The organism is Mycobacterium sp. HUMS_12744610 (assembly GCF_041206865.1).
Taxonomy (GTDB): Bacteria; Actinomycetota; Actinomycetes; order Mycobacteriales; family Mycobacteriaceae; genus Mycobacterium; species Mycobacterium servetii.
On the sequence record NZ_JBGEDP010000001.1, the window covers coordinates 2,170,094 to 3,092,839 of the forward strand.

Annotated in this window: 791 protein-coding genes, 3 tRNA genes, 1 other RNA gene, 110 pseudogenes and 4 riboswitches (2 of these 909 only partly in view); of the genes and pseudogenes, 496 read left to right on the forward strand and 409 right to left on the reverse strand. The window is 68.7% G+C overall.

Annotated features, from left to right (window positions below):
• The 8 genes from AB8998_RS10680 to AB8998_RS10715 form a co-directional block, all read left to right on the forward strand.
• Nucleotides 1-1,025, forward strand: the 3' portion of a protein-coding gene (locus tag AB8998_RS10680) for a glutamate-5-semialdehyde dehydrogenase (protein ID WP_369737928.1). The gene continues 235 nt to the left of window position 1, outside the view; 1,025 of the gene's 1,260 nt are visible here — the last part of the coding sequence; the start codon falls outside the window, past its left edge; it ends in the stop codon at nt 1,023-1,025.
• Between the two features lie 33 nt (nt 1,026-1,058).
• Nucleotides 1,059-1,946: an AAA family ATPase gene (locus AB8998_RS10685; protein ID WP_369737929.1), complete on the forward strand. Its 888-nt coding sequence runs from the start codon at nt 1,059-1,061 to the stop codon at nt 1,944-1,946.
• A gap of 13 nt (nt 1,947-1,959) precedes the next feature.
• Entirely contained in the window at nt 1,960-3,405 is a 1,446-nt protein-coding gene (locus tag AB8998_RS10690; RefSeq protein WP_369737930.1) for a vWA domain-containing protein, read from the forward strand.
• Nucleotides 3,406-3,505: 100 nt separating this feature from the next.
• A complete protein-coding gene (gene nadD, locus AB8998_RS10695; protein WP_369741513.1) occupies nt 3,506-4,132 on the forward strand; it encodes a nicotinate-nucleotide adenylyltransferase in 627 nt (208 codons plus the stop codon).
• Nucleotides 4,129-4,509 (forward strand): ribosome silencing factor, encoded by a 381-nt coding sequence (rsfS, locus tag AB8998_RS10700; RefSeq protein ID WP_369737932.1) that lies wholly within the window; start codon nt 4,129-4,131, stop codon nt 4,507-4,509. The genes nadD and rsfS overlap by 4 nt, the downstream gene beginning before the upstream one ends.
• Nucleotides 4,506-5,180, forward strand: coding sequence for a glucosyl-3-phosphoglycerate phosphatase (gene gpgP / locus AB8998_RS10705; protein ID WP_369737933.1), 675 nt, complete (start codon nt 4,506-4,508; stop codon nt 5,178-5,180). The genes rsfS and gpgP overlap by 4 nt, the downstream gene beginning before the upstream one ends.
• Nucleotides 5,170-5,919 carry a diglucosylglycerate octanoyltransferase gene (gene octT, locus AB8998_RS10710; protein WP_369737934.1) on the forward strand — a complete coding sequence of 250 codons (750 nt, stop codon included), beginning with the start codon at nt 5,170-5,172 and terminating at the stop codon, nt 5,917-5,919. Before gpgP ends, octT begins: the two co-directional genes overlap by 11 nt.
• A 55-nt stretch (nt 5,920-5,974) precedes the next feature.
• On the forward strand, nt 5,975-6,805 hold the full coding sequence (locus AB8998_RS10715) for a DegV family protein (RefSeq protein ID WP_369737935.1): 831 nt from the start codon (nt 5,975-5,977) through the stop codon (nt 6,803-6,805).
• A 12-nt stretch (nt 6,806-6,817) separates the two neighbouring features.
• Here AB8998_RS10715 and AB8998_RS10720 read toward each other — a convergent pair whose 3' ends face one another.
• The 7 genes from AB8998_RS10720 to AB8998_RS10750 all read right to left on the reverse strand — a co-directional run bounded on the left by AB8998_RS10720 (nt 6,818) and on the right by AB8998_RS10750 (nt 18,956).
• Nucleotides 6,818-9,703 carry an MMPL/RND family transporter gene (locus tag AB8998_RS10720; protein ID WP_369737937.1) on the reverse strand — a complete coding sequence of 962 codons (2,886 nt, stop codon included), beginning with the start codon at nt 9,701-9,703 and terminating at the stop codon, nt 6,818-6,820.
• Nucleotides 9,700-10,143 carry an MmpS family transport accessory protein gene (locus AB8998_RS10725; RefSeq protein WP_369737938.1) on the reverse strand — a complete coding sequence of 148 codons (444 nt, stop codon included), beginning with the start codon at nt 10,141-10,143 and terminating at the stop codon, nt 9,700-9,702. Before AB8998_RS10725 ends, AB8998_RS10720 begins: the two co-directional genes overlap by 4 nt.
• A gap of 171 nt (nt 10,144-10,314) precedes the next feature.
• Nucleotides 10,315-11,364 carry an NAD(P)H-dependent amine dehydrogenase family protein gene (locus tag AB8998_RS10730; RefSeq protein WP_369737940.1) on the reverse strand — a complete coding sequence of 350 codons (1,050 nt, stop codon included), beginning with the start codon at nt 11,362-11,364 and terminating at the stop codon, nt 10,315-10,317.
• Between the two features lie 93 nt (nt 11,365-11,457).
• Complete coding sequence (locus AB8998_RS10735) at nt 11,458-13,203, reverse strand: AMP-binding protein (RefSeq protein WP_369737941.1); 1,746 nt, start codon at nt 13,201-13,203, stop codon at nt 11,458-11,460.
• A gap of 40 nt (nt 13,204-13,243) precedes the next feature.
• Nucleotides 13,244-14,386 (reverse strand): acyltransferase PE, encoded by a 1,143-nt coding sequence (pe, locus tag AB8998_RS10740; protein ID WP_369737942.1) that lies wholly within the window; start codon nt 14,384-14,386, stop codon nt 13,244-13,246.
• 40 nt (nt 14,387-14,426) lie between these two features.
• Nucleotides 14,427-17,417, reverse strand: coding sequence for an MMPL/RND family transporter (locus AB8998_RS10745; RefSeq protein WP_369737944.1), 2,991 nt, complete (start codon nt 17,415-17,417; stop codon nt 14,427-14,429).
• Between the two features lie 117 nt (nt 17,418-17,534).
• Nucleotides 17,535-18,956 (reverse strand): condensation domain-containing protein, encoded by a 1,422-nt coding sequence (locus tag AB8998_RS10750; protein ID WP_369741514.1) that lies wholly within the window; start codon nt 18,954-18,956, stop codon nt 17,535-17,537.
• 460 nt (nt 18,957-19,416) lie between these two features.
• Here AB8998_RS10750 and AB8998_RS10755 point away from each other — a divergent pair.
• Nucleotides 19,417-30,548 (forward strand): annotated as a pseudogene (locus tag AB8998_RS10755) (SDR family NAD(P)-dependent oxidoreductase).
• A 12-nt stretch (nt 30,549-30,560) separates the two neighbouring features.
• On the opposite strand, the pseudogene AB8998_RS10760 reads toward AB8998_RS10755, so the two are convergent.
• The 3 genes and pseudogenes from AB8998_RS10760 to AB8998_RS10770 form a co-directional block, all read right to left on the reverse strand.
• A pseudogene (locus tag AB8998_RS10760) lies at nt 30,561-31,003 on the reverse strand (PPOX class F420-dependent oxidoreductase).
• Nucleotides 31,004-31,007: 4 nt separating this feature from the next.
• Nucleotides 31,008-32,126: an acyl-CoA dehydrogenase family protein gene (locus AB8998_RS10765; protein WP_369737946.1), complete on the reverse strand. Its 1,119-nt coding sequence runs from the start codon at nt 32,124-32,126 to the stop codon at nt 31,008-31,010.
• Between the two features lie 24 nt (nt 32,127-32,150).
• Nucleotides 32,151-33,311 carry an acyl-CoA dehydrogenase family protein gene (locus tag AB8998_RS10770; protein WP_369737947.1) on the reverse strand — a complete coding sequence of 387 codons (1,161 nt, stop codon included), beginning with the start codon at nt 33,309-33,311 and terminating at the stop codon, nt 32,151-32,153.
• 191 nt (nt 33,312-33,502) lie between these two features.
• On the opposite strand from AB8998_RS10770, the gene AB8998_RS10775 reads away from it, so the two are divergent.
• The 3 genes from AB8998_RS10775 to holA are packed head-to-tail and all read left to right on the forward strand — an operon-like array spanning nt 33,503 to nt 36,898.
• Nucleotides 33,503-34,330 (forward strand): ComEA family DNA-binding protein, encoded by an 828-nt coding sequence (locus AB8998_RS10775; RefSeq protein ID WP_369737948.1) that lies wholly within the window; start codon nt 33,503-33,505, stop codon nt 34,328-34,330.
• 16 nt (nt 34,331-34,346) lie between these two features.
• Nucleotides 34,347-35,942, forward strand: coding sequence for a ComEC/Rec2 family competence protein (locus AB8998_RS10780; protein ID WP_369737949.1), 1,596 nt, complete (start codon nt 34,347-34,349; stop codon nt 35,940-35,942).
• Between the two features lie 14 nt (nt 35,943-35,956).
• Complete coding sequence (gene holA / locus AB8998_RS10785; protein ID WP_369741515.1) at nt 35,957-36,898, forward strand: DNA polymerase III subunit delta; 942 nt, start codon at nt 35,957-35,959, stop codon at nt 36,896-36,898.
• 46 nt (nt 36,899-36,944) lie between these two features.
• Here the strand turns inward: holA and rpsT are convergent, their stop codons facing one another.
• Nucleotides 36,945-37,205 (reverse strand): 30S ribosomal protein S20, encoded by a 261-nt coding sequence (gene rpsT / locus AB8998_RS10790; protein WP_369737950.1) that lies wholly within the window; start codon nt 37,203-37,205, stop codon nt 36,945-36,947.
• A gap of 151 nt (nt 37,206-37,356) precedes the next feature.
• On the opposite strand from rpsT, the gene AB8998_RS10795 reads away from it, so the two are divergent.
• From AB8998_RS10795 to AB8998_RS10805, 3 genes are read left to right on the forward strand one after another with little or no spacing between them, the layout of a single operon-like run.
• Nucleotides 37,357-38,997, forward strand: a complete 1,641-nt coding sequence (locus AB8998_RS10795; protein ID WP_369737952.1) for a circularly permuted type 2 ATP-grasp protein — start codon at nt 37,357-37,359, stop codon at nt 38,995-38,997.
• Nucleotides 38,997-39,974, forward strand: coding sequence for an alpha-E domain-containing protein (locus tag AB8998_RS10800; RefSeq protein WP_369737953.1), 978 nt, complete (start codon nt 38,997-38,999; stop codon nt 39,972-39,974). Before AB8998_RS10795 ends, AB8998_RS10800 begins: the two co-directional genes overlap by 1 nt.
• The gene (locus AB8998_RS10805) at nt 39,974-40,813 is read left to right on the forward strand and encodes a transglutaminase family protein (protein ID WP_369737955.1); all 840 of its coding nucleotides are present in this window, start codon (nt 39,974-39,976) and stop codon (nt 40,811-40,813) included. The genes AB8998_RS10800 and AB8998_RS10805 overlap by 1 nt, the downstream gene beginning before the upstream one ends.
• Before the next feature lie 28 nt (nt 40,814-40,841).
• Here the strand turns inward: AB8998_RS10805 and AB8998_RS10810 are convergent, their stop codons facing one another.
• On the reverse strand, nt 40,842-41,684 hold the full coding sequence (locus tag AB8998_RS10810) for a ribonuclease Z (protein ID WP_369737957.1): 843 nt from the start codon (nt 41,682-41,684) through the stop codon (nt 40,842-40,844).
• Nucleotides 41,685-41,815: 131 nt separating this feature from the next.
• On the opposite strand from AB8998_RS10810, the gene AB8998_RS10815 reads away from it, so the two are divergent.
• Nucleotides 41,816-42,244: a CBS domain-containing protein gene (locus AB8998_RS10815; protein WP_369737959.1), complete on the forward strand. Its 429-nt coding sequence runs from the start codon at nt 41,816-41,818 to the stop codon at nt 42,242-42,244.
• Nucleotides 42,245-42,281: 37 nt separating this feature from the next.
• Here AB8998_RS10815 and AB8998_RS10820 read toward each other — a convergent pair whose 3' ends face one another.
• Nucleotides 42,282-42,881 (reverse strand): type II toxin-antitoxin system PemK/MazF family toxin, encoded by a 600-nt coding sequence (locus AB8998_RS10820; RefSeq protein WP_369737961.1) that lies wholly within the window; start codon nt 42,879-42,881, stop codon nt 42,282-42,284.
• A 129-nt stretch (nt 42,882-43,010) separates the two neighbouring features.
• On the opposite strand from AB8998_RS10820, the gene lepA reads away from it, so the two are divergent.
• Nucleotides 43,011-44,867, forward strand: a complete 1,857-nt coding sequence (gene lepA, locus AB8998_RS10825; RefSeq protein ID WP_369741516.1) for a translation elongation factor 4 — start codon at nt 43,011-43,013, stop codon at nt 44,865-44,867.
• Between the two features lie 30 nt (nt 44,868-44,897).
• Here lepA and AB8998_RS10830 read toward each other — a convergent pair whose 3' ends face one another.
• Nucleotides 44,898-45,482 (reverse strand): metallopeptidase, encoded by a 585-nt coding sequence (locus AB8998_RS10830; RefSeq protein ID WP_369737963.1) that lies wholly within the window; start codon nt 45,480-45,482, stop codon nt 44,898-44,900.
• Nucleotides 45,483-45,529: 47 nt separating this feature from the next.
• Complete coding sequence (locus tag AB8998_RS10835; RefSeq protein WP_369737964.1) at nt 45,530-47,581, reverse strand: glycoside hydrolase family 15 protein; 2,052 nt, start codon at nt 47,579-47,581, stop codon at nt 45,530-45,532.
• Nucleotides 47,582-47,649: 68 nt separating this feature from the next.
• Here AB8998_RS10835 and AB8998_RS10840 point away from each other — a divergent pair.
• Nucleotides 47,650-48,577: pseudogene (locus tag AB8998_RS10840) on the forward strand (IS5 family transposase).
• A gap of 33 nt (nt 48,578-48,610) precedes the next feature.
• On the opposite strand, the pseudogene AB8998_RS10845 reads toward AB8998_RS10840, so the two are convergent.
• Nucleotides 48,611-49,615 (reverse strand): annotated as a pseudogene (locus tag AB8998_RS10845) (FAD-dependent oxidoreductase).
• A gap of 57 nt (nt 49,616-49,672) precedes the next feature.
• On the opposite strand from AB8998_RS10845, the gene AB8998_RS10850 reads away from it, so the two are divergent.
• Both AB8998_RS10850 and AB8998_RS10855 read left to right on the forward strand, forming a co-directional pair.
• The gene (locus tag AB8998_RS10850; RefSeq protein ID WP_369737965.1) at nt 49,673-49,867 is read left to right on the forward strand and encodes a hypothetical protein; all 195 of its coding nucleotides are present in this window, start codon (nt 49,673-49,675) and stop codon (nt 49,865-49,867) included.
• Nucleotides 49,868-50,120: 253 nt separating this feature from the next.
• Nucleotides 50,121-51,158, forward strand: a complete 1,038-nt coding sequence (locus AB8998_RS10855) for a sulfate ABC transporter substrate-binding protein (RefSeq protein WP_369737967.1) — start codon at nt 50,121-50,123, stop codon at nt 51,156-51,158.
• A 108-nt stretch (nt 51,159-51,266) separates the two neighbouring features.
• On the opposite strand, the gene AB8998_RS10860 is transcribed toward AB8998_RS10855, so the two are convergent.
• Nucleotides 51,267-52,013 carry a phosphoadenylyl-sulfate reductase gene (locus AB8998_RS10860; RefSeq protein ID WP_369737969.1) on the reverse strand — a complete coding sequence of 249 codons (747 nt, stop codon included), beginning with the start codon at nt 52,011-52,013 and terminating at the stop codon, nt 51,267-51,269.
• Between the two features lie 330 nt (nt 52,014-52,343).
• A complete protein-coding gene (locus AB8998_RS10865; RefSeq protein ID WP_369737971.1) occupies nt 52,344-52,466 on the reverse strand; it encodes an Ms4527A family Cys-rich leader peptide in 123 nt (40 codons plus the stop codon).
• Here AB8998_RS10865 and AB8998_RS10870 point away from each other — a divergent pair.
• The 3 genes from AB8998_RS10870 to hemW are packed head-to-tail and all read left to right on the forward strand — an operon-like array spanning nt 52,447 to nt 54,853.
• Nucleotides 52,447-53,193, forward strand: a complete 747-nt coding sequence (locus tag AB8998_RS10870) for a hypothetical protein (protein ID WP_369737972.1) — start codon at nt 52,447-52,449, stop codon at nt 53,191-53,193. The two genes, AB8998_RS10865 and AB8998_RS10870, sit on opposite strands and share 20 nt — an antisense overlap.
• A complete protein-coding gene (locus AB8998_RS10875) occupies nt 53,190-53,624 on the forward strand; it encodes a transglycosylase family protein (protein WP_369737974.1) in 435 nt (144 codons plus the stop codon). Before AB8998_RS10870 ends, AB8998_RS10875 begins: the two co-directional genes overlap by 4 nt.
• Before the next feature lie 56 nt (nt 53,625-53,680).
• On the forward strand, nt 53,681-54,853 hold the full coding sequence (gene hemW / locus AB8998_RS10880) for a radical SAM family heme chaperone HemW (RefSeq protein ID WP_369737976.1): 1,173 nt from the start codon (nt 53,681-53,683) through the stop codon (nt 54,851-54,853).
• 3 nt (nt 54,854-54,856) lie between these two features.
• On the opposite strand, the gene AB8998_RS10885 is transcribed toward hemW, so the two are convergent.
• A complete protein-coding gene (locus tag AB8998_RS10885) occupies nt 54,857-56,098 on the reverse strand; it encodes a sodium-dependent bicarbonate transport family permease (protein ID WP_369737977.1) in 1,242 nt (413 codons plus the stop codon).
• A 387-nt stretch (nt 56,099-56,485) separates the two neighbouring features.
• On the opposite strand from AB8998_RS10885, the gene AB8998_RS10890 reads away from it, so the two are divergent.
• Nucleotides 56,486-57,838, forward strand: a complete 1,353-nt coding sequence (locus AB8998_RS10890; RefSeq protein ID WP_369737978.1) for a salicylate synthase — start codon at nt 56,486-56,488, stop codon at nt 57,836-57,838.
• 147 nt (nt 57,839-57,985) lie between these two features.
• A complete protein-coding gene (locus tag AB8998_RS10895) occupies nt 57,986-59,002 on the forward strand; it encodes an acyl-ACP desaturase (RefSeq protein WP_369737980.1) in 1,017 nt (338 codons plus the stop codon).
• Here AB8998_RS10895 and AB8998_RS10900 read toward each other — a convergent pair.
• The 8 genes and pseudogenes from AB8998_RS10900 to AB8998_RS10935 all read right to left on the reverse strand — a co-directional run.
• Nucleotides 58,999-59,265 carry a MerR family transcriptional regulator gene (locus AB8998_RS10900; protein WP_369737981.1) on the reverse strand — a complete coding sequence of 89 codons (267 nt, stop codon included), beginning with the start codon at nt 59,263-59,265 and terminating at the stop codon, nt 58,999-59,001. The genes AB8998_RS10895 and AB8998_RS10900 overlap by 4 nt on opposite strands.
• Nucleotides 59,266-59,291: 26 nt before the next feature.
• Nucleotides 59,292-59,788, reverse strand: a pseudogene (locus AB8998_RS10905) (transposase); the annotation flags it as partial.
• Between the two features lie 208 nt (nt 59,789-59,996).
• Nucleotides 59,997-61,463, reverse strand: a complete 1,467-nt coding sequence (locus tag AB8998_RS10910; protein ID WP_369737982.1) for an aldehyde dehydrogenase — start codon at nt 61,461-61,463, stop codon at nt 59,997-59,999.
• A 44-nt stretch (nt 61,464-61,507) separates the two neighbouring features.
• Nucleotides 61,508-62,605 carry an NAD(P)-dependent alcohol dehydrogenase gene (locus AB8998_RS10915; protein ID WP_369737983.1) on the reverse strand — a complete coding sequence of 366 codons (1,098 nt, stop codon included), beginning with the start codon at nt 62,603-62,605 and terminating at the stop codon, nt 61,508-61,510.
• A gap of 80 nt (nt 62,606-62,685) precedes the next feature.
• Nucleotides 62,686-64,350: a sigma-54-dependent Fis family transcriptional regulator gene (locus AB8998_RS10920; RefSeq protein WP_369737984.1), complete on the reverse strand. Its 1,665-nt coding sequence runs from the start codon at nt 64,348-64,350 to the stop codon at nt 62,686-62,688.
• 312 nt (nt 64,351-64,662) lie between these two features.
• A protein-coding gene (locus tag AB8998_RS10925; RefSeq protein ID WP_369737985.1) for an IS3 family transposase occupies nt 64,663-66,098 on the reverse strand; the annotation gives its coding sequence in 2 pieces (ribosomal slippage) (nt 64,663-65,738 and nt 65,738-66,098; 1,437 coding nt in all).
• 319 nt (nt 66,099-66,417) lie between these two features.
• Nucleotides 66,418-67,818 carry an IS1380 family transposase gene (locus tag AB8998_RS10930; RefSeq protein WP_369736302.1) on the reverse strand — a complete coding sequence of 467 codons (1,401 nt, stop codon included), beginning with the start codon at nt 67,816-67,818 and terminating at the stop codon, nt 66,418-66,420.
• Nucleotides 67,819-68,289: 471 nt separating this feature from the next.
• Nucleotides 68,290-68,487: pseudogene (locus tag AB8998_RS10935) on the reverse strand (DUF222 domain-containing protein); the annotation flags it as partial.
• On the opposite strand from AB8998_RS10935, the pseudogene AB8998_RS10940 reads away from it, so the two are divergent.
• A pseudogene (locus AB8998_RS10940) lies at nt 68,454-68,874 on the forward strand (SAM-dependent methyltransferase); the annotation flags it as partial. The pseudogenes AB8998_RS10935 and AB8998_RS10940 overlap by 34 nt on opposite strands.
• A gap of 4 nt (nt 68,875-68,878) precedes the next feature.
• On the opposite strand, the gene AB8998_RS10945 reads toward AB8998_RS10940, so the two are convergent.
• The 4 genes from AB8998_RS10945 to AB8998_RS10960 all read right to left on the reverse strand — a co-directional run bounded on the left by AB8998_RS10945 (nt 68,879) and on the right by AB8998_RS10960 (nt 73,864).
• Nucleotides 68,879-69,973: an NADH:flavin oxidoreductase gene (locus tag AB8998_RS10945; protein WP_369737987.1), complete on the reverse strand. Its 1,095-nt coding sequence runs from the start codon at nt 69,971-69,973 to the stop codon at nt 68,879-68,881.
• 29 nt (nt 69,974-70,002) lie between these two features.
• Nucleotides 70,003-72,861 (reverse strand): MMPL/RND family transporter, encoded by a 2,859-nt coding sequence (locus AB8998_RS10950; protein ID WP_369737989.1) that lies wholly within the window; start codon nt 72,859-72,861, stop codon nt 70,003-70,005.
• Entirely contained in the window at nt 72,858-73,256 is a 399-nt protein-coding gene (locus AB8998_RS10955; RefSeq protein ID WP_369741517.1) for an MmpS family transport accessory protein, read from the reverse strand. The genes AB8998_RS10950 and AB8998_RS10955 overlap by 4 nt, the downstream gene beginning before the upstream one ends.
• 191 nt (nt 73,257-73,447) lie before the next feature.
• Nucleotides 73,448-73,864 carry a hypothetical protein gene (locus AB8998_RS10960; protein ID WP_369737991.1) on the reverse strand — a complete coding sequence of 139 codons (417 nt, stop codon included), beginning with the start codon at nt 73,862-73,864 and terminating at the stop codon, nt 73,448-73,450.
• A gap of 139 nt (nt 73,865-74,003) precedes the next feature.
• On the opposite strand from AB8998_RS10960, the gene AB8998_RS10965 reads away from it, so the two are divergent.
• Nucleotides 74,004-75,443 carry an FAD-binding oxidoreductase gene (locus AB8998_RS10965; RefSeq protein WP_369737992.1) on the forward strand — a complete coding sequence of 480 codons (1,440 nt, stop codon included), beginning with the start codon at nt 74,004-74,006 and terminating at the stop codon, nt 75,441-75,443.
• A 9-nt stretch (nt 75,444-75,452) separates the two neighbouring features.
• Here the strand turns inward: AB8998_RS10965 and AB8998_RS10970 are convergent, their stop codons facing one another.
• Nucleotides 75,453-77,141, reverse strand: a complete 1,689-nt coding sequence (locus AB8998_RS10970; RefSeq protein WP_369737994.1) for a (2,3-dihydroxybenzoyl)adenylate synthase — start codon at nt 77,139-77,141, stop codon at nt 75,453-75,455.
• 53 nt (nt 77,142-77,194) lie between these two features.
• Here AB8998_RS10970 and mbtG point away from each other — a divergent pair, with 53 nt between their 5' ends.
• Together mbtG and AB8998_RS10980 are read left to right on the forward strand one after the other, a co-directional pair.
• Complete coding sequence (gene mbtG / locus AB8998_RS10975; protein ID WP_369737995.1) at nt 77,195-78,475, forward strand: NADPH-dependent L-lysine N(6)-monooxygenase MbtG; 1,281 nt, start codon at nt 77,195-77,197, stop codon at nt 78,473-78,475.
• Entirely contained in the window at nt 78,456-78,671 is a 216-nt protein-coding gene (locus AB8998_RS10980; protein ID WP_369737996.1) for an MbtH family protein, read from the forward strand. Before mbtG ends, AB8998_RS10980 begins: the two co-directional genes overlap by 20 nt.
• Here AB8998_RS10980 and nbtC read toward each other — a convergent pair.
• From nbtC to AB8998_RS10995, 3 genes are read right to left on the reverse strand one after another with little or no spacing between them, the layout of a single operon-like run.
• Nucleotides 78,668-81,739, reverse strand: a complete 3,072-nt coding sequence (gene nbtC, locus AB8998_RS10985; RefSeq protein ID WP_369737998.1) for a nocobactin polyketide synthase NbtC — start codon at nt 81,737-81,739, stop codon at nt 78,668-78,670. The two genes, AB8998_RS10980 and nbtC, sit on opposite strands and share 4 nt — an antisense overlap.
• On the reverse strand, nt 81,736-83,031 hold the full coding sequence (locus tag AB8998_RS10990; protein ID WP_369737999.1) for a beta-ketoacyl [acyl carrier protein] synthase domain-containing protein: 1,296 nt from the start codon (nt 83,029-83,031) through the stop codon (nt 81,736-81,738). The genes nbtC and AB8998_RS10990 overlap by 4 nt, the downstream gene beginning before the upstream one ends.
• On the reverse strand, nt 83,028-83,783 hold the full coding sequence (locus AB8998_RS10995; RefSeq protein ID WP_369738000.1) for a thioesterase II family protein: 756 nt from the start codon (nt 83,781-83,783) through the stop codon (nt 83,028-83,030). The genes AB8998_RS10990 and AB8998_RS10995 overlap by 4 nt, the downstream gene beginning before the upstream one ends.
• Before the next feature lie 160 nt (nt 83,784-83,943).
• On the opposite strand from AB8998_RS10995, the gene AB8998_RS11000 reads away from it, so the two are divergent.
• The 6 genes from AB8998_RS11000 (at nt 83,944) to AB8998_RS11025 (ending at nt 99,215) form a co-directional block, all read left to right on the forward strand.
• On the forward strand, nt 83,944-84,894 hold the full coding sequence (locus tag AB8998_RS11000; protein WP_369738001.1) for a methionyl-tRNA formyltransferase: 951 nt from the start codon (nt 83,944-83,946) through the stop codon (nt 84,892-84,894).
• 11 nt (nt 84,895-84,905) lie between these two features.
• A complete protein-coding gene (locus AB8998_RS11005; protein WP_369738003.1) occupies nt 84,906-89,912 on the forward strand; it encodes an amino acid adenylation domain-containing protein in 5,007 nt (1,668 codons plus the stop codon).
• 1 nt (nt 89,913) lies between these two features.
• Complete coding sequence (locus tag AB8998_RS11010; protein WP_420492638.1) at nt 89,914-94,473, forward strand: amino acid adenylation domain-containing protein; 4,560 nt, start codon at nt 89,914-89,916, stop codon at nt 94,471-94,473.
• 19 nt (nt 94,474-94,492) lie between these two features.
• Entirely contained in the window at nt 94,493-97,981 is a 3,489-nt protein-coding gene (locus AB8998_RS11015; protein WP_369741518.1) for a non-ribosomal peptide synthetase, read from the forward strand.
• A gap of 161 nt (nt 97,982-98,142) precedes the next feature.
• Nucleotides 98,143-98,667 carry an MTB12 family secreted protein gene (locus AB8998_RS11020; protein ID WP_369738005.1) on the forward strand — a complete coding sequence of 175 codons (525 nt, stop codon included), beginning with the start codon at nt 98,143-98,145 and terminating at the stop codon, nt 98,665-98,667.
• 32 nt (nt 98,668-98,699) lie between these two features.
• Nucleotides 98,700-99,215 carry an MTB12 family secreted protein gene (locus tag AB8998_RS11025; protein WP_369738006.1) on the forward strand — a complete coding sequence of 172 codons (516 nt, stop codon included), beginning with the start codon at nt 98,700-98,702 and terminating at the stop codon, nt 99,213-99,215.
• Here AB8998_RS11025 and AB8998_RS11030 read toward each other — a convergent pair.
• Nucleotides 99,212-99,591, reverse strand: a pseudogene (locus AB8998_RS11030) (sigma-70 family RNA polymerase sigma factor family protein); the annotation flags it as partial. The gene AB8998_RS11025 and the pseudogene AB8998_RS11030 overlap by 4 nt on opposite strands.
• Between AB8998_RS11030 and AB8998_RS11035 the strand changes: the two are divergent.
• Nucleotides 99,490-99,747, forward strand: a complete 258-nt coding sequence (locus tag AB8998_RS11035) for a hypothetical protein (protein WP_369741828.1) — start codon at nt 99,490-99,492, stop codon at nt 99,745-99,747. The pseudogene AB8998_RS11030 and the gene AB8998_RS11035 overlap by 102 nt on opposite strands.
• A gap of 134 nt (nt 99,748-99,881) precedes the next feature.
• Here AB8998_RS11035 and AB8998_RS11040 read toward each other — a convergent pair whose 3' ends face one another.
• Nucleotides 99,882-100,181 (reverse strand): type II toxin-antitoxin system VapB family antitoxin, encoded by a 300-nt coding sequence (locus tag AB8998_RS11040; RefSeq protein WP_144953935.1) that lies wholly within the window; start codon nt 100,179-100,181, stop codon nt 99,882-99,884.
• 176 nt (nt 100,182-100,357) lie between these two features.
• On the opposite strand from AB8998_RS11040, the gene hrcA reads away from it, so the two are divergent.
• The 5 genes from hrcA to ybeY all read left to right on the forward strand — a co-directional run bounded on the left by hrcA (nt 100,358) and on the right by ybeY (nt 105,157).
• Entirely contained in the window at nt 100,358-101,389 is a 1,032-nt protein-coding gene (gene hrcA / locus AB8998_RS11045) for a heat-inducible transcriptional repressor HrcA (protein ID WP_369738008.1), read from the forward strand.
• 67 nt (nt 101,390-101,456) lie between these two features.
• Entirely contained in the window at nt 101,457-102,611 is a 1,155-nt protein-coding gene (gene dnaJ / locus AB8998_RS11050; RefSeq protein WP_369738010.1) for a molecular chaperone DnaJ, read from the forward strand.
• Between the two features lie 25 nt (nt 102,612-102,636).
• A complete protein-coding gene (locus AB8998_RS11055) occupies nt 102,637-103,422 on the forward strand; it encodes a 16S rRNA (uracil(1498)-N(3))-methyltransferase (protein WP_369738011.1) in 786 nt (261 codons plus the stop codon).
• A 133-nt stretch (nt 103,423-103,555) separates the two neighbouring features.
• Complete coding sequence (locus AB8998_RS11060) at nt 103,556-104,605, forward strand: PhoH family protein (RefSeq protein ID WP_369738012.1); 1,050 nt, start codon at nt 103,556-103,558, stop codon at nt 104,603-104,605.
• Nucleotides 104,606-104,623: 18 nt separating this feature from the next.
• Nucleotides 104,624-105,157, forward strand: a complete 534-nt coding sequence (gene ybeY, locus AB8998_RS11065) for an rRNA maturation RNase YbeY (protein ID WP_369738014.1) — start codon at nt 104,624-104,626, stop codon at nt 105,155-105,157.
• Between the two features lie 16 nt (nt 105,158-105,173).
• Here the strand turns inward: ybeY and AB8998_RS11070 are convergent, their stop codons facing one another.
• Nucleotides 105,174-106,337, reverse strand: coding sequence for a cytochrome P450 (locus AB8998_RS11070; RefSeq protein ID WP_369738015.1), 1,164 nt, complete (start codon nt 106,335-106,337; stop codon nt 105,174-105,176).
• Between the two features lie 220 nt (nt 106,338-106,557).
• Here AB8998_RS11070 and AB8998_RS11075 point away from each other — a divergent pair, with 220 nt between their 5' ends.
• Both AB8998_RS11075 and era read left to right on the forward strand, forming a co-directional pair.
• A complete protein-coding gene (locus AB8998_RS11075; RefSeq protein WP_369738016.1) occupies nt 106,558-107,865 on the forward strand; it encodes a hemolysin family protein in 1,308 nt (435 codons plus the stop codon).
• Nucleotides 107,866-107,946: 81 nt separating this feature from the next.
• Nucleotides 107,947-108,846, forward strand: a complete 900-nt coding sequence (era, locus tag AB8998_RS11080; protein ID WP_369738018.1) for a GTPase Era — start codon at nt 107,947-107,949, stop codon at nt 108,844-108,846.
• A 71-nt stretch (nt 108,847-108,917) separates the two neighbouring features.
• On the opposite strand, the gene AB8998_RS11085 is transcribed toward era, so the two are convergent.
• Nucleotides 108,918-110,390 carry an amidase gene (locus tag AB8998_RS11085; RefSeq protein WP_369738019.1) on the reverse strand — a complete coding sequence of 491 codons (1,473 nt, stop codon included), beginning with the start codon at nt 110,388-110,390 and terminating at the stop codon, nt 108,918-108,920.
• A gap of 61 nt (nt 110,391-110,451) precedes the next feature.
• Here AB8998_RS11085 and recO point away from each other — a divergent pair, with 61 nt between their 5' ends.
• Genes recO through AB8998_RS11100 form a run of 3 tightly spaced genes read left to right on the forward strand, consistent with a single transcriptional unit; the run spans nt 110,452 to nt 112,563 of the window.
• Nucleotides 110,452-111,249, forward strand: a complete 798-nt coding sequence (gene recO, locus AB8998_RS11090; RefSeq protein ID WP_369738021.1) for a DNA repair protein RecO — start codon at nt 110,452-110,454, stop codon at nt 111,247-111,249.
• Nucleotides 111,242-112,135 carry a decaprenyl diphosphate synthase gene (locus AB8998_RS11095; RefSeq protein ID WP_369738023.1) on the forward strand — a complete coding sequence of 298 codons (894 nt, stop codon included), beginning with the start codon at nt 111,242-111,244 and terminating at the stop codon, nt 112,133-112,135. The genes recO and AB8998_RS11095 overlap by 8 nt, the downstream gene beginning before the upstream one ends.
• On the forward strand, nt 112,135-112,563 hold the full coding sequence (locus tag AB8998_RS11100) for a hypothetical protein (protein WP_369738024.1): 429 nt from the start codon (nt 112,135-112,137) through the stop codon (nt 112,561-112,563). The genes AB8998_RS11095 and AB8998_RS11100 overlap by 1 nt, the downstream gene beginning before the upstream one ends.
• 5 nt (nt 112,564-112,568) lie before the next feature.
• On the opposite strand, the gene AB8998_RS11105 is transcribed toward AB8998_RS11100, so the two are convergent.
• Nucleotides 112,569-112,961 carry a Fur family transcriptional regulator gene (locus AB8998_RS11105; RefSeq protein WP_369738025.1) on the reverse strand — a complete coding sequence of 131 codons (393 nt, stop codon included), beginning with the start codon at nt 112,959-112,961 and terminating at the stop codon, nt 112,569-112,571.
• Nucleotides 112,958-113,374: an ArsR/SmtB family transcription factor gene (locus tag AB8998_RS11110; protein ID WP_369738027.1), complete on the reverse strand. Its 417-nt coding sequence runs from the start codon at nt 113,372-113,374 to the stop codon at nt 112,958-112,960. The genes AB8998_RS11105 and AB8998_RS11110 overlap by 4 nt, the downstream gene beginning before the upstream one ends.
• A 163-nt stretch (nt 113,375-113,537) precedes the next feature.
• Here AB8998_RS11110 and AB8998_RS11115 point away from each other — a divergent pair, with 163 nt between their 5' ends.
• Nucleotides 113,538-114,956, forward strand: coding sequence for a glycine--tRNA ligase (locus AB8998_RS11115; protein ID WP_369741519.1), 1,419 nt, complete (start codon nt 113,538-113,540; stop codon nt 114,954-114,956).
• Here AB8998_RS11115 and AB8998_RS11120 read toward each other — a convergent pair.
• Nucleotides 114,953-116,356 (reverse strand): annotated as a pseudogene (locus tag AB8998_RS11120) (IS1380 family transposase); the annotation flags it as partial. The gene AB8998_RS11115 and the pseudogene AB8998_RS11120 overlap by 4 nt on opposite strands.
• A 161-nt stretch (nt 116,357-116,517) precedes the next feature.
• Here AB8998_RS11120 and AB8998_RS11125 point away from each other — a divergent pair.
• The 11 genes and pseudogenes from AB8998_RS11125 (at nt 116,518) to AB8998_RS11175 (ending at nt 123,272) form a co-directional block, all read left to right on the forward strand.
• Nucleotides 116,518-117,696: a PPE family protein gene (locus AB8998_RS11125; protein WP_369741520.1), complete on the forward strand. Its 1,179-nt coding sequence runs from the start codon at nt 116,518-116,520 to the stop codon at nt 117,694-117,696.
• A gap of 85 nt (nt 117,697-117,781) precedes the next feature.
• Nucleotides 117,782-118,036: a WXG100 family type VII secretion target gene (locus tag AB8998_RS11130; protein ID WP_369738029.1), complete on the forward strand. Its 255-nt coding sequence runs from the start codon at nt 117,782-117,784 to the stop codon at nt 118,034-118,036.
• 12 nt (nt 118,037-118,048) lie between these two features.
• Nucleotides 118,049-118,894 (forward strand): annotated as a pseudogene (locus AB8998_RS11135) (transposase); the annotation flags it as partial.
• The gene (locus AB8998_RS11140; RefSeq protein WP_369738030.1) at nt 118,891-119,502 is read left to right on the forward strand and encodes a transposase; all 612 of its coding nucleotides are present in this window, start codon (nt 118,891-118,893) and stop codon (nt 119,500-119,502) included. The pseudogene AB8998_RS11135 and the gene AB8998_RS11140, both read left to right, overlap by 4 nt.
• A 26-nt stretch (nt 119,503-119,528) precedes the next feature.
• Nucleotides 119,529-119,813 carry a WXG100 family type VII secretion target gene (locus tag AB8998_RS11145; protein ID WP_066914022.1) on the forward strand — a complete coding sequence of 95 codons (285 nt, stop codon included), beginning with the start codon at nt 119,529-119,531 and terminating at the stop codon, nt 119,811-119,813.
• A gap of 242 nt (nt 119,814-120,055) precedes the next feature.
• Nucleotides 120,056-121,264 carry a PPE family protein gene (locus AB8998_RS11150; protein WP_369741521.1) on the forward strand — a complete coding sequence of 403 codons (1,209 nt, stop codon included), beginning with the start codon at nt 120,056-120,058 and terminating at the stop codon, nt 121,262-121,264.
• Nucleotides 121,265-121,351: 87 nt separating this feature from the next.
• Nucleotides 121,352-121,648 carry a WXG100 family type VII secretion target gene (locus AB8998_RS11155; RefSeq protein WP_369738032.1) on the forward strand — a complete coding sequence of 99 codons (297 nt, stop codon included), beginning with the start codon at nt 121,352-121,354 and terminating at the stop codon, nt 121,646-121,648.
• A 28-nt stretch (nt 121,649-121,676) separates the two neighbouring features.
• On the forward strand, nt 121,677-121,961 hold the full coding sequence (locus tag AB8998_RS11160) for a WXG100 family type VII secretion target (protein WP_369738033.1): 285 nt from the start codon (nt 121,677-121,679) through the stop codon (nt 121,959-121,961).
• Nucleotides 121,962-122,202: 241 nt separating this feature from the next.
• Entirely contained in the window at nt 122,203-122,535 is a 333-nt protein-coding gene (locus AB8998_RS11165; RefSeq protein ID WP_369738035.1) for a hypothetical protein, read from the forward strand.
• Between the two features lie 121 nt (nt 122,536-122,656).
• Nucleotides 122,657-122,953: a WXG100 family type VII secretion target gene (locus tag AB8998_RS11170; protein WP_369738037.1), complete on the forward strand. Its 297-nt coding sequence runs from the start codon at nt 122,657-122,659 to the stop codon at nt 122,951-122,953.
• Nucleotides 122,954-122,987: 34 nt separating this feature from the next.
• Nucleotides 122,988-123,272 carry a WXG100 family type VII secretion target gene (locus tag AB8998_RS11175; protein WP_066914022.1) on the forward strand — a complete coding sequence of 95 codons (285 nt, stop codon included), beginning with the start codon at nt 122,988-122,990 and terminating at the stop codon, nt 123,270-123,272.
• 128 nt (nt 123,273-123,400) lie between these two features.
• On the opposite strand, the gene AB8998_RS11180 is transcribed toward AB8998_RS11175, so the two are convergent.
• Nucleotides 123,401-125,401, reverse strand: coding sequence for a TPM domain-containing protein (locus AB8998_RS11180; protein WP_369738039.1), 2,001 nt, complete (start codon nt 125,399-125,401; stop codon nt 123,401-123,403).
• An 82-nt stretch (nt 125,402-125,483) separates the two neighbouring features.
• Between AB8998_RS11180 and AB8998_RS11185 the strand changes: the two genes are divergently transcribed.
• From AB8998_RS11185 to dnaG, 3 genes are read left to right on the forward strand one after another with little or no spacing between them, the layout of a single operon-like run.
• Nucleotides 125,484-126,749 (forward strand): deoxyguanosinetriphosphate triphosphohydrolase, encoded by a 1,266-nt coding sequence (locus tag AB8998_RS11185; protein ID WP_369738041.1) that lies wholly within the window; start codon nt 125,484-125,486, stop codon nt 126,747-126,749.
• Nucleotides 126,750-126,788: 39 nt separating this feature from the next.
• Entirely contained in the window at nt 126,789-127,406 is a 618-nt protein-coding gene (gene sodC / locus AB8998_RS11190; protein WP_369738042.1) for a superoxide dismutase[Cu-Zn], read from the forward strand.
• 42 nt (nt 127,407-127,448) lie between these two features.
• On the forward strand, nt 127,449-129,401 hold the full coding sequence (dnaG, locus tag AB8998_RS11195) for a DNA primase (RefSeq protein WP_369738043.1): 1,953 nt from the start codon (nt 127,449-127,451) through the stop codon (nt 129,399-129,401).
• Here dnaG and AB8998_RS11200 read toward each other — a convergent pair.
• Nucleotides 129,376-129,642 carry a hypothetical protein gene (locus AB8998_RS11200; protein WP_369738044.1) on the reverse strand — a complete coding sequence of 89 codons (267 nt, stop codon included), beginning with the start codon at nt 129,640-129,642 and terminating at the stop codon, nt 129,376-129,378. The genes dnaG and AB8998_RS11200 overlap by 26 nt on opposite strands.
• 127 nt (nt 129,643-129,769) lie before the next feature.
• On the opposite strand from AB8998_RS11200, the gene AB8998_RS11205 reads away from it, so the two are divergent.
• Nucleotides 129,770-129,842: transfer RNA gene (locus AB8998_RS11205), tRNA-Asn, on the forward strand.
• Nucleotides 129,843-129,854: 12 nt separating this feature from the next.
• On the opposite strand, the gene AB8998_RS11210 is transcribed toward AB8998_RS11205, so the two are convergent.
• The 7 genes and pseudogenes from AB8998_RS11210 to AB8998_RS11240 all read right to left on the reverse strand — a co-directional run.
• On the reverse strand, nt 129,855-131,501 hold the full coding sequence (locus AB8998_RS11210; protein WP_369738045.1) for an NAD-dependent malic enzyme: 1,647 nt from the start codon (nt 131,499-131,501) through the stop codon (nt 129,855-129,857).
• Nucleotides 131,502-131,548: 47 nt separating this feature from the next.
• Entirely contained in the window at nt 131,549-132,232 is a 684-nt protein-coding gene (gene cysE / locus AB8998_RS11215; protein ID WP_369738046.1) for a serine O-acetyltransferase, read from the reverse strand.
• A gap of 2 nt (nt 132,233-132,234) precedes the next feature.
• Entirely contained in the window at nt 132,235-133,167 is a 933-nt protein-coding gene (gene cysK, locus AB8998_RS11220; RefSeq protein WP_369738047.1) for a cysteine synthase A, read from the reverse strand.
• Between the two features lie 401 nt (nt 133,168-133,568).
• The gene (locus AB8998_RS11225) at nt 133,569-133,880 is read right to left on the reverse strand and encodes a hypothetical protein (RefSeq protein ID WP_369738048.1); all 312 of its coding nucleotides are present in this window, start codon (nt 133,878-133,880) and stop codon (nt 133,569-133,571) included.
• A 119-nt stretch (nt 133,881-133,999) separates the two neighbouring features.
• On the reverse strand, nt 134,000-136,672 hold the full coding sequence (locus tag AB8998_RS11230; protein WP_369741522.1) for a bifunctional nitrate reductase/sulfite reductase flavoprotein subunit alpha: 2,673 nt from the start codon (nt 136,670-136,672) through the stop codon (nt 134,000-134,002).
• A 66-nt stretch (nt 136,673-136,738) separates the two neighbouring features.
• A pseudogene (locus tag AB8998_RS11235) lies at nt 136,739-137,959 on the reverse strand (molybdopterin-dependent oxidoreductase); the annotation flags it as partial.
• A gap of 81 nt (nt 137,960-138,040) precedes the next feature.
• Nucleotides 138,041-138,277 (reverse strand): annotated as a pseudogene (locus tag AB8998_RS11240) (hypothetical protein); the annotation flags it as partial.
• Between the two features lie 217 nt (nt 138,278-138,494).
• Here AB8998_RS11240 and AB8998_RS11245 point away from each other — a divergent pair.
• Both AB8998_RS11245 and AB8998_RS11250 read left to right on the forward strand, forming a co-directional pair.
• Nucleotides 138,495-138,977 (forward strand): LppP/LprE family lipoprotein, encoded by a 483-nt coding sequence (locus tag AB8998_RS11245; protein ID WP_369738049.1) that lies wholly within the window; start codon nt 138,495-138,497, stop codon nt 138,975-138,977.
• A gap of 371 nt (nt 138,978-139,348) precedes the next feature.
• On the forward strand, nt 139,349-140,803 hold the full coding sequence (locus tag AB8998_RS11250; protein WP_369738050.1) for an MFS transporter: 1,455 nt from the start codon (nt 139,349-139,351) through the stop codon (nt 140,801-140,803).
• A gap of 1 nt (nt 140,804) precedes the next feature.
• Here the strand turns inward: AB8998_RS11250 and AB8998_RS11255 are convergent, their stop codons facing one another.
• From AB8998_RS11255 to AB8998_RS11265, 3 genes are all read right to left on the reverse strand, one after another.
• Entirely contained in the window at nt 140,805-142,757 is a 1,953-nt protein-coding gene (locus tag AB8998_RS11255; protein ID WP_369738051.1) for an acyl-CoA dehydrogenase family protein, read from the reverse strand.
• A 64-nt stretch (nt 142,758-142,821) separates the two neighbouring features.
• Nucleotides 142,822-145,281, reverse strand: coding sequence for an ATP-binding cassette domain-containing protein (locus AB8998_RS11260; protein WP_369738052.1), 2,460 nt, complete (start codon nt 145,279-145,281; stop codon nt 142,822-142,824).
• A gap of 127 nt (nt 145,282-145,408) precedes the next feature.
• Nucleotides 145,409-145,912, reverse strand: a complete 504-nt coding sequence (locus AB8998_RS11265) for a MarR family winged helix-turn-helix transcriptional regulator (RefSeq protein WP_369738053.1) — start codon at nt 145,910-145,912, stop codon at nt 145,409-145,411.
• Nucleotides 145,913-146,030: 118 nt separating this feature from the next.
• Between AB8998_RS11265 and AB8998_RS11270 the strand changes: the two genes are divergently transcribed.
• Genes AB8998_RS11270 through AB8998_RS11285 form a run of 4 tightly spaced genes read left to right on the forward strand, consistent with a single transcriptional unit; the run spans nt 146,031 to nt 151,218 of the window.
• Nucleotides 146,031-148,070, forward strand: a complete 2,040-nt coding sequence (locus tag AB8998_RS11270) for an ATP-binding cassette domain-containing protein (RefSeq protein WP_369738054.1) — start codon at nt 146,031-146,033, stop codon at nt 148,068-148,070.
• A complete protein-coding gene (locus AB8998_RS11275; protein WP_369738055.1) occupies nt 148,067-148,918 on the forward strand; it encodes a CbiQ family ECF transporter T component in 852 nt (283 codons plus the stop codon). The genes AB8998_RS11270 and AB8998_RS11275 overlap by 4 nt, the downstream gene beginning before the upstream one ends.
• A gap of 49 nt (nt 148,919-148,967) precedes the next feature.
• A complete protein-coding gene (locus AB8998_RS11280; RefSeq protein ID WP_369738056.1) occupies nt 148,968-149,420 on the forward strand; it encodes an SRPBCC family protein in 453 nt (150 codons plus the stop codon).
• Complete coding sequence (locus tag AB8998_RS11285) at nt 149,413-151,218, forward strand: sulfatase-like hydrolase/transferase (protein ID WP_369738057.1); 1,806 nt, start codon at nt 149,413-149,415, stop codon at nt 151,216-151,218. The genes AB8998_RS11280 and AB8998_RS11285 overlap by 8 nt, the downstream gene beginning before the upstream one ends.
• Nucleotides 151,219-151,246: 28 nt before the next feature.
• On the opposite strand, the gene AB8998_RS11290 is transcribed toward AB8998_RS11285, so the two are convergent.
• From AB8998_RS11290 to AB8998_RS11300, 3 genes are all read right to left on the reverse strand, one after another.
• The gene (locus AB8998_RS11290) at nt 151,247-151,948 is read right to left on the reverse strand and encodes a hypothetical protein (RefSeq protein WP_369738058.1); all 702 of its coding nucleotides are present in this window, start codon (nt 151,946-151,948) and stop codon (nt 151,247-151,249) included.
• 26 nt (nt 151,949-151,974) lie between these two features.
• Entirely contained in the window at nt 151,975-153,117 is a 1,143-nt protein-coding gene (locus tag AB8998_RS11295; RefSeq protein ID WP_369738059.1) for a zinc ribbon domain-containing protein, read from the reverse strand.
• A gap of 428 nt (nt 153,118-153,545) precedes the next feature.
• Nucleotides 153,546-153,992, reverse strand: a complete 447-nt coding sequence (locus tag AB8998_RS11300; protein WP_369738060.1) for an Rv2324 family transcriptional regulator — start codon at nt 153,990-153,992, stop codon at nt 153,546-153,548.
• A 130-nt stretch (nt 153,993-154,122) separates the two neighbouring features.
• On the opposite strand from AB8998_RS11300, the gene ddaH reads away from it, so the two are divergent.
• The 4 genes and pseudogenes from ddaH to AB8998_RS11320 all read left to right on the forward strand — a co-directional run.
• Complete coding sequence (ddaH, locus tag AB8998_RS11305; RefSeq protein ID WP_369738061.1) at nt 154,123-155,010, forward strand: dimethylargininase; 888 nt, start codon at nt 154,123-154,125, stop codon at nt 155,008-155,010.
• Complete coding sequence (gene rocD, locus AB8998_RS11310) at nt 155,007-156,257, forward strand: ornithine--oxo-acid transaminase (RefSeq protein ID WP_369738062.1); 1,251 nt, start codon at nt 155,007-155,009, stop codon at nt 156,255-156,257. Before ddaH ends, rocD begins: the two co-directional genes overlap by 4 nt.
• Before the next feature lie 28 nt (nt 156,258-156,285).
• A pseudogene (locus tag AB8998_RS11315) lies at nt 156,286-156,636 on the forward strand (amino acid permease); the annotation flags it as partial.
• Nucleotides 156,624-157,017, forward strand: a pseudogene (locus AB8998_RS11320) (universal stress protein); the annotation flags it as partial. The pseudogenes AB8998_RS11315 and AB8998_RS11320, both read left to right, overlap by 13 nt.
• 1 nt (nt 157,018) lies before the next feature.
• Here AB8998_RS11320 and AB8998_RS11325 read toward each other — a convergent pair.
• From AB8998_RS11325 to AB8998_RS11335, 3 genes are read right to left on the reverse strand one after another with little or no spacing between them, the layout of a single operon-like run.
• Entirely contained in the window at nt 157,019-158,359 is a 1,341-nt protein-coding gene (locus AB8998_RS11325; RefSeq protein WP_369738063.1) for an ABC transporter substrate-binding protein, read from the reverse strand.
• On the reverse strand, nt 158,356-159,180 hold the full coding sequence (locus AB8998_RS11330; protein ID WP_369738064.1) for a carbohydrate ABC transporter permease: 825 nt from the start codon (nt 159,178-159,180) through the stop codon (nt 158,356-158,358). Before AB8998_RS11330 ends, AB8998_RS11325 begins: the two co-directional genes overlap by 4 nt.
• Complete coding sequence (locus tag AB8998_RS11335) at nt 159,167-160,039, reverse strand: carbohydrate ABC transporter permease (RefSeq protein WP_369738065.1); 873 nt, start codon at nt 160,037-160,039, stop codon at nt 159,167-159,169. Before AB8998_RS11335 ends, AB8998_RS11330 begins: the two co-directional genes overlap by 14 nt.
• Before the next feature lie 60 nt (nt 160,040-160,099).
• Here AB8998_RS11335 and AB8998_RS11340 point away from each other — a divergent pair, with 60 nt between their 5' ends.
• From AB8998_RS11340 to AB8998_RS11365, 6 genes are all read left to right on the forward strand, one after another.
• Nucleotides 160,100-161,617, forward strand: a complete 1,518-nt coding sequence (locus tag AB8998_RS11340) for a TldD/PmbA family protein (RefSeq protein ID WP_369738066.1) — start codon at nt 160,100-160,102, stop codon at nt 161,615-161,617.
• Between the two features lie 48 nt (nt 161,618-161,665).
• Nucleotides 161,666-163,039 (forward strand): metallopeptidase TldD-related protein, encoded by a 1,374-nt coding sequence (locus AB8998_RS11345; protein WP_369738067.1) that lies wholly within the window; start codon nt 161,666-161,668, stop codon nt 163,037-163,039.
• Between the two features lie 40 nt (nt 163,040-163,079).
• Entirely contained in the window at nt 163,080-163,946 is an 867-nt protein-coding gene (locus tag AB8998_RS11350; protein WP_369738068.1) for a carboxymuconolactone decarboxylase family protein, read from the forward strand.
• A 411-nt stretch (nt 163,947-164,357) separates the two neighbouring features.
• Nucleotides 164,358-164,789, forward strand: coding sequence for a DUF732 domain-containing protein (locus tag AB8998_RS11355; protein WP_369738069.1), 432 nt, complete (start codon nt 164,358-164,360; stop codon nt 164,787-164,789).
• 1,283 nt (nt 164,790-166,072) lie between these two features.
• Nucleotides 166,073-166,876: a transglutaminase-like domain-containing protein gene (locus AB8998_RS11360; RefSeq protein WP_369738070.1), complete on the forward strand. Its 804-nt coding sequence runs from the start codon at nt 166,073-166,075 to the stop codon at nt 166,874-166,876.
• A gap of 168 nt (nt 166,877-167,044) precedes the next feature.
• On the forward strand, nt 167,045-167,515 hold the full coding sequence (locus tag AB8998_RS11365) for a DUF5994 family protein (RefSeq protein WP_369738071.1): 471 nt from the start codon (nt 167,045-167,047) through the stop codon (nt 167,513-167,515).
• A gap of 62 nt (nt 167,516-167,577) precedes the next feature.
• Here AB8998_RS11365 and AB8998_RS11370 read toward each other — a convergent pair whose 3' ends face one another.
• The 3 genes from AB8998_RS11370 to AB8998_RS11380 form a co-directional block, all read right to left on the reverse strand.
• Nucleotides 167,578-168,630, reverse strand: a complete 1,053-nt coding sequence (locus tag AB8998_RS11370; RefSeq protein WP_369738072.1) for a glycosyltransferase — start codon at nt 168,628-168,630, stop codon at nt 167,578-167,580.
• Complete coding sequence (locus AB8998_RS11375; protein ID WP_369738073.1) at nt 168,627-169,775, reverse strand: glycosyltransferase; 1,149 nt, start codon at nt 169,773-169,775, stop codon at nt 168,627-168,629. Before AB8998_RS11375 ends, AB8998_RS11370 begins: the two co-directional genes overlap by 4 nt.
• 504 nt (nt 169,776-170,279) lie before the next feature.
• Entirely contained in the window at nt 170,280-170,570 is a 291-nt protein-coding gene (locus tag AB8998_RS11380; protein WP_369738074.1) for a hypothetical protein, read from the reverse strand.
• 559 nt (nt 170,571-171,129) lie between these two features.
• On the opposite strand from AB8998_RS11380, the gene AB8998_RS11385 reads away from it, so the two are divergent.
• The 4 genes and pseudogenes from AB8998_RS11385 to AB8998_RS11400 all read left to right on the forward strand — a co-directional run bounded on the left by AB8998_RS11385 (nt 171,130) and on the right by AB8998_RS11400 (nt 174,583).
• The gene (locus AB8998_RS11385) at nt 171,130-172,764 is read left to right on the forward strand and encodes a fatty acyl-AMP ligase (protein ID WP_369738075.1); all 1,635 of its coding nucleotides are present in this window, start codon (nt 171,130-171,132) and stop codon (nt 172,762-172,764) included.
• 180 nt (nt 172,765-172,944) lie between these two features.
• Nucleotides 172,945-174,134: pseudogene (locus AB8998_RS11390) on the forward strand (IS3 family transposase).
• A 160-nt stretch (nt 174,135-174,294) separates the two neighbouring features.
• Nucleotides 174,295-174,504, forward strand: a pseudogene (locus AB8998_RS11395) (site-specific integrase); the annotation flags it as partial.
• Nucleotides 174,505-174,509: 5 nt separating this feature from the next.
• Nucleotides 174,510-174,583: transfer RNA gene (locus AB8998_RS11400), tRNA-Ile, on the forward strand.
• 197 nt (nt 174,584-174,780) lie between these two features.
• Here the strand turns inward: AB8998_RS11400 and AB8998_RS11405 are convergent.
• The 5 genes from AB8998_RS11405 to AB8998_RS11425 form a co-directional block, all read right to left on the reverse strand.
• Entirely contained in the window at nt 174,781-174,951 is a 171-nt protein-coding gene (locus AB8998_RS11405; protein ID WP_369738076.1) for a hypothetical protein, read from the reverse strand.
• Nucleotides 174,952-175,033: 82 nt separating this feature from the next.
• Nucleotides 175,034-175,429, reverse strand: a complete 396-nt coding sequence (locus AB8998_RS11410) for a hypothetical protein (protein ID WP_369738077.1) — start codon at nt 175,427-175,429, stop codon at nt 175,034-175,036.
• Nucleotides 175,413-176,096, reverse strand: a complete 684-nt coding sequence (locus AB8998_RS11415; RefSeq protein ID WP_369738078.1) for a nucleotidyltransferase domain-containing protein — start codon at nt 176,094-176,096, stop codon at nt 175,413-175,415. The genes AB8998_RS11410 and AB8998_RS11415 overlap by 17 nt, the downstream gene beginning before the upstream one ends.
• Nucleotides 176,097-176,278: 182 nt before the next feature.
• Entirely contained in the window at nt 176,279-176,578 is a 300-nt protein-coding gene (locus tag AB8998_RS11420) for a type II toxin-antitoxin system PemK/MazF family toxin (protein WP_369741523.1), read from the reverse strand.
• An 8-nt stretch (nt 176,579-176,586) separates the two neighbouring features.
• Nucleotides 176,587-176,892 carry a hypothetical protein gene (locus tag AB8998_RS11425; RefSeq protein ID WP_369738079.1) on the reverse strand — a complete coding sequence of 102 codons (306 nt, stop codon included), beginning with the start codon at nt 176,890-176,892 and terminating at the stop codon, nt 176,587-176,589.
• Nucleotides 176,893-177,615: 723 nt separating this feature from the next.
• Here AB8998_RS11425 and AB8998_RS11430 point away from each other — a divergent pair.
• The 4 genes from AB8998_RS11430 (at nt 177,616) to AB8998_RS11445 (ending at nt 180,968) form a co-directional block, all read left to right on the forward strand.
• Complete coding sequence (locus AB8998_RS11430; RefSeq protein ID WP_369738080.1) at nt 177,616-178,713, forward strand: cytochrome P450; 1,098 nt, start codon at nt 177,616-177,618, stop codon at nt 178,711-178,713.
• 215 nt (nt 178,714-178,928) lie between these two features.
• Entirely contained in the window at nt 178,929-179,252 is a 324-nt protein-coding gene (locus AB8998_RS11435; protein WP_369738081.1) for a hypothetical protein, read from the forward strand.
• 381 nt (nt 179,253-179,633) lie between these two features.
• On the forward strand, nt 179,634-179,960 hold the full coding sequence (locus tag AB8998_RS11440; RefSeq protein WP_369738082.1) for a hypothetical protein: 327 nt from the start codon (nt 179,634-179,636) through the stop codon (nt 179,958-179,960).
• Nucleotides 179,961-180,152: 192 nt separating this feature from the next.
• On the forward strand, nt 180,153-180,968 hold the full coding sequence (locus tag AB8998_RS11445) for an SDR family NAD(P)-dependent oxidoreductase (protein WP_369738083.1): 816 nt from the start codon (nt 180,153-180,155) through the stop codon (nt 180,966-180,968).
• A 67-nt stretch (nt 180,969-181,035) separates the two neighbouring features.
• Here AB8998_RS11445 and AB8998_RS31685 read toward each other — a convergent pair whose 3' ends face one another.
• A complete protein-coding gene (locus AB8998_RS31685; protein ID WP_369741524.1) occupies nt 181,036-182,580 on the reverse strand; it encodes an alkaline phosphatase family protein in 1,545 nt (514 codons plus the stop codon).
• 3 nt (nt 182,581-182,583) lie between these two features.
• Nucleotides 182,584-185,145 (reverse strand): annotated as a pseudogene (locus AB8998_RS31690) (PE family protein); the annotation flags it as partial.
• A gap of 257 nt (nt 185,146-185,402) precedes the next feature.
• Here AB8998_RS31690 and AB8998_RS11460 point away from each other — a divergent pair.
• The 4 genes and pseudogenes from AB8998_RS11460 (at nt 185,403) to AB8998_RS11475 (ending at nt 189,851) form a co-directional block, all read left to right on the forward strand.
• Entirely contained in the window at nt 185,403-186,662 is a 1,260-nt protein-coding gene (locus tag AB8998_RS11460; RefSeq protein ID WP_369738084.1) for an ISL3 family transposase, read from the forward strand.
• Nucleotides 186,663-186,712: 50 nt separating this feature from the next.
• Nucleotides 186,713-187,607 (forward strand): annotated as a pseudogene (locus AB8998_RS11465) (TPM domain-containing protein).
• A gap of 79 nt (nt 187,608-187,686) precedes the next feature.
• Nucleotides 187,687-188,475 carry an SDR family oxidoreductase gene (locus AB8998_RS11470; protein WP_369738085.1) on the forward strand — a complete coding sequence of 263 codons (789 nt, stop codon included), beginning with the start codon at nt 187,687-187,689 and terminating at the stop codon, nt 188,473-188,475.
• 305 nt (nt 188,476-188,780) lie between these two features.
• Nucleotides 188,781-189,851, forward strand: coding sequence for a phosphotransferase (locus AB8998_RS11475; RefSeq protein ID WP_369738086.1), 1,071 nt, complete (start codon nt 188,781-188,783; stop codon nt 189,849-189,851).
• 204 nt (nt 189,852-190,055) lie between these two features.
• Here AB8998_RS11475 and AB8998_RS11480 read toward each other — a convergent pair.
• Nucleotides 190,056-190,232: pseudogene (locus AB8998_RS11480) on the reverse strand (SDR family NAD(P)-dependent oxidoreductase); the annotation flags it as partial.
• Nucleotides 190,233-190,597: 365 nt separating this feature from the next.
• Between AB8998_RS11480 and AB8998_RS11485 the strand changes: the two are divergent.
• The 6 genes and pseudogenes from AB8998_RS11485 to AB8998_RS11510 all read left to right on the forward strand — a co-directional run bounded on the left by AB8998_RS11485 (nt 190,598) and on the right by AB8998_RS11510 (nt 195,472).
• Nucleotides 190,598-192,475 carry a PE domain-containing protein gene (locus tag AB8998_RS11485; RefSeq protein WP_369738087.1) on the forward strand — a complete coding sequence of 626 codons (1,878 nt, stop codon included), beginning with the start codon at nt 190,598-190,600 and terminating at the stop codon, nt 192,473-192,475.
• Between the two features lie 227 nt (nt 192,476-192,702).
• Nucleotides 192,703-192,963, forward strand: coding sequence for a hypothetical protein (locus AB8998_RS11490; protein ID WP_369738088.1), 261 nt, complete (start codon nt 192,703-192,705; stop codon nt 192,961-192,963).
• A gap of 71 nt (nt 192,964-193,034) precedes the next feature.
• Nucleotides 193,035-193,988, forward strand: coding sequence for a lytic transglycosylase domain-containing protein (locus tag AB8998_RS11495; protein ID WP_369738089.1), 954 nt, complete (start codon nt 193,035-193,037; stop codon nt 193,986-193,988).
• Nucleotides 193,989-194,108: 120 nt separating this feature from the next.
• Nucleotides 194,109-194,513 (forward strand): DUF732 domain-containing protein, encoded by a 405-nt coding sequence (locus tag AB8998_RS11500; protein WP_369738090.1) that lies wholly within the window; start codon nt 194,109-194,111, stop codon nt 194,511-194,513.
• Between the two features lie 205 nt (nt 194,514-194,718).
• Nucleotides 194,719-194,943 (forward strand): annotated as a pseudogene (locus tag AB8998_RS11505) (alpha/beta fold hydrolase); the annotation flags it as partial.
• 310 nt (nt 194,944-195,253) lie between these two features.
• Nucleotides 195,254-195,472 (forward strand): alpha/beta fold hydrolase, encoded by a 219-nt coding sequence (locus AB8998_RS11510; RefSeq protein ID WP_369741829.1) that lies wholly within the window; start codon nt 195,254-195,256, stop codon nt 195,470-195,472.
• 21 nt (nt 195,473-195,493) lie between these two features.
• Here AB8998_RS11510 and AB8998_RS11515 read toward each other — a convergent pair whose 3' ends face one another.
• Nucleotides 195,494-195,700 (reverse strand): hypothetical protein, encoded by a 207-nt coding sequence (locus tag AB8998_RS11515; RefSeq protein ID WP_369738091.1) that lies wholly within the window; start codon nt 195,698-195,700, stop codon nt 195,494-195,496.
• Between the two features lie 747 nt (nt 195,701-196,447).
• Between AB8998_RS11515 and AB8998_RS11520 the strand changes: the two genes are divergently transcribed.
• The 3 genes from AB8998_RS11520 (at nt 196,448) to AB8998_RS11530 (ending at nt 198,465) form a co-directional block, all read left to right on the forward strand.
• On the forward strand, nt 196,448-196,750 hold the full coding sequence (locus tag AB8998_RS11520; protein WP_369738092.1) for a hypothetical protein: 303 nt from the start codon (nt 196,448-196,450) through the stop codon (nt 196,748-196,750).
• A gap of 150 nt (nt 196,751-196,900) precedes the next feature.
• Entirely contained in the window at nt 196,901-197,833 is a 933-nt protein-coding gene (locus AB8998_RS11525) for an SAM-dependent methyltransferase (RefSeq protein WP_369738093.1), read from the forward strand.
• A complete protein-coding gene (locus tag AB8998_RS11530; protein WP_369738094.1) occupies nt 197,830-198,465 on the forward strand; it encodes a class I SAM-dependent methyltransferase in 636 nt (211 codons plus the stop codon). Before AB8998_RS11525 ends, AB8998_RS11530 begins: the two co-directional genes overlap by 4 nt.
• 18 nt (nt 198,466-198,483) lie before the next feature.
• Here the strand turns inward: AB8998_RS11530 and AB8998_RS11535 are convergent, their stop codons facing one another.
• Nucleotides 198,484-198,816, reverse strand: a complete 333-nt coding sequence (locus AB8998_RS11535) for a hypothetical protein (RefSeq protein WP_369738095.1) — start codon at nt 198,814-198,816, stop codon at nt 198,484-198,486.
• Between the two features lie 477 nt (nt 198,817-199,293).
• Here AB8998_RS11535 and AB8998_RS11540 point away from each other — a divergent pair, with 477 nt between their 5' ends.
• The 3 genes from AB8998_RS11540 (at nt 199,294) to AB8998_RS11550 (ending at nt 202,544) form a co-directional block, all read left to right on the forward strand.
• Nucleotides 199,294-200,007 carry a VIT1/CCC1 transporter family protein gene (locus AB8998_RS11540; RefSeq protein WP_369738096.1) on the forward strand — a complete coding sequence of 238 codons (714 nt, stop codon included), beginning with the start codon at nt 199,294-199,296 and terminating at the stop codon, nt 200,005-200,007.
• Nucleotides 200,008-200,259: 252 nt separating this feature from the next.
• The gene (locus tag AB8998_RS11545) at nt 200,260-201,003 is read left to right on the forward strand and encodes a thioesterase family protein (protein ID WP_369741525.1); all 744 of its coding nucleotides are present in this window, start codon (nt 200,260-200,262) and stop codon (nt 201,001-201,003) included.
• Nucleotides 201,000-202,544 carry a class I adenylate-forming enzyme family protein gene (locus AB8998_RS11550; RefSeq protein ID WP_369738097.1) on the forward strand — a complete coding sequence of 515 codons (1,545 nt, stop codon included), beginning with the start codon at nt 201,000-201,002 and terminating at the stop codon, nt 202,542-202,544. The genes AB8998_RS11545 and AB8998_RS11550 overlap by 4 nt, the downstream gene beginning before the upstream one ends.
• A 10-nt stretch (nt 202,545-202,554) precedes the next feature.
• Here the strand turns inward: AB8998_RS11550 and AB8998_RS11555 are convergent, their stop codons facing one another.
• Nucleotides 202,555-203,172, reverse strand: coding sequence for a TIGR03085 family metal-binding protein (locus tag AB8998_RS11555; RefSeq protein ID WP_369738098.1), 618 nt, complete (start codon nt 203,170-203,172; stop codon nt 202,555-202,557).
• A 139-nt stretch (nt 203,173-203,311) separates the two neighbouring features.
• On the opposite strand from AB8998_RS11555, the gene htpG reads away from it, so the two are divergent.
• From htpG to AB8998_RS11575, 4 genes are all read left to right on the forward strand, one after another.
• Nucleotides 203,312-205,249, forward strand: coding sequence for a molecular chaperone HtpG (gene htpG / locus AB8998_RS11560; protein WP_369738099.1), 1,938 nt, complete (start codon nt 203,312-203,314; stop codon nt 205,247-205,249).
• A gap of 69 nt (nt 205,250-205,318) precedes the next feature.
• Nucleotides 205,319-205,534 (forward strand): hypothetical protein, encoded by a 216-nt coding sequence (locus AB8998_RS11565; RefSeq protein WP_369738100.1) that lies wholly within the window; start codon nt 205,319-205,321, stop codon nt 205,532-205,534.
• Between the two features lie 166 nt (nt 205,535-205,700).
• Nucleotides 205,701-205,892 carry a long chain fatty acid-CoA synthetase Faa4p gene (locus AB8998_RS11570; protein WP_369741527.1) on the forward strand — a complete coding sequence of 64 codons (192 nt, stop codon included), beginning with the start codon at nt 205,701-205,703 and terminating at the stop codon, nt 205,890-205,892.
• Between the two features lie 163 nt (nt 205,893-206,055).
• Complete coding sequence (locus AB8998_RS11575) at nt 206,056-206,403, forward strand: DUF732 domain-containing protein (protein WP_369738101.1); 348 nt, start codon at nt 206,056-206,058, stop codon at nt 206,401-206,403.
• A 45-nt stretch (nt 206,404-206,448) separates the two neighbouring features.
• Here AB8998_RS11575 and AB8998_RS11580 read toward each other — a convergent pair whose 3' ends face one another.
• From AB8998_RS11580 to phnC, 4 genes are read right to left on the reverse strand one after another with little or no spacing between them, the layout of a single operon-like run.
• Nucleotides 206,449-207,459 (reverse strand): phosphonate dehydrogenase, encoded by a 1,011-nt coding sequence (locus tag AB8998_RS11580; protein ID WP_369738102.1) that lies wholly within the window; start codon nt 207,457-207,459, stop codon nt 206,449-206,451.
• Nucleotides 207,456-208,253, reverse strand: coding sequence for a phosphonate ABC transporter, permease protein PhnE (gene phnE, locus AB8998_RS11585; protein ID WP_369738103.1), 798 nt, complete (start codon nt 208,251-208,253; stop codon nt 207,456-207,458). Before phnE ends, AB8998_RS11580 begins: the two co-directional genes overlap by 4 nt.
• Entirely contained in the window at nt 208,250-209,131 is an 882-nt protein-coding gene (gene phnD / locus AB8998_RS11590) for a phosphate/phosphite/phosphonate ABC transporter substrate-binding protein (RefSeq protein WP_369738104.1), read from the reverse strand. The genes phnE and phnD overlap by 4 nt, the downstream gene beginning before the upstream one ends.
• On the reverse strand, nt 209,128-209,898 hold the full coding sequence (gene phnC, locus AB8998_RS11595; RefSeq protein ID WP_369738105.1) for a phosphonate ABC transporter ATP-binding protein: 771 nt from the start codon (nt 209,896-209,898) through the stop codon (nt 209,128-209,130). The genes phnD and phnC overlap by 4 nt, the downstream gene beginning before the upstream one ends.
• Nucleotides 209,899-210,035: 137 nt before the next feature.
• On the opposite strand from phnC, the gene AB8998_RS11600 reads away from it, so the two are divergent.
• On the forward strand, nt 210,036-211,049 hold the full coding sequence (locus tag AB8998_RS11600; RefSeq protein ID WP_369738106.1) for a TIGR03617 family F420-dependent LLM class oxidoreductase: 1,014 nt from the start codon (nt 210,036-210,038) through the stop codon (nt 211,047-211,049).
• On the opposite strand, the gene AB8998_RS11605 is transcribed toward AB8998_RS11600, so the two are convergent.
• From AB8998_RS11605 to AB8998_RS11620, 4 genes and pseudogenes are all read right to left on the reverse strand, one after another.
• Nucleotides 211,016-211,912 carry a DMT family transporter gene (locus AB8998_RS11605; protein WP_369738107.1) on the reverse strand — a complete coding sequence of 299 codons (897 nt, stop codon included), beginning with the start codon at nt 211,910-211,912 and terminating at the stop codon, nt 211,016-211,018. The two genes, AB8998_RS11600 and AB8998_RS11605, sit on opposite strands and share 34 nt — an antisense overlap.
• Before the next feature lie 97 nt (nt 211,913-212,009).
• Nucleotides 212,010-212,399, reverse strand: a complete 390-nt coding sequence (locus AB8998_RS11610) for a DoxX family protein (RefSeq protein WP_369738108.1) — start codon at nt 212,397-212,399, stop codon at nt 212,010-212,012.
• 27 nt (nt 212,400-212,426) lie between these two features.
• A pseudogene (locus AB8998_RS11615) lies at nt 212,427-212,831 on the reverse strand (alcohol dehydrogenase); the annotation flags it as partial.
• A complete protein-coding gene (locus AB8998_RS11620) occupies nt 212,755-212,994 on the reverse strand; it encodes an alcohol dehydrogenase catalytic domain-containing protein (RefSeq protein WP_369738109.1) in 240 nt (79 codons plus the stop codon). The pseudogene AB8998_RS11615 and the gene AB8998_RS11620, both read right to left, overlap by 77 nt.
• Nucleotides 212,995-213,092: 98 nt before the next feature.
• Here AB8998_RS11620 and AB8998_RS11625 point away from each other — a divergent pair, with 98 nt between their 5' ends.
• Nucleotides 213,093-214,268, forward strand: a complete 1,176-nt coding sequence (locus AB8998_RS11625) for a thiolase family protein (RefSeq protein WP_369738110.1) — start codon at nt 213,093-213,095, stop codon at nt 214,266-214,268.
• Between the two features lie 88 nt (nt 214,269-214,356).
• On the opposite strand, the gene AB8998_RS11630 is transcribed toward AB8998_RS11625, so the two are convergent.
• Nucleotides 214,357-214,908 carry a hypothetical protein gene (locus AB8998_RS11630; protein WP_369741528.1) on the reverse strand — a complete coding sequence of 184 codons (552 nt, stop codon included), beginning with the start codon at nt 214,906-214,908 and terminating at the stop codon, nt 214,357-214,359.
• A gap of 182 nt (nt 214,909-215,090) precedes the next feature.
• Between AB8998_RS11630 and AB8998_RS11635 the strand changes: the two genes are divergently transcribed.
• Entirely contained in the window at nt 215,091-215,819 is a 729-nt protein-coding gene (locus tag AB8998_RS11635; RefSeq protein ID WP_369738111.1) for a 3'(2'),5'-bisphosphate nucleotidase CysQ, read from the forward strand.
• Nucleotides 215,820-215,959: 140 nt separating this feature from the next.
• Here the strand turns inward: AB8998_RS11635 and AB8998_RS11640 are convergent, their stop codons facing one another.
• Entirely contained in the window at nt 215,960-216,865 is a 906-nt protein-coding gene (locus tag AB8998_RS11640) for a haloalkane dehalogenase (RefSeq protein WP_369738112.1), read from the reverse strand.
• A 216-nt stretch (nt 216,866-217,081) separates the two neighbouring features.
• Between AB8998_RS11640 and AB8998_RS11645 the strand changes: the two genes are divergently transcribed.
• Nucleotides 217,082-217,900: a tyrosine-protein phosphatase gene (locus AB8998_RS11645; RefSeq protein ID WP_369738113.1), complete on the forward strand. Its 819-nt coding sequence runs from the start codon at nt 217,082-217,084 to the stop codon at nt 217,898-217,900.
• Nucleotides 217,901-217,905: 5 nt separating this feature from the next.
• Here AB8998_RS11645 and AB8998_RS11650 read toward each other — a convergent pair.
• Nucleotides 217,906-218,472 (reverse strand): annotated as a pseudogene (locus AB8998_RS11650) (aminotransferase class I/II-fold pyridoxal phosphate-dependent enzyme); the annotation flags it as partial.
• Entirely contained in the window at nt 218,454-219,083 is a 630-nt protein-coding gene (locus tag AB8998_RS11655) for a S8 family serine peptidase (RefSeq protein ID WP_369741529.1), read from the reverse strand. The pseudogene AB8998_RS11650 and the gene AB8998_RS11655, both read right to left, overlap by 19 nt.
• 33 nt (nt 219,084-219,116) lie before the next feature.
• Here AB8998_RS11655 and AB8998_RS31695 point away from each other — a divergent pair.
• Nucleotides 219,117-219,381 (forward strand): annotated as a pseudogene (locus tag AB8998_RS31695) (transposase); the annotation flags it as partial.
• Between the two features lie 160 nt (nt 219,382-219,541).
• Here the strand turns inward: AB8998_RS31695 and arsM are convergent.
• Complete coding sequence (gene arsM, locus AB8998_RS11665) at nt 219,542-220,330, reverse strand: arsenite methyltransferase (protein WP_369738115.1); 789 nt, start codon at nt 220,328-220,330, stop codon at nt 219,542-219,544.
• An 86-nt stretch (nt 220,331-220,416) separates the two neighbouring features.
• On the opposite strand from arsM, the gene AB8998_RS11670 reads away from it, so the two are divergent.
• The 3 genes and pseudogenes from AB8998_RS11670 (at nt 220,417) to AB8998_RS11680 (ending at nt 222,762) form a co-directional block, all read left to right on the forward strand.
• On the forward strand, nt 220,417-220,800 hold the full coding sequence (locus AB8998_RS11670; RefSeq protein WP_369738116.1) for an ArsR/SmtB family transcription factor: 384 nt from the start codon (nt 220,417-220,419) through the stop codon (nt 220,798-220,800).
• A gap of 261 nt (nt 220,801-221,061) precedes the next feature.
• Nucleotides 221,062-221,454, forward strand: a complete 393-nt coding sequence (gene arsD, locus AB8998_RS11675; protein WP_369738117.1) for an arsenite efflux transporter metallochaperone ArsD — start codon at nt 221,062-221,064, stop codon at nt 221,452-221,454.
• 13 nt (nt 221,455-221,467) lie between these two features.
• Nucleotides 221,468-222,762: pseudogene (locus tag AB8998_RS11680) on the forward strand (cytochrome P450).
• Here the strand turns inward: AB8998_RS11680 and AB8998_RS11685 are convergent.
• From AB8998_RS11685 to AB8998_RS11715, 7 genes are all read right to left on the reverse strand, one after another.
• Nucleotides 222,759-223,748, reverse strand: coding sequence for an alpha/beta fold hydrolase (locus AB8998_RS11685; protein WP_369738118.1), 990 nt, complete (start codon nt 223,746-223,748; stop codon nt 222,759-222,761). The pseudogene AB8998_RS11680 and the gene AB8998_RS11685 overlap by 4 nt on opposite strands.
• 53 nt (nt 223,749-223,801) lie before the next feature.
• Nucleotides 223,802-224,299 (reverse strand): lipoprotein LpqH, encoded by a 498-nt coding sequence (locus AB8998_RS11690; RefSeq protein ID WP_369738119.1) that lies wholly within the window; start codon nt 224,297-224,299, stop codon nt 223,802-223,804.
• Between the two features lie 100 nt (nt 224,300-224,399).
• Nucleotides 224,400-225,131, reverse strand: coding sequence for a hypothetical protein (locus tag AB8998_RS11695; RefSeq protein ID WP_369738120.1), 732 nt, complete (start codon nt 225,129-225,131; stop codon nt 224,400-224,402).
• Entirely contained in the window at nt 225,128-225,994 is an 867-nt protein-coding gene (locus tag AB8998_RS11700; RefSeq protein ID WP_369738121.1) for a TIGR03619 family F420-dependent LLM class oxidoreductase, read from the reverse strand. The genes AB8998_RS11695 and AB8998_RS11700 overlap by 4 nt, the downstream gene beginning before the upstream one ends.
• Nucleotides 225,991-226,773, reverse strand: a complete 783-nt coding sequence (locus AB8998_RS11705; protein WP_369738122.1) for an SDR family NAD(P)-dependent oxidoreductase — start codon at nt 226,771-226,773, stop codon at nt 225,991-225,993. Before AB8998_RS11705 ends, AB8998_RS11700 begins: the two co-directional genes overlap by 4 nt.
• Nucleotides 226,757-226,900, reverse strand: coding sequence for a hypothetical protein (locus AB8998_RS11710; RefSeq protein ID WP_369738123.1), 144 nt, complete (start codon nt 226,898-226,900; stop codon nt 226,757-226,759). Before AB8998_RS11710 ends, AB8998_RS11705 begins: the two co-directional genes overlap by 17 nt.
• 25 nt (nt 226,901-226,925) lie before the next feature.
• Nucleotides 226,926-227,774 carry a sulfurtransferase gene (locus tag AB8998_RS11715; RefSeq protein ID WP_369738124.1) on the reverse strand — a complete coding sequence of 283 codons (849 nt, stop codon included), beginning with the start codon at nt 227,772-227,774 and terminating at the stop codon, nt 226,926-226,928.
• A 114-nt stretch (nt 227,775-227,888) separates the two neighbouring features.
• Between AB8998_RS11715 and AB8998_RS11720 the strand changes: the two genes are divergently transcribed.
• The 4 genes from AB8998_RS11720 to AB8998_RS11735 all read left to right on the forward strand — a co-directional run bounded on the left by AB8998_RS11720 (nt 227,889) and on the right by AB8998_RS11735 (nt 229,669).
• Complete coding sequence (locus tag AB8998_RS11720; protein ID WP_369738125.1) at nt 227,889-228,329, forward strand: hypothetical protein; 441 nt, start codon at nt 227,889-227,891, stop codon at nt 228,327-228,329.
• Complete coding sequence (locus AB8998_RS11725) at nt 228,313-229,017, forward strand: TetR/AcrR family transcriptional regulator (RefSeq protein ID WP_369738126.1); 705 nt, start codon at nt 228,313-228,315, stop codon at nt 229,015-229,017. Before AB8998_RS11720 ends, AB8998_RS11725 begins: the two co-directional genes overlap by 17 nt.
• Before the next feature lie 20 nt (nt 229,018-229,037).
• The gene (locus AB8998_RS11730; protein ID WP_369738127.1) at nt 229,038-229,190 is read left to right on the forward strand and encodes a hypothetical protein; all 153 of its coding nucleotides are present in this window, start codon (nt 229,038-229,040) and stop codon (nt 229,188-229,190) included.
• Nucleotides 229,191-229,291: 101 nt separating this feature from the next.
• Entirely contained in the window at nt 229,292-229,669 is a 378-nt protein-coding gene (locus tag AB8998_RS11735; protein WP_369738128.1) for a hypothetical protein, read from the forward strand.
• Here AB8998_RS11735 and AB8998_RS11740 read toward each other — a convergent pair.
• Nucleotides 229,635-230,759, reverse strand: coding sequence for an IS630 family transposase (locus AB8998_RS11740; RefSeq protein ID WP_369738129.1), 1,125 nt, complete (start codon nt 230,757-230,759; stop codon nt 229,635-229,637). The genes AB8998_RS11735 and AB8998_RS11740 overlap by 35 nt on opposite strands.
• A gap of 94 nt (nt 230,760-230,853) precedes the next feature.
• Here AB8998_RS11740 and AB8998_RS11745 point away from each other — a divergent pair, with 94 nt between their 5' ends.
• The 5 genes from AB8998_RS11745 to AB8998_RS11765 all read left to right on the forward strand — a co-directional run bounded on the left by AB8998_RS11745 (nt 230,854) and on the right by AB8998_RS11765 (nt 233,563).
• Nucleotides 230,854-231,198 carry a helix-turn-helix domain-containing protein gene (locus AB8998_RS11745; RefSeq protein WP_369738130.1) on the forward strand — a complete coding sequence of 115 codons (345 nt, stop codon included), beginning with the start codon at nt 230,854-230,856 and terminating at the stop codon, nt 231,196-231,198.
• Nucleotides 231,199-231,224: 26 nt separating this feature from the next.
• Complete coding sequence (locus AB8998_RS11750; RefSeq protein WP_369738131.1) at nt 231,225-232,274, forward strand: transposase; 1,050 nt, start codon at nt 231,225-231,227, stop codon at nt 232,272-232,274.
• A 171-nt stretch (nt 232,275-232,445) separates the two neighbouring features.
• Entirely contained in the window at nt 232,446-232,793 is a 348-nt protein-coding gene (locus AB8998_RS11755; protein WP_369736315.1) for a hypothetical protein, read from the forward strand.
• 137 nt (nt 232,794-232,930) lie between these two features.
• The gene (locus tag AB8998_RS11760) at nt 232,931-233,410 is read left to right on the forward strand and encodes an MPT63 family protein (RefSeq protein WP_369738132.1); all 480 of its coding nucleotides are present in this window, start codon (nt 232,931-232,933) and stop codon (nt 233,408-233,410) included.
• A 15-nt stretch (nt 233,411-233,425) separates the two neighbouring features.
• The gene (locus AB8998_RS11765) at nt 233,426-233,563 is read left to right on the forward strand and encodes a hypothetical protein (RefSeq protein ID WP_369738133.1); all 138 of its coding nucleotides are present in this window, start codon (nt 233,426-233,428) and stop codon (nt 233,561-233,563) included.
• 199 nt (nt 233,564-233,762) lie between these two features.
• On the opposite strand, the gene AB8998_RS11770 is transcribed toward AB8998_RS11765, so the two are convergent.
• From AB8998_RS11770 to AB8998_RS11795, 6 genes and pseudogenes are all read right to left on the reverse strand, one after another.
• On the reverse strand, nt 233,763-234,908 hold the full coding sequence (locus AB8998_RS11770; protein WP_369738134.1) for a glycosyltransferase: 1,146 nt from the start codon (nt 234,906-234,908) through the stop codon (nt 233,763-233,765).
• 94 nt (nt 234,909-235,002) lie between these two features.
• On the reverse strand, nt 235,003-235,767 hold the full coding sequence (gene budA / locus AB8998_RS11775; protein WP_369738135.1) for an acetolactate decarboxylase: 765 nt from the start codon (nt 235,765-235,767) through the stop codon (nt 235,003-235,005).
• Between the two features lie 40 nt (nt 235,768-235,807).
• A complete protein-coding gene (locus AB8998_RS11780; protein ID WP_369738136.1) occupies nt 235,808-236,200 on the reverse strand; it encodes a thiamine pyrophosphate-dependent enzyme in 393 nt (130 codons plus the stop codon).
• Complete coding sequence (alsS, locus tag AB8998_RS11785; RefSeq protein WP_369738137.1) at nt 236,092-237,495, reverse strand: acetolactate synthase AlsS; 1,404 nt, start codon at nt 237,493-237,495, stop codon at nt 236,092-236,094. The genes AB8998_RS11780 and alsS overlap by 109 nt, the downstream gene beginning before the upstream one ends.
• A gap of 42 nt (nt 237,496-237,537) precedes the next feature.
• Nucleotides 237,538-238,503, reverse strand: a pseudogene (locus AB8998_RS11790) (AAA family ATPase).
• A 35-nt stretch (nt 238,504-238,538) separates the two neighbouring features.
• A complete protein-coding gene (locus AB8998_RS11795; protein ID WP_369738138.1) occupies nt 238,539-240,128 on the reverse strand; it encodes a Na+/H+ antiporter in 1,590 nt (529 codons plus the stop codon).
• 221 nt (nt 240,129-240,349) lie between these two features.
• Here AB8998_RS11795 and AB8998_RS11800 point away from each other — a divergent pair, with 221 nt between their 5' ends.
• Nucleotides 240,350-240,805: a protease inhibitor I42 family protein gene (locus AB8998_RS11800; RefSeq protein ID WP_369738139.1), complete on the forward strand. Its 456-nt coding sequence runs from the start codon at nt 240,350-240,352 to the stop codon at nt 240,803-240,805.
• A gap of 28 nt (nt 240,806-240,833) precedes the next feature.
• Here AB8998_RS11800 and AB8998_RS11805 read toward each other — a convergent pair whose 3' ends face one another.
• The 7 genes and pseudogenes from AB8998_RS11805 to AB8998_RS11835 form a co-directional block, all read right to left on the reverse strand.
• On the reverse strand, nt 240,834-242,108 hold the full coding sequence (locus AB8998_RS11805) for an alpha/beta hydrolase fold domain-containing protein (RefSeq protein ID WP_369738140.1): 1,275 nt from the start codon (nt 242,106-242,108) through the stop codon (nt 240,834-240,836).
• 59 nt (nt 242,109-242,167) lie between these two features.
• The gene (locus tag AB8998_RS11810) at nt 242,168-243,271 is read right to left on the reverse strand and encodes a PPE family protein (protein ID WP_369738141.1); all 1,104 of its coding nucleotides are present in this window, start codon (nt 243,269-243,271) and stop codon (nt 242,168-242,170) included.
• Between the two features lie 42 nt (nt 243,272-243,313).
• On the reverse strand, nt 243,314-244,129 hold the full coding sequence (locus AB8998_RS11815) for a PPE family protein, SVP subgroup (protein WP_369738142.1): 816 nt from the start codon (nt 244,127-244,129) through the stop codon (nt 243,314-243,316).
• A 42-nt stretch (nt 244,130-244,171) separates the two neighbouring features.
• Nucleotides 244,172-245,103 (reverse strand): annotated as a pseudogene (locus AB8998_RS11820) (IS3 family transposase).
• A complete protein-coding gene (locus AB8998_RS11825) occupies nt 245,100-245,369 on the reverse strand; it encodes a transposase (protein WP_369738143.1) in 270 nt (89 codons plus the stop codon). The pseudogene AB8998_RS11820 and the gene AB8998_RS11825 overlap by 4 nt, the downstream one beginning before the upstream one ends.
• A gap of 333 nt (nt 245,370-245,702) precedes the next feature.
• Nucleotides 245,703-246,029, reverse strand: a complete 327-nt coding sequence (fdxA, locus tag AB8998_RS11830; RefSeq protein WP_369738144.1) for a ferredoxin — start codon at nt 246,027-246,029, stop codon at nt 245,703-245,705.
• Between the two features lie 32 nt (nt 246,030-246,061).
• Entirely contained in the window at nt 246,062-247,474 is a 1,413-nt protein-coding gene (locus AB8998_RS11835) for an FAD-dependent oxidoreductase (RefSeq protein WP_369738145.1), read from the reverse strand.
• Between the two features lie 80 nt (nt 247,475-247,554).
• On the opposite strand from AB8998_RS11835, the gene AB8998_RS11840 reads away from it, so the two are divergent.
• On the forward strand, nt 247,555-248,499 hold the full coding sequence (locus AB8998_RS11840; protein ID WP_369738146.1) for a LysR family transcriptional regulator: 945 nt from the start codon (nt 247,555-247,557) through the stop codon (nt 248,497-248,499).
• A 16-nt stretch (nt 248,500-248,515) separates the two neighbouring features.
• On the opposite strand, the gene AB8998_RS11845 is transcribed toward AB8998_RS11840, so the two are convergent.
• Genes AB8998_RS11845 through AB8998_RS11855 form a run of 3 tightly spaced genes read right to left on the reverse strand, consistent with a single transcriptional unit; the run spans nt 248,516 to nt 251,684 of the window.
• Nucleotides 248,516-249,232, reverse strand: a complete 717-nt coding sequence (locus AB8998_RS11845; RefSeq protein WP_369738147.1) for a sirohydrochlorin chelatase — start codon at nt 249,230-249,232, stop codon at nt 248,516-248,518.
• Nucleotides 249,229-249,972 carry a phosphoadenylyl-sulfate reductase gene (locus AB8998_RS11850; protein ID WP_369738148.1) on the reverse strand — a complete coding sequence of 248 codons (744 nt, stop codon included), beginning with the start codon at nt 249,970-249,972 and terminating at the stop codon, nt 249,229-249,231. The genes AB8998_RS11845 and AB8998_RS11850 overlap by 4 nt, the downstream gene beginning before the upstream one ends.
• A gap of 44 nt (nt 249,973-250,016) precedes the next feature.
• The gene (locus AB8998_RS11855; protein WP_369738149.1) at nt 250,017-251,684 is read right to left on the reverse strand and encodes a nitrite/sulfite reductase; all 1,668 of its coding nucleotides are present in this window, start codon (nt 251,682-251,684) and stop codon (nt 250,017-250,019) included.
• Nucleotides 251,685-252,172: 488 nt separating this feature from the next.
• Here AB8998_RS11855 and trxB point away from each other — a divergent pair, with 488 nt between their 5' ends.
• The 3 genes and pseudogenes from trxB (at nt 252,173) to AB8998_RS11870 (ending at nt 254,514) form a co-directional block, all read left to right on the forward strand.
• Nucleotides 252,173-253,177, forward strand: a complete 1,005-nt coding sequence (trxB, locus tag AB8998_RS11860) for a thioredoxin-disulfide reductase (RefSeq protein ID WP_369738150.1) — start codon at nt 252,173-252,175, stop codon at nt 253,175-253,177.
• The gene (gene trxA, locus AB8998_RS11865) at nt 253,170-253,499 is read left to right on the forward strand and encodes a thioredoxin (RefSeq protein ID WP_369738151.1); all 330 of its coding nucleotides are present in this window, start codon (nt 253,170-253,172) and stop codon (nt 253,497-253,499) included. Before trxB ends, trxA begins: the two co-directional genes overlap by 8 nt.
• 428 nt (nt 253,500-253,927) lie before the next feature.
• Nucleotides 253,928-254,514 (forward strand): annotated as a pseudogene (locus AB8998_RS11870) (TIGR03085 family metal-binding protein).
• 153 nt (nt 254,515-254,667) lie between these two features.
• Here the strand turns inward: AB8998_RS11870 and AB8998_RS11875 are convergent.
• The 4 genes from AB8998_RS11875 to AB8998_RS11890 all read right to left on the reverse strand — a co-directional run bounded on the left by AB8998_RS11875 (nt 254,668) and on the right by AB8998_RS11890 (nt 257,216).
• Nucleotides 254,668-256,041, reverse strand: a complete 1,374-nt coding sequence (locus tag AB8998_RS11875; RefSeq protein WP_369738152.1) for an FAD-binding oxidoreductase — start codon at nt 256,039-256,041, stop codon at nt 254,668-254,670.
• A 97-nt stretch (nt 256,042-256,138) separates the two neighbouring features.
• A complete protein-coding gene (locus AB8998_RS11880) occupies nt 256,139-256,600 on the reverse strand; it encodes an SDR family NAD(P)-dependent oxidoreductase (protein WP_369738153.1) in 462 nt (153 codons plus the stop codon).
• Nucleotides 256,601-256,623: 23 nt separating this feature from the next.
• Nucleotides 256,624-256,794, reverse strand: coding sequence for a hypothetical protein (locus tag AB8998_RS11885; RefSeq protein ID WP_369738154.1), 171 nt, complete (start codon nt 256,792-256,794; stop codon nt 256,624-256,626).
• Complete coding sequence (locus AB8998_RS11890; RefSeq protein ID WP_369738155.1) at nt 256,770-257,216, reverse strand: DUF1707 domain-containing protein; 447 nt, start codon at nt 257,214-257,216, stop codon at nt 256,770-256,772. Before AB8998_RS11890 ends, AB8998_RS11885 begins: the two co-directional genes overlap by 25 nt.
• 65 nt (nt 257,217-257,281) lie before the next feature.
• Between AB8998_RS11890 and AB8998_RS11895 the strand changes: the two genes are divergently transcribed.
• Nucleotides 257,282-257,878 carry a TetR/AcrR family transcriptional regulator gene (locus tag AB8998_RS11895; RefSeq protein ID WP_369738156.1) on the forward strand — a complete coding sequence of 199 codons (597 nt, stop codon included), beginning with the start codon at nt 257,282-257,284 and terminating at the stop codon, nt 257,876-257,878.
• Nucleotides 257,879-257,935: 57 nt separating this feature from the next.
• Nucleotides 257,936-258,751: a lysophospholipid acyltransferase family protein gene (locus AB8998_RS11900; protein ID WP_369738157.1), complete on the forward strand. Its 816-nt coding sequence runs from the start codon at nt 257,936-257,938 to the stop codon at nt 258,749-258,751.
• Here AB8998_RS11900 and AB8998_RS11905 read toward each other — a convergent pair.
• The gene (locus AB8998_RS11905; protein ID WP_369738158.1) at nt 258,730-259,995 is read right to left on the reverse strand and encodes a cytochrome P450; all 1,266 of its coding nucleotides are present in this window, start codon (nt 259,993-259,995) and stop codon (nt 258,730-258,732) included. The two genes, AB8998_RS11900 and AB8998_RS11905, sit on opposite strands and share 22 nt — an antisense overlap.
• Nucleotides 259,996-260,103: 108 nt before the next feature.
• The gene (locus AB8998_RS11910) at nt 260,104-260,697 is read right to left on the reverse strand and encodes a class I SAM-dependent methyltransferase (protein WP_369738159.1); all 594 of its coding nucleotides are present in this window, start codon (nt 260,695-260,697) and stop codon (nt 260,104-260,106) included.
• Between the two features lie 239 nt (nt 260,698-260,936).
• Between AB8998_RS11910 and AB8998_RS11915 the strand changes: the two genes are divergently transcribed.
• The 5 genes from AB8998_RS11915 (at nt 260,937) to AB8998_RS11935 (ending at nt 264,418) form a co-directional block, all read left to right on the forward strand.
• Nucleotides 260,937-261,389, forward strand: a complete 453-nt coding sequence (locus AB8998_RS11915) for a VOC family protein (protein WP_369738160.1) — start codon at nt 260,937-260,939, stop codon at nt 261,387-261,389.
• Between the two features lie 89 nt (nt 261,390-261,478).
• Complete coding sequence (locus AB8998_RS11920) at nt 261,479-261,757, forward strand: hypothetical protein (protein ID WP_369738161.1); 279 nt, start codon at nt 261,479-261,481, stop codon at nt 261,755-261,757.
• 63 nt (nt 261,758-261,820) lie between these two features.
• Nucleotides 261,821-262,090, forward strand: coding sequence for a type II toxin-antitoxin system Phd/YefM family antitoxin (locus tag AB8998_RS11925; RefSeq protein ID WP_369738162.1), 270 nt, complete (start codon nt 261,821-261,823; stop codon nt 262,088-262,090).
• Nucleotides 262,087-262,497 (forward strand): type II toxin-antitoxin system VapC family toxin, encoded by a 411-nt coding sequence (locus AB8998_RS11930; protein WP_369738163.1) that lies wholly within the window; start codon nt 262,087-262,089, stop codon nt 262,495-262,497. The genes AB8998_RS11925 and AB8998_RS11930 overlap by 4 nt, the downstream gene beginning before the upstream one ends.
• Before the next feature lie 136 nt (nt 262,498-262,633).
• Nucleotides 262,634-264,418 (forward strand): IS1634 family transposase, encoded by a 1,785-nt coding sequence (locus tag AB8998_RS11935; RefSeq protein WP_369737806.1) that lies wholly within the window; start codon nt 262,634-262,636, stop codon nt 264,416-264,418.
• A 124-nt stretch (nt 264,419-264,542) separates the two neighbouring features.
• Here AB8998_RS11935 and ilvA read toward each other — a convergent pair whose 3' ends face one another.
• From ilvA to AB8998_RS11950, 3 genes are all read right to left on the reverse strand, one after another.
• On the reverse strand, nt 264,543-265,793 hold the full coding sequence (ilvA, locus tag AB8998_RS11940; protein ID WP_369738164.1) for a threonine ammonia-lyase: 1,251 nt from the start codon (nt 265,791-265,793) through the stop codon (nt 264,543-264,545).
• A complete protein-coding gene (locus AB8998_RS11945; RefSeq protein ID WP_369738165.1) occupies nt 265,790-266,725 on the reverse strand; it encodes an alpha/beta fold hydrolase in 936 nt (311 codons plus the stop codon). Before AB8998_RS11945 ends, ilvA begins: the two co-directional genes overlap by 4 nt.
• A 198-nt stretch (nt 266,726-266,923) precedes the next feature.
• On the reverse strand, nt 266,924-270,169 hold the full coding sequence (locus AB8998_RS11950; RefSeq protein WP_369738166.1) for an SNF2-related protein: 3,246 nt from the start codon (nt 270,167-270,169) through the stop codon (nt 266,924-266,926).
• A gap of 220 nt (nt 270,170-270,389) precedes the next feature.
• Between AB8998_RS11950 and AB8998_RS11955 the strand changes: the two genes are divergently transcribed.
• The 5 genes from AB8998_RS11955 (at nt 270,390) to AB8998_RS11975 (ending at nt 272,818) form a co-directional block, all read left to right on the forward strand.
• The gene (locus AB8998_RS11955) at nt 270,390-271,379 is read left to right on the forward strand and encodes a hypothetical protein (protein WP_369738167.1); all 990 of its coding nucleotides are present in this window, start codon (nt 270,390-270,392) and stop codon (nt 271,377-271,379) included.
• Between the two features lie 53 nt (nt 271,380-271,432).
• Complete coding sequence (locus AB8998_RS11960) at nt 271,433-271,660, forward strand: antitoxin (RefSeq protein ID WP_369741530.1); 228 nt, start codon at nt 271,433-271,435, stop codon at nt 271,658-271,660.
• Nucleotides 271,657-272,058, forward strand: a complete 402-nt coding sequence (locus AB8998_RS11965) for a TA system VapC family ribonuclease toxin (protein WP_369738168.1) — start codon at nt 271,657-271,659, stop codon at nt 272,056-272,058. Before AB8998_RS11960 ends, AB8998_RS11965 begins: the two co-directional genes overlap by 4 nt.
• Before the next feature lie 80 nt (nt 272,059-272,138).
• Complete coding sequence (locus AB8998_RS11970) at nt 272,139-272,423, forward strand: type II toxin-antitoxin system VapB family antitoxin (RefSeq protein ID WP_369738169.1); 285 nt, start codon at nt 272,139-272,141, stop codon at nt 272,421-272,423.
• The gene (locus AB8998_RS11975; protein WP_369738170.1) at nt 272,420-272,818 is read left to right on the forward strand and encodes a type II toxin-antitoxin system VapC family toxin; all 399 of its coding nucleotides are present in this window, start codon (nt 272,420-272,422) and stop codon (nt 272,816-272,818) included. The genes AB8998_RS11970 and AB8998_RS11975 overlap by 4 nt, the downstream gene beginning before the upstream one ends.
• 73 nt (nt 272,819-272,891) lie before the next feature.
• Here AB8998_RS11975 and AB8998_RS11980 read toward each other — a convergent pair whose 3' ends face one another.
• The 4 genes from AB8998_RS11980 to AB8998_RS11995 form a co-directional block, all read right to left on the reverse strand.
• A complete protein-coding gene (locus AB8998_RS11980) occupies nt 272,892-274,262 on the reverse strand; it encodes a flavin monoamine oxidase family protein (protein ID WP_369738171.1) in 1,371 nt (456 codons plus the stop codon).
• A 76-nt stretch (nt 274,263-274,338) separates the two neighbouring features.
• Entirely contained in the window at nt 274,339-274,920 is a 582-nt protein-coding gene (locus AB8998_RS11985) for a hypothetical protein (RefSeq protein ID WP_369738172.1), read from the reverse strand.
• Nucleotides 274,921-275,040: 120 nt separating this feature from the next.
• Nucleotides 275,041-276,147, reverse strand: a complete 1,107-nt coding sequence (locus tag AB8998_RS11990) for a plasmid pRiA4b ORF-3 family protein (protein WP_369738173.1) — start codon at nt 276,145-276,147, stop codon at nt 275,041-275,043.
• Nucleotides 276,144-276,647 carry an SEC-C metal-binding domain-containing protein gene (locus AB8998_RS11995; RefSeq protein ID WP_369741531.1) on the reverse strand — a complete coding sequence of 168 codons (504 nt, stop codon included), beginning with the start codon at nt 276,645-276,647 and terminating at the stop codon, nt 276,144-276,146. The genes AB8998_RS11990 and AB8998_RS11995 overlap by 4 nt, the downstream gene beginning before the upstream one ends.
• Nucleotides 276,648-277,826: 1,179 nt before the next feature.
• Between AB8998_RS11995 and AB8998_RS12000 the strand changes: the two are divergent.
• The 6 genes and pseudogenes from AB8998_RS12000 to AB8998_RS12025 all read left to right on the forward strand — a co-directional run.
• Nucleotides 277,827-278,405, forward strand: a pseudogene (locus tag AB8998_RS12000) (ISL3 family transposase); the annotation flags it as partial.
• 25 nt (nt 278,406-278,430) lie between these two features.
• The gene (locus AB8998_RS12005; protein ID WP_369738175.1) at nt 278,431-283,872 is read left to right on the forward strand and encodes a DUF3320 domain-containing protein; all 5,442 of its coding nucleotides are present in this window, start codon (nt 278,431-278,433) and stop codon (nt 283,870-283,872) included.
• 148 nt (nt 283,873-284,020) lie between these two features.
• On the forward strand, nt 284,021-284,320 hold the full coding sequence (locus AB8998_RS12010) for a hypothetical protein (protein WP_369738176.1): 300 nt from the start codon (nt 284,021-284,023) through the stop codon (nt 284,318-284,320).
• A 2-nt stretch (nt 284,321-284,322) separates the two neighbouring features.
• Nucleotides 284,323-285,377 (forward strand): annotated as a pseudogene (locus AB8998_RS12015) (hypothetical protein).
• Nucleotides 285,361-285,855, forward strand: a complete 495-nt coding sequence (locus tag AB8998_RS12020; protein ID WP_369738177.1) for a hypothetical protein — start codon at nt 285,361-285,363, stop codon at nt 285,853-285,855. Before AB8998_RS12015 ends, AB8998_RS12020 begins: the two are co-directional and overlap by 17 nt.
• Before the next feature lie 248 nt (nt 285,856-286,103).
• A complete protein-coding gene (locus AB8998_RS12025) occupies nt 286,104-286,430 on the forward strand; it encodes a nucleoside triphosphate pyrophosphohydrolase (protein ID WP_369738178.1) in 327 nt (108 codons plus the stop codon).
• Nucleotides 286,431-286,441: 11 nt separating this feature from the next.
• Here AB8998_RS12025 and AB8998_RS12030 read toward each other — a convergent pair whose 3' ends face one another.
• Nucleotides 286,442-287,977 carry a serine/threonine-protein kinase gene (locus AB8998_RS12030; RefSeq protein WP_369738179.1) on the reverse strand — a complete coding sequence of 512 codons (1,536 nt, stop codon included), beginning with the start codon at nt 287,975-287,977 and terminating at the stop codon, nt 286,442-286,444.
• A 102-nt stretch (nt 287,978-288,079) separates the two neighbouring features.
• Complete coding sequence (locus AB8998_RS12035; RefSeq protein ID WP_369738180.1) at nt 288,080-289,051, reverse strand: hypothetical protein; 972 nt, start codon at nt 289,049-289,051, stop codon at nt 288,080-288,082.
• Between the two features lie 99 nt (nt 289,052-289,150).
• Between AB8998_RS12035 and AB8998_RS12040 the strand changes: the two are divergent.
• A pseudogene (locus AB8998_RS12040) lies at nt 289,151-290,157 on the forward strand (NADP-dependent oxidoreductase).
• On the opposite strand, the gene AB8998_RS12045 reads toward AB8998_RS12040, so the two are convergent.
• Both AB8998_RS12045 and AB8998_RS12050 read right to left on the reverse strand, forming a co-directional pair.
• Nucleotides 290,147-291,304 carry a serine hydrolase domain-containing protein gene (locus AB8998_RS12045; RefSeq protein ID WP_369741532.1) on the reverse strand — a complete coding sequence of 386 codons (1,158 nt, stop codon included), beginning with the start codon at nt 291,302-291,304 and terminating at the stop codon, nt 290,147-290,149. The pseudogene AB8998_RS12040 and the gene AB8998_RS12045 overlap by 11 nt on opposite strands.
• Before the next feature lie 23 nt (nt 291,305-291,327).
• The gene (locus tag AB8998_RS12050) at nt 291,328-292,788 is read right to left on the reverse strand and encodes a biotin carboxylase (protein WP_369738181.1); all 1,461 of its coding nucleotides are present in this window, start codon (nt 292,786-292,788) and stop codon (nt 291,328-291,330) included.
• A 186-nt stretch (nt 292,789-292,974) separates the two neighbouring features.
• On the opposite strand from AB8998_RS12050, the pseudogene AB8998_RS12055 reads away from it, so the two are divergent.
• Nucleotides 292,975-293,731 (forward strand): annotated as a pseudogene (locus AB8998_RS12055) (SCO6745 family protein).
• Nucleotides 293,732-293,782: 51 nt separating this feature from the next.
• Here AB8998_RS12055 and AB8998_RS12060 read toward each other — a convergent pair.
• Entirely contained in the window at nt 293,783-294,061 is a 279-nt protein-coding gene (locus AB8998_RS12060; protein ID WP_369738182.1) for a type II toxin-antitoxin system RelE family toxin, read from the reverse strand.
• Nucleotides 294,058-294,315: a type II toxin-antitoxin system Phd/YefM family antitoxin gene (locus AB8998_RS12065; RefSeq protein WP_369738183.1), complete on the reverse strand. Its 258-nt coding sequence runs from the start codon at nt 294,313-294,315 to the stop codon at nt 294,058-294,060. The genes AB8998_RS12060 and AB8998_RS12065 overlap by 4 nt, the downstream gene beginning before the upstream one ends.
• Before the next feature lie 199 nt (nt 294,316-294,514).
• Here AB8998_RS12065 and AB8998_RS12070 point away from each other — a divergent pair, with 199 nt between their 5' ends.
• Together AB8998_RS12070 and AB8998_RS12075 are read left to right on the forward strand one after the other, a co-directional pair.
• Entirely contained in the window at nt 294,515-295,117 is a 603-nt protein-coding gene (locus AB8998_RS12070; RefSeq protein WP_369738184.1) for an SMP-30/gluconolactonase/LRE family protein, read from the forward strand.
• A complete protein-coding gene (locus tag AB8998_RS12075) occupies nt 295,114-295,509 on the forward strand; it encodes a type II toxin-antitoxin system VapC family toxin (protein WP_369738185.1) in 396 nt (131 codons plus the stop codon). Before AB8998_RS12070 ends, AB8998_RS12075 begins: the two co-directional genes overlap by 4 nt.
• Nucleotides 295,510-295,678: 169 nt before the next feature.
• On the opposite strand, the gene AB8998_RS12080 is transcribed toward AB8998_RS12075, so the two are convergent.
• A complete protein-coding gene (locus AB8998_RS12080; protein WP_369738186.1) occupies nt 295,679-296,575 on the reverse strand; it encodes an NAD(P)-dependent oxidoreductase in 897 nt (298 codons plus the stop codon).
• An 8-nt stretch (nt 296,576-296,583) separates the two neighbouring features.
• Here AB8998_RS12080 and AB8998_RS12085 point away from each other — a divergent pair, with 8 nt between their 5' ends.
• Nucleotides 296,584-297,054 (forward strand): hypothetical protein, encoded by a 471-nt coding sequence (locus tag AB8998_RS12085; protein WP_369738187.1) that lies wholly within the window; start codon nt 296,584-296,586, stop codon nt 297,052-297,054.
• On the opposite strand, the pseudogene AB8998_RS12090 reads toward AB8998_RS12085, so the two are convergent.
• A pseudogene (locus AB8998_RS12090) lies at nt 297,032-297,349 on the reverse strand (hypothetical protein); the annotation flags it as partial. The gene AB8998_RS12085 and the pseudogene AB8998_RS12090 sit on opposite strands and share 23 nt — an antisense overlap.
• 106 nt (nt 297,350-297,455) lie before the next feature.
• Between AB8998_RS12090 and AB8998_RS12095 the strand changes: the two are divergent.
• Nucleotides 297,456-297,638: pseudogene (locus tag AB8998_RS12095) on the forward strand (TetR/AcrR family transcriptional regulator); the annotation flags it as partial.
• A gap of 129 nt (nt 297,639-297,767) precedes the next feature.
• On the opposite strand, the gene AB8998_RS12100 reads toward AB8998_RS12095, so the two are convergent.
• Complete coding sequence (locus AB8998_RS12100) at nt 297,768-298,523, reverse strand: cutinase family protein (RefSeq protein WP_369738188.1); 756 nt, start codon at nt 298,521-298,523, stop codon at nt 297,768-297,770.
• A gap of 224 nt (nt 298,524-298,747) precedes the next feature.
• Nucleotides 298,748-298,990: a hypothetical protein gene (locus AB8998_RS12105; protein ID WP_369738189.1), complete on the reverse strand. Its 243-nt coding sequence runs from the start codon at nt 298,988-298,990 to the stop codon at nt 298,748-298,750.
• 158 nt (nt 298,991-299,148) lie between these two features.
• Between AB8998_RS12105 and AB8998_RS12110 the strand changes: the two genes are divergently transcribed.
• Together AB8998_RS12110 and AB8998_RS12115 are read left to right on the forward strand one after the other, a co-directional pair.
• Nucleotides 299,149-299,475, forward strand: a complete 327-nt coding sequence (locus tag AB8998_RS12110) for a hypothetical protein (RefSeq protein WP_369738190.1) — start codon at nt 299,149-299,151, stop codon at nt 299,473-299,475.
• An 88-nt stretch (nt 299,476-299,563) separates the two neighbouring features.
• The gene (locus AB8998_RS12115; RefSeq protein WP_369741533.1) at nt 299,564-300,262 is read left to right on the forward strand and encodes an Rv3717 family N-acetylmuramoyl-L-alanine amidase; all 699 of its coding nucleotides are present in this window, start codon (nt 299,564-299,566) and stop codon (nt 300,260-300,262) included.
• Between the two features lie 24 nt (nt 300,263-300,286).
• On the opposite strand, the gene AB8998_RS12120 is transcribed toward AB8998_RS12115, so the two are convergent.
• Nucleotides 300,287-301,183: an alpha/beta fold hydrolase gene (locus tag AB8998_RS12120; RefSeq protein WP_369738191.1), complete on the reverse strand. Its 897-nt coding sequence runs from the start codon at nt 301,181-301,183 to the stop codon at nt 300,287-300,289.
• 125 nt (nt 301,184-301,308) lie between these two features.
• Nucleotides 301,309-302,346, reverse strand: coding sequence for an aliphatic amidase (locus AB8998_RS12125; protein WP_369738192.1), 1,038 nt, complete (start codon nt 302,344-302,346; stop codon nt 301,309-301,311).
• 351 nt (nt 302,347-302,697) lie between these two features.
• Between AB8998_RS12125 and AB8998_RS12130 the strand changes: the two genes are divergently transcribed.
• A complete protein-coding gene (locus AB8998_RS12130; RefSeq protein WP_369738193.1) occupies nt 302,698-303,501 on the forward strand; it encodes a potassium channel family protein in 804 nt (267 codons plus the stop codon).
• Here the strand turns inward: AB8998_RS12130 and AB8998_RS12135 are convergent.
• Together AB8998_RS12135 and AB8998_RS12140 are read right to left on the reverse strand one after the other, a co-directional pair.
• Nucleotides 303,464-303,790: a DUF202 domain-containing protein gene (locus AB8998_RS12135; protein WP_369738194.1), complete on the reverse strand. Its 327-nt coding sequence runs from the start codon at nt 303,788-303,790 to the stop codon at nt 303,464-303,466. The two genes, AB8998_RS12130 and AB8998_RS12135, sit on opposite strands and share 38 nt — an antisense overlap.
• A complete protein-coding gene (locus tag AB8998_RS12140) occupies nt 303,787-304,152 on the reverse strand; it encodes a YidH family protein (RefSeq protein WP_369738195.1) in 366 nt (121 codons plus the stop codon). The genes AB8998_RS12135 and AB8998_RS12140 overlap by 4 nt, the downstream gene beginning before the upstream one ends.
• Between AB8998_RS12140 and AB8998_RS12145 the strand changes: the two are divergent.
• Nucleotides 304,144-304,861: pseudogene (locus AB8998_RS12145) on the forward strand (haloacid dehalogenase type II). The gene AB8998_RS12140 and the pseudogene AB8998_RS12145 sit on opposite strands and share 9 nt — an antisense overlap.
• 4 nt (nt 304,862-304,865) lie before the next feature.
• On the opposite strand, the gene AB8998_RS12150 reads toward AB8998_RS12145, so the two are convergent.
• The 8 genes and pseudogenes from AB8998_RS12150 to AB8998_RS12185 all read right to left on the reverse strand — a co-directional run bounded on the left by AB8998_RS12150 (nt 304,866) and on the right by AB8998_RS12185 (nt 312,556).
• A complete protein-coding gene (locus AB8998_RS12150) occupies nt 304,866-305,414 on the reverse strand; it encodes an ester cyclase (protein ID WP_369738196.1) in 549 nt (182 codons plus the stop codon).
• A 35-nt stretch (nt 305,415-305,449) separates the two neighbouring features.
• Nucleotides 305,450-306,313 carry a TauD/TfdA dioxygenase family protein gene (locus AB8998_RS12155; RefSeq protein ID WP_369738197.1) on the reverse strand — a complete coding sequence of 288 codons (864 nt, stop codon included), beginning with the start codon at nt 306,311-306,313 and terminating at the stop codon, nt 305,450-305,452.
• A gap of 29 nt (nt 306,314-306,342) precedes the next feature.
• The gene (locus tag AB8998_RS12160) at nt 306,343-307,638 is read right to left on the reverse strand and encodes a cytochrome P450 (RefSeq protein WP_369738198.1); all 1,296 of its coding nucleotides are present in this window, start codon (nt 307,636-307,638) and stop codon (nt 306,343-306,345) included.
• 329 nt (nt 307,639-307,967) lie between these two features.
• Nucleotides 307,968-308,630: pseudogene (locus AB8998_RS12165) on the reverse strand (transposase); the annotation flags it as partial.
• Nucleotides 308,631-308,681: 51 nt separating this feature from the next.
• Nucleotides 308,682-309,917, reverse strand: coding sequence for an IS256 family transposase (locus AB8998_RS12170; protein ID WP_369741377.1), 1,236 nt, complete (start codon nt 309,915-309,917; stop codon nt 308,682-308,684).
• A gap of 127 nt (nt 309,918-310,044) precedes the next feature.
• A pseudogene (locus AB8998_RS12175) lies at nt 310,045-310,920 on the reverse strand (IS1380 family transposase); the annotation flags it as partial.
• Between the two features lie 98 nt (nt 310,921-311,018).
• Complete coding sequence (locus tag AB8998_RS12180) at nt 311,019-311,351, reverse strand: MmpS family transport accessory protein (protein ID WP_369738200.1); 333 nt, start codon at nt 311,349-311,351, stop codon at nt 311,019-311,021.
• 17 nt (nt 311,352-311,368) lie between these two features.
• Entirely contained in the window at nt 311,369-312,556 is a 1,188-nt protein-coding gene (locus tag AB8998_RS12185) for an MFS transporter (protein WP_369738201.1), read from the reverse strand.
• 80 nt (nt 312,557-312,636) lie between these two features.
• Here AB8998_RS12185 and AB8998_RS12190 point away from each other — a divergent pair, with 80 nt between their 5' ends.
• Nucleotides 312,637-313,710: an NAD(P)H-dependent amine dehydrogenase family protein gene (locus tag AB8998_RS12190; RefSeq protein ID WP_369738202.1), complete on the forward strand. Its 1,074-nt coding sequence runs from the start codon at nt 312,637-312,639 to the stop codon at nt 313,708-313,710.
• A pseudogene (locus tag AB8998_RS12195) lies at nt 313,593-314,303 on the forward strand (hypothetical protein); the annotation flags it as partial. The gene AB8998_RS12190 and the pseudogene AB8998_RS12195, both read left to right, overlap by 118 nt.
• A 106-nt stretch (nt 314,304-314,409) precedes the next feature.
• On the opposite strand, the gene AB8998_RS12200 reads toward AB8998_RS12195, so the two are convergent.
• A complete protein-coding gene (locus AB8998_RS12200) occupies nt 314,410-314,757 on the reverse strand; it encodes a hypothetical protein (RefSeq protein WP_369738203.1) in 348 nt (115 codons plus the stop codon).
• 317 nt (nt 314,758-315,074) lie between these two features.
• On the opposite strand from AB8998_RS12200, the gene AB8998_RS12205 reads away from it, so the two are divergent.
• Nucleotides 315,075-316,301: an IS110 family RNA-guided transposase gene (locus AB8998_RS12205; protein ID WP_475582079.1), complete on the forward strand. Its 1,227-nt coding sequence runs from the start codon at nt 315,075-315,077 to the stop codon at nt 316,299-316,301.
• Nucleotides 316,302-316,425: 124 nt separating this feature from the next.
• On the opposite strand, the gene AB8998_RS12210 is transcribed toward AB8998_RS12205, so the two are convergent.
• The 3 genes from AB8998_RS12210 to AB8998_RS12220 form a co-directional block, all read right to left on the reverse strand.
• Nucleotides 316,426-317,379, reverse strand: coding sequence for an SDR family oxidoreductase (locus AB8998_RS12210; protein ID WP_369738205.1), 954 nt, complete (start codon nt 317,377-317,379; stop codon nt 316,426-316,428).
• A gap of 98 nt (nt 317,380-317,477) precedes the next feature.
• Nucleotides 317,478-318,101: an MBL fold metallo-hydrolase gene (locus tag AB8998_RS12215; protein WP_369738206.1), complete on the reverse strand. Its 624-nt coding sequence runs from the start codon at nt 318,099-318,101 to the stop codon at nt 317,478-317,480.
• Complete coding sequence (locus tag AB8998_RS12220) at nt 318,101-319,186, reverse strand: S-(hydroxymethyl)mycothiol dehydrogenase (protein WP_369738207.1); 1,086 nt, start codon at nt 319,184-319,186, stop codon at nt 318,101-318,103. The genes AB8998_RS12215 and AB8998_RS12220 overlap by 1 nt, the downstream gene beginning before the upstream one ends.
• Before the next feature lie 69 nt (nt 319,187-319,255).
• On the opposite strand from AB8998_RS12220, the gene AB8998_RS12225 reads away from it, so the two are divergent.
• The 3 genes from AB8998_RS12225 (at nt 319,256) to AB8998_RS12235 (ending at nt 321,820) form a co-directional block, all read left to right on the forward strand.
• Nucleotides 319,256-320,338, forward strand: coding sequence for a class I SAM-dependent methyltransferase (locus AB8998_RS12225; RefSeq protein WP_369738208.1), 1,083 nt, complete (start codon nt 319,256-319,258; stop codon nt 320,336-320,338).
• Nucleotides 320,338-321,165 carry a serine hydrolase domain-containing protein gene (locus AB8998_RS12230; RefSeq protein ID WP_369738209.1) on the forward strand — a complete coding sequence of 276 codons (828 nt, stop codon included), beginning with the start codon at nt 320,338-320,340 and terminating at the stop codon, nt 321,163-321,165. Before AB8998_RS12225 ends, AB8998_RS12230 begins: the two co-directional genes overlap by 1 nt.
• Before the next feature lie 142 nt (nt 321,166-321,307).
• Nucleotides 321,308-321,820 (forward strand): DUF3145 domain-containing protein, encoded by a 513-nt coding sequence (locus tag AB8998_RS12235; protein ID WP_369738210.1) that lies wholly within the window; start codon nt 321,308-321,310, stop codon nt 321,818-321,820.
• Here the strand turns inward: AB8998_RS12235 and AB8998_RS12240 are convergent.
• Together AB8998_RS12240 and AB8998_RS12245 are read right to left on the reverse strand one after the other, a co-directional pair.
• Nucleotides 321,801-322,724, reverse strand: a complete 924-nt coding sequence (locus AB8998_RS12240) for a diacylglycerol kinase (RefSeq protein ID WP_369738211.1) — start codon at nt 322,722-322,724, stop codon at nt 321,801-321,803. The genes AB8998_RS12235 and AB8998_RS12240 overlap by 20 nt on opposite strands.
• Nucleotides 322,721-324,301, reverse strand: coding sequence for an FAD-binding oxidoreductase (locus AB8998_RS12245; RefSeq protein ID WP_369741535.1), 1,581 nt, complete (start codon nt 324,299-324,301; stop codon nt 322,721-322,723). Before AB8998_RS12245 ends, AB8998_RS12240 begins: the two co-directional genes overlap by 4 nt.
• 47 nt (nt 324,302-324,348) lie before the next feature.
• Between AB8998_RS12245 and AB8998_RS12250 the strand changes: the two genes are divergently transcribed.
• From AB8998_RS12250 to AB8998_RS12265, 4 genes are all read left to right on the forward strand, one after another.
• Nucleotides 324,349-324,918 (forward strand): TetR/AcrR family transcriptional regulator, encoded by a 570-nt coding sequence (locus AB8998_RS12250; RefSeq protein WP_369738212.1) that lies wholly within the window; start codon nt 324,349-324,351, stop codon nt 324,916-324,918.
• Nucleotides 324,906-326,438, forward strand: a complete 1,533-nt coding sequence (locus AB8998_RS12255) for a glycerol-3-phosphate dehydrogenase/oxidase (protein WP_369741536.1) — start codon at nt 324,906-324,908, stop codon at nt 326,436-326,438. The genes AB8998_RS12250 and AB8998_RS12255 overlap by 13 nt, the downstream gene beginning before the upstream one ends.
• Nucleotides 326,432-327,103 (forward strand): hypothetical protein, encoded by a 672-nt coding sequence (locus tag AB8998_RS12260; RefSeq protein WP_369738213.1) that lies wholly within the window; start codon nt 326,432-326,434, stop codon nt 327,101-327,103. Before AB8998_RS12255 ends, AB8998_RS12260 begins: the two co-directional genes overlap by 7 nt.
• 139 nt (nt 327,104-327,242) lie before the next feature.
• Complete coding sequence (locus tag AB8998_RS12265) at nt 327,243-329,768, forward strand: cellulase family glycosylhydrolase (RefSeq protein ID WP_369738214.1); 2,526 nt, start codon at nt 327,243-327,245, stop codon at nt 329,766-329,768.
• A 61-nt stretch (nt 329,769-329,829) separates the two neighbouring features.
• Here AB8998_RS12265 and AB8998_RS12270 read toward each other — a convergent pair.
• From AB8998_RS12270 to aceE, 8 genes and pseudogenes are all read right to left on the reverse strand, one after another.
• Nucleotides 329,830-330,717, reverse strand: a pseudogene (locus AB8998_RS12270) (hypothetical protein).
• Nucleotides 330,718-330,801: 84 nt separating this feature from the next.
• Nucleotides 330,802-332,223, reverse strand: a complete 1,422-nt coding sequence (locus AB8998_RS12275) for an acyl-CoA carboxylase subunit beta (protein WP_369738215.1) — start codon at nt 332,221-332,223, stop codon at nt 330,802-330,804.
• A gap of 36 nt (nt 332,224-332,259) precedes the next feature.
• Nucleotides 332,260-333,516 (reverse strand): 3-oxoacyl-ACP synthase KasB, encoded by a 1,257-nt coding sequence (gene kasB / locus AB8998_RS12280; protein WP_369738216.1) that lies wholly within the window; start codon nt 333,514-333,516, stop codon nt 332,260-332,262.
• An 83-nt stretch (nt 333,517-333,599) separates the two neighbouring features.
• Nucleotides 333,600-334,850, reverse strand: a complete 1,251-nt coding sequence (gene kasA / locus AB8998_RS12285) for a 3-oxoacyl-ACP synthase KasA (protein ID WP_369738217.1) — start codon at nt 334,848-334,850, stop codon at nt 333,600-333,602.
• Complete coding sequence (gene acpM, locus AB8998_RS12290) at nt 334,847-335,194, reverse strand: meromycolate extension acyl carrier protein AcpM (protein WP_369741537.1); 348 nt, start codon at nt 335,192-335,194, stop codon at nt 334,847-334,849. Before acpM ends, kasA begins: the two co-directional genes overlap by 4 nt.
• Nucleotides 335,195-335,280: 86 nt before the next feature.
• Nucleotides 335,281-336,188 (reverse strand): annotated as a pseudogene (locus tag AB8998_RS12295) (ACP S-malonyltransferase).
• A 158-nt stretch (nt 336,189-336,346) separates the two neighbouring features.
• Entirely contained in the window at nt 336,347-337,672 is a 1,326-nt protein-coding gene (locus AB8998_RS12300; RefSeq protein WP_369738218.1) for a PucR family transcriptional regulator, read from the reverse strand.
• Nucleotides 337,673-337,723: 51 nt separating this feature from the next.
• The gene (gene aceE / locus AB8998_RS12305; protein WP_369738219.1) at nt 337,724-340,513 is read right to left on the reverse strand and encodes a pyruvate dehydrogenase (acetyl-transferring), homodimeric type; all 2,790 of its coding nucleotides are present in this window, start codon (nt 340,511-340,513) and stop codon (nt 337,724-337,726) included.
• A 185-nt stretch (nt 340,514-340,698) separates the two neighbouring features.
• On the opposite strand from aceE, the gene AB8998_RS12310 reads away from it, so the two are divergent.
• From AB8998_RS12310 to AB8998_RS12345, 8 genes are all read left to right on the forward strand, one after another.
• Complete coding sequence (locus tag AB8998_RS12310) at nt 340,699-341,301, forward strand: hypothetical protein (RefSeq protein ID WP_369738220.1); 603 nt, start codon at nt 340,699-340,701, stop codon at nt 341,299-341,301.
• Between the two features lie 126 nt (nt 341,302-341,427).
• Nucleotides 341,428-341,838: a DUF3052 domain-containing protein gene (locus AB8998_RS12315; RefSeq protein ID WP_369738221.1), complete on the forward strand. Its 411-nt coding sequence runs from the start codon at nt 341,428-341,430 to the stop codon at nt 341,836-341,838.
• The gene (locus AB8998_RS12320; protein ID WP_369738222.1) at nt 341,838-342,299 is read left to right on the forward strand and encodes a peroxiredoxin; all 462 of its coding nucleotides are present in this window, start codon (nt 341,838-341,840) and stop codon (nt 342,297-342,299) included. Before AB8998_RS12315 ends, AB8998_RS12320 begins: the two co-directional genes overlap by 1 nt.
• A 117-nt stretch (nt 342,300-342,416) precedes the next feature.
• Nucleotides 342,417-342,491 (forward strand) — tRNA-Val (locus AB8998_RS12325).
• Between the two features lie 821 nt (nt 342,492-343,312).
• Nucleotides 343,313-344,431 (forward strand): epoxide hydrolase family protein, encoded by a 1,119-nt coding sequence (locus tag AB8998_RS12330; protein ID WP_369741538.1) that lies wholly within the window; start codon nt 343,313-343,315, stop codon nt 344,429-344,431.
• A gap of 142 nt (nt 344,432-344,573) precedes the next feature.
• Nucleotides 344,574-344,732, forward strand: coding sequence for a hypothetical protein (locus AB8998_RS12335; RefSeq protein WP_369738223.1), 159 nt, complete (start codon nt 344,574-344,576; stop codon nt 344,730-344,732).
• Nucleotides 344,729-345,166, forward strand: a complete 438-nt coding sequence (locus tag AB8998_RS12340) for a type II toxin-antitoxin system VapC family toxin (RefSeq protein ID WP_369738224.1) — start codon at nt 344,729-344,731, stop codon at nt 345,164-345,166. Before AB8998_RS12335 ends, AB8998_RS12340 begins: the two co-directional genes overlap by 4 nt.
• A gap of 19 nt (nt 345,167-345,185) precedes the next feature.
• Entirely contained in the window at nt 345,186-346,124 is a 939-nt protein-coding gene (locus AB8998_RS12345; protein WP_369741539.1) for a cobalamin biosynthesis protein, read from the forward strand.
• Here AB8998_RS12345 and AB8998_RS12350 read toward each other — a convergent pair.
• Genes AB8998_RS12350 through AB8998_RS12360 form a run of 3 tightly spaced genes read right to left on the reverse strand, consistent with a single transcriptional unit; the run spans nt 346,106 to nt 348,085 of the window.
• Entirely contained in the window at nt 346,106-346,948 is an 843-nt protein-coding gene (locus AB8998_RS12350; protein WP_369738225.1) for an SURF1 family cytochrome oxidase biogenesis protein, read from the reverse strand. The two genes, AB8998_RS12345 and AB8998_RS12350, sit on opposite strands and share 19 nt — an antisense overlap.
• On the reverse strand, nt 346,948-347,445 hold the full coding sequence (locus AB8998_RS12355; protein WP_369738226.1) for a low molecular weight protein-tyrosine-phosphatase: 498 nt from the start codon (nt 347,443-347,445) through the stop codon (nt 346,948-346,950). The genes AB8998_RS12350 and AB8998_RS12355 overlap by 1 nt, the downstream gene beginning before the upstream one ends.
• Nucleotides 347,438-348,085: an HAD-IA family hydrolase gene (locus AB8998_RS12360; protein WP_369741540.1), complete on the reverse strand. Its 648-nt coding sequence runs from the start codon at nt 348,083-348,085 to the stop codon at nt 347,438-347,440. Before AB8998_RS12360 ends, AB8998_RS12355 begins: the two co-directional genes overlap by 8 nt.
• A 36-nt stretch (nt 348,086-348,121) precedes the next feature.
• Between AB8998_RS12360 and cobC the strand changes: the two genes are divergently transcribed.
• The 4 genes from cobC to AB8998_RS12380 are packed head-to-tail and all read left to right on the forward strand — an operon-like array spanning nt 348,122 to nt 352,192.
• On the forward strand, nt 348,122-349,204 hold the full coding sequence (gene cobC, locus AB8998_RS12365; protein WP_369738227.1) for an Rv2231c family histidinol phosphate aminotransferase CobC: 1,083 nt from the start codon (nt 348,122-348,124) through the stop codon (nt 349,202-349,204).
• The gene (locus AB8998_RS12370; protein ID WP_369738228.1) at nt 349,201-350,349 is read left to right on the forward strand and encodes a Nif3-like dinuclear metal center hexameric protein; all 1,149 of its coding nucleotides are present in this window, start codon (nt 349,201-349,203) and stop codon (nt 350,347-350,349) included. Before cobC ends, AB8998_RS12370 begins: the two co-directional genes overlap by 4 nt.
• On the forward strand, nt 350,346-351,083 hold the full coding sequence (locus AB8998_RS12375; RefSeq protein WP_369738229.1) for a zinc ribbon domain-containing protein: 738 nt from the start codon (nt 350,346-350,348) through the stop codon (nt 351,081-351,083). Before AB8998_RS12370 ends, AB8998_RS12375 begins: the two co-directional genes overlap by 4 nt.
• Nucleotides 351,080-352,192, forward strand: a complete 1,113-nt coding sequence (locus AB8998_RS12380; RefSeq protein WP_369738230.1) for a bifunctional RNase H/acid phosphatase — start codon at nt 351,080-351,082, stop codon at nt 352,190-352,192. Before AB8998_RS12375 ends, AB8998_RS12380 begins: the two co-directional genes overlap by 4 nt.
• On the opposite strand, the gene AB8998_RS12385 is transcribed toward AB8998_RS12380, so the two are convergent.
• The 3 genes from AB8998_RS12385 to AB8998_RS12395 all read right to left on the reverse strand — a co-directional run bounded on the left by AB8998_RS12385 (nt 352,193) and on the right by AB8998_RS12395 (nt 353,653).
• On the reverse strand, nt 352,193-352,423 hold the full coding sequence (locus tag AB8998_RS12385) for a hypothetical protein (RefSeq protein WP_369738231.1): 231 nt from the start codon (nt 352,421-352,423) through the stop codon (nt 352,193-352,195). It abuts the gene before it with no gap.
• 235 nt (nt 352,424-352,658) lie between these two features.
• Nucleotides 352,659-353,000 carry a hypothetical protein gene (locus tag AB8998_RS12390; RefSeq protein WP_369738232.1) on the reverse strand — a complete coding sequence of 114 codons (342 nt, stop codon included), beginning with the start codon at nt 352,998-353,000 and terminating at the stop codon, nt 352,659-352,661.
• Between the two features lie 245 nt (nt 353,001-353,245).
• Nucleotides 353,246-353,653: a pyridoxamine 5'-phosphate oxidase family protein gene (locus AB8998_RS12395; RefSeq protein WP_369738233.1), complete on the reverse strand. Its 408-nt coding sequence runs from the start codon at nt 353,651-353,653 to the stop codon at nt 353,246-353,248.
• A 68-nt stretch (nt 353,654-353,721) separates the two neighbouring features.
• Here AB8998_RS12395 and AB8998_RS12400 point away from each other — a divergent pair, with 68 nt between their 5' ends.
• Entirely contained in the window at nt 353,722-353,931 is a 210-nt protein-coding gene (locus AB8998_RS12400; RefSeq protein ID WP_369738234.1) for an antitoxin, read from the forward strand.
• Nucleotides 353,924-354,022: pseudogene (locus AB8998_RS12405) on the forward strand (toxin); the annotation flags it as partial. The gene AB8998_RS12400 and the pseudogene AB8998_RS12405, both read left to right, overlap by 8 nt.
• Nucleotides 354,023-354,053: 31 nt before the next feature.
• Here the strand turns inward: AB8998_RS12405 and AB8998_RS12410 are convergent.
• Complete coding sequence (locus AB8998_RS12410; RefSeq protein ID WP_369741830.1) at nt 354,054-354,182, reverse strand: hypothetical protein; 129 nt, start codon at nt 354,180-354,182, stop codon at nt 354,054-354,056.
• An 89-nt stretch (nt 354,183-354,271) separates the two neighbouring features.
• On the opposite strand from AB8998_RS12410, the pseudogene AB8998_RS12415 reads away from it, so the two are divergent.
• Nucleotides 354,272-354,544: pseudogene (locus AB8998_RS12415) on the forward strand (alcohol dehydrogenase catalytic domain-containing protein); the annotation flags it as partial.
• Here AB8998_RS12415 and AB8998_RS12420 read toward each other — a convergent pair.
• From AB8998_RS12420 to AB8998_RS12435, 4 genes are all read right to left on the reverse strand, one after another.
• Nucleotides 354,505-354,660, reverse strand: a complete 156-nt coding sequence (locus tag AB8998_RS12420) for a hypothetical protein (RefSeq protein WP_369741831.1) — start codon at nt 354,658-354,660, stop codon at nt 354,505-354,507. The pseudogene AB8998_RS12415 and the gene AB8998_RS12420 sit on opposite strands and share 40 nt — an antisense overlap.
• A gap of 141 nt (nt 354,661-354,801) precedes the next feature.
• Nucleotides 354,802-355,191 carry a hypothetical protein gene (locus AB8998_RS12425; protein WP_369741832.1) on the reverse strand — a complete coding sequence of 130 codons (390 nt, stop codon included), beginning with the start codon at nt 355,189-355,191 and terminating at the stop codon, nt 354,802-354,804.
• A 77-nt stretch (nt 355,192-355,268) separates the two neighbouring features.
• A complete protein-coding gene (locus AB8998_RS12430) occupies nt 355,269-355,445 on the reverse strand; it encodes a ferredoxin (protein ID WP_369738235.1) in 177 nt (58 codons plus the stop codon).
• Nucleotides 355,446-355,485: 40 nt separating this feature from the next.
• On the reverse strand, nt 355,486-355,977 hold the full coding sequence (locus tag AB8998_RS12435) for a cytochrome P450 family protein (protein WP_369738236.1): 492 nt from the start codon (nt 355,975-355,977) through the stop codon (nt 355,486-355,488).
• A gap of 164 nt (nt 355,978-356,141) precedes the next feature.
• Between AB8998_RS12435 and AB8998_RS12440 the strand changes: the two genes are divergently transcribed.
• Together AB8998_RS12440 and rnpB are read left to right on the forward strand one after the other, a co-directional pair.
• Nucleotides 356,142-356,780 carry a class I SAM-dependent methyltransferase gene (locus AB8998_RS12440; RefSeq protein WP_369738237.1) on the forward strand — a complete coding sequence of 213 codons (639 nt, stop codon included), beginning with the start codon at nt 356,142-356,144 and terminating at the stop codon, nt 356,778-356,780.
• Nucleotides 356,781-356,839: 59 nt separating this feature from the next.
• Nucleotides 356,840-357,243: RNase P RNA component class A (gene rnpB / locus AB8998_RS12445), an RNA gene on the forward strand.
• A 14-nt stretch (nt 357,244-357,257) separates the two neighbouring features.
• On the opposite strand, the gene AB8998_RS12450 is transcribed toward rnpB, so the two are convergent.
• The 3 genes from AB8998_RS12450 to panB form a co-directional block, all read right to left on the reverse strand.
• Nucleotides 357,258-358,787: a CYTH and CHAD domain-containing protein gene (locus AB8998_RS12450; protein WP_369738238.1), complete on the reverse strand. Its 1,530-nt coding sequence runs from the start codon at nt 358,785-358,787 to the stop codon at nt 357,258-357,260.
• Nucleotides 358,788-358,915: 128 nt separating this feature from the next.
• The gene (locus AB8998_RS12455) at nt 358,916-360,127 is read right to left on the reverse strand and encodes a glycoside hydrolase 5 family protein (protein ID WP_369738239.1); all 1,212 of its coding nucleotides are present in this window, start codon (nt 360,125-360,127) and stop codon (nt 358,916-358,918) included.
• Nucleotides 360,128-360,331: 204 nt separating this feature from the next.
• Nucleotides 360,332-361,177: a 3-methyl-2-oxobutanoate hydroxymethyltransferase gene (gene panB / locus AB8998_RS12460; protein ID WP_369738240.1), complete on the reverse strand. Its 846-nt coding sequence runs from the start codon at nt 361,175-361,177 to the stop codon at nt 360,332-360,334.
• Between the two features lie 148 nt (nt 361,178-361,325).
• Here panB and AB8998_RS12465 point away from each other — a divergent pair, with 148 nt between their 5' ends.
• From AB8998_RS12465 to AB8998_RS12495, 7 genes are all read left to right on the forward strand, one after another.
• Nucleotides 361,326-362,738: a WS/DGAT/MGAT family O-acyltransferase gene (locus tag AB8998_RS12465; protein ID WP_369738241.1), complete on the forward strand. Its 1,413-nt coding sequence runs from the start codon at nt 361,326-361,328 to the stop codon at nt 362,736-362,738.
• 31 nt (nt 362,739-362,769) lie between these two features.
• Entirely contained in the window at nt 362,770-364,332 is a 1,563-nt protein-coding gene (locus AB8998_RS12470) for an alpha/beta hydrolase (RefSeq protein ID WP_369738242.1), read from the forward strand.
• A gap of 131 nt (nt 364,333-364,463) precedes the next feature.
• Nucleotides 364,464-366,035, forward strand: coding sequence for an alpha/beta hydrolase (locus AB8998_RS12475; protein WP_369738243.1), 1,572 nt, complete (start codon nt 364,464-364,466; stop codon nt 366,033-366,035).
• Nucleotides 366,036-366,135: 100 nt separating this feature from the next.
• Nucleotides 366,136-367,476, forward strand: a complete 1,341-nt coding sequence (glnA, locus tag AB8998_RS12480) for a type I glutamate--ammonia ligase (protein ID WP_369738244.1) — start codon at nt 366,136-366,138, stop codon at nt 367,474-367,476.
• Between the two features lie 39 nt (nt 367,477-367,515).
• Nucleotides 367,516-370,524 carry a bifunctional [glutamine synthetase] adenylyltransferase/[glutamine synthetase]-adenylyl-L-tyrosine phosphorylase gene (locus AB8998_RS12485; RefSeq protein ID WP_369738245.1) on the forward strand — a complete coding sequence of 1,003 codons (3,009 nt, stop codon included), beginning with the start codon at nt 367,516-367,518 and terminating at the stop codon, nt 370,522-370,524.
• Entirely contained in the window at nt 370,521-371,168 is a 648-nt protein-coding gene (locus AB8998_RS12490) for a PaaI family thioesterase (RefSeq protein WP_369738246.1), read from the forward strand. The genes AB8998_RS12485 and AB8998_RS12490 overlap by 4 nt, the downstream gene beginning before the upstream one ends.
• Nucleotides 371,165-372,025 carry a TIGR03619 family F420-dependent LLM class oxidoreductase gene (locus AB8998_RS12495; RefSeq protein ID WP_369738247.1) on the forward strand — a complete coding sequence of 287 codons (861 nt, stop codon included), beginning with the start codon at nt 371,165-371,167 and terminating at the stop codon, nt 372,023-372,025. The genes AB8998_RS12490 and AB8998_RS12495 overlap by 4 nt, the downstream gene beginning before the upstream one ends.
• A 120-nt stretch (nt 372,026-372,145) precedes the next feature.
• On the opposite strand, the gene AB8998_RS12500 is transcribed toward AB8998_RS12495, so the two are convergent.
• The 3 genes from AB8998_RS12500 to glnA (AB8998_RS12510) all read right to left on the reverse strand — a co-directional run bounded on the left by AB8998_RS12500 (nt 372,146) and on the right by glnA (AB8998_RS12510) (nt 374,456).
• A complete protein-coding gene (locus AB8998_RS12500) occupies nt 372,146-372,640 on the reverse strand; it encodes an Rv2253 family sensor-like surface protein (RefSeq protein WP_369738248.1) in 495 nt (164 codons plus the stop codon).
• 1 nt (nt 372,641) lies between these two features.
• Nucleotides 372,642-372,866, reverse strand: coding sequence for a hypothetical protein (locus tag AB8998_RS12505; protein ID WP_369738249.1), 225 nt, complete (start codon nt 372,864-372,866; stop codon nt 372,642-372,644).
• Between the two features lie 153 nt (nt 372,867-373,019).
• Nucleotides 373,020-374,456 (reverse strand): type I glutamate--ammonia ligase, encoded by a 1,437-nt coding sequence (gene glnA / locus AB8998_RS12510; protein WP_369738250.1) that lies wholly within the window; start codon nt 374,454-374,456, stop codon nt 373,020-373,022.
• A gap of 243 nt (nt 374,457-374,699) precedes the next feature.
• On the opposite strand from glnA (AB8998_RS12510), the gene AB8998_RS12515 reads away from it, so the two are divergent.
• Complete coding sequence (locus AB8998_RS12515; RefSeq protein WP_369738251.1) at nt 374,700-375,122, forward strand: RDD family protein; 423 nt, start codon at nt 374,700-374,702, stop codon at nt 375,120-375,122.
• Nucleotides 375,123-375,150: 28 nt separating this feature from the next.
• Here the strand turns inward: AB8998_RS12515 and AB8998_RS12520 are convergent, their stop codons facing one another.
• The 5 genes and pseudogenes from AB8998_RS12520 to sucB form a co-directional block, all read right to left on the reverse strand.
• A complete protein-coding gene (locus tag AB8998_RS12520) occupies nt 375,151-375,903 on the reverse strand; it encodes a DUF4191 domain-containing protein (protein WP_369738252.1) in 753 nt (250 codons plus the stop codon).
• A gap of 25 nt (nt 375,904-375,928) precedes the next feature.
• A pseudogene (gene lipA, locus AB8998_RS12525) lies at nt 375,929-376,872 on the reverse strand (lipoyl synthase).
• The gene (gene lipB / locus AB8998_RS12530; protein ID WP_369741541.1) at nt 376,869-377,567 is read right to left on the reverse strand and encodes a lipoyl(octanoyl) transferase LipB; all 699 of its coding nucleotides are present in this window, start codon (nt 377,565-377,567) and stop codon (nt 376,869-376,871) included. Before lipB ends, lipA begins: the two are co-directional and overlap by 4 nt.
• A gap of 47 nt (nt 377,568-377,614) precedes the next feature.
• The gene (locus AB8998_RS12535; protein ID WP_369738253.1) at nt 377,615-378,538 is read right to left on the reverse strand and encodes a TIGR01777 family oxidoreductase; all 924 of its coding nucleotides are present in this window, start codon (nt 378,536-378,538) and stop codon (nt 377,615-377,617) included.
• Nucleotides 378,539-378,542: 4 nt separating this feature from the next.
• Nucleotides 378,543-380,288, reverse strand: a complete 1,746-nt coding sequence (gene sucB, locus AB8998_RS12540) for a 2-oxoglutarate dehydrogenase, E2 component, dihydrolipoamide succinyltransferase (protein ID WP_369738254.1) — start codon at nt 380,286-380,288, stop codon at nt 378,543-378,545.
• A 249-nt stretch (nt 380,289-380,537) separates the two neighbouring features.
• Between sucB and AB8998_RS12545 the strand changes: the two genes are divergently transcribed.
• The gene (locus AB8998_RS12545) at nt 380,538-382,310 is read left to right on the forward strand and encodes an SDR family oxidoreductase (RefSeq protein WP_369738255.1); all 1,773 of its coding nucleotides are present in this window, start codon (nt 380,538-380,540) and stop codon (nt 382,308-382,310) included.
• Between the two features lie 35 nt (nt 382,311-382,345).
• Here AB8998_RS12545 and AB8998_RS12550 read toward each other — a convergent pair whose 3' ends face one another.
• From AB8998_RS12550 to AB8998_RS12560, 3 genes are all read right to left on the reverse strand, one after another.
• Nucleotides 382,346-383,023 carry an SHOCT domain-containing protein gene (locus tag AB8998_RS12550; protein ID WP_369738256.1) on the reverse strand — a complete coding sequence of 226 codons (678 nt, stop codon included), beginning with the start codon at nt 383,021-383,023 and terminating at the stop codon, nt 382,346-382,348.
• A complete protein-coding gene (locus AB8998_RS12555) occupies nt 382,989-383,690 on the reverse strand; it encodes a PPE family protein (protein ID WP_369738257.1) in 702 nt (233 codons plus the stop codon). Before AB8998_RS12555 ends, AB8998_RS12550 begins: the two co-directional genes overlap by 35 nt.
• A 220-nt stretch (nt 383,691-383,910) precedes the next feature.
• Nucleotides 383,911-384,270, reverse strand: coding sequence for an aminopeptidase (locus AB8998_RS12560; protein ID WP_369738258.1), 360 nt, complete (start codon nt 384,268-384,270; stop codon nt 383,911-383,913).
• A 151-nt stretch (nt 384,271-384,421) separates the two neighbouring features.
• On the opposite strand from AB8998_RS12560, the pseudogene AB8998_RS12565 reads away from it, so the two are divergent.
• A pseudogene (locus AB8998_RS12565) lies at nt 384,422-384,502 on the forward strand (SRPBCC family protein); the annotation flags it as partial.
• Nucleotides 384,503-384,582: 80 nt separating this feature from the next.
• Nucleotides 384,583-384,696 (forward strand): annotated as a pseudogene (locus AB8998_RS12570) (hypothetical protein); the annotation flags it as partial.
• Between the two features lie 83 nt (nt 384,697-384,779).
• Here AB8998_RS12570 and AB8998_RS12575 read toward each other — a convergent pair.
• Complete coding sequence (locus tag AB8998_RS12575; protein WP_369738259.1) at nt 384,780-386,327, reverse strand: leucyl aminopeptidase; 1,548 nt, start codon at nt 386,325-386,327, stop codon at nt 384,780-384,782.
• Between the two features lie 83 nt (nt 386,328-386,410).
• Between AB8998_RS12575 and gcvT the strand changes: the two genes are divergently transcribed.
• Nucleotides 386,411-387,514, forward strand: a complete 1,104-nt coding sequence (gene gcvT, locus AB8998_RS12580; RefSeq protein ID WP_369738260.1) for a glycine cleavage system aminomethyltransferase GcvT — start codon at nt 386,411-386,413, stop codon at nt 387,512-387,514.
• Nucleotides 387,515-387,585: 71 nt separating this feature from the next.
• Nucleotides 387,586-388,692: a branched-chain amino acid aminotransferase gene (locus tag AB8998_RS12585; RefSeq protein ID WP_369738261.1), complete on the forward strand. Its 1,107-nt coding sequence runs from the start codon at nt 387,586-387,588 to the stop codon at nt 388,690-388,692.
• A 13-nt stretch (nt 388,693-388,705) separates the two neighbouring features.
• Here the strand turns inward: AB8998_RS12585 and AB8998_RS12590 are convergent, their stop codons facing one another.
• Genes AB8998_RS12590 through AB8998_RS12605 form a run of 4 tightly spaced genes read right to left on the reverse strand, consistent with a single transcriptional unit; the run spans nt 388,706 to nt 391,754 of the window.
• A complete protein-coding gene (locus AB8998_RS12590) occupies nt 388,706-389,443 on the reverse strand; it encodes an adenosylcobinamide-GDP ribazoletransferase (protein ID WP_369738262.1) in 738 nt (245 codons plus the stop codon).
• On the reverse strand, nt 389,440-390,486 hold the full coding sequence (cobT, locus tag AB8998_RS12595; protein WP_369738263.1) for a nicotinate-nucleotide--dimethylbenzimidazole phosphoribosyltransferase: 1,047 nt from the start codon (nt 390,484-390,486) through the stop codon (nt 389,440-389,442). Before cobT ends, AB8998_RS12590 begins: the two co-directional genes overlap by 4 nt.
• Nucleotides 390,486-391,046, reverse strand: coding sequence for a bifunctional adenosylcobinamide kinase/adenosylcobinamide-phosphate guanylyltransferase (locus AB8998_RS12600; RefSeq protein WP_369738264.1), 561 nt, complete (start codon nt 391,044-391,046; stop codon nt 390,486-390,488). The genes cobT and AB8998_RS12600 overlap by 1 nt, the downstream gene beginning before the upstream one ends.
• Before the next feature lie 27 nt (nt 391,047-391,073).
• On the reverse strand, nt 391,074-391,754 hold the full coding sequence (locus AB8998_RS12605) for a DUF3043 domain-containing protein (protein WP_369738265.1): 681 nt from the start codon (nt 391,752-391,754) through the stop codon (nt 391,074-391,076).
• Nucleotides 391,755-391,947: 193 nt separating this feature from the next.
• Here AB8998_RS12605 and AB8998_RS12610 point away from each other — a divergent pair, with 193 nt between their 5' ends.
• On the forward strand, nt 391,948-393,024 hold the full coding sequence (locus AB8998_RS12610) for a glycerate kinase family protein (protein ID WP_369741542.1): 1,077 nt from the start codon (nt 391,948-391,950) through the stop codon (nt 393,022-393,024).
• Between the two features lie 79 nt (nt 393,025-393,103).
• Nucleotides 393,104-393,460: an iron-sulfur cluster assembly accessory protein gene (locus AB8998_RS12615; protein ID WP_369738266.1), complete on the forward strand. Its 357-nt coding sequence runs from the start codon at nt 393,104-393,106 to the stop codon at nt 393,458-393,460.
• Between the two features lie 40 nt (nt 393,461-393,500).
• On the opposite strand, the gene AB8998_RS12620 is transcribed toward AB8998_RS12615, so the two are convergent.
• Nucleotides 393,501-394,172 carry an Rv0361 family membrane protein gene (locus AB8998_RS12620; protein WP_369738267.1) on the reverse strand — a complete coding sequence of 224 codons (672 nt, stop codon included), beginning with the start codon at nt 394,170-394,172 and terminating at the stop codon, nt 393,501-393,503.
• Nucleotides 394,173-394,375: 203 nt separating this feature from the next.
• Here AB8998_RS12620 and AB8998_RS12625 point away from each other — a divergent pair, with 203 nt between their 5' ends.
• Complete coding sequence (locus tag AB8998_RS12625; protein WP_369738268.1) at nt 394,376-395,350, forward strand: carbohydrate kinase family protein; 975 nt, start codon at nt 394,376-394,378, stop codon at nt 395,348-395,350.
• A gap of 15 nt (nt 395,351-395,365) precedes the next feature.
• Here the strand turns inward: AB8998_RS12625 and asnB are convergent, their stop codons facing one another.
• Nucleotides 395,366-397,318: an asparagine synthase (glutamine-hydrolyzing) gene (gene asnB / locus AB8998_RS12630; RefSeq protein ID WP_369738269.1), complete on the reverse strand. Its 1,953-nt coding sequence runs from the start codon at nt 397,316-397,318 to the stop codon at nt 395,366-395,368.
• 168 nt (nt 397,319-397,486) lie between these two features.
• Between asnB and ctaC the strand changes: the two genes are divergently transcribed.
• The 4 genes from ctaC to AB8998_RS12650 all read left to right on the forward strand — a co-directional run bounded on the left by ctaC (nt 397,487) and on the right by AB8998_RS12650 (nt 400,774).
• A complete protein-coding gene (ctaC, locus tag AB8998_RS12635; protein ID WP_369738270.1) occupies nt 397,487-398,596 on the forward strand; it encodes an aa3-type cytochrome oxidase subunit II in 1,110 nt (369 codons plus the stop codon).
• Between the two features lie 13 nt (nt 398,597-398,609).
• Nucleotides 398,610-399,029: a cytochrome c oxidase subunit 4 gene (locus tag AB8998_RS12640; RefSeq protein WP_369738271.1), complete on the forward strand. Its 420-nt coding sequence runs from the start codon at nt 398,610-398,612 to the stop codon at nt 399,027-399,029.
• Nucleotides 399,030-399,209: 180 nt separating this feature from the next.
• On the forward strand, nt 399,210-400,121 hold the full coding sequence (locus AB8998_RS12645) for an MmpS family transport accessory protein (RefSeq protein ID WP_369738272.1): 912 nt from the start codon (nt 399,210-399,212) through the stop codon (nt 400,119-400,121).
• Nucleotides 400,121-400,774 carry a DUF2561 family protein gene (locus AB8998_RS12650; protein ID WP_369738273.1) on the forward strand — a complete coding sequence of 218 codons (654 nt, stop codon included), beginning with the start codon at nt 400,121-400,123 and terminating at the stop codon, nt 400,772-400,774. The genes AB8998_RS12645 and AB8998_RS12650 overlap by 1 nt, the downstream gene beginning before the upstream one ends.
• 200 nt (nt 400,775-400,974) lie before the next feature.
• Here AB8998_RS12650 and AB8998_RS12655 read toward each other — a convergent pair whose 3' ends face one another.
• The 3 genes from AB8998_RS12655 to AB8998_RS12665 all read right to left on the reverse strand — a co-directional run bounded on the left by AB8998_RS12655 (nt 400,975) and on the right by AB8998_RS12665 (nt 402,645).
• Nucleotides 400,975-401,310, reverse strand: coding sequence for a Tn3 family transposase (locus tag AB8998_RS12655; protein ID WP_369738274.1), 336 nt, complete (start codon nt 401,308-401,310; stop codon nt 400,975-400,977).
• Nucleotides 401,311-401,539: 229 nt separating this feature from the next.
• Nucleotides 401,540-402,283: an ATP-binding protein gene (locus AB8998_RS12660; protein WP_369738275.1), complete on the reverse strand. Its 744-nt coding sequence runs from the start codon at nt 402,281-402,283 to the stop codon at nt 401,540-401,542.
• Entirely contained in the window at nt 402,280-402,645 is a 366-nt protein-coding gene (locus AB8998_RS12665) for a hypothetical protein (protein WP_369738276.1), read from the reverse strand. The genes AB8998_RS12660 and AB8998_RS12665 overlap by 4 nt, the downstream gene beginning before the upstream one ends.
• Nucleotides 402,646-402,902: 257 nt before the next feature.
• On the opposite strand from AB8998_RS12665, the gene AB8998_RS12670 reads away from it, so the two are divergent.
• The 7 genes and pseudogenes from AB8998_RS12670 to AB8998_RS12700 all read left to right on the forward strand — a co-directional run bounded on the left by AB8998_RS12670 (nt 402,903) and on the right by AB8998_RS12700 (nt 408,719).
• Entirely contained in the window at nt 402,903-403,538 is a 636-nt protein-coding gene (locus AB8998_RS12670) for a helix-turn-helix domain-containing protein (RefSeq protein ID WP_369738277.1), read from the forward strand.
• Between the two features lie 72 nt (nt 403,539-403,610).
• Nucleotides 403,611-403,952 (forward strand): helix-turn-helix domain-containing protein, encoded by a 342-nt coding sequence (locus tag AB8998_RS12675; RefSeq protein WP_369738278.1) that lies wholly within the window; start codon nt 403,611-403,613, stop codon nt 403,950-403,952.
• Nucleotides 403,953-403,974: 22 nt separating this feature from the next.
• Nucleotides 403,975-404,439: pseudogene (locus AB8998_RS12680) on the forward strand (transposase); the annotation flags it as partial.
• A gap of 129 nt (nt 404,440-404,568) precedes the next feature.
• Nucleotides 404,569-405,804: an IS256 family transposase gene (locus AB8998_RS12685; protein WP_369741377.1), complete on the forward strand. Its 1,236-nt coding sequence runs from the start codon at nt 404,569-404,571 to the stop codon at nt 405,802-405,804.
• A 1-nt stretch (nt 405,805) separates the two neighbouring features.
• The gene (locus AB8998_RS12690) at nt 405,806-406,636 is read left to right on the forward strand and encodes an IS256 family transposase (protein WP_420492654.1); all 831 of its coding nucleotides are present in this window, start codon (nt 405,806-405,808) and stop codon (nt 406,634-406,636) included.
• A gap of 75 nt (nt 406,637-406,711) precedes the next feature.
• Nucleotides 406,712-407,833, forward strand: coding sequence for a DDE-type integrase/transposase/recombinase (locus AB8998_RS12695; RefSeq protein ID WP_369738280.1), 1,122 nt, complete (start codon nt 406,712-406,714; stop codon nt 407,831-407,833).
• A gap of 55 nt (nt 407,834-407,888) precedes the next feature.
• Nucleotides 407,889-408,719 carry an ExeA family protein gene (locus tag AB8998_RS12700; protein WP_369738281.1) on the forward strand — a complete coding sequence of 277 codons (831 nt, stop codon included), beginning with the start codon at nt 407,889-407,891 and terminating at the stop codon, nt 408,717-408,719.
• Between the two features lie 107 nt (nt 408,720-408,826).
• On the opposite strand, the gene AB8998_RS12705 is transcribed toward AB8998_RS12700, so the two are convergent.
• Complete coding sequence (locus tag AB8998_RS12705) at nt 408,827-409,219, reverse strand: Mu transposase domain-containing protein (protein ID WP_369738282.1); 393 nt, start codon at nt 409,217-409,219, stop codon at nt 408,827-408,829.
• A 22-nt stretch (nt 409,220-409,241) separates the two neighbouring features.
• A complete protein-coding gene (locus tag AB8998_RS12710) occupies nt 409,242-409,505 on the reverse strand; it encodes a hypothetical protein (RefSeq protein WP_369738283.1) in 264 nt (87 codons plus the stop codon).
• A gap of 37 nt (nt 409,506-409,542) precedes the next feature.
• On the opposite strand from AB8998_RS12710, the gene AB8998_RS12715 reads away from it, so the two are divergent.
• Both AB8998_RS12715 and AB8998_RS12720 read left to right on the forward strand, forming a co-directional pair.
• Nucleotides 409,543-409,887, forward strand: a complete 345-nt coding sequence (locus tag AB8998_RS12715) for a helix-turn-helix domain-containing protein (RefSeq protein WP_369738284.1) — start codon at nt 409,543-409,545, stop codon at nt 409,885-409,887.
• Between the two features lie 26 nt (nt 409,888-409,913).
• Nucleotides 409,914-410,963: a transposase gene (locus AB8998_RS12720; RefSeq protein ID WP_369738131.1), complete on the forward strand. Its 1,050-nt coding sequence runs from the start codon at nt 409,914-409,916 to the stop codon at nt 410,961-410,963.
• A gap of 14 nt (nt 410,964-410,977) precedes the next feature.
• Here the strand turns inward: AB8998_RS12720 and AB8998_RS12725 are convergent, their stop codons facing one another.
• The 8 genes and pseudogenes from AB8998_RS12725 to ctaE all read right to left on the reverse strand — a co-directional run bounded on the left by AB8998_RS12725 (nt 410,978) and on the right by ctaE (nt 419,839).
• A complete protein-coding gene (locus AB8998_RS12725; protein ID WP_369738285.1) occupies nt 410,978-411,541 on the reverse strand; it encodes a helix-turn-helix domain-containing protein in 564 nt (187 codons plus the stop codon).
• 139 nt (nt 411,542-411,680) lie between these two features.
• The gene (locus AB8998_RS12730) at nt 411,681-412,499 is read right to left on the reverse strand and encodes a cyclase family protein (RefSeq protein WP_369738286.1); all 819 of its coding nucleotides are present in this window, start codon (nt 412,497-412,499) and stop codon (nt 411,681-411,683) included.
• A gap of 27 nt (nt 412,500-412,526) precedes the next feature.
• Nucleotides 412,527-413,454, reverse strand: a pseudogene (locus AB8998_RS12735) (IS5 family transposase).
• Between the two features lie 215 nt (nt 413,455-413,669).
• A pseudogene (locus AB8998_RS12740) lies at nt 413,670-414,904 on the reverse strand (IS256 family transposase).
• 579 nt (nt 414,905-415,483) lie between these two features.
• Nucleotides 415,484-417,172: a cytochrome bc1 complex cytochrome b subunit gene (qcrB, locus tag AB8998_RS12745; RefSeq protein WP_369738287.1), complete on the reverse strand. Its 1,689-nt coding sequence runs from the start codon at nt 417,170-417,172 to the stop codon at nt 415,484-415,486.
• Nucleotides 417,169-418,344 (reverse strand): cytochrome bc1 complex Rieske iron-sulfur subunit, encoded by a 1,176-nt coding sequence (gene qcrA / locus AB8998_RS12750; RefSeq protein WP_369738288.1) that lies wholly within the window; start codon nt 418,342-418,344, stop codon nt 417,169-417,171. The genes qcrB and qcrA overlap by 4 nt, the downstream gene beginning before the upstream one ends.
• Nucleotides 418,341-419,231 carry a cytochrome bc1 complex diheme cytochrome c subunit gene (qcrC, locus tag AB8998_RS12755; protein WP_369738289.1) on the reverse strand — a complete coding sequence of 297 codons (891 nt, stop codon included), beginning with the start codon at nt 419,229-419,231 and terminating at the stop codon, nt 418,341-418,343. The genes qcrA and qcrC overlap by 4 nt, the downstream gene beginning before the upstream one ends.
• Nucleotides 419,228-419,839 (reverse strand): aa3-type cytochrome oxidase subunit III, encoded by a 612-nt coding sequence (gene ctaE / locus AB8998_RS12760; protein WP_369738290.1) that lies wholly within the window; start codon nt 419,837-419,839, stop codon nt 419,228-419,230. The genes qcrC and ctaE overlap by 4 nt, the downstream gene beginning before the upstream one ends.
• Nucleotides 419,840-419,990: 151 nt before the next feature.
• Here ctaE and trpD point away from each other — a divergent pair, with 151 nt between their 5' ends.
• Nucleotides 419,991-421,070: an anthranilate phosphoribosyltransferase gene (trpD, locus tag AB8998_RS12765; RefSeq protein WP_369738291.1), complete on the forward strand. Its 1,080-nt coding sequence runs from the start codon at nt 419,991-419,993 to the stop codon at nt 421,068-421,070.
• Here the strand turns inward: trpD and AB8998_RS12770 are convergent.
• Nucleotides 421,008-422,837 (reverse strand): annotated as a pseudogene (locus AB8998_RS12770) (DEDD exonuclease domain-containing protein); the annotation flags it as partial. The gene trpD and the pseudogene AB8998_RS12770 sit on opposite strands and share 63 nt — an antisense overlap.
• 155 nt (nt 422,838-422,992) lie before the next feature.
• Between AB8998_RS12770 and AB8998_RS12775 the strand changes: the two are divergent.
• The 4 genes from AB8998_RS12775 to pimB all read left to right on the forward strand — a co-directional run bounded on the left by AB8998_RS12775 (nt 422,993) and on the right by pimB (nt 426,631).
• On the forward strand, nt 422,993-423,247 hold the full coding sequence (locus AB8998_RS12775) for a hypothetical protein (RefSeq protein WP_369741543.1): 255 nt from the start codon (nt 422,993-422,995) through the stop codon (nt 423,245-423,247).
• Between the two features lie 187 nt (nt 423,248-423,434).
• The gene (ripC, locus tag AB8998_RS12780) at nt 423,435-424,586 is read left to right on the forward strand and encodes a peptidoglycan hydrolase RipC (protein ID WP_369738292.1); all 1,152 of its coding nucleotides are present in this window, start codon (nt 423,435-423,437) and stop codon (nt 424,584-424,586) included.
• 49 nt (nt 424,587-424,635) lie between these two features.
• Nucleotides 424,636-425,448 carry a DUF4157 domain-containing protein gene (locus AB8998_RS12785; protein WP_369741544.1) on the forward strand — a complete coding sequence of 271 codons (813 nt, stop codon included), beginning with the start codon at nt 424,636-424,638 and terminating at the stop codon, nt 425,446-425,448.
• Between the two features lie 40 nt (nt 425,449-425,488).
• Nucleotides 425,489-426,631, forward strand: a complete 1,143-nt coding sequence (gene pimB, locus AB8998_RS12790) for a GDP-mannose-dependent alpha-(1-6)-phosphatidylinositol monomannoside mannosyltransferase (RefSeq protein WP_369738293.1) — start codon at nt 425,489-425,491, stop codon at nt 426,629-426,631.
• A gap of 13 nt (nt 426,632-426,644) precedes the next feature.
• Here the strand turns inward: pimB and AB8998_RS12795 are convergent, their stop codons facing one another.
• Entirely contained in the window at nt 426,645-426,992 is a 348-nt protein-coding gene (locus AB8998_RS12795; protein WP_369736315.1) for a hypothetical protein, read from the reverse strand.
• 143 nt (nt 426,993-427,135) lie between these two features.
• On the opposite strand from AB8998_RS12795, the gene AB8998_RS12800 reads away from it, so the two are divergent.
• Together AB8998_RS12800 and AB8998_RS12805 are read left to right on the forward strand one after the other, a co-directional pair.
• A complete protein-coding gene (locus AB8998_RS12800; protein WP_369736917.1) occupies nt 427,136-428,368 on the forward strand; it encodes an ISL3 family transposase in 1,233 nt (410 codons plus the stop codon).
• Between the two features lie 144 nt (nt 428,369-428,512).
• The gene (locus AB8998_RS12805; protein WP_369738294.1) at nt 428,513-428,821 is read left to right on the forward strand and encodes a helix-turn-helix domain-containing protein; all 309 of its coding nucleotides are present in this window, start codon (nt 428,513-428,515) and stop codon (nt 428,819-428,821) included.
• A 126-nt stretch (nt 428,822-428,947) separates the two neighbouring features.
• Here the strand turns inward: AB8998_RS12805 and AB8998_RS12810 are convergent.
• Nucleotides 428,948-429,745 (reverse strand): annotated as a pseudogene (locus AB8998_RS12810) (transposase); the annotation flags it as partial.
• Between the two features lie 127 nt (nt 429,746-429,872).
• Here AB8998_RS12810 and AB8998_RS12815 point away from each other — a divergent pair.
• A pseudogene (locus AB8998_RS12815) lies at nt 429,873-430,901 on the forward strand (IS256 family transposase); the annotation flags it as partial.
• 55 nt (nt 430,902-430,956) lie between these two features.
• On the opposite strand, the gene AB8998_RS12820 reads toward AB8998_RS12815, so the two are convergent.
• Complete coding sequence (locus AB8998_RS12820) at nt 430,957-432,192, reverse strand: IS256 family transposase (protein WP_369741377.1); 1,236 nt, start codon at nt 432,190-432,192, stop codon at nt 430,957-430,959.
• 129 nt (nt 432,193-432,321) lie between these two features.
• Between AB8998_RS12820 and AB8998_RS12825 the strand changes: the two are divergent.
• A pseudogene (locus AB8998_RS12825) lies at nt 432,322-432,534 on the forward strand (transposase); the annotation flags it as partial.
• A 54-nt stretch (nt 432,535-432,588) separates the two neighbouring features.
• Here AB8998_RS12825 and AB8998_RS31580 read toward each other — a convergent pair.
• Nucleotides 432,589-433,481 (reverse strand): annotated as a pseudogene (locus AB8998_RS31580) (transposase); the annotation flags it as partial.
• An 88-nt stretch (nt 433,482-433,569) separates the two neighbouring features.
• Between AB8998_RS31580 and AB8998_RS12840 the strand changes: the two are divergent.
• Nucleotides 433,570-434,331 (forward strand): IS630 family transposase, encoded by a 762-nt coding sequence (locus AB8998_RS12840; RefSeq protein WP_369741545.1) that lies wholly within the window; start codon nt 433,570-433,572, stop codon nt 434,329-434,331.
• A 32-nt stretch (nt 434,332-434,363) separates the two neighbouring features.
• Here the strand turns inward: AB8998_RS12840 and AB8998_RS12845 are convergent, their stop codons facing one another.
• Nucleotides 434,364-436,166 (reverse strand): AMP-dependent synthetase/ligase, encoded by a 1,803-nt coding sequence (locus AB8998_RS12845; RefSeq protein ID WP_369738298.1) that lies wholly within the window; start codon nt 436,164-436,166, stop codon nt 434,364-434,366.
• 129 nt (nt 436,167-436,295) lie between these two features.
• On the opposite strand from AB8998_RS12845, the gene AB8998_RS12850 reads away from it, so the two are divergent.
• The 5 genes from AB8998_RS12850 (at nt 436,296) to AB8998_RS12870 (ending at nt 439,694) form a co-directional block, all read left to right on the forward strand.
• The gene (locus AB8998_RS12850) at nt 436,296-436,694 is read left to right on the forward strand and encodes a polyketide cyclase / dehydrase and lipid transport (protein WP_369738299.1); all 399 of its coding nucleotides are present in this window, start codon (nt 436,296-436,298) and stop codon (nt 436,692-436,694) included.
• A gap of 96 nt (nt 436,695-436,790) precedes the next feature.
• Nucleotides 436,791-437,228, forward strand: a complete 438-nt coding sequence (locus AB8998_RS12855; protein ID WP_369738300.1) for an SRPBCC family protein — start codon at nt 436,791-436,793, stop codon at nt 437,226-437,228.
• Entirely contained in the window at nt 437,221-438,480 is a 1,260-nt protein-coding gene (locus tag AB8998_RS12860) for an ArsA family ATPase (protein WP_369741546.1), read from the forward strand. Before AB8998_RS12855 ends, AB8998_RS12860 begins: the two co-directional genes overlap by 8 nt.
• Nucleotides 438,477-438,881, forward strand: coding sequence for a hypothetical protein (locus AB8998_RS12865; RefSeq protein WP_369738301.1), 405 nt, complete (start codon nt 438,477-438,479; stop codon nt 438,879-438,881). The genes AB8998_RS12860 and AB8998_RS12865 overlap by 4 nt, the downstream gene beginning before the upstream one ends.
• An 84-nt stretch (nt 438,882-438,965) precedes the next feature.
• Nucleotides 438,966-439,694: a lysophospholipid acyltransferase family protein gene (locus tag AB8998_RS12870; protein ID WP_369738302.1), complete on the forward strand. Its 729-nt coding sequence runs from the start codon at nt 438,966-438,968 to the stop codon at nt 439,692-439,694.
• Here the strand turns inward: AB8998_RS12870 and AB8998_RS12875 are convergent.
• Complete coding sequence (locus AB8998_RS12875) at nt 439,691-440,986, reverse strand: glycosyltransferase 87 family protein (RefSeq protein ID WP_369738303.1); 1,296 nt, start codon at nt 440,984-440,986, stop codon at nt 439,691-439,693. The genes AB8998_RS12870 and AB8998_RS12875 overlap by 4 nt on opposite strands.
• Before the next feature lie 117 nt (nt 440,987-441,103).
• On the opposite strand from AB8998_RS12875, the gene AB8998_RS12880 reads away from it, so the two are divergent.
• From AB8998_RS12880 to AB8998_RS12890, 3 genes and pseudogenes are all read left to right on the forward strand, one after another.
• A complete protein-coding gene (locus AB8998_RS12880) occupies nt 441,104-441,970 on the forward strand; it encodes a hypothetical protein (RefSeq protein WP_369741547.1) in 867 nt (288 codons plus the stop codon).
• Between the two features lie 32 nt (nt 441,971-442,002).
• Nucleotides 442,003-442,511, forward strand: a pseudogene (locus AB8998_RS12885) (polyadenylate-specific 3'-exoribonuclease AS); the annotation flags it as partial.
• A gap of 63 nt (nt 442,512-442,574) precedes the next feature.
• The gene (locus AB8998_RS12890) at nt 442,575-443,963 is read left to right on the forward strand and encodes a class II 3-deoxy-7-phosphoheptulonate synthase (RefSeq protein ID WP_369741548.1); all 1,389 of its coding nucleotides are present in this window, start codon (nt 442,575-442,577) and stop codon (nt 443,961-443,963) included.
• 82 nt (nt 443,964-444,045) lie between these two features.
• Here AB8998_RS12890 and AB8998_RS12895 read toward each other — a convergent pair whose 3' ends face one another.
• A complete protein-coding gene (locus tag AB8998_RS12895) occupies nt 444,046-445,242 on the reverse strand; it encodes a protein kinase domain-containing protein (protein ID WP_369741549.1) in 1,197 nt (398 codons plus the stop codon).
• A 103-nt stretch (nt 445,243-445,345) separates the two neighbouring features.
• Here AB8998_RS12895 and AB8998_RS12900 point away from each other — a divergent pair, with 103 nt between their 5' ends.
• Complete coding sequence (locus tag AB8998_RS12900; RefSeq protein WP_369738304.1) at nt 445,346-445,750, forward strand: Rv2175c family DNA-binding protein; 405 nt, start codon at nt 445,346-445,348, stop codon at nt 445,748-445,750.
• Here AB8998_RS12900 and AB8998_RS12905 read toward each other — a convergent pair.
• Entirely contained in the window at nt 445,737-447,296 is a 1,560-nt protein-coding gene (locus tag AB8998_RS12905) for an alpha-(1->6)-mannopyranosyltransferase A (RefSeq protein ID WP_369738305.1), read from the reverse strand. The genes AB8998_RS12900 and AB8998_RS12905 overlap by 14 nt on opposite strands.
• A 4-nt stretch (nt 447,297-447,300) precedes the next feature.
• Nucleotides 447,301-448,350, reverse strand: a complete 1,050-nt coding sequence (gene idsA2, locus AB8998_RS12910) for a bifunctional (2E,6E)-farnesyl/geranyl diphosphate synthase (protein WP_369741550.1) — start codon at nt 448,348-448,350, stop codon at nt 447,301-447,303.
• A 265-nt stretch (nt 448,351-448,615) separates the two neighbouring features.
• On the opposite strand from idsA2, the gene AB8998_RS12915 reads away from it, so the two are divergent.
• Nucleotides 448,616-449,512, forward strand: coding sequence for a mycobacterial-type methylenetetrahydrofolate reductase (locus AB8998_RS12915; RefSeq protein ID WP_369741551.1), 897 nt, complete (start codon nt 448,616-448,618; stop codon nt 449,510-449,512).
• Here the strand turns inward: AB8998_RS12915 and lppM are convergent.
• Entirely contained in the window at nt 449,509-450,153 is a 645-nt protein-coding gene (gene lppM, locus AB8998_RS12920; RefSeq protein ID WP_369741552.1) for a lipoprotein LppM, read from the reverse strand. The two genes, AB8998_RS12915 and lppM, sit on opposite strands and share 4 nt — an antisense overlap.
• Before the next feature lie 179 nt (nt 450,154-450,332).
• Nucleotides 450,333-450,941, reverse strand: coding sequence for a GNAT family N-acetyltransferase (locus AB8998_RS12925; protein ID WP_369738306.1), 609 nt, complete (start codon nt 450,939-450,941; stop codon nt 450,333-450,335).
• A 320-nt stretch (nt 450,942-451,261) separates the two neighbouring features.
• Here AB8998_RS12925 and AB8998_RS12930 point away from each other — a divergent pair, with 320 nt between their 5' ends.
• From AB8998_RS12930 to AB8998_RS13040, 23 genes and pseudogenes are all read left to right on the forward strand, one after another.
• Nucleotides 451,262-451,666: a DUF3040 domain-containing protein gene (locus tag AB8998_RS12930; protein ID WP_369738307.1), complete on the forward strand. Its 405-nt coding sequence runs from the start codon at nt 451,262-451,264 to the stop codon at nt 451,664-451,666.
• A gap of 369 nt (nt 451,667-452,035) precedes the next feature.
• Nucleotides 452,036-452,467 carry a division/cell wall cluster transcriptional repressor MraZ gene (gene mraZ, locus AB8998_RS12935; protein ID WP_144950524.1) on the forward strand — a complete coding sequence of 144 codons (432 nt, stop codon included), beginning with the start codon at nt 452,036-452,038 and terminating at the stop codon, nt 452,465-452,467.
• Nucleotides 452,442-453,620 (forward strand): 16S rRNA (cytosine(1402)-N(4))-methyltransferase RsmH, encoded by a 1,179-nt coding sequence (gene rsmH, locus AB8998_RS12940; RefSeq protein ID WP_369738308.1) that lies wholly within the window; start codon nt 452,442-452,444, stop codon nt 453,618-453,620. The genes mraZ and rsmH overlap by 26 nt, the downstream gene beginning before the upstream one ends.
• Complete coding sequence (gene ftsL / locus AB8998_RS12945; RefSeq protein WP_369738309.1) at nt 453,617-454,807, forward strand: cell division protein FtsL; 1,191 nt, start codon at nt 453,617-453,619, stop codon at nt 454,805-454,807. The genes rsmH and ftsL overlap by 4 nt, the downstream gene beginning before the upstream one ends.
• Entirely contained in the window at nt 454,804-456,873 is a 2,070-nt protein-coding gene (locus AB8998_RS12950) for a peptidoglycan D,D-transpeptidase FtsI family protein (protein WP_369738310.1), read from the forward strand. Before ftsL ends, AB8998_RS12950 begins: the two co-directional genes overlap by 4 nt.
• Before the next feature lie 208 nt (nt 456,874-457,081).
• Nucleotides 457,082-458,617, forward strand: coding sequence for a UDP-N-acetylmuramoyl-L-alanyl-D-glutamate--2,6-diaminopimelate ligase (locus AB8998_RS12955; RefSeq protein ID WP_369738311.1), 1,536 nt, complete (start codon nt 457,082-457,084; stop codon nt 458,615-458,617).
• Nucleotides 458,614-460,149: a UDP-N-acetylmuramoyl-tripeptide--D-alanyl-D-alanine ligase gene (locus AB8998_RS12960; protein ID WP_369738312.1), complete on the forward strand. Its 1,536-nt coding sequence runs from the start codon at nt 458,614-458,616 to the stop codon at nt 460,147-460,149. Before AB8998_RS12955 ends, AB8998_RS12960 begins: the two co-directional genes overlap by 4 nt.
• Nucleotides 460,146-461,225: a phospho-N-acetylmuramoyl-pentapeptide-transferase gene (gene mraY, locus AB8998_RS12965; RefSeq protein ID WP_369738313.1), complete on the forward strand. Its 1,080-nt coding sequence runs from the start codon at nt 460,146-460,148 to the stop codon at nt 461,223-461,225. The genes AB8998_RS12960 and mraY overlap by 4 nt, the downstream gene beginning before the upstream one ends.
• Nucleotides 461,225-462,694, forward strand: a complete 1,470-nt coding sequence (gene murD, locus AB8998_RS12970; RefSeq protein WP_369738314.1) for a UDP-N-acetylmuramoyl-L-alanine--D-glutamate ligase — start codon at nt 461,225-461,227, stop codon at nt 462,692-462,694. Before mraY ends, murD begins: the two co-directional genes overlap by 1 nt.
• A gap of 6 nt (nt 462,695-462,700) precedes the next feature.
• Nucleotides 462,701-464,296, forward strand: a complete 1,596-nt coding sequence (gene ftsW / locus AB8998_RS12975; protein ID WP_369738315.1) for a putative lipid II flippase FtsW — start codon at nt 462,701-462,703, stop codon at nt 464,294-464,296.
• Nucleotides 464,293-465,482: pseudogene (gene murG, locus AB8998_RS12980) on the forward strand (undecaprenyldiphospho-muramoylpentapeptide beta-N-acetylglucosaminyltransferase); the annotation flags it as partial. The gene ftsW and the pseudogene murG, both read left to right, overlap by 4 nt.
• Nucleotides 465,483-466,951, forward strand: a pseudogene (gene murC, locus AB8998_RS12985) (UDP-N-acetylmuramate--L-alanine ligase).
• Nucleotides 466,948-467,970, forward strand: coding sequence for a cell division protein FtsQ (ftsQ, locus tag AB8998_RS12990; RefSeq protein ID WP_369738316.1), 1,023 nt, complete (start codon nt 466,948-466,950; stop codon nt 467,968-467,970). The pseudogene murC and the gene ftsQ overlap by 4 nt, the downstream one beginning before the upstream one ends.
• A 222-nt stretch (nt 467,971-468,192) precedes the next feature.
• Nucleotides 468,193-469,362: a cell division protein FtsZ gene (ftsZ, locus tag AB8998_RS12995; protein ID WP_369741553.1), complete on the forward strand. Its 1,170-nt coding sequence runs from the start codon at nt 468,193-468,195 to the stop codon at nt 469,360-469,362.
• Between the two features lie 88 nt (nt 469,363-469,450).
• Complete coding sequence (gene pgeF / locus AB8998_RS13000; protein WP_369738317.1) at nt 469,451-470,158, forward strand: peptidoglycan editing factor PgeF; 708 nt, start codon at nt 469,451-469,453, stop codon at nt 470,156-470,158.
• A 17-nt stretch (nt 470,159-470,175) separates the two neighbouring features.
• On the forward strand, nt 470,176-470,937 hold the full coding sequence (locus AB8998_RS13005; protein WP_369741554.1) for a YggS family pyridoxal phosphate-dependent enzyme: 762 nt from the start codon (nt 470,176-470,178) through the stop codon (nt 470,935-470,937).
• A gap of 77 nt (nt 470,938-471,014) precedes the next feature.
• Nucleotides 471,015-471,686: a cell division protein SepF gene (locus AB8998_RS13010; protein WP_369738318.1), complete on the forward strand. Its 672-nt coding sequence runs from the start codon at nt 471,015-471,017 to the stop codon at nt 471,684-471,686.
• Between the two features lie 152 nt (nt 471,687-471,838).
• Nucleotides 471,839-472,129, forward strand: a complete 291-nt coding sequence (locus AB8998_RS13015) for a YggT family protein (protein WP_067900480.1) — start codon at nt 471,839-471,841, stop codon at nt 472,127-472,129.
• Between the two features lie 250 nt (nt 472,130-472,379).
• Nucleotides 472,380-473,189 carry a DivIVA-like cell division protein Wag31 gene (gene wag31, locus AB8998_RS13020; RefSeq protein ID WP_369738319.1) on the forward strand — a complete coding sequence of 270 codons (810 nt, stop codon included), beginning with the start codon at nt 472,380-472,382 and terminating at the stop codon, nt 473,187-473,189.
• 72 nt (nt 473,190-473,261) lie between these two features.
• Nucleotides 473,262-473,624: a hypothetical protein gene (locus tag AB8998_RS13025; RefSeq protein ID WP_369738320.1), complete on the forward strand. Its 363-nt coding sequence runs from the start codon at nt 473,262-473,264 to the stop codon at nt 473,622-473,624.
• An 84-nt stretch (nt 473,625-473,708) separates the two neighbouring features.
• The gene (locus AB8998_RS13030; protein ID WP_369738321.1) at nt 473,709-473,840 is read left to right on the forward strand and encodes a hypothetical protein; all 132 of its coding nucleotides are present in this window, start codon (nt 473,709-473,711) and stop codon (nt 473,838-473,840) included.
• 81 nt (nt 473,841-473,921) lie between these two features.
• On the forward strand, nt 473,922-476,492 hold the full coding sequence (locus AB8998_RS13035; protein WP_369738322.1) for a SpoIIE family protein phosphatase: 2,571 nt from the start codon (nt 473,922-473,924) through the stop codon (nt 476,490-476,492).
• A complete protein-coding gene (locus AB8998_RS13040; protein WP_369738323.1) occupies nt 476,492-476,818 on the forward strand; it encodes an STAS domain-containing protein in 327 nt (108 codons plus the stop codon). The genes AB8998_RS13035 and AB8998_RS13040 overlap by 1 nt, the downstream gene beginning before the upstream one ends.
• 95 nt (nt 476,819-476,913) lie before the next feature.
• On the opposite strand, the gene AB8998_RS13045 is transcribed toward AB8998_RS13040, so the two are convergent.
• Both AB8998_RS13045 and sigC read right to left on the reverse strand, forming a co-directional pair.
• Nucleotides 476,914-477,417, reverse strand: a complete 504-nt coding sequence (locus tag AB8998_RS13045) for a hypothetical protein (protein WP_369738324.1) — start codon at nt 477,415-477,417, stop codon at nt 476,914-476,916.
• 50 nt (nt 477,418-477,467) lie between these two features.
• Nucleotides 477,468-478,034, reverse strand: coding sequence for an RNA polymerase sigma factor SigC (sigC, locus tag AB8998_RS13050; RefSeq protein WP_369738325.1), 567 nt, complete (start codon nt 478,032-478,034; stop codon nt 477,468-477,470).
• Between the two features lie 183 nt (nt 478,035-478,217).
• On the opposite strand from sigC, the gene AB8998_RS13055 reads away from it, so the two are divergent.
• A complete protein-coding gene (locus tag AB8998_RS13055; RefSeq protein ID WP_369738326.1) occupies nt 478,218-480,503 on the forward strand; it encodes a heavy metal translocating P-type ATPase in 2,286 nt (761 codons plus the stop codon).
• Here AB8998_RS13055 and AB8998_RS13060 read toward each other — a convergent pair.
• The 3 genes from AB8998_RS13060 to AB8998_RS13070 all read right to left on the reverse strand — a co-directional run bounded on the left by AB8998_RS13060 (nt 480,475) and on the right by AB8998_RS13070 (nt 483,970).
• A complete protein-coding gene (locus AB8998_RS13060) occupies nt 480,475-482,436 on the reverse strand; it encodes a cytochrome c oxidase assembly protein (protein ID WP_369738327.1) in 1,962 nt (653 codons plus the stop codon). The two genes, AB8998_RS13055 and AB8998_RS13060, sit on opposite strands and share 29 nt — an antisense overlap.
• A 103-nt stretch (nt 482,437-482,539) precedes the next feature.
• Nucleotides 482,540-483,241 carry a zf-HC2 domain-containing protein gene (locus tag AB8998_RS13065; protein WP_369738328.1) on the reverse strand — a complete coding sequence of 234 codons (702 nt, stop codon included), beginning with the start codon at nt 483,239-483,241 and terminating at the stop codon, nt 482,540-482,542.
• Between the two features lie 66 nt (nt 483,242-483,307).
• Nucleotides 483,308-483,970 (reverse strand): TetR/AcrR family transcriptional regulator, encoded by a 663-nt coding sequence (locus AB8998_RS13070; RefSeq protein ID WP_369738329.1) that lies wholly within the window; start codon nt 483,968-483,970, stop codon nt 483,308-483,310.
• Between the two features lie 106 nt (nt 483,971-484,076).
• Here AB8998_RS13070 and AB8998_RS13075 point away from each other — a divergent pair, with 106 nt between their 5' ends.
• The 5 genes from AB8998_RS13075 to AB8998_RS13095 are packed head-to-tail and all read left to right on the forward strand — an operon-like array spanning nt 484,077 to nt 489,211.
• A complete protein-coding gene (locus AB8998_RS13075; RefSeq protein WP_369738330.1) occupies nt 484,077-485,222 on the forward strand; it encodes a VOC family protein in 1,146 nt (381 codons plus the stop codon).
• Nucleotides 485,219-486,157, forward strand: a complete 939-nt coding sequence (locus AB8998_RS13080; RefSeq protein ID WP_369738331.1) for a fumarylacetoacetate hydrolase family protein — start codon at nt 485,219-485,221, stop codon at nt 486,155-486,157. Before AB8998_RS13075 ends, AB8998_RS13080 begins: the two co-directional genes overlap by 4 nt.
• Nucleotides 486,154-487,689 carry a bifunctional 3-(3-hydroxy-phenyl)propionate/3-hydroxycinnamic acid hydroxylase MhpA gene (mhpA, locus tag AB8998_RS13085; protein ID WP_369738332.1) on the forward strand — a complete coding sequence of 512 codons (1,536 nt, stop codon included), beginning with the start codon at nt 486,154-486,156 and terminating at the stop codon, nt 487,687-487,689. Before AB8998_RS13080 ends, mhpA begins: the two co-directional genes overlap by 4 nt.
• Nucleotides 487,682-488,869: a cytochrome P450 gene (locus AB8998_RS13090; RefSeq protein WP_369738333.1), complete on the forward strand. Its 1,188-nt coding sequence runs from the start codon at nt 487,682-487,684 to the stop codon at nt 488,867-488,869. The genes mhpA and AB8998_RS13090 overlap by 8 nt, the downstream gene beginning before the upstream one ends.
• 60 nt (nt 488,870-488,929) lie before the next feature.
• The gene (locus AB8998_RS13095; RefSeq protein WP_369738334.1) at nt 488,930-489,211 is read left to right on the forward strand and encodes a hypothetical protein; all 282 of its coding nucleotides are present in this window, start codon (nt 488,930-488,932) and stop codon (nt 489,209-489,211) included.
• Between the two features lie 70 nt (nt 489,212-489,281).
• Here the strand turns inward: AB8998_RS13095 and AB8998_RS13100 are convergent, their stop codons facing one another.
• The gene (locus tag AB8998_RS13100) at nt 489,282-490,157 is read right to left on the reverse strand and encodes a patatin-like phospholipase family protein (protein ID WP_369738335.1); all 876 of its coding nucleotides are present in this window, start codon (nt 490,155-490,157) and stop codon (nt 489,282-489,284) included.
• A gap of 522 nt (nt 490,158-490,679) precedes the next feature.
• The gene (locus tag AB8998_RS13105) at nt 490,680-491,912 is read right to left on the reverse strand and encodes an ISL3 family transposase (RefSeq protein ID WP_369736917.1); all 1,233 of its coding nucleotides are present in this window, start codon (nt 491,910-491,912) and stop codon (nt 490,680-490,682) included.
• Between the two features lie 180 nt (nt 491,913-492,092).
• Between AB8998_RS13105 and AB8998_RS13110 the strand changes: the two genes are divergently transcribed.
• The 4 genes from AB8998_RS13110 (at nt 492,093) to AB8998_RS13125 (ending at nt 498,402) form a co-directional block, all read left to right on the forward strand.
• A complete protein-coding gene (locus AB8998_RS13110; protein ID WP_369738336.1) occupies nt 492,093-492,941 on the forward strand; it encodes a slipin family protein in 849 nt (282 codons plus the stop codon).
• 202 nt (nt 492,942-493,143) lie between these two features.
• Complete coding sequence (locus tag AB8998_RS13115) at nt 493,144-495,747, forward strand: plasma-membrane proton-efflux P-type ATPase (RefSeq protein WP_369738337.1); 2,604 nt, start codon at nt 493,144-493,146, stop codon at nt 495,745-495,747.
• 308 nt (nt 495,748-496,055) lie between these two features.
• Entirely contained in the window at nt 496,056-497,303 is a 1,248-nt protein-coding gene (locus tag AB8998_RS13120) for an IS256 family transposase (RefSeq protein ID WP_369736437.1), read from the forward strand.
• Nucleotides 497,304-497,496: 193 nt separating this feature from the next.
• Complete coding sequence (locus AB8998_RS13125) at nt 497,497-498,402, forward strand: PPK2 family polyphosphate kinase (RefSeq protein WP_369738338.1); 906 nt, start codon at nt 497,497-497,499, stop codon at nt 498,400-498,402.
• Between the two features lie 446 nt (nt 498,403-498,848).
• On the opposite strand, the gene gad is transcribed toward AB8998_RS13125, so the two are convergent.
• The 3 genes and pseudogenes from gad to AB8998_RS13140 all read right to left on the reverse strand — a co-directional run.
• Nucleotides 498,849-500,231 (reverse strand): glutamate decarboxylase, encoded by a 1,383-nt coding sequence (gene gad / locus AB8998_RS13130; protein WP_369738339.1) that lies wholly within the window; start codon nt 500,229-500,231, stop codon nt 498,849-498,851.
• 105 nt (nt 500,232-500,336) lie between these two features.
• A pseudogene (locus AB8998_RS13135) lies at nt 500,337-500,474 on the reverse strand (hypothetical protein); the annotation flags it as partial.
• Nucleotides 500,475-500,595: 121 nt separating this feature from the next.
• Nucleotides 500,596-501,673, reverse strand: a pseudogene (locus tag AB8998_RS13140) (GAF domain-containing sensor histidine kinase); the annotation flags it as partial.
• Nucleotides 501,674-502,579: 906 nt separating this feature from the next.
• Between AB8998_RS13140 and AB8998_RS13145 the strand changes: the two are divergent.
• A complete protein-coding gene (locus AB8998_RS13145; RefSeq protein ID WP_369738340.1) occupies nt 502,580-503,383 on the forward strand; it encodes an ANTAR domain-containing protein in 804 nt (267 codons plus the stop codon).
• A 193-nt stretch (nt 503,384-503,576) separates the two neighbouring features.
• Nucleotides 503,577-504,194, forward strand: coding sequence for a hypothetical protein (locus AB8998_RS13150; RefSeq protein WP_369738341.1), 618 nt, complete (start codon nt 503,577-503,579; stop codon nt 504,192-504,194).
• Nucleotides 504,195-504,858: 664 nt separating this feature from the next.
• Here AB8998_RS13150 and AB8998_RS13155 read toward each other — a convergent pair.
• From AB8998_RS13155 to AB8998_RS13165, 3 genes and pseudogenes are all read right to left on the reverse strand, one after another.
• A complete protein-coding gene (locus tag AB8998_RS13155) occupies nt 504,859-506,259 on the reverse strand; it encodes an IS1380 family transposase (RefSeq protein ID WP_369736302.1) in 1,401 nt (466 codons plus the stop codon).
• Between the two features lie 124 nt (nt 506,260-506,383).
• Nucleotides 506,384-506,695 (reverse strand): annotated as a pseudogene (locus AB8998_RS13160) (hypothetical protein); the annotation flags it as partial.
• Between the two features lie 587 nt (nt 506,696-507,282).
• Nucleotides 507,283-508,718 (reverse strand): IS3 family transposase gene (locus tag AB8998_RS13165; protein WP_369737985.1). Its coding sequence is split into 2 segments (ribosomal slippage): nt 507,283-508,358 and nt 508,358-508,718, totalling 1,437 coding nucleotides; the frame shifts between segments, so codons are not numbered across the junction.
• Nucleotides 508,719-508,962: 244 nt separating this feature from the next.
• Here AB8998_RS13165 and AB8998_RS13170 point away from each other — a divergent pair.
• The 5 genes from AB8998_RS13170 (at nt 508,963) to AB8998_RS13190 (ending at nt 514,061) form a co-directional block, all read left to right on the forward strand.
• Nucleotides 508,963-510,219 carry an ISL3 family transposase gene (locus tag AB8998_RS13170; RefSeq protein WP_369736942.1) on the forward strand — a complete coding sequence of 419 codons (1,257 nt, stop codon included), beginning with the start codon at nt 508,963-508,965 and terminating at the stop codon, nt 510,217-510,219.
• Nucleotides 510,220-510,407: 188 nt separating this feature from the next.
• Nucleotides 510,408-510,587 carry a DUF6131 family protein gene (locus AB8998_RS13175; RefSeq protein ID WP_369738342.1) on the forward strand — a complete coding sequence of 60 codons (180 nt, stop codon included), beginning with the start codon at nt 510,408-510,410 and terminating at the stop codon, nt 510,585-510,587.
• A 385-nt stretch (nt 510,588-510,972) separates the two neighbouring features.
• The gene (locus tag AB8998_RS13180; RefSeq protein WP_369741555.1) at nt 510,973-512,283 is read left to right on the forward strand and encodes a fatty acid desaturase family protein; all 1,311 of its coding nucleotides are present in this window, start codon (nt 510,973-510,975) and stop codon (nt 512,281-512,283) included.
• Nucleotides 512,284-512,389: 106 nt separating this feature from the next.
• Entirely contained in the window at nt 512,390-513,259 is an 870-nt protein-coding gene (locus AB8998_RS13185; RefSeq protein ID WP_369738343.1) for an alpha/beta fold hydrolase, read from the forward strand.
• Between the two features lie 181 nt (nt 513,260-513,440).
• A complete protein-coding gene (locus AB8998_RS13190; RefSeq protein WP_369738344.1) occupies nt 513,441-514,061 on the forward strand; it encodes an STAS domain-containing protein in 621 nt (206 codons plus the stop codon).
• A gap of 235 nt (nt 514,062-514,296) precedes the next feature.
• Here AB8998_RS13190 and AB8998_RS13195 read toward each other — a convergent pair.
• Both AB8998_RS13195 and AB8998_RS13200 read right to left on the reverse strand, forming a co-directional pair.
• Nucleotides 514,297-515,224, reverse strand: a pseudogene (locus AB8998_RS13195) (IS5 family transposase).
• A gap of 46 nt (nt 515,225-515,270) precedes the next feature.
• Nucleotides 515,271-516,884 carry an AMP-binding protein gene (locus tag AB8998_RS13200; protein WP_369738345.1) on the reverse strand — a complete coding sequence of 538 codons (1,614 nt, stop codon included), beginning with the start codon at nt 516,882-516,884 and terminating at the stop codon, nt 515,271-515,273.
• Between the two features lie 280 nt (nt 516,885-517,164).
• Between AB8998_RS13200 and AB8998_RS13205 the strand changes: the two genes are divergently transcribed.
• From AB8998_RS13205 to AB8998_RS13220, 4 genes are read left to right on the forward strand one after another with little or no spacing between them, the layout of a single operon-like run.
• Nucleotides 517,165-518,202, forward strand: coding sequence for a tyrosine-type recombinase/integrase (locus tag AB8998_RS13205; protein ID WP_369741376.1), 1,038 nt, complete (start codon nt 517,165-517,167; stop codon nt 518,200-518,202).
• Complete coding sequence (locus AB8998_RS13210) at nt 518,202-518,534, forward strand: helix-turn-helix domain-containing protein (protein WP_369736420.1); 333 nt, start codon at nt 518,202-518,204, stop codon at nt 518,532-518,534. Before AB8998_RS13205 ends, AB8998_RS13210 begins: the two co-directional genes overlap by 1 nt.
• A gap of 3 nt (nt 518,535-518,537) precedes the next feature.
• Nucleotides 518,538-520,967, forward strand: a complete 2,430-nt coding sequence (locus AB8998_RS13215; protein ID WP_369736419.1) for a hypothetical protein — start codon at nt 518,538-518,540, stop codon at nt 520,965-520,967.
• Nucleotides 520,968-520,972: 5 nt separating this feature from the next.
• Complete coding sequence (locus AB8998_RS13220; RefSeq protein WP_369741375.1) at nt 520,973-522,559, forward strand: flavin-containing monooxygenase; 1,587 nt, start codon at nt 520,973-520,975, stop codon at nt 522,557-522,559.
• 63 nt (nt 522,560-522,622) lie between these two features.
• On the opposite strand, the pseudogene AB8998_RS13225 reads toward AB8998_RS13220, so the two are convergent.
• Nucleotides 522,623-523,942: pseudogene (locus AB8998_RS13225) on the reverse strand (acyl-CoA synthetase); the annotation flags it as partial.
• A 496-nt stretch (nt 523,943-524,438) separates the two neighbouring features.
• Between AB8998_RS13225 and AB8998_RS13230 the strand changes: the two are divergent.
• Nucleotides 524,439-524,831 carry a hypothetical protein gene (locus AB8998_RS13230; protein ID WP_369738346.1) on the forward strand — a complete coding sequence of 131 codons (393 nt, stop codon included), beginning with the start codon at nt 524,439-524,441 and terminating at the stop codon, nt 524,829-524,831.
• Nucleotides 524,832-524,921: 90 nt separating this feature from the next.
• Here AB8998_RS13230 and AB8998_RS13235 read toward each other — a convergent pair whose 3' ends face one another.
• The 6 genes from AB8998_RS13235 to AB8998_RS13260 form a co-directional block, all read right to left on the reverse strand.
• Nucleotides 524,922-525,641, reverse strand: coding sequence for a VldE C-terminal domain-containing protein (locus tag AB8998_RS13235; RefSeq protein ID WP_369738347.1), 720 nt, complete (start codon nt 525,639-525,641; stop codon nt 524,922-524,924).
• Nucleotides 525,642-525,704: 63 nt separating this feature from the next.
• On the reverse strand, nt 525,705-525,872 hold the full coding sequence (locus AB8998_RS13240; RefSeq protein WP_369738348.1) for a hypothetical protein: 168 nt from the start codon (nt 525,870-525,872) through the stop codon (nt 525,705-525,707).
• A 90-nt stretch (nt 525,873-525,962) separates the two neighbouring features.
• The gene (locus AB8998_RS13245; RefSeq protein WP_369738349.1) at nt 525,963-526,376 is read right to left on the reverse strand and encodes a DUF6632 domain-containing protein; all 414 of its coding nucleotides are present in this window, start codon (nt 526,374-526,376) and stop codon (nt 525,963-525,965) included.
• A gap of 59 nt (nt 526,377-526,435) precedes the next feature.
• Complete coding sequence (locus tag AB8998_RS13250; RefSeq protein ID WP_369738350.1) at nt 526,436-527,401, reverse strand: TIGR03564 family F420-dependent LLM class oxidoreductase; 966 nt, start codon at nt 527,399-527,401, stop codon at nt 526,436-526,438.
• 12 nt (nt 527,402-527,413) lie between these two features.
• Nucleotides 527,414-528,157, reverse strand: coding sequence for a hypothetical protein (locus AB8998_RS13255; protein WP_369738351.1), 744 nt, complete (start codon nt 528,155-528,157; stop codon nt 527,414-527,416).
• A 12-nt stretch (nt 528,158-528,169) separates the two neighbouring features.
• Nucleotides 528,170-529,075, reverse strand: a complete 906-nt coding sequence (locus AB8998_RS13260; RefSeq protein WP_369738352.1) for an NAD-dependent epimerase/dehydratase family protein — start codon at nt 529,073-529,075, stop codon at nt 528,170-528,172.
• 57 nt (nt 529,076-529,132) lie between these two features.
• Here AB8998_RS13260 and AB8998_RS13265 point away from each other — a divergent pair.
• Nucleotides 529,133-529,434 (forward strand): annotated as a pseudogene (locus AB8998_RS13265) (acyl-CoA dehydrogenase family protein); the annotation flags it as partial.
• A gap of 199 nt (nt 529,435-529,633) precedes the next feature.
• Here the strand turns inward: AB8998_RS13265 and AB8998_RS13270 are convergent.
• Entirely contained in the window at nt 529,634-531,079 is a 1,446-nt protein-coding gene (locus AB8998_RS13270; protein WP_369738353.1) for an aldehyde dehydrogenase, read from the reverse strand.
• A gap of 138 nt (nt 531,080-531,217) precedes the next feature.
• On the opposite strand from AB8998_RS13270, the gene AB8998_RS13275 reads away from it, so the two are divergent.
• The 10 genes from AB8998_RS13275 to AB8998_RS13320 all read left to right on the forward strand — a co-directional run bounded on the left by AB8998_RS13275 (nt 531,218) and on the right by AB8998_RS13320 (nt 540,346).
• Entirely contained in the window at nt 531,218-532,498 is a 1,281-nt protein-coding gene (locus AB8998_RS13275; protein ID WP_369738354.1) for an aromatic ring-hydroxylating oxygenase subunit alpha, read from the forward strand.
• Complete coding sequence (locus AB8998_RS13280; protein WP_369738355.1) at nt 532,495-532,824, forward strand: hypothetical protein; 330 nt, start codon at nt 532,495-532,497, stop codon at nt 532,822-532,824. The genes AB8998_RS13275 and AB8998_RS13280 overlap by 4 nt, the downstream gene beginning before the upstream one ends.
• Nucleotides 532,821-534,113: a metal-dependent hydrolase family protein gene (locus AB8998_RS13285; RefSeq protein WP_369738356.1), complete on the forward strand. Its 1,293-nt coding sequence runs from the start codon at nt 532,821-532,823 to the stop codon at nt 534,111-534,113. The genes AB8998_RS13280 and AB8998_RS13285 overlap by 4 nt, the downstream gene beginning before the upstream one ends.
• Nucleotides 534,097-534,549 (forward strand): MarR family winged helix-turn-helix transcriptional regulator, encoded by a 453-nt coding sequence (locus tag AB8998_RS13290; protein WP_369738357.1) that lies wholly within the window; start codon nt 534,097-534,099, stop codon nt 534,547-534,549. Before AB8998_RS13285 ends, AB8998_RS13290 begins: the two co-directional genes overlap by 17 nt.
• Nucleotides 534,550-534,622: 73 nt before the next feature.
• Nucleotides 534,623-535,372: an SDR family NAD(P)-dependent oxidoreductase gene (locus AB8998_RS13295; RefSeq protein WP_369738358.1), complete on the forward strand. Its 750-nt coding sequence runs from the start codon at nt 534,623-534,625 to the stop codon at nt 535,370-535,372.
• Between the two features lie 13 nt (nt 535,373-535,385).
• Complete coding sequence (locus AB8998_RS13300; RefSeq protein WP_369738359.1) at nt 535,386-536,657, forward strand: aromatic ring-hydroxylating oxygenase subunit alpha; 1,272 nt, start codon at nt 535,386-535,388, stop codon at nt 536,655-536,657.
• Between the two features lie 2 nt (nt 536,658-536,659).
• The gene (locus AB8998_RS13305) at nt 536,660-536,995 is read left to right on the forward strand and encodes a hypothetical protein (RefSeq protein WP_369738360.1); all 336 of its coding nucleotides are present in this window, start codon (nt 536,660-536,662) and stop codon (nt 536,993-536,995) included.
• 17 nt (nt 536,996-537,012) lie between these two features.
• Nucleotides 537,013-537,861 (forward strand): TauD/TfdA dioxygenase family protein, encoded by an 849-nt coding sequence (locus tag AB8998_RS13310; RefSeq protein WP_369738361.1) that lies wholly within the window; start codon nt 537,013-537,015, stop codon nt 537,859-537,861.
• Nucleotides 537,862-537,916: 55 nt separating this feature from the next.
• The gene (locus AB8998_RS13315; RefSeq protein ID WP_369738362.1) at nt 537,917-538,699 is read left to right on the forward strand and encodes an SDR family oxidoreductase; all 783 of its coding nucleotides are present in this window, start codon (nt 537,917-537,919) and stop codon (nt 538,697-538,699) included.
• A 78-nt stretch (nt 538,700-538,777) separates the two neighbouring features.
• Entirely contained in the window at nt 538,778-540,346 is a 1,569-nt protein-coding gene (locus AB8998_RS13320) for a Na+/H+ antiporter (protein ID WP_369738363.1), read from the forward strand.
• An 18-nt stretch (nt 540,347-540,364) separates the two neighbouring features.
• On the opposite strand, the gene AB8998_RS13325 is transcribed toward AB8998_RS13320, so the two are convergent.
• Nucleotides 540,365-540,718, reverse strand: coding sequence for a DUF732 domain-containing protein (locus tag AB8998_RS13325; RefSeq protein ID WP_369738364.1), 354 nt, complete (start codon nt 540,716-540,718; stop codon nt 540,365-540,367).
• A 205-nt stretch (nt 540,719-540,923) separates the two neighbouring features.
• On the opposite strand from AB8998_RS13325, the gene AB8998_RS13330 reads away from it, so the two are divergent.
• The 3 genes from AB8998_RS13330 to AB8998_RS13340 all read left to right on the forward strand — a co-directional run bounded on the left by AB8998_RS13330 (nt 540,924) and on the right by AB8998_RS13340 (nt 545,666).
• A complete protein-coding gene (locus AB8998_RS13330; RefSeq protein ID WP_369738365.1) occupies nt 540,924-542,438 on the forward strand; it encodes an MFS transporter in 1,515 nt (504 codons plus the stop codon).
• 8 nt (nt 542,439-542,446) lie between these two features.
• Entirely contained in the window at nt 542,447-543,334 is an 888-nt protein-coding gene (locus AB8998_RS13335; protein WP_369738366.1) for an SCO6745 family protein, read from the forward strand.
• Nucleotides 543,335-543,479: 145 nt separating this feature from the next.
• Nucleotides 543,480-545,666: a glutamine synthetase III family protein gene (locus tag AB8998_RS13340; protein WP_369738367.1), complete on the forward strand. Its 2,187-nt coding sequence runs from the start codon at nt 543,480-543,482 to the stop codon at nt 545,664-545,666.
• Nucleotides 545,667-545,668: 2 nt separating this feature from the next.
• On the opposite strand, the gene AB8998_RS13345 is transcribed toward AB8998_RS13340, so the two are convergent.
• From AB8998_RS13345 to AB8998_RS13375, 7 genes are all read right to left on the reverse strand, one after another.
• Nucleotides 545,669-545,962 carry a hypothetical protein gene (locus tag AB8998_RS13345; RefSeq protein ID WP_369741556.1) on the reverse strand — a complete coding sequence of 98 codons (294 nt, stop codon included), beginning with the start codon at nt 545,960-545,962 and terminating at the stop codon, nt 545,669-545,671.
• 189 nt (nt 545,963-546,151) lie between these two features.
• A complete protein-coding gene (locus AB8998_RS13350; protein WP_369738368.1) occupies nt 546,152-546,859 on the reverse strand; it encodes a pyrimidine reductase family protein in 708 nt (235 codons plus the stop codon).
• Nucleotides 546,860-546,862: 3 nt separating this feature from the next.
• Nucleotides 546,863-547,303 (reverse strand): flavin reductase family protein, encoded by a 441-nt coding sequence (locus AB8998_RS13355; RefSeq protein ID WP_475582080.1) that lies wholly within the window; start codon nt 547,301-547,303, stop codon nt 546,863-546,865.
• A gap of 135 nt (nt 547,304-547,438) precedes the next feature.
• Nucleotides 547,439-548,563 (reverse strand): FAD-dependent oxidoreductase, encoded by a 1,125-nt coding sequence (locus tag AB8998_RS13360; protein WP_369738370.1) that lies wholly within the window; start codon nt 548,561-548,563, stop codon nt 547,439-547,441.
• Nucleotides 548,560-549,444, reverse strand: coding sequence for a DUF1295 domain-containing protein (locus AB8998_RS13365; RefSeq protein WP_369738371.1), 885 nt, complete (start codon nt 549,442-549,444; stop codon nt 548,560-548,562). The genes AB8998_RS13360 and AB8998_RS13365 overlap by 4 nt, the downstream gene beginning before the upstream one ends.
• Before the next feature lie 135 nt (nt 549,445-549,579).
• Entirely contained in the window at nt 549,580-550,413 is an 834-nt protein-coding gene (locus AB8998_RS13370; protein WP_369738372.1) for a mycofactocin-coupled SDR family oxidoreductase, read from the reverse strand.
• 2 nt (nt 550,414-550,415) lie between these two features.
• The gene (locus AB8998_RS13375; protein WP_369738373.1) at nt 550,416-550,913 is read right to left on the reverse strand and encodes an SDR family NAD(P)-dependent oxidoreductase; all 498 of its coding nucleotides are present in this window, start codon (nt 550,911-550,913) and stop codon (nt 550,416-550,418) included.
• An 87-nt stretch (nt 550,914-551,000) separates the two neighbouring features.
• Between AB8998_RS13375 and AB8998_RS13380 the strand changes: the two genes are divergently transcribed.
• The 8 genes and pseudogenes from AB8998_RS13380 to AB8998_RS13415 all read left to right on the forward strand — a co-directional run bounded on the left by AB8998_RS13380 (nt 551,001) and on the right by AB8998_RS13415 (nt 556,645).
• Nucleotides 551,001-551,444, forward strand: coding sequence for a nuclear transport factor 2 family protein (locus AB8998_RS13380; RefSeq protein WP_369738374.1), 444 nt, complete (start codon nt 551,001-551,003; stop codon nt 551,442-551,444).
• A gap of 4 nt (nt 551,445-551,448) precedes the next feature.
• Complete coding sequence (locus tag AB8998_RS13385; RefSeq protein WP_369738375.1) at nt 551,449-552,618, forward strand: sulfotransferase family protein; 1,170 nt, start codon at nt 551,449-551,451, stop codon at nt 552,616-552,618.
• A 10-nt stretch (nt 552,619-552,628) separates the two neighbouring features.
• Nucleotides 552,629-553,873 (forward strand): hypothetical protein, encoded by a 1,245-nt coding sequence (locus tag AB8998_RS13390; RefSeq protein ID WP_369738376.1) that lies wholly within the window; start codon nt 552,629-552,631, stop codon nt 553,871-553,873.
• Nucleotides 553,874-553,875: 2 nt separating this feature from the next.
• Nucleotides 553,876-554,706: an oxidoreductase gene (locus AB8998_RS13395; protein ID WP_369738377.1), complete on the forward strand. Its 831-nt coding sequence runs from the start codon at nt 553,876-553,878 to the stop codon at nt 554,704-554,706.
• Nucleotides 554,664-555,377, forward strand: a pseudogene (locus AB8998_RS13400) (hypothetical protein). The gene AB8998_RS13395 and the pseudogene AB8998_RS13400 overlap by 43 nt, the downstream one beginning before the upstream one ends.
• A gap of 144 nt (nt 555,378-555,521) precedes the next feature.
• Nucleotides 555,522-555,716 carry a hypothetical protein gene (locus AB8998_RS13405; protein ID WP_369741833.1) on the forward strand — a complete coding sequence of 65 codons (195 nt, stop codon included), beginning with the start codon at nt 555,522-555,524 and terminating at the stop codon, nt 555,714-555,716.
• 11 nt (nt 555,717-555,727) lie between these two features.
• Nucleotides 555,728-555,886, forward strand: a pseudogene (locus AB8998_RS13410) (ANTAR domain-containing protein); the annotation flags it as partial.
• Nucleotides 555,887-555,967: 81 nt separating this feature from the next.
• Nucleotides 555,968-556,645 (forward strand): PadR family transcriptional regulator, encoded by a 678-nt coding sequence (locus tag AB8998_RS13415; protein WP_369738378.1) that lies wholly within the window; start codon nt 555,968-555,970, stop codon nt 556,643-556,645.
• A gap of 106 nt (nt 556,646-556,751) precedes the next feature.
• On the opposite strand, the gene AB8998_RS13420 is transcribed toward AB8998_RS13415, so the two are convergent.
• Nucleotides 556,752-558,455 carry a 3-ketosteroid-delta-1-dehydrogenase gene (locus AB8998_RS13420; protein WP_369741557.1) on the reverse strand — a complete coding sequence of 568 codons (1,704 nt, stop codon included), beginning with the start codon at nt 558,453-558,455 and terminating at the stop codon, nt 556,752-556,754.
• Nucleotides 558,456-558,557: 102 nt separating this feature from the next.
• On the opposite strand from AB8998_RS13420, the gene AB8998_RS13425 reads away from it, so the two are divergent.
• From AB8998_RS13425 to AB8998_RS13435, 3 genes are read left to right on the forward strand one after another with little or no spacing between them, the layout of a single operon-like run.
• Nucleotides 558,558-559,700: a 3-ketosteroid-9-alpha-monooxygenase, oxygenase component gene (locus AB8998_RS13425; protein ID WP_369741558.1), complete on the forward strand. Its 1,143-nt coding sequence runs from the start codon at nt 558,558-558,560 to the stop codon at nt 559,698-559,700.
• A gap of 50 nt (nt 559,701-559,750) precedes the next feature.
• On the forward strand, nt 559,751-559,984 hold the full coding sequence (locus AB8998_RS13430) for a ferredoxin (protein ID WP_369738379.1): 234 nt from the start codon (nt 559,751-559,753) through the stop codon (nt 559,982-559,984).
• A gap of 20 nt (nt 559,985-560,004) precedes the next feature.
• Nucleotides 560,005-561,000 (forward strand): NAD-dependent epimerase/dehydratase family protein, encoded by a 996-nt coding sequence (locus tag AB8998_RS13435; protein ID WP_369738380.1) that lies wholly within the window; start codon nt 560,005-560,007, stop codon nt 560,998-561,000.
• Between the two features lie 98 nt (nt 561,001-561,098).
• Here AB8998_RS13435 and AB8998_RS13440 read toward each other — a convergent pair whose 3' ends face one another.
• From AB8998_RS13440 to AB8998_RS13500, 13 genes and pseudogenes are all read right to left on the reverse strand, one after another.
• A complete protein-coding gene (locus tag AB8998_RS13440; protein ID WP_369738381.1) occupies nt 561,099-561,881 on the reverse strand; it encodes an SDR family NAD(P)-dependent oxidoreductase in 783 nt (260 codons plus the stop codon).
• 17 nt (nt 561,882-561,898) lie between these two features.
• Nucleotides 561,899-562,974: pseudogene (locus tag AB8998_RS13445) on the reverse strand (hypothetical protein).
• 45 nt (nt 562,975-563,019) lie between these two features.
• Complete coding sequence (locus tag AB8998_RS13450; protein WP_369741559.1) at nt 563,020-563,937, reverse strand: alpha/beta hydrolase; 918 nt, start codon at nt 563,935-563,937, stop codon at nt 563,020-563,022.
• A 67-nt stretch (nt 563,938-564,004) separates the two neighbouring features.
• On the reverse strand, nt 564,005-564,886 hold the full coding sequence (locus AB8998_RS13455; RefSeq protein ID WP_369738382.1) for an SDR family NAD(P)-dependent oxidoreductase: 882 nt from the start codon (nt 564,884-564,886) through the stop codon (nt 564,005-564,007).
• Nucleotides 564,883-565,362 (reverse strand): nuclear transport factor 2 family protein, encoded by a 480-nt coding sequence (locus AB8998_RS13460; RefSeq protein ID WP_369738383.1) that lies wholly within the window; start codon nt 565,360-565,362, stop codon nt 564,883-564,885. Before AB8998_RS13460 ends, AB8998_RS13455 begins: the two co-directional genes overlap by 4 nt.
• Before the next feature lie 70 nt (nt 565,363-565,432).
• Complete coding sequence (locus AB8998_RS13465) at nt 565,433-566,458, reverse strand: acyl-CoA dehydrogenase family protein (protein WP_369738384.1); 1,026 nt, start codon at nt 566,456-566,458, stop codon at nt 565,433-565,435.
• A complete protein-coding gene (locus AB8998_RS13470; RefSeq protein WP_369738385.1) occupies nt 566,455-567,594 on the reverse strand; it encodes an acyl-CoA dehydrogenase family protein in 1,140 nt (379 codons plus the stop codon). Before AB8998_RS13470 ends, AB8998_RS13465 begins: the two co-directional genes overlap by 4 nt.
• Nucleotides 567,594-568,370 (reverse strand): crotonase/enoyl-CoA hydratase family protein, encoded by a 777-nt coding sequence (locus AB8998_RS13475; protein WP_369738386.1) that lies wholly within the window; start codon nt 568,368-568,370, stop codon nt 567,594-567,596. Before AB8998_RS13475 ends, AB8998_RS13470 begins: the two co-directional genes overlap by 1 nt.
• A complete protein-coding gene (locus AB8998_RS13480) occupies nt 568,367-569,785 on the reverse strand; it encodes an aldehyde dehydrogenase family protein (protein WP_369738387.1) in 1,419 nt (472 codons plus the stop codon). Before AB8998_RS13480 ends, AB8998_RS13475 begins: the two co-directional genes overlap by 4 nt.
• Before the next feature lie 16 nt (nt 569,786-569,801).
• Complete coding sequence (locus AB8998_RS13485) at nt 569,802-570,908, reverse strand: zinc-binding dehydrogenase (RefSeq protein ID WP_369738388.1); 1,107 nt, start codon at nt 570,906-570,908, stop codon at nt 569,802-569,804.
• Nucleotides 570,909-571,018: 110 nt separating this feature from the next.
• Nucleotides 571,019-572,068, reverse strand: a complete 1,050-nt coding sequence (locus AB8998_RS13490; RefSeq protein ID WP_369738131.1) for a transposase — start codon at nt 572,066-572,068, stop codon at nt 571,019-571,021.
• 26 nt (nt 572,069-572,094) lie between these two features.
• The gene (locus tag AB8998_RS13495) at nt 572,095-572,439 is read right to left on the reverse strand and encodes a helix-turn-helix domain-containing protein (RefSeq protein WP_369738284.1); all 345 of its coding nucleotides are present in this window, start codon (nt 572,437-572,439) and stop codon (nt 572,095-572,097) included.
• A gap of 195 nt (nt 572,440-572,634) precedes the next feature.
• On the reverse strand, nt 572,635-573,252 hold the full coding sequence (locus tag AB8998_RS13500) for a TetR/AcrR family transcriptional regulator (RefSeq protein WP_369738389.1): 618 nt from the start codon (nt 573,250-573,252) through the stop codon (nt 572,635-572,637).
• A 273-nt stretch (nt 573,253-573,525) separates the two neighbouring features.
• On the opposite strand from AB8998_RS13500, the gene AB8998_RS13505 reads away from it, so the two are divergent.
• The gene (locus tag AB8998_RS13505) at nt 573,526-574,422 is read left to right on the forward strand and encodes a hypothetical protein (RefSeq protein ID WP_369741560.1); all 897 of its coding nucleotides are present in this window, start codon (nt 573,526-573,528) and stop codon (nt 574,420-574,422) included.
• A 16-nt stretch (nt 574,423-574,438) separates the two neighbouring features.
• Here the strand turns inward: AB8998_RS13505 and AB8998_RS13510 are convergent, their stop codons facing one another.
• On the reverse strand, nt 574,439-576,013 hold the full coding sequence (locus AB8998_RS13510) for an acyl-CoA synthetase (RefSeq protein ID WP_369738390.1): 1,575 nt from the start codon (nt 576,011-576,013) through the stop codon (nt 574,439-574,441).
• 102 nt (nt 576,014-576,115) lie between these two features.
• On the opposite strand from AB8998_RS13510, the gene AB8998_RS13515 reads away from it, so the two are divergent.
• Entirely contained in the window at nt 576,116-578,044 is a 1,929-nt protein-coding gene (locus AB8998_RS13515; protein WP_369738391.1) for a flavin-containing monooxygenase, read from the forward strand.
• A complete protein-coding gene (locus tag AB8998_RS13520; protein WP_369738392.1) occupies nt 578,041-578,928 on the forward strand; it encodes an SDR family NAD(P)-dependent oxidoreductase in 888 nt (295 codons plus the stop codon). The genes AB8998_RS13515 and AB8998_RS13520 overlap by 4 nt, the downstream gene beginning before the upstream one ends.
• Here AB8998_RS13520 and AB8998_RS13525 read toward each other — a convergent pair.
• The gene (locus AB8998_RS13525) at nt 578,925-579,551 is read right to left on the reverse strand and encodes a Dabb family protein (protein ID WP_369738393.1); all 627 of its coding nucleotides are present in this window, start codon (nt 579,549-579,551) and stop codon (nt 578,925-578,927) included. The genes AB8998_RS13520 and AB8998_RS13525 overlap by 4 nt on opposite strands.
• Nucleotides 579,544-579,900 carry a hypothetical protein gene (locus AB8998_RS13530; protein WP_369738394.1) on the reverse strand — a complete coding sequence of 119 codons (357 nt, stop codon included), beginning with the start codon at nt 579,898-579,900 and terminating at the stop codon, nt 579,544-579,546. The genes AB8998_RS13525 and AB8998_RS13530 overlap by 8 nt, the downstream gene beginning before the upstream one ends.
• A 99-nt stretch (nt 579,901-579,999) precedes the next feature.
• On the opposite strand from AB8998_RS13530, the gene AB8998_RS13535 reads away from it, so the two are divergent.
• Nucleotides 580,000-581,238: an NADH:flavin oxidoreductase gene (locus AB8998_RS13535; protein WP_369738395.1), complete on the forward strand. Its 1,239-nt coding sequence runs from the start codon at nt 580,000-580,002 to the stop codon at nt 581,236-581,238.
• Here AB8998_RS13535 and AB8998_RS13540 read toward each other — a convergent pair.
• Together AB8998_RS13540 and AB8998_RS13545 are read right to left on the reverse strand one after the other, a co-directional pair.
• Nucleotides 581,215-582,138, reverse strand: coding sequence for an alpha/beta hydrolase (locus AB8998_RS13540; protein ID WP_369738396.1), 924 nt, complete (start codon nt 582,136-582,138; stop codon nt 581,215-581,217). The two genes, AB8998_RS13535 and AB8998_RS13540, sit on opposite strands and share 24 nt — an antisense overlap.
• Nucleotides 582,135-582,983 carry an IclR family transcriptional regulator gene (locus tag AB8998_RS13545; RefSeq protein WP_369738397.1) on the reverse strand — a complete coding sequence of 283 codons (849 nt, stop codon included), beginning with the start codon at nt 582,981-582,983 and terminating at the stop codon, nt 582,135-582,137. Before AB8998_RS13545 ends, AB8998_RS13540 begins: the two co-directional genes overlap by 4 nt.
• A gap of 143 nt (nt 582,984-583,126) precedes the next feature.
• Between AB8998_RS13545 and AB8998_RS13550 the strand changes: the two are divergent.
• A pseudogene (locus AB8998_RS13550) lies at nt 583,127-583,690 on the forward strand (substrate-binding domain-containing protein); the annotation flags it as partial.
• Between the two features lie 7 nt (nt 583,691-583,697).
• Here the strand turns inward: AB8998_RS13550 and AB8998_RS13555 are convergent.
• The 7 genes and pseudogenes from AB8998_RS13555 to AB8998_RS13585 form a co-directional block, all read right to left on the reverse strand.
• Nucleotides 583,698-584,144: a nuclear transport factor 2 family protein gene (locus AB8998_RS13555; protein ID WP_369738398.1), complete on the reverse strand. Its 447-nt coding sequence runs from the start codon at nt 584,142-584,144 to the stop codon at nt 583,698-583,700.
• 16 nt (nt 584,145-584,160) lie between these two features.
• Nucleotides 584,161-585,626, reverse strand: a pseudogene (locus tag AB8998_RS13560) (FAD-dependent oxidoreductase).
• A complete protein-coding gene (gene bphC / locus AB8998_RS13565) occupies nt 585,623-586,531 on the reverse strand; it encodes a biphenyl-2,3-diol 1,2-dioxygenase (RefSeq protein ID WP_369738399.1) in 909 nt (302 codons plus the stop codon). The pseudogene AB8998_RS13560 and the gene bphC overlap by 4 nt, the downstream one beginning before the upstream one ends.
• Nucleotides 586,532-586,544: 13 nt before the next feature.
• Nucleotides 586,545-587,729, reverse strand: coding sequence for an acyl-CoA dehydrogenase family protein (locus tag AB8998_RS13570; RefSeq protein WP_369738400.1), 1,185 nt, complete (start codon nt 587,727-587,729; stop codon nt 586,545-586,547).
• 412 nt (nt 587,730-588,141) lie between these two features.
• Complete coding sequence (locus AB8998_RS13575) at nt 588,142-589,005, reverse strand: SDR family oxidoreductase (protein ID WP_369738401.1); 864 nt, start codon at nt 589,003-589,005, stop codon at nt 588,142-588,144.
• Between the two features lie 11 nt (nt 589,006-589,016).
• On the reverse strand, nt 589,017-589,817 hold the full coding sequence (locus AB8998_RS13580) for a mycofactocin-coupled SDR family oxidoreductase (RefSeq protein ID WP_369738402.1): 801 nt from the start codon (nt 589,815-589,817) through the stop codon (nt 589,017-589,019).
• A complete protein-coding gene (locus AB8998_RS13585; protein ID WP_369738403.1) occupies nt 589,817-591,442 on the reverse strand; it encodes a flavin-containing monooxygenase in 1,626 nt (541 codons plus the stop codon). The genes AB8998_RS13580 and AB8998_RS13585 overlap by 1 nt, the downstream gene beginning before the upstream one ends.
• Nucleotides 591,443-591,572: 130 nt before the next feature.
• Here AB8998_RS13585 and AB8998_RS13590 point away from each other — a divergent pair, with 130 nt between their 5' ends.
• The 5 genes and pseudogenes from AB8998_RS13590 (at nt 591,573) to AB8998_RS13610 (ending at nt 594,254) form a co-directional block, all read left to right on the forward strand.
• Entirely contained in the window at nt 591,573-591,890 is a 318-nt protein-coding gene (locus tag AB8998_RS13590; RefSeq protein ID WP_369738404.1) for a 2Fe-2S iron-sulfur cluster-binding protein, read from the forward strand.
• Nucleotides 591,891-591,896: 6 nt separating this feature from the next.
• Complete coding sequence (locus AB8998_RS13595; RefSeq protein WP_369738405.1) at nt 591,897-592,730, forward strand: mycofactocin-coupled SDR family oxidoreductase; 834 nt, start codon at nt 591,897-591,899, stop codon at nt 592,728-592,730.
• An 8-nt stretch (nt 592,731-592,738) separates the two neighbouring features.
• Nucleotides 592,739-592,906 (forward strand): annotated as a pseudogene (locus tag AB8998_RS13600) (SDR family NAD(P)-dependent oxidoreductase); the annotation flags it as partial.
• Between the two features lie 80 nt (nt 592,907-592,986).
• Nucleotides 592,987-593,490, forward strand: a complete 504-nt coding sequence (locus AB8998_RS13605; RefSeq protein ID WP_369738406.1) for a nuclear transport factor 2 family protein — start codon at nt 592,987-592,989, stop codon at nt 593,488-593,490.
• Between the two features lie 14 nt (nt 593,491-593,504).
• Nucleotides 593,505-594,254 carry a hypothetical protein gene (locus AB8998_RS13610; protein WP_369741561.1) on the forward strand — a complete coding sequence of 250 codons (750 nt, stop codon included), beginning with the start codon at nt 593,505-593,507 and terminating at the stop codon, nt 594,252-594,254.
• Between the two features lie 406 nt (nt 594,255-594,660).
• Here AB8998_RS13610 and dmpG read toward each other — a convergent pair whose 3' ends face one another.
• The 5 genes from dmpG to AB8998_RS13635 all read right to left on the reverse strand — a co-directional run bounded on the left by dmpG (nt 594,661) and on the right by AB8998_RS13635 (nt 598,915).
• Nucleotides 594,661-595,722 carry a 4-hydroxy-2-oxovalerate aldolase gene (gene dmpG, locus AB8998_RS13615; protein ID WP_369738407.1) on the reverse strand — a complete coding sequence of 354 codons (1,062 nt, stop codon included), beginning with the start codon at nt 595,720-595,722 and terminating at the stop codon, nt 594,661-594,663.
• A complete protein-coding gene (locus AB8998_RS13620; protein ID WP_369738408.1) occupies nt 595,719-596,660 on the reverse strand; it encodes an acetaldehyde dehydrogenase (acetylating) in 942 nt (313 codons plus the stop codon). Before AB8998_RS13620 ends, dmpG begins: the two co-directional genes overlap by 4 nt.
• 11 nt (nt 596,661-596,671) lie before the next feature.
• Nucleotides 596,672-597,457 carry a 2-keto-4-pentenoate hydratase gene (locus AB8998_RS13625; protein ID WP_369738409.1) on the reverse strand — a complete coding sequence of 262 codons (786 nt, stop codon included), beginning with the start codon at nt 597,455-597,457 and terminating at the stop codon, nt 596,672-596,674.
• Nucleotides 597,450-598,343 carry an enoyl-CoA hydratase gene (locus AB8998_RS13630; RefSeq protein WP_369738410.1) on the reverse strand — a complete coding sequence of 298 codons (894 nt, stop codon included), beginning with the start codon at nt 598,341-598,343 and terminating at the stop codon, nt 597,450-597,452. The genes AB8998_RS13625 and AB8998_RS13630 overlap by 8 nt, the downstream gene beginning before the upstream one ends.
• A 125-nt stretch (nt 598,344-598,468) precedes the next feature.
• Nucleotides 598,469-598,915, reverse strand: coding sequence for a hypothetical protein (locus tag AB8998_RS13635; protein WP_369738411.1), 447 nt, complete (start codon nt 598,913-598,915; stop codon nt 598,469-598,471).
• Nucleotides 598,916-599,279: 364 nt separating this feature from the next.
• On the opposite strand from AB8998_RS13635, the gene AB8998_RS13640 reads away from it, so the two are divergent.
• The 13 genes from AB8998_RS13640 (at nt 599,280) to AB8998_RS13700 (ending at nt 611,222) form a co-directional block, all read left to right on the forward strand.
• The gene (locus AB8998_RS13640) at nt 599,280-599,996 is read left to right on the forward strand and encodes an MlaE family ABC transporter permease (RefSeq protein WP_369741562.1); all 717 of its coding nucleotides are present in this window, start codon (nt 599,280-599,282) and stop codon (nt 599,994-599,996) included.
• A gap of 7 nt (nt 599,997-600,003) precedes the next feature.
• Entirely contained in the window at nt 600,004-600,849 is an 846-nt protein-coding gene (locus AB8998_RS13645) for an ABC transporter permease (protein WP_369738412.1), read from the forward strand.
• 10 nt (nt 600,850-600,859) lie between these two features.
• Nucleotides 600,860-602,047, forward strand: a complete 1,188-nt coding sequence (locus tag AB8998_RS13650; RefSeq protein WP_369738413.1) for an MCE family protein — start codon at nt 600,860-600,862, stop codon at nt 602,045-602,047.
• Nucleotides 602,044-603,069, forward strand: coding sequence for an MCE family protein (locus tag AB8998_RS13655; protein ID WP_369738414.1), 1,026 nt, complete (start codon nt 602,044-602,046; stop codon nt 603,067-603,069). The genes AB8998_RS13650 and AB8998_RS13655 overlap by 4 nt, the downstream gene beginning before the upstream one ends.
• Nucleotides 603,069-604,148 (forward strand): MCE family protein, encoded by a 1,080-nt coding sequence (locus AB8998_RS13660; protein ID WP_369738415.1) that lies wholly within the window; start codon nt 603,069-603,071, stop codon nt 604,146-604,148. Before AB8998_RS13655 ends, AB8998_RS13660 begins: the two co-directional genes overlap by 1 nt.
• Nucleotides 604,148-605,629: an MCE family protein gene (locus AB8998_RS13665; protein ID WP_369738416.1), complete on the forward strand. Its 1,482-nt coding sequence runs from the start codon at nt 604,148-604,150 to the stop codon at nt 605,627-605,629. Before AB8998_RS13660 ends, AB8998_RS13665 begins: the two co-directional genes overlap by 1 nt.
• Nucleotides 605,626-606,873, forward strand: coding sequence for an MCE family protein (locus tag AB8998_RS13670; RefSeq protein WP_369738417.1), 1,248 nt, complete (start codon nt 605,626-605,628; stop codon nt 606,871-606,873). The genes AB8998_RS13665 and AB8998_RS13670 overlap by 4 nt, the downstream gene beginning before the upstream one ends.
• Nucleotides 606,873-608,390: an MCE family protein gene (locus AB8998_RS13675; protein ID WP_369738418.1), complete on the forward strand. Its 1,518-nt coding sequence runs from the start codon at nt 606,873-606,875 to the stop codon at nt 608,388-608,390. The genes AB8998_RS13670 and AB8998_RS13675 overlap by 1 nt, the downstream gene beginning before the upstream one ends.
• Nucleotides 608,387-608,908 (forward strand): Rv2253/PknI dimerization domain-containing protein, encoded by a 522-nt coding sequence (locus AB8998_RS13680; RefSeq protein ID WP_369738419.1) that lies wholly within the window; start codon nt 608,387-608,389, stop codon nt 608,906-608,908. The genes AB8998_RS13675 and AB8998_RS13680 overlap by 4 nt, the downstream gene beginning before the upstream one ends.
• Nucleotides 608,909-608,968: 60 nt before the next feature.
• Nucleotides 608,969-609,316 carry a hypothetical protein gene (locus AB8998_RS13685; protein ID WP_369738420.1) on the forward strand — a complete coding sequence of 116 codons (348 nt, stop codon included), beginning with the start codon at nt 608,969-608,971 and terminating at the stop codon, nt 609,314-609,316.
• Complete coding sequence (locus AB8998_RS13690) at nt 609,303-609,620, forward strand: hypothetical protein (RefSeq protein ID WP_369738421.1); 318 nt, start codon at nt 609,303-609,305, stop codon at nt 609,618-609,620. The genes AB8998_RS13685 and AB8998_RS13690 overlap by 14 nt, the downstream gene beginning before the upstream one ends.
• Before the next feature lie 103 nt (nt 609,621-609,723).
• Nucleotides 609,724-610,599: a hypothetical protein gene (locus tag AB8998_RS13695; protein ID WP_369738422.1), complete on the forward strand. Its 876-nt coding sequence runs from the start codon at nt 609,724-609,726 to the stop codon at nt 610,597-610,599.
• On the forward strand, nt 610,596-611,222 hold the full coding sequence (locus AB8998_RS13700; protein ID WP_369738423.1) for a twin-arginine translocation pathway signal: 627 nt from the start codon (nt 610,596-610,598) through the stop codon (nt 611,220-611,222). The genes AB8998_RS13695 and AB8998_RS13700 overlap by 4 nt, the downstream gene beginning before the upstream one ends.
• 27 nt (nt 611,223-611,249) lie before the next feature.
• Here AB8998_RS13700 and AB8998_RS13705 read toward each other — a convergent pair.
• The 6 genes and pseudogenes from AB8998_RS13705 to AB8998_RS13730 all read right to left on the reverse strand — a co-directional run.
• Nucleotides 611,250-611,465: pseudogene (locus tag AB8998_RS13705) on the reverse strand (2-isopropylmalate synthase); the annotation flags it as partial.
• A 123-nt stretch (nt 611,466-611,588) separates the two neighbouring features.
• The gene (locus AB8998_RS13710; protein ID WP_369741563.1) at nt 611,589-612,470 is read right to left on the reverse strand and encodes an alpha/beta fold hydrolase; all 882 of its coding nucleotides are present in this window, start codon (nt 612,468-612,470) and stop codon (nt 611,589-611,591) included.
• Nucleotides 612,471-612,543: 73 nt separating this feature from the next.
• A complete protein-coding gene (locus AB8998_RS13715) occupies nt 612,544-612,990 on the reverse strand; it encodes a nuclear transport factor 2 family protein (RefSeq protein ID WP_369738424.1) in 447 nt (148 codons plus the stop codon).
• Nucleotides 612,991-613,045: 55 nt separating this feature from the next.
• Complete coding sequence (locus AB8998_RS13720; RefSeq protein WP_369738425.1) at nt 613,046-613,225, reverse strand: hypothetical protein; 180 nt, start codon at nt 613,223-613,225, stop codon at nt 613,046-613,048.
• A 385-nt stretch (nt 613,226-613,610) separates the two neighbouring features.
• Nucleotides 613,611-614,132: an OsmC family protein gene (locus tag AB8998_RS13725; RefSeq protein ID WP_369741564.1), complete on the reverse strand. Its 522-nt coding sequence runs from the start codon at nt 614,130-614,132 to the stop codon at nt 613,611-613,613.
• Nucleotides 614,118-614,612: pseudogene (locus AB8998_RS13730) on the reverse strand (DinB family protein); the annotation flags it as partial. The gene AB8998_RS13725 and the pseudogene AB8998_RS13730, both read right to left, overlap by 15 nt.
• A gap of 123 nt (nt 614,613-614,735) precedes the next feature.
• On the opposite strand from AB8998_RS13730, the pseudogene AB8998_RS13735 reads away from it, so the two are divergent.
• The 4 genes and pseudogenes from AB8998_RS13735 to AB8998_RS13750 all read left to right on the forward strand — a co-directional run bounded on the left by AB8998_RS13735 (nt 614,736) and on the right by AB8998_RS13750 (nt 619,581).
• A pseudogene (locus AB8998_RS13735) lies at nt 614,736-616,467 on the forward strand (molybdopterin dinucleotide binding domain-containing protein).
• Nucleotides 616,468-616,545: 78 nt separating this feature from the next.
• Complete coding sequence (locus AB8998_RS13740; protein ID WP_369738426.1) at nt 616,546-617,973, forward strand: DUF7159 family protein; 1,428 nt, start codon at nt 616,546-616,548, stop codon at nt 617,971-617,973.
• Nucleotides 617,974-618,122: 149 nt separating this feature from the next.
• On the forward strand, nt 618,123-619,148 hold the full coding sequence (locus tag AB8998_RS13745) for a type III polyketide synthase (protein ID WP_369738427.1): 1,026 nt from the start codon (nt 618,123-618,125) through the stop codon (nt 619,146-619,148).
• Nucleotides 619,149-619,159: 11 nt separating this feature from the next.
• A pseudogene (locus tag AB8998_RS13750) lies at nt 619,160-619,581 on the forward strand (isoprenylcysteine carboxylmethyltransferase family protein).
• Here AB8998_RS13750 and AB8998_RS13755 read toward each other — a convergent pair.
• Nucleotides 619,578-620,432 (reverse strand): SDR family NAD(P)-dependent oxidoreductase, encoded by an 855-nt coding sequence (locus tag AB8998_RS13755; RefSeq protein WP_369738428.1) that lies wholly within the window; start codon nt 620,430-620,432, stop codon nt 619,578-619,580. The pseudogene AB8998_RS13750 and the gene AB8998_RS13755 sit on opposite strands and share 4 nt — an antisense overlap.
• Nucleotides 620,433-620,675: 243 nt before the next feature.
• On the opposite strand from AB8998_RS13755, the gene AB8998_RS13760 reads away from it, so the two are divergent.
• A complete protein-coding gene (locus AB8998_RS13760) occupies nt 620,676-622,076 on the forward strand; it encodes an IS1380 family transposase (RefSeq protein WP_369736302.1) in 1,401 nt (466 codons plus the stop codon).
• 227 nt (nt 622,077-622,303) lie between these two features.
• Entirely contained in the window at nt 622,304-623,341 is a 1,038-nt protein-coding gene (locus AB8998_RS13765) for an alpha/beta hydrolase (RefSeq protein ID WP_369741565.1), read from the forward strand.
• A 64-nt stretch (nt 623,342-623,405) separates the two neighbouring features.
• On the opposite strand, the gene AB8998_RS13770 is transcribed toward AB8998_RS13765, so the two are convergent.
• Nucleotides 623,406-623,606, reverse strand: a complete 201-nt coding sequence (locus AB8998_RS13770; protein ID WP_369738429.1) for a hypothetical protein — start codon at nt 623,604-623,606, stop codon at nt 623,406-623,408.
• Between the two features lie 87 nt (nt 623,607-623,693).
• On the opposite strand from AB8998_RS13770, the gene AB8998_RS13775 reads away from it, so the two are divergent.
• Entirely contained in the window at nt 623,694-626,366 is a 2,673-nt protein-coding gene (locus AB8998_RS13775) for an FHA domain-containing protein (protein WP_369738430.1), read from the forward strand.
• Nucleotides 626,367-626,401: 35 nt separating this feature from the next.
• Here AB8998_RS13775 and AB8998_RS13780 read toward each other — a convergent pair whose 3' ends face one another.
• Complete coding sequence (locus tag AB8998_RS13780; protein WP_369738431.1) at nt 626,402-626,566, reverse strand: hypothetical protein; 165 nt, start codon at nt 626,564-626,566, stop codon at nt 626,402-626,404.
• Between the two features lie 441 nt (nt 626,567-627,007).
• Between AB8998_RS13780 and AB8998_RS13785 the strand changes: the two genes are divergently transcribed.
• From AB8998_RS13785 to fadD1, 8 genes are read left to right on the forward strand one after another with little or no spacing between them, the layout of a single operon-like run.
• Nucleotides 627,008-628,198, forward strand: a complete 1,191-nt coding sequence (locus AB8998_RS13785) for an acyl-CoA dehydrogenase family protein (RefSeq protein WP_369738432.1) — start codon at nt 627,008-627,010, stop codon at nt 628,196-628,198.
• A gap of 3 nt (nt 628,199-628,201) precedes the next feature.
• A complete protein-coding gene (locus AB8998_RS13790; RefSeq protein ID WP_369738433.1) occupies nt 628,202-629,317 on the forward strand; it encodes an acyl-CoA dehydrogenase family protein in 1,116 nt (371 codons plus the stop codon).
• Nucleotides 629,307-629,807: a MaoC family dehydratase gene (locus tag AB8998_RS13795; protein ID WP_369738434.1), complete on the forward strand. Its 501-nt coding sequence runs from the start codon at nt 629,307-629,309 to the stop codon at nt 629,805-629,807. The genes AB8998_RS13790 and AB8998_RS13795 overlap by 11 nt, the downstream gene beginning before the upstream one ends.
• 7 nt (nt 629,808-629,814) lie before the next feature.
• On the forward strand, nt 629,815-630,258 hold the full coding sequence (locus AB8998_RS13800) for a MaoC/PaaZ C-terminal domain-containing protein (protein ID WP_369738435.1): 444 nt from the start codon (nt 629,815-629,817) through the stop codon (nt 630,256-630,258).
• Nucleotides 630,255-631,457, forward strand: coding sequence for a thiolase family protein (locus AB8998_RS13805; RefSeq protein ID WP_369738436.1), 1,203 nt, complete (start codon nt 630,255-630,257; stop codon nt 631,455-631,457). Before AB8998_RS13800 ends, AB8998_RS13805 begins: the two co-directional genes overlap by 4 nt.
• A gap of 8 nt (nt 631,458-631,465) precedes the next feature.
• A complete protein-coding gene (locus tag AB8998_RS13810; protein WP_369741566.1) occupies nt 631,466-631,879 on the forward strand; it encodes a Zn-ribbon domain-containing OB-fold protein in 414 nt (137 codons plus the stop codon).
• Entirely contained in the window at nt 631,876-632,859 is a 984-nt protein-coding gene (locus tag AB8998_RS13815) for an alpha/beta hydrolase (protein ID WP_369738437.1), read from the forward strand. The genes AB8998_RS13810 and AB8998_RS13815 overlap by 4 nt, the downstream gene beginning before the upstream one ends.
• A 4-nt stretch (nt 632,860-632,863) precedes the next feature.
• Nucleotides 632,864-634,462 (forward strand): fatty-acid--CoA ligase FadD1, encoded by a 1,599-nt coding sequence (fadD1, locus tag AB8998_RS13820; RefSeq protein WP_369738438.1) that lies wholly within the window; start codon nt 632,864-632,866, stop codon nt 634,460-634,462.
• 1 nt (nt 634,463) lies between these two features.
• On the opposite strand, the gene AB8998_RS13825 is transcribed toward fadD1, so the two are convergent.
• The gene (locus AB8998_RS13825) at nt 634,464-635,324 is read right to left on the reverse strand and encodes a DMT family protein (RefSeq protein WP_369738439.1); all 861 of its coding nucleotides are present in this window, start codon (nt 635,322-635,324) and stop codon (nt 634,464-634,466) included.
• Nucleotides 635,325-635,900: 576 nt separating this feature from the next.
• Here AB8998_RS13825 and AB8998_RS13830 point away from each other — a divergent pair.
• The 18 genes and pseudogenes from AB8998_RS13830 (at nt 635,901) to AB8998_RS13915 (ending at nt 656,718) form a co-directional block, all read left to right on the forward strand.
• Nucleotides 635,901-637,175: a molybdopterin-dependent oxidoreductase gene (locus AB8998_RS13830; protein WP_369741567.1), complete on the forward strand. Its 1,275-nt coding sequence runs from the start codon at nt 635,901-635,903 to the stop codon at nt 637,173-637,175.
• Nucleotides 637,168-637,362: pseudogene (locus tag AB8998_RS13835) on the forward strand (hypothetical protein); the annotation flags it as partial. The gene AB8998_RS13830 and the pseudogene AB8998_RS13835, both read left to right, overlap by 8 nt.
• A gap of 696 nt (nt 637,363-638,058) precedes the next feature.
• A complete protein-coding gene (locus AB8998_RS13840) occupies nt 638,059-639,669 on the forward strand; it encodes a class I adenylate-forming enzyme family protein (RefSeq protein ID WP_369738440.1) in 1,611 nt (536 codons plus the stop codon).
• Entirely contained in the window at nt 639,656-640,429 is a 774-nt protein-coding gene (locus tag AB8998_RS13845) for a class II aldolase/adducin family protein (protein WP_369741568.1), read from the forward strand. The genes AB8998_RS13840 and AB8998_RS13845 overlap by 14 nt, the downstream gene beginning before the upstream one ends.
• Before the next feature lie 92 nt (nt 640,430-640,521).
• Nucleotides 640,522-641,790, forward strand: coding sequence for an amidohydrolase family protein (locus AB8998_RS13850; protein WP_369738441.1), 1,269 nt, complete (start codon nt 640,522-640,524; stop codon nt 641,788-641,790).
• Nucleotides 641,791-641,957: 167 nt separating this feature from the next.
• Complete coding sequence (locus AB8998_RS13855; RefSeq protein ID WP_369738442.1) at nt 641,958-642,290, forward strand: ArsR/SmtB family transcription factor; 333 nt, start codon at nt 641,958-641,960, stop codon at nt 642,288-642,290.
• 4 nt (nt 642,291-642,294) lie between these two features.
• On the forward strand, nt 642,295-642,774 hold the full coding sequence (locus AB8998_RS13860; RefSeq protein ID WP_369738443.1) for an NADH-quinone oxidoreductase subunit B family protein: 480 nt from the start codon (nt 642,295-642,297) through the stop codon (nt 642,772-642,774).
• A pseudogene (locus AB8998_RS13865) lies at nt 642,774-644,746 on the forward strand (proton-conducting transporter transmembrane domain-containing protein). Before AB8998_RS13860 ends, AB8998_RS13865 begins: the two are co-directional and overlap by 1 nt.
• A 5-nt stretch (nt 644,747-644,751) precedes the next feature.
• Nucleotides 644,752-645,702, forward strand: coding sequence for a respiratory chain complex I subunit 1 family protein (locus AB8998_RS13870; protein ID WP_369738444.1), 951 nt, complete (start codon nt 644,752-644,754; stop codon nt 645,700-645,702).
• 10 nt (nt 645,703-645,712) lie between these two features.
• On the forward strand, nt 645,713-646,375 hold the full coding sequence (locus AB8998_RS13875; protein ID WP_369738445.1) for a hypothetical protein: 663 nt from the start codon (nt 645,713-645,715) through the stop codon (nt 646,373-646,375).
• Nucleotides 646,375-647,840: pseudogene (locus tag AB8998_RS13880) on the forward strand (proton-conducting transporter transmembrane domain-containing protein). The gene AB8998_RS13875 and the pseudogene AB8998_RS13880 overlap by 1 nt, the downstream one beginning before the upstream one ends.
• Nucleotides 647,837-649,315, forward strand: a complete 1,479-nt coding sequence (locus tag AB8998_RS13885; protein ID WP_369738446.1) for a hydrogenase large subunit — start codon at nt 647,837-647,839, stop codon at nt 649,313-649,315. The pseudogene AB8998_RS13880 and the gene AB8998_RS13885 overlap by 4 nt, the downstream one beginning before the upstream one ends.
• Nucleotides 649,316-649,407: 92 nt before the next feature.
• Nucleotides 649,408-649,770: an ArsR/SmtB family transcription factor gene (locus AB8998_RS13890; RefSeq protein WP_369738447.1), complete on the forward strand. Its 363-nt coding sequence runs from the start codon at nt 649,408-649,410 to the stop codon at nt 649,768-649,770.
• 191 nt (nt 649,771-649,961) lie between these two features.
• A complete protein-coding gene (locus AB8998_RS13895; protein WP_369738448.1) occupies nt 649,962-650,762 on the forward strand; it encodes a hypothetical protein in 801 nt (266 codons plus the stop codon).
• Nucleotides 650,763-650,785: 23 nt separating this feature from the next.
• Nucleotides 650,786-652,642, forward strand: a complete 1,857-nt coding sequence (locus AB8998_RS13900) for a phosphoenolpyruvate carboxykinase (GTP) (RefSeq protein ID WP_369738449.1) — start codon at nt 650,786-650,788, stop codon at nt 652,640-652,642.
• A 194-nt stretch (nt 652,643-652,836) separates the two neighbouring features.
• Entirely contained in the window at nt 652,837-654,441 is a 1,605-nt protein-coding gene (locus AB8998_RS13905) for an arylsulfatase (RefSeq protein ID WP_369738450.1), read from the forward strand.
• Nucleotides 654,442-654,491: 50 nt separating this feature from the next.
• Entirely contained in the window at nt 654,492-655,727 is a 1,236-nt protein-coding gene (locus tag AB8998_RS13910) for an FAD-dependent oxidoreductase (protein WP_369738451.1), read from the forward strand.
• Nucleotides 655,720-656,718, forward strand: a complete 999-nt coding sequence (locus tag AB8998_RS13915; RefSeq protein WP_369738452.1) for a Gfo/Idh/MocA family protein — start codon at nt 655,720-655,722, stop codon at nt 656,716-656,718. The genes AB8998_RS13910 and AB8998_RS13915 overlap by 8 nt, the downstream gene beginning before the upstream one ends.
• Nucleotides 656,719-656,721: 3 nt before the next feature.
• Here AB8998_RS13915 and AB8998_RS13920 read toward each other — a convergent pair whose 3' ends face one another.
• A complete protein-coding gene (locus AB8998_RS13920) occupies nt 656,722-657,063 on the reverse strand; it encodes a hypothetical protein (protein ID WP_369738453.1) in 342 nt (113 codons plus the stop codon).
• Nucleotides 657,064-657,373: 310 nt separating this feature from the next.
• Here AB8998_RS13920 and AB8998_RS13925 point away from each other — a divergent pair.
• The 11 genes and pseudogenes from AB8998_RS13925 (at nt 657,374) to AB8998_RS13975 (ending at nt 669,095) form a co-directional block, all read left to right on the forward strand.
• Nucleotides 657,374-658,059 (forward strand): annotated as a pseudogene (locus tag AB8998_RS13925) (TetR/AcrR family transcriptional regulator).
• 223 nt (nt 658,060-658,282) lie between these two features.
• Nucleotides 658,283-659,488, forward strand: coding sequence for a cytochrome P450 (locus AB8998_RS13930; RefSeq protein WP_369738454.1), 1,206 nt, complete (start codon nt 658,283-658,285; stop codon nt 659,486-659,488).
• On the forward strand, nt 659,485-660,321 hold the full coding sequence (locus AB8998_RS13935; RefSeq protein WP_369738455.1) for a mycofactocin-coupled SDR family oxidoreductase: 837 nt from the start codon (nt 659,485-659,487) through the stop codon (nt 660,319-660,321). Before AB8998_RS13930 ends, AB8998_RS13935 begins: the two co-directional genes overlap by 4 nt.
• 24 nt (nt 660,322-660,345) lie before the next feature.
• Nucleotides 660,346-661,314, forward strand: a complete 969-nt coding sequence (locus AB8998_RS13940; protein ID WP_369738456.1) for an enoyl-CoA hydratase/isomerase family protein — start codon at nt 660,346-660,348, stop codon at nt 661,312-661,314.
• 19 nt (nt 661,315-661,333) lie between these two features.
• Entirely contained in the window at nt 661,334-663,679 is a 2,346-nt protein-coding gene (locus AB8998_RS13945; protein WP_369738457.1) for a CaiB/BaiF CoA transferase family protein, read from the forward strand.
• The gene (locus AB8998_RS13950; protein ID WP_369738458.1) at nt 663,676-664,440 is read left to right on the forward strand and encodes an SDR family NAD(P)-dependent oxidoreductase; all 765 of its coding nucleotides are present in this window, start codon (nt 663,676-663,678) and stop codon (nt 664,438-664,440) included. Before AB8998_RS13945 ends, AB8998_RS13950 begins: the two co-directional genes overlap by 4 nt.
• Nucleotides 664,437-665,759, forward strand: a complete 1,323-nt coding sequence (locus AB8998_RS13955) for a hypothetical protein (RefSeq protein ID WP_369738459.1) — start codon at nt 664,437-664,439, stop codon at nt 665,757-665,759. Before AB8998_RS13950 ends, AB8998_RS13955 begins: the two co-directional genes overlap by 4 nt.
• Nucleotides 665,760-665,784: 25 nt before the next feature.
• Nucleotides 665,785-666,210, forward strand: a complete 426-nt coding sequence (locus AB8998_RS13960) for a DUF4189 domain-containing protein (protein ID WP_369738460.1) — start codon at nt 665,785-665,787, stop codon at nt 666,208-666,210.
• A 150-nt stretch (nt 666,211-666,360) separates the two neighbouring features.
• Nucleotides 666,361-666,705 (forward strand): helix-turn-helix domain-containing protein, encoded by a 345-nt coding sequence (locus AB8998_RS13965; RefSeq protein WP_369738284.1) that lies wholly within the window; start codon nt 666,361-666,363, stop codon nt 666,703-666,705.
• Nucleotides 666,706-666,731: 26 nt separating this feature from the next.
• On the forward strand, nt 666,732-667,781 hold the full coding sequence (locus AB8998_RS13970) for a transposase (RefSeq protein ID WP_369738131.1): 1,050 nt from the start codon (nt 666,732-666,734) through the stop codon (nt 667,779-667,781).
• A 67-nt stretch (nt 667,782-667,848) separates the two neighbouring features.
• Nucleotides 667,849-669,095, forward strand: a pseudogene (locus tag AB8998_RS13975) (IS3 family transposase).
• 317 nt (nt 669,096-669,412) lie between these two features.
• On the opposite strand, the pseudogene AB8998_RS13980 reads toward AB8998_RS13975, so the two are convergent.
• A pseudogene (locus tag AB8998_RS13980) lies at nt 669,413-670,522 on the reverse strand (HNH endonuclease signature motif containing protein); the annotation flags it as partial.
• 46 nt (nt 670,523-670,568) lie between these two features.
• Here AB8998_RS13980 and AB8998_RS13985 point away from each other — a divergent pair.
• A pseudogene (locus AB8998_RS13985) lies at nt 670,569-671,496 on the forward strand (IS5 family transposase).
• Here AB8998_RS13985 and AB8998_RS13990 read toward each other — a convergent pair.
• From AB8998_RS13990 to AB8998_RS14020, 7 genes and pseudogenes are all read right to left on the reverse strand, one after another.
• Nucleotides 671,434-671,787: a DUF222 domain-containing protein gene (locus AB8998_RS13990; RefSeq protein WP_369738461.1), complete on the reverse strand. Its 354-nt coding sequence runs from the start codon at nt 671,785-671,787 to the stop codon at nt 671,434-671,436. The pseudogene AB8998_RS13985 and the gene AB8998_RS13990 sit on opposite strands and share 63 nt — an antisense overlap.
• Before the next feature lie 75 nt (nt 671,788-671,862).
• Nucleotides 671,863-672,972, reverse strand: coding sequence for a M24 family metallopeptidase (locus AB8998_RS13995; protein WP_369738462.1), 1,110 nt, complete (start codon nt 672,970-672,972; stop codon nt 671,863-671,865).
• Complete coding sequence (locus AB8998_RS14000) at nt 672,962-674,197, reverse strand: M24 family metallopeptidase (protein ID WP_369738463.1); 1,236 nt, start codon at nt 674,195-674,197, stop codon at nt 672,962-672,964. Before AB8998_RS14000 ends, AB8998_RS13995 begins: the two co-directional genes overlap by 11 nt.
• Nucleotides 674,194-675,360, reverse strand: a pseudogene (locus AB8998_RS14005) (amidohydrolase family protein). Before AB8998_RS14005 ends, AB8998_RS14000 begins: the two are co-directional and overlap by 4 nt.
• A gap of 18 nt (nt 675,361-675,378) precedes the next feature.
• The gene (locus AB8998_RS14010) at nt 675,379-676,323 is read right to left on the reverse strand and encodes an SDR family oxidoreductase (protein ID WP_369741569.1); all 945 of its coding nucleotides are present in this window, start codon (nt 676,321-676,323) and stop codon (nt 675,379-675,381) included.
• A 13-nt stretch (nt 676,324-676,336) separates the two neighbouring features.
• Nucleotides 676,337-677,566: a cytochrome P450 gene (locus AB8998_RS14015; protein ID WP_369738464.1), complete on the reverse strand. Its 1,230-nt coding sequence runs from the start codon at nt 677,564-677,566 to the stop codon at nt 676,337-676,339.
• A 39-nt stretch (nt 677,567-677,605) separates the two neighbouring features.
• Nucleotides 677,606-678,283 carry a TetR/AcrR family transcriptional regulator gene (locus AB8998_RS14020; protein ID WP_369741570.1) on the reverse strand — a complete coding sequence of 226 codons (678 nt, stop codon included), beginning with the start codon at nt 678,281-678,283 and terminating at the stop codon, nt 677,606-677,608.
• Between the two features lie 156 nt (nt 678,284-678,439).
• On the opposite strand from AB8998_RS14020, the gene AB8998_RS14025 reads away from it, so the two are divergent.
• Both AB8998_RS14025 and AB8998_RS14030 read left to right on the forward strand, forming a co-directional pair.
• Complete coding sequence (locus AB8998_RS14025) at nt 678,440-678,916, forward strand: nitroreductase family deazaflavin-dependent oxidoreductase (protein WP_369738465.1); 477 nt, start codon at nt 678,440-678,442, stop codon at nt 678,914-678,916.
• Nucleotides 678,917-679,019: 103 nt separating this feature from the next.
• Complete coding sequence (locus AB8998_RS14030) at nt 679,020-680,132, forward strand: sulfite oxidase (protein WP_369738466.1); 1,113 nt, start codon at nt 679,020-679,022, stop codon at nt 680,130-680,132.
• A gap of 27 nt (nt 680,133-680,159) precedes the next feature.
• On the opposite strand, the gene AB8998_RS14035 is transcribed toward AB8998_RS14030, so the two are convergent.
• From AB8998_RS14035 to AB8998_RS14050, 4 genes are all read right to left on the reverse strand, one after another.
• Nucleotides 680,160-681,008 (reverse strand): DUF4344 domain-containing metallopeptidase, encoded by an 849-nt coding sequence (locus tag AB8998_RS14035; protein ID WP_369738467.1) that lies wholly within the window; start codon nt 681,006-681,008, stop codon nt 680,160-680,162.
• Nucleotides 681,009-681,179: 171 nt separating this feature from the next.
• On the reverse strand, nt 681,180-681,671 hold the full coding sequence (locus AB8998_RS14040) for a DUF2231 domain-containing protein (RefSeq protein WP_369738468.1): 492 nt from the start codon (nt 681,669-681,671) through the stop codon (nt 681,180-681,182).
• Between the two features lie 120 nt (nt 681,672-681,791).
• Nucleotides 681,792-682,412, reverse strand: a complete 621-nt coding sequence (locus AB8998_RS14045) for a hypothetical protein (protein ID WP_369738469.1) — start codon at nt 682,410-682,412, stop codon at nt 681,792-681,794.
• Nucleotides 682,413-682,540: 128 nt separating this feature from the next.
• Nucleotides 682,541-683,350 (reverse strand): SigB/SigF/SigG family RNA polymerase sigma factor, encoded by an 810-nt coding sequence (locus tag AB8998_RS14050; RefSeq protein ID WP_369738470.1) that lies wholly within the window; start codon nt 683,348-683,350, stop codon nt 682,541-682,543.
• 717 nt (nt 683,351-684,067) lie between these two features.
• On the opposite strand from AB8998_RS14050, the gene AB8998_RS14055 reads away from it, so the two are divergent.
• Nucleotides 684,068-684,946, forward strand: coding sequence for an SDR family NAD(P)-dependent oxidoreductase (locus AB8998_RS14055; RefSeq protein ID WP_369738471.1), 879 nt, complete (start codon nt 684,068-684,070; stop codon nt 684,944-684,946).
• Here the strand turns inward: AB8998_RS14055 and AB8998_RS14060 are convergent.
• Both AB8998_RS14060 and AB8998_RS14065 read right to left on the reverse strand, forming a co-directional pair.
• On the reverse strand, nt 684,941-685,348 hold the full coding sequence (locus AB8998_RS14060; RefSeq protein ID WP_369741571.1) for a hypothetical protein: 408 nt from the start codon (nt 685,346-685,348) through the stop codon (nt 684,941-684,943). The genes AB8998_RS14055 and AB8998_RS14060 overlap by 6 nt on opposite strands.
• A gap of 148 nt (nt 685,349-685,496) precedes the next feature.
• On the reverse strand, nt 685,497-686,168 hold the full coding sequence (locus AB8998_RS14065) for a TetR/AcrR family transcriptional regulator (protein ID WP_369738472.1): 672 nt from the start codon (nt 686,166-686,168) through the stop codon (nt 685,497-685,499).
• A 242-nt stretch (nt 686,169-686,410) separates the two neighbouring features.
• Here AB8998_RS14065 and AB8998_RS14070 point away from each other — a divergent pair, with 242 nt between their 5' ends.
• Nucleotides 686,411-688,186, forward strand: a complete 1,776-nt coding sequence (locus AB8998_RS14070; RefSeq protein ID WP_369738473.1) for an N-acyl-D-amino-acid deacylase family protein — start codon at nt 686,411-686,413, stop codon at nt 688,184-688,186.
• An 88-nt stretch (nt 688,187-688,274) separates the two neighbouring features.
• Here the strand turns inward: AB8998_RS14070 and AB8998_RS14075 are convergent, their stop codons facing one another.
• Entirely contained in the window at nt 688,275-688,862 is a 588-nt protein-coding gene (locus AB8998_RS14075) for a TetR/AcrR family transcriptional regulator (RefSeq protein ID WP_369738474.1), read from the reverse strand.
• 73 nt (nt 688,863-688,935) lie between these two features.
• Here AB8998_RS14075 and AB8998_RS14080 point away from each other — a divergent pair, with 73 nt between their 5' ends.
• On the forward strand, nt 688,936-689,481 hold the full coding sequence (locus AB8998_RS14080; RefSeq protein ID WP_369738475.1) for a class I SAM-dependent methyltransferase: 546 nt from the start codon (nt 688,936-688,938) through the stop codon (nt 689,479-689,481).
• Between the two features lie 13 nt (nt 689,482-689,494).
• On the opposite strand, the pseudogene AB8998_RS14085 reads toward AB8998_RS14080, so the two are convergent.
• Nucleotides 689,495-690,097, reverse strand: a pseudogene (locus tag AB8998_RS14085) (PPE family protein, SVP subgroup); the annotation flags it as partial.
• Nucleotides 690,098-690,114: 17 nt separating this feature from the next.
• A pseudogene (locus tag AB8998_RS31585) lies at nt 690,115-690,240 on the reverse strand (PPE domain-containing protein); the annotation flags it as partial.
• Between the two features lie 138 nt (nt 690,241-690,378).
• On the opposite strand from AB8998_RS31585, the gene AB8998_RS14095 reads away from it, so the two are divergent.
• Both AB8998_RS14095 and AB8998_RS14100 read left to right on the forward strand, forming a co-directional pair.
• The gene (locus AB8998_RS14095; protein ID WP_369738284.1) at nt 690,379-690,723 is read left to right on the forward strand and encodes a helix-turn-helix domain-containing protein; all 345 of its coding nucleotides are present in this window, start codon (nt 690,379-690,381) and stop codon (nt 690,721-690,723) included.
• 26 nt (nt 690,724-690,749) lie between these two features.
• Nucleotides 690,750-691,799: a transposase gene (locus AB8998_RS14100; RefSeq protein ID WP_369738131.1), complete on the forward strand. Its 1,050-nt coding sequence runs from the start codon at nt 690,750-690,752 to the stop codon at nt 691,797-691,799.
• Nucleotides 691,800-691,943: 144 nt separating this feature from the next.
• Here AB8998_RS14100 and AB8998_RS14105 read toward each other — a convergent pair whose 3' ends face one another.
• The 3 genes and pseudogenes from AB8998_RS14105 to AB8998_RS14115 all read right to left on the reverse strand — a co-directional run bounded on the left by AB8998_RS14105 (nt 691,944) and on the right by AB8998_RS14115 (nt 695,799).
• Complete coding sequence (locus AB8998_RS14105; protein WP_369738476.1) at nt 691,944-693,623, reverse strand: transposase; 1,680 nt, start codon at nt 693,621-693,623, stop codon at nt 691,944-691,946.
• 190 nt (nt 693,624-693,813) lie between these two features.
• Nucleotides 693,814-695,068 (reverse strand): annotated as a pseudogene (locus AB8998_RS14110) (PPE family protein).
• Between the two features lie 344 nt (nt 695,069-695,412).
• Entirely contained in the window at nt 695,413-695,799 is a 387-nt protein-coding gene (locus AB8998_RS14115; RefSeq protein WP_369738477.1) for a thioredoxin family protein, read from the reverse strand.
• A 145-nt stretch (nt 695,800-695,944) separates the two neighbouring features.
• Between AB8998_RS14115 and AB8998_RS14120 the strand changes: the two genes are divergently transcribed.
• The 5 genes from AB8998_RS14120 (at nt 695,945) to AB8998_RS14140 (ending at nt 699,106) form a co-directional block, all read left to right on the forward strand.
• Entirely contained in the window at nt 695,945-696,214 is a 270-nt protein-coding gene (locus AB8998_RS14120; protein WP_369741572.1) for a metal-sensitive transcriptional regulator, read from the forward strand.
• A gap of 82 nt (nt 696,215-696,296) precedes the next feature.
• Complete coding sequence (locus AB8998_RS14125; RefSeq protein WP_369738478.1) at nt 696,297-696,719, forward strand: DUF302 domain-containing protein; 423 nt, start codon at nt 696,297-696,299, stop codon at nt 696,717-696,719.
• A 34-nt stretch (nt 696,720-696,753) separates the two neighbouring features.
• Nucleotides 696,754-697,113, forward strand: a complete 360-nt coding sequence (locus AB8998_RS14130) for a carboxymuconolactone decarboxylase family protein (RefSeq protein ID WP_369738479.1) — start codon at nt 696,754-696,756, stop codon at nt 697,111-697,113.
• 123 nt (nt 697,114-697,236) lie between these two features.
• Nucleotides 697,237-698,601, forward strand: a complete 1,365-nt coding sequence (locus AB8998_RS14135; protein WP_369738480.1) for a wax ester/triacylglycerol synthase domain-containing protein — start codon at nt 697,237-697,239, stop codon at nt 698,599-698,601.
• A gap of 217 nt (nt 698,602-698,818) precedes the next feature.
• Nucleotides 698,819-699,106, forward strand: a complete 288-nt coding sequence (locus AB8998_RS14140) for an ANTAR domain-containing protein (protein ID WP_369738481.1) — start codon at nt 698,819-698,821, stop codon at nt 699,104-699,106.
• A 115-nt stretch (nt 699,107-699,221) separates the two neighbouring features.
• On the opposite strand, the pseudogene AB8998_RS14145 reads toward AB8998_RS14140, so the two are convergent.
• Both AB8998_RS14145 and AB8998_RS14150 read right to left on the reverse strand, forming a co-directional pair.
• Nucleotides 699,222-699,347 (reverse strand): annotated as a pseudogene (locus tag AB8998_RS14145) (YnfA family protein); the annotation flags it as partial.
• Nucleotides 699,348-699,590: 243 nt separating this feature from the next.
• Nucleotides 699,591-700,316: pseudogene (locus AB8998_RS14150) on the reverse strand (IclR family transcriptional regulator).
• A gap of 110 nt (nt 700,317-700,426) precedes the next feature.
• Between AB8998_RS14150 and AB8998_RS14155 the strand changes: the two are divergent.
• Nucleotides 700,427-701,297, forward strand: a pseudogene (locus AB8998_RS14155) (cytochrome P450).
• A gap of 2 nt (nt 701,298-701,299) precedes the next feature.
• Here the strand turns inward: AB8998_RS14155 and AB8998_RS14160 are convergent.
• Nucleotides 701,300-701,755: a DUF6941 family protein gene (locus AB8998_RS14160; RefSeq protein WP_369738482.1), complete on the reverse strand. Its 456-nt coding sequence runs from the start codon at nt 701,753-701,755 to the stop codon at nt 701,300-701,302.
• A 359-nt stretch (nt 701,756-702,114) separates the two neighbouring features.
• Between AB8998_RS14160 and AB8998_RS14165 the strand changes: the two genes are divergently transcribed.
• Nucleotides 702,115-702,672 carry a hypothetical protein gene (locus AB8998_RS14165; protein ID WP_369738483.1) on the forward strand — a complete coding sequence of 186 codons (558 nt, stop codon included), beginning with the start codon at nt 702,115-702,117 and terminating at the stop codon, nt 702,670-702,672.
• A 79-nt stretch (nt 702,673-702,751) separates the two neighbouring features.
• Nucleotides 702,752-703,180 (forward strand): type II toxin-antitoxin system Rv0910 family toxin, encoded by a 429-nt coding sequence (locus AB8998_RS14170; protein ID WP_369738484.1) that lies wholly within the window; start codon nt 702,752-702,754, stop codon nt 703,178-703,180.
• Nucleotides 703,181-703,190: 10 nt separating this feature from the next.
• On the opposite strand, the pseudogene AB8998_RS14175 reads toward AB8998_RS14170, so the two are convergent.
• From AB8998_RS14175 to malQ, 4 genes and pseudogenes are all read right to left on the reverse strand, one after another.
• Nucleotides 703,191-703,478 (reverse strand): annotated as a pseudogene (locus AB8998_RS14175) (hypothetical protein); the annotation flags it as partial.
• Between the two features lie 100 nt (nt 703,479-703,578).
• The gene (locus AB8998_RS14180) at nt 703,579-704,049 is read right to left on the reverse strand and encodes a nuclear transport factor 2 family protein (protein WP_369738485.1); all 471 of its coding nucleotides are present in this window, start codon (nt 704,047-704,049) and stop codon (nt 703,579-703,581) included.
• A 16-nt stretch (nt 704,050-704,065) separates the two neighbouring features.
• Nucleotides 704,066-704,947, reverse strand: a complete 882-nt coding sequence (locus AB8998_RS14185; protein ID WP_369738486.1) for an LLM class F420-dependent oxidoreductase — start codon at nt 704,945-704,947, stop codon at nt 704,066-704,068.
• Between the two features lie 24 nt (nt 704,948-704,971).
• The gene (malQ, locus tag AB8998_RS14190; RefSeq protein ID WP_369738487.1) at nt 704,972-707,125 is read right to left on the reverse strand and encodes a 4-alpha-glucanotransferase; all 2,154 of its coding nucleotides are present in this window, start codon (nt 707,123-707,125) and stop codon (nt 704,972-704,974) included.
• A gap of 389 nt (nt 707,126-707,514) precedes the next feature.
• Between malQ and eccB the strand changes: the two genes are divergently transcribed.
• Together eccB and eccCa are read left to right on the forward strand one after the other, a co-directional pair.
• Nucleotides 707,515-709,044: a type VII secretion protein EccB gene (gene eccB, locus AB8998_RS14195; RefSeq protein ID WP_369738488.1), complete on the forward strand. Its 1,530-nt coding sequence runs from the start codon at nt 707,515-707,517 to the stop codon at nt 709,042-709,044.
• Entirely contained in the window at nt 709,041-713,201 is a 4,161-nt protein-coding gene (gene eccCa, locus AB8998_RS14200) for a type VII secretion protein EccCa (RefSeq protein WP_369738489.1), read from the forward strand. The genes eccB and eccCa overlap by 4 nt, the downstream gene beginning before the upstream one ends.
• A 43-nt stretch (nt 713,202-713,244) precedes the next feature.
• Here the strand turns inward: eccCa and AB8998_RS14205 are convergent, their stop codons facing one another.
• From AB8998_RS14205 to AB8998_RS14215, 3 genes are all read right to left on the reverse strand, one after another.
• A complete protein-coding gene (locus AB8998_RS14205; RefSeq protein ID WP_369738490.1) occupies nt 713,245-714,420 on the reverse strand; it encodes a cytochrome P450 in 1,176 nt (391 codons plus the stop codon).
• An 85-nt stretch (nt 714,421-714,505) separates the two neighbouring features.
• Nucleotides 714,506-715,666 (reverse strand): cytochrome P450, encoded by a 1,161-nt coding sequence (locus tag AB8998_RS14210; protein WP_369738491.1) that lies wholly within the window; start codon nt 715,664-715,666, stop codon nt 714,506-714,508.
• A gap of 4 nt (nt 715,667-715,670) precedes the next feature.
• A complete protein-coding gene (locus tag AB8998_RS14215; RefSeq protein ID WP_369738492.1) occupies nt 715,671-716,822 on the reverse strand; it encodes a cytochrome P450 in 1,152 nt (383 codons plus the stop codon).
• Between the two features lie 218 nt (nt 716,823-717,040).
• Between AB8998_RS14215 and AB8998_RS14220 the strand changes: the two genes are divergently transcribed.
• The 21 genes and pseudogenes from AB8998_RS14220 to AB8998_RS14320 all read left to right on the forward strand — a co-directional run bounded on the left by AB8998_RS14220 (nt 717,041) and on the right by AB8998_RS14320 (nt 740,992).
• Complete coding sequence (locus AB8998_RS14220) at nt 717,041-717,235, forward strand: ferredoxin (protein ID WP_369738493.1); 195 nt, start codon at nt 717,041-717,043, stop codon at nt 717,233-717,235.
• Nucleotides 717,236-717,693: 458 nt separating this feature from the next.
• Entirely contained in the window at nt 717,694-718,941 is a 1,248-nt protein-coding gene (locus AB8998_RS14225) for a PPE family protein (protein WP_369738494.1), read from the forward strand.
• Nucleotides 718,942-719,016: 75 nt separating this feature from the next.
• Entirely contained in the window at nt 719,017-719,316 is a 300-nt protein-coding gene (locus tag AB8998_RS14230) for a PE family protein (RefSeq protein WP_369738495.1), read from the forward strand.
• A gap of 15 nt (nt 719,317-719,331) precedes the next feature.
• On the forward strand, nt 719,332-720,582 hold the full coding sequence (locus AB8998_RS14235) for a PPE family protein (protein WP_369741573.1): 1,251 nt from the start codon (nt 719,332-719,334) through the stop codon (nt 720,580-720,582).
• A 1,284-nt stretch (nt 720,583-721,866) separates the two neighbouring features.
• The gene (locus AB8998_RS14240) at nt 721,867-722,166 is read left to right on the forward strand and encodes a PE family protein (RefSeq protein WP_144947327.1); all 300 of its coding nucleotides are present in this window, start codon (nt 721,867-721,869) and stop codon (nt 722,164-722,166) included.
• 284 nt (nt 722,167-722,450) lie between these two features.
• Complete coding sequence (locus tag AB8998_RS14245; protein WP_144947330.1) at nt 722,451-722,747, forward strand: WXG100 family type VII secretion target; 297 nt, start codon at nt 722,451-722,453, stop codon at nt 722,745-722,747.
• A gap of 50 nt (nt 722,748-722,797) precedes the next feature.
• Nucleotides 722,798-723,082, forward strand: a complete 285-nt coding sequence (locus tag AB8998_RS14250) for a WXG100 family type VII secretion target (protein WP_369738496.1) — start codon at nt 722,798-722,800, stop codon at nt 723,080-723,082.
• Between the two features lie 87 nt (nt 723,083-723,169).
• Nucleotides 723,170-724,072 (forward strand): ESX secretion-associated protein EspG, encoded by a 903-nt coding sequence (locus tag AB8998_RS14255; RefSeq protein WP_369738497.1) that lies wholly within the window; start codon nt 723,170-723,172, stop codon nt 724,070-724,072.
• A gap of 268 nt (nt 724,073-724,340) precedes the next feature.
• Nucleotides 724,341-725,852 (forward strand): type VII secretion integral membrane protein EccD, encoded by a 1,512-nt coding sequence (gene eccD, locus AB8998_RS14260; protein WP_369738498.1) that lies wholly within the window; start codon nt 724,341-724,343, stop codon nt 725,850-725,852.
• Nucleotides 725,830-727,644 carry a type VII secretion-associated serine protease mycosin gene (gene mycP, locus AB8998_RS14265; RefSeq protein WP_369738499.1) on the forward strand — a complete coding sequence of 605 codons (1,815 nt, stop codon included), beginning with the start codon at nt 725,830-725,832 and terminating at the stop codon, nt 727,642-727,644. Before eccD ends, mycP begins: the two co-directional genes overlap by 23 nt.
• A gap of 13 nt (nt 727,645-727,657) precedes the next feature.
• Nucleotides 727,658-728,863 carry a type VII secretion protein EccE gene (gene eccE, locus AB8998_RS14270; RefSeq protein ID WP_369738500.1) on the forward strand — a complete coding sequence of 402 codons (1,206 nt, stop codon included), beginning with the start codon at nt 727,658-727,660 and terminating at the stop codon, nt 728,861-728,863.
• The gene (eccA, locus tag AB8998_RS14275) at nt 728,860-730,692 is read left to right on the forward strand and encodes a type VII secretion AAA-ATPase EccA (RefSeq protein ID WP_369738501.1); all 1,833 of its coding nucleotides are present in this window, start codon (nt 728,860-728,862) and stop codon (nt 730,690-730,692) included. Before eccE ends, eccA begins: the two co-directional genes overlap by 4 nt.
• 366 nt (nt 730,693-731,058) lie before the next feature.
• Nucleotides 731,059-731,230, forward strand: a riboswitch (M-box (ykoK) riboswitch).
• Nucleotides 731,231-731,637: 407 nt separating this feature from the next.
• A complete protein-coding gene (locus AB8998_RS14280) occupies nt 731,638-731,937 on the forward strand; it encodes a PE family protein (RefSeq protein ID WP_369738502.1) in 300 nt (99 codons plus the stop codon).
• Nucleotides 731,938-731,955: 18 nt separating this feature from the next.
• The gene (locus AB8998_RS14285) at nt 731,956-733,131 is read left to right on the forward strand and encodes a PPE family protein (RefSeq protein WP_369738503.1); all 1,176 of its coding nucleotides are present in this window, start codon (nt 731,956-731,958) and stop codon (nt 733,129-733,131) included.
• A 36-nt stretch (nt 733,132-733,167) separates the two neighbouring features.
• Nucleotides 733,168-734,379: a PPE family protein gene (locus AB8998_RS14290; protein ID WP_369738504.1), complete on the forward strand. Its 1,212-nt coding sequence runs from the start codon at nt 733,168-733,170 to the stop codon at nt 734,377-734,379.
• 119 nt (nt 734,380-734,498) lie between these two features.
• Nucleotides 734,499-734,840 carry a DUF732 domain-containing protein gene (locus tag AB8998_RS14295; protein ID WP_369738505.1) on the forward strand — a complete coding sequence of 114 codons (342 nt, stop codon included), beginning with the start codon at nt 734,499-734,501 and terminating at the stop codon, nt 734,838-734,840.
• A 1,588-nt stretch (nt 734,841-736,428) separates the two neighbouring features.
• Entirely contained in the window at nt 736,429-737,688 is a 1,260-nt protein-coding gene (locus AB8998_RS14300; protein WP_369738506.1) for a PPE family protein, read from the forward strand.
• A gap of 58 nt (nt 737,689-737,746) precedes the next feature.
• Nucleotides 737,747-739,149, forward strand: a pseudogene (locus AB8998_RS14305) (PPE family protein).
• A 252-nt stretch (nt 739,150-739,401) separates the two neighbouring features.
• Nucleotides 739,402-739,722 carry a DUF732 domain-containing protein gene (locus tag AB8998_RS14310; RefSeq protein ID WP_369738507.1) on the forward strand — a complete coding sequence of 107 codons (321 nt, stop codon included), beginning with the start codon at nt 739,402-739,404 and terminating at the stop codon, nt 739,720-739,722.
• A 20-nt stretch (nt 739,723-739,742) separates the two neighbouring features.
• Entirely contained in the window at nt 739,743-740,063 is a 321-nt protein-coding gene (locus AB8998_RS14315; protein WP_369738508.1) for a DUF732 domain-containing protein, read from the forward strand.
• Nucleotides 740,064-740,281: 218 nt separating this feature from the next.
• The gene (locus AB8998_RS14320) at nt 740,282-740,992 is read left to right on the forward strand and encodes an MgtC/SapB family protein (protein WP_369738509.1); all 711 of its coding nucleotides are present in this window, start codon (nt 740,282-740,284) and stop codon (nt 740,990-740,992) included.
• 11 nt (nt 740,993-741,003) lie between these two features.
• Here AB8998_RS14320 and AB8998_RS14325 read toward each other — a convergent pair.
• Nucleotides 741,004-742,193: pseudogene (locus AB8998_RS14325) on the reverse strand (NAD(P)/FAD-dependent oxidoreductase).
• A gap of 177 nt (nt 742,194-742,370) precedes the next feature.
• Between AB8998_RS14325 and AB8998_RS14330 the strand changes: the two are divergent.
• Together AB8998_RS14330 and AB8998_RS14335 are read left to right on the forward strand one after the other, a co-directional pair.
• Nucleotides 742,371-743,312, forward strand: coding sequence for a sterol desaturase family protein (locus AB8998_RS14330; protein ID WP_369738510.1), 942 nt, complete (start codon nt 742,371-742,373; stop codon nt 743,310-743,312).
• Nucleotides 743,313-743,409: 97 nt separating this feature from the next.
• On the forward strand, nt 743,410-744,084 hold the full coding sequence (locus AB8998_RS14335; RefSeq protein WP_369738511.1) for an Rv1815 family serine proteinase: 675 nt from the start codon (nt 743,410-743,412) through the stop codon (nt 744,082-744,084).
• Here AB8998_RS14335 and AB8998_RS14340 read toward each other — a convergent pair whose 3' ends face one another.
• Nucleotides 744,085-744,540 carry a nitroreductase/quinone reductase family protein gene (locus tag AB8998_RS14340; protein WP_369738512.1) on the reverse strand — a complete coding sequence of 152 codons (456 nt, stop codon included), beginning with the start codon at nt 744,538-744,540 and terminating at the stop codon, nt 744,085-744,087. It abuts the gene before it with no gap.
• Between the two features lie 107 nt (nt 744,541-744,647).
• On the opposite strand from AB8998_RS14340, the gene AB8998_RS14345 reads away from it, so the two are divergent.
• The 4 genes and pseudogenes from AB8998_RS14345 (at nt 744,648) to AB8998_RS14360 (ending at nt 747,574) form a co-directional block, all read left to right on the forward strand.
• Nucleotides 744,648-745,331 carry a TetR/AcrR family transcriptional regulator gene (locus AB8998_RS14345; protein ID WP_369738513.1) on the forward strand — a complete coding sequence of 228 codons (684 nt, stop codon included), beginning with the start codon at nt 744,648-744,650 and terminating at the stop codon, nt 745,329-745,331.
• Between the two features lie 137 nt (nt 745,332-745,468).
• Entirely contained in the window at nt 745,469-745,969 is a 501-nt protein-coding gene (locus AB8998_RS14350) for a VOC family protein (RefSeq protein WP_369738514.1), read from the forward strand.
• A gap of 15 nt (nt 745,970-745,984) precedes the next feature.
• Nucleotides 745,985-746,058 (forward strand): annotated as a pseudogene (locus tag AB8998_RS14355) (hypothetical protein); the annotation flags it as partial.
• Nucleotides 746,059-746,071: 13 nt separating this feature from the next.
• Entirely contained in the window at nt 746,072-747,574 is a 1,503-nt protein-coding gene (locus tag AB8998_RS14360; RefSeq protein WP_369738515.1) for an FAD-binding protein, read from the forward strand.
• A 149-nt stretch (nt 747,575-747,723) separates the two neighbouring features.
• On the opposite strand, the gene AB8998_RS14365 is transcribed toward AB8998_RS14360, so the two are convergent.
• Nucleotides 747,724-749,643 carry a vitamin B12 ABC transporter pemease/ATP-binding protein BacA gene (locus AB8998_RS14365; protein ID WP_369738516.1) on the reverse strand — a complete coding sequence of 640 codons (1,920 nt, stop codon included), beginning with the start codon at nt 749,641-749,643 and terminating at the stop codon, nt 747,724-747,726.
• A gap of 47 nt (nt 749,644-749,690) precedes the next feature.
• On the opposite strand from AB8998_RS14365, the gene AB8998_RS14370 reads away from it, so the two are divergent.
• From AB8998_RS14370 to gcvP, 14 genes and pseudogenes are all read left to right on the forward strand, one after another.
• Nucleotides 749,691-751,343, forward strand: coding sequence for an acetolactate synthase (locus tag AB8998_RS14370; protein WP_369738517.1), 1,653 nt, complete (start codon nt 749,691-749,693; stop codon nt 751,341-751,343).
• Between the two features lie 151 nt (nt 751,344-751,494).
• Nucleotides 751,495-751,584, forward strand: a pseudogene (locus AB8998_RS14375) (hypothetical protein); the annotation flags it as partial.
• A gap of 25 nt (nt 751,585-751,609) precedes the next feature.
• Nucleotides 751,610-752,464, forward strand: a complete 855-nt coding sequence (locus tag AB8998_RS14380) for a DUF2254 family protein (RefSeq protein ID WP_369738518.1) — start codon at nt 751,610-751,612, stop codon at nt 752,462-752,464.
• Nucleotides 752,465-752,525: 61 nt separating this feature from the next.
• Nucleotides 752,526-754,850 carry an accessory Sec system translocase SecA2 gene (gene secA2 / locus AB8998_RS14385; protein ID WP_369738519.1) on the forward strand — a complete coding sequence of 775 codons (2,325 nt, stop codon included), beginning with the start codon at nt 752,526-752,528 and terminating at the stop codon, nt 754,848-754,850.
• A gap of 61 nt (nt 754,851-754,911) precedes the next feature.
• On the forward strand, nt 754,912-755,547 hold the full coding sequence (locus AB8998_RS14390) for a CDP-alcohol phosphatidyltransferase family protein (RefSeq protein WP_369738520.1): 636 nt from the start codon (nt 754,912-754,914) through the stop codon (nt 755,545-755,547).
• Nucleotides 755,534-756,460, forward strand: coding sequence for a DUF881 domain-containing protein (locus tag AB8998_RS14395; RefSeq protein WP_369738521.1), 927 nt, complete (start codon nt 755,534-755,536; stop codon nt 756,458-756,460). The genes AB8998_RS14390 and AB8998_RS14395 overlap by 14 nt, the downstream gene beginning before the upstream one ends.
• A 13-nt stretch (nt 756,461-756,473) precedes the next feature.
• Nucleotides 756,474-756,806 carry a small basic family protein gene (locus AB8998_RS14400; RefSeq protein WP_369738522.1) on the forward strand — a complete coding sequence of 111 codons (333 nt, stop codon included), beginning with the start codon at nt 756,474-756,476 and terminating at the stop codon, nt 756,804-756,806.
• A gap of 169 nt (nt 756,807-756,975) precedes the next feature.
• Nucleotides 756,976-757,818 carry a DUF881 domain-containing protein gene (locus tag AB8998_RS14405; protein ID WP_369741574.1) on the forward strand — a complete coding sequence of 281 codons (843 nt, stop codon included), beginning with the start codon at nt 756,976-756,978 and terminating at the stop codon, nt 757,816-757,818.
• A gap of 22 nt (nt 757,819-757,840) precedes the next feature.
• The gene (gene gcvH, locus AB8998_RS14410; protein ID WP_369738523.1) at nt 757,841-758,236 is read left to right on the forward strand and encodes a glycine cleavage system protein GcvH; all 396 of its coding nucleotides are present in this window, start codon (nt 757,841-757,843) and stop codon (nt 758,234-758,236) included.
• A 320-nt stretch (nt 758,237-758,556) separates the two neighbouring features.
• Nucleotides 758,557-759,042, forward strand: a complete 486-nt coding sequence (garA, locus tag AB8998_RS14415; protein ID WP_369738524.1) for a glycogen accumulation regulator GarA — start codon at nt 758,557-758,559, stop codon at nt 759,040-759,042.
• Complete coding sequence (gene ftsR, locus AB8998_RS14420; protein WP_369738525.1) at nt 759,042-759,782, forward strand: transcriptional regulator FtsR; 741 nt, start codon at nt 759,042-759,044, stop codon at nt 759,780-759,782. Before garA ends, ftsR begins: the two co-directional genes overlap by 1 nt.
• Before the next feature lie 91 nt (nt 759,783-759,873).
• Nucleotides 759,874-760,368 carry a bifunctional nuclease family protein gene (locus AB8998_RS14425; protein ID WP_369738526.1) on the forward strand — a complete coding sequence of 165 codons (495 nt, stop codon included), beginning with the start codon at nt 759,874-759,876 and terminating at the stop codon, nt 760,366-760,368.
• A 285-nt stretch (nt 760,369-760,653) separates the two neighbouring features.
• Entirely contained in the window at nt 760,654-761,277 is a 624-nt protein-coding gene (locus tag AB8998_RS14430; protein ID WP_369738527.1) for a MerR family transcriptional regulator, read from the forward strand.
• Nucleotides 761,278-761,391: 114 nt separating this feature from the next.
• Nucleotides 761,392-761,489, forward strand: a riboswitch (glycine riboswitch).
• Nucleotides 761,490-761,608, forward strand: a riboswitch (glycine riboswitch).
• Between the two features lie 60 nt (nt 761,609-761,668).
• Nucleotides 761,669-764,494 carry an aminomethyl-transferring glycine dehydrogenase gene (gcvP, locus tag AB8998_RS14435; RefSeq protein ID WP_369738528.1) on the forward strand — a complete coding sequence of 942 codons (2,826 nt, stop codon included), beginning with the start codon at nt 761,669-761,671 and terminating at the stop codon, nt 764,492-764,494.
• 18 nt (nt 764,495-764,512) lie between these two features.
• Here the strand turns inward: gcvP and AB8998_RS14440 are convergent, their stop codons facing one another.
• From AB8998_RS14440 to AB8998_RS14475, 8 genes are all read right to left on the reverse strand, one after another.
• Nucleotides 764,513-766,588 (reverse strand): substrate-binding domain-containing protein, encoded by a 2,076-nt coding sequence (locus AB8998_RS14440; protein WP_369738529.1) that lies wholly within the window; start codon nt 766,586-766,588, stop codon nt 764,513-764,515.
• An 85-nt stretch (nt 766,589-766,673) separates the two neighbouring features.
• The gene (locus AB8998_RS14445) at nt 766,674-768,860 is read right to left on the reverse strand and encodes a malate synthase G (protein WP_369738530.1); all 2,187 of its coding nucleotides are present in this window, start codon (nt 768,858-768,860) and stop codon (nt 766,674-766,676) included.
• 312 nt (nt 768,861-769,172) lie between these two features.
• Entirely contained in the window at nt 769,173-770,201 is a 1,029-nt protein-coding gene (locus AB8998_RS14450; protein WP_369741575.1) for a hemolysin family protein, read from the reverse strand.
• A gap of 8 nt (nt 770,202-770,209) precedes the next feature.
• Entirely contained in the window at nt 770,210-771,568 is a 1,359-nt protein-coding gene (locus AB8998_RS14455) for a hemolysin family protein (protein ID WP_369738531.1), read from the reverse strand.
• Nucleotides 771,569-771,762: 194 nt separating this feature from the next.
• Entirely contained in the window at nt 771,763-773,199 is a 1,437-nt protein-coding gene (locus AB8998_RS14460) for a GuaB1 family IMP dehydrogenase-related protein (RefSeq protein ID WP_369738532.1), read from the reverse strand.
• A gap of 44 nt (nt 773,200-773,243) precedes the next feature.
• Nucleotides 773,244-774,707, reverse strand: coding sequence for an NADP-dependent phosphogluconate dehydrogenase (gndA, locus tag AB8998_RS14465; RefSeq protein WP_369738533.1), 1,464 nt, complete (start codon nt 774,705-774,707; stop codon nt 773,244-773,246).
• Between the two features lie 105 nt (nt 774,708-774,812).
• Nucleotides 774,813-775,763 (reverse strand): M56 family metallopeptidase, encoded by a 951-nt coding sequence (locus tag AB8998_RS14470; RefSeq protein WP_369738534.1) that lies wholly within the window; start codon nt 775,761-775,763, stop codon nt 774,813-774,815.
• A gap of 14 nt (nt 775,764-775,777) precedes the next feature.
• The gene (locus AB8998_RS14475) at nt 775,778-776,194 is read right to left on the reverse strand and encodes a BlaI/MecI/CopY family transcriptional regulator (protein WP_369738535.1); all 417 of its coding nucleotides are present in this window, start codon (nt 776,192-776,194) and stop codon (nt 775,778-775,780) included.
• Nucleotides 776,195-776,510: 316 nt separating this feature from the next.
• On the opposite strand from AB8998_RS14475, the gene AB8998_RS14480 reads away from it, so the two are divergent.
• From AB8998_RS14480 to AB8998_RS14510, 7 genes are all read left to right on the forward strand, one after another.
• Nucleotides 776,511-776,924: a PaaI family thioesterase gene (locus AB8998_RS14480; protein ID WP_369738536.1), complete on the forward strand. Its 414-nt coding sequence runs from the start codon at nt 776,511-776,513 to the stop codon at nt 776,922-776,924.
• A gap of 57 nt (nt 776,925-776,981) precedes the next feature.
• A complete protein-coding gene (locus tag AB8998_RS14485) occupies nt 776,982-777,284 on the forward strand; it encodes an urease subunit gamma (protein ID WP_369738537.1) in 303 nt (100 codons plus the stop codon).
• Nucleotides 777,281-777,592 carry an urease subunit beta gene (locus AB8998_RS14490; protein WP_369738538.1) on the forward strand — a complete coding sequence of 104 codons (312 nt, stop codon included), beginning with the start codon at nt 777,281-777,283 and terminating at the stop codon, nt 777,590-777,592. The genes AB8998_RS14485 and AB8998_RS14490 overlap by 4 nt, the downstream gene beginning before the upstream one ends.
• Nucleotides 777,592-779,325: an urease subunit alpha gene (locus AB8998_RS14495; protein WP_369738539.1), complete on the forward strand. Its 1,734-nt coding sequence runs from the start codon at nt 777,592-777,594 to the stop codon at nt 779,323-779,325. Before AB8998_RS14490 ends, AB8998_RS14495 begins: the two co-directional genes overlap by 1 nt.
• 345 nt (nt 779,326-779,670) lie before the next feature.
• Nucleotides 779,671-780,306 carry an urease accessory protein UreF gene (locus AB8998_RS14500; RefSeq protein WP_369738540.1) on the forward strand — a complete coding sequence of 212 codons (636 nt, stop codon included), beginning with the start codon at nt 779,671-779,673 and terminating at the stop codon, nt 780,304-780,306.
• Between the two features lie 10 nt (nt 780,307-780,316).
• Nucleotides 780,317-781,000, forward strand: coding sequence for an urease accessory protein UreG (gene ureG / locus AB8998_RS14505; RefSeq protein ID WP_369738541.1), 684 nt, complete (start codon nt 780,317-780,319; stop codon nt 780,998-781,000).
• Nucleotides 781,000-781,647 (forward strand): urease accessory protein UreD, encoded by a 648-nt coding sequence (locus tag AB8998_RS14510; protein ID WP_369738542.1) that lies wholly within the window; start codon nt 781,000-781,002, stop codon nt 781,645-781,647. The genes ureG and AB8998_RS14510 overlap by 1 nt, the downstream gene beginning before the upstream one ends.
• A gap of 26 nt (nt 781,648-781,673) precedes the next feature.
• Here the strand turns inward: AB8998_RS14510 and AB8998_RS14515 are convergent, their stop codons facing one another.
• The 8 genes and pseudogenes from AB8998_RS14515 to AB8998_RS14550 form a co-directional block, all read right to left on the reverse strand.
• The gene (locus AB8998_RS14515; RefSeq protein WP_369738543.1) at nt 781,674-782,390 is read right to left on the reverse strand and encodes an amino acid permease; all 717 of its coding nucleotides are present in this window, start codon (nt 782,388-782,390) and stop codon (nt 781,674-781,676) included.
• A gap of 64 nt (nt 782,391-782,454) precedes the next feature.
• A pseudogene (locus tag AB8998_RS14520) lies at nt 782,455-783,060 on the reverse strand (amino acid permease); the annotation flags it as partial.
• Between the two features lie 234 nt (nt 783,061-783,294).
• Nucleotides 783,295-784,671 (reverse strand): PPE family protein, encoded by a 1,377-nt coding sequence (locus tag AB8998_RS14525; RefSeq protein ID WP_475582081.1) that lies wholly within the window; start codon nt 784,669-784,671, stop codon nt 783,295-783,297.
• 50 nt (nt 784,672-784,721) lie between these two features.
• A complete protein-coding gene (locus tag AB8998_RS14530; RefSeq protein ID WP_369738545.1) occupies nt 784,722-786,122 on the reverse strand; it encodes a PPE family protein in 1,401 nt (466 codons plus the stop codon).
• Nucleotides 786,123-786,923: 801 nt separating this feature from the next.
• Nucleotides 786,924-788,087 (reverse strand): agmatinase family protein, encoded by a 1,164-nt coding sequence (locus tag AB8998_RS14535; RefSeq protein ID WP_369738546.1) that lies wholly within the window; start codon nt 788,085-788,087, stop codon nt 786,924-786,926.
• 115 nt (nt 788,088-788,202) lie between these two features.
• A riboswitch (guanidine-III (ykkC-III) riboswitch) is annotated at nt 788,203-788,266 on the reverse strand.
• Between the two features lie 144 nt (nt 788,267-788,410).
• Nucleotides 788,411-789,799 carry an NAD(P)/FAD-dependent oxidoreductase gene (locus AB8998_RS14540; RefSeq protein ID WP_369738547.1) on the reverse strand — a complete coding sequence of 463 codons (1,389 nt, stop codon included), beginning with the start codon at nt 789,797-789,799 and terminating at the stop codon, nt 788,411-788,413.
• Between the two features lie 185 nt (nt 789,800-789,984).
• The gene (locus AB8998_RS14545) at nt 789,985-790,902 is read right to left on the reverse strand and encodes an LLM class F420-dependent oxidoreductase (protein WP_369738548.1); all 918 of its coding nucleotides are present in this window, start codon (nt 790,900-790,902) and stop codon (nt 789,985-789,987) included.
• Nucleotides 790,903-790,966: 64 nt separating this feature from the next.
• On the reverse strand, nt 790,967-791,644 hold the full coding sequence (locus tag AB8998_RS14550) for an SDR family oxidoreductase (RefSeq protein WP_369741576.1): 678 nt from the start codon (nt 791,642-791,644) through the stop codon (nt 790,967-790,969).
• A gap of 167 nt (nt 791,645-791,811) precedes the next feature.
• Here AB8998_RS14550 and modA point away from each other — a divergent pair, with 167 nt between their 5' ends.
• The 8 genes and pseudogenes from modA (at nt 791,812) to AB8998_RS14590 (ending at nt 798,174) form a co-directional block, all read left to right on the forward strand.
• The gene (gene modA, locus AB8998_RS14555; protein WP_369738549.1) at nt 791,812-792,579 is read left to right on the forward strand and encodes a molybdate ABC transporter substrate-binding protein; all 768 of its coding nucleotides are present in this window, start codon (nt 791,812-791,814) and stop codon (nt 792,577-792,579) included.
• Between the two features lie 8 nt (nt 792,580-792,587).
• Nucleotides 792,588-793,182 (forward strand): annotated as a pseudogene (locus AB8998_RS14560) (ABC transporter permease subunit).
• 145 nt (nt 793,183-793,327) lie between these two features.
• Entirely contained in the window at nt 793,328-794,782 is a 1,455-nt protein-coding gene (locus tag AB8998_RS14565) for an NAD(P)/FAD-dependent oxidoreductase (protein WP_369738550.1), read from the forward strand.
• Nucleotides 794,783-794,802: 20 nt separating this feature from the next.
• Nucleotides 794,803-794,979, forward strand: coding sequence for a hypothetical protein (locus AB8998_RS14570; protein ID WP_369738551.1), 177 nt, complete (start codon nt 794,803-794,805; stop codon nt 794,977-794,979).
• Nucleotides 794,980-795,031: 52 nt separating this feature from the next.
• Nucleotides 795,032-795,500 (forward strand): annotated as a pseudogene (locus AB8998_RS14575) (TOBE domain-containing protein); the annotation flags it as partial.
• 117 nt (nt 795,501-795,617) lie between these two features.
• Nucleotides 795,618-796,655 (forward strand): alanine and proline-rich secreted protein Apa, encoded by a 1,038-nt coding sequence (locus tag AB8998_RS14580; protein WP_369738552.1) that lies wholly within the window; start codon nt 795,618-795,620, stop codon nt 796,653-796,655.
• Between the two features lie 135 nt (nt 796,656-796,790).
• Nucleotides 796,791-797,098: pseudogene (locus AB8998_RS14585) on the forward strand (GlsB/YeaQ/YmgE family stress response membrane protein).
• A 47-nt stretch (nt 797,099-797,145) separates the two neighbouring features.
• On the forward strand, nt 797,146-798,174 hold the full coding sequence (locus tag AB8998_RS14590) for a zinc-binding alcohol dehydrogenase family protein (protein ID WP_369738553.1): 1,029 nt from the start codon (nt 797,146-797,148) through the stop codon (nt 798,172-798,174).
• A 5-nt stretch (nt 798,175-798,179) separates the two neighbouring features.
• On the opposite strand, the gene AB8998_RS14595 is transcribed toward AB8998_RS14590, so the two are convergent.
• Both AB8998_RS14595 and AB8998_RS14600 read right to left on the reverse strand, forming a co-directional pair.
• A complete protein-coding gene (locus AB8998_RS14595; RefSeq protein WP_369738554.1) occupies nt 798,180-798,941 on the reverse strand; it encodes a CPBP family intramembrane glutamic endopeptidase in 762 nt (253 codons plus the stop codon).
• A 55-nt stretch (nt 798,942-798,996) separates the two neighbouring features.
• A complete protein-coding gene (locus AB8998_RS14600; RefSeq protein ID WP_369738555.1) occupies nt 798,997-800,034 on the reverse strand; it encodes an AraC family transcriptional regulator in 1,038 nt (345 codons plus the stop codon).
• A gap of 73 nt (nt 800,035-800,107) precedes the next feature.
• Between AB8998_RS14600 and AB8998_RS14605 the strand changes: the two genes are divergently transcribed.
• Complete coding sequence (locus AB8998_RS14605) at nt 800,108-801,421, forward strand: cytochrome P450 (protein WP_369738556.1); 1,314 nt, start codon at nt 800,108-800,110, stop codon at nt 801,419-801,421.
• On the opposite strand, the gene AB8998_RS14610 is transcribed toward AB8998_RS14605, so the two are convergent.
• The 5 genes from AB8998_RS14610 to AB8998_RS14630 all read right to left on the reverse strand — a co-directional run bounded on the left by AB8998_RS14610 (nt 801,422) and on the right by AB8998_RS14630 (nt 807,498).
• A complete protein-coding gene (locus AB8998_RS14610; RefSeq protein ID WP_369738557.1) occupies nt 801,422-803,812 on the reverse strand; it encodes a phosphoketolase family protein in 2,391 nt (796 codons plus the stop codon).
• Between the two features lie 34 nt (nt 803,813-803,846).
• Nucleotides 803,847-804,695, reverse strand: a complete 849-nt coding sequence (locus tag AB8998_RS14615; protein WP_369738558.1) for an SDR family oxidoreductase — start codon at nt 804,693-804,695, stop codon at nt 803,847-803,849.
• Between the two features lie 42 nt (nt 804,696-804,737).
• On the reverse strand, nt 804,738-806,000 hold the full coding sequence (locus tag AB8998_RS14620; protein WP_369738559.1) for an NAD(P)/FAD-dependent oxidoreductase: 1,263 nt from the start codon (nt 805,998-806,000) through the stop codon (nt 804,738-804,740).
• A gap of 4 nt (nt 806,001-806,004) precedes the next feature.
• Nucleotides 806,005-806,499, reverse strand: coding sequence for a DUF427 domain-containing protein (locus AB8998_RS14625; RefSeq protein ID WP_369738560.1), 495 nt, complete (start codon nt 806,497-806,499; stop codon nt 806,005-806,007).
• 84 nt (nt 806,500-806,583) lie between these two features.
• Nucleotides 806,584-807,498 carry an undecaprenyl-diphosphate phosphatase gene (locus AB8998_RS14630; RefSeq protein ID WP_369738561.1) on the reverse strand — a complete coding sequence of 305 codons (915 nt, stop codon included), beginning with the start codon at nt 807,496-807,498 and terminating at the stop codon, nt 806,584-806,586.
• A 157-nt stretch (nt 807,499-807,655) separates the two neighbouring features.
• Between AB8998_RS14630 and AB8998_RS14635 the strand changes: the two genes are divergently transcribed.
• The 3 genes from AB8998_RS14635 to AB8998_RS14645 all read left to right on the forward strand — a co-directional run bounded on the left by AB8998_RS14635 (nt 807,656) and on the right by AB8998_RS14645 (nt 813,835).
• Nucleotides 807,656-810,055, forward strand: a complete 2,400-nt coding sequence (locus AB8998_RS14635) for a CoA transferase (protein ID WP_369738562.1) — start codon at nt 807,656-807,658, stop codon at nt 810,053-810,055.
• 52 nt (nt 810,056-810,107) lie between these two features.
• The gene (locus tag AB8998_RS14640; protein WP_369738563.1) at nt 810,108-811,592 is read left to right on the forward strand and encodes an acetyl-CoA acetyltransferase; all 1,485 of its coding nucleotides are present in this window, start codon (nt 810,108-810,110) and stop codon (nt 811,590-811,592) included.
• Nucleotides 811,593-811,699: 107 nt separating this feature from the next.
• Nucleotides 811,700-813,835 (forward strand): NAD-dependent epimerase/dehydratase family protein, encoded by a 2,136-nt coding sequence (locus AB8998_RS14645; RefSeq protein ID WP_369738564.1) that lies wholly within the window; start codon nt 811,700-811,702, stop codon nt 813,833-813,835.
• Between the two features lie 10 nt (nt 813,836-813,845).
• Here the strand turns inward: AB8998_RS14645 and AB8998_RS14650 are convergent, their stop codons facing one another.
• From AB8998_RS14650 to lon, 5 genes and pseudogenes are all read right to left on the reverse strand, one after another.
• Nucleotides 813,846-814,571, reverse strand: a complete 726-nt coding sequence (locus tag AB8998_RS14650) for a DUF72 domain-containing protein (RefSeq protein ID WP_369738565.1) — start codon at nt 814,569-814,571, stop codon at nt 813,846-813,848.
• A gap of 7 nt (nt 814,572-814,578) precedes the next feature.
• Nucleotides 814,579-815,214: an HhH-GDP family DNA glycosylase gene (locus AB8998_RS14655; protein WP_369738566.1), complete on the reverse strand. Its 636-nt coding sequence runs from the start codon at nt 815,212-815,214 to the stop codon at nt 814,579-814,581.
• Between the two features lie 42 nt (nt 815,215-815,256).
• A pseudogene (locus AB8998_RS14660) lies at nt 815,257-815,582 on the reverse strand (TfoX/Sxy family protein).
• 10 nt (nt 815,583-815,592) lie between these two features.
• On the reverse strand, nt 815,593-815,997 hold the full coding sequence (locus AB8998_RS14665; protein ID WP_369738567.1) for a nitroreductase family deazaflavin-dependent oxidoreductase: 405 nt from the start codon (nt 815,995-815,997) through the stop codon (nt 815,593-815,595).
• A gap of 14 nt (nt 815,998-816,011) precedes the next feature.
• Nucleotides 816,012-818,333 carry an endopeptidase La gene (gene lon / locus AB8998_RS14670; protein WP_369741577.1) on the reverse strand — a complete coding sequence of 774 codons (2,322 nt, stop codon included), beginning with the start codon at nt 818,331-818,333 and terminating at the stop codon, nt 816,012-816,014.
• A 151-nt stretch (nt 818,334-818,484) separates the two neighbouring features.
• Between lon and AB8998_RS14675 the strand changes: the two genes are divergently transcribed.
• Nucleotides 818,485-819,615, forward strand: a complete 1,131-nt coding sequence (locus AB8998_RS14675) for a phytanoyl-CoA dioxygenase family protein (protein WP_369738568.1) — start codon at nt 818,485-818,487, stop codon at nt 819,613-819,615.
• A 3-nt stretch (nt 819,616-819,618) separates the two neighbouring features.
• On the opposite strand, the gene AB8998_RS14680 is transcribed toward AB8998_RS14675, so the two are convergent.
• Entirely contained in the window at nt 819,619-820,857 is a 1,239-nt protein-coding gene (locus AB8998_RS14680) for an alpha-hydroxy acid oxidase (protein ID WP_369738569.1), read from the reverse strand.
• Between the two features lie 72 nt (nt 820,858-820,929).
• Between AB8998_RS14680 and AB8998_RS14685 the strand changes: the two genes are divergently transcribed.
• Together AB8998_RS14685 and AB8998_RS14690 are read left to right on the forward strand one after the other, a co-directional pair.
• Nucleotides 820,930-821,508 (forward strand): TIGR03086 family metal-binding protein, encoded by a 579-nt coding sequence (locus AB8998_RS14685; RefSeq protein WP_369738570.1) that lies wholly within the window; start codon nt 820,930-820,932, stop codon nt 821,506-821,508.
• Nucleotides 821,509-821,527: 19 nt separating this feature from the next.
• The gene (locus AB8998_RS14690; RefSeq protein WP_369738571.1) at nt 821,528-821,965 is read left to right on the forward strand and encodes a DUF1810 domain-containing protein; all 438 of its coding nucleotides are present in this window, start codon (nt 821,528-821,530) and stop codon (nt 821,963-821,965) included.
• Here the strand turns inward: AB8998_RS14690 and AB8998_RS14695 are convergent.
• From AB8998_RS14695 to AB8998_RS14705, 3 genes are read right to left on the reverse strand one after another with little or no spacing between them, the layout of a single operon-like run.
• The gene (locus tag AB8998_RS14695; protein ID WP_369738572.1) at nt 821,962-823,272 is read right to left on the reverse strand and encodes an alpha-amylase family protein; all 1,311 of its coding nucleotides are present in this window, start codon (nt 823,270-823,272) and stop codon (nt 821,962-821,964) included. The genes AB8998_RS14690 and AB8998_RS14695 overlap by 4 nt on opposite strands.
• A 10-nt stretch (nt 823,273-823,282) precedes the next feature.
• Nucleotides 823,283-823,819, reverse strand: coding sequence for an alkyl hydroperoxide reductase (locus AB8998_RS14700; RefSeq protein ID WP_369738573.1), 537 nt, complete (start codon nt 823,817-823,819; stop codon nt 823,283-823,285).
• Between the two features lie 44 nt (nt 823,820-823,863).
• Nucleotides 823,864-824,451: a peroxiredoxin gene (locus tag AB8998_RS14705; RefSeq protein WP_369738574.1), complete on the reverse strand. Its 588-nt coding sequence runs from the start codon at nt 824,449-824,451 to the stop codon at nt 823,864-823,866.
• 108 nt (nt 824,452-824,559) lie between these two features.
• On the opposite strand from AB8998_RS14705, the gene AB8998_RS14710 reads away from it, so the two are divergent.
• The 4 genes from AB8998_RS14710 to AB8998_RS14725 are packed head-to-tail and all read left to right on the forward strand — an operon-like array spanning nt 824,560 to nt 827,465.
• Nucleotides 824,560-825,510 carry a hydrogen peroxide-inducible genes activator gene (locus tag AB8998_RS14710; RefSeq protein ID WP_369738575.1) on the forward strand — a complete coding sequence of 317 codons (951 nt, stop codon included), beginning with the start codon at nt 824,560-824,562 and terminating at the stop codon, nt 825,508-825,510.
• A 24-nt stretch (nt 825,511-825,534) separates the two neighbouring features.
• Nucleotides 825,535-826,236 (forward strand): hypothetical protein, encoded by a 702-nt coding sequence (locus tag AB8998_RS14715; RefSeq protein ID WP_369738576.1) that lies wholly within the window; start codon nt 825,535-825,537, stop codon nt 826,234-826,236.
• A gap of 9 nt (nt 826,237-826,245) precedes the next feature.
• The gene (locus AB8998_RS14720) at nt 826,246-826,689 is read left to right on the forward strand and encodes a TIGR03618 family F420-dependent PPOX class oxidoreductase (RefSeq protein ID WP_369738577.1); all 444 of its coding nucleotides are present in this window, start codon (nt 826,246-826,248) and stop codon (nt 826,687-826,689) included.
• Between the two features lie 23 nt (nt 826,690-826,712).
• Nucleotides 826,713-827,465, forward strand: coding sequence for an enoyl-CoA hydratase/isomerase family protein (locus AB8998_RS14725; protein ID WP_369738578.1), 753 nt, complete (start codon nt 826,713-826,715; stop codon nt 827,463-827,465).
• Here AB8998_RS14725 and AB8998_RS14730 read toward each other — a convergent pair.
• Nucleotides 827,462-827,671, reverse strand: coding sequence for a (2Fe-2S)-binding protein (locus tag AB8998_RS14730; protein WP_369738579.1), 210 nt, complete (start codon nt 827,669-827,671; stop codon nt 827,462-827,464). The two genes, AB8998_RS14725 and AB8998_RS14730, sit on opposite strands and share 4 nt — an antisense overlap.
• A gap of 364 nt (nt 827,672-828,035) precedes the next feature.
• Here AB8998_RS14730 and bfr point away from each other — a divergent pair, with 364 nt between their 5' ends.
• The 5 genes and pseudogenes from bfr (at nt 828,036) to AB8998_RS14755 (ending at nt 832,522) form a co-directional block, all read left to right on the forward strand.
• The gene (gene bfr / locus AB8998_RS14735) at nt 828,036-828,533 is read left to right on the forward strand and encodes a bacterioferritin (protein ID WP_369738580.1); all 498 of its coding nucleotides are present in this window, start codon (nt 828,036-828,038) and stop codon (nt 828,531-828,533) included.
• 86 nt (nt 828,534-828,619) lie between these two features.
• Entirely contained in the window at nt 828,620-829,114 is a 495-nt protein-coding gene (locus tag AB8998_RS14740) for a carboxymuconolactone decarboxylase family protein (protein WP_369738581.1), read from the forward strand.
• A gap of 38 nt (nt 829,115-829,152) precedes the next feature.
• Nucleotides 829,153-830,034 carry a TIGR03854 family LLM class F420-dependent oxidoreductase gene (locus AB8998_RS14745; RefSeq protein ID WP_369738582.1) on the forward strand — a complete coding sequence of 294 codons (882 nt, stop codon included), beginning with the start codon at nt 829,153-829,155 and terminating at the stop codon, nt 830,032-830,034.
• Between the two features lie 30 nt (nt 830,035-830,064).
• A pseudogene (locus tag AB8998_RS14750) lies at nt 830,065-831,416 on the forward strand (type I glutamate--ammonia ligase).
• Nucleotides 831,413-832,522 carry an amidohydrolase family protein gene (locus AB8998_RS14755; protein WP_369738583.1) on the forward strand — a complete coding sequence of 370 codons (1,110 nt, stop codon included), beginning with the start codon at nt 831,413-831,415 and terminating at the stop codon, nt 832,520-832,522. The pseudogene AB8998_RS14750 and the gene AB8998_RS14755 overlap by 4 nt, the downstream one beginning before the upstream one ends.
• Here the strand turns inward: AB8998_RS14755 and AB8998_RS14760 are convergent.
• Nucleotides 832,519-833,247 carry a class I SAM-dependent methyltransferase gene (locus AB8998_RS14760; RefSeq protein ID WP_369738584.1) on the reverse strand — a complete coding sequence of 243 codons (729 nt, stop codon included), beginning with the start codon at nt 833,245-833,247 and terminating at the stop codon, nt 832,519-832,521. The two genes, AB8998_RS14755 and AB8998_RS14760, sit on opposite strands and share 4 nt — an antisense overlap.
• A 338-nt stretch (nt 833,248-833,585) precedes the next feature.
• On the opposite strand from AB8998_RS14760, the gene AB8998_RS14765 reads away from it, so the two are divergent.
• The 4 genes from AB8998_RS14765 (at nt 833,586) to AB8998_RS14780 (ending at nt 837,192) form a co-directional block, all read left to right on the forward strand.
• Nucleotides 833,586-833,867, forward strand: a complete 282-nt coding sequence (locus tag AB8998_RS14765; protein WP_369738585.1) for a DUF732 domain-containing protein — start codon at nt 833,586-833,588, stop codon at nt 833,865-833,867.
• A gap of 360 nt (nt 833,868-834,227) precedes the next feature.
• Nucleotides 834,228-834,863: a helix-turn-helix domain-containing protein gene (locus tag AB8998_RS14770; RefSeq protein WP_369738277.1), complete on the forward strand. Its 636-nt coding sequence runs from the start codon at nt 834,228-834,230 to the stop codon at nt 834,861-834,863.
• A gap of 72 nt (nt 834,864-834,935) precedes the next feature.
• Entirely contained in the window at nt 834,936-836,306 is a 1,371-nt protein-coding gene (locus tag AB8998_RS14775; protein WP_369738586.1) for a DDE-type integrase/transposase/recombinase, read from the forward strand.
• Between the two features lie 55 nt (nt 836,307-836,361).
• A complete protein-coding gene (locus AB8998_RS14780) occupies nt 836,362-837,192 on the forward strand; it encodes an ExeA family protein (protein WP_369738587.1) in 831 nt (276 codons plus the stop codon).
• A gap of 157 nt (nt 837,193-837,349) precedes the next feature.
• On the opposite strand, the gene AB8998_RS14785 is transcribed toward AB8998_RS14780, so the two are convergent.
• The 11 genes from AB8998_RS14785 to AB8998_RS14835 form a co-directional block, all read right to left on the reverse strand.
• Nucleotides 837,350-837,736 carry an SRPBCC family protein gene (locus AB8998_RS14785; protein WP_369738588.1) on the reverse strand — a complete coding sequence of 129 codons (387 nt, stop codon included), beginning with the start codon at nt 837,734-837,736 and terminating at the stop codon, nt 837,350-837,352.
• A 455-nt stretch (nt 837,737-838,191) separates the two neighbouring features.
• Nucleotides 838,192-839,340: a GmrSD restriction endonuclease domain-containing protein gene (locus AB8998_RS14790; protein WP_369738589.1), complete on the reverse strand. Its 1,149-nt coding sequence runs from the start codon at nt 839,338-839,340 to the stop codon at nt 838,192-838,194.
• A gap of 258 nt (nt 839,341-839,598) precedes the next feature.
• Nucleotides 839,599-839,793, reverse strand: a complete 195-nt coding sequence (locus AB8998_RS14795) for an excalibur calcium-binding domain-containing protein (protein WP_369741578.1) — start codon at nt 839,791-839,793, stop codon at nt 839,599-839,601.
• Between the two features lie 199 nt (nt 839,794-839,992).
• Nucleotides 839,993-840,445 (reverse strand): nuclear transport factor 2 family protein, encoded by a 453-nt coding sequence (locus tag AB8998_RS14800; protein ID WP_369741579.1) that lies wholly within the window; start codon nt 840,443-840,445, stop codon nt 839,993-839,995.
• A gap of 45 nt (nt 840,446-840,490) precedes the next feature.
• Nucleotides 840,491-841,822 carry a cytochrome P450 gene (locus tag AB8998_RS14805; RefSeq protein ID WP_369738590.1) on the reverse strand — a complete coding sequence of 444 codons (1,332 nt, stop codon included), beginning with the start codon at nt 841,820-841,822 and terminating at the stop codon, nt 840,491-840,493.
• A 110-nt stretch (nt 841,823-841,932) separates the two neighbouring features.
• Nucleotides 841,933-843,579 (reverse strand): group II intron reverse transcriptase/maturase, encoded by a 1,647-nt coding sequence (ltrA, locus tag AB8998_RS14810; protein WP_369736766.1) that lies wholly within the window; start codon nt 843,577-843,579, stop codon nt 841,933-841,935.
• A 262-nt stretch (nt 843,580-843,841) separates the two neighbouring features.
• Complete coding sequence (locus AB8998_RS14815) at nt 843,842-844,258, reverse strand: lipoprotein LpqH (RefSeq protein WP_369738591.1); 417 nt, start codon at nt 844,256-844,258, stop codon at nt 843,842-843,844.
• 13 nt (nt 844,259-844,271) lie between these two features.
• Nucleotides 844,272-845,108: an SDR family oxidoreductase gene (locus tag AB8998_RS14820; RefSeq protein ID WP_369738592.1), complete on the reverse strand. Its 837-nt coding sequence runs from the start codon at nt 845,106-845,108 to the stop codon at nt 844,272-844,274.
• A 1-nt stretch (nt 845,109) separates the two neighbouring features.
• Nucleotides 845,110-845,583 (reverse strand): SRPBCC family protein, encoded by a 474-nt coding sequence (locus AB8998_RS14825; protein ID WP_369741580.1) that lies wholly within the window; start codon nt 845,581-845,583, stop codon nt 845,110-845,112.
• 42 nt (nt 845,584-845,625) lie between these two features.
• Nucleotides 845,626-846,078, reverse strand: a complete 453-nt coding sequence (gene rpfC / locus AB8998_RS14830; protein ID WP_369738593.1) for a resuscitation-promoting factor RpfC — start codon at nt 846,076-846,078, stop codon at nt 845,626-845,628.
• Nucleotides 846,079-846,171: 93 nt separating this feature from the next.
• Entirely contained in the window at nt 846,172-846,747 is a 576-nt protein-coding gene (locus AB8998_RS14835; RefSeq protein ID WP_369738594.1) for a chorismate mutase, read from the reverse strand.
• A 159-nt stretch (nt 846,748-846,906) separates the two neighbouring features.
• Here AB8998_RS14835 and AB8998_RS14840 point away from each other — a divergent pair, with 159 nt between their 5' ends.
• A complete protein-coding gene (locus AB8998_RS14840) occupies nt 846,907-847,440 on the forward strand; it encodes a hypothetical protein (protein WP_369738595.1) in 534 nt (177 codons plus the stop codon).
• Between the two features lie 80 nt (nt 847,441-847,520).
• On the opposite strand, the gene ag85B is transcribed toward AB8998_RS14840, so the two are convergent.
• A complete protein-coding gene (gene ag85B, locus AB8998_RS14845; protein WP_369738596.1) occupies nt 847,521-848,513 on the reverse strand; it encodes a diacylglycerol acyltransferase/mycolyltransferase Ag85B in 993 nt (330 codons plus the stop codon).
• A gap of 575 nt (nt 848,514-849,088) precedes the next feature.
• On the opposite strand from ag85B, the gene AB8998_RS14850 reads away from it, so the two are divergent.
• A complete protein-coding gene (locus tag AB8998_RS14850; RefSeq protein WP_369738597.1) occupies nt 849,089-850,219 on the forward strand; it encodes a DUF7159 family protein in 1,131 nt (376 codons plus the stop codon).
• 7 nt (nt 850,220-850,226) lie between these two features.
• Here the strand turns inward: AB8998_RS14850 and AB8998_RS14855 are convergent, their stop codons facing one another.
• The 4 genes from AB8998_RS14855 to AB8998_RS14875 form a co-directional block, all read right to left on the reverse strand.
• Complete coding sequence (locus tag AB8998_RS14855) at nt 850,227-850,472, reverse strand: hypothetical protein (RefSeq protein ID WP_369738598.1); 246 nt, start codon at nt 850,470-850,472, stop codon at nt 850,227-850,229.
• A 245-nt stretch (nt 850,473-850,717) separates the two neighbouring features.
• Entirely contained in the window at nt 850,718-851,266 is a 549-nt protein-coding gene (locus AB8998_RS14865) for a YceI family protein (RefSeq protein WP_369738599.1), read from the reverse strand.
• 14 nt (nt 851,267-851,280) lie between these two features.
• Nucleotides 851,281-852,294 (reverse strand): alcohol dehydrogenase, encoded by a 1,014-nt coding sequence (locus AB8998_RS14870; RefSeq protein ID WP_369738600.1) that lies wholly within the window; start codon nt 852,292-852,294, stop codon nt 851,281-851,283.
• Nucleotides 852,295-852,303: 9 nt separating this feature from the next.
• Nucleotides 852,304-853,590, reverse strand: coding sequence for a cytochrome P450 (locus AB8998_RS14875; RefSeq protein WP_369738601.1), 1,287 nt, complete (start codon nt 853,588-853,590; stop codon nt 852,304-852,306).
• A gap of 292 nt (nt 853,591-853,882) precedes the next feature.
• Here AB8998_RS14875 and AB8998_RS14880 point away from each other — a divergent pair, with 292 nt between their 5' ends.
• From AB8998_RS14880 to AB8998_RS14890, 3 genes and pseudogenes are all read left to right on the forward strand, one after another.
• Entirely contained in the window at nt 853,883-854,287 is a 405-nt protein-coding gene (locus AB8998_RS14880) for a hypothetical protein (protein WP_369738602.1), read from the forward strand.
• A gap of 38 nt (nt 854,288-854,325) precedes the next feature.
• Nucleotides 854,326-854,547: pseudogene (locus tag AB8998_RS14885) on the forward strand (hypothetical protein).
• Between the two features lie 37 nt (nt 854,548-854,584).
• A complete protein-coding gene (locus AB8998_RS14890; protein WP_369738603.1) occupies nt 854,585-854,809 on the forward strand; it encodes an Rv1893 family protein in 225 nt (74 codons plus the stop codon).
• Between the two features lie 88 nt (nt 854,810-854,897).
• Here AB8998_RS14890 and AB8998_RS14895 read toward each other — a convergent pair whose 3' ends face one another.
• Nucleotides 854,898-856,028: a nitronate monooxygenase gene (locus AB8998_RS14895; RefSeq protein WP_369738604.1), complete on the reverse strand. Its 1,131-nt coding sequence runs from the start codon at nt 856,026-856,028 to the stop codon at nt 854,898-854,900.
• A gap of 240 nt (nt 856,029-856,268) precedes the next feature.
• On the opposite strand from AB8998_RS14895, the gene AB8998_RS14900 reads away from it, so the two are divergent.
• From AB8998_RS14900 to AB8998_RS14910, 3 genes and pseudogenes are all read left to right on the forward strand, one after another.
• Nucleotides 856,269-857,927, forward strand: coding sequence for a PE family protein (locus AB8998_RS14900; protein WP_369738605.1), 1,659 nt, complete (start codon nt 856,269-856,271; stop codon nt 857,925-857,927).
• A 134-nt stretch (nt 857,928-858,061) separates the two neighbouring features.
• A complete protein-coding gene (locus tag AB8998_RS14905) occupies nt 858,062-860,017 on the forward strand; it encodes a flavin-containing monooxygenase (protein WP_369738606.1) in 1,956 nt (651 codons plus the stop codon).
• A pseudogene (locus AB8998_RS14910) lies at nt 860,005-861,162 on the forward strand (zinc-binding dehydrogenase); the annotation flags it as partial. The gene AB8998_RS14905 and the pseudogene AB8998_RS14910, both read left to right, overlap by 13 nt.
• A 6-nt stretch (nt 861,163-861,168) precedes the next feature.
• Here the strand turns inward: AB8998_RS14910 and AB8998_RS14915 are convergent.
• Nucleotides 861,169-861,963 (reverse strand): annotated as a pseudogene (locus AB8998_RS14915) (class I SAM-dependent methyltransferase); the annotation flags it as partial.
• 40 nt (nt 861,964-862,003) lie between these two features.
• Nucleotides 862,004-862,435, reverse strand: a complete 432-nt coding sequence (gene dtd / locus AB8998_RS14920; protein ID WP_369738607.1) for a D-aminoacyl-tRNA deacylase — start codon at nt 862,433-862,435, stop codon at nt 862,004-862,006.
• 40 nt (nt 862,436-862,475) lie between these two features.
• Here dtd and AB8998_RS14925 point away from each other — a divergent pair, with 40 nt between their 5' ends.
• On the forward strand, nt 862,476-862,781 hold the full coding sequence (locus AB8998_RS14925; RefSeq protein WP_369738608.1) for an MTH1187 family thiamine-binding protein: 306 nt from the start codon (nt 862,476-862,478) through the stop codon (nt 862,779-862,781).
• Here AB8998_RS14925 and AB8998_RS14930 read toward each other — a convergent pair.
• Nucleotides 862,780-863,067, reverse strand: a pseudogene (locus AB8998_RS14930) (macro domain-containing protein); the annotation flags it as partial. The gene AB8998_RS14925 and the pseudogene AB8998_RS14930 sit on opposite strands and share 2 nt — an antisense overlap.
• A 130-nt stretch (nt 863,068-863,197) precedes the next feature.
• Here AB8998_RS14930 and AB8998_RS14935 point away from each other — a divergent pair.
• Entirely contained in the window at nt 863,198-863,371 is a 174-nt protein-coding gene (locus AB8998_RS14935) for a hypothetical protein (protein ID WP_369738609.1), read from the forward strand.
• Nucleotides 863,372-863,437: 66 nt separating this feature from the next.
• Nucleotides 863,438-864,706: a competence/damage-inducible protein A gene (locus AB8998_RS14940; protein WP_475582072.1), complete on the forward strand. Its 1,269-nt coding sequence runs from the start codon at nt 863,438-863,440 to the stop codon at nt 864,704-864,706.
• Here AB8998_RS14940 and AB8998_RS14945 read toward each other — a convergent pair whose 3' ends face one another.
• A complete protein-coding gene (locus AB8998_RS14945; RefSeq protein WP_369738611.1) occupies nt 864,707-866,011 on the reverse strand; it encodes an MFS transporter in 1,305 nt (434 codons plus the stop codon).
• A gap of 33 nt (nt 866,012-866,044) precedes the next feature.
• Here AB8998_RS14945 and AB8998_RS14950 point away from each other — a divergent pair.
• Together AB8998_RS14950 and AB8998_RS14955 are read left to right on the forward strand one after the other, a co-directional pair.
• A pseudogene (locus AB8998_RS14950) lies at nt 866,045-867,046 on the forward strand (amidohydrolase family protein).
• Nucleotides 867,047-867,074: 28 nt separating this feature from the next.
• Nucleotides 867,075-867,475, forward strand: a pseudogene (locus AB8998_RS14955) (phage holin family protein).
• A gap of 153 nt (nt 867,476-867,628) precedes the next feature.
• Here the strand turns inward: AB8998_RS14955 and AB8998_RS14960 are convergent.
• From AB8998_RS14960 to AB8998_RS14980, 5 genes and pseudogenes are all read right to left on the reverse strand, one after another.
• Nucleotides 867,629-867,919: pseudogene (locus AB8998_RS14960) on the reverse strand (enoyl-CoA hydratase/isomerase family protein); the annotation flags it as partial.
• A gap of 236 nt (nt 867,920-868,155) precedes the next feature.
• Nucleotides 868,156-869,127 (reverse strand): FAD-dependent oxidoreductase, encoded by a 972-nt coding sequence (locus tag AB8998_RS14965; protein WP_369741581.1) that lies wholly within the window; start codon nt 869,125-869,127, stop codon nt 868,156-868,158.
• A 13-nt stretch (nt 869,128-869,140) separates the two neighbouring features.
• Nucleotides 869,141-869,590, reverse strand: coding sequence for a hypothetical protein (locus AB8998_RS14970; protein WP_369738612.1), 450 nt, complete (start codon nt 869,588-869,590; stop codon nt 869,141-869,143).
• A 47-nt stretch (nt 869,591-869,637) separates the two neighbouring features.
• Nucleotides 869,638-870,105, reverse strand: a complete 468-nt coding sequence (locus tag AB8998_RS14975) for a DUF4262 domain-containing protein (RefSeq protein WP_369738613.1) — start codon at nt 870,103-870,105, stop codon at nt 869,638-869,640.
• Nucleotides 870,106-870,223: 118 nt separating this feature from the next.
• Nucleotides 870,224-870,875, reverse strand: a pseudogene (locus AB8998_RS14980) (peroxidase family protein); the annotation flags it as partial.
• Nucleotides 870,876-870,956: 81 nt separating this feature from the next.
• On the opposite strand from AB8998_RS14980, the gene AB8998_RS14985 reads away from it, so the two are divergent.
• Nucleotides 870,957-872,101, forward strand: a protein-coding gene (locus AB8998_RS14985; RefSeq protein ID WP_369738614.1) for an IS3 family transposase whose coding sequence is annotated in 2 segments (ribosomal slippage) — nt 870,957-871,224 and nt 871,224-872,101 — 1,146 coding nt in all. Because the reading frame shifts where the segments join, the coding sequence is not laid out codon by codon here.
• Nucleotides 872,102-872,140: 39 nt separating this feature from the next.
• Here the strand turns inward: AB8998_RS14985 and AB8998_RS14990 are convergent.
• A pseudogene (locus AB8998_RS14990) lies at nt 872,141-873,382 on the reverse strand (peroxidase family protein); the annotation flags it as partial.
• An 89-nt stretch (nt 873,383-873,471) separates the two neighbouring features.
• Nucleotides 873,472-873,897, reverse strand: a pseudogene (locus AB8998_RS14995) (Fur family transcriptional regulator); the annotation flags it as partial.
• Nucleotides 873,898-874,023: 126 nt separating this feature from the next.
• Between AB8998_RS14995 and AB8998_RS15000 the strand changes: the two are divergent.
• Nucleotides 874,024-875,424, forward strand: a complete 1,401-nt coding sequence (locus AB8998_RS15000; protein WP_369736302.1) for an IS1380 family transposase — start codon at nt 874,024-874,026, stop codon at nt 875,422-875,424.
• Between the two features lie 973 nt (nt 875,425-876,397).
• Here the strand turns inward: AB8998_RS15000 and AB8998_RS15005 are convergent.
• The 3 genes and pseudogenes from AB8998_RS15005 to AB8998_RS15015 all read right to left on the reverse strand — a co-directional run bounded on the left by AB8998_RS15005 (nt 876,398) and on the right by AB8998_RS15015 (nt 878,639).
• A complete protein-coding gene (locus AB8998_RS15005) occupies nt 876,398-876,925 on the reverse strand; it encodes a nitroreductase family protein (protein ID WP_369741582.1) in 528 nt (175 codons plus the stop codon).
• Between the two features lie 55 nt (nt 876,926-876,980).
• Nucleotides 876,981-877,961 (reverse strand): NAD(P)H-dependent flavin oxidoreductase, encoded by a 981-nt coding sequence (locus AB8998_RS15010; RefSeq protein ID WP_369738615.1) that lies wholly within the window; start codon nt 877,959-877,961, stop codon nt 876,981-876,983.
• A gap of 77 nt (nt 877,962-878,038) precedes the next feature.
• Nucleotides 878,039-878,639 (reverse strand): annotated as a pseudogene (locus tag AB8998_RS15015) (TetR/AcrR family transcriptional regulator).
• Nucleotides 878,640-878,656: 17 nt separating this feature from the next.
• Here AB8998_RS15015 and AB8998_RS15020 point away from each other — a divergent pair.
• Nucleotides 878,657-879,654, forward strand: a pseudogene (locus AB8998_RS15020) (phytoene desaturase family protein); the annotation flags it as partial.
• A gap of 15 nt (nt 879,655-879,669) precedes the next feature.
• Here AB8998_RS15020 and AB8998_RS15025 read toward each other — a convergent pair.
• Both AB8998_RS15025 and AB8998_RS15030 read right to left on the reverse strand, forming a co-directional pair.
• Complete coding sequence (locus AB8998_RS15025) at nt 879,670-880,275, reverse strand: YbhB/YbcL family Raf kinase inhibitor-like protein (protein ID WP_369738616.1); 606 nt, start codon at nt 880,273-880,275, stop codon at nt 879,670-879,672.
• 65 nt (nt 880,276-880,340) lie between these two features.
• Entirely contained in the window at nt 880,341-880,787 is a 447-nt protein-coding gene (locus AB8998_RS15030; protein WP_369738617.1) for an SRPBCC family protein, read from the reverse strand.
• Nucleotides 880,788-880,848: 61 nt separating this feature from the next.
• Between AB8998_RS15030 and AB8998_RS15035 the strand changes: the two genes are divergently transcribed.
• Together AB8998_RS15035 and aceA are read left to right on the forward strand one after the other, a co-directional pair.
• Nucleotides 880,849-881,568 carry an MBL fold metallo-hydrolase gene (locus AB8998_RS15035; protein ID WP_369738618.1) on the forward strand — a complete coding sequence of 240 codons (720 nt, stop codon included), beginning with the start codon at nt 880,849-880,851 and terminating at the stop codon, nt 881,566-881,568.
• A 221-nt stretch (nt 881,569-881,789) separates the two neighbouring features.
• Nucleotides 881,790-884,078, forward strand: coding sequence for an isocitrate lyase ICL2 (gene aceA / locus AB8998_RS15040; protein ID WP_369738619.1), 2,289 nt, complete (start codon nt 881,790-881,792; stop codon nt 884,076-884,078).
• 116 nt (nt 884,079-884,194) lie between these two features.
• On the opposite strand, the gene AB8998_RS15045 is transcribed toward aceA, so the two are convergent.
• Nucleotides 884,195-886,987 (reverse strand): PPE family protein, encoded by a 2,793-nt coding sequence (locus AB8998_RS15045; protein ID WP_369738620.1) that lies wholly within the window; start codon nt 886,985-886,987, stop codon nt 884,195-884,197.
• Nucleotides 886,988-887,466: 479 nt separating this feature from the next.
• On the opposite strand from AB8998_RS15045, the gene AB8998_RS15050 reads away from it, so the two are divergent.
• Complete coding sequence (locus AB8998_RS15050; protein ID WP_369738621.1) at nt 887,467-887,808, forward strand: hypothetical protein; 342 nt, start codon at nt 887,467-887,469, stop codon at nt 887,806-887,808.
• Between the two features lie 179 nt (nt 887,809-887,987).
• Nucleotides 887,988-889,151: an LLM class flavin-dependent oxidoreductase gene (locus AB8998_RS15055; protein WP_369738622.1), complete on the forward strand. Its 1,164-nt coding sequence runs from the start codon at nt 887,988-887,990 to the stop codon at nt 889,149-889,151.
• Here AB8998_RS15055 and AB8998_RS15060 read toward each other — a convergent pair.
• Nucleotides 889,138-890,727, reverse strand: coding sequence for an FAD-dependent monooxygenase (locus tag AB8998_RS15060; RefSeq protein ID WP_369738623.1), 1,590 nt, complete (start codon nt 890,725-890,727; stop codon nt 889,138-889,140). The two genes, AB8998_RS15055 and AB8998_RS15060, sit on opposite strands and share 14 nt — an antisense overlap.
• Before the next feature lie 86 nt (nt 890,728-890,813).
• Nucleotides 890,814-891,269, reverse strand: coding sequence for an SRPBCC family protein (locus tag AB8998_RS15065; RefSeq protein ID WP_369738624.1), 456 nt, complete (start codon nt 891,267-891,269; stop codon nt 890,814-890,816).
• 140 nt (nt 891,270-891,409) lie between these two features.
• On the opposite strand from AB8998_RS15065, the gene AB8998_RS15070 reads away from it, so the two are divergent.
• Nucleotides 891,410-893,251: a fatty acyl-AMP ligase gene (locus AB8998_RS15070; protein ID WP_369738625.1), complete on the forward strand. Its 1,842-nt coding sequence runs from the start codon at nt 891,410-891,412 to the stop codon at nt 893,249-893,251.
• Nucleotides 893,252-893,379: 128 nt separating this feature from the next.
• On the opposite strand, the gene AB8998_RS15075 is transcribed toward AB8998_RS15070, so the two are convergent.
• Together AB8998_RS15075 and AB8998_RS15080 are read right to left on the reverse strand one after the other, a co-directional pair.
• Nucleotides 893,380-896,244 carry an MMPL/RND family transporter gene (locus tag AB8998_RS15075; protein WP_369738626.1) on the reverse strand — a complete coding sequence of 955 codons (2,865 nt, stop codon included), beginning with the start codon at nt 896,242-896,244 and terminating at the stop codon, nt 893,380-893,382.
• The gene (locus AB8998_RS15080) at nt 896,241-896,666 is read right to left on the reverse strand and encodes an MmpS family transport accessory protein (RefSeq protein ID WP_369738627.1); all 426 of its coding nucleotides are present in this window, start codon (nt 896,664-896,666) and stop codon (nt 896,241-896,243) included. Before AB8998_RS15080 ends, AB8998_RS15075 begins: the two co-directional genes overlap by 4 nt.
• A 385-nt stretch (nt 896,667-897,051) precedes the next feature.
• Here AB8998_RS15080 and AB8998_RS15085 point away from each other — a divergent pair, with 385 nt between their 5' ends.
• Nucleotides 897,052-897,846, forward strand: a complete 795-nt coding sequence (locus AB8998_RS15085; protein ID WP_369738628.1) for a helix-turn-helix transcriptional regulator — start codon at nt 897,052-897,054, stop codon at nt 897,844-897,846.
• A 456-nt stretch (nt 897,847-898,302) separates the two neighbouring features.
• Here the strand turns inward: AB8998_RS15085 and AB8998_RS15090 are convergent, their stop codons facing one another.
• Nucleotides 898,303-899,154, reverse strand: a complete 852-nt coding sequence (locus AB8998_RS15090; RefSeq protein WP_369741583.1) for a bile acid:sodium symporter family protein — start codon at nt 899,152-899,154, stop codon at nt 898,303-898,305.
• Nucleotides 899,155-899,269: 115 nt separating this feature from the next.
• Here AB8998_RS15090 and AB8998_RS15095 point away from each other — a divergent pair, with 115 nt between their 5' ends.
• Complete coding sequence (locus AB8998_RS15095; RefSeq protein ID WP_369738629.1) at nt 899,270-899,941, forward strand: hypothetical protein; 672 nt, start codon at nt 899,270-899,272, stop codon at nt 899,939-899,941.
• 102 nt (nt 899,942-900,043) lie between these two features.
• On the forward strand, nt 900,044-900,412 hold the full coding sequence (locus AB8998_RS15100) for a SpoIIAA family protein (RefSeq protein WP_369738630.1): 369 nt from the start codon (nt 900,044-900,046) through the stop codon (nt 900,410-900,412).
• A gap of 7 nt (nt 900,413-900,419) precedes the next feature.
• On the opposite strand, the gene AB8998_RS15105 is transcribed toward AB8998_RS15100, so the two are convergent.
• On the reverse strand, nt 900,420-901,184 hold the full coding sequence (locus tag AB8998_RS15105; RefSeq protein ID WP_369738631.1) for an SDR family oxidoreductase: 765 nt from the start codon (nt 901,182-901,184) through the stop codon (nt 900,420-900,422).
• Nucleotides 901,185-901,242: 58 nt separating this feature from the next.
• Here AB8998_RS15105 and AB8998_RS15110 point away from each other — a divergent pair, with 58 nt between their 5' ends.
• Together AB8998_RS15110 and tpx are read left to right on the forward strand one after the other, a co-directional pair.
• The gene (locus AB8998_RS15110; RefSeq protein WP_369738632.1) at nt 901,243-901,719 is read left to right on the forward strand and encodes a nuclear transport factor 2 family protein; all 477 of its coding nucleotides are present in this window, start codon (nt 901,243-901,245) and stop codon (nt 901,717-901,719) included.
• Nucleotides 901,720-901,781: 62 nt separating this feature from the next.
• A complete protein-coding gene (gene tpx / locus AB8998_RS15115; protein ID WP_369738633.1) occupies nt 901,782-902,276 on the forward strand; it encodes a thiol peroxidase in 495 nt (164 codons plus the stop codon).
• Between the two features lie 24 nt (nt 902,277-902,300).
• On the opposite strand, the gene AB8998_RS15120 is transcribed toward tpx, so the two are convergent.
• Together AB8998_RS15120 and AB8998_RS15125 are read right to left on the reverse strand one after the other, a co-directional pair.
• Nucleotides 902,301-903,242, reverse strand: coding sequence for an NAD(P)H-dependent flavin oxidoreductase (locus AB8998_RS15120; protein ID WP_369738634.1), 942 nt, complete (start codon nt 903,240-903,242; stop codon nt 902,301-902,303).
• Complete coding sequence (locus AB8998_RS15125) at nt 903,239-903,628, reverse strand: NYN domain-containing protein (RefSeq protein WP_369738635.1); 390 nt, start codon at nt 903,626-903,628, stop codon at nt 903,239-903,241. The genes AB8998_RS15120 and AB8998_RS15125 overlap by 4 nt, the downstream gene beginning before the upstream one ends.
• 143 nt (nt 903,629-903,771) lie before the next feature.
• Between AB8998_RS15125 and AB8998_RS15130 the strand changes: the two genes are divergently transcribed.
• Nucleotides 903,772-904,953: an acyl-CoA dehydrogenase family protein gene (locus AB8998_RS15130; RefSeq protein WP_369738636.1), complete on the forward strand. Its 1,182-nt coding sequence runs from the start codon at nt 903,772-903,774 to the stop codon at nt 904,951-904,953.
• Nucleotides 904,954-905,050: 97 nt separating this feature from the next.
• On the opposite strand, the gene AB8998_RS15135 is transcribed toward AB8998_RS15130, so the two are convergent.
• Both AB8998_RS15135 and AB8998_RS15140 read right to left on the reverse strand, forming a co-directional pair.
• Complete coding sequence (locus tag AB8998_RS15135) at nt 905,051-906,814, reverse strand: oleate hydratase (protein WP_369741584.1); 1,764 nt, start codon at nt 906,812-906,814, stop codon at nt 905,051-905,053.
• Between the two features lie 20 nt (nt 906,815-906,834).
• Complete coding sequence (locus tag AB8998_RS15140) at nt 906,835-907,692, reverse strand: 3-hydroxyacyl-CoA dehydrogenase (protein WP_369738637.1); 858 nt, start codon at nt 907,690-907,692, stop codon at nt 906,835-906,837.
• Between the two features lie 444 nt (nt 907,693-908,136).
• On the opposite strand from AB8998_RS15140, the gene AB8998_RS15145 reads away from it, so the two are divergent.
• Both AB8998_RS15145 and AB8998_RS15150 read left to right on the forward strand, forming a co-directional pair.
• Nucleotides 908,137-909,411, forward strand: a complete 1,275-nt coding sequence (locus AB8998_RS15145; protein WP_369738638.1) for an NAD(P)/FAD-dependent oxidoreductase — start codon at nt 908,137-908,139, stop codon at nt 909,409-909,411.
• A 99-nt stretch (nt 909,412-909,510) separates the two neighbouring features.
• The gene (locus tag AB8998_RS15150) at nt 909,511-910,890 is read left to right on the forward strand and encodes a dihydrolipoyl dehydrogenase (protein ID WP_369738639.1); all 1,380 of its coding nucleotides are present in this window, start codon (nt 909,511-909,513) and stop codon (nt 910,888-910,890) included.
• Nucleotides 910,891-911,103: 213 nt separating this feature from the next.
• Here the strand turns inward: AB8998_RS15150 and AB8998_RS15155 are convergent, their stop codons facing one another.
• Nucleotides 911,104-911,709, reverse strand: coding sequence for a PE family protein (locus tag AB8998_RS15155; RefSeq protein ID WP_369738640.1), 606 nt, complete (start codon nt 911,707-911,709; stop codon nt 911,104-911,106).
• 375 nt (nt 911,710-912,084) lie between these two features.
• Here AB8998_RS15155 and AB8998_RS15160 point away from each other — a divergent pair.
• Nucleotides 912,085-912,576 (forward strand): annotated as a pseudogene (locus tag AB8998_RS15160) (beta-ketoacyl synthase N-terminal-like domain-containing protein); the annotation flags it as partial.
• A gap of 268 nt (nt 912,577-912,844) precedes the next feature.
• Here the strand turns inward: AB8998_RS15160 and AB8998_RS15165 are convergent.
• Nucleotides 912,845-914,630: pseudogene (locus AB8998_RS15165) on the reverse strand (IS1634 family transposase).
• Between the two features lie 190 nt (nt 914,631-914,820).
• Between AB8998_RS15165 and AB8998_RS15170 the strand changes: the two are divergent.
• On the forward strand, nt 914,821-915,738 hold the full coding sequence (locus tag AB8998_RS15170) for a universal stress protein (RefSeq protein ID WP_369738641.1): 918 nt from the start codon (nt 914,821-914,823) through the stop codon (nt 915,736-915,738).
• A gap of 86 nt (nt 915,739-915,824) precedes the next feature.
• Here the strand turns inward: AB8998_RS15170 and AB8998_RS15175 are convergent, their stop codons facing one another.
• The 4 genes from AB8998_RS15175 to AB8998_RS15190 all read right to left on the reverse strand — a co-directional run bounded on the left by AB8998_RS15175 (nt 915,825) and on the right by AB8998_RS15190 (nt 917,567).
• The gene (locus AB8998_RS15175) at nt 915,825-915,971 is read right to left on the reverse strand and encodes a hypothetical protein (RefSeq protein ID WP_369738642.1); all 147 of its coding nucleotides are present in this window, start codon (nt 915,969-915,971) and stop codon (nt 915,825-915,827) included.
• 222 nt (nt 915,972-916,193) lie between these two features.
• Nucleotides 916,194-916,358 (reverse strand): hypothetical protein, encoded by a 165-nt coding sequence (locus tag AB8998_RS15180; protein ID WP_369738643.1) that lies wholly within the window; start codon nt 916,356-916,358, stop codon nt 916,194-916,196.
• Between the two features lie 142 nt (nt 916,359-916,500).
• A complete protein-coding gene (locus AB8998_RS15185) occupies nt 916,501-917,190 on the reverse strand; it encodes a hypothetical protein (protein WP_369738644.1) in 690 nt (229 codons plus the stop codon).
• 68 nt (nt 917,191-917,258) lie between these two features.
• Complete coding sequence (locus AB8998_RS15190) at nt 917,259-917,567, reverse strand: hypothetical protein (protein ID WP_369738645.1); 309 nt, start codon at nt 917,565-917,567, stop codon at nt 917,259-917,261.
• A 184-nt stretch (nt 917,568-917,751) separates the two neighbouring features.
• Between AB8998_RS15190 and AB8998_RS15195 the strand changes: the two genes are divergently transcribed.
• Nucleotides 917,752-918,654, forward strand: coding sequence for an NAD-dependent epimerase/dehydratase family protein (locus AB8998_RS15195; protein WP_369738646.1), 903 nt, complete (start codon nt 917,752-917,754; stop codon nt 918,652-918,654).
• A 37-nt stretch (nt 918,655-918,691) separates the two neighbouring features.
• On the opposite strand, the gene AB8998_RS15200 is transcribed toward AB8998_RS15195, so the two are convergent.
• Complete coding sequence (locus AB8998_RS15200) at nt 918,692-919,999, reverse strand: hydroxyacid-oxoacid transhydrogenase (protein ID WP_369738647.1); 1,308 nt, start codon at nt 919,997-919,999, stop codon at nt 918,692-918,694.
• 173 nt (nt 920,000-920,172) lie between these two features.
• Between AB8998_RS15200 and AB8998_RS15205 the strand changes: the two genes are divergently transcribed.
• On the forward strand, nt 920,173-921,627 hold the full coding sequence (locus AB8998_RS15205; protein WP_369738648.1) for an aldehyde dehydrogenase family protein: 1,455 nt from the start codon (nt 920,173-920,175) through the stop codon (nt 921,625-921,627).
• Between the two features lie 6 nt (nt 921,628-921,633).
• Here AB8998_RS15205 and AB8998_RS15210 read toward each other — a convergent pair whose 3' ends face one another.
• On the reverse strand, nt 921,634-922,746 hold the 3' portion of the coding sequence (locus AB8998_RS15210; RefSeq protein ID WP_369738649.1) for an amino acid permease. Its footprint extends 315 nt past the window's final position; 1,113 of the gene's 1,428 nt are visible here — the last part of the coding sequence; its start codon lies beyond the right edge, outside the window; it ends in the stop codon at nt 921,634-921,636.

Consider the following 922,746-nt stretch of genomic DNA (forward strand, 5'->3'; position numbering starts at 1 on the left):
TGGCGCTGGACGCCAAGCGCGTCGAGGCGATCGCCGCGGGCCTGCGTCAGGTCGCGGGGTTGCCCGACCCGGTCGGTGAGGTGCTGCGCGGCTACACCTTGCCCAACGGCCTGCAGCTGCGCCAGCAGCGGGTGCCGCTGGGCGTCATCGGCATGATCTACGAGGGCCGGCCCAACGTCACCGTCGACGCCTTCGGCCTGGCGCTCAAGTCCGGCAACGCCGTGCTGCTGCGCGGGAGTTCGTCGGCGGCCAGGTCCAACCAGGCGCTCGTCGACGTGTTGCGCGCTTCGCTGCTCGGCGAGGACCTGCCCGCCGACGCCGTCCAGCTGCTTCCGGCCACCGACCGGTCGACGGTCACGCACCTGATCCAGGCCCGCGGCCTGGTCGACGTGGTGATCCCGCGCGGGGGCGCCAGCCTGATCGACGCGGTGGTCCGCGACGCGCAGGTACCCACCATCGAGACCGGCGTCGGCAACTGCCACGTCTACGTGCACGAGGGTGCCGACCTGGACGTGGCGGAACGAATCCTGCTGAACTCCAAGACCCGGCGGCCCAGTGTGTGCAACGCCGCGGAGACGCTGCTGGTGGACGCGGCGATCGCCGCCGACGCGGTGCCCAGGTTGGTGGCCGCGCTGCAGGACGCGGGGGTGACCGTGCACGGCGGCCTGACCGAAGGGGCGGGCGAGGAGAATCTGCGCCGCGAATACCTGTCGATGGACATCGCGCTGGCCGTGGTCGACGGCGTCGACGCCGCCATCGCCCACATCAACGAGTACGGCACCGGACACACCGAGGCCATCGTCACCACCAACATGGCCGCGGCACAACGATTTACCGATGGAGTTGACGCGGCCGCCGTAATGGTCAACGCCTCGACGGCGTTCACCGACGGCGAGCAGTTCGGTTTCGGTGCCGAGATCGGGATCTCCACCCAGAAGCTGCATGCCCGGGGACCGATGGGGCTGCCGGAGTTGACCTCGACCAAGTGGATCGCGTGGGGGGACGGCCAGATCCGCCCAGCCTGACCTGTCGCCAAAGTGCTTGAGGAGAATGCGATTGTGAGCGTGCCCGCCCGGCCCAAGCCGCTGTTCGCCGACATCGAAGACGTCTCGCGACGGCTGGCCGAGACCGGCTACCTGCCCGACACCGCCACCGCGACGGCGGTTTTCCTGGCCGACCGGCTCGGCAAGCCGCTGCTGGTGGAGGGGCCGGCCGGTGTCGGTAAGACCGAACTGGCGCGTGCGGTCGCGCAGGCCACCGGGTCGGGGCTGGTCCGCCTGCAGTGTTACGAGGGGGTCGACGAGGCCCGCGCGCTCTACGAGTGGAACCACGCCAAGCAGATCCTGCGAATTCAAACGAGCAACGCTGCCGGACAGGGGGACTGGGATCAGACCAGGGACGATGTGTTCAGCGAGGAGTTCCTGCTGTCCCGTCCGCTGCTGACCGCCATCCGGCGCACCGACCCGACGGTGCTGCTGATCGACGAGACCGACAAGGCCGACATCGAGATCGAGGGCCTGCTGCTCGAGGTGCTGTCCGACTTCGCGGTGACGGTCCCGGAATTGGGCACCATCACCGCCGAGCGGGCCCCGTTCGTCGTGCTGACGTCCAACGCCACCCGCGAGCTCTCGGAGGCTCTCAAGCGCCGCTGCCTGTTCCTGCACATCGACTTTCCCAGCCCCGACCTGGAACGGCGCATCTTGTTGTCGCGGGTCCCCGAGCTGCCCCAGCACCTTGCCGAGGAGCTGGTGCGCATCATCGGCGTGCTGCGCGGCATGCAGCTCAAGAAGCTGCCGTCGATCGCCGAGACGATCGACTGGGGCCGCACGCTGCTCGCGCTGGGCCTGGACACCATCGACGACGCCGTCGTCGCCCAGACGCTCGGGGTGGTCCTCAAACACCAGTCCGACCAGCAGCGCGCGAGCGGGGAGCTGAGGCTCAACTGATGAGGCTGCACTGATGGCCGCCCGCCGCATCCGGCCCGCCCGGCCGCTCGCCCCGCACGGGCTGCCCGGCCACCTGGTGGGGTTCGTGGAAGCCCTTCGCGGGGCAGGCATTGCGGTGGGGCCCTCAGAGACGGTCGATGCCGGCCGGGTGATGGCCACCCTCGGGCTGGGCGACCGGGAGGTGCTGCGCGAGGGCATCGCCTGCGCCGTGCTGCGCCGGCCCGACCATCGCGAGACCTACGACGCCATGTTCGACCTGTGGTTCCCGGCGGCGCTGGGCGCGCGCGCGGTGGCCCTGACGACCGACGACGAGGCGGCGGACGACAATTCACTGCCGCCCGACGACGTCGACGCGATGCGTCAGATGCTGCTGGACCTGCTCGCCGAGAACCCCGATCTCGCCGACATGGACCAGCGTCTGGTCTCGATGATCGCGCGCATCGTCGAGGCCTACGGCAAGTACAGCTCCAGCCGCGGCCCGTCGTTCTCGTCGTACCAGGCGCTCAAGGCGATGGCACTCGACGAGCTGGAAGGCAAGCTGCTGGCGGGCCTGCTCGCCCCCTACGGCGACGAGCCCACGCCCACCCAGGAGCAGATCGCCAAAGCCCTTGCCGCGCAGCGTATATCACAACTACGTAAGCTGGTCGACGCCGAGACCAAGCGGCGCACCGCCGAGCAGCTGGGCCGCGACCATGTCCAGATGTACGGCATTCCACAGCTTTCGGAGAACGTCGAGTTCCTGCGCGCCTCCGGGGAGCAGCTGCGCCAGATGCGGGGTGTGGTCGCGCCGCTGGCCCGCACCCTCGCGACCCGGCTGGCGGCCCGCCGGCGCCGGACCCGGGCCGGGACGATCGATCTGCGCAAGACGCTGCGCAGGTCGATGTCGACCGGGGGCGTCCCGATCGATGTGGTGCTGGCCAAGCCCCGCCCGGCGCGTCCGGAACTGGTTGTGTTGTGCGATGTCTCGGGCTCGGTTGCCGGATTCAGCCATTTCACGCTGCTGCTGGTGCACGCGTTGCGTCAACAGTTCTCGCGGGTGCGCGTGTTCGCCTTCATCGACACCACCGACGAGGTGACGCACATGTTCGGGCCCGAGGCCGACCTGGCGGTGGCCATCCAGCGGATCACCCGGGAGGCCGGCGTCTACAGCCGCGACGGCCATTCCGACTACGGCAACGCGTTCGTGTCGTTCGTGCAGGCCTTCCCCAACGCGCTCTCCCCGCGCAGTTCCCTGCTGGTGCTCGGTGACGGGCGCACCAACTACCGCGACCCGGCGATCGACGTGCTGTCCGACATGGTGACCGCCAGCCGCCACGCGCACTGGCTCAACCCCGAGCCCAGGCACCTGTGGGGCAGCGGCGACTCCGCGGTGCCGCGCTACCAAGAGGTGGTCACGATGCACGAGTGCCGGTCCGCCAAGCAACTGGCCGCGGTGATCGACCAGCTGCTGCCCGTGTGAGTGCCGGGCTCGCGGATGACCCACGCGGTCACCGCCGACAAATCGGCCTCCCGCATCGCCTCAAGTAAGCTGGCAAACCGTGCAAAAGCTGCTTCGCAGGCTGGGGGTGATGGGTGGGACGTTCGATCCCATCCATTACGGCCACCTGGTCGCCGCCAGCGAGGTCGCCGACCTGTTCGACCTCGACGAAGTGGTGTTCGTGCCCAGCGGGCAGCCCTGGCAGAAGGGCCGGCCGGTGTCGGCCGCCGAGGACCGCTACCTGATGACCGTGATCGCGACCGCGTCCAATCCCCAGTTCTCGGTGAGCCGGGTCGACATCGACCGCGCCGGGCCCACCTACACCAGGGACACCCTGCGCGACCTGCACGCGCTCAACCCGGACGCCCGGCTGTACTTCATCACCGGCGCCGACGCGCTGGCTTCCATCCTGTCGTGGCGCGGCTGGGAGGAGGCCTTCGACCTGGCGCACTTCGTCGGCGTCAGCCGCCCCGGCTACGAACTGCAGGGTGAGCACATCACCGGTGTGCTGGGCGAGCTGGCCGCCGACGCGCTCACCCTCGTGGAGATCCCGGCGCTGGCGATCTCGTCGACCGATTGCCGCCGCCGTGCCGAGGAGTCGCGCCCCCTGTGGTACCTGATGCCCGACGGCGTCGTGCAGTACGTGTCCAAGCGCCGGCTCTACTGCAAAAACGAACAGGCCGGACTGGTTACGGGGAACGACACATGAGCGCCACGCAGGAAGCCATCGACATGGCGACGGTGGCCGCCGGTGCGGCCGCCGCCAAACTCGCCGACGACGTCATCGTGATCGACGTCTCCGGCCAGCTGGTCATCACGGACTGCTTCGTCATCGCGTCGGCGTCCAACGAGCGGCAGGTCAACGCCATCGTCGACGAGGTCGAGGAGAAGATGCGCCGGGCCGGCTACAAGCCCGCGCGCCGCGAGGGCACCCGGGAAGGCCGCTGGACGCTGCTGGACTACCGCGACATCGTCGTGCACATCCAGCATCAGGACGACCGCGACTACTACGCCCTGGACCGCCTGTGGGGCGACTGCCCGGTGGTGCCGGTGGACCTGTCGGCGGAATCGGCGGATCCGCTATGAGAATTCGTCGCCTGGTGATGTTGCGGCACGGCCAGACCGCCTACAACCTCGGCAGCCGGATGCAGGGCCAGCTGGACACCGAGCTCAGTGAGCTGGGCCGGGCGCAGGCGATCGCCGCGGCCGAGGCGCTGGGCAAGCAGCAGCCGCTGCTGATCGTCTCCTCGGACCTGCGCCGCGCCTACGACACCGCGGTGACGCTGGGGGAGCGGGCCGGCGTGGACGTGCGGGTCGACGAGCGGCTGCGCGAAACCCATCTCGGCGACTGGCAGGGCTTGACGCACACCCAGATCGACGCCGAGGCCCCGGGAGCCCGGCTGGCGTGGCGCGAAGACGCCACGTGGGCACCGCACGGTGGGGAGAGCCGGGTGGACGTGGCCTCGCGCAGCCTGCCGGTGGTCGCCGAGCTGGTCGCCGGCAACCCGGAGTGGGGCGACCCCGACCAGCCGGATCGACCGGTGGTGTTCGTCGCCCACGGTGGGCTGATCGCCGCGCTGTCGGCCGCGCTGCTCAAGCTGCCGGTCGGCAACTGGCCGGTCCTGGGCGGCATGGGCAACGCGAGCTGGGTGCAACTGTCCGGCCACTCCCGCGGCGAAGGCGACGGGTTCGACGGCATCGGCTGGCGCCTGGACGTCTGGAACGCGTCGGCGCAGGTGTTCGGCGATGTCCTCTGAGGCGCGTCCCACCCTGCTGGTGTTCGCCGACTCCCTGGCCTACTACGGGCCCACCGGGGGACTGCCCGCCGACGACCCGCGGATCTGGCCCAATCTCGTTGCCGCACAGCTAGGCTGGGACCTGGAGCTGATCGGTCGCATCGGCTGGACCTGCCGGGACGTCTGGTGGGCGGCGACCCAGGACCCGCGCGCCTGGGCGGCGCTACCCAGGGCGGGCGCGGTGGTCTTCGCGACCGGCGGGATGGATTCGCTGCCCTCGGTGCTGCCGACGGCGTTGCGCGAGCTGATCCGCTACGTGCGCCCGTCGTGGCTGCGGCGCTGGGTACGCGACGGGTACGGCTGGGTACAGCCGCGGCTCTCGCCGGTGGCCAGGCCCGCGCTGCCCCCGCGCCTGAGCGCCGACTATCTCGAACAGACCCGTGCCGCAATCGATTTCAACCGCCCGGGCATCCCGATCGTGGCATCCCTGCCGTCGGTGCACATCGCCGAGACCTACGGGAAGGCGCACCACGGCCGTCCCGGCACGGTGGCGGCGATCACCGAATGGGCGCAGCGCCACGACGTTCCGCTGGTGGACCTCAAAGCCGCTGTGGCCGAACAGATCATGAGCGGCCGAGGCAACCCCGACGGCATCCACTGGAACTTCGAGGCCCACCAGGCGGTCGCCGAGCTGATGCTCAAGGCGCTGGCCGAAGCCTTGCAAAAGGCTCAAGTGGCGGCCGAGAAGCCGTGTGACTGACCGTGACCCGCGCCGACGACGATGCAGAGCGCAGCGATGAGAAGGAGCGGCGCTGATGACTGTCGTGGTGGTGACCGATGCGTCGTCGCGGCTGCCGGCCGACCTGTGCGAGAAGTGGGCGATCCGCGTGGTCCCGCTGCACATCCTGCTCGACGGCGCCGACCTGCGTGAGGGCGTCGACGAGATCCCCGAGGACCTCCACAAGCGTCACGCCACCACCGCGGCGGCGACGCCGGCCGAACTCGACGCCGCCTACCGGCAGGCGTTGACCGACAGCGGCGGCGACGGCGTGGTGGCGGTGCACATCTCCTCGGGCCTGTCGGGAACCTGTGCCGCCGCGCAACGCACGGCGGCCGAACTGGGCCCGGCCGTGCGGGTCGTCGACTCGAGGTCGGCCGCGATGGGCACCGGCTTCGTCGCGCTGGCCGCCGCGCGGGCCGCGGCCGCGGGCGGCGATCTGGAGGCCGTCGCCGGCGCCGCCGGCGCGGCGGTGTCCCGCGGCCACGCCTACATCGTGGTCCACCGCCTGGACAACCTGCGCCGCAGCGGACGGATCGGCGGGGCCAAGGCGTGGTTGGGCACCGCGCTGGCGCTCAAGCCGGTGCTGCGCATCGAGGACGGGAAACTCGTTCTGGCCCAACGGGTGCGCACGGTCAACAACGCAACTGCGGCGATGATCGACCGGGTCTGCGAGATCGTGGGGGAGGACTCCGCCGAGTTGGCGGTGCACCACGTCGCCAACCCCGACGGCGCCGACCGGGTCGCCGCCGCGCTGGCCGCGCGGCTACCGGCGTGCCGGCCCGCGACCGTGACCCCGCTGGGGCCGGTGCTGGGATTGCACGTCGGCGCGGGAGCCGTCGCGGTGTGCGTGCAGCTGTCCGGGTAGTGCCGCGGGCAATCAGCGGTGCGCCGGCACCGGTATCGGCGAGGTGTCGGCCTCCTTGGCCACCGGCTGCTGCCGGCGCCCGTAGTCGCCGCGGGGGTGGACCACCTGCGGCCACCAGAACCAGCGCCCCAGCATGGTGGCGATGGACGGCATCAGCAGCGTGCGCACGACCAGGGTGTCGAGCAGCAGACCGATGCAGACCGTGGAGCCGAACTGCCCCAGCACGGTCAGCTCGCTGCCCAGCATGGCCGCCATGGTGAAGGCGAACACCAGACCCGCGGACGTCACCACCGTGCCGGTGCCGGCCATGGACCGGATGATCCCGGTCTTGAGGCCGGCGTGGATCTCCTCCTTGAAACGGGAGACCAGCAGCAGGTTGTAGTCGGACCCGACGGCCAGCAGGATGATGACCGACAGCGCCATCACGATCCAGTGGATCTTGAAACCGAACAGGTCCTGCCAGATGAGCACGGACAACCCGAACGACGCCGCGATCGAGCTGCCCGCGGTGCTCACGATGACCAGAGCCGCCACCACGCTGCGGGTCAGCAGCAGCATGATCATGAAGATCAGCGTCAACGCCGAGATCACCGCGATCATCAGGTCGTACTTGGCGCCGTCATGCATGTCCTTGAAGGTCGCCGCCGTACCGCCCAGGAACACCTTGGCGTTCGACAGCGACGACTGCTTGAGCGCCTCCTGGGCGGCCAGGCGCTCGGAGTCGACCCGTGAGATCCCTTCCGGGGTCATCGGATCGCCCTGATGGGTGATGAAGAAACGCGTGGACTTGCCGTCGGGGGAGAAGAACATCTTGATGCCGCGGATGAACTCCGGGTTCGAGAACGCCTCGGGCGGAAGGTAGAAGAAGTCGTCGTTCTTGGACTTGTCGAAGCTTTGCCCCATGACGATCGCGGTGTCGTTCATCGCGTCCATCTGGTCGAGCATGGCCTCGAAGGTGCTGTGCATCGTCAGGGTCAGCTCGCGGGTGGTTTTCATGCTGTTGATCTGCGGCGGCAAGATCGCGGCCAACTGGTGCGTGAGCACGTCCAGGGTTCTTGTGTCTTTTGACAGGGAATGGATGGTCTCGGCAAGCTTGTCCGTGTCGTCCAAGGCGTCGAAAATGGAGCGGGTCGACCAGCATATCGGGATGTCGAAGCAGTGTTTCTCCCACCACAAGTAGCTGCGGACCGGCCGCCAGAAGTCGTCGAAATCCGCTAGGTGATCCCGCAGCTCATCAGTGATGTTCGCCATTTTTTCGGTGAGATTCGCCATGTCGTGAGCATTGTCGGCCATCTGTTTCGTGAGGTCATACATCTGCTCCAGATAATTTATGGTGATCTGCTGCTCATCCGCCATCTTGAGGATGTCGGCCATGCGCTGCCTGAGGAAGTCCATGTTCTGCATGGTCGTCTGGCCCTGGACGCTGTTCTGGAACGGGATCGAGCTGTGCTGGATGGGGATGCCCAGGGGCCGGGTGATGTCCTGGACCATGGCGATGCCGTGGGTGCGGATGAGGTTTCTGGCGACCTTGTCCAGCACCAGCATGTCGGCCGGGTTGCGCATGTCGTGGTCGGCTTCGACCATCAGCATGTCAGGGTTCATCCGGGCCTGGGAGAAATGCCGGTCCGCCGCCGCGTATCCGAGGTTGGCGGGCGCCGATCCGGGCAGGTAGTAGCGGTCGTTGTAGCTGGTGACGTAGCCGGGTAGGCCCAGCATGCCGATGAGCACGACGGTGGCGCTGACCGCGAAGATCGGCAGCGGCCAGCGCACCACCGCGGTGCCGACGCGGCGCCACAGCCGGCCCTTGGCCGCCTGCTTGGGTTCGAACAGGCCAAAGCGGCTGCCCACGAAGATCACCGCCGGGCCCAGCGTCAGGCCAGCCAGCACCACGACCAGCATCCCGATCGCCACGGGCGCGCCCATGGTGCTGAACCAGGGCAGCCGGGCGAAGCTGAGGCAGTAGGTGGCGCCGGCGATGGTCAGGCCCGACCCGAGCACGACGGGCGCCACCCCGTGGAACGTGGTGTAGTAGGCGGTTTCCCGGTCCTCGCCGGCCGCCCGCGCTTCCTGGTAGCGCCCGACCAGGAAGATGCCGTAGTCGGTGGCCGCGGCGATCGCCAGCATCGTCAGGATGTTGGCGGCGAACGTGGTCAGCCCGAACGCGTTGACGTAGCCCAGCGCGGCGACCACCTGACGCGAGCACGCCAGCCCGACGAAGGTCATGAACAGCTGGATCACGGTGGTGACGATCGAGCGGTACACCAGCAGCAGCATGACCGCGATCGCGCCCAGGGTGAACAGCGTGATCTTGGCCAGGCTGGAGTTACCGATGACGTGCATGTCGTCGGAGAGCGCCGCGGGCCCGGTGACATAGGCCTTCACCCCCGGCGGTGCCGGGGTGTTGTTGACCGCCTTGCGCACGGCCTCGACGGAATCGTTGGCCAGCGTCGTGCCCTGGTCGCCTGCGATGTTGATCATCACGTAGGAGGCCTTGGCGTCGGCGCTCTGCGCCCCCGCCGCGGTGAACCGGTCACCCCAGAAATCCTGGATGTGCTGGACGTGCTCGTGGTCTCCGCGCAGCTTGCGGACGATCTCGTCGTAGTAGCGGTGGGCGGCGTCGTCGAGCGGCCGCTGGCCTTCGAGCACGACCATCACCGTGCTGTTGGAGTCGAACTCCTGGAAGTTGTGGCCGAGCCGCATCATGGCCTTCATCGACGGCGCGTCTAGCGGAGCCATCGGCGCCGAGTGCGCCTCCCCGACGACTTCCAGCGTCGGGATCGCGACGTTGAGCAGGACCGTCACCGCCACCCAGCCCAGGATGATGGGCACCGCGAAGATGCGGATGAGGTGCGGGATGTACGGGCGGTGGCCGCGCCGGGCGGCGCTCGGGGCGGTCATGCGGACTTCACCAGGCAAAACGCCTGCGCGTTGACGCCGTTGAATTCGTGTTGCTCGCGCAGCTGGCCGTCGACGGTGATCCGGCAGCCGATCCGGTCGGCGTCAGTCTGGGCCATGATGTTGGCGCTGACCGCGGGCAGGGTCGTGGACAGGGTGTACGACCACGGCAACGGCGCCCCGTTGACCTGGTGGGTGTTGGCGTCGGCGTCCCAGTAGTTGATGTTGGCGGTCGACCCGGGCGGCCCGGTGATCTCATAGGTGACGACCTTGGGATTGAACTGCACGATCTCGATGCCCGCGCCGGCATTGGCGTTGAGGTCCTGCGAACCGAAGATCCTGTGCAGTCGCGACACCACCAGTCCCGAGGCGCTCAGGACGACCACCAGCACGAAGGGTATCCACGCTTGCTTGAGATGGCCACCGATGGAAACCGCTCTCATGTCACCGCCTTCCACTCACTGCTGCGCGTGTCCGCCGTCCTGCCGGATCGGAACGCTCGACACCGTCGACGACCAGCCAAATCATCAGAACATTTGCTCAGCTAAGTATCGTAAACCTTAATGCACGGAACCGTTCCTCCGGGCCCGTTTGGTGTGGCGAACGGCATAGCTTCAGCGAGCCACCCGGCCGGTGACCGGCGGCAGGTCGGCCAGCGTCGCGATGCCGGGGCGCGCCGCCACCACCGCCGGGACCGCGTTGGTCACCGGCATCGCGGTGTAGATCATGCCCAGGCCCATGAACCCGGGCTCGGTCCAGTCCTTGGGCGGCAGGCAGTGCAGCACGGTGCGCATGTTGGGCAACCCGAACACCTGGATGACGTGGCCGTTCTCGAGCGGCTTGGGCGGCGCCACGTGGTTGCCCATGGTCCAGTTGAAGCCGACGCTGACGACGTTGCGATCGCCCTGCCAGCCGCGGTGGTACCCGTAGACGCCGCCGACCGTTCCCGCCGGGATCTTCATGAAGCCCAGATCGGAGTCGTCGGTGGCCGCGGTGAACGTGACGTCGAAGGTCATCCTGTCCAGCTTCGCCCCGATCGCGTCGGCCATCATCGCCGCCGATTCGGCGAACACCTCGCTCTCCCGCCGCACGCTCTCGGCCAGGCCCGGGGTGTCGGGATCCTGGGAGAAGCCCATCGCCGTCTGGGTCTCCGCCGACTCGTAGGTCGAGCAGTCCACCGACTCGGTGATCCGGATCTCGTCGACCCACTCGCAGGAGGCGGACAGCACCATGCCGACCATGTTCGTCATCCCGGGGTGCGCCCCGCTGCCGAAGATCGTCGACTGCCCCCGCTCGCAGGCGTCCAGGATGCGTTGGCGGTCCTGCGGGGTCTGCTTGCCCCCGGTGATCCAGGCCGCGCTGGTGCACACGTTGACACCCGATTCCAGCAGCCGCACCAGTTCGTCGACGCTGGGCCACAACGGGTTGTAGCAGCACGCGTCGGCGTCCAGGGCCAGCAGTGCGTCGATGTCGTCGGTCGCGCGCACACCGGTCGGTTCGGGCCAGCCGGCCAGGTCGGCGGCGTCGACGCCGACCTTGTCCGCCCCGTGCGCGTACACCCCGACCAGTTCCATGTCGGGCCGGCCGATGACGGCGTGCAGTGAGCGGCGCCCGATGTTCCCGGTGGTCCACTGGATGACGCGAAGGGGACGGTTTGTGCTCACGGGGGCTCCTTTGCCGGTGCGATTCGACTCATTATGTGCAACCGGTCACCGTGCCCGCGGGCGGGGCGGCCCCCACCGCCGCCTGGTTGCTCCTCAGGCGTCCAACCGGGTGAATCGACCCTCGCGGTACTGCTCGACGCAGGCGGCCCGCCGGATCTTGCCGCTGGTCGTGGTGGGTATCGACCCGGGCGACACCAGAACGAGGTCGCCGACGCTCAAGCCGTGCGCGTTGGATATCGCCGACGTGACGTCGCTTCTGACGCGGGCGAGCCGGTGCAGCGCCGCCTCGTCGGAGTCGCCCCTCTTCTTGAGTTCGATCACGGTGACCAGCTCCTCGGTGCCGTTCACCGGAACCGATATCGCCGCGACCCGGCCCCCGGTGAGCTCCTGGGCCGTGGCCTCGATGTCCTCGGGGTAGTGGTTCCGCCCGCGGATGATCAGCAAGTCCTTGATGCGCCCGACGATGAACAGCTCACCGGAGAAGACGAAACCCAGGTCGCCGGTTCGCAGCCACGGGCCGCCCGGCGTGCCCGGCGACGGGTCCACCAGCGTCGCGCCGAAGCAGCGCTGCTCCTCCGGCGGCTTGCGCCAGTAGCCCTCGGCGACGTTGGGGCCGTGTAGCCAGATCTCGCCGACCACGTCGGGCGGGCACTCCCGGCCCGTGTCGGCGTCGACGATCCGCAGCGTCGGGGAGTGCGGCACTTTGTATTTGACCAGCGCCGTGCCGGTCCGGGCCGCACCTGGCCGGACGCGGCCGGCGGACAGCTCATCGGCATCGAAGCGCACCGCGCTCGACGACTCGCTCCAGGTGCCGGCCGTCACGAAGACGGTCGCCTCCGCCAAGCCGTAGGAGGGGCGCACCATGTGGTCTTGAAAGCCGAAGTGGGCGAACCGGTCGACGAAGCGCTGCAAGGTGGCCGGCTCGACACGTTCGGCGCCGCTGATGATGCCCAGCACGCCGGAGAGCTCGAGCCCGGCGAGGTCGCCGTCGCCGGTTTTGCGGGCGGCCAGGTCGTAGGCGAAGTTCGGCGCCGCCGAAAACGCGTGCGGACTCGTGGCCAGGGATCGCACCCACCTCGCGGGCCGTTCCAGGAACGAGACCGGGCTCGCCAGCTCGCCGCGATAGCCGCCCAGGATCGGTGCGCAGACGCCCAGCACCAAACCCATGTCGTGGTAGAAGGGCAGCCACGACACGATGGTGAGATCCGGCGGGGCTTTGATGTTGGACTCCGTGAAAAAGCTCCGCATCAGCTGCTCGAAGTTCACCTGGAGGTTGCGGTGCGAGATCATCACGCCGGTCGGCAGCCGGGTGGAGCCCGAGCTGTACTGCAGATACGCGACGCTGGGCAAAGCTGTTGCCGGAAGGGATGTTCCGCCATCGGCATCCAGATTCAGCGAATCGATTTCGACGATCTTCGGCACGGCCTCCAGGCGTGCCCGATCGACATATTCGGTGATGTCCTCCGCGACCGCGGACGTCGTGAGGACAACCGCGGGCGACGTGTCGGTGAGGACCGCGCTCACCCGCTCATGGGTCGAGCCGCGGTGCGGCAACGGGAGCGGAACCGCGATCAGGCCGGCCTGCATGGCTCCCAGGAACGCCGCGATGTAGTCGAGGGACTGCGGAGCCAGGATCACCGCCCTGTCCCCGGCCGAGCCGTGCAGGCTGAGCTCGCGCGCCAAATTCATTGTCCGGCGGGACAACTGCGACCACGTGAGGCTCTCGGGAACGCCCGCCCAGTCGTCGTCGCAATCGGTGAACGTAAAGGCGACGTCGTCGGGCCGCAGGCTGGCACGGCCGTGCAGCATCGAGAGAATGGAAGACTGGGGCTGCGTCACATCACGTCCGTGCCGATTTCTCCGAGGCGGCGCATCGGAGTCAGTGGTCGGCCTGTCCCGCGCCATGGGACAACACGGACAAGGCACCGGCGAGGATCTGCGAGAACGGGTCGGCCCCGCCGCCGAAGGTGGCCTGGTTGGCCGGCGCGGTGACCTCCGCGGGGTCGAAGCCGTGCAGCGGGTCCACCTGAACCGGGGCGGTCGACGGGTCGTCGTTGCGCGCGTAGCCCGCATTGACCCGGGGCGTCAGGATCGCGTCGAGCTTGTTGAGCGTGTCCTCCGAAATCCCGATGTAGGCCAGGGGCATGACCAGCGGAAGGTGCTTCTCCGGGACCATGACCGTCGTGATCTTCGCGCCCCTGGAGTTGACCGTGGTCCTGATGTTCTGCGGCGGCACCATGCCCGGGTTCGTGAAGGCCACCGCGGTGTGACCCGTGGCCAGGCCCATGACGGTGTTGGCGAGGGCGAACATGTTGTCCGGCCGGTCCGGGAAGTCCGCGATGGAGTCGTACGCGGCCACGAACTTGTCGGTGTCGTATTGGCTCTGGTACGGGGGCGGCATGGTGTAGTCGAGCGCGGGGACGACGCTGCCGACGGGGAACATGGCGGACAGGAAACTCTGACCGAAGGCGTGCCGCCCGATCGGGTCGCCGAATGTGGCGAAGTTCAGGGTGTCCGGCGGCGGAGCGGCCGGGTCGTCGGCCAGTCGAGCCTGCGCGCCGTCGACCACGAACCCGCCCTCGGACAAGCCGATCGCGGTGCCGGGCCGACCCGACTTGATCGCCCCGACGAGATTGTCTATTCCCACGTCGACCGACTCGCCGACGCTGGGCCCGTCCAGGCCCAGGCCCGGGAAGTTCTCATCGAGCTTGCCGATGCCCGGGAACAGTCGCCCCAGCACGTGGCCCTGCACCTGCCCCGCCGGGTAGCCGATGATTTCGCGCTGCTGGCCGGGGAACCATTGGGCGCCCTCCTGGCGGATGTACTCGTCGTAGGGGATGCCCAGAACGTGAGCGCCCCCGAGCGCGTACGCGGTCTGGTCGCCCGGTGCCCCCGGTGTCGGCGGCCCGCCGATGGGCGTGTCATCGGCCGACGCGGTGGGGGCCGAGGCGGTGGGGACGCCGAAACATGCTGTGGCGCTGACGGTTACCAGCGCGGCGACTCCCGCGACCAGTTTCTTCATCCCTACCCCTGACCCCTCGGATCCTCTAGTTTCACACACATCAAGTTCGCGCGCTAACCCGGTTGCGCCTCGGCGCGCCCGCCCGTGACGGCCACCAGTTCGCCTGACCGACCAGCGCGGCGATGGCGGGCACCGTGATGGTGCGAACCAGGAAGGTGTCGAGCAGGATTCCCACACCCATCACGAAGCCGCCCTGGACCACGGTGCCGATGCTGGAGAACAGCAGGCCGCCCATCGAGGCGGCGAAGATCAGACCCGCCGCGGTGATCACACCGCCCGTCGAACTGAGGGTCCGGATGATGCCGTACCGCACGCTGTGCGGAGATCCGTCACGCATCCGCGAGACCAGCAGCATGTTGTAATCGGCTCCCACCGAGACCAGCACGACGAACGCCAGCGGCGGCACGCTCCAATGCAGATGCTGGCCGAGCAGGAACTGAAACACCAGCACGCCGACACCCACCGCCGACAAGTACGAAACGACCACGGAAGCAACCAGATACAGCGGCGCCACGATCGCACGCAGCAGCACGATCAACGTCAACAGCACCACGAGCAGGGTCACCGCGATGATGAACCGGATGTCGTGTTCGTAGTAGTCGCGCGTGTCTTTCAGGCCGACGGTGAAACCCGCCATCGACACCGTGGCGTCGGCCAGGGCGGTGTTCGGCTGGGCTCCCCGCGCCGTGGCGATGATCGCGTTGACCTGGTCCATGGCCTCGTTGCTGAACGGGTTCAGCTTGGTTTGCACCAGGTACCGCACCGAGTGGCCGTCCGGCGAGATGAACACCTTGGCGGCCTTCTGGAATTCCTGCAGGTGCAGCAGCTGCGAGGGGATGTTGAACCCGGCCATCGCCGGTTGTGCCGCGTCTTGCTTCAGCGACAACAGAAAATCCGCCGATTCGCTGAGCCCCGCCCCGAGGCGCTTGACCTGGTCGACGAGTTGAGCCACCGCGTCGGCCACCTGGCGGCTCCCGCCGGCGAATCGATCGGCGCCGCTTTGCAGGCTGTTCAGGTTCGCCTGCAGGCCGCCGGGTTGGTCCATCCCCATCGACTTCAGCACGGCGGCCAGCTTCGCCAGCGCCTGACGCAGGCGGTCGGTGGACGCTTTGAGGGCCCGCTTGTCCGGATACTCCTGCAGTTGGTGGGACAGGTCGTTGATCGCGTCGAGGTCCGCCTGATCGCGCCCCCCGGTCAGTTGCTCCAAGGTCGCGCGGGTGTCGCTGCACGACAGGTCGGCGTCGCAGACCGGGTTGCCCTGCAGCGCCGCCAGCACCGGGCTCATCCACCCGAACATGTTCTTGGCGGCGGAGAAGTTCCAGCCCATCGCGTTGCTGAGCGAGTTCACGTGGTCGACGAGTTGGGCCGCGATGTCGACCTCTTTGACGAGTGTGTCGCCGCTGTACTGGTTCTTCGCCGAGGAGAAGGCATTCTCCAGCTCGTGCACGCCGGCGGCGAGCTGGTCGACCTGGCCGCGCACGTGACTGAGGTTGTCGGCCAGCGTGCCGGCTCCCTCCACCAGGCGGTTCAGGTCGCCGGTGTGGTCGCTGATCAGGGTGGACCCGCTGGCCAGCAGGGTTCCGATGGCGCCCGCCTGATAGGTGGCCCGGAACTGTTCGGGCACGTTTCCGGTGGGACGGGTGATGCCGCTGACCGCGGCGACGTTCGGCAGCTGGCTGACCCGGTGCGCCATCTGTTCCAGGTCGGCGAGGGCCCGGGGCGTGCGGAGGTCGTGCGGCGACTGGACGAGGATGTACTCCGGGATGGACTGGTTGACGGGGAAGTGGCGATCCAGCGCGGCGTACCCGAGGGAACTCGGAGCGGAAGCCCGCAGGGCCTTGCGATCGTCGTAGTTGTAGCGGACGAAGGTGGCGCAGCTGGCCAGGATGGCCAGCACCAGCAGGCTGGCGACCAGATGTACCGCCGGCCGGCGCACGATGCGGATGCCCGAACGCCGCCAGAACGGGGCGGTCAGTTCGCGCCGCGGCTTGACCCAGCCGCGCGGACCGGCGATCACCATGATCGCCGGCAGCAACGTCATCGCGGCCAGGTATGCCACGCCGATCCCGATCGCCGCCGAGAACCCGACCGTCTTGAACACCCCCATCCGCGCGAAGCTGATGAGGAGGAAGGTGATTCCCACGGTGCTGGCGGATGCGGTGATCACCTTTCCGATCGAGGTCATCGCCTTCTTGACCGCCTGATCGAAATCCGCGCCGGATCGCCGGTAGTCGTGATACCGGCTGATGAGAAACACCGCGTAGTCGGTTCCGGCGCCGGCCATGATCGCGCTCAGGAACACGATGGACTGGTTCGAGACGCCCGAGCCGGTCAGTTGCGAATAGCCGGCCACCAACGCCTGCGCGATCACCAGCGACAACCCGATCGTCGCCAACGGCAGCAGCATCGTGATCGCGCTGCGGTAGACCATCAGCAGGACGATGAGCACCAGGACGGCGATCGCCAACTCGATGGGGAGCCGGTCCCGATCGCCCGCGACCGTGAGGTCGGCGACGGTTGCCGCTGGGCCGGTGAGGTGTGCCGTCAGGGGCGTGCCGGAGACGGTGTGCGCGACGATGTCGCCGATCCGTTGGAAAGCGGCATAGGACCGCGGAGTGCCCAGTTCCCCCGCCACGCCGACCGGCAGCACCCAGGCTTTGTGGTCGTTGCTGGTGAGGACCGGACGTAGGGGCGGCGTGCTGACGAAATCCTGCAGCATCAGGACATCCCGCGGGTCCTGGCGCAGCGCGTCCACCAGTTTGCGGTAGGCGGCTTCGTCGGCGGGGCCGAGCCCCTTGTCGTCAGTCAGGACGACCAGCAGCAGGTCGTCCGAGCCCGATTCGTGAAACGCCTCGGTCATCTTCTTGGCGGCGACGTTCGACGGTGCATCGTTGGGCAGAATGGTGAGCGGATGCTTCTGGGCCATCTCGTTGAGCGACGGCAGTGCCAGCGGCAGGGCGGCCGCGATCGCGAGCCAGATCCCGATCACCGCCCAGGGCCACCGCACCACGAAATCCGCTAGCCGTCGCATGTCGTCCTCAACCCCGGCCGGCGCTCGCCGGCGACCCGCGCCAACGCTCTCCCGGCCGCCGTCGGATCGCGCAGTTCCGCGATCCGAGCCGGATGAGCGCCAACGAAGTACTCCGAGCTAGGCAACGCGCCCCCAGTGCCCGCGGCCGGCGACCCGCGTGCACACGGACTTCATCGCTTCGAGATAGCGGGTGACTGATTTCTCGGCCACCGGGTTGTCGGGATACATGATCGCCATCGCCGTGCCCGCCCCGTAGCGAAATATGTAAATGGTCAGCTGGTAGGAGAACCGGCTGTCGGAGTAGATCCCGATGTTGTTCGCATAACCCAGGTCGGCTGCCGCGAGCACGGCGTTGAGCGGCGCCGCGCCGCCGTGCAAGAAGTTCGTCACCGGGAAGTTCGGCTGTGGCCAGCTCAGCCACGGCGCCAGTTCCAATACCCGGTAGTACGGCACCTTCGCCAGGTGCTGGCCCGAATCGAAAGACGCCTGCGCCGCCCAGGCGGCATCGCTGAAAGAGGCCGCGGCTATCGGCACGGTGATCGGCACCAGGCCGGTGAACCAGCCCTGCGTCATGAAGTTGTCCGTGGTTCTGCGTGTATCCCTGGGGGTGAGGCCGTAGTAGGTCAGAGCACCGGTGAACTCGTGCTCCACCAGGGCGATGCACGCGAACAAGCCGCCGACGAACCGCGCGCCGACCGCCGTGCAGGCCGATTCGAACCGCTCCGTCTGCTCCGCGTCCATCAGCAGTTCGGAGACCATGTCGCTGCCGCCGGGCTCCAGCGGGTTACCCAGTGGCAGCGGGAACTCGGGAAAGCTACCGTTGTTGTTCTCGGCGAAGTCGATCCACGCGCGTACCTGAGGCGAATCCACGGTCAGCGTCGACGTGTACTGGCGCTCGCGGGCGCAGAACTCGTCGAAGCTGCCCGCATCGGGAAGCGCCAGGCCTTCGGCGCCTTCGCTCAACGCCGTATACATCCCATTGGCCTCGAGCATCGTCGTGCCGATCAGGGTCGCATCGCCGTGGACGTGGTCCATGGCGGCGAAGAAAGTGAAACGGTCTTCGCTCTGCACGATCCCGAAGGTCCAGCAGCCCCACTCCAGCGGATTCGGGATGCCCACGAGATGGGCGCGTATTTCGTCGACCGTCATCGTGCCGTGGTCGATCGGCACGAACTCGATGTCCGCAGGGTCGTTGATGGCGTGCCTTACGAACTTTCCGTCACCGATGTGGTCGAACCAGCTCCGGAACGTGTCATGCCGACGCAGGTAGGCGTTGAGGGCGCGGTCCATGGCCGCGACATCACACCGGCCGGGCACGTCGCAGGTGCCGATGATCTGCCGCGAGAAGCCCAGGCCCGCGACCGTACGCTCGTGATAATTGCGAAGATGCTGGCCCTGCATGTAGCTGACCGGCACGGAGCTGACCGGGGCCTGCCGGGCCTTTTCGGCAGCCGCGGTGGTCGGGTGCCAGGAAATGACCGTGCCTGGAGTCGGCCTCCAATCGTCGAGTGAGCCGATCGTTATTTGCCCGATTTGCAATACGTTCTCCCCGGTTTTCCACGTTTTCCAAGGCGGCAGCCGGGCCGCGCTGGTCGCGAGACCAAGATAGCCCTTGCGGCAACCACCGTCGGTGATATGGGCAGATGCCCCCGCCACGGCCGGCCGGGTTCGGCGGGCGGTGGTGGTTCTGGTTGTACGGCACCGCCCGACGCGGAGGGCCCGGCGCGCGGCCGTGCCCGAATGATACCGGCGCGATGCGGCACGCGAAGCACGCATGCTTGGCATACTTGCCGCGGAGGTGATTCGGCTGCGCGATCCGGCGGGCATGTGTACATTGCCCACGATGGTGTCGGGGGGCCAATTCGGCGGAGTTCCGCCAGGTCCGGTCTAGGGTGGGCGCAGTGAGCAGCTCGGAACCCATGTGGAAACAACCACGGTTCCGGCGCCGCAAGCGCCGGCGCGCATCGGAGCTCCGGATCGAGATAGTTAGGACAACCGCATGACATCCGCCGAAAATCCGAGCACGCGAACATCGGGTTTTGCGATCGTCGGCTACGCGGCCCGCTTTCCCGGTGCCGCGGATGCGAACGAATTCTGGCAGGTGCTGGCCGAAGGCCGGGATGCGGTATCCGAGGTGCCCTCCGACCGGTGGGATGTCGACGAGTTCTTCGACCCCGATCCCGATGCCCCCGGCAAGATTGCGACCCGCCGGGCGGGTTTTGTTGACGACGTGACGGGGTTCGACGCTCCGTTTTTCGGGATGTCGGCGCGCGAGGTCAGGCTGCTGGACCCGCAGCACCGACTCCTGCTGGAGACGGCCTGGCGTGCGGTGGAGCATGCGGGTATCGCACCAACTGCGTTGGCGGACACCAACACCGGCGTGTTCGTCGGCTTGGCCACCCATGACTACCTGGGGATGGCCTCCGGCGAGCTGACTTACCCCGAGATCGAGGCCTACATGGCAATCGGGACCTCGAATGCCGCGGCAGCGGGCAGGATCAGCCATCGGCTGGGGCTACAGGGCCCGTCGGTGGCCGTCGACACGGCGTGCAGCTCGTCGTTGGTGGCGATCCATCAGGCGTGCCAGGCGCTGCTGCTGGGGGACTGCGACCTCGCGCTGGCCGGCGGCGCGAATGTCCTGCTCACCCCGGCGACCATGATCACCTTTTCCCGCGCGCACATGCTCGCGCCCGACGGCCGGTGCAAGACCTTCGACGCGTCCGCCGACGGGTACGTGCGCGGCGAGGGGTGCGGTGTCATCGTCGTCAAGCGGCTCGAAGACGCGGTCCGTGACGGCGACCGGATCCGGGCCGTGATCCGGGGTAGCGCGATCAACCAGGACGGCGCATCGGGTGGTTTGACGGTGCCGAACGGCATTGCGCAGCAACGGGTTATCGCCCAAGCGCTGCGGCGGGCCGGCATCGCGCCCGGGGACGTGGGATACCTGGAGGCGCACGGCACCGGGACGTCGCTCGGTGATCCGATCGAGGCCCAGGCCGCGGGCGCCGTGTTCGGCGAGGGGCGCGACGCCGACCGGCCGCTGTTGATCGGGTCCGTGAAGACGAACATCGGCCACCTGGAGGCGGCCGCGGGGATCGCCGGCGTCATCAAGGTCATCCTGTCGCTCGAGCACGAGGTGTTGCCGGCGCACCTGCACTTCCGCAATCCGTCGCCGCACATCCCCTGGGACCGGCTGGCGCTGCAGGTCGTGCGGGAGGCCACTCCCTGGGAACGCGATGGTCGGCCCCGCATCGCCGGGGTCAGCTCGTTCGGGTTCGCCGGGACCAACGCGCACGTCGTCCTCGAAGAGGCCCCGGTGGCACCCGATCAGGCCGGTCGGCTCGCGATCGCACCGGGTCCGGTCGAGCGGCCCGGGAATCGACGCTTCAGCGTGCTCCCGCTCTCGGCGCGCACGCCGGCCGCGCTGGTGCAGCTGGCCGACCACTACCGCAGCTGGTTGAGCGCGCACCCGGAGGTCACGCTGGCCGATCTCTGCTTTACCGCGGGAACGGGGCGAGCGCACTTCGAGCACCGGGCCGCGCTGGTGGTCGATTCGACCGAATCCGCCGGTGAGCTGCTCGGTGCGCTCGCGGACGATCGCCCCGCGCCGGGCCTGGTGCGCGGTGTTTCGGACAGGACGCCGAAGACGGCATGGCTGTTCACCGGTCAGGGCAGCCAGTACACCGGCATGGCCAAGGAGCTGTTCGAGACCGAGCCGGTGTTCGCCGAGACGATGACCCGCTGCGCGGAGGCGATCGCCGGCGTGCTCGAAAAGCCGCTGCTGGAAGTCATTTTCGATCCGGAGAGCGAAGACACCCTGCGGCTGACCACCTACGCCCAGCCCGCGTTGTTCGCGGTGGAGATGGGCCTGGCCCGGCTCTGGCAGTCCTGGGGGTTCGAACCCGACGTGGTACTGGGCCACAGCGTGGGCCAGTACTCGGCCGCGTGTGTCGCGGGCGTATTCGGCCTCGAGGACGGGGCGCTGCTGATGGCCGAGCGCGGCCGGCTGTTTGGCAGCCTGCCCGCCGGCGGGCGCATGGTCGCGATCTTCGCCGGCCCCGAGCGCGTGGAGAGCCTCACCGACGAGTACCCGAGCCTGTCGGTGGCCGCCTACAACGGTGCCAACACGGTGCTGTCGGGACCCGCACAGGATCTGGACCGGGTGGTCGCCGGGCTGGCGGCCGACGGGGTCCGGTGTGAGTGGCTGGACACCAGCCACGCGTTCCACTCGGCGCTGCTGGACCCGATCCTCGACGAGTTCGAGGCCTATGCGAACCGGTTCGAATACCGGGCACCCGAACAGATCCTGGTGTGCAACCGCACGGGCGCCGCGCTCGGCCGGAGCGTGAGGATCGACGGCGCCTATTGGCGTCGCCACGCGCGTCAGCCCGTGCAATTCGCCAACAGCGTGCGCACCCTCGCCGAGTTGGGCTGCAAAGTGTTGCTGGAAGTCGGACCGCAACCGGTGCTCACCGCCGCGGCGCTGCGAGCATGGCCCGACCCGGCCACCGCGCCGCGCGCGATCGCGTCGCTGCGGAAGAACACCGCCGACCACCGTCAGATCACCGAGGCGTTCGCCGAGGCATACGTCCTGGGACACCTGCCCGACTTCGGCACGCTCATCGGACCGGCGCGCAAGCTCGATCTGCCCACCTACCCCTTCCAGCATCGCGAGTACTGGTACCGGGACAATCGGGAACGCCCCCACCAGCAACAGCGCATCGCCGCCAGCAGCCAGGCGGTCCGGCTTCTCGAAGCGGATCAGATCGAGGAACTGGCCGCGCTCCTGGACGGCGCGAGGGGCAACCAGCAGACCGTGGACGTGCTGACCAAGCTTGCCGCGCAACACAACCGGCAGCGTGCGACCCGGTCGATCGCGGATGAGCGCTACGAGATCCGGTGGGAGAAATGCACCGCCGCCGTGTCCGGTGCGGAAGCCGGCGACGCACCGTACTGGCTTCTCATCGGCGACGACGCCGACGTGGTTGTGCCGTTGGTCGACGCGCTGACCGCGCGTGGACACCGGCATCGGATGCTGGGGCTGCCGGCGTCCGACGCGGACGAGGAGGAACTCGGCAACGCGTTGCGCGCCGCCGCCGCGGACGAGCCGGCGCTGCGCATCCTGCATGTCTCGGCCCTCGACTCCGGCACCGGGCCGACGACGCTGTCGCTGTCGGACATGCAGCACCGGGTCCTGGGCGGGACCCGGCGGCTCTTCCGCGCCGCGGTCGCCGCCGAACTGCGCGCACCCATCTGGTTGGTGACCCGCAACGCCCAGCGGGCCATCGACGCCGACACCGTGTCACCGGACCAGAGTTGCCTGTGGGGGTTCGGCCGTGCCGCCGCGCTGGAGCATCCGCAGGTGTGGGGCGGACTGGCGGACCTGGCCGAAGGGACCGCCGCGCCGACGACCGCAGAATGGTCGGCGTTGATCGACCAGGTCGCGGCGGCCCCGCGCGGCTCGTCCGGGCGGGAAGACCAGGTCGCGCTGCGTGAACAGGCGGTCTATGTGCCGCGGCTGGTTCGCCAGCTTCGGCAACCGAGCGGCGCACCGCCGGAATTACGTTCTGACGCAACGTATCTGGTGACCGGCGGGCTGGGCGCGATCGGGCTGGAGATTGCCGCCTATCTCGCCGCGAACGGCGCCCGGCACCTCGCGCTGACCAGCCGGCGCGCACCCGGCGACGCCGCACAACGGCGCGTCGACGCGATCCGCGAAAAGCACGGCTGCGAGGTCATGGTCGTCGCGGCCGACGTCGCGAACGCCGACGACGTCGCGCGCCTGCTGGCCACCGTGCAGGCCGAGTTGCCGCCGCTGGCCGGCATCGTGCACGCCGCGGGCGAGATCGGCACCACCCCGCTGCGCACCCTCGACGATGCAGAAGTCGACCGGGTATTCGCCGGGAAGGTCTGGGGTGCTTGGCATTTGAGCGAAGCTACCGCGGACCTGCAGTTGGACTTCTTCCTCAGCACCTCCTCGATCGCCTCGGTGTGGGGCAGCTTCGGCCAGACCGCCTACGGCGCGGCCAACGCCTTCCTCGACGGGCTGGCCTGGCGGCTGCGCGGGCGGGGGGCATCAGCGTCAATTTCGGCCCCTGGTCCGCCGGCATGGCCGACGAGGAGGCTCGCACGCGACTGGCGCAGCGCGGGGTGCGGACATTGTCGGCCGCCGACGCGCTGGCGGGTATGGCCGACGTCATGGCGGCTTCCGGCGCGCCGGGGGAGGCGCCGGGTCCCGCGCAAGGGGTGGTGGCCCGGATCGACTGGGCCCGCTTCCTGCCGCTGTACCAGCAAGCCGGGAGGCGGTCGCTCCTCGCGGAACTGGAGCGTGAGGTGCCCACCCAGGTGACGGGGGCGTCCGCAACTCCTTCCGGGAAGACCCGGTTGGTCGAGCAGCTCACCCACGCTCCGGTACAGCGGCGCAGGAAGATGCTCGTGGATTACCTGCGCGAGGCGGTGGCGGAGGTGACGCGCGTCGATGCCGCCGCAATCCGTGAGGACGCCGGATTCTTCGACCTCGGCATGGATTCCCTGATGGCCATCGAATTGCGGCAACGCATCGAGCAAGGCGTCGGCAAGGAGATCCCCGCAACCCTGGCGATGGACTACCCACGTCTGTCCGACGTGGCGGATTACCTGCTCGGCGACGTGCTCGGGCTCGACGACCAGGCATCGGCTGGTTCGGGGGCCGGTTCGCGGCGCCCGCAGGCGTCGGCAGTGACGACACGCACCGACGAGCCGATCGCGATCGTCGCGGTGTCGTGCCGTTTCCCCGGTGCGCCCGACCCGGAAGCATTCTGGGAGCTGCTGTCCGGCGGTGTCGATGCGATCCGGGAGGTCCCGGAAGACCGGTTCGACATCGACGAGTTCTACGATCCCGACCCGGAGGCGCCGGGCAAGATCTACAGCCGTTTCGGCGGATTCCTCGACACCATCGACGGATTCGACCCGGAATTCTTCGGTATCTCCCCGCGCGAGGCGGTCTGGATCGAACCGCAACAGCGGCTGATGCTCGAAACCGTGTGGGAGGGCATCGAACGGGCGGGGTACGCGCCGTCCGCGCTGCGCGGCAGCCGAACCGGCATCTTCGTCGGGGTCGGCGCCAACGAGTATTCGCATCTGCTGTCCGCGGAGTCGGTCGAAAAGCTCGAGCCCTACTTCATCACCGGCAATGCGCTCAATGCCGTCTCGGGCCGCGTCGCCTTCGCGCTCGGCCTGGAAGGGCCGGCGGTCGCGGTCGATACCGCCTGCAGCTCGTCGTTGGTGGCCGTCCATCAGGCCTGCCAGGCGTTGCACTCCGGCGACTGCGATCTGGCGGTGGCCGGCGGGGTGAACGTGTTGCTGAGCCCGGTGACCGTCATCGCGGCCTCGCGCGCCAGGATGCTTTCCCCGGTGGGGCGGTGCAAGACCTTCGACGCCTCCGCCGACGGCTACGTGCGTAGCGAGGGCTGCGGGGTCCTGGTGCTCAAGAGGCTGAGCGATGCGGTGCGCGACGGCGATCGGGTCTGCGCGGTCATCCCGAGCAGCGCGGTCAATCAGGATGGCGCCTCCAGTGGGTTGACGGTGCCCAACGGGCTTGCCCAGCAACGACTTATCACCACGGCGCTGGCTCGCGCGGGTTTCGCCGGCGGGGACGTCGACTACCTCGAGGCGCACGGGACGGGAACCGCGCTGGGCGATCCGATCGAGGTGCAGGCGGCCGGGGCCGTCTACGGTGCCGCCCGGGAGCCGGACCGGCCGTTGCTGATCGGATCGGTGAAGACCAACATCGGCCACCTCGAGGCGGCGTCCGGGGTCGCCGGTCTGATCAAGGCCGTGTTGTCCCTGCAGCACGAGATGCTGCCCAAGAGCCTGCACTTCCAGACACCGTCGCCGCACATTCCCTGGAACTCGCTGCCGGTGCAGGTCGTCGACGAGCCGATGCCGTGGCAGGCGAACGGCAGGCTGCGGCGCGCCGGCATCAGTTCCTTCGGGTTCACCGGGACGAACGCACACGTGCTGATCGAGGAGGCACCGCCACAATCGGCGACCGCCGACGAGTACTCGACGGGGGATCGCGCCCTCGACGTCACCGCGGTGGCGGAGGTGGACGCTGCAGACGAGCCGGTCGAGGTGCTGCCGCTGTCCGCGCGGTCGCCGCAGGGTCTGATCGATCTGGCACAGCGATACGGGGAGTGGTTGAACGCCCACCCGAAGGTCGACATCGCCGACGTGTGCTTCACCGCGGCGGTCGGGCGTTCGCATTTCGAACACCGCGCCGCGCTGGTCGTCGATTCGGTTGCGGGCGCCCGCGATCTGCTGGCCGAGTTGGCCGAGAACCGGATGCGGCCCGGAGTGGTGCGCGGCGAGTGCACGGACGCCCCGACGACGGCCTGGTTCTTCACCGGGCAGGGTAGTCAATACCCCGGGATGGCGCGCGAGTTGTACGACGCCGAGCCGGTTTTCGCCGACACGGTGCGACGCTGCGCGGACGCGGTCGACGGGATGCTGCCGCGCCCGCTGCTCGAGGTGTTGTTCGCTAGCGACCCCGAAGCCGGAGAAGCGCTGCGGCACACGTCGTTTGCGCAGCCCGCGCTGTTCGCGGTCGAGATGGGGCTGGCCCGCCTGTGGCAGTCGTGGGGCGTCGAGCCCGACGTGGTCCTGGGGCACAGCGTCGGCCAGTACGCGGCGGCGTGTGTGGCCGGCGTGTTCGGCCTCGAGGACGGCGTACGGCTGATGGCCGAGCGTGGCCGGTTGTTCGGCAGCCTGCCCGACGGCGGGCGAATGGTGGCCGTGTTCGCCGACGCCAAATACGTCGAGGGGTTCGCCAACGAATTTCCCCGGGTCTCGGTCGCCGCTTACAACGGCCCCAACACGGTGCTGTCGGGTTCCGGCGAAGACCTGGAAGAGATCTTCGGCAGGTGTGGCAACGACGGGGCCCGGTGCACCTGGCTGGAAACCAGCCACGCCTTCCATTCGGAGTTGCTGGAGCCGGTGCTCGATGAATTCGAGTCGTACGCGGCGCGGTTGGAGTTCGCCGTGCCGACGTTGCCGCTGGTGTGCAACCGCACCGGCGCCGTGCTCACGCCCGACACCCCGCTGGACGCCCAGTATTGGCGGCGCCATTCCCGCCAGCCCGTGCAGTTCGCAGAAAGCGTGCGCACCGTGGCGGCGCTGGGCTGCTCGGTGTTGATGGAGATCGGTCCGCAGCCGGTTCTGACGGGGGCCGCGGTGCAGGTCTGGCCGGAGCACCTGGCCGCCCCGCGTGCGGTCGTTTCCCTGCGCAAGGGCGTCGGCGACCGGCGCCAGATCGCCGAGGCGCTGGCCGCGGCCTACGTCAGCGGCCATCGGCCCAGTTTCGCGGCGCCGCATCGCCAACCCCGCCGCAAACTCGAGCTGCCCACCTACCCGTTCCAGCGCCGCCGCTTCTGGCCCAAGGCGTCCGGGATCGCGGGCCTCGAGGGACACGGCGGTGCGGTGTCCGGAATCCTCGGTAGCGCAAAAGATCTCGCTTCCGGCGACTCCGTGTACACCAGTCGGCTGTCGGTCAAGTCGCAGCCGTGGCTGTCCGATCACGTCATCTACGGCACCGTCGTCGTCCCGGGGGCCACCTATGCGGCGATGGCCCTGGCCGCCGTCGGGCCGCCAGGGCGGGTGCAGGACGTCTTCTTCTACGAGCCGATCATCCTGCCCGAGAAGGCTTCTCGCGAGGTGCAGTTGACTCTGCATCCGCTGGAGGACGGTGCCGGCTGGAGCTTCCGGGTGCACAGCCGCCCCTACGGTGTCAGCGATGCCGAATGGTCGCTGAACGCCGACGGCACCGTCGTCAACGGCGCCGCCCCTGTCGAGGAGGAGCCGGCATCCGACGCCGCGGAACCCATCGACACGGCCACCGAGCGGATGGAGCGCATGCGTCCGCAGCAGCTGTTCGAGACCTTCGCCGACATGGAGCTGGCCTGGGGGCCGAACTGGTCCGGTTCCCTGAAGTCGTTGTGGCTGGGCGAGGGCGAAGCGATCGGTGACGTCACCGTCGGCGAGGAACTCGCCGAACATCTCGGTACCGAGCCCATGCACCCGGTGCTGCTCGACCTGTGCACCGGCGTCGCCTTCCCGGCGTTCCCGGCGCTGCTCGCGGCCGAGGCAGGGGTGAACGATCTCTTCCTGCCGTTGCGGTACGGGCAAGTCGAACTGCTGGAGAAGATGCCCCGGCGGTTCTACTGCCGCGCGAAGTGGCACACCAGCGCCCTCGACAGCGAAACCCAGGTCTTCGATCTCGACTTCGTCGACCGGGATGGCCGCCGCCTCGGCGGCATCCGCGAGTTCACCGTCAAACGCGCTCCCCGGGAGGCGTTGCTGCGGGGACTCGGTGGCGACGCCACCCGGCTGCTCTACACCCTGGGCTGGCACGAGGTGCCGCCCCCGCCGCCGAGCGGTGACACGGCGAGCATGGCCGGCACCTGGCTGGTCGCCGGGTTCAACGAACTGGCGGCCGAGCTGCCGGGCTGCATCGCGTTCGACCGGGTGACCGATCCGGAGCCGTTGGGGCAGCTGTTGGCGCAGGCCCGCGAGCGCGGGATGCCGTTCTCGGGCATCGTCTGGCGCAGCGCGGTCCCGGGTGCGGCCGAGTCGGCGGGCGAGTCGGCCGCGCGGCTGGAAACCGAGATCGCCCAGCTGCTCGGCGCCGTGCACACGTTGCAGGCCGCCGATGACTCGGGCGCGGTGAGACTGCCCGGTGGCCTGTGGATCATCACAGAACGGGCCGTGGCCACCGAATCCGGCGAACCGGTCGACCCCGTGCAGGCGGCGCTGTGGGGACTCGGCCGCACCGTCGCCAACGAGGAACCGGCCCTGCACTGCAGGCTGGTCGACCACGACGGATCAAAGGACGCGGTGCGCTCGCTGGTCGGTCTTCTCGGCACACCGGTCGAGGAGCCCGAACTGGCACTGCGCCAAGGCAAGTTCCTGGCCCCGCGGCTCCTGCAGTGGTCGCGCAGCGGCCACCTCACGGTGCCGCGCGCGGCCGATTACGCGCTGGCCCCCACCGAGCGCGGCGCGATCGACAACTTGCGCCTGACCGAGACCGAAGTGCCGCCGCCGGGCGACGGCTACGTGCAGGTCCGGGTGGAGGCCGCCGGCCTGAACTTCCGGGATGTGCTCAACGTGTTGGGCCTCTACCCCGGCGACCCGGGCCCGATCGGCGGGGATTTCGCCGGCGTCGTCACCCAATTGGGTGACGGTGTCACCGGGCTCGAGGTCGGCCAGCGCGTCTATGGCTTCATGCAGGGCGCGTTCGCCAGCCGGTTCAATGTGCCGGCCCAGTTGCTGGCGCCGATCCCCGCGCGCGTGAGCGCGGTGGACGCGGCGACCATCCCCGCTGCAGCGCTCACCGCGCGGCTGGCGTTCGACTGGGCACAGCTCAAGCCCGGCGACCGGGTGCTCATCCACGCCGCCAGCGGTGGTGTCGGATTGGCCGCGATCCAGATGGCGCAGCAGCACGGCGCGACCGTCTTCGCCACCGCGAGCACCTACAAGCGCGCGACACTGCGCGAGCTGGGTGTGCAGCACGTCTACGACTCGCGCAGTACGGATTTCGCCGACCAGATCCTCGCCGACACCGACGGTGCCGGCGTGGACGTGGTGCTCAACAGCCTGACCAACGAGGGGTTCGTCGAGGCGACCGTGCGGGCCACCGCCCAGAACGGCCGATTCGCCGAGATCGCCAAGCGCGACATCTGGACGCGCGAGCAGATGGCGGCGGCCCGGCCCGACATCGCCTACGAGATCGTCGCGCTCGACACGGTCACCTTCCAGGAGCCCGAGCGCATCCGCGGCCTGCTGCGCGAGGTGTCGGACGGGCTGGCCCGCGGCGAGTGGACGCCACTGCCCGCCGAGATCTATCCGCTGACCGAGGCCAAGACGGCGTTCCGCCGGATGCAGCAGGCCCGGCACATCGGCAAGATCGTGCTGCAGATGCCCAACCGGCTTCAGCCGCGGGGCGATCGGAGCTATCTGGTCACCGGTGGACTCGGTGCGATCGGGTTGCACCTGGCGGCCTATCTGGCCCAACTCGGTGCGGGAGACATCGTCTTGACGAGCCGGCGTGCCCCCGACGCGGACGCGCAACGGACCATCGGGGAGATCGTCGAGCGCTACCGGTGCCGCATCCACACCTTCGCGGCCGATGTCGGCGACGAATCCGAGGTCGTCAAACTGGTGGAGCGGATCCGGGCGGAGCTGCCGCCGCTTGCGGGTGTGGCGCATCTGGCGGGCGTCCTCGACGACGCCCTGTTGTCCCAACAGAGTGTCGAACGGTTCCGGACCACGTTGGCGCCCAAGGCGTTCGGAGCCTCGTACCTGCACCGCGCGACGAAGGACGACGATCTCGACTTCTTCATCGTGTCCTCGTCGGTGTCCAGCTTGCTGGGTTCACCCGGTCAGGCCAACTACTCGACGGCCAATGCGTGGCTCGACGGGCTGGTCGCCCGGCGGAAGGCGCGTGGCCTGCCGGCGACCGGGGTCAACTTCGGCCCCTGGGCGCAGGGCGGCATGGCCTCCTCGGAGGCCGCGCGCGCCAATATCGGCGCGCAGGGCCTGGTTTCGCTGGATCCCTCGGCCGCGCTCAACGCGCTCGCCGAGGCCGTCGCCAACGGAACGGGGCAGGCAACCGTCATCAAGGCCAACTGGCAGCGTGTCGCGAAGGTGCTGGGCAGTTCCCGTCCCCCGATTCTCGACCTCGTGTTGCCCAGCGCCGTCGGGGAGACGACCGGCGACAGTGAGCTGCTCCGGCAGCTGCAGGAGATACCGGCGGCCCGGCGCGCCGGCTTCATCACCGAGTTCCTGCAGCGCGAGGTGCAGGGCTTCCTGCGGCTCGCGCAACCACCGGCCGCCACCAGCAGGTTCCTGGACCTCGGTACGGATTCTCTGATGGCGGTCGAACTTCGCAACCGGTTGCACAGCCAGTTCGGCGGCGCGTTCACGATCAACGCCACCGCCGTGTTCGACTACCCGACGATCGGGGGCCTCGCCGAGTATCTCGCCGGACAGCTGCCCGAGGCGGCGGGCGAGGCGGAACCCGTCGCGGCGGACGAGCAGGATTCGGAGCCCGCGGCGGAGCCGGGACCCGAAGCCGTCGGAGGACCCGAGCCGAGTTGATTCCCCGCGGGTTCAGTCGGCGATGTCGAACGCCGAGTTGACCTTGGTCGGGCGCACCCGCACCACCAGTTCGCCCGGCACGGCGTTGCGGCGGCCGAACTCGGCGGCGCGCTCAGCGCCCATGTAGCGGGCGCTGATCCGCGTCGCGGTGTCCAGCAGGTCCTGCGGGTCCTCGCTCACTGACGCTTCTTTTTTGCGGCCCTGGACGCTGTTACGAACGAATAGGGCGGGTGGGGGTCGTCCACGCAGATCACCACCCGCGGATCACGGTGCAGTGACCGGCCTTTGGCCGTGTCACGGCCGGTGTTGAACACCACCTGGTCGTCGTCGACGATGATCCACACCGGTGCCACCAGCGGCCGCCCGTCGGCGGCGAGGTAGCCGAGCATGCCGGTGCGGGTGCCGGCCGAGAGGAACTCGACGACTTTCTCGGAGAGTTCGCTACGCCCGGCCATGTCGCTAGAGCCGGGCCAGGTCGTACTCGCCGAGGTGGTCGATCAGGTTGTGCAGGTGGTCGCCCGAGGTGCCCAGGGTGTGCTCGATCGCGGTGAGCCGCGCCGCATAGTGGGCTATCGGGTATTCCGCGGTCACGCCGATGCCGCCGTGCATCTGGATCGACTCCTGCGCGACGTGCCGGCCCGAGCGGCCGATCTGCAGTTTGGCCCGCGAGGCGATGACCGGGTCGAGGTTGCCGTCCGCGATCGACATGGCGGCGTACAGGCTCATGCTGCGGGCCAGTTCCAGCGAGACGTACATGTCGGCGGCGCGCTGGGTCAGCGCCTGGAACTTGCTGAGCGTGACGCCGAACTGCTTGCGGGTCGTGAGGTAGTCGGTGGTCAGCCGCAGCGCTTCGTCCATCGCGCCGACCGCCTCGGCGCACAACCCCGACTGGATGCGGATGACGGCGTCACGGATGGCGCCCGACGCGTCGGCTGCTTCGCCCAGGGGTGCGGCGGGCGCCGAATCGAGGTCGAGCTGCGCGCCGCGCTGTCCGTCGAAGGTGCGATAGGGGTGACGGGTCACCGAGGTGTTTTCCGAGGCCGCGTCGACCAGGAACAGCCCGGTGCCACCGTCCGGCAGCGCGGCGCTGACCACCAAGGTCTCGGCGCAGTCGCCGGCGAGCACCGGATTCTTCCGGCCGCTGAGTGTCCACGAACCACCTTGCCGCTCAGCCTTGGTGCTCACGCCGGCCGACGGTGTGCGGTGACCCGGCTCGAGATGGGCGAAGGCGAGCAACCGTTGTCCGGCGGCGACGTCGTCGAGCAGTTGCCGCTGCTCCTGGCTGCCCAGCGCGGCGATCAGCGCGCCGGGCCCCAGCGCGGCGTGCAGGACCGGTTCCGGGGCGAGCCGGCGCCCGATTTCGTTGAGCACCACCATGACCTCGATCTGGCCGGCCTCCTCGGGATCGAACCCGAGGCCGAGGATCCCGGTGTCGGCCAGCTGACTCCAGACCTCGCGGCTCCAGCCGAGATCGGTGCCGACGACCTTGTTGCGGCTTTCCGGGTCATAGGTGCGCGCCAGCAGGTCGCGGGTGGTGTCGCGGAGCAGTGACTGCTCGTCGCTCAGTTGAAAGTCCATGGTTGCCTCACAATCCCAAAACGTTCACAGGCCGAGAATGGTGGATGCGATGATGTTGCGCTGCACTTCGCTGCTGCCGCCGTAGATCGACGTCTTGCGGTAGTTGAGGTAGTGCGGCGCACTGCCTTGGGCCCAGGACGGCGAGGCAATGTCTTCCCCGTTGGCCGGCAGCGCGTCGGCCCCGGCCACCTCGACGAGCAATTCGGTGGCCAGTTGCTGCAACTGGCTGCCGCGCAGCTTGAGCACCGACGACGCCGGGTTGGGCTTGCCGCCGGAGGAGTCCGACACCACCCGCGCCTGCGTGAGTTCCAGTGCGAGCACCTCGTTTTCGGCCTCTGCCAGCCGGGCCGCGAACAGCGGGTCATCGAGCACCCCCGTTTCCGCGGCGCATTTCTTCACCTCGGCGAGGCGCACTTTGGTGCGCCCGACTCCGGCGATGCCGGTGCGCTCGTTGCCGAGCAGGAATTTCGCGTAGGTCCAGCCCTGGTTCTCTTCTCCGACAAGCTGGTTGGCCGGAACGCGGACGTCTTCGAAGAAGACCTCGTTGATCTCCTGGCCGCCGTCGATGGTCTTGATCGGCCGCAGGGTGATGCCCGGGCTCTTCATGTCGAAGAGCAGGAACGAGATACCGGCCTGGCGTTTGGGAGCCTGCGGGTCGGTCCGCACCAGGCAGAAGATCCAGTCCGCGTACTGGCCGAGAGTCGTCCAGGTCTTCTGGCCGTTGACGACGTAGCTGTCGCCGTCCCGGACCGCGGTCGTGCGCAGCGACGCCAGGTCCGAACCGGCCTCGGGCTCGGAGAAACCCTGGCACCACCAGATGTCGAGGCTGGCCGTCGGCGGCAGAAACCGCTTCTTGATCTCCTCGGAACCGAATTCGGCGATCACCGGGCCCACCATCTTGGTGTTGAAGTTGAGCGGCTCCGGGACGCTCGCCAACTGCATCTCGTCGGCCCAGATCTGGTGCTGGGTGGGAGTCCAGTCCTTGCCGCCCCACTCGACCGGCCAGTTCGGCACCGCCAGACCGTGCTCGTGCAGGATCTTGTGGCTGGTCACGATGTCCTCGCGGCGGGCCGACGCCGCGCCCGCACGCCCCCGCTCACGCAACTCCTGCGGGATCTTCGTCGTGTAGAACGTGCGAAGTTCGTCGCGGAACGCGGCTTCCTCCGGTGTCAGCGCCAATTGCATGGCGGCCTCCTGTCGTTTCGGGAACGCGGCGACCCGCTGCCAGGGAGTTTCCGGTTCGCGGGGGTCGCTCGGCTTACATCTTGACCCATCCGTCGGGGGCGTTGTACACAGCCTCGGGTTAATCCACAGACGGGGCCGCCGACGCCGTTGTGCGCGGCCGTCGCGGCGGCCGGCGCGCCTACTTTCGGCGCATGCGCACAGATCTTCCCGCCGAGCGACTGCACCGACGACTCGCCGCCGACCCCTCCGCCGATTCCGGGGACGGGGCCGACGAGGACCAGAGTTCGCTGCTACCGCGGTGGCTTCCCGAGGCGTCGCCGGGTCCGAGCTGGGTGGCCAGGGTGCGTGCCGATCCGGGCAGGGCCGGTGCTATCGCGTTGGCGGTCGTGGCGGCGCTGGCCGTGCTGGTCACCGTGTTCACGTTGGTGCGCGACCGGCCCGCACCGGTGATGTCGGCCAAGCTTCCCCCGGTGGAGAAGGCGTCGTCGGCAAGTCCCCGTTCGTCGGCAAGCCCGGGCGCCGGCGGGCCGGCCGACGGTGACCACCCGGTGGTGGTCAGCGTGGTCGGGCTGGTGCACACCCCCGGCTTGGTCACCCTGGCACCGGGCGCGCGTATCGCCGACGCGCTGCAGGCCGCCGGTGGTGCGGTGGCGGGCGCCGACACGATCGGGCTGAACATGGCCCGCCCGCTCGGCGACGGCGAACAGATCGTGGTCGGGCTCGCGCCGGCGCCGGGTCGGCCGGCGGCGCTGGGCAGCTCGGTGGCCTCCGGCCCGGCCCCGGCCCCGGCCACGGGGGCGCCGGCATCGGGGCCGGCGAAGCCGGGTCAGGTGCTCGACCTCAACGCCGCAACCGTGGAACAGCTGGACACCCTCCCGGGGGTCGGGCCGATCACCGCCGCCGCGATCGTGGCCTGGCGGCAGGCCAACGGCAAGTTCACCAGCGTCGACCAGCTCGCCGACGTCGACGGCATCGGCCCGGCACGGCTGGAGAAGCTGCGTGCCCTCGTCCGCGTCTGAGGTACGCGGGCCCGGATTGCCCACCCCCGGCGGCACGGCGCCGGCGCGGTTCGACGTCCGCCTGGTGCCGGCCGCGCTTACCGGTTGGGTGGTGACCGCCGCGGGGATCGTGTGGCCGGTGGGGCGGGCGCTGGCGTGGTGCGGCGTCGTGCTGCTGGCGGCCTCGGGCGCGTTGGCTTGCTACGCGGCGGGCCGTTCCGGCGCGCATCCGCGGCTGCGGGCGTTCAGCACCGGACTGCTCGCCGTCGCGGTCGTGGGCACCGGATTCGGCTTCGCGATCGCCCTGCGCTGCGACGCGCTGGCGCGCCATCCGATTGCCGCCGCGTTCGGGACGGCCGCCCCGGTGACGGTCACCCCCACCGAGAGCCCGGTGCCGCTCGGGAGTGCACGGCTGATGTTCCGTGCCGACCTCGTGCGCGTGCGGGCCGACGACATGTCGGGCCGCGTGGTCGTTTTCGCCCGGACCTCCGAGTTCGGTGAGGTAATGGTGGGCCAACCGGTGCGGTTCACCGCCCGCATCGGCCGGCCGGGCCGCCACGACTTGACCGTCGCCGTGCTCAACGCCTCGGGCCGGCCGACCGTGGGCACCGCCGGTGCGGTGCAGCGGGCGGCTCACACCGTGCGAATGCGCTTCGCCGCCGCCGCCCGCGACGCGCTGCCCGCCGCCCAGGGGGCGATGCTGCCTGCCCTTGTCCTCGGCGACACCTCGGCGGTGACCGCCGAGATCGGCCGCCAATTCCGGGCGGCGGGAATGACGCATCTGACGGCGGTGTCCGGGGCCAACGTCACCATCGTGTGCGCGGCGGTGCTGTTCTCGGCGCGGCTGCTCGGGCCACGCGCGGCCGTCACGCTTGCCGCGGTGGCGCTGGTCGCGTTCGTCATCGTCGTGCAGCCGACGGCGAGTGTGCTGCGGGCGGCGGTGATGGGGGCGATCACGTTGGCGGGCATGCTGTCGTCGCGCCGGCGGCAGGCGGTCCCGGCCCTGGCTGCCACGGTGCTGGTGCTGGTGGCTCTCGCTCCCCAGCTGGCGGTCGACGTCGGGTTCGCGCTGTCGGTGCTGGCGACCGCCGCGCTGGTGGTGATCGCGCCGGCCTGGTCGCGGCGCCTGGTCGCCGGAGGCTGGCCCCGGCCGGCGGCGGACGCGTTCGCCGTCGCCTGGGCCGCCCACGCGGTGACGGCCCCGCTGGTGGCCGGGATCTCGGGCCGGGTCAGCCTGGTGGCCGCCGCGGCCAACCTCGTGGTGGCCCCGGTGATCGCCCCGATCACCGTGCTGGGCACCGCCGGGGCCGTGCTCGACCCGCTGTGGCCGGCCGGTGCGCGGCTGCTGATCCGGTTCACCGGACCCGAGCTGTGGTGGGTCCTGGGTGTCGCGCGGTGGGCGGCCGCGGTGCCCGCGGCCACCGTGCCCGTGCCGGCCGGCGCGGCGGGGGTGCTGGTGGTCGGCGGTGCCACGGCGATGCTGGCGGTCTCGGTCGTGCTGCTGGGGAAGCGGCGCCGCTTTCGCGTGGCGGCCGGATACGCCGGCGGGCTTCTCGTGCTGTGCCTGCTGGCCTGGTCGCTGTCGGGACTGGTCGGTCGCTGGTCACAATCCCGTGACACCATCGTGGGGTGAGCGAGGTTTCGGCGTTGCACCTGGTCCTGGGAGAAGAGGATCTGCTGGTCGAGCGGGCCGTGGCCGACGTGCTGCGGGCGGCGCGCAAATGGGCGGGCACGAACGACGTTCCGGTCAACCGGATGCGGGCCGGCGAGGTCAGTACCTACGAGCTCGCCGAGCTGCTGAGCCCGTCCCTGTTCGCCGACGAGCGCATCGTCGTGCTCGAGGCCGCCGCCGAAGCGGGCAAGGAAGCGGTCGGGGTGATCGCCTCGGCGGCCGCCGACCTCCCGCCGGGCACCGTGCTGGTGGTGGTGCATTCCGGCGGGGGGCGCGCCAAGGCGCTGGCCAAGGACCTGCAGTCGCTCGGTGCCGAGGTGCATCCGTGCGCGCGGATCACCAAGGCCGCCGAACGCGTCGACTTCGTCCGCAAGGAGTTCCGTGCCTTGCGCGCCAAGGTCGACGAACGTACGGTGACCGCGCTGCTGGACGCGGTCGGCTCCGATCTCCGCGAACTGGCCTCGGCCTGCTCGCAGCTGGTCGCCGACACCGGCGGGGCCGTCGACGCCGCCGCGGTGCGGCGCTACCACAGCGGCAAGGCCGAGGTGAAGGGCTTCGACATCGCCGACAAGGCCGTGGCCGGGGACGTCGCGGGCGCCGCCGAGGCGCTGCGGTGGGCGATGATGCGGGGTGAGCCGCTGGTGGTGCTCGCCGACGCGCTGGCCGAAGCCGTGCATGCGATCGGCCGGGTCGGGCCGCTGTCGGGCGATCCCTACCGTTTGGCGGCGGAGCTGGGGATGCCGCCCTGGCGGGTGCAGAAGGCACAGAAACAGGCTCGGCGCTGGTCGCGAGACTCGGTGGCCACCGCGATGAAGGTGGTGGCGGCGCTCAACGCCGACGTGAAGGGGGCCGCCGCGGACGCTGACTACGCGCTGGAATCAGCGGTCCGGCGGGTCGCCGAGCTGGTGGCCGACTGAGGCCGGTGCAGGGGGCAGTGACCCTCAGATGGCCCCCAGATGGCCCTCAGATCTTGTTGAGGGCGCGGGCCAGCGCCGACTTCCGGTTGGCCGCCTGGTTCTTGTGAATCACGCCCTTGCTGGCCGCCTTGTCCAGCTTGCGGTTGGTCGCGACGAGCAACTCGGCGGCCTTGTCCTTGTCGCCGTTGTGGGCGGCCTCACGGAACGCGCGGACAGCGGTACGCAGCGAGGACTTCACCGACTTGTTACGCAGTCGGGCGCGCTCGTTCGTGCGGTTGCGCTTCTGCTGCGACTTGATGTTGGCCACGCCTGAGTTTCCTTCTTTGATTCGGTGGTTGCTTGGGACCGGCATCCGATATCCCCGACAGCGACTGCCCAGGTTATCAGTCGGTTACGTTTTTTCCCAAAAGGGGAACCCGTGGCCTGCCAGGACGTCGATTTGAGGCAGCATCTGAAAAGTGAGTTCCGCAAACCAGCTGGAGGAGACCGGACCCGGTCCGCGCGGACTGCGACGCGCCGAACACATTTTCGGCGGATACGACGCCTCCGACGCCTATTCGAAGGCGTTCGACGAGATGTTCGACGCCCAGGGGGCCGTCCGGGCCGCTTACAAGGGCATCTACGCCGAGCTCGCACCCGCGGACGCCTCGGATCTGAAGGCCCGCGCCGAGGCGCTGGCCCGCGCGTTCATCGACCAGGGCATCACGTTCTCGCTGTCGGGTCAGGAGCGCCCCTTCCCCCTCGACCTGGTGCCGCGGGTGATCTCGGCGCCCGAGTGGAGTCGGCTCGAGCGCGGCATCATCCAGCGGGTCAAGGCCCTCGAGATGTACCTCGACGACATCTACGGGGACCAGGAAATCCTCAACGACGGCGTCATCCCGCGCAGTCTGATCACCTCCTGCGACCATTTCCACCGTCAGGCCGTGGGCATCAGCCCGCCCAACGGCGTGCGCATCCACGTCGCCGGCATCGACCTGATCCGCGACGAGCGGGGCACGTTCCGGGTGCTCGAGGACAACCTGCGTTCGCCTTCGGGTGTCTCGTATGTCATGGAGAACCGCCGCACCATGGCGCGCGTCTTTCCGAACCTGTTCGCCACCCATCGGGTGCGCGCCGTCGACGACTACGCCGCGCACCTGCTGCGCGCGCTGCGCAACTCCGCGGCCACCAACGAGGCGGATCCCACCGTCGTCGTCCTCACCCCCGGGGTCTACAACTCCGCCTATTTCGAGCATTCGTTGCTGGCCCGGCAGATGGGTGTCGAGCTGGTCGAGGGACGTGACCTGTTCTGCCGGGACAACCAGGTGTACATGCGCACCACCGACGGGGAGCGTCAGGTCGACGTGATCTACCGGCGCATCGACGACGTGTTCCTCGACCCGCTGCAGTTCCGCGCCGACTCCGTGTTGGGGGTGGCCGGCCTGGTCAACGCCGCCCGCGCCGGCAACGTCGTCATCTCCAGCGCGATCGGCAACGGCGTCGGCGACGACAAGCTCGTCTACACCTATGTGCCGACCATGATCGAGTACTACCTGGGTGAGAAGCCGCTGCTGGCCAACGTCGAGACCTTCCGGTGCTGGCTGGACGAGGAACGCGACGAGGTGCTGGACCGCATCGACGAGTTGGTGCTCAAGCCGGTCGAGGGGTCCGGCGGATACGGCATCGTGTTCGGTCCGGAGGCCTCCGCCAAGGAGTTGGCCGCCGTCGCCAGGAAGATCCGCGACGACCCGCGCGGCTGGATCGCCCAGCCGATGATGGAACTGTCCACCGTGCCGACCCAGGTGGACAACGCCCTGGCTCCCCGCTACGTCGACCTGCGGCCCTTCGCCGTCAACGACGGCGACGACGTGTGGGTGCTGCCGGGCGGCCTGACCCGGGTGGCTCTCATCGAGGGCTCGCGGGTGGTCAACTCCAGCCAGGGCGGCGGCTCGAAGGACACCTGGGTGCTGGCGCCCCGCGCGTCGGGCGCCGACCGCGAGCTCGGCGCCGCCGGGGTGGTGCGCTCCCTGCCGGACCCGGCGCCCGACGGCCAGGCGAAGCGGAAACAGCGCCAGGCCGAGCAGCCGCAGCAGAAGCAACGTAGTGAAGCGATCCGCTGATGCTGGCCCGCAACGCCGAGGCGCTGTACTGGATCGGCCGGTACGTCGAGCGCGCCGACGACACCGCGCGGATCCTCGACGTCGCCCTGCACCAACTGCTGGAGGATTCCAGCGTCGACCCCGACCAGGCCTCGCGGGTGTTGCTGCGGGTGCTGGGGATCGAGCCTCCGGCCCACGACCTGGACGTGTGGTCGTTGACCGACCTGGTGGCCTACAGCAGCGACCTTTCCGGGGGATCCTCGATCGTCGACGCGGTCACGGCCGCGCGGGAAAACGCGAAGTCGGCGCGGGAAGTGACGTCCAGCGAGATCTGGGAGTGCCTGAACACCACCTACCATGCCCTGCCCGAGCGGCAGCGTGCCGCCAAACGTCTTGGGCCGCACGAGTTTCTGTCCTTCATTGAGGGCCGGGCGGCGATGTTCGCCGGCTTGGCCGACTCGACGCTCTCCCGTGACGACGGGTACCGGTTCATGCTGTTGGGCCGCGCCATCGAGCGCGTCGACATGACGGTGCGGCTGTTGCTGTCGCGGGTCGGGGACAGCGCCTCCTCGCCGGCGTGGGTGACGTTGTTGCGCTCGGCGGGTGCGCACGACACCTACCTGCGCACCTACCGCGGGGTGCTGGACGCGGGGCGAGTGGTCGAGTTCATGTTGCTGGACCGGCTGTTCCCGCGTTCGGTGTTCTACTCGCTGCGGCTGGCCGAGCACAACCTCGAGGAATTGCTGCACAATCCGCAAAGCCGGGTCGGGGCGACCATCGAGCCGCAACGACTGCTCGGCCAGGCCCGCAGCGAGCTGGAGTTCGTGCAGCCCGGCGTGCTGCTCGAATCGTTGGATACGCGCCTGGCGAGCCTGCAGCGGACCTGCCACGACGTCGGGGAAGCGTTGGCGCTGCAGTACTTTCACATCACCCCGTGGGTGGCGTGGTCGGATGCCGGCCACAACGGCCGGTTGGTCGGCAAGGCGGGGGAGCCCTGATGTGGCGGATGCGGGTGGTGCACACCACGGGCTACGCCTATCAAGCACCGGTGACCGCCTCCTACAACGAAGCCCGGCTGACGCCGCGGTCGAACGGCCGGCAGAACGTCATCCTCAACCGGGTCGAAACCATCCCGGCCTCCCGGTCCTACCGCTATATCGACTACTGGGGTACCGCCGTCACGGCGTTCGACCTGCATGCGCCGCACGCCGACCTGACGGTGATGTCGTCCTCGATCGTGGAGACGGAGCCGCAGGAGCCGCCGGCCGGCGACGCCGGCTGGAGCGAATTGCGCTCCGAGGCCGTGATCGACCGGTTCGACGAGTTGCTCCGGCCGACCCCGCACACCCCGGCCAGCAAGCGCCTCGGGTCCGTGGGCAGGAAGATCGCGAAAGCTCACGCGCCCGTCGACGCCGTCGTCGCCGCCGCCGCGTGGGTGCGCGGCGCGCTGGACTACCTGCCGGGAGCCACCAGCGTGCATTCCTCGGGCCTGGACGCGTTGAGCGAGGGCCGGGGCGTTGGCCAGGACTTCGTGCACCTGTCGTTGATGCTGCTGCGCGGCATGGGAATTCCGGGACGCTACGTGTCGGGTTACCTGCACCCAAGGAGCGACGCCGTCGTCGGGGACACCGTGGACGGGCGCAGCCACGCCTGGATCGAGGCCTGGACCGGTAACTGGTGGAGCTATGACCCCACCAACGACTGCGGGATCAACGAGCAGTACGTCAGCGTGGGTGCCGGACGCGACTACACCGACGTCGCCCCGCTCAAAGGCATCTACTCCGGGGAGGGTGCCACCGACCTCGACGTCATCGTGGAGGTCACCCGCCTGGCTTGAGGGCGATCCGGGTGCCGGCGCACGACGGTCACGACGGGGCGTCGACCTCCACCCGGTGCAGGTCGTCGCCGAGCTCGATGCGGCCACCGAACTCGCCGGCCGCGAGCGCGCGCCACTGCTCCTCCTGGCCGGGCACCAGCGCCGGCACGTAGTGCGTCATGACGAGGGCGCCCACGCCGGCGCGGGCGGCCGTCGCCGCCGCCTCCTGCACCGAGGAGTGGTAACCGCAGATGTCCTGCAGCCGCTGCTGGGGGATGTTGGCGACGATGTCCTTGCGGATCACGGTGTGCACCAGTGCGTCGGCGCCTGCGGCCAGCTCGTCGAGGGTGGCGCAGGGCACCGTGTCCCCGGCCAGCACCACCGACGCCCCGCCGTACTCGATCCGGAAGCCGATGGTCGGTGCGACCGGGCGGTGATCGGTGGGAGCGACCCGGATCGACACGCCGTCGCGGCCCCACACCGGGCCGTCGGTGTGTTCGTGGACCTCCACCGACGGCGGTGCGTTCAGGTCGGCGTGATGGGCGATCCGGTAGCCGATGTCGTGGCGGAACGCCTGCAGCGTCGCCTCGACCGTTTCGGCGGTGCCCGGCGGCCCGATGACCGGCAGCGGCGCCGGATCGGGGGCGAAGGTGCTGATCCAGCGGGTGATCAGCAGGTCGCCGAGATCGGCGATGTGGTCGCTGTGCAGGTGGGTGAGCAGCAGCGCCGACAGTCCGGCGGCACCCACCCCGACCGCCGCCGCGCGCTGCAGAACCCCGCGCCCGCAGTCCACCAGCAAAGCCTGGCCGCCGGCCCGCACCAGGGTGGACGGGCCGGCGCGGTTGGGGTCGGGGATGGGGCTGCCGGTTCCGAGCAGCGTGACCTCGATCATGGCGTCATCCTCGCAAGTCGGACGCGCGCGTGGTGTGCGATTACCATCTTCCGGCCACACTCGGGCCGTCGACCTGGCGCGGGGGACGCGGTAACCTGATGTGAATCAGATCACCCCCGGTGGGAGGCCAGATGCGGATCGCGGACGTCTTGAAGAACAAGGGGGCGGCGGTGGTGACGATCAACCCCGATGCGACCGTCCAAGAACTGCTCGCCGGTCTGGCGGAACAGAACATCGGCGCAATGGTGGTGATCGACGCCGAGGGGGTCGTGGGCATCGTGTCCGAGCGTGACGTGGTGCGCCAGCTGCACGCGCACGGCGCCAGCGTGTTGTCGCGTCCGGTGTCCAAGATCATGACGGCCGCGGTGGCGACCTGCACCAAGGCCGACACGGTCGACACCGTCAGCGTGCTGATGACCACGCAGCGAGTGCGCCACGTGCCGGTGCTCGACGGAAAAAAGCTCATCGGCATCGTCAGCATCGGCGACGTCGTGAAGACGCGGATGGAAGAGCTCGAGGCCCAGCAGCAGCAACTGCATTCCTACATCACGCAGGGCTGACCCGGGGAGCTCGTTCGCCGAGCTCGGGCGGGGCCGCCTAGCGCCAGGAGTAGTCCGCCCGCAGCCGGGTGGCCACCAGGTCGAAGACCGCGCGATCGAGGATCGCGCCCTCGCGGCGAATGCCCTCCTCGGGGACGTCGAGCACCCGATCCAGCCGAACCCAGCTTTCCCTGCCCTCGTAATCCCAACTGCCCGCGCCGATCCCGACCCAGTCCGGGTCGGGGGCGTGGCGCTCCTGGCTGGACACCATCAACCCGAGCAGCACGTCGCGGTCCCGGCCCACCACGAGCACCGGGCGGTCCTTGCCGCGGGTGGGATCGTCCTCGTAGACCACCCACGTCCACACGATCTCGCCGGGGTCGGCACGGCCGTCCAGGGTGGGGGCATAGACCAGCTTGCGGGCCCGCTGCGCGGTGGGAAAGCTGTTGCTGGTCACCGGCCGGCCCGCGGTGACCGCGGCCGGTGGAGGCGGCGCGACCGAGGCGATGACGTTGGCGGTGATCTTGACGGCCTGCTGCAGTTCCCGCAGGACGGTCTGCGAGTTCTCGATGTGCCGGGCCAGCCGCGGAGCCCCGGTGGCGACGAGGTTCTCCGCGAACCGCTGGAACGTCTTCCACTGCTTCCGGGTAGAAGCCATATTTTGCAGCATAGCCGCGAACGGCCGGGGCCGACCGCGTCCAAGTGTGTCCCGGCCCCGCCACGTAGATACCCTGGACATGCCCGCGGACCGGGCCCAGCGCACCCCCGAACATCGGTACACCAGGAGATTCCCATCAGCAGTTTCGCCGACAAGACCTTCACCGCGCCGGCGCAGATCAGGAATTTCTGCATCATCGCCCACATCGACCACGGCAAGTCCACGCTGGCCGACCGCATGCTGCAGCTCACCGGCGTGGTCGACGAACGCTCGATGCGCGCCCAGTACCTGGACCGGATGGACATCGAGCGGGAGCGCGGGATCACCATCAAGGCGCAGAACGTGCGGCTGCCGTGGCAGGTATCGGGCGGCGAGGCCGCCGGAAAAGAATACGTCCTGCACCTGATCGACACCCCCGGCCACGTCGACTTCACCTACGAGGTGTCGCGGGCGCTGGAAGCCTGCGAGGGGGCGGTGTTGCTGGTCGACGCCGCCCAGGGCATCGAGGCCCAGACCTTGGCCAACCTGTACCTGGCGCTGGACCGCGACCTGACGATCATCCCGGTGCTCAACAAGATCGACCTCCCGGCCGCCGACCCCGACCGCTACGCCGGGGAGATCGCCCACATCATCGGCTGCGAGCCCGGCGACGTGCTGCGGGTGTCCGGCAAGACGGGCGAGGGGGTGGCGCAGCTGCTCGACGAGGTGGTCCGCCAGGTGCCTCCACCGCAGGGCGACGCCGACGCCCCCACCCGCGCGATGATCTTCGACTCGGTCTACGACATCTATCGCGGCGTGGTGACCTACGTGCGGGTGGTCGACGGCAGGATCGTCCCGCGCGAACGCATCCTGATGATGTCCACCGGCGCTACCCACGAACTGCTCGAGGTCGGCATCGTCTCGCCCGAACCCAAGCCCAGCGAGGGTCTCGGCGTGGGCGAGGTGGGCTACCTGATCACCGGCGTGAAGGACGTCCGCCAGTCCAAGGTCGGCGACACCGTGACGACGGCGCGCCACGGCGCGACCGAGGCACTGACCGGCTACCGCGAGCCCCGCCCGATGGTCTATTCGGGGCTGTATCCCGTGGACGGGTCCGACTATCCCGTCCTGCGCGACGCCCTGGACAAGCTGCAGCTCAACGACGCGGCCCTGACCTACGAGCCGGAGACGTCGGTGGCGCTGGGCTTCGGGTTCCGGTGCGGCTTCCTGGGCCTGCTGCACATGGAGATCACCCGCGAACGCCTCGAGCGCGAGTTCGACCTGGACCTGATCTCGACGTCGCCGAACGTCGTGTACCGGGTGGTAAAAGAGGACGGGACCGAGATCGTCGTCACCAACCCGTCGGACTGGCCGGCGGGCAAGGTCCGCGCCGTCTACGAGCCCGTGGTCAAGACCACCATCATCGCGCCCAGCGAATTCATCGGCACCATCATGGAGTTGTGCCAGTCCCGCCGCGGCGAACTCGGCGGCATGGACTACCTGTCGCCGGAGCGGGTGGAACTGCGCTACACCATGCCGCTGGGGGAGATCATCTTCGATTTCTTCGACTCGCTGAAGTCCCGCACCCGCGGGTACGCGAGCCTGGACTACGAGGAGGCCGGCGAGCAGGAGGCCGACCTGGTCAAGGTTGACATCCTGCTGCAGGGCGAGGCCGTCGACGCGTTCAGCGCGATCGTCCACAAGGACGGGGCGTCGGCCTACGGCAACAAGATGACCACCAAGCTCAAGGAGCTGATCCCGCGCCAGCAGTTCGAGGTGCCTGTGCAGGCCGCGATTGGCTCGAAAATCATTGCGCGCGAGAACATCCGCGCGATCCGCAAGGACGTGCTCTCCAAGTGCTACGGCGGCGACATCACCCGCAAGCGCAAACTGCTGGAAAAGCAGAAGGAGGGCAAGAAGCGGATGAAGACCATCGGGCGGGTGGACGTGCCGCAGGAGGCGTTCGTCGCGGCGCTGTCCACAGGTGACGAGAAGGCGAAGAAGTAAGCCGCGCAGGGCGTTCCGCGGCGGTGGCCGCTAGACCTGTTTGTTCGCGACGACGTCCCCGGACGCCGCGTTGAGCGTGACCTTGTGCTCGACGATGTAGGTGTCCCACACGTCGGCGTCCCACACCGTGGCGCCGTTGGCCTCCGCGAGCTGCATCTCGGTGATCGAACCGTTGGGCACCGCCGCCAGGAACTTGTCCACGGCCGCTCGGTAGTCCAGCTTCGCGGCCTGCGCCAGCGCGTGGTTCTTGGCCTTGTCGGCGTCGCTCTGGGGCTTGGGGGTCGGACCGACCAAGACCGTGACGCCGTCCGAGGAGACGTCCATCGACTGCTCGGTGCCGTCGGCCGTGACGACGTGGACCCGCCACGACCCGGTCTCCTGGCTCCTGATCAACGTCAGCGTGCCGCCGGGCACCTTGCCAACGGCGGCGGCGGCGGCCTGCAGCAGGGTCTGCGGGTCCGGGGGAGCCGACGGCCGCGACCACTGCGCACCCGTCGAAGTGGTGGTTCCCGACGTCGCGGCCGGCTTGCCGCTGTGACCGCACCCGGCCAGTGCGGCGATCGCCAGCAAGAGGAATGCGGTCAGGATCCAGGGTCGGCGCATCGCGGCAGGCACAGCCGAATGCTATCGCGACGCCGGATCCGCTGCGCGGGTGCGGTGGTTCACATGGGCGCGTTGGCGGGCTGGAACATCCCCGAGCCGTCGGCCTCCTCCTCGGCGCGGATCACGTGGACCACCGCGTTGATCAGCGCCAGGTGGGTGAATGCCTGCGGGAAGTTGCCCAGATGCCGGCCGGTCCGCGGCTCGATCTCCTCGGCGTAGAGGTGCAGCGGGCTGGCGTAGGCCAGCAGTCGCTCGCACAGCCGCTTGGCCCGGGCCACCTCGCCGATCTCCACCAACGCCGACACCAGCCAGAACGAACAGATGGTGAATGTGCCTTCCTCGCCGGACAATCCGTCGTCGGTTTCCTCGACCCGGTACCGCAGCACCAGGCCCTCCTCGGTGAGCTCGTTGGCGATCGCGAGCACCGTGTTGCGCACCCGCGGGTCGTCCGGCGGCAGGAACCGGGTCAGCACCACCAGCAGCAGCGAGGCGTCCAGGGCGTCGCTGCCGTAGCGCTGGGTGAACACGCCGCGCGCATCCACGCCGTGCTCGAGGATGTCGGCCTTGATCTCCTCGGCGATCGCGCGCCACTGCTGCGCGTAGCTCTTCTCGCCCTGCCGCTCGGCCAGCTTGGAGCCGCGGTCCAGCGCCACCCAGCACATCACCTTGGACGAGGTGAAGTGCTGCGGCTCCCCGCGGACCTCCCAGATTCCGCGGTCGGGCTCGCGCCAGTGTTTGATCGCCTCCTCCACCTGCCGCTTGAGCACCGGCCACAGGCTTTCCGGAATCTGCTCACGGGATTTGCAGTGCAGGTAGAACGAGTCCAGGATCGAACCCCAGATATCGTGCTGGATCTGGTCGTAGGCGCCGTTGCCGATCCGCACCGGGCGCGCCTGGTCGTAGCCGGACAGGTGGCGCAGTTCCTCTTCGACCAGGCTGCGCTCGCCGCCCACCCCGTACATCACCTGCAGCGGATGGCGCTCGTTGCTGTTGGCGCCCGAGACGTCGGCGATGAACGCGAAGAAGTCGTCGGCCTCGCGGTCCAGCCCGAGCGTGTACAGCCCCCACAACGCGAACGTCGAGTCGCGGACCCAGGCGTAGCGGTAGTCCCAGTTGCGTTCGCCCCGAGGCGTTTCCGGAAGCGATGTGGTGGCGGCGGCCAGCAGCGCACCGGTGGGTGAATAGGTCAGGCCTTTCAAGGTGAGGGCGCTGCGCTGCAGGTACGCCCGCCACGGGTGGTCGGGGAAGTTGCCGATGTTGATCCACTGGCGCCAGCACTCGGTGGTCTGCCACATCCGTTCGGCGGCTTCCTCGTAGGTCTGCGGCGCCGGGTGCTTGGTCCAGCTCAGGGCGACGAACACGTCGTCGCCCTCCTTCATCCGGGTGCGTGCGCGCGCCTCCCGGCCCTCCAGCCCGATGCGCAGGTTGGTGGTCAGCCGCAGCGTGGGGTGGTCGTCGGGTTGCTTGGCGGCGCGGGCGATCGCCTCGCCGTAGGCGTTCGCCGAGTACTCCCACGTCACCCCGGTGCGGTGGTAGTCGAATGCGGGTTCGCAGCTCATCATCAGCTCGACGGTGCCACTGACGCAGCGCACCGTGCGTAGCAGGATGTGCTCGGCGTCCCAGTCCATCGGGGTGCGGCGGTGGGTCCGCGAGCGGCGCTCGATGTCGTGCCAGGGGCCCATCACTAGCGCGTCGCGGACGATCAGCCACCCGGTGTGGGTCTGCCAGGTGGTCTCCATGATCAGGCTGCCGGGCAGGTAGCGGCGGGCCGAAGGAACCGAAACCCCGTAGGGCCCCAGCCTGAAGTGGCCGGCGCTGCGATCCAGGATCGCCCCGAACACGCTCGGGGAGTCGGGCCGGGGCACGCAGAGCCATTCCACCGACCCGGCCGGCGAGATCAGGCACGTCGTCTCCCAGTCGGACAGAAACGCATAGTCGGCGATCGGCGGAAACGGGTTGCGCAGCCCGGCATTGGGAGCCAGGGGCGCCGGCGCGCTGAAGTCGATCGGTGAGGCCAACGGTGAATCCAGTGCCGGTTCGTGCCCGTCCCCGATGTGGGCAGGTTGGTCGGTGGGGGCGGGTTGGTCGGCGGGTTCGACGTGCAGCACCATGCCGACATCATCGACTGTCTAGGGCGTGTCTCCCAATTTTTCGACTGTTGACCAGCCAGGATTGGCTGGTGACGCGGATTGGTGTGATTTCTGACGAGTTCTGGGCGGTGGTTGAGCCGTTGATGCCTTCGCATGAGGGCAAGCGGGGCCGGAGGTTTGGTGATCACCGGTTGATTTTGGAGGGGATTGCCTGGCGGTTTCGCACGGGATGCCCGTGGCGGGACCTGCCCGCTGATTTCGGGCCATGGAAAACGGTGTGGAAGCGTCATCACCGATGGTCGCTGGATGGCACCTATGACGTGATGTTTGCTCAGGTGGCGCACGCCTTCGGGTTCGACGCCGAGATGGCCGGCGATATCGAGAAGCTGTTGTCGGTGGATTCGACGAACGTACGGGCGCATCAACATTCGGCGGGTGCCCGGTCGGACACGCTGGCAAAAGGGGGCCCTGTCGAATTACAAGAAATCCGCCGATGAACCCGACGACCATGCAATTGGGCGTTCGCGAGGCGGGCTGACCACCAAGATCCACACCCTGACCGATCAGCGCGAAGCTGTTGTCGCGGTCCGGTTGACCGCTGGCCAGGCCGGCGACAATCCGCAGTTGCTGCCTTTGCTCGACGACTACGACCACGCCTGCGCTGAGCACGGTGTGACCGGTGGCGACTTCCGATTGCTCGCCGACAAGGCGTATTCACACCCGAGCACGCGCACCGAATTACGTTCCCGAAGAATCAAGCACACGATTCCCGAACGCAAAGACCAGATCGCCCGGCGCAAGGCCAAGGGATCGGCCGGGGGTCGCCCACCGGCGTTCGACGCCGAGCTCTACGGTCTGCGCAACACCGTCGAACGAGGCTACAACCGGCTCAAGCAATGGCGCGGTATCGCGACCCGCTACGACAAATACGCCCTGACCTACCTCGGCGGTGTCCTATTGGCCTGCGCCGTAATCCATTCCCGCGTCGGAAACAACCAATTGGGAGACACGCCCTAGGCGCCCGGCGTCCACGCTTCGCGCGATCCGGGATCAGCCGTTGCGCCGCCCGAAGGCGCGGGCAGCGGCTTGGCCGGTACGCGTGCGGCGGGCCACCGCGTCGGCCACCGCCAAGTTGATGCCGATGCCGCCGACCGGGGACATCACCTGTGCGAAGTCCCCGATGAGCAAGCCGCCGTCGCCGTACCATCGTGGGAGTCGATTGAGTTGCACGTCAAGCAGTTTCATGTGCTCGAACGACGTCAGCGTAGCGACGCGGTCGGCAGGCCAGGGCACCAGGGTGGCCAATGCCCGGCGCAGCGTCTCGATGCCCCGGGCGCGCGTCTGGGTGTCGGTGCCCTTCGGGACGATGTAGGCGATCTGGTAGTACTCGCTGCGGTCGATCATGATCACGGCGTGCCCGGCGCGCAGCACCCAGGCCGACCCGCGCGGATCGCCGGACCGGCGGGGCAACCGGAACCACCGGACGTCCATCGGGACGCCGAAACTGCGCGGGATCGGCCCGGCGGCGGAGCGCACCGTCGAACACCGGCCGTCGCAGGCCACCGTGAGTTCGGCGCGCATCCGTCAGGTTTCGCCGGCCGGTTCACGGTAGGTGACGCGGTCGCCGTCCCGGATCACGCCGACCACCTCGGTGCTGCGCAACAAACTGAAGCCGGGCTCGGCCTCGGCGGCGGTCGCGACCATCTCCAGGAAGTCCCACTGCGGCACCAGGGCGATGTGCCGGTGTGCGCCCGGCAGCCGCGCCAGGCCGACATCGACCGGTTGGTTCTGGACCTCCATGTGGATGGTGTCGATGAGGCGGTGTGGTATCGCGGTGAACCGCGGCCCCAATCCCAGTTCGTCGACTAACCGCAGGGTGCTCGCGTGCACGGTGTCGCCCCGGAAGTCACGCAGGAAGTCGGCGTGCTTTTCCATCACCGTGACGTCGACTCCGGCGCCGGCCAGCAGCAGGCCGAGCACCATGCCGACGCGGCCCCCGCCGGCGACGAGGCAGGTCGTTTCGTCGGCGGAAGCCCTGGGCAGATCCTGGCACATGAGCGGCTCGTCGACCGCGCGTTGGCTTTGGCGACGGTGGCGAATAGTGTGGGCCCGGTGACCGCGTTCCTGAACTGGTGGGACGGCAACGAACTGTGGCTTTCCGGGTTGCCGTTCGTGCTGCAGGCGATGGTGGTGATGCCGATCGTGCTGGCGGTGGCCTACCTCATGGCGTTGGTGCTGGACGGACTGCTCGGCAAGGGCATCGATGTGATGCGCCGCCTCCGTCGCACCGACGGGTTGCCGCGGTAACGTTCATGCCCCGTTCGCACGTGACGCTGGTGCTCGTCGCTCTCGTGGTGCTCGTCGTCGTCACGTGGCTGTTGACGCACTGAATGCACGGGGCACCGGGTGTGGTGACGCGCCCGGTTTTCGTGCATTGTTGTCGCTGACTGCCCAACCCGTGCGCGGTCTGGTATCGAGTCGGTGACTTCTGCCGAAGTTTCCGGCGCCGTTCCGCAGCAACGGGACCGATATCGGTAAGTCCTGCAGCGGAAGGTGATCAATGCCCGACGACGTCGTCGCCTCGTTCCGCTGGCGCCCCGCCGTCGCCTGCGCCCTGGTTGTCGGTGCCGTCGCCGCCTGCCAGGGCGGTGCCGGCGATGTCGTCGGCGCCGGGGGACCGGCCGACGCGCACACCAGGATCGACCTGGCCGCCTACCGGGCCCCAGAACCCGGCTGGAGCAAGGTGATCGCGGCGTTCAATGCCTCCGAGGACGGCAAGCAAGTGCAGGTCGTCGCCTCCTATGGGGCCTCCGCCGACCAGTCCCGCGCGGTGGCCGACGGCAAGCCGGCCGACGTCGTGAATTTCTCGGCCGGATCCGACGTCACCCGACTGGTCAAGGCGGGCAAGGTTTCTCCCGCCTGGGACAAGGACGCCACCGGGGGCGTCCCGTTCGGGTCGGTGGTGACGTTGGTGGTGCGCGCGGGAAACCCGAAGAACATCAGGGACTGGGACGACCTGCTGCGTCCTGGGATCGAGCTCATCACACCCAGCCCGCTGAGTTCGGCCGCCGCGAAGTGGAACCTGCTCGCCCCGTATGCGGCCGCGAGCCGCGGCGGCAGCGATCAGGAAGCCGGCGTCGGCTTCGTCGACAAGTTGGTGAGCGGGCACGTCAAACTGCGGCCAGGGTCGGGGCGGGAGGCGACCGACGTCTTCGTGCGGGGCAGCGGTGACGTGCTGATCAGCCCCGAGAACGAGGCCCTGGCCACCGAGCGGCAGGGCAAGCCGGTGCAGCACGTCATCCCGCCGCAGACCGTCAGGGTCGACAACCCGGTCGCCGTGGTGACCACCAGCGCACACCTGGACGCGGCCAGCGCGTTCAAGAATTTCCAGTACCGCGCCGCGACGCAGCGCCTGTGGGCGCAGGCCGGGTTCCGGCCCGTCGACCCGGGGGTGGCCGCCGAGTTCTCGGACCGGTTCCCGGTACCGGACAAACTCTTCACGATCGCCGACCTCGGCGGTTGGGACGCCGTCGATGCGCAGCTGTTCGACCAGGCCACCGGCGCCATCACCCAGGTCTACCTGCGGGCCACCGGATGACGGCCGCGGTGACGCCCCGGGGCGATGCCCGCGTGCGGCCTACCCGCGTGCCGCCGATCGCGGCGACACCGGCGTGAGCCCGTCAGCCGGCACCCATCCCGCCGCGCCTCACGACGCGTGCAGACCGCACTCGGTCTTGGCCGTTCCCTGCCAGCGGCCGCTACGCGGGTCGGCGCCTTCGGCGGGCCGGACCGTGCAGGGGGCGCAGCCGATCGACGGATACCCGTCGTAGATGAGCGGATTCACCAGTACGCCATGCTCGGCGATGTACGTGTCGACGTCGCGGTCGGTCCAGTCCACAAGCGGGCTGACCTTCACCAGCTTGAACGCCTCGTCGAAGCTGACCACGGGCGCGTTGGCGCGGGTGGGCGCGTCCACGCGGCGCAGCCCGGTCACCCACGCCGAATAGCCCTGCAGCGCTTTGCGTAACGGCGCGACCTTGCGGAGCCGGCAGCACTCGCCGGGGTCGCGGGCGAAGAGGTCCTTGCCCAGCAGGGCGTCCTGCTCGGCCACCGTGTGCTCGGGGGTGGCGTTGATCACGTGGATGTCGTAGACGGACTCCACTGCGTCGCGGGTGCCGATCGTCTCCACGAAGTGGTATCCGGTGTCCAGAAACACCACCGGCACACCGGGTCGAACCTTCGCGGCCAGCTCCACGAGCAGCGCATCCTGCATGCTCGAGGCGACGACGTAGTTGCATGTCGCGCAGCCACGGGGTCCGCGGACCCCGCCGAAAGTCTCGTCCGTCCAACGCAGCACGTCGATGGCGCTGGCGTTTTCCAGGTCGGCCGCCCCGCGCGCCGCCACCTCGCGCAACTCGGACTCGGAGAGTTCCGACACTTCGGTGGTGGTCATAGGTGATCTGCCTCCGTCCAGATGGTGTGCGTGACATCGGGCACACCGAGATCGATGCGCTGCCCGGTGTTCTCCAGGGGACTGGCCGCGCGCAAACACCATGTGGCGCTGGCGCTTTCGATGCGGCCCCGTACGCAACGTCGCGTACCCGTCGCACGAGTGTGATAACCGTTGGGCGCCTTGTGATATTCCCGTGTCCGGGGGGTGGCTGTGATCACTGCTCGGTTGTCCTTCACGAACGTTCGCAGGCGTGAACGCGCCACTTGACCGAGGATTTCGGCGGCGGCGCAGATCCGGCGCCGGCTGTTGACAGGGGGCGGGTCTACGAGATCAGCGGAGACAACAGCAGCTGCAGACGCGCTTCAGATCGATGTGCCGACGTGCCACCAGCGCAACGCGCAGACGAGGCTCGACAACGATCACGCCCTCGATTGTGCCACGGAAGGCGTCCACGCACGCGCGCGGGATCCCGATTGGCGTGCGAAAAAGCCGCCTCTTCGTTACCGAAGTGCCACCTGCTACCGGTGATAATTACCTCGCCTTGGGACTGAAGGGGATTGAGGTCATCGTGAACGGATCGCGGGTGGAGGGCGGCGGCGCCCACCTGGTCGTCAACAAACCCATCGGTGCTTCGCATTTCGCGATCACCGAACGGCTCCCCGGGCTCGTCCGGAATCGCACCGGCATCCTTCGTCGGTCCCGCCCGAGACGCCCGGCTTTGCGATGGCTGGCGGCGGGCGTCGTCGTCATTGCGCTGGCGGTGGCGGGCCTGGGCGGGCAGTTGCTCTACCAGGAGCACCAACGCAACGTCGCCGCCAGGCAGGCGCTTGCGGCCGCCCAGGCCTACATCGGCAAGCTGATCAACTTCGACGGCGAGACGATCGAGGGCAAATACGGCGACATCCTCGACGGCGCGACCGGCGATTTCAAAGAGCACTACGGCAAGTCCAGCACCGAACTGCACCGGATGCTCAGGGAGAACGTGACGACCGTGCGCGGGATCATCACGGAGTCATGGGTGAAGAAGGCCACCACCAGCAGGGCGGTGATCCTGATGCTCGTCGACCAGTCGGTCAAAAACCGCAACAGCGCGAAGGCAACGCTCGAACGGAGCCGGGTCAAGATGGTGATGACCAAGGTCGACGGTCGTTGGCTGGCCAGCAAGGTGCGAGTGATATGACGCTCAGGCTCGCGGGGATCCGCGTCATCGTGTCCGCATTCCTGGCTCAGACCCTGCTGGTGGGTGCCCTGTTCGTCACCGCCCTGGCGGTCTCGACCAGCGACTCGAAAGCCGACGACGTCAACTGGGAAGCGATCGCGCAGTGCGAGTCGGGCGGCAACTGGGCCGCCGACACCGGCAACGGACTGTTCGGCGGCCTGCAGATCAGCCAGCCCACGTGGGATGCCAACGGCGGTTACGGTCTGCCGTCGGCCGCCGTCCCCGACGCGCAGGTCGAGGTCGCGGACCGGATCATGGCCTCCCAGGGACCCGGCGCCTGGCCCCGCTGCGCTACATGCAGCCCGGACGCGGCACCGGTGGGATCCCTGTCGCACCTCCTGGGATACGTCGAGGCTCAGGGCGGCGGTTGCCCCGGGGTGGAAGAGGACTGACGGTCGAGGGCTGACCGACCGGCCCGGCGCGATCCGCGGGCGTGGGATCATTTGGCATGAGCCTTCGCGAGGAGCAGGTCGACCTGCCCGGCCTGCAGCCGGTCCCGGACCGGCCGTTCGGGTTGTATGTGCACGTACCGTTCTGTATAACCCGTTGCGGCTATTGCGATTTCAACACCTACACCCCGGCCGAGTTGGGTGGCGTCAACCCCGATGCCTGGCTGCAGGCGCTGCGGACGGAACTCGAGTTGGCGGCCGCGCGGTTGGGCGGCCCGACGCTGCACACCGTCTTCGTCGGCGGCGGGACGCCGTCGCTGCTGGGTGGCGCGCGCGTGGCGACGTTGCTGGACATGGTGCGTGAGCACTTCGCGCTGGCGCCGGACGCCGAGGTCACCACCGAGGCCAACCCGGAGTCGGCCTGGCCGGACTTTTTCGGGGCGGCCCGGGCCGCGGGATACACGCGGGTATCGCTGGGCATGCAGTCAGTGTCACCGCGGGTGCTGGGCGTCCTCGACCGGATTCATACGCCGAACCGGTCGGCCGACGCGGCCCGCGAGGCGCTGGACGCCGGCTTCGAACACGTCAGCCTGGACCTGATCTATGGGACACCCGGTGAAAGCGACGACGACCTGCAGCGTTCCGTCGACACGGCGGTGGCGACCGGCGTGGACCACGTGTCCGCCTATGCCCTCACCGTCGAGGACGGCACCGCCCTGTCCCGGCGGGTCCGCCGTGGGGAGCTGGCCGCCCCCGACGACGACGTGCTCGCGCACCGCTACGAGCTGGTCGACGCCCGCCTCGCCGAGGCGGGGATGGACTGGTACGAGGTGTCGAACTGGTCGCGCCCCGGCGGTGAGTGCCGGCACAACCTCGGCTACTGGGACGGCGGTCAGTGGTGGGGCGCCGGGCCGGGAGCGCACGGCTATGTCGGGGCGACGCGCTGGTGGAACGTCAAGCACCCCAATGCCTATGCCGACAGGCTGGCCGCTGCGGCGTTGCCCGTGGCGGGATTCGAGCAGCTCGGTCCGGACGCACTGCACACCGAGGACGTCTTGTTGAGAACCCGCCTGCGGCAAGGACTTCCGCTGGCCTCCCTGGACGCCGCCGAACGCGAACGCGCCGAGTCCGCCGTCGCCGACGGACTGCTGGTGGCCGAGGGGGACCGGCTCGTGCTCACCCCGCGCGGACGCCTGCTCGCCGACGGGGTCGTGCGCGGGGTGCTGGGGTAGTTCTCAGGTGCCCGCGAACCAGTGCCCGACGACGTGGGCGATCTCGATGTACAGCGGGATGCCGATCGTGACGTTGTAGGAGAACGTCAGGCCCAGCGATGCGGCCAGCGGCAGGGTCGGGCTGGCCTCGGGGATGGCCAGTCGCTGGACGGCCGGCACGGCGATGTAGGACGCCGCACCGCACAGCACCGCGAACAGCACATAGGTTCCCGGCTTGAAGTCGGTGTGGGTCAGGTAGGCGTAGAGGTGGGCCACGAAGATTCCCAGCGGGGCGAAGAGGTTCGGCGCCAGCAGGCCGAAGATGATGAAGCCTCGGCCGGCCGACCTCAGGTCCTTCAACTTGCGGGAGGCCGTCATACCCATCTCGAGCAGAAACAGGCACAGCACGCCCTGGAACGCCAGCACGAAGAACCTGTCGTCGTCGGCCACGACCTTCTGCCCCTGCAACCCACTGACCAGGCCGATGATGATGCCGCCGAAGAGCAGGACGAGGCCCGGGTTGAGGAAGACCTCCTGGAACAGTTCACGGGAGAACAGGGAGGACCTCTTGCCGGCCGGCAGCGGCTCGCCCAGGTCGAGATCCTCGGGATGGTCCGACTTCTCCAGCGAAAATTCGATCTCCTGCTCGACACCGCGCTCGTGTTCGGCCTGCAGGCTGCGGCCGTCGGCGGGCCGTGCGGGCGTGCCCGGGCCGATGCCGGCCTTGACCGGCGCGGTGTAGCCGGCCTCCTCGGGCATGTACCCGGCCATGTCCATGCCCCGGTGCCGCAGCCGCGCCACCAGGTACAGGGCCACCAGGCAGCCGGGAATCTCCATCACGGCCAGCATCACCGGCATGTAGGCGTTGAACGCGATCCCGACCGACGCCAGCACGGCCACGCAGGTCGCGAAGGTGCCGGCCGAGTCGGACGCGTAGTAGCCGGCGACCGTCGCCTTGTCGACCCGTCGCATCGAGCTCAGCAAATTCAGCAAACCGTAGGCCAGCACGCCGATCAGGAAATTCGTCGCAAAGCCCACCACCATGAACCCGACGATGGCCCCCACGCTGGAGGCGCCGATCTGGGCCAGTTCCTCACCGCCGTGCCAGCCGATGGCCAGCAACAGGTACATGGTCAGGCCCTGGTAGATCACGTAGGGGAACTCGAACCGCACCTTCAGGATCGGGATCAGGAACCCGAAGTAGAAGAACAGCAGTAGCGGCTTGAACAGGTTGTGGGTGAAGTTCTGCCAGAACTCTTGCAGCATGATGCCTCCCGTGAAACGTGAATGATCAGGGGAAGCACCGTCCGCAAGCGAGCAAACCACGAACATCCCGACAGATCGTGACGAATGTAGCCCCGCCGGTGGCAAAACCGCCACTCATGGAGGCCGCGGCGCGACGGGGCCGAATTACCGCTTCCGGGACGGCTTTCGGTCGGGAAAACCGATGGTCAGAGGCGTGCCGACGAAAATCCGGAGCCGCGAAGCATAGTGGCAATCGGGTGTGAATCGGCTGGGAGTTTCCTGCGGGGTCGGTGCCTGGACCGCGCGGTCCGGGAAAACGGCCTGCCGGGGCCCCGGCATCGCGGGGCGGCGGAGCGGAAATCGCTCCGGGTTCGACCAGTTGGATAGGTTAGGCTACATTTACTAACCGTGACCGAGGTTAGCGTCGAGACGAGTCCCGCGCAGTGCGCGTCGTCGGCGATTCCGCTTCCCGCACACGTGGATCCCGCCGACCTGGCGGCCGGGCTGGCCGCGGCGCTGTCCGAGCGGGCCGGCGAGGAGTACCTGCTCTACGAGCGGGCCGGCGAGTGGGTGCTGGCCAGCGGTGTGCGGGCGATGATCGAGCTGGACTCCGACGAGCTGCGGGTGACCCGCGACGGGGCTACCCGTTGCCACCCGTGGTCCGGACGTCCCGCACCCGTCCTGGGTGAGGCCGTCGACCGGCTGCTGCTGGACACCGATCACCTGTTCGGTTGGGTCGCCTTCGAGTTCGGCGTGTATCGCTGCGGGCTGGGCGAGCGGCTGGCCCCGCACACCCCGCTGGCCCGGGTGTTCTGGCCCCGCACCCGCATCGCGGTGACCAGCGGCGAGGTTCGCCTCGCCGGCGCGGAGCCCGGCCACCGCGAGGCGGTGCTGCGACTGCTGCGCGACGGGGTGCCCGGGGTGCCCCACGCCCGCGGCATCGACGTGAGCGCCGATTCGTCGGGATACCGCGACCGGGTGGCGGTCGCCGTCGGGGAGATCGCTGCGACGCGCTACCACAAGGTGATCCTGTCCCGCTGCGTGGAAGTGCCCTTCGCGCTGGACTTTCCGGCCACCTATCGACTGGGCCGCCGGCACAATACGCCGGTGCGGTCGTTCCTGCTGCGGCTGGCCGGGATTCGGGCGCTGGGGTACAGCCCCGAGCTCGTCGCCGCCGTCTACGCGGACGGCGCGGTGGTCACCGAGCCGCTGGCCGGGACACGCGCGTTCGGCCGGGGCGCCGCGCACGACCGCCAGGCCCGCGCCGATTTGGAGTCGAACTCCAAAGAGATCGTGGAGCATGCCATTTCGGTGCGCAGCTCGCTGCAGGAAATGACCGAGATCGCCGAGCCGGGCACCGCGTCCGTCATCGATTTCATGACGGTGCGCGAGCGGGGGAGCGTGCAGCACCTCGGCTCGACGATCACCGCCCGCCTGGGCTCCTCGAGCGACCGCATGGACGCGCTGGAGGCGCTCTTCCCGGCGGTCACCGCGTCGGGCATTCCCAAGGCGGCCGCCCTCGAGGCCATCCTGCGGCTCGACGGCACCCCGCGCGGACTGTATTCCGGCGCCGTGGTGGCGTTTTCGGCGGACGGTGGGCTGGACGCGGCGCTGACGCTGCGGGCCGCCTACGAGCGCGACGGCAAGACCTGGCTGCGCGCCGGTGCCGGGATCATCGAGGAGTCCGACCCCGAGCGCGAATTCGAGGAGACCTGCGAGAAGCTGTCCACTCTCGCGCCCTATCTGGTCCCCGGTCGGTAGCGTCCCGCCGGCGGCGTGACCCGCTTGTGACGCCCGTAGGGACCAAAGACCCTTTTCAATCGCGCCTCGGCGTGGCTTTCTTGATGTAACCGTATGACACAGATACATTGCGCGTTACTGGCGGAAACAGATAACTGGGAGGGCGTTGTGTCCGAGGGTATGACCGACCTGCAGCTACTTCACGAGCTCGAGCCCGTGGCCGAACGGCTGCTCAACCGGCATCTCGAGAAGTTCAAGGAGTGGAACCCGCACGACTACGTCCCGTGGTCGGACGGCAAGAATTTCTACGCGCTCGACGGCCAGGACTGGGAGCCCGGCCAGAGCCGGCTCTCCGACGTGGCGCAGGTCGCAATCGTGCAAAACTTGCTGACCGAGGACAATTTGCCGTCGTATCACCGCGAGATCGCGATGAACTTCACCATGGACGGCCCGTGGGGGCAGTGGGTGAACCGGTGGACCGCCGAGGAGGCCAGGCACAGCACCGCGCTGCGCGACTACCTGGTGGTCACCCGCGCCGTCGACCCGGTCGAGCTGGAGAAGCTGCGCCTGGAGCAAATGACCCGCGGCTTCAGCCCCGGCCAGAACCGCCAGGGCGACATGTTCGCTGAGAGCATTTTCGACTCGGTCATGTACGTCTCGTTTCAGGAGCTGGCCACCCGCGTCTCGCACCGCAACACCGGCAAGGTGGCCGGCGATCCGATCGCCGAACAGCTGATGGCCAGGGTGTCCCACGACGAGAACCTGCACATGATCTTCTACCGGGATGTCAGCGCCGCGGGCCTGGACATCGCGCCGAACCAGGCCATCCGGTCGGTGCACAAGATCCTGCGCAACTTCAAGATGCCCGGCTTCACGGTGCCGGAATTCCGGCGCAAGGCCGTGATCATCGCCGTCGGCGGCGTCTACGACCCGCGCATCCATCTCGAGGAGGTGGTGATGCCGGTGCTGAAGAAGTGGCGCATCTTCGAACGCGAGGACTTCACCGGCGAGGCCGCGTGGATGCGCGACGACCTGGGTCTGCTGATCAAGGAACTCGAGGAGGCCGGCGCCAAGTTCGAGGAGTCCAAGCAGCGCTACCTGGAACGCGAGGCCCGCAGGACCGAGAAGATCACCGCGAGCAAGGTGCTCAAAACCCAAGGGACGCTGACGCTCAGCGGGCACTAGCTTTCGGCTCGGTTTCGGCGGACCGTTCGCGATAGTCGACAAGGATGCGGCTGACCGGCGACTCGATGTTGGATTCGATCGACGCCGCCGGCCCGCACCAGCCTGCCGCTGTTTTTGTCGACCTCGAGCACGATCTGCTCGTGCAGGTCGATCAGCCTGTCCGCGCCGATGCCGTAGCCGCGGATCTCGGTGAACGCGTCGATCAGTTCGGGCCGGGTGAGCGTGGCATGGGTGCCGTCGACGCGGATCAGCTGCAGCGTCACCGGCCGCTCGAACGCGCTCGAATCAGACCGAAGGACTTCTTCCATGTCGGTGCCGCGTCCTGTTTGTTGTCGGAATGGTCGATGACAAGCGTGGCGTCGATATCGATGTACAGGGGCGCACCAGCTGCAGGCGCGGCGCCGGCAGCCCAGGCCGCTGCCCGCGCTACCGCGCGGGCAGTTCGAACCTTCGGCAGGTGCACAGCGTCGTTGCGCTGATCGACCAGCCGCCACATCGTCGTCGTCGAGGCCTTCGCCCCGAACACATGCTCACGATCCCCGCACAGCTGCCCGACCCCGTCGATACAGTCCGCCCCGTCGGCCACCGCCGCGGCCAGATCGGCGAACACCGCCCCGGGGCATACACCCACGGGCCGCGGTAGGTATCGTCCAAATTGGCCGTGACCTGAGCGGACAACCCGGTCAGATCGGCCAGCTCACGCAACAGCCCCATCCCGGCGTGCGACACCACCCCACGACCGTCCGCCGATACGTTCACACGCCGCGCCGCCGCGATATTGTTCACTTGCGAGGTGCCTATCCCTTGTGCGGAACGAACCTTAGACAAGTCGATCCTGCACTGCAGGACAGGCACTTTCGCGTATCAACACCCAGCTACGTCGGCATTCGGCGAAAATCCGGGCTAGCGTGGGAAGGATCTATCACCGTCGCGGGCGGTGGCGGTGTAACCGCTGTCATTCGCGAGGCCCATCGACGCGGGTGGGTTGGGGGCGTCAGCGGTAGATCGTCTGTGTCTGTAAATACGCGGCCAAACCCTCCGGACCGAGCTCGCGGCCAAGGCCACTGGCCTTGACGCCACCGAAAGGCGCAGCAGGATCAGGAATGTAACGGTTCACGCCGATGGTCCCGGTCTGAATCCGGGATGCGACAGCCAACCCGCGATCCGGATCCTCCGTCCATACCGTACCTCCCAGGCCATAGTCGCTATCGTTGGCGATGCGTACGGCGTCGTCGATGTCGTCATAGGCGATCAGGGTCAGGACGGGACCGAATATCTCCTCGCGAGCAATGGCGGCCCGGTTGTCAACATCGGCGAACACCGTGGGCTCCACAAACCATCCCTTGTCTCGACCGGCTGGACGCCTGCCCCCGGTTGTCATCCGGGCACCTTCGGCTAGCCCTGTGGCGATGAACGACTCGACCCTCTGCCGCTGCGCATCGGTGGCCATCGGCCCTATCTGTGTCGCAGGGTCGTGAGCGTTGCCCACCTGCAACCCGGCGACGAATGCCGTGAAGGCGTCGACCACCTCGCTGTAGCGGCTCTGCGGAGCCAGCACTCGAGTGCCGATGAAGCACGTCTGGCCATTGTTCAACAGCGTCGAGGCGAACAGGCCCTCACCGATCTTGGTAAGATCCAGATCGACGTCGTCGAGCAGAATGGCTGCGGACTTACCGCCGAGCTCGAGTGTGACAGGGCGGAGCAGTCGACCGCATGTTTCGGCGATCGATCGTCCCGTCGCGGTGGAGCCGGTAAACGCGACCTTGTCGACGCCAGGGTGGCTCACCAGGTACGCACCGACCTCGCGCCCTGCCGGCACAACATTGATCACGCCCGCCGGGACCTGCGCTTCGTCAATGGCCTCCGCGAGCAGGTAGGCGTCCAGAACTGTCTCCGGCGACGGCTTGACTACAAGAGTGCACCCCGCTGCCATCGCCGGAGCAATCTTGAACATGCTTAACGCCTGCGGGAAGTTCCATGGCGCAATGGCAGCCACCACTCCCGCTGGCTTTTTGCGAACATCAATAAGTCCACCGAACAAGCCCGCTCGCGTCTCGATCTGGGAAAACTCGCGCGCCAGGCCGGCGTAGAAGCGCAACACCGCTGTGGGATAGCCGATTTCAAGCTGTTGCGCCACCGCCACCGGTATGCCGTTTTGGGCACTTACCCGATTGACGAATTCCTCGGCGCGCTTGTCTATCGCCGTAGCGAGCCGCTCCATCACCTCAGCTCGCCGGGCGGGATCCCAACTCGCCCACCCACTCGGATCATCAAACGTTGCGCGGGCAGCGGTCACCGCTGCGTCGATGTCGGCGCAGGCGCCCTCGGGTACCTGGCCGAGCGGTTCCTCCGTGCTCGCATCGATCGGTGTGATGAGTCGATCCGTGCTGGGCCGGACCCATGAACCTCCGATGTAGAACTTGTCGTAGGTGATACGAGCGGTGGCGATATCGGTTGTCATTGGTAACTCCAAAGCTGGGATGTACGGTCCGAAGTGGCGGACTTTCAGAAGGTGAGCACAGCCTTGAGCGTCGCACCTTTCTCGGAATCTTCGACCGCGGCGTTGATTTCAGCGAAAGGGTAGGTCTTTATCAGCTTGTCGAATGGAAAGCTGCCCTGCTTGTACAGCTCGATGAGGTGCGGAATAAAAGTGCGTGGCACGCTGTCACCCTCGACGATGCCGCGCACACTTCGACCGAATAGAAGGTGCGACATATCAATTAGGGTTTCGGTACCGATTGCTGCCGCTCCGATCAGTCCGCACGTTCCCCCCTGATTGAGGGCGTCGACAGCTTGGCGGAAAACCGCTGGGACAGCGGTGGTCTCAATCGAGTAGTCGACGCCAAGGCCGCCGGTGAGCGCTTGGATGGTCGCCACGGTGTCCCCCGCTGATCCATCAATCAGATTCGTAGCGCCGAGTTCCTTAGCCAGATCGAGGCGCCCGGAGCTCAGGTCGACAGCGATGACGGTGGAACAACCAACCGCCACGCCGGCCATCACGGCGCTCAACCCGACGGGACCGACGCCGAAAATCGCGATGCTACTGCCCGCCGGCGGCTGCAGGCTGTTGAGTACAGCGCCGGCCCCGGTCTGAATGCCGCAGCCAAGCGGCCCCAGAATCTCGAGCGGCACGTCCGGGTCCACCTTCACCACATTGGCCTCGGTTGCGATCGCGTATGTGGCAAAAGAGGATTGACCGAAGAACATTCCGTGCACATCGCCGGATTCACGGTGCAAAGGAGTGCTGCCGTCGAGTCGGCTGCCTGCGAAGTTGTGGGCAAAGAACTGGTCGCAGTACGCGGGTCGCCCCAGCGCACATGTGCGGCAATCTCCGCAGGAATTGAACGTCAGCACGACGTGGTCTCCCGGTTCGACGTAGGCGACACCCTCGCCCACCGCTTCGACGACTCCCGCGCCCTCGTGGCCGAGGACAGCCGGCAGTGGCACCGGGTACCACTGGTCACGCACGATGAGGTCGGTGTGGCACACACCCGAACTGACCATCCGAACTAAAATCTCACCGGCGCGCGGGTCATCCAGCCTGAGGGCGCTGATCGAAAATTGGGCCCCCTTGGTCTCGGTGACGGCTGCAGAGATGATCACGTTCGGCTCCTTCGCTTGCGTTGTAGGTCACCGTATAAGCGGATGCGCCTGGCTGAGTGTCCAAAATGCGGACAGTGGTGTCACAGCGTGATCCGCAGCGATCGCAGCCTGCTGTACAAGGTCGTGCGACTGATTCCCAGTTCCTGGGCTGCACGCAGCTTATTGCCGCCCGAAGCGCGCAAAGCAGATACGATCGCGTCGAATTCGGCGCGCTCCAGCGCAGTTAAGGACCGGCCCTGACTGTGGTGGTAGCGATCGGGGAGATCGCTCAAGGTGATATCGCCAGCCGACCGACGCTCGGTCGCGAACCTGACGACCGAATGAAGCTCGCGGAGATTTCCCGGCCACGGCTGCACGCTCAGCGCAGCCAGCGCCGCTGGCGAAAAACGAACCTGCTCAACAACTCCGAGCTGGTCGAGCATGGTCCGCACCAGCTTCGGTATCTCCGCGGCCCGCTCGGCAAGGTTTGGCAACTTGATGTGGCTGGTACAGGCAGCCGCCAGGACGGCGGCTTGTCCCGTGAGCGAGTCCAGCGGAGCACCGGTCAAAATTGCTGGTGCACGAGCAGAATCGAGCAATGATTGCAGTCGCACACCGTCGAGTTCCGTCAGCAGATGAATGTTCTCCACCAGCAGCACAGCTTCCGGAGTTGACTTCAGGTCCTCTTCAAGAGCAGACCATTCCACGTCACCGATGTCGCTCCCGACACCGGTCAACTCTACGATCGACGAACCGCCAGCAACGGCATGCGCCGTGGTAGTGCGACCCGTTCCGGGCGCGCCGCCGACATACACCTGCTGGCGGGCCACAATACGTACCGGCATCGGCTGTGCCGAACCCGCCGAACGACGTTCATATTTGCTTCCATCCAAATGGAATTCGACGATCACGGCATCCAGCCCAGGTTCCACCACGCGTAACCGTGCGCGAGCGACCTGACCCGACGCAAGCTCGATCGTCTCCGTTCTTTCGATGAGCCGCCGGCCGCGCCGGCCGATCATCTCTGCGGCGAGCTGAGTAAGGTGCGGGTGGTCCGTCGGTGACAGCAGTTCGGTCGCCTGCGGGCTCGCCAGGACGATACCCGCCGCGAGGCCCAACACCGGTCGGTTGTGGCCGCTAGTAGCGACCTGGAACTCGGCAAGTAGCCGCCTCTCGGTGCGCCGCCCGATTTCGAGAAGGTTGGCTTCAACATCTTGCACAGCCTGTACCACAAGGGGTTTGAGTAGCGGCGACGAGTTCGCCGACAAACAAGTGATATCCAAGACGCCCTCGAGCCGGCGAGTCACCGGGTGGATGATCGGGTGGCCGTAGCAGCTGAATGCTTTGAACGGCTCGAGGTAGTGCTCGTCTCCGTGAACGACGACACCGCGCCGAAGCTCGTGAGCCGTCGAGATCGCGTTGGTACCGGTCGTCTCTTCAAGAAAAACGCCTCCGGCGATGCTGCCGACAGTCGCAAGTTGCCCCCGCAAGGCCGATGATCCGATCGGATCTTCCATCAAGCGCGACTCGCGATCGGCGAGCATTACACAGTACGGCGCAGCCGATAAATGATCGGCCAGTCTCGCCAACACCGGAGATGCAGCGGTCAGAAGCCGAGTGCGCCGTCGAGCAGCGTCAGGCTCGAACCGCATGTTGGGCGTTTCGGGATCCAACCCGCTGACTTCAGACCGGCGCCACGACAGAGCAATCTCTGGCCGCAACCCTCTCTTCGCTGTGTCAGTTGCCGCGCTGGTGTGGGTGTCCATACCGTCTCCTTGCCAGAGAAATTGCTGTGTCCGCGGCCGCTTCTCGAACGTGCAACGTCGCTGGAGCAGGTGTGGGCACCTGCGGTTGCGTTACTCGGAAACATTGGGTCGCCAACTGATGCTGTCTTCGACGCGGCCAAACCCGCATGGCGGCACTAGGTTCGAGAGCCGCCGGTCAAGTTGCACAAATGTCGACATCGTGCTGCGACGCACACCCCGGCATGTTGGCCCTCCTCCCGCCTTCCGCGACCGCTGTGCGTCAGGTCACGGTATTACCGCAACGGAACGTGTCAAGGTCGGTGAGACAGTTTCTTACGCGGATTTGATGAGTGCTTCCGGGGTTGGTTGGTTGATCCAGGCGACGGTGGGCAGCTTCGGTGGAGCGGGCCGCCGGTGCCGGAATCTAGCGGGGTTAGCGGCGTAGGCCGCATCCAGCGTGGCGGCACGTTGGGCCTGGATCTCGTTTGCGGTGCCGTAGTGCACCGATGCAACGGTGTGTAGGCCCACGCCGCTGTGGCGATGCTCATGGTTGTAGTAATCGAAGAATGTCGTGCAGAAGGCGCGGGCATCTTCGATCGAGCCGAACCGGCCCGGGAACGCCGGGCAGTACTTGAGGGTCTTGAAATTAGCCTCCGAGTAGGGATTGTCGTTGGACACGTGCGGGCGGCTGTGGCTGCGGTCCACCCCCAGGTCGATCAGCAACTGGGCGACCGGCTTGGAGGTCATCGAGGTGCCGCGATCAGCGTGCAAGGCCAACTGGCCGCGGGCGATGCCGTGACGGGCCATGGTGTCGGCGATAAATGCTTTGGCCAACTCACCGTCCTCAACTTCTGCGATGATCCAGCCGACGACGTAGCGCGAGAAGATGTCGATAATCACATAGAGTTGATAGAAGATACCCCGTTGTGGCCCTTGCAATTTCGTTATATCCCAGGACCAGACCCGGTTTGGTGCGTTAGCGATCAGCTCGGGTTTCTTGCGCGCCGGATGGGTGCGCTGGCGACGCCGCTCGCGGTTCTCCCCGGCAATGGCCAGTAGCCGGTACATGGTGCGAATCGAGCACAGGTAGACACCATCATCAAGCAGTCGCGCCCACACCTGCGCCGGCGCCAGATCGCAGTACTGCTCTGAGCGCAGCACCGTCAGAATCTGCTGGCGTTCGGCCTCGGTGAGCTTATTCAGTGGCTCGGGCCGCACCCGCCGTGCCGGCCGTGGTGGTGGGTTGCGGTGGCGGTGGAGCGTGGCCCGCGATGCACCCAGCAATTCGCACGCCCGTTTGGTGCTGGTTGCGGCCTCCAGGTCGGGCAGGTGCTCGCCGATCACGGCTTGGACTTCGGCTCGAAATCCGCGCTCTCGGAGAGCATCTCCAAGAGCGCGTGTGCTTTTCCCGTGATCTCCAGCGCTAGCTTGGTCCGATCCAGCTCAGCCTGCAGTTGCGTGGTGCGCCGCCGCAGCTTGTCCAACTCGACCTGCTCAGCGCTGCGCTTCGGCTTGCCCTTCGCCGACAAACCCTCCCGAGCGCCGGCATCACGGGCCTTTCGCCATTCGGCGATATGCGAGCTGTACAGGCCTTCACGGCGCAGCAACGCACCACGCTCCGACGAGCCCACCGACAGCGCGTCGTACTCGTCGAGGATGCGGGCCTTGTACTCGGCGGTGAACGTGCGCCGCCGCGCCCGAGCACCTGGATCGGGCACGTTGTCCACTTGGTCATTATCACTGCACCCCTCCAGGGATGCGATCGTCATAGTCACGGAAAATGGTGATCCTGTCTCGCCCTGTAGCGATGATTGGCTACTGCTGCTGTCTCACTTAACCCTGTCACACAGGGCAATTGAGTCTTTACCAATACTAATTACGAACGCGATTGATATTGCTCCACTGATTAACCTCAGAATTTCACGGTGGCCCGGGTTCTGCTGTGGCGGTCTGCGGGGCGGCAGCTTTGTCGAGGTTTTGAGGCTGGGGGTAGGCGGCGGCGCCGCGTGTCGTGCGGTGACGCCGGGTCCTTTATCCCGGGGGTGGTTACTCCTTTCTTGGGGTCGAGAGGGCATAGGGGCCTGTGGGTCAGGGTATGGCGCGGACCCTGTTGAGGGCGTCGGCGAATTCTTGTGCCCAGGGCCAGGTTTGGGGGATCCGCAGGATCAGGTAGCGGGATCGTTTGATCAGCCGGGCCGCGGCGTGCAGCAGCCGGTAGCGCAGGGTGGCGGGTTCGGCTTTGGCCAGTGGGCCGTCCAGGAGTAGCAGTCGCATCCAGCACAGCAGGTCGATGGCGATCGCGACGGCGGTGACCCAAGCGGTGTTGATGGCGAACGAGTGTGAGGGCCAGCGGGCCAGGCCGGTGTCTTTGCCGGTGCGGATGAAGCCCTCCACCCGGGCGTGGACGCGGTGGCGGGCTTCCAGTCGCTGGGGTTGTCCACCGGCAGTCGAGGTGGCGAGGACCTGGTAGCGGTAGCCGGCCAGCTGCTCGAACAATGACAACTGGGTGCCGTGTTCGATTTCTTCGCGCCGCACCAGGATGCGCATGCCGGCCGGCCAGCCGACCAGCCGATCCCCTCCGGTGCTGTGGCGCAGCAGCCCGGTCAACTCGGCGACCTGGGCGTCGTCACGGGCCGCTCCGGTGGCATCCAGTGCGGCTTGCCATCCCGCATCGGGCATCTGGCCGATCGCGACCCGGACCCGCTCATCGAGGTCGAATCCGACCGAGTAGCCCACTGACATCCCCGGCCGGGCATTGAGTTTCTCCAGGTGTTCGACGACGGCGTGGCTTGAACCCGCGCCGTCGATGGTGACCAGCAACTTGCGGCGCCACTTGGCCGGGATCGCCGCGATCGCGGCGTCGATGATCGCGATATGATCGGCCGCGGTGTTCGAGCCGGCGTTGCCTGCACGGGCGATCACCGCCAGCAGTTCGCCGGTGTTGTCACACCACGCCAACAGCGGGTGGAAGCCAAACCCGCCTTTGAAATTGCCTGCGGCGTGCTGCTTATCGCTGTGCGACTGAATCAGCGACGCGTCGATGCGGATCACGATCGTGTCCCCGAGGTCCCCATAGCAGGTCTGCGAAGCCGGGATCGCACCGTGGCGGGCCTCGATCGCCTCCCACACCCGAGAGCGGACCTTGTTGCGCACGGCCGTGACCTCGGTGATGCTCTGCTCGTCGATCTCGCCCAGGGACCGCCACATCGTCGGAACCGACGCCACCGCCTGAAACAACCGGTGCTGATCGCGCAGCACCGCGGTGCCGGCCAGGTTCTGCGCGCCGCCGGCGATCGATACCGCCACATCGCGCAACACCGCGCCTCGGTCGTGGGTGACTTCTGGGCGCGACAGCACCGACGACAAACCGCTGGTCAAACCCAGATTGTCGGCCAGCAACCGGGGTATCACGTTACCGGCGTGCCCGACCACGTCGTCGCCACGGACCTCAACTCGGACATTCTTCGACCAATCCGTAGTAGCCTGCATCTGACAGGTGCACTCCCATCCTGGATAACCGAGCCTCGAATACTCCGATTATCCTTGCGGCAGTGCACCTTTCACGTTAACGACACCCCTGAGCTCCACATTCGATGAAAAATCCAGGTTAATACCCCTCAGGTAGGGGCCAGGGTCCCGGAATGGTCGCGTTTCATGAGGTCAGCACGAGTTCGAGGGCGTGATCTGGGGTGTCCAGGGAAGCGCTGATCAACGGGCCGTTGTGAGCGGTTGGACTTCGGGTCTTCCTCGTAGGGGTTGTGGTGGGACGTCGCAGTGGCTCTGGCTGGCCCCGGGCCTCGGTTCGAAGGCTTGCGGGGCCGGTTTTGGGCAGGCTGACGCTTGGCCGTCACCCCATCAGGGCGACGGCGCGGGCCCGCATCAGCCAGTTCGCCGAGGCGAACAGCATGTGCAGGTGGTTGAGGTTCTTCGCTCTTCCTCGGTGGCGGGTCTTGGCGAACCCGAAGTCGCGCTTGACGATTGAGGACGGAGACCGGGCCGCGGGCCGGGGTCGGGTCGCGGTTCGAGGTGGACCGCGGTGCGCAACTGGCTGACCGTGGCATGACGCTCCAACCCCGCGTAGTGCTCATCGGGGCCTGCCCTGGCGCGCGCGGCGATCACCCCGACCTGATCCAGCGACAACCGGCCCTCCCGCAGGCCCTGTGGGCTACCTGCCGCCGGAAGCCCAGGACCGACTGCTGGACACCGTCACCGAACTCAGCGCGCCCGGCAGCCGGCTCGCCACCGAGAGCACCTCCAACCCGCAGCCTGGCCGCAGACAAGATGGAAGACAAGATGAAAGAACACATGCGCCGCATCTCCGAACGCTGGGGCGCCCACGGTTTCGATCCCGACATGGCCGCCCTCGTCCACTTCGGTGAACGCAACGAAGCCGCCCCGTACCTGAGCGAACGCGGCTGGGCACTCAACGGTGCCAGCATCCGAGAGCCGTTCGCGGCCAACGGGTTTGCTCCCATAGCGGACGACGACGTCGGCCTGGTCGACGCGCTGTTCGTCAGCGGGACCCTCGAGAGGGCCACGACGTGAGCCGTCAGTTCAGGGCGGCCAGCGCCGTCGCCGGGTCGTAACCGGTGAACCCGTCGAGGGCGCCGTTGCGCAGGCGGTTCACCCAGCCCGGGTCGGCGAGCAGCGCGCGCCCGATGGCCACGATGTCGAACTCACCGGCGTCGAACTGCTCGACCAGGCGGTCGACCGGTGCGGGCTGGATCACCTGGCCCCGCTTCTCGCTGCGGAACTGCGTTTCCAGGCCGACGGAACCGACGGCGATGACGGGCAGCCCGGTGACCTTCTTGGCCCACCCGGCGAGGCTCAACTCGCCGTCGTAGCCGGGGAACGCGGGCACGTAGTGCCTGCGCGTGGAGGGGTGGAGCATGTCCACCCCGGCCTCGACCAGCGGGGAGAGCAACTCCTGCAGCTGGGTGGGGTCGTCGGCGATCGAGGCCGTGTAGTCGGTGCCCTTCCACTGCGAGAAGCGGAAGATGATCGGATAGTCCGGGCCGACTGCCGCGCGGACCGCGGCGACGACCTCCGCGGGGAAGCGGGTGCGCGCCGGCAGCGACCCACCGTACCCGTCGGTGCGCAGATTGGTTCGCTCCCAGAAGAATTCGTCCAGCAGGTAGCCGTGGGCACCGTGGATCTCGACGGCGTCGAAGCCGAGGTCCCGTGCGATGGCGGCGCTCTCGGCGTACAGGTGCGCGACCCGCGGCAGCTCGTCGGCCTCGAGCGCGCGGCCCTTGGGATTGCCGAGCCCGTCGACGCCCGACGGGCTGACCGGGACCACGCCGTCGGCGTCGTCGCGCTGGGCGCCCTGGTGCCACAGCTGGGCGGCGATCGTGGCGCCCTCGCCGTGGACGGCGTCGACGACGCGCCGCCACCCGGCTAGGACGTCGTCGCCGGCGATCGTCGGGACGGCGTACGGGTAGCCCGCGGCCGGGTCGGGCAACCGGATTCCTTCGGTGATAATCAGACCGACACCGCCGGCGGCGCGGCGCCGGTAGTACTCGGCGACGTCGGCGCCCGGGACCCCGCCCGGCGAGGCCTGCCGGGTCATCGGCGCCATCGCGAACCGGTTCGGCACGGTCAGCGAGCGTACGGTCAACGGCTGAAAAAGCTCATGTTCTGCCACGATCCGCTCCAACGCGTCTCTCGGCGCGGCTATTCCGCTGCCCGGGAACCGACCGGAACCGGTTGACGCCGCAACGGACGGGTTCGCACCAGCGTCGGCCACCAGAACCATGGCCCGAGGAGCCGCACGATGCACGGCACGACGAACGACCGCACGATCAGCGTGTCGAGCAGCAGGCCGATGCACACGGTGGACCCCACCTGGCCGATGGTGCGCAGATCGCTGGTGAGCATCGCCAGCATGGTGAACGCGAACACCAGGCCCGCCGACGTCACCACACCGCCGGTGCTGCCCAGAGCGCGGATCAGGCCGGTGTTCAACCCGGCGCCGATCTCCTCTTTGACGCGGACGATCAGCAGCAAGTTGTAGTCCGAGCCCACCGCCACCAGGATGATGAACGTCAGCGGCAGCACCAGCCAGTGCAGGTGCAGACCGATGAGGTGCTGCCAGACGAGTATGGACAGCCCGAAGGCCCCGGCGTAGGAGAACGCCACCGTGCCGGGAATGACCAAGGCCGCCACCAGGCTTCGGGTGAGGAACATCATGATCAAAAAGATCAGGATGAACGCGGCGATCGCCGCGATCATCAGGTCCGATGTGGCGTATTCTTTGATGTCTTTGTCGTTGGACCCCGAACCGCCGATGTAGATGCGCGCGCCGGCCAACGAGGTCTCTTTGAGGATCGTGGTGATGGCCGTCGGGAACTTCTCGACATGTTGCACGCCCTCGGGGCCCATCGCGTTGGCCTCGTGGGTGACGATGAACCGGGCGGCTTTTCCGTCCGGTGACATCATCAGCTTGATACCGGTCTTGACGTCCTCGTTGTCGAACGCTTCGTGGGGGATGTAGAAGTAGTCGTCGCTGCGCGACTTGTCGAAGTCGTTGCCGACGTTGATCGAGTCATCGAATGTCTGCGCGGTTTGCAGGGCTTGCAGATCGGCGGACCCGTAGCTGTTGACCAACTTGGCCCGGAGCGCCTCGGTGTCGTCGGCTGTGGCTTTGAGCTGGGCGATGATCTGCGGGAAGGCCTTGTCGACCTCTTCGAGGGAGACTTTGGCGTTCCCGATGTCTTCGGCCAGCTTGTCGATGTTGTCGAGTGCTTCGAACAGCGATCTGAACGTCCAGCAAATGGGAATGTCGAAACAGTGTCGCTCCCAATAGAAGTAGCTCTTGACCGGTCGGAAGAAGTCGTCGACGTTGGAGGTTTCCTGATTCAACTCGTCGCTGATCCTTTGCAGATCCTCGACGGTGAGCACCGTTTGGTGCAGTTCGTCGGACACCCTTTGGAAGAACCCGATCTCTTTGCGCAGGACTTCCACGGAGTGCGCCTGGATATCCGCCTGTTGATCGGTGTTGGAGTTCTGTTCGATGTTGAACGGGAGTTGTTGACCGTTGCCGCTGCCCTGTGTGGTGAACAGGTAAGGAATGCTCGCGTGCTCGAGGGGCCGGCCCAAAGGCCTGGTGATGCTCTGCACCATCGCCACACCGGGAAGGCGGATGAGCGCTTTGGCCACCCGGTCCAGTGAGATGAAATCGGCGGAGTTGCGCATGTCGTGGTCGGTCTCGACCATCAGCATCTCTGAGAACAGTTTGCTCTTCGGGAAATGCCGATCGGCGGCGGCGAAGCCGAGGTTGGCCGGGGAATTGCGCGGCTGGTATTGGCGGTCGTCGTAGTTCTGCCGGTAGGTCGGCACGAAGATCGCCCCGATCATGACGACGGCCGAACTGGCTGCCAGGATCGGCACCGGCCAGCGCACCACGCTCGCGGCGATGCGCCGATACAGGTGTGCCTTCACCTTTTGTTTGGGATCGAACAGCCCGAGCAGGCTTCCCACGGTCAACAGGGCCGGGCCCAGCGTCATCGCCGCCGTGATGGTGAACAGCATCGTGATCGCCACTGCGGGACCCATGGTGTGGAAGTAGTTCAGCCGTGCGAAAGTCAGGCAATAGCACGCGCCCGCGATCGTCAGCCCCGAGCCGATGATGATTGGCGCCACGCTCCGGTACGCGGTGTAGAAGGCGTCCTCCCGGCTTTCGCCGGCTTGCCGTGCCTCGTGATAGCGGCCCATCAAGAAGATGCCGTAGTCCGTTCCCGCGCCCAGCGTCAGTGCGACGACGATGTTCACCGCGAACGACGAGAGTTCGATGTATCCCAGGTGGCCGAGGGTGGCGGTAATCCCTTTGGCGACCAGCATTTCGATCAGGACTCCCAGCAAGGGCACCAAGAGCACGGAGGGGGCCCGATACACCAGCAGCAGCATCACCACGATGAGGATGATCGTGACGATCGTGACGTTGTTCAGGCTGTTGTTCGCAATGGTGAGCGTGTCGGAGGCCAGGGGAGCCGCGCCGCTGACGTAGACCTTGAGGCCCGGCGGCGGGGTGTCTTTGGCGACGATGTCGCGCACGGCGGCCACGGACTGGTTGGCTTCGATCTGGCCGATGTCACCGGCCAGACGCAACAGCACGTAGGCGGCCTTGCCGTCGAGGCTCTGCGCCCCGGCTGCGGTGAACGGTTTGCCCCAGAGGTTCATCACGTATTGCACGTGCTGTTTGTCGCCCTCGAGGCGGCGCATCAGCCCGTCGTAGTACTCGTGGTCGGCAACGGCCAGCGGCCGGTTGGCCTCGAACACGATCATGGTCAAGTTCGTCGAGTTGGATTCGTGGAATTTTTCGCCGATGTGCAGCAGGGCTCGCTGGGAGGGGGCGTAGTGCGGCACCATCGGTCCGGCGAGTTCTTCTGCGACGCGTTCCACTTGGGGCATAAAGGTATTCGTCGTGATCGCGACAAGACCCCAAAAGAGGATGATCGGTATCGCGAAGGCACGGACCAGTCGCGGGATGAGGGGCCGTTTGACGGGGGCGTCGTCCACGCGGTGCTCACTCATGCCGATTTCACCCGGCATTCGACGTCCGCGTCCTGATGGTGACTGACCTGTTCATCGCGCACCACGCCGTCCACCAGCATCCGGCAGCCAACGTGACCGCCGTGCACGTGCACCGAGACACTGCCGGACACCACCGTGAGCGTCGTCGTCTCCGTGTGCGACCACGGCAACGTCGTGACATCTACTGGGTGGGGATGTCCGTCGATGTCGATGTAGACGAGTTCTCCGCCCGTCCCGGCGGATCCGAACACCTCATAGGTGAGCCGTTTGGGGTTGAACTCCTCGGGCGCCTGCGGGCCGTTGACGGTGAGGACCGGCGGCGGCGCGGAGAACTGATGCACCTTCCACATGCACAGCGCGCCCACACCGATCGCGACCACGGCGACCAGCGGCATCCACGCCCGTGCCAGGACGGTCCTGCCGACTGACGAACGAGGGTTCACTCGACCACCTTTCGGGCTACCGCGCCGGGCCGCGCCCGCTCGCCTCGCCCGCGGTGTCCAGCCGGGCCGGCAATGCCCACCCATCTATCAGACAGATTTACATAGAAGGTGTAGGGACACTATCAGTTTGTGGACGTTATCGTCTACTGCAGGCGCCTCTGCAGCCGCGCGCTGGCGCGCAGCCGGATGGCGAGGTTTGTGGAGGTGAGCATCGGGATCACCCCGAGGAATGTCCGTTCGGAGGGCGTGGCCCCATGCAGGTGTTCGAGGCTGCCGAACACGTAGAAGCAGCCCAGCATGAACAGCGTGGCGGGGATGCAGAGGGCCATCAGGGAGCCGCGGTCGGCGACGATCTGCTTGGCATAGTCCAGCTCCTCCCGCGACATCGGCTCGCGCTTGCGCACCTTGTCCAACACCGCTTTGGCGCTGCCGATCTCCTCGCTGATCGGCAACGTCGCTCGGGCGCCCAGCCGTTTGACGAACACGGTGGCAACCGAGGCGAACACCAGCACCAGTGTCAAGGAGATCAGTGTGAGACCAGTCCATAAACCCACATTCATCGGTCGCTCCTTTTGCTTGGCCATCCGTCGAGCGTGGTAACGGTTCGGGCACGGTTGGGTCATCCCGTGTCACGTCGTACGGTACCGCGGCTCGGGTGGCTGACAATGCGGGACATGACGCAGTTGCGGGAGCCCGACGTTGGCGCGTGAATTCTCGCGGCAGACGTTTCTGCGGGCGGCCGCCGGAGCGCTGGCCGCGGGGACGGTGCTGGGCCCGGGTCGCGCCATGGCCGACCCGAAAACCTCGGGCTGGAGCGGCCTTTCGTCCGTCATCGGCGGCCAGGTGGTGCTGCCGGATCAGGGTTCCCAGTTCGCAACGGCCAAACAGGTTTTCAACACCAACTACAACGACGCGATGCCTGCGGCGGTCGTCGTCCCGACCTCGGCCGCCGACGTGCAGAAGGCGATGGCCTTTGCCGCGGCGCACCACCTCAAGGTCGCCCCGCGCGGGGGCGGGCATTCCTACGTGGGGGCCTCCACGGCCAACGGCACCATGGTGCTCGACCTGCGGCAGCTGCCGGGCGGCATCAACTACGATGCGGCCAGCGGGCACGTCACGGTGACGCCGGCGACCGGTCTGTATGCGATGCACGAGGCGCTGGCCGGGGCGGGCCGCGGCGTGCCGACGGGTACCTGCCCGACGGTCGGTGCCGCGGGCCACGCCCTGGGCGGCGGCCTGGGCGCCGATTCGCGGCACGCGGGCCTGCTGTGCGACCAGCTGACGTCGGCGTCGGTGGTGCTGCCCGGCGGCCAGGCGGTCACCGCGTCGGCCACCAACAACCCCGACCTGTTCTGGGGGTTGCGCGGCGGCGGTGGCGGCAACTTCGGGGCGGTCACCTCGCTGACCTTCGCCACGTTTCCCACCGGGGACGTCGACGCCGTGAACCTGAATTTCCCGCCGGAGTCGTTCGTGGAGGTTCTCCTCGGTTGGCAGAACTGGCTGCGCACCGCCGACCGGAACAGCTGGGCGCTGGCCGATGCCACCGTCGACCCGATGGGAACCCACTGCCGGATCCTCGCGACCTGCCCGGCCGGGTCGGGTGACGGGGTGCAGCGCGCCATCGTCTCGGCCGTCGGGGTGCAACCGACCGGAACCGAGATCCACACGTTCAACCGCATGGAGCTGGTGCGGTACCTGGCCGTCGGGAACCTCAACCCGGCACCGCTGGGGTATGTCGGCGGATCCGACGTCCTGCCGCTCGTCAACGCGGGCGCCGCGCAGGGAATCGCCGCGGCGGTCAACGCCTTTCCGCGCGGGGCGGGCCGCATGCTGGCGATCATGCACGCCCTCGACGGCGCCCTGGCGACCCCGGCCCCCGGGGCCACCGCCTTTCCGTGGCGGCGACAGTACGCGCTGGTGCAGTGGTACGTTGAAACCTCCGGGCCGCCCGCGGCGGCCACCGCCTGGCTCAACACGGCACACCAAGCGGTGCAACCATATTCGGCCGGCGGCTACGTAAACTACCTCGAGGCCAACCAGCCGGCGTCGCGGTACTTCGGTTCGAATCTGTCGCGGCTCAGTGCCGTGCGCCAGAAGTACGATCCCGGCCGGGTCATGTTCTCCGGGTTGCCTGTCTGAGCGCCGGCGTCACGTTCGCGGGCCGAGGTGCCGGGCGGCGATCGCCTTCTTGTCGATCTTGCCGACGGGTGTCATTGGCAGCGCCGCCATCTCGACCAGCATGTCGGGGCGCGCGTGCGTGGCCACGCCGCGGCCGTCGAGGTAGGCGTTAAGCTCCGCGATACCGATTGCCGGACCGGCGAAAACCACCGCGGCACAGATCTTCTCGCCCAGCAGCGGATCGGGCAGCGCTACGGCCGCGGCCGCGTGGACCGCCGGGTGGCTCAGCAGCGGTTCCTCGACGTCGGCGGCTGCGATCGTCTCGCCGCCGCGGCAGATGACGTCTTTGACCCTGCCGGTGACCACGAGGTAGCCGTCGTCACGCAACCGCACCAGGTCGCCGCTGCGGTAGAAGCCCTCGGGATCGAAGCTGCGCTCGTTGTCGCGCTCGGCGCGGAAGTAGCCGTTGATCGTGTACGGCCCCCGCACCAGGAGTTCGCCCTCGGCTCCGGGCGCGACCGGTTCGCCCGCGGCGTCGACGACGCGCAGTTCGTCGTCGACGCACAACGGCTTGCCCTGGGTGTGGTCGACGATCTCGGGCGGATCGTCGGGCCGCGTGAAGTTGAGCAGTCCCTCGGCCATCCCGAACACCTGCTGCAGGCCCGGGGTCAGCGCCGTGCGCACCAGGCGGGCGTCGTCGGGCTCGAGCCGAGAGCCCCCGACCTGCAGGAGCCGCAACGATTTCGGCGGCTCGGGCTCCCAGTCGCACGCCTGTGCCCACAGCTTGGCCAGGGCCGGCACCAGGGCGGTGACGGTCACCCCATGGCGCGCGATGGCGCCGAAGGCGGCCTCGGGGCTCGGGTCGGCGGCGAAGACGGTGGTGGCTCCGACCGTCATCGCCCCGAGCAGGCCCGGGCATGCCAGCGGGAAGTTGTGCGCGGCGGGCAGCACCACGAGGTAGACGTCCTCGCCGGTCAGCCGGCACAGGCGCGCGCTGGCGGTGGCGTTGTAGAGGTAGTCGTCGTGCGTGCGGGGGATCAACTTCGGGGCTCCCGTGGTGCCGCCCGACACGAGCACCAGCGCGGGCGCGGACGGGTCGCTCGCCACCCGTGGCAGCGCCCCGTTGGGCATCGCCGACCACGCGGCGAAGGGGCCGGGGTCGCCGTCGACGATCACGTGGCGCAGCCCGGGACGCAGCAGGACCAGCTCTTCGGCCATCGCGCGGTGGTCGAAGCCGCTCGCGGTGTCGGCGACGATCAACCCCACCGCTCCGCTGACCTCGGCGAAGTGGCGCAACTCGGTCAATCGGTGCCCGGTCAGGCACAGCACCGGGATGGCCCCCGCGCGCAGCAGGCCGAACAGTGCGACCGCGAACCGGCACGTGTTGGGCAGTTGCAGCAGCACCCGGTCGGCCGGGGAGACGCCGAGCGCGGCGAAGCCCGCGGCGGCCCGGTCGGCGAGCTGGTCGAGTTCGGCGTAGGTGTGGCTGCCCGCCACGTCCACGACGGCTACGCGATCGGGCCACGTCGCCGCGGCATGCCGCAACACCGAGTCGAGGGGGCGGCCGGCCCAATATCCGGCCGCTCGATAGCGGGCCGCGCGTTTGGGCGGGAACGGAACGAAACCGTCCAGCGGGGGCCGGGAAGGGTCAGGTGGCACTCGGCGTCTCCGTCGGGGGCGGGCGTGTCCCGCCGGTCGAACATAGGGTAGCGTACACAAAGTTAGGGCAGCCTGGGCTAAGCCGATCGACGGAGGTGCGCGGTGAACGCGCGATGAGCGACACACTTGCGATCGTTGGGGCCGGCGCGAAGGCAGTGGCGGTCGCCGCGAAGGCGGCGGTGCTGCGCGAGCTCGGCGTCGAGGTGCCCGAGGTGGTCGCCGTCGAACGCACCGGGGTGGCCGCCAACTGGCGGGCCGGTGGCGGCTGGACCGACGGTCGCCAGCGACTGGGCACCAGCCCCGAGAAGGACATCGGCTTCCCGTACCGGTCCGATCTGGTGCCCGGCACCGAGGTCGACGAGCGGATGATGCGGTTCAGCTGGCAGTCCTACCTGGTTGCCACCGACCAGTTCGTGGGCTGGGTCGACCGGGGCAGGCCGGCGCCCACCCACGAGACGTGGGCGGGGTATCTGCGCTGGGTCGCCGACGTGGTGGGCTTGAATGTCGTCGACGGCGAAGTGGTCCGGATTTCCCTCGACGACGACCGCTGGGTGCTGCACACCCGGGGGGCGAGCCTGTCCGCCGGCACGCTGATGGTGACCGGGCCGGGACAGCCCGACCGGTCGATGCTCTCGGGTGATCCGCGGGTGCTCTCGATCGCGCAGTTCTGGCAGCGCGCGGGCCAACACGAGCGCATCGTCGCCGACAACGTCGCGGTGATCGGCGGCGGGGAGACCGCCGCATCGATCCTCAACGAGCTTTTCCACCACCGGGTTTCGGCCATCACGGCCATCTCGCCGCAGGCGACCCTGTTCACTCGCGGCGAGGGCTTCTTCGAGAACTCGCTGTTCTCCGACCCGACGGGCTGGCGCAGCCTGAGCCAGGCCGAACGGCGCGACTGCATCGCCCGCACCGACCGGGGGGTGTTCTCCGCCCGGGTCCAGGAATCCCTGCTGGCCGACGAGCGGATCAAGCATCAGCGCGGGCGCGTCGCCCGCGTGGTCGACCGCGAGGACCGGATCTGGATCACGCTGCACACCGACAACTGCGGTGAGCCGCTCGAATCGCTGCACCGGTTCGACCTCGTCATCGACGGATCCGGCGCGGACCCGGTGTGGTTCCTGCCGCTGCTGTGCCCGGCCGCCCGGGGCGCGCTGGAGTTCGGGCTGGGCGGGCCGGTGACGATCGAGGCGCTGGAGGAGTCCATCGGTCCCGACCTGGCCGTCGCGGGTGTCGCCCCGAAGCTGGTGTTGCCCAATCTGGCCGGCGTCAACGAGGGCCCCGGATTCCCCAATCTGAGCTGCCTGGGGCTGCTGTCCGACCGCGTGCTGGCCGCCGAGCTGGGGGCCACCACACCCACGAGGGGGAGAACCGATGCATACCAATCCGTTTGACGACGACGAGCTCGCGTTCTACGTCCTGGTCAACGACGAGGGGCAGCACAGCCTGTGGCCGGCGTTCAAGGACGTGCCGGCGGGCTGGCGCGTGGTGTTCGGCGCGGACACCCGCGCGCACTGCCTGGCCCACGTCGAGCAGGTCTGGACCGACCTGCGCCCCGGCAGCCTGCGCGCGGCGATGGCCGGCGGCTAGCCGCCCAGCCGCTCCAGCAGGTCGGCGACGGACGCCCCGCCGAGCAGGTCGGCCACGTCCACGTCCCGGTCGAACTCGGCCCTGACGCGACGACGTAACTCCAACGCCTGCAGCGAATCCAGTCCCAGCGCGACCAGCGGTGCTTCGGTGTCGATCGACTCGGCGTGATCGGCACCGATCGCCCGGGCCACCAGCGCCGTCAGCCGGTGCGGCGCACGCGCCCCGCTGACCGGCCCTTGTGCGGTTTCGGGGAGCGGGCCGTCGAGTTGCGCCAACAACGACGCGCGCCCGCAGGCGTCCAGCACCGACCGGGCCCGGTCCAACGCGAACGCCGCGACGACGGAATTTCCGCCACACCGGCCCATTCCCAGCGCAAGCGCGTCGGCCGAGGACATGGGCAGCAACCCGGTCGGGGACAGTTTCGCTGTGCCCGACGCCCCGGGGCCGAAAGTGACCGCCCACTGCCCCCATTGCACGGAGGAGCAGTCCAGGCCTTGCGCGCGAAGCCGGTGCGCCATCGCGTCGAGCATCCTGTTGGCCGCGGCATAGAGGATCAGCCCGCGCCCGCCGACCGTCGCCGCGATCGAGGAGCACAAGACCACGCGGCAGTCGACGGTGCGCGGGAACGCCGCCAGCACGCGCCCGCCGCCGACAACCTTGGCGCGCAACGCGTCGTCGGCCATCTCGGAGGTGATGTCCGCCAGTTCGGCACCCGAATAGTGGACCGCGGCGTGGACGATCAGGTCCGCGGGCGCGTCCCGGTGCCGTTGCGCCAGTTCGGATATCGCGGCCTGGTCGCCGACGTCGCACCGGGCGACGTCGATGCGTGTCGACGTTGCCGACCGGATCCGGTGTAGGCGCTGCGCGACGGCCTCAGTCTCGCCCGACCGGCTGACCAGCGTGATCCGCCGCGCGCCCCGGCGGGCGAAGTGGTCGCAGAATTCCAGTCCCAGCGTGCCGGTCCCCCCGACGACGAGCACATGCTCCCATGGCTTTCCATCAGAATCGGCTGCAGCCGTAGGCTTCTCGGTAACCCGTTTGGCGTAGAGCCCGCCGTCGCGCAGCGCCAGTTCCGACTCGTCGGCGGTGTGCAGCGCGGCGAGGATCGTGGTGGCGGCCGCCGGTGACGCCGACCCGGCGTCCAGATCGAGGTGACGGAACCGCACCCGGGGATGTTCGGCGCCCAGGCAGCGAAATCCCGCGCCGACGGCCGCGTGCACCGGATCGGGCGGCGCGTCGCCGGGGACCGGCTCACCACCCACCGTCACCAGCCAGCACTCGGTGATCGCGTCATCGAGCCGCGGCCACCACGCGCGGCGGGAGAAGAAGGTCGCCACCTCGGCGGCGGCGGCCGCGTCGTCCAACTCCGGCGAGGGCGGGAGCAGGATAACGTAGCCGTCCAGACCGATTGCCGCCGAATGGTTCTCCGGGGCGTCGAGCACCCGCGCCGCGGCACCGATGTCGCCGGCCGCGGCGCACAGGGCCTCGGCCAGTGGCGCGCAGCCCCCGGTGTGGTCGACGATCCCGAAACCGCGCGGGGGCGCCAGCGAGCGGTGTGAGAGCCGGACCCACTCCTCGGTGAGCAGCCGCGGCGCCGCGGTGACATTGGTCTCCCGGGTCTCCCGGGTCTCCCGGGTCTCCCGGGGCGCCCGCCGGGTGCGCAGCGGAAGGACCTCGTCGTAGGGCAGCCACAGCTTCGACTCGTTCATCGCGAGGTTGGGGAAGTCGGGCAGCGGCCGGGTGGGCGGGCCGGTGGGCTCGGCGCGCAGGCATTCCCACGGGTAGGCCTGGTCGTGCACGGCCAGCAGCGCGAGGTTGCGGGTGAACGCGTCCAGGTCGCCGGCAGCCCGCTCGGACGTGCCGACGACCATGGCCGCGCGCTCGTCCGAGTCCCCCTCGCGGGCCGCGAGGTTGTCCTGGATGGCCAGCTGCAGCGTCGGATGCTCGGCCAGCTCGACGAACGTGTCGACGCCCAGCTCCAGCGCGGCCGCGACCGCCTTGTCGAACCGGACCGGGTTGCGCAGGTTCCACAGCCAGTATTCGTCGACCGGCAGGTCCGTGGTGATGCGGCCGCCGAGGGTGCTTCCGATGCAGTCGATCTCGGTGGCCAGGAACGTTTGGTTCTGCAGTTCGTGGTGGGCGATGGCGCGCACCTTCTCGGCGAGCTCCTGGATCGCGCTGGTGTGCGCCGGGTATCCGACGCGGATGATGCGGGCGAAGGTCCCGCGCTCGGTGAACGCGTCGACGATGCCCTGCACCGTGTCGCGGTCGCCGGAGATCCCGACCATGTTGGGCGAGTTGACCACCGACAGCTGCGCCCACCCCGAGCATCGTGCGAGCGCGTCCTCGCAGGAGTCGCGGCCGGCGGCGACGACGGCCATCGCGTAGTCGCCGGAGCCGAACTCGTCGGCCGCGTGCGCGCGAACGCCGATGACGCGCACGGCATCCGGCAGTGTCACGGCGCCGGACACGTAGGCGGCAGCGATCTCCCCCTGGCTGTGCCCGATCGTGGAAGCGGGCGCGACGCCGAACGACCGCCACAGCGCGGCCAACCCGGCCATCTGGGTGAACAGCGCGGGCTGCACCGTGCTCGCGGCGTCTGGAGCCGGAAGTTTCTCGTCGAGAAGGTAATTCAGCGGCGACTCGCCGACCAGCGTCTCGAAGGCCGCGGCGCAGCGGTCCACCTCGTCGCGGAACGCGGGGACCGCGTCGTAGAAGAGCCGGCCCATCCCGGGGCGCTGGCCGCCCTGCCCGGGAAAGACGTAGGCGAGTTTGCGTGCGGCGGCCGGTGTCTCGCTGCGCACCACCGCGGGATGCGCGCGGTCATCGGCGACCGCCCGCAGCGCGCCGGTCAACTCCTCGCCGGTGCCGACCATGGCCAGGGCCCGGTGCCTGCGGGCGGTCCGGGTGCGGAACAGCATCGCCGCGATCTGCTGCGGCGTCACCGCGGGATGCCGCGTGGCGTAGGACAGGACGGCCGCGGCCTCGGCGCGCAACGGCCCGGGCGCGTCGGCGGACAGCAGGACCGGGACGGTGCCGTTGGGGAGGCGGTAGGTCACGGGCGTCACCCCCACGGATCCGCGGGCATCGCGACGAGGGCGTGCGCGTTGGCCCCGCCGGCGCCGAACGACGACACGGCGCCGTAGCGGAGGCCGTCGCTCGCCTCCCACTCGTGCAGCTTGGCGGCCAGCCGCAGGCCGGTGAGGTCCCAGTCCAGCATCGTGGTCGGGTTGTCGGCGAAAAGGGTTGGGGGAACGGCGCCGTGCCGGCCGGCGAGCAGCAGCTTGATCAGCCCGAGGATCCCGGACGCCGCCTGCGGGTGCCCCAGGTTCGACTTGATCGAGCCGATCGGCGCCGAGCAGCCCGCCGCGCCGTAGGTCTTGAACAGCGCGAGCAGTTCCACCGGGTCGCCGGCGAGCGTTCCGGTGCCGTGCCCCTCGATCATTCCGACGGCGGCCGGGTCGATGCCGGCCGCGTCGAGCGTCTTGCGGATCAGCTGTTCCTGTGCGCGCACCCGGGGCACCAGGATCGGCTTGCCCTTGCCGTTGTGGTTGGTGCGGATCGCCAGGATGCGCCCGAAGACCGGATGCCCGAGCCGGCGTGCCCGCGATTCGCGCTCCACCAGGACCATGCCCGCGCCTTCCCCCCACACGGTGCCGCTGGCGTCGGCGGAGTAGGCGCGGCAATGCCCGTCGTCGGAAAGCGCGTTGAGCCTTGCGAACTCGTAGAACGCCCCCGGAGAACCCATGACGCACACCCCGCCGGCGAGCGCCCAGTCGCACTCGTCGGCCGCGACGGCCGTGGCGGCCAGGTGCAGCGCGGTCAACGACGAGGCGCATGCGGTGTCGATGCTGATCGACGGTCCCGTCAGGCCGAGGCTGTGCGAGATGCGGGCGGCGCCACCCAGCTGTCCCAGGCTCGCGATCCGGTGCCCGGTGTGGGCGTCGGCGACGGCCGCGCGGGGCCCGTACTCCATCGGCGACATGCCGACGAAGCAGCCGACGAATTCCCCGTCCAGCCCGGCCGGGTTGATGCCGCAGTTCTCCAGCACCTTCCAGGCCACCCGCATCGCGACCCGCTGCTGCGGGTGCATGACGAGGGCCTCGCGGTGGGTGACGCCGAACAGCGCCGGGTCGAATCGGGTTGCGCCGTCGAGGAATCCGCCGGCGTCGCGGACCGGGCCCCAGCCGTCGAGCTGCGACACCGAGAACAGATCGTCCAGCGGCCAGCCGCGGTCGCGGGGGAAGGGCCCGATGAGTTCCCTGGCCTCGGCCAGCGCCGCCCACAACGCGTCGGGGCTGTCGATCCCGCCCGGTGCCTCGACCGCCATCGCGGAGATGACGATGGGGTCGGCGCTCACGCCGTCTGCTCGGCGCGCGAGGTCAGCAGCGCCGCGATCGCGTCGACGTGCCGGTCGAGGTAGAAATGCCCGCCGTCGAACATCGTGACCCTGACGGAGCCGGTGTGCTTGCCCCACCCGTACAGGTCGGCCAGCGTCACATACGGGTCCTGATCTCCGCCCATGGCGTGAATCGGCGCCGCCACCTTGACGTCTGCGGCGCAGGAATAGGCGTCGAACGCCTTGAAGTCGGCCTTGACCACCGGAAGCGTCAGCCGCATCAGGTCGCGGTCGGCCAGCACACCGGAGGCGGTGCCCTCGAGCGCCAGCAGGTGGTTGAGGAGTTCCTCGTCGTCGTCGGTGGGGTGCGACGGTTTGGCCGCGGCGTGACAGGGGGCCACGGTCGCCGAGACGTTGAGCTGATCGACCCGGATGCCCGCGGCCTCCGCGAGCCGGACGAACTCGAAGGCGACCATGGCGCCCATGCTGTGGCCGAAGGCGACGATCGGGACCCCGCGGTTGCGCTTGGAGGCGGAGAACTCGGCGAACGCCCCCGCCGCGATCTCCGGCAACGTGGCGAGCGGGGGCTCGGCGGCGCGGTCCTGGCGTCCGGGGTACTGGAAGACGACGACGTCGAACGCCCGGCTGAGCACCTTCGAGAACTCGCGGTAGGCCGACGCGCCGGCCCCGGCGTGGGGAAACACGAGCAGCGGCGGGCTGCCCGGCGACTGCGGCTCGTGGAACTGCCTGGCCCACCCCAGCGTGCGCGGCATGCGCTCCCACCTCTCGTTCTCGCCCCGGCGCGCAGCCGCGCGGAGCATGCAACTTAGCGAAGGCTAACATAAGCTGCTGGGCTGGTGGGTGGCGCCCGAACGGGCCTCGACCACGAGTCCGGACCTGGCCGACCAGCGACGATGGAGAGGGGTTCGACTGATGCGCGTGGTGTCGTTCGGTTACCAGACCTGGGGATGGCGGACCCTGCAGGCGCTGATCGACCTGGACCACGACGTGGTCCTGGCGGTCACCCATCCCGCCAGCGAGCACTCCTACAAGGCGATCTGGTCGGAGTCGGTCGAAGACCTCGCGCGCGAGCACGGCGTCCCGGTGCACCTGACCGAGCGCGTCGACACCGCAACCATCGACCTGGTCAAGCGCGCCGAGCCCGACGTCATCGTGGTCAACAGCTGGTACACCTGGATGCCGCCGGAGCTGTACACGCTGCCGCCGCATGGCACCTTGAACCTGCACGACTCGCTGCTGCCCAAGTTCACCGGGTTTTCCCCCGTCCTGTGGGCGCTGATCAGCGGCGAGACCGAGTTCGGGCTGACGGTGCACCGGATGGACGACGGCCTGGACAGCGGCGACATCCTGATCCAGCACTCGCTGCCGATCGGGCCCACCGACACCGGCACCGACCTGGTGCTGCGCGGGCTGGACCTGATCCCGGGTGCGCTGCGCGACGCGCTGACGGCCCTGGAGTCCGGGACCGCGGTGTGGCGTCCGCAGGACAAGGCCCAGCGCACCTACTTCCACAAGCGTTGCGAGCGCGACAGTCTGCTCGACTGGAGCTGGCCGGCTGCCGATCTGGAGCGGTTCGTGCGGGCGCTGTCCGACCCGTATCCGCGGGCGTTCACCCGCTACCGCGGCGAGCGCATCGAGATCGTCGAGGCGCGGGTGTCGGAGGCGCGGTACGGCGGAACGCCGGGCCGAGTGATCGTGCAGGAGGGCGGCGGTGTGGTGGTGTGCGGGCCGGAGGCGTTCCGGGGTGGTAACCACGGCCTGGTGATCACCCGCCTGCGGGGCGCCGACGGCCGGGAGCACCGCGGTGCGGAGTTCTTCCTGCGCGGGGGCTACGTCAACAGTTCGACGGCATCCAACGGTTAGCGGGGCGAGCCATGGCAGAACATCCCAGGACCGTGCAGGAACGCCGTCGCGAGCTGCTGCGCCGACGCATCGCCGAAAGCGGGCTGGCCGCAACCCAATCCGCCGGGCCCCAGGCCGTGCGGGCGGGGGAGCGATACCCCCTTTCGCCCGGACAGCGGCGGATGTGGTTCCTGCAGGCGATGGACGCCGACGACGTCACGCTCAACGTCTGCCTCGCCTACCGGATGACGGGCCCGGTGGACCCGGAGCGGCTGCGTGCGGCCTTCGGCGACCTGGTGGCGCGGCACGCGATCCTGCGCACGGTATACGGGGTGGACAGCGAGGGCGAACCGTATCAGGTGTTCTCCGATGGCGTCGAGATCGGTTGGCTCACAGTCGATCTGACTCAGCTTCCCGAGGCGGAACGCGATCGTCAGATCGCGGCCCTGGCGCGCGCCGAGTTCGGCCGGCCGTTCGACCTCACCACCGACCTGCCGCTGCGGACGACCCTGGTCCACAGCGGGACCGACGAGTTCGTGCTGCTGTTCGTCGCACACCACATCTGCTGGGACGACGACTGCTGGGCCGTCTTCTCCGCCGAGCTGAGCGCGGCCTACAACGGTGACCGGCTCGGCGACGCGCCGCAGTTCGTGGCCGCCGCGGTGCTGCAGGCCGCCGCCGAACCCACCGTCGCCGACGTCGGCTACTGGGCCGACACGCTGCGGCCGGCGCCCGAACCGCTGCAACTTCCCGGCCTGGCCGGCCCGGGTCCGTCGCGGGAGGCCGAGCGCCGATCCCGGGTCATGCCCCCCGAATTGTTCGCCAGGGTAGAAGAATTCGCCCAGCGGCACGCCGCCACGCCGTTCATGGTGCTGCTGGCGGCCTTCGGGGTGCTGGTGCGCCGCTACACCGGCGCCCCGGACTTCCTGGTGTCCGTGCCGGTGACCGCGCGCGAGCCCGCCGCGCGGGGGGCGCTCGGATATTTCGGCAACACGCTGCTGCTGCGGCTCACCGCGCGGCCGCAGGACACCTTCGTCTCGTTCGTCGACGCGGTCCGCGAAACCTGCCTCAACGGATTCGCCCACCAGTCCGTCGGCATCGACCGGGTCGTGCGCGAGGTGAACCCGGAACGGCTGGGTCACGACGGTATGGACCGGCTGGTGCGGCTGGGCTTCTCGTGGCGCAAGACCGCCAACGACTTCGCCCTGCACGGCGTCGCCGTGCGGCAGCTCGACCTGGCCGCGGTGACCGCACACCTGCCGCTGGCGCTGGCGATCGTGCTCGACCCGGACCGGGTGTCCGTCGAGTTCGAATACCAGACCCGGCTCGGCGGCGAACTCGTGGACCGGATGCTGGGGCACTACCTGCAGCTGCTGGACCATGCGCTGGGCGAGCCCGGGCACCGGATCACCGGCATCGACATGCTCGGTCCCGGCGAGCGCGCCGCCGTCCTGGCGCAATCGCACGGCGAACTCGTCGCGACGCCGGCCACCACGATGGTGGCGCTGCTCGAGGCGGCCGCCGACGCCACCCCGGGTGCTGTCGCGCTCGTCTCCGACGAGGCGCGGCTGACCTACGCCGGGCTGCATCGCCGCGCGAACCGGCTGGCGCGCCTGCTCGTTCGGCGCGGTTTCGGGCCCGAGGACATCGTCGGCCTGCGCATGACGACGTCGATCGAGTTCGTCGTCGCGATGCTCGCCGTGCTGAAAGCCGGGGCGGCGTATCTGCCGATCGACCCCGCCTACCCCGACGAGCGCATCGAATACCTCATCGCGGACGCGCGGCCGCGGACGGTCATCGGGCAGCAGGAGTTCGCCGCCGCCGAACGCGACGCCGATCGGCTCCCGGACGCCGCGCTGACCGACGCCGACCGGCGCGGCCCGTTGCACCCGGATCACCTGGCCTACGTCATCTACACGTCCGGTTCCACCGGCCGTCCCAAGGGCGTGGCCGTGTCGCACCGCGCGATCGCCGAGCACGTCGACGGCTTCGTGGCCGAATGGAGCATGACCGCCGACGACCGGCTGTTGCAGTCGTCATCGGTGAGCTTCGACGCGTCGCTCCTGGACATCTTCGTCACGCTGACGCTGGGTGCGCGGCTGGTGGTGCCCAGGCCCGGGGCGTTCGGCGACCTCGACTACGTCGCGGACCTGATCGAGCGCCATCGCGTCACCGTGCTGCACATGGTCCCGTCGATGCTGAGCACCCTGCTGCTGCTGCCGCGGGCCGCCCAGTGGCGGGCGCTGCGGCACGTCCCGGTGGGCGGGGAGGCGCTGCCCGGCGAGGTGGCCGACAGATTCGCCGGCCACTTCGATGCGGAGCTGCGCAACCACTACGGGCCCACGGAGGCCGTGGTCTGCGCGACGCACATGAAAGTCGAAGGCGCACAGGGCTTCCGCGTGGTGCCCATCGGCGTGCCGAACCGCAACGTGTACGCCTATGTGCTCGACGAGGAGCTGCAGCCGGTGCCCGCGCAGGTGATCGGCGAGCTCTACCTGGGTGGGGCGCAGCTGGCGCGCGGATATCTGGGGCGCCCCGGGCTGACGGCGGAGCGCTTCGTCGCCGACCCGTTCGCCGCGGGGATGCGGATGTACCGGACGGGAGACCTGGTGCGCCGCAACCTCTCCGGCGAGCTGGAATTCGTCGGTCGCGCCGACGAGCAGGTGAAGGTCCGTGGCTACCGCATCGAGCTCGGCGAAGTCGAGTCCGTGATCGCCACCCACCCGGCGGTCCGGCACTGCCTCGTCGTCGCCGAGGACACCGAGGCCGGGCCGGCGCTGGCCGCCTACCTGGTGCCCGCGACCGCTGCGGGCCCGTCGGGCGGGCCCGCAGGCATCGACGTCGGCATCGACATCGAGGAGATCCGCGCCCACGCCGCGGCGGCACTGCCGGACTACATGGTGCCCAGCGCATTCGGGGTCATCCCCGAGATCCCGCTGATGGTCAGCGGGAAACTGGACAAGCGGGCGCTGCCGCCGCCCACCCCCGTGGCCGCGCGCGGCCACCGCCGGCCGGCCACCGAGATCGAGCGCCGGATCTGCGCGATCTTTGCCCGCCTGTTCGGCCGCGACGAGGGCTGGGACAGCATCGGTGCCGACGACTCGTTCTTCGGCCTGGGCGGCCATTCGCTGCTGGCGGCCCGCCTGGTAGCCCAGATCCGGAGCGCATTCTCGGTGGAGTGCACCGTGCGCGCGGTGTTCGACGCCCCGACGCCGGCCGGGTTGGCGCGGCTGGTCGAACGGCTGCGCGCCGGATCCGGCGTCGAGCAGATCCGGCCGCAGCTGACCGAGCGGGACCGCCCCGCCCGGCCCCCGCTGTCGTATTCCCAACTCGCCATGTGGTTCCAGTACCGGATGCGGGGAGCCAACGACGTCTTCAACATGGCGCTTGCGCTGCGCTTCAACGGCCCGCTGGACACCGCGGTGCTCACCGCGGCGCTCAACGACGTGGTGGCCCGCCACGAGGCGCTGCGCACGAATTTCGTCGAGCACGACGGGATGCCCTACCAGCACGTGCACCCCGAACTCCGGCTCGAACCGGAGGTGACCGAGGTCGCTCCCGGCCGGCTCGACGACACGATCGCCGAGCTGCGGGGCCACGTGTTCGCGCTCGAATCCGAACCGCTGATCCGGCCCACCCTGCTGGTGGCAGGCCCGGACACCCATGTGCTGCTGTTGCTGATCCACCACATGGTGACCGACCACACCTCCTTCGGCATCCTGTTCGACGACCTCGTCACCGCGTACCGGGCGCGGTGCCACGCGCAGGCTCCACAGTGGGCCAAACCACCTCTCCAGTTCGCCGATTACGCTCTGTGGCAACGGAATACGTTCGAAACTCTGGAACCGTGGGCGGGTGCGGAACTGGACCACTGGCGCGGGGCGCTGGCCGAACTGCCCGCCGACATCTCGGTGGCCGCCGACCACACGCGTCCGCCGGTGCTCGGAAGGCGCGGGGAGGTGGTCGATTTCACCGTCGCCGCGGCCCGGCGGGCGGCCCTTGTCCGGTTGGCCGAGGAGGTCGGCACCACCGAGTTCTCGGTGTACCACGCGGTCCTGGCCGTCGTGTTGCACACGCTGGGCGGCGGCACGGACATCGCAATCGGCAGTCCCGTGGCCTGCCGGGTCGACGAGCGCACCGCGAACCTGACCGGGCCCTGCGCCAACGTGGTGGTGCTGCGCACCGACCTGTCCGGGGAGCCGAGCCTGCGCGACCTCGTCGCGCGCAGCCGGGACAGCGTGAAAGACGCGCTGGCGCATCAGGAATTCCCCATCGAGCGGCTCGTCGAGGCGCTCAACCCCCCACGTTCGCCGTCGCGCAACCACCCACTGTTCCAGAATTCCATTCACTTCCGCGGCGAGGACTGGACACTGCTGCCGCGCGACCTGACCGGCAGCGGGGACACCACGGTGTCGGCGCTCCCGATGGATTTCGAGATCTCCCTGCTGGACCTCAACGTCGGGGTGAACGTGACCCCGGACGCCGAACTCGACGTGCGGGTCGTCGCCAACGCCGATCTCTACGAGCCCGCGACGGTCCGGCGGATCGCCGCCGCCCTCGACAACGCGTTCGACGCGTTCGCGACCACCCCCGACGCGGCGGTCAGCGCGCTCGGGCTGCTACCCGCCGCCGACCTGCAGGCGCTGCTGGCCCCGCCCGCCCCGGCCGAAGCGCGGCCGTCCCAACCGCTGTCCGGCGGCTCCGCCGATACCGAACGGGCGCTGACGACCCTGCTCGAGGAGCTGCTCGAGATCACCGGCGTCGACCGCGAGGACAACTTCTTCGCCGTCGGCGGCGACAGCATCGTCGCCGTGCAGCTGGCGGCCCGCGCCACCGCCCAGGGACTGACGCTGACCCCGGCGATGGTGTTCGAGCACATGACCATCGCCGAGCTCGCCGCCGCCGTGGACGCGGCCGCCGATCAGCACACGCCGCAACATGATTCGGCGCCGGAGCCGCCGTCGGCGCCGATGAGCGCGTCGGGCCTGGACGCCGGCACGCTGGCGGAGCTCACCGCCTCCTGGCTCCGGGAATCGTGAGGTGGCGGTGAACCAGACCCCGCCGCAGGTCGAGGACGTCCTGGCCCTGAGCCCGTTGCAGGAGGGGCTGTTCGCGCTGTACCGGCTGGCCGAGGACGGCATCGACCTGTACACCATGCAGCTGCGGGTCGACATCGACGGGCCCGTCGATGTCGAATTGCTGCGCCGCAGCGCCGCCGCGATGCTGGACCGCCACCCGAACCTGCGCGCCGCGTTCTGGGATCGCGGCGTGGAAAGGCCCGTGCAGATCGTGCCCGCCCACGCCGAGCTGCCGTGGACCGAACGCCCCGCATCACCAACCGAATTCGATGCCATCGCACGGTCCGAGCGACGCCGCCCGTTCGACCTGAGCCGGGGACCGGCCCTGCGCGTCGTGGTGCTCCGAGTGCCCGGCGAGTGCAGGCGCCGGTTGATCTTCACCGTCCACCACATCCTGATGGACGGCTGGGCGCTCGGGGTGTTCTTCACCGAGATGCTCGCCGTGTACCGGGCGGGGGGATCGACCGGCGGACTGCTACCGCCGCGGCCCTACCGCGACTACATCGCATGGCTCGCCCGGCAGGACCGCGCCGCGGTGCTGTCGCGGTGGAACGACTACCTTTCCGGGGTGTCGGCGCCGCTGATGGTCGCCGACGGCACCGTCGCCCCCCGCGACGGCGTGCCGGGCACCGCGGAACGGGTACTGCCCGCCGCCGACACGGCCCGGCTGCGGAACTGGGCGGCCCGCAACGGGCTCACGCTCAACACCGCGGTGCTCTTCGCGTGGGCGGTCGTGCTGAGCAGGCTCACCGACCGCCGCGACGTCGTCTTCGGCACCGTCGTGTCCGGCCGGCCCGAGCACCTGCCCGGCGTGGAGGGCATGGTCGGGCTGTTCATCAACACCGTGCCCGTCGTGCACAGCTTCGTCGCGACCGACACGGTCGCCGGGCACTGCGCGCGACTGCAGCGCGAGGCCTCGGCGATGCGCGACATCGGCTACCTCAGCCTGTCGGAGATCCAGCGGGCGCACGGGCGCGGCGCGCTGTTCGACAGCCTGTTCGTGTTCGAGAACGCGCCCGTCGAAGACGCCATCCGCGAGGTCACCACGCCCGACGGGGCCCGCTTCCGCCCGGTCGAGATGGAAAGCCTGACGCACTACCCGCTGACCGTGGTCGCGCACCTGCGCGACGACGCGCTGGTGGTGCTCATCGAGGCGATTCCCGAAGCGCTGCCTTATCTTCGGCCCGACGAGACGTGCGAGCGGCTGCTGGGCGTGCTGCGGCGGCTGCCCGAGGTCGGCGACGCCGCCCCCGACGCACTCGACGTCCTCACCGCCGCCGAGCGCGCCGAATCCGCCGGTCTTGCCACGCGGTCGGTGCCTGCGCCGCACGCCACGGTGTGGGAGGCGTTCGCGCGCCAGACACGCCTGACCCCGGACGCGGAGGCGCTGAGCACGGGAAGCGGTGAGCGGTATACCTACGCCGACCTGCACGCGGCGGCCTGCCGGCTGGCCGCGGAGCTGGCCGCGCGCGGCGTCGGACCGGAATCCGTTGTCGCGCTGACCCTGCCGCGCTCGGCCCGGTCCATCGTCGCCATCCTGGCGGTCCTCGCCGCCGGCGGCGCCTACCTGCCGGTCGACGTCACGCTCCCGCAGGCCCGCATCGACACGATGCTGGCGCAGGCGGATCCGGTCCTGGCCGTCACCACGGCCGCCTGCGAACGACTGGTCGGCGGGCGGACGGCCACCCTGGTCATCGACGACCCCGCCACCGCCCGGCGCATCTCGCGGTCGCCCTCCGTCGCGCCTACGGTGCAACGGCATCCCGGGCAGTGCGCCTACGTCATCTTCACCTCCGGCTCGACAGGGGAACCCAAAGGGGTGCTGGGCACCAACGACGCGGTGCTGAGCTATTTCGCCGACCACCGCGAACGCGTCTACCGGCCGGCCGTGGCGCGGCTGGGCCGCCCGCTGCGCATCGCGCATGCCTGGTCGCTGAGCTTCGACGCGTCCTGGCAGCCCCTGGTCGGCCTGCTCGACGGCCACACCCTGCACCTGTTCGACGCCGGGGAGATGCGCGACGCCGACCGGCTGGTGGCGGGCATGGCCACCCACCGGGTCGACATGATCGACACCACCCCGTCGATGCTCGGACAGCTGCGCGTCGCCGGGCTGCTGAAGCACGGCCTGGCGGTGCTCGCCCTGGGCGGCGAGGCGATCGACGGCGCACTGTGGGAACAGCTGCGCGGCCTGCCCGCGGCCGGGGTGTGCGGCGCGGTCTACAACTGCTACGGGCCCACCGAGGCGACCGTCGAGGCGCTCGTGGCCGCGGTGGGTGAGTACCCGGCACCGACGATCGGCACCGCCAACGCCGGAACCTTCGCCTACGTGCTGGATTCCGGCCTGCGCATGGTGCCCCACGGCGCCGTCGGCGAGCTGTACCTGGGCGGCGCGCAGCTCGCGCGCGGCTACCTCGGCCGGCCGGCGCTGACCGCCACGCGCTTCGTCGCGGACCCCTTCCGCCCCGGCCGGCGCATGTACCGGACCGGCGACCTGGTGCGCCGCCTGCCGCACGGCGGGTACGCCTACCTGGGCCGCGCCGACACCCAGGTCAAGATCCGCGGCTACCGCGTCGAGATCGGGGAGATCGAAGCCGCGCTGCGCGCCCACCCCGCGATCGGTGACGCGGCGGTTTCCGTCGTGCGGCGCGAAAGTTCTTCTGCCTTAGTCGGGTTCGTCGCGTGGAAGGACACCGCGCCCGGCGATCCGGGCCTGGTGCGCACCTCGCTCGGTGAGCGGCTGCCGTCGTACATGGTTCCGGCGCGCGTCGTGGCGCTGCCGCGGCTACCGGTGAACCACAACGGCAAGCTGGACCGGCACGCGTTGGACCGGCTGGCCGGGCGCGCGCTGTCACCGGAGGGCGGCGGCACGGCGGCCGCCACCGAAACCGAACGGTCGCTGTGCGAGGTGTTCGGGGAGCAATTCAACGGGGTGGTGCCCCGCCTCGACGACGACTTCTTCGCGTTCGGCCTGGACAGCATCTTGGCGATTTCGTTGGTGCACAAGGCGCAACGGCGCGGACTCACGCTCAGCCCGCGGATGGTGTTCGCCGCGCCGACGATCCGCCAACTCGCGGCCGCGATCGACGCGGGACCCGCGCCGGACGCGTCGGCGCCGGGCGCGGAGTACGGCGAGGTGTTGCCCTTGCCGATGGTGTCGTGGCTCTACGAGCACGGCAACTACCGGAGGTTCACCCACACCGTCCTGCTGCGGTTGCCGTCCGGCATCGATCGCGCGTCGATCGAGTCGATGCTGCAGTCGCTGCTCGACGGGCACGACACCCTGCGCTCGATCCTCGTCGACACCGCCGCGGGCGCTCGCCTCGTCACCCGCGAGCCCGGCGCCGTCCGCGCCGCCGACCTGCTCAGCCGGGTGCGACTCGCGGAACCCACCGACACCGCGCTGGTTTCGGCCATCGCCTCCTCGGCCCGGGCCGTGCTGGACGAGATCGATCCCCGCGCCGGCGCGATGGTGCGCGCGGTCTGGTACTCCGGTGCGGAGCACGCCGACGTGCTGCTGCTCACCGCGCACCACCTGACCGTCGACGTGGTCTCCTGGCACATCATGCTGGGCGACCTGGTCGGGGCCTGGCGCTGCGTGCGGGCGGGCAACGCCCCGAAGATGCTGCCGGAATTCACCTCCTACCGGCGCTGGTGCGACCTGATGTGGCAGCGGGCCGCGACGGCCGAGGTGCGCGACCAGCTCGCCTATTGGCTCGAGCAGGTCCGCGGACCCGATCCGGCGTTGGGGACCCGGCCCGTCGACCCCACCCGCGACACCTGGTCCACGCTGCGGGTGACCCGGGTCGCCGTCGACGCCGAGACCACCGGGCGCATGCTCGCTGCGGTCACCAAAGACGAAGGCGTGCGAGAATTCCTGCTCACCGCGACCACCATGGCCATTGCCGGTTGGCGCCGCGAGCGCGGTCAGGACCCGGCCGCCGGCACGCTCGTCGCGCTCGAGGGCCACGGACGCGCCGATGCCGTGCTCGACACCGACACGACCAACACCGTCGGGTGGTTCACGAATGCCTACCCCGTACGCCTGGGCGCAGGAGCCGGGTCGGTCGACGTCGAACGGGCCGAGCGGGATCCGCGCGCGGCCGGGGCGCTGCTCGAGGCGGTGGTGGCTCACCTCGGCGCGGTCCCCAATGGTGGCCTGGACTTCGGCCTGCTGCGTTACGTCCGGGGGGAGCCCGAGTTGCGGGCGGCCGCCGAACCGCAGATCCAGTTCAGTTATCTGGGCCGCCTCGACCTCGGGGTCAGCGAACAGCCGTGGTCGCTGCTCACCGGGTCCTACATCGACGCGCTGCCCGATGACCCCGAACCCGACCTGCCGCTGCGATTCGCCCTTAATCTCAGCGCCTTCGTGGCGATGACGCCGGAGGGCGTGCAACTGATCACCAACTGGCGCTGGAGCGACGCGCTGTTCGCGCCCGCCGACATCGACCGCCTGACGCAGCTGTGGCGGCGCGGGGCCGCCGCGCTGGCCGCCGACCTGGATCGACCGCACGAAAGGGACTGACGTGACCGCGAGCCAACCCATGGGTGACGGCGCCGACCGGGTGAGCAGAGACGAGATCAGGGTTGCCGTCGCCGCCCAACTCGGCTGCCCGGCGACCGACATCGCCGACGAGGCCAACCTGATCCAGCTGGGCTTGAATTCGATCCGCATGATGGCCCTGGCCGGGAGCTGGCGAAAGCGCGGCGCGGACGTCACCTTCGCCCAGCTCGCGGACGCGCCGACGGTCGAATCCTGGCACGCCCTGCTCGGGGCCGGGAACAGCGCAGGCGCCGGCGAGCCCGGCACCGCCGAGCCCACGCCCGAGGACGCGCCGTTCCCGTTGGCCACGATGCAGCACGCGTATTGGATCGGGCGCTCCGACGAGCAGGAACTCGGCGGCGTCGCGACCCACCTATACGTCGAATTCGACTGTGAGTCAGTCGATCCCGAGCGTCTCGAGCGTGCGGTGTCCGGTCTGGTCGCCAACCATCCCATGCTGCGCACCCGGTTCCTTCCGGACGGGACCCAACAGACGATGCCCGAACCGGGCAGGCCGGTTTTCGCCGTGCTCGACCTCCGCGGCCACGGCCCCGACGCTGTCCGGTCCGCGCTGGCCGAGTTGCGCGACCGCAAGACGCATCAGCGCCTGGCGATCGAGGACGCCCAGGTGCTCGATGTCACGCTGACCCTTTACGGCCCGAACCGCAGCCGCCTGCATCTCGACGTCGACATGCTGGCGGGCGACGCGATGAGCTACCGCGTCCTGGTGTCTGAACTGGCCGAGATGTACAACGGGGCGACGCTGCAGCCGCCCGGCTACAGCTACCGGCGCTATCGCACGGAACGCCGGGTCGACGCCGCGGCGCGAGCCCGGGACCGGCGGTGGTGGCAGCAGCGGTTGCCCGAGCTGCCCGGCGCGCCCGACCTGCCGACCCTTCCGGTCACCGACCGCGGCACAGCGCACCGCACCGCGCGTCACCACTATTGGCTGGCGCCCGAGGCCAAGCAGCGGCTGCTGGCTGGTGCCCACGCCCGCGGCATCACGCCGGCGATGGCGTTGGCGGCGGTGTTCGCCGACACCGTCGGCGGGTGGTCGGCGCAGCCGAGATTCCTGCTCAATGTGCCGCTGTTCCAGCGGGAACCGGCCCATCCCGACATCGCGCGGGTGGTCGGGGACTTCACCTCCTCGGTCCTGCTGGAGGTCGACCTCACCGACAACGTCTCGGTGACCGAGCGGGCCCACGCCATCCAGCGCAGCATGTACGAAAGCGGTTCGCACTCGGCCTATTCCGGGCTCGAGGTGCTGCGCGACCTCGGCCGCCACCGCGGCGAGCCGGTGCTGGCGCCGGTGGTTTTCACCAGCGCGCTCGACCTCGGAGAACTGTTCTCGGCCACCGTGACCGAGACCTTCGGCGACCCGGTGTGGATCGTCTCGCAGGGTCCCCAGGTGTTGCTCGACGCCCAGATCACCGAGCTGAGTGGCGGATTGCTGTTGAACTGGGACGTGCGGGAATCGGCCTTCCCGCCGGGGCTCATCGAAGCCATGTTCGCCGCGTTCACCAAGGCGGTCCGGCGACTGACGGACGGCGACGCGGGCTGGGAGGCGGAGGCGGCGGTGCGGCTGCCCAGCGCTCAGGCGCGCGTCCGCGCGGCCGTCAACGCGACCGACGGCCCGGTCAGCGGGCGCTGTCTGCACCAGGGATTCTTCGAACACGCCGCGGCAACCCCGGACGCGCCGGCCGTGGTCTGGGGCCTGCCCGGTGCGGAAGCCGGCACCGAGGGCGCGTGGAGCTACGGGGAACTCGCCGGGCGCGCGCTGGCGGTGGCCGGGGCGCTGCGCGCCGCCGGGGTGCGCCGGGGTGACGCGGTCGCCGTTCAACTGCCCAAGGGCCCCGACCAGATCCTGGCCGTGCTCGGGGTGCTCGCCGCCGGGGGGGTCTACGTGCCGATCGGATTCGACCAGCCGGAGGGCCGGCGGGCCAAGATCCTGCAGTCCGCCGACATCGTCGCGGCGCTGACCATCGAGGGCACGACCATGGGCCCATCGATCCGGTGCCTGCCCATCGACGCGGCGCAACGGCACGCGCCGTCGCTGCCGGCACCGGTCCTGCCCGACACCGGCGAGCTGGCGTACGTGATCTTCACGTCGGGTTCCACCGGCCTGCCCAAAGGGGTCGACATCCGGCACCGCGGGGCGATGAACACCATCGACGCGCTCAACGACTGGTTCGGCATCGGCACCGACGACCGGGTGCTCGGGTTGGCCGCCCTCGAGTTCGACCTGTCGGTCTACGACATCTTCGGCCTGCTGTCGGCGGGGGGCTCGATCGTGGCCATGGACCCCGGCCAGCGGGCCGCGGCCACCACCTGGGTGGAACTGATTCGCCACCACCGGGTTTCGGTCCTCAGCTCCGTGCCGAGCTGGCTGGACATGATCTTGGAGCTGGGCGGGGACCGGCTGGGCGACTCGCTGCGCGTGGCCATGCTGTGCGGCGACTGGGTGGGCGTGGACCTGGCCCGTAGGCTCACCAGGCAGGTTCCGGGCTGCCGGTTCGCCGGTCTGGGCGGCGCGACCGAGACCTCGGTCCACGGCACCGTGTGCGAGGTGGTCGGCGACCCACCGGCGCAATGGGCGACGGTGCCGTTCGGGGTGCCGATGCGCAATGTGCGCTGCCGGATCGCCTCGCCGGCGGGGCGCGACTGTCCCGACTGGGTCCCCGGCGAACTGTGGTTCAGCGGCCCCAACGTCGCCGCGGGATACCGCAACGACCCCGAACGCACAGCCGAGCGCTTCGTCGAGCACGACGGCATGCGCTGGTACCGCACGGGCGACCTGGCGCGGTACTGGCCCGACGGGACGATCGAGTTCCTCGGCCGGGCCGACCACCAGGTGCAGATCCGCGGGTACCGCGTCGAACTCGGCGAGGTGGAGAGCGCGCTGCGCGCCGTGCCGGGAGTGCGGCATGCCGTCGCGGCGGTCGTCGGCACCGCTGCGCCGCGGCTGGCCGCCGCGGTCACCGGGGAGCCGGTCGGCGACGTCACCGCCGCGGTGGCAGAACTGCTGCCGCACTACATGATTCCCACGCGCATCGTGGTCCTGGAACGAATCCCGCTGACTGCCAACGGCAAGGTGGACCGCCCCGCGGTGGCCGCGCTGCTCGAGGGGCTGGACCAGGAGGGCGGCGACGGCGCCCCGCGCAACGACGTCGAGGCGGCGCTCGCCCAGATCGTCGGCGAGGTGCTGGGCGTGGAATCCGCGGGCGTGCACGACGATTTCTTCGCGCTGGGGGGCGACTCGGTGTTGGCGACCACGGCGATCGCCCGGATCCGCGACTGGCTGGATGTCGGGCACGCCATGGTCGCGGACCTGTTCGCCGCACGGACCGTCGCCGGTCTGGCCGAGCGGCTGGACGCGCGGGAGTCGCAACGCGGCACGCCGGGTCGGCTCGCCCTCATCGCCCGCCACTACCTCGAGGTGGCAGCGATGACGGATGAGGAAATCCTGGCCCTCGACCGCACGCGAGCGTGACCGGACGGCGAGCGGTTCTAATCTGCTACACAGGTTGAGCACAGCTGCCCCTGCGTCCACATGGGTACCGTCGCGATAACGAAAAGCGTCGTCACTGGGAAAGCGGCCGCAACACAGCGCACAATGGCACCACCCATCACACACCGAGGGGGAACCTGACCATGAAGACCTTCGCATCGATCGCCACGGGCGCGGCGGCGCTGGGGGCATTTGCCGCCGCGGCCGTCGGCGTGACGTCCGTCGCCGCCGTCCCGGCCGCCGGTCCAGCCCGGGTGCAGCTCGCCGCGGTCGGCGCGCCCCTGCCGCAGGACCCGTCGTCCCCCGCCCAGGGCGCGACCGTCCCGACCGCCGCGCAGCTGACGGACGTGCTGAACAGCCTGGCCGACCCGAACGTCTCGTTCGCCGACAAGGGCAACCTCGTCCAGGGCGGGATCAGCGGCCTGGAAGCCCACGTCGCCGACAAGAGGCTGAAGAAGGCCGCCAAGAACGGTGACCTGCCCCTGTCGTTCAACGTGACCAACATCCGGCCGGTCGCGCCCGGTTCGGCCACGGCCGACGTGGCGGTGTCGGGCCCCAAGCTGACATCGCCGGTCAGCCAAAGCGTCACGTTCGTCAACCAGGGTGGCTGGGTGCTGTCGCGCTCCTCGGCGATGGAGTTGCTGCAGGCCGCCGGCCAGTCGTCATAAAGTCACGTTCGGCTCCATCGAAGGGAAAAACCGTGAAACGCGTTGCAACCGTGGCCGCTCTGGCCCTCATCGGCGGCGCAGCCGCGGGCATCGCTGCGACTACCGCCGCCCCGCAAGCCGACCTGGCCCAGGTGCGACCGGCCGCGGTCGCCGCGCCCCTGCCCCAGAATCCTCCGTCGCCGGCGCCGGGCCAGAACCTGCCGACCGCGGAGCAGCTGTCGAACCTGTGCAACCAGGTCACCGATCCCGGCGTGTCCTACACGACCAAGAACGACCTGGTCGAGAACGGCATCAGCCCGGACGAGGGCCACGTCGCCGACCACGACCTGCGCAAGGCCTACCGGCACGGAAACTTCCCGGAGACGTTCACCGTCACCAACATCGCGCCGGCCGGCCCGAACATGGCGCAGGCCGACGTGGCCATCGCCGGCCCGAAGTTCGCAGGTCCGGTCACCAAGCACCTCGTGTTCGTCAATCAGAACGGCACCTGGATCATGCAGCACGACGCCGCGATCGCCCTGATACAGGCCGCGGCGGCGACGGACTAACCCAACACGCCGCTCACGTCGGTTCGCGCGACCCGCGCCGGGTCGGCCAGCACGTCGATCGCGGTGATCCGCCCGCCGCGCACCACGAACCCCATGATCGCCGTCGCGCGGCCGGCGACCAACACGACCGCGCCCGCGGCGCCGTTGACTGCGGCGGCACGCACCTCGCGCTCGGTTCCCGCGTAACTTCGCGCCGGCCCGGCGACCGGGGAGGCGCCTTCGGTACGGAACGCCGCGGCGCCGGGCCGAAGGCGCCGCGCAACATCACGTCGGGATGCAACACCGACACCAGCCGGCCCAGGCCGCCGGACCGGCCGGCCGCGAAGAATGCGCCGACGACCTCGCGCTGCGCGACGACATCCTGGCCGTCGTGGACGGAGCCGAGCATGCGATAGGCGATGGCGGTCAGCCGCGGCCGGGCCGCCTCGAAACGCGCCGTCAGCGACGCCTCGGCGGTCACGGGACGACGCCCGTCGGGCAGCGCGCAGACCCGGTTGCCGCAGAACCCCGGACGACTCGATGCGCCGGGTGAAGAAGAACGCGAGCCTGGCGTCGCGGTCGGTGACTCCGGTGAGTCGGGACATGGCATCCTCCTGGAACCTCCGGGGTGTGGGGTGAACCCTCACCCTGTCGACACCCGGCGGCGCCCGATCGTGACCGGTCCGCTCAGCGCAGGTCCATGTCGAACACCCGGGCGTGCAGCACCGTGCGGTTCCGCAGCGCGGCGCGCACCGCGCGGTGCAGGCCGTCCTCGAGGTAGGTGATCCCCTTCCAGCGCACCGCGTGCGGGAAAAGGTCCCCGTAAAAGGTGGAGTCCTCCGAAAGCAGCCGGTCGAGCGCGAGCACCGTCGTCGTGGTGACCAATTCGTCCAGCCGGATCTGCTGCGGCGGTATGCGGGACCAGTCTTTGTACGACAGCCCGTGCTCGGGATAGGGCTTACCTTCCCGCACGCCTTTGAAGATCATGGGTCGACCATCGGCGATTCCAGCCCTGTCGAATCGCGCGAGCCCGACGCAACCATGCTGGATAGGCTAGCCGGAAAAGCCCTTCGCGGCGTCGACGCTCTCCGCTGCTGCCGGTCAGCGCATGTCGGGGCCCGTAAAATGAAGCCGGTCAGCAGGTGTCAGGGAGGTGACAAGCGATGGGTAGCGCCGACGAACGCCGCTTTGAAGTGCTGCGGGCCATCGTCGCCGACTTCGTCGCCACCAAGGAACCGATCGGTTCGAAGTCCCTGGTCGAGCGTCACAACCTGGGGGTGTCGTCGGCGACGATCCGCAACGACATGGCGGTGTTGGAGGCCGAGGGCTACATCGTGCAGCCCCACACCAGCTCGGGGCGGGTGCCCACCGAGAAGGGCTACCGCGAGTTCGTCGACCGGCTCGAGGACGTCAAGCCGCTGTCGTCTGCCGAGCGGCGCGCGATCCAGGGCTTCCTCGAGTCCGGTGTGGACCTCGACGACGTGCTGCGCCGTGCGGTGCGGCTGCTGGCGCAGCTGACCCGCCAGGTGGCCGTGGTGCAGTACCCGACGCTGTCGTCATCGACCGTGCGCCACCTGGAAGTGATCGCTTTGACCCCGGCCCGGCTGCTGATGGTCGTCATCACCGACTCCGGCCGGGTGGACCAGCGCATCGTCGAGCTCGGCGACGTGATCGAGGACCACCAGCTCTCCCAGTTGCGCGACATGCTCGGCCAGGCGCTGATCGGTAAGAAGCTGTCGGCGGCCTCGGTCGCGGTAGCCGACCTCGCCGGGCAGCTGCGCGGTCCCGACGGGCTCAGCGACGCCGTCGGCCGCTCGGCGACGGTGCTGCTGGAGTCGCTGGTCGAGCACACCGAGGAGCGCCTGCTGATGGGCGGCGCCGCCAACCTGACCCGCAACGCAGCGGATTTCGGGGGCTCGCTGCGCTCCATCCTCGAGGCGCTCGAGGAGCAGGTCGTGGTGCTGAAGCTGCTGGCGGCCCAGCAGGAGGCCGGCAAGGTCACGGTGCGCATCGGGCACGAGACGGCCGCCGAGCAGATGGTGGGCACCTCGGTGGTTACCACCGCCTATGGCACCCCCGACACCGTATACGGCGGAATGGGTGTATTGGGGCCGACCAGAATGGATTATCCGGGAACTATTGCCAACGTTGCTGCGGTTGCTCTCTACATCGGCGAAGTGCTGGGTGCTCGGTGAACGTGCACCTGCATAATGCTCAGGCTTGCGCAGGCGCGGCGAAGAACCAGGTATAGGAGACTCAAGCGTGGCACGCGACTATTACGGGCTGCTCGGTGTGAGCAAGAACGCCAGCGATGCGGACATCAAACGCGCCTACCGCAAACTGGCGCGCGAACTGCATCCGGACGTCAATCCCGACGAGGCCGCGCAGGCGAAATTCCAGGAGATCAGTGCCGCCTACGAGGTGCTGAGCGACCCGGAGAAACGCCGGATCGTCGACCTCGGCGGGGACCCGTTGGAAAACGCTGCGGCGGGCGCCGGAGGTTTCGGCGGTTTCGGCAACCTGGGCGACGTGTTCGAGGCCTTCTTCGGCGGCGGCTTCAATGGTGGCGGGACGTCGCGGGGACCCATCGGGCGGGTCCGGCCCGGTTCGGACTCGCTGCTGCGGATGCGCCTCGACCTCGAGGAGTGCGCCACCGGCGTCACCAAACAGGTCACCGTCGACACCGCGGTGCTGTGCGACCGCTGCCAGGGCAAGGGCACCAACGGCGACTCCGCCCCGGTCCCGTGCGACACCTGCGGCGGCCGCGGGGAGATCCAGACGGTGCAGCGCTCGCTGCTGGGCCAGGTGATGACCTCACGGCCCTGTCCCACCTGCCGCGGGGTCGGCGTGACCATCCCCGACCCGTGCCACCAGTGCATGGGCGACGGCCGGGTGCGGGCGCGCCGGGAGATCAGCGTCAAGATCCCCGCCGGCGTCGGCGAGGGCATGCGGGTGCGGCTCGCCGCGCAGGGTGAGGTCGGTCCCGGCGGCGGGCCGGCCGGCGACCTTTACGTCGAGGTGCACGAACAGACCCACGACATCTTCGTGCGCGAGGGCGACGACTTGCACTGCACGGTCTCGGTGCCGATGGTGGACGCGGCGTTGGGCGTCACGGTCACCGTCGACGCCATCCTGGACGGGATGAGCGAGATCACGATCCCGCCCGGCACGCAGCCGGGCACGATCATCACGCTGCGCGGGCACGGGATGCCGCACCTGCGGTCGGGCGTCCGGGGCAACCTGCTCGTCCACGTCGAGGTGGTGGTTCCCACCCGGCTGGACCAGCAGGACACCGAACTGCTGCGCGAGCTGAAGAGCCGCCGCGGCCGCGACGTGGCCGAGGTCCGCTCCTCGCACCACGCCGGCAACGGCGGCGGGCTGTTCAGCCGCCTGCGCGAGACCTTCACCGGTCGCTGACCGCGGTCGTCGGGGCCGTCCGGAGATGGTGGCGACGCTGTTCTACGTCGACGCGCTGCCCGAGGCCGGCGGGCTGGCCGTCGTCGACGGCGACGAAGGGTTTCACGCGGCGACCGTGCGCCGGATCCGCCTCGGCGAGCAGCTGGTGCTCGGGGACGGCGCCGGGAACCTGGCCCGCTGCGAGGTCGAACACGCGGGCCGCGACGGGCTGCGCGCGCGGGTGCTGGGGCGGTGGCGCGTTGCGCCCGGGCGCCCCCGGGTCACGGTCGTGCAGGCGCTGCCCAAGTCGGAGCGTTCGGAGCTGGCAATCGAACTGGCCACCGAAGCCGGCGCCGACGCGTTCGTGGCCTGGCAGGCGGACCGGTGCGTGGCCACCTGGCAAGGTGCGCGTGTCGACAAGGGGCTGCGCCGGTGGCGCGCCGTCGCCCGGTCGGCGGCACGCCAATCCCGCCGGGCGCACATCCCGCCCGTCGAGGGGGTGCTGTCCACCGCGGCGCTCACCGAGCGGGTCCGCGCGGAGGTGGCCGCCGGCGCAGCGGTGCTGGCGTTGCACGAGGCGGCCACCACTGGGCTGGTGGATACTTCTGTCGCACAAGCAGATTCGGTTATACTGCTGGTCGGCCCGGAGGGCGGCATCGCGCCGCAGGAGATCGCCGCGCTGACCGGCGCGGGCGCGGTGGCGGTCCGCCTCGGTCCGCAGGTGTTGCGGACGTCGAGCGCGGCGGCGGTGGCGCTGGGTGCCCTGGGCGTGCTCACCGGGCGATGGGACCCGGGCGCCGACCGTGAAATCGGCGACGCGACGCGCCGCTAACGCGTCGCCGGGTGCATGTCGTGGCCAGACCGCGCCGCAAATGCGCGCTTGGGAGGGGGTCGTGACCGGCGGTAGACTGGGCGGTCGGGAACGTGATCCCGGCAAACAGCGGAAGGCAGGCATCGGAAACCACGTGACGCCCCGTGAGACCAGCGTTGATGACACTTTGCCGGCTTCTGACCAGGTTGATAGCAGCATCGACGTTCCGCCCGATCTCATCGTGGGACTGTTGGGCTCGGCAGACGAGAACCTGCGCGCCCTCGAACGCACGCTCAACGCCAACCTGCATGTGCGCGGCAACACCGTCACCCTGTCCGGCGAGCCGGGCGACGTCGCACTCGCCGAGCGGGTGCTCTCCGAGCTGGTCGCCATCGTGGCCGGCGGCCAGCCGCTGACGCCGGAGGTGGTGCGCCACAGCGTCGCCATGCTGGTCGGTGCCGGCGACGAGTCGCCCGCCGAGGTCCTGACCCTGGACATCCTGTCGCGGCGCGGCAAGACGATCCGGCCAAAGACACTGAACCAGAAGCGCTACGTCGACGCCATCGACGCCAACACCATCGTCTTCGGTGTGGGGCCGGCCGGCACCGGCAAGACCTACCTGGCCATGGCCAAGGCGGTCCGCGCCCTGCAGACCAAGCAGGTGACCCGCATCATCCTGACCCGGCCCGCGGTGGAAGCCGGTGAGCGCCTTGGCTTTCTGCCGGGCACGCTGAGCGAGAAGATCGACCCGTATCTGCGGCCGCTCTACGACGCGCTCTACGACATGATGGACCCCGAGCTGATCCCGAAGCTGATGTCCGCCGGCGTTATCGAGGTGGCGCCGCTGGCGTACATGCGGGGCCGCACGCTGAATTCGGCCTTCATCGTCCTCGACGAGGCGCAGAACACCACCGCGGAGCAGATGAAGATGTTCCTCACCCGGCTCGGGTTCGGATCCAAGATCGTCGTCACCGGCGACATCACCCAGATCGACCTGCCGGGCGGTTCCAGGTCCGGCCTGCGGTCGGCCATGGAGATCCTCGACAGCGTCGATGACATCCACATCGCGGAGCTGACGAGCGCGGACGTGGTGCGCCACCGGCTCGTCTCGGAGATCGTGGACGCCTATGCGAGGTCCGAACAGCCCGGGCTGACGATGAATCGGGCGGCTCGCCGGTCGTCGGGTTCGCGCGGTCGCCGATAGTGGTGCGGTGATCACGCGATGAGCATCGAAGTCTCCAACGAGTCCGGCATCGACGTCTCCGAGGCGGAACTGGTCAGCGTCGCACGGTTCGTGCTGACGAAGATGGACGTCAACCCCAGCGCCGAGCTCTCGATGGTGTTGCTGGACACCGCCGCCATGGCCGACCTCCACATGCGGTGGATGGACCTGCCCGGTCCGACCGACGTGATGAGCTTCCCGATGGACGAGCTCGAGCCCGGCGGCCGACCCGACGCCCCCGAACCGGGGCCGGCCATGCTCGGCGACATCGTGCTGTGCCCGGAGTTCGCCGCCGAGCAGGCCGCCGCGGCGGGCCACAGCCTGGGCCACGAGCTGGCGTTGCTGACTATCCACGGTGTGCTGCACCTGCTCGGCTACGACCACGGCGAGCCGGACGAGGAGAAGGAGATGTTCGCCCTTCAGGACCGGTTGCTCGAAGAGTGGGTTGCCGAGCAGGTCGAGGCCTACCGCCAGGACCTGCAGGGTGAGAAAGACCGGCGGTTGCTGGACAAGTCGAGGTATTTCGACAACTGAGCCGGCTGGCCGCGGCTCACGAGCGTGGGTTCCACCTCAGCGGCAGACTGCTCGGCATGACCGCGCCGCCGGGGGTGAACGTGAAGGCCGGCGTGAAACCGGGCTCCAACTCGAAATCCGGTACGGCATCGAGGAACCCGGTGATGATCACGGCCAGCTCGATGCGGGCCAGGGCTTTGCCCAGGCAGCGATGGACTCCCGCCGCGAAGCTCCGGTGACGTTTGGGCCGGATTTTGCCGTCGTCGGTCATGGTCACCGACGACTGGTCGTCGGCCTCGAGGTTCGTCGTCGCCAGGCATAGGACCACCACCGAGCCCGCCGGTATCGTGACCCCGGCGAGCGTAACCTGTCGCGCGGTGAAGCGCCCGATGAACGGGAAAGGCGTCTCGAGCCGCAGCAGCTCCTCGATGAACGCCCCGACCTGGTCGGGATTGTCGCGCAGCGTGAGACGAAGCCGCCGGTCGCGGGCCAGGTGCAGCAGCGCCGACCCAATGGCCGCCTGGATGGCGTCCTGGGCGGAGCACAGCAGGGCGTAGAACCCGATCACCTCGTTCTCGGTGAGCGGGTCGGCGCCGGTGAGCAGCTGCGATGCAAGCGCCGGCCTGTCGGCGCCCTGGATGGCTTCGACCAGGTAGGCGAACAGCCCGGAGGCTTGGGGTGACCCGGGTGTATCCCAGTTGACGTCTTCCGCCCATGCGGCCAGCTTGTCCCGGTCGCTCGGCGGGAGCCCGCACAGTGCCGTCAACACGCCGAAGGGGAACGGAACGGCGACGTCGGCGATCGCTTCGCACTCACCGCGGGGCACCAATGCGTCGATGAGCGCCGACGCCTGCGCTCGCAGCGCGGGCAGCAGCGCATCCACCGCGCGCGGGGTGAAGTAGGGCTGCAGAATCCGGCGGAAGCGCGAGTGCTCGGGCGGATCGTAGGCAAGCGGTACCGGGGTCGGAAGTGTTTTCATCCCGGCCCCGGGCACCGGGAGCGGCTGCCTGCGTGAGGTGAAGGTGGCGTAGTCGCCCAGTGCCGCCAGCACGTCCTCGCGGCGCGTCACCAGGTAGTAGCCGCCCATTCCGACGAACACACCCTCGGACTGAAGCGCGCGCCAGTAGTCCTTGGGGTCGTCCGCGATCACGATCCGATCGGCATCGGCGAACGGCGGCAGCGGTGGGGGGAAGTCGCTCACCTGACCCACCGCCGGGTGGTGCGACGACTGCACACGGAGCCTGAGAATAGAGTCCAATGCTTGGGTATTGCTGGCAAGTTGTTGGGTGTTCTCGGCTGGTTTCGGAGCCGACCGCGGCGCCCGCGCAGGCGTTGAGCGTCGCGGTGACCGGGCGCGGCGGGGCGGTATGTCAAAATGTCCGGATGGCAGGAAGTTTGCCGGACATTGCGGCCTTCGACCTGTGACCGGACTGAATGAACTGCTGGGCGCGATCGCGCTGATCGCCCTGGGCGGACTCTTCGCGGCGATCGACGCCGCCATCGGCACGGTGTCGCTGGCCCGCGTTCAGGAGTTGGTGCGCGAGGAGCTGCCCGGTGCGGTGGCGTTGTCGAAGGTGATGGCCGAGCGGCCGCGCTACATCAACCTGATGGTGCTGCTGCGGATCACCTGCGAGATCACCGCGACCGCGTTGCTGGTGGTGTTCTTCCGGCACGCCCTGAGCCTGGACGGCGGGCTGTTCGTCGCCGCGATCATCATGGTCGTGGTCAGCTTCGTCGTCATCGGGGTGGGCCCGCGCACGCTCGGGCGCCAGCACGCCTACTCGATCTCGCTGGCGACGGCCGTTCCGCTGCAGTTGCTTTCGTGGTTGCTGATGCCGATCAGCCGATTGCTGGTCGTGCTGGGTAACGCACTCACGCCCGGCCGTGGGCTGCGAAACGGGCCGTTCGCGTCCGAGATCGAGTTGCGCGAGGTCGTCGATCTGGCCCAGCAGCGCGGCGTCGTCGCCGCCGACGAGCGCCGGATGATCCAGTCGGTGTTCGAACTCGGCGACACCCCCGCCCGCGAAGTGATGGTGCCGCGAACCGAAATGATCTGGATCGAAAGCGACAAACTGGCCAGCCAGGCGATCAACCTGGCCGTCCGCAGCGGCCATTCCCGCATCCCGGTGATAGGCGAGAACGTCGACGACATCGTCGGGGTCGTGTATCTGAAAGACCTTGTCCAGCATACGTTCCTGTCGCAAGACGGCGGCCGGGACACCACCGTGGCGCAGGTGATGCGCCCGGCGGTGTTCGTGCCGGACTCCAAGCCGCTGGACGCGCTGCTGCGGGACATGCAGCGCGACCGCAACCACATGGCCCTGCTGGTCGACGAGTACGGGGCGATCGCCGGCCTGGTCAGCATCGAAGACGTGCTCGAGGAAATCGTCGGGGAGATCGCCGACGAGTACGACCAAGCGGAGACGGCGCCGATCGAGGACCTGGGCGACAGGCGTTTCCGCGTGTCGGCCCGGCTGCCGATCGAGGACGTCGGGGAGTTGTACGGGGTGGAGTTCGACGACGATCTCGACATCGACACCGTGGGCGGACTGCTGGCCCTGGAACTGGGCCGGGTCCCGCTGCCGGGCGCCGAGGTGGTGTCGCACGGCCTGCGCCTGCACGCCGAAGGAGGTACCGACCATCGGGGCCGGGTGCGGATCGGCACCGTCTTGCTGAGCCCGGCCGAGCCCGACGGGTCCGACCGCGCGGAAGCCGGCCGTCATGGCTGAGCGGTCCGGTGCCGAGCGTGTGCCCACGGCGGGAATGTCCGCCGTATGTCGGCCTGGATGCACGTTCGGCGAAAGGCTGTCATGACGGAATTCCGTTCGGGCTTCGTGTGTTTGATCGGCCGGCCCAACACCGGAAAGTCGACGCTGACCAACGCGCTGGTGGGCGCCAAAGTGGCGATCACCTCCATGCGGCCGCAGACCACCCGGCACACCATTCGCGGCATCGTGCACCGGGAGGACTTCCAGATCATCCTGGTCGACACCCCCGGCCTGCACCGGCCGCGCACCCTGCTCGGCAAGCGGCTCAACGACCTGGTCCGCGACACCTACGCCGAAGTCGACGTGATCGGGCTGTGCATCCCCGCCGACGAGGCGATCGGCCCCGGTGACCGCTGGATCGTCGACCAGGTCCGCGCCGTCGCGCCGGCGACCACCCTCGTCGGGATCGTCACCAAGATCGACAAGGCGCCCAAGGACCGGCTCGCCGCGCAGCTGGTCGCGGTCAGCGAACTCGTCGGCCCGTCGGCCGAGATCGTGCCGGTGTCGGCGGTCAGCGGGGAACAGGTCGACGTGCTGGTCGACGTCCTGGCCGCGGCCCTGCCGCCGGGCCCGGCGTACTACCCCGACGGCGAGCTGACCGACGAGCCGGAGGAGGTCCTGATGGCCGAGCTCATCCGCGAGGCGGCCCTCGAGGGGGTACGCGACGAACTCCCGCATTCGCTCGCCGTGGTGATCGACGAGGTCAACCCGCGCGAGGGCCGCGACGACCTGATCGACGTGCACGCCATCCTCTACGTCGAAAGGTCCAGCCAGAAAGGGATCGTCATCGGCAAGGGCGGGGCCCGGCTGAAGGAGGTGGGCACCGCGGCGCGCACCCAGATCGAAAAGCTGCTGGGCACCAAGGTCTACCTCGACCTGCGGGTTAAGATCGCCAAGAACTGGCAGAGCGACCCCAAACAGCTTGGCCGGCTTGGCTTCTAGAGCGTCATTTTCTTCCGCCCGTAGCTGGTAGGCCGCGTGGACCTGCGCAGTCCCGAGGCCGCCGGTTCGCCTCAGCGCGAGGCGTCCGCGCCGGCGTTCCACCACACCTGCGGCTGCTTGCTCGCCCAGCCGCAGACGGCTTCGAGCTCCGCGGCCAGCGAGACCAGCATGGGTTCGCTATCCGCCGGTCCCATCAGCTGCACCCCGATCGGCAGGCCGTCGGAGGTGAACCCCGCCGGCACGTTGATCGACGGCCAGCCCAACACGTTCCACGGCCACGTCACCGGGCAGGCGCGGATCATGGTGCGGTCGAGGCGGTAGCTGCCCAGCCTGTCGAACGCGTGCACCGGGGGAGGCGGCTGCGCGGTGGTCGGTGCCAGCACCACGTCGACGATGTCGAAGACCGAGCCGACGCGGCGCTGGGCGGCGGCCTCGTGGCGGCGGGCGCTGCGCAGCGTCGCCTGCCCCAGCACGTGGCCGGTGCGCAGATTGGCCACGGTGCGCGGATCGAACGTGACGCCGTCGCCCAGGCGCTCCTCCCACTCGCGCAGGCCCGCGGTGGACCGGACCAGGAAGTCCCACGACAACCGCAGGCCGTAGTCGGGGTTGCCGGGCACCACGGTGTGGCCGAGCAGTTGCAGTTGCTTGGCCACGGCGCGCGTCGCGGTTGCGATCTCCGGGTGCAGTTTGGCCCGAAAACCGGTGAACGGGAAGCGGGTTGACAGCGCGATGGTCAGCGGGCCGGGCGCTTTGCCGACGTAGTCGGAAACCCGGACCGGGCGCGGCCGGTGCCGCTCGGCTTCGACGTTGCCGGATGCGGCGTCGAGGACCAGGGCCGCATCGGCCACGGTGCGGGCCAGCACGCCGTTGACCGTGATGCCGTTGAACGCCTCCGGCAGCGGCCAGGTGGAGATGCGGCCCCGCTGGGGCTTGATGCCCACCAGGTGCGTCCACGCGGCCGGGATGCGGATGCTGCCGGCGCCGTCGGAGCCGATGGCGGCGGTGACCAGGCCCGCGGCGACCGCGGCCGCGCTGCCGCCCGAAGACCCGCCCGGGGTGTGCCGCCGCGACCATGGGTTGCGGGTGTGCCCGAAGCCGGGCCCGCTGGTGAACGGCCATTGGCCCAGTTCGCAGGTGTTGGTCTTGCCGACGATCACCGCGCCGGCGGCCTTCAGGCGCCGAACCACCTCGGCGTCCTGGGTGGCGGGACTGACATAGCCGTCGGTCCCGTACGCGGTGGGCACTCCAGCAACGTCGACGTCGTCCTTGACCGCGATCGGGACGCCGAGCAGCGGGGCGGTGTCGCCGGCGGCCCGGCGGCGGTCGGCCTCGGCCGCGTCGGCCAGCGCCGACTCGGTGAGAACCACCCGGAAGGCGTTCAGCGTGGACTGGCTGAGGTTGATGGCGTGCAGGGAACGGCGCACCAATGTGTCCGACGTCACCGAGCGGCTGGCGAGCTGATAGAGCAGGTCAGTCAGCGTGGGCAGGCGCTGGCTGCCGGAACCGGGAACGGATCCGGAAGTGTACTCACGAGCGCCAACCACGGGGTACGAGACTATCGGCGCGGATACCCGCGATGTCGCGGTGGGGTGCAAAACTGTTGTAATGCGGCTGTATCGAGACCGGGCGGTTGTACTGCGCCAGCACAAGCTCGGCGAGGCTGACCGGATCGTCACTCTGCTGACCCGCGAGCATGGACTGGTCCGCGCGGTGGCCAAGGGCGTGCGCCGCACCCGCAGCAAATTCGGTGCGCGGCTGGAGCCCTTCGCGCACATCGACGTCCAACTGCACCCGGGCCGGAACCTGGACATCGTGACCCAGGTGGTTTCGATCGACTCGTTCGCCACCGACATCGTCAACGACTACGGCCGGTACACCTGCGGGTGCGCGATGCTGGAAACCGCCGAACGCCTCGCCGGCGAGGAGCGGGCACCCGTCCCGGCCCTGCATCGGCTCACGGTGAGCGCGCTGCGGGCGGTGGCCGACGGGCACCGCCCCCGCGACCTGCTGCTGGACGCCTACCTGCTGCGTGCCATGGGCATCGCCGGATGGGCGCCGGCGCTCAACGAGTGCGCCCGGTGCGCCACGCCCGGGCCGCACCGGGCGTTTCACATCGCCGCCGGGGGCAGCGTCTGCCCGCACTGCCGCCCGGCCGGTTCCACCACCCCGCCACCGGGGGTGCTGGACCTGATGTGTGCGTTGCACGACGGTGACTGGGAGGCCGCCCAGGTGGCGCCGCAGTCGCACCGCAGCCACGTCAGCGGACTGGTGGCCGCGCACCTGCAATGGCATCTGGAGCGGCAGCTCAAAACGCTGCCGCTGGTCGAACGGACCTACCGCGCCGACCGCACTGTCGCCGACCTGCGCGCGGCACTCACCCGGCAGGACATGGCCTGTGGCTAAGAAGACCGGCCGCGGGCCGGTCCCGGCCGACTTCCCGCAGCTGCCGCCCGCGCCCGACGACTACCCGGTCTTTCCCGACACCTCCACGTGGCCCGTCGAGTTCCCCGAGTTGCCGCCCGCACCCGGCGGCGGCCCGCGCAGGCCGCCCCAGCACATTTCCAAGGCGGCCGCGCCGCGCATACCGGCCGACCGCCTGCCCAACCACGTCGCCATCGTGATGGACGGCAACGGCCGCTGGGCCACCCAGCGCGGGCTGCGCCGCACCGAAGGCCACAAGATGGGCGAGGCGGTGGTGATCGACATCGCTTGCGGGGCAATCGAACTCGGTATCAAGTGGCTCAGCCTCTACGCCTTTTCCACCGAGAACTGGAAGCGCTCGCCCGAAGAGGTCCGGTTCCTGATGGGTTTCAACCGCGATGTGGTGCGGCGGCGCCGCGAGAGCCTCAACGAGATGGGCGTCCGGATCCGGTGGGTGGGCTCGCGGCCGCGGTTGTGGCGCAGCGTCATCAACGAGCTGGCGATCGCCGAGGCGATGACGGACGGCAACGACGTGATCACCGTCAACTACTGCGTGAACTACGGTGGCCGCACCGAAATCGCTGAAGCCACAAGGGAGATCGCCCGCGAGGCCGCCGCGGGCCGGCTGAACCCGGACCGGATCACCGAGTCCACGATCGCCCGCCACCTGCAGCGGCCCGACATCCCCGACGTCGACCTGTTCCTGCGGACGTCGGGGGAGCAGCGGTCCAGCAACTTCATGCTGTGGCAGGCGGCCTACGCCGAGTACATCTTCCAGGACAAGCTGTGGCCCGACTACGACCGCCGCGACCTGTGGGCAGCTTGCGAGGAATATGCTTCCCGCAACCGACGATTCGGGAGTGCTTAGTGCCGTCACTGCAGGAGCGTCTGGCCTCCGTCCTGGTCGGCGTCGTGCCCGTCGACGAGGAGCCCGACGGTGCGCTGACGATCCGCCACGACGGCACGATCGCGTCGCTGCGGGTGGTCAACATCGCCGAGGGTCTGGACCTGGTGTCGCTCACCCAGGTCCTGGCGTGGGACCTGCCGCTGACCAAGAAGATCGCCGACCAGGTGGCCCGGCAGGCACGCGACAGCAACTTCGGCAGCGTGACGCTCGTGGAGAAGGTCAACGCCAAAGCGGTGCAGCGCAATTCCGGCAAGGGCACGGCCAAGAGCGCAGACGTGATCATGCGGTACAACTTTCCGGGTGCCGGCCTGGCCGACGAGGCCCTGCGCACCCTGGTCCTGCTGGTGTTGGACACCGGCGCCGAGATGCACCGCGCGCTGACCTCGTGACGGCGCTAGGGCCTGCACTCCGAGCACAAACCGAAGATCTCGATGGTGTGGCTGACGTCGGAGAAGCCGTGTTTGGCCGCCACCTCGGCGGCCCATTCCTCGACCTCGTGGTCGGCGACCTCGATGGTGGAGCCGCAGTTGCGGCACACCAGATGGTGGTGATGGTGCTCCGAGCACCTGCGGTAGACGGACTCCCCGGTGTCGGTGCGCAGCGTGTCGACCATCCCCGCCGCCGCCATGGACTGCAGCGTCCGGTAGACGGTGGTCAGCCCGATGTTGTCGCCGCGGCGCCGTAGCTCGTCGTGCAGTTCCTGGGCCGAGCGGAATTCGTCGAGGGTCTCCAGCAGGGTGGAGATGGCCGCCCGTTGCCGGGTGGAGCGGACACTGGGTCCGGTCATGTGTCCTCGCCGGCATGGGCAACGGCGTCGACGACGATGTGCGCCAGGTGGTGGTCGGCGAGGCGGTACATCACTTCGCGGCCCGAGCGCTCGCCGGTCACCACGCCCGCCGCCTTGAGGATCTTCAGGTGCTGGCTCACCAGCGGCTGTGGCACGCCCAGCGCGTCGACCAGTTCGTGGACGCAGCGCTGAGATTCGCGCAATTGCAGCACGATGGCGATGCGCACCGGTGCGGCCAGCGCGCGCAGCAGTTCGCCGGCGGCGTCGAGAATCTCCCTGGGGGGCGGTACGGGGTACCCCGCATACGCGGCGTGCCCGCCCGGGCCGGCCGGGTCGTGCTCGTGGGCGGCCAGGCCCAGGTCCGCTCCCATGTCGCCGGCGGTGGCCGTCGGCGTGCGGGAGGACATCGCCATGGGGGAGTGATCACCTCGAGAGTGCCGGGTTTCGGACGGTCGACCGCGGGCTTCGTCCAGCGGTTGCTTTCCACTCTCACATGCATGATGACGCATGTCAAAGACCCCGGCGCTCATCGGTACCATGACGGAGATTTGCGTGCGGCGAACCGTCGTCGCATCTATCGGTCGATCTGGGAAGGGAGCGCACCACCCCGTGGCGTCCGTCATCGACACCGTAGTGAACCTGGCCAAGCGGCGGGGTTTCGTGTACCCCTCCGGAGAGATCTACGGCGGTACCAGGTCGGCGTGGGACTACGGGCCCCTGGGGGTGGAACTCAAAGAGAACATCAAGCGGCAGTGGTGGCATTCGGTGATCACCGGCCGCGACGACGTCGTGGGCATCGATTCGTCGATCATCTTGCCCCGGCAGGTATGGGTGGCCTCCGGACATGTCGAGGTATTCCACGACCCGCTGGTCGAATGCCTGAGCTGCCACCACCGGCATCGTCAGGACCACATGCAGGAGGCGTACGCGGCGAAGAAGGGCATCGCCGACCCCGATTCGGTACCGATGAGCGAGATCGTCTGCCCCAACTGCGGCACCAAGGGCCAGTGGACCGAACCGCGCGAGTTCAACATGATGCTCAAGACCCATCTCGGTCCGATCGAAACCGAGGAGGGGCTGCACTACCTGCGCCCCGAAACCGCCCAGGGCATCTTCATCAACTTCGCCAACGTCGTCACGACGGCCCGCAAGAAGCCGCCGTTCGGCATCGGCCAGATCGGCAAGAGCTTCCGCAACGAGATCACCCCGGGCAACTTCATCTTCCGCACCCGCGAGTTCGAGCAGATGGAGATGGAGTTCTTTGTCGAGCCGCAGACCGCGAAGGACTGGCATCAGTATTGGATCGATACCCGGCTGCAGTGGTACGTCGACCTCGGCATCGATCCGCAGAACCTGCGATTGTTCGAACACCCCGCCGAAAAGCTGTCGCACTACTCGGACCGCACCGTCGATATCGAGTACAAATTCGGTTTCGCCGGGAATGCCTGGGGCGAGCTGGAAGGTATCGCCAACCGCACCGACTTCGACTTGTCCACGCACGCGAAACATTCCGGCGTCGACCTGTCCTTCTACGACCAGGCCACCGACACCCGGTACACGCCGTATGTCATCGAACCGGCGGCGGGCCTGACCCGGTCGTTCATGGCGTTCCTGGTCGACGCCTACAGCGAGGACGAGGCCCCGAATGCGAAGGGCGGGATGGACAAGCGCACGGTGCTTCGGCTGGATCCGCGATTGGCGCCGGTCAAGGTCGCGGTGTTGCCGCTGTCCAGGCACGCCGACTTGAGCCCCAAGGCCGCCGCCCTGGCGGCCGAGTTGCGGAAATGCTGGAACGTCGACTTCGACGACGCGGGCGCGATCGGGCGGCGCTACCGCCGCCAGGACGAGGTGGGGACACCGTTCTGCGTGACGGTGGATTTCGACTCGCTCGAGGACAACGCCGTCACCGTGCGCGAGCGTGATGCGATGACCCAGGAGCGGGTGGCGATGGACGGCGTCGCCAATTACCTGGCGCCGCGGCTCAGGGGTTGCTAGCGAATTCCGGCACGGTCGGTCCCGTCGAACGGCGTGATCGCCGATTCGGACGAAGTTATTTTGTCAACATATTTTGTCATCAGTAGCAGCTGTGCTCGGAATTCTCGGAATTTCTCGGTCGACCCGTTTCCGTATATGTGTCTGAATTCCATCGATGATCCACCCGCATTATCGTCGTCATTGTATTCTTGTGCCCAGGGCCAGGTTTGGGGGATCCGCAGGATCAGGTAGCGGGATCGTTTGATCAGCCGGGCCGCGGCGTGCAGCAGCCGGTAGCGCAGGGTGGCGGGTTCGGCTTTGGCCAGTGGGCCGTCCAGGAGTAGCAGTCGCATCCAGCACAGCAGGTCGATGGCGATCGCGACGGCGGTGACCCAAGCGGTGTTGATGGCGAACGAGTGTGAGGGCCAGCGGGCCAGGCCGATGAAGCCCTCCACCCGGGCGTGGACGCGGTGGCGGGCTTCCAGTCGCTGGGGTTGTCCACCGGCAGTCGAGGTGGCGAGGACCTGGTAGCGGTAGCCGGCCAGCTGCTCGAACAATGACAACTGGGTGCCGTGTTCGATTTCTTCGCGCCGCACCAGGATGCGCATGCCGGCCGGCCAGCCGACCAGCCGATCCCCTCCGGTGCTGTGGCGCAGCAGCCCGGTCAACTCGGCGACCTGGGCGTCGTCACGGGCCGCTCCGGTGGCATCCAGTGCGGCTTGCCATCCCGCATCGGGCATCTGGCCGATCGCGACCCGGACCCGCTCATCGAGGTCGAATCCGACCGAGTAGCCCACTGACATCCCCGGCCGGGCATTGAGTTTCTCCAGGTGTTCGACGACGGCGTGGCTTGAACCCGCGCCGTCGATGGTGACCAGCAACTTGCGGCGCCACTTGGCCGGGATCGCCGCGATCGCGGCGTCGATGATCGCGATATGATCGGCCGCGGTGTTCGAGCCGGCGTTGCCTGCACGGGCGATCACCGCCAGCAGTTCGCCGGTGTTGTCACACCACGCCAACAGCGGGTGGAAGCCAAACCCGCCTTTGAAATTGCCTGCGGCGTGCTGCTTATCGCTGTGCGACTGAATCAGCGACGCGTCGATGCGGATCACGATCGTGTCCCCGAGGTCCCCATAGCAGGTCTGCGAAGCCGGGATCGCACCGTGGCGGGCCTCGATCGCCTCCCACACCCGAGAGCGGACCTTGTTGCGCACGGCCGTGACCTCGGTGATGCTCTGCTCGTCGATCTCGCCCAGGGACCGCCACATCGTCGGAACCGACGCCACCGCCTGAAACAACCGGTGCTGATCGCGCAGCACCGCGGTGCCGGCCAGGTTCTGCGCGCCGCCGGCGATCGATACCGCCACATCGCGCAACACCGCGCCTCGGTCGTGGGTGACTTCTGGGCGCGACAGCACAAACCGCTGGTCAAACCCAGATTGTCGGCCAGCAACCGGGGTATCACGTTACCGGCGTGCCCGACCACGTCGTCGCCACGGACCTCAACTCGGACATTCTTCGACCAATCCGTAGTAGCCTGCATCTGACAGGTGCACTCCCATCCTGGATAACCGAGCCTCGAATACTCCGATTATCCTTACTGGCGTTTCCGTGGTTGCCGCCGGAGATCAACTCGGCAATGATGTTTTCCGGAGCGGGGTCTGGGCCCCTGTTCACGGCCGCGGCGGCTTGGGGCGGCTTGGCCTCGGAGCTGTCGGGTGCGGCGTCGTCGTTCCAGTCGGTGGTTTCTGGGCTGACTGGCGGGGGCTGGCTGGGTCCCGCGTCGGTCTCGATGGCCGCGGCGGCGGCACCGTATGTGGGGTGGCTGAGCGCCGCCGCGGGCCAGGCCGAAGCGGCGGCCGCTCAGGCGGCGGCCTCCGCTACGGCTTACGAGACGGCGCGGTCGGCGACGGTGGCTCCGGCGGCGGTGGCCGCGAATCGGGCACAGCTCACGGCGCTGGTTGCGACGAACTTCCTGGGGCAGAACACGCCCGCAATCTTTGAGACCGAGTTCCAGTACGTGGAGATGTGGGCGCAGGACGTGGCCGCCATGTTCGGCTACCACGGCGCGGCGACCGCGGCGGCGGCATCGTTGCCGGCGTTCGCCCTGCCGCCGCTGAGTTTCGCGGGCCTCGGGAGCTTGCTGTCGACGCCGATCGCGGCGTTGGCGTCGTCGGCGGGCGCCGCATTGCTGGCCCCGGTGGAGGCGGCGATGGCGCCCGCGGTGACGTCGGTGACGGCGGTGGCGTCCCAGTTGCCGCTTCAGTCGATCATGCAGATGGCCCCGATGGCGATGTATCCGGCGAGCATGATGATGTCGCCGCTGATGATGGCGTTGCAGGCCGGGATGCACCCGGCTGCCGGTCTGGCCAGTGCGACCACACCGCTGGCGGACGCACCCAAGTTCGTCGGCGACGTGGCCCCCAAGGGCCTGGGCGGCGGCGCGGGGGCGGATGGCCTGGGCGCGGCGTCGGCGGGGCTGGGCAAGGCCCGGCTGGTGGGGGCGATGTCGGTGCCCCCGACGTGGCAGGGGTCGTCGCCGGCCCGCATGGTCAGCGCCGCGATGTCGGGTGTGGGCGCAGTGCCCGTCGGTGCGGTCGGCGGGCCCACCGGGGGAGGCGGCATGCCGTTCATGCCGATGCCGATGGGTGGCATGGGCGCCGCCGGCGGGATGCCCGGCGGGATGTTCGGACGCGGCGGGGCCAGTCCCAATGCGGCGCAGGCGCGGCCCAGCGTGATTCCGCGAGTCGGGATCGGATAGGGGTGCAGGTCGGAATTGGTTTAGCTGCCGCATAAAGGGTGTGGCAGTACGTGACAGGAATCGAATATGTGAAAGGAGCTGAGTGATGGCCACTCGGTTTATGACGGATCCGCATGCGATGCGGGCGATGGCGGGTCGTTTTGAGGTGCACGCGCAGACGGTGGAGGACGAGGCTCGCAAGATGTGGGCGTCGTCGATGAACATCGCCGGTGCGGGCTGGAGCGGCCAGGCCCAGGCGACGTCCTACGACACCATGGGTCAGATGAATCAGGCGTTCCGCAACATCGTGAACATGCTGCATGGGGTGCGCGACGGGCTGGTCCGTGACGCGAACAACTAGAATGTCCGAGTTGAGGTCCGTGGCGACGACGTGGTCGGGCACGCCGGTAACGTGATACCCCGGTTGCTGGCCGACAATCTGGGTTTGACCAGCGGTTTGTCGTCGGTGCTGTCGCGCCCAGAAGTCACCCACGACCGAGGCGCGGTGTTGCGCGATGTGGCGGTATCGATCGCCGGCGGCGCGCAGAACCTGGCCGGCACCGCGGTGCTGCGCGATCAGCACCGGTTGTTTCAGGCGGTGGCGTCGGTTCCGACGATGTGGCGGTCCCTGGGCGAGATCGACGAGCAGAGCATCACCGAGGTCACGGCCGTGCGCAACAAGGTCCGCTCTCGGGTGTGGGAGGCGATCGAGGCCCGCCACGGTGCGATCCCGGCTTCGCAGACCTGCTATGGGGACCTCGGGGACACGATCGTGATCCGCATCGACGCGTCGCTGATTCAGTCGCACAGCGATAAGCAGCACGCCGCAGGCAATTTCAAAGGCGGGTTTGGCTTCCACCCGCTGTTGGCGTGGTGTGACAACACCGGCGAACTGCTGGCGGTGATCGCCCGTGCAGGCAACGCCGGCTCGAACACCGCGGCCGATCATATCGCGATCATCGACGCCGCGATCGCGGCGATCCCGGCCAAGTGGCGCCGCAAGTTGCTGGTCACCATCGACGGCGCGGGTTCAAGCCACGCCGTCGTCGAACACCTGGAGAAACTCAATGCCCGGCCGGGGATGTCAGTGGGCTACTCGGTCGGATTCGACCTCGATGAGCGGGTCCGGGTCGCGATCGGCCAGATGCCCGATGCGGATGGCAAGCCGCACTGGATGCCACCGGAGCGGCCCGTGACGACGCCCAGGTCGCCGAGTTGACCGGGCTGCTGCGCCACAGCACCGGAGGGGATCGGCTGGTCGGCTGGCCGGCCGGCATGCGCATCCTGGTGCGGCGCGAAGAAATCGAACACGGCACCCAGTTGTCATTGTTCGAGCAGCTGGCCGGCTACCGCTACCAGGTCCTCGCCACCTCGACTGCCGGTGGACAACCCCAGCGACTGGAAGCCCGCCACCGCGTCCACGCCCGGGTGGAGGGCTTCATCCGCACCGGCAAAGACACCGGCCTGGCCCGCTGGCCCTCACACTCGTTCGCCATCAACACCGCTTGGGTCACCGCCGTCGCGATCGCCATCGACCTGCTGTGCTGGATGCGACTGCTACTCCTGGACGGCCCTCCTGCGGATCCCCCAAACCTGGCCCTGGGCACAAGAATTCGCCGACGCCCTCAACAGGGTCCGCGCCATACCCTGACCCACAGGCCCCTATGCCCTCTCGACCCCAAGAAAGGAGTAACCACCCCCGGGATAAAGGACCCGGCGTCACCGCACGACACGCGGCGCCGCCGCCTACCCCCAGCCTCAAAACCTCGACAAAGCTGCCGCCCCGCAGACCGCCACAGCAGAACCCGGGCCACCGTGAAATTCTGAGGCTGATACTTCAAAGGAGATAAATAATGACCATTAACTACCAGTTTGGCGATGTTGATGCCCACGGTGCGCTGATCCGGGCGCAGGCCGCGTCGTTGGAGGCCGAGCACCAGGCGATTGTTCGCGATGTGCTGGCTGCCGGTGACTTCTGGGGCGGTTCGGGTTCGGTGGCCTGCCAGGAGTTCATCACGCAGTTGGGTCGTAACTTCCAGGTGATCTACGAGCAGGCCAACGCCCACGGGCAGAAGGTGCAGAGCGCCGGGTCCAACATGGCCAGCACCGACAGCGCCGTCGGCTCCAGCTGGGCCTGACCTTGTGTCGAGGGGTGTGGCCGCGCCCGCACCCCTCGACACACCGGGATACCGACCCGCGCAGGGCGACGAAAGCCCCACCCCCGGTACGAGTTTCCTGGTGGTGGTGACGTGTCTGAGGGTTTGGTAAAAGGTCGGGATTTTGATAGTGATGTCCCTTACTCTCTACCCGTGGTCTATGTTGGTTCTCGGGTTGCGAGTTTGTCGGTACGGTTCATGCGGCTAGCTGGGTGGGGGTTGTGATGTTTCCAACGTTTCCGTGGTTGCCGCCGGAGATCAACTCGGCGTTGATGTATACGGGTGCGGGCTCCGGGCCCCTGTTCACGGCCGCCTCGGCGTGGAACAGCCTGGCTGCGGATCTCGCGGGCGCGGCGTCGTCGTTCAACTCGGTGGTCACCGGGCTGTCCAACGGGGCATGGACGGGTCCGGCGTCGATGTCCATGGCCGCGGCGGCGGTACCCTACGTGAGCTGGCTGAACGCGGCGGCCAGCCAGGCCGAGGCGGCGGGCGCCCAGGCGGTGGCGGCCGCGACCGGTTTCGAGACCGCGCGGTCGCTGACCGTGCCGCCGGCGGCCGTGACGGCGAACCGGGTCCAGCTTGCGACCCTGGTGGCGACGAACTTCCTGGGGCAGAACACGCCCGCGATCTTCGCCACCGAGTTCGAGTACATGGAGATGTGGGCGCAGGACGTGGCCGCCATGTTCGGCTACCACGGCGCGGCGACCGCGGCGGCGGCCATGCTGCCGGCGTTCAACATGCCGCCGACCCTGCTGGCCGGCCTGTCCAGCCTGGGCGGGCTGCTGTCGGCCCCGCTGTCCGGAGTCTCCGGGCTGGGTACGACGGCGATGAGCGCTATCAGCGCGCCGGTGAACGCCGTGATGTCGACTGGAGTGCTTGCGCCGGTGACAGGTGCGTTCTCGGCGCTGGCGGCGAACCCGTCGTTGATGTCGGTGGCCGAGATGGGCATGTACCCGGCGAGCATGATGATGTCGCCGATCATGATGGCGGCCCAGGCCGGGATGCGCGGCGGAGCCGGGGCCGGGATGGCGGCGGGTTCCGGCGCAGCATTGGCGGACGCGCCCAAGTTCGTCGGCGACGTGGCCCCCAAGGGCCTGGGCGGCGCGGGGATGGGTGGCCTCGGTGCGGCGTCGGCCGGGCTGGGCAAGGCCCGGTTGGTCGGAGCGATGTCGGTGCCCCCGACGTGGCAGGGGTCGTCGCCGGCCCGGATGGTCAGCGCGGCGATGTCGGGTGTGGGCGCCGAGGTGCCGGCCGGTGGTGCCATGCCGGCCGGTCCCGGTGGCGGCGGCATGCCCATGATGCCGATGCCGATGGGCGGCATGGGTGGCGCCGCGGGCGGCATGCCCGGCGGCATGCTGGGACGCGGCGGGGCTAGCCCGAACCACGTGGTCCAGTCCCGGCCGAGCGTCGTCCCGCGCACCGGGGTCGGATAAACCGAAGAGTTGGGCCTGCCGTGGCGCGCCCGGAGGTGTGGCGCGGTGCGGGCGTGAGTGAGCTGTTGACGTGAGAGGAACGGTGTGATGGCTACACGTTTTATGACTGACCCGCATGCGATGCGGGCGATGGCGGGTCGTTTTGAGGTGCACGCGCAGACGGTGGAGGACGAGGCTCGCAAGATGTGGGCGTCGTCGATGAACATCGCCGGTGCGGGCTGGAGCGGTCAGGCCCAGGCGACGTCCTACGACACGATGGGTCAGATGAATCAGGCGTTCCGCAACATCGTGAACATGCTGCATGGGGTGCGTGACGGGCTGGTCCGTGACGCGAACAACTACGAGCAGCAAGAGCAGGCTTCGCAGCAGATCCTGGGCAGCTAGGGCTTGCGGGTGTCAGGAGAGTAGAGCGATGTCGATTAACTACCAGTTCGGCGATGTTGATGCCCACGGTGCGCTGATCCGGGCGCAGGCCGCGTCGTTGGAGGCCGAGCACCAGGCGATTGTTCGCGATGTGCTGGCTGCCGGTGACTTCTGGGGCGGTTCGGGTTCGGTGGCCTGCCAGGAGTTCATCACGCAGTTGGGTCGTAACTTCCAGGTGATCTACGAGCAGGCCAACGCCCACGGGCAGAAGGTGCAGAGCGCCGGGTCCAACATGGCCAGCACCGACAGCGCCGTCGGCTCCAGCTGGGCCTGACCATGGGCCACAGGGCGCGGGCAACACCTCGGCAGCGGGGTGTTGCCCGCGCCTTTGGCCTGTTCAGGGCGCCCGCGCCAAATCACGCGCGACGGTGCGAAGACGGGTTCGTATCCGTCTCCGCGAGCGAAATCCGCCAATCCCGGACATTGTCCCGAGAATTGACTTACGATTCTCGCAAAACTCGGTGGCGGATCGCCGCCGAGTCCAATAGTTACGAACGGCTCTGAAAGGGGGCACCGTGCTTCTGCCTCTGGGTTCGCCCTTGCCGGACGATTCGGTGTCGGCGAAGCGGGGCGAGTCGGGCATGCTCGGCGGCTTGTCGGTTCCGCTCAACTGGGGTGTGGCCGTTCCGCCGGATGACTACGACCATTGGGCACCGTCGGAGCCGGAGGAGGGCGTCACCGCCCCCGTTAAGCCGGTCGAAGAGCCGGTGCCCGGTGCGATCACCACCGAAACGACTGACGAATGGGACGAATGGGCCCAATGGAGTGAATGGCAGGGCGAAGCCGAACCGCGCTTCGACGTACCACGGACCAGCGGCGTGATACCGCGTTCCCCGGCGGCCGGCTAACCGAAGGGGAATGAAGACGTTGGTGTTTCACCGCTGATCGGCGGATCACCGCTAGCCGCCGACAACAACAAAGCTGAATGACGAGTTCAAGTAACCAAACCCAGTAAGGAGACAAGGCAACATGCCAACACGTTTTATGACTGACCCGCATGCGATGCGGGCGATGGCGGGTCGTTTTGAGGTGCACGCGCAGACGGTGGAGGACGAGGCTCGCAAGATGTGGGCGTCGTCGATGAACATCGCCGGTGCGGGCTGGAGCGGCCAGGCCCAGGCGACGTCCTACGACACCATGGGTCAGATGAATCAGGCGTTCCGCAACATCGTGAACATGCTGCATGGGGTGCGCGACGGGCTGGTCCGTGACGCGAACAACTACGAGCAGCAAGAGCAGGCTTCCCAGCAGATCCTGGGCAGCTAGCCCTCGATCCCTGATACTTCAAAGGAGATAAATAATGACCATTAACTACCAGTTTGGCGATGTTGATGCCCACGGTGCGCTGATCCGGGCGCAGGCCGCGTCGTTGGAGGCCGAGCACCAGGCGATTGTTCGCGATGTGCTGGCTGCCGGTGACTTCTGGGGCGGTTCGGGTTCGGTGGCCTGCCAGGAGTTCATCACGCAGTTGGGTCGTAACTTCCAGGTGATCTACGAGCAGGCCAACGCCCACGGGCAGAAGGTGCAGAGCGCCGGGTCCAACATGGCCAGCACCGACAGCGCCGTCGGCTCCAGCTGGGCCTGAGTTAGCCAACGGTTCGGGGCGGGCGCGCCCGCCCCGACCACTGCTTCACCGCCGCCCCCGCGCTCCCAGAGCGCGGGGGCGGTGTGTTTCCCGCTCGCGTTTTCGGGTCGAGGCCGGGCCACGACGGCCTAGAATCGGCCGCCACCGCCCATGAAGTCGCCGTCGGACGAGTCGCCCCCGGAGCCCCAGGACGAGGCGGGCGCGCCGCCGAACGACGTGGGGCTCCAGCCGCCGAAGCCGCCACGCATGCCTCCGCTGAGCAGGTCCCCGATGATGATCCCGCCCAGCATGGCGCCCATGTCGCTGCCGCCGCGACCGGTGTAGGCATGCTGAGCCGATTGCACGTCGGCGTTGGCCAGGGCCTGCGCGTTGGCGGCCAGCGTCGACGCGGCGTTGGCGTCCGCGATCGCCGCGGACGGGTTGGCCGTGCCCTTGTCGCGCGCTGCCTGCAGGTGCCGTTTGGCTTCGGCCAGCCGGGTGCGGGCTTCGGGCCCGATGCTGCCCCGACGGGTGTCCACGTAGTCCGACACCGCGCGCACCCTCGCCTCCGCGGTGAACATCGCCTGCTCGAGCGAGCGGGCGAGCCGTTGGGCGTTGGCCCGCTCTTCGGCCACGGTGTCCAGGAGTGCGTTGAGGTCGGCGTCGGCCTTGGACAGCCGGGCGAAGGCGCCCAGCGGGTCCGCCGAGCCGGCGCCGCGGGCGTTGTCGAGGGCCTCGGTCGCCGCGTCACGTGCGGCCACCAGGGCACCGGTGTGAGGCGATCTAGCGCTCTGGGCTTTCTGTAGTTGCTCGCCGGCGCGCTGGATGCTCGCCTGGATGTCGGCGATGGAAGACGGCAGCTCGTCGATCGCGTGTCGGATGTCGTTGGCGGCGCTGTCCACCGCGTCGAGCAGGGCGCGGGCCTGCCCGAGCGCCGACTCGGCGGCACGGACCGCGTCCACCAGAGCGGTCTGCTGCCCGCTGACCGCCCGGGCGGCCGATTCGCGGGCCGCGCCGATGTTGTGGTCGGCGAACGCCAGCCGCTCCTTGGCCGCCCCGACATTGCCCGACACCGAAGTCAGTGCCGCGGGGTCGAATTCGTTGTGCAGCTCGGCCAGCCGCTGTTCGGCCGGAGCGACGCGGGCGGTGAGTTCGACGTAGCGCTGTGTCAGCCCGTCCAGCCGCGAGGGCGCGTTGATCACCAGGTCGCGCAGCTTCTCGAATTCTTCGCTTTGCGATCCGAGTTCGCGGTCGGCGCGCGCCGCCGCCACGATGACCCGGGTGAGCAGCTCGCGGCGCTGCTCCGGTGTCTCCGGCGTGGCGTCGTCGAGCTGTTGGCGCACAGTGAACGCCTGAGACAGCGCCGCTTTGGCGTTGTCCACCGCCCGGGTGAAGGGTTCGGTCCGTTCGGCGCCGAATTCCTCGATCGCCAGGGCCAGTTCGTTGGAGCTGGTGCGCAGCGCGTTGTCGACGTCGACCACCATCGAGCGGGACAGGTCGTCGAGGGCCTCGAGCGGGACCGCGGCCAGCGCGCCTACGTCGGTCGGGTCCACCCGCCGGGCCGCGGCCAACTCCGCGGCGCGGCGGCGCCGGCGGCGGACCCGCATGACGATCAGCAGGATCGCCACGGCGCCGGCGATGACGGCCAGCCCCACCAGCAGGATCACCGGCCCCGACGACGTCGAGTTCGCGTCGAGCCCGTCGGCCGCCGCGACGGCGGCGCCGCTCCAGTCGTTGCCGTGCAGCGCGGGTTCGATCTTGTCGCGCCGCAGGGCGTCGACCTGCTTCGCGTCGACGCTCTTGATGGCGGAGGGCACCAGGAAGGCATAGGCCCGGCTGCTGGTCGCCACGGCCAGCAGGGCGTCGTGGTCGCCCAGGTCGCTGAGGCGGTAGGTGCGCCGCCCCCAGTCCGACGCGTCCTGCCCGGAGAAATCGTCGACGTAGACCACCCACAGCCGGACCCGGCGAGCGGAGTAGAGCTTGTCGATGGCCGAGGTCACCGCGGCGCGACCCGACGCCGACAGCGCTCCCGCTTCGTCGGTGACGTAGCCCGCCAGACGTTGCGGTGGTTGCGCGGTGGCCGGGGGGGCCAGCAGTAACCCGGCGGCGAGGATCGTCAGGATCGCGCCGAGCGCGCGAACGGAGCGCATACGTCAATGTAGCCCGGGCTCGAGCACGAGTGCCCGGGCAAAGGCGGGCCCGCCCGGGGGTTGCCTGGCAGACTGTGCCTCGGTGATCACGAATCAGCACGACCCCTACGACGACTTCGACCGTCAGCGGCGGGTACCCGAAGCGCCGAAGACGGCGGGTCTGCCCGGGACGGAAGGCCAGCACCGTACCGACTTCGCCCGGGACCGGGCGCGCGTGCTGCACAGCGCCGCGCTGCGCCGGCTGGCCGACAAGACGCAGGTCGTCGGGCCTCGCGAGGGCGACACTCCGCGCACCCGGCTGACGCACTCCCTGGAAGTGGCCCAGATCGGGCGGGGGATGGCCGTCGGACTGGGCTGCGACCTCGAGCTGGTCGAATTGGCCGGCCTCGCCCACGACATCGGCCATCCGCCCTACGGCCACAACGGCGAACGCGCGCTCGACGGGCTGGCCGCCGCCTACGGCGGTTTCGAGGGCAACGCCCAGAATTTCCGGATACTTACCAGGCTGGAGCCCAAAGTGCTTGATGCCCAAGGTGATAGCGCGGGGCTGAATCTGACCCGGGCGGCGTTGGATGCGGTGACGAAATATCCATGGGCGCGGGCCACGGGGCGGCGCAAGTACGGCTTCTACGACGAGGACCGCGAGTTGGCGGACTGGGTGCGCGCCCGCTCACCCGCGGACCGGGTGTGCCTGGAAGCCCAGGTCATGGACTGGGCCGACGACGTCGCCTATTCTGTGCACGACGTCGAGGACGGCGTCGTGTCCCAGCGCATCGACCTGCGTGTGCTCGCCGACGACGAGGACGCCGCCGCGCTGGCGAAACTGGGCGAGAGCGAATTCTCGCGGGTGAGCGCCGACGATTTCTTGGCTGCCGCCCACAGGCTGTCGGGGCTTCCGGTCGTCGCCGCGGTCGGCAAATACGACGCCACGCTTTCGGCCGCGGTCGCCCTCAAGCGGTTGACCAGCGAGCTGGTGGGCCGGTTCGCCTCGGCCGCGATCGCGACCACGAGGGCGGCCGCGGGACCGGGGCCGCTGGTGCGCTACCAGGCCGACCTGCAGGTGCCCGACGTGGTGCGCGCCGAGGTCGCCCTGCTGAAGATCCTGGCACTGCAGTTCATCATGTCCGACCCGCGGCACCTGGACGCCCAGGCGCGGCAGCGCGAACGCATCCAGCGGGTGGCGCACTGGTTGCATTCCGCGGCGCCGCGCACCCTCGATCCGATGTTCGCCGCCGCGTTCACCGCCGCCGCCGACGACCGCGCCCGTTTCCGCGTCGTCATCGACCAGATCGCGTCCTACACCGAGGGACGACTGGAGCGCATCGACACCGGTCAGGTCCGTTCTTAGCGGCCGGCGGCGGCGTCGCCGCGGGCTAGGCTGCCCATCATGATGAAACCCGGCGGCATCGCCTCGCTCCTACTGTCGATTCCCGTTGTGGTCCTCAGCGCCTGCAGCCCGGGTCAGAATCCGAGTTCGCAGCCGGGCACCGTCCCTCCCGTCAAGGGCGCCCCGTTGGCGTCGCCGCCGGTGGCGACCAGCCCGGCAGCCAGCGCCGGATCGCTGACGGCGCAACTGAAGACACCCGACCGCCGGTCGGTGGCCACGGCGACGTTCGATTTCACCGGGGGCGCCGGGGGGTATGTCACCGTCACGGTCAGGACGACTTCGCCGGGCATCCTCGCGCCCGGTTTCCACGGCATGCACGTGCACCAGATCGGCAAGTGCGAACCCGACTCGGTGGCCCCCGGCGGTGGCCCGCCCGGCAACTTCCTGTCCGCCGGCGGGCACTTCCAGGCGCCCGGGCACACCGGCAAACCCGCCAGCGGCGACCTGACGTCGCTCGAGGTGCGCCGGGACGGCTCGGCCTACCTGGTGACCACGACCGACGCGTTCACCCGCGAGGACCTGCTGGCGGGCGACAGGACCGCGTTGATGCTGCACGGTGCCGACGACGGCGACCAGGCGATGCAGCGGGTCGCATGCGGTGTGATCGGCTCGGGCTAGTTGTCCGCCTCGGCGCCGCGGACCGGGCCTTAAACTAGCCGAATGTCCAGTCCGGCGGGTTCGACGAATGCGGGCCGGCCCAGGGGGCGGGGCCGCATTCCCGACCGCGATATCGCCGCCATCCGCGAGCGGGTCCGCATCGAGGAGGTCGTCGGCGACTACGTCCAGCTGCGCAACGCGGGCGCGGACTCGCTGAAAGGACTGTGCCCCTTCCACGACGAGAAGTCTCCGTCGTTTCACGTTCGGCCCAATCACGGCCACTTCCACTGCTTCGGCTGCGGCGAAGGCGGCGACGTGTATGCGTTCGTCCAGAAGATCGAGCACGTCAGCTTCGTGGAGGCCGTCGAACTGCTCGCCGACCGCGTCGGCTTCACGATCGCCTACACGGGCCCGGCCACCAGCGTGCAGCGCGACCGCGGCACCCGCAGCAGGCTCGTCGGCGCCAACGCGGCCGCCGCGGAGTTCTATGCGGCGGCGCTGGAGTCCGACGAGGCGGCGCCGGCGCGCCGCTACCTGACCGAGCGCAACTTCGACGCCGAGGCGGCCCGCCGGTTCGGCTGCGGGTTCGCCCCCTCCGGCTGGGATTCGCTGACAAAGCACTTGCAGCGCAAGGGTTTCGACTTCAAAGAGCTGGAGGCCGCGGGTCTGTCGCGGGAGGGCCGGCGCGGCCCGATGGACCGTTTCCACCGCCGGCTGCTGTGGCCCATCCGCACCTCGGCCGGCGAGGTGATCGGTTTCGGCGCCCGCCGGATCTTCGACGACGACCCGATGGAGGCCAAGTACATCAACACTCCCGAGACGCTGCTGTACAAAAAGTCGTCGGCGTTGTTCGGCATCGACCTGGCCAAGCGCGACATCGCCAAGGGGCACCAGGCCGTCGTTGTCGAGGGCTACACCGATGTCATGGCGATGCACCTGTCGGGGGTGACCACCGCCGTGGCGTCGTGCGGCACCGCGTTCGGCGACGAGCACCTGGGGATGCTGCGCCGGCTGATGATGGACGACAGCTTCTTCCGCGGCGAGCTGATCTACGTCTTCGACGGCGACGCGGCCGGCCGGGCCGCCGCGATCAAGGCCTTCGACGGCGAACAGAACCTGGCGGGCCAGTCGTTCGTCGCGGTGGCCCCCAACGGCATGGATCCCTGCGACCTGCGGCTGCAGTCCGGGGACGGCGCCCTGCGCGACCTGGTGGCACGGCGCACCCCGCTGTTCGAGTTCGCGATCCGCACCGCGCTCGCCGAGACGGACCTCGACAACGCCGAGGGCAGGGTCGCCGCGCTGCGCCGCTGCGTGCCGATGGTGGCCCAGATCAAGGACCCCACGCTGCGCGACGAGTACGCCCGCCAGCTCGCCGGCTGGGTCGGCTGGGACGACGTCGCGCAGGTGATCGACCGGGTCCGGCGTCAGGCCAAGCAGCCCAAGGCCCCGGCCCGCGGTGCCCGGCAGGGTCCCGCCGCCGCAACCGCGGCCGCGGCCGAGCCCAGAGAAGCGGGAGCCGCCCGCCCCGACCCGCGCGATCCCGGCCTGTGGCCCCAGCGCGAGGCGCTCAAGTCCGCGCTGCAGTACCCGGCGCTGGCCGGCCCGGTGTTCGACACCCTGACCGTCGAGAGCTTCACCCACCCCGGCTACGCGGCGGTCCGCGCGGCCATCGAGGCGGCCGGCGGCACCTCGACCGGCGTCACCGGGGCGGAATGGATCGACATGGTGCGTCAGAAGACCACGTCGGCCCTGACCGCGGGCCTGATCAGCGAGCTGGGTGTGGAGGCCGTCCAGGTCGACGAGGAGAAGCTGCCGCGCTACATCGCCGGGGTGCTGGCCCGCCTGCAGGCGGTCTGGATGGGCAGGCAGATCGCCGACGTGAAATCCCGGCTGCAGCGCATGTCACCCATCGAACAGAGCGACGAGTACCACGCCCTGTTCGGCGACCTCGTCGCGCTGGAGGCCTACCGGCGCAGCTTGCTGGAACAGGCTAGCGGCGACGATCCGACGGAGTGAGGGCTCCGTCATCGGGCCGCTCGATGACGGCGGTCTCGGCGTCGATCGCGGCCAGCGTCACGAACCCGGTGTCGGGTGAGATGCGGTTGGCCACCTTGCGCCGTCCGCCCTCGATCATCGATCTGACCACGGGACTGCCGGTCAGCGCGCGATACGTGCCGGTGATCTGTTCGTAGCGACGGCGCCCGGCCTTCGTGCCCAGCACGTAACCCAGGCCGAGTACCACGGCATACCGGATCAAAGCGTTCCTCCCGACGACGTACGGACGCCTCCATCCTGCCTCACCCGGCGGGGTGCCCGCGCGGCCGATCCGCCTCCCTCTAGTTGGGTGACGGCGGGCCAGTACGCTAGAGTCGTCCCGCGGTCAATCCCCTGTAGCTCAATTGGCAGAGCATTCGGCTGTTAACCGAAGGGTTGGTGGTTCGAGTCCACCCGGGGGAGCAAACGCTCCTGCTAGTCGTAGGCCGGTGTCCAGATCGTGTCGAGGATCGCCTGCCGGATGTCCTCATGTGTCTTGCGGGCTACCCCGTCGTCGACGGCCGCGCGGTAGACGGCCTCGGCGACCGCCGTGGAGACGGCCCGCAGGTTCTTGACGTCGGGTAGCAGCGGATCACCCGGGGTTGCCGGGCTTGCCTGGTGCACAACGGCTTCCGCCGCGGCCTGCAGCATTTTCGGCGTGACCAGCCTCGCCCCGGCGACGATGATGCCCAGCCCGATCCCCGGGAACACCAGCACGTTGTTGGCCTGCCCGATGGTGTAGGTCGTGCCGTCGTATTCGACGGGCGACACCGGGGTGCCGGTGGTCAGCAGCGCGCGGCCCTTCGACCACTCGAGCACGTCGCCCGGCATGGCCTCCATGCGTGAGGTGGGGTTGGACAGCGGGAAGATCATCGGGTGCTCACATGACGCCGTCATCGCCTCGACGACCTCGCGGGTGAACGCCCCCGACACCGCCGAGCAGCCGAGCAGCAGGGTGGGGGACGCGAGCCTGATCGCATCGACCAGGCCCACCCGCTCACCGGGGGCCACGCCCAGCTCGCGGCGGTTCTTGGCGTAGGGCCGCTGGAATTCCCGCAGGTCGTCCATGTCGTCGAACAGCAGGCCCTGCTTGTCGATCGCCCAGATCTGCGAGGCGGCCTCCTCGAGCGTGGCGCCGTTGGCGACGAGCGCGTCGCGGATCTGGTCGGCGACCCCGATCCCGGCCGTCCCGGCCCCGAAGACGATGGTCTTCTGCTCGCGCATCCGGGCCCCGGCGACGCGGCACCCCCCGTACACGGCCGCCACGACGACCGCGCCGGTGCCCTGGACGTCGTCGTTGAACACGCAGTACTTGTCACCGTAGGTCTGCAGGATGCTGCGCGCATTCAACGGCCCGAAGTCCTCGAAATGCAGGATGGCGTTCGGGAACAGCCGGTGCGCGGTCTCGATGTAGCGCTTGACGAAGCCGTCGTACTCGGCTCCGCGGCGGCGCGGATGCCGGTTGCCCAGATAGAACGGGTCGGCCAGCAACTGTTCGTTGTCGGTGCCGACGTCCAGCGACACCGCCAGGCAGCGGCGCGGATCGATGCCGGCGCCGGCGGTGTACAGCGCCAGCTTGCCTACGGCGATCTGGATGCCGCCCACCCCCCAGTCGCCGATGCCCAGGATCGCTTCGGCGTCGGTGCACACGATCAGGTCGACGTCGTCGGGACCAAGGCCGAAGGTCGCGAACGCCTCCTCGATCTCGTCCGGCTCGTCGATGCTCAGGAAAAGTCCCCGCTGTCCGCGGTATTCGTCGGAGAAACGCTGGATGGCCTCGCCGACGGTGGGGGTGTAGACCACCGGCATCAACTCGGGCAAGTGATCTTCGAGCACCTTGAAGTACAGCACTTCGTGGCGGTAGTGCAGCTGTTCGAGCAGCAGATTGCGGCCCAAATCCGTTGCCAGGCTTTGCACTTGCTGCCACACGCGGTCGGCCTGCTCGTCGAGCGTGAGCACCGCCGACGGCAGCCGGCCGGTCAGCCCCAGCCGCCGCCGCTGTTCGTGGGTGAAGCCGACCCCGCGGTTCAGGCTCGGCGCGGACAGCGCTTCCGGGACGTGCGGCGTGCAGGGATCGCTCATGACAGCCACGGTAACGCCGGTCGGGGTGGGCCCGCCCGGTGGCCGATCTAGATGGAGAAGTCCTCGCCGTGCCAGACCCCGGCCTCGGGCGGGCGGATGACGCGCCCGCTCTGCTGCCCGTCGCTCAAGGCCTCCAGCTTGGCGACCCGGGTGAGCAGGGATTGCAGGCTGACGCCGACGAGATCGGGCATCATCGAGTCGTCCGGGCTGCCCCGGCCCTGGCGACTGATCACCTGCCCAGGCACCCCGACTACCACCGAACTGGACGGAACGGCCTTGACCACCACGGCGTTGGCGCCGATGCGGCTGTCGTCGCCGATCTTGATCGCGCCGAGGATCTTGGCCCCGGCGCCGATGGTCACGCGGTCGCCGATGGTGGGGTGGCGTTTGCCGGTGTCGGCGCCGCTGCCGCCGAGGGTGACGCCGTGGTACATAGTGACGTCGTCGCCCACCTCGGCCGTCTCCCCGATCACCACGCCGGTCGCGTGGTCGATGAACAGCCCGGAGCCCAGGTGGGCACCGGGGTGGATGTCGACGCCGGTCAGGATGCGGGTCAGCTCGGCCAACACCCGCGCGGTCACCCGCGCGCCGCGCCGCCACAGCCAGTGGCTGATCCGGTGGCCCCAGATGGCGTGCACGCCCGGGTAGGCGAAGATCACCTCGAGCGCGGTCGGGGCCGCCGGATCCCGCTCGCGGGCGGCCCGGATGTCTGTCCGTATGGCAGCGAGCATGGTTAGTCCGCCACGTCGGCGAACAACGGTGTGCTCAGATACCGTTCGCCAAAGCTCGGGAGCACTACGACGACGAGCTTGCCGGCGTTCTCAGGCCGGCGGGCCACCTGCACGGCGGCCACCACGGCCGCGCCCGAGGAGATGCCGGCGAGCAGCCCCTCTTCGCGGGCCAGGCGCCGCGCCATGGTGAGCGAGTCCTCGTCGCCGACGGTGACGACTTCGTCGATCAGGTCCATGTCCAGCACCGGCGGGACGAAGCCGGCGCCGATGCCCTGGATCGGGTGCGGCCCCTTCTGGCCGCCGGAGAGCACCGGTGACGCCGCCGGTTCCACCGCGATGATCTGCGCCGACGGCTTGCGCTCCTTGACGACCTGGGCCACGCCGGTGATGGTGCCGCCGGTGCCCACCCCGGCCACGAAGATGTCGACCTTGCCCTCGGTGTCACGCCACACCTCCTCGCCGGTGGTGGCGCGGTGGACGGCCGGGTTGGCGGGGTTCTCGAACTGCTGCGGCACGAAATACCGCTGATCGGTCTTGGCGAGTTCCTCGGCCTTGGCGATCGCGCCGGCCATGCCGTCGGCGCCGGGCGTCAGCACGAGTTCGGCGCCGTAAGCGCGCAACAGCATGCGCCGCTCGACGCTCATAGTCTCGGGCATCGTCAGCACGCAGCGGTAGCCCCGCGCGGCACACACCATCGCCAGCGCGATGCCGGTGTTGCCGCTCGTCGGTTCGAGGATGATCGTGTCGGGTTTGATCAGCCCCGCCCGCTCGGCCGCGTCGATCATCGCCACGCCGATGCGGTCCTTGACGCTGTTCGCTGGGTTGAAGAACTCCAGCTTGGCCACGACGTCGGCGACCGCGCCCTCGCTGACCCGGCGCAGCCGGACCAGCGGTGTGTGGCCCACCAGTTGCGTGATGTCCTCGGCGATCTTCATGTGCTTTCCTCGAAGGTGTGCGGGACACGTCGGCCAAGCCCTCGGTGAGATCGGTGAAATGCGGTCATCGGTGGTTGGTCTTCCTGGAGAGTGACGCGCGTCCTGGTGCCGCCCCGGCGTACCCGCGGTACCGCCCGTATCCGGCGCCGGACGCAAACAACAGTTGAGCGTCGAAAGGCGTCAGGAAATCAACAACAACGACAACAACAGTCCACGGCGGGGCGGCGCGTAAGGGCAAGGCGCGGCTGTATGGCCTGTTGCATAGCCCTACTATAGGACATCTGTGCTGTTCGCCGGTCTGGCTCATCCGTGCCTCTGCCTCGTCCCGAAGCTGTACCACCGTCTACAGGTCTTAACCGGATAGAGCGCCGGTCAATTCCGCGCGGGGCGGCCCGTGGTGTTCAGCGGGCGGCGGCAGGCGGGGTTCGCGCGAGCGCGTCGTCTCGGCCGAGGGGGCAGTCGTTGCCGCGGGCGCACAGCCGGGGGCTGTCACCGAAGCGGCGTGCGAGCCGGGGGTCCCGCCGGCGCAGCTGGTGCTGCAGGTAGACCTTGTCGCGCTGGTTCTGAGAGAACACGAAGTCCAGGTTGACGGGCAGTCCCGCCCAGTCGACCCGGTCGCGGGCGGTGTCTGGTGCGTCGCCGGGCCGCAGCCGGCACTGCAGCGGGCAGACGTATCCGGGGGTCCGTTCGGACCCGGCACAGTCCCGAGCCACGGTTCTGCCACTCCTTCGACCCGCGCAGTCCGACAACAGCATGGTGCGACGGAGATGTTTCGGCGGAGGGCCCGCGACGTTTCCGTCGCATTACGCGTCTCGCGGTGGCGTGCGAGGTGTCAGTAGACGTCGCGGTGGTAGCGCTTGCCGGCGCTGAGCGAGCGCACGTATGCCTGGGCCGCGTCGTGGTCGAGCTTTCCGTGCTCGGCCGCGATGTCGCACAGCGCGCGGTCGACGTCCTTGGCCATCGGGTCGGCGTTTCCGCAGACATACAGCTGTGCGCCGTCCTGCAGCCAGCGCCACAGCTGGGCGCCGCGGCGCCGCATCAAATGCTGCACGTAGACCTTCTCGCGCTGGTCACGGGAGAACGCCAGATCCAGCTCGGTGAGGAAGCCGTCGGCGCGCATCGCCTCGATCTCGTCGCGGTAGTAGAAGTCGGTGGCGGCGTGGCGTTCACCGAAGAACAGCCAGTTGGGTCCGGTGTGGCCGAGTGCCCGGCGCTCCTGCAGAAAGCCGCGGAAGGGGGCGATCCCGGTGCCGGGGCCGATCATGATCATCGGTGTGTGCGGATCGGTCGGAGGCCGGAAATTGCTGGACGGCCGCACATAAAGTGCGATCTGGTCGCCCGGCGCGCGGTCGGCCAGGTAGGTCGAGCACACGCCGTGGCGCGGGACCCCCTGGAAGTTGTACCGCACGGGCGAGACCGTCAGGTGGACCTCTCGCGGGCTTTCCTTGGGGCTCGACGAGATCGAATACAGCCGCGGCTGAAGGGGTTTGAGCACGGCCAGCCATTCCTCGACCGAGGCGGTGACGGGAAACTGGGCGAGCAGGTCGACCGACTGCCGTCCCCACGCCCAATCGCTCAGCGCGCGTTTGTTTTCCGGCTTCAACAACTCGACGAGCCCGCTGTCGCGGGTGCGTTGCTGCACGAAGCGCAGCAGGTCGGGGCTGATGTGGGCGATCTCCAATCGCTCGGTGAGCGCCGACCGCAGGGACATCACGCCATGTCCGGCGATCTCGACGGGAGCCTGGTCGTCCAGCCCGGTGAGTGAGAGCCATTCGTCGACCAGCCGGGCGCTGTTGCGCGGCCACACCCCGAGCGCGTCGCCGGCCTCATAGCTGAGCGACATCTCGGGCAAATGAAACACCAGCTGCCGCACGTCTTTTGCCGATCGCGGCCGGCTCAGGGTGATGTTGCGGGCCACGCCCGTGATCAGTGGATGCTTCTTGCTGTAGGCGGGCGCGGCGGGCCGCGCGACCGGGCGGGTCGCCAGCGTGGACGCTGCTCCGCCCGGGCCGCCCCGGCCAGGACGTGCCGCCGCACCGCCCAGGGCGGCCACGACTCCGCTGAGCCAGCCGGCCGCCGCGTCGTCGTAGTCGGGCTCGCAGTCGACCCGGTCGGTCAACCGGGTCGCCCCCAACTCGGCGAGCCGCTCGTCGAGGTTGCGTCCGTGGGCGCAGAAGTCGTCGTAGTTGGAGTCACCCAGCGCCAGCACGGCGAAGCGTGTCCCGGTGAGCGTCGGTGCACCGTCGGCCGCCAGCGCCCGCCAGAATCCGGCGCCGTTGTCTGGGGGATCGCCGTCGCCGGTGGTGCTCGTGATCAGCAGCAGTTCCCGGGTACCCGGCAGCTGAGCCACCGGGAAGTCGTCCATGCCGTGCAACGCGACCGGCAGCCCCGCGGTGCGCAGCCGCGCGGCGACGTCGGCGGCGAGTTCTTCCGCGTTGCCGGTCTGGGAGGCCCACAGCACCACGACCGGGGCGTCGCCGGACGGCCCGGTGACCGGTTTCCCGACGGCCGGTTGGGCGCGTGGCCCGGGTTCCTCGGTGCGCGAGAACAGGCCCGCGAGCAAACCGTCCACCCAGAGCCGGGTGGTCGGGTCCAACGGCGCGCTGACGGGCACGGTGGGCACCCCAGGTGCGCGCTGGGCGGCCTCCGAACGCAGCCCGACCAGCATCCCCGCCAGATAGGAGCGGGCGGACTCGTCGAACTCCGGCACGGGTTGGGTTGTCACGCCGAGCAGTTCGGCCAACAGCTCGAGTCGCGCCTCACCGCGTTCCCGCGTCCGGGCGGGCGGCGCGCCGGCGGCCGGGTCGGTGTGGGCGCCGGCGGCAACCCTGGTCAACGACACCGCGCAGGCCTTGAACTCGGGTTGGTGCGAGACGGGGTCGACGGCGTCATTGGTGACGGCGTTGATCGACAGGTACTCGCCGAACGCGTCGTTCCAGTGGATGGGCGCAAAGCAGTTGCCCGGGCGCACGCGCTCGGTGATGACGGCCGGCAGCACGGCACGCCCACGGCGCGAGGCGATTTCAATCGGGTCGTCCGCGGCGATGCCGAGCCGGGCGGCGTCGTCGGGATGGATCTCGACGAACGGCCCGGGGTTGAGCCGGTTGAGTTTGGCGACCTTGCCGGTTTTGGTCATGGTGTGCCACTGGTGCGGCAGCCGCCCGGTGTTGAGGACGAACGGGAAGTCGTCGTCGGGCATTTCCTCAGGCGGCAGGTGGGGGCGGGCGAAGAACACCGCGCGGCCGCTCGGGGTGGGGAAGGCGAGCCGGGGCACGCTTCCGTCCTCGCGGATCAGCCGAGTCTGGCTGATGCCGTCGTTGACGTAGCGGATCGGGCTGCGGCCACCGGCGGACCCGGGCGGGCACGGCCACTGCAGCGGTCCCTGCCGCAGCCTCTCGTAGTCGGCCCCACGCAGGTCGTATCCCGTTGCGGGATTCCAGAATTGCTTGATCTCTTCGAACACCTCCCCGGCGGATTGGTAACCGAAGGCGTCCGAATACCCCATCGCACAAGCGATCCGGGCGATGATCTGCCAGTCCGGCAGCGCCTGGCCCGGCGCCTCGACGGCCGGCTGGAACAGCGTCAGGTTGCGCTCGGAGTTGACCATCACCCCTTCGGATTCCGTCCACAGGGCGGCCGGCAGCAACACGTCGGCGTACTCGTTGGTCTCGGTGTCCAGGAAGGCGTCCTGGCCGATGACCAGCTCCGCCTGTTCCAGGCCCTCCAGCACGGTCTTCCGGTTGGCCACCGACGCGGTCGGGTTGGTGCAGATGATCCAGCACGCCTTGATCCGGCCTTCGGCCATGCGCGAGAACAGGTCGACGGTTCCGGCGCCGGTCTCGGCGCGCAGCGTCCCGCGGGGTATGCCCCATCGGTCCTCGACGAAGGCGCGGTCCGCTGCCGAGGCCACCGAGCGCTGGCCCGGCAGACCCGGCCCCAGGTAACCCATTTCGCGGCCGCCCATCGCGTTTGGCTGGCCAGTCAGCGAGAAGGGGCCGCTGCCCGGGCGACAGATCGCGCCGGTCGCCAGGTGCAGGTTGCAGACGGCGTTGGTGTTCCAGGTGCCGTGGGTGCTCTGGTTGAGACCCATTGTCCAGCAGCTCATCCAGTTCGCCGATTCGCCGATCCAGCGGGCGGCGGTACGGATGTCCTCGACGGCCAGACCGGTGATCTCGCTCACGGTGTCGGGTGTGTACCGCTGCAGGAAGCCGGGCATCGCGTCCCAGCCCTCGGTGAATTCGGCGATGAATTCGGCGTCGGTGTGGCCGTTCTCGACGATAAGCTGCAGCAGGCCGTTGAGCAGCGCGAGGTCGGTGCCGGGGTTGATCTGCAGGTACAGGTCGGCCTTGTCCGCGGTCGCGGTGCGGCGCGGGTCGACGACGATCAGTTTGGCGCCGGCCTTGATGCGATCCATCATGCGCAGGAACAGGATCGGGTGGCAGTCGGCCATGTTGGCGCCGATGACGAAGAAGACATCGGCCCGGTCGAAATCGTCGTACGAGCCCGGCGGGCCGTCCGCACCGAGGGACAGCTTGTAGCCGGAACTCGCGCTGGCCATGCACAGGCGCGAGTTCGACTCGATCTGGTTGGTGCCGATGAAGCCCTTGGTCAGTTTGTTGGCCAGGTACTGCGCCTCGAGGGACATCTGTCCCGACACATAGAGGGCGAAGGCCTCCGGGCCGTGTAGGTCGACGATCTCGCGTAACCGCTTCGCGCAGCGGGCGATCGCGTCGTCGATGTCGATCGGTTCGACGGGCGCGCCGCGATCGGTGCGCACGTGCGCCGTTCCCATCCGACCCGGCGCGGCGAGCAGGTCCGCGGTGGTCGTGCCCTTGGTGCACAACCGGCCGAAGTTGGCCGGATGTTGTTTGTTGCCAATCGACTTCACGACGTGACGCCGGTCGTATCGCGCGCCCGTTGTGACCTCTAACACCATGCCGCAACCGACCCCGCAGTAGCCGCACATGGTGTTCACCAGAGCTGTGTTCGTCGAAGCCGCGTCGGGATCCACGGGGTCCTTAACGGGCTCCATCGAGCTCCCTCGCCACGGGTGAGTTCCTCCCTTACTGCGCAGACAGAAGTCGATCGTGCGACAAGGATGTTTCGGCATCGGTCATCCGATGTTTCCACCGCTTTACGGCTTCATCGCAACGGCTTGGGAAAGTTGGTGATCCGTGCGGAAATCCGTGATCAGCGCAGCTCACCGTGGGTCAACGTCGACCGGCGAACCTGGCACGACACTACCGGCGGCGCCGGCGGCGACCCCGGCAAAGTCGGCCTTTCGGCCAAATCTGTGGGACATTCACAGCCTTCGCTAAGCTAGTCCGATGCGTCAGCTGGTCGCGATCCTGCTGATCCTGGCGGCTTCGGCGTGCGGCTCGAAGCCGGCGGGCGCGCCACCGAGAGCGCCTGTCACGTGCAAAGATTCCGACGGCCCCTCGGACGACACGGTCCGGCGGGCCACCGCCTCGGTGCCGATCGCCGTCCCGGGCACCACCTGGGTCGAAATCGCGCGTGGACACACCTGGAACTGCCGGCTGTACTGGGTGCAGCTCATCCCGACCATTGCCACCGAGTCGACTCCCCAGCAGTTGCTCTTCTTCGACCACAACACCCCGCTGGGCGCAGCCACCCCCGACCCGAAGCCCTACATCACCGTGCTGCCGCCGTCGGATGACACCGTCACGGTTCGGTATCAATGGCGGGTCGGCAACGACGAGCCCTGCTGTCCCTCCGGCAACGGCACTGTGCAGTTCCGGATCGGCCCGGACGGCAAACTCCAAGCGCTCGGCAAGATCCCGCACCCCTAACGCGCTCGGGTGCGCGCCGAACGCCGTATCTTCACAGGTTTCGCTCAGCACACTCCTAGCGGCGAGTGACACCACGGACGGGGAAGGCCTGGCATCCTGAGGATCAGTGTCGGCGGCTACGAGGCCGGCGGCGCAGCAATGCGATCGGCTCGTCGAGTCGGCGTACGAAGGCGTACGCCGACGAAGACTACGAAAACGTGAAGACCACGGAAGACGTAGAGGGGGCAAGCACAGCGGCTCCTTCCGCTGTTCACCGAGTCCGGAACGTGATTCGGCCGACGTAGTATCGCCTGACCCACTGTCGCTGCGGGCGGTTCGACTACGACTTCTTGAAGACTCCTCGAACACTCGGCGTGAAAGGCAATGATTTCATGGGACGCGCGCGCCTCATCTCGCACTGGGACCCCGAAGACGTCATCGCTTGGGAGACCGGCAACAAGGTCATCGCCCGGAGGAACCTGATCTGGTCGATCGTGAACATGCATGTCGGGTTCGCGATCTGGACCCTGTGGTCGGTGATGGTCCTGTTCATGCCGCAGTCCGTCTACGGCTTCACGGCGGGCGACAAGCTGCTGCTGGGCGCCACCGCGACGTTCGTGGGCGCGTGCGTGCGCATCCCCTACGTGATGGCCACCGCCCGGTTCGGTGGCCGCAACTGGGCGATCGTGTCGTCGTCGGTGCTCCTGATCCCCACCGTGGGGGCCGTCGTGCTGCTGGCCAATCCCGGGCTCCCGCTGTGGCCGTATCTGCTGTGTGCGGCCCTGACCGGGCTGGGCGGGGGCAACTACTCGGCCTCGCTGGCCAACGTCGAGGCCTTCTACCCGCAGCGGCGCAAGGGCCTGGCGCTGGGCCTGACCGGCGGACTCGGCAATCTCGGGGTGGCCGGCATCCAGGCGGTCGGCCTGGTGGTGCTGGCCACTGCCGGCAACGGCTCGCCGTACTGGGTATGCGCGATCTACCTGGTGCTGCTGGCGGTCGCCGGGCTGGGCGCGTCGTTGTTCATGGACAACCTGGACCACGCCATCGAGGTGAGCCACATCCGGGCCGTCCTCAAGGTGCCCGACGCCTGGGGAATCGCCTTCCTCTATATGTGCGCCTCAGGCTCGTTCATCGGCTTCGCGTTCGCGTTCGGACAGGTCATACAGCTCAATCTGCTGGCCGGTGGGCAGACCCATGCGCAGGCGGCGCTGCACGCGGCCGAGATCGCCTTCATCGGGCCGCTGCTGGGGTCGGCGGCGCGGATACTCGGCGGCAGGCTGGGTGACCGCTTCGGCGGCGGCCGGGTCACCCTGGTCGTCGTGGCCGGCATGATCCTGGGCGCCGGGTTGCTGGTCGCGGTGAGCACCTACGACGACCTCACCCGCGGCCCCGGCGACCCGACGACCGGCGTCACCATGATCGGCTACGTCACCGGCTTCATCGCGCTGTTCATCTTCTGCGGCATGGGCAAGGGGGGGGTGTTCAAGCTGATCCCGTCGATCTTCGAACAGCGCAGCCGCGCGCTGAACCTGAGCGAGGCGGAACGACGCCGGTGGGCGCGGACCATGTCGGGGTCGTTGATCGGGTTCGCTGGCGCGTTCGGCGGCCTGGGCGGCGTCGGGATCGACCTGGCGCTGCGGCAGTCCTACGTCAGCAGCGGCACCGAGACGCCGGCGTTCTGCAGCTTCCTGGCCTGCTACCTCGTGGCGGCGGCCCTGACCTGGACGCGGTACGTGCGGCCGCGCCGCACGCTGGTGCGGGCGCCGGGCCACCGGGACGTCAACGTCGGCCAGCGCAGCCTGGAGGCGAGCCTGAAGGTCGTCGCCGGGGAGCCGGTCACCACCTGAGTTACGACGTGAGTTCGTCCGCGAGATTCTCCGGGTGCAGCATCTCGACGTACCGCAACTCCTCGGGGATGCCGAAGCCGTCGACCAGCGTTCGTGCGTGCGGGCGCAGCGCCCGGCACCGGTCGTTGATGCCGCGGGTGACCGCCTTGGCCCGATCCGTGGACAGGTAGCGGTGCTCGACGTACCAGGCCTTGTCCTCCTCGATCACCGACAGCGCGTAGAGGTCGCAGACCAGCTCCAGCAACTCGCGGGCCTGCTGGTCTTCGCACGAGTCGATACCGGCGACGAAGGCCTCGAGGATAACCCGGTCGATGTGCGCGCCGGCCGCGTGCAGGACGTGATCCTGCACGGCGTTGAACGCGTCGAACGCCGACATCTCCTTGGATTTTGCTTGCAGCCGGCGCGCCACCGATGACAGCAGATACTCCTCGCGGTCCTCGAACATCTTGACCTGCGTGCCGCGGTTGAACAGGCTGCCCTGCTCCTCGCTGTCCTGCCGGGCATCCACGATCGTCTGGATGATCGTCTCCGCAGCGGTGCGTTTGATGACGCGGTCGCCGACGGTGCCCGCGGCGAAGCGCACCCACTCGACCGGGCTCATGCTGTGGATGTCGTCGGCGTAGGCGGTGAGCAGCTCCTTGGCGACCAGCTGGGTCAGCACATGGTTGTCGCCCTCGAACGTGGTGAACACGTCGGTGTCGCCGCGCAGTCCGATCAGCCGGTTCTCGGCCATGTAGCCCGCGCCGCCGCAGGCCTCCCTCGCCTCCTGGATGGAGCGGCTGGCGTGCCAGGTGTTCGCGGCCTTCAGCCCGGCGGCGCGCGATTCCAGCTCGCGCTGCTCCTCGGCGTCGGGCGCGTCGGCGGTCTGGACGTCGTGGCATTTGGCGACGAGCTCGTTCTGGGCGAACTGCAGCGCATAGGACTTCGCGATCAACGGGAAGAGCCGGCGCTGGTGGACCAGGTAGTCCATGATCAACACCTCGGAGCCCTCGTCGGGTGCGCTGAACTGCCTGCGCTGCAACGCATATCGAGTCGCGATGTCCAGTGCGACGCGCGCCGCGGCGCCCGCGCTGCCACCCACGGTGATCCGGCCGCGCACCAGGGTGCCCAGCATCGTGAAGAACCGCCGGTTAGGGTTTTCGATCGGGGAGGTGTACGTGCCGTCGGGAGCGACGTCGCCGTACTTGTTGAGCAGGTTGACCCGCGGGACCCGCACGTGGTCGAACATGATGCGGCCGTTGTCGACGCCGGGCAGCCCACCCTTGTACTCGCAGTCCGAGGTCGTCACCCCGGGCAGGTCGTTGCCGTCGGCGTCGCGGATCGGCACCAGTAGACAGTGCACGCCGTGGTTGACCGGCTCGCCGTTCTCGGTGGTGATCAATTGTGCGAAAACCGCTGCCACGGTGGCTGTTTCGGCGGCCCCGCCGATGTAGTCCTTGCGTGCCGACGGGGTGGGGGAGTCGATGACGAACTCCTCGGTCTCGGCGTCGTAGGTCGCGGTGGTCTCCAGCGCCTGCACGTCGCTGCCGTGGCCCGTCTCGGTCATCGCGAAACAGCCGCACAACTCGAGGCTGATGACCTTCTTGACGAGGGCCTCGTGGTGGCGTTCGGTGCCCAGGTTCTCCACGGCACCGCCGAACAGGCCCCACTGCACCCCGGCCTTGACCATCAGCGACAGGTCCGACATGGCGAGCATTTCGATCATGGTGATCGCCGCCCCGACGTCACCGGTGCCGCCGTGTTCCTTGCGGAAGTTGTCGCCGGCGGCACCGAACGCGGCCATGATCCTCATCTGCTCGCCCACCTTGGTGCGCGCGATCACGGTGTCGGGGGTGTAGTGCGGGCGGAACATGTCCTCGGTCATGGTGTCCCGCATCCGGTTTTTCACCTCGCGCCACCGCCCGTCCAGCGTGTTGCGCAGATGCTCGACAGTGCTCGTCGTTACTGGCGCCATGATTCGACCGTAGCCCGCCGCTCGCGCGGCGGAAACAACCACGCGACAACGACGCGCGAAACCGTTACACGCGCCCGGCTTCTCCAACTGTCCGGCCGGCCTGCTCGGGCCGTGTTGCCCCGGTGCGGGTTCCGCGCTTGCGCGGCAGCAGCCAGAACCAGCCCAGCCCCGCCCACAGCGCGCCGAATAGCACCAGCATGTTCATGTCGAACGCCCACCAGCCCACGTAGTGGGTCCACATCTGGATGTTGGCGGCGAGCGCGTCGACCCGGCGCAGGTCGACGGTCGACGCCGACGCCGCGAAGCCCCACTGGGCGGGCACGAACCAGGAGATCTGGTCGTAACCCCACGTGCCCACCAGCGGAACCAGCCCCCCGGCGAACAGCAGCGACGCCAGGACCACCGGCACCGCCAGCGCCAGGACCTCACGCGGGGACCCGGCCCGTGCGGACAGCGCCAGGCCGACGATGGCCGACACGACAGCCGTGACGGCCACGCTCACGTAGAGCTCGAGGTCGGCGCTCCCGAGCAGGACGGCGCCACGCACGGGCCCGCCCTTGCCGGTCAGCACGATGACGGTCAGCACGGCCGTCAAGCCGGCCGCGGCGACGGCGAACACGACGACCTTGCCGGCCAGGTAGGCCGCCGGGGAGAGCCCGACGGAGCGCTCCCGTCGGTAGACGAGGCGCTCGGTGACCAGGTTGCCCAGGGTCAGCACGGTGCCGATCACCACGGCGGCGAAGTTCAGGGCGGCCAGGATCTCGACGGCCTCGTGCCGGTTGGGGCCGGACGGGTCGGCCCAGCCCAGCCCGGAGTCGCCGGGAATGAGCAGCATCAACGCCCCGAACACCATCGGCAGCAGCGCCAGGACGACGACCTGGGTGCGGCCGGCGAGAAGCTGGCGAACCTGGCGGCGGATCACCAGACCGGTTTGCCGGGACAGGGTCAGATCCGCGGGGGCCGGCCAGGGCGCGGCGATTTCCGGCCGCGCCGGCGGGGCCGACGCCTGCTGCCGCTCCCGGAACGCGCGGTGTGCGCCGTCGGGGTCGGCGCTGACCTGCGCGAGAATCCTGGAGAAATCGGCGGTGCCCAGCGCGGGTTCGGCCTGCAGCGGTGTGCCGACGTAGGCCGGCGTGCCGGCGCCGGTGAGTACGACGGCCTGGTCGCACATCGACACTTGGGTCAGGGAGGTCTGCGATGCCATCGCGACCACGACGGCACAGCCGAGGTCGGCCTGCCGCCGCAACACCGCCATCACCTGGTTTTCCTGTGCCGCGTCGAGGCCGGCGCCCACGCCGTCGACCACGAGCAAGGTTGGGCGGCTGAGGAGTTCGATCGCCAGCGACACGCACCGGCGCAGCTCGGGCGGGAGTTTGGCCACCGGCGTCGCGCCGCGCGGTGTCAGCTCGAGTTCTTCCAGCACCTGTTCCACCACCCGGTCGCGCTGGGAGGGGGTGGTCTCGGGCGGAAGCCGCAGTTCGGCGGCGTACCGGAGCGACTGTGCGACGGTGAGTTTGCGGTGGAGCCGGTCGTCGCGCGGCACGATCCCGATGCGGGTACGCATCGCCGCCGGCTCGGCGTGCACGTCGTGTCCGTCGACGGTGACCACGCCGGAGTCGAGTCGTTGCGTGCCCGCGAGCATGTCGAGCAGCGCGCTGTTGCGCGGCGCGGAGGGGCCGATGACCGCGGTGAGCGTGCCCGGACGCGCGGTGAACGAGACGTCGCTGATGACCTCGCGCCCGTCGACGGCGAGCCCCACCCGGTATGCGGCCACCCCGGTGGTGCGCGCCCCCGGCCGCAGCGGCAGCCGGTAGGTCCGGTCGGCTTCCTCGGAGCGGAACGAGGGCTGCTGGGCGCGCAGCCTGCGGGTCGCGTCGGTCATCCGTTTGATCAGGCCTCGGTTTTTCGGATGTTCGTCCCGGGGCGGTTCGGGCGGGGGGACCGGCCGCGGTTCGGGCGGCGCCGGCCGGGCGCCGGGTTGGGGCGGCCGGGCCGGCGGCTGCTGAGCCACCGGCATCCGCTGGGTGGGGCGTTGCGTCGGCGCCTGGGGGACCGGCCCGGGCTGCTCGCGCGGGACCGCGCCGGACGGCTGCGGCCGGGGACGCGACGGCGGCGGGACCTTCGGCCGCTGCTGCTGCGGCGGCGGGGCTGCCGGGCGCGGGGGCGGGCCGGACGGCCGGGCGGGCGCGCCGAGCTGGAAGACCAGCCGCGGACCCCGTTGCGGATCACCGATCGCGATCGCCTGCCCGTCGCGGATGTCGACCGTCGTCACGCGGGCCCCGTCGACGAACATGCCGTAGGGGCTCGTGTCGACGGCGACCCAGTGCCCGTCGGCGAAGCGCAGCACGACGTCCGAACGGGCCGGGGGTGGGGCTGAACCGGCGTGGCTCGGGCGGTCGAGCGGGACGTCGCAGCCCCTGCCCTGCCCGACGATCACGTCGCGCCCCGGGGTGAAGACGTAGCGCATCGATCCGACCCACACCGTCAGCGGGGAGGCCGGGTAGGCCGGGGCGTCGGGCCGCATCGCCGTCACCTTTCGTCGCCGATCAGACCGGATCGCGCGGTAAACGAATCCGGGCTGTGCCTAAGTGTCTACCCGTGCCTAAGTGTCTACCCGTGCGCGGTCGTCGATCCAGCGGGATGGGCGCCGGTCACTGGGAGCCGCGGCGGCGTGGGGCCGCGGCCTCGTCGAGCAGCCGGCGTAGCACGCCCACCGCTTCCGCCAGTACCTGGCGCTCGGCCGGGTCGAGCTGACCCAGTTGCGGTTCGATCGCGGCGGCGCGGTCGGCGCGGACCGCGTTCAGCGTCCACCGGCCCGCGGGCGTGATCTGGATCCGGACGGCGCGGGCGTCGCCGGGGTCGACCGTCCGGGTGACCAGGCCGGCCTCCTCCAGGCGTCGTACCTGGGTGGTCATCGTCGGCTGCGAGCAGTGGTCGACGGCCGCCAGGTCGCCGATGCGGGCTTCGCCGTGCGCCTCGATGGTGGCGAGCAGCCTGGCCTGCGCCGCGGGCAACGGCATTCGGATGCGCTGGGTGGCCAGGCGGTTGAGGCGGGCGACCACCGCGAGCAGGTCCGCCCCGAGGCTCGGTCGCGGCTCGGGAGTTGCGGCGCCTGCCACTCCGTTGACTCCGTTGTGGTCGGCGGATGCGTTCATTCCTCCATGGTTGCATAGCTCCCCTAAGCGAGCCGCTGGTTCGACGGCGGGCCGCAAATCCGCAGCTGGCCCGGTGTTCTGCCGGGCCTCGGGCCCGCGGCCTGGCAGAATCGATCAAGTGACCGGCCCCAGACCCCTGCGCGCGCGTCATCGCGGTGGACCGCTGCAGCCGGTGGAGTTGGCGCAGGCGTCGGTGATGGGGGCGCTGTGTGCGGTCATCGCGATCATCTCCGTCGTCGTCCCGTTCGCCGCCGGCGTGGCCTTGCTGGGCACTGTGCCGACGGGGCTGCTGGCCTACCGGTACCGGATGCGCGTGTTGCTCGCCGCGACGGTCGCCGCCGGGATGATCGCCTTCCTCATCGCCGGCCTGGGCGGGTTGATGACGGTCCTGCACGGCGTGTACATCGGCGGCCTGACCGGGTTCGTCAAGCGCCGACGGCGGGGCACGCCGACGGTGATCGTCCTGTCGCTGGTCGCGGGGCTGGTGTTCGGCGCCGTGACGCTCGCCGCGCTGGCCGTCATGACCCGGCTGCGGCACCTGATCTTCGAGGTCATGACCGCGAACATCGACGGGGTCGCCGCGTTTTTGACCCGGATCCACCTGCAGCAAGCCGGCGCCGACGTCAAACGGCATTTCGCCGACGGCCTGCACTACTGGCCGTGGATCCTGCTGGGCTACTACACCGTGGGCATCACGATCGTGTCGCTGATCGGCTGGTGGGCGCTGTCGCGGCTGCTGCAGCGGATGCGCGAACTGCCCGACGTGCACAAGCTGGACGCCTGGGACGGCGAAGCGGTCCCGATCGGCCCGGTGCCGGTCCGGTTGGACAGGGTGCGCTTCCGCTACCCGCACGCCGCCCAGGACGCGTTGCGCGAGATCAGCCTGGACCTGCGCGTCGGCGAACACGTGGCGATCACCGGCGCCAACGGCTCCGGGAAGACCACGCTGATGCTGATCCTGGCGGGCCGGGAGCCCACGTCGGGCACCGTGCGGCGCCCCGGCGCGGTCGGCCTGGGCAAGGTGGGCGGCACGGCCGTGGTGCTCCAGCATCCCGAAAGCCAGGTCCTGGGCACCCGGGTTGCCGACGACGTGGTGTGGGGCCTGCCGCCGAGCACCGAGATCGACGTGAACCGGCTGCTGGGCGAGGTGGGCCTGGACGGGCTCGCCGACCGCGACACCGGAAGCCTGTCGGGGGGCGAGCTGCAGCGCCTTGCGCTGGCCGCGGCGCTGGCCCGGGAGCCGTCGCTGCTGATCGCCGACGAGGTGACCACCATGGTCGACCAGGAGGGCCGGGAGGCCCTGCTCGGCGTGCTGTCGGGCCTCACCGAACGACACCGGACCGCGCTGGTGCACATCACCCACTACAACGTCGAGGCCGAGTCGGCCGACCGCGCGATCAACCTCAGCGATTCGCCGGACAACGCCGACATGGTCGAGTCCGCACCCACGCCGCTGCCGTCCGCGCCGGTGGCGCACCTCTCCTCCGCGCCGGCGATCGAGCTCCTCGGGGTCGGCCACGAATACGCCAGTGGCACACCGTGGGCCAAACCCGCGCTGCGCGACATCAGCTTCGTGGTGGAGCAGGGCGACGGGCTGCTGATCCACGGCGGCAACGGGTCCGGCAAGTCGACGCTGGCCTGGATCATGGCGGGGCTGACGATTCCCACCACCGGCGCCTGCCTCCTCGACGGCCGGCCCACCCACGAGCAGGTCGGCGCGGTGGCGCTGTCGTTCCAGGCGGCCCGGCTGCAGCTGATGCGCAGCCGCGTCGACCGGGAAGTGGCCTCGGCCGCGGGTTTCTCGCACCGCGACCGGGACCGCGTCGCCGCGGCGCTGGGCGCCGTCGGGCTGGACCCCGCGCTCGCCACACGCCGCATCGACCAGCTCAGCGGCGGTCAGATGCGCCGAGTGGTGCTGGCCGGGCTGCTGGCGTGTTCGCCGCGGGCATTGATCCTCGACGAGCCGCTGGCGGGGCTGGACGCCTCCGCCCAGCGAGGCCTGCTGCGACTGCTCGAAGACCTGCGCCGCGAGCAGGGCCTCACGGTGGTGGTCATCTCCCACGACTTCGTCGGCCTGGAGGCCGTGTGCCCACGCACCCTGCATCTGCAGAACGGCAGGCTCCAGTCGGTCCCGGCCGCGGCCGGGGGCGTGGCATGACGGCGGCCGCGGGCCCCGAGCACGGCACGACCCGGCACCCGCCGCGGCCGGTGGTGCTGCTCGTCCCGGTGCCCGGGACGTCGACCATCCACGAACTGTGGGCCGGTACAAAACTGCTCGTGGTCTTCGGAATCTCGATGCTGCTGACTTTCTACCCGGGCTGGGTGGCGATCGGCGCGGTGGCCGCGCTGGTGGCGACCGCGATGCGGATCGCGCGCATTCCGCGCGGGGTGTTGCCGTCGGTTCCGCGCTGGCTGTGGGTCATCGTTGCGCTGGGCGGCATCACAGCCGCGCTGGGCGGGGGCAGCCCGGTGATCGCCGTGGGTGGCCTGCACCTGGCCCTCGGCGGGTTCCTGCAGTTTCTACGGATCACCGCGCTGTCGGTGGTGCTGCTCGCGCTGGGCGCGATGGTGTCCTGGACCACCAACGTCGCCGAGATCGGCCCCGCCATGGCGGTTTTGGGCCGCCCGCTGCGGCCGTTGCGGATACCGGTCGACGAGTGGGCGGTGGCGCTGGCGCTCGCGCTGCGCGCCTTCCCGATGCTGATCGACGAGTTCCAGGTGCTTCACGCGGCCCGCCGGCTGCGGCCCAGACGGGTACCGCACGGCCGCAGGGCGCGGCTGCGCCGCAACGCGCTGGAGGTGATCGACCTGCTCGCCGCGGCCATCACCGTGACGCTTCGGCGCGGCGACGAGATGGGGGACGCGATCACCGCCCGCGGCGGCACCGGCCAGCTCTCCGCCAACCCGGCGCGGCCGAAGATGACCGACTGGGTGACCCTGGCGATCACCACCGCTGTGTGCGGCGCGGCGGTGTGGGTGGAGACCGCGTTCCACTTGGCGCGTTAGAAAGCCGTGGGCGCTGCGGCGACCGACGGCCGTCGCGTAGCTTGGGCACGTGTCCGACGCGCACCGCAACCGCCGCATCGCGGCTTCCCCGCAGGAAATCTGGGACGTCCTGGCCGATTTCGGCGCGATCAGTTCGTGGGCCGGCAACGTCGACCACTCCTGCATCCTGTTCTCCGGTCCCGGCGGCGCGGCCGTCGGCACCGCGCGTCGGGTCCAGGTCAACCGCGACGCCCTCGTCGAGCGCATCACCGAGTTCGACCCGCCGCATGTCCTCGGCTACGACATCGAAGGCCTGCCCGCCCGCCTGGGCAGGGTGGCCAACCGCTGGACGCTGGCGCCTGCCGGCATCGGCCCGACGCTGGTGCGCCTGACCGGCACCGCCGAGATCGGGCCGCGCGCAGCGCACCGGCTGGCCGAACGCGTCGTGTGCCGCGTCCTGGCGCGGCAGTCCGCGGTGATGCTTGCCGGGCTCGCGAACCGATTGGAGAAGGCCCGTGTCTGATCGCCCCGACGTGGTCGTGGTCATGACCGACGAGGAGCGTGCGGTGCCGCCGTACGAGGCGCCCGACGTGCTTGCCTGGCGCGACCGGGTGCTCACCGGCCGTAAGTGGTTCGACGACCACGGGGTCAGCTTCGCCCGGCACTACACCGGCTCGCTGGCCTGCGTGCCCAGCCGGCCCACGATCTTCACCGGGCACTATCCCGACCTGCACGGCGTCACCCAGACCGACGGCATCGGCAAGACCGCCGACGACACCCGGATGCGCTGGCTGCGCCGCGGCGAGGTGCCCACCCTGGGCAACTGGTTCCGCGCCGCGGGCTACGACACCCACTACGACGGCAAGTGGCACATCTCCCACGCCGACCTCACCGATCCGGCGACGGGTCGCACCCTGGCGACCAACGACGACGACGGCGTCGTCGACCGCGCCGCCGTGCGGCGCTACCTCGACGCTGATCCGCTGGGGCCCTACGGCTTCTCCGGGTGGGTCGGCCCCGAGCCGCATGGGGCCGCGCTGGCCAATGCCGGAGTGCGCCGCGACCAGCTGATCGCCGACCGGGTCGTCGCCTGGCTCACCGACCGTTACGCCCGCCGCCGCGCCGGGGACGCGGCGGCGCTGCGCCCGTTCCTGCTGGTCGCCAGCTTCGTCAACCCGCACGACATCGTGCTGTTCCCGCTGTGGGCGCGCCGCAGCCCGATCACGCCGTCGCCGCTGGACCCGCCACCGGTGCCGCCCGCGCCGACGGCCGGCGAGAACCTGTGGACCAAGCCGGCCGCGCAGATCGCCTTCCGCGAGGCGTACTACTCCGGCTACGGCCCGGCACCCGCGATCAACCGGACCTATGACCGCAACGCCCAGCGCTACCGCGACCTGTACTACCGGCTGCACGCCGAGGTCGACGCGCCGATCGACCGCGTCCGGCGGGCCGTCGCCGACAACGGCTCGGCCGAGGCGGTGCTGGTGCGCACTGCCGACCACGGCGACCTGCTCGGCGCGCACGGCGGCCTGCACCAGAAGTGGTTCAACCTCTACGACGAGGCCACCCGGGTCCCCTTCGTGATCGCCCGCGTCGGGGAGCGGTCCACGGGCCCGCGGGTCGTGACGGCTCCGACGTCGCACGTCGATTTGGTCCCGACGCTGCTGTCGGCCGCCGGGGTCGACGTCGCGGCGGTCGCCGCCACGCTGGCCGAGTCGTTCTCGGAGGTCCACGAGCTGCCGGGCCGCGACCTGATGCCCGTCGTCGACGGCGCGCCGGCCGACGACACCCGCGCGGTCTACCTGATGACCCGCGACAACATGCTCGAGGGCGACACCGTCGCCTCGGGCCTGGGGCGCCGCCTCAAGCAGACCGTCAATCCGCCCGCGCCGCTGCGCATCCGGGTCCCGGCTCACACCGCGTCCAACTTCGAGGGCCTGGTCGTGCGCGTCGACGACGTGCCGGGCGGCGAAGGCCACCTGTGGAAGCTGGTCCGCACGTTCGACGACCCCGGCACCTGGACCGAGCCCGGCGTGCGACACCTGGCCGCCAACGGGCTCGGCGGCGACACCTACCGCACGTCGCCACTCGACGACCAGTGGGAGCTCTACGACCTGACTGCCGACCCCGTCGAAGCCGACAACCGGTGGACCGATCCCGGCCTGGACGAGCTGCGCGGGCACCTGCGCGCGCGGCTCAAGGACGCCCGCGCCGGCTCGGTGCCGGAGCGAAACCACCCGTGGCCCTACGCGTCGCGCCGGCCGCCGGGCCCGGCGCCGTCGGTGCTGGCGCGTGTGGTGCGCGGACTGTCGCAGCGCTGAGCACGGTCACAGCCACCCGGGTGGCTTGTCAGAGCATGGAATGGACCATCATTCCGGCGTCGCTGACGGCCTGGAGCGACCCGCCGCCGACCTGCCTGAAGTCGACGAAGGCCGAAAGATGGTTCGAGGTGTTCAGTAACTCCTCGAAGACGCCCAGGATGGGGATCGTGCCCTGCTGAGTCGATATGTCGGCGCTGTAGGGGATGGAGGCTTGCTGCTGGAATTTGGCGCTCTGCAGCGTCTTCGTCTCGGGCCCGCTCATGTCCGTCACGTTGGTCAAACCGGTTGATGCCGTGCCGGTCAGCCGGTTGATGTCGCCCTGCAGCACGGCCACGACGTCGGTCCCGTCGGCCGGCTTGACCGTTACCTGCATCCGCGAGGTGTTGTCGGAGTCGTAAAGCGTCACAGAATTCGAGGTGCGCTCGGCGAGTGACCAGTCCGGTGCGAGGGTGATCGAGATGCCGTCCGCGATGACGATCGGGTCGGCCGCGGTGAGCGCGACCCCCACCTTCTGCGCGTCGGCGTGGCTGCTGGGCAGCATCGGAGGCGGTTTGGGCCGGTTGGTGTTGCCGGAGAAGACGATCGCGGCCGTCACGGCGGCGGCGATCACGATGATCACGCCGATGACGGTGGCGATGACGGCCGGGCGCAGGCGGTGCCCGACCCGTCCGCGGCGGCCCGGGAAATGAACTGGTGCCGGCGTATGCGGGGGCGGTGGCGTCGATGACATTCGTGACTCCTGACTGGCTGTGGTCTTCAGGCCTTCGGCGTGGTGCCCATGGCACCTGTCGCAGGGAAGGGATGGCGCGCCAGCGCGGCCGTGGCCGTTCCACAGACTTGGCAGAACGCGGCACCGGCGCCGATTGCCGCGCCGCAGTGCGCGCAGATCTGTTGGGTGCCGGGGGCGCGACCCACGGCGCCGTTTCCGGCGAGGGCGTCCCGGGCTTCGGTCACCAGCGCGGCGTGCAGCGCGTCGCGCGTGCCGAGCAGTCCGGCGCCGGCCAGCACCAAAGCCACCAGGGTGGTCAGCACGATGCCGCGGGAGCCGTAGGGCGTGAGCAACGTGGTGGCGAGTTCGTAGAGCACCACGAGCACCAGGCCCTTGGCCAGCCCCAGCGCGACGTTGCCGCCGCCGCGCAGCGCCAGCACGGTCATGGCCGCGGCGGTGGCCAGGATGATGGGCTGCAAAAACCCGAGCGTCAGGGCGATGAACGCGACGTGCGCCGGGTCCCCGGCGGTCGCCTCGATGTGGGTGAAGGCGCCGCGCTGCACGACCACGCTGAGCCCCAGCGAGAGTGCGGCACCGCTGAGCGAGCAGACGATCACGGCGTCGATGGGATGGCGGAACGCGCTGCGCGCGGTGGTCAGCATCGGCGCAATCAGCACCGCGACAAACGCCACGACCGGGACGATCAACCCCAACTCCCACACCTGGCTGAGCTTGGGAAGCCCGTGATTTGGCGCGGCCAGTAACACCGGCCTGGTGAAGTGGTCTTCGAGCAGCCCCACCCCGATGCCGAGTAGCAGGGACAGCAGAAAGTCCACGCCGATGACGGTGGCCGGCTCGTCACGCCACACGTCGTGGTCGTGCACATAGGTCAGCACCACTGCCGGAAGCGCGATCGCGGCCAGTATCAACGCGATTGAGAGGACACCGAACGCCGCTGCGGTCAATGCCGCCAGCAGCGCTATGGCGATCGCGCCCCGGTAGATGTGGTGACGTCCGCCCGACAAGTGCGGCATCAGCGTGCTCATCATTGCCAGCGCCCGCACCGGTTCCTCGGGATGGGCGGCGAAGTGCCGGGACCTATCGACGCCCGGCTGCAGGGGCGTGCCGCACCGGGCGCAGAAACGGGCGGCGTCAGGATGCGGGGTCGAGCAATTCGGGCAGTCCATCATTTCCTCCGGCTACTCGGTGGCCAAATACTTTTCCGAAACTGCGGCCGGATCGGCGGCGAAAAAGAACGCCAAGGGCGGCGCGGTTGTTTATCGGGCCGCGGCGTCATTTCGCATTGACCCCGCACAGACAGACGCGACCCGCGCTGTCGCGCCATCTGTCGAACACGCACCGCAACCTCGCCAGACCGTGCATTTTGTCTCGGAGAAAGGCGACCGGGACACCGGAACGTGTCAATCGTCATTTGTTTACACCGTCATGCATAGGGACTTCCGGCCCTAAATATCTGTGGCGCGGTGATTTAGAGCGCTGGTTGATGAATTCAATTCGGTGGGCCGCGCATAACTGCGTGTGGCGTCGACAGCCGGGGCGGCAAAGGGCGGGGCTCTCCGCCGATTACCTGCCGGCCCGGTCAGCGGCCCTGCGCGCCTCAGGGCCGCATGCGGTCGATCAGGTCGGACAGCACGACGATGCTCTCGCTGCGTTCGATGTCCGCGCTGGACCGGATCCGCTCGAGGGCGGTCTCGAGGTGCTGCATGTCGCGGGCCAGCACGTGCAGGATCGCGTCGGAGGTTCCGGTGACCGTGGCCGCGCTGACGATCTCGGGGATGTCCTCCCACGCCGCCCGCAGCTCGGCCGGCGAAATCCGGCCGTGGCAGTACACCTGCACGTAGGCCTCGGTGTTCCAGCCGAGCGCATTGCGGTCGATGACCGTGGTGAAGCCCTTGATCACCCCGGTGTCGAGCATCCGGTCGACACGCCGCTTCACCGCGGGCGCCGACAGGTTCACCTTCTCGCCGATCTCGGCGAAGGTGGCGCGCGCGTTGTCGGTCAGCTCCGCGAGGATGCGCTCGTCGGTCTCGTCGAGCCTGTCCATGCCGTCATGACCTCCCATTTCGTCGACAGACAATAAACAACCGCTAGACCCACTCTAGCGCAACAAATACGCGTACAAGACGCAAGATTCGTCGATTGATTGTCTGTAACGGCTCCAATATCGTGGATTTGTGACGGATTACTATGTGGCGGAGCCGGCGCCGGTCGCCGCGCCCGCGTATGTGACTCGGCCCGACGCCGAGGCCCCCAAGCGCACCCGCACCTCGCGGGCCCGTCGGTACGCAATGACGCCACCGACCTTCTTCGCGGTCGAGTACGCGATCAATCCGTGGATGGACCTCAGCACGCCCGTGGACGTCGGCGTCGCGCACGCGCAGTGGGAGAACCTGTACCAGACCTACCTGCGGCTGGGCCACCACGTGGACATCGTCGAGCCCGTGCCCGGGCTGCCCGACATGGTGTATGCGGCCAACGGCGGATTCATCGCCGACGACATCGCCATCGTGGCCAAGTTCCGGTACGCGGAGCGGGCCGACGAGGCGCGCGCCTACGCCGGGTGGATGTCGGCGCGGGGCTACCGCCCGCTGTCGACCCGCCACGTCAACGAGGGGCAGGGCGATTTGCTGATGGTCGGCGACATCGTGCTGGCCGGCTACGGCTTCCGCACCGACCGGCGCGCGCACGACGAGATCTCGGCGGCGCTCGGGTTCCCGGTCGTGTCTTTGGAGCTGGTCGACCCGCGTTTCTACCACCTCGACACCGCGCTGGCCGTCCTCGACGATCACACGATCGCCTACTACCCGCCGGCCTTCAGCGAGGCCGCGCAGGACCAACTGCGTGCCCTGTTCCCCGCTGCTATCGTGGTGGGCAGCGCCGACGCGTACGTGCTGGGACTCAACGCCGTCTCCGACGGTCTGCACGTTGTCCTTCCTTCCGGCGCAACCCATTTCGCGACACAACTGCGTGAGGCTGGTTTCGAGCCGGTCGGCGTGGACCTATCCGAGCTGCTCAAGGGCGGCGGTTCAGTCAAATGCTGCACATTGGAGGTGTTCTCATGACGATTCTCGACGCCCGGACCGCGGAGGCGGTGACCACCGACCGCACCCAGAGCGCGATCGCGTTGGTCGACAAGTATGCGGCGCACAACTATTCGCCGCTGCCCGTGGTGGCGGCCAGCGCCGAGGGGGTGTGGATCACCGACGTCGACGGCCGGCGCTACCTGGACTGCCTGGCCGCCTACTCGGCGGTCAACTTCGGTCACCGCAACCCCGAGATCACCGCGACGGCGCACGCGCAGCTCGACACGGTGACGCTGGTGAGCCGCGCTTTCCACGCCGAGGGCCTCGGGCCGTTCTGTGCCGCGCTGGCGCAGCTGTGCGGCAAAGACATGGTGCTGCCGATGAATTCGGGAGCCGAGGCCGTCGAGAGCGGCCTGAAGGTGGCCCGCAAGTGGGGCGCCGACGTCAAGGGCGTGCCCACGGGCCAGGCGAACATCATCGTGGCCGAGAACAACTTCCACGGCCGCACGATCAGCATCGTCAGCTTCTCCTCGGATCCCGCGGCGCGCGGCGGCTTCGGACCGTTCACGCCGGGCTTCCGTGCGGTGCCCTACGGCGACGCCGCGGCCCTGGCCCAGGCCATCGACGACAACACCGTCGCGGTGCTGCTGGAGCCGATCCAGGGCGAGGCGGGCATCATCGTCCCGCCGGACGACTACCTGCCCTCGGTCCGCGCGCTGTGCAGCGAGCACAACGTGCTGATGATCGCCGACGAGATCCAGTCGGGGCTGGGGCGCACGGGCTACACGTTCGCCTGCGACCGGTGGGGTGTCACTCCGGACGTGTACCTGCTGGGCAAGGCGCTGGGCGGCGGCGTGGTTCCGCTCTCGGCGGTGGTCGCCGACCGCGACATCCTCGGCGTGCTGCATCCGGGCGAGCACGGGTCGACCTTCGGTGGCAACCCGCTGGCCATGGCGATCGGCACCACGGTGGTCTCCATGCTCGCGCGGGGCGAATTCCAGGCCCGCTCGGCCGAATTGGGTCGTCACCTACACCGGCGGCTGGCCGAGTTGATCGGTCACGGCGTGGTGGCGGTGCGCGGCTTCGGGCTGTGGGCCGGGGTCGACATCGAACCCGCGCTGGCCACCGGCAAGGAGATCAGCCTGCGGCTGGCCGACCGGGGCGTGCTGGTGAAGGACACCCACGGCTCGACGCTGCGGTTCGCGCCGCCGCTGGTGATCACCGCGCAGGAGATCGACTGGGCGGTTCAGCAGTTTGCTGCGGTGCTGCGCGAGGCTGCCGCATAATCAGCTGACCCGGCACCAGGAGGCGCATTTGCCCGCGACGTCGATCGGCCTGGCGGGGCAGATGCTGCGACGCCGACCGGTAACCGGCGCACCCGTCGCGCACGGCGCCGCCGAGCGCCTCAAGCGGAGCATCGGCACGTTCCAGCTCACCATGTTCGGCGTCGGCTCGACGATCGGCACGGGCATCTTCTTCGTCCTGTCGCAGGCGGTGCCCGAAGCGGGTCCCGGCGTGATCGTCTCGTTCGTCATCGCCGGCGTCGCGGCCGGGCTCGCCGCGATCTGCTACGCCGAGTTGGCCGCCGCCGTGCCGGTGTCGGGTTCGTCGTACTCCTACGCCTACAGCACGCTGGGTGAGGCCGCCGCGATGGGCGTGGCGGCCTGGTGCGGCGCTGTTTCGAGGCCGCCGAGCGGTTCGGCGTGCCGATGCGGGTGCTCACCTTCGCCGTGCGCGGCAAGACGATGTACCCGCCGAAAGTGGGGCTGGACGCCGAGGACTCCATCCTGCACGCGTGGGTGGCTCAGGCGCGGGAGATATTGCAAGACTTAAAGACTCGACACGTCTGTCGGTGAGGACGTCCTGCTCGACGTGGTCGCCGGCCATTCGTGGGAGGAGGTGCTGGGCAAAGTGTCCTGGGTGGACGGCGAGATCCTGGCGCTGGGCACGTCGCCGGGTGGCGACATCCGACGCGTGTTCCTCGGGTCGCGCAGCACCAAGATCATCCGCAACAGCCCGGTTCCGGTGCTGGTGCTGCCCGGGTGAACTACCGCTGGGCGGCGGCGTTGGCCGCCGCCTCCGCCCGCTTCAGGGTGGCCGCGACATCGCCTCGGCCCAAGAACATCTCGTCGAAATAGCTTTGCAGGGCCACCTCCCCGGCGGGGAATCCGGCGCCGCCCGGAGCGGGGATACGCGGGCCGCGCAGCACCGAGAAGAACGGCGTGACGTCGATGCCGCGCGCCGCCCAGTAGTCGAAGTAGACGCGCTGCGCCGAGAGCACGGCCGGGATCGCCGCGCCCCGGCGGCCCAGGTACGCGTTGCCCTCCGTGCTGCCCAGCCACGCCAGCACCGCACGCACCGCCCCGGGATGCTTCGACGCCGCGTTGCCCACCGCCGCGATGCCGTTGGTGACGCTGACCCGGCCCGCGGGGCCGATCGGCAGCATCGCGATGCCCCAGCGGAAGCGGGCGTCGCGGGCCACGGCGGCCAGGTTGTAGGTGCCGGATTGGAAGAGCGCCATCCTGCCGGCGAGGAACTGGTTGCGGGAGAAGTCGCCGTTGTCGTTGGTGTCGGAGGCCGGCGGCGCGACGTGGTCGGCGTTGATCAGGCCGACCAGGTAGCGGAACGCCGCGATCGCCGCGGGGTTGTCGAACGCGAACTGGTCGCCGCGCTGGAACACCCCGCCGGCCGAGCCGATGTAGTCCAGGTAGATCGCCTGGGGGTCGTTGGCCGCGTTGTATCCCCACTGCCGGACCCGTCCGGGGTCGAATCCTGTTGTGTCCGCGGTTCTTCCGTCGGCGTCGACGGTCAGCCGGGCGAGCAGGGGGCGCAGGGTGTCGTCGGCGGCGTCGGGGCTCCACCGCAGGGTGTCCAGGCGCGCCGGATCGATGCCGGCCGCGGCGAGCAGGTCGGCGTTGTAGTACACCGCGATGCCGGCGTCGGTCAGTTGCGGCACGCCCCAGAGCACACCGCCGCGGGTGAACTGGTCGACCACCGCGGGTTCCCAGTCCGCGGCGGCGCCCGGGCCTAGGGTGTCGCCGATGTTCATCAGCCGGCCGCCGTCGGCGTAGGCGGCCAGGTAGGCGTTGGACAGCCAGAAGATGTCGTCGGCGCTGCCGCCGGCCACGTCGGTGCGCAGGGTGTCGAAATAGTTCGGGTAGGCGACCATATCGGCGCGCACCTCGATGCCGGGGTGCGCGCGGTTGAACGCCTCGAAGGACTGCCGGTAGGCCTGCGCGATCGGCTCCGCCCAGAACCGCACCCGCACGACGATCCTGTCGCCGTGCGGTTCGCCGGAGTAGTTCAGCAGCGCCGCCGTCGCGGCCAGCAGCACCGCGACGAGCACCAGGACCGCGGCGGCCAGCGTGGAGAAGCGGGGCCGGCTCACTTGAGCCCCGAGACGACGATCGAGGCGACGATGTGGCGCTGGAACGCCACGAACAGCGCGACCAGCGGCACGATCGCGACCGTCGTGGCCGCCATCACCAGCGTCCATTGGGAGTTGAACCGCGACTGCAGGTCGGCGGTGGCCACGGTGAGCACCCGCCACTTGTGGCCGCTGGTGATCACCAGCGGCCACATGAAGTTGTTCCACTGCGAGACCACGGTGATCAGCGCCAGCGCCGCGAGCACCGGCCGGCTGGACGGGATCACCACGTGCACGATCACGTCGAGCGTGTTGGCGCCGTCCAGGCGCGCGGCGTTGACGAGGTCGTCGGGGATCATCCGGAAGTGCTCGCGCAGCAGGAAGATCGCGTAGGGGGAGCCGAACATGAAGGGCAGCACCAGCGCCCAGAACGTGTTGCGCAGACCCAGTTGGGCCATCATCAGATACAGCGGCACCACCGTGACGGTGCCCGGCACCATGAGGGTCGCGATGTAGACCCAGAACAGCGCGTCGCGTCCGGGGAAGTGCAGGCGCGCGAACGCATACGCCGCCAGCACCGAGAAGGTGAGCTGCCCGACCAGGATCACCGCGGTCATCAGCGCGGTCACCGCCGCCGCGCGGCCGAACCCCACCCCGCCCAGGTCGGCGTAGTTGGCCAGCGTGGGCGGGCGCGGCCACTGCAGCGGTGTGCCGGTGACGAACTGGTGGGCCGAGGTGAACGAGGTCAGCAGGCCGAGCGCGAACGGCGCCAACGTGATGAGTGCACCGCAGGCCAGCGCGACGTAGATCGCGACGGCGCCGAGCCGGCTAGGTGAGGTCATAGCTGATCCGACGCCGGAAGTAGGACTGCTGCACCAGGGTGACCGCGATGAGGATGACGAACAGCACCACCGCCATCACCGATGCCCGCCCGATGGCCGCCGAGCCGAACGCCTCGGCGTAGATGCGGTGGGCCACCAGGTCGGTGCTGCCGGCCGGCCCGCCGCCCGTCAGCGCGTAGACGGTGTCGAAAACCTGTGCGGTGCTGACGATCCCGGTCACCAGCACGAAGAACGTCGTCGGCCGCAGCATCGGCAGCGTGATGCGCCAGAACCGCTGCCAGGCGGTGGCGCCGTCGGTGCGCGCGGCGGCGTGGATGTCGTCGGGGATCGCCAGCAGGCCGGCCAGGAACGACAGCGAGACATACCCGACGTTGGTCCACACGACCACCGCCGACACCAGCGGCAGGGCCAGGGTGGGGTCGGAGAGCCACTCGATGCGGTGCCCCAACAGGGTGGCGACGGCGCCGTCGGTGGGGGCCAGGATCCAGCGCCACAGCACCGCGATGGCCAGGGGGGCGCAGATCCAGGGCAGCACGTACAACGTGCGGAACAGCCCGGTGCCCGGTAGCCGGCGCGCCAGCATCGCCGCGGCGGCCAGCCCCAGCACCGTCTGCGCGGGCACCACGATCGCCACGAACACGGCCGTGACGAGCAGCGAGCTGCCGAAGCCGGGGTCGGTCAGCACCGAGCGCCAGTTGGCCAGGCCCACGTAGCGCAGCGGGCCCAGCAAATCCCACCGGTACAGGCTCAGCCACACCACGACGAGGATGGGCAGCAGCAGGAAGGCGGCCACACCGAACAGGCTGGGCGCCAGCAAGGTATAGCCCAGCGCGGTGGATCGACGTGTCACGTCGGGCATGGGTGTATTAAAGCGGGCGCCGACGGGTTTTGTGGGGGCAGCGGTCGTTACGGTGGAGTCGTGACACCGACCCGGGAGATCGATGCCGACTTCCTGGACCTGCCGCGCCACGAGTTGGCCGACGCCGCCTTGACGGCGGCGACCGAGGCCGGGGCCAGCCACGCCGACCTGCGGGTTCACCGCATCAGCACCGAGATCATCCAGCTGCGCGACGGCGAGCTCGAGACCGCGGTGGTCAGCCGCGAGGTCGGCCTGGCGGTGCGGGTGATCGTCGACGGCACCTGGGGTTTCGCCTCGCACGCCGAGCTGGCGCCGGCCGTCGCGGCCGAGACCGCGCGCCGCGCGGTGCAGGTGGCGACCACGCTGGCGGCGCTGAACCGCGAGCGCGTCGAGCTGGCGCCCGAGCCGGTGTATGCGGACGCGACCTGGTGCTCGAGTTACCGGATCGACCCGTTCGGCGTCCCGGCACCCGAGAAGATCGCGGTGCTGCAGGAGTACTCCGGGCGGCTGCTCGCCGCCGACGGCGTCGACCACGTGTCGGCCGGCCTGAACGCGGTCAAGGAGCAGACCTTCTACGCCGACACCTTCGGGTCGTCGATCACCCAGCAGCGGGTGCGCGTGATGCCGTCGCTGGACGCGGTGACCGTGGACACCGCGGCCGGCAGCTTCGACTCGATGCGCACGCTGGCGCCGCCGATGGGCCGGGGTTGGGAGGCGCTGGCCGGCGACGACGTGTGGAACTGGAGCGAGGAGCTCGCCCAGCTGCCGGGGCTGCTGGCCGAGAAGATCAAGGCGCCCAGCGTGACGCCCGGGCCCACCGACCTGGTGATCGACCCGACCAACCTGTGGCTGACCATCCACGAATCCATCGGGCATGCAACCGAATACGACCGCGCCATCGGGTACGAGGCCGCCTACGCCGGCACCTCGTTCGCGACGCCGGACAAGCTGGGCACCATGCGCTACGGCTCGCCGGTGATGAACGTGACCGCCGACCGCACCGTCGAACACGGCCTGGCCAGCGTCGGCTACGACGACGAGGGCGTGGCCGCCCAGAGCTGGGATCTGGTGCGCGACGGGATCTTCGTGGGCTACCAGCTGGACCGGGTGTTCGCCCCGCGGATGGGGCAGCCACGCTCCAACGGGTGCTCGTATGCCGACTCCCCCCATCACGTGCCGATCCAGCGGATGGCCAACGTGTCGCTGCAACCGGCGCCCGAGGACGTCGGCACCGCGGAGTTGATCGGCCGCGTCGAGAAGGGCATCTACATCGTCGGCGACAAGTCGTGGTCGATCGACATGCAGCGCTACAACTTTCAGTTCACCGGCCAGCGGTTCTTCCGGATCCGCGACGGCCGCTTGGACGGGCAGCTGCGGGATGTGGCCTATCAGGCCACCACGACCGACTTCTGGAATTCCATGGAAGCCGTCGGTGGTGCGTCGACGTGGCGGCTCGGCGGCGCGTTCAACTGCGGCAAGGCCCAGCCCGGCCAGATCGCCGCGGTCAGCCACGGCTGCCCGTCGGCGCTGTTCCGGGGCGTCAATGTGCTCAACACCCGCACCGAGGGTGGCCGATGACCGCGTCGGCGACGATGCGGAGCGCAGCGATGCCGAGGAGTGGCGCCGATGATTAGCCCGCAGCACGTCGTGAACCTCGTGTTGGACGAGGCGGCCAAACTCGGCCGAGCCGACGAGACGATGGTGCTGCTGACCGACCGGGTGGAGGCCACGCTGCGCTGGGCGGGCAATTCGATGACCACCAACGGGGTTTCGGTCAGCCGCCACATGACCGTGATCTCCATCGTGCGCGATGGGGAGAGCGCGCGTCTGGGCACGGTGGTGTCGGCCGAGGTGGACCCGCGGGTGATCCCCGGGCTGGTGGCCGCCTCCCAGAACGCGGCCCGCTCCGCGCCGGAGGCCGGTGACGCCGCGCCCCTGATCGCCGACGCCGGGACTCCGGTCGACTGGGACGCGCCGGTCTCGGGCACCGGCGCCGAGGTGTTCGCCGACGTCGCCGGGTCGCTGAGCCGGGGATTCCGCGGCGCCGAACGGTTGTACGGGTTCGCCCACCACAGCGTGGCGACGACGTTTCTCGCGTCGTCGACGGGACTGCGCAAGCGCTACACCCAGCCCACCGGCGCGGTGGAGATCAACGCCAAGCGCGGCGACGCCAGCGCCTGGGCGGGCATCGGCTCGGCCGATTTCGTCGACGTGCCCACCGATCTGTTGCTCGAGCAGTTGTCCACCAGGTTGGGGTGGGCGCAGCGCCGCGTCGAGCTGCCCGCGGGACGCTACGAGACGATCATGCCCCCGTCGACGGTGGCCGACATGATGATCTACCTGGGCTGGTCGATGTCGGGCCGCGGCGCCCAGGAGGGCCGGACCGCCTTCTCGGCGCCCGGCGGCGGGACCCGGGTGGGGGAGCGGCTCACCGATCTGCCGTTGACGCTGTTCTCCGACCCGATGGCCCCCGGTCTGGCGTGCGCGCCGTTCGTCGCGGCGAGCAACTCCTCGGAGACGGTGTCGGTGTTCGACAACGGCATGGAGATCGGGCAGGTCGACTGGATCCGCAACGGGGTGATCAACGCCCTGGCCTATCCGCGGGCCACGGCCGCCAAGTTCGACACCGATGTGGCCGTCGCCGCCGACAACCTGGTGATGACCGGCGGGTCGGCCGACCTCGCCGACATGATTGCTGGCACCGAGCGTGGCCTGCTGCTGACAACGCTGTGGTACATCCGCGAGGTCGACCCCACCACGCTGCTGCTCACCGGGCTGACCCGCGACGGGGTGTACCTCGTCGAGGACGGCGAGGTGACCGCGGCGGTCAACAACTTCCGGTTCAACGAGAGCCCGCTGGACCTGCTGCGGCGGGCCACCCAGGCCGGCGTCAGCGAGAAGACCCTGCCGCGGGAATGGGGGGACTGGGCCACCCGTGCCGCGATGCCCTCGTTGCGGATACCGGATTTCCACATGTCCTCGGTGAGCCAGGCGCAGTAGCCGATTGCCCAGGGGGCGGGCGCGTTCTAGCGTGTGACGAATGACGGCCCCGGTTTCGCTCGGACACGATCAGCTGACGCGGTTGGTGGCCCTGGCGCCGCCGTCCCCGGACAATGCGCGCCTCGCGGCCCTGGTTCGCGGGGTGTGCGCGCGCACGATGTCGCTGCCCCCGCTGCCCGCGGAACTCGAGGTGAGCGAACCCTCCTCGGAGACCGAAACCGTCGTCGCCGAATTCGCCGAGCAGTTCAGCGCCGACGTCTCGGCGATCACCGGCGAGCAACGAGGCCGGCTGTTAAAACAGTTGGGGGAGCGTGCTTTCGTCGTCGTCGTGGCGATGTACATCGCCGACTTCGTCCCACGGGTGCGCGCCGGGCTGGAGGCCCTCGGCGTGGGCTCGGAGTATCTCGGCTGGGTCAGCGGCCCGGTGGCCTGGGACCACACCAGCGATCTCGCCGAAGTGGTGTTCAACGGTTTTCTGCCCGCGGTGGCCCGGATGCGCGCGCTCGATCCCGTCACCTCCGAGGTGGTCCGGCTGCGCGGCGCGGCCCAGCACAACTGCCGGCTGTGCAAGTCGCTGCGGGAGAGCACCGCGCTCAAGGCCGGGGGCTCGGAGCCGCTGTATGAGGACATCGAACGCTTCGCGACCTCGACGCTGCTGGACGCACGTGCAAAAGCAGCGCTGCGGTATGCGGATGGGTTAATTTGGACGCCTGCGCACCTCGTCGCCGACGCTGTCGCCGAGGTGCGCTCACGGTTCTCGGAGGCCGAGGCCGTGGAGCTGACCTTCGACATCATGCGCAATGCCAGCAACAAGGTCGCCGTGTCGCTGGGCGCCGACGCTGCCCGGGTCGAGCAGGGCACCGAGCAATATCTTCTCGACGCGAACGGTCAGACCGTCTTCAGCTGAGTTTGGGGGTGCGCCGTCGTGTCGGGCAACGTCCCGGTGATGGCTCGGCGGTATAGTCACCGCGCGCAGCGCTGGCGGTAGTTGCTTGCCGCACATGCGAGTTGAATGTTGCCGCGCCCAGTCGACGCATCCCGTGGTGCGCACCAGTTCAAGTAATGGCAACCATCCGTTCATGTTCCCGCAATCGGGTGTTATTTCCGTTGCCCGCCGGTGTTTGGCTGCGGCCAGCTAAACTCTTTGCTTGGCACCGATGCCGTTGGTGGCGGTGACAGTACGTGACAGCGCCACTTGTTTGTGACGATCATCGGCCGCCGCGCGACTGCTGGTCGGGGGTCGAACGACTTTGGGCACTGTTTCACGCGGCACACGCGTTGAAAGCGGTTGCTTTCCCACGTAGAGAGAGGTTCAGACATGACTACCACTCGTTCACGCTCGCGCATGCGTGCGTTGTCGGTGGGGGCTGCCGGCGCCGGATTGATGGCCCTGATGGTGGGCCAGGGCGTTGCTTCGGCACCGCATGCGTCGGCGGGGTGCACGTTGAGTGCCCAGGACGAGCAGTACATCAACCTGCTGGCGCAGGACAAGCTGATCCACGGCACCGACTTCAACGACTGCCACATGGTCGCCGAAGGCAGGTGGTTCGCCCAGCAGGTGCGCACGGCGTCCGATCCGTTGGCCACCGCGAAGTCCCTGGTCAAGATGGTGGACGACGGGACGCCGGCCAAGGAGGACCAGGCCGAGTTCGAGGTCGAGGCGGCGATCTACACCTACGCGCCCGACATGGTTCCCAAGATCAAGGACGAGTTCGCCCACCAGCCCCCGCCGCCGGAGGCCGCTCAGTAACCGCTGGGGGTTTCGTCGACTCCGGCAGCGCAGGAAGGCTCGATGCGCTGGCGGGATGTGCACCACGTCGAGTTCAACGTCCTCGACTACGAGGCGTCGATCGCGTTCTACGGCGCGATGTTCGGCTGGATGGGGTTGCTCGAATCGGCTATGAGATAAGCAAATTCGTGTCGGTCGCCGGGAGCGCGGACCGTTGCGCAATGCATTTGCGAAGAAGGGGTCGTAGTGATCGATCTCACTCCACACTGGCTGGCCCGCCCCCAGCGGCTTGGCCACCAGTCGGCTGCGAAAGCGCGCCAGCTGCGGCCACCAGTTGATGTAGCTTCTCATGGCCGAGTTGATCGGATGCATCGATGATGACGAACGTGATCGTGTGCGCAGGCGTCTTCGAGCTCTGCGTGTGCAATGACAGTGCGTCGGTCCCCGACATTCGCGTAACCATCGGTGCGCCATCCCCTCTGAAATGAACCATCGAAGCCTCGAACCAACACCGCCAACCGCTGATGCTGGCTTCTTCAATTCGATTGGTAGGGTCTCTAGTCGCCGAAGCATGCGTGACGACGTCGGATGCCTGGCGTCACGCGCGGCCATGGTTCTCGGACCGCGGTCTTCGAATCGTCAATATCGTCGAGTCGCCGAAGCTTGCTCCGGGAAACTCACGCCTCGGCAGGGTCTCATCAATATCAAAGTCACTGAACGCCTTGGATACTGGGGCGTCGCATCTCATGTCGGCGGTGTCCCGCGTTACGGGTCCGGTAGGCGCACTGGCACGGGAGGAGACGCGAGGCAAGGCTCCCGCAGAACCAGTGGTCGATTTCGGCTGCTGCAAGACCCCTTGAGATCGTCACTGTCCGACGAGAACGCCGACACCGACGGCCCGCGCCGAATCACCGATTCCACAGTTGAAGCCGTGCTCCATGTCGTCCACACGGCAAAGAACCGACGGCGGCCTGGTACCGGCTGCTTGACACCCAGTTGCACACCAAGGGCCATCCGCAGCAGATCACGATGAGCAACCTTTTCGGGCCCGACGCTGTCTGCGAACGTATGCCATATGCGACGAAGATAGAAGATTCGACCATGGATTTGGTGCGCACTCGACTTGCGCCGGCGATCACCGGCAGCGGACGCGGTGGCGATTCACCCCGGCAAGAGACCTCCAGGGATCTCCGGCGAAGCGAGCGGTCCGGTCAGGGTCCGCCGGCAGTTGCCTTGGGGTCTGCCGTTGCCAACCGGCGCGGCGCGCGTTGGCGAATCGGCGGCGATTGGCGCATCATCACGCTATGAGACGCGAAGTGGGCGCCGAGATCGAGGTCGAAATCACCGCGCCCACATCGCTGGAGTTTCAGATTGCCGTTGCTCCGCATCCGCGCACCGAGGTCTTCGAGTCGCTGCGTTTCGTGCTGAACGGTCGGCCCGTCGAGCCTCTGGAAGTCAGCGGTGTGCATGGCAACCGCATCCACAAGTTCGACGCGGCGGTGGGCACATTGAGAGTCGATTACGCGGCGACGATCGTGGGTCAGACCGATCCGGCTCCGGTGACCGATTACGACCTTTCGATGTATCTGCGCCCTAGCCGCTATGCCGAAGCCGACAAGTTCTACGGCTTCGCCGCAACCGAGTTCGGAACCTACGGTGATTCGGCGACGCTGTTGGAGAATGTGAGCTCATGGGTAGGCACCAGGCTGAACTACGTCCCCGGCTCAAGCGATCCGATCGATGGGGCGGTGGACACGTTGCTCGCCGGCAAAGGCGTGTGCCGCGACTTCGCGCATCTGGTGGTGGCGCTGCTGCGCGCGGTCAACGTCCCGGCCCGCCTCGTGTCGGTGTACGCGCCGGGCGTCTATCCGATGGATTTTCACGCGGTGGCCGAGGCATACGTCAAGGGGCAATGGCGGGTGGTCGACGCGACGCTGCTGGCGCCGCGGCAAACCCTGGTCCGCATAGCCACCGGTCGTGACGCCGCCGACACCGCGTTTCTCGATAATCACAGGGGCCAGATCACGCTCGACCGACTGGTCGTCACCGCGGTCGTCGACGGGGACTTGCCTTCGGACTCGATCGACCAACTGGTTTCCATCCGCTGAGGACGCATGGCCCTCGATCAGCTGAGCACGACAACCGGCTTGCCTCGTTCCTCCGGACCGGCCGAGTAGTGTGGAGGCACCGGCGATATTTCGTACCTGACTATTCAAGCCATGTCGTCGCCGATTCGAATGATCTGGCCGTTTCGCGGTCAAGACGGGAGCGTCGCGATGACGCTGAAAACCGACCATATGGGTGCCCGGCACCCGGATGTTCCACCGGTGCACACACCGCGTTTGAGGCTGAAACGCAAGGCGCCCCAGAGCGGGTATGTCGATGGGGCTTGGTGGCCGCGCAGCTCGAATCTCACGGCGGAGCTGCCGGACTTGCTGTCGGTGCTGTCAGTTCGACTCGGGCCGATTGGCCGTGTGATCTACAACCTGAGCGAATGGGTGACGCCGCCCGCAAAGTTCGTGACTGACGGACGAACGGTACGACTCGACGGATATCGCCTCCAGCCGGCTAACACCGTCGAAGTGCTGGGGTTCGATCACAACAAAATCGTCTTGCTGGTCGTTTCGCCGCGAGCCGAGCCGAACCAGGCTCACGCGATCATGATGACCGCAGCCAGTTTCGACAACATCTCGCCGGTCGAGGGCCTGCTGATGGTTAGCCCTGAACAGGGGGAAGCCGGCGTATAGGCCCGAGCAGTCGGGCATTGCGCGAAATTGTTGTCAATCAACTCGCCTCGAGCCGCCGCGGGCTAGGTATCGCGAGCGCGTCGCGAATCGAAGGCGTTGTGGCACAGTCCTAAACGCCGGGCATGCTGCAAAGTTGCGATCACCGCCAGGGTCGCCGCGGCGCCCTGGTTGTTGTCCACGCCGGCCTCGTGCAAGGCGTTGTATCCGCCGCCTGTGTCCGGGTCCCACATCGGCTCTCCCGCGTCGTTGTCGCCCATGAACCAGGCCGCTGCGGCCCTGACGCCGGCGGGCCAGATCGGATCGGCGTCGGTGGCGGCCGCGCGCGCGCACGCGTCGGCGAGCGTGGACACCTCGATGGGAAGCTGATCGAATCCGGGTCTGGTGTCCTCCGCGCCTCGGCCCCCAACAGGGGTAGGCGACAAATGGCCGTTTTCCGTTTCGTATGCGACCAGCCACGCCAACAGATCCAGCCCCTGCCGAATCAGCGTCGTGTCGGCCAGCGCGGTACCGGCGGCGATCATCGCCTCGGGCACAATGGCGTTGGCGTAGGTGAGTCGAGGCTCGGGCCACGGCCACGCCACGTCTGTGTTCGGTGCAGGCGCCGACGCGGCATAGTCTGTGAGCAGTGCGCGAGCCGTGTGTTGTGTTGGGTCGAAGGAGAGGAGTTCGGCAGCGCCGAGTGCCGCGAACGCCATCGCGCGCGGGCATAGCGATCGCTCCCGGGCGGCGCACTCGAACTGCATGATGGCAGAGTGGCGGGCCCAGGCGACATTGCTGTGGGCGGCCGCGGTCCCCAGACCCCAGATGCACCGCCCCCAGGGGCCCTCCAGGGCGGGCTCGTCGACCCAGCTTCCGCTGCTGTCCATCCGATTGCGGCACGCGCCGGTGAGGGACTGTGCGTCGTTCAAGAACCGCAGCGCAACACCGGCCAGGCCGTTCAGGATTCGATCGGGGCCATGGTCTCGGGTGGCGACGACAAGCACTCGCGCCACGTCGTCGGTGCAGTAACCGTGTTCGGGCAGCGGCTCGGCCAAGCGCGCTTGCTCCAAGGTGCCACGACGGTCCGTCAGCCGCAGCAGGTGATCGAACTTCGGGGCTGGTGCCGCGGTGGTCATACCCGTGCCCGTCGCTGCGCCAGGATCCGATGCGCGAGCCCCAGATACGCACGCGCGACGAGTGGCCAGGCCATTGCCGGCGCTAATCTCCTGGACTCGGCCGCCATGGCGCCGGCGAGGCGCGGCTCTGTCAGTACTCGGCGCAGGGCACCCGCCAGCGCATCGGGGTCGTCATGGGCGACGACAATCCCGGCCCCGGTGGCGAGCAGCTCGACGGCGTGCGGGAACGCGGTGGCCACGACCGGGCGGCCGCTCGCGACGGCGTCGACCAGAGCGCTGGAGGTCACCTGATCGGTCGAGTCGTAGGGCAAGACCACGACCGCCGCGGCCTGGACGAGGGCGGTCAGCATCGCAACGTTGCGGTAACCCGTATCGAAGCACACCGAATCCGCCACGCCGCTGCGCAGCGCCTGGTCTATCCGGGCATTGCGGTACGCCTCGCCATCGGTGGCGAGCACCTTCGGGTGCGTTCGGCCCGCAACCAGGTACCGCGGCCGGCCGGGCAGGTCGTTGAGCGACCCCATCGCCTCGATCACGCGCTCGATGCCCTTGCCCGGGCCCAGCAGGCCCCGGGTCAACACGATGGGTCGACCACTCCGCACGCAAGGGGCCTTCGTCGGGACAGTCGCCCCGTGTGGGATGGTGGTGACTTTGCGGTGGTCGATGTCGAAGCGCTCACGCAGCCGTTGGCCGGCCGCCTCCGACATCACGATCACCTGGTCCACCTGTGCGGCAACGGCTTCGAACATCGAACGTTGTTGTCGCTTAGGTTCTTTGAGAATACTATGAGCGATCAAGATCGATGGGACGCGCAGTCGCTGGATGATCCCCACGAGTTCGTCGTCGTCGACGCCTCCGTAGCTGCCGAACTCATGGTGGAGGATGGCGATGTCGATTTCATTCAGCGAATCGGCGCATGCTGCAACCGAGGCCGCTGAGCCGTTGACCAACTCTGCGATGACACGCGTACTCGACGACGGCGGGCCGTCGGACACGCGAACGATGCTGACGTCTGCGCCATTTGTACTCAAACCGTGGGCCAGAGCGGCGCTGAACGCTGCCAGCCCGCATGGTGTCGGTGGATAACTACCCAGGATGCCGAAACTCGGTGCGTCAGAGAGTCCCTGTCCATCAGGGGAATCCATCAACGATGGAAATCCATACGAGGCGGTCAAGGTGATCCCAACTAGCGGTGGTCACCTGCGTGCCCGGCGTGAGCGGTTGCTCGGTGCGATCAGTCATGGCAAGGCTGACTCGGCCCGGGCTGCCTGGATTTCCAACTTGTTTGAGGATACACCCATGCCTCCGTGCGACGCCTGAAGACCCACTGACCCCGGTCTTGGAGTACAGTCGGAGCACCGGGACCAATCAGGCCCCCATGATGAAGGGGTCAGCGATGTCCGATAGGTCTCCTCGACAAACCATGAGCAAGAAGTCCGGAAAGTCGTTGAAGGAGAAACGGGCCGACAAGCACGTCAAGGTAGCCCGCCGCGCTGCGGCCACCGAGGCGTCACTTCGCACTGAGAAGCGCTGAGGCGCAACACCGGTCGTTTGTAGGAGTTTCACCAATCGCCGATGGCCGGTGAGCTATGTTGCCAAATTAGCTACAACACAGCCGGTCTCGGCGGTGAGGCATACGCGGCGGTCGTTTACTTCTTCTCGTCGTCTGGCTTGTTCAGTGCCCGGTCCGCGCTACGCACGATGCTGCGGTGGAACTTGTACTGCGCGTCGACGAGCTGGTCAGCCAATTCGATCGCGGCGTCAACGATCTTCTTACGCAGCGGTTCTACGGACTCGGGAAGGGCTTGATCGACGGTGTCACGGAACCGACGCAAAGCGTTGGTCGCAGCCTCTTGTCCGGCCTTGGCCGAATCGCGCACCTCATCGACCAGTTCGGCTGCTCGAGGTGCCATCGTCTTCTTCTCATCGCCGTGGGTCATATCCGAATCTCCCCAATCTCTTTGGTCAGCCACTTGCTATGTCAACCGGAGGTTAACCGACGCCGGCGGTCGGCCCATACGGCCGAAGGTCACAGACTGAGCAGCCGATGGTCCGCATGCTCAGGCCGAGCCGCCCGGAGGGCCCCGCTGGCCCGGGCTGTCAGGTAGCGTGTCTGTACACCCGGGCAAGCCGACTTGAAGGGTTGTGATTTCGGACTGTCCCTGACGCACTCCCGTGCGTCGAACGTTGACTGCTGCGTACGTCGTCGATTGCGGCGTGCCTCGGTGGCTCATTACCTGCCGGCATGTATCGTCAACACATTGGACGTGCCCAACACCTCGGCTGCGGCCGGAGTGACGCATCATCTCGCGCCTGCCTACAGGGGGAGGCCCTGCCGCGGCGGCACCAACAGTATCTGCGCGCCCGGCGATCTCGGTCCGAACTCCGCGGGCCACATCCGACATATTCAACGCTTCACTCGGGCAAGCGCGGCCCACCGTTGAACGTCTCGACGGCGGTCAGCCACGGCGCCGTCGCGCCGGAACCAAAGGAATCGCCTTGAGCAAATTCACCGAAACGATGTTCCGTACCGCCCAGACCAGTTCGAAGGGCATGGTCACCGGAGAGCCGAATTGCCCCGTCCGGCATACCTGGGGTGAAGTGCACGAGCGGGCGCGTCGGATCGCAGGTGGCCTGGCCATGGGCGGCGTCGGCCGCGGTGATGCCGTCCCGGTGCTGGCGGGTGCTCCGGCCGAGATCGCGCCGGCGGGGCAGGGAATCTGGATGCGCGGCGCCAGCCTCACCATGCTCCACCAGCCCACCCCGCGCACCGATCTCGGACGCTGGGCCGACGAGACGATTGCCGTCATCAAGATGATCGGCGCCAAAACGGTCGTCGTCTCTGAGCCGTTCATGGCCGCAGTCCCACTGCTGTCCCAGTCGGGTACGCAAGTGCTGACGATCGAGCGGCTACTCGCCGGCGCCCCGATCGATGCGGTCGAGACCGACGACTACGACGTTGCGCTGCTGCAGTTGACCTCGGGTTCTACCGGGTCGCCCAAGGCCGTACAGATCTCACACCGCAATGTCGTATCAAACGCCGAAGCGATGTTGGTCGGCGCGAAAGTCGACATCGATACCGACGTAATCGTGAGCTGGTTGCCACTGTTCCACGACATGGGACTTACCGGCTTCTTAACCGTGCCAATGTATTTCGGCGCAGAGTTAGTCAAGGTCACTCCGATGGACTTTCTGCGCGACACGTTGTTGTGGGCGAAGCTCATCGACAAATACAAGGGCACGATGACCGCGGCGCCGAACTTTGCCTACACGTTGTTTGCCAGGCGCCTCCGAAAACTGGCCGAGCCCGGCCAGTTCGACCTGTCCAGCTTGCGCTGGGCGTTGTCGGGATCCGAACAAGTCGAACCCGCCGACGTCGAAGACCTCTGCGAAGCCGGGAAGCCGTTTGGGCTACGTCCCGAGGCGATCCTCCCGGCTTATGGCATGGCCGAGACGACCGTGGCGGTGTCGTTCACCGAGTGCGGCGCGGGGCTGGGGGTTGATGAGGTTGACGCCAATCTGCTCGCCCTACTGCAGCGAGCCGTCCCGGCGACCAAAGGAAAAACCCGGCGGCTGGCCACGCTAGGCCGTCCTCTACAGGGGATGGAGGCCCGCGTCGTTGACGACGACGGCAATATCCTGCCCGCCCGGGGTGTCGGCGTCATCCACGTGCGCGGAGAATCCGTGACGCAGGGCTACGCGACGATGGGCGGTTTCCTTGCGGCACGAGATGACCGGGGTTGGTACGACACCGGCGACCTTGGGTACCTCACCGAGACCGGCCAGATCGTCGTCTGCGGCCGGGTCAAGGACGTGATCATCATGGCCGGCCGCAACATCTACCCAGCCGACATCGAGCGCGCCGCCGGACGCGTCTCCGGCGTGCGACCCGGCTGCGCGGTGGCGGTGCGCCTGGACGCCGGGCACTCGCGGGAGAGCTTCGCTGTCGCAGTGGAGTCCAGCAACTGGCACGATCCCGCCGACGTGCGCCGCATCGAGCATCAAGTGGCCCACGAGGTAGTTGCCGAGGTCGACGTCCGGCCCCGCAACGTCACTGTGCTTGAGCCGGGGATGATTCCCAAGACCCCGTCGGGAAAGCCTAGGCGCAGCCATACGCTGGCGCTGATCGACTGACCGCGCGGGAGCCGGCGACGAATAGATCTGTCATCCATGAGGGCAGCACCCTCAAGGGGGTATGTTGAGCGACTTCGACACCCAGCCCGCTCGCAAAGCGTCGTCCGAACTCTTGGGGTTGACCCCTGATGGTGGACACCTGACTGGTGGGACTGCTGGTCCCGCGGGAAGGATGCCCGTATGTCGGGTAAGCGTCGCAAGTACACCCCGGAGTTTCGGGAGCAGGCTGCCCGCCTGGTGATTGAGACCGGTCGGCCGGTGGCTCATGTGGCCGCCGAGATCGGGGTTGGTGATCAAGTGCTGGGGCGTTGGGTGCGCCTCCAACGCTAAGCGGCCGGAGCTGGCGATACTGGCGCGGTGCTAGATGCTGATGAACGCGCCGAGCTGGAGCGCTTGCGTAAAGAGAACGCCGAATTACGTTTGGACCGTGAATTTTTGAAAAAAGCCGCGGCCTTCTTCGTCTCCGAACAGCACCGGTAGAAGCCTACCGGGTGATCGAGGCGGAGAAGGCCACTTACACGGTTAAGCGGATGTGCGAGTGCCTGGAGGTGTCGCGCTCGGGGTACTACAAATGGCGCAAATCCCGCGAGCGCGGACCGAGTCCGGCTCAGCAGCGACGCACCGAGTTGGATGCCAAGGTCGCGAAGTTCCACGCCGCCTCCGACGGCGTCTACGGTGCCCCGCGCATCCTGGCCGATCTACGCGATGACGGTGAGCGGGTGTCGCGCAAGACGGTGGCTGCCTCACTGCGCCGGCAGGGCCTGGCCGGGATCTGTCCGCGGCGGTTCGCGCCGGCCACCACGGTGATTGACCTGGATGCTGCGGTGCCTAAAGACCTGGTCAAGCGCCGCTTCGACACCGGGATCCTCAACCGCGTGTGGACTTCGGATATCACCTATTTGGGCACGGGTGAGGGCTGGCTTTATCTGTGCGCGGTCCGCGACGGCTGCTCACGGCGGGTGATCGGCTGGGCCGTCGACGATTACTTGCACACCGATCTGGTGCAGGCCGCCGTGGAGATGGCTGTGGCGATGCGCGGTGAGCTCGCCGAGCAGGTCGTGTTGCACGCGGATCGCGGCTGTCAGTACACCTCAGCACAGCTCGCGCGGTTCGCCCATGAGCACAACCTGGCCCGTTCAGTTGGCCGCACCGCGGTGTGTTGGGACAACGCCCAGCAGGAATCATTCTGGGCGACATTGAAAGTCGAGTTCTACGACCGATACCTGTGGCCGACCAAGGTGGCCGCCAAGCTCGCCGTCGGCGACTGGATCGAGCGGGTCTATAACCGACGCAGACGTCATTCGGCCCTCGCTATGATGAGGCCGGTCGAGTTCGAAGACCGACTCAATCAGACGGCACAAGCCGCCTGACCCTGTGTCCACCGAACGGGGTCAAGCCCAGGTCCGGCAGAACCATGAGTTCCGACCGTGCGATCGAACAGGTGCCGCCCCCGAGATCCGGGAGGTGGACGCTACAAGGTCCGGAGGCCGGCAACTGGATCAATGTCAGGCACACGCAGCGCACCACCGCGTTAGTGCAGGCGCTAATGTCAAGGTCGTGCAGAGGCTTCTCGGACATGCGACAGCGGCCATGACCCTTGACCGTTACGGGCACGTGCGAAGCGGCGACTTGGCTGATACAGCGAACGCCTCGGGCAAAACAATCGAGGGCGCTGTGGTATCAACGCCGCATTTGGAATCCGAGACTACGAGCGTGGAGACTATATCCGCAGCTATCTAGCAAATGGGGCGGTAGCTCAGTTGGTTAGAGCCGCGGACTCATAATCCGTTGGTCGCGGGTTCGAGCCCCGCCCGCCCCACGTCAGAGGCTATTTTTCAAGATCAGTCTCGCCAAGTCATCGTTTATTCATCGCACTTAGTGACGGTTCGGTCGAGTAGATCGGTGGCTCCGGCCGCGTGTCGTGTACCGGTCCTGGGTCATCGGGACGAGGGCGGGGGAGGTGGTCGGGTCCGATGCGTGCCGAGAGACGTCGTCGTCGATCATCGTCGCGACCATCTAGCGGAAGCTGTGACTGTCGCCGAGCATCCAGATGAGCAATCCCCACGGCATTGTCAGCAGGCCCAGCAGCAGCACCGAAATTGCCGTCGGCCACCCGAGCGGGCAGTCCGGACGCAACGGCTCGGAGAAGGGGCGTTGCCGACCCCGCCAGGCAGCTTTTGGCTCCACTTGTTTGACTACGCAGTATGCCGCGGATGGTCCGCGTCGAGGACGCGCAGCGCCGGGTCGCGTACCCGAAGTGGCGTGGGGATCACCGCTGTGGGCCTGCTGACGCCACGGCCCGTTTGGCCGCCTCGACCAGATGGGCAGCGGCGCGGTTCATCCTCTTGCACTCGGCGGTGGACAGCGCCTGGTCGGTGTAGACCGCCTTGTTCTTCAAGCCGAGCAGGATGCTCAGATGTTTTCCGGATCCCTTGTCCGCCGTTTCCAGCAGAGTGACGGCGTCGTTGTGGGTCCCGCTTGACGAGTGCACTCCTAGCCGGACGCAGCAGATAACGTCGGACGCGGCGATACCGGCGTCCACAAACAGATCACCCGCTGCATTGGGCATGTCGTCTTGCAGATGCTCAGCGGCGTCGAAAAACTCAACCGCCTTGGACAGGCGCCCCGCGGTGACAGCAGAGCTGCACTTACGTGTCCCCGCCATCGGGCCCTTCTCGATCCCGCGCCTTACCTCTCGGGCGCAGCTGGCTATTGAGCCATGCCCGTGTCCCGGCGACGGTCAAGCCTTGCCTGGCCACGTCGCTGAGCAGCGGCTCACCTGCGGCGGCCGCGGCGCGAAGCTCGTCTTCGGTGAACTCGACGATGCGGCCGTCGTTGCCCGTCCAAGCGGTGACCGACCGTGCGAGTTCGCTCACCTGTTGCTCCCACGCCTCCGGATCACCCAGGCGGCCATCGTGTTCGGTGTCGGAGGCGCGCACCAAGAACAGATCAATGTCGCTGTCGAGAGTCATCCGCCCCGTCGCGGCTGACCCGAACACCGCGGCGTACTTGGGCACCTCGCCCCACCCTTCCAGGTGCGCCTCGAGGCGGTCCAGGAACGTTGCGGTCAGCCGTGATAGCGCCAGGATCGGCTCTGCCGCAAGATGTTCGGTGTTGAGTCGGTAAATGTTGGTCCTGCCGACTCGATCATGGAGTACCACACCCTGGGCAGTGAGGCGGGTCAGGACTTTGCGGATGCCTTCGCCTGACGCGGTGGTCAGGATGCGCTGGATCTGGGCGATCGTGAACGTCACCTCGCTGGTCGCCAGCACGCCGAGTACGTCACCGTCCAACGTCGGCGTCACCGTGGCGAACGGCCGGTTCAGCTGCATGGCGGACACCATCTCTTCGTCTACAACTAAAGTTAGAGTATTACAACTATAGTTGGAACCGCTCAGGCGCACAACGCCAGGGCGGCGATGATCGCCCCATGGCCTTCGATCGCCAATGACGTTGTCAGTGCTCTCGGAGCGGATCCGCCCGCTGGACACCCACGTCGGTTGTGACTGTGCCGTCAGGGGAGTGCTATCCGGAGAGCCTTGCTGATTTCCTGCATCGTTGGCGAGGAGAGCGCGCCGAGTGGCTCGGTGAGTTCATCGTGGTAGAGCTGCACGATGTCGTCGACCAGGACAAATCCGACGAGAGGGTCGGCGGCGGTCAAGGGCACGACTGTGGGTACGTGCGCATTCTTGCTCGTCGTAGTGATCCGCGCGGCTAACACGGTGTTCAGGCTTCTGTTCCGGGAGTTGTTGCTGAGGACAACCCACGGCTTCAAGCCGTGCCCCAGGTCCACTCGGTATGTCTGGCTCCGCATCCCGCGATTCACAGATCGGTCTCGTTCCGGCGCGCGTAACGGTCCCGCGCAACCCGGCGCTCGGCGCTGGCGGGCTCGCTGTTGAACTCTGCGGCCAGTTGGGCGTACCCGGCATCAAGGACTCGTTCGCGGAGCGCTTCGGCCCCGGCCTGGAGCAAAGCTCGGAGTGCCCCGGCTTCTGATTTGATGTCGCCTTCACCTCGCTGGCTGGCCCAGTCGCGCAGCGCCTCGAATGAGGCGGACCCTTCGCTTAGGTATGGGGCGATCGCCGCTTCATCCGAGGCTTTGAGGATCAGACTGACTCTCTTGCTCATGCCCCAGATCCTACACCGGATTCAGGTGCACGAACAAGCGCACATTTTGATGCATCCCACGTTCCCTCCAGCCTCCGAGCGACCCGCACAGGCGGGTGGTGACCGAAGTGGCTGGCCCAATGACGAGCAAGCCCGGGAGCGCGAGAGACGGATTGGATCGTCTATCGCAGTCACCGCTTATTCATCGCTAATGATCGAGAACCGGCCTGAATCGATGAGGATTGTTCGGTCTTTTGAGAAGCTCAAGTACCCTGTCGCGCAGGACGTTACAGTCCTATCAGTTGGTTACCGAGAACCCTGAATCACGAATCCGTTGGCCGCGGGTTCGAGCCCCGCCCGCCGCACTCTGTTCCCGAGACATCGGCTGATGGCTGACGTTTCGTCTTTGGGTGACGCCCGACCTTGTTTCGGCTGATGGTTGACAGTTACTTCGGTTGGTCCTTGACGCTCCCTCGATGAGGGAGTTGAGCGTGGCTGAACGCGCCGGCATGTCCGGAGTCTCTGGACTCACCGGGCGGTTCACCAGCCGTTAAGCTCGAAAGTTCCGGATCTCAACCCGAAGTTCCGACAACCGCCGAGAGGTCGACGGCGTCATGCCCGGAGGATTTCTATGGTCTCCTCAGGCCGCGTTGCGGCGCACGCGAAGGCTAGCGTCGCGCAGCAGGCGACGCGACCGGCGGGATCCTGCATTCGAACTACGTTGCGGCGCAATGGAGACGCAACATGACCACACGGCTGATATGGCAGTTGATTCGAGCTCAGGAGTGCGTCGAGCAGATCGAGGCGCGTCTGACTGGCCCGCTGGTCGTTTCCAGCCACGGCGCGATCAGCCCGACGCGACCCGAGGACATCGTGGCGCTTCTGCGCGACACGACCAGACTCACCCATCCGATGCGGGGCCACGACGGCACTCACCCCTGGGTGCCCACCGGCGCGGCACCCGCCCAACACGCCAGGTACCGGGCGGTCCTCAACCCGCTGTTCAGGCCACGAGCGTTGGCGTGGCTCGTGCCGTCCATCCAGGAGCACGCCGCGGCGCTCGTCGACGCGATCGCTGCGAAAGGCCAGTGCGAGGCCGTCGGTGAGGTCGCCCGCCAGCTGGCGACCCAGACAGTGCTGACGCTGCTCGGATTGCCGGCGGGCAGTCTTGAGACGCTGCAGCGGCTACTGGCGCGGCAAGCGGAATTCCCCAGGAGCGCGCCCTTCCATGCCGACCTGATCGAATACGTCAGCCAAGCGATTTCCACAGCCAGGCCGCCGGGGATCATTGCCGCCCTCCGCGACGAATTCGAGGAAGTGGAAATACTGAGCTTCGTCTTGCTCCTGTTCGGTGCGGCAATCGAGACGACGACTGCGGGAATCGGTTTTGCCCTGTTCGAGCTGGCCACCGACCCGCAGTTACGGGCACTGCTCATCCGGCACCCCGATCAGATCGGAACATTCGTCAACGAGGTGCTGCGCCTTTACTCTCCGCTCGGCTATTGCCCGCGCGTCACCCTGGAGGAAATCACCATTGGCGGGGTACGCGTGCCGCCGCTAACCGAACTGGAACTCTCATTGCGCACGTTGAATTTGGCCAGCGGCTACCTCATCACCTGCGGCGACGACAAAATCCGCGGCCGCCCGTTCTACTCATTCGGAGCCGGGTCGCGCCGATGTCTCGGAATGCACGTTGCCCGAGCGCAGCTGATCGTCCTTGTCGCCGAGTTCGTGCGTCGTATCCCCAGCTTCACGGTGGCACAGGACCACATCGAGTTGAACGTCGGCGACGATAGCACCCGACTCGGCCCGACCACCATGCCCTTGCAGTGGCCGACGTGAGAAGCGAAGCCGCCGAGGTCGTCGGTCCGCCGGCAACGGGACGGAAGTGCGTCCTTCGCCGTTTGGGTAGGGACACGGCGTTGTGCCCTGCCTTCAGCGAATCCGGCCGGCGCCGACTCCTCCTGAGGTGTGGCCGCCGGCATCCTCGGCGATACCGGCGCTAAGGCATCGCCACGCCTCTAGCATTCCGTTACATGCGTTCCAAAAGATTTGCGATGCGCAATCTGGTGGGCCGGTTGGCGGCAGCCGTCATGTTGGCGGCAGCGGCGATGGCAGGCACGACGATCGGGACGCCGGCGGTGAGCTCGGCGGAGTGCGAACAGGGGCAGTATTGGGAGCCGTTCACCAAGGCCTGCTACCCACTGGGCGTCGGGCCGCAGCCTCTGGCCTGCGATCCCGGGCAGTGGTGGGATCCGAGCGGCAACGTCTGCCGGCCCCTGGGCGTCGGGCCGCAGCCCTTGGCCTGCGATCCCGGGCAGTGGTGGGACCCGACCACCAATGTCTGCCGGCCCCTGGGCGTCGGACCGCCGGGCGGGTGACAGCCACCGGCTGCCTCGCTCGCCTGCGATGAGCGCGGGCTTGCCAAATAGGGCTTCGGCCCGGCCACGATGGGTAGTGAACCCTCTTGTGCCCCAGGAAGAGACATGCGATGTCTGGTTCGGTCGCGAAGCGCCTTCGGCACATTCGAGCTGCGCTGACCAGCCGGTGGCATCGGCTGGCGTCCCCGGCGTCGGCGAGCACGTCGGACGGCAGGTGGACGGTCGACTCGGCGATGTCGGCGCTGATCGCAGCCTTGTAATTGCCCTGCTGTTGTTGCGCCGCGCGCACATATGTTTGACGACCGAGGGCGCGCAGACCGTGAACGCGAGGTGGCCCGGACGTGACGTTTCGGCGCGCCGTCCGTGGTTCACCGTGCCGGTGTGGCCGGCGCAGGCTATGAAATGACGGTGAGCACCCACCATGTGAACCTGACTCCGCAGGAATCCTTGTTGATCGGCGAAAGTCACCCTGAGGCCCTGCAGCGCATGGATGAAAAGCAGCTGAAGGATCTGCAGAGCCGGCTCAGGACTGCACGCGAGAAGAACTTCAGCCTGCTGCGGCGCCAGGGCGCGGCCCGGGTGGCGGCCGAAGGCGCGCGCGGTGCGGCCCAGCCGGCCAACGAACGGCGTGGTGAAAAGGTGGAGGTCTTCGACGAGGCGCTGGCCCGGGTGAGCCAGCGCCTCGATGCCGTCCGCGACACCGAGTAGTCACGGAGTCGGCCCTCAGCTCCACAAGGCATTCATGGGCTGGGCGTACCTGTCGTTGTAGGTGAGCGGGTTGCCATCGACGGCGTCGCGGTCGACATCCGGCTCGCCAACACGGCTGCGGTTCTTTCCTCCCCTTTGCGGTAGAACGGTACGAGTTGGATCATTGCCGGCCACTCCTGGAAGGGGCTCAACATGCAGTCCGTCAGCGGAACGAACGTCCTCGTCACCGGTGCTGCCATGGGTCTCGGGAAGCTCTTCGCCGCCAACGCCGTCAAGGAGGGCGCCGCCGCGGTCGTCCTCTGGGACGCCAACGAGACCGCGCTGAAGAAGACCGCTGCGGAGTTGGAAGCCGCCGGCGGCGTAATTCGTGTCGAGACCGTCGACGTCACCTCGCAGGATGAGGTGGCCGAGGCCGCCGCGCGCGTCCGTGCAGACGTCGGCACCATTCACGTGCTCTTCAACAACGCCGGAATCGTGCGGGGAAACGGCTACTTCTGGGAGAGCAACCCTCGCGACTTCCTGCTCACCATGGAAGTCAATTCCATCGGCCCAATGCTGGTGGCGCGGGAGTTCCTGCCGGCGATGATCGCGTCCGGTATGCCGTGTCGGGTCGTCAACATCGCATCCTCAGCCGGGCTGAACGCCATCCCCCGCATGGCCGCATACGCCGCTTCGAAGTGGGCGGCAATCGGTTTCTCTGATTCGTTGCGGCTCGAGTTGGAACAGGCCGGCCATCACGACGTCAAAGTCACCACCGTGTGCCCGACGTACATCAACACCGGCATGTTCGAGGGCGCCAAGGGCATACTGTTCACCCCGATGCTCGAACAGGAGGACGTTGTCGACCGCACGTGGACGGCGATGCTCGAGGGCAGGCCGTTTGTGGTGATGCCGTGGACGTCGAAGATGAACAAGGTGCTCTCGGCGGTGTTGCCCGTCCGGCTGCGCGATGCGTACCTCCGCCGCGTCGGCGTGTACAACTCCATGGACGAGTTCACGGGGCATTAGCGCACAGGCGCGATGCACCGGCCCCAGCGATTGCCGGCTCGACACCGAGTAGCGACGGAGTCGGCCCTCAGCCCCAGAAGGCGTTCATGGGCTGGGCGTACATGTCGTTGTAGGTGAGCGGGTTCAGGCCCAAGGAGTCTTCGATCGTGGCCATCAGGCTGTACTCGTTGTAGTAGCTGTTGGTGACGAAGTGGCCGGATTGCATCCCCCCGGTTGCCACGGCCCCCTGGTTGGGGATGACGATCATCGGAACGTTGTTGCCCTGGTTGCCGATGCCCAGTGACAGGTTGTTGTAGTCCTCGTCCCAGGTGATGATGATGGCGTCCTTCTGGGTCGGGTCGGTCCACGTCGGCGAGCTCTGAATGGTGGACACCTGCTGCTGGACGAACTGGTCTCCGGCCGAGACGTTGTACTGGTGCGTCGTGAGCTGGCTGCCAAGCCAGTTGGCGATGTTGGAAGGGGAACTGACGGGCCCTTCCATGTTGTTGGCTTCGTTGGCGGCCAGCCACGCGAATTTCGGTGCGGTGCTGGGGGTCTGCAGATTCGTGCCCAGCTGCGACAGCGGCAGCAGGTGGGTCTGCAGGTAGGCCGGGGTGTTGTTGTAGACGTAGCTGAATTGGGCGAAGGGCAGTTCGTCGACGGCGTAGTTGCCCGACGACGTGATGGCACCCGGGTAGGGCATGCTCTGCGCGTAGCCGGCCCACGACACGCCCGACTGATCCATTTCCTGCATGAGGCTGGGCGCGTTGATGGAGTTCGACGTCGGGTTGTAGTCGATGCCGAAATCCGACCCGCCCATGATCCGGAAGTAGTTGGGGTTGCTGGGGTGGCCCAGCGCGTAGTAGTTGTCCGCATACCCGTAGGTGTTGATCAGGGCGTTGATGTAGGGCGCGTTGGGGCTGCCGATGATGTCGCCGACGCCGTGGTTCTCCATGTAGATCAGGAACACGTGGTCGAGTTGGCCGACGTGGGACGTCGGCACGGTGAGCGGCGCGGCGGTGAGGCTGGGATCGCCGACGGTGAACGACAGGTTGTCGGCGTAGGCGTTGTTGTAGTGGCCCAGGATCGGGTTGTGGTCGGCGAAGGTCGCGGTCACCACCGCGGAGGTGGTGCCCACCGGGATCGTGCCGGAGATGTCTCGTGGCTGAAACCCGGTGAGTCCCAGGCGATCCAGCGCGGTCACCGACCCGGTCGAGCCGGTGCCCAGAACGACCCCGTTGGCGCTGAGGAAGGTGACCTTCAGCGAGGCCGACGACGGGTCCAGCAGGTAGCCGCCGAGCATTCCACTCAGCGTGTACGGCGTTGTGCCGGTGTCGATTCTGCTGAGCGCGCCGCTGAGGTCGACGGTCTGGCTGATCGACGACGTGCCCACGGGTCCGCCGCCGGCGAAGTTGTTGCCGCCGCCCGGGGGCGCGATGCCCGGGAAGCCCAGGGCGCGCGGCAGATCCGGGAACGGCGACGCCGTCGGCGACGGATAGCCGCGCGGGGTGCCGTAGGCGATCACGGTCGGGGTGCCGGTCACCGTCCAGCCCGGGATGGTCACCGAGCTGAAGCCCGACCCGGACGGGTCGGCGATCTCGAAGCCGGGATTGACCAGCAAGTTCTGGCTCATCGGCAAGCCGGGGACACCGTTGCGGCCGAACAGCAGCCCGCCGGCCCCGATGGTGCCGGGGCCGCCCAGCAGCGCGAGGGTCGCGGCGTTGCCGCCGTTGCCGCCGTTGCCGCCGTCGCCGATCAGGAAGGCATTGCCGCCGGTCCCGCCGCCTCCGCCGCTGTAGCCGGGGGCGGCGTCGGCGCCGGCCCCGCCGGAACCGCCGTTGCCCAGCAGCGTCCCGCCGCCCCCGCCGTGGCCGCCCGCCCCGCCGGTGCCCGTTGCGGCGAATCCGCCTGTCCCGCCGGCCCCGCCGCAGCCCAGCAGGATCGCGTTGCCGCCGGCCCCGCCCTGCCCGCCGGGGCCCGCTGCAACACCACCCGCGGCGCCGCCTGCGCCACCGGTGCCTCCGGAGCCCAGCCAACCGGCGCTACCGCCGGCCCCGCCGAGGCCCCCGCCACCGCCAGCGGCTCCGGTCGCCAGCACCGATCCGCCGGTCCCGCCGGTCCCGCCGCTGCCGATCAGCGCGCCGCCGGCCCCACCGGCGCCACCGGCCCCGCCGGTGCCGTCATTGCTGGAACCACCGTCGCCGCCGGCCCCGCCGCTACCGAACAGCGGGCCGCCGCTGCCGCCGACCCCGCCGGTCCCGCCATCGGACTGGATCGACGACCCGCCGACCCCGCCCGCGCCCCCGCCGGCGCCGACCAGCCCGCTGAGCGGCCCGCCCGCCCCGCCGGCCCCGCCGGCGCCGGGGCGCAAACCGGCGGTCAACTGACCGGTCAATCCACCGGTCCCGCCGACCCCGCCGGAGCCCAAAAGCCCGCCGGGCCCGCCGGACCCGCCGCTGCCGCCGTCCCCGCCGCTCCCGGAGGTGGCGCCGACCCCGCCGGCCCCGCCGGGACCGCCGTTGCCGAACAGCCACCCGCCTGATCCGCCCATGCCGCCGGCAATGCCGGGGCCGGACGCGCCGAACCCGCCGGCCCCGCCGGCGCCGCCGCTGCCCAACAGCCCGGCCGCGCCGCCGGCTCCGCCGGGCAGGCCGTTGGCGCCGGACCCGCCGGCACCGCCGTCGCCGAGCAACCACCCGCCGGGCGCCCCGGCGGCCCCGCTGCCCGCGGCGCCGGGGGCGCCGTTGCCGATCAGCGGGCGCCCGGTCAGGGCCAGGCTGGGCGCGTTGATCGCGTTGAGCGCCGCCGCGGGCAGCAACAATCCGTTGGCGCCGGTGGCGCCGCCGCTGCCCGCAGGCGCACCGAGCCCGCCGGTCCCACCGGCCCCGCCGATGCCGAGCAGCACGGCCCTGCCGCCGTCCCCGCCGACCCCGCCGGCGAACCCGGCGGCGCCCTGTGCGCCGGCACCGCCGGCACCGCCGTCGCCGAACACCAGCGCGCCGGAGCCGCCGGCGCCGCCGTCGCCGCCGGTCCCGGACAACGCGAACCCGCCCGCCCCTCCGGTGCCGCCGAAACCGATCAGGCCCGCGTTACCGCCGGCCGCGCCGTGGCCACCGCTGCCGGCGCCAAAGGTGTTGCCGCCGGCCCCGCCCGAGCCGCCGGAGCCCAGCCAGCCGGCGTGGCCGCCGACGCCGCCGGCCCCGCCGTTCCCGGAATAGCTGGTGCCTCCGGTGCCGCCGGCCCCGCCGTTGCCCAGCAGCGCGCCGGCCGCGCCGCCGACCCCGCCGGCACCCCCGTCCCCGGTGCCGCCCAATCCGCCGTTGCCGCCGTCGCCGCCGTACCCGGCCAGCAGGCCGCCGGCCCCGCCGGCACCGCCCGCCCCTCCGGTGTCGCCGGCTCCGCCGGTCCCGCCGACCCCGCCGCCGCCGAACAACACGCCGGCTCCACCAGACCCGCCGACCCCGCCGGTCCCGGTCGCCGCGAGCCCGCCCGTGCCGCCGACCCCGCCGCCGCCGAACAACCCGCCGGCCCCGCCCGCTCCACCGGTCCCACCGGTCCCGGTCGCCGCGAACCCGCCGGCCCCGCCAACCCCGCCGGTGCCCAGCAGCCAGCCGCCCTGCCCGCCCGCGCCACCGGCCGCGCCGGTGCCCCCGGCCCCGCCCGCCCCCCCGATGCCGATGAGCCCCGCGGCCCCGCCGGCCCCGCCGGCACCACCGGCCGCGCCGGACCCGCCGGCCCCACCGTCGCCGAGCAACCAGCCTCCGGCCCCGCCGTTGGCCCCGGTCCCGGGGGCCCCGTTGGCGCCGTTGCCGATCAGCGGGCGCCCGGTCAACGCCAGGATCGGGGCATTCGCCGTGCCCACCACGCTTTGCTCCAGGGCCAGCGGATCCAGGATCGTCTGCAGCCACGATCCGTTCGCCGTCTCGGCGGCGGCGTAGGAGCCCGCACCCCCGCTCAAGGCCTGCGCGAACTGCTCCTGGAACGCCGCCGCCTGGGCGCTCAGCGCCTGATAGGCCTGCGCATAGTTGCCGAACAACCGCGCGATCGCCACCGACACCTCGTCGGAGGCCGCCGCCGCGACATTGGTGGTCGACGGCGCCCACGACGCCGTCGCCTTGCCGATCGCCTCTCTGATCCCACTCAAATCCGCCGACGCCGCGGCCAGCGCCTCGGGCCGTGCGATCAAGACAGTGGGCATCTGCGCCTCCCAGCAAATGAATCTGGGGATTCGGCAGCGCTAACTGTATTTCACCGGCCCTGGGAATGTGAAGCACATCATAGCTGGTGTCGGAGGTCGGGGGTGGCGGCCGCTTCGTGCTTTCCGTAAATCTTTGGCTCTCCTGACGTTCATGTGGATCAGGGAGCGTGTGGTATGGCGGCGGGGATGGTGAGCGGGGCGCACGGACGGTGATCTAGGTTCGATGGCCTTAACCCCGATCGATCCTGGAGCCGTCCGTGCGCGCATCAACCCTACTCAATTCCCTGCTCGATCTGCCTGGCGTGCGCGTCGGCGCGGCCGCTGTGCACGGTGGTGAGCTGCGCGTCACGGTTAGCTTGCGCCGGCGCCGGCTTGGCTGCCCGCACTGCTCGTTTACGACCCGGCATCGCTATGACACCCGGGAGGTGGACTCGTCGTGGCGGCATCTGGACACCGCCGGGAGGATATGCCGGATCCTGTTGCGGCGCAGGCGGCTGCGCTGCCCGACACATGGTGTGCTGGCCGAAGCGGTGCCGTTCGCCCGCCCCGGCTCCCGCCACACCCGCGACTTCGAGGACCTGGTGGCCTGGCTGGTCACCAAGACCGACAAAACCACCGTCAGCACCTTCGCCAGGGTGGCCTGGCGCACCGTAGGCGCAATCTGCGAACGCCTCGCCCCCGACGTGCTCGACCCCAACCGGCTGTGCGGGCTGGTCGACATCGGCGTCGACGAGATCTCCTGGTGCAAACACCACCGGTATTTGACGCTGGTCTCCGACCACGACAGCGGCACCATCGTGTGGGGCAAACCCGGCAAGGACAGCGACACCTTGGACGCCTTCTTCGATGAACTGCCCGACGAAGGTGCGTCCATCGAAGCGGTGTCGATGGACATGGGACCCGCCTACGCCAAAGCGGTGCGCCAGCGGGTGCCGGCGGCGGTGATCTGCGTCGACCCGTTCCACGTTGTCAAGCTCGTCACCGACGCGCTCGATGCGGTGCGCCGCCAGGTGTGGCAGGCCGCCCGCACGCTGCCCGATCAGCGCATCGCTCGCACGTTCAAGGGTGCGCGCTGGGCGCTGCTGAAGAACCCCGCCGACCTCACCGACACCCAAGCCGAAACCCTGCGGGAAATGAAACGCAGCGGCGGGATCCTTTGGCGCGCCTATCAACTCAAAGAAGCGTTGCGCGAGGTCTTCGCCGGCGACCTCGACGCCGCCACCGTCGCCGAACTGCTGGATCGTTGGTGCTCGCGAGCCCAACGCAGCCGCATCCCGGAGTTCGTCAAGGCCGGGCGCACCATCCACAAACACCGCGCCGGCATCAACGCCGCCATCGAGAGGAACCTGTCGAACGGACGCCACGAAGGGCTCAACACCAAGGTGCGTCTCCTCGTGCGCCGTGCCTACGGCTTCCACAGCGCTCAAGCTGCCCTCGCTCTCATCCTCCTGGCTTGCGGACCGGTCACCCTCGAACTCCCATACCACACCAGGGGCCACCCACATTCATGTCAATAGAGCCAAATCTTTGCTCGGGGGCGCGGCCGGCGGCGGGCTAGATTACCCGTATGCGCAAGGTTCGCCTGTTCGCTGCGGTCCTGACGATCCTGACGATCCTGACGGCGGGGTTGTCGCTGGCAACCCCCGCTGGCGCGCAGCCGCCGGCCCCGCTCACCGACCACATCACCGACACCACCGGGGCGTTGACGAGTCCGGGTCGGGCCGCGGTCAGTTCGGCGATCGACCGACTCTACCGCGACCGCCACATTCGACTGTGGGTGGTCTACGTCGACAACTTCTCCAGGTACAAGCCCGAGAACTGGGCCGACCGCACCCGCAGCGCCAGCGCGATAGGCGATCACGACGCGCTGCTGGCCGTGGCCACCAACACCAAGCTGTACGCGTTCAGCGCGCCGAGCCTGACGTCGGCGGAGTCGAACAGCCTGCAGGCCAACAAAATCGGGCCCGCGGTGGCTGCCAAGGACTGGAGCGGCGCCGCGCTCGCCGCGGCGGACGGGTTGGGCCCGTCGGCAAGCCCGCCGCACCGGAACTGGCTGACGATCGCGATCGTCGTCATCGCGGTCGTCGTGATCGTCGCCGGGGCCGTGCATCCTCGTGCTCTACCGCAGGCGCCGCCGCGGCCCGCCGCAGTTCGACCCCGGCGTCGAAGGGGGCACCGGTTCGTCGCCGCAGGCGCTGTCCATCGCGGACGCCAGGTTGCAGCAGATCTCCGACTACGTCGCCCGGCATCGCCAGAGCATCGGCGCCGAGGCCAAAGCCCGGTTCGACGAGGCGCGAAGGGAATTGGCGGCGGCGCACGGCGCGCAGCCGGGCAACGACAGCGAGGCGATCTCCCATGCCAATCGCGCGTCGACGCTGGCCGCTCAGGCGCAAACCCTGGCCAACGCCGACGTGCAGGCGGCGCACCGCACGCGACGACGGCGGGGTGCCACCTCTAGGTGACGTCAACCGTCGCTCGGGTCGGGGATTCGAGCCGACCGCCGGCGCGCCGATGACGTTGGAGCGATTGGAGTAAACGACAGTGAAAACCAGGCGCAGCGCCTTTCGGTCCGATCTGCTCGACGGCAAGGTCGGGCTCGTCACCGGGGGCCACGGGCTCGGCCTGGAGGCCTGCCGCGTCCTCGGCCGCCATGGTGCTCGAGTCGCCCTGTGCAGCAGAAAGGAGGCGAATCTTCAAGCCGCGCTGCAGGTTTTGCGCGACGACGGCATCGACGCCATGTACGGCGTGTGCGACGAGCGTGAGTTCGAGGCCGTGGCAGACGTGGTGGACTCCGTGATCGCGCGGTTCGGGCGCCCGGACATCCTGGTCAACAACGCCGCGGGCAACTTTCCGGCCTTCATCTCGGATCTGAGTTCCAACGGCTTCAAAGCGGTGGTCGACATCGACCTGCGCGGAACGTTCAACGCGTCCAAGCGGCTTATGAGCGGTGGCTGCGCCACCACGGCGGCGCGGTGGGTCAACATCACCGCCGCCACCCAGTATCGGGGAATGGCGATGCAGGCGCACGTGGTCTCGGCGAAGGCGGGCATCGACGCCCTGATCCGGACGTGTGCCATCGAGTGGGGTCCCGCCGGCGTCCGGGTCGACGTCGTCGCCCCCGGCGGGATGGCGGGTACCGAAGGCGTGCAACGCATCACCGGCGGAGACGACAAGTTCCCGACGGACTCCAACCCGTTGCGCCGTCTGGGCTCGACGACCGAGGTCGCCCAGACCGTGCTGTTCTTGGTCAGCGACGCCGCGTCCTACATCACCGGCGCGGTCGTCGTCGACGACGGTGGCAGCTGGTTGACCGGGCGTGCGGAATTCTGACGGCGGGACCTGCACCCTGCTCTGCGTCGACATGATGGGCGGCGAACTCGAGCGGCGGGCCGGCTTGGGCATCGGATCGGGAGAGTAGGTCAGCTTCGTCGGGGTGTCGCGGGCGTTCGGCGCCGCGGTATGCGACATTGGCGGCATCGCAAAGACATCGTTCGATCCGCTCCTGCTGGGTTTTGCCGCCCACCGACGGTGGTTGCTCCTCCGGTTGAGATATCGGCAGCGCGTTCAGGCTGCCCGAACAAGCCGCAGACGGCGATCGCCCTGAAGCGGCACAGCGCGCAAGTAATGTTGCAGCGATGGACGGTGTGGCAGAACTGGTGCCGGTGCTACCGGCGCACCGCTTCGACGAGGCCGCTCTCGCGCGGCACCTGCGCGGACAACTGCCCGGCTTCGATGGTCAACTGACGGTTCGCCAGTTTCAGGGCGGACAGAGCAACCCCACGTTTCACCTGCAAACCGCCGGTGGCGAGTACGTCCTGCGCAAGAAGCCGCCGGGCAAGTTGCTGCCCAGGGCGCATGAGGTGGAGCGCGAATACCGCGTCATGTCGGCGTTGCGGGACACCGATGTGCCGGTGCCCCGCATGCGGCTGCTGTGTGACGACGAATCCGTCATCGGCACAACCTTTTTCGTCATGGATTACGTCCCCGGACGTATCTTCACCGACCCGGCCCTGCCGCAGAGCTCCCCAGAACATCGTGCGGCGATCTATGAGGACCTCGCCCGCGTGCTCGCGGCACTGCACCGGGTGGACTGGCGCGGGGCCGGGCTCGAGGGGTTCGGCAGGCCGGAGGGCTACCTGCAACGCCAGGTGGCGCTGTGGGCGAGACAGTGGCGGGCCGCGCGCGTGGAGGACATGCCCGCGATGGACCTGTTGGCGCAATGGCTACCCGAACACCTGCCACCGGACGACGGACCGGCCTGTATCGCCCACGGCGACTACCGCTTGGGTAACGTCCTGATCCATCCGACCGAGCACCGGATAGTCGCGGTGCTGGACTGGGAGCTCTCGACCATCGGCCATCCGTTGGCCGACCTCGGCTACACCTGCCTGACCTATCACCTTCCGCCGGGCTTCACCGGCACGAGTGGTGTGGCGGGCAAAGACCTGACCGGCACCGGTATCCCCGACGAGCACGCGTTCGTCGCGAGCTACTGCCGGCATGCCGACCGGGAGCCACCCCGCTCGCTCGACGCCTTCATCGTGTTCTCATTGTTCCGGCTGGCCTCCATCACCGCGGGCGTTTGGCGGCGCGGGCTCGACGGCAACGCATCCGACTCCCGGGCCGGCACCACGGAGGTCCGCGACCGTTACCGCGGCCTGACGCAGCTGGCATGGGCTCTGGCCCAACGGCTGGCGGATGCTTGAGGCTGCGACGACGAGCGGTGGCGCAACCCGCTCACCAGCGCGTAGCGATCGGATCGTCGAACGGCTCGTAGGTGCCGGTGGCTTTCCACTGTTCGGCGGCCTGTGTGGAGTGCCGAACCACCGGACGTGCCGCGCCACCTCCCGCGGGGAACGCGCTCCGTCCGATAGATGCCCGGTCGGAATCTCCTCGGGTGCGAGTGGTTCACCCTCGTCCGCCAGCGCCCGGGTCGCCTCGTCGAGCGGTTCGGCGAGGACGTCGGCGAGCACCACCTTCATGCCCTCCAGGCCGAAGCGCCGCCCCATGACGCGGCCGATGCCTCCGGCCCTACCGGTCACGACCGCCACCTTGCCCTGAAGGTCTCTCGTTGTAGCAATCGTCACACGGGCACGCGCACGCCTCACGAGGTTCGCGTCATGAATATTTGTTGCGCATAACCGGATATCGATGTCCTCGAGGTAACTAACCCGTTGCCGCACAAGCGTCTTGAGCATCATCGGGGGGGGGGGGGGGGGGGGGGGGGGGGGGGGGGGGGGGGGGGGGGGATCCGGGTCCGGGAACTCGTCGGACGCCCGTCAGACCCGCGCCGGCGCCGATACTGAGCAAATATTCGCGGGCGAGTGGTTCCGTCGGGACACGCCGGAACCAACCGGCCATCGCGCTCAACCCTGTGTAGCGTGATGATCCCCGGCCGAATTCGCGCGCGGGAAATAGCTTTTCACCGCGGATGCCAAATGGAGGATATGCGATGACCGCCGTGCTGGTGGCGCCGGAGCTGTTGGTGAGCGCGTCGGTGGATATGGCCACCATCGGGTCGATGGTCAGCGAGGCCACCACGGCCGCGGCGGCCCCGACCACCGGGCTGGTTGCCGCGGCCGGCGACGAGGTCTCCGCGGCGGTGGCCGCGGTGTTCGGTGAGTACGGCCGGCACTATCAGGCCCTCAGCGCCCGGGCCGCGGCGTTTCACGCGCGGTTTGTGCAGCTCGTCGACTCGAGTGCGAGCCGGTATGTGGCTGCGGAGACCGCGAACGCCGGGCTGTTGCAGACGTGGGGCCGAGACGTTCTCGGCGCGGTCAACGCGCCGACCGAGACGCTGCTGGGGCGCCCGCTGATCGGCAACGGCGCGAACGCGGCGCCGGGTACCGGCGCCGCCGGCGGCGCGGGCGGGATCTTGTTCGGCAACGGCGGCAACGGCGGCTCGGGTGTGTTCGGCCAAAGCGGTGGTAATGGCGGCGCGGCCGGGCTGATCGGCACGGGGGGCAACGGAGGCAACGGTGGCCTGGGCGCGGCGGGCGGTACCGGCGGCAACGGCGGTTGGCTGTTCGGCAACGGCGGTACCGGCGGCAACGGCGGATTCGGCGCGTTGGGCCTCACCGGCGGCAACGGTGGCGTCGGTGGCCGCGGCGGGTGGCTGTTGGGCTACGGCGGCGACGGTGGCAGCGGCGGCGACGGCGGGGCCGGCATCACCGGCACGGGCGGCATGCCCGGCGGTTCCGCCGGTTCGGGCGGTTCCGGTGGTTCCGGCGGCGATGGCGGCTTGCTGTTCGGCTCGGGCGGTCACGGCGGGCTCGGGGGCCATGGCGGCACCGGCGGCACCAGCGGCAACGGCTCCGCGGGCCTGGGGGGCGGCGCCGGCGGAGCCGGCGGGGTACCCAGCGGCTTCGCCGGGGGTGCCGGGGGTGCCGGCGGGGCGGCCGGAACCCGCGGGGGCGGGGACGTCTACGTCACCAACGCGTTCGGCAACTCGGTGTCGGTGATCGACCCCGTTACCGACAAGGTCATCGCCACGATCGCGGTCGGCACCGATCCCAGCGCGGTCGCGGCGAACCCCACCGGCAGCACCGTGTACGTCACCAACGCGGGCAGCGACAGCGTCTCGGTGATCGACACCGCCACCCAGACCGTGACGGCCACCGTCGCGGTCGGCAGCAGTCCGAGCGGGGTAGCGGTCAGCCCCGGGGGCAACGCCGTCTACGTCACCGATCCGACCGGCCTCAGGGGCTCCTACACCTTTGCCGGCCCCAACGTGGCGGTGATCGACGCCGCCACCAACCAGGTCGCCGACGTGGTCACGGTCACCGGCGACCCGACCGGGGTGGCGGTCAACCCCGCTACCGGTGTCGTCTACGCCACCAACCCCGGCACCAACGTCGTGGCGGTGTTCAGCGCCGGCTCCGGAGGTCTCCTCAACTCCTCCTACAGCACCGTCGCGGTCGGCAGCGCCCCGAACGGGATAGCGGTCGACCCGACCGGTGGCGCCGTGTTCGTCGGCAACGAGAGCGGCGGCAGCCTGTCGGCGATCAACCCCACCACCAACACCGTCACCACCTCCTCCGTCGGCGGCACGCCCTACGGCGTGGCGGTCGGCCCCGGCGGCAACGCGGTCTACATCACCGACTACGCCGGCAGTGGAGCCCTGTTGGTGATTGACCCGGCCACCAGCGCCGTCACCGCCACCATCCCCGTTGGCAACTTCCCGAACGGCGTGGCGGTCAACCACCTCGGCGGCGCCGTCTACGTCACCAACGCGGGCAGCAGCACCGTGTCGGTGATCAACCCCGTCACCGGCCAGGTCATGAGCACCGTCACGGTCGGCAGCGAACCGAGCGCGGTGGCGGTCGCCTGACGCGGTTGTTCACCTGCTGTTTGCGGTGCTCGTGTTTGCGATGCCCAGTGCTCGCGGTACCCGTCCCATCAGGCGCGCCCTTGGAAAGCAAACAACGTTTCCATAGCGGAGGGGGTTCCAGATGACGACGAGGCGCACACACCCGCGCGGCAGGTTGTCGGCGCTGTGCGGCGCCGGCGCAGGCATCGGCCGGGTGCACCCTGACCGGCGCCGAGCGGTACATCGATTTGCTGGCTCAGGACAAGATCGTTCACCCGGTCAACTACAGCGACTGCGACATCAGCGCCGAGGGACGATGGCTCGCCGATCAGGTGCGTAACGCACCCGACCCGTTCGACAAGGCCAATTCCCTGGTGCAACTGGCGAGCAACAGGACGCAGATGACGGCGAAACAGGCGGAGTGGAAGGTCGAGTCCGCGATTTACACGTACGCGCCGCAGACGATCCCGAAGGTCAAGGGTCAAGCCGCGCAGCGACAGCCGACGTGATCACCCGTTGATGTAGGGCCGGCGATGGGAAAGACTCACTACGGGCCGGCCCTACCGACGGAAGTGACAAAGTGAGCCGCACGCGTGCATCCACTGTTCCGGTGGCGCTGGGCGCCGTCCTGGCCCTGCTGGCCGGGTGCGCCGGGCCCACCGCGCCGTCGGCGGCGCCCCGGAGCGTCATCGCGCCCGCGCCGACAGTGCCCGCAGCGGTGCTGGCGTCGACCACGGCGGTCGCCGCCGATCCGAACCCACCCGACGGTGCGCAGCCGGCGTCCGGGCCCGCCCAGCTGGCCGACGATCTCGTCGCCGACGAGGGCGCGCTGCGTGATCCGTCCACGGCGGAGTCGGCGCTGCAGACCGCGGCGCACCGGCAGCAGTCGGCCTACCGGGCCATCGCCCGGCACCCCGACTGGGACGCGATCACGCGGCCGCGGATCCCGCCGTGGCTGCTGGACACCTACGACCGCAACCTCGACGCCCGCCGGCAACTCAACGCGATGACACACGCCAAGAACACGCTGCCCGCCTGGCGGATCGAGCCTCCGGCGCCGGCCGACGAGCTGCTCGGCGACTACCACGAGGCGGAGTCGCAGTCGGGCGTCGGCTGGAGCTACCTCGCCGCGATCAACATGATCGAGACGCGCTTCGGCAGCATCGTCGGGGACAGCACCGCCGGCGCCAAGGGTCCCATGCAGTTCCTGCCGTCGACGTTCGCCTCCTATAGCGAGGGCGGCGACATCGGCTCACCCCGCGACAGCATCATGGCGGCGGGTCGTTATCTGGCCGCCAACGGTTTCGCCGCCGACGCCGATCGCGCCCTGTACCGGTACAACCACTCGCCGCAGTACGTGCGGGCGGTCGAGCAGTACTCCGGGGTGCTCGCAGCCGATCCCGCCGCGTTCGCCGGCTACTACCGCTGGAACGTCTACTACGCCACCACCGCCGGCGACGTGATGCTGCCCATCGGGTATGCCGCGACGGCACCGATCCCGGTCGGCGATTACCTGGCGACCCACCCGCAGTAGCGCCGTGCATACGCCGGTTGGCTGTCACGTGGGATGACTTTCGGCACTAGCTGCATGCAGACCACGCCGCTTGGGTTACGTGGTAAGAAGTAACTTTCTCCCACCAAAGGCGATCCGGCAATGACACTTTCGCTCAGGCGTCGACTACCGGTATGGGCTGCCGCCGTCGTCGTGGTTGCCGCCATGCTCGGCCATTGCGTTCTGGCCGCGCCACGGGCGGCGGCGCAATGCACGTTGACCGCCGAGGATGAGCAGTACATCAACCTGCTGGCTCAGAAGAACATGATCCACGGGTCCGAAGTCAACGACTGCAACATGGTCGCCGAGGGGCGGTGGTTCGCCGATCAGGTGCGCAATTCCGCAGACCCGTTCGCAACCGCGAAATCTCTCGTGCAGCAGGTGGCCGACAACACGCCGATGACCGCGGATCAGGCCGAGTGGGAGGTCGAGGCGGCGATCTTTGTCTACGCACCGGAGCTGATCCCCAAGATCAAGGATCAGTTCGCCCAACAACCCCTGCCGTGAGACACGCGAAAAGCGCTGCGCGGCTTGGCTAGTTCAGCGGCGAAGCCTCCCGAGCGTCACCGTTGTTAGCGTTACACCAATGAGCGATGCCACGGCCGGCGCGCCGGACGACGGCCTCGAGGTCGTCATCGCCGAAGCGGGCGTCGAACCGGCGGTGAAACGGATCGGCGAAGGCCCGGCCGTGCTGCTGGCCGGCGGACTCGGCATGCCGAGCATCACGTGGGACATCTGCGGACTGCCCCAGTCCCTGTTCGATGCGGGATTGCGGGTGATCGCGTACAACGCGTGCGGCATGTCGCCCTCGTCGGCACCGCCTGCACCGTACTCGGTGGCCGGCCTGGCCCGCGACGCCGCTGCCATCCTCGACCACTTCCAAATCGGACGGGCCACGGTCGTGGGCTACTCGATGGGTTGTTACACCGCGCAGATGCTGCTGCGCAGCCGGCCCGAGTTGGTGGGTGCGCTGGTTTTGTTCGCCGGGTTGCAGCCCTCGCCGGTGAGCGCGATCGTCGGGGAGATGGAACTGGGCCTGATCGAGCGCTACGGCCAGGTACCGCGCGAGGTAATGGTTTTCGAGCAGTTACTGACCATGCTGCACACGCCGATGTTGCAGGATCCGGCGACGGTGACGGGTTGGCGGCAGGTGCTGTCGGCCGGCCACGACAGCGGCTGGGCCGGGCCGGACGGATTCGCCGGGACAGCTGGCGGCATCCCAGGAGTGGATCACCGCCGGCGAACCCGTGGCCGAACAGCTCGCGGCGATCGGCGTGCCCACCCTCGTCCTGGCGTTCGAACACGACCTGTTCTTCCCGCCGGACCTCTGGGAGGCGTCGGCCCGACGGATCCCCGCCGCCGACTTCGCACGGATCGACAGCGCGGGCCACGGCGGCATCTCCACCGGACCCGGGGACAGCGTGGCGCGCATCATCGCGTTCTGCCGCGCACAGCACGGCGGTTGATCCGCATGCGGAACGCGGATTTCACGTCGGCAGCCCGCTGCCGTCCGACTCGTGGTCGTGCATGAACGCCTCTTGGATGTTCACGCGATAGCGGGCGGCCTCGGCGAGGATGTTGCCGAAAGCCAACGGCAACGCCAGCACCGGCCGGGGATCGTGACGCTTGAAGATGACCCCGTCGGTACGCAGGAAGCTGCGGAACTGTTGTCCTGTAGCGACGACTTGCGCCACCCGTACATCAGCATGCCCGGACCCAGCATCTTGCTGGCGCCGGGCAGCGGCACGATGACCTCGTCGTTGAGGACGAAAAACGCCCTGTCCAAACGCGTTTCCGGGTCAAACAGCAGAATGCCGCTGGTCGCACGGCCTGGAATCCGTACTTGTTCTCCAGGCGGGCCTCGACATCGAATAGGAATCGAATAGGAGAGGAACGGCGTGCAGTCGTCGGGGCACAGGTCGGGGCGTTGCTTGACCGTGTTTGCCAGGATCTCTGTCCCCTCGTGGACCGGCACGACTAGGTCCACGCCCTCCTCGCGGACGAGGCGCGCCAGTGCCCGCGTCCACTCGACCGGTTCGTACCTCGGCTGCGGTGTGCGGAGTGTCTTCGTGACGTGCGAGGAGTACCGCGTGATGGGAAAGGGCACCGAGTCCGAGCTCAGCACCGTGTGCTCCGCGGCGCCCATCAGCCGGGCCGGCTGAGTGCCAAAAGCGACCGACCGAACGTGATCAACACGGTTTTCGCAGTTGCAGCCATCGCTTTCGGGGAATGCTGCTTCGCTGAATCGTCCGCCGGTGAGCCGGCCCACCGCCGCGTCGCGTCGACGATGCGGCCGGCCCGGCCGCCCGGTCGTCGCCGGCGAGGGCGAAGCCCCGGCCGGGCACGCCGCGCAGGGGCGCCGAACTTTGTCCCGGAAACGGCGACACGCGCGGGCCGAGGCGAGCACAATCGTTTCCGCCGCCGGCGGGAGGAGAAACGACATGAGCGAGGCGATCGCGGCGCGGTTTGCGCCCAGGCGAGTGCTGCGCGGTTGCGCGCCGGCTGCCCTCGCGGTCGTGCTGGGCCTGCCGGTGAACGGTCTCGCCGCCCCGGCGATCGCCCGGGCCGATCCGCCGGATTGCGCCCCGGGCTGGGTCTGGAGCCCCAACCTGAACCAGTGCGTGTTCTGGCTGCCGACCGCGAACGGACCCGGTGGGCCGGGCCGCCCCGCAGGGCCGGGGGGACCGGGCGGTCCTGGGGGCCCCGGCGGTCCCGGGGGCCCGGGTGGTCCCGGCCCCCGCTAGCCCTTGCGCCGGGCGAGACCGAACTGAGCGTGATCGTCGCACAATCGCCGCGCTGCACGCAGGGTTGACGCCGTGGGCGGGATTCTGCCGCCCCCAGTCGTTATAGTGGCTAAATAAAAGCTCCGGATCCGACGGTGGGGGAACAGGCGCATGCCACGCACAGACAACGACACCTGGAATCTGGCCACCAGCGTGGGCGCGACGGCCACCATGGTCGCGGCGGCACGGGCGATCGCCACCAAGGCCGATCACCCGGTGATCCAGGATCCGTTCGCCGAACCGCTGGTCCGTGCCGTCGGCGTGGACTTCTTCACGCGCTGGGCCGGGGGCGAACTGGCTGCTGCCGACATCGACGACGACGAGTCCACCTGGAAGCTCTCGCATATGCCCGACGCGATGGCCGCCCGGACGCGCTTTTTCGACTCGTTCTTCCAGGAATCGGCGCGGGCCGGCATCCGCCAGGCCGTGATCCTGGCGTCGGGCCTCGACGCGCGGGCCTACCGTATGGAATGGCCGGCCGACATGACGGTGTTCGAACTCGACCAGCCGCAGGTGATCGAGTTCAAGGCCACCACCCTGGCGGGGCTGGGCGCCACACCGCAGGCCGAATTGCGCACGGTGGCAATCGATCTGCGGCAGGACTGGCCCACCGCCCTGCTGGATGCCGGCCTGGACCGCAGCCGGCCCACGGCCTGGATCGCCGAAGGCCTCTTCGGCTACCTGCCGCCGGCGGCGCAGGACAGGCTGTTGGACGACATCACCGCGCTGAGCGCGGACGGCAGCCGGCTGGCCTGCGAGGCGGTGCCGAACATGTCGCAGGTGGACCACGAGCGGGCCCGGGAGATGATGCGCAGGGTCACCGCCAAGTGGCGCGACCACGGCTTCGACTTCGAGTTCTCCGATCTCGGCTTCGAGGGGGAGCGCTCCGACGTCGCCGCCTACCTGGAGGACCTGGGATGGCGGACGGCCGGGGCGCCGATGAGTCAGTTGCTGGCCGACAACGGTCTTGCCGCGATCCCGCAGGGCAACGACTCGGTGTCGCTGGCCGACACCGTCTACTACAGCGCCACGCTGAGCAAATGACGTCCGCGCAACGCCGGGGGCTCAACGACGCGGTCACCCGCATGTGGAGCTTCCTCGCCCCGGTCTACGACCTGCCCTTCCTGCAGCAGTGGGTCTACCGGCCCCCCCACGACGAGGTGATCGCTCAGTTGCGCGCCCATGGCGCGCAAGAGATCGCCGACATCGCTTGTGGTACGGGTATTCTCAGTGATCGCATCGAGCGCGAACTGCATCCGGAGCGGATTTTCGGGGTGGACATGTCCGACGGCATGCTGGCCCAGGCCCGCGCCAGGTCGAGCCGCGTGCGGTGGCTGCGCGGGCCGGCCGAGCAGCTGCCCTTCGACGACGGGGCGCTCGACGCCGTCGTGACGACCTCGGCCTTTCACTTCTTCGACCAACCCGCTGCGTTGCGTGAGTTCCATCGTGTGCTGGCGCCCGGCGGACTGGTGGCCGTGGCGGCGCTGAGCACGCGGCAGCCGCTGCTGCAGGTGCCGGCGGCGAACAGGTGGAAACCACAGCACAACGCGTCGCCGGCCGAGATGCGGACGATGTTCGAGAACGCCGGGTTCACCATCAGCGATCAGCACCGTATCCGGCGACCGGTATGGATGCGGGTCATCTCCGACCTGATCACCGTCGGCACCAAGAGCTGAGGCGGCCGGCGCCGTGCGTCAGGCGGCGAGCTTGTCCCGCGGGGCGGGGCGGGAAAGTTGCCCGCCGACAACCACGACACGCGAGGGCCGGTAGCCGTGGATTCGTGGGGCCGGGACCGCCCGTCGGCGTGCCGCACGCTCCCGGTTGTGCTCTGCCGTCCACCCGACGAAGTCGGCGACGACCCACCCGGCGCCGCACAGCGCCAACGCGACCCCGAACTCGAAAGGCGTCCCGGCGGCGAGCGCGGCCAGGGCGCAGATGCCCGACAGGGTGGCGGTCGTCAGCGCGCCGGCGTACACGGCCATGCGTGCAGCGTGGCTGTGCATCGGGAGCCCAATGTGGGTGGCCATCGCTTCTCCTGTCCGGTCGAGACTCCGGCTGGCGGAACCCAAACCGTGACCACAATGTTTCGCTACCGAGACCTCGCCGACGAGTGCCACAGGGCACGGCGATGGCGTGGCGAAGGGCCTCAAACCCGAGGGTCCAAAGTCACCCTGTGAATGCCGTTCGGCTACAGCGCGACCCACACCCCAAAACAACCGGAACACCGGTTTTCACCCTCCGCTGGTGAATTCCTCGAGAACTCCCCGACACCCCGAACGTCGGATGGGGTGCCTCTGGATTAGCTGCGCCGTGCCCGGGTGCTGTTCCCGCTGCACCCCGGGGTCTGTCCCGCGGCAAGGCGCAGAATGCTTATCGAGGCATGCGAACGCGCGCGGACCAGGCCGTACCGGGCGCACGTCGGTGTAGCTGGCGGTCCGCCCGAAAAACCTTTGGCAAGGCTATCTTTGCTGTTCGGCTAGGTTTTCGGCGTATATTGTTCCGCCGTGCCCGATACGTCGCACCCCGCAGAGCCCCATGTCGGTTCGGTGTCGTCGAAGCTGAACTGGCTGCGCGCCGGAGTCCTGGGCGCCAACGACGGAATCGTCTCCACGGCCGGCATCGTGGTCGGTGTCGCGGCCGCGACGGTGGAACGCGGTCCGATCCTGACGGCCGGGGTCGCCGGGCTGGTGGCGGGGGCGGTGTCGATGGCGCTGGGCGAATACGTATCGGTCAGCACCCAGCGCGACACCGAGCAGGCGTTGTTGACCAAGGAGCGCCGCGAGCTGCGCGACGACCCGGCCGCCGAATTGGACGAACTCGCCGCGCTGTACGAGGCCAAGGGGCTGTCGCCGGCGACCGCGCGCACCGTGGCCGAGGAGCTCACCGACCACAATCCGCTCGTCGCCCACGCCGAGGTCGAATTGGGTATCGATCCCGACGAGCTGACCAACCCGTGGCACGCGGCGTCGTCCTCGGCGCTGTCGTTCGCGGTCGGCGCCACGCTGCCGCTGGTCGCCATCCTGGCGCCGCCGATCGCGTGGAGAATCCCCGTGACCGTCGTCGCGGTGCTGCTGGCCCTGCTGATGACGGGGGTTGTCTCGGCCGGGCTGGGCGGTGCCCCGAAGGGACGGGCGGTGCTGCGCAACGTCGTCGGCGGCGGCCTGGCGTTGGCCACCACGTACGTGATCGGTCATCTGGTAGGCGCCGCGATCACCTGACGCCGCTGAAAGCGTCCGATATCGTTGTGTCATAGCGGGTTTGGCGCTGAGCGGTGCCGCGGCCGCCGGACTGGAAGCGGAACTGTAATATCGACAGTTGCCGCTTACCGAGGAGGAGCCCGTGAACGTGCCGCTGCCGCTGACGCGAAGGGTCGCGCGGTGACCGAATCGAAGACCGCGCCGGACGATGTCGACTCGCCGGAGTCGGCGCCGTACTTCTTCCGCGACGGAAACCTCTACCTCCCAACCAGAATGGCCCGCGGCGGCTGGGGGCCGTCGATCAGCGGGCACGTCGTCGGCGCCCTGTTGGGCTGGGCCGCGGAACGCGCGGTCGACGACGCCCATCTGCAACCCGCCCGGCTGACCGTCGACCTGCCCCGGCCCACCGCGCTGGAACCGCTCGAGGTGCACACCCGTGTCCACCACGACCGCAAGCGGCTGCGGCTCGTCGAGGCCGTTCTCATCCAGGACGGCTCCCCGGTGGCGCGGGGGAGTGCGCTGTTCCTGCGGCGCGGCCCGCAACCCGACGGCGACGTGTGGTCCCAGCCAGTGCAGATGCCGCCGGTCCCGCTCGGGACGGATGGCGCACCGTCGACGCTGTTCATGCGCACCTACGGCTGGGGTTCGGAGGTGCAGAACCCCGACCCGGACTGGCCCCGCGAGCCGGGGCGGAAATACACCTGGCTACACGAAACGCGGTCGTTGATCGACGGCGAACCGCTCACGGCGTTCACCCGCGCGGCCATGGCCGGCGACATCACCGCCTCGCTCGCCAACTGGGGCACGAGCGGACTGCAGTTCATCAACGCCGACTACACCGTCATCCTCAGCCGCCTGCCCGAAGGGCCCCACCTCGGGCTGGCCTCGCTGACCCATTCCAGCCACCAGGGCGTGGCCACCGGCTCGGCTGTCCTGGTCGACCCGCACGGCCCGATCGGCAGCGCCGTCTCGGTCGCGATCGCACACTCCGGATTTCGGCCCCCGCCGGCGGTATGAGCACGTTCTGGGCGTTGATCGCCGACGCGGCACGGCGCGCATCGGACCGCCCGCTGCTCGCCGACGAGCACGGTCGCAGCCTCACCGCCCGCCGCCTGCACGACGCCGCCTGCTCGACGGCCGCCGCGCTCGCCCGCCGCGGGATCGGCCCGGGCACCGTGGTGTCCTGGCAGCTGCCCACCACGCTGGAGACCATGGTGGTCATGGCCGCGCTGGCCCGGCTCGGGGCGGTGCAGAACCCGATCATCCCGATCCTGCGCGAACGTGAGGTCGGCTTCATCACCGGCCAGGTGGGGACCGAAGTGCTTGTCGTACCCGAGGTTTGGCGCGGATTCCAGCACGGTGAGATGGCGCGTGCGCTGGCGCGGGAACAGGGGTTCGACGTCGTCACCGTCGAGTTGTCCGCACCGCCGGCGGCCGATGAGCTGCGCCTGCCGCGGGCCGGCGCCGAGGCACTGGCACCGCCGCCGGAAGCCAGCGACGACACCCGCTGGATCTACTACTCGTCGGGAACCACCGCAGCCCCCAAAGGGATTCGGCACACCGACGCCTCGGTGATCGCCGGCTCGGCGGGCGTGGTGGGCATGGTGGGCGCCGGCAGCGGCGACGTGGACCCGATCGCCTTCCCGGTCGCGCACATCGGCGGCGCCGCGATGCTGGCCGCCGCCCTGTCGACCGGGATGCGGTTGGCGCTGTTCGAGGCGTTCGATCCGGCCACGACACCCCTGGCCGTCGCGGCGCACAACCCGACGTTCCTGGGCACCGCCACCCCGTTTTTCGTGGCGTTTCTGCAGGCCCAGGAGGCGAACGCCGACCGGCCGCTGTTCCCGTCGCTGCGCGGCTGTCTGGCCGGCGGTGCGCCCATCACCGCCGAGCTGGGGCGCCGGGTCCGCGAGACGTTCGGCGTGGCCGGCGTCGCCAACGCCTGGGGGATGACCGAGTTCCCCTGCGCGACCTCACCGTCGCTGACCGCCGCGCCGGAGGTGCTCGACCACACCGTCGGCCCGCCGGTACCGGGCGTCAGCGTCCGCGTCGTCGACAGCGGCGGCACCGAACTGCCCGCCGGAGGAGAGGGGGAGCTGCGGCTCAAGGGACCCCAATGCTTCCTCGGCTACGTCGACCCCGCCCTGGACGCCGACGCCTTCGACCGGCGGGGCTGGCTGCGCACCGGCGACCTCGGACTCGTCGACGCCGACGGCAACGTGCGGGTGACGGGGCGCATCAAGGACGCGATCATCCGCAACGCGGAGAACATCTCGGCCCTCGAGGTCGAGAATGCGCTGGCCACCCACCCCGCGGTCGCCGACGTCGCCGTGATCGGGGTGCCCGACCCGCGCACCGGGGAGCGGGTGTGCGCCGTGGTGGTGCCCGCGCCGGGCCCCCCGTCGATCCCGGTGACGCTGGAGGGCCTGGTGGAGCACTGCCGCGCGCACGGGCTGAGCCGCTACAAGCGCCCGGAACGGGTCGTCATCGTCGACCACCTGCCGCGCAACCAATTCGGGAAGGTCGTCAAGAAGGAGCTGCGCGAGGCGTTCGGCTGAGGACGGGCTGCTACAAGCCCTTCGGCGCGTCGCGCACCGCCTGCACCGCCGCCGCGTCGCCGTCGAACTCCACCCGGGCGGCACGGCCGACGGCGAACAGCAGCAGCTCCTCGGGCAACCCGGTCACCGTGACCGCGGGACCTTGCCCGGCGGTCAGCACCGTTTTGCCTTCCGAGGTGCGCAACGCGACCCGGGCGGGGAGCTTGGCGAGCGTGAGGCGGGCCATCAGCGGCAGCGTGCGGCGCAGCGCGGCCACCAGGTTCTGTTCGAGCACGCGCGGCGCCCAGTCCGGCTGCGCGCGGCGCACGTCCTCGTGGTGGATGAACATCTCGGCGACGTTGGCCACCGGGTCGAGCAGCTTGAACGGCGAGTACAGCGGCGGGCCGGACGCCACCTTGTCCAGCAGCTCCGCCCAGTCCCGCCCGGCCACCTCGTCCTGCACCTTGGCGGTGTGCGAGGCGAAGAACGGGATCAGGATTCCCGGCGCGGCGTCGGGGCGGTACTCGCGGATGACCAGATGGGCCGCCAGGTCCCGCGTCTTCCAGCCCTCGCACAGGGTGGGCGCATCGGGCCCCACGTCGCGCAGGGTGTCGACGAGGGCGGCACGTTCGCGTCGAGCTACGGACACCGGTTCTCCTTCGGTAGGGCCGCGCCTGATCGGCGTCGATGACTCACGACAGTAGTCCTGTCAGCGCTGAGCGAACCCCCCGGCACGAGCGCTGCGCGCCTCGCTAAGTTTGAGGCGTCATGTCGTCGAACGGAGTCTCATGAACGCGCGTGTTGAGCAGATGGAGTTCCAGGCCGAGGCCCGCCAGCTGCTGGATCTGATGATCCACTCGGTTTACTCCAACAAGGATTCGTTCCTGCGGGAGCTGATCTCCAACGCCTCCGATGCCCTGGACAAGCTGCGGCTGGAAGCCTTCCGCAACAAGGACCTCGACGTCGACACCTCCGATCTGCACATCGAGCTGGAGGTGGACAAGGAGGCCCGCACCCTCACGGTCCGCGACAACGGCATCGGCATGACCCGCGCCGAGGTCGTGGACCTGATCGGGACGCTGGCCAAGTCGGGGACCGCCGAGTTGCGCCAGCAGCTCAGGGAGGCCAAGAACGAGGCCGCGTCCGAGGAACTGATCGGACAGTTCGGGATCGGTTTCTACTCGAGCTTCATGGTCGCCGACAAGGTCGAGCTGCTGACACGCAAGGCCGGCGAGAGCGAGGCCACCCGCTGGGAATCCAGCGGTGAGGGCACCTACACCATCGAGGCCGTCGACGCTGCTCCCCAGGGCACCGCGGTCACCCTGCACCTCAAACCCGAGGACCCCGAGAACGAGCTGCACGACTACACCTCGGACTGGCGGCTGCGGGGCCTGGTCAAGAAGTACTCCGACTTCATCGCCTGGCCCATCCGGATGGAAGTCCAGCGACGCACCCCCTCCGAGGACGACAGCGGCGACGAGGTCGTCACCACCGAGATCGAGACCCTGAACTCGATGAAGGCGCTGTGGGCCAGGCCCAAAGACGAGGTCTCCGACGAGGAGTACAAGGAGTTCTACAAGCACATCGCGCACGCCTGGGACGACCCGCTCGAGGTCATCGCGATGAAGGCGGAGGGCACGTTCGAATACCAGGCGCTGCTGTTCATCCCGTCCCACGCCCCGTTCGATTTGTTCGACCGCGACGCCCACGTCGGGATCCAGCTCTACGTCAAGCGCGTGTTCATCATGGGTGACTGCGACCAGCTGTTGCCGCACTACCTGCGCTTCGTCAAGGGCGTCGTCGACGCACAAGACATGTCGCTCAACGTCTCCCGCGAAATCCTGCAGCAGGACCGGCAGGTCAACGCGATCCGCCGCCGGTTGAGCAAGAAGGTCCTCTCCACCATCAGGGACCTGCAATCCGAGCGGCCGGATGACTACCGCACCGTGTGGAACCAGTTCGGCCGGGCCATCAAGGAGGGCCTGCTCTCCGACGCCGACAACCGGGAGACGCTGCTGGAAGTCAGCTCGTTCGCCTCCACCCACAGCGAGGACGAGGCCACCACGCTCGCCGAGTACGTCGGGCGCATGAAGGAAGGCCAGACGCAGATCTTCTACGCCACCGGCGAGACGCGCCAGCAGCTCACCAAGTCACCGCACCTCGAGGCGTTCAAGGCCAAGGGGTACGAGGTTTTGCTGCTCACCGACCCGGTCGACGAAGTGTGGGTGGGCGTGGTCGACGAATACGACGGCAAGCCGCTGCAGTCGGTGGCCAAGGGTGAGGTCGACCTCGACAGCGAGGAGAACATCAGCGAGGCCGAACGCGAGGAGCAGCAGAAGGACTTCGCCGACCTGCTGGGCTGGCTCAAGGAGACCCTGAGCGACCACGTCAAGGACGTGCGCCTGTCCACCCGGCTGACGCAGTCGCCGGCCTGCCTGATCACCGACGCGTTCGGGATCACGCCGACGCTGGCGCGCCTCTACCGGGCCACGGGACAGGACGTTCCGCTCGGGAAACGGATCCTGGAGCTCAACCCGGACCATCCGCTGGTCACCGGGCTGCGCCAGGCGCACCACGACCACGCCGGCGACGACGCCGCGCTCGCCGAGGTGGCCGAGACCGCCGAACTGCTCTACGGCACAGCCCTTCTCGCCGAGGGCGGTGCGCTGGAGGATCCGGCCCGGTTCGCCGAGCTGCTCGCCGATCGCCTGGCCCGCACCGTGTAGCACGCGCATCTCACGGGCCGACGGACATCGGTGTGATTGAAATCCGGTCGCCGGGGATAAGCTCATCGCATGGCCGCGTTTCGCGTCATCGATCCGCACGGCACGGTCGTTGCGACCAGGAACTTCGCCGGTGCCGAACGCGCGCACGCGTGGTTTTTGGGCCTCGTCGCGGGCCGTTCCGAGCTGGGCTGGCGCATGGAGGTCGACGACGACGGGCGCTGGGCGTTCTTCGATGACACCCAAGGTTTTACCGCGCCGGTGAGCCGCCATCCGCGATCGGGCTGACGGGGGACTGCCCCGATTTGGTGCTGATCACGCTCGGCAGTAGTGTGGCCCACGGCTCAACGAAGACCGAGAAAGAATTCGCATGCAGACCCACACGCTTTCGCGCCGCTCGTCCGCGGATTCCCTGCGCCGTTCCCACTGCCGCCGGCCCCGGCGCCCGGCCCCCGTGGCGGTCATCGGCCAGTGCTTCGACATCGAGGTCGAGCGCCAGGCCGGCGGATGGCTGATCCGCATCCCCGAAATCGGCGCCGTCACCCACTCCAGCCGCCGCGCCGACGTGGAATTCGCCGCGCGGGAATGCATCACGGTGCGCACCGGAATCCCCCTGGGCTACATCGCGGTCCGCATCCGCGACTGAATTCTGCCGGCGCTGCCGCAGCTTGGCGCGGCAATTCGCCAGAATTCGCGCCGGCGGCGTGCACTAATTCCTCGTTCCTCGCGGGTTTTGCTGTTCTTCATATTCGTGCCGCTTCGAGCCCGCACACTGACGGCATTGTCGTCTGAGGAAGGGATCGCATCGAATGCCCTCGTTTCGCTGGCTGGCCGCACTGGCCGTCCCCGTCGTCGTCTCCGCCGCCCTGGTCGCCGGCGCCGCGACCGCGACCGCCGACGCCGCCGATGACACCTACCTCGCCCAACTGCATGCCGCCGGCTTCACCTGGCCGCCGGACCACGCGGGTGCGCTGACCGCGATGGGGCGCCTCGTCTGCGACGACCTCGCGTGGGGATGGACCTATGACCACATTGCCCAGGACATCCACGCCAACCTGGACCAGAGAAACGTCACGGTCGGGGACGCCCACACGATGGTGAGCCTCGCGCATTCGACCTATTGCCCCAACCAGAGGTGCTCGACCGAGCAATGCTGAGCGCCGATTCGACACCCGCCATGCGGGTTTGACGGAGGCCGGCGATCAAGGTCCGACGCGGTTCGCGGCGACGGAAGGCGGCTTGCCGGCGCAAACATCGAGGATGCTGCGTGCCGCCGCCGTCTCGATCCGCAGGCGCACGTCGCGCACAGCCGAACCCAGGTGCGGGGTGAACAGGGTCCGGTCGTGGGCGAGCAGGCCGGGCGGGATGTCCCGCGGCCTGCCCGGATCCGACCAGTCCTCGAACGCGAAGACGTCGGCGGCATAGCCGCCCAGGTGGCCGGACGCCAACGCGTCGGCGACGGCGCTCTCGTCGACGACCGAACCGCGGCCCACGTTGACCAGCAGCGCCCCTGCCGGAAGCCGTTGCAGCGCAGCCGGTCCGATCAGGTGGCGGGTCTCGGCGGTCAGGGGTGCGGTGAGCACGACGGCGGTGCTGGACTTCAACAGCGTGTCCAGCGGCACCGCGCGGGCGCCCAGCTCCGCCTCGTCGGCGGCCGGCAGCGGGGCGGGGTCGGCGTAGAGCAGTTCCGCGTCGAACGCGCGCAGGCGGCGGGCCACCGCACGGCCCACCGCACCCATCCCGACGATCCCGACCCGACGACCGGCCAGCCCGCCGCCGTAGAGTTCCGGCCGCCAGCCCCGGTGGCGGCCCGACCGGACGTGGCGGTCCCCGGCCGGCAGGTGGCGGTCGAGCGCGATCAGCAGCCCGACCGCCAGGTCGGCGGTGGGGACGGTGAGCAGGTCCTCGACGTAGCTGACCCAGATTCCCCGGGCGGTGCAGGCCGCGACGTCGATGTTGTCGAAGCCCTTGAGCGCGCCGGCCACGAGCCGCAGCCGGGGGCTGTGGCCCAGCAGCTCCTCGTCGACGTGGTCGGGCATGAACACCAGCAGCGCGTCGGCGTCGCGGCATCGGCTCAGCAGCTCACCCCGGGGCAGGCTCCCGGGTGTCTGGTTGGCGACCACCTCGCACGACCGGCCGAGCAGGTCGAGCACCTCGGAATGCACGCGGTGGGTGATGACGACCCGAAACGGCCGCGGGTCAACCGGATTCATGCGAACCTGCGGCGCAGCCAGCCGCTGAGGCCGTCGACGACGGTGACGGTGGCCAAGATGACCAGCATGATCGCGGCCACCTGCCGGTACTCCAATATCCGCAGCGCGGCCATCAACTGGAAGCCGATGCCCCCCGCACCGACCAGACCGAGCACCGTGGATGCCCGGAAGTTGTGCTCCCAGCGGTAGATCGACACGTCGGCCAGCCGGGGCAGCACCTGAGGCAGGACACCGTGCATGATCACCTGCGCCGGTCGCGCCCCCACCGCCCGCGCCGCCTCGATCGGCGCCGGGCTGACGTGCTCGATGGCTTCGGCGTAGAACTTGCCGACCATGCCCACCGAATGCATCCCCAGCGCCAGCACCCCCGGCAACGCGCCGAACCCGACGGCGGCCACGAACACGATCCCCATGATGAGTTCGGGCACCGCGCGCAGGCCGTTGAGGATCGTTCTGGCCAGGTGGTACACCACCGGATGCGGGGACGTGTTGCGTGCGGCCGCCAGCCCGAGCGGCAGCGACAAGGCGATCGCGATCGCGGTCCCGGCCACACTCATGGCCACGGTGTCGATCAGCGGCCGCACCCAGGTTGCGGCGCGGCCGAAGTCGGGGGGCCACATCTCCCCGAGCAGCGAGAACAGCGCCGGCAGCCCGTCGCTGAGTCGTCGGGCGTCCAGCAGCCCGACATAGGCGCAGCAGCCGAGCACGACCGCCCCGACCGCCCCGACCCACAGCAGCGTACGGAGGCGCCGGCGCTCCTCGAGGCGCGCGATCGCCGCGTACTCGGCCGTCATTTGCTCAACGAGGACAGGTCGAGCCCCAGCTGGGTGCTCAACTGGCGGACCACGTCGTAGTCCGCGTCGCCCACGGGCGCGAACGACGCCGCCTTGAACGGCTTGAGCACCGCCGGATCCTTAAGGCTCAGAAACGCTTCCACGACCGCGGACTTCAGTTTCGGGTCCAGGTCGCTGCGCATGGTCCAGGGGTAGTTCGGGTAGGGCTTGGACTCGGCGAGAACCCGCACCTTGGCCGGGTCGATCTTGCCCTGCTGGACCAGCGTGTCGAAGATCGGCTTGCTGATGCCGCCCCCGGCGGCGTTGCCGTTCTGCACCGCAAGGGCGACGGCGTCGTGGGCGCCCACGAACTGCTCCTGATAGTTCTGCCCTGCCTTCAGGCCCTGATCGGCCAGCATCGACTTGGGGATCAGGTGGCTGGAGGTGCTGGCGGGATCGCCGTACGCCATCGTCTTGCCCTTGAGGTCGGGGATCGCGGCGATGTGCTGGGCGACGTTTCCGATCACCAGGGCATGGTAGACCGGCGGCCCGCCGGGCTCCTCGACCAGCGCCGCGAACGGCTGGACGTCGGGATCTTTCGACCGCGCAAGCACATACGACAGGGGGCCGAAGTAGGCGAGCTCGAGCCGCCCGCGCCGCATCGCCTCGATCATCGACGAATAGTCCGTGGTGACAACCAATTCGACCTGCTTGCCGAGTTTGGACTGCAGATAGTTCTTCAGCGGCTGGTTGTTCTGGATCACCGTGGCCGCGTTCTCGTCCGGCAGCAGGGCGACCCGCAGCGTTCCCGGGTTCGACGCCGCCTGGTCGTGCGAGCTCCCACAGGCGCCGACGACGAACGCCAGCAGGGCGATTACCAAAATACGGACGGCCTTCATGAGCATTCCTTTGTCGTCGGGACGATCTGGTGGTTCTGACTGGGGGAGCGATAGATCCGGGCGATCTGCGCCGCGTCGATGCGGCCGGGCGCGTCGTCGACCACCACCCGGCCCTCGGACAGCCCGACGATGCGGTCGGCGAAGTGCCGCGCCAGGTCGACCTGGTGCAGGCTGACCACGGCGGTGATGCCGTCCTGGCGGCATATCTCCCGCAGCAGGCTCAGCACGCCGACCGCGGTTTCGGGATCCAGGCTGGCCACCGGCTCGTCGGCCAGGACGATGTCGGGCTGCTGGGTCAGCGCCCGGGCGATCCCGACCCGCTGCTGCTCGCCGCCGCTGAGCCGGTCCGCGCGCACCGTCGCCTTGCCCAGCAAACCGACCCGGTCGAGCGCACCCAGGGCGCGGTAGGTGTGCGCGCGGTCGGTCCGCCACAGCCCGTGCAGCAGGCCGGTCGACGCCACCGAGCCGAGCAGCGCGTTGCGCAATGCGGTGTGCCGGCCGATCAGCTGATGCTGCTGGAAGATCATGCCGGTGCGCCGCCGGTGCGCGCGGATCCTGGCGCGGTTGTTCAGTTTTCCCACCCCGGCCACCTCGATGTGCCCGCTGGTCGGCGTCACGAGATGGTTCATGCACCGCAGCAGGGTCGATTTGCCCGCCCCCGACGGGCCCAGCAGGACGGTGAAGGTACCCGCGTCGAACCGGGTGGTCAGCGGGTGCAGCGCGACGGTGGTCTCGTACCGCACGCCCACGTCGAACAGCTCGATCACAGTTCCCCAACTTGCATGGCAATCCGGAAAATAGGCGTCGATCATGAACCGCCGGCAACCGCCCGGTGAACACGAGACATTCGCCGAGTCGGGAAGCGGCTCAGCCGGCGCCTGGACCCCCGTCGTAGGCTCCCATCATGCACGTCGACGCGATGACGACGCCCCAGCCCCTGCACCGCGCCGGTGACCTCGCCCGTCGCACCCAGTCGGCCGGCTTTTCCGGCCTGCTGTTCACCGAGACGGGGCGCACGGCCTACCTCAACGCCGCGGTGGCATCGCAGGCCGCTCCCGGCCTCGAGCTGTGCACCGGGGTGGCGGTCGCCTTCCCGCGCAGCCCGTTCGTCACGGCGGCCGCGGCGTGGGAGTTGCAGGAGGCCACCGGCGGCAACTTCCGGCTCGGCCTGGGCACGCAGGTGCGCACGCACGTGGTGCGCCGGTACGGGATGCCCTTCGAGCGGCCCGGCCCACGGCTGCGCGACTACGTGCTGGCCGTGAAGGCGTGCTTCTCGGCGTTTCGCACCGGGAACCTGGATCACCACGGCGAGTTCTACGACCTCGACTTCATCACCCCGCAGTGGAGTCCCGGGCCCATCGAGGCGCCCGATCCCAAGGTCGACATCGCGGCGGTGAACCCGTGGATGCTGCGGATGGCGGGCGAGGTGGCCGACGGGGTGCACATCCACCCGATCGGCGAACCCGGCTACATCACCGGCCACGCGCTGCCGAACATCGCCGACGGCGCGGCGAAAGCGGGGCGCGCGGCCTCGGACGTCGCGGTGATCGTGCCGGTGCTGACGATCGTCGGGGACAGCGACGAAGAGCGCGACCGGGAGCGAGAAGTGGTGCGCGCCAGCATGAGTTTCTACGGCAGCACCCCCAACTACGCGTTCATCTGGGACGAGGCCGGGTTCGAGGGCACGACCGCCCGGATCCGGGAGAAGCAGAAGGCCGGCGACTTCGCCGGGATGGCGGCCCAGATCAGCGACGACCACATCGCCGCCTTCGCCACGGAGTCGACCTGGGACGGGCTGGCCGATGCGCTGACCGACAAGTACGCCGGCATCGCCACGCGCCTGGTGCTCTACAACGCCCTGGGCGACGCGGACCGGGTGGAGCGCTACGGCGAGGTGGCCCGCCGCGTGCGGGGCTGATGCCTTTCGGTGGGTGTCGCGGCCTGGCTGCGGGCCAGCGCCACCGTCGCGGCGGCCATCACCGCGACCGACACGCCCAGCGCCACCAGGCCGAGGGTCTCGGTGGTCAGCGTCTCGCCCAGCACGGTGACGCCGAGCGCCGAGCCCACGAGCGGCTCGGCGACGGTCACCGCGGGTAGCGACGCGGTCAGCGGCCCGGCGCGGAACGCCGATTGCTCCCAGGCGGTCGCGGCGACCGCCAGCACCGCCCACACGTAGACCTCCGGTGCGCGCAGCAACGCCGGGATGCCGTGGCCGAGCTGGCCGACGACGCCCTTCATCAACACCGAGAACAGGCCCCACAGCGAACCCGACAACAGGCCCAGCAGGAGTGCGGCCACCGAGCCGGGGAACATGCGCGCGCCGAGCACGCAGAGGATCAGCGCCGGCCCCATGATCGCCACCACGATGCTCCACGTGTGCAGGGACCCGCGCGGGGTCCCGGCCTGCGGGTCGCCGACCGTGACCACCACCGTCACCGCGGCGGCCAGCAGCACAGCCCAAAACCCTTGCCGGCGTGTGATTCTGCGGTGGTTGGCGCGGGCGCTGATGACCAACGCGAACAGCAGCGAGGTCACCAGCAGCGCCTGCACCAGCACGACCGAGCCGAAGCCGAGCGCTGCGGCCTGCAGCCCGAAGCCGGCGCCGGCCACCAGGCTGCCCACCCACCATTGCCGGTCGCGCAGCAGCCGACGGAACAGGGCGACGGTGCCGACGGGCTGCTGGGTGACCTGTTGGGCGGAGCGCTGCTGCACGACGTCCCCGATGCCCATCATCAGCGCGGCCGCCACCGCCAGCGCCGCCGCGATGTCGGTCTTCCCCATCAGTGCCTCCTCGTGCGGCGAGCGTGCGCAGATTGCCGTCCGCAGCGGCGTGTCGTCGTACGTACACGCACGCTCGCGGGGAAGGGGCGGCAGCGGGTCAGCTGGTGCGCCTGATTTTCAGGGCGATGGCGACCATCGGAATCTGCAGCGGCAGCCGGGCCAGGGCGACGGCGCGCATCGGCCAGGGCTTGTCCCACCACAGCCGGACCATGTTGACGTTGGCGGGGAAGACGCCGACGAACAGCGCGGCGGCCGCCAGCGCCGCCGATCGCCGGGTGCGCCGCGGGACCAGCAGCGCCCCGACCGCGATCTCGGCGACCCCCGACGCGTAGGTGTAGAGGCGGGCGCTGCCGGGCAGTTCGGCGGGCACGATGGTGTCGAAGGGCTTGGGCGCCACGAAGTGCAGGGTGCCCACGCCGAGCAGCATCGCCGCGACCCGGTAGGCGGCTGTTCTGCTGGCGTCACGTCGAGCTACGGCTGAGGTCATGCGTCGATTGTGTCGTGTCCGCCCGGCTTACGCGCGGTCGGCGTCGGTGAAGCGGATGATCCCGCGGATGATGCGGCCCTCGAGCATGTCGCGGTAGCCGTCGTTGATCTGCTCGAGCGTGTACTCCCGGGTCACCATGTCGTCGAGGTTGAGCAGCCCCAGCTTGTACAGCTCGAGGATCGCGGGGATGTCATGCTGCGGGTTGCCGCCGCCGAACATGCTGCCCTGCAGGCTCTTCTGCAGCAGCGTCAGCCCCGCCAGGTTGAGCGTGACCTCGTTGGCCAGCACGTTGCCCATCGCCGTGAGGACGCAGGTGCCGCCCTTGGCGGTCAGCCCCATCCACGCCTCCACGTCGTCACCGTCGCAGTGCCCGACGGTGACGATCACCTCGCGGCACATCGCGCCCCACGTGGTCTCGGCGATCGCGGCCGCCTTGCCCGATCTCGGTGACGATGCCGGCACCCTCGTGCCCGCCCAGCACGGGATAGCTCGGGATGGGGAAGTCGCCGGTCAGCAGATGGTGATCGGAGTGGCACAGACCGGCCGTCTCCAACTGGACCGTCACCTCGCCGCGGCGTGGCCTCCGTCGCGTCACCGAGCCCTCGCCGGTCAACTTAGCCCATTACTATTGTCTATACAGTATTTGATACGATTCGCCGCGTCCGACCGTCAGACAGCTCGAGGGGCAGAACCATGGCTACACCCGTAATCGTCGGAGCCGTCCGGACGGCGATCGGCCGCTCCTTCAAGGGCGCACTGGTCAACACACCGCCCGAGGCGCTGATCACCACCGTACTGCCCGAGGTGATCCGCCGGTCGGGCGTCGACCCGTCCGTCATCGACGACATCATCTTCGCCGAATCGCATTACGGCGGTGGTGATTTGGCGCGGTATGCGGCCACCGCGACCGGCCTGGAGGACATTCCCGGCCAGTCGGTGAACCGGCACTGCGCGGGCAGCCTCACCGCGATCGGCAACGCCGCCGCGCAGATCGGCTCCGGGATGGAGCGGGTGCTCATCGCCGGCGGCGTGCAATCGCTGTCGATGACGCCGCTGACCAACTGGCGGATCCCGGGCCCGGAGTTGAAGTTCGAGGAGCAGTGGATGCCGCCGACCCATGTCGAGACCCCCGACGCGCCCGCCAAGGACATGTCGATCACGGTGGGCTGGAACACCGCGCAGAAGGTCGGCATCACCCGCGAGGAGATGGACGCGTGGGCGGCCCGCTCCCATCAGCGCGCGATCGCGGCGATGGACGCGGGCAAGTTCGCCGACGAGATCATCCCGCTGAAGATCACCCAGGCCGACGGTTCGGTCACCGAGTTCTGCGTCGACGAGCACCCCCGGCGCGACACCACCGTCGAGAAGCTCGCCGGGCTCAAGGTGCTGCACCCCGAGATCGAGGGCTTCTCGATCACCGCGGGCAACAGCAGCGGCACCAACGACGCCGCCGCGGCAGTCGCGCTCGTCGACCGCGAGTACGCCGACGCCGAAAACCTCGACGTGATGGGCACGGTCAGGGCGTGGGCCGCCGCGGGCGTGCCGCCCCGCGACACGGGCCTGGGCGCGGTCAAGGTCATCGGGAAGGTGCTGCAGCGGGCCGGATTGTCGGTCGGCGACGTGGCGCTGTGGGAGATCAACGAGGCGTTCGCCTCCGTGCCGATCGCGGCCTGCCGCGAGTACGGCCTCGACGAGGAGAAGGTGAACTTCTCCGGCAGCGGCTGCAGCCTCGGCCATCCCATCGCCGCCTCGGGTGCCCGCATGGTCACCACGCTGATCTACGAGCTGATCCGCCGCGGCGGCGGCATCGGCGTCGCGGCGATGTGCGCCGGCGGCGGGCAGGGCGGCGCCGTCGTCGTCGAGGTCTAGCGGCGATCCCGAGCGCGGCCCCGGAATATACGAGCCGGGCGAAGCGGGTCGCCGCCATCGGGCCAGCGGCGATCGCGAGCGGCAACCCTCAGTTGCAGAAGGTGTAACCGATGAACTCGGCTCCCTGCAGATCGGCGCCCGAGTAGTTGACGTAGTGCACCGCCGGCGCACCGTCGTACCGCGCGTTCATCTTCTGGGCGGCCGCCGGGGGAACGTCGGCGGGAAACGCCAGGATCATGTCCGCGAATATCTGCAGGCCGGCCTGGCAGATGGCGTCGGGGCGCGGCGGCCGCGGATTCCACGCATGCACGACCACCGGGTCTTTGAGCTGGTAACCGGTCGCACAGTTGGGGTCGCAGATCTTGAACACGGCGGTGCCTTTGCCGTCGGCGCCCTGCGGTCCCCACGACGTCCACGACATGCCTTGCAGCGCAACGGCTACGCTGGCACAGCCCACGATGTTGAGCGTTTTGGGCCGCTCGAGCGGGGGTACCGACGGGTTGTAGCAGCCCGGAATGGCGTACGTGGCCGGCGGCGCCTGGGTCGCGGGCTGCGGCGGTGTGCGGTGACCGCGGGTCAGCGTCACGACGACGAAGGCGGACACGCCGATGAGCACCGCGGCCAGCGCGGCACCGATCACGATCAGCCGCGTGCGGGTGATGCGTCGCCACCCGCTCGCCGCGGGGACATTGTCGGTCTTCAACAGATTCGCTCCCCCGAGAGAAATGTCACGCGGGGAGATTACTGCGCCGCGGGCGCCCCAGGGTAGGTTTGACCAACCTGACCGGCGTATCGAGGTGTGATGGTCCGTGGAGTTCACCGATGAATGACCACCAGCTGGCCGCGCGACTGGCCACCGAGGCGGGGCGGCTGCTGCTCAGGGTGCGCGAGGAATTCGCCGATGCCGAGGCCGGCGAGCGGAAGAACGCCGGGGACAAACGATCTCACGAGTTCCTGATGGAGGCGCTCGCCGGCGAACGGCCCGACGACGCGGTGCTGTCCGAGGAGGGCGCCGACGATCCGGTGCGCCTGCGCTCGGAGCGGGTGTGGATCGTCGACCCGCTCGACGGGACGCGGGAATTCTCCGAACTCGGCCGCGACGACTGGGCGGTGCACGTGGCGCTGTGGCAGGCCGGCGAGTTGGTGGCCGGTGCCGTGGCGCTGCCGGCGCAGGCGATCACGCTGGCGACACCCCATGTCGATGCGCCGCCCGCCGCCCCCGACCAGCCGCGCATCGTGGTCTCGCGCACCCGCCCGCCCGCCATCGCGCTGGCCGTCCGCGACGCGCTGGACGGCGTCCTGGTGGAAATGGGTTCCGCCGGCGCCAAGGTGGCCTCGATCGTGCAGGGCCTGTCCGACGTCTACGTCCACGCCGGTGGCCAGTTCGAATGGGACTCGGCCGCACCGGTGGCGGTGGCCCGCGCGGCCGGATTGCACACGTCCCGCATCGACGGGTCCGCGCTGGTCTACAACCAGCCCGACCCCAAGCTGCCGGACCTGGTGGTGTGCCGTCCCGAGCTGGCCCGCGCGGTGCTGGCCGTCACCAGCTGACGCGGCGTCGGTCGCCGGGCGCAAACGCCTTGCGAGCAGCGCGTATTCGTACCGGAGTCGGGTGCGCCGAGATTGCCGTCAGGGCTGTGTCCCGGCACCTTGAACGACCACCACGGCAATCTGGCTGCGGTGACGCGCGCTCAGCGGATGGCCTGCTGCCAGGACAGGACTCGCTGGGCCAGTTCCGGGCCGCTGTCCTCCTGGATGAAATGGCTCGCATCGATGCGGGCGTGTGGCTGGCCGGCGGCGCCGGGAATGTGGTCGATCAGGGGACGGTCGGCCTTCCCCAGGATGGGGTCGCGGGAGCCGAAGATGGCAAGGAACGGCTTTTCCCAGTGACCCAGTGCGTCCCAGGCGGCCCGGTTGGCGGGGACGGCCGGGTCGTCGGGCGAGGTCGGCACCAACTGAGGGAAGGCGCGCGCCCCGGCCTGGTACGCCTTGTCCGGAAAGGGTGCGTCGTAGCCCGCCCGCACCTTGGCGGGAACGCGGCGGACGGTGCCCACGGCGACCAGGCGGCCGGCGGGCAGCACGGGGGAGTAGCGCGCGAAGGCGCGCCACGCGTAGAGGGCGGGAGGGGTGCTCTGGCGGGCCGTCGGCAGAAACCCGTTCGCCACCACCAGCCGCGCGATCCGGTCGCCCTGCTCGGCGGCGATGCGCAGGCCGATCAGCGATCCCCAGTCCTGAACGAACAGCGTGACGTCCCTGAGATTGAGCAGCTCGAACCACGAGGTCACCCACTCGACGTGGCGCAGGTAGGTGTAGTCCTCGACCCGGCTGGGCTTGTCGGAACGGCCGAAACCGATCAGGTCGGGAGCGAGCACCCGGTACCCCGCGTCGGTCAGCGGCGGAATCATCGTCCGGTACAGGTAGCTCCACGTGGGTTCGCCGTGCAGCAGCACGATCGGGGGGCCCTCGATGGGGCCTTCGTCGAGGTAGTGCATCCGCAACGGCCGGGTGTCGCGCACCGTCACCTCGAGGTAGTTCGCTACGAACGGATAGCCCTCCAGGTTTTCGAATCGCGAGTCGGGGGTTCGCAGCACATGCATATTCAGTACCTCCGGGGCGCGGACACCACTGCAAGCCTCTCTCCGCGACGCGAATTCGTCCAGTAGCAGTTTTCACCGATGCTGTCATGGGCCGGCGGAAAGGCTTTGACGGGGCCGTCAAAACTCGACACCGCCCGGCAGCGGACCGTTTATGTCCGGCGGCTATGCAGATGAGAACGACGGTGCCGAGCGGCGCTTTACTAGGATGCGAGCAACATGGACGACACGGATCTCTCGAATAGGCCGGCCGCGATGACCGCCGACGTGTCCGGCGCGTGGAACTGCCGGGATGTCGCGCTGGCGACGGGGATACGTCCCGGCCGTTTCTTCCGGTCCAGCGAGCTGAGCGCGCTGGACGACGCCGGCCGCGCGGCGCTGGGGCGCCTCGGGGTCACCGATGTGGCCGACCTGCGGTCGGTCACCGAGGTGGAGCGCCACGGCGGCAGCGCCGTGCCCGAGGGTGTCGTGGTGCATCGGCTCGCGTTCGACGGCGAGCACGCCGCACCGCACGAACAGGCTTTCGAGCGGATACTCACCGACAAGCCCGACGACGAGGAGCCGGTCGCGGCCGCGCGCCGGTTCATGATCGAGGAGTACGAACGGTTTTCGGCGCTGCCCGGCACCCGCGCGGCGGTGGGGCAGGTCATCCGGATGATCGGCGACACGCGATCGGTCCTGGTCAGCTGCTTCGCCGGCAAGGACCGCACCGGTCTTGCCGTCGCCGTCGTGCTGGAAGCCGTCGGAGTGGACGACGACCTGATCAAAGCCGATTTCCTGGCCAGCAACGACTCGGTTCCGATGCTGCGCGAACGCATCCTGCGCAGCGTCGAGGAGCGCAGCGACAGCGTGACTCCCGAGATCCTCGACTACGTGCGGACCCGGCTGCCCGACCAGGTGCTCGGTGTGCGTGAGGAGTACCTCGAGGCCGCCCGCAAGACCATCGACGACCGGTACGGTTCGCTGCGCGGGTTCCTCGACGCCGCCGGCGTCGACGACGGCGCGGTGCGGCGCGCCCGGGCCGCACTCGTCGGCTGACGCGGCTACCGCGAATCGCGGAGCGCCCGGCCCATTCGCGACACCGCCTCGACGAGAATCGCTTGCGAGGTGGCGAAGTTCAACCGCACATGTCCGGTGCCGCCGGTTCCGAAGACGTGGCCGGAACTGAGCGCGACGCGGGCGTGGTCGAGAAACCAACGGGCCGGCCCGGCCAGATCGGCCACCACTGGGAGGCCATCGCCGATCTCCTCGGGGCAGCCGAGTTGCCGGCAATCCAGCCAGGCGAGATAAGTGCCCTGCGGCGGTGCATATCTCACCGCGGGCAGGTGCTCGGCGACGAGGTCAGCGAGCAACCGCCGGTTGTCGTCCAGTCCGTGCAGCAGCGTGTCGAGCCAGTCGGCTGCGCTCCGGAACGCTTCGGTGTGCGCGATGACGCCGAGGTGGCTGGGCCCGTGGCTGACCTCTTCGGGCATCCGGCGCAGGTCCGCCGCGGCCTGCGGGCCGGCGATCGCCAGGGCCGCCTTGAGCCCCGAGAGGCTCCACGCCTTGGAGGCCGACATCAGGGCGAACGCGTCCTCGGCACCGGGGACGGTCAGATACGGGACGAAACGCAGGGCTGCATCGATCCATCGATGAGATCATTGGGGCGTGCGGCCTGTCGCGCAACCAATGCGGCAGCGAAACTGGTTCCTGTTACGTGAGTTTCATTGCGGCCTGCAGGAGTCGCCACCTTGAGCCCGGGGCTATGAGGCGAGAGGCCACGTGACGTGATCACTTTCTGTGCTGTTGCACCGCCGACACAGATCGCTCCGCCACCGTGAGCCATTACGTCCGGCTTGATGCTGCGGCGATATCCACTTCCCGTCGCTGTCACGAGGCTGATACTTCGACATCCGTCCGCCGGGTCGACAAGGTAGCCCTGCGCAACTGCGTCAGTACCCTCGTCGTGAGTGGCGCACACGATGATTGCATTGACAGCTTCCGCCGGAGCAAGCAGCCTCTGTTCATTCTGTCGATGATCGATGGCTACTAGCAGAATCTGACGCCGGTCAGTTCCCACCGCTCCCGTGAGATCGGTTGACACCAAAAGGCTTAGCGCGAGCTTGCCATGATTTCCAGCGGATATTACGACAAGAACACCACGGGAGGTATGACACAACTTGCAACCCCTGCGGCGATGGCCGCGCCGGAGGGGCCTGTGACGCTGTACTTCGAGTTTCATGTTGTCGGCCCCGAACACGACGCCTCTTCACTCCTTGCCCGCTCGGGCACTGTTCACGGCGGGCGGCCGCTCGCCGAGGCAGGCGATTGCCGACCTCGTTTCCCCCACCCCCGAGTCGCAGGCTGGCCTGGCGGGCGTCGCCCCTTCTACCCGCCAGTCCAGCCAAGTCAAACACGTCGGATACCGTTGGGCAGCAGACAAACAGCTCCGAGACGCCGTCTGTGACTTCGCCGGCGACAGACGCCGAGCTAACCTTTGGGCCACCGACCTGCACAATCGCACCCAAGCCATCGGCCACCCTTCAGACCCTCCTCAACCAGGAACCACAGACGGCACCTTGACACAGGGCTACTCATGGGTTTCTCTCCCGGTGCGCGGTGGCGGGCCGTTTCGCTGGCAACTGTCAACGTGCAGCGGTGCTGGCGTGGTGGCGCGATCGTGTTTTCTGTGCGGCTGCCTCAGTCGGAGGACGTGGTCGGTTTGGTGGCGCGGATGATCGCGCCGTGCATTCCTTGGGCGACTTCGTGGGTGAAGGTGACGGTGGCATCGGTGAATCCGGCTGCGGCCAGCCCGTCGAGGTATTCCTGGCGGGACAGCGCTCCGGCGATGCAGCCGACGTAGGAGCCGCGTTCGGCGCGCTCGGCCGCACTGAGCTGGTCTTCGGCGACCACGTCGGAGATCCCGATCCGCCCGCCGGGGACCAGGACGCGGAACATCTCGGCGAGCACGGCCGGTTTGTCGGCCGACAGGTTGATCACACAATTGGAGATCACCACGTCCACGGCGGCGTCGGGCAGCGGTATGTCCTCGATGGTGCCCTTGCGGAACTCGACGTTGGTGGCACCAGCCTTGGCTTTGTTCTCCTCGGCCAGGGCGAGCATTTCGTCGGTCATGTCAACGCCGTAGGCGAACCCCTCTGGGCCGACCCGGCGCGCCGACAACAACACATCAATGCCGCCGCCGGAACCCAAGTCAAGCACCCGTTCGCCCGGGTGCAGGTCGGCGACCGCGGTCGGGTTACCGCAGCCCAAGCTGGCCGCGAGCGCTTCGGCGGGAATCTCGGAATGCTCGTCGGTGCCGTAGAGGCCGGCGCCGAAGATGGTCCCAACATCGGCCGAGTCGCTTGACCCGCAGCAGCTCGCGGCGGTCAGCACGTCGCTGTTGGTGTCACCGCTATGCGCCGCGGTGGCGGCGGCGCCGTAGCTCGCCCGGACCTGATCGCGCAGCTCGTTGTGTTCGGCAGTCATCCAACCCACTCCTTCCATCGACGGATATCTATGGGTTCAGTGTGCACGACTAATCGATGACTGTCAATGTGTGTCATACTGGGGCCATGCCCGCCACGACCAAGTCTCTGACCGAACGCGACGACTCGCGGCCGGTGGCCGACCTTGCTGCGTGCTGCAGCCCGATCACCGACGGCGTGCTGGACGCGGCGGCCGCCGAGCGGCTGGCCGGCGTGCTCAAGGCGTTGGCCGAACCGACGCGGCTGCGGCTGGTGTCGCTGATCGCGGGCCATGAGGGTGCGGAGGCGTGCGTGTGCGAGCTGACCGCGCCGGTCGGGCTGTCCCAGCCGACGGTGTCGCACCACCTCAAGATCCTGGTCGAGGCAGGCCTGCTGGAACGAACACAACGCGGCAAGTGGGCCTACTACCGGGTGGTGCTCGCCACCCTGGATGCACTCGGTGAGGTGTTTGTCGGTCCGCGCCGTCACTGACATCCTCAGCAGCCGCCTCCGCCTCCGGCTGGACAGCAGACTTGTCCATCTGGGGGTTCACTCGCAGCATCGATGTCCACCGTCGTTTTATCTGAGGCATCCGAGGCGGCGGCGGTGAATGCTCCGCTGACGAGTCCGTGAGTGTTTGCAATCATCCGCAACTGGAACGGCCCGACGCTCGGCCGCGTCTCCTAGACCGCTGGTTTCGACAAAGACCCGAAACCACATCGTTCACCTGCCCAAGCAGAGGAGAAAGTGAAGATGAGCAAAATTGAGGTATTCGAACCCGCGCTATGCTGCGCCACCGGTGTGTGCGGTGAGGACGTCGACCAAGACTTGGTGACGTTTTCGGCCGACATGGATTTCGTCCGGAGTCGCGGCGGGGAGGTGGTCCGCTACAACCTGGCGAGCGAACCGCTCGCGTTCGCCGAAAACGATGCGGCGAAGGCGTTTTTGGAGGTTGCCGGCTCTGAGGGGCTGCCGCTGATCCTGGTCGACGGTGTCACCGCGACGACCGGCCGCTACCCCGACCGCGCGCAGCTGGCCCGCTGGGCCGGCGTGGCGGCCGACGAAGCAGCGTCGCCGGTGATGCTCGGAGTCACCGAAACAGGCGCAGGCGGCTGCTGCGGCGGCGCAGACACCAGCTGCTGTTGAGATGGGTTGGGACATGAAGTTTTTGGACAATCCGCCCCGGTTTATGTTCTTCACCGGCAAGGGCGGGGTCGGTAAAACCTCCACCGCGTGTGCCACCGCGGTCACCCTGGCCAGGCAAGGCAAGCAGGTCCTGCTGGTCAGCACCGACCCGGCATCCAACGTCGGGCAAGTGTTCGGATTGACCATCGGCAACACCGTCACCGAGGTTGGCGCGGTCGCCGGGTTATCGGCGTTGGAGATCGACCCACAGCTGGCCGATCCGGCGCGCACTCGGCTGGTGCTGGTCTCGCGAGCCCAAAAATCGGCCCTGGCCGAAACCGCACGCACCCGCCGGGAACTGGCCGCGATCGGGTTGACCCGCCAGTATCTCGTCATCAACGCCGTGCTGCCCGCCCCCGCCGACGGCAGCGATCCGCTGGCGACGGCGATCTATCGCCGTGAACAGGATGCGATCGCGCACCTGCCGGCCGAATTAGCCGCCCTGCCGATCGATCAAGTCGAACTCAAGGCCACCAACGTCGTCGGCGCAGAGGCGGTGGCCGCGTTGTTCACACCCACCGCGGCCGCGCCAGCCGATGCGGTCACGTCCGATACCGGATTACCGACGACCGGGGCCACGCTCACCGATCTGATCGACGAACTCGCCGACCAGCCCCACGGCTTGATTTTGTGCATGGGCAAGGGCAGCGTCGGTAAGACGACCGTCGCCGCGGCAATCGCGGCCGAACTTGCCGGTCGCGGGCGCCAGGTACACCTGACCACCACCGACCCCGCCGGGGACCTCACCGACACCGTCGACCCGGATCTGCAGAATCTGCAGGTATCCCGGATCGATCCGGTCCACGAGACGCGCCGATACCGTGAGCATGTGCTGGCCACCAAGGGCGCCGCACTTGATGCGCAGGCCGCGCGATGCTCGCCGAAGAACTGCGCTCATCCTGCACCGAAGAGGTCGCCGTGTTCCAGGCTTTCTCCCGTGTCATCGGCGAATCCCGGCGCAAGTTCGTCGTCGTCGACACCGCGCCCAGCGGGCACACCCTGCTGCTGCTCAACGGTTCCGCCAACCGGGACGAACGGCAGTTCCCCGATCCGGACCGCTTCGACATCCACCGCCGCGGCAGCCACCTCAGCTTCGGCCAGGGCCTGCATTTCTGCCTGGGCTCGGCGCTGGCCCGGATGGAAGCCCGGGTGGCGCTCGAGGAGGTGCTCCAGCGCTGGGCCGAGTGGGACGTCGACTACGCCAACGCGCAGCGCGCACACACCGCCAGCGTGCGCGGGTGGGCGCGGCTGCCCGTCGTCACCGGTTAGACGGCGGTCTTGTCGATCAACACCGCGCCCCCGGGCTCGTCGTCGAGCGTCTGCAGCGGCAGCTCCACGCCCTGGGCGGTGAGGCGGACGATCTGGGCCAGTTGTCCGGGCGCGTCGCACTGCAGGTAGTGATCGGCGTTGGGAACCACCCAGTAGCGGTTGCGGCCCGGCTTGTTCTTCAGGTACGCCTGCCAGACATGGTTGGGCACGCGCAGGGGCGCGATGCTGTCGTGCAGGCCCCACGCCAGCGTGGTGTTGACCGGGCTGGTGAAAAGCGCTTCGAGCCAACCGGTTTCGTCGGCGGCGCGCTCGTGCAGGTACTTGATGGTGTCGGGCAGCACCCGGACCCCGTCGTTGTGGGCGAAACACTTGGCCATTGCCGCGATCTCGGGGTCTTCCAGTGTGCGCCGGGGCATGAAGGTGCCCGCCGCCATGCCCGTCGCGAGCATCTCCGGGGTGACCGCGGCCGCGGTGTCGCGTGCGGTCGCGTCGTCGAGCAGCGCGGTCTGGAACGAGGTGAGGTTGGACAGCGGCAGATAGATGTTGGCGTTGGTCAGGAAGAGGTCGACGGGCACCGCCGGCGGGTCCAGGTCGGCGAGCATGCCCACGGCGATCATCGCGACGCTGCTGCCGCGGTCGTGGGCGAGCATGCGGTACTCGCTCAGCTGCCACACCCGGGTGATCGCGTCGACGAGCAGGCGTGCGTCGTCGTACAGCGAGTACACGTAGGGCTCGGGTGGCTTGTCGGACAGCCCGTAGCCCGGGAAGTCCAGGACGTGGATGTCGAACTCGGAGCTCAGCTCCCGCGACAAGCCGTAATAGTCGATGCTCGACGTCGGGAAGCCGTGCACCAGCACCAGCGCGGGCGCACCGGGCGTTCCGCACCGGCGGGTGAACACCGAGACCTCGGTTTCGTCGTTGGCCGCCGTGGTCGACCGCCAACGAAGCTGCGTGCTGTCTTTCTGCCACTCCGCGAAGATGTCCAAGGTGCCAGCATCCCAGAGGTGACCGCGGTTGGACAACTGCCCGCGCCCCGAGCCTACGGGCAGGTCACGTGGATGCCGAATGTCACCGGGCGCGCACCGCTTTGATCCGGCGTCGTCGCCTGACCCGTGCCCGTCACCGTGTAGCTCTTGCCGTCCTTGGTCGCCTGGACCTGGATCGGTGACTGCGGTGCCTGATACGGGAACTGGTACCGGCCGTCGCCCACCTTCAGCGAGATGGCGAAGCCGTCGACGGTCGGGGGATTCAGGTCGGACAGGGTCAGCCGCACCGAGGACGCGTCGTCGTGGACGGCGATGCGGATGGTCAGGTCCCCCGATTCCGGGGGCGTCGCGTCGCGCTGCGCCGCCGTGGTGGTGCAGTTCACCGGCGACATCATGGTGTGGGTGGTGCCGCCGATCATGACGGTGGTCGGGCTCACCGGGACGGAACTGGTGGTAGCGGGGGTGGCGGCCTGCCGGCCGCCGTCACCGCTGCAGGCCGGCAGGCTGGCCGCCACCACGGCCACGCCGATCCCGGCAACCGTCCGCCGCATCTCTCTTCCTTTGCTAGACCGCCAGGAGGACTATAAGGCCCGTTCGTTTCCGGAAGGTCTCATGTCTCTGGCGGTGAGTCAAACTCGGGCACCCGCCGGCTCACGGCCAGGCTTCCCACCCGATCATGGCCCGCAGCGGACCGGCGAACACGGGCCGCACGGCCGCGGATCGCCACCGCCGTTCGACGAGCGGCGCCAGGGCGTCGGTGGTGGCGAGCGGGTCGCGGTCGAGGTAGACGACGGTGACGTACTGGGGTCCCGGGTGCCAGCCCCGCGGCAGGTGGCTGCGGCCGCTGCCAGTCCCGAACGTCCACGCGCCGACGGCGCCGGGCGTGGCCAGCAGCGCCGGATAGTGTTCGGCGTGCAGCCACTGCAGCCACGCGTCGGGCCGGCCGTCGGTGGGTTCTTCGACGATCAGCACGACGCCGCGGTGGGGCCGGAAGGGCACGACCACGTCGGAGACCAGCGCGTGCGGGGCGGCGTGCCACTGCAGCAGCCGCAGCCCGGCCACCTGCAGCGACGGGCGGACCACGGGAAACCGCCCGTTGTCGCGCAGCGCGCGGCCCAGCGCGACGAAGTCGTCGAAGGTCCGCTCGACGGGGTCGCCGACCAGGTAGTGCACGACGTTGCCCAGCTCGCTGAACGCCCCGCGGGCCGCCAGCCGGTGGCCGGGATAGTCGCCGTCGGCGATCCAGCGCAACCCGTGCACGATCCCGGGCAGTTGGTACTGCTCGGGCATGTGGTCGAGCAGGTGCCAGCGCAGGTAGCTGCCGTCGTCGTCGGGCGGTGCGGCGGCGGTGAAGCTGAAAAAGCCTGCCTTGACCCGGTTCACGGCGCACCCAGCTCGGCCAGCGCCTGCAGGGCGTCCAGGTAGTGCTCCAGCGAGCGATGGGCGAACACGGCGCTGACGATGGTGGCGCCGTGCGCGACGGTCTCCCCGAGCAACGCGTGGGTGCGTTCGGGCTCGCCGATCGGGTCCAGCAGCGCCGGCGGGGGCAGCACGACCTCGAACCTCGGGGGTAACTCGAAGCGGCCCAGCCAGTCCCGGGCCTGGTGCAGGCTCACGTTGAAGGGCGCCCAGCCGTCGGCCAGGGTGACCGCCCGGCGCAGCGAGCGCAGCGTGCGCCCACCGATCCAGATCGGCACCCGCTCCTGTACCGCACACGGGTCGACGACCACACCGTCGAACGCGTAGAACTCGCCGTGGTAGACGGGTTCGGCGACCGACAGCGAGGCCCGCAACGCGCGCAGCGCGTCGTCGGCGCGCGCGCCGCGGTCCTCGAAAGGCGCGCCGAGGAGGTCGAACTCCGCTTCGAGGCTGCCGACGCCCACGCCGAGGACGAGCCTGCCGTTGCTGACCTTGTCCAGCGTCCCGTAGCGCTTGGCGATCTCGAGTGGATGGTGGTAGCCGAGCACCAACACGTTGGTGGCCAACCGGATTCGGTGCGTGCGTGCGGCCAGATAACCGAAGGTGGCCAGCGGGTCCCAGTACCGGGCGCCGCGGCGGCCCTTTTCGGCGGCGGGCAGCGCGATGTGCTCGCTGCAGGTCAGGTGGTGATAGCCGAGGCGGTCCGCGGCCTCGGCGATGCGGGCCAGGTCGTCGATGGAGGCGTCGTTCTCCCAGTCGCCGCTGAGGTGGGGAAGCATCGTCACCACCGGTGTGGCCACCGACAGCCGTACGGGGGTGGTGCTCATCCCTGCAGGTACCCCCCGGCGTCGACGGGGATCGACTGGCCCGTGATGGTTCTGCTCTCGTCGCCGGCCAGGAACAACGCCAGGTTGGCGACGTCCTCGGTCGAGGAGATGTCCCGCAGTGCGACGCCCTTGAGGATTCTCGCGCGCTGCGTCGCGAAGTCGACGCCCTGCTCGTCGGCGCTGCGCTGCACCCAGTTGCGCCACAGCTCGGTGTCGATGGAGCCGGGGACGATGCAGTTGCACCGGATGCCGTACGAACCGACTTCCAGCGCAACCGATTTGGTGAACGCCCGCAGCGACGCCTTGGCGGTGACGTAATGGCTCTTGCGCACGACGCCGGTGTAGCCGGCGGTGGAGGAGAAGTTCAGGATCACGCCGCTGCGGCGTTGCAGCATCGACCGGTTGAGCACCTCGCGGGTGCACAGCATCGCCGCGGTGACGTCGATGGCGATCGTGGCGTTCCAGTTCTCCAGCGTCTGCTCCCAGATCCAGCGGTCCTGCCCGGGCGCGGCGGCGTTGTTGCACAGGATGTCGACGTGCCCGAACTCCTCGACCGCCCGTGACACCATGGCCGCGACGTCGCCCTCGTCGGTCACGTCGGCGCGCATGGCGATCGCGCCGGCACCGGCCTCCGCCGCGGCCGCGCGGACCAGGTCCTCGCGTCGCGCCGCCAGCAGCACCCGGGCGCCCTCGCGGACGAACAGCGCGCCCAGCACCGGCCCCAGGCCCGTGCTCGCGCCGGTGACGATCGCGACCTTGCCCTCAAGCCGGCCTGTCATCGCGCCTTCCTTCCGGTCCTTCCGAGACGGACTGCAGCCATTCGTGGATGCGGCCGGCCACGCCGGCCCAGCCGGGCTCGAGCATCATGTCGTGGCGGCGCGGCCCCTTGTCGATCACCTCGAGCATCAGCCTGATCCTATTGGCGGGCGCACTATTCCGGACCTCGGCTCACGGCGCGGGCCGGATCCGAACTCCACTCCGACCACGACCCCGGATACAGCGCCGCCCGGCGGCCCGTCGCGGCGAGCGCCGCGATCGTGATCGCGGCGGTGATCCCCGAGCCGCAATACACGCCCACCTCGCCGTCGACGCCCCGGTCGGCCAGCAGCCGGCGCAGGGCCTCGTCGCCGAGGAACGTGCCGTCGGCCGCCAGGACGTCGCCGCTGGGCAGGTTCGTTGCGCCCGGGATGTGACCGGCGACCGGGTCGAGCGGTTCGACGTCGCCGCGGAAGCGTTCGGGCGCCCGCGCGTCCAGCAGTGGCAGCTGCCCCGACCCCGACTGCTCGGCGGTCAACGTGGGCCGGCGACCGGAATAGATATCATCATGCGGCACAGTCACATTCCCGGCCCGCGGGGTGGCGTGGCCGGTTTCGAGGCGGTGTCCGGCCGACCGCCAGGCGCCGAGCCCGCCGTCGAGGATGCGCACGTCGGCGAGCCCGGCCGCGGTCAGCACCCACCACGCCCGCGCGGAGCCCGCTCGATTCCAGTCGTCGGACACCACGACAACGTCGTCGTGCCGGACGCCCCACCGGCGCGCGGCCGCCTCCAGGTCACGGCCCGATGGCAGGGGGTGACGTCCGCGGCCGGCGACGGTGTGGTCGCTGAGTTCGTCCTCGAGGGACACATACACCGCGCCCGGCAGGTGACCCCGCCCGTAGGCCGCCCGCCCGTCGGGCTCGTCGAGCCGCCACCGCACGTCCAGGACGCTCAGCGCAGCGCCCGCCTCGATGAGGGCGGCGAGTTCGGTGACGGTGATCAGCACCCGGTCGCGCGCCTCCACGCGGTCACCTCCTCGTCGCCTCGGAGGAAGCCTAGCCGCGCGCCGAGTCGACCGGCGGTCTGGCATACCGACCACTGGTCGGTTACCATCGGCCACGACCCCGGAGGGAGAACAATGGCCACACCGCAGCAGTCGCAGCTCCGCACCCGCATGTCCGCCCGGGTGCTGGGACCCTGGTTCACCGTCGTGCCGACCACGGTCGCGGTGCGCGGCTCCTACATGCGCACGCTGTTCACCGAGTTCCAGGCGAACCCGATGTGGCCCTGGCTGTTCGGCGCGATCCTTCTGATGTTCGGTCTGGTGATCATCGCGTTCCACCAGTACTGGCGGGGTCCGGCGGCCATCATCGTGTCGCTGCTGGGCTGGTTCCTGGCGATACGCGGGGTGTTGCTGCTGACCGTTCCCGGGGCGTACGACGCCGCCGGCAAGGCGCTCTACGGGGCGGGGGAGACGGCGGTGATCTGGGCGTTGTTCCTCTGCCTGGCCGCGGCCGGAATGTATCTGACCTATGTCGGCTGGAAGCCCGAGGACCGCCCGCGTGCCCCGGGTCGTTAAGCATCCCGACGTCCGCAGGGCCGAACTGCTCGACCTGGCGGCGGGGCTGTTCCTGCGGCGCGGCTATGACAACGTCAGCCTCAACGATCTGATCGCCGCCGCCGGCATCTCCAAAGGGGCTTTCTACCACTGGTTTCCGTCGAAGGAGGCGTTGATCGCGGCGCTGGCCGAACGTGGCGCGCGCTCGGCTTTCGACGCGGTCGAAAAGGTCGTCGCCGAATGCGAGGGTGGCGCGCTGGCCCGGCTCAACGCCGCGCTGCGGGCCGGTTTCGACGTCAAGATGCGCATGGCCGCACCGGAGCAGCTGGCCGCGATGGCGTCGTTGCTGCGCCCGGACAACGCCCACCTCTACGGGCGCGTGCTGGCCGCCGAGGAAGCGCTGTTTCTGCCCCTGTTGACGCGGCTGGTCGCCGAGGGGGTCGGCGAGGGGGTGTTCGACACCTTCGACCCCGAAGGGGCCGCCGACCTGATCTACGGCCTTGCCGCGCGCACGAACTCGAAGGTGCTGGCTGCGCTGCAGCCCGGCGACGAGCCCGCGCGGCAGCGGGCGGTCGACGCCCTGACAGCCCGGTTCCGGCTGCACGGGCTGGCCGCGGACCGCATCCTGGGCCTGCCCGACGGAAGCATCGCCACACTCTCGCGCGCCCAGGTCGAGGCGATGGTCGCGGCGCCGCCCCGACATTGCTGACCGCACCCTAAAGTTGGCGGATGCCGTCCGCACGCCCCTCCGACACCAGCGGTCGGCATCCCGCAGGCGAACTCGGGGTGGCGGCGCTGGTGTCGATCGGCATCGCCGGCATGGTCGATGGCGGCATCTTCTCGGTGCTGGGCCCGACGTGGTTGTTTACGCCGGTGCGCTGATCTTACTGGGGTATGAGGGTTTCGAGCTGATCGCCAACGCCGCCGAGGACGCGAAGGATCCGCGGCGCAGCCTGCCGCTGGCGTAAGGGATTTCGATCGGCGTGGTGATCGCCCTTTACGTCCTGGTCGCCTTCGCCGCCGTCGACAACCTCGACCTCGCCCAGATCGGCCGTGACTACGCGCTGGCCGTCGCCGCGCGACCGTTCCTGGGCCCGGCGGGTTTCAACCTGATCGGCGTCGCGGCGGTGGTCTCCACCGCGAGCGTGATCAACGCGACCCTCTACGGCAACAGCTCTGGGTCCTGGGCGGGTTCCTGTGGGGTGCGGTGCTCGTCGAGGGCGCGGTCCGGCTGCGGGGGAGACGGACCAGCCATCCACCCGCGCCGCTCCCACCGGGATGATCGCGCTGTCGACTTAGTGGTCTTGCCCGTTAATTCGTCGGGGGTCATGCGGCAGGGGTGTGGTGGTCGAGCCGGGTGAGGTGTTGGTGAAGGTCAGCGCTGGTGTATCGCCAGCGGAATGGTTCGGCGGTGCGGTTGTAGCAATCCTGGAATGTTGCCAGGCGTTGCTCGAGCACGGTGAGGTCGGGGAAGTCGTTGGGGGTGAGTACTTTCCGCTGGACGATGGAGAAGTAGATCTCGACTTGGTTGAGCCAGGAGGCGTGCACGGGGGTGTGGATCATGGTCGCATTCGGGTAGCGGGCGCTGAGCCGGTCGATCGCGGCGATACCGCGGTGTGAGGAGCCGTTATCGACGATGAAGAACACCCGCGTGGCTGATGCGTAGGGCTGGCTGGTCATGACCTGGTCGACCAGTCGGGTGAACGCCTTGATGCCGGTGGAGGTCTCGCAACGGCCGAAGACCCGGGCCTGGTGCACGTCGTAGGCGGCCAGATACGCCAGCGCGCCGCGGCGGTGGTAGTCGTGATTGACCCGCATCGGGCGCCCCGGCCGGGTCGCTACGGTGCGGTGGCACCGGTCGCGGGCCTGGATCGAGGGTTTCTCGTCGGCGGAGATCACGTATTCATCGGCTCCCAGTGGGGTGCCCTGATAGGTGCGGGCGTACAACTCGAGCACAACGGCGGCTTTGGCCTCGAAGTCGGGGTCGCGCACGAAGATCCACGATCGGTGCTGCCATGGTTTGAGCGCATCGTGGTCCAGCCAGCGGCGCACCGTGGACACCGATGCCGCGATGCCGTCGCGGCGCAGTTGGGCGGCTAGATCCACAGCACTCCATCGCGACAGCGGCAGGTCGTGTTCGGCGGGCAGCTCGCACGCCCAAGCGGTGACCTTGGCCCGGTCGGCCGGGGTGTAGATCGGTGGGCGCCCCGAACGCGGCGCATCGGCCAGGCCCTCGATGCCCTTGCCGGCGAACCGGGCCCGCCACTTACGCGCGGTGTCCACGCAGATGCCCAGTTCCTCGGCGATCGCCGCGTTCGGCGCGCCGTCGGCGGCCAGCAACACGATCATCGCGCGCAGCACCAGTTTTTGTGGTGTGGCCCCGGCGCGCACCCACCCGTTGAGGGTGTCGCGGTCTTGGGCGCTCAGCGTGATCCGGTGCGGGCTGACCATCACCATTGTTTTGCGTCTGACTTCGCGATAGAGATCGGTGTGTCGATCAGACGACATCCGACGGGTTCTCCGAGCTCTCTTGGAGGATCTGATCATGTCCGAAGCAAACTCTGGTGGCGACCGCTCGCACCGTCGCCCGAAGCGGTTCTTGAGCCCGTCGCAGAAGTACGAGATATGGCTGCAGCTGGTACGCCAGGAGGTGACGATCGCCGAGGCCGCCGCCAACCATCAGGTGGATCGCACGACGATCATGCGCGTCCGCACGATCGCCAAGGAAGGTGCGCTGGCCGCGCTGGCGGCAGCCAAGCCAGGCGCGGCGGCCCGCCAACGCGACTACGAACTCGATGCCGCCAAGGCCGAGAACGCGCGGCTGTCCGAGGCACTCAAGGAGATGGCCGTGCGGCTGACGTTGGTCGAGGGAAAAGGGCGCTGGGGCTAAGTGGCCGAGTCCCACACCGTGTCGACGTGGCCACCAAGACGGCGCTGTTGGGCTTGCTCGACCAGGCGGTCGATGAAGGTTGGACACTGCGCCAGGCATGCCATGCGTTGGAGCTCGGCGAGCTGCGGGCACATCGCTGGATCGCTCGCCGAGCGATCGGCCAGCTGGTCGACAAGATCCCTGGTGGGTCGCCCATGCATGGGCTGCTCGACGAAGAAGTCAGCGAGATCTTGGCGTTGTTCGACCAGTGGGGCGAGACCGACCGCTCGCACCGCAAGCTTGCTCACCGCGGCTCTTATCTGGGCCGGGTATGGGTGTCACCGTCGAGTGTTCGTCGGGTCCTGTTCTTGGCGGACAAGCACTTTCGACCACTTCCCAAGCCTGGACGTTCTCAACGCAAGCCCTTCCCGGATTGGGTGGACTACAAGCCGAACTCGATCTGGATTTACGATACGACGCACTTCACCAGGGCGGGGATGGCAGTGTTGATCATTCAGGATTTGGTCTCGCGCAAGTGGATCACCGAGGTCGTCTCCGCTGAGGAAACCTCCACCCAGGTCGAGATCGGGTTCACCGACGCGCTCGACATCGAGGGACTCCTGCAGGCCGTTGAGCGACGCGCCGACGGCCTGGTCGATATCGGCATCGACGACCAGGCCCGGCCGATCCTGCTCGCGGTGTCCGATAACGGTCCCCAGATGACGTCGGGCTCGACGCGGGAGTTCATGGCCATGTCTGCGATCGCCCAGCACTTCGGACGCCCCGGAACGCCGACCGATCAAGCCTGGATCGAGAGTTTCAACGGGCACCTCAAGGCCGAGTTCCCGCACCTGCTCGCGATCGAGGACCCCGCCACCCTGCGCGCCGAACTTGCCGTCACCCGCCAATTCTGGAACGGAGTCCGGTTGCACGCCGGCATCGGCTATGTCACGCCCAACGACGAACACGAAGGACGAGGGGAGGCCATCCGCAAAGCACGCCAAGCCGGGCTCGAATCCGCCCGCAACCGCCGACTTGCCTGGCACCGCCAGCAAAGGCACACTCAACCCATACAGGATCCCGACGATGTTGTCTGATCAAACGCGAATGTCTATCGCAAAGTCAGAAACACCTCACCATGCCCGGGCCCCGACCCTGTCGTCACATCCATCACTCATGCCTCAACCGTCACATTTTGGCGGATCACGGGCTGGTCACGACACGCCGATGACCGGCCCGCGCCACGCTGATCGGGCACCATCGAAGCCATGCCGAAACCACCGGAATCAACCAAGAATTCACTGCGCTGGAAGCTGCGCGAACATGCCAGTAACAGGTGGCCGCAGCTGAGCGCGATCACCACCCGATTCCACGGCCAATTCGCCTACGTCGAAGCCGCCCTGCCCGACCAAGCCGTCATGCCCTTGATGCGGCTGCGCTACAACGGCTCGGCCAGCATCTGGGGATTCGCCATCTACCTGGCCAGCAGCGACAAATATGAAGACTCATTCCTGCCCAACGGAACTCCCTCGGGCAGTCCCGAAGAAGCCCTCGACTGCGCCTGTGGCCTCTACCTCGGCGACCCCACCGCATGGCAACAACCCCCGACGAATTAACGGGCAAGACCACTTAGGTCCCACGGTTGTCGGGCCGAACGGCCCTATCGGCGCGAACGCGCGGCGAACAGAATCAGGCTCCCGGAGTCGGCTGCCCGCCGACTATTGCGTTGTTCGCACCAGTTGGGAGGACACCAATGAAGGTCACCTCGATGATAGCGACGGCGGTGGCGGCCGCGGTCCTGGCGCTGGCCGGAATCGTTGTCGCGCCCACCGTTTCGGCGGCTTACCCGATCGTCGGCAAGCTCGGCAGCGAACTGACGATGACCGACACCGTCGGCCAGGTCGTGCTGGCCTACAAAGTCGGCGGTCTACAGCCCAGCAACGACGAGACGCCCGGCTACACCCCTGCCGGCAAACTGTGGGAGGCCACGGTCACCGTCCGGGCGATCCAGGGCAGCGTCACCCCGGCCATCTCGCAGTTCAACGCCGTCGCCCCCAACGAGGCCGCCTACCGGGTGCTGTGGTTCGTCGCGAGCCCCACCAACATCAGCGGGGCCACGATCCCCGAAGGCGCCCAGTCGACCGGCAAGATCCACTTCGACGTCACGGGTCCGTCGCCGAACACCGTCACGATGAACAACGGCATGGAAGACCTCCTCATATGGGGCCCGTAGTGGTTGGGCGGCAGGATGATTGAGCGTCTGCAGGGGTTCCCCGACGACGCGGCGTTCGCCTGCCACGGCCATGTCACCAAGGCCGACTACGAAATGGTCCTGATGCCCGACGTCGACGACAGGTTCACCCGGCAAGACAAGCTGTGGGTGTAGTACGAGGTGCCCGCCGATTTCGATGGCGTGACGCCGGAGCGGTCTGGGACGACACCAACGTGGTCCTGAGGATCCGGCGCGGGACAGGAATTTCGGGTTCCTGATGCCAGCCCAACTGCGGGTCTTCCCCACCGCGGAGGCTGGGCAGGCCTGCGAATGGATCGCCCAACCGCGACAGTGACACCTGGCGCCCCGCGCCCTAGGCGGTGTGTTCCGAATCGCCGTCCCGGCCGCCCCCGCCGCGGGTTTCCAGCGACGCCAGCATGCCGGCCGCGGCCCGCTGCCAGGTGAAGTCCTCCGCGCGGCGGCGCGCGGAGGAGCGTCGGTGGAACTCGGGCCGGCGGACGATCGCGCCGACCGCGTGGGCGATGGCCCGGGGGTCGTTGTCGGCCAGGGCGCCGCTGTCGGGGGTGATGATCTCGGTCAGCGCCGAGGTGCGCGAGACCACGGCCGGGGTCCCGCACGCCAGCGATTCCAGCGCGGCGAGCCCGAATGTCTCGTGCGGGCCGGGCGCCAGGGTCACGTCGGCCGACGCCAGCAGCCCGGCGACGGTGTGCCGGTCGTTGACGAAGCCGGTGAAGTGGATCGGCAACCGGGCGGCCTGCCGCTCGAGCCGGGCGCGCAACGGCCCCTCGCCCACGACCAGCAGCCGGGCGTCGACGCCGGCGTGGTGCAGGGTGCCGAGCGCGTCGATGCTGCGGTCGACCCGCTTCTCCACCGACAGCCGGCCGCAGTGGACCAGCAGGATCTGCTGCGGCGTCGCCCAGCGCCGGCGTACCAGGTAGGAGTGGCGCCGCGGGTGGAACGTCTGCAGGTCCACGCCGAGCGGGACGGTGACGGTGTTCGACGCGCCGACGCGGTCGAACTCCTCGCGCGCGAAGCCCGTCGTGCACACCACGGTGTCGTAGTCGGCCGCGGTGCGCCTGTTGGCGAGGTCGGCGAACTTCTTGGCGGGGCGGCGCGGGAGTATCTGTCCCACAAGGCGATCCAGGCGTTCGTGGGAGATCATCACCGTCCTGGCGCCGTGTGCGCGGCCCCAGCGGCCCAGGGACCGCAGCGTGAGCCGGTCGGACACCTCCAGCGCGTCGGGCTCCAGCGCCTCCAGCAGGGCCTTGACGGGGCCCGGCAGCACCGCTCGGTAGCCACCCGTCAGAGGAATTAGCCTGGCGGGCAGAGTAATTCGTATCACGCCCGTCGGCAGCAGGGTCCGTTCGGGAAACGAACCGGGAACGATCAGGAAGACCTCGTGCCCGCTGGCGCAATACTCCGCGCCCAACCGGTCGACCGCGGTGCGCAAGCCGCCGGACCGTGGGCCGTAGAAGTTGGCGACCTGGACAACACGCATATCGTGAGGACACGCGGTGCGCGTGTGCAGTCAACGATGCCGAACCGACGGCGGCCTGAACAGTCCGTGAATTCCCTATCGGGTGTAGCTCACGTCACGGCTTGGGCGGCCGACCGGCCCGGGGGCCTTCGGCCTGGTCGATCCGCTCGGCGAGCTCAGCGCCGGAAAGCCGTGCGTCGAGGAACGCGCCGGAGGTGGGCAGGCTCAGGTGCAGCTGTGCGGCGCCGCTGACCGCGGCCCGCCCGCGCTCGAGGACGAAGTCGAGGACGTGGCCACCGGCGGTGCGGTCGGCGTCGAGGAAGTGCAGATGGTAACCGGCGACGGCGATTCCCTGCTCGAAGTCGGGGGTGCGGAAGCCGACCAGTGTGCCGTTCGCGTCGGTGAACACGGTTTCGGCCTGGTCCTCGGTCGCCTGCGTCAACGGCGGGTAGGGCGGCTCCTGGGCCATCACCGTGCGGGTACGCAGCTCGCGGAACCGGCCGGTGACCCGGATCGCGTAAATCAGGTTGGCGCTTGCGATCCGGTGGTCGATGGCGTCGATCACCGCCGACCTGGCGGTGGGTTCGGCGATGTCGAACTCGAAGTCGGCGTGGAATCGGGTGACCGCCGCGAACGGCGTGCGATCGGTCGGCTCCGCCCGGGCGGCGGTTCCGTCGGCGCGCAACCGGTAGCAGACGCCGTCCAGGACCACCATCTCGCCGTCGAGGTGGTTGAAGGTGCCCAGGCCGAAGTCGCCGTGGCGCATGATCTCGGCGACCGTGACGTCGCCGTCGTAGACCCCGTCCAGCAGCGCGCCGATCGTCGAGAACTGATACACCTCGGAGTCGGCCCGCTGATGAGCGAGAGTGCTGTGGCCCAATGCCGGAAGCGCTCGTATGCACCGGAGGCGTCCATCGTGCCTACTCGAAGGAGTCCGCGTGCAGGTCCGCGGCCAACTCGGCGTTGCGGCTGTAGTCCACGGGAACGTCGATCAGCGAGACGCCCGGCTCGGCCAGGCCCCGGCGCACCGTGGCACCGAAGTCGTCGAGGGTTTCCACCCGGTGGCCGCGGGCGCCGAAGGCGGCCGCGTAGGAGACGATGTCGTAGTCGCCGAGTGCAACCCCCGACGTGCGTCCGTATCTCAGGACCTCCTGGAAGCCCACCATGTCGTAGGCGTTGTCGCGCAGGACGATATGGGTGAACGTCAGGCCCAGGCGGGTAGCCGTCTCGAGTTCCTGCGCGGAGAACAAAAATCCGCCGTCGCCGGATACGGAGACCACCGGGGTGCCGGGGCGCACCAGGCAGGCGGCCATCGCCCAGGGCAGGGCGACGCCCAGGGTTTGTTGGCCGTTGGAGAACAGCAGCGCCTGGGCTGGTAGACCCGGAAGTGGCGAGCCATGTAGATGTAGACCGAGCCGATGTCGCAGGTGATTGTGGCCTGGTCGTCGTGGCCGAGTTCCTCGCGCAGCCGCAGCACGACCGCGGCCGGGTCGAGGCCGGGGCCCTCGGGGGTGTGATCGCGCGCGGCGGCATCGATGTCGCGCAGCGCCTTTCGCTGCCCGGCGATCTGGCTCCGGTAGCCGTCGGTGAGCGTGAGGTCGGCCAGCTTGTCGCTCAGCGACCCGAGAGTGGCCGCGACGTTGCCGATCAGCTCGCAGGTGGGCTGATAGTGGTTGTCGATGTCGGCGGGCACCGAGTCGATGTGCACGACGGTGCGTGCGACGTCGCCGTTCCACAGCACGGGGTCGTATTCGACAGTGTCGTACCCGACGGCGATCAACACGTCGGCTTGGCCCAGGACGACGTCGCCGGGCTGGTTGCGGAACAGGCCCACCCGGCCCAGGAAGTAGTCCTCGAGGTTGCGCGACACCACCCCGGCGGCCTGGAAGGTTTCCACCACGGGCAGCCCTGTCGTGGCGACCAGGGCACGCAGCGCCAGGCAGCTTTCCGGGTCGGCGCCGCGGCTGCCGACGAGCAGCGCCGGGCGGTGTGCGCCGCGAATGAGTTCGCACGCCCTCTCGATGGCGAACGCCGGGGCCGCCGCCAGCGGCGGGACGGGCAGGCGGTCGGTGATGCCGGCGGTGGTCGGGGCGGCCAGCACGTCGGCGGGCAGCACGACGGCGGCCGCGCCGCGCGGCGCGCTGAGCGCCGCGCGGAACGCCGCGACGGTGGCCTCGGCGGCGTTGTCGGGGTCGTTGATCTCGCCGGTGAACTTCGTGACCGTCTTGAGCAACGCTGCGGCGTCCATGGACTGATGCGTGCGTTTGAGGCGGTCTTCCCGGCGCACGGCCCCGCACAGCGCGACCACCGGGTCCTGCTCGGTGTTGGCGGTGAGCAGCCCGGTGGCCAGGTTGGCGGTGCCGGGGCCCGACGTCACCAGGACGACGCCCGGCACACCGGTGAGGCGGCCGACCGCCGCGGCCATGAACGCCGCGTTCTGCTCGTGGCGGCACACCACCAGCCGCGGGCCGGCGTCGGCCAGGGCGTCGTAGACGGCGTCGATCTTGGCGCCGGGCACGCCGAAGACGTACTCGACGCCCTGCGCCGAGAGCACCTCAACGATCTTGTCCGCGCTGCGCACCGGTTTGGCGGACTTGTTGAACACCATGTAGTCAGTCTGGCCCCTGGGCCGCGGTAGTGCAGCGTCGTCTCAGCGTCTGCCCCAGTCCCACGGCGGTGTGGTCAGCAGGCCCTGGCCGGCGACGCGTGTCTCACCTCACTGTTTGTAGAGCTCGATCTCGACGGCGCGCCCGGCCGGGCCGGCCTCGGCGATCGGCACGGCGTCGAGGAACTCCAGCAGTGCGGGGGAATGGGTCACCACCACGACCTGCGTCCGTGCCGCCGCGGAGCGGATCAGCGACGCGAGCGGTCGGACCACGTCGGGATGCAGGGAGGTCTCGGGTTCGTTCAGCACCATCAGCGACGGCGCTTGCGGGCTCAACAGGGCGGCGGCCCACAGCAGGAACCGCAATGTGCCATCGGACAATTCGGCCGCAAGCAACGGGCGCAGCATCCCGGGCTGCCGCAATTCGAGGTCGAACAGCCCGTCGTGGACGGCGACCGACACCTCGGCACCGTCGAATGCGTCCGCGACGGTGCGGCTCAGGTCATCGAACCCGGCCTCGAGGATCGTCTGAATCGCGGCTGCCAGATCGCCGCCGTCGTCGGCGAGCCCGTGGGCGCGGCGCACCAGCGTGGCGGGGTCCGCGGCACCGGCCCGGCGAACAACGCCTCCCGCTTGATCTGCGGGTCACGGGAGAAAGCGGAGTCCGGCCCGGCCGACTGCGGCAACCCGAGGTCGATCAGATAGCCGAAATCCTCAGCGGCAAAGCCCAGCTCGAGTGACCGGCCGGGTGCGCACCGTGCCCTCGGCGTTTCCGGTCCTTCGGGCCCCGGTCAGCTGCTCGGGACCGGCCCACAGCACCGACTGCAGCCCGCCTTCTCGGGCAAGTGAGGCGATCACCTCGCCGCGGCCGCAGTCGGCCAGCAGCCGCAACGCGCGGTACAGCGACGACTTCCCGGTGCCGTTGGCGCCGGTGATGACGGACAGCCCGCCCAGCGGCAGGACGACCTCGCGCAGTGAGCAGTACCCGCGGATCGCAACCGTCTGCAACATGGCGCCGACTGTACGGTTGGCGACCGTCAGGCGCGTCAGTCGCCGTCGGCGACCTCGAGGAGTCGAACCTCCTCGAGGTCCATCTCCTCCTGCAGCTCGCGCAGCACAATGTCGTCGATGAGGTTCTGGTTGCGCAGTGCGGTGATCTCCCGGCGCTTGTGTTCGAGCACCCCGAGGCGCACCCGCCGGACCACGTCGTCGCGCTCGACGAGCTCGGTGGCTCCCGAGCCGTCGTTGGCGAGCACCAGCGCGGCGCGTTCCTCGTAGTCCTTGCGGATGCGGGCCAGCAGGTCCTCGTCGACTCCGAGTTTGTCGGCGACCAGCGGCAACGCCGCCAGCGCGGCTTTGGTGCCGCGGCTGCGGGCCAGCTGCAACTCCGCTTCGAAAGCGACATCCTCGGGCATCCGGGCCCAGCGGACCACGGCGGGTAGCGTGCTGCCCTGCACGATGACCGTGACCAGGATCACGACGATCACGACGAAGACGAGCAGGTTGCGGTCCGGAAACGGGGCGCCGCTCAGGGTGGTCATCGGCACGGCCAGCGCCGCGGCCAGCGACACCGCGCCGCGGAATCCCGCCCAGGCGGTGACGAAGCGCATCCGCCAGCCGACGCGGCGGGCGCGTTGCAGATCGCGGCGATCGAGCAGACGGATGAGCACGGGGGTGATCTCGCCCCAGAAGATTCGGGACCCGATCACGACGCCGGTGATCGCGAGCGCGATGTAGGCGGCGTGTCGAAGTCCGCCCTCGACGCCGGCGATGCCGCGCAGCGCGCCCGGGATCTGGACCCCGACGAACACCCACAGCGAACCGTTGATCAGGAAGGTCGCGATGTCCCAGAAGGCGTATGACTGCAGCCGCGACCGCGCCCGGATCACCACCGGCCCGTAGTAGGTGAGCATCAACGCCGACACCCCGACCGCGACCACCCCGCTGCAGTGCAGCGACTGGGCCAGCAGGAACGCCGCGAACGGGGTGAGCAGGCTCAGGGCCCCTTCCTCGAGCGGCGCGTCGAGGCGGCGGCGCACCTTGGTGACCAGCCCGCCAACCACGATCCCGGACACGATGCCGCCGACGTAGGAGCCGACGAACCGCACGACCAGGTCCAGCGGGCCGACCGCGGCGCCGCCGATCGCGACGTGCACGGTCAATGCGAACAGCACCAGCGCGGTCCCGTCGTTGACGATGCTCTCGGCGCGCAGCACGGTCAGCGACCGGCGCGGCAGCCGTTTGCCCAGACCGGCGACGGCGGCGGCGTCGGTGGGGGACAGCACGGCCCCGAGGACGGCCGCCGCGTGTGACTCCATGCCCAGCGCCCGCGCCGTCCAGGACACCGCCACCGCGGTGGCGATCACCAGGGCGATGCTGAGGAACACGATGATGCGCGCGTTCTTGCGAATCTCCCGGAAGCTGGTGTTCAGGCTCTCCCAGTAAAGGATCGCCGGCAGGAACAGCAGCAGCACGATCTCGCCGTCGATCCGCACGTCGCCGAACCGGGGGATCAACCCCAGCAAACCGCCGAGCAGGATCAGCAGCACCGGCGGGCCGACGCGGTAGCGATGCCCAAGGACCGTGCCCACGATCACCGCGGACACCAGCGCAACGATGACGACGAGGCCAAACACTCAGTCCATCCTGCCGGAACCGCCCGGATCCCGCATGGCGGGTTGGCCGGGGTCGGCGCCGGGAGTTCTCCCGCCGCCCGCCCGAAGTCGCCGGCCGTTCACCTTCGCGAAGCCCGCCAGCCACCGAAACGGGCACCGTCAGGAGGGGTAGCAACCGCCGCGGCCGTCTCGGTACCCGGCTGCGGCTCGGCGCCGGGCGGCGATATTAGGCTGCAAGGGAAATGGGGGTACACGTGCTGCTGGCGAAGATCAGGCTGCTGGTGACGGTCGTCGTGCTCGTCTCATCAGCGGCTTTGGGCTGCTCGTTTCAGTCCAGGACCCCTTCGTCGGACAAAACTCTGCAGGTCTCGATGGACGACGTCCTGCACAAGGACAACATCACTCAGAACGTCACGCTCGGCGTCGGCAACACGCTCACGGTGAAGCTGGGCTCGAACTACTCGACCCCCTACCGGTGGCAGGCGGACGCACGCATCGGCGATTCCTCGATCGTCCGGCAATCGGGCCACCGGTACGTGCAGCCGACGACCGACCGGATGGGGGCGCCGGGCACGGAGGTGTGGACGTTCGACGCGCTGAAGCCGGGCACCACGACGGTCACCACCTACTACTCGAGCTTCGTCGGCAAGGACAGCAAACCGGCGTGCACCTATACCGCGATCGTGACCGTGCAGTAGGGGCCGGCGCGGCGGTCTCGGGCGACCCTCAGGCGGCGGAGACCTGGCGCCGCGTGGCGTAGACCTCGGCGAGGAACTGCTCGACGGTGACCGCCGTGTGCGCCGCGCGGGCCGAGCCGAAGATGTCGAAGGCGTGCTGGGTGAGGGGCAGCTCGGCGTAGACCACGGGCTGTCGGCTGACCGGCCGCAGCGCGCCGACGAAGGCACGTGCCTGTTCGACCGGAACGAGCGAGTCGTTGCGGCCGTGCAGGACGAAGAAGGGAGGAGCGTCGGCGGAAATGTGGTTGACCGGCGACGCCGTGCGGTAGATCTCCAGGTGCGTGGAGGGCCGTTCCTTCATCACCGATTTCACGAGGAGCCCCGGCATCATGGGGTGCATCGCGTCGTTGAAACGCGTGAAGTCGTAGACGCCGTAAAACGGCACGGCGGCCTGCACCCGGGTGTCGGCGTCTTCGAACCCCGGCTGAAACCGCGGGTCGTTGGGCGTCAGGGCCGCCAGCGCGGAGAGGTGACCGCCGGCCGAGCCGCCGGTGATGGCGACGAAGTCGGGGTCGCCGCCGTATTCGGCGATGTGCGCTTTGACCCAGGCGAGCGCGCGCTTGACGTCGACGATGTGGGCCGGCCAGGTGTTGCGCGGGCTGTGCCGGTAGTTGACCGCCACACAGATCCAGCCTAGCTCGGCCAGGTGGCTCATCAGCGGATGGGCTTGTCCGCGTTTGTTTCCCAACGTCCACGCCCCGCCGGGGATCTGGAAGAGCACCGGCGCCCTGCCGGCCGGGTCGAGGTCCGGGCGCCGCCAGATATCGAGGTGGTTGGCGCTGCCGTATTCGCCGTAGCTGATGTTGGAGTCGTGGGCGTAGTCGCGGTAGATGCGCATCATCCGCAGCACTCCCGGCGCCTTGGCGGTGCCGCTGCCGGCCGGCCGGCGCCACAGGTTGCCCGACTCGGTCAAACGGTCGGGTCCCAGCCCGCTGTCCAGCGCCGCGGCCAGCGGGACGTTCGCCTTGTGGCCGGCGCGGCTGAAGTTCAGCAGGCCCAGCGCCGAGATGGTCGCCACCACCCAAGCGGCCGCCCGCACGGGCCGGTCCAGGCGGCGGGCGGTCGCCACGAGCCCCCCGAGTTGGCTGACCAGGGTCTGCAGTGGCAGCTCGGTGACCACCAGGCCGAACATGAACGAGAACAGCGACAGATAGCCGCGGCGCGCCAGCGGCCGGTAGGCGTTGAGGGTGGACACGGCGGTCACCGCCGTCACGACCAACGACCCGATCTGCCTGAGGACGTGGACGACTCGAGCTTCGCGCATGCCGACACCATACGAGGCGGCCCGCGACCCCGGCCCCGGGTCCCGTCGTTTTCCGGGTCTCACACCAGCACGGACTTGGGCATCACGGTGGGCTTGACCCCGTACCGCGGGCCGCTGAAGCCCGGTGACTTCCCTGAGGTGGCCATGGCCGGCATGCCGGCCGGAACTGCCGTGGCCTCGGCGTCGGGTGCGACGGCCCAGCCCGATCCGTCCAGCGCCGCCGCCGCGGGCTCGGCGGGCGGGGCCGCCGCCGACCAACTGGCCGGCACCGACAGCGGGCCCACCGTGGACGCCTGCCCGAGCCCCGCCAGAATCGGCGGGCCGGCCATGCCCGTCGCCGCGGCCGGCTGTGCGGCGCCCACCAGAGCCGGCCCGCCCAGGCCGCCCGCCGCGGCCTCGGCGCCCGCCGCGGCGGCGGCACCCGACGAGGCGTTGAGGGTGTGACCCAGTGACACCGCGGTGGGGATGGCGTTCATGGTGAACCACGCCGACGTGTCGATTCCGCCGTTGATTGCGTTGGCTACCAACGGGATGCTCAGGAAGCTGTCGATCGGGCCGGCCTGCGCGGGTGTGGCGAGTGCGGCCATCGTGCGAGGTGCGGCCGAGATCAGCTGTACCAGCTCGGTCTGGGCGGCCGGGTTGGCGATCGCCGACGGAGAGGTCAGCGGGTTCAGGAACGCCGCCCGCGCCGACGAGGCGGCGTAGCCGTACATGGCGGCGGCGTCCTGGGCCCACATCTCGGCGTACTGGGCCTCGGTCGCCATGATCGCCGCCGTGTTGAGCCCCAGCAGGTTTGTCGCGACGAGCGCAGCCAGCTGGGTCCGGTTGGCCGCGATCTGTGGCGGCGGAACGATCATCGCGAAGGCCGTCTCGAAGGCGGCCGCCGACGCCGTGGCCTGCGCGGCCGCGTGCTGGGCGTGCGCGGCGGTGGTGTTCAGCCACGCCACGTACGGCTGGACGGAGGCGGTCGCCGATGCCGACGCCGGACCCGTCCATTGATCACCGGTGAGCTCGGCCATCACCGACTCGTAGCCGGCCGCGGTCGTGCTCAACTCCGCGGCCAGGGTGTTCCACGCCGACGCGGCGGCCATCATGGGTGCGGCGCCCGCACCGGCGTACATGCGCGCGGAGTTGACTTCCGGGGGTAGCGCTCCGAAATCCATTGTGCTGCGCTCCTTTCGATTTGCTTCGGTTGGCCTGGGTTTTCAGACGCCCGCCGGGCGTCCCATCACGGTGGGTTTGACCCCGTAGCGCGGGGTGCCCAGGCCGCCGGCCTTGCCGGACGCGGCGACCGCCGGCATCCCGGCGGGCACGGCCGTCATCGCCGCGCCGTGGGGCGGCGGGGCGGTCCAGCCGGCCAACGTCGCGGCGCCGGGACCGACCGGCGGGGCGGCCGGTCCCGCCGCCCAGCTGGGCGGCACCGACAGCCGCCCGACCGTGGCCGCCTGGCCGAGACCGGCCGCGATCGGCGATCCGCCGAAGCCCGCCGGGCCCGCCGCGGTCAGGGCAGGCCCCGGGCCCGCCGCAGCAACGGGGCCGGCGCTAAGGCCCCCCTCCTGCGTGGGAAGCAGCCCGCCGGCCGCCATGTTGAGCAGGTCCGACGCGGCGGAGGAGTAGTTGCCCGCCCCGATGTTGACGATATTGGCGAAACCACCCGACAATCCCGCGGGTATGACCTGCGCGCTGGTCCCGTTGACGGCACCGGAGACCGCCGACAGCGGCGACGCGGTCGCGACGGAGTTGGTGGACTCGGTGACCGCGTAGGCGGCGGCGCTGGTTCCCAGGGTTTTCACGAACAGCTCGTGGATCGCCGTGGCCTGGGCGCTGATGGACTGGTACAGGTTGCCGTACGCCGTGAAAAGCGCTGCCTGCAAACCGGATACTTCGTCGGTGCCCGCGGGCGCGAGGCTCGTGGTCGGGACCGCCACGGCGGTGTTCTGGTCGGCCAGCGCGGAGCCGAGGGTCTGCAGTTTGCCGGCCGCGTAGGTCAGCGCTTCGGGGTGGGTGATCACGAACGACATCGATGTCTCCTTTGTGCTTCCCCCGAGATCGTGGAGGGTTCCTTAAGCCGCTTCTGGCATCTGACAGTTTTCCCTGATCTCGTAGTTGACAGGCGATAGTCCGTCTGCGGCGCTGTGTCGACGCTGGTGGTTGTAGAAGGTGTAACACCAGTCGATGACCACCGCCTGAGCTTGAACAGTATCACGGAAACGGTTGCGGGACAACACTTCCCATTCCAACGAGGAGAAGAACGCCTCAGCCGCGGCGTTGTCGAAGCACGACCCGACCCCCCCATGGATTGGCGGATCCCCAGCTCAGCACACAGCTTGGTGAACACCCTGGCGGTATAAGTGCTGCCACGGTCGGTGTGGAAAATGACCCGCTGCTCAAGTTCGTCGCGCCAGATCGCGTCGCGGCCACCACGGGCCGCCACGGCCATCTTGATGGCCGCACAGGCCAGCTCGGCGTCTGGGTGCAGGCCCATTGCCGCGCCGAGCAGCCGCCGGCTGTACAGGTCGATCAAAGTCGCCAAATACAGCTTCCCGGAGTCGGTGGGAATCTCCGTCATGTCACTGACCCATTTGCAGTTCGGTGCATCGGCGGTGAAGTCCCGTTTGACCAGGTCAGCGAACTTCGGTGTGGTCTTGTCCTGCTTGGTCAACCCGTTGCGGCGCTTCTTGGGACGCGCCACCAGCTGCTGGCGGCGCATCGACTCGGCGACCGTGTTCACCGACACCGTCCAGCCCTCATCGCGCAGATCGTCGACCAGTCGCGGGGAACCATGCAAGCCCTTGGCCTTAGCGAACGCCTCGGCGACCGCCACATCCAGCTCGGCGCGGCGCCGATCAGTGTCGATGTGCAGCCCGTCGGGGTCCTCGGCGCGGCCCAGCCACTTGTAGAACCACGCCAGGCTGACCTGCAGCGCACGGCATGTAACATCATGTGGCACAAGATATTTGGTCCTCTGGTCGGCGATGAAGCGTGGCACGCTCACTTCGTCGCCTCCTTCACCCACAGGACCACTGATCGCTTGAGGACATCACGTTCCATCCGCAGCTCGGCGTTCTCCGCCCGCAAACGCTTCAGCTTGGCCAGATCGTCCTTGGACAACTCCCCACGGCCCTCGCGCTGCTCCTGATCCTGGGCAACCCAGTTCCCCAAGGTGCCCGGATTCATGCCCAGATCGCGCGCCACCGCCGCGATCGGCTTACCCGTTTCCCGCACGATCCGCACAGCCCCCATCCCGGAACTCACGGTCATACTTCTTCCATTTCTCTGACATCACTACCCCTTATAGCTGATGCCTCTACGGTCTCGGGGGAACCTCACCTTTTTATCCGGCCTTGCAGCGAAAACGGGACGGGAAGCGCACCGCCGGAGGCGTCGGCGCCTCACCACCGGTTGCCGACCACCGCGCGAGCAAATCCCGACGATTCGTATTGTTCTCGGCCGAATGCGGATTTGGCAGCTATTGCCCGCCGGACACGCGAGTTTTCGGGACGCGGGCTCGTCAGGGCCGTCGCGCACGCACAAAACGCCGACCTCTGACGACGTTGTCAGAGGTCGGCGCAGCCAACTTTCAGAAGAGGCCTGTTATGTTGCCTCGGCCCGGCTCTCCAGGGCTTTGACCGGGGCGGGGTCGTTCTCGGTCAGCCCGACCTTCGACGCCCCGCCCGGCGAACCGAGCTCGGCGAAGAAGTCGGCGTTGATCTGGGTGTACTCGCTGTACTCGGCGGGCAGATCATCCTCGTAGTAGATCGACTCCACCGGGCACACCGGCTCGCAGGCACCGCAGTCGACACACTCGTCGGGGTGGATGTAGAGCATCCGCGCGCCCTCGTAGATGCAGTCGACGGGGCATTCCTCGATGCATGCCTTGTCTTTGATGTCGACACAGGGTTCGGCGATCACGTATGTCACAAGAGGTTCCTTCCTAATCAGCGGAACGGCTGTCAGCCGTGGGCTATCCGCAGTAGCTCGGACAGGTTGGCCAGCTTGGCGCGGGGGCGACCGTGGGCCTCGCCGGCCTCGCGCTCGAAGCGGTCGATCAGCTGCCAGTGCTCGGCGGTGACCAGCTGCGGCTGACGCGAGGCCAGCCACTCGGCGAGTTCGTCGGAGTAGTCGGTGCCGTGCTCGGCCTGACCGGATTCGCGCGCCGCTTGCAGGTCGGCGAGCAGGGTGTCGACGGTCTCCTGCGAGCACTTCTTGTTGGTGCCGATCACCCCGGACGGGCCCCGCTTGATCCAGCCGGCCACGTATTCGTTGCGGCTGCCGTCGATCCGGCCGTTGTCGTGGGGGATCGTCCCAGACCTGTCGTCGAATGCCACGCCCGGGATGGCCACCCCTCGGTAGCCGACCGAGCGCACCACCAGCTGCGCGGGCAGCTCCTCGCGTGCGCCGGTGTCTTTGGCCACCATCCGGCCGTTGGCGTCGGTGACGAGCTCGTTGCGGCCCAGCACGATGCTCTCGACCCTGTCGGTTCCCTTGATCTCGATCGGAGAGGTGAAGAACCGCAACACGATTCGCCGCTTATCGGGATCGACCGTGCGGCCGGCGTACTCGCGCAGGATCTTGATGTTGTTCTTGGTGATCTTGCCGGCCGCGGCGGCGTCCTCGTCGGTGATGTTCTCCAGGTCGGCGGGGTCGACGACCACGTCGACGCCCTCGAGCTCGCCGAGCTCGCGCAGCTCCACCGTCGTGAACGCGGCTTCCAGGGGGCCGCGGCGGCCCACCAGCATCACTTCCTTGACGCCGCACGGGCGCAAGGTGTCCAGTGCGTGGTCGGCGATGTCGGTGACGGCCAGCACGTCGGGCTTGGTCACCAGCATGCGGGCGACATCGACGGCCACGTTGCCGTTGCCCACCACAACGGCGCGGGCCCCCGACAGGTCCGGCGCCATCTCCGCGAAGTACGGGTGCGCGTTGTACCAGCCGACGAAGTCCGTTGCGGCGACGCTACCGGGCAGGTCCTCGCCGGGAATCCCCAGCGCGCGGTCCGACTGGGCGCCGACGGCGTAGATCACCGCGTCGTAGCGTTCCGCGAGCTCGGCGGCCTGCACCTGCTCACCGACCCGCACGTTGCCGAAGAAGCGGAAACGGGGGTCCTCGGCGGTCTTCTCGAACTGCGCGCTGACGGACTTGATCTTGGGGTGGTCGGGGGCGACGCCGGAGCGCACCAGACCCCAGGGAGTGGGCAGCATCTCCAGCATGTCGATGGCGACATCGAAATTCTCGGAGCTGTCGGCGGCCTTCAGCAGCGACGCTGCCGCGAAGAATCCCGACGGACCGGAACCCACGATGGCGACGTGGTAGGGACGTCCCCGGTCCAGCGTCTGTGTCTGTGCCTCATTGGTTGGACGGGTCATGGTGTCCATGGTGGTAGTAGCGACAGGCCGCGAGTAGAGGTTTCGATGTTGTGGTGTCACAAGCTATCGTTGTGTCAACCATGCCGCTCAGCCCCCGCATGCCCGATCTGGCCTCGTTCGAGGTGTTTTTGGCGATCGCCGAAACGGGCAGCCTCGGGCGCGCCGCCCGCGAGCTCGGGCTGACCCAGCAGGCCGTGTCGCGGCGGCTGGCCTCGATGGAGGCCCAGGTGGGGGTGACGCTGGCGGTCCGGACCACCCGGGGCTCACAGCTGACGCCGGCCGGTGTGATCGTCGCCGAGTGGGCGACCCGCCTGCTCGAGCTCGCCGGCGAGATCGACGCGGGCATGAGCTCGCTGCGCAAGGAGGGCCGCGAGAAGATCCGGGTGGCGGCCAGCCAGACGATCTCCGAGCAGCTGATGCCGCACTGGCTGGTGTCGCTGCAGGCTGCGGCGGCCCGGCGCGGCGGTGCGTTGCCGCAGGTGATCCTGACCGCCACCAACAGCGAGCATGCGATCGCCTCGGTGCGCGACGGCACCGCCGACCTGGGCTTCGTCGAGAACCCGGGCCCGCCCAAGGGGCTGGGCACCGCTGTGGTGGGCCATGACGAGCTGGTGATCGTGGTGCCGCCCACCCACAAGTGGGCCCGGCGGTCGGGGGCCGTCACCGCCCGCGAGCTCGCGGAGACGCCGTTGGTCGCCCGCGAACCCCATTCGGGCATTCGGGATTCGTTGACCGCGGCGCTGTGTCACGCGCTGGGCGACGACATGCGGCAAGCGCCGCCCGTCTTGGAGTTGACCTCGGCCGCGGCGATGCGCGCGGCGGTGCTGGCCGGGGCGGGCCCGGCGGCGATGAGCAAGCTGGCGGTGGCCGACGACCTGGCGGTCGGGCGGCTGCGCGCCGTCCACATTCCCGAGCTGGACCTGCGGCGGCAGTTCCGGGCCATCTGGGTGGGCGGGCGCACCCCGCCCGCGGGGGCGATACGCGACCTGCTCAGCCACATCACCTCGGTCGGGCCGAAAAAGTGACGTGGGGCGGCGGGCGTCAGGCCGCGGTTTCCTCGGCCAGCGCCTGCTCGTAGCGGTCCAGCAGCGTCTCGGCGACCAGCGGGTGCGCGCCCAGCGGCGCCGCCATCGGGATGCCGTTCTCGCGCGCGTAGGTCGACACGCGGTCGGTGATCAGGCCCGGCGCCAAAAACCACGGCGCCACGAGGACCCGGCGGGCGCCGCGGCGCCGCAACCGGTGAACGGCCTGGGGCACTGACGGGTCGGGCCGGGTCGCGAAGGCGATCGTGGCTCCGGCCCAGCGGGTGCCGGCGGCCAGCATGGCGGGCACCTGCGCGGTGCGCGCGTTGACCGCCGCGTGCGACGAGCCGATCGCGACCACCACGACGCCGAGTTCCTCGTCGTGCGGTGACACCCCCACCTCGGCGAGTCGTTCGCGCACGACCGACACCAGCCGGGCGTCCTCACCGAGCACGTCGGCCTGGCGCACGCCCAGCGCGCCGGCCTCCGCGACCTGCTTAGGGATGTCCAGCCGCGCGTGGTACGCGCTGGCCAGCAAGAACGGGCTGATCACCGCGTCACGGCCGTCGGGCAGGCCGGCCAGCACGTCGGCGAAGTGCGGCGCGTTGAGCTCGAGGAACCCCAGCCGCACGTCAAGCCCCGGCCGCAAGCTCCTCAGCTGTTCGGCCACAGCGTGCGCGTTGGCGGCCGACCGTGGATCGCGGCTGCCGTGCGCGGTGAGGATCAGCGTGCTCACGAGCTATGCAGCCCGCATTCGATCTTGCCCTGGCCCTGCCAGCGTCCGCTGCGCGGATCGGCGCCCTCGGCGGGCTTGGCGGTGCAGGGGGCGCAGCCGATCGAGGGGTAGCCCTCGTCGACGAGCGGGTTGACCAGCACGCCGTGCTTGTCGATGTAGTTCTGCATGTCCTCGTCGGTCCAGGCGGCCAGCGGGTTGACCTTCACCAAGCCGAACGCCTCGTCGAAGCTCACGAACGGGGCGTTGGCGCGGGTCGGGGCCTCCACACGGCGGATGCCGGTAACCCAGGCGGAGTAGCCGCTCAGCGCCTTACGCAGCGGAACGACCTTGCGTAGGCGGCAGCACTCGTTGGGGTCGCGGGAGAACAGGTCCTTGCCCAGCAGCTCGTCCTGCTCGGCCACGGTGTGCTCCGGCGTGACGTTGAGGATGTGCACGTCGTAGACGGATTCGACCGCGTCGCGGGTGCCGAGCGTCTCGGCGAAGTGGTAGCCCGTGTCCAGAAACAGGATCGGCACGCCGGGGCGCACCTGGGCCGCCAGGTGCACCAGCACGGCGTCCTGCATGTTGGAGGCGACGATGTAGCGGCTGGTGGACCAGTCGCGCGGACCCTCGGCGGGACCGAAGTGCTCGTCGGTCCAGCGCAACATGTCCTCGGCGCTGGCGCCGTCGAGCTCGGCCGCGCCGCGCTCCGCCAGCTCACGCAACTGCTCCTCGGTGAAGTTGTTCACCACTTCGGTCATTTCGTTGTGTCCTTCAAGTCGTGAAAAGTGGGCTGGTCGTCGTGTTATCGGAGGTCGGCTTCCTCGGCGCGCAGCGCCCAGTTGGCGAACCGCTCGCCGTCCTCGCGCTGCTCGAGGAACTTGCGGGTCACCCGGTCGATGTAGTCGCCGAGCTCTGCGCTGGTGACCTTGTGCTGGCGCAGCTTGCGGCCGAAGTTGCTTTCGTCGCCCAGGCCGCCACCGAGGTGGACCTGGAAGCCCTCGACCGAGGTGCCGTCGCCGTTGTCGATCCACTGGCCCTTGAACCCGATGTCGGCGACCTGGATGCGGGCGCACGAGTTCGGGCAGCCGTTGAGGTGGACGGTGATCGGCACGTCGAGCTTGTCGTTGACGTCGGACAGGCGCTCTTCGAGCTCGGGGACCAGCGACTGGGCCCGCACGCGGGTCTCGGCGAACGACAGCTTGCAGAACTCGATGCCGGTGCAGCCCATCGTGCTCTTGCGCCAGTTCGAGGGGTTCGACGGCAGGCCGAGCTTGTCCAGCTCGGTGACCATGTAGTCGACCTTGTCGTCGGGCACGTCGAGGATGATCAGCTTCTGGAAGGGGCTGAACCGGGCCCGGTCGGAGCCGACCTCCTCCATGAGGTCGGCCACCTTCTGCAGGATGGTGCCCGAGACGCGCCCGGCGATGGCGGCCACGCCGATGGCATTCTTGCCGTTCTTGATCTTCTGCACGCCGACGTGGTCGATCGGGTGCTTCGCCGGCTCGGGTGCCGGGCCGTCGATCATCTTGCGCTTGAGGTACTCGGTCTCCATGACCTCGCGGAACTTCTCCACGCCCCAGTCCTTGACCAGGAACTTGATCCGGGCCTTGGCGCGCAGCCGGCGGTAGCCGTAGTCGCGGAACACCGCGGTGACGGCCTCCCAGACGTCGGGGACCTCGTCCAGCGGGACCCACACGCCGACGCGCTGGGCCATCATCGGGTTGGTCGACAGGCCACCGCCCACCCACAGGTCCATGCCGGGGCCGTGCTCGGGGTGGTTGACACCGATGAACGCCACGTCGTGGGTCTCGTGGGAGACGTCCTGCAGGCCCGAGATCGCGGTCTTGAACTTTCGCGGCAGGTTGGCGTAGTCGGGGTTGCCCAGGAAACGGCGGATGATCTCCTCGATGGCGGGCGACGGGTCGAGCACCTCGTCGAGCGAGTCGCCAGCCAGCGGGCTGCCGTGGATGCCGCGGGGGCAGTCGCCGCAGGCCTCGATGCTGGACAGGCCGACCGAGTCGAGCCGGCGCCAGATCTCGGGGATGTCCTCGATCTTGAGCCAGTGGTACTGCAGGTTCTCCCGGTCGCCGATGTCGGCGGTCTCGCGGGCGAACTCGGTGGAGATCTGGCCCATGACGCGCAGCGTGTTGGCCGACATCGGCTTGCCGTCGGAGCGCACGCGCATCATGAAGTACTTGGACTCGAGCTTGTCGATGTTCTCGTCGCCGGTCCAGCCGCCGTCATAGCCCTGCTCGCGCTGGGTGTAGAGGCCCAGCCACTTGAAACGGAACCGCAGGTCGGACTTGTCGATGCTGTCGAAGCCCTCTTTGGCGTACTTGTTGATCACCCGGTCGCGCGCGTTCAGCGGGCCGTCGTCGTGCTTGATCTGCTCGGCGTCGTTGAGAGGGTCGCGGCTTCCCAGCGCCCACTGGCCTTCATCTCGAGTCCTGGCGGGACGGGCTGTGGTCATATCGTCTCCTTCTCGAACATCGCCGGCGATGGATTACCGGCCTAAACCGCGCGCCGCACAGGTGATCATTTGGGCTGCACACCCCGCAGCACGCGCCTAAAAGCAGGCTAGCTCGACTTCAACAATTATGTTTGTCGGCAAGAGTTGCCCGCAGGCACAACATTGGACCTACGGGTCACAACATTCATGGTGCGCCGGTCAACAGCAGTTTAGTAGAGGTGTCCTTGTTGTGAGCCCACAAACCGACGTTGTGTGTGCGGCTTCACGTTGACGTTGGGACGGTTGTGCGTGACGTTGATCGGGGGCAGCGGAAGCGTTTGCCGGGCAATCGTTTTCGGCGACCGTGACCGTCATCTGGTCTCGGCGTCGCCGGTGTCGCCGGGGGGCGATCGCCGCCCAGGGCATTACTCTTGGAAAATGGCACGGTAATCGACTCCCAGTAGGCTCGCGTTTTTAACGGGGACGTGGGCCCTGGCTGAAAGGTTCGTATGAGCGCCGACACTGTTCACGACGTGATCGTCATTGGTTCGGGTCCCGCGGGTTATACCGCGGCGCTTTACACCGCGCGGGCGGAGTTGGCGCCGCTGGTGTTTGAGGGGACGTCGTTTGGTGGCGCGTTGATGACGACCACCGAGGTGGAGAATTTTCCGGGTTTTCGTGAGGGGATCATGGGCCCGGCGTTGATGGATGAGATGCGCGAGCAGGCGTTGCGGTTCGGGGCCGATCTGCGCATGCAGGACGTCGAGGCGGTGTCGTTGCGGGGTCCGGTCAAGACGGTGACTGCTGAGGGGGTCACGCATCGGGCGCGGGCGGTGATCTTGGCGATGGGGGCTGCGGCGCGGTATCTGGGGGTGCCCGGGGAGCAGGAGTTGCTGGGCCGGGGTGTGAGTGCGTGTGCGACTTGTGACGGGTTCTTTTTCAAGGAGCAGGACATCGCGGTGGTCGGGGGTGGTGACTCGGCGATGGAGGAGGCGACGTTTTTGACCAAGTTCGCGCGCAGTGTGACGTTGGTGCATCGCCGCGAGGAGTTTCGGGCGTCGCGGATCATGTTGGATCGGGCGCGGGCCAACGACAAGATCCGGTTTTTGACCAACCACACCGTGGAGGCCGTCGAGGGTGGGGACACGATGACGGGTTTGCGGGTGCGTGATGTGGTCAGTGGGGCGGAGTCGACGTTGCCGGTGACGGGAATGTTCGTGGCGATCGGGCATGATCCGCGTTCGGAGTTGGTGCGGGACGTGCTTGAGGTCGACCCGGAGGGGTATGTCCTGGTGCAGGGGCGCTCCACGGCGACTTCGATCGAGGGGGTGTTCGCCTGCGGGGATCTGGTGGACCGCACCTACCGGCAGGCGATCACCGCGGCCGGCAGCGGCTGCGCGGCGGCCATCGACGCCGAACGCTGGCTCGCCGAGCACGTGAGCACCAGCGAAGCCGCAGACGGCGATGCGACCGAGATTCCGGACAACACGTTGACGGGGGCCCTCAATGACTGACAGCACGGTGGACGTGACCGACGCGTCGTTTGCCACGGAGGTGCTTTCCAGCGACAAGCCTGTGCTGGTTGACTTTTGGGCGACCTGGTGCGGTCCGTGCAAGATGGTGGCCCCAGTGCTCGAGCAGATCGCTTCTGAGCAGGGCGAGCAGCTGACGGTGGCCAAGCTCGACGTCGACGCCAACCCGCAGACCGCCTCCCAGTTCCAGGTGGTGTCGATCCCCACCATGATCCTGTTCAAGGACGGGCAACCGGTGAAACGGATCACTGGCGCCAAGGGCAAAGCGGCGCTGCTGCGCGAGATTTCGGAATTCGTGGGTTAACTGTCGATGACCGACACCGCCCGAATCGCCTCGGCGAGGATTTCGGTGACGACCTCCGGCCGGTGATCAGCGGCGCGTGATCGACCGGGTGTGTCCGCGTGTGGGCGTTCACGCATTCGGCCATGAACTTTTGGGTGGCCCGGTTGATCATCCGGTCTTCCTCGGCGATCAGCTACCAGGCGGGTAGCTCCTTCCATCCGGGTTCGGGCACCGGCGTCCGGATGTACGCCGCGGCGATGGGCCGCGGCGAGCACTGCGTGTTCCCGGTCGCCCGTGTGCTAGGCAAAGGCGTTAATGGAAGCCGGCTCAGCTCGACCCGTCGGCCCATGCTCCGTGGGCGAGGATAACAGTGGGTTGCGCAACCCATAATTCTGGCACGTCGCCGCCGGCGGGTCAATCGCGTGCCGGAGCGCATAGACTCGGGCGCCATGGCCGCTGTTCCGCTGGACATGCGGGAGCGTTTGGAGTTCTGCGACCTGCCCGACGAACTCGCCCCTCCGTTCCCGCCCTGATCGAGGGCTGGACCGCGCACGATCTGGCCGCGCACGATCTGGCCGCGCACGTGGTGTTGCGGGAACACGACGCCCTTGCCGGCTTGCCGGCCCGTGCCTCGTGCTGCCCGGTGCGTTCGCGCGGTTCGCCGAGTGCACCGGTCGGCGCTGGCCGCGCGCCAGGATTTCGCGTCGCTGGTTACGCGGGTCCGCTCCGGACCGCCCGTCGGGTTCTTGCGCATCGGGGTTAGTGCGTGCGATGGCGAATCTCAACGAGTTCTTCGTCCATCACGAGGACGTGCGGCGGGCGAACGGGCTCGCGCCGTGTCTGCTGGCGTCGGACATGGATGCGGCGTTGTGGCGCAACGTGGGTCGCGGCGGCCGGTTTCTCGGCAGGGAGGCTTCGCGGTGGTGAGCTCGAGGTGGTGTGGGCCGCTGCCGGCCGGCGGGTCGTGGCGCGGGTCGACGTCAGCGGCGCCTCGGAAGCCGTTGCGGCGGTGCGTCGTACGCACTTCGGCATGTGAGCGCAGTGGGCCAGGCCCGGTCACATCGGCCACACGTGCACCTGGCCGAGGCGACCGGCGTTTTGCCCGCCTCGGAGCGACAACCGCGCGGCGGCCGGATTTGTCGCTCCGAGGCGGGCACATCGGACAACCCGCGGCCAGGTGACGGCTGGGTCAGCCGAACAGCACGTCGGGGTTGAGGATGCCCGCCGGGTCGAAGCTCTGTTTGATGCGGCGCAGCAGGCCCACCTTGACCGGGTCTTCGAGTTCGAGGAAGTACGGCGTCTTGGCGCGCCCGAGGCCGTGCTCGCCGGAGATGGCGCCGCCCACTTCCATTGCGAGCGCGAAGATGTCGGTCATGAGCTTCTTGCGCGCCGTCGGCTCCTTGCAGAAGATCGCCAGGTGCACGTTGCCGTCGCCGGCGTGCCCGCAGCCGACCGCACCACCGCCCGCGGCCCCCGCCAGGTCCCGCGCGGCGGCAAGGAATTTCGGCATCGCGCCGCGTGGCACCACGGTGTCGATGATGTCGTCGGCGCCCATGGCCTTGGCCGTCCAGAACGCCTTCTCGCGGGCCTCGATGAGCTTGCGCGCCGAGGCTCCTTCGAGCACGTACGCGTCGGCGGCGCCGAGCTCGGCCAGCAGCTCGCCGGCCCGCTCGACGTCCTCGTCGAGCCGGTCGGCCGTCCGGTTTTCGAGCGCCACAACGAGATAGGCCTGGCAGCTGTCGCGGATCGCGTCGGGAACACCCAGCTCCAGGTGCTGGGTGTGGACGATCGCGGCCATCGTCATGTTGTCGACGTACTCGAGGATGTAGGGCCCGAGCCCGCTGGCCAGGATCGCTGGCACCGCCGCCATCACCTGGTCGAAGTCGGCGAACGGGGCCAGCACGGTGGCGCTGTGCTCGAGCCGCGGGTGCAGCTTGACGATCACCTCGGTGGCCAGCGCCAGGGTGCCCTCGGAGCCGACGATCAACTGCGTGAGGTCGTAGCCGGTGGACACCTTGGCGATCCTGCCGCCGGTGCGGATGATCTCGCCGGTCGGCAACACGGCCTGCAGTCCGACCACGTTGTGGCGGGCGATCCCGTACTTGACCGCGTTCATCCCGCCGGCGTTGGTGCCGACGTTGCCGCCGACGCTGGAGGACAGCTCGCCCGGGTGGACCATGTAGCGCAGCCCATAATCGGTGGTCGCGGCGTCCAGCTCGGTCAGCGTCACTCCCGGCTGCACGACGGCGACCTGGTTGACCGTGTCGACCTCGAGGATCTTGTTCATCCGCTCGAAGGAGATCAAGAGCCCGTCGGCCCGGGGGATCGCCGCGCCCGAGAGCCCCGTGCCCGAACCGCGGGCCGTCACGGGAACCTTGTTGTGCGTGGCGGTCTCGAGCAGCCGCGCGACCTCCTCGGCGCTCGACGGCTTTGCCAGGTAAGCCGGCTTCTGCGGCGGCTGGCCCAGGTCCTCGTCGTGGGCGTAGTCGTCGGGGATCGCGTCCCCGGTCAGCAGGTAGTGGGTCCCGACGATCTCCGCGAAACCCGCCGTCATGTCGTTCATGAACGCACTTTAGAACCCGCCGCTGCGGCGGGACGCAGCATCCGCCCAATGAGGAGCGCCGAGAGCTGGCCGGGCGGGAGCCGTCCGCCGGTGGCCATCACCCGGTAGCGCCACCCCGGCACGACCGCGGCGTGGCCACGGTCGAAGGCGCGCAGGCGGGCGGCCACCACGGGTTCGGTGGCGAGGCGCCGTAGATCGCGGTGTGCGAAACGTCCGAGCCGAGCGCGTCGACGAACCCGGTGCGGGTGGGCCCGGGGCACAGCGCGGTCACCGTGACGCCCGAGCCGCGGGTCTCGGCCCACAAAGCCTGACTGAGCGAGAGGACGAACGCCTTGGAAGCACCGTAGGTGGCCTGGTATGGGCCCGGCTGAAACGCGATGGTGGAGGCGACGTTCAGGATGCCGCCGCGGCCTCGCGCCAGCATGCCCGGCAACACCGCGTGGGTCAGGCGCACCAGTGCGTCGACGTTGACCGCGACCAGTTCGTGCTCGCGCCCGGTGTCGATCTCGGCGAACGCGCCGTAGGTGCCGAACCCGGCGTTGTTAACCAGGACGTCCATCGCCCGCCCGTCGAGATGGGCGATCAGGCCGGCGTTCCGGCGCCCAGGTCGCCGACGACCAGCTCCACGTACGGGCGCGCGCGGTCCCGTCCGGCCAGCACCAGCGGGAAGCCCCGCGCCGCGAGCTGGTCGGCGAAGACCGCGCCCAGCCCGGAACTGGCCCCGGTGATCACCGCCCACGCGTGATTGGACATGATTTCTCTTCGATTGCAACGGATTTGACACTCAGAGCGTGGCCGGCCAGGCCGATCGCGCCGCCCAGGATCGGCCAGATCGGCCAGAAGTACGTCGCGGCGGTCGTGGCGGCGACGGCGGCCCAGACCGCGAGCGCGACGACGGCCATGGCCAGGTAGGCGCCCGCGTGCAGGCGCACCCCGCGGCGCGCCGCGGCGACGCGGGCGGCGCGGCGGCGGGGATCGTGGCGGCGGATGCGCTCGACCGGCAGGTCGGTGAGGACCTGCCGAAGCTCGCCGGCGGTGTGCGTCTCGAAGACGGCCTGCAGCCGCGCGTCGTAGTCGGGCAGCTGCAGGTAGCCCTGGGCGAGGGCTTGGCCCAGCAGGTCGGCGGTCTTCTCGCGGTCGCGGTCGCCGGCCAGCAGTTCGAGCGGTGTGGTCATCGGGGGCTCCCTCCGCTGACGATGTGAATAGCATTAACATAGACTACGATGTTAATGTCGTCAACATGGCTCGGGTCGCGCGGCGCAACAGCTACCACCACGGCGACCTCAAGCGCGCGCTGACCGACGCGGCGCTGGCGCTGGTGGCCGAGAAGGGGCCGAAGGGTTTCACGCTCACCGAGGCCGCCCGGCGCGCGGGTGTGAGCGCCGCGGCGCCGTATCGGCACTTCGCCGACAAGGCGGAGCTGCTGGCCGCGGTCGCCGAGCAGGGCTTCGGTGACCTGCACGCCGAGCTGGCGGCGGCCGCCGAGCGCGTGGCGGAACCGCGGGAGCGCGTGATCGAGCTGGGCCGGGTGTATGTGCGCTGGGCCGTCGGCCATCCCGACCACTACCAGGTGATGTTCGGGTCGGAGTCGCTCAAGGCCGAGCGCCCGAGCCTGGCGACGGCCGCCGAGCGGGCGTTCGACGACCTGCTCGCCGCGATCACGACGTGTCAGCAGGCGGGCCTCGTCGACGGGGACGATCCGCGCGAACTCGCCGCGCCGCTGTGGTCGCTGGTGCACGGGATCGCGTCGCTGACGATCGGCGGCGAGCTGCGTGCGGTGGGCATCGGGCAAGATCCAGAGGAGATCGTCAAGGGTGTTGTGGCCCAGTTGCTCTAGCGGCCGTGGTGCGGGGCTCGTAGCATCTGCTCACGCTCACCGGAGAGCAGGTACGAGATGACCGATGCCCCCACCGGCGTGACCGACGTCGACAAATGGGACCGCGGCATGACCGAGCGCATAATCGCGCTGACCCGACCGATCGTCAAGCGCTACTTCCGCTCCGAGGTGCGCGGCCTGGACAACATGCCGCCGGGGCCGTCGTTGGTGGTGGCCAACCATTCCGGCGGCATGCTGACCTTCGACCTGTCGGTGTTCGCGGTCGACTACTACGACACCTACGGCTACGAGCGTCCCCTCTACGCGCTCGCCTTCGACACGGTCTTCGCCGGCCCGGCCGCCGACTTCTTCCGGCGCACCGGGGTGATACGGGCGACCCGCGAGAACGCCGCCAGGGCCCTGGATGCCGGTGGCGTCGTGCTGGTCTTCCCGGGCGGGGACTTCGACGTCTACCGGCCGACCCTGCGCGAGAACGCCATCGACTTCGACGGGCGAACCGGCTACATCAGCACGGCGATGGAGGCCGGCGTGCCGATCGTTCCCGCGGTCTCCATCGGCGGGCAGGAAAGCCAGTTCTTTCTGTCGCGCGGCCAGTGGTTGTCGCGCCTGCTCGGGCTCACCAAGTTCGAACGCAAGTTCTTCCGAACGAACATCCTGCCGATCACGTTCGGCTTTCCGTTCGGTCTCAGCGTCTTGGCGCCGGTCAACATTCCGCTGCCCACCAAGATCGTCACCGAGGTGTTGCCACCGATCGACCTCGCAGCGGTCGGCGTCGCTGCTGACGTCAAAAGGCTTGACGCGCATGTGCGTTGGGTGATGCAGAAGGGCCTGCAGGCACTGGCCGCCCAGCGTCACTTTCCGATTCTGGGCTGAGATGGCGCCGGGGCGAAGGTGACCGGCAGCGTGGCCAGCCCGGTCATGCTGGGGTTGCCCAGATACTGGCGGACGCCCTCGAGTTCGACGCGGTAGTCGGGAATGCGCTCGAGCACCGCGGCGACCATCACCTGCGACACCACGCGCGCCAGGTGCGAGCCGATGCAGCGGTGCGGCCCCAGCCCGAACGCGACGTGGCGGTTGGGTGCGCGGTCCAGCACGATCTCGTCGGGCCGGTCGAACTCCTTCGCGTCGTGGTTGGCCGAGAGCCAGCTGAGGACGACGCGGTCGTTTTTCCGCAGGTGTTGACCGCCGATTTCGACGTCGCGGGTCACGGTGCGGCTCAGGGTCTGGTTGACCGAGAAGTAGCGCAGGAACTCGTCGGTGGCGCTGCGGTGCAGTTCGGGGTGGTCGATGAGTTGTCGGCGCAGCTGCGGGTGGGTGCCCAGGTGCAGCAGGGTCAGCGCGGTCTGGGAGGTCGTGGTGTCCACACCGCCGGCGATGAGGTTCCACAGGATGTTGAGCAGTTGTTCGTCGGAGAGGCGCCGGCCGTCGAATTCGAACGCGATGAGGAAGCTGGTCAGGTCGTCTCGCGGATTGCCGCGCCGGGCGGCCGCGAAGTCGAGGACGCCCTGCATCAGGGCGGGCACCTGCGCGATGGCCTGTGCGTACTCGGTGCTGTCCTGCGAGAGCGCCATGACGGAGTGGAACAGGTTGGCGTAGAGGTGCCAGTTGTCGTACGGCAGGCCCATGAGCTTCATGGTGAGGATGGCCGGGACCGGGCTGGCGTAGTCGAGCACGAGGTCCATCCGGCCGTCGGCGATGCGGCGGTCGAGGAACTCGTGTGCCTTCTGCTCCATGAACGGCTCGAGTTTGTGCACGGCGCCGGGGGAGAGGAACGGGGCCAGCGCGTGCCGCAGCGCCTGGTGATACGGGCCGTCGATCTCGCCGATGCCCAGCGCCGGTTGGCCTTCGGGGCGCGGGACACCCATCTCGCCCTGGTAGTCGACGCCGTCGTCGGCGTCGGGCTCGTATTTGTGGGCGAAGGTCTCGCCATCGCGGGCGGCGCGGCTGACGGCGTCATAGCTGCTGAGGTACCAGAAGCCGCCGTAGTTGGTGTTCCAGGCGACCGGGCATCGTTGTCGGAGGTTGGCGTTGACAGCCAGTTCGTCGAGGTTGAATTCGTCGGAGTGATGGTCGAAGTCGACGATTGCGTCGTCGGTGATGCCGGGGCGTGTGACCATCGGGAAGCCTTTCACGGCAAGGAGATCTGGCCGAGGTGGGGATTGCGCGCGTAGTGGTTTGTCTGTGCATTATTACGCCTTCGAGCGGTGCGGAGATAGCGTTCACTGTCAGGTTTCGAGACCGGCCGGCCGCTGTTTGGTCGCGACGTAGAGGTGGACGCTGCCGAAACCACCGAGTTGCTCGTGGTGGACATCGAACCCGAAGCTGTCGAAGATCGCCGGCATGTCGCGGATCACGTCGCCCGCGCGCTTCCACAAGCCGGCCACGGTGCGGCCCAGCCGGTGGCCGTCGTCGGGATAGCCCACGTCGATCAATACCAGCCGCCCCTGATGCCTTAGCACGCGATGCATTTGGGTCATGGCCCGTTGAGCGTCGGGATAGCCGCTGAAGGACATGGTGTTGACGACGGTGTCGAACTGGCCGTCGGCGAAGGGCAGCGCCTCGACGTTTGCCTGACGCAGCTGGGCCGTCACGCCCGCCCGGCGCAGATTGTGCCGGGCGACCGCGACCATGCGCGCGTTGAGGTCCACCCCGCAGGTGTCGAAGTTGTTGGCGCAGCGGGTGAGCAACCAACCGGTTCCGAAAGAAACCTCGAGGACACGCGGGCCGCGGATGTGCGGGAGCGCTGCGCTGAGCCAATGCCGCCAGACCGGCAGCAGCTTGACCGCCAGGTCGTAGGGGCGGGCCCACCGCGTGTACATGCGATCGAAGTGTGCGGTGAATGCGCGGGCGTCACGCGGCTCCGACGGCCGGGGGCCATTCGACGAATCCTGCCGGCTCATCGCGGCTCCCTCTCGCGCCCAGCGTGGTTTTCGCCGGATTGCGGCGCGCCCGTGGCACCGGCGTCCGGTCGCTAAGCTATCACCCTGGGTGGTCGGCCATTCGCGGATTTCGCGGTCGGTGGGGCGCCGGTCCACAAGGCGCTGCCGGGAGGACTGTAATGGAAAGTCACCGAACGGTTTTCAACCATGTCGGGTTGTGTGTCGCGGATCGGGAGCGGTCGCGGCGCTTCTACGAGGGGCTGCTCGGGTTCGAGTTCTGGTGGGAGATCGAGCCGCCCGACGACCGCACCGCCCGGCTGGTGGGGCTGCCCGAGCCGCTGGGCGTGCACGCGACGTATCTGGTGCGTGACGGGTTCGTGCTCGAACTGATCGACTACTCCAGGCGCGACGTGCATGCCGGGCCCGAGCGCGTCATGGACCAGGTGGGGCTGACGCACATCTCGTTCTCGGTGTCCGACCTGCCCGGCGTGCTGGCCCGGGTCGCGGACTTCGGGGGAGCGGTGGTCTCCGAATCGGTGACCGAGGGGTCGGCGATGATCCGCGACCCCGACGGGCAGCTGCTGGAGCTGCTGCCCGAGGGGTGGCTTGCGGTGTTGCCGCCGCGGCCGTAGCGGGTATGTCGGCGGGTTGGTCCTGTTGTCGGTGCCCGGTGGGATCGTGTCGCTCATGGTGACGACGACCCGGTGGGATCGTGTCGCTCATGGTGACGACCCGGTGGGAGGCCGCGATGATCGCAGTGAAGTTGACGGGTGCGGCGGTGCTGGCGGGCGCCGCGCTGGGCGTGCTGACCGCCGCGCCGGCGCACGCCGCTCCGCCGTGCGCGCAGTTCGGCACCTGCCAGTACATGCCGAACCCCAATTACGACGGCCCGTTGCTCCCGACGTGGGACACGCCCGGAACCTACGGCGGCTGGACGAACCTGCCGGTGATGTGCGACCCGGCGGCGTATCGGTGTGAGCAGTACGTCCCGGTGCCGTGACCGCGCCGGGTGCGGAAATGCATGGCTGCTCCGTGTAGCACATTAAGTGCTACACTAGTCGCCATGGACAGCATCGGGATCCGTGAATTGCGCCAGAACGCCAGCGTGTGGATCGCGAAAGTCAAGGCGGGGCTGACCGTCCAAATCACCGACCGCGGTCGGCCGGTAGCGCGGCTGGTGCCGATCACGCCCGCCGAACAGGTGCGTGACCAACTCATCGCCCACGGCCGGTTGATCCCCGCTGCCGCGCCCCGAGTCCCCCTCGACAGGGCCGATCTGATCGAGGGCCCGCCACTCTCGTCCATACTGGATGAACAACGCTCCGATCGATGATCTACCTCGATACGTCGGCTACCGTGAAACTGGTTGCGGCTGAAGAAGAGTCCGCGGCCCTGATCGATTGGCTCAACGCACACCCCGACGAAAACCTCGTCACCAGCGCCGTGGGCCACATCGAGCTGATCCGAGCGGCCACACGAATCGGGCCCCAAGCTGTAGCGCTCGCGCGAAATGTCGCCGCGACGATCGACACCCTTGTTCTGACGGACGCTATCGCGGCAGCGGCGGCCACGAGCTCGCCTGCCGAGCTGCGGACCCTGGACGCAATACACCTGGCCACGGCGCATATCCACCGAAAGTCGCTGACCGCTTTCTGCGCCTACGATCGCCGGCTGCTCGGCGCAGCCGAATCGCATGGGCTGCCAACGGTTTCCCCGCGCGGCGCCGCAGACATCAGCTAGCCCGAAGTTACGACTGCTTTCGGGCGTTATCTGATTGTTGAACTGGGTAGATGGTTTTGAACCGGCGTAGATATGTAGTCAGAATATGCGGCGTGTCGCCTTCGCGGGAAGTTTGGAATGAAATATGATCGTTGTTATGCCGCGTCAGCAGGGCCGGGTTCACGTAGTCAGAGTCCGGAAGACGCACGTGGACAAGCAGGGCCAGCGCCGCCAGTACACGTCGGCCTACCTGCGGCGCACTTACCGAGACGGCGCTGCGGTGCGCAACGAGACCGTGGCCAACCTGTCGATGCTGCCGCCGGAGTCCGTCGACGCGATCGAGGCGACGCTGAAGGGTCAGACGCTGGTGCCGGCGGGCAGCGAATTCAGCATCGTGCGGTCGCTGCCGCATGGGCACGTGGCCGCGGTCGCGGCGGTAGCGCGCCAGCTGGGCCTGCCCGCGCTGCTGGGCCCGGCCGGGCGCAGACGCGATCTCGTCCTGGCGCTGATCGTCTCGCGGGTGATCCGGCCCGGCTCGAAACTATCCACGCTGGCGTGGTGGCCCGACACCACGTTGGCCACCGACCTGGGGGTGGCCGGCGCATCCACCGACGAGATCTACGCCGCGATGGACTGGCTGGCCGGCCGACAGGGGGCGATCGAGAAAAAGCTCGCGGCCAAACACCTCGCCCCGCAGGTGAATCCGGGCCGGATGGCACTGTTCGATTTGACCAGCGCATGGGTGACCGGCCGGTGTTGCGAGCTGGCCGCGCGCGGCTACTCCCGCGACGGCAAGAAAGGCTGCGAGCAGATCGAGTACGGGGTGCTCACCGATCCGGCCGGGCGCCCGGTCGCGGTGCGGGTGTTCAAAGGCAACACCGCCGACCCGGATGCCTTCACTGAGATCGTCACCGTCATCCGCAACGAGCTGGGCATCCAGCGGTTGGTGTTGGTGGGCGATCGCGGCATGGTCACCTCTGCGCGCATCGACGCGCTGCGCAAGCTCAACGACGACCCCGACACCGCCACCGATTTCGGGTGGATCACCGCGCTGCGCGCCCCGGCGATCGCCAAACTGGCCGCCGACGACGGCCCGCTGCAGATGAGCCTTTTCGACACCCAGGACCTGGCCGAGATCACCCATCCCGACTACCCCGGCGAACGGCTGATCGCCTGCCGCAACCCCGCGCTGGCCGCCGAACGCGCCCGCAAACGCAGCGACCTGCTCAACGCGACCGAGAAACTACTCGCCGCGATCGCCGACCGGGTCAACCGCGGCACCCTGCGCGGGGCCGGCAAGATCGGCGAAGTGGTCGGCGCGGCCATCGGGAAGTACAAGATGGGCAAGCACTTTCACCGCGACATCACCGACACCAGCTTCACCTACCGCCGCGACCAGGCCCGCATCGAGGCCGAAGCCGCCCTCGACGGCATCTACGTGCTGCGCACCAGCGTCGACGCCGAGGACCTCGACCCCGGCGCGGTGGTGCAAAGCTACAAGAACCTCGCCAACGTCGAGCGCGACTTTCGCATCATCAAAACCGACGATCTGGACCTGCGGCCCATCCACCACCGTCTCGAGGACCGCGTCAAAGCCCACGTGCTGATCTGCCTGCTCGCCTGCTACCTCATCTGGCACCTGCGCAAAACCTGGGCGCCAATGACATTCACCGACGAGCACCCACCCCAGCGGGATAACCCGGTCGCGCCCGCACAGCGCTCACCCCACGCCGATGCCAAAGCCACCCGCAAGCACGACACCCACGGCAACCCGCTGCGCAGCTTCCGTGGACTGCTCGACCACCTGGCCACATTGACCCGCAACCAGGTCCGCTACCCCGGCGCTAACACCGAAGTCCCCATACTGGCCGAACCCACCCCCGACCAACGCCGCGCCTTCGACCTGCTCAACACCCCGATCCCGCTCACCATCACCGCGTAGCCAGAACAACCACCCCCCAAACCAAACAAATCCCCAGTTCAGCCCAGGTATTCACCCATTTCAGCTACAGTAACTTCGGGCTAGCCGATTGCCCGGCACGGGTGTGCGCCTGGCAGCGACAACGTCACCGTCGCTGGTTGTCCTCGACGGAGACGACGAATTTCGCCCCGGTCAGGGCGGCCAGGACCTCGTCGCGGTGCTCGGGGCCGCGGGTCTCGACGGTGAGCCGCACCTCGACCTCGTCCAGGGCGAGCCGGCGTGCCGTGCGGGAGTGCACCACGTCGAGCACGCTGGCGCCGCTCGCGCCGACCACGTCGAGCAGGCGGCCGAGCGCGCCGGGTCGATCCGGGATGGTGACGGTCACCGAGAGGTAGCGCCCGGCGGCGCGCAGGCCGTGGGTGATCACGTGGGTCGACACCAGGGGGTCGATGTTACCGCCGGACAGGACCGCACACACCGGGCCGGACAGGGCGAGTTCGGGCGCCAGGGTCATCAGCGCCGCCACCGCCGCCGCCCCGGCCGGTTCGACGACGAGTTTTGCGCGCTCCATGCACAACAGCAGCGCATGCGACAGGGCGTCTTCGGTGACGGTGCGCACCGAGTCGGCGAACGCGGCGACGTGGGCGAACGTGACGGCCCCGGGCATCGCGACGGCGATGCCGTCGGCGATCGTCGACATCGACTCCAGGCGCACCGGGTGCCCGGCGGCCAGCGAGGCCGGCCAGGCCGCCGCGTTGGCGGCCTGCACGCCGACCACCCGGACGTGCGGCGCCAGATGATGTGCGGCCGTGGCGATGCCGGCGAGCAGTCCGCCGCCGCCGGTCGGCACCACAATGGTTGCGACGTCGGGGATCTGGTGCAGGATCTCCAGCCCGACGGTGGCCTGGCCGGCGATGACGTCGGCGTGGTCGAACGGGTGGATGAACACCGCGTCATGCCGCAGCGCGTAGTCGAGCGCCGCGGCCAGCGCCTCGTCGACGGTGTCGCCGACCAGGTGGACCTGGGCGCCATAACCCTTGGTGGCCAACAGTTTCGGCAGCGCGACGGTGACCGGCATGAACACCGTCGAGGCGATTCCCAGTTCGGTCGCGGCCCACGCGACGCCCTGCGCGTGGTTGCCGGCGCTGGCTGCGACCACGCCGCGGGCGCGTTCCGCGGCGCTCAGGCCGGCGATCCGGTGGTAGGCGCCGCGGGCCTTGAACGAGCCGGTGTGTTGCAGGTTTTCGCATTTGAGCCAGGTGGGTTGGCCGGTGTGCTCCGAGAGCACCCGCGACGCGATGACGGGGCTTGGTCGCAGCACCGGCCGGAGCCGGTCGGCCGCGGCGTCTAGCTGGTCGCACGTCAGCAGTGGTATGACCGGGTTGTTTTGTCTCACAGCGCTTCCCGAAGGAATCCCAGGACCGCCCCGGCCTCGGCGAACCCGCCGAGGTGGCTCTCGCCCGGACACACGACGAGGTCGGCGTCGGGCAGGTGCGAGACCGCCGACCGGGCCGCGGCGAGGGGCACCAGCGGGTCGGCGTCGCCGTGCCACCACCGCACCGGGGCCTTGACGTCGGCCAACCGGAAACCCCAGTCGCGCCCGAACAGGCGCAGGTCGTCGATGGTCGCCTGGCAGCCGCCCCTGAGGGAGAGCACGAAGTCCTCGACGAACACGGCCTCCATGGCGGGGTCGGCGAACACCCGCTGGTCGCCGGCGGGCTGAAACACCGAGTACGCGCGCAGGCCGTAATGCGCGGCGGGAATCAGGGGTGCGAGCAGCCCGAACGTGAGCGCCGCCAACGGCCGGCGCAGCGTCGACAGCAGCGGTGCCGCGCGGCGGGCGAGGCCGTCGACGGGGCCGGCGCCGGCCTCGGGCCCGACCGACGGGACCATGCCGCCCAGCACCGCCACGGCGGCCACGCGGGCGGCCGGCGGCGACACCGCGCCGCAGGCCAGGGCGAAGGGGCCGCCGCCGGAGAGCCCGACGACGCCCAGCCGTTGGGCGCCGAGGGCGTCGGCCACCTCGGCCGTGTCGGCGGCCCAATCGGCCACCGCGGCGTACGCGTGCGGGTCCGACAGGCCCGAACCCGGCCGCTCCACGACGACCACGCGCAGGCCGAGTCGTTCGGCGGCGCGCCGGCCGGGTAGCGAGAGCTGGCGTCTGCCACCCGGGGTGCCGTGGCACCACAGCACCACCTCGCCGCGGGGGTCGCCGTATTCGGCGAAGCCCAGGCGACGGCCGTCGGACAGGTGGAAACGCCCTTCGGCGCGGGGCTTTTCGACGGGTCCGACGCGGAAGGGGTGCCGCAGGGGATTGCTCAGTTTCATGGTCTGGGACGAGGGTAGGCGACCCGGGGCGGTGGGACCAGCAAAACGGCTGAGCGGGTTGGCTCGGTGGCCCGGGACAACGATTTCGATGCCCTCGAGCGTTGGCGCCGAGCTGACCGTCACCCGGGCCTGGTGCCTCTGGCCGAGTCGGCACTCTTTGTGCCCGCCTCACAGCGACAAGCGTTCCCGGTCGTCGGCTCAGGCGAGCAGTCCCCGGATGTCGTCGGCGGTGAGCGCCGAGCCGAACGCGTTGCCGTCGTCGATGACGCTGGCGAACAACTTGGCCTTCCGGGCGTTGAGGGCCATCACCTTGTCCTCGATGGTGTCGCGGGCAATGAGCCTGTACACCATGACGTTTCGCGTCTGGCCGATGCGGTGGGTGCGGTCGACGGCCTGGGCCTCGGTGGCCGGGTTCCACCACGGGTCGAGCAGGAAGCAGTAGTCGGCCTCGGTGAGGTTGAGCCCGAATCCGCCGGCCTTGAGACTGATCAGGAACACCGGTGCGGTGCCCTCCTTGAACCGCTGTATGGCGGCGGCGCGGTTGCGGGTTCGCCCGTCCAGGTAGCAGTAGTCGATTCCCTCGGTGTCGAGGCGATCGCGGACCCGGCCCAGGAACCGGGTGAACTGACTGAACACCAGCGCGCGGTGACCGCCGTCGACGACGTCGCGCAGATGCTCGGCGAGTACGTCGATCTTGGCGCAGGCCGGCGCGTCGTGGGCGGGATCGACGAGACCGGGGTGCAGCGCCATCTGCCGCAACACGGTCAGCGACTTCAAAATCGTGAACCGGTTGCGCTGCATGTCGTCGAGCAGGCCGAGCACCTTCTGTCGCTCGCGTGCGAGGCGCTTGTTGTAGAGGGCGCGATGCCGCGGTGGCAGCTCGATGTCGAGGACCTGCTCTTGTTTGGGCGGCAGTTCGGCGGCGACGAGCTCTTTGGTGCGGCGCTTGACCAGCGGCTTGATGCGGCGCCGGAACAGGGCCAAAAGCTCGGCGTCGCCGCTCTTTTCGATGGGTTTGGCGTAGAACTCGGCGAACTTGGTCGGGCTGGGGAACAATCCGGGGGCGGTGATCGACAGCAGCGACCACAGCTCCATGAGATTGTTCTCCATGGGGGTGCCGGTGATGGCCAGCTTGAACGGTGCGGCCAGCTTGCGGGCGCACTGGTAGGTCTTGGCGTGATGGTTCTTGACGTACTGGGCCTCGTCGAGGATCAATCCGGACCAGGCCCGGGCGGCGTGGGCGTCGAAGTCGAGGCGAAACAACGTGTACGAGGTGACGACGATGTCGGCGCCCGCCGCCAACTCGTCGAGGTCGGCGCCGGCGCGGTGCAGGGTGTCGTAGAGTGCCACGACCGACAGCTCGGGTGCGAACCGTGTGGCCTCGGCGGCCCAGTTGGCCACCACGCTGGCCGGTGCGACCACCAGAAACGGAGCCATGCCCGGATTGTGCTGGCGGGCATGGCAGATCAGCGCCAGCGTCTGGACCGTCTTGCCCAGGCCCATGTCGTCGGCCAGGATCCCGCCGAGCCCGTGGGAGTACAGGGTTGCCAGCCAGGCGAACCCGTCGGCCTGATACGGCCTGAGCTCGGCGCGCAGGCCGCCCGGCAGTGCTGCCGGTTCCAGGCCCTGCAGCGCGCGCAGCCCATTGACCTGGCGCCGCCACTCGTCGGCCTGGCGGGTCACGACCCCGAGCTCGGCCAACTCGTCGAACATCCCCACCTGGAACCGGCTGATGCGGGTCGGCCCCTCTTCGGCGTCGGTGAGCGCGCGGGCCTCGGCGATGAGCTGACGCAGCTTGACCAGCTCCGGCTTGTCGAGGGCGAAGTAGGCGCCGTCGGGCAGCAGCAGGTGCGACTGGCCGGATGCGAGCGCGGTGAATACGCTGACGAACGGAACCTGGTTGCCCTCGATACTGATCGTGACGCCCAGGTCGAACCAGTCCGTCTCGCCGGGCACCGCGTCCGTCGTCACCGCGATGACCAGCGAGCCGCCCGCTTCGCGATAGTGCACCGGATCGCCGAGAACCTCGAGGGTGATATCGGGGAGCTCGCCGAGCAGCGGTTGAATTTCGGTGGCGAATCGCATGGTGTCCAGGCCGGACAGCGACGTTCCGGTGAGAGTGCCGTCGGCGCCGCGGAGACCCACCTGCTCCAGCGGCGCGTCGATGCTCGACGCGAGCGCACTCTCGGCCGCCGGGTCGCGGTAATCGGCAAGCCGAAACGCGTCGACCGGAACGCGAATGTCGTTGTCGGCCAACCGGTATGCCCATTCCCAGGTCAACTCAAGCTGGTGGTCGTCCCGGTAGTCCGCGTGCAGGACCAGGGACGGGCCGACGATCGTGGGCGGCGTGAAGGAATCGTCGGAGGAGGTGATGGCCGCGATGCGGCGCAGCCTGGGGTAGTAGTCCGCGGCGAAGCGCGGCACCTCGTCGGCAGGGATGACCAGCGGCTGGTCACCGAGAGCGATGCGCTGCAAAGCCTCTGGCGCCGGCTTGTCCAGACGGGCCAGCCGCAAGCCACCGTCGTCGTACACCGCGCCGTGCCCCGAGGAGCCGATGAAGGCCAGGGGACGTGTCGTCGTGCCGTCGACCCGAAGCGCCGGCGTGACGGTCAGATCGCCGGAGTCGTTGGCGGTCACGTCCAGGCACAGCTGCCCCTCGACGTAGGGCGGCACCTCCCGCAGAGGTCGGGCCTGCAGCAGCCGCACCCCGACCCGGCGTCCCTCGTCGAGCAGCGACCACAATTGCGGGGACCCGAATCGCCGCAGCGAGATCGTCTTCCCGTCGTCGTACGCGTAACCACCGTACGAATAGCTGTAGTAGTCAGGCGAAGCCGAGTTCGATGCCCGGTAAGTGGCGTAGAGCTCCTGCAGCACCCGAACCTGGGCGTCGGGATAGTTGTGGCGCAGCGCGGGTAGCCTGGCCCAACTCAGGTCGCCGGCCACCCAGCCGCCGCGCTTTCCGGGCCGCACCAGCCGCGCGTCGAGAATCGGCGACGACCCGTTCACCGCCAACGTCAGCTCGACGGCCAGTGGTGTCCTGGTGTTGTCGTTGGTGAGGGGTGGGGGCAACAGCGCGTCCAGCGATCGGCGCCATGTCGGGGGAGCCGGCGGGGCCGGTGCATGGGCGGGCCGCAGCACCGTGGGCCCCGCGGCGGCGAGGACGACCGCCGCGACGTGTTTGCAGTCCTGCACCATCGGGCAGGTGCAGTCACCACCGTCGAGGGCGTACGCGTCGTCGCCGATAGGCACAAGTTCCGCCGTGGTCAGGTAGGTGCGGCCGTGGTTGCCGCGGACGGTGCCGGAAAGTTGCTCGGCGTCCGGGTCCCACAGGCAGCGCAGCACGCGTCCCTCGCGGGCATACGCCATGCCGCGCCGCCAGGTGTCGGCGTCGAGCATCTCGAAGGTGCTCTCCAGATCGATCGACGGATACATCAGTGACCGCATGAACGCACCGTAACGATCCGGTCCGACAGGAAGGCCGGACCACGCCGCGCGGCGGCCGAAGTGGGGCAGATGAGGTTTGTGAGGCTGCCGGACTCCGGCACTTGCGAACGTCGTCGCCGTCGGCGCGCGCAGCGCCAGGCCGGTGTCGGACCCCCGGACCAGACTCGCCTCAGTCGACGCGCCGTAGGTGAGCGCGTCAGTGGGCGACCAAGGGGAAAGCATGGGCAACAGAGCGAACTTCGTCGTTGTGAAAGATGGCGACTGGCAACTGTATTACTCGCACTGGGCGGGCTGCCGCATACTCGATGCGCTGATCGGCGGGCCCGACCTCGCGCTGCGCTACGCGCAGGCGCTACGGCGATGCGCCAGGGATCAGTGGGTCGATCCGCTGTGGGCCGACGGGGGTGCGGTGGTGGATCTCGATCGCCGCCGGGTGTTGTTCGTCGGCGACGAACTGATGGTGGAGATGGCCGAACGCCGGGCCCTGATGGAGGTGCTCGCGGCGGTGTGGCCCGGCTACTCGGTCGGCTGGGCCTACGACGGCACCACCGAACTGGCGGGCTACGTGGGCGCGGAGCTGCCGCCCTGTGCGTGGGATATGCGGCCAGGGCTGCGGCTCGCCCGTGATCGAAATGCGTTGTGTCATCTCGTCTCTGTCGTCGACGCCGCGGGGCAGATCCGGATGTGGCCGCTGTGGTGGCACCTCAGCAAGGCCTGGCATGGGCCCGCGCTGATGGACAGGCTGCCCGGCCGCGGGGTGCGCAGCTTGACGCGGGGCCAGATTCCCGAAGGTGGACTGCACATCGACCTGCCGCGAAAAATGTTGGGGGCGTGGCAGACCGCCGACACGATCGGTATCTTCCAGGCGCTTCCGCAGCTCTGGGACGGGTGGCAGACGGAGTGCTGGGAGGATCGCTTCGAGGAGCAGGTCCGCCGCTGCCAGGGGGCGTTGCGGGTCCCCGAGGTGGACTTGACCGCCGGTGTCGACAGGGCTCAGGCGCGGATCCGCGACAGGGTGTTTCAAGGCTTCGAGGACGGCCCGGCAGGACAGATTCTCGCACTCGCCAACCTGCTGAATCCGCTCCAGCCCGGTCTGGTGGTCAGCGCCGACGCCGTCGCCGACGGACTGGTTCGTCCAACCGAGGTCGAGTGGGACCGCTTCGTCGACGCGTGCGACCTACTGCGGAGCGCCGGTACCAAATCGGCGTGAAATCTGGCCGCGACGCATCGGTGCATCATGATGCAGTGATGCTAGGGTGGGGCGTGCGCACCACCATCGATCTGCCCGACGACCTGCACAGACAGGCGTTGGCGATTGCGCGGGACACTCGACGTACGTTGAGTCAGACCGTCGCCGACCTCGTTCGGCGCGGCCTCGCCTCCGGTGACACGGCCGCGATCTCCACAGACCCCAGGACCGGATTGCCGGTGGTGAGCGTGGGGACCGTCGTGACCTCCGAGGACGTGCGCTCGTTGGAGGACGAGGGGTGACGGTGCTGCTCGACGCGAATGTGCTCATCGCGCTGGTCGTCGCGGAGCATGTGCACCATGACGCCGCCGCGGACTGGCTGGCGGAATCCGACGCGGGATTCGCCACCTGCCCGATCACCCAGGGCAGCCTTGTCAGATTCCTGGTGCGGGCCGGGCAATCCGCGGCAGCGGCGCGGGATGTCGTCAGTGCGGTCACAGCATCGAAACGTCACGAGTTCTGGCCCGACAGTGTGTCTTTCGCCGACGTCGAGGTCGGTGGTGTGGTCGGCCACCGGCAGGTGACGGATGCCTACCTCGCTCAGCTCGCGCGAAGCCGCAACGGGCGGCTGGCGACCCTCGACAGTGGCTTGGCGCACCTGCACAACGATGTCGCGGTGCTGATCCAGCTGGAAGCCTGATGTCCAAAATCGGTCGGCGCCGCCGGCTCCATCAGAGCGCGTGGTATAGAAATTCTCCCCCCGGCAGGTACCCTTCTACCATGGGGCTGAATGTCAAGAACGAGCACACCGTCGCGTTGGTGCGCGAGCTCGCCACGAGGACCGGTCTGACCCAGACGGGCGCGATCACCGAGGCCGTGCGCTCGAAGCTGGCCGAGTTGGACCGCGATCACGACGCCCTCGGCACCCATCGACGCGGCGATGCGCGGCGGGCGAAGGCGCGCCGACTGCTCGACGAGTTGCACGGCTCGCTCACCGATGCGGAGCGCGTGCGGCTCAGGGAGGCGGAGGGGCAGCTTTACGACGGCGCCGGCCTGCCTTCGTGATCGTCGACACGTCGGCGGTCGTTGCGGTCGTGCTCGGCGAAACAGACGGCGAGCAGCTTGCCGAGATGCTCTTGGACGCAACGGCACCCAAGATGTCGGCGGCGACCTTGGTAGAAGTCAACGCCGTCTTGACCCGTCGGCTGCGTCCCGAGGATCAACGGAGGGTGGAGCGCTTATTCGCGGTGTGGGAGATCGACCTGGTGCCGTTCGATGCCGAGCAGGCCGAGATCGCAAGCAGGGCCTATCGCGATTTCGGGCGAGGCAGCGGCCACCCGGCGGCACTGAACCTGGGCGACTGCTACTCCTATGCGCTCGCTGAGGTGACCGGCGAACCCTTGCTGTATGTGGGTGACGATTTCGTCCACACCGACGTCACGGCCGCCTATCGGCGATAACGACTGCCGGCGGTGTGCAGCAGTTCCGCTGGCCCAGGCGGCGTAGCGCATGCTGCGCCAAGAACGTTGGCCGTCAATTCGCCTCGGCACGTAGCACTTCGGCCGCGGCGTCCTCTCCGGAGCGGATCGCGCCGTCGATGTAGCCGTTCCAGATCGTGGCGGTCTCGGTGCCCGCCCAGTGGATGCGCCCCACCGGGGCGCGCAACGCCGGGCCGAACCCCGTCCAGGCGCCGGGCGGCATCACCGCGGCGTAGCAGCCGCGGGTGAACGGTTCGGTCGACCAGTCCTTGTCGAGGTAGCGCAGCGGTCGCGCGGCCCGCGGGCCGAACAGCCGGGTGAAGGCGCCGACCACGACGTCGCGGCGCTCCTCGGGGGAAGCGGGGGAGAGCCGGCGCGCCTCGCGGCCGTCGAGGAACCCGAGCAGCACACCGGGTGACCCGCTGGGTGGGCTGTTGTCGAAGACGGCGCTGACGGGGCCCTCGGTGCTGATCGCCTGACCGCTGAGACCGTCGCGGCGCCAGAAGGGTTCGTCGTAGACGGTCATGCATTTGATGACCGAGCCCATGGGCATGCGCTGGGTGAGCTGGTCGCGGGCGGCGGGCAGCGCCGGCGCGTAGTCGATGCGGCCGGCCAGGGTGGGAGGCACGGCCACGATCACCCGGCGTGCGCGCAGATCGTCGCCACCGTCGGCGACGACGGTGACGCCCTCGTCGTCATGGAGGATGCGGCGCACCGGGCGCCCGAGCAGCACGCGCTCACCGAGTTCGCGGGCCAGCCGCTCGGCGAGCAGGTAGGTGCCGCCGACGACGCGGTCCTGCTGGGCGCCGCCGCTGGTGCCGATCAGGTCGTCGAGGCCGCCGGCGGAATGGATGTAGAACAGCACGTGCAGCAGCGACACGTCGTGCGGCTCGCACGCCCAGACGACCTTGAGGGCCGAGCGCAACAGGCGGCGCGCGTCGCGGGTTAAGACGTTGCGGGACAACCAGGTTGCGAACGTCATCGCGTCGCGGTGCTCGGCGCGGGGATCGGTCCAGGGCGCATCCAGTGCGACGCCCTTGGCCATGCGGTCCAGACGCACTTGCGCCTGCCCGAAGTCCGCCAGCACGAGCGGGTTGATCACGGGGATGTCGCCGCGGTAGCGGGTCAGTCGGCCGCCGCGGCGCTCGAGAAGACGCTGGCCCTGGTCGTAGGTCGGGTGCAGCGCCAGGCCCAGCCGCTGCGCCAGGGCGCGGGCGCGATGCTGGGTCGGGCCCAGCCACTGCCCGCCCACCTCGACCACCTGCGTCGGGTCGGCCGGGTCCAGCGCCTCGTTGAGGACGCGGCCACCGACCCTGTCGCGGCCCTCCAGAACCAGCACCGAGTTGCCGGCGGCGATCAGCCGGTCCGCGGCGGACAGGCCGGCCATGCCCGCGCCGACGACGATCACATCAGCGTCTGTAGTCATCGCGGGCTTCCTTGTTTACCGGTGGTGGTGTCCAGCTTGCCCGTGTTCGGGTCGGCGGGGAACGCCTGGATTGGCATCATCGGCGATCTGCAGATCCGGCCGCGGCGTCGAGCGCGTCGTAGGCGGCGTCGAGGCGTTGTCGTCGGCGGCGGTTGGTTTCGTGGTTGGCTTCGGCGGCCATGGCGTCGATCAGGTCGTCGAGTTGTTCGTCGGTGACGGTGAGGATCGCGTCGCCGCCGTGGACGCGTATCCCGAACACCAGCCGTTCGAGTTCGGTTTCCAGGAGACACAATTCGCGCAGCGCGGCGGCCACTTCGTGGGGGACGACGATCTGGTGCAGGGTGCCGACGAGGGCCGGTCGTCGGCGGCGCAGATCGAAGTGGGATTCCTCCCAGCTGCTGATCACGCCGTCGTCGCCGCAGGCGCTGCAGCGCCAGTCGATCGGTGAGCCCGGCTCGCCCCGGTGCACGATGAGCCGACCGGGACAGCGGCGGTTGGCAGGTCGACGCCGACACGGCAGCGCGCTCTCCCAGGCGATCCGGGCGTCACCCGCCGTCGCCGCTCGCACGATGGCACTCAGGTGCTCGGCCAGTCGGCGGGCCGGCCCCGGCGCGTCGGGGGGCATGTCGAGGAAGTGCTGCAGGTCGGTCACGTACATTTCCGCGACGCTAACCGACGAGGGTTTCGTGGGGATGATCAGTTGTCCCTGGCGATGCCGATGGTCCGGTTGCCGGCGCGTTGCGCCGGACCAGAAAGTTCGCCGGGCACGCAATCATGCTTATGCGGGCCAGATTTCGGCGAGCATGGCGGCGCGGGGGAGCAGGGATCGTGCCGAAGCTCCGACGGTCCACGCGCGCCCGTCGGTGTCGTCGATCAGGTCGAGCCCGCTCATGATCAGGGACTCCTGGGCGATCGCGACCTGCACATCGACCTCGCTGATGGGTTGCCCGGCGCGTTGCCAGCCTCGCCCGAGCAGCTCATAGACCCGCGCGGCGAGCTGTCGGTGGCCGAGGGGCCCGTGCGCGGCCAGTGCGCCGATCGTCAGTTCGGTGATCTCGGTGCCAAAGGTGTTGGGGCTGAAATTCGACCGGAGCCGGCGGACCACGTCGAGATCGTCGCCGGCCGCGCGGGTGGGGGCGAGCACGCCGTGGCGCAGCCGCAGCAGCCCCACTCGGCGCAGGAGCCCGTGCAGCGCTGCCAGCGGTGGCAGGTCGTCCTCGATGGCGGCGGGCCGACCCAGCGGGTACCAGCGCGGCCGGTGCTCTTGCATGCTGCGCACGATCGTCCTCGGCAGCCGCCCGCCCGGGGTGAGCCGAACCCCGTCGGCAACGAGATCAAGCAGTAGTCGCACACTTTCGGGCACCTCACCGACCGCTTGGCGCACCCGCAGGTCGGTGGCCGCCCGGTCGAAGGGACGCAGCCGGTTGCCGACCCAGCCGCGCATGTGCTCGTGCTCGGGGTGGGCCGGGTCGGCGAGGACGTCGAGCAGTTCGGCGTAACCGCCCGGGCCGCCGCAGTCTTCGGGCGGGCAGGCGCCGTGCCCGTCGACGCAGCCCGGTGCCGGGCCGCCGCGGCCGAGCACCTCGACGTCGTGGGTCCAGCCGTCGCCGAAGTCGTAGAGGTATTCGAACCGGGCGCCGAGGTCGGCCAGGCGTGCGCCGGCCTCGTCACGTTCGTCGTCCGGCCAGACGTCCGCGCCGGGAATGTCCATCCCGTAGGTCGCGTCCGGCCCGACGAACTGGTGCAGGTGCGAGTCGGTCCACCCGATCGCGGCCTGCAGCACCTCGTGCAGCTCGGGCAGTGTCGCCGAGGCGGGCACGTCGATCACCCGGGTCACCGCCGGCTCGACATTGCACAGCACCACCCGAAGGCGGGCGGTCTTCACCGCTGTGGTTCCGCGTCGACGAGCGAGAGTGCGGCGCAACACTTCTTGTACTTGCGCCCCGACCCGCACCAGCACGGCTCGTTGCGGCCCGGCGGCCACGCGACCACACCCGGATCGCCGGCCGCCGCCAGGTGTGCGGCATAGGTGGCCCGGGCTTCCGCACCGGGTTGCTCTCCGTGTTCGGCGCACCACGCGGTGAACGGCGCCACCCGCACCGGCGCGACCGTCAACGCGCCCATGCCCGACTGCGCGAGCTCGACGAGCCGTTGCTGCATCGCCCGGCAGTACAGCGCGTGCGGCCGCGGGCCATCCGGGCCGGCCACCGGAGCGCCGGTGGCCAGTTCCGGCCACAACTGCAGCGCCTTTTCGTAGTCGCCGGCGGGCAGCCACGCCAACGCCACCGTATATCCCGGATCGGATGGGTGCTCCGGCGTCGGCTCCTCCGGGACAGAGGGCGCGGGCTGCGTCGCGCGGAGAAACTCGGCTGCTCGCTCCTGCAGCGCGTCGGCGGGCCGGCCGAGGTTGTCCAGGCTTTGTTGCCGTAGATCGCTGAGCTGGTCGACCAGCCGCTCGGGATCGTCGGTGCGCAGCGCCAGTTGCAGGCCCTGGGTCAGCCAGGCCAGCGCCGCCTCGTGGTCGCCGGCATGGGCGTATTCGAGCCCGGCGTTGTTGTAGAGCCACACGTCGTCGGGCGTGTCCGCGAGCACCGCGGACCAGATCGGTTCGGCCTCGGCGACCCGGCCCGCGCGCATCAGGATCTCCGCGCGCAGACACCGCGGGTCCGGGCTCGACCTGACGCCCGCGCCGACGGCCGCGTCCGCGGCGACCAGCGCGTCCTCGCCCCGCCCCTGTGTCTCGTATTCCATCGCCAGCTGGTAATACAGGTCGGGCAGGTCCAGGGCGTCGGCGACCCTCGGATCCTCGCGGCACGGCTTTACCGCGCGTTTCAGCACTGCGGCATACCGGGCCGAATCCCTCGGTTGAGCGCTGGCCGCCGCGTCCAACTCACGTTCCAGCCGATCCACCAAACTGGCCATGGCTTGCATCCTCTCGCATTGCTCCGGCAGGCACCAGCGTGGGGCGCACAATGGCCGGATTGCGCTGAGCCCCTTGGCGCTTCGCTAGTGTTGCCGCACACGGAATCCGGCGCCGCGCAGCTCGGGGCCGATTGTTTCCCGGATGACGAGGTAAACCTCACCCGCCACAGCCGTCACTGCAAGTTGGGGGTGGGTGTTTCTGCCCGCCTCGCAGCGACAACGCGTCGATGTCCTGTCGGCGGTGAGGAAGTTTTCGCGGTCCGGGCGGGCCATGATGTTGTATTCGACGGTCCGGCGGCTGGGATTCGTTGACGAGCCCCGCCCGTTGCGCTCTGAAGCGCGCAGGCCGCCAGCAGGCGCGCTCTTCGGCCCAGCTTTGAATTAGCTTGGTAGGGGTCATCACCGGATAGGAGCTATGGGCGACTAACCGTCACCTTCGGTAGACAGTCGTCCCTTCGGGCCCGAGCACGCTGCTGATCATCTTCGCGAAGCAGTGGTCCCCATCGAGCCCCTGTGCATCGCACCACCCGTTGGCTTGTTCGGGGGTGGGCATGGGCACTGCGACAATCGTGACCCACCAGTCCGGAGAGCTGAACGTTGTCCAGTCACCTGACCAGACCAGCCGCGCCGCAGAGAATCGCGGCGGTGATCTGCGTCGACCCGTTCCACGTTGTCAAGCTCGTCACCGACGCGCTCGATGCGGTGCGCCGCCAGGTGTGGCAGGCCGCCCGCACGCTGCCCGATCAGCGCATCGCTCGCACGTTCAAGGGTGCGCGCTGGGCGCTGCTGAAGAACCCCGCCGACCTCACCGACACCCAAGCCGAAACCCTGCGGGAAATGAAACGCAGCGGCGGGATCCTTTGGCGCGCCTATCAACTCAAAGAAGCGTTGCGCGAGGTCTTCGCCGGCGACCTCGACGCCGCCACCGTCGCCGAACTGCTGGATCGTTGGTGCTCGCGAGCCCAACGCAGCCGCATCCCGGAGTTCGTCAAGGCCGGGCGCACCATCCGCAAACACCGCGCCGGCATCAACGCCGCCATCGAGAGGAACCTGTCGAACGGACGCCACGAAGGGCTCAACACCAAGGTGCGTCTCCTCGTGCGCCGTGCCTACGGCTTCCACAGCGCTCAAGCTGCCCTCGCTCTCATCCTCCTGGCTTGCGGACCGGTCACCCTCGAACTCCCATACCACACCAGGGGCCACCCACATTCATGTCAATAGAGCCCAAATCTGAGACAGGGGAAACGTGGAACGGAATGAGCTGACGGCCGCCCTGGGTGTATGGCGGGAGAGCCTGGTCAACCTGTCAGGTGTCAACCGGCTCATCAAGTTCAAAGCCTCGAAATCTGGTGCAGTTGCCATAGATTCGCCCGAGCCTGATGTCATTTTGTCGGGGATTCTGTCCGGCGCCAAGTGGCTGTTCATGGGTACCGAGGACCACGAGCGGGACGAAGGCGCGGATGGATCCTCGTCTCGAGTGGCACAACTCGGAATGCTCGCAGCGAATGGCCGAGCCGGCGTGCTGCACACGCCTCGCCCGGAAAAAGAGCTCGGCACCGTGCTGCGCGGCTTGATGCGCCGTGCCAACGCGGAGTTGCTCGACCGGGGCCTGTCGGTGCTCTACCTCGCCTTCGGAATGTTGCATTGGCAAGATGTCGATGAGACCGCCATGGCCAGCCCGTTGTTGCTGGTCCCCGTGACGCTGATTTCTCGGGGCCCGAAAACCACGCCTGAGCTGGCGCCGGGCCAGGACGACGTGGTCGTGAATCCCAGCCTGAGCCTCCGCATGCGTGAGTTCGGCATCGAACTCCCGAAAATAGACGACGTCGCCGAATTGTCCGTCACGGACCTGTTGGCGCAGATTCGGAACGCGGTTTCGGCCGAACAAGGCTGGACGGTCGAGCCCACCGTCGTCTTGTCGACATTCTCCTTCCACAAGGAGGCGATGTTCCGCGATCTCCTGGAGAACGAAGCCACGGTGCTGGACCACCCGGTGGTGCGGGCGCTGGCTACGAAAGACCCCAGCAGTCAGAGTGGCGAATTCATCTTCGAGCCGATCGAACCTGCCGACATCGATCATGTCGCCCCGCCCGAAGACACCCCGCTGGTGTTGGACGCAGATTCCTCGCAGCGCGCCGCGATCGCCGCAGCCATCGCGGGCCGCAGCTTCGTCATGGATGGCCCCCCGGGAACTGGGAAGTCGCAAACGATCGCGAACATGATCGGCGCCCTGCTGCATTCGGGGCGCACGGTCTTGTTCGTTTCGGAGAAGGTGGCCGCTCTCGACGTCGTCCGCAATCGTCTGGCCGACGCCGGGCTCGAGAACTACCTGCTGGAGTTGCACAGCCATAAGGCGAGCCGCAAAGAAGTCGCGACCGCGCTCGCACACGCCCTGGACAACATCACCGTGGCGCCGCCCGGTATGGAGGCTCTGACCCGGTCGTCCCTCCTCGACCGTCGGATCCGGCTCAACGACTACGCAGCGGCGATGAACGAGCTGCGCGAACCGCTGCATCTCTCGTTGCACTACGTGTTCGGCGTGCTCGCCGAACTGAATTCGCTCCCCTCGGCGCCGATGCCGGAAACGCCGCCGGCGGACCTCACCCAGGCCCAATATCGAGCGGTACAGGAAATCGCAACCCAGTTGGAGCGCTCCTGGCGCCCCGCCGCGCAGGGGAAGTCCTACCTGTGGCGCAATGTGATCGACGACAGCTCGCTGGAAATCCCGCTCTACCGGGCCGAATCGGCATTGGAGGAACTTGCCGGCACCGTCGCGAGCAACAGCGAGGTGGCTGCCGCTTTCGCTTTGACCAAACCCAGCGACGCGACGTCGATTGTGTCGCTGGTGAACCAGCAACACGAGAACCGGCCCACCGATGCGCCTGACTCCTGGCTCATGGCAGATGACTGGGGCGCCGTTCTGGACGCCAGAGACCGCTTGGCCCTAGCCGTCAACGACATCCGCCGCACCGAGTCCGCCGTCTCGGAACGCACCGGTGTGGACTGGAGTGCACTGCCCGATCCCATGTCACTTCCCGCGCCGGCGCCGTTACCGCCAGGCCCGGAACAACTCACGTTGGGGCACGCGAGCGCCGCAGAATGCTCCGAAACGGCGGTGCGTTTCGAAGAAGTCGCCACCCGGCTCGCGCACCGACTGGACTCGCTAGCGGCAATGGCTCGACAGCTTGGGCTTGCCGATGTGGTCACCTTCGACGACGCCGACAGGATCCTGGCGCTCGCGGAACTCGTCCATGCACGCCACCGGCCGTTGCGCGAGTGGACTACATCGAACTCATTGGCCGGCGCTCGCGCCGCCGTCGACGCCCTGGAATCCAGTCTGCGCGAGCTTGCCGACGCCGAAACGTCGGCGACGCCGATATTTACCGGCGACGCGCTGCACGCCCCGGTCGCCGAGCTTTCCGACCGCTTTGAACACCGGCATCACGGCCTCAAAAAACTGTCCGGTGACTACCGGGCCGACAAGAAAGCGTTGGCCGCTCTTCTCGTGGCCGGCACGAAATTCAAACAAGGCCTTCACCAGCTGCCCGCCGCGGTTCGCTGGGCGGATGCCGCCCGCCGCTATGAAGCGGCCGTTGCGCAATATGCGGGGCTGTTGGGCCCCTACTGGCAGGGACGGGAAACCGACTTCGCATCGATCGCCGATGCGTTGGCAGCCGCAAATCGGATTCTCGAGTTGCTTCGTGGACAAGCAGTTCCACCCAGTCTCGCCGAATACGTCTGCACCAGCGAGCCGAACGCGGCGCACCGCAATCTGATCCAGGAGATCCGTCACGATCTCGCGGGTTGGAAATCCTCACTGGCCCCGGCGCCGGCGCTGCAAGGGCGGCCCGAACTGGTGCTCGAACCGATCGGCCGGTCCATCGTCTGGCTGCGTGCCCAACTCGAGCCCCTGCGTCAGACGGCGGCACGCATATCGGCGATCGACCACGTGACCGGGCGAGCGCATAGTCTGCTCGAGGCCGAGGAAATTCTCGCCCTGCGTGGTGCAGCGGCCGAGGCGCACGCGAACTTGCGTTCCGAGACGGCTACGTACGCCGCCACATTCGGCGCTTGCTTCGACGGAGCACTCTCCGATCTGGACCGCCTGAACGACGGCCTGAAGTGGGCCCAGGAAACCCGCGAGATCGCCGGGCGAGCACTGACCGACGCCCAAGTCGCGGCGCTGACCGCGTCGCGCCCCGTGCATCGCCTGGCCGCCGCGGCCGGGAAATGGGCAACCGCTGCCGATCGGATCATCGACGCCTTCCATTCCGACCGGCATGCGGAGCTCAGAACCGAACTTGACGATTACTCCAACGCCGCGAGCCTGATCGGTGATCTGAAGGACGACAGCACCGGGCAAGAGGAGTGGTTTGCGTACACAAGAGCCCGCGCCGATCTCGCCAAGCACGGCCTCGATACCGCCATCGACTTCTGCATCGAACAGCGCGTGGGAGCCCAACAAGTACCCCCCGTCATCGAGAAGGCGCTGCTGCGTTCATGGGCTGACTACACAATCCAGAACGACACGCGCATCCGGCCCCTACAGGAACGCGATCGGAGCGCGCTCGTTGAGGAGTACCGCGAACTCGACAGACAACTCATTCTGGCTGCGACGAGCGACATCATCCGCGCAGTGAACATGCGCAGACCCTCGGTCGCCGAGATCGGCGAACCCGGCGTGATACGCCGCGAGGGAATGAAGAAATCACGACACCTGCCGGTGCGCGAACTCATCTCCCGGTCCCGCAACACCGCGTTGGCCATCAAGCCGTGTTTCATGATGTCGCCGCTTGCCGTGAGCCAGTACCTGCCGGCAGACATGGGTTTCGACGTCGTCATCTTCGACGAAGCGTCACAAGTCACCCCGGGGGATGCCATCAACTGCATCTACCGCGGCAAATCGCTGATCCTTGCCGGAGACGACAAACAGTTGCCCCCGACCTCTTTCTTCGAACGCGTCGAGGCAGAAAGCGATTTCGATGAAAGCGACACCGACGCCGCCGATTTCCAGTCCGTCCTCGAGCTGGCGAAAGGTTGTGGAGCTTTCAACGACCTCCGGTTGAACTGGCACTACCGCAGCCGGCACGAAGACCTGATCGCGTTCTCGAACTACAAGTTCTACGACGGCAAGCTCATAACCTATCCCAGCTCGCACTCGGAAGGCCCGGATGTGGGCGTGCAGTTCTTCCACACCAATGGCGTGTACCGCCGTGGGGGCGGTGCGGACAATCCGCTCGAGGCCACCCGGGTCGCCGAACGGGTCATCGAGCACTTCACGACGCGACCACATCTCACTCTTGGCGTGGTGACGTTCTCCGTCGCCCAGGCAGACGCGATCATGGATGCCATCGACAAAGCGCGGGAGAGCCGCCGCGACCTGGACAGGTTCTTCGATGGCGACGACCGGCTTAACGCTTTTTTTGTAAAGTCGCTGGAATCGGTGCAAGGCGACGAGCGCGACGTCATCATCTTTTCAATCGGCTACGGGCCCGACGAGGCCGGCAAGATCACCACCAACTTCGGGGTGCTGAACAAACCCAAAGGATGGCGCCGGCTCAATGTCGCGGCGACGCGCGCCCGTCAGCGCGTTGAGGTGGTTGCGTCTGTGCGTGCCGGCGACATCCCGCCGTCGACAAACGAAAACGTCGAATATCTCCGCGCCTATCTGGATTACGCCGAGCGCGGCCAAGCTGCCCTGGCCATCGACTTGGGCGGCAGCGGGCTCGGCCCAGAAAGCCCCTTCGAAGAATCCGTCACCAAGGCAATCCGTGCATGGGGTTACACCGTCGAACCGCAAGTGGGAGCGGCTGGATTCCGCATCGACATCGGAATACGGCATCCCGCCCATCCCGGCCAGTTTGCTCTCGGTGTCGAATGCGATGGTTACCAGTATCATTCCGCCCCCGCTGCCCGTGACCGCGACAGGCTACGGGAACAGATTCTTCGCGGACTCGGCTGGCGGCTGCACCGGATTTGGGGAACCGCATGGTATCGAAACCGGCAGATTGAAGAGGACCGGCTGCGTGCCGCAATCGAAGCTGCAATCAACGCACCCGCGGACGACCGGATCAACGCTGACGACGGCAAGCTGCCGCGTCGAATCGTCGAGACAACCCAAGTGGAGACCTACGAAACGCCATCGTGGACGACGGAATACAGGGTGGCGGATGTCCAGCCGCTGCCTCGGTGGATCGACCCTTCCGAGGCCGGCGGCCACCATCACATGACCGACGCCGTGGTCGCCATCGCCGACATCGAAGGCCCGGTCCACATGTCCCTCGTCCATCAGCGTTTGAGGGAGGCGTGGGGCATAGGGCGCATCGGCTCCAAGATCAGCGAGAACATCGATCGAGCTATCGGCAGTCACGATAACGTCGATCGTGACGGCGACTTCATCGACCGCAAGGGCCGCCCAGTCGACCGTGTCCGGACACCGAATGGCGTGACCAGAAAAGTCGAACACGTCGCGCATAGCGAAATTCGCCTTTGCGCCACGCTGCTTCTCCGGGACACGGGAACGACAGAGAGAACCGAGCTCATCACAGCGGTTGCCCGTATCTTCGGTTGGACTCGTACCGGCGCAGACATCAAGAGCCATATCGACGGGGTGATCGAGCAGCTCGCGGCCGGCAATGAGATCGCCGAGGAAGAAGGATATTTGAGCCTTTCCGGTGGCCCCTGTTAGTCAAGCCACCGGCGCGTTCGTCGTCATCGTGATGGCCGGCAGCTAGGGCGGACCGGGACTTGCTCACTTGCCGGTCTCTCCGACCGCGGCGGCGGGGCCGGCACGCGGTGACTGGCCGGCAAGCACGAGCATGGATAAACTTCGGCCCATGCAGCAGCCACTGCGGGTGGATAGTGCTGGTGTGCAGGTGATGGCCGGCAGATGGGGCGCCACAGCGGGCGACCTCGAGGAAACGACTGCCCCGGTGGGGTTGGGTTTGTCGTCTCAGGCCAGCGCGGCCGCAGTGAACGCCGCCCACGCCGATGTCGCAGCGTTCACGGCGGGACTGGCCGCACGGATTTGTGTCCGTGCCGTCCACGTCGCCGAGGCCGATTCCCGCTATGTCGCCAATGAAGCTGACTCGGCCCACGAGCTGGCGGCCTTGGCCTCCCCGGAGGCCTGTGTCTAGCGATGCGAGCGCCCGCAGCGTCTGCCAGCCTCGCTCAACTGCTGGCCTGGCCCACCGAACACCTGACTGAAGCTGCCGACTACTGGCAGGCCGTCGGCGGACGCTGCTATGGGGTGGCCAATCAGGTCTGGCGGAAGCCTTTTCAATCGATTGGCAGGGTGAGGCCGCCGACAGGGTGCGGACCGCAACCCATTCCGACATGCAGACCACCAGTGCAGTGGCCGACCAGTTGCACGAGGCGGCCAAAGTCGCACGTAGCGGGGCCTCGGATTTGTATGGCGCGCGCTCACGGGTCCGCTATGCGGTGGAGGACGCCCGCGCGGAGGGTTTCGAGGTGGGGGATGATCTGTCGGTCACCGACCGCTCCCGCGGTGGGTCGGCCGTGCAGCGGTCTGCCCGGCACGCCCGGGCGCTGGTCCTGGCCGGCGATATCCGCGGGCGCGCGGCTCAGCTCGTCGACGTCGACCAACAAGTAGCTGGCAAGATCACCGCAGCGGTGGCCGGCATCCGCCACGCTTTCCCCCGAGATCCGGGCAAGACGGACAACGATGTCCATCCCGTCGACAACCACACCTTCAAAGAGCAGCCTCCGCCCCCCACGTACCCGATCAACGAGGTGATCGCCGAGGCCACGGACCTCGACGGCAACCATGTCGTTCTCCGGCGCGGCTACTACGACGAGAGCACACAACAGGGTTTCGGTTGGGACAAGGCGTACTGGCGGCACCACGTGGTCAACCCCAACGTTTTCCGGGATCTGATCTCACACAGTCGGCCCATAAGCAGCCAGGGCGGAACCCTTGTTTACGAGGTCCCGATCAATCGTGTGCACTGTACGCAAGGTCCGCTTGGGATCGCCGATTGCGAGGATACGGGCGAGAGCCTGACCATGAGGATCGTGGCGAACGTCAACGAAGGACGTCCGGGTATTCCCGATGGCGGACAGAAAGGGGTCATCTCGATGTATCCGCTCGCGGGGGGTAGTGGAGTGGTTGAAGTGGAACCGGGTTGGACGCTGACACCGCCATGGGTGAACAAAAATGTGCCCATCAACTGACGCTACCGACGCGCAACGCGAGTTTGCAGCCGAGGTGTTGCAAACCCTGTTGCGGCACATCGAAGTTGAGAACAACCGCGGTCACGGCCCCTACCTTGTCACGCACGCCTGGACCGAGGGCGCGACGATGTACTGTGTCTACACCGCCCCACCTTCGGATAGAACCTGGGGATTGGTCCGCGACACCAGAGAGTCGATCGTCGACCCGGGTCCCTGGCCGGATCTTTCCGAGGCGGTCCTCTACTACTACCTCTGCGATTTCGAGGAGAATCAGCCGTCCTCGTCGTCCCGTCGGCCAGGCGAGCCCGAGACCATCTGGTGGTTCGGCTCTCCGCGCGAACGCGTGCCGCAACGGCCGTCGGATATTCCCGAGGCGTACCGGTATACGTCGCCGACGGCAACGTCCGCGACGGAGCTCGAATCAGAACAGGGTCGGCCCGTGATCAACGAGCCTCGGCTGTACGGGAATCCGTCATAAGCGGCGCGACAGTTCCGATCGTCGTCCCCCGTGGGGCGAACGCCGGCAAGCTCGTCGTCAAGACATTTTGCCAGCGAGACCGCTCCCCGGTTTGTCGCTGAAAGTCGCTCTGAGGCGGGCATTTTGCGTAGTGGTTCTGTAGCGGTGGCCGCTGTGACAGATGTGGCACCGTGGTGCCGGTGCGCCCGTGTGGTCGGCCCGGTGAGGTAGAACTGCACCACCGCATTATCGCCAGCGAAAGGGGCCGCGTGGGCAAACTCGTCCGGGACAAGATTCCCGACATCATTCGAGCCTCCGGACGCACGCCCCGGGTCACGACGTTGGCCGCCGGTACGTACCGGGCCGCCCTGCACGAGAAGCTGCGCGAAGAGGTCGACGAACTGATCGCGGCGACGACAACCGAGTCCCTCATCGAAGAGGCCGCCGACGTGCTGGAAGTCCTTCAGGCCATCGCCGTCGAGCACGGCGTCACGCTCGCGGACATTGTCGACGCCGGACACCACAAGCGCACTGAGGCCGGCGGGTTCGGGAAACGGCTGTACCTGGACGGCGTCGACCCCTACCCCGCCGGTTAGTTTGTCCCACATCAGTTGTAGGCCGTGCTCCCTTCGACGGCATGTGCCGTGCTGATGAGCTTGGCGATGCAGTGGTCCCGGTCCAGTGCTTGGGCCCTGCACCAGGCCAGCGGACCGGCCGGATCGGGAAATGCCATGCCGAGCACGGTGACCCAGAAGTCGGGCGCCGAAAAGGTCGACCAGTCACCCGACCACAGCAGCCGTACGTCGGGATAGCGCTGCCTGAGGTCCAGATGCTCCTGCAGCGTCATGGTGTTGTCCCACACCACACCCTGGTCGACGACGCCGGGACGTTTGGAGCTCAGTTGCGGCACCCAATGGTCGGCGAGGTTGGCGGCCACGAATGGGCGGTCCTCGTCGGCGATTTCGCGCAGCTGCTGCTCGGCGTCCGGCGCGGCGGAGGTGGTGACCGTTTGCGGATAGAACGGCTGCGTGGTCGAGGAGGGCTCAGACTTGGGGATGGACACGCTCGGCGGGGTGTAGGCCAGTGTCGGCGACGGTGTCTGCGGTTCCGAATTGCGGGTGGCGAGCATTCCGACCGTCAGCACCACAACGCCGACGAGCAAGAGCGCGGCCGTGGCGATCAAGGCTGGCAACAAGTACTTCCCACGGTCTCGTGTCGTCGGGGGCGGTGGGGGAGAAGGGTAATGGGCGTTGAAGGGGGGATAGCTGCTCGGCGCCGAAACGGGTTGGGGCGCAAGCACCGTGGGTGCACCGGCCGCTGCCGCCTCCGGTGATAGGGCCCGCTTGGCGGCGCGGCCCAGCGCTCCGGCACTGCCGTAACGGTCGTCGGGGTGCTTGGCCATGCCGCGGGCGACGACGTCGTCGAACGACGCCGGCACCGAGGCATTGACCGCGCTGGGCCGCGGCGGTGGGGACGACAGGTGGGCCGCGATGATTTGGTCGCTGTGGCCGGCGAACGGCTTGCCGCCCGTCAACGCCTCATAGAGCACGCACGCCAGCGCATAGACATCGACGGCCGGTGTCGCCTCGGAGTCCCCAAATCTTTCCGGCGCCATATAGTCGAAGCTGCCCACTTGATAGCCCGCCATCGTCAGGCGGGTGTCGCCCCTGGTCTCGGCGATGCCGAAGTCCACCAGGTAGGCGAAGTCGTCGGGGGTGACGATGATGTTCTGTGGTTTCACGTCGCGATGGATCAGTCCTTCGGCGTGTGCGGCATCCAGCGCGGCGGCGATCTGGCCGACGATGTCGGTGGCTCGCTGCGGGTCCAGGGCGCCTCTCTTGAGCATGTCGTGCAGGGTCTGGCCTCGGACCAGCCGCATGTCGATGTAGAGGACGTTGTCGATTTCACCCCAGTCGTGGATCGGGATGACATGCGGCTCTTGAAGGATGGCCGCGGCGCGCGATTCGCGCAGGAAGCGGGCGCGAAAATTTTCGTCGTCGGCGTACTGCTCGTTGAGCAGCTTCAACGCGACCGTTCTGCCCTTGTCGGTGTCGTAGGCCTCATACACCTTGCCCATGCCGCCAGTACCGAGCAGTCGGACCACCTTGTACTTGCCGAACATTTCGCCGACGAGCGACTTCACCGCATCCCCTGCTTCCTTTCGCCACGGTCAGTATCCGACGAGACGGCGGGCAGCGCAGGCGTTTGCCGAGGAAGTCCTATCGGAGAAGGCGGTACTCGCCGGCTACTCCTTCCCGCAACAGCCGACGTCGGCGAGCCGGTCCAACTGCTCCAGAAATTGGTGGGCTCCGCGGTAGGCGGCGGCCGTGGACGGCTTTTGGCAGGGCATCTTGTGCAGCACCGACGCCGCCGTCCCGAGCCGCACCAGAACATCGCCGACGTCGGCTTCCGGGATGTCCACCACGGCGCCGCGGTAGTTGCTCAAGATGCACTGGATCGCCTTCGGCAACCGCTTGGCATCCGGGGTGATGCCGTCGGCCAACAGGTAGGGCAGCTTCCAGGTGTGCGTGTCGTTGGCGGCGCCGACATAGGCGAAGCACTGCATGGGGACCTTGTATTTCGGGTGCACGTCACCGGCGGCGCCGAGATCCACACCAGAACCCACGTCGCCGTCGCGCATCGACAGCGCCCCAAGCCCAACCGGCCGATCCGGGCGCAAACGGTAGATGCCGTGAACCGACAGCCACCACAGGTCCTCGGGGGCTTCGTCGGCTTCAAGCTGCAGCCACACCCGAGGGCGCAGCCCGCCGCCGACGATGTCGGCCGCGTACAGCATGATCGAGTCGCTGACCGCCACGGCCTTGACGCGCTGGTCGTCGGCGTAGCGACGGGCCTGGGTCAATGCGGCGTCGATCGCCACCTGACGCCCGGTCAGCCAGCCGTGCCGTTTGACCTCCAGGACGAGGTACTTCAGCCCCAGCCGCGTCAACACGATGTCGGCCCGTTCCACCTGCGGCCGGACGTTTTCGATCGGCCAGTCCAGGACGGTGGTAAAAAGGTTCTCCAGGATGTTCTCGGCGACCTTTTCCACGGGCTGCCCGCCTCCGCCTTGTTGCAGACGTCTCCGGCGCTCGGCGGCAAACGCCGGCCACGCCGTCTGTATACGTTCGGCGCACTTGCGGTAGGCGGCCAGCTTGCTCATGGAATCACCACCCGCTGCGGCGTTTACAGTTTCCTCCACGTCTGACTCCGGCATGCGTCGAGGGTATGCAGACCGCGGCCGCCAGTAAGGTGTTTTGGCAGAGTAATTGAAGCGCAACAGCCTGCGCCGACACTGGGCGCTACGGTGGACCTCATGACCCAACGAAACCGCCGCTTCCTGCTCCGCCAGCGCCCCACGGGACGCATCGACGCGGACACCTTCGAGCTCGACGAAGCCCCGGTGCCCCAGATCGGCGACGGCGAGGCGCTGGTGCGCGTCGACTGGATTTCGCTGGACCCGACCAACCGGGGGTGGATCAACGCCACCCCGACCTACCTGCCGCCGGTCGGCATCGGGGAGGTCATGCGCGGGCTGGGCCTCGGCGAGGTGATCGCCTCCAACAGCCCGGACTATCGGGTCGGCCAGACGGTGCAGGGCCTGGTCGGCTGGCAGCAGTACGCCGTCGCCTCGCCGGCGGCGCCGTTGATGCCGGTTGAGGTCGCGAGGGCGTCTCGCCGAGCGCGTACCTCGGTGCGCTCGGCATGACGGGACTGACGGCGTGGGTCGGGATCCACGACATCGGCAAGCCGAAGCCGGGGGAGACGGTCGTGGTCTCGGCCGCGGCCGGCGCGGTCGGCTCGGTCGCCGGCCAGCTCGCCAAGGCCGCCGGTGCGCGCGTCGTCGGCATCGCCGGCGGCCCCGACAAGTGCAAGCTGGTTACCGAGCGGCTCGGCTTCGACGCGGCCGTCGACCACAAAGCCGACGACTGGTACGCCCAGCTCGCCAAAGCCACGCCCAACGGCATCGACGTCGACTTCGAAAACGTCGGCGGCGACATCATGGACGCCATCTTCGCGCGCATCAACATCGGTGCGCGGGTGGCGCTCTGCGGGCTGATCTCCGGCTACAACTCCGCCGACCCGCCGCCCGGGCCGCGCGCGTTCGGTAACCTGCTCATCCAGCGCGCGACGCTGCAGGGCTTCGTCGTCCTCGACCATTTCGGGCAAGCCCAAGAGGCGATCACCGAGATCACCGGCCTGATCACCCAGGGCAAGCTCACCCCGCTCGAGACCGTCATCGAGGGTTTCGAGCAGTTGCCGACGGCGATCAACATGCTCTTCGACGGCAAGAACGTCGGCAAGCTCGTCGTCAAGGTTTAGCGCTCGAACCCAATTCGCGTGCCACCGCATCGAACGCCCGCAGCGTGTCCAACTGCAGCTGCGGGTCCCCGGAGTTGGGCTGGGTGGACAGCTTGGCAGCCACCACCTCCGCGGCGCGGTTGACGTAGATCATCTGCCCGCACATGCCCAGGCATAACGCAATGTTGTTGCCCAGATAGGGAATCCACACCTGGTTGCGGTACATCCCGCCGGGCATGTCGGTGCCCTGCGGGCAGGCGGCGAACGCCGCACGCGAATCCGGCCCCCCGGCAAGGGTGTCGGCGATCCACGCCTCCGGCACCACGTGCTCGCCTGTGAGCGAGACTCCGTCGCGCAGAAACAGCGACCCGAACCGGATCATGTCGGTCAGGCAGGCGCTGATGCCGCCGTCGAAAACCCCGGTACCGGCCGCGTCGACGCCGATGGTGGCATCGCCTGACGCGCCGATGCGGCTCCACAGCAGCTCCGACATCAGCTCGGGCATCTCCCGACCGGCGGCGGCTTCGCAGATCCAGCCCAGCACATCGGTTTCACACGAACGGTATTCGAACGCCCCGCCGTGCGGCCGCTTGCGCCGCAGCGTCAGCAGGTAGTCCCGCAACGTCAACGGCAGATCCGTCCTGGTCGGGCGCTGCCACCCGATCACCTGCTCGCGCACGTGGATCTCGGCGTCCGGGTCGTCGTAATCCTCCGAGAACAAGACCCCCGACCGCATGTCCAGCAGGTGGCGCACCGTCGCCCCGGCGTAGCCGCACTGCGCCAGGGCCCCAACGTAATCCGTGACCAAGGCGTCGACATCGAGCACCCCGGCCCCGCACAACGCGCCCACCACGGCCGCCACCAGTGACTTGCTCACCGAGAACAACAGGTGCCGGGTCCCCACACCCATGCCGTCGAGGTATTCCTCGGCCACCAGCACCCCGCGGTGCGCGACGGCCCACCCGTCGGTATGAGTGTCGGCCATCACCTCACCGACGGTGCCGGCCACCCCGTCGATTCGGGTCACCGCAATCTCGGCGACCGGCGCATAGGCCGGGGGCAACGAAGCCACCGGCCCGGTCCCGCGCTGGATCACCGCGGTCGCCATGAAGTCGTCGACGTGCTGGAAAGCCCAGTGCGCGTGGGGCGGTGACAGCCAGTTGTCCAGCGACAGGCCGGCCGGAACGCCGCTCACGCCCGCGCGACGAGCCGCGAGACGATCGGCGCGGCCGGCACCAACGGTGTCGAGACGAATTTCGCCCTCATGCCCTTGACCCAGCGTTGGCAGCGTTCGGTGAGCTGATAGTCGGCGGTTTGCAGGTGTCCGCGGGTGACGAGCACGCCGAGTTGGGCGCCCTCGGAGCGCAGGTCGCCGGGCGCCGCGACGCGCATGTAGAAGGCCTCGGACCCGTCGAGCAGCGTGGCCCAGTCGTTGGCGGTGCGCGCGAAGGAGACACGGCCGTCGTCGTCGATGCGCCACACCCCGGTGCGGGGTGTCGCGGTGAACAGCTCGATGTCCGGCGACGTCTCGTTGATGATCACCTGTCCCCAGACCTCGTCCTCGCCGTAGCCGCGCTCCCAGCGGGCGTTGATCTCCTCGATGTCGAGTTCGTACTCCACGTCCATGTACTCGAGCAGATGGAACAGGAACAGCGGGATGTCGGCGTAGGCCTCGGTGGTCAGGTTGGTCATCGGGCTGGCGCCGGACAGGCGCGGGTTCACCTCGCCGAGGTAGAGCACGTCGGCGTCCAGGTCGTGCAACAGGTCGACCTCGAAGTATCCGCGGTACCCCTCCCGGCGCATGATGTCGCCCAGCTTGCGAACCATCTCGCGTGCGTCGTGGGTCTGTGCGGGCGGCAGCACCTCGCGCCAGATGTCGTTGCCGCACCAGGCGCCCTTGTAGGGGGTGAGCTCCCGGTAGCCGACGAGGCTCGTCATCGCGGGGCCGATCACGGTGCCGTGGCGGGTCACCGCACCCTCGATGCACACCTCGACGTTGCGGATCCGCTTCATGACTTTGAGTTCCTGGGTGGCCATGTCGGCGGCGTGCTCGTCCCAGTCCTGCTGGCCGCGCACGAAAAACGTTCCGCTGCCGGCGTTGCCGTAAGGGATGGAGACGACGAGGTCGTCGCCGAGCCCGGCGTCGTGGGCGAGCGACAGCAGCTCCTCGTAGGATCCGGCCCGTCCGATGACGTGCGGCACGCTGGGTACGCCCGCCTCGTCGGCCAGGCGCGTCATGACGGTCTTGGAGCCCAGGCGATTGCGCAGCTCCGCGGACGGGTGCATCACCTCGAGGCCCGCCTGCCGGGCGAGCCCCTGGGTCTCCTCGTCCAGCATCACGAAGCAGGCCTTCCCCCCGGGCCCTCGGCCCGCGATGAACTCGAGTGTCTCGGGATCGGCCAGCAGGTGGTTGCACACGTCGCCCATGGAATCGAAATCGCGGCGGTCACGCCGCCGCGGCACGAACACGCGCGAATGCACGCCCTCGAACGAGTCGAAGTAGGTCAGGTAGAAGAAGTTCCGCACCCAGCGGTCGATGCCGAGCAGGTTGAACGGGGTCGGCGAGATGAAGTACAGGGGCACGGTGTTGGTGTGGAAGAACGCGCGCACGTCCGAGAGGCAGGTCAGCGGGCGGGCTGCGTCGGCGGGCATGCTCACGACGGCTGCGCTGTCGTCGGGGCAGTCGCGGCGGCATGCTCACGTGGTTGCATCCAACAAGTCTGCCCACGGGCGTGGGGAGTATCAAGTGCACCGGCGGGACGCCGCTGCCCGCGTCGGCGCCGCCGGCGCCAGGAGTAGCGTGCGACACACGCAGGGCCACGAATGACAAGGAGACCGATGAGTCACACCGACGTGCTCGACGCCACCATCGCTGCGGCTTCGCCGATCGAACAGGCGGTCGCGGTGTTCATGCTGCACCCCGAGACGTTCGCCGAAAGCATCGCCGCCGGCTACCAGAACCCGCTCACCGGATACGTCGCCGGCCGCGGCGGAGTGCTGGGCGAGGCCACCGGCGACACGGTCGCTTCGATCTTCGTCGCGTTCGAGCCCAGCTTCCTGCGCGGCCTGTGGGAGGAGGGCGTCGCAGTGCGCGGCGCGGCCGGCGCGGCCGAGGTGTACTGGGACCAGGCCGCCCGCTTCGCCCGCAAGCACCTGGCCGGCGCCGAGGGTGTGGACCGCATCGCGGCGCTGGGGGAGAAGATCATCGCGGCGGCACCGGACGCGGGCCTGCCGCTGTATGCCGGCTGGCGCACGATGCCGCTGGCCGACGACGCGCCCGCGCGGGCGCTGCAGGTCATGCACGTCCTGCGCGAGCTGCGGGGCAGCGTGCATTTCAACGCCCTCACCATTTCCGGCATCACGCCCGTGGAAGCGCACATGCTCAACAAGGGGCATCAGTACGCGGCGGTTCGGCTGGCCCGAGCCGTTCGCCGACGGCGCGGACAAGAAGGACCGCTACGCCGAGGTCGAGCAGGCGACCAACCGCCGGATGGCCGAGATCTTCGCGGCCGCACTCACCCCCGACGAGGCCGACGAACTCGCCCGCCTCAGCGCGAGCGCCCTGGCGTCGCTGAAGGCCTCTGCCACGCCCTGAAACGACCGACGGGGCGTGTGCCTCGCCGATATGCAGATCCGCGATGCGCGGTCAGCGTGCACGGTATGCGTCCGCGTGGCTGCACACCCCGACGACGGTAACGTGCCGACGCTCGTCATCGATTCTGTAGATCAGGCGGTAGGTGCCGCGGCGTGCGCTGAAGCGATCATGCAACGGCGGCCGGAGCCGCTTGCCCACGCGGTGAGGATTGTCGAGCAGTGGACCGATGATGAATTCATAAGCGGCGAACGACACCGATTCGGGAAGCTGTTCGGCCAGTTGTTTTCTCGCGGTCGGAGCGATTATCAGCTCGTAGCGCGAACCGGTCACTTCCTGGCTCGGGGCCCTTGCATTGCCGCGGTGAGGTCATCCTGGCCCTCCCCTTCTCCCCGGGCCAGCTCGGCATCGGCCTCACCGAGGGCTCGAAGCGCCTTCGCGTCGGACAGCGCCGCAATGGTTTCCTCGAGCGACTCGAGATCGTCGACGGCAAGAAGGACCGCCGCGGGCCGTCCATGCACCGTCACTGTGATCCGTTCGTGCCGATCGCCGACGGTGGCGGCCAACTCCGACAGGTGTGCCTTCACGTCGGCGACGTGAACGCATTTCGGGGATAGTCATAAATATGACCAATTGCTTCTGCTGTGTCCAGCGGCTGTGGGCTGAAAAGTCAGGCTCGAAGGTGGGCAAGTCGCAACATAGTTCCCGGCGGTGACCGCTGTGACCGGTGAGGCGCCCACGCGCTAGCCCGACAGTCGGCCGCCCACCCGCGCAGGCGAGGCAACGATGAGCGAAATTGCCGAGACCCCGATCGAGCTCACGGGTCTGCACCCCGTCGGGCGCGGCGTGCAGCGCCCCGAACACGTCGTGGTCGCCCGCGACGGCCACTTCCTGATCGCCAACTGGGGCGCGGGCGCGCTGCAGGACCTCGACCCGTTGACAGGTGCGATCGCGACGTCGCTCAGCGGACAATTCGAGGGACGGCCACTGGCGTGGCTGAACTTCATCCTGGTGGATTCTGTTGGCGCGCTGTGGTGTTCGGTGAGCACGATGGCCGAGGATCTCACCGACACCATCGCGCGCGGCACGCCTGACGGGTACCTGTTCCGGGTGGCACCGGATCGCCGAGCGGCACACGTAATCGCCGACGCGGTTGCCTTCCCCAACTGCATGGCGTTGGACCGCGACGAGGCCTACCTGTACGTGGTCCGCATGCTGACCGCCGACGTGGTGCGCTTCCCGATCCGCGGCGAACGCTCGGGCCCCAAGAGCGATTCGGCCCGCCGCTGGGGGACCGGCGCCCCGACGAGTTCGGCCCCGACACCGGCGGCCTCCTGGCCAGCGATTTCGACGCGTCGGCAGCGCTGGCCGCGCTGCGCGCCGCGATGAAGACGTACCTCGATACGCCGGCGCTGGTCAAGCTCGTTGTCGCCGAACGCGAGTCAGCAGCGCTCAAAGTCTACTTGCGCGCCGTCTCCGCCGACACGCTCTTCACCGCGGCTCTTGCCCGAACCGAGCTTGTCCGCGCCGTGGCCGGCGCGGGCGCCAGGGCGGTGACGCAGGCCCGCCGCATCCTGGATGGCCTCGACACCGTCAACATCACGCCGGGCCTGCTCGACGCCGCCGCCGACCTGCGCCCGAGCAGTCTGCGCAGCCTCGACGCCGTTCACCTCGCCGCCGCTCGGCGTGCCGGGACCGAACTGCGCGTCCTGCTCACCTACGACAACCGCATGGAGGCAGCGGCGGCCGACTTGGGGATGGCCGTCGAAGCGCCCGCGTAGCGACGCGCCGAAAACCCCTGGGGGCAGCAACACCACAGCCGCTTCAGGCGACCGTCACGCCTATCCGGATCGGTTCCCGGGATTCGGTGCCATCCGCGTCAGAACCCTGGCCCCGCAACGGCTCCGCCAGATGCGCGCGCAACCAGACGACCCCGCGGCCCACGACGGCTCAGCGTTTGGTTCTCGGTAACGCGGCCGCGCGCGCCGCCACCTCGTAGAGGACGGCGAAGTCGGACTTGCCGTGGCCGTGCCCGATCGCGGTCTGGATGAGCTGGTGCGTGGTCGCCGCCACCGGCATCGGCACCTCGAGTTGCCGGGCCGCCGCAAAGCCCAGGTCGAAATCCTTGCACAGGTTTTCGGTGGTGGACGTGGGCGCGTAGTTGCGGGCGCGGATCGCCTGGCCCATGTGCCGGATGAACGTCGAGCCCAGCACGGAGTCGTCGATGAAGTCCAGGAAGGCCGACGGCGCCACGCCGCCCTTCTCGGCCAGGGTCGTCACCTCGGCCAGTGCCTCGCTCACCATGCCCAGCAGCAGGTTGTGGCACAGCTTGGTCAGTCGCGCGGCTTCGCCTGTGCCGCAATAGTTCACATTGGGTGCGATGGCGCGCAGGTACGGCTGGACGGTTTCGAAGGTCGTCGCCGCGCCGGACACGATGATCGAGCCGCGCCCCTGGGCGACCATGTCGGCGTTGCCGCTCACCGGTGCCGACAGGAACGCGATGCCGCGCTTGGCGGCCTCGGCGCGGACCTCGGCGGCCGCCTCGGCGGACACGGTCGAACAGTCCACGACGATGCGCGGTGCGGGCTGTGCGCGGAACAGGCCACCGGGGCCTGCGGTCACCGAAAGCAGGTCCGAAGAGGACGTGACCGTGGTGAACACGATGTCGCAACGGCCAAGATCGCCGACGACGGCGGCGCGGGTGGCCCCCATCCCGATCAGCGGGCCGGCCTTGGGGGCCGTGCGGTTCCACACGGTCAGCATGGTCCCGTGGGCCAGCAGGCGGGTGGCCATCGCGCTGCCCAGCCGGCCCGTTCCGAGCCAGCCGATGTGATGATCCCCGGTCATGACGCTCCTTGAGTGACAACGGTTCCCCGCTGCGGGGGTACCTCGACGCCGAGCTCGTCGATTACGCCCACGCCGGCGAAGAAATGCGGCACCTCGGCGCGCTCCCCATCCCGATTCGCCTGATGGCGTGCGCAGGTTCCTTCGGCGATTTCGGCGAAGGTCAGCAATCGGACGTCGGCCATCGTCCCCCCCGGCGTAAGTGCGGCGTCTACATTACTGAACACTTGGGTGGTTTTGCTGTCAAATCCGATCGCTGCTGGTGTCCAGCGCCACAGTTGCCTGCGCTCGGCGCACAGTTGGAGACGAACTCGCGCAGCACCATTCGGCTGTCCACGGGCGTTCGCCGGGAGCGCCTCACGCCGGTGCGCGACCGGGTCGATTTCCTGGCATTCGACGCGGCAACGCCACCTCACCACCGCAACCCGTCAGCGTCTCGTCCGTCGTCGTCCACGACCCTCACGGGGCGGACTGAGCGCTGACGTTGCGGACGCCCCTGACATTGCGAAGACCCGAGCAGTTCACGCAGCCGACGCAGTCGACGCAGCGCACGCACCCCACGCAGGCCACGCAGCGGGTGCAGGCGATGCACGCCATACACGCCACGCATCCACGCGCGAGAACGCTCAACACCATCAACACGCTGCCGATCACCCCGACGCTGCCCGCGGTGGCGACCGACCCCGCCACGGCGAGGCTGTCCGACACGGCGATCGCGCCCGCGCCCGAGCCGTCGTCGAGCGTGACCGTCGAACCGCCCAGCACTGCCACGGACCCATCATGCCAACGCGGGCAGTCGATCGTCACCCGTGCGCGCGTTCGACGTCATCGGCCCGCCGACCGAGGCCCGCCGCGGCGCGAAAAACCCGTAACGTGGCACGACGTGACCGCCCGCAAGCCCCCGTCGACCCGGCTGTCGGTCGAGGACTGGCTCAAGGCCGGCGACACGCTGCTCGCCGAGCAGGGGGGTCGTGCGCTGAAAGTCGAGCGCCTGTGCCAACAGGCCGGTGTCACTCGCGGCAGCTTCTACTGGGACTTCGCGGACATCGACAGCTACCGGGCCGCCCAGCGTGAACACCTGCTCGACCTGATGCTGGCCGAGCCGACCTGAGGGTCCGGTCACACGCAGTAAGGCGCCGGTCGCCGAGGACGGCGACCGGCGCGGCCGATCGGGTTTTCAGTTGCAGCGGTGACTTCAGTCGCCGAAGCCGCCGCCGGTGGTGGCGCCGGCCACCGAGACCGGTGTCTGGGGGTCGGGGGTGCCGTTGATGCGGCTGGCGGCGAAGGCGGCGCCCTTGTCGATCATGCTGACGTCGTCGATGTAGGTGTTGTGGGCGGCGAAGTTGAGCCCGTCGGAGCACACCGGGTCGTCCTGGACGCAGACCTTGATGGTCTTGGCCTGATACAGCGGGCCGATGGCCAGCGGCGGCTCGCCGAGGAAGTTCATGGCGCGCTCGTTGGGGGTGCCGAACAGCACGACCGAGGAGACGTGGTCGGCGATCTCGGGGCTCAGGGGTTTGGGCACGCTGGTGGGGTCGATGCCGTCGGGTACGGCGGGGGAGGTGACGAAGCCCATGATGGCCGCGCCCTGGGAGTAGCCGCTGAGCACCATCTTGGTGTTGGGGCATTGTTGGGCCATGGAGAGGACGTGTGCCCCAGCGTCTTTGACGCCCTCGACGCCGGTGTCCCATTGGTCGCTGGCGGGGTAGTTGACCGAGTAGACGTCGAAGGACTTGCCGGCCACGCGGGGGCGCAGGTTGTCGATGAAGGCCTGCACGGTCGGGCCGGGGCCGGGGTCTTCCCCGGTGCCGCGGGCGGCGACCACCTGGACGTCGGGGCAGCCGGCGGCGGCGGCGAACGGGACGGCGGCGGAGGTGAGGGCGGAGGCGCTGAGTCCGGAGGCGGCGACGACGGCCGGACCGAGAAAACGAGCGATGTGGCGTGTGATCATGCGGCAATACTCCCCGTGCGAGCGGATCTCAAACCTACGAATTACCCGACTCGATTATTTTCCGCACAGGATCGGTGAGTCTGCAACCGGCATGCGCAAATTGGACTTCCGCCGATATCGCGTTCGACGCGCGTCAGTTAGATGCGGCGGCCCGGGGCGCCGGGTCGCTCACCGGAAACGCCTGCCGGGCAACGGCTCTGTTGCCGTGCGAGGTTGAGGCTTTGTCAGCCGCCCAGGTTGCGCACCGCCGAGTCCAGTTCGGCTTCCATCGCCCCCGAACGGGGAGCCGCCTGCGGCGCCGCCGACGCCGGGCGGGTTCGCCGGTAGCGGTCCGGCCCCGTCGCGTCGACCGACGTGACGTCGCCGAGCACCAGCGACAGTTGCGCGGGGTCACGCCAGAACCCCGCGACCGCCTCGACGGGGCACGCGATGGTGACCGCCTGCGCGGTGCCCCGGTGCGGCAGCATCTGGCACGACCTTGCCCGCCAGGTCGGCCACTTGGCTCTTTGTCGTGTCGAGCTAGCTCACCCCGCGCTCCTTTATCGTCGCGGCGTTGGGGCACCCGCCCACGTCGTGCCCAAACCGCCCGGTTCGCCGTGTCGGTGGGTCGGCATACGTTCCCGCCATGAGTGCATCCAGGTCCGGCTCGGGCGGCGGGTTCGGCGGCTTCGTGGCCGTTCTGCTGCTGATCGCGGTCATCATCAAGCTCATCTGGTGGATCCTCGGGGCGATCCTCCTCGTGGCACTGCTCTTTCTCGTGCGCGCCGTCGTGCGCTGGTACGGCAAGCGCGCGGCCGCCCGTGCTCGGGGTCGCCGGGAGTTGGCCGCCCGCGCCGATCAGCAGCACAACTGGGTGCTGCGCGGCGACGATCGCGGCATCTACGGCCCCGAGGGTGCCGCGCTCATGCACGACCTGTTCCCGGTGACGCGGCAGCTGCGGAGGCCGCCGTGACCAACCGGGTTGTTACCATCGCCCGGTGGGTGATGGCGCTGTTACCGGCCGGCCGCTTTCGCGGCGCGACCTGCTCAGATGCGCGGGAATGGCGCCGGTCGCGGTCGGTGTGGCCGCGTTGGCCGTCGCCTCGCGCGCGGCCGCCGCCGGTCCCGGGTTCGTCGTGCTCGACGCGGGCCACAACGCCGTCAGCGACGCGTCGTTGGCGCGGCAGGTGCCCAACGGACGAGGCGGTGCCAAACCATGCAACACCTCGGGCACCGCGACCGCCGACGGCTACCCCGAGCACGCGTTCAACTGGGCCGTCGTCACGCTGGTCAGTCAGTCGCTCAACCAGCAGGGGATCCGCACCCAGCTTTCCCGCGGGGGCGACGACGGCGTCGGGCCCTGCATCGACCAGCGGGCGGCCCTGGCCAACGCGGCGCACCCCGACGCGATCGTGAGCATCCACGCCGACGGCGGGCCTGCGTCCGGTTCGGGGTTCCACGTCAACTACTCCAGCCCGCCGTTGAACGAGGTGCAGGCCGGCCCCGCCGTGCGGTTGGCTCACACGATGCGTGACGCATTGGCGCAGGCCGGTTTTCACCCGGCCACCTACATCGGCTCCGACGGCCTCTACGGCCGCGACGACCTGGCCGGTCTCAACTTCGCCGACTACCCGGCGGTGCTGATCGAACTGGGCAACATGAAAAACGCGGACGATGCCGCGCGGATGCAAAGCCCCGACGGCCGGGCCCGCTACGCCGCCGCCGTCACGGCGGGGATCGTCGCCTTCCTGAACTCCTGAGCCGCGACCGGCGCCGGCGCCGAATCACCCTGCGGCATCGAGGAATTGATTCACCGCGTCGACGAACTCGGCGGGGCGGTCGCGCACGAGCCAATGGCCACAGGGCTCGAGGACGCGCAGCCGCCCGGTGGGGACCGCGTGCGCCGCCGCAACCGAATCCGCGACCGGTACCAGCTTGTCGTCGCGGCCCGCCAGTATCAGCGTCTCGGCTTTGATCTGCGGCAGCTTCGCTGCCAGCGACAGATTGGCGGGCCCGGCTAACGCCCATCGCTGGGTGGCCGTGAACGCCTCGCCGGCGCGCGGGCGCTTGCCGCTGACGACGAGCGCGTCGATCAGGTCGTCGGTCAGCGCGGACGGGTTGGTCATGCCGAGTCCGGCGCGCAACTGCAGGCGGATCAACCCGGAGCCCAGGCTTACGGACAGACGGTTGATTCGCCTCTGCAGCGCGGGGTGACGCATGACCCACTCGACCGTGCGCATGAACCTGAACTTCTCGGTGATGCCGCCCGGGTTGATCGCGACGATCCGGCGCACCACCTCGGGATGGTCGATGGCGACGGCCAGGGTGATCCAACCGCCGAGCGACAACCCCCCGAGATCGACCCGGTCGAAGCCGAGGGCACGGATCAGTTCGACGACCCAGTCGCCGTACCAGGGGATGGAAAAGTCTGAATCCGAAGGGAATTCGCTGTCTCCGTAGCCGGGCAGGTCCGGGGCGATCACCCGCCGGCACCGGCCCAGGGAACCTAGCGCCGAACCGTAGGACACCAGCGCCGAGTCCAGGCCGCCGCCGTGCAGCAGGATCAGCGGGGTGCCGCCAGTGCCCGGGTCGACCTCGAAGACCCGCGTGCGCACGCCCCGGACAGCGATGTCATGCGCGTTGATCCCGGCGGGAACCCGCACCGAGCGTGCACCGGCCAACAGATTCTCCTGACTCGACGACTGGGCAGACCAAGCTCACACCGGCTCGACGGTGCACACCAGAGCTAGTGCATCACACCATCGACCTTGCGGTGCCCGCAACGAGCCGGCCGGCGTCTGCCCTGTCAGGCTTTCTCGTCGGGTTCGGTGGGCAGATCGCCCACCGGGCACTCCGCGACGCCGACGGTGTCGCGGGTCATCGACTCCACGTTCTCCTGGGCCTTCTTCGGGTCGTTCACCCAGAGTTTGTAGAAGTCGAACGGGCAGTCGGCGACACCCTTGTCGCCGTCGCCGGCCGCGAGCACCCCGGTGTAGCCGCGATGCAGCAGCTTGAACAGGTGGTTCTGCGACTGCCCGGTTCGGCGCGCATCGCGGATCGCCGAGACGGACAGCTGCGCATACTGGATGCCGTACTCCTCGGTCCCGGTTTCGCCCAGGGTGCGGCCGTCGAACCCGATGATCGCCGAATGCCCGAAATAGCTGTAGACGCCGTCGAATCCGGCCGCGTTCGCCACGGCGACGTAGACGTTGTTGGCCCAGGCCATCGCCTTGGACATCAGCACCGTCTGCTCGGCGGCGGGATACATGTAGCCCTGCGAGCGGACGATGAGCTCGGCGCCCTTCATCGCGCAGTCCCGCCAGATCTCGGGGTAATTGCCGTCGTCGCAGACGATCAACGACACCATGATCCCCTTCGGGCCCTCGACGGCATAGGTGTCGGAGCCGGGATACCACGGCTCGATCGGAGTCCACGGAATGATCTTGCGGTACTTCTGCACGATCTCGCCGCGGTCGTTCATCAGGATGAGCGTGTTGTAGGGCGGTTTGTGGGGATGTTCCTCGTGCTGCTCGCCGGTCAGCGAGAACACGCCCCACGTCTTGGCGGCCCGGCACGCCTCGGCGAAGATCTGCGTGACCGGGCCGGGGACGGTGGTGGCGGTCGCATACATCTCCGTTTCGTCGTACATGATGCCCTGCGTCGAGTACTCCGGGAAGGCGATCAGATCCATGCCCGGCAGCCCCCGCTTGATGCCCACTACCATGTCGGCGATGCGTTGCGCATTGGCGAGAACCTCGTCGACGGTGTGCAGTCGCGGCATCTTGTAATTGACGACCGCGACACCGACGGTGTCCGGACTCGACGAGATGTCCCCGTGCCTCATGCTGGATCGGCCCTTCCCCGCGTGTGTACCCCCAGCGCGGCGCCGGCCGCCGACGGCGACTCCTGATGGCGTGGGGCGGAGCCGATATTTTACCACCAATAGCAATAGTTGCATAAGGTGGTGATTCGCCCGGGAACTGGCTTGGAGGAACGGAATTCCCCAGCTCTGTCGCCGGCACGAGGCGGGTTCGACGTGAACCCGCCCGGGCGAACCGGCATAGAGCCGCGAATTCTGGGAACACTGGGTAACGAGTTGTGGCGTGGCCGGGACACTCCCATGCCGGCGGGCGAGGCGAGTGGTTGTCGGCCAATCGACTCCGCCAGCGATGCATCAATACGGGAGGCCGGCCGCGTGAGTGAAGAAACCGTCGAACAGACACGGGAAGAAACCTGGCAACGCGTCACCGAATTGCCGCTGGCCGCCGTCGCCACCGCCTTCATCGCCCTGTACTCGGTGCACGTCCTGGGCCATCTCGGGCACGAAGCCACGCACCTGCTGTGGGTGTCGAGCTGGGTGTTCTGGTGTCTGTTCGTCGGCGACTACCTGGTCCGCCTCCGCCTGGCGTCCGACAAGCGGGACTGGTTCGTCCATCATCTGTTCGACTTGCTGGTGGTCGCGCTTCCGCTCATGGGACCGCTGCTGCTCCTGCGGCTGGTCGTGCTGGCCGGGGCGCTGCAGAAAGCCGTCGGTATGGCGGTGCGCGGCCGCATCCTCATCTACACCGTCACCGGGGTGTGCCTGCTGATTTATGTGTCGGCGCTGGCCGTCCTCGACTTCGAACGCGACCACGTCGGCGCCCGGATCACGTCGTTCGGGAAGGCGCTGTGGTGGGCCGTCACCACCGTGACCACCGTCGGCTACGGCGACTTATATCCCGTCACCGTCCCCGGCCGGCTCGTTGCCGTGATGCTGATGATCGGCGGCATCACCCTGGTGGGGGTGGTCACGGCGTCGCTGGCCTCGTGGATCGTCGAACGCGTGTCGGAGACCGACACCGCGAACCGGGCGACCTCGTCGGCCGAGATCGCCGAACTCCGTCATGAAGTTCGCCGGCTGGCCGAACAGCTACGGCGGGTCGCCGCGCACGTCGAACCGGAATCGCGGCGCTCGTTGGCGGCTACTGGAGCAGCTGGCCGATGGTCGTCACGACGATGAGCAGCAGCGAGGCCGCCCCGATGACGTACACCGGCCGCCGCGCGGTGATCGTGGCACCGACGGGCTGTTGCAGGATGCGCTGGCGGCGAACCGAGATGTAGTAGGTGAGCAACGCCACCGCACCGGCCAACACGGCCGGGATCACCCCGGCCGGCCCGACCGAGCCATGCAGGTTCCTGATCATCAGCAGCGCGCCGTTGACCAGGAACGCGAACGAGGTGCGTGACCAGGACAGCGCCGTCCTCTCCGCCTGAAGCCCGCGGTCGGACGGGGCCGGGGCGTCGCTCAAGCCAGTACCGCCTTGGCGACGACCAGCCCGAGCGCGATGAGCCCGACCAGGCTGAGACCCACCGCGAGGTAGAGCGGCGAGGGATGGCGGGGCGGGGGGTCGCCGCGGCGCATGGCCCGGTCCGCCTGGTGCCAGCGCAGCAGCCCCATCCCGCTGGTGAGGATGGCTAGCACCGCCAGGCCCACGCCCAGTCCGCGGCGTGCGCCGGGGACGGTCAGCTCGGGAACCAGCTGTACCAGTGCGACGGCGGCGGCGAGCAACCCCAGTGCGGTCCGCTGCCAGGCCAGGAATGTCCGTTCGTTGGCGAAGGTGAACCGGTAGTCGGGTTCCTGCTCTCGGGCGCCGTCGGCGTCATCGGCCACGAGGCGCATTGTAGATTGGCGCCCGTGGTGCGGGCGTTGCTGTTCGACGTGCAGGGAACGGCGACGGACTTCTTCTCGACGGTTTGCGAGGAGGCGCGGCGCATCGGCGCCGATGCGCCCGTCGACTGGCCCGACGTGGTGCGCCGTTGGCGGGCCGGCTACTTCGTGGCCACCGGCGCCGCGGCCGATCGGCGCGGCGGATGGGTGTCGGTGCGTTCGGTGTACCGCGAAGCGCTCGACACCGTGCTGGACCCCGGCGTCCTCTCGGTTGCCCAGCGCGACGAGCTCACGCTGGCCTGGGAGCGCCTGCGGCCCTGGCCGGACGTGGTGCCCGGGCTGACGCGCCTGAAGGAGGCATTCACGTTGGCGACGTTGTCCAACGCCGACGTCCGCGGTGGTCAACATCTCCAAACGGGCCGGGCTGCCGTGGGACGCGGTCTTCGCCGCGGAGATGGCCGGGGTGTTCAAGCCCGATCCGGCGATCTACCGCATGGCGGCGACCTATCTGAGGCTGGAACCGGCCGAGATCATGATGGTGGCGAGCCACAAGTACGACCTGCGCGCCGCCGGCGGTCTCGGTTTTCGCACCGCGTTCGTCGCGCGCCCGCTGGAATTCGGCTCCGGCAGCGTGGCCGACGTGGCCTACTCGGGGGAGTTCGACGTCAACGCGTCGGACTTTCTCGACCTCGCCGGGCAACTCGGCTGCTGACGTGTCAGCGGTGCGCCGATCCGGTCAGCGCCGAATCCGGTTTCCCCGACGACATCGACAACAGGCCGCGTACGCAGCGCGCCGCCAGCAGCCAGTTCGCCGGCCTCTTCATGTCCAGCCCGCCCAGCAGCTGTCGGACCATGGTCAGCGTGTCGAAGTAGATACGTTCGCAGACAAGCGTTTCGGACTCGTCGAAGACGAAATAGGCGGTCATGCGCACCCGGAACCGGCCGCCGGTGGGCGGCACCTTGCCCAGGTAGCCGCGATGGGTGCCCATCAACCAGAACTCGACGATCACCGCGTCGGCGCTGTGTCGCAACGCGATGATCTCGTGGTCCTGATCGGGGAACGCGGTGCGGGTCTCGGCGTAGTAGCCGCGCACCGCCTCGTCGCCGTCGTGGACGACCAGCTGCGGGATCAGCTCGTAGCGCGGATGCGGGAATGTCGCCAGCACGTCGTCCCAGGCGTGACGGACCTCGTCGCGGAAGTGGTCGAGCACGAGTCTCTGGCGCGCGGCCAGCACGTCGGGAGCGGGGCATGCGGGAATGCTCACGCGGCGAGCGTAAGGTGCCGGCGAGCAGACGCAAACTAGGGTGAGGGCTCGAGCGGGGCGCCGACGATCGCGCGGCTGGGTTGGCCGTGCACGTCGACGGGCGCCGCACCCATCAACGAGACCCGGTGCAGCAGCCGGTATTGGTCGTCGTAGTCGGCTACCGCGCGGTGCTGGGTCGCCCGGTTGTCCCAGATGGCGACGTCGCCGGGCCGCCAGTCCCAGCGAATGGTGTTCTCGGGCAAGGTGATTCGCCGCTGCATCAACTCCAGCAGCACGGTCGACTCGTGCGTGTCGAGCCCGACGATGCCACGCGCGAAGCTCCCGGCCACCAGGGTGCGCTCGCCGGTGTCGGGGTGCACCCGCACCAACGGGTGCTCGGTGTGGTATTCCGGCTTGTCGGTCCGGTTGGTGTGCACCACCCACAGATCGTCCGCGAGCCGCCGCAGCGGTTCGGGCAGCGCCTCGTACGCGGCCGCGGTGGACGCCCACAGCGTCGACCCCCCGTAGTCGGGCATGGTCACCGCGCGCAGCATCTCCACCCCCGGGTAGTTCGTGGCGAACGTGATGTCGCTGTGCCAGCGGTTGTCGTAGCCGTACCGGGAGTCGACCTGATGCACGAGCGGCGCGTTCCGCAGCGGGTAATACCCCGTTGACGGGTGGCCGACCAGCATGAAGGACAGGGGATCGCCCAGCAGCCGCGCGAACGCGACCTGACCGGCGTCGTCGAGGTGGTCCTGGCCGCGGAAGAAGATCACCTTGTGCTCCAGCAGGGCGCCGTAGATCTGCTCGGCCGTCTCGGCCGTCTCGGCCCCGAGGTCACCGCCGAGGCGCACGCCCTCGATGCACAGGCCGAGGTGGCTGCTCAGCTTGGTCACGGTCAGCGGTGTCGTCGCGGGCATGATCTTTCGAGACTAGCCGGGGCGGGTCGTCACCTCGGGGGAGTCCAGGCCACGGGCAGGCTCTTGATGCCATGGATGAACTGCGACAGCAGCCGCGCGGGTTCGTCCACCGCCACGATATCGGGTACCTCGCGGCGCAGCTCGTCGAAGACCACCCTGATCTCGCGGCGGGCCAGGTTGGCCCCGAGGCAGAAGTGCGCACCCCCGCCGCCGAACCCGAGATGCGGATTGGGCGTGCGCGCCACATCGAAAACCCACGGGTTGGCGAACGTGGACTCGTCGCGGTTGGCCGAGGTGTACCACAGCGCGGCCTTGTCGCCTTCTTTCAGCTTGGTGCCGCCGAGCTTGAAGTCACGGGTCAGGGTGCGCCGCATGTAGACCACCGGCGAGGCCCAGCGCACGATCTCCTCGACGGCGGTGGGCGTCAGGCGGTCGAAGTCGGCCCACCACTTGTCCCGCTCGGCGGGGTAGCGGGACAGGGCAAGCACGCCGTGGCTGATCGCGTTGCGGGTCGTCTCGTTGCCGGCCACCACCAGCAGGATGAAGAACGACGCGATCTCCGCCGAGGTCAGCCGTTCGCCGTCGACCTCGGCCTCCACCAGGCTGGTGGTCAGGTCGTCGTGGGGGTTGGCGCGCCGGTCCTCGGCCAGCGCGCTGGCGTAGGCGCCGATGTCCATCGAGACCTGCAGGAACTCGTCGAAGTCGGTGGACAGGTCGGGGTCGCCGAACCCGAGGATCACGTTGGTCCAGTGGAATATCCGCTGGTGGTCTTGTTCGGGGATGCCCATCATGTCGCAGATGACCTGCAACGGCAGTGGGCCGGCGAGTTCGGTGACCAGCTCGGCCTGCCCGTCCGGATGATCGGCGATCAGCCCGGCGACCAGCCGACGGGCCCGCTCGCGCACCGACGCCTCGATGCGCGCCACCACTTTCGGGGTGAAGGCCCGGCTGACGATCGAACGCAGCCGCTGATGCCGCGGGTCGTCGAGCACGATCATCGACCCGAAGTATTCGGAGATTTCGGGCAACTGGTCGCCGATCGTGATGCCGCCCGCCGAGCTGAAGATCTCCGGGTGGCGGCTGGCGAAGTGCACGTCGTCGTGTCGGGTCAGGGCCCAGTAGCCGGCGCCGCCCTCGAACCCCTCGTACTCGATCGCGGGCCAGAACGAGATCGGGGCCTCGCGGCGCAGCGTGGCGAAGCCGCCGTCGCGGAAGTCGTCGTCGCGGCCCCAGAACTCCAGCGACCCGAGATGGATTTCGGCCAAAGGGATCTCGGGCGGCGGCGCCCCGTTCGCCCGCGTCGCAATGCCGGTCTTGAGGCTCACCTACATCTCCTTCGCCGTTGAAGTGGTGGGAGAGAGCCTAATCCGTTGGCGCTCGGCGCGGCTAGTCCTCAAATAAGCGTGTCGGCGTCGGCGGGTTCCCAGGATTCTTCGGGATGTCGTTTCCGGTCGGCGGTGGGCGGCTTTGTTGGGCGGTGACGGTTGTCATCGGGTGTGTGAGCGGTCCTGGATTGGCTGGATTATCGCTGCTGCGTGGGTTTGTCGGGTGTGTGGACATGCGGGGACGATGCGCGGTGTTTCGGTTCGGGCGAAGAGGGCGAGTGTCGTGGGCGGGCGCGGCAGGGCCCGAAGGTCGGTTCAGGGTGCAGACGTCAGCCAAAGCGAGTGCGTTCAATGGTGGTGTAGGCGCTGAGGAATCGGTCCAGGCTGGGGTGGTAGCCGATGATCCGCACGGTGATGGCGCGGGCGTGGCGGATGATCATGGCGGGGATGAGGATCGCCTGGGTGGTGAAGCGGCGGAACTCCATGGTGATCCACTCGCGGCGGTCGGCTTTGCGGTGCAGCATCATGGCGAACCAGGACTTGATGTTCCAGGCCAGGGCGGCGATGACCATGTAGGCCCAGTTGGATACCAGGTCATAGAGCGGCACCCGTAACGCGTTGACACCGTTTTTGAGCTGCTCGATGACGTTTTCCTGGTCGCAGCGGTCGTTGGCGCAGGCCACGACCTGTGCGGGGGTCAAGTCGGTGCGGGTGGTGATGTAGAAGAAGTAGCGGATCTCCTCGATGAGGGCCGCCTCGCCGCGGGACTTGCTGATGTTCTTGCGCAGCGCGATCACCCGGTAGGGTCGGCGGCATTTGCCGGGCTGGTAGCTGAACTCGGCGACGTGCTCGCAGGTGAGTTCCAGGTTGACGTAGCCGCGTTCGGCGACGATGCGCCGCTTGTGGTTGGGCTCGCGCCGGCGCCGCTGCCCAGTCCGCGCCGGCTCGGGGTCGGGCCGGCGCAGCGGTGTCCAGTCAGCCTCGGTCAGGAGCCTGTCACGATTTCTGTGTAAGTCAGAGGTGATTTGACTACGAGTTGTATTCTAGCACAATGGGATTCGCCCAGGGAATAGTCTGGCGAGTGTGTTGAGCGCCACAGTCCAGTTGTGCGTTCCAGTACCCGAATAGCCTCCTCTCTCGCTGGAGATGTTGCGCAGCCCGAGGTACAGCAACTTCATCGCGGCGTCCTTGTCCGTGAAATGACCACGGTTCTTGGTGATCTTGCGCAACTGGAAGTTGATCGACTCGATCGCATTGGTGGTGTAGACGATCTTGCGCAACTCCACCGGATAGTCCAGGAACGGAACGAATTCCCCCCAGGCGTTGTGCCACACGTCAATTGCACCCGGATATTGGGCGCCGAATTGCTGGTCGAACTCCTTGAGTGCGAGTTCGGCTCCATCGACGGTCGGCGCACTGTAGATCGCCCGCATCGCGGTGGCGACCTTCTTGCGGTCCTTATAAGACACGAAGCGCATCGCATTCCTAATGACGTGCACGACGCAGGTCTGCACCACGGTATCGGGATAGATCGAGCGGATCGCATCAGGCAGACCGGTCAGCCCGTCGCAGCAGGCGATGAGGATGTCGCGCACCCCGCGGTTGCGCAGGTCGATGACGACCTTCTGCCAGAACTTCGCCCCCTCGGAGTCCTGGATCCAGCAGCCCAAGGCGTGTTTGCGGCCCTCCAGATCCACGCCAATGGCCAAATAGGCGACCTTGGTGGTGATGACCCCGTTGTCGCCGATCCGCAGCCGCAGCCCATCGATGTAGAGGATCGGGTAGACCTCATCGAGCGGGCGGGCCTGCCAGGCCTTGATCTCATCGACCACCACCTCGGTGATATTGGAGATCAACTCCCGCGACACCGACGCCCCATAGACCTCCTGCAGGTGGGCTTCGATATCGCGGGTGGTCATTCCCCGTGAATACAGCGACAACACCACCGAATTGATGTTGTTGAGCCGGCGGGTCTTCTTCGGCACAATCGCCGGCTCAAACGAGCCGTTGCGATCACGCGGCGCATCGATCTGCACCGGGCCGTTGACGGTGGTCACCGTTTTCGGCGTGGTGCCGTTGCGCGAATTTCCCGATCCGCGTCCGGCCGGATCGCCGGCCTCATAACCCAGATGGTGGGTTAGCTCCGCATTCAGCGCCCGCTCCAGCACGGCCTTAGTCAGCTGGTTCAGCAAACCGTCCGCGCCGTCGATCGGGGTCCCGGTCTTCACCGCATCCTTAATCAACGAGTCCAGCGTCTCTTCGGTGAACATCTCGGCCAGCCGCCGCGCCGCGGTCGTCTCCTCAGCCGGCATCTGCATGGTCTTGGTCACAAAACACTCCTTCTGTCCGCCCAACGGCGGTCCGATGATGGACCACCCCGGACTTACACAGATGGAATGACACGCCCTCGGTCAGCGCCTCGGCGCGCGAGCGCAGCGCGGTGTTGCAGTCCATGCCGAACACGAAATCGACCCGCTGGGCCCAGTCGTCGAAGTGCGCGGTCAACGAGAAGTCGGTGTCCCCGCGCACACATACTCGCTGGGCGTGCGGGGCGACCAGGTCGATCGCCTTGTCGATCCAGGCCGCCGCGCCGGCGTGGCTGGGCGCGTTGCCCGGCCGGTTGACCAGGTAGAGCACCTCCTTGGTGTTGGCCAGCGACACGATCAGCGGCGCATACCCCCAGATGCCCTTATAGGACATATCCATTCCGGCCTTGTGCTGCCCGTAGGTGGGGGCGATGGTGCCGTCGACGTCGAGGTAGGCGACCGGGCCGAGCAGCTCACGACCCCGGTGCGCCCACAGCTGCGGGCGCACCGCGTTGATCGCCTCCATCAACGTCGCCACGTCGGCCCGGCTGAACCGGCGACAGAAATCACCGGCCGTGGTCGGGTCCGGGATCAACTGCGCGCCCAAGGCGTTCATATAGGCGCTGTCGTGGCGCAGCCGCTCGATGTCTTCGAGCCGAGTGCCCCCGCACGCCACGTTGTAGGCCAGGTTGAGCACGTGGTCGGATTCGTGATAGGGCAGGTGCACCTTAAGCAACTGCAGGTCCTCGTCGATCCGCTCGACCAGCCCCAGCCGGGTCACCAGCCGGTGCAGCGCGGCGATGCCACCGAAAGCGGTGGCGTCGATGTTCGCACCGACCTCATAGCGCACCACACCCGTGTTCAGCATCGGCGCGGGCTGCGCGCCCCAACTCCCCGCCCGCGCGTGCCGCGCCGCCACCCTACGCCGCCGCGCGGCGATGTTCCGCCTACTCTGCTTATGGGTTATCCTCTTCACCACAAAGGCCTTTCCTGCCGGGCTGCGTTGAGACCGCAAAACCCAACCAGGATAAGGCCTTTGCCAAATTCTCACCCGCCGACACGCTTACTGAAGGGCTAGTGCGTGCAGACGGTCCTGCCGCCCGCCGACTGCGCGTCGCTCACCACGTTGCCGTCGAGCAGAATCCGGCAGCGCATCGGTCCGGGTCCCTGCGCGCTCAGCACGAACACCTCGCCGCCGAACCCCTGGAACTGTGTCGACCAGGGCAGCGCGGCGTCGACCGCATGCTGCTGGCCGGTGTCGGTCTGGTACGAGATGTAGTGGGCCACCCCGGGTCCGCTTACCTCGTAGCGGACCTGCGGGAAGCCGGCGGCGTGCGCCACGCCCGGGACTGCCGCACCCATACCGACGGCGAACAGGATCGCGAAACCGCTGAGACGACTGGTCATGGTTTCCCATCGTGACATCACGCGCGACGAGACGGAAGCGGTTTGGCCGCGCCGGCGAGCAGGACGACGGCGAACACCCCACCGGCCGTCCCCGAGATCAGCAACGGCAGCCGCCCGTCGGCGCCCCACAAAAAGCCGGCCCACAACCCCGCGGCCAGCACCGCGAACCCGCTCAGGCCCTGGAACAGCCCCTGGGCGCTGGACTGCAGCTCACCCGCGACAAGCGTTGAGATCCAGGCCTTCCCGACCCCGTCGTAGCAGGCGGTGAACATGCCGTACACCGCGATCAGGGCCCAGGCGGTCGCCGTGTCGGTGGTGCTGCCCAGCCCCAGATAGCCGACGGCGAAGAACACCAGCCCGACCCCGTAGATCACCGGCCGGCCGAAGCGGTCCGCCAACACCCCAGCCGGCAGGCTCGCCACCGCGTACACCGCGTTGTAGCCGACATAGGCCAAGATGACGCCGACGACCGAGAAGCCGATCTCCTTGAGCCGCAACAGCAGCAGGGCGTCGGGGAAGTTGACGACGCTGAATGCGACCAGGAACGAGACCACCCTCCAGTAGCGGCGGGGCAGCCGCCGGGCACCGGCGAAAGGCGAGGACCGGAACTCGTGCGACACCTGCCGCGACCGCTCCCGGACCCAGGCGATCAACAGCACGCTGAGCACCGCGGGGATCACCGCCAGATACAGCACCGGGCCGATCCGGTGACCGAACGCCTCGTAGCCGGCCAGCCCGAGTAGCGGGCCGATGACCGCGCCGAGGGTGTCCATCGTCCGGTGAAACCCGAACACCCGGCCGCGCTCCGCCGGCTCGACGCCGTCGACCAGCAGCGCGTCGCGCACCGCACCGCGCAACCCCTTGCCCAGCCGGTCGACCACGCGCCCGACCAGCACCCCGGGCCACGCCCCGGCCGCCGCGACGATGAGCTTGCCCAGCGCCGCCATGCCGTAACCGGTCGCGATCAGGGGGCGGCGGGCGAAACGGTCGCCCAACGGCCCCGACACGATCTTGGTGAGCGACGCCGCGCCCTCGGCCGCGCCCTCCACGGCCCCGACGACCGAGGGTGGCGCGCCCAGCACGGCCGTCAGATAGATCGGCAGCAGCGGGTACAGCAGCTCGCTGGCGGAGTCCTGCAGCAGCGACACCAGCGACAGTACCCATACGTTCCTGGTGAGCCAGGTCGGCTTCGTCGCCTCTTGCACGTGCCAGATGCTAGCTGGCACCCGTGCCGCGCGCTTAGTGTGTGAAGCCGGGCAGGGAGCCGACGGCAGGAAGGAAGAGTATGCCGAAGCGTGTGGTGGTCTGGGGTACCGGGTTCGTCGGCAAGATGGTGATCGCCGAGATCGTCAAACACCCGGCGTTCGAGTTGGTGGGCGTAGGCGTCAGCAACCCCGACAAGGTCGGGCGCGACGTCGGCGAGATCTGCGGCTTGCCCGAACCGGTGGGTGCCGTGGCCACCGACGACGTCGACGCCCTGATCGCGCTGAAACCCGACGCGCTGGTGCACTACGGGCCGACGGCGTTGCACGCCAAGGACAACATCGCGCTGATAACCCGCTTCCTGCGGGCCGGCATCGACGTGTGCTCGACAGCGATGACCCCGTGGGTGTGGCCGTCGATGCACCTCAACCCGCCGCAGTGGATCGAGCCGATCACCGAGGCCTGCGAGCTGGGCGAGTCGTCGTGCTTTACCACCGGCATCGACCCCGGGTTCGCCAACGACCTGTTCCCCATGACGTTGATGGGCCTGTGCTCGGAAGTTCGGCGGGTGCGCGCTTCGGAACTGCTGGACTACACCAACTACGAGGGCGACTACGAAGTCGAGATGGGCATCGGCCGCGAGCCCGAATACACCCCGCTGCTGCAAGACTCCAACATGCTGATCTTCGCCTGGGGCGCCACCGTCCCGATGATCGCGCATGCCGCCGGCATCATGCTCGACGAGATCACCACCACCTGGGACAAGTGGGTGACGCCCACCGAGCGCAACACCGTCAAGGGCGTCATCAAGCCCGGGCATGTCGCCGCCGTGCGCTTCACGATCAACGGAATCTACAAGGGCGAGAAGAGGATTCAGCTCGAACACGTCAACCGCATCGGCCGCGACGCCGCCCCGGACTGGCCGTCCGGCCACGACGACGACGTCTACCGGGTCGACATCGAGGGGGCGCCGAGCATTTTCCAGGAAACCGCGTTCCGGTTCACCGACGGCTCCGGCCGGGACGCGGCCACGGCCGGTTGCCTGGCCACCGGGATGCGGGCCCTGCACGCGGTTCCGGCGGTCAACGAGTTGCGGCCGGGGTGGGTCACCCCGCTGGACCTGCCGCTGATCGCGGGGGTCGGGAACATCCGCTGACCGGCCTCACCCTGTACCGGCAGCGCCCGCCCGAGGTCGGTTTCCCGGCGGAGAACCCCCGGCTGGACCAGCCTGTCCTGGTCGTCACCGACTTCGTGGACCGGTTCGGCCACGCCGACGCGCTGCGCGCACTGGCCTACGTCGCCAACGCCGGCCACTGCGCTGCGCCGGCTGGCCGAATGGTCCAACCGGGCGCAGCCGTTGGCGCTGCTGCCCGACGCCGCGGCAGCGCTGGTCGCGGCGCGCGCCGACCCGGGCGTGCCCGGCCGCGGCACCGTCGCGGTGTGCGACCCGTCGTGCGCCCTGCTGGTGGGTGCCTTGAGCCGGCTGCGGGCCGGCTGCCGAAACGTCTAGGAGCAGTTGTCCTCCGAGGCCGCTTCCATGCTGACCCACCGGCGCGCTGGGGTGCGCAGCGGCATGGAAAACACGTTGCGGCGCAGCGTGATTAGTAAACTGGTCGCGGTGTTTTCGCTGGGGGCAGGGCGAACACGCCAGCGGTCGTCACGGCATTGTCGGGCCGTTTCGAGGTCCCGGTCGTCACGATGCCGCGTCCGCAGCTGGGCGCCGCGTTGTGGGCCTCCCACCGCCCGGGAGGTCGTCCCGGCGAAACGGACGGCCACGACGCGGCCCCAGGCGCACTCCAGAGCGCGGCACCCGTCAAGTGACTCAGGGCCGATCCGGCTGAATCGACACGGCGCCTCAGTCCTTTTCGCCCTTGTTTTCCGCGGCGGCGGCTTCCCTGAGTTCGTCGTTGCGAGCCTTGTCCTTCTCGATCTGCTCGCGTTTGGCTTGCTCGTCAGTGCCCTCGCCCGTGTCAATGTCGCCGGCGTCGTCGTTGTAGATGGGATCGCCGTCTTCGGTGAGCCAGTCGTTGACCGCGGTGCCCGTGACGGTTCCGCCCGAACCGGGCAGCACCACGGTGGGCCGGTCCTCGTAGGCCTGCATCATCTCCGCGGCGGCCTGCTTGGCGCCCTGGTCCAATTCGAGTTTCTCGCTCGCCTGCTGATCGGGGTCGTCACCAGCAGATATGTCGTCCTGCTCGCTCACTGGACTACCTTCCTGAGGTCATCGCTTCTGGATGAAGCGTTGATGCACCCGAGGTGCCACCAGGTCACTGCCCTGCTCGCTTGACGCGGTTGATGTCCAGCATGAGATCTGCAGGCCCTGGTGGTTGCCCGGGGCGTGTCGACCGTCGATAGGGCTGAGCGCCAACGCCGCGTCTGGCTGCGAGCGCCGATCAGTGAGCGGAGCGGCAACCACGTCGCGGCACCAGCGGCAGCAGAAAAGATGGGTGCCTCCCCACTGGGACTAGCAGCGAGGAGGCTGACGTGAAGTCTGCCAGCAATACCCCGACCGATACCACCCTGCCGCAGGAGCCGCCGGGGGGTGTGACCGCCGGTCTGGACTGGGCCCGCGACGACCACGCGGTCAGCGTCGTCGATGACCGGGGCCGCGAACTCGACCGAGCCACGGTGCCCCATAGCGCGCCCGGACTGCGGGAACTCATCGCTTTCCTGCGCCGCCATGGAGTGGGTGAGGTCGCCATCGAACGTCTTGACGGGCCAGTCGTCGACGCCCTGCTGCTCGCCGGTCTGGCCGTGGTGGTGATCTCGCCGAATCAGGTCAAGAACCTGCGCGGCCGCTACGGCTCGGCCGGCAACAAGGACGACCGGTTCGACGCCTACGTGCTCGCCGACACCCTGCGCACCGACCGCGCCCGGCTGCGGGCGCTGATCCCCGATACCGACGCCACCGTCGCCCTGCGGCGCGCCTGCCGCGCCCGCAAGGACTTGGTCAATCACCGTGTGGCCGTTGCCAATCAGCTGCGCGCACACCTGCGCAACGTGCTGCCTGCCGCCGTCGGATTGTTCAAAGACATCGACTCCGCGATCAGCCTGGCGTTCCTGACCCGATTCGACACCCAGGACAAGATCGACTGGCTGACCCCCAAACGACTCGGCGACTGGCTCGCCAAGCAGGGCTACTCCGGCAAGGTCGACCCCGCCGTGCTGCACCACCGCATCCTTGACGCTGCCCCCGGCGCAACCGGTTCTCACGGCAGCACCCAGGCCCACATCACCGCCAGCTACGTCGCACTGCTGGGCACCCTGGTCGCACAGATCAAAGCGCTCCCGACCCAGATCGAGGCACAACTGGACACCCACGCCGACGCCCACATCTTCACGTCCCTGCCCCGCGCCGGACGGGTCCGCGCCGCGCGCCTGCTTGCCGAAATCGGGGACTGCCGTGCTCGATTCCCCACCCCGGAGTCGCTGACCTGTCTGGCCGGCGCCGCGCCCTCTACGCGCCAGTCCGGCAAATCCCGCATTGTCGGATTCCGCTGGGCTTGCGACAAACAACTCCGTGACGCCGTCACCGACTTCGCCGCCGACACCCGACTGGTCAACCCCTGGGCCGCCGACCTCTACGACAGGGCCCGAACCCGCGGGCACGACCACCCCCACGCCGCACGCATCCTCGCCCGCGCCAGGCTGCACATCATCTGGCACTGCTGGCAAGACAACCTCGCCTACGCCCCCGACAAACACCGCGCACTCCAACGAATCCTCACCCAAGACGAGGCGGCTTGACATAGGGCTTCTCATGCGTCCACTCCTTGCCGTCGGATTCCCGACCGTTGCGGACTACCCGCTGCTTCGGTGTACCGAAACCCTCACCGGCGGCATGGAAAACCTGTGCGTTCCAGGGCGTTTCTCAGCCCGGCTTCGGGTAGCTGACGCCGGTGAGCCGCTCGGACAGCTCCCACAGTCGTCGGCATGCGGCATCGTCGCGGGCGCGGGCGGGCACGTGGGCCGGCTTCACGCCGCCACCGGCAGCCTCCAGCAGCCCGAGCGGCCCGTAGAAGGCGCCGCCCGCCGCACCCGGCGTGGCGGCCGCGTACAGCGCGGGCAGGATCCCGTCGTCGATCTCCTGCCACAAAAACGGCGTCCACCGCCACGACGCCTTGTAGAACCGCTCCATTAGCGACGGCTTGTCGCGGCCGTGGGAAGGCCCGCTGATCTGGAGGTTCGTCATGGTCAGTCCGGGATGGGCGGCGTTGGATACGACACCCCAGCCCGCCCGGCGGCTCCGGCGGTCCAACTCGCGCGCGAACATGAGCACGGCCAGCTTCGACTGGCCGTAGGCCGCCATCGCCGAGTACTTCGTGGCGAACTGCGGGTCGTCGAAGTGAATGCGGCCGTAACGGGCCGCCAGGCTGCTCAGCGACACCACCCGTGCGCCGTCGGCGGCGCGCAGCAGCGGCAGCAGGTGTGCCGTCAGGGCGAAGTGGCCCAGATGGTTGCTGCCGAACTGCAATTCGAAGCCGTCGGCGGTGGTGTCGCGCTTCGGCGGCGTCATGACGCCGGCGTTGTTGATCAGGATGTCGATCGGACGCCCCTCGGCGTTGAGCTGTTCGCCCAGCGCGGCGACCGCGGCCAGCGAGGACAGGTCCAGGGACTTGATGGTCAGCTTCGCGCCGGGCACGGTGGCCCGGATCTCCTCGATCGCGGCCTCACCCTTGGCGCGGTTGCGGATCGCCATGACGACGTCCGCGCCGGCCGCCGCGAGCCGGCGGGCGAGCCCGAATCCGAGACCGCTGTTGGCGCCGGTGACCACGGCCAGCTTCCCGGAAAGATCCGGCACGGTGGCGGCGAGGAGTTTGCTCATGGGTCATAGTGTGCCCCCTTGCCCGCGAGCGTGCGTGTCGGTGCGGCGCCACGCCGCTGTGGCCGGCGATCTGCGCACGCTCGCGCGGCCGGGAAGCGTCAGTGCCCGCGGGCCACCCACTCCTCGTAGTGCACGATCTCGTCGCCGACGGTGGTGCTGTCGCCGTGGCCGGTGTGCACGACGGTGTCGCCGGGCAGCCGGCCGAGGCGCTCGGAGATGGACCGCAGGATCGTCGGGAAGTCGGAGTAGGAGCGCCCCGTCGCACCCGGGCCGCCGGCGAACAGCGTGTCGCCGCTGAACACCACACCCAGGTCGTGCGAATACCAACACACCGATCCCGGGGAGTGGCCCGGGGTGTGCAGTGCCCGCAGCTCGGTGCCTCCCACGCTGAGCGTCTCACCGTCAGCGATGGTGCGAAAGTCCTTGTCCGGATGGGTCATTCGCCAGAGCACCTCGTCGGCCGGATGCAGCAGCACCGGGGCGTCGAGGGCCTTGCCGAGCTCCGGCGCCACGGTCACGTGGTCGTTGTGTCCGTGGGTGCACACCACCGCGACGACATGGCGGCCGGCCACGGCCTCGACGATGGGTGCCGCCTCGTGGGCGGCGTCGAACACGACGACGTTGGAGTTGTCGCCGATCAGCCAGATGTTGTTGTCGACTTCCCAACTGCCGCCGTCGAGTTCGAAGGTGCCGTGGGTCACCACGCGTTGGATGTCAACCATCAGAGCATCACCACCGAACGCAGCACCTTGCCGCCGTGCATTTTGTGGAACGCCTCCTCGACGTCGCCGAGCCCGATGCGTTCGGACACGAACCGCTCCAGCGGGAGCCGGCCCTGCAGGTACAGGTCGATCAGCGTGGGGAAGTCGCGCTCGGGCAGGCAGTCGCCGTACCACGACGACTTCAGTGCGCCACCGTGGGAGAAGAAGTCCACCAGCGGCATGTCCAGACGCATGTCGGGCGTCGGAACCCCCACCAGCACAACGGTTCCCGCGAGGTCGCGGGCGTAGAAGGCCTGCTTCCAGGTTTCGGGCCGGCCGACGGCGTCGATCGCCACGTTGACCCCGAAGCCGTCGGTGAGGTCCTGGATCGCCTGCACGACATCGGCCTCGCGGGCGTTGACGGTGTGGGTGGCGCCGAAGCTGCGGGCCCACGCCAGCTTGGTGTCGTCGGTGTCGACGGCGATGATCCGCCGTGCCCCGACCAGTGCGGCGCCGGCGATCGCGGCGTCGCCGACGCCGCCGCAGCCGATCACCGCCACGGTGTCGTCGCGGGTCACCTCGCCGGTGTTGATCGCCGCGCCGATGCCGGCCATGACGCCGCAGCCCAGCAGGCCCGCGACGGCCGGGTCGGCTTGCGGGTTCACCTTGGTGCACTGGCCCTCGTGCACCAGCGTCTTGTCGGCGAACGCGCCGATGCCCAGCGCCGGGGTGAGTTCGGTGCCGTCGGTCAGCGTCATCTTCTGCGCGGCGTTGAAGGTGTCGAAACACAGGTGCGGCCTGCCGCGTTTGCAGGCCCGGCACTGGCCGCACACCGCGCGCCAGTTCAGCACCACGAAGTCGCCCGGCGCCACCGCCGTCACACCCGGCCCCACCGCCTCGACCGTGCCGGCGGCCTCGTGGCCCAGCAGGAAGGGGTACTCGTCGTTGATGCCGCCCTCGCGGTAGGTGAGGTCGGTGTGGCAGACCCCGCAGGCGACGACGTCGACCACGACCTCGCCCGGGCCGGGGTCCGGGACGACGACGTCTACCAGTTCGACGGGTTCGCCCTTCTTACGTGAGATCACGCCGCGCACTGTCTGACTCATGGCCCCGACCCTACTGACGGCCACCGTGTGCCCCGCGCCGGGTCACAAAGCCGGTGTAGCGTCCAGAACGTGACGGCAACGAACAAAGCCACCGAGACCACCTCCGAGACCACCGAGGAATTCGTCGGGCGAATCGTCTCTGCCATCGACGGCGCCAGCCTGGCTTTGCTGTTGAGCATCGGGCACCAGACCGGCCTGCTGGACACCATGGCCGGGCTGTCGAGCGCCACCAGCGCCCAGATCGCCGAGGCCGCCGGCCTCGACGAGCGCTACGTGCGGGAATGGCTGGGCGGCATGACCACCGGGCACGTCGTCGCCTACGACGCCGACTCCGGCACCTACTCGTTGCCCGCCCACCGAGCCGGCGTGCTGACCCGCGCGGCTGGCCAACACAACCTGGCGCTGGCGGCCATGTTCATCCCGCTGCTCGGCGAGGTCGAACAGAAGATCATCGACTGCTTCCGCCAGGGCGGCGGCCTGCACTACAGCGAATACCCGCGCTTCCACACGCTGATGGCCGAGCAGAGCGCCGCGGTGTACGACAACGCGCTCGTCGACGTGGTGCTGCCCCTGGTCGACGGGCTGGTCGAACGGCTGCGCTCCGGGGCCGACGTCGCCGACTTCGGCTGCGGCAGCGGGCATGCGATCAACGTGATGGCCAAGGCGTTCCCCGCCAGCCGGTTCACCGGCATCGACTTCTCCGAGGAGGGCATCGCGGCGGGCCGGCGGGAGGCGGCCGAGCTGGGCCTGACCAACGCCGGCTTCGAAAGCCATGACCTGCCCGAACTCGACAAGGCTGACGCGTACGACGTCATCACCGTTTTCGACGCCATCCACGACCAGGCCCACCCGGCGCGGGTGCTGGAGAACATCTACCGCGCGCTGCGGCCCGGCGGCGTCCTGCTGATGGCCGATATCAAGGCCTCGAGCCGGCTGGAGGACAACGTGGGGGTGCCGATGCGCACCTACCTGTACACGACCTCGTTGATGCACTGCATGACCGTGTCGCTGGCGCTGGACGGCGCCGGTCTGGGCGCCGCCTGGGGAGAGCAGCTGGCCACCTCGATGCTGGCCGACGCCGGATTCGGGGACGTGCGGGTGGCCGAGATCGAGTCGGACCCGATCAACAACTACTACATCGCCAGGAAGTGATGGCCGCTCGCGGCGCGCTGGCGGCGATCGCGGACTGGCCGGTTGCGGCTGCCGCCGCCGCGGTGGTGGGCCCCGCCGGTGTGCTGGCCGAACACGGCGACACCCGGCGCGTGTTCGCGCTGGCCTCGGTGACCAAGCCGCTGGTGGCGCGGGCCGCCCAGGTCGCCGTCGAGGAGGGGGTCCTCGACCTGGACACCCCGGCGGGACCGCCCGGTGCCACGGTCCGCCATCTGCTGGCGCACGCGTCGGGCCTGGCCATGCACTCCGCTCGGGTGCTGGCCAAGCCGGGCACCCGGCGGATGTATTCCAACTATGGCTTCACCGTGCTGGCCGAGACCGTGCAGCGGGAGTCGGGCATCGAGTTCGGGCGCTATCTGAGCGAGGCGGTGTGCGAGCCGCTGGCCATGGGCGCGACCCGGCTGGCCGGCGGTGCCGCCGAGGCCGGGTTCGGTGCGACCTCGACGGTGGCCGACCTGGCGTCGTTCGCCGGTGACCTGCTGCACCCCGTGGTCGTCTCGGCGCAGCTGCACGCCGAGGCGACGGCGGTGCAGTTCCCCGGCCTGGACGGCGTGCTGCCCGGCTACGGCGTCCAGCGGCCCAACGACTGGGGCCTGGGTTTCGAGATCAGAGACGCCAAGTCGCCGCACTGGACCGGGGCGCGCAACTCGGCGGGCACGTACGGTCATTTCGGCCAGTCGGGGGGCTTCATCTGGGCGGATCCCGACGTGGAGCTGGCGCTGGTGGTCCTCACCGACCGCGATTTCGGGGAGTGGGCGCACCAGCTGTGGCCGGCGATCTCCGACGCCGTGCTCGCCGAATACCACTGATCGGGTTTGAAGACTAGCGCAACACGGGCATCACGGGGCACAATAGACACGCAAGACACAACAGCATCAGCACAGCATCCCGCTTATCGGGTCCGCCAGGTCGTTGGGGAAGACGTCCCTCGTGGAACCGAAGGAGCAAGAGATGCGTGCGACGAATCAATTCGCCGACGTGACGGCTGGCGTGGTGTACGTCCATGCCTCGCCCGCGGCGGTATGCCCGCATGTCGAGTGGGCGTTGTCGTCGACGTTGGGCGCCAAGGCCAACCTGACGTGGACGCCGCAGCCGGCCATGCCGGGACAGCTGCGCGCGGTGACCAACTGGGTGGGTCCGGTCGGCACCGGCGCCCGGTTGGCCAACGCGCTGCGCTCCTGGTCGGTGCTGCGGTTCGAGGTCACCGAGGATCCCAGCCCCGGCGTCGACGGGCAGCGGTTCAGCCACACCCCACAGCTGGGCCTGTGGAGCGGGGCGATGAGCGCCAACGGCGACATCATGGTCGGGGAGATGCGGCTGCGGTCATTGATGGCGCACGGCGCCGACGCGCTGGCCGCCGAGCTGGACACCGTGCTGGGGACGGCGTGGGACGACGCGCTCGAGGCGTACCGCGACGGCGGCGACGCCGGCGAGGTGACCTGGCTCAGCCGGGGTGTGGGCTAGGACGCAGCACCCGCAGCGCGCCCGGAACCGCGGAGATCTCCGCGGGCAGCGGGCACGCGAAGTCGCCGTCGGCGTACACGTTGATGCCGGGGCATTGGACCTGAATCGACCTGGCGCGCGCCGTGCTCACCTCGTCGAGGTCGACGTGCGTGCCCTTCATGACGGTGGGGAACAGCCGGACCAGCTTGGTGCGCGACGCCTCGTGCACCATGGTCAGATCGAGCAGGCCGTCGGAGTGATCGGCGTGCGGGCAGACCAGCATCCCCCCGCCGTAGCTGCGGGTGTTGCCGAACGCCACCAGCGTGAGATCTGTGTCGATCTCCCGGGTTCCGTCGAGCACCATGCGGAACGGCAGGAGCCGCAGCTGGGACAGCTCGGCCAGCATCGCCAGGTAGTAGCGCGCGCGGCCGTGGGGCCAGCGCATCCGGTTGGCCCGGTCGGTCACCAGGGAGTCGAACCCCGTGGCCGCCACGGTGCCGAACCACTTGCTCTGGCCGTCGCCCCACGTGATCCGGCCCAGGTCAACGGATTCCGTCCACCCGCCGGCGACGACGTCGGCCGCCGCTTCCGGAACGACGGGGATTCCGAATTCGCGGGCGTGGTCGTTGCCGGTCCCCGCCGGCACGATGCCCAGCGGCACGTCGGTGCCGGCCAGCGCCTGCAGCGCGTTGGAGACGACGCCGTCACCGCCGGTGGCCATCACCGCGTCGGCGCCCTTCTCCAGCGCGGCGCTGACCAGATAGCGCGCGTCCCGGGCGTCGTCGCCGATGACCTCGACGACCTCCACGCCTTTCTGGTGCAGCCGCGCGATCGCGAGTTCCGCCGCGCGGATGGCCGCGCCGTGGCCGGAGACGGGATTGGTCAGCGCGATCACCTTGCCGATCTCGCGCTTGGCCACGGTCATGGAATCAGCTTGCCGGGGTTGAGGATTCCGGCCGGGTCCAGTGTCGCCTTGACCGCGCGCAACACCCGCACACCCAGGTCGCCGACCTCGTCGCGCATCCAGGGCCGGTGGTCGGCCCCGACGGCGTGGTGGTGGGTGATGGTCCCGCCGGTCGCCATGATCGCGTCGCACGCCGCCGTTTTCGCGGCCCGCCACTGCGCGATCGCGTCACCGCGCTGCCCGGCGACGATGGTGAAGTACAACGACGCGCCGGTCGGGTAGACGTGCGAGATGTGACACATCACCAGCGCCGGCGTGCCCGATGCGGCCAGGGCGTCGGTAAGCGCTTGGGTGACGGCGGTTTTGAGGGCGGGGATGTTGGACCAGTCGGTCGCGGTCTCGAGGGTCTCGCACAGCGCGCCGGCGGCCAGCAGCGAGTCGCGCAGGTAGGGCGCGGCGAATCGCCCCCGCTCCCACGCCTGCGCCGGTCCTTCGCCCAGCGACGTGCCGCCGTGGGCCCTGAGCAGGGCGCTGGTCTCGGCGTGTCGGCTCTCGACGTGTTCCGCGGTGCCCTCGAACGCGGTGATCGCCAGGCAGCCGCCGGTGATCTGGTTCTCGCCGATCGACTCGGTGGTGGCCAGGTTGACCCCCGTCTCGACCTCGTCGGAAAGCCGGATGACCGTTGCGCCGGTGGCGGTTTGGGTGACCGCGCGCAGCGCCGCGGTTCCGGCCGCGAAGTCGGGGAAAGACCATGCCTCGTGGCGGACTGCCTCGGGCTTGCGGTGCACGCGCAGCCGCACCTGCGTGATGACGCCGAGGGTGCCCTCCGATCCGAGCAGCAGCTGGCGCAGGTCGGGGCCGGCGGCCGAGGCCGGTGCGCGGCCCAGGTCCAGGGTGCCCGCGGGGGTGACGACGCGCAGCCCGCGCACCATGTCGTCGAACCGGCCGTAGCCGGCCGAGTCCTGGCCGGACGACCGGGTGGCCGCGTAGCCGCCGATCGTGGCGTATTCGAAGCTCTGCGGGAAATGGCCCAGCGAGAAGCCGTGTTTGCCGAGCAGGCGTTCGGCGTCGGGTCCGGTGACGCCGGCCCCGAAAACCGCCTGCCCGGACACCTCGTCGAGGGCTTCGAGCCGGTCGAAGCGGCGCAGGTCCAGCGACACCACGGCGGATAACCCGCCGCGGGCGGGATCGAGCCCGCCGACGACGCTGGTGCCGCCGCCGAACGGGACGACGGCGATGCGCTGTTCGGAGCAGTGGTGCAGGATCGCGGCGACGGTGTCCTCGTCGCCGGGCAGCAGCACGGCGTCGGGGGCGTCCTGGACCCCGGAATCCTTGCGGCGCAACAGGTCGAGGGTGGACTTGCCGCCGGCGTGCAGCAGCCGGTCGCGGTGCGCGGTGCGGCAGTGGTCGGCGCCGACGATGGCGGCCAGCGCGTCGACATCGGCCTGCGCCAGGGCCGACGGGCGCAGGTTCACCTGGTCGGGGTCGAGTTCGGGCCGGCCGGGATCCGCGAGGCCCACGGCCTGGGTCAGCAGCGCCCGGATGCCGCCGGACAGCGGCGTGGCCGCATCGGGATCCCCCCACGCGTTCCATTTCATCGGCGGCAGGAGTTCCTCGGGTTGCACCATGCGTTACAGTATTACAGATGGTGTCAACCAATAATGCTGCGTCGGATACCGGGGAGCGGATCCTGGCCGCGGCGGCCAGTTGCGTCGTCGATTTCGGCGTCGACCGGGTGACGCTGGCCGAGATCGCGCGGCGCGCGGGCGTGAGCCGGCCGACCGTGTACCGGCGCTGGCCGGACACCAGGTCGATCGTCGCCGACCTGCTGACCCGGCGCGTCACCGACGCGATGCGCGAGGCGCCGCTGCTCGGCGAGGACCGGGAGTCCCTGGTGCGCCAGATCGTGACGGCGGCCGACCTGCTGCGTCGCGACCGGCTGGTCATGTCGGTGCTGCACTCGGAGCTCGCGCCCACCTACATCACCGAGCGGCTGGGAACCAGCCAGCGCATGCTGATCGACACCCTCGCCGACCGGCTGCGGACCGCCCAGCGCCACGGCAGCGTCCGCGCGGGCGATCCCGTCCAGCTGGCCACCATGGTGTTGCTGATCGCCCAGTCGACGATCCAGTCCGCGCAGATCGTGCACCCGATCCTCGGCACCGACGCGCTGGCAACCGAACTCGCCCACGCGCTGAACGGATACCTGTCGTGACGGCGCTGAACGCGGCCCGGCGCGCGGCCGACCTGAGCGCGCTGGCCGAGGGTGCGGCGCTGGACGTCCTGGTGATCGGCGGCGGCATCACCGGGGCGGGCGTGGCCCTGGACGCGGCGTCGCGCGGCCTGCGCGTGGTGCTGGTGGAAAAGCACGACCTCGCGTTCGGCACCAGCCGCTGGAGCTCCAAGCTGGTGCACGGCGGCCTGCGCTACCTGGCGACCGGCAATGTGGGCATCGCCCGGCGCAGCGCGCTGGAACGCGGCATCCTGATGACCCGCAACGCCCCTCATCTGGTCCGCGCGATGCCGCAGCTCGTTCCGCTGCTGCCGTCGATGGGTCGCGGCCAGCGCGCGTTGGTGCGGGCCGGCTTTCTCGCCGGCGACGTGCTGCGGATGGCGGCCCGGACACCGGCCGCCACGCTGCCCCGCTCGCGGCGGGTGGCGGCGCGTCAGGTGGTGGAGCTGGCCCCCACCGTGCGGCAAGACGGGCTCGACGGCGGCCTGCTGGCCTACGACGGGCAGCTGATCGACGACGCCCGGCTGGTCGCCGCGGTCGCACGAACCGCCGCGCAGCACGGCGCCCGGATCCTGACCTACGTGACGGCCTCCGAGGTCACCGGCGCCTCGGTGCGGTTGACCGACGGGCGCTCGGGGCAGTCGTTCGACGTGTCGGCGGCCGCGGTGGTCAACGCGGCCGGGGTGTGGGCGGGGGAGATCGACGGGTCGTTGCGGCTGCGGCCCAGCCGCGGCACCCACCTGGTTTTCGACGCGGCCGCATTCGGAAATCCCGTTGCGGCGCTGACCATTCCGATCCCCGGCGAACTGAACCGGTTCGTCTTCGCCATGCCCGAGCAGCTGGGCCGGGTCTATCTGGGGCTGACCGACGAAGCCGCGCCCGGTCCGATTCCCGACGTGCCGGAGCCGTCGTCGGCGGAGATTGCGTTCCTGCTGGACACGGTCAACACGGCGCTGGGGACCGCCGTCGGGCGGTCCGACGTGATCGGCGCCTACGCCGGGCTGCGGCCCCTGATCGACACCGGCGAGGGACGCACCGCCGACGTGTCGCGCGAGCACGCCGTGGTCGAATCACCGTCCGGGGTCATCAGCGTGATCGGCGGCAAGTTGACCGAATACCGTTACATGGCAGAGGATGTCGTGGACCGTGCGGTGGAGTTGCGCGGCCTGCGCGCCGGGCCGTGCCGGACCCGTGAGCTGCCGCTGATCGGCGCACCGACCAATCCCGGCCCGCCTTGCGGGCCGGTCGCCGGGTTGCCGCCCTCGCTGGTGGCGCGCTACGGCGCCGAGGCGGCCAACGTCGTGGCCGCCGCCGGCTGCGAGCGGCCGCTCGACCCCGTCGCCGAGGGAATCGACGTGACCCGCGCCGAGTTCGAGTACGCGGTCACCCACGAATGCGCCCTGACGGTCGGCGACATCGTGGACCGGCGGACCCGGATCGGCCTGGTGGACGCCGACCGCGAGCGCGTCGTCGGGGTGGCCGAGGAGTTTTTGGCATGCTGAGATTCCCGGTGGTGCTGGCCGCCGCACTGGTGGTCGCCGGATGTTCCACGCACGCGGCCGGCCCGGGCCCGGCTCCGTCCTCACCGTCGGCGACCGGCGGCCCGGCAACCCGGACCGTCGACGTCGTCGCCGTCGATGCCGGGGGCCGGCCGGTCAACGGCTATCACGAAATCACCGGCGGCGGGGCCGTTCCCGACCAGGCGGACTGCACCGAGCCGTCGCCGGCCGCCGTCGGCAAGAACAGCTACCGTTGCTGGCCGGCCTACTACGCCGCCGACGTCTGCTGGCCGGCCTCGGGCCGGGACCTGTTGTGCCTGAACGACCCCTGGGCCAAGGAGCTGCACCGGATCCGGTCGCGCGCCCCGCTGGCGCCGGTGAATCCGCCGGCCCTGCCGACGCCGATGGCCCTGCTGCTCGACGACGGCACCCACTGCCGGGCGCGCAACGGCGGCGCGTGGGGGCACCGCTCCGACGACCTGCAGGCCTTCTACGGGTGCGGCGATCGTCCGGGGCTGACCGTGCTGGCCCCGCCGGACACCTATCCGATCGACCGCTCGCTGCCGGTGTGGACGGTCAAGGTGGGGCCCGACCAGGCCCCGGAGCCGTCGTCGCCGGCACCGGTCAGCACCCACCGGGTGCAGACCGCCTGGTTCGCCGGCGACTAGAGATCGCGACGCCGATCGGCCCGGATCGAATCAGAAACTGGTGGATTTGTGCGCCGAATTGTGTTTCGGTGAATCTGATTGCATCTGGCTGTGAGTACGCACTGTGGTGTGGGTTGCTGCGACGTCACGGAGGTGTGTGGTGAATGCTCGGCGGCGGGGCGCGGTCCGGGTGGCCGGCGTTGGGGCGGTAACGGGTGCGTTGGCGGTGGCGGCGATGACCCCGGGGGTGGGAATGCCCTCGGCGCGTGCCGATGTCCTGGATCTGATCATCGATCCGTTGGTGAATGCGGTCGGTACGGGAGTAGCGGGTGCCCTGGATGCCGGCGCGGTCGACGCCGGTGTGCTGACCGCTGATCTCGGTGTGGCGACTGCGGACGCGACGGCCGCTGGGGCGCAACTGAATTCGACGTTGGTCGAGGTGAGCAATCAGCTCGATGTCGCGTTGAATGCGGCGGGTCAGGATTACCTCACCGGCCCGGTGGGCCAGACGGTGGATCCGGCCGTCAACGGGCCGACGGTCTTCTTGTTCGGGCGGGACCTGATCGGTAACGGCGTCAACGGATTCAGCGGGCCCAACGATTCGGTGTTCGGCGGCTCGGGGCAGTTCGGCAATCTCGGCGACGGCGGGTTCCTGTTCGGGAACGGGGGCGCCGGGGCTTCCGGCGTGGCCGGTGTCGATCACGGCATCGGGGCGGCCGGCGGTTCTGCCGGGCTCATCGGTAATGGCGGTCTCGGCGGGGCCGGCGTGGACGGCGGTGCCGGTGGGGCCGGCGGGGCCGGCGGATTGCTGATCGGTGATGGCGGTCCGGGCGGCTTGGGCGCCGACGGTGTGGCCGGCGTCAACGGTGGGGCCGGCGGGATCGGTGGTGTCGGGGGCGCCGGGGGCTTGTTGATCGGTAACGGCGGCGTCGGGGGCGAGGGCGGCGCGGGTGCCGCCGGTGGGGCCGGTGGTCCCGGTGGCGCGGGCGGGGCCGGTGCGGACTGGCTGGCCGGTTTCGGCGGTCTTGGTGGCGCCGGTGGTGACGGTGGTACCGGTGCCGCCGGCGGTGCCGGAGGCGATGGCGGCAGCGCTTTCGGGTTGTTCGCCAGCGGCGGTGGCGGCGGCGCGGGCGGCAACAGCGGGGCGGATGTGTCCTCGACGGTATTACCCGCGCTGGGCGGCGCCGGTGGTAACGGCGGTCTGTTCGGTGCGCACGGGATGGTCGGTGATTTCGGCACTCTGACCGGCGTCTCCACGGGCGGCGTCACCGCTCCGGGCGGCATCACCTCGTCTCAGATAGCCAACAGCGACCTGCTGACGATCGGGACCACCGGGGTGTGGCTGACCAACAGCGACGGCCAGGTCGTCGAACTGCACGGGTTCAACCTCGTCGACAAGCTCCCCCCCGGTGAGCCGTCCGCGCTGGGCTTCGACAATGCCGATGCGCAGTATTTGGCCGACCACGGCTACAACGTGGTGCGGCTGGGCATCATCTGGTCCGACCTGGAACCGGAGCCCGGTGTGTACAACGCCGCCTATCTCGACTCGATCGACCAGACGGTGAAGACCCTGGGCAACAACGGCATCTACACGATCATCGACCTGCACCAGGACGCCTACAGCAGCACGTTCGGCGGCGAGGGAATGCCGGTGTGGGCGACCCAGACCGGCGGGCTGCCCAACCCGCAGCTACCTTTCCCGGCCAACGAATTTCTCGACCCGGCCGAGTTGCATGCCTGGGATGCGTTCTGGTCCAACGCCGCTGCCCCCAACGGCATCGGTCTGGAGGACAACTACGCCCAGATGGCGGAGTATGTGGCAAACAACTTCAACGGCAACCCGGATGTGGCCGGAATCGAAATCATGAACGAGCCGGAGCCGGGCGCGCAGTGGCCGCTGGCGGTGCTGGGCGACCCGTTCTTCGAGCAGCAACAGCTGACGCCGTTCTATGACCAGACGGCGATGGCGATCCGGGCCGTCGACCCGAACACCACGATCTTCTACGATCCCAGCATCACCGCCGAATTCGGCTCGCCCGTCCACCTGGGCACGGTCGACGTCCCGAACACCGCCCTGTCGTTCCACGACTACTGCCAGTTCATGCTGGGCCCCGTGGGGTGCATTCCCGACATCGGTCAGATCGCGACGAACGCCGTGCAGTACGCGCACGGCCAGGGCATCCCGGCATTGATGACCGAATTCGGGGCGACCAACGTCCAGTCGAACATCGCTGCCGTGATGGGGGTTGCCGACAAGAACCTGGTGGGGTGGGCGGAGTGGGCCCTCACCGGGCAGAACGACATCACCGGCTCGCCCAGCACGGAATGGTTGATCAACAACCTCTCCGAGCCGTTGACCGGTGCCAACGTCAATACCGCCACGCTGGACACCCTTTCGCAGCCGTACCCGCAGGTGATTTCGGGCACGCCGGAGTCGTGGTCGTTCGTCAACGGGGTCTTCGACTTCACCTACTCGACTGCCAAGGCCGACGGTCTCGGCGACTTCGCCGCCGGTTCGAATACCACCATCTCGGTGCCGCAGGTGGAGTTCCCCGGCGGGTATACGGTGGCGGTCACCGGCGGGCAGGTCGTCTCGGCCCCTGACGCCGCCCAACTCGTCATCGCCTCAGACGCCGGTGCCGACACCGTCAAGGTCGTCGTGAGCCCGGTGACCCCGGGTGGCTGAGCAGACGCAGAATCGCACGCGGAAGGCTTTCCGTTTGCGATTCTGCGTCTGCTCGCCGTACTCAGCCGGGTATGCGTGCGCGGTTGAGGTGGCCCGCGATCCGAGTGACCACGCGGTCGGGTGCGCGCCGTACGTCATCGGCGACGATGGGGATGACCGTCCAGCCAACCTCTTGCAGGCTTGCCAGCCTCCTTTTGTCGCGCAGCATCTCGTTCCGCCCAGCATGCCAGGCGATGCTTTCGTATTCGGCGGCCACATGTGCCTGCGGCCATGCAAAGTCGACGCGCCACATCTCGTCGTCGCGGCCACGAATCAGGTACTGGAGCTCCGGACGCGGCAGCCCGCCGTCGATCATGACGAGTCGGGCCTCGCTTTCCATCGCCGACTCCGCCCGCCCGTCGGCGAGCGGCAGAAGGGCGCGCACAGCGACGATGCCTCGCCGACCTCGCTGCTCAGCGAGAGCGCGGGCAATGTCATCGTGGGTGAACCCCATTGGGCGCAACACCGCATCGAGTGTCGCCAGTCGTGGACGTCGCAACTGCCGTGCGACTTCCACGGCGGTCCATGCGGGCGTGGTCGCCAGACGGTCCGCCACCCGCTGCAGCGCTGCACCCTTGCGTTGGTGTGGACCATCAGACCGACCGTCGGACGCATCCGTACCCCCGGATCGAGAACGTGGACGGTAGTCGTGTTTTCCGTGTCGAACCCGTGCAGCGCGGCGGCGGTGCCCAGGCAGGCAACCGCATGCCCACCCATAAAGACGTCGAGTGCTGCCAAGCGCCCCAACAGATTTGGGTTCCTGGGCGGCGTAGATGCCATACCATACGCGGACAAGTCCGCCGGTCTTGACTTGAACGTCGAGTTGCCGACGGTTCACGACCCTCAACAGTTGTGCGGTTGTCGCAAACCCACCGGCTTCAGCGAGGACCTCGAGCGTGTCGGTGTGCACCGCGCGATCATGCGCAGGCTGCCGCGCCCGGGCCAGTCACCGCTGGGGATAACACTCTGCGTCTGCTCGCGGTAAAGAGGTGACCTACAGCGGGATGTTCTTGTGGCGGCCACGCCGTGCCGGTGCCTGGGCGAGCGCCTCGGTGAGCTTGCTGCGGGTGTGCGACGGGTCGATCTTCTCGTCGACCACGCCGATCTCGATGGCGCTGTCCACCCCGCCGGCGATCCGCTCGTGCTCGTCGGCCAACTGGTTGTGCAGCGCCTCGCGTTCGTGCTCGGGCGCGGCGGCCAGCTTGCGCTTGTGCAGGATCCCCACCGCGGCTTTGGCGCCCATCACCGCGACCTCGGCGTCGGGCCAGGCGAACACCTTGGTGGCGCCCAGCGAGCGGGAGTTCATCGCGATGTAGGCCCCGCCGTAGATCTTGCGGGTGACCAGCGTGACGCGCGGCACCGTGGCCTCGCCGAACGCGTGGAGCAGCTTGGCGCCGCGGCGCACCACGCCGCCCCACTCCTGGTCGACCCCCGGCAGGTAGCCGGGCACGTCGACGATCACCACGAGTGGAATGCCGAACGCATCGCACAGGCGCACGAAACGCGCTGCCTTCTCGGCGCTTTCGGAATTCAGGCAGCCGCCGAGGCGCAGCGGGTTATTGGCCAGCACGCCGACGGTGCGGCCCGACAACCGGCCCAGCCCGACCACCATCGAGGGCGCCCACTTGGCCTGGAACTCGTCGAACGGCGTGTCCGCATCCAGCACGGCGGCCACGATCGGGTGCACGTCGTAGGCCCGCCGGGGCGATTCGGGCAGCAACGCCTTGATGTCGGTGTCCCCGGCCTCGGCGCTGCCGCGGTCGAAATGGCCCTGCTGGCAGAACAACCCGACGAGCCGGCGGCCGCGCTCGTAGGCGTCGAGCTCGTCGTCGGCGACGATGTGGCACACCCCGGACTTCTTGTGGTGGGTGTCCGGTCCGCCGAGCGAGGCCATGTCGACGTCCTCGCCGGTGACGCTGCGCACCACGTCGGGCCCGGTGACGAACACCCGGCTCTCCGGCGCCATCACGATGACGTCGGTGAGCGCGGGCCCGTAGGCGGCACCGCCGGCGGCGAAGCCGACGACCACCGAGACCTGCGGGATGTAGCCCGACGCCCGGATCATGGCCTCGAACACCTGGCCGACCCCGTGCAGCGCCCGCACGCCCTCGGCCAGCCGCGCCCCGCCGGAGTGCCAGATGCCCACGATCGGGCTCTGCTCCTCGATGGCGGTGTCGTAGGCGTTGACGATGTGCGCGCAGCCCTCGACACCCATCGCGCCGCCCATGACGGTGCCGTCGGTGCAGAAGCCGATGGTGCGGACGCCGTTCACGGTCCCCGCGGCGGCGAGCACGCCCGAGCGGTCACGTTCGTGCAGCAACTGCACGCTGCCGTCGTCGAAGAACGTGCTCAGACGCAGCAGCGGGTCGCGGGGGTCGAGCGACTCGCCAATCGCCTCGGGGGCCGTGATTGTCATCGCGTTTCTCCTGTTCCGGTGATGCGTCGAGGGAGGTCAGTACCGCCCGAACGTGATCGCGACGTTGTGTCCGCCGAACCCGAACGAGTTGTTGATGGCGTAGTTGTATTCGCCGGGCCGGGGTTTGCCGGCCACCACGTCCAGGTCGATCTCGGGGTCGAGGTTTTCCAGGTTCAGCGTCGGGGGCACGATCTGGTCACGCAGCGCGAGCACGGTCAGGATCGACTCGACGGCGCCCACGGCGCCGACCGAGTGGCCCAGCGCGGCCTTGGGCGCATACACCGCAGCGTGGTTGCTGCTGCCCAGGGCGTTGTTGATGGCCTTGCTCTCGGCCAGGTCGCCGACCTGGGTGCCGGTGGCGTGGGCGTTGACGTGGTCGATGTCGGCGGGGGTCAGGCCCGCCAGTTGGATGGCCCGGGTCATCGCGTGCCCGGCGCGTTCCCCGTTGGGGTCGGGGGCGACCATGTGGAACCCGTCGGAGGTGATGCTGGCGCCCATGATGCGGGCCAGGATGTTGGCTCCGCGCGCCTTGGCGTGTTCCTCGGTCTCGATCGTCATGAGCGCGCCGGCCTCGCCGAACACGAAGCCGTCGCGGTCGCGGTCGAAGGGGCGGCAGGCCCCGGGCGGGTCGTCGTTGTTGGTCGACATCACGATGCGCATCGCGGCGAACGCCGCGATCGGCACGGCCTCGATCCTGGTCTCCACGCCGCCGCAGATCGCCATGTCGGCCTCGCCGAGCACGATCTGCTGCCAGGCGCGCGCGATGGCCTCGCACCCGGACGCACACGCCGACACCGGCGTCATCACGCCGGCCTTGGCGTGCCGCTCAAGGCCGACCGCCGCGGCCGCACCATTGGGCATGTACTTCTGCACGCCCAACGGCGAGACCGCTTTGATGCCGCGGGCCCGCATGTCGTCGTAACTGAAGACCATCTCCTCCGACGACCCCAGACCGGTGCCGATGGAGACGGCCAAGCGGTTGGTGTCGACCTCCGGGTTGCCGGTGTTCTCCCACACCCGGCGGCCCAGGATGGTGGACATCCTCTGCAGATAACCCGTGCGGCGCAACTCGACACGGGTCAGCTGGCTGTCGAACTCCTCTACGAGGTGCCCGCCGATGCGCACGGGCAGGTTGAACTCCTCGACAAAGGGGTCCTCGAGCGTGCGAATACCACTTTGGCTGTCCTGCAACAGCTTCCACGTGGTCTCGGCGTCAGGCGCCAGCGCGGTCGTCATGGCAACTCCGGTGACGACCACATTGGGAAATGCTTTCCCGGTAACCAGCTCGGTCATGGGTCCTGCGAACTTTCCTTTCGTGCTTGGTGGTGATCACAATCCCGGCGAGGCCGGGTGAAGCGGGTCACCACCATTCAGTTTCAGTAGCGTCCGAACGCGAGCGCCACGTTGTGACCGCCGAACCCGAAGGAGTTGTTGATCGCGTAACGGAACTCGCCATAGCGAGGTTCGCCCGCGACAACATCCAGGTCGATCTCGGGATCGGGGGTCTCGTAGTTGAGGGTTGGGGGTATCACGCCGTCCCGAAGGCTCAATACCGTGAGAATCGACTCGAGGGCACCGACCGCGCCGATGGAGTGACCCAGCGCCGACTTGGGCGCATAGACCGCCGCATGCTCGCAGCCGGCGACCCGCAGGGCGTTGGCCTCCGCGGCATCCCCGATCGGGGTCGCGGTGCCATGCGCGTTGACGTGGTCGATGTCTTTGGGGGACAAGCCCGCCAGCTCCATCGACCGGGTCATCGCCCGGCCGGCGCGTACGCCGTCAGCCGCGGGCGCCACCATGTGGAAGGCGTCCGAGGTGATGCCGGCACCGAGCAGCCGGGCCAGCGGCTTGGCGCCGCGGGCCTTGGCGTGCTCTTCGGTCTCGATCAGCATGAGCGCCCCGGCCTCGCCGAAGACGAAGCCGTCGCGGTCCTTGTCGAACGGACGCGAGGCACGCTCGGGCTCGTCGTTGCGGGTCGACATGGCCCGCATCATCGAGAACGCCGCGATCGGCAGCGCCTCGATGGGGCCCTCGACGCCGCCGCAGACGGCGACGTCCGCGTCGCCCATGACGATCTGGCGCCACGCGTGGGCGATCGCCTCGGAGCCCGACGAGCAGGCCGACACCGGGGTCATCACCCCGGCGCGGGCCCCGAGCTGCAGCCCCACGGTCGCCGCGGCGCCGTTGGGCATGATCATCTGAACGGCGAGCGGGGACACCTTGCGGGGGCCGCCCTCGTTCATCAGGTCATAGCTCTCGACGATCCGCTCCGCGCCGCCCAGGCCGGTGCCGACCACGACGGAGAACCGGTCGGGGTCGAGCTCGGGGTTGCCGGCGGACTCCCACAGGCGTCCGCTCAGCAACTTGCCCATGCGCTGGACATACGACATGCGCCGCATGTCCAGCCTGCCCATCTGGGCATCGACCGGCTCCTTGAGGTGGCCGCCGATCTTGACGGGCAAATCCCACTTCGTGACGAACTCGTCCTCGAGCACGCGGATGCCGCTCTCGCCAGCCAACAGACCCTTCCACGTGCCTTCGATGTCCGGCGCGATGGAAGTCGTCGCCGTGACGGCGGTCACCACAACGCTGGGGTAACCGCCATTAGCAGTGGAAGGCTTGGTCACTTGCTGTCCGCTTCCATCCTCGCCTGGACGTTGGCCACGGCCTCGGGGTTCTCCGACTCGAGCTTGGCCCGCAGCGCCTCGGCGGCCTCGGGGTTCTCTTCCTCGAGCTTCTGGATGTAGGAGACGACGTCACCGACGGTACGCAGACCGGCGAGGTCCTCGTCGGGGATCTTCACGCCGTACTTGTCCTCGGTCTGCACGGCGATCTCGACCATCGACAGCGAGTCGATGTCCAGGTCGTCGACGAACGACTTCTCCGGGGTGACCTCGGACGGCTCGATGCCGGTGACCTCTTCGATGATCTCGGCAATACCGGCGATGATTTCTTCTTGACTAACGGCCACGGCCATTCCCTTCGTAATGTGTTGTGTGGTAATCGGATTGACGTGCTATCTGGTTGCAGCGGCCTTGAAGCCGGACGAGCCGGCCCTCAGAGTTCCACCAACGCGTCCAGGTCTGCGGGTGATTTGACGGCGCGGACCGTGACTCCCCGAAGTTCACGCTTGGCGATACCGGTCAGAGTGCCCGCGGGCGGGAACTCGACGACCGCCTGCACGTCGTGCTCACGCAGCGTCTGCGTGCACAGGTCCCAGCGCACCGGCTGGGTCAGCTGGGCGACCAGCGTGTCCATCCCAGCGGCCGCCGAGGTCACCGGCTTCCCGTCGTGGTTGGACAGCAGCGTGGCGGTGGGCTCGGCGGTCGCGATCGCGGCCGCCGCGGCGGCGTAGCCGTCGAGGGCCGACGCCATGTACTTGGTGTGGAACGCCCCGGCCACCCCGAGGGCGCGGACCCGGGCCTTGGCGGGCGGGTCCTCGGCGAGCTTCTCCAGCGCGGTCAGCGCGCCGGCGGCCACGATCTGCCCCGCGGCGTTGCGGTTGGCCGGGAACAGGTCGAGCTGCTCGAGGCGGGCCAGAACCTCGGCCTCGTCACCGCCAAGCACCGCGGACATGCCGGTGGGCTCGGCGGCGCACGCCTTGGCCATCTCGGCGCCCCGCGTGGCGGCCAGCGACACGGCGTCGTCGGCGCCCATCACCCCGGCGATCGCGTAGGCCGCGATCTCGCCGACGGAGTGACCGGCGACGATGAACTCCGCACCGGCGAGCAGCCCGCGCGTGGTCAGTTCCTGGTGGGCCAGCAGTGTGGCCGCGACGATCAACGGCTGAGCGACCGCGGTGTCGGTGATCTCTTCGTCGAGGCGTTGGTGCCCAGCCGCACGAGATCCAGGCCGCTGGCCTTCGACCACAGGGCCATCTGGTCGGCGGCGCCTGGCAGCTCGAGCCACGGCAACAGCATGCCCTCGGTCTGTGAACCCTGCCCGGGCGCAAGTAATGCGATCACGTGTCTAAGAGAACACTGTGGAAACGGTTTTGGCGGGTGTAACAGATTATGAACCTCGTCTTAGGTTTTTGTATGGAGGCTACAAAACCGCTCTTGAAGCTATGTGTTCGAGACCGTTCCGAGACCTGTTGCTTGGGTCACTGTCTCCCGCCGGGGGCTCACGCCGGCGGCGCACCGGTCCGGACCGGCAGCGGAACCTGAGTCACGGCGCCGCCAGCTACGCCGGCCGGATGGGTGGGGTAGTTCAGCTGGCCCACCGTCGCCGCCACGCGCAGCACGTACGCGTCCCTGGGCTGGGTGGGATCGCGCCCGGTGAAGTCGGTGATGCGCTTGAGCCGGTACCGCACGGTGTTTGGATGAACGAACAACTTCCTGGCACAAGCCTCAATCGCCCCGCCACAATCCAGGTAGGCCTCGAGGGTTTCGATCAGCGTGGGCCCGGCGTCGGCCAGCGGTCCCATCACGTCGGTGTGCAGCGCCACGATCGCCGACGCGTCGCCCATCAGGGCGCGCTCGGGCAGCAGTTCTCGTGCCTGCACCGGCCGCGGCGCCCCGCTCCAGCCGGCGACGGCGTTCATTCCAGAGATGGCCTCGCTGGCGCTGTGGTAGGCCGCGGTCAGCATGGGCGCCGTCGGCCCGATGACCACCGGGCCGTCGGAGAACGCGTTCAGCAGGTCGGTCAGGAACTTATCGGTCGGCGACAAGTGGCCGGACACGACCGCCACCAACCAGGTGCCGTGCACGTCGGTGAGCGCCGCCCGCCCGTGCCGGGCGGCGATGTCGCGGACGTCCTGGCTGGCGCGCTCGCTGCCGGCCGGATCGCCGGTGCCGGCCGGGTCGACGCGACCGGGTGCGGGGGTGCCGACCACCACCGTCGCCGGCGCGGTGGTGTCCCAGTTCAGCGCCGCCGCCCGGGACAGCAACTCGGGGCCGGTGTCCCCGCGCACCACCGCGTCGACGACGCTGGCCTCCATGCGGCTGTCCCAGGTACCGCGCGCCTCGGCCGCGTCGGCGTAGGCCGTGGCGGCGGTGAACGCCAGGTCGCGACTGTACTTCAGGATCCCCACCGTGAGGGCGGTCAGCTGCTCCTCGGAGCGGGCCAACAGCGGCACCACCTCCTCGAAGAACTCCATGGTGACCCGCACCATGTCCACGCTGTGGCGGAGCGGCATTCGCCGGGCCAGGTCCTGGGGTACCAACTCGAAGGCCTGCGCGGTGTAGCTGACGTTGCTGTGCGGGTCGCCCATCCACTCCACGAAGTTGACCACCGCCGTTTGCACGACCAGCGCCACGCTGGCACGCTGGGACGCTTCCAGCTCGGCGAAGAAGGGCAAGCGCTCCTGCATGGCCGAGACGGCCTCGGTGGCCAGCCGGCCGGAGTACTGCTTCAACCGGCGCAGCACGGAGTCGGGAACGGTGTTCAGCAGCTCCAGGGGCGACCGGGGATGCTTGGCAAACGGACCGGCGAAAGCGTTGTCGTTCACCCCTAAAACCTACGCCTTTTTTTAGGAAGTTTCCGCCAAAGCGGTGCGCCCTCAGGCCACGCCGGGGTCCGACGTCTGTTCCGGGGCGGCCTGCACGTCGTCGATGCGGTACTGCCGGGCAGCCGCGACCGCCACCGACGGGTCGATCTCGCCGTCGCGCGCCAGCGCCTCGAGCACCGCGACCACCTGCGACTCGGCGTCGGTGTTAAAAAACCGCCGCGCGGCGGGGCGGGTGTCGGAGAAGCCGAACCCGTCGGTGCCCAGCGTCACGTAGGTGTTGGGCACCCACGGCCGGATCTGCTCGGGCACCCCCCGCATCCAGTCCGACACGGCGACCACCGGCCCGGTGGCCCCCTCGAGCGCCTTGGTGATGTAGGGCACGCTCGCGGGCCGGTCGGGGTGGAGCAGCCGGGCCTTCTCGACGGCCACGCCGTCGCGGTTGAGCTCGCCCCAGCTGGTCACCGACCACACGTCGGCGGCGACGTCCCACTCGGCGGCCAGCAGCTCCGCCGCCTTCAGCGCCCCGGGCATGGCGACCCCGGAGGCCAGGATGTGGGCCTTGTTGGCCCGCTGCTCGGTGGCGGTGTGGTAGCGGTAGATGCCCCGCAGCACGCCCTCGGGATCGAGGTTGTCCGGCTCGGGCGGCTGGACGTAGGGCTCGTTGTAGACGGTGATGTAGAAGAACACGTTCTCCGGGTCCGGCCCGAACATACGGGCCAGCCCGCTTTCGACGATGTAGGCGATCTCGTAGGCGAACGCCGGGTCGTAAGACACCACCGCGGGATTGGTGGCGGCCAGCAGCAACGAGTGCCCGTCGGCGTGCTGCAGACCCTCGCCGGTCAGCGTGGTGCGGCCCGCAGTGGCTCCCAGCAGGAAGCCGCGCGTCATCTGGTCGGCCGCGGCCCACATGCCGTCGCCGGTGCGCTGGAAGCCGAACATCGAATAAAAGATGTAGAGCGGGATCATCGGCTCGTTGTGCGTCGCATACGAGGTGCCGGCCGCGATGAACGACCCCACCGACCCCGCTTCGTTGATGCCCTCGTGCAGGATCTGCCCGACTTCGCTCTCCTTGTAGGCCAGCATCAGGTCGGCGTCCACGGCGGTGTAAAGCTGGCCCAGCCGGTTGTAGATCTTCAACGACGGAAACCACGAGTCCATGCCGAACGTGCGCGCCTCGTCGGGAATGATCGGGACGATCCGCGGCCCGACTTCCTTGTCGCGCATCACCTCTTTGAAGGTGCGCACCAGCGCCATCGTCGTGGCGACCTCCTGGTTCCCGGACCCCTTCTTCAGCGCGGCGTAGGTCTCGCGGCCGGGCAGCCGCAGCGCCTTGGTCTTGGTGCGGCGCTCCGGCAGGAATCCGCCCAGGGTGCGGCGCCGGTCGAGCAGGTAGCGGATCTCGGGGGCGTCGGAACCGGGGTGGTAGTAGGGCGGCAGGTAGGGGTCCTCGTCGAGCTGGGCGTCGCTGATCGGGATCCGCATGGAGTCGCGGAACCACTTGAGGTCTTCCAGCGCCAGCTTCTTCATCTGGTGGGTGGCGTTGCGGCCCTGGAAGTGCGCGCCCAGCGAGTAGCCCTTGATGGTCTTGGCCAGGATCACCGTCGGCTGGCCCTTGTGCTCGACGGCGGCGCGGTAGGCGGCATAGACCTTGCGGTAGTCGTGACCGCCGCGCTTGAGGTTCCAGATCTCCTGGTCGCTCATGTTCTGCACCAGCGCCTTGGTGCGCGGGTCACGCCCGAAGAAGTGGTCCCGCACGTACCCGCCGTCGTTGGCCTTGTAAGTCTGGTAGTCCCCGTCGGGCGTGGTGTTCATCAGGTTCACCAGCGCGCCGTCGCGGTCGGCGTGCAGCAGCGCGTCCCATTCGCGGCCCCACACCACCTTGATGACGTTCCAGCCGGCGCCGCGGAAGAACGACTCCAGCTCCTGGATGATTTTGCCGTTGCCGCGCACCGGGCCGTCGAGGCGCTGCAGGTTGCAGTTGATGACGAAGGTCAGGTTGTCCAGGCCCTCGAGCGCCCCGACGTGCGCCAGGCCGCGGCTCTCGGGTTCGTCCATCTCGCCGTCGCCCAAAAAGCACCACACGTGCTGGTCAGAGGTGTCCTTGATGCCCCGGTCGTGCAGGTAGTGATTGAACCGCGCCTGATAGATGGCGTTGAGCGGGCCCAGGCCCATCGACACCGTCGGGAACTCCCAGAAGTCGGGCATCAGCCGCGGGTGCGGATAGGATGGCAGCCCACCGCCGGGGTGGCTGTGCTCCTGGCGGAACCCGTCGAGCTGGTCGGCGGTCAGGCGCCCCTCCAGAAACGCGCGCGCGTAGATCCCGGGGGAGGCGTGGCCCTGGATGAACACCTGGTCGCCGCCGCCGGGATGCGACTTGCCGCGGAAGAAGTGGTTGAACCCGACCTCGTAGAGCGCCGCCGAGGACGCGTAGGTCGAAATGTGGCCGCCCACACCGATTCCCGGACGCTGGGCACGGTGCACCATGATCGCCGCGTTCCACCTGATCCACGCCCGGTAGCGACGCTCGACGTCCTCGTCGCCGGGAAACCACGGTTCCAGCTCGGTCGGGATGGTGTTGACGTAGTCGGTGGACGTCAGCGCCGGGATGGCCACCCGCTGCTCGCCGGCCCGTTCCAGCAGCCGCAACATGATGTAGCGGGCCCGCGCCGGACCCGAGCGCTCCAGCAGCTGGTCAAAGGACTCCAGCCACTCCGAGGTCTCCTCGGGGTCGATGTCGGGCAAGTAGGAGGCCACACCTTCGCGGATCACCCGAACGCGGTCGGGTTCGCTTGCGCTGCTTGGGTTTTTCGCCAGATCGTGGCGCGCGAACTCGGTGGTCAACGCACTGCTCCTGTGTTCTGCGGGACGTGTGGCTTTGCGGTGCACCGCACCTGGTCTCCCTATCGTGCCGCACCGGCGTTCGGGGCGGGAACCCGCCGTCCATCCGCCGCGCAACGTTCACCCGGCCCGGCGATCCGGTGCGTCGGGAGGTTGCCGAATGTCGTCACCCGGTAACGTCAGCACCCGTGCTCATCGGATGGCGCGGGGTCCCTCGCGCGCGCGTGGGGGACCTGCGCAGGCGGGGTGCCCTGGCGCTGGGCTGCGCGGCGGCGGCCCTGATGGGCGTGCTCGGTCTGGTGGCCGGGTGCACCACGGTCACCAACGGCACGGCGACGCCCGACACCAACCTGGCCCCGGCCTACCGGCAATCGGTCTCGGCGTCGGTGTCGGCCTCGCAGGCGACCTCGAGCAGCCGGGAGTCGCAGCGGCAGCAGTCGCTGACGACCAGGGCGGTCCGCAGCTCCTGCGATTCGCTCGCCACCGCGAGCAAAGACGCGATCGACAAGGTGAACGAGTTCGTGGCCGCGTTCAATGCGGGCCGCAGCACCGGCCCGACCGAGGGACCGGCCATCGCGGCGCTCAACGACAGCGCCGCGAAGGTCCTCGACAGCTTCAACGACGCGCTGTCCCAGCAGCTCAAAGACGCCTTCAACGCCTACGCCGACGCGGCGCACGCGGTGGCGAACGCCATCGGGACCCACGCGCCGACCGGCGAGTTCAACAAGCGGGTCGACCAGCTCAACGACGCCAAGACCAAGGCGCTCAAGCTGTGCCTGGCCTCGTTCTGAGGGGTTCTGAGAAGCTCCTGCCAGCCGATTCCCAGGGCAGCTCCTGAGTAGAGGTATGGACCCGGTGCCGGCTGTGCGACGATAATCCCCATCGCACGGCGCGGACGAATACAAGGAGGCTCCACGGTGGTCGCGGCGGATCACGCTCGCAAATTGGGCATCCAACGAGACCAAGTCGTCCAGGAGTGGGGTTGGGACGAAGACACCGACGACGACATCCGCGCCGCGGTCGAGGAGGCCTGCGGCAGTGAGCTGCTCGACGAGGACACCGACGAGGTCGTCGACGTCGTGCTGCTGTGGTGGCGCGACGGCGACGGGGACCTGGTGGACACGCTGATGGATGCCATCAGCCCGCTGGCCGAGGACGGGGTGATCTGGGTGCTGACGCCCAAGACCGGCAAACCCGGTCACGTGCTGCCCGCCGACATCGCCGAGGCGGCGCCGACCGCGGGCCTGATGCCGACCTCGTCGGTCAACCTGGGGGACTGGGCCGCCAGCCGGCTGGTCCAGCCCAAATCCCGGGCCGGGAAGCGTTGATGCTGCCGGTCGGAGCCACCGCCCCGGATTTCACGTTGCGTGACCAGAATCAGCAGCGCGTGACCCTCAGCGGCTACCGCGACGCCAAGAACGTCCTGCTGGTGTTCTTCCCGCTGGCGTTCACCGGGATCTGCCAGGGCGAACTGGACGCGGTGCGCGATCATCTGCCCGACTTCGAGAACGACGACCGCGCGGTGCTGGCCATCTCGGTGGGCCCGCCGCCCACACACAAGATCTGGGCGATCCAGAGCGGGTTCCTGTTTCCGGTGCTGTCGGATTTCTGGCCGCACGGCGAGGTCAGCCAGGCCTACGGCGTGTTCAACGACGACGCCGGCTACTCCAATCGCGGCACCTTCGTCGTGGATCGGTCCGGGATCATCCGGTTCGCGGAGTGCAAGCAGCCCGGCGAGGCGCGCGACCAGCGCCTCTGGACCAAGGCGCTGGCGGCTTTGCAGGATTGAGGTTCCGGCGAGCGCGCGTGTCTCTGTACGGCGACACGCCGCGTGGGGCGTACAAGCGCGCCCGCGCGCCGGGTTTGGGTACTTGCGCTGGGGGCGTGTAGCCTCCGGCGGGCATGGGGGCGCGTAGCTCAGTGGTAGAGCTCTGGTTTTACACACCAGCGGTCGGCGGTTCGATACCGTCCGCGCCCACCAAGAAATACCTGCTGGGGGCAATGGATACGCCGCCCGCAGTTATCGCCGATGTTCGGCTTCGCTCGCCTGGTGCAGGGCAGCCATGATCGCCTCACGAGTGGGTAAGTCGAGTCGGCAAGATCGTCCAATCGGCACTGCGCCAGCGCGCATTACGTCGGCGCCGTTGACGACAACCGACGGTGACGGGAAGTCCCCGACGTGTTCGGTGATCGGCACGTCGATTCCCAGTGAGCCGAGGCACTCGGCCAGGGTCTCGCGTGTGGCGGCGGCGTTTGGGCATCCGGGATGGCTGAGAAGCTCGATTTGCATGGTCTGGTGGCCCCTTCCCATCTCACGGCCAAAGCGGTCGTCCAGTCAAGGATGCCAGGACGCGGGACTCCGCAGCTACGGATTCCAGGCGATTATCGACGGTGGGAACACTTGAACGAGCCGACCCCCGTTGGGCCGAAAGCGCCAGGCAGGAAACGACGGGAGCGGTTTTCGATCTTCGTCGTACCGGCTCTTGTCGGCGGCACTGAACGTGGCGATAAAGATTCACACACCAGCGGTCGGTGGTTCGATACCGTCCGCGCCCACGCGGGTTGACGCGGCGTCGCCGCGACCGATATGGCAGTCTCGGGGACGTGGACGAGCATCCGGATTTTCAGACTGCCGGTGCGGGCCGGACGGCGGCGCCCGTGCGGCCCGCTGTCCCAGGCCGGAACCGATGGACATGGTCCGGACGCTGATGGCCGACGCCCACCGCCGCGTCAGCGACCTCGAGCGGGCCGGCGGGAAGGCCGGCCACCGGCCGCGCTCCGATGATGACGACTGGTGACACGGTGAAGCCGTTCCACATCGACGTATCCGACGACGTGCTGGGGGATCTGAGCTCGCGCCTGGCGCGCACCCGCTGGCCCGAGGCCGAATGCGTGGACGACTGGAGTCAGGGCATCCCGCTGGACTACACCCGCGTGTTGGCCGGCTACTGGGCCGACGAATACGATTGGCGCTCCCGCGAGGCCGCGCTGAACCGCTTCGACCAGTTCACCACCGAAATCGACGGGCTGGACATCCATTTCATCCATCAGCGCTCACCGCACCCCGATGCGTTCCCGCTGCTGATCACGCACGGCTGGCCCGGCTCGATCGTGGAGTTCCAGAAGGTGATAGAGCCCCTGACCAACCCGGCGTCCGGCCGCGCCGAAGACGCGTTTCACGTTGTGTGCCCGTCACTTCCGGGCTACGGCTTCTCCGGGAAGCCCACCCGCACCGGGTGGGGCGTCGAGCGGATCGCGCACGCGTGGGAGACGCTCATGGGCCGCCTCGGCTACCAGCGGTACGGCGCGCAGGGCGGCGACTGGGGCGCGGCCGTCACCACCCAGATCGGCCGCAACCGCGGACGCTGCGCGGCCATCCACCTGAACATGCCGATCGGGCGCCCGACCCCCGAAGCGCTGAAGAACCCGACCGAAGAGGAACAGCGGGCCCTGGCCGCGCTCGCCGCACACCGCAAGTGGGGCACCGGCTACTCCAAGCAGCAGTCCACTCGGCCGCAGACGCTGGGCTACGGGCTCGTCGATTCGCCGGTGGGCCAACTGGCGTGGATCGTCGAGAAGTTCTGGGCCTGGATGGATTGCGACGGCAACCCGGAGAACGTGCTGAGCCGCGACGAGTTGCTCGACAACGTGATGGTGTACTGGGTGACGGGCACGGCCACCTCCTCGGCCCGTCTCTACTGGGAGAGCTTCCGGGTGTGGGAGCAGCAGGACAGGGTCGAATTGCCCACGGGCGTCGCGGCTTTCCCGGGCGAGCTGATGAAGCCGCCGCGGTCTTGGTGCGAACCGGCCTACAACATCACGCGCTGGACGGCCATGCCGCGCGGCGGGCACTTCGCGGCCTTCGAGCAGCCAGAGCTGTTCGTCGAGGATTTGCGCGCGTTCTTCGCCACGGTGCGGTGAGCGGCCCGTCCGCCCGCCGGCACGATATGGCTGTATGGCTGAGCTGATAAGGTCAGCCATATGAAGACCACCGTGAATCTCCCGGACGAGCTGTTCCGCGAGGCGCAAACTCGCCCGCCGGGAACAGACGACGTTGCGGGAGTTGATCGAGAGCGGCCTGCGCGCGGTGATCAAGCAGCGCTCCGGCGCCGAGTCTTTCGTACTCACCGACGCCAGCGTCGACGGGCAGGGCTTGCAGCCGGCGTTCCGCGGCGCCTCGTGGGAGAAAATCCGCGACGAGATCTACGCCAACCCGGCATGATCGCCGTCGACACCAATATCTTGGTCTATGCCCATCGGCGAGACTCCGAGTTTCACTCGGCCGCGTCCGCACGCATCAAGACACTCGCCGAAGGCAAAGCCGCGTGGGCGGTTCCCTGGCCGTGCCTGCACGAATTCTTCGCGATAAGCACACACCCGAAGATCTACAGCCCGCCGAGTTCGCAGAGTCAAGCCATCGCACAAGTCGATGCGTGGCTGGAATCGCCTTCCCTGTCCGTGCTCGGCGAGCCCGCGGGCTACTGGGAACGGCTCAAGACGATGCTCGCTGCGGGGAAGGTCACCGGCTCGCTGGTGCACGACGCGCACATAGCGGCATTGTGCGTGGCGCACGGCGTACGCGAATTATGGTCCGCTGATCGAGATTTCGGCAGGTTCGGCTCCGTGGTCGCGGTGAGGAATCCGTTGGTTGGCTGACGGCAGAAACCCGCGGCAGATGCGGCCGACCCGCAGTGCCGGCGTGCTGGCCGGCTACCTGGCCGACGTCGTGCTGGGTGACCCGAAGCGGGGTCATCCGGTCGCGCTGTTCGGCCGCGCGGCGGCCCGGTTGGAGCGGGTCACCTACCGCGACAGCAGGATCGCCGGCGCCGTGCACGTGGGCCTGCTGGTGGCCGGCGTGGGCGCGCTGGGTGCGGCCGCGGGCAGGACCGCCGACCGCGGCGGCCGGGCCGGGCCGGGCGCGGTCACCGCGGCGGCCACCTGGGTCGCGCTGGGCGGAACGTCGCTGACGCGCACCGGCCTGCACATGGCACGGCTGCTGGAGCGCGGCGATATCGACGCCGCGCGGCGGCTGCTGCCGTCGCTGTGCGGGCGCGACCCGGCCGCGCTGGATCGGGCGGGCCTGACGCGCGCGGCGCTGGAGTCGGTCGCCGAGAATACCTCCGACGCCCAGGTCGCCCCGCTGCTGTGGGCGGCGGCCGGCGGCGCGCCCGCGGTGCTGGCCTACCGCGGCGTCAACACCCTGGACTCGATGATCGGCTACCGCTCGCCGCGCTACGCCCGGTTCGGTTGGGCCGCAGCGCGATTGGACGACGCGGTCAACTACGTCGCGGCGCGCGCGACCGCCGCCCTGGTGGTGATCTGCGCGCCGCTGGTGGGAGGATCGCCGCCGGGTGCGGCGCGAGCCTGGCGTCGCGACGCCGCCGCCCATCCCAGCCCCAACGCCGGCGTCGTCGAGGCGGCCTTCGCCGGGGCGCTGGGGGTGCGGCTCGGCGGGCCCACCCGGTATCGCCACGAGCTGGAGTTGCGGCCCACCCTCGGCGATGGCGGCCCGCCCGGCGTGGCCGACCTGCGCCGCGCGGTGGCGTTGTCGGCGGTGGTACAGGTGGTGGCCGCGCTGCTCGCGGGCGGATTGTCCTACCCGCGGCGGCCGTAGCGGTCGGCGAGCTTCTCCTCGACGGTCTGCGGGGGCGGCGGGGCCTCGCCAGCAGGCGGCGTCGCCTGCTGCTTCTCCCGGCGGCGGGCCCGGAGCTCGGCGTAGGCGAAATAGCCCAGCCCGATCGGGGCGAGGATGCCGAACGAGATCCACTGGATGCCGTAGGACAGGAACGGCCCGGCGTCCAGGTGCGGAATGCCGACGACGCCCAGCCCGCCGGGCTGGTCCTCGACCAGCTGCAGGTACGAGCCGGTCAGCGGGACCTTGGTCAGCGTCGAGACCTGTTCGGTGTTGATCGAATACACCTGCTCGAAGCCGTCATTGAGGAACGGCTCCTTGTCCTGGGCGGCCGGCTCGGAGTCGCGCAGCCGCGCCGTGATGGTTACGGTCTGCTGCGGTGCCGGGGGGATCGGGGGCACGTGCGAGCCCTGCTCGGGTCGCACGTAGCCGCGGTCGACCAGGACGGTGGGCCCGTCGTCGACGGCGAACGGTGCGAGCACCTCGAACGCGGGATCGCCGTCGACGACGCGCAGCCGGGCCAGCACACGAACGTCGGCCAGGTAGTGCCCGGTCGCCGTAACCCTGCGCCACTGCGCGTCGGGTGCCGACGAATCCTGCTGCGGCAGCAGTGTTCTCAAAGGCACCGGGGCGGTGTTGAGGGACTGCTCGATCTGGTGGTTCTCCCGGGTCGTCCTGGTGTTCTTGCCCAGCTGCCACGGCGCGAGCACGGTGAAGCACAGGTAGGTGAAGGCGATGACCACCAAGGCCAGAGCTATCCAGCCCGGCCGCAGCAGGAACGCCAGGCCCCGCACCGGACGAGGCATCAGCCCGTTCCGTTCCGCTCGAGTCGGTCGTCGACCCAGTCGTGCAAGCCGGGCAGGGCGGCCGCGATGACGGTGTAAACCGCCTCGAAGTCCTCGTGTTCGCCGTAGTAGGGATCCTCGACGTCGGGCGTGTGGGCCCCCGAACGCGGGTCGAACGACCGCAGCATCCGCAGCCGCTGGGGGTCGACGCCCAGGTGTTGCAGCATCCGCAGGTGGTTGCGGCTCATGGCCACCACCAGGTCGGCCGCGAGGTGGTCGGCGCCGACCTGGGCGGCGCAATGGTCGGTGGGGATGCCGTGGTCGCGCAGGACGCGGGCCGCCCGTGCGTCGGCGCTGCTGCCGACGTGCCAGTCGCCGGTGCCCGCACTGCTCACCCGCACCGCGTCGCCCAGGCCGCGGCGCCGTAGTTGGTCGGCGAACATCTTCTCGGCCATCACCGAGCGGCAGATGTTGCCGGTACAGACGAACGTGACGTGCAGCGGCTCGCGATCAGACACCGAGCACCCTCCGCAAATCGGCGACCGTGGCGGCGTGCGTGGCGCCCTCGCCGAGCCCGTCGGGGAAATCGGCCTGCCCGTAGCCCCAGCCGACCACCACGGTGTCGATGCCGTGTTCGGCCGCCCCGACGACGTCGTGGCTGCGGTCACCCACCATGAGCACCCGCTCGGGCAGCGGCGCGAGCTGTGACAGCGCGTGGGCCAGCACGTCGGCCTTGGTGCTGCGCGAGCCGTCGGTGCCGGCTCCGGCGATCACCTCGAAGTACCCGTCGAGCCCGAAATGGGCGAGGACGCGCCGGGCCGTCGGCTCGGCCTTGGAGGTGGCCACGGCCATCCGGACGCCGGCGGCGCGCAGGTCGGCCAGCAGCGGCTCGATGCCGTCGAACAGCCTGTTCATCGCCCAGCCCCGCGCGGTGTAGTCGTTGTAATAGGCCGCGATCGCCTCCTCGGTGTCCTCGCCGAGGCCCAGCGTGCGCAGCGTGAGGTGCATCGGCGGGCCCACGAGCCGGGCGATCAGGTCACCGTCGGGCACCGTCGCGCCGACCCGTTCCAGGGCGTGGCGGAAGCTGGCCAGGATCCCCTCCGCGGAGTCGGTCAGCGTGCCGTCGAGGTCGAAGATCACCAGCTGCGCCGTCACCATGCTGCGTGTCACCAGACCATTGTCCCCGACGTTGCTGTGGCCGGCCCCCGACGGCCCACTAGTGTTTCACGGATGGCGAGTCTGCAGCCGAGCCCGCCTGCGGCGGCGCGCTACCACGGTGACCAGGCCGTTGCTCCCGGGATGCTCGATTTCGCCGTCAACGTCCGCGACCCGCGGCCGCCGGAGTGGCTGATGCGGCGGCTGGCCGAGCGGCTGGGTGACCTGGCGCGGTATCCCGGCGCCGACGACGTGCGCCTCGCGCAGGAGGCCGCGGCCCGCCGGCACGGCCGCGCCCCCGACGAGGTGCTGCCGCTGGCCGGCGCGGCGGAGGGCTTCGCGCTGTTGAGCAACCTGCGCCCGGCGCGGGCGGTGGTCGTCGCGCCCTCGTTCACCGAGCCGGCCGCGGCGTTGACCGCGGCCGGGGTGCCGGTGCACCACCTCGTGCTCGAGCCGCCGTTCGGCCTGGACGGCATGCGGCCACCGGAGGACGCCGACCTGGTCGTGGTGGGCAACCCGACCAACCCGACCTCGGTGCTGCACACCCGCGAGCAGCTGCTGGCCTGGCGCCGGCCCGGGCGGGTCCTGGTGGTCGACGAGGCGTTCGCCGACGCGGTGCCCGGCGAGCCGGAGTCGCTGGCCGGCGAATCGCTGCCCGACGTGCTGGTGCTGCGCAGCCTGACCAAGACGTGGGCGCTGGCCGGATTGCGGGTGGGCTACGCGCTCGGCGCGCCGGGGCTGTTGGCGCGGCTGACCGCGCAGCGGGCACACTGGCCGGTGGGAACTTTGCAGCTGACGGCCATCGCGGCCTGCTGCGACCCGGCGGCGGTTGCCGACGCCGCGGCCGCGGCGGTCCGGCTGCAGGCCTGCCGCGCCGACATGGCGGCGGGGCTGGCGGCGGCGGGTGCCGAGGTGTTCGCTGGCCGCGGGCCATTCGTGCTGTTTCGCCACCCGGACGCCCTTCGGGTGCGAGAGGCTCTGAGAGACAAGGGGATTGCCATCCGCCGCTGTGACACATTCGTCGGCTTGGACGACCGTTACCTCCGTGCGGCGGTGCGCCGCGAGTGGCCGCGGCTGGTTCGGGTCATCTCAGAGGCGACGACGAACGGGGACCCGAGGTGAGCGCGCGACTGGCCGACGTCATCGACGTGCTGGACGAGGCCTATCCGCCGCGGCTGGCCCAGTCGTGGGATTCGGTGGGGCTGGTCTGCGGCGACCCCGACGACGCACTGGAGTCGGTGACCGTCGCGGTGGACGCCACGCCCGCCGTCGTCGACGAAGTGTCCGCGGGCGGCCTGCTGCTGGCCCACCACCCGCTGCTGCTGCGCGGGGTCGACACAGTGGCGGCCAGCACGCCGAAAGGTGCGCTGGTGCACCGGCTGATCCGCACCGGGCGTTCGCTGTTCACCGCCCACACCAACGCCGACTCGGCCTCGCCGGGGGTGTCCGACGCGCTGGCCGACGCCCTGGGCCTGACCGTCGAATCGGTGCTCGAGCCGGTGGCCGACCGCGCCGATCTGGACAAGTGGGTCATCTACGTGCCGCGCGAGAACGCCGAGGCGGTGCAGGCGGCCGTGTTCGGGGCCGGCGCGGGTCGCATCGGCGACTATTCGCACTGCAGCTGGAGCGTCGGCGGCATCGGGCAGTTCCTGCCGCACGAGGGCGCCTCGCCCGCGATCGGCAGCGTCGGCGCGGTCGAGCGGGTCGCCGAGGACCGGGTCGAGGTCATCGCGCCCGCGCGACTGCGGGCCGGTGTGTGGGCGGCGATGCGTGCCGCCCACCCGTACGAGGAGCCGGCGTTCGACATCTTCGCCCTGCAGCCGTTGCCGGGCAACACCGGGCTGGGCCGGGTGTGCGCGCTACCGCAGCCGGAATCGCTGCGGCGCTTCGTTTCTCGCGTCGGTGACGCGCTGCCGCAGACCTCCTGGGGCGTGCGTGCCGCGGGTGACCCCGACCTGGCCGTGTCGCGGGTGGCCGTCTGCGGCGGTGCCGGGGACTCGTTGCTTGCCGCCGCGGCGGGCGCCGGCGTGCAGGCCTACGTCACGGCCGACCTGCGGCACCATCCGGCCGACGAGCACCGCCGGGCCTCGGGTGTGGCCCTGATCGACGTGGCGCACTGGGCCAGTGAGTTCCCCTGGTGCGAGCAGGCCGCGGGCCTGTTGCGCTCCCGGTTCGGGGCCGCGCTGCAGGTGCGGGTGTGCGGCATTCGCACCGACCCCTGGAACCTGGGGCATCTTGGCGACAAGGCCGGAAGGGATCAGCCATGAAAGCCGAAGTGGGACAGCAACTGTCGCTGCTCGAATTGTCGAAGCTGGACGCCGAGCTGTCCCGGCTCGCCCACCGGTCCACCCACCTGCCGCAGCAGCAGGAATGCGAGCGGATGCAGGCCGAACGGGACGCCGCACGGGACCGCGCCGCCGCGGTCACGATTGCGCTGCAGGACGTGGACGCGCAGGTGGCCCGGCTCGAAGCGGAGGTCGACTCGGTGCGGCAGCGGGAGAACCGGGACCGCTCGCTGCTGGCCTCGGGTGCCACGGACGCCAAGCAGCTGTCGGATCTGCAGCACGAGCTCGAGACCCTGGAACGCCGGCAGGCGAGCCTGGAGGATTCGCTGCTGGAGGTGATGGAGCGCCGCGAGGAGTTGCAGGCGCAGCTGGACGCCGAGACGACGACGGCGGATGCGTTGCAGGCCGAGCTGGCCGGCGCCGAGCAGGCCCTCGACGCCGTGCGCGCCGAGATCGACGCGGCCCGCCGGGTTAATGCGTCGCGCCGCGACGAGCTGACCGCGGCGCTGGACCCCGCCCTGTCCGCGCTCTACGAGCGGCAGCGCGCGGGGGGCGGGCCGGGTGCGGGGCCGCTGCTCGGACGGCGCTGCGGTGCATGCCGTCTCGAGATTGACCGCGGCGAGATGGCACGCATCTCGGCCGCCCCCGAGGACGAGCTGGTGCGCTGCCCGGAGTGCGGGGCGATCCTGCTGCGGGTCAAGGGAATCGAGCAGTGAAGGTCGTCATCGAGGCCGACGGCGGGTCGCGTGGCAACCCCGGGCCGGCCGGATACGGCGCGGTGGTGCTCAGCGAGGACCGTTCCGCCGTGCTGGCCGAGGCCAAACGGGCGATCGGCCGCGCGACCAACAACGTCGCCGAATACCGGGGCCTGATCGCAGGTTTGGCGGATGCCCTGGAACTGGGCGCCACCGAGGCCACCGTCTTCCTGGACTCCAAGCTGCTCGTGGAGCAGATGTCGGGCCGGTGGAAGGTCAAGCACCCGGACCTCAAGGAACTGCACGCCGAGGCCCGCGCGCTGGCGTCGAGGTTCGACCGCATCCGGTACACCTGGGTGCCGCGGAAGCGCAACGCGCACGCCGACCGATTGGCCAACGAGGCGATGGACGGTGCGTCCGACCCGCCGGCCGCCGAGCCCGCGAAAACCGCCGAGCCGGCGAAAACCGCCGAGCCGGCGGCCCGGGCCCCGAGCGCACCGCGATGGACCGGCGTGCGCGGCACGCCGACCAGGTTCCTGCTACTGCGGCACGGCCAGACTGAGCTGTCGGTGCAGCGCCGGTATTCGGGGCGCGGCAATCCGCGCCTGACCGAGGTGGGCCGGCGCCAGGCCGGGGCCGCCGCGCGATACCTGGCGCAACGCGGCGGGATCGCGGCGGTGTTCTCCTCGCCGCTGCAGCGGGCGTACGACACCGCCGCGACGGCGGCCAAGGCACTGGGCCTGGACGTGACCGTCGACGACGACCTCGTCGAAACCGACTTCGGGGCCTGGGAGGGGCTGACGTTTTCCGAAGCGGCGCAGCATGATTCGGAGCTGCACCGGCGCTGGCTGCAGGACACCGGCACCAGCCCGCCGGGCGGGGAGAGTTTCGAGGCCGTGCTGGACCGGGTGGCGCGGGCGCGCGGGCGGATCGTCGCCGCGCATGAAGGGGACACCGTGCTGGTGGTCTCGCACGTGACCCCGATAAAGATGCTGCTGCGGCTGGCACTGGACGCGGGGCCCGGGATCCTGTACCGGCTGCACCTCGACCTGGCGTCGCTGAGCATCGCCGAATTCTATTCCGACGGCGGGTCTTCGGTGCGTCTGGTGAACCAGACCGCCTACCTGTGATCAGGCGCGGCGCAGCACGTAGTCGGCGCGGTCGCCCAGCATGGCCGCCCAGCCCAGCCCGCCCCCGGCCAGGGTGATGTTGAGCCCCGGGCACCGCGCCGGGATGCCCGACCACAGCATGTCGGCGCAGGCGACCAGGCCGTTGACCGGGAACAGCGTGGTGATCGTTTCGAACGGCGTGTCCGGAGCGGGGATCGGCGGCCACTGCGCCGAGCCGGTGTGCAGGCACACGACGGTGTCGGTCTGCTCGATGGCGGCAAAGAACGGGTGGGGCGGCGTTGCGGCGCAGCTCCTCGGGTGCAGCTCCGGGTCGGCCAGCCAGGGCAGCTACAACGGGATGATCCGGTCCGGCTAGCTGGCGGCCCACACCTCCAGATGCCAGTCGTTCCAGCCCCGCAGCGCGGCCCGCCCCAGCCCGGGGTCGTCGCTCTTCCAGAAGACTGCCTGCGAACCCGGCGATCAGCGACTAGAAGTTCAGCGATGCCCAGATGCCGGCGAGGTCCATGTCGGCGATGCGGGCGTCGATATCCCAACAGCCGCAACGTATTTCGTCGAAGCTGGCGGCCTGCATGCTCCACTCCTCGTGCGGGCGACCGATCACCGCGTTGAGGCCGATGTTGGGCTGCTCCCGGCCCTCGTACCGCCACACCTGACGACCGTCGTCGGTCTCGACGACCTTCGGCGCGCGGTCGGCCAGCGCGGCGGGGAACCGGCCGGCGAACACGTCGGGCGGCTCGATGACGTGGTCGTCGACCGAGATCACCACGTGCTCTCGCCGCCGGGGATCGGGGTCTGGCAGCAGCGCCATATCTGTTGACGTCGTCGGTTTTCGGGCGGTGTCAATACTTCCCCGGGGCGGACCTTGCGGGCGGCCGGCAGGCGGATCACCGCTTCGTCGACCCCATCTGTCACACCAGCACCGTGGGCGGACCCATCACATCATCGTCAAAAGCGATATCGCATGCGATAGCGGATCCGAAAGTCACTCGTCGTGTCTGCGCGAGGAGACGCTTCGAACCCGGGGGCAACGGAGAGCCGTTACCACGGCGGCTGTTACGCGCCGAGCCGGCGCCCAGTGACGGTGTGCCGCACGATCTGAAGCCACATGTTGTGGATGCCTTCGGCCCAAGGTCTCGGAAAGTGGCCGTCCATCGTTCGCAGCAGGGCGGGAACCCGGTCCGGGTCGACCTCGGCCCCGGCGCCCCGCACCAGGACGCTCAATCCGGACTTCCCGTCGTCGTCGACGTGGTCGACCTCGAAGGCGAGCATCGGTTGCTGCATCGCGGCTCGTTTCGCGCCCCCCTCGATGCGGAAAACGATGCCGTGCCCGGCCAGGCCGTAGTTGATGGGCACCGCGAGCGGTCCGAGGTCGTCCTGATAGACGAGTCGCCCGAAGCTAGCGGCACCGAGCAGGCGGAAACATTCGTCGGAGGAGAGTTCTTCGAGCTCACGTTGCGTCATGATCGGATCCTCGCCAAGGCGCACCGGCGCCGCGACGGCCGAAGGTCCCATATCCAGGTGATGCACGGATGAGCACCCAGACTCGCGACCGCCTGGCCGCCCAAGCCCGCGAACCAGGGATCTCGATTTCCGCTCTGCCCACCGAGCTGGCCTCCCAGGCCGAGCGGCAGGCGATCTTCCGCGCCGAACGCGAGACCACCCGCGCCGAAGCGACCGCCGACGCCGTCCGCGAGGAGGCCCGCGACTGGGAGGGCACGGTAGGCAGAGACCTTGACTGAGCTGCGACGGGGAGACCTCTGGCTGGTCAGCCTCGGCGCCGCTCGCGCCGGTGAGCTCGGCAAACACATCGTTTCCGCTGACGAGCTACTCGAATCCGAGACGCCATGGCCCTCATTCTGGGCTACCGCGGGACGGCATGCCGCACGAACGTCCAGGGCCACCGGATAGGTCCCCACGGCCCCCGCTGTGGCCGGCCGTCGATGGTCAGCACCGCTTCCGTAGGTAGCGCTTTCGCGGCTGTGGTCGTCATGGCCCGTCTCCTTCCGATTAGTGGCCTTGACCCGGTGCGGTCCTGCCACCATCGTAGGTCGGTATGACGTGGATCACAGCGGTGGCTGCATGAGGGCGGTTGCGCTGCGGCAGGCCGGGCAGCCCACGTCCGTCGAAGAGTTGGCGCTGCGGCCCATCGGCGCGCACGAGGTGCGGGTTCGACTGCACGCCATCGGCCTGTGCCATAGCGACGTGTCGCTGCGAGACGGGGCCATCCCGACGCTGGTGCCGTCGACCCTCGGCCACGAGGGCGCGGGGGTCGTCACCGAGGTGGGCTCCGAGGTCAGCACCGTCGGCGCCGGTCAGCACGTCGTTTTGACCTGGAACGTGCCGTGCCGGTCCTGCCCGCACTGCCTGCGCGGCGAAGCCGAGCTGTTCTCCTCGGCCAGCGACGCCACCCCCATCCCCGGCCACACCGGGCCGCCGGCGGCTCTCGGCGTGCGGGCCGCCGTAGGCATGGTCGTAGCCGTGCACGCAAGTTGGCCACCAGGCGGTTCGTGGCCGCGTCCTCGTAGAAAGCCTGCCAGTCCTGCATCCGGCCGATGCGGTCGTAGCCCGAACGGGCCCGGTTCGGGCTCAGCGCCGCGGGCGTCTACTCATCACGCGGTTGTCGAAGTACGCGACGTTCGGGCCGTGGTGACCCCGCAGCCCAGCAGCGCGGCCAGGTCCAGTGGCAACGACTCGTCGATCGGCACGACGGCCGCAGCCGGCAGCAGCGTGCCCTCGATGACGGGCAGACCATATTCGACCTGCTCGACGCGGACTATGCACGGGACGTGCTTGCCGACCTGCGAAGGATCCTCGCTCCCGACGGTCTGATCTGCATCGCCAGCCTGACATCCAGGGACCGGCCACTCGAACGGGCCGTTTCGCGGGCGTGGACGGGGTTGTGGCGAGTGGCGCCGCAGTTGGTGGGCGGGTGCCGTCCCATCGCGGTGAGCGCACTGCTGGATCACCACTGGCAGGTTCGGCACCACTCGCGCGTCCATCGGTTCGGACTCGTCACCGAGGTCTTGACGGCAGCTCCCGGCCGGCAGTGACCTCTCGGCCATGCCGGCCGGGCCGGTCAGCCGGTCAACGTGATCGCGCCTTCGGGGCAGTTGCGCGCGGCGTCGGCGGCCTGCGCCTCGAGGTCGCCCGAGACCTCCTCGGCCAGCACCGCGCAGTGGCCCACTTCATCGGCGTCGAACACCGCGGGCGGGGGATGGCCCTCCACGTCGGCCGCGATCATCGCGGACAGCACGTCGTCGCGCGGGTGGGCGACGTGGTCGTCGATGGCGCGCTCAAAGTACTCCTAGACGTGCTCGGCCGCGGACGCCGCGGCGGACCCCGTGCTGCTCGTAGTTGCGGGCGCCGTCCGGGCGGATGATGCCGTCCTTCCACTCGAGAACTTGTCCAGTCCTCCAGCGGAGCCCGAGCAGCTGCAAAAACACCGTGTACGGAAGCGGCACGGCGAACTCGGCATGAAAGTCGCATTCGTCCCGATCGGCGAAGGCGTCGATCATCTCGTTCACCAGCTCGCTGACGCGCGGTTCGCGCCGCGCCATCTCCCACGACACGAACAGGGGATCGAGGACGCGGCGGTACTTGGCATGCTCGGGCGGGTCGATCTGCGACGGGATCAGCGGCCGCACATTGCCGAGGCTGACCGCATCCATGTTCGACGAGAAGAGTTCGGTGCGCTCGAGCGCCGTCTCGATGTCGGCGCGGCGGGTGAGGAAGACCGCTTCCGGCAACCGGAAAACCGGGGCGGATTCGCGCAGCGCCTTGTACATCTGCTGCGGCTCCGCCAGGCCCTTCGTCGTCTGCTCGACAAATCTTTCGGTATCTGTTGTGCGGTCAGCCTGGCACACACGGCCCCGTGGGCAATGCCATCCGGGGCCATCGCGGGGCCGCGTTTCGGCTTGGCAATCTGGCCGGGTGTCGGCATGCTCGCTGTATGACCCACTCACACGACGACGACGGATCCGACGACGCACGCCAGTTCTGGGAGGAGCGCTACAGCTCCTCTGAACGGACGTGGAGTGGGCGCGTCAACGCCCAACTCGCCGCGACGGCCGCCGACCTGACACCGGGCCGGGCCCTGGACCTCGGCAGCGGCGAGGGCGCCGACGCGCTGTGGCTCGCCGAGCGCGGCTGGCAGGTGGTGGCCGTCGACGTCTCCGACACCGCGCTGCAACGGGCGGCCGAGGCGGCATCTCAGCGAAACCTGCTGGACCGCATCGAATTTCAGTGCCTCGATCTCAACGAGAGCTTCCCGGAGGGGACTTTCGACCTGGTGTCGGTGCAATATCTGCACTCACCCGCGCGACTGGAGCGCGAGGCGGTGCTGCGGCGGGCGGCCGACCACGTCGCGCCCGGCGGGGTGCTCCTGATCGTCGACCACGGCGAAGCCCCGCCCTGGGCCAAACAGCACCTGCACCGGTTTCCCGGGATCGAGGAGGTGCTGGCGTCGTTGCAGCTGGATGAGACCTGGACGCGGTTGCGGGCCGAGCAGGTCGAGCGGGAAACGCTCGGGCCGGACGAACAACCGGCGACCCTGGTCGACAACGTCATGGTGCTGCGCAAAGCCGCATAGGCCGGGGCGGCGGTTGCTGGCCCCGGCCTTGCGCAGCGGGTACCGTTGATCGTCGCGGACGAGTTGGCCGGGCGGCCGCGGAGCGCCGCAAGGCGGTTCGAGGAAAGTCCGGACTTCACAGAGCAGGGTGATTGCTAACGGCAATCCGAGGTGACTCGCGGGAAAGTGCCACAGAAAACAAACCGCCACCCTCGCGGTGGTAAGGGTGAAACGGTGCGGTAAGAGCGCACCAGCATCCCGGGTGACCGGGGTGGCTCGGCAAACCCCACCCGAAGCAAGGTCAAGAAGGCCGCACCGCAAGGTGCGGCCGCGCAGGCGTTCGAGGGTTGCTCGCCCGAGCCTGCGGGTAGACCGCTCGAGGCACCCGGCGACGGTGTGTCCAGATGGATGGTCGCCGCCCCGCCGCCGTTGGCCACGCCGCGGCGGCGGGGAACAGAATCCGGCTTACAGGCCAACTCGTCCGCCCGTCTTCGCGGCTCAGCGCCGCGCTTTGCGAACCGACTTGTCGAGTTGACGCAACGCGTCGTCGACCTGCCGCTCGCACATCTTGGCCAGGTCGACCTCCTGCTGGTAGAGCAGGCCGTAGGTGAAGGTGTCCTCCCCGGCGGCATGCGCGGCGGCGGCCTGCTGCAGCAGGTGCGCCTGGCTGACCACGCTGTCCTGGTGGTCGCCGAGCAGTGTCTGGATCGCCTTCGCCCGCTCGGACACCTCCGCCGCGCCGGTCGCGGCCGCGGTGTAGCGGAGCCGCTTCGCGCGCTTGCGGATCCGGTGCAGCGCTTCGTCGCGATGCTCCTCGGGCGCCCGGGCGGCGGCCTTGGCGCCCCGGCGCACCTTCTGGTAGGCCGCGTCGATGGTCACCGGCGGCGCTTCCCGGCCGGCCGCGGCCGCCGGGGGATGGGCCACCACCGCGTCGAGGGCGTCGAGCAGGCGGAAGTAGCGCTGCGACCGCATCGCGGCCAGCGATCGCCGCAATCCGGCCTGGTAGCGGCGTCGGGCGCCGTCGACCAGGCGCTCCCGGACCCTACCGCGCACCAGTTCGGGTGGCAGCGCGTCCAGCGCCAGCCGGTACCGCGCGCCGAGCACCTCGGCGTCGCGGGCGCCGCCCAGCACGTTGCCGAGCTCGCGCAGTTCGTCGAGGATCCACGCGTCGGCGGACGACACGAACTCCGGCGACTCACCGAGCAGGCTGCGGATCTTGCGGATGGTCACCCGCATCTGGTGCACGGCGTCGTCGGCGTCGGCCCGCACGGCCCGATCCCACACGAGCAGCGCACCGACCTGCTCGGCCACCGCGCGCTGCACGGGGTCGGCGGGCGGCCGGGTGTCGTTGGGCTGCACGGCCGGGCCGAGCACCCGGGCCAGCTTGGAGGCGTGGCCGGCGGGCGCGGCCCCGGCGTCGAGCAGCCGATTGGCCAGCCGGGTCAGCAGCTCGGCGTCGGCGGCCTGGTTCGTCGTTCTCTCACTCGCCGAGAGCTCGAGTTCCCACTCACGCCACTCCTGTTCGACCGGCTGCTCGTCGGGCGACGCCCCGATCGCCCACGCGGTGACGTGGTCGTTGCTGAACTCCGCCAGCGCCGTGCCGTCGACGCCGTACAGCACCTGGGTTTCTCGTTCGGTGGAGATCCGCGCGACCGGTTCGAGGGGGCGATCGCGCACGATGGCCAGCACCACGTCCAGCAACTCGCCTGGAACGACCCCCCCTCCGGGGACGCCCTCCGGGGCATCCAGTGGCATCCGGACCTCGGTGCGGGCGTCGGGCCCGGCGGGCAACTTCAGGTGCCAGCCCGCGTCGGACCCGCCCGTGCGGCGCCGCAGCGTGATCTTGTTGCGGGCCAGGTCCTGCCCGGGGGTGTCGAAGTAGGTGGCGTCCAGCGACTGGGGCGGCGACTTCTCCACGCGCGCCACCGCGGCGATCCCGTCGAAGGACGGCGACACCGCCGAGTCGACGACGTCGAACTTGCGCTCCACCTCCAGGTAACGCGAGGGTTTGGACGCATTTGCAGGCATGTCGGCTCCGTGGCGGGCGCGGCGGCGCCGTCGGGTACGTCGTGGACGGTGCTGAATGTACACGCCGCCGACGGGCTGCAGGGGGTCCAGTGGCCCGGCATCCGCGGCCGCGGGCAGCCCGTCGGCGGCTACTGGCGCAGGTGCATCGCCAGCCCCGACAGCCGGCGAATCGTCTGGATCTCGCTGTTCCGGAAGGGTCGTCCGTCCGGCCGCAGTAGGTCGTGGAACCACACTTTCGGGACGGCCGGGTAGGGGTGGTCCCAGGAGTCCCAGGGGAAGTAGGTCTGGGTTTTGCCGGCGACCAGGCCCCAGTTGTAGGCGCCGACGTTGTGGCGTTTGGCCACCGGCAGGATGCCCTGGACGGTGCTGCCCTGGGTGCGGGCCATGTACTCGGTGCACAGGATCGGTCGCCCCTGCGGGGCGAGTTCGGCGATGCGGCTCTCGAAGGTCGCCGGCTCGGCGTAGGAGTGGAAGGTGATCACGTCGGAGTTGTCGACCTGGATGCCGGCGACGGCGCTGCGGCCGGCGTCCGACCAGTGGCCGTGCCAGACCCCGCTCGTCAACGGCTGGCTCGGGTCGACCGTGCGTGCCCACCCGAACACCTCGGGGAGCAGGTCGGCGACGAGTGCCCGCTTGTCTGCACGTTCGACCGAGCGGTACTGGTTTGCGGGGTTGTCGGGCTCGTTCCACAGGTCCCAGCCCAGGACGCGGTCGTCGTTGCGGAACTGGCTCAGCACGCCGGTGACGTAGCCGCGCAGTGTCCGCCGGTAGCCGCGGTCACCGAGGTGTTCGGCGCCCGGGCTCTGCACCCACCTCGAGTTGTGGATCCCGGGCCGGGGCGCGGGCTGCGGGCCCGGCTTGGGGTGCGGGTCCCAGCAGGAGTCGAACAGCACGAACAGGGGTTTGATGCTGTGGCGCGCGGCGATGGCGACGAATTGCGCCAGCCGGCCCTGAAATCCGCGGGCATCCTGCGCCCAGAGCAGGTCGTGCAGGAAGACCCGCACCGTGTTGAACCCGGCCGAGCGCGCCCAGCCCAGCTCCGTGTCGATGCGTCGCGGGTCGTAGGTGTCGGCGGCGAACATCTCGAGCTGGTTGACCGCATTCGACGTGATGAAGTTGGCCCCGACGGGCCAGGGCAGCGACCGATACCAGCGCTGGGCGCGGTCCGGTGACCACCGGGTGGGGTCCGGTGAGGCGTTCGGCGGTTGTGCGGCCGCGCGCGGTGCCCGGGCCAGTGCGGAGCCTCCTGCCAGTAGCGTCGGCAACTTCAGAATCGTCCGGCGTGCGGCGTGCGCACCCTTGCCCACCCGGGGATCATGTCTGGGAGTAATGGTTACCATCCTGTCACACAACGGTTTTCGGCGTTATGTAACAGAATTGACAGTTACCGGCGGACCAAACGTGGCGCTTTGGACCGATGCGGCGATCTTGCGATCTGGCACCGAATGCGCTCAGCGACAACTACTTTCGCGGCCGCAAGCCGAGTCCGTAGACCAGTCTGCAGGAGTCGGGCGCTGCGCCGGTGGGTCGGCGTCGGCTGGTGCTCAGAAACTGTGTTCGTCGGCCGGGAAGACTCCCTCGGCCACCTCTTGGGCGTACTGCATTGCGGCACGACGCAACTCCGCTCCGACGTCGCCGAACCGCTTGACGAATCGGGCCGTCTTACCGCCGCTCATCCCGGCCATGTCCTGCCAGACCAGGACCTGGCCGTCGCAGTTGGGGCCGGCCCCGATCCCGATCGTCGGGATGGTCAGCTTGCCGGTGATCTGGGTGGCTAGCTCGGCCGGCACCATCTCCATGACCACCGAGAATGCGCCCGCTTCGGCGACGGCGATCGCGTCGGCGACGGTCTGTTCGGCGGCGTCCCCGCGGCCCTGCACCCGGAAGCCGCCGAGGCCGTTGACGCTCTGCGGGGTGAAACCGATATGAGCCATCACCGGGATGCCCGCCGCGCTCAGGCAAGCGATCTGCTCGGCGACCCGCTCGCCGCCCTCGAGCTTGACGGCGTGCGCGCCGCCCTCCTTCATGAAGCGGGTGGCCGAGGCCAGCGCCGCGGCCGGCCCCGCCTCGTAGCTGCCGAACGGCAGGTCGGCGACCACCAGGGCGTGTTGGGCTCCGCGCACGACACCGCGCACCAGCGGGATCAGCTCGTCGATCGAGACGGGCACGGTGGTGTCGTAGCCGTACACCACGTTGGCGGCCGAGTCGCCGACCAGCAGCACCGGGATGCCGGCCTCGTCGAAGACACGGGCGGTCGAGTAGTCGTAGACCGTCAGCATGGCCCACTTGTGGCCTTCGGCCTTCATCTTCTGCAGGTGGTGGGTGCGGATCTTGGTGAGCGGCCGGGACGGCCCGGGAGAGCTTGCACCGTAGACGTTCTGCTCAGACATCGTTGTCCCCAAAGGTGGTCGGGTCGATCCTCGTGGCCCTGGTCGCTTGCGGCGCCGGTGGGTCCCCGGGTTCGTCTGACTCTGGATATTCTGCCATTTCTTTCCCGCAGTCGCACCGTTCGCGGTGTGTGAGACATACCATGCTGCGATGCAGCGCCTCACCGGCCTGGACGCGAGCTTCCTCTACCTGGAGACCCCGTCGCAGCCCTTGCATGTTTGCTCGATCCTCGAGCTGGACACCGCCACCATGCCGGGGGGCTACACCTTCGACCGGCTGCGCGACGCGCTCGCGCTGCGCATCAAGGCCACGCCGGAGTTTCGCGAGAAGCTGGCCAACAGCCCGCTGAACCTCGACCACCCGGTCTGGGTGGACGACGACGGCTTCGACATCGACCGTCACCTGCACCGGATCGCGCTGCCGTCGCCTGGCGGCCGCGCGGAGCTGTCCGAGATCTGCGGTCACATCGCGTCGCTCCCGCTGGACCGCCGCAGGCCGCTCTGGGAGATGTGGGTGATCGAGGGTGTGGCGGGCACCGATTGTCACCGCCTGGCTGATCCGGGAGGCCGCCTGGCGGTGATGACCAAGGTGCACCACGCCGGGGTGGACGGGGTGACCGGCGCCAGCCTGATGGAGAAGCTGTGCAGCACCGAGCCCGACGCCCCTGCGCCGGACCCGGCCGAGGGGGTCGGCGGGGCCAGCGGCTGGCGGATCGCCGCCGGCGGATTGCTGCGGTTCGCCACCCGGCCGTTGCAGCTGGCCGGTGTGGTGCCCGAGACCGTGTCGTCGATGGTCACCACGCTGCGCAAGGTGCGTGACGGCCAGACGATGGCGCGCCCGTTCGCCGCCCCGCGCACCCCTTTCAACGCCACCATCAGCGGCCGCCGCAACATCGCCTACGCCGAACTGGACCTCGACGACGTCAAGACGGTGAAGGACCACTTCGGGGTCAAGGTCAACGACGTGGTGATGGCCCTGGTCTCCGGGGCGTTGCGCCAGTACCTGGGAGAGCGCAGCGGCCTGCCCGCCGCGTCGCTGGTGGCGATGGTGCCCGTCTCGGTGCACGGCAAATCCGACCGCCCCGGGCGCAACCACGTCTCGGGCATGTTCGCCAGCCTACACACCCACGTCGACGACCCGGTCGACCGCCTCAAGGTCATCGCCGAAGCGAATACTGTTGCCAAGCAACATAGTTCGGCAATCGGCGCCACGCTGTTGCAGGATTGGTCGCAGTTCGCGGCCCCGCGTGTCTTCGGGATCGCGATGCGCCTCTACGCCAGAACCAAGCTGACCGAGAGCATGCCGGTCCACAACCTGGTGGTGTCCAACGTCGCGGGTCCGCAGGTCCCGCTGTACCTGTTGGGCTGCGACGTCAAAGCGATGTACCCGCTCGGCCCGATCTTCCACGGGTCGGGTCTCAACATCACCGTGATGTCGCTGCGCGGCAGGTTGGACGTCGGGCTCATCTCCTGCCCCGACCTGCTTCCGGACCTGTGGGATCTGGCCGGCGAGTTCACGGTGGGGATGGAGGAGTTGCTCGCGGCAACCGGCGGGCGCCGCTAACCAGCAACTTGACTCGCCTCTGGCAGCATAGGTGGGCATGAGCCTGTCTCGCCGCGACAAGGTCGCGCGCACGCTGCTGATCTGGACGACGATCGCCGCCGTGGCGCTTCTTCTCGCCGGCTGCCTCCGTGTCGTCGGCGGGCGCGCGGTCATGGCCGGCCCGAAGCTGGGCCAGGCGCTCGAGTGGACTCCGTGCCGCACGGTGGGCGGGAAGGTCAAACTCCCCGGCGGCGCGCTGTGCGGCAGGCTGGCGGTGCCGGTCGACTACGACCACCTCGGCGGCGACGTCGCGACCCTGGCCATGATCCGTTTTCCCGCGACGGGGGACAAGATCGGTTCGCTGGTGATCAATCCCGGCGGCCCCGGCGAGTCCGGCATCGATGCCGCGCTGGGCGTGGTCCAGTCGCTGCCGAAGCGGGTCCGCGAGCGGTTCGACCTCGTCGGGTTCGACCCCCGCGGCGTGGGATCCTCGCGTCCGGCCATCTGGTGCAACTCCGACGCCGACAACGACCGGCTGCGCACCGAACCGGACGTCGACTACACCCCGGCCGGTGTGGCCCACATCGAGGACGAGACCAAACAGTTCGTCGGCCGTTGCGTCGACAAGATGGGCCTGAACTTCCTGGCGAACGTCGGCACCGTCAACGTCGCCCGCGACCTCGACGCCATCCGCGCGGCGCTGGGCGACGACAAGCTGACCTATCTCGGCTACTCCTACGGCACCCGGATCGGCTCGGCCTACGCCGAGGCCTACCCGGAGAACGTGCGGGCGATGATCCTCGACGGCGCCGTCGACCCCAACGCCGATCCCATCGAGGCGGACCTGCGCCAGGCCAAGGGGTTTCAGGACGCGTTCAACGACTACGCCGCCGACTGCGCGAAGAAGCCGACCTGCCCGCTGGGCACCGACCCCGCCAAGGCCGTCGAGGTCTACCACGGTCTGGTGGACAAGCTGGTCGACCCGAAAGACCCGATGATCGGCCGGCCGGCCCACACGAAAGATCCGCGGGGGTTGAGCTACAGCGACGCCATCGTGGGCACGATCATGGCGTTGTACTCCCCGACGCTGTGGCACCACCTGACCGAAGGGCTGACCGAACTCGAGAGCGACCGCGGCGACACCCTGCTGGCCCTGGCCGACATGTACATGCGGCGCGACTCGCGCGGCCACTACTCCAATGCCACCGACGCGCGGGTGGCGATCAACTGCGTCGACCAGCCGCCGATCAAGGACCGGGCCAAGGTCATCGAGGAGGACCGCCGCTCGCGGGAGATCGCGCCCTTCATGAGCTACGGAAAGTTCACGGGTGACGCACCGTTGGGCACGTGCGCGTTCTGGCCGGTGCCGCCCACGAGTAAGCCCCACACCATCTCGGTGCCCAACCTGGCGCCCACCGTGGTGGTGTCCACCACCCACGACCCGGCGACGCCGTACAAGGCCGGCGTCGACCTGGCCAACGAGCTGCGCAGCTCGCTGCTCACCTTCGACGGGACCCAGCACACCGTGGTGTTCCAGGGCGACAGCTGCATCGACAACTACGTGACGGCCTACCTCATCGGCGGTGACACGCCACCGCGCGGCGCCAAGTGCTGACGCCTTCGCCGAACGTGAACTGACGGCGAGATTTTCGCCGATTTTTGGCGCTGAGTTCACGCTCGGCGCCCGGGATAGCGAGACCAAGGCGTAATCCTTTCGCGCCGCCACGGGTATCCGCGGCTGCAACGATGACTGCCATGTCGCGCCTGAGATCATGGAGCTCGGCGCTGCTCTCGTTCGGACTGCTGCTCGGGGCGCAATCACCCGCGGCGCTGCCGGTCGCCGGTGCGGCACCGGAGCCCGGCGCCGGCCAGACCCCGAGTCCCGCGCCGCCGCGCGCCGCGGCGGTACCGCAGAACTGGGGCAGTTGCAGCCTGTTTCTCCACGGCACCACCGACGTTCCCGCCGGCGCGCGGTGTACCACCGTTGCGGTACCGGTCGACTACCGCAATCCCGGTGGGGCGCAAGCCAAGCTGGCGGTGATCCGCGTCCCCGCCAGCGGCCGGCGGATCGGCTCCCTTTTGGTCAACCCCGGCGGGCCCGGGGCGTCGGCGGTGGACATGGTGGCCGCAATGGCCTCGGACCTGGAAGACACCGACATCACGCGCCACTTCGACATGGTGGGCTTCGACCCGCGGGGGGTGGGCCACTCGACGCCGGCGCTGCGCTGCCGGACCGATGCCGAGTTCGACGCGTTCCGGCGCGAACCGATGGTCGACTACAGCCCGGCCGGTGTGGCGCACATCGAGCAGATCTACCGGCAGCTGGCCCAGCAGTGCGTGAACCGCATGGGCACCGAGTTCCTGGCCAACGTCGGCACGGCCTCGGCCGCGCGCGACATGGACATGGTCCGTCAGGCGCTGGGCGAGAACCAGATCAACTACCTCGGCTACAGCTACGGCACCGAGTTGGGCACCACCTACCTCGAGGCATTCCCCGCCCACGTGCGGGCGATGGTGCTCGACGGCGCCATCGACCCGACCGTCGGCCCCATCCAGGAAAACATCGGCCAAATGGCCGGATTCCAAACCGCTTTCAACGACTACGCCCTCAACTGCGCCCGATCGCCGGCCTGCCCGCTGGGCACCGACCCGGCCCAGTTCGTGAACCGCTACCACCAGCTGGTAGACCCGCTGGTGTTCAAGCCGGGCCGCACGGCGGACCCGCGCGGTCTCAGCTACGCCGACGCGTCCACCGGAACCATCAACGCGCTCTACACCCCGGCCCATTGGAAGTACCTGACCAGTGGCCTGCTCGGGTTGCAGCGCGGCACCGACGCCTCCGACCTGCTGATGCTGGCCGACGACTACGAGGGCCGCGACCGCAGCGGACATTACGGCAACGACCAGGACGCGTTCAACGGGATCCGCTGCGTGGACGCGCCCACGCCGACGGACACGGCGAGCTGGGTCGCCGCCGATCAGCAGATCCGCCAGGCTGCCCCCTTCCTGAGCTACGGGCCGTTCACCGGGACCGCCCCCCGCGACCTGTGCGCGCTGTGGCCGGTGCCGGCCACGTCGGCCCCGCACGCCGCGAGCGCCGCCGCTCCGGGCAAGGCGGTCGTGGTGTCCACCACCCACGACCCGGCCACCCCGTACCAGGCCGGGGTCAGCCTCGCCCGTCAGCTGGGCGCGCCGCTGATCACCTACGGCGGCACGCAGCACACCGCGGTGTTCAACGGTGACCAGTGCGTGGACACCGCGGTGGTGCGTTATCTGCTCGGCGTGGCCCTGCCTCCGCCCTCGCTGCAGTGTCGCTGAGGCCGGTCCGCCCGCGTGTCTGCGCTTCGCAACGGTTCTGAGCGGGCATTTAACGACGGTGGTAACACAGAATTAACAGGGGTTGCATACTGTGCGAGATATGGATCGGCAGAAGGAATTCGTCCTGCGCACGCTCGAGGAACGGGACATCCGTTTCGTGCGGCTCTGGTTCACCGACGTGCTCGGTTTCCTCAAGTCGGTCGCCATCGCCCCGGCGGAACTGGAAGGCGCCTTCGAGGAGGGCATCGGCTTCGACGGGTCGTCGATCGAGGGGTTCGCCCGGGTGTCGGAATCCGACACCGTGGCGATTCCGGACCCGTCGACGTTCCAGGTGCTGCCCTGGGCGAGTCCCGCCGGCCACCACCACTCGGCGCGGATGTTCTGCGACATCACCATGCCGGACGGGTCGCAGTCGTGGGCGGACCCGCGGCACGTGCTGCGCCGTCAGCTGCAGAAGGCCAACGACCTGGGTTTCTCCTGCTACGTGCACCCCGAGATCGAGTTCTTCCTGCTCAAGCCCGGGCCGGACGACGGGTCGGTGCCCGTCCCCGTCGACAACGCCGGCTATTTCGACCAGGCGGTGCACGATTCGGCGTCGCACTTCCGTCGGCACGCGATCGACGCGCTGGAGTTCATGGGCATCTCGGTGGAGTTCAGCCACCACGAGGGCGCGCCCGGCCAGCAGGAGATCGACCTGCGTTTCGCCGACGCCCTGTCGATGGCCGACAACGTGATGACGTTCCGCTACGTCATCAAGGAGGTGGCGATCGAGAACGGCGCGCGGGCGACGTTCATGCCCAAGCCGTTCGCGGAGCACCCCGGTTCGGCCATGCACACCCACATGAGCCTGTTCGAGGGCGACGTCAACGCATTCCACAGCACCGAGGACCCGCTGCAGCTCTCCGACGTCGGCAAGTCGTTCATCGCCGGGATCCTCGAGCACGCGTCCGAGATCAGCGCGGTCACCAACCAATGGGTCAACTCCTACAAGCGGCTGGTGCAGGGCGGTGAGGCGCCGACCGCCGCGTCGTGGGGGGCGGCCAACCGCTCCGCCCTGGTGCGGGTGCCGATGTACACGCCGCACAAGACTTCCTCGCGGCGGATCGAGGTGCGCAGCCCAGACTCGGCGTGCAACCCGTATCTGGCGTTCGCGGTGCTGTTGGCCGCCGGACTGCGCGGGGTGGAGAAGGGGTACGTGCTGGGCCCGCAGGCCGAGGACAACGTGTGGGACCTGACCCCCGAGGAGCGCCGCACGATGGGCTACCGCGAGCTGCCCACCAGTCTCGACAGCGCGCTGCGCGCCATGGAGTCCTCCGAGCTCGTCGCCGAGACGCTCGGTGAGCACGTCTTCGATTTCTTCTTGCGCAACAAGCGCACCGAGTGGGCCAACTACCGCAGCCGGGTCACGCCATACGAGCTGAGCACCTACTTGTCTCTGTAGCTCAGTTGGCCTGAGCGGCGCGCGGGTTGCGCTACGGTCGTGGTCGTGACCAAACCCGCAACGCATCGCCCGAAGCTGCCCAGCGTGGGCCGGCTCGGGTTGGTCGATCCGCGCGCGGGTGAACGGCTGACGCAGCTGGGTTGGTACGACCACGACGACCAGGCCCACGTCGACCTGCTGTGGGCGTTGTCGCGCGCGCCGGACGCCGACGCCGCGCTGCGCGCCCTGGCGCGGCTGGCGGAGAACCCCGACACCGGGTGGGAGGAGCTCAGCGCAGCGCTGCTGAGCGAACGTGCCCTGCGCGGCCGGCTGTTCGCGGCGCTCGGCTCGTCGCTCGCGCTGGGTGATCACCTGGCCGCGAACCCGCAGTCCTGGAAGCTGCTGCGCGGCAAGGTCAAACTGCCCGCCCGCGAGGAGCTGTGCGCGACGTTCGTCGGATGCGTCGACGAGTCCGACCCCGACGCGTCGGCGGGGCCGGGTTCGGCGGTGCTGCGGTTGCAGAACCTGTACCGCGACCGCCTGCTGGTCCTGGCCGCGCTCGACCTGGCCGCGACGGTCGAGGACGAGCCGGTGGTGCCGTTCACCGTGGTGGGCGCCCACCTGTCGGACCTCGCGGACGCCGCGCTGGCGGCCGCGCTGCGGATGGCCGAGCTGACCGTGTGCGGTGATCGCACGCCGCCGCGGCTGGCGGTCATCGCGATGGGCAAATGCGGTGCGCGCGAACTGAACTACGTCAGCGACGTCGACGTCATCTTCGTCGCCGAGCGCGCCGACCCGGTCAGCGCCCGCGTCGCCGGGGAGATGATGCGCGTGGCCTCCACGGCGTTCTTCCAGGTGGACGCCGCCCTGCGGCCCGAGGGTCGCGCCGGCGAGCTGGTCCGCACCGTCGAGTCCCACGTCGCCTACTACCAGCGCTGGGCGAAAACCTGGGAGTTCCAGGCGCTGCTGAAGGCCCGGGCGGCGGTCGGCGACGCCGAGCTCGGCGAACGCTATCTGACCGCGTTGCTGCCGATGGTGTGGGTCGCCTGCGAGCGCGACCACTTCGTGGTCGAGGTCCAGGCCATGCGGCGCCGCGTGGAGCAACTGGTGCCCGCCGACGTCCGCGCCCGCGAGATCAAACTCGGCAGCGGCGGGATACGGGACGTCGAGTTCGCCGTGCAGCTGCTGCAACTGGTGCACGGCCGCAGCGACGAGTCGCTGCGGGTGGCGTCCACCGTCGACGCGCTGGCCGCGCTGGGCGCGGGCGGCTACGTCGGCCGCGAGGACACCGCGAACCTCACCGCCTCCTACGAGTTCCTGCGGTTGCTCGAACACCGGCTGCAGCTGCAGCGGCTCAAGCGCACCCACCTGCTGCCCGAGTTCGACGACGAGGAGGCGGTGCGCTGGCTGGCGCGCGCGGCCCACATCCGGCCCGACGGCCGCCACGACGCGGCCGGGGTGCTGCGCGAGGAGCTCAAGCACCAGAACCTGCGGGTGTCACAGCTGCACGCCAAGCTCTTCTACCAGCCGCTGCTGGAGTCGATCGGCCCGCCCGGGCTGGAGATCTCGCACGGCATGAGCACCGAGGCGGCCGAGCGGCGGCTGGCCGCGCTCGGCTACGAGGGGCCGCAGACCGCCTTGAAGCACATGTCGGCGCTGGTCAACCAGAGCGGCCGGCGCGGCCGGGTGCAGTCGGTGCTGCTGCCGCGGCTGCTGAACTGGATGTCCTACGCGCCCGACCCCGACGGCGGGCTGCTGGCCTACCGGCGCCTGTCCGAGGCGCTGGCTCAGGAGAGCTGGTATCTGGCCACGCTGCGCGACAAGCCGGCGGTGGCCAAGCGGCTGATGCACGTGCTGGGTACCTCCACCTACGTTCCCGACCTGCTGATGCGCGCGCCCACGGTGATCCAGAGTTACGGCGACGGCGCCAACGGCCCCAAACTGCTCGACACCGACCCCGCCGCGGTGGCTCGCTCGCTGGTGGCCTCGGCCAGCCGCTACACCGACCCGGTGCGCGCGATCGCCGGCGCGCGCACGCTGCGCCGCAGGGAGCTGGCCCGCATCGGTTCGGCGGACCTGCTGGGCATGCTGGAAGTCACCGAGGTGTGCCGGGCGCTGACGTCGGTGTGGGTGGCCGTCCTGCAGGCCGCGCTGGACGCGATGATCCGGGCCAACCTGCCCCCTGACGGGCCCCGCGGGGGGACGGCGCCGGCGGCGATCGCGGTCATCGGGATGGGCAGGCTGGGCGGCGCCGAGCTGGGCTACGGGTCCGACGCGGACGTGTTGTTCGTCTGCCAGCCGGCCCACGGCGTCGAGGACGCCCAGGCGATCCGCTGGTCGACGTCGGTAGCCGAGCAGACACGCACGCTGCTGGGCACTCCGAGCGTCGACCCGCCGCTGGAGGTCGACGCCAACCTGCGGCCCGAGGGCCGCAACGGTCCGCTGGTCCGCACGCTGGGCGCCTACACCGCCTACTACCAGCAGTGGGCGCAGCCGTGGGAGATCCAGGCTCTGCTGCGCGCGCACGCGGTCGCCGGCGACGCCGAGCTGGGGCAGCGGTTCCTGCTGATGGCCGACAAGATCCGCTATCCGGCCAACGGGGTGTCGCCCGAAGCGGTCCAGCAGATCCGCCGCATGAAGGCCCGGGTCGAGTCCGAGCGGCTGCCGCGGGGCGCCGACCCCAACACCCACACGAAGCTGGGTCGCGGGGGACTGGCCGACGTCGAATGGACCGTGCAGCTGCTGCAACTGCGGTACGCGCACGAGATCGAAGCCCTGCACAACACCTCGACGCTGCAATCGCTGGACGAGATCGCCGCGGCCGGGCTGGTCCCCGCCGAAGACGTGGACCTGCTGCGTCAGGCGTGGCTGACCGCCACCCGCGCGCGCAACGCCCTGGTGCTGGTCCGCGGCAAGCCCACAGACCAGCTGCCGGGCCCCGGACGCCAGCTCAACGCGGTCGCCGTCGCCGCGGGATGGCCGACCGACGACGGCGGCGAATTCCTGGACAACTATCTTCGGGTGACGCGGCGGGCGAAGGCGGTCGTGCGCAAGGTGTTCGGAAGTTGAGTCAGGAGGCCCGCGCGTTGGACGCCACATTCGAGGTTCTCAGCGCGACGGAAGCCGACCGGGTCACGGCCCTCTACGCGCCGCTGGCCGACGCCGTGCGCGAGCTCGTCGACGCCACCATCCACACCGAGGCCGACGAGGACGTCGTCGTCGACGCGCGGTCGGCGATCGAGGCGGTCACCGCCTCGTTGCGGCAGCGGACCCGGCCCGCCGGGGTCAGCTACCGGGTCGACGGCCGCGCGCTGCCGCTGGGCAACGCCGCGGTGGGTGTGTGCAACCCGATCGCCCCGCCGGTCGTCGTCCACCACGAGGGCGGCGGGCGCTGCTGGAGCGAGTTCGTCCTCGGCTCGGCGTACGAGGGTCCGCCCGGCCTGGTGCACGGTGGGGTGAGCGCACTGGTGCTCGACCACATGCTCGGCGAGGCGGCCAGCGAGGGGCTGTCCAAGCCGCGTTTCACCGGAACCATCACCGTGAAGTACCTGCGCGGCACCCCCCTGGGCGCGCTCCGCTGCGAGGCCTGGATCGAGGGCAGGGAGGGCGTCAAAGTGTTTGCACGCGGTACCATTTCGGATGACGCGGGCGTCACCGTGGAGGCCGAGGGCGTGTTCATCGAGCCGGCGTGGGCGCGGGATTCCGCGCAATGAGGTTCTACGTCAGCAGCGCATTTCTGGACACTCGCGAGATCATCGAGATCGCCAGGGCCGCAGACGAACTCGGCTACGACGGGATGGGGATCCCCGACCACGTCGTGAACCTGGAAACACTGGACACGCCGTACCCCTACACCAAGGACGGGCAGCGGCGCTGGCAGCCGTTCACCGACTGGCCGGACCCGTGGGTGCTCGTCGGCGCCCTGGCCCAGGTCACTACCCGGCTGCGCTTCGTGACGACCGTCTACATCCCGGCGATGCGCAACCCGTATTCGGCAGCCAAAGCCATCGGCACGGCGGCGGTGCTGGCGTCGGGCCGGGTGGAACTGGGCATCGGGGTCGGCTGGTGCCGCGAGGAGTTCGCCCTGATGGGGGAGCGGTTCGAGGCCCGCGGCAGGCGCACCGACGAGATGATCGAGTTGATGCGGGCGCTGTGGCAGCCGGGCTGGACGGAATTCGAGGGCGAGTTCTATCCGACGCCGCGGCTGGAGATGCAGCCCACACCGCCGCCGATCCCTGTCTACGCCGGCGGGCTCAGCGAGGCCGCCCTGCGCCGCGCCGCGCGCAACGACGGCTGGATCGGCGACCTGATCAAGACCGAACGAGCCATCGAGGCGGTGGGCCGGTTGCGGGAGTTGCGGGCCGAAAATGGTTTGACGATGGACGAATTCACGATCCTCACCCCCCTCACCGACGCGTTCACCCCCGTCGACTACCAGCGTGCCGCCGACGCCGGTATCACCGGCATCATCACCATGCCGTGGATGTTCTACGCCGGCCCCGACGCCACGCTGGCCGACAAGATCGACGGCATGGCGCGCTTCCGCAAGGACCTCGGGCTCGACGGGTAGCCGCGGCGCGGCCCAGCCTCGCGGGACCCCGCGACACATAAACGGTTGCGACGACACGCCGACACGGCCCGCAGAGGTTTATGTCTCGCGTAGGGGGAGGCTCGCCGGCGGAGCGCGCTCTCACACGGGCGCGGCGGTCATGTTCATGTCGATCGTGCCCTGACACGGGCCGCTGGCGATCTCGGTGTGCATCGTGCCGGCAAGCGTCCCGTCGGGTTGGGGCGTGTAGCGCACCGTGGCGTGGGCGGGACTCCACTGGATCGTGGTGTCGGGCAACATGCAGTCCCACTGGAAGTCGCTGGCCTGGGTCCACGACGAGCCGTCCCAGGTGAATTTCGGTTGCGGAGCCGTCGGGTTGCTCGGCGGTGGGCCGTCGACGATCGTGGCCGTGCACGTTCCGTTCGTGCAGCTTGAGCGGAACGTGTAGACGTCGGTGTGCTGTTCCTCGGGGTCACCGGCCGCCAGGCTGGTCCCGGACTTCGGGCCGACCATGAACGTGATCGCGTACTTGCCGTTCCACGAGGGAGAGTCGGCGGAGGCGATCGGGACGGCCGGCGCGACCGCGAGCGACGCGGCGCACAAACCCACGAGACCGCTCAGGCGCCCCGGGGTCATGTCAGGGTTTGGGTGTCGGGGCCGCGGTTCCATAGAGGCAATCGTGAAGTTCCTGACTACCCGGGTCGAAGTCGAATCCGCAGTTGCACTCGCGAACTTCCTGCGGGGTGCCGAGCCCATCGCAATAGGGGGTGCCGGCCGACGCCGAGGGTGCGGTCCACACGACACCGGCGGCCAGGGCCGCCACCGCGGCGCCGACCGTGGCCATCAAAACTCTCGCCTTCATGTTGGGATCCTTCCCTCCGGTTACAGCCGGCCGCGCTTCTCGGCGGCATGCAGGGACGATAACGCCGTCGACCGTGGCTCGCCCGGCAAAGACGAAACCACCCGCGCGGCAATCGGGGGGTGATCGCGGCGCGGGTGGCGTCGTCTCGACGCCTTAGACGTCGTAGTAGAGCGCGAACTCGTAGGGATGCGGCCGCACCTGCACCGGCAGGATCTCGTTCTCGCGCTTGAAGGCGATCCACGTCTCGATCAGGTCGGGCGTGAAAACGCCGCCCTCGGTGAGGTATTCGTGGTCCTCTTCCAGCCGGTCGATCACCGCCGACAGCTGGGTAGGCGCCTGCGGGATGTTGGCGGCCTCCTCGGGCGGCAGCTCGTAGAGGTCCTTGTCGACCGGCGCCTGGGGCTCGATCTTGTTCTTGATGCCGTCCAGGCCCGCCATCAGCATCGCCGAGAACGCCAGGTACGGGTTGCCCGACGAGTCGGGGCAACGGAACTCCAGCCGCTTGGCCTTCGGGTTGCTGCCGGTGATCGGGATGCGCACGCACGCCGACCGGTTGCGCTGGCTGTACACCAGGTTGATCGGCGCCTCGTACCCGGGGACCAGCCGCTTGTAGGAGTTGACGGTCGGGTTGGTGAACGCCAGCAGCGACGGCGCGTGGTGCAACAGGCCGCCGATGTAGTGGCGGGCGGTGTCCGACAGGCCGGCGTAGCCGGTCTCGTCGTACATCAGCGGGCTGCCGTCCTTCCACAGCGACTGGTGGGTGTGCATACCCGAGCCGTTGTCGCCGAACAGCGGCTTGGGCATGAACGTGACGGTCTTGCCGTTCTGCCACGCCGTGTTCTTGACGATGTACTTGTACAACTGCATGTCGTCGGCCGCGTGCAGCAAGGTGTTGAACTTGTAGTTGATCTCGGCCTGCCCGCCGGTGCCCACCTCGTGGTGGCCCTTCTCCAGCTCGAAGCCGGCCTTGATCAGGTTCTGCAGCATCTTGGCGCGCAGGTCGACGTAGTGGTCGACGGGGGCGACCGGGAAGTACCCGCCCTTGGGGCGGACCTTGTAGCCGCGGTTGGGGCTGCCGTCAAGTTCGTTGGGCGAACCGGTGTTCCACCATCCCGAGATCGCGTCGATCTCGTAGAACGAGCCGTTGGTGCGCGAGTCGAAGCTGATCGAGTCGAAGATGTAGAACTCGGCCTCGGCGCCGAAGTAGGCGGTGTCGGCCACCCCGGTGCTGATCAGGTAGTTCTCCGCCTTGCGGGCGACGTTGCGCGGGTCGCGCGAATACGGCTCGAGGGTGAACGGGTCGTGCACGAAGAAGTTCATGTTCAGCGTCTTGGCTTCGGTGAACAGGTCGACCTTCGCGGTCGCCGGGTCGGGCAGGAGCAGCATGTCGGACTCGTGAATCGACTGGAATCCGCGAATCGACGAGCCGTCGAAGGCCAACCCGTCCTCGAACACGCTCTCGTCGAAGAACGACACCGGAATCGTGAAGTGCTGCATGATGCCCGGCAGGTCACAGAACCGGACGTCGACGAACTCGACGTTTTCGTCCTTTACGAGTTTGAAGACGTCGTCGGGCGTCGTTTCCGTCACAGCTTGCTCCTTTACTTGGTGAAATCCGCGGCCTGACGCTATGAAGCTGATGTTGCCCGCCGGTCAACCCCGTGTTGCGCGCACGTTACGTGCCCACGCCGCCCGCAAAAGTGGCCGGGTCGGCGCTATGCGCCGGGGGCTCTATTGTGGGGCCATGGACCGCAAGATCGTATCTGGTCCGGCGTGTGGGCGCACCGCAGTGCCGCGCTTACGCGTCGGGCAGCCGTGCCAAGACCGCGCCCGATGACGCCGGGATCGCGATCCGCCTACCCGGGTGAGGCGCTCGGATTGCCCGAGAGCGGTGCGGGTTCGCTGGCGCCGATGGGGCGCCGCCTGGCCGCGCTGTTGATCGACTGGCTGATCTCCTACGGCCTGGCGGCGCTGGGCCTGACATTCGGCCTGCTCTCCCAGCGGAGCCTGGCGACCGCGGTGCTGGTCGTCTGGTGGGTGCTCGGCGTGGTGGCGGTGCGGCTGTTCGGCTCCACCCCCGGCCAGTTGACGCTGGGCCTGGGGGTGGCGGCCGTGGACGGACGGATACCGGTGGGCGTCGTCCGGCTGGCCGTGCGCGGCCTGCTCGTCGCGATGGTCATCCCGGCCCTGTTCACCGACTACGACGGCCGCGGCCTGCACGATCGCGTGACCGGCACGGCCGTGGTGCGGCGCTGACGGTCGAGGGTGCGGAGATGCCCTGCCGCTACCGGCGGCGCACCGTGCGCTGCACGCCGCGCATCTTGCCGGCGTTCGGCTGTGGCCCCTTGGGCATGACCCCGGCGCCCGCCCGCGACCCGAGCGCGGCCATCCGCGACTCCAGGCTGTCCATCTGCTTGACGGTGATGTTGGCCGGCAGGCGGGTCAGGTGGCGCTCCAGCTTGCCCAGGGGCACCTCGCCCTCGCCCTTGCCGACGACGATGTCGTAGATCGGTACGTCGCCGACCAGGCGCGCGTGGCGCTTCTTCTCCTGCGCCAGCAGCGGTTTGACCCGGGCCGCCGACCCCTCGCCGACCAGGATGACCCCCGGCCGGCCGAGCACCCGATGTACGGCGTCGAAGTGGCCGGTCGCGGCGACGCCGGGGGTCACCCGCCACTTGCCGCGCATGTTGTCCAGCACCCACGCCGCGGCACCCGCCTGGCCCTCGGCTTTGCTGTAGACCGATTTCTGCGCCCGGCGGCTGAATATGATGAACGCGACCAACGCGCCGAGCAGCACCCCCAGCGGGATCAGCGTGATCATGGTGAGCCCGCCTGCCCAGAGGCCGACGGCCACCGAGGCGGCCACGATCAGCACGAAGGCGCCGATCATGTACGGCAGCAGCCGGTTGTCCTCCTGGCGCTGAATGTTGAACGCCTGCCACAGCTGGGCGCGGCGCTCCTTGGCGGCGGCCTTGCGGGCGGCCTGTGCCTCGGCCCTGGCGGCTTTGTTCTCGGCGGCTTTGCGGGATTTAGCCATAATCACCAAGGATATGCGGTGCCGGTCAGGGCGCCGAGGCCTCCATGCTGTCCGGGCCGCGGGCAGCCTGCTCGTAGAGCCGCCCCGCGCGGTACGACGAGCGCACCAGCGGCCCCGCCAGGACCCCGGAGAATCCAATTTCTCTGCGTGGCAGGCCAACTCGGTGAACTCACTGGGCTTGACCCAGCGCTCGACGGGATGGTGGCGCGCCGACGGCCGCAGGTACTGGGTGATGGTGACGATGTCGCAGCCGGCGTCGCGCAGGTCGGCCAGCGCGGTGCGCACCTCGTCGGGCGTCTCGCCCAGACCGAGGATCAGGTTGCTCTTGGTCACCAAACCGGCCTCGCGTGCGGCGGTCAGTACGTCCAGGCTGCGCCGGTAGGTGAACGCGGGTCGGACCCGCTTAAAGACCCGCGGCACGGTCTCGACGTTGTGGGCCAGCACCTCGGGGCGTGACTCGAACACCTCCGCCAGGCGGGCGGGGTCGCCGTTGAAGTCGGGGATCAACAGCTCGACCCCCGTCGTCGGGTTGAGCTCCTTGATGGCGCGTACCGTGGCGGCGTACAGCCAGGCCCCGCCGTCGGGCAGGTCGTCGCGGGCGACGCCGGTGACCGTGGCGTAGCGCAGGCCCATCGTCCGGACGCTGTCGGCGACCCGGCGGGGCTCGTCGCGGTCCAGGTCGGCCGGCCGGCCGGTGTCGATCTGGCAGAAGTCGCAACGCCGTGTGCATTGGTCGCCGCCGATCAGGAAGGTGGCCTCCCGGTCCTCCCAGCATTCGAAGATGTTGGGGCAGCCGGCCTCCTCGCAGACCGTGTGCAAACCCTCGCGCCGGACCAGGGCCTTGAGCTGGGTGTACTCGGGTCCCATCCGCGCGCGGACCTTGATCCACGGGGGCTTGCGCTCGATGGGGGTCTCGGCGTTGCGTACCTCGAGCCGCAGCAGTTTGCGGCCTTCGGGAGCGACAGTCACATCGCCGATGCTACGCGGGCGACGGGATGGTCCCGCACCGGCAAGACCCCATCCAGGGCGTCGCACACCGCGACCGCCACCGCCGCACATACGTCCTCGACGCGCACCGTGCGTCCCAGTTCGGCCGACACGGACGTCACCCCGGCGTCGCTGATCCCGCACGGCACGATGGCGCCGAACGCCCCGAGGTCGCAGTCGCAGTTGAGCGCGAACCCGTGCAGGGTGGTCGCGCGGGACACCCGTACGCCGATGGCGGCGACCTTGCGTGCGGGTCGTGCCGCGTCGCCCGGCACCCACACGCCCGAGCGGCCCGCGACGCGGACGGTTTCCAGGCCGAGGTCTGCGCAGACCTTGATCAGCGATTCCTCTAGCCGCCGAACGTAGTTGACGACGTCGAGCGGTTCGGCCAGCCCGATGATCGGGTAGCCGACCAGCTGACCCGGGCCGTGCCAGGTGATCTTGCCGCCGCGGTCGGTGTCGACGACGGGCATGCCGTCCACGGGTCGCTCGTGCGGTTCGGTGCGCCGCCCCGCGGTATACACCGGCGGGTGCTCCAGCAACAGCAATGCGTCGCGGCCGCCGGCGGACCGGGCGTCGGCCAGGTCACGCTGCAACTGCCAGGCGGTGCCGTAGTCGAGCGTGCCCAGCCGGCGGACGTCGATGGGGGCCGGCTGCGCCCTGATGGATGACCTGATGGGTGCGGTCACGGTGGCGACGGTACACCCCCGGCACGGCCGCGGATCTAGTCGCGTTCCCGCCGGGCGGTCGCGTAGTCGAGCGCCTCGCCGATGGTGTTGTGGTGGAACTGGAAACCGGCCCGTTCCAGCGCCCCGGGGATGGCGCGCTGCCCGATCAGCAGCGCCTCGTCGGCGAACTCGCCGAGCGCCGCGCGCACCGCTACCCCCGGCAGCACCAGCGGGGTGGGACGGTTGACCGCGCGGCCTAACGCGGTGGTGAACTCGGCGTTGGTCACCGGCGCCGGACCGGTCATGTTCACGGGCCCGGCCAGCGCGCGATGCGACATCGCGAACAGCAGGGCGCGCACCTCGTCCTCGAGGCTGATCCACGACATGTACTGACGGCCGCTGCCCAGCCTGGCGCCGAGGCCGGACGAGAACAGCGGCCGCACCTTGCGCAGCGCCTGGCTTGCCGCGCCCAGCACCACCCCGGTGCGCGCCAGCACGACGCGGACCCCGCCGTATTGGGCCGGCAGTGTGGCGGCCTCCCAGTCCTGGCACAGCTGGGCCAGGAAACCGCTGCCGGCCCGGGCGTTCTCGTCGACCACACGGTCCCTGGTGTGCCCGTAATAGCCCACCGCGCTGGCATTGATCAGCGTTTCGATTCCGGCGTCGGCGACGGCCTTGGCCAGCACCTCGGTCGGAGTGATGCGGCTGTCGCGCAGGCTTTGCTTGAACGCCCCCGACCAGCGCCGCCGGCCGATGTCGACCCCGCACAAGTTCACCACGGCGTCGACGTCGTCCAGGGCGTCGGGATCGAACTTGCCGCTCTCCGGATTCCAATGCAGCTCTTCGGGATTCGCCGGTGCCCTGCGCACGATGCGCAGCACCCGGTGGTCGGCGGCGCGCAGCGCGGCAGCCAGCGCGGAGCCGATCAGGCCGGACGAACCCGCGATCGCGACGACGGCCTTGTCACCAGCCCGGGCCACGCTCTCACAGCCCCAGGTCGGCCTCGAACGCTCCCTCTTCGAGCCGGTTCTTGATCGTGGTGAGGAAGCGTCCGGCGTCGGCCCCGTCGATGAGCCGGTGGTCGTAGGTCAGCGGCAGGTAGCAGACCGAGCGCACGCCGATCGACTCGTTGCCGAATTCGTCGACGATCACCCGGGGCCGCTTGACGATGGCCCCGGTGCCCAGCATCGCGGCCTGCGGCGGCACCAGGATCGGGGTGTCGAACAACGCCCCCTGGCTGCCGATGTTGGTGATCGTGAAGGTGCCGCCGGACAACTCGTCCGGTTTGAGGTCGCCCGAGCGGGCGCGCGCGGCGATGTCGGCGATCGCGCGGGCCAGCCCGGCCAGGGACAGATCGCCGGCGTTGTGGATCACCGGGGAAAGCAGGCCCTGCTCGGTGTCGACGGCGAACCCGAGGTGCTCGGCGTCGTAGTAGGTGATCTCCTTGGTGTCCTCGTTGTAGCTGGCGTTGATGTTCGGGTGGGTCTTCAGCGCGTCGATCACCGCGCGGGCGATGAACGGCAGGAAGGTCAGGTTCACCCCTTCGCGTTCGGCGAACGCCGCCTTGGCCCGCGCTCGCAACCCGACGATCCTGGTCATGTCGACCTCGTGGGTCTGGGTGAGCTGGGCCGTCGCCTGCAAGGATTCGCGAGTCTTGGCGGCGGTGAGCTGCCGGATACGGCTGGCCTTCTGCGTGGTGCCGCGCAGGTGCGCCAGCGCCGGTGCCGGGGTGGGTGCGGGCCGTCGGGACTCCGCGGCCGCCCTCGGCGCGCCGGCGGCGGGAGCCGGCGCGGGTGCCCGGGTGGCCTGCTTCTTCTGTTCCGCCGCGGCGAGCACGTCCTGCTTGCGGATCCGGCCGCCCACGCCGGTCCCGGTGACCGCGTTCAGGTCGATGTCGTGTTCGTTGGCCAGCTTGCGCACCAGCGGGGTGACGTACGGCGTCCGCTCCGCCACACCCTGGCCCTGCGACTCCGCAGCGGGCCGCGCCGGTGCCGGTTCGGCCTTCGGCGCGGGCTCGGTCTTGGGCTCGGGTTTGGGCTGGGGCGCCGGCTCGGGCTCGGCTTTGGGCTGGGGCGCCGGCTCGGGCTGGGATGGCTTGGTGGGGGCGGACACCGCGCCGGCTCCCGAGCCGATCCGTGCCAACTCGCCGCCGACCGGAACCGTGGCGTCCTCCTCGGCGGTGATGCTGACCAGCACACCGGCCACCGGCGAGGGAATCTCGGTGTCGACCTTGTCGGTGGACACCTCCACCAGCGGCTCGTCGACCGCCACCGAATCGCCGACCTTCTTCAGCCAGCGGGTGACCATGCCCTCGGCAACGGACTCGCCGAGTTCGGGCATCAGCACTGGAGTGGCGTCGCCGGAAGCCCGGTCAGGTTGCGGGGCCTGCGCCTGCGCGGGCTCCGGTTCGGGCTCGGGCTCGGGTGCGGGCTCGGCCTGGGTCTCGGGCTGCGGGCGGCTCGGCGCCTGCGCGCCCGCCCCGCCGTCCTCGGCGGCGTCGCCGATGACGGCCAGCTCGCCGCCCACCTCGACGGTGTCGTCTTCCTGGGCGACGATCTTGATCAGCACCCCGGCCGCGGGGGAGGGGATCTCGGTGTCGACCTTGTCGGTGGACACCTCGACGAGGGGCTCGTCGACTTCGACCGTGTCGCCTTCCTGCTTGAGCCAGCGCGTGACCGTCCCCTCGGTGACGCTCTCACCGAGTGCCGGCATCTGGACGGAGAAGGCCATCTTTTCTGACTCCTCGAATCGCTGGTGGTTCGGCGCAGGTCGAAGCCCGGTGGTGTAACGGCGGGAAACCGAGTCGTCCTCGGAACTCTCCCATTCGCTATCTTGTCATCGCCGCGGGAACGGCACACATTCAGGGCTGCCGCGCGCCGATGCCGGGGCGAGGGTCAACCCGCTTGCTACGGTGTGGCCACTGCTGGTCACGTTGCCAGTCAGGGGCAGGCGGAGCACATCGGGGGTGGCGGAGTTCAGATGGCGGCAACACAGCAGGTTTCCCAGCATTTCGTCGACAGCACGGACGGGGTGCGCATCGCGGCCTACGAAGAGGGCAACCCGGAGGGCCCGACCGTCGTCCTGGTGCACGGCTTTCCCGACTCGCACGTGTTGTGGGACGGGGTCGTGCCGCTGTTGGCCGAGCGGTTCCGCGTCATCCGCTACGACAACCGGGGGGTGGGCGGCTCGTCGACGCCCAAGCCGGTCGCCGCGTACACGATGGAGCGCTGCGCCGACGACTTCGCCGCGGTCACCGGTGCGCTGTCGCCCGGCCAACCCGTGCACGTCCTGGCCCACGACTGGGGGTCGGTGGGCGTGTGGGAGTACCTGAGCCGGCCCGGCGCCGCCGACCGGGTCGCCTCGTTCACGTCGGTGTCGGGCCCCAGCCAGGACCAGCTCGTCGCCTACATCTTCGGCGGGCTGCGGCGGCCGTGGCGACCGCGCACCTTCGCCCGGGCGATCAGCCAGGCGCTGCGGCTGACCTACATGGTGTTCTTCTCGATACCGGTGCTCGCGCCGCTGGTGCTGCGGCTGGCGCTGCGGAGCAAGGCGGTCCGGCGCCACATGGTCGGCGGCATCCCCGACGACAAGATCCACCACTCCGCCGGCCTGGCCGGCGACGCCGCCCGCTCGGTGAAGACCTACCGCGCCAACTACTTCGCCGCGTTCGCCAGGAAGCGGCCGATCCCGGTGGTCGACGTGCCGGTGCAGTTGATCGTCAACACCGACGACCCCTACGTGCGGCCCTACGGCTACGATGACACCGCGCGCTGGGTGCCGCGGCTGTGGCGCCGCGACATCAGGGCCGGTCACTTCTCCCCGATGTCGCACCCCCAGGTGATGGCGGCCGCGGTGCACGACCTGACCGACCTGGCCGAAGGCCGGCAGCCCAGCCGCGCGCTGCTGCGCGCGCAGGTCGGCCGCCCCCGCGGGGACTTCGGCGACACCCTGGTCGCGGTCAGCGGAGCCGGCAGCGGCATCGGCCGGGAGACCGCGTACGCCTTCGCCGCCGACGGCGCCGAACTCGTCGTCAGCGACATCGACGAGGCGTCCGTCAAGGAAACCGCGGCGGAGATCGCCGCGCGCGGCGGCGTCGCGCACAGTTATGTGCTCGACGTGTCCGACGCCGACGCGGTCGAGGCGTTCGCCGAGCGGGTCAGCGCCGAACACGGTGTCCCCGACATCGTCGTCAACAACGCGGGCATCGGGCACGCCGGCGGCTTCCTGGACACCCCCGCCGAGGAGTTCGACCGCGTGATGGACGTCAACTTCGGCGGCGTGGTGAACGGCTGCCGGTCGTTCGCGCGGCGGTTGGTCGAACGCGGCACCGGCGGGCACATCGTCAACGTGGCGTCGATGGCCTCCTACTCACCGCTGCAGTCGCTGAGCGCCTACTGCAGCTCCAAGGCGGCGGCCTTCATGTTCTCCGACTGCCTGCGGGCCGAGCTCGACACCGCCGGCGTCGGGCTGACCACCATCTGCCCCGGCGTCATCAATACCAACATCATCAAGACCACTCGCATCGACGCGCCCCAGGGCAAGACGGAGCAGGTGGCCGGTCGCCGCGGACAGCTCGGCATGCTGTTCGCGCTGCGCCATTACGGCCCCGAGAACGTCGCCAACGCGATCCTGTCGTCCATCCGCAAGAACAAGCCGATCCGTCCGGTCGCGCCGGAAGCCTACGCGTTCTACGCCCTTTCGCGGTTCGCGCCGCAGGCGCTGCGCAGTACCGCGCGGTTGCGGGTGATCTAGCCGGGGCCGGCCCAACGGTCGGCGAACGATCGAGTTCAGCGACCGCCGAGAAGGCGCTGCTTCTGTTCGACGAACTCCGTGTCGGTCAAGGCGCCCCTGTCGCGGAGTTCGGCGAGTCTCCCCAGCACTTCGGTGATCTCGCGCAGCTCGGTAGTGGTACCGGACGGCCGGCCGCTCGAGGCCGTGCGGGACCGTTGCTCGCGGTCCCCGACGGCCGCCCCGGCACGTACCCGGCTGCCCGGGGCTCCCTCGTCGACCGGCCGGTCTTCTCGGGAACCGGATGCGCCGCGCGAGGGAAACGCCATCAGCGGAGTCCCACCGAAGAGGGGCATGTCGCCGAACGGGCCAAGGCCCGAACGTGGGCCCGGGACGGAACCGGCGATCGGCGATTCGACGGCGGCCAGACGCATCTCCGGGGCAGCCGACGTCCAGCCCGCCGGCACCGACAACCGGCCGCGGGAGCCTCCACCGCCCATGTGGGCTGAAACCGAGGTGGCCGCCGCGTGCGGGCGCGCCGCCTTCCCGGTCCCCGCCGGACGTTGCGGCGCGGCCGGGGCTTTCTCCCCGGCCCCCGGCCCCACGGCGTTGTGCTCGGCCTCGGAGATGAACCCCGCGGCGCCCGACACCCCGATCAGCCCGAAACCGTTGCCCAGAAATTCGGAGCCGAGTTCCACCAGGTCATAGACATTCGTGAAGTCCGAAAAGCCGGTCAAACCGAAGGGTGCGGCCCAGCGCCCGCAACGCATTCGGCACCGCGGACATCAGCGTGCCACTCGCCAGCGCCGCCTGTGCGTGGCCGGCCGAGGTGGCGGCGGCCCGGGCGGCCGCGGCGCTTTGTGCGATGACCCCGCCCTGGTCGGTGGCCGGCCGTGGCGGGTCGAACGGAGTCACCTCCGCGGCCGCCCGCGAGGTACCGGCATAGCCGTACATCGCGGCGACGTCCTGGGCCCACATCTCGGCATAGGCGACTTCGGTGGCCGCGATCGCCGGGGTGTTCTGGCCCAACACATTCGTCGCGATCAGCGACATCAGCTGTGCACGGTTGGACGCGATCACCGGCGGAGGCACCGTCATCGCATGGGCGGCCTCGTATGCCGCCACGGCAGCCCTGGCCTGGGCGCTGGTCTGACCCGCCTGCGCGGCGGCGATATTCAGCCATGCCACCTGCGATGCGGCCGACGCCGCCATCGACGCCGCGGACGGGCCCTCCCACGGTTCGCTGGTGAGCTCCGAGACCACCGACTCGAGGTTGGACGCGGTGGTGTGCAACTCGTTGGCCAGCTCATCCCATGCCCACGCGGCGCTCAGCATCGAACCCGCACCAGGACCCGCATAGATGCGCGCGGAGTTGACCTCCGGCGGCAAAAACGCAAAATGCATGTGTGCTTGGCTATCCCCTGCATCCCCGGGGGCGTCCTCGGCGGCCTCCGGTCATGTCCCCTTCGTACCACGCGCCGCCGATCCCGGATCGGGCCCGGTGTCAACGCCGGGTGATCCGCACTGCGAATCCTGCTCGGCAACAAGCGCTTTCACCCAACGCGACGATCACGGTCACGGCTCACCGGCATCGATCGACGGCACGCGGGACGAACGGAGGGCCCTAGACGGACGGGGACGCGCCCTCGGACCGTCGGACCAGGAACGCGCCGGCGACCGCCAAGACCCCGACCACCGTCAGCGGGATCGTCCAGGCGCGCCGGCTGCCCACCGCCGAGTTGCACTGTGCCACGTAATTGGGCGAATGCGGGGCGAACTGGCCGACGATCGGGATGTTCGCCCCGGTCTGGTTGTTGGTTGTCTGCGTCGCGTTACGGGCGCCCTGCGTATTCTCCGCCACGGCGTTCCCGCAGCCGATGGAATTTCCGTTCCCGTCGGAAATGGAAACCGGCACCAGCAAACCGATCACCCCGGCCAGCAACAGCACGGCGCCCACCGCCATGATCAACCGTCGTACCGTCACGATCTCGCCTTTCTCGTCAGCGAATGAAAACGCTGGAAGATTAGCCACTGGGGGCGGCCAGTAAACCTGCGGTTCGCCAGGGTCGGGTGCTTGGCTCCCGGCCCCGGGCGGGTACTCGGCGGCGGTAACCCGAGCAGCGAGAGGATTTGCCGTGATCATTGCGACGCGGGGCGTGGCCGTGCCCTGCCAGCGGGTCTGGGACGTGATGGCCGACGGGTGGACCTACACGCAGTAGGTGGTGGGCAACCGCCGCATGCGCGCGGTCGACCCGAACTGGCCGGCACCGGGCACCATGGGCTGGTCGCCGCGGCGATGCTCGCCGACGCGGGGTGGGACGGGCTGGTGCTGGAGGCGCAGCCCGAGCCCGGCGGCGCGGTGCGCAGCGCCGAGCTGACACCGGGCTACGTCACCGACCTGTTCAGCTCCTAGCACTCGATGACCTGCCGCCCGTCGACGTGGTCCCGGCCGGACTCCCGCGCGGTGCTCGCAATGCTGACCAAATGAGCCGGTCAGCCGTTCTCGCAGATGTCTTCCAGCACCGCCCAGATCGTGCGGGTCGGCACGCCCGTGGCGCCCTTGGGGCTGTACCCCCACGGGCCGCCGGTGTTGTAGGCCGGGCCGGCCACGTCGATGTGCGCCCACGCCACCCCGTCGGCGACGAACTCGCGCAGGAACACACCGGCCACCAGCATGCCGGCGAAGCGCTGGCCGCTGACGTTGGCCAGGTCGGCCACTCCTGACTTCAGTTCTTCCTTGAGCTCGTCGGGCAGCGGCATCGGCCAGCCGTTCTCGCCGACCCGCTGTGAGATCCCCGCGACCCGGTCGCGGAACTCGTCGCTGCCCATCACCCCGGGGATGCGCGAGCCCAGCGCCACCGTCTGCGCGCCGGTCAGCGTGGAGGTCTCGATCAGGTAGTCGGGCTTGTCCTCGCAGGCCCGCACGATCGCGTCGGCCAGGATGAGCCGGCCCTCCGCGTCGGTGTTGAGCACTTCGACCGTCGTCCCGCCGTACTGCGTCAGCACGTCGCCGGGGCGCTGCGCGGTGGCCGACGGCATGTTCTCGGCCATCGGCACCGTGGCGATAACGTCGATGGGCAGCCGCAGCTGCGCGGCCAGGGCGACGGTCGCCACGACAGCGGCCGCCCCGCCCATGTCGGAGGTCATGTAGTGCATCGACGCCGCCGGCTTGATCGAGATGCCGCCGGTGTCGAACGTGACGCCCTTGCCGACCAGCGCGACCTTCTTGGCGTTCTGCGGTTTGTTGGCCAGCCGCGACCCGCGGTGGATCAGCCGCACCAGCCGCGGTGGGCGCGACGAGCCCTGGCCGACGCCGATGATGCCGCCGTAACCGCCCTTCTGCAGGGCCTTTTCGTCGAGGATCTCAACGTCGAGGCCGACGGATTCGCCCAAAGCCTTTGCCCGTTTGGCGAATTCGGCGGGGTACAGGTGGTTCGGCGGGGTGTTGACGAGGTCGCGGGCGGTGGCGACCGCGGTCGCGACGGCCGCGGCGTGTGCGGTCTGCTTGTTGGCGTTCTTGGAGCCGGACAGCACGGTGATCTTGCGCAGCCCTTTGTCTTTCGGCGCCGTCTTGGCGCTGCGGAAGTCGGTGAACCGGTAGCTGCCCAGGATCAGCCCCTCGACCGCGGCCGCGCAGACGCCCTCGCCGGGCAAATCGGCCAGGGTGGTGAGCACGGTCTCGGCGTTGCCCAGGGAGCGTGCCGCCACACCGGCGGCGCGGCGGACCGTGTCGGCCGGCCACTCGGGTCGGGGTTTGCCCAGCCCGACGGTCAGCACGCTGCCCACCGGCAGCGAGTTGACCACCAGCCGGTGAACCTGTTCGCTGCCGCCGGTGGCGTCCAGGGCACGCAGGCCGGCCTCGATCTCGGCGACCGCGTCGGCGGGCAGGAACGGCTCGGCCGACGCCACGACCGCGCCCGGCTTGTCCTCCTCGCCGGCCGACACGACCGGCACCAGCAGGACCGAGGCACCCGCGCCGCGCTTCGGCAGCGAGGTGGCGACGTTGACGGCAGGGGATCGGTAGCCCGGTTCGGTGGTCACGGGCAATCACCCTAGTCACCTGCGGCGGGCCCAGGCCCCCTGCCCCGACGTGGCGATGGCGGCGCCGATTAGGGTGGGATGGCGTGAGCGACGGGCCAGAGCTGCTGCACGGACCACTGGAAGACCGCCATCGCGAGCTGGGCGCCAACCTCGGCGAATTCGGCGGGTGGCTGATGCCGGTGTCCTATGCCGGCACCGTCAGCGAGCACAACGCCACCCGCAACGCCGTCGGCCTGTTCGACGTCAGCCACCTCGGCAAGGCGCTGGTTCGCGGACCGGGCGCCAAGGAGTTCGTCAACTCCGCGCTCACCAACGACTTGAACCGCATCGGCCCGGGCAAGGCGCAATACACGTTGTGCTGCACCGAATCCGGTGGGGTCATCGACGACCTGATCGCCTACTACGTCGCCGCCGACGAGATATTCCTGGTGCCCAACGCCGCCAACACCGCCGCGGTCGTGGCGGCGCTGCGGGCGGTCGCGCCGTCGGGCGTGACTGTCGCCGACGAGCACCGCGACTACGCGGTGCTGGCGGTGCAGGGGCCGCGGTCGGCCGACGTGCTCGGCGAGCTGGGGCTACCCACCGACATGGAGTACATGGCCTACGCGGACGCCTCCTACTCGGGGGTGCCGGTGCGGGTGTGCCGCAGCGGCTACACCGGCGAGCACGGCTACGAGCTGCTGCCGCCCTGGGATTCGGCGGGGGTGGTGTTCGACGCGCTGGTCGCTTCCGTGCGTGCCGCCGGCGGCGAGCCAGCCGGCCTGGGCGCCCGCGACACCCTGCGCACCGAGATGGGCTACCCGCTGCACGGGCACGAGCTCTCGCCGGACATCTCCCCGCTGCAGGCCCGGTGCGGCTGGGCGGTCGGCTGGAAGAAGCCCGCCTTCTTCGGTCGCGACGCGCTGCTGGCCGAGAAGGCCGCCGGGCCGCGGCGGCTGCTGCGGGGGCTGCGCATGGTCGGACGCGGGGTGCTGCGCCCCGGGCTCACGGTGCTCGCCGGGGACACCCCCGTCGGGGTCACCACCTCCGGAACGTTCTCGCCCACGCTGCAAGTCGGCATAGGTCTGGCGTTGATCGACACCGACGCCGGCATCGAGGACGGCCGGCGCGTCACCGTCGACGTGCGTGGCCGCGCCGTCGAATGCGACGTCGTGCGGCCACCTTTCGTCGCGGCGAAAACCCATTAGCCGCCATTTGAGTTCGGGTCGCGTTCCCCGGCCGCAAAAGCACCATCGCATCCGGAGATACAATCGGCGCCATGACGAGCGGCTCCCCTGAATTCACGGTTTCACGCTCGCCACACCCGGCGACCGACGAGGAACGCCAATCCATCCTGGCCGAACCGGGTTTCGGCAAGTACCACACCGACCACATGGTGTCGATCGACTACACCGACGGCCAGGGCTGGCACGACGCACGGGTGATCCCGTACGGGCCGATCGAGCTGGATCCCTCGGCGATCGTGCTGCACTACGCGCAGGAGATCTTCGAGGGGCTCAAGGCGTACCGGTGGTCCGACGACTCGATCGTGTCGTTCCGCGCCGAGGCCAATGCCGCCAGGTTGCGCTCGTCGGCTCGGCGGCTGGCCATGCCCGAACTGCCCGACGAACTGTTCATGGGCTCGCTGTGTCAGCTCATCGGCGTCGACAAGGCCTGGGTGCCCGCCGCCGGCGGGGAAGAGGCGCTGTACCTGCGCCCGTTCATGATCGCCACCGAGCCGGGCCTGGGGGTGCGGCCGGCCAAGCAGTTCCGCTACCTGCTGATCGCCTCGCCGGCCGGCGCCTACTTCAAGGGCGGCATCAGCCCGGTCAGCGTCTGGGTGTCCACGGAGTATGTGCGGGCCTGCCCGGGCGGCACAGGTGCGGCCAAGTTCGGCGGCAACTACGCCGCCTCGCTGCTGGCCCAGGCCGAAGCCGCCGACAACGGGTGCGACCAGGTGGTGTGGCTGGACGCCGTCGAGCGCCGTTTCGTCGAGGAGATGGGCGGGATGAACATCTTCTTCGTCTTCGGCAGCGGCGGCTCCGCGCGGCTGGTCACCCCGGAGCTGTCCGGCTCGCTGCTGCCGGGCATCACGCGGGATTCGTTGCTGCAGTTGGCGATCGACGCGGGCTTCAGCGTCGAGGAGCGCAAGGTCGACATCGACGAGTGGCAGAAGAAGGCGGCCGCCGGCGAGATCACCGAGGTGTTCGCCTGCGGCACCGCCGCCGTCATCACCCCGGTGTCGCGGGTCAAGTACGGCGACGGCGAGTTCACCATCGCCGACGGCGATCCCGGCGAGGTGACGATGGCGCTGCGCGACACGTTGACCGGAATCCAGCGCGGCACCTTCGCCGACACCCACGGCTGGATGGCCCGGCTGGGCTAGCTTTGCTGTCCGCTCACCCCTGGAAGCCGGCCAGCGTCACCGCGCCGACCGTCGTCGTCAACTCGATGGCGGCGCCCAGCACGTCACCGGTGATACCGCCGAACCGCCGCACGCAGTGCCCCGCCAGGACCGCCCCGCAGCACGCCGCCACCAGCACCGCCACCGGCCCCTGCCACGGCCGCGGAGCGGCCGGCACGGAGGCGGCGAGCAACACCGCGACCCAGGCCGCCGCCACCGCCGCGGGCTGGCTGCCGGCGACGCGCGCGCCCAGGGCGCTGCCCTCGGCCGCCGGGACCGCTCGGCGACAGGCCAGCACCGCGGTGACCCGGCCCGCGACGACCGCCACGACGATCCCCGCCGGTGCCAGGGCTGCGAACGCGAAGCCCTGCAGCGCGATCGTGAGCACGACGGCGGCCACGCCGAACGCCCCGGTGGACCCCTCGCGCATCACCGCCAGCGCGCGCTCCGGTGGCCCGTAGCAGCCCAGCCCGTCGGCCGTGTCGGCCACGCCGTCGAGATGCAGGCCGCGGGTCGCGAGCAGCAGCACCGCCACCGCGAGCAGCCCGGGCAACGGGCTGGCCGGCCCGAACACCGCCGCGCCGCCCCGCACGACGGCCGCGGCCAGCGCGCCCAGGGCGGCGCCAACCACCGGCAGCGCCGTCATGGCGCCCCGGCCCAGCGGGCCGGTCGCGGCGCGCGGGACCGGCAGCACCGTCGCGAACGCGAAAGCCGTTGCCAGCGAACGTATCACGGGGACGGTCGGTCGGAGACGCCGGCCTCGCCGAAGGTTGCCATGGACGCCAGCGTGGCCACCGCAGCGCGCAGCACCGGCAGCGCCGTCGCCGCGCCGCTGCCCTCGCCCAGCCGCATCCCCAGCTCCAAAATCGGCTCCAGCGACAGGGCCGCCAGGGCCAGCGTGTGGCCCGGCTCGGCGGAGCGGTGACCCGCCTGCCACCACTGCCGGGCGCCCGGGGCCAGGCGCTCGGCGACCAGCGCCGCGGCCGTGACCGCCATGCCGTCGAGCAGCAGCGGCGTGCGCCGCACCGCCGCCTGCGCACAAAAACCCGCCAGGGCCGCGAGGTCCGCACCGGCGCAGCAGCGCAGCAGCCCCACCGGGTCGGGCAGCACCAGCCGCGTCCGGAACAGTGCATCGCGCACGGCGGCCGTTTTGCGCACCCACGCGGCGTCGTCGATCCCGGTGCCGAAGCCGACGGCCGCGACGGGCTCGGTGTTGGTCAGCGCCGCCACCAGCACCGTCGCCGGGGTGGTGTTGCCGATGCCCATGTCGCCGGCGATGAGCAGGTCGGCGCCGGCGTCGACCTCTTCGTCGGCGATGCGCCGGCCCGCGTCGATCGCCGCGACCGTCTCCTCGTCGCTCAATGCGTCCTGCACGCTGATGTCGCCGCTGCCGCGGCGCACCTTGTGGGCGCCGATGCGCTCGGAGGCAGCGTCGGCGTCGACCGCCAGGTCCGCGACCCGCACCGTCGCCCCCGCGATCTCGGCCAACACGTTGATCGCCGCGCCGCCGGCCGCGATGTTGGCGACCATCTGCGCAGTGACCTCCGGCGGATACGCCGACACCCCGGAGGCGGCGACGCCGTGGTCGCCGGCGAACACCACCACCCGGGCGCGCCCGAACTGCCGCGGCGGGCACTGCCCCTGGCACGACGCGGTCCAGACCGCCAGGTCCTCGAGGCGGCCGAGGGCGCCCCGCGGTTTGGTCAGAATGTCCTGACGGGCGCGCGCGGCCGCGGCGACGGCCGCATCCGGCGGCGAGATCGGCGGGAACTCCATCAGATTCCCGCCGACGGATTGATCGGCTTGATCGGCACCGCTTGCCCGGCCACCACCAGCACCACCCGATCGCACAACGCGGCGACGCGCTGGTTGAGCCCGCCCAGTTCGTCGGCGAACCGGCGTCCGGCCGCGGTGGCCGGCACGACGGTCAGCCCGACCTCCGGGCTGACCAGCACCAGCGGGGCGGCGAACGCAGCGACGGCGGCCAGCATGTCGTCGATCATCTCCTGCACCGGCTCCGCCGGCGAACCGGCGTCCCACGCGTTGTTGCCGTCCAGTACGGCCGTCAGCCAGGCGCCGAGATCGTCGACCAGCGCCGGGGCGTGCGGCGACTGCCGCAGCTGGGCGGCGACCTCCCCGGTTTCCACCGTCGCCCAGTGCGCGGGCCGGCGGCCGCGGTGCCGCGCGACGCGTTCCGCCCAGGCCGCGTCGGTCTCGTCGACCTGGCCGGGGGCCAGGTAACGGACGGGCTCGCCGGGCGGCAGCGACCCGGCGATGGCTTCCTCGGCCCAGCGCGACTTGCCCGACCTGATCCCGCCGAGCACCAGCGTGCGCACCGGGTTCAGGCGGCTTTCAGGCGACGCTCAGCCGACACTGCTGCCGCGCTCGACCTGGGGCTTGGGCGCCCGCATCCGGCGCATCTGGGAAGCCCGACTGGCGGCGTAAAGGCCCAGCTTCCAACGGCTTTCGGTGTTCTTCGGGAACTTCGCGTCGACCATTTTGGTGACCTTGCGGCCCAGAATGAACGCGTCGACGGCCATCACCGCCATCAGCACCAGCATCGCCGGGGACATATAGAGCTGCACCTGGGGGACCGCGAACATCACGAACAGCAGGAACAGCGTCGCCGGCATGAACAGCCCCAGCAGGTTGCGCCGGGAGTCCACCACGTCGCGCACGTACCGGCGTATCGGCCCCTGGTCGCGCGGCAGCAGGTAGCCCTCCTCGCCGGCCATCATGCGCTCGCGGCGTTCGGTCATCCGGGCCCGGCTGGCGGCCTTGTCGGCCCGGCGCTCCTCGCGGGTGAGCTTGGGCTTGGCGAGCGACTTGCGCCGGGCCCGCGCCTCCGACGCGGTCATGGGTGCGGGCGCGACCGGGCCCTTCTTGGCGCTGCGCCGGGCGTCGTTGCGTTTGGGGGTGGGCCGGCCCTTGGGTGCGGTGCGGCGCGACTCGCCGCGGTCTGCGTCGCCGGAACCGGAGCCCGGCTCCGGCGCGCCTTCGCCGAGGTCGTCTTCGTGGCTCTTCCTGCGGCCCAGTAGCTTCACAGCCGCCAGGTTACTTCGCGGCGGACCCGACACGGAATCGCCCCGGAAAGCATTGCTATTAGGCATGCGCCGGCGATGAGGATGGCCCTACGCTTAGCCCTGTGCTGAACGGCTGGCTGTGATGGACGATGGCTCGATGGCGTCGGGTGGTGGCCCCGCCGGCCTCGCGCCAGGTCGTCTCCAGCTGCCGGCCATGCTGGTTCTGGTGGCCCCGGACTGCTACGGCGACAGCCTGTCGGCCGTGCAGGCCGCCGCCTCCATCGCGACGGGCTGGACGCGGTCACGGCCGGGCGACCGGTTCATCGTGGCCCCGCAGTCCGACGGCGGCCCGGGTTTCGTCGAGGTGCTGGCCAACAGGCTGGGGCAGAAGCGGCGCCTGAAGGTGTCCGGGCCGCTGGACACCACGGTCCGCGCCGACTGGGTGCTGGATGCCGCGTCGTCGACGGCGTACCTGGAGTGCGCCCAGGCGTGTGGCCTGGCCCTGCTGGGTGGCCCGCCGACCCCGGAGACCGCGCTGGCGGCCCACAGCAGGGGCGTGGGGCAGCTCATCGACGAGGCGCTGTGCTACGGGGCCAGGCGGATCGTGGTCGGGCTGGGTGGCAGCGCCTGCACCGACGGCGGCCTGGCCATGATCGCCGAGCTGGGCGGGCTGGACGTCGCGCGGCGGCGACTGGCCGGCGTCGAGCTGATCATCGCCTCGGACACCGAATACCCGCTGACGGGCCCGTGGGGGGCCGCCCGCGTCTTCGGTCCGCAGAAGGGTGCCGATACGGCCACCGTCGCGGCACTCGAGGTGCGCCTCGAGGCGTGGGCCCTCGAACTGGAAGCGGCGGCCGGACGTGACGTGAGCTCCGAGCCGGGAGCGGGCGCCGCCGGCGGTATCGGCGCCGGCTTGCTGGCGCTCGGCGCCCGCTGCGAGTCGGGCGCCGCCATCATCGCCGAGCACACCCACCTGGCCGACGACCTCGACATCGCGGAACTGATCCTGACCGGGGAGGGGCGGTTCGACGAGCAGTCGCTGCACGGCAAGGTGGTGGGGTACCTCGCCGACGAGGCCCGTCCGCGGGGCATCCCCGTGATCGTGCTGGCCGGGCAGGTCGAGCTGGACAATTCGGCAGTGCGCACCGCGGGCATCATGTCCGCCTTGTCGATCGCCGACTACGCCGGCTCGGCGCGGCTCGCGCAGGCCGACGCGGCCAACCAGCTGATGGGATTGGCCTCACAGGTGGCGGCACGGCTCGGGAATAGCGGTCCGGCGAGGTACCGTTGAACGTGTGGGTTTTCCGGAGCCGATCGGGCCCTGCTGAAGCCGACCCACCCAAGTACCGATGAGGCATGTAGGAGAAGCAATGACGGTGCAAAACGAGTCGGACGCCAAGACCCACGGCGTGATCCTGACCGAGGCCGCCGCCGCCAAGGCGAAGTCCCTCCTCGACCAGGAGGGCCGTGACGACCTCGCGTTGCGCATCGCGGTCCAGCCGGGCGGCTGCGCCGGCCTGCGCTACAACCTCTTTTTCGACGACCGGACACTGGACGGCGACCTGACCGCGGAGTTCGGCGGCGTCACCTTGACGGTGGACCGGATGAGCGCGCCCTACGTCGAGGGTGCCTCCATCGACTTCGTTGACACGATCGAGAAGCAGGGCTTCACGATCGACAACCCCAACGCCACCGGCTCGTGCGCCTGCGGGGACTCCTTCAACTGACCCGATGACGACCCGCTGACCGGGTCTACGGTGCGCGGGGCTAGTACGAGCCGCCGGTGCGTAACACGTACGAGCAGACCATGATCTGGCCGCGCTGGAAGAGCAGCTGCGCGATGCCCTGCACCTGTCCGCGCATCGGGCCACCGGTGGCGGGGGAGACGCGCATCGTGAACAGCGCCTGAGCCTGATACTGCGACAGGTACACGATCTTGTCTATAGAGGTCACCTCGACCTGGGAGAACTGTTTGCGGAACGCGTCGCTGGCGAGCCTGGCCAGCGCCAGGTCGGAGCGTTTGTCGCGCACGCCGTCGTACATGCCGCACAGCGCGTTGCGGACGACGAAGTCGAGCTCGCGGTGGTCCAGCGCGTTCAGATACTCCTGAATCGCCGTCTTGGCCGCTGACTCCGAGAACGTCGCGCCGGTGTTGGCCCCGTTGGTGCGCACCCCGTACACGATCGCCACGGTCGTCACGGCGGCCAGCGCGATGGCCACCAGAACGCTGACCAGCAAACGTCGCTTGGACCGTCGCTGCGGGTAGCCGACGGGCGCGGGCGGCGGACCTGCATAATTGGGCGGCGGGGGTCCCGCGGGGCCCCCGAAGACCGGGTTGCCGGCGGCGCGCCCGTCGGGATACTCGAGCGGCCGGGACTCCGGGTGCGGTGCTGGACGGTCGCTTCCGACGGTGTGGTTCGGCGGGTGCGGACCGGCCATCGTGGTTCTCCTACGGTGGTAGTTGGGGCGCCCGGGAGGACGTCGGGGGCGGCAAACGCCCGCGCTCGGGTCTGGGCAAGGGTCTCGCGACTGGTCAGGTTTGTAGGCAGGCTAGCGCACCGGCTCCCGCAGACCGTGGACGCAACGGCGGTCGATGCGCGTGAGTAAGCTAGACAACCTTAGTAATGAAGGGTGGAGATTTCGTGACGATCGCGGTGACTGGTTCGATAGCGACCGACAATCTGATGCGGTTCCCCGGAAAGTTTTCCGAGCAGCTGCTGCCCGAGCATCTGCAGAAGGTTTCGCTCAGTTTTCTGGTCGACGACCTGGTGATTCACCGCGGCGGCGTGGCTGGCAACATCGCGTTCGCCATCGGGGTGCTCGGCGGTGATGTGGCCCTCGTCGGTGCCGCCGGCGACGACTTCGCCGACTATCGCAAGTGGCTGCTGGCCCACAACGTCAACTGCGACCACGTCCTGATCTCCGACAGCGCGCACACCGCGCGCTTCACCTGCACCACCGACGTCGACATGGCCCAGATCGCGTCGTTCTACCCCGGCGCCATGTCGGAGGCCCGCAACATCAAGCTCGCCGACGTGGTCTCGGGTATCGGCAAGCCCGAGCTGGTGATCATCGGCGCCAACGACCCCGAGGCGATGGTCGTGCACACCGACGAGTGCCGCAAACTGGGCCTCCCGTTCGCGGCCGACCCGTCCCAGCAGCTGGCCCGGCTGTCGGGAGACGAGATCCGCAAGCTCATCGACGGTGCGGAGTACCTGTTCACCAACGACTACGAATGGGACCTGATGCTGTCCAAGACCGGCTGGACGGAGGCCGACGTCATGGCGCAGATCGGGCTGCGGGTCACCACGCTGGGCCCCAAGGGCGTGGACGTGGTGCAGCCCGACGGCACCAGCATCCACGTCGACGTCGTGCCCGAGACCAGTCAGGTCGACCCCACCGGGGTCGGCGACGCTTTCCGCGCCGGTTTCCTGACCGGGCGCAGCGCCGATCTGAGCCTCGAGCGCTCGGCGCAGCTGGGCTCACTGGTGGCCGTGCTGGTGCTGGAGTCCACCGGCACGCAGGAGTGGACGTGGGACCACGAGGTCGCGAAGACCCGGTTGGCCGGCGCCTACGGCGACGAGGCGGCCGCCGAGATCACGGCGGTGCTCACCTAGGTTTGCGCTCGTCCCTCAGAGCTGCACCGGGTAGACCGGCTCGCTGATCCGCGGCACGACGCTGTGCTCGACGAAGATGGCGTGCCACAGCATGAAGATGAGCACCGTCCACAGCCGGCGGCTGTGATCGCTGACGCCGTTGCGGTGCTCGTCGAGCATGCGGCGGACGGTGGGCAGGTCGACGAGGCGCCCGGCCTGCGAGGAGTCCACCATCGCGTAGGCCCACTCCAGCAGCTCGCCCGCGCGCAGCCAATGGCGGATCGGCACCGGGAAGCCCAGCTTGGGCCGGTGCAGCACGTGGGCCGGTACGACGGGCTCCAGCGCGCGGCGCAGCGCGTACTTGGTGGTGGTGCGGGTGATCTTGGCATCCACGGGCAACCGGGACGCGACGGCGAACACCTCCGGGTCCAGAAACGGCACCCGCAGCTCCAGCGAGTTGGCCATCGTCATCTTGTCGGCCTTGACCAGGATGTCGCCGCGCAGCCAGGTGAACAGGTCGAGGTGCTGCATACGGGCCACCGGGTCCCAGCCGGCCGATCGGGCGTACACCGAGGCGGTGACGTCGGTGTGCGTCCAGTCCTCGCGGAAACCGGGCAGCACGGCGCGCAACTGCGCGTCGGAGAAACTGCGGGCGTTGCCGTAGTAGCGCTCCTCGAGCGTCAGCGATCCGCGGTACAGCAGGCTCTTGCCGCGCATGCCCTCCGGCAGCGGCCCCGACATCTTGCCCACCGACCGCCGGACCGGTCGCGGCAGATAGTCGAAAGGCTTCAGCGACAACGGTTCCCGATAGATGGTGTACCCGCCGAACAACTCGTCGGCGCCCTCGCCGGAGAGCACCACCTTGACGTGTTTGCGGGCTTCGCGGGCGACGAAGAACAGGGGCACCAGCGCGGGGTCGGCGACCGGCTCGTCGAGGTACCAGACGATCTCGGGCAGCGCGGCGACGAACTCCTCCGGGCTGACCACCTTGGCGATGTGGCGGGCGCCGATCGCCTCCGCGGAGGCGACCGCGACGTCGATCTCGGAGAATCCCTCCCGTTCGAAACCCGTGGTGAACGTGATCAGCCGCGGGTTGTGGCGGATGGCCAGCGCCGCGATGGCCGTGGAGTCGATGCCGCCGGACAGGAAAGCGCCCACCGTGACGTCGGCGCGCATGTGCTTGGCCACCGAGTCCTGCAGCACCGCGGTGATCTCGTCATAGCGGGCCTGCTCGGTGTCGCGGGTCAGCGGCTCGGCGGAGAACCGCGGGACGAAATACCGGGTGACCTCCGGTTGCCGGCCGGGACGGATCCGGGCGTAACAGCCCGATTCCAGCCGGCGCACCCCGCGGTGCAGCGTCTCGGGCTCGGGCACGTACTGCAGGACCGTGTAGTGCTGCACCGCCCGCTCGTCGATCCCGGTCTCGAATCCCAGCAGCTCGACCAGGTCCAGCAGGCACTTCTTCTCGCTGGCCACCGCGGTGCCGCCGGCGCCGGTGGCCATGAACAGCGGCTTGATACCGAAAGGGTCACGCGCGCAGAACAATTCGCGCGTCATCGTGTCCCACAGCGCGAACGCGAACATGCCGCGCAGGCGGCCCAGCACCTCGGTGCCCCAGTGGTGGAACCCGGCGACGATGGCCTCGCCGTCGCCGTCGGTGGCGAACGCAGCGTCGTGGCGGGCGGCCAGTTCGTCGCGCAGCTCGAGGTAGTTGTAGATCTCGCCGTTGAACACCAGCACGTAGCGGCCGGGTTGCTCGGGCGGGCCCCAGCGCAGCGGCTGGTGCGAATGGGCGATGTCGATGATCGACAGCCGGTTGAAGCCGAAGACGACCGCGCCGTCGGCGCTGGGGTCGGTCCAGGTGCCCGGCTCGTCGGGACCGCGGTGCCGCATCAGCCGCAGCGCCGCGGTGACGGCACCGTCGACGTCGGAGGCACCGGCGCCGTCGCCGGCCGCCGGGTCCGCGACAAAAGCCAGCAGTCCGCACACGGCGCCCCAGTATGCCGCACTCGGGCGGCGCGCGTGGGCGCCGCGCGTGACGCGCCCCGATGGGCCCGTGACGTGCCGCGCGGCCCGAGCGGCCGGGGTTTCGTCGCCCGCGTCAGCGCCGTGGTCTACGCTGCGTAGTATTCGATATCCGAGCATGGAGGCGCCGACGTGACACCTCGCGAGCAGGTCCGTTCGCAACGTTTGTCGCAGGGCAGGTTTCAAGGGCTTTTTGGCCGCCTTCCCGTGAGTGTTCCGCGGGTTCCGGTCCGCCGTCGCCGGCCGTTGGCGCTGGCCGGGACGCTGGGGCTGCTTGCGGTCACTCTGAGTGGCTGCAGCTGGTCGGAAGCGCTGGGGATGGGCTGGCCGGAAGGCATCACCCCGGAGGCCCACCTTAACCGGGAGCTGTGGATCGGCGCCGTCATCGCCTCGCTCGCCGTCGGCGGCATCGTGTGGGGACTCATCTTCTGGTCGTCGGCCTTCCACCGCAAGAAGGCCACAGACACCGACCTGCCCCGCCAGTTCGGCTACAACATGCCCCTGGAGCTGGTGCTCACGGTGATGCCGTTCCTGATCATCTCGGTGCTGTTCTACTTCACCGTGGTGGTCCAGGAGAAGGTGCTGCACATCGCCAAGGACCCCGAAGTGGTGATCGACGTCACGGCCTTCCAGTGGAACTGGAAGTTCGGTTACCAGCGCGTGGATTTCAAGGACGGCACCTTCACCTACGACGGCGCCGACCCCGCCCGCAAGAAGGCCGCAGCGCCCAAGCCAGTGGGCGTCGACAAGCACGGCGATGAACTCGTGGGGCCACCCCACGGTCTCCACGGCGAGGACCTCAGCTACCTGAACTTCGACAAGGTCGAGACCCTGGGCACCACCAGCGAGATCCCGGTGCTCGTGCTGCCCGAGGGCAAGCGCATCGAGTTCCAGCTGGCCTCCGCCGACGTGGTGCACTCGTTCTGGGTGCCCGAGTTCCTGTTCAAGCGCGACGTGATGCCCAACCCGAAGGCGAACAACTCGGTCAACGTCTTCCAGGTGGAGCAGATCAACCGGACCGGCGCGTTCGTCGGTCACTGCGCCGAGATGTGCGGCACGTATCACTCGATGATGAACTTCGAGGTCCGGGTCGTGTCGGCGAACGACTTCAAGGCCTACCTGCACCAGCGGATGGACGGCAAGACCAACGCCCAGGCGCTGCAGGCGATCAACCAGTCCCCGGTGGCGGTGACCACCCACCCGTTCGACACCCGCCGCGGTGAATTGACCACAAGCCAGTAGGTGAGGACCCCCAATGCATATCGAAGCGAGGCTGTTCGAGTTCGTCGCCGGGTTCTTTGTCATCGTCGCGGTGCTGTACGGGGTGTTGACGTCGCTGTACGCCACCGGTGGCGTGGAGTGGGCGGGCACGGCAGCGCTGGCGCTGACCGGAGGCATGGCGCTGATCGTGGCCACCTTCTTCCGGTTCGTGGCACGCCGGCTCGACACTCGGCCCGAGGACTATGAGGGCGCCGAGATCAGCGACGGCGCAGGCGAATTGGGCTTCTTCAGCCCACACAGCTGGTGGCCGATCCTGGTCGCGCTGTCGGCGTCGGTGACGGCGGTCGGCGTGGCGCTGTGGCTGCCCTGGCTGCTCACCGCCGGGGTGGTGTTCATCCTCGCCTCGGTGGGCGGGTTGGTCTTCGAGTACTACATCGGACCCGAGAAGCACTGATTTCGCACCCGAAGGTCACAATCGGATCACGTGACCGGCGGCCGGTTCGCCAGGACGTTTTTGCCGCTTTCGGTTCGGTAGGGTTTGTCCAGGCAGGATGAGAACTTGTGAAGTGCGCGCGCAACGATGTGACCGTGGAGCCCCGCGCGCTTGTTACGCAGTTGGACAGGGCAGGCAAAGATGAGCGGGCCGAACCCCCCGGGATGGGAACCTGAAGAACCGGATTCCGTCAGCAAGCTCAGCCCCGAACCGGATACTGACAGCGAACACGGCGACGAAGCCGGGCCGGTGGAGGAGCTCGAACCCTTCGACGACGCCGAGATGGCGGCCTCGGAGCGGGCCGGCCAGACCGACGCATACTCCCGGGCCTATTCGGCACCGGAGTCCGAGCACTTCACCAGCGGCCCCTACGTGCCGGCCGATCTTCGGCTCTACGAGTACGACGACTACGACGAGTCGCCCGAACCGGACGATGAACATCGCGCCCCGCGCTGGCCGTGGGTGGTCGGCGTCGCCGCGATCGTGGCGGCGATCGCGCTCGTGGTGTCGGTGTCGCTGCTCGTCGCGCGTACCGACACCAGCAAGCTCGCCAACCCCGCCACCACCACCCCCTCCATCCCGCCGATCCAGGATCAGATCACCACGACGAAGCCCCCGCCGCCACCACCACCGCCGCCGCCACCCACCGCCACGGAAACCCAGACGGTGACGGTGACCCCGCCGCCACCGCCGCCCCCGCCGGTGAGCACCTCGGCGGCGCCGCCCGCCACCTCGACCGCCGCGGCGCCCCCGCCGACGACAACGACAACAACCCCGGCCGGTCCGCGGCAGGTCACCTATTCGGTGACCGGCACCAAGGCGCCGGGGGACATCATCTCGGTGACCTACGTCGACGCCTCCGGTCGCCGGCGCACGCAGCACAACGTGTACATTCCCTGGTCGATGACCGTCACGCCGATCTCGCAGTCCGACGTGGGCTCGGTCGAGGCGTCCAGCCTGTTCCGGCTCAGCCGGCTCAACTGCTCGATCACCACGAGCGACGGCACCGTGCTGTCCTCGAACTCCAACGACGCACCGCAGACGAGCTGCTGATGGTCAGCAGATACTCCTATCGGCGTGGCTCGGACACCGTTCCGCCGGACGCGATCGACCGCCTCCTGATCGGGGCCTGCGCGGCGATCTGGCTGGTGGTGCTTGGCGTGAGCGTCGCCGCGGCCGTCGCGCTGGTGGACCTGGGCCGCGGCTTCCACAAGACGTCCGGCAGCAGCACGCACACCACCTGGGTGTTGTACGCGGTCATCATCGTTTCCGCGCTGATCATCGCCGGGGCCATCCCGGTGCTGTTGCGTGCTCGCCGCACGGCCCAGGAGGAGCCGCCCGCCCGGCCGACCGCCGGGGCGGCGCGCGGCCCGGTCGGTGGCGCCGCGCTGCGCACCGGTTTCTCCGCGACGGCGCGCACGATGGGGGAGCGGACGCGCCAGCCGCGGGTGCAGGCGGCGGATTCGGCCGCCGAGTGGTCCGGCGAGGCGGTGGATCGCGTGTGGCTGCGCGGCACCGTGCTGCTGGCGGGCACGATGGGCGTCGCGCTGGTCGCCGTTGCGACGGCGACCTACCTGATGGCCGTCGGCCACGACGGCCCGTCCTGGATCGGCTACGGCCTGGCCGGCGCCGTCACCGCGGGGATGCCGGTGATCGAGTTCCTGCATGTTCGACAACTGCGCCGCCTGGTGGCCGGTTCCGAGTAACCGGCGGCGCCGCGGACCAGAGCTGGTCGTCGGGTCCCGGCTTGGCCGGCTCGCGGCGGGAGTTCGGGTTCTCTCAGCAACAGAGCGGATCTGGTCCCTTGACACCCTTGATCCGGAGGCGGGGTTGTTGGAGTTCGGGCGGCTGGTGAGCGAAGTGGCCGGCGTCCTTGGCGACGCAATTCGGTTTCGACGTCAAAGGATTAGGTGCCGTAGAAGTTGATGTGGTCGTGCTGCGCGGGTGTCAGGTGCGCGGTGGCCTCGTCGGTGACCGGGTGGCCCTCGGAGCGCAGGGCATCGAGGGAGTCACCAAGGTAAGCGGTGGTCCACAGTACCGAGGCGTTGGTGATCAGGTTGAGACACAGCGCCTGGTCGACCTGGTCATCGAGGTGTCGGCGCCGGACATGGCCTTGATGGGCGAAGAGATCACGACGCAGAGCGTGCAGGCTTTTGCCCTTGTTGAGTTGGCGGTGCAGGCATTGCGGTTCGTGCTCGACTTGTGAAGGTATTCGTTCGCGAGCGACAACCGAACCGTGCACGACGTGTCACAAAATCGATGTGAAGAAGGTGGATATCGCGCTCGGTGAGAGCCGGTGTTCCGCTGTGGGGTGAGCCACTGTTCCGTTGGCGGGTGAGCCACTGCGACGTTATCGGGTGAGCCGTGGCACCGTTATGCCGGTCGAGGTTCGAGTATGCGCGCAGCATCAGTGTTGGCGTGGGGACCAGCGTCCGGCGGGACGCGTGGCGCCCCGTCCCGCCGGACGCTGGTCAGCCGAGTTGGCTGAAGTGCTTGCGCATCGATTCATCGCAGGTCAGCACGGTGGCGTGAGCGTTGGTGGTGATGCGATCGATGATCGCATCGGCGAGAATCTTTTCCTCCATGCGGTCGTGCCATTGGCCGGGCGGCAGTTGGGTGCAGTAGATCGTCGACGCCGTCTTGTGGCGCCGGTCGATCAAGGTGTGCAGCTGCTGGATCTGCTGGCGACTCGGCGTGGTGAGGAACCAGTCATCGATGATCAACAGCTCCACTTTGACCAGGGTGTCCAGGCAGCGTTTGCGCTCCCCGGTGCGTTCGGCGATGGTGAGGCGGTCGAACAGTTCACCGGCCGGCAGGTAAAGCACACTGCGGTACTGCTGGCAGGCCTTGTTGTCCAGCGCGCAGGCCACGTAGGTCTTCCCTGCGCCGGTCGGGCCTTGCAGGATGACGTCCTGATGGGTTTGCAGGTAGTTGCCGACGGCGAGCCGGGTGATCAACTCGGTGTCCACACTGCGACCAGGCATGGCTTTGATGTCGGCGATGTCGGCAGCAGGTTGGGCCAGTGCCGCGTGTCGGCGCAGCCGGTGCAGCTTGCTGTTGCGGCGCCGCTCGTATTCCCAGTCGATGGCCATCTTGACCATCTCCGGGCCGGTGGGCCGTTGCGCACCGGTGGTGGCGGCGAGGTTCTCGAAGTACTCAGCCATGCCGGACAGGCGCATCGCCTTGAGCCTGGCCAGGGTTTCGGTATCGATCATGCCGGGCCCCCGTCCTGGCCGTAGTAGTCGGCGCCGCGCACGAACCCGGCGTCGCCGAGGGACGCCACCGGCGGCGGATCGGCGGGTTCCCAAGTGGCCCATAGTTTCTTGATCAGCGTGTAGGACGGCGCCGATGTGGCAGCCAAGGCCCGACCGCAGCTGTCTTCCAGCCGGGCCGTGCCGCCTTGGCGTTTGGCCAGCGACATCACCCCCAGGCAGGACCGGTAGGACTGCTCGACGATCTTGCGGGAGGCCAGGATCGCCTGGATCGCCGCCACGGTGTTCGGGCCGATGGTCGCCGCCCACTGCTCGAAGCGTTGCGCGCTCCAGTCGGCCAGCCGGTGCCGATGCCCTGCAGGCATGTGCTCGGCGACGGTGGAATACCGCCCGCGCACACCTTTTGTGGCGCGACTCTTTGGGTGAGCACGGCGGGGTGGTGGTGCGTCATGTGGGTTGAGGACGGGCTGGGCGTGACGCCGACCGGCGGGCGGGTTGTGGGTGGTGCTGTCACGGTGAGGACGGTCGGTTTAGGGTCCGGGTGATCTTGAAAGTCGACGGCCCTTCCCACGTGCTTTGACTGGGCTACTGGGAAGGGCCGTCCGAACGCCCGGAGGCGTCGTTGCTCAGTGTAGGTGTCGATCCTGTTGTTGTTGAACGTCAGTTGCGCTCGGGCGTGCTGAGCTGCCCGCGGTGCGGGCAGCGGTTGGCGCCGTGGGGGCACGCCGCGCCGCGGTTTGTGCGTCGTGCGACGGCGGTGGTGGAGCGGATCTGGCCGCGGCGGGCGATCTGTTCGAGCGCGGCGGGCTGTGGCCGCTCACACGTGCTGCTACCCCGGTTCTGTCTGGGCCGGCGGGTCGACGCGGTTTCGGTGATTTGGGCGGCGCTGCTGGCCCGGGCGGCGGGTTGGGGGTGGCGGCGGATCTGCGCGGCGGCGGGTCGCCCGGCCTCCACGGTTCGGGGCTGGCTGTCGCGGTTTTGCGTGCATGCCGAGTCGATCCGGGTCGGGTTCGCCCGGCTGGAACGCCACGCCAATACCGGCGCCGACATGGATCGTCTGGCTCCTGCGGCAAGCCCGGTCGCCGATGCGGTCGCCCAGATCGGTGTGGCGTGCGCGGCGGTGCGCCGGGTGGCCGGTTCGGCCGTGTTCGAGGTGTCGGCGGCCGAGCTGGTGGCGGCGTGCTCGGGTGGCTGGCTGTTGGGGTCGGGGCCGCCGGCGGTGGCGGCGTTGTCGATCAACATGAGCCCGCGTCTGTGAACGGCCGCCTCGGCGCGTCAGGGTCGAGCGCGTCACTGCCGTCGACCGTGGGAAGCGTTGAGGTGCCAATAGATGTCGAAGAAGAAGTCGCGGGCCGAGCGGGCGCGCGATATCGCGCTGTACCGGTATGCGCTGATTAGGCCGCTGGCCGATCCGGGCCTGTCAGCGACCGAGCGGGGTCGGCTGGTGCGGGAGCTGGCCGCCCAGGTGCATCTGGGCCCATCCGGTGAGCCGGTGACGGTGTCCCGCGCCAGCCTGGACCGCTGGATTAGGGCGTGGCGGGCCGGCGGGTTCGACGCGCTGATCCCGGGCGTGTCATTCCATCTGTGTAAGTCCGGGGTGGTCCATCATCGGACCGCCGTTGGGCGGACAGAAGGAGTGTTTTGTGACCAAGACCATGCAGATGCCGGCTGAGGAGACGACCGCGGCGCGGCGGCTGGCCGAGATGTTCACCGAAGAGACGCTGGACTCGTTGATTAAGGATGCGGTGAAGACCGGGACCCCGATCGACGGCGCGGACGGTTTGCTGAACCAGCTGACTAAGGCCGTGCTGGAGCGGGCGCTGAATGCGGAGCTAACCCACCATCTGGGTTATGAGGCCGGCGATCCGGCCGGACGCGGATCGGGAAATTCGCGCAACGGCACCACGCCGAAAACGGTGACCACCGTCAACGGCCCGGTGCAGATCGATGCGCCGCGTGATCGCAACGGCTCGTTTGAGCCGGCGATTGTGCCGAAGAAGACCCGCCGGCTCAACAACATCAATTCGGTGGTGTTGTCGCTGTATTCACGGGGAATGACCACCCGCGATATCGAAGCCCACCTGCAGGAGGTCTATGGGGCGTCGGTGTCGCGGGAGTTGATCTCCAATATCACCGAGGTGGTGGTCGATGAGATCAAGGGGGCGTGTCATTCCATCTGTGTAAGTCCGGGGTGGTCCATCATCGGACCGCCGTTGGGCGGACAGAAGGAGTGTTTTGTGACCAAGACCATGCAGATGCCGGCTGAGGAGACGACCGCGGCGCGGCGGCTGGCCGAGATGTTCACCGAAGAGACGCTGGACTCGTTGATTAAGGATGCGGTGAAGACCGGGACCCCGATCGACGGCGCGGACGGTTTGCTGAACCAGCTGACTAAGGCCGTGCTGGAGCGGGCGCTGAATGCGGAGCTAACCCACCATCTGGGCTATGAGGCCGGCGATCCGGCCGGACGCGGATCGGGAAATTCGCGCAACGGCACCACGCCGAAAACGGTGACCACCGTCAACGGCCCGGTGCAGATCGATGCGCCGCGTGATCGCAACGGCTCGTTTGAGCCGGCGATTGTGCCGAAGAAGACCCGCCGGCTCAACAACATCAATTCGGTGGTGTTGTCGCTGTATTCACGGGGAATGACCACCCGCGATATCGAAGCCCACCTGCAGGAGGTCTATGGGGCGTCGGTGTCGCGGGAGTTGATCTCCAATATCACCGAGGTGGTGGTCGATGAGATCAAGGCCTGGCAGGCCCGCCCGCTCGATGAGGTCTACCCGATCCTCTACATCGATGGGCTGCGGCTGCGGATCGGCGACAACGGGGTCATCACCACCAAGGTCGCCTATTTGGCCATTGGCGTGGATCTGGAGGGCCGCAAACACGCCTTGGGCTGCTGGATCCAGGACTCCGAGGGGGCGAAGTTCTGGCAGAAGGTCGTCATCGACCTGCGCAACCGCGGGGTGCGCGACATCCTCATCGCCTGCTGCGACGGGCTGACCGGTCTGCCTGATGCGATCCGCTCGATCTATCCCGATACCGTGGTGCAGACCTGCGTCGTGCACGTCATTAGGAATGCGATGCGCTTCGTGTCTTATAAGGACCGCAAGAAGGTCGCCACCGCGATGCGGGCGATCTACAGTGCGCCGACCGTCGATGGAGCCGAACTCGCACTCAAGGAGTTCGACCAGCAATTCGGCGCCCAATATCCGGGTGCAATTGACGTGTGGCACAACGCCTGGGGGGAATTCGTTCCGTTCCTGGACTATCCGGTGGAGTTGCGCAAGATCGTCTACACCACCAATGCGATCGAGTCGATCAACTTCCAGTTGCGCAAGATCACCAAGAACCGTGGTCATTTCACGGACAAGGACGCCGCGATGAAGTTGCTGTACCTCGGGCTGCGCAACATCTCCAGCGAGAGAGGAGGCTATTCGGGTACTGGAACGCACAACTGGACTGTGGCGCTCAACACACTCGCCAGACTATTCCCTGGGCGAATCCCATTGTGCTAGAATACAACTCGTAGTCAAATCACCTCTGACTTACACAGAAATCGTGACAGGCTCGATCAAGGCCTGGCAGGCCCGCCCGCTCGATGAGGTCTACCCGATCCTCTACATCGATGGGCTGCGGCTGCGGATCGGCGACAACGGGGTCATCACCACCAAGGTCGCCTATTTGGCCATTGGCGTGGATCTGGAGGGCCGCAAACACGCCTTGGGCTGCTGGATCCAGGACTCCGAGGGGGCGAAGTTCTGGCAGAAGGTCGTCATCGACCTGCGCAACCGCGGGGTGCGCGACATCCTCATCGCCTGCTGCGACGGGCTGACCGGTCTGCCTGATGCGATCCGCTCGATCTATCCCGATACCGTGGTGCAGACCTGCGTCGTGCACGTCATTAGGAATGCGATGCGCTTCGTGTCTTATAAGGACCGCAAGAAGGTCGCCACCGCGATGCGGGCGATCTACAGTGCGCCGACCGTCGATGGAGCCGAACTCGCACTCAAGGAGTTCGACCAGCAATTCGGCGCCCAATATCCGGGTGCAATTGACGTGTGGCACAACGCCTGGGGGGAATTCGTTCCGTTCCTGGACTATCCGGTGGAGTTGCGCAAGATCGTCTACACCACCAATGCGATCGAGTCGATCAACTTCCAGTTGCGCAAGATCACCAAGAACCGTGGTCATTTCACGGACAAGGACGCCGCGATGAAGTTGCTGTACCTCGGGCTGCGCAACATCTCCAGCGAGAGAGGAGGCTATTCGGGTACTGGAACGCACAACTGGACTGTGGCGCTCAACACACTCGCCAGACTATTCCCTGGGCGAATCCCATTGTGCTAGAATACAACTCGTAGTCAAATCACCTCTGACTTACACAGAAATCGTGACAGGCTCCTGATCCCGCCCGAACGCCAGGTGGCCCCGCGCACCGACGCCGAGGTGTTGGAGCTCGCGGCGCGGCTCAAGCGCGAACACCCCGCCCGTACTGCGGCCCACATCGCCCGCATCGTGGAGGCCGAGCAGGGGTGGGCGCCCTCGGCGCGCACTTTGCAACGCCACTTCGCCCGGCTCGAGCTCAACACCCGCCCGGACGGCAACCCGCCGGCCGCGTTCGGCCGATTCGAGGCCGAGGCGCCCGACCAGATGTGGATCAGCGACGGGCTGCACGGCCCGATCGTCGCCGGCCGCCGGGCGGTGTTGTTCGCGCTGCTTGACGACCACTCCCGCTACGTGCCCGGGCACCGGTGGGGCCACGGCGAGGACACCCTGGGCATGCAGGCCGCGCTGCACGACGCGGTCAAAACCCACGGCTGCCCGCGAAAACTGTACTGCGACAACGGAGCTGCCTACGTCAGCGGTCAGCTGGCCTGGTCGGCGGCGGTGCTCGACATCGCGCTGGTGCACAGCCGGCCCGGAAAACCGCAAGGGCGGGGCAAAATAGAACGCTGGAACCGCACCGTGCGCGACCAGTTCCTGGTCGAGATCGAGGCCGCCGGGGAGGTGGCCTCGCTCGAGGAGCTGAACCGGTTGTTCACCGCCTGGTGCCACCAGCACTACCACCGCAGCGTGCATTCAGAAACCGGCGCCACCCCGCTGGCGCGCTATCACGCCCAGGGCCGCACCCCGGCGCCGCGCCCGGACGCGGGGCTTTTGCGGCGCGCGTTTTTGTGGCGCGAGCAGCGCAGGGTCACCGCCACCGCCACGGTGTCGTTGCACGGCAACCGCTATGAGCTCGACCCCGCCCTGGTCGGCCGTGTCGTGGATCTGCTGTTCACCCCGTTCGACCTGACCGTCATCGACATCGAATACCAGGGCAAGGCGATGGGCCGGGCCATTCCGCACACCATCGGCCGCCACACCCACCCCGCGGTCAAACCCGACATCCCCGCACCGGTGCAAGCCACCGGCATCGACTACCTGCACCTGCTGGAGCAGGCACATCAAGCCGATGTGGGTCAGGCGATCAACTATCTCGCCCTGGCCGACAGCGACATCCAAGCACCCCGCCACGACCAAACCGGACCGCAAAACCCTTAAGCAGCAACGCTATCCACCTCGACCACCGTGGCGAGCCCACGGGGAACGGACCATCATGCTCGACAAGATCCAATCCTATTTCGGTTTGACGACCATGCCCTTCGGCCGCGCCCTGGCGCCGGGCATGCTGTTTCCCAGTGCCGACCACTCCCAGGCCGCCGCCCGCATCGGCTACGGCATCGCCACCCGCGGTATCACCGTGATCACCGGCGAAGTCGGTGTCGGCAAGACCGTCGCCGCCCGCGCCGCGATCGAGCGCGCCGAACCGGCACGTCACCACCTGATCTACATCCCCGACCCCACCGTCGCCGCCCGCGGCATCTACCACCACATCGTGACCGCGCTGGGCTGCCGGCCCAGCTTCCACAACGCCGCCCTGGTTCCCCAAGCCCGCGATGCGCTGGCCGCCGAAGCCGCCGAACGCGGCCGCGTCCCCATCTTGTGCATCGACGAGGCCCACCTGCTTTCCCACGACGCCCTCGAAGCGCTGCGGCTGCTCACCAATCACCGTCTCGACACCGAATCACCGTTCGCCACAATACTTCTCGGCCAACCCACACTCGCCGCCAAAATGTCCCTGGGCATCTTGGCCGCCCTGGAACAACGCATCACCGTGCGCCGCACCATGACCGGCATGACCAGCGAGGAGACCGCCGGATACATCCGCCACCACCTACAGCTCGCCGGCCGATCCGACCCGCTGTTCACCGACGATGCCCTCGCCCTGATCCACGACTCCGGTCGCGGCAAGCCCCGCGGTGTCAACCGGCTCGCCATCGCCGCGCTCATCGCCGCCTGCGCCGCAGGCAAAAACCTCGTCGACGAGTCCAGCGCACGATCGGCGATCACCGAAACCAACCACGACATCCAGCCCGCGACACCCTGAGCACCGCCGCGACATCACGACCACCGACAGCCCCGCTCGACACGATTGAGCGGGGCTATTTCACACCCGAACCAGCCTCAACAGGAATGACGCCACCATGTCCAAGATCAGTGACGCGCAACACCTTTGAGCCGGGCGTGGCAGGCCACGCGTTCGATACCGGCGAAGACCTCCACGGTGTTAGAGGTGACCCGCACATCCAGGCTGCACCCGATCAGCGCCGATGGCACCGAGTAGAAATTCCGGTCCACTTGAACGTGATAATTAGGGACCGCCTTGGCTTTTCGGAGATCGGCCAACTCGAACCGCACCGGCGGCAAGGGATTGAGCAGTGGCTTCTCGTCCCGGATGAACACGATCTGTCGGGAGTCTTCCCGCTTCTGGAACGGCCGCGTGTTGATCTGGTCGACCAGTTCGAAGATGGCCTCGTTCAACTCGGCCAGGCCGACAAACCGGCGATCACGCAGTACCGCGGCGACCTGGTTGGCGACGAACCGCACACTGCCCTCCACGACCGGCTTGTCACGCGGCCGCTTGACCCGGGCCGGGACGATCGCGGTGCTGTAATGCTCGGCCAGCCCGGCATAGGCCTTGGTTCAGCGCCGGCTCATAGCGGTCGGCCCGCGACACCCCGGTGCGAAGGTTGTCCGGCACGAGTAGCCGGGCCGTGCCACCAAACGCCTCGAACGCATGCACATGGGCATCAATCCACGAAACCAGCGTCATATCGGTGAATGTTTTGCGTCTGACTTCGCGATAGAGATCGGTGTGTCGATCAGACGACATCCGACGGGTTCTCCGAGCTCTCTTGGAGGATCTGATCATGTCCGAAGCAAACTCTGGTGGCGACCGCTCGCACCGTCGCCCGAAGCGGTTCTTGAGCCCGTCGCAGAAGTACGAGATATGGCTGCAGCTGGTACGCCAGGAGGTGACGATCGCCGAGGCCGCCGCCAACCATCAGGTGGATCGCACGACGATCATGCGCATCCGCACGATCGCCAAGGAAGGTGCGCTGGCCGCGCTGGCGGCAGCCAAGCCAGGCGCGGCGGCCCGCCAACGCGACTACGAACTCGATGCCGCCAAGGCCGAGAACGCGCGGCTGTCCGAGGCACTCAAGGAGATGGCCGTGCGGCTGACGTTGGTCGAGGGAAAAGGGCGCTGGGGCTAAGTGGCCGAGTCCCACACCGTGTCGACGTGGCCACCAAGACGGCGCTGTTGGGCTTGCTCGACCAGGCGGTCGATGAAGGTTGGACACTGCGCCAGGCATGCCATGCGTTGGAGCTCGGCGAGCTGCGGGCACATCGCTGGATCGCTCGCCGAGCGATCGGCCAGCTGGTCGACAAGATCCCTGGTGGGTCGCCCATGCATGGGCTGCTCGACGAAGAAGTCAGCGAGATCTTGGCGTTGTTCGACCAGTGGGGCGAGACCGACCGCTCGCACCGCAAGCTTGCTCACCGCGGCTCTTATCTGGGCCGGGTATGGGTGTCACCGTCGAGTGTTCGTCGGGTCCTGTTCTTGGCGGACAAGCACTTTCGACCACTTCCCAAGCCTGGACGTTCTCAACGCAAGCCCTTCCCGGATTGGGTGGACTACAAGCCGAACTCGATCTGGATTTACGATACGACGCACTTCACCAGGGCGGGGATGGCAGTGTTGATCATTCAGGATTTGGTCTCGCGCAAGTGGATCACCGAGGTCGTCTCCGCTGAGGAAACCTCCACCCAGGTCGAGATCGGGTTCACCGACGCGCTCGACATCGAGGGACTCCTGCAGGCCGTTGAGCGACGCGCCGACGGCCTGGTCGATATCGGCATCGACGACCAGGCCCGGCCGATCCTGCTCGCGGTGTCCGATAACGGTCCCCAGATGACGTCGGGCTCGACGCGGGAGTTCATGGCCATGTCTGCGATCGCCCAGCACTTCGGACGCCCCGGAACGCCGACCGATCAAGCCTGGATCGAGAGTTTCAACGGGCACCTCAAGGCCGAGTTCCCGCACCTGCTCGCGATCGAGGACCCCGCCACCCTGCGCGCCGAACTTGCCGTCACCCGCCAATTCTGGAACGGAGTCCGGTTGCACGCCGGCATCGGCTATGTCACGCCCAACGACGAACACGAAGGACGAGGGGAGGCCATCCGCAAAGCACGCCAAGCCGGGCTCGAATCCGCCCGCAACCGCCGACTTGCCTGGCACCGCCAGCAAAGGCACACTCAACCCATACAGGATCCCGACGATGTTGTCTGATCAAACGCGAATGTCTATCGCAAAGTCAGAAACACCTCAGTGAACGCCTCCACATACGTGAAGGCCGAAAACGACAGCGCGGCCACGAACAACCACGCATCGGTCGGGGCGCCGCTGAGCGGATCGACGAAGCTCATCGCATCACCGGCCCAGTCGACCTCGATGGACTCGCCCGGGGTGCGCTGAATACGCATCGACGCCCCCGTCGAGGCCACCCAGCGGCGGTACTGTTCGTTGAAAAACGAATACCGATACGGAACCCCGCCGCAGGCCCGGCAGGCCGCAACATACTCGTTCCACAACAGCAGCAGCGTCACCGACGGACGCCCCAGTTCGCGGTGCACATACTCGAAATCCGGCGCCACACGGTCAGAGTCCGGCCTGGCCGGTTCGGGCAGCAGCAGGTGGCGGACCTCATCGGCGGCGAGGTCGGCCACCTCCCCGAAACCCACCCCGGCCGCGGTTGCGGCGGCGAATACTGCCGCCACCGTGTTCCGGGAGCAGCCCAGCACATCCGCGATACCGCGCTGGCTCACCCCTTCGGCGCGTAGCCGCAGGATCCGTTTGTAGTCGACCATCGAAGGTGACCCCTTTCGTCACGTCCGCGTCCCAGCGACACGGACCGACGAACGATCGCACCCTCAACACCAGCAACGGTGCCACGGCTCACCCGATAACGTCGCAGTGGCTCACCCGCCAACGGAACAGTGGCTCACCTCACAGCGGAACACCGGCTCTTACCAGCCGCAATATCCAGCCGTCGAGGTTGACCAGGGGAAGCGGCGTTGCGATCAGCCCTACGAACGGCTCCGCGATACGGGACAGGTTGACGACGTATTCGATGTTGTAGATGTCGTTGCCCAACATGGTGTGGTGGACAACAGCGTCCTTGCCGTCCCAGTGGTCCTTGCGGATGATCTCTTCCTCGGGGAAGTCATAGACGACCGCCTTAACACCGTGGTCGACCAGCCAGCGCGCGCCATCGCCGGTCAGGAAGGGTGCTGCGGTCAAAAACTCCGGCTTTCCCCACATGCGGTCCGTCCAGTCGGTGCGCAGGATCGCGATGTCATTCGCCGCTAGGCCGGGGTCACGTTCGGTCAGGATGTTGGCGTCATTGGGCCGTGGTCGGACCAGTCCAGCGGCGCCACCTTGGATGAATCGCCGCGTGAAGTGCGCGTGTCGAGGATTGAACGCCATGCTCTTCGAACGTAAAACTCGCGAGGTGTAACGGCTTTCCCAGGTCACATGCCGTCCTAACAACCCCGGTCTGGGCGTGGTTTCGAATTGGTTGTTTCCGACGTCGAAGACGAAGACGGCTCCACGGCCCATCAGTCGCTGAGGCGGTATCTCGTCAATGGTGTCGCCACCTTGGATGAAGTGGCGCGGCGCGTCCACGTGTGTCCCAAAGTGCGCGAACATTTTAAATGTCGAGGATTGAACGCCATGCTCTTCGAACGTATGCGGCGCGGGGTAGAAAGTATTTCGCGAGGTGTAACGGCCGTCGTTTTCCCGAATTGGCATCGTCAGGTCGATCATGGTGCGTGCCGTCCTAACAACCCCGGTCTAGGGCGTGTCTCCCAATTGGTTGTTTCCGACGCGGGAATGGATTACGGCGCAGGCCAATAGGACACCGCCGAGGTAGGTCAGGGCGTATTTGTCGTAGCGGGTCGCGATACCGCGCCATTGCTTGAGCCGGTTGTAGCCTCGTTCGACGGTGTTGCGCAGACCGTAGAGCTCGGCGTCGAACGCCGGTGGGCGACCCCCGGCCGATCCCTTGGCCTTGCGCCGGGCGATCTGGTCTTTGCGTTCGGGAATCGTGTGCTTGATTCTTCGGGAACGTAATTCGGTGCGCGTGCTCGGGTGTGAATACGCCTTGTCGGCGAGCAATCGGAAGTCGCCACCGGTCACACCGTGCTCAGCGCAGGCGTGGTCGTAGTCGTCGAGCAAAGGCAGCAACTGCGGATTGTCGCCGGCCTGGCCAGCGGTCAACCGGACCGCGACAACAGCTTCGCGCTGATCGGTCAGGGTGTGGATCTTGGTGGTCAGCCCGCCTCGCGAACGCCCAATTGCATGGTCGTCGGGTTCATCGGCGGATTTCTTGTAATTCGACAGGGCCCCCTTTTGCCAGCGTGTCCGACCGGGCACCCGCCGAATGTTGATGCGCCCGTACGTTCGTCGAATCCACCGACAACAGCTTCTCGATATCGCCGGCCATCTCGGCGTCGAACCCGAAGGCGTGCGCCACCTGAGCAAACATCACGTCATAGGTGCCATCCAGCGACCATCGGTGATGACGCTTCCACACCGTTTTCCATGGCCCGAAATCAGCGGGCAGGTCCCGCCACGGGCATCCCGTGCGAAACCGCCAGGCAATCCCCTCCAAAATCAACCGGTGATCACCAAACCTCCGGCCCCGCTTGCCCTCATGCGAAGGCATCAACGGCTCAACCACCGCCCAGAACTCGTCAGAAATCACACCAATCCGCGTCACCAGCCAATCCTGGCTGGTCAACAGTCGAAAAATTGGGAGACACGCCCTAGGCCGCCAGCTGGCGCCGGAGCCGCCTCAGGTCCTATCGGTCGCGCAGCCTACCAGATCTGATATGCCCCATTGATCGATCCTGGTTGGTCTCGACGCAATGGGACGACGACGAGCCTGTCACGATTTCTGTGTAAGTCAGAGGTGATTTGACTACGAGTTGTATTCTAGCACAATGGGATTCGCCCAGGGAATAGTCTGGCGAGTGTGTTGAGCGCACAGTCCAGTTGTGCGTTCCAGTACCCGAATAGCCTCCTCTCTCGCTGGAGATGTTGCGCAGCCCGAGGTACAGCAACTTCATCGCGGCGTCCTTGTCCGTGAAATGACCACGGTTCTTGGTGATCTTGCGCAACTGGAAGTTGATCGACTCGATCGCATTGGTGGTGTAGACGATCTTGCGCAACTCCACCGGATAGTCCAGGAACGGAACGAATTCCCCCCAGGCGTTGTGCCACACGTCAATTGCACCCGGATATTGGGCGCCGAATTGCTGGTCGAACTCCTTGAGTGCGAGTTCGGCTCCATCGACGGTCGGCGCACTGTAGATCGCCCGCATCGCGGTGGCGACCTTCTTGCGGTCCTTATAAGACACGAAGCGCATCGCATTCCTAATGACGTGCACGACGCAGGTCTGCACCACGGTATCGGGATAGATCGAGCGGATCGCATCAGGCAGACCGGTCAGCCCGTCGCAGCAGGCGATGAGGATGTCGCGCACCCCGCGGTTGCGCAGGTCGATGACGACCTTCTGCCAGAACTTCGCCCCCTCGGAGTCCTGGATCCAGCAGCCCAAGGCGTGTTTGCGGCCCTCCAGATCCACGCCAATGGCCAAATAGGCGACCTTGGTGGTGATGACCCCGTTGTCGCCGATCCGCAGCCGCAGCCCATCGATGTAGAGGATCGGGTAGACCTCATCGAGCGGGCGGGCCTGCCAGGCCTTGATCTCATCGACCACCACCTCGGTGATATTGGAGATCAACTCCCGCGACACCGACGCCCCATAGACCTCCTGCAGGTGGGCTTCGATATCGCGGGTGGTCATTCCCCGTGAATACAGCGACAACACCACCGAATTGATGTTGTTGAGCCGGCGGGTCTTCTTCGGCACAATCGCCGGCTCAAACGAGCCGTTGCGATCACGCGGCGCATCGATCTGCACCGGGCCGTTGACGGTGGTCACCGTTTTCGGCGTGGTGCCGTTGCGCGAATTTCCCGATCCGCGTCCGGCCGGATCGCCGGCCTCATAACCCAGATGGTGGGTTAGCTCCGCATTCAGCGCCCGCTCCAGCACGGCCTTAGTCAGCTGGTTCAGCAAACCGTCCGCGCCGTCGATCGGGGTCCCGGTCTTCACCGCATCCTTAATCAACGAGTCCAGCGTCTCTTCGGTGAACATCTCGGCCAGCCGCCGCGCCGCGGTCGTCTCCTCAGCCGGCATCTGCATGGTCTTGGTCACAAAACACTCCTTCTGTCCGCCCAACGGCGGTCCGATGATGGACCACCCCGGACTTACACAGATGGAATGACACGCCCACGACGACTGGACCTGTATCGGTGGACCAGTTGCGCTGGCCGATGGCTTCTTGCGCGACCCCGATCTCGGGCCCCGCACCCGGCAGGTGGCGAGCCTGAACGAGGACGCCACCCACCCGTCCACCAACCGATCTGGCCAATGCGCGCTGTATTGAAATCCCTCGCCGCAAGCCAGGCAACGGCGATACCATCTCACCCAACGCCAAGCCAGTCTCCTTTGTACCTGGTGACACGATCCTTAACGGCCCATCGCCCCGGAGCCGAAGGGACCAGATCTGTTCCGTTGCTAAGGGAACCCCGAGTCCGACCATCATGATCGGCGGCCCGAATGGGCACTCCGGCCCCCGGCCCCACGACAGTCGGCGACCGGAAGACGCGTCCCGGGGCGGCGGCCCCGAAAACACGGTTGGCCCCCCACCGGAGCGGGGGGCCAACCGTGACTGTCGTCGAGCTAGTGCTCGTCGTGCTCGCCGTTGGAGGAACCGACGACGGTGTCCTGGTGCTCGCGCAGGGCGGTCAGGGCGCGGTGCTCGGCGGCGTGCGCCGCCTCGCGCAGCGCCGCATCCTCGGACGCCGGGTCGGCGTACAACAGGCTGCCGCTGCCCGGCGAGCCCGCCGAGCCCAGCTTGTTCATCCGCTTGGGCAGCGGCGCACCCTGGTACTCCAGCGGCAGCGGGTGTCCGTGCTCGTCGACCGGACCGAGCGGCTGGTGCAGCTCGATGTAGGCGCCGTGCGGCAACCGCTTGATGATGCCCGTTTCGATGCCGTGCTCGAGCACATCCCGGTCGCTGCGCTGCAGGGCGATGCACCACCGGTAGGTGACGAAGTACACGATCGGGGGGAGCACCACCATGCCGATACGCCCGATCCAGGTCGTCGCGTTCAGCGAGATGTCGAACTTCAGCGCGATGATGTCGTTCATCGCGCTCAGCGTGAGCACCATGTAGAACGCGATCGCCATCGCGCCGATCGAGGTGCGCACCGGCGCGTCCCGCGGCCGCTGCAGCAGGTTGTGGTGCGCGTGATCGCCGCTGAACCGCTTCTCCAGGAAGGGGTAGATGATCAGCAGAACAAAGATCAGGCCCATGAGGAGGGCGACCCAGACCGGAGCCGGGATGGTGTGGTGCCAGAAGTAGAACTCCCACGGCGGCCAGATACGGGCCAGGCCCTCGGTCCACATCATGTAGAAGTCCGGCTGCGAGCCGGCCGAGACGTGAGACGGCTTGTAGGGGCCCAGGTTCCAGATCGGGTTGATCTGCAGCAGCCCGCCCATCAGGCCCAGCACGCCGACGATGGCCGCGAAGAAGGCGCCCGACTTGACCGCGAAGATCGGCATGACGCGCACGCCGACGACGTTGTGCTCGGTGCGGCCCGGCCCCGGGAACTGCGTGTGCTTCTGGAACCACACCATGGCCAGGTGTGCGCCGATGAGCGCCAGGATGATGCCGGGTAGCAGCAGGATGTGCAGGGAGTACATGCGCGGGATGATGTAGCCCGCCTCGGCGCAGTGGTAACCCACTCCGCCGCAGGGGAAGTCACCGCCGAACAGCGCCCAGTGCAGCCAGGTGCCGATCACGGGCATGCCCAACGTGATCGAGGACAGCGCCGCGCGCAACCCGATGCCCGACAGCAGGTCGTCGGGCAGCGAGTAGCCGAAGTAGCCCTCGAACATGGCCAGGATCAGCAGCAGCGAACCGATGACCCAGTTGGCCTCGCGTGGCCGCCGGAACGCACCGGTGAAGAAGATGCGCGCCAGGTGCACCATGATCGCGGCGGCGAACATCAGCGCGGCCCAGTGGTGCACCTGCCGGACGAACAGGCCGCCGCGCACCTCGAAGGAGATGTCGAGGGTCGATTGGTACGCCTTCGACATGTCCACGCCCCGCAGCGGCTGGTAGGCACCGTTGTAGGTGACTTCGCCCATGGTGGGGTCGAAGAACAGCGACAGGTACACGCCGGTGAGCAGCAGCACGATGAAGCTGTACATCGCGATCTCACCGAGCAGGAACGACCAGTGCGTCGGGAACACCTTGTTGAGCTGCCGGCGCACCGCGGCCGACGGGTGGTACCGGGTGTCGATGTCCTCGCCCTGGCGGGCCAGGACGTCACCGATCTTCGGAGGACTGAGCTTCGGACTCATGTGGTGCGCTCCCAGAATGCCGGTCCGACGGGTTCGATGAAGTTGCCGTTGGCAACCAGATACCCGTTGGTGTCGATGGTGATGGGCAGTTGCGCCAGGGCGCGGGCTGCGGGACCGAAGATCGGCTTGGCGTAGTGCATCGCGTCGAACTGTGACTGGTGACACGGGCACAGGATCCGGTAGGACTGCTCCTCGTACAGCGAGGCCGGGCAGCCCAGGTGCGAGCAGACCTTCGTGTAGGCGAACAGCTCACCGAAGTTGAAGCTCTCCTGGCCCTGCCTCTTGACGACGCGATGCATGTCGGTCGGCCGGATGCGGATGAGCATCACGGGGTTGCGCACGCCCATTTGGATGCCCCGCAGCTTCTCGCGCGACTCCGCTGTCGTGCCGTCGCCGTCGGACTCCCGCCAGGGGAACACCGTCTCCATGCCGCCCGCGTCGATGTCTTCCGGCCGCATCTTGATGAAGGGAGCACCCTCGGTGGTGCCCGTTGCGCGCGCCAGGAAGATAGTTTCGCCGTGGTAGCGGGGGGTCCAGCCGGACGTCCAGAGGACGGCCTCCATGCCGTTCTCGGTGGGCACTACCGGCTTCCACGGGTTCTTGACCAGACCCCCGATGAACGCCACCAGGGAGCTCAGGCCGAACGCGCCCAGGCCCATCCCCAGGGACAGCCCGATCAGCTTGCGGCGTCCGATGGTCGACGTCTGGTAGGCATCGGTCAGGTTGGCCACGACGGTCTTGCGGTCGATCTCGCGCGACGCGCCGTCATGGCGCTGCTGGATCGAGATCTCCTCGGGGATGAACCGCTTCTGGTAGAGGATCGCGCCGATAGCGATCGCCAGGATGGACAGCCCGAACGTCAGCCCGTACAGCGGCGTGGTCAGCGTGTACAGGATGCTGCCCGGCGCGTCCTTGGGCTTGTACTCCCACGGCCAGAACAAGAAGATCAGCAGCAGCGCGAGCCCGAAGCCGCCGCCGGCCAGCAGCCACAGGGCCACGCCGCGCTCGGCGCGCTTCTCGGCCTTGGTGCCCTCGACCGGCCATCGCGACTCTTTGAAGACGGTCTCGACGCCGTCGAGCTTGCCGCCCAGCTCCAGCAGTTGCTGTTGTGACATGTTGGCCAGGGTGGCGTCGTCGGGCTCCGGGGAGCCGCCGTGATCGATGTCGCTCATGCTCGCGCCCCAATCCACAGTGCCAGCCCGATGGCGGCGACCATCCCGATGATCCACATCGCCATGCCCTCGGGTGCGGGTCCGAAGCCGCCGAGGCCGTAGCCGCCCGGCTGGCGCTCCTCGGAGACCGACTTCACGTACGCGATGATGTCCTTCTTGTTGTCGAAGGACAGCTGACGGTCGGAGAACTTGGGCATGTTCTGCGGACCGGTGCGCATCGCGGCTAGGATCTGCTGTTCGTTGGCGTCGCCCAGGTCGGGTGCGTACTTGCCCGACGACAGCGCCCCGCCCTTGCCGGTGAAGTTGTGGCACGAGGAGCAGTTGAGCCGGAACAGGTCGCCGCCGCGGCCGACGTCGTTACCGCGCAGCGACTGCATCGCCAGGCTGCCGTCGGGGTTGCGGACCACGGTCGGGCCGCCGCCGTTGGCCTGCACGAAGGCGCCGATCGCCTCGATCTGCGACTCGTCGAAGATCGGCTCCTTGCGCGGCGCCTGGGCCTCGCCCCGCATGGCGGGCATGCGGCCGGTGGACACCTGGAAGTACACGGCCTCCTCGCCGACCCCGATCAGGCTGGGCCCGTGCTGGTTCACACCCTGCAGGTTCGCACCGTGGCAGGACACACAGGAGGTGTCGAACAGCTGCTTGCCGGTGCGCAGCAGCGCCGAGGACGATTCGTCGGCGACGGCCACCTGTGGCGTGGGCGTCAGTACGGCGGCCAGCCCGCCGGCGATCGTCAGCGCTATCAGCAGCAGCAGGCCGCCCGACAGGCGCCGGCGCAGCCGCCGCCGCGCGCGATCACTGCGCTGGTTACGTGGCTTGCGGCCACCGGACCGGGTGACCCGCAGATTCTTCAACCGCTCACTCCTCTTCGTCCCGAGCCGGCTCATCGAATGAAATAGATGACGGTGAACAGCGCGATCCACACGATGTCGACGAAATGCCAGTAGTAGGAGACGACGATGCTCGCCGTCGCCTGCGCGGGCGTGAACTTGCTCATCGTCGTGCGGGCCAGCAGAAAGATGAAGGCGATCAGACCGCCCGTGACGTGCAACCCGTGGAAGCCGGTGCACAGATAGAAGACGGTGCCGTAGGCGCTGCCGGGGATGGTCGTGCCGTGGGTAATCAGGTGGTAGTACTCGTAGCCCTGGCCGAGGACGAAGAACAGCCCCATCAAGAACGTGATCACGTACCAGCGGCGCAGGCCGAAGACGTCGCCGCGTTCGGCCGCGAACACCCCCATCTGGCAGGTGAACGACGAGGCGATCAGCACCAGCGTCACCGGGACGGCCTGGTACAGATTCAGCTCGGTCGGCGGCGGCGGCCACTTCCCGCCGGCCTGCGAGCGCGCTGTGAAGTACATCGCGAACAGGCCAGCAAAGAACATCAGCTCACTGGAAAGCCACACTATGGTGCCGACACTGACCATGTTCGGTCGGTTCAGCGAATGAATCCGCGAGGTGATGGCAGTACCTGAGGTCCCGGCAGCGCTGGTCACATCCGCAAGTATGACGCTTTGTAGTTGTCGAACTCCACCCGGGGCGGCAATTCGGGGTGCCGCGCGTCGCGTCCGCTGCGGTTCGGCACTTCTCGGGGGGCCTGTCGGGGGTGTCGTGGGGCGCGGCCGCCGAGCGTGGGACCATCGGCGCGTGCCCGTGCCACCCGAGACGCCCGCCGCCGGGCCGGCGGCGTCGTGGCGGCAGGTGCTGGCCCGGTTGACGGGCGGGCACGCGCTGGCGCGGGGCCAGGCGGCCTGGGCCATGGACCAGATCATGGCCGGCGCCGCGACGCCCGCCCAGATCGCGGCGTTCGCCGTGGCGATGACGATGAAGGTGCCCACCGCGGCGGAAGTCGGCGAGCTGGCCGAGGCGATGCTGAGTCACGCGCGCCCGATGCCCGAGGGCGTCGTTCCCGCCGGTGCCCTCGACATCGTGGGCACCGGCGGCGACGGGGTCAGCACCGTCAACCTGTCCACCATGGCCGCGATCGTGGTCGCGGCCGCCGGCGTGCCGGTAGTCAAGCACGGCAACCGGGCGTCGTCGTCGCTGTCCGGGGGCGCCGACACCCTCGAGGCGCTCGGGGTGCGCATCGACCTCGAACCAGACCAGGTGGCGCGCTGCCTCACCGACGTCGGGATCGGGTTCTGCTTCGCCCCGGTGTTTCACCCGTCGTACCGGCACGCCTCGGCCGTGCGGCGCGAGATCGGTGTGCCGACCGTCTTCAACCTCCTCGGGCCGCTGACGAATCCGGCGTCACCCCGGGCCGGCCTGATCGGCTGCGCGTTCGCCGATCTCGCCGAGGTGATGGCGGGGGTGTTCGCCGCGCGCCGGTGCAGCGTGCTGGTGGTGCACGGCGACGACGGGCTCGACGAGCTGACCACGACGACCACCAGCACGATCTGGCGGGTGCAGGCCGGGACGGTGGACAAGCTGACGTTCGACCCGGCCGGTTTCGGGTTCGCCCGCGCCGAGCTCGACGAATTGCTGGGCGGCGACGCCCGGGCCAACGCCGCGGAGGTGCGCGCGGTGCTGGCCGGCGCCGGGGGGCCGGTGCGCGACGCGGTCGTGCTCAACGCCGCCGGGGCGATCGTCGCGCACGCCGGGCTATCCAGCCGCGCCGAATGGCTGCCGGCGTGGGAGGACGGGCTGCGGCGGGCCGCCGCCGCCATCGACTCGGGCGCGGCCGAACAGCTGCTCGCGCGATGGGTGCGGTTCGGTCGCGAACTCTGAGTCGGCGGCGCCCGCTTGCTTGCAGGCCAGCCGGGCGGAGCGCGCCGAGGCCGCCCACGCCGCCCAGGCGCCGGCCGACCGCAGCGGGGACGCCCAGCCGTCGGCCTCGGGGTCGCCGACCCGCACGATGCGCGCCCCGGCGCCGGCCAGCCAGCGCGCGATCAGGGCGGTCTCCTCGACGAGCGCGCCGCCCAGCGGGGCCGGGGCCGGCAGGATCGTTTGGGCGGCAGCGCAAATGGCGTCGACCACGGGCATCGGCGGCACCCCGCGCCGGGCGCTGCCGGCGGCGGCGAGCTGGCCGTGGCGGATGACCACGAGGTGATATCCGCCCTCGCCGTCGGGCGCCGCCGCGATCAGCTCCGGCAGCGCGGCCAGGGCACGCAGCCGCTGGCCGCGCCACAGGGTTTCGACGGCGGTGGCGGTGCGGTCGCGCAGGCGCGCCGCGCTCTCGTAGTGGCGGCGCCCGGCCAGCGTGGTGACCTGGTCGACCGCCGCGGCCAGGGCGGCGTTGTCCTGGCCGTCGATCAGGGCCGTCACGCGCGCCACCGCCGCCGCGTACCGGGCGGCCGTGACGTCGCGCGCGGCCGGGCACGGCGACACCTCGGCCTCGGGGCACGCGGGCCCGTGCAACGCGGAGCGCCCCAGCCGGGTGGTGCAAGTTCGCAGGCCCGTGAAGCGGGCGAGCAGGTCACCGGTGTCGGCGGCGTCGGATCGGGAGCGAAACGGCCCGACGGCGCGGTCGTGTCGGGGGGCGCGAACCACCGCCAGCCGGGGGAACGCCTCGTCGGTCAGGGCCAGCCACCACCAGCGCTGCGGGAACCTCGACCGGCGGTTGTACGGCGGCGCGTGGGCGGCCAGCATGCGCAGTTCCCGCACGCCGGCCTCGAGCGCGTGCGCGCACTCGACGTGCTCGACCGTGGTGGCCAGGGAGACCATCTCCTTCATCCGGCCGCGGGGGTCGGCGCCGGTGAAGTACTGGCGCACCCGGCGGCGCAGGTCGACCGCGGTGCCGACATAGAGCACCTCGGCCGCCGGCCCGCGGAACAGGTAGACCCCAGGCCGGCGCGGCAGGTGATCCGCGAGGACCCGCTTGCTGCGCTGCGCGGGCGTCACGTCGGGCAGATAGGAGCGCAGGTCGGCGTAGGTGTGCACGCCCTGGTTGCCCACCCGCTCGATCAGCGCGTGCAGCACCTCGACGGTGGCGCGGGCGTCGTCGAGGGCGCGGTGGGTGGGCTGGGCCGCGACGGCGAACAGCTGCGCCAGGGCGCCCAACCGCACGCTGGGCGCCTCCTCGCGACCGAGCACCCGGCGGGCCAGCCGAACGGTGCACAGCACCTGCGGCCGGGGCCAGGCGATGTGGCAGCGCTCGGCCGCCGCGCGCAGGAACCCGATGTCGAACCCAGCGTTGTGGGCGACGAGCACCGCGCTCCCGGCAAACTCGAGGAACATCGGCAGGACGGCATCGATGGTCGGGGCGTCGCCCACCATCGCCGTGGTGATGCCGGTGAGCTGGACGATCTGCGGCGGGATGCTGCGCTGCGGGTCGACCAGCGTGGCGAACTCGCCGAGCACAACGCCGCCGCGGACCTTGACCGCCCCGATCTCGGTGATCGCGTCGGGCGGCGCCGTGTCCGTGCCGCGGCTGCGACCTCCGGTGGTTTCGAGGTCCACCACGACGAAAGTCGTTTCGCGCAAAGGCATTTCGTCGGCCGTGCACGGCGTCCCCACGTCGGCGAAACTCAGTTGAGCCGCGCCACCTGCACCCATGGCTTGCCACGTTAGGCAGGACCACCGACACCGGCGGCTCGCCACGCCGCGGGCCGGTCGGGGGCGGCGGCGGGGCGATGTCGGTGCCCGCGGTTAGCGTGCGGGCTAGCCCGGACACGGGGATCGTCGACAACCAGACCGAGAGGATCGACCCGATGACACGAATCAGCGGACCCGACAGCCCAGGCGGGGCGGGGACCGAAACGTCCGAACCGGTGGTGATCGACTGCGACGACTGCGCGGTCCGCGGGCCCGGTTGCCGCGATTGCGTGGTGAGCGTGCTGCTCGGGGTGCCCGAGACCCTGCTGCAGGACGAGCGCGCCGCCCTGGAGGTTCTCGCCGACGCGGGGCTGGCGCCACGGCTGCGCCTGGTGCCGATCCGACGCGCCCGCGGGGCCGGTGTGGCTTAACCGCCCTGCGCCGCATACACTTCGGGGCGCGGCCAACCCGCCGTCACTCACAGAGAAATGACAGAAATCTTTCTAATTTCTTAATTGATGACTTTGGACAAACGCCTTTATCGTTTCGTAACCTGTTTGAGACCTAAACCAGCTCGGCGGCCGTCGGTCGCCGAAGGCCGTTCGAGGATGCACAATCTTGAGCTTTGACGTCGGGTACCCGATTGCGCGGGGTCTAACACGTTGTCTGGTGGGTACGTTAGCGGGCTTCATCGTGTTTTCCGGCGTTTTCGCAGCAAATGTGGCCGCCGACCCTGCCCAGGACGCGCTGGCCAAACTCACCGAGCTGTCGCGGCGGGCCGAGCAGACCACCGAGGCGATGCACAGTGCCCAGCTCGACCTGAACGACAAGCTGGCGGCCCAGCGCGAGGCGGAGCGCAAGCACGCGGACGACCAGGCCGCCGCCGACGCGGCGAAGGCCCGCCTGGCCGGATTCCAGCACGCGGTCGACAAGCTGGCTGCCGCGACGTACATGGGTGGCCGCGTCGACGGCATGGAAGCCATGCTGACCGCGGGATCGCCGCAGGGACTGATCGACAAGCTGGGCATGCAGCGGATCATGGCTACCCAGATGACCAACCAGATGGCCAGTTACCGCTTCGCCGGCCAGCAGGCCGCCAACGCGGAGCGGGAGTCGGCCAAGTCCGAGGCCCAGGCGAAGAGCGCGGCCGAACAGGCCGCCGCGGTCCGGGCCGGCCTGCAGTCCAAGCAGAGTCAGCTGCAGGTGCAGATCGCCGTCGTCAAGTCGCAGTACCTCGCCCTGACGGCCGATCAGCGCACCGCGCTGGCAAACCCCGGGCCGGTCCCGGAAGGCGCGCCCGCGCCGGGCGCCCCCGCGCCGGACGCGGCGCCGCCGGGCACCCCCCCTGGTGACGGCCAGAGGCCCGGTGGGCCTCCGGCGCCCTTTGGCTGGGCTGCCCCGGCTCCCGGCGGTGGCGGTGGCGGTGACCGTGCCAACGTGGTGCAGGCGGCGCTGACGCAGGTCGGTTCGCCGTATGTGTGGGGCGGCGCCGGCCCCGGCGGGTTCGACTGTTCCGGGCTGGTGATGTGGGCCTTCCAGCAGGCCGGCATCTCGCTGCCGCACTCCAGCCAGGCGCAGGCCCAGGGCGGTCAGCCGGTGGCGGTGTCGGACCTGCAACCCGGCGACGTCATCACCTTTTATAACGACGCGTCACACAGCGGCATCTACGTCGGCGACGGCATGGTGATCCATTCCTCCACCTACGGCCAGCCTGTGCGCGTGGTGCCGATGAATGCCGCGGGCCCGATCCACGACGCCCGCCGCTACTAGGCGCCCCGCGGCGCACCCCGATGCCCCGCGGCGTCGGCGCCTTTCGACACTGCTGGCGTGGGTATTCGTCGCCGAGGCGGTCGTGGCCTCAGCCCTGCCGCTTCGTCCGCATCCCGACACGCCGGTGCGCCCCACCGACCACCCGGTGGCCGCAGCGGCGGCTGTGGTCGTCGGTGACCGAACCGTCCGGCTGCTCGGCCCCGACAAGCGCCTGCTGTCGCGGGTCGCGTCGGACGTCGGCGCCGCGGTGCGGCGGGTGGAGGCGTTCTGGGGCGCGGAGTGGCCGCCCGACGTCGAGGTGGTGGCCGCCGGCTCCGACGCACAGTTCCGCGCCGCCGCCGGCGGGGGACCGGCGGCGCAGTGGGCCGACATCGCCGCGGTGACGGTCGCGGACCGCGTCGACGCGGCCCGCCGGGTGGCGCTCGGCGAGCGGATCGTGTTCGCCCCGGGCGCTGCCGGTATGAGCGAACCCGCACTGCGGATCGTGTTGGCGCACGAGCTCTTTCATTACGCCGCCCGTCCCGACACCGCCCTGGACGCGCCGCGGTGGCTGACCGAGGGCGTCGCCGACTTCGTTGCCCGGCCGATCACCCCGGTGCCCGCCGGCGCCGCGGCCGGGACGGCGGCGCTGCCCTCGGACGCCGACTTGGACGCGCCGGGGCCGCAGCGCTCGTCGGCCTACGACCGTGCGTGGTGGTTCGCCCGGTTCGTCGCCGACAGCTACGGGACGGCGACGCTGCGCGCGTTCTACGTGGCCGCCTGCGGCGTGGGACACACCGACCTGCCGACCGCCGTCCGCGACGTTCTGGGCACCGAGCCGGCGCAGCTACTCGGCCGCTGGCGGCGGTGGCTGGCGCAGTAGCGCGCAGGCCTGGGCGACCGGCACGCTAGCCTGTCGCACTGTGAGCCGGGTCCTGCTGGTGACCAACGACTTTCCGCCGCGGCCGGGCGGTATCCAGTCGTATCTGGTCGAGTTCGTCGGCCGGCTGGCCGGCGCCGGGTCGCACTCCGTGACCGTATACGCGCCGCAATGGAAAGGCGCCGACGCCTTCGACGAGGCGGCCGCGGCCACCGGCTACCGCGTGGTGCGCCATCCCGGCACGTTGATGCTGCCGGGGCCGGCGGTCGATGCCCGGATGCGCCGGCTGATCGGCGACCACGGCATCGACACCGTCTGGTTCGGGGCCGCCGCCCCGCTGGCCCTGCTGGCGTCGCGGGCCCGCGGCGCCGGGGCGACCCGCGTGCTGGCCAGCACCCACGGCCACGAGGTGGGCTGGTCGATGCTCCCGGTGGCCCGGTCGGTGCTGCGCCGCATCGGCGACGACACCGACGTCGTGACGTTTGTCAGCCGCTACACCCGCTCCCGGTTCGCCCCGGCCTTCGGGCCGAACGCCTCGCTGGAGTACCTGCCGCCCGGGGTGGACACCGACCGGTTCCGGCCCGACGCGGCCGCCCGCGCCGAGCTGCGCGACCGCTACCGGCTCGGTGAGCGGCCGACCGTGGTGTGCCTGTCGCGGCTGGTGCCCCGCAAGGGCCAGGACACGCTGATCAAGGCGCTGCCTTCGGTCCGTCGGCGCGTCGACGGCGCGGCGCTGGTGATCGTCGGCGGCGGCCCGCACTCCGACGCGCTGCGCAGGCTGGCCCGCGACTGCGGGGTCGCCGAGCACGTGACGTTCACCGGCGGCGTGCCGGCGGCCGAGCTGGCCGCGCACCACGCCCTGGCCGACGTCTTCGCGATGCCGTGCCGCACGCGCGGCGCCGGCATGGACGTCGAGGGGCTGGGCATCGTATTCCTCGAGGCGTCGGCGACCGGCGTGCCGGTCATCGCCGGTCGGTCCGGCGGAGCCCCGGAAGCCGTGCAGCACAACAAGACCGGCTTCGTGGTCGACGGCCGCTCGGTGGACGAGGTCGCCGCGGCCGTCGCCAGGTTGCTGGCCGACCGCGATCGCGCCGCGGCCATGGGCGCGGCCGGCCGCGAGTGGGTGATGGCGCAGTGGCGCTGGGACACGCTGGCCGCGCGGCTGGCCGGCCTGCTCCGCGGCTAAGTGGTCTTGCCCGTTAATTCGTCGGGGGTTGTTGCCATGCGGTGGGGTCGCCGAGGTAGAGGCCACAGGCGCAGTCGAGGGCTTCTTCGGGACTGCCCGAGGGAGTTCCGTTGGGCAGGAATGAGTCTTCATATTTGTCGCTGCTGGCCAGGTAGATGGCGAATCCCCAGATGCTGGCCGAGCCGTTGTAGCGCAGCCGCATCAAGGGCATGACGGCTTGGTCGGGCAGGGCGGCTTCGACGTAGGCGAATTGGCCGTGGAATCGGGTGGTGATCGCGCTCAGCTGCGGCCACCTGTTACTGGCATGTTCGCGCAGCTTCCAGCGCAGTGAATTCTTGGTTGATTCCGGTGGTTTCGGCATGGCTTCGATGGTGCCCGATCAGCGTGGCGCGGGCCGGTCATCGGCGTGTCGTGACCAGCCCGTGATCCGCCAAAATGGGCGCTTCCGGGTTTTCTGTGGGTCTGGTCTGGGCGTGATGGGCGCAGGGCGGCAGGATGTGCTGTGTGCGCGACACCGAGTTGTACCGCCATCTGCTGGGACTGGTAGCGCCGTGGGAGGTGCAACGGGTGGAGCTGTCGGCTCAGGAAGGTCGGGTGGACGTCTGGGTCGTGCATCCGGGCCGGACCCGGTTCGCCTGCCCGGACTGCGAGCGCGAGCTGTCGGTGTATGACCATGGCGAGGAACGGGCGTGGCGGCATCTGGACTCGTGTGCGTTTCTGACGTTCCTGCATGCCAGCCCGCCGCGGGTGGCCTGTCCCGAGCACGGGGTGCATCAGGTGCGGCTGCCGTGGGCCGAGCCGCATTCGCGGTTCACCATGTTGTTTGAGCGGCTGGCCATCGACGTGCTCGCCGCGTGCGACGTGGCGGCCGCGGCCGGGCTGCTGCGGGTCAGCTGGGACGAGGCGTGGCACCTGATGGACCGTGCGGTGGCCCGCGGCCTGGCCGCCAAACCGCTGGTGGCGCCGGCCCACGTCGGGGTCGATGAGAAGGCGGCCGGGAAGGGACAGGACTACATCACCGTGGTCAGTGACCTGGACGCGGGCACGGTGGACTACATCGCCGACGAACGCCGCCAGGCCAGCCTGGACGGCTACTTCGACCGGTTCACCCCCGAGCAGCTGGCCGGGATCGAGGCGGTGGCAATGGACATGTGGGAGCCGTTCGCCGCCTCGGTGCGCGCGCACCTGAGCGACGCCGAGAACAAGATCGTCTTCGACCGCTACCACCTGATGGGCTACCTGACCAAGGCCGTGGACACCGTGCGCAAGGCCGAGAACCGGGCGCTGGCCGCGGCCGGCGATAAGAGCCTGGCCGGCAGCAAGTACCTGTGGCTGTATTCGGCGGAGAACCTGCCCGACCGTCACCAAGACCGCTTCGCCACGCTGCGCTCCGGTGACCTGAAAACCGCTCGGGCATGGGCGATCAAGGAGAGCCTGCGGCACTTCTGGTCCTACCAGCGTCGCGGCTGGGCAGCCAAACACTTTAAGCGCTGGTACTTCTGGGCCACCCACTGCCGTCTCAAGCCGATCATCGACGCGGCCAAGACGTTGAAGCGCCACGAGGCGGGGCTGTTGTCCTACTTCGCCCACCGCATCACCAACGCCGGTGCCGAGGGCCTGAACTCACGCATCCAGGCCATCCGGGTTTCGGCCCGCGGCTACCGCAACCGCGAGCACTTCAAGACCGCGATCTACTTCCACCTCGGCGGGCTCCAGCTCTATCCGGCCATCCCATGACCCACGGAGTTCCCAGAAGAGCCCCAAAATGTGACGGTTGAGGCATGAGTGATGGATGTGACGACAGGGTCGGGGCCCGGGCATGGTGATGGTCAGCCCGCACCGGATCACGCTGAGCGCCCAAGACCGCGACACCCTCAACGGGTGGGTGCGCGCCGGGCCACACCACAAAAACTGGTGCTGCGCGCGATGATCGTGTTGCTGGCCGCCGACGGCGCGCCGAACGCGGCGATCGCCGAGGAACTGGGCATCTGCGTGGACACCGCGCGTAAGTGGCGGGCCCGGTTCGCCGGCAAGGGCATCGAGGGCCTGGCCGATGCGCCGCGTTCGGGGCGCCCACCGATCTACACCCCGGCCGACCGGGCCAAGGTCACCGCTTGGGCGTGCGAGCTGCCCGCCGAACACGACCTGCCGCTGTCGCGATGGAGTGCTGTGGATCTAGGACGGCGCTGATGTAGTGACCTCCAGCAGGGCGGGGATTTCGCGGTATCGGGGTCTCGACGGCTGGGAGGGGCTTGCGCTGGCTGATATTAATGGGATCGTAGGTGGCCTGGTGGCCTGGTGGCCTGGTGGTCCCGATCAGGCGATGGCCCAGCCCCCGGCCGCTGAATGCAGGCCCAGGCTGGCCAATCGGGCGAGGTTGATCGCGCCGGCTCGGGCGAGGATGTCGGTCAGGATGCGTTGTTGTCCGCGGCAGCGAGCCTTGCGACCACCCCAGGGGCGCCGGGTGAAGTGACTGATCTTGCGTTCCACAACCGGCCGATACGTTCGGTAATCGGTCTGCCAGGCCGGGTCGCGTTGGCGGGCCTTGGCCAGCTGTAGGGCGGCCTCATGGGCATGGATGGTGATCACCCGTCCACGGCGGGCTTTGGTGCATTGCGCCCGCAGCGGACACGACCCACACAATGCCCCGAAGCGAGCGACCTGCTGACGCCGCCCGGTGCTGATGGCCACAGTGTGCTCGGCCGGGCAGGTGACGGTGCCCGCAGTCAGGTCGATACCGAACTGGTCTTTGGAATAGCCGTTGGCGTTGCGCACCGGGGGCACTTTGGCGCGCATGTCATGGCCACGTTGGGTCTGCTCATCGAGGGTGGCCCCATCAGCGTAAGCCGAATCGCCATACACCTCAAAGACATTGGGCTCCGACTCGTTTCGCACATGCTCACCGTGATCGGTGATCGTTTCATCGGCATCGGCATCGGCATCGGCATCGGTGGCGGCATCGGTGGCGGCGGAATCGGGTGCAGCACTCGTGGTGTCGGTGACCGGGTTGCCCAGCAGCTCGTCGATGACCTCACGGTCGGCGGCGTTGGCCGCGGTGACGGCCACCGCGGTGATCAGCTCGTCATCGGGATCGATACCCAAATGGGACTTGTGGGCGTGTCATTCCATCTGTGTAAGTCCGGGGTGGTCCATCATCGGACCGCCGTTGGGCGGACAGAAGGAGTGTTTTGTGACCAAGACCATGCAGATGCCGGCTGAGGAGACGACCGCGGCGCGGCGGCTGGCCGAGATGTTCACCGAAGAGACGCTGGACTCGTTGATTAAGGATGCGGTGAAGACCGGGACCCCGATCGACGGCGCGGACGGTTTGCTGAACCAGCTGACTAAGGCCGTGCTGGAGCGGGCGCTGAATGCGGAGCTAACCCACCATCTGGGTTATGAGGCCGGCGATCCGGCCGGACGCGGATCGGGAAATTCGCGCAACGGCACCACGCCGAAAACGGTGACCACCGTCAACGGCCCGGTGCAGATCGATGCGCCGCGTGATCGCAACGGCTCGTTTGAGCCGGCGATTGTGCCGAAGAAGACCCGCCGGCTCAACAACATCAATTCGGTGGTGTTGTCGCTGTATTCACGGGGAATGACCACCCGCGATATCGAAGCCCACCTGCAGGAGGTCTATGGGGCGTCGGTGTCGCGGGAGTTGATCTCCAATATCACCGAGGTGGTGGTCGATGAGATCAAGGCCTGGCAGGCCCGCCCGCTCGATGAGGTCTACCCGATCCTCTACATCGATGGGCTGCGGCTGCGGATCGGCGACAACGGGGTCATCACCACCAAGGTCGCCTATTTGGCCATTGGCGTGGATCTGGAGGGCCGCAAACACGCCTTGGGCTGCTGGATCCAGGACTCCGAGGGGGCGAAGTTCTGGCAGAAGGTCGTCATCGACCTGCGCAACCGCGGGGTGCGCGACATCCTCATCGCCTGCTGCGACGGGCTGACCGGTCTGCCTGATGCGATCCGCTCGATCTATCCCGATACCGTGGTGCAGACCTGCGTCGTGCACGTCATTAGGAATGCGATGCGCTTCGTGTCTTATAAGGACCGCAAGAAGGTCGCCACCGCGATGCGGGCGATCTACAGTGCGCCGACCGTCGATGGAGCCGAACTCGCACTCAAGGAGTTCGACCAGCAATTCGGCGCCCAATATCCGGGTGCAATTGACGTGTGGCACAACGCCTGGGGGGAATTCGTTCCGTTCCTGGACTATCCGGTGGAGTTGCGCAAGATCGTCTACACCACCAATGCGAGAGCCTGTCACGATTTCTGTGTAAGTCAGAGGTGATTTGACTACGAGTTGTATTCTAGCACAATGGGATTCGCCCAGGGAATAGTCTGGCGAGTGTGTTGAGCGCCACAGTCCAGTTGTGCGTTCCAGTACCCGAATAGCCTCCTCTCTCGCTGGAGATGTTGCGCAGCCCGAGGTACAGCAACTTCATCGCGGCGTCCTTGTCCGTGAAATGACCACGGTTCTTGGTGATCTTGCGCAACTGGAAGTTGATCGACTCGATCGCATTGGTGGTGTAGACGATCTTGCGCAACTCCACCGGATAGTCCAGGAACGGAACGAATTCCCCCCAGGCGTTGTGCCACACGTCAATTGCACCCGGATATTGGGCGCCGAATTGCTGGTCGAACTCCTTGAGTGCGAGTTCGGCTCCATCGACGGTCGGCGCACTGTAGATCGCCCGCATCGCGGTGGCGACCTTCTTGCGGTCCTTATAAGACACGAAGCGCATCGCATTCCTAATGACGTGCACGACGCAGGTCTGCACCACGGTATCGGGATAGATCGAGCGGATCGCATCAGGCAGACCGGTCAGCCCGTCGCAGCAGGCGATGAGGATGTCGCGCACCCCGCGGTTGCGCAGGTCGATGACGACCTTCTGCCAGAACTTCGCCCCCTCGGAGTCCTGGATCCAGCAGCCCAAGGCGTGTTTGCGGCCCTCCAGATCCACGCCAATGGCCAAATAGGCGACCTTGGTGGTGATGACCCCGTTGTCGCCGATCCGCAGCCGCAGCCCATCGATGTAGAGGATCGGGTAGACCTCATCGAGCGGGCGGGCCTGCCAGGCCTTGATCTCATCGACCACCACCTCGGTGATATTGGAGATCAACTCCCGCGACACCGACGCCCCATAGACCTCCTGCAGGTGGGCTTCGATATCGCGGGTGGTCATTCCCCGTGAATACAGCGACAACACCACCGAATTGATGTTGTTGAGCCGGCGGGTCTTCTTCGGCACAATCGCCGGCTCAAACGAGCCGTTGCGATCACGCGGCGCATCGATCTGCACCGGGCCGTTGACGGTGGTCACCGTTTTCGGCGTGGTGCCGTTGCGCGAATTTCCCGATCCGCGTCCGGCCGGATCGCCGGCCTCATAACCCAGATGGTGGGTTAGCTCCGCATTCAGCGCCCGCTCCAGCACGGCCTTAGTCAGCTGGTTCAGCAAACCGTCCGCGCCGTCGATCGGGGTCCCGGTCTTCACCGCATCCTTAATCAACGAGTCCAGCGTCTCTTCGGTGAACATCTCGGCCAGCCGCCGCGCCGCGGTCGTCTCCTCAGCCGGCATCTGCATGGTCTTGGTCACAAAACACTCCTTCTGTCCGCCCAACGGCGGTCCGATGATGGACCACCCCGGACTTACACAGATGGAATGACACGCCCCAATGCGATCGAGTCGATCAACTTCCAGTTGCGCAAGATCACCAAGAACCGTGGTCATTTCACGGACAAGGACGCCGCGATGAAGTTGCTGTACCTCGGGCTGCGCAACATCTCCAGCGAGAGAGGAGGCTATTCGGGTACTGGAACGCACAACTGGACTGTGGCGCTCAACACACTCGCCAGACTATTCCCTGGGCGAATCCCATTGTGCTAGAATACAACTCGTAGTCAAATCACCTCTGACTTACACAGAAATCGTGACAGGCTCGGACTTGTAGCCATCGAAGGTCCGCGCCCGCGACTTATGCCCATGGCGGGCCTCGGTATCAACGGTGGAGATCAGCCGATCCCGGGCCACCCGCCTCGCGATGCGAAACACCCCGTCGTCGCCGGCCTCGACGTCCTGGCCGGCCACCAGCGCCAGCAACTCGACCGCCTCACCGAGTGCCCCGTCAAGCTGGCGGCCATCGCAGGCCTCCAGTGCTGCCTTGGCGTCGCGCACCAGCGCATCGACCAAGGCTTCACGCGCCGTGGGATCGTCCCAGTCACACGGTGGTTTTCCCAGGCTGGCGTAGTCATCGTCGCGGGTCAGCACGGTGCGCACCGCACCGGCCACCTCCGGATCGGCCCGATCGGCCACCGCCAGTAGTTTGCGGATCGCGGCCCGCAGCTGGATCACCGTGTCCTGGGTGGCCACCGCATCCAACAGCGGAGTGGAATCGAGCACCCGGCGCCGTCCCCGCAACAACCCCGCCGCCCGCGCCGTGGTGTGTTGACGTCCTCGAACAACCGCCGTGGCCGATCCGATGCGCGTAGCCGGTTGCGCATCCCGACCAGCACCGTGGGATGAAACGCCTCCGCATCCACGGTCAACCCGGCGGCCGCTTTCCAGCGCAGGTCAAAGGCCAGCCGGTCGCAGGCCTCCCGATCCGAAAGCCCCTCGTAGGCCTGCAGCAGCATCACCGCGGCCATCACCCGCGCCGGCACCGTTGGCCGACCCAACGCCGAACGCTTGAACACATCAGCGAAATAATCGTCGTCGAACAGTGCACCGCCGTGGTCGGCCAGCAGCCGATAGATGCTGCCCGCCGGCAGCTGATCGCCGACAAGCAGCATCACGTCATCGAACCGGCCCTGCCGATTTTCCCGTCCCAAAGCCACGCATCTGATCCTCGCCGCCCATCCATGCGAAACCCGCTCAGCCACGCCGAAAGTCAGCGACTAAAACAGCACCGTCCTAGCCGCCCAACTGCGCCGCGACGGCATCGCGGCATCGGTGTCCACGGTGCGCCGCTGGCTGGACCACGATGCGCTCAAACCATGGCAGCACCGATCGTGGATCTTCGTGCGCGACCCCGACTTCGAGGCCAAAGCCGCCGTTGTGCTCGAGTTGTACGCCCGCACCTATCAGGGCACCCCACTGGGAGCCGATGAATACGTGATCTCCGCCGACGAGAAACCCTCGATCCAGGCCCGCGACCGGTGCCACCGCACCGTAGCGACCCGGCCGGGGCGCCCGATGCGGGTCAATCACGACTACCACCGCCGCGGCGCGCTGGCGTATCTGGCCGCCTACGACGTGCACCAGGCCCGGGTCTTCGGCCGTTGCGAGACCTCCACCGGCATCAAGGCGTTCACCCGACTGGTCGACCAGGTCATGACCAGCCAGCCCTACGCATCAGCCACGCGGGTGTTCTTCATCGTCGATAACGGCTCCTCACACCGCGGTATCGCCGCGATCGACCGGCTCAGCGCCCGCTACCCGAATGCGACCATGATCCACACCCCCGTGCACGCCTCCTGGCTCAACCAAGTCGAGATCTACTTCTCCATCGTCCAGCGGAAAGTACTCACCCCCAACGACTTCCCCGACCTCACCGTGCTCGAGCAACGCCTGGCAACATTCCAGGATTGCTACAACCGCACCGCCGAACCATTCCGCTGGCGATACACCAGCGCTGACCTTCACCAACACCTCACCCGGCTCGACCACCACACCCCTGCCGCATGACCCCCGACGAATTAACGGGCAAGACCACTAAGTCAGTCCTTGGCGTAGATCGCTTCGATGTCGGTGGCGAACTTCTCGGCCACCACTTTGCGCTTGACCTTCATCGTCGGTGTCAGCTCGCCGGTGTCCTCGGTGAAGTCGACCGGCAGGATGCGGAACTTGCGGATCGACTCGGCGTGCGACACCGCGAGGTTGGCCTGCTTGACGGCGGCGTCCACCTCGGCGATCAGGTCGGGATCGTTGGCCAGATCGCCGACCGAGGCACCGGCCGCCTTGCTGTTGCGTTGCTTCCAGCCGTCGAACGCCTCGGGGTCGATGGTGATCAGCGCGCCGATGAACGGCTTGTTGTCACCGACGACCATTGCCTGGCTGATCAGCGGGTGACCCCGCAGTTGGTCCTCGAGCACGGCGGGTGCGACGTTCTTGCCGCCCGCGGTGACGATGATCTCCTTTTTGCGGCCGGTGATCGTCAGGAAGCCGTCCTCGTCGACCGCACCCAGGTCGCCCGTCTTGAACCAGCCGTCGGTGAACGCCTCGGCGGTAGCCTGCTCGTTGCCCCAGTAGCCGCTGAACACCACGCCCCCGCGCACCAGCAGCTCCCCGTCCTCGCCGATGCGTAAGCTGTTGCCGGGCACCAGCGTTCCGACGGTCCCGACCTTGACGTTGTCGACCTGGTTGACCGTGATGGCCGCGCTGGTCTCGGTCAGGCCGTAGCCCTCGTGGATGGTGACCCCCACGCCGCGGTAGAAGTGGCCCAGCCGCGCACCCAGCGGCGCACCGCCGGACACCGATGCGCGGCAGTCGCCGCCCAGCGCCGCGCGCAGCTTGCTGTAGACCACGCGGTCGAACAGCGCGTGCTTGGCGCGCAGCCGCAGCCCGGGCCGACCGCGGTCGTGGGCCTGGCTCCACTCGACCGCGGTCTGGGCGGCGATCGCGAAGATCCGTCCCTTGCCGTCGTTGGCGGCGTTCTGCTCGGCCGTGTTGTACACCTTCTCGAACACCCTCGGCACCGACACCACGACCGTCGGCTTGAACTCCGCCAGCAGCGCCAGCAGGTTCTTGATGTCGCTGGTGAAGCCGACGGTCACCTTGTTGGCGAATGCGCCCAGGGTGAGCGCGCGGGCCAGCACGTGGGCCAGCGGCAGGAACACCAGCAGCCGCTGCCCCTTGTCGAGTAGCGTCGGGAGGCACTCCTTGGTGCCCCGCGTCTCGTAGAGCAGGTTGGAATGGGTGAGCTGACAGCCCTTGGGCCGGCCGGTCGTGCCCGAGGTGTAGATCAGCGTCGCCGGATGCTCGGCCCGCAGCGCCCCGAGCCGCGCCGTCAGTTCCGCCGGGTCGACCGACGCACCGGCCTCGACCAGCTGATCGAGGGCCTTGGGGCCCGACCCGTCGATGTGTAGCACCCGGCGCAGCGCGGGCAGGTCACCGGCGAGCTCGGTCACCATCGCGGCGTGGGCGTCGGTTTCGGCGAACGCCAGCACCGCCGCCGAGTCCTGCAGCACCCATCGCACCTGCTCGGCCGACGACGTCTCGTAGATCGGCACCGTGACCGCGCCCACCGACAGGATCGCCAGGTCGAGGATCGCCCACTCGTAGCGAGTGGCCGAGAAGATCGAAACCCGGTCACCGGCCTGCACTCCCAGTGAGATCAAACCCAGTGCCGCCGAACGAACCTGGCCGGCCGCCTCAGCGCACGTGACGTCAGTCCAGACGCCGTCGACCCGGCGCTGGTAGATCGCGAAGCCGGGGTCGTCGCGCTCGTGCTCGAAGACCATGGCCGCGATGTTGTCGTGCTCGGCGACGGTGAAGCGGGCAGGAACGCTGTACTCACGCACTGTGTTGACCTCGTCTTAGCTAGTGATGCCGGCCGGCTTGCTGTGTCCAGCCTAATGCGGGGACCTCCCCGCCCGTCCCGGCCCGGCCCGGAGATGGCCGGCCGGCCCCGCGTGTGTGAAGCTGGGGTGGTGAACAGCATCCAGATCGCCGACCAGACGTATGTCGCGGTCGACGGCGCGCGGGTCGGCATTGTCATCGCCGATCCGTCGAACTGGCGCCGGTGGTGGCCCGACCTGCGGTTGCAGGTGGTCGAGGACCGCGCCGACAAGGGGATCCGGTGGACCGTGACCGGCGCGCTGACCGGCACCATGGAGATCTGGCTGGAACCCATGCCCGACGGCCTGGACGGCGTGGTGCTGCACTACTTCCTGCACGCGGAACCGACCGGCCTGGCGGCCTGGCAGCTGGCCAAGCTGAACCTGGCCAAGGTGATCCATCGGCGCCGGGTCGCGGGCAAGAACGTGGCATTCGAACTCAAGGGCTCACTGGAACGGTCACGCCCGGTCGGGACTTCTCCGGCAGTCTAGCGCTCAACGTCCGGCATGGAGAGTACCGTTTCGGGCCGGAGACCGGGTTAGTCCCGCAGCGGGGCGGCTCGCTCGTGGGAGAGAGGCAGCAGCCAGGTGGCGGAGAAGACGACGCAGACCATTCACATCGACGCTGATCCCGACACGATATTGAAGGTGATCGCCGACATCGATGCCTACCCGGATTGGATCTCGGAGTACAAGGAAGCCGAGGTGCAGGAGAGGGGCGCCGACGGCTACCCCAAGGTGGCGCGTTTCGTGATGGACGCCGGCATCATCAAAGACACCCTGGTTATGTCCTACCAGTGGCCCGAGGATCGCCGATCGCTGAGCTGGACCCTGGTCTCCAGCTCGCTACTGCGTTCGCTCGAGGGTTCGTATCGTTTGGCGCCCAAGGGTTCTGGCACCGACGTCACCTACGAGCTGACGGTGGACCTCGCCCTCCCGATGATCGGGATGCTCAAACGCAAGGCCGAGCGCAGGCTCACCGATACCGCGTTGAAGGATCTGAAGAAACGAGTCGAGGCTGAGTGATTCCGTTACGCCGACCCCGGCCCGGATCAGTCTGTTCGTCGGCAAGGGCGGGGTAGGAAAGTCAACTCTGGCCTCGGCCACCGCGGTCGCCGCCGCGAACCGGGGTCAGCGCGTGCTGGTGGTGTCCACCGACCAGGCGCATTCGCTGGGCGACGTGCTGGGCGTCCCGGTCCCGCCGAGCGGGGGCGACGAGGCCGTCCGGGTGCTCGCCGACGACCAGTCCGGTGCCGGTTTTCTCGACGCGCTGGCCCTGGACACCCTGGCCCTGCTCGAGGCCCGCTGGCAGCACGTTGTCGGCGCCGTGGACCGCAGGTTTCCCGACTCTGAGCTGGGCACCATTGCGCCCGAAGAACTTTCGGCCCTGCCGGGCGTGCAGGAAGTCCTCGGGTTGCACGCCGTCGGTGAGCTTTCGGCCTCCGGGCGCTGGGATCTCGTCGTCGTCGACTGCGCCTCGACCGCCGACGCGTTGCGGATGCTGACCCTGCCTGCCACGTTCGGGCTCTACGTCGAGCGTGGGTGGCCGCGCCACCGCAGGTTGTCGATCGCCGCCGACGACAGCCGCTCGGCGGCGGTGGTGGAGTTGCTGGAGCGCATCAGCGCGGGTGTCGACGCGCTCGGCGCACTGCTGACCGACGGCGAGCTGGTCGGTGCGCACCTGGTGCTGACCCCCGAGCGGGTGGTGGTGGCCGAGGCGGTCCGGACCCTGGGCTCGCTGGCGTTGATGGGGGTGCGCGTGGAGGAGCTGATCGTCAACCAGGTTCTCGTGCAGGACGAGTCCTACGAGTACCACAACCTGCCCGCGCACCCGGCGTTCTCCTGGTACGCCGAACGCATCTGCGAACAACGGGTCGTCCTGGACGAACTGGCCGCCGCCATGGGTGACGTCGCGCTGGTGGTGACCCCGCACCTGTCCGGCGAACCGATCGGCCCCAAGGCGCTGGGCGCACTGCTCGACAGCGCCCGCCGGACGGGTACGGGCGCGCCGCCGGGCCCGTTGCAGCCCATCGTCGACCTCGAATCCGGATCGGGGCTTGGGGCGACATACCGGATGCGGCTAGCGTTGCCCCAACTCGATTCGGGTGCCCTGACCCTCGGCCGTGTCGACGACGACCTGATCATCAGCGTCGGCGGGTTGCGGCGCCGGGTGCGGCTGGCGTCCGTACTGCGGCGTTGCACGGTGCTGGACGCGCGTCTGCGGGGTAGTGAACTGACGGTTCGTTTCCGACCAGACCCGGAGGTGTGGCCTAGATGAGTGGGGCTCATCCCGACGTCGGTCCCGAGCTGCGCAGGCTCGCCCAGGCGATCCTGGACGGAATCGACCCGGCGGTGCGGCTGGCGGCCGCGATGACGGCCGGCGGTGGGCCGGGAACCGGGAAATGCCAGCAGGTGTGGTGCCCGGTGTGTGCGCTGGCCGCGCTGGCCACCGGTGAGCAGCACCCGCTGCTCACCGTGATCGCCGACCACAGCATCGTTCTGCTCGAGGTGATCCGCGGCATCGTCGGTGACGCCGACCGCTCGCCGGAGCCGCCGCCGGACGGGCCGCGCGGTGGCGGTGTGCGGCCGCCGGGCGACGAGACGCGCGCCGGCAGGGATGCGGGGGAAGGCACCGCCAGGAGCCGGTATCAGCCCATCCCGGTCACCGTCGAGGAGTGAGTCGCCCGCGTCGCAGGTGGTCGCCCGGGCCGCGGATGGGTACAGTTGACGCAGTACACGACCGGCGGGGTGAGAGGGAGGGCCATGTGGTACTGGCTGTTCAAGTACATTCTTCTCGGCCCATTGCTATCACTGCTTGGTCGGCCCAAAGTCGAAGGCCTGGAACATCTTCCGCACTCCGGGTCGGCGATTCTGGCCAGTAATCACCTGGCGGTGATGGACAGCTTCTACCTGCCCCTGGTCGTGCGCCGCCGGATCACGTTCCTGGCCAAATCCGAATACTTCACCGGCACCGGCCTCAAGGGCTGGTTCCAGCGCTGGTTCTTCACCGCCGTCGGTCAGGTCCCGATCGACCGCACCAACGCCGACGCCGCGCAGGCGGCGCTGGACACCGCCGAACGGCTGCTGAGCCAAGGCAAGTTGCTCGGGATGTACCCCGAGGGCACCCGCTCGCCCGACGGCCGGCTCTACAAGGGCAAGACCGGCCTGGCCCGGCTGGCTCTGCACACCGGGGTTCCGGTTATCCCGGTGGCGATGATCGGCACCAACGTGGTCAACCCGCCCGGTACGAACATGCTGCACTTCGGCCGGGTCACCGTCCGCTTCGGCAAGCCGATGGACTTCTCCCGCTTCGAGGGAATGGCCGGCAACCGGTTCATCGAACGCGCCGTCACCGACGAGGTGATCTACGAGCTGATGGGCCTGTCCGGCCAGGAATACGTCGACATCTACGCGGCCAGCCTCAAGGAAGGTGGCTCCGGTGACGCCTCCGCCGGTGACGCCGCGCGCATCCCCGAGACCGCCGCGGGTTAACCGGCCGCCGACACCGGTGTCAGGGTGGGCGATGCCGGGTGCCGCGAGCCGGCGCGGGCGCCGACGGTGACTCCGGCCGCGGCGATGACCGCCAACGCCCACCACACGTAGGACATCCCGGCCAGTTGGCGCCACCACACCGCGGTCGTCTCGTGATGCTTGGGCAGCAGGTTGATCGGGGTCCATGCCATCAGCGCCACCCCGGCGGCGCTGACCACCGCCAGCGCGACGTTGCGCCGCCGCCAGCCCAGGACCGCGGTCACCAGCACCGCCGGCACCATCCAGACCCAGTGGTGCGACCACGACACCGGCGACACGACCAAGCCGAACAGCGCGACACAGATGATCGCCAGCGTCGGCTCGCCGGCGCGCAGCACCCGCCGCATCGCCCAGATGGTCAGCCCCAGCACGAGCAGGCTCGCGGCCACCCACAGCACGAAGCGCTCGTGCTCGCCGAGGTCCAACCGCGCCAGCCCGCCCGCGACGTTCTGGTCGGTGTTCAGCGCCGCGGCGCCGATCCGGTCGGTGTGGTGCACCGTGCGGGTCCAGTACTCCCACGAATCGTCCCAGGCCAGCGCGAAACCGACGGCCGTCGCGGCCGCGAACGACGCCACCGCGGTGAGCGCCGCGCGGTTGTCGCGGCGCAGCACCAAATAGAGCAGAAACACCGCGGGGGTGAGCTTGAGCGCGATCCCCAACCCGAGCAGCACGCCGCGCGGCCACGGCGTGCGGCGCGGGAAGCAGTCGGCGATCACCAGCGTCATCAGCACGGCGTTGATCTGGCCGAACGCGAAGTTGGAGTTGATGGGTTCCAGCCAGATCGCCGCGGGCGCCACGATCATCACCGTCAACCACAGCCGGCGCAGCCACGGCGGCCCCGGCAGCACCGTCGAGGTGTCCCACACGTCGAGGCGGGTGAGCACGATCAACGTCGACACCATCAGCAGCGCCAGCGTCAGCAACGTGATTGCGACGCTGGCGGCCGGCATGTGCAACCAGGCGAACGGGCTGAACACGATGGCCGCCAGCGGGGGATAGGTGAAGGGCAGGTTCAGCCCGATGGGGGTGTGGAACAACACCTCGCCGCGGTACAGCGGATGCCCGTCTAACCAGGCCTGACCGCCCATCTGATAGATGTCGATGTCGATGCGGTACGGAGTGTGCCCGAACAGGCGCCACGCCGTGTAGCCCAGCGCGGCGGCCGCCGCCAACCAGAGCAGTCCCCACGTCAGCGCCCGTCCGAGCCCACTTCTGCCAGCGAAGCCCGCGCCGGGCGTCTGCGATCTACTCATCTCGCCGAACAGCCTAATCGGTGCGCGGGCCGGGCAGCGGCCGGCGCAGCGCGGCTCCCGCCGGGCGCGGCAAGGCAGGCGTAGGTTTCAGGTGTGTTGCAGTGGTTCGTGTCGAGGATCACGACTTGGTTCTCCCATGACATCCACGATGGCGGCCGGCTGCCGCTGTTGTGCTGTCTGGTGGCCTTCATCCTGACGTTTTTCGTCACGCGAACCTTCGTCCGGTTCATCCGCCAGCGTGCCGCGACCGGGCGACCGCCCAAATGGTGGCAGCCGCGCAACGTCCACATCGGGGGGGTACACATTCACCACGTGACGTTCGGGGTGGTGCTGGTGCTGGTGTCCGGGCTGACGCTGGTCACCATATCCCTGGACGGCACCGAAGCCGAATTCACCTCCGCCGCGATATTTTTCGGTGTCGGGGCCGCGTTGGTACTCGACGAGTACGCGTTGATCCTGCACCTCTCCGATGTGTACTGGTCGGAAGACGGGCGCACGTCGGTGGACGCGGTGTTCGCCGCGGTGGGCGTGGCCGGCCTGCTGATCATGGGACTCCATCCGTTGATGTTCTTCATGCCGCTATGGCAGGGCACGGATTCGACGGCGCTGCGGTTCGCGGTCGCCGGCGCGATGGCGCTCACGCTGCCCCTGGCCGTGGTCGTGGTGCTCAAGGGCAAGGTCTGGACGGGCCTGCTGGGCATGTTCATCGTCGTGCTGCTCGTGGTCGGGGCGGTCCGGTTGTCGCGCCCCCACGCCCCGTGGGCCCGGTGGCGCTACACCACCCGGCCGGACAAGATGCGGCGGGCGCTGCAACGGGAACGGACGCTGCGCCGTCCCGTCGTGCGGGCCAAGCTGGCGTTGCAGTGCGCGATCGCCGGCACCCCGCGCCTGCCCGACGAACGCACCGTCGACGCCAGGCTCGACACCGAGGTGCGTCCCGCGCCGCCGCCCGAGAACACCGAGCCCCTCCTGCTGGGCCGCTAGCCCGCCGCGGCCGCGCGCCTAGGCTTTCTACGGTGCGCTACTTCTACGACACGGAATTCATCGAGGACGGGCGCAGCATCGAGCTGATCTCGATCGGCGTGGTCGCCGAAGACGGTCGCGAGTATTACGCGGTGTCCACCGAATTCGATCCCGAACGCGCCGGCAGCTGGGTGCGCGCGCACGTGCTGCCCAAGCTGCCGCCCCCGTCCTCGCAGCTGTGGCGGTCGCGCAGGCGGATCCGCGAGGACCTGGAGGAGTTCTTCGGTGTCTCCGGTGTCGACGACGATCCGATCGAGCTGTGGGCCTGGATCGGGGCCTACGACCACGTGGCGCTGTGCCAGTTGTGGGGCACCATGCCGGAGCTGCCGCGGGCGCTGCCCCGCTTCACCCGGGAACTGCGGCAGCTCTGGGAGGACCGCGGGTCCCCCCGGCTGCCGCCGCGGTCGCGGGACGCTCACGACGCGCTGGTCGACGCCCGCGATCAGCTGCGTCGCTTCCGGCTGATCACCGCGGCGGAAATGCCGGCCGCCGAGCGGCCGGTCGACCGGCGTTCTTGCTGATCAGCCCCGAACAGCCCGGGCCGGGTGCCGGTTACGATGGACCGATGAACTGGACCGTCGACATCCCGATCGACCAGCTGCCGTCGCTGCCGCCGCTGCCGACCGAGCTGCGCGCCCGCCTGGACGCCGCGCTGGCCAAGCCGGCCGCGCAGCAGCCCAGCTGGCCGGCCGACCAGGCCACGGCGATGCGCACGGTCCTGGAGAGCGTGCCGCCGGTGACAGTGCCGTCGGAGATCGTCCGGTTGCAGGAACAACTGGCCGCGGTCGCCAGGGGGGAGGCGTTCCTGCTGCAGGGCGGCGACTGCGCGGAGACGTTCACCGACAACACCGAACCCCACATCCGGGGCAACATCCGGGCGCTGCTGCAGATGGCCGTGGTGCTGACCTACGGCGCCAGTATGCCGGTGGTCAAGGTGGCCCGCATCGCGGGACAGTACGCCAAGCCCCGCTCGGCCGACATCGACGCGCTGGGCCTGAAGTCCTACCGCGGCGACATGATCAACGGCTTCGCCCCGGACGCCGCCGCGCGCGACCACGACCCGTCGCGGCTGGTGCGGGCCTACGCCAACGCCAGTGCGGCGATGAACCTGGTGCGGGCGCTGACCTCGTCGGGGCTGGCCTCGCTGCACGGGGTGCACGACTGGAACCGCGAGTTCGTCCGGACCTCACCGGCCGGAGCGCGGTACGAGGCGCTGGCCACCGAGATCGACCGCGCGCTGCGCTTCATGAGCGCCTGCGGGGTGGCCGACCGCAACCTGCAGACCGCGGAGATCTACGCCAGCCACGAGGCGTTGGTGCTCGACTACGAGCGCGCCATGCTGCGCCTGTTCGAGGGCGAAGACGGGGAGCCGCGGCTCTACGACCTGTCGGCGCACACGGTGTGGATCGGGGAGCGCACCCGCCAGCTCGACGGCGCGCACGTCGCGTTCGCCGAGGTGATCGCCAACCCCATCGGCGTCAAGATCGGCCCGACGATGACGCCGGAACTGGCCGTCGAATACGTCGAGCGGCTCGACCCGCGCAACCAGCCCGGCCGGCTGACACTGGTCAGCAGGCTGGGCAACGGCAAGGTCCGCGACCTGCTGCCGCCGCTCGTCGAGAAGGTCCAGGCCACCGGCCACCAGGTGATCTGGCAATGCGACCCGATGCACGGCAACACCCACGAGTCGTCCAACGGGTACAAGACCCGCCACTTCGACCGCATCGTCGACGAGGTGCAGGGGTTCTTCGAGGTGCACCGCGCTCTGGGCACCCATCCCGGCGGCATCCACGTCGAGATCACCGGCGAGAACGTCACCGAATGCCTGGGCGGCGCGCAGGACATCTCGGACACCGACCTGGTGGGCCGCTACGAGACGGCGTGCGACCCGCGGCTGAACACCCAGCAGTCGCTGGAGCTCGCGTTCCTGGTCGCCGAGATGCTGCGCGACTAGCTCCGGACGTTCGCGAGTGTGCGTGTCTGTACGACGACACGCCGGTGGCGACGTACATTTGCGCGCGCTCGCCCGGCTGACCTCACAGCAGGCCGCTCAGGTTGCTGCCGATCGTCCACCCCACGGTCGCCGCGAGCGCGGTGAGGGCGAGCACGATCGCGACCCAGATCAGCACCGTGCGCCGGGCGCGCTGCCGGGCCCACACGAACTCGCTCATCGCGATGCCGGCGAATTCCCCTGACAAGGGCTCGTATTCGTATTCGCCCGGCTCGATCGGGGGCGGCTGCTCGGGCCAGTCCCCGGGCCCCCGGGTGAGTTGGCGGGTGGGCCGGCGAGCCGCTGCGGCGGCGGGAGGCTGCTGCCCGGCGGCCCCGCGCTCCGCCATCCGGCTGTGCTGCAGCGCCGCCGACCGGTGCTGGGCGGAATTGGCCGGGGCGGGCACCCGGAATGCCGGCAATCCGAGTTCGTCGGCGATCGCCTCGAGGTCGGCGGCCAGCTCGATCGCGTCGGCGTAGCGGTCGGCGGGGTTGCGGGCGGTCGCCCGCGCCACCAGCTCGTCGAACTGCGGGGGCACGCCGTCGATCGCGGCGCTGGGCGGGGGCACATCGGTGTCCAGGCGCTGGTAGGCGATCGACAGTGCCGTGTCGCCGGTGAACGGCGTGCGCCCGGTCAACAGCTCGTAGGTGAGGATTCCGGTGGAGTAGACGTCGCTGCGGGGGCTGGCATGCCCGTCGCGGACCTGCTCGGGCGACAGGTAGGCCGCCGTCCCCAGAATGACGTTGGCGGAGGTGATCCCGGCGGCCGCGACGGCGCGAACCAGGCCGAAATCGGCGATCTTGACCTCGCCTTCGTCGGAGATCAGCACGTTCTCGGGCTTGACGTCACGGTGCACCAGGCCCGCCCCGTGCGCGGCGGCCAGTCCGCCCAGCACCGGGCGCAGCACCGCGGCGACGGCGTGGGGCGGCATCGGCCCGCGCTCGGCCAGCAACTCGCGCAGCGTGCCGCCCTCGACGAGTTCCATCACCAGAAACGGGTGCCGGGAGTCCAGGCCCTGGTCGTAAACGGCGACCAGCCCGGGATTCTTCAACCGCGCGACCGCGCGCGCCTCGAACCGGAAGCGGGTCAGGAACTGCTCGTCGCCGGCGTAGCGGGCGTCCATCACCTTGACCGCGACGGGGCGGTCGAGCCGGACGTCGAGGCCCCGGTACACCGTCGAGGTGCCGCCGCTGGCGATCCGGGACTCCACGAGGTAGCGGCCGTCCAGCAGCGTGCCGTCCAGCTCCCCGATCCCCGCGCCTGCCACGGGGCCATCGTAGGTGCGCTGCGGCCCCGGGTTGAAAAACTCCATGCTCAACGCGCCGAGCACGGCATACACTGGCGCGGTGGGCAGCATCCCGGCCGGCGACGACGTCATAGATCCCGGCGAGCCAACCTACGACCTGCCCCGGGTCGCCGAATTGCTCGGCGTGCCGCTCGGCAAGGTGCACCAACAGCTTCGGGAGGGCCACCTGGTCGCGGTGCGCCGCGACGGTGGCGTGGTGATCCCCCAGGCGTTCTTCACCGGCACCGGTGAGGTGGTCAAGAGCCTGCCCGGCCTGTTGACCATCTTGCGCGACGGCGGTTACCGCGAGACCGAGATCCTGCGGTGGCTGTTCACCCCGGACGCGTCGCTGACCATCACCCGCGACGGCAGCCGGGACGCCGTCGGCAACGCCCGCCCCGTCGACGCCCTGCACGCCCACCAGGCGCGGGAGGTCGTGCGCCGGGCCCAGGCTATGGCGTACTGACGGCTTCGCGGCCCGGTTCGGCCGCCGCCGCGGGGGCCCGCTTCAGCGTGTACCAGGCGATGACGGCGCAGGCGGTGGCCAGCCAGAAGTGCAGCCACGAGTACATGCCGTGCGAGCCGTCGGGTTTGAAGATGACCATGACCCACGTCGAGAACCCCGCGATGGTGGCGACCGCGCGTCGCGACTGGGCCAGCGGCGCCCCTGCCGCCAGCGGCCAGGAGTAGTACCAGGGCAGGGCGGCGGGCACGAACAACACCACGATCAGCATCGACCACGCGATGCCGGTCAGCGCGGTCCGGTCGTCGCGGCGGCACCGCCACCACAACACCGGCAGCGACACCGCGATGACCCCGATCCCGATCAGCCGGGTGACGCGCAGCAGGGGATAGAAGTCGAAGGTGAAGAAGTTGCTGCCCCACGCGTGGATCAGGTTGGCGGCCCCGGTGGGAATGGTCAGCCAGTTGATGATCTTCACCGATCCGGCCAGTGCGGTCAGCCAGCCCAGCCCGACACCGGCCGCGGCGGAGAGGATCCCGAACACCACGGCGAAGACGAGCACGGAGAGCACCATGGCCGTCAGGAACGCCCGCATCGGGGGATATCCCCGCCGGTCGCGCTGATGCCGCATCCACACCCAGACCAGGAACGGCAGCGAGATCGCGGCGGTGGCCTTGACCGCACTGGCCACGGTGATCAGGGCGACGCCCGGGAGGTGGCACCCGCGGAAGGTCAGGGCGATGCCGGCGGCCATGAGCCCGACCATCAGCATCTCGTTGTGCACCCCCCCCATCAGGTGGATGAGCACCAGGGGATTGAGGACGCAGATCCACAGCGCGATGGGGCCGTCGGTCCCCAGGTGATGCGCCAACCGGGGTGTGGCCCAGATCAGCAGCGCCAACCCGGGCAGCATGCACAGGCGCAGCAACATCGTCCCGGCCACCACGTTGTTGCCGACGATGACCGTGACGAACTTCGCGACCAGGATGAACGCCGGGCCGTACGGGGCGGTGGTGATCGTCCAGATGGGACTCACGTTGTCCAGCAACGAGTTCGGGTTTGCCACGGGGCCCACCGCGTAGGGGTCCAGGCCGTCGCGCAGCAGCGCGCCCTGGGCCAGATAGGAATACGTGTCCCGGCTGAACACGGGCACCGACACCAGCAACGGCGCCAGCCAGAACCCGGTGGTGGCCTTCATCGCGTATTCGGTCGGGCCGCCGGCTAAGACCCGGCGTCCCAGCCCCAGCCACGCGATCAGCATCAGGCCCACGCCGGCCCACAGCACGATCGACGACAACACCAGCCCGTGCCCGAAGCGCAGCCACGACAGGTGGATCGACTCCAGCAGCGGGTCGTGCTGGCGGGTGCTGCCGGCGCCCAGCCCGCCCATGGTGATCAGCATCGCGCCGAGAAACCCCAGTTTCGCCGGTCGCGACTCCGGGCCGGCGGTGAACGCCAGCAAGCGAGACAGTTGCGGGGCGCGGGGGTGCTTCTTGGCCGCGGGCGATTCGGTGGACGGGAGGTGCGCCGGGCTCGACGGGGTCTCCATCGGCTCAGGCGGACCGGTTCGTGGCCATCCTGGCCAGCGCGGACAGGCCCTCTTTGGCCGCCGCGTTGACGGGGGCGGACGCGAGCGTGGCCAGCGCCCGTTGCGTCAGCGCGGCGATGCGCTGCTCGGCCGCCTGCAGCGCGCCCACCGCCTCGATGACGTCGCGCAGCTCGTTCACCTGCGCGTCGGTCAGCTGGGCGCCGATCGCGCTGCGCAACAGCTCGGCCGCCGCCGGATCCGACCGGTCCGCCAGCTCGACCGCCTCGGCCAGCAGCACCGTCCGCTTGCCGGACCGCAGGTCGTCACCGGACGGCTTGCCGGTCACCGCCGGATCCCCGAACACCCCCAGCACGTCGTCACGCAATTGGAACGCCACGCCGAGGTCCACCCCGAACTGCTTGAAGGTGTCCTGGACGTCGGGCCGATCGGCGGCGGCGGCCACGCCCAGCTGCAGCGGCCGGGCCACGGTGTAGCTGGCGGTTTTGAACGTGTCGACGTTCATCGCCGACGCGATCGACTCGGCGGCGCTGGCCTCGTTGACGATGTCGAGGTACTGCCCGCCCAGGACCTCGGTGCGGATGGCGGCCCACACGCGCAGGACCCGCCGCTGGGCGTCGGGCGGCAAGTCCGCGCCGAACACGATATCGTCGGCCCAGGCCAGCGCGAGGTCCCCGAGCAGGATCGCCGCCGACACGCCGAACCGGTCCGGCGAGCCGCGCCACCGCCGGCCGCGGTGCAGCTCGGCGAACTGCACGTGGGCGGTCGGTCTGCCCCGGCGGGTCAAGGAGTCGTCGATCACGTCGTCGTGCAGTAGCGCGCAGGCGTGCAGCAGCTCCAGCGCGGAGAACAGCAGCAGCACCTCGGGATCGGGGTCTTCGCTGGCTACGGCGCGCCAGCCCCAGTAGGCGAAGGCCGGCCGCAGCCGCTTGCCGCCGCTGAGCACGAAATCCTCGAGGGCGCCGATGAAGGCGTCGTAGTCGCCACCGATGTAGGCGGTTTCGTCGCGCCGGTCGTGCAGGTACCGCCGAAGCCGGTCGGTGATGGCGCCGGTCAGTTCGGCGGTTGCCGCTGCTGCTGGGGCTTTCGGGCTCAGCGCGGCGCCCCTTTCTGCTCGGCTCGACGCGGTGGGTGTTCTAGGCCCGACAGTGTATGTCGCTTCGGCGCCCGGAGTCGCTCCGGCCAGCCTCGCCGTTCCCTCGCCCAGCGGGAGATATCCCCACGCCTATGCTGGCGAGGGCCCGGGCTTAGGCCCGGCTTGCCCCGGCCGCGAGGTGCCGGGGCGGTCATCGTCTGATGAGAATCCGATGGAGAGGAGCCGCGTGACCCTCAACACCATCGCCCTCGAACTGGTGCCGCCCAACGTGGAAGACGGTCGGGCACGGGCGCTGGAAGATGCGCGAAAAGTGGTGCATTGCTCGGCCGAGAGTGGCCTGGAGGGCCGGATCCGGCACGTGATGATTCCCGGGATGATCGCCGAGGACGACGACCGTCCCGTGCCGATGAAGCCCAAGCTCGACGTGCTGGACTTCTGGTCGATCCTCAAGCCGGAGTTGCCGGGGTTGCGCGGCCTGTGCACGCAGGTGACCGCTTTCATGGACGCATCGGCGCTGCGGCGGCGGCTGACCGATCTGTGCGACGCCGGCATGGAGGGCGTGGTGTTCGTCGGCGTGCCGCGCACGATGAGCGACGGCGAGGGCTCCGGCGTCGCTCCCACCGACGCGCTGTCGATCTACCGGGAGCTGGTGAGCAACCGGGGGGTGATCCTGATTCCCACCCGCGAGGGCGAACACGGCCGGTTCAACTTCAAGTGCGATCAGGGCGCCACCTACGGCATGACCCAGCTGCTGTATTCGGACGCGATCGTGGGGTTCTTGACGGAGTTCGCCCGAACCACCGATCACCGGCCCGAGATCCTGTTGTCGTTCGGCTTCGTGCCGAAGGTGGAGGGCCGCATCGGGCTGATCAACTGGCTGATCCAGGACCCGGGCAACGCCGCGGTGGCCCGCGAGCAGGAGTTCGTGAGGGAACTGGCCGGCAGCGAGCCGGCGCGGAAGCGCCGGCTCATGGTCGACCTCTACAAGCGCGTCATCGACGGCGTCGCCGAGCTGGGCTTCCCGCTCAGCATCCATTTCGAGGCGACGTACGGGGTGTCGACCCCGGCCTTCCAGGTGTTCGCCGAGATGCTCGCCTACTGGTCGCCGCGCGAGCCGGTTTAGCTCGGCGGTTGGTCGCGCGGACCGGTGAACCGCGGTGAGCGGTCGCGGCTGAACCAGGCCAGCGCCGCCACCGCGGCGGCGGCCGCAAAGGACGCGATGGTCAGCCAGATGCCCGCCCCGGTGAACGACCGCGTGTTGGGATCGGTGTATCGGGCCTGGGCGGTCATGGTGCTCACCACGCCCGGTTTGAGCTTCCAGGAGACCACGTCGGGCTCGGCGCGGTCGCCGTTGGTGGAGGTGACCACCCCGGGGAAGGCGACGGTCAGCTCGACCTCGGCGTCGGGATCGGTCAGCGAGGTCAGGTCGGCCCGGCCCTCCAGGATCACCAGATTGCCGTTGCGGCGCAGCGACAGGTTCACCCCGGCCGCGTTGGGGTTCATGTCCGCCAGCTGCGGCACCTCAGCGAACGTCAGGTCGGAGAACACCGCCTGCGAGCCCACATAGCCGTCGCTGTCGTAGTTCGACACGGCCACCTTCTGGCCGAACGGCAGGTTGTTCTCCAGCTGCGGGCCGGTGTCCTTGGGCGTCTTGGGTTTTGCGGCGGCGATGATCTCCCCGGACACCAGGTCGTCGGGCGAGATGGTGATCGACGCCCGCACGCGCAGGCATCCGGTGGCCAGCGGGACCAGCAGGAGCAGCATCGCCGCGGCCAGCACCCGGCGCCGCCGAGCGGTGAATCCTCGGACATGGATCGGGGGAGAGCCGGCGCGCACCAGGTCATCGTGCCAGATGCGGCGTGGCGGTTCGGCGAGTCCTGGACTGTGCGCGACTGTGCGCGGCGTGGGCCGGACGCAGGGGCGGGTCGCCGCAGAGGCCCGGCTCACTGCAGAGGCAAAGCCCGGCCCAGGATCGCGAAGGCCCGCGGGTCACCGGCGAAGTGGTAGTCGCGAATGACGTCGGTGAACCCCAGTCGCCGGTACAACCGCCACGCGCGGTTGGGCTCGCCGTTGGTCTCCGGGGTCGACAGCAGCACGTTCTTCTCGACGCGACCGGCGAGCAGGCGTCGGGCCAGCGCCTCGCCGAGGCCCCGCCCCTGGGCGCGCGGCAGGATGTGCAGCTCGGTCAGCTCGAAGTAGCTGCTCATCAGCCGCGTGATCACCTCCGGCGGCGAGCCACCGCGCTGCAGACCCATCACGACCTGCTGCTGCCACCACTGCCCGGGTGCTCCGGGGTAGCCGTAGGCCACGCCGACCAGCGGCGCGTCGCTCAGGCGGGCGCCTGAGACGGTGTCGGCCGCCGCCAGGGTGTCGTCGGCCTCCACCGCGGCCACCCCCTGCCAGCCCCGTCGCCGCAGGTGCTCGAGCCACATCGCCGCGCGCTGCTTCTCGGTGCCCCGCGGGTATCGCATCGCCTCGACGTACACACCCAGGGCGTCACCGAGGCGCCGCTCCATTTCGGTGGGTGGCAGATCGATGAGGAATGTCGGCAACTCGCGGTGTCCTCCTCATCCGTCGCCCTGCAGCGGCGATCCCGTTCCGAAGCCCGCTGCACCGCCATTATCGGACGCCCGGGTTGCCGGTGGCTGGGCGGTCACGGCTAACAAGCGCTCGAGGCCCGGCCCGGCAGGCCGCTTGCACCGCACGGGCGTCGCCGCCCGGCCGGGCCTCGGGACGGGGCCGCGATAGAATCGCTGTCGAACCAGTGGTACGGCGCAGATCGACCTCGTATCATCTGAGTTAGTTGTCCGCAGAAACGGGCATCCGCGTGCTATCGATAGTTACGTGCCAAGCTGTCGGCAAGGAGGGACGAATGCCACTCTCCGATCATGAGCAACGGATGCTCGATCAGATCGAGAGCGCTCTCTACGCCGAGGACCCCAAATTCGCGTCGAGCGTTCGGGGCGGCGGATTCCGCGCACCCACCGCGCGGCGGCGCCTGCAGGGCGCGGCCATGTTCGTCGTCGGCCTGGCGATGCTGGTTTCCGGCGTTGCCTTCAAGGCCACGATGATCGGGAGCTTTCCGATCCTCAGCGTCGTCGGCTTCGTCGTGATGTTTGCCGGGGTGGTCTTCGCCATCACCGGACCCAGCCTGGCGGGCCGGCCGGCTCACCCCGGCTCCGGGACGGGGTCGCTGCGCCCGCGGCGCGCCAAGGGCGCCGGGAGCTCGTTCACCAGCCGCATGGAGGACCGCTTCCGCCGCCGCTTCGACGAGTAGCGGAACCGCGGCGGCCCAGGCGAGTTCGACGCCGTCAACCTTCGTGAAGGGGTAGCCAGGAGGCTGCCCCTTATTTCATGCAGTCGTGCCCGATTCGAGGCCGAACCGCGTCCGAACCGAGCCCCGCTCCGACGCGCCCCATCCCCCCACTTTGCCCCACTGGCCGTATTGTGCCTTTGAAATGCGGTTTTGCGGCGCCGCTGCGGGACGGTGCGGTGCCACCCGGGGGGAGCCGGTCGGTCCGAGGTGGCAAATGTCCGAGAAAACGCGCCGAGCACGCCCCAGTTATGGGGCAAAGTGGGGGATTGTGGGGTATGGTGACTGCAGTGTTCGGGTGAGACGGAACCGCTCCGGGCGGGAGGTGAACGGGTGTTTCTCGGCACCTACACGCCCCGGCTCGACGACAAGGGGCGGCTGACGTTGCCCGCCAAGTTCCGCGACGCGCTGGCAGGGGGGTTGATGGTCACCAAGAGCCAAGATCACAGCCTGGCCGTCTACCCGCGCGCGGAATTCGAGCAGCTGGCCCGCCGGGCCAGCAAGACCTCGCGCAGCAACCCCGAAGCCAGGGCATTCCTGCGCAACCTCGCCGCCGGCACCGACGAGCAGCACCCCGACGCGCAGGGCCGCATCACGTTGTCGGCCGACCACCGCCGTTACGCGAACCTGTCCAAGGACTGCGTGGTGATCGGCGCGGTCGACTACCTCGAGATCTGGGATGCGCAGGCCTGGCACGACTACCAGCAGACACACGAAGAGAACTTCTCCGCGGCCAGCGATGAAGCACTCGGCGACATCATCTGAGGCGTATGCCCGTGCATCGTGGCCTCTGCCCGAACCGACCCTGGCGTACTTCCCCAACGCCAGGTTCGTGCCTTCGGACAGGGACCTCGGTGCAGGGGCGTCCCGCCCAATCTCCGGAGGCGTTGCGGTGGCTGATGATTCGGACGATCACGGGCACGTTCCCGTCCTGCTGCACCGCTGCGTCGAACTGCTGACCCCGGCGCTGACCCGCCGCACCCCGGACGGAACCGGAGCGGTGCTGGTCGACGCGACGCTCGGTGCCGGCGGCCACGCCGAGCGGTTCCTGACCGACCTGCCGGGGCTGCGGCTGATCGGGCTCGACCGTGATCCCAGCGCCCTAAACATCGCCCGGGCCCGGCTGGCGCGGTTCGCCGACCGGGTCACGCTCGTCCACACCCGTTACGACGGCCTGGCCGCCGCGCTGGCCGAATCCGGTTGCCCGGAGAGGGAATCGGTCGACGGTGTGCTTTTCGACCTCGGCGTGTCGTCCATGCAGCTCGACCGCGCCGAACGCGGCTTCGCCTACGCCCAGGACGCTCCGCTGGACATGCGGATGGACCCGGGCTCGCGGCTGATCGCCGCCGACATCGTCAACACCTACGACCAGGCGGCGCTGGCCGACATCCTGCACCGCTACGGCGAGGAGCGATTCGCCCGCCGCATCGCCGCCCAGATCGTGCGCTGGCGCGAGCGCGCGCCGTTCACGTCCACGGGGGAGCTGGTAGAGCTGCTCTACCAAGCGATTCCGGCGCCGGCGCGGCGCACCGGCGGGCATCCGGCCAAGCGCACGTTCCAGGCCCTGCGCATCGCGGTCAACGACGAACTGGACACGCTGCGCCGCGCACTGCCGGCCGCGCTGGACGCCCTCGTCGGCGCCGGACGCATCGTGGTGCTGTCGTATCAGTCCCTGGAGGACCGCATCGTCAAGCGCGCCTTCGCCGAGGCCGTCGCCACGCGCACCCCGATCGACCTGCCGGTCGAGCTGCCCGGCCACGGGCCGCGATTCCGGTCGTTGACACGCGGCGCCGAACGCGCGGATGCCGCTGAGATCGAACGCAATCCGCGCAGCGCCTCGGTGCGGCTACGGGCCCTGCAACGGGTGGAGGGCGGGGTGCAAGCAGCACGACACGCAACCGGGAGGGGCGACTCATGAAGACCAAGCGCGAGGCGCCGAAACGCCGCGGCGGCAACGACCGCCGGGGTGGGGCGAGCGGCTCCGGCGGGTCCGCCCGCAAGGGCAGGCGCACCGCGGTCGAGCCGGTGCACAGCACCCGGCCGGCCAAGACCCCGGCGCCCGCCCGCGAGGGCCGCACGCCGAGGTCCGGACCGCAGACCAGCCCCATCCCGCGGCCGGTCGAGCGTCCGGTCCGGGCCAAGAGCGCCAGCCAGGCCAAGGCCCGGGCCAAGGCGCGGAAAGCCAAGGCGCCCAAGGTCGTCCGGCCCCGCCTGACGGAGCGGCTGGCGGCCCGGCTGGCCGCCGTCGACCTGCGGCCCCGGACCCTGCTCAGCAGGGTTCCGTTCGTCGTGCTGGTCATCGGTGCGCTGGCTTTGGGGCTGGGCCTGACGCTATGGTTGTCGACCGCCTCGGCCGAGCGGTCCTACCAGCTGAGCCACGCCCGCGAGCAGAACCGCCTGCTGCAGCAGCAGAAGGAGGCGCTGGAACGCGATGTGCGCGAGGCGGAGTCGGCGCCGGCGCTGGCGGAGGCGGCCCGCAAGCAGGGCATGATCCCGACGCGCGACACCGCCCACCTGGTCCAGGACCCGGCCGGCAACTGGGTGGTCGTGGGCACGCCCAAGCCCGCCGACGGCGTTCCGCCCCCGCCGCTGAACGCCAAGCTCCCCGACGAGGGCCCGCCGCCGCCGCGCCCGGAGCAGTCCCCCGAGGTCCCGGTCCGGATCGAGCCGGCCCCCGGCGCACCGGGGGCGCCGGCCAGGTCCGGGCCCGAGATGCTGCTGCGCGCGCCGGACGGCGCCTCGACCGTGGGCGGTCAGCACCTGCCGGCCCAGCAGGTGCCCCTGCCCGGCACGCCGGGGGGATTCCCGGCGCCCGGGCAGTTGCCGGGTACGGCCCCGCTACCGAGCTTGCCGGCCCCCGGGGTGCCGCTGCCCGCTCCGGGACCCGCCGGGGTCCCGGTCCCGCTGGGCGGCCCGCCGGGCCCGCTTCCCGGCCGGCTGTCGGCGCCGGCGCCCGCCGGGGTCCCGGTGCCGCTGCAGCTGGGAACGGCGCCCGAAGCCCCCCAGGCCGCGGTTCCCGTCGGCCCCGGCGCGCCGGCGCCGCTGCCGGCCACCGCCGGGCAGTTCCCGCCGCCCGCCGTCGCGGCGCCGGGTGTGGCCGGATGAGCGGGCGCGAGCCCCGGCGGACTCGCCGGTCGCAGGCGGCGCGACCGGGCCGCGGTCCCCGCCGCTCCGAAGAGGAGGTTCGCCAGCCGAAGCGGGCCCGCGCGGCCGACAACGCCGCCCGGGCGCGGGACGCCGGCAAAACCAGGCGATTCCGCAGGCCCAAGGGCGCCGGGAAGTCCGGCGCGGCCCCCCGGCCCGACGCGCTGCCGGCCGGCCACTCGGCACGCGAGCGGCGGACCCGAAAGCTCGTGCAGGTGGGGACCCGCGGCGCGTCGTTCGTCGCCCGGCACCGGGCCGGCAACGCGGTCATCGGAGTGATGACGCTGATCGCGGCGGCGCAGCTGTTCGTCCTGCAGGTGACCGACGCCCCGGCGCTGCGCGCCCAGGCGGCCAGCCAGCTCAAGGTCACCGACGTCGAGAAGGCGGTGCGCGGCAGCATCATCGACCGCCACAACGATCAGCTCGCGTTCACCACCGAGTCGCGCGCGTTGACCTTCCAGCCGAAGAGGGTTCGCAAGCAGCTGGAGGAGGCCAGGGCGAAGAATCCCGCGGCCCCCGACCCGCAGCAGCGGCTGCGCGACATCGCCAAGGAGGTCTCGGCGCGACTGAACAACAAGCCGGATTACCAGACCGTGCTGAAGAAGCTGCAGAGCGACGAGACGTTCGCCTACCTGGCTCGCGCCGTCGACCCCGCCGTCGCCGGTGCGATCTCCGACAAGTACCCGGAGGTGGGTTCCGAGCGGCAGGACCTGCGCCAGTACCCGGGCGGATCGCTGGCGGCCAACATCGTCGGCGGGATCGACTGGGACGGTCACGGGCTGCTGGGCCTGGAGGAGTCGATGGACGCCATGCTCTCCGGAACCGACGGTTCGGTCACCTACGACCGGGGCTCCGACGGTGTCGTCATCCCCGGTAGCTACCGCAACCGGCACCGCGCGGTCAACGGCTCCACCGTGCAGTTGACCCTCGACGACGACATCCAGTTCTACGTCCAGCAGCAGGTCCAGCAGGCCAAGAACGTGTCCGGGGCGCACAACGTCTCGGCCGTGGTGCTGGACGCCAAAACCGGCGAGGTGCTGGCCATGGCCAACGACAACACCTTCGATCCCTCCCAGGACATCGGCCGGCAGGGCGACCGGCAGCTGGGCAACCCGTCGGTGTCCTCGCCCTTCGAGCCGGGCTCGGTGAACAAGGTGATCACCGCGTCTTCGGTCATCGAGTACGGGCTGTCCAACCCCGACGAGGTGTTGCAGGTACCCGGCTCGATCAACATGGGCGGGGTCAACGTGCACGACGCCTGGGACCACGGCGTGATGCCGTACACCACCACCGGGGTGTTCGGGAAGTCGTCCAACGTCGGCACGCTGATGCTGGCGCAGCGCGTCGGCCCGGAGCGCTTCTACGACATGGTCGAGAGGTTCGGGCTGGGACAGCGCACCAACGTCGGGCTGCCCGGGGAGAGCGCCGGGCTGGTCCCGCCGATCGACCAGTGGTCGGGCAGCACGTTCTCCAACCTGCCCATCGGCCAAGGTCTTTCGATGACGCTGTTGCAGATGGCCGGCATGTACCAGGCCATCGCCAACGACGGGGTGCGGATACCGCCGCGCATCGTCAAGGCCACCATCGCGCCCGACGGCACCCGCACCGAGGAGCCGCGCCCGGAGGGCGTGCGGGTGGTGTCCGCGCAGACCGCCCAGACGGTGCGGAACATGCTGCGGGCCGTGGTGCAGCGCGACCCGATGGGCTACCAGCAGGGCACCGGGTCCGCCGCCGCGGTGCCCGGCTACCAGATGGCCGGCAAGACCGGCACCGCCCAGCAGATCAACCCCGGCTGCGGCTGCTACTTCGACGACGTCTACTGGATCACCTTCGCCGGGATGGCCACCGTCGACAACCCGCGCTATGTGATCGGCATCATGATGGACAACCCGAACCGCAACGCCGACGGCTCGCCGGGGCACTCGGCGGCCCCGCTGTTCCACAACATCGCGGGCTGGCTGATGCAGCGCGAGAACGTGCCGCTGTCACCCGACCCCGGGCCGCCGCTGATCCTGCAGGCGACATAGGCGGCGCGTCTCGGAGGCCCCGCGAACCGCGAGCGTGCGCGTCTGCACGGCGACACGCCGCAGCGGGCGTACAACTGCGCACCCTCGCGGGGGATGCCGCCGGCCGACGTGAGGGTCGTTGACGCGCCTGCCCGGGCGCGGGAGGACCTCCTTGCCCGCCACTCCTCGGTAGGGTGTCATGGCCGATCATGGCTGACGGAGGTGGTGAATGGTGTCGGTGCCGGGTGCGCTGCGTCCCAGCGCCGTCTCCGGCGTGCCGCTCTCGGCGCTGGCGGCCCAGGCCGGCGCGGTCCCGGCCGACGGTGCCACCGCCCCCGACGTGCCGGTCACCGGCGTGACCCTGCGTGCCCAGGACGTGCTGCCCGGCGACCTGTTCGCCGCGCTGCCCGGCACCGCCACCCACGGCGCCCGGTATGCCGGCGAGGCGATCGGCCGCGGTGCCGTCGCGGTGCTCACCGATGCCGCCGGGGTGGCCGAGATCGCCGGAACCGCGACCGTGCCGGTCCTCGTGCACCCCGATCCCCGCCGCGTGCTGGGCGCCCTGGCCGCCACGGTGTACGGAAGGCCCTCCGAGCGGCTGACGGTGGTCGGGATCACCGGCACCTCGGGCAAGACCACCACTACCTACCTGGTCGAATCCGGTCTGCGCGCCGCCGGGCGCGTCGCCGGGCTGATCGGCACCGTGGGCATCCGGGTGGACGGCGCCGACGTCCCCAGCGCGCTGACCACCCCGGAAGCCCCCGCCCTGCAGGCCATGCTCGCCGTGATGGCCGAACGCGGCGTGGACGCGGTGGTCATGGAGGTGTCCAGCCACGCGCTCACGTTGGGCCGGGTGGACGGCACCGGATTCGCGGTGGGCGGGTTCACCAACCTGTCGCGCGACCACCTCGACTTCCACCCGTCCATGGCCGACTACTTCGAGGCCAAGGCGCTGCTGTTCGACCCGGCCTCGCCGCTGCGCGCGCGCCGCGTGGTGGTGTGCATCGACGACGAGGCCGGGCGCGCGATGGCCGAGCGCGCCGGCGATGCGGTCACCGTCAGCGCCGAAGGCCGACCCGCCCTCTGGCGCGCCTCGGCGGTGGCGCCGCTGGGCGCCGGGGGGCAGCAGTTCACCGCGACGGATCCCGCCGGCGTGCACCACGGCGTGGGCATCCGGTTACCGGGTCGCTACAACGTCGCCAATTGCCTTGTCGCGCTGGCGATCCTGGACGCGGTCGGGGTGTCGCCGGAGCAGGCTGCCCCCGGCCTGCTCGAGACCAGGGTGCCCGGGCGGATGGAACAGGTCGACCGCGGCCAGGACTTCCTCGCGCTCGTCGACTACGCCCACAAGCCCGGCGCGCTGCGGGCCGTGCTGGCCAGCCTCCGGCGGCCCGGTGGCCGGCTGGCGGTGGTGTTCGGTGCCGGCGGGGAGCGGGATCCGGGCAAGCGTGCCCCGATGGGCGAGATCGCCGCCGAACTGGCCGATCTGGTCGTCGTCACCGACGACAACCCGCGCGGCGAGGACCCCGCGGCGATCCGTCGCGAGATCCTGGCCGGCACGGCTCGCGGCGCCGCCGAGGTTGTCGAGATCGCCGACCGGCGCGCGGCGATCCGCCACGCCGTCGCGTGGGCACGCGGTGGCGACGTCGTGCTGATCGCCGGCAAGGGACACGAGACCGGGCAACGCGGCGCCGGGCAGACCCGCCCGTTCGACGACCGGGTGGAACTGGCCGCCGCGTTGGAAGCGCCGGGGACGCGGCCATGATCGATCTGACCGTCGCCCGGGTCGCCGAGATCGTCGGCGGCACACTGGCCGACATCTCGCCGCGGGACGCCGCGCAGCTGCGGGTCACCGGCACCGTCGAGTTCGACTCCCGCAAAGTCGGCCCCGGCGGGCTGTTTCTGGCGTTGCCCGGCGCCCGCTCCGACGGGCACGACCACGCGGGCGCGGCGGTGGCCGCGGGAGCGGTCGCGGTGCTGGCGGCCCGCCCGGTCGGCGTCCCCGCCATCGTGGTCGAGCCCCGACAAGACGGGCCAGCAACGGGCTTCGGCGCCTCGGGGGTGCTCGAGCACGACGCCGACGGGTCGGGTGCGGCCGTGCTGGGCGCGCTGGCCAAGCTGGCGCGGGCGGTGGCCGACGAGCTGGTGGCCGGCGGGCTGACGATCGTCGGGATCACCGGGTCGTCGGGCAAGACCTCGACGAAGGACCTGGTGGCCGCCGCGCTGGCGCCGCTGGGCGAGGTGGTCGCCCCGCCCGGGTCGTTCAACAACGAACTCGGTCATCCGTGGACGGTGCTGCGCGCCACCCGGCGCACCGACTTCCTGGTGCTCGAGATGTCGGCGCGACACCCCGGCAACATCGCCGCGCTGGCCGAGATCGCCCCGCCGGCGATCGGCGTGGTCCTCAACGTGGGCACCGCGCACCTGGGCGAGTTCGGTTCCCGGGACGCCATCGCTCGAACGAAATCCGAACTGCCGCAAGCTATTCCGTCGAACGGTGTGGTCGTCCTCAACGCCGATGACCCGGCGGTGGCGGCGATGGCGGGGGTGACCGCGGCCCGGGTGGTCCGGGTGAGCCGCGCCGGGCCGGGCGACGTGTGGGCCGACGGCGTCGCGCTGGACGAGCTGGCCCGGCCGCGCTTCACCCTGCACGCGCGCGGCGCCGAAGCCGAGATCCACCTCGGCGTCTACGGCGAGCACCAGGTCACCAACGCGCTGTGCGCCGCCGCGGTCGCGCTGGAATGCGGTGCCACCGCTGAACAGGTGGCCGAGGCGCTCGCGCACGCGGGGCCGGTGTCGCGGCACCGGATGCAGGTCACCACCCGCGCCGACGGGGTCACCGTGATCGACGACGCCTACAACGCCAACCCCGACTCGATGCGGGCCGGGCTGCAGGCGCTTGCCTGGATCGCCCGCGGCGGCGGGGTCGGTCCCGCCGAGCAGCGCAGGAGTTGGGCGGTGCTGGGGGAGATGGCCGAGCTCGGCGAGGACGCGATAACCGAGCATGATCGCATCGGCAGGCTCGCTGTGCGCTTAGATGTGTCTCGACTCGTCGTCGTGGGAAATGGGAGGTCGATGAGCGCCATGCACCACGGAGCGGTCACGGAAGGTTCCTGGGGCACCGAAGCGGTCAGCGTCCCCGACGGCGACGCCGCCCTGGCCCTGCTGCGGGCCGAGGTGCGGCCCGGTGACGTCGTCCTGGTCAAGGCGTCCAACGCCGCGGGGCTGGGCGCGCTGGCCGACGCCCTGGCCCGGGAGGCGCCAGCGGACGGGCCCTTCGGCGAGGCCCGCCCGTGAGGCAGATCCTTGTCGCCGTCGCGGTCGCGCTGACGGTGTCCATCCTGTTGACCCCGGCGCTCATCCGGCTGTTCACCAAGCAGGGGTTCGGCCACCAGGCCCGCGAGGACGGGCCGCCCAGCCACCACACCAAGAGCGGCACGCCGTCGATGGGCGGGGTGGCGATCGTCGCCGGCATCTGGGCGGGTTACCTGGGCACGCACCTCGCCGGCCTGGCGTTCGACGGGGAAGGGGTGTCCGCCTCGGGCCTGCTGGTGCTCGGGCTGGCCACGGCGCTGGGCGGCGTCGGCTTCCTCGACGACCTGATCAAGATCCGCAGGTCACGCAACCTCGGGCTGAACAAGACCGCCAAGATGCTCGGGCAGATCGCCGCCGCGGTGCTGTTCGGGGTGCTGGTGCTGCAGTTCCGCAACGCCAGCGGCCTGACCCCGGCCAGCCCGAACCTGTCCTACGTCCGCGAGATCGCGACCGTCACCCTGGCGCCGGCGCTGTTCGTGCTGTTCTGCGTGATCGTGGTCAGCGCCTGGTCCAACGCGGTCAACTTCACCGACGGCCTGGACGGGCTGGCCGCCGGCAGCATGGCGATGGTCACCGCCGCCTACGTGTTGATCACGTTCTGGCAATATCGCAACGCCTGCGTCACCGCGCCGGGCCTGGCCTGCTACAACGTCCGCGACCCGCTGGACCTGGCGATCGTGGCCGCCGCCACCGCCGGCGCGTGCATCGGCTTCCTGTGGTGGAACGCCGCGCCCGCCAAGATCTTCATGGGAGACACCGGGTCGCTGGCGCTGGGCGGCATCATCGCGGGGCTCTCGGTCACCAGCCGCACCGAGGTCCTCGCCGTCGTGCTGGGTGCGCTGTTCGTGGCCGAGGTCAGCTCCGTCGTGCTGCAGATCCTGGCGTTTCGCACCACCGGGCGCCGGGTGTTCCGGATGGCGCCCTTCCACCATCATTTCGAGTTGGCCGGCTGGGCCGAGACCACGGTGATCATCCGCTTCTGGCTGCTGACCGCGATCACCTGCGGCCTGGGCGTGGCCCTGTTCTACGGCGAGTGGCTGGCCACGATCGGCGCCTGATGAGCGGCATCGAAAAAGCGATGGACCCGCTGGCGCCGGGTGCGCCCGTCCTGGTGGCCGGCGGCGGGGTGACGGGCAGGGCGGCGCTGGCGGCCCTGTCCCGGTTCGGCGCGGCGGTGACACTGTGCGACGACGACCCGGCCACGCTGCACGGGTACGCCGAGCGGGGGGTGGCGACCGCCTCCACGACGGCGGCCGCACAACGCATCGCCGACTACGCGCTGGTGGTGACCAGCCCCGGCTTTGCGCCCGGGTCGGCGGTGCCGGCCGCCGCGGCGGCTGCGGGAGTGCCGATCTGGGGTGACGTCGAGCTGGCGTGGCGGCTCGACGCCGCGGGCCACTACGGGCCGCCGCGCCGCTGGCTCGTCGTGACCGGCACCAACGGCAAGACGACGACGACGTCGATGCTGCACGCCATGCTGACCGCCGGGGGCCGCCGCGCCCTGTTGTGCGGCAACATCGGCAGCCCGGTGCTCGACGTTCTCGACGAGCCCGCCGACCTGCTGGCCGTCGAGCTGTCCAGCTTCCAGCTGCACTGGGCGCCGTCGCTGCGGCCCGAGGCCGGCGTCGTGCTCAACATCGCGGAGGACCACCTGGACTGGCACTCCTCGATGGCCGAGTACACCGCCGACAAGGCCCGGGTGCTCGACGGCCGGGTGGCCGTGGTCGGGCTCGACGACGCCCGGGCCGCCGCGTTGCTGGACACCGCGGCCGCGCCGGTGCGGACCGGCTTCCGGCTGGGCGAGCCTGCCCCCGGCGAGCTCGGCGTGCGCGGCGGCCGGCTCGTCGACCGGGCCTTTGCCGAGGACCTGGAGCTGGGGGACGTCGACTCGATCGAGGTGCCGGGCCCCGTGGGGGTGCTCGACGCCCTGGCCGCGGCCGCGCTGGCCCGCTCGGTCGGGGTGGCCCCCGAGGCGATCGGGGCGGCCCTCGCCTCGTTCCGGCCCGGCCGGCACCGGGCCGAGGTCGTCGCCGTCGCCGACGGCATCACCTACGTCGACGACTCCAAGGCCACCAACCCGCACGCCGCCGAGGCGTCCGTGCTGGCCTACCCGCGGGTGGTCTGGGTGGCCGGCGGTTTGCTGAAGGGCGCGTCGGTCGACGCGGAGGTCGCCAGGATGGCGTCCCGGCTGGTCGGAGCGGTGCTCATCGGCCGCGACCGCGAGAAGGTTGCAGAGGCGTTATCGCGACACGCGCCGGATGTCCCCGTCGTCCAGGTTGCGACAGGCGAGGATGCGGGTATGGATGCGACTGCTGTGATTTCTGAGATAGATGTGGCAGAAGTGAAACGCACGGGCGGGGATCTCGGTGTTCGCGTCATGACGGCCGCGGTGGCCGCGGCCCGCGACCTGGCCAGGCCGGGCGACACGGTGCTGCTGGCGCCCGCCGGCGCCTCATTCGACCAGTTCAGCGGCTACGCCGACCGTGGCGAGGCCTTCGCGGCCGCCGTGCGCGCGGCCGTCCGGTAGGCGGGTGTGGACAACGCGCTGACCCGGCTGCTGGGCCGGGGCGAGAAGACCGACGCGGCCGAGCCCGACGCGGCCGAGGCGACCGGCCAGGAGACGGGCCGGGCGACGGGGGACGCCGCCGAGCCCGCCAAGGGGTCGAAGGCCCCGGTCGCGGCCCAAAAGAGTGGGCCGCGACACCGCTTCGGCGCCTGGCTGAACCGGCCGATGACGTCGTTCCACCTGATCATCGCCGTGGCCGGGCTGCTGACGACCCTCGGCCTCATCATGGTGCTGTCGGCCTCGGGTGTGCGGTCCTACGACTCCGACGGGTCGGCGTGGGTCATCTTCGGCAAGCAGGTGCTGTGGACGGTCACCGGGGTCGGCGGGGCCTACGTGGCGATGCGGATGTCGGTGCGGTTCCTGCGCCGCGTCGCCTTCACCGGCTACGTGGTCACGGTCATTCTGCTGGTGCTGGTGCTGGTGCCCGGAATCGGCCACCTGGCCAACGGATCCCGCAAGTGGTTCGTGATCGGCGGGCTGTCGATGCAGCCGTCCGAACTCGCGAAGATCGCGCTGGCCATCTGGGGCGCGCACCTGCTGGCGGCCCGTCGGGTGGAGCGGGCGTCGCTGCGGGAGATGCTGATCCCACTGGTGCCCGCCGCGGTCATCTCGCTGGCGCTGATCGTGGCCCAGCCCGACCTCGGGCAGACGGTGTCGCTGGGCATCATCCTGCTGGCCCTGCTGTGGTACGGCGGGCTGCCGCTCCGCGTGTTCGGCACCTCGCTGCTGGCGGTCTTCGCCGCGGGCGCGGTCCTGGCGATGTCGGCCGGTTACCGCTCGGAGCGGGTGCGGTCCTGGATCAACCCCGAGAGCGACCCCCAGGACACCGGTTACCAGGCCCGGCAGGCGAAGTTCGCGCTGGCTCACGGCGGCATCTTCGGTGACGGGCTGGGCCAGGGCGTGGCCAAGTGGAACTACCTGCCCAACGCGCACAACGACTTCATCTTCGCGATCGTCGGCGAGGAACTCGGATTCATCGGCGCCTTCGGGCTGCTGGTGCTCTTCGGGCTGTTCGCCTACACCGGTATGCGGATCGCGCGCCGGTCGGCCGATCCGTTCCTGCGGCTGCTGACCGCCGCCACGACCATGTGGGTGCTGGGTCAGGCGTTCATCAACATCGGCTACGTGATCGGGATCCTGCCGGTCACCGGCATCCAGCTGCCGTTGATTTCGGCGGGGGGAACATCAACGGCCGCAACGCTTTTCATGATAGGGATCATGGCCAACGCGGCCCGTCACGAGCCGGAGGCGGTGGCCGCGCTGCGGGCCGGGCGCGACGACAAGGTCAACCGGTTGCTGCGGCTGCCGCTGCCGGCGCCCTACGCGCCGACCCGTTTGGAGTCGTTCCGCGACCGCAAGGGCGGTCGTCCGGGGGCGGCGAAGGCCCAGGTGCGCACGAGCGGCCGCGACGCCGAGGCGCCGCTGCGGCCGGCCGCCCGGCCGGCCCGGCGATCTGGGGGCGCCGCCCGCGGGCGGGCCAGGCATCATGGATCAGGCCAGCGTTACGCCGGTCAGCGCCAACCGCGGCGCACACGCGCACTGGAAGGTCAGCGTTACGGGTGAACGACACCGTCGAGAGGTCGGCCGGCGGGCCGGGGGCGAGCCCCCCGCCCGCCGGTGCCTTGTCGGTCGTGCTCGCCGGCGGCGGGACCGCGGGGCACGTGGAACCCGCGATGGCCGTGGCCGACGCGCTGGCCGCGCTCGATCCGCAGGTCCGGATCACCGCGTTGGGCACCGCGCGCGGCCTCGAGACCCGGCTGGTGCCCGAGCGCGGGTACCGCCTCGAGCTGATCACGCCGGTGCCGTTGCCGCGCAAGCCCAGCGGTGACCTGGCGCGGCTGCCGTCGCGGGTGTGGCGCGCCGTCCGCGAGGCCCGCGCGGTGCTCGACGGGGTGGGCGCCGACGTCGTGGTCGGCTTCGGCGGGTACGTCGCCCTGCCGGCCTACCTCGCCGCGCGCGGTACCCCCGGCCCCGGGCGCGCGAGCCGCCGCGTCCCGGTGGTGATCCACGAAGCCAACGCGCGGGCCGGGCTGGCCAACCGGGTCGGTGCCCGCTCCGCCGACCGGGTGCTCTCGGCGGTGCCCGACTGCGGGCTGGCGCGCGCCGAGGTCGTCGGCGTGCCGGTGCGGGCTGCCATCACCACGCTGGACCGCGCGGCGCTGCGGGCCGAGGCGCGCGCGCACTTCGGCTTCGCCGGCGACGCGCGGGTGCTGCTGGTGTTCGGCGGCTCCCAGGGTGCCGCGTCCCTCAACCGGGCCGTGTCCGGGGCCGCGGCCGAGCTGGCCGCCGCGGGCGTGTCCGTGCTGCACGCGCACGGACCCAAGAACACCCTCGAGCTCCGGCATCCCGCGCCGGGCGACCCGCCCTATGTGGCGGTGCCCTACCTGGACCGCATGGATCTGGCGTATGCCGCCGCGGACCTGGTCATCTGCCGGTCGGGGGCGATGACGGTCGCCGAGGTCTCGGCCGTCGGCCTGCCCGCCATCTACGTGCCGCTGCCGATCGGCAACGGCGAGCAGCGGCTCAACGCGCTGCCGGTGGTCGACGCCGGCGGCGGCATGGTGGTGGCCGACGCCGCCCTGACCCCGGACCTCGTCGCCCAGCGGGTGGCCGGGCTCCTCAACGACCCGCAGCGGTTGGCGGCGATGACGGCCGCCGCCGCGCGGGTGGGCCATCCCGACGCGGCGCGTCGGGTGGCCCAGGCGGCGCTGGACATAGCGCGACGGGCGGTGGCGGCCGGGGGGCGTCGATGAACGCCGCACAGCTGCCGCCCGAGCTGGCGCGGGTGCACATGGTCGGCATCGGGGGTGCCGGAATGTCGGGCATCGCCCGCATCCTGCTGGACCGCGGAGCGCTGGTGTCCGGGTCGGATGCCAAGGAGTCGCGCGGGGTGCACGCGCTGCGGGCCCGGGGCGCGCTGGTCCGCGTCGGGCACGACGCCTCGTCGCTGGACCTGCTGCCGGGCGGTCCCACCGCCGTCATCACCACCTACGCCGCGATCCCCAAGACCAACCCCGAGCTCGTCGAGGCCCGGCGCCGCGGTATCCCGGTGCTGCTGCGGCCGGCCGTGCTGGCCCGGTTGATGGACGGGCGCACCACGTTGATGGTCACCGGCACGCACGGCAAGACGACCACGACGTCGATGCTGATCGTGGCCCTGCAGCACTGCGGGCGCGACCCGTCCTTCGCGGTCGGCGGGGAACTCGGCGAGGCCGGAACCAACGCCCACCATGGCAGCGGCGACTGCTTCGTCGCCGAGGCCGACGAGAGCGACGGTTCGCTGCTGGAGTACCGGCCTGACGTCGCGGTGGTGACCAACGTCGAAACCGATCACCTGGACTTCTACGGCAGCGCCGACGCCTACGCCGGGGTGTTCGATTCCTTCGTGGAGCGCTTGGCGCCCGGGGGAGCGCTGGTGGTCTGCATCGACGATCCCGGCGCCGCCGCGCTGGCCGAGCGCAGCGCGGAACTGGGTGTCCGCGTGCTGCGCTACGGGTCGGCGGGTGAGAGCCTGGCCGGCACGCTGTTGGACTGGGTGCAACAGGGCACCGAGGCGGTCGCCCACATTCAACTGGCCGGCGAGCCGCATCCGCGGGTGATGCGGCTGTCGGTGGCCGGCCGGCACATGGCGCTCAACGCGCTGGGCGCGCTGCTGGCGGCGACCCAGTCGGCGCGGCCGCCCACGAGGTGCTCGACGGGCTGGCCGGCTTCGAGGGGGTGCGCCGCCGCTTCGAACTGGTCGGCACCTTCGGAGACGGCCTTGCGCCGGTGCGGGTCTTCGACGACTACGCCCACCACCCGACGGAGATCAGCGCCACGCTGGCGGCGGTGCGCACGCTGCTCGACCAGACCGGCGAGGGCCGCTGCATCGTGGTGTTCCAGCCGCATTTGTATTCGCGCACAAAGGCTTTCGCTGCCGAATTCGGCCGTGCGCTGGACGCCGCCGATGAGGTGTTCGTCCTCGACGTCTACGGCGCGCGCGAGCAACCGCTCGCCGGTGTCAGCGGCGCCAGCGTCGCCGGACACGTCAGCGTGCCGGTGCGCTACCTGCCCGACTTCTCCGCGGTTGCCGCAGAGGTGGCCGCGGCCGCCGGTCCCGGCGACGTCATCGTCACGATGGGCGCGGGCGACGTGACCCTGCTGGGGCCCGAGATCGTCACCGCGCTGCGGGTGCGGGCCAACCGCACCGCACCCGGGCGGCCGGGGATGGCGCGATGAGCCAGCCGAACCCCGAGCCGACCGGGGCCGCGCCGACCGACGTGGTGGGAGAGGAGGCCGGCCCCGCGCCGGATTCCCCTGCGACCTCCGCGCCCGCCGGGACCCCTGAGTCCGCCGAGGGCACCGACGACACCGGCGCGATCGTCACCGAACCACCTACCGACGGCGGCGAGGAGGCGGCGCCCGAGGCCGGGCAGGCCGACTTCGAGGGCCCGCGGCGGCGGGCCCGCCGGGAACGGGCCGAGCGCCGCGCCGCGCAGGCGCGCGCCATGGCTATCGAGGAGGCGCGCCGCGAGGCCAAGCGCCGGGCCGGCGGGCGCGTGGCCGCCGAGCCCAAGCCCGTGGCCCGCGGCGTGGTCCGGGGCCTGAAGATGCTGCTGGCCACGGTGGTTCTGGTGCTCGTCGGGATCGGGCTGGGACTGGTCCTGTACTTCACGCCGGCGATGTCGGCCCGCGACATCGTGGTCAGCGGGACCGGGGCGGTGACCCGCGAAGAGGTCCTGGACGTGGCCCGGGTGCGGCCCGGGACGCCGCTGCTGCAGATCAACACCAAGCAGGTCGCCGACCGGGTGGCCACGATCCGACGGGTGGCCAGCGCGCGCGTGCAGCGGCAGTACCCTTCCGCGCTGCGGATCACGATCGTCGAGCGGGTTCCGGTGGTCGTGGTGGACTTCCCGGACGGCCCGCACCTGTTCGACCGCGACGGCGTCGACTTCGCGACCGCGCCGCCGCCACCGGCGCTGCCCTACCTCGACGTTGCCGACCCCGGGCCGAGCGACCCGGCGACCAAGGCCGCGCTGCAGGTGCTGACCGCGCTGAGCCCCGACGTGGTCGCCCAGGTGAGCCGCGTCGCGGCGCCCTCGGTGTCCTCGATCACGCTGACGATGAACGACGGCCGGGTGGTGATCTGGGGGGCCACCGACCGCACCGGGGAGAAGGCCGAGAAGCTGGCCGCGCTGCTGACCCAGCCCGGGCGGACCTACGACGTGTCCAGCCCGGACCTGCCGACCGTCAAGTAGCGCCGCGGCGAGGGCGAAAAAAACCGTGTCGCGTGTCGGCGCGCCTGCGGGGTTAGCGGGTGCGCTGCCCATACCGTTCTGTTTGCGCGGAACTACCTGACATAACTCTAAGCCTGAGGTAGAGGTTGAGGGTTTGCCCAGGAGGGTTTCCGCCACCATCCGGAGAAGCTCACAGTGAGACCCCCAACCGGGACACCAGCCCATCAGGGAGGAAAACGAATGATGACCCCCCCACACAACTACCTCGCCGTCATCAAGGTCGTGGGTATCGGTGGCGGCGGTGTCAACGCCGTCAACCGGATGATCGAACAGGGACTCAAGGGCGTGGAGTTCATCGCGATCAACACCGACGCCCAGGCGCTGTTGATGAGCGATGCCGACGTCAAGCTCGACGTGGGTCGCGACTCGACGCGCGGGCTCGGCGCCGGTGCCGACCCGGAGGTCGGCCGCAAGGCCGCCGAGGACGCCAAGGACGAGATCGAAGAGCTGCTGCGCGGGGCGGACATGGTGTTCGTCACCGCTGGCGAGGGGGGCGGGACCGGCACCGGCGGCGCGCCCGTCGTCGCCAGCATCGCCCGCAAGCTGGGCGCGCTGACCGTCGGCGTGGTCACCCGGCCGTTCTCGTTCGAGGGCAAGCGGCGCAGCAACCAGGCCGAGAACGGCATCACCGCGCTGCGCGAGAGCTGCGACACGCTCATCGTGATCCCCAACGACCGGCTGCTGCAGATGGGCGACGCCGCCGTCTCGCTGATGGACGCATTCCGCAGCGCCGACGAGGTGCTGCTCAACGGCGTACAGGGCATCACCGACCTGATCACCACGCCGGGCCTGATCAACGTCGACTTCGCCGACGTCAAGGGCATCATGTCCGGCGCGGGCACCGCGCTGATGGGCATCGGGTCGGCGCGCGGCGAGGGCCGGTCGCTCAAGGCCGCCGAGATCGCCATCAACTCTCCGCTGCTGGAGGCGTCGATGGAGGGCGCCCAGGGCGTGCTGATGTCGATCGCCGGGGGCAGCGACCTGGGCCTGTTCGAGATCAACGAGGCGGCCTCGCTGGTGCAGGACGCCGCCCATCAGGACGCCAACATCATCTTCGGCACCGTCATCGACGACTCCCTCGGCGACGAGGTGCGCGTGACCGTCATCGCTGCGGGCTTCGACGCGCAGGGCCCGGGCCGCAGGCCGGTCGTGGGCGACGCCGCCGAGGGCAGCGTGGCGGCCGGCAGCGGCGGTGGGGCGCACCGGATCGAGTCGGCGAAGGCGGGCAAGCTCAGCTCGACGCTGTTCGAGCCGGTCGACGCCGTCAGCGTGCCGCTGCACACCAACGGGGCGACGCTGAACATCGGCGGTGACGACGACGATGTCGACGTGCCGCCTTTCATGCGCCGCTGAGGCCGTGGAGGTCACAATGCGGTCCCGACCTACTCAGACAATGATGTCGGGGCCGCTTGGCCGCCAACGTTTTCCGGATACTGGTGGGGTGCGCCTTCGGATCCGGCGAGTGACGACGACCCGCGCGGGCGGCGTGTCGAAGCCGCCGTTCGACACCTTCAACCTCGGCGACCACGTCGGCGACGACCCGGCGGCCGTCGCGGCAAACCGGAGCCGGCTCGCCGCCGCCACCGGCCTCGGCGCCGACCGGGTGGTGTGGATGGACCAGGTGCACGGGGACCGCGTCGAGGTGGTCGAGGGCCCGCGCGCGGGCGCGGTCGGCGACACCGACGCGCTGGTGACCGGCACGCCGCGGCTGGCGCTGGCGGTGGTGACGGCCGACTGCGTGCCGGTGCTGCTGGCCGACGCGCGCGCCGGGGTGGTCGCGGCCGTGCACGCCGGCCGGGTCGGCGCCCAGCGGGGCGTCGTGAACCGCGCGGTGGAGGCCATGCAGCGCCTGGGCGCGCAGGTCGCCGACATCTCGGCGCTGCTCGGCCCGGCGGTCAGCGGCGCCAACTACGAGGTGCCCGCCGCGATGGCCGACGAGGTCGAGGACGCCCTGCCGGGCAGCCGCACCACCACCTCGGCCGGGACGCCCGGGCTTGACCTGCGCGCCGGGATCGCCCGCCAGTTGACGGATCTGGGCGTCACCTCGATCGACATCGACCCCCGCTGCACGGTGGCGGACCCGACGCTGTTCAGCCACCGCCGGGGCGCGCCGACGGGCCGCCTGGCGTCGCTGGTGTGGATGGAGTGACCGCGGTGACGGGGGATATGCCCGACGGCGACCGCGAGGCCGAATTGACGCACGCCCTGGCGGCCGTGCGGTCGCGACTGGCCGCGGCGGCGGAAGCGGCGGGCCGCAACGTCGCCGAGATCGAACTTCTCCCGATCACCAAGTTCTTCCCCGCCACCGACGTGGCCATCTTGGCCCGCCTGGGTTGCCGGGCCGTCGGCGAGTCACGGGAGCAGGAGGCCGCGGCCAAGGTGGCCGAACTTGCCCGGCTGGCGGGCGCCGCGCCGCGCACCGAGTTGCCGCCCGTCAACTGGCACATGGTGGGCCACATCCAGCGCAACAAGGCCCGGTCGGTGGCCCGGTGGGCGCACACCGCGCATTCGATCGACAGCTCGCGGCTGGTGACCGCCCTCGACAAGGCCGTGGCCAAGGCGCTGTCCGATGGTCGTCGGCAGCATCCGCTGCGCGTCTACGTCCAGGTCAGCCTCGACGGCGACGTGTCCCGCGGCGGCGTCGACGTGGGGGCGCCCGGCGCGGTGGACGAGGTGTGCGCTCAGGTCGCCGGCGCCCCGGCCCTGGAACTGGTCGGGCTGATGGCCGTCCCGCCGCTGACCGGGGACCCCGAGCGCGCCTTCGACCGGCTCCAGGCCGAACACCGGCGGGTGCTGCAGTCGCACCCCGAGGCGGTCGGGCTGTCGGCCGGCATGTCCGCGGACTTCGAAATCGCCGTCAAACACGGTTCGACCTGTGTGCGTGTCGGTACCGCGCTATTGGGCCCGCGGCCGCTACCGTCACCGTGAGTAGTCACTGTAGTCACATCTTCATCACAGACAACACCACTGCGAGAACCTTCCCAGGGCTAGAAGGGGTCAACACGATGAGCACACTGCACAAGGTCAAGGCCTATTTCGGGATGGCCCCGATGGAGGACTACGACGACGAGTACTACGACGACCGTGCGCCCTCCCGCGGTTTCCCCCGCCCGCGCTTCGACGAGAGTTTTCAGGGGTACGGCCGCTACGAGGGGCGCGACTACGAGGACCACCGGGATCTCCGGGACCCGCGCAGCGAGCCGGCCGACTATGCCCCGCCCGGGTACCGCGGTGGCTACGCCGAGGAGCCCCGCTACGGTTCGGTCCACCCCCGCGAGTTCGAGCGGCCCGACATGCCCCGGCAACAACGCTTCGGGTCGTGGCTGCGCAACTCCACCCGCGGCGCGCTGGCGATGGACCCGCGCCGGATGGCGATGCTGTTCGACGAGGGCAGTCCGATGTCGAAGATCACGACGCTGCGGCCCAAGGACTACAGCGAGGCCCGGACCATCGGCGAGCGGTTCCGCGACGGCACCCCGGTGATCATGGACCTGGTCTCGATGGACAACGCCGACGCCAAACGGCTGGTCGACTTCGCGGCCGGCCTGGCCTTCGCGCTGCGCGGTTCGTTCGACAAGGTCGCGACCAAGGTGTTCCTGCTGTCGCCCGCCGACGTCGACGTGACGCCGGAGGAGCGCCGCCGGATCGCCGAGACCGGCTTCTACGCCTACCAGTAGGGCCCCGCTGCGCGGCACCGCAGGGCTCGGGTGTCCCCAACCAAGCGGGCCGGACCCGGCTGAGATGTGTGCCCGCGTCCGCGGTCGGTACGCTGACAATGACCGCCTAGCGTGCGGCGCTTGACATCTCATCGGTTAAGGTCGGGTCTTCGTTGGTTCTGTTCTTTCAGATTCTTGGGTTTGCACTGTTCATTTTCTGGCTGCTGCTGATCGCCCGGGTGGTCGTCGAGTTCATCCGTTCGTTCAGTCGTGACTGGCATCCCACCGGCGTCACCGTGGTGATCCTGGAGATCATCATGTCGATCACAGATCCGCCGGTGAAACTGTTGCGCCGGCTGATCCCGCAACTGACCATCGGCGCGGTGCGCTTCGACCTGTCCATCATGGTGCTGCTGCTCGTCGCCTTCATCGGCATGCAGTTGGCGTTCGGCGCCGCGGCGTGAGCTCTGCCGCAAACTCCGGCACCGCTAGGAAGACGGTTCGGCCACGTTTCAGCCTCGGTTTCGCTCGCGCGATTTCAAATTTCCGAGGATTGGGATTTTATTGGCTCGATGTCTGAAATCCGTGCTTATTTATTGGCCTAATCGGCAACGTTCGGGTCTGGTGTGACAGGATGGACGGCAGTTGCACGACGGCTAGCACTCCGTTCTACACTTTCTGGAACGTTTGACAGGAACTTGAGGGGACGAAACAATGCCGCTTACACCAGCCGACGTCCACAATGTGGCGTTCAGTAAGCCACCCATCGGCAAGCGGGGCTACAACGAAGACGAGGTCGACGCCTTCCTTGACCTCGTGGAAGCCGAGTTGACGCGGCTCATCGAAGAGAATTCCGACCTGCGCCAGCGGATCGAGGAACTAGACCAGGAGCTGGCCTCCGGCGGGGGTGCCGGGGGCGCGGTCGCCGCCCAGGCCACGCAGGCGATTCCCGTCGTCGAGCCCGAACCCGAGTCGGCCAAGCCGGCGCCCGTCGTGGCCGCTGCGCCCGCGGAGCCGTCGGGCAGCAACGAGGAGCAGGCCATGAAGGCCGCCCGGGTGCTGGCCCTCGCGCAGGACACCGCCGACCGGCTCACCAGCACGGCCAAGGCCGAATCCGAGAAAATGCTCGCCGATGCCCGCGCCAACGCCGACCAGATCCTCACCGAGGCTCGCAACACCGCCGAGACCACCGTGGCTGACGCCCGGCAGCGCGCCGAGGCGATGCTGTCCGACGCCCAGACCCGCTCGGAGGCGCAGCTGCGCCAGGCCCAGGAGAAGGCCGACGCCCTGCAGGCCGACGCCGAGCGCAAGCACTCCGAGATCATGGGGACCATCAACCAGCAGCGCACGGTGCTCGAAGGCCGCCTGGAACAGCTGCGCACCTTCGAGCGCGAGTACCGCACCCGGCTCAAGACCTACCTGGAATCTCAGCTCGAGGAGCTCGGCCAGCGCGGATCCGCGGCACCCGTGGACTCCAGCGCCGACGCGGGCGGGTTCGACCAATTCAACCGGGGCAACAACTAGCGGACCCTCGCGGTCGGCGTCCTGAAGCCGGCCTGGACCTGAACGTTCCGTCGTCGGCTGGAGGATGACCCGATGCTGATCATCGCGCTGGTGTTGGCCGTAATAGGTCTGGTTGCGTTGGTGTTCGCGGTCGTCACCAGCAACGAGTTGGTGGCGTGGGTGTGCATTGGCGCCAGCGTCCTGGGCGTGGTGCTGTTGATCATCGACGCGCTGCGTGAACGTCAGCAGCGTGGCGCGGGCGAGGAAGAACCGGGCGAAGAGTCCGCCGCCGACCATGAGGGCGCATACGTCGACTATCCGGAGGAAGCCGCGGACGATCGGCCCGCCGCGGACACCAACGTCGCCGCGGACACCAACGTCACCGAGTCGTTTGAGGAAGCCGCCACCGAAGCCGGTGTGCCCGCCGACGGCCGGGGTGACGACCCGGCGAAGTAGCCCCCGCGGGCCTCAGCCGCTCGGCGTGCCGAGAAGTTCGGCGCGACGGGCAACCCGGTCGACCTCGCAGCGGCCGAGGTGGGGGTGCTCGACGAAAGCCCCGACGTCTATGTGTGCGGGCCCCCGCCGCTGAGCGAGGCCGCCTACACCGCCCTCACCGCGGCCGGGGTGCCGCGGGAGCAGATCCACGCCGAACGTTTCTTCAGTACATCCTGACGGCGATCCCCGGCCGTACCGGGCGAGCTGGGCCGACCCCGAACGGAAGGATGCCGCAAACCGAGGGTTAGGTTTGTCTGCATGGCCAATGAGGGGGGTGAAGCCGCGTTTACCTGGCAGGGCCGGCGCGAGCCGGGTGGGCCCGTGCACGAACAGCTCGACGACCTGACCGCGGCTCGCGACCAGATGGAGCAGCTGGTGCGCGTCATCGTCGAGATCGGTTCCGACTTGGACCTCGACGTCACATTGCACCGAATCGTGCACGGGGCGATGGAGCTGACCGGTGCCCGGTTCGCGGCGCTGGGAATCCGCGCTTCCGACGGCGCCCTGACCTTGTTCGTCCACGAGGGAATCGACGAAGGAACTGCGCGCCGGCTCGGCGACCTGCCGGTCGACGGGGGCCTGCGTGTCGACGACCTGAGCACTCACCCGCAGGCCGGCGGGCTGCGCGGACACTACCCGCAGCTGCGGGCGGTCCTGGGCATACCGATCACTGTCCGGGCCGCCGACTTCGGCAGCCTCTATCTGGCCGACGACCGGCCCGGGCGGGCGTTCTCGGACACCCAACAGGCGGCCGTGCGAGCGTTGGCCACGGCGGCGGCCGCCGCCATCGACAATGCGCGGCTCTTCGAGCGGGAACGCGAAACGGGGAAATGGACGAAAGCCAGCCGCGAGATCACCACGGCGCTGCTGTCCGGCGACCCGCAAACGGGCCCGCTACAGCTCATCGTGAACCGGGCGCTGGAACTGGCCGACGCCGAGCAGGCGATTCTGCTGGTTCTCAGGGAACCCGACCTGCCCGCCGACGACGTCGACACCCTGGTCGTGTCCGCGACGGCGGGCCGGTACGCCTCGCAGGTGATCGGTCAGCAGGTACCGATGGACGGCTCCACCACCGGCGGCGTCGCGCGTCGCGGTCAACCTGTGATCACCGATTCCTTCCAGTATCCGATCGAGGGGTTTACCGACGTCGGTGAACGTTCGGCGATCGTCATGCCGCTGATCGCCGACAGCAGGGTCCTGGGCGTGATCGCCGTAGCGCGCCACCCGCACCAGCCGCCCTTCGGCAACGACTACCTCGAACTAGTCAGTGACTTCGCCCGGCACGCCGCCATCGCGTTGGCGCTGGCGGCGGGCCGCGAGCACGCGCTCAATCAGGAGCTCGCCCAGGCGGACACCGTCGACGACGCGGTGCACGCCGCGGCCCAGGAGCTGCGCCGGCTGTGGCGGGCGCGCCGCGTTCTGGCCGTCACCTTCCCGGCCCGCAATGCCCCAACGGGAATCGCTTTCGGTGCTCCGCACGTGGTGTCGGTCGGCGAGCCCGCGCAGTGGGACGACCTGCCGTCGGAAACCCGAGCGGTGCTCGAGTCGTTGCGCGACGGAGATCTGCTCGCCCCCAACGCATCTCTGCCGGGAACGGCGGGTATCGCACTACAGCACCCGGACGGGGTGCTCGTCGTCTGGATGGAACTGGTGGCGCAGCGGCCGTTCACGCTGGAGGATCAGACCTTGCTCACCGTGCTCGCGGGCCGTCTCGGCCAGGGGCTGCAGCGGGTGCACCAGGTCGACCAGCAGCGCGAAACCGCGCTGGCGCTGCAACACGCGATCCTGGGCCCTGCCGATCTTCCGCACGGGTTCACGGTGCGATATCAGGCCGCCAGCCGCCCACTGCAGGTGGGCGGCGACTGGTACGACATCGTGGATCTGGACGACGGGCGCATCGCGCTGATCGTCGGCGACTGCGTCGGGCACGGCCTCGCCGCCGCCACCGTGATGGGGCAGATGCGCAGCGCCTGCCGCGCTCTGCTGTTCGAAAACCCGAGCCCCGGGGCCGCTCTGGTGGGCATGGACCGGTTCGCAGCGCGGCTGCCCGGCGCCCAGTGCACCACCGCCGTCTGCGCGGTGCTCGACACCGGCACCGGCGAGTTGGTGTACTCCAGCGCCGGGCATCCGCCGCCCATCCTGGTGAACGCCGACGGCACCACCCGGATGCTCGAGGGCGGCCACACCATTGCACTGGGGATCCGACGCGACTGGTCGCGCCCGGAGGCCCTCGTCACCATCCCCGCGCGCGCCACGCTGCTGCTCTACACCGACGGTCTGGTCGAACGCCGCCGCTACGGGCTGGAACACGGCATCGCCCGCGCCGCCGCCTTCGTTCAGGACGGCCGCGTCCTGGCGCTGGACGATCTGGCGAACCAGATCATGTCGGGTCTCGCGCCGACCGGCGGCTACCAGGACGACGTCGCCCTCCTGCTGTACCGACATCCGGCTCCGCTGGAGCTTGAATTTGCCGCCGAGGCAAGCAATCTCGCCTCCACCCGCACCGCGTTGCGCAGCTGGCTGGGCCGGGTCCAGGTGGACGCCGACCAGGCAATGAACGTTCTGGTCGCCGCCGGGGAAGCCGTCTCCAACGCCATCGAGCATGGTCACCGCCACACCCCCCAGGGCACCATCAGCCTGGCCGCGACCGCACTCGTCGACCAGGTGCAGTTGACCATCACCGACACCGGCTGCTGGAAGACCCCGCAACCGGAGGCCGACCCCCATCGCGGCCGGGGTATCGAACTCATGCGCGGGCTGATGCAAGACGTGACCATCAAACCCGGCACGGCCGGAACCACCGTCCACCTATCCGTGAGGATCACCTGATGCCGACGTCGCTCACCCTGGACACCGCGCGCCGCGATGACGGGAAGCTCTCGCTGATCGCGGTGGGGGAGATCGATCTGAGCAACATCGATGCGTTCAGCCAGGCGCTCAGCGCCGCCAGCACCGAGGCCGGCAGCGGCGGCGGCAAATTCACCGTCGACCTCAGCGCCGTCGAGTACCTGGACAGCGCCGCCATCAACGCCTTGTTCGCCCGGGCCGACGACATCGATCTGATCGCCAACCCGGTCCTGCTGTCCATCCTTTCGGTGAGCGGCCTGTCCGAACTGGTCGACGTCGAAGCCGCCCCGCCGCCGGCGGGAGGCTGAGGCGGCCGCGGCCCGCGGAGTCCGGTGGAAGGGCCCTGGCTCACCCGGCTCCTGGCGCGGGTGAGCGTGGTCGAATTCGGTTGTCCGGCAACGGGCTAGCCGTCGCGCGGGCCGATTCGCGCCTCGGCGGCCACCCGCATGTCCGGCTGCGAGCGCTCCCAGGGCGTGAGGATCACGGTTAGCCACGTCAGGCTCAGGACAAGCGTGGAGAGCACCCCGGCCACCATCCATGCGGAGACCCCCCCGGAGGATCCCGGCGGTGCGGTGCGGTGCCACCACACCATGCCCAACCCGGCGATGGAGGCGACGACGCTGATGTAGGCCGCCGTGCAGCACCACCGGAACCGCGGACGGCACACCGCGAGCGACGATATCGAGGCCGTGAGACCGAAAAGGGATGTCGCAACGCAGGAAAGCCAGCTGGTACGGGCTTGCGTGGCGGCCATGCTCAGGCAACCGAGGACGGTGGCGGCGGCCAGCACGGCCACCGCCACGCCCGCGACGGCGCGCACGCGCCGGCTGAGCCAGACGTCCTCGAGCACACGGCGACCGATCTTGCCCAGCATCGCCTCGAGGTGGCTGTGGCTACTGGTAGGCATGTCCAATGGTCGCACCGCCGCGCGGCCGGGTTCCCCCCGCCGTTGCGCGATCAGCCCGCCTGGTCGTCGCGGCGGGCGGCGTCGAGCAGGTCTTCGCGGGCGCGCGCGACACGGGAGCGGATGGTGCCGACCGGACAGCCGCAGACCTCGGCGGCCTCCGCGTAGGACAGTCCCAGGATCTGCGTCAGAACCAGGACGTCACGGCGATCGGCGTCCAAGCCGTCCAGCAGCATCCTGATCTCGACCATGTCCTCGAAGCGGGCCGACCCGGAGTGGCTGTCCAGCAGACTCTCCAGGTCGACGGTGGAGCTGGTGCGCGGTCGCCTCTGGTTGTGCCGGATCTGGTCGATGACGACGCGACGGGCGATGGACAGCAGCCAGGTCCGCGCCGACGACCGGCCGCTGAAACTCGGCAGTGACCGCAGCGCGCGCAGGAACGTCTCCTGGGTGAGGTCGTCGGCGCTGCCGGGATCGGCCAGGAACGCCACGACCCGCCAGACGTCGCGCTCGGTAGCCCGGACGAACTGTTCGAGGGCGGCGGAATCGCCCCGTCCGGCCGCCAGCGCCAGACAAGTGACCTTGTCGTCGTCGCCGCGCTCGCCCACGCCGAACCACATTAGGTCATCGAAGCGCCGTTGCCCGCGCCGGGAAGGTCCATGCGGGTTGCGAGGCCATCGGGCGGCGCCGCCGGCGGCGTCAGCCGGGTAGCTTGGTCAGGTGAGAGCGGTGAATTCTCCCCGCTCGGGAACTCACGACGCTGGTGCGGCGACTAGCTGTAGTAGGGCAGAGCGAGGAGGGCCATGACGCTGATCGTTGCGGCTGGTTCCGACGCGCCGCAGGCTCGCCGGATCGAGTTGGACGTGTCGGGGATGTCGTGCGCCGCGTGCGCCGCCCGGGTGGAGAACAAGCTCAACAAGGTCGACGGCGTGCAGGCGTCGGTGAATTTCGCGACCCGGGTCGCCACCATCGACGCCCCCGAGGCGGTCGTCACCGAGGATCTGTGCGAGGTGGTGCGCCGGGCCGGATACGAGGCGGCGCCGCGGGAGCACCGGGCGGTCGACCGGGTCGATCCCGACGAGCTGCATGCCCGCAGCCTGCTGCGGCGGCTCCTGGTCGCCGCGGTCCTGTTCATGCCGCTCGCGGACCTGTCGGTGGTGTTCGCCGTCGTGCCCGGCATGCGCTTCCCGGGATGGGCATGGGTGCTGACCGCGCTCGCCGCCCCGATCGTGACCTGGGCGGCCTGGCCGTTCCACCGGGTCGCGCTGCGCAACGCCAGGCACCACACCACCTCCATGGAAACGCTGATTTCGGTGGGTGTCACCGCGGCCACGGTGTGGTCCTTGTGCACCATTTTCGGCACCAGCCGGCACCGCGAGGTCCACGGGGTGTGGCAGGCGGTGCTTGCCAGCGACGCCATCTACCTGGAAGTGGCCGCCGGCGTCACGGTGTTCGTGCTCGCCGGGCGGTATTTCGAAGCACGCGCCAAATCGAGGGCCGGCAGCGCACTGCGCGCGCTGGCCGCCCTCAGCGCCAAGAACGTCACCGTCCTGCTGCGCGACGGCAGTGAGATGGTGATCCCCGCCGACGAGCTCAAAGAGCAGCAGCGCTTCGTCGTCCGGCCGGGTGAGACGATCGCCGCCGACGGCCTGGTGGTGGACGGTGCCGCGGCGATCGACATGAGCGCGATGACCGGGGAGGCCAAACCGGTACGCGCACACCCGGGTGCCAGCGTGATCGGCGGCACGGTCGTGTGCGACGGCCGGCTGATCGTCGAGGCGGCCGCGGTCGGCGCCGACACCCAGTTCGCGGGAATGGTCCGCCTGGTCGAGGAGGCGCAGGCGCAGAAAGCCGACGCACAACGGCTGGCCGACCGCATCGCCGCGGTTTTCGTCCCCGTGGTCTTCGCCATCGCGCTGCTGGCGGCGGCGGGCTGGCTGCTCGGGGGCGCCGGGCCCGACCGCGCGTTCTCGGTCGCGCTGGCGGTGCTGGTGATCGCCTGCCCGTGCGCGCTGGGACTGGCCACACCGACGGCGATGATGGTGGCCTCCGGACGCGGCGCCCAGCTGGGCATCTTCCTGAAGGGCTACCGGGCGCTGGAAACCATTCGCGCCGTCGACACCGTGGTGTTCGACAAGACCGGGACGCTGACGACCGGCCGGCTCGCGGTGACCGAGATCGTCGCCGCGGACGGATGGGAGCCCGGCGCTGTGCTCGCCCTGGCGGCCGCCGTCGAGGCCGCGTCCGAGCATGCCGTCGCGACGGCGATCGTGGCGGCGACCGACGATCGCCCGCCGGTCGCCGACTTCTCGGCAATCGCGGGCAGGGGAGTCACCGGGACGGTCGGGGAACACCGCGTCGCGGTCGGCCGCCCCGCCTGGGTGTCACGCCGGCTTCCCGTCCCCGTCGCAGTCGAAAGGGCCCGCCGGGACGGCGAAAGACGGGGCGAGACGGTGGTCTTCGTCTCCGTCGACGAGGCGGTTTGCGCGTCGATCGCGGTGGCCGACGGCGTCAAGGAGTCCGCGGCCGGCGCGGTCGCGGCGCTGCATCAGCGTGGGCTGCGCACGGTGCTGCTGACCGGTGACAACGCCGCCGCCGCGGGAGCGGTGGCGGCGCAGGTCGGCATCGACGAGGTGATCGCCGAGGTGCTGCCCGAGGGCAAGGTCGACGTCATCCACCAATTGCGGGACCGCGGCCGGGTCGTCGCGATGGTCGGCGACGGCATCAACGACGGGCCCGCCCTGGCATCCGCAGACCTGGGGCTGGCCATCGGACGCGGCACCGACGTGGCGATCGGGGCCGCCGACATCATCCTGGTCCGCGACAGCCTCGACATCGTCCCGCAGGCGCTCGATCTCGCGCGGGCGACGCTGCGCACCATCAGGATCAACATGGTGTGGGCGTTCGGGTACAACATCGCCGCGATACCGATCGCCGCGGCGGGCCTGCTCAACCCGCTTATCGCGGGAGCGGCGATGGCGTTCTCGTCGTTTTTCGTGGTGTCCAACAGCCTGCGGCTGCGCAACGTCGGCGCGTCCGGCGAAGCCGCGGCCTCAGCCGTCAGTGCCGGGTCCGCGACAGCTCCTTGAGCATCGCGTTGTAGGCGTCGAGGTCGTCGTCGTAAGCGGCCGCGGCGTGGCGATCGGTGCGCGACGCGTCGCGACGGTCCTGCTGCGCCCATTGCGTTACCAGCGCGATGATCACCACGAGAATGGGCAGTTCGCTGGAGCCCCAGGCGATCGCGCCGCCCATGTGTTGGTCGGCGATGATGCTGGACAGCCACGGCAGGTGGACATCCGAGTAGAAGCTGCCGCCGACGGTCGACGTCATCGTCATCAGCGCGATACCGAAGAACGCGTGAAACGGCATCACCGCGAACAGCACTCCCAGGCGGCCGATGAACGGTAGCCGGCGCGGACCCGGATCGACGCCGATGATGCCCCAGAAGAACAGGTATCCGGTGATCAGGAAGTGGACGCTCATGAACTCGTGGCCCCAGTGGTAGCGCACCAGTGTGTCGAAGATCGGCGTGAAGTAGACGGCGTACAAGGAGCCGACGAAGAGCACGAAGGCGGTCACCGGGTGCGAGATGAATCTCGTCACCGGTGAGTGCACCAGCCACACCAGCCATTCTCGTGGGCCCGGGGGGCGGCCGGCGCCTGCCGCCGGGAGCGCCCGCAACGCGAGGGTGACCGGTGCCCCCAACACGAGGAACACCGGGACGAACATGTTGAGCGCCATGTGCTCGACCATGTGGATGCTGAACATCGCCGAGCCGTAGGCCCGAACACCCGATCCCGTGACGAACAGCAGCGCCAGGCAGCCGGTCACCCACGAGGCGGTCCGGCCGGGCGGCCAGGCGTCGCCGCGCCGGCGCAGGCGCACTACCCCGGCGACGTAGAGCGCGGCCAGCACGAGCGCCGCAGTGCCGATCAGCGTGTCGAAGCGCCACACCGTCAGCAACCGCAGCGCCGTCGGTGGGTGGGGAAGCTCGTAGCCCAGGAAGACGTCCCACGCGGTGAATCGGTGCGCCAGCAGCGCCGGCGCGGTCTGGATCGCCATGGCCGAGATCGCCGCCACCGCCGCGACGCCGACCAGCGCGCTCACCGCCGCCGCCCCGGTGCTCCAGGCGGTGTGACCGGAGCGCGACCTGAGGAGCGTGACCAGGTCGCCGAGCCAGACGAGCGCCAGCGCCAAGCCGGCGGCGATTCCCAGCCGCCCGTAGTCGGTGCCGGTCAACGGCGTCGGGACCACCATCAGCCAGAGCAGCTGCGCGCCGTAGAGCAGCGCGACGGCGCCGCTGAGCGTTTCGATCAGCAGGACCCGTCGCTGCAGCTGTTCGTCGGGCGGCGCCAGGGCCGCGCTGACCTTCATCCCGGTCAGCACGGCGACCGCGACCGCGAAGACGATCACCGAACTGGTCGCGTAGTCGTGGTTGGGCCCCTGGCCGGCGTTGCCGGTGACGGGAACGGCGATCACCCCGATCAGCGACGGGATCAGCAGAACGGCGTGCCAGACCCAGCGCACGGTGAGCCGCAGCGACACCGCGACCACGCCGGAGAAGACGGTGACCGCGACCCAGCCCCGCGCCATCTCCGACGCGCCGACCGCGTCACCCAGCGTCGCGGTGCCGATCAGCCGGGACACCGCGATGCCGGAGTCGTCGGCCGCCTGGATCGCGATCATCGCCGCCGCCGCGCCCACCCACAGCAGCGACACCCGCTCGATGACGCAGTGGACCCGGAACGTCTTGGGGTCAAGCAGGCCACTGTCGTCGGGACGGGCCGTCGTCACGATGTAGGCGAGGGCGCCCATGACCACCGCACCGGACAGCGTGGCGGTGAAATAGCCGAGGACCTCGGCGACGCTGGTCGCCCACCCCGGGAAGGAGTCACCCGTCGCGACGAAGCGCCGGTTTCCCGATGCCAGCGCGTAGCCGGTGAGGGCGCCGAGCGCGGCGACGCAACCGGCGAGCAGCGCCCATCCGCTTGTGTGCCGCGCGGCCGCCTGGCTCGAGCCCATCGTCGCCGCCTTCCGCTACCCAGCGAACTTCACGACCCAGTCTACGACTTTTGGTAGTACGGAAGTCGCAGCCGCGGGACCTATCGGCCAGTATCCGCGGCGCTCAGGCCGCGCCGTCCGTCGGGTAGAGATGCCCGCGGCGGCGGCCACGTGCCGCGTTCTCGGGCAACACGAGATCGTCCGGTTCCTGCACGCCGCTCGATCGGGGGGTGGGCTCGCTGGGCCGCGTGGCGCGCCAGACGAGCAGCGCCAGCGCGGTGCCCACCAGGACCGGAAGGTGCGTCAGGAGCCGCGAGACGCCCACCGCGCCCGACGCGAGGTCACCGACGACGAACCCGGTGAGGACGACGCTGAAAACGGCCAGCACGGCGGCCAGCCCGGAGGCGGCCGCGGGGTGCAACGCCGCGACGATCATCCCCGCGCCCAGGGCGGCCGTCCAGGCGGTCGACTCGTGGAGCAGGTGCCCGTGGGTCGGCATCCCCACGTCGGCGCCGAGACCCTGGGCGGCGGCCAGTCCGATCTGCAGCGCGCCCACCACGCCGAGCGTCCACCGCGGCCCGGCCGCCGTGGCCCACGCCCGCAGGCGTGTCCGGGTCGGGGTTCGGTCGCGCGGTGGCGGCGCGGCGACGACCTGCGAACGGCCGACGAGCCGGCGCAACTGCTGGGTCTGCTCGACGGCCCGGGAATACCAGTCGCGGCAGCCGGCGCACGACGCGACGTGCTCGTCGACGCGCGATGCGGGGACAGGTTCGCGTTCCCCGTCGATCCGCGCCGACAGCGCCTCGCGGGCGACGTCACAGTTCACGTATCAATAGTCGCGCACGCGCACCCTTTTGTTCCCGCCGGGCAACGGACCCGGCCGGTGGGCCCGCTACGCCGCCGACTCGGGCTCGGTGAGCTCGTCGAGGTCGGGCAGCGGGCGGCGGCAGATCTCGGTGGCCTCGTCGGCGGGCACGCCGAACATGACGAGCACATCGCGGGTCAAGCGATCGGCCGCCTCGCTGCCGTCGCGGTCGGGCTGGTCGTGCAGCAGTTGGCCCAGACCCAGTAGCGCACCGCCGGCCGCTGCCAGGGCGAGCGCGGGGTCGTCGACGGCGAACCGGCCGGCGTGCGTCCCGTTCGTGATGTCGCGCAGAGCGCGTGGGGCTAGGCCGCGGTCCGCCGAGATCAGCCTCAGCCCGGTGTTGAGCAGCACCTTGCACGTTTCCGGGCGCCGCCGGAACATCCGCCCGACCAACCGGAAGCTTCGGGCGAACGTCTCGGCCGGGTCCTCGCCTTCGGCGGCGAACTTGTCGAGCACCGCGCCGAGTTCGTCGAGCGCCTCGTTGACCGCGGCCTCGAACAGCGCCTCCTTGCTGTCGAAGTGGTTGTAGAACGACCCCATCCCGACGTCGGCGGCCTGGGTGATCTCCAGCACCGGCACGTTCAGCTTGCCGGCGGCGACGAAGGCCTGCCCGGCGCGGATCAGCGCCGCGCGGGTGCGCATCTTGCGTCGCTCCAGACGATTGTCGGCGGCGGGTCGCGCCTCGGTCATGAGCCGAGAGTAGCAGAAAGCATCATTTTTGATGATTTCGTCAAAACCTGTTGACTGAGGGTGTCCTCGTAAGTGATGATTTCGTCAGTCAACTCCAGGAGACCCCGTGACACAGCACGTCGACGCCCACAAAGATCTGCACAGCGACCTGCACAGCCAGCAGGGCGCCCGCCGGGGCGAGCATCCCGGGCGCTCCGGGAACCCGGTGATCAAGGTGCGGGATCTGGCCTGGCTGGAATTCGAGAAGCCGGACCTGAACCGCGCGCAGGCTTTCGCGCGGGCGTTCGGGTTCACCACCGTGCTGCACACCGCCGACGAGTTGCACCTGAGGGGAACCGACGCGGGCTCGCCGTGCGTGCTCGTCCGGCGGGGGCCACGCTCGCGGTTCGTGGGGCCGGCGTTCGCCGCCGCCGACAAGGCCGACGTCGAGCGGCTCGGCGCGGTCGCGGGTGCGCGGGTCAGCTCGTTACCCGAGGCGATCGGCGGCGTCGGGGTGGAACTGACCGACCCCCGGGGGATTCCGGTCCGCGTCGTCGCCGGGACGACCGAGCTGGCCGAGTTGCCCGCCCAGCAGCCGCACACCTTCAACTTCGGCCACGAGCTGTTGCGCGCCAACGACACTCAGCGTCCGCCGCGCGAGCCGGCCAGGGTGCAGCGGTTGGGTCACCTCGTGCTGCAGAGCACCGCCTTCCTGCGCTCGCTCGACTGGTACCTCGATCATCTCGGCCTCATCGTCAGCGACTTCCTCTACTACCCGGGCCAACGCGAGCGCGGCCCGGCGATGGGCTTCCTGCGCTGCGACCGCGGCCCGACACCCACCGACCACCACACCCTGGCCCTCGTGCTCGGCCCCGCGGACCGTTACGTGCATTCGGCCTATCAGGTGTGCGACCTGGACGCGGTCGCGGCCGGCGGGGAATACCTGCGCGAAGCGGGGTACCGGCGGTCCTGGGGGATCGGCAGGCACATCCAGGGCAGCCAGATCTTCGACTACTGGCGCGATCCCGAGGGGTTCCTGGTCGAGCACTACAGCGACGGCGACATGTTCGACAACACGCTGCAGCCCGGGTGGGCCCCGTTGACCGCCTCCGGTCTTGCCCAGTGGGGCCCGCACGCGACCAACGACTTCCTCGGGATCGCTCCCGCCCGGGAAGCGGTCGTGCAGTTGCGGTCGATGCTTACCGCGCTGCGCGACCACAACGAATTCGACATCACCCGCCTGCGCGGATTCCTGAAAGTGGCACGCTCATGAGCATTTCCGTCTACCGCACCTCCGAGGCCTGGTGGGCGGGCACCGCCGACGCCGTCGCCAGGATCGACACCGCAGCGTCGACGACGGCGGAGCTGCTCGCCGACCGGGCGGCCGTCGAACGGGCCGCCACCAGCGCCGGAACCGTCGCGGTGACCAGCCTGCAACTGCTGGCTCCGATCACCGCGCCGTGCCGCGTCATCGCGCAGATGACCAACTTCGCCTCCCATGTCGAGGACACCGGCGGCGACCCGAGAAAGGTGCCGCTCACCTTCTTCCGCAAGGCCTCGGGATCGATCACCGGCCCGGTCGACGACATCGTCAAGCCGGCCCATGTCCGCCTCCTCGACTACGAGGTGGAGATAGGCCTGGTGATCGGACGCGACGTGCCCGTCGGCACCACGATCACCGCCGACAACCTGGCCGACTACGTCTGCGGGCTGGTGGTGACCAACGACGTCTCCGCGCGCGACGTACAGCTGACGAAAACCCAGTTCTACGAAGCCAAGTCGTACCCGGGCTTCACGCCCGTCGGCCCGGCGCTGGTGCTCCTCGATGCCGGCGAGCTGGGCCACTTCGGCGAGCTGCGGCTGCAACTGCGGGTCAACGGGGAGCTGCGCCAGAACAGCACGGTCAACACCGACATGATCTATCGGCCGGCCCAGGCGCTCGACGGGCTCGCCCGCTTCCAGCAGCTGACCGCCGGCGACCTGGTGCTGACCGGCACGCCCGTGGGCACGGCGTTGTCCGCCCCGCCCAAGGCGGTGCAGAAGCTGGTGTCGCTGTTGCCCGACGACCTCAAGTGGAAACTGTTCTTCGCCGGGCAGGCCAAGAACCCCAAGTACCTCCGCGACGGTGACGTGGTCGAGGCCGGTGTCGCCACCGACGACGGCAAGATCGACCTGGGCACCCAGCGCAACCGGGTCCGCCACGCGTGACCGACACGCCCGGCTCGGTCCCGGTGGTGATCGTCGGCGCCGGTCCCGTCGGAGTCACCGCCGCAACACTTTTGGCGCAATACGGCGTCGAGTGTCTCGTCCTCGACCGCTGGGCTGACGTGTACCCGCAGCCGCGCGCGGTGCACCTCGACGACGAAGTCGCGCGCATCGTCGGCCGGCTGGGGATCGGCGAGCAGTTCGCGGCGATCTCACGTCCCGCCCGTGGCCTGCAGCTGCGGGACCCGAAGATGAACGTGCTCAGCCAGTTTCGCCGCGAGCGATCCGAAACCGCCAACGGCTATCCCCAGGCCAACATGTTCGACCAGCCCGAATTCGAGGCGTTGCTGCGGGCCAACCTCAAGCACTATCCGCACGCGGTGCTGCGCGGCGACGCGGAGGTGACCGGCGTCGTCCAGATCGGCAATGGGTGCGCCGAGGTCACCTTTGCGGACCGGGTCGGCGGGCGGCAACACCGCGTGCAGGCCAGATACGTGCTGGGTTGCGACGGCGCCAACAGCATGGTCCGCACGGCGATCGGCGCGTCGATGCGCGACATGGGGTTCGAACAGCGCTGGCTCGTGGTCGATGTGACGACGGACGCCGAACTCGACCAGTGGGACGGCGTGCATCAGGTGTGCGATCCGCGCCGCGCGGGCACGTTCATGCGAGTCGGACCGAGCAGGTACCGGTGGGAATTCCGGCTGCTGCCGGAGGAGTCCGCCGACGACTTCGGCACGGTCGCGACCCTGCTTCCGCTGATCCGGCCCTGGGTGGACCGGGTCGCGCCACAACGGCTCCAGTTGGTCCGCGTCGCCGAATACACTTTCCGCGCCCAGGTGGCCGACCGCTGGCGCCGCGACAACGTCTTCCTGCTCGGCGATGCCGCCCACCTGACCCCGCCGTTCATCGGGCAGGGGCTGTGCGCGGGACTTCGCGACGCGGTGAACCTGGCGTGGAAGCTGGCCGGCGTGGTGCACGGGTGGCTGCCGCAGGACATGCTCGACAGCTATGAGCGGGAGCGCAAGCCCCACGCGCGCTACATGATCCGGTTCGCGCTCGTGATGGGCCTGACCATGACGGCGGGCGGGGAGCTGGGCAATCGGCTGCGCCGCATGGTGTTGCCGCGACTGCATCTGATCCCCGGAATACGCGACAAGATCGTCGACAGCACGACGCCGGCGCTGCATCACGGTCCGCTCGTGATCAGGCAGGGCCGCCGTCGGGGGCTGGCCGGCGGGTTGTGCCCGAATCCCTCCCTAACGGAGGGGAAACGGTTCGACCAGGTGGTGGGGCGGCGGTTTGCCGTGGTGACCTTCAGCCCGCCGGCCGGGCAACAGCGTGCCGAGCTGACGCGCCGGGGTGCCGTCGTGATCACGGCCGAACCCGGCGCCGAACTGGCCGGTTGGCTGCGCCGCGCGGGCGCGACGACCGCGATCGTCCGTCCCGACGGGGTGGTGCTGTGCGCGGGCCGTGACGTGCAAGAACTGTGTCGTCTCGTGCCGGCCTTCGCGCCCGGACTTGCCGGTGCGTAGGCCCGCCGGCGTCGCGGCCTATCACCACGACCTGTACGGCACCCGCGCGATCGTCGACCCCTACCCCCACTACGCCAGGCTGCGTGAGCTGGGCGCGGTGGTGTGGCTCACCAGACAGCGGGTCTTCGCGATACCCCGCTACGCCGAGTGCAAGGCCGCGCTGCGCGACGACGCGGCGTTCGTTTCCGGCCACGGGGTGGGGCTCAATCCGATCGTCAACCGGCTCTCGCGCGGAACGACGCTCAACAGCGACGACGACGAGCACGATCAGCGGCGAAGGCTGCTGGCGCATCGCATGCTGCCGAGGGCCCTCCGTTCGATGAGCGACGTCATCCAGCAGCAGGCCGATGTCCTGGTTGCCGCTGCGGTGCAACAAGAAACGGTTGACGGCGTCGCGGACCTTGCGAAAGCGCTGCCGCTGACGGTGGTGCCGGACCTGCTCGGCTGGCCCGAGCACGGCAGGGGCAACCTGTTGCGTTGGGGCGCTGCCACGTTCGACACGCTGGGACCGGTCAACCGGTATGCCGCCAGGGCGGTGCCGGCCAGTCTGCGCATGGTGCGCTTCACCAAGCAGGTGGTGCGCCGCCGGTCGGTGGCCGAAGGCAGCATGGGCCACGACATCCTGCTGGCCGGCGATGCGGGAAAACTGACCCGCAGCGAGTGTTCGGCGCTGATGATCGACTACCTGGCGCCCTCGCTCGACACGACGATCAGCGGCATCGCCAGCGCGCTTGCGCTGTTCGCGACGCACCCCGACCAGTGGCGGCTGCTGCGAAGCGAGCCGGCGCTGCTTGCCAACGCCGTCAACGAGGTGCTGCGCTACGAGTCACCGCTGCGGGCCTTCTCCCGAAAGCTGGCGAAGGACACCACGTTCGCGGGCGCCGAACTTCCCGCCGGGGCCAGAGCGTTGGTGATCTACGCATCGGCCAACCGGGACGAGCGGGAGTGGAACGACCCCGACACCTTCGACATCCGCCGCGACGCCAACCGCCAGCTGGGCTTCGGGCACGGTGCCCATGCCTGCGCGGGGCAGGGCCTGGCTCGTATCGAGATGCAGGCGATCCTCACCGCGCTGCTGCGGCGGGTCGGCCGGATCGAGATGGTCGGGGAGCCGACCTGGGCGCTGAACAACATCATCCGTCGTTACGAGCGATTGCCGCTGCGGCTGGTCGCGGGCTGAGCGGGCTGACTGGGCGGTGCACGATGGCCGCTGATCGACTGGAGCGGCCTGGCCGATCGGTTGAACGCCGACATGCAGCCCGGCTGCGGGGCGGCGTTCGTCGACGCCGAGGGCGTGCCGTTCGTCAAGCTGATGCCCGTATCGCGAGGAAACGGCCACCCGCCGCAGCAGTTCATCTACCAGCCCGCGCTGGTGAAGGTGCCCGGCGGTGTCACCGTGGTGGCCGTGCTCATCGGTGCGGCGTTGCTCGGGGTGGTCGGGGCGTTGATCGCCATCCCCGTCGCCGCCGCGCTGCAGCTACTGGTCTGCGAACTGTTTTTCCCCACGCTCGACGAAGCATGATCGCCGGCGCGGCGCCGCGACCTTGACCGCAAATTCGCCGCGCCGGTGCGTCGGGCACGCGGCGGGACCATCAGGGCGAGGGAGATCCGTACAGCCCCGGACCGGTGATGCGGAGCTGCTCCAGGAACGAGCGAGCGGACACATACGCCGCCTCGATCAACTCGGCGGTGTGCGTGAAGTCGAGTGGCGACAACAGTCTGGGCGCGGGGCCGGGAAGGTACACGACCGGAATCCCGGCGGCGATGACAGGAGCCTCGAGCACGGACTGCGCGCGCATCGACACCATCACCCAGTAGAGCAGAATGTCGGCGATCGTATCGGTCGAACCCGGCAGGTGGCCGGGAAAATTGCAGTCGAACACCACCAACGAGCGTGCCCCCATCTCGACCGCTTGGCGCATCGGGACGTTGGCCACCAGACCCCCGTCGTAGAGCTGGTGGCCGTCCAGGTCGACAGCTGGGTAGATACCCGGGACCGCCGCGCTGGCCAGCAGGGCCGGCAGCAGCGGACCGTCACGCAGGACGTATGGCCGAGCGGTGGCGATATCTGTCGTAACCGCGGCGAACGGCAGTTGCAGATCGGCGAATGTCGTTGCCTGTCCGATGAAGTCGGCGATCACCGCGGCCAGCCCGGTGTTGGGGAAGAGGTGCGTCCTGACTTTCTGCAGCAGCAGAGCTTGGGCGATCAAACCGCCCGGGAATACCTGGTCTCGCGTCATTCGTGCCCACACGTGCGAGAGCCGGTTCACCGCACCCTTCGGGTCCGCGGCGACGACCGCGCCGTTGAGCGACCCAACCGAGGTTCCGGCGACGAGATCGGGAGTGACCTCGCACTCGCTGAGCGCCTGCAGCATGCCCACCTGGATCGCGCCAAGGCTGGCACCCCCGCCAAGCACGTAGCCGACCGGTCGGGGCAGCCCGTCCAGCCCAGGCACCTGACCATCCATCCCATCAGGCTAAAGCACCCAGTACAACGACTGGGCCCTGGCCGGTAGAGAAGATCTTCAGTGACCCGGCGGGCGGGAACATCGAGTGGCGAGACGATTCGCGTTCTGGCGAACATGATTGAGCCGTGCGACTCGAGGACGTCATCGGTGACTTCCGCGCCGTCGAGCCGGAGCTGGTCACGCACCCGGCGAATAATTCCGTTTCGGCTCCCAGGATCACAGTGAACTTGTCGTTGGGTTCTTGGTTTACGGACCCGAGGTCCCCAAGCGCGGAGAAGACTGGGCAGGACCAACTTCCTGACGGCAACCCCCGTTCAGCTGTGGCGAGGTCCCAGCCTCGTCATACCGTCTACACCCCAGGGGTGTAGCGTGGGACGTGCTGGGAATTTCAGCTGGTTCGGGATGAGTTCGGCTGTCCGCTGCGGAACTTCAGGAGCGTTGGCTCCGGAACCCCTACGCGCCGGTGATCGTTTGCACATCAGGATCACCATGACTTTTTGGCTCTTCTGGGAACTCCGTGGGTCATGGGATGGCCGGATAGAGCTGGAGCCCGCCGAGGTGGAAGTAGATCGCGGTCTTGAAGTGCTCGCGGTTGCGGTAGCCGCGGGCCGAAACCCGGATGGCCTGGATGCGTGAGTTCAGGCCCTCGGCACCGGCGTTGGTGATGCGGTGGGCGAAGTAGGACAACAGCCCCGCCTCGTGGCGCTTCAACGTCTTGGCCGCGTCGATGATCGGCTTGAGACGGCAGTGGGTGGCCCAGAAGTACCAGCGCTTAAAGTGTTTGGCTGCCCAGCCGCGACGCTGGTAGGACCAGAAGTGCCGCAGGCTCTCCTTGATCGCCCATGCCCGAGCGGTTTTCAGGTCACCGGAGCGCAGCGTGGCGAAGCGGTCTTGGTGACGGTCGGGCAGGTTCTCCGCCGAATACAGCCACAGGTACTTGCTGCCGGCCAGGCTCTTATCGCCGGCCGCGGCCAGCGCCCGGTTCTCGGCCTTGCGCACGGTGTCCACGGCCTTGGTCAGGTAGCCCATCAGGTGGTAGCGGTCGAAGACGATCTTGTTCTCGGCGTCGCTCAGGTGCGCGCGCACCGAGGCGGCGAACGGCTCCCACATGTCCATTGCCACCGCCTCGATCCCGGCCAGCTGCTCGGGGGTGAACCGGTCGAAGTAGCCGTCCAGGCTGGCCTGGCGGCGTTCGTCGGCGATGTAGTCCACCGTGCCCGCGTCCAGGTCACTGACCACGGTGATGTAGTCCTGTCCCTTCCCGGCCGCCTTCTCATCGACCCCGACGTGGGCCGGCGCCACCAGCGGTTTGGCGGCCAGGCCGCGGGCCACCGCACGGTCCATCAGGTGCCACGCCTCGTCCCAGCTGACCCGCAGCAGCCCGGCCGCGGCCGCCACGTCGCACGCGGCGAGCACGTCGATGGCCAGCCGCTCAAACAACATGGTGAACCGCGAATGCGGCTCGGCCCACGGCAGCCGCACCTGATGCACCCCGTGCTCGGGACAGGCCACCCGCGGCGGGCTGGCATGCAGGAACGTCAGAAACGCACACGAGTCCAGATGCCGCCACGCCCGTTCCTCGCCATGGTCATACACCGACAGCTCGCGCTCGCAGTCCGGGCAGGCGAACCGGGTCCGGCCCGGATGCACGACCCAGACGTCCACCCGACCTTCCTGAGCCGACAGCTCCACCCGTTGCACCTCCCACGGCGCTACCAGTCCCAGCAGATGGCGGTACAACTCGGTGTCGCGCACACAGCACATCCTGCCGCCCTGCGCCCATCACGCCCAGACCAGACCCACAGAAAACCCGGAAGCGCCGACTTTTTCACGGAGTTTCGCCACTCGATCGGCCCCCTCACCGGACCTGCGAACAACGAGGGTTGGCCATAACGCGGGCAGCGCTCGGCACGGCTCACCGACAGGTGCACGGCGATGAAAACGCTGGGGGTCGTCGTTGTTGTTGTGGTCGTTTTGTTATTGCTGGTGCTGGCGGTGCGGATCGTCAAGCAATACGAGAACGGCGTGCTGTTCCGGCTGGGCCGGGTGATCGGAGAACGCCAACCCGGGTTGCGGCTGATCATTCCGTTCATCGATGTGCTGCACCGGATTTCGTTGCGAATCGTGACGATGCCGATCCAATCGCAGGGGATCATCACCCGCGACAACGTCAGTGTCGACGTCTCGGCGGTGGCCTATTTCAAGGTCGTCGACGCGGTGAAGTCGGTGGTGGCGATCGAGAACGTCTACGCCGCGATCGATCAGATCGCCCAGACGACGCTGCGCAAGGTGGTCGGCCAGCACACCTTGGACGAGACGCTCTCGGAGACCGACAGGATCAATCTCGACATCCGCGCGATCCTCGATGTCACCACCGTCGAATGGGGGGTGCAGGTCACCCTGGTGGAGCTCAAAGACATCCAACTGCCCGACAGCATGAAGCGGGCGATGGCCCGCCAAGCCGAAGCGGAGCGGGAGAAGCGCGCGAAAATCATTGCCGCCGAGGGTGAATCGCTGGCCGCTGCCGCCTTGGGTGACGCCTCGGACACCATGATGGCCCACCCGCTGGCGCTGCAGTTACGTAATCTGCAAACCCTGGTCGAGCTCGGTGTCGACAAGAACAGCACCGTGGTGTTCCCGGCGCCGTTGATGTCGACCATCGCCGAACTCGGGAACTTCCTGGCCCGGGAAAACGGTGCAGCAGTCCAGCCAGAGCCACAGCCGCCGATTCCGGTTCCGGCAGCGGTGGCCAACGGAACCCCCGCCGCGGGGAGCCGGCTCTGATCGCCGTGCTGATGTTCTGTCGTTGATCGGGCGGGGTTACTGGTTGATCCACCGCGACACGCGTCCGGGATGAAGAAGCTGTTCACCCAATTCTCTTTCCCCGGAGGACCGGTCCACGCGGGATACTTGAGTACCTTCGCGACATCCGGAGCGCCCCGACGATGAAGCACCCCGACGATAACGAGCAGGCGGGCAACCAACCATGACCACTGAGGATGAGAAACTTCGAGCCGAGAGCTCCGCAGCGCCGACCAAGGCCGACCCGCATGGAGATCTGAAATCGCTGCCGATGCCCGAGCTGGAAAAACAGCTCGGGAGTTCGGCCGACGGGCTTAGCGCAGCCGAGGCCGGTAAACGCCTGACTCAGTACGGGCCGAACGAGATCGGAGAGAAGAAAACCAACCAGCTGCTGAAGTTTCTCGGTTACTTCTGGGGTCCGATCCCGTGGATGATCGAGGTCGCCCTCATCTTGTCGGGCGTGCTGCGCCACTGGCCGGATTTCGTCGTCATCTTCGTGCTGCTCGCCGCTAACGCGTTCATCGGGTTCTGGGAGGAACGGTCCGCGGGCAAAGCCATCGACGCCCTCAAAGCCCAACTGGCGGTCAACGCGCGGGTACTACGCGACAGCGCGTGGGTCACCCTCCCGGCGCGCGAACTCGTGCCGGGCGACATGATCCGGCTGCGGCTCGGCGACATCGTGGCGGCTGACGCCCGCCTGCTTGACGGCGACCCGGTGGAGGTGGACGAGTCCGCGCTGACGGGGGAGTCGCTGCCGGCCAGCCGCGGACCGGGCGACAACGTGTTCTCCGGATCGATCATGCGTCAGGGGGAGATCAGCGCCTTGGTGTACGCCACCGGTACGAGTACCTACTTCGGCCACACCGCAGAACTGGTCCAAGCCGCCAACAGCGTCAGCCACTTCCAAAAGGCGGTGCTGCAGATCGGCAAGTTCCTGATCCTGCTCGCGCTGGCCATGGTGGTGTTGATCGTCGTCGTGTCGACCCTGCGCGGCAACCCTTTCCTGAATACCGTCCAGTTCGTCCTGGTGCTCACTGTGGCGGCGATCCCGGTGGCGATGCCGACCGTGTTGTCGGTGACCATGGCCGTCGGCGCACGCCTGCTCGCCAGGAAGCAGGCCATCGTCACCCGGCTGGTCGCCATCGAGGAGCTCGCCGGCGTGGACGTGTTGTGCTCGGACAAGACCGGGACCCTGACCCAGAACAAGCTGACTCTGGGCGACCCGTTCGCCGTGGACGGGGTGAGCGCCGGCGACGTCATCCTCGCCGGCGCGCTGGCCTCGCGCGTCGACGACAACGACACCATCGACCTGGCCGTCCTGGCCGGACTGACCGACCCGACGGCACTCGACCCCTACCACATGGTCCACTTCCAACCTTTCGACGCGGTCCACAAGCGCACCGAGGCCAGCGTCGAGATCGCAGGCAAGCCGTCGTTCAAGGTCAGCAAGGGCGCACCGCAGGTCATCCTCGCCCTGGCCGACGACGCGGCCGAGGTGCAGGCAGCAGTGGACACCGCCGTGCAAGGGTTCGCCCAGCGCGGCTTCCGGTCGTTGGGGGTCGCCCGCGCCGACGGTGACGGACCGTGGCGGTTCCTGGGCGTGCTGCCGCTGTTCGACCCGCCCCGCGTCGACGCCAAAGAGATCATCGCGACTGCCGAACAGATGGGCGTGAAGGTCAAGATGGTCACCGGCGATGCCATCGCCATCGCCCGGGAGACCGCCAAGGCACTCGGGATGCGCGACGGGATTCTTGACGCCGCCGGGCTGGGCGGCGTCAAGGAAGAGGTGACGGCCGCCCAGGCGACGGCGATCGCACAGGCCGACGGCTTCGCCCAGGTGTTCCCCGAACACAAGTACCGCATCGTCGACGTGCTGCAGCAGCGCGGCCATATCGTCGGGATGACCGGTGATGGGGTGAACGACGCCCCCGCGCTGAAGAAGGCTGACTGCGGCATCGCCGTGTCCGGGGCGACCGACGCGGCGCGCGCGGCGGCGTCCATGGTGCTGCTGAGCCCGGGCCTGTCGGTGATCATCGACGCGATCAAGGAAAGCCGCCGGATCGTGCAGCGCATGAACAGCTACGCGATCTACCGCATCTCCGAGACGTTGCGGGTGCTGCTGTTCGTGACCGCCGCGATCCTGGTTTTCGGCTCCTTTCCCGTGACGGCGATCATGATCGTCGTCCTCGCGCTGCTCAACGACGGCGCGATCTTGTCCATCGCCTACGACAACGTGAAGTACAAAAACAGCCCCGAGGCGTGGAACATGCGCCTGGTCCTGGGGATAGCCACCGTCCTGGGTGTCATCGGGCCGATCGCCGCGTTCGGACTGTTCTACCTCGGCGAGCACGCCTTCAATCTCGACCGCGACCAGCTGCAGACCCTGATGTATCTGATGCTGTCGGTCGCCGGCTCGATGACGATCTTCCTCACCCGTACCCGCGGGCCGTTCTGGTCCATCCGGCCGAAGCGGATTCTCGTGCTGGCCGTGCTCGGCGCCGAGGCCATTGCGACGCTGCTCGCCGGCTTCGGGGTACTGATGACGCCGCTCGGCTGGCAGTGGGTCGCCTTCGTCTGGGGCTACGCCATCGGCTGGGCACTCGTCACCGACCGCATCAAACTCCTCGCCTACCGCATCCTCGACCCGGTCAGACGTGACGGCGCTACCCACGGGGGAGCAGCCTCAGACGGTGACAGCTCGCCCGGTGACCCGAGTGCGCATGGTGTCGCTCCCACGACGACGATCGCCGCCTTCCACACCATCACCGATCACGCAGACCCCGTCTAGCACGACAATTCCGACTGTCCCTACGGACGGGAAATCATCCGCCACAACTCCGGCCAGGCAGTGTACCCGCGCAGCCCTCGCCAATTCCTGCGCCTGTTGTCGCCGGCGCAGTGAGGTTTCTTCAAGGCGCCAGGCGGGCAACGCAATTGACCTCACTGAAAGCGAATGCGGCGATCACTACCTAGTTGCGTCCAGGGGCGTGGTGTATGAGCCGGTAAGTCCGGTGGGCGTGTCGTAGCCCGGTAGAGGGCGGTCATCGCGTGATCCTTCGAAACGACCAGCAAAAGTCAATCGAAGGAGACAACGCGATGACCTCGTCCCACTTTATCGACCCCGAGCAGCTATTGGCTGATCAACTCGCGAAGGCAAGCCCGGATGTGCTGCGCGGTCTGTTGTCGGCGTTCATTGCCGCCTTGATGAGTGCCGAAGCCGATGCCTTGTGCGGGGCCGGCTACCGCGAACGCAGCGACGAGCGGTCCAATCACCGCAACGGCTACCGGCCCCGTGATTTCGACACCCGTGCGGGCACCATCGAGGTGGCCATCCCCAAGTTGCGTCAGGGCAGCTATTTCCCGGATTGGCTGCTCGAGCGGCGCAAGCGCGCCGAGCGTGCCCTGACTAGTGTGGTGGCGACCTGCTATCTGCTGGGGGTGTCCACCCGGCGCATGGAGCGCCTCGTCGAAACCTTAGGCGTGACAAGGCTTTCCAAGTCGCAGGTGTCGATCATGGCCAAAGAGCTCGATGAGGCCGTTGAGGCGTTTCGCACCCGCCCGCTCGATGCCGGCCCGTATACGTTCCTGGCCGCTGATGCCCTGGTGCTCAAGGTGCGCGAGGCGGGCCGCGTCGTCGGCGTGCACACCTTGATCGCCACCGGCGTCAACGCCGAGGGTTACCGGGAGATCCTGGGCATCGAGGTGACCTCCGCCGAGGATGGGGCGGGCTGGCTGGCGTTCTTCCGTGACCTGGTCGCCCGCGGTCTGTCCGGGGTCGCGCTGGTCACCAGCGATGCCCATCCCGGCCTGGTGGCCGCGATCGGCGCCACACTGCCCGGAGCGGCCTGGCAGCGGTGTCGAACGCACTACTCGGCCAATCTGATGTCGGTTACCCCGAAAGCGTCGTGGCCGTGGGTGCGCACCATGCTGCACTCCATCTACGACCAGCCCGACGCTGAATCGGTTGTCGCCCAATACGATCGAGTGCTCGACGCATTGTACGACAAGCTCCCCAACGTCGCCGAGCACCTCGACGGCGCCCGCCCGGATCTGTTGGCGTTCACCGCCTTTCCCAAACAGATCTGGCGCCAGATCTGGTCCAACAATCCCCAGGAACGGCTCAACCGAGAGATCCGGCGTCGGACCGACGTGGTGGGCATCTTCCCCGACCGGGCATCGATCATCCGCCTCGTCGGGGCCGTACTGGCCGAACAACACGACGAATGGATCGAAGGACGGCGCTACCTCGGCCTGGACGTCCTCACCCGTGCCCGCGCAGCCACGACCAGCACCGACCAACCAAGCCCACAGCAAACCGACGACACCCCCGCCCTAACCACCTAGACTGCCCCACGAAGGGTCACGCGATCGGAACGAACTCCTACACCACGCCAGTGGGCATGACCCACTACCTGCCGCACTGCACAAGGCGCGGGTAACCCACGCCGACAGTGGTGGCAATCTCCGGTCACCATCTGGGACGCTGACAGTGGTCGTTGCCCCGGGTCATGGAGAGACACACAAGCAGGAGGCGAAGTTGTCGGCGCTCTGGAAACGACTGGCGGAGGCTACCCGGGTAAAGCCGGGGTCCATCGTGGACCTGGCCAAGGACTTCGATCCCGGCCGCTACGACAAAGAGCTTCAACAAGACCACGGCGCCGCGGTGCTGGCCGATGCGAAGGCGGCGCTGCTGGATTTGCAGGACCGCTTCTTCGCCCAGGCCAACCGGTCGCTGTTGATCATCCTTCAGGCGATCGACGCGGCCGGTAAGGACGGCACGATCAAGCACGTGATGAGCGGCCTCAACCCGGAGGGGGTCGACGTGTACAGCTTCAAGACGCCATCGGCGACCGAGCAGGCACATGACTACCTCTGGCGGCACCAAAGGGCGCTGCCGGAATTGGGCCGCATCGCGGTGTTCAACCGGTCGCACTACGAGAACGTACTGATCACCCGTGTGCATCCCGAGACGTTGTGGCCACGCACCGCGGCGCTCGACGCCGGGAAGATTTGGCAGCGGCGGTACCGCGACATCAACGACTGGGAGCGCTACCTCGCCGACAACGGGACCGTCATCGTCAAGCTGTTTCTCAACGTCTCCAAGGACGAACAGGCGCGCCGGTTCCTTGAGCGCATCGACGAACCCGAGAAGAACTGGAAGTTCTCCGTCGCCGACCTACGCGAGCGCGCGTTCTGGGATGACTACCAGCGGGCCTTTCAAGACATGCTCAGCCACACCAGCACCGTCTGGGCGCCCTGGCATGTGATCCCCGCAGACCACAAATGGTTCAGCCACGTGTCGACTTCCGCGGTGCTGTTGGAGACGCTGCGGGATCTCAACCCGCAGTATCCGCAGGTCGACGCCGCTGCCAAAGCCGAGCTGGCACAGGCAAAGAAGGAGTTGCTAGGCAACGACGGTGACGCGGGCGCACAGTCGTCGTGACACGGTGGACCCGCATGCACCCACGTCGACGGGGCGCACCGACATACCACGGACGGATACTGGACGCACCCGACATTGACCGGTGTTGTGGCAGAACATTTTCGAGTCCGGTTGCGGCACTGGCCGGTTGGCTGCGCGCCTGCCGGCGGCGCTTGCCTTCCAGTATCAACTACCTCGAGTGTCGACATCAGCCCGGTGATGATCGACTTGGCCACCAGCCGGCTTGCCGCCCGGTGTGTTCGCCCGCGTGCCGGAGGCCGACGCCGTGCCCGCCTACTGCCTCGCATCGATCGACCGGAACGGCACGACGACGTGCTTCGAAGATTTCTACGGAGGCTGGCCGACGCTGGGGGAGATGGATCGCGAAGTACCGGTCGTTGGGTCATTATGGGTGTTCGGCGGCCGGCTTGCGCACTTCTGCGTTCGTGAATGTGCATGCTTGTGGCTTAGTGAGCGAAGGGCCGCTGGTTGTTGAAGTGGCCGCCGGGCTTGAGGTCGTCCAGACTGGCCAGCGCCGACATCATGTCGTCGCGCAGTGACCGGGCCAGATCGGCGGAGAACCCTTCGCGCACCACGACACGCAGCACCGCGACGTCGGTCGCGTCGGCGGGCATGGTGTAGGCCGGCACCTGCCAGCCGTAGGACCGCAGCGCGTGGGAGACGTCGAACTCGGTGTAGCCGAAATTCCCGGCCAACCGTAGGCAGACCACCGGGATCGCCGAGCCGTCGGAGATCACCTCGAAGTGCTTGCCTTTGCGCAACTCGTCGGCCAGCCAGCGCGCCGTCGACGACAGGCATCCCATCACCTGGGTGTAGCCCGCGCGACCCAACCGAAGGAAGTTGTAGTACTGACCGATGACCTGGTTGCCGGGCCGGGAGAAGTTCAGGGAAAACGTCGGCATGTCCCCGCCTAGGTAGTTCACCCGGAACACCAACTCCTCGGGCAGGTGTTCATGACCGCGCCACACCACAAAACCGATGCCCGGATAGGTCAGCCCGTACTTGTGGCCGCTGACGTTGATCGACACCACCCGCGGCAGCCGGAAATCCCACAGCAGATCCGGCTGCAAAAACGGCACCACGAACCCGCCGCTGGCGGCGTCGACGTGCACGGGGACATCCACGCCGCCGCCGGCGGCCAGCTTGTCCAGGGCCGCGCAGATCTGCGCAACGGGTTCCAGCTCACCGGTGAAGGTGGTGCCCAGGATCGCGACCACGCCGATGGTGTTCTCGTCGACGGCGTCCAGGACCTGTTCGGCGGTGATCACGTAGCGGCCCTTCTCCATCGGCAGATAGCGGGGCTCGACGTCGAAGTAGCGGCAGAACTTCTCCCAGACCACCTGGACGTTGGAGCCCATCACCAGATTCGGGGTGCGCTTCTCCCAGCCCTTACCGACCTTCGCCCGCCACCGCCACTTCAGCGCCAGCCCGCCCAGCATCACCGCCTCGCTGGACCCGATCGTGGACACCCCGGTCGCGGTGGCCGGGTCGTCGTCGCGCAGTCCCTCGGCATGGAACAAGTCGGCCACCATCGACACGCATCGCGACTCGATGGCCGCGGTGGCCGGGTATTCGTCCTTGTCGATCATGTTCTTGTCAAATGTGTCGGCCATCAGCTTGTCGGCTTCGGGATCCATCCAGGTGGTGACGAACGTCGCCAGGTTCAGCCGCGAGTTGCCGTCGAGCATCAACTCATCGTGGATGAACCGGTACGCGGCGGCGGGCTCCATATCTTCGTCAGGCAGCTTCAGTGCGGGCACCGGCGCGGTGGACAGCCGCCCTGTGTAGGCGGGAGAGATCGACGGCGACAGGCTGAGCTTGTATGGCATTGAGAGTCCTTTCGGTAGTGACTTCACACCACTCCACCATCACCAGGTGCGGGGCTCGCTCGCTGGCGCGGCACCGCTCGTCTAGACGGGGAATCATGCGGCTAAGAGGTATTCGACCGCCTGCTGAGTCTTGGCATAGGTGGGATAGGAGCCGATGGGCCAGCCCGGCGATAGTGTCGGCAGCGGTTGGCCGGCCGGGAGGCGGGATTGCCCGAGAACGTTTGTCGTGGCGTTCCTTTCGATGGTGTCAGCGCGCCGGACCCGGTGGGTCGTAAGAATGCCTGCTACTCCCACCGCCTCGTCGACCTGACCGGCCTGGTCGCATCGACCCTCTGAGCCGCTCGCGGTCGCAGCGGGGCGATGTTCAGCGCAGCGGTGCTGACCAGCGCAGCAAGGTACCTCCGCCGGGAGCGTCCGCGGTGGTGAGCGCGCCGCCTGCCTGCTGCGCGCGGTGATGCAACCTGCTCAAGCCACTGCCGGTGACGTCGCCGGGGATGCCTCGACCGTTGTCGATAACCTCGATGCAGACGTCGTCCTCGACCTTTACCGTCACGGCAAGGCTGGTCGCGCCGGCATGCCGGACGGCGTTGCTGACCGCTTCGCGCACAACGGCTTCGGCGTGATCGGCGAGTGCAGCGTCGAGAACCGACAAGGGGCCCACGAATTGAACCGTGGTCTCCAGTTCCGATCCGCAGGACTGGACGATTACCTCGTCAAGCCGCTCTCGCAGCCGGGTTATGCCCGGCAGTGCGCCGTGCACGTCGAAAATGGCGACACGGATCTCCTGAATGACGCCTTGAAGATCATCAATGCTGCGGGACAGTCGCTGCTGCACCTCGGTTGATCGCACCCGCGGAATGGCCCCATGCAATGCCAGTTCGATCGCGAAGATCCGCCGGATCACGTGGTCGTCCAGGTGCCGGGCGATTCTGTTGCGCTCATCGAGAATGTCGAGTTCACGCATCCGGCGCTGTGTGGACCCCAGCTGCCAGGCGAGCGCCGCCTGGTCGGTGAAGGCGGCCATCATGTCGAGCTGTTCGTCGCCGAACGCCCGGGCGCCGCCACGCCGCAGCGCGACCAGCACCCCGGCCACGGCATCGGTGGTGCGCAGCGGAAGCACCAGCGCTGGGCCGGCATGTTGGACGCCGTCGATCGCGACGTCGAAGTTGTTGATTCGTCGAGGGATCCGCTCCAGGAAGGCCTGTTCGATCGAGGTACCGGCAACAGAGATGGCATGAGCCGGCGTCGGGGTCATTGCAGCACCGGCGGTTTCCACGATCATCAAATCGGCCACCTCCGAAGTGGGTATGTCGTGGTTGTCTGCGACGGCGACCAATGCGAGTTCTGCGCCCGTGAGCCTGAGCGCTTGTCGGGCGATGGGCCGATATGCTGTCGCGGGCATCGGCGCTGGTGAGTCGTTCGGTTCCGACGTCACGCGTCGCTCCGCCGGTCTAACAGCAGACATGGTCATTCAGTCCTAGATCCGAGGCCCTCGGTGCAGTGGACCACCGCTTCGTCCATGCTCAGCCATTGCGCGTCGCGCGGTTCCCGGCGACCACAATGTTGACGAAGTGGCGGGTGCGCAGACTTTGGTCGGCGGAAGGTAGATGGGTGATGGCCGCTGCACATATTGGTCACCGGCGGCTCGCTCACGGAGGCGTCGAGCAGGTCCTCGGACGCCTTGACATCGGTCAGTGGGTCGAACCCGGGCGACTTCGCTCGGGTGACCCAGAACCGAGACCCGGTGTCGGGGCCGCAGTGCCACCCCACGGCGGCCTCTAAGGCTGCGTGTGGATCATGAATGGATTCGATCCGGGGCAGATCTAGCAGGGAAACGCCGACGTTGGAACACAACGCAAGTGAAGTGGTCATGGTGACCTGACGTCCAGTGGATCACCGGAGTGTGTGAGGGTTCGGAGCCAATGCTCCTTGAATTAAGCGGCGGACGGCTCAACTCATCCCAGACCAGCTGATTCTCAACGCCCTTCACGCTACACCCGTTGGACTGCTCGTATCGACCTACCGAATCAATTTCGCGCCGCCTGGGGTGACTGAACCACGCACGGCGACTGTTGAGACGAACTGTTGAGAGCACGAGGCGGCAAGCAAAGATCGGCACAAAGACGACGCTGACAAGGCCGACCGGCTGCCGGGGTTCGGCTCGTTCGAACGCAGCAGGTGTCTGGTCCGGTTGCTGGCCCCGCCGGTTTCCGACGCGCGATAGTGTGGGGTCTCGGTGCTGCCGACGCTATTATTGTTCTGACAACCATCTCGTGACGGTTGCGCCACAGGTAGGGCGCTGGGCTTCGTGTCGAACCCCAGGTCCGCCAAGACTATTGAGCACAGGTATGACGGAGCTGACCGAGGACGCCGACGGGTTACCGTTGCGGTCGCTGAGCCCGCAGCAAGCCAGTGCTGATGCAGCTGACTTGCGGGCCGGGATCGACGACCTGGCGGGCCTGGTGGCCGGCAGTCTCGGGTTGCCTGAGTTGCTGGCTGAGGTGTCGGCGTTTGCGGTGCACGCGATACCGGGCGCCGAGGGCGCCGGGGTGACCTTGTTGCGGGTCGACCGGCTGGACAACATGGTGGAGGCGTTGGCCGCCAGTGCACCGTTTGTCGCCGAGATCGACGAGATTCAGTACGTGACTCTCAAGGAGGGGCCCTGCATCACCGCGGCGCTGGAGCGGCGCACGGTGCGGTCCGGGTCGTTGGGCGGGGAGAAGATGTGGCCGCGATTCGGCCCGCGAGTGGGCCGCTTGGGCGTGCACAGTGCGCTGTCGCTGCCGCTGCTGCTGTCGGATCGGGCGATCGGGGCGATCAATGTCTACGCCCACGGCAAAGACGTCTTCGATGAGCACGCTGCCGAACTGGGGGAGCTGTTCGCCAAGCCCGCGGCGGTGGCGGTGCACAATGCCCAGATCCTCGCGCATGCGTTGGCGCTGACCGTCCAGTTGCAGACGGCGCTGTCGACGCGCCCGGTGATCGATCAGGCGATCGGCCTGATCCGGGGACGCAGCGGGCGCAGCGCCGAGGAGGCGTTCACTCAGCTGCGGGCGATCAGCCAAGCCGAACACCGCAAATTGGCCGACGTCGCCCAACACATTGTCGATGAAGCCGTGCGCCGCGCCCGCGCCCGACGCGACCCGACCTGAGCCCGAACCGCCATTCGGTACACGGCCGAACCGTCGCGGCGCGGCGTGACGCGCGTAGGTTGGAGGGCGGGGAACACTAAGCGCGATGAGTCCTGGCTCGCGTCGCGCGGTCCCCACCGGGCAGGGCGACTCGCCTGTTCGGCACCGGCAGGCTCGATCGGCGCTCGGGAGCGCCCAGCGGAGCAATCCTCTCATGGAGATCGGTGCGGCCCTCGCCGCCGATTTGGGCATCCTCACCGCCGCCCTGGATGAGCCCGGCGCCGATGTGCTGCACAGTCTGCACCAATTGGGTGTCGACGCCCAAGCGGCCGTTCCCAGCTATCTCGGGCTGAGCGTGACCGTCGACGGCAGTGATCCGCCATTCACGTTCACCACCCTTGAGGACGGCGCACCCGACGATCTTCGCACCTCGCTTCGGCTGACGCTGCCCGGTGTCGGTGAGGGCCGGGCATTGCCGTCGGTTGCCCTCATCCTCTACGCGAGCACGCCGGGAACGTTTGTCGACCTCGCCGCAGACCTGGCGTGGCTAACCGGCCGCCCGCCCAGCGACTTCGTGCTCGATCAGCATCTCAGCGTCGCCGCCGGATCGGACACGGGGACATATCTGCGCAACGCGTCGGTCGTCAATCAGGCGATCGGTGTCCTCATCGGCCGCGGCTGCACCCCGGGGCAAGCTGATCGAGAACTGAACACCCAGGCGGATAGCGCGGGCATCGATCGACACACCTCCGCCCAATTCATCCTCGACACGCTCACCGGCGAGGACCCGGCCGACGCCGGGCACGGCGAGCGGGAGCCCAACATCGGTTAAGTGTGTTGAGCGGCGTCGCGGGCTGCAAGCCGTGCTCGTCGTGGATCTCGCCGACCCGTGAACCCCCTCGCGCACCCGCCGGCTCATCGACGAGGTCAACCGCTGCACCCGCGGCGAAACGCGGTGCAGGATCCCGGTGTGAGCCACCATTCCAGCCGGACGGCACGTATCTGCGGATGGTTCACTCACTCCGAGCTACCGGCTGCACTAATACCGCTGCGCTGTGTGCTGCCAGCGAGTTGATCGCCGAGATTCCCTTCGACAAGTCGTGTAGGCGCACTAACGAAATGCTCATGCCGGCGAAGGTTGACGAATTCGAGGCCCGAGAGCCTCGCCCCGTGTTTGACCTACCGGGGGCCTTCGACGTGGGCTGTGCTGGTACGTTTTCGAGCGCGCGACCAGCGGCCGAACGGGGAAACTCGCTTGCGGCGATCCGCGGCGTGCTCCGGATTGACCGTTCGGCCAGGGGCTGCGCCGACCTGCTGGCCTCAGAATTTCACGGTGGCCCGGGTTCTGCTGTGGCGGTCTGCGGGGCGGCAGCTTTGTCGAGGTTTTGAGGCTGGGGGTAGGCGGCGGCGCCGCGTGTCGTGCGGTGACGCCGGGTCCTTTATCCCGGGGGTGGTTACTCCTTTCTTGGGGTCGAGAGGGCATAGGGGCCTGTGGGTCAGGGTATGGCGCGGACCCTGTTGAGGGCGTCGGCGAATTCTTGTGCCCAGGGCCAGGTTTGGGGGATCCGCAGGATCAGGTAGCGGGATCGTTTGATCAGCCGGGCCGCGGCGTGCAGCAGCCGGTAGCGCAGGGTGGCGGGTTCGGCTTTGGCCAGTGGGCCGTCCAGGAGTAGCAGTCGCATCCAGCACAGCAGGTCGATGGCGATCGCGACGGCGGTGACCCAAGCGGTGTTGATGGCGAACGAGTGTGAGGGCCAGCGGGCCAGGCCGGTGTCTTTGCCGGTGCGGATGAAGCCCTCCACCCGGGCGTGGACGCGGTGGCGGGCTTCCAGTCGCTGGGGTTGTCCACCGGCAGTCGAGGTGGCGAGGACCTGGTAGCGGTAGCCGGCCAGCTGCTCGAACAATGACAACTGGGTGCCGTGTTCGATTTCTTCGCGCCGCACCAGGATGCGCATGCCGGCCGGCCAGCCGACCAGCCGATCCCCTCCGGTGCTGTGGCGCAGCAGCCCGGTCAACTCGGCGACCTGGGCGTCGTCACGGGCCGCTCCGGTGGCATCCAGTGCGGCTTGCCATCCCGCATCGGGCATCTGGCCGATCGCGACCCGGACCCGCTCATCGAGGTCGAATCCGACCGAGTAGCCCACTGACATCCCCGGCCGGGCATTGAGTTTCTCCAGGTGTTCGACGACGGCGTGGCTTGAACCCGCGCCGTCGATGGTGACCAGCAACTTGCGGCGCCACTTGGCCGGGATCGCCGCGATCGCGGCGTCGATGATCGCGATATGATCGGCCGCGGTGTTCGAGCCGGCGTTGCCTGCACGGGCGATCACCGCCAGCAGTTCGCCGGTGTTGTCACACCACGCCAACAGCGGGTGGAAGCCAAACCCGCCTTTGAAATTGCCTGCGGCGTGCTGCTTATCGCTGTGCGACTGAATCAGCGACGCGTCGATGCGGATCACGATCGTGTCCCCGAGGTCCCCATAGCAGGTCTGCGAAGCCGGGATCGCACCGTGGCGGGCCTCGATCGCCTCCCACACCCGAGAGCGGACCTTGTTGCGCACGGCCGTGACCTCGGTGATGCTCTGCTCGTCGATCTCGCCCAGGGACCGCCACATCGTCGGAACCGACGCCACCGCCTGAAACAACCGGTGCTGATCGCGCAGCACCGCGGTGCCGGCCAGGTTCTGCGCGCCGCCGGCGATCGATACCGCCACATCGCGCAACACCGCGCCTCGGTCGTGGGTGACTTCTGGGCGCGACAGCACCGACGACAAACCGCTGGTCAAACCCAGATTGTCGGCCAGCAACCGGGGTATCACGTTACCGGCGTGCCCGACCACGTCGTCGCCACGGACCTCAACTCGGACATTCTTCGACCAATCCGTAGTAGCCTGCATCTGACAGGTGCACTCCCATCCTGGATAACCGAGCCTCGAATACTCCGATTATCCTTGCGGCAGTGCACCTTTCACGTTAACGACACCCCTGAGCTCCACATTCGATGAAAAATCCAGGCTGGCGTTCGAGCTGTCGGTCACGATCGCGGTTTAGAAACGCCGACTCGCGTTGCGACCTTTTGAGTTCGTGTCGAGCGTCTTGCCCCCGAGTCGCGGTGTGCCGGGCACCGGCCAGCAACACACAAAGCCCGAGCATCGCGACCGCGCCGATCACGATCCCGAAGAGAAACAACGTGCCGGTCGATCCGGTCAAGTGAAAGCCGAATACGGCGAAATCCTCGGTCAAGCGGTGAGCAGCTCCCGCATTGGTCAGCACCCCGGTAAAACCTACGATCACCGCGCCAAGCAGAACAATTAATCCAAGGATGACGATCAGGTCGATGCCTCTGATCCTGATGCTAGAAGTCCAGTCCCCGCCACATCGGTGCGACCATATGTGAACCCCATTAACATGCGCCGTAATTCTACATCGTTGCGACCGAAAGGGCCGCTGTCTGGGCGACATTTAGTTGACGATGTGTAAGGGGAGAGGGGTGCGGCAATGGCAAGACAGTCGAGCGGGTCTGACGCGCGCGTCGGCTACGGCGACTGCCGTCGCTGCCGCTGAAACAAACGGAGGATCCGCCTATTTTGGCTGCGCATCGACAATCACCACCGCGCAACATCGCGGCCGCACCGCACTCGGCAGGCAACTGGCCGCGGGTTCCCCAGAGGGGTAACGTTGTTGTTGCTGAGTCCTTCAGCCAGTCCGGAAACGAGTTTGGCTGTACGCCGCTGAACTTGATGAGCGTTTTGCTCGCGCCGCACATTCCGATGTCTACCCATTTCGGTCGAGACAGCATGCACATGTCGCTCATTCCCTCGTTAGCCCGGAATTCGGAGGGACCGCCAACTCCGCGTTCACCCGAGCCCGTGCCCGTCGGTCTGTCGACCGGAACGTGTCAAGGTCGGTGAGACAGTTTCTTACGCGGATTTGATGAGTGCTTCCGGGGTTGGTTGGTTGATCCAGGCGACGGTGGGCAGCTTCGGTGGAGCGGGCCGCCGGTGCCGGAATCTAGCGGGGTTAGCGGCGTAGGCCGCATCCAGCGTGGCGGCACGTTGGGCCTGGATCTCGTTTGCGGTGCCGTAGTGCACCGATGCAACGGTGTGTAGGCCCACGCCGCTGTGGCGATGCTCATGGTTGTAGTAATCGAAGAATGTCGTGCAGAAGGCGCGGGCATCTTCGATCGAGCCGAACCGGCCCGGGAACGCCGGGCAGTACTTGAGGGTCTTGAAATTAGCCTCCGAGTAGGGATTGTCGTTGGACACGTGCGGGCGGCTGTGGCTGCGGTCCACCCCCAGGTCGATCAGCAACTGGGCGACCGGCTTGGAGGTCATCGAGGTGCCGCGATCAGCGTGCAAGGCCAACTGGCCGCGGGCGATGCCGTGACGGGCCATGGTGTCGGCGATAAATGCTTTGGCCAACTCACCGTCCTCAACTTCTGCGATGATCCAGCCGACGACGTAGCGCGAGAAGATGTCGATAATCACATAGAGTTGATAGAAGATACCCCGTTGTGGCCCTTGCAATTTCGTTATATCCCAGGACCAGACCCGGTTTGGTGCGTTAGCGATCAGCTCGGGTTTCTTGCGCGCCGGATGGGTGCGCTGGCGACGCCGCTCGCGGTTCTCCCCGGCAATGGCCAGTAGCCGGTACATGGTGCGAATCGAGCACAGGTAGACACCATCATCAAGCAGTCGCGCCCACACCTGCGCCGGCGCCAGATCGCAGTACTGCTCTGAGCGCAGCACCGTCAGAATCTGCTGGCGTTCGGCCTCGGTGAGCTTATTCAGTGGCTCGGGCCGCACCCGCCGTGCCGGCCGTGGTGGTGGGTTGCGGTGGCGGTGGAGCGTGGCCCGCGATGCACCCAGCAATTCGCACGCCCGTTTGGTGCTGGTTGCGGCCTCCAGGTCGGGCAGGTGCTCGCCGATCACGGCTTGGACTTCGGCTCGAAATCCGCGCTCTCGGAGAGCATCTCCAAGAGCGCGTGTGCTTTTCCCGTGATCTCCAGCGCTAGCTTGGTCCGATCCAGCTCAGCCTGCAGTTGCGTGGTGCGCCGCCGCAGCTTGTCCAACTCGACCTGCTCAGCGCTGCGCTTCGGCTTGCCCTTCGCCGACAAACCCTCCCGAGCACCGGCATCACGGGCCTTTCGCCATTCGGCGATATGCGAGCTGTACAGGCCTTCACGGCGCAGCAACGCACCACGCTCCGACGAGCCCACCGACAGCGCGTCGTACTCGTCGAGGATGCGGGCCTTGTACTCGGCGGTGAACGTGCGCCGCCGCGCCCGAGCACCTGGATCGGGCACGTTGTCCACTTGGTCATTATCACTGCACCCCTCCAGGGATGCGATCGTCATAGTCACGGAAAATGGTGATCCTGTCTCGCCCTGTAGCGATGATTGGCTACTGCTGCTGTCTCACTTAACCCTGTCACACAGGGGACCGCTACGCCGGCGACCGAGCGAGAAAACGGCCGAGAAACAACCGTCGGCTCTTGTGACGTTGTCGTGGGTTCGCTGACCTGGGAATTTGGGCGCAACGCCGTGTCCTGCTTACGTTTTGGACTGTCTAGGGTTCAATCCGCGAGAAGGAGCTACGGCGTTGCGCATGTCCAGGGTATTGGCGAGCGGTCTGGGTGACCAAAACATGGTGATCGAGGACGTGACGATCGAGACCGAGACCACGGGTCGGAAGCAGCCGAAGACCTCCGAAGTTCTGGTGTTCTCGGTGCGGCCCAAGGCGTCGCAGGCGGGCCGGTGCTCGCGGTGCCGGAAGCGGTGCCCGGGCTATGACGCGGGGGGCCGGGACGGGAACGGGATCAGGCGCTGGCGGACCCTGGATGTGGGGACCACAAAGGCGTATCTGCAGGCCGCGGCCCCGCGGGTGGCATGCGGCGAGCATGGGGTGGTGGTTGCGCATGTGCCGTGGGCGCGGCCGGGCGCCAAACACACCTGGGCGTTCGAGGACACCTGCGCGTGGCTGGCCGCGCACACCGCATTGAGTGTGCTCACGGTGCTGCTGCAGATCGCCTGGCGCACCGTGGCGGCGATCGTGACCAGGGTGGTGGCCGATGGCCGCGACACCAACGACCTGCTCGCCGGACTGTCGCGGATCGGCATCGACGAGATCGCCTACCGCAAGGGACATCGCTACTTGACGTGCGTGGTTGACCACACGACAGGCCGGCTGGTGTGGGCCGGCGAGGGCCGCAACCAGGACACGCTGGGCCGGTTCTTCGATCAGCTCGGCGCCGAGCGGGCCAAGCTGCTCACCCACGTCAGCTGCGACGGGGCGGAATGGATCCACGCCCTGGTGCGTGCCCGCGCGCCGCAGGCGCTGATTTGCCTGGATGGGTTTCATGTCGTGGCCTGGGCCATGAAGGCACTGGACAAGGTGCGGGTACGCACCATGACCCGCGCCGGGATCACCGATCGGCACGCCATGTGGGCGACCCGCAAGAACCCGGCTGACCTGTCCTGCGAGCAGCGCACCAGCCTCGCTAAGATCGCCGACACCAACCGCACCCTCTACCGGGCGTATCTGCTCAAAGAGCAACTACGCGAGGTGTTTCGGGTCAAGGGCACCCACGGGCGGCAGCTGCTGGCCGGCTGGCTGTCGTGGGCGTCGCACTCACGCATCCCCGAGTTCGCCGCGCTGGCCCGCAGCATCCGCCGCTACCGCGACCTCATCTGGAACACGCTCGATCACGGCCTGTCCAACGCCCGATCCGAAGCCACCAACACCCACCTGCGGGCATTAACCAAACGCGCCTACGGATTCCACAGCCCAGACGCACTCATCGCCATGGCCATGCTCACCCGAGGCGGCCTCTGCCCAGCACTACCCGGACGGAAATGACCCACTACAACGTCAGTAGATCCCAACCGTCGCGGTGATACCGCGGGAATTCCCGGCTGGCAGCGAAGCGTCGATCGCACATGGCAGCGCCAAACCGGCCGGGGGCCAGGCTAAATGACGCCTTCAAACAAACCACTGAAGCCCGGCAATCTTTCTCCGGGCATCCAAAGAGAAACTAGGTAAACGTCATGATCGTTCTCGGAATCATCCTTATCGTCCTCGGGCTCCTCCTCCCTGCCCTCGTCCCGACCTTCGCTTACGCCCATATTTGCTTGGTCATCGGGGTCATCCTCCTCGTCGTCGGCCTGCTTCTGATGCTGATGGGACGGATGGGACACGCCGTCGGCGGCCGACGCCACTACTACTAATGGGCCCGATTACTAATTGGCGAGAATTTCTCAGCGGGTACCCGACTCGGCCAGCCGAATCTCCCGCTCCCAACAAGCCGCCGCTCGTGGCCGCGAGGCAGCCGATCTCCGCGGCCAACTCAACGAACAATGGGAACGCGCAGACAAACTGGAACCGCCCGCACAGACACCGGGCACACCTGGGTGCGCCACCCCGAAGGAACCGCCGAAACGGTTAATCATCTGCGGCTGAAGGCCGCAGCCCAGCCTTTTCGGAACAAATCATAGCGGCCGCGCCGGCCGACTTGGTGCTGGTCTTTGTGGGCCGCAGCAGCCGCGGTGAGCCCGGTTCTTCGTTGCCGACGGGCTGGGAACCCGACATATGAGCCTACGAACGGAGCAAACGATGGCTATTACGGACATCCCGGCCTTCGCCCACCTGACCGACGCCGACATTGAGAGTCTGGGCGTTGAGCTGGACGCGATCCGGCTGGACATCGAGGATTCGCGTGGCGAGCGCGACGCGCGCTACATCCGCCGCACCATCGCCGCGCAACGTGCCCTGGAGGTTGCCGGCCGGCTCATGCTGGCCGGTAGCTCGAGACGCTCTGCGTGGTGGGCGGGAACGGTGACCCTTGCCCTGGCCAAGATCATCGAGAACATGGAGGTCGGCCACAATGTCACGCACGGCCAGTGGGATTGGATGAACGATCCCGAGATCCATTCCTCGACATGGGAATGGGACATGAGTGCGGCGTCAAAACACTGGCGCTTCAGCCACAACTTCCAACACCACAAGTACACCAACATCCTGGACATGGATGACGATGTGGGCTACACCGTCCTTCGAGTTACTCGTGATCAGCCCTGGGAGCTCTTCAACGTCGGCAACGTGCTGTTCAACGCCATCCTCGCGCTGGGATTCGAGTGGGGAATTGGCTTGCAGTCCATCGAGTTCAGCAAGGTCTTCAAGGCCGGCCCGGACCGCGACATCAACCGCCTGCGGGTGCGCGAGTTTTCCGCGAAGGCCGGAAGGCAGGTGCTAAAGGACTATGTCGCGTTCCCGGCGCTGACCTCGCTGTCGCCGGCGGCGAGCTACAAATCGACGCTGAAGGCCAGCGTGGTGGCCAACGTGGTCCGCAACGTCTGGGCCAACGCGGTGATCTTTTGTGGGCATTTCCCCGATGGCGCCGAGAAATTCGCGAAGACCGACATGGTCGGTGAAACCCGGGGCCGGTGGTATCTGCGCCAGATGCTGGGTAGCGCCAACTTTGACGCCGGACCCACTCTGCGGTTCATGAGTGGCAACCTGTGCCACCAGATCGAGCATCACCTCTACCCCGATCTGCCCAGCAACCGGCTGCAGGAGATCTCGGTGCGGGTCAGGCAGGTCTGCGCCAAGTACGACCTTCCCTACACCACGGGCTCGTTCCTGATGCAGTACGGAAAAGCTTGGCGCACCATTGCCAAACTGTCGCTGCCCGACCGCTACCTGCGCGACACCGCCGAGGACGCTCCGGAAACCCGTAGCGAGCGGATGTTCACCGAATTAGAGCCAGGTTTCGCCGGCATCGACCCAGCGACGGGGCGACGCCGCGGGCTCAAGACGGCAATCGCCACGATCCGCCAACGCCGTACCGACCCGCGCATCAACCAAGACGCGCAATGGGTGGGCATCGATCAGGCCCTCACCCGCCGGTGGTTTACCCGTCAGTAACCTACGGCACCGTAGGTTATGCTAGTGTCGACACGAAGTCGGGAGAGCGACCGTTAATGCCGTTGAGCCAGCATGCCGGAACACTTTTGGATGGAAGCCGGTGCACGTGAGCGAGATCAACTATGTCGATCTGCACGGTGAGCGTATTGCCTACCGGGAGGCCGGGGTCGGCGAGGCGCTGCTGTTGATTCATGGGATGGCGGGAAGTTCGGCGACGTGGCGGGCCGTCATCCCTCAGCTGTCGGAGAAGTATCGGGTGGTGGCACCGGACCTGTTGGGGCACGGGGAATCAGCCAAGCCGCGCGGTGATTATTCGTTGGGTGCGTTCGCGGCGTCGCTGCGTGATCTGCTCGATGAACTGGGCATCAGCCGGGCGACGGTGGTCGGTCAGTCACTCGGTGGCGGTGTGGCCATGCAGTTCGCCTATCAGCATCGCGACTATTGCCAGCGACTGGTTCTCATCAGCAGCGGTGGCCTCGGCCCCGACGTGAACTGGATATTGCGGATCCTGTCGGCGCCCGGCACCGAGCTGGTGCTGCCAGCGGTCGCGCCGCAGCCGGTGTTGAACGTCGGCAATAAGCTGGGGTCATGGCTGTCGTCGGTCGGCATCCGGTCGCCGCGCGCCGGTGAGATGTGGAACGCGTATTCGTCGTTGTCGGATGGGCAAGCAAGGCAGGCGTTCCTGCGTACGTTGCGCTCGGTGGTGGATTACCGTGGCCAGGCGGTTAGTGCGCTCGGCAAGATCCATCTGAGTGATGGATTACCCACCTTGCTGATTTGGGGTGAGCAGGACCGGATCATTCCTGTCGCCCACGGCTACGCCGCCCACGACGCCCTGCCGAACAGTCGACTTGAGGTGCTGGCCGGTGTCGGGCACTTCCCACATGTCGAGTCCCCGACAGCGGTGGTGGACATCCTTGACGACTTCATCGCCACCACAGGGCCGGCTGCCGATCTGGCGAACCGAAGAACCTGATCAGAACCGAGATGCGGCGAAGTGTCGACTCCCAAGCCTCGATCCGCAAGGCTTGACAATTGCTCTCGCGCGGTGGAAGGTCAACCACGTTGAGACTCTCAACCAGTCCGGGATGAGGTCAGCCGTCCGCTGTTGTCCTCTCAGAGCAGTAGCTCGTGCCGAACAGACCGGTGGCAACCGCATGTCGGGGATCACCATGAATACTCCGCCCGCCCCCTCCGTGCTGCCGGAGGGCGGCTTTCTTTCCCAGCCCTGGCAGGGTCACACCGCACGGTTAGTCAGTCGTCGGCTCAGGTCGTCGGTAGCCGTCATCAGCGCCCACGGCGACATCGACGCATCCAACGCTGACATTCTGACCGAGTACACGCTAGGGCATCTAATACGTTGCCGCGGGCTGATCCTTGATCTGCGTGACGTGGATTTCTTTGGCAGCCAGGGCTTCTCGGCGCTGTACAGGGTCTCCGTCTGCTGCTTGCGCGCCGGCAGAAGCTGGGCGTTAGTACCCGGTGAGGCAGTCTCCCGGATGCTGCGCATCGGTGATCCACAGGGCTTGCTACCCGCCGCGAGCACCCTCGAGGCAGCGGTGGTAACCGTCCAAAACCAGCCTCACCGTCCGCCACAGCCCATCGCGACCCGCAAGGATCTCGGACAATCCTCGAGCTGCGATCGCACGGTGTGCCTGGTCTGCGGCGGTACACAACAGGTCCGGCAGGAACAACGCACCTTGACAGAAGCAATCGCCAAGCTCGATGGTCCGGCCTTGACGGTGGTTGACCCTGGGTTTCGAAGATGCAAAATCTGAGTTTGTGGAGTGCGGCACCGGCAAGAAATCTCGAGTCCGCGTCGATCCCGGCGGTTAATGTGTTGCGCCCCATGCTTGGTCGCGTTCGTGTGCCTCCGATGATCAGTTCGCCGCCTTGGACGCGGTTGACCTCACAGGATCGGGGTTACTGAAAACCGGGCCGGGGCAAGGTCATTGCTCCGGCTCGCCGCTGGAATGGCCCGCCTACTCGCTGTCCGCGGTTCGTTCCTGGGGGCTAGGGCGTGTCTCCCAATTGGTTGTTTCCGACGCGGGAATGGATTACGGCGCAGGCCAATAGGACACCGCCGAGGTAGGTCAGGGCGTATTTGTCGTAGCGGGTCGCGATACCGCGCCATTGCTTGAGCCGGTTGTAGCCTCGTTCGACGGTGTTGCGCAGACCGTAGAGCTCGGCGTCGAACGCCGGTGGGCGACCCCCGGCCGATCCCTTGGCCTTGCGCCGGGCGATCTGGTCTTTGCGTTCGGGAATCGTGTGCTTGATTCTTCGGGAACGTAATTCGGTGCGCGTGCTCGGGTGTGAATACGCCTTGTCGGCGAGCAATCGGAAGTCGCCACCGGTCACACCGTGCTCAGCGCAGGCGTGGTCGTAGTCGTCGAGCAAAGGCAGCAACTGCGGATTGTCGCCGGCCTGGCCAGCGGTCAACCGGACCGCGACAACAGCTTCGCGCTGATCGGTCAGGGTGTGGATCTTGGTGGTCAGCCCGCCTCGCGAACGCCCAATTGCATGGTCGTCGGGTTCATCGGCGGATTTCTTGTAATTCGACAGGGCCCCCTTTTGCCAGCGTGTCCGACCGGGCACCCGCCGAATGTTGATGCGCCCGTACGTTCGTCGAATCCACCGACAACAGCTTCTCGATATCGCCGGCCATCTCGGCGTCGAACCCGAAGGCGTGCGCCACCTGAGCAAACATCACGTCATAGGTGCCATCCAGCGACCATCGGTGATGACGCTTCCACACCGTTTTCCATGGCCCGAAATCAGCGGGCAGGTCCCGCCACGGGCATCCCGTGCGAAACCGCCAGGCAATCCCCTCCAAAATCAACCGGTGATCACCAAACCTCCGGCCCCGCTTGCCCTCATGCGAAGGCATCAACGGCTCAACCACCGCCCAGAACTCGTCAGAAATCACACCAATCCGCGTCACCAGCCAATCCTGGCTGGTCAACAGTCGAAAAATTGGGAGACACGCCCTAGACGTCGTGGCTCGTGGCCGATTGTCGATACTGGCCGTCGGTGAGGTCGTGGTACCAGGTTGTTTCGCCCGGCGCCGGGAGCCCAGCCCCTTGCAGTGCGGTCGACAGTGGGCGGTAGGAGGGCGTGAGCGGTATACGGTCGACAACGTGGACGATGGCGGGACGCTGGTGACGGGGGAGGCCGCCCAACGCGGTGGTCAAGTCGGCAGCGGTGAGGACGCCGTCTTTGCCCAGCGTCACGGCCGCGACCGCGACGTCGTGCGTGTCGGTCGCAACGGGATAGACGACGGCCAGGTCGGTCCCGGTGATGTCGCCGAGGGCGTCGCAAATCGGTTGGCAGAATACGGGTCCGCGCCCGGACTGGATCACCGTGTTCCTGTTGTCGACGAACCAGTAGTCGCCGTCGCTGTCGCGGCGAAACAGGTGGTTCGTGGTGATCCACGTGTCTCCCGCGGCGAATACACCGCGCATCGACCCGATCGCGGCATCGAGTCCGGAGCGTGGTTTCGCCAGCAGCACGCCCACCTCGTCGTCCGCACAGGGCCGCACGAATCCGTGTTCATCCTCGCTGAACCGGCCCGTCGCGGCGTCGTAGCCGGCGAGCCGAATTTCGGCGCTGCCCGGCAGCGGCCGACCCTTGGCCCCGGTCTTCGTGCCGGTGATATTGGCCAGCACGGCATCCCCTTCGGTAGAGGCGTAGAACTCCAGCACGCGGGCCGGAGCGAATCGGTCGATTACCTTCTGCCACAGCCCGATCGGCATTCCGGCTCCGATGAACAGGCGGATCGGATGATGTTCTGCAAGCTCGGGCGACGCCGCCTCCACCAGTTCGCCCAGCATGGCCCAGGTGTAGGACACCACTGTGACCCCGTAACGGTGCACCTCGTCGGCGAACCGCGTCGGGTCGATGCCCCGGGTCAAGGCGATGCGCGACCCGCCGGCGACCGCGCCGCCGAGGCCGACCATCAGACCCGACGGATGGTGCAGCGGGGTCAGGCAATAGATCGTGTCACCGCAGCCGAGCGCGGCGGCAGTGGCCGTGCCGTAGGCCGACAGCGCCCACCGATGATTGGTGATCTCCTTGACCACCCGGCGTCCTCCCGTCGTGCTGAAGAACACGAAGGCGAGATCACTTGCCCGGCCCGGGTTCGGCCGATACCAGCGGGGCAGCGGCGCACCGGACAGATCGAGGTCGTCCAGTTCGACGACCCGGTCCGACTCCGTCCGGCAGAGGTCCGCGGTGCGGCCATGACCCAGGACCAGTACCCTGGCGCCGGTCGCGGTGGCCGCCGCCAGATGGTGTGGGTCGGTGACGATGTCGGCCACTTCGCACAGCTGGACGGCGGCGGCGAGGTCATCGTCCGGCGGTAGCAGCACAGCCACCGCGCCGAGCCGCGACAGTGCCGCGATCGCGGTCACGGCGGCGGGGCTGGTGTCCATCAACACACCGATATGGGCTCCCTGACGGATACCGACGGCGATCAGGCGGTGCACCGCGTCGTCGATACGGTGATGAACCGCCGCGTTGGTGTGGACCCGATCTTCGAAGAGGAAGCATTCTTCCTCGGGTGCTCTGTTCGCCTGTTCGGCCATCAACCCGCCCAACGACACCCGGGTATGGGAACTATCAGAAATTGCATCAGACGGGCGCGTCTCCGCTGGTCGCCTGCTGAAGCAGATCTGGCTATGGTGTCATGTCGCCTACAGGACAGGGCGTCCCACCTGCATTGCTTGCATATCGCGCCCGTTGGATGCATGATCCTTTCGCCGGACGGTTGCGGGGATTCAGGTTGGAGGCGGCGTGGTGCGGGCAGATCTGGCTGGGTCGGCGCATCTGGAGCTGGTCTCCGGAGTTGTGCAGTTGCGTCCGGAAGACGCTGTGCTGGAGGCGATGTTGCGCGGATGGCGTGCCCAGCAGGTTGCGCGTGGTTTGCGGGAGGAGACCATCGCGCCGCGGGAGCGGTTGGTGCGCCGGTTTGCGACGTTCACTAACGAGTACCCGTGGCATTGGCTGCCGGGTCATGTCGACGAGTGGACGCAGTCGTTGATGGCGGAGTCGCATCTGGCACCTTCGACGATTCGCGGCTATCAGACCGAGCTGCGATTGTTCAGCGAGTATTTGTGCGACGGCCGTTATAGCTGGGTTGCGGTGTGCGAGCAGGAGTTTGGTTCGGGTGTGCATCCGGTGCCGATCTGCCATGAGTGGAACACGATAGAGCACCTCAATGGCTACGAGGGCAACCCAGAGGCCCGGCCATTCACCCGCGAGGAGTTGCAGCGGTTTCTCGACTACGCCGACGACCAGGTTGAGCGTGCGGTGTGCGCGAAACGCAAGGGCGCGTTGGCCGCCTACCGGGATGCGACGTTATTCAAAGTGGTGTATGGGTGGGGCCTGAGGCGGACCGAGACGGCGAAGCTGGATGTAGTTGACTGGGGCCGTAACCCGGCGGTGCCGGAGTTCGGCCGGTTCGGGATGCTGCATGTGCGCTATGGCAAGTCGGTGCGCGGGCAACCGCCGCGGCGACGCAACGTGCCGTCGGTCATGGGGTGGGCGGTGGAAGCGGTCGCCGACTACGTCGACAACATCAGGCCCCGTTTCGGGTGCGAGGACCATCCGGCACTGTGGGTGACCGAACGTGGCGGTCGCATCGCCCCGGCAGAGATCAACGCCCGCTTCGTCACATACCGTGACGCGCTCGGGCTACCGAAAACCCTTAGTCCACATAGCCTTAGGCATTCGTGGGTGACGCACCTTACTGAGGAGGGCGTTGACCGACGATTCATCCAGGAGGCCGTTGGGCATCGCTGCGATACGTCCACCGCGATCTACACCCACGTGTCCGGTGACTTCATGAACACCGCGCTGCGCAAAGCCCTGGCGCCGGCGTTCGACACGGCGCCCGACCCCACGAGCGGCAAGGAGTCCTGATGGCCCGCAAACTCGACTACCGATGGCACCTGCGTCAGGTGATGGCTGCACGCGAGATGTTCAGCACCACCGACCTGATAGAGCCGTTGGCGCAACGCGGCATCCATCTGTCGTCCAGCCAGGTCTATCGGCTCGTCGTCGAGCGACCCGAGCGGCTGAGCCTGAATATTCTGATGGCGCTGCTGGACGTCCTGGACTGCCGGATGGACGAGCTGATCGAACCGGTCGCCGCAGCCGCGCCGACGCGCAAGAAACGTGCCGCTGGCGGCGCCGACGCCGGTCTGGGCGGACTGCGGCCAAAACGCGCTCGCATCAGCGGCATTGAAAGCTAAGCAATGCCAAAGACATTCGCATCTGAGGTGCTCGCCGACCCGATCGGGGTCATCGTCGATCTGGTGCTTGGCGAAAAGCCCGGGCTGGATCGACGCACGGTCATCGGACTGGTCGAGGCGATGGCCGGTGGACGAGCGAAACGGCGCCGCCTCGCCCAGGCATTGCTGGACCGGCCCGCAGTGTTGACCGACGGGCGCTCGCCAGCGCCACGTGGGATTGGTGAGCTGCTGATCGCGCTGAATGCGGCTGGCGCCATGCATATTTCGTCTCCGGTTTGCGCAGGTTGCGGCAAGCATCTACACACCCTGCAGCGACGCGGGGATGACTGGTATTGCGCGAAGTGCGGTCCTCGACGAGAACCCTGCACAATATGCGGCTCGAGCAGGCCGGTTTACCTTCGCGACCGCGACGGCCGACCCAGGTGTTCACGATGCCTGCCCGATGACGGGCGGGATCCGACGCCGCTCATCGTCGACGTCGTGAGGCGAGCAGACCCGAGCTTGTCGGGTGAGGAGATCAACGCGGCAATCGAGGCGGTGGTGCCGCGTGCCGGACGCCGATACCGATTGGCGTGGGCATTGCAGCAGCGACCCGCCCTGCTGACCGGCGCCGGTGCCGAGGCGTCTGATCCTGCGGTGCTGCGGTTGATCGACCAGCTCGGGGACGCCGGAGCGAAAGGCATTGTCCACCCGGCCTGCCCCGGTTGTGGTCGAATCATCCACCTGCACCGGCCTATCGGCGGAAAGTGGTTATGCCGCAGCTGCACCGCCAAGTCCCGTGCCCAACCATGCGCTCGCTGCGGCGCGCTTCGCGAAGCCGCCACCCGTGACGAACAGGGCCAACCCGTGTGTCCGAGCTGCCTGGTCACCGATCCGATCAACCAGGAAGTCTGCGTGGACTGCGGCCGCCGCCGACCGGTTAGTATCCGCTGCGAGGACGGACCACGCTGCGCCAGTTGCCGCCCGCCGACGATCGCCGAATGCGCGATCTGCGGACGGACCGCGCCGAGCACGATTTCAATTGCCACCGGCCGCCCGTGGTGCGAAGCCTGCCACAAGCGGTGGGCCCAATGTATTTCGTGCGGCGAGTTCCGCCCTATCCGCGGCGGCACGCTGGCCGAACCGCTTTGCGCCGAATGCGTTCGTGACGAGTCCGGTTTCTGGCGCACCTGTCCCGGATGTGGTCAACGCGGCCGCCGGTATACGAGCCGGTGCGCCCGCTGCAACGTGCAGCAGCGGCTGCGCGAGCTGCTCGGCGACGCCCGCGGTGACATCCGCCCCGACCTGTGCGACCTCTACGAGGCCCTGGTCGCGGTCGAACGTCCCAACACGGCCGCGGTATGGCTCGATAACGGCGGCGGTCCCGCCATCTTGCGCGAGCTAGAGGCCGGTCAGCGCGTGCTGTCGCACGAGACGCTCGACGAACTGCCCGCGGGCAAGCCGGTCGAGCACCTGCGCAGCGTCCTGGTCGCGATCGGCACCCTGCCACACCGCGACGAACAGATGCTGCGGTTGCAGCGCTGGACCGCCGCCCTCATCACCGAACGCGTCGATCCCGAGGAGCGCGGCCTGCTGCACCGCTACGCCGTCTGGCACGTCATCCGCCGCCTGCGTGCCCGCGTCGGCGACACCGACACCACCTACGGGCAAGCCCGCGCCGCCAAGCGCTCCATCAGATCTGCAGCTGCCCTACTGGATTGGCTTGCCGCGCATAACCTTAAGCTTGCCACTGCCCGACAGGGAGATCTCGACCGGTGGCTAACCAGCGCCGCCGCCGGCCAGCGTCGCGACAGCGGCAACTTCGTGCGCTGGGCACGCCGAAACAGGCTCACCCGAGTCGAGCACGCCGCCCAACGATGGGACGGCCCCAGCGGCGTCATCGACACCGAGACCCGCTGGGAACAAGCACGCTGGCTGCTACACGACGACACGATCGACACCGCCGGCCGTGTCGCTGCCCTGCTGGTGCTGCTCTATGCCCAAACCGCCGCCGCCATAAGCGAACTGACCATTGATGACATCGAACTCACCGACGAAAGCGTCCGGTTGCGGCTCGGACACGAGCCGATCCTGATCCCAGCACCGCTAGACCGACTGATCCGCGCCCTGGTCTCCACCCGATCACCTCACGCCGCCGTCGGCCGCCCTCGCAGCTCGCGATGGCTATTCCCCGGCGGGCAGCCCGGCCGCCACCTCAGCGCCTTCCGCATGGCCGAACGACTCCGTCAACTCGGCATCCAAGCCAGCCGCGCACGTTCCGCCGCCCTGTTTCAACTCGCCACCGACCTGCCAGCCGCCGTGCTGGCGCGCACCCTGGGAATCCACATCAGCGTCGCCGCGACCTGGCAGCGCGCCAGCAGCGGCGACTGGACCACTTACGCAGCCGAAATCAGCCGCCGATCACCCACTGAGATAAGGATGCGGGTCACGTGACAGACATGCGGGCCGGGCGGATCGGCGTGATCGGCGCGGGAATTGCGGGCCTGGTCACCGCGAAAGTGCTGCGCGAGGACGGCTTCGAGGTGATCGTGTTCGAGAAGGAGCAGGCGATCGGCGGTGTTTGGACCCAATCGCGGACCTATCCCGGACTGCGTACCAACAACTCACGCGACACCTACGCATTCTCCGACCATCCCTATGACCGATCAGCCGACATCTTCCCGAGCGCTGAGCAGGTGCGCGCGTATCTGGCCTCGTATGTGGCCCGGTTCGAGTTGGCCCCGCTTCTTCGGTTATCGACTGAGGTGGTGCGGGTGTCTCGCCACGGTAACGAATTCACGGTAGAAAGCTGTGGCCCAACGGGTTTGAGCACCGTGGTGTGTGACTTTGCGGTGGTATGCGCGGGAACCTTCTCTGAACCGGACATGCCTGCGATCGACGGTGCCGACCGGTTCACCGGGACGGTGGTCCATTCAAGCCAAGCGACCAATCCTGCCCTGTTCGCGGGGCGACGGGTGGTGATCGTGGGCGCGGGCAAATCCGCGCTGGATTGCGCGGCGTGGGCCGGGTCGCACGCGCAGGAATGCACGCTGGTGTTCCGAAAGGCCCACTGGATGATGCCCCGCTACTTCCCGGGAGGTATTCCCGCCGACCGGCTGACTCTGGGACGTTCGACCGAGGCGTTCTTCCGCTACCACCACCCCAGCCTGATGGAGAGGTTGTTGCACGGGCCGGGCAAGCAGCTGACCAACTTGGTCTGGCGGGTGGTGAGTCTGCTGTTTCGATTCCTGCTCAGGATGCCTGCGGCCATGGTGCCTGACGAGCCGATGCCTACTGGAATCGAAAACCTGGGGTTCGGCAAGGAGTTCTACGATATGGCCCGCCGCGGTCGGCTGGTCCTGCGGCGTGACTCGGTCGCGGCCTTTCTCGGCGGACCGCAGGTCCTGCTGGCCAGCGGCGATCAGATCGCTGCCGACATCGTCGTTTTCGCCACCGGCTGGCGCCAGCCGTTGTCGTTTCTAGCGCCCGAACTGCGGACACCCGTTGTCTCCGACGGGCGATTCCAGCTCTACCGGCATATCCTTCCGCCCACCGAGCAGCGCCTCGGGTTCGTGGGCTACGCCTCATCGACCGCGTGTCAGCTCAGCTCAGAAATCTCAGCCCACTGGCTTTCACGATGCTTCCGCGGCGAACTCGCACTTCCCAGTCTCGATGAAATGCAGACTGAGATACGACGCGTGCAGGCCTGGCTGGAGGAGGTCATGCCAGCTCGACCGCAGGGCTATCAAATCGGACCGCACCTGGTGCACCACATCGACGACCTGTTGGCCGACATGGGATTACCGACACGGCGAACCAGCAACTTCGTCAGCGAATATTTCGGGTCGTTCTCGCCGACACGCTACCGAAACCTCGCCCAAGAACGGCGCCCGGCCCGCGGTCGCAAGATCGACCGTCGCCGCTACTACTTGAGCGCCCAGCATGCTCTTGCGGCATTTGCCGCTCTCACCCTGGTTGGTGTCCTTCGCCGACACAACGCGACCCGGCGCCGGACCAACGAACACCCCGATCGGAACCAGACATGACACCGACAGACTCGGACCCGACCAACCTGGCATTCCGACAGTTGCGATATCCGACGTCGCCAGAGGCTGCAGCCGCCCGAGGCGGGCGAGCCGGGGTAGGGTACGCACGGCCTCCCCGGCGATCTCCCGGCCGCTGCGCGCCGCCCCCACCGCGGCGTCGGCCAACCCCAGGCTCACGCCGACGCCCAGTTCGGCCAGCACACCCGCCGAGCGACCGATGCGCGACGACAGCCCGACGGCGCCATCGATCGCGCCGCTAGGGTCGGCCTCCATCGCATGCACTCCGTCGGGCCTGGGCCCTCGACCGTCTTGCCAGAGCACCCATTGACCGACCGTGGGCCAGGTGTGCGTGGCGGCGGTCGATCCGACAACGAGCCCGAAGTGACCTGCCCGCAACAGCACCTCGGACACCTCGGCGCGGGGGGCGGCCCGCCGGATACCTCGCACGGACGCGGGCTGGCCGATGTCATCGACCTCGCCGATGAACGCCAGAACCGGACAGGTGATTTCGGCGAGCGTGATCAAGGTGCCATCGATCACGGCGCCGCCGGCCATCATGCGGTTATGGACTACGAACTGCCGTAACAGTTCGGCGACCGCGGGACCCGACCAGGCCACCCAGCCCTCTGCCTCGAGGAAGCGGCGTTGCTGTTCCCTGGGCAACAACGCCTCCCGGTCATGGAGTTGCCATAGGAAGTCCCATCTCGCCCGTACCGTTTTGATCGGGTCCAGAAGTTGAAACCCGGTACGGGCCATCCATCCGGACACGGAGAGACGGTTGAAGACGTGGTCGGCGACCAGCTGGGCGCCGCGGCCCGCCAAGGCGGCGGGAATCCCGAACGGCAGACCGCTGAGCGAATCGACGGCGCTACCGAACGTGATGACGCTGGCCAGGCCCTCGGAACGTCGGTAGGCGGCGGTCTGATAGCAGAACATGCCGCCCTGCGAGTAGCCCGCCAGATGCACCTTGCGCCCGGTGTGTGCTTGCACCGCGTCGACGACGCGGCTCAGTGCGATCACATGGTCGCTCAACGTGCGTTCGAGCCCACCGGTTTCCCGGTCCGGTGAGCCGAAGTCCACCACCCACGGGTCCACCCCGAGATCATGCAGGACTCCGACCGCGCCCTGGTGTCTGGTGACGTCAAACACGTTGGCCGACATCATCATCGGCGGCACGAGTATTACCGGCGGCCGTGACGGATCGTTTGCCCCGTCGGGAAAGTACCGTCGCAGCCGGTACATGTCGGAGCGCTCCACGATCCGAAACGGCGACGGACGGGATCCGGTTTGAAGGCCACCGAACCGCAGCACCTCGATGCCGTTCCGCGTGGTCGCGATCGCCCGGTTCACCGGACCGGTGATCAGGCCGCTACCCCATGTCACCGATACCACACGTCACACCGACACTCCCGCTGATCACTCATCTGCTGACGTCACCCAATCGACACTACGTGAGGCGCCCTCGCGTCCGCCTTCTCGAGGGGCGTTGCTGTCATGTCCGGAATGCACACCCCTTAAAACGCCGCGGTGGTCAGTGGTGTCGTCGTCAATCGAATCGTGATCGGTTGTCGCGAAGCTTCGCCAAGCAGCATTCGGGCGTGTAGTGTTACGCCGTAGAGATACTTGGCAGACAGGCCATTTAACAAGCGTTTTGACAGAGTTCCAACTCCGAAGATAACCAAAGGCGTTGTCCACTAGAAGAAATGTCCACGCTCGAATTCGCTGCGGTGGTCGATGTGGTTTGCGCTTGTGTCTCGGAAATCGGGTGGCGGCGACTTCTTTGCCCGCTCTGGTCAATCCCGGACTCGTAGTCAATCGAGGGCGGCTCGGCGCGTTTACCACACCCGCAGTGCCGCCGCCTACGCGAAATGAGGCCACGATGGGTAAATCCGAGTACGAACAACGAGATGTCTTCGGGGGTCTCGTGCTTCAGGTGGGTGCGGGTTTCAAGGAGCATGAGCGACGCCACGTGGTGGAGGCATTGTCGACGCTCGGGCCGCACCTGGGAAGGTGGGACCCTCATGACCTGGTCGTCGATGTCTCCTTACAGGACCGCGGTGGCAAGGAACAGCGCGTCACATTGCGCACGAGCCTGCCCGGCTTTCCGCCATTGGTAGCGGTTGCTGACAACCCGGACCTAACCCGCGCCCTCGGCGAAGCAAAGCGCGAGCTGATCCGGCAGATTGAACATCAGAAGTCGCAGCGAGAACCCATGAGCAACCGCCGGCTTAGGAACCCCACGGTCCGGCATCCGAATATCCCCACGCCGTGACCAATCGCCCGTTCTCACCCTGGGTGGTGGTTTCGTACCACCGTCGGGGCGGTTAAACGCTCGTGGCATGCGGAGATTCGCAGACGCCGATCACGCCGGCGGCTGCGGGCTCATCGCCGCGATGTAGTAGATCTCGTGCCCGGTGGGGTAGCCGCCCCCATTGGTGGCGATGTGAACGTGGTCGTAGTGGTTGAGGGTCTCGTTGCCGTAGTCCGCCGTCCAGCTGCCCGCGCCGATGCCCGGGTAGAGCCGCTGGCGCCAGATCACGTGGTTGATGCCCCAGCGTTTGGCGTTCGCGAGGGCATAGCCGGCGATCTGGTTGCCGAGCGCGATCCCCTCCGGGCTGTGGTAGTTCGGGATCATCACGTCGATCGCCAATCCGTTGGGGTGCCATTTCAGGGCGTCCTGCCGGTACCCGCCGATCGTCTTGATCTCCGGGAAGAGCACGCCGATGGCACGCGCCGCCCAGATGGTCTTGACCTGCAACCCATGCTCCGGCGCCACGCTGGGAGGCAGCGCGACCAGAAAGTTCTGGGCTGAGGTGGGGGCGGTGGGCGCGTTGGCCGCCAACGACTGCACCTCCGCGGGGGTGGCGATCCGCGGCCCGTCCGCGGGAGCGGACATCTGCGGCACGTCCGGGGGGCGGGCGATCTGCGGGGCGCCGGGTGGCGCGGTTTCGGCGACGGTCGGGTGTCCCACGCAGCACCGGTGCTCGGTGGTCTGGGCGTAGACCATGGCGGCCGAGACGGTCACCGAGGCCGCGATCGCCAGCCAGCGGCCCCGGCCGTTGGCCAGCACGGCGGTACCCACGGTCAGCAGCTTAGTGTCCCGTGCGACGCGTGGGGCAGGCTTTGCCGTTTGTCGTCGGGGTGTCTAGCGCCGGGATTCCTCTGCGACGTCTTCATGGGACTGGTGCAGGCCCGGCGCGTCCGGGTCCTCGCCTTGGTGTTCCAGCTCGTCCTGCAGCCGGCGCTGCTCCTCGGTGGCCTTCCTGGCGTCTTCGGGTACCTCCGGCGGGTCGATGTTGGCTTGCGGATCCACGCGAGATCTCCTTGACGGGTCGACGAACACTTCCGGTCAGGATCGCCCGAATCGGGCGTGCCGAAACCCGGGGCCCACTTCGGGTCCGCGTTAACTCGTCGCCAGCCGAGACCGATCGGCGGGCGGCTGTTTGATCCCCGATGTCCGAACGAGCACCGCCAAGACCACGGCCACGAGAAGCAGCGCCATTACGTCGCCCCAGAGGTGTCCCAGATGGCCGTCGCCGAAGGATTGCACCGTCATGATCGCGGCGTGCACGCCGCTGGACCACACCGTGAACCAGATCAGGCTGAGGTTGTTTTCCGGGCTGCGCGCGGCATTGATGAGGAACACCCCGAGGGTGGCGTAGACGCCGACGATCATCATGAAGTAGTCGGATCGGTACGGCGCTCCGGAGTGCCACATCCAGCCCGACGGCCAGACCACCGCCAGGGGATAGACCAGGAGCATGACGGCGCCGACGAAAACAAGCGCCAGTTGCAGGAGTTTGTAGGGCGTTGCCATCGTAGCCTCCTGTCGGTGGCTGATGGCTTGTCATTATGCGCCTTCCCACCGCCGCGCAGCTATGCTCCGGCGACGAATTCCGCGGCTACGGCGGCCAGCAATTGCTGTGTGCGGCGGCGCGACTCGCTCCGGGTCTGGGCGTTGTCACCCAGCGGCACCACCCGGGCGGCGAGATCGGTGACGCCGGCGTCGCGGTACCGGCGCAACCTGGCGAGGATGGCCGCTTCGTCGCCGGCGGCCATCGTGTCGCCGACGTCGGCGGCGTCGCCGTGCTCGAGCAGTCGCACGTAGTTGGGGGAGAAGTCCGCGTGGCCGAGCACCTCGCTGGCATGGGTGCGGGCCTGCTCGACCTCGCCGGGGCGGCACAGCGCTACCGGGACTCCGGCCACCACCCGAATCCCGCTGCGGCCGAGAGTCGTTGCCGCCGCTGTGATACGGGGGACGACGTAGTCGCCGATCGCGCGTTCGTCGGCCATCCACAGAATGGTGCCGCCGGCGCGTTCCCCGGCGATGCGCAGCATCGCCGGGCCGAGCGCGGCCAGCAGCACCGGGACCGGGGCGTCGGTGACGTCCACCGGGCTGTGCACGTGGTAGGTGGCGTTGTCGACGGACACCGCACCGGGACCGGCCAACGCCGCGTCCAGCACGTCGAGGTAGTCGCCGACCAGACGGGCGGGCCGCTCGTAGGGCAACCCCAGCTGGTCGGCGACGATCCAATGGTGTGACGGGCCGATGCCCAGCGTGAACCGCCCTGCGCACGCGGCCTGCGTGGTCAGTGCCTGCTGCGCCATGGTGAGCGGGTGCCGGGTCTGGATGGGCACGACCGCGGTGCCGATCTCGATGCGGTCGGTGACCTGCCCGAGCAACGCGACGGCCGTCATCGCGTCGAGGTAGCCGGGCACCTGCGGCAACCAGAACGAGGCGAATCCGTCCGCTTCGGCGGCCCTTCCGTCCTCGAGCAGCCCGGTCAGCCGCTGCGCGCGGGTGCGCTCCTTGTCCGAGCCCACCATCACACCGATCCTCACGGCATCGCCCGCTCACGGGACATGGCGGTCCCATTCGTGCGCCACGACGACGTGGAACGGGGCGGCGAACAGCGGTGTGGCGGTGCCGTCGGCCCAGCGCTGCTCCAGCGCGGGCCGCAGCCTGCCCGCGGCGACGATCGGGTCCTCGTCGAGGAAGCAGTACGAAAGGGTCTGTCCCGCAGGGGCGCCGGCCAGGCTCGCGTCGACGGCCTGCGAGGCCGCCGACCACACGCCGGCGACACCGTCCACGCCGACCAGGTCCGTCGGCGCCGGCGCGTCCTTTTCCAGCAGCACGTACACGCCGCGGGCCGGCCACCACGGCAGCACGTCGGCCCCGACTTTGACCCGCGGTGCGGCCGCCGTGGCGCGCACGTCGTAGACGCCGCGCTCGACGGGGGGCAACAGCGCCAGCTTGCGCCCGGCGCCACCCAGTGCCGCCGAAAGTTGGTTGAACCCAGCCAGTCCGCCAGGGTCGGTGAAGAAATACGACATCACGTGGTCGACGGGGTCGAACCGCTCGGTGCCGAACGCCCGCGCGTTGCGGCACTGCGGAGTGGACACCAGCCGCAGCGACGCCCGCACCGCACCGAGCCGGTGTTGTTCGGGCCGGTGGTCCATCGTGTGCCAGCGCAGGTACTCCGCGTCGGCCCCCTCGGGATGGCGCGTGGCCATGGAGACGAACACGGTGGCGATGTCACCGCGTCCCGCGGCGAGCACGTCGGCGACCTCGTCTGAGGGCGTGCCGGGTAGCAGCATCGATGCCGTCCTTCAGATTCGTTTGAGCTCGATCTCGGGGTGGCGTGCCCGGGCCATTCGCCGGAAACCTTCGCGCCAGGGGACTTTCGTGTGCCCCAGCACGTCGTGCATGCGGGTGACGTCCGGCCACAGCGGCGTGTGCGCGTCGGGGGTGTAGTCGAAGATCGGCTCGACGCCCACCAACTCGCCCAGGTAGGAGCAGTAGTCCTCGGCGCTGACGGTCTCGCTGCCGGCCCAGTTCACCACGACCGGCGGGGTGGCGGCGACCTCCATGGCACGGATGCCGAACTCGACGTAGTCGTCCTCGTAGATCGGGTTGTAGTTGTTGGGCTTGTCGGGGTGCAGGCGAATCGGCTTGCGCGCCAATATCGCATCGAGGCGGTCGGCCGGCGCGCCGCCCTCGGGCCCGTAGGTGGAGCAGATGCGGATGATCGTCAGCGGAATGCCGTACCGCCCGGCGACCCAGGTGCACACGGCCTCGGCGGCGACCTTGGAGAAGCTGTAATCGGCCCGCAGCGGCACCCCCGGCGGATCGGACTCGGTCAGTGGCCGCTGCCCCCGGTACCCGTAGATGGACCCGGTCGAGCAGAACACGAAACCCTTTGCGCCGCGGCAGCGGTACAGCAAGTCACCGGAATGCTGCGCGTTGGTCCGCAGGCATGCGGTCCAGTCGCCGGCGCCGGGATCGACCGCCGCGTGGAAGACGTAGGTGAAATCGTCGGGTAGGGAGGAGAAGTCGCCGGTGGCCATGTCGAGCGCGACCGGCGTGATGCCGGCGTCGGCCAGTTTGTCGCGATCCGCGGGGTCCCTCAGACGGGCGGCGCCCCACACCTCGTTGCGTGGGGCCAGGGCCCGCGCGATGGGGAAGGCGATCTTGCCGGTCGCCCCGGTGATCAAGATCTTCTCTGAATCGAGCATCCCACTAGTCATAGCGCACGGCGCCGCGAATGTTAAGTACTTGATATATTGCGCGGTGTGCAACTGACCTTCGGGGAGGAGGTCGAGGCCTTCCGCGCCCAGTTCGTCAGGTTCCTCGACGAGCACCTGCCTACCGAGGCGCAGGCGGCCGAGCGGTCGCGGTCGACGTCCCACATCCCGGCTGGGCGCGGCGCTGGCAGCGGCTCCAGTTCGACCACGGCTGGCTGTTGCCGGGCAACCCTCCCGAGTTCGGCGGCCGCAACGCCGGCATCCTGCAGCAGTTCGTCCATCGCGAGGAACTCTCCCGCCGGGCGTGTCGGTGCTCAAGGTGCTGGGATCCCCGGGCTGCCGGCACGTTGAACCGCGCGGAATCGCCGCTCCGCGCCGAAACCACACACGCCACAACAGCACCCGGCAGGAGCCACCACATTTTGTGCCCACCTCGCAGCGACAACCGAAGGCGCGGAACAGTTGTCGCTGCGAGGCGGGCACATCGAGTGGCCCGCATCGCGGAGACGCGTGTGGCCGCTGTGACGGCGCGGCGCCCGGCCGCAAACGCTAGCCGGTCGCGACCGCGATCGACTTGGTGTCGGTGTAGCCGTCGAGACCCTCGCGGCCCAGTTCGCGCCCGTAGCCGCTGCACTTGACCCCACCGAATGGCGCGAACGGGTCCATCGTGTAGCCCTGGTTGACCCCGAACGTGCCGGTGCGGATGGCACCGGCGATGGCCAGCCCGCGGTCGGCGTCCTCGGTCCACACCGCGCCGGCCAGCCCGTAATCGGAGTCGTTGGCGATCCGCACGGCGTCGGCCTCGTCGCCGTACTCGATGACGGTCAGCACCGGCCCGAAGATCTCCTCGCGCGCGATGCGCATCGTGTTGTCGGCGCGGTCGAACAGCGTCGGCCGCACGTACCAGCCGCGGTCCAGGCCGTCGGGCATGGCGGTGCCGCCGGTGACCAGGCGCGCGCCTTCCGAGCGGCCCTGCTCGATGTAGCCCCGCACGCGGTCCTGCTGGCTGTGGGTGACCAGCGGCCCGACCTGCGTCGCCTTGTCGGCGGGATCCCCGACGCGCAGCGACTCCATCTCGGCGGCCAGCGCATCGGTGAACTCGCCGGCGCGGCCTTCGGGCACGAGCACGCGGGTCAGCGCGTTGCAGATCTGCCCGCTGTTGGACAGGCTGGCCGATCGGATGCCGACGGCCACCGCTCCCGGATCGGCGTCGTCGAGGACGATGGCCGCCGACTTGCCGCCCAATTCGAGGCTCACGCGGCCCAGCCGGGCCGCGCACGCCGTCGCGACCGCGGTTCCCGTGGCCGTCGAACCGGTGAACGACACCTTGTCCACACCGGGATGCGCGACGAGGTGGCCGCCCGTCTCGGGGCCGCCGGGCAGCACGCTGACCACCCCGTCGGGCACCCCGGCGTCGGCGATCATCTCGGCGAGCAGCAGCGCGTCCAGCGGCGACTCCTCGGCGGGCTTGACGATCACGGTGCACCCGGCCAGCAGCGCGGGGATGAGCTTGGTGACCGTCAGGAACTGCGGCATGTTCCACGGCACGATCGCGGCGACGACACCGACGGGCTCCCTGCGGATCTGGATGTCGGAGCCGTATAGGCCGCGCCGCGCCTCGCTGAAGGGGTAGTTCTCGGCGAGATCGCAGAACGCGGTCATCATCATCGTGGGCAGGCCGACCTGGGCGCGCCGGGAGAAGGCGATCGGCGCCCCGATCTCCGAGGTGATGACCTCGGCCATCTCGGCGCCGCGCTGCCCATACAGCCCGGCGAGCCGGCGCACGACCGCGATCCGCTCTGCCGGCGGCAGCTGCGGCCACGGGCCGGTGTCGAAGGCCGCGCGGGCCGCCGCCACGGCGGCATCCACGTCCGCCGGACCGGCCGCCGCGACCCGGGCCACGAGTTGCTCCGAATGCGGTGAGATCACATCGATGTGCCGGTCGCTGCTCGGCCGGGCCCACGCCCCGCCGATGAACAGTTCGTCTTGGTGCACTGGCCGCTCGCCTTCCTGATACGGGGTGGGACGCGAATATCAACTACTTGCGATGCCGCCCTTCGAGCATATAGCGTCGGCGCTGCACGCTCCCGGCGCATGCCGGGCCGGGTCACGGGGTCGAGAGGGGTAGGCAGGATGGCGCGATTCCCCAAGCCGCCGGAGGGCAGCTGGACGCAGCATTACCCGCAGCTGGGCACCGAACCGGTGTCCTACGAGGACTCCATCAGCCCGGAGGTCCACGAGCTCGAGCGCGAGGCCATCTTCAAACGTGCCTGGCTCAATGTGGGCCGGGTGGAACAACTTCCGCGCAAGGGCAGCTACTTCACCAAAGAGCTGGCGGTCGTCAAAACCTCGATCATCCTGGTGCGCACCGCAGCCGGGGACGTCAACGCGTATCACAACATCTGCCGGCATCGCGGCAACAAGCTGGTGTGGAACGACATGCCGCTCGAGGAGACCAGCGGGGTGTGCCGGCAGTTCACCTGCAAATACCACGGCTGGCGCTACGACCTGGACGGCAACCTGACCTTCGTGCAGCAGGAAGACGAGTTCTTCGACCTCGACAAGAGCCGCTACGGGCTGGTGCCGGTGCACTGCGAGGTCTGGGAGGGCTTCATCTTCGTCAACTTCGCCAAGCAGCCAGAACAATCGTTGCGCGAGTTCCTCGGGCCGATGATCACCGACCTGGAGGGTTACCCGTTCGGCAAACTCACCTCGCGCTGGCATTACCGCTCGCAGGTCAAGGCGAACTGGAAGCTCTACATGGACGCGTTCCAGGAGTTCTACCACGCGCCGGTGCTGCACGCGAACCAGTCGCCCTCGCCCTATTCGAAGGCGGCCGCCGAGGCCGGCTTCGAAGCCCCGCACTACCGCCTGGAAGGTCCGCACCGGCTGGTCAGCACGTCGGGGGTGCGGGCCTGGGAGATGGCGCCCGAACTGCGCAAGCCGATGGAAGAGATCTGCCAGAGCGGGCTGTTCGGCCCCTGGGACAAGCAGGATCTGGGGGAGATGCCCGCGGGGCTCAACCCCGCGAGATGCGACCCGTGGGGCCTGGATTCGTTCCAGCTGTTCCCCAACTTCGTGATCCTGTTCTGGGGCCAGGGCTGGTATCTGACCTACCACTACTGGCCGACGTCGTACAACAGCCACCTCTTCGAGGGCACGCTGTATTTCCCGCAGCCGCGCACCCCGCGCGAGCGGGTGGCCCAGGAGCTGGCGGCCGTGACGTTCAAGGAATACGGGCTGCAGGACGCCAACACCCTCGAAGCGACCCAGGCGATGATCGAATCCCGTTGGGTGGACCGGTTTTTGCTCAACGACCAGGAGATCCTGCTGCGCCACCTGCACAAGGAGACCGCGGCCTGGATCGAGCGCTACCTGTCGACCTCCGCCACGGCGGGAGCCGCAGCACGATGACCGCAACGCTGCCAACCGAATTCGCCGACCTCGAGCCCTACGCGGACTGGTGCCTGCCGTCCGAGCCGCAGCGCTACGCCAAGCGGCTGGCCAGCTCGATGGCCGAGATGAAGGCCTTCTACGACGCGATCACCCCGCGCGCGGAGGAGGCGCTGGCCTACTGCGACAAGTTCCCGCTCGACGACCTGCCCGACGACGTGCTCAACCTCATGCACCTGCTGTACTCGATGATCATGGTGTCGTTCCCGGTGGAGTGCTGGAAGCAGCCCCGGGTTCCCGACTCCGGTGCCTCGACGCTGGACTGCGTCTCGGAGCCCTTTCCGTGACCCTCCCGGTAACCGGGTCCGTCGTCCTGCGGGCGGCGCGGTGGGCCGACGTCGCCGCCGGGCAGGTTCGCTCGCCGGCCGTCGTGGTCGTCGAGGGCGACCGCATCACCGCGGTCAATCCCGCAGCGCCCCTGCCCGATTCGGCCACCGTTCTGGACCTGGGGGACGTCACGCTGCTGCCGGGTCTGATGGACATGGAGCTCAACCTGCTCATCGGCGGGCCCGGCGGCCCCGAAGGCCTGCCCGCGCCGATGCACGGCGTGCAGGACGACCCGGCGTACCGGACGCTGCGCGGCGCGGTGAACGCGCGCACCACGTTGGAGGCCGGTTTCACCACGGTGCGCAACCTGGGGCTCATGGTCAAGACCGGCGGCTACCTGCTCGACGTCGCGCTGCAGCGCGCCATCGACAACGGCTGGCACGCCGGCCCGCGCATCTACCCCGCGGGCCACGCCGTCACCCCCTACGGGGGGCACCTGGACCCGACGGTCTTTCAGCGGCTCGCGCCCGGCATCATGCCGCTCTCGGTGGCCGAGGGCATCGCCAACGGGGTGCCGGACGTGATCGCCTGCGTCCGCTACCAGATTCGGCACGGCGCCAAGCTGATCAAGGTGTCCGCATCGGGCGGGGTCATGTCGCACAGCACCGCGCCGGGCTCCCAGCAGTACTCCGACGCCGAGTTCGCCGCCATCGCCGACGAGGCACATCGGGCCGGGGTGCGGGTGGCCGCGCACGCCATCGGCGACAAAGCGATCCAGGCGTGCATCCGCGCCGGGATCGACTGCATCGAGCACGGATTCCTGGCCGGCGACGACACGATTCAGATGATGGTCGATCACGGCACCTTCCTGGTCTCCACCACGTATCTGACCGAGGCGATGGCGATCGACCGGATCGCCCCGGAGCTGCGCAAGAAGGCCGAGGACGTCTTCCCCCGCGCAAAGGCCATGCTGCCCAAAGCGATTGCCGCCGGGGTCCGGATCGCGTGTGGGACCGACGCCCCGGCGATCCCGCACGGCCAGAACGCCAGGGAACTGCAGGCGCTGGTGGACCGCGGCATGACGCCGATGCAGGCGATCCGGGCCGCCACGGTGGTCGCCGCCGAACTCGTCGAAGCCGACGACGAACTGGGCCGGCTCGCGCCGGGTTACCTCGCCGACGTCATCGCCGTGCCGGGCGATCCCTCCCGGGACATCGGCGTCACGCTCGACGTGCCCTTCGTGATGAAGGGCGGCCAGGTCTACAAGAACGTCATCGGGTGGGGAGGCGGGCATGGAACTCACCGATAACATCATGTGGCTGCTCAAACAGGCCTTCTACCATTCTCTGACGTCCATCAACGATGCGATGAGCGAGCACGGCGTGAGCACCGCGCAGATCGGTGTGCTGCGCCAGCTCGCCAACGAGCCCGGCCTGTCGGGCGCGGAACTGGCCAGGCGCCTGTTGATCAGCCCCCAAGGGGTTCAGTTCGCGCTCACCTCGCTGGAGCGCCGCGGCCTGGTGGAGCGGAAGCAGAATCCCCAGCACGGGCGCATCCTGCAGGCCTACCTGACCGGCGAGGGCCGCGACGTCGCCGCCACCGTGGTCAGCGACGCGGTGGCCGCACACGACAAGGTGTTCGGCGTGCTGACGGCCGAGGAGCAGCAGACGCTGCGCGAATTGCTGGGCCGGATCGTCGAAAAAGGCACCGGCAATGAGCTTTTCAACGACCACGTGGACACCTGATGGTCGATACCGTGCCGGCGCGCGCAGGCGACGCGGCGCTGCCCACCAGCCGAAGGGTCAGGGTGATCTACGAGTGAACACACCGAGGGTGGCGGTGGTGACCGGCGGGGCCTCCGGCATCGGCGAGGCGACCTGCCACGAACTGGGCCGGCGCGGGCACAAGGTCGCGGTTCTCGACGTCGACGAGCAAACGGCACAACGCGTCAGCGCAGCCCTGCGGGCCGGCGGGGTCACCTCCGTCGGTGTCGGCGCCGACGTCACGGACCGGCCCGCCCTCGAGCGGGCGTTCGCCGAGGTCCGCGGCGAACTCGGACCCGTCTCGGTCCTGGTGACCAGCGCCGGATTGTTCGGCTTCGCCCCGTTCACCGAGATCTCCGCCGACGCGTGGGCGCGCGTCGTCGATGTCAATCTGACCGGCACGTTCCACTGCTGCCAGGTCGCCCTGCCCGACATGCTGGCCGCGAACTGGGGCAGGATCGTGACGATCTCGTCGTCGAGCGCCCAACGCGGTTCGCCCTTCGCCGCCCACTACGCCGCCGCTAAGGGCGGGGTGATCACGCTGACCAAGTCGCTGGCCCGCGAATACGCCACGCACGGGATCACGGTCAACACGATCCCGCCGTCGGGCATCGAGACCCCCATGCAGCACGCCGGGCAGGCCGCCGGCTATCTGGGCTCCAACGAACAACTCGCCGCCAACATCCCGATGGGCTACCTGGGCACCGGCGCCGACATCGCCGCGGCCGTCGGGTTCCTCAGCTCCGAGGAAGCCCGCTACATCACCGGCCAGATCCTCGGCGTCAACGGGGGAGCGGTGCTATGACGAGGAGGTTCGCATGACCCGATCGGGACGGCCGGTGGAGGGGTCCTGGACCGAGCACTACTCCGAATTGGGCACCGGCCCGGTCTCTTTCCGGGACTCGACGTCCAAGGAGTTCTACGAACTGGAACGCGAGGCGATCTTCAAGCGAGCCTGGCTCAACGTCGCCCGCATCGAGGAACTGCCCCGCACCGGCAGTTTCCTCACCAAGGAGATCGAGGCCGCGGGCGCCTCGGTGATCCTGGTCAGGGGGAGGGACGACCGGATCCGCGCCTTCCACAACGTGTGCCGGCACCGCGGAAACAAGCTGGTGTGGAAGGACTTTCCCGCCGAGGAGACCCGCGGCACCTGCCGGCAGTTCACCTGCAAGTACCACGGCTGGCGCTACGACCTGCAGGGTGTGCTGACGTTCGTGCAGCAGGAATCCGAGTTCTTCGGCCTCGACAGGTCCGGCTACGGGCTGAGCGCCGTCCACTGCGACGTCTGGAACGGGTTCGTGTTCGTCAACTTCGATCCCGAGCCGCGCCAAAGTCTGCGCGAATTCCTGGGCCCGATGATCACCGGCCTCGACGATTACCCGTTCGCGAGGCTGACCGAACGCTACGAGTGGGTGGCGCACAACAACAGCAATTGGAAGATCTTCGCCGACGCGTTCCAGGAGTACTACCACGTCCCCTCTCTGCACCCCCAACAGGTGCCCCCGGAGGTGCGCGACCCCAACGCCGGATTCACCTGCGGGCACTTCCAACTCGACGGCCCACACCGGATGGTGTCCACCGCGGGGCGGCGCCGGTGGCTGCTGCCGCCCGAGTACATGTACCCGATCGAGCGGGCCACCGAGAGCGGGCTGGTCGGCCCGTGGCGCACCCCCGACATCGGTGAACTGCCCCCCGGGCTCAATCCCGGCGGAATCGAACCCTGGGGCATCAGCAATTTCCAGATCTTCCCCAACGTCGAGATCCTGATCTACGGCGGCTGGTATCTGCTCTACCGGTACTGGCCCACCTCGTACAACACCCACCGCTTCGAGGCCTACACCTACTTCTCTCCGGCCCGCAGCGTGCGGGAACGCATTCAGCACGAAGTCGCGTCGGTGGTGCTCAAGGAGTTCGCGTTGCAGGACGCGGGCATGCTCGGTGGCACGCAGGCCGCGCTGGAGTACGGGGTCGTCGACGACTTCCCGCTGAACGATCAGGAGATCCTGGTGCGCCATCTGCACAAGGTGGTCGTCGACTGGGTGACTGAATATCAGTCCTACCGCCGCGAAACAGCACCGGCGGGGGTGTGACCATGCCGGATGCCCTGCTGCCCAGCGCCTTCGCCGAACTGGAGCCCTACGCCCGGACGTGGTGCCTGGCCACCGAGACCCAGCGCTGGAACGCCCGGATGTCCAGCACGATGCCGCAGATGCGCGAGTTCTACGACGCGTTCTTCCCGCGCCTGGAAGAGGCCATCGGATACTGCGACAAGTTCCCGCTCGACGGTCTGCCGGACGACGCGCTCAACCTGCTGCACCTGATCTATTCGCTGATCATGGTCGCCATGTCGGTGGAGATCATGCACCAGCCCGCGCCCGTCTGCGCCGCCGACGCGGTCATGACCCGCACCGTAGAGCCCACCCCCTGACCGCCGGAGGACCGACCATGAGTCTGCTCACCGTCAACAAGCTCACCGACCGCGTCGGCGCCGAGGTAGTCGGGCTCGACCTGGCCGCCGTGGCCTCCGACGAGTCGCTCGGGGCCGCCGTGCTCGACGCCCTGGAGGCCAACGGTGTGCTGGTGTTCCGGGGTCTGCGGGTCGACCCGGAGGCACAGGTCGCGTTCTGCCGCCGCCTCGGCGAGGTCGACCACTCCTCCGACGGGCATCACCCCGTCGCCGGCATCTATCCGATCACGCTGGACCGGTCCAAGAACGCCTCGGCGGAGTACCTGAAGGCGACCTTCGACTGGCACATCGACGGGTGCACCCCGATCAAGGACGACGAGTGCCCGCAGAAGGCGACCGTGTTGTCGGCGGTGCAGGTCGCCGAGCGGGGCGGCGAAACCGAGTTCGCCAACACCTACGCCGCCTACGATGCGCTGAGCGCCGGGGAGAGGGGGCGCTTCGGGTCGTTGCGTGTCGTGCATTCGCTGGCGGCGTCCCAGCGGCGCGTCTACCCCGATCCCACACCGGAGCAGTTGGCGCGGTGGAACTCTCGGCGCACCCACGAGCACCCGCTGGTGTGGACGCACCGCAGCGGCCGCAGGTCGCTGGTGCTGGGCGCCTCGGCCGACTACGTGGTCGGCATGGACCTCGACGAGGGCCGGGCGCTGCTGGACGAGCTGCTCGCGCGCGCCACCGAACCCGACAAGGTGTACAGCCACGCCTGGTCGGTCGGCGACACCGTCATCTGGGACAACCGCGGCGTGCTGCACCGCGCCGCGCCCTACGACCCGAACTCGGCGCGGGAGATGCTGCGCACCACCGTGCTGGGCGACGAACCCATCGAATAACCCGTGTAGCACACTGGCCGGTGAGGATTCGCCACGAACCCGAAAGGACCGGTTGATGACCCCACGGTTGGACGGCAAGGTCGCCATCGTCACCGGCGGCGCCTCCGGGCTGGGCCTGGGCATCGTCCGCACGTTCCTCGCTGCCGGCGCCTCGGTGGTCATCGCCGACATCGACGACGCCGGACGGCAACTGGCCGACGAGTGCGGTGACCGCGCCCGATTCGAGCACGTCGACGTCTCGTCCGCCGGCGACGTCAGCGCCGTGGTCGACGCGGCGGTCCGGCATTTCGGCGGCCTCGACGTGATGGTCAACAACGCCGGCATCTCCAGCACGATGCACCGGAGCTTCCTGCAGGCCGACCTCAGCGACTTCGCCAAGGTCATGGCGGTCAACGTCCTGGGCGTGATGCTCGGCACCCAGGAGGCGGCGCGCCACATGGCCGACCACGACGGGGGCAGCATCATCAACGTGGCATCGATCGGGGGCCTGCAGGCCGGCGGCGGGGTGATGACCTACCGGGCCTCCAAAGCCGCGGTCATTCATTTCAGCCGCAGCGTGGCCACCGAACTGGCCCCGCTGGGCATCAGCGTGAACTGCCTTGCGCCCGGCGGGGTTCCGACGCCCATCCTGGCCTCGTCGGTCCCGGGGCTGAGCCCGGAAGCCGTCGACAAATTCGTGCGGAAGACGCGCGAGAAGATGCACAAGGACCGCCCGCTGCCGCTGGAGGGGACCCCCGAGGACGTCGGCGAGGCCGCGCTGTACTTCGCGGCGGGTACCCGCACCAGCGGCATGGTGCTGGCCGTCGACGGCGGGACGTCGGCGCGCGAATCTGCCTGAGACCGCTACAGGCCCGCGGGTGATGACCGCCGACCCGTCGCGCCGCGGACCAAACGTGCCTGCGGGAGGACCGATTCGATGACCTCGCAACTGACGTTCCTGTTGCTGTGCCTGCCACTGGCCATCGCGCTGGCGGGGTGGTTGGCCGAGCGGTTCGGGGTGCCATACCCGGTGGTGCTGGTCGGGCTGGGGGCCCTGCTGAGCCTGCCGCCGTGGACGCCGACGTCCGAGCTGTCGCCCACGGTCGTCTTCTACGTGTTCCTGCCGCCTCTGATCTACTTCGCCGCGTACTTCATCGCCCCGGAAGACCTGCGGGCCGATGCCGTCCCCATTGGGCTGTTGGCCGTGGGGCTGGTCCTGGTCACCATGGCGGGCGTGATGGCGGCGATGGTCGGGTTCGCCGGCGTGCCGATCACGATCGCCGCGGTGGCGGGGGCGGTCGTGGCGCCCACCGACACCGTCGCGGCCACCTCGGTGTTCCGGCGGCTCAACGCGCCCGAGCGGTTGGTGACGATCGTCGAGGGCGAAGGGCTGATCAACGACGGCACCGCGCTGGTGCTCTACGTCGGGGCCGTCACCGCCGCGGCCGCGGGTGTGGTGCGTCCGGGGCAGATCGCGCAGACGGTGCTCGTCGCGCCGCTGGGCGGCGCGGCGCTGGGCCTGGCAATCGCCTGGATCCTGGTCGGCGTCCGCCGCCGGCTCGATCAGGTGTTGCCGGAGATCACCTTGTCGCTTGCCACGCCCTACCTGACCTATGTGCTCGCGCAGGCGGCCGGCCTGTCCGGGGTCCTGGCGACCGTCGTCGCCGGGGTCTACGTCGGCGCCCGCTCCGGGTGGATCTACGCGCCCCGGGCGCGGCTGCAGGCGTTCGCGTTCCTGGACGTGCTGGTGTTCCTGCTCAACGGTGCGCTGTTCACGCTCGTTGGGATGCAGCTGGTCCGAGTGGTCCACCGCGTCCCCGGGGTACCCACCTCGACGCTGCTGACCGTCGTCGCGGCGGTACTGGCCGTGGTGGTCGGATCGCGGCTGGCCTGGACGCTGTTGCTGCGACCAGCGATAACCGAGGTCTGGCGCGGCCCGGGCAAACCGGCTACCTGGCGGGAGCGGGCCGTGATCGGCTGGGCCGGGATGCGCGGCGGCGTCTCGCTGGCCGCGGCGCTGGCCATCCCGTTGCACCTCGACGACGGTTCGCCCTTCCCGCATCGCGACCTGGTGATCGTGGTCGCGGCGTCGGTCGTCGTCGTGACGCTCGTCCTGCAGGGCATGAGCCTGCCGCTGCTGCTCCGCAGGCTCGGAGTGGGCCGCGAGGACTGGCGTGACCAGGAGCGCAACGCCCGGCTGGAGGCGGCCACCGCCGCGCTCGACTGGCTGGGCGATCAGCCCGAGGCGCGCGACGAGTCCGACGCGGCGGTCGCATCGCTGCGCAGCCTGTACACGTCCAGGGTGCGCCGGCTACGGGGGCCCGACCCGGTCACGGCGGTGCCGCACGGTGAGGCCGACAAGTACCGCGGCCTGCGTCTGGGGATGCTCGGCGCGGAGCGGGCGATGGTCGTGGGGTTGCGACAGCAGGGCCGCATCAGCGCGACGGTGCTGCGGGCCATCGAACGCAGCCTGGATCTCGAGGAGGCGAGGCTGCGGGACCTGTGACCCGGACGCGGGGCCGGTTCACCCGGCGGGCGGGGGCACCGAAATGCCCGCGTCGCTCCTGTGCTGCGGGCAATAGGACGCCACCGAAGCACCGATGAAGTAGCCGGAGTCCCGCGCCGACAGGAAGGTTGTCTTCGCGAGGGCCAGCGTCAGGCCGGCGGGCGTCTGGCCGTTGTCGAGGCCGGCGCACACATTTCGGGCCGCCGCGATCGCGGCGGCGTCGCTCTGAAAGACGATCCCGCGCTTTTCCAGCGCCGCGACGAACGCGTCGTCGACCTGATCGGCCGCGGCCGGGACCGCGAAGAACAGCGCCGTAAGCGGGGCCGCAACGAGCGTCGACCACCGCGCGGTGATTGCCCGGTTGTGGGCCATGGTTCCCTCCCGACGCGCGTGCGTACGGACTCGGCGGCGAGTACGGCGGTAGCTAAACGGTAGCCGACACGGCGACGTCCGTCCTGCCCGATAGTCCCGGCGAGCCCGCACCGGGCAACCTGGGTGCGGGGTCAGTAACTTGGGAACCCTGCGTTTGCGGCGGCCGACGGACGGCCGATCCCGTCGAACCCAGAACGGAGCACAGATGAGCACAGGCGCGCAGACCGGGACCATCACGACCCAGGTGCCGGCGCGGCTCGACCGGCTGCCGTGGTCGCGGTTCCACTGGCGCGTGGTGCTGGGTCTGGGCGGCGTCTGGGTCCTCGACGGGCTCGAGGTCACCATGGTCGGCAACGTGTCGGCCCGGCTCACCGAAAAGGGCAGCGGCATCGGGCTCGACGCAGCACAGATCGGGGTGGCGGCCGCGATCTACATCACCGGTGCCTGCGCGGGCGCGCTGTTCTTCGGTCACCTGACGGACCGCTTCGGGCGGCGCAACCTGTTCATGCTGACCCTGGTGCTCTACCTGATCTCCACCGTGGCCACCGCATTCGCGTTTGTGCCCTGGTATTTCTTCGTCGCGCGCTTCTTCACCGGCGCCGGCATCGGCGGCGAATACGCCGCGATCAACTCGGCGATCGACGAGCTGATCCCCGCGCGGGTGCGCGGTCGCGTGGACCTGGTCATCAACGGGACATACTGGGTCGGATCGGCCGCGGGGGCCGCCGGGGCTCTGGTCCTGCTCGACACCGCCCACTTCCCGGTCGACATCGGCTGGCGGCTCGCCTTCGGCATCGGCGCCATCTTCGGCATCTTCGTCCTGCTGGTCCGGCGCAACGTCCCCGAGAGCCCCCGCTGGTTGTTCATCCATGGCCGCGAGCAGGAGGCCGAGCGCATCGTCGGAGACATCGAGGCCGACGTTCGCCAGGAAACGGGCGAACCGCTGCCCGAGCCGCAGGGGCGGCCGCTCAAAATCCGCCAGCGCAAGGCGATCTCCTTCGTAGAGATCGCCAAGGTGGCGTTCACGCTCTACCCCGGGCGTGCGGTGCTGGGGCTGGCGCTGTTCATCGGGCAGGCGTTCCTCTACAACGGCGTCACCTTCAACCTCGGCACGCTGTTGAGCGACTTCTACGACGTCCCCTCCGGAACGGTGCCGCTGTTCTTCGTCGTGTGGGCCCTCAGCAACTTTCTCGGCCCGCTGCTGCTGGGGCATCTGTTCGACTCCGTCGGCCGCAAACCGATGATCACGATGTCCTACATCGGTTCCGCGGTCGTCGTGGCCGGCCTCGCGGTGTTGTTCGTGACCGGGACCGGCGGCGTGTGGGCCTTCATCGCCGTGCTCGCGGCGGCCTTCTTCCTCGCGTCGGCGGGCGCGAGCGCAGCCTACCTGACCGTCAGCGAGATCTTCCCGATGGAGACCAGGGCGCTGGCGATCGCCTTCTTCTACGCGATGGGCACCGCGATCGGCGGCATCACCGGCCCGTTGCTGTTCGGGCAGCTGATCAACTCCGGGCAGCGCGGCGAGGTAGTGTGGTCGTTCCTCATTGGGGCGGCGGTGATGGCCGTCGCCGGGCTGGTCGAACTGTGGCTCGGTGTCGCCGCCGAACAACGTTCGCTCGAAGACCTCGCCATGCCGTTGACCGTGATCGACGCCGAGGACGAGGACGAACCGGCCGGCGCGGGGGACGCACCGGTCCGTGGGGGCGGCGCGTCTGATTGACTGCGGCCATGCCCAGAGACCCGGAATTGGCGCGACGCTTCTTCGACCGTTTCGAGCCGGTGCACGCGGTGACGTACTTCGCGCCGGAGGCGCGGGCGGCGTTGGACGGGCTGGGTTACCGGGGGTTCTGGATGGGCTACTTCGCCGCCCGTTCGGCGCCGCTGGGCCCGGTGTCACCGGAGGTGGTGACCGCGATCTTCTACAACTTCGCCCACGAGCGGGTCGCCAAGGCGCTGCCGGCGGCCTGGGAGATGGCCGGCCCGCACGACGCGCTGCGCGCACGCGAGGACTCCGCCGTGGCGGCGCTGCGGCGCTACGGGCTGAGCGCGGACGAAAACGTCGCCGTGGCCGCGGAATTCGCAGCTAAGGCGGCGCGGCGGGCGCCGCTCGACGCGCGGCCGCTGTTCGCCGCGAACCGCGCCCTGCCGTGGCCGGACGACCCGCTGGCCGCGTTGTGGCACGCGGCCACGCTGCTGCGGGAGCAGCGCGGTGACGCGCACGTGGCGGTGCTGGCCGCCGCGGGTGTGTCCGGGCGCGAATCTAACGTGCTGCACGCGGCGGCCGGGAGGATCCCGCGCGACGTGATTGCCGCCACCCGCGACTACGACGAGGCGGCGTGGCGGCACCATGAACAGCGGCTGGCCGAGCGGGGCCTGCTCGACGACGACGGGGCGCTCACCGACGCAGGCCGGGATCTGAAAGGCCGCATCGAGGCGGCGACGGACACCCTGTCCCTCTCGGCGCTCGAGGCGCTCGGCGACGACGAGGTCGAAGCGCTGTTCCGGGCGCTCACCCCGATCGCGCGCACCGTGGTCGCCGCCGGGGACGTTCCCGTCGTCACCCCGATGGCTCTGCAGCGCGACGACCTGCACGACGACAGCGCACATCTGGTGTAGACGGCCGCGCACCCGAAGCACGCTGGAAACGGTTGCCGAACTGCCGTTGACATCGGCGTAACACGTTTGCCATCGAAGCTTCCTACAGTGAGGCGGTCCGTCTTCCACACCGGAGCAGCGCGGACCCTCAGCGATAGGAACTTCATTGAGCGGCAACTTCGTCCGTCTGCAGGCGATCAACAACGTCGAGGCATACGTCCCGCCCGCGGTCAGTTTCGTGGCCGGCGAGACCCCGGGCGGGATGTTCGGCAGCAACGTGTTCACCAAGGCCGAGATGCAGGCCCGGCTGCCCAAATCGGTGTACCGGTCCGTGGCGGCGACGATCGACAAGGGCGCCAGGCTCGACCCCGCCGTCGCCGACGCGGTGGCGGTCGCCATGAAGGACTGGGCGCTGGAGCGCGGCGCCACCCACTACGCCCACGTCTTCTACCCGATGACCGGCCTCACCGCCGAAAAGCACGACAGCTTCCTAGAACCCGTCTCGGACGGACAGACGATGGCCGAGTTCGCCGGCAAGACGCTGATCCAGGGCGAACCCGACGCCTCCAGCTTCCCCTCGGGCGGGCTGCGCAGCACCTTCGAGGCGCGCGGTTACACCGGCTGGGACGTGACCAGCCCGGCCTACATCCTGGAAAACCCCAACGGCAACACGCTGTGCATCCCGACCGTGTTCGTGTCGATGACCGGCGAGGCGCTCGACTACAAGACGCCGCTGCTGCGCAGCCAACAGGCCATGGGCACCCACGCCGAGCGCATCCTGAAGCTGTTCGGCCACTCCGACCCCGGGAAGGTGGTGTCGTTCTGCGGGCCCGAGCAGGAGTACTTCCTGGTCGACCGGCACTTCTTCCTCGCGCGCCCGGACCTGGTCAACGCGGGCCGCACCGTGTTCGGCGCCAGGCCGCCCAAGGGGCAGGAGTTCGACGACCATTACTTCGGCGCGATCCCCGAACGCGTCCTGGGCTTCATGATGGACACCGAGCGGGAGCTGTTCAAACTCGGCATTCCCGCCAAGACCCGGCACAACGAGGTGGCGCCCGGCCAGTTCGAGGTGGCGCCGATGTTCGAGCGGGCCAACCTGGCCTCCGACCACCAGCAGCTGCTGATGACGGTTTTCAAGACGCTGGCCAAAAAGCACGGCATGGAATGCCTGTTCCACGAGAAGCCGTTCGCCGGGGTCAACGGGTCGGGCAAACACGTCAACTTCTCGGTGGGCAACGCCGAGCTGGGCTCGCTGCTGGTGCCCGGCGACACCCCCCACGACAACGCCCAGTTCCTGGTGTTCTGCGCCGCGGTGATCCGCGCCGTGCACAAGTACGCGGGCCTGCTGCGGGTCTCGGTCGCCTCGGCCACCAACGACCATCGCCTCGGCGCCAACGAGGCGCCGCCCGCGATCATCTCGATCTTCCTCGGCGAACAGCTCGCCGATGTGTTCGAGCAGATCGCGAAGGGCGCGGCCACCTCGTCAAAAGGCAAGGGCACCATGATCATCGGTGTCGACACGCTGCCCCCGCTGCCGACCGATCCGGGGGACCGCAACCGCACCAGCCCGTTCGCGTTCACCGGCAACCGGTTCGAGTTCCGGGCACCGGGCTCCGGGCAGACGGTCGCGGTGCCGATGATCGTCCTCAACACGATCATGGCGGACTCGTTCGACTACATGGCCACCATTTTGGAGAAGGCCATGGAAGACTCCGCGGACGGCGAGAACTTCGACGCGGCGGTGCAGAAGCTGCTCACCGAGATCATCACCGAACACGGCGCGGTGGTGTTCAACGGCGACGGCTATTCGGAGAACTGGCAGATCGAGGCGGCCGAACGGGGCCTGCCCAACCTCAAGACCACGCTGGACGCCATCCCGGAGCTGATCAAGCCGGAGGCGGTGGAGGTGTTCGCGAAGTACGGCGTGTTCAGCGACCGCGAGCTGCACAGCCGTTACGAGGTGCGCCTCGAGCAGTACGCGCTGACCATCGGGGTCGAGGCCAAGCTCACGCTCGAGATCGGGACGACGGTCATCCTGCCGGCCGCGATCCGCTACCAGACCGAGCTCGCGCAGAACGTCGCCACCGTGAAGGCCGCCGGTATGGAGCCGAGTATGGTTGCACTGCAATCGGTTTCGGAACCATTGGCCGACCTCGAGGGGGCGCTGGCGACGCTGCGGGTGGCGCTGTCGGAGCACTCGGGGGCCTCGGCGCTCGACGAGGCCAGGCATGCCCAACGGGCGTTGCTGCCGGCGATGGAGGCGGTGCGCACCGCCGCCGACACCTTGGAAGGCGTCGTGGCCGACGACCTGTGGCCGCTGCCGACCTACCAGGAGATGCTCTACATCCTCTAGCGTCACTCCTCGTCGTCGGCTCCGCGTTCGCTCAGCCCCTCCCGGGAGAGCGCCCTGACAAATCCGTACGCCTGCATCCCGGCCTTGCCCGGGTTTGCGACGATCCAGTCGTTGATCTTGCCCAGCGCCCTGGCCAGGTCGTCGCGCCTGATCCGCACCAGGTAGGTCTTCCTGTCGTCTGCCGGATCGTCGCTGGATTCGGCGACGGCCACGGGATGGCGGAACGCGTAGGCGATCCCGTGCACGGCATCGTGGTTCAGCGCCCACTGAAGCTCGTCGGGCCGCAACCGATTCACCGCCAGATTCCGGTAGGCGTCGTGGTCGTGTGAACTGCTCACCTGGCCGCTGGTCCTCCTCTACGAACTCGGAGAATGTGAACGGCGATGGACTGAAGACGATGCGGTGCAGGCGATGCGTCGCAAGTTCCGCCGCCATCATAGGAAGCGGCTTGTCCGTCTGCACGCCGAGTGATAGCCCGACCGCCGTCAACGGCGGTACTTCAGGTACAGGTAGCCCTCGCGTACCAGGGCGTGCTCGAGCCGCATAGCGACCGGCGCGGGCAGCCGCGACGGCAGCCGCCGACCCACCGGCTGACTCGCGGCGAGGCTGGGGGCCAGGGTCACGCAGAACTCGGCGAGTGCGTCGGCCTCCACCAGCTCGTCGAGCAGCGTGGGTCCGCCCTCGCACAGGATGCGGCGCATGCCTTGTTCGCGCAGCAGGTCAAGGGCCCGCGTCACGTCGACCGAATCCTCGCCGGCGACCAGCACCCGGAGGCGTCGGTCGTGGTGCAGCCGTGCGGCGGAGCGTGCGCAGGTGAGCAGGATCGGTGGCCGGTCGGGCTCGTCCAAAAGCCGGGACGGCAGGTCACCGCTGCGGCTGACCACGGCGACCGGGGGCGGGTCCGGGCGTCCCTCGGCGTGCCGGCCGGCTCGCTGCGCCTCGGTCAGCCGCACCGGGCCGTAGTTCTCGGCGCGCGCGGTGCCGGCGCCGACCAGCACCACGTCGGCGAAGGCGCGCAGAGTCCTCAGCAGCCGCTGATCGGTGGGGCACGACAGGGGGCCCGCGCGACCGCCGAACGCCGCGGCGCCATCGGCGCTGAAGATCATGTTGGCGCGCACGCCGTCGGGGGGTTCGGCGTAGCAGGCGGCCAGCTCGGCGACGCCGTCGACGGCGCCCACCCGGGGACAGCCCACCGGTCAGGCCTCGTGGCCCGGCCGCAGGTCCCGGACGTCGCCGAAGGACACCCAGCGTTCCAGGTCGTGCGGCGCGCTGCCGTCCACCGGCTCCAGCAGGTGCCCGACGTGGTCGCCCAGGGTGAACCGGTCCAGGATCTTGCCGGCGAACCAGGCGGCCGCCTCGTCGAGGACGGGCAGGTCCGCGGGGCCGCGGTGCCAGGAGCACCGCTCGAATTTGTCGATCTCGTCGCCGGTCTGCCCGCCGAACAGCTCGACGACGTCGAGATGCTCGCGGTCGAACACGTGGACCGCCAGGTGCGTGGCGCCACCGGCCACCCGGAACGTGTGGTTGCGCTTGGACAGGCCCACCAGGAAGCGTGGCGGATGGATGCTGGTCTGGCTGGCGAAGCCCACCAGGCAGCCCGCCGACACACCGTCGGCTGCCGTGGTGACGACGAACATCGGATAGTTCAGCTGCGCCACCAGCTTCTCGAACGCCTCGACTCCAGGTTTGCTCACCCGCCCAGTCTTCCCGTTCTGAGCCGGCCGGAACCGCATTGACGCGATGGTCGCCGTGCCGCGCCCGAGCCGCGTCGCTTAGCCGAGCGGGTCGTTCGCGCGGACCCCGCGGTACATGCCCCACCGGACCAATCCCGGCATCACCACCCGCTCCACCGACCACGGCGGCAAGCGGAAGGCCTGCCCGCTCGGCAAGAACACCTCCAGCCCGTCGGGCTGGATCCCCAGCAGCGAGCCCCACCGCCGGCCCGGCGCCCGGTAGCCGCGCAGGCGCCGGCCCGCGAATTCGGCGCGGACGTTGCGGGCCACCAGCGCGTCCCCACGGTTGCGGGCCGAGCTGCGCAGCGGGTCGGTGGCCGCGACGTCGCCGACGGCGAACACACCCCGCTGACCGGGCACCCGCAGTTCCGGCGTCACGCGCACGAAGCCGTGCTCGTCGAGCAGTTCGGGTGGCAGCCAGCCGGTGTTGGGCCGTACCCGTCCGATCGCCCACAGCACCGCGGCGGCGGAAGCCGGAGGCTGCCCGGTGCTCCACCGGACCGGGTCGGCGGTGATCTCGTCGCCGGCGAACCCGTCGGGAATCTCGGCCCGGTGCCCCGGATGCAGGCCGACGCCGAGGTCGGTCAGCCGGGTCTGGATGCGCCGCCAGGTTCGGGGGTGGTAGGCGGGCAGGGCTCGCTGGCCGGGGAAGTAGAGGTCGATGCGCTTGCCGGGCCAGCTGGTCGCCATGTTGGCGGCGCTGCTGACCGCGGCCACGCCGCCACCCACGACGATCACCGATCCGGCGGCGGCGAGCCGGGCGTGCGCGGCGCGCAGGTCCGCCCCGATCTCGGTGGCCGACTGCAGCGTGGGCCGGCGCCAGAACCCGTTGGTCACCCCGGTGGAGATGACCAGCGCGTCGTACTCCACGGCGACCGGCGTGCCATCCTCGCGCCGGCCCGCGACCGTGCGGGCCGCCAGGTCCAGCCCGGTAAGCGTGGCCTGGATCGTGCGCACCGATTCCAGGCGGCGGAACCGGTCGAACGGGATCCAGTAGTCGCGGGCCCAGTCCGCGGGGCGGGAGAGCCGCACACCGAGTTCCTGGCCGCTGACCAGGCCGGGTTTGACCGAGATCCCGGTGACGTCGGCGTGGCGGGACAGCCGGATCGCGGTCAGCACACCGACGTCGCCCAGCCCGGCGATCACGACGCGCCGTCGGGTCATGTCGCGGCCCGGTGCGGCGGCGTCGGCACGAATCGCGAGACCCGGTCGATGACGCGCTGGTAGTCCGGCCGGCGTTGCAGGCTGCGCTGTTCCATCATCGGGATGCTGGCGCCCAGGAACATCGCGAGCATTGCCAGCGCACCGCCGAACAGCCACCACGCGTCCGCCGGGGCGGCCGCGACGCCGAACAGCGCCAGGGCGACCCAGAAGGCGAACTCGCCGAAGTAGTTCGGGTGCCGCGACCACCGCCACAGCCCGCGGTCCATCACATCGCCGGGCCGGCGGCTGCGCACGAACCGGTGCAGCTGCACATCGGCGACGGACTCGAAGGCCACCGCCGCGACACCGACCGCGAACGCGACCGCCGTGAGCCATCCGAGGTCACCGCCTCGACGCGTCACGCAGACGTAGACCGGTAGCATGCCCGCGAAGACCTGCAGGGTCGGGATGAGGTGTATGGCGACCAGATCGACGGCGAATTCCCGCTTTCCGGCCCGCTGCCGGAACATCTGGTAGCGCCAGTCTTCGTGGTGCAGTCCCGGGAATCCGTAGACCCAGTTGGCGGTCAGCCGCACCGCCCACACCAGGACGAGCGCCGCGACGAGCCAGCAGCGCGGGCGATCCGTGCCCGCCTGGCTCCACCAGTAGAACGTCAGCAGCGGCGGGATGACGCTCCAATAGGCGTCGTAGCAGCTCGAGTTACGGAATCCGCGACTGAAGGCGAACACCACCGCCGTCGCCAGGACGTCGGCCACGAGGGTGTCCAACCACAGCCTGCCCGTCGTCGTCCCCCAGGCCAGCCAGGCGGCGGCGACGGCGACGGCGGTGGCGTAGGCGACGCCGATGACGGCGAGCGACCGCGACTTCGTCATCGTGTTCATCGGCGCGACTGAACGCGCTCGCCGACAGCGCAATTCATGCGTGGCCTCCTCGGCGCGACGCCGGGATACCCGTGCCGGCGGCCGCGATCGGCAAACTGTAACACGTTCTAGTAAGCCGTCCGGGGGCGTTGGTGGCTACATGACGACGTGACCGGCGTCCACGGGTATCGACACACCCGTCACGTAGCGCGCCCGGGGGCCGACCAGCCACAGCACGGCGTCGGTGACGTCCTGCGGCTCGACGAGGGACGCGTCGGGTAGCAGGGTCTGGGAGAGGGCGGGGTTTGGATTCTCTGTCATCTGTCTGACGACGAAGTCGTTGAGGATCATCGGGGTCGCGACGCCGCCCGGATGCACCGAGTTGACCCGGATCTTGTGCGGCGCATACGCATTGGCCGCCGAACGCATCAGCCCGACCACGCCGTGCTTGGAGGCGGCATAGGCGAACATGGCGGCGCTGCCGTCCCCGCCCCGGCCGGTCAGGCCCTGCGACGAGCTGACCAGGACGACCGATCCGCCACGGCCCTTGCGGACGATCGACGGCACCGTCGCCACCAGCGTGTTCCACACGCCCTTGAGGTTGGTGTCGACGATCGCGTCGAAGATCGGTTCGGCGCGGGTCTGGGTGTCGCCGATCGCCACCACTCCGGCGTTGGCGATGACGATGTCGATCTCGCCGAGTTCGTCGACGCCGGCGCGCACCCCGGCCTCCAGCTGTTCGAGGTCGCGGACGTCGGCGACGACGGGCACCGCCCTGCCGCCCGCGGCCCGGACCAGTCGCACGGTCTCGTCGAGGTCGGCTTTGGTGGCCAGCGGGTAGGGGATCGCGTCGATGTCGGCGCACAGGTCCACGGCGATGATGTCGGCGCCCTGCCCGGCCAGCGCCACGGCGTGGCTGCGTCCCTGGCCGCGCCCCGCGCCGGTGACGACGGCGACGGTGTTCGCGAGTTCCCGCTCGGGTTCACCCATGGCTAGATCTCCATCGTTGTGCTGGTTGCCTTTTCGGCGAACGCCACCAGGCGGGCGGCCGTGTCGTAGTCGCACGCCAGCTCCGTGCGGCCGATCAGGACGGGGCCGCCGCGCAGTCCGAACCGGCCGCTGACCCCGACGTAGTTGCCCGGCGGCAGGGGTTCGCTGATGCAGTGCGCGTCGGAGCCGACGTTGATGATCTGCGAGCGCACCCGCGGCAGCAGCAGGTTGGTCAGGGCGAACGGTCCGAGCAGGTTGGTGGCCAGCGTCGTCTCGAATCCGTCGGCGGTCTCGGTGCGGTGGTCGGTCAGGGTGCCGGCGTTGTTGACCAGGATGTCGACGTCGCCGAGTTCGGTGTTGCGCACAGCCAGGATCACGTGGGCGCCGGCCCTGGCCAGGGCGCGCGTCGTGCCCAGGCCGACGCCGTTGGTCGCGCCGGTCACGATCACCCGCTTGCCGGTCAGGTCGCCGAGCCGGCCCGGCGTCCACGGTGCTGCCACGCGATCAGAGTAATGGTTGGTTCTATGAAAGTAAGGCCGGCTCTGCCACGATGGTCTGCGACGGTCACCAGGCAGGAGCGAGCCCGAGTGAATGACAGCGCCATTGAGATCACCAACCTGATCTACCGCTACGCCGAACTTATCGACGCCGGTGACCTCGACGCCGTCGCGGGCCTTTTCGCCCACGGCCGCATCTGCGGAGTCGAGAACGGCCCGCCCGAGACGGTGTTCACCGGATCGGCCGGCGTGCGGAAGATGTACGAGATGGCCACCCGCATCTACGAGGACGGCACCCCCAAGACCAAACACAACACCAGCAACGTGCAACTACACATCGACGAGGCCGGCGGGACCGCCCGCAGCACGTCCTACTACTGCGTCACCCAGGCCACTCCCGAGCTGCCGCTGCAGGTGATCGTGACCGGGCATTACAAGGACACCTTTCACCGGGTCGACGGGGCGTGGTGGTTCGACACCCGCACGATGTTCGTCGACCAGGTCGGCGACGTCAGCCGGCACCTGAAGTTCTGAGCCCGTGCCCCACCCGGACGCCTTCGATGCCGCCGGCGTGCTGGCCGACGCGCAGCGCAAGGAGGCCCTGACCGACTGGGGGCCGGGGGATTTCGAACGCCCGCTGGGCGTGCTGCTGGCCGACTACGCCCATGCCGACCTCAACGCCGTCGGGGCCCACATCCTGCGGTCGGGCATCGTGCACAGCCTGCGCATGCGGTTGCGTGCCCTGGAATGGCTCCGCCGCCACCCCGAGATCCTCGACGAGCGGGTGGTCGCGCCCGTCGTCGTGGTGGGCATGATGCGCAGCGGCACCACCCTGCTGCAGCGACTGCTGGCCGCCGACCCGCGTTTCCACTGCGCCCAAGGCTGGGAGGTCGTGGAGGTCGCGCCGCGTCTCGACGACCGGTTCTCCGGTGTCGATCCCCGCATCGCGGTGGCCGAAGCCCGGGAGGCCAAGTCCCGGGAACTGGCGCCGGAACTGTTCGCCATCCACCCGATGTACGCCCGGGAGGCCGAGGAGGAGATCGTCTTCCTGGCTGACGCTTTCCTGTCGCACGTGCCCGAATCCGGTGCGCACCTTCCGGCCTACCGGTCCTGGATCGACGAGCAGGATTTCACGCCCGCCTACGACTACCTGTACCGGATGCTGCAGTTCCTGCAGTGGCAGAAGCGCCGGGCCGGGACGGCCGGGGAGCGCTGGGTGCTCAAGTCGCCGGCGCATCTGGGCTACCTGGACCTGCTGCGCGCCCGATTCCCGGATCTGCACATCGTGCACATGCACCGCGACCCGCGCACCACGATCGCGTCGGGGGCCGGCCTGAACGCGACCCTGCACGCGATGCACGCCGACACCGTCGACCCCCACCGGGTGGGCGCGGAGTGGTTGCAGCGCATGGGCTGGACCAACGACCGTGCGATGGCGGTCCGCGACGGGTGGACCGACGACGCCGCGCGCGTCACCGACATCGCGTTCGACGACGCCGTGGCCGACCCGATCGGCCAGGTCGCCCGCGTCTACGACGACGTCGGGTTGCCGTTGACCGCCGCGGCGGAGACCGCGATGCGGCGCTGGCTGGCCGAGCGTCCCCGCGAGGCGCCGCGACCGCCCTACGACCTGGCGGACTACGGCCTGCGGCCAGAGCAGGTCGACGAGCGTTTCACGTTGTACAACAAGCGGTTTCGGTACCAGTGAGGAGCGGTGCATGCCCGATGACCCGATCGCGACAACATCTCAGCACGAACAGGAACTGGCGGCGCTGGAGCTGATCGAGCACGCAGAAGTCAAGGCGGCCTACCGCACCGTTGCCGAGACCTGGCTGGGACGGGCCAAGGCGTCGGCCGCCATGCGGGCGCGGTTCGACGACTCCTTCGCCGAGGTGATGTTCTCGGCGGCGGTGTGGTCGTCCAACCAGGACAAGTTGCGGCCCAAGGTCAGCTGCATCACCCGGCTGGCCCACCCCGTGAACGGCCGCCGTATCCCCGGATCCCGTTGGGGCATCGACAATCCCGACAGCGTGTACCGGGTGATCCCGATCTCCGGGGACGAGCGCTACGAGATCCGCGGCCGGGTCGGTGAGCACCGCATGACGGAGAACTACTTCACGCTCTGGGATGCCCGCATGGGCACCCTGAACGTGCTCAACGGCCGGACCATGGCGGTGGACTCCGACGGCAGCTTCACCATCACCGTCGACGCGGAACCCGCCGGCGGGCGCCCCAACCATGTGCAGACTTCGCCTGCGGCACATGAGTTCTACATCCGCGACGTGCTGCTGGACTGGGGCCGCGATGACCCGAACCATCTCAGCGTCGAACGGCTCGGCGGCCCACCGGGCGCGGCGGCGCGCACGCTCGACGAGCAGGCCGAGGCGACCGCGGCGATGATGGCCTACTTCGCCGACTTCACCGGGAAACTCAGCCACGGCGTGTACAAGATGCCGCCCAACCATTTCGACCTGGCCTGGTCGGCCGACAAGGTCGGCGCGATGCGCAACCAGGTGTATGTGATGGGACGCTTCGACCTCGCCGAGGACGAGGCCTTCGTCGTCGACCTCGATGACGGTGGCGCCGAGTACTTCACCGTGCCGCTGAGCAACATCTGGGGCACCACCCTGGACATCGTGGACCGCACCGGCAGCCTGAACAAGGCGCAGTCGGTGACCAACGAGGACGGCACCTACACCTACGTGATCGCGCCGTCCGATCCCGGCGTCGCGAACTGGATCGACTCCGACGGGCTGCGCGAGGGCATCCTGACGCTGCGGATGGCCGAGTTCGGCGAGGCCGGTCCGCGAGAGACCCTGGGCGCGCGCGGCAGGGTCGTCAAGCTCGACCGGCTCGACTCCGAAGTGCCGCACCTGGCGCGGGTGAGCCCGCAGCAGCGGGCGGCCCAGCTCGCCGAGCGGCGCGCGGCGTATTTGCGTCGCCTACCGGAAGGGACGGCCTAGAGATGGCGCGCTGGCTGATCACCGGGTGCTCCACCGGCTTCGGGCGCGAGATCGCCCGCGCCGCTCTCGCCGAGGGCCACAGCGTGGCGGTGACCGCGCGCCGGGCCGAGTCGGTGGCCGATCTCGTCGACGAGTTCGGCGACCGGGCGTTGGCCCTCGCCCTCGACGTGACCGACCCGACCCAGATCGCGGCGGCGGTGACCGCGGCCGGCGAGGCGTTCGGCGGGATCGACGTCCTGGTCAACAACGCCGGTCACGGCTACCTGTCCGCGGTCGAGGAAGGCGAGGACGTCGAGGTCCGGAAGTTGTTTGACGTCAACTACTTCGGCGCCGTCGACATGATCAAGGCGGTGTTGCCGGCGATGCGCGCCCGCGGCTCGGGTCACATCGTCAACATCTCGTCGATGACCGGCCTGGTGGCCAACCCGCCCAACGCCTACTACTCGTCGACGAAGTTCGCGCTGGAGGCGCTGACCGAGGCGCTGGCCACCGAGGTGCGGCCGTTGGGCATCAAGGTGACCGCCATCGAGCCGGGCGCCTTCCGCACCGATTGGGCGACGCGGTCGATGAAGGAGTCGGGCACCCCGATCGCCGACTACGCCGACGTGGCGGCGCGCAAAGACCTGATCAAACAGTTCGCCGACCATCTGCCCGGGGATCCGCGCAAGGTGGCCGAGGCGGTGCTCATGGTGACCGGGCTCGACGAACCACCGCTGCGGCTGCTGTTGGGCCGCGACGTCATCAAGGCGATGCGCGACAAGATCGCCGCGACGACGGCGTCGATCGACGAGTGGGAGTCGGTCACGAAAGACGTGAACTTCCCGGGCGCGTGACCCCGCGCCTGGACCGTGCCGCGGGTGCTGCCGTGCAGCCGCTCACGCCGCCTCCGGGCCGCCATTACGGCTGGATGGTGATGGTGGACACCTACTTCTCCTCGTTCATCCTGGCCGAGGTCACCATCCCCAATCTTCTCGGCGCCGACCACCACCGCGTCCGCCGGGGTCTCGCGACGGGGTGCCGTTCTGGCGGCTGCTGATGATCAAGAACCTCGCTTTGCTCGTGATCGTCGGGCTGCCCACCCTGACGGCGGCGGTGGCGTTGACGCTGTGGCTGGGAACGCCTGCCCGCCTGGCGATCATCGTCCCCACCTTCGCTGTGCCGATCGTGTCCTGGCTGTGCGTCTGCAGCCTGATCTCGGTGCTGCACCCGGTCAGCGTCAAGCCCCTGTTCCGGCGGTGGCGGAGGCGGAGGCGGCAGGACGGTTGGCGCACCGCCGGATGGTTGTTCGCCGTGGCGCTGCCGTATGCGCTGTACTACGTCGCCGACCCGATGGGCGGGATCGAGCATTCGCGTCCTGTGGAGCGACGTGCCCAAGCTCATCTGGCCGATATTCGGGCGCGACACCAAGTGCTTGGTGCATCTGGGCACCGCGGTCGGAGTCTGGCTGGCCGGCGCCGGGGCGGCGGTGCTCTGGGTTGGCAAGCGGGGGTCGCGGTTCCGATGAGGAATCGGGTATCTATGGCTTCTCGCCACGCTCTCGGGTTCGAGGTTCGTTGAACAGCAATTGAATGTCGGGCGTCGGGGGTTGGATTCAGGCGTAACGGATCTGCACGAAGCCCCGGCACCCGCGCAGGCCACCCTGCGACAGTTGGCCGAGTGGGTGCGTGGCCTACAACATCAGATGTCCGCGGACATCCGCGCGGTTCTCGACCAGATCGCCCAACGGGCCGCCCGCACCGTGCCCACGGCCCGGTACGTCGGCATCACGGCCATCGGTCGCCGAACACACGTTCAAACGGCCTCGGCGATGGGTCGCTACCCGGTGGTCCTGGACGAGATCTAACGGCACTACGGCGGGACCTGATCGGCCAGGCCAAGGGCTTCCTCGTCGAGCGCCTGAACATCGATGCCGCCGCGGCTTTCGAGTTGCTCAAGCGGCTCTCGCAGGAGTCCAACACGCCGGTGGCAGAGATCGCCCGCCGGGTGGTGCACAGTCAGGTACCGTGTCGATAGTCCGAAAGGGGCGCCACGCGGGTGTCCCGGCCAGCGGTCGATGTCACGCGAGCCGGCGCGCGGTATTGCTAACCTGGCCGGATGGACGCCCCCGGCGCAAGCCCGACGAAGGCGACACTCGCCGCCACGAGCTGGGCGCTGCTCGGAATGATGTCCTACGAAGAGGAAATCTCGGGATACGACCTCAAGAAGTGGATCGATTGGAGCGTCGACCTCTACTACTGGAGTCCGTCGTACAGCCAGATCTACACGGAGCTCAAGAAGCTCGAGGGCCTGGGTCTGGTCACCTCGCGTGTCGACCGCGACGAGGGCACCCGCAGCCGCCGGCTCTACAAGATCACACCGGCCGGCATGGCCGCCGTGACCGACTGGACCAACAACGCCCCGGTGGACCCGCCGGTGCTCAAGCACAGTGTCCTGCTGCGGGTGACGTTCGGTCATCTCAGCAACCCGGCCCGGCTCAAGGAACTGCTGCAGGAGCACGTCGCGTACACCGAGGCACGGCATCGCAAAGCGGTCGAGGACGCCGAAGGGGCCGAGGCGGAGCCCGCGTGGGCGTATTCAGTCATTGCGCTGCGCTGGGCCGCCAAGTACTACGCCGCCGAACGCGAATTCGCGCTGGAATTGATGAAGGACATCGACGAGGCGGACTCCATCATCGCAAACGCCGCCAAAGGCGGCACCGGAAAGCCACGTCCCGCACCGGGTTATTGGCGAGAAGTTGAGAAGCAGGTCGAAGCCAAGCGGGAAGCCGACTAGCCCCATGGTGGCGACCCGCGTCACCCGGCTGCGCCGCGCTCGCGATCGCCACTAACCCGATGGTGGCGACCCGCGTCACCCGGCTGCGCCGCGCTCGCGATCGCCACTAACTGGCGCTGGCTGCGTCGCGGGCCGCGATGTAGCCGTACACAAGTCCCTGCGCGATCGTTGCACCCGCCCCCGGGTACGTCGTTCCAAACGCGTTGGCGGCGGTGTTGCCGATCGCGTATAGGCCTGCAATGGCGCCGCCATCTTCGCGCAAGACCCGCGCCCGCTCGTCGGCTTTGAGCCCGCCGCAGGTTCCCAAGTCGCTGAGCACCATTTTCACCGCGTAGAACGGGCCTTTGACCAACGGACGCAGGTTCGGGTTCGGCGTCACAGTCGGATCGCCGTAGTACCGGTCATAGGCGCTGCGTCCCCGACCGAAGTCAAGATCCACACCAGCAGCGGCATTTTCGTTGAAGCGGGTCATCGTGGCAGTGAAATCGACTACGGGAACGTTGATTTGGGGGGCCAGCCCGGCGAGACTGTCAGCGCGCACTGCGATACCGGCGTCGTACCACGGTTGTGGGATTCTCATGCGCGGGAACAGCTCGGCGCCAAAGACATAGCTGTTGCGATACTGCTGGTCGAAGACAATCCACATGGTTTCGACCGGCGTTCCCGCGCGTTCCAGTTCGAGCAGTCGCTGGCCGAAGGACATGTAGTCAGTCGATTCATTGGCGAAGCGGTGGCCGTCCTGGTCGACTATGAGGCAGCCGGGGAGTGATCGTTCGGCGAGCATCACCACCGGCGCTTTTCCGGGTAGCGGCGCAATGGCGGGGAACCACCACGCCTGATCCATCAAATCGATGTCGGCGCCGAGTTCTTGAGCCGCTCGGATCCCGTCACCGGTGTTGCTCTCGGCGCCCAGGCTCAGGTTGGCGCCCAGTGATTCGGACTGGAATTTCCATCGCATGTCCATGCTGTGGTCGAAGCCACCCGTGGCCAGCACCACGCCGCGCCGGGCAGTGATCGTGAGTTCACGGCCGGCGTGGTCCACGATCGCGCCGTTGACACGGTCGGAATCGCCGGTGAGGCGCAGCAGCGTGGTATCGGTCCACACCGGGATTCCCGCTCGCAGCACGCCCGCGAACAGGCCGGCCGTCAGACCCTGGCCGCCTGCCGCGTAGTGGCGGCCCACCAGCAGCCCGCCCACGCCCTGGGCCAATCGTTTGACTATCGTCGGGATTCCCTTTCGTGGCACCCGGGCCATCAAATTCATCCAGCGGTAGTCGGCGCCCGTCGTCGGAACCGGGATGCCGGCCTCCATGACTCCGGGCCGCAGCCGGGCGCGGTGTTCACCCAGGATCGAGGTATTCAGCGGCCGGCATTCGCAGGTACGTCCGGCCGCGCTGCCGCCGGGGGCCTCGGGGTGGTAGTCGGAGTAGTCACGTGCCCAGAAAAGCCGCAGTGGAGTGGTGCGGGCCAGCATGTCGACGGTCGCGGGCAGGTGCGTCAGAAACCCGGCGGAACGTTGCGCAGGTGCCGAGCCGGCAACCACCGAATCGAGGTACAGGGCTGCCCGCTCGCTCGTGTCGTTTGCCCCGGCTTCCTGCAGTACCGGGCCCGCCGGGAGCCACAGTGCACCACCGGACCGGGCGGTCGAGCCGCCCACACACGACGATTTTTCGATGATCAACACCGAGAGGCCGAGCTCATGAGCCGCCAGTGCAGCCGCCATGCCCGTGCCCGAGCCGACAACCAGTAGGTCAACGCAGGTGTCGGTCACCGACAGGCCAGCGGGAATCGTCGAGCTGTGCGCGGTCACGAATGAAACGGTAGGCCCGGGCACTGCTGCAAAGGAAGAGCCTTCCTGATGAGTGGAACAACAGGCCACTATGAATACCGTTATAGGAGTTGAATGACCGTTATGACGCCGCAGTCTGAATCCGACCAAATCCGAGTCATCGAAGCGGATGCCGCGCCGGCGCGGTTCGCCCGCGGCTGGCATTGTCTGGGTCTGCTCCGGGAATTCGGTGACGGCAAGCCCCATACCGTCAACGCCTTCGGACAAAAGCTCGTCGTCTTCCGCGGCGCGGACGGCAGGGTCAATGTGCTCGACGGCTACTGCCGCCACATGGGCGGCGACCTGTCCGAGGGTGAGGTCAAGGGCAATGAGATCGCATGCCCCTTCCACGACTGGCGCTGGGGCGGTGACGGCCGCTGCAAGCAGGTGCCGTACAGCAGGCGCACCCCCAGGCTTGCCCGCACCCGATCTTGGACCACGCTGCAACAGGACGGCATGTTGTTCGTGTGGAACGACCCCGAAGGCAATCCACCCCCACCGGAGGTGACGATCCCGCGCATCGAGGGTGCCACGAGCGACGAATGGACCGACTGGCACTGGTACACCACCGTGGTCCACACCAACTGCCGCGAAATCATCGACAACGTCGTGGACATGGCGCATTTCTTCTATATTCACGGTTCGCTGCCCACGTACTTCAAGAACATCTTCGAAGGACACGTGGCGACGCAGTACATGAACAGTGCGGGCCGTCCCGACCTCGGCGGCACCGAGGGTGCGCAGATGCTCGGTACCACCTCGGTGGCCTCGTACTGGGGTCCGTCCTTCATGATCGACGACCTGACCTATCACTATGCGGAAGCCGACCATCACACTGTGCTCATCAACTGCCATTACCCAATCGATGCGAATTCCTTTGTGCTGCAATACGGCATCATCGTCAAAAAATCGGCCACGCTGCCCGACGACCTCGCCATGCAGACGGCCATCAGTCTCGGTGACTTCGTCAAGCTGGGCTTCGAACAGGATGTGGCGATCTGGCGGAACAAGGCGCGCATCGACAATCCGCTGCTGGTCGAGGAAGACGGGCCGGTTTACCAGCTGCGGCGTTGGTATCAGCAGTTCTACGTCGACGTCGGCGACGTAGAACCGGACATGGTGGACCGCTTCGAGTTCGAGCTCGACACCACGCGACCATACGAGGCGTGGATGAAAGAGGTCGAGGCGAATATGACAGCACAGGCGGCCACCACCGGTTCGGTGTGACGAGGTTGACTGTGTCCGGGAGGATAGACAATCGACTCGATGAGATGCCCATGGTGCCCGTCGCGTGCCGCACCTGCGGCGCGCGGGTGCTGGCCCGCAAAAGCAGCTGGGGCCAGACTAGCGTGCAGTGGGATGCCGACGGGATGGCGCGGTGTGCCGAACGCCGCGAAGCCGTTCGCATCGAAGACAATCGCGGCGCGCTGTTTCTGGCATGTTCTGCCTTGAGGCATTCGATCGAGCACGCCGTAACGGCAGGTGAGCTATCGATGGTTCAGGCCGAATAGTGGCCGAATAGAGTAGTGCGATGCACATTGCGGTGACGGGCGGAACGGGTTACCTCGGCGCTCATATCGTCAGCGGGCTGCTCGCCGCTGGGCACAGCGTGCACCTGCTTGTGGAACCGCACTGGTCTAACGACGTGCTCATGGGCTGCTTCACCTCCGCGGGTCCGGTATCGGTACTGCGCGCCGATCTTCGGGCGCCCGGGGTGGTCGACGCGTTGCTGGACGGATGCGACGCCGTGCTGTACGGAGCGGGGGTCGTCGGCACCGACAACCGGCGAGAGCAATTGATGTGGGACATCAACGCCCACGCAGCCGAGCGGGTCATGCGCCGCGGTGTTGCGCTCGGGCTCGACCCGATTGTGCTGGTGTCCAGCTACAGTGCGCTGTTCCCGCCGCCGGGGCGGATGATCGGTCCGGATTCGCCCACGGCGCAGGGTAGGTCGGCCTACGCGCGGACGAAGTCCCATGCCGACAGAGTTGCGCGCGAGCTGCAGCGTCAAGGTGCGCCAGTGGTGGTGACCTATCCGTCCAGTGTGGTCGGGCCGGCGCTGCACACACCACCGGGTATCACCGAGCAAGGTTGGGGGACCATGGTGCGGTTTCGGGTCGCACCGAGACTGCGCGGCGCCGGCATGCAAATGATCGACGTTCGCGATGTCGCCGACGTCCACGAGCGCCTGATGCGGCCGGGGCGCGGTCCGCGGCGTTATCTGTGCGGCGGGCAGATGCTGACGTTCGATGCCATGATCTCCGCGATCGAACGAGGATCGGGGCATCGTATACGTCGAATACCGATGAGTGCGAGCATGTTTCGACTCGTCGGCCGATTGTCTGATCTGGCGGCCGCGGTGGTGCCACTGGGCAGCGGGTTCAGTTTCGAAGCCGCGCAACTGATCACCGCGGCGATACCGACCGACGACTCCGAAACACTGCGCGATTTGCACGTTGCGTGGCGGTCGGCCACGGAAGCCATCATTGCGACATTCGACCTGGGCTCGGTAGCCGAAGCGCCATGAACGACGCGGCGCGGGTAGCCGTGGTCACCGAGGCAGGACGGGGCATTGCTGTGCAAGCGTGCACGGGACGGTAATGCTCTTTATGGGCATGTTGCCCATCAGGCGTGCGCGCCGCCGTCGATCCGGATTTCGGTGCCGGTGATGAACACGCCGTCGTCGGAGGCCACCATGGCGACCACCGCGGCCACAGAACTCGGGTCACCCAGGATTTCGTTCTCGCTGCCGTGCAGCAGCGGTGTCTGCTTGGCCCACAGCCCCAGGTCGTAACCCTCGGGCATCTTGTCCAGCGTGCTCAGCGCCAACGCGGTGGCCACGCCGCCGGGCTGGATGTTGACCGCTCGCAACCCCCGCTTCGAATACTCCAGCGCAAGGGAGTGCGTGAACGACAACACCCCGCCCTTGCTGGCCGCGTAGGCCGCCATGTAGGGGTGAGCGAATGACGCCGCGGTGGAGGTGAAGTTGACCACGACGCCGCGGCCGGAAGTCAGCAGCGCCGGAAGCGCCTGACGAGTCATCAGGAAGGTGCCCGTCAGGTTCACCGCGAGGGTGGCGTTCCAGTCGGCCAGCGGGTGCTCATGCGTGTTGGCGCACCGTTGAATTGCGGCCGCGTTGACCAGCACCTCGAGTCCGCCGAGTTCGGCGACGGCCGCATCCACCGCGGCGCTCACGGCGTCCTCGTCGGAGATGTCGAGGACGGCGGTGGTCAGGCGCTTCCCGGTGCCGGCGTCCTCAGCCGCGGCCGCCGTGCCCGCCAGCCCGTCCGCCGAGATGTCGTAGGCGACGACGGTGCCGCCCTCGTCGAGCAACCGGGCGACGGTGGCCTGTCCGATCCCCGAGCCGGCTCCGGTGACGATGACCCGCCTGTCGGCGAAACGATCCATCGGCGAACTCCTTTCGGTCATGCCAGTTGGAAGGCACTGAGCGGGGCTTTTTCGGGGTAAACCGTCGGCCCGCCGATGTCGTAGGCGGCGTTCAGGGCGCCGATGAACGCCGGGTCGTGCAGCGGTTCGCCAGGGATATCGAGCTTGATGCCCTTGCCCGCGAGGTCGTCGACCATCATGTCGATGGCCTTGTCCACCGTGAGGTCATCGGAGCCTTCCATGTTCTTCTTCAGCTCCTCGTAGTCGGAGAACACCTCGGCCGACCAGTGCACCAGGAAGCGCAGTTCATCGGTGTGGTGGCGGGCGATCACCTCCCCGCCGTTCTGCAGCAGCCAGTGGTCGCGGTCACCCGGGTCGCCGGTGAACATGGTGTCGAACGCCAGGCCAGCCGGAACCTGTTGGTCCAGTGGGCCGTTGGCCTCGCCACGGTGCACCATCATCTCGTTCTGCACCACGACGCCGCGGTTGTAGATCGGCGGCAGCACACGGCGTGGCGCCTTCAACGGTCCCTCGGGCCAATAGGTGAATCCGCTTCCGTCATCGAGCGAGAACCAGGTGATCACCTGCGCCATCTTGATCAGGTAGTCACGGAACAATCCGGATTTGCCCATCACGCTGGTCAGCCACGTGGGCGCATTCTCGTGCCGCACGCCGCGGAAGCTCGGCGAATCCAGATGGCCCGGGTCGCGGTTGGCGCACGGCCCGTTGATGTTGAACAGCATCAACTGCGGCTTGGCGTATTCAGCGTTCCAGTAGCTCTTGGCCATCTCGAGGAACCGCTCGTTGTAGAAGCAGTCGTGCAGCTGCGGGTAGAGCAGCGCGCCGTAGTTGGCCAGGTAGCCGCGAAAGGTCGGCGTCAAAAACAGGTCCAGCGAAGGGGTGAAACCCTCCGGGAAAGCGCCGCTCATCGTGGCCATCAGCTCGTCGGGCGACGCAAAATGCTGGGCGATGATCAGCTTCCACGGGCCCGCGGAGCGCACGACGTCGAGCAGGCGCTCGCGTTGGTCGTCGGTGTACACTTGTCGATCTCGCGGGGCGGTGCGGCGGGCCGCAACACGTCGGAAAGCTCCATCCGCCGCTCGTCGGTGAGCATCAGCAGTCTCCTTTGCAATCCTGAATCGCTTGATTGTGTGCAGCGTCAACGCAATGCGGTCGACGGCTGTCCGGTGATCGGGACGTCAAAGCGCACCGGATGCCGAAATTTGGCGCGCAGCAGCGCGCCGACCTCGGCGATGGCCAGCCGGCCCCGCGCGGTTGCGTCCGAGCGCATCAAAAAGCCGTGGTAGACGCCCGGATAGCGGGTGGTCGTGGTCTGCACGTCGGCGTCGGCCAACCGGGCGGCGTAGCGCTCGCCCCAATCGCGGATCGGGTCGCAACCGCCGGTCACCACGATCGCCGGCGGCAGGCCGGACAGGTCGCAGGCATACGCGGGGACGAGGTAGGGGTCGGTCGGTGGGCCGGCGTCGCCGTCGACCAGGGCGTGCATGTACTCGATGTCATCGCGGGCCAGCATCGGCGCGTCGGCCAGCGCGGTGACCGACGGAGCGGACATGTCGCGGTCCAGCCCCGGATACAGCAGCACCTGAGCGAAGATCGGGGGCCCGCCGCGGTCGCGGGCGGCGAGCGCGACCGCGGCCGCGAGCGACCCGCCGGCGCTGTCGCCGACGACGGCCAGCCGTGCGGCATCGACATCGAGTTGCGGCGCGTTCCGCGAAACCCACTCCGTGGCCGCGTAGGCGTCGTGGAACTGCGCGGGCGGCGGGGACTCCGGGGCGAGCCGGTACTCGACGGCCACGACGGCGGCCTCCGACGCCGCCGCCAGCTCACGCGCCAGGGGTTCGAAGGAGTGGTTGGAGCCCATCACGAGTCCACCGCCATGCAGATAAACCGACACGGGGCCGCCGGTCTCGGCGGTGGGACGGTAGATCCGGGCCGGGATGTCGCCCGCGGGACCGGGAATGACGGCCTCATCGATGGCGGCCATGTCGGGCATCGCGTCGGGCAGGGGGGCGGATTCCAGCCCGGCGCGCACCGCGGCCAGGCCGCGCTGCCGCATAGGCGCGATGGGACCGAAGGACGCCACGCGCGCCGCGGCGTCGGGATCCAGTGCCGGCGTCACGGTGTCAGTGCTTCGTCGATTCGAAGCGGCTCTCGAGGCGCAGCGTCGGAGGGCGTTGTGCGGCAAGCACATCGGCGCGCTCGGACATCGCGGCGCCAACCGCGTCGGGGTGGGTGTGCAGGTAGAAGCGCCCGTCGGTGGCTTGCTCGAACAACGCCGCGGCGGCTTCCCGCGCGTCCATGGCCGTGGCCTTGATGTCGAGCATCGCCGAACGTTGCGCCTCGGCGGCCTGAACGTCCACGCCCTTGCCGGCCCCGCCGGCGTCGACTCCGCCGGCTGACTCGAAGATGTTGGACGATACGGGTCCGGGGAGCACGGCCTGGACGTGAATGTGCTGGCCGTGCCCGGTCGATTCGACCTCCAGGTACAGGCACTCGGTCAGCGCCAGCACGGCATGCTTGCTGACGATGTAGGGGGCCTGCAACGGGATCGCCACCACCGCGCCGACCGACGCGATGTTCCACACCCAGGCAGGCTCGTCGGTGGCCATCATCTTCGGCAGGAACGCCCGCACGCCGTAAAAGACACCGCTGACGTTGATGTCGATGATGCGTTGCCAGTTGGGCACCGGCGTATCCCACAGGTAGCCGAACTGTTCGATGCCGGCGTTGTTGACCAGCAACCGCACCGCACCGATATCCCGGTACACCCGCTCAGCAAGGTCCCGCACGGCGTCGGGGTCACGCACGTCGCAGACGACGTCGACCGCGGACTCGCCCGCCGCGCGCAGTTCGTCGGCCACCGAGGCGGCCGCCGCCCCGTCGATGTCCGCCAGCACCACGGTCATGCCCAGCCCGCCGGCGTGGCGCGCCAAACCGGCCCCCAGTCCGGAGCCCGCTCCGGTGATGACGGCGACCCCGCCGCCGAACGATTCCCGGGCGCTCACGAACCCGTTGCGCTGTCGGCGGCCAACTCCGACAGCAGCACCGAGTTGGTGGCGTCCAGGACGACGTCCATTTCGGTGAACTGAAGTCCGTCGGCGCCGCGCCGGACCCCGACGTCGACGACCCCGCTGGACACCGCGAACGGCACGAAGTTGGCGATCTGGTTGACGAAGATGTAGAACCGAGCCCGGGTCACGTCACCGTCGGTGCCGGTGCGGTGCACATTGGTGGCGTGGTGGCGCAGCGGATACGGGCTCTGCGTGCGGTGCTCGGACAGCCACTCCATCACCGCGTCACGGCCGGTGAGCTCCGGTGACATCAACTCCTCGAAAGGGCTTGCGCCGGAATCGCTTCGGGTCAGATAGCGAACGTCCTCGGCGTAACTGGCCGCCAGCACGTCGTAGTGGGCCTCGTCGTAGTGGTACCAGAAGCCGGCGATGAACTCCTGCAATTCGGGCAGCGTGATGTCGTTTGCCATGGCAGCAGTCAACTCCGCGGGTGGTCCCGACAACAGACCCGGTGCCCGGTCAGTGGAACGTGCCCGCGAGTCAGCCGGTGATCAGACTCCACAGCCCGCCCGCGCTCGCGTGCATCGCATTGTCGGTGACCTGCCGGTCCCAGTACCCCACCGAACCGAATTCCGAACGCCAGGCGAGCGCGGCCCGGGTGAATTCGTGCAGCCGGTGCTCGCGGGTGGTGCCCATGGCTCCGTGCACCTGGTGTGCGTTGCGCACCGCCACCGAGGTCGCGTGGCCGGCACACGAACGTGCGACGGCGACAAGGAAGCCGAGATTCGGTCCCGACCATTGACTGGCCATCCCGGCACTCAGCGCCGCTTCCGTGGTGGCCCGAGCGAGCGCCGCCTCGGTCGCGATGTCGGACACCAGGTTTCCCACGGCCTGGAATTTCGCCAGCGGGCGGCCGAACTGGACTCGTGAGGTCGAATGCTCGACGCACAGCTGCAGAATCCGGTCCAGCGCGGCGCACACCTGGATCGCGCGCACCAGCCCCGACTTCAGCCCGAGCTGGGTGATGAGGGCCGGGCCCGCCGGGGTCCCTTCCAGAGCCGCCAGATCGGCGGCCACGGTGTCTCGCGGTTCGCCGATCAGGTTGACGCCCGCGGTGATGGTGAGCGTCGCGCGCGCGACGTCGGCGACGCGGTACTGCCCGTCGGCGCGCCACACGAGCACCACCCGGTCGGCCGAAGCGGCCCACGGCACCTGCGCCGCGGATCCCTGTGTGTCGAGCACGCAGACGGTCCGGACCGCGTCATCTACGGGCACTCCCACCGCATCCAGTAGCCAGCATGCCAGTAAATCGTGTTCCGCCAACGGGATTCGGACTCCGTGCCGGACGGCGGCGGCCAGGAGCTCGGCCGCTTCGGCCCAGCCGGCCCCGCTGCCGCCGTGCTGCTCGTCGCCAGTCAGCCGCACCAGGCCGAGTTCGTCGAGATGCCGCCACAGGTCCGGATCCCGCTGGACGGTCGTGGTGGGCGGACACTTTTCGCGGTGTCCGGCGAACACCGCATCCATCATCTCGATGAGTGCGGCGTCGGCGCCAGGCCCGGCGGTCATCGCATGCCCAAGCCGCGCGCGACCACGCCACGCAGCACCTCGTTGGTGCCGCCGCGCAGTGTGAACCCGGGCCGCTGGTCGACGGCCGCACGTACCAGGCCGGCGAACACCGAATCGGGGGAGTCAAGTAGGTCGGCGAATTCCGCGATGTCGCCCTCGGTGGTGGTGCCCAGCACCTTGACGACGGCGGCGGGAAGGTCCGCGGGCTCGTGCCGTTCCAGCGCGCCGGCCACCGCGGTGGACATCTGATGCAGGCCGGCGATGCGCGCCACCAGCCGCCCCAGGTCCGGATCGCGGGGGATGGCGTTGGCCGCCATGCGATCCGCGCAGGCCGCCAACAGCACGAAGGTGGACAGGAACCGCTCGGGTCCGCTGCGCTCGAAGGCGAGCTCGGAGGTCACCTGCTGCCAGCCGTCGCCGATCTCGCCGAAGACCATCTCGTCGGGGACGAACGCAGAATCCAGGATCACCTCGTTGAAGTGGTGGGCGCCGTTCATCGACACGATCGGCCGGATCTCGACGCCGGCGCCGCGCAGGTCGACGATGAATTGGCTGAGCCCGGCGTGACGGTGCGCCGGATCCACCGGCGCGGTGCGCGCCAGGACGATGAAGGCGTGGGCGCGGTGGGCCCCCGACGTCCAGACCTTGGTGCCGCTCAACGACCAGCCACCGTCGACGCGGGTGGCGCGGGTGCGCACACTGGCCAAATCCGAGCCCGAGTCCGGTTCGCTCATGCCGATGCCGAAGAAGCACTCGCCTCGCACGATGCGCGGCAGGAACTCCGACTTCTGCTGTTCGGTGCCGTATTTGAGCAGCGACGGCACGATCTGGCGGTCGGCGATCCAGTGCGCCGCCACGGGCGCGCCGGCGGCCAGCAGTTCCTCGGTGACGACGAACCTCTCCAGGAAGGACCGCCCGTGCCCGCCGTAGTCGACCGGCACCGTCATGCCCAGCCACCCGCGTGCGGCCAGCGCGGCGGTGAAGTCCTCGTCCCATCCGGTCAGCCAGGCGTCGACGGACGGGGTGAACGCCCCGGCGGCCAGCTGGTCGGCGAGGAAGTCGCGCACCTCGGTACGCAGGCCCTCGGTCGTCGCGGGGTCGACGCGGGCGGGCGGCACCAGCCGGGGGAGCGTCATCAGCGCGTTCTCCACTTGGCGATGCGCTGCTCGTGCTCGCGGTCGTGGTGGGCCAGCGGCTGCATGGCCGCGGCCATCCCCAGCGTCGACTCCAGGGTTCCGGTGCGCGACTCCTGCAGCAACCGCTTGGCCATCCGCAACGCGTGCGGCGGGTTCTTGGCGATGCGCTCGGCGAGCGCCCGCGCCTGGGGGAGCAGGTCGTCGTGGGCCACCACGCGGCTGATCATGCCCCAATCGAGTGCGGTCGCCGCATCCACGCGGTCGCCGGTGAACGTCATCTCGGCGGCGCGCTCGTAGCCGATCGCCCGCTGCAGAAACCAGGTGCCGCCGTCCCCCGGGATCAGGCCGAGTTGCACGAAGCTCTCTGCGAACGACGCCCGTTCGGAGGCGACGCGGATGTCGCACATCATCGCCAGATCGCAGCCCGCGCCGACGGCGGCGCCGTTGATCGCACCGATCAACGGCACCTCGAGACGTCCCAACGCCCTCGGGATGCGCTGGACTCCGTCGATGTAGGCGCGCCGCTGGTCGATCGCGTCGAGACCGAACATTCCGGCGCGGTCGGCCATTTCCTTGACATTGCCTCCGGCGGAAAAGATTTTGCCGTCCCCGGTCAGGATGACGGCGCGAACGGTGGTGTCGGCGTTCGCCGCATCGACGGCCGCCTCGAGCGCGGCGATGAAGTCGTTTCCGGTGATCGCGTTGCCCACCGCGGGCATGCTGATCGTCCACAGCTGCGTCGGCCCGTCGGCGGCGATGTGCAGAGGCGCGCTCATGCGGGCAACTGTAGTGACTTGGTCTGCAGGTACTCCTCGAACCCCGCGCGGCCCAGCTCACGGCCGATGCCCGATTTCTTGTAGCCGCCGAAGGGGGCGATCGGGTTGTAGTTGCCGCCGTTGATGTCGAGTTGGCCGGTCTGCACGCCGCGAGCGAACGCGATCGCGCGGTCGATGTCGCCCGCCCATACCGCGCCGGACAGGCCGTAGGGGGTGCAGTTGGCGATGCGCAGCGCGTCGGCGTCGTCGTCGAAGGGGATGACCGCGAGCACCGGCCCGAAGACCTCTTCCTGACCCAGTTCGGAGGCGGGGTCGACGTCGGCGAACACCGTGGGCGCCAGGTAGTACCCGATATCGCGGACCTTGTCGGCGCCGCCGGTGAGCAGCCGCGCGCCGTCGCGCCGGGCGCGCTCGATGTAGCCGCGCACGGTCTCGAACTGCTTGGCCGACGCCGACGGCCCGATGCGGGTGGCCGCGTCGAACGGATCGCCGACGGTGTATTTGGCCACCGCGGCCGCGATGAGGTCCAGCGCCTCGCCGTAGCGCGACCGCGGCACCAGCATCCGGGTCCAGGCCATGCACGTCTGCCCGCCGTTGAGGAAGGCGTTGCCGACGCCGACCTTGACCGCGGTGGACAGGTCGGCGTCGTCGAGGATGACGTTGGCCGACTTGCCGCCGAGCTCGAGGGCCACCTTCTTCACCGACCGTCCCGCCAGCTCGGCGACCCGGGCGCCGACGCCGGTGGACCCGGTGAACGACACGAAATCGAGGTCGGGGTGCTCGGCGAGTCGTTCGCCGATCACCGCGCCGCTGCCGGATACCAGGTTCACCACGCCGGCGGGCAGGGCGGCCTCCTCGACTGCCTCGACGAACTCGAACACCGATAGCGGCGCCTCGTTGCTGGGCTTGAGCACCGTGGTGCAGCCGGCGGCGATCGCCGGCAGCACCTTGGCCACCACCTGATACAGCGGGTAGTTCCACGGCGTGATGGCTCCGACCACGCCGTAGGGTTCGCGCACGACGAGCGAATTGGCCACGTGCTCTTCGAATTCGAAAGTCTCGAGCACGCCGGCGAAACCTCGCGCGACGGCCAGCGGGACCTGGGTCTGCACGGTCTGCGCGATGCGCAGCGGCGCACCCATTTCGCGGCTGATGGTCTCGGCGATGTCGGGCAGGCGCTTCTCCATCGCGGCGATCACGGCGGCGACCCGCTCGCGGCGCTCGGCGACACTGATCAGCGGGTCGAAGGCGCGGCGGGCGGCGGCGACGGCCGCGTCGACGTCCTCGGCGGTACCGGCGGGCACCGAACCGATCGGCCGCTCGGTGGAGGGGTCGATCACCTCGATGACGTCCTCGCCGGCGGGCTTGACCCATTGCCCGTCGATGAACAGTGTGCGGCGGTCGTAGTCGTGCATGTGCGATTCCCTTCGGTCAGGGGACGATACTGGCCCGGACGTCGCGCTTGGCCTCGGCCGCGGTAAACGCAGGATTGATGTCCTCGAGCGAATAAGTTGCTGCCGCAAGGCGGTTCAGCGGTAGCCGATCGTGGTTCTGCTCGAGGAAGGTTAGCGCCCGTGCCAGCACGGCCGGGTCGTAGAGCGAGACCCCCACCATCGACTTGTTGCCGAACACGAATCTCGACGGGTCGAATTCGAAGGTCTTGCCGATGTTGATGTTGCCGATCTCGACGTAACGGCCGAACTGCCCGAGCAATTTAAGCCCTTCGTCGATTGCGGAGGGGTGCCCGACCACCTCGACCACCACGTCGGCCCCTTGACCGTCGGTCAATCGGCGTACGACCTTGGCCCGGTCCTTGACTTCGGGCACTTCGGTGATGTCGATGACGTCGTCGGCGCCGAATGCGGTCGCGAGCTCCAGCCGTTCGGGCACCCCGTCGATGGCGATCACCCGGGCGGCGCCGCGCGCCTTGGCCACGGCGACGGCGTACAGACCCAGCGCACCCGCGCCCTGCACCACCACGTACTCGCCGAGCTGCGCATCGACCCGCTCCAGGCCGTACATGACCTGCGAGAGGGCGCAGTTGGCGCCCGCGGCGATGTCGTCGGAGATGGTGTCGGGAACGGTGTAGACGACCGCGCCGGCGGGCAGCAGGTAATAGTCGCCGTATCCGCCGACGAAGTAGGGCGGCTCGTCGGCGCGCCCGAGCATCGCCATCTTCAGGTTCACACACGCATTTCGCCGCCCGGTCAGACAGTTGCGGCACTCGTGGCAGCAGAAGAAGTAGGGGAACACCACCCTGGTGCCCGGCGCCAGCGGTTTGCCGTTGGAATCCTTGCTGGCACCGTCGCCGAGCGCCTCGATCGCGCCGACCATCTCGTGGCCCAGCACGGTGGGCAGCTGTCCGCCCAGGCCGCGAGTGGCGAAGGTGCCATGCCAGGCGTGCACGTCCGATCCGCAGATGTTGGCGCGGCTGACTCTGATCAGTATCTCTCCGGGACCCACTTCCGGGAGCGTTACCGTTTCGATCTCGAACGGCTTGCCGGGCTCGTCGAACCGCGCGATGCGACCTGTGAACACCTCGGGCGCATTCCTTTCGGTGGTGTTTGGACTGACGGGAGTCGCTACGGGGCGTAACCGGCGCGAACAGGTGAGGTGTTTCTGACTTTGCGATAGACATTCGCGTTTGATCAGACAACATCGTCGGGATCCTGTATGGGTTGAGTGTGCCTTTGCTGGCGGTGCCAGGCAAGTCGGCGGTTGCGGGCGGATTCGAGCCCGGCTTGGCGTGCTTTGCGGATGGCCTCCCCTCGTCCTTCGTGTTCGTCGTTGGGCGTGACATAGCCGATGCCGGCGTGCAACCGGACTCCGTTCCAGAATTGGCGGGTGACGGCAAGTTCGGCGCGCAGGGTGGCGGGGTCCTCGATCGCGAGCAGGTGCGGGAACTCGGCCTTGAGGTGCCCGTTGAAACTCTCGATCCAGGCTTGATCGGTCGGCGTTCCGGGGCGTCCGAAGTGCTGGGCGATCGCAGACATGGCCATGAACTCCCGCGTCGAGCCCGACGTCATCTGGGGACCGTTATCGGACACCGCGAGCAGGATCGGCCGGGCCTGGTCGTCGATGCCGATATCGACCAGGCCGTCGGCGCGTCGCTCAACGGCCTGCAGGAGTCCCTCGATGTCGAGCGCGTCGGTGAACCCGATCTCGACCTGGGTGGAGGTTTCCTCAGCGGAGACGACCTCGGTGATCCACTTGCGCGAGACCAAATCCTGAATGATCAACACTGCCATCCCCGCCCTGGTGAAGTGCGTCGTATCGTAAATCCAGATCGAGTTCGGCTTGTAGTCCACCCAATCCGGGAAGGGCTTGCGTTGAGAACGTCCAGGCTTGGGAAGTGGTCGAAAGTGCTTGTCCGCCAAGAACAGGACCCGACGAACACTCGACGGTGACACCCATACCCGGCCCAGATAAGAGCCGCGGTGAGCAAGCTTGCGGTGCGAGCGGTCGGTCTCGCCCCACTGGTCGAACAACGCCAAGATCTCGCTGACTTCTTCGTCGAGCAGCCCATGCATGGGCGACCCACCAGGGATCTTGTCGACCAGCTGGCCGATCGCTCGGCGAGCGATCCAGCGATGTGCCCGCAGCTCGCCGAGCTCCAACGCATGGCATGCCTGGCGCAGTGTCCAACCTTCATCGACCGCCTGGTCGAGCAAGCCCAACAGCGCCGTCTTGGTGGCCACGTCGACACGGTGTGGGACTCGGCCACTTAGCCCCAGCGCCCTTTTCCCTCGACCAACGTCAGCCGCACGGCCATCTCCTTGAGTGCCTCGGACAGCCGCGCGTTCTCGGCCTTGGCGGCATCGAGTTCGTAGTCGCGTTGGCGGGCCGCCGCGCCTGGCTTGGCTGCCGCCAGCGCGGCCAGCGCACCTTCCTTGGCGATCGTGCGGATGCGCATGATCGTCGTGCGATCCACCTGATGGTTGGCGGCGGCCTCGGCGATCGTCACCTCCTGGCGTACCAGCTGCAGCCATATCTCGTACTTCTGCGACGGGCTCAAGAACCGCTTCGGGCGACGGTGCGAGCGGTCGCCACCAGAGTTTGCTTCGGACATGATCAGATCCTCCAAGAGAGCTCGGAGAACCCGTCGGATGTCGTCTGATCGACACACCGATCTCTATCGCGAAGTCAGACGCAAAACACAGGAGCCACACAGCTGGGTGGGGACGAATCTGGTGGCCAGGTTAAGCCGTGCCCCCGCCGGTTGACGCGTTCCCTTCCCGCCCAGCGGTCACCGCTCTCGCGCGGATTACGTGTGCAGCATTCGCGGTCCTGGCGTCAGCGATGCGAGCGCCATCTCGATTCCCGTTCGCAACCCGCGTTTCAGGCGGCGGAGGTCGCCGTCGACCACCCAGTGAACGTAGGCGTGCCTGCAGCACTGGATCACGAGTTGTGCGGGCAGTTCGCGACGAAACGGGTCCGCGCCGAGGTCGAACCGGGCTGCAAGAAACTCCGATATCGGCTCGGCCAGGTCTTCTCCCCAGTCAAGCCAGCGCAGCCTGTACTGCGGATCGTTGAGCATCAGCGCCAAGAACCGGCGGTCCATCTCGACCTGCCCGCGCTTGGGGACTTCGGTACTGAACGCCTCCACCAAGGTGTCGACGGCGTTGCTCGTGGACGGGGCATGGTGAAGCACTTGGACACTGAGCCTGCCGAATTCGCGAAACAACGGCATGACGACGTCTTCCTTTACCGGGAAGTGCCGGTGGAAGGTCCGAGGCGCGATCCCCGCCTCCTCGCAGATGCGCTCGACGGTTGCCGACGTCGATCCCTGGGCGAGGAAGATGTCGCGCGCTGCGATTGCGATATCCAAGCGGAGCTGCTCCGCGCGCCGTTCGCTTCGGGTCTGCTTACCGGGCGCGCTCACGTCGTGCTCCTTTTCCGCCCGTGCGGGCGCGTCGAAACTGCGAGCGACGTCGGAGTGTGGCTGACGCGATCGAGCTGGCATCCCGTGTCCCACTCAGCGGGCATCTCGGCTGATCCTCCGGTGCTCTTCGTGCCTACCGTGTTGACGTCAGATTCTGCCATGCAATGCAGAGTCTGCCAGATTTTCTGGGGCGTCGAGCATCGCCTCAATTCCCGGGTGGCTCGAAAGCTGCTGTCGCACCGTCGGACCTATAGAGGAGGAGCTCCAGTGAACATGGCAGAAGACGGCTTGAACTATGACGACTACACCCACGACTTCATGGGAAAGGTCGGCAACGTGGAGGACTTCTCGCGGGACTTCCTGTTGGGGCTGGCCCGCGTCTTCGAGGACACCCTGAAGTTCGTTCCCTACGCTCATGTCACCACCTACGCCGACAAGGTGGGCATCAACACAGCCATGGACGTCGCCGCCGAGGTGTCGCGCGCTGGGATGCGACAGGTAATGCCCATGGGCCGCTTCATCGCACCCCCGGGGTGGGATTGGAAAAACGCTCAGTATCAAGCTATTCCATTCGATGTCCAAACGGAGGACTTCACGAAGGAAGCCCTCATCCGGCTGATCAAGACCTACTGGGACCAATATCTCAAGGGGCACAACTACTTCATCGATCAATGGACGAAGATCATCCCCGAAGACGAAGTCTGGTTGGGTCTGCCGGACATGTATCAACTGATCATCGACTACGAATACCCCAAGCTGGCGAAGGTGCTCCGGATCGAGCCCGTGCACGTGGTCGATTACCTGAAACTGGCCTGCCTCAGCATCGACGGGACGCTCGGCTACGGCGGTGAGTACATCGTGCACAACCCCGATCACGTGGTTCTGAACATGCGGCGGTGCGAGGTGCTGCAGAAGTACACCGACGAAGGGCTGTACCCGCCGGCGCGGGCTTGGATGAACTGCACGTTCGAGCAGCGCATTTCCGCGCCGTTTTTCCCCGGCTGCAACCTCGACATCAACTTGCCGCCGAAGGATTTCAAGTTCGCCCAGGGCGAGCCGTTCTGCGTGTGGACCTACACCCGCGGCGAGGAGAACCATCGGGCTGCCGCAGCCGCGCCCGACCCCCGGGCCAGCGCCATGAAAAAGATCCCCATCATCCCGGTCTCTTGACCGGCGGCCAGCGGAATTATCGAGAGCCGAAAATTTCTCGCAATTCGCGCTTGAGCAGCTTGCCGCTGGGGTTCTTGGGAAGTGAATCGACGAAGAAGATCTGCTTGGGTGTTTTGAAGCCCGCCAGGTGCACTCGGCAGTGAGCGACGATGTCCTGCTCGGTCAACGTCACACCGTCGCGAGGAACGATCGCGGCCACCACGGCTTCCACCCATAGCGGATGCGCCAGCCCGAACACGGCTGCTTCATGAATGCCGCTGTGCCGGTAGAGGACTTCCTCGACCTCCCGGCTTGCGACGTTCTCGCCGCCGGTCTTGATCATGTCCTTCTTGCGGTCGACGACGTGCAGCAGCCCGTACTCGTCGTAGTAGCCCAGGTCGCCCGAGTGGAACCAACCGCCGCGGAAGGCCTCGCCGGTACGTTCGTGGTCGTCCAAATAGCCGAGCATCAAATGCGGGCTGCGGTGCGCGATTTCGCCGACGACGCCGGCGGCGACCGGAATGTCGTCCTCATCGAGAATTGTCGTCTCGACGTTGGCAACGGGACGCCCGGCTGAACCGGCGTGCTGGTCTTGCTCGTCGGGGCCCAGGGCGGACGCCAGTGGCGCCATTTCGGTCTGGCCGTAGAAGTTCCACAGCCTCAGGTCGGGGAGTCGTTCCCGTATCTCGGCGAGCACCTCGACCGGCATGGCCGACGCACCGTAGTAGCCTTTGCGCAGGCTCGACAGGTCCACCTGGTCGAACACGGGCGAGCGGAGCAGCGAGATCCACACCGTCGGGGGAGCGAAGTAGTTGGTGACGCGGTAGCGCTCGATCGTGCGGAGCACCGCTTCGGGTTCCGGTCGCGGCAGGATGATGCTGGTGGCGCCCAGGTAGATGTCGGTGGCCAGGAAGTTGTCCAGCTGTGCGCAGTGGTAGAGCGGCAGCGAGTGGATCTCGACGTCGTCGTGGGCCATCTCCCCGGCCACGATGGTGCTCACGTACTGCCACATCAGGCTGCGGCTGGTGTGCATGGCCGCCTTGGGACGGGACTCGGTGCCGCTGGTGTACATCAGCCGCACCAGCTGGTCGTCGTCGATGTGCGGGCTCGGCGGCGCGTTGTCGGTGTCCAGCCAGTGCGCGAAGTCGTCCCAGCCGGGCGGGGCCTCACGGCCGGCGGGTGCCAACGCAATCTGGGTTGTGACCACACCGCCGCGCCGCATCGCCTCTTCGGCCGTCGCTGTCATTTCGGACTCGACGATGAATCCGCGGGCCTGGCTGTGGCCCAGAATGTACGCGATCTCCTCGGCGGTCAGCATGAAGTTGATCGGCACCAGGACTACGCCGGCGCGCGCCGTCGCGAACGCCAGCACGGCGTACTCCCAGCAATTGTGCGAAAGCAATGCGACTCGGTCGCCGACGCTAAAACCGTTGTTCTGCAACGCGGCCGCCGCGCGATCTACCAGCCGATCGAAGTCCGTGAAACTCAACACGACGTCGCCGTCGATGATCGCGGTCTTGTCGGGGTGCCGGCGAGCCGACCGGCGGGGGACATCGCCGAGCCCGTTGCTGCGCGCCCGCGCGACGATCGCGTCCAGATCCTGGGACTGCATTCCCGTCACGGTAGGTGCGAACACCCGGTTGCGGGCCATCGGCGTCCCGCTGAGTAGACAAGGGGCTGCACGCGAACGCGGATCGCCCCAATACTTGCCGGCATGAGCGCTGGCGTCCCCGTCACGACCGAAGGCACCGGATACGTCCACCTGGACCCCGAAGAGTTGCGGGCCAACCTGCGCCAGGCCGATCCCGGCGTGCTGGCTGCCGTGCTGGCGCAACTGACCGGTGACCCAGGGGTCGTCGAGCGGTTCGCGGGGAGGATCAGCTACGTCCCCGATCCGCCCGAGCAGGCCGGTGTCACCGATCCCGCAACGGCCGCGGAGCTGGTCGACGCGGTCGTCGCGGCGCTGCAGTCGCCCCGCCCGAGCGACGCCGTCCGCGCCGACGACCGCGACCTGTTCGCCCGTATCGCACCCGTCGCCCTGGGGGGCGAAATCGGTCCCGAGTACCTCCCGCTGCTGCTCGAGCAGGGCGGATTCCAGCCGTCCCAGCCGGTACTGCCGCGCACCGCCAAGCTTCCCGACGGCTTCAAGGTCGCCATCATCGGCGCGGGAATCGCCGGAATCACCGCCGCGCTCGCGTGCACAGACGCCGGCATCGACTACCAGATCATCGAGCGACACGACGAGGTCGGCGGAACCTGGTACACGACAACCTATCCGGGCATCGGTGTGGACACCCCGTCGGCGTACTACTCGCTGTCGCGCGACATCAACGGCGACTGGTCGAGTTACTACCCGCAGGGCGCCGAGTACCAGTCCTACCTGGTGTCGGTGGCCGACAAGAACGACCTGCGCGGCCACGCGCGGTTCGGCACCGAGGTCGAAGCGCTGTGGTGGGACGAAACCCGCCAACAGTGGGAAATCCACGCGGTCGGTCCCGGCGCCCGCGACATCAGCTACGCGAACGCGGTGATTCCTGCGGCCGGTTATCTCAACCGTCCGCGCTGGCCGGACCTGCCCGGCCTGGAGACATTCGCGGGGGTTTCCGTCCATTCCGCCCAATGGGATCCCGATCTGGACCTGACGGGCAAGAGGGTTGCAGTGATCGGCGCCGGTTGCACCGCGGTGCAGATCGTCGACGCGTGCGTCGACCAGATTGCGCATCTGACGGTATTCCAGCGGCAGCCGCACTGGGTGGCACCGCGGCGACGGGCGTCCGACGACGTTCCGGCCTACCAGCGGTGGCTAGGCACCAGGGTGCCGTACTACGCGAATTGGGTTCGGCTCAAGTCGTATTGGGGGACGGCGGACAACAACTACCCGGTGATCTTGCATGACCCGGAGTGGGCGGCCGAGCATCTGTCGATCTCGCCGGCCAATGACGTGCTGCTGCGGATGTGTCAGGACTACATCGATCGGGTGTTCGGCGCCGGCAGCGAACTGGCCCGCAAGGTCACGCCCGACTTCGCTCCCTACGGCAAGCGGATCATCCGGGATCCCGGCGGCTACTACGCCGCGCTGGCGCGCGAGCATGTGGACGTCGAGGCGAGCGAACCGGCGCGGGTCAACGAGGCCGGAATCGTCACGGCCGACGGCCGGCAGATCGACCTCGACATCATCATCTACGCGACCGGCTACTACCTGGATTTCCTGTCCACCGTTGACATCCGGGGCCGCGGCGGCAAGAAGCTCAGCGACGAGTGGGGCGACATCCCGCGGGCCTACCGCGGCGGGATGGTGCCCGGTTTCCCGAACATGTTCATTTCGTCGGCCCCCAACTACAGCCCGGGGCACGGGGCGGGCCACAACTTCGGCGTCGAGGTGATGGTGCACTACGTCATGGAATGCCTGCAGCTGATGGCGCTGCGCAAGGCGGCCACCATCGAGGTCACGCAGAGCGCCTACGAGCGCTATGTCGCCGACATCGACCAGACAATGGCCGGTACCGTCTGGTGCCACACTCCGTCCGCCCACACCTACTACCGCTCGGGGGGAGGGCGGATCGTGACGGCGTTCCCGTATCGCCTCATCGACTTCTGGCGCGACCATCGCGCGCCGCTCGAAGAGGATTTCACGCTGCGATGAGCGGACTCCTTTCCGGCAGAACGGCGTTGGTGACGGGCAGCAGCCGTGGGATCGGCCGGGCGATCGCGCAGCGCCTGGCCGCCGAAGGTGCCACCGTGGCGGTCACCGCGCGATCGCATGCCCCGTCCTTGTCGACGCGGGCAGGAACGACCGCGGCGCTGCCGGGCACCATCGCCGAGACGGTCGGTCTGATCGAGGCCGCGGGCGGCCAGGCGTTCGGCGTCGCGGCCGACCTGGAGGACGCCGAGCAGCGCAACGGGCTGGTCGACGCGGTCCTCGAGCGCGCCGGCCGCCTCGACATCCTGGTCAACAATGCCGGTTTCGCCGACTACTCGCTGGTCGAGGCGATGAGCCTGGAAACGTTCGACCGTACCGTGGAGCACTACCTGCGCGTGCCGTTCGTCCTGACGAAAGCCGCGGTGCCCCAGATGCGCAAGCAGGGCGCGGGCTGGATCGTCAACATCGGTTCGGTCACCGGCGTGGCGCCGGTGCGACCATACCGGGAATACAACAAGACCTCGGGCGACGTCATCTACGCGTCGATGAAGGCCGCCCTGCACCGGTTCACCCAGGGGGTGGCCGCGGAACTTCTCGACGCGGACATCGCCGTCAACTGCGTCGGCCCTTCCACGGCGGTCCGCACACCCGGCGCTGCGCAGCTCATTCCGGACACTTTCCCGACCGAGCCGGTGGAATACCTGGCCGAGACGGTGCTGGCGATGTGCCATCTGCCCGCCGCGAAGCGCACCGGCTTGGTGGCGTTCAGCCTGCACTATCCGTGGTCGCAGCAGTTGCCGGTGCACAGCTTGGATGGCACCACGGTGTTGCCGCCGCTGCAGCCACCCGCGACGGCCAACCCGAACATCTCTCCCGCGGGGCTCTAACCCAGTACCGGCCCGGTGCTGGCGCAGAAGCTGTGACAGACGCGGTCGCGCACGATGACGTCGGGGCATTCGGGGTCGAACCAGCGATCCACCACCGCCCAGTGGATCGGATGCATCAGGTAGGCCCCGGTCAAACCGTCCGCGTCGGTGAAAAGCTGTTCGAACACATGAGTCCACGCCGAGGTGCCGGTCGCTTCCTCCACCCTGCTCAGCTGCCAGTCGGTGATCGTGCGCACGTAGCGCGGCATCAGCCTTAGGTCGGCCTCGAAACGGCCGATGGTGGTCGCATCGGTGCCTGGCGGCACGCTCAACAGCAGCGCCCGGTAAACGGTTGCCGGTCTGTCGTTGCCGAGTACGGGCGTTCCCGAGTAGGCCGCGCCGTTCACCCGGCTGACCGCGGGATCAGCGAAGAGCGCGGCGAAACCTCCCGCCGTGCAATCCCATTGGTCCTTGTCGGCAAAGCGGAGGTGAACCAGGATGTCGCCGCCGTTACGCGAACCGGGCAGCGTGGGTGCCACCACCCAACTCCGTGCCCCGGCGTTGGCTGCCGCCCCACGCAATCCGGCGAGCATGCGGTCGCGGTCCGGCTCGGCGACATCGATCAGCCGGGTGACGCTATACATCGCACAGTCCGTCCACGTCGGCGGCGGCCGCAGCGAACGACCGGGACCGCTCGACCACCAAGCCACCGACCTTTGTCCACCATTCGCCCAACGCCGGGTCCGGCCGGCCTTTCCAGGTCATCTGCCACCACGCCTGCGCGTTGGGCAGCGTCCAGGTGATGGTGACCGTGTTGACCCGCTCCGCGGATTCGTCGAACCAGATGGGCGGGCTGACCAGGACGTCGCGTAGTTTCATACCGCGTTCGCGTGCGCCGGGAGCGTATTCGGCGAGGTAGGTGTCGACGAATCGCCGGGCGCATCCGGGCCGAGTGATCACCCGATCGATCACGAAGACTTCGCCGTCGGCCATGAGCTGACCGTATGACACCGGCGCGGCCCGGCGAGGCCGGCTCCCGATTATCGGGAACCTGGTGTTGACCGGCGCTGGATGCGGGGCAACGGTAGCCAGATGAGCACTGCAGCGGCTGATCCTTTCGCCCCCGCCATGCTGGGGCCGGTGAGGTTGCGCAACAGGGTGATCAAGGCCGCCACCTCGGAAGGTCGTTCGCCGGACGGGCTGGTCACCGACGATCTGATCGAGTTCCACCGCGCCTTCTCGCGCGGCGGCGTCGGCATGACGACGGTCGCCTACTGCTGTGTGGCGCCGGAAGGGGCCAGTGCACCCGGCCAGATCGTGATGAGCCAGCGGGCGCTGCCGGGGCTGCGGCGCCTGACCGACGCCGTGCACGCCGACGGGGCCGCGATCTCCGCGCAGCTGGGCCACGCCGGCGTGGTGGCGCAGAAGAAGCTGACCGGGGTGACCCCGGTGGCGCCGAGCCGATTCATCAACCCCGCGTCCATGGGTTATTGCCGGGAGATCACCCGCGCCGAGATCGCGGGCGTGATCGACCAGTTCGGCGCCGCGGCCCGGGTGGCCGCCGATGCCGGCTTCGACGCCGTGGAACTGCATTTCGGTCACCTCTATCTACCGAGCTCGTTCCTGAGCCCGCTGATCAACCGCCGCAAAGACGACTATGGCGGCGACATCGACAACCGCTCGCGCCTGTGCCGCGAGATCGCCCGGCGGGTACGTGACGAGATCGGCGAGCGGATCGCGGTGACGGCCAAGCTGGATATGGACGACGGTGTGCCCGGTAGCATCTGGGTCGACGAAGCACTGCGGACCGCCGCGCTCCTGGATGCCGACGCGACCCTCGACGCGATCGAATTGACCCAGGGATCTTCGGTGTTCAAGCCCATGTATCTATTCCGCGGTGACGTCCCCGTCAGGGAGTTCGCCCAGGTCATGCCGCAGCCCATGCGCATCGGCATGCGGGTGATCGGCAAATGGGCGATGGGCGATTATCCGTACCACGACCTCTACATGCTCGAGAATGCCCGGCAATTCGTCCCCGTGATCCGCAACACGAAGCTGATCCTGCTGGGCGGCATCACCAACCGCGACCACGTCGAGACCGGTATGCGCGAGGGGTTCGACTTCGTGGCGATGGGCCGCGCGCTGCTGCGTGAGCCCGACCTGGTCGCCCGGATGGCCGCCGACCCCACCGTGCGCAGCCGGTGTACCCACAACAACAAGTGCATGGTCACGGTGTTCGGCCGGACGCACTGCGTCTTGGACCCAGATCAGCGTTACGAGGCGGCAGAGCCGTTGCGGGCGAACACCCTACCGCCGCAGCAGATCGGATAGCGCCGCAATGGCCGATTTTCGGGCCTCATGCGCGAGGTCAAGCATCGGCATCGTCATGAAGCCGTGGATGCCGCCCTCGTAGTCCAGTTGCACCGTTGGGACGCCTGCCGCCTGCAATGCCGCGCTGAAGGCCAGTCCCTCGTCGCGAAGTGGGTCGTGGCCGGCGATCACGACGACTGCGGGCGGTAGACCGCTCAGCTCCGCATGCAGGGGTGCGGCATACGGGTGAGTGCGGTCGCCTGCTGCGGGCACATAACAGTCCCAGTACCACTGCAGGGCCGGCTTCGGGTTGTAGTAGCCCCGACCGAACAGGCGGTAGGACTCGGTGTCGAAGTCGGCGGCGATCACCGGATACAGCAGCAGCTGGCCGGCCAGCGCCGGTCCGCCGCGGTCGCGGGCCATGATCGCGGTCACCGCGGCCAGGTTGCCGCCGGCGCTGTCGCCGCCGACGACGAGACGCCCGGCGTCGCCGCCGAGGGTGGCGGCGCTGTCGGCGCACCAGCGTGTCACCGCGTAGACGTCTTCGGGGGCCGCCGGCCACGGGTCCTCTGGTGCCAGCCGGTATCCGACCGAAACCACCACCGCGGGAAGGAGGTTGGCGATGCTGCGGCAGAGGCCGTCGTGAGTGTCCAGATCGCAGAACACGAACCCGCCTCCGTGTGCGTAGACCAGTATCGGCAGCGGGCTGACGGCTTCGGGCCGGTAGACGCGCACCGCGATCGGGCCGTGCGGGCCGGTGACTATGCAGTCCGTGACTTCGCCGATGGGCTCGGGTTGGACCGGCGGGACGAACCTGGACCTGATCAGATCGCGGGCCTGGGCGCCGGTCATGTCCTGGACGGCGGGGAACCCGCCGTCCAGTTGCTCGATGATGGCGGCGATCTGGGGGTCGAGGCTCACGCGTATTGCAGGGTCGGGCGGGGCGCCGCGGCCGACCGCGGCCGCGGGGGGAGCAAGGGCCGCAGCGGCTGCAGGGTGGGGGCGACACGTTGCGGGCCGCCTTCGACGTTGCGCCAGATGGCCATAGCGGTCATCCGAACCGGAGCGGCGAGGCGCTGGTCGAAGGTCACCCGGTTCATCGGGCCGCACACCGACACGGCGGCCACCGCTTCACCGGGGTTCCCGATGGGCGCTGCCACGCAACCGAACCCGAGCAGCGACTCTTCGCGCTCGAACGCGACGCCGTGAGCGCGGACCTTGGATAGTTCCGCTGCCAGTTGCGCGGCACTCGAGATCGAGTATTTGGTCAAGCGGGCCCGCGGATCGATGCCCGCGCGCTCATCGCCGTAGGCCAGGATCGCCTTGCCGACGGCGGTGCAGTGTGCGGGCTGCCGGCCGCCGACCCTGGTTGGAATCGCGTTGCTCAGCCGGTCGCCGATCTTCTCGAGGTAGACGACATCGGGGCCGTCCAAGACGGCCAGATGTATGACGAGGCCCGTGGCGCGGTGCAATTCCCCCAGCAGCGGGGTGGCCGAGCGCACCAGCCGATCCTGATGCACGGCCAGTGAGCCGAGCTCGACGAGCCGCATTCCCAGCTCGTAGTCGCGGCCACTGCGGCGTAACCAGCGGAGCTGAACCAGCCGCTCCAGCATGCGGTGTGCCGATGAGCGCGGCAGTCCGGTGCGTCGCACTATTTGAGCCAGCGTCAACCGTCCCGGACCGTCGAACGCGTCGAGCACCAGCGAGATGCGGTCGATAACGGCGCTGGGCGTGGCGGATTCGGCGGTGTCATCGGTCGAAGCCATCGGTCGGTCCTCCAAGTTGGTCTGCCTGGCTGGAATATTCCTATTAGGAATATCTGTTTCTATCACATCGTGTGTCTGCTGTCACAAACACGCGCCAAGCAGCCGCAAAATCCCCGGCACGCTGGGCGTACGGAGGTTTTTGTGTCGTGTTCCGCAGCGGCTTGTCCGGCACCTCGGACAATTTCCAGAAGTATCTCGATAACGCCGGCGGCGACGCTTGGGGTAAGGGTGCCGGCAAGGCGTTCAACGGCAGTGTGGGCGAGGGTGCGATGGGCAACGACGGCACCTCCGCGGGCGCCAAGCGCACCGAAGGGGCGGTCACCTACGCCGAGTGGTCGTTCGCCCAGGCGCAACAGCTGAAGATGGCCAAGGTCATCACTTCGGCGGGTTCGGACCCCGTGACGATCAGCGCCGATACGGTGGCGAAGACGATTGCCACGGCTGGGATCATCAACACGGGCAACGACCTCGTCCTGGACACAATCTCGTTCTATCGGCCGAACCAATCCGGTGCTTATCCGATCGTGCTGGCAACCTATGAGATCGTCTGCTCGAAGTACCCTGACCCACAGGTCGGGGCGGCCGTCAGGGCTTTCCTGCAGAGCACGATCGGAGGAGGCCAGGAAGGATTGGCCGAGCACGGGTACGTCCCCATTCCGGAGACGTTCAAGGCGAGGTTGTCGACCGCGGTCAACGCCGTTGAGTGAACCCGGCCTACCAGCCACCGAAAACGTCGAGTGATCCGACGTGGGCTCGGTTGAACTTCACCCGCTCGGTCAGGCACCAAGCCCCGTCTGAGCACCGCTGCCATGTGTCGCGGTAATCGCCAAGCGTGTAAAACCGCGCCGATGGGTTGGCATCGGCGCTCAAGTGGACGTCGTGGATGTACGCGCGGCTGGTCGCGGTGTTCCCGTCGACATCAATAACCACATTGCCCAACAGGTGTTGCGTGGGCCCGCAGTTGTCCAGGAATCCGCGGATCATCTCGATGATCGCCGCGCTGCCATGCAGGCGCCCTGCTCCAAAGTCGCCTTGCGCGTCAGCGGCGAGGATTTCGGCCATCGCAGCCCAATCGCGGTCGTCCATGGCGCGGGCCAACTTGGTCAGTGCTCGTTCGACATCACGCTCATCGACCAGAAGCCGCACTCGATCGGCGTCCACGTCAGTTCCTTCGCGGTCAGCCTTTCGCCGCTGAGCGACCGGCGCGGCGCCCGTAGAAGCTGCCGTCGCCCAGCGAGACGCCGCTGGCGTAGCCCCAGGCGGCCAGCCCGGCCGTCGAGCGGCCGGCCGCGAACAGCCCCGGGATCGGCGCGCCGCTGACGTGCAGCACCTCCGCGTCCAGCGTGGTGCACAGCCCACCCAGGGTGAACCCGCCGGTGTTCTCCCGCAGGTCGATCGCGCCGACCGGCGACCCGATCGGCCGCAACCATTCGGGCTTCTTGTGCAACAGCGGGTCCTCGCCGCGCGCGGCGCCCTCGTTGTAGGCGGCCACCGTGGCCTGCAGCGAGCCGGGCGCCAGCCCCATGTCGCGTTCCAGGTCGGCGACGTTGTCGGCCACCCAGTTCGCCTCCCGCAGCATGAACTTCGGTGACCACGACGCCATCGCCTCTTGCTGGGCGTCGTCGTCGATGATCAGGTAGGCGGTGTTGTCCTGCTGGTAGAGGGTGAGCTGGCCGACCCGGCCGGGGTAGGTGTCCTCGGCGACGTAGCGCTGGCCGCGGCCGTTGACGAGGATGCCGCGCACCAGTTGCTGAGGGTCGATGAAGATGGCGACCTCGGTGGCGTCCATGTGGGCCAGGTCCGCGCCGAGCGCCTGCGCCATCCGGATGCCCTGCCCGTCATGTTGTTCGATCGAGGCGGCCGGGCGCCCGGCGATGCGCGGCGCGTACTGCGCCACCATCGCGTCGTTGTAGCGAAGCTGCCCATGGCGAGCACCACCCCGCGGCGCGCCCGGACGTTGATCTCGGCGCCGTAACGGCGGGCCCGGATTCCGGCCACCCTGCCGTCGGACTCGACGATCAGGCGCTGCACCCGCACGTCGTAGAGCGCCCGCGCGCCGGCCGCGGTGGCCGTCTCGACGAGCGGCTTCATCAACATGTAGCCGGCGCTGGCCTCGCCCTGCTTCTTGTTCGACATCTGCGGGACGTGGCCGCGCGGGGCGGGGGAGGCGATGGTGTTGAACGGGTAGGCGTTCTCGCCGCCGCTGTACATCAGGCCCTGGTCGCCCATCGGCTCCCAGCCGGGTTCGGAGAAGAACTCGGCCTTGAACGGCACACCGCAGTCGACGAGCCAGTCGAAGTGGGCGACGCTGCCGGCGCAGTAGTCGGCGATGCGCCCCGCGTCGGCCCCGGGGCCCATCGCGACGTTGAGGAAGGCCGCCATGTTGTCGACGGAATCGTCGAAGCCACAGGCCTTTTGCAGCGCGGTGCCGCCGCCGAGGTAGATGAAACCGCCGGCCATGGCGGCCGCACCACCCCAGGAGCCGGTGCGTTCGAGCACCAGGACGTCGGCGCCGGCGCGGGCCGCCTCGACCGCCGCGGCGGCCCCGGCGATGCCGTATCCGGCGATCACGACGTCAGCCTCGTCGTCCCAGGAGGTGATCGACGCCGCCGGGACCGGGGTGACATCGGTATCGGGCGTCATAACCGCATCGCCGCGGGCATCTCGCCGATCCACTGGTGGCCCCAGTAGCTGTCGGCAGTGATTTCCTCTGCGGTGTAATAGTTTTCGTCGACCCGCATCCCGTCGGTGCCGAATTCGATGTCCCAGTCGCCGGGGGCCCGGACGTAGAACGACACCATCTTGTCGTTGGTGTGCCGTCCGAGCGTGGAGGAGAGCTGGAAGCCCTCGGCGTTGACGCGGTCCAGCGCCTGACCCACCGCGTCGAGGGTGTCGACCTCGACCATGATGTGCACCAGGCGCGGGTCGCGCTGATGGGCGGCGGGGACGATCGCCAAGCTGTGGTGTCGCTCGTTGATGCCGAGGAAACGCACCCGCACCGGGCCGAACTCCTTGGGCAGCGGAACCCGGAACGCGCCCCGGGAGCGGAACCCCAGCACCTCGGTGTAGAAGTCGAACAGGCCGCCCGGGTCCGTGGTGGGCAGCACGACGTGGCCCATGCCCTGGTCGCCGGTGACGAACCTCGCCCCGAACGGGGTGATCACCGGGCTGTGGTCGAGCACCGCGCCGTGAAAGACCTCGCACGTGATGCCGGCGGGGTCCTCGAAGGTGATCACCTCCTCGACGCGCCGGGCCTCGGCCTCCTCGTCGGAGAGTTGCTTGAACGCCACTCCGGCGCCGTCGAGCGCGGCTTTGACCCGCTGCAGGCCGGGGTGGTCGCGCACCTCCCAGCCCACGGTGCGGATCCGTTCGGTCTCCCCGGGCACCACGATCAGCCGGGCCGCGCGCTCGTCCATGCGCAGATACAGCGCCGACGGGTCGGGGCCCGATCCTTCGGCGAACCCCAGCACACCGAAGGCGAACTGCCGCCACCGGTCGATGTCGTTGGTCGAAATGGTGACGTACCCAAGGCTTTTCAGTTCGGTCACTTTCGTCTCACTCCTAGATCAGCGCCCGGAGCGGGCCCTGGGGCGGTTCGACACCCAGCGAGCTCAGGGCCGACGCGTGGTAGATGGTGCCCGGGACGTGGATGGCGTGCATCTGCCCGACGTGCACATCGCGCCAGTAGCGCTGCAGCGGCTTGTCCATCCGCGACGCGTTGCCACCCGATCGGGCGAAGATCTCGTCGACCGCCGACACCGCGCGCCACACCGCGCGCACCTGGGTGCGACGGCCCGCCGCCCGGTCGGCGAAGGACACCTCCTTGCCGGCGGCGACCATGTCATAGATCCGGTCGGCGTTGGCCAGCAGTTCCTGGCGGGCGGCGTTGATGTCGGCCGCGGCCTCGCCGACGGCGTACATGACGTAGGGGTCGTCCTTGATCGCCGTTCCGGTGGCGCCGACCCGCTCTCGCTGATAATCCAGGTGTGCGGCCAGCGCGCCTTCGGCGATACCGATGGTCGCCGCCGAGATCCCCAGGGGAAACATCGTCGACCACGGCATCAGATACAGCGGCTCGGTCATCCCCGCCTCGCGCTGGGCGGTGCCGTCCATCACCTTGGTCGCGTCCATGGTCCGGTAGGAGGGGACGAACGCGTCTTTGACGATGACGTCCTTGGAGCCGGTGCCGCGCAGGCCCACCACATTCCAGGAGTCCTCGACGATCTCGTAGTCCTTGCGGGGCAGGATCATGTGCAGCATCTGCGGCGGCATCAGCGGGATGCCGTTGGCGTCGCCGAGCATCGCGCCCAGGATGATCCAGTCGCAGTGGTCGGTGCCCGAGCTGAACTGCCAGCGGCCGTTGAACAGGTAGCCGCCGTCGACCGGCTTGGCCACGCCCTGGGGCGCATACGGGGAGGCCATCCACGTGTCGACGTCGTCGGCCCAGACCTCGGCACCCACCTTCGGGTCGGCGTAGGCCAACTGGTAGGGGTGCACACCCACCACACCGACGATCCAGCCTGCCGCCGGATCGAGGGCCGCGGTCGCCATGACCGTCTCGGCGAACTCGCGGGGGTGGACCTCGAAGCCCGCATAGTTCTTGGGTTGCAGCAGTCGAATCAGGCCGGCGGCCTTCATCAGCTTCACCGAGTCGTCGGTGAGCCGGCCGATTCGCTCAGCTTCTGCGGCCTGCTCGCGCAACTGGTCGGCCATCGCCACGACCCGGTCAAGTACCCGCTCGCTCATTTTCATCGTCCTTACGTGTGTGGGCTTAATGAATGGTTTACCGCAGTCCATGCGCCGACTCTCTGATGATCCCGATCAGCGGGCTGAAATGGGTCCAAATCGATGTGCGAATTGTTGCCGACGAAACGGCTGTTGCCGCCCGTACGAGTCGAGCTCGACGCCGGCGCCGGGCGTCACAAGCGCCGTCGCGCCGCCCGGTGCTCGGGAACGGACCCGTTCCGAGGTCGCGGAAATCCCCAACCTGACGGCGGTGAACAATGCCAGTGCGCGGCCCTGGCTGCGCGAGACCTCACCCGGCAACCCACGCTCGGGGGCGATGCCGCGACCCGTTGTCGACTTCGATGCCGGGGGTAGCGGCGTTGACGCTCACGAAGGCCGGCCCGTACCGGCATGGACAGGCTGGACTGGCGCGCTAGCGACCCGATCGTCCACGACGAAAGGCGGCCATCCGCCAGAGGTACTGCGGCAGGTGCATGGACGGCACCCGTCGCGGCCAGTCATCGGCACGGAAGTATGCGTCAGTGCCGCCGTCGACGAAAATAACGCTACCGCAAAGGAACTCGGCGGCATCCGAGAGCATGAAGACCATCCAGTCCGCAAGCTGTGCGGGGTCTCCGAAGCCGCCGACCGGCACGGGAAACGAGCGGATCGCCCTGGCCTCGCGCGGTGTGGCCAACTGCTTCTGTAACAGCGGGGTCATGATCGCGCCCGGCGCGATCGCGTTCAAGCGGATCCCCGCACCTGCCCACTCCGGTGTCACCGCGGTGCGCCGCACCCAACGTGAGAGCGCGATTTTCGACGCGCCGTAGGCCATCGACGGGGCGGCCGACCGAAACATGCGTACCGCCCGTTCAGCCCTGACCACATCGCGGTCCAGCAACGCGCGTACCGCGCGCCCCGGCACGGCCGGCATCGTGGTCGCCGAGTTGCTCGCGACGACGACCACCTTCGCGTTCCCCGCCGCCGTGAACGCAGGACGCCACGCCTCGGCCAATTCGACCACGCCGAGAAAATTCACCGTCAGGATCAGGGGCACACCGGTCGCACCGGGGGTAGGTCCGAGGCCCGCCGCCAGCACCGCGCCATCCAGTCGGCCGTCGCAGGCCTCGGACACCGCTCCGGACGCCGCCGTGCGCCCGTCCTGACTGGAAAGGTCGGCCAGCACATCGGCGTCCCTGATGTCGACACCGATCACGCGGTGGCCCGCTTCCCGGAGTTTTGCCGCGGCGGCACGCCCCATACCCGAAGCAGATCCGGTGACCGCGTAGACGCCCATATGCCCTCTTCCTACGCTTTCGCCAGAAGACCGGCGTCGACCACGATCTGGGTCCCGGTGATATAGCGGGCTTCGTCGGAGGCCAGGAAGACGACCACATTGCTGACATCGACGGGTTCGACCCACGGCACGGGTAGCAAGTGACGGGCGATGAGCACCTCCGCGGCGTCCTCTGCCGTCGGGTTGTCCAAGTCGGGGCGAAGGCGCCGGAACGTCGCGTCGTTGAGGACCATCGCGGTTCCCACTGCGCCGGGATGGACGGTGTTCACGCGGATACGTCGCGGCCCGAGTTCGTTGGCGAGTGTGCGCGCCAGTCCCACCACGGCGTGCTTGCTCGCGGTGTAATGGGCACTGTTCGCGGTGCCACGAATGCCGTTGGTGGAACTGATGATGACGACAGAGCCACCCCGCTCCCCGATGTGGGGCACGCCCGCCTTCACGGTGTGCCAGACGCCGGTGAGATTGACGTCCAGCACCTGCTGCCAACTCTGGGGGGTGATCTCCCACGTGGGAGCGCCCGCAGGATGAATCCCGGCATTGGCGACGACCACGTCGATGGGACCGAGTTCGGCGACGGCGGCATCCACCGCGGCCGTCACGGCGGGCAAGTCGCTGATGTCGGCCAGCCCCGTCGCGGCGCGCACGCCCCGCCGCGCGACGGCGGCGGCGGTTTCGGCGAGTTCGGCGGCCGCCGCGGGCGCATCCAGCGCGATGACGTCGGCACCCTCGTCCGCGAACCGCTCACAGTGGGAGCGACCGGTCCCTCGGGCGGCGCCGGTCACCAGGACGACGCGACCATGCAGACCTGACATCAAGATCCCTTGATCAGCGAGAATCCCTTGTATCCGGCCTCGGCGACCTCTTTGCAGATGTCGAGATAGACCCCGAACCCGCCGATGAACAGCATGAAGACCCGCGGCTTCCCGGGAACGTTGGCGCCCAGGTACCACGAATTGGCCTTCGTGAACAGGCTCGCCTCGGCCCGGCGGGCGCACTCGGCCACCCAGTCATCGACGGCCTGCGCGGTCGCCTCGATCGCCGTGTAGCCGTGGGCATCGAGGTAGGCGATGCAGTCGGCGATCCAGTTCACGTGCGCCTCGGCGTGCAGCACCATGTTGGCCAGCACGGCGGGAGCACCGGGGCCGCACACCACGAACAGATTGGGGAACCCGTCGGTGTTCAGGCCGAGATAGGACCGCGGCCCATCGCTCCAATAATCGCGCAGGTGCTTGCCGTTGCGGCCGACGATGTCGATCTTGTCCAGTGCGCCGGTCATCGCGTCGAAACCGGTGGCGAGCACGATCATGTCCAGGTCGTAGTGTGCGTCGGTGGTGTTGATCCCGGCGGCGTCGACGGAGATGATCGGTGTTTTGCGGACGCTGACCAGTTTTACGTTCGGGCGGTTGAAAGTCTGAAAGTAATTGGTGTCGGTGCAGATCCGCTTGGTGCCGATCGGGTGGTCGTTGGGAATGAGGAGTTCGGCCACCTCCGGGTCGTCGATCACGGCCCGGACCTTCTCCTCATAGAACTTGCGGGCCTCTTCATTGGCGGCCGGGTCGGTCATCTGGTCCGGGAAGGTCTTGGAGAAGAGCACACCGCCCAGATCCCAGCGCTTCTCGAACGCCGCGCGTCGTTCCTCGGGTGTCGCCTCCATGGTCGGCTTGGGGTGCGCGACATGGGGGGAGCCGCCTGAGCTGCGCCATGACACCCGTCGCCGTTGCTCGTAATTCGCCTTGACCTCCGCGCGATCGGAGTCGGTGAGCGGGCGGTTGCCCGCGGGGACGCTGAAATTCGGGGTGCGTTGGAAGACATAGAGCTGTGACGCCTCTGCGGCGATGATCGGGATCGACTGGATACCGGAGGAACCGGTTCCGATGACCGCGACCCGCTTGCCGGCGAAGTCCACCGGCTCGTGCGGCCACGAGGCAGTGTGGTGCACCTCCCCGGCGAAGGTGTCCAGGCCGGGGAACTGCGGGGTCAGCGCCGCCGACAGGGGACCCGTGGCCATCAGGCAGAAGCGGGCGGTGACGCGCTCACCCGTGTCTGTCGTCACCGTCCAACGCAACTTGTGCTCGTCGAGCACCGCGGACGTGACCCGGGAGTTCAGTGTGACGTCCCGACGCAGATCCAATCGGTCGGCGACCCAGTTGATGTAGGCCAGGATCTCGGCCTGGGTGGCGTACTTTTCCGACCAGTCCCATTCCTGTTGCAGCTCGTCGGAAAACGAGTAGCAGTAGTCCACGCTCTCGACGTCGCACCGGGCACCGGGGTAGCGGTTGAAGTACCACGTACCACCGACGTCGGGTCCGGCCTCGAACACCCGGACGGTCAACCCGTCGGACCGCAGCCTGTGCAGCGCATACAAACCCGCGAACCCGGCTCCGACCACCACAACATCAATATCGGGAGCCACCAGCCGATCACCGCCACTTTTCACAGGGTCAACGGTAGATCCTGCGCGCCGGAGGCAGGTGAGGTATCCCGGTGACCGGACTCCGAGACGGCCGGCCTCCCGGCCATCGGAAAGGCATCGGCGGGCCGGCTCATCGCCCCGTCAGAATCGCTCCATGTCAGAACCCGGACGACATGACGCCGCTGTGCGCACCGACGCGGCGGCTGCTGCTGTCGAGGTGAACTTGGCCGGCGAGGTCCACCGATTGCGCTGGCCGCGCGACCAGTCACTCGTCGACACGATGCTCGACGCCGGAATCGACGTGCCACACTCGTGCCGTGAAGGCCACTGCGGCTCCTGCGTGGCGACCCTCGTCTCGGGTGAGGTGGACATGGCCTGTTGCGAGCTACTGGGACCCGAAGAGCGCGCCGAGGGTTTGATCCTGGCCTGCCAGGCCCGCCCGCTCAGCGATGATGTCCGCGTCGAGTTCTGACGCGGTATGAGTAAGCGTCTGGCGGGCAAGGTCGCACTGATCACCGGCGCAGCGCGGGGGATCGGACGCGCGCAGGCCGTGCGGTTCGCGCAGGAGGGCGCCGACGTCGTGGCGCTCGATGTGTGCGGAGCGGTCGACACCGTGGTGGTTCCGCACAGCACGCCCGCCGACCTCGAGCGCACGGCTTCGTTGGTCGCCGAAACCGGCGCGCGGGTGCACACCGAGGTCGTCGACGTCCGTGACCTCGCGGGCGTCCAGGCTGCCGCTGACCGCGGCGTCCGGCAGTTCGGCGGGCTGGACGTTGTGTGCGCCACCGCCGGGATCACTTCGCGCGGTGCGGCGCTCGACCTCGACGAAGATGCCTGGCGCGCCATGCTGGATGTCAACCTCACGGGGGTATGGCATACGTGCCGCGCCGGTGCGCCCCACCTGATTGCGCGCGGCGCCGGCGCGATGGTCTTGACGAATTCCATCGCCGGATTGCGTGGCTTGGTCGGCGTGGCCCACTACACCGCCGCCAAGCACGGTGTCGTCGGACTGATGCAGAGCCTGGCCAAAGAGCTGGCGCCGCACAATGTCCGCGTCAATTGTGTGCATCCCACAAATGTCGACACGCCGCTGATCCAGAACGACGCCGTGCGCGGTGCATTCCGCCCGGACTTGGATCGGCCACCCACCCGCGCCGAATTCGCCGAAGCGGCACTGGGCATGAACCTGCTTCCCGTCCCATGGATAGAACCCATAGACGTCGCCAACGCATCGCTGTTCTTGGCGTCCGACGAGGCGCGCTACATCACCGCGGCGACCCTGCCCGTGGACGCCGGCGCCACTCAACGGTAGGAGCAATCATGCTCGAAGTCGGCACCTACGGGCCCTGGGCGGTCCTTGCAGGCGATTCGGAAGGGGCTGGCGCCGAGTTCGCCAAACAGTTGGCGGCCGACGGATTCGACTTGGTTCTGATCGCCCGCGAGCACGCGCTGCGCCACGCCGGAGCCACGGTGGCGACCTGCTCGGTGCGTGCCCACTCGTTGGCGCATCATGTCGAACAGTTGTCAACGCTGCAGGACCTGGCCAACGATGAGAAAGGAATCGGGTCATGACCGAGATCGCCGACCTTGCCGCACGGCTGAGCCGCCTTGAGGACGAACGCGACATCTCCAGGCTGATCGCCTCGTACGGACCGGCCGTGGATGCCGGGGACGCCGACGCCGCCGCGCAACTCTGGGCGACCGACGGGATCTATGACGTTGAGGGCTGGCAAATGCACGGCCAGAAGGACGTTCATGCGATGGTGAGTTCCGATTCTCACCAGAGGTTGGTGAGCAACGGATGCTGTCACTTCATCGGGCCGAGCGTCGTAACGGTGACTGAAGATTCGGCAGTGGCGGTTGCCGAATCTCTGGTACTCATCCGCGACGGTGAGAGCTATCGCGTATGGCGCTCGACGGCAAACCATTTCGAGCTACAGCGGATCGACGGGCGCTGGCGGATCACCAGACGCACCAGCCGTGTCCTCGACGGCGATCCCGGAGCACATGCGCTGCTGACGCGAGGACTCGTGGGTGCATCGGCACCGGTATTGGATGCGGGGCCGATGTGAGGGGTTGCCCGTTGGTGTTCTTTTCGTTTGTCGCGCTCGACAACGCGGATTACGAGCAGCACCGTCGCTACAACGAATGGCACCAACTCGACCATCGGCCGGAGAACCTGGCACTTCCCGGCGTCGCATGGGGAGATCGATGGGCGCGCACAGCCGAGTGCCGAGCCGAATCGATCGCCGATTCAGAGCAAGCGGCGACGGACTACGTTGCCATGTACTGGTTCCGCGATCCTGTCGAGCAATCGGTACCGGAGTGGGAGCGGCTCGGCGCGGACTCGTTCGAGTGGGGCCGCGGGCCGATCATCGCCGGAGTGCGCCGTACGCTGCTCGCTTTCTTCCGCCCTGTCAAGGGTTACGCGGCCTCGTCTGCGCTGGTGTCGCCGGCGGTCATCCCGTACCGGCCAAACCGTGGGTTGCATTTGACGATGACCAGGTTTGCCGACCCGTTGGGACCCGATACTCACGAGCACCATCGCTGGGAGGACCGTGTGTTGATTCCCGCCTTGCTCGACGAGCCGGGAGTGGCGGGGGCCTGGACATTTTCTCTCGACCACCATCAGCAGAACAGTCTGCGCCTGCGCGAGCAGGATCCTTCCGAACTCTCCGGCGCACTTCGCATTCGGATGCTCTATCTCGATGACGACCCCATTGCCACCACTGCCCGGGTACGCGACCTGGTGGGCGGCGCGAGCCCGCCGACGGCCAACGCAGACCTAGTGATCAGCACGCCGCTACAGACCATCATCCCGTGGCGGGATTGGTGACGTCGCGGCCGGTGCTCCGTCCCCGTGCGGGTCGGCCGGGTGTGCGGCCCTGGCGGCATCCGTGCGCCGCCTCATCGCTGTGATTCGATGTGACCGACCGGACGGAGGTGGACGCGCCCGCCGTCGCGGCGACAAGGGCGCACGTCGATCGCGCGGTGAAGCTTCCGTTGGGTGTGGTGCGAGCGAGCGCACACATGACCTCATCGATGGAGCAAAGGTTTTCGCAGTGGGCCACATCGCCGGTGATGGGGGAGTCACCTTCACCGCCGAAGGCGTGCCCATCATCGCCGCGAGCCCAGCACGGTGACGGTCCGGGCAACAGGCGCCAGCAAAGGCTGCGACCCAATCGACCCGAAAGACGTTCAGCCCCTTCGTTCCTCGCCGCAGAAGTCGGGGGCCGACTTGGTCAGTGCGTGGCGGCTGTCCCGCTGTCCTGTTCGCGTTTGATTTCCAGGGCGATGTCGATGAGTTGGTCTTCTTGGCCGCCGATGAGTTTGCGTTGGCCGGCGCGGTGCAGGAGTTGGTGGGCGGGCACTCCGTAGCGTTCGGATTGGCGGACGGCGTGTTTGAGGAAGCTGGAGTAGACCCCGGAGTAGCCCATGACCAGGGCGTTGCGGTCCAGTACGCATTCGGCGGGCATGGCTGGGCGTACGACGTCTTCGGCGGCGTCGGCGATGTCGAAGAAGTCGATGCCGGTCTTGACGCCGATCTTGTCGAACACCGCGATCAGGGCCTCCACGGGGGCGTTGCCCGCACCGGCGCCGAAGCGGCGACACGAGCCGTCGATCTGCTTGGCGCCCGCGCGGACGGCCTCCACCGAGTTGGCAACGCCCAGGCCGAGGTTTTCGTGGCCATGAAAACCAACTTGAGCATCCGACCCCAACTCGGCGACCAGTGCCGCGACCCGGTCGCGGACGCCTTCGAGGACCAGCGCGCCGGCGGAGTCGACGACGTAGACGCACTGGCAGCCGGCGTCGGCCATGATGCGGGCCTGGGCGGCCAGTTTCTCGGGGGGGATGGTGTGGGCCATCATCAAGAACCCGACGGTTTCTAGGCCCAGGTCGCGGGCGAACCCGAAATGCTGGATGGAGACGTCGGCCTCGGTGCAGTGGGTGGCGATGCGGCAGATCGACCCGCCGTTGTCCTGGGCTTGTTTGATGTCTTCTTTGGTGCCCACCCCGGGCAGCATCAAGAAGGCGATCTTGGCCTCTTTGGCCGTTTGGGCGGCGAGTTTGATCAGTTCTTGTTCGGGGGTTTTGGAAAAGCCGTAGTTCAAGCTCGACCCGCCCAGCCCGTCGCCGTGGGTCACCTCGATCACCGGCACCCCGGCGACATCGAGGGCCGCCACGATCGCCGCGACCTCGTCGGTGGTGAACTGGTGGCGCTTGTGATGCGAGCCGTCGCGCAGCGAGGTGTCGGTCATCCGCACGTCCCAGATGGGGTTGAAGAAGATGTCCTGCGTGCTCATCGTGTGCCTCCTGCCACCGACAGCATCTCTTTGGCGATCTCCTCGCCGACCTTGGTGGCCGCCGCGGTCATGATGTCCAGGTTGCCCGCATAGGGGGGCAGGTAGTCCCCGGCGCCTTCGACCTCGACGAACGTGGTGACCAGGGCCTGCCCGCCGGAGTTAAGCGAGGGGTCGTCGAACTGCGGCTCGTTGAGCAGCCGGTAGCCGGGCACATAGGTCTGCACCTCAGCCACCACGTCGTGGATGGATTTGGCGATCGCGTCGCGGTCGGCGTCCTCGGGGATGGCGCAAAAGATGGTGTCGCGCATGATCATCGGCGGGTCGGCCGGGTTCAAGATGATGATCGCCTTACCGCGCACCGCCCCGCCGATGCTCTGCACGCCGCGGCTGGTGGTCTTGGTGAACTCGTCGATGTTGGCCCGCGTACCCGGCCCCGCCGACACCGAGGCCACCGACGCCACGATCTCGGCATAAGGCACCCCGCCCTGCTCGGCGACCGCACGCGAGACCGCGTAGACGATCGGGATCGTGGCCTGGCCCCCGCAGGTGATCATGTTGACGTTCGGGGCGTCCAGGTGCTCGCGCAGGTTCGCCGGCGGGATCACCGCCGGACCCACCGCCGCCGGGGTCAAATCGATGGCCCGGATCCCGGCCTCGGCGTAGCGGGGTGCGGCCTCCCGATGCACGTAGGCACTGGTCGCCTCGAACACCAGATCGGGCTTCTCCGAGCGCCCCAAAAGCCAGTCCACCCCCTCATGGGTGGTCTCCAAACCCAGCTTGCGGGCCCGGGCCAGGCCCTCGCTGGCCGGGTCGATGCCCACCATCCAGCGCGGTTCCAGCCACTCCGAGCGCAGCAGCTTGTAGAGCAGATCGGTGCTGATGTTTCCCGACCCGACAATGGCCACTTTCAAGGCCACACCCGCTTGAGACGACGGCATGAAGAACGCTCCTATTCGAACGACAACCCGACCGCGCCCAGGCCGGTGAACTCGGCGACGAACTCATCGCCGGCACGCGCGTCGATGGCCCGCGTACACGACCCGGGCAACACGATGTCACCTTTGCGCAGCCGTACCCCAAAGCTTTCCACCTTGCGGGCCAGCCAGGCCACCGCGGTCACCGGATTGCCCAGCACCGCCTCGCTGCGGCCCTCGGCGATCACCTCGCCGTTACGGCTCAACACCGCCTCGATCCCCGTGACGTCCACCTCGCCCGGCGACACCCGCGCCGCGCCCAACACGAAACCCGCCGAGGAGGCGTTGTCGGCGATGGTGTCACACAACGCGATCTTCCAATCGGTGATCCGGGTGTCGATCAACTCGATCGAAGGAACCAGCGCCTCGGTCGCGCCCAGCACGTCATCCTCGGTGCAACCCGCCCCCGGCAGGTCGGCGGCCAAAATGAAACCCACCTCCACCTCGACCCGCGGGTACAGGTACTTGCCCGCCTTGACCGGGGTGTCCTCCAACACCCGCATCTCATCGAGCAGATGCCCGTAGTCGGGCTCATCGACACCCATCATCTGCTGCATCGCCAACGACGACAGCCCCACCTTGTGCCCCACCACCCGGGCACCCCCCGCGACCCGCCGACGAATGTTGATCAACTGAATCTCATAAGCATCCACCACATCGATCTCAGGATGGACAGCCGTCAACGGCGCGACCGGCTCACGACTCAACTCAGCACGCCACAACCCCGCAGCCAGCTCGTCGCGCAGGCCGGCGCTAAGCATGAAAGCCGGGCGTTTCGTCGCCCGATGCCGCGGCCATCGCCTTGGCGTTCATGCCGGCGAGTGAGCCGATCCCGATTTCCGCGTTGTGCGCATGCGCGAAATGATGGAGCCCGAAGACGGAATCGATGCCGTTGCGCAGCCCCATCTGATCTTCGCACTGGTTGACCGAACGCTTGGCCAACGCCAGTCCGAAGCGTGGCATGGTCGCGATACGTGCTGCGAGGCTATGGGTTTCGCGGGCAAGCTCGGAGCGTGGCACGACCCGGCTCACCATTCCGGCCTGGTAGGCACGCTGGGCGCTGAACCGTTCTCCGGTGTAGAGAATCTCTTTGGCGAAGCGCGGTCCCAGTGCCCACGGGTGGGCGAAATACTCGACGCCTGGAATGCCCATGCGCACAACGGGATCGCAAAAGAAGGCGTCGTCGGCCGCAACGATGAGATCGCAAACCCAGGCCAGCATGAGTCCACCGGCAATGCACGCCCCCTGGACCATTGCGATGGTGGGTTTCGGGATTTCGCGCCAGCGACGGCACATTCCCAGGTACACCTCCATCTCACGCGCGTAACGTTGATCGCCGCCTGGCTTTCCGACGTGGTCCCACCACAGGACGGCGCGATTGTCATAGTTCACGTGATGATCGCGGGCAGGGGTACCGATATCGTGGCCGGCGCTGAAGTGCTCGCCGGCGCCAGCCAAGATGATGACGTCGATCTGGTCGTCGTCGACGGCGCGTTGAAAAGCGGTGTCGAGGGCATACGTCATTGCCGAGTTCTGGGCGTTGCGGTAGTCGGGACGGTTCATGGTGACCACGGCGACACCGGCGCTCACCTGGTAGGTGACCACGTCGTCTTCGTCTGCTGCTGCCAATTCGGTGCCTCTCCACATCACGCTTGGTGGTGGCCTCCATCATCGGCGCCAGCCGGCACCGGGGCGGGGTCGGTGTCCGCACATCGGGAGTCATCTCGATCACAGCCGCGCGCCGCTTGCGTGGTGCAGCGGCAGTCCCGTACCTACATGCGGGCCAGTGAGAATGGGTAGCTCTGGGTTCCGCCTGGCGAACCACCACACCCCGACGCGAACGACGACTCCAACGTGCCGACGAGCGTCGTCGCATCCCATGAGTAGACGTCCCGCGTCGGGATGACGGGGCCGTAGTAGACATCGCCGCAGCGGAGACCGTCGGGAACGTCGACGGTCAACGTGTATCTGCCGTCGGTGAGTCGGGCAGCACCGCTGTATTCGAAAGCTCTGGCCACCGGTCGCGGTATCGCCTGCACGCTGACGCAGTCGCCGGGGCAGGACGAGATGGCCCAAACCCAGGTGTGGAAGTCGTATCTTCCGGTGATCAGTAGCTCGTAGTTTCCCGTGCGCATCTCGGCATGGGCCACCGGCGAGGCAACGGTGGCCGTCAGCGCCGCCCAGCCGGTCAGCGCCAACGCCGCAATAGCCTTTTGCATTCCCGAACCGAACGTGGTCGGCGGACCTGCCGGCCGCCGGGACACGCAACGTTCCGGGTCACGGCTGTCGGACGCCGGCTGGTAAGGGGTCACACAGCGATACTGGGCCGTCCGGCAGCGCCGTGTGCCGGGTCTCCCGGTGGGCGGGACGCGCTGTGTTACGCAGCTCACTCATCCGGGAAGGTTGCCGCCGGGTAACCCGTCGCGGGTTCGGCGAGGGCCAGCCTGGTTGGCGGCGACGGTAACGATCTGAGAGGAGTCAGTCCGCGTGGTCAGCATGGCGTCGGACCGCTGGCGACTGAGGCTTACGCTGCTCCGCAGCAACGTCGCCGGGCCGCTCGAGGCCATCGGGGGCCTGGTCGCGATGGCCGCCGATGCGGGCAAGTTCGCTTGCCGAAGGCCATTTCAATGGCGGGAATTCTTGGGCCAGTCCTGGTTCGTCGCACGGGTTTCGCTCATGCCAACCCTGTTGGTTGCCATCCCGTTCACGGTGCTGGTCAGTTTCACATTGAACATCCTGCTGCGTGAATTGGGTGCCGCCGACCTGTCCGGGGCAGGTGCGGCCTTCGGCGCCGTCACACAGGTGGGTCCGATGGTGACGGTGCTGATTGTGGCGGGCGCAGGCGCAACGGCCATGTGCGCGGATCTGGGTTCCCGCACCATCCGCGAGGAGATCGACGCCCTGGAAGTGCTCGGCATCAATCCGGTCCAGCGATTGGTGACGCCGCGCATGTTGGCTTCTGGAGTGGTGGCGCTGCTGCTCAACAGCCTCGTCTGCATCATCGGCATCCTGGGCGGCTACTTCTTCTCGATATTTGTCCAGGATGTCAATCCCGGTGCATTCGCCGCGGGCATCACCCTGCTGACCGGCGTTCCCGAACTCATCATCTCATCGGTGAAGGCACTGCTCTTCGGTCTGATCGCGGGCCTGGTCGCCTGTTACCGCGGGCTGACGATCACCGGTGGCGGCGCCAAGGCGGTGGGCAACGCGGTGAACGAGACGGTGGTGTATGCGTTCATGTCGTTGTTCGTCATCAACGTCGTGGTGACCGCCATCGGAATCCAAATGACGGCGAAGTAGGCACGCGATGACGTTGCGGGCGGCGTATCCGCGCCTTTTGGACGAGATCAACAGACCGGTTGCCGCACTGGGGTCGATCGGCGATCATGTCCTGTTCTACGCAAAGTCGATGGCAGGGGCCCCGTTCGCAGTCAGCCGCTACCGACGAGAAATTGTTCGCCTGGTTGCCGAAATCAGTATGGGTGCGGGCACATTGGCGATGATCGGCGGGACCGTCGTCATCGTCGGATTTCTCACCTTGGCAACAGGCGGGACGTTGGCCATTCAGGGGTACAGCTCGCTGGGCAACATCGGGATCGAGGCGTTGACAGGGTTTTTGGCGGCATTCATCAACGTTCGTATCTCGGCACCGATTGTCGCCGGCATCGGCTTGGCGGCCACCTTTGGCGCGGGCGTAACCGCCCAGCTTGGCGCGATGCGGATCAACGAGGAGATCGATGCACTCGAGAGCATGGCAATTCGGCCAGTGTCCTACCTGGTCAGCACGCGGATCATCGCGGGGATGCTGGCGATAACGCCCCTTTACTCGATCGCGGTCATCCTGTCGTTCGTCGCAAGCAAGTTCACGACGGTGGTGGTGCTGGGACAATCCGGGGGGCTGTATGGCCATTACTTCTCGACGTTCCTCAACCCGATCGACCTGCTGTGGTCGTTTCTCCAGGCAACGCTGATGGCTCTGGGCATCCTTTTCATCCACACCTACTACGGCTATTTCGCGAGCGGAGGCCCGTCCGGCGTGGGTGTCGCCGTGGGCAATGCGGTGCGGACCTCCCTGATCGTCGTCGTCTCGGTGACTCTGCTGGTCTCATTGGCCATCTACGGGGCCAACGGCAACTTCAACCTGTCGGGCTAGGGGGTAAACCGTGTCGAACTCCGCCGTACGCCCGTTGCTGGGGTTGGCCACCGTCGTCGCAATCGGTGCGATCGTCGCGGGGGCGATCGTCCTATTCCGCGGCGGGGCGGTCGAATCCGTTCCGGTCACGGTGCTGTCCCCGCGGGCGGGTCTGGTGATGAACCCCGACGCGAAGGTGAAGCTGCACGGTGCGCAGGTGGGCAAGGTGTCCTCGATCGAGAACCTGCCAGACGGTCGAGCCGCCATACACCTGGCGATTGAACCGTCTTGGCTGCACCTCATTCCGGCCAATTCGCGTGTCGACATCGAATCGACGACGGTCTTCGGATCGAAATTCATCCAGCTGACACCGCCGCCGGACCCCTCGCCGCAATCACTGAAGGCGGGACAGGTGCTCGACTCCCAGCATGTAACTGTCGAGATAAACACCGTTTTCCAGCAGTTGGTATCGGTGCTGTCGCGGATAGAACCCGAAAAGCTGAACGAGGCCCTTGGCGCCCTCGCGCAGGCGTTCAGCGGGCGGGGCGAGAAGTTAGGCCATGCGCTTGCCGATCTCGACACGCTGTTGGCCAAACTCGATCCGAGTCTGGCGGCCCTGAGCCACGAATTCGCGTTGGCGCCAAAGATGTTCAACGCTTATGCCGATGCGGCGCCGGATTTGGTCGCGATCGCCGATGGCGCAACCCGGGTCAGCGACACGATCGTCGACCGACAACAGGATCTCGACACACTTCTGATCAGTGCGATCGCCCTGGCGGACACGGGAAACGAGGTGTTGGCCGCGAACGCCAAGGCGTTCGCCGATGTCATGCATCTGCTGGTGCCCACCACCGCGCTGACAAACAAATACAACCAGGCCCTTACCTGCGGCCTGGCGGGCCTCAAGCCGCTGGCCACTGGGCCGCCCCTTCCGGTGCCGGGTGTTCTCTTGCTGGATTCGTTCCTGCTTGGCACCGAGCGGTACCGCTACCCGCAGAACCTGCCCAAGGTCGCGGCAACCGGCGGTCCGCAGTGCATGGGGCTGCCGAACGTTGGGTTCGGCCAGCGTCCGCCGTATCTGGTCACCGACATCGATGCCAACCAGGCCCAGTACGGAAACCAGGGCATCTTGTTGAACTCCGATGCTCTCAAGCAGATGCTGTACGGACCCATCGACGGACCACCACGCAACACACCACAGATCGGGCAGCCAGGATGAGGGGCGGCGCTGCGACCGCGGTCAAATTTGGAGTCTTCGCCGTCGTGACAACACTGCTCACGGCGGCCCTGTTCGCCATCCTCGGCCAGTACCGCACGGGTTCGACGAATGCCTATTCGGCCGTGTTCGGCGATGCGTCCAGCCTCAAGCCCGGAGACTCCGTTCGCGCCGCGGGCATCCGGGTGGGCACTGTCACCGGCGTGTCGCTGCAACCGGACACCTCGGTGGTGGTGAGCTTCGATGCCGACCGCGAAGTCGTACTCACCGCCTCCACCAGGGTCGCGGTGCGCTATCTCGACCTTGTCGGTAACCGCTACCTGGACCTCATCGATGCGCCTGGCTCCGCCAGGATCGAACCACCGGGCTCGCGCATCCCGCAGAACCGCACTGAGCCCGCGTTGGACCTCGATCTGCTGCTGGGCGGATTGAAGCCGGTGATCCAGGGACTCAACCCGCAAGCGGTCAACGCGTTGACCAACTCGCTGATTCAGATTCTGCAAGGCAGCAGTGGCGACATGGAGTCGTTGTTCGCCAAGACTTCCTCGTTTTCTCACACGCTGGCAGACAACGGGCAAGTCGTGCAGCAATTGATCGACAATCTCAACCAGGTCGTCGCGACGGTTGCCAAAGACGGTGACAAGTTCTCCGGGACGGTGGACCGTCTCGAGCGACTCATCACGGGCTTGTCCGCCGACCGCGATCCCATTGGAGAGGCCATCACCGCGATGGACAACGGGACTGCATCGTTGGCGGACCTGCTCACCCAGGCCCGCGCACCGCTGGCGGGCACCATCGACCAACTCAACCGGCTGGCTCCGTTGCTGGACAATGACAAGGCGCGGCTGGACCTTTCGTTGCAGCGGGCGCCGGAAAACTACCGCAAGCTGGTACGGCTCGGCGCCTACGGCAGTTTCATCAACCAATATCTGTGCGGAATATCGATCCGGGTCAGCGACCTTCAGGGCCGCACCGCCGAATTCCCCTGGATCAAACAGGATACCGGAAGGTGCGGTGAGCCCTGATGCTCAAATACCGCGGCGGCCAACTCATTCGGACCGGCTTGATCGGCTTCGTGCTGGTCGTGCTCGTCGTCATCATCGGACTCCACCCCCAACAGCTGTTGTCGATGGCCACCTCCGTGCGCTATCAGGCGCTGTTCACCGAGGCCGGCGGCCTCACCGCCGGAAACGACGTCCGAGTGTCCGGCGTCAAGATGGGCACGGTCTCGGAGATCTCACTCAGCCACGGAAAGGCGTTGGTGACGTTCAGTCTCGACTCGAGGGTGCGTCTCGGATCGACGACGACCGCGCACATCAGGACGGGGACGTTGCTGGGTGCCCGGATGTTGGCTCTGGAACCCTCAGGTGGCGGAGCTATGCACGCGGCCGACGTCATCCCGGTCTCGCGCACGTCCTCGCCGTACTCCCTGACCGACGCCGTCAGCGACTTCGCTGACAACACCGCCGGGACGGACACCGCGGCGCTCAACCGGTCCCTGGACACATTGGCCGAGACCATAGACCGGATCGCGCCGCGCTTGGGGCCGACGTTTGAGGGCCTGAGTCGGCTGTCGCAATCGTTGAACAACCGGAATGAGTCGCTTGCCAACCTGCTCAAGAACGCCGCCGATCTCACGGCGATCCTGTCGGCGCGCAGCCAACAGGTGAACACGCTGCTGCTCAACGCCAACGACCTGCTGGGGGTCTTGCATCAACGTCGCTATGCGATCGTCAATCTGCTCGCCAATACTTCAGCGCTGGCCCAGCAGTTGTCCGGCCTGGTCGCAGACAACGAGAAGGAGCTGGCGCCAACGCTGCAGAAACTGAACTCGGTGACGGCGATGTTGGAGAAGAACCGGGACAACATCGCGAAATCCATGGCTGGCTTGGCGAAATACCAAGTAACCCAGGGCGAATCAGTAAACAACGGCTTCTACTACAATGCCTTCGTCGGGAACCTACTCCCGGCCCAAGCTCTGCAACCATTCCTGGATTACGCCTTCGGCTTCCGCCGGGGCGTCAATGCAGGGCAGCCACCCGACAATGCAGGCCCGCGGGCAGAATTCCCCTGGCCGCACAACGCAATTCCCGGAGGGCGATGATGAGGGCGCGCAGACCGCGGCTCACCAGAGCACTGTCGGTGACCTTCGTGGCGCTTCTCGTTGCGGCCGCGGCATTCATCCTGCGCCAGGAATTCTTCGGGCCGAAAAGCATTACCGCGTACTTCAGCTCGGCGACCGCGATCTACCCCGGAGACGAGGTGCGTGTCGCCGGGGTGAAAGTGGGCACGATCAGATCCATCGAGCCACAGGGAACCCAGGCCAAAATGGTCCTCGCCGTGGATCACGATGTGCCGATACCCGCCGACGCAAAGGCGGTGATCGTGGCGCAGAACCTCGTTGCGGCGCGGTACGTGCAATTGACGCCGGCCTACGGTGCGAATGGATCCGGCGGGTCGATCATGGCTGACGGAGCGGTGATCGGCGTGGAGCGCACCGCGGTCCCCGTCGAATGGGACGAGGTGAAAACGCAACTGATGCGGCTGGCAACGGAGTTGGGGCCGGCCAACGGCGCATCGACCACGTCGCTCGGGCGCTTCATCGACAGCGCGGCCAACGCGATGGCCGGCAATGGGGACAAGCTCCGTCAAACCATCACCGAACTCTCCAAGGTCGGACGGATATTGGCCCACGGCAGCGGCAACATCGTCGACATCATCAAGAACCTGCAGGTCTTTGTCTCGGCCCTGCGGGACAGCAATGCCCAGATCGTGGAATTCCAGGATCGCCTGGCCACGGTGAGCGACGTCGTGGACGGTAACCGGTCCGACCTGGACGCCGCGCTCACCAACCTGTCCTCAGCGGTCGGCGAGGTGCGGCGATTCATCGCCGAAAGCCGGGACCAGACCGCCGAACAGCTGGGGCGACTGGCGAACGTGACCCAGAACCTCGTCGACAACCGCACGGCGCTGGAGAACGTTCTGCACGTGGCGCCGAACGCAATCGCCAACGGCTACAACATCTACGACCCCGATACCGGAACAGCCAGGGGAGCATTCGCAATGTCGAACTTCGCCAACCCGGTGGCACTCGTGTGCTCGGCGATAGGCGCCGTGAAGAACGCCACCGCCACCGAAACGGGCAAACTCTGCGCCCAGTACCTCGGTCCGGCCTTGCGCCTGATGAACTTCAATTACCTGCCGATACCGTTCAACGCCTATCTGCGGAAGTCGCCCGATCCGGGGAATCTGGTCTACTCGGATCCCAACCTGGCGCCCGGCGGGGCGGGCGGGGTTCCGCCCGTACCCTCCGAGCCCCCGGCGGTGTCGGCGTACACAGGCGCGGGAGACATGCCGCCGCCGGCGGGATGGGATTCGCCACCGGGGCCGCCCGGAGCCTATGCGCCGCGCGGGTTGCCGGCGGACCCGTCGCCGGCCCTGTTCCCGGGTGCATCGGTCCCGCCCGGCGTACCCGGCGCCGCGCGACCGGCGCCGTCACCGTCCAACTTGCAGGACATGCTGCTGCCTGCGCAGGCACAACCGCCGACGGGCGCAACGCCTGAACCCCTGGGCGGAACGCCATGAGGGGCGCGCCATCGTGGCGCCGCATGGCACTGATCGCGTCCTCGGTGGTGATGACCGCGACAGGGTGCGCGTTCGACGGCTTGAATTCGTTGCCTCTGCCCGGCACGGTCGGACGCGGTCCGGGCGCGGTGACCTACCACGTGGAGATCGCCAATGTCGGCACCCTCGAATCCAATTCACCGGTGCTGATCAACGACGTGGTGGTCGGCAGCGTCGGCAAGATGACCCTCCGCAACTGGCACGCCGACGTCGAGATCTCGGTGCGCCCGGATGCGATTGTGCCGGCCAACGCGGTGGCCAGCGTCGGACAGACCAGTCTGCTGGGCTCCATGCACCTGGAGTTGAATCCGCCACCGGGCCGACCGCCGGCCGGGAGACTCGAGCCCGGGTCCACCATCGGCCTGCAGCGCTCGTCGACCTACCCATCCACCGAGCAGACCCTGTCCTCGCTTTCGGTCATCGTCAACGGTGGGGGATTGGGCAAGGTCGGCGGCCTGATCAACGAGTTCAACGCGGCCCTGGGCGGCCGCGAAGACAAGATCCGCGATCTGCTGAGTCGCCTGAACGACTTCGTCGGGCTGCTGGACACCCAGCGCGACAACATCAATGCGTCGATTACCGCGTTGAACAAGCTGTCCGGCACCGTGGCCGGACAAAGCGGTGTCGTCACCCAGGCGCTCGACCGCATTCCTCCCGCCCTCGACGTGCTGGTCAAAGAGCGGCCGCGGATCACCACAGCGCTGGAGAAGTTTCGGGTGTTCAGCGACACGGCCACCGGGGTGATCCGTTCGTCTCATGCCGATCTGGTCGCCAATCTGCGAAACCTGGAGCCGACGGTGCGTGCCCTGGCCGATGTCGGGCCAAGCCTGGACACGGTGCTCGGGTTCGTGCCGACGTACCCGTATCCGCAGAACTTCATCGACCGTGCAATCAGGGGCGATTATTTGAACGAGTTCATCACGTTCGATTTCACGATTCCCCGACTCAAGAGGGGACTGATGCTGGGCACCCGGTGGGGTCAGGAGGGCGCCGAATTGGTGCCGGCGCCGGGGGATCCGTGGTACAGCACGTTCACCAAAGACCCGCTCAACGCTCCGCTTACGGCCCCGCCCAGCGCGGTGGCGATGCCGCCGACGGCCGGCGCGCCGCCAGAGTCGGGCTCCGTGGCGACGGCTCAGCAAGCCAATTCGGCACGGGTCCCATCGCCAACCGATTTCCCGCCACAGGATGTCGGGGGCCGCTGATGTTGACACGTTTCGTTCGAGTCCAGTTGGTCATCTTCACGATTGCATCCGTGATCGGGATTTCCGTGATGGTGGTCGAGTATCTGCAGGTGCCTACCCTGCTCGGCATCGGCCGAATGACGGTCACGCTCGAATTGCCGGGAACTGGCGGGCTGTACCGGTTTTCCAACGTGACCTATCGGGGAGTGGAGGTAGGAAAGGTCACCGAGGTGCGGCCCACGCGGGCCGGCGCGGCCGCGACGCTGTCGTTGCAGACCTCCCCGAAGATCCCCGCGAATCTGCATGCGGCGGTGCTCAGCGTCTCAGCGGTCGGCGAACAATACGTCGACCTGCAGCCGGTGACTTCGGCAGGCCCCTATCTCGCAGACGGTTCGGTCATCCCCGCGGCCAGGACTTCGATCCCGCAGGCCGTCGGACCGATGTTGGATCAGGTCAGCTTGCTCATCGACAGTATCCCGAAGAACAAGGTCAGCGGCCTGCTCGATGAAACATTCAAGGCTTTCAACGGGTCTGGGTACGACATGGGATCGTTGCTCGACTCGTCTTCGCGGCTCATCGGCGACGCGAATGCGAACGCCGAGCGGTCGCGGGCACTCATCGACGACAGTAAGCCGCTGCTGGAGGGCCAAGCGCAATCCACCGCCGCCATCCGAACGTGGGCACGCAGCCTCGCCGGCATCAGTGGACAACTGGTCGCCGATGACCCACAGACGAGGGTACTGCTCCGTGCCGCGCCGTCGGCGGCCGACGAGGCGGCACGCTTGTTCAATCAGGCCAAACCGACACTGCCGGTGCTGTTGGCCAATCTCACCACCCTTGGACAGGTCGGCGTCACCTACCACCCCTCGCTGGAGCAATTGCTGGTGTTACTACCGCCCACGATTGCCGCCACACAGTCCTACGGTGTGCCCAAGAACAATCCGACCGGTTTCTCGCTCGGAGACTTCACCCTGACGATCAATGACCCGCCGGCTTGCACCGTGGGCTTTTTGCCCCCGTCGTCGTGGCGGTCACCGGAGGACACCACGGTGATCGACACCCCCGACGGCTTGTACTGCAAGTTGCCGCAGGATTCTCCCATCGGGGTGCGCGGCGCCCGCAATTACCCGTGCATGGGGCATCCGGGCAAGCGCGCGCCGACGGTCGAAATCTGCGACAGCGATAAACCCTTCGAGCCGCTGGCGATTCGCCAGCACGTGCTCGGCCCCTATCCGATGGACCCGAACCTCATCGCGCAGGGAATTCCGCCCGACGATCGAACCAGCTTCAACGACAACATCTTCGGGCCGGTCGACGGCACGCCGCCGCCACCGTCTTCGCCCGTCCCGGACGGAGGGGTCCCGGCCGCCGCGCCGAGTGCGTACGCACCCCAGGGAGGAGCCGGTCCGTCGGTTGCCATCGCCACCTACGACCCCCGCACCGGGCGCTATGCCGGCCCGGACGGCACGGTGTATCGCCAGTCGGATCTGGTGGCCCACGCCGGAAGGCGTTCGTGGAAGGACCTGTTCCCCACATGAGGGGGCGCCGATTCCGCGCTTTGGCGAGTATCCCCATTGCGGCCGCCACGGTGATTGCGACGATCGTTGGTGCACCGTCGGCCGGGGCGGCCGACGGCTGGGGTCTCAACGGCAGGTACACCGCGACATCGAACGGGGAGTGGGCGAAGACCAACGACATCTACCACGACGAGCCGAGCATCCGAAGCACGTGGACCATCGACACCACGTGCAGTTATCCCACCGAATGCGCGGGCACGGTGGTCAGCGACTGGGGCTGGCGCGCCCCCATCTATCAGACCGGCGGGGTCTGGTTCGTCAAGCACGTCGTCGACAACTGGCAGCCGTGCCCCGACGGGACGGCCGCCGCCGGCCTTCAGGTCTTCAGGTTTGCCCCCACCAACCCTGACGGCGACACCGTCGACGCGGCGTCGACCGTTTTAACCGGCGCCGACGAGACGACGGGCATCAGCGGTTCCTGTGGCAGGAGCAGGACACTTTTCATCAGCATGCCCTTCAAGCTGGTCAAGGCGGGTTGACAAGTGGCGACGAAAACTCCTGCTCACAGCGATGTTCCGGTCACGGCCGTAGTGGTCGCGGTGCTGACACTCGCTGCCTGCATTCCCGCCCCGGCGGCGGCCCAGGGATCGGAGTGTGACGACCCCACCTGCGTTCCCGGTATCGCAGGGGGCGTCGTCCTCGGCGCACCATGCGCGGATACCGCCCATTTTGTCTTCGGTACGACGTCCTGGGGGCGCTTGGTCTTCTGCGGCTCCCCGCGGCGGTACGGGCCCAGATACTTTCGGTCCCCGACGATGCGGGGGATCAAGGACGAAAACGCCAACTGCGAGGGGTTCGAGAATTCGGTCGCGCAGGCACCCGACGGGTTGTTCCTCACCTGCTTGTCCGTCGACGGTGAACCCCGGTGGGTTCGTGGCGACGGCTAGCCCCTCCGAGGTGACGATGATGGACGGCACGCGCAAATGCGTAGTGCGGCGTCTGGTCGGGCTGGCAACGTCATTGCTCACCGCGACCACAGCAGGTGCGCGCGTGCCCGCGCACGCTGACGAGCCGGTGCTGCACCGGGTCACCTACGTCGTGACCGCGGAAACCCGCGTCGACGCAGACATCTACTTCTGGGACGCCGACCCGCCCGGCTGGGCCGACTACAGCCAAAATCCCTACCAATACAGCCCCAAAGTCGAGAACTCGGGTCCCACGGGCGCACTGTGCTCCATACGGCACTGGTGAGGCCGCGCGGCGGGCAATGCTCACTGAGCGGGAAGGTCGACCCGGTACGGCCACCCGCTCGGCTAACTTGCCTCGAGAAGCGGTCCCGGCACCAGCGCAAGATGTGCTCGATCTGGAATGGAAAAATCAACGGGAGGACGAAATGCCCGATACGACAACGCGGTCGAACTTCAACGGCAGCGAGGACGTATCAGCTGACGCCGGTCTTCTCGAAGAAGCGGAGGCAGAAGCGGCAGAGGCCGAAGCCCTGGCCGCCGCCGCCCGCGCCCGCCTGAAAGCCATGCGGCTGGCCCAACGTGGACAGCTGGCTAAAAGTGCGTTGCCAGAGGCCTCTGCGGTGGCCCCTGGCGGCGACGACACCCCTTCCGAGGAGGACCCTCCTTCCAAGGATGAAACTCCACTGCCCCTTGTCGACGCGACGGTCACCGATGCTTCCGCATCGCGCTCTGACGTAGACGAGCCACCACCCGAACGGGAGGCGCGCCGACCCCGCCGTCCGGCCACGATGACGGTCCTGGTAAGTATCGCGCTCCTCGGCACCGCCGGACTGATCGCCGCAAGCGCCGTCATGATCCGACACCACGCCGTTCTGACGCGTCAGCAGCACCGCGCTGCGGAGTTCACCGCCGCGGCACGACAAATTGTCGTCACACTGATGTCTATCGACGCGGCACGCGCCAAAGACGATGTCCAACGCATCATCGATAGTTCGACGGGCCAATTCAAATCTGACTTTCAGACTGCCGCAGACGATTTCGTCAAGGCCGCCCAGAAAGCCAAAGCGGCCACCAAAACCAGCGTCCGCGCCGCCGCCGTGGATTCGATGACAAGCGACACCGCGGTGGTTCTGGTTGCGGCGAACACCACCCTCACCGATACCACCGGCGCCGCGGGACAGCCCCGCTCGTGGCGGCTGAGCCTCAAGCTGGTCAGGGACGGCGGACAGATCAAGATGTCGAGCATGGAATTCATCCCATGACCGCCAGCCGCGTCGAAAACCGCGACGCCACGCAGTTTGACGCAGTCAGAACCAGCGTCAGCGACGAGCGGCCCAGCGACTGCGAGCGCGGTTGGGTGGATGAGGCGGCGAACACGCGCCGAAGTCGTCTACGACGACTGGTGTCGCGTTGGCCACTGATCATCTCCGGATTGGTATTCGTGGCTGCCGCCACGGGGACAGCCGGGCTGTACTTCGGCCAATATCTGCACGACCGGCAGACCGATGACGTGGCCGCGAAGTCGGCGGTCGCCGCGGCTTCGCAAGGAACTGTCGCCCTTCTTTCGTATGCGCCGGACAAACTCGAGAGTGACCTGGCAGCCGCAAAGTCACACCTGACAGGTGACTTCTTGACCTATTACAGCAAGTTCACCGATCAGATCGTGCTGCCCGCGGCCAAGGCCAAGGGCGTCAGCACCACGGCTGTGGTGAAGCGTGCCGTAGTCGACGAACTGCGCGCGGACTCGGGCAAGGTCTTGGTCTTCCTCGATCAAACCACTACCAGCAAGGACACACCCGAGCCGGTTCAGACCGCCAGCAGCGTCATCGTCGGCCTGACGCGGATCGATGGAGTGTGGCTCATCTCGACGTTCGATCCGATCTAGGCCGTACCCTCGCCACTGAGCCCGATGGTGGCGACCCGCTTCGCCCGGCTCCGCCGCGCTCGCGATCGCCACTGAGCCCGATGGTGGCGACCCGCTTCGCCCGGCTCCGCCGCGCTCGCGATCGCCACTGAGCCCGATGGTGGCGACCCGCTTCGCCCGGCTCCGCCGCGCTCGCGATCGCCACTGAGCCCGATGGTGGCGACCCGCTTCGCCCGGCTCCGCCGCGCTCGCGATCGCCACTGAGCCGACGGTGGCGACCCGCTTCGCCCGGCTCCGCCGCGCGTCGAACGTGAAGTGGTTGCGAAATCTGCGCGGAGATGTCGCAACCACTTCACTCTCGGCGAGCCGCCGCGCTCGCGATCGCCACTAGCGCGACAGGAACGCCAGCACGGTGCTCTCGAACGCCTCCTTGGCCTCGATCATCGCCCAGTGCCCGGACTTCGGGAAGATGTGCAGTTCAGCGTTGGGGATGGTGCGCATCGGGATGAGGGCCATGTCGGGCGGGCTCACCCTGTCGTCGCGGCCCCACGTCAGCAGCGTCGGGGCGGTCAGCTTGTGCATCGTCGCCCACGGCATCGGCCGGTCGGAGGCCTCCATCGCCGCGGTCATGGCGGCGAACGCCTCCTTGCCGTACATGCGGCGCGCGGCGGCCAGTGTCTCGGGGTCGGTGGCCAGCTGCCAGCGTTCCTCGATCAGCTCGTCGGTGATCAGCTTCTGGTCGTAGACCATCGATTTGAGCCAGTCCACCAGCCGCTGGCGGGTGGGGTCCTCGGTGAACTCCTGCAGCAGCCGGATGCCCTCGCTGGGGCTGGCGCTGAAGATGTTCGTGCCGATCCCGCCGATGGTCACCAGCCGGCCGATGCGGTCCGGGTTGCGGATCGCGAAGTTGATGCCGACCCCGCCGCCCATCGAGTTGCCGATGACGTGGACCCTGTCGACGCCGAGCGCGTCCAGGAACGGCACGACGGCGCCGTGCGCGGTCACCATCGGGTGGCCCCCGACGTCCGGGCTCACGCCGAAGCCTGGGAACTCGAGGATCAGGCAGCGGTAGTGCTCGGCGAAGCGGGGCAGGAGTCCACGGAAGTTGCGCCAGCCGGTGACCCCGGGGCCGGAGCCGTGCAGGAACAACAGCGTGGGGCGGGAGTCGGGCCCGCAGTCGTAGTACCGCAGCGCGCCCTTGGGCGTTTCGATTTCGCGCAGGTCTTGCTCGACGACGATCGATTCAGAAGTGTTGGCCACGCATGTCACCCTGCCATGCCCGCGCTTCGGGTGGGCAGCGGTGTTCCGCAGGCCGGTCATTCGACGGGTGAGCGCCCGGGGCTCAGCCCGCCGGCGTGCGTCCCATGGCCGAGTCTGGGGCCGTCCAATCCGTCGACACCCGGCGGTGTTCGATCAGCCAGGCGGCACCGTCGGGCACCAAGGTGTCGCGGTAGCGCCCGAAGTGGTCGAGCCCGATGTGGGTCAGCACGGTGAAATACGACGACACCTGCGCCCGCCCGGCAGTCAGGCCGGTGATCAACACGTTGGTGAGATTATGCCGGACAACGGGTTTGACACCCGCGCTGTCGGCCAGGTCTCCGGTCACGCCGCCGAGGAACTCGCGGATCTCGGAGCGCCCGCGCAGCGGGTTCAAGCCGCGAATCTCCAGAACGCCGTCGGGATGGAAGGTCTCGGCCAGCTCGTCGAGGCGGCCGGCGTCACCCGACCAGTTGTAGCGTGTCAGGGTTTCCCGGATCTGTTCGCGGGCGACGAGTTCCCACATCTCCATCGTGGTGACCCTAATGGCCCGGCGGCGGATCGCCGAGGACCGCGCGGGTCGACCGCTATCTGACGAGGTAAGGCCGGAAGTGGTGCCTGGTCGCCGGCGTGATGCCGTTGAGGTCGAAAACCGCGATCAGCGCGCGCAGCAGGTCGGGAGACCATTCGTGGAACGGAAGCTGGTCCACCCGGTCGAGCAGTTCGCAGCGCAGATAGTCGAGGTCGGGTTGTCGGTCGTCGGTCATCAGCGGGTTGGCGGTTGTTGGCGCATCGACCCAGTTCCTTCCCGAGGGGTGGGCGATCATCGTGGCGGCCGCTTCGTGTTTGCGCGTGGTGGTTGATCTGTGCCGACATTAAGCCGGGAGCCGGGCGGGTGTACAGTTCGGCGGCCGGACTCGAACCCAATTCCCGGCGGAAAATCAGCAGGTTGTCAGGTTCGCGTCGCGGCGAACGCCGCCGCGGCGGCGCCGAATTGACTCGCGGTTTCCGGTAGATGTCGGCGCACCCAACCGGTGCCCAATGATTTGCCGGGCATTAGCCGGGCGTTGGCCTTCCCGGAGGGTTGCCGCAGGCGGTGCCTGTCGCGCTTGGTTGCCGCCGGATTGCTCCACGGCGTACATCGCGGTGGGCTCAGCCGTCGACGATCGCCCGAAATTCGACCTGCGGTGCGACGGTCACGTCGGCGCTGAGCGAGTTGGCGATGTAGCACTCCCGATGCGCCACGGCGACGAGGTGGCGCACCTGCGCTGCGGTCGCTCCCGCCGCCACGACGATCCGCGGTCGCAGCGCGATGCGGCTCAGCCGCATCGGGGGAGTACCGGCGGGCATGACGCCCACCGCGTCGTCGGTGTAGCCGAGCACGTCGACGCGCGCCCGGGCTGCCGCGGCGAGAAACGACAGCAGCTGACACGACGCCGCGGCCATCACCAGCAGCTGTTCGGGGTTGAGCCGGTCCGCGGTACCGAGGAACGCCGGGTCCGCCGACAGTGTCAGCGTGTCGTGGGCCGGGGGCGCGCTGACCTGATGCTCGCGCCGATAGTCGCGGTAGCCGACTCCCGTCGAGCCCTGCCAGCTGCACCGAACCCGATAAGCGTGGTCTCCGAGACCCGCGACGGGGACAACGCCCGCCGGCGCGCCGACCTGGCGGCGGATGTCGAGGAGGTGATGCCGGGCCTCGTGCACGGTGTGGACGGCGAGCCAGCGCAGCGACCGCTCCTGCGTCCGCGGGTAGTGGTAGACCACCGTTCGGTCCCACTCGCCGTCGCCCAAGCGGGCCAAGACGTTGGCGAAAAGCGCTGCGGCGTCTTCGAGTTGGCGCGCCACGTCGATCGGGTCCTGCTCGTCGTACCCGTCGTGGTCGACCCGCTCCTCGCGCCCCATGGCGGCGCAGTCCGCCCCGTCCGCCCGCCGGGCCGCCAGGACGCGCTCGCGCTGCACCAGCAGCACGTCGCGCAGGTGGCATCCGTAGCCCAGCGGCGACCACACCTCCGGCCGAGGGCGAGACCGGGCGTCGACCGCACCGTCGCGCAGGACCGCCGCGACCTCGGCCACTCCCGCCCGGATGTCGTCCCCGGCCGCCTGGGCCAGGCGGAGGTCGTAGGTGAAACCGCATTCGGGGCAGCGTTCGGCCATCGCGCCATCTTTTCAGAGACCCGCAGCACCCACTTCCGCTACGCCAGGTCGCGGAATACAGTTGGGCGGGTGACGACCGGCGAACGCACCAGGTACCTGCGCACCTGCCCACTCTGTGAAGCCATGTGCGGGTTGGAGATTCACGTCGAAGGCGGCCCAAAAGACGGCAAGGTCACCGGCATCCGCGGAAACCGCGACGACGTGTGGAGCCGGGGGCACCTGTGCCCGAAGGGCGCGTCGCTGGCCGCGCTGCACCACGACCCCGACCGCATCCGCCGCCCGTTGATCAAGGTCGACGGGCAATGGCGCGAGGTCAGCTGGGACGCCGCGTTCCGCCGCTGCACCGAGCTGCTGGCGCCGGTGATCGACAAGTACGGGATCGGTGCGGTCACCGCCTACGCCGGTAACCCACTAGCACATTCGTTTTCGCTGGCCCGCTACGCGGGTGTGCTGATGGGGATGTCGGGGATACCGATCACGTATTCGCCGGGCACGGTCGACCAATGGCCGAAAAACCTGTCGTCGCACCTGATGTACGGGCTGTGGTGGAACTTCCCGGTACCCGACATCGAGCGCACCGACCTGATGGTGATCATGGGCGCCAATCCCGCCGCGTCGCAGGGTTCGCTGCTGGCCGTGGCGCGATGCTCCCCAAGCCGGCGGCCTGGTCGATCACCACCCAGCCGCTGCCCGGCCTGGAAAGCGGCGCAGCCGAATTCGGCCGCTGGCGCACCCGGGTGCGCGGCGCCAAGGAGGTCCTCGGTCAGGCTCCGGTGTCGTGCAGGCCGAAGAGATCGCCACACCGGGCGACGGGCAGCTCAAGGCGCTGATCACCGTAGCCGGCAACCCGGTGCTGTCCACGCCCGGCGGCGACAGGCTCGACGAGGCGCTGCCGATGCTGGAAGCAATGATCTCCGTCGACCTGTGGCTCAACGAGATGACGCGGCATGCCGACGTGATCCTGCCCGGGTTGTCCCCGCTCGAGCAGCCGCACCACGACGACCTGATCCTGCTGTTCGCGATACGCAGCATCGCCAACTATTCGGCGCCGGTGTTCGACCCGGGCGACCGCCCGCACGAGTGGGAGATCCTGATCCGGCTCACCGGCCTGTGCACCGGCACCCCGGCCGAGGACGTCGACGTGGCGGCGATCGACGACGGGTTCTTCGACTACCTGGCCTTCACCCAGGGACTCGACGGAGCGAAGATCCGCGAACTCTATGAGTACGGCGGCCCGGAGCGCATGCTCGACCTCACGCTGCGGACCGGTCCCTTCGGCGACCGCTACGGCGAGAACCCGGGCGGACTGACCCTCGACCTGCTCAAAGCCAACCCGAACGGGATCGACTTCGGGCCGATGGTGCCCCAGCTGCCCGACCTGCTCGGCACCCCCGACAAGAAGATCCGGCTCGCCCCGCAATACCTGCTCGACGACCTGCCGCGGCTGGCCGCGCGGCTGCAGCGCCCCGCCGACGAGCTCGTCCTCGTGAGCCGCCGGCATCTGCGGTCGAACAACACCTGGCTGCACAATGTGCCCGCGCTGATGAAGGGCAAGGACCGGTGCACGCTGCTGATGCACCTCGACGACGCGGCCCGCCGCGAGATCGCCGACGACGACGTCGTCACGGTGAAGTCGTCGGCCGGCGAGATCAGCGTGCCCGTCGAAATCACCGACGCGATCAGGCCGGGCGTGGTGTCGATGCCCCACGGCTGGGGGCACGGCAAGCCGGGCACCCGCATGGCGGTGGCCAACGGCTCACCGGGCGTCAACACCAACGTGCTGTCCCCGCCGACGTTCCTCGACGAACGGTCCGGCAACGGCGCCCTCAACGGCATCCCGGTGACCATCGGCTGACACGCCACCGTCGATGTTTACGGTGGACACGGGCGGGGCATCGGAGAAGGGCCGGGAAAAGCCATAACGGGAGGGGCGGTGGAGACCGTACTCGGGGTGTCGATGACACCCACGATGGTTCGGATGGTGCTGGTCGAGGGCGAGAACGCTGACGGCGCCACCGTGGACACGGAAGGCTTCGAACTGCCCGCTGGGCAGAGTCCTGACGACACCGACGCCCCCAGTCAGGTGGTCTCGGCGATCCTCGGAACCCGGGAAGGTGCGGTCGACGCCGGCTACCAGCTTTCATCGATCGGGGTGACGTGGACCGAGGCCGGACAGGCCGCCGCCCTGAACGACTTGCTGGCCGGATTGAAAATCGAGAAAGTCATGCTGGTCTCGGCTTTCTTGGCCGCGGCCGCGCTGGCTCAGACGGTGGGCAGCGCGACGCGCTACGCGCACACCGCGCTGCTGTTCCTGGAGCCCTACACCGCGACGCTCGCGGTGGTCGACTCCGCGGACGGTTCGCTGGCCGACGTGCGGCGACAGAACCTACCCGACGACGAGGACGCTGCCGTCGCAGCATTGATCGCGATGGTCGCCGGTGTCGACGCGCTGCAACCGCGGCCGGACGGCCTGTTCGTCGTCGGCTCCGACGGTGTCGACGTCGCCGCGATCAAAGGGCAGCTGCAGCAGGCGACGTCGCTGGTGGTGAGCACACCCGAGGAGCCGGAGACGGCGCTGGCGATGGGCGCGGCGCTGGCGTCGGCCAACCCGCCGTTGTTCTCCTCGTCGACGGCCGCTCTGGCCTACGCGCAAGATCCCGGCACGGGCGTGGTGGGCCCGCACGCGGCCGTCCCCGGCTACCTGGAGGTCCCGGCTCCCGCCGACCAGGGCGACGAGGGGCTGGCCTACAGCGCCGTCCCCGACGAGGACGCTGACGCGCTGACGACCGCCACCGGCGGCCTTGCCGCGTCCGCGATCGGTGCCGAGGAGGACGGCGAACCGCGGGAGACGACCAGACCGTTCCTGGTGGCCATAGGCGTGTTGTCGCTGTTCGTCGCCGGGGTGGTGGCGCTCGTGTTCGCACTGGCCTTCGCCATCCGGCCACACGTCGACGACCGGCCCGCCATCGGCGCGACCGCCGTCGCCCCGGCGAAGCCGCCCCCGCCGCCGGCCCCGCCCGCCAAACCGGCAACCAATCAGCGCCCCCCGGTGAAGCCGGCACCGGCCGCGCCGGCCCCGGCAGCCCCTCCGGCCCCGGCGGCTCCACAGGCCCCTCCGCCGCCCCCGCTGCCCGCCCCACCGGTGCCCCTCGGCCCGCCCGGCCCGCCGATCCCCGCGCCGGGCGCGGGCATACCGGGCGGAGCCCCCGGCCCACCGATCCCCGGAGTTCCACCGATTTTCGGGGGGCCTCCCGGTCCACCGATCCCCGGACCCGGTCCGGTGGGTGGTCCCGGCGGACCCCCGGGCATCCCGATCCCGCACCTCCCGGTGCCGGGCATCCCGGGCATTCCGGGTCTCTGACGGGCCGCTTTCGCGCGGCTCTGTGCGCGATGAACCTTGAGGGGCCGCCGCTCGTCGGCTGGGGTATGACTGCAACAAGGTATTCTCGGCCCTCGCAATGTTCCGCTCATCATGGCCGCGGCGCGGCCCCGCGGATCGCCGGCACCGCCGTGGCGTTCACCCGGCACCGTTACGACCAGGACGAAGTGGCGCACGAGCTCACCGAGTTCGCGGAGCCCGGGTTCATGCGCTTCGCTCAGACGACGGGTGTCGACCGTCGCAGCCTCGCGCTGCCGCTGTCGCGCTACCCGCGTCTGAGCGGGTTCACCGAAGCCAATGACGCCTACCTGGAGGTCGCCGTCGACCTGGGTGAACATGCCCTGCGCGAGGCGCTCGCCGAGGCGAATGTCGAACCGCACGAGGTGGATTCGATCGTGATGGTTTCCAGCACGGGTATCGCGGTACCGACGATCGACGCGCGGCTGATCTCGCGGGTCGGCCTGCGGCCGGACATCAAGCGGGTCCCGCTGTTCGGGCTCGGCTGCGTGGCGGGCGCCGCGGGGATGGCACGCGTCCACGACTACCTGCACGGCTACCCGGGGGATGTGGCCGTGTTGTTGTCGGTCGAGCTGTGCTCGCTGACACTGCAGCGTGACGACGCCTCGATCCCGGCCCTGATCGGTGTGTCGCTGTTCGGGGACGGCGCGGCCGCGGTGGTCGCCACCGGCGCAGACCGGAACACGTTGGGGCACAACCTCGACCGTGCCCCCCACGTCCTGGCGACCCGGAGCCGTGTGGTGCCCGAGACCGTCGACGTCATGGGCTGGAACGTCGGCTCCAGCGGCTTTCGGCTCGTCATGACCCGCGACGTCCCGAAGATGGTCGACGACCACCTGCGCGGCGAGGTCGAGAGCCTTCTGGCCGAACACGGGCTGACCGTCGCGGACATCTCGACGTGGGTGTGCCATCCCGGCGGTCCGAAAGTGCTCGACTCAATCGAGAACGCGCTGGGGCTTTCGCCGGAGGCGCTGGCACACAGCCGGGATTCGATGCGCGAGAACGGCAACATCTCGTCGGCGTCGGTGCTCGACGTGCTGCGCAGGACGGTCGCCACGCCGCCGGCCGCCGGCGAGTTCGGGGTGATGCTGGCGATGGGTCCGGGCTTCAGCTTCGAGCTTTTGCTGCTGCGGTGGTGAGGAGGCTGCTCATGTATTTCCTGTTCGTCCTCGCTGTCGCCGTCGAGCGCCTGATCGAGCTCGCGGTCTCACGGAGCCACACCAGATGGTCAATCGCGCACGGCGGCAAAGAATTCGGGCGCTAAGACTACCCGGCGATGATGAGTGTTCATGCTTTGCTACTGGTTTCGTGCGTCGTCGAGGTGTGGTCCGCGCACGCGCCGTTTATTCCGTGGCTGGGCTGGCCGATGGTTGCCGTGGTGGCGCTCAGCACCGCCGTCCGGTGGCGGTGCGCCACCCCAACTACGTCGCGGTCGCGGCGGAGGTGGCGGCGTTGCCGCTGATCCATTCCGCGTGGCTGACTGCGGTGGTGTTCAGCCTTGCCAATGCGCTGGTGCTGACCGTGCGGATCCGCGCCGAGAACGCGGCCCTGGGATATGTCCGAGCGGCCTAGGGCGCGATGGGGCGGTTAGTCCATTCCCGGCCGGCCCGGCGCGACGAGCGGAACCAACCGCCCGCCGCGCCGGTGCCGCCGTCTGTCGGGATGGTGTGCCCGGTGACGAACGCCGAAAGATCCGATGCCAGAAAGAGAATCACCCGCGCCTGGTCCTCGGGCACCCCCATGCGCCCGATCGGGACCCATTGCGGCCACTGCGCCTGCTCCTCGGCGGACAGCCATTGCGAATAGGGCACCTGTAGGGATTCGGTGACGTCGGGCCCGATCGCGTTGACGCGCACACCGTCGCGGCCGACCTGGACCGCGAGGCTTCGGGTGAAGTGGATGACCGCGGCCTTGAAGGCCGCATACACCGGATCCTCCGGATAACCGCGCAAACCCTCGACGGAGGACACGTTGACGATCGCGCCGGCGTGCCTCTCGATCATCGCGGGCAGAAACGCCCGGGTCACGACGAAGACGTGGTGCAGGTTGACCCGGTACAACTCGTCCCACAATTGCGGGTCGGTGTCGACGAAATTGCCGGGGTGGCGCAGCCAGTGACCGACGTTGTTCACCAGCACATCGACCCGGCCGAATCGATCCAGGACCGCGCGGGCCAGGTCGGCGACCTGGCCGGAGTCGCGAACGTCGGCCACCACCGCCGTGGCGGCGCCGCCGGACGACGTGATCTGCTCGGCGGTGCCACGGGCCAGATCGGCATCGATGTCGACGACCACCACCCGGGCGCCGTGCCGGGCGAACAACCGTGCGGTGGCGGCTCCGATCCCGCCGCCGGCGCCCGTGACCACCGCGACCCGGTCCGCGAGCAGAGCGGCGGCGCCCGCCGGAGCTTCCGCGTTGTCCATGCTCACCATCTTGGGGCACCGCCGCGTTACCCCGCCCAGGGGTTGGCCAAACGTGACGATCGCGACATGACCCCGCGTTCACCCCCGGTTTCCCGGACCGCGTGCAGGGTACTTGCTCCTGCCAGCCTGGATTTTTCATCGAATGTGGAGCTCAGGGGTGTCGTTAACGTGAAAGGTGCACTGCCGCAAGGATAATCGGAGTATTCGAGGCTCGGTTATCCAGGATGGGAGTGCACCTGTCAGATGCAGGCTACTACGGATTGGTCGAAGAATGTCCGAGTTGAGGTCCGTGGCGACGACGTGGTCGGGCACGCCGGTAACGTGATACCCCGGTTGCTGGCCGACAATCTGGGTTTGACCAGCGGTTTGTCGTCGGTGCTGTCGCGCCCAGAAGTCACCCACGACCGAGGCGCGGTGTTGCGCGATGTGGCGGTATCGATCGCCGGCGGCGCGCAGAACCTGGCCGGCACCGCGGTGCTGCGCGATCAGCACCGGTTGTTTCAGGCGGTGGCGTCGGTTCCGACGATGTGGCGGTCCCTGGGCGAGATCGACGAGCAGAGCATCACCGAGGTCACGGCCGTGCGCAACAAGGTCCGCTCTCGGGTGTGGGAGGCGATCGAGGCCCGCCACGGTGCGATCCCGGCTTCGCAGACCTGCTATGGGGACCTCGGGGACACGATCGTGATCCGCATCGACGCGTCGCTGATTCAGTCGCACAGCGATAAGCAGCACGCCGCAGGCAATTTCAAAGGCGGGTTTGGCTTCCACCCGCTGTTGGCGTGGTGTGACAACACCGGCGAACTGCTGGCGGTGATCGCCCGTGCAGGCAACGCCGGCTCGAACACCGCGGCCGATCATATCGCGATCATCGACGCCGCGATCGCGGCGATCCCGGCCAAGTGGCGCCGCAAGTTGCTGGTCACCATCGACGGCGCGGGTTCAAGCCACGCCGTCGTCGAACACCTGGAGAAACTCAATGCCCGGCCGGGGATGTCAGTGGGCTACTCGGTCGGATTCGACCTCGATGAGCGGGTCCGGGTCGCGATCGGCCAGATGCCCGATGCGGGATGGCAAGCCGCACTGGATGCCACCGGAGCGGCCCGTGACGACGCCCAGGTCGCCGAGTTGACCGGGCTGCTGCGCCACAGCACCGGAGGGGATCGGCTGGTCGGCTGGCCGGCCGGCATGCGCATCCTGGTGCGGCGCGAAGAAATCGAACACGGCACCCAGTTGTCATTGTTCGAGCAGCTGGCCGGCTACCGCTACCAGGTCCTCGCCACCTCGACTGCCGGTGGACAACCCCAGCGACTGGAAGCCCGCCACCGCGTCCACGCCCGGGTGGAGGGCTTCATCCGCACCGGCAAAGACACCGGCCTGGCCCGCTGGCCCTCACACTCGTTCGCCATCAACACCGCTTGGGTCACCGCCGTCGCGATCGCCATCGACCTGCTGTGCTGGATGCGACTGCTACTCCTGGACGGCCCACTGGCCAAAGCCGAACCCGCCACCCTGCGCTACCGGCTGCTGCACGCCGCGGCCCGGCTGATCAAACGATCCCGCTACCTGATCCTGCGGATCCCCCAAACCTGGCCCTGGGCACAAGAATTCGCCGACGCCCTCAACAGGGTCCGCGCCATACCCTGACCCACAGGCCCCTATGCCCTCTCGACCCCAAGAAAGGAGTAACCACCCCCGGGATAAAGGACCCGGCGTCACCGCACGACACGCGGCGCCGCCGCCTACCCCCAGCCTCAAAACCTCGACAAAGCTGCCGCCCCGCAGACCGCCACAGCAGAACCCGGGCCACCGTGAAATTCTGAGGCCAGGAGTGATTGCAATTGGCAACGAAGAAGAAAGATCCGTGCCACGTTTTGCCAAAACAGGAGAACAAGCGGCGAATTCACCATCGCCACAGTCCGCAATCGGTTGCGGTGTCCCTGGCCAGTCGGCTGATCGTGAAGAATGCGGTTCGCGCGTGGGCTTTTCAACCGAACCTGCATTGGCCGCTGGAATACGTTGACGGCCTGGCAGGTCTGCTGCCCCACTTCAGGTCGTCCGCGAAGATCGATCCCGTGCGGCTCGAGAACTGCAACGCGGAATGGGTTCGTGCGCCCGGCGCGTCGTCGACGCGGGCGATTCTCTATCTGCACGGAGGCGCATTTCTGACCTGCGGCCTCAACACGCACCGCTCGCTCGTGACCCGCTTGTCGAAAGCCGCCGACGCCGCGGTGCTCACCGTCGGATACCGGAAGCTGCCGTCACACCGGGTCGACGACGCCATCCAGGACGGCCTCGACGGGCTGCGCTGGCTGCAGGAAAGCGGCTACGACGGCGAACAGGTCGTCGTCGCCGGCGACTCGGCCGGCGGATATCTGGCGTTCATGACCGCGCTCGCGGCCATTCGCGCCCGAGTCGCGAAGCCGGCGGGTATCGCGACGATCTCGCCGTTCGCCGATGCGGACCCCGCCGAAAAATTGAGGCACCGCAATGCCCGTCGGTGCTCCATGTTCACGCGTGCGGCGTTGTCGATATTCACGCAATATCTCGAAGAGGTGCAACTTCCCGGCCCGGACGGCTCCACGGGTCCCGTCGTCTCACCGGTCGATGCCGATCTGTGCAGTTTGCCCCCGGTCACCATCCACGCGAGCTCCGACGAATTGCTGCTGCCCGACGCCGAACTGATGGCAAAGCGCTTGGATGCCGCGGGAATTCGCTGCGATCTGCATCTGTGGGACGGGCAGATCCACGATTTCCCGTTGGCGGCCGACATTTTGCCCGAAGGTCGCCGCGCCATTCGCTACATCGGCGACTTCGTCAAAGAGGTCACGGCCGGAATAGGAGAGTCGTCGGACGGCGAAGTTGCCGTGCCATGGTCCCGCGAAGCGCCGGCCGTCACGAGGGTGGGGTAGCCGCGGTCGCTCGAAAACGGCTGTGCGGCAGTGTGATGGCGTAAGCCGGCCAGACGTCCGAATGTCAGCCGCGGTAGCCGAACTCCTCGACTTCCGGGTCGATCGGGACGGTCTCCCGCTGCTCCTGCCAGTCCGGGGCGCTCGTCTCCAGCGGCACGTCACCCGCGCACCCGTCGTCGTCGGGAAACTCAGCCGTCTGGTGCCATTGCTCCACGGCGTCGGCGACCGGCACGTCGTCGGGGAATTCGGCGTCGCTGTCGATCATGGACGACGGGTTACCCCGGAGTTTCGGCTCGAAACTCCGGCGTAGCGCCTGCCCCCGATCCGTCGCGCTGCCGATACAGTGAAGCGGATGAGCCGTCCAGCCCCACCCGTGCTGACCGTGCGCTACGACGGATCCGAGCGCACCTTCGCAGCAGGAAACGACGTGGTGATCGGGCGCGACCTGCGCGCGGACCTGCGCGTCGCGCATCCCCTGATATCCCGGACCCACCTGATCGTGCGGTTCGACCAGGGCCGCTGGATCGCCATCGACAACGGAAGCCTCAACGGGCTGTACGTCAACAACCGCCGCGTGCCGGCCGTCGACATCCAGGACGGCCTGCGGGTCAACATCGGCAATCCGGACGGCCCCGCGCTGACGTTCGAGGTGGGCCGCCACCAGGGCTCGGCGGGGCGGCCGCCGCTGACGACGTCGATGCCGATCTTCAACACCCACGGCGACGGCGCCGCGGCGGCGCCGCACGGCCACCCGCAGCCCGTCGCGCAGCGGCCCGGCCAGCCCCAGCACCCGCCGTCGGCCACGTTCCGGCACCCCGGGCAGCCGCCCAGCGGTCCGCAGCAGAGCCACCCGCCGAGCGGGGTGATGCCGGGCCATCCCGCGGAGCCGCAGCCGCGCCACCCGACCGGCGGACACCACGTCGGGCCGCCCAGCGGCCCGCAGCAGGGGCCGCAGATCTACCGGGCGCCACCCATGCGGGTGCCCGCCGCGCCCGCGGGCGAGCCCAGGGCCGTCGAGACCGGCCGCATCGGCGGCGATGCGACCAACATCGCGACGTCGATGATGCGCATGCTGCGCCCGGGCAGGTCGGCGCCGGAGTCGGCGCCGGGAGCGATCAAGATCGGCCGGGCCAACGACAACGACATCGTCATTCCCGAGGTGCTGGCGTCCCGCCACCACGCCACCCTGATCCCGACCGACCACGGCACCGAGATCCACGACAACCGCAGCATCAACGGCACCTTCGTCAACGGCGCCCGGGTCGACTCCGCGCTGCTGCACGACGGCGACGTCGTCACGATCGGCAACATCGACCTGGTCTTCGCGGGCGGGGCGCTGGTCCGCCGCGACGAGACCGCGACCGCCACGCGCACCGGCGGGCTCGACGTGCGCGGGGTGACGTGGACGATCGAGAACAACAAGACGCTGCTGGACAACATCTCGCTGGGCGCACAGCCCGGAACGCTGACCGCCGTCATCGGTCCCTCCGGTGCCGGCAAGTCCACGTTCGCCCGGCTGGTCGCCGGCTACACGCACCCGACCACCGGCACGGTGACCTTCGAGGGCCACAACGTCCACGCCGAGTACGCCTCGCTGCGCAGCCGCATCGGTATGGTCCCGCAGGACGACGTGGTGCATGGGCAGCTGACAGTGCAGCAGGCGCTGATGTATGCCGCCGAGTTGCGGCTGCCGCCGGATACCACCAAAGAGGACCGCGAACAGGTGGTGGCGCGGGTGCTCGAGGAACTCGAGATGACCCAGCACCTGCACACCCGGGTCGACAAGCTGTCCGGCGGCCAGCGCAAGCGGGCGTCGGTGGCGCTGGAGCTGCTCACCGGGCCGTCGCTGCTGATCCTCGACGAGCCGACGTCGGGTCTGGACCCGGCCCTGGACCGCCAGGTCATGACCATGCTGCGGCAGTTGGCCGACGCCGGCCGCGTGGTGCTCGTGGTCACCCACTCGCTGACCTATCTCGACGTCTGCGACCAGGTCCTGCTGCTGGCCCCCGGCGGCAAGACCGCGTTCTGCGGGCCGCCCGGCCAGATCGGTCCCGCCATGGGGACGACGAACTGGGCCGACATCTTCAGCACGGTGGCCAACGACCCGGACGGGGCGCGGGCCCGCTACCTGGCGCGGACGGGACCGCCCCCGCCGCCGCCACCGGCCGAGCAACCCGCGGAGATCGGCGACCCGTCGCACACGAGCCTGGGCCGGCAGTTCTCCACCATCGCCCGGCGGCAGATGCGGCTGATCATCTCCGACCGCGGCTACTTCGCCTTCCTGGCGGTGTTGCCCTTCATCATGGGTGCGCTGTCGATGTCGGTTCCCGGCAACGTCGGGTTCGGCATCCCCAACCCCATGGGTGCCGCGCCCAACGAGCCCGGGCAGATCCTGGTGCTGCTCAACGTCGGCGCGGTGTTCATGGGCACCGCGCTGACGATCCGCGACCTCATCGGTGAGCGCCCGATCTTCCTGCGCGAGCAGGCCGTCGGCCTGTCCACCGGCGCCTATCTGCTGGCCAAGGTCTGCGTGTACACGGTGTTCGCGGTCGTCCAGTCCGCGATCGTCACCGTCATCGTCCTGATCGGCAAGGGCGGTCCCACCCAGGGGGCCGTCGCCCTGGGCCGGCCGGGTCTGGAGCTCTTCGTCGACGTCGCGCTGACCTGTGTCGCCTCCGCGATGCTCGGGCTGGCGCTGTCGGCCATCGCCAAGTCCAACGAACAGATCATGCCGCTGCTGGTGGTCGCGGTGATGTCGCAGCTGGTGTTCTCCGGCGGCATGATCCCGGTCACCGACCGCATCGGCCTCGACCAGATGTCGTGGGCGACGCCGGCCAGGTGGGGCTTCGCCGCGTCGGCATCCACTGCGGACCTGCTCAAGCTGGAGCCGGGCCCGGTGACGCCGAAGGACTCGCACTGGCAGCACACCGCCGGCGCATGGTGGTTCGACGTCGCCATGCTGTTCGCGATCAGCATGGTCTACTTGGGTTTCGTGCGGTGGAAGATTCGCCTCAAGGGCGGCTGATCACCTGGCGGCGACCGGCGAAGCGCCGCGAAAGGTCAAGCCCCTGTGCGCGCGACCTGTTCGGCGGCGGCACGCATGCGGTCGGAGAGCTGCAGGAGATCGTGCTCACCCACCCCGTGGGGCAGCGTGTACGCCAGCTGGCGCAACTCGACGGCGCAGGTGCGTAGTTCCTGGCGAAGGCGTGTCTCAACAGTTGGCATCTGCTTCTCCCCGTGCGCTTCGGACCGAGCGGTACGACTGATACCTAAAACCGGTCGATCCCACGATCCTTGCAGCCTCATCGCGTGGCCGCGAGGGCCGTCGCGCGGATTTACGGGAGTTTGACAGCGTTTTAACAGTTTGAAACCCGGATGCCGTCCGACGTGCACTTTCATGACTACCGGTCATTCAACTGACGCCTCGGCACCGCGGCCCGGGGGACGATGCCGTCCCGGGGGAACGGCCGTCCCGCCGTCGGTCGTCGCGTAGGCGACGGGTCGTCGCGAGGTGGCGGAGCTCTGGTCGGGGCGTGTCGAAGCGGGCCTCGCGATGTCCGCGCCGCGGCGGGCGTAACGTCAGCCCGAAATCGCGGAGCTCGTTCTGTCCCCGGCGTTACGCTGGCGCTGCCGTGTGAAATGCCGGAAGGTGAGGTGGGCTTCGGAATGGACTTCGAACTCGACGCCGGGCAGCGCGCCTGGCTGGCCGAGGTCCGCGAATTCCTCCAGGAAAATGTCACCCCCGCGCTCCGCGCCGAGCTCGCCCGGCACGATCTCGAATTCCCGAACGGAGAGGTTGCGCGCTTCCGCCGCAAGATCGGCGAGAAGGGCTGGTTCGGGCTGAACTGGCCGCGCGAGTACGGCGGGCTGGGAGGCGACGGGGGCCTCGGCGCGATCCATCAGCACCTGCTGATGAGCGAGTTCGAATATTGGGGCGTGCCCGGTCCCGACCTGACGGTCACATCGGTGGCGCCGATGATCATGCGGCACGGCACCGAGCGGAACAAAGCCGAATGGCTGCCACCGATCGCCCGGGGCGAGATGATCTGCGCCGTCGGCTATTCCGAACCCGACGCCGGCACCGACCTGGCCGCCCTGCGGACCCGCGCGACGCGCGACGGCCAGGAGTGGGTGATCAACGGGACGAAGATCTGGAACAGCGGCGCCCAGCGCGCCACCCACGAATGGCTGTGCGTGCGCACCGATCCCGACGCGGCCCGGCACCGCGGCATCTCGGTCATCATCGTCCCGGTCGACAGCCCGGGGGTCCAGATCCGCCCCCTCTACGCCTGGTCGGGCTACCGCACCAACGAGGTCCACTTTCGCGACGTGCGGGTCCCGCTCACCAACCTGGTGGGCGAGGTCAACCGCGGCTGGACGTACATCACCGGCGCGCTCGACCTCGAGCGGGGCGCGCTGACCAACGCCGGCGATCTGCGCCGCGCCGTGGAGGAATTGCGCGATCTCGCGGCAACGCCCCGCCGCGACGGCAGCGTGCCCGCCGACTGTCCGGCGCTGCGCCGCCGGCTGGTGCAGGCCGAGGCCGACGTGGAGGTGGCCACGCTGATGGGCTACGAGGCCGCCTCGATGCTCGACGGCGGCGTGATCCCCACCGTGGAGGTCAGCGTCGAGAAGGTCTTCACCAGCGAACTGCGCCAGCGCATCGCCGAACTGGCGCTCGACCTGCTGGGCCCCGACGGGCTGCTGGCACACCGCAGCGAACACGCCCCGTTGGCCGGGAAGTTCGAACGGCTCTACCGGGCCGCGCCGTTGATGCGCTTCGGCGGCGGCACCAACGAGGTGCTCCGCGACATCATCGCCCAGCGCGGCCACGGCATGCCCTCGTACGGACGCTGAGCGATGAGACTGCTCCCCACCGACGAACAGCGCGAGTTCGCCTCGGCAGCGCGGGCCCTGCTGGCGGCGGAATGCCCGGTGAGCCTGGTGCGCTCGCTGTCCCAGCCTGGCGCCGACCGCAGCGCGCCGGCCCTGTGGAAGGCACTGGCCGCTGCCGGGATCTTCGGGCTCGCCGTCGCCGAGGAGTACGGCGGTTCCGGGGGCTCGCTCGACGACCTCGCCGTCTTCTACACCGAGACGGGCCGCGCCCTGTGCCCGACGATGGTGCACAGCACCGTGCATGCGGTCCTGGCGATCGACCAGCTGGGTACGCCCGCGCCGAAGGCGGCCTGGCTGCCGCCGCTGGCCCACGGCGGCCTCCGCGGCGCCACGGCGTTGTGGAACGCCCGCGACGCCGCGGCCGTATCGCCTGCCGTGCAAGCCGTTCCGGAGCCGATGCGCTGGCGGCTCAGCGGAACCGTCGACTACGTCGCCGACGCCGACGTCGCCGACCTCGTCGTGGTGTCGGCCGCCGCGCCCGGCCGCACCCTCGTCCTCGTCGTCGACACCCGCGCCGACGGGCTCGCCGTCGAGCCCCTCGACATGGCCGGCGGGCACCGGGCTTTCACCGTGCGCTTCGACGACGTGGCGGTGCCGGCCGACGCGCTGCTCGGCGACGGCGTGGGCGAGCCCGCGCTGCGCCGGCTGGCCAACACGGCGGCGGCATTGGGATCGCTGGACCTGGTGGGCATCGGCCAGGCGGTGCTGGAGCGCACCGTGGAATACACCACGCTGCGTCATCAGTTCGGCCGGGCGATCGCGTCGTTCCAGGCCGCCCAGCACCTGGTCGCCGATATGCACATCGCCCTGGCGGCAGCGCGTCTGGCCGCACACGCGGCGGTCTTCCGGATCGCCCGCGGGCACACCGGGACCCGGGAGACGGCCGTCGCCCGCATGCACGCCGCCCGCGCGGCCCGGCTGATCACCCTGAACGCGCATCAGTTGCACGGCGGGATGGGGTATGTGACCGAGACGGACCTGCATCTGTGGAGCGAACGGGCCCGGCTGGGCTCGACGCTCGGAGGCGGGGCCGACGTCGCCGCGGCATGGCTGGAGGAGGCCCCGAACGATGAACGATGACAGCCTGATCGACGCCGAGTCGGCGTCGCGGGTGGGCACGGTCGCCGCCGCGGCGACGGGCGAGGTGAACCGGCGCGACTGGCAACGCTGGGCGGCCGCGGTCGGCGACCGCAACCCGCTGTGGTTCGACCCCGAGTACGCCCGGGCCAACGGGTATCGCGACGTCATCTGCCCGCCGCTGTTCCTGCAGTACGCCGTGCTGGGCGTCACGCACCTCGACACGCTGCGGCCCGACGGTTCCTCCGGCGCCGTCTCGGGCAGCCTGGCGTTCCCCCGCGCCCCCAAGCGGATGGCGGGCGGGGAGAGCTTCACCTTCCACCTGCCCGCCTATCACCGGGACCAGATCGACATGGTCCGCACCATCGAGTCGATCACCGAAAAAGAAGGCCGCTCGGGCGGATTCGTTCTCGTGACCTGGCACACGATCTACCGCAACCAGCACGGCGACCTGGTCGCCGAAGCCTCCACCTCGATGATCGCCCGGCCTTAGGAGCGCCTTGACCGACCGACAGGTCTTTTTCGACGACGTCAGCGCGGGGGAGCAGATCCCGGCGCTGAACGTCACCGTCGACGAAACCCAGCTGTTCTTCTTCAGCGCCGCCACCTACAACGGCCACCGCATCCACTACGACAAGCAGTGGGCGCATGAGGAAGGCTACGACGACGTGCTGGTCCAGGGCCCGTTGCAGGCGGCGCTGCTGGCGCGCGCGGTCGGCGACTGGATCGGCGGACGCGGTCGCCTGGTGTCCTTCTCGGTGCAGAACCGGGCCGTGGCCTATCCCGGCGAGTCGCTGCAATTCGGCGGGGTCATCACCGGCACCCGCCTCGCCGACGGGGGTGCCGGGCTGGTGGACCTCGACATCGCCGGCCGCCGCGGGGACACCGTGCTGATGCCCGGGACGGCGACGGTGCAGCTGCCCCGGCGCGGAACGCCGGCATGACGGGGCTGCGCGGCCAGGCGGCCATCGTCGGCATCGCCGAGTTGCCCGCCGAACGACGGCCGACCGCGCCGCCCTCGTTCACCCTCGACCAGTACGCCGCGTTGGCGAAGCTGGTCGTCGAGGACGCCGGCGTCGACCCCGCCGCCGTCAACGGTCTGATCACCCACGGCGTGGCCGAATCGGCGATGTTCGCGCCCGCCACGCTGTGCGAATACCTGGGCCTGGCACTGGATTTCGGCGAACGGGTCGACCTGGGCGGAGCCACCTCGGCGGGAATGGTGTGGCGGGCCGCGGCCGCGGTGGAACTGGGCGTCTGCGATGCGGTGCTGGCCGTCGTACCCGGATCGGCAGCGCTGCCCCGGTCGGCGACCAGGCCGGCCGCCGCCCCGAATTGGTATGGGGCGTCGTCGAACAACTACGGGTCACCCCAGGCCGAGTTCGAAATCCCCTACGGCAACGTGGGCCAGAACGCACCGTATGCGCAGATCGCCCAGCGGTACGCGGCCGAGTTCGGCTACGACCCGGCCGCGATCGCCGAGATCGCGGTGGACCAACGCACCAACGCGTGCGCGCACCCGGGCGCGGTGTTCCACGGCACCCCGATCACCGTGGACGACGTTCTCGCCAGCCCGATGATCGCCGACCCGATCCACATGCTGGAAACGGTGATGCGGGTGCACGGGGGAGCGGGTGTGCTGATCGCCAACGCCGACCTCGCGCGCCGCAGCCGGCATCGGCCCGTGTGGATCACCGGCTTCGGCGAGCACATCGCGTTCAAGACCCCGACCTACGCCGCGGACCTGCTGCGCACGCCGATCGCCCGGGCCGCCGACAAGGCGTTCGCGATGGCCGGGCTGAGCCGCTCCGACGTCGACGTGGCGTCGATCTACGACTGCTACACGATCACGGTGCTGATGAGCCTGGAGGATGCGGGCTTCTGCGCGAAAGGCAAAGGCATGCAATGGGTCACCGACCACGACCTGACCTACCGCGGTGATTTCCCGCTCAACACCGCCGGCGGCCAGCTCTCCTACGGGCAGGCCGGCATGGCGGGCGGCATGCACCACGTCGTCGACGGCGCCCGCCAGATCATGGGCCGGGCCGGCGACGCGCAGGTGCGCGACTGCCACACCGCGTTCGTCACCGGCAACGGCGGCATCATGAGCGAGCAGGTGGCGCTGCTCCTGCGAGGGGACTGACCGTGACCGTGAACCCCACCGAACCCCGACCCGTCCCCGAGCCCACGCCCGTCTCCCGGCCGTTCTGGGACGGACTGGCCCAACACCGCATCATGGTGCAGTACTCGCCGTCGGCGGGCCGCTACGTGTTCTATCCCCGCACGCTGGCCCCCGGGACGCTGGCCGACGACCTGGAATGGCGTGAAATCGACGGCGCCGGAACCCTGTACACGTTCACCGTGGCCCGCAGGCCCACCGGGCCGCCCTGGGCCGATGCGCTGCCCCAGTTGCTCGCGGTGGTCGAGTGGGACGCCGGGCCGCGGATCAGCACCGAATTGGTCGACGTCGACGCGCGCGACGTCCGGATAGGAATGCGAGTGATGCCGGTGTTCTGTGATCTCCCCGATGCCGGGATCACCCTGCTGAAGTACCGGCCCGCATGAGCGGGCCGACGATGCACACCCACGTTCACCGGACCCAGGTCGACGACTACCTGCGGGACATGTTGCGCGAGTTGGACGCCGGTTTCCCGCGCGTCGAGACCATGACGGGTGCGGCGGCGCGGGAGGCGGTGGCCAAACGCCGCATGCCCGTCAACAACGCGGGCGACGTGCACAGCGCCGTCGACCACACGGTTCCGGGTCCGGCGGGGAAGATCCCCGTGCGGGTCTATTACCCGCACGGCGAGCCGCGCACCGACCGGCCCGCGATCGTGTTCTGCCACGGTGGCGGATTCGTCTTCTGCGGCATCGACTCCCACGACGGCTTCTGCCGTACCCTGGCGCGCGGCAGCCAGGCCGTCGTCGTGTCGGTCGACTACCGGCTCGCCCCCGAACATCCCGCCCCGGCCGCCGCGCTGGACGCCTTCGCCGCCTTCTGCTGGACGGCGGAGCACGCTGGGGACCTCGGCATCGACGCGGCGCGCATCGCCGTCGCCGGCGACAGCGCCGGCGGCAACCTGGCGGCGGTCGTGCCCATCCTGTGTCGCGAACGTGGGGTGGCCCCGCCGGCCGCCCAGGTGTTGCTCTATCCGGTCATCGACCCGTCGTTCGACACCGACAGCTACCGCCGCTACGCCCAGGGTCCGTTCAACACCCGCGCCGCGATGCAGTGGTACTGGCGGCAGTACCTCGGCGGTGACGGGATCGTCGACCCGCCCTACCTCGTGGCCCCCGCCCGCGCAGCGTCGCACGCGGATCTGCCGCCCGCGGTCGTCGTCACCGCCGGGGAGGACCCGCTGCACAGCGAGGGCTGCGACTACGCCCGCCGGTTGCACGACGCGGGCGTGCCGGTCGTGCACCGCGACTTCCCCGACATGTTCCACGGCTTCATGACGATTCCGTCGCTGGCCGCGTCGGTGCTCGCGCGCGACCTGGTCTACGCCGACCTGCGCACGCTGCTCGACCCGGCGTCCGGGAGCTGAGACGGTGCCGGAGACGGTCCAGCAACTGCTACGGCAACGCCTGCACGACGACACCCGCGCCGTCGCCCACGGCGACCGGACCTGGACCTGGCGGGAACACCTCGCCGAGGCCGAGGCCGAGGCGGCCGCCCTGATCGCGCTCGCCGACCCCACCCGTCCGCTGCACGTCGGCGCCCTGCTCGCCAACTCGCCGGAGATGCTGCGCGCGATGGCCGCGGCCGCGCTGGGCGGCTACGTCCTGTGCGGCCTCAACACCACCCGGCGCGGCGCCGGCCTGCTCGCCGACATCCGGCGCTCCGACTGCCAGATGCTGCTCGTCGACGACGAGCACCTGCCGCTGCTGGACGGCCTGGATCTGTCCGGCGTGCGGGTGCTGGCCGTGAACGGGTCCGGCTACGCCGGGGCGGTCGCGGCCGCGCCACCCCTGGTGGCCCACCGCGAGGTCACCGCGACCGACACGCTGATGATGATCTTCACCTCGGGCACCAGCGGAAATCCCAAGGCCGTTCGGTTCGCGCACGGGATGGCGATCATGTGCGGGGCGAGCCTGATCTTCCAGTACGACATCGCCGCCGACGACGTCTGCTACCTGTCGATGCCGCTGTTCCACTCCAACGGTGTCGCCGCCGGCTGGGCGGTCGGGGTCGGCTGCGGCGCCACCATGGTCCCGGTCCGGTTCTCGCCGTCGCGCTTCCTGGACGACGTGCGCCGCTACCGCGTGACCTACATGAACTACGTCGGCAAGCCGCTCGCCCTGATCCTGTCCACCCCGGAACGCCCCGACGACGCCGACAACACCCTGCGGGTGGCCTTCGGCAACGAGGCGACCGACCGCGACATCGACGAGTTCGCGCGGCGTTTCGGCTGCCGGGTGATCGACAGCTTCGGCTCCAGCGAGTTCGCGGTGATCGTCGTGCGCGAGGACGGCGCCCCGCCCGGCTCGATCGGCAAGCCGTATCCGGGGGTCGGCATCTACAACCCGGTGACGTGTAAGGAGTGCGCCGTCGCCGAATTCGACGAGAACGGGGCCCTGATCAATTTCGACGACGCGGTCGGCGAACTCGTCAACACCACGGGCGCCGGCCCGTTCACGGGGTACTACAACGATTCCGCCGCGACGGCCGAGCGCCTGCGGCACGGCATGTACTGGTCGGGCGATCTGGCCTACCGCGACGCCGACGGCTGGATCTACCTGGCGGGCCGCACCGCCGACTGGATGCGGGTCGACGGCGAGAACCTGGCCGCGGCGCCCATCGAGCGCATCCTGAGCCGGATTCCCGAAGTCAGCCAGGTCGCGGTCTATGCCGTGCCCGACGAGCGGGTCGGCGACCAGGTGATGGCCGCACTGGTCCTTCGTGCGGGAACCGATTTGGCACCAAGCGATTTCGAGAAGTTTCTGACCGCCCAGCCCGACCTGTCGCCGAAGGCGTGGCCACGCTACGTGCGCATCAACGCCAACCTGCCGGTGACGGCCACCAACAAGATCCTCAAACGCGAGTTGATCGCCGCCGGCGCCGATGCGCAGGGCGGGGTGCTGTGGACGCGGCCGGCGCGCGGGACCACCTTCGCCCCGTCTTCCGAAACGCCGGCGGCCACAACGTGATCTAGAGGACGGCCTCGCCGATGGCCTGTTCCGGCGCCTCGCCGAGGCGCGCCAGCACCAGCGCGGCCGCCACGGCCACCAGGAATCCTGCCACCACCAGCCAGCCGAGCCCGTCGCGCGCGCTGTCACCCAGCCACACCACTCCGACGAGTGCGGGCGCGATCGTCTCGCCGACAACCATCCCGGCGACGGCCGTGGTCACCGATCCGCGATGCAGCGCGGAGGTGAGCAGCAGGAAGCCGGCGATCCCCCCGGTGGCCGCAGCGTACAGGGCCGGGTTGGAGTAGAAGGCGCGCTTGGTGGGATCGAGGACGTCGATCAGCCGCACGCCGACCTCGATGACTCCGAAGCCGGTCCCCGCGGCCAGCCCCAGCGCGAGCGCGCGCGGGCGGTCCGGCAGCCGGCCCGCGGCGGCGCCGGCCACCAAGATCGCCGCCGCCACGCCCACCAACGCCCAGCCCAATCCCGCGGGAGCGTGCCGGGAGTGTCCCGGTCCGGCGGCCAGGGCCAGCGCGACCAGGCTCATGCAGATGACGCCCACGGCCGTCCATTCGGCCCACGACAAGCGCGCCGACAGCATCCAGGCGGCCACGACGCCGGTGACGGCGATCGAGGCGGCCAGTGCCGCGGCGACCACATAGATCGGCACCAACCGCAGCGCCGCCACCTGGAACAAAAAGCCCAACCCGTCGAGGCCGACGCCGGCCAGGTAGCGCCACTGCCGGGCGGCCCGCGCCAGCAGCACGGGGTCGACCCCGGAGCCGCTGCCCGCTTCCACCGACCGCGTGGCCGCCGCCTGCAATACCGACGCCGAGCCGTAACAGACCGCGCAACCCAGCGCGATCAGGAAGCCGGTCAGCACACCCCGACAATAGGCGGGCCGGGGCCGGGCCGCCGATCGCGCGCCGTGCGCAGCCACCTGCGCGACGCCGATCGGATTTCCCGATGGACGGCATCGGCGATCTCAATGGCGCGCCGGGACGCCGGTACATTTCCGGTAGGCCCCACCGCGGAGCAGAATCTGGCAAGCTTCGAGGCGATGTTCGACACCAACGTGCGCGGTACCCACTTCCTGGTCGCGGAACTGGCCACGGGGATGCTCGCGCGGGGGAGCGGAATCTCTCAACGTCACGTCGTTGGCCGCCGTGAAGGGCGTGCCCGGGGCGTCGGTCTACAGCGCGGCGCTGGAGTCGCTGACCCGCATGTGGGCGGCCGAGTTCGGAGCCAACGGCGTTCGGGGTGAACGGTGTTCTCCCCGGTCCGACCCGCACCGCGCATCCCGCCGAAATCGTCTAAGCCGTAGCGTTTTTGGCGTTGCCACGGGCCGATCACGTGACCGGGTCCACGCTCTACCCCGACGGCGGCGGGTCGGCCGCGTGAAAGCCGGCCCGTGAGCGGACCCGAACGACCCGAGCCGCGCTACGGTTTCCCGGCCCGGCTGTGGCGTGCGCTCGACGACCATCCGCCGCCCGGCGCCCGGCGGCTGCAGCGGTGGCGCAGCCCGCTGCGCGGGCGGTGGCTGACATCGGTGTTCGGCGCGACGCTGCTGGTAACCCTGCCCATCGTCGCCCTCACGGGCCTGCTGTCCTACATCGCCTACGGGCCGCGATTCGGGCAGGCGATCCCGGGCGACGTCGGGTGGCTGAAGCTGCCGACGTTCGACTGGCCCACCGACCCGTCCTGGCTGTACCGGCTGAGCCAGGGACTGCACGTGGGACTCGGGCTCGTGGTGATCCCGGTGGTGCTGGCCAAGCTGTGGTCGGTGATACCCCGGCTCTTCGCGTGGCCGCCGTCGCGCTCGATCGCCCAACTGCTGGAACGGGTTTCGCTGCTGATGCTGGTCGGCGGCGTCCTGTTCGAAATCGTGACCGGCGTGCTGAACATCCAGTGCTTCGGGTTCAGCTTCTACACCGCGCACTATTTCGGCGCGTGGGTGTTCATCGCCGGGTTCCTCGTGCACGTCGCGATCAAGGCGCCCCGAATGTGGTCGAGCCTGCGCGCGATGCGACTGCGCGACGTGCTGCGCACCCGTCGGGAGGACACCCGGGCGGAGCCCTGGGAGCCCGACGGACTGGTCGCCGCCGAGCCGGGCCCCGTCACGATCAGCCGCCGCGGCGCACTGGCGCTGGTGGGCGGTGGGGCGCTGTTCATGGCCGTCATCACCGCGGGCCAGACCCTGGGCGGCGTCACCCGGCACGCCGCACTGCTGTTGCCCCGCGGGCGGACCCGCGGCGACGGGCCCAACGACTTCGAGATCAACCGGACCGCCCTGGCGGCCGGGATCTCCAGCGCCCGGACGGGGGAGCGCTGGCGGCTCACGCTGACCGGCGGCGCGCGGCCGGTCGTCCTGGATCGCGCCGCGCTGCTGGCGCTGCCTCAGTACACCGCGACACTGCCGATCGCCTGCGTGGAGGGCTGGTCGACGGTACAGACCTGGACCGGGGTGCGTCTGGGCGACCTGGCCCGCCTGGCCGGGGTGCCGGCACCGGAATCGGCGCACGTGTCCTCGCTGGACTCCGGCCCGTTCGGCAGCGCGACGCTGCAGCGCAACCAGGTGCTGGACCCCGACGCGCTGCTGGCGCTGCGCGTCAACGGCGTCGACCTGTCCGCGGACCACGGCTATCCCGCACGCATCGTCGTCCCCGCGCTGCCCGGCGTGCACAACACCAAATGGGTGACCGCGATCGCCTTCCGGGCGGCCCCAGATGCGTAGCGCCCTGGCGTGGTTCGCCCGGATCTACGGATCCCACCCACTGCACCTGCTGAGCCTGGTCGCCGGGTTCACGCTGTTGGGATACGTGCTGGCCACGTTCAAACCGGCCACGCTGTGGAACCCGGACGCCTGGTGGCAGTCGATCGCCGTGTGGTTCGCCGCGGCGATCGTCGCGCACCACCTGGTGCGCCGTGGCCGCACACCACCGGTTCGGCGTCCCGGGGCCCGTCGTCGAGCAGGAACGACGAGATCCCGTCGGCGCGCAGCGTGCGTCCGGCGGATCGATGCGCTTCGAGCAATCGGCTGGTGTTGGGCATGCCTGGATTCAGGGTGACGACAGCGTGGCCGCGGGCTGCAGAAGCGGCTCGACGTGCAACTGCTGATCCGCGGCAACGCCGGCGCCACCCCCACCCCGGCCGGCCGCCGGCCTTGGAGGATCTTGCATAGCTTCTTGGAGTCTTCTAGGAACCGGTCGCGGCGTACCAACCAGGGGGAAACGCCAACATGCACTGGGGGGCATGTCAAATCGCAAGGCTAAGGCCACAGCCGTGTTGTGCGGTGGCGTGGCCGTGTTTGCCTGGGCGATCGGAACGTCACCGGACGCCACGATGGCGACGGCGGCAAGCGCAGTTTCCTCCCGCGTGAGCCCGCCGCCGCCGGCCCCGCCCACCGCTGGCGACGCCCCGTCCAACCCGTCGGCGGGGGCGGCTGCATCGTCGGCCTGAACTGCGGCTGCATCCGCAACGTCACCTGTCCGTACCCGCACTTCCGGCGCCCGGCGGTTCCCGACATCGACACCGATCAACACCCTGCCCCCGCCGCCCCGCCCACTCCCTGACGACGCCGCCGACCGGCCCGGCCGCGGCTTTCCTATCATTTGGTCATGAGCGCCGGTGAGCTGGAAATAATGGGCTCGCCGGCGTTCGCCGTCGATGACTCGGCGCGGTTCCGCGCCGAGGGCTGGTGGTCCGATGCGACGCTGTCGGACGCGGTCCGCCGCAACGCCGAGGGCTCACCCGATCGTCCCGCCTACATCGACCATCCCGGTGGCGCGCTGACATGGGCCGAATTCGATTCCGTGGCAACAGCTCTGGCCGGTCAGTTGGCCGCGGCCGGTGTGACGCGCGGTGACCGGGTGGCGGTGTGGCACGGGGATTCGGCTGCCATCCACGCGTTGTTCGTCGCCGTCGAACGCTGCGGCGCCGTCGTGGTCGGCATCGGTGCGCGCGCCGGCACCCGTGAGGTTGCGGCGATCCTGCGCGGCGCCCGGCCCGACATCATGGTCAGCGATCGTGCGCGCAGCGGCGCCGCGGCCGAAGTCTGTGCCGGGTCCGGGCCGACTGTGCTCACCCTGCACGGCCTGCGCCTCGACATCGACGCCCCGCCCGCGGCCCCGGGCGACGAGGCCCGGCTCGGCCCCGACGACGTCTTTTTGATCAACTCCACCTCCGGGACCACCGGCCTGCCCAAGTGCGTGGTGCACACCCAGAACCGCTGGCACTACTTCCACCGCAAGGCCGTCGCCAACGGGCAGCTGCGCCCGGACGACGTGTTCCTGCCGGTCATTCCCATGCCGTTCGGGTTCGGGATCTGGACCAGCCACACCACCCCGATCTACCTCGGCGCCACCGCCGTCCTCCTCGACCGGTTCACCACCACGGCGGCATGCGAGGCGATAGAACGGCACAAGGCCACCGTGTTATGTTGTGTTAGCACACAATTGACCATGTTGATGGCGGATCCGGCCACCCGCGGGCACGACCTGAGTTCGCTGCGCGTGGTGTTCACCGGCGGCGAGGCGCTGCCGTACCGGCCCGCGGCCGAGTTCGAGGACCTCACCGGTGCCACGATCCTGCAGTTCTACGGCTCGAACGAGACCGGGATTCTCAGCGCCACCACGTTTGACGATCCGCGCCAGCGCCGGTTGCGCACCGGTGGGCGGATCGTCCCGGAGATGGCGGTCCGGCTCTTCGACGGGGACCGCGACGTCACCGACACGGGACGGGGCCAGCCCGCCTGCCGGGGTCCGGCGACCAGCCTCGGCTATCTCGGCGGCACCGACCACGACAAGCTGTTCACGCGCGACGGGTGGATGCGGATGGGCGACATCTGCGAGATCGACGCGGACGGCTATCTGAGCGTCACGGGGCGCACGTCGGATTTCATCCTGCGCGGTGGTAAGAACATCAGCGCCAGCCAGGTCGAGGACGCCGTCGCCACCCATCCCGCGATCGCGGTGGCCGCCGCGGTGGCGATGCCCGATCCGGTGTTCGGCGAGAAGGTCTGCCTCTACGCCGAACTCGCCGCTTCGCCGGGCATCGACCTGCCCGAGTTGGCCGAATTCCTCTTGGCGCAAGGAGTTTCCAAGGAACTGCTGCCCGAGCGGCTCATCGTGGTCGATGAGCTGCCCCGTTCGTCGGGAGGCAAAATAGCCAAAGGCCTGCTCCGCGAAGACATCCGCGCCAGAATGGAGGGCGATGATGAAGGGTGCTGACGCCAGGCGGGGCGGCCTCGAAGTGTGGTCGCCCTCGGTGGTTCCCCCGATCGGGGTCGAACTGTCCGACGAGCAGGCGTTGGCGGTCGCGTTCCGGCACCTGGCCGCGATCGGGTTCGCCGAGAACATGGCCGGACACATCACCTGGCAGCTCGACGGCCAGACCGACATGCTCGTCAATCCGTGGGGGCTGTGGTGGGCCGAGCTCACCGCCTCCGACATCTGCGCCGTCGACAGCGACGCCCGGGTGGTCCGCGGGCGCTGGGACGTCACCCCGGCCATCCACATCCACACCGAACTGCACCGGGCCCGCCAGGACGCGCGGGTGGTGATCCACAACCATCCCTACTACGTGTGCGTGCTCGCCGCGCTGGGCAGGCTGCCCGAGTTGGTACATCAGACCGGCTCGCTGTTCCTCGGCGACCTGTGCCTGGTGGACACCTACGACGGCGAGATCGACAGCCCCGCCCGCGCCGCGGAACTGGCGACGCGCATCGGCGACGCCAACCTGACGATCCTGGCCAACCACGGCGTCCTCGCCACCGGCCGCAATCTGCCGGAGGCCGTCTACCGCGCGGCCTCGATCGAACGGGTGTGCAAGCTGGCCTACGACGTCATGCTCACCGGCAAAGAGCCCGTCGCCATGAACTTGTCCGACATGGCAGGCATGCAGCGCTCGCTCGTCGAACGTGCCGCCGACGTGTACTGGGCGGGCGCGGCGCGGATGACCATCAAGGCCGACCCGGATGTGCTGACGTGAAGCCCCGGCCATCCCGGTGGACCCGGGGCGGCGACACGCCGGTCGGCCGCACCGCCACGTCACACTTATCCCACTCGATCGGAGGTTGACGGGTGAAATCGATCGACGAGCTGGCCGAAGACCTCAACTTCACGACCGCCAAGACGGGCGACACCCGGTCGGTCACCTTCCTGCCCGACCCGCCGCGGGCGCCGCGCCGCTACACCGTGATCTCGGTCGACGATCACATCGTCGAACCCCCCGATACCTTCGCCGGGCGGGTGCCGCGCAAGTTCGCCGACCGCGCGCCGAGGGTGGTCGACACCGACGCGGGCGGGCAAACATGGGTGTACGACGGCCGGCAGTTGCCCAACGTCGGCTTCAACGCCGTGGTCGGGCGGCCGGTGGCGGAGTACGGCTTCGAGCCGGTCCGTTTCGACGAGATGCGCAGGGGCGCCTGGGACATCCACGAGCGCATCGCGGACATGGACCTGAACGGCATCTACGCCTCGCTGAATTTTCCCTCGTTTCTGCCGGGCTTCGCCGGACAGCGGCTGCAGCAGGTGACCACGGACCGCGAGCTGGCCCTGGCCGCCGTCCGCGCCTGGAACGACTGGCACCTCGAGGTGTGGGCGGGGTCTTACCCCGAGCGAATCATCCCCTGTCAGCTGCCGTGGCTGCTGGACCCCGTGGTGGGCGCACAGATGATCTACGAGAACGCCGAGCGCGGTTTCCCCGCCGTCACCTTCAGCGAGAACCCGGCGATGCTGGGGCTGCCGAGTATCCACTCGGGGCACTGGGACCCGATGATGGCGGCGTGCGCCGAGACGGGCACCGTCGTCAATCTGCACATCGGGTCGTCGGGATCCTCGCCGTCGACCACCGAGGACGCGCCCCCGGATGTGGCCGGTGTGCTGTTCTTCGCCTATGCGATCTCGGCGGCGGTCGACTGGCTGTACTCCGGGCTGCCCAGCAGATTCCCCGACCTGAAGATCTGCCTGTCCGAGGGTGGGATCGGCTGGGTGGCCGGGCTGCTCGACCGTCTCGACCACATGCTCAGCTACCACGCGATGTACGGCACCTGGCAGGCGCTCGGTGAAAGCCTCACTCCGGCAGAGGTTTTCACTCGTAACTTCTGGTTCTGCGCGGTGGAGGACAAGTCGTCGTTCGTGCAGCGGGACCGCATCGGTGTCGACAACATCATGCTGGAGGCCGACTACCCGCACTGCGACTCGACCTGGCCGCACACCCAGGAGACCGTCCACGGGCAGATCGGCGATCTGCCGCAGGACGTGATTCGCAAGTTCACCTGGGAGAACGCGTCCCGGCTGTACCGGCACCCGGTGCCGGTCGAAGTGCAGCGCGATCCCGAGGCGTTCTGACTTTCAGCCGAGTTCCCGACTCGCAGTCGCCGGCCGCTTGCCGATGGCACGAGGCGCAAAACGGATCGTCGGCGTCAGTCGCTCCGGGTAGGCATGACTCCGAATGGACATGATAAAGTCTTCAACTGTTCGAACGTTGGAACGATGAAGTCTTCAGGAGGGCTGTGGTGTCGGCGCCGCTGTACCAACTCAAGGCCGAATTGTTCAAGACGCTCGCCCATCCGGCGCGAATCAGGATCCTCGAGCTGTTGGCAGCGCAAGATCGATCGGTCGCCGAGTTGTTTCCCGAGGTGGGTTTGGAGGCGTCGAACCTGTCGCAGCAGTTGGGAGTGTTGCGCCGCGCCGGGGTGGTGAGTTCTCGCAAGGAGGGGAGCGCCGTGATTTATTCGATGGCATCCCCGAACATCGCGGAATTGTTGATGGTCGCGCGAAATGTGCTGGCCGGGGTGTTCAGCGACCGGGCCGCGATGCTCGATGACCTACAAGCGGATCAACGGTAGCCCGATGAGTTGGATTGGCAAGATCTTGCGTGTCGGCCGCGTGGTGGAAGGTGCCGGTCCAGCCCCGGAGCCTGTCATGGATCCGCCTGCGGGAGTGCGGGGTTCGCTGCAGATCCGGCATGTCGATGCGGGGTCGTGCAACGGCTGCGAGGTGGAGATCTCGGCCGTGTTCGGTCCGGTGTACGACGCCGAACGATTCGGGGCGCGGCTGGTCGCCTCGCCCCGGCATGCCGATGCGCTGCTGGTGACCGGAGTGGTCACCCGCAACATGGCTGACCCACTGCGCAACACGGTCGCAGCCACACCGCAACCGCGGGTGGTGATCGCCTGCGGCGACTGCGCGGTGAACCGGGGGGTGTTCGCCGATGCCTACGGGGTGGTCGGTGCGGTGGACGAGGTGGTGCCCGTCGACGTCGGAATCCCCGGCTGCCCACCCACACCCGCCGAGATCGTCGCGGCGTTGCGCTCGGTGACCGGAAAGTAATGGCCACGCTCACCATTGCTCCGGCAACCGAGCCCAACACGGTGCATCACCAGGGTTTGGCATCGCTTGCGGGCGGAGCCGTCACGTCGGCGCTGGGCGCACTCGGGGTGTGGGTCGGCTTGCTGCGGTTTTCGGCACGGTGCGCCCGCTGCATATCGGCTGGCTGATCCCCCTGTCGGGGGTGTATCTGGCGCTCGACCCACTCGGCGGGTTCTTTGTCGCGCTGACGGGTGGGGTCGCCATTCCCGTCGGGGTGTACGCGATCGGCTACGCGCGTCGGGAACATCTCGGGCGGCTCCCGTCGGCAGTGCTGCCGGTGTTCGTGGCGGCGATGCTCCTGGTCCCGGCGGCGGGGTCGGCGACGACCTTCCTGGTGGCGTGGGAGTCGATGGCGCTGGCGTCGCTGATCCTGGTGGTGGCGGATCACACACGGCCTGAAGTGCGTTCGGCCGGTCTGGTGTATGCGGTGATGACGCAGCTCGGGTTCGTGGCCATCCTGACCGGGCTGATGGTGCTGTCGGCGTCCGGCGGCGCGGATCGCTTCGCCGCACTGGCGCCGGTGTCCGATGGCACGCGTATCGCCGTGTTCGCGCTGACCGTGGCCGGGTTCGGGTCCAAAGCCGGGTTGGTGCCGTTGCATGCCTGGCTGCCGCGGGCACACCCGGAGGCGCCCAGCCCGGTATCGGCGTTGATGAGTGCGGCGATGGTCAACCTCGGTGTCTACGGCATCGTCCGGTTCGACCTGCAGCTGCTCGGGCCGGGCCCGCGTTGGTGGGGGCTGGTGCTGCTGGCGATCGGCGCTGTGTCGGCGGTGTACGGGGTGCTGCAGGCCACGGTGGCCACGGATCTCAAACGGCTGCTTGCCTATTCGACCACCGAGAACATGGGGTTGATCACCCTGGCGTTGGGGGCAGCCACGCTGTTCGCGAACTCCGGCGCGCGCGCGGCGGCCACGATCGCGATGGCAGCAGCGGTGCTGCATCTGATCGGGCACGCAGCGTTCAAAGGCCTGGGCTTCATGGCCGCCGGTTCGGTGCTGGCCGCGACCGGGCTGCGTGACTTGGACCGGCTTGGCGGGCTGGCCCGCAGAATGCCCGCGACCACGGTTCTGTTCGGAGTGGCCGCCCTGGGGGCGGCCGGACTTCCGCTGGGCGCCGGTTTCGTCGGCGAGTGGCTGCTGATTCAGTCGCTGATCCACGCCGGCGCCAACCACGACACGCTGGTGGCGCTGACCGCGCCGTTGGCGGTCGGCGCGGTGGCCTTGACCACCGGACTGGGTGTGGCGGCGATGGTCAAGGCGTTCGGTGTCGGGTTTCTGGCACGTCCACGCTGCGCGGCCGCCGGCGACGCGGCAGAAGCCCCGGGCAGCATGGTCGGCGGGATGGTCATCGCTGGGTGCGTGTGTGTGGTGGCGGCGGTGGCGCCGGGGGTGGCTGCGCCGATATTGCGGCGGGTCCTCGCCGTGCTGCCTGCGGCGGCGACGGTCCGGTTCAGCGACTTCGGCACGGTGATACGGCTGCCCCGGATGTCCGGGTCGGTCGCGCCGGGGTGGATCGCCGCGGCGTTGACTGCGGCGGTGGTGCTGGCCGTCGTGCTGGCACGGTGGCGCTCGCGCCGGCGTCCACGACCCGCCCTCCTGCCGCTGTGGGCATGCGGTGCCGACGACCTGACGTCGCGGATGCAATACACGGCAACATCATTCGCGGAGCCGCTGCAGCGCGTCTTCGATGACGTATTGCGTCCAGACACCGATATCGAAGTTACCCACCTCGACGAATCGCGATACATGGCTCAGGCGGTCACCTATCGGGCCAAGTTCACTGACGCGATCGAAGACCGCCTCTATACCCCGGTGATCCGTGCGGTGGCCGTGGCGGCCGCTTTGGTGCGGCGCGCTCACACCGGCAGCGTGCACCTCTACCTCGCCTACGGTGCGCTCGGCGTGCTGATCGTGATGGTGGTCGCCAGGTGAACCCTATGTCGTTCGTCGCCGGCGTCGCGCAGCTGGCCGTTGTCGTGTTAGGTGCGCCGCTGATGATCGGGCTGATGCGCCAGGTGCGGGCCGCGTTGGAGGGACGCGCCGGTGGCGGGCTGCTGCAACCCTGGCGGGATATACGCAAACAGCTTGGCAAACAACAGGTCACCCCGCGGGGCACCACGGTGGTGTTCGCTTCGGCGCCCGCGGTGCTGGCCGGCACCACGCTGCTGATCGTGGCCATCGCGCCGATCGTGGCCACCGGGTCGCCCCTGGACCCGGTCGCCGATCTGTTCGCCGTTGTCGGCCTGCTGTTCCTGGGTACCGTCGCGTTGGCGTTGGCCGGAATCGACACCGGCACCTCCTTCGGTGGCATGGGCGCCAGCCGCGAGATCACCATCGCCGCGCTGGTCGAGCCGACGATCCTGCTCGCCGTCTTCGCGCTCTCCATCCGCGCCGGGTCGTCCAACCTCGGCGCGGTGGTCGCCAACACGCTCGAGCACCCGGGGCACGTCGCATCGCTGACCGGAGTGTTGGCTTTCGTCGCCCTGGTGGTGGTCATCATCGCCGAGACCGGACGACTACCGGTCGACAACCCGACCACCCACCTCGAGTTGACCATGGTGCACGAGGCGATGACGCTCGAATATGCCGGGCCTCGCCTGGCATTGGTGGAATGGTCATCCGGGATGCGGCTGGCGGTGCTGCTGGCGCTGCTGGCGAATCTGTTCGCACCATGGGGCATCGCCGGAAGTCGTCCCAGCCCGCTCGACATCGTGATCGGTGTCGTCGCCATCGCGGCCAAGGTCGCGCTGCTGGCCGCGCTGATGGCTGCCGCGGAGGTGTTCATCGCCAAGCTGCGACTGTTCCGGGTGCCCGAACTGCTGGCCGGGTCGTTTCTGCTCGCCCTGCTCGCCGTCACCGCCGCGAACTTCTTCACCGTGGCGGCATGAGGACGCACCGATGACCGACTCGACCTTCGCCACCCTGATCGACTTCGCCGCCGGTGGGCTCCTGCTCGCCGCCGTGCTCGTCACCTGGCGCCGCGACCTGCGCGCCGTCGTGCGACTGCTGGCTTGGCAGGGCTTCGCGCTCGCGGCCATCCCGTTGCTGCGCGCAATCCACGACGCTGACCGCGCCCTGGTCTACGTCGGGATCGCGGTCCTTCTGCTGCGCGCGGTGGCGTTGCCGTGGCTGTTGGTCCGGGCGCTGGCCGCCGAGCCGAGCGACCAACGCGAGGCCACCCCGCTGGTCAACACCGCCAGTTCGCTGCTGATCACCGCCGTGCTGACCATCGTGGCATTCGCGGTCACCCGGCCCGTCGTCGACCTCGAGCCGACTGCTGCGGCCACCGCCGTTCCCGCCGCGTTCGCCGTGATCTTCATCGCGCTGTTCGTGATGAGCACGCGGCGCCACGCCATCTCACAGACCGCCGGATTTCTGATGCTGGACAACGGGATTGCCGCAACCGCATTCCTGCTGACCGCAGGCGTGCCGCTGATCGTCGAACTCGGCGCCTCCCTGGATGTGCTGTTCGCCGTGATCGTGATCGGGGTACTGGCCGGCCGACTCCGGCGCGCCTTCGGCGGCGCGGACCTGGACCAACTGCACGAATTGCGCGATTGATGACCGCACTGTTGCTGGTGCCATCCTCGCACCGATCACCGCCTCGCTGATCACCCTGATCTGGGGGTGGCGCCGCGTCACGGCAACCGTCACGGTGCTTTCGGCGGTGACGATCCTCGGTTGCGGCGCCGCGCTCGGATTCCAGGTCGGTTCCGGCCGGTATTTTGCGCTGAGCGGGCTGCTGCGCGCCGACGCGTTGTCGGTGACCATGGAGATTGTCATCGGGGTGGTCGGCACGCTGGCCACGGGGGCCAGCATCGGTTACGTCAATGCTGAACTTGCCGACGGCCACACCGACGCCGCCGGTGCGCGGCTGTACGGCGCGCTGACGCCGGGGTTCCTGGCTGCGATGGTTATCGCGGTGTGCGCCAACAATATCGGCGTAATCTGGGTCGCGATCGAGGCGACCACCGTGGTCACCGCGTTTCTCGTCGGGCATCGCCGGACCCGCACCGCGCTGGAGGCGACCTGGAAATACGTCATCGTCTGCTCGGTCGGGATCGCGATAGCCTTCCTGGGCACCGTGCTGCTGTACTTCGCGGCCCAGCACGCCGGGGCACCTGCCGCCCACGCGCTGAATCTTGACGCGCTGCTTGCCCACGCCGGACGTCTCAACCCCGAAGTGACCCGACTGGCCGGCGGTCTGCTGCTGATCGGATACGGCGCCAAGGCCGGTCTCCTGCCATTTCACACCTGGCTGGCCGACGCGCACAGCCAGGCTCCGGCGCCGGTGAGCGCGCTGATGAGCGGGGTATTGCTGTCGGTGGCGGTTTCGGTGTTGATTCGGATCAAACCGATCATCGACGCCGCCGTGCCGGGCTTCCAGCGCACCGGGTTGCTGGTGACCGGATTGGCGACGCTGCTGGTCGCGGTGCTGATGCTGACCGTGACCGGTGATGTCAAGCGGATGCTGGCGTACTCGTCGATGGAAAACATGGGCCTGATCGCCATCGCTCTCGCGGCGGGGACCACGCTGGCGATCGCGGCGCTGCTGCTGCATGTGCTTGCCCATGGCATCGGTAAGACACTGCTGTTCCTGTCCGGCGGCCAGTTGCAGGTTGCGCACAATTCGACTGCCGTCGTAGACATCACCGGGGTCCTGCGACGCTCACGGGTGATCGGCGCATCGTTCGCTGTCGGGCTGATCGTGCTGCTCGGTCTGCCACCGTTTGCGATGTTCGCCAGCGAGGTGGCCATCGCCCGGTCGCTGGCCGATGCACGACTGGGGTGGGTGCTCGGCGTCGCCATGCTGCTGATCGCCGTCGCGTTCGCCGCGCTGGTGCGAAATTCCGGTCGCATGCTGCTGGGCGTCCCGGTCGGCGCCGCGCCCCGGATCGCCGTCCCCGCCACCGTGGCAGCCGCTCTGCTGGCCGGTGTTGCGGCATCGATCGCACTCGGGGTCACCGCGGGACCGCTGACCGACCTGTTCACCACTGCCGCCAGCCAGGTCGGAGCCGTTCGGTGACACCGAATTGGCTACACCACAGGCTGCCGGGTGACGAGATCGCCGGTAAAGCAGAGGAATTGGTAGACCAGGGATTTCGCCTTGGGCTGGTGGCCGCCCACGACGACGGCGAGCGGTTGCGGGTGGTGTACCTGTTCCTCGCGGGCCACCCGGACCGCCGTGTCGAGCTCGAAACCCTTTTGACGGCAGCCGATCCGGCGCTGCCCTCGCTGGCGTACCTGTCCTTCCCCGCGAGCCGCTTCGAGCGGGAAATGGCGGACCTCTACGGGATTCGGCCGGTCGGGCACCCCCATCTGCGGCGGCTGGTGCGCCACGCGCACTGGCCGCAGGACTGGCATCCGATGCGGGCCGACGCAGGGCTCCCACCGCAGTTCGCGGCCACCGGAGGGTTCCCGTTCGTCACCGTGCAAGGAACCGGGGTGTATGAAATCCCGGTCGGGCCGGTACATGCGGGGCTGATCGAGCCCGGCCATTTCAGGTTCTCCGTCGTCGGCGAGACCGTGTTACGGCTCAAGGCGCGGTTGTGGTTCGTGCATCGTGGGCTGGAGAAGCTCTTTGAGGGACGTCCCGCCACCGCGGCGGTCGATCTCGCCGAACGAATCAGCGGCGACACCTCGGCCGCACACGCGCTGGCCCACAGCCTGGCGATCGAGGACGCGCTCGGCATCGAAATGCCCGAGGAAGCGCAGCGACTGCGTGCTCTGCTCGTCGAGCTCGAACGGCTCTACAACCACGCCGCCGATCTGGGCGCAATGGCCAATGACGTCGGCTATGGCATCGCCAACGCCCATGCCCAACGCATCCGCGAACAACTGTTGCGCCTCAACGCCGTGGTGACCGGGCACCGGCTGCTGCGTGGCGCCATCTACCCGGGCGGCGTCACCGTGAATCGGCTGCCCACGGCCGCCCAATTGCACTCCATCGCCACCGACATCGCCGAAATCGCCGAACTGACCCTGGCCAACACCGTGGTCTATGACCGCTTCGCCGGCACCTCGGTGCTGGACCGCGATGACGCCCGGGCGATGGGCTGCCTCGGATATGTGGCCCGGGCCAGCGGTGTGCGCACCGACGCCCGCACCGAGCATCCCTTCACCGCTTTACCCATCACCGAGAGCGGCGCCGGCGCGGGCGACGTGCTGGCCCGCTATACGCTGCGACGCGACGAGTTCGCCGCGTCGGCCACATTAGCCGCTTACCTGGTCGAATCACACACCGGCCCAAACAAATACGTCGTCCCCGCCCCGTCGACACGCGGACCACGCAGTGGTATCGGCATCGTAGAAGGATGGCGCGGCACCATCGTGCACCGTGTCGAAATTAGCGCCGACGCGCGCATCACCCGCAGCAAGGTCGTCGATCCGTCCTGGTTCAACTGGCCCGCGGTGCCGGTGGCGATGGCCGACACGATCGTCCCGGACTTTCCGTTGACCAACAAGAGCTTCAACTTGTCCTACGCGGGCAACGACCTGTGACGCAGTCGCTCGGCTGGACCGTATCTTCTGTCTCAACGAATTGCTAACATTGGCAACTAGTCATAGTGCAGGCCGCTTTCACGGGAGGCGTCATGGCAGACTCGCGTCAGCCGCTTTACCGGATGAAAGCGGAATTCTTCAAAACGCTGGGTCATCCCGCCCGCATCCGGGTGTTGGAACTGCTCAGCGAAGGCGAGCTCACGGTCTCGCAGATGCTGCCCGAAGTGGGTATCGAACCCGCCAACCTATCTCAGCAGCTGTCCATCCTGCGACGGGCCGGACTGGTCGTCGCGCACCGTCAGGGGCTCACGGTGACCTATGCGCTCACCACATCACAGGTCGCAGACCTGCTCTCTGTGGCCCGGGCCATCCTCACCGGAGTGGTAGCCGGCCAGGCCGAAGTGCTCGACGAGGCACACGGGCCGCCGTCGCTGGCTGCCGGATCGGCGCGCTGACGCGACCGCTTCGAAGCCGGTACGTCGCAGGGCCGTCACTACTACTTGCCAACTTTCTAAAGTATCGATATTGAAAAGATCTGGTTATCGGAATGTCGAAGAGGACGAAAAACGCTGCGGCCGAACACATGCGCTTCGGTGGCATTGAGAACGTCACAGCTGTCGGCATCACGACCGTCGGCGTGGCCGCCGTGAGAACACCGTCTACCCGGGCCCGAGATCGCGCGGTCTGGGTGGCGATGGAGAACTACGCGGCGCTGATCACCGAGGCCATCCCGAGGCGGGCGGTACCGTTGCCGCTAACCCAGAATGACCCGGCCGCCGTCGCGGCCCGGCTCACGCAGCTGCCGTCGCGGGTCGCGGCGGTGTTTCTGATCGGTCTAGACCCCTCGGCTACCGCGCAGGTACAACGGGCCGTGTACACCCGCGGTGGGCCAACGGTGATCGGCGAACTCGACGTCGTTACCGCAACCCTCGGTGCGGCCGCGATGTCAGCGCTCCGCGGGCGCAACATCGCCCCACGCCGCGCGCGCATCGTGGTCACCGGCGCAGGGACCGTGCCGCGCCTTGGGCCGTTGCTGATCGCGTTGGGCGCCGGGTCGATGACCACCTGGCGCAGCTACGACACCCCGGACCAGCGGCTGCACGACGTCATGGCCCGCAGCGATCTGCTCCTGGACCTCGCCGACGCAGCGCCCGATAACGTCGCTCCCGGGCGCAGGCTGAGGCTGCCCGGCGACCTGTATGACTACGCGGCCCTTGTGCTACCGGGCCTGCTGCGTGGCCTTGGCCGACACCGACGGGTACCGCTCACCGTCGAAGTGCTCGCTGCCTGTGCGCGTGCACTTGCCCTCGTCACGCCCGCTGATGCAATGCTGCCCGGTCTTGACGAGCGGCTGCTGATCCCCGCGATCGGCAGGCATGTCGATCGCGTGCTGTGTGAGAATCCGCCATCGGTTGCCCGCTCGGCACCAGTTTTCCCCATCCCATGACCGTGATCAGAAAGGTCACTGCTATGACAACAACTGTCGTCGGCATCGAACATGCACCGACCCCCTCAGCCGCGATCCGTGCCTGGGTCAACAAGGTGGCTGAGCTGACCACTCCGGACGCGGTGGTGTGGTGTGACGGCTCAACCGACGAATGGCACCGACTTACCGCACTTTTGGTGGCGAAGGGCACCTTTGTTCAGCTGTCCGGCAAACCCAATTCGTTCTGGTGCACGTCGGATCCCGAGGATGTGGCGCGCGTGGAGGACCGCACCTTCATCTGCTCGGTACGGCGCGAAGACGCCGGGCCCACCAACAACTGGATGGATCCGGTCGACATGAAAACGGTAATGACCGAGGAATATCGCGGCGCGATGGCCGGACGCACCATGTACGTGATCGCGTTCTGCATGGGTCCGCTGGATGCTGCCGAACCTCAGTTCGGCGTGCAGATCACCGACTCCGAATACGTTGCAGTGTCCATGCAGATCATGACACGCTCGGGCAGTGTGGTGTGGGAAAAGTTAAGTCAGGGAGCTGATTTCGTCAAGTGCCTGCACTCGGTCGGGGCGCCGCTACATCCGGGACAACACGACGTCCCGTGGCCGTGCGACCATACCAAATACATCACCCATTTCCCCGAGGAACGCGCCATCTGGAGCTACGGCTCCGGCTACGGCGGTAATGCCTTGCTGGGCAAGAAATGCTACGCGTTGCGGATCGCCTCGAAGATGGCCAAAGACGAGGGCTGGCTGGCCGAACACATGCTGATCCTCAAACTCACCTCCCCCGAGCAGCAGGTGCACTACGTGGCCGCAGCATTCCCATCCTCGTGCGGGAAGACCAACCTGGCCATGCTGTCACCCACACTGCCCGGGTGGCGCGCCGAAACCATCGGCGACGATATCGCCTGGCTGCGCTTCGGCGAGGATGGTCGCCTTTACGCGGTCAACCCCGAGGCCGGATTCTTCGGCGTCGCCCCCGGCACCGGAGCCGACACCAACCCGCACGCGATGGCCACCATCGAGCGCGGCAACACCATCTTCACCAACGTCGCGCTCACCGACGACGGTGACGTGTGGTGGGAAGGCATGACCGCTGACACGCCCCGCCACCTGACCGACTGGAGACGCCGCGACTGGACACCGGACTCGAACGATCCGGCCGCGCACCCCAATTCGCGCTATTGCACCCCGATCGCGCAGTGCCCTACCGTGGCGCCGGAGTGGAATGATCCTGGAGGGGTGCCGATTTCGGCGATCTTCTTCGGGGGACGGCGTGCCAGCACCATCCCCCTCATCACCCAATCGCACAACTGGCGGCACGGGGTGTTCCTGGGCTCGACGCTGTCCTCGGAAACCACAGCCGCCGCCAGCGGTGCTGTGGGCGTTGTGCGCCGCGACCCGATGGCGATGTTGCCGTTCCTGGGCTACCACATCGGTGACTACCTGCAGCACTGGCTGGATATCGGCGCCGAAGCAGAGCCGTCGAAGCTGCCGAAAATCTTCTACGTGAACTGGTTCCGCCGCGGCGCGGACGGCGCATTCCTCTGGCCCGGGTTCGGTGACAATGCGCGAATCCTGAAATGGGCCCTGCAACGCATCGAGGGCACCGCAGACGCCGTCCACACCCCGATCGGAGACATCCCCTCCCTCCAGAGCCTCGACTTGGACGGCCTCCAGGCCGACGAGCAGTCAATCCGCGCAGCACTTGAGGTCGACCCGGCCGAATGGATACGCGAGATCGAATCGATCGACGATTGGTACGCCACTATCGGCGGCAATAAACTTCCCGACGTCCTGCGCGAAGAACTCGGCCAGCTCAAACAACGGCTCGCTGCCGCTCGGCGCGACACCGGCCAGCACCGCCACGCCACACCCTGAGACGCCTGCCATCGACGCAGCCGGATGAACCGAGAGGTTCACGTACGGGCCTGCAGGAGCCGGAGGGCGGTGGCCGGCGCGCCGCTCCCGGCCTGTGCGGGCGAGCAGGTCCGCGCCGGCAGCGCGGGAACGCACCGCCCCTGGGGCGTGGCGACCGTTGGTACCGCGGCCCGCACCTGACAGGATGCTTCAGTGTGAAGCGACCCAACTTTCTCGTAATCGTTGCAGACGACCTGGGGTTTTCCGACATCGGCGCCTTCGGCGCCGAGATCGCCACGCCCAACCTGGACAAACTGGCCTACGCCGGGATCCGGTTCACCGACTTCCACTCCGCCCCGACCTGCTCGCCCACCCGGGCGATGCTGCTGACCGGGACCGACCACCACGTCGCCGGCATCGGCACGATGCTCGAGGTCGCCGCACCGGGATTCACCGGCGCGCCGGGCTACGAGGGCTATCTGAACGATCGGGTCGTGGCGCTGCCCGAGCTGCTGCGCGACGCGGGTTATCTGACGCTGATGGCGGGAAAGTGGCACCTTGGCAACACGATCGAGACATCGCCCTGGGCGCGCGGGTTCGAGCGCTCGTTCGCCCTGCTGCCGGGCGGCGCCAGCCATTACGGCGGCGCCGCCGCCCGTCAGGTGCTGATGCCGATGCCGGCGCTGTACACCGAAGACGACCGGTTCGTCACGGTCGGCGACGACTTCTACTCGTCGGACTTCTACGCCGACACACTGGTGCGGTATCTGGCCGAACGGGCGCCCGGCGATGACCGTCCGTTCTTCGCCTATTTGCCGTTTCAGGCGCCGCACTGGCCGCTACAGGCGCCGGACCACTCGATCGCGGCCTACCGCGGCCGCTACGACGACGGGCCGGACGCGCTGCGCGAGGCGCGCCTGGCGGCGCTGAAGCGGCTCGGCCTGTGCCCGGAAGGCGTCGTACCGCATCCGGTCGTGGCCGACGGCGCCCCGGAGTGGGCCGACATGACCGACGAGGAGCGGGCGCGCTCGGCCCGCAGCATGGAGGTCTACGCGGCGATGGTGGACCGGATGGACCACAACGTCGGCCGGGTGATCGACTACCTTTCCCAGACCGGTGAGCTCGACGACACGATTGTGATCTTCCTGTCCGACAACGGTGCGGAGGGAGCCGCTCTGGAGGCGTGGCCGCTGCTCGGTCCCCAGATCGTGGCGCAGATCGAGAAGAATTTCGACAACAGCCTCGACAACCTCGGCAGCCCCACCTCGTTCATCTGGTACGGCCCGCGCTGGGCCCAGGCCGCCACCGCGCCGTCGCGCCTGCACAAGGCCTTCACCGCCGAAGGCGGGATCCGCGTCACCGGTTTTGTCACCTGGCCGGGCTTTGCGCGGCAACGCGAGATCGGCACCGCCTTCGCGACCGTCATGGACATCGCCCCCACCGTGCTGGAACTGGCCGGCGCCGAACATCCCGGGACCGCCTACCGCGGGCGAGAAGTGGCGCCGATGCGCGGCCGCTCGCTGGTACCGTACCTGTCCGGTTCCGCCGAGACCGTCCACGACGCCGACACCGCCACGGGCTGGGAGCTGTTCGGCCGGCGTGCCATCCGGCAGGGCGATTGGAAGGCGCTGTACCTGCCCGAGCCCCACGGCCCCGGCGCCTGGCAGCTCTACGATCTCTCCCGCGACCCCGGAGAGACCGACGACCGGGCCGCCGCGCGCCCCGACAAGCTCGCCGAACTCCTGGCCCTGTGGGACCGCTACGTGGAGGAGAACGGCGTGCTCCTGCAGCCCGTTTCGGTGTTCGACGCCAAGCTGTAGCTCCTCGGCGGGACGCCCGCGAAAACGTGCGTCCCCTTATGCTGAGCGCGATGGTGGAGACAACGACGTGCGCGATCGTTGGCGGCGGCCCGGCTGGCATGGTCCTCGGGCTGCTGCTGGCGCGCGCGGGTGTCGAAGTCACCCTGCTGGAGAAACACGGCGACTTCCTGCGCGATTTCCGCGGCGACACCGTGCATCCCACGACGATCCAGTTGCTCGACGAGCTGGGCCTGGGGGAGCGGTTCGCGGCGCTGCATTACAGCGAGGTCAGGACGGGACAACTCGACACGGACGGGCGCTCGGTGACCTACATCGATTTCGAGCGTCTGCGTCTCCGGCATCCCTACATCGCGATGGTGCCGCAGTGGGATCTGCTCAACCTGCTCGCCGAGGCCGCGCGCGCCGAGCCCAGTTTCACGCTCCGGATGCGCACCGAGGCCACCGGGCTGCTGCGGGAGGGCGGCCGGGTTACCGGCGTGCGCTACACGGGACCGGAGGGTCCCGGCGAACTCAGGGCCGAACTCACCGTCGCCTGCGACGGCCGCTGGTCGGTCGTGCGCCAGGCGGCGGGGCTGCGGGCCCGCGAGTACCCGGTGGGCTTCGACGTGTGGTGGTTTCGGCTGCCCCGCGCAGGAGCCTCCGACTTCTCCTTCCTGCCGCGCACCGCCCCGGGCAGGGCCCTCGCCGTGATCCCGCGCGAGGGCTACTTCCAGATCGCGTACATCGGACCGAAGGGCACCGACGCTCAGCTGCGCGCGCGGGGCATCGAGGCGTTCCGCCGCGACGTCGCGGCGCTGCTGCCCGACATGCCCGACTCGGTGGCGGCGCTGAAATCCATGGACGACGTCAAGCACCTCGACGTGCGGGTGAACCGGCTGCGCCGCTGGCACACCGACGGGCTGCTATGCATCGGCGACGCCGCGCACGCGATGTCACCGCTGGGCGGGGTCGGCATCAATTTGGCCGTCCAGGATGCCGTGGCGGCCGCGACCCTGCTGGCCGGGCCCCTGCGGCGGCACCGCGTCACCGACCGCGACCTGGCGGCCGTCCGGCGCCGCCGCGCCTTGCCGGCCGCGGTGACCCAGGCGGTCCAACGGGTGTTGGCGCGGGCGTTGCTGGGGCCGCTCCTGCGCGGCGCCGACCCCACACCTCCGGGGGCGCTGTTGACGCTCGTGGAGCGGCTGCCCTGGCTCTCGGCGGTGCCCGCGTACTTCGTCGGGGTGGGGGTCCGGCCGGAGCACGCGCCAGCGTTCGCCCGTCGCGACTCCGACGGCGACGATGGCTGAGGGTCGGGCACCGCTGCGCATCGGCGTCCTCGGGGCCGCCCGCATCACGCCGCTGGCGCTGGTCAAGCCGGCCCAGGCCAACCCCGAGGTGGTGGTTGCCGCCGTCGCCGCACGCGACGTCACCCGCGCCCGGGCGTTCGCCGCCAAGCACGGCATCGCCCGGGTACACGAGGACTACGAGGCGCTGGTCGCCGACCCGGACCTCGACGCGGTGTACAACCCGTTGCCCAACGGCTTGCACGGCCGCTGGACGCGCGCCGCGCTCGCGGCGGGCAAGCACGTGCTGTGCGAGAAGCCGTTCACGGCCAACACCGCCGAGGCGCACGAGATCGCCGGAATCGCTGCCGATTCCGGTCGAGTGGTGATGGAGGCGTTCCACTACCGCTATCACCCCCTCACGTTGCGGGCCGAGCAGATCATCGCCTCGGGGGAGTTGGGCAGGATCGAGCGAGTCGAGGCCGCGATGTGCTTTCCCCTGCCGAGGTTCTCCGACATCCGCTACGACTACTCGCTGGCCGGGGGCGCGTTGATGGACGCCGGGTGTTACGCGGTCCACATGGCCCGCACGCTCGGCGGTTCGGCCCCGGAAGTCGTTTCCGCACGGGCGAAATTACGGGATCCCCGGGTGGACCGCGCGATGACGGCCGAGTTGCGGTTCGCCGCCGGGCACACCGGCCGGATCGTCTGCTCGATGTGGTCCTCGCACCTGTTGCGGATCAGCGCGCGCGTGGTGGGCGAACGCGGGGAGTTGCGGCTGCTCAACCCGGTCTTGCCCAGCCTGGTGAACCGCCTTTCGGTCCGCTCGCCCAATGGGAAACGGGCGGAACGCTTTCCGCGCCGCGCCTCCTACGCGTACCAGCTCGACGCTTTCGCCGCCGCGGTGCTGCGCGGCGAACCGGTGCTGACCACCCCGGAAGACGCCGTGCGGAACATGACCGTCATCGACGCGATCTACCGGGCGGCGGGCCTGCCGCTGCGGCAGCCGAGCTGAGCGCTAACCCCTTCGCCGCGTTGCCGCCTCGGCCAGCAGGCGGCGTGCCGCCTCGACGCAGGGGGCGAGCCGTTCGGCCGGGCCGACGCTGGCCAGCGCCAGCGATCGCTGGGGCACCTCGAGTTCGATCACGACGTCGGCGGGAAGCGCGGACACGATGTCGCACCACGGAAGTTCACCCTCCCCGGGCATCATCCACTCGAACATGGCTTCCTCCATGTAGTTGTCGATGCGCGGACGCAGCGGGGTGTTCGCAGAGCTGGGCGTACCCGATATGCGCGGGATCGACGGCCGCGAGGTCCGCGGCGAGGTCGACGAACTCCACCGGCGGAAGTCCGAAGCCATTGAGAAAGCCGACAGCGACCTGGTCCATAGTCGCTCCGGGAATGGCCCTACAGGCTTCCCGGGCTTCGGCGCGGGCACGGCGGGCGCCGCTCCCGGCCCGGGGATGCCAGGTCCCGGTCCGCACATTGTCGGCGGTTTCGGTCATGGCCATCTGCTGCCGCCCGGGCAGATCAAGAGAGTTTGTCCCTGGCAGGCGCCGCCGGGATATTGGGTCGGCGGTCCGCACGGGGTGCCCTGCACCTGAGGGAAACTTCTTTACTGACACTACGAATATAGAGTATTCTCCGGGTCCACGATCATTGGACTCGGTATGGATAAACGACGAAAACCCAACCCGGCGGAGCGCCGCCGCGATTTGTGCGATGCGGCGATTCAGCTGTTGGCCGACGATGGGGCCAAGGGTTTGAGCCACCTGAAGGTGGACCGCAGGGCGGGCGTAGCGGACGGCACGACCTCGTTCTACTTCCGCACCCGGTCCGCGCTGCTACGCGCGGTGGCCGAGCGGCTCGCCGAACTCGACCTGGCCGAGCTGCAGGCGGTCGCGGACAGTTCCGGCCCGCACGGCACCAATCCGGTGCCCTCGCGATTGTCGCAGGTCGTCATCCAAGCGGGCAGTGAGCCACAGCTGTCGCGCACGAAGGCCAGGTATGAGTTGACGATGCAGGCCGCCCGCGACCCGGCGCTGGCCGCGATCCTGCAGCAGGCCACGGACGGGTTCACCAAGCTGCACCGGGAAATCCTTGTCCAGCTCATGCCGCGCGGCGCCGAACTGGAAACCGCCGTGGTCGAGGACCTGAGCAATGTCACGCTGACCTTCATCAACGGGCTGCTGCGCGGGCCGCCCACGGCGACCGGATCATCGACACTCCCGAGCAGCTCGACGGGATTCTGTCCGCCATCGCGGCGGGAATTCTGAAGAGTCCGGACAAGGGTCGGCTGACCCGGGCCGACAACCTACGCCCGGCACCGCGGCGCCGGGCGACCCGATCGGGGTGAGCGGGAGGCGGACACACGGTGCCCTCCGGGTCTTGCCAGACGTTTCCCCGTATGGTTCTCTACGAGAATAGAGTAAGCCGCCGTTCGTGGCGCATATCGGAGAAACACATTTAAGCGGAGTGTACAAATTGCCCGAACCGGATCCGGCGCTGGCACACTGGCAGCGCCGGTGCCCGCGCGAACGGCGCCGGTATCCGGAAATCGCAGCCGTAGGAGGGGTTTCGTGACGGCGAGCACCGACAGCCATGTTCGATTCGATCCGTACGATGTCGAACTCATCGCCGACCCGTATCCCATGTTCGCGCGCCTGCGCGACGAGGCGCCCCTTTACTACAACGCCGAATACGACTTTTTCGCGGTGAGCCGATTCGCCGATGTCAACAAGGCTCTGGTCGACCACGCCACCTACAGCTCGGCGCGGGGCGCCATCCTGGAATTGATCAAGGCCAACCTCGACATCCCTTCGGGGATGCTGATTTTCGAAGACCCGCCGATCCACGACGTGCACCGTAAGCTGCTCTCGCGCATGTTCACCCCGCGCAGGATCGCCGCCCTCGAGCCGATGATCCGCGATCTGTGCGCCGAACTCCTGGACCCGCTGGTGGGGTCGGGCCGGTTCGACTTCGTCACCGACCTGGGCGCGGTGATGCCGATGCGGGTGATCAGCTCGCTGCTTGGCATTCCCGAGGACGACCAGGTCTACATCCGCGACCGGGGCAACGCGCAGCTGCGCACCGAGGCCGGCAAGCCGATGGATGCCGCCCAGCACGGTCTGTCGGTGGGCGAACAGTTCGAGGCCTACATCGATTGGCGCGCCGACCATCCCTCCGACGACATCATGACCGAGCTGCTCAACGTCGAGTTCGTCGACGCAACCGCAACCACGCGGAAGCTGACGCGCGAAGAGATTCTCGTGTACCTCAACGTCGTGGCCGGGGCCGGCAACGAGACGACGACCCGGCTCATCGGTTGGTCCGGGAAGGTTCTCGCGGAGAACCCCGAACAGCGTCGCGCGCTGGCCGAGCACCCCGAGCTCGTCCCGCAGGCCATCGAGGAATTGCTGCGCTACGAGCCCCCGGCCCCCCACGTGTCACGGTATGTGACCCGCGACGTCACGCTCTACGACCGGACGGTGCCCGAGGGCAGTGTGATGATGATGCTCATCGGGTCCGCGTGCCGCGACGAGCGCCAATTCGGCCCGGATGCGGGGGAATTCAACATCCACCGCCGGAGCCGCCCGCACCTGACCTTCAGCGTGGGCACGCATTTCTGCCTCGGCTCGGCGCTGGCCCGGTTGGAGGGCCGCGTCGCCCTCGAGGAGATCCTGAAACGGTTCCCCGATTGGGAGGTCGACCTCGGCAATGCCAAGCTGAGCCCGACCTCGACGGTGCGGGGCTGGGAGTGCATGCCGGCCCAGGTACCGAGATGACCGGCCGGGTCGCCGGCAAGGTCGCGTTCATCAGCGGCGCCGCCCGCGGTCAGGGACGCAGCCACGCAGTGCGCCTGGCGCAGGAGGGCGCCGACATCATCGCCGTCGACATCTGCGGACCCATCGAGAACCTGGCGTATCCCCACTCCACGCCCGAAGACCTGGCCGAGACGGCCGACCTGGTCAAAGCGCAGGACCGCCGCATCGTCACCGCACAGGTGGACGTGCGCGACTACGAGGCGCTGAAATCCGCGGTGGACGGCGCTGTGGAACAGCTCGGCCGGCTCGACATCATCGTCGCGAACGCGGGCGTGGGCACCGACGGCCGCAAGCTGCACAAGATCCGGGAGAACGTCTGGCAGGACATGATCGACATCAACCTGACGGGTGTGTGGCACACCGTCAAAGCCGGTGTGCCACATATCCTCGCGGGTGGCCGCGGCGGCGCGATCGTGCTCACCAGCTCGGTCGGCGGGCGTAAGGCGTACCCGAACACCGGCCACTACATCGCGGCCAAGCACGGCGTCATCGGGCTGATGCGCGCATTCGCGGTCGAGCTGGGACCTCAGCTGATCCGCGTCAACTCGGTGCTGCCCAGCCAGGTCAGCACCACGATGGTGATGAACGACCAGACCTACCGGCTCTTCCGCCCGGACCTGCCCGCCCCCGGCCCCGAGGACTTCGCCCCCATCTCCCAGATGATGCACACGCTGCCCGTGCCCTGGCTGGAACCCGTGGACATCAGCAACGCCGTCCTCTTCCTCGCCTCTGACGAATCACGTTATGTCACTGGCGTTTCCTTGCCCGTCGACGCGGGCGCTTTGCTCAAGTAGGCACAACAAAACTGGAGAGAAATCATGCCGGAATACGACTACGAAAAGATGAAGAAGGAAGCCGAGCAGTACATCAAGTTCGAGAAGGACAAGAAGAACCGGATCGCATACATCACGTTCAATCGCCCCGAAGAGCTCAACTCGACCACCTTGGGCATGCGGCAGAACTACGCCGACCTGATCCACAAGTGCAACGTGGACGACGACGTCAAGGTCGTGGTGATCCGCGGCGAGGGACAGGATTTCGGTAGCGGCGGAGACCTGCCGGAACAGCGCGGAATGCTGGAAAACCCCGGCATGCCGCTGCTGCACGAACTGGCCATCAACGACGAGGACGTCAAGTACCCGCCGGGCGGGTCGTATCGCTACCTGTCCACTGTTACCGACTTCTACGCCAAGGCCCGCGCCGGCAACCGGCCGCTGCAGGAGCTGCGCAAGATCAGCATCATCGAGGCCAAGGGCTACTGCTATGGCTGGCACTTCTACCAGGCCGGCGACGCCGACCTGGTGGTGGCCTCCGACGACGCGCTGTTCGGGCACCCCGCGTTCCGCTACGTGGGTTGGGGCCCCCGGCTGTGGTGGTGGGCCGAGACGATGGGCCTGCGCAAGTTCTCCGAGATGCTGTTCACCGGCAGGCCGTTCAGCGCCAAGGAGATGTACGAGTGCGGCTTCGTCAACAGCGTGGTGCCCCGGGACAAGCTCGAGGACGAGACGCTGAAGTACGCGATGGCGTGCTCGCGCTCCCGTCCGACCGACACCGTCGCCGTGCAGAAGACGTTCCTGGAGCTCTACAAGCAGCACAAGGGCGAGTACTTCGGCAGCCTGCTCACCGGGATGGTGGAGGGGATGCTGCCGATGATCGCCAACGACGCGGAAGAGGTCGACCTGACCGCGGGCACCTTCGAGAAGGGCCTGAACAACGTGGTCAAGGACAACGACATGAACTTCCCGCCGGAGTGGCGCCTGAGCCGCTCGGGGCGCCAGAAGCCCTGACCTTCTCGCGGGTGCAGGCATGTCGGCGCTGAGCGGTCTCCGCGTCGTCGAACTGGCCGACTCCGTCGCGGGCGAGTACTGCGGAAAGCTGTTGGCCGACTTCGGCGCCGAGGTGATCAAGGTCGAACCCCCCGGGTGCGGCAGTCGCACCCGGGCGATGGCCCCCGTCATCGGCGCCGGCCCCGAGGGCAGCGGGCTCTTCGCCTACCTCAACACCAACAAGCAGTCCGTCGTGCTGGACACCGGGCGGGTAGACCGGCTCATCGGCACCGCCGACGCGGTGATCGAGGACCGCGCCACCGACTGGTCCGCGCGGTATCCGGGCGTGGTGTTCTGCTCGATCACCCCGTTCGGCAGCGGGATGCCCACCGAATTCGACAACGCCAAGAGCATCAACGTCTTTCACGCCAGCGGCTGGGGGTATCACACCCCCAGCCATGCCGACCCCGGCAAGCCGCCGCTGCAGGGACCCGGCCGCTTCCTGGCCGACTACGAAGCGGGGCTGGACGCGGCGCTGTGCATCGCGGCGTCGCTGTTCGGCCGACTGCACACCGGGCGGGGGGAGGCCATCGACATCTCGCAGCAGGCGGTGCTGGTGTCGCGGGCCGACTGCATCCTGGGGCGGCTCGTCACCGGGGAGGTGCCGGCCGAAGGCGACCGCGGTGACTACGACCAGGCGGGGCCGGCATCGTTTTTCGCCTGCGCCGACGGCTTCGTCTACCTCTACATGACCAGTCGTGCCCACTGGACCGGCGTGAAACAGCTGCTGGGCCAACCGGACTGGCTCGACGCCTTCGACGACGACTGGCTGGAGTTCTCCGTCACCGCGGACAAGGTCGCCGAGTTCCAGCGGGGCTTCTCCGCCTGGGTACGGCATCTGGGCAAAGACGACGCGGCCGATGCGGCCCAGCGGCTGGGCGTCCCGCTGGTCCCGGTCAACGGCGCCGCGGATCTGCACCGCTCACCGCAGTACCGCCACCGCCACTTCTTCCAGCGAGTGCACCACCCCGTGCTGGGCGACGCCGAATACCCGACCGTGCCGTACGCGCTGGGCGCCTCGCCGGCGGTCATCACCACCGCAGCGCCGCTGCTGGGCCAGCACACCGCCTCGGTGCTCGAGCGCCTGGATGCGCCGCGCCCGGGTCCGGCGGTCCGGTCGGCCCAGCCCAAACCGTCTCGGGCGTCCCGTGGCGGCCCGCTGGCGGGGGTGCGCGTCGTCGAGCTCACCAAGGTGTGGGCGGGCCCCTACGCGGGAAAGCTGCTGGCGCTGCTGGGCGCCGAGGTGATCAAGGTCGAAACCGCGGGCAGCCCGGAGGAGATGCGCGCCTACGGCGGCACCGACATCAACCACGCGCCCTTCTTCCTGAGCATCAACCCGGAGATCCTCAGCGTCGACCTGGACATCAAGTCGGCCGAGGGCATGGCGCGCCTGCGCGAGCTGATCGCATGCAGCGACGTCGTCGTCAACAACCTGCGCCCGGGCGCGATGGAACGTCAGCGCCTGGGGTACCGGGAGCTCGCGGCGATCAAGCCCGACATCATCTCGGTGTCGATCAAGATGTGGGGCAACGAGGGGCCGCTGGGTCATCAGACCGGCTACGCCCCCTGCTTCGCCGCCCTGGCCGGGATCGCCTCGCTGGTCGGCTATCCCGGCGGCCCGCCGCTGGGAACGAGCATGCGCTACGGGGACTCCACCGTCGGTGCGGCCGCCGCCTACGCCGCCGTCGTGGCGTTGCTGCACCGCGAGTTCAGCGGGGAAGGCCAGTTCGTCGACGTGTCGGCGGTGGAGACCCTGTCCACGATGATCGGGGACAGCCTGGTGGCGCAAACCCTCACCGGAAATCCGCTCGGTCCCATGGGTAATCGCCACCCCGACATGTGCCCCCACGGCTGTTACCCCTGCTCGGACGGCGGCTGGGTCGCCGTGGCCGTCGCCGGTGACGCCGAATGGCGGCGGTTGTGCGCGGTGCTCGACGCCACCGCGCTGGCCGGCGATCCCCGCTACGCCACGACCGCCGCGCGGCAGCGCCACGCCGAAGCGCTCGACGCCGCCCTGACAGACCTGACCCGGCTCCACGACGCCGAAGGGCTCGCGCACCGGCTGCGGGCGGCGGGGGTCCCGGCGACCAAGAGCGCCACCGCGCTCGACGTGATCGCCGACCAGGGGCTCTGGGACCGCGAACTGTATCGCTTCGTCAGCGATCACCGCGAGGGGCAGCGCCCGATCGTGGGAGCCTCGTGGCGCCTGGCGCGGTCTCCGGCCCTGGTCGCCCGTGGCGCGCCGGACCTGGGCGAGGACACCGATTACGTGCTCGGAGCGATACTGGGCGCCGGGTCGCGAACCGGAGGGGCGGACAGAACATGACAACGACACTCGCGGGCACCGCGGCCCTGGTCACCGGTGCCAGCAGCGGGATCGGCGCCGCGACCGCGAGGTCGCTGGCCGCCCAGGGCGCCGCGGTGGCCCTGGTCGCGCGCCGCGGCGACCGGCTGGCCGAGCTGCAGAACGAGATCGAATCCGCGGGCGGTACGGCGCTGGTCGTGCCCGCCGACGTCACCGACGCCGATCAGGTCGCGGACGCGGTGCGACGCACGGTCGCCGAGCTGGGACGGATCGACATCCTGGTCAACAATGCCGGCATGATGCAGTCCGGGCCCGCAGCCGAGGCGCCGCTGCAGGACTGGGACGCGATGGTCTCGGTCAACGTGCGGGGCGTCCTGTACGCCACTCGTGCGGCGCTGCCGCACCTGATCGACGCGGCCGCCGACTCGCCGCGCGGCGTCGCCGACCTGGTGACCATCAGCTCCACCGCCGGCTGGGTGGCCCGGCCGGGAACGGCGGTGTATTCGCTCACCAAGTTCGGGGTCAACGCCTTCAGCGAGGGCATCCGACAGGAGTTGATCGGCCAGCACGTCCGCGTCGGCGTGGTGGGCCCGGGAACGGTGGACACCGAGATCTTCGACCACCTGGCCGCGTCGTCGCGGGAGGCGTTCGAGCGCCGGACCGCCGGCATGGTCAAATTGCGGCCCGACGACATCGCCGACGCGGTGCTCTACATGGTCACCCGCGACCGCCGAGTTGCCGTCAACCACATGCTGGTTCGTGCGGCCGAACAAACCTGGTGACCGGGCAGTGGACGGCCGGTGACCGCTACGGGCTGGCGTTTCCCGCCGACCCGGCGACGTTGCACAGCGGCGCCGCCGGGTTCCTCACCGACGCGCTGCGCCGTTCCGGTGTCCTGGGGGCTGACAACCGCGTGACCCGGATCGCCCGGTTCGAGCCGGTCGCGGCGGGAAGCACGGGACGCAAAGTCGTCCTCACGGTCGAATACGACCGGGCTGCTCCGGAGCTGCACACCGACCTGTTCGTCAAGTTCTCCCGCGATTTCGACAACCCCACGCGCGATCTCGGCAGGACGCAGATGGATGCCGAGGTGCGGTTCGCCGGTCTGTCCCAGTTGGCGAAATTCCCCATCGCGGTACCGAGCGTCCTGTTCGCCGACTATCACCGGGAGACCGGCACCGGTCTGCTGATCACCGAGCGAATCCTGTTCGGCACCAACGGGATCGAACCGCACTATCAGAAGTGCCTGGACTACGACATGCCCGAGCCGCTCGAGCACTACCGCGCGCTGCTGACCGCGCTGGCCCGGCTGGCGGGCACCCACCGCTCAGGGCGGCTGCCGGCCGACCTGGCCACCGACTTCCCGCTGGACGTCGCGGGCGCGACCGTGGGGGAGCGGGCCCCGCTGTCCCCGGAGAAGCTCGACAAGCGCGTCACCCGTCTCGCCGATTTCGTCGCCGCAAACCCCGGACTGATGCCGACGGGTGTTCACGCGCCGGAATTCCTCGACCGCCTGCGCACCGAGGTGCCGCTGGTGGCCCGCCACGCGGACGCGGTCGAGCAGTCGCTGGCCGCCGACGCCGACTATGTGGCGCTGTGCCACTGGAACGCCAACGTCGACAACGCCTGGTTCTGGCGCGACAGCCCGGACGGCCGGGGTGCCCTGCGCTGCGGCTTGATGGACTGGGGATGCGTCAGCCAGATGAACGTGGGCATGGCCCTGTGGGGCGCCCTGTCCGGCGCCGAAACAGGTTTGTGGGACAAGCATTTCGACGAGCTGCTGCACGTGTTCGTCACGGAGTTTCGCCGCTGCGGTGGGCCGCCCCTGGATCCGGACCGGTTGCGCCGCCACACGGTGCTCTACGCCGCGGTGATGGGGGTCGCCTGGCTACTGGACGTGCCGGCGTTGCTGCTCAGCCGATTCGGCGACGCGCTGCCCGGCAACCGCACCGATCCCCGCATCCGAGACGACGAGAGCGTGCGCGCACCGCTGCAGATGCTGACGAACCTGCTGACCGTGTGGGAGCGACATCGCGTAGGGGAGCTGCTGGACGACGCCCAACTTGGTGCATTCGCTGCAGTACGCCCGCGCGGTGGCTAAACTCGTCGCGAGTGAGGTTAGCGTTGTGTTCAAGCTCAGTGCGTCCGCAGTAATTACCGCTTTCTGTGCCGTCGCAGTGGCAGCACCGGCGCATGCCGATGGCGACTACATCGTGATGGCGGGATCGGACTCCACCCACACCTTCGAAACCACGGTGGGCGGTAGCCTTGCCAGCCTGGACCATGTCGAGGCGTATGCGTTGAACCAGTGCGCCACACGCCACGGCGCGACCGACTGCCGCATCCTTGTCGCGGGCGAGGGCGGGTGCGTGGCCCTCTCCGATGACGGTCCGAAGTTGCTCGGCGCCTGGGGCGCCACCCGTGAGGATGCCATCGCCGCGGTGGTGGCCAAGGTAGGGCGGCCGGGGGCGACCGCGGACAACGCTTACTGCGTCGGCGACCCGGGCCTCGGCGGCGGCCCATCCGGAGGTTCGTTCTGGACCACACAGTAGCGGCGGGGAATAGTGCCTGGGTCCGCACTCGTCGCGAACCGTCCCGGGTTTTATGCGCACCCTGTTTTGCGTCTGACTTCGCGATAGAGATCGGTGTGTCGATCAGACGACATCCGACGGGTTCTCCGAGCTCTCTTGGAGGATCTGATCATGTCCGAAGCAAACTCTGGTGGCGACCGCTCGCACCGTCGCCCGAAGCGGTTCTTGAGCCCGTCGCAGAAGTACGAGATATGGCTGCAGCTGGTACGCCAGGAGGTGACGATCGCCGAGGCCGCCGCCAACCATCAGGTGGATCGCACGACGATCATGCGCATCCGCACGATCGCCAAGGAAGGTGCGCTGGCCGCGCTGGCGGCAGCCAAGCCAGGCGCGGCGGCCCGCCAACGCGACTACGAACTCGATGCCGCCAAGGCCGAGAACGCGCGGCTGTCCGAGGCACTCAAGGAGATGGCCGTGCGGCTGACGTTGGTCGAGGGAAAAGGGCGCTGGGGCTAAGTGGCCGAGTCCCACACCGTGTCGACGTGGCCACCAAGACGGCGCTGTTGGGCTTGCTCGACCAGGCGGTCGATGAAGGTTGGACACTGCGCCAGGCATGCCATGCGTTGGAGCTCGGCGAGCTGCGGGCACATCGCTGGATCGCTCGCCGAGCGATCGGCCAGCTGGTCGACAAGATCCCTGGTGGGTCGCCCATGCATGGGCTGCTCGACGAAGAAGTCAGCGAGATCTTGGCGTTGTTCGACCAGTGGGGCGAGACCGACCGCTCGCACCGCAAGCTTGCTCACCGCGGCTCTTATCTGGGCCGGGTATGGGTGTCACCGTCGAGTGTTCGTCGGGTCCTGTTCTTGGCGGACAAGCACTTTCGACCACTTCCCAAGCCTGGACGTTCTCAACGCAAGCCCTTCCCGGATTGGGTGGACTACAAGCCGAACTCGATCTGGATTTACGATACGACGCACTTCACCAGGGCGGGGATGGCAGTGTTGATCATTCAGGATTTGGTCTCGCGCAAGTGGATCACCGAGGTCGTCTCCGCTGAGGAAACCTCCACCCAGGTCGAGATCGGGTTCACCGACGCGCTCGACATCGAGGGACTCCTGCAGGCCGTTGAGCGACGCGCCGACGGCCTGGTCGATATCGGCATCGACGACCAGGCCCGGCCGATCCTGCTCGCGGTGTCCGATAACGGTCCCCAGATGACGTCGGGCTCGACGCGGGAGTTCATGGCCATGTCTGCGATCGCCCAGCACTTCGGACGCCCCGGAACGCCGACCGATCAAGCCTGGATCGAGAGTTTCAACGGGCACCTCAAGGCCGAGTTCCCGCACCTGCTCGCGATCGAGGACCCCGCCACCCTGCGCGCCGAACTTGCCGTCACCCGCCAATTCTGGAACGGAGTCCGGTTGCACGCCGGCATCGGCTATGTCACGCCCAACGACGAACACGAAGGACGAGGGGAGGCCATCCGCAAAGCACGCCAAGCCGGGCTCGAATCCGCCCGCAACCGCCGACTTGCCTGGCACCGCCAGCAAAGGCACACTCAACCCATACAGGATCCCGACGATGTTGTCTGATCAAACGCGAATGTCTATCGCAAAGTCAGAAACACCTCACACCGTCCTTTGAGGGAAGGATGGCGCGATGGCGATCAGGTACGACGAGAACACCGAGGCCAGGCGGTGCGAGTGGTTTGCGAGCACCGCGATGACTATGACTCGGAGTGGGCGGCGATGCGCGCGATCTCGGGCCGACTGGGGATGAGCGCGGAGACGCTGCGCAAGTGGTTGCGGCAGGCCGAGGTCGACGCCGGTGAGGCGGCGGGGGTATCAAGTGAAGAGAAGCGGGAGCTGCGTGAGCTGCGCCGCAAGAACCGCGAGCTTGAGCAAACGGTCGACATACTTAAAGCCGCGACACATTTCTTCACGCGGGAGTGCGACCCGCGACACCGCTGATCTGTGGGTTCATCGACGAGCATAAAGTCGCCAACGGGGTCGCACCGATCTGCCGCGCGCTGGCCATACACGGCGTGCAGACCGCCCCACGCACCTATTGGGCGCAGCGCTTGGCCGCACCGTCGAAACGGGCCCTGTGGGACACCACGATCACCGAGATCCTGGCCGGCTACTTTGAACCCGGCACCGAGGGCAAGCGCCCGCCAGAATCGCTGTACGGCAGTTTGAAGATGTGGGCGCACCTGCAGCGTCAAGGCATTCCGGTGGCTCGCTGCACGGTGGAAAAGATCATGCGGCGCAACGGCTGGTGCGGGGTGACCCGGGCTCGGCGCCCGCCGCGCACCACCGAGCCCGACTCGACCGCAAACCCGGCGCCGGACCTGGTCGGGCGGCGGTGGCGGGTGGCCGCGCGGAACTTGCTGGAACTGGCAGACTTCACCTACGTGGCGATGACCGGCGGGTTCGGCTACACCGCGTTCGTGATCGACGCCTATGCCGGGTTGATTCCGGGCTGGGAGTGCTCGCTGCGAAAAGACACCGGCTTCGTTGAACGCGCGCTACGTCACGCCACGGCTTTCCGCGCCCGCCAAGGCCATCCATTCGATGATACGATCCATCGCAGCGATGCCGGACGTCACTATACTGCAATACATTTCGGTGATTCGCTGATGTTGGCCGGGCTCAAGTTGTCGATCGGGACCGTCGGGGACGTTCTGGACAACGGATTGGCCGAAACCACAATCGGGCTATACAAACCGAGTGCATGCGCGAGGGTTCGCCGTTACGCAGCGGGCCTATCGACACCCTGGGCGACCTGGAGAACATCACCTCGGCGTGGGTGAGCTGGTACACGAGCGCAGGCTCATGCACCGCCTTGGCCGGCGCCCACCCGCAGAAGCTGAGGCCGAGTACTACACACGCCTCTTGCCAAGGTGATCAGGGCGCTTGTGCCTCAATGGGTTTCGTCGATCCCTCCCATCCGCCAAGCATGCTCCGGCCCTCGGTGCCGTCAAGCAAACTGCGCTTGACAGCACCTGCAGGCCCGTGCGCGTTAAAGGCGGCGGGACTCGGGTCCCAGGAAAATGGATCATGGGGTAGCTGACCGCGTTGGTGCATTTAAATTTAGGTACTTCGCTCACCGTCAGATCGGACACCCGGTCACACAAAACGAGGTGTGCATCAAACCCGGGATGCTCCATGACGGGATCTTCGAGATCGGTGAACTCAAGGCATCCGGCCTGGACTGTCATCCGCTAACTATCGGGTATGTCCGCTTGGGGCGCCAGCCCTCGTCCATCGTCTTCGTCTTCGTCTGGACGGAGGAGTTTTTCGGGGTGCCAGTAGGTGTTTTTTCGGGGTTGGCCGCGGTCGAGGTGTGGGGGTGGGATCCATTCGGTGTCGCCGTTGGTGTTTTTGCGGGTGGTCCAGCCGCGGGGTTGTAGGAGGCGGTGGTGGGGGCCGCAGGCGAAGGTGAGGTCGTCGATGTCGGTGCATCGACAGGTGGCCCAGTCGGTGACGTGGTGGACTTCGCTGTAGTAGCCGCCCACGGTGCAGCCGGGGGCTGAGCAGCCGCGGTCTTTGGCGTAGAGCACGATTCTTTGCGCGGGGGAGGCCAGGCGTTTGGTGTGGTAGAGGGCCAGGGTTTTGCCTTTGTCGAAGATCGCCAGGTAGTGATGGGCGTGGCGGGCCAGGCGGATGACATCGCTCATGGGCAAGATGGTGCCCCCGCCGGTCAGGGCGCATCCGGCGGCGGCTTCGAGTTCGGCCAGGGTGGTGGTGGCGATGATGGCGGCCGGAAGCCCGTTGTGTTGGCCCAGCTTCCCGGAGGCCAGGATCGCGCGGAGTGCGGCGAGCAGGCCGTCGTGCTGGCGTTGGGCGGGCCCGCGGGCATCTTTGTCGATGGCGTCCTGGGTGGGGGTGCCGTCGATGCAGGGGTGCTCGTCGAGGGGGTTGCACATGCCCGGGGCGGCCAGTTTGGCCCACAGGGCTTCGATCGTGGCGCGCAGTTCGGGGGTGATCCAGCCGCTCAGGTGTGACATCTTGTCGGGGCCCTGGGCGCCCAGGATCAGCCCGCGCCGCCGGGCCCGGTCCTCGTCGGTGTAGTTGCCGTCGGGGTTGAGGGCGTTGTCGAGTTGCTCGGCGAGCCCGCTGAGTTGTTCGGGGCGGATTCGGGTGCCGTGGCGGGCCAGGTCGGCTTCGGCGCGTTCGCGGGTGGGCTGGTCGACCCAGCCGGGCAGCTGATGGCAGAAGCGGCGGATCACCGCGACGTGCTCGGGTCCGAGCGTGCCCTGGCGCTGACGCAACGCGGTCTCGGCCAACACCGGGGGCAGGGGTTGGCCGGTCAGCCCGTGTCGCTCGCCTAGGGCGTGTCTCCCAATTTTTCGACTGTTGACCAGCCAGGATTGGCTGGTGACGCGGATTGGTGTGATTTCTGACGAGTTCTGGGCGGTGGTTGAGCCGTTGATGCCTTCGCATGAGGGCAAGCGGGGCCGGAGGTTTGGTGATCACCGGTTGATTTTGGAGGGGATTGCCTGGCGGTTTCGCACGGGATGCCCGTGGCGGGACCTGCCCGCTGATTTCGGGCCATGGAAAACGGTGTGGAAGCGTCATCACCGATGGTCGCTGGATGGCACCTATGACGTGATGTTTGCTCAGGTGGCGCACGCCTTCGGGTTCGACGCCGAGATGGCCGGCGATATCGAGAAGCTGTTGTCGGTGGATTCGACGAACGTACGGGCGCATCAACATTCGGCGGGTGCCCGGTCGGACACGCTGGCAAAAGGGGGCCCTGTCGAATTACAAGAAATCCGCCGATGAACCCGACGACCATGCAATTGGGCGTTCGCGAGGCGGGCTGACCACCAAGATCCACACCCTGACCGATCAGCGCGAAGCTGTTGTCGCGGTCCGGTTGACCGCTGGCCAGGCCGGCGACAATCCGCAGTTGCTGCCTTTGCTCGACGACTACGACCACGCCTGCGCTGAGCACGGTGTGACCGGTGGCGACTTCCGATTGCTCGCCGACAAGGCGTATTCACACCCGAGCACGCGCACCGAATTACGTTCCCGAAGAATCAAGCACACGATTCCCGAACGCAAAGACCAGATCGCCCGGCGCAAGGCCAAGGGATCGGCCGGGGGTCGCCCACCGGCGTTCGACGCCGAGCTCTACGGTCTGCGCAACACCGTCGAACGAGGCTACAACCGGCTCAAGCAATGGCGCGGTATCGCGACCCGCTACGACAAATACGCCCTGACCTACCTCGGCGGTGTCCTATTGGCCTGCGCCGTAATCCATTCCCGCGTCGGAAACAACCAATTGGGAGACACGCCCTAGGTCGGCGGCCTCGCGGACCCGGCGGGCGGCCTGGGGGCGCGAGATCGAGGTGGCCTCGGCGATGGCGTGGGAGAGCTTGCCGCCCAACTCTTCCGCGCTGGCCTGATGGGCCAGGGTGTTGATCACCGCATGCTCGAGGGCGGGCAGGCGCCGGCGCACCTTTTCCACCCGCCCCAGCCAGGCCAGCAACTCCGGGGTGGTCAACGCCTCGCAGTCGAACCTCAGCAGCGTGTCCAGGTCGGCATCCAGGGCGTCGAACGCCGCACCCAGCTCCTCCCGATCAACACTCACACCGTCAAACTATGCGCACCCACCGACAACAAACCCCGGAATGTGACCACAGAAACCAAAGTGACACAAGTTTTTTCACGCCGAGAAGTCGATCAGCACCTCGGCGCCCCCGTCGGTGATGTGCACGGTGTCGCGGCGAAAGACCGCCCCGACGCCCTGCTGCCACACGTAGCCGGTGAGGGCCAGCACCATTCCGGCGTCCAGTCGATCGTGTTCACCTGCGGCGCAGAGTTCTTCGGAGACCACCGGCGGATCGAACCCCAGTCCGAGCCCGTGCGCAACCGGCATCGGCGGCAGCGGCTCGCCTGCGTCCTCATACGCCGCGAGCAGCCCATCGGCACGCGCGCCCGGCCGGCAGGCGGCAAGCATCCTGTCGTACAACGCATCCGAGCGCCCGAACAGCTCGCGAGCACAACTGTCCATCGCGTCACCCGCGGGCCGGGTCCGGCCCAGCTCGGCCACATACCCGTCCGCCAGGGCACCGGCGGCGAAAGCGACAAGGTCACCTTCACGAACCGGGCCGTCGGCCCGCCGCCACGGGTGTTCCCGCGAGGTCGCCCAGGCGGTGTCCTGGGTGGCCGGCGTGCTCACCCCGCCCGCGGCCATGGCCTCCAAAACGGTCGCGGCCAGGCTCCGTTCGGACCGCCCCGGTCGCAGTGCGGCTAGGCCGGCGGCCAGTCCCTGCTCGGCGACGCGGAGCGCCGTGCCCATCGCCGCAACCTCCTCGGCCGTCTTGATGCGGCGCGCCGCACGCATGGTGGGCTCGCCGTCGACGACTGCGGCGTTGGGGAACGCCTCGGGCAACAGGGCCGCGAAAGTCGGTGTGATCGCGTCCGTTCCGACCCTTCGCGCGGTTTCGGCGCCGTCGATCTTCTTCAGCACGTCGATGAGCGTCATCGGATTCCATGCCAGCCCGTAAAGGTGGTCGCGGCCGATCTCCTCCGGAACCCCTTCGTCGTCGGTGCTGTTGAGGTAGATCTCGCCGGATGTGCGCATCATCACGCACATCGGCCCGAACGGGCGCGTCCCGGCTATCCACAGCTGCGGGGTGCCGGTGACGTAACGGATGTTGGCCTGCCGGCCGAGCACCAGGATGTCGAGGTCGTGGGCGTCCATCTGGGCCAGGGCGCGCTCGCGACGGGCCAGCCGCAATGCCCGCTCGTCGGGCAGAACTTCAGTCGCCATAAGGCGAATAGGGGTAGTCGGTGATCGGCGTGTAGCCGTCCTCGGTGATCACGATGATCTCCTCACTGCGATAGCCGCCGGTGCCGTCTTCCCAGACCACCGGTTCCAGCACCAGCACCATGCCCGGCGGGAATACGAAGTTGTCGTCGAAGTCCTCGCCGAGATCCGTCCCGATCATCGGCGCTTCCGCCGGGTACGTGCCGATCCCGTGGCCCAGGTAGAAGTGCGGCAGCCACGGCTTGCGCCCGCCGTTTGCCGCGATCGCCGCGCGCGCCAGATCGCCCGACGTGGCGCCCGCCCTGGTCACCGCGAGCACGGCGTCCAGGATGGCGCGCCATTGCCGGAACTGGTCCTGCTGCCGCGGCGTGGGGTCCTTGCCGACCAGCCAGGTGCGCCCGAAATCCGAACAGTACCCGGCGTAGCCGATGCTGATGTCGGTCCACAACACGTCGCCGGCGGCCAGTTCGCGGGCGGTGGGCAGCAGCGGCAACGCGAGGTCGCCGTGCGTCGTCCAAACCCCGGTTTCCCGGGACGCAGGCATCACCTGCCAGATGGCGTCGAGCATGTTGGTGGTGGCGCCGAGCTCGAAGGCGCGGCGCACGAGAACGGCCGACAGGTCGGTCTGCCGGACACCGGGTGCCAGCGCCTTCTGCACCTCCGCCATCGCCTCCTCGGTGATGCGGCAGGCCCGGCGCAGGCAGGAAAGCTCGTCGGGCGTCTTGACCAGTTGGGCCGCGCCGAGCACGATCGCAGCGTCGGAGGGTTCGCCACCGGGGAACAGCCCGGGGCCCGACCGTCGCATCGCGCCCGTCAATTCGTCGACGGCCACGTTGGCCCCGGACGGCAGCAACGCGGCCAACTCACCGGCGAATCGCTCTACGCCATGGTCGAATTCGAGATATACCGGCCCGTGCACATGGTCGTCGGGCACCGGCGGTGGGGACGACGCGCCGCCGCGGAACGGCAGGAAGAGGTGGGGGTGCTCGTCGTCGGCGAGCACGACCGCCACCGGCCGCTCTACGTGCGAAAGGCCGGCGTCCAGCAGCGGCCAGCTGACACCCGTCGCATAGGTGACATAGCCGTTCATCGACAGGATCAGCGCGTCGACGCCGTGGTCGGCCATCGCCGCGCGCAGCCGTGCGCCGACCTCGCGGCGCATGCGCGCGAAGTCCGGTTCGTCGGGGATGTCCAGGCGTGCGCCCCGGGCGGTGAGTAGGCCGGTCATGACTGAATCCCCAGGAATTCTCGGACGTTGCCGCCGACGACACGGGCGGCATCCTCGGCGCCGACGGCGTCGACCACCGCGGCCAGCGACCGCTCCGAATACCCGAATGTGCTCTCGTTGTGCGGATAGTCGGAGGACCACATCACCTTGTCGATACCGATCTGGTCGATCTGGCCGAGGCCGAGGGCGTCGACCATGACGCGCACATGTGGGTCTCCCAGTAGTGCCGGACGTCGTGGCGGGGCTGGTATGCGAGCATGTGTCGATACGACGCCAGGACGTGCTCGGCGTCCTGCAACGCCGGTGGCACCCAGGCGATTCCGCCCTCGAACCAGCCGATCCGCAGGCGCGGGTGCCGGTCGAGGATGCCGCCGAAGATGTACTTGGAGAACATTTCCCGGAACGAGTCGATGTTGACCATCATGGCGACCGCCACGCTGTTGACCGCGCTCGGGGATTTCGGCTGGCTTTCCCCGATGTGGTGGGTGAGCGGGAGGCCGGAGGCCTCGATCTCCTCCCACACCGCCCTCATCTCGGGGCTCGAGAAATCGATGATGCGCCCGTTGTCGTCGTTGCCGGGGTTCAACGGCATCAGGAATGTCCTGATTCCCAAGGACTTCAGTTGCTCCAGGGTGCGCCGGGCGCCGCGGGGATCCCACCAGTTGATCAGCCCGACGCCGTAGCAGTGGCCGCGAGCGCTCCTGCAGGCCGGCGATGTGTTCGTTGTAGATGCAGAAGATCCGCTCACGCAGCGCCTTGTCCGGATAGTGGAACAACGCCAGGACCGCGTTGGGGAAGACCAATTCCTTGTCGACCCCGTCCTCGGCGAGGTCGCGGATGCGGGCGTCGACGTTGTTCGTGGCCGCGCCGGCCAGGCCGTCGTACTGCATGAGCACCGCGCTGAAGTCGCCGACCACCATCGACTCGCCGGGGCGGCCCAGCAGGTAGGCGCCGTCCTCGTACCAGATGCGCGGCGCCTGGTCCTTCAAGTCGTCGGGAAAATGCTCGTAGAAGATGTCGTCGGCCACCGAGACGTGGTTGTCGGCCGAGAACACCTCGGTCCCGGGCGGCAGGCCGGTGTCCGAACCCGCGGCGTGACCGCGCCGGTGCTTGGGTGCGCCGATCACGCCCTCCGGGTAGGGCGTTCGGGTTCGAGTCGACATGTGCATCACTTCCTGCGGTCAGTCCGGGTACGTGACACCGGTGAGTTGTTCGGAAAGCCGCCACAGTTTCGCCACGTCCGGCTCGCTGCGTGCCAGGCGGGGGACCGCGGCGAAGGTGACTCCGCCGCAGGCCGTTTCGTAGAACCCCCGCGGACCGTAGTACTCGGCCCCGCGGGCGTCCGGCGAAACAGCGGCGTAGAGCGACGGTTTGAGGCCCTCGTCGACGTCGAGCCACATGAAAGGCAGCAGGCGCCACGTCAGGCGCGTCAGTCGCGCCTGCAGCGTGGGTTTCTCACGTCCGTAGGACGCGCCGCTGAGCAGGTTGGTCTTGCTCAGCCCGGGGTGCGCGGCGTTGGACATCACGCCCCAGCCGCGTTCGCTGCTGCGCCGGTCCAACTCGACGGCGAACATCAGTTGCGCAAGCTTGGCCATCCCGTAGGAGCGCATGGGCCGGTAGCCCGATTGGGCATTGGCGTCGTCAAAATCCAGCCTGCGCTGTGTCGCGGCGAGGCTGCCGACGGTCACCACGCGCGCCGACCCGGCGGCGCGCAGCACGGGCAGCAGCCTGCCCGTCAACGCGAAGTGCCCCAGATGGTTGGTGCCGAACTGCAATTCGAAGCCGTCGGAGGTCGTCTGACGCTGCGGTGGTGTCATGACGCCGGCATTGTTGATCAGGACGTCGACCGGGCGGCCCTCGGCGACCAGTTCGTCCGCGAGCGCCGCCACGCTGCGCAGCGACGCCAGGTCCAGCTGCTTGACGGCCAGCTTGGCTTGCGGCAGTTCGCGGCGGATCGCGGCGACCGCGTTGTCGCCGTTGGCCCTGCTGCGGACGGCCATGACCACCTCGGCCCCCGCGGCCGCCAGGCGTTTCGCCAGCCCGAAACCCAGGCCGCTGTTGGCGCCGGTCACGACGGCGAGGCGGCCGGACAGATCCGGCACCTGCAGGGCGAGACCCGGCTTCACGGCAGCCAAACTCTCACCACGTCACGGGGAGCTCGTAGACGCCGTAGGCCAGGGCGTCGTGCTTGAACGGCAGCTCGTCGAGCGGCACCGCCAGCCGCAGCGTCGGGATGCGGCGCAGCAGGGTTGGCAGCACGATCTGCAGTTCCATCCGGGCCAGCTGCTGACCGACGCACTGGTGGCGGCCGTAGCCGAAGCCGACATGCGGGCCGTCGTCGCGGGTAAGGTCCAGCCGGTCCGGGGCCGGGAACTGACGCGCATCCCAGTTCGCCGGCGCCACGTCCAGAATGATGCCCTCGCCCGCCCGGATCGTCTCGCCGCCGATCTCGATGTCCTCGACGGCGATGCGGCGCTGGCCGGTCTGGATGATGCTGAGATAGCGCATCAGCTCCTCGACGGCCACGGCGATCACCTTGGGGTCGGCGGTGTCGCGCATCAGCGCCAGCTGCTCGGGGTGATCGAGCAGGGCCGCGACGCTCAGGCTGAGCATGTTCGCCGTCGTCTCGTGGCCGGCGATCAGCACCCCGGTGGCCAGTTGCGCGGCCTCGCGCACGCTGAGCTCCTCGGCGCTCACCCGCTCGGCGAGGTCGGACACCAGGTCCTCGGAGCGATCGTGCATCTTGGTCCGCACCAGGTTGGCGATGTACTTCGCCAGCGAGGCGGCGCCCTGCGCGGTGTCCTCCGCGGTGGCGTACCGACCCATGCCCCGCTGGGCCTGCGCCTGGAAGAAGTCCGCATCCTCGTACGGCACACCCAGCAGCTGGCTGATGACCAGCGACGGGATGGGCAGCGCCACCGTGCTGACGATGTCGCCCGGGTTCGGGCCGGCCAGCAGGGCGTCGATGTGGTCGTCGGTGATCTGCTGAACCGCCGGGCGCAGTGCCTCGACCCGCTTGAAGGTGAACGGCTTGGACAGCATCCGACGGAAGCGGGTGTGCTCCTCGCCGTCGGAGGTGAACACCGAACGCGGCCGGGTGTGCACCGTGGCAAGCATCCCCTCGTTCCAGTGCGGGTAGCCGGGCAGCCGGTCGTCGACGCTGGCGCGGGAGTCGGTGAACAACGCGCGGATCGCGTCGTAGCCGTGGATCAGCCAGGGCGTGCTGCCGTCCCAGATCCGGACGCGGCTGAGTTGCCGGTTCGCGTTGAGCGCCAACGACTCCGGCGGCGGGGCGAAGGGACAGCCCGGTGCGCGCGTCATCGGGAACTCGGGAATGTCGGTGGCGGTGCCGGTCGAGACGTCGGTCATGCTGCTCCTCGGTTGTGGTCGTGTCCGTTCCGGCGACACCTAGCCGCCCGCCGCGCTCACGTGCACCGGCGCGCGCCACAGGCCGACGATCGCGTCGATCAGTCCTTCGCCGGCGACCGGCCACGCCGAACGCGATCCCGCCCCGTGCTCGGCCAGCGCGCCTTCGTGCTCGGCGCAGGTGTGCACCAGCAGGTTGCGCACCATCACGATGCGTTCCGAGCGCACCCGTCTGGGCAGGTCGGGCAGGCAGCGGTTGATGCCCTCGATGGTGCGCACCAGCCCCGGCGAGGTGAGAGCGTCCTTGGTGACGACGTGGCGGCACGTCGGGTCGGCCATCGCCTGGGCGGCGAACCGCGCATACCAGCTGGGAACGCCCAGCGCCGCCAGGTGATCGGTGAGCGGGCGCACCAGTGCCCTGACCCAGTCCCGCAGTTCGGCCGAATCGCCGATATCGGTCAGCATCCGGGCGCGCAACTGCTCGATCGGCTCGCGGTGCTTGCGCTCGATCGCCCGCAGCAGGTCGGTTCGGGTACCGAAGTGATAGCACGCGGCCGCGTTGTTGCCCTGGCCCGCGGCCTCGCTGATCTGCCGGTTTGACACCGCGTACATGCCACGCTCGGCGAAGAGCACCTCGGCGGCCGACAAGATCGCCTCCCGCGTGCCCGTCGACCTGCCGGATCGAACCATCCGCTCGGCGGTCATCGCCTCAGTGAACACCGCCAGCAACATTAAATCAAGCAATTTATTTAGTTCGGTGGCGGCCCCACCGGTAACCCGCCGCCACGGCCCGAGAACTGGACGAAAAGCCCGGTAGCCGAGGTCATTTCATCGGCCCGACACCCGGCGGGGAGCAACCCGGAATACAGTGTCCGTATGAATCCGCTGCAGCGGCTGGCGCGGAACCCGACCGCATACCGCTGGCTGGTGTTGGCCGGAAGTCCGCTGATCGAAGCTCTCGAGTCGGTGCTGCGGTTCCTCAGCGTCGGGCGGGTCGGCGTGCTCGAACTCGTCGGGCTGCCCGGTGTTCGGATCACCGTCTCGGGCCGCAAGACCGGTCTCGCCCGGACCGCGACGGTTCTGTCCGCCCCCGCCGGGGAGGGGCTGATCGTGGTCGGGTCGAACTGGGGCCGCCGGCGTCACCCATCGTGGTCGGCGAATCTCAAGTCGGCACAACGCGTCAGCGTGCGCCGGGGCCGCCAGGTGTTCACCGCCGAGGTCCGGTTCCTCACCGGTGCGGAACGCGAGACGGCGTGGGCCACCGTGCTGCGGCAGTGGCCCAACTACCGGATCGCCGAATCCTTGGCGGGCGGAAGGCAATTCCGCCTGTTTCTGCTGACCCCCACCGCGTGACCCCGGCCGGGCTCGCCGGGGGATCCGCCCGCTGCGCGAGCAGGCTTCGGCCGCCCGGTGAGGAATCGTGAGTCGTGCCCGTCCGACTGGGTAACCACTCCTCATGACACCGACCGCAGTGCTGGGGATCAAACGCGACGACATGATCGTGCGGAAGCAGAGCCCGTACAACGCCGAGCCGCCCGCCGCGGTGTTGGCGGAAAGCGACATCACCCCGATCGACGCTTTCTATGCGCGCAATCACGGCTCGTTTCCCGACATCGCACCCGAACAGTGGCGCCTCACGGTCGAGGGCCGGGTGGCCACGCCGCTCACCCTGACCTATGACCAGCTGAGCGCCGGTTTCGACCGGCACCGCGTGGTGGCGACTCTGGCGTGTGCCGGGAATCGCCGTGAGGATCTGCTGCGGGTGCGACCGATTCCGGGGGAGGAGCCGTGGTCCCACGGGGCGATCTCGACGGCGGAGTGGGGCGGTGCCCGCCTGGCTGACGTCCTCGCGGCCGCCGGGGTGCGCTCCGAGGACGGGTTGCATGTCGCGTTCCGGGCTCTGGACGTCGCGGAGCGGGCCCGGCCCGTCCAGGCCTACGGGAGCTCGATACCGCTGAGCAAGGCCATGTCACGGGAAGTGCTGCTTGCGTGGCAGATGAACGGAGAACCGCTTCCCCGCGCCCACGGCGGCCCGGTACGGGTGGTCGTGCCCGGATACATCGGCGCCCGCAGCGTCAAATGGGTGACCGCGATCACGGTGCAGCCCGGCCCGTCGGACGGTTACTTCCAGGCCCACGATTACCGCGTCCTGCCGGCAGACGCCGACCCGGAGTCGGCGGCCCCGGGCGAGGGCATCGCGCTGTCGGCGCTGCCGCTCAACTGCGACATCCTCCACCCCACCGACGGCGACCGGGTGTCGCCGGGCGAGCTGACCATTCGTGGCTACGGGATCGCGGGCGACGGTCGCGGCGTGGCGCGGGTCGAAGTATCCCTGGACGACGGGCTCAGCTGGCAGCAGGCCCGCCTACATCCCGCCCCCGGCGAATGGTCATGGCAGCCCTGGTCACTGACCGTGACCGTCGGGCCGGGCCCGTTGCGGATCATCGCCCGCGCCTGGGATGACACCGGCGCCCTGCAGTCGGAATCGGCGGATTCGCTGTGGAATCCGGGCGGATACGCCAACAACTCGTGGGCCCGCGTCGCAGCGTGCGTGGGGGCAGCCGGCTGAGTCCTCCGGCAGGCCGAGGTCGGCTTCTCAGCTCGGCTTGCGCAAGTGCGCACCCAGCAGCTGCTGCCATCCCCTGGACATGTTGCGAAACTCTTCCTCGCAGTTGCCCGCCCGGTCTTCGGGAAGGTCGCCCGACGTGACGATGCCGGCGTTGGCCGCCGGGTCCGAACCATAGATCCAGCACTCCCAGTTGTACATCCGCGTGATGTCCATCGAGTGTCCGTCCCAGAACGGCAGTTCGTTCGCGTCGCCGGACTCCTTTGCGCTCAGCTTCCACTCCTGGGCGGTGTCGGTCGCGATGCGGACACCGTTGGGATAGGGCTGTCCGTCGGCGCCGGGGGTGAGAAGCATGAACGCCGAAAGTTGGTCGGCCACGTCCTCCTCGCGTCCCGTGAACGCCAGTTCGTACATGGCGAGCGTGGCGTGACCGAGCTCGTGGTAGGCCGCCGAGACCGCTTCGTCGACGGCGGGGGTCACCGGATCCGGGCTGCCGTTCCCGGCGAAGAGCCGTTCCGCGTGATCCCGTGCCTCGTAGCAGAGTTGAATCTCGTTGGCGGCGGGGTCGTAGAAATCGTTGTCCGTGTTGCACTGCTTGCCCGCGAGCCCCAGGTTGGACGGCAGCAGCAGGTCGTCCTCGATGTGCTGGGCGAGGTCTTCGAGGACCTTTGCGTCCTGCATGATCTGGCGGCCGTGCAACGCCTCCGGCGTTTCCGCGTCCTCGTAACGAATCGTCACCTTCCCCGACGCGGAGGCCGGCTTGGCCACCTGCGATGCCTCCGCCGACGAAGCGCCGGCCTCTTTGGCACCGACCGGGTCGCCGCCGCATCCCGCCGCCGTGAGCAGCGCGGCACACGCTGCGGTGACTCTGACACGCACTCTCATCGTGTTGACTCCCGTCCGGAAATGCCCCCGCAGCCGCCCCCGAGCGATCCTTCGCGGCCCCCATGGAGCCTGGGGGAACGGTACGACACAATGCTCATCCCGCGGGGAACTTTGCGGCCACGTCGACATCGGCCAGTGGCGTAGAGGGTTATTCGCGGCCGGAGACTATGGCTTGTGTGCCTTCTCCAGGCGTGCTATCTCGCTACCCCACACGGACCGAGCGCCGGCGTCACCGACTCGGTAGATCTGGATCATCGATGAGATTCCGACGGCGAGAACGACTATCCCGGTGATGACGGACATGGCGACCGACGGCTTGGGTGACCTGTGTTCGGTCACGCGCAGCACGACGAGTCCGACGGCGACCGCCAGCAGAGCGGCGGCGAAATAGACCATCGTGCTGCCGAGCGCGGCGTGTTCGCGCAGGATGGGGCTCGGGCTGGCCCGCAGGCTGTAGAGCCACAGGCCGGCGTTCGCGGTGATCGGCGTCAACACCATGGTCACGGCGGCCGAGATCAGCGTCAGCCACATCAGCTGGCCGCGCCGGGCGGCCGGCCACAGTCCGCACACGATCTCCAGCAGCGCGGTCAGCGGCACCAGCCCTACGACGAAGTGCAGCAGCAGGGCATGACCGGGCAGGCCATTGACGACGTTCATCGAACTCCTCGGCAGGTCAGGGCTGCGTGGCACCGGTTGCGGCCGCCGGTGGCGCCCACGACGATAGCGCCGGCACGCGTCAAAGTGCGGGCGGACACGGTCGGTCCACCGGTCCGAGGCTCAGCCGCCGAGCCCCTTCTTGACGGCCGCGTCCTGCTTCTGGCCGACCTCGGTCATGAAGTCTTGGGGCACCAGTGAGCCGGGCGGGCCGTCGAACTGCAGCGTGACTAGGGCCCTGCCCTCGGTGAACAGCAGGACCGTCACGCCCTTGTTGCCGTCCGGGGAATCGCCGGACAGTGTCGTTCCGCCCGTGCCGATGTTGGCCGGGCGTGACGTCGGGTTCTTCACGACGTCGCCCTGCGCGCCTTTTGCCGCGTTCAGCGCGGCCGTTGCGGCGGCGGGATCGGGGTACACCTGGATGGTGTCCTTGATCTGGTGACTGCCGTCTTCATCGCGGAATGTCACGGCCACGCCCGGTTTGCCGTTCGGGTTGTCCGTCGGGGGGCCGCCGGTGAAGGTCACGGGGGCGTTGATGTCCGTCGCCTGGATCAGCAGGCCGGAGTAGTGGCCCGGCTGTGCCGCGGCCGTCGAGGCCGGTGCCGGACCACTGGTGCCCGGGGCCGAGGTGGCAGACCCTGGTTTCGGGTTCGACGACGTCGAATGGCTGCCACAGGCGTTCAGCGCGACCGTCAGCGCCGTCGCCGCGGCCACGCCCGCCAGAACCGCCGGAGAAAACCTCACCGCACGCGCCCCTTCCCGGCTCCGTCCCGGGCCGCCTCAGGCGAGGCAAGCCGACTCGAATGCCGAATCGGACAGTACATCGCCGGCAAATCGGGCGTACCGGAAAGGGGCGGTGTGGCAGCGGCGTGCTACTCCAACTGGTCGCGGAGGCAGCGCAGCGTGTTGGCGAGGATGCGCGACACCTGCATCTGCGAGACGCCTATCCGTTCGGCGATCTGGCTCTGGGTCATCGATTCGAAGAACCGCATGTGCAGGACCTCGCGTTCGCGGCGGGGTAGCGCGCTGACGAGGGCGCGGACCGCTTCCCTGTTGGTGATGTGGTCGATCTGAGGATCGACGCCACCGACCGCGTCGGCCACCAGCCGGGGCTTGCCCGAACCGTCGGCGCCGATGGGCGCGTCCAGGGACTCGAGCCGATAGGCGTCACCCGCGACGAGGCACTCGACGATCTCCTCATGGGGGACTTCCAGAACCTGCGCGAGCTCGCCGGCTGTGGGCGCCCGACCCAGCTTCTGCGCCAAATCTCCTGTAGTTCTGCTGATTTGGACGTGCAGCTCGCGCAACCGCCGAGGGACACGCATGCCCCAGCTGTAGTCGCGGAAATAGCGACGGACCTCACCCATCATGGTGGGGACCGCAAACCCGATGAAGCTGGGCCCTTTTTCGGGGTCGAAACGGTTGATGGCGTTCATCAGGCCCAGGCGTGCGACCTGCGTCAAGTCGTCGAGACCTTCGCCGCGACGTCCGAAGTGGCTGGCCACGTGGTCGGCCAGCGGCAGGCAGCGGGCCACGATGCGTTCGCGTTGGTGTTGGTACTCGTGCGATTCGGCTGGCATCTGGCGCAGCGCGACGAACATCTCGATGACGTCGTCATAAGAGTCGTCCGGTTGTGATGTGGTCGAGCTAGAGGGGCGGGGCGGGGCCAGGACGTCGGTCATCGGCTGGAGAACCCCCACCGTCGGACTCGACACGTGCACGGAACAGTTTGCATCGTTGCTCTTCCTCTGCGTCGTGTGCAGCGGGACGGCAAGGCATGTGGATGCCCGAGGCGCCTCCCGCGGCACCCGTATCCGTGTGGATATTGGCCGCAGCGCGCACGGTGCTAACGGGGGCGGTGGCAGTTGACTTATCGACGTATGCCACGGAAACCCAGCAGCCGAGCGGCTGACTGGCCGCTTTGAGCTAAACGGCGACCTGTCCAGAACGGACTCACTGGCGACTATACGCGACATCGCTCCAACCCGCGACGGGTACGCGAAATCTGGCTTGCGAGAAGGGTTCTACCGCCGTTCGCGTGCGATCCGGCCCTTAGCCACAAACGATCGCACGCCCGGCGGCGGGCGTGGCGCAACGCGGGGAATCCCTTGGTGGCTCGTCGTATTGGGCCGCGGAGGGCCAGGGGTCCGACGCCATCACCGCTTTGCCCGCGGCGGTTCGTGGTACACCCGTTGGTTCATGTGCTGTTCACCTGGCGGAAACCTCGCCGGGTGCAGGCGTCCCGCTCGGCCCGGTTGGGGCACGTCGGCGCACCGGCGCGGTACGGTTCCGGTGATGTCGAACACGCGCGCCCGACCATCGTTTTGCGAGCCCACTCGGAAGGTCCTGCCGGGCGAAGCCTTCCGGCAGGTAATGCGGCGCTGGGAAGGTCCGGCGCGATGAGCGAGGATTTGCTGGCCGGTCGGGGTGCGGTAGTGTCCGGCGGCAGCCGGGGGATCGGACGCGCGGTTGCCGAACTGCTGTGCTCTCTCGGTGCCGGCGTGGTCGTCAACGGGCGTGACGCGGCCGCCGTGGACGAGACCGTCGCAGCGCTGAGATCTTCGGGCGGACGGGCGACCGCGGTCGTCGGCGCCGTCGACGACGAGCGGATCGCCGGTGCTGTCGTCGATCAATGCATCGGCGCGTTCGGCAGGCTGGATGTCCTGGTCAACTGCGCCGGGGTTGCCGAGCCCCCGGGGTCATCGATCCTGAACATCTCGCCGGCGCAGTTCGACCACCTGATCGGTGCGCACCTCGGCACGGCGTTCCACACCTGCCGGGCCGCCGCCCGCGTCATGGCCCCCCAGGGGCGCGGTTCGATCGTCAACACCAGCTCGGTGGCGTTTCTCGGCGATTACGGCGGCACCGGGTACCCCGCCGGCAAGGGCGCCGTCAACGCACTGACGATGGCCGTCGCCGCCGAGCTCAAAGCCTATGGCGTGCGGGCCAACGTGGTGTGCCCCGGTGCGCGGACCCGGTTGTCCACCGGGGCCGAGTACGAACAACACATCGCGGACCTGCATCGTCGGGGGCTGCTCGACGAGGTGAAAATGCGGGCATCGCTGGACAGCGCCCCCGCCGAGTTCGTCGCCCCGCTCTACGCCTACCTCGCGAGCGACCTGGCGCGCGAGGTGACCGGTCAGATATTCGTCGCCGCAGGAGGATTCGTCGGCAGGTTCGATCGTCCGACGCCGCGGGTGCTGGGCTACCGCGATCACCACGAGGCCGGGCCGTGGTCGATACCGGACCTGCACGAGATGATCGTCACCGGGTCATGAACCCGCCCGGCGATGCTTGGGCGTCAGCGAATTCACGGCACGCAGCAGGCCGCGCAGCGCGTAGGCAGCAGTCACCAGCGACAGCAGGATCAACAGCACGAACATCGGGAGCCAGTTGCTGCGGCTGTGGTTGACCTCGCACCAGATGACGGTGAACAGCACCACACAGGCCAGCAGCACGATGTCGCGCCAATTGCCTTGATAAGACAGGGCGGCCTGACGCAACGCGCGACTTCGGTCGGAGCCGTCGATCAGGTCGTCGATGCGTGCGTCGATCGTGCGCTGCAACTCCGCTCGCCTGGCGGTGGCGTCCGGCGGCAGGCGGTCCAGCAGGTCCATGTCCTGCTTGATCAGGGCCCGGTAGTCGGGGCCACGGAATTGCCCGGCCACGATGGCGAGCATCGCGCCACCGAACACCGGTGCACTGTTCAGCGCCAACTGCGGACCCACCAAGTCTGCTCCTTCATCCGTCGACGCCGGCCGTCCGAAGCGGCCCGCCGGGCAACACAGTCGCGAAAGTGTATGGCCATGTCCCGGTTCGCCGATCGGGTCAGGACGCCGCCGGGGGGCGCCGACGCCCGGGGGACGGCTCCGGCAAGCGCAGGGTGTCCATCGCTCTGACCAGTTGCGGATAGGCGATCGCGGGCCCGATCCAGCGGGTGAGGTAGCGGCGCAGTTCGGGGCCGCTGCGCGGTGGCCGTCCCGGGTCGGCGAGAAACGAATGCAGGACCCTAAGGCAGAACTCGTTCAGTTCGTCCAACGCTGCTTCGTCGAACCCGACACTCTCCCAATCGATTTCGAAGCGGTGCAGCATGGAGCGGGCGAAAGCCAGGGCGGTGTCCGACACGATCGACACTTTCTGGCCGCCGCGGTGGCGCTGATTGAGCACGAATTCGACCTGCTTGTCGGAGGCCAGCTGTTCGACCGCGAAGGCGATCCCCTCCGTCACCGCCACCACCGGGTCGGTGACACCCGCCAGGTGGGCCGCCGAGCGGTCCAGGAACCCGTCGGCCGAGCGCATCGCCGATGCCACCAGCAGCGCCTGCGTGCCGGGGAAGTACCGGTAGACGGTCTGCCGTGTCACCCCGAGGACGCGGGCCACGTCGGCGATGCGCATCGCCGAGCCGCGCTCCTCGATGATCGCGTCGGCGGCATCCAGGATGCGCTCGATGGCCTCCTCGTCGGAGGCGGGCGTGTTCCCCGCCCAACCGTGGCTGCGCATGCTCAGCGAACGGTCGTCCGGCGTCCGGTCGTCCCCACACGCGGATCATAGCGTCCGAGCACGGAGTTCGGCCCCGCTCGGCAGGGCGGGCGGTGCTGCGCAGCCCGAGCCGTCTCGGTAGACATCGCAGACCGTGTGTATGATCACCGCACGTCTGGAGGCGGAATCGCGAGCGACGCGCACGCCCGGCGCGAGTCGGTGCCGCACGGTATCCGGCCCGGCGCCGGCAGGGAGGCCGAACAATGCAGTACGACACCGTGATCCTCAACGGCCGCTGGTTCGACGGAACGGGCGCTCCGTCGGCCCCGCGCAACATCGGTGTGCGCGACGGCCGCGTCGCCACGATCACCGCCGCACCGATCGAGGCGCCGGGCGCCGACGTCATCGATGCGACGGGCCAGTGGGTGATTCCGGGCATGATCGACATCCACACCCATTACGACATCGAAACCCTCTGCGAGCCAGGGCTTTCCGAATCGCTGCGGCACGGTGTGACGACGGTGATGCTCGGTTCGTGCTCGTTGTCCACGGTGTACCTGAACAACGTCGACGCCGGCGACATCTTCGGCCGCGTGGAGGCGATCCCCCGGCGCTACGTGATCGAGCACCTGGACCGGGCGCGCACCTGGAGCGATCCCGGCCAGTATGTGGCCGCGCTCGAGCAACTGAACCTGGGCCCCAACGTCGCCGCCTTCATCGGTCACTCCGACATGAGGGCGGCGACCATGGGGCTGGACCGCGCGACCCGCAAGGACGTGCGGCCCTCGCCGGCGGAATTGGCGCGGATGGAGTCGATGCTCGAGGAGGCGCTCGACGAAGGATTCGTCGGGATGTCCTCGCAGCAACTGCTGTTCGACAAACTCGACGGGGAGCTCTGCCGCTCACGCACGCTGCCGTCGACCTATGCCACCCCGCGCGAGTTGCGCCGCCTGAACGCCATTCTCCGGCGGCGCGACAAGATCCTGCAGTCCGGGCCCGACATCAAGAATCCCCTGTCGGTGCTGTCGCAACTGGTGACGTCGCTGGGAATCGGTCGTCCCCGGTTGAAGACCAGCCTGCTCTCGGCCGCGGACATCAAGGCCATCCCGCCCGTCATCCACGTCATGGACCGGCTCGGTAGGCTCGTCAACGCCCTGGGCGGTGACTTTCGCTGGCAGCATCTGCCGGTGCCGTTCGAGGTCTACGCCGACGGAATCTCGTTGGTGGTCTTCGAGGAGTTCGGCTCCGGTGCCGCGGCTCTGCACCTGCAGGACGAGGTCGAGCGCAACGAGTTGATGCGCGACGAGGAATATCGCCGCTGGTTCCGCAGGGACTACGGGCAGAAATTCGGGCCCAGGGTGTGGCATCGCGACTTCTTCGACGCCGAGATCGTGGCCTGCCCCGACCGGTCGGTGATCGGGAAGTCCTTCGGGCAGGTGGGACTCGACCGCGGGGGGCTGCACCCGGTCGACGCCTTCCTCGACCTGGTGGTCGAGCACGGCGAAAGTCTGCGCTGGCGCACCACCATCTCCAATCACCGGCCCGAACTGCTCCGCACGCTGGCGCAGAGCCCGGCCGTGCAGATGGGTTTCTCCGATGCCGGCGCACACCTGCGCAACATGGCTTTCTACAACTCCGGCCTGCGCTTGCTGCGGCACGCGCACGACGCCGAGAAGAACGGCAGACCGTTCCTGTCGATGGAGCGCGCCGTGCACCGGCTCACCGGCGAACTCGGGCTGTGGTACGGGATCGATGCGGGCACGCTGCGCGAAGGCGACCGGGCCGACATCGTCGTGCTCGACCCGGACAAGCTCGACGATTCCCTCGACAGCTACGCCGAACACCCGGTGCAGTCCTACGGCGGGCTGTCGCGGATGGTCAACCGCAACGACGACACGGTCAGCGCGGTGCTGGTGTCGGGACAGCTCGCGTTCGGCGGGGGCTTCGGCGGGGGCAACGCCTCTCTCGCGCTGGGCAATCGGAAGCTCGGGCGCTTCCTGCGGGCCGGACGGGCGTCCCGGAAGCTGACCGCGGCTTAGCCCTCTATCTAGCCCTCTATCTAGCCCTCTATCTAGCCCTCTATCTAGCCCTCTATCTAGCCCTCTATCTAGCCCTCTATCCAGCCGCCTATCCGGCCGCGGGCTCTCCCAGGATGAGCTCGACGGCCCGGTCGAGTTGCCCCGCGATCTCCTGATACGTGACGAAGCGAGCCGTCATGAGCGCTCCGGCGAACGTCATTTGCAGCGTGGATTTCACCGCGCGGGGCCAGCCGGGGCCCAACGCCGCCGCGATCCGCCTGGACACCTCCTCGCCGATCTGTTCGCGAAGGGGCGTCACCGCCGGGTCGTCGGCCATCAGCGCCGCTCCGCAGGCGACGGTCAACTCGGGCTCGTCGGCGACCGCCACGGCCATGTCCCGCAGGGTGGCGCTGACACGGGTCCGGGTCGCGTCGTTGACGTCGGTGTGTAGCGGCAGGTCGCATAGGAAACGCAGGTAGACCGCGGCCACCAGGGCGCTTTTCGACGGAAAGTAGGTGTAGGCGCTGGCCGGCGAGACCCCGGCCCGGGTCGCGACCGCGCGCATCGTCAGGTTCGCGTACGACGATTCGCGCAGTTCCTCCATTCCGGCGTCGAGCACCTTGCGGATGGTCTGCCCGGGACGGCGATCGGAGCGGCGTGCTGCTCCGGCTCTCGGAGAAGCCGCTGCCGTGGACACCGGTCCAGTGTAGGAACGGCGTGCGCGCAACCGTCGGCATTCGCTCGGCCGGGCCCTGGGTAGGGTGACGCACGTGGTCGAGGGTGACCGGCTGCGCTGGGACAAGCGGTATGCCAGCCTCGGGCCCCCCGCGGTGGGCGCGGTGGCGGTCCCCGGTGTCTTCGCGGCTTGCGAAGACGTTTTCCCGACCACGGGACGCGCCCTCGAGCTGGCCTGCGGGCAGGGCCTCGGCAGCGTCTGGCTGGCCCGGCGGGGGCTCGATGTCGTGGGGCTGGACATCTCGCCGGTCGCCACCGGTCACGCCCGGTACCTGGCCCGCCGCTGCGGGGTCGGCGACCGTTGCCGCTTCGACGTCGCCGACTTCGACGACGGCCTGCCGGCCGGTCCGCCGGTCGAGGTCATCCTCTGCCACAAGTTTCGCGACCGCCGCCTCGACCGGGCGATCGTCGAGCGCCTGGCGCCAGGAGGGCTGCTGGCCGTCGCCGTGCTCAGCGAAGTCGGGCGGGGGCCCGGGCCGTTCCGTGCGGCGGCCGGCGAACTGCCGGTCGCGTTCGCCGGTCTCCGCGTTCTCGCCGCCGGTGAAGGGGATGGTTGCGCCTGGCTGCTGGCACGCGCGTGAGGACCGGGGGACGCTAGCCGGCGAAGGACGGCCGCGCCATCACGTTGGGGCGGAGACCGTACTTGGGTCCGGCACCACCGGAGGCGCCGTGACCCATGCCCACTGGCGGGATGCCGCCGAGCAGGTTTCCGGACTCTGCGGCCGCCGCCTCGGGGTTGGGCGTGAGGCTGCCGACGAGGTGGGCCGGGGTATGGGCCAAAGGTGCGGTGGCCGCCGTCTAGGCGACCGGCACCGAGAGCTTGCCGCAGAGGGAGCCGGCGCCGCCCATGGTGGCCGACGCCGCGTGGGCGGCGACGCCGCCACCGCCGAGCAAACCGCCGATCCCCCCAGGCCGGGCAAGGCCCTGCCGGCATTAGCGGCGACCGGCGCCGCCGTGCCACCTATCCACCCCAGCGTCTTGGATATCTGAACGCCGAAGTTCCCCCATGTCGACACTGCAGAAGGGCAGCCCCTCGGTGTTGTAGAAGAAGCTGGCTTAGGGGGCGTATCCGTTGAGGAAGGTTCCGAGGTTGGTGGGCAGCATGGTCTGCCCGGTCAACAGGAACCACACCTTGGTCAGCGGGGGGAACGACGAGGTGGTCGACGCCGCGGAGCTGGGCGAGGCGAGGCTCTGCAGCTGGCTTGGCAACGACGAGATGAATTCAACTCCGCGGCCAGCCCGTTCCACGCCGAGGCCGCCGCCATCAGCGACGACGAACCCGGACCCGAATACATCCGCGCGGAGTTGATCTCCGGCGGAATGGCACCAAAATCAATCACCTTTGACCTCCTCTAGGACGGCGCTGATGTAGTGACCTCCAGCAGGGCGGTGTTTTGCGTCTGACTTCGCGATAGAGATCGGTGTGTCGATCAGACGACATCCGACGGGTTCTCCGAGCTCTCTTGGAGGATCTGATCATGTCCGAAGCAAACTCTGGTGGCGACCGCTCGCACCGTCGCCCGAAGCGGTTCTTGAGCCCGTCGCAGAAGTACGAGATATGGCTGCAGCTGGTACGCCAGGAGGTGACGATCGCCGAGGCCGCCGCCAACCATCAGGTGGATCGCACGACGATCATGCGCATCCGCACGATCGCCAAGGAAGGTGCGCTGGCCGCGCTGGCGGCAGCCAAGCCAGGCGCGGCGGCCCGCCAACGCGACTACGAACTCGATGCCGCCAAGGCCGAGAACGCGCGGCTGTCCGAGGCACTCAAGGAGATGGCCGTGCGGCTGACGTTGGTCGAGGGAAAAGGGCGCTGGGGCTAAGTGGCCGAGTCCCACACCGTGTCGACGTGGCCACCAAGACGGCGCTGTTGGGCTTGCTCGACCAGGCGGTCGATGAAGGTTGGACACTGCGCCAGGCATGCCATGCGTTGGAGCTCGGCGAGCTGCGGGCACATCGCTGGATCGCTCGCCGAGCGATCGGCCAGCTGGTCGACAAGATCCCTGGTGGGTCGCCCATGCATGGGCTGCTCGACGAAGAAGTCAGCGAGATCTTGGCGTTGTTCGACCAGTGGGGCGAGACCGACCGCTCGCACCGCAAGCTTGCTCACCGCGGCTCTTATCTGGGCCGGGTATGGGTGTCACCGTCGAGTGTTCGTCGGGTCCTGTTCTTGGCGGACAAGCACTTTCGACCACTTCCCAAGCCTGGACGTTCTCAACGCAAGCCCTTCCCGGATTGGGTGGACTACAAGCCGAACTCGATCTGGATTTACGATACGACGCACTTCACCAGGGCGGGGATGGCAGTGTTGATCATTCAGGATTTGGTCTCGCGCAAGTGGATCACCGAGGTCGTCTCCGCTGAGGAAACCTCCACCCAGGTCGAGATCGGGTTCACCGACGCGCTCGACATCGAGGGACTCCTGCAGGCCGTTGAGCGACGCGCCGACGGCCTGGTCGATATCGGCATCGACGACCAGGCCCGGCCGATCCTGCTCGCGGTGTCCGATAACGGTCCCCAGATGACGTCGGGCTCGACGCGGGAGTTCATGGCCATGTCTGCGATCGCCCAGCACTTCGGACGCCCCGGAACGCCGACCGATCAAGCCTGGATCGAGAGTTTCAACGGGCACCTCAAGGCCGAGTTCCCGCACCTGCTCGCGATCGAGGACCCCGCCACCCTGCGCGCCGAACTTGCCGTCACCCGCCAATTCTGGAACGGAGTCCGGTTGCACGCCGGCATCGGCTATGTCACGCCCAACGACGAACACGAAGGACGAGGGGAGGCCATCCGCAAAGCACGCCAAGCCGGGCTCGAATCCGCCCGCAACCGCCGACTTGCCTGGCACCGCCAGCAAAGGCACACTCAACCCATACAGGATCCCGACGATGTTGTCTGATCAAACGCGAATGTCTATCGCAAAGTCAGAAACACCTCAGCGGGGATTTCGCGGTATCGGGGTCTCGACGGCTGGGAGGGGCTTGCGGGCTGATATTAATGGGATCGTAGGTGGCCTGGTGGCCTGGTGGCCTGGTGGTCCCGATCAGGCGATGGCCCAGCCCCCGGCCGCTGAATGCAGGCCCAGGCTGGCCAATCGGGCGAGGTTGATCGCGCCGGCTCGGGCGAGGATGTCGGTCAGGATGCGTTGTTGTCCGCGGCAGCGAGCCTTGCGACCACCCCAGGGGCGCCGGGTGAAGTGACTGATCTTGCGTTCCACAACCGGCCGATACGTTCGGTAATCGGTCTGCCAGGCCGGGTCGCGTTGGCGGGCCTTGGCCAGCTGTAGGGCGGCCTCATGGGCATGGATGGTGATCACCCGTCCACGGCGGGCTTTGGTGCATTGCGCCCGCAGCGGACACGACCCACACAATGCCCCGAAGCGAGCGACCTGCTGACGCCGCCCGGTGCTGATGGCCACAGTGTGCTCGGCCGGGCAGGTGACGGTGCCCGCAGTCAGGTCGATACCGAACTGGTCTTTGGAATAGCCGTTGGCGTTGCGCACCGGGGGCACTTTGGCGCGCATGTCATGGCCACGTTGGGTCTGCTCATCGAGGGTGGCCCCATCAGCGTAAGCCGAATCGCCATACACCTCAAAGACATTGGGCTCCGACTCGTTTCGCACATGCTCACCGTGATCGGTGATCGTTTCATCGGCATCGGCATCGGCATCGGCATCGGTGGCGGCATCGGTGGCGGCGGAATCGGGTGCAGCACTCGTGGTGTCGGTGACCGGGTTGCCCAGCAGCTCGTCGATGACCTCACGGTCGGCGGCGTTGGCCGCGGTGACGGCCACCGCGGTGATCAGCTCGTCATCGGGATCGATACCCAAATGGGACTTGTAGCCATCGAAGGTCCGCGCCCGCGACTTATGCCCATGGCGGGCCTCGGTATCAACGGTGGAGATCAGCCGATCCCGGGCCACCCGCCTCGCGATGCGAAACACCCCGTCGTCGCCGGCCTCGACGTCCTGGCCGGCCACCAGCGCCAGCAACTCGACCGCCTCACCGAGTGCCCCGTCAAGCTGGCGGCCATCGCAGGCCTCCAGTGCTGCCTTGGCGTCGCGCACCAGCGCATCGACCAAGGCTTCACGCGCCGTGGGATCGTCCCAGTCACACGGTGGTTTTCCCAGGCTGGCGTAGTCATCGTCGCGGGTCAGCACGGTGCGCACCGCACCGGCCACCTCCGGATCGGCCCGATCGGCCACCGCCAGTAGTTTGCGGATCGCGGCCCGCAGCTGGATCACCGTGTCCTGGGTGGCCACCGCATCCAACAGCGGAGTGGAATCGAGCACCCGGCGCCGTCCCCGCAACAACCCCGCCGCCCGCGCCGTGGTGTTGACGTCCTCGAACAACCGCCGTGGCCGATCCGATGCGCGTAGCCGGTTGCGCATCCCGACCAGCACCGTGGGATGAAACGCCTCCGCATCCACGGTCAACCCGGCGGCCGCTTTCCAGCGCAGGTCAAAGGCCAGCCGGTCGCAGGCCTCCCGATCCGAAAGCCCCTCGTAGGCCTGCAGCAGCATCACCGCGGCCATCACCCGCGCCGGCACCGTTGGCCGACCCAACGCCGAACGCTTGAACACATCAGCGAAATAATCGTCGTCGAACAGTGCACCGCCGTGGTCGGCCAGCAGCCGATAGATGCTGCCCGCCGGCAGCTGATCGCCGACAAGCAGCATCACGTCATCGAACCGGCCCTGCCGATTTTCCCGTCCCAAAGCCACGCATCTGATCCTCGCCGCCCATCCATGCGAAACCCGCTCAGCCACGCCGAAAGTCAGCGACTAAAACAGCACCGTCCTAGCCGGTCGCGGCCGTGTTGGCCGCCCCGAACTCACGCCCGAAGTGGTTGCGGTCTCCTGTGAACCCCCTTGGAGTCCAACAGCTTTCCGGGGCCCCGTCGCTTTCATGGCGTCATCCCGCAGACTGGGGCCGCAGGACCACGCTGTGGCGCGGCCCGTACCGATAACCGAATCCGGGCCCCTGCTTGGCATGGCCACCCGCGGGCATCCCAGTGAGCAGACCGTGGACTCCCGGGTTCGGGCCGACACCGGAAACATTGGGGCTCACGGGGGAGTCGGCGCCCGACAGGACCGCGACCACAGTGCCCGCCCCCTCAGGTGGGCCGGCCCAGGCCGCCTGTACGGACAGCACACCCACCTTGCCGGCCTGGCTCACGCTCGCCGAGAGCCCCGGACCGGCGTGGCCGAGGTCGGCCGCCGAGGCCGCCGCCAGTACCGGTCCGTTCAGCCCCAGGCCGGAAAATTGCGGGGTGGGATACCACGCCCCACCCGCGCCGGCCGTCGAGCCGCCGGGACCGAAGGTCAGCTGCTGTCCGATCGACCACGCGAAGTTGCCGACGCCCACCCTGAAGTAGGCCTGCGGGGTCTGCTTGATGACGGTGTTGCAGTTCGGCGGTGTCAGGCCGAGCCAGTTGTTGGTCGGCGTCGGTATCCACTGCCGCAACCAGCCGGGTAGCGCCGATGTGGGAGATGTCGACGCCGCCGACGACGAAAGCGGTTGCAGCGCTTCGGGAGCCGCGACGAGCGACGCGAGCTGCGGCACTGTGTCGGCGGCGTTTCCGGCCGGGCTGGCGGCGGTTTGCGCGACCGCCACGGCCTGCCGGCTGCCGGCGTCCGTGGCCGCCGTGTTCGGAGGCGACCGGAACAGCGTCACGAGGGCGGCGCTCGCCGACGCGGCGGCATAACCGTACATGGCGGCCGCATCCTGCGCCCACATCTCCAGGTACTGCGCCTCGGTCGCCGCGATCGCCGCGGCGTTCTGCCCGAAGAAGTTGGTCGCGATCAGTGCCGCCAGCTGAACCCCGTTGGCCGCGATCGCCGGTGGGGGTACCGTCATCGCGAATGCCGTGTCGAAAGTGGCCGCGGCGCCCCGGGCCTGACGGACGGCCTGCTCCGCCTGGGTGGCCACCACTCCCAGCCAGTTCGCGTATGGCAGCACCGCTGACACCATCGATGCCGACACGGGGCTCACCCATGACCTACCCGTCAGCTCCCGAAACCACCGATCCGTAGCCGTTGGCGGCCGTGGCGAGTTCGGCGGCCAGCACGTCCCATTCGGTCGCGGCGACCATCATCGATTCCGATCCCGGCCCCGCGTACCTGCGACCGGAATTGATCTCGGGCGGCAGTCCACCGAAGTCCAGCACCGCATCCCCTCTCACACAACCGCGACCGCTTGCGCGGGCCCGGTCACGTCCCGGCACCGTGGTGTTCGGCGAACCGCCGGCGGGGGAGGGACGGCAGGCGGGTGCCGAAGGCGCCCCGGCCGGCGAACCGCGTCTGCGGCGGGGCTCCGCGCGGTCACAGGGAGCGGTGCGAACCGTTCGGCGGCCACGCGACAGAGCCCAATGTCGCACGTGACGCGGGCTTACCGACCCGGCGAGTGGAGCGATTCATCCCTGTCGTCAGCGACTGTGCCGCGCCGCGCCTACCTAGACTTAACGGCACATTAGCAAACTATTCGCTTGCCGCGGTTCGGCGGCGGCGCGCATCATGCGGGGCGCCGCCGCGCCGCTTCGGCTTTGCGGCCGGCGATCTTGGTGCGGACGGCGGCCATGTCCAGCGCCCGCACCTGTGCGATGAGGTCCTCCAGCACGGCGGGGGCCATCGCGCCCGCCTGGCTGTAGACCAGGACGCCGTCGCGAAACGCCATGATGGTCGGTACCGAACGGATCCCCAGCGTGGCGGCCAACTCGGACTCGGCCTGGGTGTCGACTTTGGCGTGCACGATTTCCGGGTGCGTCTGCGCCGACCGTTCGTAGACGGGCGCAAAGGCGCGGCAGGGCCGGCAGTATGCGGCCCAAAAGTCCACCAGCACTATCGGATTGCCGGTGATCGTCGATGCGAACGTGTCGTGGGTCAGGTCGGTGGTCGTCATCGTTTCTCCTGGAGATTGGTTCTGCAGACGCCAACGCCATACCCGGTGGGGTATATTCCTGGGTGCGGTACCAAATCGGCGAACCCGGGGCACATATACCCCCCTGGGTACTATGATGAGGTATGCAACCACGATGGAGGAACCAGTGAGCGGCGAACAAGACAGCATGACCGCGGTGCTGAACCGGCTGCGGCGTGCCCAAGGCCAACTTGCCGGAGTGATATCGATGATCGAACAGGGGCGCGATTGCAAGGACGTCGTCACGCAACTGGCCGCGGTCTCGCGCGCTCTGGACCGTGCGGGGTTCAAGATCGTGGCGACCGGATTGAAGGAATGCGTCACGGGTACGACGGCCAACGGCGCGGCTCCCATGAGCGAAGCCGAACTCGAGAAGTTGTTCCTCGCCCTCGCGTAACGCGCGGGAGCGACATCGATCCAGGCAAGACAAACGGCCCAGGCAACAGCATGGACCCCGAGCGACAAAGGACGGAGTCGTTATGGACATCGCAATCGCGACACCTCTGCACACCTCCTTCGACGACGCGGTCGCGCGGACGCGCGCCGCGCTGGCGGAGCAGGGATTCGGGGTGCTGACCGAAATCGACGTGAAGGCCACGCTGAAGGCAAAACTCGGCGAGGACATGGAGGACTACCTGATCCTGGGTGCCTGCAACCCGCCACTGGCGCACCGCGCCGTGTCGGCGCACCGCCAGATCGGGTTGCTGCTGCCGTGCAACGTCGTCGTGCGTACCGACCCCGACCGGGACGGTACGGTGCTCGTCGAGGCCATGAACCCCGCCCTCATGGTGGAGTTCACCGGGGAGCCGGAGCTGCGGCCCGTCGCCGAGGAGGTCACTGGCAAGCTGCAAGCGGTGATCGACTCCTTGAAGAGCAGCGCATCGGTGACCGCCGCCGAATAGGGACATATACCCGCGGGGGTATAGGATGAGAGCCATGTCAGACCAGCAGCATCACCACAAAGTCCTCGAGGACCTCCTGCCTCAGCATCGCGAACTCCGCCAGCAGATCCCCGAGGTCTACAAGGGCTTCGCGGCCCTGTCCGGGGCAGCGTTCAACGAGGGCGCACTGAGCCGTAAGGTCAAAGAGCTGATCGCGATGGCAATCGGCGTCGTCGAGGGATGCGATGGATGCATCGCATCGCATGCCCAGGCGGCCGCCCGTGCCGGCGCCACACCGGAGGAAGCCGCCGAGGCGATCGGTGTCACCTTCCTCATGCACGGTGGGCCCGCCACCATCTACGGCGCTCGGGCCTACAGCGCGTTCTGCGAATTCGCCGACGCCAAAACGTCCTAGACGCGCCGGCGGTCGTCTCTTTCCGACGACGAATGGCACGACCTTGAGGGACCAAAGTCATGGCGTGCCGTCGAACTGCTGACCTTTGCGTCCGCCAGTCGTAGCTTGGTGCCCGGAGCACCTATGACTGCCTTCATGCGAAACAGCGACGCCTTCACCTGGGCGATGGAAAGTGACCCGCGGCTGAGGTCGACGGTGGTAACCGTCCTGCTGCTGGACCGATCCCCGGACTGGCAGGAGGTGCGTGACCGCTTCGATCTGATGACCCGCAAGCTGCCCATGTTCCGGCAGCGCGTGGTGGCATCGCCGCGGCCCGCTCCGCCCCGGTGGGAATACGACCCGAACTTCGACCTCGACTACCACATGCGGCGGGTCGCGGTGCCGTCCGGCGGCACGTTCGACGACGTGCTCGAAATGGCCCGGCTGGCCGACATGCAGGATTTCGATCGCGCCCGGGCGCTCTGGGAGACGACCCTGGTCGAGGGCCTCGACGACGGTGGCGCGGCATTGATCTGCAAGTTCCACCACGCGCTCACCGACGGAATCGGCGGCATCCAGATCGCGATGCACCTGTTCAACCTGTCCGCAGACCTGTATGCGCGTGAACCCATGCCGCCCGAACCGGCGGCGCCGGGGCCGTCGCTGCTGGACCGCTACCGCGACACCTTCCGGTACGACGCCGGCGTGCTCGGCAGCGCCGTGGCGGGCGCGGTGACGTGGGCTCCGCGGCTGATCTACGACAGTGTCCGCCGGCCCGTCACGACGATTCGATCGACTGCCTCCACCGCGGCATCGGTGTACCGGACCATCCGGCCGATCAGCCAGACCGGGTCACCGCTGGTGACCGACCGCGGGTTGAACCGCCGCCTGGGGGTGCACGAAGTCCCGAAGCCCCTGTTGCGGGAAGCGGCGCACCGATGCGGCGGGGCGCTCAACGACGCGTTCGTCGCCGGGGTGGCCGGGGGATTGCGGCGATACCACGACAAGCACGGTGTCACGGTGGGAGACCTGCACCTGACGATGCCGGTCAGCCTGCGGACGGCGTCGGACGACATCGGGGGAAACCGGATCACGCTGATGCGATTCGACGTGCCCGTCGGCGAGACCGACCCGGCAGCGCGGATCAGGGCCATACATCTGCGCAGCGGCGCGGTGCGGGACGAGCGCTCCCTGCCCTACACGCAGGCGATCGCCGGAGCGCTCAACCTCATGCCGCGGTGGTACATCGGTTCGATTCTGCGCCACGTCGATTTCCTGGCCAGCGACGTACCCGGGGTGCCGGTACCGGTTTTCCTCGGGGGTGCGAAGGTCCGCACGCAATACGCGTTCGGCCCGACGATCGGCTCGTCGGTCAACGTCACGTTGCTCACCTACATCGACACCTGCACCCTGGGCATCAACGTCGACATCGCAGCGATACCCGATTACGACGTCTTCCACGACGCGGTCGTGGCCGGATTCGACGAATTGCTCGCGATCGCCGACTGAGCGGTTCCAGACCGTTCCCGTCGAAACCAGCCGGTCCCGAAACGGTTACGGGCACATACCGATGGCGCCGGAAATCTGGCGCAATCAAGCGCGATGAGCAAATCATGGCTAAGTGCGTCAAAGGGGATCACTGTTGCGAAACGCGCGCGTGCACGACCGCGCGCACCGCTGTGTGAACAGCGGATCGGGCTGGGGGACAACGGGAGGTAACCACAACATGATGGCGAACTGGATACCCGCCCAGACATCGTATGGCCCGCATTCCGGGCGCATCCTCGACACCGCGCGGGGCATTCTGATCGGACTCCGTCGGTGCCGGTCCGACGTCGCCTTCGACGAATTACACAGCGCGGCACACCGGCACCGGGTGCCGGTATTCGCACTGGCGTGGGCGCTGGTCCACCTCGCCGGTGGCGGCGAGAAGACGTCCAGCTTCATGGATGCGCAAAGCGCGGCCCGCCAGGAGTGGGGGCAGTTGTTCGCGGTCGCCGCGGCGATCCCCTGAGTGGGGGTGCAGACGTTGGCACGGCCGAGCTTCGAGGGGTACCGCGGCCGTCGCCAACTCCCCACCGGATGATGCTCACCGAACACGCGACACAGCCCTTGCGGGCGGGCCCTCCGTGCGTACGAGGCGCGTACATGATCACGGCGACGCCGGCCAGACACACCAGGGCCCCGGCTACGTCCCACCGGTCGCGCCGAAAGCCGTCGACGGCCATGCCCCAAACGAGCGAGCCAACAACGAATCAAAGCGCGCACCGCGGAAAAGCTGACCGCGATCTCCGGCACCGCCTCGGCCGACTTACCCGGCCCGTCGCGCCAGGTGCTCGACCAGACCGGGTTCCTGCGCCGTTTCGTATTGCGCGCAGCGCCGAAAACCCGGGGTAGTCGCAACTTGGACACCGTGTCGGGGTTTCGCGGATTCCGGCTGCTACACCCGAACGGCGTCGAATGAGTGCTGCGGTGTTCTCAGTCCGGTCGCCCGGAGTTCACAGACGGACGTTCAGCGGGTCCAGATCGACGCCTCGGACGACGCAAAACACCGCTCGTAACGCGGTGACGATGAGCTGTTCCTTGAGCAGGAAGCGCTCGGTGGGTGCCGGCACCGAGATCGCGATCACGGTGTCGCTTGGGGCGCGTCCGGCAATGGCGGGCGCCGAGATTCCCGGGGTGTGTTCGCCGCGGTCGAAAGCGATGCCGGTCCGCCGGCTCGGCGATCTCCCGGCGGAGACCTACGCCGACCTCCGGGTCCAGCCGCGAGGGGGCGGTTTCGACGTCCGCGTCGTCGAGGGTCGCCAGCGCCGCTTTCCCGTTGGCGGTCGACTCCAACGGGAACCGCATGCCGATCGCCGAAACCACCCGGAGCCGGTGCGCGGGCTCGATCTGGTCGATGAAGCGCATGCGCTGGCCGGCCAGCATCGACAGGTCGACGGTCTCGCCGTCGGTCGCGCGTGCCACCTTCTCGAAGGTGGGGCGGAACACGACCGAGAGTTGGGCACCGTCGGCCCTGCCGAAACCCAGGAGGCGCTAGCCCGGGGAGAAACGGGGCCGTGGGCGTCGACGCCCGCCAACCCGACTTCGACCAGGCCGACCATCAATCGGCGAATCGTCGACTTGGCCAGTCCGAGTCGCTCGCCGAGATCGATCAGACGCAGCCGTCCGGGTTCTGCGGCAATTTCGTCCAGCGCGGCGGCGGCACGGCGTAACACCTGGATGCCCTCATCGCGACCAGTTGTCGAACTTTCCCCCGCGTGCGTCGCGGGTCCACTGTAGTGATCCGTCTAACGGATTCCTAAGACCGTAATTACGGATCGAGGAACCAGCGATGGGCGGACTTCCGGCGGGGCCGCACTTCTATCGCGGCGACGACAGGTACGAGGATGCACGTCGTGGCGCCGTGTGGCAGTTCTATGCCGTGTGCGGCTGGGATGCGGTCTACGAGGCGATCGGGCGCCCCGAGGATTTCTCCTCCAACCTGACCGCGACCATGACTTAAACGGCCGACGGTGGCATCGAACTCCTCGCGATGGACCCACTCGGCGGGCCGACCCACGTGCTGGCCACCGCCGACGACCCGGCCCACGCGGTGCACCGCAAGCTGCAGGCGCGCCACCTGGCCGCCAGGCGGAAGCACACCATGGAGCGGTTCGCCGCCGAGACCGCGGACCGCTTGTGGAGCGACGGCCTGCGCGGCGGGCGCATCGAATGGATGGACGCGATGGCCAACCGCCTCCCGATGAGCAGCGCGGCGTGGATGTTGGCCCAGCGGCCCGACATCCAGCAGCGGGTGCGCGAAAAACCGTAATTGGTACCGGCATTCATCGAGGAGACGCTGCGCTACGAACCGCCGTTCCGGGGCCATTACCGGCACGTGCGCAACCACACCTCGCTCGTCGGCGTCGACCTGCCCGCCGACTCGCACCTGCTGCTGTGGTGGGGCGCGGCCAATCGCGACCCGGCGCGCTTCGAGATGCCCGGTGAATTCCGCCTTGATCGCGGAGATATCAAGGGCCACATCAGCTTTGGCAAAGGGCGCGCACTTCTGCGTGGGTGCGGCGCTGGCGCGCCTGGAGGCGCGGGTCGTACTGCGGCTACTGCTGGATCGGACCTCGGCCACCGAGGCGGTCGACGTCGGCCGCTGGTTGCCGAGCATCCTGGTGCGCCGCCTGGAGCGCCTCGAACTGGCTGTCTCTTGAGCTCAGGGCGGTGACGGCGGCTTGGCCGTGGCGGCCGGCCCCACCACGACGAACGCCTCGACCGCCGTAGCCTGCTCGAAACCGGCGATTTCGACGCGCCACTCGTAGATGCCGGGCTCCAGCGGGATTCCCGCCGGGATGTTCAGGGTGAGGGGCATCCGAACCGAGGTGCCGTGGATCGCCCCCGGGGGGCGACCCGCCTCCGCCGAGGCCTCGAAGCAGATCCGCTGCGGCCCGTTCGGGCCCGGCACCGAAACCGGGTCACCGTCGGTCGTCAGCAGTTGGCACGTCAGCTTGTGCTGCTTGTTGGTCTCATTCCAGTCGATGTCCAGAAACAGGACCAAAGCGATGGCGGGCGTGGGCGTTTGGCACTGTCGCCAGCCCAATCCGAGGGCATTGACCTTGCCCGACTGCGCGTCGGCCTGTGCCGCGTCCGCGAGGAACAGGCTGATTCTCATGCGGTCGTTCGTCCGGTTGACACCATGTACTGCCCTGCCATCGCTGCCGCCCCCACGAAATTTTGTTCTGCTGTTAAAGACTGGATGATACGCCGTTCCCCGGAACGGGACCGCGGCCGTGGGGCCGGCGGACCGGATGGTGTGCGCGGTTTGTCCGGCCGGTGGCAGCCGGCGCCGGCCCGCCAGCTGCGGCCAGCCGTCGGGCCCCTCGGCGGCCGCCGGCCGCGACGATCGACGGATTCGAGACGCCCGGCTGTGGTGTCGTTCACAGGTCAGCGCGGGGCGAGAGCGTCATCGCTTGCGGCGACGCGACCGGATCAGCGGACGTTCCGGCAGGCGACGTGAGACGGTATAAGCCTATGCAGAACCACGATTATGTCACCTACGAAGAATTCGGCCGCAGATTCTTCGAGTACGCCGTCACCCCCGAGCGGGTCGCGGCCGCATTGGCCGACATCGCGGGAAACGAGTTCGCCATGGAGCCGGTCGCCCAGGGCCCCGGCGGGATCGCCAAGGTCAGCGCGAACGTCAAGATCCACGACCCCCGGGTGACGCGCCGTCTCGGCGACAGCATCACGTTCGTCATCCACATCCCGCTGTCGATCGATCTGCTCCTCGACCTGCGGCTCGACAAGCAGCGGTTCGTCGTCTCCGGTGACATCGCGCTGCGGGCGACGGCGCGGGCGGCCGAGCCGCTGCTGCTGATCGTCGACGTCGCCAAGCCGCGGCCCTCCGACATCACGGTCAACGTGTCGTCGAAGTCCCTGCGCGGCGAGGTGCTGCGCATCCTGGCCGGCGTCGACGGCGAGATCCGGCGCTTCATCGCCCAGTACGTCGCCGACGAGATCGACGCGCCCCAGTCGCAATCCGCGCAGATCATCGACGTGGCCCAGCAGTTGAACGAGGTGTGGCCGTAGGCACCGCACCTCAGGCGTAGGCGCGCGGACATCCGGGTATGCGTACCCGAGAGCCAGCCGACGTGGAGGAGCGACCAACTTGGCACGAGTGGACGTATCGATGGCCTCGGATGTGGAACCGACGACCGCCTGGAAGCTCGCGTCGGATCTGCGCCGCTTCGACGAATGGATGACAATCTTCGGCGGATGGCGCGGCCCGGTGCCGTCGACGGTCGAGAAGGGCACCCAGGTGTCCTCGTGCGTCAAGGTCAAGGGGTTCCGTAACGTCGTCCACTGGAAGGTGACCCGCTACGACGAGCCGACATCTATTGAGCTGCAAGGGAATGGCCGCGGCGGGATCCGGATCGGGGTGACCATGCACGTCGCCCCCAACCACCCGGGAACGGAGTTCCACCTGACCGCCGATCTCAGCGGCGGCCTGCTGAGCGGGCCGATCGGCGGTCTCGTCGCGCGGGTGATCCGGTCCGACGTCCGCAAGTCGGTGGACAACCTCGCGTCGTTGCAGTGATTCCGGCGCGACGCTGCCGGTGAGTGATCGGCCAGTCGCGCTCGGCTTGGCGAATCCGCCTGCGGTCCATGGCAAGCCAGGCCAGCCCGGCGCCGAAGGCCAGCAGGCCGACGCTCGCGGCATACACCCCGGCGCGGGCCTGGCCCAGGGCGAAAGTCGCCACGCACACCAGCAGCGCCAGCGCCGCCGCCGCGACCACGACGTGGCCGGGCGTTCGCTGGCCGTCGGGGATCGGCGGGTTCGTGTTCCGGCGGGTGGCCCGATCGTCGTCGATAAGGCCGCGCGCATCGCGTGCCATGAGCGCCTCCTTTGTTAGCCCTTGCGGCCGCCTGCGCGGGCGACGCGGATCTGACCTAGGAGCTACCCGAAAAGGCTTTCGAACAAACGGGTTCGACGTGTCAGCCCGGATCGCGGGGCAGCAGCCGGCGGACGGCCCGCGTCTCGATGGCGTTGATGGTCAGGGCCCGGCGGCTGAACCGCCAGCCCGCGTCGGTCAGCGTGTATTCGTCGTCGTAGCGCAGGTGCCAGGCCACGTCGGTCACCTCATCACCGCGCCGATTCCAGTGATGCGCGACGCAGGCGATGCGTCCCCGCGCGAACCCGGGGCGCGAAAACTCTTCGTAGACCTCGCCGACGATCGCGTGCTCGGTCCGCGCCACGGCCGCCACCGCGGACACCGCCGCCAGGATGGCCGGATGACCCCGATGTACGTGGACCGGCGCCAGCGAAGCCGGCGGATCGGGCACCGACAACTCGCCCGAGGCGGTGAAAAGTCCTGCCGCGGCCTCGAACCGACGGTCGTCGACGCCGGCCGCATACCGGTGCACCAGGTCGCCGAGGGCCAGCCGGTCGTCCACCGAGAGTGTCATCGCGGCCGCCCCCGGCTCACGGCGCCAGCGACAGCCGCTGCGCGCAGGCCGACACCATGTCCTTGGCCTGCTCGATGTCGGTGGTCGGCGGCATCGCCAGGACGATGCGGTCTGCGCCCTGATCGGCCAGGGCACCGGCGCGCTCGGCGTCGATCTTGGTGACCAGGTGGCCGAGGGAGATTTCCAGGGCCGCCGGGTCCCGGCCGGCCGCTGACGCCTCGTCGCGCATCGCCGCAAGCAGCGAGGCGAGTTCCGCGCCGCCCACGCCGAGCGGCTGGAAGCCGTCGCCGAGCCGTCCCGCGCGGCGCGCGGCCGCCCGGCTGTGACCGCCGATGTGCACGGGAAGCCGCTGGCCGGCTACAGGTTTGGGGTAGCACATGACGTCGTCGAAGTCGAAGAACTCCCCGTGGAACGAAGCCCCGCGGGGCTGGTCGGCCCACAGCGTCCGCAGGACCGCCAGCTGCTCGTCGGCGCGCCGCCCCCGGTTGTCGAACTGCGCGCCGCAGGCCTCCAGCTCTTCTTTGAGCCAGCCCACCCCCACGCAGAGCCGCAGCCTCCCACCCGACAGCGCGTCGACGGTCGCAGCCCTTTTGGCCAGCACCACCGGATGGTGGTTGGGCAGCACCAAGACGCCGGTGGCCAGCCCCAGCCGGCTGGTGTGGCCGGCCAGAAACGCCAGCAGATCGAGCGGGTCGGGAATGGGGCAGTCGGCCGCCAGCCCGACGCGTCCGGAACTGTCGTAGGGATAGACGCTCTCGTAGCGGGTGACCAGGACGGTGTGCTCGACGACCACGATCGACTCGAACCCGCAAAGCTCGAGGTGCTGCGCGAAACTCGCCATCCAGACCGGGTCCGCGGTGACACCGTCGGCGACCGGCGCCACGACCGAAACCTTCATGGGCCTTGAAACTACAGGTAGCCCCTATTCGACGGCGGCCGGCGCGATCGCGGCGCGGACCGCCTCCGCCAGGGCCGCCGCGCGGCGGTCGGTGAACACGTCCTCGAGCATCAGCTGTCGGCCGCCCGGCCCGGTAAGCGGGACCCGCCAGTTGGGATATTCGTCGGTGGTTCCCGGCTGATTCTGGGTGCGGCGGTCGCCGACGGCGTCGGTCAGCGCCACCCCCAACAGTCGAGACGGCGTGCGGCCCAGATACCGGTAGAGGGCGACGACGACCTGCTCGGGGTCGTCCTCGCCGTCGGCGAGCAGGCCGACGCGGCGCAGTTCGGCCAGCCAGGCCGCCAGCTCCGCCCGGTCCGCCTCGAGTTCGTCGGCCACGGGCCGGGTCAGCAGGCCGAGGGATTCGCGCAGCCGGACGTGGTCGCCGGCCAGGTATCCGGCGGTGGGCGGCAGATCGTGGGTGGTGACCGACGCCAGGCAGTACTCCCGCCAGCGCTCGGCCGGCAGCGGGCCGCCGTTGCCGTCGCGGTCCAGCTCGAACCAGAGGATCGAGGTCCCCAGCAGGCCGCGCAACAAGAGGTAGTCGCGCACCCACGGCTCGACGGTGCCGAGGTCTTCGCCGACCACCAGCGCCCCGGCGCGGTGCGCCTCCAGAGCGACGATCCCGACCATCGCCTCGTGGTCGTAGCGCACGTAGGTGCCTTCGGTGGGCGGGGCGCCGGCGGGGATCCACCACAGCCGGAACAACCCGATAACGTGATCGATGCGCACACCGCCGGCATGCCGTAACACCGCCCGGATCAGCGCGCGGAACGGCCGGTACTCCTGCTGTTCCAGCCGGTCCGGTCGCCACGGCGGCTGAGACCAGTCCTGGCCGAGCTGGTTGAACTCGTCCGGCGGCGCACCTGCGGTCACGCTGGGCGCCAGCGCGTCCTGCAGGGCCCACGCGTCGGCGCCGGCGGGATGCACGCCGACGGCCAGGTCGTGCATGACACCCAGCGCCATCCCGGCGCGCACCGCTTGCGACTGCGCCGCGGCGAGCTGCTCGTCGAGCTGCCACTGCATCCAGCGGTGGAAATCGACGGTGTCCGGGTGCTTCGCGGCGAACCGGGCGACGCCCGCGGCACCCGGGTGCCGCAGGGAGTCCGGCCAGTGATGCCAGTCGGCGCCGAACTTCTCGGCCAGCGCGCACCACGTGGCGAAGTCGTCGAGCGCGCGGCCTTCCCGCTCCCGGAAGGCCGCGTAGGCCAGCTCACGGCCCGCCGATCGCGGGACCCGGTGCACCAGTTCGAGCGCAGCCCGCTTGGCGGCCCACGCCCGGTCCCGGTCGATGGCATCGACGCGAGCGGCCCGCCGCTGGACGTCGGACCGCAGCTGTCGCACCCGGCCGCGCTTGCTCAGCTCGGCGAACTCGGGGATCGCCTCGACGCGGAGGTAGATCGGGTTGACGAAACGCCGCGATGTCGGCAGGTAGGGCGACGGTTCCATCCGGCCCGCCGGGCCCGAGAGCTGAGCCGCGTGCAGCGGATTGACGAGCACGTAGTCGGCCCCGTGGCGGCACGCCGACCACACCGCCAGGTCCGTCAGGTCGGTGAGGTCCCCGACGCCCCACGACTGGCGCGATCGCACGCTGTAGAGCTGGGTGGCTAGACCCCAGACCCGGCGGGCGCCGAGCCGTTCGGGCAAGCCGAGCCAGTCCGGCGTCACGATGAGCGCAGTGCTGTCCTCGGTGTCCCCGGACCGCAAATGCAGCCGGTGGTAGCCCAGCGGCAGGTCCCCCGGCACCACGAAACTGGCCTCGCCGACCCAACGGCCGTCCAGGTCGAACGGCGGGGTGAAGTTGTCGACCTGCCAGATCCCGCCGCGCACGGTGCCGTCTTCGAGGCGCAACCACACCTCGGCCGGATCGCCGTGGGTCACGTGCACCCAGAACCGGATCTGCTCGCCGCTGCGCCCGACGAGGGTCGCCGGCAAAGGCCGCGCCCAGTACGACCGCAGGCGCTCGGCCAAGGCGACGTTGCGCTCCCGCTCGGTGCCGGCGGGAACGCCGAACGCGGCCAGCACCGCGACCAGCGTGCTCGCGGGAACCGGCACCTGCCGCCCGGTCCAGTCCCGATACTCGGTGGCGATGCCGAAACGCCGGGCCAACTCGGCCAGGGACGGCGCATGCTCAGTCATGCCGCCCATCCTTCCCTGGGGACGGGCCCGCCGCAGCCGCGCCCGCGGCCTTCCGCTGCTCAGCGCCGTGTCCGCCGGATGTCGGCGCTCGACAGGACGAGTTGGCAATCCGCAGCTACCATGCCCTCAGGAGATTCGAAATTCCGACCGGGGATCGATGGGGGAACGGAAAGTGCCGGTTTGGTGATGCACGCCAGTGCCGGCACCGTGCGCGCACCCGGCCCCGGCAGCGCGGCCGGAATCCTTTCTCGAGCGGGTAGTAGTAGTAGAGGTGAGCTCGCACAACGCAGCGTGGCGACGTCCGTGCGGGTGGCTTACGGTTACCGATGGGATTCGCGCGTGGGTGTCGCGGGTCTCCAGGCGTTTCAACAGACCGGATGGTGAATTAAGTGGCGGAAGAGAGTCGCGGGCAGCGGGGGTCGGGATACGGCCTCGGACTGTCGACGCGGACGCAGGTGACGGGCTATCAGTTCCTCGCTCGTCGGACCGCGATGGCGCTGACCCGGTGGCGGGTCCGCATGGAGATCGAGCCCGGCCGGCGGCAGAACCTGGCCGTGGTGGCGTCGGTCTCCGCGGCACTGGTGATCTGCCTGGGCGCGCTGCTGTATTCCTTCCTCAGCCCGTCCGGTCAGATCAACGAGTCGCCGATCATCGCCGACCGCGACTCCGGCGCACTGTACGTGCGGGTGGGCGACCGGTTGTATCCGGCGCTGAACCTGGCGTCGGCCCGGCTGATCACCGGCCGGCCCGACAACCCGCACCTGGTCCGGTCCAGCCAGATCGCCAGCCTGCCGCGCGGGCCGCTGGTCGGAATTCCCGGTGCACCGTCGAACTTCGCGCCCCAGACCCCGACCAAGTCGTCGTGGCTGGTCTGCGACACCGTGGGCACCGCGGGCGTGATGGGCTCCGGGCTCGGCTCCCCGTCGGGCGTGACGGTGACCGTCATCGACGGCAACCCCGACCTCAGCGGCCACCGGCGGGTGCTGACCGGGTCGGACGCGGCGGTCCTGAGCTACGGCGGGGACGCCTGGGTGATCCGCGAGGGGCGGCGCTCGCGCATCGACGCGACCAACCGGTCGGTGCTCTTGCCGCTCGGTTTGACGCCCGAGCAGGTCAGCGCTGCCAAGCCGATGAGCCGCGCCCTGTTCGACGCGCTGCCGGTGGGACCCGAACTGACGGTGCCCGACGTCAAGGACGCCGGTAGCCCGGCGTCCTTCCCCGGGGCGCCAGGCCCGGTGGGCACCGTGATCGTCACCCCCCAGATCAGCGGCCCGCAGCAGTACTCGCTGGTGTTGTCCGACGGCGTGCAGACGCTGCCGCCGCTGGTGGCCCAGATCCTGCAGAACTCCGGACCGGGTAACACCAGGCCGGTCACCGTGGAACCGTCGGCGCTGGCGAAGATGCCGGTGGTCAAGAAGCTGGACCTGTCGTCCTACCCGGACAACCCGTTGAACGTGATGGACATCCGGGAGAACCCCGCCACCTGCTGGTGGTGGGAGAAGACCTCCGGCGAGAACCGCGCCCGCGTCCAGGTCATCTCCGGGTCGACGATCCCGGTCGCGTCCAGCGACACGAACAAGGTCGTGTCGCTGGTGAAGGCCGACACGACAGGCCGGCAGGCCGACCAGGTCTACTTCGGCCCCGACCACGCCAACTTCGTCGCCGTCACCGGCAACGACCCCGGCGCGAAGACGACGGAGTCGCTGTGGTGGCTAACCGACGCGGGCGCCCGGTTCGGGGTGGACGACACCCGCGACGTGCGCGAGGCGCTCGGGCTGAAGACCGCACCGAGCCTGGCACCCTGGGTGGCGCTGCGGCTGCTGCCACAAGGTCCGACCCTGTCGCGGGCGGACGCGCTGGTAGAGCACGACACCCTACCGATGGACATGTCCCCTGCAGAGTTGGTGGTACCCAAGTGAAACGCGGATTTGCACGGCCGACCCCGGAGAAGCCTCCGGTCATCAAGCCCGAGAACATCGTCCTCCCGACGCCGCTGAGCATTCCGCCGCCGGAGGGCAAGCCCTGGTACATGATCGTGATCGGCGTCGTCGTGATCGGCCTCCTGGGCGGCATGGTGGCCATGACCTTCGCCAGCGGGTCCCACGTGTTCGGCGGCGTCGGCTCGATCTTCCCGATCTTCATGGTCGGCGGGATGATGATGATGATGTTCGGCGGCCGGATGGGCGGCCAGCAGCAGATGAGCCGGCCGAAGCTGGACGCGATGCGCGCGCAGTTCATGCTGATGCTGGACATGCTGCGCGAGACCGCCCACGAGTCGGCCGACAGCATGGACGCCAACTACCGGTGGTTCCACCCGGCGCCCGACACGCTCTCGGCCGCCGTCGGCTCGCCGCGGATGTGGGAGCGCAAGCCCGACGGCAAGGACCTCAACTTCGGTGTCGTCCGGGTCGGCGTGGGCATGACGCGTCCCGAGGTGACCTGGGGTGAGCCCCAGAACATGCCGACCGACATCGAGCTCGAACCGGTGACCGGTAAGGCGCTGCAGGAGTTCGGGCGCTACCAGAGCGTCGTCTACAACCTGCCCAAGATGATCTCGCTGCTGGTCGAGCCGTGGTACGCGCTGAACGGGGAGCGCGAGCAGGTGCTGGGACTGATGCGGGCGATCATCTGCCAGCTTGCCTTCTCGCACGGCCCCGACCACGTCCAGATGATCGTGGTCAGCTCCGACCTCGACGAGTGGGACTGGGTGAAGTGGCTGCCCCACTTCGGCGACCCCCGGCGTCACGACGCGGCGGGCAACGCACGGATGGTGTACGGCTCGGTACGCGAGTTCGCCGCCGAGCAGGCCGAGCTGTTCGCCGGTCGCGGCTCGTTCACGCCCCGGCACGCCAGCTCCTCGGCGCAGACGCCGACGCCGCACACCGTGATCATCGCCGACGCCGCAGATCCCCAGTGGGAGTTCGTGATCAGCGCCGAGGGCATCGACGGGGTCACCTTCTTCGACCTGACCGGGTCCTCCATGTGGACCTCGGTCCCCGAGCGGATCCTCAGCTTCGATCACACGGGCATCATCGAGGCGCTGCCCCGCGACCGCGACACCTGGATGGTGATCGACGAGAAGCCGTGGTTCTTCGCGCTCACCGACCACTTCAGCCTCGAGGAGGCCGAGGAGTTCGCACAGAAGCTGGCGCGCTGGCGGCTCGCCGAGGCCTACGAGGAGATCGGCCAGCGCGTCGCCCACATCGGCGCCCGCGACATCCTGTCCTACTACGGCATCGACGACCCGGCCGACATCGACTTCCACGCGCTGTGGGGCAGCCGCTCCGACCACATGGGCCGGTCGCGGCTGCGCGCGCCGTTCGGCAATCGCTCCGACAACGGCGAACTGCTGTTCCTCGACATGAAGTCGCTGGACGAAGGCGGCGACGGCCCGCACGGCGTCATGTCCGGCACGACGGGTTCGGGTAAGTCGACCCTGGTGCGGACCGTGATCGAGTCGCTGATGCTCAGCCACCCGCCGGAGGAACTGCAGTTCGTGCTGGCCGACCTCAAGGGTGGATCGGCGGTCAAGCCGTTCGCCGGAGTGCCGCACGTGTCGCGCATCATCACCGACCTGGAAGAGGACCAGGCGCTGATGGAGCGCTTCCTGGACGCGCTGTGGGGCGAGATCGCGCGCCGCAAGGCGATCTGCGACAGCGCCGGCGTCGACGATGCCAAGGAGTACAACTCGGTGCGCCTCCGGATGCGCGCCCGCGGCCAGGACATGCCGCCGCTGCCGATGCTCGTGGTCGTCATCGACGAGTTCTACGAGTGGTTCCGCATCATGCCGACCGCGGTCGACGTCCTCGACTCGATCGGCCGCCAGGGCCGTGCCTACTGGATCCACCTGATGATGGCCTCGCAGACCATCGAGAGCCGGGCCGAAAAACTCATGGAGAACATGGGTTACCGCCTGGTGCTGAAGGCCCGCACCGCGGGCGCGGCCCAGGCGGCCGGTGTGCCCAACGCGGTGAACCTGCCCGCCCAGGCCGGCCTGGGTTACTTCCGCCGCAGCCTCGAGGACATCGTCCGGTTCCAGGCGGAGTTCCTGTGGCGCGACTTCGTTCCGCGCGGGGTCACGATCGACGGCGACGAAGCGCCCGCGCTGGTGCACAGCATCGACTACGTGCGCCCGCAGCTGTTCACCAACGCCTTCACCCCGCTCGAGGTCAGCGTCGGGGGACCGGACCAGGTCGCGATCCCGACCAACGGCGAATCGGCCGAGCCGCCGCTGCCCGTCGAGGCCGAAGACGAGGACGAAGAGGGCATCCGGGTACCCAAGGTCGGTACGGTGATCATCGACCAGTTGCGCAAGATCCCGTTCGAGCCCTACCGGCTGTGGCAGCCGCCGCTAAACCAGCCCGTCGCCATTGACGACTTGGTGAACCGGTTCCTCGGGCACCCGTGGCAACAGGACTACGGAACGGCGCGCGACCTGGTCTTCCCGATCGGGATCATCGACCGCCCGTTCAAGCACGACCAGCCGCCGTGGACGGTCGACACCTCGGGCCCCGGCTCCAACGTCCTGATCCTGGGCGCAGGCGGTTCGGGTAAGACGACCGCGCTGCAGACGCTGATCTGCTCGGCCGCGCTGACCCACACCCCCGAGCAGGTCCAGTTCTACTGCCTGGCCTACAGCAGCACCGCGTTGACCACGGTCGCGCAGCTGCCCCACGTGGGTGAGGTGGTCGGTCCCACGGACCCCTACGGCGTGCGCCGCACCGTGGCCGAGCTGCTGGCGCTGGTGCGGGACCGCAAGCGCACCTTCCTCGAATACGGAATCGCCTCGATGGAGGTGTTCCGGCGCCGCAAGTTCGGTGGCGCCTCGGGCCCCGTGCCCGACGTGTTCGGCGACGTCTACCTGGTGATCGACAACTACCGGGCGCTCGCCGAGGAGAACGAGGTCCTCATCGAACAGGTCAACCTGATCATCAACCAGGGCCCTTCGTTCGGTGTGCACGTGATCGTCACCGCCGACCGCGAGTCGGAATTGCGCCCGCCGGTGCGCAGCGGCTTCGGTTCGCGCGTCGAGTTGCGGCTGGCCGCGGTGGAGGACGCCAAGCTGGTGCGTTCCCGGTTCGCCAAGGACGTGCCGGTCAAGCCGGGCCGCGGCATGGTCGCCGTGAACTACGTCCGCCTCGACGCCGACCCGCAGTCGGGTCTGCACACCCTGGTCGCCCGGCCCGCGCTGGCCAGCACACCCGACAACACCTTCGAGTCCGACAGCATCGTCGAAGCGGTCAGCAGGCTGACCAGCGGCCAGGCCCCGCCGGTGCGCCGGTTGCCGGCCACGTTCGGCGTGCAGCAGGTGCGGGAGCTGGCCGCGCGGGACACCCGCCAGGGTGTCGGCGCCGGCGGCATCGCCTGGGCGATCTCGGAGCTGGACCTCAACCCGGTCTACCTCAACTTCGGCGAGAACTCGCACCTGATGGTGACGGGACGGCGCGAATGCGGGAAGACCACCACGCTGGCCACCATCATGGCCGAGATCGGGCGGCTGTACGCCCCGGGCGCCAGCAGCGCGCCGGCCACGTCGCAACGTTCGGCCCAAGTGTGGCTGGTCGACCCGCGCCGTCAACTGCTGACCGCGCTGGGTTCGGAGTACGTGGAGAAGTTCGCCTACAATCTCGACGGCGTCCAGGCGATGATGGCCGAGCTGGCGGCGGTCCTGGCCGGCCGCGAGCCACCGCCCGGGCTGTCGGCCGAGGAGCTGCTCTCGCGGTCGTGGTGGAGCGGCCCGGAGATCTTCCTGATCGTCGATGACATCCAGCAGCTCCCGACGGGATTCGACTCGCCGCTGCACAAGGCCGTCCCGTGGGTGACCAGGGCCGCCGACGTGGGCCTGCACGTGATCGTCACCCGCTCCTTCGGTGGCTGGTCCTCGGCGGGCAGCGACCCGATGCTGCGGGCGCTGCACCAGGCCAACGCGCCGCTGCTGGTGATGGACGCCGACCCTGACGAGGGCTTCATCCGCGGCAAGATGAAGGGCGGCCCCCTGCCCCGTGGCCGTGGCCTGTTGATGGCCGAGGACACCGGTGTGTTCGTGCAGGTGGCGGCGACCGAGATGCGCAAGTAGCGAGTTCGCGATCGTTGCACTGGGGCGGCCCGGATTGGCCGGGTCAGCCCCAGTGCAGCGGTAACGCCTTGAGCGCGAACGTCTTCGACGGGAACGTGATCTCGGGAGTGTAGTCCGCGGGCAGTTCGAAATCGGGGATCTGGTCGAGCCATTCCCCGACGACGACCGTCAGTTCCATCCGGCCTAGGTGCGAGCCCAGGCAGCGATGCGGTCCGCCGCCGAATCCCCAGTGCCGGTGCACCTTTCCGTCCATCACCAGTTCGTCGGTGGAGGTGTCGTCGCTGCCGTCGCGGTTGACCGCGGCCATGCACAACCGCACCGGTGTGCCCGCCGGCAGCGTCATGCCGCCGACGGTGACGACCTCCGTGGTCACCCGGGGCGCGACCGGCGCGGAGGGCTCCAGGCGGACGATCTCCTCGATGAAAACCCTGATCTGCTTGGGGTTGCCGCGGAGTTGGGCGCGCAGCGCGGGCCTGCGCGCCAGTTCGTACAGGGAGAACCCGATCGCCGCGGTGACCGTGTCCAGGCCCGCCAGCACCAGTAGGTGGGTCATGCCCAACAGTTCGAGGTCGGTGAAGTCGCCCGGGCCCGTCATCACCCGCGACAACATGTCAGAACCGGGATTCTCCCGCCGTTGCCGGATCGCCTCGGCGAGATATGTCAACAACTTGCTGCCTTCGGCGACGTCCTGCGGCGTGAGGTAGGGCTTGTCGGCAACGATCGCGTCCTTCCAGGCGATCACCTGGTCCCGGTCCTCCAGGGGCAGGCCGTAGAGGTCGAGGAAAACCTGGAACGGGTACAGGCGGGCGAGCCCCGCCATGGCCTCGCACTCACCCCGCCCGGCGAACGCCCCGATCATCTCGGCGGCGTGGCGTTCGAGCACCGCCCGGCATCCGCTCAGGGCGTGCGGGCTGAAGTACGGCTGCAGCGCCTTGCGGTAGCGGGTGTGTTCGGGCGGGTCGAACGCCAACGGCACCACCGGCAGGGGGCTGCCCGGGGGTTGCAGCGCCAACCGTGAGGAGAACACCTTCGGGTTGCGCAGCGCCGCCAGCACGTCCTCCCGCCGCGTCAGGTAGTAGTGGCCGTTCATGTAGACCACCGGACCGGCATCGCGCAACGTCTTCCATCCGACGCCGCGGTCTTCGGCCATCGGCAGCTTCGCGTACTCGAGGCGCGGCAGGTAGAACGAGCCGGGCCGGCCTTGCTCGGGAGCGCTCATGCTCTGGTCTCCGCCTGCTGAGGGTGTTCGGATCGTGATGGCATCCCAATCTTGCATCTGCGCCCCGCGGACGCCGGTGCCCGGGTCAGCCCCAGCGCAGCGGCAGCGATTTCAACGCGAGCGCTTTCGAGGGGAATGCGACGTCCGGGGTGTAGTCCGGCGGCAGTTCGAAGTCGGGGATCTGCCGGAGCCATTCGTCGATGATCACGGCGAGCTCGAGCCGGGCCAGGTGGGAGCCCAGGCAGCGGTGCGGCCCACCGCCGAATCCCCAGTGCCGGTGCACCTTTCCGTCCATCACCAGCTCGTCGGAGGACATCTCGTCGCTGCCGTCGCGGTTGATCGCGGCGATGCACAGCCGCACGGGCGTGCCCGGGGGCAGCGTCATACCACCCACCTTGGCGAAGTCGGTGGTGACCCGGGCCACCACCGGCGCCGACGGCTCCAGCCGGATGATCTCTTCGATGAACACCCTGACCTGCCTGGCGTCCTCGCGCAGCTCACCGCGCAACGCGGGCCGCCGCGCCAGCTCGAACAGCGCGAACCCGATCGCCGCGACCACCACATCCAGATCGGCCAGGATCTGCAGGAAGACCGTGCCGAGCACTTCGAGGTCGTCCAGTTCGCCGGGCCCGTTCAGCATCTTCGACAGCATGTCGGCGCCGGGGCTGCGACGACGTTGCCGGACGGCGTCGGTGAAGTATGCGAGCAGCGCCTCGCCCTGACCCGCGTCGGACTTGCCGGCCACCACGGCGTCCTTCCACCCGATCACGAGGTCGCGATCCTCCACCGGCAGCCCGTAGAGGTCCATGAACACCTGGAACGGGTAGAGGCGCGCGAAATCGGCCATCGCCTCGCACCGGCCCGCGCCGGCGAGGGCCGCGATCATGTCGGCGCCGTGGCGCGCCAGCACCGGCCGGGACCTGGCCACCGCCTTCGGGCTGAAGTAGGGGTCCAGGATCGTGCGGTAGAACGTGTGCTCGGGCGGGTCGAACGCCAGCGGCACCACCGGTACCGGGCTGGCTGCGGGCTGCAGCGCCAACCGCGTCGAGAAGAGGGTGGGATCGTGCAGCGCCGCGAGCACGTCCTCCCGGCGGGTCAGGTAGTAGTGGCCGTTCATGTACACCACCGGCCCGGCGTCCCGCAACGCCTTCCATCCGGCGCCACGGTCCCTGCCGAGGGGCAACGCCGCGTAGTCCAGCCGCGGCAGCTGGAACGCACCAGGCTGGTGTTCGCCGTGAGCGCTCATGCGTTCAGTTCCAATGCAGCGGCAATGACTTGAGCGCGAAGGTCTTCGACGGGAACGGAATCTCCGGAACGTAGCCGTCGGGCAGTTCGAAGTCGGGGATTTGGCGGAGCCACTCGCCGACGATGATGGTCAGCTCTATCCGGGCCAGGTGCGAGCCCAGGCAGCGGTGCGGCCCACCTCCGAAGCCCCAGTGCCGGTGCATCTTTCCGTCCACGACCAGTTCGTCGGTGGATATCTTGTCGCTGCCGTCGCGGTTGATCGCCGCCGTGCACAACCGTACCGGCGTGCCCGGGGGCAGCGTCATGCCGCCCACCTTGACGAAGTCGGTGGTGACCCGGGCCGCAGCCGGCGCCGAAGGCTCCAACCGGACGATCTCTTCGATGAAAACCCTTGTCTGCCTGGGATTGTGGCGAAGCTCAGCGCGCAGCTGCGGCCTGCGGGCCAGCTCGAAGAGCGAGAAGCCGATCGCCGCGGCCACCGTGTCCAGACCCGACAGGATAAGCAGGTGCGTCATCCCGAGCAGCTCGGGATCGGTGAGCTCGCCCGGACCGGTCATGATCTGCGACAACAGGTCCGAGCCCGGGTTCTGCCGGCGTCGCTCGATGACGTCGGCGAAATAGGCGTACAGCTCGTCCCCCTCGGACTGGCCGGCCACCACGGCGTCCTTCCAGCGGATCACGCGGTCGCGGTCCTGCAGCGGCAGGCCGTAGAGGTCCATGAAGACCTGATAGGGGTAGAGCCGTCCGAACTGCGCCATCACCTCGCACTCGCCGCGCCCCGCCAGGGCCGCGATCATCTCCCCCGCGTGGCGCTCCAGCACGGGCCGCGACTTGCTCAGGCCCTCCGGGCTGAAGTACGGATGCAGGATCTTGCGGTAGCGGGTGTGCTCGGGCGGATCGAACGCCGACGGCAGCACGGGCACGGGGCTGCCGGGGGGCTGCAGCGCCAATTGCGCCGAGAACAGGTTAGCCTCGCGCAGCGCCATCAGCACGTCCTCGCGGCGGGTCAGGTAGTAGGCGCCGTTCATGTACACGACCGGTCCGGCATCGCGCAGCGTCTTCCATCCGGCACCCCGGTTCTCGGCCATCGGTAACGTCGAATACTCCAGCCGCGGCATGGGGGAGGCGCCCGGCTGCCAGTCGTCGAGGATGCTCATGCGCGCTGGTGTCCGCCTATCTTGTTCGTGATGGCCCGATGCGGCCGGCGCAGCGAAGCCGCACCAACCAGATTTCCGGCCGCTACGCCCCGCCGGAGCCGCCGGCCTTGGTGGGCCGTGACGCGGGCACTGCCAAACCCTACCGACCGACTAACCTACCTAGCGAGTAGTCACGCCGACCTGGCGCGCTTGTCGGAGCCGCCGAAGAAGGAACTCAGGTGAAGGTTCGTCTCGAGAAGTCGAAATGCGTAGGGCACGCACAGTGTTACGCCGTCAGTTCCGAGCTGTTCCCGATCGACGACTCGGGATATTCGATCCTCGAACAGCACGAGGTGCGGCCCGAGGACGAGGAGCTCACGCGCGAGGGTGTGGCCTCCTGCCCGGAAATGGCGCTGGTCCTCGAGGAGGATTGACGGCCCTATCCACTCAGTCAACAGGCGAGCAAACGGCAAATGAACGGTTGTTGACTTCGGGTGAACAGTGGTCGGCAGGTAATGAACAGTTGGCGTCTCCGGTCGGTGTCCCGCTTATAACGGGTTAATGTCTTTGGCGAGCGACAGGTCAGCCCAAAAGCGAGCTGTCGCTCGGTTGCTGACTGTGGGGGTGTCCAAGCAGGATGTGCGCGTCGGTCGTGACCGGGCTCACGGGAATCCCGTTGAGGGATCACTAGTCCGGCGCACCAAAACAACACGCCAACTTGTTGGGTCCGCCCCTCGACTGGATTTGCTGGCTGTGCACACAGACCTCAAGACTCCACCGGCTCAGCGGCCCGGAAGTGGCGAATGTGACGAGGCCGTGACCGCGGTCTCCGCTAGGTCTTGTTCGAACGTCGGGGTCGCCTGGCGACCACGGCCCAATAAGGGAGGGCACGGTGTTTGACTTCGGGGCGCTACCGCCCGAAATCAATTCCGGTCGCATGTACACGGGTCCTGGATCGGCGCCCATGATGGCCGCCGCGTCGGCTTGGGACGGAGTGGCGGCCGAGCTGAGCACGGCCGCCACCGGTTACGGTTCGGCGATCACGGAATTGACCAGTGGACCATGGGTGGGGCCGGCGTCGGCCTCGATGTTGTCCGCCGTTGCGCCATATGTGAGTTGGCTCAGCGCGGCCGCCGGTCAGGCCGAGGAGACCGCCAATCAGGCCCGGGCGGCCGCGGGCGCGTACGAGACAGCGTTCGCGATGACGGTGCCGCCGCCGGTGATCGCGGCGAACCGCGCATTGCTGCTGATGTTGATCGCGACCAATTTCTTCGGGCAGAACACCCCGGCGATCGCGGCCACCGAAGCGCAGTACATGGAGATGTGGGCGCAGGACGCTGCGGCGATGTACGGCTACCTCGGGTCGTCGCTGACCGCCTCGCAGCTGGTGCCGTTCAACTCCCCGCCTAAGACCACCACCCCGAACGCCGGTGCCGACCAGGCCTTGGCGGTGGCCCAGGCCGTCGCCACCCCGGCCGGCAACACGGCGCAGAGCACCGCGACCACCACCCCGCAGCTGGTGCCGGCGGCGCTGACGCCGCACGCGATCTCGGCGGCCACCGCGCTGCCCCAGCCGCTGCAACAGCTGCAGACCATGCTCACGACGGCCACTACGAACCCGGCTGCGCTGCCGTGGCCGCTGAACCAGATCCCCACCCCGTGGAACACCTCCGGGATCAATCAGGCCACCTACTACACGTGGTTCCACAACTTGCTGCAGGTGTACAACGGCTACGGCACGAGCTATCACGGGTACCAGGAGGGACAGCAGTTGGTGTTCGGTGCCGGTACCACGGCCGGCGCGGGCGGTTACTGGTACCCGACACCGCAGTTCGCGCAGTTGGGCCTCGGCGCCCACAGCATCTCGGCGGTGTCGGCCAGCACGGGCGGGGCCGGCCGGATCGGGGGCCTGTCCGTGCCGTCGGGGTGGGCCACGCCGGCCACACCGGCGACGGAGGTCAGCTCCATCGTCAAGGGCGTGGAGGGCACCCCAATCCACGCGGCGGCGAACAACGCACCCGCCAACGCCATCCTCCGCGGCATGCCGCTGGGCACGGGGAGCCGGCGGGCGGCCTCCGGGTACGTCAACAAGTACGGGTTCCGCTACAGCGTGGTGGTGCGGCCGCCTTCGGCCGGATAGGCCCGGACAAGACCATGAACAGAAGACTGAAACTCACAAGCTGTTGAGTGCGCAGGTTTTTGGAAAGGAGATCGCATGTCGTTCGTGACTACGCAGCCGGAGGCGCTGGCGGCGGCGGCGGGGACGTTGCAGGGGATCGGCTCGACGCTGAGCGCCCAGAATGCCGCGGCGGCGGCCCCCACGACGGGGGTGGTGCCCGCGGCGGCCGACGAGGTGTCGGCGTTGACCGCGGCGCAGTTCGCCGCGCATGCGCAGATGTATCAGGCCGTGAGCGCTCAGGCGCAAGCGATTCATGAGATGTTCGTCAACACCTTGGGCATGAGCTCGGGGTCCTACGCGGCGACCGAGGCGGCCAACGCGGCCGCGACCGGCTAAAGGAGGTCAAAGGTGATTGATTTTGGTGCCATTCCGCCGGAGATCAACTCCGCGCGGATGTATTCGGGTCCGGGTTCGTCGTCGCTGATGGCGGCGGCCTCGGCGTGGAACGGGCTGGCCGCGGAGTTGAACTCCACGGCGCTGGGCTACGACAAGGTGGTCACCGCCCTGAGCAGCGAGGAGTGGCTGGGGCCGGCCTCGACTGCGATGGCTCAGGCCGTCCAGCCCTATGTGGCGTGGATGAGCACCACCGCGGCCCAGGCCGAGCAGGCCGCGGCCCAGGCGCGGGCGGCCGCGGCGGCCTACGAGAGCGCGCTGGCGGCCACGGTGCCCCCGCCTCTGGTGGCGGCCAACCGCACCGAGACGGCCCAGGCGATCGCGACCAACGTGCTGGGGCAAAACACCGGCATCATCGCCCAGCTGGAGGCCCAGTACGCCCAGATGTGGGCCCAGGACGCCACCGCGATGTACACCTATGCGGCCCAGTCCTCGACGGCGACCAAGGTGACGCCCTACAAGAACGCACCGGCCATCGCCAACCCCGCGGCCCAAAGCCTGCAGACCGCCGCCACCACCAGCGCGGGGGGTGGGCCGGCCACCAACAACCTGCAGAACATCATCTCGTCGCTGCCGAGCACGTTGCAGGGCCTCGCTAGCCCGAGTGGGACCTCCAACCTGGTGACTCAGTTCCAGAACGCCAACCCCTTACTCCAAGAGCTGTGGTTCGTCATCAGCGGTCAGAGCGTGCTGCCCAACAACATCGGGACGCTCGTCACCGGCTACAACAGTTACTCGGCCCTCTGGTACAACACGGAAGGTCTGCCCTACTTCTCCGTTGGTATGGGTAACTTCGGTGTTCAGATCGCCAAGACCACGGGTGCGCTGGGCGGTGTCGCGCCCGCGGCCGCCGGTGCCGCAAAGGCCCTGCCCGGCCTCGGCGGGCTGGGCGGCCTGCTCGGTGGTGGCGGCGGCGTCGCCGCGCACGCGGCGTCGGCAACGGCGTCCATGGGCAACGCGGCCTCCATCGGCGGCAAGCTCGCGGTGCCGGTGTCCTGGTCGGGGGCCACCGCGCCGCTGGCACACGCCCCTGCCCAGCTGGTCAGCACCGTCAGCGCCGCCCCCGAGGCCGCAGCCGGTGCCGGCGGGTCCGGCAACCTGCTCGGCGGCATGCCGCTGGCCGGTGCCGGCGCCGGCAGCGGGGTCGGGTCCGGGCCGCGGTACGGGTTCCGGCCCGTCGTCATGGCGCGCCCGCCCTTCGCCGGGTAACGATCGATCGACCCGACGGGTGCCGTGCCGACGCTCAGCGCCGTCGGCACGGCACCCGTCGGCGTGTCGGCGCAGGTGTTATCCGCGGCCGGACTTTTACCCCGTCGCGCACCCGGCGAGCGCACCGAACCGTCCGAGCGAGGTGCGCCGGCAGATAGGCGTCGGCGCAGCCCAGGGCGTGCAGAGGGCTCCGGTCATGGCATCCCCCGCCCGTGACCGCCGCCAACCGGGCGATGTCCGCGACGCTGAAAGCCCCCGCCGGTATCCGCACGTCACGCCGGTCCGCTACGCCGAGATGTGAGCCCGTGATGCCGCGGCGGTGTAGCCTACGCCGGACCGACGGCGAGCGCGTCGTCGGTGACCGCGTTCACCGCGGGCGGGGAAAGCCCGGCGGGCTCGGGCAGAGCGCGATGCACGATGTGATCGGCTAGATCACGGCTTCCCCACGAGCCAACAACATCGAGGGGCCGCCCTGTTCCGGAGTCGGGACGAGCAACTCCTTCGTCTCCTTGGTCCAGGTAGCCAAGGGTCTGGGGGCCGTCGGCGGCGCCGCCGCGCCCGTCACCCCCGGCTCGGCGGGGGCCGTACCGGTCGGCGGGCTCTCGGTTCTGTCCCTCTGGAGCGACGCCGCGCCCGCGCCTCGCCCCCCGTGGAGCCCCTGACGGTCAGCGACACAGGGAGGCGCCCGATCCGGGACCGGCCAGCTGTTCGGCGGTGTGCCGCTGAGCGCGCCCGGGGTGGGGCCGCGCAGCGGGTTCCGCCCCACCGTCATGGCGCGGTCGCCGTTTGCCGGCTAGCCCTTCGTGTCCGGTCCGGGCGCGGGAGCGGCTCCGAAACGAAAGGCCCGGTGATCGGACGCAGCCGCGCCCGGCAAGAGTTGCTGGCCGGTTACGGCCCCGCTGGGCCAGGCGGTCGATCGACCGCTGTTGACGTGCATCGGCCATGCTGGACAGCGGCGGTGGGGGTGCCCTCGCAGGCCCTCGCAGGCCCTTGCCGGGCCGCCGGGCCGCGCGATCGGACACCGGATTTGTACCAGCTCATCCGCCGTCCGGGGGGACCGCGGCCCGTCTACCTGCAGTCCCGCAAACGCACGATTGCTGTGACTGTGTTGTGAGACCCCCCGAGCCGGGGCGGCCGCTGTTACCCTGACGTTACCGAAGGTGAATTCGTCGTGCCGTTTCGTGAACAGTTGCGAACACCGGACGCCGAAGGCAACTTGGGGCTACGTAGTCATCTACTCTCATGCGAGAGCGATTGCTGGAAATTAATCGAGGAGGGAACAGTATGTCGTTCGTGACCACACAGCCGGAAGCTCTGGCTGCGGCGGCCGGGAACCTGCAGGGCATCGGCGCCACCATGAGCGCTCAGAACGCCGCGGCCGCGGCGCCCACGACTGGGGTGGTGCCCGCCGCCGCCGACGAGGTTTCGGCGCTGACGGCGGCCCAGTTCGCTGCGCACGCGCAGATGTACCAGGCGGTGAGCGCCCAGGCGCAGGCCATTCACGAAATGTTCGTGAACACGCTGTCGATGAGCTCCGGCTCGTACGCGGCTACCGAGGCCGCCAACGCCGTCGCCGCCGGCTGACCGGATCGGCGATTCGGGGGGTCGGGATCATCGGCGCGTGCGCCGGTGCCCGTTCAACCGCCCAGCAGAAGCGAGCGAGGCGTCAACCCAAACGTCGTGGTTCGGGTTTGACTTCGTTCAACCGTGGTACAACGCCCGGACAGCCATCGGCTGCCGGGAAGGGGGGGACATAACTCTCGTCGGTGCGGTTTGGCGGTTCGTAAGCGCTTCACCGTCCGTCCGCCGTCGATCATGTCGACAATTCGCTGAATCAGATCATCAGGACAACAAAGGAGAGAGGCAACATGCCAACACGTTTTATGACCGACCCGCACGAGATGCGTGCGATGGCGGGCCGCTTCGAGGTCCACGCCCAGACCGTCGAGGACGAGGCCCGCAAGATGTGGGCGTCGTCGATGAACATCGCCGGTGCGGGCTGGAGCGGCCAGGCGCAGGCCACCTCGTACGACACGATGGGCCAGATGAATCAGGCGTTCCGAAACATCGTCAACATGCTGCACGGGGTGCGCGACGGGCTGATCCGCGACGCCAACAACTACGAGCAGCAAGAACAGGCTTCGCAGCAGATCCTGGGCAGCTAGCGCCAAAAGGCGAGGCTGCGTACCATTCCAGACGTTAGGAGAACACCGTCATGTCAATCAATTACCAATTCGGCGATGTGGACGCTCACGGCGCCACCATTCGCGCCCAGGCTGCATCGCTCGAGGCCGAACACCAGGCCATCGTCCGTGATGTGCTGGCCGCTGGTGATTTCTGGGGCGGTTCGGGTTCGGTGGCCTGCCAGGAGTTCATCACCCAGTTGGGTCGTAACTTCCAGGTGATCTACGAGCAGGCCAACGCCCACGGCCAGAAGGTGCAGACGGCCGGCAGCAACATGGCCAGCACTGACAGCGCCGTTGGGTCCAGCTGGGCCTAACCCCCAACTTCAGGCGCGGCAGCACACCACATACCGGTGTGCTGCCGCGTCCTGCGGTTACCGATTAACCCGACCTTCGAGGGATAGATGGACCAACAGAGCACCCGCACCGACATCACCGTCAACGTCGATGGTTTCTGGATGCTCCAGGCTCTCCTGGACATTCGGCACGTCGCGCCGGAGTTGCGGTGCCGGCCGTTCGTATCTACCGACTCCAACGACTGGCTCAACGAACATCCCGGCATGGCGGTGATGCGCGAGCAGGGCATTGTCGAGGGCGACGAGGTGAACGAGCAGGTGGCCGCTCGCATGCGGGTGCTTGCCGCGCCGGACCTCGAGGTTGTCGCCCTGCTTTCGCGGGGCAAGCTCCTCTACGGCGTGGTCGAGGGCGAGGACCAGCCGCCCGGTTCGCGCGACATTCCCGACAACGAGTTCCGGGTGGTGCTGGCCCGGCGGGGCCAGCACTGGGTGTCGGCAGTTAGGGTCGGCAGCGACATCACGGTCGACGACGTCGCCGTCGCCGACAGCGCCTCGATCGCGGCGCTGGTGATGGACGGCCTGGAATCGATCCACCACGCGGAACCCGCGGCGATCAACGCGGTCAACGTGCCGCTCGAGGAGATGCTCGAGGCGACGAAGTCCTGGCAGGAGTCGGGCTTCAACGTGTTCTCCGGGGGCGATCTGCGACGCATGGGCATCAGTGCCGCCACGGTGGCCGCTTTGGGACAGGCACTGTCCGACCCCGCCGCCGAGGTCGCGGTGTACGCCCGCCAGTACCGGGACGACGCGAAAGGCCCCAGCACCTCCGTGCTGTCGCTCAAGGACGGGTCGGGCGGCCGGATCGCCATGTACCAGCAGGCGCGGACGGCGGGCTCGGGGGAGGCGTGGCTGGCCATCTGCCCGGCGACGCCCCAGCTCGTGCAGGTGGGCATCAAGACCGTTCTGGACACCCTGCCCTACGGCGAGTGGAAAACCCACAGCAGGGTTTGACGCCCGGACACGAAACACAGAGTTTACCAATGCGTTTGCGCACAACATGCGGCCAGGATGCGGACACGGCATACTTCTCTAGAATCATCAGCAAATTCCAAATGAGTGTCACCACAACTCTTAATCGCGAGGCAAGGCAGATGAAATCCGAATTAGTCGAACTGCATGTGCCGGGGGGCGACGTCGCCTCCGGTGGTGCAGGGGCCGATGCCCCCGCGTGGCTGGCGACACGAGGTTACACATCAACCATTGCAGGGGGTGCAGGGCGATGACCGCGGTAGTTGAAGCGCCACAGGCAGACGTCGAAGGAGTCTCACAGCCTCGGGCGGTCGTGGTCGGCATCATGGCCGGTACGGGCGTGCAGATCGGCGTGTTGTTGGACGCCAACGCCCCGGTGTCGGTGATGACCGATCCGCTGTTGAAGGTCGTCAACAGCAGGCTTCGAGAGCTCGGCGAGGCCACGCTGGAGGCCACCGGGCGCGGGCGCTGGGCGCTGTGTCTGGTCGACGGCACGCCGCTGCGGGCCACCCAGTCGCTGACGGAGCAGGACGTCTACGACGGCGACCGGCTGTGGATCCGGTTCATCCAGGACACCGAGCGCCGGTCGCAAGTCATCGAACACATCTCGACGGCGGTTGCGGCGAATCTCAGCAAACGATTCGCCGCGATCGACCCGGGCACCGCGGTGCAGGTCGGCGCCTCCATGGTGGCGGCTGGCGTCGTCATCGCGTCGGCGCTGATGGGCTGGTGGCGCTGGGATCACAACTCCTGGCTGCCCACCATCTACGGCGCGCTGATCGGCGCCGTCGTCATGGCGGTCTCCGTCATGCTGCTGATGCGGGCCAAGACGCAGGCCGAACGCCTCGTCGGCGACACCATGCTGATGAGCAGCCTCGCGCCGCTCACCGTCGCCGCGGCGGGCGCGCCTCCGGGCAGCGCGGGATCGCCGCAGGCGGTGCTGGGCTTCGGTGTGCTCACCGTCGCGGCCGCGCTCGCCCTGCGCTTCACCGGCCGTCGGCTGGGGGCCTACACCGCGCTGGTCACCATCAGCGGGGTGGCGACGGTCGTCAGCCTGGCGCGGATGGTCGCGATGATCAGCACGGTCACCATGTTCACCTGCATCGTGCTGGCGTGCGTGCTCGCCTACCACGCCGCGCCCGCCCTGTCCCGCCGGCTGGCGGGCATCCGGCTGCCCGTCTTCCCGTCGGCCACCAGCAGGTGGGTCTTCGAGGCTCGCCCCGACCTGCCCACCACGGTGGTGCGCTCCGAAGGCGGTCCTCCGGTGTTGGAAGGGCCGGCGTCGGTCCGCGATGTGGTGCTGCAGGCCGAGCGCGCGCGCTCGTTCCTGACGGGCTTGCTCGTCGGGCTGGGCGTGCTCACGGTGTTCTCGCTGACCGTGCTATCCGACCCGCGCGGGGGGCAGCGCTGGCTGCCGCTTCTGCTGACCGGTTTCGTCGCAGGTTTCCTGATGCTGCGCGGCCGCTCCTACGTCGACCGCTGGCAGTCGATCATCCTGGCCGGCACGTCCGTGGTCATCGTCGCGGCCGTGGTGGGGAGGTACGCGATCGTGCTGCAGTCCCCGCTGGCGATCTCCATCAGCGTGGCGATTCTGGTGCTGCTCCCGGCGGCGGGCCTGACCGCGGCCGCGGTCGTGCCCAACACCATCTACAGCCCCCTGTTCCGCAAGTTCGTGGAGTGGATCGAATACCTCTGCCTGATGCCGATCTTCCCGCTGGCATTGTGGTTGATGAATGTCTATGCAGCGATCCGATACCGCTAACCGCAAGGTGCGGCGCGGTCGCGCGACCCGTGCGACCGTCGCCGCGCTCCTGCTCACCTCGGGTGCGTTGGCGGGCCTACCGCCGGCCTATGCCATCTCCCCACCGACGATCGACCCTGCCGCGGTTCCACCCGACGGTCCGCCCGGACCGCCTGCGCCGATGAAGCAGACCTCCTACTGCACCGAGGTCGGCGTGCTCCCCGGGTCCGATTTCAAGCTGCCGCCGGAGTACATGGACATGCTGAACCTGCCCGAGGCGTGGCAGTTCGGCCGCGGCGCCGGTGTGAAGGTGGCCGTGATCGACACCGGTGTCACTCCGCACCCCCGGCTTCCCCACCTGATCCCAGGCGGCGACTACATCATGGGCGGGGACGGCTTGTCCGACTGCGACGCGCACGGCACCATCGTCGCGTCGATGATCGGGGCGGCACCGGCCAGCGGAGCGGTACCGCTGCCCGCCGCCCCCCGCAAGCCGGTCACGATTCCGACCACCGAGCCGCCGCCCAAGGCGCCGCCGCCGCAGACGGTGACGTTGTCGCCGCTGCCGCAGACGGTGACGATGGTTCCGCCCGAGCCGGGGGACGAGGGTCGGCCGCCACCGCCCGGTGCGCCTGCGCCACCTCCACCTCCCGGCGCGCCGGCTCCGGGAGCTCCCGCGCCCGGAGCGCCGTCCGGCAACCGGGGTGACGGTACGGTGACCATCCCGAGCTACTCGGGTGGCGCGCACGTGGCCAAGGTCGACAACCTGCGGGGCCCCCGTCCGCTCGAGCCGGCGCTGCCGACGCCACCCGCGTCGCCGGCGCAGACGTCCGACGCCTACAGCGGCATCGCCCCGGACGTCGACATCATCTCGATCCGGCAGTCCAGCCAGGCGTTCGGCCTCAAGGACGCCTACACCGGCGACGAGGATCCGCAGACCCGGGCGAAGATCGACAGCGTCGAGACCATGGCGCGGGCGATCGTGCACGCCGCCGACATGGGCGCCCAGATCATCAACATCTCCGATGTGACCTGCATGAGCGCGCGCAATGTCGTCGACCAGCGCTCGCTGGGTGCCGCGGTCCGCTACGCGGCGGTCGACAAGAACGTCGTCATCGTGGCCGCCGCCGGCGACAGCAGCAAAAAGGACTGCAAGCAGAACCCGCTGTTCGACCCGTTGCAGCCCAACGATCCGCGCGACTGGAGCGCCGTGACCACCGTCGTGACGCCGTCCTGGTTCAGCGACTACGTCCTCACGGTCGGTGCGGTCAACGAAGACGGCCGTCCACTCACCCAGGGCGGTCAGGGACAGGGCTCGTCGAGCATCGCCGGTCCGTGGGTCGGGATCGCCGCGCCGGGCACCGACGTGGTCGGACTGTCGCCACGGGACGACGGCCTGATCAACGCGATCGACGGCCCGGACAACACGCTGCTGGTGCCGAGCGGAACCAGCTTCTCGACCGCGATCGTGTCCGGGGTGGCCGCCCTGGTGCGCGCAAAATATCCCGAGCTGACGTCCCACCAGATCATCAACCGGTTGACCCGCACGGCCCGGGCGCCCGCGCGCGGCGTGGACAACCAAGTCGGGTACGGTGTCGTTGATCCGGTGGCCGCGTTGACCTGGGACGTTCCCGAAGGCCCGGCAAAGCCGCCGCAACAGTTTTCGGCGCCGCTGAACATACCCAAGCCGGCCCCGCATCGCGACGAGGTGCCGGTCTGGGTGGCTGCAGGGGGGTTGACCGCGGCGCTGCTGATCGGCGGCGCGGTGTTTGGAGTCACGATGTTGATGAAACGCTCGCGTAAGCAGCGATGAGGGCGGGACGGTAATGAAGGCTCAGCGCAGGTTTGGTTTGTCGTTGTCGTGGCCACGGGTCACCGCGGTGTTCGTGGTCGACATCGCGATCCTGATAGTGGCAAGCCACTGCCCGGATTCCTGGCAGGCCAATCACCATGTCGCGTGGTGGGTCGGCGTGGCGCTCGCCGCGCTGGTCACCCTGTTGTCGTTGATCGCCTACCAGGGGATCACGGTGATCTCGGGATTGGCCGCCTGGGTGTGGGACTGGTCCGCCGACCCGGGCACCACGCTGGCCACCGGGTGCACGCCGGCCGTCGACTACCAGCGCCGCTTCGGGCGCGACAAGGTCGGGGTGCGGGAGTACGCCGGACATCTGGTCGCGGTGATCGGGATCGACAGCGGCGAAGACGACTCGGCGGCGCGCCACCGCCACCGCTCGACCTCGGCCACGCTGCCAGTGCACGCGGTCGCCGAACAGCTGCAGCAGTTCGACATCCACCTCGACGACGTCGACATCGTCACCGTGAAGGTGCGCCGCGGGGGCAACGCGGCGGAGCTGTCGGCGCTCGATGACTGGGGTCCCGAAGAGTGGGGGCTGGTCGGCGATCGCCCGACGTCGTATGTGCGCAAGACCTGGCTGGTGCTGCGGATGGACCCACTGCGCAATGTCGCCGCGGTGGCGGCCCGCGATTCGCTGGCCTCGACGCTGGTGGCGGCGACCGAACGGATCGCACAGGATCTCGACGGGCAGAGCTGTGTGGCCAAGCCGCTGACCGCCGAGGAACTCGCCGAGGTCGACAAGGCCGTGCTGGCCGATCTGGAAGCGACCTGGAGCCGTCCTGGCTGGCGCCATCTCAAGCATTTCAAGGGCTTCGCGACCAGCTTCTGGTTGACGCCGTCGGACATCACCACCGAGTCGCTGGAAAAGCTTCTGCTCACCGACGACCCGGACATCGGTGCGACCGTGATCACGATCCGGCTCAACACCCGCAGCGGGCAGCCCCGGCTGTCGGCCTGGGTGCGCTACCACAGCGAGGGCAAGCTACCCAAGGAGCTGTCCGCGGGCCTCAACAGGCTTACCGGCCGCCAGCTGGCCGCGGTGCGCGCCAGCCTGCCAGCGCCGACGACCCGGCCCATGCTCGTCGTACCGAGCCGCGAGTTCTTCCACTACGACGACCTGGTACTGCCGGTGGGCCAGGTGCGGGAGGACGCCGAAAGCGTGCCCACGGGGCAATGACACGGCCGCAGACCACCGCCGAAGACGCCCGTAACGCCATGGTCGCCGGTCTATTGGCGTCCGGCATTTCCGTCAACGGGCTGCAGCCCAGCAACAATCCGCAGGTGGCGGCGCAGATGTTCACCACCGCGACCAGCCTTGACCCGTCGATGTGCGACGGTTGGCTGGCGCGGATTCTCACCGGTGATCAGAGCCTCGAGGTGCTCTCCGGCGCGTGGGCGGCGGTGCGGACGTTCGGATGGGAGACCCGCCGCCTGGGTGTCACGGATCTGCAGTTCCGTCCCGAGGTGTCCGACGGGTTGTTCCTGAAGCTCGCGGTCACCAGCGTGGAATCGCTGGCGTGCGCCTACGCCGCCGTTCTGGCCGAGGCCAAGCGCTACGAGGAGGCGGCGAAGCTGCTCGACAGCATCGAGCCGCGCCACGCCTTCGACGAGGAACTCGTCAACTATGTGCGCGGGGTGCTGTTCTTCCGCACCGGACGCTGGCCCGACGTGCTCGCCCAATTTCCCGAAGGGAAAACCTGGCGCCACCCCGAGTTGAAGGCGGCGGGCGCGGCGATGGCGACCACCGCCCTGGCATCGCTCGGCGTGTTCGAGGAGGCTTTCCGGCGCGGGCAGGACGCCATCGAGGGCGACCGGGTGCCGGGAGCGGCCAACATCGCCCTGTACACCCAAGGCATGTGCCTGCGCCATGTCGGTCGCGAAGAGGAGGCCGTCGAGCTGCTGCGGCGGGTGTACTCGCGCGACCCGAAGTTCACGCCGGCCCGAGAGGCGTTGGACAACCCCAACTTCCGGCTGATCCTGACCGATCCGGAAACCATAGAGGCCCGCACGGACCCGTGGGATCCCGACAGCGCACCCACCCGGGCCCAGGCGGAGGCCGCTCGCCACGCGGAGGCGGCGGCGAAGTACCTGGCCGAAGGCGACGCCGAACTCAACGCGATGCTCGGCATGGAGCGCGCCAAGCGCGAGATCAAGCTCATCAAGTCGACGACCAAGGTCAACATGGCCCGCGCCAAAATGGGCCTGCCGGTGCCCGTGACCTCGCGACACACCTTGCTGCTGGGCCCTCCCGGGACCGGAAAGACCTCAGTGGCAAGGGCTTTCAGCAAACAACTCTGCGGGTTGACCGTGCTGCGCAAGCCGGTGGTGGTGGAAACCAGCCGTACCAAGCTGCTGGGCCGCTACATGGCCGACGCGGAGAAGAACACCGAGGAAATGCTCGAGGGCGCCTTGGGCGGCGCGGTGTTCTTCGACGAGATGCACACCCTGCACGAGAAGGGTTACTCCCAGGGCGACCCCTACGGCAACGCGATCATCAACACGCTGCTGCTGTACATGGAGAACCACCGCGACGAGCTGGTGGTCTTCGGTGCGGGCTACGCCAAGGCGATGGAGAAGATGCTCGACGTGAATCAGGGTCTGCGGCGGCGCTTTTCGACGGTCATCGAATTCTTCAGTTACACCCCGGAGGAGTTGGTCGCGCTGACCAAACTGATGGGGAAGGAGAACGAGGACGTCATCACCGACGAAGCGGCCGCGGCGTTGCTGCCGTCGTACACAAAGTTCTACCTCGACGAGAGCTACTCCGAAGACGGGGACCTGATTCGCGGAATCGACATCCTGGGCAATGCGGGTTTCGTGCGCAATGTCGTAGAGAAGGCCCGCGATCACCGCAGCTTCCGCCTCGACGACGAGGACCTCGACGCGGTGCTATCCAGCGATCTCACCGAGTTCAGCGAGGCGCAGCTGCGCCGCTTCAAGGAGCTGACCCGCGAGGACCTCGCCGAGGGCCTCGGCGCTGCCGTGGCCGAGAAGAAGCCCGACTAGCTGAGGTATACCGGTCGCGCGGTCAGCTCGGTCTGTTCGGTGGGCCAACAGCGTGTGCGATCACCGGTGGCGGCAGGCCGCAACGACCTGTTCGGCTAGGCCGGCAACCTCCGGCCGGTCGACATACGCCGCGCCGTCGAGCGACCCCGCGCCCGTGGTAACCACCGCCCGGTCCAAAATTTTGACCTGTTTGCACCTGGATAAGTTGCGGTATCGAGTTCGCGGAGTGATCCTCACCTGCCGTCTCGCAGTCATGTGGGTCTGCCCTTTCCCATCGGGCACTCTTTTTCCCGCTCCGCGCTCAAAGTAGTTGAGGCACGCCGGCGCGTTGACTCTCGACACCTTGCAATGTAACAATCGTCCACGTAGGCACCTCGCTAGGTGAGGCGTCCACGCGGATACAGGCCACTGACCTCGAACGTCGAAAGACGCCCAGGGTCAGGACAGCTCTTCCCGGCTTAAGGGTTGAGCCCAAGTGGCTTTCAGCTTTGGCTGAATACGCCGTGTGGTGCCAAAGCTCTGACGAGAGGGGTGCGGCTCTCGGGCTTTACGGCTCGGTCCACACTTCTGAAGTGCCCTGACGGCATCAGCGTATGCCCCGGCCGCGAGGAGGTGAGGACTGAAATGAGCCCAGGCGATAGTCCGCATCCCGAGTTCGACGACCGTTTCGATCCGATCGTGGCCGCACTGAAACCCTGAGCGAGTTCTGAATCCGGGTCACTTGCATGCTCTGACGATGACCGCCACAGATGTGCGTAGGGAATTTTCTTGCAATTCACTTGCATGTGACACCTAAGGATTGGGTAAGCTAAGTTCCCGAGTCGGGACTCCCGGGACCTCAGCAGCCCCCCGGTCGGAACGATTTTACACGTGCGATAGAAACGATTGTCATTTTCATCTAGGCTGCCCCCGTCGGCCGCCTAGCGGCCTGTGAGGAGACTTGGAATGTTGTTCGTTACCGCGCAGCCGGAATCGTTGGCCGCTGCTGCCAATCGCCTTCAGCAGATCGGTTCGACGTTGGCTGGCGAGCACGCCGCCACCGCCCCGCCGATGACCGGGGTGGTACCTGCCGCCTCCGACATCGTGTCGATGCTGACGGCCGCCCAGTTCGCCCGGCATGCTCAGACCTTCCAGGCATTGAGCGCCCAGGCCGCCGAAATCCACGAGAATTTCGTGGCCACATTGGCGGCTAGCGCCGGGTCGTATGCCGCCACCGAAGCAGCCAACGCCGCCGCAACCCGATGAACAGGTAAAGGGGGACCGATGCTCGACTTCGCCGCACTGCCGCCCGAAATCAATTCCGCCAAAATGTATTCCGGTCCCGGATCGGCATCGATGCTGGCAGCCGCCGGGGCGTGGAACACGATCGCCGCCGAGATGCGCTCGGCGGCAACGTCCTACAACTCGGTGATCACGGAATTGACGAGTAACGGTTGGCTGGGCCCGTCGTCGATGTCAATGCTGTCCGCGGCCACGCCATACCTGACATGGTTGGATACGGCCGCCGCCCAAGCCGAGCAGACCGCGGCCCAAGCTTTCGCGGCCGCAACCGCTTTCGAGTCGGCGTTCGCCGCGACGGTCCCGCCGCCCGTTGTCACCGCCAATCGCGCACAGTTGGCGATGTTGGTGGCCACAAACATCTTCGGCCAGAACACCCCCGCGATCGCGGCTAACGAGGCACAGTACGCGTCCATGTGGGCCCAAGATGCCGCTGCCATGAATGGTTACGCCAGCGACTCGACGGCGGCCAGTCAATTGGCACCGCTCTCCGCTCCGTCGAAGAGCACCCAGACCTACGGGGTTGCCAAGCAATCGGCGGCGGTCGCTAAAGCGACCCAGACGACAGGTCAAACCGTGCAATCGAACCTGTCCGCGGTAACGTCGACCGCCCCCAAGGCGGCCTCCGGGGAAGACTTTCTGTCATTGCTGTCGGGGATCTTCAGTGGCGCGAACAACTCGGCCGTGGGCACGTTCATGCAAGGCAACTACTTCAGCACGATGGTCGTGAACGGGGCTTTAGCGGGTGGACCGTTCAACCCGCAATTCCTCCTTGGGACCATCGCCGGTTTCAATTTCCTGTCCGCTGCCACGCAAGGCGGCGACCTGCTACCGGGCCTCGGCGACATCGCCTCGGCGACCGCCGAGGTCTCCCCGGCGGCAGCGCTCGGCGGTGTAAGTGCCCCGATCTCAGCGGCGGTTGGCCATGCCAACCTAGTCGGTGCAGTGTCGGTGCCTCCCGGTTGGGCTTCGGCGGCAGCGATCCAGCCAGCCGACACAGCGATTCCGGCTACCGGTCTCAGTGACATCGGATCGTCCAACGGCACGGGTGGTCCGGGCGGGTTCGCCGCACCCGTCGGAGGTGCGGCGGGGCGGCGACGCCCAATCCCCAAGTACGGGTTCCGCCCCGTCGTAATTTCTCGCCCTCCGGCGGCCGGATAACAGCCTTCCAAGGAAGTTCAGAAGAGGGGACAGGCCATGCTAGATTTCGCAACGTTGCCGCCAGAGATCAATTCGGCCCGCATGTACTCAGGGCCGGGCTCGGCGTCGATTAGCGTCGCTGCCGCGGCCTGGAATCGCATCGCCACCGAGATGCGTTCGACCGCAGCCGCTTACAGCGCGGTAGTCACCGGGCTGACTGACGAGGCCTGGCTGGGACCTTCGTCGGGATTGATGGCGGCAGCGGCTGAACCGTATGTCGACTGGTTGGCCATCGCCGCTGCCCAAGCCGAGCAGGCCAGCGCCTCGGCCTCTGCGGCGGCGGCCGCCTTCGAAGCCGCTTTCGCAGCGACGGTACCCCCGGCGGCGATCACGGCGAACCGCGCCCAACTGGCTAACCTGTTGGCCACCAACATGCTCGGCCAGAACGCCGCCGTAATAGCAGCGAACGAAGCTCAATACGCCGCGATGTGGGCGCAGGATGCCGCCGCGATGAATGGCTACGCCATGGCGTCGGCCGCGGCGACACAATTGGCGCCGTTGACGCCCCCCCCTTCCACCACCAACGCCAACGAGACGGCCGACCAAGCTAATGGGACCTCGGCGTCCTCCACGGCTCCGGCAGGGTCGACGTCCGGGCTCCTCGAGTGGCTGGGTATCGCGCCCAACACCAACAACTCCACGACAGGCTTGGCCGGACTGCTCAACTTTCTGGATGGAAACAACGGGTCATTCGTCGGAAGCTTCCTCAACGATGCGACGGTCGCAAACTTCTCGAACGCCCTCACCACCAGCGGCTTGACGAATCCAACATCCGTCATCGATTCGGTGACCGCATACAGCTTTCTCTTCGCGACCCAAGGCGCCGCCTCGTTCGATATGTCCGACCTGGCCGCGGGGCTGGCGTTGACAGGGCCGATCGGGGTGGCCCCGGGTCTGCCGAGCCTGTCGGCCGCGGCCGTGTCGGCTCAGCTCGGGCACGCCAGCCTGGTCGGGGCCGTATCGGTGCCCCCGGCCTGGGGTGCGAGTGGGGCGACGGTCAACCCGGTCGCAACGGCCACGAGCCGCATCGGTGCCGGGGCCTACCACAGCCTGAGCAACGCCACCCCCATGGTGATGGAAGAGACCGGACCCGTGGGCATGCCCGGGCTGCCCCTGGCAGGCATGACCGGGCCGCACGAGGACGAGTTCAGCGCCCCGATCTACGGATTCCGCCCCCGCATCATCACGCGGCCGCCTGCAGCGGGTTGACCCACGACCGGTCGAGACCGCCGCCGGGCGGCAAGGGCCGGCCACAAGCAAGGAATCACCACAATCCAAGACTCACCAAAATTCAAGACACGATTGACATCGCGGACAAAGGACACGCCATGACGCTCAAACTTCTCACCGCATCGGTCGGCCTCGCCACCGTTCTCGCCGCCAGCCCGCTGGCCCACGCCGATTCCGATGACGACGACCCGACGGTCTTCCTGGCCACCCTCCGCAACGCGGGCATCGCCTACAAAAGCCCGGACCGTGCCCTCAAAGCTGCCCAGACCGTCTGCGGTCTTGCCAGTGCAGGCACCAGCGAACCCGAGATTCTCAAAGACATCCGCGAGCTCAACCCCGGATTCACCCTTGACGGTGCCGCCAAATTCACCGAAGCGGCCGCCCGGTCTTTCTGCCCCGAGCAACTCGGGGACGGCAGCGGCAACGGTAAGAAGAAGTGAGCCTTGCGCTCTTAGGGCTTTCGGGGCTGGTCCGCGTCGCTCGGCGGCCTCTGAGTTGGACTTCTCTCGCCACTCCTGCGGATACCAGCTGTCCGGCGTGACGACGCTCGCAGACGCGGCATGCCAGTTGGTCGTGCATGCCGCAATTGGCACCGTGAACCGTTGCGGACTGAAGCTTTTTGAATGCCTTCGCTAGCGGTCGACTGCGAAGGCCGGCCCGGCCGCAGCAGGGCCAAAATGCCGGTACGATCGCGCCCACGGCGCCTGGCCCGGCAACCGGGGGCGACGGCGGTAAGCGCAACGTGCGACTCCGCCTTGCGTTCGTGGCTCGCCCGGCGGACGTCGATTCTTGGTCAGCAACGCTCGAGCGGTGCGCCTGTTTCGTACCGGCACGCGTCGTGGCCATCTTCGACCTGGACTCCACCGCTGCGCGTGGCCCTGGCCCTGACGCGACTGCGGGGCCTTCCTGATCGCGCCGACGAAGGCGGGTACCGCCTCTTAGATCCGCGGTTCGTACTGCCCGACCCGATGACCGCCGAGGCGACCATGGCAGCGATGGCACGGGGTAGTCGCTCAGTTTGCTATGTGACCGCCAGGCGCCGGCTGATGCGTTTTCTCTACCGGCGGCGCCACACGCCGTGTGGTTGATAGCTGTCCGGGACGTCGAGGCACCCTTACCGAAAATTCGGGTGAACGGCTCGGCAACGCTCCCGAGCCGCCCCGCGCATACGGGGGCACGTTGCTTCGTCTTGCTAACCTCGGCAAACCGCGCTGATCGAGCTCACAGGAAATCTGCAGCAGCTAATCAGCGCTGCCGCAGCTATGCCCCTTTAACCTTCTTGGTGAACTCCAGGGGAGCAACGATGGAATTAACCATTAACCCGGCCCCGGCGCCGAACTGCGGAATCGTGTCCGCACGAGGCGCCGCGCTGCGGGCCGGGCACCGGGAGTTCGCCGGCCGTCGGGATTTCGGCCATCCAGGCAACTTCCGGTCCGGCAGGCACCCGCCGGCAGATGGCTGATGCGATTCACGGGCGACTCACGAAATAATAGGCGCGCAATAAGCACCCGCAAATACGCATAGCCGTCAGCGCACATATGTGGGCAACAGCAAATCGATACTCCGGTTGCAGTAATGATGTTCTGGTAGGCCTATAATTCATCGAGAAGTTGCAACCAGTAAATGGCGTGGCCGGTGATCTTCATGATTGTCGCCAGGTCGCGCCTGGTGCGCCGTAGATGAGCGGAACCACGAATCAGCGACGGGTTTGCCATTGGTAATCAATTGACAGATTAGACAACCTCGGTGACACACCCGCCGCTGCTCACGGTGTCTGTCGTCACCGCCAACCGCGTCGCGACACATGTTTGTAACATTGTGCTTACTCCGCTGGAACAACGCCTCAATATCGTGGCATCGCGATGAGCCCGAGGTTGCACAGATTCGCTTGGAGTAAGATCAGCAAATCTTTGGGGACTCAGAAACCGCGTTTTTTTGGATTCCATAAAAGCTTGGACAGTTCTGGGGGCAGGGCTACGCGCGTCGTCATTACGATGACGGCCACAAATAAGGACCGGAGGTAGACAGGTGATAGATTTCGGCGCGCTTCCGCCGGAGATCAACTCTGGGCGGATGTATGTCGGGCCCGGGTCGGGGCCGATGATCGCGGCGGCGGCGGCCTGGGACGACCTGGCCGCCGAACTGCAGTCGACGGCCGCGTCGTACAGCTCCACGGTCGAGGGTTTGACCGTCGGGCCGTGGACGGGTCCCTCCTCGATCGCGATGGCGGCCGCGGCCATCCCCTACGTTTCGTGGATCAGTGCCACCGGCTCCAGGGCCGAGCAGGCGGCTGCCCAGGCGAAAATCGCCGCCGCCGCCTACGAGACGGCCTTCGCCGCGACGGTCCCGCCGCCGGTGATCGTGGCCAATCGCACACTGCTCATGACTTTGATTGCGACCAACATCCTGGGGCAGAACACCCCGGCGATCGCCGCCACCGAAGCCCAGTACGCCGAGCTGTGGGCCCAGGACGCCGCCGCCATGTACGCCTACGCTGGCTCGTCGGCGGCCGCCTCGCAGCTGATCCCGTTCCTCGAGCCGCCGCGCACGACCACCGACTCGGCCAGCCCGCTGCAAGCCGCCGCCGTCAGCCAGTCCGGTACCTCGAGTGGCCTCAACGTGGGCACCCAACTGTCCCAGCTGACCAGCGCCGTGCCGAACGCCCTGCAGAGCCTGGCCTCTGGGGCGACGAGTAACGCGACGACGCCGGGACTCACGCTGCCGTCGACCCTGCCCAACGCGCTGACCAACTGGAACACCATCTTCGGCGAATTGACCGGCATCTATTCGCCCCAGGCGTGGAGCACCATCCCCGGTGGCCCGTTCCTGTCTTTCGGGCAGGCATACGCCTGGGGTCAGAACGGGCAGGGCGCCGCCGCGTATTTGGCCGGCCCCAAAGCGATCTCCGGCGCGCTGGCGCCGCTGACCAGCGGCGCCGTCAAGCCCATGCTGAGCTCCGCCGTCGGCGGCGCGCCGGTTTCGGCGTCGATGGGCAGGGCGGCGCTGGTGGGGAGCATGTCGGTGCCGCAGGGCTGGACCGAGGCCGCGCCGGCGATCAGGACACTCGCCTCGGTGTTCCCCAACATCGCGGCCGCACCGACCGCCTCGCTGGCCCCCGAGGGCGGCGTCTTCGGCCAGATGGCCCTGTCGAGCCTGGCCGGGCGCGCCATGGCGGCCGGGGCGACGTACTCCGGAGGAGGTGCCGTGGCGACCGGCTCGCTGGGCGGCGTGATCGAAGCCGAGGCGGCCACGGCCACCATCATCGTGATCCCGGTCCTGGAGGACTGAGCGCCATGACCGACACATCCGCGACCGACAGCAGCGCGACCAGGCAAGGGGTATAGAGATGTTCTACGGAGCCTTTCCACCGGAGTTCAACTCCGGGCGCATGTACGCCGGGCCGGGAGCCGAGTCCTTGGTGGCCGCGGCGGCGGCCTGGGACACCCTGGCCGCCGAACTGCAGTCCACCGTCGCCGCCTACTCGTCGGTGATCGACACGCTGAGCAGCGGGCCCTGGGTGGGACCGTCGTCGATGAGCATGGTGGCCGCGGTGACGCCGTACCTGTCCTGGATGCAGACCACCGCCACTCAGGCCGCACACACCTCCAACCAGGCCACCGCGGCGGCGGCCGCCTACGAGACGGCGTTCGCGTCGACGGTGCCGCCGGAGGAGGTCGCGGCCAACCGCACCCAGCTGGCGTCGCTGGTGGCGACCAACGTCTTCGGGCAGAACACCGCCGCGATCGCGGCCACCGAGGCCCAGTACGCCGAGATGTGGGCCCAGGATGCCCTGGCGATGGACACCTACGTCGCGTCGGCGGAGGCGGCAACGAGCCGGCTGACCGCGTTCACCGAGGCGCCGACGACCACCAACGGCTCGGCGTCGACGACGCAGGCCGCCGCGGTCGGCGCAGCCGGCGGCACACCGGCGGCCAACGCGGCGGCGACCCTAGGCTCGATCATTCCCCCGTTCAACCCGGCGAACGGGCCGCTCGGCTACCTCGCCGGGCTCGCCACCTGGTACCACACCCTCGGAACCAACCTCCTGAACATCGTTCCGAACGGGGGCACCTGGTACGCGGGGCTGTACAACGCCGTCAAGGTTCCTGTCGGCATCACCACGACGTTCAACGACATCGGGCTGCTCATCAACTTCCCGCTGTCACAGTGGCTCAAGTTCGCCCCGCCCATCCCGTACGGGGCCCTCCCCAAGGACGCGCTGGGGGCCGGGCTCGGCGCGCTGGGCTTCGGGCGTGGCACCCTGTACAACGCGGTCAGCCCGGTGGCGGCGAGCCTGGGCCGCGGCACCCTGGTCGGAGCGCTGACGGTGCCGCCCAGCTGGGCCTCCGCCACCCCGGCAATCCGGACGGTCGCCGCCGCGTTGACAGCCGCCGGGCCGGAGGCGGTGCCGGCGGCCGCCCTGGGCGCGGGTGGGCTGCTCGGCTCGATGTCGGTGGCGGGCATGCTCGGCAGCGCCTTCGGCGCGGGCGCCCCACCGTGGCGGGCCGTGCCGCCGTCCGCGGGCGCCTGACCCCCCTCAAAGAGCTCAAGGACGGCACCTCGCCGGAAAAGCTGAAGAAAGTCGTCGCCCAGATCTCGGAGAAACCCGAAAGCGTGCAGCACCACAACGTCGATCAAGAAGGCCTCGACGCGCTGCTCGAGCAACTGTCCAAAAAACCCGGCATTCACGCGGTGCACTTGTCAAAAGGCAAGCCCAAAGTCGTGCCGTCGGAAGCGCAGATGAGTTGAGTGGCAACCGCAGTCCGGCTCGGCCCAGCGGCCGCGCAACGACCGGATCCGGGGGCGACAAATAGCGGCACGCGAGTCGGTCCCGGCAGTTCAGGCGCGGTTCGCCGAAGGCGTAAAAGCGTGGAACCAACTGTGAGAATTGGTAGAGACAGCGGTCAACCGAGCAACATCGGCGGTAAAGTCTCGGAAGCCGCCGCTTCAATTGAATACCGAACCGGCACAATTTCCTCGGTGCGAGGGAAAGGGTAAAACATGAAGATGTTTGTCGCGCTGCTCGGCGCAGCGGCGGTGATCGGTTTCGCCGCGCCCGCCTATGCCGACCCGCCGGAACCGGACGGGGACGACGCGGGGTTCGTCGCCGCGTTACACCAGGCCGGCATCTCCTTCGCGACCCGCGAGGGCGCCGTCGCCGCCGGCAGGGCAGTGTGTTCCTTCCTGGACAACGGCGAGAGCGGCCTGCAAGTGGTGCACGACGTGAAGATCCACAACCCCGGGATGGACATGGAGAACGCGTCCAACTTCGCGTTGATCTCGGCGAAGTACTACTGCCCTCACCAGCTGTCCAAGGCCTGACGGAGACCGGCCACACCGGCATGGGACGATTTTTGGCATTGCTCGGCACCGTCGTCGTGATCGGTTGCGCCGCACCCGCCTCCGCCGATCCCGAGGGCGCGTTCGACGACACGGGATTCCTCACGACGGTGCGCGACGCCGGACTCACCTACACCAGCCCGGATCGGGCCATCGCCTTCGGCAAGCAGGTGTGCGGCTGGATCGGCAGCGGCAAGTCCGGCTCGGCACTCGTCCGCAACCTGCAGGACGAAAATCCGGGACTGACCACCGGCCACGCCACCCTGTTCGTGGCGATCTCGGCGAAGTACTACTGTCCACAACAACTCACCGCGACGCACTAGCCGCGACACGACGCGTTCCGGAGAGGACGAAACAGTCAACGCGCGCATGCGGGTTACGGATTGAGCAGGCGGCGGCGCGCAGGAGTCAGGTGATTGACCGCCGCGCAACCGGGTTGGTCCGGGGTCCACCTCTCGTTCACCTGCCCGTGCTTAGCTGCCGCGGTCCAGCACCGCCCCGGCGGTGCCAGTGTCACCGCGTAGGGGAGGAATGTGCCGTCATGCAGACGCTGAGCGTTGCCGATTTCGCGCTCCGGCTGGCCGTCGGGGTCGGCTGCGGTGCCCTCATCGGTCTGGAGCGGCAATGGCGGGCGCGCCGGGCCGGGCTGCGCACCAACGCGCTCGTCGCCGCCGGTGCGACCCTGTTCGTGCTCTACGCGGCCGCCACCGAGGACACCAGCGCCACCCGGGTCGCGTCCTATGTCGTGTCCGGGATCGGGTTCCTGGGCGGTGGGGTGATCCTGCGCGAGGGGGTCAACGTCCGCGGGCTCAACACCGCGGCCACCCTGTGGTGTTCGGCGGCGGTCGGTGTACTGGCCGCGTCGGGACACCTGACCTTCACGCTGATCGCCACCGGCACCGTCCTCGCGATCCACGTGTTCGGGCGCCCGCTCGGGCGGCTGATCGATCGTGACGAGAACGTCGAAGACGACGAGGGCCTCCAGCCGTACCTGCTACAGGTGACCTGCCGCCCCAAATCGGAGACGTACGCCCGCGCCCAGGTCGTGCAGCACGCCAGCAGCAACGACATGACGCTGCGCGGTATCCACGCCCGCCAGACCGGCGACGACGAGATCACCCTGAGCGCGCATCTGCTCATGGACGGCCACACCCCGGCCAAGCTCGAGCGGTTGGTGGCCGAGCTGTCCCTGCAGCCGGGAGTCCGCACGGTGCAGTGGTACGCGGGGGAGACCGCGCAGCAGCCGGACTGAGCACCGGCCGGCTAGGGGCGGCCCTGCATCTGCGGCGCGGCCGCGGCGAGCAGGGCCGCGCGCTCACCGGTCAGCGGCGGGTAGATGCGCCGGGTGTTGATGGCCCGCTTGGTGGCCTTGGCCTGCGCGCTGCGCGAGACCACCGCCCGGTCCCATCCCCGGGTGTAGACCGCGCCGGCCGGCCCGAGCTCGAGAACGGTGACGTACCAGAGGATTCGAAGCGGCAGCATCGGCTCACCGACCAGGTCGATGATCACGTTGTAGGCGACGTAGCGCCCCATCGGCCGTCCTTGCTGGCACGACATCACCGACAAACGTTCCCCGTCCACGCGGGCCGCCGCCACGTCAGCCGCGGCGAACACCGACTCGATCCCGGCGACGCGCAGGTAGTCGCCGACCGGCAGCCGGCCCTGCCCGTCGCGCGCCGCCGGTAGCCGCGCGGTCATTGGGCTGGCCCGCATCCCGGCGCACCACCCCAGCGTGGCCGCCTCGAGGCGCTCACCCGACGACAGCGACACGCCTCGCTCCTCGACCGCAGTGACGCTCACCCCCAACCCGGGTCTCGATGCCGTTGTCCGACAACGCCTGCCGAATCACCGGCCGCGCCGAAGCGCCCATGTCCGAGCCAATCGCGCCGTGCTCGACGAGGACCACCCGCGGGGTGACCCGATGCGGGCCGAACAGCCCACCGAGGCTGTTCGGCAGCTCGCAGGCCACCTCGATGCCGGTCAGGCCTGCGCCCACCATGACGACCAGCCGCCCGCGTGGGGGTCCCCGACCAGCGTTCGCAGATGGCTCGCAGCGCGACCGCACCGTCGTAGGTGTCGACGTCGAAACCGAACTCCCGCAACACGGGGATGCCGGGGCGGGCCGCCCGGCTGCCCGGGGCCAGCACCACCCGGTCATAGCGGTACGACGCCCCGGATGCCGTGGTGAGAGCGCGGGCGCCCGGGTCGATCCCGGTGACCGCGGCGGTGACGTGCGCCAGTCCGGCGGGGTCCAGCACGTCGGCCAGCGGGATGCGGCAGGCGCTCAGGTCGGTCTCGTAGTTGCGCACCCTGATGTCGCGGAAGGGCTTGTCGCTCAGCACGGTGACGTCGACCGTGCCCGCGGGCTCGGCGAGTTCGTCGAGCCGCCGCGCGGCGTCCAGGGCCGCCCGCAGTCCGGCAAACCCGGAGCCGATCACCAGCATCGCGGTCAACGCCCGATACCTCACCGATCCGAGCCGCTCGGCGGCTCCCTTCGCGCAATCGTCTCACCACGCCGTGACGGTGGGCGCCATCCATGCGGCGCGGTGGCGCACCCGACGTCCGCGGGTCTCGCGCCGGCGCCGAGCCGACCGGATCCGCGAATTCGCCGGACGTAATAGTCTGTGTGGGTGAGTTCCGTTTCGGGTTTTCTGTCCGCACTCCCGCCCCCGATGCGAGATCCGGTTTTGTTTGCTATCCCATTCTTTTTGCTGCTGTTGACGCTGGAATGGACCGCGGCCCGCAAGCTGGAACGCATCGCGCCGGACGCCGGCGGGGCGCGGCCGGGCTCCGGGGCCTACCTGAGCCGCGACTCCATGGCGAGCATCTCGATGGGCCTGGTGTCGGTCGCCACGATGGCGAGCTGGAAGACCCTGGCGCTGCTGGGCTATGCCGCGATCTACGGCTATCTGGCGCCCTGGCACCTCCCGTCGACCCGGTGGTACACCTGGGTCGTCGCGATCCTCGGTGTGGACTTGCTGTACTACGCTTACCATCGCGTCGCCCACCGGGTGCGGCTGATCTGGGCCACGCACCAGGCGCACCACTCCAGCGAATATTTCAACTTCGCCACCGCGCTACGCCAGAAATGGAACAACAGCGGCGAAATCCTGATGTGGATTCCTCTGCCGTTGTTGGGGGTTCCGCCGTGGATGGTCTTCTTTTCCTTCTCGGTGAGTCTGATCTACCAGTTCTGGATCCACACCGAGCGGATCGACAAACTGCCGCGCCCGTTCGAGTTCGTCTTCAACACGCCGTCGCATCACCGCGTGCACCACGGCATGGACAAGCTGTACCTGGACAAGAATTACGGCGGCATTCTGATCATCTGGGACCGGGTGTTCGGCAGCTTCCAGCCAGAGTCGTTCCGTCCCCATTACGGGCTAACCAAGCAGGTCGACACGTTCAACATCTGGAAGCTGCAGACGCGCGAATACGTCGCGATCGCCCGGGACTGGCGCGCCGCCGACCGGTTCCGCGACCGGCTCGGTTACGTGTTCGGACCGCCGGGCTGGGCGCCGCACGCAGCCACCCGGTCCGGGGCCGCCGCCCCGATGGTCACGACGCTGTAACGCGGGCGCCGGCCGGCGCGAAGACTCCTGCGTAACGGAAAGTAACGCCGTAGTCTCGATTCGGTCGAGATTCGGCCCCGACGGATCGGAGTCCAAGGTGCGCCGCCCAGCATTGCGCGCATTCGCCGCCCCCATCATCGTCGCGTCCTTCGTGCCCGCGTTGCCGTCCGCTCCGGCCAGCGCGCAGGGCACTCTGGTCTACCCGGGCATGGAGATCGTGCAGGACAACCGGCTGTGCACCCTGGGCTATGTCGACCCGACGATGCGCGTCGCGTACACGGCCGGACATTGCCGCGGCGGGGGAGCCGTCTACGACAAGGCCGGGAACGCGATCGGCCGGATGGCCACCTTCCGGGACAACACGCCCAGCGGAACGACGGTCGCCACCGACCAGATCATCAACGACTACGAGGCGATCGTGCTGGACGACGGCGTCACGCCGAGCACCGTGCTGCCGGGCGGGCGCCCGCTGCAGTCGAATCCGGCCGTCACAGTGCAGGCGGGCCAACCGGTGTGCCACTTCGGAGTGGTCACCGGTGAGACCTGCGGGACCGTCGAGGCCGTCAACAACGGGTGGTTCACCATGTCGCACGGCGTGCAGAGCAAGAAGGGCGATTCGGGCGGACCGGTCTACCTGGCGCCCGACGGCGGGCCCGGGCAGATCGTCGGGATCTTCAACAGCATGTGGGGTGATTTCCCCGCCGCGGTGTCGTGGCGGGCGGCCTCGGACCAGGTCCGCCAGGACCTGGGCGCGACCACCAACCCGCGCTGATCAGCGCGAGGCATCCGGGGCCAGCGCGAAGACGGGGATCGCCGGCGCGGCGGCCCCCAACTGCTCGTCACCGGAGTCCGGCGTCAGGCCGGGGACGAAATCTTTGACCTGCCAATACCACCGGGCCAGGTACCGCCGCACGACGTCGGGCTTGGCCGCGTCGTCCAGCTCTGTGGCGGCGGCGCGCTCCCGGTGCCAACGCGGGCCCACCTCGAGGACGCCCGCCGCACGGACGTTGCGGGCCCACTGCGTTTCCCCGCGGGGTGAGACGAGGTAGTCCACGCCCTCGACGGTCAGCAGGTTGACTACCACCGTGCGCGGCTGTCCGGTCTTGCGGCCCCGCACCCGCACCGCGCGGGTCCCGGCGATGCTGACCCCCATCTCGGCCAGCCAGCGGATCGCGGCGTTGGCGGCCCGGGCGGCCCGGCTCGGCTGTTGATAGTGGGTGGTCACCATGGCGTCCTCTCGACAGATCAGAGAGCAGGGCTCTCGATTTGCGCCACGGTGCCACACCCGTCGCCGAAAAGCAAGAGCGGTGATCTCGGGTGTGCGACACTGGCCCCGTGGGGAAACGCCAGGAGTCGCGGGAACAGATCGAGGCGCAGATCGTCGAACTGGGCCGCCGCCACCTGGTGGACCGCGGCGCGGCGGGCCTGTCGCTGCGTGCGATAGCGCGCGACCTGGGCATGGTGTCCTCGGCGGTGTACCGCTACGTGGCCAGCCGTGACGAGTTGCTGACCTTGCTGCTGGTCGACGCCTATTCCGACCTGGCCGACACCGTTGACCGCGCCCGTGAAACCGGCGGCGAACTGTGGAGCGACGACGTCGTCGCCATCGCGCGGGCCGTGCGGGGCTGGGCGATCGTCCACCCGTCCCGCTGGGCCCTGTTGTACGGCAGTCCCGTTCCCGGCTATCACGCCCCCGCCGAGCGCACCGTCGCGGTCGGGACCCGGGTTGTCGGGGCGTTCCTCGACGCCGTGTCCGCCGGGATCGCCACGGGAGACATCCGGTTAACCAATGACGTTGTGGCACAGCCGCTGTCGTCGGACTTCCAGCGGCTCCGCGAGGAATTCGGCTTTCCCGGTGACGACCGCGTGATTACCAAATGCTTTTTGCTGTGGGCGGGGGTGCTGGGCGCCATCAGCCTGGAGGTGTTCGGCCAGTACGGCTCCGACACGCTGACCGAGCCCGAGACGGTTTTCGACGCCCAGCTTCAGTTGCTGGTCGAGGTGCTGGGCCGGACCTGACCGACCCGGCGCTCGCGCTCGCCCGCGGCCGAATTAGAACGTGTTCATCGCGCGCCGGCGGAAGCGGCCCGGCCGGTCGCGGCAAATCCTCCGGCGCCCTTCCTGGCGATCGGCGCGCTGGGCTATCCTGCGAGGCGATGCCCCCCTCCGTTCACGCGCCCACGCAGATCGCCTGGGTCACTCCGGACCTCGACGCCACCGAAACGGCTCTCACCGGCCTGTTAGGGGTCAGGAAATGGGTTCGCATCCCCGGCGTGCACTTTGCTCCAGACAGCTGCAGCTACCTCGGCGCGCCGGCCGATTTCGTCGCCGACATCTCCCTGAGCTACCTCGGCGACATGCAACTGGAGTTGATCTCACCGGTCCGCGGCCAGAATATCTATAGTGACTTTCTACGTGACTCCGGACCGGGACTGCACCACATCTGCACGGAGGCCGACAGCCCCGAGCATTTCGATGCGGAGCTGGCCCGGGCCGCTGACCGCGGCGCCGTCGTCGTGCAACAGGGCGTGATGCCCGGCGGCATCCGATTCGCCTACCTGTCGGCACCGCAGGCAGGCGCGCCATTTCTGGAGATCGCCTACGTCTCGCCCGAGATGCGGGCGTTTTACGACTACATCAAACGGGAGCAGCGGTGAGCCGCGCCAGCGACGATGCAGAGCGCAGCGATGAGGAGGAGTGGCGCAACTGCGCCGCGCCAGCGACGATGCAGAGCGCAGCGATGAGGAGGAGTGGCGCAAATGAGTACCGAGACACCAGCAACGGTCAGCGCGGACGCGGTGGAATCCTGGTCCGACGACGTCGACGTGGTCGTGATCGGGTTCGGCATCGGAGGCGGGTGTGCGGCGGTCAGCGCGGCGGCCGCCGGCGCACGGGTGCTGGTGCTGGAGCGCGCCGCCGCGGCGGGCGGCACGACTTCCCTTGCCGGAGGGCACTTTTACCTCGGCGGGGGAACAGCGGTGCAGCTGGCCACCGGCCACCCCGATTCGCCCGAGGAGATGTACAAGTACCTGGTCGCCGTCTCGCGCGAGCCGGAGCTGGACAAGATCCGCGCCTACTGCGACGGCAGCGTCGAACACTTCGACTGGCTCGAGGACCTGGGCTTCCAGTTCGAGCGCAGCTTCTATCCCGGCAAAGTCGTCGTCCCGCCGGGCACCGAGGGCCTGAGCTACACCGGCAACGAAAAGGTATGGCCCTTCTGCGAACAGGCCCAGCCGGCGCCCCGCGGGCATTCGGTGCCGGTGCCCGGGGAGTTGGGCGGTGCGGCCATGGTCGTGGACCTGCTGGTCAAACGCGCCGACGCGTTGGGCGTGCACGTCCAGTACGAGTCCGGGGCCACCAACCTCGTCGTCGACGACGACGGGGCGGTGGTCGGCGTCGCCTGGAAGCGTTTCACCGAGACCGGAGCCGTCAAGGCCAAGGCCGTCGTCATCGCGGCGGGAGGCTTCGCGATGAACCCGGACATGGTCGCCGAGCACACGCCCGCGCTGGGCCAGCCGCGCCGCACCAAACACCACGGCCTGGTGGCGCCCTACATCCTGGGCAACCCCAACGACGATGGACTGGGCATCCGGCTGGGCGTCTCGGCGGGCGGGGCCACCAGATACATGGACGAGTTGTTCATCACCGCGGCGGCCTACCCGCCGGAGGTCTTGCTGACCGGCTTGATCGTCAACAAGGAGGGCAAGCGTTTCGCCGCCGAGGACTCCTACCACTCGCGCACCTCGGCGTTCGTGCTGGAGCAGCCGGAACAGACCGCCTACCTGGTCGTCGACGAAGCGCACACCGAGATGCCCGAGATGCCGCTGATCAAATTCCTCGACGGCTACGAGACGATCGCCGAGCTGGAGACCGCGCTGGGCATCCCCGCCGGCAATTTCGCGGCCACCCTGGACCGCTACAACAAGTTCGCGGCCGTGGGCGAGGACCCTGACTTTCACAAGCAGCCGGAATACGTTGCGGCACAGGACAACGGGCCGTGGGCGGTGTTCGATCTGTCGCTGGGGCGGGCGATGTACTCGGGATTCACCATGGGCGGCCTGGCCGTGACCGTCGACGGGGAGGTGCGCCGCGACGACGGCACGGTGATTCCGGGGCTGTACGCGGTCGGGGCGTGCGCGTCCAACATCGCTCAGGACGGCAAAGGGTATGCCAGCGGGACGCAGCTGGGTGAGGGCTCGTTCTTCGGGCGCCGCGCCGGAGCGCACGCGGCCCGCGGGGCCGGGGGCGCGCAGGCGCGTTAGGACCCCCGCGCCGGAGCGCACGCGGCCCGCGGGGCCGGGGGCGCGCAGGCGCGTTAGGACCGCCCCCGCCGAGCGTGTAATTCTGCAGCGGAAGTGCGAGCAGGGGCCTGCAGATTTACACCCTCGAGGGCCACCCGGCCGACAGCCGGCTAGACCGGCGCGGGCTCCTTCTCCACTGGGCCCAGACGCCATTCCCCGCCACCGAGCAGGTGTAATTGCTGTTCGTGGTGCTGCTCGACGGCTGGCCGGTGACTGACGCTGACCAGCACGCAGTCGGGCAACTCGGCGCGCACCAGCTGGTACAACGCGAATTCCAGGCCCTCGTCCAGCGCGGAGGTCGCCTCGTCGAGGAAGACCGCCTCGGGTTTGGTCAGCAGGATGCGGGCAAAGGCGACACGCTGCTGTTCGCCGGGGGAGAGGACTTTCGCCCAGTCCTGCTCTTCGTCGAGCCGGGCGATCAGCGGCGTCAGCGAGACCTTGCTCAACACGTCGCGCAATTGGTCGTCGGAGACGTCGTCGGGCGAGTTGGGATAGCAGACGACGCTGCGCAGGTCGCCCAGCGGCACGTAGGGCAACTGGGACAAGAACATCGTCGCGTTGTCGCCCTCGGGACGGCACAGCGTCCCCGACGCGTACGGCCACAGCTCGGCCAGACTGCGCAGCAGCGTGGTCTTGCCGGACCCGGAGCGCCCGGTGATCACCAGCGAGTCGCCCCGGTCCAGTTGCACGTCGAGCGGGTCGATCAGCTGGTCCCCGTCCGGCGTGCGCACCTCCAGTCCGCGCAGTTCGACCGCCGCCTCCTCGCTGTCCTTGACCAGGATCGTCGGCAGGGCCCGGCCCCGCGTGTTGGCGTCGACCAGGCCGTGCAACCGCATGATCGCGGCCCGGAAGGCCGCGAACGCGTCATAGTTGTTGCGGAAGAACGACAGCGAGTCCTGGATGTTGCCGAAGGCCGTCGCGCTCTGTCCGACGTCACCGAAATCGATGCGGCCGGCGAACAGCCGCGGCGCCTGAATCACCCAGGGCAACGGGACGATCAACTGCGACACCGAGAAGTTCCAGCCGTTGAAAATGATGGTGCGGCGCACGAACCGGCGGTAGTTGTCGATGATCGGGGTGAAGCGCCGCCACAGTTGCGCGCGCTCGACTCGCTCGCCGCGGTAGAAGCCCACCGCCTCGGCGGCGTCCCGCAACCGCACCAGTCCGTAACGGAATGCGGCGTTGAGCTTCTCGTTGTTGAAGCTCAGCCAGATCAGGGGGTGCCCCAGCCACACGGCGACGACCGTGGCGACCAGCACGTAGACGAGCACGACCCAAAACATCGCGCGGGGAATGGTCACGCCCAGGACGTTGAGGTTCCCGGACAGGTTCCACAGGATCGCGGCGAACGAGAGCACCGAGGCCACCGCGTTGACGGCCCCGAACAGCAACGTGCTGCCGGTCCCGTTGGACGGGATGTCCGGCGTGCCCCCGGCGTTGGCGGTGAAGATGTCGATGTCCTGCTGGATGCGCTGGTCGGGGTTGTCGATGGTGTTGTCGATGAACAGGTCCCGGTAGTAGGCGCGCCCGGCGAGCCAGTCGTCGGTGAGGTGGCCGGTCAGCCACACCCGCCAGGCGATGATGAAGCGCTGCGTCAGGTAGATGTCCGTCATGATGCGGACGACGTACAGCGACGCCAGCAGGCTGAAGATCACCAGGGACATCCAGAAGCCGTGGATGCCGGACTGTCTGACCTTTTCGTTGCCGGCCGCCAGGCCCTGCACCGCGATCTGCACGGACGTGTAGAGGTCGTTGCCCTGGTAGCTGAGCAGCACCATGATCCGCACGGACAGGATCACCGACAGCAACAGCACGCCGAGCATCGCCCATACAGGAATGCTGCGCGCGCCGACGAAGTAGCCGCGGGTGATCCGCCAGAACTGCCGTCCCCAGGGCGTGAAGTACCTGAACGCGACCAGCACGACCAGCACGCAGACGGCGCTGATGACCCAGGCCAGCGCGACCCACCGCAGCGACTCCACGGGTGCCGTCGACCAATTGATCGACGGCTTAAACGTTTTCGCACCCAAGGTCGAAGTCTCCTTTGTACCCGGAAGGCGGCGGATAGGCTGCGGTGATGAGCACCGACGCCGTCTCCACCCAGCCCATGCATGCCGGCCGGCTCGTCGCGCGGCGACTCAAGGCCAGCGGTGTCGACACCATCTTCACGCTATCCGGCGGCCACCTGTTCTCCATCTACGACGGCTGCCACGACGAGGGTATCCGGCTGATCGACACCCGCCACGAGCAGACGGCGACCTTCGCCGCCGAGGGCTGGTCCAAGGTCACCAGGGTGCCGGGCGTGGCGGCGCTGACCGCCGGGCCGGGCGTCACCAACGGGATGAGCGCGATGGCGGCGGCGCAGCAGAACCAGTCGCCCCTGGTCGTGCTCGGCGGCCGCGCCCCGGCGGGGCGCTGGGGGATGGGTTCGCTGCAGGAGATCGACCACGTGCCGTTCGTGGCGCCGCTGGCGCGGTTCGCGGCCACCGCACAGTCCGCCGACGCCGCGGGCCGGCTCGTCGACGAGGCGCTGCGGGCCGCGGTGGCCCCGCCGTCGGGCGTGGCCTTCGTCGATTTCCCGATGGACCACGTCTTCTCGATGTCCGACGACGACGACAGGCCCGGGGTCCTGGCCGAACCGGCGCCGGGAGCCCAGCCGGATTCCCAGGCTCTGGAGCATGCGGTCGGCCTGCTGTCCGCCGCGCAGCGGCCGGTGATCATGGCGGGCACCAACGTGTGGTGGGGCCACGCGGAGGCGGCGCTGCTGCGGCTCGCCGAGGAGCGGCAGATTCCGGTGCTGATGAACGGGATGGCCCGCGGGGTGGTGCCCGCCGATCACCCGATGGCGTTCTCGCGGGCGCGGGGGAAAGCGCTGAGCGAGGCCGACGTGGCCCTGGTAGTCGGGGTGCCGATGGATTTTCGCCTCGGTTTCGGCGGGGTGTTCGGCCCGCAGACCCAGCTCGTCGTCGCCGATCGCGCCGAACCGGGGCGCGACCACCCGCGTCCCGTCGCGGCCGCGCTCTACGGCGACCTCACCTCGATCCTGTCGGCCCTGACCGAGGGGACCGTGGCGGACGGCACCGGCCGCCGGGACTGGACCGCGGAGCTGCGCGCGACCGAGACCGCCGCGCGCGCCGGAGAGCGGGCCGACCTGGGCGAGGACAGGATCCCGCTGCACCCGATGCGGGTGTACGCCGAGCTGGCCCCGATGCTGGACCGCGACGCCATCGTCATCATCGACGCGGGCGATTTCGGCTCCTATGCCGGCCGGGTGATCGACAGCTATCTGCCCGGCTGCTGGCTGGACAGCGGCCCGTTCGGCTGCCTGGGTTCGGGCCCGGGTTACGCCCTGGCCGCCAAGCTGGCCCATCCGGACCGTCAGGTCGTGCTGCTGCAGGGCGACGGCGCGTTCGGCTTCAGCGGCATGGAATGGGACACCCTGGTCCGCCACAACGTGCCGGTCGTGTCGGTGATCGGCAACAACGGGATCTGGGCCCTGGAAAAGCACCCGATGGAGGCGCTCTACGGCTACTCGGTGGTGGCCGAGCTGCGCCCGGGCACGCGGTACGACGAGGTGGTGCGCGCCCTAGGCGGCCATGGTGAGCTGGTGTCCGCGCCCGCCGAGCTGCGGCCCGCGCTGGAGCGCGCCTTCACCTGCGGCATGCCCGCCGTCGTCAACGTGCTCACCGACCCCGCCGTCGCCTATCCGCGCCGGTCCAACCTGGCCTGACACCGCGCCGCATGGTTCCCCGCCTCGGGACCGGGTAGGCGCAGTGCATGCCGATGGTGCCGAGGCACCGGATCCCGAGCGGGCCGGTCTTGATGTGCTGGGTGGTGCCGACGGTCCGCGTAGCCGTGGCGATCGCGCCGGCCATCGGCTGGTGTTCTCGCTGGCCTTCGTCGCGGTGCAGCTGTCCAGCGGCCAGTACTCGCCCCGGGTGGCGCAGATGTACATGCGGGACCGCACCATCCAGGTCACCTTCGGGATCTTTCGTCGTGACGTTCCTCTACGCGCTGGTCGTGGAGCAGGGGTTGAAACCCGGCGCGCCGGTGCCGCGCCTCGCGGTCAGCGCGGCAACGGTGTTCGTGTTTGCCAGCGCCGTGTTGTTCATGATCTATGTCGGCCGCGTGGCGTACATGATGCGGGCCTCGACGATCATCGGCGAGATCGGCGACCTGGCGGGTGCGGTGCTGGAGGGACGCTACCCGAGCGACACAGCGCCGCCCGACACCATCGGAGAGCTGCCGGAGGCGCACCGCGTCATCGCGGCGCGGGAGCGGGGGATGCTGGTCACGATCGCGGAGTCGGCTGTCGCGACGCAGGCGGCCCGGGCGGTCTGCATCGTGGCGCTGAAGATTCGGGTCGGGGATTTCGTGCCGCTGGGGGCGCCGTTGTTCATGGTGCACGGCACGCCCGACGACCTCGACCGCCTCGTCGACGGGACGTGCAAGCACCTGGAGTTCGGCACCGAGCGCACCCTGCAACAGGATGTGGCGTTCGGGTTCCGGCAGTTGATCGACATGATCGAGAAGGCGCTGTCGCCGGCGGTGAACGATCCGACCACGGCGTGCCAGGCCCTGGACACGCTGCACGACCTGCTGCGCCGGCTGGCCACCCGCCCGCCCGTGTCGGAGGCGGTGTGCGGGCCCGGCGGCGAGTTGCGGCTGGTGATGCCGCGCTACCAGTTCGCCGACCTGCTCGAGGTCACCGTTGGCGAAGCACTGCGGTACGGGTCCGATGCCGCGCAGGTGCCCGAACCGATCGAGCGCATGCTCGCCGACCTGGCGGAGGCGGCGCACCCGGAGCATCGCGACGCCGTCCGTCGCGCGCAACAGGAAGCCGACGCGTAGACCGGACCGGCCGCCGCCCCACCTACACGGGCCCACCGCAAAGCCCGCGTACCGTTGTGCTGTGCCCAAGACCAGCCGCGCCCAGTCCGGCCGCGTGACCAGCCGATTCTGGCGTTTACTCGGCGCCAGCACAGAAAAAGACCGCAACCGTTCCATGGCGGCGGTCACCTCCTCGTCCGAGTACGACGAGGAGGCCGCCGGTCTCACCGACGAGCAGCTGCGCAAGGCCGCCGGACTGCTCAAGCTCGACGAGCTCGCGGAGTCCGACGACATCGCCCAGTTCCTCGCGATCGCCCGGGAGGCGGCCGAGCGCGCGACCGGGCTCCGCCCGTTCGACGTGCAGTTGCTGGGGGCGCTGCGCATGCTTGCCGGCGACGTGATCGAGATGGCCACCGGTGAGGGCAAGACCCTGGCCGGCGCGATCGCGGCGGCCGGATACGCGCTGGCCGGCCGGCACGTGCACGTGGTGACCATCAACGACTACCTGGCCCGCCGCGACGCGGAGTGGATGGGAGCCCTGCTGAAGGCCATGGGCCTGACCGTCGGCTGGATCACCGCGGAGTCGACGCGGGAGGACCGCCGGGCCGCCTACGACTGCGACGTCACCTACGCCTCGGTCAACGAGATCGGCTTCGACGTGCTGCGCGACCAGCTGGTGACCGACGTCGCCGACCTGGTCTCGCCCAACCCCGACGTCGCCCTGATCGACGAGGCCGACTCCGTGCTGGTCGACGAGGCGCTGGTGCCGCTCGTGCTGGCCGGCACCACCCACCGGGAGACGCCGCGCCTCGAGATCATCAAGCTCGTCGGCGAACTCGTCGCGGGCACCGACTACGACACAGACGCCGACAGCCGCAACGTCCATCTGACCGAAGCCGGCGCGCGCAAGGTCGAGAAGGCGCTCGGCGGCATCGACCTGTACTCCGAGGAACACGTCGGCACGACGCTGACCGAGGTCAACGTCGCCCTGCACGCACACGTGCTGTTGCAGCGCGACGTCCACTACATCGTCCGCGACGACGCGGTGCACCTGATCAACTCTTCCCGCGGGCGCATCGCCCAGCTGCAGCGCTGGCCCGACGGCCTGCAGGCCGCCGTGGAGGCCAAGGAGGGCATCGAGACCACCGAGACGGGCGAGGTGCTCGACACCATCACGGTGCAGGCGCTGATCAACCGCTACGCGACCGTGTGCGGGATGACGGGGACCGCGCTGGCCGCCGGTGAGCAGCTGCGCCAGTTCTACAAGCTGGGTGTGTCGCCGATCCCGCCCAACAAGCCCAACATCCGCGAGGACGAGCCCGACCGCGTCTACATCACCGCCGCCGCCAAGAACGACGCGATCGTCGCGCACGTCGCCGAGGTGCACGCCACCGGCCAGCCGGTGCTGGTCGGGACCCGCGACGTGGCCGAGTCCGAGGAGCTGCACGAGCGCCTGCTGCGCCGCGACATCCCGGCGGTGGTGCTCAACGCGAAGAACGACGCCGAGGAAGCGCAGGTGATCGCCGAGGCGGGCAAATACGGTGTGGTCACGGTGTCCACCCAGATGGCCGGACGCGGCACCGACATCCGGCTCGGCGGGTCCGACGAGGCCGATCATGACAAGGTCGCCGAGCTGGGCGGGCTGCACGTGGTGGGGACCGGCCGCCACCACACCGAGCGGCTGGACAACCAGTTGCGCGGTCGGGCAGGGCGCCAGGGAGACCCGGGGTCGACGGTGTTCTTCTCCAGCTGGGAGGACGACGTCGTGGCGGCCAACCTGGACCACAACAAGCTGCCCACCCAGACCGACGAGGACGGCCGGATCGTCAGCGCCAAGGCGGCCGGGCTGCTCGATCACGCCCAGCGTGTCGCCGAGGGCCGCATGCTGGACGTGCACGCCAACACCTGGCGCTACAACCAGCTGATCGCCCAGCAGCGCGCCATCATCGTCGATCGGCGAAACACGTTGCTGCGCACGACCACCGCGCGCGAGGAGCTCGCCGAGCTGGCCCCCAAGCGATACGAGGAGCTGTCGGAGAAGATCTCCGAGGAACGGCTCGAGACGATCTGCCGGCAGATCATGCTGTATCACCTCGACCGGGGCTGGGCGGATCACCTGGCCTACCTGGCCGACATCCGCGAGAGCATCCACCTGCGCGCGCTGGGCCGGCAGAACCCGCTGGACGAGTTCCACCGGTTGGCCGTCGACGCGTTCGCGTCGCTGGCCGCGGACGCCATCGAGGCGGCCCAGCAGACCTTCGAGACCGCGAACGTCCTGGAGGAGGAGCCGGGGCTGGATTTGTCCAAGCTCGCGCGGCCGACCTCGACGTGGACCTACATGGTCAACGACAACCCGCTCTCCGACGACACGCTGTCGACGCTGAGCCTGCCGGGGGTTTTCCGCTGACGGCGTTCGCTGCCCGATCCGTCGTGCGAACCGCACCATCACGAGGCTAAGGTCACGGCTCATGGAGCCACTGCCTCCGCCCGACCGGGTGCTGACAGTGCCGAACGCCCTGAGCGCCCTGCGGCTCGCGCTCATCCCGGTGTTCGTCTACGTCCTGCTGGTCGCGCACGCCAACGCCCTCGCGGTGGCGATCCTGATGTTCAGCGGCGCCTCGGACTGGGCCGACGGCAAGATCGCGCGGCTGCTCGACCAGTCCTCCCGGCTGGGCGTGCTACTCGACCCGGCGGTGGACCGCCTCTACATGGTCAGCGTGCCGATCGTGTTGGCCCTGAGCGGCATCATGCCCTGGTGGTTCGTGCTCGTGCTGCTGGCACGCGACGGGCTGCTGGCCGCGACGTTGCCGTGGCTGCGAAGCCGGGGGCTATCGGCGCTGCCGGTGACCTACGTCGGCAAAGCCGCGACGTTCGCCTTGATGGCTGGCTTTCCGCTGGTTCTGCTGGGAACCTGGGACGCGTTATGGAGCCGGGTGGTGTGGGCCTGCGGGTGGGCGTTCCTCGTGTGGGGTATGTACATGTACCTGTGGGCGTTCGTCCTGTACGCGGTCCAGGTGGTCCTGGTCGTGCGGCGGATGCCCAGGCTCGCACCCCACCTGCAGCAACCGGCCACACAGGAGTCGGGTGATCATGGCCGAGACTGACCGCATGCTCGGGGGCTACGACCCCAACGCCGGCCACAGCGCCCATGCGGCCGCACGGCCGCCACACATCCCGGTGCCCTCCCTGCTGCGCGCCCTGCTGTCGGAGCACCTGGACCCCGGTTACGCCGCGGCGGCCGCCAAACGCAGCCGCTTGACCACGCCACCCACCCCGCGCCGGCGCGCCCTGGACCGGATCTGGCAGGCCCTCGCGGCGCTGTTGATCGCGATGGTGTTCGCGCTCGCGGTGACGCAGGCCCGCTCGGTGGCGCCCGGCGTCCGCAGCGAGCAGCAGCTGCTGGTCCGGAGCGTGCGTTCGGCGGAAGCCACCGCCGGCGACCTGGCGCAGCGCCGCGGGGCCCTGTCGACGCGGGTCGACGACGTGCAGCGCCGGGCGCTGGCCGACAACGCGGCGGGCCAGCGGCTGCTGAGCCGATTGGACGCGCTCAGCCTGGCCGCGGCCAGCACACCGGTGATCGGGCCGGGCCTGAAGGTGACCGTGACCGACCCCGGCGTCAGCCCGAACCTTTCCGACGTGTCCAAACAGCGGGTCAGCGGCAGCACCCAGATCATCTTGGACCGCGACCTGCAGCTGGTCGTGAATTCGTTGTGGGAGAGCGGCGCCGAGGCCGTCTCGGTCGGCGGCGTGCGGATCGGGCCGAACGCGACGATCCGGCAGGCGGGCGGGGCGATTCTCGTCGACAACAATCCCACCAGCAGCCCCTACACCGCCCTGGCGGTCGGGCCGCCGCACGCGATGCGCGACGTGTTCGACCGCAGTCCCGGCTTGCAACGCCTCAGGCTGCTCGAGGTCTCCTACGGCGTCGACGTCACCGTCCACGTCGCCGACGGCCTCTCGCTGCCCGCCGGATCGATCCGGGATGTCAAGTTCGCCAAGCAGATTGGGTCACAGTGAGCAGAGTTCGCGCATGATCGGTATCGCGGCGCTCGCCGTCGGCATCGTGCTGGGCCTGGTCTTCCACCCCGCGGTGCCCGAGGTGATCCAGCCCTATCTTCCGATCGCGGTGGTCGCCGCCCTGGACGCGGTGTTCGGCGGGATGCGGGCCTACCTCGAACGGATCTTCGACTCGAAGGTGTTCGTGGTGTCGTTCGTCTTCAACGTGTTCGTGGCCGCGCTGATCGTCTATGTGGGCGACCAACTCGGCGTCGGCACCCAGTTGTCCACGGCGATCATCGTCGTGCTGGGCATCCGCATCTTCGGCAACGCCGCGGCGCTGCGCCGCCGATTGTTCGGTGCCTGACCCCGCCGGCGACGATGCAGAGCGAAGCGATGAGGAGGAGCGGCGGATCAACCCCGCCGGCGACGATGCAGAGCGAAGCGATGAGGAGGAGCGGCGGATCAACCCCGCCGGCGACGATGCAGAGCGAAGCGATGAGGAGGAGCGGCGCAGTGATGGAGACGGGACCGGGATGAACCAAGACCCGCCCGAACGCGCCCCCGACGAACCCCCCGGCACCCCCGACGAGCGGCGTGGGGGCCGCCACGAACTACCGGCCCACCGCCCGCGGCCCGCGATCGGCGCGGTGCACCGCAGAGGGTGGTCCGGATTCTTGCGGGGCGGCCGCACCCGGATGGCCTTCGGGACTCTGGCCATCTTGTTGTGTCTGCTCCTGGGGATTGGCATCGTCACACAGGTCCGGCAGACCAAGACGGGCGATTCCCTGGACACCGCGAGGCCCGCGGACCTGCTCGTGCTGCTGGACTCGCTGCGCCAGCGCGAAGCCACCCTCAACACCGAGGTGAGCGAGCTGCAGAGCACGCTGAACTCGTTGCAGGCCGCCGGCAACACCGATCAAGCGGCCATCCAGAGCGCGCAGGCCAGGCTGGCGGCGCTGTCGATCCTGGCCGGCGCCGTGGGGGCCACGGGGCCGGGCGTCACCGTCACGATCAAGGACCCCGGGCCCGGGGTGTCGCCGGAGGCGATGCTCGACGTCGTCAACGAGCTGCGTGCCGCCGGCGCCGAGGCGATCGAGGTCAACGACGCCCGCCAGTCCGTGCGGGTGGGTGTGGACACCTGGATGGCGGGTATTCCTGGCTCGCTGGTCGTCGACAACAAGACCCTGTCGCCACCGTATTCGGTTCTGGCGATTGGGGATCCGCCGACGCTGGCCGCGGCGATGAACATTCCGGGCGGCGCAGAGGACAGCATCAAGCGCGTCGGCGCGCGGATGTCGGTGCAGCAGGCCGAGAAGGTGGATGTGGCCACCTTGCGGCAACCAAAACCGCACCAATACGCTCAGCCCGTCAAGTGAACCCGATCAGAACAGGATTACCGTGAGCGATATCCCGCCCGATCTGCACTACACCGCCGAACACGAGTGGGTCCGCCGCAGCGGGGACACCGCGCGGATCGGGATCACCGACTTCGCGCAGTCGGCGTTGGGCGATGTCGTCTTCGTTCAGTTGCCGGAGGTGGGTGCCGAACTGACCGCGGGGGAGTCCTTCGGCGAAGTGGAGTCGACGAAATCGGTGTCGGACCTCTATGCGCCCGTCTCGGGCAAAGTGTCCGCGGTCAACGGCGACCTGGACGGCAGCCCCCAGCTGGTCAACTCCGACCCCTACGGCGCCGGATGGCTGGTGGACGTTCAGGTCTCGGACGTCGCCGAGTTGGAGTCGGCCATCTCGGGATTGCTCGACGCCGAGGCGTACCGCGGCACGCTGACCGAATGACGGTTGCTAATGTGCCTGCCAGCCGTGCGCCGCGCCCGTGCGCGCGGCGCGGCAAGCTCGATCGTGGAGGTGTCGCTCCCGCTCGCGGGGGTACGTCTCCACATGGGCCCGCGCAGTTCCCCCGTGCTGGGGAACCGCCACCCAAGTGGTCGGGCTTCCGATGCCGAGGTGGTGGGCACATTGCCGAGCGGTGCGCGGTACGGTCGACACATCAAGGCGAGCAGGCAGTGACAAGCAATACCGGGCGAAGCGAAACAAGTGGGCGACCGGCCTGAGCGGCTCGGTTAGACAACGCCACAGCGGCCAGTGAGGAGCAGCGCGTGACGGACATGGACTCCGACATGGGGAAAGACCAGAGTTCTGACGAAGTCACTGTGGAGACGACGTCCGTCTTCCGGGCCGACTTCCTCAACGAGCTGGACGCCCCCGCACAAACGGGCGGCGAAAGCGCGGTGTCAGGAGTGGAGGGCCTTCCGGCGGGCTCGGCGTTGCTGGTCGTCAAGCGGGGACCGAACGCCGGATCCCGCTTCCTGCTCGACCAGCCCATCACGTCGGCAGGCCGGCACCCCGACAGCGACATCTTCCTCGACGACGTCACCGTCAGCCGCCGCCACGCCGAATTCCGGCTGGAGAACAACGAATTCCACGTCGTCGACGTCGGCAGCCTCAACGGGACCTACGTCAACCGCGAGCCGGTCGATTCGGCGGTGCTGGCGAACGGCGACGAGGTGCAGATCGGCAAATTCCGTCTGGTGTTCCTGACGGGGCCCAAGCAAGGTGAGGGCGGGGGAGGTTCCGGAGGCTAGTGAGCGCACCCGATAGCCCGGCTCTGGCCGGGATGTCGATCGGGGCGGTACTGGACCTGCTGAGGCCGGACTTCCCCGATGTCACGATCTCCAAGATCCGGTTCTTGGAGGCCGAGGGGTTGTTGACGCCGCAGCGCTCCGCGTCGGGATATCGCCGGTTCACCGCGTACGACTGCGCGCGGTTGCGCTTCATCCTGACCGCCCAGCGCGACCACTACTTACCGCTGAAGGTGATCAGGGCGCAGCTGGACGCCCAGCCAGACGGGGAACTGCCGGCAGTCGGGTCGCCCTACGGCGTCCCGCGGCTGGTGTCGGTGACCGACGACGGGGAGGTCGCCGAATCCGACACGGCCGCAGTGGCTCCCACCCGCGTCCGGCTCAGCCGCGAAGACCTCGTGGCGCGCTCGGGCGTCGACGACGACCTCTTGACGGCGCTCCTCAAAGCCGGCGTGGTCACCACCGGCCCGGGCGGTTTCTTCGACGAACACACAGTGGTGATTCTGCAGTGCGCGAACGCGCTGTCCGAATACGGCGTCGAGCCGCGGCATTTGCGGGCCTTCCGCTCCGCGGCCGACCGGCAGTCCGACCTGATCGCCCAGATCGCCGGCCCGGTGGTCAAGGCCGGAAAGGCCGGCGCCCGCGACCGCGCCGACGATCTCGCGCGCGAGGTCGCGGCGCTCGCAATTACGTTGCACACATCGTTGATCAAGTCCGCCGTTCGCGACGTTCTGCGCCCCTGAGGACTAGACTTCAAGCGAAACTTGGTGTTCGACCGCGACGTCGCGCCGAGTATGGGTCGTAGACGGCGGCAGGTGCGGAGGTCAGACACAAATGGGCGAAGTTCGTGTTGTCGGCATTCGCGTCGAGCAACCGCAAAACCAGCCGGTGCTGTTGCTTCGCGAGGCCAACGGCGACCGGTATCTGCCGATCTGGATCGGCCAGTCCGAGGCCGCGGCGATCGCGCTCGAGCAGCAAGGCGTGGAGCCGCCCCGCCCGTTGACGCACGATCTCATCAGGGATGTAATTGCGGCGCTTGGACATTCGCTGAAAGAAGTTCGGATCGTCGACCTGCAGGAAGGCACTTTCTACGCCGACCTGGTGTTCGATCGCAACATCACCGTGTCGGCACGGCCGTCGGACTCGGTGGCGATAGCGCTGCGGGTCGGCGTTCCGATCTACGTCGAGGAAGCCGTGCTCGACCAGGCGGGGCTGCTCATCCCCGACGAGAGCGACGAGGACTCCAACACCGGCGTCCGTGAGGACGAGGTGGAGAAGTTCAAGGAATTCCTCGACAGCGTGTCGCCCGACGACTTCAAGGCCACCTAGCCCGGACGGCGGGCCGCCCCGTCACCGCAGGTCGCGATCACCCCGGGGACGGCCCGCGTGGCCGGCTGCTCTGGACGGGGACGTCACGGATGTGTCTCAACTCGCCGCGATCTCGACACGCCTGGCGGATAGCGCACCCACTCCCCGTTGCGGCGGCCATACTTTGAGGACCAGACAAGGCGCGGCGGCTACCGAACAGCGTAAGCTCTCTAGCACTCGGGCCTGAGCAAGCGTGGCTGCCGGGGCAGCCAGTGAGAACGAGCGCGACCGGCGAGAGGAAGCACCTTGAGCGACCAGCCACGTCAAGAGCAGCTGGATCTAGCCGACCACGCGGACCCCGCAGGCAAAGGCGATCAGGTGCCGCACGAACCCGTGCAGCCCGGGCTGTTCCCCGACGATTCCGTGCCCGACGCGCTCGTGGGCTATCGCGGGCCGAGCGCCTGCCAGATCGCCGGCATCACGTATCGCCAGCTGGACTACTGGGCGCGCACGTCGCTGGTGGTTCCCTCGATCCGCGGCGCCGCCGGCTCGGGCAGTCAGCGCCTCTACTCGTTCAAGGACATCCTGGTTCTCAAGATCGTCAAGCGGCTGCTCGACACCGGCATCTCGCTGCACAACATCCGGGTCGCGGTCGACCATCTGCGTCAACGCGGGGTCGAGGACCTTGCCAACATCACCCTGTTCTCCGATGGCACCACCGTCTACGAATGCACCTCGGCCGAAGAGGTCGTCGACCTGTTGCAGGGCGGCCAGGGCGTGTTCGGCATCGCGGTATCCGGTGCGATGCGAGAGCTGACCGGCGTCATCGCCGACTTCCCCGGCGAGCGCGCCGACGGCGGCGAATCCATTGCGGCCCCCGAGGACGAGTTGGCGTCCCGGCGCAAGCACCGCGACCGCAAGATCGGCTAGCCGCCCCCTTTCCCCGCGCGAAGGTGCGCGATTGCACACGCCCCACGGCGTGTCGGCGTACAGACACGCGCGCTCGCGGCGAAGCGGAACCGTTGAGTAAGCTGGACGACGCATCGCACTCGAGCGGGAGAGCTCCGTGACCGCCAGTCACGGGCGCCGAAGGAGCAAGACCTCTCCACCAACCTCTCAGGCACCCGGACCGCGCGAGTTTACGATGCCTCTGGAAAGCGGTGCGGCCGTGTCGGTCCGCACCCGCCGATGGGGAAAGGCGCCCTGAGCAGTAGCGGCGCCGAATCTCTCAGGCGCCTGGCGAACGGGCAGAGACAGAGGGAGAGGGCCGCACACCTCTGCCTCTGCTGCCGATGCAGGCCGTCCAGTCAGGAGTTCGCCCGTGCCAGACCACTCGCCTTTCGCAACCCGTCACATCGGCCCCGACAGCCAGGCCGTCGCGGCCATGCTCGCGGTCATCGGCGTCGACTCGCTCGACGAACTGGCCGCCAAGGCCGTGCCGGGCCGCATCCTCGACAAGCTCACCGACGGCGGCGCCGCTCCCGGTCTCGACGCGCTGCCCCCGGCCGCCACCGAGACCGAGGCGCTGGCCGAGCTCCGCGCGCTGGCCGAGGCGAACACCGTGGCCGTGTCGATGATCGGGCAGGGCTACTACGACACGCTCACCCCACCGGTGTTGGTGCGCAACATCATGGAGAACCCGGCCTGGTACACCGCCTACACCCCGTACCAACCCGAGATCAGTCAGGGCCGCCTGGAGGCGCTGCTGAACTTCCAGACGATGGTGGCCGATCTGACCGGGCTCGAGATCGCGAACGCGTCGATGCTCGACGAGGGGACCGCGGCCGCCGAGGCGATGACGCTGATGCACCGCGCCACCCGGGGCACGTCGCACCGGCTGGCCGTCGACGTCGACGTCTTCACCCAGACCGCCGCGGTGCTGGCCACGCGGGCCCGACCGCTGGGAATCGAGATCGTCACCGCCGACCTGCGCGAGGGGCTGCCGGACGGCGAGTTCTTCGGGGTGGTCGCGCAGCTGCCCGGCGCCAGCGGCCGGGTCACGGACTGGGCCGGCCTGGTGGCGCAGGCGCACGACCGCGGGGCGCTGGTCGCCATCGGCGCCGACCTCCTGGCGTGCACGCTGATCACCCCGCCCGGCGAGATCGGCGCCGACGTTGCGTTCGGCAGCAGCCAGAGGTTCGGTGTCCCAATGGGATTCGGGGGCCCGCATGCCGGATACCTGTCGGTGCATGCCCAGCATGCGCGTCAACTGCCGGGCCGGCTGGTCGGGGTGTCCGTCGACGACGACGGCAACCCGGCGTACCGGCTGGCGCTGCAGACGCGCGAGCAGCACATCCGCCGCGACAAGGCGACGAGCAACATCTGCACCGCGCAGGTGCTGCTCGCGGTGATGGCCGCCATGTACGCCGCCTACCACGGCGCCGAGGGGCTGACCGCAATCGCCCGCCGGGTGCACGGTCACGCCGAGGCGATCGGCGCCGGACTCGGCGACGCCGTGGTGCACGACACGTACTTCGACACCGTCCTGGCCCGGGTGCCGGCGCGCGCCGACGCCGTCGTCGCCGCGGCGAAGGTCAAGGGCATCAACGTGTGGCGCGTCGACGCCGACCATGTGTCGGTCGCGTGCGACGAAGCCACCACGGCCGACCACGTGGCGGCGGTGCTGGAGGCGTTCGGGGTGCCGCCCGCCGAACCGGTGTGCGTCGACATCGCAACCCGCACTTCGGAGTTCCTGACCCATCCGGCGTTCGCGCAGTACCGCACCGAGACCGCGATGATGCGTTACCTGCGCACCCTCGCGGACAAGGACATCGCCCTGGACCGCAGCATGATCCCGCTCGGCTCGTGCACGATGAAGCTCAACGCGGCCGCCGAGATGGAGCCGATCACCTGGCCGGAGTTCGCGCGCCAGCATCCGTTCGCCCCGGCATCCGACACGCGCGGGCTGCGTCACCTGATCGCCGATCTGGAGCGCTGGCTGGTGCAGATCACCGGGTACGACGCGGTGTCGCTGCAACCCAACGCCGGCTCGCAGGGCGAATACGCGGGCCTGTTGGCGATCCGCGACTACCACGCCAGCCGGGGCGAGCCGCACCGCGACGTCTGCCTGATCCCGTCCAGCGCGCACGGCACCAACGCCGCGTCGGCGGCGCTGGCCGGCATGCGGGTGGTCGTGGTGGCCTGCCGCGATAACGGAGACGTCGACCTCGACGACCTGCGTGCCAAGGTCGCCGAGCACGCCGACCGGTTGGCCGCGCTGATGATCACCTACCCGTCCACGCACGGGGTGTTCGAGCACGACGTCGCCGACATCTGCGCGGTCGTACACGACGCCGGCGGCCAGGTCTACATTGACGGCGCGAACCTCAACGCGCTCGTCGGGCTGGCCCGGCCCGGCAGGTTCGGCGGCGACGTGAGCCACCTGAACCTGCACAAGACGTTTTGCATCCCGCACGGGGGCGGCGGCCCGGGCGTCGGGCCGGTGGCGGCGCGGTCGCACCTCGCGCCGTTCCTGCCGGGGCACCCGTTCGCCCCCGAACTGCCCGGCGGCCACCCGGTGGCGTCGGCGCCGTACGGCTCGGCCTCGATCCTGCCGATCACCTGGGCCTACATCAGGATGATGGGCGCGCAGGGGCTGCGCACGGCCTCCCTGGTCGCGATCGCCTCGGCCAACTACATCGCCCGGCGTCTCGACGAGTACTTCCCGGTGCTCTACACCGGCGAGAACGGCATGGTCGCCCACGAGTGCATCCTCGATCTGCGCGCGATCACCAAGGCGACCGGCGTGACCGTCGACGACGTCGCGAAACGCCTGGCCGACTACGGTTTCCACGCGCCCACGATGAGCTTTCCGGTGGCCGGCACGCTCATGGTCGAGCCTACCGAGAGCGAGACCCTGACCGAAGTCGACGCGTTCTGCGAAGCCATGATCGCCATCCGCGGCGAGATCGACCGCGTCGGTTCGGGGGAGTGGACCGTCGACGACAATCCGCTGCGGGGCGCACCGCACACCGCCGAGTGTCTGCTGGTCGCCGACTGGGACCACCCGTACACCCGCGAGGAGGCGGCCTACCCGCTCGGCAAGGGCTTCCGGACCAAGGTGTGGCCACCGGTGCGGCGCATCAACGGCGCCTACGGCGACCGCAACCTGGTCTGCTCGTGTCCCCCGGTGGAGGAGTTCGCGTAGTCCGGCGGCGAGCTCGGCTCAGCTCAGGAACGTGTTGACCGCGGCGGCGAGGCCGGGGGAGGCCGACGTCGGCAGGTTCTGGTAGCCACCACCGCTGAGCCGGGCGACGGCTTCCCAGGTCGGGCGGTCGGGGTCGGCGCCGAAGTCGATGACGTTGACCGCGATCGGCTTGGCCGGGTCGGCGCTGGTGCGGATGAAGTCCTGCAGGCCCGCCCCGTCGAGCGTCTTGTCGGTGTGCGGCCCAGCGGTGATGACCAGGATGGAGTTCGCCTGGCCGGCACGGTAACTGGCCTGCCGCTCCTGATAGATCATGCGCAGCGTCGTGAACGAGACCGCGCCGCCCGGCGAGGAGTACTGCTTGTCCAGGGCGGCAATCAGCGCCGCCGTCCGCGGCTGGCCGTTGACGGGGTCGGACAGCGGTCCGGTCGCCACCTCCGCCCGGCCCTCGTGACCGTCGAACGTCCACAGCCCGAGGACGTCGGAGGGCGGCAGCGCCTTGATCTTGCCCTCGAGCGCCGCGATCACGTTGGCCAGCCGGGTCTTGCCGCCTTCGTCGGTGGGCATCGACTGGTCGAGCATGATCGTCGCGGCCAGCCCGCTCGACGGCGCGGCCATCGCCTCGGCCAGCGTGGCCCGCAGGCCGTCGTCGCCCACCGACAGGGCGGGCGGGAGGGCGGGGAAGCCGGTGACCGGGCTGCTCGGCGGTTTGATGCCGTTGACCCGGAAGCCGGCTCGGGCCAGCTTGTCGAGTTGCTCGGGCTTGCGCATGAAATGGGCGAACTCGCTACCCGCCGACACCTGCTCCTGCGTCAGCCACTCGCCGCTGAGAAGCACGGTGGGATAGTCGGCCACCGGCGGCGGTCCGGGCGGCAGCCAAGCACCCAACTTGCCCTTGGCATCCGACAGCGACTGGCCGCGCTGGAACACCTGCTGCTCGGTGGTGATCACCGCGTGCACCGGCGCGGACGCGGCGTCATCCGCGTCGACCAGCGCGTTCATCGCCTCGACCAACGAGTCGTCCGCCAGTTTGGGCTGGGAGCCAAGCAGCGTGTGGACCGCGCCGATCCCCTGGGTGGCCGGGGCGCCGGCGGGCGCCGAGGCGACCGCGACCGCCTCGCCGGCCAGAAACGAGGCGTCCCCGTTGCCGCCCGTCGGCAACGCCAGCCGCAGCGAGCCCCAGCCCGGCAGGTTCAATACGTCCAGGGCGTTCGGGTTTGCCTGCAGGCCGGGCAGTGCGGCCCAGGTCTGGTCGCTCAGGGCGCGCTCGAGTTCGGGTCGGACGGCAACCACCACCGGCGACGTCACCAGCGACCGGCTGTCGCTGATCATCTTGGGACCCGTGGCCGCGGCGAGCCGCGCGACGGACACCGAGCTGCCCGGCAGCCACAGCGCCGGCCGCTCGCCCAAGTCGGCCGGCCACTGGCCGATGAAGCCGCCGAGGACGGCGTCGGCGTTGGCCGCCTTGATCTTCACCACCATGCAGTGATCGCCGACCGGGCCCGCCGACGAGTTGTAGCTTTCCGCGAGCTGCTGCACCGGATCGGCGATCGACGGGTCGACGATGACCGCGACGTCCTCTCTGCCCCCCACGCAGCGCACCGCGGCGCGGTGCGAGCGGTTGGACAACGCGTCGCCGAAAAAGCTCCACAGGATCACCGTGCCGACCACCAGGATGACGGCCACCAGCGCCACGATCACGCCGACGCTGACGCCTCGGCGCCCGCCGACGCTGCGGTGGCCGCCGCGCCAGTCGCCGAGACCCCGGTGCCCGCCCCGGAACAGCGACGGGGCCGCCGCGCTCTCCCGGTCCGCCGGGCGCGGGGCGAATTCCGGATACTCGTCGGGCGTGCCCGCACCGAACGCGCCGTCGGCGGGGTAGCGCGCCTCGGCGTCGGGAGGTTCCTCCTCGCCGGCGTCGTCCCCGCCTGCCGCGTCCTCGCCGGGCTCGGGCGGCGAGGCCTCCGGCGCGGGGTAGCCGATGCCGCCCCACGGGTCGGTCGTCCAGGGTCCCGTCTCGAACCCGTCGCCCGAGCGGTCTTCGTCGGACGGCTGGTCGACGGGCTCGTCGGGGTCGGGCCTGCTGTGCCTACCCATACCGCCGTCCGCCGCCTTTCCGTCGACTGGTCACGTGAACTGATAGTTCATCGCATCTGCTGCCCGGTCTGGGGCACCGGCGATTTTACTGCGCCGCGCGGGCTTTGAACTCGCGCCGGCGCCGATGCAGGATCGGCTCGGTGTAACCGTTGGGCTGCTGCGCCCCCAGCAGGATCAGGTCCTGGGCGGCCAGGAACGCGATGCTGTCGTCGAAGTTGGGGGCCATCGGCCGGTACGCCGGGTCGCCCTCGTTCTGCTGATCGACCATCGGGGCCATGCGCTCCAGGCCGGCCCGGACGTCCTCGCTGGTGATGATGCCGTGGCGCAGCCAGTTGGCCAGCAACTGGCTCGAGATCCGCAGGGTGGCGCGATCCTCCATGAGGTCCACGTTGTGGATGTCGGGCACCTTCGAGGACCCCACGCCCTGGTCGATCCAGCGCACCACGTAGCCGAGGATGCCCTGGCAGTTGTTGTCGACCTCCTCGCGGATCTCCTCGGGAGCCCAGGCGAGTTCCTTGGACAGGGGGATGGTCAGTAGCTGCTCGACGGTGGCGCGCTTCTTGCCCGCCAGTTCCTCCTGCACCGCGGCCACGTCGACCTTGTGGTAGTGCATCGCGTGCAGCGTCGCCGCAGTCGGAGAGGGCACCCAGGCGGTGCTGGCACCGGCGCGGGGCTGGGCGATCTTCTGCTCGACCATGTCGGCCATCAGCTCCGTCATCGTCCACATGCCCTTGCCGATCTGGGCGTGGCCCTCGAAACCCGCCGCCAGACCGACGTCGACGTTGTTGTCTTCGTAGGCCAGGATCCACGGCTGGGTCTTCATGGCGCCCTTGCGCACCATGGGGCCCGCCTCCATCGACGTGTGGATCTCGTCGCCGGTGCGGTCCAGGAATCCGGTGTTGATGAACACGACCCGGTCGGCGACCGCCTTGATGCAGGCCTTCAGGTTGAGGGTCGTGCGCCGCTCCTCGTCCATCACGCCGACCTTGATGGTCTTCTGCGGCAGCCCCAGCACGTCCTCGACCCGGCTGAACAGCTCGGCGGTGAACGCGACCTCGTCGGGGCCGTGCATCTTGGGCTTGACGATGTAGACCGAGCCGGTGCGGCTGTTGGCCAGCGGGCCGTTGCCGTCCCCGGTCTTGAGCCCGTGGATGGCGCACACCCCGGTGAACAGCGCGTCCTGGATGCCCTCGTATATCTCGTTGCCGTCCGCGTCGACGATCGCGTCGTTGGTCATCAGGTGACCGACGTTGCGCACGAACATCAGGCTGCGGCCCGGCAACGTCAGCTCACCGCCGTCGGGGGTGGTGTAGGTGCGATCCGGGTTGAGGACGCGGGTGAAGGTCTTGTCGCCCTTGCTGACCTCGGCGGCCAGGTCGCCCTTGTTCAGGCCCAGCCAGTTGCGGTAGGCGCCGACCTTGTCGTCGGCGTCGACGGCGGACACGGCGTCCTCGAAGTCGATGATCGTGGTGACCGCGGACTCCAGGACCACGTCCTTGATGCCGGCGGCGTCGGTCTTGCCGATCGGCGACTCCGGGTCGATCTGGATCTCGATGTGCAGGCCATTGTTGACCAGTAGCACCGACCAGTTGGGGGAGCCGAGCTCGCCGCTGTATCCGACGAACTTCTCCGGGCCGGCCAATCCGGTGGACCCCGAGCCGGTGTCGAGCTGCAGGCGGCCGTCGACGATGCTCAGGCCGGTAACCTCGGTCCACGAGCCCGACTCCAGGGGCGCCGCCTCGTCGAGGAATTTGCGGGCGTAGGCGATCACCTTGTCGCCGCGGACCTTGTTGTAGCTGGTGCCCTGCTCGGCGCCGTCGCTCTCCGGGATGACGTCGGTGCCGTAGAGGGCGTCGTAGAGGGAACCCCAGCGGGCGTTGGCCGCGTTCAGCGCGAACCGGGCATTGGTCACCGGGACCACGAGCTGCGGTCCCGCCGTCGTGGTGATCTCGGGGTCGACGTTGGCGGTGGTGATGGTGAAGTCGTCGGGTTCGGGCTGCAGGTAGCCGATCTCGGTGAGGAACTCGCGGTAGGCCTCCGGGTCGAGGGGCTGGATCACCCGTTGCCGGTGCCACTTGTCGATCTGGGCCTGCAGCTCGTCGCGGCGGTTGAGCAGCTCCTGGTTCCGCGGGCTGAGGTCAGTGACGACCCTGTCCACGCCCGCCCAGAAGCTGTCCGGGTTGATGTCGGTGCCAGGCAGGGCCTCGTTGTTCACGAAGTCGTAGAGCACTCGGGCGATTCGCAAGTTCCCCACCGACACGCGATCAGTCATTTCTCTCCTCCGTAACGGGCCTGCTCGCACCTCCGGCCCTCAGCTGGCAATGGCGTCAGCCTACCGACATGCAGCCTGACGATCGTTCCCCGGCCGACCCGCAGCAGCAGGTCAGGCCCCGCTGACCGCTCCACCGACGACACCGCGGCGGGCACTGAGGACCACTCGTCGGCAACGCTCGCACCGCGGCGCGAATAGCTCTGACCTCCAGCACGTATCTCTACTGGCAGCCGTAGCGATCATACGGGTCGGGGCCGCCCTGCCCGCCGGCCACTCCCACCCGGCCCGTGCGGGCCCCGCCGACGCCTCCCGCTAGGCCTCGTTCATGGCGCCGACCAGGTCTTCGACCAGATCTTCCATGGCCACCATCCCGACCACCACGCCGACGTCGTCGGTCACCAGGGCCAGGTGGCTGTTGTTGCGGCGCATCCGGGACAGGGCGTCGGCCAACGGCAATGACGTGGGCACCCGCGGCAGCGGCCGCACCAGCGCCAGGTCGATCGCGGTCCCGGGGTCGCCGCCGAGGGTGAGCACGTCCTTGATGTGCAGGTAGCCGATGAAATGGCCGTCCGGGCCCGCCACCGGATACCGGGAGAACCCGGTCTCGGCCAGCGCCTGCTCGACACTGCCGACCGTCGGCCCCGAGTCAGGCCCGGCCACCGGCACCGCCCGGGTCGCGGCCAGCGGAACGACCACGTCCCCGACCACCCGGTTGCGGACCTGCAGCGCCCGGGTCAACCGGCTGTGTTCCTCCCGATCCAGCAAACCTTCCGAGACGGATTCGGCGATCATCTCGTTGAGCTCGGCGGTGTTGACCGCGATCTCGAGTTCGTCCTTGGGTTCGACGCCGATCATCCGCACGACCGCGTTGGCGCAGCGGTTGTAGAACGCGATGAACGGCCGGGCGACGCGCACGTAGGCCAGGTACGGCGGCACCAGCAGCATGGCCGTGCGTTCGGGACCGGCCAGCGCGATGTTCTTGGGCACCATCTCGCCCAGCAGCACGTGCAGCGTCACCACGATGGCCAGCGCGACGGCGAACGACACGGTGTGCAGCAACGTCGGGGGCAGATCGGTCAGCCCGAACCCCGACTGCAGCAGGTCGAACACCGCGGACTCGCCGATCCGGCCGAGCAGCAGGGAGGCGGCCGTCACCCCCAGTTGGGCGCCGGCCAGCATGGACGATAGCTGCTCCCCGGCGCGGATCACGGTGACCGCCCTGGTCCTGCCCTGCTCGGCCAGCGCTTCGAGGCGATCCCGGCGCACCGAGATCAGCGAGAACTCCGCCCCGACGAAAAAGGCGTTCACCGCGATCAGCAGCACGGCCAGCAGCAGGCTCATGGTGTCGCTCACCGGCGGCCCCGCTCCTGCGGGCCGCCCAGCTCGGTCAGCTCGAGCTGGTCGATGCGGTGCCCGTCCATCCGGACCACCGTCGCCTGCCAGCGTCCCGGCGCGTCGCGCAGCCCGTCGGAATCCAGCGACGTCAGCTCCACGGTCTCGCCGGCCGTCGGGATGTGGCCGAGTTCGCGCAGCACCAGCCCGCCGATCGTCTCGTAGGGCCCCTCGGGCCCGCGGTAACCGGTGGCGGTGGCAACCTCGTCGATGCGCAGCAGACCCGCCACCCGCCAGCCGCGGCCGGCCGCCATCACGTCCGGGGTCGCGTCGTCGTGCTCGTCGCGGACGTCGCCGACGATCTCCTCGATAAGATCCTCGAGGGTGACCATGCCGGCGGTGCCGCCGTATTCGTCGACGACCATGGCGGTCTGCAGCTCGCTGGTGCGGATCTGCGCCATCACCGCGTCCCCGTCCAGCGTCGACGGCACCACCGGGACGGGTTGGGCCAACTCGGTCAGCGGCGTGTGCGCGCGGTCGGCCGGCGGGATCGCGAAAACCTGTTTGACGTGCACGATGCCGACGGTTTCGTCGAGGTCACCGTCGACGATCGGGAAGCGGGAGAACCCGGACTCGGCGGCCGCCGCGATCAGGTCGGCGACGCTGTCGCCGGTCTGCAGGGCCACGATCTTCGACCTCGGCGTCATCAGTTCCTCGGCGGTCCGGGTGCCGAACTGCAGCGATCGCCGCACCAGCGAGGCAGTGGCCGCGTCCAGGGCGCCGCTGCGCGCCGAGGTGCGCACCAGCGATAGCAGCTCTTGCGGCGAGCGGGCCGAACGCAGCTCCTCGGCCGGTTCGATGCCCAGCTTGCGCACGATCCAGTTCGCCGCCCCGTTGGTCACCCGGATGGCGGGGGTGAGCAGCAGGGAGAACAGCAGCTGCACGGCGACGACGGCGCGCGCGGTCGCCAGCGGACGGGCCACCGCGAGGTATTTGGGCACCAGCTCGCCGAACACCATCGACACCGACGTCACGACCACCATCACCAGAAACGCCATGATCACGTCGCCCGCGTGGTCGGACATCCCGAGCGCGTCCAGCCATGGATGCGGCAGGTCGCCCACCATGGGTTCGGTGAGGTAGCCGGTCACCAACGTGGTGATGGAGATGCCCAGCTGGGCTCCCGAGAGCTGGAACGACAGCGTGTTCTGGGCGCGCTGGATGAAACGGTCGCGGGGCCCACCGGCGCGGGCGTTGGCCTCTACTGCGCTGCGGTCGAGCGCCGTCAGGGAGAATTCGGCCGCCACGAAGACCGCGTTGGCGACGATCAGCACGGCGATGGCCAGCACGCTGACCAAACTGGCGGTGAGGTTCACGATGTTCCCGGGAACGTCGCGGGTGGCCGCTGCACCCGCAGGAAAGCGGCCCCGAGGCGTGCCTGCGGCACGTCAACCCCTTCGCTCGACGCCGCGCAGCGGTTTGCTGCGGGCTGGAATTTCACCGGAGATGCCATGGTAGCGAAGTTCGCGTCCCAGCCGGAACATCCGGTTGCCACGCGTTCAGGGTGGTGTCACCAGCCCAGGGGCAGCGGATGGCCCTCGGCGAACCCCGCGGCCGACTGCACACCGACGACGGCCCGCTCGTGCAGCTCCGCCAGGTTGGCGGCGCCGACATAGGTGCAGGTGCTGCGCACGCCCGAGGTGATGTGGTCGATCAGGTCCTCGACGCCGCCGCGGGCGGGATCCAGGCCCATCCGCGAGGTCGAGATGCCTTCCTCGAACAACGCCTTGCGGGCCCGTTCGAACGCCGTGTCGGCGCCGCTGCGGGCGACGACGGCCCGCTTGGACGCCATCCCGTAGCTCTCCTTGTAAGGCTGGTTGTCGCGGTCGCGCATCAGGTCGCCGGGGGACTCGTAGGTGCCGGCGAACCACGAGCCGATCATGACGTTGGACGCGCCGGCGGCCAGCGCCAGCGCCACGTCGCGCGGGTGGCGGATCCCGCCGTCCGCCCACACATGCCCACCGAGGGCCCTGGCGGCGGCGGCGCATTCGACCACCGCGGAGAACTGCGGGCGGCCGACCCCGGTCATCATCCGCGTGGTGCACATGGCGCCGGGCCCGACACCGACCTTGACGATGTCGGCTCCGGCCCCGAGCAGGTCCCGGGTGCCCTCCGCCGACACCACGTTGCCCGCCACCAGCGGCAGGTCCAGACCCAGCCCGGCGACCGCCGCGATCGCCTCCAGCGTCTTGACCTGGCGCCCGTGCGCGGTGTCGATGACCAGCACGTCGACCCCCGCTTCGGCCAGCGAGCGGGCCCTGGCCCCGACGTCGCCGTTGATGCCGACGGCGGCGCCGATGCGCAGCCGCCCGCGCGCGTCGGTGGCCGGGGTGTAGAGCCCGGCGCGGATCGCGCCGGTGCGGGTCAGCACTCCGGCCAGCGTGCCGTCCGGGTTGGTCACCACGGCGACGCCGATCGGGGAGTGCTCGAGCAGGTCGAAGACCTTGCGCATGTCGGTGCCGACCGGGGCGGCGACGAACTCGTTGGCCGCGACGTCACGCACCCGGGTGAAGCGGTCCACGCCCACGCAGGACGCCTCGCTCACCACGCCGATGGGTCGGCCCTCGAAGACCACGACCGCAACGCCGTGCGCACGCTTGTGGATCAGTGCGACCGCGTCGGACACCGAGTCGTCGGGCTCGAGCACGACCGGGGTGTCCAGCACCAGGTCGCGGCTTTTGACGAACCCGACCGTCTGCTGCACGGCCGGGATGGGCAGGTCCTGCGGCAGGATCACCAGGCCGCCGCGCCGCGCGACCGTCTCGGCCATTCGCCGCCCGGCGACCGCGGTCATGTTGGCGACCACGATGGGGATGGTGGTGCCCGAGCCGTCGCGGGTGGACAAATCGACGTCGAAGCGCGACGCGACCTCCGAGCGGTTCGGCACGATGAAGACGTCGTTGTAGGTCAGGTCGTAACCGGGTCGATGCCCGTCCAGAAACCTCATCGTGGTCGCCCCAACTCGTCTCGTCCCTCGTCCGGCCCTTAAAGCTATGCGGGCACCTCGGTGCGGTCGCCGCTCCACAGCGTGTGGAACTTGCCCGGCTCGTCGATCCGCCCGTAGGTGTGGGCTCCGAAGAAGTCGCGCAGACCCTGGGTCAGCGCGGCCGGCAGCCGCTCGGTGCGCAGCGCGTCGTAATACGACAGCGCGGACGCGAAGCCCGGAACCGGAATACCCAGCTGCGTGGCGCTCACCACGACGCGGCGCCAGCCGTCGATGGCCGACTCGATCGCGCTGCGGAAGTAGGGGGCCACGATCAGGGTGGGCAGGTCCGGCTCGGCGTCGAACGCCTCCTTGATCCGGTTGAGGAACTTCGCCCGGATGATGCAGCCCCCGCGCCAGATGGTCGCCAGGTCGCCGGGGGTGATGCCCCAGTCGTATTCGGCGCTGCCGGCCTGAATCTGGTTGAAGCCCTGCGCGTAGGCGATGATCTTGGACGCGTAGAGGGCCTGGCGCACGTCCTCGGTGAACTGGTTCGCGTCCCCAGGTTTGGCGCCCAGCTCACCCGAGGCCAGCCCTATGGTGGCGGTGCGCTGGGTCGCCGAACCCGACAGCGCCCGGGCGAACACCGCCTCGGCGATGCCGGTGACCGGGACGCCGAGGTCCAGCGCCGACTTCACGGTCCAGCGTCCGGTGCCCTTCTGCTCGGCCTCGTCGAGGATGACGTCGACGAGGGGCTTGCCCGTCTTGGCGTCGGTCTGCCGCAACACCTGGGCGGTGATCTCGACCAGGAAGCTGTCCAGCTCGCCTTTGTTCCACTCGTCGAACACGTCGGCGATCTCCGCGGCGCTCTTGCCGAGCCCGTCGCGCAGGAGCTGGTAGGCCTCGCCGATCAGCTGCATGTCGGAGTACTCGATGCCGTTGTGCACCATCTTGACGAAGTGGCCGGCGCCGTCGGGGCCGATGTGGGTGCAGCACGGGACGCCGTCGACGTGCGCGGAGATCTCCTCGAGCAACGGGCCCAGGGATTCGTACGACTCCGCCGGGCCGCCCGGCATGATCGACGGGCCGTTCAGCGCGCCCTCCTCGCCGCCGGAGATGCCGGCGCCGACGAAGTGCAGGCCGCGCTCGCGCATCGCCTTCTCGCGGCGGATGGTGTCGGTGTAGAGGGCGTTGCCGCCGTCGATGATGATGTCGCCTTCCTCCATGGCGTCGGCGAGCTCGTTGATGACCGCGTCGGTCGCCTCGCCGGCCTTGACCATGATGAGGACGCGGCGCGGCTTCTCCAGCGCGTCCAGGAATTCCGGGATGGTCTGGCAGCGCACGAAGTCGCCGTCGCCGCCGTGCTCGTCGAGCAGCGCGTCGGTCTTGGCGACCGAGCGGTTGTGCAGCGCGACCGTGTAGCCGTGCCGGGCGAAATTGCGGGCGATGTTCGAGCCCATCACGGCCAGGCCGGTAACGCCGATCTGCGCGGTACCCGTCTTGGCATTCGGCTTGGTATCCGACGAACTCATGTCTGCGCGCCTCTCAGGTTGGAGAACTTCTGTTGCAAGCCTTCCCGACACACTGTGGCACAGCGGAGTATTCGGTCCTTCGGGGAGTTTCGAGTTGGCCCGCCGCTACAGGTCGAACAGTCGCCGCAACTCGGTGAGCCACGGCACCGCCAGCGCGACGGTGGGCACCACCAGGATGGCGGCCGCCGCCAGGTAGGCGACCACCGACAGGGGCAGGCTGTTGCCCCGCCCCGCCAGACGGCGCACCCGCACCACCGTGCTGGGACCGCCGACGGCCAGCGCGCCCGAGGGTGCCGTGCCCGACGCGCACGCAACCAGCGCCCGCGCCAGGGGGGCGCGCCCGGCGGCGCGCACCGCGGCGTCGTCGGCCAGCAGTTCGACGAGAAGTTGCACGGCGCGCAGCGCGCTGGTGCTGCGCACGAGCCGGGGGAACGCGGCGTGCACGGCGGTGAACGCCTCCAGCACCAGGTCGTGGCGGGCCCGCAGGTGGGCCCGCTCGTGAGTGAGGACGGCCGCGACCTCGTCACCGGTGAGCGCGGTCAGCGCCCCTTCGCTGACGACCACCCGGCTGCGCACGCCCGGCAGGCAGTAGGCCAGCGGCTGCGCCACCCCCAGGACACGCAGGTCCCGGGTCCGTGCGCACGGCTGGACGCGGGCAGCGTCGTGGTCGACCCCGACGAGGTCGACCACCATCCGGTGGTGCGCCCGCCGGCGCCGGTTGCCGATGACGACGCGCACCACGGCGACGGTCAACCGGACACCGACCAGCACGGTCAGCGCGAAGGCGGCCAGGCACGCCGCCCACAGCGGCCAGCCGAGCCGGCCCTCGGCCTCGACGACGCCGGCCGTGGGCCGCCCGTCGGAACCCGGCATGAGCAACCGGCTGGCGATCGCGATGCCGGCGCTGAACGTCGAGAAGACCGCCGCCAGCGCGATGGCCTGCCACAGCACCATCGCGGCACGCGGGGCGCGCAACGGCCAGGTGGCGCGTGCCAGGACGGCAGGTGCCGGGCCGACCAGCAGCACCGCGAGCAGAGTGAAGGCCAGCGCGGACACGCTGCCAGTCTCCCTCAGGCCTCCGCTGACACGCCAGTAGGTGGCGTATTGCGTTGGTTTGCTTCCAGTTCGGCGAGCGCACGGCGCAGGGCCTGGGCCTCGTCCGCACCGACCCGCTCGACGAAGTGCACGAGCGCAGCCTGCCGGCCCCCGGAGCCCTCGGCCTGGGCCAGCGCGTCGACCATCAACCCGGCGACCAGTTCGTCGCGGCCGTGGACCGGCGCATAGCGGTGGGCCCGGTCGTCGCGGATCTGGGACACCAGGTTCTTCTTGGCCAGCCGCTGCAACACGGTCATCACCGTGGTGTACGCGAGGTCGCGGCGCACCGACAACGCCTCGTGGACCTGGCGCACGGTCTGGGGTTCCGGCGTGGACCACAGGTGGTCCATCACGGCGCGCTCCAATTCCCCCAACCGGGTCAGCTTGGCCATAGGCTGCTCATCTCCTCAACCGTCGCGACAAGCGTACTCCGGCTTACTACCGGCCGTCGTACCGAAAGGCGGCCGGGTCGCCCGCCGGGGGCTTGTGAAATTAGGGCAGCCTTGCCTATGCTAGCGGTGATCGAGCGACAACCGAAGTCGACGGACCGCGACGGAGTCCTGAGGGCTGCAGTGACCCCCGGTCCACTCGATCGGCGAGCCCCGTGCCTGGTGCACGGGGCTCGCCCGTTTCCGGGACCGGCCGTCGCACGCCGATGGTGCGGACACGCCGATGGTGGCGACACGCCGATGGTGTAGACACGAGGGCGTGCAACCGCCAGACCCGGATTTCACCGCGCCCTTCGACACCGAATTGGGCCTGCGCTACACCGAACTCGGCCCGGACGGCGTCCGAGCGCAACTCGAGATCACCCCCAAGCTGCTGCAGCCGATGGGCCTGGTGCACGGCGGCGTGTACTGCTCGATGATCGAGAGCATGGCCAGCGTGGCCGCCTACACCTGGCTGGCCACCCGCGGTGGGGGGAACGTCGTGGGCGTCAACAACAACACCGACTTCCTGCGTTCCATCGGGTCGGGAACCGTGTACGGCCGGGCCGAGCCGATCCACCGCGGCCGCCGCCAGCAACTCTGGCTGGTCACCGTCACCGACGCCACCGACCGGGTGGTGGCGCGGGGCCAGGTGCGGCTGCAGAACCTCGAGCCGGCTACGGACACGGGCTAAACGGGCGCCCCGGGGTGTCGGCGGCCCCGACACCCCGGCGTGGCAGGATAACCGGACATGCGCCTGACGCCACACGAGCAGGACCGCCTGTTAGTGTCCTACGCCGCCGAGCTCGCCCGGCGCCGCCGGACCCGCGGGTTGCGGCTCAATCATCCCGAGTCGGTTGCGATCATCAGCGACCACATCCTCGAGGGCGCCCGTGACGGCCGCACGGTGGCCGAGCTGATGGCCAGCGGCTGCCAGGTCCTGACCCGCGATGACGTGATGGAGGGAGTGCCCGAGATGCTCGCCGACGTGCAGGTGGAAGCGACGTTCCCGGACGGCACCAAACTGGTCACCGTCCACCACCCGATCGCATGATCCCCGGCGAAATCCTCTACGGCAGCGGCGACATCGAGATCAACGAGGGCGCCCCGCGCCTCGAGATGGAGATCGTCAACACCGGTGACCGACCGATACAGGTCGGCAGTCATGTTCACATTCCGCAGGCCAACAGGGCGTTGTCCTTCGACCGCGAGGCGGCCCACGGCTACCGGCTGGACGTCGCGGCCGCGACCGCCGTGCGCTTCGAACCCGGTGTGCCCCAGCGGGTGCGCCTGGTCCCGCTGCGCGGACGGCGCCAGGTGCACGGGCTGACACTGACTCCCCCCGGACGGCTGGACGACTGATGGCGCCACTGTCCCGTGACCGCTACGCCCTGGTGTACGGGCCCACCACCGGCGACCGGGTCCGGCTCGCCGACACCGATTTGCTGGTGGAGATCACCGAGGACCGCAGCGGCGGGCCGGGTCTGGCCGGCGACGAGGCGGTGTTCGGCGGCGGCAAGGTGCTGCGCGAGTCGATGGGCCAGGGGCGCGCCACCCGGGCCGAGGGCGCGCCCGACACCGTGATCACCGGCGCGATCGTCCTCGACTACTGGGGAATCATCAAGGCCGACATCGGGATTCGCGATGGCCGCATCACCGCGTTGGGCAAGGCCGGCAACCCCGACATCATGTCGGGGGTGCACCCGGACCTGGTGGTCGGGCCGTCCACCGAGGTCATCGGGGGCAACGGCCTGATCGTGACCGCGGGGGCGATCGACAGCCACGTACATCTGATCTGCCCGCAACTCATGCCCGAGGCGATCGGCTCCGGCGTCACCACCATCGTCGGGGGTGGCACGGGGCCCGCCGAGGGCAGCAAGGCCACGACCGTCACCCCGGGCGCCTGGCACCTGGGCCGCATGCTGGAAGCGCTGGACGGCTGGCCGGTCAACTTCGCGCTGCTGGGCAAGGGCAACACCGTCAGCGCCGAGGGCTTGTGGGAGCAATTGCGCGGCGGCGCTTCGGGTTTCAAACTACACGAAGACTGGGGATCGACCCCGGCGGCCATCGACGCCTGCCTGACGGTCGCCGACGCCGCCGGTGTGCAGGTGGCGCTGCACACCGACACACTCAACGAGATGGGGTTCGTCGAGGACACCCTGGCCGCGATCGCCGGCCGCTCGATCCACACCTACCACACCGAGGGCGCCGGCGGTGGCCATGCGCCCGATATCATCAAGGTCGCCGGCCAACCCAATGTGCTGCCCAGCTCCACCAACCCGACCCGCCCGTACACGGTGAACACCCTCGACGAGCACCTGGACATGCTGATGGTCTGCCATCATCTGAACCCCGCGGTGCCCGGAGATCTGGCGTTCGCCGAAAGCCGGATCCGGCCGTCGACGATGGCGGCCGAAGACGTTCTGCACGACATGGGCGCCATCTCGATCATGGGCAGCGACTCGCAGGCCATGGGCCGCATCGGCGAGACGGTGATGCGGACCTGGCAGACCGCGCACGTGATGAAGCGCCGCCGCGGCGCGCTGCCCGGGGACCCCTCGGGTAGTCAAGCCGCCGACAACAACCGGGCGCGCCGCTACGTCGCTAAGTACACCATCTGCCCGGCGGTCGCCCACGGCCTCGACCACGAGATCGGTTCGGTGGAGCCGGGCAAGCTCGCCGACCTGGTGTTGTGGGAGCCGGCGTTCTTCGGGGTGCGCCCGCACATGGTCATCAAGGGCGGCATGATCGCCTGGGCGGCGATGGGCGACGCGAACGCCTCCATTCCCACCCCGCAGCCCGTGTTACCGCGGCCGATGTTCGGCGCCGCCCCGTCCACCACGAAGGCGACCTCCGTGCATTTCGTCGCGCCCCAGGCCATCGACGCGGGCCTGGCGGACAAGCTCGCGGTCGCCAGGCCGCTGGTGCCGGTCCGGGATGTGCGCGCCGTGGGCAAGGCGCGGCTGCCGCTCAACGACGCCCTGCCCGACATCCAAGTCGACCCGGACACCTTCACCGTGCGTATCGACGGCGAGGTCTGGCCGGAGCAACCGCCGGCCGAGCTGCCGATGGCACAACGTTATTTCCTGTTCTGACACCCGCGACTGTTCGGCTCAGCTATTCGCACGGCCGAGACGGGCCGTCGTCGCCTCGCTGATCTCCACCCATCCGCTCGACCGGGCTCATCGGGGCGGCAGCCGACCGGCACATACCGGGCTCATCATCGGCCCGGACCTGGTATCCGGGGCGACCGGCCGACCGCAAGACCAGGGCGACGGCGCGGGGCCGGCGCAGCCGCCGATCCCGCACCCTTGAGCCCCCGGGCGTCGGCAGCGTTGGCACCGGGGCGTGGCAGGATCGACGAATATGTCCACCCTCCTCATGCCGAGCCCGCGGGAGCGGCCGCCGTCGACCGATGCCGCGGGAACGACCGTCGCCCGATGATGTCCCTGGCGATGCTACTGAGCCTGGCGGACTCGCGGCTGCCTACCGGCGCGCACGTACACTCCGGCGGCGTCGAAGAGGCCGTCACCAGCGGCCTGCTGACCAACATGGAGACCCTCGAAGCCTTCCTGCGCAGAAGGATTCGCAGCCACGGGCTGGTCGCCGCGTCCATCGCGGCCGCGGTTCACCGCGGTGAGCTCACCCCACTCGACGCCGACCGGGAGGCCGACGCGCGCACCCCGTCCCCGGCGTCCCGGCAGGCCTCGCGCAGCCAGGGCCGGGGGCTGACGCGGTTGGCGCGACGGGTCTTCCCGGATGTGGACTGGGACGTCCTGGGCCCCCACCCGCACCTGGCCGTCGCCGCGGGCCGGGTCGGTGCGGCCGGCGGACTGAGCCCCGAACATGGGGCGCTGAGCGTCGTCTACACGACGATGACCGGCTCGGCGACGGCCGCGCAGCGGCTGCTGGCGCTGGATCCCGCCGACGTGGCGGCGTGCACGATTCGGCTCGCGCCGCTCTGCGAACACACTGCGGCCGAAGCTGCCAAGGGACTGGCCGACTTGTCCGACCCGCTGCTCGATACGCTCGCAGAGCGGCACGCCGAACGCGAGCGGCCCCTTTTCTCATCGTGAAAGGTCTTATATGACAGTGAGTTCCGAGCATTCCCACACCCACACTCATGCCGTCGACCGGCCCCGGCGCGTCCGCCGCCCCGGCGAGCCGCTGCGCATCGGGATCGGGGGACCGGTCGGCTCGGGCAAGACGGCGCTGGTCGCCGCGCTGTGCCGGCAGCTGCGCGACGAGCTGTCGCTGGCGGTGGTGACCAACGACATCTACACCACCGAGGACGCCGACTTCCTGCGCAGGCACGCGGTGCTGCCCGACGACCGTATCGCGGCCGTGCAGACCGGCGGCTGCCCGCACACCGCGATCCGCGACGACATCACCGCGAACCTCGATGCGATCGACGATCTGATCGCCGCCCACGAAGCGCTGGACCTGATCCTGGTCGAGTCCGGCGGCGACAACCTCACCGCCACGTTCTCGTCGGGACTGGTGGACGTACAGATCTTCGTCGTCGACGTCGCCGGCGGCGACAAGGTTCCCCGCAAGGGTGGGCCGGGGGTGACCTTCTCGGACCTGTTGGTGGTCAACAAGACCGACCTGGCACCGCTGGTGGGCGCCAGCCTGGAGGTGATGGCACGCGACGCCGACGCGGTGCGCGAGGGCCGTCCGACGGTGTTGCAGTCCCTGACCGAGGACCCGGCCGCGACCGGCGTGCTGGCGTGGGTCCGGACCCAACTGCGCGAGGCGGCCGGCCTCTGATGCGCTCCGAGCTCCTGCTGGTCGCGTTCCCGAAGCGGTTGCCGCGCATCGAATGCCGGGGCGGTGGTGTGACCGCGCGCTGCACCACACCCGACACGGTGCACCTGGTGTCCACAGCCGCGACCCCGCTGGGCGGCGATGCCGTCGACATCCGCGTGGTCGTCGAGCCGGGAGCGCGGCTGAAGATCCGCAGTGCCGCGGCCACCGTCGCGCTGCCGGGGCCGGCGACCCCGACCTCACATTCCCGGTGGGCGCTGGAGGTGGCCGGTGACCTGGACGTCGACGTCGAACCGACGGTCGTCGCCGCCGACGCGCGTCACCTGTCCGGCATTTCGCTGCGGCTGCACGACCAGGGATCGATCCGGCTGCGTGAGCGGGTCCAGATCGGCAGATTCGGTGAGCGGGAAGGATTCTGGTCGGGAGCGCTGTGCGCCGACCGCAACGACCGGCCGTTGACGAGGCACCGGGTGGAGTTGGGTGCCGGATCCCTGGCCGACGACGCGCTGTGCGCCCCGCGCGCCAACGTCAGCGAGTTGCGTTATCCGGCAATCTCTTCCGTCGGGCCTGGCGATGCCGGGACGACGGTGTTGGCATTGGCCGGCGGGGGAACGCTGAGCACCTGGCAGGGGAAACGGTTGTCCTGCTGACCGGCCGGCCCTGCCGGGTGCGTCGCTCAGCGTGCGGGGATGGCGTCGTTGTGCGGGGCGTCGCTGTTCTGGTGGGCCCTGGTGAACACCAGGTACACGACCCCGAGGCCGACGATGGTCACCGACAGGATCGCGATGATGTAGTCGTCGTACCAGGGTTTGTAGGGTTCCCGCGGCCAGGCGAGGTCGACGATGGCCGCGACGCCGTAGACCAGCGCACCGATGTTGACGGGCAGCCCCCAGCGGCCCAGCTTGTACTTGCCGGTCGGCTGCCAGCCCTTGAGCCGGGCGCGCAGGGCGGCCAGCACCACCATCTGGAACCCGATGTAGACCCCGACCGAGCCGAAGCTGACGAGCTTGGTCAGCGCGTCGCTGGAGATCAGCGATCCGATGATCAGCAGCGCCGGGATGACGACCGCGGTCAGCAACGCGTACGGCGGCACGTGCCGCTTCTGGTCGAAGTGCTTCAGGAACTTCGAGCCGACGATCATGTCGTCGCGGCCGTAGGAGTAGATGAGCCGGCTGGCCGCGGCCTGCAGGCTCAGCGCGCACGACGTGAACGAGATCAGCACGACGCACAGCACCACCTTGGCGCCCAGGCCGCCGAACGCCGACTTCAGGACGGTGTCGATCGGATCGGCGTCCTTGCCGCTGATCACCGCGCCGAAGTCGGGCACCGACAGGATCAGGCTCAAGCAGACGAAAGTGGCCGCCGACCCGCCGATGTAGATGGTGCGCCGCATCGCCTGGGATCACCAGGCCGGGGTTGCGCACCTCCTCGGCCACGTCACCGCACGCTTCGAAGCCGAAGAACTGGTAGAGGGCGATCAGGCCGGCGGCCAGGAACGCGTAGGTGAAGCTGTGGTTGCCTTCGGCGCCGAAGCTGTGGAACAGCACGCCGAGGTGGTGGTGGCGCTGGGTGACCAGCAGCCAGCCCCCGACCACCAGGGCGCCGATGAGCTCGGCGCTGAAGCCGAAGATGGCGAAGTAACTCAGCATCTTGGTGCCGGTCAGGTTGATGGCCGTGGCCAGCGCCAGCATGATCAGCGCGCACAGCACGGTGGCGTGCGCGGACGACTTGAAGCCGAACACGTCGGCGACGTACGGGCCCGCGCCGTAGGCGGCGTCGGCGAGCAGCGCCAATAGGGTGAACATGTAGACCCAGCCGGTCATCCACGCCCACTTGCGTCCCCACAGCCGGCGCGCCCACGGGTAGACACCGCCGGCCACCGGGAATTGCGCGACCACCTCGCTGAAGACGAGTGCGACCAGCATCTGGCCCGCTCCGGCGATCAGCAGGGTCCAGATCATCGGCGGCCCGGCGGTGGCCAGCGCGAACGCGAACACCGTGTAGATGCCGACCACCGGCGACAGGTAGGTGAAGCCCAGCGAGAAGTTCGCCCACGGGCTCATGTCCCGCCGGAAGTCGGATTCGAGCCCCAGCGCCTTGAGCTGGGCGTGATCCTCGTCGTATGCGGCGTCGGTGCCGGCGCCCACCTCCGTCTGGAGCCGGGTGTGGTCCTCACGATCGTTCGCGGTATCTGAGGTCGTGTTGATGGCCAAAGCTCTTTCCTAACTTCTCAGGCCGTGTGGACGGGCGGGCTGGGGGTTCTCGTCACGGATGCCGGCGGGCAGCGTGCGGGCCTTCTATTTGTTCGTCCCCTCCTTGATCAGGGTCGCGGCCGTGCGCTTGAGCACGTCGCGTTGTCTGGACACGTCGGCGATCGCCTTCCGCAGCTGGTTGAGTTCGTCGCGCTCGGCAACCGCCGCGGCGTCCTCTGCGCCGGCCGTCGGCTGGGTCCAGCGCGCCGCGGGGTCGCCGTTCATGGCCGATCCGCCGATCAGCTCCGGGATCACCTTGTTGCGTGCGCCGGCCTTGAGCCGGCCCCGGTCGCCGCGCGGCGCGTTGACGACACTTGCCACCGGACCCATCGGGGGCATGCCGTAGAACCCGCCCGGTCCGGCCTGGGGCACGCCTTCCAGCCCCGCGGCGGGCAACGGCGCCGCGGTGGCGGCCAGCCGGATTGCCGGCGCGCTACCCCAGGTCTCCGGCACCGACAACTTGCCGACGGACACGGCCCGGCCCAGCCCGGCCGACACCCCGGGGCTGCCGAGCCCGGCCGCGCCGGGTATGCCGGACCCGGGACCGTAGGAGTCCACCAGGCTGGACCCGAGCCCGGCATCCAGGGGAGAGGCCGGCGAGACCTGGGAGGCCGTGCTCGCCGAGAGCTGGTTGATCAGCGGGTTCCAGGCCGTGGCCACCGGCGGCGCCAACGTCAGCATGGCCCCGGACGCATCGAAGTTGAGGCCTTCGGAGAGGATCTGCGGGCCCACCGTCAGCCCGCTCAGCGTGTTGAACGCGTTGAAGGGGCCGCTGGTCAACAGGTCGTAGATCGGATTCGACCCCGGCGCGGCGACCGCTCCCGACGACAGACCCTGCAGCAGGTTGGGCACGCTCGACAACGTCGACTGGGTGCTCGAGCCGACGGCGGACGTGGTGGTCTGGGTGGCCGCCGCACCCTGGGTGGTCGCCGCGGCCGGGTTGGTCGTCTGCGGCGGGGCGTTGAACGGGGCCAGCGTCGTGGCGGCCGAGGATGCCCCGGCGTAGCCGTACATCGCGTGGGCGTCCTGGGCCCACATCTCGGCGTACTGCGCCTCGGTGCTCGCGATCGCCGGGGTGTTCTGACCCATGATGTTGGTCGACACCAGCGACGCCAACAGCGCCCGGTTGACCTCGATCTCCGGCGGCGGGACGGTCGCCGCGAACGCGGCCTCGTAGGCCGCGACCGCCGAGGAGAGCTGGCCGGCGGTCTGCTGGGCCTGCGTGGCGGTGGCATTCACCCAGGAGACATACGGCGCGACCGCGGCCGCCATCCGCATCGACGACGGGCCGGCCCACGGCCCGTCGGTCAGCGCGGAGAGCACGGCCCGATACGACGTGGCCGTCGACGTCAGCTCGGCCGCCAGCGTGTTCCAGGCCACCGCGGCGCTCACCAGCGACCCCGGCCCCGGCCCGGCATACATCCGGGCCGAGTTGAACTCCGGCGGGTACGCCGCGAAATCCAGGGCGCTGATCACAGCATCGCCTCCTTGATCAACCGGGCCGCGGCATCGCGTTCCATCGCCACGTCGGCGATTTCCTTTCTGAGTTTTTCGAGCTCTTCGCGTTCGCGTTCGCTCAAGGCGCTGGCGACGTGCTTGCGAGCCGGTTGCGCCGGGGCGGGCCGGGCCGCCGGGCGTTCGTCGGCGTGCTGCTCGCCGGGCATCGCCGCGACAACCTTCTGGCCCTTGTCGGACTTGGTGCGCGTGGTCTGTTCGCCCCTGGGCGCGTTGACCAGGCTGCCCACCGGCGGGATTCCCCCGAAGAACCCGGGCTCGGCCGCACCGGCCGCCGGCACGCCGTCGGCCGCCGCGCTCGACAGCGGCGATACGCTGCCGGCGAGGCGGATGGCGGGGGAGGACGTCCACGCCTGCGGTACCGACAACTTGCCGACCGTCGCGGCCTCGCCCACACCGGCCGACACGTCGGGGCCGTTCAGCGCCGCCGACATGGGGCCCCCCTCCGGGCCGTAGGAATCCACCAGCGCCCCGAGCCCGGCGCCGGGTACGACATCGCTGGCGGCGGCGGCGGTGACCGTCGGCAGCGCGAGCCCGTACAGCCCGCCCATCAGGGGCGTGATGCCGGACGCGGTGAACAGGAACCCACTGAGGACCAGCGTCCAGTTTCCCATGTTCGTGGTGAGGGTGTTGAGGTTGGCGGGGATCGGCAGACCGAGGAGGCTTTCCAGCCACGTGATCGGGTTGAGCGACGCCGCCGGGTTGACCGCCCCCGCCGCCGAGAGACCTTGCAGCACATTGGGCACGGCCGTGAGCGCGGACTGCGCGCTCGGCGCGGCGGCGGAGGTCGTGGCCTGGGTGACCGCGGCGGCCTGGGTCGCCGCCCCGGCCGGGTTCGTGACCTGGGGTGGCGACGCAAACGCCAGCAGCTTGGTCGCCGCGGCCGAGGCGCCGGCGTAGCCGTACATCGCCGCGGCGTCCCGCGCCCACATCTCGGCGTACTGCGCCTCGGTAGCCATGATCGCCGGGGTGTTCTGCCCCAGGAGGTTGGTGGCCACCAATGCCGCCAACAGGGCCCGGTTGACCTCGATCTCCGGCGGGGGCACGGTGGCCGTGAACGCCGCCTCGTACGCCGCTATCGCCGATTTGAGCTGGCTCGCGGTCTGCTCGGCCTGCGCCGCCGTGCCGCTCACCCAGGACACGTAAGGAGTCGCCGCGGCGGCCATCGTGGTCGACGACGGCCCGCCCCACGGGCCGCCCGTGAGTTCGGAGACCGTCGACCGGTACGAGGCCGCCGCGATGTTCAGCTCGGCCGCCAGCCCGTCCCAGGCCGCGGCGGCCGCCACCAACGGTCCCGCCCCCGGTCCCGCATACATCCGACCGGAGTTGATCTCCGGCGGCAATGCCGCGTAGTCCACGTCACGACCCCCTCGTAAGCCGACCTGTCATCACCACGTCACATTCCCGGTCGCCCACACTTGTCGGTTTCTTCCCTGCTGCCTGTTTCGAGCGCCGCGGCGGGCGCACGAATGTCGACGCCCCGAACGTCCACACGGTCGCACCGGGGTGCACATCATCGAACGGACGTCCGGATCGCCGGACAGTTATCAATGATCATTGTTTTCACTGTAACTGAACTGGTTAACTCCTGGGAATTCGCTGGGAAGCCTGTATACCAGCTGTGGGCTAACTGTATTCAGGCGAGGGGCTCGCTTGGCTTGGGCGGCCGACAGCGTCGGCCACGCAGTCGCGGGGCGTCGTCGCGCACCGGACCCATGCCCGGCGGGGCGGCCGGGCTTCGCCGGGCTCGAGGAAAACCCTCCACTGCGGCAACAGTTTCCACCGAGCGAGCGGCTGGCGGCGGGAACGACGAGGCCTCGCCGCTGCGAGGCGCAGGGTCAGTACGCGGCCGGTCATCGGCGCTGACTGCCCAACCGGCCAACGTCGTGAGCGGCACCTCGGCTAAGCCAGGTGTTTCTGAAAAAGATTCGCTTGAGAGCATCCAAGCAAACTCGACTCGCGACCCACAGGGCCGCGGGTTGAGTGCGGGACGGCTACCGCCGGCCGGTGACGCCACTCCGGCGCCACCGGCCGGCGGTGTCATCGACGCGTATCACCGGGCGGTGCGCGCACCGCGTGCCCAGCCTTTCCCGCTCACGGGCGCGTGAGCGTGTCGTTCATTCGATGCGGGCCCGGCCATCGCTTGGGCCGCGGCGCGGCTAGTCAACAAACGGCCCCCATGCGTGCCGCTTCATCGCGGCGGGCTTCTTGCCGAGCTTGCCGGCGCGCACCATCACCGCGAGGCTGTCCAGGATGACGCGGCTGCTCATAAGGGCGGTCTGCTCGGCCCAGTCGTAGGGCGGCGAGCACTCCACCACCTCGATGCCGTTCAGTCCGGGCTCGGAGATCAGCCGGATGAGGTTGAGCGCCTCACGCGGCAACAGCCCGCCGGGCTCGGGCCAGCCGGTGCCCGGCACGAAGCCGGCGTCGATCACGTCGATGTCGAACGACAGGTACACCGCCTTGGCGTCCTTCCACGCCGTCTCCAGGGCGATTTCGGCGATCTTCTCGATCCCGACGCGTTCGACGTCGCCGACCGTGATGACGGTGCTACCTCGCTGCCGGCCCACCTGGACGCCCGCGCGCGGTGCCTGCCACCCGCCGATGCCGATCTGCACCAGGTTCGTGGCCGGCGCGTTCTTGATGTTGGTGGCGTGGAACCACGGCGTGGTGTGCATCCGCTCGTCGAGATCGGTCTCCTGGGTGTCGACGTGGCGGTCGAAGTGGATGATGCCCACGTTGCCGTCCAGGTGGGGCGCCAGGCCCCGCACCGTCGGGAACCCTATCGAGTGGTCACCGCCGAGTACCACCGGGAACACTCCGTGGGAGACCACATGTGACATGGCCGTGCTGATCTGGTCGAATGACTTCTCGATGTTCGCCGGGATCGTGACGACGTCGCCGATGTCGACGATGTTGAGTTGTTCGCGCAGGTCCACGCCCAGTTCGTAGCAGTAGGTGCCAAACAGGTTGGTCGAGCGCCGGATGCCCATGGGGCCGAACCGGGTGCCCGGGCGGTAGGTGGTGCCGGCGTCGAGCGGCGCGCCGAAGACCGCCACCTCGGCGTCGGAGATGTCGTGCACGTCCTCCAGGAACGGGCACTTCAGAAACGTCCCGCGCTCTCCGGCGAAGTGCGGCAGCTCGCCGCGGGAGAAGGTCGACAGCGTGCGGTCGTTGATCGTCGGGGCGGCTTCCAGGCCGTGCGCAATGCAGCGGTCGATCTCCTCGCGGTGACGGCGGTTCGGCAGCTCGGCCTCGGCCTGCTGTGCCCACTGACCTTCGCGATTGGGAATGTCGGCCTGTCCAGCGAACGGATTTGTCACTATCTGTCCTCTCGTTGAGACGTATCTCACGGCGGAGGATGCCCCGGCGAACGGTACCTAAGCGACTCGGCGGGTTCACAAATCGGCTTTGATGACCGCCGCGCGACGCATCCAGTACTCGCCGTCTTGTCGCTGTCCGGGTACGGCGAACTCGTCCGGGCGGCCTTTCACGGCTGCGCCACGGTTGAAGATACAGGCCGATCTCACATCGCAATCACACCGGCGGAAATCCCGGGCGCTTTGACAGCCAATTGCAGACACATTGCCAGGCGATTGGCAGGTAGGCGGCGCGGTCGCCGCGGATTACTGCCCGGCAACCCGGGCTAACTGGCGACCCGAGTGTTTTCCGAGCGGTGCGCCTCGGCCGCTAGTTCGGCCAGCTGTTCGAGCCGCGTACGCGCGAAGGCCTGCTGCTCGGTGATCGTGAGCTGGCCTCGCCGATTGCTGAGGAACGTCACCGCCCACGACACCAGCGTGGTGACCTGGTTCTTGAAGCCGACCAGGTAGACCAGGTGCAGCACCAGCCACGCCAGCCAGGCGATGAAGCCGCTGAACTCCAGCGGGCCGATCTTGGCCACCGCGGAGAACTTGGACACCGTGGCCATCGAACCCTTGTCGAAGTACTGGAAGGGCTCGCGCTGCGCCGGGTCGGCCCCGCCGACCTCGGCCTTGATCGTGCGGGCGACGTACTTGGCGCCCTGGATCGCACCCTGCGCCACACCCGGCACGCCCTCGACGGCGGCCATGTCGCCGACGACGAACACGTTGGGGTGCCCGGGAATGGACAGGTCGGGAAGCACTTTGACCCGGCCGGCCCGGTCCAGTTCGACCGCCGACTGGTCGGCGAGGTCCCTGCCGAGCCCGCTCGCCGACACCCCGGCGGACCAGACTTTGCACTGGGACTCGATGCGCCGGACGGTGCCGTCGGAATCCTTGACGGTGATGCCGTTGCGGTCCACGTCGGTGACCATCGCGCCCAACTGGATCTCCACACCCATCTTCTCCAGCCGCGCGGCGGCCCGCTTGCCCAGCTTCTCCCCGAACGGCGGCAGCACCGCGGGCGCGGCGTCGAGCAGAATCACCCGGGCCTTCGTCGAGTCGATGTGCCGAAACGCGCCCTTGAGGGTGTACTCGGCCAATTCGGCGATCTGACCGGCCATCTCGACGCCGGTCGGGCCGGCGCCGACGACGGTGAACGTAAGCAGCTTCTTGCGGCGCTCCGGATCGCGGGAGCGCTCGGCCTGCTCGAAGGCGCTCAGGATGCGCCCGCGCAGCTCCAAAGCGTCGTCGATCGACTTCATGCCGGGCGCGAACTCGGCGAAGTGGTCGTTGCCGAAGTAGGACTGGCCGGCGCCGGCGGCGACGATCAGGCTGTCGTACGGAGTTTCGTAGGTGTGCCCCAACAGGTCGGACACCACGCGGCGGTTGGCCAGGTCGATGTGGGTGACGTTGCCCAGCAGCACCTGGAGATTGCTCTGGTCGCGCAGCACGACCCGGGTGGCCGGAGCGATCTCTCCTTCGGAGATGATGCCGGTGGCCACCTGGTACAGCAACGGCTGGAACAGATGGTGGGTGGTGCGGGCGATCATCTTGATGTCGACATCGGCTCGCTTGAGCTTCTTTGCGGCGTTGAGGCCACCGAATCCCGATCCGATGATCACGACCCGATGCCGACGCTTGGCTCCAGATGCGCTTTCTGGCTGGGGGCTCATATGTATCTGCTGCTCCTGAGGGGCTCCTTGACGCGCACTGCCAGTCCGATAATCACGGTAGTCACAGGAGTACCCCCGAATCCAAATCGCAAGCCTGTGCGTTCAACCACACCAGCGTTGTTTTCCCATTTCGGGCGACGTGATACTCGTCATGCCGGGGGCCGCCGCGACGATCCCCAGCGGCCCTACAGGCCCACGAGCGGACGTAGCGCCGCGCCGGCGGCGGCAATCACCCCGGGCGTGTAGAACGGAACGTTGATGATGAGGCTGTCGATGCCCGCGTCGAGCACCTTGGTCTTGAGCTGCTCGGCGACCGATTCGGCGCCGCCAACCACCATGCGCTGGCTCATCTCGGCGGGAACCTGGTCGGGCTTGGCGTTGTCGTCGACGAGCGCGGTGACCAGCATGCTGGTTTCCAGTGTCGCCGGGTCGCGGCCGATCTCCTCGCACCGCTGACGCACCACCTGCAGCTTGCGCGGCACCTCGTCGAACCCGGCGATCACGTTGAGGTGGTCGAAGTGCCGCGCCGCCAACGGGATCGTCTTCTTCTCGCCGCTTCCACCGATCATCAACGGGATGTGCTCGCGGTAGCGGGGGTTGGCCAGCGCCTCCGTCGCGCGATACCACTTGCCCGAGAAGCTCGGCCGCTCGCCCTTGAGCATCGGCAGGATGATCTGCAGCGCCTCGTCGAGCCGGTTGAACCTGTCGGTGAAGGTGCCGAACTCGAAACCGAGCTGGTCGTGTTCGAGTTCGAACCAGCCGGTGCCGATGCCCAAGATGGCCCGGCCCCTGCTCACCACGTCCAGCGTGGTGATGGTCTTGGCCAGCAAGGTGGGGTTGCGGTAGGTGTTGCCGGTCACCAGGGTCCCCAACTGCACCCGCTCGGTGGCGGTGGCCAGCGCCCCCAGGGCGGTGTAGGCCTCCAGCATCGGCTGGTCGGGTGAGCCCAGCATGGGCAGCTGGTAGAAGTGGTCCATCACGAAAACCGAGTCGAAACCGGCCGATTCGGCCTCACGGGCCTGGGCGATCACGGTGGGAAAGAGCTGATCCACCCCTGTGCCGTAGGAGAAGTTGGGAATCTGCAGACCGAGTCGTATAGCCACGCTAGTTACCGTAGCGATCGGCCCACGGCGCCGAAACCGGTGGGACGCGCCAACCGCAACGGGCTCAGGCGAACTGGGTCAACGCGCCGTGGCTGACGTGCAGGGTCTGGCCGGTGATGTGGCGGGCGGCCGGAGTGGTGAGGAACAGCGCCAGGCGGGCGAATTCCGCCGCCACGGGCGGGGGCGTACGCGACAGGCCGTCGTAACCGGGCTGGGCGCTGCGCCCACAGGCGACGGCGTTAACGGTGATCCCGCGCGTGCCGAATACCACGGCCTGCCCGGCGACCCAGCTCGACAGCGCGGCCTTGATGGCGGCGTCGATGCTGCCCGCCGGGGGGTTCTCCGTCACCACCCCGACGATGGACCCGCCGGAGCGCAGATGGTCGCCGACGGCCTGCACGGTCAGCACGGCCGACAGCACTGTCGCGTCGAGGGCGTTGCGCCAGGCCTGCGCGGTGTCGGCGATCGAGTATGTCCGCGGGTCGCCGGCCTCCCAGGACGGGACCGGCACGTGGACGATGGTGTCCAGGTGGCGGGGGAGGAGCCCGCGGGCGTCTTCAAGGCTGGCCGGGTCGGTGGTGTCGCAGACGATCGCGTCCACGTCGAGTTCCTTGGCGGCGATCTCGAGGTCACTGCGGCGCGCGCCCACCAGCGTCACCTTGTGACCGGCGTCGCGGAAACCCTCGGCCACTGTGCGCCCCAGGTCGGTGTCCCCACCGGTGACCAGCACGTCCACTGCCATGACCTCCTCGTGTTCACCGTCGAACCCGCAGACCCGACTCAACTCATGTTACTGGACGGTAGCTAGCCAATGAAATCCCCGGCGCCGCGACGCGCGGGCCAATTGGGTAACTATTCGGCCATCACCGCAATCCCCCCGGGACGCGCACCGCCCGTTAGGGTGCATGCGTGCGTCCGGTCGGGTTCACGGCTTGTCTGGTGTCGGCGGCGCTGCTAGCCGCGCCCGTCGGGTGCGCCCGGAAATCGCCCTCGCCCCGATCCGCCGGATCGGTCGTCGTGTTCGCCGCGGCCTCGCTGAGGCCCCTCTTCACCCAGATCGGACAGCGGTTCAAGGCCGACCATCCCGGCGACGGCGCCGATTTCGAGTTCGCCGGTTCCTCCGAGCTGGCGACGCAGCTGACTCAGGGCGCCCCCGCCGACGTCTTCGCGTCGGCCGACACGGCGCAGATGGACACCGTCGCCACAGCCGGACTGCTGGATGGCGACCCGGCGGGCTTCGCCTCGAACACGCTGGTGATCGTGACCGCTCCCGGGAACCCGAAGAAGACCGCGAGCTTCGCCGACCTGGCCGGGCCGGGCCGGGCCGTGGTGATCTGCCAACCGCCGGTGCCGTGCGGGTCGGCGACCCGACGCATCGAAGACGACACCGGCGTACACCTGACGCCGGTCAGCGAGGAACTCAGCGTGACCGACGTCCTCGACAAGGTCACCACGGGTCAGGCCGACGCCGGGCTGGTGTATGTCTCCGACGCCAAGAGCGCCGGCGACAAGGTGGCGTCCGTCGACTTTCCCGAGGCGGCCAGCGCTGTCAACACCCACCCCATCGCGGTGCTGAAGCATGCGCCGCACCCCGCGGCGGCGCGGCGGTTCGTCGAACTGGTGATGTCCGGTCCCGGCCAGCAAGCGCTGGCCCGGGCGGGGTTCGCTAAGCCCTGACGCCGGCCGTGCCTTCCCCCGTCAACCTGCCGCGCTGGGTGTACGTGCCGGCCGCGGTGGGCACCGTCTTCGTGGTGCTGCCGCTGCTGGCGATCGCGGCCAAGGTCGACTGGCCGAATTTGTGGTCCCTGATCACCAGCTCGTCGTCGAGGACCGCGCTGTTGCTGAGCCTGAAGACCGCGACCGCCAGCACCGTGCTGTGCGTGCTGCTGGGGGTCCCGATGGCGCTCGTGCTGGCGCGCAGCGCGACGCGCCTGGTGCGGCTGATGCGGCCGCTGATGGGGCCGACTACGAGGTGGTCGCGGCGACGCTGGGGGTCCGGCCCAGCGCGGTCTGGTGGCGGGTCACGCTCCCGCTGCTGCGGCCGGGCCTGGTGTCGGGGCGGTGCTGGCGTTCGCGCGTTCACTGGGGGAGTTCGGCGCGACGCTGACGTTCGCCGGTTCGCGGCAAGGGGTGACCCGCACCCTGCCGCTGGAGATCTACCTGCAGCGGGTCACCGACGCCAACGCCGCCGTGGCATTGTCGATCCTGTTGGTGGCGGTCGCGGCGCTGGTGGTGCTGGGCCTGGGGGCGCGCGGACTGACCGCGAACGACGGCAGGTAGCCGCCCGGTTACCGGGTGCCCTTTCCAGGCGCGGGCCGCTGAACGACGATGAACTGAGCCGCCTTTCCCGCTTGATACCCCCAGGGGTACCCTGGGAGCGTCGAGCCGCATCACCGTTGTGGCCTGGTCCGACCGAGGAGCATCAATGGCACGAGTCGTCATCCTCGGCGCTGGCATCGCGGGACACACCGCCGCGCTGCACCTGCGCCGATGGCTATCCCGCAAGCACGAGGTCGTCGTGATTTCGCCCAACGCCGACTGGAACTGGATCCCATCGAACATCTGGGTCGGCGTCGGCCGGATGGAAGCGGACAAGGTGCTGATTCCGCTGAAACCGATCTATGACCGCAAGGGCATCATCTTCCATCAGGCGCGCGCGACCGCGATCCGTCCCGAGGGATCGGGCGGTGAGGCGTCGCCGACGGTGGACTTCACCTATACCGACCCCGAGCACAACGGCCAGACCGGCTCAGTGGTGTACCACTACCTGATCAACGCCACCGGCCCGCAGCTGAACTTCGCGGCCACGCCCGGCCTGGGCCCGGACGGGCACTCTTACTCCGTGTGCACCGCCGACCACGCGATCGAGGCGTCCGCCGCGCTGCACAAGGTGATGGCCAAGATGCGGGCCGGCGAGAAGCAGCGCCTGGTGATCGGCGTGGGACACGGCACCTGCACCTGCGAGGGGGCGGCGTTCGAGTACACCTTCAACGTCGAACACACGCTGCGCGCGGCCGGCCTGCGCGACATGGCCGAGATCGTCTACCTCACCAACGAATACGAGCTCGGCGACTTCGGCGTCGACGGCATGCAGTTCGAGGACAAGGGCTTTCTGCAGTCCAGCCGGATGTGGACCGAGTCGCTGTTCCGCGAGCGCGGCGTCAAGGCCATCACCCAGGCCGCCGTGCACGAGGTGATGGAAGGCAAGCTGCGCTATGAGCAGCTCGACGGCAAGGAGCACGACCTGGACTTCGACTTCGCGATGCTGCTGCCGCCATTCAAGGGCGTCCCCCTGGCCGCCTACGACAATGCCGGCAACGACATCACGTCCAAGCTGTTCGCACCGTCGGGATTCCTCAAGGTCGACGCCGACTACTCGGGCAAGCCGTATGACGAGTGGTCCGCCGAGGACTGGCCGCACACCTACGAGTCCCCGGCGTACCGCAACATCTTCGCCCCGGGCATCGCGTTCGCGCCGCCGCACCCGATCTCTCGGCCGCGTAAGAGCCCCAACGGTACGGTCATCACCCCGAGCCCGCCGCGCACCGGGATGCCGTCGGGGATCATGGCCAAGACGGTCGCCGAGACCATCCGGGACCGCATCGAGCACCCTGACGCCGCCGCCCACCGCGCCTCGATGGCGACTATGGGCGCGGCGTGCGTCGCCTCCGCGGGCGCCGGGCTGCGCGAGGGGTCGGCCGCCGCGATGACGATGTTCCCGGTCGTCCCGGACCCGAAGAAGTATCCGCAGACGGGCCGGGACATCGCCGGCACGTCCGGCGAGCTCGGGCTGGCCGGGCATTGGATCAAACTGTTGCTGCACTACATGTTCATCTATAAGGCCAAGGCCAGGCCGTTTTGGTGGTTGATCCCCGAGTGAAAGGCGATCCCATGACTTCCATGGACAGTGAGAGCACCGACTCTGAGGTGAACGTCCGGACCGCCGAACGCATCGCCGATGCGCCGCTGCCCACCAGGTCGACCCTGCGGATGCGCCGGAGCCTGCTGGTGCAGTTCTGGCGGTTCACCAGCATCAATCTCAAGATGATGCGGATCATCTTCAGCGGCCACCACTGACGCGCCGCCGGTGAGCCGGTTGCAGCTTCGCGCGGTAGTCGGCAGCCGCCGAGGCAAGATCTCCGAGATCGGTCCGGTGGCCGAGGTGCTGACCGCCCCCCGCAGCAATTTCGGGGCGCGCATCGCCGGTGTCAACCTGGTCAACGGCGCCGTGGGGGCCTGACGGCTCGCTGCACAACCAGTCCGGTCGCCGCTGGCACGGGATGCCGGCCCAGGACTTCCGGGCTGATCTCACCGCCGGGCGGTACGCGGTCGCGGTGTTCGCGCCGACGGCGGTGGCGGTGTATCGGCAGCCGCCGCACGGCAGCCCGCGCAACACCGTCGAGCAGACCATGGCCGAGCTCGACACGCGTGGGCCGGCGGTGTTGGTATGCGGCCGGGAGCAGCCCGACGGCGCGCCCGGCCTGACCGCTCAGGTCACCGTCGAGGCCGCCACGGAGCTGCGGTTGACCCCCGGCGAGCGAGTGTGGTTCAGCGTCAAGGCGCACGAGGTCGCACTGTATCCGGCGCCGCGGCGAAACCCCGGCGGACGAGCTGGCGCGCTGACCAATTGGCGCAGGGACAACAGGAGAAAAAGCGCACCACATTGTCAGCAAGCCACCCTTGCGTCACAGCCGTAACGCGGTAGGTTCGTCGCCATGGATCGGGAGGACCTCAACCCAACGCGCCGCAGGGGACTGTGGGCCACGCTGGCGATCATGGCCGTGACCAGTGTCAGCGCGGTCGGTATCGCATTGCCGGCGACGTCGAAGGCCGATCCGGAGCCCGCGCCCCCGGCACCGGCGACCACCGCCGCGCCCGCCCCGGGTGCCCCGAATGCGGCCCCTCCGCCGGCCGACCCCAATGCGCCGCCCCCGCCGCCGGCCGACCCCAACGCGCCGCCCCCGCCGCCAGCCGACCCTAACGCGCCGCCGCCACCGCCGCCACCGGACCTGCCCCGGATCACCAACGCCGTCGGCGGGTTCAGCTTCCTGCTGCCCCCGGGGTGGGTCGAATCGGACGCTTCGCACCTCGACTACGGCTCGGCCATGCTGAGCAAGACCACCGGAGAGCCGCCGATGCCGGGCCAGGCGCCGCCCGTCGCCAACGACACCCGGATCGTCCTGGGCCGGCTGGACCAGAAGCTCTACGCCAGCGCCGAACCCGACAACGCCAAGGCCGCGGTCCGACTCGGCTCGGACATGGGTGAGTTCTACATGCCCTACCCCGGCACCCGCATCAACCAGGAATCTACCCCGCTCAACGGCAACGGACTCACGGGAAGCGCGTCGTACTACGAGGTCAAGTTCAACGACACGGCCAAGCCGAACGGCCAGATCTGGACCGGCGTCGTCGGCACGCCCGCCGCCAACGGCGGAGCACCCCAGCGCTGGTTCGTGGTGTGGCTCGGCACGTCCAACGACCCGGTGGACAGGGGCGCCGCCAAGGCGCTGGCTGAGTCGATCCAGCCCTGGGCGCCTCAGCCGGCGGCCCCGGGCGCGTCGGCGCCCGCCCCGGGTCAGGCGCCCGCCCCCGGTCAAGCGCCCGGACCGGCCCCGGCATCTCCGGCGCCCGCCCCGGCAGCCCCCGCGCCGGCGCCAGAGGTCCCGACTCCCGTCCCCGCCCCGGCCCAGGCGCCCGCTGGACAGGTCAGCCCGACGCCCGCACCAGCACCGCGGCCGACGATGCGCACCTGAGCGACAAATCCGGATCACCCGCGTTAGGCCAATCGTCTCCGATTCGGCACCGGATTCGTTACGCGAACCGGGTATACCGAAATCACTGCCCACGAACGTGAGCGGGGCTTTGCCAGCAAATGCAAGGAGACGCGCATGAACGTCATCGCAGCTACCGAATACCTGGCCCGGTCGACGACATTTACCAGCGTCGGCCTGGTCGGCTACATCATCATCGGCGGCCTGGCGGCCTGGCGGGCTGGGCCGCCGGCAAGATCATCAAGGGCGGCGGATTCGGCATCTTGATGAACATCGTGATCGGCATCGTGGGCGCGTTGATCGGCGGCTTCATCCTGAGCTTCTTCGTCAACACTGCGGGTGGGGGTTGGATCTTCACCTTCTTCACCGCGCTGCTCGGCTCGGTGATCCTGCTGTGGCTCGTCGGCATGGTGAAAAAGACCTAGCCGGAATCAACCGTTGCGGCCGTGGCGGACAGCGGCATGATGGGCTTATGCCCTCAACAGCCACGGCCTCAACTATGCGCGCCTGGCGCGTGCGCCGGCCCGGCCCGATGGCCTCCGGCCCGCTCGAGCAAGTCAGCACCGAGGTGCCACGGCCGGCGCCGGCGGAGTTGCTGGTCGCCGTCAAGGCCTGCGGCGTCTGCCGCACCGATCTGCACGTCACCGAAGGCGACCTCCCCGTCCACCGCGACCGGGTGATTCCCGGGCACGAGGTGGTCGGGGAGGTCGTTCAAGTGGGCTCGGCGGCCGGTGACGGCTTCCGGGTGGGCGACCGGGTGGGCATAGCGTGGCTGCGCCACACGTGCGGCGCGTGCAAGTACTGCCGTCGCGGCAACGAGAACCTGTGCCCCGAGTCGCGCTACACCGGCTGGGACGCCGACGGCGGATACGCCGAATTCGCCACCGTCCCGGCCGCTTTCGCGCACCATCTACCGAGCGGATACAGCGACAGCGAGCTCGCGCCGTTGTTGTGCGCCGGGATCATCGGATACCGCTCCCTGCTGCGGGCCGAGCTGCCGCCGGGGGGACGGCTGGGTCTGTATGGGTTCGGCGGCAGCGCGCACATCACCGCGCAGGTCGCCCTGGCCCAAGGCGCCGAGGTGCACGTGATGACCCGCGGGGCCGACGCGCGGGAACTGGCGCTGCAGCTGGGCGCCGCCTCGGCTCAAGGCGCCGCCGATGCACCGCCCGTGCCGCTGGACGCCGCGATCCTGTTCGCCCCGGTCGGTGATCTGGTGCTACCCGCACTGGAGGCGCTGGACCGTGGCGGCACTTTGGCGGTCGCGGGCATCCACCTGTCCGACATCCCGGTGCTGAACTACCAGCGCCATCTGTTTCAGGAGCGCCAAGTCCGGTCGGTCACGTCGAACACCCGCGCCGACGCGCGTGCCTTCCTGGATTTCGCGGCGCACCACCACATCGAGGTGACCACGCCCGAATACCGGCTGGACCAGGCCGACCAGGCGTTGAGCGATCTCAGTGCGGGCCGCATCGCCGGCGCGGCGGTGCTGCTGGTGTAGCGGCTTCAGGTCGACAGATGCCATACCAGCGCGGCGGCCAGGGCGCCGAGCCCGTTCAGCGACCAGTGCAGCGCGATCGGCGCGATCAGGCTGCCACTGCGCCGGCGCAGCCAGCTGAACACGAAGCCGGCCGCCCCGGTGGCCGCCACCGCCAGGCCCACCCCTGCCAGCATGCCGATGATCCCGCCGCCGAACGCTCGGGTGAAGCCGACATTGGTGCTGGTCAACCCCAGTGACGTCGCGACGTGCCACAAACCGAACAGCAGCGACCCCGCCAGCGCGACCCCGCGAAACCCCCAGGCCCGGTTCAGCGCGCCGTGCAGCACCCCCCGGAAGGCCAGCTCCTCGGGGATCACGGTCTGCAGCGGGATGATGATCATCGAGGCGACCAGGGCGCCGGACATTGTGGCGTAGCGGTGGTTCATGAACATCGGCCGGGTCGCCGGTAACAGGACGCCGACGGCGATGACCGCGGCCACGACCGCGACGGCGGCCAGCGCGTAACCGAGCCCGGTTTTCCAGTGCTCGCGACCCAGACCCAGCTCGGCCCAGTCCAGTCCCCGCGATCGCACCAACGCGACCAGCCCGACGGCGGCCGCCGGGACGGTCGCGATGCTGGCCCACGGCGTGGTGAAGTGGGCGACCAGGTTGGTGAACACCAGCACCGCGACGACGACGGCGACGTCGAGATGAACCCTGAAGCGTTGCAGCGCCGCAAGCTGGGTCAACAGCGGGTGCGCCCCCGCGCCGGCGGTGAAGTCATGCATCGGTCAATTTTACCGGCAGGCGGCGCAGCGGCGCGACGGGCGAGCGCCGGCGGCCCTACGGCGCGGGCCGGCTGGTTCTTGCCCGCCCGGGCGGGCACCCGTTCCAACGGGTGTGCGCCCGGGTGAACGCGGCGGTCTCCGAGTACCCGAGCCGGCGTGCGGTTTCCTCGACACTGAGACCGGAGTTCAGCAGCTCGGCGGCCAAGGTCGCGCGGACCTCGTCGAGCAGCGCGCGGTAGCTGGTGCCCTCGGCCGCCAGCCGGCGATGCAGCGTGCGTTCGGTGACGCAGAGTTCCTTCGCGACGGTGGCCATCGAGGGGATCTCTGCCGAGTCCTGGATCAGGCGGGTGCGGATCGCCGCCGAGATTCCGCGCCGGGTGCGCCGCCGATCCAAAAGCTCCTCACACTGACGAATGCAGATCGCCGCGGTCTGGGGATCGGCCGCGGGCATCGGCTGATTGATCAGGTCCGCCGGGATGGCCAGGACATTGCGTGAGGTTTCCTCGACGACGACGGTCAGGTTTTCGATCTCCACCAGGTCGGTCGGCAACGGCAGATCGGCAAACTCGACTCGGACCGTAATCGGCGCATGGCCGACGCCGAGGAGCAGGGGCAGGATTCGCAGCATGATCGCGAAATCGCGCTCGAGGAGGAACCGGCGTACATCGCGCGGAACCTGCGCGTCGTCGAAAGCCACGACCACCTCGGTCTGACCCACCTCGGGGCCGGCCAGGTTCAGATACGTGGCGGTCAGCGCGACGTACCGGCACGCGACGTCGATCGCGTCGCCGAAGGTCGGGCTGGCCATCAAGGCGAAACCGAGGATGCCGATATCGGCGAACTGGTAGCGCGCACCGGTCTCCATGCCGAGCCCGGGTTGATCGCCAAGTCGCGCGATGAGGTTCCGGATCATGGTCAGCTCTTGGCCGACGTAGACCTCGGTGGTGGGATCCGCCAGGTCCCCGGTGGTCAACCCGGTACCGGACAGGCACGTCGGCTCGTCGAGCCCGTGCTGGCGGGCGGTCTCCAGGACGTGCCGGGCAGTCGCCGAGGACTGTGCTACATCCCAGACCGACGGGGCGACGGCGCGCATGTGTCTGAAAATATCAAATGCGTGTCTGAATCCATCATTCCGGTCGCCGCGGTGCGTCCTTAGCTTCATCAGCATGCCCACCGATCTCCTCAGTCCGCCACCCCGAGCCATCTTGTCGGCGGCGCGCAGCTCCGTGATCAGCCTTTTGCGGCCGGTCGCCACCGGTGCCTACCGCGATCTGCGTCGTCCCCGGTCGAGTTCCGCCCCGGCGTCCGTGCCGCGCACGACGCTCGACCCCACGCTGGCGCCGCACATCGCCGACCCCTATCCCGATTACGAGCGAATCCGGCAACATCCCGTCGTGGTCAACGAGCGGCTGGGGGTCTGGATGGTCGGACGCTACGACGACGTGCACACCGCGGTCCGCGACAATGTCGCGTTCTCGTCGAAAGACGGCGTCATGCTCCGATCGTTCGTGTCCAGCGTCGTGCTGCTCGCCGACCCACCCGAACACACCCGTCTGCGACGCATCACCGCGCCCATGTTCAGCAAACGCGCGGTCCAGAGCTTCACGACGGACATCCGCGCACTGGCCGCCGAGTCGATCGCGAAGCTGACCAACGGTGACGTCGTGGACGTCGTGGACGGCCTGACCATCCCGATGCCGATCAACGTGATCGCCCGAATTCTCGGCGTTCCGCAGGATCAGTGGCCGGCATTTCGCGCGGTCTCGGACAAATTCGCGCAGATGTTCGCTCCCCGTTCGGTGCCCGAGGTCGCGCGTTTGATGGCGTCGATCGTGCCCGCCTACGTGCACATGCACAGCTTCATCGACGCCGAAATGCGACGCCGCGACGGCGAACCCGCCGACGACCTGCTGAGCCGGCTGCGCGCAGCCACGAGCGCGGGTGAGCTCACCAACGACGAAGCGTTCATGTACGCGCTGATCCTGCTGGTGGCAGGCAACGAGACGACCACCAACCTGCTGGGTATGCTGCTGGTCAGGCTGGCGGGGGACCCCGCGCTGTTCGCCGAGCTGAAAGCGGACCGCAGCCTGCTTCCCGCCGCGGTCGAGGAGACGGCCCGCTGGGGCTCGCCGGTCCAGTGGGTGACCCGAACCGCGACAGTCCCCTGCGCGATCGGCGACACGGTGATCCCCAGGGGCGCGAAGACGGTGCTGTTCTACGCGTCGGCCAACCGCGACCCCGCCAAGTTCCCCGAGCCCGATCGCTTCGACATCCACCGGGACACCACCGGGCACCTGGCTTTCGGCCACGGCCTGCACTTCTGTCTGGGGGCGCATCTGGCGCGGCTGGAGACGATCACCGCCGCCGACTGCCTGCTCGACGAAGTCGACGGCCTGGAGTTGGCCGGGCCCGTCCGTTGGGGTACGACGCCGTCGTTGCAGGGTCCGGTGTCGGTGCCCCTGCGCGTCACGCGGGGCTGATCACTCGGTACGCGCCCAGGTCCAGCCGGCGATCTGGGGGTCGTCCTCGCCGTGCTCGCGCGTGTAGCTGCGCGCTGCCAGCCGCGCGTCGGCCATCCGCTGGCGCAGCACCGCGGCGCGGCTGCCCAGCCCGTCCACCCGGTCGATGACGTCCATGACCAGGTGGAAGCGGTCCAGGTCGTTGAGCATCACCATGTCGAACGGCGTCGTCGTGGTACCGCGCTCCTTGAAGCCGCGCACGTGCAGGTGCGGGTGCACGGTGCGCCGGTAGGTGAGCCGGTGGATCAGCCACGGGTAGCCGTGGTAGGCGAAGATGACCGGCTTGTCGCGGGTGAACAGGGCGTCGAACTCCTTGTCCGGCAACCCGTGCGGGTGTTCGGATTCCGGCTGCAGGCGCATCAGGTCAACGACGTTGACCACGCGGACCGCCAGGTCGGGCAGTTCCCGGCGCAGGATGTCGGCGGCGGCGAGGGTTTCCAGCGTCGGGACGTCACCGGCGCAGGCCAGCACCACGTCGGGTTCGGCGGTGGCGGTGCTGGCCCACTGCCAGATCCCCAGGCCCCGGGTGCAGTGCGCGATCGCCTCGTCCATGTCGAGGTAGGCCAGCGCGGGCTGCTTGCCGGCGACGATGACGTTGACGTAGTTGCGGCTACGCAGGCAGTGGTCGGCCACCGACAGCAGGGTGTTGCCGTCCGGCGGCAGGTAGACGCGCGTCAGCTCGGCCCGCTTGTTGGCGACCAGGTCGATGAAGCCGGGGTCCTGGTGCGACGCGCCGTTGTGGTCCTGGCGCCACACGTGGGAGGTCAGCAGGTAGTTCAGCGAGGCGATCGGCTGCCGCCAGGGTAGTTCCCTGCTGGTGGACAGCCATTTCGCGTGCTGGTTGAGCATCGAGTCGACGATGTGCACGAACGCCTCGTAGCAGGTGAACAGCCCGTGCCGGCCGGTCAGCAGGTAGCCCTCCAGCCAGCCCTGGCACAGGTGCTCGGAGAGCACCTCCATCACGCGGCCGTCGGGGGCCAGGTGCTCGTCATCCGGCGTCGTCTCCGAGAGCCACACCTTGTCCGTCGCGCCGTACACGGCGTCCAGCCGATTGGAGGCGGTCTCGTCGGGCCCCATCAGGCGGAACCGGTCGCCGTTGCGGGCGATCACGTCCCGGAGGAACGTCCCCAGCACGCGGGTCGCCTCGTGGGTTTCGGTCGCCGGGCGCGACACCTGCACCGCGTAGTCGCGAAAGTCCGGCAGGTCCAGGTCGCGCAGCAGCAGCCCGCCGTTGGCGTGCGGGTTCGCGCTCATCCGGCGATCACCGCGGGGGGCCAGCGCCCGCAGTTCGGGGCGCAGCGCGCCGGTGTCGTCGAACAACTCCTCGGGCCGGTAGCTGCGCAGCCACGCCGCGAGCTGCGCCCGGTGTTCGGCGTTGTCGTGGGTCTCGGCCAGCGGAACCTGATGCGCCCGCCAGGTGCCCTCGACTTTTTTCCCGTCGACCGTCTTCGGGCCGGTCCAGCCCTTGGGGGTGCGCAGCACGATCATCGGCCATACGGGCCGCTCCGGCCGGCCGCCGCGGCGCGCCCCGGCCTGGATGCCGGTGATGTCGTCGAAAGCGTCGTCCAGGGCGGCGGCCAGCTGCCGGTGCACGTCGGCCGGGTCGTCCCCGGCGACCGTGATCGGCCGGTAGCCGTAGCCGCTGAGCAGCGACTCAAGCTCCGCGTGTGGAATCCGGGACAGCACGGTCGGATTGGCGATCTTGTAGCCGTTGAGGTGCAGGATCGGCAACACGGCCCCGTCGAGGGCCGGGTTGAGGAATTTGTTCGAGTGCCAGCTGGTGGCCAGCGGCCCGGTCTCGGCCTCGCCGTCCCCGATCACGCAGGCGACCACCAGGTCGGGGTTGTCGAAAGCGGCGCCGTAGGCATGCACCAGCGCGTAGCCCAGTTCGCCGCCCTCGTGGATGGATCCCGGCGTCTGGGCAGCCACGTGGCTGGGGATGCCGCCGGGGAAGGAGAACTGCCGGAACAGCTTGCGCAGTCCCTCGGCGTCCTCCTCGATGCCCGTGTACACCTCGCTGTAGGTGCCTTCCAGGTAGGCGTTGGCCACCAGACCCGGGCCGCCGTGCCCGGGCCCGGTGACGTAGATGAGGTTGGCGTCGCGGTTGCGGATGATGCGGTTGAGGTGCGCGTAGATCAGGTTCAGCCCGGGCGTGGTGCCCCAGTGGCCGAGCAGCCGGGGTTTGACGTGGCGGGCTTCCAGCGGTTCGGTCAGTAGCGGATTGTCCAGCAGGTAGATCTGCCCGACGGACAGGTAGTTGGCGGCGCGCCAGTACCTGTCGATGAGGGTCAGTTCGTCGTCGGACAGGGATTCGGGTACGGCTGGGGTCATTGCTCCGGTTTCCAGACTCACCCAGCCGATTGTCCACGCCTCAGGTGAACAGTGCCTACCCGTCACCGCGGGCCCGGGCCTCGTAGGCCCGCCGCCCTTCGACGTCGACATCGTCGGTGAAGACGTGTTCGCCGCCGAGCACCCGGTTGATGCCCTCGGCCAGCGCGCGGGGCAAGAACTTCTGCGACGCGATGATCGCGCCGGCCAGCCGGGTGACCCGCACCCGCGGCTTCGGGCGGGCCACCAGGTCGACGATCGCGTCGGCGATGTCGGCGGGCTCGGCGTTCTTGATCCCCGTGGCCCCCGAGGTTCCGGCGATGAGTTCGGTGTTGACGAACGTCGGCATCACCACCGAGAACTTCACGCCGGTCCGCCGGTGCTCGATGCGGGCCGCATCGGTGAAACCGATCACCGCGTGCTTGCTGGCGCAGTAGGTGGCCGCCCCGGCCAGGTACGTCTCCCCGGCCAGCGACGCGACGTTGATCACGTGGCCGCAGCCCCGGGCGGCCATGCGCTGCGCCGCCAGCTTGCTGCCCAGGATCACACCGTAGACGTTGATGTCGAGGATGCGCCGGGTTACCGCGTCGGGTTCGTCGACGATGCGGCCCAGCGGCATGATGCCCGCGTTGTTGACCAGCACGTCGATCGGGCCGAGTTGGCGTTCGACCTCGTCGAGGAAATCGGCGAACGAGTGCGGGTCGGTGACGTCGAGTTTGCCGTAGACGTCGAGGCCGAGGGCGGCGCCCGACTCCTTGACCCGCACCTCGTCGACGTCGCCGATCGCCACCCGGGCGCCCAGGTTGTGCAGGGCCGTGGCGGTCGCCAGCCCGATGCCGCGGGCGCCGCCGGTGATCACGACGACCTTGCCGCGGACCTTGATGCCGAGGGCTGCCGTGTCTGCCATGAGACGAGCACAGCACTGTGCGCCGCGCCGCGCAAACCACGTTCAGGACGGGCCGGACGGCGACATTTGCCGGAGTATCTGTTCGGCGGTACGCCGTCCGCTCACCAGCGCGCCCTGGATGGAGGCGGTGTCACGGTGGTCGCCACACCACCACAGGCCCTCGCGGATGCGCACGGGGCGGCGCACGCGCAGCGGCGGCGGCTGAGCCGGTAGTGCGTCGGGAATGACGTGGCGTTGCAGCAGCCGCCAGCCGCGGCCGTCGGCGCCCAGGACGTCGGCGGCATGGCGCCGCGTCGCGTCCTCCTCGGGCGGCTCTCCCTCCGCCGTCAGCAGCGCCGACGCGCAGATCAGATGGCGCCCCGGCGGGGCATAGCTGGGTGCGGCGGCGCTGATGACGGCGGTGTTGAGTACCGGTCCGGGCGGCCGGGGTCGCCCGTCGACCCAGAGCATCGGCAGCGTGCTGGGCGCCTCGTCGGCGGCCCACCAGTCGGTCACGACGCCGCGCATGGCCGGCGGCGGATGGCCGGTCAGCGCCGCGGCCGCCACCGGATCGATGGCCACCACGACGTCGCGGGCGCGCGCGACGGCGTCGGGAGCCCGTACCGTCCACCGGTTCCCGTCACGCTCGACGTGGGTCACCCTGCGGCCCAAGGTGATTCGGCTTGTCAGCGGCCGAGCGAGCTGTTGCGGCAGTGCGTGCATGCCGTCGGCCGGCAGGCCGGGCACCCCGAGCACGAACATGCGGGCCAGCAGCAGGCAGAACGCGTTGGAGGTGGCGCCGGTGTCCTCGAGCACGACACCGGCGAGGAAGCGGTCGACGACCCGGCGCAGTTCGCCGCGGGCGCCGCAGCGGTCCAGCCGCTCGCGCACGGCGCCGTCGCCGTGCCCGGATTTGACGGTGTGCGGTCGCAACGCCCCGGCCGCCCAGCGCCCGAGCCCGATGGCTTCGCGGGGCCGGATAATGCCCGAGGCGAGCATCTTCGGTATCCGCGCCGGCTCGCGCAGCGGATGGGCCAGCACCGCCGCGTCGCGCTCGCGCCGCACCGCCACCCCGGCGGCGAACGGTTGCAGGCGCAGGGCGTCGAGGTCGACGCAGGCTGCGAGCTCCGGATAGGCCGGGTTGAGCACCTGGAAGCCGCGGTCGCACCGGAAGCCGTCGACCACATCGGTGCGGATGCGGCCACCGACGTCGTCGCCGGCTTCCCACACCCGCACCTCGCGGCCCGCGGCGGCCAGCACGCCGGCACAACGCAACCCGGCCAGGCCCGCGCCGATGACCAGCACCTCGACGTCGTCGTCGGTCACCGCGTCACCAACCCATCGATCGGGGACCGCCTTTGAACGGACCGGTGATCCAGCTGGTGATCCAGCCACCGTAGAAATCACCCGGCTGCGGCACGACGACCTCGCCGTTGACGGTGCACCGGTCGACCCGCGAAGCCATCACCGCGACCATGCCGGCGATCGACGCGAACGCGGGTGTCGGGCTCGGATAGGTCCACGCCGCCTTCGGGGCGACGGCGTTGCCGCCGACGACGTCGTAGTAGGCGGCCTGACCTTTCCATTCGCACCACGAGCTGCCGGACACCGGGCGCAACGCCCTGGCGGTGAACGCGTCGCGGGGAAGGTAGTAGGTGGGTGGGTGGCTGGTTTCGAGCACCCGAAGGGCCCGCGAGGCCGACGCCACCACCTCACCGCCGAGCTCGACGGTGATGGCACCGGTGAAGGGCTCGATCCGGGGCGGCCGCGGATAGTCCCACACGTTTTCCGGCTGCGGGGCGTCGCGTTGGCGTTGGCGAGTCATGCCCGGGTCCCGGGGCGGGCGGTCACGTCGCGGGCCGGCAACACGAAGCCCACGGTACGCCGGGCGGGCGCGTGCCCGGGCGGGTTACCGCAGGCTCAGCCAGACCAGGCTGGCGCCGCCGACCACGGCGCAGTAGATGGCGAACGGCGTGAGCGTGCGGGTCTCGAAGTAACTGGTGAGGTACCGCACGGCGAAGTAGGCGCTGACGAACGATGCGATGCTGCCTGCCACGACCTGGCCGAAGATGCCCTCGCCCAGCGGCCCGAACAACTCCGGGATCTTGTACAGCCCGGCGGCCAGGATGATCGGCGTCGCCAGCAGGAAGGAGAAGCGGGCGGCGTCTTCGTGCGACAGGCCGCGCCACAGCCCGGCCACGATGGTGATGCCCGAGCGGCTGATGCCGGGGAACAGCGCGAGGATCTGGGCGCACCCGATAAGCACACCGCGGCCCAGCGGCAGGCGGCCGAGCCGGTCGTCGACGGCCTCGCCGCCGTGGGCCTGCGCCGCCTCGGCGGCCGGGCCCGCCGGTGCGGGGGCGAGGCGGCGACGCAGCACCTCGCCGGCATAAAGGGCGAAGCCGTTCAGCAGCAGGAACGCCGCCGACGGGATGGGTTTGCCCAGTGTCGTGCGGAACGTCGATTCCAGCAGCAGCCCGGCCAGCCCCACCGGGATGGTGGCCGCCACCAGCAGCCAGGCCAGCCGCTCGCCCGAGGTCTGGATGCGGCGATGCCGCACCGACGACACCAGTCCGGCCACGATGCGCACCCAGTCCCGCCAGAAGAACACCAGCAGGGCGGCGGCGGTCGCGACGTGCAGACCGACTATGAAGGCCAGGTACGGCGACTTCGGGGCGGAGACGTTGAGGTCCTGCGCCCACCGCCCCCCGATCAGCGCCGGGACCAGCACCGAGTGGCCGAGGCTGGATACCGGGAACAACTCGGTGACGCCCTGGAAAGCGCCGACCACCACGGCCTCGAGGTAGCTCAAGTGCGCGCTCACGCCTGGGATGCCCCCCATCGGCTCCATCGGAATTGTGTCGACAGGTACGGCTTCGCGCACCGGCCTGTGACGTTAGTCGACGCCGCCCGCACCCGGCCCACCGACCGGGGATCGCGACGGGCGCATCGAAGCCGGCGACCGGTCCCGACTGTACGGTGTGCAGATGGCCGACGGGTTGCTCGACGCCGTGCGCGTCCTCGACTTGTCCACGGGGGACGCCGACGCGGTGACCCGCCTGTTCGCCGATCTGGGCGCCGACGTCCTCAAGGTCGAGACGCCGGGCGGGAGCCCGGAACGCGAGGCGCTGCCGACGCTGGGCGGTGCCGGCGTGGCGTTCGCGATGCACAACGCCAACAAGCGCGCCACGGTGCTGGACCCGTACGACGACGGCGACTGCGACCGCTTCCACGAACTGGTCGCGGGCGCCGACATCGTCGTCGACAGCGGCCCCGAAGGGCTGGCCGCCGCGTTCGGGACCTCCGCCGCGCACCTGGCCGCCCACCACCAGCAGCTGGTCGTGGTCTCGATCACCGACTTCGGTGCCACGGGGCCGCGGTCGTCGTGGCGGGCCACCGATCCGGTGCTGTACGCGATGGGCGGCTCGCTGTCGCGGTCGGGGCCTCCCACCGGCACCCCGGTGCTGCCGCCGGACGGCATCGCCTCGGCGACCGCCGCCGTGCAGGCCGCATGGGCCACACTCGTCGCGTACTACAACCGGTTGCGTTGCGGCACAGGCGAATACATCGACTTCTCCCGGTTCGACGCCGTCGTCATGTCACTGGACCCCGCGTTCGGCGCGCACGGGCAGGCCGCGGCCGGGATCCGTCGCGCGGGGCGGTGGCGCGGGCGCCCGAGGAACCAGGACGCCTACCCGATCCATGCCTGCAAGGACGGCTACGTCCGGTTGTGCGTGATGGCGCCGCGGCAATGGCGCGGCCTGCGGCGCTGGCTGGGGGAGCCGGAGGCCTTCCAGGACCCCCGCTACGACGTGATCGGCGAGCGGTTCGCGGCCTGGCCGGAGATCGGGGTGCTGATCGAGGCCTTGTTCGCCGATCAGACCATGGCAGAGCTGGTGGCCGCCGGCCAAGAGCACGGGGTGCCGATCGCCGCGGTGCTGACGCCGTCGCAGATCCTGGCCTCCGACCATTTCGAGGCGGTCGGCGCGATCACCGACGCGGAACTGGCTCACGGCGTGCGCGCCCGGGTGCCGAACGGCTATTTCGTCGTCGACGGGCAGCGCGCCGGGTACCGCACCGCGGCCCCCGCGGCCGGGCAGGACGAACCGTACTGGCGCGCCAACCCGGCGGTGGTGACGTCGCCGTCCGGCCGGATCGGCGACTATCCGTTCGCGGGGCTGCGCATCCTCGACCTGGGTGTCATCGTCGCCGGCGGCGAGCTGAGCCGGTTGTTCGGCGACATGGGCGCCGAGATCGTCAAGATCGAAAGCGCCGACTATCCCGACGGGCTGCGCCAGGCCCGCGCCGGCGAGGCGATGAGCGAGTCGTTCGCCTGGACCCACCGCAACAACCTGGGCTTCGGCCTAAACCTGCGCAGCGCCGAGGGCAACCGGATCTTCCGCCGCCTCGTCGCCGAGGCGGACGCGGTCTTCGCCAACTTCAAGCCTGGAACCCTTGCCTCCCTTGGGTTTTCGTACGAGGAACTGCGCGCTGCAAACCCGCGTGTCGTGCTCGCGGAGAGCAGCGCCTACGGCGACAGCGGGCCGTGGAGCGCCCGCCTGGGCTACGGCCCGCTGGTGCGGGCGACCACCGGCGTCACCCGGCTCTGGACACCGGCCGACCCCGACGAAGGGGCCGGGGCCGCCCGGCACGCCTTCTACGACGCGACGACGATATTTCCCGACCACGTTGTCGGCCGGGTCACCGCCATCGCGGCGCTGGCGGCGCTGATCCACCGCGACCGGACCGGCGGCGGGGCGCACGTGCACATCTCCCAGGCCGAGGTCGTGGTGAACCAGCTCGACACCCTCTACGTCACCCGGGCCGCGCTGGCCGCCGGCCTGGCCCGAATCCACGAGGACACCGCCCTGCACGCCGTCTACCCGTGTGCGGGCGACGACGAATGGTGCGTCATCTCCATCCGGGACGACGACGAATGGCGCTGCATAGCTTCGGCTTTCGACCGCCCACAGTGGGCCGAGGACCAGCGCTTCGCCACCGGCGAGGCGCGCCTGGCCAACCGGCGCGAGCTGGTGGAGCTGGTCTCCTCCTGGACCCGCACCCGCACCCCGGCGCGGGTCGCCCAACTGCTGCAGTCGGCCGGGGTCGCCGCCGGACCGATGAACCGCCCCCCGGACCTCCTCGAGGACCAGCAGCTGCGAGACCGGAAACTGTTCGCCGAGATGGTGCATCCGCTCATCGAACGTCGGCTGCCGGCCGAGACCGGCCCGGCCCCGTTCGGGCACATTCCGCCGGCCCGCCAGCGCCCCGCGCCGCAACCCGGGCAGGACACCCGCGTGATCTGCCGGGAGTTGCTGGGGATGAGCGACGCGGAGACCGAGCGGCTGATCACCGACGGCGTGCTGTTCGGTCCGGCGTGATGCCGGGCGGGCCATCAGCGACCGCGGGCGTTCGCCACGCTAGGTTCGGTCTATGACCGTCGACCCCAGGACACCGGTGTTGGTCGGCTACGGCCAGGTCAACCACCACGACGAGATCGACCCGCACCGGCGATCCGTCGAACCGGTGGACCTGATGGCCGCCGCGGCCGGGCAGGCCGCCGAGGCCCGGGTGATCGAGGCGGTGGACTCCGTTCGCGTGGTCAACGTGCTGTCGGCCCGCTATCGCGATCCCGGCCTGCTGCTCGGGCAGCGGATCGGCGCCGCGAACTTCACCACCCTGTACAGCCCGATCGGCGGCAACGTGCCGCAATCGCTGGTCAACCAGGCCTGCCTGGACATTCAGCGGGGCAACGCCGGGGTGGTGCTGCTCGCCGGCGCCGAGACCTGGCGCACCAGAACCGGGCTGAAGTCGCTGGGCGGCAGGCTGGTGTGGACAGTGCAGGACGAATCCGTGCCGATGGCGGAGGTCAGCGGCGAGGATGTCCCCATGGCCGGCGAGGCCGAGCTCAGGATCCGGCTCGACCGCCCGGCGTACGTCTACCCGCTGTTCGAGCAGTCGCTGCGCATCGCCAACGGCGAGTCGATCGAGGACCACGCCGAGCGGATCGGGCGGCTGTGGGCCCGTTTCAACGCCGTCGCGGTCGGCAACCCCCACGCCTGGATCCGCACCCCGATGACCGCCGAGGAGATCCGGCAACCCGGGCCGCGGAACCGCATGGTCAGCTGGCCGTACACGAAGCTGCTGAACTCGAACAACATGGTCGACCAGGGGGCCGCGCTGGTACTGACCTCGGTGGAGCAGGCGAGGCGCCTGCAGATCCCCGCCGAACGGTGGGTGTACCCGCACGCGGGCACCGACGCCCACGACACTCCGGCCATCGCCGAGCGCGACGAGTTGCACCGGTCGCCGGCCATCCGGATCGCCGGGGCCCGGGCGCTCGAACTGGCCGGGCTCGGCGTCGACGACGTCGACTTCGTCGACCTGTACTCGTGTTTCCCCTCGGCGGTCCAGGTCGCCGCGGGCGAACTGGGGTTGAGCGTCGACGATCCGTCCCGCCCGCTCACCGTGACCGGCGGGCTGACCTTCGCCGGCGGCCCGTGGAGCAACTACGTCATGCACTCCATCGCCACCGCCGCCGAGTTGCTGGTGGCAAACCCCGGTCGGCGGGCGCTGATCACCGCCAACGGCGGCTACCTGACCAAGCACAGCATCGGTGTGTACGGCACCGAACCGCCGGACGAATTTCGGTGGGAGGACGTCCAGGCGGCGGTGGATCGGGAACCGACCCGCAAGGCGTTGGTGGAGTGGGACGGCGTCGGGACCGTCGAGGCGTGGACGACACCGTTCGACCGGGAGGGACGGCCGGAGAAGGCCTTCGTGGCCGTGCGCACGCCGGACGGGGCGCGCACCTTGGCGGTGATCGCCGATGCCGACGCCGCGGCGGCGACCGTGCGTGAGGACATCGGTGGCGCCGAGGTCGCCGTCGCCGCGGACGGCAGCGCCACCCTGCGGTAATTCTCAACCGCATCGCGGCAGACCAGGGCGCCGCGGATGCGGTAACGGTCGCGTAAGTGACGGCGACGTGCCTATTGTCGAGTGTGACGTTGGGAGGGGTGAGCCCAGTGCAGATCCTGGTTACCGACGCCACCGGCACAGTCGGGCGGCTGGTCGCGCGCCAGCTGCTGGCTGCCGGGCACAGCGTCACCGGTATCGCCGAGCGCCGGCACGCCGCCCTGGATCCGGGGGTGGAGTTCGTGCGCGCCCCGCTCAGCGACCCGGTGTTGCAGGAGCTGACCGACGAGGCCGACGCCGTGATCCACTTGGCCCCGGTCGATCCCACCGCACCCGGCAACGCGGACATCGGCGGGCTCGCCCGGGTTACCGACGCGGCGGCCCGCTCCGGGGCCCGCCTGCTGTTCGTGTCCCAGGCCGCGGGCCGGCCCGACCTGTACGAGCCGGCCGAGGCGCTGGTGGCCACGAGCTGGGGCCCGACGTTGGTGGTCCGGGCCGCCCCCCCCGTCGGCCGCCAGCTCGACTGGACGGTGTGCCGCACCGTGGCCACGCTGCTGCGCGCCAAGGTCTCCACCCAGCCGATCCGGGTGCTGCACATCGAGGATCTGGTGCGTTTCCTGGTGTCGTCGCTGAACACGGACCGGACCGGTGTGGTGGACCTGGCCACCCCGGACACCATCAACGTCGTCACCGCGTGGCGGCTGCTGCGGTCGGTGAACTCGCGGTCGCGTCTGCACCGGCTCCGCGGCTGGCCGCAGCTGGCTCCCGAAATGGATATCTCTGCAGCACAAGAGGATTGGATTTTCGAGTGCGGCTGGCAGGCGTTCGACGCGATCGCCGACACCGCGCGCGGGCTCGTCGGCCGCCGGCTCGAAGCCACCGGTGCGCCCGACCACGGAAGCCAATTGCCGCTGCCGGTCGAGGTTTTGCCGCGCCCGTCGGCCGACGAGTTGCCCAGCGCCGCACCCGAGGGCCTCGAGGGCGAGTTCGACGACCGGATCGACCTGCGGTTCCCGGTCTTCAGCGCGAGCACTCTCGCCGAGGCACTGCCCGGCCCGCTGACGCCGATCACCTTGGACGTCCAGATGAGTGGCCTGCGCACGGCCGGCCGGGTGCTGGGAGAGGTGCTCACGCTCGGCGGCGTGGTCGGCGACGAGTGGGGGAGCCGGGCCGTCGCGGTGTTCGGCCACCGCCCCTACATCGGTGTTTCGACGAACGTTCTTGCTGCCGAACAACTTCCGGGCTGGGACCGGGAGGCGGTCGTGCGGCGCACGCTGGCCGGTCGGACCCAGGTGCCCAACCTGCTGCCGTTCGGTGAGCCCCAGTTGGCCGGCGGAGCACTGGGCTCGGTCGCCAAAGCGATCGTCGCGGCGCGGTCACTGGCCCTGTTGCGTCACCTCAAAGCCGACACGCAGGCCTACAGCGCGGCCGCCGGGGCGGAGCAGTTGGACGCGGCGCAGCTGGCCGCGCTGCCGGATTCCGGCCTGGTAGTTCGGGTTCCGCTGTTGCGCGACCGAATTCACCAGGGTTGGACCCTGACGGCGCTCTGGCTCATCGACACCGGCGTCACGGCGGCGGCGCTGGAACACACCCAGGCGGGCGGCAGCGTGTCCGGAATAGGCATGATCATGGAAAGCAACCGCATCGCCGCCGAAACCGCCGAACTGGCGGCCGTGCTGCGCGACGACCCGCCGTTGTGCGCCCTGGCCCGGGAAGGGAACGTCGGCAGCATCCGCGCGTTGTCCCCTTCCGCCGCAGCCAAATTCGATGCCGCGATCGCCCGGATCGGGCACCGCGGGCCCGGCGATGCCGAACTGGCCGCGCGGGTCTTCGGCGACGACCCGGAGATGCTGCTACAGACCGCCGCCCATTTCGCCGCCGCCGCGCCGCACGACCCGGAGGCAACGTCGGCGACCCTCGCACAACGCCTTGCCGATGCCGCCCGCGGCTCGCGGGAACTGGCCCACGACACCACTCTGCGATTCACCCACCAGCTTCGGCTGACGTTGCGGGAGTTGGGATCTCGGCGTGTCGACGCCGACCTGCTCGATGTCGCCGACGACGTGTTCTACCTGACCTGCGACGAACTGGTCAGCGTCCCGGCCGACGCCCGGTTGCGGGTCAAACGCCGCCGCGCCGAACGGGAACGCCTGCAGGCCCAGCGCCCGCCCGAGGTCATCGACGGAAAGTGGACGCCCGTCGATCAGGACCCGGATTGCACGGACGCCCCGGCGGAGAACGAGTGATCGCTCCCGTTCAACTCAGTAGTCCGCGCAGAAAGAGCGCGTTGCGCACGGCGTGACCACCCAGGTCGTTGTTGAAGTACATCCACACGTCGCGGCCGTCGACGTCCCATTCCGTTATGTGCGCCACCCACCGCCGCAACTCCGCTTGCGGATACGAGCCCGCATACATCGCGTCCGGATCCGGCCCGTGCATCCGTACGTACACCAAATCCGTGGTGGCCCGCGGGATACACGGCAGACCGGCTCCGCTCATCACCACGTAGGCGGCCCGTCGGCTTTCCAGCAGCGCGAACACCGCCGCGTCGTTCCAGGTGGGGTGCCGCAACTCGACGGCCACCCGGATCGACGGCGGCATGGCTTGCAGGAAGGCGTCCAGGCGCGCGTCATCGCGCTGCTGTGCGGGATGCAGTTGGACCAGCAGCACGCCGTGGCGGTCACCGAGCAGATTCCAGCAGCGTTCGAACCGTTCGATCCAGGGCTCCGGCGAGGCCAGCCGACGGTAGTGCGTGAGCCCGCGGTGCGCCTTGACCGACATGGTGAAGCCCGCCGGCAACTGATCGCGCCACGCCGCGAACGTCGCATCCTTGGGCCACCGGTAAAAACTCGCGTTCAGCTCGACGGTGTCGAAAACCTCGGCATAGCGCGCCAACCGGCGCGCGGCCGGCAGACCGGGCGGGTAGAGCACATCCACCCAGTGGTTGTAGGACCATCCGGACGTGCCGATCCGAACGGTCACCGCCGGGTCAACCGGTCACCTGCCGGCGCACGTCGTCGTCCAGCGACACCCTGACGAGCGCTGCCGCCAGCCGCGAACAGCTGCGCGGCGCAAGGTCTTTGAGCTCGCCGGGCGTGGTGGGCAAACCCAGATCCTTTGCCGCGCCGGTGGCGCGGTCATCGTAGTACGGCTTCACCCACGGCCAGACGTCCTGCACCTCGCGTAGGTAGACGTCGGCGCCGGTGTCGCCGATTCCCTTGAACGTCTTGAGCAGACGCTTTGCCGCGGCCGCGTCGTGCTCGCTGCGCCCGGCGAGCTCGCGCAGATCACCGGAATACTCGTCGCGCACCTTCTCGGCCATCTCGGTCAGCCGGGTGGCCGAACTCTCGTCGTAGCGGGCGTAACTCGCCCTGCCGAACGCGTCGATCATGGTCTGGCGATCCGCTTCCAGGACGGCCCGAGGCGTGCGCAGGCCGGCCTTGAACAGTTCCCGTGCGGCGCCCATGGCAATGGACGCGTCGATCGGCTTGCTGGCGAGCATGCACAGCACCAAGAGCTGGAACAGCGGCATCGGCTTGTCTTCGAGCTTGATGTCGGCCTCGGCCGCATAGGTGGTCCCGGCGACCTCGAGCAGCCGGCGCGACACTTTCTTCGGCCCGTCCATGTCACGTCGCGTACCCGCACCGTGCCCGGGCAAACGACGCGGTCATTTGGGCGGCAGGCCGCGCGCATACCCCACCGCGCGGTCGACCCAGGTGCGGAGCTGGCGTGCGGTCCGCACGCCGGGGGTGTCGACGCGCAGCCAGCCGCGAGTCTCGCGCCCGGCCATCACCATGGGGCCGACATGCGCGCGCCCCGCCAGTTGGTCGGTGTCGCCCGGCGGCACCCGCACCAGCAGGCCACCCTGGCCGCTGACGGCCACGCACATTCGATCAGGAACGCCAGACCGCCGAACATCCACTTCTCCTCGATGCCCCGCTCGGCGCCGAGGAGTTCGCGGATCCCGTCGGCCAGGCCTTCGTCGTAGGGCATGGGGCCGGTCTCAGTCCAGATCGATCCGGATGGTCAGCAGGTCGCTGCCCATCAGGCGCACGACCGCGCTGTTGAGTGGGGGCAGGTTTCCCAGCCGCTGCACCGGGTCGTCGTCGGGTAACGGGTGAGCCGTTCCATTGCGCCACTTACCGCCGAGGCGCACCCGCACGGCCGGGTTGGCCTTGATGTTGCGGACGTAGTCCGAATGCTCGCCGTGTTCGGAGACCATCCAGAACCGGTCGTCCACGACGCGCCCGCCGACGGCGGTGCGCCGGGGCTTTCCCGACTTGCGGCCGGTCGTCTCGATCATGGTCACCGGCAACTGCCGGCCCACCGGGTTGACAACGAGCCGTTGCACGCGATGCACGATCTGCCGTTTGAGGTTATTGAACGCCGGGCGTGACGCGGATGTCACGCCCGGCGTTGCGATCAGGCCGCCTGTGCGACGGTCCCGGTCACCGGTTCGAGCGCCTGCGCGACGATCTCGGCGACGTCGACCATCGGCCGCACGTCCAGGGTTTCGAGCACCTCCGCGGGCACGTCATCGAGGTCCGGCTCGTTGCGCGCCGGGATGAAAACCGTCGACAGGCCGGCACGTTGGGCGGCGAGCAGCTTCTGCTTCACCCCGCCGATCGGGAGCACCCGTCCGTTCAGGGTGACCTCGCCGGTCATGCCGACGTCGGAGCGCACCTGACGTCCGGTGGCCATCGACACCAGCGCGGTCACCATCGTGACGCCGGCAGACGGGCCGTCCTTGGGCACCGCACCGGCGGGCACATGCACGTGGATGCGCCGGTCCAGCGCCGTCGGGTCGACGCCCAGGGCCGCGGCGTGCGAGCGCACATAGGACAGCGCGATCTGCGCGGATTCCTTCATCACGTCGCCCAGCTGGCCGGTCAACTGCAACCCGGGCTCACCGTCGGTGGCGCCAGCCTCGATGTAGAGGACGTCGCCGCCCAGGCCGGTGACGGCCAGGCCGGTGGCCACGCCGGGCACCGCCGTGCGTTCGGCCGACTCGGGCGTGAACCGCGGGCGGCCCAGGTAGTCAACGAGATCCGGCTCGTCGACGGTGGTCGGCTCGGCGTTGTCCGCCAGCTTCGTCGCCACCTTGCGCAGCGCCTTGGCCAGCAGCCGTTCGAACTGCCGCACCCCCGGTTCGCGGGTGTAGTCGGCGGCGATCTTGCGCAGCGCGGCGTCGGTGACGGTCACCTCGTCGTCGCTCAGCGCCGCCCGTTCCCGCTGCCGGGGCAGCAGGTAGTCGCGCGCGATGGCCACCTTGTCGTCCTCGGTGTAGCCGTCGATCTCCACCAGTTCCATGCGGTCCAGCAGCGCCGACGGGACGTTCTCGATCACGTTGGCGGTGGCCAGGAACACGACGTCGGACAGGTCCAGGTCCAGATCGAGGTAGTGGTCCCGGAAGGTGTGGTTCTGCGCCGGGTCGAGGACCTCGAGCAGCGCCGCACTCGGGTCGCCGCGGTAGTCGGAGCCGACCTTGTCGATCTCGTCCAGCAGCACGACGGGATTCATCGAACCCGCCTCGCCGATGGCCCGCACGATCCGGCCCGGCAGCGCACCGACGTAGGTGCGCCGGTGTCCGCGGATCTCGGCTTCGTCGCGCACCCCGCCCAGGGCGACGCGCACGAACTTGCGGCCCAGCGCCCGCGCGACGCTCTCGCCCAGCGACGTCTTGCCGACGCCGGGCGGACCGGCCAGCACCATCACCGCGCCAGAGCCACGCCCACCGACGACCTGCAGCCCGCGCTGGGCGCGGCGCGCACGCACGGCCAGGTATTCCACGATGCGGTCCTTGACGTCGTCCAGCCCGTGATGGTCGGCGTCCAGGACCTCCCGCGCGGCCTTCAGATCCGTCAAATCCTCGGTGCGCACGTTCCACGGCAGGTCCAGCACGGTGTCCAGCCAGGTGCGGATCCAGCCGCTCTCCGGGCTCTGGTCGCTGGAGCGTTCCAGCTTGCCGACCTCGCGCAGCGCGGCCTCGCGCACCTTGTCGGGCAGGTCGGCGGCCTCCACCCGGGCTCGGTAGTCATCCGAACCGTCCGGCTCGTCCTCGCCCAGCTCCTTGCGGATCGCCGCGAGCTGCTGGCGCAGCAAAAACTCCTTCTGCGTCTTCTCCATCCCCTCGCGCACGTCCTCGGCGATCTTGTCGCTGACCTCGACCTCGGCCAGGTGCGTGCTCGTCCAGTCGATCAGGACGCGCAGCCGCTCGGCAACGTCCACGGTTTCCAGCAGCTGCCGCTTCTGCGCGGCGCTCAGGTAGGACGCGTAGCCGGAGGTGTCGGCCAGCGCCGAGGGGTCGGTCAGGCCGTTGACGTAGTCGACGATCTCCCAGGCCTCGCGCCGCTGCAGCATGGCCAGCAGCAGCTTGCGGTATTCCGCCGCCAGCGCCTTGGCCTCGTCGGTGATCTCCGTGTCGGTGACCTCGGTCACCTCGACCCACAACGCGGGGCCGGGCCCGGAGGCCCCCGCCCCGATCTGGGTGCGGCGCTCACCGCGCACGACGGCGGCGGTGCCGCCGCCCGCGATGCGGCCGACCTGCAGGATCTTCGCGATCACCCCGTGCGAGGGGTACCGGTCCTCGAGCCGGGGGGCGATCAGGAGCTGCCCCGACTCGCTGGCCTGGGCGGCGTCGATCGCCGCGCGCGCGGCCTCGTCGAGCGCGATCGGCACCACCATTCCCGGCAGGACGATCGTGTCGGTGACGAACAGCACCGGAACTGACATGGCGTCGGCCATCAAATCCTCCAAAAACTTGAGTTCGATGCGCTCAACCCCGCTGGCCGCCGGTTTGTTCCCGGCGGGTGCCTTTGCGGCCGCCGGGACACCGCTCACCGCCCGCGCCCGGGCAGGGGTGTGCGGGAGGACCGCTGAGCCGCATAATCGGCCAGTGGCACTGGCACGTCTCGCCCCCTCGTCGCTCGATCCGGAGATCCTCGAGTCCGCGGCCAGGGATCTCGCGCCGACTGGCGCGATCACGTTTCTCGTCGGCGGGGACGCCGTCACCTACACCGTCGACGGGCCGACGATCCGCGTCGACGACGGGCGGGCCACCGGCGACACGGTCGTGCGCCTGTCCCGGCAAACCTGGGACGACATGACCGGCCAGGTCCGCACGATCATGAATCTGTTGCTCAGCGACGACCTGGCCTTCGACCGGGGCGGATTCGAGCAGCTGGCCGACTGGGACCCGGTGCTGCGCTACCTGCACGCAGGCATCCCGCCCTACGATCCGGCGCGAACAGACCTCGAAGGGCGTGACCCGTTCGCCGCGTACACCCTCGACGCGCAGGACGCCGAACTGGCCGCGCAGCTGCGCACCATGGGTTACCTGCACGTCAAGGGCGTCTTCACCGGCGCGGAGATGGAGGCCGCCAACCGCGAGGTCGACGGCCTCGCCGCGTCCGCCCGTCCCGGGGACGACCTGTCGTGGTGGGTCACCGGCGAGGACGGCGACGGCGTCCCGTGCCGGCTGGTGTACGCGACGCTGCGGTCGCCGGTTCTCGCGATGCTCGAAGCCGATCCGCGGGTGCGCAGGCTGGGCACCCTGCTCGACCCCGCGCTGCGCGCCGCGCCCGACCGGATGGAGGGCAGCGCGGTGCTGCTCAAGGTGCCGGGCAACACCGGCGGACTGTCCAACATCCCGTGGCACCAGGACTGCGGGATGGGCGGGCACGCCATCATGTGTCCCGCGGTCAGCGTCGGGATCCAGCTCACCGGCTCGGACGCCTTGACCGGCAACCTGCAGGTGCTGCCCGGCAGCCACGGCCAGGCCATCCACTACCGCTGGCAACAGCGGCTCGAAGGGGTGCCGGTGGTGAGCATCGACACGGCCCCCGGCGACGTCACCGTGCACGTGCAGGACCTCATGCACGCCTCGCCGCGGCCAACCGGCGCCGGCGGGCGTCGCACCATGTACGTCACGCACTACCCGCCGGCGCTCTGGGAGCACGTCGGGCCGGGCCAGGCCTACAACGACCTGGTGCGCAACCGCACCGAACAGATCGCTCGCCTGCGGTAGCCTTCACGACGCGACGGGCCCCAGCCGCCGCAGTTGCGTCACGTGCCGGGGCGAAAGCTCCTCGAGACAGGTGACTCCGAGCAGGCGCATCGTGCGCAGCACCCCTTCTTCGAGGATCTGTATCGCGCGGGCCACGCCGGCCTCGCCGCCGGCCATCAGGCCGTAGAGGTAGGCCCGCCCCACCAGGGTGCACCGCGCCCCCAGCGCGATCGCGGCCACGATGTCGGCGCCGGCCATGATGCCGGTGTCCACCAGGATCTCGGCGTCCTTGCCGAACTCGCGCGCCACCGCGGGCAGCAGGTGGAAGGGCACCGGCGCGCGATCCAGTTGCCGGCCACCGTGATTGGACAACACCATGCCGTCGACGCCGCGCTCGACCACGGCGCGCGCGTCGTCGAGCGTCTGGATCCCCTTGACGACGAGCTTGCCGGGCCACCGGGCCTTGATCCACTCGAGGTCGTCGAAGGTGAGGCTGGGATCGAACATCGTGCTCAGGTACTCACCGACAGTGCCCGGCCAGCGATCCAGCGACGCGAACGCCAGCGGCTCGGTGGTCAACAGGTCGAACCACCATCTCGGGTGCGGCACCGCGTCGAGCACGGTCCGTAGCGTCAGGGTCGGCGGGATCGTCATCCCGTTGCGGTTGTCGCGCAGCCGTGCGCCCGCGGCCGGGACGTCGACCGTGACCAGCAGCGTGTCGAAACCGGCGTCGGCCGCGCGCTGCACCAGCGCCATCGAGCGGTCGCGGTCGCGCCACATGTAGAGCTGAAACCACTTGCGGCCCAGCGGCGCAGCGGCCACCAGGTCTTCGATCGCGCAGGTACCCAGGGTGGACAGCGAGAACGGGATCCCGGCCCGAGCCGCCGCCCGCGCCCCGGCGATCTCACCCTCGGTGTGCATCAGCCGGGTGAACCCCGTCGGCGCGATCCCGAACGGCAGGGCCACCGGCCGGCCCAGGACGTCCCGGCCCGCCGTCACGTTGCTGACATCCCGCAGGATGGTCGGGTGGAACTCGATGTCGCGGAACGCTTGTCGCGCACGCTGGATCGACAGCTCCTCCTCGGCGGCGCCGTCGGTGTAGTCGAACGCCGCCCGCGGGGTGCGGCGTGCGGCGAGGCGGCGCAGGTCTTCGATGGTGTAGGCGGCCTCGAGGCGGCGCCTGGTGCGGTCGAACTCGGGCCGCTTGAACTTGATCAGCGGCGCCAGGTCGCGGACCCTGGGCACCCGTCGCTTGACCGCCATGCCTACCAGTGTGCAACCGGCCGCCCGGGCGTGACGCCGGCCACCCCAACCCCCGCGACTACCATGCGCGTCATGAGTGCTACGACCGCGCGGATCGGCACGATGGCAAGCGAGGCGATCGACCTGCTGATCGGCGCGGTCGAACGGATTCCGCCCGAAAGCTGGGACCGTCCGTCCAACTTGGCGGGCTGGAGCCTGCGGGAACTGGTCGGGCACGCCACCGGCAGCGCGGCGAAGATCGTCGCCCACCTCGAGGGCGGGGAAGTGAGCCGCGGCCCCTCGGAGCCGGCCGACTGGGTCTGCGGGGACCCGCCGGCGCGACTGCGCGAGCTGGCGGCCCGGATGCGCGACGAACTGCCGCGCGCCGGCTGGGAGGCGCCACGCCCCTCGCCCGAGGGACAGGTTCCGCTGCACCGGGCGCTGGTCTACCCCGTGTCGGACCTGGCACTGCACAGCTGGGACGTGGACCGCTCCCAGGGCCGACTCGTGGAGTTGCCCGAGGACCTGCTGACGCTGTGCCGCGAGCTGGTGGAGGCGCTGCCCGAGCAGGCGCTGCGCCGCCCTGGCGGGTTCGGGCCGGCTCGACCCGCCCCGCCGGGAGCGACGCCGACCGCCCGGCTCATGGCCTTCCTCGGGCGTGCGGTCGACTGAGCAAGGCATTCTGTCACCCATGGAATCAGCACCCGACCCCTACGACCTCAAACGCTTCCTCAAGGCGCAGGCCCCCGTCTACCACGCCGTCATCGAGGAGTTACGCGAGGGACGCAAGCGAACCCACTGGATGTGGTTCGTCTTTCCCCAGTTGCGCGGCCTGGGCAGCAGCGAGATGGCGCAGCGCTACGGGATCTCCTCGCTGGGGGAGGCACGCGCTTACCTACGCCACTACCGACTCGGCGCACGACTGCGCGAGTGCACGCAATTGGTCAACCAGGTCCAGGGCCGTTCGGCAACCGAAATCTTCGGGTCGCCCGACGACCTCAAGTTGTGTTCTTCGATGACGCTGTTCGCCGCCGCCACCGACGACAACGAGGACTTCGTCGCGCTGCTCGACAAGTACTACGACGGTCGGCGGGATCAGTCGACTCTGGAACGACTGGGCTCCGTCTAGGCGCGGCTCAGGATCCGCCACCCGTGCGGCTCGACCACCACCTCGTCGACGATCTCCTGCGGCGGCGCCGACGAGCCCGCCTCCACACGCGCGCGTCCGGCGCCCAGTTCGTCCGCCGCCAGGCTCAGCGGCTCGTCGTCGAGGTTGAGCGCGACCAGCAAAGCGTGCTCACCGCTGCGCGTCTCGTAGACGTAGTGCAGGTTCGACAGCCGCACCGCGCTCGTCGACGCCGCGTGCAGCCACGGGTGGCGGCGTCGCAGACCGAGCAGATATTGGTGCAGGCCCCACACCTCGGCGCCGAAGGCATCCAACGGCACTGGGGGAGAGCCGAACTCGGGACGCACCGCGTCGTCACCGCCGAACCGCTCCTCCTTTACGCCGCGGAAACCCAGCTCGTCGCCGGCGTACACGCTGGGCACGCCGCCGATGGTGAGCAGCACCACCAGCGCGTGAGCCAGATGCTCGCGCCGCTCGATCCGGCTGGAGATGCGCGTGACGTCGTGGTTGCCGACGAACGTCAGCGGGGGGAAGCGGGCCAGGAACTCGTTGTGCCGCTGCAGCGCCCAGTCCAGCTCGAAGAAGTTGCCGTCGTTGAGGCTGCTCCAGATCGCCTTCCACAGCTCGTACTGGGTGGCCGAGTCGAACCCGGCCTCCTCGACCATCGCGGCGTAGTCGCCGTGGATGAGCTCCCCGACGAACCACGCGTCGGGGTGGCGTTCGCGCACGCGAGGCAGGGTAGCGGCCCAGAAGCGTTGCGGCACGGCGTATGCCGCGTCGAGCCGCCAGCCGTCCGCGCCCCGGCCCAGCCAGTGGGCCATCACGGCGGCGGTGTAGTCGACCACCTCGGGGTTGTCGTGGTTGAGGGTGACGAGCCCGGAGTGACCCTCGAAAGTGTGGAAGCGGCCCGGACGGCCGCGGAACCAGCGCGCCGCGGCGTCGTCGTGCTGGGCCTCGCGATACTTCGGGAAGTCCACACCCACGTGGTTGAACACGCCGTCGAGCAGCACCCGCAGGCCGCGGCGATGTGCTTCGGCGACAACGTAATCGAAGTCGGCGTCGTCCCCGAGCCGCGGATCGATGCGGTAATGGTCGGTGGTGTCGTACCCGTGGGTGCGCGAGGCGAAGATCGGCCCCAGCGCCACCCCCGACGCCCCCAGTGCGATGGCGTGGTCGAACCAGTCGACGAGCCGCCGCAGCCGGTGTTGATCCGGCTGCGGCGGCTCACCTGACGTGGGGAACGCGCCGACGAAACCCAGCGGGTAGACCTGCCACCAGATCGCGTGGCCCACCCAGGCGGGTCTCCTCACGAGACCACGATCAGCCGACACCGGCCAGTGTCTCGGCGACGATGATCGCCTGCGCCACACCGGAGATGATCGCGGCCACCTTCAACGCCTCCTGGATGGCCTCCCGGCCCAGCCCCGCCTCGCGCAGCGTGTGCTCATGGGAGGCAACGCAATCCGGGCAGCCGTTGATCGTCGACACCGCGAAGCACCACAGCTCGAAGTTCGCCTTCGCCACGCCGGGATTGGCGATGATGTTCATCCGCAATCCCGCACGCAGGTCGTCGTACTTGCCCTCGAGGAAGCCCCGACCACGGTAGAACACGTTGTTCATGCCCATGATCGAGGCCGCCCCGAGTGCCGCATGGTATGCCTCGGCGGACAGGGTGTCGGCCGCTTCGGCACCGATCTCGGCCAATACCTGGGTATTCCGGGTCGCCGCGGCGCTGGCCAGCAGGGTGCCCCACAGCTGTTCCTCGTTGAGCTCCGTGCTGCGCGCGATGGAGCCGAGGTTGAGCTTGAGGTCCTTGGCGTACTCGGGCAGCGCGTTCTTGAGGTTTTCGACGCTCATGTCGCCTCCTAACCAGGCATGTCGAGCCGGAATTCAGGCCGTGATCAGACGGACGCCTTGAGCAGCTCGGCGGCGTTCAGCGTCGGGTCGCCCTTGCGCCAGTTGCAGGCGCACAGCTCGTCGGACTGCAGCGCGTCCAGGACCCGCAGCACTTCCTCGACGTTGCGGCCCACGGATCCCGCGGTCACGGAGACGAACTGGATCTCGTTGTTGGGGTCGACGAGGAACGTGGCTCGGTCGGCCACACCGTCGGAGTTGAGCACTCCGGTCGCCAGGCACAGCTCCCGCTTGATGTCCGAGAGCATCGGGAAGGGCAGCGCCTTGAGGTCCTCGTGCTGCGCGCGCCAGTTGAAGTGCACGAACTCGCTGTCGATCGAGACGCCGAGCACCTGGGCGTCGCGGTCGGCGAACTCGTCGTTCAGCTTGCCGAACGCCGCGATCTCGGTGGGACACACGAAGGTGAAGTCCTTCGGCCAGAAGAAGACCACACGCCACTTACCCGGGTGGTCGTCGCTGCTGATGGTGGTGAAGTAGTCGGCGGGATCCTGGGCGTCCACCTTGGACAGGTCACCGGGAATCAGCGCAGTGAGCTGGTAGGTGGGGAACTGGTCGCCGATCGTCAGCAATGACATATCGCTCCTTTGGCTGGGTGTCGCAATGGGGTTTGGGGGTTTCCTGACTCCATGTTGCCGTCACGGGACTGTGAAGTAAAGGTGATTTTTCACACTATACTGATAAGTATGACCGATAAGAATTATCAGCCGACGATCGCCGGGTTGCGCGCGTTTGTCGCGGTGGCCGAGAAGCGGCACTTCAGCAGCGCCGCGCCCGCCCTGGGGGTAAGCCAGTCAACCTTGTCGCAGGCGCTGGCGGCCCTGGAGAACGGGCTGGGCACCCAGCTGATCGAACGGTCGACGCGGCGTGTCTTCCTGACCCCGGAGGGCGCGGAGTTGCTCCCGCACGCCCAGTCCGTGGTGCATGCGGTGGACGCGTTCACCGCTGCCGCGGCGGGCACCGCCGACCCCCTGCAGGCCAGTCTGCGACTGGGCCTGATCCCGACGGTGGCGCCCTACGTGCTGCCCACGGTGCTGGCCGGGGTCGCCGAGCGGCTTCCCGACCTGACCTTGCGGGTGATCGAGGACCAGACCGAGCGGCTGCTGGCGGCGCTGCGCGAAGGCGGGCTGGATGCGGCGCTGATCGCGCTGCCCGCCGATGCCGCCGGCATCACAGCGATCCCGATCTACGACGAGGACTTCGTGCTCGCGCTGCCCCCCGGGCACCCGTTGTCGGGCCGGCGACGGGTCCCGACGACGGCGCTGGCGCAGCTGCCGCTGCTGTTGCTCGACGAGGGTCACTGCCTGCGCGATCAGGCGCTGGACGTCTGCCGGATGGCGGGTGTGCGGCCGGAGCTGGCCAACACGCGGGCGGCGTCGCTGTCGACCGCGGTGCAGTGCGCGACCGGCGGGCTGGGCGTGACCCTGATCCCGCAGACGGCCATCCCGGTCGAGGCGGCGAGAAGCCGGCTGGGGCTCGCCGAGTTCGCCACGCCCCGCCCGGGCCGGCGGATCGGCCTGGTGTTCCGCGCCTCCAGCGGACGCCACGAGTCCTACCGGCGGCTGGCCGGGATCATCGGCGGGCTGATCGGCTCCGAACACCGGGTGCGCCTCGTGAAAGGCGAACCCATCGAGTAACCCGGACGACTGTAGGTTCTGCGTATGGAGAAGGTGATCGCGGTACTGATGCGGCCCGACGCGGACGACGAATGGTGCGCCCGCCAGCGGGGCCCCGTTACCGAGGAGCTGTTGGGGTTGGGGGTGGCGGGGCTGGCCGTCAACGTCCGCGACGGCGTGGTGCGCCACTCGCTGATGACGCTGACGACGCTGGACCCGCCGGTGGCCGCGGTGGTGAGCCTGTGGACTCAGCAGTGCTACGGCGAGCAGGTCCAGGCGGCGCTGCGACTGCTCAGCCGCGAATGCGACCGGCTCGCCGCCTACCTGGTGACCGAGTCCGTCCCACTCGTGGCTCCGGCGGTCGAGCCCGGCGCTCGCACACCGGGTTTGGCCAACGTGGCGTTGCTCCGCCGGCCCGCCGGCATGGACCAGGCGACCTGGCTGGCCCGCTGGCAGGGTGACCACACGTCAGTGGCCATCGAGACCCAGTCGACGTTCGGCTACACGCAGAACTGGGTGGTACGCACCCTGACAGAGGGTGCGCCCGAGATCGCGGCCATCGTCGAGGAGCTGTTCCCCGCCGAGGCGATCACCGACCTGAAGGCGTTCTTCGGCGCCGCCGACGACGCGGACCTGCAGGACCGCCTCGGCCGGATGGTTGCCAGCACAAGCGCATTCGGCGCCAACGAGAACATCGACACGGTGCCGACCAGCCGGTACGTCCTGACCACCCCGTTCAAGGAGTAAGGAGCGCGCATGACGACACTGCGCGACGCCGTGGCGCTGGCGGCGGGGGAGAGCGGGCTGGCGGTGGTGTCCACCGTCCGCGCCGACGCCACCGTGCAGGCGTCGCTGGTCAACGTCGGCCTGCTGGCGCACCCGGCGACCGGTGAACCCGCGCTGGGTTTTGCGACGTACGGCAGAGTCAAGCTCGCGAACCTGCGGGCGCGCCCGCAACTGGCCGTCACGTTCCGCAACGGATGGCGGTGGGCGACGGTCGAGGGCCGCGCAGAGCTGGCCGGGCCCGACGACACCCCGCCCTGGCCGGTCGACGCCGACCGGCTTCGGCTGCTGCTGCGCGAGGTGTTCACCGCCGCGGGCGGCACCCACGACGACTGGGACGAATACGACCGCGTGATGGCCGCGGAGCGCCGCGCCGTGGTGCTGATCGCACCGACCCGCGTCTACGGCAACGCCTGACCGGCAAACGTTAGGCTGCAGCGGTGATGCTGCAGATCGACGACGACAAGCGGGTGCGGACGCTCACCCTCAACCGGCCCGAGGCGCTCAACGCCTTCAACGAGGCTCTCTACGACGCCACGGCCGAGGCGCTGCTGGCCGCCGCCGACGATCCCGCGGTCGCCGTCGTCCTGCTGACCGGCACGGGCCGCGGCTTTTCCGCCGGCACGGATCTCACCGAGATGCAGGCCCGCATCACCGACCCGGGTTTCACTCCCGGAACGCACGGCTTCACCGGACTGATCGAGGCGCTCAGCGCGTTCTCCAAGCCCCTGATCTGCGCCGTCAACGGAGTCGGGGTGGGCATCGGCGCCACGATCCTGGGCTACGCCGATCTGGTGTTCATGTCGTCGACCGCCCGGCTGAAGTGTCCGTTCACCAGCCTGGGCGTGGCCCCCGAGGCGGCGTCGTCATACCTGCTGCCGCAGCTGGTCGGCAGGCAGAACGCCGCCTGGCTGTTGATGTCCTCGGAGTGGGTCGACGCCGACGAGGCGTTGCGCATGGGCCTGGTCTGGCGGGTCTGCGAGCCGGAGCAGCTGTTGCCCGAAGCGCGTCGGCACGCCGAGATTCTTGCCTCCCGGCCGATCTCGAGCCTGATGGCCGTCAAGCACACGATGGTCGAGCCGATGCGCCCGGAGATCGCGGCCGCCAGTGCGCGCGAGAACGCCCACTTCGCCGAGCTGATGGGGGCGCAGGCCAACGCCGCGGCGCTGGCCGACTTCAACAAGGGGCGCTAACGCGCCGACGCGGACTCCAGTTCGGCTTCCCGGTCGCCGTCCCGTTGGGCCGACGCGGCGATGATCGCCCGCAGCGTGCGCCTGCACCGCCCGCAGTCGACGCCGGCGCCACACGCGGCGGCAACCTCTTTCGACGTCGACGCCCCGCGCGCGACGCACTCGGACACGGTGTGGTTGGTGACCCCGACACACAGGCACACGTACATCAGCACACCCTCCGCACGCCGGCAGCGTCTCCTTCGTGACAAGCCCCGAAAACCAGCCCGCGCGACCGCGTTTCGGCCTCACCCAAGCCATCCCGCCGCAACGAGGGCCGAGGTGCAGGTGCCGAGCGCATAGGTCGCATATTAGTGGAGTCTAACCTAAGTCGATTAGTTGAGTCTAACCTAACCCGGGTGTTATGTGGGTCACTCTCAGCAACGGCCGCCACGCAATGAGCGCAGCCATACCTTCCTGGCAGATCGCTCCGCGGCATGGCAAAGTGCGAGTACAGGCGGCTTTGGGGGGCTACAGCCCAGCCTTCCTTGCCCCGGTCAGAACATGTCGGCTTTCACACCCTAAGGAGTGACCGTGCAAGGTGATCCGGACGTTTTGCGCCTGCTCAACGAGCAGTTGACCAGCGAGCTCACCGCCATCAACCAGTACTTCCTGCATTCCAAGATGCAGGACAACTGGGGTTTGACCGAGGTGGCCAAGCACACCCGCGAGGAGTCGTTCGACGAGATGCGGCACGCGGAGGCGATCACCGACCGCATCCTGCTGCTCGAAGGCCTGCCCAACTACCAGCGCCTGTTCTCGCTGCGCGTCGGGCAGACGCTGCGCGAGCAGTTCGAGGCCGACCTGGCGATCGAGCACGAGGTGCTGGACCGCCTCAAGCCGGGCATCATCATGTGCCGCGAGAAGCAGGACACCACCACCGCCAACCTCTTCGAGCAGATCGTGGCCGACGAGGAACTGCACGTCGACTACCTCGAGACACAACTCGAGTTGATGAACAAGCTCGGCGAGGAGCTCTACCTGGCGCAGTGCGTGTCCCGCCCGCCGGGCTCGCAACAGAACGGGGGTTAAGCGCGGCTCCGGGGCGCCCCGAGGCCGCCGCCGGCCGGGACTGGAACGTGTTCCAGAAATAGTCGCCGCGGGCGTACGATCCTGCCATGAGCCGAATCGGAACATTCGCCGACGACGACATAGCCGGCTGGTTCACCAAATCTCCTGACCTCGGTGGCGCCCTCGGCGGCTTCAGCCAGGCGGTCTACACCAAGAACCGGCTGCCGCTGCGCACCCGGGAGCTCGCCCGCGCGGTCATCGCCCACAACAACGAGTGCATCGTCTGCGTCAACACCCGCGACGCCGACGGCCCGGCGGCCGGCGTCGACGAGGAGCTCTACGACCACGCGCCCGAGTGGCGCACGTGGCCCGGCTACAGCGAGCAGGAGCAGCTGGCGGCCGAGTTCGCCCACCGGTTCGCCACCGAGCACACCGCGCTGCGCGACGACGAGGACTTCTGGAGCCGCTGCTCGCAGCACTTCTCCGACGAGTTGCTGGCCGACCTGGCCATCTCGTGCGCGCTGTGGGTCGGCATGGGACGGGTGTTGCGCACCCTGGACATCGGCCAGGCCTGCAAGCTGACGCTGCCCAGCCGCGCATAGGCCGCTCGGGCGTTGTCAGCTGGGCCGCCGGGCCGCCGGTGAAGATCCGTTTCGGCGTCGGGCTGGGCGCGACCACCGCGCCCGGCGAGCTCGCCGGCATCGTCGACCATCTGGAGAGCAGCGGGGTGGACTCGCTGTGGTTCTCCGAGCTGGTGTACTCCCCGGCGGTGGACCCGGTGGTCGGTATGGCGTACGCGCTGGCCCGGACGGCGCGGCTGAAGGTCGGCACGTCGGTGGCCGTGCTGCCGGGGCGGCACCCGGTGCTGGTCGCCAAGCAGCTGGCCTCCCTGGCGGCCGTCGCGCCCGGGCGGGTCCTGCCCGTCTTCGGCCTGCGTTCGGCGATACCGGCCGAGCGCGAGTTGTTCGTGGTTCCCGACGGGAAACGGGCGGCGGTGTTCGACGAGTCGCTGCGGGTGTTGCGCTCGGCCCTGCTCGACGGCTCGGCCGGCCACGCCGGCGAGTACTTCACCGTGAGCTCGGCCGCGGTCGCGCCGCGGCCGTCGCCCCCGCTGGACATCTGGCTGGGCGGCTCGGCGCCGGCGGCGTTCCGGCGCATCGGCGCGCTGGCCGACGGCTGGCTGGGCAGCTTCCTGACCCCGGACGAGGCGCGGGCCGGGCGCGTGGCCATCCAGGCCGCGGCGGCGCAGGCGGGACGCCGGATCGACCAGGACCACTTCGGCATCTCGTTGGCGGTGGCCGACGGGGAGTTGTCCCCGGGGCTGGTCGCGGTGGCGTGCCGGCGCCGTCCCGACGTCGACCCCGCCGAGCTGATCGCCGCCGACTGGGACGGGCTGCATCGCCAACTCGACGGCTACATCGCCGCGGGGTTGTCGAAATTCGTCATCCGGCCGGCGGGCGGCGCCCCGCTGGACGCGTTCATCGACCGCTTCGTCGCCGAGTTGCTCGACCGCCAGAACTGATCCGGCGCTCCGGGCTGCACAATGACTGCCATGACCGGCACCCCGCTCGCCGCCGCGGCGATCGCCCAGCTCGAGGCCGAAGGCGTCGACACCGTCATCGGCACCGTCGTCAACGCGGCGGGGCTGACTTTGGCCAAGACGGTGCCGATCCGGCGCACCAACACCTTCGCCGACCCCGGGCTGGGCGCCAGCCCCTCCTGGCACGGCTTCGCGATCGACCAGACCGGCATCGCCTTCACCGACGACATCGGCGTCGTCGGCGATCAGCGCCTGCGCATCGACCTGTCGGGGCTGCGCATTGTCGGCCACGGGCTGGCCTGGGCGCCCGCCGCCTTCTACGAGCAGGACGGCACGCCCGTGCCCGCGTGTGGCCGCGGCACGCTCGGCCGGATCGAGGCCGCGCTCACCGAGGCCGGCATCGAGGCGCTGATCGGCCACGAGATCGAGTTCCTGCTGGTCGATCCCGCCGGGGACAGGCTGCCCTCGGCGCTCTGGGCGCAGTACGGGCTGGCCGGCGTCCTCGAGCACGAGGCGTTCGTGCGCGACGTCAATTCCTCGGCCACGGCCGCCGGGATCGCGATCGAGCAGTTCCACCCCGAATACGGGGCCAACCAGTTCGAGATCTCGCTGGCGCCGCATTCGCCGGTGGCCGCCGCCGACCAGCTGGTGCTGATGCGACTGGTCGTCGCCCGCGCCGCCCGCCGTCACGGGCTGCGCATCAGCCTGTCTCCGACACCGTTTGCGGGCAGCGTCGGATCGGGCGCGCACCAACACTTTTCGCTCACCATGCCGGAGGGGCCGCTGTTCTCCGACGGATCGGGCACCGAGGGCATGACCGCGGCCGGGGAGAGCGCACTGGGGGGGTGGTGCGCGGCCTGCGCGAGGCGCAGGGCGTGCTGTGCGGGTCGATCGTGTCCGGTCTGCGGATGCTGCCCGGCAACTGGGCCGGCGCCTACACGTGTTGGGGCACCGAGAACCGGGAGGCCGCGGTGCGCTTCGTCAGGGCAGGCCCCGGCACCGCGTACGGGGGCAACGCCGAGGTGAAGATCGTCGACCCGTCGGCGAACCCCTATCTGGCGTCCGCGGCGATCCTGGGCCTGGCGCTCGACGGGATCAAGAACCAGGTGCCGTTGCCGGCGCAGGCTACCGTGGATCCGGCGAAACTCTCCGAATCCGACCGCGACCGCGACGGCATCGCCGGGCTGGCCACCGACCAGGCCGAAGTGATTGCCGCGCTGGATGATTCGGCGTTGATGCGGGGAATCCTGGGCGACGCGGCCGTGGACGCGGTCGTCGCGGTGCGCCGCCTCGAGCATCATTACTACGGCGACCTCGGCCCCGAGCAACTCGCCGACAAGTTCCGGATGGCCTGGAGCCTGTGAGCGGGCTGGCGCGGCGCATCGACGACGCGGCGTTGATCGATCAGCACGTCCACGGCTGTTGGTTGACGGCGGGGGACCGGGCTCGGTTCGAGAACGCGCTGAACGAGGCCAACACCGGGCCGCTCGCCGAGTTCGACTCCGGGTTCGACTCCCAGCTGGGCTTCGCGATACGCGCTCATTGCGCCCCCGTCCTCGGGCTGCCCAGACACGCTGCGGCCGAAGAGTATTGGGAGCGCCGCAGCCGGTACAGCGAGATCGAGCTGGCGCGCCTTTTCCTGTCGTCGGCGGGGGTGAGCGACTGGCTGGTCGACACCGGGGTCGGCGGTGACGTCGCCGACGTGGCGGAACTGGAAGCGTTGTCGGGCAACCGTGCCCGCGAGATCGTCCGCCTCGAGGAGGTGGCCGAGCAGGCCGCGCAGGCCCCCGGCGACTACGCGGCGGCGTTCGGCGAGATCTTGCACCGGCGCGCGGCAGCGGCGGTCGGCACCAAGTCGATACTGGCCTACCGGGGTGGGTTCGACGGCGACCTGACCGAGCCGTCGGCCGCGGAGGTCGCCCGCGCCGCCGGCCGCTGGCGCGACCGGGGCGGGGTGCGGTTGGACGACCGCGTGCTGCTGCGCTTCGGGCTGCACCAGGGGTTGCGTCTCGGCCTGCCGCTGCAACTGCACGTCGGCTTCGGTGACCGGGACTGCGATCTGCACAAGGCCAATCCGCTTCTCCTGCTGGATTTTCTGCGGCAAACCGACACCCCGATCGTGCTGCTGCACTGCTACCCCTACGAGCGGGAGGCAGGCTACCTGGCGCAGGCGTTCAACCACGTCTACGTCGACGGGGGCCTGAGCATCAACCATCTGGGGGCCCGCGGACCGGCGTTCATCGCCCGGCTGCTGGAGATGGCGCCCTTCCGCAAGATCCTCTACTCGTCGGACGGGTTCGGGCCGGCGGAGCTGCACTTCCTCGGTGCCAGGCTGTGGCGCAACGGCATTCACCGGGTGCTGCGCGGCTTCGTCGACACCGGCGACTGGAGCGAGGCCGACGCGCTGCGGGTGGTCGACCTGATCGCCCGCGTCAACGCCACGCGCGTCTACCGCCTGGGCGCGCGCTAGTCGAGGCGCGTCGCCGCGACCACCCAGATCGGCATGTGGACCCGATAGTCGTGCAGCAGCGGCCCGATGACGGCGAGCTGATCCTGCAGCGGCTTCATCCGCCGCTCCCAGGCCGGGTCGGAGCCCACATTCTCCATGCGGGTCAGGGTTTCGGGCCCGAAGCGGGCAACGTAGGTGGAGGTTCCGAGGTGGTCGAGGCGCCACCGCCCCGCACCGAGCACGCGCTCGAAGTTGTCGGGCACCAACCCGTCCCACTGGATGCCGTTGACGTTGTGGCGGCCGAACTCGAACATGAACAGCCGCGCCCCCGGCGCGGTGGCCCGGTGCAGGGCCTGCACGTAGCGGGTCTGGATGTCCTCGTCGTCGAGGAAGACATGGTAGAAGGCGCTGTCGACGACCGTGTCGAAGCGGCCCTCGAAGCCGTCCAGTTCGGTGGCGTCGGCGACCTGGAAGTCCACCGCGACCCCGGCCTCGGCGGCCCTGCGCCTGGCCTGCTCGATCGCCGACGCCGACCCGTCGATCCCGGTGGTGGAGTAGCCCTTCGACGCGAAGTAGATGGCGTGATAGCCCGGACCGGTGCCCGGGTCGAGCACCCGACCGCGCAATCCGCCGAAGGCCACCAACTGCTGGACCACCGGTTGCGGCCCGCCGATGTCCCAGGGGACGCGGCTGGGCTCGGACTGCCCGTAGAGCGCTTCGAAATCCATGTGGGGCCGATCGCTCATCAGCTTCCCCTTTTGTAGACAGCTGCGTTCCCTAACACGGCCGAGCCTAACTCGCTGCGCCGGGGCCCGCCAGCGGAAGATTCACCTTGTCGGTCCCCGTGCGCACAATCGGAGCGTGAGCCGGGACGACGACACCGCCGAGGTAGTGGACGCCACGGAAGCGATCGACCCTCCACCGCCGTCCGTGTTGTACGCCTGGGGCGACGAACCCGAGCAGGCGTGGCGACACCACGGCTCGTCCCTGCCGCGCAGGCTGGCCGGCATCCACACCCGCGCCGAAAGCGGCGCCACCCCAGGCGCCTCCGCCGACCAAGGCAGCCCCGCCACCGGCGCGGCCGGTGCCACAGGTCCAGTCGGCACCGCCGGTCCCGCAGTTCCCACCCGAGGCCGAGCAGAGATCTGCCGATGCACTGCACAGCGACCACGGCACGTGGCTGCGAAATCCCCTGCACGCCAACGCGCAGGCGGAACAACTCTGCAGCGACCTGGCCGATGGCGGTCGCGTCGACGGCTACATCAGGGGAAAGATGCGCAAGAGTCCACAGCTGACGCCGCAGGAGGCGACGCGGGCGGTGTGGGACACCGTGGACGCCTACCGCCCGCGGTACGACGACAGATAGGGGAACCCGAGATGGCCGACGATGCACTCACCGCAGACTGGCCCGGCGTCACGCGCGACGGGGCACCCGAATCGACGAGCAGTTCGGACAAAGGTCCGAGCAAGTGCAGGATTCACACAACGCCGCTGCGCGTCGATCCGAGTGTGGCGCGACTCTTTGGGTGAGCACGGCGGGGTGGTGGTGCGTCATGTGGGTTGAGGACGGGCTGGGCGTGACGCCGACCGGCGGGCGGGTTGTGGGTGGTGCTGTCACGGTGAGGACGGTCGGTTTAGGGTCCGGGTGATCTTGAAAGTCGACGGCCCTTCCCACGTGCTTTGACTGGGCTACTGGGAAGGGCCGTCCGAACGCCCGGAGGCGTCGTTGCTCAGTGTAGGTGTCGATCCTGTTGTTGTTGAACGTCAGTTGCGCTCGGGCGTGCTGAGCTGCCCGCGGTGCGGGCAGCGGTTGGCGCCGTGGGGGCACGCCGCGCCGCGGTTTGTGCGTCGTGCGACGGCGGTGGTGGAGCGGATCTGGCCGCGGCGGGCGATCTGTTCGAGCGCGGCGGGCTGTGGCCGCTCACACGTGCTGCTACCCCGGTTCTGTCTGGGCCGGCGGGTCGACGCGGTTTCGGTGATTTGGGCGGCGCTGCTGGCCCGGGCGGCGGGTTGGGGGTGGCGGCGGATCTGCGCGGCGGCGGGTCGCCCGGCCTCCACGGTTCGGGGCTGGCTGTCGCGGTTTTGCGTGCATGCCGAGTCGATCCGGGTCGGGTTCGCCCGGCTGGAACGCCACGCCAATACCGGCGCCGACATGGATCGTCTGGCTCCTGCGGCAAGCCCGGTCGCCGATGCGGTCGCCCAGATCGGTGTGGCGTGCGCGGCGGTGCGCCGGGTGGCCGGTTCGGCCGTGTTCGAGGTGTCGGCGGCCGAGCTGGTGGCGGCGTGCTCGGGTGGCTGGCTGTTGGGGTCGGGGCCGCCGGCGGTGGCGGCGTTGTCGATCAACATGAGCCCGCGTCTGTGAACGGCCGCCTCGGCGCGTCAGGGTCGAGCGCGTCACTGCCGTCGACCGTGGGAAGCGTTGAGGTGCCAATAGATGTCGAAGAAGAAGTCGCGGGCCGAGCGGGCGCGCGATATCGCGCTGTACCGGTATGCGCTGATTAGGCCGCTGGCCGATCCGGGCCTGTCAGCGACCGAGCGGGGTCGGCTGGTGCGGGAGCTGGCCGCCCAGGTGCATCTGGGCCCATCCGGTGAGCCGGTGACGGTGTCCCGCGCCAGCCTGGACCGCTGGATTAGGGCGTGGCGGGCCGGCGGGTTCGACGCGCTGATCCCGCCCGAACGCCAGGTGGCCCCGCGCACCGACGCCGAGGTGTTGGAGCTCGCGGCGCGGCTCAAGCGCGAACACCCCGCCCGTACTGCGGCCCACATCGCCCGCATCGTGGAGGCCGAGCAGGGGTGGGCGCCCTCGGCGCGCACTTTGCAACGCCACTTCGCCCGGCTCGAGCTCAACACCCGCCCGGACGGCAACCCGCCGGCCGCGTTCGGCCGATTCGAGGCCGAGGCGCCCGACCAGATGTGGATCAGCGACGGGCTGCACGGCCCGATCGTCGCCGGCCGCCGGGCGGTGTTGTTCGCGCTGCTTGACGACCACTCCCGCTACGTGCCCGGGCACCGGTGGGGCCACGGCGAGGACACCCTGGGCATGCAGGCCGCGCTGCACGACGCGGTCAAAACCCACGGCTGCCCGCGAAAACTGTACTGCGACAACGGAGCTGCCTACGTCAGCGGTCAGCTGGCCTGGTCGGCGGCGGTGCTCGACATCGCGCTGGTGCACAGCCGGCCCGGAAAACCGCAAGGGCGGGGCAAAATAGAACGCTGGAACCGCACCGTGCGCGACCAGTTCCTGGTCGAGATCGAGGCCGCCGGGGAGGTGGCCTCGCTCGAGGAGCTGAACCGGTTGTTCACCGCCTGGTGCCACCAGCACTACCACCGCAGCGTGCATTCAGAAACCGGCGCCACCCCGCTGGCGCGCTATCACGCCCAGGGCCGCACCCCGGCGCCGCGCCCGGACGCGGGGCTTTTGCGGCGCGCGTTTTTGTGGCGCGAGCAGCGCAGGGTCACCGCCACCGCCACGGTGTCGTTGCACGGCAACCGCTATGAGCTCGACCCCGCCCTGGTCGGCCGTGTCGTGGATCTGCTGTTCACCCCGTTCGACCTGACCGTCATCGACATCGAATACCAGGGCAAGGCGATGGGCCGGGCCATTCCGCACACCATCGGCCGCCACACCCACCCCGCGGTCAAACCCGACATCCCCGCACCGGTGCAAGCCACCGGCATCGACTACCTGCACCTGCTGGAGCAGGCACATCAAGCCGATGTGGGTCAGGCGATCAACTATCTCGCCCTGGCCGACAGCGACATCCAAGCACCCCGCCACGACCAAACCGGACCGCAAAACCCTTAAGCAGCAACGCTATCCACCTCGACCACCGTGGCGAGCCCACGGGGAACGGACCATCATGCTCGACAAGATCCAATCCTATTTCGGTTTGACGACCATGCCCTTCGGCCGCGCCCTGGCGCCGGGCATGCTGTTTCCCAGTGCCGACCACTCCCAGGCCGCCGCCCGCATCGGCTACGGCATCGCCACCCGCGGTATCACCGTGATCACCGGCGAAGTCGGTGTCGGCAAGACCGTCGCCGCCCGCGCCGCGATCGAGCGCGCCGAACCGGCACGTCACCACCTGATCTACATCCCCGACCCCACCGTCGCCGCCCGCGGCATCTACCACCACATCGTGACCGCGCTGGGCTGCCGGCCCAGCTTCCACAACGCCGCCCTGGTTCCCCAAGCCCGCGATGCGCTGGCCGCCGAAGCCGCCGAACGCGGCCGCGTCCCCATCTTGTGCATCGACGAGGCCCACCTGCTTTCCCACGACGCCCTCGAAGCGCTGCGGCTGCTCATCAATCACCGTCTCGACACCGAATCACCGTTCGCCACAATACTTCTCGGCCAACCCACACTCGCCGCCAAAATGTCCCTGGGCATCTTGGCCGCCCTGGAACAACGCATCACCGTGCGCCGCACCATGACCGGCATGACCAGCGAGGAGACCGCCGGATACATCCGCCACCACCTACAGCTCGCCGGCCGATCCGACCCGCTGTTCACCGACGATGCCCTCGCCCTGATCCACGACTCCGGTCGCGGCAAGCCCCGCGGTGTCAACCGGCTCGCCATCGCCGCGCTCATCGCCGCCTGCGCCGCAGGCAAAAACCTCGTCGACGAGTCCAGCGCACGATCGGCGATCACCGAAACCAACCACGACATCCAGCCCGCGACACCCTGAGCACCGCCGCGACATCACGACCACCGACAGCCCCGCTCGACACGATTGAGCGGGGCTATTTCACACCCGAACCAGCCTCAACAGGAATGACGCCACCATGTCCAAGATCAGTGACGCGCAACACCGAGGAGCCGACGACGGGCCGGAGCCATCGCGTTCAGGCGCGGCGTTCGGCGGCGGCGATGCCGCCTTTGAGGAGTTCGTCGATGACCTTCTTGAACACCGGCAGCATCAGCCGATCGGCGCCGGGGATCTTCAGCGTTGAGCGCAGGTGCCAGCTGACCTCGGTCCCGGCCCCCGTCTCACGCAGTTGGACCGTGCCGACGTGATCCCGGGTCGGTGCGCCCGAGAGCATCTTGTACGCGTAGCGGGTGGGTCGCTCGTACTCGATGATCTCCTCGACGAACGGGGGTCCGATCACCACCAGACGCCTGATCGCGCCGACACCGTTGGGTGCGGGGGTGCCCTCGCGATCGAGGGTGCTGCGCCGGCATGCCCACAGGTAGTCCGCGATCCCGCGGTGGTCGGTCAGGGCGTCGAACACGGTCTCGATCGGCGCCGTCGAGGTCCGGGGTCAGGGTGAACTCGATCATCCGCGCTGCACCCTGACGCTGCTCGCCGTCGATATCCGGTTGTCGGCCGTCATGATTCGTCCCCTTTCGCTACAGAGAACATAGCCCCACGGCGTGCGGCTCACCGAAGCCGCATGAGTCCGCTGGAGCCCCGCCCCCACGGACTGGTCGCCGTGCTGAAACTCTTCGGGCAGGCTGTTGATGGAAAAAGCGTCGTCGCAGGCAAAAGCCCCTGAGTTCGGGCGGCATGCAACCCCGGTCGGCCAGGACGTGGGACCGAGGCATTGAGTGAACGGATTGCCCTGCTTCACAAGGGAATGAGTCGTATCCGGTCCCCAACCAGTATGGATGCGCGGCTACGTCGATGACGGCGGGAGTGCCCGACGGGATCCGCTAGGGCGGGGCACAGCACGATCCGAGGCTGGGATTACTCGCAGGCGACACCGTCGCCGTCGCGGTCAAGCCCAGGTCGATATCCGGGCTGTCCGACATAGATCGGCGCCGCACCCGCGGCCCGTGCTGCCTTGCAGTTCGGGTAGTACACCGACAACCCGTTATCGGGTGCCGGCGCTGGAGGGGGCGGAACATATTCAGCGCCGGGGTCCGTCGGCGGCTGCCCGGGAGCCGCGGCGGGTGCCCCAAAATTCGTCAGGGTTCGAGCGATCGCATCGTGTTCGGCCTGGGTCACCCACAACCCGTAGGCGGCCTTGACGTCGACGATGCGGGTGACATAGGTGCAGCGGTAGGACTTGTTGGGCGGCAACCACGTTGCAGCGTCGCCGGCGCCCTTCTGCTCGTTCATCGCCCGGGTGGTGGCCTGCAGATTGATCGGGTCGTTGGCGAAGTTGCGCCGCTTGACGGCATCCCACTGCTGCGCACCCTTCTGCCATGCGTCCAACAACGCGACCACATGGTCGACCGGCACCAGCGACGAGGTGCCCCGGCCACGGCGAAACTCGACCGTGGTGCCGCTGTAGGGGTCGTGCAACACACCGGAAATCACCGTGCAGTCGCCATTGCGGACGATGTCAGCGAGGTCGCGCGCGAGGATGTCGTCGCGGGTGTCGCAGCCGTTATGCCCGCCGGTCACCGTCACGTCGTCAGTCCAGGCATCGCCGAACAGGCCGCGGTCATATCCGGTCTTCGGCGCGCGGCCCTTGATCGCCAGAGTGGCGAGTTCTGCCGCCGCTGCCGCGGCGTCCTCCGACTGCGCCGGCGCCGCCGGGGCGAAAGGCAACGGCGAACCGGGGGACGACGAAGGCCCGGCGAACCCAGCCGGCGACGGCGGTGCGGTCGCCTCGGCCTTCCCGGGGCGGGCCGACTCCTCGCGGGCACCTCTGTCGCCTGCCAAGCCCAGACCGGCGATCAGGACCGCGGCCACCACCGCACACACCACGGCGACACCGGCCAGAGTCCAGACCGAACGCCACGGGCGGTTCAGCGGCTCCGTCTCGGGATCTTCCTGCGACCACGCCAAATCGGGCGCCGCCTGGCCGGCTGCGGGCACGGCCGTCGCATCGTCGCATGGCCCTGCGGCCGTCGCGGGCTGATCGTCGTCATCGCTGGTGGTGGTCATCGTCTTCTCCTGTTCGCACACCCTGTGCGGCGAGGATCTGACTAGCGTATTTCTTCGCAACGGCGACAAGGGTGGAGGCGCTACCGCGGCGTTGCGCACCGCTTCAGGCGTGGGATCGTTGCGCCCGCCCGGATGCTGCGCGGTGACAAAGCAGGCCGTCGCCCACACTCGGCAACTCGGTGCCTTCCGAGTGTGCCACCGTTCGTGGCGTCCGGCGTCTGCGAGCCGAGAGCACACCCACCGGACCTGGACCCGCCATCAATAAGGTTCGCACGCAAGTCCGTCGTTGTCGCGGTCAAGCTTCGGAGCGTAGGCCGCATCCCCCCTCGGGATGTTGTAGCGCCCGTCCGCATGCGCCTGCGAGCAATTCTTGTACGGCGGGTCGGCCTGGGCCGCGGGTGCGGCAGACACTCCGAGGCCGGCGATCGCGGCAACTGCGCCCACTGCTGCCATGAGATGGCGGAATATCAACACTCCGTGCTCCTTCCGTTGGCGGTCGGAAAGGATCGTAAGACGGCGCCGGTGTGTCAGCGCGGTGGAATGCGCGACCTCATGTGAGGCTCATAGGAAACCCCGCCCGCGCCGCTCGCCGCGCCGGTGGCGGGGCACGACCGGACGCACTCGGGCGTTCCAGAGTCGCGCAGGTGTCAGCTCACACGAGTGCCGACGCGTCGAACACCCAGCTGGTGTCCGCATTCGCCAGGTTCTCGAAGTGGTTCGGGGGAGCGAAGGCCACCAGGGAGTTCATGTCCCAGTAGTCTTTCCAGACCGTGATTTTGCCGTCCTCGACCTTGTGCACCGTGACGAACCGCAGAACGCCCTGCTCTCTGGTCGCGAAAGTCCAAGTCTCCGAATGCCCGTAGAGGACGTCGGAACCGTCGCACACCAGCACGCCGTCGTGGTTCTCGTAGCCGGCCAGCGGTTCGAGCCCCATCTTCAGCCGCTTCACGATGTCCTCGGGACCGCGGGCGGCCAGCGCGGGCACCGGCATGTCGACGTAGAGGCAGTCGTCGGACAAAAAGGTCTTGACCGCGTCCCAGTCCCGCCGCGAAAGTGCCTGCCATAGCCCGAGGACGACGTCGCGGACCGTGCTCGTGGATTCGATTGTCACAGCCGTCATCACACCCGCTCGCGGAGCGGGTGTCAACGATCAGTTGTCGACCCCGGCCATCGAGTGTGCCGGGCCCAGGGCCACCGGCAGCGTCGACCAGCCCCGCAGCACCCGCGTGTCGCGCCTGCTGCCGGCGCCCGCGGCCCGCACCTCGGGGAAGCGCTCGAAAAATGTCCGCAACCCGACCTCGCCCTCGGCGCGCGCCAGGGCGGCGCCCAGGCAGAAGTGCCGGCCCCCGGAGAACGCGAGATGCTTTCCGGCGTTGGGCCGCTGGATGTCGAAGCGGTGCGGGTCGGTGAAGACCGCGGGATCGCGGTTGGCCGCGGCCAGGTACACGACGACCAGCCCGCCGCGGGGGATCGGCGTTCCCGCCACCTCGACGTCGTCGAGCGCCACCCGCGCGGTGAGCTGCACCGGGGAGTCCAGCCGCAGAATCTCCTCGACGGCGTTGGGCCACAGCTCCGGTTGCTGCCGCAGCGTGTCCAGGTGCTGCGGCGCGTCCAGCAGCATGCGGATGCCGTTGCCCAGCAGGTTGACCGTCGTCTCGAATCCGGCGGCCAGCACCAGCCCGGCGATCGCCTGAAGCTCGAGTTCACTCAAATACGTTTCGGTAGAACCACTTTCGGCCATCTGGATCAGCTGGCTCATCAAGTTGTCGCTGGGCGCCCGGCGCAGCTGCCGCAGGTGGCCGGCGAGCCAGGAGTGAAATCCGGCGATGCCGTCCTGCACGCTGCGGTACTGCCGCCACGGCAAGCCGATGTCCAGGCTCGGCGCCGCCAGCTCACCGAATTCCAGGACGCGACGCCGGTCCTGCTCGGGCACACCCAGGATGTCGCTGATGATGGCGACCGGAAGCTGCGAGCAGTACCGCCCGACGACGTCGACCACCCCGGAGGTTCCCGACCTCCGCTCCAGCTGGTCCAGCAGTCCGGCGGCGGTCTGCTCGACCCGATCGCGCAGGGCCGCGACCGCCCTGGCCGTGAACACCGCCGACACCGTCTTGCGGTAACGGGTGTGGTCCGGCGGCTCGACGGCCAGCAACGACGGCGCGCGCAGCGGGTGCAACCGGTCGTCGCGGGTGCGGCGCTCCAACCACCGCAGCGGCCCCGGCAGATTCGACCCCATGTTGACCACGCGGAAGTCGTCGGAGCGCAGCAACTCCTGGGCCAGCGAGTAATCGGTGGTCAGATAGTTGACTTGACCTTTCGCCAAGGGCCCCAAGGCACGCAGTTCGTCGTAGAAGGCCACCGGGTCCGCGGCCACCGACGGATCGGCGATCAGCCGGGCCTGCAAGTCGCCCCGCCGGGCCCCGATCGCCGCGACGCCCCGGACGAACCCGTGCATCGCGAGCCAGTGCAGTCTTTCCTTCATTGGTAGTCAGGGGCGCGGTGTCCGCAGAGCAGACCCGTTTCCCCATCCCCCTTTCAATCCGTGCATGCGGTTTTCCCGCACACGGCTTACCGATGATCTTCTTGACATGGTTACGCAGCCTTCGGGTAGCGGATAGTGCCACGAAGCCGGTGCAGGCCGTGCCCGTTGAACCACGCTTCGGTCCACTGATCGGCCTGGCCTGCGCGTAGGTTGCGGCCCCGCTTCTTAACCATCAAGCGGAACAGCCGACTATTCACATACCAGTCGATCTGACGGAACTTCTCGGCGGCGTTACCGGTCCGAAAGTAGTTGCCCCAGCCGTGCAAGATCGGATTGAGATCCGCGATCACATCGCGAATATCGGCTCCGACCCGGTGACGACCGGTACGCTCACGAACTTTCGTCCGCAGCCGCACCATCGCCGTTTGGCTGGGCCAACGGTGCAGGTAGTAGCGCACAATGCGCTGCTGCTCCCACAACCGCCCCGACATGCGCGCCCGGAAATGACAACCCAGAAAATCCAGGCCCTCACGACCCTCACGCAGATCGACCACCTTCGTCTTCTCCGGATGCAGCCGCAACCCCAACGACGCCAGGATCTCTCCCACCGCTTCCAGAGCCACATTCGCCTGTGCCTGCGATCGGCACAGCACCACACCGTCATCGGCGTAGCGCACCAACTCACCCACCCCGCGGGCGGACAGTTCAGTGTCGAGCACGTGCAGGAAGACGTTAGCCAGCAGCGGGGAGATGACCCCGCCCTGCGGGGTGCCCGCGACCGTCCGCGTCACCACCCCGTCGACCAACACCCCTGCTTGCAGCCACAAACGCAGCAGTTTGAGTATTCTGCGATCCGAGACCCGCCTGCCCACCAACTCAAGCAGGCGTTCGTGGTCGATCTCGCCGAAGAAATTGGCGATGTCGAACTCGACCACGAACCGATGACCCTCGATGAACCCGGTACGCAACCGCTCCATCGCCATCGTCGCCGACCGCTTCGGCCGAAACCCATACGAGCACGACAGAAAGTCCGCCTCGAAAATCGGTTCCAACACCAGCTTGGCCGCCGCCTGAGCCACCCGGTCTCGCACCGTGGGAATCCCCAACGGCCGCACACCACCTCGTGGTTTCGGAATCTCCACACGCCTGGCTGGCGCGGGACGATACACACCCTCGCAAAGGTCATGGCGCAACTCACGCAACATGCGGTCCACGCCGTAATCCTCCACCGCGACCAGAGTGACACGATCCATCCCGGCCGCACCCCTGTTCTTGCGCACTCGTTCCCACGCCTCCACCAGGACGTCACCCCGACAGATACGGTCATACAGGACGTGGAAACGCCGACCCTTCGACTGCTTGGCCGCAGCCCATAGCGTGCGTTGCAGTTGTCGCACTTTCACCGGCGAGCAACTCAACGGCTCCTCGTCGGCTACGACAGGCGATAGCCCACCGGGGTAGTTGGACCGGGCAGACCCGGCCATGCCCTCACGCTTACCCACTTCACGCGCATGATCAAAGTCGGGGCCCTTCCCTCCCGGCGCGTTATGTTGCACGCCGATCCGCGGTACTACGACCCCATCGGACTCCCGCTGCCCTCCAAAGGATTTCACCATCGGCTTATACCCCTGGTCTTTGCCCGACGAAGGCCAGGCAGACGGGTCTCTCCTGTTCCGAACCAGACTATGTGCACGTGCCGCCACCCATACCCCGGGAAGACCCGACAAGCTGACCCCGGACCAGGGCTCGCCGGACATGGCCTTCGCCGTGAAATGAGCGGCTCGGCTCTCCCATTGTGGTTGTGACGAGGCTGCAGAGTTCGCTTAACGCTACGGCCCGCACACTTGCTCCCTCCAAAGAGGCTCTCGACACCCCGCTCAGCCCGCCAGATCTCTCCAACGAACCGGGGCCTGCTACCCGGCGCTCCGGTACCTACCGGGACGGGACTTCCACCCGCTAGTCCAATCCAACTTTCAGGACGCACCATCGGACCAGCCTAGGCCGCTTCCGCCGGGGGCCTCAGCACTCGGCGGCGATCTTGAAGTCGGTGGTCACCACCTTGTTGGGGTTGCTGCTGCTGATGCCGTAGGCGTTGCCGCTGATGGTGTAGGCGTCGTTGGCGATGTCGGCGTGCGCCTCGCCCACGCCGCCTTCCCAGTAGCTGCCGGTGAAGCCGTCGACGTCACGGATCTTCACCCACTGCGGGATCGCCCGGGCCCCGCTGAGCAGCACCACCGCCTCGACGCGACCGCCGCGGTCGCGGATGTCGATGGTGCGGTACGCCTGCTCCTGGCTGCACGCCGCGGGGCGGGTCGCATGGGTGGCGCCGTCGATGGTCAGATGGGCGGCCTTGCGCGGCATGGTCTGGGGCTGGGCGCACCCCGCGACACCAGCCGCCACCACCACACCAGCGACCGCGAGCAACCGGTTCGGCACGGCTTGACCTCCGTTACTGCCGCTCGGGCATCAGCGCGGGTAGGGATTTGAGGATACGGCCCCGCACGAATTCCGGGCTCAGGCCCTTGAGCAGGTCGATCATCCGGATGCTCCTGGGCGCGTACCAGTGCAATCGGGTCGGGTGCTGGTAGGCCCGCCAGGCCACCTGCGCGACGCTGCTCGCCGGCATCAGCCGGAACATGCCCTTCTTGGGCGCGCGGGCCCGCACGTCCTCGGCCGACGTCGCGCCGGCGCCGGCGTCGGCGGAGTGATCGGTGGTCGTGGTCAGGATGGCCGTGTCGATCAGTCCGGGCAGCACGTCGGCGACCCACACCCCGTGCCGCTGCCATTCGACGCTCAGCGCCTCGGTCAGCCCCTTGACCGCGTGCTTGGTCGAGGAGTACACGGCCAGGCGCGGCATGCCGTAAGTGGCCGAGGACGACGACGTCGAGAACATCAGGCTGCCCGGGGTCTTCTTCAGGTAGGGCAACGCGGCATAGGCGCCGGTCAGCACCGCCTTGAAGTTCACCTCGACGACGCGCATCGCCGCCTCGTAGGGCACATCCTCGAACCAGCCGGTCTCGCCGATGCCGGCGTTGTTCCACATCATGTCCAGGCCGCCGCCGGTATTACCGGCACAGAAGTCGCCCAGGGCCCCCTCCAGCGCCGCTTTGTCCGTCACGTCGGCGGCGCGAGTCCACAGCCGATCACCGCGCAGTTCGCGCTCCAGGGTCGCCAGGCCCTCGGCGTTGCGGTCCACGGCACCGACCCGCCAGCCGTTGGCGTGGAACAGCCTGACCCCCTCGCGGCCCATGCCGCTGGCCGCGCCGGTGATGAGAACCGATCTCAAGTCAGCCTGCCTCGACCACATCTTTGATGCGGTTGAGGGTCTTGGTCATGTCGCGGATGTTGCGCCGCTTGCGCAAGAAGCCGCCGAACAGCCAGTAGACGGCCAGCAACGGGGAGGAGTTCAGCCGAAACGACTCGGTGACGTCGGTGCCGCCTTCGCTGGGCGCCAGCCGGTAGTGCCAGTTGTTCACCGCCCTGTCACCGACGAGCACCGCGAACCCGAACTCGCGGCCGGGTTCGCAGGCGGTGACTTTGCACGTCGTCCAATACACCGGACCGATTTCGTTGCGCCGGACGTGACCACGGAATTTGGCGCCGAGCGCGGGGCCGGTGGCACCGCCCAGCCATTCGGCCTCGAAGACCTCCGGGGAGAACCGCCCGATGTTGCGCACGTCCGCGATCACATCCCAGACCTTGTTCGCGGGCGCACTCATGTGAACCGTCGCAGAACCTTCCATCGCCTGATCAAAACACAGCTCCGCGCCCGCTCCTAGACCTCGAGGGGCGCGCGCCGCCCACTAGTGCGGCGCGGCGAGCTGGATCAGGCCGTTGATGATCTGCTTGATGCCCTGCGCCGGGTGCGAGTACCACGCGATCGGCAGGCCCGATTCGGCGCCGCACTTCGGCCAGGGCTCGACACCCTCTTCGGCGAAAACCCGTTCGGCCACGGCGATTTGTTCCGCCCGCGACGCGGCCGCCGGGTTACCGACACCGCCGTAGCGGGCCCAGGTGCTCGGCTTGAACTGCAGTCCACCGTATTCGCCGTTTCCGGTGTTGGCGTGCCAATTGCCGCCGGACTCGCACTGCGCGATCGCGTCCCAGTTGGGCTCCAGGGGTGCGGCGTGGGCCACGCCGAGGGATGAGGTGAGCCACGTTGCGACGAACCCGCCGACCGTCAGGGCGTTGACGCGAAGTTTGCCGGGTTTTTTCATGCCCAGCATTTCGGCGGGCGTGTCCAAAGCGTTACCCATTTGAAAATGACGCGAGATATGCCGTCTATCTGCGGAAATCGCCCTACCGACAAGTCAAATCGGATTTTTAGAATTCCGTGAGAAAAAACTAAACTATCGCTGGCAATATGATCGCGTGGCCGCCGAGAGGGCTTGCCGGTAGAGGCCGTCCAGCGGCCGCGCGACGTCAGTCCTGGCGGCGTCGAGCCGCCCGGCACAGGCCGGCGAGTGCAGCACGTCCCAGTTGGCCACGACCTGACTCGGCATCGTCTCGATGAGCGCATCGATCGCCGACCGCGACGCCGAGAGGTCCGTCGCATCGGCCGGTGCGCTGTCGGGGTCCAGCTTCCACTGCGCGAAGCGGCTGTATTCGATCGCCTCGGTCGCGTTGACCTGATCGCCGAAGATGCGGGCGACGTAACCGGCGTCGATGTTCCGGACGCTCGCCTGCGCGCCCAGCGCGTCGAGTTCCTGCCGGACACGGGCGGGGTCCTCGACGGCTCCGCCGGTCTTCCACTCGAAGGCCGCCACCGGCTCGTCGAGACCCAGCCGGCGCGCGGCGGCACCGACCAGCTCGACGAGCGGGCCGTCGGCGCCGGCCCCCGCGTGCGGCACAAACGACGTGCCGACCAGCGTGACGAGCACGGCGCACAGCCGGCGACCGCGGGGTTGCCCGCCGACAACGGTCATGACCACGATTGTGGACCGACACCGGACCGCACCGGTCGAAGTTGGCTAGCCTGGCCCCAGACAAACTCAGACACCCCGATGAGCCAGACCGCCTACGACCGTCGCCCCACAAGTCAGGGGACACCACCGCGATGGCTGCGCCCGACGCAGGTTCGCGCATTGACGGCTGCCGTGCTCGCCACCTCGCTGACGCTGGGCGGGGTCTTCGTGGCGGTGGACAGGCTGCATTCCACGCCCGCCGACCTCCTCGACCATCCGGCCGACCCGATCGGCGACGAGCAGGCCGAGTCCCAGGTGCTCAACGCGGCCAGAGAGATCGTCAGCGTCGCCCAGCTGGACACCTCGTCGGCCGGCTACTCCCTGATGTCCTGCAAGAACCGGTACGACCCCCCGTATCAGGGCGCCATCTACCTGACCTTCGCGCTGCCGGCCGGTGCCCGGAGTTTCAGCTATTTCCCGGCGATCCTGCGCGCGCTCGCCGCCCGCGGCTGGGCCGAGGGCCAACCGGCCAACGATCACGCCCTGGGCACGACGCTCTCCAAGGACGCCGTCACGGCGGTCATCTACCGCCAGGACGAGGATCCGGGGCTGGGCATCGTCCGCGTCTACGGTCAGTGCCGGAACATGAACGATCACACCGGCGACGCGACGGCGTGGACCGATGTCACCGACCGGTTCGCGAAGAAGCGCTGACAACCGGCCATGGGCCTTCGACGCGCTGCTGCGCCCGACGGAATCGTCGGGCGCAGCAGCGGAACGTCAGCAGGGCGGGTTTATTCGCCGCCCCCGGGGGTGGCGCCCAGGGTGCTCTGCAGGTCGGGCTTCATGGCGTTGAGCTGGGCGCCCCAGTACTCCCAGCTGTGGGTGCCGTTCTGGTCGAAGTTGAACACCGCGTTGTGGCCGCCGGCCGCGTTGTAGGCGTCCTGGAACTTCAGGTTGCTGCTGCGCACGAAGTTCTCCAGGAACTCGGCAGGCATGTTGGCCCCGCCCAGCTCCGACGGGGTGCCGTTACCGCAGTAGACCCACAGGCGGGTGTTGTTGGCGACCAGCGTCGGGATCTGGACGGTGGGGTCGTTGCGCTGCCAGGCCGGGTCGCTCGACGGTCCCCACATGTCGTCGGCCTTGTAACCGCCCGCGTCACCCATGGCCAGGCCGATCAGGCTCGGGCCCATCCCGCTGGAGGGGTCCAGCAGCGCCGACAGCGAGCCGGCGTAGATGAACTGCTGCGGGTGATACACCGCCAGGATCATCGCGGACGAGCCGGACATCGAGATGCCGACCGCGGCGCTACCGGTGGGCTTGACGCTGCGATTCGACGACAGCCACTGCGGAAGCTCGCTGGTCAGGAAGGTCTCCCACTTGTAGGTCTTGCAACCGTCGTGACCGCAGGCCGGCTGGTACCAGTTGGTGTAGAAGCTGGACTGCCCACCCACGGGCATGATCACGGAAAGACCGGACTTGTAGTACCACTCGAACGCCGGGGTGTTGATGTCCCAACCGTTGTAGTCGTCCTGGGCCCGCAGCCCGTCGAGCAGGTAGACAGCCGGGGAGCCGTTTCCGCCGCTCTGAAACTGCACCTTGATGTCGCGGCCCATCGACGGCGACGGCACCTGGAGATACTCGACGGGTAGACCGGGGCGCGAGAACGCCCCCGCCGTCGCCGCGCCCCCGGCAAGACCGATCAGGCCGGGCAAAGCCGTGGCCGCCGCCGCACCGACCATTAGCCGACGCCCCCAAGCCCGGATCTTGTCGCTCACGTCTGTCATACCTGCCCCTTAGTCGTATGTCGTCGCGTGTCTTCGCTGGAATTTACCGTGGTTAGCGGCCGAATGTCGATCAGGACGCGGCCTCGTCTCAATTGTGTTGCGCTATTCGCTGCGGATTACGCGCGCCAGGGCGGAGCGCGCTGGGATCATTCCGGTTCCCCGTACGGCGATCGGCGCGGCAACAGCGCAGGTGGGCGCGGTGGCAGATGCGATTCGCCGGACCGTTCCCGCAGCGACTAAGACATCCATTGACATGTCCAGATTCCCGCTGCGGGGAAAGCCGGCGATGAGACGCCGCGGCCGGTTTCGGGGCGAACAACGCCGTGCGGGTGCTGCTCCGCGGCGTCGGGTGTGGCATGATTCGGCGGCCCGCTGGCTGGCGTCTGTGAATTGGGCGCGGGATTGCGGACCGGAGCACTCAGCGGTGGACGGCAAGCGTAGGCTCTCACGGAGCACGCCGATGGAGACCACGCTTCCCGGTCCGTTCCGGCTCTCACGATCTACCGCACCAGCGGTTTCATGGTGCGCGACGGTGAGACCGAGGGCGTCGGCGGTCAAATGATTGAGGTGCGAATTTGGACACGGTACTGGGACTGTCGGTGACGTCGACCGCCGTCGGGTGGGTCCTCGCCGAGGGGCACGATGCCGACGGCACCATTCTGGACCACCGCGAGATGCCGCTGCATGCCGGCGGCGGGGTGCCCGCAGTGGGCACGGCCGAGCAGGTCACCGGTGAGGTACTGCGGGTGGAGGCCATGGCGGCCGCGAACGATCAGCGGGTGCGAGTCGTCGGCGTGACGTGGACCGACGAGGCTGCCGCGCAGGCCGCGCTGCTGATGGAGGCGCTGACCGACGCGGGTTTCGACAACATCGTCCCGGTCCGATTGCTCGAGGCGGTCGAGACGCTGGCTCGGGCCATCGCGCCCGTCATCGGTTTCGAACAGACCGTGGTCTGCATCCTCGAGCACGACTTCGCCACCGTCGTCATGGTCCACACCCACAACGGCGCGACGCAGACTGCCGTCAAGCACTTGAGCGGCGGCTTCGACGGCCTCACGTCGTGGCTGACCGGGATGTTCGAGCGCAACGGCTGGCGTCCCGGGGGAGTGGTCGTCGTCGGCGCCGACAGCGACATCCAGGATTTCTCGTGGGAGCTGGAAAAGGCTTTGCCGGTCCCGGTGTTCGCCCAGAACATGGTCCAGGTGACAGTGGCCCGGGGCGCGGCGCTGACCGCGGCGCGCAGCACCGAGTTCACCGATGAGCAACTGGTGGTGCACACGCCCGAACCGGGCGCTGCACCCGCGCGGCCCCGGCGCCTGTCCTATGCCGGCGCGGTGACCGCGCTGTCCGCCGGCGCGGTCACCTTCGTCGCCTCGCTGTCGCTGGCCGTGGGCATCGAGATCTCCCCGAAGGGCGACGCCACCTCGGCGAAGCACGCGGTGCACTCCCGGGCACCGCAGGTGGCCCAGGCCGTCGCACCGGCCGTCGCACCGCCCCGGCAGGCCACAGTGTCGCCCGCGCCGGCGCCGGAGGCCACGGCGTCGGCGCCCGCTGACGAAACACCCGCCGCGGAAGCGGTGCAGCCGCGCACCCCCGAGGAACAGCCATCGGCGCCCGACACCCGCCAGCCCTACCTCGCCAGAGTGCTCGAGCACATCCCCGGCGACGCGGGCGACTCGGCGCCGGGCGCTGCCGAGCAACCGTGATCCGGGACTACCCGCGCCGGGTCGCCGTGCAGTAGTAGTTGTCCAGGAATGCCGCGTTGGCCGGCGTGTCCGCGATCTCGGGCAGTCCGTTGACGGTCAGCAACTGGTTCAGCGTCGTCGAGCCGGTCTCCCAGCCGTGGTCGCCGAGGTAGGCCGCGACGTCGTTGCGTTCGACGTCATACCGCAGATCGGCCAGCTCGATGTCGAACCCGTGTGCCCGCCACCACTCGCTCGCCGCTTGCAGCGGGTCCACGGCGGGACCGTCGGCCTCGCCCTGCGGGCTGGCGAAGATCTCGGCGGCCAGCCTGCTGTCCGAGGCGCTGAGCTCGGTGATGTTGTCCAGCAGGCGATCCTGGGCCTCTGGCGGCAGGAACGCCAGCAGCCCCTCCGCGATCCATGCGGTGGGCCGCCTGGCATCAAAACCCGCCTACCGCAACGCCTTCGGCCAGTCCTGGCATCGAGCCCCTTCCGGTGAACCGGGGACACGAGCGGTAGCTGTCAGTCGCCTTTGGCGTGCACCGCGGTGAACGCCAGCGTCACCTCGTCGGCGACCTGCACCGAGCCCATCAGCAGCGAATAGGGCTTGACGCCGTAGTCGGACTGGCGAACGCCGGTGTCCGCCGACATCCGCCAGGTGTCACCGAGATCCTCTGTTCGCAAGTCGACGGCGTGTTCGCGCGATTTCCCCCGAATGTGCAGCTTCCCGATGATCCGATACCCGCCCTCGGTCTTGTTAATCGTCTCGGCGACGAAGCGGATGTCGGGGAAGCGGCCGGCATCCAACGACTTCAACGCATTCGACCGCGCCAGGGCCTTTTCCGGCGCGGACAACCCCTTGACGCCGCCCTCGCCGCGCAGCACCTCGAGGGAATCCGTCTCGACCACCAACTCCAGGCCCGCCGGTTCGGTCCCGGCCCAGCTCACCGTGGCGTGCCATCGCGTCATCGCGATCGTGAGGCGGTGGCCCATGCGCGCGGCCCGGCCGGTGACCCGGGTGCGGATGAGCAACTCACCGTCGGAGGCGTCCAGCGCCCAGGTGTCGGTCACAGACGGCCCCCTGGTCACATGGTGAGGACGGTGCGGTAGTGGGCGCGGCCTTCCTCGAGCGCCGCGTAGCCCTGCGCGGCCTGCGCCAGCGGCAGCTCCTCGACCCACGCGCGCACGCCCGCCATCACGGCGAAATGCATTGTGTCCTCGACGTCCTTGGCGGTGCCCGAGGGATGCCCGACGATGCGCAGCCCCGGGCTGATCAGCTGGACGGGACTGATCGGCAGGGGGTCGGGGGTCACGCCGAGCGTGACCAGTTCGCCCTGGGGCGACAGCCCGCCGACGGTGTCGGCCATGGCCTGCGAGTTGCCGGCGGTGGCCAGGACGACCGCCGCCCCGCCCAGCGCCCGCATCGCCTCGGCGACGTCGCCGCTGGTCGAGCCGACGTAGTGGTGGGCCCCCAACTTCCGCGCATCCTCGGCTTTGGCGGTGCCGCGGTTGATCGCGATAGTCTCGAAGCCCATCGCCCGGGCGAACTGAATCGCCAGGTGGCCGAGACCGCCGACGCCCAGGACCGCAACCCGGTCACCCGGCAACGCCTTGGTGTGGCGCAGCGCGTTGTAGGTCGTCACACCGGCGCAACCCATCGGGGCGGCCTCCACGTCGGTGAGCCCGTCCGGAATCCGGGCCAGCGCGCTGGCCGGCACCGTCACCGACTCCGCGTAACCGCCGGGGTAGTGCCAGCTGGGGACCTTGCCGTTTTCGCAGTGAATGAACTGGCCTTTCCGACACTGGTCGCACCGGTAGCAGCAGCCGCCGAACCAACCGACCGCCACCCGCTCGCCAACCGCGAAATCCTCGACACCCGCGCCGAGTTCGGCGATGTTCCCGGCGATCTCATGACCGGGAGTCAGGGGCCAGGATATGTTCGGGAAGCCGCCGTGGACGAAGGCTCGGTCGGTGCCGCAGATGCCGCACGCGGTGACCGCTATGCGCACCTCATCGCGGGCGGGTGCTCGGGTTTCGACGGCGGCGAGCTCCAGGGAGCCACCGGCAGAATGGATTTGGACGGCTTGGTGAGTGGGCACCCACTTAGCCTAATGCGCCACAGACGGTGTCGCCGCCCCGTCGGTGTGGTAGTCGACCTGCCAGTGCTTGATGCCGTTGAGCCAGCCCGACCGCAGCCGCTCAGGCTGGCCGATCGACTCCAGGTTCGGGATGCCGTCGGCGATCGCGTTGAACATCAGGTCGATGGTCATGCGCGCCAGGTTCGCCCCGATGCAGTAATGGGCGCCGGTGCCACCGAAACCCACGTGCGGGTTGGGATCGCGCAGGATGTTGAAGGTGAACGGGTCCTCGAAGACGTCCTCGTCGAAATTGGCCGAGCGGTAGACCATCACCACCCGCTGGCCTTTCTTGATCTGAACGCCGGACAGCTCGTAGTCCTCGAGGGCAGTGCGCTGGAACGATGTGACCGGGGTGGCCCACCGAACGATCTCGTCGGCTGCGGTGGCCGGACGCTCGCGCTTGTACAGCTCCCACTGGTCGGGAAAATCGGTGAAGGCCATCATGCCCTGGGTGATGGAGTTGCGGGTGGTCTCGTTTCCGGCGACCGCGAGCAGGATGACGAAGAAGCCGAACTCGTCGTCGGAGAGCTTGTGGCCGTCGATGTCGGCCTGGACCAGCTTGGTGACGAGGTCCTCGCCGGGGTTCTTCGCCCGGTCGGCGGCCATCTGCATGCCGTACATGATGAGCTCGACGGACGCGGTGATGGCGTCGTTGTTGGCGAACTCGGGGTCCTGGTCGCCGACCATCTCGTTGGACCAGTGGAAGAGCTTTTTGCGTTCTTCCTGTGGCACGCCCATCAGCCCGGCGATGGCCTGCAACGGCAGCTCGCACGAGACCTGTTCGACGAAGTCACCGCGACCCTGGGCTGCCGCTTCCTCGACGATGCGCCGGGCGCGCTCGGCGAGGTCGCCACGCAGGCGCTCGATGGCCCGCGGGGTGAAGGCCCGCGAGATGATCTTGCGCAGCCGGGTGTGCTGCGGCGCGTCCATGTTGAGCAGGACGAACTTGCCGCGTTCGACCTGCTCGTCGACCGTGCCGTCCTTGTAGCGCGGCAGGGCCGTCTTCTGCAGGCTGGAGAAGACGTCGCTGCGCAGCGAGATCTCCTTGACGTCCTTGTGTTTGGAGACCACCCAGAAGCCGCCGTCGTCGAAACCGCCCGCACCGATGGGCTGCTCGTTCCACCAGATCGGCGCGGTCCGCCGCAACTCGGCGAGCTCTTCCACCGGCAGCCGTTTCGCGTGGATGTCGGGATCGGTGAAGTCGAAGCCGGGTGGCAGGTTGGGGACCGGGGTGGCGGCTGGCTCGGCGGTTGGCATGGGCCCACTCCTCGAAACGAAGTCGTCTAGTCGTCCTTCAGTGCAAATAAACCATTGCCACCCCCCGTTGTGAAGCATCATCGCGATATCTCCGAGAAGAACTGCAACATGTTCACCGGCCCGGAATCGTGGGTGGGCGGCGTCTTGGTCCACACCCGCGGCGGTCGTCCGGCGGCGGCGCCGAACCCGAAACGCCTTGAGACCCGCGGCCCAATGGATATGCTTTGTGCAGGTCACCGGCGGATCGCCGGGAGCGGGTGGCACGAAGGCTTACAGAAGCTGAGGGTGGAGCATGATTCGCGAACTACTCACCGTCGTTGTGGTCGCCGGCGGCGCGGTCGGTCTGGCGCCGTGCGCGGCCGCCGACCAGCATTACGACGGCGACGTGCCGGGGATGAACTACGACGCCTCCCTCGGCGCGCCCTGCGACAACTACGAGCGCTTCATCTTCGGGCGCGGCCCCAGCGGGCAGGCCGAGGCGTGCCATTTCCCTCCGCCCAACCAGTTCCCGGCCGCGACCACCGGCTACTGGGTGATGTCCTACCCGCTGTACGGAGTTCAGCAGGCCGGGGCCAAGTGCCCGGGCCCGCAGTCGGCGGCACAGTCGCAGGCGGGGCTTCCCATGCTGTGTCTGGGTGCGCAGGGATGGCAGGAAGGATGGTTCACCGGGGCAGGGTTCTTCCCGCCCGAACCGTGACCGGCTGACCCACGGACCGCGGGCCCGCCGAACCGCCGATCCCGCGCTGGGTGCGCGTCGTCCTGGCCTCCGATCGGGCGGGCTCGGCCGGGTACGTCTGAACCGGCTCCTTCTTCGCACCCGCGCCCGCCCCGGGCTCCCCGTGGCCCGCGGTCACCGCCGCACCCGGGCTGGCGCGGATCCTGCGATCCGGCGCCGAGATCCCCGAAAAGTACTGGCGCACTTTGGTGAACTACTTCAGACCTGCCCGCCGCGTCTAGAGTCTTAACAAAGTCCGGCAACCATGAGGAGACTCCGATGGGCTTCAACCCCAAAGACGCCGTCGACGCGGCCAGGGACATCGCGACCAACGCGGTCGAGAAGGCGTCCGACATCGTCGAACACGCCAGCGACATCATCCGGGGCGACATCTCCGGCGGCGCCAGCGGCATCGTCCAGAACTCCATCGACATCGGCACGTACGCGGTCGACAGGACCAGGGAAATGTTCACCGGCAGCGACGACGACGACGAGGACGACTAGCCCGTCATCGAACCCTTGCCACGCCCCCGTCGACCAACGTGGTTGGTATGCACCAAGATTCGCGCATACCCACCACGTTCGGCGCGCCTCAGACGGCGGCCGCCTCGTTGAGCTCGTCGAGCCGGTTGGTCGCCTCGAGGTACTCCTGCACCCACCGCTCGATGACGGTCGCGGTCTTCTCCACCTTGGTGAACTGACCGACGACCTGGCCGACCGGGTTGAACGCGACGTCCACGCTCTCGTTCGGGTACCTGTTCGTGGCCCGCACCGCCATGCCGGAGACCATGTACTGCAGCGGCATGCCGAGCGGCTTCGGGTTGTCCGGCGCCTCCCACGCCTCGGTCCAGTCGTTGCGCAGCATGCGGGCCGGTTTGCCGGTGAACGACCTGCTGCGCACGGTGTCGCGGCTGCCCGCCTTGACGTATGCCGCCTGCTGGACGGGCGTGTTCGAGGACTCCTCGACCATCAGCCACTGCGAGCCGGTCCACGCGCCCTGCGCGCCGAGCGCCAAAGCCGCCGCGATCTGCTGGCCGCTGCCGATGCCGCCGGCCGCCAGCACCGGCACGGGTGCGACCTCCTTGACCACCTGCGGCCACAGCACGATCGAACCCACCTCACCGCAGTGCCCGCCGGCCTCGCCGCCCTGGGCGATGATGATGTCGACGCCCGCGTCGGCGTGCTTGCGGGCCTGCGAGGGCGAGCCGCACAACGCCGCCACCTTGAGTCCCGCGTCGTGGATGTGCTTGATCATGTCGGCCGGGGGAGTGCCGAGCGCGTTGGCGATCATCTTCACCTTCGGGTGCTTGAGCGCCACCTCGACCTGCGGCGTGGCGGTCGCCTCGGTCCACCCGAGCAGCTGCAGGCTGTCGCCGTCGCTGTCCTCGATCGGCACGCCGTGGTCGGCGAGGATCTTCTTGCCGAAGTCCAGGTGCTCCTGGGGCACCATCTTGCGCAGCGTCTCGGCCAGTTCCTCGGCGGACAGATGCGAGTCCATGCCCTCGTACTTGTTCGGGATCACGATGTCGACGCCGTAGGGGTGGTCGCCGATGTTCTCGTCAATCCAGTTGAGCTCGATCTCGAGCTGCTCGGGTGTGAAGCCGACGGCGCCCAGCACGCCGAAACCGCCGGCCTTGCCGACGGCGACCACCACGTCGCGGCAGTGGGTGAACGCGAAGATCGGAAACTCGATACCGAGTTCGTCGCAGATGGCGGTGTGCATACAAACTCCTCGGACGCCGGGCGAAATTGAAACGTGTTCTACTTTAGTACGGTCGCCGCCGACGGGGCCAGCCAGGTCCGGCGCGTGGCAACTACGACCGATCATGGCCGGACCCTCACCGCAGCGAAGCGCGCGCCGGCCTGCGGGGCATCGGGTGCGCGTTACTGACGTGGTGTCAGCAACGCGCGGTTATGCGCCTACCATTTACCGGGGACGGTAGACCTACCGCCGGAGGTGTAGATGTCTTTCGTAGTCGCAGCGCCGGACGTGTTGGCGTCGGCGGTGGCGGACGTGGCACAAATCGGTTCTGTGCTCAACGCAGCCAACGCGGCCGCCGCGGGCCCGACCGCCGTGATGGCGGCTCCCGCCGCCGACCAGGTGTCGGCTGCGGTCGCCTCGTTGTTCAATGGCCACGCGCAGGAATACCAGATGCTCGGCGCTGAGGCGGCCGAGGTCCACGCGCAGTTCGTGCAGGCGCTCAGCGGCGCCGGCAACGCCTATGCGGCCGCCGAGGCGGCCAATGCTGCGCCGCTGCAGAACCTCGGGCAGGAGATGTTGGGAGCGATCAACGCACCCACCCAGGCGCTGTTGCAGCGCCCGCTGATCGGCAACGGCACCAACGGGGTGGCAGGCGGAACATTGACTCAAGCCAACGGCGGTCCCGGCGGGCTCCTCTGGGGGAACGGAGGCAACGGCGCGACCGACCTGGCCGGTCAGGGCGGTGCCGGCGGGCCCGCAGGGCTGTTCGGCAGCGGTGGCTCCGGCGGCACGGGGACCCTTTTGGCCGGCGGCGCCGGCGGCAACGGCGGCTGGCTGTGGGGCAACGGCGGCGCCGGCGGGTCCGCCACCACCGCCGGCGCGATCGGCGGGACCGGCGGCAACGCGCTGTTGCTCGGCGCGGGTGGCCCCGGCGGAAGCGGCGGCGCCGCCGGAATCTCCGGGATCGGCGGGAACGGCGGCGCCGGCGGCCACGGCGGCTTCCTGGCGGGCATGGGCGGCACCGGCGGGACCGGCGGCGACACGACCACCGGAAGAGGCGGGACCGGTGGTGCCGGCGGCAACGGAATCGGCCTGTTCACCGGCAATGGCGGCGCCGGAGGCGCGGGCGGCAACGCGACCGGCACCGGTGACGGCGGCATCGGGGGCGCGGGCGGTGACGGCGCGGCACGCCTGCCCTTCGGGATCGACTTCGCCAGCGGCGGCGCGGGCGGCGCCGGCGGAACCGCCACCACGGGGACGGGCGGTGCGGGCGGTGCCGGCGGCGCTGGTGCCGCCGCCGGTTTCGTCGGATTCGACCTCGTCCAGGGCGGCGCGGGCGGCGCGGGTGGCGCCGCGACCGGCACCGGCGGAACCGGCGGTGTCGGTGGCGCCGGTGGCATGACCGGCGCCCCGGTCGTCGTCGGGGCGGGCTTCGCCCAGGGCGGCAACGGCGGGGTTGGCGGCGCGGCCGTCCTCGGCACCGGCGGACAGGGCGGCGACGGCGGCATCGGCGCCACGCTCGCCGGCATCGCCGGCGGCGGCAACGGCGGCCAGGGCGGCGAAGGTCTCACCGGCGGCAACGCCGGCAACGGCGGCTTGGGCGCCGCGTTCGTCAGCGCTGTCGGCGGCGCGGGCGGACACGGCGGCGAGAGCCTCGGGACCGCCCCCGGCCAGGGCGGAAACGGCGGCGACGGCCTCGGGTTCTTCGCCGGGGGCGGCCACGGCGGTGACGCGGGCACCGGCGTTGGTACGGCTGACGGCGGCAACGGCGGCAACGCCGGAGTGTTCCAGAACGGGACCTACACCCCGTCGTTCTTCGGTATCGGCGGCGACGGCGGCAACGGCGTCAACGGGGGCGTGGGCGGCACCGGTGGGCTCTCCGGCTACATCGGCGCCAACGGAAACAACGGCACGTCGTAGCCGGATTCGCGGCCGGCGCCGCCGCGGCGCCGGCGCTCTTGATCCAGGGGTTGCCCGCGGGTAGCCTGGGTGCCAATTACGACACTGGTAGTAGCGTAATTTTTTCTTCCCCGCTTACCGAGAGGATCGGCGCGATGCGCAGCCCCTATGCCGGCCGGCCCTTCACCACCCCGACGCCCGAGATCGCCGCTGCGCTCGACGATGTCAGCGTTCCGACGCTGCTGCTGTCCGTCGTCCACATCACCGGCGACCCCCGGTTCATTCGCGACTTCAAGCCGATGGGCAGCTTCCTCAACGAGATCCAGGGCTTCATGTCGGAGGAGGACAAGGCCCGGGCCCGCGCGGCGGCGCTGCCCGTGCTCACCGAGTACCGGGACCGCGGTTGTCCCGAGCCGCAACCGCTGAGTTCGGACCTGATCCAGGAGATGCTGGACTGGGCCGCCTGCGAGCATGTCACCGACGACTACCTGCCCCTGATCGCCGAGGAGATGGACCTCGACGGCGTCGACCCCCGCCGCCCGGCGGCCTTGCCGAGCGAACGCGCGGCAGAACTCCCCGTCCTCGTCGTCGGATGCGGCGAATCCGGCATCCTGGCCGGCATCCGGCTCAAGCAGGCCGGCATCCCGTTCACGATCGTGGAGAAGAACGCTGGCCCCGGCGGAACATGGTGGGAGAACAGCTATCCCGGCGCCCGCGTCGACGTCGCCAACCACTTCTACTGCTACAGCTTCGAACCCAACAACGACTGGACGCATTTCTTCGCCGAGCAGGACGAGTTGCAGGACTATTTCGCCCGGGTGATGGACAAGCACGAACTGGGCGAGCGGGTGCGCTGGCAGACCGAGATGGTTGCCGCCGAATGGGACGACCACGACGGCGTGTGGGGCGTGACGCTGCGCTCGGCCGACGGCTGGACCGAGACAATGCGCGCGCGGGCCCTCATCACCGCGGTCGGCCAGCTGAACCGGCCTTTCATCCCCGACTTCGACGGCGCCGAGACCTTTGCCGGCCCGGCGTTTCACTCCTCGGCCTGGGATCATTCCGTCGATTTGACCGGCAAGCGGGTGGCGCTGATCGGAGCCGGCGCCAGCGGTTTTCAGATCGCGCCCGCGATCGCGGGCGACGTCGAGCACCTGACGGTCTTCCAGCGGACAGCGCAGTGGATGTTCCCCAACCCGATGTATCACGACGCGGTCGGCGACGGGATGCGCTGGGCGATGCGCCACCTGCCGTACTACGGACGGTGGTACCGGTTTTTGGTGCTGTGGCCCGGCGCCGACAAGGGGCTCGACGCGGCACGCTGCGACGCCGAGTACGCCGACCAGGGCGAGGCGGTCAGCGACATCAATGCCGCCGCCCGGATGATGTTCTCCCAGTGGATCACCAGCCAGGTGGGCGAAGACGACGCGTTGCTGGCCAAGGTGCTGCCCGACTATCCGGCCTGCGGCAAGCGCACGCTGCAGGACAACGGCAGCTGGCTGCAAACCCTGCAACGGGACAACGTCGAACTGGTGCGCACCCCGATCCGGGCGATCACCCCGCGCGGCGTCGTCACCGAAGACGGCGTGACGCATGACCTCGACGTCATCCTCTATGCCACCGGGTTCCGGCACACCGACGTGCTGTGGCCGCTGAAGATCACCGGGCGCGACGGCACCGACCTGCACGAGATGTGGGGGAGCCGCCCGTACGCCTACCTGGGTATCACCGTTCCGAACTTCCCCAACCTGTTCATCATCTACGGGCCCGGCACCCACCTCGCCCACGGCGGCAGCCTCATCTTCCAGTCCGAGCTGCAGATGCGTTACGTCAACCGGTGTCTCGAGCATCTGGTGGAGGCCGATCTGCATTCCCTGGAGCCGGCGGCCGAGGCGGCCACGGCCTGGCATCAGCGGACACAGGCCGAGATCAAGCGGATGGTGTGGTCGCACCCCGCCGTCAAGCACACCTACTTCAAAAATCCCGACGGCGAGATCCACACCGTGAGCCCATGGCGCCTCCCCGAGTACTGGGCAGCGGTCCGCGAGCCCGACTGGTCCCAATTCATCCTGCGGACAAAGGAAGCGAGTACGCCGACATGCGGACGGTAGTCATCGACGGACCCACCAGCATCCGGGTCGACACCCGCCCCGACCCGGCGCTTCCCGGCCCCGACGGAGCGATCGTCGAAGTCAGCGCGGCCGGCATCTGCGGTTCCGACCTGCACTTCTACGAGGCGGATTTCCCCCTGGCCGAACCGATCCCGCTCGGCCACGAAGCGGTGGGGACCGTCGTCGAGATCGGGCCGGAGGTGCGCACGGTCAAGGTCGGCGACCAGGTGATGGTGTCGTCGGTGACCGGCTGCGGCAAGTGCCCCGGCTGCGCCACCCGGGATCCGGTGATGTGCCACAACGGATTTCAGATCTTCGGCGGCGGCGTGCTCGCCGGTGCGCAAGCCGATCTGCTGGCCGTGCCCGCGGCCGACTTCCAGCTGCTGAAGATCCCCGAGGCGCTCAGCACGGAGCAGGCGCTGCTGCTGACCGACAACCTCGCCACCGGCTGGGCGGCCGCGCAGCGGGCCGATATTCCGCTCGGCGGCACCGTGGCGGTGATGGGCCTCGGCGCGGTCGGGCTGTGTGCGCTGCGCAGCGCGCTATTCCAAGGCGCCGCGGAGGTTTTCGCCGTCGACCGAGTCGATGGCCGCCTGGACCGTGCTGCGTCCTGGGGGGCGACACCGCTCAAGGCGCCAGCGGTCGAGGCGATCCTGGCCGCCACGGGCGGGCGCGGAGCCGACGCGGTGATCGACGCAGTCGCCACCGATGCCTCGATGACCGACGCCCTCAATGCGGTCCGGCCCGGCGGCACCGTCTCGGTCGTCGGAGTACACGACCTGCAACCGTTCCCACTGAACGCGCTGGGCTGCCTGATCCGCAGCATCACGCTGCGCATGACGACGGCGCCGGTGCAGCGGACCTGGCCGGAATTGATTCCGCTGCTCGCCTCCGGCCGACTGGACGTGGACGGCATCTTCACGACGACCCTGCCGCTGGACGAGGCGGCCAAGGGTTATGCGACCGCGGCCGCCCGCAACGGCGACGACGTCAAGATCCTGCTGACACCCTAGGAGTCCCTACCGCGTCGCCGTGATGTACTGCGACCGCATGAAGCTGTCGATCTTGACGTCCACTTCCGGCGGGATCATCCCGTACGCCGCTTCCAGCTGAAGGGTGTTGCGGATCGGCTCCACACGCCAACCGTGCGAGGACAGCCAGTCGGCCGGGTCGCTCTTGGGCTCATAGGTCAGCGCCGAGAAATCGACGCTCCCCGACATGTTGACTCCCGGGTGGGCCGCCTCCAAGCCTTCCAGCTGGTCGTGATCCAGCCGCGTGCCCAACGCACCCACGGCCACTCGGCTGCCCGGCGCGCTCAGGCCGCTGATCAGGGTGAAAAGCGTGTTCTGGGCCTCGTCGGTCAGGTAGGGCAGAATTCCCTCCACCGACCAGGCGCTGGGACGTTCCACGTCGAAGCCGGCCGCCTCCAGCGGCTTGGACCATTCACTGCGCAGGTCCGCGGCGACCTCGACCCGGCGCGCCTTCGGGGCGGCGCCGTGCTCAGCCAGCACCCGGGACTTGAACTCCAGCACCTTGGGCAGATCGATTTCGAAAACCGTTGTGCCCGATGGCCAATCGAGCCGGTACGCCCGCGAATCCAGGCCGGCGGCGACGATCACCGCCTGCTGCACGCCCGCTTGTCCCGCCGAGAGGAAGAAGTCGTCGAAGAATCGGGTCTGGACACCGTAGAGGCGGGGAAAGGCCGTCTGGTCCTCGGAGGTCCCCGGGTTGGCGAGCACGTCGGCCAGATACGGGTCCTGCGACGCGGCGATGAATGCCTGCGCGTACTCGTCGCGAACCAACGGCTGCGGGCTCGTGGCGTGCACCGCCCGCCAACCGGCCACCAGCAACGCGGTGTAACCCACGCTGCTGACGATGTCCCAGTGGTCGTCGTCGGAACGCAACGACCCGAACTCAGGTGTCGTGCTCAATTCGGTCCTCCCCATCGCAGTCCCCGACGTCACCAAGGTACCCGCAGCGGCACGGTCAAACCTCGAGAAGCACCGTGACCGGGCCGTCGTTGACCAAATCCACCTGCATGTCCGCGCCGAAGACCCCGGTTGCCACGTGGGCACCCAACTGCCCCAACGCCTCCGCGAACGTCGCCACCAGCGGTTCGGCGACGGAGCCGGGGGCCGCGGCGTTCCACGACGGGCGGCGGCCTTTCGCGGTGTCGGCGTACAGGGTGAACTGACTGACCACCAGGATCGGCGCGTCGACGTCAGCGGCGGACCGCTCACCAGCGAGAATGCGCAGGTTCCAAAGCTTTTCCGCCAGGCGCCGCGCTTTGCCGGCGTCGTCGCCGTGGGTGACGCCGACGAAGGCGAGCAGTCCCTGGCCGGACGGGGAGATGGCGCTCACCACCCGCCCGTCGACCGACACCGCCGCCGAGGAGACCCGTTGCACCAGAATCCGCACGATCCTCGATGCTGCCAGGCCCGCTGGGTAGGCTCGTCAGGTGTCTGTGCTCGTGGCGTTTTCCGTGACCCCGCTGGGCGTGGGCGAGAGCGTCGGCGAAATCGTCGCCGAAGCGGTACGGGTGGTTCGCGATTCCGGCCTGCCGAACCAGACGGATTCGATGTTCACCGTGGTCGAAGGTGATACCTGGGAAGAGGTGATGGGCGTCGTGCAGCGCGCGGTCGAGGCCGTGGCCGCCCGCGCCCCCCGGGTCAGCACGGTGATCAAGGTGGACTGGCGCGCCGGGGCCGGCGACGCGATGACGGCGAAAGTCGCCTCCGTCGAACGACACCTGGCCGGCGGTTAGCCTGCACGGCGGTGCTGAACGCCCGTTCGGCCGCCTCACCGTGAACGGCGAACACCACTTTCTCCCTCGTCGCCGCATGGATCACGTAGCACGCCGGCATGGCACCGGCGGTGGTCTCGATCGCCTCCCCGAGCCCGATCGGTGCCTTCTCGGTCGATTCCCGCTGTATTGCGGGCCCGCCGGCCCGGGCGATCGCCGCGGCGACGCCGCCACCGTGGCGCAGCTGCGTGTTGGCCGCATTGGCGATGGCGTCGAGTTCGAGTTTGGTGACGTCGGCCTGGCGCACTTCTCATTCGATCATCGGCTCATTGTCGACGGGTCGGGTGCTGCTCGCGGAGCGCACACCGTCCGGATCCGCGCGCGGGGGCCCGCGATGGTTGTGCTGGTCGGGCCCGCGGGGCGCTTACGATGGCGAAATGACCGGCGACGCACCCGACGATGGCAGCATCGGCGAGCCCCGCAAGAGTGGGGACGGCGGCGCGGGAGGCGCCGGGGGAGCCGGAGGAGCCGGAGGCGCGGGCGGTGCCGGCGGCGCGCCCGGCCCCGGTGGAACCCCCGGCCAACCCGGGCAGCCCGGGCAGCCCGGCTGAGAACAGCCGCAGCAGCGCGGTGGTCGACCGGATGGCCCGAGAAAGTCCACCACTAGGCTCATGACGGTGAGCGCACGCGCAGGCATCGTCATCACCGGGACCGAGGTCCTCACCGGACGAGTCCAAGATGCAAACGGTCCCTGGATCGCCGAGCGACTTTTGGAGCTCGGCGTCGAATTGGCCCACATCACCATCTGCGGTGACCGCCCCGCCGACATCGAGGCGCAGCTGCGCTTCCTTGCCGACGAGGGCGTGGACCTGATCGTCACCAGCGGCGGGCTGGGGCCCACCGCCGACGACATGACCGTCGAGGTGGTCGCCCGATTCTGCGGACGCGCGCTGCTGCTCGATGCCGAGGTCGAGAACAAGATCGCCGAGATCCTCAAAAAGCTTATGGCGCACTTCGATTCGGACAACTTCGACGCGGTGCGTGCCGCGAACCGCAAGCAGGCCATGGTTCCGGAAGGCGCCGAAGTGCTCGACCCGGTGGGCACCGCGCCGGGGGTGGTCGTCCCGGGCAAGCCCACGGTGATCGTGCTGCCGGGACCGCCTCGCGAGCTGCAGCCGATGTGGCGCAGGGCGATCGAGACGGCCGCGGCCCAGCAGGCGATCGCCGGACGCACCACGTACCGGCAGGAGACCCTCCGCATGTTCGGGGTGCCCGAGTCGGGGCTGGCCGAGACACTGCGCAGCGCCGAGCGCGCCGTCCCCGGCTTCGCCGGACTCGAAATCACCACCTGCTTGCGGCGCGGAGAGATCGAGATGGTCACCCGTTACGAGCCGGACGCCGAGGACGCCTACGCGGAACTGACCCGCATGCTCCGCGACAAGCACGGGGACCAGCTCTACTCCGAGGACGGGTCCACCGTCGACGATCAGGTCGCGCGGCTGCTGACCGGTCGCCGGATCGCGACGGCCGAATCCTGCACCGCGGGATTGCTGGCGGCGCGGCTGACCGACCGGCCCGGCTCCTCCGACTACGTGATGGGCGGCGTGGTGAGCTACTCCAACGAGGCGAAGGCTCATCTGCTCGGCGTCGAGCCGGCCCTGATCGAAGAACACGGGGCGGTGTCCGAACCGGTCGCCGAGGCGATGGCACGCGGTGCCCTGGATCGTTTCGGCGCCGACACCGCCGTCGCGATCACCGGCATCGCCGGTCCGGGCGGGGGCACCGAGCAAAAACCGGTCGGGACCGTGTGTTTCACCGTGATGCTCGATGACGGCCAGGCGGACACCCGCAGGCTGCGGCTGCCCGGGAACCGATCCGACATCCGCGACCGCTCCACGACGGTGGCCATGCACCTGTTGCGGCGCATCCTGAGCAGCTCGCGCTAGTCACGCTTCCGTTGGGACGAAAGCGCTTTCGGCGGTCCCAAAGCGGATTCCGGTGGCGTCCTTGCCGACCAGCGTCAGCACCGTGACGGCCAACAGCACCGGCACGATCGTCGCCGCCAAAGCAAAGGGATAGCCGTGCGATTCGGCCAGTCGTTCCTGGATCGGCAAGTTGAACGCCGCCAGCAGATTTCCCAGCTGATAGGTCACGCCGGGGTAGAGCCCGCGGATGGCATCCGGCGACAGCTCGGTTAGGTGCGCCGGGATCACCCCCCAGGCACCCTGCACGCAGACCTGCATCAGGAACGCGCCCAGGCACAGCATGGCCGCGGTGCGCGAGTATGCGAAAAGCGGCACGATCGGCAGGCCCAGCAGCGCGCAGAAGACCACCGTGTAGCGGCGGCTGAACCGCTGGGACAGCGTCCCGAACACCAGCCCGCCGATAATGGCGCCGAGGTTGTAGACCACCGCGATCCACTTGACGGTCACGCTGGACAGCCCGGCGCCATGGTTGGCGGTGGCGCCCAGGAAGGTGGGGTAGACGTCCTGGGTGCCGTGGCTCATCCAGTTGAACGCGGTCATCAGCAGCACCAGGTAGAAGAACCGGCGGATGATCGCCTTCTCGCGCAACACGTCACGGATCTTGGTGCTGGTGACCTTCAGCTGGTCCTGGGCAGCTTCCCATACCTCGGATTCCTCCACCCGGTAGCGCACGATCAGGCTTATCAGGGCCGGGATGATGCTCAGGGCGAACAGCCAACGCCACGACAGGCCCAGCAGATTCATCACCACCAGGGAGGCCAGGCTGGCCAGCAGGTAGCCGAACGCGTAGCCCTCCTGCAGCAGGCCCGAGAAAAACCCTCGCCGTTCGGTGGGCACCTTCTCCATGGCCAGCGCGGCGCCCAGGCCCCACTCGCCGCCCATCCCGATGCCGTAGAGCAGCCGGAGAATCACCAGCACGGTGAAGTTGGGCGCGAACGCGCACAAGAACCCGACCACCGAGTAGAAGATCACGTCGACCATCAGCGGCAGCCGCCGGCCGACGCGGTCGGCCCAGAGCCCGAACAGCAGCGCGCCCACGGGACGCATGACCAGGGTGGCCGTCGTGACGAACGCGACCTCGGCTTTGCTGCGGTGGAATGTTGTCGCGATGTCGGCGTAGACGAACACGACGATGAAATAGTCGAAGGCGTCCATCGTCCAGCCCAGCCAAGCGGCGACGAACGAGTTGCGCTGGTCGCGGGTGATCCGCTGTGTTGTCACGTCAGCATCGTGCAGTACCGAGCGCGTACGCGCGAGAGTGGACATGTCGCCGAGAACTCCTCCCTGGCGACCGAAGCGATGCAGCGCTGGCCGCAGTACGTCAAGCCCGCCGCCGACGGCAGCCGGTTGACGTTCGAGGGACGCAGCTACCCGGTCGACGAGGGCCCGGGCGCGGGTTGTCCGCCGCAGCACGGGATCAGCAAGGCTCCCGGGATTCACTGCCGCTCCACCGAAGGCGTCCTGCACGACGCCGACCGCGACCACATCGACACGATGGTGCTCTATCCCAGCCTCGGGCTGTGCGCCCCGACCCTGGAGGCCCCGAGTTCGCCGCCGGATTCGCGCGGCTCTACAACCAATGGATCGCAAACTACTGCGCCGTCGGGCGGCCGACTGAAAGGCGTCGCCGTCACCCCAATCGAGCACGGTCACGTGGCCATCGACGTCATGACCGAGGCCAGGGACCTCGGGCTGGTGGCCACGCTCGTCCCGCCGGCGCTCAAGACCCGCAACCTCGACCACCCCGACCCCGACCCCTTCTACGCCGCCGCGGTCGAGCTCGGGATGCCGCTCGGCGTCCACGGCGCCCCCGGCATCCACCTGCCCAAGATCGGCGTGGACCGCTTCACCAACTACATCCAGGTGCACTGCATCAGCTTCCCGTTCGACCAGATGACGGCGATGACGGCGCTGGTCTCCGGCGGCGTCTTCGAGCGGCACCCTGATCTGCGGGTCGCCTTCCTCGAGGCGGGCGCCGGCTGGGTTCCGTTCTTCATCGACCGCCTGCACGAGCACTACGAGAAGCGCGGCGACTGGATCGAGCGCGGCTGGCGCCGTGACCCGCACGAATACCTACGGGCGGGCAACATCTGGGTGACCTGCGAGCCCGAGGAGCCCATCCTGCCCGGCGTGATCGACGTGCTCGGCGCCGACTTCATCATGTTCGCCGGCGACTACCCGCACTGGGACGGCGAATGGCCGGAGAGCATCAAGCATCTGCGCACCCGCGCCGACATCAGCGAAGAGGCGCGCGAAAAGATCGGCGGCCTCAACGCGCCGCGGTTCTACGGGCTGAACTAACGCGCCCGGGGTGGCAGGATCTTTCGACATGGGTGCTTTCCTGCTCCGGGCAACGTTGACCGGCTTTGCGTTGTGGTTGGTCACCAAGTTCGTTCATGGGATCGAATTCGTCGGCGGCCACAGCACAGTGCAGACGGTCGGCATCATCTTCGTCGTCGCGGTGATCTTCGGTCTGGTCAACGCGTTCATCAAGCCGATCGTCCAGATCTTGTCGATCCCCCTGTACATCCTGACGCTCGGCCTGATCCACATCGTGATCAACGCCTTGATGCTGTGGATCACCGCGTGGATCACCGAACACACCACCCATTGGGGACTGCGCTTCGACCATTTCTGGTGGACGGCGTCTGGGCGGCGATCGTGCTGTCGATCGTGAGTTGGGTGCTGTCGCTGGTGATTCGCGACGTCAACCGTCGCACCCGCACCTAGACCGTCAGCGGCCCTGCCACCGCGGCGGTCGCTTCTCGGCGAAGGCGCGCGGCCCCTCCTTGGCGTCTTCAGTGGTGAAATCCGTTCGCTGTGCCGAGTTTCGTTGTCGTATGCGGACTCGAGGTCCAGTGCCAAACCCTCGACGTTCGACTGCTTGGTCGCCGAAACCGCGAGCGGTGGGTTGGCCGCGATGCGCCCGGCGTAGTCGTACGCGGTATCCATCAGCTCTTCGACTGGGACGACCCGGTTGATCAGTCCCATCGCCAACGCGAGCTTCGCATCCACCACGTCGGCGGTCAGCAGCAGCTCTATCGCCATGGGGTAGGGCAGTTGCCGCGGCAGCCGCACGGTGCTTCCGCCGCCGGCGAAAAGACCCCGCTTCGGTTCCATGACCGCGAAACGCGCATCCGGCACGGCCACGCGGATGTCGGTGGAAGTCAGCATCTCGAAGCCGCCCGCGACGCACGTGCCGTTCACGGCCGCGACGATCGGCTTGTACGTCTCGAGATCGGCTCCAGTGCAGAAGTCCCGGCCGACGCCGGTGATGACCGCGACCCGTGCGCGGGCGTCGTCGCGGAACGCCGCCCAGGCGTTGGGTCAGATCGCGGAAATGCCAGCGAATTACGTGTCTCGGGCCGGCTGAATGGTGGCGATGTGGGTGTGCAGCGCGTATTCGATGCTCACCGCGTCTCCCCGTGACCACCGGTCACCAGGCGGACCACGTCACGCGCGCAGCCCCACGACAGGGTCACGCCGTTGCTGCTGTGCCCGTAGTTGTGGATGCACCGGGCCGAGCCCAGCGGCTCGGCCTCGAGCCGCACCGACGGACGATCCGGGCGCAACCCGGTGATCGTCTCGATCAACTGCGCGTCGCGCAGGCGCGGCTCGATCCGGCGGCACCGCTGCAGGATCCGCTCGCTCACCTCGGGGTCTGCGGTGGTGTCCCAGCGGTCGGGGATGCTGATGCCGCCGCACACCACCCGCCGCGGATGGGGGAAGAAGCAGGTCCATTCCGATCCGCCGTCGACCTCCAGGAACAGTTGCCGCAGACCGGGATTCGTCAGAACGACGTGCTGGCCGAACAGGGGCCGCACCGTATCGTCGCCCGCCAGCGTTCGCGCGCCCAGGCCGGCGCAGTTCACGACGATCGGAGCCGTGTCGGCGACCTCGGCCAAGGACCCGACCGCGTGTGCCTCGATTTCGCATCCGGCCGCCGCCAGTCGCCCGATCAGGTAGTCCAAGTACTGCGGCATGTCGATCATCGGCACGGTGGCACAGAACGCGGCATCGAAGCCGTCGGGAATCTCGGCAGCGTCCGCCGCGCGCAGGTCGGGGATCAATTCGCCCACCGCCGACATCGCTGCGTTCAGATCGCCGGCCGCCATCGCCGGTGCCAGCTGGACTCCGGTGGCGGGGTCGTCGGCGAGTTCGCGGAACACCCGCAGCGAGTGTTCGCACCAGGCCCGCGTCGCAGTGGCACGCCCGGCCGGCCGCGGGGGAGTCCACACCGCACCGGCCACCGCCGACGTGGTCTGGTGCGGCATTGCGGTCGCCCACACCTGCACGGGCCAGCCCGCCTCGGCCAGGCAGATCGCCGACGTCAGGCCGCTGACACCGGCGCCGACCACGACGATCTGTTGGGCGGTGGCCACGGCGGGCAAGAACTCAGCGCGGTGCGTTCCCGCCCAGCAGCCCGTTGAGGATGCCGAGCTGGGCGCCGGCGACCTGCGGCGGCGTTTCGGCGGGCACGTTGGCGTCCGGTGTCAGTTGCCAGGGCTGGCAGCCGTTGGTCTTGAACGACTTGTCCGTGGCATCGATACGGACCACCTGCGGCTTTTTGCTCAGGGCGTTGTCGACGACGTTGCCGTCGGGGTTGCCCGTCCGCTTCCAGTAGCAGGTGCCGTCGCCGACGGGCCCGCCCGAGCTGTAGATGCCCGGCGCGATGTCGGTGCCCACTGCGTACGTACCGTCCTTGTCGATGGTCGTCTTCGGGGCGGGCGGCGGCGCCGGATCCGGGTCCGCGCCGGCAACGGCGGCACCGGCAATGCAGCCCGCAAATAGCAGCCCCGCGGCGCCGAACCGTGCCGCGATCGGTGCTTTCGACTTCGAGCCCATAGGAGTGCAGTTTACCGGCGCGAACGCCCCGGGGTGGCGTCCTCGGCTCAATTGCACACGGCCCGCACCCCCATAACCGGCTGGGAGCCGCGGCCATCGTCGAAGTCCGGCGCCCACGGCCACCGACCGCGCTCGTCGGCCCACACCACCTGAAGTGCGCTCATCTGGTTTCCGAAGAACGCGGTGGCGAACTTCAAATGGGCGTCCGGATGCTCCACCTCGACGAGTTCGACGCGAGACCCGGCCGGGAGGGTCATCCGCGCGCCCGCCGTGAACGCCCCACGATTCACCGCTTGGAACGCGACGGCGTTGAGCAAGCCCACCGCCCGCTGCGGTGAGACTCCGGTGATCAGCAATTCCGGCAGGTCGCAGCGGGTCAGCCCCACCGTGTACGCGAATGGCCGCCGCTCGCTCTCCACGTATTGCACGGCCCAACCGCGCTTCGGCATGGTCGCGTACAGCTCGTCGAGGTAGTCCTGTACGGGCCTGTCGGGGTGGTCGCACCTCCAGCACATGGCGGTCCCTTTCTCTGGTTGCTTGCGACCACCATGCCCGCGGGGTCCGACATTCCCGCCCCAAACGCACGCCACCCCGCGGGCCGGATGGCCCGCGGGGTGGCGGTGGGAGGTCGATCTAGCGCAAATCGAACCGGTCGGCGTTGATCACCTTGTTCCACGCGGCGACGAAGTCCTGAACGAACTTCGGCTGCGCGTCGTCGGCTCCGTACACCTCGGCGAGAGCCCGCAACTCCGAGTTGGCCCCGAACGCCAGGTCCACGCGGGTGGCGGTCCACCTCGGTTGCCCGAAGGCGCGGTCCTTGCCCACGTAGGTCCCGTCGTCGGCGCCCGACGGCTCCCATGCGGTGCCCATGTCGAGCAGGTTGACGAAGTAGTCGTTGGTCAGCGACTCGGGCGCGGCGGTGAGGACGCCCAACGGCGATTGCTTGTAGTTGGCGCCCAGGACGCGCAGACCACCGACCAGCACCGTCATCTCGGGTGCGCTGAGCCGCAGTAAGTTGGCCGGGTCCAGCAACAGGTACTCGGCCGGCATCGAGCTCGCCTTCCCGAGGTAGTTGCGGAAGCCGTCGGCCTTCGGCTTGAGCACGGCGAAGGACTCGACGTCGGTCTGCTCCTGAGTCGCGTCGGTGCGGCCGGGCGCGAACGGCACCGTGATGTCGTGGCCGGCCGCCTTCGCGGCCTTCTCGATGGCGGCGCACCCGCCCAGCACGACGAGGTCGGCGAACGACACCTTTTTGTTTCCCACCCGCCGAGGAGTTGAAGGACTTGGCGTGCCCCCGGTGAATGAGTCCGCCTTGTTTTAGGGTCCTGTGGCCCCGATGTGGGGGCCGGAAGGGACGATGAATCACATGGCTGGGCGGAAGAAACATTCTGCTGAGGACGTCGTGCGCAAGCTGCGCTGTGCCGACGAGCTGGCTGCGGCGGGCAAGACCAACGAGGAGATCGCCGCGGAGTTGGGGGTGTCGGCGGCGACGCTGTACAACTGGCGGCGTGCTTACGGCGGCATGGACATCGATGCTGCCAAGGAACTGCGGGAGCTGCGGGAGCAGAACGCCAGGCTCAAGCGGCTATTGGCCGACGCCGAGCTGGAAAAAGACGCTCTGCGGGAGGTGGCCAAGGGAAAATTCTGAGCCCGGCCGCCAAGCGCCGTGCCGTGGACATGCTCAAAGAGGTTCTGAACGTGTCCGAGCGGCTCGCGTGCAAAGCGGTCGGGCTGGCCCGCTCCACCTACCGCCGGACCCCGATCGCGCTGACCCCAGGCGATCCCGACGCTGATCTGCGGCGATGGCTGCGTGACTACTCCACCGCTCACCCGTGTCATGGGTTTCGGCGGGCCTGGGCCGCCCTGCGCCATGACGAGCATCGCGGGGTGAACAAGAAGAAAATTCACCGCTTGTGGAAGGAGGAGGGCCTGCAGCGACGCGTGCACAGCCCACGCAAGCGGGCCGGCATGTCCTCGGCCCCGGAAGTGGTTGCCGATGCCCCGAAGGTGGTGTGGGCATTGGATTTCCAGTTCGACTCCACCATCGACGGCAGGACGGTCAAGATTGCGTCGAGGGTAGACGAGCACACCCGCGAATCGCTGCTGAACATCGTGGAGCGCTCCATCACCGCCGAGCGGTTGATCGAGGACCTACGCAGGTGTTTCGCCGCGGCTGGCGGGCCGCCGCTGGTGCTGCGCATGGACAACGGTCCTGAGATGATTTCCCAAGCGCTGCAATCGTTTTGCTCCGGATATGTCGGGCTCTGCTACATCCCGCCAGGCACGCCGTGGAACAACGGTCACATCGAATCGTTCAACAACCGGCTACGAAGGGAGTGCCTCAACCGCAATCACTGGACCAACCTGACCGAGGCCCGCGTGGTCATCGGCGACTTCAAGGACGAGCACAATCGGCGACATCGTCACTCGGCCCTGGGCTATCTCACCCCGGCCGAGTACGCTGCCCGATGCAGCCACACCCACCACCCCGTGGCCTGCGAGATCAACTGAAATCGGTATCAATCACAACCTGGCTCCAAAACCAGGTGGACCGACTATCGGGGACATGCCAGACTCCTGGATTCGCTCCAGCGTGCGGACGACCAGGGCCAGCTCGTCGGGCTCGTTGACCTCCCAGCCGGCTTGTGGCTGCAGGCGGATGCGGCCGCCGTTGGCGCCGCCCCGCTTGTCGCTGCCACGGAACGACGACGCCGCGGCCCAAGCGGTCTTAACCAGTTGGGAGACAGTCAAACCCGACGCAAGAATCTTGCTCTCGAGCGCGGCGATGTCGTCCGCGCCGATGAGCTCGTGGGAGACCGCCGGCACCGGGTCCTGCCACAGCATGACCTCCTTGGGGAGCAGCGGACCGACGAAATGGGACACGGGCCCCATGTCGCGGTGGATCAGCTTGTACCACGCCTTCGCGAACTCGTCGGCCAGCTCCTCGGGGTGGTCCAGCCAGCGCCGGGTGATCCGCTCGTAGATCGGATCGACCCGCATGGAGACGTCGGTGACCAGCATCGTCGGGGCGCGTCCCGGCCCGCCGAAGGGGTCGGGAATCGTGCCCGCCCCGGCGCCGTCCTTGGCGGTGTACTGCCAGGCACCGGCGGGGGCTCTTGGTCAGCTCCCACTCGTAGCCGTACAGGATCTCCAGAAAGCCGTTGTCCCACTTCGTCGGGGTGTTGGTCCACACGACCTCGAGGCCGCTGCCCATCGCGTCGCCGGCCATCCCACTGCCGAACGAACTCTTCCACCCGATGCCCATCCGCTCGAGCGGGGCCGCCTCGGGTTCGGGACCGACGAGCTCGGCCCGGCCGGCGCCCCGGGTCTTGCCGAAGGTATGTCCGCCGACGACCAGCGCGGCGGTTTCAACCCTCCGGGTTCACATAGATCAGACCCATCTGCACCGCGGCCAACGGGTTTTCGAGGTCCCGGTTGCCGGTGTAGCGCTCGTCCCCGAGCCAGGTGCTCTCCTTGCCCCAGTACACGTCGTCGGGTTCCCACTGGTCGACGCGGCCGAAGGCGAAGCCGAAAGTCTTGAGCCCATGGGCTCCAGCGCGCAGTTGCCCGCGTAGACGATCAGGTCGGCCCAGGACAGGCATAGTCGTACGCTTCGCCGATCGGGTCGGCAGGCGGATTCTGATGCAGGATCCTCAGGTTGAGCCGGTGTGGCCACCAGTCCTGGTTGCCGCCACCCTCCACGGGATGGTTGAGGTGACCATTCCCGACAGGGCAACCTCCCTGCTGTAGCGCGGTGTTGGCTTCTGCAACGGGTGGGTGTTGCTCTGGCATGGCATCACCTCCTCAGATGAAATTGCCGGGTCGTGATCGTGGGTGTGGTCACAACACGTCTGTGCGGCAGCGGCCGGCGTGGCGACCTCGGCCACGGGCTGCCCCGCGCAGGTCCGGCAGAAACCCCAATAGATGACTTCGCTCTCGTCGAACAAAAACCCGCACTCGTCGGAGGGGATCAGGCAGGCCCTCGCGCCGATGGAACAGTCGACGTCGGCAATGGCGCAGCATCCGCGGCAGACGAAGTGGTGGTGGTGGTCGACCCGGGTCTCATAACGCGCGACCGATCCCGACGGCTGGAACCGTCGCAGCAGACCCACCTCGGTCAGGGCGTGCAGGACGTCGTACACGGTCTGCCGCGACACGTCCGGCAGGTCGGCGCGAACGATGCCGAAGATCGATTCCGTGTCGGCGTGCGGGTTCGCCTGGACGGCCCAGAGGATGCCGACCCGTGGGCGGGTTACCCGCAGGTCGACCCTGCGCAACTGCTCCGCATAGACCGCCATCCCAGGCATACCGTTAACCTGGATTTTTCATCGAATGTGGAGCTCAGGGGTGTCGTTAACGTGAAAGGTGCACTGCCGCAAGGATAATCGGAGTATTCGAGGCTCGGTTATCCAGGATGGGAGTGCACCTGTCAGATGCAGGCTACTACGGATTGGTCGAAGAATGTCCGAGTTGAGGTCCGTGGCGACGACGTGGTCGGGCACGCCGGTAACGTGATACCCCGGTTGCTGGCCGACAATCTGGGTTTGACCAGCGGTTTGTCGTCGGTGCTGTCGCGCCCAGAAGTCACCCACGACCGAGGCGCGGTGTTGCGCGATGTGGCGGTATCGATCGCCGGCGGCGCGCAGAACCTGGCCGGCACCGCGGTGCTGCGCGATCAGCACCGGTTGTTTCAGGCGGTGGCGTCGGTTCCGACGATGTGGCGGTCCCTGGGCGAGATCGACGAGCAGAGCATCACCGAGGTCACGGCCGTGCGCAACAAGGTCCGCTCTCGGGTGTGGGAGGCGATCGAGGCCCGCCACGGTGCGATCCCGGCTTCGCAGACCTGCTATGGGGACCTCGGGGACACGATCGTGATCCGCATCGACGCGTCGCTGATTCAGTCGCACAGCGATAAGCAGCACGCCGCAGGCAATTTCAAAGGCGGGTTTGGCTTCCACCCGCTGTTGGCGTGGTGTGACAACACCGGCGAACTGCTGGCGGTGATCGCCCGTGCAGGCAACGCCGGCTCGAACACCGCGGCCGATCATATCGCGATCATCGACGCCGCGATCGCGGCGATCCCGGCCAAGTGGCGCCGCAAGTTGCTGGTCACCATCGACGGCGCGGGTTCAAGCCACGCCGTCGTCGAACACCTGGAGAAACTCAATGCCCGGCCGGGGATGTCAGTGGGCTACTCGGTCGGATTCGACCTCGATGAGCGGGTCCGGGTCGCGATCGGCCAGATGCCCGATGCGGGATGGCAAGCCGCACTGGATGCCACCGGAGCGGCCCGTGACGACGCCCAGGTCGCCGAGTTGACCGGGCTGCTGCGCCACAGCACCGGAGGGGATCGGCTGGTCGGCTGGCCGGCCGGCATGCGCATCCTGGTGCGGCGCGAAGAAATCGAACACGGCACCCAGTTGTCATTGTTCGAGCAGCTGGCCGGCTACCGCTACCAGGTCCTCGCCACCTCGACTGCCGGTGGACAACCCCAGCGACTGGAAGCCCGCCACCGCGTCCACGCCCGGGTGGAGGGCTTCATCCGCACCGGCAAAGACACCGGCCTGGCCCGCTGGCCCTCACACTCGTTCGCCATCAACACCGCTTGGGTCACCGCCGTCGCGATCGCCATCGACCTGCTGTGCTGGATGCGACTGCTACTCCTGGACGGCCCACTGGCCAAAGCCGAACCCGCCACCCTGCGCTACCGGCTGCTGCACGCCGCGGCCCGGCTGATCAAACGATCCCGCTACCTGATCCTGCGGATCCCCCAAACCTGGCCCTGGGCACAAGAATTCGCCGACGCCCTCAACAGGGTCCGCGCCATACCCTGACCCACAGGCCCCTATGCCCTCTCGACCCCAAGAAAGGAGTAACCACCCCCGGGATAAAGGACCCGGCGTCACCGCACGACACGCGGCGCCGCCGCCTACCCCCAGCCTCAAAACCTCGACAAAGCTGCCGCCCCGCAGACCGCCACAGCAGAACCCGGGCCACCGTGAAATTCTGAGGTTAATATGACGCTCCATTTTGGAACCATTCAACAGGTCACCCCCCCTTTCTCTGCGCGGTTACGCCTCGACCACGCTCGAACTCCCGGTTCGCGCGAGTTAACTGAAAAGCTAATTAGTGCACCCCGATCACCGTAGAGCCCTTAGATCCTTGTGGCGAGAATCTACCGAATTCTCCGACCGCACACAGCAAACCGTCCGTCATAATTTTCCGGGACTTTCGGGCCCGGAGGAGCGATCGACTTTCGCAGCGCGCTATTCGCAACAGCCGCCCCGTAATTCGCCGCTTTCAAGCCCTCCGGTACGCGTCGCGGAGGCATCGGGGTCCCGGTGGTAATCGCCGCCCGCAGCTAGCCTGGATTTTTCGCGCGACCAGCAGGCTGGAGGTGACCTTGTGTAGGTGATCTTTGGTCGTAAAGCTCGTCGTCGCTTGCCGGTGTGAGTCCGGTCCGGGTAGCTGTCAGGAGGCCCGGCAGCAGACTGGCGGCTTGGTCTGGAAACGGGTCAGGTCGAAGCCCAGTGTCGAAAGCCCTTGAGGGGGAGCGACTGAGCGGTCCGTAGCATGACGCGAAGCCTGCGGCGTCGTTAGAGGTCCGTCCGTTAGGGCGGGTGCAGGGAGTGCCGAGCCCCCGAAATCAGGGCGAAGGCCATGGAAGGCGCTGAAGACCTGAATGTGCAGGCGCTGAAGAACTCCCCGGCGTATGGGTGCGTGTGATCACCTGAATTGGCCCCGGTTGGGTCGTTTTTCTTCACGAATTTTGGCTCCGCCTGGGCGGTGATTCGCTGCGCGGTGGGGTCAGCGTGTCGTCGCGAATATTGGCCCCACCCGGGATGCGATTTCCACGTCAGTCGTCATCGGCGTGGAGGTTCGGGAATGGTGCGGTCGAGGGTGGAACTGTTCGAAAAGATCAGGCGTGACAGGCGGGTCGAGGAGTTGTCGATCCGCGAGTTGGCCCAGCGGCATCAGGTGCATCGGCGTACGGTGCGCCAGGCGTTGGCTTCGGCCCTCCCGCCGCCGCGTAAGGCCTACGCGCGCCGGTCGCGGCCGGCGATCGACCCGTATGTCGAGGTGATCGACTCGTGGCTGCTGGGCGACCGAGAGGTGCCGCGCAATGCCGCGGTACGTGTCGGCGATCGCGGCGCGCTTGTCGGCGTCGGTGACCACCAGCCAGCGCCAGTCCTGCGCGTTGCTTGCCGTAGGCGCCTGGATCGCCAGCCGAATGCATTCGAGGATGACGTCGCGCCCGACCGGCCGGTCCAGGTCGAGGCGCTTGCGCACCGCGCGGGTGGTGGTCAGTAACTCGTCGACCGAGGCAATATCCATGCCGTCCTTCCCAGCCGTTACCGAGCCGAGCAAACCAGAAGCCCGCCCCGGCTGTCTAGACCGCCGGTGGCGCCGTCGCCCGGTTCAGGATGCGGGTGGCGTCGCAGACCATCTCACCGACGATGCCGGCGGCCGGGCGCACGTCGCGGATGCGACCTATCGCCTCGCCGACGAGCACGGTGACGACGTCGAAATCCTCTGCGTCGACAGCCTTCTGGAAGGCGCTCACCATCTCCGGCAGGCGTGCCCGCAGGCCCGCCTCGTCGCCATGCCACGCCTCGATGAACGCGTTGCGCACCAGCCGCGCATCGTAGCCGTCGGGCCAATCCTTCTCGCGCACAAAGTCATAAACCCGGGTGCGGAGGGTGTCGTCGCCGCTCGCGGCGATGCCCCGAAGGTGGGCCCGTTGCGACACCAAGGCCTCGGGGGTCGCCCAGAACCTGGTGCCGACGAGCGCGCCGTCGGCCCCGAGCGCCAGCGCCGCCGCCAGGCTGCGGCCGTCGGCGACCCCGCCGGCGGCCACCACCAGCGTTTCGGGGCAGCGTTCGGCGGCGAGGTCGACGACGTCGGGCACCAACGTGAAGGTCGAACGCGCGCTCATCCCGTGCCCGCCCGCCTCGCCGCCCTGAGCCACGAGGACGTCCGCGCCGGCATCCAGGGCCCGGCGCGCCTGCTCGAGGTTCTGCACCTGGGCGGTGAGCGGAACACCGGCCGCGCGGATGCGATCGGCGAACGGGTCCAGGTCGCCGAACGACAACATGACGGTCACCGGTTGCCGGCCAAGAGCAACGTCGAGCACCCCGGGATCGCGCGCCAGGCTCCAGGTGATGAACCCGCACCCGACCCGTGCGCCGTCGGCCTCGCCGATCTGCGTGCGCAGCCATTCGGCGTCACCGTATCCGCCGCCGATCAGACCGAGACCGCCCGCCCGGGTCACTTCCGCCGCGAGCCGGCCCCCCGAGACCAGGGCCATCGGCGCCAACATGATCGGGTGGTCGATGCCGAAGAACTCGGTGAGCCGCGTCGTCAATGGCATGCAACCGACGGTAGGCCTTCCCGGTGCGCCGACCGCGCGCACCCGACGCCGAGAGTTCGGAACAGTACGCCCGCCGATCAGGCGAGCGGTGCCAGGCCGGAGCGAACCAGGTCCAGGCTCGTGGCCACGAGGTCGCCGAGATCCCCGGTGTAACCATGGCGGCCCCAGTTCTCCAACCGCCACGACCAGGGCCGCCGCCAGCGCAGAGCCGGCAACCTCGGCGGCCAGGTCGATGTCGGCGACGTCGGGGTTGCGAGTCTCGACGAAGTCGGTCAGCACTCGGGCGAACGACGACTGCACCACCCGCAGGTGGCCGGCGATCCGCTCGGCGATGATCAGCTCCGCGCGTGCCGCCGCCGCATGGCGGACCACCTCGCGATCGTGCGGGAAAGCCGCCACGCTGGCCCGCACAGCGTCGAACAGCGCTTCAGCGGCAGGACGGCGCGCGAGGGCCTCGGCCAGCCATTCCAGCTGCGTCTCGTAATCCTGGACCAGCACCGCTTCCTCGGTCGGGAAGTGCCGGAAGAAGCTGCGTTCGGCGACACCGGCATGCCGGGCCAGCTCGGTCACGGTGACGTTGGCAAAACCCTTGCGCGCGAAGCTGTTCAACGCGGTTTCGCGCAGCGCCTCGCGCGTCGAGCGCCGGCGTAGCTGGTGGCGGTTGATCGGCGCGGTCATCTCCCGGCCGATGGTGAGTGCGCGGGATGCTCGCGTTCCTGGCCGTCAATTCGACCTACCGCGGCCCCTATACGCCGGGCAGCGCCACCTGCCTGGCGTTCGCCCTCGCGGTGCCGGGCGACAGCACCGCGATGATGACCAAGCTCGAAGGCGGGATCGGCGCGCTCACCGATTAGCTGCGCGAGTTGTTCGTCTCCCACGATGGCGAGCTGCGATTCCGGCCAAGGTCGAGCAGATCCTGGTCGAGGATGGCGCGGTGACCGGTCTACGGCTGCGGGACGGGTCGACGCTCACCGCACCGGTCGTGGTGTCCAACCACTCGCCCAACGTCACCCTCGCCGAACTCGTCGCACCGGAACTCGTGCCCGCGGAGCTGATTTCGCGCGTCTCGCAGCGCGATCACCGCGCCTCGTTCGTGCAGCTGCACTTCGCCCTCGACGGGCTGCCCGAATTCGCCCCGCCCTGCGACTTTTTGAACGAGCCGGGTATGCAGCAGTCGGTCGGCATCTTCGGCTCCCCGGAAGAACAGCAGCTGCAGTGGGAGGTGCGCCGGCGCGGCCTCGTCCCGGACAACCCGTCGATGGGATGCAGATCCCCTCCGCGCACGACCCGAGCATGGCGCCACCCGGGAAGCGCGCCGCCAGCGCGTACGCCTACGCCTTCCCGGTCGAAGCCGACCGCCAGCAGCACGGTCATCTAAAAAGATGATGTCTCAACGCGTTATCGACAAGATCACCCGGTTCGCCCCCGCCTTCGAGGACATCCTGATCCGCCACATCACGTTCGCGCCCTACCACATGCAGACCATGTTCGCCGCCCCCGACGGCGACTTCTGCCATGGCTTGCCGCACCCGGACCTGATGGGCCCGAACCGCCCGGGCGCCAGGGGTTTTCTCGACTCCCGGTTCCGATCGGCAGCCTCTATCTCGGCGGCGCGGGCTGCCATGGCGGGCCGGGAATTACCTTCACCCCCGGCTACAACGCCGCCTATCAGGTGCTCGACCACGCGTCGTGAGTCGTCGATGCGCCCTCAGGCCCCGAACGTGCCGGTGAGCTGGGCCTGCGCGACGGCGGCGCCCGCGATCGTCTGGGCCGCCCGCGGCCCGGCCAAACCCCCGGGCAGCTCGTAGGCGGCGGGCAGCTGGTAGAGGGTGAACCGGTAGTGGTGCACCCCGCTGCCCGGCGGCGGGCACGGCCCCATATATCCCGCACGGCCGCCCGAGTTCGGCAGGCTGGTCCCGCCGCCGGGGGTCTGGCCCTCCGCGGTGCCGCCAGGTCCGGGCGGGATGCCGACCACGATCCAGTGCACATAGGTGCCGCCGACGGCGTCGGGATCGTCGACCACCAGGGCCGCCCCCAGCGGCGCCGACCACGTCAACGGGGGCGCGGTGTTTGCCCCCTTGCAGGTGTAGCGGACCGGGATGGGCGCCCCGTCGGCGAAGGCGGGACTGCCGATCGTCACCGGCCCCTCGGCGGGAGCCTCGGGAACGCTCCGGGCGACCGTCGTCAGCTTCGGCGTCGCCGGCGCCGTCATCTTGCTGCCGCCGTGGCCGCCGCAGCCGGCCTGCGTCAGCGCCAGCGCGAGCCCTACGCCTGCCAGTGCGATGCGCCGTGCGGTAACCGATGTCGACTTCATAAGGAGAGTGTCGCCGACGGCGGGCGCGGAATAAAGGTCTTTTGCCGGCCACGAACGTGGGCCGGCTACGCGCCGCCCTTGTTCACCTCGAGCACCCGCTTACGCAGGCCCTGGGTGGCCGTCTCCATCAGGCTCTTGGCTCCTCTTTTGACCAGGAATCCCGGGACCGGCGCCAGGAGGTCGACGGTCAGTTCGAAACGGACCCGGGTGGAGTCGCCTTCGGGAATCAGGGTGTAGCGACCGTCCTGCGCGCGTTGCTGTTTGGCGCTGACCAGCGTCCAGCTCACCCCGTCGTCGTGCACCTCGTAGGCCAGTTCCTGCTCGTCGCTGACGCCCACCAGTTTGACCACCTGCCGCGACCTGCTGGGGTGGCCCGCGTCGTCGCGCTCCAGGACCTCGACCTTGCGATGCACCGAGGACCACTCGGTCAGCGACTCCAGATCGAACAGCACGTCCATGATCTGGTCGGGTGTCGCCTCGATGACGACTTCGCGGGACTCGGTGACAGCCATGCGACGAAGATAGCCACTGGGGGGCCGCTCGAAACTCGGTTTGCGACTACCGTCTGCACTCGTGAATTTCGCCTGGGAGCAGTTGACCGCCGGCGTGCATCGCTGCCGGCTACCGTTCTGCGACGTCACGGTGGGGCTGGTGCTGGGCGGTCGCGGGGCCCTGCTCGTCGACGCCGGCTCCACGCTCACCGAGGCGGCGGCCCTCGACGCCGACGTGCGACGGCTCACCGGCCGAGCGGTCACCCATATCGCGTTGACCCACAAGCATTTCGACCATGTCCTGGGTTCCTCGTTCTTCGGCGCGGCCGACGTCTACTGCGCACCCGAAGTCGTCGCGGACCTGACGGCCGGCGCCGGGCACCTCCGCGAGGACGCGCTGCGCCACGGCGCCGACGCGGTGGAGGTCGACCGCGCGGTCGCGGCCCTGCGACCGCCGCGCCACGGCACGAGAGAGGCCGTCGTGGACCTCGGCGGCCGGACCGTGGCGATCACCCACCCCGGCCGCGGCCACACCACCTCCGACCTGGTCGTGGTGGCACCGCCCGCGCACGGTGACGACCCGGTCGTGCTGTTCACCGGCGACCTCGTCGAGGAATCCGCCGACCCCGCGATCGACGCCGATTCCGACGTGGCGGCCTGGCCGGCCACGCTGGACCGGGTCCTCGAGATCGGCGGACCGGACGCCGTCTACGTTCCGGGCCATGGCAAGGTCGTCGACGCGGAGTTCGTCCGCCGGCAGCGGGACTGGCTGTGCCGGCGTGCGGCCGCCGGTCGGGCCTGAGCGCCCCGATCCGGTCGTACGCGGGCTAAACATGTTGTTCCCCAACATTTATCGATGCGGCCGAACCCGGCGTCGGCGATCGTGGGCCCATCGCCGGCCTCGCCCAGCCACCGCGCGGGTGCGCCGCGCCGCGCCGCGAAGGGGTATTTCGACCCCTGATTGAACCGCGGTTGTCAGGGATAGACTCTGGTCCAACGGAACCTGAAGAGGAGCGTAACCCCATGGCCATCATCGACACGGACACCGAGGTCCGGGCACCGTTCGGCGACGACGTCGTCGCCACCCAGCGATACATCGACGGCCCGCGCTTCACCGGCATCACGCGCCTCTACACGGCTCGTCAGGTTGCCGAGCAACGCGGCACCATCCCCGTCGACTACCCCGTGGCACGGGAAGCGGCGGCGGCCTTCTACGAGCGGCTGCGGGAGCTGTTCGCGGCGAAGAAGAGCATCACGACCTTCGGGCCCTACTCACCCGGCCAGGCCGTGGCCATGAAGCGGATGGGCATCGAAGGCATCTACCTGGGCGGCTGGGCGACCTCCGCCAAGGGCTCCACCACCGAGGACCCCGGGCCCGACCTCGCCAGCTACCCGCTGAGCCAGGTGCCCGACGACGCCGCGGTCCTGGTGCGCGCCCTGCTCACCGCCGACCGCAACCAGCAGTATCAGCGCCTGCACATGAGCGAGCGCCAGCGCGCCGCGGCGCCGGAATACGACTACCGGCCGTTCATCATCGCCGACGCCGACACCGGCCACGGCGGTGACCCGCACGTGCGCAACCTGATCCGCCGCTTCGTCGAGATCGGCGTGCCGGGCTATCACATCGAAGACCAGCGCCCCGGCACGAAGAAGTGCGGGCATCAGGGCGGCAAGGTCCTGGTGCCGTCCGACGAACAGATCAAGCGCCTCAACGCCGCCCGGTTCCAGCTCGACATCATGCGGGTGCCCGGCATCATCGTCGCCCGCACCGACGCCGAGGCGGCCACCCTGATCGACAGCCGCGCCGACGAGCGCGACCAGCCGTTCCTGCTGGGCGCCACCAACCTCAACATCCCCTCCTACAAGGCCTGCTTCCTGGCGCTGGTCCGGCGCTTCTACGAGCTGGGCGTCAAGGACCTCAACGGGCACCTGCTCTACGCGCTGTCGGACGGCGAGTACGCCACCGCCACCGCCTGGCTGGAGCGCCAGGGCATCCAGGGGCTGGTTTCCGACGCCGTCAACGCGTGGCGGGAGAACAGCGAGACCTCGATCGACGATCTGTTCGACCAGGTGGAGTCCCGGTTCGTGGCCGCCTGGGAGGACGACGCCGGGCTGATGACGTACGGCGAGGCCGTCTCCGAGGTGCTCCAGTTCGGTGAGAGCGAGGGCGAGCCGGTCGCGATGAGCCCCGACGAGTGGCGGCGCTTCGCCCAGCGCGCCTCGCTGTACTCCGCGCGGGAGAAGGCCAGGGAGCTCGGCGCCGACCCCGGCTGGGACTGCGAGCTGGCCAAGACGCCCGAGGGCTACTACCAGATCCGGGGCGGCATCCCGTACGCGATCGCCAAGTCCCTGGCGGCGGCGCCGTTCGCCGACATCCTCTGGATGGAGACCAAGACCGCCGACCTGGCCGACGCCCGCGAATTCGCCGAGGCCATCCACGCCCGGTTCCCCGAGAAGATGCTCGCCTACAACCTGTCGCCGTCGTTCAACTGGGACACCACCGGCATGACCGACGAGGAGATGCGGCGCTTCCCCGAGGAACTCGGCAAGATGGGCTTCGTCTTCAACTTCATCACCTACGGCGGCCACCAGATCGACGGTGTCGCCGCCGAGGAGTTCGCGACCGCGCTGCGGCAGGACGGCATGCTGGCGCTGGCCCGGCTGCAACGCAAGATGCGGTTGGTGGAGTCGCCCTATCGCACGCCGCAGACGTTGGTCGGCGGGCCGCGCAGCGACGCGGCGCTGGCCGCCTCCTCCGGTCGCACCGCGACCACCAAGGCGATGGGCAAGGGCTCCACCCAGCATCAGCACCTGGTGCAGACCGAGGTGCCCAAGAAGCTGCTGGAGGAGTGGCTGACGCTGTGGAGCGAGCACTACCACCTCGGCGAGAAGCTGCGGGTACAGCTGCGACCGCGCCGGGCCGGATCGGACGTGCTGGTGCTCGGCATCTACGGCAACGAGGACGAGCAACTGGCCAACGTCGTCTTCGACCCCATCAAGGACCGCCACGGCCGCAGCATCCTCACGGTGCGCGACCAGAACACCTTCGCCGAGAAGCTGCGCCAGAAGCGCCTGATGACCCTGATCCACCTGTGGCTGGTGCACCGGTTCAAGGCCGACGCGGTCTACTACGTCACGCCCACCGAGGACAACCTGTACCAGACCTCGAAGATGAAGTCGCACGGCATCTTCAGCGAGGTCAACCAGGAGGTGGGCGAGATCATCGTCGCCGAGGTGAACAAGCCCCGCATCGAGGAGCTGCTCAAGCCCGACCGCGTCGCGCTGCGCAAGCTGATCACCAAGGAGGGGTAGGAAGCGCGTCCTGGCGAGCCTCCGCGCGTGTCGCCTCGGCACACGTCCGCCCCTGACAAACGCCGCACGGCCCCTGCTCGGCTTTGCGGCACACCGCTGATGCCGGACGCGAGCGGTTACGGCGTGGCGCCACTCAGGAAGATGCCCGACAGTTTGTAGCCGATGTTGTCCATCCCTGAGACCAAGCTGCCGACGGTCAGCTGACCCGTGTTCAAAACGCCCGATACTCCGCCGCCCAGATTGGACAGGCCCGACAGTTCATTGCCGTAGTTCCGATAACCCGAATCGGCCAGCCCGCCCAGGGGGTTGGTGTTGAACCAGCCCGACAGTCCCGCGCCGTTGTTGCCGAAGCCCGAGTTGCCTCCGGCGCCGGTGTTGAAGAAGCCCGACGACGGCGCGGTGCTCGAGTTCGCGAACCCGGGAGCGGAGGGGATGTCGAAGGTCGCGATGGTGGTGCTGGGCAGGTGGATGCTGCCGATGGTGAACGGCGCGGTGGTGAAGCTGCCCAGTCCGATGGGCGGCACCGTCACCGGCGGCGTCGTGATCGCCGGCGTCGTGATGTTCGGCAACGTGAACGCACCCACACCGATCGGATCGATCGTCACCGGCGGCGTCGTGATCGCCGGCGTCGTGATATTCGGCAGACTGAACGCACCCACACCGATCGGATCGATCGTCAACGGCGGCGTCGTGATCGCCGGCGTCGTGATATTCGGCAGACTGAACGCACCCACACCGATCGCACCGATCGTCACCGGCGGCGTCGTGATCGCCGGCGTCGTGATATTCGGCAGACTGAACGCACCCACACCGATCGCACCGATCGTCAACGCCGGCGTCGTGATCGCCGGCGTCGTGATACTCGGCAGGGTGAAGGCGTCGACGGTGATGGGGGAAACGTCGAGTCCGGGGATCGTAAAGTTGGGCAGGCTGAAGCCAGAGACGGTGATGGGGCCGCTCAAGGTGTATGGCTGGATCGTAACCGTGGGCAGGGTAAACGGGGAGACCTTGACATAATTGATGGTGAAATTGGCCGTGGTACCAAACGGCCCCGTCAGTGCCAAAACGTTAGTGTTCCAGGACACAGCTATTTGATTTATGGTAAAACCGCCGACACTGATGACGGGGCCGTTTATCGGCTGGCTCCAACCGATGCTGGGCAGCGTGAAGTTGCCGGTGCTTATGTTGTTCACGAATATCGACGAGGTGTGAATTCCGGGTAGCGTAAATCCACCGACAGCTGTCCCGGCCGGAATCGTGAACGACGGAATCGTCACCGACGGAATACTCAACGTCGGCAGACTGAACGCCCCCAACGCCGTCCCCGCCGGAATCGTCACCGGCGGAATCGTCACCGACGGAATACTCAACGTCGGCAGACTGAACGCCCCCAACGCCGTCCCCGCCGGAATCGTCACCGGCGGAATCGTCACCGACGGGAGGCTCAACTGCGGCAGGTCGAAAGCGGGAATGTTTATTGCCGGTATCTGCAACGGCGGCACGGTGATGTCGGGCGTCGTAATGGCCAAGTGGAGGCTGCCCTGACCGACGCCCTGATATAGCATCCCCGAGTTCAGGTCACCGGAGTTGAACAGTCCGTTGTTCATGTTGCCGGAGTTGAAGGCACCTGTGTTGAGGTCGCCGGTGTTCAACCAGCCGGTGTTCGCGGCACCGGTATTGAAGCCACCCGTGTTCGACGCGCCGGGATTGAAGTCACCGGTGTTGTAGTTGCCGACATTCCAGCTGCCCGTGTTCGCCGTGCCGACGTCGAAACTGCCGGTATTGAGCACGCCCGGGTTGAAGAAGCCCGTATTTGCCGTCCCGGAGTTGAACAAGCCGGTGTTGTAGCTGCCGGAGTTCCCGATGCCGGAGTTGCCGGTACCGGAGTTGAAGAAGCCTATATTCCCGGTTCCCGAGTTGAACAAGCCAATGTTTCCGGTGCCCGAGTTGAGGCCGCCGATGGCCAACTGGCCGATGTCCGAAGGGCCGTAGCTGACATAGGTGTTGCCAATACCGATCAGGTTGTTTCCGGTGAGGCCGATGCCGATATTGTTATTGCCGCTGCTTGCAACACCGATGTTGAAGTTACCCGCGTTACCGAAGCCGAGGTTGCCGCTACCCGCGTTTCCGAAGCCGATGTTGCTGCCACCGAGGTTGCCGATACCGTAGTTGAGGCTGCCCAGGTTTCCTGCGCCGAAGTTCGAATTGCCCAGGTTTGCGCTGCCGAAGTTGCCCTGGCCGACGTTTGCGTTGCCGACGTTGCCGCCGCCGACGTTGGCCAAGCCGAGATTAAGGGTGATGGTTCTACTGGCAGCGGCCGGCACGGTGGCCACCGAGGCACCACCGGCCTGCAGCGCTGCGGTCAACCGGGCCGGCAATCCCACCAGGTTCTGCAGCGGCTGGGTGAACGGTGTCAGCGCCGAGACGGCCGCCGACGCCCCGGCGAAATAGCCCGACATCGTCGAGACCGCTTGGGCCCACAACTGCTCGTACTCGGCCTCGGCGGCGGCAATCGCGGGGGCGTTCTGTCCGAAGAGGTTGGAGATGACCAGCGCCGCCAGTTGGGAGCGGTTGGTCGACACCACCGCCGGCGGCACCATCGCCGCCCGTGCCGCCTCGAATTGCGCGACTACCGCGCGGGCCTGCGCGGCCGTCCGCTCCGCGTGGGCCGCGGAGGCCGAGAGCCAGCCGGCGTACGGGTTCGACGCAGCGAGCATCGCCGCCGCCGACGGGCCCTGCCATGCCGTACCGGTCAGGCCCGAGGTAATCGATACGAACGACGTGGCCGCCGAGGACAACTCCGCGGCCAGGCCATCCCACGCCGTTGCCGCCGCCAGCATCGGCGCCGACCCGGCGCCGGAGAACAGACGGACGGCATTGAGCTCCGGCGGCAGCACTGAGAAATTCAATATTCGGCCTTTCGCGCAGACTTCGGCGCCAATAATCGCGAGCGGGCGCCGGTCGACGAGTTGTCAATCGGTAGCACTGCGCGATTGGTAGCGCACAAGTTACGCGCCCACCGGGGAGGATAGGGAAGTGTTTTGGCAGCGGATACGAAAACGTTATAAAACCGTGATAATCAACCAATCGGTGTGTCAAATTTCTTTACATTTACCCGAGCGACAGAAATTGGGAACTCGACGTCAAGCTGCTTAAAAGCCTTCGGCGTGAATGTGGTCGGCACTCACGCAATGGCCGCCGCGGGGGCCCGGCTGCCGGCACAGGCCATCTCACCCCCCCTGAGCGGGTGCGTGGCCGGCGCCAACTGCCGAGCCGGCCACGAGCTGGGCCGTATCGGGCATCCGTCGGCCGGTTTGGGTGTTCGCTTGCGGGGGTACGGATGGACGGACGACTTGGGGTGTGGCGCGAACGGAAAGTGGTGGCCCTGATGAGAACTGCAGCAAGGAACGCGGTCGCGGTGTTCGGCGGCGCGGCCATGCTCGTGGTGGCGGTCGGTTGCGGGGGCGGCGGGCACAAGGGGCCGAGCAGCAGCACCACGCCCTCGACGACCGCCCCCTCGTCGAGCGTGGCGCCCGCGCCGTCCCCGGCGCCGGGCGGCCCGAATGGGGGCGGTGGCCCCAACGGCGGCGGCGGCAGTGTTCCCGGCGGCCCCACCGGCGGGGGCGGCCCGGCCGGCGGCGGGGGCAGCATCCCCGGTGTCGGCGGCGGTGGCGGCGGCCCCGGCGGCGGGGGCGGTTGCGTCGGCAACATCTGCGGCGGCTACCCGTGATCGCACGGGCGTCCTGAACCCGCACGGCTCTTCGAAGCCGAACAAAGTCTTGCTCCCTAGCCGATGGGGCCACGCTTGCGAGCTGGCCCCATCGGCTGAGCAATTCCGAAATCGGATCCTAGGGTGGGGCACCGTTTTCGAGTTATGGTTCTGCGCAACTCGACCGCAAGAGGAGCCCGATGGCCAAGCTCAGGTTCGGATACTTCATCGCCCCCTTCCACCGCGCGGGAACCAATCCGACGCTTGCCCTGCAGCGCGACCTGGAGTTCATCCGGCATCTCGACGCCCTCGGCTTCGACGAGGTCTGGCTGGGTGAGCACCACTCGGCGGGCAGCGAGATCATCAGCTCGCCGGAGATCTTCATCGCCGCCGCCGCCGAACGCGCCAAGCGGATCCGCTTCGGCACCGGGGTGATCTCGCTCGCCTACCACAACCCGCTCTGGGTCGCCGACCGGCTTATGCTGCTCGATCACCTCACCCACGGCCGCGTGATCGGCGGGGTCGGCCCCGGTTCCCTGCCCACTGACTCGGCGATGATCGGCCTCACCCCCACGGACACGCGCGAGCTGCTCGAGACCAATCTCGACATCCTCGTGCGCCTGCTGGCGGGCGAGACTGTGTCGGCGAAGACCGCCACGCACCAACTGTTCGACGCGCGGCTGCAGCTCGCCCCGTACTCCGACGGCGGGATTCCGCTCTCGGTCGCGGCGGTCGCCTCGCCGACGGGTGCGCGGCTGGCCGGCAAGCACGGCATCGGCCTGCTGTCGATCGGGGCGACGCTGATCGTCGAGGGCTTCGACGCGCTCGCCTACCACTGGGGCATCGTCGAAGAGCGCGCGGCCGCCTTCGGCACGCAGGTGGACCGCAAGAACTGGAGCCTGGTCGGGCTGTTCCATCTCGCCGAGACGGACAAGCAGGCGCGCGAAGAGGTTAAGTTCGGCATCGAGCCGTGGTTCCGCTACTTCCAGAAGGTGGCCGCCTTCCCGCAGATGACCATGCCGGGGGAGCAGCTCGACGAGATGATCGACGTCATCAACGACAACGGGGCGGGTGTGATCGGCACCCCGGAGCGGGCGCGGGTCCAGGTGCAGCGGCTCTGGGATCAGTCCGGCGGGTTCGGCTGCATGCTGCAGATGGGCCACGAGTGGGCCAACCCGGCGGCGACCAAGCGGTCCGCCGAGCTGTTCGCCGCCGAGGTGATGCCGCACTTCCAGGGGCAATCGCAACCGACCCTGGATGCCGCCGCACGCGCCGGTCAGGTGCGCGACGACCTCGCGCAGACCCAGCTGCAGGCCGTCGAGCACATGACGAAGAAGTATCAGGACGAGATCACGTCGTCGTAGCGGCGCGGATGCCGAACCAGGTGTCCAGCGTGGCGCGCAGCTCGCGCAGTTCGTCGCCGCCGGGCGCAGCGGCCGAGGACGCCCACGCCACGTAACCGTCGGGGCGCACCAGCACGGCCGTCGCGGCGACGTCGCCCACCGGCCGGCCGGCGGCGACGGTGAGCTGACCCGCGCCGTCAATCGTGGCGTCTGCCACCACCGCGCCCGCGGTCAGATCGATCAGCAACGGCCGTCCGTCGCGGGCCAGCTCGGCCACGCGGCGGATCCCTCCGGCACCCGCGACGGCGAAGTCGGGCACCCAGCGCCCCACCAGCGGATGCGCCTCGGGGCCTGCGGCGTAACGGTTTTCGGCTCCCGACACCAGCTCGCCGAGCCGACGGACGACCGCGGGGTCGGTGAGGAGTTCGGAGAAGAGCCGCCGCAGGGCGGTGACCTCGGGTCCCGGACGCACCAGCGTCAGCTGCGCGCGACTGTGCATGATGACCCGTTCGGCGGCCGGCCGGCGCTCCGCCTCGTAGCTGGCGAGCACCGTGGGCGCGACGCGCCGGTGCAACACGCCCGCCAGCTTCCAGCCCAGGTTCACCGCGTCCTGCAAACCCAGGTTGAGTCCGGGCCCGCCCATGGGGGAGTGCACGTGAGCGGCATCGCCCACCAGGATCACCCGGCCCCGCTGGTAGTGCGAGGCGATCCGCGAGTTGATGCCGGAAAAGCGGCGCAGGTCCAGCGGCTCGTCGGACGAAGGCGACACCGGCCGCAACGGAAGGTCGGCGCCGATGACGCGCTTGGCCGCGGCTTCCAGTTCGGCCAGGCTCATCGCCGGGCCGTCGTCGCCGCTGTCGTCGTGGGGATCCTCGCGGGCCGAGCCGTCCAGCTCGAACACGATCACCGCCGCCCGGCCCCCGAGCGCGCCGAAGGCGAACACGCCGCGCTCGACCCGGTGGAACTGCAGCGGCGGGACGCGCCCGAACCCGGGGATGTCGAGCACACCGGTGACCGGGTCGACCCACTCCTCGGGCGGCAGCACGTCGAAGCCCATCCGGACGGTGACGTCGTAGGCCGACATGCCGGGAAAGTCGATGCCGGCCAGCCTGCGGGTGGGGCTGGTGCCGCCGTCGGCGCCGACAAGGTATCCGGCCCGCAGCTCGTAGGCGCCCTCGGGGCCGTCGACGTGCACCGTGACGCCGTCGCCGTCGTGGTCGAAGCCAGCCAGCGCGTGACCCCAGCGGATGTCGACGCCATGTCCGCGGGCCCGCTCGGCAAGCACCTGCACGAGCCTGGGCTGCTGCACGGGGAGCAGGAAGACCTGCGAATCCGGCACCTGCGTCAGATCCAGCGGGAAGGCGGCGAACATCGGGCGGGGGTTGCGCCGGAGTGGTTCGTCGGTACCGGCGAGGGCGCCGTAGAGACCACGGTGGTCGAGGATCCGAACCCCTTGGCCGAAAATGCCGTTGGCTCGTCGCTGCGGGTTGGGCCCCGGCATCGGGTCCAGCACGACGGGACGGATCCCGGCCAACCCGAGTTCGCCGGCCAGCATCAGCCCGTTGGGGCCGGCACCCGCGATGACGACACCAATCACTTAGCCCAGCTTAGTGATCTCCGTGGCGACCCGCTACATCGCCGCTTACTGCCCGCGAAAGCGCTTGTGCGACAGAGGGATAACGGTCAGCCCTGCCGTTCGGCCGCCTTGACCAGCCGATCGGCGAAAAACCGCACCGCGCCCCCCAGCGCCGCCCGCATCAGCGGTCCCGTGCCGCGGATACCCTCGACGAACGAGCCGGTCCAGCGGATGTCGGCGCCGCCGGCGGGGTTCGGGGTGAGGGTCACCTCGCCGCGGTAGTCCTTGACCGGGCTCGCGGGCCCGACCAGCTTGTAGACGTGGCGGTGATCCGGTTCGTACTCGACGGTTTCCTCCTGCACGAACACCGGCCACATCCCGACCTTGCGAATGGCGCCAACGCCACCAGGTGCCGGGTCACCCTGCCGCGCCCAACTCGACTGAAACACTATTGGCTTGGCCCATTTCGACCAGTTCGCGCCGTCGGTCACCAGCCCGAACAGCGTCGCGGCCGGCGCGCTGCTGGTCCGGTTGATCTCGAAGGTGAACCTACGACCCGACATACGTTCCTCCCTGGCTCTGCCCGGCAAACGCGAGCGACCTCGAACGGCGTTGCTGGTACCGTACCGCGCACCGAGTCGGCCTCCGGCGATCACGCCGCGGAGCCGGCCGGCGCGGGGTCGCCGTTGCCTACACTGCGCTTATGAATTCCGGTTCCCCGCAGAGCGACAGGAGTGTCCCCGGGCTCCTCGACATCGAGGACTGCCTGGACGCCAACGGCGAGATCGTGCTGCCCCCGGACGTCACGCTGATCTCCCTGATCGAGCGCAACGTCGCGAACGTCGGCGACACCGTGGCCTACCGCTACCTGGACTACAACCACGGTGCCGACGGCCGCGCCGAAGGGGTGACCTGGACACAGTTCGGCGCCCGGCTCCAGGCCATCGGCGCCCGGGTGCAGCGCGCCGCGAGCCGCGGCGAGCGGGTCGCGGTCCTCGCACCGCAGGGCATCGACTACGTCGCCGGGTTCTACGCGGCGATCAAGGCCGGCGCCATCGCCGTGCCGCTGTTCGCGCCCGAACTGCCGGGCCACGCCGAACGCCTCGACACGGCGCTGCGCGACTCGCAGCCGTCGGTGATCCTCACCACGACGGAGGCCGCGGGCGCCGTCGAGGACTTCCTGACCAACCTGCCGCGCCCGCAACGTCCGCAGGTCTTGCTCATCGATCAGATCCCCGACTCGGAGGGGGAGTCGTTCGCCCCCACCGAGCTCGGCATGGACGACGTCTCGCACTTGCAGTACACCTCCGGCGCGACGCGCCCCCCGGTCGGCGTGGAGATCACCCACCGGGCGGTCGGCACCAACCTGACCCAGATGATCCTGTCCATCGACCTGCTGGACCGAAACACCCACGGCGTCAGCTGGTTACCGCTCTACCACGACATGGGCCTGTCGATGATCGGCTTCCCCGCGGTGTACGGCGGACACTCCACGCTGATGTCGCCGACCGCGTTCGTCCGCCGGCCGCAGCGCTGGATCCAGGCCCTGTCCGCCGGGTCACGCGAGGGCCGCGTGGTCACCGCCGCGCCCAACTTCGCCTACGAGTGGACCGCGCAGCGCGGCCTGCCCGCGCCGGGCGACGACATCGACCTTTCCAACGTGGTAATGATCATCGGTTCCGAACCGGTCAGCATCGACGCGATCCGCACCTTCAACAAGGCGTTCGCGCCCTACGGTCTGCCGCGGACGGCGTTCAAACCCTCGTACGGGATCGCCGAGGCGACCCTGATGATCGCGACCATCGCGCCCAGCGCCGAGCCCACGGCGGTGTACCTCGACCGCGAACAGTTGGGCGCCGGGCACGCGGTACGGGTCGCGCCGGACGCCCCCGACGCGGTGGTCCAGGTGTCCTGCGGTCAGGTGGCCCGCAGCCTGTGGGCGGTGATCGTCGACCCCGACACCGGAAACGAGCTGCCCGACGGCGAGGTCGGCGAGATCTGGTTGCAGGGCAACAACGTCGGCCGCGGCTACTGGGAACGCCCCGAGGACACCCGGCGCGCGTTCGGCGCGCGGCTGCGCGCGCGGCTGCCCGACCACAGTCACGCCGAGCACTCCGACACCGACCGCACCTGGCTGCGCACCGGCGACCTCGGGGTGTACCTCGACGGCGAGCTCTATGTCACCGGCCGGATCGCGGACCTGGTGACCGTCGACGGGCGCAACCACTATCCACACGACATCGAGGCCACCGTCGCCGACGCCTCGCCGATGGTGCGTCGCGGCTATGTCGCGGCGTTCGCCGTACCTGCCGACGAGGGGGGCCAACGGCTGGTGATCGTCGCCGAGCGCGCGGCGGGCACCAGCCGCGCCGACCCGCAGCCGGCGATCGAGGCGATCCGGGCCGCGGTGTCGCACCGCCACCGGGTTGCGGCCGCCGACGTGCAGTTCCTGCCGGCCGGCGCCATCCCGCGGACCACCAGCGGCAAACTCGCCCGCCGGGCCTGCCGCGCGCAATACCTGGGCGGCGCGCTGCGCAGCCACTGACGGGTGTCGGCGGATCTGATCGGTGGCGAGAGGGAGGCCGGCCACGGCAAGGTCGCCGACCGGAGGGGCGCTCGCGGGGACAGCACCGGTTGGGACAGTGGGACAACACGTGGTGCGAGCTCGGTCAACTATCCCCTCAGGAGAAGGGCGCGAACCAGCGGACGGGGTCCGATCGATCGGAGCAGTTCACTGGCTGGACGCGGGCGCACCCGCAACGGCCACCAGAACCAGCGCCCCAGCAGGGTGGCGATTGACGGGATCATCAGCGAGCGCACGATCAGCGTGTCGACGAGCAGGCCCAGTCCGATGGTGGTGCCGCCCTGTTTGAGCGTGTACAACTCGTTGACGACCAAAGAGCCCATGGTGAAGGCGAACACCAGGCCGGCGGCGGTCACAACTCCGCCGGTGCCGCCCACGGAACGGATGATGCCCGTCTTCACGCCTGCGCCGATTTCTTCCTTGAACCGCGAGACCAGCAACAAGTTGTAGTCGGATCCCACGGCCAGCAGGATGGTGACGGAGAACGGCAGCACAATCCAATGCAATTCCAAGCCGACGAGATGCTGCCAGATCAGTACGGAAAGCCCGAAGCCCGTCGCCAGCGACAGCACCACCGTACCGACGATCACCATTGAAGCGACCAGCGCGCGTGTGATGACCAGCATGACGATGAATATCAGGATCAGCGCGGCCATGGCCTCGGTCAGAACGTCGTATTTAGTGGACTCCTGAATATCTTTGTAGGCCGCGGCTGTGCCGCCAAGGTACAATTTCGCGCTAGCCAACGGCGTTTCTTTCACCGCCTCGCGCGCAGCTTTGAGTTCTGCGTCGACATGCGAAATTGCCTCGGGGCTCGCGGGGTCGATGTCATGCGTGATGATCATCCGGGTGGACTTGCCGTCGGGAGAGACCAGTAACCTTAGGCCTGTCTTGAAATCTGGACTGTCGAATACCTCGGGTGGGATATAGAAAAAGCCGTCGATTTTAGCCTGGTCGAAAAATTTGCCCATGAGTGTGCTGGTGTCGGTCATGCGATCCATCTGGGTGACCAGGCCCGAGAAGCTACTGTAAAGCGTTAGGAACGTTGTCTGCATCGACTTCGCGACGGCGATCAGCGGGGGGATCAACGCGACCAGTTTTTGGGACGCATCAGCGCTGTTCTGGAGATCTTTGGCAAGAGAATGGAAGTTCTCGGCGAGTTTGTCGAAGCCGTCCAAAGCGTCGAAGATGGAGCGTAACGACCAACACATGGGGATGTCGAAGCAATGTTTTTCCCAGTAGAAATAGCTGCGGATCGGCCGCCAGAAATCGTCAAAATCTGCCACGTGGTCGCGTATTTTGTCCGTAATAGCGGCAGTATCGGCTGTGACCCGGGCACTGTCGCTTATCGAATTCGTCAGATCTTGTTGCACCGTGTACATGTGCTCCAGAGTCGCGATCTGGGTGCCGAGGTCGTCGCGGCTCAGTTTGAGAATATCGTCGAGGCGGTCTTTCAAATATCGCAGGTTTTCTCTGATGGGAACCGGCTCCATGCCAATCGCGAACGGTATGGTGCCGTGCTCGATGTTGTATCCCAGCGGCCTGGTGATGCTTTGCACCCGCGCGATGCCCGGCACCCGGAAGATATGTTGGGCGATCCTGTCCAGGTCGAGCATGTCCGCGGGATTGCGCAGGTCGTGGTCGGCTTCGACCAGCAATAGGTCGGGATTCAGCCTGGCGTGCGTGAAATGCTGAGTGGCAGCGCGGTCGCCGACATTGGACACCAAGCCCGCCGGCACGTAGTAGCGGTCGTCATAGTTGGTGCGGTACCCCGGCAGCGTCAAGCCCCCCACAATCGAGACGACCACAGCGCTGGCCAGGATCGGTGCAGGCCAGCGGACGGTGGCCGTCGCCAGGCGCCGCCAGCCGTGGACATTCATTTTTCGCTTGGCTTCGAGCAGACCGAAACGGCCGCCGATGACGATGAGAGCGGGAACCAACGTCAACGAGGCCGCAATCACGACGACCAACGCCACCGCGCACGGAATTGCCAAGGTGTTGAGATAGGGCAGCCGCACCAACCGCAGACAGAGCATCGCGCCGGCAATGGTCAGCCCCGAACCCAAAACGACGTGGACCACCCCACGATATGTCGTATAAAAGGCCGTCTCGCGGTCCTCGCCGCTCTGGCGGGCCTCGTGATAGCGGCCGAGAAAAAAGATCGCGTAATCCGTGCCCGCGGCGATTGCCAGCGACATGAGCAGGCTGACCGCGAAGGTGGTGAAGCCGATCAGGTGAAAGCTGCCGATGTATGCCACGACTCCGCGCGCCGCGGCCAATTCGATGAAGATCACGGCCAACACGATCAGCACGGTGACAATCGAGCGATAAACAATGAGCAACATGATGGCGGCCACCGCGATCGTTATCGCCGTCCGCTTCGCCAGACCCCTGTCGCCGGCTTCCGTGGTGTCGGTGGTCAACGGCGCCTGACCGGTGACGTACGCCTTGACTCCCGCCGGCGGATGTGAGCGCGCCACGATGTCCTCCACCGAGTGCACCGACTCGTCCGCCCTCGTCGAGCCCTGGTCGCCGGCGAGGTTGACCTGCACGTACGCGGCCTTGCTGTCGGCGCTCTGTTCGCCCCCTGCCGTGACCAGTTCGCCCCAGTAGTTCTGCACTTTCTCGACGTGCGTGGTGTCGCGCTCGAGCCGGCGCACCAGATCGTCGTAGAAGCGGCGTGCGGCATCGCCTAACGGCTTGTCACCCACCAGCACCACCATCGCGACGCTGTCCGAGTCGAATTCGTGGAACACCTTGCCCATTTGCTTCATCGCGATCAGCGAAGGAGCATCCCGGGGCAGCAGGCCGACCGAGTTTTCCCGCTCAACCGCATCGAGTCGAGGCACGAAGACGGTGACGACGATCGTCAAAACCAGCCAGCCCAAGACAATCGGCACCGCCAGCCGCCGCAATGCCTGCGCGAAAACCGGCCGTTCGGCACTGCCGTTCATGCGGCCTTGTCCAGGCAGAAGACCTGCGCGTTGAGGCCGGTCGCGGACTGTTGGTCTCGAACGATGCCGTTCACGACGATCCGGCATCCGATTGTGTTGCTGTCACCCTGGGCCACCACGTTGGTGAACACGCCGGGCAGGGTTGTGGTCACCGTGTACGACCACGGCAGCGTGGTGAAATTCGCCTGTTGAGGTTGTGCATCCGCGTCCAGATAATTGACAACTCCGGCAGTGCCCGGGGGGCCGGTGACCTCATAGGTAACGTTCTTGACATTGATCGGCACGATCTGTTCGACTGGGCCGGCTTCCGACACGCGGTTCGAGCCGAAGATCCCTTGTAGCCGGTAGGCCACAAATCCCCCGATGGCCACGACCACGACGATCAACAGCGGAATCCATGTGCGCTTGAAGATGCCCAACAACGTCGCACCGCCCTTTCATTCGCGTTCCGTCCACTCAGATCAGCATGCGGCCATATCACCGCATGGCCGGAACCAGGCAGATCTCTGCTGGAAAACGCGGCCGATCCTCAGGCGTGTCCCTGTCAGCAAGCAATACGAATTCCAGCTCACGAGGCAACGCAATCGGCATGCCGGCCGATTCCTTGGACGAAAGTTCCACATAGTGGAGGGAACGCAGATCGACTGTCGAAATCCCAACTGCGCGTGGACGAAAACCCCGCAACGCGAGCGAACGGTCGCATGCTGCCACGACTGCATATTGTGGCTGGGGACTGCGGGTCGCAGGCAGAGCGAAATTAACCTAGGAATTTGACAACTAGGATAACGCGCTGGTTACCATCGTCTCGTGGCGACGAGACTGGGAGAATTTCTCCGAGCGCGTCGAGAGGCGACAACACCCCGGCCCGGTTGCGATGGCGAATCTCGCAGGCGGCGGCGCACGCCCGGGTTGCGCCGCGAAGAGGTAGCCGCGCGAGCCGGGATCAGTCCGGACTACTACGCGCGGTTGGAGCAAGGACGCGAAATCCATCCGTCAGTTCAGGTGTTGGAGGCCTTGGTGATCGCACTCAGCCTGTCTCCCGACGAGGCGCGCTATCTGTATGACCTCGCGATCCCACAACACCGACGTCGGCAAGACCTCGGTTCGCACCAAGGACCCGTCGAATATCTCCTGCTACTCATGCAGGCGTGGACGCTCGGTCCGGCCTACATCGTCAACCGTCGATGCGACGTGCTGGCCGAGAATCCCCAAGCGTCGCTGCTCTTCAGTCAATTCCAGATCACTGGAAATATCCTCCGCCTACTTTTCCTGGATCCCGAGGCGAAAAACGTCTGGGTGAATTGGGAATCGTACGCCAGAACCGCCGTTGCCACCGTGCACCGTATCGTAGGCGTAGATGTTGATCATCCGGATGTGGCCGAAATCATCCTCGAGCTTTCGAAAGAGAGCAGCGAATTCGTCCGGTTATGGAAAAGCCACGATGTCGGCATTTCTGACGGTAAAGTGAAACAGTTCAGGCACCGCGATTTCGGTGACATTGAGTTTGACTATGAGCTACTCTCTGCCGCGAGTGCGCCAGGACAATTTCTTGTAATTCATTGGAGCAGGAAAGCAGAGCTTCCTTGTCAACCGAGCAAATGAGAACTGGCTCGGGAGGGTGATCCCGGTGCGCGCTCGAACCGATCGCGATCGTCATCGCGATGATGTTCTCGGCGCGCTCGCACGCATGGGATCGGCCTGCGCTTGGGGCGGGGGACATGTCGGCACGCGCCTTGCCGCAGGACCTGTGTTCGGCACGATCGTGCATGAGGAAAAGCACGATGCCGACGCGGGCCGGAACATCCTTGGGTGGTGTCGGCCGTCGTGCTGATGGTGGCCCTGCTGTCTCTGCTGACCGCGCCGCGGGCGCCGTCAGCGGCGCGGATCCCGATGCGCCATCGCCGAAATGGGTGGGCCCTGAGGTCGGCGACGCATATCGGCACCTGCAGGCGAGCACCGCGAACATGCCATAGGTGAGCACGTTGAAGACCCTGCACGGCTTCGGCATCTTGTGAGCGGAAGCACCGGGGCGTGCCGCCGCCGTCGTCGGCCGCCTGGTCAGGAAGCCAACTTCACCGAGCGCCGGCGCAGCCAGCGGGTGTAGAGCACACCGATGGCGGCGGTGACCAGTACGTAGAGGGCGACGGCCCCGCGCTCGTCGGCGTTGGGGAAATTCGCCGCGGCGAACGTCAGCGCGGTGGCGGGGTGTCGGCAACTGGCCGCGAAGGCCAGTACCGCCGAGAACCGGGGATCGGGGCCACCCAGGACATGCCCGATGGCGACCATGGTCGTCACGAACAGCACCACGGCGACCAGGGTCCAGCCGCCCATGAGCTTCCACATGGCTGGTGCCGCGGCCATCACCAGCATGATTATGGCCACCGGGAGCGCCCACCGCTGGACGCGTTCGACCGGGCCGGCTATCCGTTCGGCGAGTTCCGGCCGGCGCGACCGGATCGTCATGCCGGCCACCAGCGGCGCCAGCACCGAGGTGACCACCAGCCCCGCGATATGCCAGGTGCTCACCACGTACTGGCTGCCGAACACCTGCCCCAGCAGGGGGGTCGCCGCGGCAGTCCACGGGACGGCGAGAACGGCCAGCACGACGACCAGGCCGAGCCCGTACTGCACATGCCCGCCGGCCTTTGCACCGCGCCGGGGCAGCAGCGACGGCAGGGGTGTGATCGCCAGCGCCACGAGCGCGATCGCCACCTGCGGGCGCAGGGCGAGCACGCTGACCAGGACGGCGGCTATCACCGGCGCGACGACGAGCACGGCCAGCAGGGAACGGGCCAGAAGATCGGGGAGGCGCAGCACGCAGGTCACGTCGGAGTAGCGCGCCGTCAACCCATAGCCGAGGATCACCACGAAGAGGCTGATCTGGAAGGCAAGCTTTGCCGCGTCGGCCATCGTCACCCATCCACATTGACACGACACCAGCGGTGTCCGGCAAGTGACCGCCCACTCGTCGACGTCCGGGCGGCGCCGGGGGCATTGCGGAGCCCGGAGATGGCATCCTGGCCGGGTGGGTCTCATTTTCCGGCTGGCGGAGCTGCTGATCGTGATCCTGCCGCTGGCGGGCGTGGTCGTCGCCGCGGTGAAGGCGTTCACAGCCAACAGGCAGCACACCGAAGCCCCGCGGGACGAAACCCGGGGCGATCCGGATGCGCCGGCCCGCCCCGCCGCTGGCACCGACCGGGCCGCGCAGTGGCGGATGCTGCGGCGCGTCATCGACGAGCACACCCGCACCGACACCCGTTGGCTCGACTACGAACTCGACGTCGCGAAGCTGCTGAACTTCCCGGTCATGACCGACATGCGCGACCCGCTCACCGTCGAGTTCCACAAGGCCAAACTCCGTGCCGACCTGCTGCGTCCGGTCAAAGCCGAGGACCTGCTCGACGACCCGGAGGCCGCCGCGCGGTACCGGGGCGCCGTCGAGGACTACGTGACCGCGTTCCAGGTCGCCGAGGCCGAGGCGAAGCGGCGACGCCGCAACGACTTCTCCCGGGCCGACCAGCAACGCATCGCGCGTGCCCAGAACCTGCTGCGGGTCGCCTCGGACCGGGCCGCGTCGCCGCAGGAGCGGCAGAACGCCTACGAACGGGCCGGCAGGGAACTCGACGGCCTCATCGTGCTGCCGACCTCGACGCAGGCCGGTATCGAGCGGGGGATCGCCGGTCAGCTGGAGGGGTGAAGGGCACTCTGCGCCGCCGACCGATGCCATTGGGCCCTTATCCGCGCAGGCCGGTCCCCGCCATCATAGTGGCAGCGCCCCACGATCCCACAGGAGCACACGATGATCGAATACGACTTGGACACCGAGCATTCCATCCTGGAGGTGCGACCTAAGTCCGCCCTCGACAAGGCGGATTTCGTCGAACTCGCCAACGCCGTCGACCCGCAGATCGAGGCTCACGGCGACCTCGCCGGCCTCATCATCAGCGCCTCGTCGTTCCCGGGATGGGACAGTTTCGGCTCGATGGTGACCCACTTCCGCTTCGTGCGCGACCACCACAAGCACGTCAAGAAGATCGCGGTGGTCACCGACTCGCCCCTGGGCGATGTGGCCGAGCACCTGACCTCTCACTTCGTGTCGGCCGAGATCCGGCACTTCCCGGGCGGGCAGGTGGAGCAGGCGCGGCAGTGGATCGGCAAGGGCTCCTGACCGACACTCACGGGCAGGTGTAGCCACCGTCGATCACGACGTCGGAGCCGGTCATGTAGCTGGACGCCTCGCTGGCCAGGTACAGGTAGAGGCCGGTGAGCTCGTCGGGGCGGCCCATGCGGCCGAGCGGTATCTTCGGTTCCCACTGCCGGTGGTACTCGGCCAGCGGCTCGACGAGTTCGGTGCGGATGTAGCCGGGGCTGACGCTGTTCACCCGGATGTTGTGTGGAGCCAACTCGACGGCCATGGCCTTGGTCAGATGGATGACGGCGGCCTTGGAGGTGCAGTAGTGGCCCACCGACTGCGGAACGTTGATGATGTGGCCCGACATCGAGGCGGTGGTGATGATGACTCCGCCGCGGCCCTGGCGGACCATCGCGCGCGCCGCCGCCTGGGCCGTGAGGAACACGCCGGTCACGTTGGTGTCCTGGATGCGCTGGAACTCCTCCGGCGCCATGTCCAGCAGCGCCTGCACCGAGACGATGCCGGCATTGCAGACCGCGATGTCGACGCCGCCCAACTCCGCGGTGACCCGGTCCAGCATCGCGGTCACCTGATCCGGCCGGGTCACGTCGCACGGGACGGCCACGACCTCGCCGGCACCGGCGAGGTCGGCGGCCACCCTCTCCAACGGTTCGGGGTGCCTTGCCGCGACGGCCACCCGGGCGCCGGCCTGCAGATAGGCCAGCGCCACGTGTTTACCGATACCGCTGGATGCGCCGGTCACCAGAGCCGTCTTGCCCCGCAGGTCGAACAAGTCCAACACGTTCATGCGATCTCCCCGTTCCAACGAGTGCCCGGTCACCGAAACACGTTCTAGTCTGTCCGCCGTGGGCGAATTCAGCAGGGCCGAAGTCGAGCGGGCCGTCCGGCACTACACGACCGTCGTCGAAGGGTGCAGCTCGTCGGGTGACTGGCGTCCCTTTGCCGACCTTTTCACCGAAGACGTCGTCTACACCGAACACCAGTATGGGGTGTTCCGCGGACGGGAGGCGGTCCGGGACTGGATCGTCGCGGTGATGGCCCCGTTCCCGCATATGCGCTTTCCCAACGGCTGGGTCGCCTACGACGAGGACAACGACGCCGTCGTCGTCATGATCAAGAATCTGCTCGACCACCCCACGGACCCGCAGGGGGAGCCGTTCTGGTTCCCGAACTGGACCCGCCTCGTCTACGCCGGCGGCGGCCTGTTCTCCAGTGAGGAGGACATCTACAACCCCAATCGTGACGCGCCCGGGGTGATCGCCGCGTGGATGCAGGCCGGCGGCCAGTTGGCCTCGACCGAGATCCTGCAGCCCGGCGCCTGACCGGATGTGGCTATCCAAGCCCTGACCCCGGGGCGTCCGGCCGGGCTTGGCAGACTGTGCCCATGGCACAGATAACCTTGCGCGGAAACGCGATCAACACCATCGGCGAGCTGCCCGCCGTCGGGTCCCCGGCCCCGACCTTCAACCTGACCGGCGGCGACCTGGGGCCGGTCACCAGCGAGCAGTTCCGCGGTAAGCCCGTGGTGCTGAACATCTTTCCGTCCGTCGACACCCCGGTGTGCGCGACGAGCGTGCGGAAGTTCAACGAGCGCGCCGCCTCCGGCGGGGCCGCCGTGGTGTGCGTGTCGAAGGACCTGCCGTTCGCGTTCTCGCGGTTCTGCGGCGCGGAGGGCATCGAGAACGTCAAGACGGCATCGGCGTTCCGGGACAGCTTCGGCGAAGATTACGGCGTCACCATCACCGACGGGCCGATGGCCGGCCTGCTGGCCCGGGCCGTCGTCGTGGTCGGCGCCGACGGCAACATCGCCTACACCGAACTGGTGCCCGAGATCGGCCAGGAGCCCGACTACGACGCCGCGCTCGCGGCGGCGGGCTGACCGCCCGGCGCATCGCGGACCGGCTCAGCCTTCGGCCGGCCCGAGCCGCTCCGCCGTGGCCGCCAGCACCGCGCGGCACCCCGCCCACGTCCGTTCGATGATCTCGGCGGCCGGTGCGATGTCGTCGATGCGCCCGGCGACCTGACCGGTGTTGGCGACGCTGGCGTCCATGTCGCCGTCGAAGTAGAGCCGCTGGACGCGTTGCAGTGCCGCCGCGCCTTCGGCGGGAGATGTTGCGGCGTCGAGGCTGTCGGCGGCCGCCGTGCGGATGACGCGCATCATCCGCTTGCCGTCGAGGGGCAGCAGCACGGTGGCCGTCTCGTCGGCGTCCAGCACTGCCCGCTTGAGGTTGCCGTGTACCGGCGAGTCGGACGAGGCGAGCAGCCTGGTGCCCATCTGCACGGCCTCGGCGCCCAGCACAAACGCGGCCGCCATCGACCGCGCATCGCAGATGCCCCCGGCCGCCACGATCGGCACCTCGACGTGAGCGGCCACCAACGGCAGCAGCACCATGGTCGACGCGCCGAACCGGTTCTTGAACCCGCCCCCCTCGACACCCTCGACCACCAGACCGTCCACCCCAGCGTCGACGGCCTTCTTCGCCGCGGCCAGCGTGCCCACCACATGGAATACGGTGATGCCCACATCGTGGAGCCGGGCGGTGAACAGCGACGGGTCCCCGGCCGAGGTGGTGACGAAGCGAATGCCGTTGGCGACGAGCAGGTCGACCACGGCCGGGTCGCGATTCATCAGCAGCGCGATGTTGGCGCCCACCGCACGCTCGGTCAGGGCACGCACCCGGTGCAGATCGGCACGGCCCTGCTCGGAGGTGGTCTCGATGACGCCCAGCGCGCCGGCGTTCGATACCGCGGCGGCCAGCCGGGCGCCGGCGATGTAGGTCATCGGGGCCTGCAGGATCGGGATGTCGATCCGCGCGAGCTCGCAGACCCGGTTGGTGGTGTTCACGAGCCGCGCGGCTCCCGTCCGTCGATGAGGTCGCGGAAGCGTTCCGCGGGATAGGCCCAGGCGCCCAGGCGGGTGACCCGGCCGGCCAGCTCCCTGTCCGAGGTGACCACCCGGATGCCGTCCGGTCGCGCGTCGGCCCCCACCAGCCGCACGATCTCGTCGTCGGCCGAGTTGGCCGCCGCCCGCGGCGCATGCGCGACCTGGACCACCGACGCGGCGATCGCCGTGGCCGGCGGCCGCTCGAACACCACGGTCACGTCCTCGTTCCGGCTCGACGCCCACCGGTCGAGGCTGTCCACCAGCGCCACCATGGCGCGGCCGCGGTCCTTCCACCACCCGTCCGGGCGGCTCCCGATCACGTTCATTCCGTCGACGATCCACCGCACGCACTTACCGTAGGGCCGACACCGATATTCCGCGACGCATTTGCCCGGGTGATCAGGCGCCTGGTTGGTACGGTGCACCGGTATCAGCGTTTCCTTGATGCCGGCGCACGACGACTGGCGTCATCGACGATGGGATTGGGCCGATGACCTCGATAGCCGACACCGACCGGGTCGTTTCGCTGGCGCGCGGCATGCGGGATCTGGTGGCGGGCAAGGCCGCCGAGTCCGAGCGGATGCGCACCCTTGCCCCGGCGATCGTCGAGCGGATGTGGGCCAGCGGGCTGATGTCCGCGTTCAACCCGGTCGCGGCCGGCGGTATCGAACCGTCGTTCGCCGAGATGATCGAGACGTGGATCGAGATGGCTTGGCAGGACGGCTCGTTCGGGTGGATCGGGATCGCCAATCTGCCATCGTCGTTCGCCGCGGCGGCCTACCTGCCCGACGAGGGCTTCGCCGAGGTCTTCACGGCCAACGACAACCGCGTCACCCTCGGAGGCCAGTTCTTCCCGAACGGCCAGGGGAACGCCGTGGACGGCGGGTACGTGTTGAGCGGGTCGTGGAGCTTCGGCTCGGGGACCGGACACTCGCAGTACGTCGCCGCGGGGTTCTTCCCGATGGACAACGGCGAAATGCGCTGGGCCGCGGAGGGTTTTCCCGAGATGCGGGTCGCCGTGGTGCCGCGCGAGCAGATCAGCTTCAACGACGGCTGGCATGTGCAGGGGCTCAAGGGCACCGGATCCTACGACTACAGCGTCCAGGAGGTGTTCGTGCCCGCGAGCCGCACCTTCGAACTGTTCACCCGCCGGCCCCACCGCGGCACCTCGCCGGCCACGCGCATGGGGCTGATGCCCGTCACCGCCGCGGGCCACGCGTCCTGGGCACTAGGCATCGCCAAGAGCATGCTCGACGACGTCCAGGAACTGGCGGCGACGAAATTCCGGATGAGCGACATGGCGTCGCTGGCCAGCCGCCCGACTTTCCAGAAAGGCCTCGCGCACCATCGTGCGGCCTGGCGTGCCGCGCGCCTGCTGGTGCTCGACGCATTCACCACCGCCGAAGCCGCGGTGGCGGCCGGTGACGAGCTGACACCGGCCTTGCGGGCCGACATGCGGGTGGCCGCCGTCTACGCCACCGACACGGCCCGCGGTTGCGCCGAGTGGGCGCATCTGGTGGCCGGGACCAGCGCGATCCGCGAGGGCAGCCGCCTCGAGCGCGCGTTCCGCGACGTCTACACCGGGACGCAGCACGCCTTCATCAGCGAGAAGGTCGCCATCGACGCCGCACAGATCTGGCTCGGCATCATCGACGACCAGCCCGGGCTCTGACCCGTTGGGCGCCCCGGCCTGAACCCGATGCCGGACCGGCAAGGCGCGCGCCTGCACCCGCCGGATCCTGCAAAACGAATGCGCGCATCGAGATGAATCAGCCTTTGATCAAGCCGTATTCGACGAGCAGCTCGCCGATTTCGTTGCGGCTCATCTTGTCGACGAGGCGTTGACGCAGGATCTCCGGGATGGGGATGTCGACCTCCTTGCCGTCGCGCAGGTGCACGGCGGCGGCCAGGAGGCTGCGGATGTCGTAGGTCGAATCGAACACGTCCGGCACGCCGCGGTCAATGCCGAGCAGCCGATAGGCGGCCTCCATGCCCGTGCGCACCGAGTATTCGGTCGTGAAGATGCAATCGCGGGTCGTCTCGGCGAACTGGCCGATGAACGCGAAGTTCACGGCCCCCTCGGGAACGACGTCTGGGCGGTCACCGGCCGCGCGGGGCATGAAGAACGCGGTGACGTAGGGCATCATCACCGGCACCGTCCTGGCGCCTTTGGCAGCCAGCTCGGGAGTCTCCCCCTCGGGGACGCCCAGGTGGTAGAGCCATTCCCGGGTGATCTCCTCCCCGGTGCAATCCTGCATCGGTTTATCGACGTAGTCGCCCGGCACGTCGACGAACAGTCCATACAGCCACACCACGATCTGATCGGGTGGCTGCTGCTTGAAATGGGGCTGACGGTTGACCGTCCAGCTCAGCAACCATGCGGAGTCTCTTGCCGTCACGATCCCGCCGGTGACGACCTTGCCGCTGAAAGGATCCCGCTTGCAGATCTTTTGAATGTATTCCGGGATCCGCCGATCCAACGTGGTGACGGTGGCCGATTCCCATTTGGTTTCCGGGATGTGACCGCCGAACACGTCCGGGCGCCCGAAGCAGGAATCCTTGGCCGCGATACGCCGCCACAGATCCCATGCCGGGGCCGGGCCGGTGTTGAGCACGGCGGGGGTGTGGTGGTCGCCATTGTCGGAGTTTTCGGTCAGCGAGCCGATGGTGGTCAACACCAGATCGTCGGGTCCGAGGTCAACCCCGCCGGGCCCACCGTCGCGTATCCAGTGAATTCTGGTGGCCTGCTTGCGGTCTGTGTTGATGTCGAAGTCGATGTCGGTGACTTCGGTGTCGAAGTGAAACGTCACACCCTGATCGAGCAGCCACCGGTAGAGCGGCAGGACCAGCGATTCGTACTGGTTGTACTTGGTGAACTTCAGCGTCGACAGGTCGGGCAGTCCACCGACGTGGTGAATGAACCGGTGAATGTAGAGCTTCATCTCCAGCGCGCTGTGCCACTCCTCGAACGCGAACATCGTGCGCCAGTACAGCCAGAAATTGCTGTCGAGGAAGTCGCGGCCGAACACCTCGTCGATGCGTTTGTTCTCCATCTCGGCGCGCGAGGCGAGGAAGACCTTGACGATCTCCTTCTGCGCCTTGGCGTTCAGAGCGAACAAACCGTCGGTGTGCGCATCCTGGCCGCGGTTGACCGTGGCGCGGCACAGGCTGTAGTTCGGGTCGTCCTTGTTCAGCCAGTAGAACTCGTCGAGGACGCTGGCGCCCTCGATCTCGATGGACGGCACGGAGCGAAACAGGTCCCACAGACATTCGAAGTGGTCCTCCATCTCGCGGCCGCCGCGAATGATGAAGCCCCGCTTAGGCTCTTTGATGCCGTCGAGCGCCCCGCCGGGCAGCCCGAGTCGTTCCAGAATGGTGATCTTGGTGCCGGGAAACCGGCCGTCGCGGATCATGAACGCCGCCGCCGACATCGACGCCAGGCCGGCGCCGACCAGCCAGGCGCTCTTGTCGTCAACGCCCTCGGGTTTGCGGGGGCGGGCGAAAGCCTCATAGTTACCGCTGCTGTAATACACGACGTTTTCCCTCCGGTCCATCACTGGTAGGTGTAGAAGCCCTCGCCGGTGGCCAGGCCAAGCTTGCCCTTGTCGATGTAGTTTTCCTTGAGCCAGGCGGCGATCTCCTGAGATTCGGCATCCCCGTGGACCATGATGTTGTAGGGAGTGTTGAGGCCGATGATGTCGAGCATCTGGAACGGGCCCAGCGGCGCGCCGGTGGCGATGCGCCAGGTGCTGTCGACGTCCGGCGGGTCGGCATAGCCGCCGAAGGCCAGCCCGGCCGCGGCGTTCAAGAACGGCACCAGCAGCGAGTTGAGCACATACCCCGCTTTCTCTTTGTGCAATGCAATGGGCACCATGCCAATGGCTTTGGCGAATTCGACGACCTCGGCAAAGACCTTGGGGTCGGTATCGGCCGTGCCCATGATCTCGGCGGTGTTGAACTGCCAGACCCGGTTGGCGAAGTGCAGCGCCAGGAATCGGTCGGGACGACCCGTGGCATCTTTGAGGTCGCTGGGCAGCAGCGTCGAGGAATTGGTGGCGAAGATCGTCTTCGGCGGTGCCAGCGCGGCGAGCTTTGTGTACGTTTCCCGTTTCAGTGCGAGGACCTCGGGAACCGCCTCGATGATCAGGTCGGCGTTTTCCGCGGCTTCGGCGAGATCCGAGGTCAAGGTGATCCGATCCAGCGCCGCGGCCGCCGCTCCGTCCCTGGCGTCGGGAACCTCCTCGGTGTAAGTAGTCACCAGGGTGTCGTAGCGTTTTGTGGCGGCTTCCAGCGCGTCGGCGTTGATGTCGTAGGAGACGACGGCGAAGCCCTTGAAGGCCGACTGGAAGGCGATCTGCGAGCCGAGGACGCCGGCGCCCAGGACTGTCACGTTGCGGATGCGGGTGCTCATGATTTGCTCCGTTCGACGACGGTGACGCTGGCGATTGTGATGGCTTGCACACCAGTCTTTTTCAGGTCAAGCGTTGTTCGGCGTCCGGACTGCGTGAACGCTCAGACCGATCGAAACACCGGGGCGAGGCCATTCATAGGGCCCAAAGACCCGGACCGACTGGGAGGCCGATCGATGTTAGGCATCGGTTTTCAGTTTCGATGCCGATTCCGGATCGGAAGGGCCGTTTAGCCCCGAACGCCCGGGACTAAAGCCTCCTGAGTACGCATCCCCGGGATGTTAACGTGACACATGGATGCCATGGTTTCCGGTTACGGGATATCGAGATAACCAGCGCAACAACGAATCCAGGAATTATCGCCGGTATCCGCGAACCCCGTCTTCGACTGCCGGCCATGCGGCGGGTACGCGTGACGCAATCGATGAGGGAAGGGAGCGACCGCGATGACCGAGGCCAAACCGCGGGTCCTGGTACTGGGGAGCAGCTTTGCCGGGCTGACCACCGCGCGATTCATTCGTGAGCACGCCGGTGAGGCCGTCGATCTCGCCGTCGTCGACCGCAACCCCTATCTGACGTTCGTGCCGAACATCCAGATGGAGGTGCTCGCCGACCGCGATCCCCTCGAATCGATGCTACTGGAAACACCCAAGATCCACGACCGCGACGGCAACACCTTCCTGAACGCGGAGGTGATCGCCATCGACCCCGATGCCCGGCGCGTACACGTGGTCCCGAGCGACCGTCCGGGCGCGGCGACCGAGGTGCTCGGCTACGACTACCTGGTGATCGCGCTCGGGAACCGTCTGGCCTACGACCAGATCGAAGGCTTCGGGGAACACGGTGACACGGTCTCCAGCGGCTACTACGGCAACAAGCTGCGTCGCCGTCTCGCGGCGTACAAGGGCGGGCCGATCGCCATCGGCTCGGCCCGGTTCCATCAGGGACTGCAGGGCAAACCGGACTGGCTGCCCGTCGGGCTCGCCGCCTGTGAGGGACCGCCTCTGGAGCTCGCGCTGGCGATGGCGCACTGGCTCGGGGAACACCATCTGGGCGACGCGCATCGCATCACGCTGTTCACCCCCGCGGGGATGATCGCCGAGGATGCCGGCGAACAGATCGTCGCCGGATTTTTGAAGATGGCGGCCGAACGCGGATTCGGCTATCTGAACAAGACCGACGACGTCGTGCGTCTTACCGCCGACGGGATAGAATTCCGCAACGGCGCGAGCCTGGAGGCAGAGATCAAGATCGTCCTGCCGGACTGGGTGCCGCACCCGTTCTTGAAGGATCTGCCGGTCACCGACGAGATGGGTTTCGTGCTCACCGACCGCCGGATGCGCAACCCCGAGCATCGCGAGCTATTCGCCGTCGGCGACGCGGCGGCACTCACGGTGCCCAAGCTGGGAGGCCTGGGACACCAGCAAGCAGAGATCGTGGCCCGTCAGATCGCCATCGACGTCGGCGTACTGGCCCCCGACGACGCCGGGCCGGACTACCAGCCCGAAATTCTCTGCTTCGGCGACATCGGTGCGCACCAAGGCTTCTATATCTACTCGAACACCTGGTTCGGCGGCCACACCTCCGTATTCAAAATGGGCCACGCTCCCTACGCGATGAAGCTGGCGTTCAAAGAGATGTACTTCCGCACCGGAGGGAAGCCCCCGGCGTTCGGCGTGCCGGCCACTCACTTGCTGATGGACCACTTTCCGGGCGAATAGGAGGGACCGGACCCAGATCAGAAGCCCAGGCGATCCAGGCTGCTACCGCATGGCCCGTTTGTTCGGTGCCGAAGGTGCTGAAGGAGGGAGAATTTTCGGATGGATAACGTCGATGTGCTCACGATCGGTGCGGGCGGCGGTGGCTACCCCGCGGCGTTCCGGCTGGCAGCTGCGGGACGCCGGGTCGTGATGGTCGATCCCAAGGGGGTGATGAGCGGAAATTGCCTGGCCGAGGGCTGTGTGCCGTCCAAAGCGGTGCGCGAGATCGCCCATCACCTCCTGCGGCACCGACGCTTTCAAAAAAGTGGGCTGCACGGGGACGTCTCCGTCGACTACTCCGAGGTGGTCGCCCACAAGGACCAGGTGCAGACCCGTCGCTACGAGCAGCACGATGCGGAGTTGCGGGCAGCACCCAATGTCGCCCTGCTCACGGGAACCGCCCGCATCGAAGATCCGCACACGGTGGCGGTGGACACCCCGGAGGGGCTACGTCGATTCACTGCGCGCAATATCATCGTCGCCAGCGGCTCCGACATTTCCGTTCCACCGATCCCCGGCCTGGAGCACTGCCTCAGCAGCCGGGATCTGTATGCACTGCACCCGTCCCTGTCGACGCTGCCGTCCTCCATGCTGGTGATCGGCGGCGGTTACGTGGGATTGGAGACGGCGTCGTTTTTTTCGGCTTTTGGCTGTCGGGTGACCGTGTTCGAAAGGGAAGCACAGCTACTGCCCGGTATGGATCCCGACATGGTCGCGCAGCTGGTTCCGCTTTTGGATCCGAATATCGACATCATCCTGCAGGCCGAAGTCCGGCGGGTCGAACCAACCTCGCAGGGCGTTCGGGTGGTGTTCTTCGACGGAACCGCGGAACAGCACAGGTCGGCGCAGCAAGCGTTTCAGGCGCTCGGCCGCCACCCGGTGATTCCCGCGGGCCTGCGCGAGATCGGTGTTACGATCGGCGCCCACGGCGTGCAGGCCGATCCCACCCTGCAAACCAATCTGCGCCACATCTACGCCTGCGGCGACGTCAACGGGAGAACTCCTCTCTTTCACGCCGCGGTCCGCCAGTCCGTGGCCGCCGCGGCGAACATCCTGGCAGGTGATCACCACGCCGACGCCGTGGACTTTCTGTCAACTCCCACAACGGTCTTCACGCTTCCCGCCGCCGCCTACGTCGGTCTGACCCGCGCATCTGCGGCGGCAGCGGGAATCTCGATCGAAGAGAGTGCCTACTCATTTGCCGAGGACAGCCGGGCACAGATCTTCGGCGAAACCCAGGGCGAGATCCGGCTGTTCTTCCAAACGGGTTCACTGCGGCTGGTGGGCGGTTGGGTCGTCGGAATCGACGCAGGCAACCTCATCGGCCAGATCGGGCTCGCAGTCTCGCGCGGACTGGACGCCCGAGACCTCGCAGCCTTCGCCGACCAGCACCCGATGAGCGCCGAAGGAATCTCCCGGGCGGCCCGAAGCCTGTTTTAAGGCGTGGGACGCCAGCAGGCCCGCAATGCGCCGGCGCCGTTGGTGTGTCCCGGCACCGACCCGCTGCACCGCTGGGCACGCCCAACCTGGTGGCGGAAAAAGCCGTCGCTCGCTTAACGCCGCCACGGGGTGCTGCCGATCAGCATTTGGTACTCGTGCCGGGATGGGCGTGCCGCTCGGCCGGCACAGCAAAACGCCGGGCCGCGGTCGCAATCAGATCAGGGCCCCACCGGACTGTTCGCCGGTACCGTCCGGCCCGGACTGATCGTCGTTCTCGACCACCGCCGACGCCAGCGCCGGCCCGGCGGCACCGCCTGCCGACGCGCCCTGGGAGAACGAGCTGATCGCGCTCGGTGGCCCGGTGGCAACACCCAGGACCGTCGATGCGGCGCCCGCCGCGGCCAGCAGCGCCGACGCCACGGTCCCCGCGGCCGGCACCATCGCCGACGGGTTCACCGCCGCGACCCCGTCGAGCAGGTTGGCCAACAGCGGGGTGCGGGCCGCCGACCCGGCCGCGCCGGGCAGCGTCGCCGAGCGAATCAAGCCCGCCGCCGCGTCGTCGGCCTCTGAATAGACGCGGGCGATGTCCATCAATGCCGCCCCCGCTCGCGCGAGCTCCTCCTGGGCCGCGCTGGTCAACGCCAGCATCGCCTCACCCTCGGCCGCGAAGCTCGCCGCCGCCTGCAGGGAGACCTCTTCGGCCCCGGCGGGCGCCAATCCGGCAACGGCCGGTAACGCGATGGCGCCGGACCCCAGCCCGCGGGCGGCCACCTCGATCAGTTTCGCCCCGATGGCGGCGGCGGCCGGATCAATGGACATCTCCATGTGCGTAGTGCTCCCGTGAGCTCGTCCGCGGCCACACGCCGTTCGCCGGCAGGCCCGGATTCGTCGGCGACACAACTGATCCTAGTGGCCCCGCCGGGGTGCTCCCGACGCTTTTCGCGGCCCGAAACCCCGCGACAGTTCGCGAATCGTCGAGGCGAACCGTCAGCCAGAAAACGAAGAGTTCACGGCTCTGCGCAGCCGATGGCATTGCCGAAAAGGGCCTGGCGTCCTGGCCTTTTGGCGTCGGCACACCCCCGGTACGCCGCTACCGACGGGCCGCGGGCGCGTGCTTCGATGGCTGCGGGGCCGCGCGTGCGCCGCAGCGTTTCTTCACCCCCCGAGGCACCCTAGAAAGGCCCGACGACACCGATGAGACCGTTGGCTACGGGAAACGGGTTTCCCGACGCGGTGGTCACGGGCATCGCCATGACGACCGCGCTGGGGACCGATGCCGAGACGACATCGCAGTGCCTGCTCGACAGCCAAAGCGGCATCCGCACGCTCGATGACGCGTTCGTCGAGGAGTTCGAACTGCCGGTGCGCATCGGCGGGCATCTCCTCGAGGTTTCGAGCTGACCCTCCCCGAGATGCGCCGCATGAGCTACCTGCAACGCATGTCCACCGTGGTCAGGCGGCGGGTACGGGACAACGCGGGCCATCCCGATGGTCGACCCCGACCGGTTGATGGTCTCCATCGGCACCGGCCTCGGCTCGGGTGAGGAACTGGTCTTCAGCTAAGACGACATGCGGGCCTGCGGGGCCGGGGCGGTGTCACCGTTGGTCGTACACAAGTACATGCCCAACGCCGCAGCGGCGGCGATCGGGCTGGAGCGCCACGCCAGGGCCGGCAAACCCCGGCCCGGCAGATACGACTACGCCATCAACAACTCGGGTTCGCCGGACACAACGTCGCGCTCGCCTTCGGCCGGTACTGTCCCGGCGCCCGGTCCACTTCACCTTCACCCGGCCGCGGGCGAGCCACGCGCGAGGCAGTAATGCCCTCGAGATAGGGACCAAGGCCTCCTGACGCTGCGCGTCCGGCCGCCTAGGCCGAAGTTACTGTAGCTGAAATGGGTGAATACCTGGGCTGAGCTGGGGATTTGTTTGGTTTGGGGGGTGGTTGTTCTGGCTACGCGGTGATGGTGAGCGGGATCGGGGTGTTGAGCAGGTCGAAGGCGCGGCGTTGGTCGGGGGTGGGTTCGGCCAGTATGGGGACTTCGGTGTTAGCGCCGGGGTAGCGGACCTGGTTGCGGGTCAATGTGGCCAGGTGGTCGAGCAGTCCACGGAAGCTGCGCAGCGGGTTGCCGTGGGTGTCGTGCTTGCGGGTGGCTTTGGCATCGGCGTGGGGTGAGCGCTGTGCGGGCGCGACCGGGTTATCCCGCTGGGGTGGGTGCTCGTCGGTGAATGTCATTGGCGCCCAGGTTTTGCGCAGGTGCCAGATGAGGTAGCAGGCGAGCAGGCAGATCAGCACGTGGGCTTTGACGCGGTCCTCGAGACGGTGGTGGATGGGCCGCAGGTCCAGATCGTCGGTTTTGATGATGCGAAAGTCGCGCTCGACGTTGGCGAGGTTCTTGTAGCTTTGCACCACCGCGCCGGGGTCGAAGGTCCTCGGCGTCGACGCTGGTGCGCAGCACGTAGATGCCGTCGAGGGCGGCTTCGGCCTCGATGCGGGCCTGGTCGCGGCGGTAGGTGAAGCTGGTGTCGGTGATGTCGCGGTGAAAGTGCTTGCCCATCTTGTACTTCCCGATGGCCGCGCCGACCACTTCGCCGATCTTGCCGGCCCCGCGCAGGGTGCCGCGGTTGACCCGGTCGGCGATCGCGGCGAGTAGTTTCTCGGTCGCGTTGAGCAGGTCGCTGCGTTTGCGGGCGCGTTCGGCGGCCAGCGCGGGGTTGCGGCAGGCGATCAGCCGTTCGCCGGGGTAGTCGGGATGGGTGATCTCGGCCAGGTCCTGGGTGTCGAAAAGGCTCATCTGCAGCGGGCCGTCGTCGGCGGCCAGTTTGGCGATCGCCGGGGCGCGCAGCGCGGTGATCCACCCGAAATCGGTGGCGGTGTCGGGGTCGTCGTTGAGCTTGCGCAGCGCGTCGATGCGCGCAGAGGTGACCATGCCGCGATCGCCCACCAACACCAACCGCTGGATGCCCAGCTCGTTGCGGATGACGGTGACGATCTCAGTGAAGGCATCCGGGTCGGCGGTGTTGCCTTTGAACACCCGCACCGCGACCGGGCGCCCGGCCGGATCGGTGAGCACCCCGTACTCGATCTGCTCGCAGCCTTTCTTGCCGTCGCGGGAGTAGCCGCGCGCGGCCAGCTCGCAACACCGGCCGGTCACCCATGCGCTGGTCAAATCGAACAGTGCCATCCGGCCCGGATTCACCTGCGGGGCGAGGTGTTTGGCCGCGAGCTTTTTCTCGATCGCCCCCTGTCGGCCGGCCAGCCAGTCCATCGCGGCGTAGATCTCGTCGGTGGATGCGCCGGCCACCCCCAGGTCGGTGGCCAACGTGGTGTCGGGCCACCACGCCAGCGTGGATAGTTTCGAGCCGGGCCGGATCACCCGCGAGACGATCAGCGCCAGGACGAGATCGCGTCTGCGCCCGGCCGGGCCCAGCAGCGCGGGCAGGCCCAGCTGGCGCGCTACCGCCGCGACCGCGGCCACGTGCCCATGCGGCAGCGACCGCACGATGCTGAATTCGCTGCCCGCCGGCACCAGCGTCTGACCCTTCAGCGTCGCCTCGATCGCGTCGACGGACTCCGGCGGCAGCATCGACAGGTTGGCCACGGTCTCGTTGCGCACCGCAGCGCCGTCTCGGTAAGTGCGCCGCAGGTAGGCCGACGTGTACTGGCGGCGCTGGCCCTGCTTGTCCACGTGCGTCTTCCGGACTCTGACTACGTGAACCCGGCCCTGCTGACGCGGCATAACAACGATCATATTTCATTCCAAACTTCCCGCGAAGGCGACACGCCGCATATTCTGACTACATATCTACGCCGGTTCAAAACCATCTACCCAGTTCAACAATCAGATAACGCCCGAAAGCAGTCGTAACTTCGGCCTAGGGTCGAGCATCATCGCCGATTCGGCTATGCGCTCGCGAAGGGAGACTCGGATGTCACCTCGACAGGCGTCCGCGGAGATTCTGGTCGCTGTCGACGGCTCGCCGTCGTCGTTGGCGGCCGTCGAATGGGCGGCCCGAGACGCCGCATTGCACGAGGCGCCTTTGCGGCTGGTGCACGTGGCCCCGGCGATCACCGAATTCTTCGGTCCCGTGCCGCCGGTGCCGCCACCTGGCGAGTACTCGTCCTGGCAGGAACAGCACGCGCACCAGATCCTGGAGGAGGCGCACAAGATGGCCGCCAAGGCGGCCCAGCCTCATGGCGCCTACCAGATCACCAGCGACGTGCTCTACGACGCCCCGATACTGCCCACCCTGATCGATCTGACCAAGGCGGCCCAGCTGGTGGTGGTGGGCTGCCGTGGCCAGACGGCGGTGGCCCGCGCCGTGCTCGGGTCTGTCAGCTCCGGCCTGGTCTATCACGCCAAGTGCCCGGTTGCGGTCATCCACGACGAGGACTCGCTGGCGACCGTCAGCTCGCACGCCCCCGTCGTGGTCGGCGTCGACGGCTCGCCGGCCTCGGAGCTGGCGACCGAGATCGCCTTCGACGAGGCGTCCCGCCGCGGCGTGGGGCTGGTGGCTCTGCACGCGTGGAGCGACATGGGCCCGTTGGGCTTCGGGCGCCCCGGCCAGGCCCCCGTCGAGTGGGCGAACTTCGAGGTTCGCGAGGGGGAGGCACTCGCCGAGCGGTTGGCGGAATGGCAGCAACGCTATCCGGACGTGGCGGTCAGCAAGATCGTCGTCAGCGATCGACCGGCACCCCGGCTGCTCCAACAGGCCGAGACCGCCCAGCTCGTGGTCGTCGGCAGCCACGGTCGCGGCGGCTTCAGCGGCATGCTGCTGGGCTCGGTCGGCCGCGCGGTCGTCAATGCCGCGCGGATACCGGTCATCGTCGCCCGGAGTCCCGAATAACCCTGCCGGACGGCGCGTTTCACCGGATCGACAGGCCGCTCAGCTGGCGGCGGGATTGGTCTTGTCGACCGACGTGCGTCCGGCAGCTAGCCGGCCTGCACCAGCTGTTTCATCGGCTTGTCGCAGCAGACCTCCGAGTGCTCGTTCTCCGAGGTGCACGGGCAGGGCTTCTCGTAGACGAGCACTGCCCCGCACTCCTCGCACTCATACCGGGCTCCGGCGCTACGGGACATGAGGACCTCCTCCTCGGTTTGGGGCGCCCCGGAATCGGGTGCCGCCGTGTTCGACGTAACTAGGTCTGCGGGGCGGTCAGCGGGCTCCCCAGATCCCGGACCATCGGCCGCCCACGCGGGGCGGGTCGGCTCGTTCGGTCATGAATGGAATGATCGCGTGTGCACAACCGCGAGGTCTAGGGACCATCGGCCCTAAACACGTCCTGCCCGGATTCCTGGGGATCAGCCGGCGCGCGTGGCGTGGACGACGTTGCACGGCAAGTGAATGCGGGCGTTCTCGAGGAGCGGCAGGATCGCGGCCATGTGTTCGGCCATTCGCCGCATCTGGTCGGCCTGCCCGGGTGCACTATCGCTGCCCGTGATAGCGCCGAGAGCTTCGAGTTCCATCGACCGCGGTTGGGCCGCTCCGATGTCCCACGGGGCGCCGTCGGGAGCGGCGCCCCCCCGGGCACGCGGCTTCGCCGCGTTAGAGCCTCCCATAGGATTCCCCTGTTGCGCCGGAAGGGTTCTGACGCGGGCGGGCTTTTGGCTACTGCGAAGGATTCCTGCCGACCGCGAACCATTCGACCTTGGCCTGCCACGAGCGCGCGGAACCGTATGCGAAACCGATCGCGCCCAGGCATGTGCACAGCCAGACCGGCAGGGTGATGTCGACGCCGACCTCGGCCGTGGCCACCTGGATCACGGTCGCGGCAACACCGAAGGCGGCCGAGGCCAGATAGAGGTTGGCGGTGGACGTGGAGCGGGGATCCCTCCGCAGGATCAGCAGCACCCGGCCGGCGTAGAGAAACAGATAGACCAGCATCGTCCCGAGCACCAGCCAGTAGGCTCCGAACCAGAAGGTTCTGACGTGGGCCACGAACAGGTCCGGCTGGTATTTCTCGTCGGCGAGGACAAACGTCGCCACCAGCAGCGGAACACCGATGCGCACCGGCGTCTCGACCTGCCGGCGGAAAAGCCCGCGAACCTGCTCGGCGCCGTTGAGCCGGGCCAGACCGTGGTGAATTATCGCCGTGACCGCGACGACCAGGCAGAGATGGGCGAACAGGTCTTCGACGTTCCACCGCCGGAAAATGTGGTGGAGCGGCGGCCCCAGATGGGCCGACGCGCACGGCGACATGAGCAACACCGCGCAGCCTTGCAGGGCGATGTTGAGGCTCGCGCCCGCCTCCCACCGGGAACGCCAGGTGTGACGGCGGATCCACAGACTCCATACCAAGGCAGCCAGTGTCGTGAGGATGAGCACGCACTTCATTGCTCGCGACCGACCGTTTTGCCCAACCGCCGTCAGATCGACGGCTTGTGCGGGTCCGGGCTCAGATCCCGCAGTCGGGACGGGTGGGGCGCCGAATCGACGTATTCGGTGACCGCTTCCGGCGGGATCAACCCGTAGCGGACCTGCAGGTCGACCGGGTTCAAACCGAAGTAGGTGGCGACCCTGATCAGATTGTCGGCCGTGATGAGCCTGCCCTCACGAGCCGCCTTGTAGTACGCGGATTTGCGGTAACCGAATGCTTCGTAGACCTCGGTGGCGGCAAGCGATCTGCCTACAAGATAGGGCAAAACCACCGCCGGATCTTTGTCGCGGTCGTCCATGAACCCAAACAGTACGCACTCGGTTGCCAAAGCGTGCAACAGCATCGCGGCCGAAATTGTGCGTGTCCGGCTTGGGAAAATCGCCCGCGCAACCATCTTTGTCGACGCCCGCGCGTTGCCGCTGCCGCGAAGAAAGTTGGCTACACGCCGCGGGTCTCGTCACGCGGTGGCCTACCATCAGCCCATGCGCGGCGCAAAAATCCTGATCACAGGTCCGACAGGTCAAATCGCCACCCCTATCGCCCGGGCCCTCGCGGCCGAGAACGAGGTGTGGGGGATTGCCCGGTTCACCGATCCCGCCGCCCGCGAGCGTCTGGAAAAGGCCGGGATCCGGTGCGTGCCAGTGAACCTGGCGGCCGGTGAGTCCAGCGAACTCCCAGAAGATTTCGAGTATGTTCTCAACTTGGCCGTGGCCAAAAGCGGGCATTGGGACAAAGACCTCGCGGCCAACGCCGAGTCGGTCGGTCTGCTCATGGCGCACTGCCGCGGCGCCAAGGCGTTCCTGCATTGCTCCTCGGCCGCCGTCTACGACCCGCCGGGCGACGAGCCGCGCAGCGAGAGCGCCGCCCTGGGCGACAACCACAAGCCTTTGTTCCCCACCTATTCGATCTCCAAGATCGCCGGTGAGGTCGTCGCGCGCACCATGGCACGCGTTCTCGGCGTGCCCACGACCATCGCCCGGCTCAACGTCCCCTACGGCGACAACGGCGGTTGGCCGTTCTACCACATGGAGATGATGCTGGCCGGCATCCCGATCCCGGTGCCGCCCGGCGGACCGGCCCGCTACAACCCGATCCACGAGGACGACATCATCGCGACCATCCCCAAACTGCTGGAAGTGGCGTCGGTCCCGGCGACCACGGTCAACTGGTGCGGCGACCAAACCGTCAGCATTCAGCAGTGGTGCGGCTACCTCGGCTCACTCGTGGGCAAGGAGCCCGTCTTCGACGAGAGCGACCAGGCGCTGCGCGGCAACCCCACGGACGCCACCCGGATGCGCGAACTCGTGGGCGCGACGACCGTCGACTGGCGCGACGGGCTGCGCCGCATGGCGGCCAAGTTTCATCCCGAGCTGGTCGGCTCGTAACCGGTTGCGGCACATCACAACACGGGCAGGCGTCCGGCTACCAGTAGCGCAGGGCCTGCCGGAACAGGTCCGTCAGCACCGGCTTGGTCATCTCCAGGGGCGCATTCTGCAGTAGGCGCTGCTGTGGGTGGGCGCCCTCGGCGAGCGCCGCCACGTCGGCGTCGGTGTAGCCGACCCCGCCGAGGCCGTTCGGCATGCCCACCGCACGCATGAGGCGGACGAGCTCCGCCGCGAGGACTTCACCGGCGTCCGCCCCCGCGGCCCCGCGCGTGTCGGCGCCGAGCAGTCGGGCGGCCTCCAGATGGCGCTCCGGGCTGACCGCCGCGATGTGCCGGAAGACCGCGGGCGCGTTGAGGATGACGGCCATGCCGTGGGGCACCAGCGGCTCCTCGGCGGGGTAGCCGGCCGGGCGGAAGTCGCGCACCAGCCCCGCCACCGCGTAGGCCATGCCGTGCGGCGCGTGCACGCCCGCGTTGCCGAAGGCGATGCCGGCAAGCGTTGCGGCCCACATCATCTGCTCGCGGGCGTCGTTGTCGGAGGCGTCCCGCACCGCGCGCTCCATGAACAGGCCCAGCACGCGCAACGCCTCGCGGCAGCCCAGGTCGCTCCACGGGTTGGCGCCCTGGCTCATCGGCCGCAGGCTCGGGCGCTCGGGTGCCCGCCGATGGACGTAGGGACGTGCGGTGTAGGACTCCAGCGCGTGCGACAGCACGTCGAGGCCGGCCGCGGCGACGACCTCCGGTGGCAGGCTGGCGGTGCAGTCGGGGTCGACCAGCGCCTCGGTGGGGCGCAGGGCGTGCGAGGCGATGCCCGTCTTGGCCGACAGCGCGAGCAGGTCGAAGATCGCGATACCGGTGACTTCGCTGCCGGTGCCCGCTGTTGTGGGGCAGGCGATGTGGGGCCGCAGCGGGCCGGGAACGGGTTTGCCCTCGCCGACCGGCGCGTTGACGTAGGCCAGCAGGTCGGCGGGGTGGGTGGCGTAGAGGTTGGCCGCCTTGCAGGTGTCGATGACCGACCCGCCGCCCAGGGACACGTAGCCGTCCGGGTTCGACTCTCGGGCGAAACGCGCAGCCTCGGCGAACGATTCGTCCGTGGGTTCGACGTGGACGTCGGTATAGGTGAGGACGTCCAGACCGGCCGCAACGAGCGAGTCGTGCGCCGTGGCGAAGACGGGCAGTGTGGCCACCCGCGCATCGGAGAACACGGCGACCCGCCGCAACCCCAGCGCGCGGGCCCGGTCGCCCAACTCCGCCAGGCAGCCCCGCCCGAAGGTGACCCGGGAGGAGTCGACCGTGAACGCGCCGTCGCAGCCCTCGGCCGCGGCCGGGAATTCGCAGCATCCCATCGGGGCCCTCCTGAGTCCGGTAGCGACGGGAGAGTACCCCACGCGGCCGACGCGCACCGGCGGCTCCGCCGCGACCGTGGACCCTTGACCGCGCCGCACCCGGAATGCTAAGCAAGTGCTCAGCATTCCGGGCATCGTGGCGCCGGTTGCGACAAGCGACGGGGAAGGATCGGATGACGCTGCAGTCGGTACTCGAGGACATTCGGAAACGGCCGGGGTCGGGGGAGGTCATCCCCGTCATCGATCCGGTCACCGAGGAGCCGATCACCGAATTCACCGACTGCGGGCCAGCAGCCGTCGACGACGCGGCCGCGCGGGCCAGGGCAGCCTTCGAGGCGGGCGTCTGGGCCGGCCTGCCGGGGCGCGAGCGGGCCAAGGTCATGTGGCGCATCGCCGACCTGATCGAGCAACACGCCGACGAGCTCGCCGAACTCGACTCGCTCAACACCGGCATGCCGTTGATGCAGGCCCAGCTCGTCGTGCCCACCTGCGCCGAGTTCTTCCGGTACTACGCCGGCTGGTGCACCAAGGTCAACGGCAACGCCTACGACGTCAAGACCAGCGGCATCGCGTCGGACACGTACGTCGACATGCACACCTACACGCTCAAGGAGCCCTACGGCGTCGTCGGGCTGATCTTCCCGTGGAACGGCCCGATCTTCAACGCGAGCGCCAAGCTCGCGCCCGCGCTGGCCGCCGGGTGCAGCATGCTCGTCAAGCCCGCCGAGGAGACCCCGCTCTCGGCGCTCCTGCTGGACCGCCTCATCGCCGAGGCCGGCGTGCCCGACGGCGTCGTCAACCTGCTCACCGGCTACGGCCACACCGCGGGCGCGGCGATCACCGCGCATCCCGACGTCCAGAAGGTGGCCTTCACCGGGTCGACCGACGTCGGCAAGGAGATCGTGCGGGCATCCGCCGGCAACCTCAAAAAGGTCATGCTGGAGCTCGGCGGCAAATCGCCGGTGCTGATCTATGACGACGCCGACCTCGACCAGGCCATCATGATGGCCGCGATGGGCATCTTCGTGCACTCCGGCCAGGGATGCGTCTGTGGCTCAAGGATTTTCGTGCAGCGCGGCGTGTACGACCGGGTCGTCGAGGGGATCGCGATGATCGCCGACAACCTGAAACTGGGCGGCCCCCGGGAAGAGGGCAGCATGAGCGGTCCGCTGATCAGCCAGAAGCAGCTCACCCGTGTCCTGGGCTTCCTCGACGAAGGCAGGTCCGACGGCGTCGAGGTGGTCACCGGCGGGCACCGGCTCGACCGCAAGGGCTACTTCGTGCACCCGACGGTGCTGACCAACGTCGAGCGCGGGATGCGGCTCTATCAGCAGGAGATCTTCGGGCCCGTCGTGACCGTGCTGCCCTTCGACGACGACGACGAAGCCGTGGCCATGGCCAACGACACCACCTACGGCCTGGCCGCCACCGCGTGGACCACCAACCTCGCCCGCGCCCACCGTCTCGCCAAGCGGCTGCAGGCCGGGACGGTGACGCTGAACTGCCAGTTGGTGTTCGACCACACGGTGCCCTTCGGCGGCTACAAGCAGTCCGGGTGGGGCCACGAGTTCGGCCGCGAGGGCATCGAGGCCTATATGCAGACCAAGTCCGTCTGGGCCCAGCTGTAGCGACGCCTACCGGTCGAGCACGTCCGCGTTCATCTCCGCGCGGAAGCGCCGATACCGCTCGGCGTGACCGGGCCGGCGCCGCACCAGCAGCCAGCCGGCCGCCAGGACGGCGAACCACAGCGGAACCCACGCCAGGGCGACGGCGCTACCCCGGTCGACGCACAGCGTCGCGACCACGAACGCGAAGAAGACGAGCACGGCCCAGCACATCGCCACGCCGCCGGGCATCCTGTAGGCCGACTCGGCGTGGCGCTGCGCGTGGCGGCGGCGGTAGACGAGGTAGCTGACCACGATCAGTGCCCACACGAACATGAACAGCAGCGACGAGACGACGGTCAGCAGGGTGAACGCGCCGATCACCGAACCACGCACGTAGAGCAGCGGAATGGCGGCCAGCATCAGTGCCGCCGTGGCCAGCAGCGCGCGCGACGGCACCCCGTCGCGGCTGAGCCGGCCGAACGGTGCCGGGGCGCTGCCTTCGTCGGCCAGGCCGAAAAGCATTCGGCCCGTGGAGAAGACCCCGGAATTCGCCGAGGAGGCCGCCGCGGTGATGACGACGAAGTTCACGATCGACGCGGCCGCGGAAAGCCCGGCCAGCGAGAACATCATGACGAACGGCGATTCCCCGCCGGCGAAGTCCCGCCAGGGCACCACGGTGAGGATGGCCAGCAGCGCCCCGATGTAGAAGATCGCCACCCGCAGCGGAACGGCATTGATCGCGCGGGGGAGGGTGCGGCGTGGGTTGACCGTCTCGGCCGCCGCGATACCGATCAGCTCGACTCCGACGAAGGCGAACGACGCGATCTGGAACGCGCCGATCGCGCCCGTGAACCCGGTGGGGAAGAATCCGCCGTCGTTCCACAGGTTCTCGACGGTCGCGCGGTGACCCTGCGGTGAGACGTATCCGGTGGCCAGCAGGACGACCCCGGCGACGATGAAGCAGACGATCACGGCGACCTTGATCAAGGCGAACCAGAATTCGATCTCCCCGAAGTTGCGGACACCGGACAGGTTCACCACAAGGATCAGGGCGACGGTGAGCAACGCCGGCAACCACGCCGGCAACGCGGGCCACCAGAACTCCGAGTAGCCGGTGATCGCGACCACCTCCGCGGTGCC

Bases quoted from the DNA above. Each gene is read 5' to 3' on its own strand.
- AB8998_RS12345 (WP_369741539.1), top strand. From the start codon at position 345,186: ATGCGGCCGACCCGCAGTGCCGGCGTGCTGGCCGGCTACCTGGCCGAC.
- AB8998_RS12240 (WP_369738211.1), bottom strand. From the start codon at position 322,724: ATGACCGTGGCCAAGCGCGAGATCGGCAAGGTGATCGCGCTGACCAAT.
- ftsQ (WP_369738316.1), top strand. From the start codon at position 466,948: ATGAGCCAGCCGAACCCCGAGCCGACCGGGGCCGCGCCGACCGACGTG.
- AB8998_RS14340 (WP_369738512.1), bottom strand. From the start codon at position 744,540: ATGGTGACCACCCACTATCAACAGCCGAGCCGGGCCGCCCGGGCCGCC.
- cobT (WP_369738263.1), bottom strand. From the start codon at position 390,486: ATGGAGTTCCCGCCGATCTCGCCGCCGGATGCGGCCGTCGCCGCGGCC.
- murD (WP_369738314.1), top strand. From the start codon at position 461,225: ATGAGCGGCATCGAAAAAGCGATGGACCCGCTGGCGCCGGGTGCGCCC.
- AB8998_RS13775 (WP_369738430.1), top strand. From the start codon at position 623,694: ATGAGCCGTCCAGCCCCACCCGTGCTGACCGTGCGCTACGACGGATCC.
- AB8998_RS11640 (WP_369738112.1), bottom strand. From the start codon at position 216,865: ATGCATGTGCTGCGAACCCCCGACTCGCGATTCGAAAACCTGGAGGGC.
- AB8998_RS14250 (WP_369738496.1), top strand. From the start codon at position 722,798: ATGTCAATCAATTACCAATTCGGCGATGTGGACGCTCACGGCGCCACC.
- AB8998_RS11670 (WP_369738116.1), top strand. From the start codon at position 220,417: ATGCCCGCCACGACCAAGTCTCTGACCGAACGCGACGACTCGCGGCCG.
- hemW (WP_369737976.1), top strand. From the start codon at position 53,681: ATGAGCCTTCGCGAGGAGCAGGTCGACCTGCCCGGCCTGCAGCCGGTC.
- AB8998_RS12865 (WP_369738301.1), top strand. From the start codon at position 438,477: ATGAGTGGGGCTCATCCCGACGTCGGTCCCGAGCTGCGCAGGCTCGCC.
- AB8998_RS11745 (WP_369738130.1), top strand. From the start codon at position 230,854: ATGTCCGAAGCAAACTCTGGTGGCGACCGCTCGCACCGTCGCCCGAAG.
- AB8998_RS13315 (WP_369738362.1), top strand. From the start codon at position 537,917: ATGACCCCACGGTTGGACGGCAAGGTCGCCATCGTCACCGGCGGCGCC.
- AB8998_RS13790 (WP_369738433.1), top strand. From the start codon at position 628,202: ATGAGACTGCTCCCCACCGACGAACAGCGCGAGTTCGCCTCGGCAGCG.
- AB8998_RS11730 (WP_369738127.1), top strand. From the start codon at position 229,038: ATGCCGTCCGCACGCCCCTCCGACACCAGCGGTCGGCATCCCGCAGGC.
- AB8998_RS10980 (WP_369737996.1), top strand. From the start codon at position 78,456: ATGCATACCAATCCGTTTGACGACGACGAGCTCGCGTTCTACGTCCTG.
- rpfC (WP_369738593.1), bottom strand. From the start codon at position 846,078: ATGGGTAACGCTTTGGACACGCCCGCCGAAATGCTGGGCATGAAAAAA.
- AB8998_RS14320 (WP_369738509.1), top strand. From the start codon at position 740,282: ATGCAGACGCTGAGCGTTGCCGATTTCGCGCTCCGGCTGGCCGTCGGG.
- AB8998_RS12180 (WP_369738200.1), bottom strand. From the start codon at position 311,351: ATGACCAGTCGTCTCAGCGGTTTCGCGATCCTGTTCGCCGTCGGTATG.
- AB8998_RS13545 (WP_369738397.1), bottom strand. From the start codon at position 582,983: ATGGCTTCGACCGATGACACCGCCGAATCCGCCACGCCCAGCGCCGTT.
- AB8998_RS15010 (WP_369738615.1), bottom strand. From the start codon at position 877,961: ATGCCATTGACGACGCGGCTCACCGAGTTCTTCGGCATCGACCACCCG.
- ftsL (WP_369738309.1), top strand. From the start codon at position 453,617: ATGAAGACCAAGCGCGAGGCGCCGAAACGCCGCGGCGGCAACGACCGC.
- gpgP (WP_369737933.1), top strand. From the start codon at position 4,506: ATGAGAATTCGTCGCCTGGTGATGTTGCGGCACGGCCAGACCGCCTAC.
- AB8998_RS13480 (WP_369738387.1), bottom strand. From the start codon at position 569,785: ATGCACGACTACGACCGCCGCACACTGTTCATCGACGGGCAATGGGTC.
- AB8998_RS13875 (WP_369738445.1), top strand. From the start codon at position 645,713: ATGACCGACTCGACCTTCGCCACCCTGATCGACTTCGCCGCCGGTGGG.
- AB8998_RS13785 (WP_369738432.1), top strand. From the start codon at position 627,008: ATGGACTTCGAACTCGACGCCGGGCAGCGCGCCTGGCTGGCCGAGGTC.
- AB8998_RS11445 (WP_369738083.1), top strand. From the start codon at position 180,153: ATGCAGTCCGTCAGCGGAACGAACGTCCTCGTCACCGGTGCTGCCATG.
- AB8998_RS15100 (WP_369738630.1), top strand. From the start codon at position 900,044: ATGATCGAATACGACTTGGACACCGAGCATTCCATCCTGGAGGTGCGA.
- AB8998_RS13530 (WP_369738394.1), bottom strand. From the start codon at position 579,900: ATGGCCGACGGCGAAGTCTTCGTGATCGATCGGGTGATCACTCGGCCC.
- AB8998_RS13525 (WP_369738393.1), bottom strand. From the start codon at position 579,551: ATGTATAGCGTCACCCGGCTGATCGATGTCGCCGAGCCGGACCGCGAC.
- AB8998_RS13215 (WP_369736419.1), top strand. From the start codon at position 518,538: ATGCCAAAGACATTCGCATCTGAGGTGCTCGCCGACCCGATCGGGGTC.
- AB8998_RS10720 (WP_369737937.1), bottom strand. From the start codon at position 9,703: ATGACCGCCCCGAGCGCCGCCCGGCGCGGCCACCGCCCGTACATCCCG.
- AB8998_RS14070 (WP_369738473.1), top strand. From the start codon at position 686,411: ATGCAGTACGACACCGTGATCCTCAACGGCCGCTGGTTCGACGGAACG.
- AB8998_RS11035 (WP_369741828.1), top strand. From the start codon at position 99,490: ATGCAACACCGACACCAGCCGGCCCAGGCCGCCGGACCGGCCGGCCGC.
- lppM (WP_369741552.1), bottom strand. From the start codon at position 450,153: ATGCTGCTCCTGCTGGTCCCGCTGGCCACCGGATGCCTGCGCGTGCGG.
- AB8998_RS11905 (WP_369738158.1), bottom strand. From the start codon at position 259,995: ATGGTCACACGCCCCGGCATCACCGACGACGCAATCGTCGACTTCGAC.
- AB8998_RS14875 (WP_369738601.1), bottom strand. From the start codon at position 853,590: ATGCCAACCGCCGAGCCAGCCGCCACCCCGGTCCCCAACCTGCCACCC.
- AB8998_RS12320 (WP_369738222.1), top strand. From the start codon at position 341,838: ATGCTGCCGGTCGGAGCCACCGCCCCGGATTTCACGTTGCGTGACCAG.
- ureG (WP_369738541.1), top strand. From the start codon at position 780,317: ATGACAGTGAGTTCCGAGCATTCCCACACCCACACTCATGCCGTCGAC.
- ftsZ (WP_369741553.1), top strand. From the start codon at position 468,193: ATGACCCCCCCACACAACTACCTCGCCGTCATCAAGGTCGTGGGTATC.
- AB8998_RS11545 (WP_369741525.1), top strand. From the start codon at position 200,260: ATGGCCCGCGGCGGCTGGGGGCCGTCGATCAGCGGGCACGTCGTCGGC.
- AB8998_RS13080 (WP_369738331.1), top strand. From the start codon at position 485,219: ATGAGCATTTCCGTCTACCGCACCTCCGAGGCCTGGTGGGCGGGCACC.
- AB8998_RS11950 (WP_369738166.1), bottom strand. From the start codon at position 270,169: ATGCGGTCACTGATGTATCCGTCGATCGATCTGGAGAGCACCTTCGAG.
- AB8998_RS13155 (WP_369736302.1), bottom strand. From the start codon at position 506,259: ATGCAGGCTACTACGGATTGGTCGAAGAATGTCCGAGTTGAGGTCCGT.
- AB8998_RS11580 (WP_369738102.1), bottom strand. From the start codon at position 207,459: ATGAATCCGGTTGACCCGCGGCCGTTTCGGGTCGTCATCACCCACCGC.
- AB8998_RS14905 (WP_369738606.1), top strand. From the start codon at position 858,062: ATGCGCAGCCCCTATGCCGGCCGGCCCTTCACCACCCCGACGCCCGAG.
- AB8998_RS13760 (WP_369736302.1), top strand. From the start codon at position 620,676: ATGCAGGCTACTACGGATTGGTCGAAGAATGTCCGAGTTGAGGTCCGT.
- AB8998_RS13460 (WP_369738383.1), bottom strand. From the start codon at position 565,362: ATGGCAAACGACATCACGCTGCCCGAATTGCAGGAGTTCATCGCCGGC.
- AB8998_RS11855 (WP_369738149.1), bottom strand. From the start codon at position 251,684: ATGACCACAGCCCGTCCCGCCAGGACTCGAGATGAAGGCCAGTGGGCG.
- AB8998_RS12505 (WP_369738249.1), bottom strand. From the start codon at position 372,866: ATGAAGGCGAGAGTTTTGATGGCCACGGTCGGCGCCGCGGTGGCGGCC.
- eccA (WP_369738501.1), top strand. From the start codon at position 728,860: ATGACACGGCCGCAGACCACCGCCGAAGACGCCCGTAACGCCATGGTC.
- AB8998_RS13190 (WP_369738344.1), top strand. From the start codon at position 513,441: ATGTCGGGGATCACCATGAATACTCCGCCCGCCCCCTCCGTGCTGCCG.
- AB8998_RS12050 (WP_369738181.1), bottom strand. From the start codon at position 292,788: ATGCCCGCCGACGCAGCCCGCCCGCTGACCTGCCTCTCGGACGTGCGC.
- AB8998_RS13640 (WP_369741562.1), top strand. From the start codon at position 599,280: ATGGCCGCCGATGCGGGCAAGTTCGCTTGCCGAAGGCCATTTCAATGG.
- AB8998_RS11005 (WP_369738003.1), top strand. From the start codon at position 84,906: ATGGCAGAACATCCCAGGACCGTGCAGGAACGCCGTCGCGAGCTGCTG.
- AB8998_RS13535 (WP_369738395.1), top strand. From the start codon at position 580,000: ATGAGCACTGCAGCGGCTGATCCTTTCGCCCCCGCCATGCTGGGGCCG.
- AB8998_RS11800 (WP_369738139.1), top strand. From the start codon at position 240,350: ATGGGGGTACACGTGCTGCTGGCGAAGATCAGGCTGCTGGTGACGGTC.
- AB8998_RS13450 (WP_369741559.1), bottom strand. From the start codon at position 563,937: ATGCGGCAGCGCGGCCTGGCCGCGGTGCGCGCCGGGCTGGAATCCGCC.
- AB8998_RS13870 (WP_369738444.1), top strand. From the start codon at position 644,752: ATGTCGTTCGTCGCCGGCGTCGCGCAGCTGGCCGTTGTCGTGTTAGGT.
- AB8998_RS11500 (WP_369738090.1), top strand. From the start codon at position 194,109: ATGACACTTTCGCTCAGGCGTCGACTACCGGTATGGGCTGCCGCCGTC.
- AB8998_RS11900 (WP_369738157.1), top strand. From the start codon at position 257,936: ATGACCGATGCCCCCACCGGCGTGACCGACGTCGACAAATGGGACCGC.
- glnA (WP_369738244.1), top strand. From the start codon at position 366,136: ATGGATCGGCAGAAGGAATTCGTCCTGCGCACGCTCGAGGAACGGGAC.
- AB8998_RS14055 (WP_369738471.1), top strand. From the start codon at position 684,068: ATGAGCGAGGATTTGCTGGCCGGTCGGGGTGCGGTAGTGTCCGGCGGC.
- AB8998_RS13150 (WP_369738341.1), top strand. From the start codon at position 503,577: ATGGAGATCGGTGCGGCCCTCGCCGCCGATTTGGGCATCCTCACCGCC.
- AB8998_RS13520 (WP_369738392.1), top strand. From the start codon at position 578,041: ATGAGCGGACTCCTTTCCGGCAGAACGGCGTTGGTGACGGGCAGCAGC.
- AB8998_RS11150 (WP_369741521.1), top strand. From the start codon at position 120,056: ATGTTTCCAACGTTTCCGTGGTTGCCGCCGGAGATCAACTCGGCGTTG.
- AB8998_RS13625 (WP_369738409.1), bottom strand. From the start codon at position 597,457: ATGCTTAGCGCCGGCCTGCGCGACGAGCTGGCTGCGGGGTTGTGGCGT.
- AB8998_RS14795 (WP_369741578.1), bottom strand. From the start codon at position 839,793: ATGGCAGCAGTGGGCGCAGTTGCCGCGATCGCCGGCCTCGGAGTGTCT.
- AB8998_RS12515 (WP_369738251.1), top strand. From the start codon at position 374,700: ATGACGCCGGGATCGCGATCCGCCTACCCGGGTGAGGCGCTCGGATTG.
- gad (WP_369738339.1), bottom strand. From the start codon at position 500,231: ATGCCATACAAGCTCAGCCTGTCGCCGTCGATCTCTCCCGCCTACACA.
- AB8998_RS14095 (WP_369738284.1), top strand. From the start codon at position 690,379: ATGTCCGAAGCAAACTCTGGTGGCGACCGCTCGCACCGTCGCCCGAAG.
- AB8998_RS11770 (WP_369738134.1), bottom strand. From the start codon at position 234,908: ATGCGTGTTGTCCAGGTCGCCAACTTCTACGGCCCACGGTCCGGCGGC.
- AB8998_RS14450 (WP_369741575.1), bottom strand. From the start codon at position 770,201: ATGAGCCTGCTGCTGGCCGTGCTGCTGATCGCGGTGAACGCCTTTTTC.
- AB8998_RS10950 (WP_369737989.1), bottom strand. From the start codon at position 72,861: ATGAGTGAGCACCGCGTGGACGACGCCCCCGTCAAACGGCCCCTCATC.
- AB8998_RS13320 (WP_369738363.1), top strand. From the start codon at position 538,778: ATGACCTCGCAACTGACGTTCCTGTTGCTGTGCCTGCCACTGGCCATC.
- AB8998_RS13910 (WP_369738451.1), top strand. From the start codon at position 654,492: ATGGTGGAGACAACGACGTGCGCGATCGTTGGCGGCGGCCCGGCTGGC.
- AB8998_RS13415 (WP_369738378.1), top strand. From the start codon at position 555,968: ATGGACGCCCCCGGCGCAAGCCCGACGAAGGCGACACTCGCCGCCACG.
- AB8998_RS15105 (WP_369738631.1), bottom strand. From the start codon at position 901,184: ATGAACGTGTTGGACTTGTTCGACCTGCGGGGCAAGACGGCTCTGGTG.
- AB8998_RS13940 (WP_369738456.1), top strand. From the start codon at position 660,346: ATGCCGGAATACGACTACGAAAAGATGAAGAAGGAAGCCGAGCAGTAC.
- AB8998_RS13575 (WP_369738401.1), bottom strand. From the start codon at position 589,005: ATGGGCGTCTACGCGGTCACCGGATCTGCTTCGGGTATGGGGCGTGCC.
- AB8998_RS13390 (WP_369738376.1), top strand. From the start codon at position 552,629: ATGCCCGATGACCCGATCGCGACAACATCTCAGCACGAACAGGAACTG.
- era (WP_369738018.1), top strand. From the start codon at position 107,947: ATGACGGAATTCCGTTCGGGCTTCGTGTGTTTGATCGGCCGGCCCAAC.
- AB8998_RS13245 (WP_369738349.1), bottom strand. From the start codon at position 526,376: ATGGCAACGCCCTACAAACTCCTGCAACTGGCGCTTGTTTTCGTCGGC.
- AB8998_RS14360 (WP_369738515.1), top strand. From the start codon at position 746,072: ATGAGTACCGAGACACCAGCAACGGTCAGCGCGGACGCGGTGGAATCC.
- AB8998_RS12260 (WP_369738213.1), top strand. From the start codon at position 326,432: ATGCTGAGATTCCCGGTGGTGCTGGCCGCCGCACTGGTGGTCGCCGGA.
- rsmH (WP_369738308.1), top strand. From the start codon at position 452,442: ATGAAGCACTCGGCGACATCATCTGAGGCGTATGCCCGTGCATCGTGG.
- AB8998_RS14395 (WP_369738521.1), top strand. From the start codon at position 755,534: ATGGCCGAGACTGACCGCATGCTCGGGGGCTACGACCCCAACGCCGGC.
- AB8998_RS13425 (WP_369741558.1), top strand. From the start codon at position 558,558: ATGACGCCGCAGTCTGAATCCGACCAAATCCGAGTCATCGAAGCGGAT.
- AB8998_RS11380 (WP_369738074.1), bottom strand. From the start codon at position 170,570: ATGACCCACGGCGATGAGAAGAAGACGATGGCACCTCGAGCAGCCGAA.
- AB8998_RS15050 (WP_369738621.1), top strand. From the start codon at position 887,467: ATGAGAACTGCAGCAAGGAACGCGGTCGCGGTGTTCGGCGGCGCGGCC.
- AB8998_RS13290 (WP_369738357.1), top strand. From the start codon at position 534,097: ATGGAACTCACCGATAACATCATGTGGCTGCTCAAACAGGCCTTCTAC.
- AB8998_RS11930 (WP_369738163.1), top strand. From the start codon at position 262,087: ATGATCTACCTCGATACGTCGGCTACCGTGAAACTGGTTGCGGCTGAA.
- ag85B (WP_369738596.1), bottom strand. From the start codon at position 848,513: ATGACAGACGTGAGCGACAAGATCCGGGCTTGGGGGCGTCGGCTAATG.
- AB8998_RS13205 (WP_369741376.1), top strand. From the start codon at position 517,165: ATGTTGCGCGGATGGCGTGCCCAGCAGGTTGCGCGTGGTTTGCGGGAG.
- AB8998_RS12620 (WP_369738267.1), bottom strand. From the start codon at position 394,172: ATGGCCGGTCCGCACCCGCCGAACCACACCGTCGGAAGCGACCGTCCA.
- AB8998_RS10835 (WP_369737964.1), bottom strand. From the start codon at position 47,581: ATGGTGCTGCACGTCGAACCCGCCGACCAACCCGCCCCCACCGACCAA.
- cysE (WP_369738046.1), bottom strand. From the start codon at position 132,232: ATGCTCGCTGCCATACGGACAGACATCCGGGCCGCCCGCGAGCGGGAT.
- AB8998_RS12035 (WP_369738180.1), bottom strand. From the start codon at position 289,051: ATGCCGGAGTCAGACGTGGAGGAAACTGTAAACGCCGCAGCGGGTGGT.
- AB8998_RS15000 (WP_369736302.1), top strand. From the start codon at position 874,024: ATGCAGGCTACTACGGATTGGTCGAAGAATGTCCGAGTTGAGGTCCGT.
- AB8998_RS14580 (WP_369738552.1), top strand. From the start codon at position 795,618: ATGGATCGGGAGGACCTCAACCCAACGCGCCGCAGGGGACTGTGGGCC.
- AB8998_RS12190 (WP_369738202.1), top strand. From the start codon at position 312,637: ATGCCGAAGCGTGTGGTGGTCTGGGGTACCGGGTTCGTCGGCAAGATG.
- AB8998_RS12700 (WP_369738281.1), top strand. From the start codon at position 407,889: ATGCTCGACAAGATCCAATCCTATTTCGGTTTGACGACCATGCCCTTC.
- AB8998_RS11250 (WP_369738050.1), top strand. From the start codon at position 139,349: ATGGGACGCGCGCGCCTCATCTCGCACTGGGACCCCGAAGACGTCATC.
- AB8998_RS14600 (WP_369738555.1), bottom strand. From the start codon at position 800,034: ATGCGCGCCGTCGCCCCGTCGGTCTGGGATGTAGCACAGTCCTCGGCG.
- AB8998_RS13915 (WP_369738452.1), top strand. From the start codon at position 655,720: ATGGCTGAGGGTCGGGCACCGCTGCGCATCGGCGTCCTCGGGGCCGCC.
- AB8998_RS13010 (WP_369738318.1), top strand. From the start codon at position 471,015: ATGAGCACACTGCACAAGGTCAAGGCCTATTTCGGGATGGCCCCGATG.
- AB8998_RS14525 (WP_475582081.1), bottom strand. From the start codon at position 784,671: ATGTATGCCGGGCCGGGGCCGGGGTCGCTGGTGAGCGCCGCGGTGGCC.
- AB8998_RS15005 (WP_369741582.1), bottom strand. From the start codon at position 876,925: ATGGATATTGCCTCGGTCGACGAGTTACTGACCACCACCCGCGCGGTG.
- AB8998_RS11565 (WP_369738100.1), top strand. From the start codon at position 205,319: ATGGCCGCGTTTCGCGTCATCGATCCGCACGGCACGGTCGTTGCGACC.
- AB8998_RS14805 (WP_369738590.1), bottom strand. From the start codon at position 841,822: ATGAAGGAAAGACTGCACTGGCTCGCGATGCACGGGTTCGTCCGGGGC.
- AB8998_RS13325 (WP_369738364.1), bottom strand. From the start codon at position 540,718: ATGGCCCACAACCGGGCAATCACCGCGCGGTGGTCGACGCTCGTTGCG.
- AB8998_RS12795 (WP_369736315.1), bottom strand. From the start codon at position 426,992: ATGCCGAAACCACCGGAATCAACCAAGAATTCACTGCGCTGGAAGCTG.
- AB8998_RS14025 (WP_369738465.1), top strand. From the start codon at position 678,440: ATGAATCCGCTGCAGCGGCTGGCGCGGAACCCGACCGCATACCGCTGG.
- AB8998_RS15170 (WP_369738641.1), top strand. From the start codon at position 914,821: ATGTCACCTCGACAGGCGTCCGCGGAGATTCTGGTCGCTGTCGACGGC.
- AB8998_RS13210 (WP_369736420.1), top strand. From the start codon at position 518,202: ATGGCCCGCAAACTCGACTACCGATGGCACCTGCGTCAGGTGATGGCT.
- AB8998_RS13780 (WP_369738431.1), bottom strand. From the start codon at position 626,566: ATGCCAACTGTTGAGACACGCCTTCGCCAGGAACTACGCACCTGCGCC.
- AB8998_RS11935 (WP_369737806.1), top strand. From the start codon at position 262,634: ATGCCGCGTCAGCAGGGCCGGGTTCACGTAGTCAGAGTCCGGAAGACG.
- AB8998_RS12125 (WP_369738192.1), bottom strand. From the start codon at position 302,346: ATGAGGCACGGGGACATCTCGTCGAGTCCGGACACCGTCGGTGTCGCG.
- AB8998_RS13840 (WP_369738440.1), top strand. From the start codon at position 638,059: ATGAGCGCCGGTGAGCTGGAAATAATGGGCTCGCCGGCGTTCGCCGTC.
- AB8998_RS14245 (WP_144947330.1), top strand. From the start codon at position 722,451: ATGCCAACACGTTTTATGACCGACCCGCACGAGATGCGTGCGATGGCG.
- ltrA (WP_369736766.1), bottom strand. From the start codon at position 843,579: ATGTCCGGCGAGCCCTGGTCCGGGGTCAGCTTGTCGGGTCTTCCCGGG.
- AB8998_RS13755 (WP_369738428.1), bottom strand. From the start codon at position 620,432: ATGGACAACGCGGAAGCTCCGGCGGGCGCCGCCGCTCTGCTCGCGGAC.
- AB8998_RS13355 (WP_475582080.1), bottom strand. From the start codon at position 547,303: ATGTTCGTCGTCACCACGGCAGCCGACGGTGTGTCGGCGGGCTGCCTG.
- AB8998_RS13715 (WP_369738424.1), bottom strand. From the start codon at position 612,990: ATGGAGATGTGGGAACTCGTCGCCCGCGAACAGATCCGGGAAACCCTG.
- AB8998_RS11605 (WP_369738107.1), bottom strand. From the start codon at position 211,912: ATGGGGAAGACCGACATCGCGGCGGCGCTGGCGGTGGCGGCCGCGCTG.
- AB8998_RS12890 (WP_369741548.1), top strand. From the start codon at position 442,575: ATGAACTGGACCGTCGACATCCCGATCGACCAGCTGCCGTCGCTGCCG.
- AB8998_RS11360 (WP_369738070.1), top strand. From the start codon at position 166,073: ATGAGACGCGAAGTGGGCGCCGAGATCGAGGTCGAAATCACCGCGCCC.
- AB8998_RS13655 (WP_369738414.1), top strand. From the start codon at position 602,044: ATGAGGGGCGGCGCTGCGACCGCGGTCAAATTTGGAGTCTTCGCCGTC.
- AB8998_RS12360 (WP_369741540.1), bottom strand. From the start codon at position 348,085: ATGGTGACGGCGCAGCTGGTGATCTTCGACCTCGACGGCACGCTGACC.
- AB8998_RS11625 (WP_369738110.1), top strand. From the start codon at position 213,093: ATGGCTACACCCGTAATCGTCGGAGCCGTCCGGACGGCGATCGGCCGC.
- AB8998_RS11475 (WP_369738086.1), top strand. From the start codon at position 188,781: ATGGACGGTGTGGCAGAACTGGTGCCGGTGCTACCGGCGCACCGCTTC.
- AB8998_RS11955 (WP_369738167.1), top strand. From the start codon at position 270,390: ATGGGCAACAGAGCGAACTTCGTCGTTGTGAAAGATGGCGACTGGCAA.
- AB8998_RS11355 (WP_369738069.1), top strand. From the start codon at position 164,358: ATGACTACCACTCGTTCACGCTCGCGCATGCGTGCGTTGTCGGTGGGG.
- AB8998_RS14895 (WP_369738604.1), bottom strand. From the start codon at position 856,028: ATGCACACCGCCATCTGCGACGAACTCGGTATCGAGTTTCCGATCTTC.
- AB8998_RS13605 (WP_369738406.1), top strand. From the start codon at position 592,987: ATGACCGAGATCGCCGACCTTGCCGCACGGCTGAGCCGCCTTGAGGAC.
- AB8998_RS11260 (WP_369738052.1), bottom strand. From the start codon at position 145,281: ATGCGGCCCGACGCCCCGGCCTACCCGGCCTCCCCGCTGACGGTGTGG.
- AB8998_RS11635 (WP_369738111.1), top strand. From the start codon at position 215,091: ATGAATGACCACCAGCTGGCCGCGCGACTGGCCACCGAGGCGGGGCGG.
- AB8998_RS14495 (WP_369738539.1), top strand. From the start codon at position 777,592: ATGGCGCCACTGTCCCGTGACCGCTACGCCCTGGTGTACGGGCCCACC.
- octT (WP_369737934.1), top strand. From the start codon at position 5,170: ATGTCCTCTGAGGCGCGTCCCACCCTGCTGGTGTTCGCCGACTCCCTG.
- AB8998_RS15070 (WP_369738625.1), top strand. From the start codon at position 891,410: ATGAATTCCGGTTCCCCGCAGAGCGACAGGAGTGTCCCCGGGCTCCTC.
- AB8998_RS11700 (WP_369738121.1), bottom strand. From the start codon at position 225,994: ATGAGCACCACCCCCGTACGGCTGTCGGTGGCCACACCGGTGGTGACG.
- dnaG (WP_369738043.1), top strand. From the start codon at position 127,449: ATGTCCAGTCCGGCGGGTTCGACGAATGCGGGCCGGCCCAGGGGGCGG.
- AB8998_RS12875 (WP_369738303.1), bottom strand. From the start codon at position 440,986: ATGAGTAGATCGCAGACGCCCGGCGCGGGCTTCGCTGGCAGAAGTGGG.
- AB8998_RS11810 (WP_369738141.1), bottom strand. From the start codon at position 243,271: ATGGATTTCGGAGCGCTACCCCCGGAAGTCAACTCCGCGCGCATGTAC.
- AB8998_RS13300 (WP_369738359.1), top strand. From the start codon at position 535,386: ATGACCCGATCGGGACGGCCGGTGGAGGGGTCCTGGACCGAGCACTAC.
- AB8998_RS12955 (WP_369738311.1), top strand. From the start codon at position 457,082: ATGGTGTCGGTGCCGGGTGCGCTGCGTCCCAGCGCCGTCTCCGGCGTG.
- AB8998_RS15195 (WP_369738646.1), top strand. From the start codon at position 917,752: ATGCGCGGCGCAAAAATCCTGATCACAGGTCCGACAGGTCAAATCGCC.
- AB8998_RS15130 (WP_369738636.1), top strand. From the start codon at position 903,772: ATGACCTCGATAGCCGACACCGACCGGGTCGTTTCGCTGGCGCGCGGC.
- AB8998_RS13060 (WP_369738327.1), bottom strand. From the start codon at position 482,436: ATGGGCTCGAGCCAGGCGGCCGCGCGGCACACAAGCGGATGGGCGCTG.
- AB8998_RS13720 (WP_369738425.1), bottom strand. From the start codon at position 613,225: ATGACCGACGACCGACAACCCGACCTCGACTATCTGCGCTGCGAACTG.
- AB8998_RS12585 (WP_369738261.1), top strand. From the start codon at position 387,586: ATGACGAGCGGCTCCCCTGAATTCACGGTTTCACGCTCGCCACACCCG.
- AB8998_RS14295 (WP_369738505.1), top strand. From the start codon at position 734,499: ATGACGCTCAAACTTCTCACCGCATCGGTCGGCCTCGCCACCGTTCTC.
- AB8998_RS12410 (WP_369741830.1), bottom strand. From the start codon at position 354,182: ATGACGACCACAGCCGCGAAAGCGCTACCTACGGAAGCGGTGCTGACC.
- AB8998_RS11980 (WP_369738171.1), bottom strand. From the start codon at position 274,262: ATGACTACAGACGCTGATGTGATCGTCGTCGGCGCGGGCATGGCCGGC.
- AB8998_RS14050 (WP_369738470.1), bottom strand. From the start codon at position 683,350: ATGACCGACGTCCTGGCCCCGCCCCGCCCCTCTAGCTCGACCACATCA.
- AB8998_RS12020 (WP_369738177.1), top strand. From the start codon at position 285,361: ATGTGCCCATCAACTGACGCTACCGACGCGCAACGCGAGTTTGCAGCC.
- gndA (WP_369738533.1), bottom strand. From the start codon at position 774,707: ATGAGTTCGTCGGATACCAAGCCGAATGCCAAGACGGGTACCGCGCAG.
- AB8998_RS11880 (WP_369738153.1), bottom strand. From the start codon at position 256,600: ATGGACGTCCTGGTTAACAACGCCGGGTTCGGCACCTACGGCGCGTTC.
- AB8998_RS14515 (WP_369738543.1), bottom strand. From the start codon at position 782,390: ATGCGGCGCACCATCTACATCGGCGGGTCGGCGGCCACTTTCGTCTGC.
- AB8998_RS11015 (WP_369741518.1), top strand. From the start codon at position 94,493: ATGGGTGACGGCGCCGACCGGGTGAGCAGAGACGAGATCAGGGTTGCC.
- AB8998_RS14700 (WP_369738573.1), bottom strand. From the start codon at position 823,819: ATGAGCGTCGAAAACCTCAAGAACGCGCTGCCCGAGTACGCCAAGGAC.
- AB8998_RS11255 (WP_369738051.1), bottom strand. From the start codon at position 142,757: ATGGCGCCAGTAACGACGAGCACTGTCGAGCATCTGCGCAACACGCTG.
- AB8998_RS10815 (WP_369737959.1), top strand. From the start codon at position 41,816: ATGCGGATCGCGGACGTCTTGAAGAACAAGGGGGCGGCGGTGGTGACG.
- AB8998_RS12210 (WP_369738205.1), bottom strand. From the start codon at position 317,379: ATGAGCAAACTCCTCGCCGCCACCGTGCCGGATCTTTCCGGGAAGCTG.
- AB8998_RS13175 (WP_369738342.1), top strand. From the start codon at position 510,408: ATGATCGTTCTCGGAATCATCCTTATCGTCCTCGGGCTCCTCCTCCCT.
- AB8998_RS15030 (WP_369738617.1), bottom strand. From the start codon at position 880,787: ATGGCTGTCACCGAGTCCCGCGAAGTCGTCATCGAGGCGACACCCGAC.
- phnE (WP_369738103.1), bottom strand. From the start codon at position 208,253: ATGACGGCCGAGTACGCGGCGATCGCGCGCCTCGAGGAGCGCCGGCGC.
- AB8998_RS11435 (WP_369738081.1), top strand. From the start codon at position 178,929: ATGCGCAATCTGGTGGGCCGGTTGGCGGCAGCCGTCATGTTGGCGGCA.
- AB8998_RS14730 (WP_369738579.1), bottom strand. From the start codon at position 827,671: ATGTACGTGTGCCTGTGTGTCGGGGTCACCAACCACACCGTGTCCGAG.
- AB8998_RS15145 (WP_369738638.1), top strand. From the start codon at position 908,137: ATGACCGAGGCCAAACCGCGGGTCCTGGTACTGGGGAGCAGCTTTGCC.
- AB8998_RS13145 (WP_369738340.1), top strand. From the start codon at position 502,580: ATGACGGAGCTGACCGAGGACGCCGACGGGTTACCGTTGCGGTCGCTG.
- AB8998_RS12395 (WP_369738233.1), bottom strand. From the start codon at position 353,653: ATGACGCAACGTGAGCTCGAAGAACTCTCCTCCGACGAATGTTTCCGC.
- AB8998_RS14390 (WP_369738520.1), top strand. From the start codon at position 754,912: ATGGAGCCACTGCCTCCGCCCGACCGGGTGCTGACAGTGCCGAACGCC.
- AB8998_RS15155 (WP_369738640.1), bottom strand. From the start codon at position 911,709: ATGTCCATTGATCCGGCCGCCGCCGCCATCGGGGCGAAACTGATCGAG.
- AB8998_RS14350 (WP_369738514.1), top strand. From the start codon at position 745,469: ATGCCCCCCTCCGTTCACGCGCCCACGCAGATCGCCTGGGTCACTCCG.
- qcrA (WP_369738288.1), bottom strand. From the start codon at position 418,344: ATGAGCGACATCGATCACGGCGGCTCCCCGGAGCCCGACGACGCCACC.
- AB8998_RS10885 (WP_369737977.1), bottom strand. From the start codon at position 56,098: ATGCTGCAAGAGTTCTGGCAGAACTTCACCCACAACCTGTTCAAGCCG.
- AB8998_RS11720 (WP_369738125.1), top strand. From the start codon at position 227,889: ATGGCCACACCGCAGCAGTCGCAGCTCCGCACCCGCATGTCCGCCCGG.
- AB8998_RS13580 (WP_369738402.1), bottom strand. From the start codon at position 589,817: ATGTCAGGTCTGCATGGTCGCGTCGTCCTGGTGACCGGCGCCGCCCGA.
- AB8998_RS14720 (WP_369738577.1), top strand. From the start codon at position 826,246: ATGACGACACTGCGCGACGCCGTGGCGCTGGCGGCGGGGGAGAGCGGG.
- AB8998_RS12075 (WP_369738185.1), top strand. From the start codon at position 295,114: ATGAAGACGTACCTCGATACGCCGGCGCTGGTCAAGCTCGTTGTCGCC.
- AB8998_RS11895 (WP_369738156.1), top strand. From the start codon at position 257,282: ATGGCTCGGGTCGCGCGGCGCAACAGCTACCACCACGGCGACCTCAAG.
- AB8998_RS12250 (WP_369738212.1), top strand. From the start codon at position 324,349: ATGGTGTCAACCAATAATGCTGCGTCGGATACCGGGGAGCGGATCCTG.
- AB8998_RS10690 (WP_369737930.1), top strand. From the start codon at position 1,960: ATGGCCGCCCGCCGCATCCGGCCCGCCCGGCCGCTCGCCCCGCACGGG.
- AB8998_RS15025 (WP_369738616.1), bottom strand. From the start codon at position 880,275: ATGAAGTCGACATCGGTTACCGCACGGCGCATCGCACTGGCAGGCGTA.
- AB8998_RS14065 (WP_369738472.1), bottom strand. From the start codon at position 686,168: ATGCGCAGCCACGGTTGGGCGGGGAACACGCCCGCCTCCGACGAGGAG.
- AB8998_RS12375 (WP_369738229.1), top strand. From the start codon at position 350,346: ATGAAAGCCGAAGTGGGACAGCAACTGTCGCTGCTCGAATTGTCGAAG.
- AB8998_RS13675 (WP_369738418.1), top strand. From the start codon at position 606,873: ATGTTGACACGTTTCGTTCGAGTCCAGTTGGTCATCTTCACGATTGCA.
- sucB (WP_369738254.1), bottom strand. From the start codon at position 380,288: ATGGCCTTCTCCGTCCAGATGCCGGCACTCGGTGAGAGCGTCACCGAG.
- AB8998_RS14400 (WP_369738522.1), top strand. From the start codon at position 756,474: ATGATCGGTATCGCGGCGCTCGCCGTCGGCATCGTGCTGGGCCTGGTC.
- AB8998_RS13515 (WP_369738391.1), top strand. From the start codon at position 576,116: ATGAGCGCTGGCGTCCCCGTCACGACCGAAGGCACCGGATACGTCCAC.
- AB8998_RS11645 (WP_369738113.1), top strand. From the start codon at position 217,082: ATGGACGACACGGATCTCTCGAATAGGCCGGCCGCGATGACCGCCGAC.
- AB8998_RS13845 (WP_369741568.1), top strand. From the start codon at position 639,656: ATGAAGGGTGCTGACGCCAGGCGGGGCGGCCTCGAAGTGTGGTCGCCC.
- AB8998_RS15140 (WP_369738637.1), bottom strand. From the start codon at position 907,692: ATGAGCACCCGCATCCGCAACGTGACAGTCCTGGGCGCCGGCGTCCTC.
- AB8998_RS13330 (WP_369738365.1), top strand. From the start codon at position 540,924: ATGAGCACAGGCGCGCAGACCGGGACCATCACGACCCAGGTGCCGGCG.
- AB8998_RS10995 (WP_369738000.1), bottom strand. From the start codon at position 83,783: ATGCCGCGCACGCTGGGGTGGGCCAGGCAGTTCCACGAGCCGCAGTCG.
- AB8998_RS13860 (WP_369738443.1), top strand. From the start codon at position 642,295: ATGAGTTGGATTGGCAAGATCTTGCGTGTCGGCCGCGTGGTGGAAGGT.
- AB8998_RS15190 (WP_369738645.1), bottom strand. From the start codon at position 917,567: ATGGACGACCGCGACAAAGATCCGGCGGTGGTTTTGCCCTATCTTGTA.
- AB8998_RS10820 (WP_369737961.1), bottom strand. From the start codon at position 42,881: ATGGCTTCTACCCGGAAGCAGTGGAAGACGTTCCAGCGGTTCGCGGAG.
- AB8998_RS13995 (WP_369738462.1), bottom strand. From the start codon at position 672,972: ATGGCGACTGAAGTTCTGCCCGACGAGCGGGCATTGCGGCTGGCCCGT.
- AB8998_RS11410 (WP_369738077.1), bottom strand. From the start codon at position 175,429: ATGGCGGGGACACGTAAGTGCAGCTCTGCTGTCACCGCGGGGCGCCTG.
- wag31 (WP_369738319.1), top strand. From the start codon at position 472,380: ATGCCGCTTACACCAGCCGACGTCCACAATGTGGCGTTCAGTAAGCCA.
- AB8998_RS11160 (WP_369738033.1), top strand. From the start codon at position 121,677: ATGTCGATTAACTACCAGTTCGGCGATGTTGATGCCCACGGTGCGCTG.
- AB8998_RS11710 (WP_369738123.1), bottom strand. From the start codon at position 226,900: ATGCTCGAGGTGATCGACAAGGGGCCGCGCCGCCACGACATGATGCTC.
- AB8998_RS14370 (WP_369738517.1), top strand. From the start codon at position 749,691: ATGAGCACCGACGCCGTCTCCACCCAGCCCATGCATGCCGGCCGGCTC.
- AB8998_RS14900 (WP_369738605.1), top strand. From the start codon at position 856,269: ATGTCTTTCGTAGTCGCAGCGCCGGACGTGTTGGCGTCGGCGGTGGCG.
- AB8998_RS11040 (WP_144953935.1), bottom strand. From the start codon at position 100,181: ATGATCTTCAAAGGCGTGCGGGAAGGTAAGCCCTATCCCGAGCACGGG.
- AB8998_RS13305 (WP_369738360.1), top strand. From the start codon at position 536,660: ATGCCGGATGCCCTGCTGCCCAGCGCCTTCGCCGAACTGGAGCCCTAC.
- AB8998_RS13280 (WP_369738355.1), top strand. From the start codon at position 532,495: ATGACCGCAACGCTGCCAACCGAATTCGCCGACCTCGAGCCCTACGCG.
- AB8998_RS13815 (WP_369738437.1), top strand. From the start codon at position 631,876: ATGAGCGGGCCGACGATGCACACCCACGTTCACCGGACCCAGGTCGAC.
- AB8998_RS11885 (WP_369738154.1), bottom strand. From the start codon at position 256,794: ATGTCCAATCACGCGTGGGCGGTGATCACCGGGGCCAGTTCCGGGCTG.
- tpx (WP_369738633.1), top strand. From the start codon at position 901,782: ATGGCACAGATAACCTTGCGCGGAAACGCGATCAACACCATCGGCGAG.
- AB8998_RS12455 (WP_369738239.1), bottom strand. From the start codon at position 360,127: ATGGTAACCATTACTCCCAGACATGATCCCCGGGTGGGCAAGGGTGCG.
- AB8998_RS14490 (WP_369738538.1), top strand. From the start codon at position 777,281: ATGATCCCCGGCGAAATCCTCTACGGCAGCGGCGACATCGAGATCAAC.
- AB8998_RS13900 (WP_369738449.1), top strand. From the start codon at position 650,786: ATGACAACAACTGTCGTCGGCATCGAACATGCACCGACCCCCTCAGCC.
- AB8998_RS14290 (WP_369738504.1), top strand. From the start codon at position 733,168: ATGCTAGATTTCGCAACGTTGCCGCCAGAGATCAATTCGGCCCGCATG.
- AB8998_RS14510 (WP_369738542.1), top strand. From the start codon at position 781,000: ATGCGCTCCGAGCTCCTGCTGGTCGCGTTCCCGAAGCGGTTGCCGCGC.
- mycP (WP_369738499.1), top strand. From the start codon at position 725,830: ATGCAGCGATCCGATACCGCTAACCGCAAGGTGCGGCGCGGTCGCGCG.
- AB8998_RS14215 (WP_369738492.1), bottom strand. From the start codon at position 716,822: ATGAGCATCCTCGACGACTGGCAGCCGGGCGCCTCCCCCATGCCGCGG.
- AB8998_RS11835 (WP_369738145.1), bottom strand. From the start codon at position 247,474: ATGACCCGTCCAACCAATGAGGCACAGACACAGACGCTGGACCGGGGA.
- AB8998_RS14040 (WP_369738468.1), bottom strand. From the start codon at position 681,671: ATGAACGTCGTCAATGGCCTGCCCGGTCATGCCCTGCTGCTGCACTTC.
- eccD (WP_369738498.1), top strand. From the start codon at position 724,341: ATGACCGCGGTAGTTGAAGCGCCACAGGCAGACGTCGAAGGAGTCTCA.
- htpG (WP_369738099.1), top strand. From the start codon at position 203,312: ATGAACGCGCGTGTTGAGCAGATGGAGTTCCAGGCCGAGGCCCGCCAG.
- AB8998_RS13505 (WP_369741560.1), top strand. From the start codon at position 573,526: ATGGCAGAAGACGGCTTGAACTATGACGACTACACCCACGACTTCATG.
- AB8998_RS11805 (WP_369738140.1), bottom strand. From the start codon at position 242,108: ATGCGCGAAGCTCGAGTCGTCCACGTCCTCAGGCAGATCGGGTCGTTG.
- AB8998_RS11110 (WP_369738027.1), bottom strand. From the start codon at position 113,374: ATGGCGATGTCCTCCCGCACGCCGACGGCCACCGCCGGCGACATGGGA.
- AB8998_RS15175 (WP_369738642.1), bottom strand. From the start codon at position 915,971: ATGTCCCGTAGCGCCGGAGCCCGGTATGAGTGCGAGGAGTGCGGGGCA.
- AB8998_RS14970 (WP_369738612.1), bottom strand. From the start codon at position 869,590: ATGGGCTCGAAGTCGAAAGCACCGATCGCGGCACGGTTCGGCGCCGCG.
- sodC (WP_369738042.1), top strand. From the start codon at position 126,789: ATGATGAAACCCGGCGGCATCGCCTCGCTCCTACTGTCGATTCCCGTT.
- AB8998_RS14705 (WP_369738574.1), bottom strand. From the start codon at position 824,451: ATGTCATTGCTGACGATCGGCGACCAGTTCCCCACCTACCAGCTCACT.
- AB8998_RS13795 (WP_369738434.1), top strand. From the start codon at position 629,307: ATGAACGATGACAGCCTGATCGACGCCGAGTCGGCGTCGCGGGTGGGC.
- AB8998_RS11825 (WP_369738143.1), bottom strand. From the start codon at position 245,369: ATGACCGTGAGTTCCGGGATGGGGGCTGTGCGGATCGTGCGGGAAACG.
- AB8998_RS11525 (WP_369738093.1), top strand. From the start codon at position 196,901: ATGCCACGCACAGACAACGACACCTGGAATCTGGCCACCAGCGTGGGC.
- AB8998_RS12215 (WP_369738206.1), bottom strand. From the start codon at position 318,101: ATGGTTGACATCCAACGCGTGGTGACCCACGGCACCTTCGAACTCGAC.
- AB8998_RS13055 (WP_369738326.1), top strand. From the start codon at position 478,218: ATGACGCTGATCGTTGCGGCTGGTTCCGACGCGCCGCAGGCTCGCCGG.
- AB8998_RS14890 (WP_369738603.1), top strand. From the start codon at position 854,585: ATGGGCTTCAACCCCAAAGACGCCGTCGACGCGGCCAGGGACATCGCG.
- AB8998_RS14445 (WP_369738530.1), bottom strand. From the start codon at position 768,860: ATGACTGATCGCGTGTCGGTGGGGAACTTGCGAATCGCCCGAGTGCTC.
- AB8998_RS13670 (WP_369738417.1), top strand. From the start codon at position 605,626: ATGAGGGGCGCGCCATCGTGGCGCCGCATGGCACTGATCGCGTCCTCG.
- AB8998_RS13965 (WP_369738284.1), top strand. From the start codon at position 666,361: ATGTCCGAAGCAAACTCTGGTGGCGACCGCTCGCACCGTCGCCCGAAG.
- AB8998_RS12070 (WP_369738184.1), top strand. From the start codon at position 294,515: ATGAGCGAAATTGCCGAGACCCCGATCGAGCTCACGGGTCTGCACCCC.
- AB8998_RS13045 (WP_369738324.1), bottom strand. From the start codon at position 477,417: ATGCCTACCAGTAGCCACAGCCACCTCGAGGCGATGCTGGGCAAGATC.
- AB8998_RS13440 (WP_369738381.1), bottom strand. From the start codon at position 561,881: ATGGATCGTTTCGCCGACAGGCGGGTCATCGTCACCGGAGCCGGCTCG.
- AB8998_RS12275 (WP_369738215.1), bottom strand. From the start codon at position 332,223: ATGACAATCACGGCCCCCGAGGCGATTGGCGAGTCGCTCGACCCCCGC.
- AB8998_RS11850 (WP_369738148.1), bottom strand. From the start codon at position 249,972: ATGACCGAAGTGGTGAACAACTTCACCGAGGAGCAGTTGCGTGAGCTG.
- AB8998_RS13635 (WP_369738411.1), bottom strand. From the start codon at position 598,915: ATGCAAAAGGCTATTGCGGCGTTGGCGCTGACCGGCTGGGCGGCGCTG.
- AB8998_RS15205 (WP_369738648.1), top strand. From the start codon at position 920,173: ATGACGCTGCAGTCGGTACTCGAGGACATTCGGAAACGGCCGGGGTCG.
- AB8998_RS10910 (WP_369737982.1), bottom strand. From the start codon at position 61,463: ATGACAACCGATATCGCCACCGCTCGTATCACCTACGACAAGTTCTAC.
- AB8998_RS13260 (WP_369738352.1), bottom strand. From the start codon at position 529,075: ATGCTCGATTCAGAGAAGATCTTGATCACCGGGGCGACCGGCAAGATC.
- AB8998_RS13950 (WP_369738458.1), top strand. From the start codon at position 663,676: ATGACAACGACACTCGCGGGCACCGCGGCCCTGGTCACCGGTGCCAGC.
- AB8998_RS13335 (WP_369738366.1), top strand. From the start codon at position 542,447: ATGCCCAGAGACCCGGAATTGGCGCGACGCTTCTTCGACCGTTTCGAG.
- AB8998_RS11350 (WP_369738068.1), top strand. From the start codon at position 163,080: ATGACGGCCCCGGTTTCGCTCGGACACGATCAGCTGACGCGGTTGGTG.
- AB8998_RS14570 (WP_369738551.1), top strand. From the start codon at position 794,803: ATGGACAGTGAGAGCACCGACTCTGAGGTGAACGTCCGGACCGCCGAA.
- AB8998_RS14280 (WP_369738502.1), top strand. From the start codon at position 731,638: ATGTTGTTCGTTACCGCGCAGCCGGAATCGTTGGCCGCTGCTGCCAAT.
- AB8998_RS10715 (WP_369737935.1), top strand. From the start codon at position 5,975: ATGACTGTCGTGGTGGTGACCGATGCGTCGTCGCGGCTGCCGGCCGAC.
- AB8998_RS14485 (WP_369738537.1), top strand. From the start codon at position 776,982: ATGCGCCTGACGCCACACGAGCAGGACCGCCTGTTAGTGTCCTACGCC.
- AB8998_RS13310 (WP_369738361.1), top strand. From the start codon at position 537,013: ATGAGTCTGCTCACCGTCAACAAGCTCACCGACCGCGTCGGCGCCGAG.
- AB8998_RS11370 (WP_369738072.1), bottom strand. From the start codon at position 168,630: ATGACCACCGCGGCACCAGCCCCGAAGTTCGATCACCTGCTGCGGCTG.
- AB8998_RS11365 (WP_369738071.1), top strand. From the start codon at position 167,045: ATGACGCTGAAAACCGACCATATGGGTGCCCGGCACCCGGATGTTCCA.
- AB8998_RS13220 (WP_369741375.1), top strand. From the start codon at position 520,973: ATGCGGGCCGGGCGGATCGGCGTGATCGGCGCGGGAATTGCGGGCCTG.
- qcrB (WP_369738287.1), bottom strand. From the start codon at position 417,172: ATGAGTCCGAAGCTCAGTCCTCCGAAGATCGGTGACGTCCTGGCCCGC.
- AB8998_RS12960 (WP_369738312.1), top strand. From the start codon at position 458,614: ATGATCGATCTGACCGTCGCCCGGGTCGCCGAGATCGTCGGCGGCACA.
- AB8998_RS13680 (WP_369738419.1), top strand. From the start codon at position 608,387: ATGAGGGGGCGCCGATTCCGCGCTTTGGCGAGTATCCCCATTGCGGCC.
- AB8998_RS11970 (WP_369738169.1), top strand. From the start codon at position 272,139: ATGGGGCTGAATGTCAAGAACGAGCACACCGTCGCGTTGGTGCGCGAG.
- AB8998_RS13770 (WP_369738429.1), bottom strand. From the start codon at position 623,606: ATGATCGACAGCGACGCCGAATTCCCCGACGACGTGCCGGTCGCCGAC.
- AB8998_RS13435 (WP_369738380.1), top strand. From the start codon at position 560,005: ATGCACATTGCGGTGACGGGCGGAACGGGTTACCTCGGCGCTCATATC.
- AB8998_RS11145 (WP_066914022.1), top strand. From the start codon at position 119,529: ATGACCATTAACTACCAGTTTGGCGATGTTGATGCCCACGGTGCGCTG.
- trxB (WP_369738150.1), top strand. From the start codon at position 252,173: ATGAGCGCCGACACTGTTCACGACGTGATCGTCATTGGTTCGGGTCCC.
- AB8998_RS14240 (WP_144947327.1), top strand. From the start codon at position 721,867: ATGTCGTTCGTGACCACACAGCCGGAAGCTCTGGCTGCGGCGGCCGGG.
- AB8998_RS14310 (WP_369738507.1), top strand. From the start codon at position 739,402: ATGAAGATGTTTGTCGCGCTGCTCGGCGCAGCGGCGGTGATCGGTTTC.
- AB8998_RS13700 (WP_369738423.1), top strand. From the start codon at position 610,596: ATGACCGCCAGCCGCGTCGAAAACCGCGACGCCACGCAGTTTGACGCA.
- AB8998_RS12435 (WP_369738236.1), bottom strand. From the start codon at position 355,977: ATGTACAAGGCGCTGCGCGAATCCGCCCCGGTTTTCCGGTTGCCGGAA.
- AB8998_RS13465 (WP_369738384.1), bottom strand. From the start codon at position 566,458: ATGACCGCCGGGCCTGGCGCCGACGCCGCACTCATCGAGATGATGGAT.
- AB8998_RS12350 (WP_369738225.1), bottom strand. From the start codon at position 346,948: ATGCCTCGTCCGGTGCGGGGCCTGGCGTTCCTGCTGCGGCCGGGCTGG.
- AB8998_RS14835 (WP_369738594.1), bottom strand. From the start codon at position 846,747: ATGACCGTTGTCGGCGGGCAACCCCGCGGTCGCCGGCTGTGCGCCGTG.
- AB8998_RS11755 (WP_369736315.1), top strand. From the start codon at position 232,446: ATGCCGAAACCACCGGAATCAACCAAGAATTCACTGCGCTGGAAGCTG.
- AB8998_RS11875 (WP_369738152.1), bottom strand. From the start codon at position 256,041: ATGAACGACATGACGGCGGGTTTCGCGGAGATCGTCGGGACCCACTAC.
- AB8998_RS14000 (WP_369738463.1), bottom strand. From the start codon at position 674,197: ATGACCGGCCTACTCACCGCCCGGGGCGCACGCCTGGACATCCCCGAC.
- AB8998_RS14715 (WP_369738576.1), top strand. From the start codon at position 825,535: ATGGAGAAGGTGATCGCGGTACTGATGCGGCCCGACGCGGACGACGAA.
- AB8998_RS14140 (WP_369738481.1), top strand. From the start codon at position 698,819: ATGATGGCGAACTGGATACCCGCCCAGACATCGTATGGCCCGCATTCC.
- ybeY (WP_369738014.1), top strand. From the start codon at position 104,624: ATGAGCATCGAAGTCTCCAACGAGTCCGGCATCGACGTCTCCGAGGCG.
- AB8998_RS15200 (WP_369738647.1), bottom strand. From the start codon at position 919,999: ATGGGATGCTGCGAATTCCCGGCCGCGGCCGAGGGCTGCGACGGCGCG.
- aceA (WP_369738619.1), top strand. From the start codon at position 881,790: ATGGCCATCATCGACACGGACACCGAGGTCCGGGCACCGTTCGGCGAC.
- AB8998_RS12905 (WP_369738305.1), bottom strand. From the start codon at position 447,296: ATGGAGACCCCGTCGAGCCCGGCGCACCTCCCGTCCACCGAATCGCCC.
- AB8998_RS12475 (WP_369738243.1), top strand. From the start codon at position 364,464: ATGACTGCCATGTCGCGCCTGAGATCATGGAGCTCGGCGCTGCTCTCG.
- panB (WP_369738240.1), bottom strand. From the start codon at position 361,177: ATGTCTGAGCAGAACGTCTACGGTGCAAGCTCTCCCGGGCCGTCCCGG.
- AB8998_RS10930 (WP_369736302.1), bottom strand. From the start codon at position 67,818: ATGCAGGCTACTACGGATTGGTCGAAGAATGTCCGAGTTGAGGTCCGT.
- AB8998_RS11535 (WP_369738095.1), bottom strand. From the start codon at position 198,816: ATGGCCACCCACATTGGGCTCCCGATGCACAGCCACGCTGCACGCATG.
- AB8998_RS11300 (WP_369738060.1), bottom strand. From the start codon at position 153,992: ATGGACAGGCTCGACGAGACCGACGAGCGCATCCTCGCGGAGCTGACC.
- AB8998_RS12010 (WP_369738176.1), top strand. From the start codon at position 284,021: ATGCAGCAGCCACTGCGGGTGGATAGTGCTGGTGTGCAGGTGATGGCC.
- AB8998_RS10920 (WP_369737984.1), bottom strand. From the start codon at position 64,350: ATGGACACCCACACCAGCGCGGCAACTGACACAGCGAAGAGAGGGTTG.
- AB8998_RS13935 (WP_369738455.1), top strand. From the start codon at position 659,485: ATGACCGGCCGGGTCGCCGGCAAGGTCGCGTTCATCAGCGGCGCCGCC.
- AB8998_RS11295 (WP_369738059.1), bottom strand. From the start codon at position 153,117: ATGATGGACTGCCCGAATTGCTCGACCCCGCATCCTGACGCCGCCCGT.
- rsfS (WP_369737932.1), top strand. From the start codon at position 4,129: ATGAGCGCCACGCAGGAAGCCATCGACATGGCGACGGTGGCCGCCGGT.
- AB8998_RS11925 (WP_369738162.1), top strand. From the start codon at position 261,821: ATGGACAGCATCGGGATCCGTGAATTGCGCCAGAACGCCAGCGTGTGG.
- AB8998_RS12100 (WP_369738188.1), bottom strand. From the start codon at position 298,523: ATGATCACACGCCACATCGCTCGTTTTCTCGGTCCGGCCGTCGTCGCC.
- AB8998_RS11705 (WP_369738122.1), bottom strand. From the start codon at position 226,773: ATGACAGGCCGGCTTGAGGGCAAGGTCGCGATCGTCACCGGCGCGAGC.
- AB8998_RS12500 (WP_369738248.1), bottom strand. From the start codon at position 372,640: ATGACCCCGGGGCGCCTGAGCGGTCTCGTGGGTTTGTGCGCCGCGTCG.
- AB8998_RS11230 (WP_369741522.1), bottom strand. From the start codon at position 136,672: ATGGGGTATTCGGACGCCTTCGGTTACCAATCCGCCGGGGAGGTGTTC.
- malQ (WP_369738487.1), bottom strand. From the start codon at position 707,125: ATGACTGAGCATGCGCCGTCCCTGGCCGAGTTGGCCCGGCGTTTCGGC.
- rocD (WP_369738062.1), top strand. From the start codon at position 155,007: ATGACGATTCTCGACGCCCGGACCGCGGAGGCGGTGACCACCGACCGC.
- AB8998_RS11485 (WP_369738087.1), top strand. From the start codon at position 190,598: ATGACCGCCGTGCTGGTGGCGCCGGAGCTGTTGGTGAGCGCGTCGGTG.
- AB8998_RS14230 (WP_369738495.1), top strand. From the start codon at position 719,017: ATGTCGTTCGTGACTACGCAGCCGGAGGCGCTGGCGGCGGCGGCGGGG.
- AB8998_RS13040 (WP_369738323.1), top strand. From the start codon at position 476,492: ATGCCGACGTCGCTCACCCTGGACACCGCGCGCCGCGATGACGGGAAG.
- AB8998_RS11210 (WP_369738045.1), bottom strand. From the start codon at position 131,501: ATGAGCGATCCCTGCACGCCGCACGTCCCGGAAGCGCTGTCCGCGCCG.
- AB8998_RS14740 (WP_369738581.1), top strand. From the start codon at position 828,620: ATGAGCCGAATCGGAACATTCGCCGACGACGACATAGCCGGCTGGTTC.
- AB8998_RS11740 (WP_369738129.1), bottom strand. From the start codon at position 230,759: ATGGTCAGCCCGCACCGGATCACGCTGAGCGCCCAAGACCGCGACACC.
- AB8998_RS14655 (WP_369738566.1), bottom strand. From the start codon at position 815,214: ATGGACGGGCCGAAGAAAGTGTCGCGCCGGCTGCTCGAGGTCGCCGGG.
- AB8998_RS13070 (WP_369738329.1), bottom strand. From the start codon at position 483,970: ATGACCGAGGCGCGACCCGCCGCCGACAATCGTCTGGAGCGACGCAAG.
- AB8998_RS11415 (WP_369738078.1), bottom strand. From the start codon at position 176,096: ATGCAGCTGAACCGGCCGTTCGCCACGGTGACGCCGACGTTGGACGGT.
- AB8998_RS14880 (WP_369738602.1), top strand. From the start codon at position 853,883: ATGATTCGCGAACTACTCACCGTCGTTGTGGTCGCCGGCGGCGCGGTC.
- lon (WP_369741577.1), bottom strand. From the start codon at position 818,333: ATGGCCGACGCCATGTCAGTTCCGGTGCTGTTCGTCACCGACACGATC.
- AB8998_RS12110 (WP_369738190.1), top strand. From the start codon at position 299,149: ATGAGTGCATCCAGGTCCGGCTCGGGCGGCGGGTTCGGCGGCTTCGTG.
- AB8998_RS12230 (WP_369738209.1), top strand. From the start codon at position 320,338: ATGGCCGCTCGCGGCGCGCTGGCGGCGATCGCGGACTGGCCGGTTGCG.
- AB8998_RS12400 (WP_369738234.1), top strand. From the start codon at position 353,722: ATGAGCACCCAGACTCGCGACCGCCTGGCCGCCCAAGCCCGCGAACCA.
- AB8998_RS11330 (WP_369738064.1), bottom strand. From the start codon at position 159,180: ATGACCTCACCTAGCCGGCTCGGCGCCGTCGCGATCTACGTCGCGCTG.
- AB8998_RS10860 (WP_369737969.1), bottom strand. From the start codon at position 52,013: ATGACCACCACCGAAGTGTCGGAACTCTCCGAGTCCGAGTTGCGCGAG.
- AB8998_RS12930 (WP_369738307.1), top strand. From the start codon at position 451,262: ATGCCACTCTCCGATCATGAGCAACGGATGCTCGATCAGATCGAGAGC.
- AB8998_RS14160 (WP_369738482.1), bottom strand. From the start codon at position 701,755: ATGAGAATCAGCCTGTTCCTCGCGGACGCGGCACAGGCCGACGCGCAG.
- AB8998_RS14685 (WP_369738570.1), top strand. From the start codon at position 820,930: ATGAGTGCTACGACCGCGCGGATCGGCACGATGGCAAGCGAGGCGATC.
- AB8998_RS11425 (WP_369738079.1), bottom strand. From the start codon at position 176,892: ATGAGCAAGAGAGTCAGTCTGATCCTCAAAGCCTCGGATGAAGCGGCG.
- arsM (WP_369738115.1), bottom strand. From the start codon at position 220,330: ATGACTGCCGAACACAACGAGCTGCGCGATCAGGTCCGGGCGAGCTAC.
- AB8998_RS11275 (WP_369738055.1), top strand. From the start codon at position 148,067: ATGACGGCGGCCGCGGGCCCCGAGCACGGCACGACCCGGCACCCGCCG.
- AB8998_RS12555 (WP_369738257.1), bottom strand. From the start codon at position 383,690: ATGCATTTTGCGTTTTTGCCGCCGGAGGTCAACTCCGCGCGCATCTAT.
- AB8998_RS11335 (WP_369738065.1), bottom strand. From the start codon at position 160,039: ATGCCCGACGTGACACGTCGATCCACCGCGCTGGGCTATACCTTGCTG.
- AB8998_RS15055 (WP_369738622.1), top strand. From the start codon at position 887,988: ATGGCCAAGCTCAGGTTCGGATACTTCATCGCCCCCTTCCACCGCGCG.
- AB8998_RS13110 (WP_369738336.1), top strand. From the start codon at position 492,093: ATGAAAACGCTGGGGGTCGTCGTTGTTGTTGTGGTCGTTTTGTTATTG.
- AB8998_RS15180 (WP_369738643.1), bottom strand. From the start codon at position 916,358: ATGGAACTCGAAGCTCTCGGCGCTATCACGGGCAGCGATAGTGCACCC.
- AB8998_RS11020 (WP_369738005.1), top strand. From the start codon at position 98,143: ATGAAGACCTTCGCATCGATCGCCACGGGCGCGGCGGCGCTGGGGGCA.
- AB8998_RS11430 (WP_369738080.1), top strand. From the start codon at position 177,616: ATGACCACACGGCTGATATGGCAGTTGATTCGAGCTCAGGAGTGCGTC.
- AB8998_RS14255 (WP_369738497.1), top strand. From the start codon at position 723,170: ATGGACCAACAGAGCACCCGCACCGACATCACCGTCAACGTCGATGGT.
- AB8998_RS14115 (WP_369738477.1), bottom strand. From the start codon at position 695,799: ATGACGACCACCGACCTGACCCACGACACGTTCGCATCGACGATCACC.
- AB8998_RS14710 (WP_369738575.1), top strand. From the start codon at position 824,560: ATGACCGATAAGAATTATCAGCCGACGATCGCCGGGTTGCGCGCGTTT.
- AB8998_RS14780 (WP_369738587.1), top strand. From the start codon at position 836,362: ATGCTCGACAAGATCCAATCCTATTTCGGTTTGACGACCATGCCCTTC.
- AB8998_RS12245 (WP_369741535.1), bottom strand. From the start codon at position 324,301: ATGAAATGGAACGCGTGGGGGGATCCCGATGCGGCCACGCCGCTGTCC.
- AB8998_RS11155 (WP_369738032.1), top strand. From the start codon at position 121,352: ATGGCTACACGTTTTATGACTGACCCGCATGCGATGCGGGCGATGGCG.
- AB8998_RS14690 (WP_369738571.1), top strand. From the start codon at position 821,528: ATGGAATCAGCACCCGACCCCTACGACCTCAAACGCTTCCTCAAGGCG.
- AB8998_RS12710 (WP_369738283.1), bottom strand. From the start codon at position 409,505: ATGTCGTCTGATCGACACACCGATCTCTATCGCGAAGTCAGACGCAAA.
- AB8998_RS12420 (WP_369741831.1), bottom strand. From the start codon at position 354,660: ATGCCTACGGCGGCCCGCACGCCGAGAGCCGCCGGCGGCCCGGTGTGG.
- AB8998_RS12115 (WP_369741533.1), top strand. From the start codon at position 299,564: ATGGCGCCGGTCGCGGTCGGTGTGGCCGCGTTGGCCGTCGCCTCGCGC.
- AB8998_RS13890 (WP_369738447.1), top strand. From the start codon at position 649,408: ATGGCAGACTCGCGTCAGCCGCTTTACCGGATGAAAGCGGAATTCTTC.
- AB8998_RS12425 (WP_369741832.1), bottom strand. From the start codon at position 355,191: ATGGACGCGCGAGTGGTGCCGAACCTGCCAGTGGTGATCCAGCAGTGC.
- hrcA (WP_369738008.1), top strand. From the start codon at position 100,358: ATGGGTAGCGCCGACGAACGCCGCTTTGAAGTGCTGCGGGCCATCGTC.
- AB8998_RS14475 (WP_369738535.1), bottom strand. From the start codon at position 776,194: ATGGCCAAGCTGACCCGGTTGGGGGAATTGGAGCGCGCCGTGATGGAC.
- AB8998_RS14185 (WP_369738486.1), bottom strand. From the start codon at position 704,947: ATGAAGGTTTCGGTCGTGGCGCCGGTCGCCGACGGTGTCACCGCGGAC.
- AB8998_RS13360 (WP_369738370.1), bottom strand. From the start codon at position 548,563: ATGACCCGACGGCGCGTCGTGATCGCCGGGCTGGGCGACGTCGGTGTG.
- AB8998_RS12465 (WP_369738241.1), top strand. From the start codon at position 361,326: ATGCAGCGCCTCACCGGCCTGGACGCGAGCTTCCTCTACCTGGAGACC.
- AB8998_RS13475 (WP_369738386.1), bottom strand. From the start codon at position 568,370: ATGAGCGCGCCTCTGCACATCGCCGCCGACGGGCCGACGCAGCTGTGG.
- AB8998_RS12450 (WP_369738238.1), bottom strand. From the start codon at position 358,787: ATGCCTGCAAATGCGTCCAAACCCTCGCGTTACCTGGAGGTGGAGCGC.
- phnD (WP_369738104.1), bottom strand. From the start codon at position 209,131: ATGAAGGCCGTCCGTATTTTGGTAATCGCCCTGCTGGCGTTCGTCGTC.
- AB8998_RS10770 (WP_369737947.1), bottom strand. From the start codon at position 33,311: ATGCAATTGGCGCTGACACCGGAGGAAGCCGCGTTCCGCGACGAACTT.
- AB8998_RS14680 (WP_369738569.1), bottom strand. From the start codon at position 820,857: ATGGCGGTCAAGCGACGGGTGCCCAGGGTCCGCGACCTGGCGCCGCTG.
- AB8998_RS14315 (WP_369738508.1), top strand. From the start codon at position 739,743: ATGGGACGATTTTTGGCATTGCTCGGCACCGTCGTCGTGATCGGTTGC.
- arsD (WP_369738117.1), top strand. From the start codon at position 221,062: ATGAGCAAAATTGAGGTATTCGAACCCGCGCTATGCTGCGCCACCGGT.
- AB8998_RS12235 (WP_369738210.1), top strand. From the start codon at position 321,308: ATGCGTGCGACGAATCAATTCGCCGACGTGACGGCTGGCGTGGTGTAC.
- AB8998_RS14405 (WP_369741574.1), top strand. From the start codon at position 756,976: ATGAACCAAGACCCGCCCGAACGCGCCCCCGACGAACCCCCCGGCACC.
- AB8998_RS12950 (WP_369738310.1), top strand. From the start codon at position 454,804: ATGAGCGGGCGCGAGCCCCGGCGGACTCGCCGGTCGCAGGCGGCGCGA.
- AB8998_RS12440 (WP_369738237.1), top strand. From the start codon at position 356,142: ATGACCCACTCACACGACGACGACGGATCCGACGACGCACGCCAGTTC.
- AB8998_RS14030 (WP_369738466.1), top strand. From the start codon at position 679,020: ATGACACCGACCGCAGTGCTGGGGATCAAACGCGACGACATGATCGTG.
- AB8998_RS11170 (WP_369738037.1), top strand. From the start codon at position 122,657: ATGCCAACACGTTTTATGACTGACCCGCATGCGATGCGGGCGATGGCG.
- AB8998_RS13920 (WP_369738453.1), bottom strand. From the start codon at position 657,063: ATGGCTTCGGACTTCCGCCGGTGGAGTTCGTCGACCTCGCCGCGGACC.
- AB8998_RS14205 (WP_369738490.1), bottom strand. From the start codon at position 714,420: ATGAGCGCTCCCGAGCAAGGCCGGCCCGGCTCGTTCTACCTGCCGCGC.
- AB8998_RS12340 (WP_369738224.1), top strand. From the start codon at position 344,729: ATGATCGCCGTCGACACCAATATCTTGGTCTATGCCCATCGGCGAGAC.
- AB8998_RS14440 (WP_369738529.1), bottom strand. From the start codon at position 766,588: ATGGGTAGGCACAGCAGGCCCGACCCCGACGAGCCCGTCGACCAGCCG.
- AB8998_RS10805 (WP_369737955.1), top strand. From the start codon at position 39,974: ATGTGGCGGATGCGGGTGGTGCACACCACGGGCTACGCCTATCAAGCA.
- AB8998_RS12545 (WP_369738255.1), top strand. From the start codon at position 380,538: ATGGCGGCAACACAGCAGGTTTCCCAGCATTTCGTCGACAGCACGGAC.
- AB8998_RS12080 (WP_369738186.1), bottom strand. From the start codon at position 296,575: ATGACCGGGGATCATCACATCGGCTGGCTCGGAACGGGCCGGCTGGGC.
- AB8998_RS11420 (WP_369741523.1), bottom strand. From the start codon at position 176,578: ATGCGGAGCCAGACATACCGAGTGGACCTGGGGCACGGCTTGAAGCCG.
- AB8998_RS14760 (WP_369738584.1), bottom strand. From the start codon at position 833,247: ATGAGCGATCGGCCCCACATGGATTTCGAAGCGCTCTACGGGCAGTCC.
- qcrC (WP_369738289.1), bottom strand. From the start codon at position 419,231: ATGAGCCGGCTCGGGACGAAGAGGAGTGAGCGGTTGAAGAATCTGCGG.
- AB8998_RS13645 (WP_369738412.1), top strand. From the start codon at position 600,004: ATGACGTTGCGGGCGGCGTATCCGCGCCTTTTGGACGAGATCAACAGA.
- AB8998_RS14460 (WP_369738532.1), bottom strand. From the start codon at position 773,199: ATGAGGTTTCTGGACGGGCATCGACCCGGTTACGACCTGACCTACAAC.
- AB8998_RS12675 (WP_369738278.1), top strand. From the start codon at position 403,611: ATGTCGAAGAAGAAGTCGCGGGCCGAGCGGGCGCGCGATATCGCGCTG.
- AB8998_RS10725 (WP_369737938.1), bottom strand. From the start codon at position 10,143: ATGAGAGCGGTTTCCATCGGTGGCCATCTCAAGCAAGCGTGGATACCC.
- AB8998_RS14180 (WP_369738485.1), bottom strand. From the start codon at position 704,049: ATGACACTCTCGGTGGACGACCGGCTGGCCCTCGGCGACCTGGTGCAC.
- AB8998_RS11265 (WP_369738053.1), bottom strand. From the start codon at position 145,912: ATGAACGCATCCGCCGACCACAACGGAGTCAACGGAGTGGCAGGCGCC.
- AB8998_RS14060 (WP_369741571.1), bottom strand. From the start codon at position 685,348: ATGCTCGCCATCGTGGCCGGGCAATTCCGTGGCCCCGACTACCGGGCC.
- kasB (WP_369738216.1), bottom strand. From the start codon at position 333,516: ATGACCGAGCTGGTTACCGGGAAAGCATTTCCCAATGTGGTCGTCACC.
- AB8998_RS12640 (WP_369738271.1), top strand. From the start codon at position 398,610: ATGCATATCGAAGCGAGGCTGTTCGAGTTCGTCGCCGGGTTCTTTGTC.
- AB8998_RS12155 (WP_369738197.1), bottom strand. From the start codon at position 306,313: ATGCCCGCGACGACACCGCTGACCGTGACCAAGCTGAGCAGCCACCTC.
- AB8998_RS15065 (WP_369738624.1), bottom strand. From the start codon at position 891,269: ATGTCGGGTCGTAGGTTCACCTTCGAGATCAACCGGACCAGCAGCGCG.
- AB8998_RS10875 (WP_369737974.1), top strand. From the start codon at position 53,190: ATGACGCTCAGGCTCGCGGGGATCCGCGTCATCGTGTCCGCATTCCTG.
- AB8998_RS11840 (WP_369738146.1), top strand. From the start codon at position 247,555: ATGCCGCTCAGCCCCCGCATGCCCGATCTGGCCTCGTTCGAGGTGTTT.
- AB8998_RS13275 (WP_369738354.1), top strand. From the start codon at position 531,218: ATGGCGCGATTCCCCAAGCCGCCGGAGGGCAGCTGGACGCAGCATTAC.
- AB8998_RS12665 (WP_369738276.1), bottom strand. From the start codon at position 402,645: ATGCCTGCAGGGCATCGGCACCGGCTGGCCGACTGGAGCGCGCAACGC.
- AB8998_RS10810 (WP_369737957.1), bottom strand. From the start codon at position 41,684: ATGATCGAGGTCACGCTGCTCGGAACCGGCAGCCCCATCCCCGACCCC.
- AB8998_RS13100 (WP_369738335.1), bottom strand. From the start codon at position 490,157: ATGGATGGTCAGGTGCCTGGGCTGGACGGGCTGCCCCGACCGGTCGGC.
- AB8998_RS14125 (WP_369738478.1), top strand. From the start codon at position 696,297: ATGGACATCGCAATCGCGACACCTCTGCACACCTCCTTCGACGACGCG.
- AB8998_RS12495 (WP_369738247.1), top strand. From the start codon at position 371,165: ATGAGGTTCTACGTCAGCAGCGCATTTCTGGACACTCGCGAGATCATC.
- AB8998_RS14135 (WP_369738480.1), top strand. From the start codon at position 697,237: ATGACTGCCTTCATGCGAAACAGCGACGCCTTCACCTGGGCGATGGAA.
- AB8998_RS12650 (WP_369738273.1), top strand. From the start codon at position 400,121: ATGGTCAGCAGATACTCCTATCGGCGTGGCTCGGACACCGTTCCGCCG.
- AB8998_RS11655 (WP_369741529.1), bottom strand. From the start codon at position 219,083: ATGAAACTCGAAGTACAGCGTCACAGGCCCCTCCGGCGCGGCCATCGC.
- AB8998_RS11945 (WP_369738165.1), bottom strand. From the start codon at position 266,725: ATGAAACTGAGCAATCCCCTGCGGCACCCCTTCCGCGTCGGACCCGTC.
- recO (WP_369738021.1), top strand. From the start codon at position 110,452: ATGCGGCTGTATCGAGACCGGGCGGTTGTACTGCGCCAGCACAAGCTC.
- cysK (WP_369738047.1), bottom strand. From the start codon at position 133,167: ATGAAGATCGCCGAGGACATCACGCAACTGGTGGGCCACACACCGCTG.
- AB8998_RS15075 (WP_369738626.1), bottom strand. From the start codon at position 896,244: ATGAACGGCAGTGCCGAACGGCCGGTTTTCGCGCAGGCATTGCGGCGG.
- AB8998_RS13180 (WP_369741555.1), top strand. From the start codon at position 510,973: ATGGCTATTACGGACATCCCGGCCTTCGCCCACCTGACCGACGCCGAC.
- pe (WP_369737942.1), bottom strand. From the start codon at position 14,386: ATGAAGAAACTGGTCGCGGGAGTCGCCGCGCTGGTAACCGTCAGCGCC.
- AB8998_RS13595 (WP_369738405.1), top strand. From the start codon at position 591,897: ATGAGTAAGCGTCTGGCGGGCAAGGTCGCACTGATCACCGGCGCAGCG.
- AB8998_RS13630 (WP_369738410.1), bottom strand. From the start codon at position 598,343: ATGTGGAGAGGCACCGAATTGGCAGCAGCAGACGAAGACGACGTGGTC.
- AB8998_RS13945 (WP_369738457.1), top strand. From the start codon at position 661,334: ATGTCGGCGCTGAGCGGTCTCCGCGTCGTCGAACTGGCCGACTCCGTC.
- AB8998_RS11055 (WP_369738011.1), top strand. From the start codon at position 102,637: ATGGTGGCGACGCTGTTCTACGTCGACGCGCTGCCCGAGGCCGGCGGG.
- AB8998_RS13365 (WP_369738371.1), bottom strand. From the start codon at position 549,444: ATGAACACGATGACGAAGTCGCGGTCGCTCGCCGTCATCGGCGTCGCC.
- AB8998_RS11610 (WP_369738108.1), bottom strand. From the start codon at position 212,399: ATGACCTCAGCCGTAGCTCGACGTGACGCCAGCAGAACAGCCGCCTAC.
- AB8998_RS11575 (WP_369738101.1), top strand. From the start codon at position 206,056: ATGCCCTCGTTTCGCTGGCTGGCCGCACTGGCCGTCCCCGTCGTCGTC.
- AB8998_RS14285 (WP_369738503.1), top strand. From the start codon at position 731,956: ATGCTCGACTTCGCCGCACTGCCGCCCGAAATCAATTCCGCCAAAATG.
- AB8998_RS11530 (WP_369738094.1), top strand. From the start codon at position 197,830: ATGACGTCCGCGCAACGCCGGGGGCTCAACGACGCGGTCACCCGCATG.
- AB8998_RS13665 (WP_369738416.1), top strand. From the start codon at position 604,148: ATGAGGGCGCGCAGACCGCGGCTCACCAGAGCACTGTCGGTGACCTTC.
- AB8998_RS14540 (WP_369738547.1), bottom strand. From the start codon at position 789,799: ATGAGCCCCCAGCCAGAAAGCGCATCTGGAGCCAAGCGTCGGCATCGG.
- AB8998_RS14425 (WP_369738526.1), top strand. From the start codon at position 759,874: ATGGGCGAAGTTCGTGTTGTCGGCATTCGCGTCGAGCAACCGCAAAAC.
- AB8998_RS12105 (WP_369738189.1), bottom strand. From the start codon at position 298,990: ATGCTGCCGCACCGGGGCACCGCGCAGGCGGTCACCATCGCGTGCCCC.
- AB8998_RS11000 (WP_369738001.1), top strand. From the start codon at position 83,944: ATGCGCGTGGTGTCGTTCGGTTACCAGACCTGGGGATGGCGGACCCTG.
- AB8998_RS13025 (WP_369738320.1), top strand. From the start codon at position 473,262: ATGCTGATCATCGCGCTGGTGTTGGCCGTAATAGGTCTGGTTGCGTTG.
- AB8998_RS14550 (WP_369741576.1), bottom strand. From the start codon at position 791,644: ATGGCAGTGGACGTGCTGGTCACCGGTGGGGACACCGACCTGGGGCGC.
- AB8998_RS13370 (WP_369738372.1), bottom strand. From the start codon at position 550,413: ATGGGTGAACCCGAGCGGGAACTCGCGAACACCGTCGCCGTCGTCACC.
- AB8998_RS14790 (WP_369738589.1), bottom strand. From the start codon at position 839,340: ATGACCACCACCAGCGATGACGACGATCAGCCCGCGACGGCCGCAGGG.
- AB8998_RS13495 (WP_369738284.1), bottom strand. From the start codon at position 572,439: ATGTCCGAAGCAAACTCTGGTGGCGACCGCTCGCACCGTCGCCCGAAG.
- AB8998_RS10800 (WP_369737953.1), top strand. From the start codon at position 38,997: ATGCTGGCCCGCAACGCCGAGGCGCTGTACTGGATCGGCCGGTACGTC.
- AB8998_RS11690 (WP_369738119.1), bottom strand. From the start codon at position 224,299: ATGCGGCGGACGGTTGCCGGGATCGGCGTGGCCGTGGTGGCGGCCAGC.
- AB8998_RS13120 (WP_369736437.1), top strand. From the start codon at position 496,056: ATGACCTCGTCCCACTTTATCGACCCCGAGCAGCTATTGGCTGATCAA.
- AB8998_RS13005 (WP_369741554.1), top strand. From the start codon at position 470,176: ATGCCCGACGGCGACCGCGAGGCCGAATTGACGCACGCCCTGGCGGCC.
- AB8998_RS13255 (WP_369738351.1), bottom strand. From the start codon at position 528,157: ATGCTGCTACCCGGCACGCCCTCAGACGAGGTCGCCGACGTGCTCGCC.
- trxA (WP_369738151.1), top strand. From the start codon at position 253,170: ATGACTGACAGCACGGTGGACGTGACCGACGCGTCGTTTGCCACGGAG.
- AB8998_RS31685 (WP_369741524.1), bottom strand. From the start codon at position 182,580: ATGAGCCAGAACTTGCTGGTCAATCCCGGCTTCGAGATCGCCGACCCG.
- AB8998_RS13660 (WP_369738415.1), top strand. From the start codon at position 603,069: ATGCTCAAATACCGCGGCGGCCAACTCATTCGGACCGGCTTGATCGGC.
- AB8998_RS14975 (WP_369738613.1), bottom strand. From the start codon at position 870,105: ATGTGCTGGAGGTGCGACCACCCCGACAGGCCCGTACAGGACTACCTC.
- AB8998_RS13035 (WP_369738322.1), top strand. From the start codon at position 473,922: ATGGCCAATGAGGGGGGTGAAGCCGCGTTTACCTGGCAGGGCCGGCGC.
- AB8998_RS14595 (WP_369738554.1), bottom strand. From the start codon at position 798,941: ATGCATGACTTCACCGCCGGCGCGGGGGCGCACCCGCTGTTGACCCAG.
- AB8998_RS11890 (WP_369738155.1), bottom strand. From the start codon at position 257,216: ATGACCACACCGCTCGAACTGCTGGCCGGCGACCGCGACCGCGAGAAG.
- AB8998_RS14165 (WP_369738483.1), top strand. From the start codon at position 702,115: ATGCAGAACCACGATTATGTCACCTACGAAGAATTCGGCCGCAGATTC.
- AB8998_RS11375 (WP_369738073.1), bottom strand. From the start codon at position 169,775: ATGGATTCCCCTGATGGACAGGGACTCTCTGACGCACCGAGTTTCGGC.
- AB8998_RS14500 (WP_369738540.1), top strand. From the start codon at position 779,671: ATGATGTCCCTGGCGATGCTACTGAGCCTGGCGGACTCGCGGCTGCCT.
- AB8998_RS14590 (WP_369738553.1), top strand. From the start codon at position 797,146: ATGCCCTCAACAGCCACGGCCTCAACTATGCGCGCCTGGCGCGTGCGC.
- dmpG (WP_369738407.1), bottom strand. From the start codon at position 595,722: ATGAGCACGCAGGACATCTTCTTCAACCCCATCTGGGACGTGCGGATG.
- AB8998_RS11245 (WP_369738049.1), top strand. From the start codon at position 138,495: ATGCGTCAGCTGGTCGCGATCCTGCTGATCCTGGCGGCTTCGGCGTGC.
- AB8998_RS12390 (WP_369738232.1), bottom strand. From the start codon at position 353,000: ATGGCGCTGCTGCCAGACCCCGATCCCCGGCGGCGAGAGCACGTGGTG.
- AB8998_RS14775 (WP_369738586.1), top strand. From the start codon at position 834,936: ATGTCGAAGAAGAAGTCGCGGGCCGAGCGGGCGCGCGATATCGCGCTG.
- sigC (WP_369738325.1), bottom strand. From the start codon at position 478,034: ATGTGGTTCGGCGTGGGCGAGCGCGGCGACGACGACAAGGTCACTTGT.
- AB8998_RS11915 (WP_369738160.1), top strand. From the start codon at position 260,937: ATGGAAAGTCACCGAACGGTTTTCAACCATGTCGGGTTGTGTGTCGCG.
- AB8998_RS11780 (WP_369738136.1), bottom strand. From the start codon at position 236,200: ATGGCCGCCTGCCTGGTGCGCCCCGGCACCCCGGTGGTCTCCGTATCC.
- AB8998_RS13620 (WP_369738408.1), bottom strand. From the start codon at position 596,660: ATGCCGTCGTCTCAAGCGGGTGTGGCCTTGAAAGTGGCCATTGTCGGG.
- AB8998_RS14625 (WP_369738560.1), bottom strand. From the start codon at position 806,499: ATGACTCGCCAACGCCAACGCGACGCCCCGCAGCCGGAAAACGTGTGG.
- AB8998_RS12610 (WP_369741542.1), top strand. From the start codon at position 391,948: ATGCTGGTTCTGGTGGCCCCGGACTGCTACGGCGACAGCCTGTCGGCC.
- AB8998_RS12715 (WP_369738284.1), top strand. From the start codon at position 409,543: ATGTCCGAAGCAAACTCTGGTGGCGACCGCTCGCACCGTCGCCCGAAG.
- AB8998_RS15090 (WP_369741583.1), bottom strand. From the start codon at position 899,154: ATGGCCGACGCGGCAAAGCTTGCCTTCCAGATCAGCCTCTTCGTGGTG.
- AB8998_RS14605 (WP_369738556.1), top strand. From the start codon at position 800,108: ATGCCCACCGATCTCCTCAGTCCGCCACCCCGAGCCATCTTGTCGGCG.
- AB8998_RS11765 (WP_369738133.1), top strand. From the start codon at position 233,426: ATGATTGAGCGTCTGCAGGGGTTCCCCGACGACGCGGCGTTCGCCTGC.
- AB8998_RS14015 (WP_369738464.1), bottom strand. From the start codon at position 677,566: ATGACCGACGTCTCGACCGGCACCGCCACCGACATTCCCGAGTTCCCG.
- AB8998_RS11985 (WP_369738172.1), bottom strand. From the start codon at position 274,920: ATGTACGTGACCGACCTGCAGCACTTCCTCGACATGCCCCCCGACGCG.
- AB8998_RS13570 (WP_369738400.1), bottom strand. From the start codon at position 587,729: ATGAGCGAGCGGGTACTTGACCGGGTCGTGGCGATGGCCGACCAGTTG.
- mbtG (WP_369737995.1), top strand. From the start codon at position 77,195: ATGAGCGACACACTTGCGATCGTTGGGGCCGGCGCGAAGGCAGTGGCG.
- AB8998_RS11175 (WP_066914022.1), top strand. From the start codon at position 122,988: ATGACCATTAACTACCAGTTTGGCGATGTTGATGCCCACGGTGCGCTG.
- AB8998_RS14640 (WP_369738563.1), top strand. From the start codon at position 810,108: ATGACCGTCGACCCCAGGACACCGGTGTTGGTCGGCTACGGCCAGGTC.
- AB8998_RS10765 (WP_369737946.1), bottom strand. From the start codon at position 32,126: ATGGACTTTCAACTGAGCGACGAGCAGTCACTGCTCCGCGACACCACC.
- AB8998_RS13430 (WP_369738379.1), top strand. From the start codon at position 559,751: ATGGTGCCCGTCGCGTGCCGCACCTGCGGCGCGCGGGTGCTGGCCCGC.
- AB8998_RS11180 (WP_369738039.1), bottom strand. From the start codon at position 125,401: ATGCGCTCCGTTCGCGCGCTCGGCGCGATCCTGACGATCCTCGCCGCC.
- AB8998_RS12645 (WP_369738272.1), top strand. From the start codon at position 399,210: ATGAGCGGGCCGAACCCCCCGGGATGGGAACCTGAAGAACCGGATTCC.
- AB8998_RS11920 (WP_369738161.1), top strand. From the start codon at position 261,479: ATGGTGACGACCCGGTGGGAGGCCGCGATGATCGCAGTGAAGTTGACG.
- AB8998_RS12775 (WP_369741543.1), top strand. From the start codon at position 422,993: ATGACACGAATCAGCGGACCCGACAGCCCAGGCGGGGCGGGGACCGAA.
- AB8998_RS13395 (WP_369738377.1), top strand. From the start codon at position 553,876: ATGGCGCGCTGGCTGATCACCGGGTGCTCCACCGGCTTCGGGCGCGAG.
- AB8998_RS11760 (WP_369738132.1), top strand. From the start codon at position 232,931: ATGAAGGTCACCTCGATGATAGCGACGGCGGTGGCGGCCGCGGTCCTG.
- AB8998_RS13470 (WP_369738385.1), bottom strand. From the start codon at position 567,594: ATGACGCTCCCCCGGCTGGTGCCGCCCGCCCGCGTCGACCCCGCGACG.
- AB8998_RS14130 (WP_369738479.1), top strand. From the start codon at position 696,754: ATGTCAGACCAGCAGCATCACCACAAAGTCCTCGAGGACCTCCTGCCT.
- AB8998_RS15150 (WP_369738639.1), top strand. From the start codon at position 909,511: ATGGATAACGTCGATGTGCTCACGATCGGTGCGGGCGGCGGTGGCTAC.
- AB8998_RS12520 (WP_369738252.1), bottom strand. From the start codon at position 375,903: ATGGCTAAATCCCGCAAAGCCGCCGAGAACAAAGCCGCCAGGGCCGAG.
- alsS (WP_369738137.1), bottom strand. From the start codon at position 237,495: ATGGTGTTCAACAAGTCCGCCAAACCGGTGCGCAGCGCGGACAAGATC.
- AB8998_RS10955 (WP_369741517.1), bottom strand. From the start codon at position 73,256: ATGCCGCTGGTCGCCGTGGTCGCGATCGGTGTGGGCGCGCTGTGCATG.
- AB8998_RS14945 (WP_369738611.1), bottom strand. From the start codon at position 866,011: ATGTCCACTCTCGCGCGTACGCGCTCGGTACTGCACGATGCTGACGTG.
- AB8998_RS12870 (WP_369738302.1), top strand. From the start codon at position 438,966: ATGTGGTACTGGCTGTTCAAGTACATTCTTCTCGGCCCATTGCTATCA.
- AB8998_RS13590 (WP_369738404.1), top strand. From the start codon at position 591,573: ATGTCAGAACCCGGACGACATGACGCCGCTGTGCGCACCGACGCGGCG.
- AB8998_RS11345 (WP_369738067.1), top strand. From the start codon at position 161,666: ATGATTAGCCCGCAGCACGTCGTGAACCTCGTGTTGGACGAGGCGGCC.
- AB8998_RS11550 (WP_369738097.1), top strand. From the start codon at position 201,000: ATGAGCACGTTCTGGGCGTTGATCGCCGACGCGGCACGGCGCGCATCG.
- AB8998_RS10775 (WP_369737948.1), top strand. From the start codon at position 33,503: ATGCGCACAGATCTTCCCGCCGAGCGACTGCACCGACGACTCGCCGCC.
- AB8998_RS12615 (WP_369738266.1), top strand. From the start codon at position 393,104: ATGACGGTGCAAAACGAGTCGGACGCCAAGACCCACGGCGTGATCCTG.
- AB8998_RS10960 (WP_369737991.1), bottom strand. From the start codon at position 73,864: ATGAATGTGGGTTTATGGACTGGTCTCACACTGATCTCCTTGACACTG.
- AB8998_RS10855 (WP_369737967.1), top strand. From the start codon at position 50,121: ATGCCCGACGACGTCGTCGCCTCGTTCCGCTGGCGCCCCGCCGTCGCC.
- AB8998_RS12220 (WP_369738207.1), bottom strand. From the start codon at position 319,186: ATGAGTCAGACAGTGCGCGGCGTGATCTCACGTAAGAAGGGCGAACCC.
- AB8998_RS11600 (WP_369738106.1), top strand. From the start codon at position 210,036: ATGCACGTCGACGCGATGACGACGCCCCAGCCCCTGCACCGCGCCGGT.
- AB8998_RS10745 (WP_369737944.1), bottom strand. From the start codon at position 17,417: ATGCGACGGCTAGCGGATTTCGTGGTGCGGTGGCCCTGGGCGGTGATC.
- AB8998_RS11815 (WP_369738142.1), bottom strand. From the start codon at position 244,129: ATGTCGTTCGTGATCACCCACCCCGAAGCGCTGACCTACGCGGCCGGC.
- AB8998_RS14210 (WP_369738491.1), bottom strand. From the start codon at position 715,666: ATGAGCGCTCACGGCGAACACCAGCCTGGTGCGTTCCAGCTGCCGCGG.
- AB8998_RS11910 (WP_369738159.1), bottom strand. From the start codon at position 260,697: ATGTACACGCGGTGGGCCCGCCCCTACGACCTGGCGGTCAAGCTGCTG.
- AB8998_RS14935 (WP_369738609.1), top strand. From the start codon at position 863,198: ATGACCGGCGACGCACCCGACGATGGCAGCATCGGCGAGCCCCGCAAG.
- AB8998_RS12730 (WP_369738286.1), bottom strand. From the start codon at position 412,499: ATGATCGACCTGACGATGCCAATTCGGGAAAACGACGGCCGTTACACC.
- AB8998_RS14565 (WP_369738550.1), top strand. From the start codon at position 793,328: ATGGCACGAGTCGTCATCCTCGGCGCTGGCATCGCGGGACACACCGCC.
- AB8998_RS11105 (WP_369738025.1), bottom strand. From the start codon at position 112,961: ATGACCGGACCCAGTGTCCGCTCCACCCGGCAACGGGCGGCCATCTCC.
- AB8998_RS11290 (WP_369738058.1), bottom strand. From the start codon at position 151,948: ATGTCATCGACGCCACCGCCCCCGCATACGCCGGCACCAGTTCATTTC.
- AB8998_RS11520 (WP_369738092.1), top strand. From the start codon at position 196,448: ATGAGCGAGGCGATCGCGGCGCGGTTTGCGCCCAGGCGAGTGCTGCGC.
- AB8998_RS14615 (WP_369738558.1), bottom strand. From the start codon at position 804,695: ATGGCAGACACGGCAGCCCTCGGCATCAAGGTCCGCGGCAAGGTCGTC.
- AB8998_RS12660 (WP_369738275.1), bottom strand. From the start codon at position 402,283: ATGATCGATACCGAAACCCTGGCCAGGCTCAAGGCGATGCGCCTGTCC.
- AB8998_RS13230 (WP_369738346.1), top strand. From the start codon at position 524,439: ATGGGTAAATCCGAGTACGAACAACGAGATGTCTTCGGGGGTCTCGTG.
- AB8998_RS11130 (WP_369738029.1), top strand. From the start codon at position 117,782: ATGGCCACTCGGTTTATGACGGATCCGCATGCGATGCGGGCGATGGCG.
- eccE (WP_369738500.1), top strand. From the start codon at position 727,658: ATGAAGGCTCAGCGCAGGTTTGGTTTGTCGTTGTCGTGGCCACGGGTC.
- AB8998_RS13510 (WP_369738390.1), bottom strand. From the start codon at position 576,013: ATGCAGTCCCAGGATCTGGACGCGATCGTCGCGCGGGCGCGCAGCAAC.
- AB8998_RS13805 (WP_369738436.1), top strand. From the start codon at position 630,255: ATGACGGGGCTGCGCGGCCAGGCGGCCATCGTCGGCATCGCCGAGTTG.
- AB8998_RS12725 (WP_369738285.1), bottom strand. From the start codon at position 411,541: ATGGTCGACTACAAACGGATCCTGCGGCTACGCGCCGAAGGGGTGAGC.
- AB8998_RS13115 (WP_369738337.1), top strand. From the start codon at position 493,144: ATGACCACTGAGGATGAGAAACTTCGAGCCGAGAGCTCCGCAGCGCCG.